Consider the following 911,911-nt stretch of genomic DNA (forward strand, 5'->3'; position numbering starts at 1 on the left):
ACACCGGAGCCGAGGCCGCCGCGACGCTGCGCGGGTACGGGGCACGGCCGACCACACCAGCCCGCAGGCCGGCCCAGGGCCGGCGGGCAGGAGAGTTGGCGCTGCGGGTGGTGACGAGGATGCCAACGGTTGGCGCTGACGTCACCCCGCGTCGCATGGGGCAGGCCGCTCCGGGGCGGGCGCTGGCTGGGTGTGGCAGCGGACGAGGTCGAGCAGCAGGTGTCGCCACAGTTGGGTGCGGTCGGTGGGCACAGCTGACCACGATCAGCCCGCAGGCCCGCCCCGGGCCGGCCGGCGGGCAGGAGAGTTGGCGCTGCGGGTGGTGACGAGGATGCCAACGGTTGGCGCTGACGTCACCCCGCGCGAACGAGGGCCGGCCGCTCCGGGGCAGGCGCTGGCTGAGTGCGGCCGCGGACGAGGTCGAGCAACAGGTGTCGCCACAGTTGGGTGCGGTCGGTGGGCACAGCTGACCACGATCAGCCCGCAGGCCCGCCCCGGGCCGGCCGGCGGGCAGGAGAGTTGGCGACGCGGGTGGTGACGAAGATGCCAACGGTTGGCACTGACGTCACCCCGCGCGAACGAGGGCCGGCCGCGGCCTGGCCAACACCCGGGGCGCGGGGCCATCGGGGCGCGAGGACGCGGGGCCACCGAGCCCGGGGCCACCGGGGCGCCGGGCCGCAAGGGAGCAGGGCCGCAAGGGAGCAGGGCCGCAAGGGCGCGGGGCCGCTCAGCCCTACGCGGCGAAGCAGCTCAAAACGTCCGCCACAACAGCAGCAGGGCGCGATCGTCCGCGTCGGACGAGGCGACGGCGTTGATGAGCTTCTGGGCGCCGCCGTCGAAGCCGCGCGCCACCAGGCGCTCGGCCTCGCCCTGGAGCTTGTCGATGCCGTCGGAGAGGTCGCGCCGCGGCGCTTCGACCAGTCCGTCGGTGTAGAGCATGAGCGCGTCGCCGGGGCGGAGGCGGCCGGTGACGGGCTCGTAGTGCTTCTGCTCGTAGACGCCGAGCAGGCCACCCTCGGTGTCGAGGGTGGCCCAGCGGCCGGAGCCGGCGTGGAAGTGGATGGCGGGTGGATGGCCGGCCGAGCGGACCTGGTACTCGCCGGTGGTGAGGTCGACGACGAGGTGGACGGCGGTGGCGAAGCCTTCGGGCCAGCGCTGCCGCAGCAGATAGGCGTTGGCGGCGGGCAGGAACTGGTCGGGCGGCAGCGAGCCGAGCAGCCCTCCGAACGCGCCGGACAGCAGCAGCGCGCGGGTGCCCGCGTTGTGCCCCTTGCCGGACACGTCGACGAGGGCCAGTTCGAGGTCGCGGCCGTCGGTGGAGCGGGAGGCGACGGCGAAGTCGCCGGAGAAGCTGGAGCGTTCGGCGGCGTGGTGCTTGAGGTCGATCTGCCAGCCGCGCCCGAGCTGCGGCATGCGGCCCTGGGCGGCCAGCCGGTCACGCAGGTCGACGAGCATCGACTCGCCCATGGTGCCCTGCAGGCCGAGCCGCGCCCGCGACCGCGCGAGACCGAGCGAGACGACGGCGGTGATGCCGACGACGACGGTGACGGCGAGGAAGGTCTGGCCGCCGCCGATGACGACCCCGCCGGCGAGGAGGCAGAACGCGACGGCGCCGACCAGCCAGGCCAGCGCCCGCGGCGGCACGAACAACCCGCCGAACAGCAGCGGCAGCACGAGGGCGATGGCCGGCACGATCGACTCCCACTGCACCATCGACAGCCCGAGCAGCAGGGTGGAGGCGAGCAGAACGGCCATGACGACGGGCTCGCGGAGGAGCCGTCGCGTCAGGGCGCTGGCCGGACGCCCGCCGAAGAACGCCCCGGCAAGCCCGAGCACGCCAGCCGATCGGGTCGTCACACGGAGGACCCTAGCGGCAAAAAGAGCGTGGGAGGAAGATCACACAGAATTGCCCGTCAGGGCGCGTCAATGCTGGCAGTTCGGGCACCAGAACAGGTTCCGGGCCGCCGCTCTTCCGGCCGCGACCGGCGTGCCGCAGACGAGGCACGGCTGCCCCGTCCGCCGGTAGACGTACACCTCGCCGCCGTGGTCGTCGACGCGCGGCGGACGGCCCATCGCCTCGGGCTCGTGCTCGGGCCGGACGGTGTCGATGCGGCCGGTCTTCACGCCCAGCTCCATGAGCCCGACGAGGTCGGCCCAGATCGAACGCAGGACGGGCTCCGGCACGGACGCGCCGGTCCGGGCGGGGTCGACACCCGCCCGGAACAGCGACTCCGCGCGGTACACGTTGCCGACGCCGGCGACGACGGCCTGGTCCATGAGGAGGACGCCGATCGGCGCCCGGCTGCGCCCGATGCGCTCCAGCGCCCGCCCCGGATCGTCGCCGCGCAGCGGGTCCGGCCCGAGCCGGGCGGCGACGGCGTCCTTCTCGGCGTCGCCGACGACCTCGCACCGGGTCGGCCCGCGCAGGTCCGCGTACCCGGACCCGGCGGCCGCGCGCCCGGCGGCCGCGGCCCCGGCCACCAGCCGCATCCGCACCTGACCGACGACCGGTCCGGCCGGCGGGGCACCGGAGAAGACGTCGAACTTCCCGTACAGCCCGAGGTGCACGTGCACCCACCGCCGCCCGGCGAAGCCGATGAACAGGTGCTTCCCATGCGCCTCCGCCCGCGACAGCACGGACCCGGAGACGACGGCGGCGCCGGCCGCGAACCGGCCCTGCGGACTGGACACGCCGACGACCCGTCCGCCGAAGGCGCGGGTCACGTCATCGGCCAGACGGTGGATCGTATGGCCCTCGGGCACGTACCGTCCTTCCTGTGAGCGATCGCGAGAAGGGCGTCCGCAAGCTCGACCAGGTCGACCGGCGCTCCCAGGTCGGCGTGTCGCGGGCCATGCGGGCCCGCGACGTGTCCCGCCCGGCCCCCGGCGACATCGAGGCCGCGCTGGAGCGCATCGGGAAGACGCCGCTGCCGCCGCGGTCTAGTCGGCCGGCGCCGGCAGCGGAGGAAGCTCGCCGTCAGCCTCGTAACGGCTGAGCATGGCGATGCGGCGGGCGTGCCGCTCGCTGCCGGAGAACGGGGTGTCGAGGAACGTCCGCACGAACGTCGCGACGTCGTCGAACGGGTGCATGCGGGCGCCGACGGCCAGCACGCGGGCGTCGTTGTGCTCGCGTGCCAGCCGGGCGGTCTCCTCGGACCACGCCAGCGCCGACCGGATGCCCTTGACCTTGTTCGCGGCCATCTGCTCGCCGTTGCCGGAGCCGCCGATGACGACGCCCAGGCTGCCGTCGTCGGCGGCCACGCCCTCGCCCGCCCGCAGGCAGAACGTCGGGTAGTCGTCCAGCTCGTCGTAGACGAACGGGCCGTGGTCGACGACCTCGTGGCCGCCGTCGCGGAGCAACTCGACGAGGCGGTTCTTGACCTCGTATCCGGCATGGTCGGAGCCGACGTGGACGCGCATGGGCGTCAGTCTGCCGTACGTCAGCCGAAGATGGGCTCGCGGGTGCGCGTCCGCTTGAGCTCGAAGAAGCCGTCGTACGAGGCCAGCGCCCGCACGCCGTCCCAGACGCGGCCGGCCTCGTCGCCGCGCGGCGCGGGCGACATGACCGGGCCGAAGAACGCGTAGCCCTCGACCGCGAGGACGGGCGTGCCGACCTCGGTGCCGACCTGGTCCATGCCGGCGTGGTGGCTCTCCTTCAGCGCGGCGTCGTACTCGTCTGAATCGGCGTACTCGGCCAGCGACGCCGGCAGGCCGACCTCGGCCAGTGCCTCGGCGATGACGACCGACCGGTCCTCCTGGCCGCCGAGGTGGAACCGGGTGCCCATGGCGTCGTAGAGCGGCTTCACCCACTGCTGGCCGTGCAGCTCCTTCGCCGCCGTGATGACCCGCACCGGCCCCCAGCTGTCGGCCATCAGGCGGTTGTACGTCTCCCCCAGGTCACGCCCCGCGTTGAGGTACGACAGCGACATCACGTGCCACGTCACCTCGACCGGCCGGACCCGTTCCACCTCCATCATCCAGCGCGACGTCATCCACGCCCACGGGCAGATCGGGTCGAACCAGAAATCGACCTGGGTGGTCTCGCTCATGCTGTTGCCCTTCATCACAATTGACGCGTCAAAGAGGTCTCGATCTGGCCAACCGCGCGACGGCACGGTCGATTCCCGCGCCCACGGCCAGCGCGGCGGCGGATGTTCTGCCAGGATCGAGGCCATGTCTGGCACGAACCTGACCCGCGACGAGGCACGCGACCGCGCATCCGTCGTCGACCCCGCGTCGGTGCGCTACACCGTCGAACTGGATCTCACCCGCGGCGAGACCACCTTCGGGTCGACGACGACGGCGACCTTCGCCGCCACCGAGGGCGCCGAGACCTGGCTCGACCTCATCGCGCCCACGGTGCACGAGGTCGTCCTCAACGGCACCGCGCTCGACCCTGCCGACGTGTACGACGGCGCCAGGGTCCGGCTCACCGGCCTGACCAGCGAGAACGAGGTCAAGGTCGTCGCCGACGCCGCCTACATGCACACCGGCGAAGGGCTGCACCGGTTCGTCGACCCGGTCGACGACGAGGTGTACCTGTACTCGCAGTTCGAGGTGGCCGATGCCCGCCGCGTCTACGCCTGCTTCGAGCAGCCCGATCTCAAGGCCGAGGTGACGTTCCTGGTCGACGCGCCGTCGGGCTGGCAGGTCGTCTCGAACTCGCCGGGCAAGGCCGGAAAGGCCAGCCACGGCAAGAAGCGGTGGACGTTCGAGCCGACGCCGCGGCTGTCGACCTACGTGACGGCGATCGTCGCAGGTCCGTACCACGTCGAGCGGTCCGAGCACGTCGGCAAGGAGAAGACCATCCCGCTGGCGCTGTACTGCCGCAAGTCGCTGGCCGAGCACCTCGACGCCGACGAGCTGTTCGACGTCACCAGCCGCGGCTTCGCGTTCTTCGAGGACGTGTTCGGGCTGGCCTACCCGTTCGCGAAGTACGACCAGCTGTTCGTCCCCGAGTTCAACGCGGGCGCCATGGAGAACGCCGGCGCCGTCACCCACCACGAGGACTACGTCTTCCGCAGCCGCGTCACCGACGCCGCCTACGAGCGCCGGGCCGAGACGATCCTGCACGAGATGGCGCACATGTGGTTCGGCGACCTCGTCACCATGCGCTGGTGGGACGACCTGTGGCTGAACGAGTCGTTCGCGACGTGGGCGTCGGTGCTGTCGCTGTCCGAGGCGACCCGGTGGACCGACGGCTGGACGACGTTCGCCGTCACCGAGAAGCTGTGGGCGCTGCGCCAGGACCAGCTGCCGTCAACCCACCCGATCTCCGCCGACATCCGCCACCTCGAGGACGTCGAGGTCAACTTCGACGGCATCACCTACGCCAAGGGCGCCAGCGTGCTGAAGCAGCTGGTCGCCTGGGTAGGCCGCGACGCGTTCCTCGAGGGCGTGCGGGCGTACTTCGCCGAGCACGCGTGGGGCAACACCTCGCTCGGCGACCTGTTCGCGCACCTCGAGCGCACCAGCGGCCGCGACCTGTCGGAGTGGAACGAGCAGTGGCTGCGCACGGCCGGCGTCAACACGCTGCGCCCCGTGGTCACCGTCGACAACGCCGGCGCGTACACGTCGGTGGCGATCGAGCAGACGGCCGCGACCGAGCACCCGGCCATCCGGTCGCACCGGGCCGCGATCGGGCTCTACGACTACGACGACGACGGCGTACTGGTGCGGCGGCGGCGCATCGAGCTGGACGTCGACGGCCCGCGCACCGAGGTCGCCGAGCTGCGCGGCGAGACCCAGCCCGACCTCCTGCTGGTCAACGACGACGACCTCACGTTCGCGAAGGTGCGCCTCGACGACCGCTCGCTGGCGACGGTGGTGCGCTCCATCGGGTCGCTCGACCCGCTGCCGCGGGCGCTGTGCTGGACGGCGGCGACGGACATGCTGCGCGACGCCGAGATGTCGGCCAGCTCGTTCGTCGAGCTGGTGCTCGGCGGCATCGAGCGCGAGACGTCGATGGGCGTGGTGCAGCACGTGCTCGCCTCCGCCCGGGCGGCCATCGAGCTGTACGCGTGGCCGGCCAACCGGACGCTGCTGTCGTCGCGGTGGGCGGCGGCCCTGCGGCAGTCGGCCGGGTCGGCCGAGGCCGGCAGCGACCGCCAGCTGGCCTTCACCCGCGCCTGGGTGTCGGCCGCGGCCAGCGACGAACACGTCACCGAGATCAGGGCGCTGCTCGACGGCGACGAAGAGTTGCTGCCGGGCCTGGTCGTCGACACCGACCTGCGGTGGACGCTGCTGCAGCGGCTGGTCGTGCTGGGTGTGGCCGGCGACGACGCCATCGACGCCGAGCTCGAGCGCGACAACACCGCCACCGGTCAGCGGCAGGCCGCGTACGCCCGTGCGGCGGTCCCGTCCTACGCCGCCAAGGCGGCCGCCTGGCAGGCCGTCGTCGAGTCCGACGAGCTGCCGAACGCGCTGCTGTCGGCGACTGTGCGCGGCTTCGCCCAGCCCGAGCAGCGCGAGCTGGTGCGCGCGTACGTCCAGCCGTACCTCGACGCCGTCCCGCGGGTGTGGGCGGAGCGGACCAACGAGAGCGCGCAGGCCATCGTCGTCGGGCTGTTCCCGCGGTTGCTGGCCGACGCCGCCACGGCCGCGACGGTGCGCGGCTGGCTCGAGACGGCCGAGCTGCCCGACGCCGCCCGGCGGCTCGTCGTCGAGGGCCTGGCCGACCTCGACCGCGCGCTGCGGGCCCAGGAGCGCGACAGCCAGGCAGGCTGACGGGTTCTGTGCGGGGTTTCATCTACGATGTAGATGACGGTTCCGAGATGGTGGGGGATCATTAACGTGCCACGAGTACCTGCCCGCGAGTCCGCCGGCGGCACCCAGAGCGTCGAGCGCGCGCTCTCGCTGCTGTCCGCGTTCACCGAGGAGCACCCCGAGCGGCGCATCTCCGAGCTGGTGGCCGCCACCGGGCTGGGCCAGTCGACGGTGTCGCGGCTGGTCGGCGCGCTGGTCAACCTGGGGTACCTGACGCACCACGGGCGCAGCGGGCTGTACGGCGTCGGGCCGCGGGTCATCACGCTGGCCGGCATCGGGCTGAACCAGTCGCCGGTGCACCAGCAGTCGCGCCAGCTCGCACAGAACCTCGCCGCCACGCTGGGCCTCGGCGTCAACGTCGCCGAGCGCCACGGCGCCAGCCTGTTCTACCTCTGCCACTTCGAGGGTGCCAACGCGCCGCGGCCGTCCACCCTGATCGGCCGCGGCGGCCCGCTGCACGCCACCGCCATGGGGAAGGCGCTGACCAGCGAGCTCCCGCCCGACGAGCTGCGCGAGCTGATCGGCTCCGAGTACGCCCGCTACACCCCGCACACCATCTCGTCCTACGACGAGCTGGCCGCGGCGCTGCAGGAGGTCCGCTCCCGCGGCTACGCCACCGAGTTGGAAGAGCTGGCGTTCGGACGGGCGTGCGTGGCGGCGCCGATCCGCGACCGGTCCGGGCAGGTCATCGCGGCGCTGTCGGTGTCGGGCCCGCTGTCGGCGATGAACCTGCCGGCCCGGCAGGACGAGCTGGCGATGATCGCCATCGAGCACGCCGACCAGATCTCGTCCAACCTCGGCTACCACGCCACGGTGACCGCACTCCCCGGCTGACGGCGGCCGGTTCGCGCCCCGGGATCCGGCGTTCGTCGGCCACTCCTGTGATCATCAAGGATCGACCACGTCGGAGTGGGGTCGATCCTTGATGATCATGGGAGGGAGGCGCGGACCGCGGGCATGACCTCCTCGGCGAACGTGCGCAGCTGGCCGGGCGGGCCGCCGAACACCAGGACGTCGGCGCGGTGCTCGGTGGCCAGCACGTTCAGCTCGTCGATCCACTGCGACACCGGGCCGGCGAGGTAGCCCTCAGTGACACCGTCGGTGATGGCGCCGCCCACGTTGAAGACGCGGCGGACGGCGGAGGGGTCGCGGCCGGCGGCCACGGCGGCGGCGTCGACCCGTTCGTTCAGCTCGGGCAGCCGGCGCAGCACGTCGGCGTTGATCGAGGGGACCCAGCCGTCGGCCAGGCGGCCGGTCAGGGCCAGCGCCCGCGGGCCGTACGCCCCGACCCAGATGCCGATGTCGTGCGCCGGCAGCGGCCCGGAGTGCACGCCGCGCAGGTGGTAGTGGTCGCCCTCGAACCGCAACCCGCGCTCGCCGCTCCACAGCAGCCGGATCACCTCGATGGCCTCGCCGAGCGCCGCCAGCGCCTCCCCCGGCGTCCGCCGCACGCCCCCGTAGCCCTCGATGGCGTCCCAGAACGCCCCGGCGCCCAGCCCCAGCTCGAACCGTCCGCCGGACAGCACGTCCAGCGACGCCGCCGTCTTGGCCAGCACGCCGGGCGGGCGCAGCGGCAGGCAGGCGACGTCGGGGAAGACGCGCAGGGTGGACGTCGCGGTGAGGACGGCGCTGGACAACGCGATGGTGTCGGCGAAGCGGCGTTGGTACGGGTGGTCCTGGATGCCGGCGTACTCGAACCCGAGGGTCTCGGCCAGTTGCGCGGTGGCGACCAGCGGCTGGGACGCGTCGGGCACCAGGAAATGGCCGAAGCTCACCATGTGGGCGGCCTCCGATCGCGCCACGGACGGGCCGCCTCCAGCTGCGCGGCCAGCGACAACAGCGTCTCCTCCGCTCCGTGGCGGCCGCCGAGCATGACGCCGACCGGCAGCGTGACGCCGTCGGCCTCGGTCGTCTCGAGCGGGAGGCTGACGGCCGGCCAGCCGGTGAGGTTCCAGACGCTGGTCCACGGCGTGAACGCCATCTGCGCGGCGAAGTCGGCGGCGGGGTCGGCGTCGTCGCGCTGCGAGCCGACCGGCGCCGGGAGCCGCGCCAGGGTGGGGCTCAGGATGACGTCGTAGGCCGCCCAGGTGGCCGCGGTCTCGCGCGTCGTCGTCTGGATCAGCCCGAGCGCCGACGCGTAGTCGATGCCGCTGACCGACCGGCCCTGCTCGCGCAGCCAGCGGGTCAGCGGCAGCAGCAGGTGCTCGTGCTCGGGCGGCACCGGCGCGCTCAGCGCCAGCACCGACCAGATGGCCGCGAAGGAGTCCCAGCGCTCGGCCGTGAACGGCACCGGCGCCGGCTCGACCTGGTGGCCGAGGTCCTCCAGCAGCCGCGCGGTGCGGACGACGGCGGCAAGGCAGGCGTCGTCGACGGGTGCGTCGTCGACGATGACCGGCGTGGTCAGCAGGCCGATGCGCACCTGCCCGGGCTCGCGCTCGCAGGCGTCGAGGAAGGTGGTGTGCGGCGGCGCGAGCGCGAAGAGGTCGCCCGGCCACTGGTGCGACAGCACGTCGAGCAGCGCCGCGGTGTCGCGGACGTCGCGGGTGAGCACGCCGTTCGACGCCAGGCCGGCGCCCTCGGGGCGGTACGGGCCGGGGCTGACGCGGCCGCGGGTGGGCTTGAGGCCGACCAGTCCGCAGGCGCTGGCCGGGATGCGGATGGAGCCGCCGCCGTCGCTGCCGTGGGCGATGGGCGCGATGCCGGCCGCGACCGCCGCCGCCGACCCGCCGCTGGACCCGCCGGCCGACCGCGTGGTGTCCCAGGGCGTGCGGGCCGGCGGCGCGATGTCGGGCTCGGTGTACGGCGGCAGGCCGAACTCGGGGGTGTTCGTCTTGCCGAGCATCAGCGTGCCGGCCTGGCGCAGCAGCGTGACGACGCCGTCGTCGGCGGGCGCCACGAAGTCGCCGAGGGCGGCGCTGCCGGAACGGAACGGCACGCCGGCCACCATCGCGAGGTCCTTGACGGGGCACGGCACGCCCAGGAACGGCGGCAGCTCGTCGCCGGAGCGGGACTCCCGGAGCAGGATCTCGGCCTCGGCGGCCTGCTCGCGGGCGAGGTCGGGGGTCAGGGTGACGAAGGCGCCGAGGGACGGGTCGAGCCGTTCGGCCCGTTCGAGCGCGTGATCGGCCACCTCGGACGGCGACACCTCGCGCTTGCGAACCGCTGTGGCCAGCTCCAACCCGGTCAGCTCATGGATCTCGCTCACGTCTTCGACCCTACGGTGCCCGGCCGTCCAGCGCTCACGATCTTGCCTGACGTTGTCACAGCCAGCGGTTATGGTGACTTTCACAACCAGCAACGGAACCAGTTCATCGGAGGCGGCGATGAGCGACGACGGCCGGACGTCCGGCGTGCGGCCCAGCGGGCCACCGGGCGGCTTCGACGACCCCGATCCCCCGGCGGCCACCGGACTGCGGCAGCGCTGGTCCGGGCCGTCCGCCGCCACCACGCCGCGGCCGCTGCGGCACCGTCGCCGGGCCGACCTCTCCACGCTGGCCTCGCTGGTGCTGGCGCTGCCGTGGTTCGTGTTCAGCCTCACCGTCGTCGGCATGGCCGGGCTGGGCATCGGCGCGCTGGTGGGCAACACCACCGTGGTGCCGATTCTCTGCATGGTGCTGTGGCTGGCCAGCGGCGTGCTGATCTTCTACCGGCCGGTCGAGGTCGCGGTCGCCCGGTTCTTCCTGCGCGCCCGCCGGCCCACGCCCAGCGAGCGCGAGCGGCTGGAGCACGCCTGGATCGAGGTCACCCAGTCCGCCGGGCGCGACGGTGGCAGGTACCAGCTGTTCATCGAGGACAGCGACGCGCTCAACGCCTACGCGGCGTCCGGGCACATCGTCACCGTCACCCGCAAGACGCTCGAGGCCATGCCGCACCACCACCTGGCCGCGGTGCTGGCGCACGAGCTGGGCCACCACCTCGGCGGGCACCCGTGGAGCAACCTGCTGGCCTACTGGTACTCCGTGCCGGCGCGGCTGCTCACCCGGGCGCTGCGGCTCGTGCTGCGACTGGTGGTCGCGCTGTTCTCCATGCTGTTCGCGGTGGTCGCCCGCATGCCGGGGCTGGCGTCGTTCGTCGCCAAGGTCATCACGTGGTCGCTGCTGCTGTTCGTGCTGTTCTTCGTGACGGTGCTCATGCTCACGGCGGTGCGCTCCGGGCAGGTGTGGGCGCCGCCGACGGTCGCGCTGATCGTGCTGACGCCGCTGATCCTGCCCTGGCTGGCGCGGCGCAGCGAGTACCGCGCCGACCGCATCGCCGCCAACCTCGGCTACGGGCACGCGCTGGTCGAGGTGTTCGAGGACTGGCTGCGTCAGGGCATGGACGACGACCGCCGCACCTTCGTGCTGCGGGCCCGGCTGTTCAGCACCCACCCGGCGCTGGCCGCGCGCATCAAGCGGCTCGACGCCTACCTGCGGAAGAACGCTTAGGGGAGCCATGCCGATCCGACGACGCCGCCGCGGCGACACCCCGTGGGACGTGCTGCGCGACGCCCATCCCGACGCCGCCGTGGCCATGGACCGGCTGGTCCAGGACGGCCGGCTGTCCGACGTCGACACCGCCCGCATCGCCGGCGCGCTCGACGCCCGGTCCGGCGACGCCACCGCGCTGGCGCAGCTGGCCGACGAGATCGTCCGGTACGGCCCGGCCGCGCTGGCGCACCCGTCGGCGCTGCACGACCTCCCGGTGCCGCGGCTGGCCAAGCACAACCTCGCGCTCGGGCAGGTCCGGCTCGGCCGCACCGTCCAGGACCCCCACGCCGACACCGTCATCGCCCAGGACTTCGGCGTCGACCACGACGTGTTGCGCACGTCGCTGCTGGTCATCGGGCCGCCCGGGTCGGGCAAGACGCGCGGGTTCGCGCTGCCCATCGTCGAGCACCTGTCGCTGTCGGCGCTGGCCGGGCAGTCCAGCGTGGTCGTCGTCGACCCCAAGGGCGACGACTTCGCGCACCAGGGCTGGTTCGACGTCACCATCGACCCCCTCAACCCCACCACCGGGTTCGACCTCTACGGCGGCACCCAGCACCCCGACACCGCGGCCGACCGGCTGGCCAGCGCCATGCTACCGCCGTACGTCACCGACGACATGGCCTACTTCATGGACGGCTCGCGCAACGCGCTGTACGCGTGCCTGGCGCCGTTCCACCTGGCGTTCGGGCGGTGGCCGAAGATCCGCGAGATGCTGGCGCTGCTGCGCTCCGAGCAGGGCATGACCGACCAGGTGAAGGCGAACCTGCGCGGGTCCGAGGGCAAGGAGGCCAAGGCGCTGCTCGACAGCCGCCGCGACCAGCAGGCCCGCAACGCCGACCCCGCCGCGTCGCTGGTCGAACGGTTCCAGCTGCTGGCCCGGCCGCGGCTGATGGAGTTGTTCGACCGCGAGAAGACCTTCCGCATGCACGACATCAACAAGCCGACGCGGGTGCGGGTGTCGCTGCCCGAGGCCGAGTTCCCCGACGCCACCCGCATCCTGGCCCGGCTGGTGGTGTCGCAGTTCGTGCAGGTCACGTCCGCTCCCGACACCAACCGCGGCATCTTCAAGGCGCTCGCCATCGACGAAGCCGGCCGCTTCGTCGACGACTACGTCGCCCGCGGTGTGCAGAAGCTGCGCTCCAACAACGCCGGGCTCATCCTGCTGGCACAGACCATCAGCGACTTCCCGGTGCAGGTGCGGGCCACGGTGTTCGGGTCGGTCGGCTGCAAGGCGGTGTTCGGCGGCATCGACCCCGTCGACGCCAAGGTGTTCTCCGACTGGTTCGGCGACCACTGGGTGTCCGAGGTCAGCTACAGCCAGGGCGAGGCGACCGGCCTGGCCCGCACCAGCGGCAGCTCCCGCGACAGCCGCGGCGGCTGGAACCGTTCCGACGGCGAGACCCGCAACTGGGGCGTCACCAAGGGCACCAACCTGCGCCGGGTCGAGCGGCCCCGGTGGACGGTCTCCGACATCGTCACCCGCATCCCGGCCGGCCACTGCGTCGTCGCGCTGTCCCGCTCCGACGGCACCCGCACCGGGCCCACGCTGATCAACCTGCGCGCCTGAGCACGGGGCGGCCCTCACGCCGCGAGACGGCGCACGGCGTCCTCGTCGACGGTGATACCCAGGCCCGGTCCCGGCGGGACCTCGATCGCCGAGGCCGACGGCGTGAGCGCGTCGGGCGCCACCACGGCCAGCGGGTTGGCGCCGATCCAGTACTCCATGATCGCGAAGTTGGGCATGGCCGCCGCGCACTGCACGCTGGCCGCCACGTGGATGGGCGAGCCGATGCTCACGTGCGGCGTCGCCTGGGCGCCGAACGCGTCGGCCAGGGCGGCGATGCGCATGGTCTCGGTGACGCCGCCGGCCCGGCACACGTCCGGCTGCAGCACGTGCAGGCCGCCGGCGCGCAGGAACGCCAGTGCCCGGTGCCGAGTCGCCAGGCTGTCCAGCGCGAGCGGCACGTCCAGCGCCGCAGCCAGGCGCCCGTAGCCGGCGATGTCCTCCGGCGGCAGCGGCATCTCGAAGAAGCCGGCACCCAGCTCCTGCAGCGCCCGGCCCACCCGCAGCGCCTGCGGCAGCTCGTACTGCCCCGCCGCGTCGGCGAACACGGCGGCGGACGGCCCGAACACCGAGCGCACGGTCCGCACCGAGGCGACGTCATCATCCGGGGTCCCGCCGATCGCCACCTTCACCGCCCGGTAGCCCTGGTCGCGCAGCCGCTCGGCCTCGGCCCGGACGGCGTCCTGGCCGGCGGCGTCGGACGACCCGGCCGGCACCCCCGACGCGTACACCGGGACGGTGTCGCGGAACCGGCCGCCGAGCAGCGCCCAGAGCGGCTGGCCGAGCGTCCGCGCCCAGGCGTCCCACAGCGCGATGTCGACGCCGGCCAGCGCCTCGAGCCAGAACCCGGAGTCGTGGCCGCGCACCCGCATGCCGGCGTACATCCGCTCCCAGGTGGCGGCGAGCTCGTCCAGCCGGCTGCCGAGGACGAGCGGCGTGAGCAGGTCGTCGACGATCGCCGCCGTGGCCCGGCCGCCGACCGGCGCCTTCGCCTCGCCCCAGCCGGTCGCGCCGTCGGACGTCGTGACCTTCACCAGGACGGTGTCGATGGTCTCGCTGTAGACATAGCGTCGCCGCGCCGGCGGCGGGTACTCCACCAGCGGGCGGCCGTGGCCGGCGCTCCACGCGCGGGCGCCCCAGTAGACCTCGTCGGGCGCCGCCCGCAGCACGAACGTCTCGACGGTCTGGACCTTCATCGGCTCGGCTCCTCCTCGATGCGGTCCAGCAGGGCGTGCAGGACCGGCGCCTGGCCCCAGGGGTACACCCCGGTGGCCCGGCTGACGTAGTTCTGGCGGTCCCCGACCGGCGTCGCCTCGGACACGACCAGCGTGCCGTCGTCGAGCATCGCGAGGCTGGCGTCGAAGGCGCGGTCGGCCACCGCCGCGTACCCGGCGTCGACCAGCCCGTGCCGTACGGCCCGGCGTAGCCCCCAGGCGAGGTAGGCCGCGACGCTGTGCTCGACGGGCGACGCGGGGTCGTCGACGACGGTGTGCCAGCGGCCGTCGTCCTCGTGCTCGGCCAGCGCCTCGACCAGGCGGGCCAGGCGAGCGACCAGGGCGTCGTCCGGCGCGGCGCGCACCGTGTCGACCAGCCCGAACAGCGCCCACGCCTGGCCGCGGCCCCAGGCCACGCCGTTGCCCCGCCGGGCGGCGACGTCGTACCCGTGGTGGAACAGGCCGTCGTCGCGCTGCAGCACGGCCGCGTAGGCGGCCGCGTACTCCACCGCCTCCGGCAACCGGCCCAGCGCCGCCAGCCCCGGCCCGTCGGTGTGCATGCAGTCCACCCAGATGGTCGACGACCACGGCTCGAGGTCCGGCCGGTGCACCCGCGGCCCGTCCGGCCAGGCCTCGGGCGCGTCGAGAACGGCCGCCGCCCACCGTTCGCAGGCGGCGTCGACGGCCGTCAGCGGGCGCGCCTCGCGCAGTGCCAGCAGCGCCGGGACGGGGATCAGGTGGTCGGTGGGCGCCGGCGGGCCGTCCAGGGCCGGGCCGACGAGGGCCGCCACCCGGTCGGCGTACACGGGGTCGTCGAGCGCCGCCGACGCGCGGACCAGCCCGGACAGCGTCCCGTCGATCCCGAACCCCCAGATCGTGACCGGGCAGGCCGCCGTACGGTCCGCGACGGCGCGCACCAGGGGCGTCGGCACACCCATCAGATGAGCGCCTGGACGGCCTGGCCGGCCGCCCGCATGGCGTCGGCCGGTGAGCTGTCGCCGACCAGCACGCCCTGCACCTGCTCGGCGACCACGGTCTCCATCTGCGCGTACTGCGGGAAGCGCCAGAACGGGCTGGCCGTGGCGTGCGGGGTGATGCGCTCGTTGAACGCGGCGGTCAGCGCGTGGGCGGTCACCTCCGGGGCGTCGATCGCCGCGACCAGCGCCGGCGGAGCCAGGATGTCCTCGAAGTACTGCACGACCGTCTCCTCGTCCGACGTCACCCAGCGGGCGTAGTCAGTGGCGGTGCCGGCCCCGTCGCCGTCCACGACGACGATCACGTGTCCCCACAGCAGCGCCCGAGGCGTGTCACCGGCGGCCAGGACCGGCCGGGCGATCCCGTCGAGCTTGGCCGCCAGCTCCGGGTCCGGCGAGTCGGCGATCGTGGCCGCGGTGCCCTTGACGGCGTCGTCGTAGATCCCGACCTTGCCCTGGCCGAACAGCGCCCGGGCGTCGAACCGGTCGACGTCGGGCGCGATGATCCCGGCGTCGTAGAGCCGCTTGTACCAGGCGACCGCCTCGACGCTGGGCTCGTCGCCGATGCTCACGGTGTCGCCGTCGATGAGCGGGCTGCCGAAGGTCTCCATCCAGGTCAGGATGTCCTTCATCTGGGCCGGCTTGGTCATGGCGGCGTAGGGGACGATGCCGTCGCCGAGTGCCTTCAGCTCGGTCAGCACGGCCTCGAAGTCCTCGATCGTCTCCGGCGCCGAGGTGGCGCCGATCCGGCCGAGCAACTCGGTGTTCGTGACCATGCCGATGGCGCCGATGGTCCAGGGGACGCCCCACTGGGTGCCGTCGATCTGCCCGGCCCGGACGGCGGCGTCGGTGTAGCCGCTGCCGGACACGACGGCGCCGAGGTCGCGCAGCGCGCCGAGCGGGGCGACCACGCCGAGCCAGGCGACGTCGAGTTGCGCGGCGCCGCTGAACTGCCCGCCGCGGATCTGGAGCACCAGCTGGTTGAGGTACTCGTTGAACGGGTAGGTCACTCCCTTGATCGCGATGTCGTGCTCGGCCGCGTAGGCGTCCAGCTGGGCCTGCACGACGGGCGCGGCCGCCTCCTCCGACAGCGACCACGAGGCGAAACTGAAGTCGGTGGGGTCGGCGGCGTCCTCGGACGCGCCGCCCGTGGCCGGGCTGTCCGCGCCCGGGGCGGACGGCGCGCAGCCGCCCAGCGCCACCGCTCCGGCGCCCAGGCCGGCCAGCCGGAGCAACCCGCGACGGGTGTAGGTGCTGGTCATCGGTACCTCCGTGAAGGGAACATCAGGATCCGGCCGCGGGGACGAACTGGACGGCGGACGCTCGGGTGTAGCCGGCCGACACCGCGGACAGGACGACCGACGAGCCGGTCCCGGCCGCGAACTCCCACGTCCCGAGCGGCAGCCACGCACCGCCCTGCGCCTTCTGGTCGACGGTGACCTCCGCGGTCCCGCCGGCGTGCGTGACCGTGAACAGGGCGTCGGTGGTCGTGTTGGCGTCGGCCGGGAACCAGGCCCGCACCTCGTAGCGCCCCGCCTCGGGCAGGCCGGGGGTCCACGTCGCGGTGTCGCCGCGGGTGTTGCTGTAGAGCGACCCGGCGCCGTCGGGACCGGGCAGCGAGCTGGCCGACCAGGCACCCGCCGCGGCGAACGGGACCGTGCCGTCGGGTCGTGGCTCGGTGTCGCCGACGGTGACCGTGACGGTGCAGTTCTCCGGCTCGTCGACCACCACCGGCTCGGACGGCTGGCCGATGTGCCCGTCGGCCAGCGACGTCACGGTGTAGCCGCCGCCGCTGCGCCCGGCCGGGCCGAGCTCCACCGACGTGCCGGTGGTGACGGCCAGCGTCGTGGTGGTCCCGCAGGCCGCGCGGGTCACCAGGTAGCCGGCCGCGCCGTCGACGGCGTCCCAGCTCAGCACGGCACCGGAGACGGCGAGCCCGTCCGGCGCGGCCGGCGCCTCCCCCGCGGCGGACGCGGTGCGGAACGGCGCCGTCCACGGCCGCGACAGCCCGGTCGCGGTCTCGGCCCGGACGGTGACGACGTACGCGCTGTCCGGCTCCAGGCCGGCGATGGGCAGCAGCTCGACACCGGCCCGCTCGACGGTGAAGTCGCGCCGTCCACCGGTTCCCGGCCCGGCGACGCGGACGTGGTAGCGCTCGACGCCGTCGGACGGCGTCACCCCCACGGCCGCCGAGGTGGCGCCGGCCACCACGCCGTGCGCCGTCAGTTCCGGCGCCGACCGTGCGGACAGCGTCGTGCCGGTCAGCGGCTCGCTCCAGGCTCCGGCGGCGCCATCGGCCTCCAGACGGCGCAGCCGCAGCTCGTACGCGCGACCGGCGGCGAGGCCGTCCACGCGGGTCGAGCCGCGCACGGAGGTCTCGTACCGGTGCACCTCCTCGCCGGTGCGCGCGTCGGTGACGGCGACCTCGTAGCTGCCGCCGGCGCGACCGTCGGAGAAACCGAGCACCAGGCCGGACCGCACCGGGACCACCGTGGCCAGCCGCGGCGGCAGCGCGCCGGCGTCCGCGCCGGGGGTGGCGGTCACCGGTTCGGCCTCCGTCGCGCCCGCGGCGTTGACCGCGGCCACGACAACCTCGGCCGGCTCGCCGTCCGGCAGCCCGGTGAGGTCGGCGAACGCCTCGACGGTGTCGGCCGTCGCCACGACCTCGCCGTCCACGCGCGCCGTCACGCGGTAGGACTCGGCGCCGGGCACCTCGGCATAGCGGACGCGGACGGCACCCGCCGCCTCGACGACCGAGGCCAGCGACGGCGCGGCCGGAGGACGCACGGCCGCCGTCGCCACCGCCACCTCGTGCCCGGTGGGCGCGAGCAGGCTGACCCGCTGCGTCACGGCGGAGCCGTCGTCGGCCCAGCCCACGGGCAGCCGCAGCACGTCGGCGCCGGGCGCGATGTCCGGCAGGTCGACGATGCGGCTCGCGACGACCTCGCCCGCGGCGTCGGTGGCCTGCCAGGCCAGCCGGTAGCCGCGCAGCACGTGGGCGGGCGCGTCGCCGGCGCCCCGCGGCGTCAGCTCGGCCATGCTCACCCGGCCGTCAGAGGCGCCGCTGTCACCACCGGTCAGCCGCAGCCCGGCGACCGGCGCGTTCGCCTCCCGCACCTGCGCGTAGGCCTGCTTGCGCCGGCCCCACACGTCGACGACGCCCCAGCCGCGCACCTGGTTGGGCGAGGTGCCCGGGTAGCCGCTGCGGTAGTCGTTGAACGTCCACTGCGACCACCCGATCAGCCACGGCCGGTCCGCGAACGCCGCGGCCTGCGCGCCGGCGCCGGTACGGAAGTCGAGGTGCTCGCGGGTCACCGGGAAGGTGAAGCTGTCCGGGCTGTACTCCGAGACGAAGACCGGCTTGTCCGGCCACAGACTGTGGGCGTGGTCGGCGTTCCGCGCGAAGTCGCCGTACATGTTGATGCTGACGAAGTCCATGTAGAACGAGCCGTCGTCCTCGGGCCGCTGCGCGTGGGTGTAGGAGTTGCTCACCTGGGTCACGTAGCGGGTCGGGTCCAGCGCGCGGGTGAAGTCGGCCATGACGCGGTCGTACTCGCGGCCCACCGGGGTGTGCGCGGCGATCTCGTTGGCCACCGAGTAGGCGAACACGCTCGGGTGGTTGAAGTCGCGGTGCACCATCTCCGTCAGCTCGGCCTGGATCGCCGGGTACCCGGCCGGTGAGATGTCCCGGTTGCCGCCCCACACCGGTACCTCGCTGATGAGCAGCAGGCCGATCTCGTCGGCGTAGTCGAGCAGCTCCGGCGCCTGCGGGACGTGCATGATGCGGGTGAGGTTCGCACCGGCGCCCTTCATGCGGTCGAGGTCGCGCCGCACCAGCGCGGTCGGCTCCACGTTGCCCGACACCCGGTCGTCGGAGACCCGGTTGTAGCCGGACAGCCGCACCGGTTCGCCGTTGAGCAGCAACGACGTCCCGTCGAGCTCGATCTTGCGGATGCCGAACCGCTCGCTGACGGCGTGCCCGGCGTCGAGCGCGGTCTCGATGCGGTAGAGCGCCGGGTGGTCCACCGACCACAGGTCGTACGTCCCGGCCGCCAGCCGCGCGGTCAGGTCCGCGGTCGCCGTCCCGCCGGCCGGGACGGTGACTGTCGCCGTCAGCGTGCCGCCGGCCACCGGCAGCGGCTCGGCGCGGTCGGGGTCGGTGAGGGTGCCCGTCACCGTCACGGCGCGGTCGGTGTCGCCGGCGTTGGACAGGAACACCGTCGACATCACCGCCGCCGTGCCCAGCCCGAGGTCGGGCACCGCCACGACCTCCTGCCGGTCGATGCGCACGTCGGCGGTGGTCACCAGCGAGACCGACCGCGAGATGCCGCCCCACGGCCACCAGGCGCCCTGGCCGAAGCCGTTGTCGGCCTCGACCAGCACGACGTTCTCGCCGGGCTCGAGCAGGTCGGTGACGTCGTACTCGAACGGCGTGTACCCGGCGTGGTGCTCGCCGAGCAGTTCACCGTTCAGCCACACGCGGGAGTCCCAGTAGACCGCGCCGAAGTGCAGCCGCACCCGTTCCCCGTCGGCGACGGGAGGCGTCTCGAAGCCGCGCTGGTACCAGCCCTTGCCGCGGTGGTTCGCGTACCGGTCGTGCACATCCCAGTTGCCGGGGACGGTCATGGTGTCCCAGTCGGCGGCCGGGTCGGTGCGGAAGCTCCATTCCCCGTCGAGGCTGACGACCTCCTCGCCGGCGACGGCGACCCGCGCCGGCAGGTCGGTGGCCGCGATGCCGTCGACGGCGTCGGCCGCGGCCGCCGGCACGACCGCGACCGACGCCTGCTCCGCGAACGCGCCGTAGCCGTACGAGACCGTGACGACGTCGCCGGGCCCGGCGCCGAGGGCCGACGGGTCCAGCGTCGCGCTCGACGTCGTCGCGGCGGCGCCGTCCTGCCGCACCGTCAGCGTGGCCGGCTCCCCGTCACCGACCCGCACGCGCACCTCGCCGGTGTCGATCGCCTCCGGGTCGAGGTTGAGCGGGGCGGTGAGGCGGACGGTGGCCGTGCGGCCGGCGGGGATCTCGGCCAGCGCCGTGCCGGAGCCGTCGACGACGGCGATCTCGGTGGCGTCGGCGGCGCGCCAGGCCAGCGCCTCGTTCCAGGCGGTGTTGAAGGTGACCCAGCCCTCGGAGTGGCCGAGGTTCCCGGCCTCGGGATGGAACGGGTAGTGGGCGTTCTTGGGGCTGCCGTCGAGCACGCCGCGCGCGCCCTGCAACCGGCCCGCGCCACCCTGGTACTCCGAGTACCAGCCCAGGTCGACGCCCTCGAAGCCCCACTCGTCCGTGGCGCCGCGGAACGAGGCGTGCCGCCCGGTCGGGTTGCGGCCGAAGATGTTGTCGACGTGCGCGGTGGCGATCTCGCGCAGCCGGCCGGCCAGCGGGTCGTCGCCGAGCACCTGCGCCGCGGCCAGCGCCGCGGCCGGGAAGCCTGCGACGTTGCCGGTCTCGTTCGGGTCTTCGGCGCCGCCGCCGGTGAACGACGGGATGGTCCAACGCTCGTCGGAGTAGCGGCGGAAGTCCCACAGGTTGTCCGACCGCTCCACCGCCGTGCGCGCCCAGTTCGCGACGAACGCCGCGGCGCCTGCCGGCGCCTGCTCCGGGTGACCAGCGAGGAACCGGGCCAGCCCGGTGATCAGGTGGTACTCCCCCTGACGCTGGCCCTTGGTCACCGCGGGGTCCGCGGGGTCGACGTTCTCGATGATCCACGCCGCCTGGTCGCGTGCCGCGGTCAGGTAGGCGCCGGCGTCGTCACGGCCCTCGCGCACGGCCACCTCGTACATGTGCAGGTTGGGCAGGACGGAGTGGCCGACGGGGAACTCGCCCTTGCCGGTGCCGATCTGGGTGTAGGTCTGGAACAGGTCGGCGGTGTGCGGGGTGTAGTCGTGCCAGGCGTAGCGCTGCTTCGACTCCTGGCCCCAGATCGGGAAGAGGTAGTCGCGCACGCGCTCGTAGACCGACCGCGGGATGTACTCCTCCAGGTACGGGTAGGCGGCCAGGAACGCGGCCAGTTGCTCCTTCAGCAGCGTGTGGTCGACCTCCGCGTCCAGGTACACCTCGACCGCCCAGTGGATCAGCCGGACGATCTCCGGCGTGGTGGCGGGCAGCTCGACCGGCAGCCCCTCGTACACCGCGTCGGGGTCGGTGATCCGCTGGAACGCCGACGGGTTGGCGAGGTACAGGTCGATGAGCGTGGGCAGCTCGTACGACATCTGGTGCGAGTCGCGCCACGCCACGCCCAGGGCGCAGTTCCGGCTGTCGGTGCCGCCGTGTACGAAGGCCGCGAAGTCGCCGTAGTAGCAGCGCACGTCGGTCATGAACCCGATGGCGTTGCGGTAGGACACCCGCTCGATCCAGTCCGCGCCGATGCCGAACGGCACCGACGTCGCCGTGCCGTTCTCGCCGGTGACGGTGACGGTGTACGGCCCGCTCCCGGAGGGCCGGAAGTCGGTGAAGTCGCCGACGCCGCCGGTGACGGCGCCCTCGAACCGCACGGCGCCGGCAGCGTCCTCGACGGTGAACGTGGCGCCGTCCTCGGCCAGCGGCGCGGTGAACCGCTTGGCCTGGTCGACGTTGTAGCCGCTCTGGTTCACCAGCACGGGCTGGTCGTCGTCGGGCGCGCCGGGCGGGGTCCAGTCGCAGCCGGTGGCCTGGTCCGGGTGGTCGGCCGGCACCTCGTCGAGCGTGCGCACCTCGATCGCGTCGAACGACGCCTTGGCGTGGTAGACGCCCAGGCCGACAGTGCCGCCCGCCTCGGGCGACGCGACGGCCGCGACCCGTTCGCCGTCGACCTCGACGACGGAGACGCCGGCGGCCCGCCGGATGGTGAGGTCGTGCCACTCGTTCAAGCTGGTCGGCACCGGTCCGGAGCAGACGGTGCCGCCACCGAGCGGGCGGGCCACCTGCATCGTCCCGGCGCCGGTGAGCTGGGCGGCCAGGTTGCGCTGGTTGGCCGCCAGCGGCGCCCGCCAGTCGGTGAGCAGGTTGACCGTCGGGCTGGCCGCGGCCGCCTCGAACCGGACCCGCACGGTCACCTCGTACTGGTCCGGCAGCGTCACGCCGGCCGACGGCGCCAGGTACCGCCCGGACGACTGCTGCCGGGTGTCGATGCCGACGACGCCGTCGGCGACGGTCCACTCCGAGGTCGCGCCGGTGACGGCCTGCCAGCCGTCCAGGCCCCCGGAGAAGTCGTCGGCGAAGATCGTCTCGGCCGCGGCCACGGCGGGCGCCGGTGCGGCGAGCGCGAGCGGTGCGATCAGGAGCGCCGGCACGGCCAGCGCGAGCGGTGCACGCATCAGGACCCCTCCCGGTAGACCTCGAGCTCGAAGACCCGCGCGACGTCGATGGTGCTGGCGGACGGATCGGTGACGGACAGCCGGACCTGGTCGCCGGTCACTCCGGCGGCGTCGGCCGCCACGTGGTGCGCGACGTTGCCGGTGTAGGCGGCGACGCGCTGCCAGCCGGCGGGCGTGCGGACCTCGACGGCGAAGTCCTTCAGCGTCGTCGTCGGGTCGTGGCCGGTCTTCACGTAGCCGGAGAAGACGTGGATCTCGGCGATGCGGACGGGCTCGCCGAGGTCGACGACCAGCCACGGCGCCGGGTCGCCCTCGGCCGAGAGCCAGCGGCTGGCGTCAGTGCGGGCGCCGTCGACGGCCAGCTCGCCGCCGGTGTTCGCGCGCAGCGCCGACGACACCGTCACCGGCCGGCCGAGCGCGACGTTGACCCCGGGCGGCACCGCGACCGAGGCCGTGTCCGAGAGCTCACGCTGCACGCCGTAGTGGCGGTAGCGGGCGCTGACCGCCAGCTCGGCGGCGTTGTCGCCGGCGTGCTCCGGGGCGGTCACCTGCCAGGTCACCGTCGCGGTGCCGCCGGGCGGCAGCATGCCGTCCGCGGTGCCTTCGCGCGTCGCCGTCCAGCCGTCCGGGAGGTCGAGGCCGATCGTGAGCCGGTGCAGCGGGGCGTCGGACTCGCTGTGCACGGTGACGGTCAGCGGCGTCGCCACGCCGCGGGGGTAGGCGGGGGCCGCGTCCAGGGTGAGCGTCGCGCCGGGCCGGTCGCCCGGCCGCACCGGGAACGCCTGGTCGGTGAACCCGACCTGCGCGTTGTGGCCGAGCCAGTGGGTCAGGTAGGTGCGCGCGGCCAGCAGCGCCACCCACTGCTCGCGGCCGGAGTAGGTGTCCTCCGACGCCGCGCCATACGTGCGGCCGTCGTCGAAGCGGGCCTGCATGTCCAGCACGCGCTGGGCGTGCGCCGCGGCCCAGTCGGCGGCCGGCACGTCGCCGCCGTCGTCGAACCCGTAGGCGTCGGCGAGCGTGTCCAGCAGCAGGAAGTGCAGCTGCCGGCCGGTCCCCCAGTCGTTGCCCTGCGGGTAGTAGATGTCGGCGGTGGCCGCGCCCGACGCGTCGCGCCGGTAGATCGTGCCGCCAGGGGCGGCGTACGGCGGCGCGGCGAACTGGTGGTCGGCCAGCGCCCGGTAGACGACGCCCGCATTGTGCAGCGCCGCGCGCGGGGTGTCGCGGCCGGCCAGCCCGTACGCCAGCGGCGCGCCGACGCTGTTGGCGATGCTGGTGAAGTAGTCGGGGTGGATGCGGCTGTGGTTGACCAGCGTGCCGTCCTCGAAGATGTTCGAGCCGTTCAGCCAGTCGCTCAGCGGCTTGCCGTTGACGACGGTGTCGTCGCGCAGGTCGCTCGGCCGGGAGTAGGCCGAGATCATCAGCTCCAGCGCCTTGTCCTGCCAGACCCCGACGTTCGGGTTCGCGGGCATCATCGCGACGGCGAGGTTGAGGAACGCGGCGTTCCACGCGTTCTCCTCGGCCTTGCTGTCGCCCGGGGTGACGACGGTGCCGTCCGGGCGCTGGTAGTAGGGCACGGTGTAGTCGAGGAAGACGTCGGCCTCCGCCCGCACCATGCGGGCCACCAGCTCGCGGTCCTCCGCCGTCAGGTCGTCCCACAGCAGCCAGCCGCCGAACGCGGCGTTGAACGCCCAGAGCGCGCTCTGCCACGCCGTGCCCCAGCCGCCGGACGAGTTCGCCTCGTGCCGGTAGGCGATCGACGTGATCAGCCGGATCGCCACCTCACGGGCCTGCTCCTCCGGCACGCCGGTGGCCGCGGCGTCGTAGGCGCCGGTGGCCAGGGCGGTGGCGAGGCCGAGCGCGGCGCTGCCCGGCGGGCGGATCTGCCCCTCGCCGACGCCGCCGAGGTCCAGGTGGTCGCCGGTCTGGTCGCCGTACGTGGCGGGGTACCAGGTGCGCAGGGAGTACTCGCTGGAGTTCAGCAGGATCGCGCGGGTGCGCTCCGCCTGCGCGTCGGACGGGAGGCCGGCCTCGAACCGGTCCCAGTCGATCGGGACGACGGCGTCGGCGGCCGGCGTGCCCGCGGCCGTGGCGGGCGTGGGAGCGGGGGCGGCCGTGACCAGCAGCGCGGCGGCCGCGGCGAGTCCGGCGAGGCGGCGGAATGCAGCGGACAACGGTGTCCTCCTCGGGCGTCGAACGGGTGGCTCAGGCGAGGGACGGGGGGACGCGACGTCTGGCGGGCACGGGGCGACGCCGTCCGGCGCCACCGGTCAGCTGGTCGCCTGCGGGGTCAGCAGCGCGAGGTCGACCACCTCCGCCAGCCGTTCCCGCCCGGCGTCGCTGGGGTGCAGGTGGTCGCCCTTGTCGTACGCGGGCAGCAGTCGTTCCGGGTCGGCGGGGTCGCGCAGCGCGGCATCGAAGTCGACGACGCCGTCGAAGCCGCTGTACGTGCGCAGGAACTCGTTGACCTCCTGGCGCACGGCTTCCTTCGCCGGCGTGTAGGTCGCCGCACCGCCGATCGGCGTCAGCGTGGCGACGACGATCCGCAGCCCGCGGGCGTGCGCACGGTCGGCGATCTCGCGGTAGCCCTCGATCAGCGGGGCCGACTCGGTCACGCTGCGCGACACGTCGTTAATGCCCTCGAACAACAGCACGGTGTGCACACCAGGCTGGTCCAGGGCGTCTCGGTCCAGGCGGTCCAGTACGCGCGGCCCGTAGCCGTCGAACAGGATCCGGTTGCCCGACATCCCGGCGTTGAGCACCGCCGACTGCTCGGCCACCGGCAACTCCAGGATCCGGCGGGCCAGGTGGTCGGGCCAGCGCAGATTGGTGTCGGGCACGTCACCGCCGCCGTCGGTCAGCGAGTCACCGACGATGGCGATCGCTCCGGCCGCCTCGGTGCTGTCGAAGGAGACGCGGTCCAGCCAGAACCAGTGCTCCAACTCGTCGGTGAAGGCGGCTGCACCGGTCTCGGCGGCGTGCTGGCCGCCGGCCAGGTACGTCGTCGCGGTCGGCCGCAGGTGCCCGGTGACCGTCGGCACCGACCCGGGCACGTACGCGCTGACGACGACGTCCGATGCCGGTGCCCAGTTGCCGGACACGGGGTCGCTGACCACCGAGCCGCCGGCCGGCACCGTCACCGTCGCCTGGCCGCCGAAGGTGACCGGCCGGACACTGCCCTCGACCACCTCGGCGCCGTCCTGCTGAGCACCCACCGTCACCTCGCCGAACGTGACCGGCGTGAGGCCGAAGGCGTTGGTGAGCCGGAGCCGCAGGTCGTCGCCGCCGATACTCGTGCGCACCACCATGCGCACCGTCTGGTTCTCGATCCGCACGTCCTCGAGCAGCGACGACGACGCCGTCCAGGTGCCGGTGCCCGGGTGCGGCGGCTCCTCGACGACCGGGGAGAACCGCACGGCGTCGGCGCGCGCGTTCCCGGGCGCGTCGCCGACGGTCAGCGTGACCGAGCCGAGCCGGTCCGCGCTGAACTCGTACTCACCGAGCGAGACCCAGCGCCCGCCGTCCGCCCGCTGGTCGAGCACGGTGTCGGACTCGCCGCCGGCATGGCTCACGGTGAAGGTGGCGGCCGACGTGCTGTTGGTGTGCGCCGGGAACCACACCGAGACGTCGTAGTTGCCGTCCAGCAGTGTCGCGGACCAGGTCGCGGTCGAGCCGTCGGTCGTGCTGAAACGGGACCGGGAGCCGTCGAACCCGGCCAGGCTGCTGCCGGCCCACGTGCCGGTCTCGGCGTACGCCGGCGTGTCCGGGTCGCAGGTCGGCGGCGAACCCTCGTCGGTGACGGTGACGACCGCCGGGCCGCCGCCGGGAGCGGTGACGACCACCGGTTCGGACACCGGTCCCGCGCCGGCGGTGTTCACCGCGGCGACGGTGTAGGTGCCGGCCGCCTGGTCCAGGCTGCCGAGGCCCAGGGAGGTGCCGGTCGTGCTGCCGATCAGGCCCTCGGCGCACATGGCGGCCTCGGACACCTCCACGACGTACGCACGAGCGCCGGGCACCGCGTCCCAGCTCAGCGTCACCTGTCCGTCGTCGCCGATCTCGGCGCTCACGCCGGCCGGTGCGACCGCCGGGGCCGCGGTCTCGACCGGCAGCGAGTGCGCGGCCCGGCCACCGCCGCTGAGCACGTAGTCGTGCCCGGGCTCGAACGCGAACCGGAACGCGCCGGTGACGTCGTCGACCTCGAACGGCACGGCCTCGCCGGTGGTGCGGTCGGCGATCCGCAGCGCGGCGGGGTCCCAGCCGGTGTTGGCGTTGAGGATCGTGCTGTCCGCGGCGCCGTCGGTCCACTCGTACCGCGACGCACGCGCCACCGGGTAGACCTCGGCGGTGAACCCGGTGACGTCGCCGGCCTCGGACCGGTCGCGGGTCACCAGCACGCCCTTGCCGCCCACGAACGCGGGCACCCGGTCGGTGCCGACGGCGTAGTCCTCCAGCGTGCGTGGTCCGTCGAACACCGCACCCGTCGAGTAGTCGATCCACCGACCCTCGGGCAGGTAGACGTCGCGGGTCTGCGCGGTGTCGAAGTCGGCCCCGAACACGGGCGCGGCCAGCAGCGATTCGCCGAACATCCACTCGTACTGCCGGGTCTCGTCGTTCACCAGGCCGTAGGTGGCGGGGTCGTCCGGGTACGCGACGGGCAGCGGCGTCATGGCGGACGGGTAGCCCGTCGCGTGGCCGTCGAGCACGGCGTCGTACACGTACGGGTGCAGGGCGTCGTGCCACAGCGCGAGGTCGCGCACCTGCTCCGCGTAGTCGGCCCGGCCCAGCTCCCACGGCCCCTTGCCGAACGCGAGCACCGGCGTGAGCGCGTTGAACTGCGCGTTGCGCATGAAGTAGTCCATGTACGCGGGGTCGGTCAGCGACGGGCCAGGGGTGCCGCCGACGTAGTCCGGGTACAGGTTGCCGGCGCCGCTCGCGGCCATGTTGAGCAGGTTCACCGGCATGCGGTCCGGGTCCTCGTGGAACACCTCGCCGGTGCCGTAGATGGTGTCGTTGATGCGGATGATGTCGCCGGGCACCGAGTACGCCGCGTTGCGCACCATCAGCAGGTCGCCGGCCTCGGCCAGGGCGGTCTGCACCGGGTTCCAGTTGCCGTCGAGGTGGAGGTCGGGCTCGTAGAGCATGGTGTCCTCCTTCCACCCGTCGACGCCCCACGCGCGCATCCGCTCGACGTACCACTCGACGGCGTCCTCGTTCGAGCCGTCGAGCACGTAGCTCGGGCCGCTGGGGAACTGCGCCCGGGTCACGACCGTCGGTGTCCCGTCGGCGTCCTGCAGGAGGAAGCCCGCTGCGGTGGCTTCCTCCGTGAACGGCCCGTCATGGACCGGGTTGTGGTTGCCACCGTCGGCCGGGAGCGCCTTGACGTTGTTCCGTGCTCCCAGCAGCAGGTCGAGGCCGTTGTCCGAGAACAGTGCCTTGAGCCGGTCCGGGTCCGGGTAGCGCGGGTTCGGCAGGCCGGGCTGGGCGTCCTCACGCCCCGGTTCCTCGGTGTCGTCCCACATGCCGAAGCTGTTGGTCGTGCCCTCCGCGGGGCGGCCGCGCGGGCCGGGCCAGAAGCCGGAGCCGACGACGCCCCAGCCCAGCGGGTAGCCGTGGTCGAGGAAGCCCTGCACGGTCTCCTCGACCGAGGTCTGGTAGGTGTTCCAGGCCAGCGCGCCGTAGGCCTCCCAGCCCAGCTCGAACAGGTCCGGCCGCGGCTCGACGTCGGTGTAGCCGTGCTCGACGCGCGCCTCGCGGTAGTCGGCGTAGACCCGCTTCAGGTCGCCGGCCAGGAAGTAGTGCACGGCGTCGACGCGGTCCACGCCCGCGACGCCCAGGCGGTTCTCCGTGTCCGTCAGCGCGACCCGCTTCTGGCCCTCGTCGAACAGCACCTGCGCCACGCCCTGCGCGGGGAACACCATGAACGTGCTGATGTAGCGCTTGCACGAGCCCTGGTTGGTGAGGTTGTCCAGGACGATCCCGGTGAGCTCCAGCGTCGGGCGCGCCTCGACCTTGCCGCTGCACGGCGTGCCCTGGTCGGGCTGGCCGTCGGCGTGCGCGCCGTAGTCGCCCAGCCCGTAGGCGGGGCCGGCGGCCGCCGTGCGCAGGTCGACGGTCGCGTCGTCGACCTCGTCGACGGTCATCCGCACGGTGGTGGCCGACGGGTGCACGTGCACGCGCACCGTCGTGCCGTCCTCCAGCTCGACGTCCAGCACCGCGGTCGCGGCGTTCGGGTTGCTGACGAGGTCGGCGTCGACGGCGTCGACGCCGTCCACGCGCAGGCCGGATTCCGGGTGCGGCGGGAGAGTGGCCCGCCCGGCGGTGTCGGTGAAGCCGTAGCGGAATCCGTCGGGGTCGATCGTCATCGTGTAGGTGTCGCCGCGCAGCACGATGGCGTCGCCGGTGCCGGTGGCCGCGGCCGGGGCGGCGGCGCCGGCCAGCGTCAGGGCCAGGGTCGTCAGGAACGCCGCCGGGCGGCTCATCGGGCCACCTCCGACCGCGCCGCCGCCGCGAGGACCGCCTGGTGTTCGGTGCGGCTCAACAACCCGTCGGCCCGCCAGCGATCCGCCACGTCGACGACCGCCCGGACGAACGCGCCGTGCCCGTCGAACGGACCGGCCGCCCGGACCTCGTCCAGGAACGTGCAGCCGTTGCCGCCGTCGCGGTTCGGCACGCCGGAGTCCTGGTCGCCGAAGACGATGGTGCCGCCGGCGGGGTCGCCGTCCGGGCAGGCGTCGTCGAGCACCTGGTAGTCGTGGCCGGCGACGACGGCGAACACGACGGCGCCGGTGACGGCGTCGCGCTCGGCCGGCACTTCGGCACCGGTCGTGGTGTCGAGCACACGGACTGCGTCCCAGCCGGTGTTCGCGGCGGTGATGTCCGAGGTCGTCTCGCCGTCGGCGGCGGTGTAGGTGTAGCGCGCGTCCCGCGGCGCGACCGGGTAGACCTCGGCCACCACGGCGCCGTCACGCTGCGCCGTCAGGATGCCGGTGCCGCCGACGAACGCCGGGACCTTGCCGACCGGCTGCGGGTGGTCCTCGAGCGTGACCGGCCCGGTGTGGCGCTCGCCGGTCTCGAGGTCCATCCACTCGCCCGCCGGCAGGTAGACGTCGCGCGCCTGCGCCGTGGTGACGTCGGACCCGAACAGCGGGTGGACCAGCAGCGACGGGCCGAGCATCCACTGGTACTGCTTGGCGCCGTAGGACACGAGGTCGTAGGTCGCCGGGTCGTCGGGGTAGGCGATCGGCAGCGGCGTGGCGGTCGACGGGAAGCCGGTGCGCATGCTCTCCGCGGCCGCGCTGTAGATGTAGGGCAGATAGCGGTCGTGCCAGCGGGCCGCCTTCAGCGTGGCGTCGCGCAGCCGCGGGTCGGAGATGCGCCACGGCTCGTTGCCGAACGACATCGACGGCGACACCGCGGCGAACATCGCGTTGCGGGCGAGGAAGACCTGCTTGTCGTGGTTGGTCTCGAGGTCGGGCATCGGCCGGCCGCCGACGATGTCGGGATAGAAGTTCGGCTGCCCGCTGGCGGCGTACGCCAGGCTGTTCACGACGGTCCGGTCGCGGTCGGCCACGCCGTGGTTGTAGTCGGTGTCGTTGATCCGCAGGATCGAGCCGGGCACCGAGTACGCGGAGTTGCGCACCATCACCAGGTCGCCGCGCTCGGCGAACTCCTCGTTGACGGCGTTGACCAGGGCGCTGTCGTAGAAGTCGTTGTCGCCGCCGACGAACATGTGGTCCTCCTTGTAGCCGTCGGCGCCCCACAGCTCCATGAGGTCGGCGAACCACGAGACGGCCTCGGCGTCGTCGGGGTCGACGAGATAGATCGGCGAGCCCGGGAAGTTCGGCGTCGTGAAGACCTTCGCCTCGCCCGGCGCGTCCTCGATGAAGTAGCCCTTCTCCAGACCCTCGAGGACCCACGGCCCGTCCAGCGCGGGGTCGTACTTCCCGCCGTCCTCGGGCAGCGCCTTGAAGCTCTGCCGCAGGCCCAGGATGAGGTCGATGCCGCGCTCGGCGAAGAACTCCTTGTAGGCGTCCGGGTCGGGGTACTTCTCGCCCCACATCCCGAAGCTCGACGTCGTGCCCTGGCCGCCGTCGGGGCCGTAGGGCCAGAAGCCCGACCCGGTGACGGCCCAGCGCAGCGGGTAGCCCTCGTCGAGGTAGCGGGTCACCGACTGCGTGATCGTCTGCTGGTTGGTGTTGTAGGCCAGCGCGCCGTAGGACTCGTAGCCGACGCCGAAGAAGTCGTAGTCGGGTGCGGCGTCGACGTAGCCGGCGTCGGCCCGCGCGTCCTGGTACGCCGCGTACACCGTGGGCAGGTCACCGAAGAAGTAGCGCAGGTCCGGCAGCGCCGCCGCGTGCACGCCGAGCGCCGTCGCGTCGGCGTCGACCTGGGCGCTCATCCGGCCGCGGTCGAAGACGACCTGGGCGAGGCCGCGGTCGGGGAAGACGGTGAACGTGCTGACGAACCGGTACACGGGCCCGCCGTTCTGCCCATAGATCTCGTCGAAGTCCGAGCCGTAGACGTTGAGGTTGCGCGACCGGGCGCCGCCATCGTCGCCCAGCCCGTAGGCCGGGTTCATGCCGCCCGCGACCTGCGCGACGATGCGGCCGACGGCGTCCGCGGCGGGCCCGGTGGGCACGACGGACAGCCCCAGCGTGTCGTCCTCGGGACGCACCGTCACCGTCGCCGGCAGGCCGTCGGCGAAGACCACCCGCAGCGTGACGCCGTCGTCGGTGGCCTCCGTGACCTCGGTCGAGACCACGCCACACAGCTCCCCGCCGTCCGGGCCGCTGAGCAGGCCCGACTCCGGGTGCGCGGCCGCCACCCGCTCGTCGCCGCGGTACAGGGCGTACCGGAACCCGGCCCGCTCGATCCGCATCGCCCAGGCCTCGGTCTCGACGGCGACCCGATCCGGCGTCTCGGTGAGCGTGTAGCCGGCGAACTCGCGGGTCGTGGGCTCGCCCGGCGGCGCGGGGTCCGGCGCCAGGTCGCACCGCGGCAGCGACAGCCGGATCGCGTCGGTGCGGGTGATGGCGCCGGCGGTGACCGCCGTGACGGTGACGCGCACCTCCTCGCCGGCCTCGCCCTCCACCGTGCCGACCGGGCGCCACGACCCGCCGCCGGTGGACTGGTCGAACGTGACCGGCTCGGCCGCACCGGTCCAGCCGTACGTCATCACCTTGTCGTTCTCGGTGGACGCGGTGTACCAGGCGTCGAGCTGGTAGCTGCCGTCGGCCGGCAACTCCAGCGTCCACGTCGCCGTGGCGCCGGCCTCGCGGGTGTAGCGCGTGCGACCGCCCTGGTACCCGGGGTCGCGCGCCTGCGCCCAGGTCCCGGTCTCGGTGTACGAGGCGTGCGTGGTCGTGGCGACGACCTCGCTGGCGGGCGCGGCCGCCGCGGTCTCGCCGGCCGGCGGCCCGGCCACCCCGGCCAGACCCAGCACCAGGGCGCCCACAGCGCCGGCAGCGAGCATCCGGTGCTGTCGAGTCCGTCCGGTCTTCCGGTCCGTCATCGCGGTGTCATTCAGCATCGTCGTGGCCTTCGAGCTCTGGTTGACCGGACCCCTGCGGCTGGAAGCGGACCGCGTTGGCGCGGTGGTGACCAGCGGCGACGGAGGTCAGCGTCACCGAGCCGGCACTGCCCGCGTCGAACTCCCACTCCCCCAGCAGGTGCCAGGTGTTCGCGGTCTGCTGTTGATCGACCACCAGCTGCGCGGTGCCACCGGCGTGCCGCACCGTGAACTGCGCCTCGGTGGTGTTCGTCGCGGCGGCGGGGTACCAGGCGTAGACCTGGTATCTCCCGGCCTGTGGTAGCTCAGGCGTCCAGGTCGCGCTCGCGCCGGTGCCGCCCTGGGTGTAGCGGGTGGTGCTGCCGGCATGGCCGACGAGGCCGCTGGCAGCCCACGGACCGGCCTCGGTGTAGTGCGGTGCGCCGTCCCCGCTGTAGACGATGCCGTCGCGCACCGGCAGGGACAGCGTCGCCTCCACATCGTGCGCGGGCGCTCTGGCCACGATCTGGAACGTCTCCGCCGCCGCGCCCGTCGCGGAGGTCACCGTTCCCGGAATCGACGTGGTCTCGTTCGGCGCCAGGTCGTAGGAGCCCTCGGCGGGCTCGAACGTCCACCCCTCGGGCGCCTGGAACTCGACCGTGCCACTCACCGGTTCGCCGGACCGGTTGGCCAGCGTCAGCTCGACGTCGGTGGAGTCGCCGGCGAACAGCAGGTACGGCGGGTTCGCCGACAGCGACATGTCCAGGGCCGGCGCGTCGTCGCGCGAGTACACCTCGACCTCGTAGATGCGGGCCAGGTGATTGACGTGCTGCAGGTTCAGCGCACGCAGCCGCAACTCGCCGGTGAAGGCCAGGTCGTCCACCCGGACGACCGCTGGGTTCGCGACGTTCCCGCTGACCTGCGCGACCTCACGCCACTCGCCGGCCACGAGCACATCGATGGCGAAGTCCTCCAGGGCGTCGGTCGTGCCGCCCTTGTAGCCGCTGTACACGCGCACCTCGTCCACCTGGATCGGCTGCTCGAAGGCCATCGTCAGCGTCGGCTCGGGGTCGCTGCGAGACGACATCCACCGGCTGTAGTCGGCCCAGCTGTTCCCGTCGACGGCGCATTCGCCGCCGCTGGTCTCGTTCAGCGCGGAACTGACCGACACCGGCGCGCCGAACGCCCAGTTCTTCCGCCCGGTGACAGGGTCCGTTCCGCCGTCGGCCGATGCGGCGTGCGCCTGGTCGGTGCTGACGGGCTCCAGCGGAACCGCGGACGCGGTCCGGCTCAGCGTGGCGAGGTACAGGGCGGGGTCCTGCGTGGGGTTCTCCAGACGGGGTGCGGCCAGGTACAGCACGTCGGTGCCGTCGGTCCTGGTGGTCGCCGCCAGCCGCTCGGTCCCCGGCGCACCGCCCAGCAATCGGGGCTGCCAGTCCGCGGCTCCGTCGTCGGAGCTGACCGTGACCTGCTTCTCGGCCACGAACACCGTGCCGCGGGTGACCTGCTCCGGTTCGCACGACGGATGCTTGATGTAGTAGATGCGCGCTGTGGCGCGATGGTGGGTCACCTCGATGGCCGCATAGCTGTTGAAGCCGCCGGCGTCGACGGTCTCCCGCACCCACTGCTGTCCGTCCCAGGCCGCCCAGCGCACTTCGAAGGCCGCCTCGCCCGGCGGCTGATAGCGGTAGGCGATTCCGGCGAGGTTCGGCGTGTGGTTGATCAGGGCGAGCCGCGCGCTCTGCACCACTCCGCCCTCGGGCTCGTAGAGGATCTCCTGGTCGGCAGGGCTCACAGGGATCTCGACGTCGCGTCCGTCGATGCCGACGAACCGGTCCTCCGCCGGCCGGTAGACCAGGTACGACCCGTAGTAGCGCAGGTTGCTGGTGCTGCCCCGCGCCCACTCCCACAGGATGTGCACGTGGCCCCGGTCGTCGATCTCGAGGTCGTCGGGATAGGGGACGTAGCCGGTCTCGACGTGGCCGGGCGTGAACACCGCCTCTCGCTGCCACGTCCGCTCGTCGACGCTCCACCGGTAGAGCCGGCCGGTGTGCCCGACTCCCGGCATGCTCACCCGCGCCATCAGGTAGACGTCGCCGCTCCTGGGCGCGGTGGCCGTCACGGGGTAGGTCACGCCGCCTTCCTGGTCCGGCAGGTCCGCGGCGTGATCGACGATCGTCGTCACCGAGCCCGGCTCCTCGGAGCGGAAGTAGCGCCAGCCGTCGTTGTGCATCGACACGAACGCATGGAGGTACCCGTCACCGTCGATGGCCAGCGACGGCTGGTTGTGCCCGATGTCGTCGACGTACTCGGCACAGGCTCCATCGGAGGTCTGCAGGCAGCCGGTGGTCCACTCCCCTGAGGGATCTCGCCGGGCCACGTGCACCTGATGCCGGTTCTCGGTGGCCGCCGGCGCGTTGAAGACCATGTACGTGCTGCCGTCGTACTCGGCCAGCGGGTGCCACCAGCCGGCCTGGTTCGAGGTGTCCATCGAGTACGGCGCCGGCTCGATGTCCAGTTCGGGCGCGACCGGCTCGGCGGCGGCCTGGGTCAGTGTCCCCGCCAGCAACAGCGAGGTGCTCAGCCCCATCGCCATCCCACGGACATAGCGGTGTCGTCGGATCCGGATCCGGCGCGTCATCAGTTCTCCCATTCCACGTCGTCGTAGATCTCGATCTCGAAGATGCGGGCGACGTCGACCTGGTCGCGGGACCGGTCGGTGACCACGACCCGGAGCTGGTCGGTGACGACCGGGTCGAGGCGCACGTCACGGCGCAGCGACCGGTTGTCCGCGACGGAGCCGACGTCGACCCAGCTGCCGTCGGCGGCGCGTGCCTGCACGGTCCAGGCGACGACGATCTGTGCGTCGAGCGTCCCGGTGTAGAGCCGCAGCAGCGCCGGCGTCGTCGGCGCGGCCAGGGTGAACGTGGCCGTCGGCCGGATGTCGCCGAGGGCGGACAGCCAGCGGCTCGCCGTCGCGGTGCGGTTGCCGTCGACCAGGTTCGAGCCCGGGTACTGCGGGGCGTAGACGGAGCTGACCTCGACCGGCCGGCCGAGGGCGAGGTTCGGGCCCAGCCGCGGGATCTCCCACCGCTGCGGCGCGGAGTAGCCGGTGACGCCGTCGGTCTCGGCGGCGACCCGCACCTCGACGGTGGCGGGCGCGCTCACGCCGCGTAGGTCGACACTCGCCGTGAGCGCGTAGCCCTCCTGCCGGGCGGTGGCGGTCCAGTCGCCGCCGTTCACCCGCCACTCGGCCCAGGTGGTCGCGTCGGCCCAGTAGGACCAGGTCAGCTCCAGCGTCGTCTCGGAGCCGACGAGGTCGAACCGGCGCAGCAGCGGGCCCTCGGGGTCGGGCTCGAGCGTCGTGCCGACCGCGACCACCGCGACGCCGTGCCCGTCGAGCCGGACCGTCCAGGCGTCCGCGTCCGGCCCGGCCGTGGCGTCGCCGGCCAGGACGTCGGTGCCGGCCCAGGTCGCGCGCTGCCCGGCGACCAGCCCGCGCGGGTCCAGCCGCACGGTCGCCGTCACGGGCTCGGGCGACTCGTTGAGAGCGACGATGAACAGCCGCGAGCCGTCGGCGGACCGGGCGGTCAGCCAGTCGACCTCGGGATCATCGACGGTGACCAGCGCGCGCGGCATCCACAGCTGCGCCTCGTGCCCGAGGATCGTGCCCGGCGCGAAGCCGTAGGGACGGTGCGAGCCGACCTTCGCGGTGCAGAAGCCGTGCGGGAACTCCACGCCGCCGCCGGTGCGCAGGTGCGCCTCGGCCAGCAGGTAGTCCATCAGCCAGCCCATGTGCCACCAGCCGTGCCAGGGGAACACGCTGGAGCCGCCGTTGCCCGCCGACCAGTAGTACGACGGGATGCCGGACAGCTCCCCGACCCACTCGTCGCGGCCGCGTGCGGCGGCCCGGGCGAGGTCGAGGAACAGCCGCCGCCCGGTCAGCTGGTGGAAGCGGACGAACGCGCCCGCGTGGCTGGCCAACGTGATCGGGCCGGCGCCGTTGACGCTGCCGTGGTACCCGGCGTGCTCGAACGGCAGGCCGGTCTGGGTGAGCTGCCAGTCCTCGACCGGGCCGCCGTTGAACGTCTTCGCCGCGCGATCGGCGATCGGGTGGTCGTAGAGGTGCAGCGTGTAGAACGTGGCGCACTGGACCGCGGCGTCGAGGTAGGCCGCCTCGCCGGTGAGGTCGTGCAGGTCGAGCAGCGCCTGGGCGGCGAAGACGACCTGGAAGTCGCGCAGCAGGCCGACGTCGTCGCACACCCCGATGAAGTCGCCTGTACGCACGGCGTGCTCGATGAACCAGTCCGCGCCGCGCCGGGCGGCCGCGAGATAGCGCTCGTCGCCCAGCACGGCGTATGCCGGCAGGAACCCGTACCAGGTGGCCCGCAGGTCCGGCAGGTCCGGGTACTTCACGGTCGCGGGGTCGTCGCGCAGGTAGCCGATGTCGAAGCCGCCGTCGTCGTGCTGCCACCGCAGGAGCCGCTCCGCGCCCTGCCGCAGGCGGTCGCGGATCTCGTCGTCGTCCGGGTCGAACAGCGCGATGTTGCCGTCGTCGGCCAGCGTGTAGAACGTGGTCATCATCGGCGAGACGTAGTCGGGCCCGTAGGTGTCCTCGCGGCCGGCCCAGACGATCTCGCTGATCCAGCGGCCGTCGCGGAAGTACTCCCCCAGCGCGGCGCCCTGGAACGGGCCCTCGGCGGTCTGCTGCTGGCCCAGTTTGAAGTTGCGCGCGTACGGCAGCCGCTCGTGCTCGAACACGGGGTCACCGGTGAGCCGGGTCATCATCCACATGGCGCCGACGTCGGAGAGCTTGCCGCTCTCGGCGCCGAGAGTCCTGCCGTCGAACTCCCAGGTGTGCCAGCGCGAGTCCGGCGTGACCAGGAAGTCGTGCATGCGGTTGATGCGGTGCGACAGCGAGTCGACGTCGCGGGCCAGCGGCAGCAGGTCCGGCAGCCGGTAAACGTCGGTCGTGACGTGCTCGGTGACCTCGGGCCAGCCGCCCGCGGTGAGGACGTACCGGAAGGTCACGCTGACCGGCTGCTCGGCCTCGAGCCAGGAGCCGCGCTGACCGAGCACCGGGGAGAACAGCGTGGGGGTCAGCGCACCGCCGAGGTCGCGCGGCGACAGGCCGACCTGCCACACCGCCTGCTCGCTGCGGTCGGCCGGCCAGGGGTCACGCGCCAGCGACGGGTCGGCGACGACGGCCAGCGTGGCGCCCGCCGTGCTCTCGACGGCGGCCACCAGGCTCGTGCTGCTGCGCTCCTCGGCCAGCAGCGGCACGGCCGGCACGCCGACGTTGTACCGGCGGCTCAGCTCGGCGTCGCCCGCGTGCGCCGACGACGTCCAGTAACCGGGCACCACCGCCCAGGCCAGCTCGTCCTCCGCGACGGTGGCCAGGGTCGGGCTGGGCAGGCTGTACCAGCCGGCCCGCCGAGGCGTCCACGTCAGCGTCACGAGCAGGTCCTGGCCGTACTCGGGATCCAGGCTCCACACCGCCGTCAGCTCACCGCTGGGGTGCACGCAACCGAACCGGACGGCGGCGCCAGAGGTTCCGGCCTCGCGGGCGCGCAGCTCCAGGTGCCGGCCGACCTGCGCGCGGCGGACGGCCTCACGGTCCGGCGCCGCGGGATCGGCGTGCATCAGCACGCCGTAACCGCCGGCCGGCGCGAACACCGTCCGCCAGCCGTCGTCGTCGCGGACCCGGACCGAACCGGTGATCCATCCACCGGCGTCGTGCACCCACTCGACCGACACCCGGTCGCCGGCGAGGGTCAACCGGCGGCCGTCGGCGGCGGCCGTCGCGATGGATCCGGGTCCGGCCACCCCCGCGGCGGCTCCGGCCACGGCTCCCGCGGCGAGGGTGATGAAACGGCGTCGGGGCAGGCGAGCACGGTGCAGGGGCATGGTGTCTCCTCGATGCGACGACGGATGATTCGACACCCCGCTACGCCCCCCGTGACGCAGTGAGGACGTGGGGTCAGACCAGGGACTGCACCGCCTCACCGGCGGCGGCCATGGCGTCGGCCGGCGACGAGCTGCCCACGAGCACGGCCTGGACCTGCTCGGCGACGGCGGACTCCATCTGGGCGTACTGCGGGAACTGCCAGAACGGGTTCACGGTGGCGGTGGCGGTGACCCGCTCGCTGAACGCGGCGGTGAACGCGTCGCCCGTGACGGCGTCGGAGTCCAGCGCCGCCTGGGTCGTGGGCGGCAGGCCGAGGTCCTCGAAGAACCCGACCGTGGTCTGCTCGTCGGAGGTGATCCACTGGGCGAACTCCGCCGCGGTGCCCGAGCCCTCGCCGTCGACGACGACGATCGCGTGACCCCAGAACAGCGCCCGCGGGTCGTCGCCGGACTGCACGACCGGGCGGGCGATCGGGTCGAGCTTCGCGCCGAAGTCGGGGTCGGGCGACTCGCCGACCACCGCGCTCTTGCCGACGATGGCGTCGTCGTACATGACGGCCCGGCCCTGGCTGAACAGCGCGCGGGCGTCGAAGCGGTCGACGTCCGGTGCGATCAGGCCCTCGTCGTAGAGCTTCTTGTACCAGGTGACCGCCTCGATGCTGGCCTCGTCGCCGATGGTGACCTGGCCGTTCTCGATCAGCGGGCTGCCGAACGTCTGCATCCAGATGAGGATGTCCTTGAGCTGCGCCACCTTGGTCGACGCGGCGTAGGGGACGATGCCGTCGCCGAGGCCCTTCAGCTCGCGCAGCAACGCCTCGAAGTCCTCGATGGTGGTCGGCGTGGTCGTGACACCGGCCTGCTGCAGCAGTTCGGTGTTCGTCACCAGGCCGATGGCGCCGATGGTCCACGGCAGGCCGTACTGCGTGCCCTCGTACTGCCCGGCCTGCAGCGCCGCGTCGGTGTAGCCGCGGCCCTCGGCGAACGAGCCGAGGTCGGTGAGCTTGCCCAGCGCGGCCAGCGCGCCGAGCCACGCGACGTCGACCTGCGCGGCGCCGGCGAACTGGCCGCCGCGGACCTGCAGCGTCAGCTGGTTGAGGTACTCGTTGTACGGGTAGGTGACCGGCGAGATCGAGATCCCGGCGTCGCCGGAGAACGAGGTGACCAGACCCTCGATGACCGGCTTCGGCGCCTCCTCGCTCAGCGACCACGACGCGAAGGAGAAGTCCTGCGCCTCGCCGCCGCTGGTCGGGGTGCTGCTGGAGCCACTGCTGGTGTCGCTGTCGTCGTTGGCCGACGGCGCGCAGGCGGCCAGGCCGCCGAGACCGACGGCGCCCGCGCCCACGCCCATCAACTGGAGCAGGCGGCGGCGGGAGTAGGTGGCGCTCATGGTACCTCCGAGGAAGACTGAAGGACTGATCAGCCCTTGACCGCGCCGGCGGTGATGCCGCCGACGAGATAGCGCTGCAGGACGATGAAGCCGATGACGACGGGCAGCGACACGACCAGCGACGCCGCCATGAGTTGCGGCCAGGCCGTCTGGGCCTCGCCGACGAACGTGTTCACCAGGCCGGGCGGCAGCGTCTGCTTGTCCGGGCCGGCCAGGGTGAGGGCGAAGATGAAGTCGTTCCAGCCGCGGACGAACGCGAACAGGCCGGCGGCCACGAGGCCCGGCGCCGACAACGGCAGGACGACGGAGTGGATGATGCGCATCCGGGACGCGCCGTCGACCCGGGCGGCCTCGATCAGCTCGTCGGGGATGGTGTCGAAGAACCCCTTGAGCATCCAGACGCACAGCGGGAGCGTGAACGTCGTGAACGACAGGATCAGCGCCGCGTAGCTGTTGAGCAGCCCGTACGCGCTGAACACCGCGTACAGCGTGACCAGCAGGAGCGCCTGCGGGAACATCTGCGACGACAGCACCAGGTACATCAGCGAGCGCCGGCCGCGGTAGCGGAACTTCGAGAACGAGTAGCCCATGTAGGCCGACACCAGGACGCTGAGCACCGCGGTGACGACGGAGACGATGACGCTGTTCACGAGGTAGCGGAACAGGTCGGGGTTGTCGGCGAGGTCCGCGTAGTGCTCGAACGTGATGTCGGCCGGGATGAACGACGGCGGGTACTGGAACACCTGGTCCTGCGGGCTCAGCGAGGTCGCCAGCAGCCAGTAGGCCGGCAGCAGCGCGAACCCGCCGAACACGACGATGGCGACCCAGGCCGAGACGCGCGGTCCGCGCCGGTCGCGCGGCGAGCGGCGGCGCCGCTTCCGGCCCGGCGCGCCGGGGGCGGCGGTGGCCGGGGACGGGCGGGTGGACGTGGTCACGCTCACTCCTGCTCACCTCGTTCGGAGAAGCGGACGTAGATGACCACCAGCACCAGCAGGATGATCATCCAGAGCAGGCCGAGCGCCCCGGCACGGCCGAGGTCGAAGCCGCGGAACGCGGTCTCGTACACGGAGGTGGCGAACGTCTGCGTCGTGCCGGCGGGGCCGCCGCCGGTGAGCACGTAGATGATGTCGAAGTGCTGGAAGTTCCAGATGAACTCCAGCAGCAGCACCAGCCCCACGATGCCCTTGAGATGCGGCAGCGTGATGGCGAAGAACCGCCTGATGGTGCCGGCGCCGTCGACCTCGGCCGCCTCGTGCAGGTCCGGCGGCACCGTCTGCAGGCCGGCCAGCAGCATGACCATCATCCAGGGGAAGCTGGCCCACGTCTTGGCGATGATGACGGCGGCCATCGCGGTGCCCGGCTCGGCCAGCCAGGCGCGCGGCTCGTCGATGATGCCGAGCCCTTCGAGCAGCCCGTTCGCCACGCCGTAGTTGGCGTTGAAGATCCACATCCACAGGAACGAGACGACGACGCCGGGCACCAGCCACGGCACCAGCAGGACGCCGCGGAAGACCTTCTGCCCGCGCAGCCCGGTGTTCAACGCGAGCGCCAGACCGAAGCCGATGACGAACGGCAGCAGCGTGCTGCCCAGCGTGAACACGAGCGTCTGCCGGAAGATGCGCCAGAAGTCGCTCTCGAGGACGGCCTGGACGTTGTCGAGGCCCACGAACTCGCGCCCGGGTATCACCAGGCTCTGCTCGAAGAACGCGGTGACGAGCGCCGACACCAGCGGATAGAGCACCACGGCCACGAGAAGGGCCAGTCCGGGCAGCGTGAGCGCCACCGCGAACGCGCCGTCGCCGACCCGTCGCGGTGCCGTCGTCGAGGGCGCGTCGATGCTCGTTACGCCCGCTCGACCTGGTTCCACAATGCCCCCATGCATCGGGTGGAGATGGAATGCAACATGTGCATACACTACGCACATGTTGTTAGGTGTCAAGCGTGTGTTTCAGGCGCTGGTCAAAACGGTGACCTCGGACGGGAGCCGACGATGACTCCGCGCGTACGCGGGCGCGAGACCGCGGGCGGGACGCAGAGCGTCGAGCGTGCGCTGTCGCTGCTCTCGGCCTTCTCCGAGGAGCACCCCCAGCTGCGCGTCTCCGAGCTCGTCGCGGCCACGGGGCTCGGCCAGTCGACCGTGTCGAGGCTGGCCGGCGCCCTCGTCGGTCTGGGCTTCCTCACCCACGACGGTCGCAGCAACCTCTACGGCATCGGCCCGCGCCTGGTGCCGCTGGCCGCGATCGGGCTCAACGAGTCGCCGGTGCACCAGCAGTCGCGCCAGCTCGTCCAGGAGCTGGCCGCCAGGCTCGGGCTGGGGGTCAACGTCGCCGAACGGCACGACGACGCCCTCTTCTATCTGTGCAACTTCGAGGGCCGGCTGGCGCCGCGGCCCTCGACGCTGATCGGCCGCGGCGGGCCCCTGCACGCGACGGCTCTGGGCAAGGCGCTGATCAGCGAGCTGCCGCCGGACGCCGTCGACGAGCTGCTCGGCGCCAGCTACGCCCGGTACACACCGCGCACCATCACCACGCCGGCCGCGCTGGCCGAGGCGCTAGCCGAGGTGCGCGACCGCGGCTTCGCCACCGAACTGGAGGAGCTGGCGTTCGGCCGGACCTGCCTCGCGGCGCCCATCCGCGACCGCACCGGCCGCGTCGTCGCCGCGCTGTCGGTGTCGGGTCCGCTGACCGCGATGAACCTGCCGCGGCGTCAGGACGAGCTGGCGATGACGGTGATCGAGCAGGCCGACCGCATCTCCTCCGCCCTGGGCTACCACGCCGCGCCCACCGGCGGTCGGCTATAGTTCGATCCGTGATCACGGTCCGTCGGTATTCGTATTTTGCGCAGGCTCCGGGTGGAGCCGGGCGTGTCATGCACTGACCGACGAACCACCCGGAGCCAGCTGGGCAGAGACGTCTCGTCTCTGCCCTTCGTCATGAGACGGGCCGGCTCGGTGGTGATCCGACGGGACGTCCCGCTCGTCGCAGAGGAGACGTAGTACCCATGTCCGAGCCCCAGTCCCCCACCGGCGACCTCCGCGTCACCGGGTTCCAGCCGCTCGTCCCGCCCGCACGCATGCTGGCCGAGCTGCCGATGGACGAGGAGCACGCCGCGCTGGTCCGCGACAGCCGGGCCGAGGTCCGCCGCATCATGGCCGGCGAGGACGACCGCCTGCTGGTGGTCGTCGGGCCGTGCTCGGTGCACGACCCGGTGGCCGCGCTCGACTACGCGAACCGGCTCCGGCCGGTCGCCGACGAGCTGCGCGACGACCTCGCCGTCGTCATGCGGGTGTACTTCGAGAAGCCGCGCACGACGGTGGGCTGGAAGGGTCTGATCAACGACCCCGGGCTGGACGAGACGTTCGACGTGCGGCGCGGGCTGCGCGTCGCCCGCGAGCTGCTGTTCGAGGTGCTCGGCGCCGGGCTGCCGGTGGGCTGCGAGTTCCTCGAGCCGATCAGCCCGCAGTACATCGCCGACACCGTGTCGTGGGGCGCCATCGGCGCGCGCACCCCGGAGAGCCAGGTGCACCGCCAGCTCGCCTCCGGCCTGTCCATGCCGGTCGGCTTCAAGAACGCCACCAGCGGCGACGTCCAGGCGGCCATCGACGGCTGCACGGCGGCCTCGCACGGGCACGTGTTCTTCGGCGTCGACCACGACGGCCGCGCGGCCGCCGTCAGCACCGCCGGCAACCCCGACTGCCACGTCATCCTGCGCGGCGGCAGCGCCGGCCCCAACTACGGCCCCGGCCACGTCCGCGACGCGCTCGCGCTGCTGCACAAGGCGCAGCTGCCGGAGCGGCTGGTCATCGACGCCAGCCACGGCAACAGCGGCAAGGACCACGAGCGGCAGGCGGTCGTCACCCGCGAGATCGCGGAGCAGATCGCGGGCGGCCAGCGCGGCATCGCCGGCGTCATGCTCGAGAGCTTCCTGGTGGCCGGCCGGCAGGACATCGGCGCCACGCCGCTGGTGTACGGCCAGAGCGTCACCGACGCGTGCATGAGCTGGGAGACGACGACCGGTCTGCTCGGCGACCTCGCCGCCGCCGTCCGCGCCCGCCGGGCCGGCTGAGCGGGCTCAGAGGTCTCCGTCGAGCCGGGCCCGCAGGTCCTCCCGGGCGAAGGCGGCCGGCGAGGCGATGGACAGGCCGCCGTCGACCGGCAGCACCACGCCGGTGATGGCCGAGGCGCCGGGGCCGGCCAGGAATGCGACGGCCTCGGCCACCTCCGCCGGCTCGATGGTGCGGGCGATCGGGTAGCCGGCGTGCGGCTCCGGCACGTCCGACGGGAACGTGACCATGCCCGGCGCGACGGCGTTGACGCGCACGCCGTGCCGGGCGTAGTCGAGCGCCAGCTGGCGCACCAGCGCGTCGACGCCGCCCTTGGCCGCGGCGTAGGCGGCCACCCACGGCGCGGCCAGGAACGCGTTCACCGACGACACCGCGACGATCGCCCCGCCACCGTCGAGCAGGTGCGGCAACGCCGCCCTGGCGGTGTAGAAGAACGTGTCGAGGCAGCCGGCGACCGCCCGTCGCCACTGCTCGTCGGTGGTCCGGTGGGCCGGGGCGACGGGCATGACGCCGGCCGCCGGTACGAGGACGTCCAGCCCGCCGAGCGCCCGCACGGCGTCCTCGACGGCCGCAGTCGCCGCCTCCGGGACCGTGCAGTCCGCCGTCAGGTCCGCGGCCAGCACCGGGTCGCCGGCCGGTTCCAGCGAGATCCCCGCGACCCGGCCGCCGTCGGCGGCGAAGCGCCGGGCGATCGCGGTCCCGATCGGCGTCGACGCGCCGACGATCGCCACCTTCACGTCGTCACCCCTTCACCCGCGGCAACTCCAGCCCCGCGAGCACGTCCTCGAGCAGCGCCCGGCCACCGGGGTCCAGCGGCTTGGCCGGCAGACGCACGGTGGCGTGCTCGATGATGCCACGGCGCACCAGGACCTCCTTGTGCACCGCCCACGCGTACCCCTGCTGCAGGCCGTGCACGATCAGGGGCAGCAGACCGGTGAACGCGGCCCGCGCACCGGCACGGTCGCCGGCGTTCCAGGTGGCCAGGATCGGCCCGAGCAGGTCGGGGAACTCGCACGCCGGCATGGTGCCGACGGAGCCGCGTGCGTACTCGTCCAGCACGAACTGCGCGTTCTGCCCGCCGAGCACCGCGAAGTCGTCGTCCTCGCCGATGGCGTCGACCACCGCGCCGACCTTGGGCACCGTCGGCGGCGCCTCCACCTTGACCGACGTCACGCCGTCGAGCTTGCTCAGCTCGACGATCAGCGACGGCGGCATCGCCACGCCGGTGTTGCCGGGCGCGTCCTGCACCATCACCTCGGCGCCGGCCGCCTGAGCCGCCGCGCCGACCTCGCCGTAGAACTGCACGAGCTGGTCCGGGCCGGGTTTCACCATGAACGGCGGCAGCACCATGAGCGCCCGGGCGCCACCGCTCAGCGCCTCGCGTGCCTGTTCGAGCGCGGTGGCCGTGGACGTGCCGTTCACGCCGGCCACGACCGGAATCGCGGCGCCCGCCACCTCGGCCACGTCGGCCAGGATGGTCCGGCGCTCCGGGGTGGTCAGCGCGAAGCCCTCGCTCGCCATGCCGAAGACGGCCACGCCGTCCACGCCGCTGGCCAGCTGGAACTCCACCAGCCGGCGCAGACCGGCGCGGTCGAGCGACCCGTCGGGCCCGAACGGGGTGGCGAGAATCGGCACGAGACCGTGGACGGTGTGGGTCATCTGGCGTCAGACTCCTCGGCGAGCTTGCGGATGGATTCCTCGTCGACGTCGATCCCGAGGCCGGGACCGCCCGGCACCGCTATGGAGCCGGGGCCGATCGGCAGCGGCTGCCGGAGCACGCGCTGCCCGACGTCGACCGAGGTGGGTTGGTACTCGAACACGGCGAGGCTCTCGACGGCCGCGCTGACGTGCAGGCCGGCCGCGAGCGCGACGGCGAGGCCGGTGGAGTGGTGCGGAGCGACGGGCACGTGCCGGGCCGCCGCCAGCTCGGCGACGACCATGGCCTCCGTGATGCCGGTGCGCGCGACGTCGGGCTGCGCGAGCCGCAGCGCCCGTGCGTCGAGCCACGACCCGAACTCGTACCGGTTGCGCAGCGCCTCGCCCACGGCGATCGGCAGCCGCGCCTGGCGCACCAGCTCGGCGTGCCCGGCGACGTCCTCCGGCGCCAGCGGCGCCTCCAGGAACCAGCCGCCCCGTGCGGCCAGCCCGTCGGCCAGCCGCAGCGCGTCGGTGACGTCGTACACCCAGTGGGCGTCCACGGCGACCCGCAGCGACGGCGCCGCCGCCCGGACCGCGTCGACGGTGGCGAGGTCCGCGTCGACGCCGTGGCCCAGGTGCAGCTTCACCGCGGTGGCGCCGCGCTCCACCCAGGTGGCGGCCAGCGCGGCCCGTTCGTCGTCGGTCTCGCGCGGCAGCCCTGACACGTAGACCGGCACCGCGTCGCGGAAGGCGCCGCCCAGCAGTTCGGCGACCGGTCGGCCGGCGATGCGCCCGGCGAGGTCCCAGAGCGCGATGTCGACCGCCGCCAGCGCGTCGGCCTGATGGCCGGTCAGGTGGCCGCGCTCGCGCATCAGGTCTCGCAGCCGCGACCACGCCGGGCGCGGCCGCCGGGCGTCCATGCCGCGCAACACGGGGGCGAGCAGGCGATCGACGACGGCGGCCGGGACCTCGGGGCCGACCGGCGCCAGCGCCTCACCCCAGCCGCAGGTGCCGTCGTCGGCGGTCACCTTGACCAGCAGCGTCTCGTACCGGGACGAGTACAGGCTGCGCCAGGGCTCGCGCACGGCGTACTCGGGGCCGATCTGCCCGCCGTCGCGCAGCGCGCCGAGATACGCCTCACCAGCTCCGAGCTTCAGGACGAAGGTCTCGACCGCACGGATCAGCATCGGACATCCGGAGCCGATTCAGCATCATGCAACATATGCGTAACTATCCCATATGATGCACGCCGCCTTCAACATCAGGGTCCGGGCCGGATGGCTCGCGACGCCCGCTACCGTCGTCCGGACGGATCTCTGACGAACTGGTGAGGGTGCGCATGACCGCGGTGCTCGTGACCGGCGCGGCCGGGAATGTCGCCGGGATGCTCCGCCCCGGCCTGGACGACGTCTCCGTGCGCGCCGTCGACACCCGTCCGGTCACCGGCTGGGACGGCGCCGACGTCCGGGTCGGCGACCTCGCCGACCCCTCGTTCACCGCCGCGGCGGTCGAGGGGATGGACGCCGTCGTGCACCTGGCCGCCAACCCGTCGCCCGGCGCGTCGTGGCCGGAGCTGCGCAGGCCCAACGCCGACGCCGTCGTGACCCTGCTGGACGCGGCGTGGCGGGCGGGGGTGCGGCGGGTGGTGCTGGCCAGCTCGGTGCACGCGATGGGCGGCTACGTCTCCGCCGCCCGGGCCGGCGGTGGTCTCGTCGACCCGGCGTGGCCGGTGCGGCCGTGCTGCGCGTACGGCGCCAGCAAGGCGTTCGCGGAGGCCTACGCCCGCACCGTCGCCGACGGCGGCGGGCCGTCGGTGGTGTGCCTGCGGCTGGGCGGCGTGCTGCCGGAGCCCACGGACACCGGCAATCTGATCGGCTGGCTGTCGCCCGGTGACCTGCGGCTGCTGGTGCGGTCGGCGCTGGCGGCGGACGTCCGGTACGGCTGCTACTTCGGGGTGTCGGCCAACACCCGCGGGGTGTTCTCCTACGCCAACGCGGTGGCCGAGCTGGGCTACCGGCCGGAGTCCGACTCGGAGGCCCACGCCGCCTCCGTCTCCCCCGGCGACGGCGGCCTCTGCCGCTGGCCCGACGAGCAGTCGCCGGCCGTCTGACCCGCCCGTCAGGCGTCGAACGGCAGCAGCCGGTAGGCGGCTGCGGGCGCGCCCAGCAATGGGCGGACAGCGCGGAAGTGGCGTTGGTCGGTGGTCAGAATGTCGTGCGTTTGATGCTCGAATGCCACGACCATGACAGACGCGTCGGTCAGCCCGAGGGGAAACTCGCCGTGCCGGGCAGCGACATCGGCCGCGGAGATGAACATGGCATGGCTGAAAGTCGCCACGTGCGTGGTCTCCGCGAGTTCGGCCATGATGGCCGCGCGGGCCCTCTCACCGAGCCGCACGAGTGCCAGGTGATCGAGCTCGGCGAGGACGAGCGGCGGCACGATCGGCTTGGCGTCGACCGTCCGGAGATAGCTGACGACTGCGTCATGGTGCTGGTCATCGCGGTCGAATGCCGCGTACAAGGCGCCGGTGTCGGCAATCAGGGTCACGATTCGCCGAAGCCCGATTCGGCCAGGACCTCGTAGGTGCGGGTCGAGGTGTCGCTGTGGCCACTGGCGAACATGCCGAAACGGAGATCTTTGATCGTTCGGCTGCTGCTGTGCAAGGTGCGCGCCAACGAGTCGCGAATGATGTCGGCCTCACTGCGCCCCTCGAGCCGCGCTCGTGCTTCGAGCTCGCGCTTCAGCTCCTCGGGGAGATAGATCGTCGTCCGCACCATGCGCTCATTATGCCATACGTGTATGGCATGGCTCTACTCGTGGCCCGGCCAAGCGCCGGTCAGGAGGCGGCGGTGTCGAGGAGCCCGTCGCGGTGGGCGATGGCGGCTGCTTCGCCGCGTCCGGACGCGCCGAGCTTGGCCAGGATGTTCGACACGTGCACGCTGGCCGTCTTGGCGCTGATGAACAGTTCCTCGCCGATCTCGCGGTTGCTGCGGCCCGCCGCCACCAGCCGCAGCACCTCGTGCTCGCGCACCGTCAGCCCGGACGGCGCCGCCGCGGGATCGGGCACGCCGGAGACCAGCGGCAACTGCGCCCGCTTCGAGAACGTGTCGATCCAGCCGCGATACAGCCCGGCGCCCAGCGAGTCGGCAGCAGCGGCCGCCTGCCGCAGCACCTCGAGGGCGTCGTCGCGCCGGCCCGCCCCGACCAGCGCCTGGCCGAGCCGGAACCCGGCGTACGGGATGAGATGCACCGGTCCCTCGGCCGACCGCAGCGCCGCCAGCGCCCGCTCCCACGCCACCACCTCGGCGCCGGCCACCGCAGACGCGCCGGCGTCCGCCGGCCCCGCGCTACCGGCAGCAGCCGCCTCGCCGCCATCGGCACCGCCCGCCCCTGCCGCACCGGCGCTGACCAGCTCGGCCTCGACCAGCACCGTCCACACACCGACCGGCCAGCCGCGCGACGCCTGGGCGACGAGCGCCCGCAGCCACGCGGCGTCAGCCGCGAACCCCTCCGCGGCCGGCCCGGCACTGCCAGCCAGCCAGCCACCGTCAACACCAGCCGGCCCGGCACCGTCGACACCGGTCACCCGGGCACCGGCCGTCGCGGCACCACCGGCGGCGCGGACCCGCGCCCCCAACGCCTGCGCCCCGGCGAACGCCAGCGGCAGGTCGTACCCGGGCACCGCGGCGTCGGCCGACGGCCCGACTTCGGTGGCGACGGCGGACCAGGCCCGCTCCGCATCGCCCTGGGCGAGCGCGACCTCGGCCTCGAGGCGAGCGACCAGGCGGCTGTCCTGCGGCAGCACGACCCGGCGGGTCATGCCGGCGCGCAGCCGGTCGACGGCGGCGGCCGCGGTGGCGACGTCGCCGCGCCAGAGGACGAGCCAGGCCTGCAGGCCGATCATGTGCCGCTCGTGGTTGGGGGGCGGCACGAGTTCGAGGCCGCGCTCGATCATCCGCTCGGCCCGCTCCCAGTCGCCCAGCGCCAGCATGGGCTCGGCGGCGTTGCCGGCCAGCACCACGCCGGACGTGCGCTTGCGGCCGCGCCGGCGGGCGTGCTCGTAGCCCTCGGTGGCGACGTCGACGGCGTCGCGGTAGCGGCCGAGCAGGGTGTAGGCGTCGGAGAGGTTGACGAAGTAGCGGTGCAGGTGGTCGGGGTTGGCGGTGGCCGTGGGCCCGGCCCGGCGCAGCTCGTCGAGCGCCTTCTCGGCGTCGCCCATGTGCACCCAGGCGGTGCCGCGGGTGATCTGCGCGGACGCCACGACGCGGTCGAGGCCGACGGCGGTGGCGACCCGCTCGGTCTCGTCGGCGACCTCCAGCGATTCGGCGAAGCGCCAGTCGAGCATGAGCATGGTGGCCAGCCAGTCGAGCGCCTCGGCCCGCTGCACCGACGGCTCGGCCGGGATGAGCTCGCGCGCCTCCATGAGCGCCTCGATGGCTCCGGGCCGGCCCAGCCGGTTCTTCACGCTGCCGAGGTGCGCCAGCAGCCAGCCGGCCCGGACCGGGTCGGCGGACCGGTCGACCAGCCGCAGCCCCTCTTTCACCAGCGACAGCGTGCGCTCGGTCTCGCCCGCCGCGTACGCCTCGGTGGCCGCGCGGATGAGCAGCTCGAGGCGGTCGCTGCCGGCCACCCGTTCGGGCTCGGCGACCTGGTCCCACAGTTCCAGCGCCCGCTCGAGCAGCTGCTGCGCCGTGGCGTGGGCGTAGCTGCGGACCAGCTCGGCGGCCGCGGTGAGCGACCACGCGAACGCCCGCTCGACGTCATGGGCGGAGTACCAGTGGTGCGCGACCTCGGCGGCGGTGGGCGTGCTCGGCATCAGCTCGGGATGCGCCTCGAGCGCCTGCGCGTACCGGGCGTGCATGCGCGCGTGCTCGCCCGGCAGCATGTCGGCGTGCAGGGCCTCGCGCAGCAGCGCGTGCCGGAACGCGTAGCCGTCGCCGTCGACCACGATGACGCCGGCCGAGACGGCCTCGCGCAGCGCGGTCTCCAGCGGGCCGGTCTGCTCACCGGCGACGAACTCGAGGACGGAGTGGTCGACGCGGTTGCCGGCTGCCGACATCAGCCGCAGCAGCCGCTGGGTGTCTTCGGACAGCGGCTCGACCCGGACCAGGAGGAGGTCGCGCAGCGACCCGGGCAGGTCGCCGCAGTCGTCGGCGTAGGCCAGCTCCTCGACGAAGAACGGGATGCCCTCGCTGCGCCGGACGATGCGGTCGACGTGGGACCGCTCCGGCGGCCGGCCCAGCAGCTCGCGCAGCTGCAGCACGACCTCGTCGGCGTCGAGCCGGGGCAGCTCGATGCGGTGCACCTGGCGCAGGCGGTCGAGCTCGGCCAGCAACGGCCGCAGCGGGTGGCCGCGGTGCAGCTCGTCGGAGCGGTACGTGACGACGAACAGCAGCTGGGCGTCGCGCACCCCGCGGACGAGGAAGCGCAGGAGGTCGCGGGTGGGGCTGTCGGCCCATTGGAGGTCCTCGAGCACGACCACCAGCGGGCGTTCCGCCGCGACGCGCTCGAACAGCGAGGTGACGACCTCGTATAACCGGCCGCGGCCCTCGGGCCCCTCGGCCGGCGCGACGCCCACCTCGGGCACCAGCCCGGCCAGTGCGTCGCCGCCGGGACCGGCCAGCTCGAGCAGCCGCTGCGCCCCGAACTCGGCGTGCAGCCCGCGCAGCGCGCCCACCAGCGGCGCGAACGCCGGGCCCTCGCCGTCGAGCGGGACCGACTGGCCGGCGACGGCGCGGGTGCCGCCGGCGACCACCTCGGCCACGAACTCCTCGGCCAGCCGCGTCTTCCCGATGCCGGCCTCGCCGCCCAGCAGGACGGTGACCGGCTCGCCCGCGCACGCGGTGGCATAGGCCTGGCGGAGGTCGGCGAGCTGCCGTTCCCTCCCGACCAGGCTCACGGTGCGGGTGACGTGAATGACCACGTCATTCATCCTGCCACCCGCCACCGACAAGCCCATGCGAATTTCCTTCCAGCAGATCGCTCCCGCTCAGGCGGTGCGCGCCCGGCTACGTGCCGTGGCGCCGCCGGCGTTCTTGCGCGCGGCCCCGCGCCGGACGGCGGCCAGTGCCTGACGGGCCAGCCCGTCGCGGCGTGCCTCCGCCTGCAGGTCGTGCGACCGCTGGTCGTGGACGATCCGTGCCGCGTAGTCCCCGTGGATGCTCATGATGCTCGGCTCCTGCCCCTACTCGTTGCGTTCTGATATCGAGCATGGTTCTGAGGCGCCGTGTGATGCATCGGGAGACTGCCGCATTGTGGCGGCGCGGAACCGTCTAAGGCGCCCTGAGGTGGCGTCTAAGGTGGCCCGGACGACCTAGGCTGCGGTGCGCTGGGGGCGAGCGGCGGCGGCAACCGGGCGACGGGTCCACCGATCGGTGGACGCAGCAGCCCACCACGCGGTGCTCGTCGCGGCCACAGTCCCGGCGGCATCGTGGTGGCATGACGACTTCCGCCATCCGGGTCCGCGGGCTGCGCAAGGCCTACGCCGGCGTCCCCGCCGTCAACGGGCTGGACCTCGACGTCGCGCAGGGGGAGGTCTTCGCGCTCCTGGGGCCGAACGGCGCCGGCAAGACCACCACCGTGGAGATCCTCGAGGGCTACCGCCGCCGCGACGCCGGCGAGGTCAGCGTGCTGGGCTCGGACCCGGCGCGGCCGGACGCCGGCTGGCGGGCCCGCATCGGCATCGTGCTGCAGAGCTCCGGCGGCCACGACGAGCTGTCCGTGCAGGAGCTGGTGCACCACTTCGCCGGCTACTACCCCGCCGCCCGCGACCCCGACGAGGTCATCGCGGCCGTCGGGCTGGACGAGAAGCGCGCCACGCGGGCGCGGCACCTGTCCGGTGGGCAACGCCGCCGCCTGGACGTCGCGCTGGGCATCCTGGGCGACCCGGAGCTGCTCTTCCTCGACGAGCCCACGACCGGGTTCGACCCGGAGGCGCGGCGGGAGTTCTGGGCGCTCATCACGTCGCTGGCCGACGGCGGCACGACGATCATCCTCACCACCCACTATCTGGACGAGGCCGAGCACCTGGCCGGACGCGTCGGCGTCATCACGGGCGGGCGCATCGTCGCGCTGGACACGCCGGACCGCCTCGGCGGCCGCGACCACGACCACGCGGTCGTCCGGTGGAGCGAGGACGGCCAGCAGCGCACCGAGCGGACCGCCACCCCCACCGCGCTGGTCGCCCAGCTGGCCGGCCGGCTGGGCGGCGAGGTGCCCGGCCTCGTCGTCAGCCGCCCCACGCTGGAGGACGTGTACCTGCGGCTGATCGGTCAGCCGGACCACACCCTGGAGGTCGTGTCATGAGCACGAGCCGCATCGCGGTGTCGCGCGCCTCGCTGGAGACCAGGAGCTACTTCCGCGAACGCGACTCCGTGATCTTCTCGTTCCTGTTCCCGGTCATCATGCTGGGCATCTTCGCCGTCGTGTTCGGCAACGAGGACGTCGGTGAGAGCAGCGGCGTCCCGATCGACTTCGCGCAGTACTTCCTGCCCGGAATGGTCGCCTCGGGCATCATGCTGGTCAGCTTCCAGACGCTGGCGATCAGCCTGGCCATCGAGCGCGAGGACGGCACGCTGAAGCGGCTGCGCGGCACGCCGATGCCGCCGGTGTCGTACTTCCTGGGCAAGGTCGGCATGATCCTGGTCGTCGGGCTGAGCCAGATCGCGTTGCTGCTGGCCGTGGCCGTGCTGGCGTTCGGGGTCGAGCTGCCGGCGGAGCCGTCGAAGTGGCTGACGTTCGCCTGGTGCTACGTGCTCGGCACGGCCGGCGGCGCGGTGCTGGGCATCGCGTACTCGTCGGTGCCGCGGTCGGCGAAGAGCGCGTCCGCCGTGGTGGTGGGGCCGCTGCTGGTGCTGCAATTCATCTCGGGCGTGTTCTTCGTCTTCTCCGACCTGCCAAGCTGGCTGCAGAACGTCGCCTCGGTGTTCCCGCTGAAATGGCTGGCGCAGGGCATGCGTTCGGTGTTCCTGCCCGACCGATTCGAGACGCTGGAGGTATCCGCATCATGGCAGCACGGCCCGACGGCGCTGATCCTGTCGCTGTGGCTGGTCGCGGGCCTGGTGATCTGCGTCCGGACGTTCCGGTGGCAGCGCAGGGACGACGGCTGACGACGGACGGCGGCGCCCCGGCGCGCAGCAGCGTCGCCGAGCTGGACGCGTTCTGGCAGCGCACCACGGTCGCCTGGCACAGCGTCTACCTGGGCCTGCTGGGGCTGCTCGCGCTGATCATCGGCAGCTCCGGCAACCTGTCCAGCGACGACCGCCTGACCGGCCTGCTCGCGGTGACGGCCATGGTCGTCGTCTATCTCCTGCTGGGCCGTCGGCTGCTGGGCACCGAGGAGGTCGGCTGGCAGGTGATCGTCCAGCTGGCCGTCAGCTGGGGCTGCCTCTACCTGCTGCTCGGCACGGGCATCTTCGACGCGTACTTCCTGCTGTTCGGGCTGATCCCGCACATCTGGGTGTTCCTGCCGACACGGTGGGCCATCGGCGCGACGTTCGTGTTCCTGTCCGGCCTGGCCGTCATCGAGATCGGCCGTGACGGCTGGACGGCCACGGCGGTGCGCGATGTCGCACCGCAGGTGGCGCTGCAGATCGGGCTGTCGCTGCTGATGGGGCTGTTCATCACGCACGTGTTCATCCAGGCCGAGAAACGGGCCGAGCTGATCGACGAGCTGGAACGCACCCGCACCGAGCTGGCCCAGCTCGAGCACTCGCGCGGCGTGCTGGCCGAACGGGAGCGGCTCTCGCACGAGATCCACGACACCCTGGCGCAGGGCTTCACCAGCATCCTCACGCTGGCGCAGGCCATCGAGGTGGCGCTCGACCGCAACCCCGACGCCGTCCGCGACCGGCTGGCGCTGCTGGAGCAGACGGCGCGCGACAACCTCGCCGAGGCGCGGGCGCTGGTCAGCTCGCTGGCGCCGGTGAGCCTGCAGGACGCGTCGCTGCCCGAGGCGATCGAGCGCATCGCCGGCCGGTTCGCCGACGAGACCGGGCTGGAGGTGAGCCTGCAGATCGACGAGGCCGGCCCGCCGCTACCGGCGAACGTCGAGGTCGTGCTGCTGCGCGCGACCCAGGAGGCGCTGACGAACGTGCGCAAACACGCCGGCGCCCGCAGGGTCATCGTCGCGCTGCGGTTCCGGTCCGGCCCGCCCGGTGCGGCCACCGTCGCCGTGGTCGACGACGGACGAGGGTTCCGGCCGGGCGCGGCGCACGACGGGTACGGGCTGCGCGGTATGCGGGCTCGGGTCGAGCAGGTCGGCGGGCTGCTCGAGGTCGTCAGCGCGCCGGATGCCGGCACCACCGTCCGTGCGACCGTCGGGCTGGCAGCGCTCCCTCAGCGCTGAAACGCCCAGGACACCATCAGTGGAAACTCGGCCTGCCAGAACGGGTCGCCGTGGTCGCCGGCCCGCTCAGCCAGGACGACGTCGACGCCGGCGTCGAGCAGTGCGGCTGCCCACCGGGTCGCGTTCTCGAGGAACCACGGCTCCAGCGTCCCGGCGACGAGGTACGTGCGCGGCAGCAGGCTCGGCATCACGGCGGGCGGGCGGAAGCCGCCGCCCGGTGACGCGCAGAAGACCGCACCGTAGATGTCCGGGTGACGAAGCCCCATGGCGAGGGCGAGCTCACCACCGGCTGACACGCCGCACACCGCGGTGCGGCCGGCGGGCAGGGCGAGGCCGAAACGTGACCGTACCCAGCCACGGACCTCCTCGACGAAGAACCGCTCGTGTGCCGCGAACCGTTCCTTGTCGAAGGACGGTGAGTACTCGCCAACCCGGATCATCTCGTCCGGGTCGTCCCGTCCGATGGGCACCGACGATCATGGTAGGCGGCACGTCGGCCGCCTCGAGGTGTCCGCCCCACTGCGAGATCAGCTGGCCGTCGCCCGCGAACACGACAGCCTCCGGTGGCTCCGGCGGCACATACACGGTGACCTGCCGCCCGCCGTCATAGTCGAACGTCTCGGTGACCAGGTCGCCCACGCCGTCAGGGTAGCGTGGGCGGCCGTGACGACGTTGCGGCTGCTGCTGGTCGACGACCACCCGGTGGTGCGCACCGGGCTGGCCGGCATGCTCGGCGCCGAGGACGACTTCGAGGTGATCGGCGAGGCCGGCGACGGCGAGGAGGCGCTGGTGCTGGCCCGCCGGCTGCGTCCGGACGTCATCCTGATGGACCTGCGCATGCCCCGGCTGGACGGCGCCGAGGCGACGGCGCGCATCCTGGCCGAGCTGCCCGGCACCCGGATCCTGGTGCTCACCACGTACGACACCGACTCCGACATCGTCCGCGCGGTCGAGGCGGGCGCCACCGGCTACCTGCTCAAGGACACCCCGCGCATCGACCTCGCCGCGGCCGTCCGGGCGGCGCACCGCGGCGAGACGATCCTGGCGCCGCCGGTGGCCGCGCGGCTGGTCAGCCGCATGCGGGCGCCGTCGGTGCCGCCGCTGACGCCGCGTGAGCGCGAGGTGCTGGCGGCCGTCGCCACGGGACTGTCGAACGCCGAGGTCGGGCGGGCGCTGCACATCGGCGAGGCGACGGTGAAGACGCACCTGCTGAGGGTCTTCGCCAAGCTCGGCGTCGACGACCGGACGGCGGCCGTGACGACGGCGTACGCGCTGGGCATCTTGGCGCCACCGGGGTCGTCCCCGGCATCCTGAGCGCGCCCCGCAATACTATGGGCATGGCTCAAACCCGTACGCGGGTGTCCCGGCTGGCGCTGCGGCCCACCATCGGCATCGACATCGGCGGCACCAAGGTCGCCGCCGGCGTCGTCGACGCCGAGGGCACGATCATCGAGCGCACCCGCCGCGAGACGCCGAGCAAGAGCAAGAGCCCGCGCGTGGTCGAGGACACCATCGCCGACATCGTGGCCGAGCTCGGCGCCCGCCACCACGTGCTGGCGGTCGGCATCGGCGCCGCCGGCTTCGTCGACGGCACCCAGTCCTCCGTGCTGTTCGCACCGCACCTCGCCTGGCGCAACGAGCCGCTGCGCGACGCCGTCCAGCGCCGCATCGGGCTGCCCGTGGTCGTCGACAACGACGCCAACGCGGCGCTGTGGGCCGAGTGCCGGTTCGGGGCCGCCCAGGGCGAGTCGCACGTCGTCTGCGTGAACCTCGGCACCGGCATCGGCGGCGGTGTGGTCCTCGACGGCGTGCTGCACCGCGGCCGGTTCGGCGTCGCCGGCGAGTTCGGCCACATGGTCGTGGTGCCCGGCGGGCACCGCTGCGAGTGCGGCAACCGCGGCTGCTGGGAGCAGTACGCCAGCGGCAACGTGCTGGTCCGCGAGGCCCGCGAGCTGGTGCTGAACGGCTCCCCCGTCGCCTACCGCATCGCCGAGACGTGCGAGGGCGACCCGTCGCGCATCACCGGCCCGATGGTCAGCGCGCTGGCCGCGCAGGGCGACCCCGCCGCGCTCGAGCTGCTCGAGGACATCGGCCACTGGCTGGGCGTCGGCCTGGCCAACCTGGCCGCCGCGTTCGACCCCGGCCTGTTCGTCATCGGCGGCGGCGTCTCCGACGTGGGCGACCTGCTGCTGCAGCCGGCCCGCACGACGTTCCGCCGCACGCTGACCGGGCGCGGCTTCCGGCCCGAGGCCGAGGTCGTCCGGGCGGCGCTGGGCAACGACGCCGGGCTCATCGGCGCCGCCGACCTCGCCCGCCGCGAGCGGTCCCGCCGCCGCGACCGCGCCAAGCTGGTCACCACCCGGCTGCTGCTGCCGAGGCGGCGTGACGTCGGCGGCAACGGCACGCCCATCCAGCGCCGCGCCAGGCGCGCCACGGGCACCGGCACCGCGATCGAGCCGGTGATCAGCTTGCGCAGGCGTCAGTAGGAGTAGAAGCCGCGGCCGGACTTGCGGCCGTGCTCACCGGCGTCGACCATGCGGCGCATCAGCTCGGGCGGGAAGAACTTGGTGTCGGCGGTCTCGTCCCAGATGTTCGACGTGGCGTGGTGCAGCACGTCGACGCCGGTGAGGTCGGTGGTGGCGAGCGGGCCCATGGCGTGGCCGAAGCCGAGCCGGCAGGCGGTGTCGATGTCCTCGGCCGACGCGACGCCGGACTCGTAGAGCTTGACCGCCTCGACGACGAGCGCGCTGATCAGCCGCGTGGTGACGAACCCGGCGACGTCGCGGTTGACGACGATGCAGGTCTTGCCGGACGACTCGGCCAGCTCGCGCGCCGCCCCCAGCGTGTCGTCGGAGGTGTGCAGGCCGCGGACCAGCTCGCACAGCGCCATCATCGGGACCGGCGAGAAGAAGTGCGTGCCGACGACCGACTCGGGCCGCTCGGTGGCGGCGGCGATCTTGGTGATCGGGATGGCGCTGGTGTTGGTGGCCAGGACGGCGCCGTCGCGGCACAGGCGGTCCAGCTGCGCGAACAGCTCGCGCTTGACGTCGACGTTCTCGAACACCGCCTCGACGACGATGTCGGCCTCGGCGACGGCGTCGAGGTCGGTGGTGGTGGTGATGCGGCCCAGCGCGGCGTCGCGGGCGCCGGCGGTGAGCTTGCCCTTCTCGACGAACTTCGCGGTGCTCGCCTCGATGGCGGCCCGGCCGCGGCCCACGGCGGCGTCGTCGAGGTCGCGCAGCACGACGTTCCAGCCGCCGGTGGCGGCCACCTGGGCGATGCCCGCTCCCATCAGGCCGGCTCCGATGACGGCCACACTGCGTGCCATGCTGCTACCTTCCCGCTCGCTCGTTCGGTTCCGGGGTGATGCCCGGTTCGGTGCGCAGCGCCGGCTCGACCGGCGCGGGCGTGCCGGCCGTCAGCACGGGCTCCGGGGGCCGGTGGCGCTGCTCGCGCCAGCGCTCCCACCAGTGCGCGCCGACCATGATGGCGGCGACGTACAGCCAGCCGAGCAGGACGTCGACGACGTAGTGCTCGCCGCCGTAGACCAGCGTGAACGCCATGGCCAGCGGATACGCGACGATCGGCACCTTCAGCCACCAGCGCTTGGCCAGCGGCCACAGGGTGACCGCGACCAGCATGGAGAACCCGGCGTGCAGCGACGGCAGCGCGGCCACCTCGTTGGCGCCGCCCTGGGCGTCGGACAGCCACGCCTGGGCGCTGCGCAGCCCCAGCTCGTTCCAGCCGCGTCCGACGAGGCGGTAGACCGGCTCGGCGATGTCGCCGGTGCGGGCCGACGCGTACCACGGCGGCGCGGCCGGCAGCAGGACGTACGTCAGCAGGCCGGTGTAGGTGAGCAGCAGCACCCGCCGGATGTAGGACACCCACAGCGGCCGTGACCACATGTAGAACGCGGCGGCCAGCACCCACGGCACGACGAAGTGGCTGAAGTAGACGAGCGCGGCGCCGACGTCCCACCAGCGCACCGTCGGCTCGAACAGCTGCTCCTGCAGCCACAGTGTCGGGATGGTGCCGCCGAACAACCAGCGCTCGATGTCGACGACCCCGCTGACCTGCAGGGGCATACCCAGGGTGTCGGCGATGCCGCGGGTGTGGTCGTACAGGATGAGCGCGGCCAGCAGCGGCAGCCAGTCGAGGAACGTGCGCACGTGCTCGCGCCACGGCCGGCCGATCTTGACCGCGATCATGCCGGCGAGGATCCAGCCGGTCTGCCCGACGCGGTCCATCGGGATGCCCTCGACGGCGCTGTAGACGACCAGCACGACCAGGTAGACGGCCAGGCAGACGCGGCCCGGCGTCACCCGGCCGCGCCAGCGGTCCCCGACGCCGGCCGCGACCTCCGGTTCGTCAGTCATCGAAGTGGTCCGGATCGGGCTCGCGGACCACGTCGGCGCCGAGCGACTGCAGCTGCCCGACGAGGTCGGGGTAGCCGCGGTCGATGTGGTGGACGGCCGACACCAGTGTCTCGCCCTCGGCCAGCAGGCCGGCCAGCACGAGGCCGGCCCCGGCCCGGATGTCGGTGGCGACGACCGGCGCGCCGGACAGCCCGGGCCGGCCGCGGACGACGGCGTGGTGGCCGTCGATGCGGACCTCGGCGCCGAGACGGACCAGCTCGTTGACGAACATGAACCGGGCCTCGTACACGTTCTCGGTGATCATCGCGGTGCCCTCGGCCACGGCGTCGAGCGCGACGATCATCGGCTGGAGGTCGGTCGGGAAACCGGGGTACGGCAGCGTGACGACATCGATGGCGCGCGGCCGCCCGGACATCGCCACCCGCAGCCCGGCCGGCCCGGACTCGACGGTGGCGCCGGCGGCGGCCAGCTTGTCGAGGACGATCTCGAGGTGCTCGGCGCGGCCGTTGCGGATGGTGATGTCGCCGCGGGTCATGACGGCCGCGACGCCCCAGGTGCCGGTGACGATGCGGTCCGGGATGGTGGTGTGCGTCGTCGGGTTCATGGAGTCGACGCCCTCGACCCGCAGCGTCGACGTGCCGGCGCCGTCGATCTTGGCGCCCATGTCGCCGAGCATGCGGCAGATGTCGACGATCTCGGGCTCGCGGGCGACGTTGTCGATGACCGTGGTGCCCTTGGCCAGCACGGCGGCCATGAGGATGTTCTCGGTGGCGCCGACGCTGGGGAAGTCGAGCCAGATGCTGGTGCCGTGCAGGCCCTGTGGCGCCCGCGCCACCACGAACCCGTGCTCGATCTCGACCTGCGCGCCCAGCTTCTCCAGCCCGGACATGTGCATGTCGAGGCCGCGCGAGCCGATGGCGTCGCCGCCGGGCAGCGCCACGTTGGCCGCGCCGCACCGGGCCACCAGCGGGCCGAGCACGCAGATCGACGCACGCAGCCGGCGCACCAGGTGGTACGGCGCCTCATGGGCGATGTCGGCCGGGACGTCGATGGCGACGGTGCCGCCTTCGCGGTGGACGTCGCCGCCGAGCTGACGCAGCAACTCGCCCATGTAGTCGACGTCGGTGATGGCGGGGACGTCGTGCAGCACGGTGCGTCCCTCGGCGAGCAGCGCCGCCGCCATCAGCTTGAGTGCGCTGTTCTTCGCGCCGCTGACCCGGACCTCACCCCGTAGGGAGCTCCCCCCGGTGACCCGAAATCTCTCCACGCCCGATGTACCCTTTCGCCGTTCCGATGAACGGTACGCCTCGGAGGCGTCAACCGGCGAACTGCCCCCCGGGCGGCGCCGCTTCCAGCCAGGTCACGAAGGCCGTGGCAGCAGGCTCGGTCATGGACACCTCGACGCTGCTCCCGTTCGACCGGCAGATCAGCACGACGTGGCCGGCGGGCAGCTCGTAGCTCTCCTCGGCGTCGGGCTGGCGCCGTCCGTCGACGACCAGCACGCTGCGCCGGAACGACCGCCTCGGCCAGGTCGTGAAGCTGAACGTGCGGAACCACTCGAGGGTGTCGTCGCGGTAGCGCCCGATGCCGAACGCCCAGCCGCCGGACCAGCCGTCGTGGCTGTCGCCGCGCACGCACATGTCGAAGCCACCGTCACGCTGCAGGATGCCCCGGCGGACGTACAGGGCCAGGAGGACCAGCACAGCGGCGAGCGCGAGCGCACCCAGCACCAGCAGGGTCCACGACACCAGCGCCACCGATCACCTCCCCCGAGCGTGATACCGATGCTCTCAGATCTACCGGCTCGCCGCGACGTCGAGCCTGGCCTGCGCCCATCGGCTCGCGCCGTCGCCGTCCTCACCGAGCGCGTCCAGATCGGCCTGAGCTGCGGCGACGTCGATCTCGTCGGCCAGTTCGGCCTGCTCTGCGAGGATCGCGATGTGGTTCTCGGACACCGACAGGAACCCGCCGGACACCGCCACCACGACGGCCTCGCCGCCGGTCGAGCGCACCGTCACCGGGCCGGCCACCAGCAGGCCGAGTACGGGCTCGTGACCGGGCATGATGCCGATCTCACCCTCGGGCGTGCGCGCGATGACGATCGAAGCCGCGCCGGACCACACCTTGCGGTCGGCGGCGACCACCTCGACGTTCAGATCTTCGGCCACGATCTTTCCCTTCCTCCCCGGGACCGGCAGGGAGCCGCCACCCGTACGGGGGCGACTCCCTGCCGGTCAACGCGGAATGTCAGCCTCTCAGGAGGCGAGCTCGCGCGCCTTCTTCTCGGCGTCCTCGATGTTGCCGACGTAGCTGAACGCCTGCTCGGGCAGGTGGTCGTACTCGCCCTTGGTGATGGCGTCGAACGACTCGAGCGACTCCGACAGCGGGACGAACACGCCCGGCTGGCCGGTGAACGACTCGGCCACGAACATGTTCTGCGACAGGAACCGCTGCAGGCGCCGCGCCCGGTTGACGGTGACGCGGTCCTCTTCGGTCAGCTCGTCGACACCGAGGATGGCGATGATGTCCTGCAGCTCCTTGTATTTCTGCAGGATCTCCTTCACCCGGGTGGCGATGCGGTAGTGGTCCTCGCCGAGGTACGCGGCGTCGAGAATCCGGCTCGAGGAGTCGAGCGGGTCGACGGCCGGGTAGATGCCCAGCTGCGAGATGGGCCGCGACAGCACCGTCCGGGCGTCGAGGTGCGCGAACGCCGTGTGCGGCGCGGGGTCGGTGATGTCGTCGGCCGGGACGTAGATGGCCTGCATCGACGTGATGGAGTGACCACGCGTCGAGGTGATGCGCTCCTGCAGCTCGCCCATCTCGTCGGCCAGCGTCGGCTGGTAGCCGACGGCCGAGGGCATGCGGCCCAGCAGCGTGGAGACCTCGGAGCCGGCCTGGGTGAACCGGAAGATGTTGTCGATGAACAGCAGCACGTCCTGCTTCTGGACGTCGCGGAAGTACTCGGCCATGGTCAGCGCCGACAGCGCGACCCGCATGCGGGTGCCCGGCGGCTCGTCCATCTGGCCGAACACCAGCGCGGTGTCCTTGAGGACGTTGGCCTCGCCCATCTCGACCCAGAGGTCGTTGCCCTCGCGGGTGCGCTCGCCGACGCCGGCGAACACCGAGGTGCCACCGAAGTTCCGGGCGACACGGGTGATCATCTCCTGGATGAGCACCGTCTTGCCGACACCGGCACCGCCGAACAGGCCGATCTTCCCGCCCTGGATGTACGGGCTCAGCAGGTCGAGGACCTTGATGCCGGTCTCGAGCATCTGCGTGCTGCCCTCGAGGTCGGCGAACGGAGGCGGGTCGCGGTGGATCTCCCAGCGCTCGCTGACCTCGATCTTCGACTCGTCGGTGTCGAGCGGCTTGCCGAGGGCGTTGAACACGTGGCCCTTGACGCCGTCGCCGACCGGCACCGAGATGCCCTTGCCGGTGTCGCGGACGACCGCGCCGCGGGTGAGGCCGTCGGTCGGCTGCATGGAGATGGCCTTGACCAGGCCGTCGCCGATGTGCTGCTCGACCTCGAGCGTCAGCGTGCGGTCGCCGCCGGCCTCGTCGGCCAGCTTCACGTCGACCTCGAGCGCGTTGTAGATGCCGGGCATGTGGCCGCCGCCGAACTCGACGTCGACGACGGGCCCGATGACCCGGACCACCCGGCCGGTGGCGACGGCGGTCTCTTCAACCGTGGCAGTCATGATTACTCGCTCCCTGCGGCCGCCAGCGCGTCCGCGCCGCCGACGATCTCACTGATTTCCTGGGTGATCTCGGCCTGGCGAGCCGAGTTGGACTGACGGGTGAGCGTCTCCTGCAGCTCACCGGCGTTGTCCGTGGCGTTCTTCATGGCCCGGCGCCGGGCCGCCCACTCCGACGCGGCCGCGTCGAGCAGCGCCGTGTAGACGAGGTTGCCGGCGTACTGCGGGAGCAGCGCGTCGAGCACCTCGTCGGCCGACGGCTCGAACTCGTAGAGCGGCAGCACGTCGCCGCGCGCCGGGCGCCCGTTGCCCGAGCCGGCGCCGGCGTTGTCCGTGCGCGCCGCGCCGGCCTCGGCGTGGTGGAGGTCGTCGGGGACGTCCTCGACCATGATCGGGAACAGCCGCCGGGCCCGCACCTCCTGCGTGACCATGTTGCGGAAGTGCGTCGACACGATGTGGATCTCGTCGACGCCGCCCTCGTCGGTGGGCGTGTTGATGGCATCGAGGAGGTCGTCGGCGATGCGCCGGGCGTCGGCGTAGGACGGCCGGCCGGTGAAGCCCGCGTACTGGCCGCCGAGTTCGCGGCCGCGGAATGTGAACCAGCTGACGCCTTTGCGGCCGACGACGTAGGGCACGGTCTCCTGGCCCTGCTCGCGCAGCAGGCCGGCCAGCGCCTCGCTCTGCCGGATGACGTTGGCGGAGTAGGCGCCGGCGAAGCCGCCGTCGCTGCTGACCACGAGAATGGCCGAACGGCGCGGCTGCTCGACGCCCTCGAGCAGCGGGTTGTCGAGGCGGGCGCGCTCGGCCGCAGCCTCCATGGCCCGCACCAGCGCCTGGCTGTAAGGCCGCGCGGCCTCGGCGTACTGCTGGGCCCGCGCGATCCGCGAGGTCGCGATGAGTTCCTGGGCGCGGGTGATCTTCTTGATCGACTCGACGGAGCGGATGCGCTGCCGCAGCTCGCGAATTTGAGCTCCCATTACGCGTGCGACCTCCCTTCAGGGCCTCGGTACGACATGACGGTCACGGTCACTCGCCCGCGTCGGGACGAGCGGCCTCCTGGATGTCCTGCGCGTCGCGCTTGCGCCGGCGCAGCACCGTCAGGTCCTCCTCGCCCTCGCCCAGAGCATGGACCGGCTCGTCCTTGACCAGCGGCTGGCCGGAGACGGTGACGTACGTCTGCTTGAAGTCGTCGACCGCCTGCTCGAGCGTCTTGATGTCGTCGTCGGACAGCTTGCCGCTGGACTCGATGTTCTCCAGGACCGCGCCGTGCTCGCGGACGACAGTGTCGAGGAACTCGCCCTCGAACCGGCGGATGTCCTCGACCGGGACGTCGTCGAGCTTGCCGGTGGTGCCCGACCAGATCGAGACGACCTCGCGGCCGACCGACAGCGGCGCCGACTGCGGCTGCTTGAGCAGCTCGGTGAGCCGCTCGCCGCGGTTCAGCTGCGCCTTGCTGGTGGGGTCGAGGTCGGACGCGAACGCCGCGAACGCCTTGAGCTCGTTGTACTGGGCGAGGTCGAGGCGCAGCGTGCCTGCGACGCTCTTCATCGCCTTGATCTGCGCGTCACCACCGACGCGGGAGACTGAGATACCGACGTTGATGGCCGGGCGGACACCCGAGTGGAACAGGTCCGACTCGAGGAAGCACTGGCCGTCGGTGATCGAGATGACGTTGGTCGGGATGAACGCCGACACGTCGTTGGCCTTGGTCTCGATGATCGGCAGGCCGGTCATCGAGCCGCCGCCGAGGTCGTCGGAGAGCTTCGCGCAGCGCTCGAGCAGCCGCGAGTGCAGGTAGAAGACGTCGCCGGGGTACGCCTCGCGGCCCGGTGGGCGGCGCAGCAGCAGCGACACCGCGCGGTACGCCTCGGCCTGCTTCGACAGGTCGTCGAAGACGATGAGGACGTGGTAGCCCTGGTACATCCAGTGCTGGCCGATGGCCGAGCCGGTGTAGGGCGACAGGTACTTGAATCCGGCGGCGTCGGACGCCGGCGAGGCCACGATGGTGGTGTACTCGAGCGCGCCGGCCTCGTCCAGCTGCTGCCGGATGCCCGCGATGGTCGAGCCCTTCTGGCCGGTGGCGACGTAGATGCAGCGGACCTGCTTCTTCTTGTCGCCGCTCTTCCAGTTGTCGAGCTGGTTGAGGATGGTGTCGACGGCGACCGTGGTCTTGCCGGTCTGCCGGTCGCCGATGATCAACTGGCGCTGGCCGCGGCCGATCGGTGTCATGGCGTCGATGGCCTTGATGCCGGTCTGCAGCGGCTCGGCGACCTTCTGCCGCTGGACGACGGTCGGTGCCTGCAGCTCCAGGGCGCGGCGGCCCTCGGCCTTGATCTCGCCCAGGCCGTCGAGCGGAGCGCCCAGGGGGTCGACCACGCGCCCGAGGAAGGCGTCGCCGACCGGCACCGACAGCACCTCGCCGGTGCGGCGGACCGTCTGCCCCTCCTCGATGCCGGCGTAGTCGCCGAGCACGACGACGCCGATCTCGCGCACGTCCAGGTTCAGAGCCAGCCCGAGGGTCCCGTCCTCGAACTCCAGCAGCTCGTTCGCCATGGCCGACGGCAGGCCCTCGACCCGGGCGATGCCGTCACCGGCGATGGTGACGTGGCCGACCTCTTCGCGGACGGCGGCCGCCGGCTGGTAGGACTCGACGAAGGCGTCGAGCGCCTCGCGAATCTCCTCGGGACGGATAGTCAGCTCCGCCATCGTTGCTCCTGCTCTCTCGCTCTCGAACGGTGGTCTCAAGTCTGGGTGGTGCCGGTCAGCTCACCACGAGCTGACGGCGGGCGGCGTCCAAGCGGCTGGTGACGGTGCCGTCGACGACCTCGTCGCCGAGCTCGACCCTGATGCCGCCGACGACGTCAGGCTCGACGACGACGTTCAGCAGGACCGGGCCGCCCGCGCGGACCGCCAGTGCCCGTTCCAGCCGCTCGCGGTGTTCGACGGCGAGCGGGGCGGCGACGTGCACCACGGCCACCCGGCGCTGACGCAGCCGCGCGGCGAAGTCCGCGACGCGGGCCAGCTCCGCTTCCAGGCTACGCGCCCGGCGGTCCAGGACCGCGTGCTCGAGCAGCGCGACGGTCTCGGGCGCCGCCTTGTCCTGCAGCAGCGTGCGCACCAGCTGCCGCCGTGCGTCAGCGGGAGCAGCGCGGTCGATCAGTGCCGAGCGGAGGTCGCGGTTGTCGCGCACGACCAGCCCGAACCGGAAGATCTCCTCCTCGACGGCGTCGAGGCGGCCGGCCGACCGGGCGCCCAGCAGCACGGCCTGCAGGCCGAACTCCTCGACCGCGGCGGTGAGCTCGCCCGGGTTCGCCCAGCGCTCCCGGACGGCCGCCGCCAGGACGTCCGTCGCGGCCGGCTCGACGCGGTCGCCGGCCAGGCGGCGCAGCAGCGTCTCCCGGTCGTCCGGCGTCCGGCCGGTGTCGGTGAGCGCGCGGCGCACCGACGGGCGCGAGTCGAGCAGGTTCGCGAACGCGAACAGCGCGTCGCCCACCGCCGGCGCCCGGCCGGCCGCGGCGTCGACGATGCTCTCGAACCGCAGCCGCAGCTCGCCGTGGCTCTCGCCGAGGTTGGTGTCAGGCATGCTCACGCGTCCCCTGCGGCCGGCTTGGCCGCGTCGGAGGCCTGAGCGGTCTCGAGGTCGGCCAGGAACCGCTCGACGACCCGGCGGGAGCGGTCGTCGTCCTGCAGCGACTCACCGACCACCTTGCCGGCCAGCGTCGTCGCCAGCGTGCCGACCTCGCCGCGCAGCTCCCGGAGCACCTGCTCGCGCTCGGCCTGCAGCTGCGCCTCGGCGCGGGCGGCGACCCGCTTGGCCTCGGTCTCGGCGTCCTCGCGCGCCTGCGCCACGATGGCCGCCCCCTGCTGCTTGGCGTCCTCGCGGATGCGAGCCGCCTCGCTGCGGGCGTCGGCCAGCTGGGCGCGGTACTCCTCGAGCAGGCGCTGGGCCTCGGCCTGCGCCTCCTCGGCCTTCGCCGCGCCGCCCTGGATGGCGGCGGCGCGCTCGGCGTAGGTCTTCTCGAAGATCGGGTAGACCTTCGCACGAAGGAAGAAGAACAGCAGAGCGAAGGCGACCAGACCGACGATCAGCTCGGAGGTGTGCGGCATCAGCGGGTCGGGGCCGTCCTCCGCCGCGATCACCGCGATCGGTGCCATCGAGAGAGCCATGATCAGATGGCGAACGCGAGGCCGATGGCGATGATGAACAGCGCCTCGGCGAGCGCGAAGCCGAGGATCGCGATGCCCTGGAGGACGCTACGCGCCTCCGGCTGGCGGGCCACACCGTTGATGTAGGCGGCAAAGATCAGGCCGATGCCGACGCCCGGGCCGATGGCCGCGAGGCCGAGACCGACCATGTTGAGCGAGCCGTCCATCTTTTGTTCCTTTCCTCTTTTGTGAAAGCTCAGTGCTCGTGGGACAGAGCGCCGCCGATGTAGATGGCGGAGAGCAGGACGAAAACGTACGCCTGGAGAATCTGGACGAAAGCCTCGAAGAAAGTCAGCACGATGCTGAACAGAATCGACACGCTGCCGGCCGCGACACCGACCAGACCCTGGTATTCGAAGATCAGGTATTCGCCACCCAGAATCGTCAGCAACAGGACGAGGTGTCCGGCGAACATGTTGAACGTAAGACGAAGGGTGAGCGTGAAGGGCCGCACGATGAAGGTGGAGAAGAACTCCAGCGGGGCCAGCAGCGGATAGATCGCCTTCGGCACGCCGGGCGGGAACATCATGTTCTTGAAGTAGCCGCCGAAGCCCTGCCGCTTGATGCCGACGTAGTTGTAGATGACCCACGAGATCAGCGCCAGGAACAGCGGGATCGCGATCTTCGAGGTGGCCGGCAGCTGGAGCACCGGGATGATGCCCGAGATGTTCAGCACCGCGATGAAGCCGAACAGCGTCACGAGATACGGGACGTACTTGATGCCCTCGCGGCCGATGGCGTCGCGTGCGATTCCGTCGCGGACGAATCCGTAGACCGACTCGCCGGCGAACTGCAGCTTGCCGGGAACGAGCGTGCTACGCCGGGCGGCGAAGTAGAAGAAGGCGCCGACGGCGATGGTGCCGAGCACGATGACGAGCATCGGCTTGGTGAAGAACGTACCCTCGCCGAAGAGCGGCGGGAATTCGAAGTCGGCCGGCCCGGGACTGTGGAATCCCGACTCGGCCACGATCCGAGTGCTCACGTGGTCCTTTCTTCAGCGCGCTCGCGACACGCCCGACGAGGAGGGCCAGGTCAGGGCTTACCGTATCTGACCCATACGAGGTACAGAGCGGCGCCCATCCCTACCAGGAGCCCCAGTACGAGGAACACGCGACTGTTGAGCCACTCGGAGACGAGCCAGCCGACGCCACCCCATACTGCTACTCCGGACACGACCAGTGCGAAGGCATCCCACGCACCGTTCTGATCCTGCCGACGTACGTCGTCGGGACCGTCCGGACTCATGGCGCCTCGAATACTACTGGGTGCCCTTGCCGGTAACGAAATCGGGTCCCACTAAGCGCCCGGAACGCTGTCGAGTCGAAGGTCATTCCGGGCCGCCGGACGGCACCGCGGGCCGTGCGCCGCGGTTGTTCTCGCGGAACATCGTCACCGCGTAGGTGAGCGTGTAGACCAGCGCGCAGACCATGAGCGACAACCCCAGCGCGCGCTCGTCGAGGCCGTCGACGCTGGTCAGAACGCCGAGACCGATGAAGATCAGGGCCAGCCGCAGGCTGTACGTCACGATCAGCACGCCCGCGCCGGCCATGCCGCTGGCCGGCAGGTAGCGGGCCAGCAGCACGGGCAGCGCGCCGCTGGCGAAGAACGCGATGACCAGCACCGCGGCGACGACGGCGGACCACAGCGCGGCGCTGCCGGAGGCGACCGCGGCCGTGACGGCGCAGACGACGCCGGCGGCGGTGGTGAGCAGCAGGGCGGGCTTGGCGGCAGCGGCCGGGCTGCGCCGGCGCGGCGGCGGGGAGACGGGTGCATTCATGGCGCCATCAGCCTACCTGCCTGCTCAGACGTGCCATTTCTCACACCGCGGACGGGTGTCCGCGGCGCAACAGGCGGCGCGGATGGCCGGTCGTGAACGCGATCATGATGGCGACGGCGAGCGCCAGCAGCACGTAGGTGGTCCAGCCGCCGACGAGCGCGATGACCACCAGACCACCGGAGACCAGGGCCGCCCACACCCACATGATCGCGACCGCGCGCCACTGCGAGTGGCCGATCTCCAGCAGCCGGTGGTGCAGGTGCATCTTGTCGGGCGCGAACGGCGACTTCCCGGCCCGGGTGCGGCGGACGACGGCCAGCATCATGTCGAGGAACGGCAGCAGGATGACCGCCAGCGGCAGCACCAGCGGCAGCAGCGTCAGCAGGAAGCTGGAGGTGTCGACGTCCTGGCTGGGCAGCCGGCCGGTGAGGCTGATCGAGCCGGCCGCGAGCAGCAGGCCGATCAGCATGGCGCCGGAGTCGCCCATGAAGATCTTCGCCGGGTGCGCGTTGTGCGGCAGCAGCCCGGCGCAGATGCCCACCACGACCACCGAGACCAGCGCCGACGTCGTCATGTACGACGTGTTGTTGTTCTCGACGGACAGCAGGTAGGCGTAGGAGAAGAAGGCCGTGGCGCCGATGCCCACCACGCCGGCGGCCAGGCCGTCGAGCCCGTCGACGAAGTTCACCGCGTTGGACGCGCCGACCACCAGCACGACCGTCATGATGGCGCCCTGGGTCTGGTCGAGCACGAACGTGCCGCCGGGCAGCGGCAGCCAGACCAGCTGCACGCCGAGGGCCACCAGCAGGCCGGCGGCGACCACCTGGCCGGCGAACTTGGCCAGCGCGGAGAGGTCCCAGATGTCGTCGGCGACGCCGATGAGGCAGATGACGACCGCCGCGAGGATCAGCGCCCACGCGTCGCTGGACTCGGTGAACACGTCGCGCATGCGGGGCAGGTAGCTGGCCACCAGCATCGCGACCAGCATGCCGGCCAGCATGGCGATGCCGCCCAGCCGCGGCACCGGCTCGCGGTGGACGTCGCGGTCGCGGGTGGGCGGGACGGCGCCGACCCAGTACGCGAACCGGCCCGCCAGCCCCACCACCAGATACGTGACCGAGGCCGCGATGAAGAAGGTCAGAAGATACTCGCGCACCGGCGGACGCGCCCCCTAGTCTTCCGGGCCCTGCAGCTCGGGGACGACGGCCTGCAACTCGGCGAGGCCGAGCGCCCCCTGCCGCAGCACCCGCGGGACCTCGCCCGAGACCTCGACGATGGTCGACGGCGTGTCGCTCTCGGTGTCGCCGGCCTCGAGGTAGACGGCGACGGAGTCGCCCAGCTGGTCGCGGGCCTCCCCCGCCGACCGGGCCGGCGGCCGGCCGCTGAGGTTGGCGCTGCTGACGGCCAGCGGGCCGGTGGTCTTCAGCACCTCGACGGCGACCTCGTGGTCGGGCATCCGGACCGCGACCGTTCCGTCGGTGTCGCCGAGGTCCCACCGCAGCGACGGCTGCTGGCGGCAGATCAGCGTCAGCCCGCCCGGCCAGAACGCCTCGACCAGTGCGTCGATGGTCTTGCCCGTGACCGCGACACCGCCCAGCGTGGCCGGCGAGCCGACCAGCACCGGCACCGGCATGTCCCTGCCCCGCCCCTTGGCCTGCAACAACGCGGCCACAGCGTCAGGCGTGAAGGCGTCGGCGCCGATGCCGTAGACGGTGTCGGTGGGCAGCACGATGAGCTTGCCGTTGCGGATGGCGCGGGCCGCGGCGGCGACGCCGCGCTGCCGCTTGGTCTCGTCGGAGCAGTCGTACAGCGGACTCACGCAGACATCATCCCGCACGCCGGGCGGTGACGTACCGCGGGCGGCCCGCGAGATCGAGGTGATCCTCCACCTCGGCCCAGCCGCCGTGCGCGCGGAACACGTCAGGGGCGGCCTCGCCCTGCACGTCGGCGTGCTCGGCCACCAGCAGCCCGCCGGGACGCAGCAGCCGGGCGCCGACGTCGGCGAGCACCCGCATGGCGTCGAGGCCGTCGGCGCCGGACCACAGGGCGGCCGGCGGGTCGTACTCGGCCACCTCGGGGTCGCGGATGGTGGCGTCGGCCGGGATGTACGGCGGGTTCGCGGCGACGACGTCGACCTGGCCGAGCAGCATCGACAGGCTGCGCTCGGCCACCAGCGCGACGTCGTCGCGGTGCACGATGACGGAGTTGCCGGCGGCGTTGCGGCGCAGCCAGGCGACGGCGTCGTCCTCGCGCTCGACGGCGTGCACCATGACCGGGCGCACCTCGGTGGCGACGGAGACGGCGATGGCGCCGGACCCGGAGAACAGGTCGACGACCACCGGCACCCGGCCGGCCGCGACGACCGCGCGCGCCTCGTCGACGGCGACGCCGGCGGTCAGCTCGGTCTCCGGCCGCGGGATGAACACCCCGGGGCCGACCTGCAGGATCAGGTGCCGGAACGGCGCCTCACCGGTGAGGTGCTGCAACGGCTCGCGCCCGGCGCGGCGGCGGACCAGCTCGTCGAAGCGCGGTGCGAAGGAGTCGTCCGGGTCGGGCTGGGTCAGCAGCGCGCCGCGCTCGACCCCGAGCACGTGCGCGGCCAGCACCTCGGCGTCGTGCCGCGGCGAGGGCACCTCGGCGGCGGCCAGCACACCGGCCGCGTCGCGGAGCTGTTCGAGCAGCGGCGCCGTGCTCACTCGCCGTCACCGCGCTCGGCGGTGGCCGCCAGCGCCGCCTCGGCGTCGGCGTCGGCCAGCGACTGCACGACCGGCCCGAGCTCGCCGTCGAGCACGACGTCGAGGTTGTACGCCTTGTAGCCGGTGCGGTGATCGGAGATGCGGTTCTCCGGGAAGTTGTACGTGCGCACCCGTTCGGAGCGGTCGACGGTGCGCACCTGGCTGCGCCGCGCGTCGGACGCCTCGCGCTCGGCCTCCTCCTGCGCCGCCGCGAGCAGCCGGGCCCGCAGGATGCGCATGGCCTGCTCCTTGTTCTGCAGCTGGCTCTTCTCGTTCTGGCAGGAGACGACGATGCCGGTGGGCAGATGGGTGATGCGCACCGCGGAGTCGGTGGTGTTGACGCTCTGCCCGCCCGGGCCGGACGACCGGAACACGTCGATGCGCAGGTCGTTGGGGTTGATCTCGACCTCGCCCTCGTCCTCGGCCTCGGGCAGCACCAGCACCCCGGCGGCGGAGGTGTGGATGCGGCCCTGGCTCTCGGTGACGGGGACCCGCTGGACGCGGTGGACGCCGCCCTCGTACTTGAGCCGGGCGAACGGCGCGGTGCCGGGCTCGGCCGCGCCGCGCGCCTTCACCGCGACGGAGACGTCCTTGTAGCCGCCGAGGTCGGACTCCTCGGCGTCGAGCACCTGGGTGCTCCAGCCGGCCCGCTCGGCGAAGCGCAGGTACATGCGCAGGAGGTCGCCGGCGAACAGCGCCGACTCGGCGCCGCCCTCGCCCGCCTTGATCTCCAGGATCGCGTCGCGGTCGTCGTTGGGGTCGCGCGGGAGCAGCAGCATGCGCAGCCGCTCGGCGAGCTCGTCCTGTTTCGCCGCCAGCTCCGCCGCCTCGGCCGCGAACGCGGAGTCGTCGGCGGCCAGCTCCAGTGCCGCGGCGCGGTCGTCGCCGGCCTGCCGCCACGCCCCGTACGCCGAGACGATGGCCGTCAGCTCGGCGTAGCGCCGGTTCAGCCGCTTGGCCAGCGACGGGTCTGCGTGCACCGACGGGTCGGCCAGGCGCTGTTCGAGCTCGGCGTGCTCGGACACCAGCGCCTCGACACCTTCGAACACGGGGCGGCTCCCTTCCGAGGACGCGGGCACAAAGGGGGCGGGGCGTGCGAGGAGAACCTCGCACGCCCCGCCCACGAAGAACTACTTGGCGTCGGCCTTCTTCTTGCCGTACCGCGACTCGAAGCGCGCCACCCGGCCGCCGGTGTCGAGGATCTTCTGCTTGCCCGTGTAGAACGGGTGGCAGGCGGAGCACACGTCGGCGTGGATGACGCCGTTGGCCGCCGTGCTGCGGGTGGTGAACGTGTTGCCACAGGTGCAGGTGACCGTGGTCTCCACGTAAGCCGGGTGGATGTCGGACTTCATCTGTTACTCCTGGCGTCTCATGGGCCGCCGGGTCGACACGACGGGGCGTCGCATCGTGAACCGGAGCCAGCAGATCAGTATTCCAGGTACAGGCCGTCGCGACCAAACCGGCCCGGTTGCCACCTGGCCTGAGGTCGGCTCGGTTCGCGCCCGGAGCCCACTTCGATAGCCAGAACCACGCGATCGGCCCACACCAGCGCCCAGAACGCAACGCCCGCTATCGAAGACGGCAACCCGCCGCCTGCACGCCCCGGCAACGGCGCAGCGGAGGCAGCGGGCTGCAGTGCGCTGGCGGCCGGGGCGGCTGGCGACGAACCGTGCACTGGGCGGGCTGTGCCCGCACTTCCCCCGTCCCCCTGATAGCTGCCCGCTCTTAGGCCGCGTGCGTGCGGGTCAAGTCCAAGCCCCCGACCACAGCGAACACCGACCACAACGGCGCGGACTTGAGGCGCGCGTGCGCGGCTAAGAAAATGGGCAGCAGGGGGACGGCCAACTGCCGCAAAGCGGCCAACTGGCGGCCCGCGGCCAACTGCCGCACGGCGGCGAACCGGCGGCAAACCCGAGGTCTAAATGCGGCGCTGCCCCGGCCGCTCGGCGAGCGATCGGGGCAGCGCGGGACAGCAGGCGAGGCGGGTCAGTCGGCGTCCTTGGAGCCGTTCCCGCCGCCGGCCGGCGTCGTCTTCTGGACCGTGAGCATGAACTCGGCGTTGCTCTTGGTCTTCTTGAGCCGGTCGAGCAGCAGCTCGATGGCCTGCTGCGGGTCGAGCGCGGACAGCACGCGGCGCAGCTGCCACATGATGGCCAGCTCCTCGCGGGAGACCAGGATCTCCTCGCGGCGAGTGCTCGACGCGTCGACGTCGATGGCGGGGAAGAGGCGCTTGTCGGCGAGGTCGCGGCGCAGCCGCAGCTCCATGTTGCCGGTGCCCTTGAACTCCTCGAAGATGACCTCGTCCATCTTGGACCCGGTCTCCACCAGCGCGGTGGCGAGGATGGTCAGCGAGCCGCCGTTCTCGATGTTGCGCGCCGCGCCGAAGAACCGCTTCGGCGGGTACAGCGCGCTGGAGTCGACGCCGCCGGACAGGATGCGCCCGCTGGCCGGCGCCGCCAGGTTGTAGGCGCGGCCCAGACGCGTGATGCCGTCGAGCAGGATGACGACGTCGTGGCCGAGCTCGACCAGCCGCTTGGCCCGCTCGATGGCGAGCTCGGCGACCATGGTGTGGTCGACCGGCGGGCGGTCGAAGGTCGACGCGATGACCTCGCCCTTGACGGTGCGCTGGAAGTCGGTGACCTCCTCGGGCCGCTCGTCGACCAGCACGACCATGAGGTGCGTCTCGGGGTTGTTCTGCGTGATCGCGTGCGCCAGCGCCTGCATGATCAGCGTCTTGCCGGCCTTCGGCGGCGACACGATGAGACCGCGCTGACCCTTGCCGATGGGGGCGATGAGGTCGATGATGCGCGTCGCCATGTTCGTGGCGTCGGTCTCGAGGCGCAGGCGGTCCTGCGGGTACAGCGGCGTCAGCCGGGAGAACTCCGGGCGCTGCTTGGCCGCCTCGGGGTCGGCGCCGTTGATGGTGTCGACGCGGACCAGCGCGTTGAACTTCTGCTGCTTCTCGCCCTCGCGCGGCTGCCGGACGGCGCCGGTGACGGCGTCGCCCTTGCGCAGGCCGTAGCGGCGGACCATGGCCAGCGACACGTACACGTCGTTCGGGCCGGGCAGGTAGCCCGACGTGCGCACGAACGCGTAGTTGTCGAGGATGTCGAGGATGCCGGCGACCGGGATGAGGACGTCGTCCTCGGAGACGGTCGGCTCCTCGATGCGCTCGCGGCCGCCGCCACCACGGCGATCGCGGTCGCGGTCGTTGCGGTCGTTGCGGTTGCTGCCGCGGCGGTCGCGACGGCGACGCCGGCGGCCGCGGTCGTCGTCATCGTCCTGGGAGTCGTCGCGGTTGCCGCCGCCCTGGCGGCCGCCGTCGGCGTCCTGCCGGTTGTCCTGACGGTCGGCGCGGTCGTTGCGGTCGCGGTTGCCGCCGCGCTCGTTGCCCTGACGGTCGTTCTGACGGTCGCCGTCGCGGCCGCCCTGGCGGTTGCGCCGGTTGTCCTGCCGCTCGGAGCGGCGCTCGGCCGGCTCGTCGTCGGTGGACGGGGCCTCCGTGGCGGGGGCCTCGGCGGCCGGCGCCTCGGCGGCCGGGGCCTGCGTGGCCGGGGCCTGGTCGGCGGGCGCGTCCGCGACGACCACGACCTCGTCGGGACGGTTCTCGGCGGCGGCCTGCGGCCGCTCGGCCCGGCGGCGGGTGCGGCCGCGGGCGGGCGCCGCGTCGGCGGCGGGCGCGGCGGCCTCGGCCGCGGGCGCCGCGGGGGTGTCGGTGACGGCCGGCGCGGCGGCGGGCGCCGCGGTCTCGACCGGGAGGGTGTCGGCAGCGGCCGGCGCCGAGCCGCCGGACTGAGCCGCCTTGATGGCCGCGACCAGCTCGCCCTTGCGCATGCGGCCCGTGCCCTTCAGCCCGAGGCTGCCGGCGAGCTGCTGGAGCTCGGCCAGAACCATGCCCTCGAGGCCGGCTGCGCGGCGGCGCGCGGGGCGCTTCGCCGCGGTGGCGTCAGTCGACGCATCCGGCGTCGCGGTGACGCCGGGGATCTCGGTATTAGTCACTCAGGGTCCTTCCCTGGACCGGCATCGGTTCAGACAAGCCGATGCATCGAACACCTCGGGTGGCTCCCGAGGAAAGGCACGACGCGAACTGATGGGCCGCCCCTCCGCGGAGCCCGCAACAGCGAACCCGGGGAGATGGGCGAAGACCATGGTCATTAGCGACGAACGTCACCACCATGGGGATACCGACCAGCAGAACGTCGGTGCACAGCGAGCGTAGCACGCCGTGGGCCGTTTGACCCACCCCCGCCGGCACCGCTCATGCAGTGGCGTACTCCACAACGGCACCCCGCGTGTCCACTTGCAACGCGCGGACGTCCCACCCTTCGGCGAGCGCCTCGACGCGGCTCAGGTCGTCGCCGCCGCCGAGTACCAGGACGGTCGGGCCGGCGCCGGACACGACGGCCGCCAAGCCCTGCGCCCGCAAGGCTGTGACCAGCGCGTACGTGGCCGGCATGGCGGGCTCGCGGTAGTGCTGGTGCAGGCGGTCCGCGGTGGCGTCGAGCAGCAGGTCCGGCCGCTTCCCCAGTGCGTGGACGAGCAGCGCGGCACGGCCGGCATTGGCGGCGGCGTCGGCGTGCGGGACGGTCTCGGGCAGCAGGCCGCGCGCCTTCTCCGTCGACACCTCGAAGGACGGGACGCACACCACCGGCGCGACGTCGGGGTGGACGTCGACGCGGGTCGCGCGCGCGGCGCCGGAGTCGTCGCGCCACGCCACCGTCAGACCGCCGAGCAGGCAGGCGGCGACGTTGTCCGGGTGGCCCTCGATGCGGTCGGCCGCCGCGAGCGCGTCGTCGTGCGTTGTCAAGCCGGTCAGCGCGCGGGCCGCGACGACGCCGCCGACGATGGCGGCCGCCGACGAGCCCAGCCCGCGGCCGTGCGGCAGCGCGTTGCGGCAGCGCAGCCGCAGCACCGACGGCTGCTCGCCCAGCTCGGCGAACGCGGCGCGCAGCGACCGGACCACGAGGTGCTGCTCGTCCAGCGGCACCGACCCCGCGCCCTCGCCGTCGACCGTCACCTCGACCGGCGTCGCCGGCCCGCCGAACCCGGCCGTCACCTCGACCTCGTCGTGCAGCGACAGCGCAAGGCCGAGCGCGTCGAAGCCGGGACCGAGGTTGGCGCTGGTGGCGGGGGTGCGGACGCGGACGGTCGACGTGCTCACGCCAGGCCCAGGGCCTGGGCGGCCGCGCCGGCCTCGGCCGGGACCACGTAGGGGCGGATTTCGCCGTAGTAGGCGCTGGCGGTGTCGACGTCCTTGAGACCGTGCCCGGTGACCGTGACGACGACCCGCTGGCCGGCGTCGAGGCGTCCCGTGCGGCTGTAGTGCAGCAGCCCGGCCACGCCGGCCGCCGACGCGGGCTCGACGAACAGGCCCTCGCGGCCGGACAGCTCCTGCTGCGCGGCCAGGATCTGCTCGTCGGTGACGGCGTCGATGAGGCCGCCGGAGTCGTCGCGCGCGGCGATGGCGAGATCCCACGACGCCGGGTTGCCGATGCGGATGGCGCTGGCCACCGTCTCGGGCGCGGACACCGGGCCGCCGTGCACGAACGGCGCGGCGCCGGCCGCTTGGAAGCCCCACATGCGCGGGCGGTGGGTGGCGGGTCCGGGCTGGTCGGCGGCGTCCTTGGTGTACTCGGAGTAGCCCAGCCAGTAGGCGGAGATGTTGCCGGCGTTGCCGACCGGCAGCACGTGGAGGTCGGGCGCGTCGCCGAGGTCGTCGACCACCTCGAACGCGGCGGTCTTCTGCCCGGCCAGGCGGTACGGGTTGACCGAGTTGACCAGCGCGACGGGGTAGGTCTCGGCCAGCTCGCGGGCCAGCCTCAGACAGTCGTCGAAGTTGCCCTGCACCGACGCGATGATGCCGCCGTGCACGACGGCCTGGGCCAGCTTGGGCCCGCTGATCTTGCCGTCGGGCAGCAGCACGACAGGGCGCATGCCGGCGCGGACGGCGTACGCGGCGGCGGACGCGCTGGTGTTGCCGGTGGACGCGCAGACGACGGCCTCGGCGCCCTCCTCGGCGGCCTTCGAGATGGCCACCGTCATGCCGCGGTCCTTGAACGAGCCGGTCGGGTTGACGCCCTCGACCTTGAGGTACACCTCGCACGAGGTCTGCTCGGACAGCCACGGCGCGGGCACCAGCGGCGTGCCGCCCTCGCGCAGCGTCACGACCGGCGTGGCGGACGTGACCGGCAGCCGGTCGCGGTACTCCTCGATCACTCCACGCCACAGCCGAGACTGGGTCACGACAGCCATGGTGGTCAGTCCCCCTCCACCCGCATCACCGACAGGACAGCACGAACGGTATCGAGTCGCGTCAGTCCGTCGACAGTCGCGGCCAGCGCGTCGTCGGTGGCCTGGTGCGTGACGACGACCAGTTCGGCGTCGTCGGGGCCCTCGGAGCGCTGCCGGACGGTCTCGATGGACACGTCGTGCTCGGCGAACACGGCGGCGACGGCCGCCAGCACGCCCGGGCGGTCGTCGACGTCGAGGCTGATGTGGTACCTCGTGATGGTCTCGCCCATCGGACGGACGGGGCGGTCGGCGTACCAGGAGCCGCGCGGCCCGACGGCGTCGCCGATGCGGTTGCGGGCAGCGGTGACGAGGTCGCCGAGGACGGCGCTCGCGGTGGGCACGCCGCCGGCGCCCGGGCCGTAGAACATCAGCCGGCCGGCCGCCTCGGCCTCGACGAACACCGCGTTGTAGGCGCCGCGGACGCTGGCCAGCGGGTGCGTGCGCGGCAGCATGGCCGGGTGGACGCGGACGCCGACGCCGCGCCCGTCGGGCGACAGCTCGCAGATGGCCAGCAGCTTCACGACGGCGTTCATGGCCGCCGCCGACGCGACGTCGGCCGAGGTGACGTCGGAGATGCCCTCGCGGTGGACGTCGGCGGCCACCACCGGCGAGTGGAACGCGATGCCGGCCAGGATGGCGGCCTTGGCGGCGGCGTCGAAGCCCTCGATGTCGGCGGTGGGGTCGGCCTCGGCGTACCCGAGCGACTGCGCCTCCTCGAGCGCCTCGGCGAAGCTGCTGCCCTCGCTGTCCATCTGGTCGAGGATGTAATTGGTGGTGCCGTTGACGATGCCGAGCACGCGCTTGATGCGGTCGCCGGCCAGCGACTCGCGCAGCGGGCGCAGCAGCGGGATGGCCCCGGCGACGGCGGCCTCGTAGTAGAGGTCGACGCCGTGCTTCTCGGCGGCGGTGTGCAGCGTGACGCCGTCCTCGGCGAGCAGCGCCTTGTTCGCCGTGACGACGGAGGCGCCGCGCTCCATGGCGGCCAGCAGCAGCCCGCGGGCCGGCTCGATGCCGCCGATGACCTCGACCACCAGGTCGACGTCGTCGCGCTCGACGAGGGCGCGCGCGTCGGTCGTGAACAGGTCGGGGTCGACGCCGGGGATGTCGCGGACGCGGCCGGTGCGGCGCACGGCGATGCCGGCGAGTTCGAGCCGGGCCCCCGCCCGCGCGGCGAGGTCGTCGGCATGCTCGTGCAGGAGGCGGGCGACTTCCGTGCCCACCACACCGCATCCGAGCAGTGCCACGCGCAGGCTGGCCATCACTCCCCCTCCTTCGCCCCGGTGGTACGCACGGGCACCAGTCTCCGGGAGGTCCGGACGATCTCGCGCCGTCCATCCATGATGCGAGACATCCGTCTCACCGTACGCAGGTCGGCCGGAAGACCTGCACCCGTCACCGTGCCCTCGGGAACGCGCACGGCTCGACCGATGTCATCCGTCCACCCTAGGGAGTGTCTGACGGATCATGGGAGCCAGGTGAGTAGCGCGGCGAGGTGGAGTGCACCAAGGTAGTTGCGGGCGTGCTTGTCGTAGCGACTGGCCAGGCCGCGCCAGTGTTTGAGCTGGCAGAAGCCGCGTTCGACGACGTTGCGTCGCCGGTAGAGGGTCTTGTCGAACCCGACCGGGCGCCCGCCGGCTGAGCCGCGGCGGCGTCGGTTGGCCTGCTGATCGGCCGGTTCTGGAATGGTGTGGGCGATGTTGCGGCGACGGAGCAGTTCCCGGTTCGCGCGCGAGCTGTAGCCCTTGTCGGCCAGCACGTAGTCCGGCCGGGTGCGTGGCCGCCCGCCTGCGGGCCTGGCCACCCGTAATCCGGCCATGAGCTGCGGGAACTGGGTGGTGTCGTTGACGTTGCCCGCCGTCAGGTGCAGCACCAGCGGCCGGCCCCGCCCGTCGACGAGTGCATGGATCTTGGTGGTCAGCCCGCCCCGGGACCGGCCGATCGCATGATCGGCCGGCTCGGCCACCACCGCGGCGACGGGGTGATCGCCACGCGAACACCTGTCATTCGGTCCTGCCCCCCGCGTCCGGCGCCGGTGCGGGCCCGGACACGGTCGCGGCGTTGCCACCCACACGCCGAGCCGACGCCCCGTGCTGGTGCACCCGCACCAGCGAGGAGTCCACCGCGACCAGCCAATCCAACTCGCCCCGAGCATCAGCATCGGCCTGCGCCGCGGCCAGCAACCGCGCCCACGTGCCATCCGAACTCCACCGATTGAGCCGCTCATACGCGGTCTGCCACGGCCCGAACCGCCCCTGCGGGATCTCCCGCCACGCTGCCCCGGTCCGGAACTTCCACGCGATCGCCTCGATCACCTGCCGGTGATCACGCCACCGCCCACCCCGCCGAGGCGTCCGGTCCGGCAGCCGCGGCTCCAACCACGACCACGCCTCATCCGACAACACCCGCCGCTCAACCACACCCAGCATCTTGGACCGAACAAAGACCAAGATCCGTCAGACACTCCCTAGGGCGGGCCGTATCATTCCGCGCGTGAGCGTGCTGCGGGTCACCGCCGGCGGGGTGACGCAGCACTTCCCGCCGTCGGCCGGTGAGGTCCTGATCGGGCGGTCGGCGGCCTCGAACGTCGTCGTGCCGGAGTCGAGGGTGTCGCGACGCCACCTGCTCGTCTCGTTCGACGACGGCTGGGTCGCGCGCGACCAGGGCAGCTCCGGCGGCACCTGGCGCGACGGCGTGCAGGTCGGCGAGGTGCCCGTCGACGGTGCAGTGGAGCTGGCGCTGGGCGGGCCGTCCGGGCCGGTGGTCTCGCTGGCGGCGCCGCGGGCCGCACCGCCCCGGCCGCCGGGGACCATCACGGTGGGCCGCGCCCCCGGCAACGACATCGTCATCGACGACCTGCTGACCGCCCGCCACCACGCGCGGCTCACGCCGAACGCCGACGGCTGGTTCCTGGAGGACCTCGACAAGCACCACCAGACGTTCGTCCGCGGCGCCGACGTCGAGACCGCGCAGCTGCGCGAGGGCGACGTCGTCACGTTCGGGAAGGTGCGCTTCGTCGTCACCGGCGACGGCGTGCTGCCGGTGCCCGACTCCCCGTCCAGCGGCGGCCTCGACGTCAGCGACGTGCACTACGCGCTGCCCGGCGGGAAGGTGCTGACGGCGGGCGTCTCGCTGGACGTGGCCGGGCCGCGGCTGGTCGCGCTGATCGGCCCGTCGGGGTCGGGGAAGTCGACGCTGCTGCGGCTGATCAGCGGCGAGCTGGAGCCGGCGCGGGGGTCGGTGCGCTACCAGGGCATCGACGCGCACCGCCAGCAGGAGGAGGTGCACGGCCGCATCGGCGTGGTGCCGCAGCACACCATCGCGCACGCCCAACTGACCGCCCGCAAGGCGCTGCAGTACGCCGCCGAGCTGCGGCTGTCGCAGGACACCACGGCCGGCGAACGGCGGCAGCGGGTCGACGACGTACTGGCCGAGCTGTCGCTGTCCGAGCACGCCGACATCCCGGTGCGGCGGATGTCCGGCGGCCAGCAGCGCCGGCTGGCGATCGCGTTCGAGCTGCTGACGAGCCCGTCGCTGCTGATCCTCGACGAGCCGACGGCGGGGCTGGACCCCGCGCTGGTCCGTCAGATCATGACCGGACTGCGCGAGCTGGCCGACGGCGGCCGGCAGATCGTCGTCACGACGCACGACCTCGCCCACCTGGACCTGTGCGACGACGTCCTGATCATGCTCCCGGGAGGCCGGGTCGAGTACTTCGGGCCGCCGGGCGGCATCGAGGCGCACTTCGGCACCGCCGACTGGGCGGACATCTTCGAACGGCTCAACGCCGCGACGCCGCCGCCACCGCCGGCGACCGCGGGTCCCGACCTCGGCGAGCGGCTGCGCCGCCTGAACCCGCTGGCCTGGCTGGACCGCCTCAGCGGCTTCGGCCGTCCCGACGCCCAGCGCTCGGCCGCGCGCGTCGTCCGGCCGGCGCCGGAGATCGTCGGGCCGCAGGCCATCGACCAGCGCCGCCGCCGGCAGCAGACGTGGGTGCTGATCCGCCGTCAGCTCCGCCTCATCTGGGCCGACCGCGGCTACGCCGGGTTCCTGCTGGCGCTGCCGATGGTGCTGGCGCTGCTGACGTTCGCGATCCCGGACGAGACCGGGCTGGGCCGGCCGGTCAGCCCGGCCAGCACCGAGGCGATGCGGTTGCTGGTCGTCCTCGTCGTCGGCGCCGCGTTCATGGGCATGGCCGCGACCGTCCGCGACCTCGTCGCCGAGCGGCGCATCTTCCGGCACGAGCGCGCCGCCGGCCTGATGCCCGACGCCTACCTGGCGGCGAAGATCGCGGTGTTCTGCGGGGTCGTGGTGGTGCAGACGCTGATCCTGCTGCGGCTGGTCTACTGGTTCCGGGCCGGCCCCGAGGACGGCGTGCTGTTCGGCGCCGGCAACGTCGAGGTCGGCATCGCGCTGGCGGCGACGGCCATCGTGTCGGCGTTGCTCGGCCTGCTGATCTCGGCGCTGGTGTCCACGCCCGAGCAGACGATGCCGCCGCTGGTGGTGGCGATCATGGCGCAGCTCGTGCTGTGCGGCGGGCTGATCGAGGTGACGGGTCAGGCGGTGGTCTCGCAGCTGTCCTGGCTGGTGCCGTCGCGCTGGGGATACGCCGCCGCCGCGTCGACCGTCGACCTCACCGAGCTGGTGCGCAACGCGCCGGACGACGCGCTCTGGAGCCACAATCCGGCCGCCTGGCTGGGTTCGCTGCTGGCGCTCGCCGTGCTGGGGACGGCGTACGCCTGGCTGGCCCGGCGGCGGTTGCGCACCACCTGACCGGCCCGGTCGTCGCCGGGTTCGCCGGGTTCGCCGGGCAGCAGCCGCACGCGCACCGTCAGCAGGTCGGCGCCGAGGACGCGGACGTTCATGGCGTTGAGCATCCGCAGTGGGTGCCAGCGGATGATCGCGCGCTGCCGCGCCAGCACGTCGTCGCCGGGCAGCGGTTCGGCGACGCCGTCGACCCACCGGTACCGCCAGCCGACGCGCAGCCGAACCCGTACCCGCGGGTCGGCCAGGAGGTTGCGGACGTAGCCCGCTCGCAGGCCGTGCTCGGCGATGATCCAGAAGTCGTCGCCCACCCGGCCGTTGCCGACGGGCGTGCGGCGCGGCAGCCCGCTGGTCCGGCCGCGGGTCTCCAGGATCGCCAGGCCCAGCGGGTTGAGCCCGAGCCGGAACAGCAGCCGGACCAGCGGGTTGATCACCCACCGCTGCATCGTCCGCACGACGGCGATCTTCGTCCGACGGCTGCGTGCGGTCACGACGAGGTTCGCCAGGAACAGGGCGGTCTGGATGAGCGCGCCGGGCAGGCCCGGCCAGGCTCCGGGGTCCAGCGCGTACAGGCCCCACACCACCGCGAGGGCGATGGCCGTGCCCGCCGCCAGGCCACGCGGCACTGTCATACGATCGTATGGTCTCATACGACTGTATGATGGCACGCATGGCGCAGCTGTCAACCCCCCGGCCGACGAAGGACGTCATCACCGACGCGCTGCTCGACATCACGGCCGAACGCGGCCTCGACCACGTCAGCGTCCGGCACGTCGCCGCGGCCGCCGGGGTCGCCATCGGCACCGTCCAGCACTACTTCCCCACCAAGGACGCCATGCTGACGGCGGCGTTCACCGAGGTGGTCCGCCGCATCCGCGAGCGCGTCGCGGCGACCGTCCTCGGTCCGGACGTCCGGCGCAACCTCGCCGCCGTGCTGCGCGAACTGCTGCCGCTGGACGAGCGCCGGGCCGCCGAGGTGCGCGTCCAGGTCGCCTTCGCCGCCCGGGCCGCGACGATGCCGGCGCTGGCCGAGCTCCAGGGCGTCATCCTCGGCGAGGTCACCGACGCCATCGCCGCGGCCCTCGCCCACGTCGACGGCGGGCCGCCCGAGCGTCGCCGGGCGCGGGCCCAGGTCGTCCTCGCCACCGTCGACGGGCTGGCGCTGCACGCCGTCAGCTCGCGCGACTGGGTCACCCCCGAGTCGCTGGCGGCGGCCCTGGACGACGCGCTCGACGCGCTGCTGCCGGGCGACGCGGCGGTGACGCCGGGCGACGTTGTCGGTGGTCGCTCGTAAAGTTGGTGGCCCACCCGGCCGGGAGGGGTGGGCACTGCGCGACCGGCGGTGCTGCCGGGCGACGCGGCGGTGGTCCCGGGCGACGTTGTCGGTGGTCGCTCGTAGAGTTGGTGGCCCACCCGGCCGGGAGGGGTGGGTACTGGGCGACCCGACGGCGCTGACCGGCGAGCCGGCACTGCTGCCGAGCGACGCGGTGGCGGTCCCGGGCGACGTTGTCGGTGGTCGCTCGTAGAGTTGGTGGCCCACCCGGCCGGGAGGGGTGGCTACCGGGCGGCGCGGCGGTGCAACGACCGGCGGTGCTGCCGGGCGGCCCGGCGGTGCTACTAGGCGACGCGGTGGCGGTCCCGGGCGACGTTGTCGGTGGTCGCTCGTAGAGTTGGTGGCCCACCCGGCCGGGAGGGGTGGCTACCGGGCGGCGGGCTTCCTGCGCCGGTATTCCTAGCGCCGGGCTTCCTCACGCCGAGCTCCCTGCGCCGATCTCCTGCGCTGTCAGAGCCAGCCGTTGCCCTCGGCCACCCGCACCGCCTCGACCCGGTTGCGGGTGCCGGTCTTGCCGATGGCGCTGGACAGGTAGTTCCGCACCGTCCCCTCGGACAGGTACAGCCGGCCCGCCACGTCGGCGACGCTGGAGCCGTCGCGGGAGGCGCGCAGGACGTCGGCTTCGCGCGGGGTGAGCGGCGACGGGCCGGCGGCCAGCGACTCCACCGCCAGCGCGGGGTCGACGACGCGCAGGCCGGAGTGGATGCGGCGGATCGCGTCGGCCAGCTGCTCGGCCGGGCTGTCCTTGACGACGAAGCCGCCGGCCCCCGCCTCGACGGCCCGGCGCAGGTAGCCGGGCCGCCCGAACGTCGTGACGATGAGGACGCGGCACGACGGCAGCTGCTCGCGCAGGACGGCCGTCGCCGCGATGCCGTCGAGGCCGGGCATCTCGACGTCCAGCAGCGCGACGTCCGGGCGGTGCTCGAGCGCGGCGGCCACGACCTCGTCGCCGCGCGAGACCTCCGCCACGACCTCGAGGTCGGACTCCAACGACAGCAGCGCGGCCATCGCGCCGCGGACCAACGCCTGGTCGTCGGCGAGCAGCAACCTGATCACGGCACCATCTTCGCGGTCACCGTCCAGCCACCGTCGCCGGACGGCCCGGCCCGCAGCGTCCCGCCGGCCGCCTCGACCCGCTCACGCAGCCCGACCAGCCCCGACGACGCCGGCCCGGGCCGGGTGCCGTCGGCGCCGTCGTTCCAGACCTCGATCGCGCCGGACGTGACGGTGACCCGCGCGTGCGCCGCGCGGCTGTGCCGGACGACGTTGGTGACGGCCTCGCGCAACACCCAGCCGAACAGCTCGCGCCGTGCGGCCGGCACGTGATCGACGGCGCCGGGCAGCTCCGCCGCGATGCCGGCCGCCTCGAGCACCGTCGCGGCACGCACCAGCTCGGACGTCAGCGTGACGTCGCGGTAGCCGGCGACGGTGCCGCGGACGTCCCTGAGCGCCTCCCGCAGCAGCTCCTCGACCTCGCGCAGCTCGGTCCGGACGCGGTCGTCGTCGGCGCCGGCCATGCGGCGGGCCAGCTGCGCCTTCACCGTCGCCGCGGTGAGGCTGTGGCCGACGACGTCGTGCAGGTCGCGGGCGAAGCGCAGCCGCTCCTGCTCGACCGCCATCGACGCGATCTGCTCCTGCGCCCGGGTGAGGTGCAGGTTGGTCTCGCGCAGCCGGAAGATCGCGTCCGTCGCCCACGAGGAGCCGAGGATCGCCACCACGAACCAGACGCTGACCTGCCAGTCCAGCCCGAGCGACCACGGCACGAACAGCACGGCCAAGCAGATGCTGCCGATGCTGGACCACGCCTTGTGCCGCGGCATGACCATCAGGGAGACCTGGCTCAGCGCGAACCACACGACCACGCCGGACTCGCCGGCGAACCCGACCACCAGGGCGCCCAGCAGGCACAGGGCGAGGAACCCGAACCGGCGGATCCGGCACGGCAGCGGCTCGTCGCGACGCCGGGCCGACCGGGCCTGGGCGAACACGTAGTAGAACCCGGCGAAGAAGGCCACCAGCGACAGGTAGCCGAGCACCGTCCAGCCCAGCGAGTAGTGCTGCTGGTAGACGCCCACCGCGGTGGGTATCAGGATGACGATCCACACCAGCACCGCGACCAGCGGCATCAGCCGTTCGTCGTCGCGGGCCGGCGGCGCGGCCGTCTCGGTAGCCATCGGCGCCAACCTAGCGCGCACGCTCACCGCTCCGCCCGGCCGTAGCGCCAGCGGACCAGACCGGCCAGCGCCAGCGTCCACGCCGCCAGCGTGATCGCGGCGCGGACGACGTCGACGGGCTCGCCGAACGGCGCCTGCGCGAGCGCGTTGAGCCAGTACGACGGGTACCACTGCGCGACCGACTCCAGGCCGCTGGGCAGCTGGTCGATCGGCACGAACACGCCGCCGAGGAACGCGCTGCCGAGCAGCACGACCATGCCCCGCGGCTGCGCCGAGTTCGCCGAGCCGACCTGCCCGAGCAACACGCCGAGCAGCGCGAACGGGATGCTGCCCAGCCACAGCAGCAGCAACGACCCGGCCATCGCCGGCAGGTCCGCGCCGCCGCCCTGCGCCGCCAGCCCGACAGCGAACACCAGCGTCCCGGCCAACATGCCGAGCACCAGTGCGACCACACTCTTGGACAGCGCGTACGACAGCGGCCGCAACGGCGAGAGCCGCAGCTGACGGGTCCAGCCGGCGTGCCGCTCCAGCGAGACGCGGCCGCCGGACGAGATGGTCGCGGCCAGCCCGGCGAACACGCCCATCATCACCATCAGCGACGTCGTGGCGCCGGTGTCGTCGCCCCACATCGCGTTGTACAGCAGGAACAGCCCGGCTGGCAGGCCGGCGGTGAGGACCAGCGCGGCGCGGTCGCGCAGCAGCCTCCGCACCTCGAGCAGGGTGTAGGTGGTGTTCACCGGACAGTCCCCTCCGTGATCGACAGGAACGCCGCTTCCAGGTCGGCGCCGGTCACCTCGATGTCGTGTGCCCCGGGCGAGTGGGCGAGCAGCGCGCGCAGGGCGCCGTCGCCGTCGGCGGTGCGGATGCGCACGTCGGCGCCGTCGACGGTGACGGCGTCGCCGAACAGCGTGCGAAGGGTCGTCTCGTCGAGGTCCGGCACGGTCGCGCGGACGGTGCGGACGGCGACGATGGACTTGACGTGGCGCGGCGTGCCGTCGGCGACGACGCGGCCGTCGCGGAGCAGCACGACGCGGTCGGCGAACCCGTCCGCCTCGTCGAGATAGTGGGTCGCGAACAGCACGGTCCGGCCCGCGGCGACGAACCGGCGCATGGCGGCCCAGAACTCGCGGCGGGTGGCGACGTCCATCGCGACGGTCGGCTCGTCGAGGACGACGAGGTCCGGGTCCGGCACCAGCGCGAGGGCGAACCGGACCCGCTGAGTCTGGCCGCCGGACAGCTCGGTGGCGCGGCGGCCGGCGAGGTCGGCGATGCCGGCCCGGTCGAGCACCTCGGCGACCGGCAGCGGGTGCCGGTGCACGGCCGCGAACAGCGCGACGACCTCGCCGACGGTCGCGTCCTCGAGCATGGCGCCGTCCTGGAGCATGGCGCCGACCAGCCCGGCGTCGACGGCGTCGCGGGGGGTGCGGCCGAAGAGGGCGACGGTGCCCGCGTCGGGCCGGCTCAGCCCGAGGACGAGGTCGACGGTGGTGGACTTCCCGGCGCCGTTCGGGCCGAGCAGGGCGACGATCTCACCGGGAGCGATCTCCAGGTCGATGCCGTCGACGGCCGTGGTGGGACCGTAGGACTTGCGCAGCCCGGTCAGCCGGATCGCGTGCGGGGCGGGTTCTGTCATGCCTCCAGCGTCCGCCGCGGACGGCGGAAGCGGAGGTCACCGCCGTCCGGTCCTGGGCATGACAGAAGTCATGCCTGGTCGGCCAGCTCCACGGGCCGCGCGATGACGTCGACCATGGCGCCGTTGCGAAACGTGGTGATCGGTAGCGGCACGTCGATGGCGTCGGCGAACATGCGCCGCTGCAGCGCCTGCGCGTCGTCGACCGGCTGGCCGCCGACCGTGATCACCAGGTCGCCCGTGCGCAGGCCGGCGACGTCGGCCGGGCTGTTCGGCTCGACGTGCACGATGCGGACGCCGCGGGTGCGGCCGATGCGCTCGGCCAGCGCCGGCGGCACCGGTGCGGGCGCCGTCGCGACGCCGAGGAAGGCCCGTCGCACCCGGCCATCGCGCAGCAGCGTCGTGACGATGCGGTTCGTGGTGGCGTTGATCGGCACCGCCAGCCCCAGCCCGACCCCGGCGACGGCGGTGTTGATGCCGACCACCCGCGCGTCGGCGTCGGCGAGCGCGCCGCCGGAGTTGCCCGGGTTCAGCGCGGCGTCGGTCTGGATGACGTCCTCGATGATGCGCACCGTCCGCCCGCTCTGCGCCGGCATCGACCGGCCCAGCGCGCTGACCACGCCCGCCGTCACCGACCCCGACAGCCCCAGCGGGCTGCCGACGGCGACCACCAGCTGCCCGACGGTGAGCCCGTCGGCGTCGCCCAGTCGCGCCGGCGGCGGGGTGTCGCCGTCGGCGCGGACGACGGCGAGGTCGGACAGCCGGTCGCGTCCGATGACGGTGTACCCGACCTCCGTGCCGTCGGCGAATGCCGCCGTCCCCCGGGTCGTCGCGCCCACGACGTGCGCGTTCGTCAGCAGGAACCCGTCGCCGGTGAACACCACCGCCGACCCCGTGCCGACGACGCCGGTGCGGCCGCGCCGCTCCCCCTGCACCGCCAGGCTCGCGACGGACGGCAGCAGCGTGCGGGCCACCCCGGTGACCACCTGCGAATACGCGTCGAGCTCGTCGGCCACGGCGCACCTCCAGACCTCGAAGATGCAGGGTCCAACGCCGGGCGGCAGCGCCGCTACTCCCGTGTCCGCCCTGGGCGTACAGCCCGCGCCCCGAGCCGGAAGTGCGCGGCCAGGTCCGCGGCGATCGTACCGGCGTCGCGGGCGCCGTCCACCTCGACGACCCGCAGCCCGGCGGCCGCGGCCTGCGCCCGCACCTCGGCGTCCCAGAGCGCGTCCCGGTCCAGCCGCTTGGCCAGCATCGCGGCCGGGTCGTGGTCGCCCCAATTCGCACGGGCGCGGTCCGGATCTGCGTACCGCGCAGTGAGCATGCGACGACGGAAACCGGGCGTGGGCAGCAGGAACACGGCCTGCCAGGGCTCGAGCAACAGCGGTGCGACCTCGCGCGGCAGGTTGCCGAACCAGTCGACCAGCATGGGCCGGCCGGCGGGCAGCGCCAGCAGGTCCTGCGTCACGAACCCGATCGTCTCGCCGTGCCGGCTCGCCATCGCGTCGAACAGCTCGGCCGCGCTGCGACCACCCCACCACGCGCCGGCCGGACCCGCGTGCACCATGGCGTGGAACCGCGGATGCTCCTGCGCGGTGGCCCGGTCCACCCAGCCGTGCTCGGCCCGGTCGCCGTCGTACACCCGCGCCCCGTGCGCGTCGGCCAAGGCCCGGGCGACGGTGCTCTTGCCCGCGCCCGTGCCGCCGCCGATCCAGCGCACGTGCGCGAGCCGCCGGGCAAGGTCGTCGGGCACGGCGGCCAGGCTACCGGGCGGATGCGAGAGGATCGGCGCCATGAACCTGCGCTTCGACGACGTCGCCGACGATCTGCGGGCGGCTTACCGGGGTGGGGCCGGCTGGCGCGACTCGGCGCCCAAGACGGCGTGGAAGGTGGCCGAACGGGCCGCGTTCCTGGACCGGCTGCGCGCCGCCGACGCGCGCACGCTGGTCGAGATCGGGGCCGGAACCGGTCACGACGCGCTGTTCTTCCAGGACAACGGGCTGGCGGTCGTCGCGACGGACCTGACGCCCGAGATGGTCGCCGCCTGCGCGGCGAAGGGCCTGGACGCGCGCGTGATGAACCTGCTCGCGCCGGACCTGCCGCCGGAGTCGTTCGACGCGGTCTACTCGCTGAACTGCCTGCTGCACGTGCCGGACGCCGACCTGCCGGCGGCGCTGGCCGCGATCGGTGGGCTGCTGCGCCCGGGCGGCCTGTTCTTCCTCGGCGTCTACGGCGGCGACGGCTCGGCCGGCGTGCTGGCGGACGACAGCCACGACCCGCCGCGGTTCTTCTGCTGGCGCACCCGCGACCAGCTGCTCGACGCCGTCCAGCCGTGGTTCGACGTCGTCGACGTGCACGAGGTCGACACGGGCGGGCCGCCGTTCCACTCGCTGACGCTGCACCGATGATCTTGAGCAGCCCTGGCGCACGTCGGCCCAGCGAGGGCTGGGCCGGGTGCGATCGCGGAGGACTCGCCGCCGCCGGGTCGGGGCGGCAGACGGTGTCTCCGGATCGTGGAGCCGGCTATGCGCTCACCCCCATGGCGAGCGACACCGCGAGGCACACCACCAGGCCGAGTGCCAGACCGGCGACCTGATACTGACCTCGCGGGCTCACCAGCCACCTGCGCAAGCGGGCTGGTGCGCGTCGCGTCCGAGAACGGTCATCCACCCGGAATTCCACCCTTCTGATCAGGGCTTCCGGGCACGGACCGCTGCTACGGCCGACCGGGAGCCAAGAAGCTGGCGGTCCCGGCCGGGACTCCAGTTATTGAGTTGTGCCCATATGGTCGGCGCGCATCGACAACCGGTCAACCCCCGAGTTACGCTCGATTCGCGCCGGGTGAGGTGCTGCTACACCGTCGACCCCGGTAGCGGTGGGTCGCGGCGCGCTTTCGGTCCACCCGGTTCCCGCGCCGCGGCTCAGCCGACGTCCAGCGCGAGCAGGTCGTCCTCGGTCTCGCGGCGCATGATCAGCCGGGCGGCACCGGCGCGGACGGCCACCACGGCCGAGCGCGGCTGGTGGTTGTAGTTGCTGGCCATGCTGCGGCAGTAGGCGCCGGTGCCGGGGACGGCGATGAGGTCGCCCGCCGCGACGTCGCCGGGGAGGAACTCGTCCTTGACGACGATGTCGCCGCTCTCGCAGTGCTTGCCGACGACGCGCGACAGCACCGGCGCCGCCGACGAGGCGCGCGAGGCGAGCGTGCAGGAGTAGTCGGCGTCGTAGAGGGCGGTGCGGATGTTGTCGCTCATGCCGCCGTCGACGGCCACGTAGCGGCGCGACGCCCCGCCGTCGAGCGGGACGGACTTGACGGTGCCGGCCTCGTAGAGCGTGAACGTCGACGGGCCGGCGATGGCACGGCCGGGCTCGACGCTCAGCCGCGGGACGGCCAGGCCGTAGCCGGCGCACTCGTGCTCGATGATCTCGGCCAGCCCGGCGGCCAGGGCGGCCGGCGGCTGGGGGTCGTCCTGGCTGGTGTAGGCGATGCCGAAGCCGCCGCCGAGGTCGAGCTCGGGCAGCTCGACCCGGTGTTCGTCGCGGACGGCGGCCTGCAGGCCCAGCACCCGGCGGGCCGCGACCTCGAAGCCGGCGGTGTCGTAGATCTGCGACCCGATGTGCGAGTGCAGCCCGAGCAGCCGCAGCGACGGCTGCTTCAGCACCGCCCGCACGGCCTCGGCCGCCTCGCCGGAGGCGATGGAGAAGCCGAACTTCTGGTCCTCGTGCGCCGTGGCGATGTACTCGTGGGTGTGCGCCTCGACCCCGACCTTGGTGCGGACGAGGACGGCGGCCCGGGCGCCGCGGGCGGCGGCCAGCGTGGCCAGCCGCTCGATCTCTTCGAAGGAGTCGACGATGATGCGCCCGACCCCGGCGTCGAGAGCGCGGACCAGCTCGGCCACCGACTTGTTGTTGCCGTGCAGGCCGATGCGCCCGGCCGGGAACCCGGCCCGCAGCGCCACGGCCAGCTCACCCCCGGAGCAGACATCGAGGTTCAGGCCCTCGTCGGCGACCCAGCGGGCGGTCGCGACGGACAGGAACGCCTTGCCGGCGTAGTAGACGTCGGCGCCGCCGAGGATGTCGCCGAACGCGGACCGGTACGCCCGCGCCCGGGCGCGGAAGTCGTCCTCGTCGACGACGTAGAGCGGGGTGCCGAACTCGGTGGCCAGCTCCTTGACGGACACGCCGGCCACCCGCAGCACGCCGTCGTCGTCGCGGGTGACCCCGGCCGACCACAGGCCCGGGTAGAGGGCGTTGACGTCGTCGGGCTCGCGCAGCCAGGACGGTCCGCGGTGGCCGGCCTCCGCGTGCAGGGCGCCGGCTTCGTGTGCGCGCATGGTCACATCCGATCTGGTGCGTCGACGCCGAGCAGGCCCAGGCCGTTGGCAACGACCACCTTGGTGGCCTCGACCAGCCAGAGCCGGGCGCGGTGCACGTCGGTGACCTCTTCGTCGCCGATCGGCAGGATGCGGCAGGCGTCGTAGAACTTGTGGAACGCGGACGCGGTGTCCTCGAGGTACCGGGCCACCCGGTGCGGCTCGCGCAGCGCGGCCGCGGCGGCCACCACCCGCGGAAACTCCGCCAGCGCGGCCAGCAGCAGCGACTCGCGCTCGTGGTCGAGCAGCTCGGGCCGCAGCTCACCCTTGTCGACGCCCAGCTCAGCGGCGTTGCGCTGCAGCGAGGCCAGCCGCGAGTGCGCGTACTGCACGTAGTAGACCGGGTTCTCCGGCGCGTGCTTGGTGATCTGCGCGACGTCGAGGGTCAGCGGGGAGTCGGCCGGGTAGCGGCACAGCGAGTAGCGCAGCGCGTCGACGCCGGCCGCCTCGACCACCTGGCCGAGCGTGAGCATCGTCCCCGCCCGCTTGGACAGCCGCAGCTCCTGGCCGTCCTGCACGATCTTGACCAGCTGGCCGATGGGGATCTCGATGTTCTTCTCGGGGTCGTCGCCCGCGCACGCCGCCAGCGCCTTGAGCCGGCCGATGTAGCCGTGGTGGTCGGCGCCGAGCAGGTAGACGCAGACGTCGAAGCCGCGCTCGCGCTTGTCGACGTAGTAGGCGGCATCGGCGGCGAAGTAGGTGAACTCGCCGTTCGTCCGCCGCAGCACGCGGTCCTTGTCGTCGCCGAAGTCGGTGGTGCGCATCCACAGCGCGCCGTCGGCCTCGAACAGGCGGCCCTGCTGGCGCAGGACGTCGAGCGCGTGCTCGACCCGGCCGTTCTCGTGCAGGCTGCGCTCGGAGTACCAGACGTCGAAGTGGGTGCGGAAGTCGTCGAGCTGCGACTGCTGCTCGGCCAGCTGCAGGCGGTAGCCCTCGTCGCGGAACACGACGAGCTGCTCGTCGCGCGGGAGGTCGAGCAGGCCGGGGTGCTCCTTGACGATGGTGGCGGCGAGGTCGGCGACGTACTCGCCGTGGTAGCCGTCCTCGGGCACCGCCTCGCCGTGCGCCCGGGCCATGATGGACGCGCCGAACTTGTCCATCTGGGCGCCGCGGTCGTTGATGTAGAACTCGCGGGTGACGGCGGCGCCGGCGGCCTCGAGCACCCGGGCCAGCGCGTCGCCGACGGCGGCCCAGCGGACGTGGCCGAGGTGCAACGGGCCGGTCGGGTTGGCCGAGATGAACTCGACGTTCATGGTGGTGCCGGCCAGCGCGTCGCCGCGGCCGTAGGACTCGCCCGCCTCGACGACGGTGCGGGCCAGCTCGCCCTGCGCGGCGGCCGAGACGGTGATGTTGAGGAAGCCCGGCCCGGCGATGTCGACGCCGTCGACGCCGTCGACGTCGCGCAGCCGGGCGGCCAGCAGCTCGGCCAGCGCCCTCGGGTTGGTGCCCGCCTTCTTCGCCAGCTGCAGCGCGACGTTCGTGGCGTAGTCGCCGTGGTCGCGATTGCGCGGTCGCTCGACGGTCACCTGGGAGGGCACGCCGTCGGGCAGGGCGAGGTCGCCCGCGTCGACGGCGGCGGTGAGGACGTCACGTACCGCGGCGGAGAGCTGTTCGGGGGTCACCGGCCAAGCGTAGCCATCTCGGCCACTTCTCCGGCGCCCAGGCCGGTGAGCAGGTCGTCGAGGGACAGGCCGAGAACGTCGGCGACCGCCACCACGGTGAAGAAGGCCGGCGTGGGGATGCGGCCGCGCTCGATCTTGCGCAGCGTCTCGGGCGAGATGCCGGCCTGCTTGGCGACGTCGGCGATGCTGCGCTCGCCCCGCGCGGCGCGCAGCGCCAGGCCCAGCCGCTCGCCGCGTTCGCGCTCGGAGATCGTCAACGGGACTCGCACCATGCCACCGATAGTAATACCGGCCCGCGGTGTACGGTGTGACTAGCCAAATTTGGCTAGCTGCACTCGGGAGGCAGGGCATGACGTCACTGCGGCTGCTGGTCCTCGGCGCGCTGCGCCGACGCGGACGGGCGCACGGGTACCAGGTGCGCACTGACCTGGAGGCGTGGGGCGCGCACGAGTGGTCGACGGCCAGCTCGGGCTCGGTGTACCACGCGCTCAAGAGCATGGCGCGGCACGGACTGCTGGCCGCCCACGAGACCGTCGCCTCGACCGCCGGCGGTCCGCCCCGCATCGAGTACGAGCTGACCGAGGCCGGCGAGCGGGAGTACCTCGCCCTGCTGGGCCGTGCCCTGTCCGGGCACGACCGCGCCCTGGACGTGCTGACCGCGGCGGTCGGCCTGATCGAGGACCTGCCCCGCGACGAGGCGCTGCGGCTGCTCCGCGAGCGTGCCGCCGCGATGCACGAGTGGCGCGCCGCCATCACCGAGCACCTGCCGGAGGGGACCGACCTCGACACCTGGGGCCCGGTCGGCGAGGTCCTGGGGCTGTGGCTCACCACCGCCGACACCGGCGCCCGCTGGACCGACCGGCTGGTCCGGCGCCTCGAGGAGGGCGCGTTCACCATGGCCGGCGAGACCTGAGGAGGACCCGTGGCCGACGAGATCACGGTGCCGGTGCTGCCGTGCCGGTCCATCGACGAGATCGACGCGTTCTACACGATGCTCGGCTTCACCAGGACCTACTACCAGACCCGGCCGAACCCCTTCATCGCGCTGCAGCGCGAGGACCTCCGGCTGCAGTTCTTCGGGATGCCGGACTTCGTGCCGGAGGACTCCTACGGCACCTGCGTCGTCCTCGTGCCCGATACCGCGGCGCTGTTCGAGGCGTTCGCGGCGGCGATGCGCGCGGCGCACGGCAAGATCCTGGTGTCCGGGATCCCGCGCATGACCCGGCCGCGGCTGCGCAAGAACGCCGAGGGCCGCACCGGGTTCTCCGTCATCGACCCCGGCGGCAACTGGATCCGGATCATGGCCGCCACCACCGGCCCCGGTGACGACGACGTCGCCTCCGGCCGGCTGACCGGCACGCTGCGCAGCGCCGTCGTGATGGGAGACTCCCACGGCCTGCACGTGCGGGCGGCCGAGATCCTCGACGCCGGCCTGCTGCGGCACCGGGCCGCCGCGACGACGGCCGAGGTGGTCGAGGCGCTGGCCTACCGGGCCGAGCTCGCGCTGCGGGCGGACGACACCGCCGCGGCCGCCGCGGCCGTGGCCGAGGCCCGCGCGCTGCCGCTCACCGAGGGCGAGCGCGACTCGGTCGCCGACGCGCTGGCCGGCCTCGACGACGCGGAGGCGACGCTCAGGGGGCGGCCGCCGGCGGATCCGGCGACGTAGCCGATGGTCGCGGGCCGGTCGACTTTGGTCCGATGCGCGACCCGCCCGGTGCTCGGGAGGCTCGTCACCATGGCCACGACCGCGCAGGCCCGCCCCGCCGGACCCACCGCCACCGCCGAGCGCGCGCTCGGCCCCGACCTCGCGCGCGGCTTCATGCTGCTGTTCATCGCGCTGGCCAATTCGCACTACTTCCTCCGCGGCGACGTCGTCCGCGGCGGGTTCCCGATGGACGGGTCGTGGCTGGACTCCGCGGTCACCTGGCTCGTCGCCACGTTCGTCGACGGCCGGGCGTTCCCGATGTTCGGCCTGTTGTTCGGCTACGGCGTGGCGCGGCTCGTCCGGCGCAACGAGGCGCTGGGCCCGCGCGGCGTGCGGCGGCTGCTGTGGCGGCGCAGCCTGGTGCTGATCGTCGTCGGCTTCCTGCACGCCATGCTGCTCTACGTCGGCGACATCCTGGCCGCGTACGGCGTCCTGCTGTTGCTCGGCGCGTGGACGGTGCGCTGGCGGGCCCGTTGGCTGGTGCTGCTGGCCGCCGGGTTCTTCGCGCTGCTGCTGTTCCCGTCGGCCGACTCGCTGTCGATCTCCACCGACCCGCCCGACGCCTCCATGCTGTCGCCCGACCTCGCCAGCATGTTCTCCGAGCGCATCGTCGTGCAGCCCTTCGTCATGCTCGGCGGCCCCATCGGCTTCGCCTGCCCGTTCCTCGTCGGGCTCCTGGCCGGGCGGGCGCGCGTGCTGGAACGGCCGGCCGAGCACCGGCGGCTGCTCACCGTCACGGCGGTCGCCGGCCTCACGGTGGCCGTGCTCGGCGCCCAGCCGGTGGCGCTCATGCTGGCCGGCGTCACCGACGTGCCCAGCGCGTCGACGCTGGAGCTGATCGGTCCGCTGCACGACTGGTCCGGCGTGCTGGGCGGGTTCGGCTACGCGGCGCTGATCACGCTGGTCGCGGCCCGGCTGACCGGGCGCACCGGCCGGGTCACCGAGGCGATCCGCGCCACCGGCCAGCGCTCCATGACCTGCTATCTGCTGCAGTCGGTCGTGTGGGCGGCGGTGTTCACGCCGTTCCTGCTCGACCTGTCCGGCACTCTGACGGTGGCCGGGACGGCGCTGCTGGCCACGGCCACCTGGGCGGCCACCGTCGTGGTCGCCGACCAGCTGCGCCGACGCGACCGGCGCGGCCCGTTCGAGGTGCTGGTGCGCCGGGTGACGTACGGACGGCGGTAGAGGCGGCGCCGCGGGCGAGGCCGCCTACTCGCCGGTCCAGCCGTCGATGCGCTCGCGGACGAGGTCGGCGTGGCCGTTGTGGCGGGCGTACTCGCCGACCAGCTTCTGCAGGTTCCAGCGCCGTCGGTGTACTCGCCCCAGACGCCGCGCCAGGGCCCGGCCGGGCCGAGCGCCCAGGCCGCGTAGGCCCGTCCATCTCCGTCAGGTGCCGCACCAGGCCGATCAGCGACAACGACGACGGCGGCGCGGATCGGGCACACGCTCGCTCACCCGCGTCGGCCTAGCCGCGCGGGATGTCGGTGCCCGTGGGCCGGTACTCGGTGAGCACGATGCGCCCGTCGAGCACTCGGCTGCTGGTCAGCTCCAGTTCGGTGGCGGTGAGGCCGGCGAAGAACGGATCGCGGCCGGAGTCGCCCACGACCAGCGGGAACGTCATCAACCGCAGGCGGTCGACCAGGCCGGCGTCGATCAGCTGCCGGGCCAGCGAGACGCTACCCATGGTGCGCAGCTCGACGTCGCCCTCCTTCAGCCGCCGGATGTCGCCCTCGAGGTCGTGGCAGAGCCGGGTGTTCGGCCAGTCGGTCCGGGTCAGCGTGCGGGTGAAGACCACCTTCGGCAGCTCGGTCCACTGCTGCCAGCCGTCGTCGCGGGCCTGCGGCGGGATGGAGGCGAGCGCCTCGTAGGTGACCCGGCCGAGCACCACCAGCTGCGGCGCCGCCGCCTCCGAATTGATCCATTCATCCAGTTCAGGCCCCATGTAACCGAAATATCCGGGCGAGATCTCGCCGCGCGCGAACCCGTCGGCCGAGACGAAGATGTCCACCGTCAGTGTGCTCATACCGGGGTTGACCGGCGCGGCAGCGGAAACTCATCGACTCGACGACCGGCGGCGGCGTCGCGTAGCGTCACGGCGCAGCGATGAGGAGGACAAGCGTCATGGCCGTCTGCGGCTCGTGTGGGAACCGCGTCTCCGAGCTGGCCCTCGAGTGCCCCAGGTGCCGCGCCACCATCGGGGCGACGCCGGAGCCGGCGGCCTCGGCCGTTCCCCCGCCGCCACCACGCGCCGCGGTGACGCCCGTGGCGGTGCTCGCGCCGCCGGGTCCGAACCCGCCGGCGCCGCCACCGCCGCCGCCCTTGTCGGCGTCCGTGCCCAGGCCGCCGGAGCCCGAGCCGGCGCCCGAGCGCGAGCCGGTGTCGCGCACCGTCCTCGTCATCGCCGCCGCGGCGGCCCTGATCGTCGTCGCGATGATCACGGTGGCGCTGATCGCCCAGAACCCGTCCGGCGACGACGACGGCGAGGCGGCGGCCGCGGGCGAGGTCGCCGCGAACGCCGAGGTCGAGGTGCCGGGCACCGCGCCCGACGGCGTCGACAGCGCCGGCGCGACCGTCGGCTACTCCGGCGCTCACCTGGTCGACGGCGACCCGAACACCGCCTGGCGGGTCGAGGGCGACGCCGAGGGCGAGGAGATCGTGCTGACGCTGCCGGAGGCGCGCACCGTCACCGAGGTCGGCATCGTCAACGGCTACGCGAAGGTCGACGAGGAGAGCGGCGACCGCCGCTACGGCCAGAACCGCCGGGTGCTGGCCGCGACCTGGGTCTTCGACGACGGCACCGAGGCGTCCTTCGAGCTGGAGGAGACCGTCGAGCCACAGGTGTTCACGCTCGACGCGCCGGTCGAGACGACGACGGTGCGCCTTCGCCTGGACGAGGTGTCCCGTCCCGGCGGCCGCGACTTCACCGCGATCAGCGAGCTGAGCCTGACCGGCTACTGACCCATCGGCGTGTCCCCGTCAGCGAGTCGACACGCCGGGCCCGAGCCGCAATGCTGTGCCGGTGGGTTCGCAGGTGCGCATCGGGTTGCTCGGCCCGTTCGAGTTGCTCGTCGGCGGCCGGCCGGTGCATCTGGCCGGCGACCGCCAGCGCGCGGTCCTGGCCGCGCTGGCGTCGTCCGCGGGCACCGCGATCTCGGCCGACACCCTCGGCGACCTCGTGTGGGGCGACGACCCGCCGCAGTCGGTGCGGCGCACCGTGCAGACGCTGGTGCTGCGGCTGCGCCGTCAGCTGGGCACCGCGTCGATCGTCAGCCGGCCGCCCGGCTACGCGCTGATCGTCGACCCCGACCACGTCGACGTGCTCCGGTTCGACCGCCTGCTGCACCGCGCCGGCGTCCTCGCCGATCCGGCCGCCGAGCTGCGCGCCATCGACGACGCGCTGCGGCTGTGGCGCGGCGCACCGTACGGCGACGCCGCGGCCGGCCGGCTGGAGGAGCTCGAGGCGCCCCGCCTCACCGAGCGGTACCTGCGGGCGCTGGAACGCGCCACCGACCTGCTGCTCGACGGCGATGTCGGCGCGGAGGCGGGGCTGGCCGGAGGCATCGCGGAACGGGTCCGCGCCGAGACCGAGCGGCACCCGCTGCGCGAGTCGCTGTGGGCCCGGCACCTGCGGCTGCTCGAGGCGGCCGACCGCGGCGCCGAGGCGCTGACGACGTACGAGGCGGTCCGGGTCCGGCTCGCCGACGAGCTGGGCGTCGACCCCGGGCCGGAGCTGCGCCGGCTGCACGCGCGGCTGCTGCGCCAGCCCGATCCCGCCGCCACGGCCCCCGTCGCCACGCCCGCGCCGCCCCGGGTCCGTCAGCTACCCGCCGACCTCGAACTGGTCGGCCGCGAGTCCGCGCTCGCCCAGCTCGACGACGCGATGGGGATCGGCCTCCCGCCCGCCGCGGGTGCCCGGCTGGCCGCCGTGACCGGACCGGGCGGCGCAGGCAAGACGGCGCTGGCCGTGCATTGGGCACACCGTATGCAGTCGGCGTTCCCGGACGGCCAGCTCTTCCTCGACCTGCGCGGCTTCTCCGCCGACCCGCCGCTGGAGCCCGGCGCGGCGCTGGGCTCGCTGCTGAGCAGCCTCGGCGTGCCACCAGAGCAGCAGCCCGACGACGTCGACGCGCGGGGCGGGCTGTACCGCTCGCTGGTCGCCGACCGCCGCATCCTGGTGCTGCTCGACAACGCCCGCGACTCCGCGCAGGTCCGGCCGCTGCTCCCCGGCGGAGCGGGCCGGGCGATCGTCACCAGCCGCGGCGCGCTGCGCGGGCTGTCCGCGCGCGAGGGCGCTCGCGGCGTGCTCGTCGGCGAGGTGACGCCCGCCGACGCCACGTCGCTGCTGCGGGTCAGGCTGAGCCGCCACGGCGTCACGCTCGCCGAGCCCGTCCTCGCCGAGCTGGCGCAACTGTGCGGACGGCTGCCGCTCGCGCTGGTCATCGCGGCCGAGTACGTCGCCGCCCAGCACGAGGTGGGCGCCGACCTGCTGGTCCGGCGGCTGCGCGAGCAACGCCACCGCCTCGACGCGCTGGACGAGGACGGCGACGACCCGATGGCCAGCGTGCGGTCGGTGTTCTCGTGGTCCTACGCCGCCCTCGACGCAGACACCGCGCACACGTTCCGGACGATGGCCTGGCTGCTGCCGCTGGACTTCGGCGCCGACCTGGCCGCGGCGGTGACCGGCCGGCCGGCGTCGCAGGCGGCCCGCATCCTCGACCGCCTCGCCGGCCTGAACCTCGTCACGGCGTCCGGCGGCCGGTACCAGGCGCACGACCTCGTCCGCATCGACGCCGCGGAGCGGGCCGAGCGCGAGGACGACCAGCACGAGCTCGACGCGGCCGAGTCGCGCTGCCTCGACTGGTACCTGTACTCGCTGCGCAACGCGGTGGACGTCATCAAGCCGATCGACCACCGAGCCGCCACCCTGTACTTCCCCGACCCGGCGGTGCGGCCGCTCACGTTCGACGACCCGGTCGCCGCGCGCGCCTGGTGCGTGACCGAGGCGCGGGCGCTGATGTTCCTGACCCGCCGCGCCCACGACTTCGGCCGCTACGGCTACGTCTGGCGGCTGGCCTGGCAGCTCGGGCGGTTCCTGCAGCTCGCCGCCCACAGCGACGACAACGTCGGGCTGGCCCGGCTCGCCGTCGACGCCGCGGCGCACGTCGACGACGACGCCGCCGGGTACATCACGGCGAACCACCTCGGCAACGCGCTCAAGCAGGCCTGGCTGCCGGAGGCGGTGCCCTGGTACCAGCGGGCGCTGGACGGCTGCCGCGCGGCCGACGACCCGGGCACGGAGTCGGTCGTCCTCATGAACCTCGGCTCGGCCGTCCACGCCGCCGGCGACGTCGAGGGCGCCGTCGAGCACTTCGCCGCCGCCCTGAACGCGGCCCGGCGCTGGGAGACCACCGACCCGCGGCGGTCCATCCTGTCGCCCAACTTGGCGGCGCTGCACCTCAACCTCGGCAACTCGCTGACCGCGCTGGAGCGCCACCCCGAGGGGATCGAGCACACCGCGCAGGCGCTCGACCTGGCCCGGGCCGACGGCAACCGGATCATCGAGGGCATGTCGCTGGGCAACCTCGCCGAGAGCTACGCGGCCCTCGGCGACTACACCCTCGCCGAGACCCACTGTGCGCGCGCCGCCGCCGTGCTGCGGTCGATCTCCGCCTCCGACGGCCTGGTCGACGTCCTGCTCACCACCGTCCAGGTGATGACGGCGACCGGCCGCCCCGACGCCGCCCGGGCCGCGTACGACGAGGCCATGGCGATCCTGCGCGGCAGCGACGATCCGCGGGCGGGCGCGCTGGCCGCCGCGCTGCGCTGAGCCGCGTCAGCTGCCGGGACGGAACACGTCGCAGGTGCCGGTCCCGGTGCCGCCGTACCAGGCGCCGAGGCTGGAGCCGTACGGCGTGCGGAAGTCCTTCCAGTACGACTCCGGACCGGTCGCCAGGTAGTAGTCGCCGATCATCACCCGGTGCTGCTGGCCGTCCGCACTGGTCCAGTACGCCTGCCAGACGTAGGGGTCGCCATTGACGCCGCACCGGCCCGAGGTGTCGCGGTACCAGTAGCGGATGTACACGCTGTTGCCGTTGTAGAGCGTGTAGGTGCGGCCGGTGATGCGGTCGTAGACCCGGACACCCGACGCCGGCGCGCTGGTGACGGTGGTGCACGTCTCCGTGGTGGTGGTGCCCTGGCAGTGCCAGAGGCTGGCGGCGCCGGCCGGGCCCGCGGCGACCACGAGCGACGTGGCGGCGCAGGCGGCCGCGGCGATGAGGCCGGCGGCGCGGCGGCGCAGGCGGGTGGTGGCGGACATGACGGTCTCCTCGCGGGCGGGTGGCGGTGCCGGTCGGCACGGCACGAGTCCACGGCCGGCGTCCGGCGACACCAAGGGCCGATCGCGCGGGCCGGGCGGCGGACGGTCACGGATCGGCCACGTGAGCAGCGCGGACGTGCGGGGTGAAGTCGTCGCGACGCCGACACGACGCCACGCGCGAGTTGGCTGCTGCTGTCAGACCACTCTCGCAGCCGATGGGACCGCTCCTTGCCACGCCGGATCAACCTCCACGTCCCTCTCGCCGGTGACCGCGACCTCTCCGGCCAGATCCACCGGCGCATCCGGCAGGCGATCCTGGACGGCCTGCTGGAGCACGGCCAGCTGCTGCCGTCGACCCGCGACCTCGCCCACCAGCTGTGTGTGTCCCGCACCACGGTGGGGACGGCCTACGACCGGCTGCTCGCGGAAGGACTGGTGAAGGGGCGGGTCGGGGTGGGGACGTTCGTGACGGCGAGCCCGGCGCGACGGTCGCGGACGGCGCCGCCGCCGTCGCCGCTGCGGCCGGCCCGGCTGTGGGCCACGCTGCCGGCGTCGCGCGGCGCCGCCACCGCCGACGCCCGGTTCGACCTGCGGCCGGCGCGCCCGGACCCGCGGCAGTTCCCGTTCGCGACGTGGCGCTCGGAGCTGTCGCGGCACACGAACGCCGACGCGCTGCGGGCGGCGGACGGGCCGGGTGGGGTGGGCGGGCCGGCGGCGTTGCGCTCGGCGCTGGCCCGGCACCTCGGCGTCGTCCACGGGATCGACGCGGAGGCGGAGGACGTCGTCGTCACCACCGGGTCGCGGCAGGCCGTCGAGCTGGCCGCGCGGGTGCTGCTGGAGCCCGGCGACCTGGTGGCCGTCGAGGAGCCGGGGCACCGCGACGTCGCGGCGCTGTTCACCAGCCTCGGGCTGCGGGTGGTCCCGGTCCCGGCAGACGGCGACGGGCTGGTCGTCGACGCGATCCCGTCCGGCGCGCGCTGCGTCTACACGCGGCCGGCCCGGCACTTCCCGCTCGGCCTGACGCTGTCCGACGGCCGCCGGCGGGCGCTGCTGGACTGGGCCGCGCGGGCCGGCGGCGTCGTCGTCGAGGACGGCCACGACGGCGAGTTCCGTCACATCGGACGCCCGCTCGACCCGCTGCGCGCGCTGGACCCGTCCGGCCGGGTGCTCTACGTCGGCTCGCTGTCCCGGCTGCTGCGCCCGGACGTGTGCGTCGGCTACCTCGTGGCGCCCGCTCCCCTGCACGCCGCGCTGCACAAGGCCCGGCGGGTGCTGGACCCGTCGCCGCCGACGCCGGTGCAGCTGGCGGCCGCCGCGTTCCTCCGCGACGGGCAGCTGTCCCGGCACGTCCGGCGGATGCGGACGGTCTACGCCGAGCGGCGGGAGCGGATGATCGGGGCCGCCACGCGGCGCCTGGGCGAGCACGTCGTCGTCCATCCCGCGCCCGCCGGCCTCGACGTCCCCGCCCTGTTCCGCGACCCCCGCCTCGACGACGTCGAGGTCGCCCGCCGCGCGGCCACGGCCGGCGTCAGCGTCGCCGCGATCTCCGACCTCACGCTGACCGGCCGGTACCGCGGCCTGCTGCTCGGCTTCGGCGCCCTGCCCGCCGGCCGCGTCGACGAGGCCGTCGCGCTGCTGCGCCTCGCCCTCGACGCGTCCTAGAGCCGCAGCACGATCGCGGCGGCCACGACGACGTCGACGACGGCGCACCATTCGGCGAACGAGCGGGCCACCACCCGGTTCAGCGTCAGATGGACGACGTCCCACACGCCGTGGAAGAACCACCCGGCCGCCACCAGATACCGTCCCACCGCCGGGTCGACCACCAGCCCGGCCAGGGCGAGGCCGCCGAACACCAGCATGCCGACGGCCTGCAGACGCACCGTCCCGTCCCGTCGCAACCGGCCGCCCACGGCGTTCCACACCAGCACGACCAGCGCGACCGCCCAGAACACCGCGCCGGGCGAGATCAGGTCCACCGCGCGGAGCAGGAAGATCACCGCGAACCCGGCCCCCAGCAGCGGCCACGTCGCGCGCCGTCGCTCCAACGTCGCGACGACCAGGTACAGCAGCGGCAGCAACGGCAGGATCTCGGCGAACCCCCTCATCCCGTCGTCGGTGCCCGCACCGCCGGCCATCAGGAGGGACATGCCGAGGCCGAGTGCGGCGGGCCAGCGTGCGGCGATGCGCCGGTACCAGGGTGTCGTCGTCATGTCCCCAGGCTCGGGCCGATCCGCGCAGCGCCGTAGATGCGCGGCGTCACCGCCCCACCATGCGTTCCGCACGGCCGGACCGTGCGGGGACCGGTATAGTTATTCGCGACAGTGCACCACGACCGCGAGGAAGCCGCATGATCGAGTTGAAGACCGCCGCTGAGATCGAGGCGATGCGCGCCGCCGGCCGCGTCGTCGCCGCCGTGCACGCGGAGGTGCGGGCGCAGGCCGCGCCCGGGGTGTCGCTGGCGGAGCTGGACGAACTGGCCCGCAAGGTCATCGACGGCGCCGGGGCGGGGTCGTCGTTCCTCGGCTACCACCCGCGGTTCGGCGCCACGCCGTACCCGGGCGTCATCTGCACGTCGGTGAACGAGGTCATGCTGCACGGCCTGCCGACGTCGTACCGCCTGCGCGACGGCGACCTCCTCAGCGTCGACTGCGGCGCCCACCTCGACGGCTGGCATGCCGACGGCGCAATCAGCTTCGTCGTCGGCACCGCGTCGGCCGCCGACGCCGCGCTGATCGAGACCGCCGAGCGCACCCTCGCCGCCGGCATCGCCGCGGCCCAGCCGGGCGGCCGCATGGGTGACATCGGTCACGCCATGTCCGCCGTCGGCCGGGGCGCGGGCTACGGCATGCAGAACGACTTCGGTGGTCACGGCATCGGCCGGGCCATGCACGAAGAGCCGTTCGTGCCCAACGAGGGACGCGCCGGTCGCGGCCTCGACCTGCGGCCCGGGCTGGTCATCGCCATCGAGCCCAGCCTCATGGCCGGCGGCCGCGACGGCTACCACATGGCCGACGACGGCTGGTCGCTGGTGACCAACGACGGCAGCCGCAGCGTGCATGTCGAGCACACCGTCGCCATCACCGACGACGGGCCGCGCATCCTCACCCTGCCGTGACGGCAACGCGTTCGCTCGGCGCCGCCCGCTGCTGATACCCTTCTCAAGCCCGAGCCCGCGTAGCTCAGGGGATAGAGCGTCTGCCTCCGGAGCAGAAGGCCGTAGGTTCGAATCCTACCGCGGGCACCAGCAGGTCAGCAGGCATGTGGATCATCGTCACAGGATCGAACGACCAGCTTACGACCACAATTCAGTTCGCTCCTTGAAGGATCTTCGCCGCAGCGGCGGTCGCCACTCCACGGCAACCGCGCCCGGCAGCGAATTGTCAAGGATCTCGCTCAGCCCTTCGACCGCCCCCGCTAACCGGGGTCACCGTCCTCGCCAGGCACGGGTCCACAGTGCCACAGCAGGGCGACCGCTGTCAGTGCCTTCCCAGGTCGAGGATGTCGGGCACAACCCAGATGACCACGATTGAAACTCCAGCCTGACAGGACGGACAGGACGTCATGTCACTCCGGTTCGGTCGTACACGTGGCTCAAGGCATCGGTGGGTGGTTGGTCGACGATCGCTGCAGCGATGTCCATGATGTATTCGCCGTAACTGGTCGTCCTAAGACGTTCGCCCAGCTGATAGCACTGGTCGGCGTCGATCAGCCCCATCCGCAGGGCGATCTCTTCCAGGCATGCGATCTGCACTCCCTGCCGGTTCTCGAGGGTGCGTACGTATTCTCCTGCCGCAAGCAGCGACTCGTAGGTCCCGGTGTCCAACCACGCGAACCCGCGACCGAGATCGACGAGGCTTGCACGGCCCTGTTCGAGATAGATGCGGTTCACATCCGTGATTTCCAACTCGCCCCGCAGCGATGGCGTTAATCCGCGTGCCATCTCGACGACGTCATTGTCGTAGAAGTACAGCCCGGTAATGGCGCGGCTCGAACGCGGCCGTTCCGGTTTTTCCTCAAGCGATATGAGCCTGCCGGTCTGGTCGGCCTCTCCTACGCCGTACCGCGACGGATCAGAGACCGGGTAGCCGAACAGTGAACAACCATTCAGCTCATTGACAGTGGTTTGGAGGAGGTTGGAGAGTCGTGGGCCGTGGAAGATGTTGTCGCCAAGGATTAGTGCGCTGGCGTCGTCTCCGACGTGTTCGGCGCCGATGATGAATGCGTCCGCTAGACCGCGAGGTTCCGACTGGACGGCATAGCTTAACTGGATTCCCCATTGCGAGCCATCACCGAGGAGGCGCCTGAACTGTGGCTGGTCATGTGAAGTGGTGATGATGAGGATGTCGCTGAGGCCGGCGAGCATCAACACCGACAGCGGGTAGTAGATCATCGGCTTGTTGTAAACGGGCAACAGCTGCTTCGATACCGAGAGGGTTACGGGGTACAGTCGGCTCCCGCTACCGCCGGCAAGGACGATTCCCTTCATTTTTCCGTCCCTGCTGCGTCGAAAATCGGCCAGTTCACGTCCATCGCGATTCGGCCCGAACGGGCAACCGTTTCGAGGATGTCGACGGCTCGAGCGACGCCGTTCTCGTCGCGCACCAGCTCGCCGACGGCCGCGGCCCGGGCCGCGGTCCGGGGGTCGGCAAGCACTGCGTGAATCGCTTGGGCGAGTGCGTCGGCAGTGAGGGCTCGTTGCGGTACGGGTGCCGGGGCTATCCCGAGCGTCTGCATGCGGCGTGCGCTGAACCACTGGTCGGGCAGCAATGGACACACGACTTGCGGCACGCCTGCGGCCATCGCTGCTCCTGTCGTCCCGAGGCCGCCGTGGTGCACGATGGCGGCCACGTGACGGAACAGCCAGTCGAAGGGCACATCGTTCAGGAGCAGGATGTCCTTCCCAACGTCCGCTGTCGTGAGGCCGCTCCAACCGCCGACCACGACGGCTCGGACCCCAGCCGACCGCGCCGAGTTTCGCACGATCCGACCGAGACGTTTCGGGTCGGAGCTGACCGTGCTGGCGAACCCGAGGTAGATCGGTGGTGGCCCGTCTGCGAGAAACGATGTCAGCGCTGCCGGTGGGGACCAGTTGTCGGCGGCGGGGAGGAACCAGAATCCTGTGGTGTGCACCCAGGACGGGTAGTCACTTGGGCCGGGCAGCAGATACTGGCTGAACGGGTGCAATACGGGCGTCGGCTGGCCGTTGACCTGCCGATACCGGCCACCAGGTCGCTCGCCGAGTCCCAGGCTCCTTCTCCGCCACCTGGCCGAGCTCCCACTGAATGCCCACCACACTGCGCGGCTGGCGAAGTAGCTGGTCCGGTTGAAGCGGGCGGGCCACGGCCATGGAAGTGAAGGATCCGGGAAGGCTCCCGTCGGCACCCAGTACGGCTGCGGGCACATGAGTACCGAGGGCACGCCGAGGAATTCGGCGACGTCATGGCCGGCGCCGGCCACGTGATGGACGACAACATCGAAGTCCCGGCCGCCATTGCGGGCCATCTCGTGCGCCATCGACGCGAGGTCGTCCTGTACCGCGCCGACCAGCCTCCGGGTCTTCGGGATCGTTGTGAGCAACCTTCGCTTGCCGCTAACACCCCGAAAGACCGACTCCAAGCCCTTGACGACCTCCGTGTCGTCCGCGAGCACGTTGGGACCGTCGTGAAGCGCCAGAACCCGGTCGCAGAAGGGTTTCCCCAGCCACGCCGACGCCGCTGGCGCCGCCAACGTGGCGGTGTGCCCGGCCTCGGCGAGACCTTTTGCGAGGGCCGCGAACGGCTGTACATCGCCGCGGCTGCCATGCGTGATCAGCAATACCTTCATTGCGCCCCGATTCTGCTAAGTGCCCCACGACCCATGATGATGGGCGGGAATTGCGTGGACACCACTGCTGATTTGACGGATCGAAACCGCCGACGACTTTGCTGCCCCATCGGCGTGGTCGCGTACAGACAAGGGTGAATCTCCTTGTATGCACCTCTGTCACCATCGTTGACCGCTCGACGCTGCGACACGAGGGGACGATTTTCAATGATCCACTCGGGCTCGCATGACGCTGCCCCATCCATGGACCGATGCGCGAGTGAGGCCGTCTCGAGCGCCATGCCGCCTGTGCGAGAGAACGATTGGATCGGAGGCTCCTTCGGCAGGCTCCGACTCCACCCGGGTTCGGCCCGTAGGCTCCCGCGCAGCGCCCCATCGCCATCGACTGCAGGCATCTACACCAAGCGAAAGAAATGCCAGTTTCAATAGCACAGGGACGTACATGTGCGCGCAGACTCGATTCTGGATACGAAGGGACAAGTCGGCGCGGCCTCTCAGCACGTGCCGGATGTGGGCCTTGAATCGCGCAGCGTGCGTCTATGTCCGCCGCAACGCGGCGAGCGCCCCCACAGCCGCAAAGGCTGCCAAGCCTGCGGCGCAGGCAAGCGCCAGCCGTTGGTTGTCAGCGAGCATTCCGCTTCCTGCGGCTGTGTCGGTTGCAGACGCCCAGTCCCCAGCAAGACCGGAAATCGTCGTGAACCAGATCGCGCCGCCAAGCTCGCGGGCGGTTGCGATTACCCCCGAGGCGGTGCCGCTGTTTGCTGCGGAGACATCAGCGGTTGCGAGTATTGCGACTGTGACGCCGGCGCAGCCGACGCCTGCGTACATGACGGTCAACGCCGGCAGCGCCGACGTGAGGTACCCGCCGTGCGCTACGCGAGTCAGCGTGAGTGCGCCAACCGCGAGCGCGAGCAGACCGGCCGGGAGAATCACGTAGGCGCCGAGGCGCTGTATCAGCCACCGCGTACTGACGGCTGCGATCGACAGTGCCGCGGTCGGCGCGAGGAACGCGAGCCCGGTCCTTGTCGGCGAGTAGCCGAGTTCCTGCTGGAAGAACAACGTCATGAAGTACGACACCGCCGTCATGGTCCCCGCTACCACCGAGACGATGAGGACGGCCACCACGAATCGGCGTGCTCGGGCCAGCTTGAGCCGAATCAATGGCGCCGGGTGGGAACGCTCGTTGAGAACGAAGGAGACTGCCAGCAGGGTCGCGCCTGCCGCGGCGGCCAACGCCGGGACGCTGGTCCATCCACGGTCACGTCCCGCTGCGAGGGCGTACACCACAGCAGCACATGCCGCCGTGACCGTCACTGCCCCTCTCACATCCAGCTGCACCCGCGCTGGCCGTGGCGCTTCGGGGAACGCACGTCTCACACCAACGAAGATCGCCAACCCCAGGAGGACGTTGACGTAAAAGGCCGCCTCCCATGACAACGCGTCGGTCAACACGCCGCCCAGCAGAAATGCCGAGCTGCCCGCGACGGACGTGACACCAGCCCACAGGCCAATCGCACGCTGACGCCGAGGGCCGTCCGGAAACGTCGCGACGATGCTCGAAAAGGTTGCAGGGGCGATCACCGCCGCGCCAAGCCCCTGCATGGTGCGCGCCGCCAGCAACTGAAGGGACGACTCCGCCACACTCCCGGCAACCGCAGCCACGATGAAGATCAATGTGCCCGCCTGCAGGGCGCGCCGGTGACCGATCAGGTCGACGGTGCGCCCCCCGAGAAGCAGGAAGCCGCCGAAACCGAGCAGGTACGCAGTGACCACCCACGAGAGCTCGCTGGTGCCGAAGTCCAGGTCACGCTGAATCGCCGGCAAGGCGACAACGACGATCGCGCCGTTCAGGATCACCATGAACTGAGCCAGGAAGACCATAGCAAGCAGGACCGTGGCTCGCTCAGGTCCGCGCCCGGCGCTCACCAGTTCGCCTGGCGCCTTCTATTCCGACAGGAGTGCATTCGCCAGGGCCGCGATGAAGCCCCGCGGACCGGACCCCGCCTTGCGGCCTGGGCCCGGTGCCGTGGCTCGTGGGCGTTCATCTGAGACCTCCAGCGATCCAGTGCCTGCAACCAGGGCCGGCCCCGAGCCTGGCGGGTTGCGCCGTGAACGGCCGCAAAACCGGGATCGTGTTGCCGCCGTTACGCCACCTGCGCCCCCGTTAGCAATGCCATCGTCGATCGCAACCCTCGCCTGTCACAGGGGACGATCTCCGCCTCGTGGCACCCGTCAGCTGATCACAGTGAGGTCGTCCGGTCAGCGTTCGCGGCTGAAATCGCCTCCTACGGCCGCTGAGTCACGGTCCCTACGGTCGGATCAAGAACCTCGACCACCGGGCCGCTGCCGGGCAGCGTCAGGCCCGCCGCGGCGGGGCTCCGGCTCCCGGCTCCCGGCTCCGACCAGCCACGCAATGAGGAGATCGCGCCATGAACCCAGACAACCACCGGCCGCGCGTCATGGCGGGCGGTTCCCTCGATGTCGACAACTTCGGCGACCTGTTGTTCTTCCTCCTCACCGAGCGCTACCTAGCCGCCGCCGACGTCGTGCCCGTGGCCCCTTTCGGCTGGAACATGAAACCGATCCTGGCTCGCCAGGTGCACGCCTATGGCCCCCTTCTCAGTTCCGAGCCCTTCGATGTGATCTGGACCGTCGGAGGCGAGATGGGCGGCTCAGGCGCGCTCGAGGACGCCTATCGGATCTCTGCGCCGGACGCTGACTACGAACGCTACGAGCGGGGCACGGCGGACGAGCGGCGCGCAATCATGAGCCGCGCGATGGGGGATGTGCCCATCCCTCCCGTCGTCCACGCCTACATGCCCCCGCACCGGGCCTATCCCTTGAACGCCGACGCAGTGACAGTGTTGAACTCCGTTGGCATATCGCACCTGCTCGACGAGGACGCCGGTCGTGACGAGCGGGCCCGTTACCTGCGCGAGCTGGACTTCGTCTCGGTACGCGATCGCGAGTCGAGCCAGCTCCTGGACTCGATCGGGGTGTCGCACACACTCGCACCCGACGCCATTCACGCGATCAGCTCGTGGCGCCCGCCGTTGGGGGACGCCGAGTCCGATATCGCCCTGTTCCAGATCTCCAAACCGGTTTTGTCGAAGCTCGGGGTTGACGCCGTCGCCGAGATGCTGATGAGCAACGAGCACCTCCGGAAGCTGCGTCTCCGCGTCCTGATGACGGGCACGTGGCGCGAGGGTGCCGATTCCGAGGCGCTCAACCACGAGCTCATCGCTCGCATGCTGCATATCGCTCCGGGCGCAGACGTCGCTCTGATCCGCGACCGGCACCCGTTCCGGCTCGTCGACCACATCAGCCGAGCCCGCATCGTCATCGGGACCTCACTGCACCTGCGGATCGTCGCGTGCGCCTACGCGGTGCCTCGAGTGACGCTCTCGATCTTCTTGTCGACCAAGCCAGATCGCTACGCCCGGTTGTGGGACCCGCACATGCCCTACGGGGTGTTACTGGATGACCTGGACGCGGCGGTGAACAACGCGTTGGCGCGCGCTCACGACGCCACGACCATGGACGCGTCTGCGAATCTCACGCGACGCGCCGACCGCCACATGCGCAACCTGGCCGAAGCTGTACTCGACCGGGCGAACGAGCGCCGAGCTTAAGCCGGCGGGAGCTCGTTCGGTAGTTGGCGCGGCATGGTCGCGACCCGGCTGTCGCTATCAGAGGCAAGTGCTCCGGGGCCGCGCGGCTACGTGACCTTCGCGCCGCGACGCTGCAGCTCGGCCTTGACAAGTGCTCCGTCGATCTCGCGAGGTCTGGTGCTGGACTGAACGGACATCCCGGCCGCCACACCCGCAGCCTCCCCCATGGCCACACAGTTCCCGGTGACGCGGTAGGAACCATGCGCTTCGTGTGATCCAGAGATGCAGCGCCCCGCGACCAAGAGATCGTCGACGGATTTCGGAACCAGGCAACGGTAGGGCACCTGGTACCGCGGTACGGCCTGGGTCTTCATGTGGGTGTCGTCTGGGTCGTGGATGTCGACGTTGAACGTCACCTCGCAGACTCCGTCGTCGAACGTGCGGCCCTGGAGCAGGTCGTCGAGCTCCAGGTAGTACTCGCCGCGGATGCGGCGCGTCTCTCGCACGCCCACCTGCATCGCCGTCGCGACCAGCCGACCCTCTCCGAGGACCTCACGCGCGGCCCCGAGCAGCACCATGGCAGATTGCACTTGCCGACGTCCTTCGATCACCGCGGACGTGAGGTCGTCGGCGTTGGTGCCGTCGGCACCGTGGATGTGCGTCCACATCATGGCCCGGCTGTCGTCATGGCCGGCGATGGGCACCGGCGCCAGAGAACGGAATGGGATCCGTGCCAGGTCTTCAGGTGTGTTGAATCGGGCCAGTACGTCATAGGCTTCACCGAATCGAGGCCAGCTGATTCCCTGCACTGTGAACTGGAGCGTCATCGGTTGTAGCTGGCCGTCATCGAGCCGGCCCATCTCGTATTCACATCCTGCGTGATGGGCGACGTCTCCGTCGCCCGTGCAGTCGATGGTGACGCCGGCGAGGATGGCAGAGCGGCCAGACTTGTTCTCCACGACCACGCCGGCGACGCGGCCGCCGTCGACGACGGTCGCCACCGCCGAGGTGTAGAAGAGGGGACGCACCCCAGCCTCGGCCGTCATCACATCCAGGACGTACTTCATCGACTCGAAGTCGAAGACGTTGGCGATCATCGACACGTCGTCCCAGTCTTGGACCGCCCGCCGTCCACCATGCTGATGCAGCCTGTCGATGATCTCCTCGGGGATGCCGCCCTTACCGGCCGCGTCGAAGTACGGGTTCAGAAGGCCGGCTGTCCAGATCCCACCGAGGCAGCCGTATCGCTCAACGAGCAGGGTCCTCATGCCTGAGCGCGCGGCACCAAGGGCTGCGCCGATCCCTGCCGGGCCGCCACCGACGACGAGAACGTCGACCTCGGCGTACACGGGCACGTCTCGTGCCGGCTCGCGCAGCCCGGCGGCGGTGCGAGTGAGCGGGACAGCGCTTCTCATGAGACCTCCGTGTGTTGAGGACAGTGACGGCCCGGCCCGTCCAGCGGAGCGGGCTGATCGGAGTCGTCCGCGCCGGGACGCCCGCACAAGGGACTACCCGGCACGACAGCCGACCTGAGACGATTCAATTGCTCGTATGTTAGCGCCCTGACACGCCTGATTCGCAAGACGAAACCCGCATCGGCCGGTGATGGGCGATCGATGAATCCGAAACTGGCCCCTAGCGCAATGCGTGCCCATGAGTGCAAGCTTGATCTTGGGTGGGGTAGGTGGACCTGTCGCGCTTGAGGCATCCGCGAGCACTTCGCAATGGCCGTGGCGTGGCGCTGCCGAGCCCCTGTCAGCGCAGCTGCCTGCAGGAGTGGCCATCATGCTCACGATCCTGGTGCCCGGAGGCACCGGCCAGGTCGGCACTGCTCTGGCGCGCGGCACCGATGCCGACGTCGACGTCATCGCCCCGGGATCCCGAGAGCTCGACGTCAGAGATCACCGCGCCGTAGCCAACGCGGTCGGCGAGCTCGCTGGTCATGCAAGCCGGCGTGGCCGCCTACCCCTCGTGATCAACGCCGCCGCCGACACAGATGTCGTCACGGCCGAGGTGGATCCTGCCCGTGCCTTCGCCGTGAACGCGCAGGGCGCCGCGACCGTGGCCGAGGCGTGCGCGAGCTGCGCTGTGCCGCTGGTGCACATCTCCACGGACCAGGTGTTCGCCGGCGACGTCGAACTTCCTTATCGCCCAGAGGACGACCGCCGGCCGAGGAACGAATACGGAAGGTCGAAGGCAGCGGGCGAGGACGCCGTTCTGGGCTCGGGCGCGCGATCATGGATAGTGCGGACGTCCTGGCTGTACGGCGCCCGCGGGTCGGGCATCGTCCCCACCACGTTGCGGCGTGCGGCCGGCACAGGCGACGTCACCGTGCTCGAGGATCGCTGCGGCTCACCCACCTGGGCGGCTGACCTCGCTGCGGCGCTGACCGAACTCGCGTGGGAGATCGCCTACAGTGCAGGGCCGTCGCTGCGCCTGCTGCATTGCACGAACGCCGGGCATACAACGCCGCATGGGTTCACACGCGCACTCTTCGAGGAGGTCGGCGCGGATCCTGGCAGGGTTCGGACGCGTACGCCAGTGGGACATCCAAGCCCTGCCCAGCGACCGGGCTACTCAGTGCTGTCCAACCGATCCTGGGTCGCATCCGGCCTGACGCCCATGCGGTCGTGGCGTGACGCCCTGCATGCCTGTGTCGAGCAGGCGGTCGCGATCACCGGATAAGGGCCTGGCGTCGGTACATCGCAGGGGTCATGCCGTAATGGCTACGAAATGCCTCGTAGAGCCTGGCCGTGGAACCGAATCCGGAGCGGTGCCCTACAGCCCTGATGGGTAGATCTGTCGCGGTGAGCAACCGTCGCGCCTCGGCGAGACGGAGACGGACCACATAGCCCTTGACCGTGATCCCGCAGACGGCCTGGAAAGTGGTCGTCAAATGATCACGGTTGCGCCCGACGGCTCGCGCGACGTCGTCCACGGTGATGTGCTCGCCGAAGTGCCGGGTGACGTAACGGATCGCGTTGGCCACGACATTTGCCGCGGCGCGGTTGACGCGAGGGCCTACAGTCGCCGCAGCGCCGGGCGTGTGGTGCAGAAGTCGCAGCAGGAGCGCATGCAACTCCATCTCTGCGGCCATCATCAGGTGCGGGTCCCTCCCCGCCACATCCGCGCTCCAGCGGGCGAAGTCCAGGCCGCTCACGGCTAGCTGCCCTGGCGACGGGACCAGCTTGACCAGCTCGCCGTCGAGCAACCTGCCCAACACCGGCGCCGAACTCGCCCACGCCAGCACGTTCACGATCGGAACCTGCGCAACGTGGTAGACGGTCAACGGCGGCTTCGGGTCCACATCACGATGCGGCACGCCGCCCCAGAAGGCCAGCACGTCGCCAGGGACAAGCCGAACCTCGAGCCCCGCGCAATCCAGCGTGATCTCACCGGACTCCACCAGATGGATCTCAATCTCCAGGTGCGTATGGAATCCGGAATCACGCAGGTCAGGCTCACCATGGGAGTCCACGTGACGCCGGAAGGTGAACGCGGACAGCCCATGGCCATAGTCCTCGAACCGAGCGCCTCCTACAGCCGGCGGACGGGTCATGAACACCCCCGTGTTTCGGGAACAATCGTAGTCGAATCATGAGTGTCGTCGAATGAAACCGTCATGCGATAGTCGAAAGTGTTACGCCAAGCTGACCGGTAGACGGCACCGAGGTGACTGTCCGGTGTCGCCGCAGGACACCCAGGAGTCTCCTGCGGGCCCACACCCGTCCCTGACGTGACCCGTTCCGACCGGCTCTTCGGCGCCGGACTGCTCCACGTCCGAATGCGGCGCCATCAAGTATGCGAGGAGTTCGTAGATGACGGCACCCCCAACGCACCTACGGGTAGAGCACCTCGACGAGCACCTGGGCGTGACCGTGGAGGCGCCACGGTTGTCATGGCGTCTACCGTCCGATGCCGCGGTTCAGGTTGCCTACCAAGTGCGAGCTGGGGCGTGGGACTCCGGACGCGTCGAGTCCGATGAGAGCCGTCTGGTGTCCTACGCCGGGCCGGCGCTGCACAGCGAGGACCAGGTGGAGTGGGCGGTGAAGGTCTGGACCGACGTCGGGGAGAGTCCTTGGTCGACGCCGTCGTGGTGGGAGATGGGTCTGCTGCGGGCGGACGACTGGGTCGCTGAGTGGATCTGCCCACCTGCCGATTCAGCGCCGGCGCCGCACGACGTATGGCAGATGCGCGGTTCGTGCGTGCTCCCGCCACAGGTGGGGCGCGCCCGCCTCCACGTGACCGCACAGGGCATCTACGAGTTCTTCATCAACGGCTCCCGTGTCGGGGACCGTGAGCTGACGCCCGGGTTCACCAGCTATTCCACCGTCCTGCAGGTGCAGTCGTATGACGTCACCGAGATGCTACTGCCGGGCGAGAACGTGCTTGGCGCCGTTGTCTCCGGTGGTTGGCTGAAGTGGGCCCCCATCACCCGCGGCGCTCCGGTGGCGCTCCTCGCGCAGCTACACGTGTACGACCGGGACGGGTCGCCGATTCGGATCGGGACGGACCCGGCCTGGCGTTGCACCCGCGGCGCCGTCCGGGCCGCCAACCTGCAGGAAGGCCAGGTCACCGATTTCAACGAGGAGACACCTGGCTGGACCACACCCGGAAGCGACATGACTCGATGGGGTCCGGTGCAGGCGCGCACGCTCGACTTCACCCGTCTCACGGGCTCGCATGCTCCGCCGGTCCGCCGGGTCGACGAGTTGCGCCCGATTGCAATGACCCGCCTGGCCCGCGACCGCCTGGTGGTCGACCTAGGCCAGAACATCAATGGATGGATCCGGCTCACCAGGCTTGGCTCGGCCGGGACGACGTTGAAGCTCACGCATGGGGAAGCGCTGGACCTCGACGGCGATGTGACGATCGATCACCTTGCGGGAGCTGAAGGGAAGCACCACCGGCCGTTCCAGGAAGACATGGTGACCTCGGCAGACGACCAGGACGCTGTGTTCGAGCCCAGGCACACCACGCACGGTTTCCGGTATGTGCGCATCGAGGGCGACGTCGGCGGTATCGGCGCCGACGACGTCACCGGGGTTGTCGTGCACACCGATATGCGCCGTACGGGCTGGTTTCTCTGCAACGACGAGCGCATCAATCGCCTGCACGAGGCGGCGGTGTGGAGCTTCCGCGGCAATGCCTGCGACATCCCGACCGACTGTCCGACCCGGGAACGGGCCGGGTGGACCGGCGACTGGCAGATCTTCGCGCCCACGGCAGCGTTTCTCTACGACGTCGCAGGGTTCACCGCGAAATGGCTCCGTGATCTGGCCGCTGACCAGCGACCGGACGGAGTCGTGTGGCACAGCGCCCCGAACCCGAGCCTGGACCATGTCCATCCGCCAGGCTCAGCTGGCTGGGGCGACGCTGCGGTGATGGTGCCGTGGGAGATCTACCGCGCCTACGGCGATCGTGGCCTGCTCGAGAATCAGTGGGCGGCGATGACCGCGTGGGTGGACTACGCCGCACGTTCGGCTCGCACCGGCCGACACCCCCGTCGCGCTGCAGCACGGCCGGTGGCGGCGCCGCACGAGCAGTTCCTGTGGGACACCGGATTTCACTGGGGCGAATGGCTGGAACCGGGCGGAACCGCGGGACAGGCCCGGCCGGCCCCGGTCGAGTCGATACTGGCCGAGCTGCGTGCGGCCGACCCAGGCAGTATCGCGACGGCCTACCTGCACCATTCCGCCCACCTCCTGGCCAAGATCGCGACCATCCTCGGCCGAGACGAGGAAGCGACTAGATACCGGCGCTTGGCCGCGCACAGCCGTCAGGCATGGCAAGCCGAATACCTCAACGCCCACGGCACCATCACACCCGACACCCAGGCCAGCTACGTGCGCGCACTCGCGTTCCACCTCGTCCCCGGCGAACTCGAGTCGGCGGCCGCGTCGCGGCTGGTCGAGCTGGTCCGCGATAGGGACACCCACCTGAACACAGGCTTTCTCGCCACGCCGTATCTGCTGCCCGTGCTGGCGGATTTCGGCCACCTCGACGTGGCGCACGAACTGCTGTTCCAGGACACCGAACCGTCCTGGCTCACCATGATCGACCGGAAGGCCACAACCGTCTGGGAACACTGGTCCGGCCTCGACGCACAGGGCCAACCGAACGCGCCGGCAGGTGTCGGCTCGCTCAACCACTACAGCAAGGGCGCCGTGATCTCCTTCCTGCACCGCTACACCGCTGGAATCCAAATCCTGGACGAGACGCCCGGCTACCGCCGTTTCCGTGTCGCCCCACGCCCCGGTCCCGGCATTGAGTGGGTCCGTGCGGCACACGACTCCCCGTTCGGGCGGATCGAGGTCGCGTGGCAGATCGAAGATGACGAGTTCACCCTCGAGGTCACGGTCCCGCCCGGCACCACCGCGGAGGTCACCTTGCCCGACGAACAGACCACAGAGGCCCGCCCCGGAACCACACGGTACAGATGCAGCCCGCCATGGACCCACGACCGTCCTCACACGACCGTGACGGAACCGGTCTGATCCCCACCGCCCACCGTGGTCAGCATGAGATGACCACCTCGATGAGGAGAGAAATCATGGCGCACGACACCCACCTGTCGCGACGGAACTTCCTCTGGATCACCGCCGGCGCCGCTGCGCTGAGCGCATGCTCCGGCTCCAACGACACCGGAACGTCCGCCGACGGCGCCAACGGCGATCCGGCCGCCGCTCGCATCCTGCGCTACCACGACCGGACCAGCGCCCCCGACTCGCTGGATCCCGCGCGAGGAGGCGGGAACGTCACCCTCCTCACCTACGACATGCTGATCCGCAAGGCGCCGGACGGCAACTACGAGCCACAGTTGGCAACCTCCTGGGGCTACGTCGGCACCGGCAACACCACGTTCGAGATCGCTCTGCGCCCCGATGTCAGCTTCACCGATGGCGAACCGGTCACCGCAGAGGCCGTCAAGGCCAACATCGAGTACCGCCGCGACCCGGCGGTCGGCAGCCAGTCCGCTCCCCACCTCGCGCTCATCTCGCAGATCGAGGTGGTCGACGAGCTCACGGTCCGTCTGCACCTCTCCGAACCGAACCCGCTGATGCCCGAGCTGTTCAGCCAGAGCCCAGGCGGACCCGGTCTGCTGATCAGCCCTGCCGCGCTGGCAGACCCGAGCGTTCTGGCGACCGAGACCCACGGCGTCGGCCGGTACATGATCGACCCGGCGGAGACGGTCCTCGGCGATCACTACGCGCTGGTACCGGATCCCACCTATTGGAATCCCGATGACGTCGTCTGGGACAAGGTCTCGATCCACTACATGCCCGAGGAGAGCGCCGCACTCGCAGCGATGCAGAGCGGCCAGCTCGATGCCGCTCGGGTCACCTTCGCCGCTGTGGAGGCGGGCAAGGCGGCCGGGCTCGCGGCGACCGGCCCCGGCTATCCCATCGTGCTGGGATTGAACCTCATCGACCGTGCCGGCCAGACATCGCCGGCGTTGGGCGACGTACGGGTACGCCAGGCGCTCAACTACGCCGTCGATCGGGAGAAGATCGTCACCGCCCTCGTCGGCGATTCCGGCCGTCCGACCGACCAGTTGTCCGCTCCGGGTCAGCCGGGCTGGCACGACGAGCCCTTCTATCCTTACGACCCGGACCGTGCCGGCGAGTTGCTCGCCGATGCCGGGTTTGCCGACGGTTTCGCCTTCACCGTCCGGATCCCGCAATCCGAGGAGCATGTCCGACTGACCCAGGCCATCGCAGACAATCTCTCCGAGATCGGCGTCGACATGAAGATCGACGCCATACCCCCGGACCAGTACCAGGCCGACGACACGACCAACCGTGGTTACGGAGCGCTCTACCTCGGCTGGGGGGTCGAGCCCCCATATCGGATGGCCTCGAACTTCTGGCTGCCCGACGCGACCAACAACGCCTTCGACACCCTCGACCAGCGCCTGGTCGATCTGAACCAGCAGAGCGCCGCAGCCGACGAGGACGCCCGCGCAGACCTCGACCAGCAGATCGTCGCCCGGGTGGCTGAACTCGCCTGGTTCCTCCCGATCGTGCTGCATGGCGAGTCCGTGCTGTTCAACAGTGATGTGGTGGAGGTGCCGTGGGTCGACTTCGTCAGCGTGCCCCTCGTCAGTGAGTTCCGTCCGGCGGGCTAGCAGCCCACACCGGAACTGTGAACCACCGAGGAAGGAGGCCGAACAATGTTCCGACTCATCACACGGCGACTCGCCATCTCCGCCGTGCTGCTCTTCGTCATCTCGCTTCTGACGTTCATCCTGCAGTCCCTCGCACCCGGTGACGTGGCCGAGACCATCCTCGGATCCGGCTCCGGCAGCGTCGGGCGCAGCTACTCCGAGGAGCAGTACCTGCAGCTGCGTCATGAACTCGGGCTGGATCAGCCCTTGCTGGTTCAGTACTGGAACTGGCTCACCAGCGCGGTTACCGGGGACCTCGGCACGTCACCGGTCAGTGGCCTCGACGTCACCGCGGCGATCAGCAGCCGGCTACCGGTCACGCTGTCGCTGGTCGCGCTCGGAACCCTCGCCACCGCCATCGTCGGGGTGGGGCTCGGCGTGGTCAGCGCCGTCCGCGGCGGGCGGCTGGGCCGGGCCGTGGACGTCCTGTCGCTGCTCGGATCCGCGTTGCCGAACTTCTGGCTGGCCCTGCTGTTCATGGCCCTCTTCGCGGTCACACTCGGTCTGCTGCCCGCGACGGGCTTCGTGTCGTTCACCGATTCGCCGCAGGGCTGGGCGGAGAGCCTGGTCCTGCCCGTGACCACGCTGGTCGTCGCCGGCGCGGCCACCTTCGCCAAGCAGACACGCGACTCCATGCTCACCGCGCTGACGCATGACTCCGTGCGGATGCTGCGCGCCAACGGCGCATCAGAAGTGTCGATCGTGTGGCGGCACGCGCTACGCAACGCCGCCATCCCGGTGGTGACGCTCGTCGGATTGGTGTTCATCGGCCTGTTCAGCGGCGCGGTCTTCATCGAGAACGTATTCGCCCTTCCCGGCATCGGGCGGCTGGCAGTCCAGGCCAGCAACCAACACGACCTGCCCGTCATGCAAGGAGTCGTGGTCGTACTCACCCTGGTGGTGATCGTCACGAACCTGGTGGTCGACCTGACCTACGGCTGGCTCAACCCGAAGGTGCGTACGCCATGACGACCACCACATCGACCACGCAGCAACCCACCGATCCGACCAGTCCGAAGACAACGCCACACGCCGCAAGCCAAGCTGGCGGCGATTCGCCCCGTTCCGCCCGGCGGGCGTGGAGGTCGGCGCTCAGCCGCCCACTGGCAGTCATGTCGCTCGCCTACCTCGTGCTGCTCGTCGTCGCCGCGATCGCCGCACCGGCCGTCGCGCCGTTCGACCCGGCCGATCTGGACTTGGACAGTGTGCTGGCCGGGCCATCCGCCGAGCACCTCCTCGGCACCGACGCGTTGGGCCGAGATGTCCTCAGCCGGCTGATCTACGGCGGCCGGATCAGTCTCCTCAACGCGGCCATCGCCGCGGTGACCTTCCTCGTGGTCGGCCTGGTCGGCGGCCTCGCGGCCGGTTTCTACCGCGGCTGGGTCGACCGCGCGATCTCCGGGGTCGTGGACATCATGATCGCGATTCCCGGACTCATCATCCTGCTGGTCGTCCTCGCCGTGTTCGGCGGGAACATGACCGTGGCGATGGTTGCCCTCGGCGTGCTTACAGCGCCGGGCTTCGCCCGCGTCATGCGGGCCGTCACCCTCGCGGTCCGGGCCGAGCCGTACATCGCGGCCGCTCAGGTCTCCGGCCTTCCGAACAGGCGCATCATCGTCCACCACGTGATCCCCCGAGTGACCGGCCCGATCCTGGTGCAGTTCTCCCTGTTCTGCGGTGCGGCCCTGCTCGTCGACGCCGGACTGGCCTACCTCGGGTTCGGCGCTCAGCCGCCGACACCGACGTGGGGTGGCATGATCGTCGAGGCCAGCACGGTCATGCAGCAGCAGCCATGGCTGCTCGTGCCGGCCGGAGCGACCCTCGGTCTGGCGACCTTGGCGTTCGCGCTGCTCGGCGACGCGGTCCGCGACGCGACGGAAGAACGCACCGGCCGCACCGCCTTCAGGTCGCGGCGAGCACATGCCGTGGCGAACCGCGCACGGGTCTCCTCGCCCGCCGGTGACGAGCCAGCGCCGACAGCCTTGCTCAGACTGCGCCACGTGTCGATCGCGCTGCCAGTCAATGGAGCGCTCACCACCGTGGTGGACGACGTCAACCTCGACGTCGAGGCCGGCGAGACTGTCGGACTGGTTGGCGAATCGGGATGCGGCAAATCGATCACCGCGAGCGCGGTGCTGGGTCTGCTGCCCGCCGGCGCACAAATCACCACGGGGCAGATCTGGTTCGACGGAACCGACCTCACGTCGGCACAGCCTCGGACCATCCAGAAGCTACGTGGTTCGCGCATCGCGATGATCGCCCAAGACCCGATCTCCAGCCTCGACCCCGTGTTCTCCGTCGGTCAACAGGTCAGCGAGCTAGTGCGCCGGCATCACGGCGGATCCCGCGCGGCGGCGCGCGCGCACACTCTCGAGCTGCTGGCGAGCGTCAGTCTGCGCGATCCCGACCGGGTCGCGCGCCGTTACCCCCACGAGCTCTCCGGCGGCATGGCCCAGCGGGTCGCCCTCGCCATGGCACTCGCGGGGGACCCGGATCTGCTCATCGCCGATGAGCCCACCACCGCTCTGGACGTCACCGTCCAAGCCGAGATCCTCGAACTGTTGCAGCGGCTGCAACGCGAGCGCGGGATGGCTGTGCTGCTCATCACGCACGACTGGGGCGTGGTCGGGACGGCCTGCCACCGGGCGAACGTCATGTACGCCGGGCAGGTGGTCGAGACCTGCGACGTCGCATCCATGTTCAGGTCGCCATCGCACCCCTACACCGTCGGCCTGCTTCAGTCCACGCCGCATCAGGCGACTCCGCTGGAACACCTACGGGCGGTTCCAGGCGCCGTACCCGCGCCGGGCGCCTGGCCGGCCGGTTGCCATTTCGCACCTCGATGCGCGCTCGCCGCCGCGGATTGCGGCGCCGCCCCCATCGCCATGGCCGAGGCCGCACCGAAACACCTCACCCGCTGTCTCCACCATGATCAGATCGCACGCCTGGAGGCCCCGTGACCGAGCCGCTTTTGGAGGTCAGAGACCTGATCGTGGATTATCCCGGGCGACGCCGGGGCGACTCTCGGGTCCGCGCGGTTGACCACGTCAGTCTGCACGTCAGCACGGGTGAGACCCTCGGGCTGGTGGGCGAGTCCGGCTCGGGCAAGTCGACGATCGGCAACGCCATCCTCGGACTCGTCGCGCCGACGGGCGGGAGCGTCCTCTTCGAGGGTCGTGACATCACCCAAGCCTCCGCCCGCCAGCGCCGGGAACTGAGCGGGCACATCCAGGTGATCTTCCAAGACCCGTACGGCTCCCTCAACCCGTCCCGCACCATCGGACACACCCTCACCGAGCCGTTGCGCGTCGTGCACGGACTTCGCCGAGCCGCCGCCGAGTCCCGTGTCGCCGACGGCCTGGCCAGAGTCGGTATGCCCCCGGACACTGTCCGCCGCTACCCGGCCGAGTTCTCCGGCGGGCAGCGACAACGCATCGCCATCGCCCGCGCCATCATCCACCAACCCCAGATCATCGTCTGTGACGAGCCGACCAGCGCGCTAGACCTGTCCATCCAGGCGCAGATCCTGAACCTACTGCTCGATCTTCAGCAGCAACTCCACCTCAGCTACCTGCTCATCTCCCACGACATCGACGTCGTCCGCCACATGTCGCACCGAACCGCGGTGCTCCTGAAAGGCGGCATCGTGGAGCAAGGGCCGACTGTACAGGTCACCGGCGATCCCAGCCATGACTACACCCGCGCTCTTCTCGCCGCGGTGCCGCAGGCGTCCGTTCCGAGCGGAGCGCAGCCGTGAGCGCGCGTCAGGTCCTCGTCAACGGACCCTGGCCGAGCCAGTTCGACCTGAACGTCGGTGAGGCCGCCCGCCTGCACGCACCCGAGGGGGATGTGGTCGTCACGCTCCGGGCCGTAGGCCACGACACCGAGCCGGACTTCTGGACCGGAGTCTCCCCGAACAACGCAATCTATGTCGCCGCCGACGTGAGGGTCGAGATCGACGGTGAACCCATGACGCTCACCTGCCGACCGGGGGAACGACCGACCACCATCGGCCAAGTGCGGCTCTACGTCGAGACGACCCGAGATTGGGCGCGATCGCCGAGCCAATTCCGACCGATCAGCGGTGTCGACCAGGCTGTCCGATTCTCCGCCGCGCCAGCCGACGCTACGTGGGGTCCAGGCGACCTCGTGTTCCCGATCGGCAACTACCGATGGCGCAGCAGCACCTACCAGAACACCTGGGGAGCCCAGGTCCCGTTCAACACCTACTACTACCACCGCGGCGAGGACCTCGGCGCCGTTCCCGACCGGCTTCCAGTACTTGCTGTCGCTGATGCCACCGTCCGGAAGTCACCCGAGCCCGGGCAGCCAGTTGACAGCAACTACGTGCTCCTGGACGTCGGGCACGGAGTCGCCGTTCGATACGCGCACATGAACATCGACACGATCCGGCCCCACATACGGCCGCACCAACGCCTGGACCGTGGCTCGCCCATCGGGCTCACCGGCCAGACCTGCGACGGGTCCAAGTCCCAGCACGACGACCCCCATCTGCACGTCGACGTCTTCCGCGGCGGCAGCCCCATCAGCCCGTACCCGATGTATCTCGAGTCGTACTTCCGCACCTACACCGACACGGTCCTCGCCATGGCCGGCGGGTTCGGCTACACACTCACGGGCCACACCTATCGCCTCGACGGCACCCGCTCCGTCGCCCGGCCCGGCACCGCCATCGTCGACTACGAGTGGCATTTGCACGACGGGCAAGTCGTCCATGGCCCGATCACCAACGTGGTGTACGGCAAGCCCGGATACTTCGCCGAGGAACTGGTCGTACGGACGGCCGACGGCGGCGAGGATCGCGACGCGATCTCCGTCGTCGTCTACGAGCCCACCGTGCGCAGCGACGTACCCCGCGGCTGGGTCCACTACAGCCCGCCCCGTGCCATTCACCCGGGGACGCCGGTGGAGTTCTGGAGCCGACTACGAGACGTCGTCGGCACCGCCATCGAGTTCGGCGACGGCACGACGGCCGACATCGCACCCAACGGCGGGATCACCCACTCCTACGACCGAGCCGGCCTCTACGTCGCCACCGTCCACGGTGTCGGCCTGCGAGGTGAACACGTCAGCCTCAAGGTGCGGGTCCGTGTGGAGAGTTAGTCCAGCAGCAACTCGGGCTCGTACAGGTCCAGCCAATGGTGAAGGTCCAGCACCTTGTCCAGGCCGAAACGCAGACTCAACGAGTCCCGCGGTATCTCCGCATCGACCGCCCACTCCACCCACGCCGGATCCACGATGTCGAAGACAGGGCTGTCCGGCTGCGCCAAGATCTCCTCCGCTTGGTCCTGTAATGCTGATGTGTAGCCCGGGTCCTCCATGAACGGATACCCGCTCTTGCGGCGCTGTGCCACCGAGGGCGGTATGACGTCCAGCGCTGCGTGCCGCAAGACGCTCTTCTCCCTTCCGTCGAAGGTCTTCAGCGACCACGGCACGTTGTACATGTACTCGACCAGGTTGTGATCGCAGAAGGGCACCCGCACGTTCAGGCCCGTCGCGCGGGCGATCCTGTCACGGCGTTCCAACACCGTCCGCATGTGCCAGCCCAGGTCCAGGTAGCACATCTCCCGCATGCGCCTCTCCACGTTGTCCGCGTCGGGAAGGTGTTCAATCTCCGCCACCGCCTGCTGGTATTGGTCGGTCATCGCTGTCGGGAGGTCCAGAGCCTTGCGCAGCTGCGGGTGAAGTGGTTCCGACCAGAACTCGACCAGTTTCGCTTCCTGCCATGGGATCACCCGGGCGGCGAAGGCGCGCTGTTCCAGGGATGGATGGAAGCCGAAGAGTGCATCGGAGCCGTCTCCGGACAGTGCCGTCCCGAACGTCTGGCCAATGTGGTTGAAGGCCAGATAGAGCGAAGCATCGGCGTCGCCCCATCCGACGGGGCCGCCGCGAGCCATGATCACTCTGCGGCGCAGGTCGGGATCGGAGAGGTCACTGCATGTGTAGGCGAGCTGGTGATGTTCAGAACCCACAAGCCGCGCCACAGCTCTAGCGAACGGCGCGTCCGCAGTCTCGGTGCCGGTGTTGGCATGTTCCACGGAGTACGTGTGGACGGGCTTCTCACCTTCCAGCTGGCGAGCTGCGAGCCCGGTCATCGCGCTCGAATCCAGCCCGCCTGAGAGAAGTGCGCACGGTGCCACGTCCGACAGCTGTTGGCGCAGGATGCTGTTGAGGCGTCCGCGGACGTAGGTGACCGTGTCCTCCCAACCGTCGGAGTGTGGACGTGCGGTCAGCCGCCAGTAAATGTGCGAGCGAATCCGATCAGACGTAACGGTCACGATTCCCCCGGGCTCGACCTGCGTGAGGCCCTTCCAAGGTGAGGTGCTACGAGACGTCGTGAAGGTGAACATGTCGCGCATCGACTCGATGTCAACTTGGCGAGGGACGCTACCGTTCGCGAAGAGATCTGCAGGGTCCGAACCGAACACCACGCCGTCCCTCAACCGGCCGTAGTAGAGGGGTTCGACGCCCAGGCGATCCCTTACCAGAGTCAGTCGCCGACACCGCTCGTCCCAAACCACGACAGCGAACACACCATCCAAGTGGTCAGGCATCCCGTCGGCCCATTCCAGGTAGCTGTATAGAAGGAGCTCGGCGTCGTTGTCGGCCTTCACAGGATGCCCACGCCGTCGAAGCGTCGCTGCCAGCTCGGTCCGGTTGTAGATCTCCCCGCTCATTCCCACGGTGACCACGCCCGTCGTCGTGCTGATCGACGCGAGTCGGCCGGTTGGTTCGTCCCCGGCTCTTGGAGCCGGCCGCTGTACTGCGAGTGCCAGCGGCGGCGTCACCATTGCCTCGACGGAGTCATCTACCGAGCCGAACAGGCCACTGACCATGCGAGAGAACGTTGATCGCTCATCGGTCAGGTCGACGCCGTGTGAATACCATCCAACGACACTTCCCATGGTCGTCTCCGTGAGGCTGGCTTCGTTTCACCTCAGCGTCGGGCACGCGCTGAAGTAGCGGGAGAGGGCCTTTTACACCGCTGGCCTTGTAGGCGAAGCGTGACCTGCGGAGCCTCCTCCTAGTGGCCGCCCCAGGCCTTCAGCGTCGGCCGGATGCCAGTGCTCCGCCAGAAACGCAACATCTGAGCCGAGGACCGCGAGCGCCCACGGATGTCCAGTTGCCGACACACGACGCAACCAAGACGCCTACCGGCTCGAGGCATCGCAGCACCTGAAGCTGGGGGAGGGCTTCCGATGTCGGGCCGGTGATGGCCCGATCGGTGGACGGCGCCTGGCTCAGGAGGGCGGCTTGCTCCTGATGGCTGGTTGAACCCGACGAAGGTAGTCCGACGCATCGTCAGGTTCCCGCTCAAGAGCGATCCGACGAATCTCGGGGTCATCGATCACCAGGGCGAGCTCCAAGCCGGTCGGCCCCACATGCATGCTCTGGCCAAGGCGAACGCCATGCCGCACAGCCCGCTCCGCAGCCCTGGCCACCAGCGGTCGAAACCGCTCCTCGTCGAAAGTCAGCCCCATCGTCGTGGACCACAAGTTGATCTCCGCCGTCGCTCGGCTGTCCGTGGCGCCGTCGTGGTCCACACCCCCGACAGGAGAGGTCATGTCCATGTCTTATCTGAGATCGGCGAAGTGGTCACGGTCATCACAGTGACGGCCCATCGTCAGCAAATGTGTGGCGAACGCGTATGAGTCGGGCCCGCACGCCCGAATTGGCGAAATAATGAATCAGATGTTTCATTAAATGGTACCCCCGCAACTCCAGCACCAGGAGCCTGGACGGCCGGCGGCGAGCTCTACGCACCGACCAGCCGTGCGACTGACACGCGCTCACCGGATCGGCGACAGGACCACCACCCGCAGCGTCCCGTCATCGGTCTACTAGAAGTCGGCGACGGCGAGACGGTGCGCCTCCAGGTCGTTTCATTGTACGAAATATTAATATCAAAAACCTGACTATCTTGCATGGCGCGCGTAGCTTGCTCACAAGCGCTGGCCCCGGACACCGCTCTCCAGACGAGCGTTCCCCTGCCCCAGGGGCCCGCGTGGCCTGGCCCGGCGTGAGCGCTGCGGAGCCATACCGGGCCAGGCAACCTGATTTGCTCGTGAGTCGTCATCTGACGCAGCACATGAACACGGAGGACCCGCCCAGACGGGCACCAGCTGGCCGGTCCACCCTTGCGGCGACGACTGCAAGCACATCACCTGCTTGCTAGATCACTACAGAATCAAGATCGTCGGCTCGACGCGGACGCTGCAGAGCGACGCTGAAGGGGAACCCGAACGATGAGCAACGGCGACGACGGCGACGAGATGACCGACCACCCCGTGTGGGAGATCGGCCAGGCGGTCTACCTCGCCGATCTCCACCAACCCTGGACCATCGACCGCCTTTACGTCGACCAGGTCCGCTACGTGAGGCTGACCCGCCCCACGAGCTACGGGCGACGGAGTCGCGGCGGAACCGCGACGACATCCTGCGACGCCACCATGAAGTCATCCGGCGGCGGCTGGACCGCGACATCAAAGCTAACCTCGGATCCACCTTCGCGGCCTCCGAGTCGAGCGCGACATCACCCAGCACGAGCTGGCACCTCTGACAAGCATGCACCACACGATGCTCGGCCACATCGAAGCAGGAGGCCGCAACATCAACCTCCGCCAGCTCGACGAGTTGGCCGTCGCGCTCGGCGTGCGCCCGGGCGATCTGTTCGGCTGACAATCATCGGCACCACCGCGACCTGGCATGAAGCGTGCCGCGCGGCCACCCAAGGACTCAGCCGTCCGCGAGGGCAACGGGGCGTCGCAGGCTCAGCGATGCTCTCGCCGATCCCGGATACAGCGACCTGCTCTCCGCACCGGGCAACCCAAGCTGCGACGAGTTCCACGTCGCCGGCAAGCATCGTTCGGCGTCGGGTCGCCAGATCGTCCACGCGACTCGCCCAGATCCGTTACCAGGTCCGCGCGAGGGGGATCAACCTACGTCGGGCGCGCACGACCAGTGGCTGCTCGGTCCGCAGAGAGTCGACAAGACGTCCAGGCGCTACCAACATCAACCAACAACCACCGTCTGCGATTGCGTTGGTCAGAGCGGCAATCGCGACGGCGGCGCTGGTCCGCGGGTTGCCTGGATCGCCCTGTCAAGGCGGAGGTATTCCCTCACGGTCGCCGCCCGTGGCCGCATCCAGCCCGGTCAGAGCCAACGGACAGCTTGTAGTCCCCTGCCCACCGAACCCAGCTGCATCCATGGACGCCGCCTCGCCTGCTTCGGTGGGCTACAGCGAGGCCGGCTCGCTAGCCCATGCAGGCTCGTCCATGCGGACGAGCTGGCCTACCAGCCGTCGGTCTCCGCGGCCTGATCACGATGTTCATCGTCGGTAAGCCCCTGGATGCGGCGCGGAGCCGAGCGGAGGCTGCGGTTCCGCCGTCGGTGAGGCTTGATCAACTACGACCACAATACGTCCGATGGTTTCCATCGACAGCCATCGCAGCACACCTCGAGAGGCGCTGGTCAGCAGCGTTCCCGACCGCAACCAACACCTCAGACGGCGCGAGCACGAATGCCGTGGGTTCGAATCCTACCGCGGGCACCAGCAGGTCAAGGGCCATCTCGATCATCGACGTCCCGGGGCGGGGACGGTCAGGTACGCGTGTCGTGCTCGTGCAGCGCGACCACCGTCTGGTTGGCCAGCCGGGCGAGGCGCTCGATGTGCTCCTGGCCGTGGTCCAGCTGGGTCTGCGGGTCGAACACCCCGGACTCGCCCGACACGTGGCGGATGTTGTCCATCACCACGGCGAGACCGCCGGCGCGCAGCCGCCACGCGCGGGCCAGGACGAGGACGATGCTGGCCTCCATCTCGCCGGCCAGGACGTTCAGCTGGTGCAGGTCGTCGAACTGACCGGCCCACCAGCTCTGGTGGAAGTCGTTGAACGACGACCCCGGGCGCGGGTGGCTGGCGTAGAAGGTGTCGGCGCTGCGGGTGATGCCGACGTGATGCGGGAGGCCGAGGCTTCGTGCCGCCGTGATCGCCGCCTGGACGACCTCGTGGTGGGCGACCGCGGGGTACTCGACGGGCGCGTAGGCGCGCGACGCGCCGTCGAGGCGCATGGCGGCGTCGAAGATCGCGATGTCGCCGTTCGCGACGTGGTCCTGGAACGTGCCGCAGGTGCCGACTCGGAGGAAGGTCCGGGCGCCGCAGCGCGCGAGCTCCTCCATCGCGATCGACGTCGACGGAGCGCCGATGCCGGTGGACGTGCAACTGATCGGCACGCCCTGGTAGGTCCCGGTGTAGGTGACGTACTCGCGGTTGGCGGCGACCTCCTCGGCGGTGTCCCACGTGGCCGCGATGAGCGGCACGCGCCCGGGGTCGCCCGGCAGCAGCACGTACGGCGCGACGTCGCCTTCTCGGAGCTTCAGGTGGTACTGGGTCATGGTTCCTCTCCTGATCATTCGGATTCGTGGGCGACGGCGACACGCTCGACCCCGGCGAGCTCGGAGAGCTCCGCGACGAGCAGCTGCAACGGCGGTCGTCCGCGGAACTGCATGCGGGCCACCACCTCCGGCCGGCCCTCGGGGCGGATCTGCTCCGTCGACCGGATCGTGGTCTGGTAGCCCATGTCGGCGGCCACCGTCAGGATGCCGCGCAGCACTCCCCGTCCGTCGAGGTAGCGGACGGTGAGCGTGGTGCGCTCGGCCGAGCCGCGCAGGCGGTGGGTGAGCGGCGCGACGACCGTCACCGCCGCGACGTGCAGGACGGTCATCGACACGGCCAGCAGGACCAGCCCGGCGCCGCACGCCATGCCGACGGCCGCGGTCAGCCAGATGGTCGCCGCCGTGGTCAGGCCGCGGACGACGTCGCGGCGCAGGAAGATCACGCCCGCGCCGAGGAAGCCGATGCCGGAGACGATCTGGGCGGCGATGCGCGACGGGTCGATGATCGCCGTCGCGGTGTCGACCCCGGCGAAGCCGTACGCGGAGACGAGGGTGAACCCGGCCGAGCCCATGCCGACGAGCAGGTGGGTGCGCACGCCGGCGCTCTTCTGCGACAGCTGCCGCTCGACGCCGATCGCCCCGCACAGGACGAAGGCCAGGCCGAGCAGGGTCAGCTCGTCCTGGACGGTGCTCGACAGCCACACCACCTCGGCACGAACGCCGGTCACGGGACGCCGCCGAGCATCCGGGCGACGTCGCGCAGGTCGCTGACGATCGTGTGGGCGTCGGCGAGGTCGGACCGGCTGCCATAGCCGAAGTCGACGCCGACGGTCCACGCGCCGGCCCCGAGCCCCTCCGCGACGTCGTACCGGGTGTCGCCGACGTACAGCAGCGGCCCCTTCGACCGGTAGCGGCGCAGGACCTCCCGTTTCGGGTGCACGTTGCCGTGGACCTCGCTGATCAGGGCCGTCAGCCCTTGGGCGTGGCAGTCGCCGTGGACCACGCTCTCGTCGGCGCCGCTGACGACCACCACGGGCACGCCGAGGGTCCCGGCGACTCCGAGGAAGTGCCGGGCGCCGGGGGCCAGGGTGGTGGGCGCCGCACTCATCGCGGCGTTCCACTCGTCGACGCAGCGGCCGGTGGCGTCGGCGGGGACGCCGAGGGCGGCGAAGTAGGCGTCCATCGGCAGCCGGAAGCCGTCGCGGAAGGCGTCCGCCGTCGCGGGCGTCAGCGCCTCCTGGTCGACGATCGCAAGCGCCGCACGGGTGGCTCGCCAGGCCCGCTCCGCGTCGTCGACCATGGTCCCGTTCCAGTCGACGGCGACGACGGCCGGTGGTCGTGGCGGGGCGATCACCGGAAATACCCCCGCATCGCGTCGCGGGCACTGAACCGGTCCTCGACCGTCAGCGGACGGCCGAGCCACGACTCGGCCAGGGGGCGTACGTGTTCGAGCAGGGCCACGGTGTGCGGGTTCTCCTTCGGGTCGCTGACTCCGGCCGGCGCGCGGCTCCAGTTCCACCACAGGTGGTCGTTGCCGGGCGTCCGTGGATCGGTGCGCTCGTCGTGGGCCCGTCTCAGCCGGCCCAGCTCGCCGGCCTCGATGCCGGCGACGATCACCGAGTCGTCAGGGAACGGGAACAGGCGGTGGAGGTCGAGCTCGCTGACGGGGCCCGCCGCGAGGGCCGCGACGGCGCCGTCGACGGGCGCCTGGGTGAAGAACGCGTGCGGCGGGACGAACGCGGCGTCCGCGCCGGCGGACGTCCGGAAGGCGTCGGCCACCGCCGACGGCAGGTAGCCGCCGGCGCCCGGCACGCTGGTCAGCGCGGCGGGGTTGGTGCCGACGCGTTCGGCGGCCGCCGCGGCCAGGCGTTCGGCGGCGCCGCGCCGGACGTGCGAGCCGGGCGCCGCGGGCGCGACGGCGGCGAAGCCGGCCGGCACCGCGCCCGACGTGGTGAGGTCGACGACGAGCACGGATTCCGCGAACGGATGGGCGTGGCCGACGACCGTGGAGCCGAGCCGGCCGGCCCAGCGGCCGAGCGTGTGCCCGCCGAGGACGGCGTCGGCGTGAGTGCTCCAGCCCCGGAGGTCGTCGAGCCACCGGCTGCTGCGGACGCCCGCCCGCGGCGCCTCCGGCCACCACTCGACCCCGTCGTGCTGCAGGACGACGATCCAGTCCGCGCCGGCCGCCCGCAACCACGTCGCATGGGCCCGGACGACATCGGCCGGATCACCCACCGGCTCCGGGCCGGGCGCGAGGCGATGCACGTGCGGGTGGGTCAGACCGATCACGCCGACGGCACCGGCGGCCGTGCCGATCAGCCGGGCCGGCGCCAGGCCGGCGGCGGCGTTCGCACACAGCAGCGGGAACGCGAGCGCGTCGGCACCGGCCCGAGCCGCGGCGGTCCCCTCGTCGAACTCGTGGTTGCCGGCCGCGGCGGCGCCGATCGGCAGGTCGGCGAGCAGCGCCCAGTCCCGCCGTCCGGTCAGCGACCAGAGCGGGCCGCCGGTGAAGTCGCCCGAGTCCAGCCAGAGGGTCGGGCCCCGGCGGCTCTCCTGCTCGAGCAGGCCGACGACGCCGTCGACGGTGCCCGAGCGCCCGTGTCCGGCGGGCAGCGGCGCCACTGAGGCCAGCAGGTCGTTGGTGGCGAGCAGCCTGACCCTGACCTCGGGCGGACGAGGAGGCAGCGTCGAACCCGCCGTCACGCCACCACCCGGCTCTCCCCGGCCTCGGCCGCGGCGTCCGGCCGGAACCGGCGAGCGACGCTGGGGACGGCCAGCATGGCGATGATGGCGACGTACGGCAGCACCCCGGACAGCTCTGTCGGCAGGCCGATGTTCTGCAGGTTGAAGCCGAGGGTGTCGAAGTAGGCGAACGTGATGGCCAGCGGCAGCAGCAGCCAGGGCCGCTGAGCGGCGATCAGCACCAGCGCCAGCGCGATGAAGCCGCGGGCGTTGGTCATGCCCGGCGAGAACTGCGCCGCGGAGGCCAGGGCCAGCTGGGCGCCGCCGAGCCCGACGAACGCGCCGCCGACCACCAGGGCGAGCCATTGCGTGCGCGCCGGTGAACGCCCGGCGGCCACGGCGACGTCGGGCGCGCTGCCGACCACGCGAGTCGTCAGCCCGCCGCGGGTGCGGTGCAGCCACAGCGTGAGCAGCGGGGTGGTGAGCACGGCGGCGTAGAGCACGATGGTCTGCCCGCTGACCACGTCGCCGAGCCATGGCACCGACGCGACGAGTGGCAGCTCGATGCGCGGCAACGGCTCCAGTGAGGGGGTGACGATGGTGCCCTCGCCGGCGAACAGCACGGCCGTCAGCACCGAGGTGCCGCCCACAGCGATGAAGTTCAGCGCGATGCCGGTGACGATCGGGTTGACCCCGCCGCTGATCGCGACGGCGGCGAACAGCGCGCTGGCGCAGGTGGAGGCGGCGACGGCGCCGAGCAGCCCGGCCGGTGCGCCACCGCCGGTCAGTTCCTGGGCCGCGATGGCGCCGAAGCAGCCGAACAGCATCGCGCCCTCGGCGCCGAGCACGAGCACGCCCGCGCGCATCGGCAGGTAGACGCCGAACGAGACGAACAGCAGCGCGGCCGTGGCCTGAAGGGTGAGCTGCCAGAGGTCGGTGCCGAACCAGAAGCCCATCAGGATTCCCCCTTGGCCGTACTCATCGCCGGTTCGGGTGACGGTGGCGGTGCGGGCGCCGGTCGGTCCGTGCCGCCGCGTGCGCGCGGCGCCTGCCTGGTGAGCGCGACGGCGGCGATGACGATCAGCACGCCCTGGACGAGGGTGCCCATCCCCGCGGTGATCCCGATGTCGCGCTGGACACCGGCCAGGCCGGTGGTGAGCGCGGCGAGGAAGAGCGCGGCCGGGAGCATGATCAGCAGGCCGCTCGGGATCAGGATGGCCGCCGTCAGGCCGGTCCACGCGACGGAGCTCGGCCCGCCGAGGGTCCCGTCCTGGAAGCGGTGGTAGACGCCGAAGACCTCGATGGCGCCGGCGAGGCCGGTGATGGATCCGCTGCCGAGCAGCACGGTCAGCGGGTAGCGACGCGAGTCGACTCCGGAGAGCGTCGCGAACTTCGGGTTCCGGCCGTACATCGTGAGGCGGTGCCCGGCGACGGTGTACCGGACGATCGCCCAGACGACGACCGTGACGACGATGGCGATGACGAAGCCGAGGTGCAGCGACGTCCGCGGCACGAGCACCGGGAGCCACGCGTCCTGCGCGATCATGCGGGTCGCGACAATGCTGTGCGCGTCCGGATCCTGCAGCGTGGTCCGGGTGATGAAGCGGGCCAGGCCGTCGGCGAAGTAGTTGGCGATCAGGGTCAGCACGACCAGCTGGACCCGCGTGGCCGCGGCCAGCCCTCCGATCGCGCAGGCCCAGGCCCCGCCGGCCAGCGCGCCGATGAGCAGGGACGCGACCGCGACGACGACGCCCGGGCCGGGCAGCATCGTGCCCGCGGTGGCCGCGGCGAGGCCGCCGATGACGTACTGCCCCACCTGCCCGACGTCGAACAGGCCGGCCCTGATCGAGACGCTGGCCGACACCGCGATCAGCAGGATCGGCGTCATGGTCCGGGCGGTCGAGGCCAGCGCGGTGTCGGTCCCGCCGATGCCGGCGAAGAACGACGCGAAGCCGGGCGCCACCTGGTCGACGCCCTGCAGCGCCGCGAGCAGGACGGCGACGACCGCCAGCCCGAGCGCCGCGACCAGGACGATCGTCAGGGCTCGTCGTGCGCCGGTCATGAGACCTCCTCGTGCCGCGCCGCCGCGACGTCGTGGCCGAGGCCGCCGAGGAGCTCGCCGAGACGCCCCAGGGTCAGCTGGTCCCGCTCGTACCCGGGGCCGAGCCGGCCGCGGTCGATGACGTGCACCCGGTCGCTGAGCGCGAGCAGTTCGTCCACGTCGGAGGTGACCAGGAGCACGGCGCCGCCCCGGCCGGTGAACTCCCGCAGCTGGGCGTGGATGAGCGCGACACCGGCGAAGTCGACTCCTCGGGTCGGCTCGTGCGCCAGCAGGATGCGAGCGCCGTCGCCGAGCTCGCGTGCGACCGCGACCCGCTGGAGGTTGCCGCCGCTGAGCTCGCTCGCGGGCTGGCGGGTGCTGCTCGCCACCACCCGGGCACGCTCCACCAGCGACCGCGCGAGGCGGTCGGCCCTGGCCCGGCGCAGCAGGCCGAGGCGGCCGCGCACCGTGGGCGGCGGGACGGCGGAGATGACGTTGTCGGTGATGCTGGCGGTGGGCGCCGAGCCGGCTTCCTTGACGCTCTCCGGGATGAAGCGCAGGCCCGCGGCGCGGCGGGCGCGCGTCGACCACGTCGACACGTCCCGCCCGTCGATCGTCAGGGGCAGGTGAGCCGCGGTGCGCTCCAGACCGGCGATGGTGTCGAGCAGTTCGTTCTGGCCGTTGCCGGAGACCCCGGCGATGCCGACGATCTCGCCGGCCCGCACGCTCAGCCGTCCGCCGACGTCGAGCACCGGCGCGCCCGGTGGGGCGCCGGCCGGCCGGACGGCGCCGGCCACCTCGCCACCGGCCGCGTCGTCGCCGCCCGTCATGGCCCGGCCGATCCGCCCGAGCTCGAACGGCGCCACCGGGAGGTGGAGCACGCTCTCGCCCCGGCGCAGCACGTTGACCTCGTCGCAGTGCTGCACCACCTCGCGCAGCCGGTGGCTGATGAACACGACGCTCATGCCGCCCGCGGCGAGATCGCGCATGACCTCGAACAGGTTGTCGACCTCGCGCGGCGTCAGGTAGGTGGTGGGCTCGTCGAGCAACAGGCAGCGGGCTCCTCGATAGAGCGCCGAGAGGATGTCGACGCGCTGGCGGACACCGACCGGGACCTCGGCGGCGGGCTTGGCCAGCGGCACGACGATGCCGGTGCGGGCCATCAGGTCGCGGACGCTCTCCTTGTGGGCGCTCCAGCTGATGCCGCCGAGCAGCCGGCGCGGCCACGCACCGGTCCCGGCCGCGTCCTCGGCGCCGAACACGATGTTCTCCAGCAGCGAGAGCTCGTCGACGGTGGACAGCTGCTGGCGCACCAGGCCGACCCGGACGCCGACCTCGAGCGCACCCGCGTCCGGGCCGAGGTCGCCCGAGATCAGCTGCATGAGCGTGCTCTTGCCCGCGCCGTTCTCGCCGACCAGCGCCGAGATGCGCCCGGCGGTCACGGTCAGGTCGGCCCGCCGCAGGGCGCGCACCGGGCCGAACGACTTGGCCAGGCCAATGGCGCGGACGTGGACGGGCGGGCCCGCGGTGTGGGCCGTCATCAGCCGGCCGAGCCGCCGGACAGGATGTGGTCGTAGGCAGTGGTCCCCGCCTCGACCACCTCCGCCGGCAGCTCGAAGTCGTCGCTGGCCGGGCCGGTGACGTAGGGGATCTCGAAGATGTCGTCCTTCAGCCCCAGCTCACGGGTCTCGCCGCCCGGGACCGAGCCCTCGGCGTACGCGGCGATGATGGCGAAGTTGAGGTTGTCCTCGGTCGGCGCGGCGATGAAGGCCAGCGCCGGCTGGGTGTCCTTGACGGTGGCCCAGTCGGTGAGGTCGGAGGCGATCGTGCGGTAGTCCTTCTCCGCGCCGAGCGCGTAGACCTGCAGGTTCGAGCCGGCGGCGCTGTAGATGACGTCGGCGCCCGCCGAGGCCTGGCTGGTCGCGATGGAGCCGGCCTTCGCGGGGTCGGTGAACGACCCGACGGCGGTGGTGATGACCTCGACGGACGGGTCGACGCTCGCCGCGCCCGCGGCGAAGCCGTCGCTGTAGCGGAGCAGGGTGGGCGACTCGTCGCCGATGATGACACCGATCGTCCCCGACTCGGTCATGGCCGCCGCCATGGCTCCGGCGACGTAGGTGCCCTCCTCGTTCGCCGCGTTGAACGAGGTGACGTTCGGGCCGCTGGCGATGCCACCGGCGATGTAGAAGGCCTGGTCGGGATACTCGGCCGCCACCTGGGTGACGGCGTCGCCGTTGGCGAAGAACGGGACGCCGATGGCGTCGTAGCAGCCCTTGGCCGCCGCCGCTCGCAGGTTGTCCGCGACGCCGGCGATGCCGGTGCCGTCGGTGACGTCGATCTCGACGCCCAGTTCCTCCGCCGCGCGGTCGAGCCCGCGCTTGATGGTCTGCTCGGCGGTGCTGCCGGTCATCGGGTCCTGCATGACGAAGGCGTAGCCGCAGGTCTCCGCCGACGAGCTCGTGCCGTCGGCCGCCGAGCAGGACGACAGCCCGGCCGTCGCCACCAGAAGGCCGGCGGTCACCGCGGCGCGGGTGCGAGTCGTGTTCATGGTCTCCTCCAGCTGAGAGGTGGTGCCAGTCAGAAGCGGTGTTCGGCGAGCGCGTCCGCCATCAGCGCTTGGGCGGCCTTCGAGCGTTCGGCGTTCCTGAGGTAGAGCGACACGTACAAGCCGTCGAGGATGAGCAGGTGGACGAACCGGCTGGTCATCGCCTCGACCCGGAACTCCGTCTCGCGGCTGCCGGCGACCAGCGAGACGGTCGCCAGTTCGGTCAGCGGGCTGGTGGAGAAGCTGGTGATCGCGATGACGGAGGCGCCGGCCTCGCGTGCCGCCCGAGCGGCGGCGATGGTCTCGGTGGTCGACCCGGTGTGCGAGACGACGACGGCGACGTCGGCCGGGCGCAGCAGCCGGGACTGCACGTGCTGGGTGTGGACGTCGACGGGGGCGGCCGAGTCGAATCCGATCGTGACCAGCCGGTACGAGGCGTCCTGCGCCAGCGGCGCGCTCGTGCCCACAGCGAGGAACAGGATCCGCCGCGCCCCGTCCAGAAGCTGGACGGCACGCTCGAGCGCCTCGGCGTCGACGGTGCCGGGCGCGGTGCGCAGCGCGTCGTCCGTCGAGGCGGCGAGCTTGCGCAGGATCGCACCGGGCGCGTCGGAGGCGTCCACGCCCTCCTGCACCGGCGTTCCCACCTGGATGCGGTCCTGGGCGAGCGCGATCTTGGCGTCCTGGAAGCCCTTGAAGCCCACGGACTTGCACGCCCGCACCACGGTGCCGACGCCGACGCCCGCGGACTCCGCCACGTCCGAGACCGTCAGGTGGATGGCCTCGGATCCGCTGGCCAGGAGGGCGTTGACCACGCGCGCCTCGGCAGTGGGCAGCGACGGGAGCTGAGCACGGACCCGTTCGGAGACGACGCCGGCGTCGCCCCGCGGGGTGGTCCTGTCGTGAGTCATCGGTTCCTCTGCTCATCCTCGGACGGAACAATGTTCCGGATGAGGATTGCAGGCGGAATCTGATTCCGCAAGGGATGCGCGGTGACGAGACGGCGAACGGCAGGCGAGAACCGGGTGGCGGCCACGGCGCCTCGCGCGAGAACGTCGCGTCGCGATCGGCGGGCCTCAGCGCGGCCCGGCCGGCGTCAGTCGAGGGCGACCGCGGGGTCGAACGTGACGGCGAGGTCGAGGTGGCTGGTCCGCGGGTCGCCGGTGTCGGTGACGCCCAGGACCTCGTAGGTGAGGGGGCCGTGGGTGACGGTGTCGCCGGCGGCGACCTCGTCGGCGAAGTCGCGCTCGACCCGGGTCTCGGTGGTGGCGCCCTCGGCGTACCAGAACAGCGTGTACTCGAACGTCGCGGTGTCGCCGTCGATGACGGTGACGCCGGTGCCGACGTCGGGCCAGAGGCCGGTCGCCTGCAGGGTGACCCGCGGCGTCGCGTCGCCGGCGGCGGAGCGGACCTGGACGGCGACGTCCTGGCCGGCGGGCGGGGTGACGTGGACGATGGAGAGGTTGCTGCCGGGCGGCGCGTCGCAGGCGACCAGCGCGAAGTCGGACCGGTCGCCGATGGTGTCGCCCTCGACGTCGGGCTCGCACAGGTCGATCGCGACCGTCGGCTCGGTCGGCTCCCCGTCGGGGATCTCGCCCTCGCCCAGCGTCGGGCTCGCGGACGCGCCGGTGTCGCCCGCGTCGTCGCCGCAGCCGCCGAGACCGAGCGCGAGCACCGCCGCGGCGGCCGCCGCGAGCGTCCGTCCGCGAACGGTGGTCAGGGCGTGTCCTCGGTGAGCGGGACCGACGGGTCGAAGCGGACCGCGAGGTCGACGTGGCTGGTGGCGACGTCGCCGGTGTCGGTGATGCCCAGCACCTCGTAGCTCAGCGGCCCGTGCGTGACGGTGTCGCCGACCGCGACGTCGTCGGTGTAGACGACGGCGACCTTGGTGTCGCGCTGCAGCGACCGCTTCGGCGTCGGGCTCCAGGCCAGCCGGTAGGTGAGCGTGGCGCGCCCGCCGCCGACGGTGACGTCCTTCCACAGCCCCGACGTGGTGAGGTGCGCCCACGGCGCGGTCTCGCGGTCGGGCGCGGAACCGACCTGGATGGACGGACGCTGGCTGACCGGCGCCGCGATGTGGATGATCGAGAGGTTCGTCCCCGCGGGGGCACCGGCGACGACGCGCGCCTTGGCCGTGCGCGTGTGCACGGTGGGGTCGTCGGCCGGCGGGTCGACGAGGTCGACGGCCACCGTGGCGAGCCCGCCGCCCTCGCGCTGTCGTGCGCTCATTTCGTCACCGCCACGTAGGTGAACTCGGGCCAGTCGTCGGCCGGCTCGGGGAACTGGCCGGAGTTGAACTGCTCGGGCGTCATCGCGACGACGCTACCCTCACCGCCCCAGGGGTTCATCACCAGAACGTTGCCGTCGTCGTCGAACCCGACGACGGAGTAGGCGTGGCCGCCACCGCCGAGGACGATCGGCTTGCCGTCCTCGAACGCCTCCTGCATCTGCTGGACCTGGAGCTCGGGCGGGAGGAAGAACGGCAACGGCAGGTCGGTCTTGTCGCTGCCGGTGCCGATGGTCGTCTCCAGCCGGTCCGGGGTGTAGGCGCCGTCGATCTCGACGTAGTTGCCGCCCTGGTACTGCGCCATGGCCTTCTCGTAGATGGACGCCCAGGTGATCTCGCCGTCGAGCTCGTCGCCGTTGTAGGCCGGGTTGCCGCCGTCGGCCGGGACGAAGCCGTTGACCGTGACCTGCACGGGGCTGCCGTTCTCGTCGTACACCGTGACGGTGTAGGTGCCGTTCGGGTTCTCCTGGATGTGGCGGTCCAGGAACGTCGGGTCGGCGGCCTGGGCGGCGGCGATGGACGTCAGCGTGGCGCAGTCGCCGATGCCGCCCTGGTCGATGTCGGTGAAGCCGTTGCCGCCGTTGGTGAAGTCGGTGTCGGCGGTCATGTCGACGTCGCCGTCGACCCAGCCGTCGGCGTCGCCGTGCAGCGTCGGCTCGAGGTTCGGGACCTCGTTGTGGAACTCCTGGACCTGCTCGGCGCTCATGTTGCGCATGAGGAACGAGCTGAGGCCGAGCGACGGCTGGCCGGGATCGGGCTGCTCGTTGTCGGGGTCGCCCTTGTTGTCGCCCAGCCACTGGTTGAGTGCGGCGCGCTCCTCGTCGTCGAGGTTGTCGAGGGCCGCCTGGACCTCGTCGGCGGAATAGCCGTTGGTCACCGCCCACTCGTCCCAGTTCGACGGCGGGTCCTCGCCGTCGGACACCCCGGTGATGGTGTCCTCGATCGCCTGGACCTGCACCGGGTCGATCAGCTTGCCGGTCTCGAAGTAGTCCATGGCGGCGTCGTGGTCGATCTGCTCGCCGAGGTCGGGCGCGCCGGGCACCTGGATGGGGCTGAACAGGTAGTCGAGCGGATCTCCGGCGTTGATGATCGGCTGCATCGACTGGGCGAGGAGTTCGAGGTCGCCGCGCGCGCCGGAGGTCCGCTCGGCGAACTGGCCGCGGATGTCGTCGGCCTCGCCCTCGGACCCGAAGCGCTCGAACAGCGAGCCGTCGTCCCACTCGCGGCGCAGCTCGTCGATGGCGGTCGTCGCGGTCTCGGCCTCGTCGCGGATGGTCCGGCAGGCGGACGCCATCTGGGCCAGGTTGTCGGCCATCTGCGCGGCGTCCTTCGCCTGCTGCTGCATGCGGCCGAGGCGCTCGGAGGGCATCGGCCCCTTCCAGACCGCCTCGGTGGCCGCGGTGGCGGTCTCGTCGGCGATGGCCTGGGCGGCCTCGGCGGCCTTGTCGAACCCCGTCGCCTGCTCGTCCCAGACGTCGGCGTCGTGCTCGAACGGGTCGGGTTTCGCGAACACGGCGTCAGATGTCCTTGTATTCGTCGTAGGCGGCCAGATCGAGCCGGCCCTGGTGGTCGGCGCGGCTGTGCAGCACCTGGAGCACCTGGACGGCCTTGACCCGGGCCTCGGTGACCGACTCGTCGTTGCGCATGGCGGAGAGGTCGGGCCCGTAGACGTCGGGCTGCGCGTAGTCGGCGTCGGGGGCGACCGCGACGAGGCGATCGCCCGCCGCCTCCAGGGTCGGCGGATCGATCTCGTTCGGCGGCACCGTCAGATCGTAAGGGGGCGAATAGCGGCAATTCAATGCCATGTGTCTCACAGTCACGCGAACGGCCACGGCCGGTGCGCCCGCGGCGGGTGCGGTTCGCCGGCGTCCCGGCGCCCTGAGACGTTCGGAACGAAAACGTCGTCTCACCCATTGAGCCGTTCCGCGCGCGAGGTCGCGCCGCCGCCGCTAACGTCTTGGTGCGTGGACGCCGCTCGTTATCGTGCTCACTGTCCCGACTGCCCGTGGACCAGCCGCGACTTCTCCCGCTACTCGACCGCCGAGAACGCCGCGCGCACGCACGCGGACGAGAAGAACCACGCGTGTCACGTCATCGACCAGTACGGGCTGCGCGTCACGGGGTCGACGGTGCGGCCCGGCGAGCAGTTCTGAGGCGGACCCGCAGGTCAGGTCATCTCTCCGACCCCTCCTCTACGCTGGGGCGATGGCCGTTACGCGCACGGCCGGCCAAGACCTCGCCGGCCTGGTGCTTCCACTCGCCAAAGCGCTCGCCGCGATGGAGTCCTCCGTCGCGCGGCGCCATGGCATGACCTCCTGGCAGTGCGCCGTCCTGCGGGCCGCCGCCGAGCCGCCGGGCCGCACGCAACGCGAGATCGTCGGCGCCATCGGCTACGACCGCAACCGCATCGTCGCCGACCTCGACGACCTCGAACGGCGGGCGCTGCTGTTCCGCCGCGTCGACGATCTCGACCGGCGGTCGAACCGCATCGAGGTCACGGCGGCCGGGCGCCGGCTGGCCCGGGCCGTCGCGCGCGACCTGCGGGCCGGCACCGACGACCTGCTGGCGGCGGTCGGGCCGGGCGACGACCGCGACACCATGCTCCGGTCGCTCGCCGCGCTGCGCGACCGGTGCGCCGACGACGCCTGGTCGACGGTCTGGTTGCGCTCGTGACACTCACGTTCCGGCCGGTCACCCGGGCCGACCTCCCGCTGCTGGGCCGCTGGCTCGAGCAGCCGTACGTCGCGCGGTGGTGGAACCACGACACCGGCCCCGACGATCTCGAGCGCGACTTCGGCGGCACCGCCGACGGCACCGAGCCGGGCGAGGACCTGCTGGCGCTCGACGACGGCGAGCCGATCGGGCTGGTGCAGCGGTCGCGGCTGGCCGACTTCGCCGAGTACCGCGACGAGTTCGCCGCGCTCACCGACGTCCCCGAGGGCGCGGCCACCATCGACTACCTCGTCGGCGACCCCGGCCGCGTCGGCCGCGGCGTCGGCACGGCGGTCATCCGCGCCGTCGTCGACGACACGTGGCGGACGCAGCCCGACGTGCCCGCGCTGCTGGTCGCCGTCGTCGCCGCGAACGAGCGGTCCTGGCGGGCACTGGAGCGGGCCGGGTTCCGCCGGGTCGCCGAAGGGCCGATGGAGCCCGACAACCCCGTCGACGACCCGCTGCACTACGTCTACCGGCTGGACCGGCCGGTCACGGACAGCGGATGACCATCCCCGCGTAGGACAGTCCGCCACCGAACCCGAACAACAGCACCGGCGCGCCGACCGGCAGCTCGCGCCGCTCGACCAGCTTCGACAGCGCGATAGGGATGCTCGCCGCCGACGTGTTGCCGGACTCGACGACGTCGCGGGCGACGACGGCGTTCACGGCGCCCAGGCGCTTGGCCAGCGGTTCGATGATGCGCAGGTTGGCCTGGTGCAGCACGACGCCGCCGAGGTCCTCGGGCGCGACGCCGCTGCGCTCGCACACCTGACGAGCGATACGCGGCAGCTCGGTGGTGGCCCAGCGGAACACCGCCTGGCCCTCCTGACCGAACGTGCCGGGACGGCCCTCGATGCGCACCGCGTTGGCCATCTCCGGCACCGAGCCCCACGTCACCGGCCCGACCTCCGGCTCGTCCGCGGCCACCAGCACGACCGCGCCCGCGCCGTCGCCGACCAGCACGCAGGTGGAGCGGTCGGTCCAGTCGGTGAAGTCGGTCAGCTTCTCCGACCCGATCACCAGCGCCTTCGACGCCGCGCCCGCGCGGATCGCGTGGTCGGCGGTCGCCAGCGCGTGGGTGAACCCGGAGCAGGCGGTGTTGACGTCGATGGCGGCCGGCGTCGTCATGCCCAGCCGCGCCGCGACCCGGGCGGCCATGTTCGGCGACCGGTCGATGGCGGTGCACGTGGCGACCACGAGGTAGTCGATGTCGGTGGCCGCGAGACCGGCGTTGGCCAGCGCCTTCGCGGCGGCGTTCGCGGCCATGGCGTCGACGGTCTCGTCGTCGGCGGCGATGCGGCGGGACTCGATGCCGACGCGGGAACGGATCCACTCGTCGCTGGTGTCGACCATGGTGGCCAGCTCGGCGTTGGTGAGCACGCGCTCGGGCTGGTGGTGGCCGACGGCGACCACACGGGAGCCTGTCATGCTCGCAGCGTAGCCACCCCACGGAGGAGCACCATGACGAGGCACCAGTACTCGACGACGGTCCGCTGGACCGGGAACCTCGGCGACGGCACCGCGTCGTACCGCGGCTACTCCCGCGCGCACGACATCGCCGCCGACGGCCGGCCGGTGCTGGCGGCCAGCTCGGACCCGGCGTTCCGCGGCGAGGCGGACCGCTGGAACCCGGAGCTGCTGTTCGTCGCGGCGCTCTCGGAGTGTCATCTGCTGCAGTACCTGCACCTGTGCGCGGTGGCCGGCGTGGTCGTCACCGCCTACGAGGACACCGCCGGCGGCACCCTGGAGCTGACGCCGGACGGCGGCGGCGCGATCACCGAGGTCGTGCTGCGCCCCGTCGTCACCGTCGCCGACGCGTCGATGGTGGAGCGGGCGGTGGCGCTGCACGAGCGGGCGCACGAGCTGTGCTTCCTCGCGTCGTCGGTGCGGATGCCGGTACGGCACGAGCCCACGGTGACGGCCGGGTGAGACTCGACGAGCTGTGCGACTGGCTGCGGGCCGACTTCGGTGTCGTGGCCGGTGAGGTGACGCCGATCGGGCACGGCGCCGACGCGGCGGCGTCGGTCTGGATGGTGCGGGCGGGCAGCGCGTTCTACGCGGTCAAGTGGACCGGCGGCGGCTCGGTGGCCGGGCTGCTGCTGCCGTCGCGGCTGGCCGAGCTGGGCGTCGGCGGCGTCCCGGCGCCGGTCCGGACGCTGGATGGCGCGCTGTGGTCCGAGCGCGGCGGGCGGCGGCTGTCGGTGCAGCCCTGGGTGGGCGACGCGCGCGCGGTCGACGCCGGCCTGACTCCGGATCAGTGGACGGCGTTCGGCGCGCTGCTCGCGCGCGTGCACGCGGTGCCCCCGGACGACGCCGTCGCGCGGCAGCTGCCGGTCGAGGAGCACCGGCCCGACGCGGTACTCACGGCGACGGCGGACGTGACCGCGCGGCTGGCCGGCGGCGACCTCACCCGCGGGCGGGCCGCGGGTGGCGACGACCTCACGCGGGGGCCGGCCGAGGGCGGCGACGACCTCGTCCGCGAGCTGGCCGCGGCGTGGCGCGACGGCGCGGAGCTGCTCGGCGCGCTGACGGCACGGGCGGCCGTGCTGGGCGCCCGGCTTCGCGACCGCGACCGTGCGGCCCGCGCGGTGGTCTGTCACACCGACTGCCACCTGGGCAACGTGCTGCTCCGGTCGTCTCGAGCCGTGGTAGGTGGACCCCTCCCGGCCCGGGTGGGGCCCACCCTACGGGCGGGCACCGACACACTCGCCGCCGACACACCCGCCGCCGACGCACCCAGCCCCGACGCACCCGCCGCCGACGCACCCGGCCCCGACACACCCGACACCGACGCACCCAGCCCCGACACACCCGACACCGACACACCCGACACCGACACACCCAGCCCCGACACACCCGCCGCCAACACACCCAGCCCCGACACACCCGCCGCCAACACACCCAGCCCCGACACACCCGCCGCCGACACACCCGGCCCCGACACACTCGGCGCCGACGCCGGCGCCGACGTCTGGCTGATCGACTGGGACGACGCGACGCTGGCCCCGCCCGAGCGCGACCTGATGTTCGTCGTCGGCGGGTTGCCGGGGTACGCGCCGGTCGGCGAGCGCGAGCTGGGCTGGTTCGCGGCCGGCTACGGCCCCGTCGACGTCGACGCGGATCGGCTGGCCTACTACCGGGCGGTCCGCGCGCTGGGCGATCTCACCGAGTTCGCGGCCGAGCTGCTCGACCCGTCCGGCGACCGCGCCGGACGCGAGTTCGCGCTCTCCGTCGTCCGGGCCGAGCTGGCCGGCGCCGGGCTGGCCGGGCTCGCCGCCGTGAGAGCATGACCGCCATGAGGACCTGCACGCACCTGGACACCGTCGCCGAGGTGACGCCGTCCGGCACCGGCTGCGAAGAGTGCCTGCGCGTCGGCGGCCGCTGGGTGCACCTGCGCATGTGCATGGCCTGCGGGCACGTGGGCTGCTGCAACAGCTCGCCGGGCAAGCACGCCACGGCGCACGCGAACGAACATCCCGGCCACCCGATCATCCGGTCGTTCGAGCCGGGCGAGGACTGGTGGTACTGCTACGCCGACGAGCTCACCTTCGAGCTCGAGGGTCAGGAGCCGGCGCCGTCACACCCGTGAGTCGTCGTTGACGATCACGATGGTGCAGCGGGCGTGCCGCCACAGCTCCTGACTGGCGCTGGCCTCCATCAACGCGGCCAGCCCGCCGTGGCTCGGCGTGCCGATGACGATGGCCCGCGCGCCGACCTGACCGGCGTGCTCGGCGATCAGCCGTCCGACCGAACCGTGCCCGGCGACGCCGCGCAGCACGTGCCCCACCGCGGGGACGCCGAGCGCGGCGACCTCGTCCAGCCGCTGCCGGACGGCGGCCCGCGCGGCCGCGTCGTCCTCGGTCTCGGCGACGCTGTCGCCAGCGACCGCCGACTCCTGCGCGTGCAGCACGTCGACGGTGCGTCCGTTCAGGGTCGCCAGCCGAGCGGCCACCCGGGCGACCTCGGCGCCGTCCGTCCCGGCCACGGCCGCGACGATGACGCCGTCGCCCTCGGACGGCTCGGGGCCGACCGTCTCCAGCCGCGGCGCCGCCGCCGGAGCCGTCTCGCCGGCCTGCACGCGCTCCGCGGCCGCGAGCGCGTCGCGCGCCGTCGTCAGGATCGCGATGCCCAGCACCAGCACGCCGGCGGCCAGGTAGAACGGCACGTGCACGTTCGTCGCCTCGACCAGCTTGCCCGCGGCGAACGGCGCCAGCCCGCCGCCGATGAACCGGACGAAGCCGTACGCCGCCGACGCCACCGGCCGGTCCACCGGTGACACCGTCATCACCGCCTGCGTCGTCACCGTGTTGTTGATGCCGATGAACACACCGGCCACGACGACCGCCGTCACCAGCACCGGCACGTGGTCGGTCCAGATCGCGATGACCAGCACGACGACGGCGAAGCAGGCGAGGTTCGCGTACAGGGTGCGGGCGATGCCGAGCCGTCGCTGCAGCCAGGGCGCGCCGGCCACCGAGAAGATCGCCACCAGCAGGCCCCAGCCGGTGAACACCAGGCCCAGCTCGATCGCGCCCAGCCCCATCGGGAACGGCGCGTAGCCCAGCACGGTGAAGAACGCCCAGTTGTAACAGAGCGCCGTCAGCGACATCACCAGCAGGCCGCGGTGCCGCAGCGCCCGCAGCGGCTCGAGCAGGCCGGTCCTCCTGGCCGGCAGCGGCTGCGGCTCGACGAGGACGGCGGTGGCGATCAGCGCGATGCTCATCAGCGCCGCGACGCCGAAGAACGGGCCGCGCCAGCTGATCTCGCCGAGCACGCCGCCCAGCAACGGGCCGACGGCGATGCCCAGGCCGAGCGCCGACTCGTACAGCACGATGGCCCCGACGAACCCGCCGCTGGCCGACGCCACGATGACCGCCAGCGACGTCGCGATGAACAGCGCATTGCCGACGCCCCAGCCGGCCCGGAACCCGACGATGCCACCGATGCTGTCCGACGCCCCGGCCAGTGCCGCGAACACGACGATGAGCGCGAGGCCGGCGATCAGCGTCTTCTTCGCGCCGATGCGGCTGGACACCCAGTTCGTCACCAGCATCGCCACCGCCGTGACCACGAGGTAACTGGTGAACAGCAGCGTCACCTGGCTCGGCGTGGCGTCCAGCTCGCTGGAGATGGCCGGCAGGATCGGGTCGACCAGGCCGATGCCCATGAACGACACGACACAGGCGAACGCGACGGCGTAGACGGCCTTGGGCTGACGGAACGGGCTGGTGGCGGGTGCGGTGCCGGTCATGCGGTGGCTCCGGTGCGGTCGGGGGCGCGGGTGGGGACGCTCGCCGTCAGGGCGTCGATGGCGGGGACGGCGGCCTCGAGGGCGGCTCGGGTGGCCGGGTCGAGCGTGGCCAGCAGGGCGGCCAGCCGGTCGGCGCGGGCCTCGCGGCGGGCCGCGAGCGCCGCACGGCCGGCGTCGGCGAGCCCGACCCGGACGACCCGGCCGTCGGCGGGGTCGGCGCTGCGTTCGACCAGCCCCGCGTCGTGCAGGCGGGCGACGAGCTGGGTCATCGCCGGCTGGGTGACGCCCTCCTGGACGGCCAGTTCGGTGAGCCGGCGCGGGCCGGTGCGCTCCAGCGTCGCGAGGGTGGCGGCGGCCGTCAGCGACAGGTCGCCCGCGGTGGTGAGCTGGCGGAACAGCCGGACCAGCCGCTCCAGGGCGGACGCGAGCTCCATGGAATCCATAACGGGCTTATATTAGCGCGTGATGTAACTCCTGGACGATGGCGGATCGCCCGTACGGGTGATTCTTGACACATCAACGGTTGGGTCGGCCGCGCCATTGGGTAGCCTCGGTCGGCGAAGCGGCCGGTCCGGGCCGCTGATCAGCGATTCGACCGGTACATCCGGTTCGGGGGACTTCGGTCAGAGGGGAAGCGGGACGCCGGTGCATGCAACGTCGCTCGGCCGCCGGTTGCTCGGCGTCGCCGCCGCCTTCGTCGTCGCCGGCGGCGTGCTGGCCACGGCGGGTCCCGCCGCGGCGCTCGAGGTCGACACCACGCCGGCCGCGCCCGACGTCCGGATGCGCGTCTACGACGCCGCCGACTTCGCCGACCGGGCCGCCGAGCTGCCGGCCGGGCTGGCCGAGGCGATCCGGCGCGACCTCGGCCAGTCACCCGAGGAGTACCTGGCGACGGCGGCGGCCGCGCGGCAGGCCGGCCGGGTCGTCGACTCGCTCGGCGACACCGTCCGCTCGGCCTGGCTGGACGGCCAGACGCTGCACGTCGCCGTCACCGACCGCGGCGCCACCATCGCGGCCCGCAACGCCGGCGCGGAGGTGCAGGTCGGCGACGTCCTGGCCGACGCCCTCGCCGCGGCCCGCGCCCAGGACAAGCTCGCCTACATCGACCGCGCGGCCGAGCGCGTCGTCGCCGTCGGCGCGGGCGTGCGCGGCGAGCCGGTCCGCCAGGTGCGGCTGTCCGCGCAGTCCGGCGAGCAGGTCGGCGGCACCGGCGTCGCCGTCCGCGCTCCGCTGGCCGACTACCACTGCTCCGCCGCGTTCACCGGCTCCGGCCCCGACGGCGCACCCCGCCTGCTGACCGCCGGCCACTGCGGCGCCGGCGCCGACGGCCCGTTCACCACCGGCATCGACGCGGTGCCGCCGGACGCGCCGCTGTCCACGGTCGAGCCGCGCGACTGGCCCGGCCTGATCGGCGACCCGCTCGGCGACTACGTCGAGGACAGCATCACGTTCGGCGACGGCCACGACGCCGCCCTCATCTCCGTCGACGGCGACGTGCGGCCCGAGGTGGCCGGCTGGGGCCCGGACGCCGATTCCGCCCTCGCCGTCCACGACTCCGTCGGAGCCCTGGCCGGTGCGCCGGTGTGCGCGGCCGGCGGCGCGTCCGGCTGGAACTGCGGGCACATCCTCGACGCGCGGACGACCGTGCCGGTGAGCGGCCAGGACGTCACCGGCTTCCTGTTCGACGCGTGCGTGCTGCCCGGCGACAGCGGCGGCGCGGTCACCATCGGGACGTATGCGCTCGGTCTGAGCTCCGGCTCCACCTGGCCCGGTCCCACCTGCGCCGGCGGCGACCCCGCCGCGGGCGGCGACGACCTCAGCGTCGGCTACGCCCTCAGCGACGCCGAGGCGCTCTACGGCGCGGACTGGGACCTCGGCGTCCGGGTCGGCGCGCCCCAGGTCGCCGCGCCCGCCGACGACGCCGCCGCCGGGCCGACGCCCACGTTCACCGGCACCGCCGACGCCGCCGCGGGCGCCGTCGTCACCGTCGAGATCGAGGACGGGCCGGAGCTGGAGGCCGAGGTCGGTGTGACCGGCCGGTGGACCGCGCCGGTCGGCGCCGCGCTGGAGCCGGGCACGTACTCGTACACAGCGCGCACCACACTGCGGCCCGCGACCGGCGACGACCCCGTCACCTCCGCCGAGACGACGGGCGAGTTCGAGGTCGCGGAGCGGGCCGGGCTCGGCGTGAGCTGGCCCGCACCCGGCCACGTCAGCCCCGACGGGCGGCTCGCCTTCGAGGGCACCGGCCAGCCCGGCGCCGTCGTCGCCCTCACCGTCGGCGGCGAGGAGCTCGCCCGCACCACCGTCGGCGCCGACGGCACCTGGTCGCTGCGAGCCGACTCCGCCCGCCCGGCCGGCCGGTTCGACGCCGTCCTGACCCAGGAGACGGACGACGCGGCCGCGGTGCAGCCGGGCGCGGGGACCACCTCGCCGTCGGCCCCGGCCTCGGTCACCGTCGCCGGTGTCGGCGTCGCGCCGGGCGCTCCGGTGGTGCGGGCACCGCGCGGCCGGGTCTCCGTCACCGACGCCGGCACCCTCAGCGGCGCCGCCGCGCCTGGCGCCGCCGTCTCCGTGCGCGTCGCCGAGGCCGCCGCCGACGTGGCGGACGCTCCGGAGCTGACTACCGAGGCCGGAGCCGACGGCGCGTGGACGCTCCACCTGGACGCCCCACTGCCCGCCGGCCGCCACGTCGTCGTCGCCACCCAGTCCGTCGACGACCTCACCTCCGAGCCGTCCTCCCCCGTCACCGTCGACGTGGCGGCGACCTCCCGGTCGGCGGGCGGCCTCGAGGGCGCCACCTCCCCCACCCCCACCGACGACGGCCTGCCCGGTGGCGTGCTCGCGGCCGCGGGCGGCATCGTCCTCGCCGGCGTTGCCGTCGCCGCCGCCCTCGCCTGGCGCCGTCGCCGCACGGCCGGCTGACCCCGGCTGCCCGCTCCTGCGCACGCCCGCATTCGCGGCGGCCAGCACCCGGCCGACCTGACTTGCGCGTCGCAGTGGGCACACACGCCCAGCTCTGCGTCCGCGGCGCCGTGGGCACGCCCCGCCCCGGACCGGGTGGGTCCAACCTACGCGCGGCCACCGACACACTCGCGTCGCCACTGACGGAGGCCGCCGCGCCGGCCGGTCGGGCGACTCACCGTCCCCCGCTCCTGCGCACGCCCGCGTCCACGGCGGCCCGCACCCGGCCGGCCTGAGTTCCGCGTCGCCGTGGGCACGCCCCGCCCCGGACCGGGTGGGTCCAACCTACGCGCAGCCACCGACACACTCGCGCCGCCACTGACCGAGTCGCCGCGGCCCGAGTCGCCGCTGCAGGAGGCCGCCGCGCCGGCCGGGCGCACTCAACACCAACGTCACATCAGTCCCACGGACCACATCGGCACCACCCGTAAAGAACCGCCGCCATACGCGCGCCATACGATCCCGGCGCCCGCCCGCGCGAGCATCCGCCGCCGGGACCGGAATGTCCGTGGCCCGCACCCACGCCACCCGACCGCGCCCACCGGTCGGCAGCCCGCCGCCACGCCCGCGACACGCGAGCCGACCTGCGCATCTTCCGGTGACACCGGCTGTCAACGCAGTGGTTGTGCCCGAATTGCGCCAATCACCACTTGAGCATTCAAATTTCTCGTCACACAGCGTGATGTCGGACATTCGCCCTGATAGGTGCCGAGTACTTGAATATGCGTCGGAACGGTGCTGTAGGGTGACACAGGCTCCGGGGTGCCGTCGGCAGTTCCACCCCGCCGGCGGAGCACCGGTCCATTCCATGTCAATGACATTTCATTTTGGAGTAACTGTGAGCACAGCCCTGCTGCGCCGTCGTGGCGTCGCACGGGTCTCCGGTGTGCTGGGCGTCTGCGCTCTCGTGAGCACGGGCGTCGTCGTCTCCACCACGGCCGCTTCGGCCGAGGAAGAGACCGTCACCGGGACCCTGCAGACGTTCGCCGCGGAGGCGTTCGCCCCCCAGGCCGATGAGCTCCCGACCGGCCTCGTCGAGGCCATCCAGCGCGACCTCGGCATCTCCGCCGAGGAGTACCTCGCCAACGCGGCGGCCGCCAAGGTCGCCGCTGACGTCGTTGCGGAGCTCGAGGCCGCCGGCGTGAACATCAACGCTTCCGCCATCAGCGGCCAGGACGTCACCATCTACGTCGAGGCCGAGGCCGACGTCGCCGCCGCTGAGGCGGTCGGCGCCACCGTCAAGATCGGTGTCCCGGAGAAGTCCGACGGGCTCGAGGAGCAGGAGCTCCACCCGCAGGACGACTTCAAGGGCGGCTACGGCTACGCCACCGTCGACGACCCCGAGGCGCCGAGCTCGCTGTACCGCTGCTCGGCCGGCCTGAACGGCACCTCGGGCGGCAACCCCGTCAACTTCACCGCGGGCCACTGCGGCTACGAGTTCGACGAGGGCCACCCGATGTACCACCTGCCGCTCGACGGCCCGCTGTTCGACAGCGACTCGTGGACCACCGGCGAGTTCCTCGACCACCCGCTGGGTGAGAACGGCCCGATGCACTTCGGCGCCGGCGAGGACGGCAACGACGGCGGTCTGCTCAACATCACCGCGCCGAACTGGACGCCGGTCCCGCAGGTCGCGACCTGGGGCGGCGGCACGGGTGCTCCCGACGACGGCGAGTCGGTGAACGTCTTCGACTCCACCGACGCCATCGTGGGCCAGCCGGCCTGCAAGTCCGGCGCCACGTCGGGCTGGACCTGCGGCGAGGTGCTGTTCGCCGAGGACACCGTCCAGCTGAGCACCGAAGAGACCGTCACGGCGTTCATCTTCACCGCCTGCATGCTGTCGGGTGACAGCGGTGGCGCGATCGTCTCGGGCAACTACGCCCTGGGCGTCGACTCGTTCTCCACCGCGGCCACCACGGCCACCTGCGACTCCAGCAACTGGAACCCGGCGACGGAGTACCAGGAGGGCGGGTTCTCCGACGGCGACATCGGCGGTGGCTTCGCCGTCACCAGCGGCTCGGCCAACGCCGAGACCCTGTTCGGCGACGACTACAGCCTGTCGATCCACGTCGGCACGCCGGCCGTCACCTCGCCGGAGGACGGCGCCACCACGGGCCAGACCCCGACCATCTCGGGCACGGTCGCCGCTGCTGAGGGCGCCACGGTCTCCGTGGCGATCGAGGGCGGCCCGACCGTCGAGGGCACCGTCGGCGCCGACGGCGCCTGGAGCGCCGAGGTCGACGAGACCCTCGAGCCCGGCACGTACAACTACACCGCCACCGCTTCGCACACCGCGAACGGCGCGTCCGACGTCACCACCGGTGGCGAGGCGACGGGCAGCTTCGAGGTCGTCGAGAAGCAGGTCGAGGACCTCGCGGTCGACTCCCCGACCGAGGGCCAGACCACCGGCAACGCCCGTCCGGAGTTCTCCGGCACCGGCCAGCCGGGCGCCACGGTCACGCTGTCGGTCGGCGACGCCGACTACGGCTCCGCCGAGGTCGGCGAGGACGGCTCCTGGGCCATCGCCCCGGAGAGCGACCTGCCGGTCGGCGTGCGCTTCGACGCCGTTGTGACGCAGTCCTTCGAGGACGACACCCAGGAGGTCACGGTCGCCGGTCTCGGCATCGAGGCCGCCGCCGTCACCGTCACGGCTCCGGAGGACGGCTCGACCGTCGCCGGTGACGTGAACTTCGAGGGCACCTCGTTCGCCGGTGCCGACATCGGCCTGCTGCTCGAGCAGGCTGCCGCCGACGCCGCTGGCGACGACGCGCAGCCGCGCCTGGGCCTGCGCGCCGAGGGCGAGGACGACGTCGAGGAGTGGGCCGGCGAGTTCAACATCGACGACGCCGGCAACTGGACGTTCGACCCGGCCGAGGACCTGCCGGAGGGTGACTACACGATCACCGCTCAGGCGAGCCTCGAGGGCGGCGACCCCGAGCTGTCCAGCTCCGAGGCCGTGGCCTCCTTCACCGTGTCCAACGGTGGCGGCGGTGACGACAGCGGCAACGGCGACGACGGTGACGAGGACCTCCCCGACACCGGCTCGTCCGGCACCACCTGGATGGTCGTCGGCGGCATCGCGCTGCTGCTGGCCGGCGGCGCCGCGGTGGCCGTTCGCGCCCGCCGCAACACCACCGCCTGATCATCAGGTAGCTAGCACCAGCTGAACCCGAGTGGCCCCGGCCCCGCCTCGTGCGGGGTTCGGGGCCACTCGGCGTTACGGAATCGTGACGCGGCCGCCGGCGTCACGCTCGGTGACGACCGCGGCCCTCCTAGGCTGGACGATGTGACCTCGCCCACGCCGCGTGCCGACGCTGCCGGCCTGCTCCGCCGCGACGTCCTCCTCGAGTGGTACCGCTACCCACCCGGACCGCCGGTGACCATCCCCCGGCACACGCACGACGGCTATCAGCTCAACCTCAACCTCGACCTGCCCGGAGGCATCCGCTACCGCGGCGCCTACCACGTCGTGCCGGCCGGCAGCCTGACGGTCGTCATGCCGGGCGAGACGCACACCCCGATCGACCCCGACCATCGCGAGCGCGAGTCCGAACACCTCGTCCTCTACCTGACGCCCGGCACGCTCGTCGCGGCAGCCGCCGACCTCACCGGACGACCCGGCGGGCTGCCCTTCTTCCGCGACCTCACCATCGCCGACGCCCACACCGTCGCCCGGTTCACCCGCGCGCACACCGCGCTGTCCGGCGGGCCGGCCACGGTGCTGGACCAGGACGTCCGGCTGCTCGGGTTCGTCACCGGCCTGCTGCGCCGGCACGCCCGGCTCCCCGCCGGCCGCCCTCCCCCACCCGCCCGCACCGCCGTCCGCCGGGCCCGCGACTTCCTGCACGAGCACCACGCCGCCGCGGTCACGCTGGCCGAGCTCGCCCGCGTCAGCGGGTTGAGCCCGTACCACCTGACCCGCCTGTTCACCGCGGACGTCGGCATGCCGCCGCACGCCTACCAGCTGCAGCTGCGCGTCGAGCACGCCAAACGGCTGCTGCTGGCCGGGCGCCCGGTGATCGACGCCGGCCACGAGGCGGGGTTCTACGACCTCAGCCACTTCACCCGGCACTTCAACGGTTCGTCGGCGTCCCGCCGGGCGCGTATGCCCGCAAGAACGTACATCCGCCCGCGAACGGCGCCACGTAGCGTCGGCGGGGTGAACACCGACACCCCAGCACCCGCCCGGGTCTGGCTGATCACCGGCGCGTCGTCCGGTCTCGGCCGGGCCGTCGCGCAGGCGGCCCTCGACGCCGGTGAGGCCGTCGTCGCGACCGCCCGCAAGGCCGGCGCCCTGGACGACCTCGTCGAGCGGCACCCACGCCGCGTCGCCGCCGTCGAGCTGGACGTCACCGACACCGCCCGCGTCCGCACCGCCGTCGACGCGGCCACGGACGCCTTCGGGCGCGTCGACGTCCTCGTGAACAGCGCCGGCCGCGCCCTCATCGGCGCCGCCGAGGAGACCACCGACGCCGAGCTGCGCGACCTGATGGACGTCCACTTCTTCGGCCCTGCGGCACTGACCCGGGCCGTCCTGCCCGGCATGCGAGCGCAGGGCTCCGGCGCCGTCGTACAGATCAGCAGCATGGGCGGACGGCTGTCGTTCGCCGCGGTGTCCGCGTACTCGGCGACGAAGTTCGCACTGGAGGGCTACTCAGAGGCGCTGGCGGAGGAGGTCGCTTCGTTCGGGATCCGCGTGCTGATCGTCGAGCCGGGCGCGTTCCGAACCGGCCTGCACGGCACGTCGATGCGGATGACCACGTCCCTGCCCGCCTACGACGCCGTGGTCGGACCGATTCGGGCGATGCAGGCCGGCTTCGACGGAACCCAGCCGGGCGACCCCGCCAAGGCGGCCGCCGCCATCCGCGCCGCTCTCGACGCCGACGATCCGCCGCTGCGGCTGCCGCTGGGCAACGACGCCGCCGACGCGGTGCGCGACAACCTGGACCGGCTGCGGGCGGAGTTCGACGTCTGGGAGCCGCTGTCGCGCAGCACCGACCTCGACCCGCCCTGACTCAGGAAGCCAGCAGTTCGGTGCGGGCACCGACCGTCTCGTAGGTCGTGACGGCCCGCCGGTCGAGGCTCAGCAGGGTGACGTCATGCTCGGCAGCGGTGAAGGCGATGAGCGCATCGTAGGTCCGCCCGCCGAGGATCAGGCCGTTCGCGGCGGTGGCCAGCAGCGCGCGGTACCCGCGCTCCGTCAGCCCCAGGTACGGCTCGGTGAAGCGGTCGGCGAGGAAATCGTGCACCAGACCCGGCAGGGCGCGATGTGGCGGCGGCAATCGGGTCAGCACCGAATAGGACTCGATGGCGGCATGGGCCACCAGCCTCGGACGGCGTGCGAGTACCTTCACGCTCTCCGCGTGGTGTTCGTGCCAGCTCGCGAAGCCGGCGATGACGATGCTGGAGTCGACCGCGATCATCTGCGTGTCTGCTCCAACACGTCGCGGACCATCTCAGTGGTGAGTTCCGGCATGTCGACATCGGCGACGGCCACCGGCCCGTCGCCTTCGTCGACCAGGCGCATCGGCGTCGGGGTGGGAACGATCTCCAGCCGGCCGTCGCACTCCACCACGTCCGCTCTCGCCAGCCCTGACGTCAAGCCGGAGTGGACGCGCTGGAAGGATGGCCAGGTGCGCCGGCTGCTGTTGGACCTTACGCCGCTCAAGGTCAGCGTTCCGTATCGCCGGCTCTGGATCGGCATCTCGCTGTCCGGCATCGGCACCCACCTGACCACCGTCGCCGTCGGGTTGCAGGTGTACGACCTGACGGGGTCGACGTTCCGGGTGGGGCTGGTCGGGCTGTTCGCGCTGGCGCCGCTGGTGGCGCTGGGCCTGTACGGCGGGGCGATCGTCGACGCGTACGACCGGCGGCGGGTGGTGGTCGTGAGCTCGTCCGGCCTGCTGGCGGTGGCGGCCGGGTTCGCGGTGCAGGCGTGGCTGGACCTCGGCAACGTGTGGCTGCTGTACGCGCTCGTGGCGGTGCAGAACGGGTTCTTCGCGGTGAACTCGCCCGCGCGGACGGCGATCATCCCGCGGCTGCTGCCCGGCCCGCTGCTGCCGGCGGCGAACGCGCTGGGCAGCATGTCGATGAGCTTCGGCCTGACGATCGGGCCGCTGCTGGCGGGGGTGCTGATCGACTCGGTCGGCTACGGCTGGACGTACAGCATCGAGGCGGTGCTGCTGACGTTCGCGCTGACGACGCTGCTGGCGCTGCCGCCGATGCCACCGCAGGGGACGGTGCGCCGGGCCGGGCTGCGGTCGGTGCTGGAGGGCCTGTCGTACCTGCGGACCCGGCCGAACGTGCGCATGACGTTCCTGGTGGACCTGTGCGCGATGGTGCTGGCGATGCCGCGGGTGCTGTTCCCGGCGGTCGCTGCCGCGGTGCTGGGCGGCGGGCCGACGACGGTGGGCATCCTGGTGGCGGGGATGGCGGTCGGCGCGTTCCTGGCGGGGTTGTTCTCCGGGCCGCTGGGGCACGTGCGCCGGCAGGGCCTCGCCGTCGTGGTCGCGATCATCGCGTGGGCGTTGGCGGTCATCGCGTTCGGCCTGGTGCTGCTCGTCGTCACCGGGCCGGAGGACGGCGTCGTGCACTGGGCGCTGTGGCCGGCGGCGTTCTGCATGGTGCTGGCCGGCGCCGCCGACACCGTCAGCGCGGTGTTCCGGATGACGATCCTGCAGGCGGCCACACCGGACGAGCTGCGCGGGCGGCTGCAGGGCGTGTTCATCGTCGTGGTGGCGGGCGGGCCGCGACTGGGCGACCTCGTGCTCGGCTCGCTGGCCGAGCTCAGTGGCGAGGCGTGGGCGGCGGTGATCGGCGGGATCGCCTGCATCGCGATCGTCAGCGCGCTGGCGGTGACGCAGCGCCGCTTCCTCCGCTACGACGCCCGGCATCCGGAGCCCTAGGGTGAACGTCGTGAGCGAACCGAGCGTGTCCACGTACCGCGGCTGGGAGATCGTCCACCTCACCTCCGACGTGCTCGGCGTCGACGTCGTGCCGGGCAAGGGCGGCGACGTGACGTCGGTGCGCTGGCGCCCGCTCGGCGTCGACGTCATGTGGCGGACGCGGTGGGGGCTGCGGCCGCGTGGCGAACACGTCACCGCCGGCAGCAGCGAGGCGCTGCTCATGCAGGCCTACCCGGGCGGCTGGCAGACGGTGTTCCCGAACGCGGGCGCGCCGAGCCAGGAGCACGGCGTCGAGTGGGGCATGCACGGCGAGGCGTGGCTGGCCTCCTACGACTGGACGGCGACCGGCCCGGCCGCCGTCGAGCTGCGCACCGACCTCGTCCGCAGCCCGTTCTCCATCGTCAAGCGCGTCGAGGTCGACGGCCCCGCGGTCACGGTGACGGAGACGGTGCGCAACGACGGCGCCGAGCCGGTCGAGGTGATGTGGAGCCACCACCCGGCGTTCGGTGCGCCGCTGGTCGGCCCGGCGACGCGGGTCGAGACGGCCGCGCGGACGGTCTGGCTGGACCCCACGACGCCCGCCGCGTGGCCCGGTGACGGCCTCGACCGCGTCCCGGCGCCGGGGTCCGGGGTCAGCCGGCTGGCGTTCCTGGACGGCTTCGCCGAGGGCCGGGCCGGCATCGTCAACGACGAACTGGGGCTGCGGGCCGACCTCACCTGGGACACCTCGCTGATGCCGCACGCGTGGTACTGGCTGGAGGCGGGTGGGCGGGCCGGCTTCCCGTGGTACTCGGACGCGTACGTGCTCGCCCTGGAGCCCGCGACCAGCTGGCCCGACGCCGGGGTGGCGGGCGTGCGGTCGACGACGGGAACCCAGGTCGCCGTCGCACCGGGCGAGGAGCGCACGGCGACGGTGACGCTGACGCTCGGGCCCACGGCGGCGTGACCCATACTGACGGCATGTCGCACTCCCCCGCCACGCGCGTCGTCACCACCGGCCGTCCCGCCCGCACGGCCGACGCCGCGCTGAACGAGCCGGTCACGTTCGCCTCGACGTACCACGCCGGCGGTGACGTCGGCTACGGCCGTTACGGCAACCCGGCGTGGACGGCGCTGGAGTCGGCCCTCGGCGACCTCGAGGGCGGCCGCGCGCTGACGTACGCGTCCGGCCTGGCCGCCTCCGACGCCGTCATGTCGCTGCTGCCGGAGGGCGCCGTCGTCGTCGCGCCCGACTGCGCGTACCTCGGCGTGCTGGACCTCCTGCGCGAGCGGGCCACGCAGGGACGGCTGACGCTGCGGCAGGTGGCGGTCACCGACGCCGACGGCATCGCCGCGGCGGCGAAGGGCGCGGCGATGGTGTGGCTGGAGTCGCCGACCAACCCGAACCTCGACGTCGCCGACATCGCCGCGGCGGCCACGGCGGCCCGCGCGGCCGGCGCGCTCACCGTCGTCGACAACACGTTCGCGACGCCGCTGCTGCAACGGCCGCTGGAGCTGGGCGCCGACATCGTCGTGCACAGCGTCACCAAGCTGCTGGCCGGCCACTCCGACGTCGTGCTCGGCGCGATCGTCACGGCCGACGACGACCTGTACGACCGCCTCGACGCGCACCGCCGCCTGCACGGCGCGATCCCGGGCCCGATGGAGGCCTACCTCGCCGTGCGCGGGCTGCGGACGCTGTCGGTGCGGCTGGAGCGGGCCCAGGGCAACGCGACGGAGCTGGCGTCGCGGCTGCGCGCGCACCCCGCGGTGAACGTCGTGCGCTACCCCGGCAGCGGGACGATGTGCTCGATCGAGGTGGCCGGCGGCGCGGCCGGCGCCGACGCCGTGGTCGCGGCGGTCCGGCTGTGGGTGCACTCCACCAGCCTCGGCGGCGTCGAGTCGTCGCTGGAGCGGCGCCGGCGCTGGCCCACCGAGAGCCCGGCGGTCGACGAGTCGCTGCTCCGGCTCTCCGTCGGCATCGAGGACATCGACGACCTCTGGGCCGACCTGTCCGACGCGCTCGGCACCATCTGATCGCCCCGTCGCCGCAGGCTGCGGGGGTGTAAGCCGGCGCTTTGCAATGAGCACCGATACGCATCACCGCCGCGGTGATGCGTATCGGTGCTCATCGCAAGGGGGGCACGGTCAGCGCACCCGGCAGGGCGCTACTCCGCCAGGGCGGGCCGCGATGCCCACCACAGGTCCTGGTAGACGCCGTCGGCGGCGACCAGCTCGGCGTGGGTGCCGCGTTGCACGACCCGCCCGGCGTCCATCACCACGATCTCGTCGACGGCGTCCAGCCCGGCCAGGCGGTGGGTGACGACGACCGTCGTGCGGCCGCGGGTGGAGGCGAGGAGGTCGGTCATGAGGTCGTCGGCGGTACGCGGGTCGAGGCCCTCGGTCGGCTCGTCCAGCAGCACGACCGGCGGGTCGAACAGCAACGCCCGGGCCAGCGCCAGCCGCTGCCGCTGGCCGCCGGAGACCTGCCCGCCGGACTCGCCGACCAGGGTGTCCAGCCCGCCCGGCAGCGACTCGACCCAGTCGCGCAGCCGGGCCGTCCCCAGCGCGGCCAGCAAGGTGTCATCGGACGCGTCAGGGCGGGCGAGGCGCAGGTTCTCGCGGATCGACGTGTGGAAGAGATGCGCGTCCTGCGTGACGCCGGTGACGACGGCGCGCACGTCGTCGCCGTCGTAGTGCTGCACCGGACGACCGTTCAGCAGCACCGTCCCCGCCGACGGCTCGATGAAGCGCATCAGGCAGGCCAGCAGCGTGCTCTTGCCGGACCCGCTGGCCCCGACGACGGCGACCCGCCGGCCCGGCGTCAGCGCGAGGTCCACGCCGTCGACCGCGTCGACGTCGGCACCCGGATAGCGGACGGAGACGCCGTGCAGCTCCATCGTCACCGGACCGGACGGCGCCGGCAGCGCGGCCGCGCCGGGCTCGGCCACCGGCGCCGGGGTGTCCAGCACCGCCAGCACCCGGCGCAGCGAGGACCGCGCCTCCAGCAGCCGCTGCACGGCCGGCACCAGCGGCAGCACCGGCTCGAACGAGATCAGCGCGACCAGCGCGACCACCGGCACCATGACCCCGGCCAGCCCGCCGTCGTGGCGCGCGCCCAGCGCCAGGACCGTCACCGCGACGGTCGTGACGCCCTGCACCAGCATCGCGGCGGCCCCGGCGAGCGCCGTCGTCAGCGCGGTGCGCCGCTCCAGCCGGGCCAGTCGCTCGCTCGCGGCCTCAGCATCGGCCAGGGCGGCGGCCGTCGCGCTGAACACGGCCAGATCAGCGGCGCCCTGTAGCAAGTCGGTGTGGTGCGCGCTCATCTCAGCCCGAGCGGGAGCGAGCCGCCGGGCGGTGCTGGTGGCGGCCGTCACGACCATGAGCAGCGGGACCACCAGCCCGGCCAGTGCCAGCCCGGCCGCCAGCACGACGGCCGCGGACGGCAGCACGACGGCGGAGAAGCCGATGGCGACGCCGGCCACCACAACGGCCGTGCTGACCGGCACCAGCACCCGCACGACGAGGTCCTGCACGGCCTCGACGTCGGACACCATGCGGCTGAGCAGGTCGGAGCTGCGATAGGCGGGCAGCCCGGACGGCGCCAGCGGCACCAGCGCGTCGTAGACCTTCCCGCGCAGCGTCGCCAGCGCCCGCAGCGCGGCGTCGTGGCTGGCCAGCCGCTCGGCGTAGCGGAACACACCGCGGGCGGTCGCGAACCCGCGCACGCCGACGATGGCCAGCGACAACGCGGCCAGCGGCGGCTGCTCGGCGGCCCGCGCCAGCAGCCAGGCGGCGGTGCCCATCAGCGCCAGCGCGGCCAGCTCGGTCGCCACCGACGCGGACACCGCGACCAGCAGCCGGGCAAGGTGAGCGCGGAGCAGGCCCGCCATGCGCCGCACCATCAGCGCACCACCCCCGCGGGCAGCGGCGGGCCGGCGATGCGGCCGTGGTCGAGCGTCACGACGCGGCCGGCGTCGAGCACCATCGCGGGGCGGTGCGCGACCACCAGCACCGTCCGGCCGGCCATCAGCCGCGCGGTCGCCTCGACGACGACGGCCTCGCTGCCGGCGTCGAGGCCGGCGGTCGGCTCGTCGAGCAGCAGCAACGGGGCGTCGCGCAGGAACGCGCGGGCCAGGGCGACGCGCTGGCGCTGCCCGGCGGACAGCCCGGCGCCGCGCTCGCCCAGCGGGGTCTCGTAGCCGCGCGGCAACCGGGCGACGAACTCGTCGGCGTGCGCCAGCGTGGCGGCCCGCACGACCTCGTCGTCGGTGGCGTCGGGGCGGCCGAGCCGGATGTTCTCGGCGACGGTGCGGGCGAACAGGTGCGGCCGCTGCGGCACCCAGGCCAGCTGCCGCCGCCAGTCGTCCGGGTCGGCGGACGCGAGGTCCACGCCACCGGCCAGCACCCGCCCGGACGTCGGCGGCACCAGCCCGAGCAGCACGTTCACCAGCGTGCTCTTGCCCGCGCCGCTGGGCCCGACCAGCGCGACCCGCTCACCCGGCGCGACGACGAGCGTGACGGCGTCGAGCGCGGCCTCGTCGCGGCCGGGATAGCGCACCGTGACGCCCTCGAACCGGATGCCGCCGGCGGCGTCGGGCGCGGCCGAACCGGCGACGGCCGCCCGCGCCGGTCGCCCGTCGTCGGCGTCGACCACCGCGAAACAGCGCTCCGCCACCGCCAGCCCTTCGGTGCTCGCGTGGAACTGCGACCCGAGCGCCCGCAGCGGCAGGTACGCCTCGGGCGCGAGCAGCAGCACCAGCAGCGCCGTCTCGAGGCCGAGCCCGCCGTTGAGCGTGCGCAACCCGATCGGCACCGCGACCAGCGCCACCGACAGTGTCGCCACCAGCTCCAGCACCAGCGCGGACAGGAACGCGATGCGCAGCGTGCCCATGGTGGCCGAGCGGTGCTCGTCGGCGATGCGCCGCACCTGCGCCGCCTGCGCCTTGGCCCGGCCGAACGCCCGCAGCGTCGGCAGCCCGGCGACGACGTCGAGGAAGTGGCCGCCGAGCCGCTCCAGCGCCCGCCACTGCCGCTCGGTGGCCCGCTTCGTCGACATGCCGACGAGCGCGCCGAAGATCGGAATCAGCGGCAGCGTGACCAGGATGATCACGGCGGACGCGAGGTCGGCGACGGCGATGCGCACCAGCACCGCGACCGGGATGACCGCCGCCAGGAACAGCTGCGGGAAGTAGCCGGTGAACCACGGGTCCAGCGCGTCGAGGCCGCGCCCGAGCGTCGTCGTCAGCCCGCCGGTGTGCTGGCCGGACAGCCAGCCCGGACCCAGTTCCTGGGTGCGCCGCAGCACCTGGCGTCGCAGCGCTGCCTTCACCGACGCGGCGGCCCGCTGGGCCAGCGCCTGCTGCGCCCACGACAGCCCGGCCCGGACGGCGAACACACCGGCCAGCAGCGCCAGCGTCGCGGCCAGCGAGCCCGCGGACGGTCCGGACAAGACGCCGTCGGCGAGCAACCGGGCCAGCAGTTCGGCCTGCACCAGGATCGCCGCCGCGGCCGCCACCGCCAGCATCGTGAAGACGACGGTGACGACGCGGAACGCGGGCAGGCCGGCCAGCAGCCGGCGGGCGAGCCGATTCAGAAGAACACCGCCGATCCGACGCCGACGCGGTGCCGGAACGTCCACCACATCCACGCCTGGGCGACGAGCAGGACCGGGACCAGCGGGGCGACGACGACCGCCAGGAGGTCGAGGGTGCCGGAGGTGGCGAGGCCGTCGAGCAGCCGCGGCGCCGACGCGACGGCCGCGGCGAGCACCGGCGCGGCCGCGGCGACCGCGGTGCAGACATAGGCCCGGCCGTCGCGCCCGCGCTCGTACAGCCGCAGCGCCAGCAACACGGCCCCGGCGGCGACCACGCCGAGCGCGGCGGCCGGCAGCCGCCGGTCGAGGCCGGCGCCGAGCACGGGGGTGGCGACGGCGATGGCGGCCAGCAGCCCCAGCGCGGCCACGCCGGCCCGGCGCACCGTGACGGCGGTGCGCGTACGGTGCTCAGGCGGCAGCCGCAGCGCGGCGAACACCGCGCCGTGCAGCGTGAACACGGCGACCACGACGGCCCCCCACAACAGTGAATACGGCCCGACCAGTGTCTCAACCCCCGGCCGACCGTGCGTCGGCACCCCCTGGACGACGTTGCCGAGCAGCAGCCCCCAGGCGAACGGCATGGTCGTGCTGGCCACGACGACGACCGTCTCCCAGCCGCGCTGCCAGGCCGGCGACGGACGACGGCTGCGGAACCAGATGCCGATGTCGCGCAGGATCCACGACGCCACCAGCCCGACGACCACCGGGTAGTAGGCGGACAACAAGTCCTTCTCCAGCCCGGGGAACGCGCCGATCAGGATGCCGAACGCCGCGACCAGCCACACCTCGCCGCCGAGCAGGAACGGCCCGAGCGCGGTCAGCAGCAGCCGCCGCTGGGCCCCGTCGCGCCCGATGCGGCGCAGCGACGAACCCACCCCGAGGACGGCGCCGTCGAGCACCGACCAGCCGGTGAGCAGCAGCCCGAGCAGGCCCAGCCACAGCACGTCCATCTCAGTCCCTTCCCATGAGCACGAGCTCGGGTTCCTCGCGGCCGATGCCGTCGGAGCCCAACACGAGGTCGTGCGGGCCGCGCCTGGCCAGCCGGGCGATCAGCCACCAGTCCAGCGCGGCGAGCGTCGCGAACAGCAGGCCGAACAGCACGAGGCTGGTCAGCACGGTGCCGGCCTCGTGGCCGGAGACCGCCTCGGCCGTGGTCAGCTCGCCGTAGACGACCCACGGCTGCCGGCCCACCTCGCGGATCAGCCAGCCGCAGGCCACCACCACGAACGGCCAGGGCACCGTCCACACGTAGAAGCGCTGCCAGAACCGGCGCAGCCAGGCCGGCCGCGTGCGGTCGAACGCGTTCTTGATCAGGAAGAACAGCAGTCCGTAGAAGACCAGCCCGTACATCGTCCCGCTGATCTCCATCAGCGGCCAGGCGAACGAGATCCACGTCGGCGGCAGCCAGTCGCCCGGCCCGTGCAGCGCCTCCATCTCGGCCTGGAAGTCCGCCCGCTCCGCGGCCGACCCGCCCAGCGCCAGCTCCTTGCCCTCGGTCAGGTAGCCGAACTGCTCGAAGCCGAACGCGATGGCGAACGTCGCGGCCACCGCGCCCACGACGACGGCGACCCGCAGCGAACGGCGGAAGAAGTCGACGTCGGGAGTGCCGCGCAGGAAGTGCCACGAGCAGATGCCGACCATGACGACGCTGCCGGTCAGCAGGCAGACCGGGACGATGTGCAACAGCGCGCCGACGGCCTGCGGGTTGGTCAGCAGCGCGCCGAAGTCGTCGATGCGGGCGACGCCGTCCTCGACCACGTGGCCGACCGGGTCCTGCAGGAACCCGTTGGCGACCATGACCCAGAACGCCGACAGGTACGCCGTCAGCACGACCAGCCAGATCAGGGTCGTGTGCACCCAGCGGTTCAGCCGGCGCCAGCCGAAGATCCACATACCGAGGAAGGTCGACTCCAGGAAGAACGCGACCAGTGTCTCGGTGGCCAGCGGCGCGCCGAACACCTCGCCGGCGAACGTCATGAGACCGCTCCAGTGCAGGCCGAACTGGAACTCCATGGCCAGCCCGACGACGATGCCCATGGCGTAGTTGACGATGTAGAGCTGGCCCCAGAACCGCGTCAGCCGCTCGTGGACCTCCTTGCCGGTGACGGCCCAGCGGGTCTGGAAGAACGCCACGATCGGCGCCAATCCCAGGGTGAGCACCACGAACAGGAAGTGGAAGCTCGCCGTCAGCGCGAACTGCAGCCGCGACAGGTCCAGCACGCTCATTCTCGCCCCTCTCGCGTCTACGCGACTGTCTACATGTAGGCACGCTACATGATGATGCGTAGACTACCGACATGAAGGCCGACGCCCTCCGCGGCAACCTCGACGCGCTGATCCTCGCCGTCGTCCGCGACCGGCCGCTGCACGGCTACGGCGTCTCCGAGGCGCTGCACGAGCGCAGCGAGGGCGCCGTCGACCTCCCCACGGGCACGCTCTATCCCGCGCTGCGCCGGCTGGAGCGGCTGGGCTACCTGCGCAGCTCCTGGGACACCGTCGGCGGTCGCAAGCGGCGCACGTACGAGATCACGCGCGGCGGCAAGGCCTACCTAGCCGCGCAGCAGCAGGCCTGGAGCGAGATGAGCAGCGTCATGAACGCCATCCTCGGCCCGGCGTGAGGTCAGCCGCAGGCAGCTCACCGCCAGCCAGGTGATCCACAGCGTCGACACCACCGAGAGCAGCGACATCGCCACCAGCTCCGGCCCGTTCCACTCGGTCATGCTGGCCGGCGCGAACGCGCTCAGCAGTGCGCCGCTGACCACGTGCAGGACGACGTCGGCCAGCGTCACGACCGCCATCACGCGCACCACGCGACGCGTGGGCAGCAGCCGGGCCCCGCGGCCCAGCGCCAGCACCGCGAGGCCGGCCAGACCCATGAACGCGAAGCTGGAGACGTCGACGGCCTGCGACAGCACGCCGTACCACGGCGCCGGTTGGGGCCAGCCCTGCGCCGCGGCCGCCGTGGTCCACGTGTAGGTGGCCAGCGCGAACTGCACCGCGCCGAGGACGACGATCAGCCCGGCGAGGTAGCGCGCGGCCACGGCCGCCAGTTCGGTGCGCACGCCGGCCGCGACGACCTCGACCGGCCCGAACTCCTCGACGGCCAGCCGTTGCGCCTCGGCGTCGGAGGCGCCGGCCGCCCGGTGCGCGTCGGCGGCGTCGAGCAGGCCGTCGCGCAGCTCGCGCAGCATGCCGCGCCGGGGCAGCAGCGGTCCGCGCACCTCGCGGCGCAACTGGGCCACGTACTGGTCGATCACTCGGGCACCCCCAGGGTTCGCCGCCAGCGTAACGGCCGCCCGGGACCGGGCAGAAGGCCCGGACCGGCATCTCCGGGACCGGTCAGGGATGGCCCTGACACTGGACCGGATCTCGACTTGTCGGCCTGAGTGATCTAGGCCACGATTGCGCCGATGCGCGGAGCCGGTGACCCCGACTACCCTGTACCAGAGCAGCCGCGCAGATTCGAACGGAAGAAGGCGAACGCGACAGTGGCCCCCACCGGCCCGGAATCGGGATTCGGACCGAACGAGTGGCTCGTCGAGGAGTTCTACGAGAGCTGGCTCGAAGACCCCTCCAGTGTCGACCCCCAGTGGGCGGAGTTCTTCGCCGGCCGCAAGGCCGCCGATGCCGCCCCGGCCGCGCCGCCGGGCCCCGCCACCGCCGCCACACCGACACCCGCCCCGGCCGCCACTGCCACGTCCCCCGCGAGGACCACCGTGACCACCCAGCCCGCCGCCGTGCCGGCGCAGACCGCAACGACGCAGTCCGCCCCCGCGCAGCCGACCACCACCACCGCGAAGGCCGCGCCGAAGCCCACCCCGGCGCAGCCGCCGAAGGCGCCGGCCCAGCCGCAGGACACCTCGGCCGGGCAGCCCGAGGTGGTCCCGCTCCGCGGCGCGCCGGCCCGCACGGCCACCAACATGGAGACCAGCCTCGAGGTCCCCACGGCCACCAGTGTGCGCGCCGTCCCGGCCAAGCTGCTGGTCGACAACCGCATCGTCATCAACAACCACCTCGCGCGGTCCCGCGGCGGCAAGGTGTCGTTCACGCACATCATCGGGTACGCGCTGGTCAAGGCGCTACACCAGATGCCCGACATGAACTACGCCTTCGCCGACAACGACGGCAAGCCGGCGCTGGCCAAGCCGCAGCACGTCAACCTCGGCCTGGCCATCGACATGAAGAAGTCCGACGGCACCCGGCAACTGCTGGTGCCCAGCATCAAGGGCGCCGAGCACCTCAACTTCGCCGAGTTCTGGGCCGCCTACGAGGACGTCGTCCGGCGCGCCCGCGACAACAAGCTGACGGTCGCCGACTTCCAGGGCACCACCATCACGCTGACGAACCCGGGCACCATCGGCACGGTCCACTCCGTGCCGCGGCTGATGAAGGGCCAGGGCACCATCATCGGCGTCGGAGCCATGGAGTACCCGGCCGAGTACCAGGGCGCGGCCCCCGAGACGCTGTCCCGGCTGGGCGTCTCGAAGACCATGACGCTCACCAGCACCTACGACCACCGCATCATCCAGGGCGCCCAGAGCGGCGACTTCCTGCGCATCGTGCACGGCCTGCTGCTCGGCCAGGACGGCTTCTACGACGAGATCTTCCGCGCGCTGCGCATCCCCTACGAGCCCATCCGCTGGGCCACCGACGTCCCGCACAGCCACGAGGACGAGGTCAGCAAGCAGGCCCGGGTGCTGGAGCTGATCCACGCCTACCGCGTGCGCGGCCACCTCATGGCCGACACCGACCCGCTCGAGTACAAGCAGCGCACCCACCCCGACCTCGACGTCAGCACCCACGGCCTCACGCTGTGGGACCTCGACCGCGAGTTCGCCACCGGCTCGTTCGGCGGCAACAAGCGGTTCATGCTGCTGCGCGACATCCTCGGCGTGCTGCGCAACGCCTACTGCCGCACCGTCGGCATCGAGTACATGCACATCCAGGAGCCCGACCAGCGGCGCTGGATCCAGGAGCGGGTCGAGAAGCCGGTCGACCTCACCCCGCGTGAAGACCAGCTGCGCATCCTGCTCAAGCTCAACCAGGCCGAGGCGTTCGAGACCTTCCTGCAGACGAAGTACGTCGGGCAGAAGCGGTTCTCGCTCGAGGGCGGCGAGTCGCTCATTCCGGTGCTCGACGAGGTCGTCGAGGCCGCCGCCGAGGCCGGGCTGCAGGAGGCCTGCATCGGCATGGCCCACCGCGGCCGGCTGAACGTGCTGGCCAACATCGTCGGCAAGAGCTACGCGCAGATCTTCGGCGAGTTCCAGGGCAACATCGACCCCCGCACCGTCCAGGGCTCCGGCGACGTCAAGTACCACCTGGGCGCCGACGGCGAGTTCACCGCGCTCGACGGCTCCAAGATCAAGGTGTCGCTGACGGCCAACCCGAGCCACCTCGAGGCGGTCAACCCGGTGCTCGAGGGCATCGCGCGGGCCAAGCAGGACATCCTCGACCGCGGCGAGGAGTTCCCGGTGCTGCCGATCCTGGTGCACGGCGACGCCGCGTTCGCCGGCCAGGGCGTGGTGGCCGAGACGCTCAACCTCTCGCAGCTGCGCGGCTACCGCACCGGCGGCACCGTCCACGTCGTCGTCAACAACCAGGTCGGCTACACCACGTCGCCCGACCAGTCCCGCTCGTCGATGTACTCCACCGACGTCGCGCGCATGGTGCAGGCGCCGATCTTCCACGTCAACGGCGACGACCCCGAGGCGTGCACCCGGGTGGCCCGGCTGGCCTTCGAGTTCCGGCAGGCGTTCAAGAAGGACGTCGTCATCGACATGGTCTGCTACCGCCGGCGCGGCCACAACGAGGGCGACGACCCCAGCTACACCCAGCCGCTCATGTACGACCTCATCGAGGCGAAGCGGCCGGTGCGCAAGCTCTACACCGAAGCGCTGATCGGCCGCGGCGACATCACCATCGAAGAGGCCGAGCAGGTCCTGCTCGACTACCAGAAGCAGCTCGAGCGGGTGTTCGCCGAGACCCGCCAGACGGCGCCGACCACCGTCACCACGGTGCCGACCTACCCCGACAAGCCGGCCCCCGAGGGCGCGGTCGTCACGGCCACCACGCCCGAGGTGCTCAAGCGCATCGCCGACGCCTACCTCACGGTGCCCGACGGCTTCACCGTCCACCCGAAGGTGCTGCCGCAGGTGCAACGCCGGGCGCAGGCGCTCACCGAGGGCAACATCGACTGGGCCACCGCCGAGATCACCGCGTTCGGCGCGCTGCTGCTCGACGGCCGCCCGGTGCGGCTGGCCGGCCAGGACTCCCGCCGCGGCACGTTCGTGCAGCGGTTCGCGTCGCTGGTCGATCGCAAGACCGGCGAGTCGTTCCTCCCGCTGCAGCACCTCGACGAGTCACAGGCCAAGTTCTACGCCTACGACTCCCTGCTGTCCGAGTTCGCGGCCATGGGCTTCGAGTACGGCTACTCGGTGGCCCGTCCCGACGCGCTGGTGCTGTGGGAGGCGCAGTTCGGCGACTTCGCCAACGGCGCGCAGACCATCATCGACGAGTTCATCAGCGCCGGTGAGGCCAAGTGGGGCCAGTACTCCGGCGTCGTGCTGCTGCTGCCGCACGGCTACGAGGGCCAGGGCGCCGACCACTCGTCCGCGCGCATGGAGCGGTTCCTGCTCATGGGCGCCGAGGACGCGTTCCGGGTGGCGCAGCCGTCCACGCCGGCGTCGCACTTCCACCTGCTGCGCTCGCAGGCGCTCAGCGGCAGCCACCGCCCGCTGGTGGTGTTCACGCCGAAGTCGATGCTGCGCAACAAGCGTGCGGTGTCCGCGCCCGACGACTTCACCGGCACCACCACGTTCCGGCCGGTGCTGCCCGACCCCGAGCCGCTGGACGCGGCGAAGGTCGACCGCGTGTTGCTGTGCAGCGGGAAGATCACCTGGGAGCTGCTGGCCGAGCGCACCAAGCGCTCCGACGACCACACCGCCATCCTCCCGGTCGAGCAGTTGTACCCGCTGCCCGCACAGGAGATCGCGTCGGCGCTCGCGGCCTACCCGAACCTGCGCGAGATCCGCTGGGTCCAGGACGAGCCCGAGAACATGGGCCCGTGGCCGTTCATGGCGCTGCACCTGGCGCCGCAGCTGCCCGGCGGCATCCCGCTGCGCCCGGTCACGCGGCCGGCCAGCACGTCGCCGGCGGTGGGCAACCACAGCGTCCACCTCGACCAGCAGAAGGCGCTGCACGACGCCGCGTTCGCCTGATGTACTTCACCGACCGCGGCATCGAGGAACTCGACGAGCGCCGGGGTGACGAACAGGTCACCCTGGGCTGGCTGGCCGAGCGGCTGCGCGACTTCGTCGACCAGAATCCGGAGTTCGAGACCCCGGTCGAGCGGCTGGCCACCTGGCTGGCCCGGGCCGACGACGAGGACGACGACGACCTCGGCGGCGACGCCGGGTGAGCGACCCCCGCGACGTCCGGGTGTGCGTCTTCGGCGACTCCTTCGTCGCCGGCGTCGGTGACCCGAAGGCGCTCGGCTGGGTCGGCCGCGTGGCCGCGCGCACGCCGTCGTCCACCGGGGTCGTGCTGACGGCGTACCCGCTGGGCGTGCGCGGCGAGGCCACCGAGGAGGTGGTCGTGCGCATGCCGATGGAGTGCGCGCCCCGCTTCGCCCGCGGCGACGAACACCGCGTCGTGCTGGCGCCCGGCGTGGCCGACGCGTTCCGGGGCGTGCCGGTGGCGCGGTCGGTGGCGGCGCTGGAGTTCGGGCTCTCCTCGGTGAGCGTCCCGGCCCTGGTGGTCGGGCCCCCGCCCGTCGGCGACGACGCGATGCTGGCCCGCATCGGCGACCTCGACGCCGCATGGGCGCGGCTGTGCGCCGACCGCGGCGTCCCCTACATCCCGACGTTCGGCCCGCTGACGGCCAAGCCCGCCTGGCAGACAGCCCGCGCCGACGACGGCCTGCACCCCGACCAGACCGGCTACGGCCTACTCTCCTACCTCGTCCTGAACGGCGGCTGGTACCCCTGGCTGGGCGTCGAGGCGCCGAGCACGCCGGTGAAGGACCGCCGGGCCCCCCGCGCCACCTCGTGAACCTCCTCGACCGGCGCCCGGTGCGGCGGGTGGAGTTCCAGCCGCTGGCCGACCCGCCGCTCGACCTCGGCCGCTGGCCGTGGACCCTGCCGCCGGTGCGCCAACTCGTCGCCGACGGCCTCGACCTCGCGCCGCTCACCGTCCTGGTCGGCGAGAACGGCAGCGGCAAATCCACCCTGGTCGAGGGGGTCGCGCTGGCGTACGGGTTCTCCCCCGAGGGCGGCTCGACCGGCGCCCGGCACACCACCAGGGTCAGCGAGTCGGAGCTGTCCCGCGCACTGCGGCTGACCCGCGGGCCGGGCGCGCCGAAGGACGGGTTCTTCCTGCGCGCCGAGACGATGCACGGCTTCTTCAGCTACCTCGAGGCCAACCCGAGTCCGCGCAGCCAGGACCCGGTCTTCCACGAGCTCAGCCACGGTGAGTCGTTCCTCGCCGTGCTGCGGCACCGGTTCCAGCGGCCCGGGTTCTACTGCCTCGACGAACCGGAGTCGGCGCTGTCGTTCAGCGGCTGTCTCGCGCTCGTGGGCGCGCTGAGGGAGCTCGCCGACGCCGGCGGCCAGGTGCTGGTGGCGACCCACTCGCCGCTGGTCGCGTCGCTGCCCGGCGCGACCGTCCTCGAGGTCGGCGAGTGGGGCCTGCGCGAAGTCGCGTGGCCCGACCTCGACCTCGTCCGGCACTGGCGCGCCTTCCTCGACGCTCCCGGCCGCTACCTCCGCCACCTCACCTGACCCGCGTCAGGGGGTGAAGACGACCTTGCCGAAGACGTCGCCGGCGTCGAGGGCGGCGAAACCGTCGCGGGCGTCGGCCAGCGGCAGCACGCGGTCGATCACCGGACGCAGGCCCGTCCGCTCGCAGAACGCCACCAGCCGGGCCAGCTCGTCGCGGGTGCCCATGGTGGAGCCGACGACCCGCAGCTGCAGGAAGAACACCCGGTTCAGCTCGGTCTCGGCGACGTACCCGGACGTCGCGCCGGACACCACCAGGGTGCCGCCCGGCCGCAGCGACCGCACGGAGTGCTGCCACGTCGCCGCGCCCACCGTCTCCATGACGGCGTCGACGCGCTCGGGCAGCCGCTCGCCGCTGCCGAACACCTGGTCGGCGCCCAGCGACAGCACCCGCGCGGCCTTCTCCGGGTGCCGCGACGTCGCCCAGACCCGCACCCCGGCCGCCGCTCCCAGCGCCACCAGCGCCGTCGCCACGCCGCCGCCGGCGCCCTGCACGAGCACCGTCTGCCCCGGCACCACCCGCGCCTGCGTGAACAGCATGCGGTACGCCGTCAGCCACGCCGTCGGCAGGCACGCGGCCTCCTCGAACGACAGCGCGGACGGCTTGGGCAGCAGGTTGCGCGACGGCACCGCGACCCGCTGCGCGAACGTGCCCGGGTGCAGCTCGGACAGCAGCGTCCGCCTGGGGTCGAGCGTCTCGTCGTCGCGCCAGTCGGGGTCGGAGACGACGGCGTGGACGAGGACCTCGCGGCCGTCGTCGGTGACGCCCGCGGCGTCGCAGCCGAGGATCATCGGCAGCCGGCCGGGGTCGAGGCCGACGCCGCGCAGGGACCAGAGGTCGTGGTGGTTGAGCGCCGTCGCCCGCACCGTCACCGTCGTCCAGCCGTCAGGGACCGACGGCTCGGGCCGCTCCCCCAGGGTGAGGCCCGCGAGCGGGTCGTCGGCGTCCAGGGACGAGGCGTGGGCGGCGAACATTCCCCGAGCCTAGCGAGTCGATCCGGGCCCACCGGGTTCACTCCGACCGGCTCGGATGGCAGGATGCGTCGGGGCGTCCGCGGCCAGGGTGTGACACCCTGTTCCGGGGAGGACCACACACGAGGAGGTTTGGTGAGCGAGTCCGGTTCGTCGTTCGGTGACCTGGTGGAGCTTCAGGTACCGGCGTCCAGCGCCTACCTCACCGTGCTGCGCACGACCGCCGCCCGGCTGGCCGCCAGGATAGGGTTCACACTCGACGAGATCGAGGACCTCCGCATCGCCGTCGACGAAGCCGGCGCCATGCTGCTCCCGCTGGCCGTCCCCGGGTCGAACATGCACTGCAGCTTCCAGCTGCACACCGACATCCTCGACGTCGTGGTGTCCGTGCCGGCCGCGCAGACCGACCTCCCCAGCCGCGACAGCTTCGCCTGGACGGTGCTGTCGGCGCTGGCCGGTGAGGTCGCGTCGCGGGCCGAGGACGGCCGGGTGTCCATCATGCTGCGGAAGAAGCGGGGTTGAGTCAGGCGGTGGGCGCTGCCGAGGCGAGGCTGACCAGCGAGGCCAAGGAAGAGCCCGCCGGTCCGGTCGTCGACGTCGTGCGGCCGGTCGTGGCGATCGGGCCGGCCGACACCGAGCCCGAGAGCGAGCCCACGCGCGGCACCGTCGACCGCGCCACCAGCCGGGCGCTGCTGGAACTGCTCGCCGGCCTCGACGCCGACGACCCCGCGCGCGGCGAGATCCGCAACCGGCTGACGACGCTGCACCTGCCGCTCGCCGAGCACCTCGCCCGCCGCTTCGCCGGCCGCGGCGAGCCGTACGAAGACCTCGTCCAGGTCGCCACCATCGGCCTGATCAAGGCCATCGACCGCTACGACCCCAGCCGCGGCGCCGAGTTCTCCACCTACGCCACTCCGACGATCCTCGGCGAGATCAAGCGCTGGTTCCGCGACAAGGGCTGGGCCATCCGGGTCCCGCGCCGGCTGCAGGAGCTGCGGCTGTCGATCAGCACGGCGACGACGGACCTCCTGCAGCAGCTGGGCCGGTCGCCGACCATCGCCGAGCTGGCGCAGGCCACCCGCACCACCGAGGACGAGGTGCTCGAGGCGCTGGAGACGGCGTCCGCCTACAGCACCATCTCGCTCGACTCCCCCGAGCCGGGCGAGAACGCGCCCAGCACCATCGAGACCATCGGCAAGGACGACGAAGCGCTCGAGGGCGTCGAGAACCGCGAGACGCTGGCCCGCATGCTCCAAGGGCTGCCCGACCGCGAGCGGCGCATCATCGTGCTGCGGTTCTTCCGCGGCATGACGCAGTCGCAGATCGCCGGCGAGATCGGCATCTCGCAGATGCACGTGTCCCGGCTGCTGGCGCGGACCTTGATCCAACTGCGTGAGGGCATGTTCCGCTGACCGGCGGCGGAACCGCGAACCGTAGGCTGTCAGGCATGCGCGCCCTCGTCGTCCTCAACCCGAACGCCACGACGACGTCCGTGCGCACCCGCGACGTGCTGCTGGCGGCGCTGAGCAACGACCTCGATCTCGAGGTCGCCGAGACCACGCACCGCGGCCACGCCACCGAGCTGACCAGGAAGGCCCGCGCCGACGGCGTCGGCCTGATCGTGTCGGTCGGCGGCGACGGCACCGTGAACGAGGTGGTCAACGGCCTGCTCGACCCCGCGCCGGCCGGCGGCGAGACCGTCCCCGACATCGCGATCATCCCCGGCGGCAGCACCAACGTGCTGGCCCGCAACCTCGGCATCCCCGAGAACGCCATCGAGGCAACCGGCCTGCTGCTCGACGCGCTGCGCGCCGGGCGGCGGCAGAGCATCGGGCTGGGCCGGCTCGACGACCGGTTCTTCACCTTCACCGCCGGGTTCGGGCTCGACGCCGACGTCATCCAGGCCGTCGAGGCCGAGCGCGAGCGCGGCCGCGTGTCCACCGTCCCGCTGTACGTGCGCACCGCCGTCCGCCGGTTCTTCGCCCAGCCCGAGCGCGGCCACGGCACCATCGAGCTGACGGCCGACGGCGGGGCGCCGGTCGCCGGGCTGGCCGTCGTCATCGTCACGAACTGCACGCCGTGGACGTATTTCGGCGCCCGGCCGCTGCGGCCCACCCCGTTCGCCGACCTCAACGCCGGTCTCGACGTGTTCGGGCTGACCAGCCTGCGGCTGGCGCCCACGCTGCTGCACCTCGCCCAGCTGACGACCCGGAGGGGGCCGCGCGGGCGGGCCGTCGTGTCACTGCACGACCGCAAGGAGCTCGTGCTGCGGGCGCCGGAACCGCTGCCGGTGCAGGTCGACGGCGACTACATCGGCGAGCGGACGGAGATCACGCTGACCTCGGTGCCGCGGGCGCTGCGCATCGCGTACTGAGCGGGCTCTCCGTCGATCCGAAGCCGGTGAGCGCGTCGAACCCGTCAGATGCAGGTCCGCAGGACCCTTGCCAGCGCCAGAGGTGCCGGTTATCGTCCCATCTTGGCTGTTTTGAGCCGATGCTGTGACCGACGCGACACCGACCTTCATGAGACGGATTACACAAAGCCCTTGTAGATGCATCACGAACTTGTCACCCTGGTAGGGCGACGCGGTTAGCCGCGCGTTTCGAGCGCGCAGCAGACCGCCGCAAGACTTCGCGTCATCCCCCTCGGCCCCAAGAAGCCACAGGGCCGGGCAGGGATTCGTGAACGAATTCACGTACTGCAACGTGGCTGGTCGGCCGAGCCGTCCGGCACCACACCATAAGGAGCTGTGAGAACCATGGATTGGCGCCACCGTGCCGCCTGTCGAGACGAGGACCCAGAGCTGTTCTTCCCCATCGGGAACACCGGGCCCGCGCTGCTCCAGATCGAGGAGGCCAAGACCGTCTGCCGCCGCTGCGACGTGCGCGAAGCCTGCCTGAGCTGGGCCCTCGAGAGCGGCCAGGACGCCGGCGTGTGGGGCGGGCTGTCCGAGGACGAGCGTCGTGCCCTGAAGCGTCGCAACGCCCGAGCCCGCGCACGAGCCTACTGAGCCGGAGCACCCCAGCCGACACCCGCGCCTGAACGCTACGCCCCGCCAGCACCCCGGATTGGCGGGGCGTCGGTATGTCCGCACCCGCCCGGCAGAGCACCTCAGTGTGGCGACTCCGCGCTGACCGGGAGGTCGAGCACGACCCGGGTGCCGCCGCCTGAGCGCGGCCCGATGTCCAGCGTCCCGCCCAGCTCCCCCACCACCAGGGTCCGGACGATCTGCAGCCCGAGGTTCCCGGCGGTGGCCGCGTCGAAGCCGGGCGGCAGCCCGACTCCGTCGTCGTCGATCGTGACGAGCAGCCGGCCGTCCGAGCGTTCCGCCGTCAGCAGCACCGCGCCGCCGCGCCGGCCGAGGCCGTGCTCGACGGCGTTCTGCAGCACCTCGGTCAGCGTCATCGCCAGCGGCGTCGCTGTCTCGGCGGCCAGGATCCCGAACGTCCCCGACCGCGTCGCCCGCACGTCGGACGTGGTGGCGGCGACCTCGGCGACCATGCCGAGCAGGCGGTCGGCGACGTCGTCGAAGGCGACGGTGTCGTCGACGGTCTGCGACAGCGTCTCGTGCACGATGGCGATCGAGCCGACCCGGCGCACCGCCTCGTCCAGCGCCGCCCGCCCCTCCGCCGACGCGATGCGCCGCGACTGCAGCCGCAGCAGCGCCGCGACCGTCTGCAGGTTGTTCTTCACCCGGTGGTGGATCTCGCGGATCGTCGCGTCCTTGGTCAGCAGCTCCCGCTCGCGCCGCCGCACCTCGGTGACGTCGCGGCACAGCGCCAGCGCGCCGACGTGCTGACCGCCGGGGTCGAGCGGGATGATCCGCAACGTCATGACCGTGCCGTTGCCCTCGATCTCGGTGCGCACGTGCTGCCGCCCGCCGAGCACGTCCTCGAGTGGCTCGTCCCGCGCACCCGGCGGCGGCGCCAGCGTGGCCGTCGCCTTGCCCAGGTGGTGGCCGACGAGGTCGGCGGCGAGGCCGAGGCGGCGGTAGACGGAGACGGCGTTGGGGCTGGCGTAGAGCGCCTGGCCGTCGGCGTCGAGGCGGATCAGGCCGTCGCCGACCCGGGGCGCGCCGCGGCGGCCCATGTCGGTGCGGGTGGAGTGCGGGAACCGGCCCTCCGTGATCAGCGTGGCCAGCTGGCTGCCGCACTCGAGGTAGGACAGCTCCAGCCGGCTCGGCGTGCGGACCGCGATGAGGTTGGTGTGCCGGCCGATGACGGCGATGACGCGGCCGTCGTGGCGCACCGGGATCGCCTCGACCCGCACCGGGACGTCGTCCCACCACTCCGGGTCGCCCTCGCGGCGGATGACGCCCTCGGTGTAGGCGGTGTCGATGAGCGGCCGGCGGCCCTTCGCCAGGTACGTGCCGACGAGGTCCTCGACGTAGGCGGTCGGGCCGGTGGTCGGGCGCATCTGGGCCACGGCGCGGTAGCCGTCGTCGTCGCGGTCGGGCACCCACAGGACGAGGTCGGCGAAGGAGAGGTCGGCCAGCAGCTGCCAGTCGGCGATGAGGGCATGCAACCAGTCGAGGTCGGCCTCGGAGAGATCGGTGTGACGCTGGACGACGTCGTTGAGCGACGGCACGTCACTGAGCGTAGCTCTCGTCACCTCGCTTCCCTCCATGGAGGTGGTTCTGCGAGGATTGCTCCGTGCAGCAGTCCTACTGGGAGCAGGTCGTCGCCGACGGCTTCCGGCTACCCCAGGGCGCTGCCCTCGACGAGCTCACGATCGAGCTGGTCACCATGCTCGGCGACACCGACCCGCACGTGCGAGAGGACATCGCCCGCTCGGTGCTGCAGACCTGGATCCGCGAGGGCGTCTACGACGACCTGCTCATCGGGCTCGGCGACGGGCTGGCGCTCGGGCTGAAGAAGGGCCTGGGCGAAGAGGGCACCGACACTGTGCTGCGCCGCTCGTTCTCGGCGAGCGTGCTGTCCGAGGTCATCGCCCGCGACAACGTCACCCACGGGCTGCACCCCGCCGCCGTCCTGACGTGGGCCGACCAGGCGGTCGGCTGGTTCCTCGGCGAGCGCGACCTCCGCGGCTGGACCCCCAACCAGGGCTGGGCCAACGCCGTCGTGCACGGCGCCGACGTGCTCGGCGCGCTGAGCGCGTCGCGGCACCTGAGCGCCGACGAGCTGCGTGTCCTGCTCGACGTCGTCGCCGAGCGGCTGACAACCCCGACGCGGCACCGGTTCTCCGCCGGCGAGGAGCAGCGGCTCGCATACGCGACGATGTCGGTGCTGCACCGCGACCTCGTCAGCATCGAGCCGCTGGAGGGATGGCTGGAGCGGCTCGCCCAGGCCTGGCGCGACGACGCCCGCCCGCCGTCGTCGCGGGCCGCGGCGCGCGAGAACACCCTCGACTACCTGCGGGCGCTGCACCTGCAGCTGCTGCTGGGCGTGCAGGGCACCCCGGCGCAGAACGTCGCCAGCACCGTGCGGCCGATGCCCGCGGTCCGCTCCGACCTGCTGCTCGCCCTGCAGGCGACTCTGCGCTCCAGCGCGCCCTGGTTGTACCGCCAGCGCTGACGCGGGCTAGGCGTCGAGGGCCGCGGCGACGGTCTCGACCTGCTGCTCCGTCCAGGCGCTGCCGCGGACGATGACGCCGACGTGCTCGAAGCCGAGGTCGCGGGCCGCACGGGCGCGTCCGGTGAACGAGGCGGCGGACTCGCCCGGTTCCAGGGCCATGGCCAGCGTCTTCTCGATCTCGTCGAACGGGCGGCCGACGTCGTCGCAGTGGCGGGCCAGCACGTCGAGCTTGTGCCGGACGGTCTGCCCGCCGTCGGGGATGTCGAACAGGTTGCAGGCGTCGGCGTACTGGGCGACCAGCCGCAGCGTGACCTTCTCGCCCGTGCCGCCGACGACGATCGGCGGGTGCGGCCGGGTGGCGGGCAGCGGGCTGCCGATCGGCCGGTCCAGCTGGTAGTGGGCGCCCTCGAACGGCGACTCGTCGCCGGCCCACAGCTGCTTGGCCAGCCGCAGCAGCTCCTCCAGCCGCTCGAACCGCTCGGCCGTCGGCGGCAGGAACAGCCCCATCATGCGGGCTTCGTCGGCGTGGTAACCGGCGCCGACGCCGAGCCACGCGCGGCCGCGCGAGAGCACGTCGAGCGTCGTCACGGCCTTGATGAGCAGCGCCGGGGCGCGATACGTCGCGGCCGACACCATGGTGCCCAGGCGGATCCGCTCGGTCTGCCCGGCGAGGTAGCCGAGGGTGGTGTACGCCTCGAGCATCGGGTCGCCGAGCTGCGAAGTCGGGTCGCCCTGCAGCAGGTGGTCGGCGACCCAGAGAGTGTCGATGCCGGCGTGGTCGGCGGCGCGCACCACGCGCGTCAGCTCGTCGGTGAGGCCGCCACCGGGCCAGGTGTAGTTGGTGACGCTGATGCTGACCTTCATGACTCGACCCTAGGGCCAAATACTTGGATTCGTCAAACTATTGGAGTCATCCAAGCAGTATGCTGATCCCGTGACCGACCACGCCACGCTCGCCGCCGACACCTGGCGGCTGATGTTCGACCTGCTCATCCGGTCCCGGCCCGAGCGCGACGCCGTCCTGGCCCGGCTCGGGCTGACGGCGAACGAGTACAAGGCGCTGCACTCGCTCGACGCCGAGGACGGCCGGACGATGAAGGACCTCGCCGCCGAGTGGCAGTGCGACGCGTCGACCGCCACCTGGACGGTCGACCGCCTGCAACGCCTCGACCTCGCCGAACGCCGGGTCCACCCCACCGACCGCCGGGCCCGGTTGGTCGTGCTGACGGCGCGTGGCGCGGCGATGCGGGCCGAGCTGCTCGGCGCCATGTACGCGCCGCCGGCCGACCTGCTCCGGCTGGACGGCGCACAGCTGCGGGCTCTGCGCGAGGCGCTGGAGCCACTACGCCATGATCACCCCATGGATTCCGGTACGGTGACCGCGTGAGTATTTCGCAGCGCAAAGATCTCACCCTCAGTGGCCACGCCGGTCAGCACGCCCTGGCCGTCGCCGAGGCGCACGGTGTCGGCACCATGTGGACGCTGTCCGGCGCCCACGTGTTCCCGCTGTACGACGCCGTGGTCAAGGCCGAGTCGCCCACGCGCATCGTCGACGTGCGGCACGAGCAGACGGCCGTCTTCGGCGCCGAGGCGACCGCGAAGCTGACCCGCGAGCCGGGGCTGGTCGTGCTCACCGCGGGACCGGGCGTCACCAACGGCGTCAGCGGCATCGCGCAGGCCTACTTCAGCGGCGTCCCGCTGCTGGCCGTCGGCGGCCGTGCGCCGGCCTGGCGCTGGGGCACCGGCGCGCTGCAGGAGCTCGACCACCCGCCGCTGCTGGCCCCGGTCACGAAGCTGGCCACGACGGCGGCCAAGGCGGCCGACGTCGGCCCGGTGGTCGACCGCGCGCTCAGCGTCGCCCGGTCGGCGCACCGCGGGCCGGTCTTCGTCGACGTCCCGATGGACGAGCTGTACAGCTTCGCCGACGTCACGCTGGAGGTCACCCCGCCGGCGCCGCGGCCGGAGCCGGACCCCGACGACCTCACCGCCATCGCGACGGCCATCTACGAGTCGCGGCACCCGGTCGTCGTGCTCGGCTCGGACGTCTGGATGGACGGCGCCGAAGCGGCCGCGCTGCGTTTCGCCGACGAAACCGGCATCCCGGTCGTGGCCAACGGCATGGGCCGCGGCGTGCTGCCGAAGGGGCACCGGCTGCTGGTCAACCGGGCGCGGTCGGCCGCGTTCAAGAACGCCGACCTCGTCGTGGTCGTGGGCACGCCGCTGGACTTCCGGCTCGGCTTCGGCACGTTCGGCGGCTCCGACGGCGCGGCGCCGGCACGGGTCGTGCACGTCACCGACTCCCCCGAGGGCCTCGCGACGCACGTCGAGCTGGCGGCCAGCGCGTCCGGCGACCTCAGCATGGTGCTCGACGGCATCCTGCACTCGCTGCGGGCCACCCGGCGCTGGGACGACTGGGCGAGCGACCTGCGCGACCAGGCGGCGGCCGCCGTCGAACGCGACGCCCCGCTGCTGGCGTCCGACGGTGAGCCGATCCACCCGGCGCGCGTCTACGGCGAGCTCAACCGCGTGCTCGACGACGACGCCGTGGTCATCGGCGACGGCGGCGACTTCGTGTCGTGGGCCGGCAAGCTGATCGAGTCCGGCCGGCCCGGCTGCTGGCTCGACCCCGGCCCGTACGGCTGCCTCGGCGCCGGCGCGGGCGCGGCGGCGGCCGCCCGGCTGGCCCGTCCGGACAGCCAGGTCGTGCTGCTCTACGGCGACGGCGCCGCCGGCATGTCGCTGATGGACGTCGACACCCTCGTGCGGCACGAGCTCCCGGTGGTCATGGTGGTCGGCAACAACGGCGCTTGGGGCCTGGAGAAGCACCCGATGCGCTTCCTCTACGGCTACGACGTCGCCGCCGACCTGCGCCCCGACACCGGCTACGACGCCGTCGTCGAGGCGCTCGGCGGGGCCGGCGAGACCGTCACCGAGCCCGGCGACGTCGGCCCGGCGCTGCGCCGCGCGTTCGACTCCGGCGTGCCGTACCTCGTCAACGTCCAGTGCGACCCGAAGATCGCCTACCCCCGCTCGACCACCGGCATCTGAGCGTCGGACCGCGGCGGTCGCCGGTGGCAGAAGGCGGCCCGGTAGGCCTGCGGCGTCGTGCCCAACCGCTTGGCGAAGTGGTGCCGCATGGCCGCCGCCGTGCCGAAGCCGGCCCGGGCGGCCACCGTCTCGACGACGTCGTCGCCGCGCTCGAGCATGCGCTGCGCCGCCGCCAGGCGAGCCGTCAGCAACCACTCGTACGGCGTGGTGCCGGTCTCGGCGCGGAACCGGCGGGCGAACGTGCGCGGTGACATGTTCGCCAGCGTGGCGAGGTCGTCGACCGTGAGGTCCTGGTCGAGGTGGGCGGTCATGTAGTCGACGACGCCGGCCAGCGTGCGGGCGGGGGTGGCCCGGATCGGCGCCTCGATGAACTGCGCCTGGCCGCCGTCGCGGTGCGGCGGGACGACCATGCGCCGGGCGACCATGGCCGCGGCGTCGGCACCGAACTCCTTGCGCCACAGGTGCAGGCTGGCGTCGAGCCCGGCGGCGGTGCCGGCGCTGGTGATGATCGGGTCGTCGTCGACGTAGAGCACGCCGGGGTCGACCTTGGCCTCGGGGAACCGGGCGGCCAGCTCGCCGCTGTACATCCAGTGCGTGGTGCAGCGGCGGCCGTCGAGCAGCCCGGCGGCGCCCAGCACGAACGCGCCGGAGCAGACCGACAGCACCCGCGCCCCACGGTCGACGGCGGCGCGCACCGCGTCGAGCACGTCGTCGGGGACCGGATTCAGCCGCGGCACGGCGGGGATGCCGACGAGGTCGGCCGACGCCAGCCGGTCGAGGCCGTGCTCGATCGTCACCCCGAAGCCGAGCGACGTGCGGACCTGCGGGGACGGCCCGCACAGGTCGAAGTCCATGACCGGCAGGCCTTGGTCGGAACGGTCGATGCCGAACGCCTCGCAGAGCACGCCGAGCTCGAACGGGGCGACCCCGTCGAGCACCAAGACGGCGACATTTCGCAGCATTCCGACAGTCTGCCAGACCTCTGGCAGGAAGTCGATGGGTACTGGCAGTCCTGCCACTGTTGGCAGGATCCCGTGGGGAGCAGAATTACTGCCATGAGCACAGTATTCGTTGTCCTGGTCCTGGCAGTCGCGATCGCCGCCGCGGTCTCCGCGGCTCGGTGGGCGGTCTCGGGCGGCGGCCCTCGGCGCGACCCGCTCCCGCGAGCCGAGGACGACTGGTCGCCGACCCTCCCGACCCACCCCTACGCCCGCTGACCGCCCCGCTGGCCGCTACTGCGCACGCTGCTGGCGGGCAGTCAGCCGTCCTGCGCCAAGTGCGCCAGGAAGCGCTCGCGCCCCACGACGGCGCGGGTGACCGTCCCACGTCCCACCGGCTCGCCGTCGGCGCCGACCGCGACGACGGAGAACCGCAGGGTCCGCCCGTCGACGGCGGTCAGCTCGCCGCGCACCTCCACGAGGGCGCCGAGCGGGCTCGCCGCGACGTGATCGACCTCCACCCGGGTGCCCACCGTGGTGTCGCCGTCGGCGAGCGCGTCGTCGACGGCGGCCACGGTGACGGCCTCCATCCACGCCAGCAGCCGCGGCGTCGCCAGCACGGGGACGTCGCCGGACCCCACCGCCAGCGCGGTGTCGACCTCGGTGACGGTGTGCGTCTCGGCCGCCGTCAGGCCGGGTTCGAGCGCGGTCACGAGAGGACGACCAGCACGTCGCCCTCCTGGACGACGTCGCCGGGGCCGACCTTGATCTCGGACACCAGGCCGGCGTCCTCGCACAGGACCGGGATCTCCATCTTCATGGACTCCAGGATCAGCAGGGTCGCCCCCGCATCGACCCGCTCCCCCACGGATACCGCCACGGAGTGGACATTGGCCACCATCTCGGCGGCCACCTGCTCGGCCACGCGCTGACTCCTCTCGCCGCTGAGCAGCATTCCACCACGGCCCTCGGGCGTGGCGTACCCCGGTTCCGCGGCGGTCCGGGTCAGGATGATGATATGGCGCTCCTCTTGCTCGCCCTGGCCGCCGGCCTGGCGGCGGGGTACGCACGCGGCGGGCGGCTGCGCCGGCTGGGCGAGCGCCCGCCGATGCGCAGCCGGCTCATCCTCACCGCGCTGGGCGCCTACGCCGTCGGCGTCGCCGGCAGCTGGGTCTGGGAGCCGCTGCTTCCGGCCATGACGGCGCTGTGCTGGTTCACGCTGGGGTTCTACGCCTGGCTCAACCGCTCGTACTACGGCGCGACGCTGGTCGCGCTCGGCCTGGCGGCGAACGGCCTGGTCATCCTGCTCAACGGTGGCATGCCGGTGTCCGCGTCGGCGCAGCAGCGGGCCGGCGTCGAGACCACCGTCGCCGAGCGGCCCGACGAGGGCGTCGTCACGCCCTCCGGCGACGACACCAGGCTGCCGTGGCTGGGCAAGACCATCCCGGTCGCGTTCCCGCCGAGCCCCGAGGCGGTCAGCCCTGGCGACGTCGCGGTGGCCGCCGGTGTCGCGGCCGCACTGGCCACGGCGATGACCGGACGGCGCACCGCTCCGGCCCGCGAGCGGTCCGAGACGCCGCGACGTCCGCAGCAGCGGCCCGTGCCGCGGCCGCGGCCGGCCGGCCCGCCGCCGCCCCCGCCGGAACCGTCCGCCGATCGTGCGACAATGGACGACGACGCCCCCGCGGCTGACTCGCCGCGCGTCACCGCGTGACGGTTCACCGTCCGCCAGCAGCACACCGATCCCGGAGAGGAGTCAGCTCGCCATGGGCAAGAAGGCACGCAAGCGCCGTTCGCGCAAGAAGAGCGCCGCCAACCACGGCAAGCGCCCCAACTCCTGATTGAGGCGCCCGTAGGCGACGAGAGCCCCGTACCTGCCTGGCAGGTGCGGGGCTCTCGTCTGTGCGAAGTCTGTGGTCAGGGCGTCCGGGTCATCTGCACCCGGACCTCCTCGATGCGTGCGCGGATCTTCAGCCGCAGGTCGTCGGGGGCGTGGTCGCACCCGCAGGCCCGGGCCACCGCCTCGCGGATGACGCGCTCGATGTCGTACGTGGACAGGCACGGCTGGCAGTCGTCGAGGTGCGCCTTGATCTCGTCGTAGGTGAGGGCGCGGTCGTCGAGCTCGTGGTCGAAGAACACGTAGACCCGATCGAGTACCTCAGCGCAGTCGACGTCGTCGTCGTTGCAGCTCATCCTCCGACCTCCTGAGTGACCTTCGGCACCAGCCCACGCTCACGGGCGTAGTCCTCGAGCAGCCCGCGCAGCTGACGCCGTCCGCGGTGCAGCCGGGACATCACCGTGCCGATGGGTGTGCCCATGATGTCGGCGATCTCCTTGTAGGGGAAGCCCTCGACATCGGCGAGGTAGACCGCGATGCGGAACTCCTCGGGGATCTCCTGCAGGGCGTTCTTCACGTCGGAGTCGGGCAGGTGGGCCAGCGCCTCGGCCTCGGCCGAGCGCAGGCCGGTCGAGGTGTGCGCCTCGGCCCGCGCCATCTGCCAGTCCTCGATCTCCTCGGTGGCGCTCTGCTGCGGCTCGCGCTGCTTCTTGCGGTAAGTGTTGATGAACGTGTTGGTCAGGATGCGGTAGAGCCACGCCTTGAGGTTCGTTCCCTCCTTGAACTGGTGGAACGAGGCGTAGGCCTTCGCGAACGTCTCCTGGACCAGGTCCTCGGCGTCGCTGGCGTTGCGGGTCATGCGCAGCGCGGCGGAGTACAACTGGTCGAGGAACGGCAACGCATCGCGCTCGAACCGCTGCGTGCGCTGCTCGTCACTCTCCTGATCAGCCATCACCGTCAAGTCTACCGGGGCGGCGGTGTCGACCACCGGCCGCTCCAAGCACGTCGCACTCACAGTCAGCTGAAACCTCCAAGCTCGGTGTTCCGCTGGCGTCAACGGCGACGGCGCCCTGTTCATTCCCCGAGCGGGGCCAGGAACGCGCTGACGGCGGCCACGACGGCGTCGACGGCCGCGCGCTGCGACTGGCCCTTGAGCACCTTCATCCCGTGGTCGGCACCGGGGATGGTGACCAGCCGGTGCGGACCGGACGGGAACTCGTCCGGGCCACCGAAGGTGTCGCGCTCGCCCTGTACGACGAGCACCGGCAGCTTCTCGGCGGCGCCGGCCAGCTCGGGCAGCCGCGACGCCTGTGGCTTGCCGGGCAGGTGCAGCGGGAACGCCAGGCAGACGACGGCGGCGGCGTCCAGCGTGGCGGCCGTGCGGCAGGCGACCCGCGCGCCGGAGCTGCGTCCGCCCAGTACCAGCGGCACGTCGCGAGGCAGCGTCGCGAGCGCCGCCAGCCACGCCTCGTCGAGCACCGGCGGGCGCGGCGCGACCTTCTTGCCGGCCAGCCGCCACGGCTGCTCGAACCGGACGACGGTGACGCCCTGCGCCGGCAGCTCGCGCGAGAGCGCCTCGAGGTCGGCCGCCTTCGGGCCGCCGCCGGCGCCGTGGCCCAGCACCAGCCGCAGCCGCGGCTCGTCGGCGGCGTCGGTCCAGAACGCCGCGTCGCCGATGGGCGTGCTCACGGTGGACCGGACCGGCCCCATCACAGCTCCACCGGGTCGACGAGGTGCGGCCCGTTGTTGCCGACCTTGTTGACGTCGGTCGACACCGGGTACGCGTCGAGAACGCCGGGCACCGCCGGGGCCAGCAGCCGCGTGACGTCGTCGGCGTCCTGGATGGCGGGGTCGAGCCAGCGCTCCCAGTGGTCCTGGTCGACCAGCATCGGCATGCGGTCGTGAATCTGGCCGACGTCGTCGGTGGCGTCGGTGGTGAGGATGACCACCGACCACACGAACGCGTCGTCGGCGTCGTCGGGTTTGCTCTTGTCGCGCCAGATCTCGTACAGCCCGGCCATCGCCAGCGAGCCGTCCTTCGGGTGGATGAAGAACGGCTGCTTCTGGCCCTTCTCGCCGCGCCACTCGTAGAAGCCGTCGGCCGGGAGGATGCACCGGCGCAGCTGGAACGCCTTGCGGAAGGCCGGCTTCTCGGCCGCGGTCTCGACCCGGGCGTTGATCAGCCGGTTCCCGATGGCGACGTCCTTGGCCCACGACGGGACCAGGCCCCAGCGAAACGTGCGCAGCCGGCGCGTCGGCGGCTGCTCCGGCTCGTCCTTCTTGCCGCGGGTGACGACGGCATAGACCTTCTTGCTGGGTGCGACGTTCCAGTCGGGGTCGAGGCGCTCGCGCACCTCCGCCCGCTCGACGCCGAACTCGTCGGCGAGATCGTCGGCGCTCTGGCTGACCGCGTACCGTCCGCACATACACCCATCCTCGCACCGGTACGCGCGGGTTTCGTGGTAGGCAAGGGGTATGAGCCTCGTCCGAATGATCGCCCGCCCGATGCTCGCGTCGATCTTCGTCGTCCAGGGCGCCCAGCGTCTGCGCGACCCGGAGCCGGGGATCGCCGCGGCCACCACCTTCGCCGACCGCTTCGGCCCCACGCTGCAGAAGCGGGTGCCGCAGCTGCCGACTGACCCGAAGACGCTCGTGCGCGTCAATGCCGGCATGCAGGTCGGCGCCGGGCTGGCGCTGGCGACCGGCCGGTTCCCCCGGCTGGCGTCGGTCGCGCTGCTCGCCTCCCTGGTGCCGACCACCTGGGCGGGCCATCCGTTCTGGAGCATCGAGGACCCCGACCAGCGCAATGCCCAGCGCATCCAGGCGATGAAGAACGCCGGTCTCGCCGGCGGGCTGCTGCTCGCCGCCGTCGACACCGAGGGCAAGCCGGGGTTGTCGTGGCGGGCGCGGCGCGCGGCCAAGGACGCGAAGCGGGCCACGAAGACGGCAAAGCGCGAGGCCCGGCTGGCCGCGAAGGCCACCGCCGGCCAGGCCCGGGCCGGCATGCGCTCGGTGCAGCACCGCGCCAAGCCCTGACGGCGTCTCGCCCGGCCGTTCAGGCGAGGGCCGGCTCGCGCTCAGGGTTGCCCTGATCGAGGGCCAGCTGGGGACCTGGTTGTCACTCGACGCACGTCGTGCTCGGTGCCGGTGGGTCGTCGTGACCGGAGTTGCGCATGGTCAGCAGCGCCGCGCGAGCCGCGTCGACAACCTCCGTCCACCGAGGGTCGGCGAGATAGACGTCATCCGGGCTGTCCCCCAAGTCAGTGATCATCGGGTCCAGAACCGCGTTGAGCGCCCGGAGCGCCGGTACCTCCTCGGCGTAGAGCAGCGACGAAACCGAATTCTCGGGTGAGGGCAACACCGTGGTGTCGTCGTAGAGAATGTGCACGTCATCGAGAAGTCGTCGTAGTAGTTGACGCCCTCCTCGACCCGGCCCCAGCGGGTCGTCTGGTGGACAGGATCGCTGAGGGCTTCAAGCGCCGAAACAATCTGCGCGCGCATCCATGGGTATTGGATCTCGTCGGCCATGGGGTGTCCTCGATTCAGTTCAGGACTGCCGTCAGCAGGTCGGCGGCGGCCGCGCGGGCGTGCGTCAGCGCGTCGGGCTGACCGCCGGCGGTCATCGTCACCAGGGCGCCCTCATGCAGCAGTGCCAGCCGCAGGCCCAGCTCCGTCGCCGCAGCCTCGGGGACCCCGGCCTCGGCGACCAGGCGGACGTAGAGCGCCCGGGTCGTCTCCTTCTCCGCCCGGATGACCGCGACGCCGGGATGCTCGGTGCCGCCGATCTCGGCGAACGCGTTGACGAACGCGCACCCCCGCTCGGCGTCGCGCTGCCACTCCGCGAGCGCGTCGTACACCGCCAGCACCCGGCCCGGCCCGGGGTCGGGCGCGTGCTCGTCGAGATACGCGGCGACGAACGCCTGCCACCGCTCGAACCGGCGGCCCAGGTACAGCGCGACCAGCGCGTCCTTCGAGCCGAACCGGTCGTACAGCGTCTTCTTCGTGGTCCCCGCCGCCTCGGCGATGGCGTCGACGCCGACGGCGCGGATGCCGTGCCGGTAGAACAGCGTGCTCGCGGTGTCGAGCAGCCGCTGTCCCGCGGGCGTGAGGGTGCCCGGTTGCCGTGCGGCCATGTCTCCTCCTTGGTTGGACACTGACAGTATACCGACCGGTATGTTTACATCGACGGCATGACCACGACGCAGCGCGCTTCCGGTCCCGGCGGCCCGAGCTCCGGCGGATCGGGCTCGGGCGGTTCGGGGTCGGGCGGTTCGGGCTCCGGCGGCCCGGCCGCCCCCGCACGCCGTGCCCCGCGGGCGCCGGGCACGTCCCGCACCTCCGCCGTCGACGTCGGCGCGGCGGCGGCGCTCGTCGTGTTCTGGAGCAGCGGGTTCGTCGGCGCCCGGCTCGGCACCCAATACGCGCCCGCCGACACGTTGCTGGCCTGGCGCTACCTCGTCGCCGCGGCGCTGCTGCTGCCCGTCGTCGCGCCGTCGCTGCTGCGGCTGGCCCGTCGCGACCTCGGCCGGCACGCCGTCGTCGGACTGTTGTCGCAGACGCTGTACCTCGGCGGCGTCGTGACGGGCATCGGTCTCGGTGTCCCGGCGGGCACGGCGGCGCTGATCGCGGCCCTGCAGCCTCTGGTCGTCGCCACGGCGGCGCGCCGACTGCTGGGCGAATCGGTCAGCGGCCGCGCCCGGCTCGGGCTGTGGCTGGGCCTGGCCGGCGTCGGCATCGTCGTCGCCTCCGACGTCGGTGGTGGCGGGCCGGCCTGGATCTACCTGCTGCCGGTCGGCGGGATGCTGGCATTGTCGGCGGGGACGGTGCTGGAGCAGCGCTGGCGGCCGACCGGCGGGCTGGCGGTGTCGTTGAGCGTGCACGTGGCCGTCGCCGCGGTGGCGTTCACCGGCGAGGCGGTCGCCTTCGGGCGGCTCACCGTGCCGTCGGCGGGCGGTTTCTGGTGGGCGGTCGCGTGGGTGCTGGTGCTGTCGACCGCCGGTGGATACGGCGCCTACCTGCTGGTGCTGCGCCGCGGCGGGGCGACTCGGGTGAGCAGCCTGCTCTACCTGACCCCGCCGACGACGGCGGTGTGGGCCTGGCTGATGTTCGGCGATTCCCTCGGCGTGGCGACGCTCCTCGGGTTCGCCGTGTGCGCCGTGGCGGTGTGGTTGGTTCTTGCGGGCCGAGGCGGGGGCCCGGTTCGCCGGGCGCCGGTTCGCCGGGGTCGGGTTCGCCGGGCGCCGGTTCGCCGGGGTCGGGTTCGCCGGGCGGCCGTACGCTGAGGCTGCCGCGTTGGCCAGCCCCCTGCTGCTCTCGATGGTCGGGGGCGCGGGAGGCCGCCTCAAGCGGACCTCTTTGAATGGCGCTTCGCGCGACGGAGGACCGCTTGACCCAGCCGCCCGCGCCCCCGTTCAAGCAGCGTCAGGGGGCCGGCCGAAAAATGGGCCCGGCCTCACTGCTCGCTCTTCTCGGGGTCCGCTGGCCGCTCACCGGCCGTGGGTGGTGTTCGGCCACCGACTGCGCCGTGCGTTGTGGTCCGCTGGCCGCTCACCGGCCGTGGGTGGTGTTCGGCCACCGGCAGTGCCGTGCGTTGTGGTCCGCTGGCCGCTCACCGGCCGCCGGTGGTGTTCGGCCACCGGCTGCGCCGTGCGTTGCTGTTCACCGGCCGCCGCGTGGTGAACGCCCTTGATCTGGGCCGCGCTGGGCGGTAAGCATGACCCTCCCGGCCCGGGTGGGGCCCACCCTACGGGCGGGCACTGACAGAGCGGCGCGCGCGAACCGGCGACCAGCCGAACCGCCGACTCGCCCACCGCAACCGACTCGCCCACCGCAACCGACCCGCCCACCGCAACAGACCCGCCCACCGCAACCGGCTCGCCCACCGCAACAGACCCGCCCACCGCAACAGACCCGCCCACCGCAACCGGCTCGCCCTCCGCAACCGGCTCGCCCACCGATGCCTGCTGGCGGACGGTGGCTGTCGAGCCGCCGCTGCCGGCAGGTTGACGAGGACGGCACAGGTTGGCACTGGCGTCACCACGTCCGGCAGCACTACCAGCCGGCCTGACCAGATGGACCGCCGCCGCGAGGCGGGGCAGGGCGCCTCAGACGACCGGTTCGGCGACGCCGGGGCGGAACTCGGGGGCGGCGGAGCGGGCGTCGTCGGCGGCTTGGTCGTCGGGCTCGGTCTGGGAAGCGCGTTCGGCTTCGACGCGCTTGCGGTAGACGTCGACCTCGCGGGCGATGGTGGCGTCGTCCCAGCCGAGGGTATCGGCCATGAGCCGGGCGACGGCGTCGGCGGATTCGAGGCCGCGGTGCGGGTACTCGATGCTGATGCGCGTACGCCGGGTCAGCACGTCGCTGATGTGCAGCGCCGCCTCGTGCGTGACCGCGTAGACGACCTCGACCTGGAGGTAGTCGGCGGAGCCGGGGATGGGCTGCAGCAGTTCCGGCCGGCCCTCGGCCAGCGCCAGCACCTCGTAGACCATCGAGCCGTAGCGGTCGAGCAGGTGCCGCAGCCGGTGCGGGTGGACGCCGTACTCGTCGGCCAGGCGGTCGACCTGGTTGACGAGGGCGTGGTAGCCGTCGGCGCCGACGAGGGGGACCTTGTCGGTGATGGACGGGCGGATCCAGCCGCGAAGATCGGCGCGGGCGGCGTCGATGGCGTCCTTGGCCATGACCCGGTACGTGGTGTACTTCCCGCCGGCGATGGCGACCATGCCGGGCGCCGGCCGGGCCACCGCGTGCTCGCGCGACAGCTTCGAGCTCTGCTCGCTCTCGCCGGCCAGCAGCGGCCGCAGCCCCGCGTACACGCCCTCGATGTCGTCGTGGGTGAGCGGGGTGGCGAGGACGGCGTTGACGTGCTCGAGGATGTAGTCGATGTCGGCCTTGGTGGCGGCCGGGTGGGCGAGGTCGAAGTTCCAGTCGGTGTCGGTGGTGCCGATGATCCAGTGGTTGCGCCACGGGATGACGAACAGCACCGACTTCTCCGTGCGCAGGATCAGCCCGCTCTCGGCGGCGATGCGGTCGCGCGGGACGACGATGTGCACGCCCTTGCTGGACCGCACCCGGAACCGGCCGCGGGTGCCGGCCAGCCGCTGCATCTCGTCGGTCCACACCCCGGTGCAGTTGACGACGACGTCGGCGGTGACCTCCTGCTCGGCGCCGGTCTCGACGTCGCGGACGCGGACGCCGGTGATGCGGTCGGCCTCGCGCAGGAACGCGATGACCTGGGTGGACGACCGCACGACGGCGCCGTAGTGGGCGGCGGTGCGGGCGACGGTGAGGGTGTGGCGGGCGTCGTCGGACTGGGCGTCGTAGTAGCGGACGCCGCCGATGAGGGCGTCGTGGCGCAGGCCGGGGAACAGCCGCAGCGCGCCGGCCCGGGTGAGGTGCTTCTGCCCCGGCACGGACCGGGCGCCGCCCAGGGTGTCGTACATGAGCAGCCCGGTGGCGGTGTACGGGCGCTCCCACCAGCGGTGCTTGAGCGGGTAGAGGAACGCCACCGGCTTCACCAGGTGCGGCGCGATGAGCGTCAGCATGAGCTCGCGCTCGTGCAGCGCCTCGCGGACCAGGCCGAACTCGAACTGCTCGAGGTAGCGCAGTCCGCCGTGGAACAGCTTGCTCGACCGGCTGGACGTGCCGGCGGCGAAGTCGCGCGCCTCGACCAGCGCCACGCGCAGCCCGCGGGTGACGGCGTCGAGCGCGGCTCCGGTGCCGACCACGCCGCCGCCGATGACCACGACGTCGAAGTGCTCGGAGCCCAGCCGGTCCCAGTTGTCCCGCCGAGCCTGCGGCCCCAGCCGGGCGCTCGGTCCGGCGGTCTCGGCCCGCTCAGTCACACCGGTCACGTCGATCACGTCTCCTTGCAGCTCAGAGCGCATAAAGCGGTCGAATGCCACCAAGGTTCGCGTCCGTGAGCGGCACCCAGCAACACGCTACCCGTTCAGGTCGCGGAGAACGTAGACAGTTGCTCTACGCACCAGTAAGTTCCGAAGGGACCCTTGGCAACGTTGCCGAGACCCGCCGGGGAACCGGGGACGCCACGGCCGTTGTCGTCAACGGAAGCGGAGGTTCAACATGGACCTGAGTTTCGGCGAGATCTTCCAGAGCGAGTTCCTCGGCACAGCGATGCTGACGCTGCTGGGTTGTGGTGTGGTCGCCACCGCCATCCTCACGCAGAGCAAGGGGCTCGGCGGCGGCTGGTTGCTCATCAACTTCGGCTGGGGCCTCGCGGTCTTCGCCGGTGTGTACGTGGCCTTCGACTCCGGCGCTCACATCAACCCGGCCGTGACGTTCGGCATGGCCGTCGAGGGCACCACCGAGTGGTCCGACGTCCCCGCGTATCTCCTCGGAGAGTTCAGCGGCGCCTTCGTCGGCGCCGTCGTCGCGTGGGCGGCCTTCAAGCAGCACTTCGACGCCGAAGAGGACCAGGGCAAGCAGCTGGGTGTGTTCTCGACCGGCCCGCAGATCCGCAACCCGATGTGGAACACGGTGACGGAGATCGTCGGCACCTTCGTGCTGCTGTTCGTCATCTTCTCGTTCGGCAACTCGCCGGCCGACCTCGGACCGCTGCCCGTCGCCCTGCTGGTCGTCGGCATCGGCGCCTCGCTCGGTGGCCCGACCGGTTACGCCATCAACCCGGCCCGTGACCTCGGACCCCGCATCGCGCACGCGCTCCTCCCCATCCGGGGCAAGGGCTCGAGCGACTGGGGCTACTCCTGGGTGCCCGTGGTGGGCCCGATCATCGGTGGCATCCTCGGAGCCCTGCTCGCCAAGGCGGTCTACTGAACACCCGCCTGGGTACTGCCTGCCCCGTACGACGATGTGAGGAGAAGGGATGAGTCAGTACGTAGCCGCCATCGATCAGGGCACCACCTCGACACGGTGCATGATCTTCGATCACTCCGGCCGGGTGGTCTCCGTCGACCAGCGGGAGCACAAGCAGATCTTCCCGCAGGCCGGCTGGGTCGAGCACGACCCGGAGGAGGTCTGGCGCAACACCCGTGAGGTCTGCGCGGGGGCACTGGCCAAGCGCGATCTCGTCACCAGCGACGTCGTGGCCGTCGGCATCACGAACCAGCGCGAGACGGCCGTCGTCTGGGACCGCACGACCGGGAAGCCGGTCTACAACGCGATCGTGTGGCAGGACACCCGCACCGACCGCATCGTCGACCAGCTGGGCAAGGACGGCGGACCGGACCGGTACCGCGCGCGGACCGGCCTGCCGCTGGCGACCTACTTCTCCGGGCCGAAGGTGAAGTGGATCCTCGACAACGTCGACGGCGCGCGGGCCAAGGCCGAGGCCGGCGACCTGCTGTTCGGCAACATGGACACCTGGGTGCTGTGGAACGCCACGGGTGGGCCTGACGGCGGGCTGCACTACACCGACCCGACCAACGCCTCGCGCACCATGCTGATGGACCTCGACACGCTGTCGTGGGCCGAGGAGCACGCCGCCGACATGGGCATCCCGATGTCGATGCTGCCGGAGATCCGGTCGTCGTCGGAGGTGTACGGGAACATCCGCGAGCGCGGCGCGTTCGGCGGTCTGCCCGTGGCCGGGATCCTCGGCGACCAGCAGGCGGCCACATTCGGCCAGGCCTGCCTGTCGCCGGGCGAGGCGAAGAACACGTACGGCACCGGCAACTTCGTCCTGCTCAACACCGGGACGGAGAAGGTGATGAGCGAGAACGGCCTGCTCACCACCGTCTGCTACAAGATCGGCGACAACGACGCCGTCTACGCGCTGGAGGGCTCCATCGCGGTCACCGGCTCGCTGGTGCAGTGGTTGCGCGACAACCTCGGCATCATCAGCGCGGCGCCCGACATCGAGCCGCTGGCCAGCAGCGTCGACGACAACGGCGGCGCGTACTTCGTGCCGGCGTTCTCCGGTCTGTTCGCGCCGTACTGGCGGTCCGACGCCCGGGGGGCGATCGTCGGGCTGACCCGGTTCGTCAACAAGGGGCATGTCGCCCGCGCGGTCCTGGAGGCCACGGCCTTCCAGTCCCGCGAGGTCATCGACGCCATGAACGCCGACTCCGGGGTCGATCTGACCTCGCTCAAGGTCGACGGCGGCATGGTGCAGAACGAGCTGCTCATGCAGTTCCAGGCCGACATCCTCGGCGTCCCGGTCATCCGGCCGGTCGTCGCGGAGACGACGGCGCTCGGCGCGGCCTACGCGGCCGGCCTGGCCGTCGGGTTCTGGGGCAGCGAGGACGACATCCGCACCAACTGGGCACAGGACAAGCAGTGGGACCCGTCGATGGACGAGGCCCACCGCGAGAAGATCTACAACACCTGGAAGAAGGCCGTCACGAAGACCTTCGACTGGGTCGAGGCCGAGTAAACCGCGAGGTTCGGTCGTCGGGCACCCGATAGGCTGGGTGCCCGATGACCGACACCACTGCCCCGCTCTGGCCTGCACCGACCGCCGCCGCGCCGGTCGACGCCACCGTCGCGCTGCCCGGCTCGAAGTCCATCACCAACCGTGCGCTCGTGCTCGCCGCGCTCGCCGACGGCCCGTCGCAGGTCCGGTATCCGCTGCTGGCGCGCGACACCCGGCTCATGCTCGAGGCGCTGCGCACGCTCGGCGCCGGCATCGAGACCGAGGCCGACGCCGTGCGCGTCACGCCCGGCCCGGTCCGCGGCGACGCCGCCGTCGACACCGGGCTGGCCGGCACGGTCATGCGGTTCGTGCCGCCGGTCGCGGCGCTGGCCAGCGGCGACGTCCGGTTCGACGGTGACGCGCAGGCCCGGCTGCGGCCCATGGGCACCGTGCTCGACGCGCTGCGGGCGCTCGGGGTCGCCATCGACGACGGCGGGCGCGGCGTGCTGCCGTTCACCGTCGCCGGCACCGGCGCGGTCCCCGGCGGCGACGTCACCATCGACGCGTCGGCGTCGTCGCAGTTCGTCAGCGGGCTGCTGCTGTCGGCGCCGCGCTACGACAAGGGCGTCACCGTCCACCACGACGGCAAGCCGGTCCCGTCGCAGCCGCACATCGACATGACGGTGGCCATGCTGCGCGAGCGCGGCGTCGAGGTCGACGACGCCACGGCGAACACCTGGCGGGTCGAGCCGGGCGCCGTCCGCGCCGTCGACGCCGTCGTCGAGCCCGATCTCTCCAACGCCGCGCCGTTCCTCGCCGCCGCGCTGCTCACCGGCGGCACGGTCCGGGTGCCGCGCTGGCCGTCGGCCACCACGCAGCCGGGCGCGCAGCTGCGCGACCTGCTGGCCCACATGGGCGCGTCCGTGTCGCTGGAGGACGGCGTGCTGACGGTGCGCGGCACCGGCACGGTGCTCGGCCTCGACGCCGACCTCCACGACGTCGGCGAGCTGACCCCCGTCCTGGCCGCGCTCGCCGCCGTCGCCAGCACGCCGTCGCGGCTGCGCGGCATCGCGCACCTGCGCGGGCACGAGACCGACCGGCTGGCCGCGCTGGCCGCCGAGATCACCGGGCTCGGCGGCGACGTCACGGAGACCGAGGACGGGCTGGCGATCCGGCCGGCGCCGCTGCGCGGCGGCGTGTTCCGCAGCTACGCCGACCACCGCATGGCGCAGGCCGGCGCCGTCCTGGGGCTGGTGGTCCCGGGCGTCGAGGTCGAGGACATCGCGACCACCTCGAAGACGCTGGCCGACTTCCCCGGCATGTGGGCCGCCCTGCTCGATGCGGAGCCCACCGCGTGATGGCCCGGCGGACCGCCGCCTCGTCCTACGACGAGCGCGACGTCAAGGTCCGCCCGGGGCGCGGCTCGCGGCCGCGCAGCAAGCTCCGCCCGGCCCACGCCGACGCCACGCCGGGCTTGGTCATCGCCGTCGACCGCGGCCGGTACACCTGCGTGCTCGACGACCGGACTGTGACGGCGATGACGGCGCGCGAGCTGGGCCGCAAGGCCGTCGTCGTCGGCGACCGCGTCGGCCTGGTCGGCGACGTGTCCGGCGCGCCCGGCTCACTGGCCCGCATCGTGCGGGTCGAGACGCGGGCCACGGTGCTGCGGCGCACCGCCGACGACGACGATCCGGTCGAGCGGGTCATCGTCGCCAATGCCGACCAGCTGATGATCGTCACCGCCGTCGCCGACCCCGAGCCGCGACCGCGGCTGATCGACCGCGCCCTTGTGGCCGCGTTCGACGCCGGGATCGAGCCGCTGCTGTGCCTCACCAAGGCCGACCTCGCCGACCCCGGCCCGCTGCTGGCCACGTACGCGCCGCTGCAGGTCCCGGCGGTCGTGACCCGGCTGGCGCCGGGGGCGCCCGAGGCCGACGCCGACGTCGGCGACGTCGCCGGGCACCTGCGCGACCGCGTCACCGTCCTCGTCGGCCATTCCGGCGTCGGCAAGTCGACACTGGTGAACGAGCTGGTGCCGGGCGCCGACCGCGCGACCGGCCAGGTCAACGTCGTCACCGGGCGAGGCCGGCACACGTCGACCAGCGCGGTGGCGCTGGCGCTGCCCGAGGGCGGCTGGGTCATCGACACGCCGGGCATCCGCTCGTTCGGCCTGGCGCACGTCGACCCCGACCGCCTCATCCACGCCTTCCCCGACCTCGCCGCCGAGACGCCGGCGTGCCCGCGGGGTTGCAACCACGTCGACGGCGCGCCGGAATGCGGGCTGGACGCCGCCCTGGCCGCCGGGCGGGTCGACCCCGAGCGCCTGGCGTCGTACCGCCGGCTGCTGGCCAGCCGCGACCGCCAGGCGGGCGACTGACCGTGTAGGTTGACCGATCGTGGCCCATGACGACGACCTCCGCTTCGCTCACGTCCTGGCCGACGACGCCGATTCGCAGACGATGTCGCGGTTCCGGGCCCCCGACCTGCGGGTCGAGACCAAGGCCGACCAGTCCCCGGTCACCGACGCGGACAAGGCCACCGAGGAGGCGATCCGGCGGACGCTGGGGCGGGCGCGACCCCGCGATGCCGTCGTCGGCGAGGAGTTCGGCGCCGGCGGCTACGGCGCCCGCCGCTGGGTCGTCGACCCGATCGACGGCACCAAGAACTACCTGCGCGGCGTCCCCGTCTGGGCCACGCTGATCGCGCTGATGGTCGAGGACGAGGTCGTCGCCGGCGTCGTCTCCGCCCCGGCGCTGGGGCGGCGCTGGTGGGCGGCGCGCGGCACCGGCGCCTACACCGGCCGGTCGCTGTCGTCGGCCACCCGCTGCCGGGTATCGGCCGTGACGTCGCTGGAGCGGGCCTCGCTGTCCTACTCGTCGCTGTCCGGCTGGGAGGAGCGCGGGCTGCTGCCGGCCTTCCTGGACCTCACCCGGGCCTGCTGGCGCACCCGCGCCTACGGCGACTTCTGGTCGTACATGCTGCTGGCCGACGGCGCCGTGGACATCGCGGCAGAGCCGGAGCTGGCCCTGCACGACATGGCCGCCCCGTCGATCGTGGTCGAAGAGGCCGGCGGCCGCTTCACCGGCCTCGACGGCGTGGCGGGACCGCTGGGTGGCGACGCGCTCGCCACGAACGGCCCCCTCCACTCCGACGTGCTGGCTCGCCTCACCCCGGCGGAACCGGCCTGACGTCAGCCTGCCTGCTCGACGACGGCCGCGGCGCCCGGACGCACCCGCCGCAGCAGCACCACGGCCAGCAGCGCCGTCACGCCGACGACGACGGCGCCCACGGCCGCCGTCATGGTGAAGCCCTGGGTGAAGGCCAGGCGGGCGGCGGCCATCAGCGGTTCCGCGGCTGCGGCGGGCAGCTGCTCCGCGACGGCCGCCGCAGCGCCCAGGCTGCCGGTGGCGGCGTCGGCGGCGGGCCCGGAGACGCCGTCGGGCAAGCCGCCGCGCAGCTCGTCGCCGTACACCGCCACCGCGACGCTGCCGAGGACCGCGATGCCGGTCGCGGCGCCCAGCTCGCCCGCGGTCTCCGACGTCGCCGCGGCGGAGCCGGAGCGCTCGGGCGGCGCCGACCCGACGATGAGGTCGATGACCAGGCTGGCCGCCATTCCGACGCCGGCCACGAGGACGGTGTAGCAGGCGATGACGACCCCGACGTGGGAGTCGACCTCGACCGTCATGGCCACCAGCACGAAGCCCAGCGCGGCCACCGCGGCACCGGCGCCGACGACGATGCCCTGCGAGACCCGGCGCACCACCAGGTTTGCCACCGCGATGCCGACCATGGTGCCGCCGACGGTCGGCAGCATCCACAGCGCGGCGGCGAAGGGCCGGATGCCGAGCACCAGCTGCACGTACTGGACGGCGATGGCGCCCATGCCGGCGGTCGCGAACGTGACGGCGGCGTTGGTGCCGACGGCGGCGCTGAAGGCCGGATTGCGGAACAGCCGGACGTCGATCATCGGGTCGCCCAGGGTCAGCTGGCGCCGGACGAACACCACGCCGAGCAGCAGCCCGGCGGCGATCGTGGCCACCGCGGACGCGGTGACGGCGGCGTCGGCGGCGATCTCTTTGATGCCGTAGATCACCGGGAGCACCGCTGCCAGTGACAGCACGGCACTGAGGACGTCGATGCCGCCGTGGTCCGGGTTGCGCGACTCCGGCAGCAACAGCGGCCCGACGATCAGCAGCAGCACCATGACGGGCAGGTTGATGAGGAACACCGACCCCCACCAGAAGTGCTCGAGCAGCAGCCCGCCGATGATCGGGCCGACCGCCACGCCGCCGGTGAAGGCGGCGGTCCACACCCCGATGGCGGCCCGCCGCTGGTTCGCGTCGTGGAACATGCCGCGGATCAGCGACAGCGTCGACGGCGCCAGGGTCGCGCCGCCGATGCCGAGCAGCGCCCGCGCGGCGATCAGCGTCTCCGGACTGGTGGCGTAGGCGGCCAGCAGCGACGCCGCGCCGAACGCCACCGCGCCGGCCAGCAGCAGCCGGCGCCGCCCGATGCGGTCGCCGAGCGACCCCATGGTGATGAGCAGCCCGGCCATCAGGAAGCCGTAGATGTCCATGATCCACAGCAGCTGGGTGCCGCTGGGCTCCAGTTCGGCACTCAGCCAGGGCGCGGCCATGAACAGCACGGACAGGTCCATCGACGCCAGCAGCGCCGGGATGGTGAGGACGACGAGGCCCACCCATTCCCGGCGGCCGGCCCGCTCGACGATCTCGGTCATGGCCAGAACTATACGACCGTCTTATACATATGTCTATGACGGGCGTATGAATCTCGGACTACACTGGGCTGCCATGGGACACCGTGAGGAGCTGCTCGCCGCCGCGAAACGGCTGCTGGCGGAGAAGGGGTTCGCGCACATCACCGCCCGCGACCTCGTCGCCGAGTCCGGCACCAACCTGGCCTCCATCGGGTACCACTTCGGCTCGAAGGAGGCTCTGCTCAACGCCGCGATCATCAGCTCGTTCGACGACTGGGACAGCCACATCGACGCCGCCATGCAGTCGCGCGCCGGCGACACCCCGCTGGACCGGCTGGAGGCGTTCCTCGCCGGCCTGCAGGACGGCCAGAAGGACAACCGCTCGATCACGGTGGCCAGCCTGCAGGCCCTCGCCCAGTTCGAGTACGCGCCGCAGCTGCGCGACGATCTCGCCCGCACCTACGAGCGGGGCCGGCGCGAGCTGGCCGGGCTGGTGCTCGATCGCGACCCGTCCGAGATCGACGACGAGACGGCGCGCACCGTCGGCTCGATGACGCTGTGCCTGGTCAACGGCATGGTGCTGCAGTTGCTGATCGACCCGGAGGCGGCGCCGTCGGCGGCCGACCTCGCGGCCGCCCTGCGCAGGCTGGCTCAGCCGGACGAGACCGGTGGCGGCCGTTCCCGCGTCGACGCGAGGTAGCTGCCGACGGTGTTGACCAGCGCGATGATCGGCACCGCGATGATCGCGCCGATGATCGAGCCGGCCAGCGTGCCGATGGCGACGGCGACCGCGACGGCCAGCGGGTGGACGCTCACCATGCGGCCGAGGATGAACGGCTGGAAGATGTTGCTCTCGATCTGCTGCACCACGATCAGCCCGACCAGCACGACGATCGCGATCAGCAGGCCCTGCGTCACCAGCGCCACCAGCACGGCCACCGTCCCGGTGACGAACGCGCCGATCAGCGGCACGAACGCACCGAAGAACACCAGCACGCCCAGCGGCAGCGCCAGCGGCACCTGCAGGATGAACAGCAGGATCGTGATGGCGACGGCATCGAACAGCGCCACCAGCACCGTCCCGCGGATGTACTGCCCCAGCGTCAGCCAGGCGACGTCGCCGGCGGCGGCCGCGCGGGCCCGCGCCCGGGACGGGAACAGCCGGACCACCCAGGTCCAGATGCGCTCGCCGTCGTAGAGGAAGAAGATCAGCGCGAACAGCGCGAGCGCCAGCCCGACCAGGATCTCGATGGCGACGGTGGCCGCGGTGGCGGCCTGCTCGGTGACCGCGCTGTCGTCCTGGAAGACCGCGACGGCGCGGTCGATGTAGCGGTCCAGCTGCGCCTCGTCGATGCTGAACGGCGGCCCGGCCAGCCAGTCGCGGATCTCCTGCAGGCCCTCCTCGGCCTGGTCGACGACGTCCTGGAACTGACCGCCGACGGCGTTGCCGACCAGCGTCAGCGACCCGACCACGACCAGCAGGAAGCCGACGAACACGACGGCGGACGCCGGGCCGCGCGCCCAGCCGGCCCTGCGCAGCCGGCGCACCAGCGGCTGCAGCCCGGCGGCCAGCAGCAGGGCGGCCACCAGCGGGAAGATCACCAGGCGCAGCTCCCACGCGAGCCAGCCGACGCCGGCCACCGCCGCGGCGATGATGAGCAGCCGCCAGCTCCACTCGGCGGCGTCGCGGACCACCTTGGGCACCGGGTGGCGGTCGGGTGCGCTCGGCGACACCGTCGCCGCGGGCGGAGGCGGCACCGGCCCGGGCGCGGGCGGCTCGCTCGCCGGACGGGGCGCGCCGCCGGCGTCGCGCGACGCGTCCGGAGCGGCGTCGCGCGACGCGTCCGGACCGGCGTCGGCGGCCTGCGCGAGCCGCTGGCGGACGTCGGTCAGCCAGCGGGTCATGCGCACCATGCGATCCGGCACAAGGGTCAGCCTGACACACCGGGACGACCGCCCCGGCGGCGTGGTCGGGGCCGCCGCGAAATTCTTTTCCGATCTCGCGTCATGATCCGGCGCCGGCCCCGTCGTGGTGGGTGCAAGGGTCGGACGAAGCGTGCGCGAGAACGGGGAGTTCCGAGGATGACGACGTTCAACCACGACGAGGCTCCGGTGACATCGTTGCTGGCCGCCTGGCTGGAACGGCCGGTGCCGGCGAGTGCGCGCGAGCCAGACCCTGCGCCCGGGACGAGCCGGGCGGAGGCGACCACCGGGGAGTTGCCTCCGCCCGGCGTCGAAGCCGTCGTCGACGCGCTGACCGCCGACGAACCCGACCCCGAGGACGTCGTCCACGGGCTGACGGTGTTCGCCTGGGAGCGCGCCGCCACGGCCGGCGACCTCACCTGCCTGCTGGACGAGCTGGACGAGCTGTGGGACGTGCTCGAGGCGTCTGTGGGCGCGCCGCTCCCCCGCCTGACCGCCCGGCACCGGCTGGTCGACGCGTGGGTCGACGCCGTCGCCGCCGAACGCGGTTCGCCGGGCATCGATCCGCTGTCCGGGCTGCACACCGCGGGCTACCTCTACGGGCGCGTGCACGAGCTCGACCGGTTGTCTGGTGTCGAGCCGTCCGCGCTGGTCCTGTTGGCCATGCGCTGGGACCCGGCGGACGGTCCCTGGCGGCGCATCGCCCGCGTCCTGCAGGCCGCGTCGGCGCTGCGTTCACGGGTCCGGCCGGACGCCACGCTGAGCATCGTCGGCACCACGATGGCGCTGGCTCTGGTACCCGACGATGCCAGGGCACGGGTCGAGCGGATCTCCTTGACGAAGGCGGTCGAAACCGGTGAACTGAGCACAGCACATGTGCGGGTCGACGTGTTCGCTGTCCCGGACTCCAGAGCACGATTGCCTGAACTCGTGACTGGGCTGCTTGGGGGGGCTAGTGTCGATCATGAGATCAGGCCGTCCAGGTTTCGCCATTCAGGGAGTGGTTCCCTGGACTGAGCTGCCTGGATGCAACCGGGATAGCGAGAACAGGTGACCATTCCAGCAGACGCCGCCAGCGACGAACAGCTCATCGCACGCACGCGCGAAGGCGACATGGGCGCCTACGACGAGCTGTACCGCCGCCATGTCGACGACGCCTCCAAGGTCGCCCGCATCGTCACCAACAACAGCGACGAGGCGCAGGACGTCGTCGCCGAGGCGTTCACCCGGGTGCTCACGCGGCTGCGCGAGGGCGGCGGCCCCGATCTCGAGTTCGCGCCCTACCTGAAGACGGTCGTGCGGCGGCTGGCCATCGACCGCCACCGCACGTCGCAGCGCGACGGCTCACAGACCGACCCGTCCATCCTCGACATCCTGCCGACCGCCGACGACGCCATGGCCCGGTCCACCGACCGCCAGCTGGTCCGGCACGCGTTCGAGACGCTGCCCGAACGGTGGCAGCAGGTGCTCTGGCACACCGAGATCGAGGGCCGCTCGCCGGCGTCGCTGGCGCCCGCGCTGGGCAGCTCCGCCAACGCCGTCGCCGCGCTGGCCTACCGCGCCCGCGAGGGCCTGCGGCAGGCGTACCTGGCGGTCAACCTCTCCGCCGAGGTCCAGCCCGAGTGCCGTCCGTACGCGCCGAAGATCGCGTCGTACGTCCGCGGCACGCTGTCGGCGCACGACACCCGCGAGATGAGCGCCCACCTCGCCACCTGCACCCACTGCCGCGAGCGGCGCGACGAGTTGCTGCTGCTCGTATCCGACATGCGCGGCATCCTTTGGCCCGCCCTGCTGCTGCCGGCCTCCGGCATCGCGGCCGGTGCGGTGGCCGCGGGTGCCGGCGCCGCCGGTGGCGGCGTGCTGGCGTTCCTCAACCCGGCCAGCTGGGGCAAGCAGGCGCGGCAGTTCGCCGCGGCCGGTGGCGCGGCCGCGGCGGCCGCCGCCATCGCCGTCGCCGCCTGGGCGTTGACGGGCAACGACGACCCCGCCGACCCGCCCGCCGCCGCGCCGTCCGTCAGCGCCGAGCCCGAGGCGCCGTCCGACGACCCGCCCGCCGAGAACCCGCCCGACGAGCCGCCCGCGCCGCCGCAGCAGGAGGAGCCGCCGGCCGACGACCCGGTCGAGGACGAGCCGCAGCCTGACCAGCCGGTCGCCGACGCGCCGCCGCCGAACCTGCCGGACGAGCCGGTCGAGGAGGACGAGCCGCCGGCCGAGCAGCCCGAGGTCGACCCCTCCCAGCCGTCCGAGACACCGAGCAGCGAGCCGACCGAAGAGCCGACGTCCGACCCCACCCAGCCGCCGCCGGCCGAGCAGCCGCCCACCATCGAGGTGCAGCCGCCGGCCAACCCGGTCGTGGTCGCCGGTGAGGACGTCACCCTCACGGTCACGGTCGCCGGCAACCCGCCGCCCGACCTCCAGTGGCAGTACGCCGACCCGCCCGCCGGCTCCGGCGGCCAGCCCACCACCACGGCGGCCGAGGCGCCGAAGTCCGGCCCGCGGTTCCTGCTCGCGCCGACCACCGACGGCACGCCTTACGTCAGCTCCGCCGAGCAGCGCGCCGGCGAGACGCCCGACGACACCGCCGACACCCCGGACGCACCGGCCGAGTCCGACTGGATCGACGTCGCCGGCGCCACCACCGACACGCTGGTCATCGAGGCGCCCGACCGCGACCTCGACGGCCGCCAGTACCGCGTCAAGGCCACCAACCCGCTCGGCACCATCACCACCCAGCCGGCCGTCATCACGGTGCAGTACCCACCGGCCATCGAGGAGCAACCGCAGAACGTCACGGTCGTCGAGGGCGACACCGCCGTCTTCGAGGCCGTCGCCGTCGCCAACCCGGCCGCCATGACCATCACGTGGCAGGTGCGCGCGCCGGGCGGCGAGTGGGGCGCGCCGGACCAGGCGGTGGCCACCCCGCGCCAGGAAGGCGTCCGGTCGACGCTCGAGCTCACCGACGTCAGCGGCGAGCGCGACGGCTACCAGTACCGCGCGGTGTTCACCAACGAGGTCGGCGAGGCGGCGTCCGAGCCCGCCACGCTCACCGTCCACTGGCAGCCCGAGGTCACCGCGCAGCCCGAGTCGGTCGAGGCCGGTCCCGGCGACGACGTCGAGTTCACCGCCAGCGCGTCGGCCAACCCCGAGGCCACCTGGGCCTGGGAGAGCGCGCCGTCCGCCGAGGGCCCGTGGACCCCGGTCCCCGACGCCACCGGCAGCGGCCCCGACGCCGCGCTGACCCGTCCCGGCGTCACGCTCGACGACGACGGCACCCGCTACCGCGCGGTCTTCACCAACGAGCTGGGCTCGGTCACCACCGACGCCGCGACGCTCGAGGTCGTGCGGGCCGGCGATCTTCGTGTCGTCATCGGCGACGCCACGCGCTGCATCCTGCTCGACGGCGAAGGCCACCCGGCTGCGCGCGACTGTGCGGGTTCGCCGGCGCGGACCTGGGAGACCCCCGGCGACGGCACCATCAGGTGGGCGGCGAACGGCCAGTGCCTCGACGTCGTCACGCCGCTGACGCCTGTGCCGCTGGCACCCCACTTCCAGTCGCCGACGTTCCTCGCCGACTGCGACGGCAGCAGCAGCCAGCAATGGCGGCTCGACCCCGACAGTGCCGAACCGCAGACCATCGCCAGCGGGCTGCACCAGCTGCCGCCGTGGGAGCACGTGCTCGATGTCGAGGGCGTTTCCCCGAACGGCCGGTTGATCATCTACCCCGAGCACGGTGGCATCAACCAGCAGTTCCGCTACCTCCAGCCGTAGCCGTCCGCTGCCGCTCCACACCGCCCGGTGAGCCCTCACGGCTCACCGGGCGGTGGCGTTTCCGCCGCCATTCATCCGGTTCGTCCCGGGCGGAAAAATTCCCCGAGAAATTCTTCGCCAGGCGCGTCATAGCCGACCCCGATCTCTGTCTTGTCGATCAAAGGCCCTGATCCACTCGACTCGACGGCGAAGGGGGAACTGGCCGCATGACCGCACTGGCCGATCACATGAACACGTACACCGAGGACTGGTTCGAGCTGCGGGACGCATGGCGGGCGTACGCCGCCTGCCGGGGCATGGACACCGATCTCTTCTACCCCGAGGGTCGTGGCAGCACGCTGCGGGCCCGGGAACAGATCGCCAAGAACATCTGCTCGTCCTGCCCGGTCGCGCAGCAGTGCCGGGAGGCCTCCACGGCCCTTCCGGAGCGGTACGGCATCTGGGGCGGGCTGACCGAGGCGGAGCGGGGCTGGTCGCGCCGCTGACACCGGCCGGCCACCCCACCCCTTCTCCGTCGCTCCACCCAGCCCGAGATCACCGCCCGCACGACGCTTAGAAATGGGCGAAGTCACATCCTTCGTGGCGCCACGAGGAACGTGACGCGCACCACATCCGACTTCTTCGGCCCCCCGGCTCCCGCCGCATTCCGCGGACGGCGGGAACGCCATGTCAGGCATGTGTCAGACGGATGTCAGACCGGGCGTCGATACTGATCGCATGTTTGCTTCGCTGGGCCGTTATGTCGCCCGACACCCGTGGCAGGTCATCGTCGCGTGGGTCGTGCTGGCGGTCGCTGTGATCGCCACCGCTCCCGCCCTCACCTCGACCACCGACGAGGCCGAGTTCCTGCCCGACCACTACGAATCCATCCAGGCTGCCGAGTTGCAGTCCGACGCGTTCCCCGACCGCACCGAGATGGCCGCCATCATGGTCTTCGACCGTGAGGACGGCGAACCCCTCACCGACGACGACGTCGCCACCGTCGAGCGGATCTCCGGCGAGCTGGGCGACCTGAACCTGCCCGAGTTCGGCGCCATCACGCCCAGCCCGCCGTCGGAGAACCGGCTGGTCCAGACGTCGATCATCAGCCTGGCCCAAGACGCCAACCCGTTCGGCGAAGAGCTCATGGACAGCGTCCGCGACCTGCGCGAAGACGCGAAGCCGCTGCTCGACGGCACCGGCCTGCGCATGGGCGTCACCGGCTCGGCCGCGCAGGGCCTCGATTCCCAGGAGGCGGCGTCGAACGCCGAGGCCATCGTCGGCATCGTGACGATCCTGCTGATCCTCGGCCTGCTGTTCATCATCTTCCGCAGCCCGATCATCGCGTTCATGCCGATCATCGTCGTCGGCATCATCTCGCAGGTCGCGACGGGTCTCATCGCGTTCGCCAACGAGGCGTTCGACCTGCAGGCCGACTCCTCGATCACGGTCATCCTGATCGTGGTGCTCTACGGCATCGGCACCGACTACATCCTGTTCTTCCTGTTCCGCTACCGCGAGGCGCTCCGGCAGGGCCTCGACAGCAAGTCCGCCGTCACGCACGCCATCGAACGCGCCGGCGAGGCCATCGCGTCGGCGGGCGGCGCGGTCATCGTCGCGTTCATGGCACTGGTCCTGTCGACGCTGGGCATCTTCCGCTCCATCGGCCCGGCGCTGGCCATCGCCGTCGCCGTCACGGTGCTGGCGGCGCTCACACTGGTTCCGGCCATCGTCTCGCTGCTCGGCACGAAGGTGTTCTGGCCGTCGAAGGCGTGGAAGAACGAGCCGAAGGCGGCCCGGTTCGGCGCCATGGGCGACGCGCTGGGCCGGCACCCCGTCCGGTTCGCCGTCGTGTCCGGGCTGGTGCTGGCCGCGCTGGCGGTGCTGGCGTTCGGGTTCAAGCCGACGTTCGACCTCTCCGACACCGGCGTGCCGTCGTCGGCCGAGTCGACGGTCGCGCTGAAGACGCTGGAGAAGGGGTTGCCGCCGGGCGCCACCGACCCCACCACGGTGCTGCTGCACAGCACCGGCGGCGAACGCCTCGACGACGCCGCCCTCGCCGACTTCGGCACGGCGCTCAGCGGGGCCGACGGCGTCGCGCAGGTCGCCACGCCGCCGGCCGTGTCCGACGACGGCACCACCGCCGCGTACACCGTCGTCCTCGACTCCGACCCCACGTCTGACGCGTCCATGGCGAACGTCGAGGGCCCCATCCGCGACACCGCCCACGACGCCGCGCCCGACGGCACCGAGGCGCTCGTCGGCGGCACCACGTCGGTCTTCGTCGACCTCCAGGACGCCATGAACCGCGACTACTCGGTCGTGTTCCCGGTGGCCGCGCTGATCATCATGCTGATCCTGGCGGTGCTGCTGCGCAGCCTGGTCGCGCCCTGGTATCTCATGGCGTCGGTCGGCCTCGGCTTCGGCGCCACGCTGGGCGCCACCGTGCTGGTGTTCCAGACCATCAAGGGCGACGACGGGCTGATCTTCATGCTGCCCATCTACATCTACCTGTTCGTGGTGGCGCTCGGCACCGACTACAACATCCTCATGGTGGCCCGGCTGCGCGAAGAGGCCCGCAACGGCCTCGAACCCCGCCGGGCCGCGGCCATGGCCGTCCGCCATGCCGGTCCGACGGTCGCCGCGGCCGGCCTCATCCTGGCCGGCACGTTCGCCTCGCTGATGCTGGGCGGCAACGCGCTGCTGATGTCGATGGGCTTCGCCATCGCGTTCGGCATCTTCGTCGCGGCGTTCGTCATGGCGATGTTCTTCACCCCGGCCCTGACGGCGCTCATCGGGCACGCCGCCTGGTGGCCCGGTCACGGCGACCGCCGCGACGAACCCGTCCCGCCGGAGGAGGGCGAGCTGGTGCGTTCCGCGGACTGATCGAACCCGGACGGACCACCCGAACCCGCGCGACGCGGCGCCACGAAACCTCGCAGGTCGTGGCGCCGTGTCGGCAATTGCGCCACAGTACGGATATGAAGTGGGGAATCCGCCTGGTGCTGGCCGTCGCAGCGAACGGCGTGCTGCTGATGATCGCCGCGGTGCTGTTCGACAAGTTCCGCCTGTCCTTCACGGGCTGGCTGATCGGGACCGTCCTGTTCACCGTCTTCACCATGCTGCTGCGCGGGGTCATGGCGTCGGCGGCGCGCAAGTACGCCTCCAGCGCCACGTTCCTCGGCGGCCTCGTGCTCACGTGGGTCGGGCTGGTGCTGACCGACATCTTCACGCCCCGCGAGAACTTCGACCTCGAGGGCGCCGGCACGTGGTTGTTCGCCACGCTCATCGTGTGGGTCGGCACCGTCATCTACGACCAGGTCGACGACCGCCTCATCGACGCCGTCCACGGGCGAGCGAAGGGCAGCGCCGGCGGGCCCGCGAGCGCGTAGCCGGGGCGGGACCGGGCGAATCGGTCCTGTTTCAGGGGGCGAGATTGGCACTCACGGGCGGACCGATCCGCCCGTAGGTTCGGGTCATGCCCACCGCCACGCTCGCCGCCACCACCGTCCACGCGCCGCTCGTCTCCCGGGCGCTGCTGCTCCGGTTCGTCACGATCGTCGGCTCGTCGCTGGGCTTCTACCTGCCGCTGTCGGTCGTCCCGATGGTCGCCGAGGCGGCCGGGGCGATCGGTGCCGCGGGCCTGGCCACCGGCGCGCTGCTGACGGCGTCGGTCGCCGCTGAGGTCGCAACGCCGCGGCTGGTCGCCCGGTTCGGGTACCGGCTGACGCTCGCCGCCGGGCTGGTGCTGCTCGGCGCACCCACGCTGGTGCTGCTGGCCGCGCCGGACCTGGCGGTCGTGGTCGCGGTCAACCTGGTGCGCGGCCTCGGCTTCGGCGTCACGATCGTCGCCGGCGGCGCGTTGACGGCGGCCCTGCTGCCCGCGCACCGCCGCGGCGAGGGCCTGGCCCTGGTCGGCGTCGTCGGCGGGGTGCCCGCGCTGGTCGCACTGCCGTTCGGGGTCTGGGCGGCCGGGCAGTGGGGCGCCGGCACGGTGTTCGCGATCACGGCGGTCGCCACGCTGCTCAGCCTGGTCGCCGTGCCCGGGCTCCCTGGGCGCACCGGTGGCGCCGGTGGGCGCGGCGGTGCTGCCGGCGACGCCAGCGGCGGCGGCTCGCACGGCGTCGTCGATGGTCTGCGCGACGCCGGGCTGGTCCGGCCGGCGGCCGTCTTCGCGGCGTCGACGGTGGCGGTCGGGGTGCTGGTGACGTTCCTGCCGCTGGCCACCTCGTCCACCTCCGTCGCGGCGGCGGCGCTGCTGGTCCATCCCGCGGCCGCGACCCTCACCCGCTGGGTGGCCGGGCTCATGGGCGACCGGGGCGGCCAGGGCCGGCTGCTGCTGCCCGGCCTGCTGCTGGCCGCGGCCGGCCTGCTCGGCGTCAGCGCGACCGGCGCCCCAGCGGCCGTCATCGCGGGAGCCGCGGTGTTCGGCGCCGGGTTCGGGGTGCTGCAGAACGCGACGCTCGCGCTCATGTACTCGCGGGTGGGACCGGAGGGGTACGGCTCGGTCAGCGCCATCTGGAACGCGGCCTACGACATGGGCATGGCGGCGGGCGCGGCCGGCGCCGGACTGGTCGCCGCCGGCGCCGGCTACCCCGTCGTGTTCGTGCTGGCCGCCATGCTGCTGGTGCCCGCGCTGCGACCGGCCGCCCGCGAGCGGCGCCTCGCCGAGTCCCGGTGATCATCAACCTTCTGCGTCGCCCAGGACAGCACAGAAGGTTGATGATCATGGAGACTCGCCCCTGGCGGGGGCGAGGGCGGCGCGCATGTGCCGCAGCCGCGCCGGCGACGTCATGCCCATGAAGTGCAGCACGTGCGGCCGCGGCACCGTCGGCCGGTCGAAGTACGAGGCGGCGGCGCTGTTGTACGACTCCGCGGCGGTCCGGCCCGCGACGTAGGGCTGGTTCCAACTCGGCGGCAGCCAGGACGTGCCGTCGAGGAAGGTGGTGCCGCGGCCCGGCCGGGCCCAGTGGTAGCGCTCGTCACCACGGTTCCAGCCGAGTGCCAGCAGGACGGCGCCCTGATCGGCCCACGGCCCGGGCTGCGGACCGGCCGCCTCCACCGCGTCGAGCAGTGCCGTCGCCGCCGGCCCGGAGCGCAGCAGCCAGACGCCGGTGTTGGGGTTGAGCCGGTGCTCGTGCGGTACCTGCTCCAGGGCCAGCGCCTGGAAGGCGTCCGGGTGAAGGTGGGTGGTGATGTCCTCGTCGTCGCGCAGCACGAGGACGTCGGCGTCGAGCCAGAGGGCGAGAGCGTGACGCTTCAGCGCGGCCCGCAGCAGCGCGATCTTCGCCCACTTGGCGCGTTGTGCCGCCGCGTCGGCCGCCGTGCCGTCGGCGGGCAGCCGCTCCGCGCGGAGGTCGAAGCCCCACCGCGCGGCATAACGGCGGAACGACGGCAGCGCGCACTCCTCGAGAACCGGCCACATCCGCGGGCCGGCCGCCGTCACGATGACTCCGTCCGCCACAGCCGGAACGTGCCCGTTTCGTCCGATTTCAACCCGCGCGGCCCGGACCGTGCTCGACGGCGGCGGCGAGGGCTTCGCGGCAGGCGAGGATGGACGGGCGCTGGGCCATGGACCGGCGGGCGGCGGTGAACACCGTCCGGTGCGGCACGCCGTCGAGATCGACCAGTCGCACCGAGGGCGGGCGCCGGGCCCACATGAGGTCGGGGATCAGCGCCACCGCGTTGCCGGTCTCGATCAGCTCGATCTGCGCCGTCAGGTCGGCCGTCTCGAACCGCACGTCCGGCTCGAACCCGGCCTGCCGGCAGGCCTGCTCGGCGAAGTGCCGCGACGCCGCGCCGTGCGGCTCGGCCACCCAGGGCAGCCCGGCGGTGTCGGCCAGCCGGGTGATGTGCGCCCACGCCGCGCCGGGCGGGACGGCCAGGCGGAGGGCGTCGTGGGTGAGGCCGACGCGGTCGAGCTCCGGGTGCCAGGGCGCGGCGTGGCTCGGGTACTGCTCGGCGACGACGAGATCGAAGTCGCGGGCGAACGTCTCCAGCAGCGCGGTCTCGGGCTCGCGCTGCGTCATCGTGACGCGCAGCCGCGGGTGCCGCTCGGCGAGGGTGTGCAGCAGGTCCGGCATCAGCGCCAGCGCGGCGGACTGGAAGACCGCGAGGCGGACGGTGCCGGTGGCCTCCTGCAGCGACGCGCGCAGGTCGGACTCCGCCTCTTCCAGCCGCTGCAGCACGACGGCGGTGTGCTCGACCAGGATCTCGGCTTGCGGGGTGAGTTGCAGCCGCCGGCCGACCTTGCGCAGCAGCGGCACGCCGGCCTCCTTCTCCAACAGCGTGAGCTGCTGCGACACCGACGACGGGCTCTGATGCAGGGCGGCGGCGACATCGGCGATGGTGCCGCGGACGGCCAGTTCCCGGAGAAGCCGCAGCCGGCGGACGTCGAGCACGGTAGCCTCCAAGAAACAGTAAGTGGATCTGACGAGTACTCGTCAGAAAACATCGCTTTACCTTATGCCAACGGATGACCAGACTGTGGACATGGCCGTGACCTGGAACGACACCGACGCTCGCGCGGGCGGGCTGAACGAGCTGCTGGCGCTGTCCGACGAGGTCGTCGCGACCGTCCGCCGCTGGCTGGACGAGTCCGCGCAGCACCCCGCCAGCGCGGCCGCCCAGCGGCTCTCCCAGGTGCTGGCCGATCCCAGCGGGCTGCCGTTCGCCGTCGGCTTCGTCGACGGCGTCATCCGGCCGGAGGACCCGAAGGTCGCGGCCCAGGCGCTGCGCGAACTGGCCGCCGACGTGCCCGCGTTCCTGCCCGCGCACCTGCGGCTCGCGGTCCGGGCCGGCGGGCTGGCCGGACGGGTCGCGCCCGGGGTGGTCGTGCCGATCGCGCGGCGGGCGCTGCGCGAGATGGTCGGCCACCTGGTCGTCGACGCACGGCCGGCGAAACTGGGCAAGGCGATCGGCCGCATCCGCCGCGACGGCGCCCGGCTCAACGTCAACCTGCTGGGCGAGGCCGTGCTCGGTGCACGCGAGGCCCGTCGTCGCCTCGACGGCACGCTGAAGCTGCTGGACCGCCCCGACGTCGACTACGTGTCGGTGAAGGTGTCGTCGACGGTGGCGCCGCATTCGGCGTGGGCGTTCGACGACACCGTCGCGCACGTCGTCGAGGCGCTCATGCCGCTGTACCGGCGGGCCGCGGCCGCGTCGACGTTCGTCAACCTGGACATGGAGGAGTACCGCGACCTCGAACTGACGACGGCGGTCTTCACCACGCTGCTGGACCGGCCCGAGTTCGAGGGCCTGGAGGCCGGCATCGTCCTGCAGGCGTACCTGCCGGACACGCTGGCGACGATGGTCCGCCTGCAGGAGTGGGCGGCAGCACGCCGGGGCCGCGGCGGCGCGCCGGTCAAGGTCCGTGTCGTCAAGGGCGCGAACCTGCCGATGGAGCGGGTCGAGGCGTCGCTGCGCGGCTGGCCACTGGCCACCTGGCACAGCAAGCAGGAGTCCGACACCAACTACAAGCGGCTGCTCGACTACGCGCTGCGGCCCGAGCACATCGGCAACGTGCACATCGGCGTCGCCGGGCACAACCTGTTCGACCTCGCCTTCGCGTGGCTGCTGGCCGGGCGGCGCGGCGTCCGCGACGGCGTCGAGGTCGAGATGCTGCTGGGCATGGCCCAGGGCCAGGCCGAGGTGGTCCGCCGCGAGGTCGGCAAGGTCCGGCTCTACACCCCGGTCGTGCACCCGCGCGAGTTCGACGTCGCCATCGCCTACCTGGTGCGGCGGCTGGAGGAGGGCGCGAGCTCGGAGAACTTCCTGTCCGCGCTGGCCGGGCTGCACGACCACGAGGAGCTGTTCGTCCGCGAGCGCGACCGCTTCCTCGCCTCGCTGGCCGCGCTGGACCGTACGGTGCCCCGCCCGCACCGCGTCCAGGACCGCCGCGAGACGGTGAGCGGCGCCGTCCAGACCGAGTTCCAGAACGTGCCCGACACCGACCCCGCGCTGCCCGGCAACGTGGCGTGGAGTCGCGAGATCCTGTCCCGCGCGGTCGCCAGCACCACCGGGGCAGCCACCGCGGAATCGGCGGTGGTGAGGACGGCCGACGCGCTGGACGGCGTGCTGGGGTCGGCCGAGGCGGCCGGACGGGGCTGGGGCGCGCTGACCGGCGCCGAGCGGGCCGCGGTGCTGCGCCGTGCCGCCGTCGAGCTGGAGCGGCGCCGGGCCGAGCTGCTGGAGGTCATGGCGGCCGAGGCCGGCAAGACCCTCGACCAGGGCGACCCCGAGGTATCTGAGGCGATCGACTTCGCCAACTACTACGCGAGCCTGGCCGAGGCGCTCGACGACGTCGACGGCGCGGTGCGGCGGCCGGTGCCGCTGACCGTCGTCACGCCGCCGTGGAACTTCCCGCTCGCCATCCCGGCCGGGTCGACGCTGGCCGCGCTGGCCGCCGGGTCCGCCGTCGTGCTGAAGCCGGCGTCGCAGGCGGTGCGCTGCGGCGCCGTGCTGGCCGAGGCGCTGTGGGCGGCCGGGGTCCCGCGCGACGTGCTGCGGCTGCTCCGGGTCGGCGAGTCCGCGCTGGGCAAGGCGCTGGTGTCCGACCCGCGGGTCGGCCGGCTCATCCTCACCGGCGCGTTCGAGACCGCCGAGCTGTTTCGCTCGTTCCGCACCGACCTCCCGCTGCTGGCCGAGACCAGCGGCAAGAACGCGATCGTCGTCACCCCGAGCGCCGACATCGACCTCGCCGTCCGCGACGTCGTGTACTCCGCGTTCGGCCACGCCGGGCAGAAGTGCTCGGCGGCGTCGCTGGTCATCCTGGTCGGCTCGGTGGCGCGGTCGCGCCGGTTCCGCGACCAGCTGGTCGACGCCGTCGCGTCGCTGAAGGTGGGGCTGCCGACCGACCCGACGACCCAGATGGGCCCGCTCATCGGCCCCGCCGACGGCAAGCTGCTGCGCGCGCTGACGACGCTGGGCCCGGGCGAGTCGTGGGTGGTGCGGCCGCGCCGGCTCGACGACGAGGGCCGCGTCTGGTCGCCCGGTGTGAAGGTCGGCGTCACCGACGGCTCCGAGTACCACCTGACGGAGTACTTCGGCCCGGTGCTCGGCATCATGACCGCGGCCACCCTGGACGAGGCGATCGCGCTGCAGAACCGGGTCGCCTACGGCCTCACCGCGGGGCTGCACACCCGCGACGCCGCCGACCTTGCCGCCTGGCTGGACCGCGTCGAGGCCGGCAACGTCTACGTCAACCGCGGCACCACCGGCGCGATCGTCCGACGGCAGCCGTTCGGCGGCTGGAAGCGCTCCGCCGTCGGCGCCGGCACCAAGGCCGGCGGGCCGAACTACCTCGTCGGGCTGACCGACTGGTCGCCCGCGCCGTCCACCGCCACGGCGCCGCTGGCCGCCGGGCCGGCTGCGCTGCTGGCCGCCGCGCACGCCGCCGGGCTGGCCGGCGCCGACGCGCTGGAGCGGGCGCTGCGCAGCGACGCCGCCGCCTGGCGCGACGAGTTCGGCGTCGCGCGCGACGTGTCCGGGCTGAGCGCCGAGCGCAACGTGTTCCGCTACCTGCCGTACCCGGTCACGGTCCGGCACGAGTCCGGCGCCCCGGTCGCCGACCTGCTGCGGGTGGTCGCGGCCGGTGTGCTCGCGGGCGCCCGGGTGACGGTGTCGGCGACCGGCGAGCTGCCCGCCGCGGTGACGTCGGCCGTGACGGCGCTGGGCGTCGAGGTCGCGGTCGAGCCCGACGCGGTCTGGCGGCGCCGGGCGGCGACGCTGACCGGGCGGGTCCGGCTGGTCGGCGGCGACCCGTCGGCGCTGTACGGGGCGACCGGCGGCCGTCCCGACCTCGCCGTCTACGCCCAGCCGGTGACCGAGGCCGGCCGCGTCGAGCTGCTGCCGTTCCTGCACGAGCAGGCCGTGAGCATCACCGCGCACCGGTTCGGCTCGCCCGACCCACTCGCCGCATCGGTGCTCGCCTCGGCGGCGTCCTGACGCCCTTTGCAATGAGCACCCATACGCATCGGTACCCGCCCCCGGCAGCCGTCCCGACGCCCCTCGCAATGAGCACCCATACGCATCGACGCCCGCCCCCGGCAGCCGTCCCGATGCCGCTCGCAATGAGCACCCATACGCATCGGTACCCGCCCCCGGCAGCCGTCCGGACGCCTTCGCAATGAGCACCCATACGCATCGGTACCCGCCCCCGGCAGCCGTCCCGACGCCCCTCGCAATGAGCACCCACCCGCCATCGATGCGTATGGGTGCTCATTGCAAAGGGGCCAGGTGAGCCTCGCGTCCTCCGTCCCGGCCGAGCCGGCCAGGCGTGACGCGGGCGGCTACGCTCGCGGGATGAGCTCGCGCAACGCCGACGTCCGGGCCGCCCTCGAGTTCCACGCGGCGACCCGCTACTGGCGCGGCGGCGACGGCATCGTCATGGGCACGCCGCCCGACGTCGAGAACGGCATCTGGGAGGAGGACCGGTCGCTCGAGCCGTACCCGTTCAAGGTGTACGAGACGCTGGAGCCGATCGCGATCCCCCGCGATGTCCCGCCGTCGCCGAGCGAGCTGCCCGCGCTGGCCGCGGTCTCGGCGACGGGCCGGGACGGAACCGGGGCGCCGGACCTGGCGCTGCTGGCCCGGATCGGGCGGCTGAGCAACGGGCTGCTGGACCGCACCGTCACCGTCCGCGGCACGACCATCACGTACCGGACGGCCGGCGGCACCGGCGCGCGCTACCACCTGGAGCTGTACTTCGCCTGCGCCGACCTGCCCGGTCTCGGCGCGGGCCTGTACCACTACGCGGCGCACGACCACAGCCTGCGCCGGGTGCGCTCCGGCGACGTCCGGTCCGCGCTGGGCGTCGAGGCCCCGGTCGTCCTGGCGGTGACCAGCACGTTCTGGCGCAACGCGTGGCGGTACAAGGCGCGCGCGTACCGGCACGCGTTCTGGGACGCGGGCACGTCGCTGTCGCAGGCACTGGCGGTCGCGGCGTCGGCCGGCGTCCCGGCCGAGTTGGTGCTGGGCTTCGCCGACCAGGAGGTCAACGCCGTCCTCGGCATCGACGGCGTGCGTGAGGCCACCGTCGCGCTGTGCGCGCTCGGCCACGGCGGGGCGCCCGCGCCGGAACTCGCGGCACTGCCGCCGCTGGACCTGCCGGTGCGGCCGGTGTCGCCGCGCGAGGTCGAGTTCCCCGCGATCCCGGCCATGCACCTGGCGTCGTCGCTGGACACCGCCGCCGAGGCGGCCGCCTGGCGGTCCCGCTCCGTCGACGCCGACCGGCCGGAACCGGCCGGCCCGCTCACCACGCTGGACCCGCTGCCCGACGACGCGCTGCCGCCCGAGCCGGTCGAAGAGGTGATCCTGCGCCGCCGGTCGACCCGCAACTACGACACGTCAGTGGAGCTGGGGTTCCGCGACTTCTCGACGCTGCTGGACCGCTCGTCGCGGGCATACGCCGCCGACGTCCGCCCGCCGCTGGACTGCTACCTCATCGTCAACGCCGTCGAGGGCCTGACCCCGGGCGTCTATCTGCACCACCCGGCGCGCGGCGCCGTCGAGCTGCTGCGGGCGGGCGACTTCCGCGCCGACGCCGCGCGCATCGCCGTCGGGCAGGAGTACTGCGCTAACGCGCACGTCAACGCCTACTGGCTGGCCGACCTCGGGCCGCTGCTGGCGGCGTACGGCAACCGCGGCTACCGCGCGGCCCAGCTGACCAGCGCGCTGCAGGCCGGGAAGCTGCACCTCGGCACGCACGCGCTGGGCCTGGGCGCCGTCGGCTCCACGTCGGCCGACGACGAGGTGGTGGAGTTCTTCTCGCCGCACGCGGCCGGCAAGTCCTACCTGTTCGTGACGGTGTTCGGCGTCAAGCGGCCGCGAACCGCTTCCCCGCGTCCGTGAGCACGTCGCGCAGGCCGCCGACGATCTCGTCGAGCACCGCGTGGTCGCTGATCAGCGGCGGCGCGATCTGCAGGACGGCGTCGCCGCGATCGTCGGCGCGGGCGATCAGCCCGGCCTCCAGCAGCCGCCCGGGCAGGTAACCGCGCAGCAGCGCGTCGCGCTCGGCCTGGTCGAACCGGCCGTTCGCGTCGTCCTTCACCAGCTCGATCGCCCAGAAGAAGCCCGCACCGCGGACGTCGCCGACGATCGGCAGGTCGAGCAGCTCGCCCAGGCGGTCGCGCAGGTACGGCTCCAGCGCGCGGACGTTCTCGAGGACGCCGTCGCGGGCGACGATGTCGATGGTGCGCAGCGCGACGGCGGCGCTGGCCGGGTGGCCGCCGAAGGTGATGCCGTGCCGGAACACCCGGCCGTCGAGGGGCTGCACCACACGGTCGGTGGCGAGGACGGCGCCCATCGGCAGGTAGGCGGCGGTGATGCCCTTGGCGAGCGTGACGAGGTCGGGGGTGACGCCCTCGCGCGCGCTGCCGAACCACTCGCCCAGCCGGCCGCAGCCGGTGATGACCTCGTCGGCGAGCAGCAGGATGCCGTAGCGGTCGGCGATCTCGCGCAGCCCGCGCCAGTAGCCGGGCGGCGGCGTCAGGCAGCCGCCGGCGTTCTGCACCGGCTCGGCGATGATCAGCGCCACCTCGTCCGGTCCGGCCGCGACGACGGCGGCCTCGACCTCGGCCAGCAGCCGGGCGCAGAACGCGGCCGGGTCGGCGCCGTCGGGCGCGCGGAACGCGTTGGTGTTCGACACGTGCGTGACGTCGATGGGTGGCTGGCCGAAGTCGTCCTTGAACCGCGCGACGCCGGTGAACGCCAGCGCGCCGAGCGTCACCCCGTGGTAGGCGATGTCGCGGGCGATGGCCTTGGTGCGCCGCGGCTGGCCGATGGCGAGGTAGTGCTCGCGGACCAGCTTCCACGCCGCCTCGACCGCCTCGGAGCCGCCGTTGGTGAAGAACGCGCGGGTCAGCCCGGGCGGCGCCAGGCCGGTGAGCCGCTCGGCCAGCTCGATGGCCGGCGGATGCGCCGTCGCCCAGTTCGTGTTGAACGGCAGCCGGGTCAGCTGCTCGGTGACGACCGCGCCCATCTCGGCGCCGTACGAGTAACCGAGCTGCGCGCAGAACAGGCTGGACAGCGCGTCGACGTAGCGGCGGCCGCGGGTGTCGAACACGTACGGCCCCTCGCCCCGCTCGAGCACCAGGAGATCGTCGAGCCGCTGCTTGGAGAAGTGCAGCAGCAGGTGGTCGGCAGCCGTGCGCTGCAGTTCGTCGAGTGTCATGTGACCTCACCGCCTCTGTGCTCAGTGTGGCGTACGCGGGTGACGAGGACGGCGGAGGCAGCGACACTCACCAGCGCGACGGCGAAGAGCGCGCGGTAGCCGTCGAAGAGGTGGATGACAGCGGCGGCCACCGGCGGTGCGATGGTCTGCGGCACGTTGACGGCGACGTTGAACAGCCCGAGGTCCTTGCCGGCGGCCGCTTCCCGATCCGGCAGCACGTCGATCGCCAGCGCGTTGCCGCAGGCCAGATACAGTCCGCCGGCCAGGCCCTGGACCGCCGCGAACACCACGACGGCCGCCGTCGTCGCCGAGGCCAGCGGCACCGCCAGCGCGACGCCGAGGATCGCGGCCGCCGCCACCAGGAACACCGTGCGCCGGCCGGAGCGGTCGCTCCACCAGCCGCCCACGGCGATGCCGACGACCGTCGTCGCGAACCCGAGCACCGTCAGCAGCCCGATCAGCCGGTTGGCGTCGCCGCGACCGAGCCCCACATAGTCCGTCAGGATGTACAGCTGGTAGGTCAGGATCAGCTGGTACCCGAGCACGAACAGCAGCCGCGACCCGAACACCCGGAGGAAGTCGGCGTGCTCGCGCGGGCGTCGCCAGAAGCCGCGGAGCAGCTCGGTCCGCCCGCTCCCCTGTTGGGTCGGCTGCGGCCGGTCGACCAGCACGAACACCGCAGCCGCCGCGACCACCGCGAGGCCCAGCACGGTGTAGGCGACCGGCCGGTGGTCGACCGCCAGCGGACCCGCGAACGCCGTCCCCGCCGCCGCCCCGGCCATGCCGCCGCCGGCCAGCACCGCCGACGCCCGGCCGCGGCGGGCCGGCGCGACCCGGTCGGCCAACGTCGCCGCCGCCGCGACGTCGGTGCCGTTGAGCGCGAACTGGATGACCACCCAGAACACGCAGATCCACGCGACCGAGCCGAGCCCGCCCAGCCCCAGCAGGAACCCGGCCGCCACGACGGCGCCGCCGAGCAGCCACGGCGCGCGCCGGCCCAGGCGGCTCCGCGTGCGATCGCTCAGCGCGCCGACCAGCGGCTGCGCCAGGATCGTGAACCCGAACGACACCGACGTGACGATGGCGAGGTTGGTGACCTTGCGGTCCGGGTCGATCGCCTCGACGTGATTCGGCAGCAGCACCGCCAGCAGCGCCGCGTAGTTGGCGACGACGGCGAACATGACCAGCGCCAGCGACGGCAGCAGCGCCCGGGCGGGGGCGGGCGTGGCGGCCTGCGCGGCCTGCGCGGCAGCCTGCGGTCGGGCGAGGGAGTCAGGCGCCACCACGTCGGCTCGTCTCGTCGGGGGTGCGGGGGTCCGGACGATCATGGACGCGGCGGTGCGCAGCCGCAACCCGAACCGGCGCCAGCCCGGTTGTCGGCGGCGCCGGTTGGCCGGCGCTGGCTGGCCTCGTTGGCCCGCGCTGCCTGGCCTCGGTGGCCGGCGCCGCTTGGCCTCGGTGGCCGGCACTGTCTGACCTCGGTGGGCCGGCGCCGAAATCGCGCGGCGTGGTACGTAGACCCCGCCCGGCCGGGAGGGCCATCCCACCCTACGGGCGGGCACCGACAACGCGCGCCGAGACCGACGTGGGCCGGCGTCAGCCGTCGGGGAGGAGGCCGAGGCGGCGGGCTCGCAGGAGGGCGGCGTCCCGGCCAGTCGCGCCGAGGACCGCGTACAGCGACCGCAGCTCCTCCTCCACCAGGCTGGGCGCCATGACCAGCGCGTACGAGATGGCGGCCGCGTCCTCGTGCCGGGTGAGCGCTCGCAGCACCGACCGCTGCCGCTCGGTCAGCGTCACCAGCTCCGCCCGCGCCGGGTACGCCGGCCGAGCCGACAGCACGGCCGGGTCCAACGCGATCCCGGACCGCTTCGCCAGCACGTCGCGCACCCCGTCGGGCAGCAGGGTGAACGAGCGCAGCGCGCCGGTCCGGGCGGCGAGCGCGGCGGCCCGGCCGAAGGAGTGGTCCGCGGTCCCCGGTGACCCGAGCGCCTCGGCCGCGGCGGCCTCGATCAGCAGCAGCTCGATCCGGTCCCGCGGCGTCGCCTCCGGCGCCCACGCCGCCGCGCCGGCCGTGTGCCCGGCGCGGTCCGGCTCGCCGCGCAGGAGGTGGAACCGGGCCAGCGGCACCGCGGTCCAGCCGGCGTCCGGCCCGGCCGCGCGCAGCAGCGTGTCGACGCGGTTCAGCTCGCCCAGGGCGAGCAGGAGCTCGGCCCGGCACCGGTCGACGATGCGGGCGGCGAGGCCGCCGGCGGGCGCCGAGTTGGTGGCGGCGGATCGCTCGGCGTCGGCGAGGGCCAGCAGCGGGTCGCCGAAGCTGAGCGCGTACTGGGTCCGCGCGGCGACGGCGAAGGGCCACAGCTCGGCCTGCCCGGTGTCGTCCTCGGCCCGTTCCAGGTGCGCACGAGCGGCGTCGCCGTCCAGCCGGTCCGTGGCGACGAACGCGGCGGCCAGGTGGGCGGGCAGCCGGACGAGGTACTCCAGCCACCGGGCCGGCGCGGTGTGCCGCTCGTAGACGTCCAGCCAGTACCGGGCGTCGACGGTCGCGCCGGCGGCCGCGTGCAGCAGCGCGAGGTCGGCGGCGATGTGTGCGGTGACGGGGTGCGCGGCGACGTCGTGGGCGGCGGCGTAGGCCTGCGTCCCGGCGGCGACGGCGCGCTGCGCGTTCCCGCCGAGCAGCAGCGCCTGGGCGGACTGGTGCAGCGCCCACGCCCGATGCATCGGCCAGACGTCGCCGTCGCGGCCGGTCAGCTCGCGCTCCAGCCGGGCTGCGCCGGCGGCGGCACGCTCGTAGCGACCGTCCAGGCGATCGGCGACGATCCCGATCGACAGCAGCTGCAGCTGCCGGTCGCTGGGCCGCCCCGGCGTCATCTCCTCCGCCCGCAGCAGCTGCTCGCCGCCGGCCCGGAACGCGCTGGCCAGCGCCTGCAGCGTCCGCACTCCCGGCGGGTGCGACGTCAGGATGCGGGCGGCCGCGGCCGGCAGCCGCAGGTCCGGAACGTCGTGCGGCACCCGCGCGGTCAGCCCGCCGAACGCGGCGACGAGGTCGTCTGACTGCTCGGTGAGCAGCGTCAGCCCGGCCGCGTTCCACACCCGCGCCAGTAATGGCCAGTCGGCGGCGGAGCGGGCGTGCCGGGCGGCCGGACCCGGCGCACCGGCGTCGAGCAGCGCACGGGCGTACCGGCGGTGCCAGGCGGCCGGCTGCTCCGGCTCGGCGGCGGCCAGCTCGGCCACCAGCGCGTCGCGCAGCACCGGCGGCAACGACCAGACGGCTCCCTCGCCGCCGAACGCCGGGTGGTCCACCCGTCCCGGCCGGGTGGGCCTCGAACCTACCGCCGGCCACTGACAACCGGCCGCGAGCGCCCGCAGCTCCCCCGCCGCCTCGTCCCCGCCGCCGGCGCCGGCGCCGCCACCGCCACCGTCGCGCGTCACGCCGAACGCCGGGTGGTCCACCCCTCCCGGCCGGGTGGGCCTCGAACCTACCGCCGGCCACTGACAATCAGCCGCGAGCGCCCGCAGCTCCCCCGCCACCTCGTCCCCGACGCCGGCGGCACGCAGGTGGACGGGGGTGATCGGGTCGGCCAGCGCGAGCCGGAACGCCGCGCCCCGGACCGCGGAGGGCAGCCCGTCCAGCACGACCGCCCGCACGTAGTCGGCCGCCGCGCGCCGTCCGTCCTCGGCGGTCGGCGCGTCGATCATCAGGCGCGCCGGGAGCAGCCAGCCGCGCGTGTGCTCGTGGACGGCGGCCGTGCCGCGCTCGCCCCACGCCGCCGCGAACTCGTCCGGCGTTGCGAGCAGCTGCGGGCCGGTCAGCTGCGTGACCTCCAGCCCGGCCCGCTGAGCGGCGGTGACCAGTGGCAGCGGCCGGCGACCGCACACCACCAGCCGCACATGCGGAGCCCGGGCGAGGGCGGCGGCGACGGCGTCCGGCTCGGGCAGGTCGTCGCCGCGGTCGACGACGAGGACGGACTCGCCCGCGGCGGCGATCACGCCCGGCAGGCCGACGGCGTCGTCGATCCAGGTCACGTCGGCACTGTTCAGAGCAAGCCACTGCGCCACCAGCGCGGTCTTGCCGGTCCCGGGCAGCCCGACGATCGCCCGGAGCGCGGCCGGCCGGTCCAGGCGATCGAGCAGCCGGTCCCGAGGCACCCGGCCGTCCGTGCGTCGTTCCACCCGTCCCCCGCGCTCGCTGTTCCCGTGCGGGTCCAGCGCAGCAGAGGACGCGGGGTGGGCCGGGCCCGGTCTCGCGGATATCCCCCCGGTTCTTACCCCCCCGCCGCGACCCTCAGAGCAGGCCGCGACGGCGTGCCTCGGCCACCGCTTCCGCGCGGCCGGAGACGCCGAGCTTGCGGTAGACGGCGCGGCACTGGCTCTTGACGGTGCCCGCGGCCACGCCGAGGCGGCCGGCGATGACGGACAGCGTGTCGGACGTCGCCAGCTCGGCCAGCACGGCCGACTCGCGCCGCGTCAGCGACACCAGCGCGTCGGGCTCGGGGAACAGCGCCGGGAAGCGATCGACGTCGGAACGCAGCTCTGGGAGCCCCGCAGCCAGGGTGCGGAAGTCCGAGCGCGGCATCGCGGCGAACGGGCTGCGCAGGCCGGTGTCGTCGGACAGTGCGACGGCGTCGGCGAAGGCCCGCGCGGCGGCGGCCGGGTCGCCGGAGCGCAGCCGCGCGGACGCGGCGATCAGGGACAGGTGCAGGCGGTCGCGCGGGGTGCCGCGGTGCTCGTGCTCGGGCGCGGCGGTGATGGCCAGCGCGCGGGCGTGGTCGCCGTCCAGCAGCAGGCCGCGGGCCTTGGCGACGGCCAGCCGCGGGTACGGCCGGATGCGCCGCGACGGGATCAGCCGCCGGGCCTCGGCCGGCCGGCCCGCGGCCAGCAGCAGCTCGGCTCGCTGCGCCGTCAGCATGGCCCGCATCGCCGCGCCGAGCGGCTTGCGGCTCTTCTCGTCCAGCCCCGACTCCAGCAGCCGCAGCGCCTCGGCCGGCCCGTCGGCGTGCCAGCGCTGCAGCGTCCGGGCGTGCAGCACTATCGGCCACCACTCCATCGTCGGCCAGTGCGGCAGCACCTGCGCGAGCGCGTCGGCGGCGGCGTCCGGACGGTGGTCCTCGAGGTGCACGTACGCGGCGCCGACGTGCTTGGGGATGGCGTAGAAGCCGGCGTTGAAAAACCGCGGCAGGCCCGGCTCGACCAGCTCGGCCAGCGCCGCGCGGGCCAGCGTGACGCGCCCGGCGGTGGCGTGCGCGAGCACCGTCAGCGACTCCGGGTGCAGCGCGCCGCTGCCGCGGACGGTCCCGGCCGGCCGGGCGGCCAGCGCGCGGACGGCGTCGTCGACGCGGTCGAGCAGCAGGTGCGTCGTCGCGGTCTGGGTGACGATGAGCGGACGCAGGTGGTCCAGCTCGCCGGTGGGGTCGGCGGCCCGCGGCAGCATGCCGTGCAGACGGCGCAGCGCCGGCTGCACCAGCTCGTCGCGGCCGGCGAAGCGCAGCCCGAGCGTGAGCATTCCCTGGATCCACACGTGGTCGACGCTGACTCGGCCGTGCCTGGACAGCCGCTGCCACTCCGCCGTCGCGACCCCCGCGGTGAGCATCCGGACCGCCTTCGCGACGTCGCCGACCGCGTAGTGCGCCACGCCGACGAACAGCGCCAGCAGCGGCTGCGCCCGGAGCACCTGCCGGGGCACGTCGGCGCGGCGCACCCAGTGCTTGTCCAGGCCGCCGGCGACCTCGCGGAACGCCTGCCCGAGGTGGGTGCGGGCGCGCTGCCACTCCTGCGCGATGACGGCGGACTCGAACGCGGCCGCGCGCTCGCCGCGGTCCTCGTACCAGTCGGCCAGCCGGCGGTGCGCGGCACGCAGGCGGTCGTCGTCCAGGCGGCGGCGCAGGGCGTCGCGGACCAACGGCTGCAGCCGGAACCGCGGCTCGCCCAGGCCGTCCTCCCAGCCGCCCAGCCCGCGGTCCTCGACGGCGGCGAGGATCGGGTGGCCGTCGAGGTCGACGTCGAGCAGCTCCGCCTGCCGCACGCCGACGCCGTCGACCACGGACAGCAGCACGAGGTCGTCGAAGCCGGGCAGCTGCTCGAGGTCGCCGACGAGCATCCGTTGCAGCCGCGACAGCTGGTCGTTCTCGCCGGCCGCCGGCCACGGGTGCTCCCGCTGCGGCCGGAGCCCCGCGCGGACGGCGAGCGGCCAGCCGTCGCTGGTCTCGTGCAGCGCCACGACCTGCTCGGCGGTCAGCGGGCTGCGCAGCTCGGAGGCCAACCGGGTGGACTCGTCGGCGGTGAACGCGAGCGTACGGGGGCCGAGAGTGACGGCGTCGACGCTCAGCTGCGTCGCGGGATCGGTGAGCTCGCCGTCGCGGCGCGTGCCGACCGCGAGTTGGAGCCGGGCGCTGTGCCGCACCAGCCGCAGCAGGTCGTGCTCCACCCGCGGGTCGACCTGTTCGGCGGCGTCGACGACCAGCGTCAGCGGCCGGTCCACGGTGTCGAGCAACGGCGGCAGCAGCGTCGGCAGGTGCCCGACGGCGTCGGCGCCGACCTCCACGCCGGCCAGCCCAGGGTGCACCGTCCCCAGCAGCGCGACCACCCGCGACCAGAACCCCAGCCGCGTCGCGCACTCGTCGTCGGCCGTGACCCAGACCGTCGCCGACCCGGCCGGACGCTCGTGCGCCCACTCCGCCAGCAGCGCCGTCTTCCCGTAGCCGGCCGGCGCGCGGACGACCCGCAGCGGCAGCTCGTCGTCGCCGAGCTCGGCCAGCAGGCGCGGCCGGCTCAGGTGGTCGCGCGACAGCCGTGGCACGCCCGCGGTGCTGCCCGGGCTCACGCCGGGACCTGCTGGAACGTCCGCCGGTAGCGCAGCGGGCTGGTGCCGAGCAGGCGGGCGAAGTGCTGGCGCAGCGACGCCGACGTGTGGAAGCCGGCCCGCCGGGCCACCTCCTCGACCGGGAGCGACGTGGTCTCCAGCAGCTCGCGGGCGTGGTCGACGCGCTGGCGGATCAGCCACTGCAGCGGCGTGGTGCCGCACTCGGCGCGGAACCGGCGGACGAGGGTGCGGGTGCTCATGGCGGCGTGCCGGGCGATGTCGGCGAGCTGGTGGTCGTCGGCGAGGCTGGCGCGCAGCCAGGCCAGCGTGGGCGCCAGTGCCGACCCGCCGGGATCGGCGGCGGCCGGGAGGTACTGCGCCTGGCCGCCCTCGCGGTGCGGCGGCATGACGATGCGCCGGGCGACGTAGCCGGCGGCGGCCGCGCCGTGGTCGCGGCGAACGAGGTGCAGGCACAGGTCCAGCCCGGCGGCGACGCCCGCCGCGGTGAGCACGTCGCCGTCGTCGACGAACAGCACCGACGGGTCGACGCGCACCAGCGGATACCGCGCGGCGAGCTCGTCGGCGTGCGCCCAGTGCGTGGTGGCGCGGCGGCCGTCCAGCAGGCCCGCCGCCGCGAGCAGGTAGGCGCCGGTGCAGATGGAGCCGATGCGGGCGCCGCGGGCGTGCGCGGTGCGCAGGGCGGCGATGACGTCCGGGGACGGTCCCGCGGCCGACTCCGTCGCCGGCACGATGACGGTGTCGGCGGTCTCGACGACGGCGAGCGGTTCCAGTCCGGCGACGGAGAACGCGGCGCCGCCCGACGCCGTCGTGGCCAGCGTCGGCTGCGGCGCCCCGATGCGGACGTCGTACAGCCGGCCGTCGCCGGTCAGCCGCTCGGCGCGGTGCCCGGCCGCCCGCGCCGTCGCGAACACCTGGAACGGGATGGCCAGCTCGAGCGCCACCACGCCCGGCAATGCGAGCACCACGACCTTGTGCATGGCGTGAATCTATCGAAGGGTGGCATTCCTGCCGTGGCGGCGGCGCGGCACCGTCGCGAAAACTGGCCGGATGCGGGCAGAGGTGTTGATGTACGACGGCATCGCCGAGATGGACGCGCTGCTGACGTTCGACGTGCTGGCGCGCGCCCGGCTGATGGGCGTGGACGTGTCGCCGGTACTGGTGACCCCGGACGGGAGCCCGGAGGTGACCGGCTGCTACGGGACGCGGTTCGGCGGGCTGGTCCGCTGGGACCCGTCCCGGGCCGACGCGCTGCTCGTCGCCGGTGGGTGGGACTTCGACGTGATCGAGGCCAGCTCGCTGCCGGCGCGGCTGCGCTCGTACAAGGAGCAGGCGGGGCCGCGGCTGCTGCTGGGCGGCATCGACTCGGGTGCGGTGCTGTTCGGCGCGGCCGGCCTCATCGACGGCCGCCCCGCGACGACCTACCGCTTCGACATGGAGTACCTCGCGACGTGGGCCGACGTGATCGACGCCCGCATCGTCGACGACGGCGACCTCGTGACGTCGGGCAGCGGCTGGCTGGCCGGGCTGGACCTCGGGCTCTACCTGGTGGCCGAGCGGCTGGGTGCGCCGCACGTGGCGGTGGAGATCGAGGGCCGCATCGGCCACGACCGCCGCGGCACCGTCTGGCGCCGCTGACGCGGACCGCGCCAAGATCGCGTCGCAGCGGTACCGTCTGTCCATGTCCGTTCTGTCCGGCCTCATCGAGGCACTCGTGTCCGGTCGCGTCGAGATCGTCGACCTCACCGCGCCGCTGTCCGATCAGACGCCGATCCTGGAGCTGCCGCCGGAGTTCGGCCAGACCGCACGGTTCCAACTGGAGGAGATCAGCAGGTACGACGACCGCGGGCCGGCCTGGTACTGGAACAACTTCCGCACCGGCGAGCACACAGGCACCCACTTCGACGCGCCCGCCCACTGGGTCACCGGCCAGGACCGGGCCGCCATCGACGCCGTGCCGCTGACGTCGTTCGTGGCGCCGGCCGTGGTGCTCGACGTGACGGCGGAGGTCGCCGCCGACCCCGACTTCCTCATCGAGATCGATCACCTCCGGGCGTTCGAGGCCGAGCACGGCGCGCTGCCCGACGGCGGCTGGCTGCTGTGCCGCACGGGCTGGTCCGCCCGCACCACGCAGGCGGAGATGATCAACAACACCGCCACCGGCCCGAGCAGCCCCGGCATGTCGGCCGAGTGCGCCCGCTGGGTGGCCGAGGAGTCGCCGCTGCAGGGCATCGGGGTCGAGACGGTGGGCACCGACGCGGGCGCCGCGCACTCGTTCGACCCCGCCTTCCCGTGCCACTCCTACCTGCTGGGCAACGGCAAGTACGGCCTGGCCCAGCTGCAGAACCTCGACCGCCTGCCGCCGACGGGGGCGGTGCTCGTCGCGGCGCCGCTGCGCATCGTCGGCGGCTCCGGATCGCCGGCCCGCGTGCTGGCGCTCACCGAGCGCTGACGCCGCCGTGCTCGTCTCCGAGGCGGTCGGACGCGCTCTCGTCGGCGCCGGCATCGACCACGTCTTCGGCGTCGTCGGGTCCGGGAACTTCCACGTGACCGTCGCGATGTCGGCGGCCGGCGCCCGGTTCGTCGCGGCCCGGCACGAGGGCGGCGCCGCCACCATGGCCGACGCCTACGCGCGCACGTCGGACCGGCCGGCCGCGCTCAGCGTCCATCAGGGCTGCGGCCTGACGAACGCGATGACGGGCATCACGGAGGCCGCGAAGTCGCGCACGCCGCTGGTCGTCGTCGCAGCCGAGGTGACCCAGCCGCGGTCGAACTTCTACGTCGACCAGGACGCCCTGGCCCGTGCGGTCGGGGCGGTGCCGCTGCGGATCACGTCCGCGCGGACCGCCGCCCAGGAGGCCGTCGAGGCGGTGCGCACGGCCGTGCACGAGCGCCGCACCGTCGTGCTCAACCTGCCGCTGGAGCTCCAGGCGCTCGACGCGGCGGACACCGAGCCGCCGCCGCTGCCGTCGCCGCCCGCACCGCCGCTCCCGTCCACCGCCGACGTCGCCCGGCTGACGGCGGCGCTCGAGGACGCCCGGCGGCCGGTGTTCGTGGCCGGGCGGGGCGGCCGGTCCGCGGCGGCGCGGACGGCCCTCCTGGCGCTGGCCGAGCAGCACGGCGCACTGCTGGCGACGTCTGCCGTCGCGAAGGGGCTGTTCCACGACGAGCCGTGGTCGCTCGACGTCTCCGGCGGGTTCTCGTCGCCGCTCGCCGCCGAGCTGATCGCCGGCGCCGACCTCATCGTCGGGTGGGGCTGCGCGCTGAACATGTGGACCATGCGGCACGGCCGGCTGATCGCGCCCGGCACGACGGTCGTGCAGGTCGACGACACCCCGGAGGCCCTCGGCGCGCACCGTGAGCTCGACTTCGGCGTGCTCGGCGACGTCGGCGCGACGGCGCGGGCGCTGCGGGCCGCACCGGCCGGAGCCGCCCGCGGGTACCGGACGCCGGAGGTCGCGCAGCGGCTGGCCACGCAGCTGCGCTGGCGCGACGTCCCGTACGACGACCTCACCGGTGCCGGCCGCATCGACCCGCGCACCCTGACCATCGCGCTGGACGACCTGCTGCCCGCCGAGCGTGTCGTCGGCGTCGACTCGGGCAATTTCATGGGCTACCCGAGCATGTTCCTCTCCGTTCCCGACGAGCGCGGGTTCTGCTTCACTCAGGCCTTCCAGTCCATCGGCCTCGGCCTGTCGACGGCCATCGGCGCCGCGCTGGCCCAGCCGGACCGGCTGCCGGTGGCCGCCCTGGGCGACGGCGGCGCGCTGATGATGGCGGCCGAGCTCGACACCGTGCGCCGCCTGCGGCTGCCGATGGTCGTCGTGGTCTACAACGACGACGCGTACGGCGCCGAGGTGCACCACTTCGCGCCCACGGGACGCGACCTCAGCTCGGTGACCTTCCCCGAGACCGACATCGCCGCCATCGCCCGCGGCTACGGCTTCACCGCGACGACCGTCCGCGGGCCCGACGACCTCGCCGGTGTGCGGCGGTGGCTCGACGGACCCCGCGACACCGCCCTGCTCGTCGACGCCAAGGTCGTGACCACCGAGCCGTCGTGGTGGCTGGAGGAGGCCTTCCGCGGCCACTGAGCACCTCACGGCACGAGGACGATCTTGCCCCGGGTCCGGCCGGCCTCACTGCGGCGGTGGACGCTCGCCAGTTCGCGCTGCGGGACGACCTCGGCGACGTCCACGGCCAGCTCGCCTGCGTCGATGAGCCCGACGAGCTTGGCCAGCTGCTCGCGGTCGTTCCGGGTGACGAAGTGCACGGCGTCCGTGACGGGCAGCGGGGTGGCGATCGAGACCGCGACGCCGCCGGCGCGCAACCGGGTGGCCAGCGACGCTGCAGCGTCGGGCGGGATCGCCACGAGGTTGATCACGACGTCCAGTGAGTCCGGGACGGCCTGCGACGTGTAGTCGACGATCTGGTCCGCGCCTGCCGCGCGGACGGCGTCGGCGCTGCGTGCGCTGGCGGTCGCGATCACGTGCGCGCCGGCCGACTTCGCCAGCTGGACGGCGAATCCGCCGACCCCGCCGCCTGCCCCGTTGATGAGGACCCGCTGACCCGGGCGCACGTTCGCGTGGTCGCATACCGCCTGCCAGGCCGTCAGTCCGGCGACGGGGAGCGCCGCCGCGTCGGTGAGCGGGACGGTCCGTGGCGCCTCGACGATCACGTCGGCCGGTGCTGCAGCGTACTGAGCGGCCGCACCTCCGGCGTCGACGCGGGCGATCACCCGGTCGCCGGGCGACCAGCCGCCGACGTCGTCGCCGACGCCGACGATCGTGCCCGCGACATCCCAGCCGAACGTGTAGGGCAGGGTCAGCGGGAACACGTCGCGCACCCGGCCGGACCTGATGGCGGTCTCGGTCGGGTTGAACGCGCTCGCGGCGACCTGGACGAGCACCTCGTCGCGGCCAGGAGCGGGCACCGGCACGGTCTCGTAGCGGATGGCGCCGGGTTCGCCGTAGTGGTGGATGCGTGCGGCACGCATCGTTGCGGGGACGGTGGACGCCATGGGGTCGACTCCAGTCAGGCGGGTTCGCGATGGTGTCGACGCTAGGCGCGGCGGTTGAGACTCTCCATGCCTCCAGCGCGCTACTTTCTACGCGTGCGTCTCAGCTAGAGTGCAACGGTGGATGTCCTGGGCGACGTCATCATGAGCGCCCGCGTCGGGCGGCCCCGGTCGGCGCGCGTGAGCTGGCACGCCCCGTGGGGCCAGCGGTTCCCGTCGGTGCCTGGGTCCGCGGCGTTCCAGGTGCTCCTGCGGGGCTCGGGCTGGCTGATCCGTCCCGAGGCCGAAGCCATCCCGCTCGGCGCCGGTGATGTGGTCTTCTCCCCGAACGGCCAGGGCTACGGCATGGCAAGCGATCCGTCGGCACCGCTGGCCGAGCCGCGGTTCGACCCCCAGCACGTCGCCGACCTCGTCGTCACCGACGCCGTCGGCGACCGGGGCCCTGTCACCGTCACGTTGTCCGGCGGCTACCAGCTCGACCCCGTGCGCACCCACCCGATGCTCCGCGACCTGCCGGACGTGATCGTCATTCCGTCCCGGGCGGGGCGGCACCCGGAACTGCGGGCGGCGATCGACCTGCTCGGGGCCGAGGTCGACGACCCCAGGCCGGGGTCGGTCGCCGTGGTCCCCGGCCTCCTCGACGTCCTGCTGGTGTACGTGCTCCGCGCCTGGCTCGCCGAGACTCCCGCCCACACGTCCGGCTGGGCGGCGGCCTTGACCGACCCGGGGATCAGCGATGCGCTGCGGGCGCTGCACGAGCAGCCCGCCCATCCGTGGACCGTGCGAGACCTCGCCGCCCGCGCCCGGATGTCGCGTGCGACCTTCGCCCGCCGATTCACCCAGCTGATCGGGCAGCCGCCACTGCGCTACCTGACCTGGTGGCGCTTGACCACGGCCGCGCACCTGCTCCGCGACACCGACGACTCGTTGGAACGCATCGCGCGTCGCGTCGGGTACTCGTCGGAGTTCGCCTTCGCCGCCGCCTTCAAACGCCAGCACGCGGTGCCGCCCGGCCGCTACCGCCGCCGAAGCCGGATCGCCCACCACGGCGCCGGCGCCCCGACCCGCCAATGACGAATGGCCCGGACCTCTGGGGTCCGGGCCATTCAGGTGGTAGCGGGGGCAGGATTTGAACCTGCGGCCTCTGGGTTATGAGCCCAGCGAGCTACCGAGCTGCTCCACCCCGCGTCGCTGAAATGAAGTCTACGCGATCGTCTGCGGTGCGCCAAATCGCGAGGACGGCCGCGTCGGGTGTCAGTGGCCGGCGCGAGAATGTGCGCCATGACGGACTTCCAGGTGCGCCCCGCCCGCCCCGACGACCGCCCCGCCGTCGCCGCACTCACGGTGGCGGCCTACGACGCCGACGGGTTCCTGGACGGCGACGAGGAGTACGCCGACGAACTGTCCGACATCGAGCACCGGTCGGTGCAGGCCACGCTGCTGGTGGCGGCCGACGACGACGGCACCGTGCTGGGGGCGGTCACGTTCTGCCGTCCGCCCAGCCCATACGTCGAGGTGGCACGTCCGGGCGAAGCGGAGTTCCGCATGCTCGCCGTCGATCCCTCGGCACGTGGCCGCGGCGTCGGCACGGCGCTGGTGCAGCGCTGCCTCGACCTCGCCCGCGAGCACGGCGACCACACGCTGGTGCTGTCGTCACTGCCGACCATGCTCACCGCGCACCGGCTGTACGAGCGGCTCGGCTTCGTCCGGACGCCGCGGCGCGACCACGAGCCGCTGCCGGGCTTCCGGCTGATCGCCTACCAGCGCGCCGTCTGAGCCGCACGCGGCCGGAGCCGCCACCCGAGGTACGGGTGACGGCTCCGGCCGGGTGGCGTTACTGCCCCGGCGTGGCCCCGGGGGTGGCGCCGCCGGCGCCCTCGCCGCCGGTGAGCGCCTCGGCCGCCGCGATGGCCGCGTCGAGCCGCTCGAGCGCCGCGCCGTACTCGGCCCAGTTGCCGGCGGCCTGCGCGTCGCGGGCCTCCTGCCACGCGACCCGGATGGCCTCGAGCGCCGCCGTGAGGTCGGCCGGCTGTTCCGTGGTGGGCGGCGGCGTCGTCTCGGTGTCGGGCGGCGGGGTGGTCTCGCCTTCGGTCGGCGGCTCCTCCACCACCGGCGGCTCTTCGGTACCGGCGCCGGCGTTGCCCTCGAAGATCTGGTCGAGCGCGCCCTGCAGGGTGTCGTCGAAGCCGATGCTGTCGCCGAACTGCACCAGGACGCGGCGCAGCAGCGGGTAGGCGGCCTCGCCGGTGGCCCGGGCGACGTAGACCGGCTGGACGTACAGCAGGCCGCCGCCGACCGGCAGCGTCAGCAGGTTGCCCAGCTGGGTCTCGGCGTCACCGGAACGCAGCAGCGTCAGCTGCTGGGCGACGTCGGCGTTGGACTCGAAGTCGTTGGCGACCTGGCCCGGACCGTCGATCTGCGTGTTGCTGGGCAGTCTCAGGATCTGCAACTGCCCGTAGTCGTCGCTGCGGGCGTCGGCGTTGACCGCCATGAACGCGGCCAGGTTCGGCCGTCCTCGCGGTGTGTACGTGGTCGTCAGCGAGAAGATCGGCGCGTCGGTGTCGGGCAGCTGGATGGTCTGGTAGTACGGCGGCTGCTTGACGTCGACGTTCGACGACGGGTCGGCCGGCACCACCCAGCGGTCCTGGCCGCCGTAGAACGTCGAGGCCTCGGTGACGTGGTACTGCTCGAGCATGTTGCGCTGCAGCTTGAACAGGTCCTCGGGGTAGCGCAGGTGGTCGAGCAGCGGCGTCGGGATCTCGGAGCGCGGCTGCACGGAGTCGGGGAACGCGTTCATCCACGCCTGCAGGACCGGGTCGTCCTCGTCCCACGCGTACAGCGTGACGGTGCCGTCGTAGGCGTCGACCGTGGCCTTCACGGAGTTGCGGACGTAGTTGATGAAGTCGTCGGGCTGGGCGGCCAGCGCCGGACGGGCCGTCCGCGAGTCGCTGGTGGCCTCGCTCAGCGACACCCGCTGGCTGTACGGCAGCGAGTTCAGCGTCGTGTAACCGTCGAGCACCCAGACGACGCGGCCGTCGACGACCGACGGGAACGGGTTGGCGTCGACCGTGAGCCACGGCGCGACCTTCTCGACCCGGTCGCGCGGGTTGCGTTCGTACAGCAGCCGCGACTCGGAGTTGAGGCGGTCGGACAGCAGGAAGTTGGCCTCCTGGAACCGCGTGGCGTAGAGCAGCCGGTTCCAGAACGAGCCGATGGGGACGCCGCCCTCACCGGTGTAGGTGTTGCGCCGCTCGCTGCCGGTCTCGGGGTCTTCCGGGATGTCGTACTCGACCGGGTCGGTGCCCTCGGGCGCGCCGACGATGGAGTAGCTGGGCGAGTTCTCGCCGAAGTAGATGCGCGGCTCGTACTCGCCGAGCACACCCTGCGTGGGGATGTCCTCCTCGGCGAAGTTCGGCGACCCGTCGCCCTCGCGGGTGTTGCCGTACGCGGCGACGACGCCGAAGCCGTGGGTGTAGACGGTGTGCTCGTTGATCCAGTTGCGCTGCTCGGCCGGGATGCCGTCGGAGTCGACCTCACGGACGGCGACCACCATGTCCTGCTCGGCCACCACGCCGTCCTCGCCCTCGACCGTGTAGCGGTCGACGTCGAGCGGGTCGCTGAACGTGTAGAAGCCGCGGACCTGCTGCAGCTGCTGGAAGGCCGGCGGGATGACGCTGGGGTCCATCAGCCGGATGCCGGGGATGGTCGCGGAGTCCTGCGCCAGCTGGCCCTCCTGGACCGACGTGGTGGCGCGGTACTCCTCGGTCTGGACGTCCTGGATGCCGTAGGCGTTGCGCGTGGCCTCGATGTTGCGGCTGATGTACGGCGCCTCGCGGCTGGCCTCGCTCGGCCGGACCTGGAACTGCTGGACCAGGAACGGCCACAGCCCGCCGAGCAGGACCGCCGACAGCACCAGCAGGCCCAGCCCGATGCCGGGCAGCGTCCAGTTGCGCTGCCAGACGTTGACGAAGAACAGGATGGCGCAGATGGTCGCGACGAAGATCAGGATGGTCTTGGCCGGCAGCACCGCGTTGATGTCGGTGTACGAGCCACCCGTGAAGCGGTCGTTGTCCTGCATGACCAGCGCGTACCGGTCGAGCCAGTACGCCACGGCCTTGAGCAGGACGAACAGGCCGATCAGGACGGACAGGTGGGCCGTGGTGGCGGGGCTGACCTTCTGCCCGGCGGTCTGCAGCCGGATGCCGCCGTAGACGTAATGGGTGATGGCGGCGACGACCAGGCCCAGCACGACGACGGCGAACCCGAAGCTGACGAGGTAGCGCCACCACGGGTAGTCGAAGGCGAAGAAGCCGAGGTCGAGGCCGAACTGGGCGTCCTCCTGGCCGAACTCGCCGCCGTTGCGCCACAACAGGAAGGTCTGCCACTGCCCGGCGGCGCTGGCGCCGGCCATGATCGCGAGCAGGATGGCGGCCGCCGTCAGCACCCAGGTACGGACCGGGTCGATGGCGTCGCGGTAGCGGTCGAGGCTCTGCTGCTCGACGCTCATCGGCCGGTACCGCGGCCGGACGCGGTAGGCGACCATGCCGTTGACGACGACCGACGCGGCCATGAGCAGTCCGAAGACCAGGAACAACCCGATCCGCGTGACCAGCTGTGTCGTGAACACCTGGGTGAAGTCGACCGACTGGTACCACAGTCTGTCGGTCCAGAACGTCACGACGAGCACGTACGCGGCAATGAGAACGCCGAGCACGATGAGCGTGGGCAGTAGAGCGCGCGACCGTCGTTGGGGCGCGCCGCGGAACGGTCCGGCGGGTCGGGGCATGTCCTGGCTCACCCCTGCAAAACTATCTCACTGGTCCGTACGGTTCCGACCCGCGGTCGGAACATCGCTGTCAGCGGACGGTTCGGGGCGAACCGTGACCCGTTCGACGCCGGGCCGTGACCGATGTCGCCGGCGGCCGCCGCGACCGATGTCGCCGGCGGCCGCCGCCCGTGCGACGATGCGGGCATGAGCACGACGGACGAGCAGCCGAGCGCCCTGTACCGCGCGATCGAGGAGATCGAACAGCACGTCCGCGACGACGGCTGGGACCAGCCGGCCCGGCTGTACGCGCTGGCCCCGACGGCTGACCTCCTGTCCCGCGAGCCGGCACTCGCCGCGAGCATCGGCATCGAGCCCGACGGGCCCGCCGACTCCCTCACGCCCATCGAGCAGGACGTCGCCGGGCGGCCGATCGAGGACCTGCTCGTCGAGATCACCTGGCCCGACACCGTCTCCGGCTGCGCGCTGGTGCTCGAGCGCATCGTGCTGCCGCCCGGCGCCGAGGACCAGATGCCCGACGACGACGGCCTGGCCGCCCGGTGGGCGCAGCAGCACCCCGACCGCTCCGACGTCCGCGTCGTCGTCGGCGTCCTCCGCGACGGCCGGCGGGCGTCGGTGCTGCGGATCCGCGGCCACGAAGCCGACGACGAGTTGGTGCGCGGCGCGGAGCTGTCGCCCGAGCTGGGCAACGCACTGGCCGAGACGTTCGACTGAGGCCGGCTGGTTTCGGCAGGGGCGCCGCGCTCGCCGCGGGCGCTGCGCTGGCCTCGGGCGCCGCGCTCGCCGCGGGCGCTGCGCTGGCCTCGGGCTGGCTGGGTTCGGCCCGAGCCCGCACGTTTCGGCCTGATTCGCTGCGTTCGTCGCGTGTCGCGGCGTTCGCCGGCTGAGTACGGTCCCCGCCCGGCTGGGAGGGCACCCACCCTACTGGCGGGCGCCGACAACGTCCGCGCGCCGACGCACCGTCCCGCTCGCCGACGAACCGTCCGCGAGCCGACGAACCGCCTCCGGCCGACCGTCGCCGTGACCGGCGTCGTCAGGCCCGGCAGGCCGGCACGCCACCTCGGGCAGCACATCGACTCGGGCCGGCACGTTCGGCCTGATTCGCTGCGTTCGTCGTGTGTCGCGGCGTTCGCCGGCTGAGTACGGTCCCCGCCCGGCTGGGAGGGCACCCACCCTACGGGCGGGCGCCGACAACGTTCGCGCGCCGACCCACCGTCCCGCTCGCCGACGCATCGTCCGCCGCGCCGACCGTGGCCCCTGACCGGCGTCGTCGGGTCCGGCAGGCCAGCACGCCACCTCGGTCCAGCACGTCGGCTCAAGCCGGCACGTTCGGCCTGATTCGCTGCGTTCGTCGTGTGTCGCGGCGTTCGCCGGCTGAGTACGGTCCCCGCCCGGCTGGGAGGGCACCCACCCTACGGGCGGGCGCCGACAACGTCCGCGCGCCGACCCACCGTCCCGCTCGCCGACGCATCGTCCGCCGCGCCGACCGTGGCCCCTGACCGGCGTCGTCAGGTCGGGCAGGCCGGCAGGTCGCCGGTGTCGCCGGCGACGAAGGACTCGATGGTGCTGACGGCGTCGTCGAGGGTCTCGATGGGGACGACCTGCATGTCGCCGTTGTTGCCGCCGACCGCTTCGTCGCAGTTGCTGGCCGGGGCGAGGAAGAGCGCGGCGCCGTCGTGGTTGGCGGCGGCGATCTTCTGCTGGATGCCGCCGATGGGGCCGACCTCGCCGTCGGGGCTGATCTCACCGGTGCCGGCGACGTGCACGCCGTCGAGGAGCTCGCCCGGGGTGAGGGTGTCGTAGATCGCGACGGCGAAGATCATGCCGGCGCTGGGGCCGCCGATGCGCTCGTCGATGCCGATGGTGATGTCGACCGGCAGGTCGAACCCGAGCGTCGGGCTGAACCCGACCAGCGCGCGGCCGTCGTCCTCGGCGGCGATGGTGGTGATCGACTCGGTGAGCTGCCGGCCGTCGCGGTCGACGACGAACGAGACGGCCTCGCCGGGCTCGTGCGCGGTGACGGCGTCGACGACGTCCTCGGGGGTGGCGACGGGGGTGCCGTCGACCGAGACCACGATGTCGCCCGGCTCGAGCACGCCCTCGGCGGGTGCGTCGGCGACCACGGCGTCGACGACCACCTTCTCGGGCACGTCGTAGCCGAGCTTGCGCAGCGCGGCGACCTCGGCGTTCTGCTGCGAGTTGGCGAGCATCGCGGCGTTCTGCTGCCGCGACTGCTCGGCCGTGGTGCCCTCGGGGTAGACCAGCTCACGGGGGATGACGGCGCGGTCGGGGTCGATCCACGCGCGCAACGCCGTCAGCAGGTCGAGGTCGGCGTCGGCGCGCGTGACCCCGACGGTGGTGAGGTCGAGCACGCCGTCGGTGGGGAACGTCTCGGCGCCGTCGATCTGGATGACCTGCTGGCCGTTCCACTCCCCCAGCGTGTCCTCGACCGGCCCCGGCGAGTACACGACGTAGGGCAGGTGCAGCATGGACGCGACCGCGACGAGCGCGACGATCAGGGCCCCGGCGACGGCGAGCGTCGCGGATCGGCGGGTCATCGGTGTGGTCGGTCCTCACGGTGAACGGGCTTCGACACCGTAAGAGTACGTGGTCAGCCTGTGTGTTCGGCGGCAGCGGCGGTCGCCGCGCGGGCGAGGTCGCCGACCCGATCGTCCAGCCAGGCCGTCATGGCGTCGCGCCGTTCCGGCGTCGTCGTGGCGGCGGCGTCGCTCACGAGCAGGCTCACCCGGAACTTCCGCTCGTCGGTCCCGGCAATCACCCACACCTCGGCGTTGTAGCCGCCCTGCGCGTACGGGCCCTCGAGCGTGGTCGTCGCCCACTGGACGTGCACGGTCTCGCCGTCCGGCGTGGTCGTCGCGGTGCAGGGCTGCGTGATGCGGCCCTTCTCCTCCATGGGCTCGCAGTGGTCGGCCACGGTCAGCTCGGAACCGATCTCCATGATCATCGCCGGCCCCGCCTCGACGTGCTCGGGCAGTCCGGCGGTGACGTCCGGGCCCGCCTCGGCCATGTCGTCGCCGCTGGCGGTCCAGCCGGCGCCTAGGTTCTCGGCGAGCGCCTGTGCCTGCTCGCCGACCTCTCCCTCGCTCGGCTGCTGGGGCGCCTCGGGCGGGGATATGCCCGCGGCGAGCTCGGTCCAGGCCCCGTCCGTGACGACCGTGGCGAGCTGGTCCAGCGAGAACGGCGGCTCGTCGCGGGTCGGCTCGGACTCCTTCTCGGTCGGCGCGTTCATCGCGTCGAGCATGACCGTCAGCCCGCCGGGAAAGACCGCCTGGGCGCGGGACTGTAGCCGCTCCGGCTCGCGGTCGGGCTGGGGGTGGTAGGGCCCGGACTGCCGCAGCACCGTGGTGCCGTCGTCGAGGGTGACGACCTCGCAGCTGCCGCCGTTGACGATCGTCGGGCACTCGTTCGGCGTCGCGACCGCCGGGAGGTCCACCGTCGCGCTGACCCAGCTGGCGCCGCTGCCGTCGTCCCAGACGAAGTCGATCCAGACCGACGTCGGCTCGTGGGCGTACGCGTTGGCCCCGCTGATCTCGCCGGGCGGCAGCAGCGCCACGACAGCGTCGAGGACGGCGTCGGCGTCGAACTCCGCGACGGGGTCGGCCACGGGCGGCGCCTCGGACGCGCCGGAGGCGGCCGGGGCCTCGGTCATGGCGGGCTCGTCGTTGCCGGCGACGATGAACGGGGCCGCGACGAGGCCGCCGACGCCGGCGACGAGGACGATCGCGGCGGCGCCGACGGCGAACCGGGCCCGGCGCAGCCGCCGCCGTTCCCGCCCGCGCGCCAGTGCGCCGTCGACGAGGTCGGCGACCGGCGGGTCGATCCGGGCCGCCTCCGCCCGGAGCGCCAGCTCGAGGTCCTCTTCGATCGTCATGGTGTCGCTCCGCTCCTGGTCGGGTCGTCGGCATCGGTACCGAGGACGTCGCGCAACCGGTCGAGCGCACGGAAGCAGCGCGAACGCACCGCGCCGGCCGACAGCCCCAGCTCGGCGGCCGTCTCGTCGACGCTGCGGTCCTCCCAGTAGCGCAGCACCAGGACCGCCCGGTCCTTCGCGTCCAGGCGGGCCAGCGCGTCGAGCAGGGTGACCCGCAGCGCGACGTCCGGCTCGCGGCCGGGCACCTCCGGCACGGCGTCGGTGGGCCGCTCGCCCGACCCGCGCCGCCGCCGGTGCGTGATGAACGTGCGCACCAGCGCCGTGCGGGCGTAGGCGATCGGGTCGTCGGGCCGCCGGCGTGTGGTCCAGACGCGGTACACCTTGCCGAGGGTCTCCTGCACGAGGTCCTCGGCCAGATGCCAGTCGCCCGTCAGCAGCCAGGCGGTCCGGAACAGCCGCCCGCCGCACGCCGCCGCGAAGTCGGTGAAGCCTTCCTCGTCGCCGGCCAACGCCAGCCTCCGTTCGTCGTCCTCACCCTTGAAGACGCGGTGGGGCGGCAGGCGCGTTTCAGGGCGAGCCGACCCATTCCTCGCTGCCGTCGTCGAAGCGCTGGTGCTTCCAGATCGGGACCTCGCGCTTGAGGTCGTCGATCAGCTGGCGGCAGGCGGCGAACGCCTCCTGGCGGTGGCCGGCGGCGGTCGCGACCACGACGGCGATGTCGCCGATCTCGAGGTGACCGACGCGGTGGACGGCGGCCAGCGCGCGCAGCGGGTGCTCGGCGGCGACCTTCTCGGCCACCGTCCGCAGCGCCTCGGACACCGTGGGGTGCGCCTCGTAGTCGAGACTGGTGACGCCGCGGCCGCCGTCGGCCTCGCGGACCGTGCCGACGAACACGACGGTGCCGCCGGCGCCGCGGTCGGACACCGCGGCCAGCACCTCGTCGACGGAGAGCGGGTCGGGCCGCACGTCGAGCAACCGGATGACGTCCATCTCAGCTCCGCTTCCGGCGGCGGGCCTTGCGGACCACGACCGCCGTCCCGAGGATCGCGACGGTGGCGCCGGCGGCGCCGATGGTGGCCGCCGTGGCGGCGTCGCGCTTGCCGATGCGCCGCGACGCCAGCGCGTGCCGGCCGCCGACCTCCTCCATCAGCGCCCGCAGCGCCCCGGCGTTGTCGTAGCGCGGCTCCCAGCCGGACTTGCGCAGCCGCTCGGCGGCCACGACCCACGGCCGGGTGACGTAGTGCAGCTCGCTGGCCGGCGCCGGGGTGACGCCGAGCCGGTGCAGCCGCTGGGCGGTGCCGAACGCGAACGACGCCGGCAGCTCGATGCGGCTGCGGCCGGACAGCTCCTCGACGGCCGACTGGTCGAGGTGGCCGTCGCTGCCGACGGCGACGGGGCCGCTGACGCCGTGCAGGACGACGTGCTCGAGCGCCGACGCGAGGTCGTCGACGTGGCAGAACTGCCAGGCCGGCTCGCTGCCGCGCACGACCAGCAGCCGCGGCGCCTCGAAGTGGCGGGTCAGGACGGTGTCGATGCCGGGCCCGACGACCGCGGCCGGGCGGACCACCGTCACCGACATGCCGGGGTGCGACCGCGGCGCCCGCGCGCTGAGGTCCTCGATCTCGAGCAGGTCGCTGATGACCGAGCCGTCGGGCTCCGCGCGCAGCGGGGCGTCCTCGTCCAGCGGGATGTCGTTGTCGGGATGCGCGCCGTACACCATGGCGCTGGTGAGGACCGCGACGTGCTTGACGCCGGCCGCCGCGGACGCCGTCAAGATGGTCTGGGTGCCCCGGACGTTGCGGTGCGAGCGGACGGCGGGGTCGTCGGTGATGCCGATGTCGACCGCCGCGTGCACCACCGCGTCGACCCCGGCCAGTCGCGTGACGATGGCCGGATCGGTGAGATCCATCACGCGCCACGTGACGCCGTCGACGTCGCCGCGGGAGTCGTCGAGACCCACGACCTCGGCGACGTCGTCGCTGGCGGCCAGGCGTGCGGCCAGCAGGCGGCCGACCCCGGAGGCGGCGCCGGTGACCGCGACGACCAGCCCGTCGCCGCCGTTGCGCCCAGCGCGAACCCGGCCCGACTGTCTGCGCACGAAATCCCCTTCAACGACTACCGTGGAACGCATGAGGCGCTCCCGAACGCTTCCCATCCTGCCCGAGGCGCTGCCATGAATGATGTCCCCTTCGGTTTCCGTTCCTCCGACGACCCTGACGACGACCGGCCCGAGACGTCCGGGGCCGGCTCCGGTGGGGCCGGTGGCTCCGGCCCGGACGATCCGTTGGGCGGGCTGTTCGGCATGTTCGGTCCGGGCGGCCCCGGCGGCAACCCCGACCTCGGCGCCATGTTCCAGCAGCTCGGCCAGATGTTCTCCTGGTCCGGCGGGCCGGTGAACTGGGACCTCGCCAACCAGGCCGCGCGCGAGGTCGTCTCGGCCGCCGGCGACCGCTCGGTCAGCGGCAGCGACCGACGCGAGGTCGACGACGCGTTCCGGCTCGCCGACACCTGGCTCGACGGCGCCACCACCTTCCCGTCCACCGGCGGCTCGCCGCGCACCTGGAGCCGGGCCGAGTGGGTCGAGGGCACCCAGGCCGCCTGGAAGGACCTCGTCGAGCCGCTGGCCGCCCGGGTCTCCGAAGCCATGAGCAAGTCACTGCCGCCCGAGATCGCGCAGGCCGCCGGCCCGCTCGTCGGCATGATGCAGCAGGTCGGCGTCTCCATGTGGGGCGCGCAGGTGGGCCAGAGCATCGGCAAGCTGGCCGGCGAGGTGGTCGGCTCGGCCGACATCGGCGTGCCCCTGGCCGCCGGGCACCCGGCGCTGCTGCCGGCCAACGTCCGCGCCTTCGGCGAGGGCCTCGGTGTCGACGCCCGCGACGTCCTGCTCTACCTCGCGCTGCGCGAGGCCGCCTACGTCCGGCTGTACGGCCACGCGCCGTGGCTGCGCGCGCACATCGTCGCGCTGGTCGAGGAGTACGCCCGCAACGTCTCCGTCGACACCAGCGCCATCGAGGAGAAGATGCGCGAGATCGACCCGCAGCGGCCCGAGGCGCTGCAGGAGGCGCTCGAGGGCGGGCTGTTCGACGTCCCGACGACGCCCGAGCAGCAGGCCGCGCTCGACCGCCTCGAGCTGGCGCTGGCCCTCGTCGAGGGCTGGGTCGACGACGTCGTCACGCAGGCCACGGCCGACCGGCTGCCGTCGGCGGCGGCGCTACGCGAGACCGTCCGCCGGCGCCGTGCGTCCGGCGGTCCGGCCGAGCAGACCTTCGCCACGCTGGTCGGGCTGCAGCTGCGCCCGCGCAAGCTGCGCGAGGCGGCCGCGTTCTGGGCGGCGGTCCGCGAGGCCCGGGGTGCCGACGGCCGCGACGCCGTCTGGGCGCACCCCGACCTCATGCCCTCGGCCGACGACCTCGCCGACCCCGCCGCCTTCCTGGTCGTCGACCAGTGGGACATGTCCGGTCTCGACGACACCCCCGCCCCGCCCGAGGACGAGAACGGCGGCAGCCCTTCCTGATGCCGGTCGACTCGTTGCACGCCGACGCCGTCGCCTTGCTGTCGGAGTGGGCCGCGCCGTCGCCGTCGCAGGATGCGTTGCGACGTTCGTACCTCGACGTGCTGCGGTCCGAGCCCGGCGCGATGCGTCGCTCGTGCGTGCCCGCGCACCTCACCGGCAGCGCGCTCATCGTCGACCCCGCCGGTTCGAGGGTGCTGCTGCTCCTGCACGGCCGGGCCGGTCTCTGGCTGCAGGCCGGCGGGCACTGCGAGGACGGCGACGGCTCGCTCGCGGCGACGGCGCTGCGGGAGGCCACGGAGGAGAGCGGCATCGCCGGGCTGACGCTGGGCGCGAGCGGCCGGCCGGTCAAGCTGGACCGCCACCCGGCGCCGTGCGCTCCCGGCGTCGCGGAGTGGCATCTGGACGTGCAGTACCTCGCGGTTGCGCCCGCGGGGGCCGTGGCCACGGTCAGCGACGAATCCCGCGACCTCGGCTGGTTCCCGTACGACGACCTCCCGGCGCCGCTCGGCGGCGGGGTCGTCGAGTTGATCGCCGCTGCCCGCGCCGCCCTCTGACGCTCGTCGTGGTGGCGAGCGCGCGGTGACTGTCGGTGCCCGCCCGTAGGGTGGGAAGCCCTCCCAGCCGGGCGGGGTCCCAGCCCACTTTTCGCGCGCGATCACGCGCCGCCCGCGACCACATCCGTCACCGCACGGTCAACGCACCCGCGACCGCTTCCGTCGCCATGTGACCGCCTCACCCGCGACCGCGCCCCCGCCACCCGCGAACAACCCGGCCCGCTGCGCCGGTCGTCGGCGGCCGGAGCTTGGCGGCGATTCGCGCGGTGACTGTCGGTGCCCGCCCGTAGGGTGGGAAGCCCTCCCAGCCGGGCGGGGTCCCAGCCCACTTTTCGCGCGCGATCACGGGTCACCCGCGACCGTGGTCAGCCGGCCACAGCGGTCCGGGGTTCGTCCGCGGCGCGCGGCCCGGCCCGGCCGTTACGAGCGCGCCGACGCCTGCTGGCCCACGCCAGCGCCAACGCCCGCGCCCGTCGTCCGGCGGCTGGGGCGCAACGCGTCGACGGTGATGCGGCCACGCCGCACGCCGCTGCGGGAGTCCAGCCAGGCGTCCAGGAACCGCCAGACGGCGGCGGCTTCGGCGGTCTCGCCGCCGACGACCGCGGCGATGACGCTGATGTGGGCGTCGCGCAGGCCGGCGGCCAGGGCGCGGTCGCGGCGGCCGCAGCGGGAGCGGACCCGGGCGATCCGCTCGCCGAGATCGACGAACAGCCGCGCCTCGGCCTCGGTCAGCCGGCGCGCGCCGCCCGGCACCCACGGGCCGTCCGCCGGAGCCGGAGACGTCGTCGACGCCACGCGCATGACCAGTTCGCGCAGCGACTCGACCGCCTCCACCAGGCCCTGCCGCGAGCTGTGACGCGACTGCAGCCAGAACGCCAGCAGCGCGGCGAGGAACGTCGCCGGGACGGCGAGCGCGCCGGTCAGCAACGCGTCCCAGGTGATGGTGCCGGTTGGGATGCCCACGAACGCCTGCGTCGATGTCACCGCAGGACGGTACCCATGATCCGCCACGAATCCACCCGAATCGGGCAGCCAGTCAGGCGGCGTCGTCCTCGTCGCCTGGCTCGCCAGACCCGCCGGGCTCGTCGTCCTCGTCGGGAGAGTCGGACGGGGCCGCGCCCGCCGCGTGGCTGTAGCCGTCGAGGAAGCCGCGCGCCCGCTCGGCCCGCGGGTACGCCCCGACCAGCGCCCAGAACTCCGGGCCGTGGTCGTTGACCAGCAGATGCGCCAGCTCGTGCACCAGCACGTAGTCGATGACCCACGTCGGCAGGCCCTGCAGCCGGCTGGACAGCCGGATCGAGCCGTCGCTGGGCGTGCACGAGCCCCAGCGGGCCCGCTGGCTGGAGCTCCACCGCACGCTGGTCGGCACCGCCCGGCCGCCGAGGTGCTTGCGCGACAGCTCACCGGCCCGGGCCAGCAGCGCTTCGTCGCTGGGGCGGCGCCGCTTCTCCTGGGCCGCCAGCCGGTCGAGCATGACCTGGACCCAGCGACGCTCCTCGGCCTTGCTGAGGCGCGACGGGAGGCACACGACGATGCGGCCGTTCTCGCGGAACGCCGTGACGGTACGCCGGCGGCGCAGCGAGCGCCGTATCTCGACGTCCGGTGCCTCCATGGTTGCACCGTAAACCCATCCGCCCGCGAATGCGTGGATGCAATGTGGATAACCGGTCGAGATCGTCGCCTACGGGGCCAATGCCCGGCTCCGCCGCGTTCCTCGGAGCGACGTGGGCCACACTTTCTTCGTACACATGTGGTGGATTGTGTTTGCCCAGCTCAGAGCGGTAGACAATAGGTAGCCTCCAGGTTGTCAACACGCTGCGCACCGGTGGTCCACAAGTACTCCGGTAGTCCTGCACAAGTCGTCCACAGAGTTATCCACAGCCTTGGGACGGTCCACCGCCGTTCCCGTTGCCGCCACCCCGGGATCGCCGTACGTTCACTGACATGTCCGGCGGCTCGAATCCCTTGCACACCACACTTCGCACGGGTCGCCCGATCCCGCTCGGCGGGATCTCGGAAAACGATGACACCTCCGCGCGTTCGGGGAAGGCGCGCGCCCGTCAGCGGAACTGAGATCTCGCCGAGCGCATTCTCGCTCGTCATTTCTGCCTCGAAGGATCCGCCGGCTGGCGTAGTGTGTCGGCTCAACCACACGGGGGACGCGGCTGACCTGCTGCTTCCGCTCCTGCAACGAGGAAAGGAAGGCCACGAATGGCTGAGACGTACACGGGGGAGTTCTACTGCGTGAAGTGCAAGGAGAAGCGCGAGGCCACCGGCGACATCGTCGTCAACGACAAGGGCACCCGCATGGCGAAGGCCACCTGCCCGGTCTGTTCGACGAACCTGAACCGCATCCTCGGGCGCGTCTGACGCCGGCCGGGCCCGCGCTCGCGGGCCTGTGGACAGCCGAACGCACGGCGGCGCCGAAACCGGCAGGATGCCGCTGTGCGTCCGATCCTCCACCCCGCGCTGAGCCGCACCTGGCGTGACGAGTCCACCTTGCAGGTGGGCGCCACGCCGCGGCTCGCGCTGGTGGTGGGCGGACTGAGCCGGCCCGAGCGGGCCGTCGTCGAGGCGATGACGGGCGAGGCCGACCTCGCGGCGCTGCGTGAGCTGGCCGTGGAGGTCGGCCTCGGCCGGTCCGCCGCCGACCACCTCACCGAGTTGCTGCTGGCGGCCGGCGCCGTCATCGACGGCGACCGGCCCGGCGCCGCGCCCGGCGCCGCGCCCGGAACCGAACTGGGCTACGAGCCGGGCGACGAGCGGCGGCAGCCCGACCGGTCCAGCGCCGCGCTGCTGGCCCGCGCCCCGATCGGCGGCGACGACGTGCTGGCCGCCCGGTCGCGGCAGCGGGTCGACGTGCACGGCGCCGGGCGGGTCGGCGCGCAGATCGCCCGGCTGCTGGCGGCGGCCGGTGTGGGAACGGTCGCCGTGCTCGACGGCCGGCCCGTCCGCCCGGCCGACATCAGCCCCGGCGGCCACCCGCCCGACGCCGTCGGCGCGCCCCGGCGGCGTTCGCTCGCCGCACTCCTCCCGGCCGACGCGGGCGAAGAACCCGGCGGCCGCCGGCCCGCGGCGCCGAGCCTGGCCGTCCTCGCGCCGAGCGGCGGCACCGGCCGCGACGAGGCCGCCGAGCTGGTGCGGCAGGGCATCCCGCATCTGCTCGCCCAGGTCGTCGAAGTGACGGGGGTCGTCGGACCGCTGGTGCTGCCCGGCCGGTCGTCCTGCCTGCGCTGCCTCGACCTCCACCGCACGGCCCGCGACCCGCACTGGCCGCTCGTCGTCGACCAGGCGCTGCGCCGTCCGCCACCCGAGCCGGCCTGCGACACCGCGCTGGCCGCCGCCGTCGCCGGACTGGCCGCCACCCAGGTGCTGGCCTGCCTCGACGGCTTCGCGCCGGCCGCGGTCGACGGCACCATCGAGGTGACGCTGCCGTCGGGGCTGCCGCGGCGGCGGAGCTGGACCCGTCATCCGCGCTGTGGGTGCGGTTGGGCCACCCGCGAGGGGGACGCGGCACAATGGGTGACGTGAGCGATGTGCCACGCAACGCCGTGAACCGTGCTTTCAAGCTCGCGTCACTGCCGCTCGGCCTGGCCGGGCGGGCGACGCTGGGCCTGGGACGGCGGCTGAGCGGCGCCTCGGCCGAGTCCGTCAGCGCCGACCTCCAGCAGCGCACGGCCGAACACGTCTTCCGGGTGCTCGGCGAGCTCAAGGGCGGCGCCATGAAGTTCGGCCAGACGCTGTCCGTGCTCGAGGCGGGCATCCCGGAAGAGCTGGCCGCGCCCTACCGCGCCACGCTCACCAAGCTGCAGGAGTCCGCGCCGCCGATGAAGGCGGCGACGGTGCACAGCGTGCTGGCCGCCGACCTCGGGCCCGACTGGCGCGAGCGCTTCCAGTCCTTCGACGACAACCCGGCGGCGTCGGCGTCCATCGGACAGGTGCACAAGGCGGTGTGGCACGACGGCCGCACGGTCGCCGTCAAGATCCAGTACCCCGGCGCCGGCGACGCGCTGCGCGCCGACCTGCGCCAGGTGGCCCGGCTGGGCCGCTCCATCGGTGCGCTGGTGCCCGGCATGGACGCGAAGGCGCTGGTCGAAGAGTTGCACGACCGCATGGTCGAAGAGCTCGACTACCGCATGGAGGCCGACGCGCAGGACGGGTTCGCGCTCGCGTACGCCGACGACCCCGAGTTCGCGGTACCGAGCCTGGTCGAGGGCGCCGAGCACGTGCTGGTGTCCGAGTGGCTCGACGGCCTGCCGCTGTCGAAGGTCATCGCCGACGGCACGAAGGAAGAGCGCGACCACGCCGGGCTGCTCTACGTCCGGTTCCTGTTCTCCGGCCCGGCCCGCGCCGGCCTGCTGCACGCCGACCCCCACCCCGGCAACTACCGCATCACGGCCGACGGCCGGCTCGGCGTGCTCGACTTCGGCGCCGTCGCGCGGCTGCCCGAGGGGCTGCCGCCGTCCATCGGCCAGCTCATGCGGCGGGCGCTGGCCGGCCAGGCCGACGAGATGCTCGACGGCCTGCGCGAGGAGGGCTTCGTCAAGGCGCACATCGACCTCGACCCCGAGGACCTCTACGACTACCTCGCGCCGTTCCTCGAACCCGCCCGGGTCGACCGCTTCCACTTCAACCGGCCGTGGATGCGCGAGCAATTCGCCCGCATCAACGACCCCCGCCGGCCCGGCTACTCCATCGGGCTGAAGCTGAACCTGCCGCCGTCGTACCTGCTCATCCACCGGGTCTGGATCGGCGGCATCGGCGTGCTGTCCCAGCTCGACTGCGAGGCGCCGTTCCGCGCCGAACTGGAGCGCTGGCTGCCCGGCTTCAGCGCCTGAGCAGCGCTCACCACCAGGCGCTGTCCAGGCGTGCCTCGATGGATCGCAGGTTGTCGCGCGCGCACCGGTCGCAGTAGTAGAGCGTGCGGCCGCGTTCCACGCTGCTGATCCAGGTCAGCGGCAGCTCCTCGGCGGTCGTCCCGCATTGCGCGCACGTCACCGGCACCGCTTCGGGCACGCGGCTCTCCCCCGTGGTCGTCATGTGTTCCCCCCACCCATTGCGCCGAGGCATCCGAGCCCCGGCGAGACATCGTCGACGGCGGCGCCGGTCGGCCGCAACGACTGGTACTGACCACCCCGGACAACGCGAACGACCCCGCACCGGTCGGACGGTGCGGGGTCGTTCGGAGTGTCGGCAACTGCTCGGACGACGCACGACGGGCGCTCACGATGCCCGGCCCGTCGGCGGACGGACCCGGCGTCACCCCGTCAGTAGGTGCGGCTGCGCAGCGAGACGGCCGCGGCGGCCAGGTTCCTGGCTCGCTGCGCCGCCCGGGCGGCCCGCCGGTCCATCCGGCGGGCGGCCAGCACGCGTCGTACTCGTCGTTCTCGCATCGCCCGTTCGCGCTGCTCCGTACAGTGAGCCCGCGCGAGGGCTTCGTTCATGAGATGCATCTCGGTGCTCCTGAAGTCTCGGTTCACGGTGGTGTCGGTGGTCTGCGGGTCGTTCGGGGTGGCCGCATCGGGCCGGAGCGTCGTGGTCATGTCGTGGTCCGTTCATCGGGGTCATCGGTCGTCGGCAGGTGCCGTTGGTGCCCGGTCGCGGTGTGCGCTGGTCTCACTACGCCGCGATCTCGTTCTTACGGGGACGGCCACGCGGACGCTTGCGCGCCACGATGGCTCCGGAGACGAAGAGCTCTCCGCCCCACACGCCCCAGGGCTCGGCCCGGTCCATCGCACCGGCGAGGCACTGCTCCCGCACAGGGCACTCGCGGCACAACTGCTTGGCGTGTTCGACGTCAGCCGGCGACTCGGCGAACCACAGCTCCGGGTCCTTCTTGCACGGCATGGACTCGTCGGCCGCTACGGCCCGGTCGAGAACGCTGGTCAGCATCATGAGTTCGGTCACCTCCCTTCCACGTGAGTCGGTTCTGGGCAAACAAAAAGGCCGCGGATCCCGGGGTGGGGGTCCGCGGCCTCGGAGGCGCCGGTCGTCTCATGGCTAGACCGGTGGACCCCAAGTGCGGACACGCACGCCCTGCTTGACCCCATCGACGAGGTGCGTCGTCGCGCCAGTGCTACCTGCCTGCGGACGCACTTCTCCCGTCTGCGGTGCGGTGACGGGCGCGATCATGCGCTCCCGGGAGCTCAGGGAGACGCCACGGAGGGAAGGCGCATAGGCGAAGCCGACACCGCTCTGCAACGGGTTCAATGTCGTGATCTCCATCAGGCGTCCCTCCTTTCGGCGTCGATCCCGAGCCGGGCCTTCCGACTCGTGGGCACGTCGCATCGCAACGCGCCCGGTAATGCTAATGCGGGCCGCATGTAAGGGGCAACCCATTTTTACGCTCATTCTTCGACGACTTCGCGGCACAGCTCCAGGACGTCGGCGCCGTAGCGTTCGAGCTTCGTGCGGCCGACCCCCGGGATGGCGGACAGCTGCGTCTCGTTGACCGGCGTGGACTCGGCGATCGCGACCAGCGTGGCGTCGGTGAACACGACGTAGGCCGGCACCTTCTGCTCCTGCGACCGCTCCAGCCGCCAGGCCCGCAACCGCTCGAACAGCGCGTCGTCCATGGACGACGGGCAGCTGCCGCACCGGCCGAGCTTGCGGTCGACGGCGTCGACCAGCGGCGCGCCGCAGACCCGGCAGCGCGCCGGCGCACCGGACTTGCGGCCGCGGCCGCCGGCGCCACGCTCGGGACGGTGGTCGCTGCGGGCGACGCCGCCGGGCCGGACGCCGTCGAGGAACCGGCTGGGCCGCCGGTTGCCGCGGCCGCCGGGCTGGCGGGCCAGCGACCACGACACGGACAGGTGCTCGCGGGCGCGCGTGACGCCGACGTAGAGCAGCCGGCGCTCCTCCTCGATCTGCGCGAGCGTCTCGGCGTAGCTCAGCGGCAGCGTGCCCTCGTGGCAGCCGACGACGAAGACGGCGTCCCATTCGAGCCCCTTGGCGGAGTGCAGCGAGGAGAGCGTGACGCCGTCGGCCGTGGGCGCGTGCTGGGCCGCGGCCCGCGCCTCGAGCTCGTCGACGACGTCGGCCAGCGTGGCGCCGGACTTGGCCGCCACGACCTCTTCGGCCAGCGACACCAGCGCCGCCAGCGACTCCCAGCGCTCGCGGGCCTGGCCGCCGCCGGCGGGTGGGGCGGGCGACCAGCCGGCCGAGCTGAGCACGGCGGCCGTGGCCGCTGCGGCGTCGGGGGCGTCGGGCGCGCCGTCGGTGGTGCGGACGGCGGCGCGCAGCAGCATGGCCGCCTGGCGCACCTCGCCGCGGTCGAAGAACCGCTCGGCGCCGCGGACGGTGTAGGCGACGCCGGCGTCGGCCAGCGCCTGCTCGTACGCCTCGGACTGCGCGTTGACCCGGAACAGCACCGCGATCTCGCGCTGCGGCGTGCCGTTGGCGACCAGCTTGGCGATCTGCCCGGCCACCCACGAGGCCTCGGCCAGTTCGTCGCTGTGCTCGACGAATGACGGCTTCGGGCCGGGCGGGCGCTGCGCCTCGAGGACGACGCCCTGGTGCGCCTCGCGGGCGGCGCGGAGCACGGCGTTGGCGACGCCGACGACCTCGGGCGTGGAGCGGTAGTCGCGGAACAGCCGCACGACGGTGGCGCCGGGGAAGCGCTGCGGGAACCCGATGAGGTAGTCGGGCTGGGCGCCGGCGAAGGAGTAGATGGTCTGGGCGGGATCGCCGACGACGCAGACGTCGGTGCGCTCGCCCATCCAGAGGTCGAGCAGCTTCTGCTGCACGGGCGAGACGTCCTGGTACTCGTCGACCACGAAGTGGTGGTACTGCGACCGGACCTGCTGGGCGACGCCCGGATGCCCGGACAGCAGGCCGACGGCGGCGAGCAGGATGTCTTCCATGTCGAGGACGTTGCGGTCGGTCTTGAGGTCTTCGTACGCGGCGTAGACCTTGGCGACGGACTCGGGGTCGACGTTGCCGACCTCGCGATGCGCCGCCTCGGCCGCCGTGACGTACGACTCGGGCAGCACGTTGCTGACCTTGGCCCACTCGATCTCGGAGGCGAGGTCGCGCAGCACCGTGCGGTCGGTGGGCACCCGGCAGCGCGACGCCGCCGAGCCGACGATGGGCAGCTTGCTCGAGCTGATCTCGGGGAGATCGGCGCCGGTGATCTGCGGCCAGAAGTAGCGGGCCTGGCGCAGCGCCGCGGAGTGGAACGTGCGCGCCTGGACCCCCTCGGCGCCGAGCGAGCGCAGCCGCCCGCGCATCTCGCCGGCCGCCCGGGTGGTGAACGTGACGGCGAGCGTGCGGCGCGGGTCGAACGCGCCCGTGTGCACGCCGTGGGCGATGCGGTGGGTGATGGCACGGGTCTTGCCGGTGCCGGCGCCGGCGATGACGCAGACCGGCCCGCTGAGCGCCGACGCGACCGCTCGCTGCTCGGGATCGAGGCCGGCGAGGACGTCGGGTACGCGCATCGCCCCATCCTCGCAGCCGGTACCGACAGGATGCGAGGCGCCACGGAACAATCCGGGCGACCGGCCGTGTTGAACTAGCTGATACGGCAACTAAGCCAGAGGAGCGGAGCGTCGATGTCCCGGTTCACCATGTACAGCACCACCTGGTGTGGCTACTGCTTCCGGCTCAAGACGGCGCTCAACCGCGACGGCATCACGTTCGACGAGGTCGACATCGAGACCGACCCCGCGTCCGCCGACCTCGTCATGAGCCTGAACGGCGGCAACGCGGTGGTGCCCACGCTGGTGTTCGCCGACGGCAGCGCCCTGACGAACCCGAGCCCGTCCGAGGTCAAGGAGAAGCTGACCGCTATCGCGGGCTGACGTCGTCGGGCAGCGGCCCGCCGAACCAGCCCTCGACCAGCTTCCGGGCGATCGAGATGCCGCTCGGCGGCAGCACGTCGCCCTCGCGCATGGCCGCGCTGAGCTCGTCGCGGCTGAACCAGCGGGCCTCGGCGATCTCGTCGCCGTCGGGCGAGGGGTCCTCGCCGGCCGCCGTCGCGTAGTAGCCGAGCATGAGGCTGGACGGGAACGGCCACGGCTGGGCGCCCGCGTAGCGGCACGACGTGATGCGCACGCCGACCTCCTCGTACAGCTCGCGGACGACGGCGTGCTCGGGCGTCTCCCCCGGCTCGACGAAGCCGGCCAGCGTCGAGAACCGCCGCCCCGGCCAGGCCGCCGACCGGCCGAGCAGGCAGCGCTCCTTCTCGTCGACCACCAGCACGATGACGGCGGGGTCGGTGCGCGGGAAGTGCTGCGACCCGTCCGCCTCGCAGACACGGACGTGCCCGCCCTGCTCCGGCCGGGTGGGCGCGCCGCAGCGCGGGCAGAACCGGTGCGTCGCGTGCCAGTTGGCCAGCGCGACGGCGTGCACGGCCAGCCCGGCGTCGCGGTCGCCCAGGACGGCGCCGACCTCGCGCAGCGTGGCGCCGTCGTCCGGCTTCTCCGCCACGTGGACGGCGACGTAGGCGATGTCGCCGTCGAGGCCGAGCAGGAAACGCTCGCCGTCGGGGGCGTCGGCCGGCGCGACGAAGCGCAGCGCGCCGTCGTCGACCGGCACCGTCCCGTCGCCGACCAGCAGCACCCGGGTGCGGCCGTCGGCCCACAGCGTGTCGACCCACGCGGCGTCCAGGCGGCGATCGGCCGCGCGGTCGACGGTGGAGCGCGAGAGCGCGAGGGGACCGGGCAAGACGTAGGCCTCATGCACGACCCACGACCCTACGCCGGATACCGTGTGCACTCGTGAGCACCCACATTGCCGCCGCGCCCGGCGAGATCGCCGAGACCGTCCTGCTGCCGGGCGATCCACTCCGCGCCGAGTGGATCGCCAAGACGTACCTCGACGACGTCACCTGCTACTCGCAGGTCCGCAACATGCTCGGCTTCACCGGCACGTTCCGGGGGCAGCGCATCTCGGTCCAGGGCACCGGCATGGGCCAGCCGTCCATCTCCATCTACGTGCACGAGCTGCTGGCCGAGTACGGCGCGAAGACGCTGGTCCGGGTCGGGTCGTGCGGCGGGCTGCTGGCCGACGTCGCCATCCGCGACCTCGTCATCGGCATCTCCGCGGCCACCGAGTCGTCGATGAACGCGCTGCGCTTCGAGGGCTTCCACTACGCCCCGACGGCGGACTTCTCGCTGGTGCGGGCCTACGTCGAGAAGGCCGAGGCGGCCGGCGCGCGGTACCACGTCGGGCAGATCTTCAGCACCGACTCCTTCTACCACGACCGTCCCGAGCTGCGCGATCGCCTGACCGAGTACGGCGTCATGGCGGTCGAGATGGAGGCGGCCGCCCTCTACACGCTGGCCGCGAAGTTCGGCGCGCGGGCCGTGGCGGTCTGCACGGTCAGCGACAACCTCGTCACCGGCGAGGAGACGTCGGCCGACGAGCGTGAGCGCACCTTCGCGGAGATGGTCGAGCTGGCGCTGGACGCCGTCTCGGCGTGACCCGCCGCCGCTGGCCGTGGCCGGCGGCCTGCGCGGCGGTGGCCGCGCTGCTCGCGGTCGTCGTGGTGTGGCCGCAGGCGTTCGGCCTGTCCGGCGTCTACGGCCCGGCCCAGGTGGTGGCGCTGCGTGGCCTGACGGTGCTGGGCGGCGCCTTGGTCGCGGTGCTCGTGGCGGCGCTGGCGCTCGCCCTCCGGCGGGCGCGGTGGCCGCTGGCCGCCGTCGCCGGGGTGGTCGCGGCGGCGACGGTGTTCTCGGCCGGCGTGCTGCTGTCGCGCGGGCTGTCGTCCGACTCGGTGCCGCGCGCGACGGCGCCGGGCGAGGTGCGGGTGCTGGCGTTCAACACGCTGTACGACGGCGCCGGCTCCCGGGTGGTCGCGGACCTGGTGACGGCGACCGGCGCCGACATCGTCGTGCTGCCGGAGACCTCGGCCGCGACGACGCGGCAGGCCGCCGAACTGGCCGGCGGTGGCTTCCAGGTCTTCCACCACCAGGTCGACGCCGGCATCACGTCGGCGACGGGGCTGCTGGTGGCGTCGTCGCTGGGGACCTACGGCGAGCCGCAACCGGACCCGTCGAGCGGACTCGGCTCGTACACCGTCCGGCCGGTCGCCGGGTCGGACGGGCCGCCGATCACCGCCGTCCACGCCTGGCCGCCCACCGGCGGCGCCATGGCCCGCTGGCACGACGACGCCGTCTGGGCGGTGCGCCAGTGCGCGGGCTCCGAGCGCGCCATCGCCGCCGGCGACTTCAACGCGACGCTGGACCACCCGGCGCTGCGGGCGCTCGGCCCGTGCGCCGACGCCGCCGCGGCGCGCGCGGCGGCGGGGACCGGCACCTGGCCGGCCGGCTGGCCGCGGTGGGCCGGCGCGCCGATCGACCACGTCCTGGCCGACGCCCGCGCCTGGGACGTCGTGTCGTTCAGCGTGCTCGACGCGGCCGGCGGTTCGGACCACCGGCCGGTGCTGGCGGTGCTGCGTCCGGCCGGATAGTGGACTTCCGGTCGCGACTTCGAACGTTTGTGCGATAGCGTGCGGACATGACGCGCCCCGGAGATCACCCCAGTGCGGCCTGGGCCGGCCTCGCGCCCGGCACCGTGCTCAACGCCGTCCTCGAGACGTTCGAGCCGCCCGCGCTGTCCCGGCGCGAGCTGCCCCGGGTCGCCGCCGCCTACCAACGTCAGGGCGCCCACCTCGACGCCATGCAGGCGCGCGTCATCGCCGAACTCGCCGGCCGGGTCGACCCACCCGGCGGCCCGGCCACCGCCGTCACCATCGCCGAGGCGCTGCACCTCGAGCTCGACGCCGCCACCGACCTCGTCTCCCTCGCCGTCGACCTCGTCAGCGGCCTCCCCGCCACGCTCGCCGCCCTCGACGACGGCCGCATCACGCTGCCCAAGGCGCGGCTCATCGCCCAGCGCACCCGCCGGCTCGGCCCGGCCACCCGCGCGGCCGTCGAGGCCGTGGCATTGGCTCGAGCACCTCAGCTCACCGAGGCGCAGCTGCGGCGCTGGCTCGACGACGCCATGGCGCCCGGCAACGGCGAGGGGCGCGCCACGTCCTGACGCCGCCGGCTTCCGCAGTGGGTCGGAGGGGGCGGTGGGTGCTGCGCCGGCTCCGCTGCGGGGGGTCAGGCGAGGGCGTGGAGGGCTTCGGTGGTGACGGCGGTCAGGGCGAGCGTGGCGACGTCGGCGGGGTCGAACCAGCGGGCGCCGACGGTGGAGCCGCCGACGTCGGCCAGGACCAGGGTGGCCGGCTCGTCGACCACGACGTCGTAGTAGGGGCGCACGCCGTGCCAGTCGATGGCGAAGCCCTCGGGACCGACCTGCTCGGGCTCGCGGTGGCTGGCGACGCCCAGCAGCCGGCGGATGCGCCCGACCTGGCCGGTCTCCTCGTGCAGCTCGCGCAGCAGCGCCTGGGCCGGCTGCTCGCCGAAGTCGGTGCCGCCGCCGGGCAGATGCCAGCAGCCGGCGTCGGGGTAGCCGTCGGCGACCTGGGTGAGCAGCACGCGGCCGTGGGGGTCGCGGACCAGGCCGTACGCCGCGAACCGCTGCACGGTGTGCCGGCCGTCGGGCGCCTGCTGGATGTGGAAGCCGGGCAGTTCGGGCATCCGCTCGGGCGGGAGGTCCACCGTCGACAGCGGCAGCTTGAGCACCTGCGCGACGAACGGGCGCAGCTGCAGCGTGGCCGCCTCGTCGAGGCTGACCCAGCGGACGTCGTCGACCATGGGCGAGAGCGGCTCGGGCTCGCCGCTGATGACCTCGGCCTCGAACAGGATGCGGTCGGTGTGCAGCGTGACCTCGCGGTGCGGGCGGGCGCGGGTGTCGGCGAGGACGTCGATGGGCGTGACGGCACGCAGCAGCAGCCCGGACTCCGCGGCCGCCTCGCGGACGACGGCGTCGCGCGGGTGCTCACCGTGCAGCACGCTGCCGCCCGGCAGCGTCCACACGCCAGGGGTGCCCGACCGCACGGACTCGCGGATCAGCAGCACGCGCTTGGACGCGTCGAGGCAGACGGCGTACGCGGCGATGCGGCGCAGCGGTTTCAGCGCGGGGGTCACGAGACAGGAGTCTCACCCCGGCACACCGTGCCGATCAAGAGCTATCTCCGAGACCGAGACAATGAGTCATTTCTACTGCCAAACACGCTGCGAACAGGTATGATGCGCACTTCGGCCAGCGATCCGCCGGCCCACGACGCCCGATGCGCGGGTCGTCACAGAATCGCGATGATCGTCACACTTCGCCGCGTGACCTGGCCGATTGTCCCCCAATTCACCACAGTGGTGGGCATAGGTCCTGTGGTCGCGCCTCTCGCGCCGCGGCCGGGAACGCGCCTCTCGCATCGGCTCGACGGGGACGGAGCAGCGGGAGCGCGATGGTCGCCGGACGGCGCCCGGCAGGGCGGCGCGGTCCGGCGGTCATCGTGAGGTCACTCCTCGGCCACCGGAACGCCCGTGACCAGCGCCGTCAGCTCTGCTTCGTCCATGACGTCGGCCGGCCGGACGGTGGTGTCCTGGCGCACGTGGTGGAACGCGGCGCCGACGTGGTCGAGCGGGAGGTCGTAGAGCCGGGCGAAGGCCAGCCGGTACGCGGCCAGCTGGACGGTGCGCGTGGCGGCCTCCTCGTCAGTGGCCGGCGGCCGGCCGGTCTTCCAGTCGACGACGTCGATGCCGCCGTCGTCGGTGCTGAACACGGCGTCGACCCGGCCGCGCAGCAGCACGCCCGCGACCAGCAGCTCGAACGGCGCCTCGACCTCGACCGGCGTGCGCCCGGCCCACGCGCTGGCCAGGAACGCCTCTTGCAGCGACGCCAGCTCGCGGTCGGGCGCGGCGCCGTCGTCGGCGAAGCCGGGCAGTTCGTCGACGTCGACCAGCCGCGGCGCGCCCCACCGCGACTCGAGCCAGGCGTGGAACAGCGTGCCCCGGCGGGCCAGCGGCGCCGGCGGCCGCGGCACCGGGCGGCGCAGCGCCCGGGCCAGCCGCTCGGGGCTCTCGCGCAGCGCCACCAGCTGCGACACCGACAGGTGCTCGGGCAGCGCGACGTCGATGGGACGCAGCGACGAGTTCCGCTCGCGCTCGGCCAGCAGCCGCTCGACCTCGGCGTCCCACTCGGTGACCGGCTGGGCGAGGTCGAACAGCACGCCGTTGACGGCGCCCTGCGCCGCCCGGACCAGCCCGGCGCCGTCCTCGAGCAGCGCCCGCCGCTGACCGAGCGGGTCGTACGGCCAGCGCAGCTCGCGCACCTGCTGGGACAGCGGGTTGGTGTCGTCGGCGTCGGGCGGAGTGGCCCAGACGCCGACCTCGCCGGCGCCGTCGTCGCACGCCACCTTGATCTCGTGCAGGAACATCGACAGCTCGCGCGGCCGGACGGCGTCGTCCCAGCAGTAGCCCGAGCAGACCAGCAGCCGCCGCGCCCGGGTGACCGCGACGTAGGCCAGCCGGCGCTCCTCGAGCCGGGCCGCCGCGGCGGCGTCGCCGTAGAAGGCGTCGACGGCGTCGCGTACACCGACCTGGTCGGCCGCGCCGGAGAGATCGAGCGGCGGCAGCGACCCGGCGTCGCCGCGCAGCGCGTACGGCAGCTCGCCGGGGTCGCCCAGCCAGGCCCGCTGCCGCTCGCCGCCGGACGGGAACACCTTGTCGACCAGCCCGGTGACGAAGACGGCGTCCCACTCCAGGCCCTTGGCGCCGTGCACCGTGAGCACCTGGACGCGGTCGCCGGACACCTCGACCTCGCCCGGGGCCAGGCCGCGCTCGGCGGTCTCGGCGGCGTCGAGGTAGGCGAGGAACGCCGACAGGGTGGGCGCGTCGCCGTGCGACTCGAACTCGGCCGCGACATCGAGGAAGCGGTCGAGGTTGGCCCGGCCACCCGGGCCGCGGCGGGCGGCCAGCTCGACGTCGAGGCCGAGCGTGCGCTGGACGTCGTGCACCAGCTCGGTGAGCGACTGGCCGGTGCGGGTGCGCAGCTCGCGCAGCTCAGCCGAGAGCGCGCGCAGCCGGCGGTCGCCGTCGGGTGAGAACCAGTCGCCGCCCTGCGGCAGCGCGTCGAGGGCGTCGACGATGCTCAGTTCGTCGACCTCGTCGAGCGCGATGCCCTCGGCGGCGGCCTCGCGCATGGTGGGACGGCGCGCGCCGCCGGTGTCGTCGTCGGGACGACCCAGCCGCCGCGCCCAGCGGGCCAGCGCGTCGAGGTCGCGTGGCCCGATGCGCCAACGCGAGCCGGTGAGCAGCCGCATGAGGGCGTCGCCGCGGGACGGGTCGTTGACCACCCGCAGCGTGGCCACGACGTCGCCGACCTCGGCCGTGGCCAGCAGCCCGCCGACGCCGACGACCTCGACCGGGAGGTCGACGGCGCGCAGCGCGGACTCGAGCCGCGGGATCTGGCCGCGGTTGCGCACCAGCACGGCGACCGTGCGGCCGTCGTCGGAGGCGTCCCAGAACGCCCGTGCCCGGCGCGCGACGTCGGCGGCTTCGTCGTCGGCGGTCAGGTGCAGCGACGCGACGACGGTGGACGGCGGCAGCCCGGGGAACGCGGTGAGCTCGGGGACGTCGAGGCCCTGCGCCCGCAGCGGCTGCGACAGCCGGTTCGCGACCTGCAGGATCTCGGCGCCGTTGCGGAAGCTGGTGGTCAGGGAGTCGAGCCGGGCGAGGTCATCGTCGCCGGAACGGAACTCGCGGCGGAACGACGTCAGCGTGCCGGCGCTGGCGCCGCGCCAGCCGTAGATGGACTGGCACGGGTCGCCGACCGCGGTGACGGGGTGGCCGCCGCCGAACAGCGACCGCAGCAGCACCAGCTGGGCGTGGCTGGTGTCCTGGTACTCGTCGAGCAGCACGACGCCGTAGGTGGCCCGCTCGGCCTCGCCGACCTCGGGGAACCGGTCGGCGAGGGTGGCGGCCAGCTCGGCCTGGTCGGCGAAGTCGAGCACTTCGTCGGCCTGCTTGCGGGCCCGGAACTCCGCGACGACGGGCAGCAGCGCCACCCGGGCGTCCTGCACGGCCAGGCCCTTCGCGACGTCGGCGTAGAGGAGGTCCTTGGTGCGCTGGCCCTTCGCCTTGGGCAGCGCCTCGATGCCCGCCCGCAGCTGCTGGGTGTACTCCTCGACCCGCGACGGCGTGACGAGGTGCCCGGCCAGCTCGGAGTGGAGGTCGAGCACCTTCTGCACGACGGTGGACGGCGCGTAGCCGACGGCCTGCATGTCGCCGTCGTAGGACGACACGACCCGCTGGGAATACTGCCAGGCCACGGCCTCGGTGATGAGCCGGGCGCCGGGCTCGCGGCCGAGGCGCAGCGCGTGCTCGGCGACGATGCGCCCGGCGTAGGCGTCGTAGGTGAGCACCGTCGGCTCGCCGTCGAGGACGTCGGGCGGGACCAGCCCGCGGGCGGCCAGCTGCGACAGCCGGCGGCGGATGCGGGCGGCCAGCTCGCGCGCGGCCTTGCGGGTGAACGTCAGGCCGAGCACGTCTTCGGGCCGGACCAGGCCGGACGCCACCAGCCAGACCACCCGGGCGGCCATGGTCTCGGTCTTGCCGGACCCGGCGCCCGCGACGACGACGCCCGGCGCGAGCGGCGCGGCGATGGCGGCCGCCTGTTCCGGTGTCGGGTCCGGCTGGCCGAGGCGGCGGGCGAGCTCAGCCGGCGAGATGAACGTCGTCGTCACGGGGTCACCTGCTCGCCCTCGGGCCACACCGGGCAGGACGGCCGGGCCGGGCAGAACCCGCACCAGCCGCCCTTCTCGGCCCGGAACGACGGCTGGCGCATGCCCTCGGCGGTGTGGCGCATGAGCTCGTGCGCCCACGTCGGCTCGCCGTCGTCGGGCAGCGCGCCCTGCAGCTGCTCTTTGGCCTGGCCCTTGGCGTCCTTGCCGAGCTGGACCAGGCTCGCTCCCCCGCTGCGCCGCTCGCCGTCGGTATGGGAATCGAACCCGCCGTGCAGGATGGCCAGCTGGTACGCGGCCAGCTGGGCGTGCTCGGCCACCTCGGCCGTGGTGGGCGCGGACACCCCGGTCTTGTAGTCGACGACGACCAGCCGGCCGTCGGTGTCGGCGTCGAGGCGGTCGACCCGGCCGACCAGCCGGGCGTCGCCGACCTTGACGTCGAAGTCGAGCTCGGCGCCCACCATGTCGCGCGGGTTGTCGCGCAGCCAGCGGCCCAGCCGCTGCACCATGTCGCGGACCCGGCCGTACTCGCGCGCGGCCACCCAGCCCTCACCGGCGTCGATGCCCGGCCAGGCGTTGTCGAGCTCGGTGAGCAGCTTGTCGTCGGACCAGCTCTCGACGGCGGCCCGCTCGGCGAGGTCGTGCAGCAGCGAGCCGATGCCGGCGCGGCGGAGGTCGGAGTCGGTGGCGCCGCACGCCTTGAGCAGCCAGCGCAGCTCGCACCGGTTGAACTCCTCGACCTTCGACGGCGACACCCGCACCGGGCGGTCGGGGTGGCCGAGCGGCTCGGTGACGGACACCGGGCGCAGGCCGTACCACTCGTCGGGGTCGGCCTGCGCCACCCCGGCGGCGGCCAGCCGGGCCAGCTGGTGCGCGGCGCCGTGGCGGCGCTCGATCGGTTCGGCGGGGTCGCAGACGACCCCGCGCAGCTCGGCGACGACGGCGGGGAGGTCGAGCCCGCGCCCCGGCGCCTGCACCAGCCGCTCGACGGCGCCGTCGGCGGGCAGGGGGTCGATGTCGTCGAGGAACCGCGACGGCTGCGACTCCTCGTTGGACACCGCCGTGACGTAGAGGCGCTGCCGGGCCCGCGTGACGGCGACGTAGAACAGCCGGCGCTCCTCGGCCAGCCGGGCGCTGGCCCGGGTGACGGCGGAGTCGTCGCGGTGGGCGACGAGGTCGACGAGCGACTCGGTGCCCAGCAGGCTGCCGCGCTCGCGGACGTCGGGCCAGACGCCTTCCTGCACGCCGGCCACCACCACGACGTCCCATTCGAGGCCCTTCGCGGCGTGCGCCGTCAGGATGCTGACGCTGGCCGTGGCCGGGCCACCGGGCCGGTAGGTGTCGGCCGGCAATTGCTGGTCGCGCAGGTGCTCGGCGAACCCCTCGGGCCGGGCGCCGGGCATGCGGTCGACGAACGTGGCGACCGCGTCGAACAGCGCCACGACGGCGTCGAGGTCGGCGTCGGCGGCCGGCGCGGCGCGTCCCCGCGACAGCGCGGCGCGGGTCCAGCGGGCCTCCAGCCCGGAGCGCGTCCACACCGCCCACAGGACGTCCTCGGCGGTGGCGCCGTCGGCCTCGGCCGCCTCGCGGGCCGCGGTGATGAGCCCGGCGACGCGGGTGGCCGGTGCGACCGCGTGATCGTCGAGGAAGCGCAGCTCGTCGGGGGTGGTCAGCGCCTCGACCAGCAGCTCACCGGAGGCACGGCCGCCGCCGGCCGTCAGCTCGTGCGCGCGCAGCTCCTGCCGCAGCCGCCGCACGGCCAGCGCGTCGGCGCCGCCCAGCGGGCCGGTGATGAGGTCGAGGGCGGTCTCGACGTCGAGCTCGCGCAGCCCGGTGACCAGTTCGAGCACCGTGAGCAGCGCCCGGACCGGTGCTTGGTCGGCCAGCGGGACGTCCTCGATGCGCACGCTGACCGGCACGCCGGCGCCGGCCAGCGCGCGGCGCAGCACCGGGATGGCGGACGCGCTGCGCACCAGCACCGCCATGCGGTCCCACGGGACGTCGTCGAGCAGGTGCGCCGCCCGCAGCCGCCCGGCGACGAACGCGGCCTCCTGGCTGGCGCTGGCGAGCAGGTGGACGGACGCGCGATCGGCGCCGTGGTCGCCCGACCCGGCCGCGTACAGCTCGCGGTGCCGGCTCAGCCCGCCCAGCCGCGCCGCGACCCGTCGCGACGCCGCCAGCAGGCGCGGCCCGCAGCGCCGGGACGCCGCGAGCGCCAGCACCGCGCCCGGTGAGCCGTCGGCGGCCGGGAAGCGGTCGGCGAAGCGGCGGATGGCCTCGGGCTCGGCGCCGCGGAAGCCGTAGATGGACTGGTCGGGGTCGCCGACGACGAGCAGCTCGCGGCCTCCGCCGGCCAGCAGCCGCAGCAGCTCCTCCTGCGCTGGGTCGCTGTCCTGGTACTCGTCGACGACGACGAACGCACGCGCCTGCCGCTCGCGTGCCAGCAGTTCGGGGTCGTCGCGCAGCAGCCCGGCGGCGGAACGCACCAGCTCGGCCTGGTCGAACGTCGGCGGGTAGCGGAACGCCGTGACGCCGGCGTATTGCCGCGCGAACCGGGCCGCGGCCAGCCAGTCGTCGCGCCGGTGCGCGGCGGCCAGCGCGGCCAGCTCGTCGGGGCCGAGGCCGCGCTCGACCGCCCGCATGAGGAAGTCGCGCAGCTCGGCGGCGAACCCGCGGGTCAGCAGCGCGGGGCGCAGGTGGTCGGGCCAGTAGCCGGCGCCCAGCTGCTCGACGTCGCCGCGCAGCAGCTCGCGGATGAGGACGTCCTGCTCGGCCCCGCCCAGCAGCCGCGGCGACGGCTCGCCCTGCGCGACCGCCTCGCGGCGCAGCAGCCCGAACGCGTAGGAGTGGAAGGTGCGGGCCAGCGGCTCGCGGATGGTCCGGCCGAGCCGCCTCGCGATGCGTTCGCGCAGCTCACCGGCGGCCCGGCGGCTGAACGTCAGCACCAGCACCCGGCCGGGGTCGATGCCGTCGTGCTCGACCCGGTGCGCCACCGCCTCGACCAGCGTGGTGGTCTTGCCGGTGCCCGGCCCGGCCAGCAGCAGCAACGGCCCGCCCCGATGCTCGACGGCGGCCTTCTGGGAGTCGTCGAGGCGGACCGGCGGCGCGGCGGGCCGGACGGTGCGCACCAGACGCACGGCTGCGGGACGCCTCACCGACTGCCGCTCCTTCCTCTGCTCCCCGACGACTGGTCCCATCCCACCACGCGGGTCCGACAGGGTCGCGGACGCGCGCCGGAGGAGGCGACCCCTGGACCTTGGCAAATCGATTGGCTAACGTGCGACCCGAGATCACGCCGAGGGAGGACCTGTATGGACACCGGAGCTCGCCGAGCCCTGATCGTGCGGGGCGGCTGGGAGGGCCACAGCCCGGTCGAGGCCACCGAGCGCTTCGTTCCGCACCTGAAGGAGCACGGGTTCGACGTCGACGTCCACGACGGGCCGGAGGTGTACGCCGACGCCGACCGGCTGGCCGCCACCGATCTCGTCGTGCAGTGCTACACGCAGGGCGTGGCCACCGACGAGCAGGTCCTCGGGCTGTCCGCGGCGGTCGCCAACGGCACCGGGCTGGCCGGCTGGCACGGCGGGATCTGCGACTCCTTCCGCGGCTCGCCCGACTACCTCCACCTCGTCGGCGGCCAGTGGGCGGCGCATCCCGGCGGCTTCGTCCGCCACGACGTCGAGGTGGTGCCCGAACAGGCGCACCACGAGCTCGTCGCCGGCCTGAGCCCGCGGTGGTCGCTCGACACCGAGCAGTACTGGGTGCTCACGGACGGGCTGAACGACGTGCTCGCCACGACCACCTTCCGGCCCGCCGAGGGGACGCCGTGGCGCGGGGCCGTGACCTGTCCCGCCGTCTGGACGCGGCGCTGGGGCAAGGGCAAGGTCTTCGTCAGCACCATCGGGCACAAGCTCGACGACCTCGACCATCCCGACGTGCGCACGCTGATCGAGCGAGGCCTGCTGTGGGCCAGCCGCTGACCCGCATCATCCTGGACACCGACCTCGCGATGGGCGCGCCGGGCTCGGACATCGACGACGGCCTGGCCCTGGCGCTGGCCCTCGCCGATCCCGGCCTGCGGGTCGAGCTGGTCACGACGGTGGGCGGCAACGGCGACGTCGCCACCTCCACCCGGCTCACCCGCGAGCTGCTCGAGGTGCTCGGCCGCGCCGACCTCACCGTCGTCGAGGGGGCGCCGGCCGGCGACGACGCCGCGGACGAGATCGCCCGCCGGCTGCTGGCCGAGCCCGGCGAGCTGACCGTCGTCGCGATCGGGCCGCTGACCAACGTCGCCCGCGCGCTGGCGTCCGGCCCGGAGGTGGCCGCGGCCGCCCGCGAGATCGTCGTGATGGGAGGGGTCTACCTCGAGCAGACCAACGTCGCGGCGATGCCGGGCGAGTACAACTTCTGGTGCGATCCTGACGCGGCGCAGGCGGTGCTCGCCAGCGGCGCGACCATCCGGCTGGTCGGCCTCGACGTCACCCGGAAGGTCCGGCTGACCCGCGGGGACGCCCGCGCGCTCGCCACCGGCGGGGAGTTCGGCCGGCTCGCCGCCACTCACGTCGAGGGCTGGATCGACTTCCAGAACCGGACCAAGCCGCGCGACCTGCTGGAACAGGACAGCTGCGCGCTGCACGACCCGCTCGCGGTCGCCGTCGTGACCCGCCCGGACCTCGTCACCTGGCGGGACGCGCACGTCGCCGTCGAGACGCAGGGCCGGGTGACTCGCGGCGTGGCGATCGCGGACCTGCTGATGTGGGAGAACCCGCCGGAGCCGAACTGCCGGATCGCCACCGCCGTCGACGTCGCGGCGTTCACCACGCTCTTCGCCGAGCGCATGGCGGCGCTGCCGTGACGCCGGACGGCCATTGACCGGCGGGTGCCCAGGGCTTAGTTTGCGGGGTACCAAACCGATTTGCAGTATCGCGACGACCGATAGGACAGAAGTGAGCACCCTGCGCGTCGGAGTCATCGGTCTGGGCGAGGTCGCCCAGCTGATCCACCTGCCCATCATCGAGTCGCTGCCCGGCCAGTACGAGCTGACCGCGATCTGCGACATCTCCCCCGGCCTGCTGAAGAGCGTGGGCGACCGCTACAGCGTCAAGGACCGCTACGGCGACTTCCACGACCTGATCGCCGAGGGCGACATCGACTGCGTGTTCGTGCTCAACAGCGACGAGTACCACGCCGAGTGCGTCGTCGCCGCGCTGGACGCGGGGCTGCACGTGCTGGTCGAGAAGCCCATGTGCCTCAGCCCGCGGGAGGCCCAGGAGATCATCGCCGCCCGGGACCGGTCCGGCAAGACCGTCATGGTCGCCTACATGCGCCGGTTCGCGCCGGCCTTCACCGAGGCGGTCGCCCGGCTGCCCGCCCTCGGGCCGATCCGCTACGTCAGGGTGCACGACGTCATCGGCGAGAACCGGCTGATCATCGACCAGACGGCGTACGTCGAGCGGCCCGGCGACGTGCCGCCGGACCTGATCGAGGAGAAGTGGGCCCGCCGGGCCGCGCTGGTCCGCGAGGCCCTCGGCGACGTTCCCGAGGAGCTCGGCTGGACCTACGGCCTGCTCTGCGGCCTGGGCAGCCACGACCTGTCGGCCATGCGCGAGCTGATCGGCCGGCCGCAGCGGGTGGCGGCGGCGAAGATGTGGCGCAACGGCGCCTACGTCGTCGCGTTGCTCGACTACGGCGACTTCGTGGTCACCTACGAGACCGGCGTCGACGACCAGCTGCGCTTCGACGCGCACATCGAGGTGTACGGCGCGAGCGGCTCGATGAAGGTGCAGTACGACACCCCGTACGTCCGGCACTTCCCCACCGTCCTCGAGATCGAGCGCACGGACGGCGACTCCTACGAGCGCTCGGTGGTGCGGCCGCACCTCAAGGACCCCTACACGCACGAGCTGGAGTACTTCCACGAGGTCGTCACCACCGGCGGCGCACCGAAGACCACGCCCGAGGACTACGTGGAGGACATGGAGCTGTTCATCGACATCATCCGCGCCCTCGACCAGCCCTGACGGCGACCTGCCGAAGATAGGTCGAGTCGACCGGAGGAAAGGCGTCGTGACCGCGACGACCACGGCCCTAGCGTCGTAGTCGTCCAGGACGGACACCCCGACCAGCCAGAAAGGCCGCTGCGATGACCGACACCCTGACCGCCGCCGACGTCGCGTTCTTCCGCGAGAACGGCTACCTGCTGCCGGCCCGGCAGCTGCTCGCCGAGGAGCGCCTGACCCGGCTCGAGCAGATCTTCAACGAGCACCTCGCCGACAAGGGCGACAAGCTCTCCGACGAGCTCGACACGCCGCACTACCGCGACGACCGGCTGCTGGACTTCCTGCTCTCCGACGAGGTGCTCGACTGGGTCGAGCCGCTGGTCGGACCCGACATCGCCCTGTGGACCAGCCACTTCATCTCCAAGGACCCGTTCACCGGCCGCGCGACGCCCTGGCACGAGGACAGCGCGTTCTGGGCGGGCCGGTTCGACGACTACGACAACATCGTGACGATCTGGCTCGCGCTGGAGGACGGCTCGTCCAGGGAGAACGGGTGCATGCGGGTGATCCCTGGCTCCCACCTGAACGGCGGCTTCTCCGAGAACTACGAGCCGACGGACATGACCGAGCAGACGTTCCACGCGGGGCTCGCCGGCGTCGACGAGGAGCGCGCGGTCTACTTCGAGCTCGGCCGCGGCGAGTTCTCGATGCACGACGGACGCATCGTCCACGGCGCCGAGGCCAACACCAGCCCGGTCCGCCGCACCGGCTACACCATGCGCTACTTCCCCTCCTCGGTGCGCATGCAGGACGTGCCGCAGAACGAGGGTTGGAAGATCTGGCTGGCCCGCGGGCGGGACCTCGCCGGCAACAGCTACGTCAACGTGCCCGCCCCGGCATGAGGCTCGGCCTGCTCACCGCCTGCCTGCCCGGCGAGTCGCTCGCGGACGTCGCCGGGTGGGCGGGTGCGCACGGCTACCGCGCGCTGGAGGTGGCCGCGTGGCCCGACCGGCCCGGCCGCGACTGGGAGGCCAGTCACCTCGACGTCGAGTCTTTCGACGCGGCCGAGGCGGCCCGGGTCCACGACCTGCTCGCCGAGCACGACCTCGAGCTCTCGGCCGTCGCGTACTACGAGAACAACCTGCACGAGGATCCGGCTGTCCGCGCGGCCACCCACGACCACCTCCGGCGTTGCGTCGACGCGGCGCAGCTGCTGGGGGTCGGCCTGGTCGGCACGTTCGTGGGCCGCGACGTGTCCCGCACCGTCGCCGAGAACCTCCGTCTCGCCGAGAAGGTGTTCCCGCCGCTCGTCGAGTACGCCGCTGCCCGCGACGTCCGCCTCGTCATCGAGAACTGCCCGATGGAGGGGTGGCATCCCGACGGCTACCCCGCCAACCTCGCCTACTCGCCCGAGCTGTGGGGCTGGCTGGCGGAGCTCGGCCTGTGGCTCAACTACGATCCCTCGCACCTGGTGTGGCTCGGCATCGACCCCGTCGCGGCGCTCTCGGCCCATGCCGACCGCGTCCTGCACGTCCAGGCCAAGGACGTGGAGGTGCGCCCCACCGACCGCGACCGCTACGGCGTCTTCGGCCGGGTCCTCGACCGGGAGCCCTGGACGAGCGGATGGTGGCGCTACCGGGTGCCCGGCCTGGGCGAGCTCGACTGGAGCCGCGTGCTCGACACCCTCCGCCGGACCGGCTACGACGGCGTGGTCTCCGTCGAGCACGAGGACCCCGTCTGGAGCGGCAACCCCGGCAAGGTCCGGCAGGGTCTCGCCATCGCCGAGCGCACCCTGGGCCCGCTCCTCACACCCTGACCCCCGACCCGAGAGGCCGCCCATGCACCGCGGTGTGTACTTCGACGCCTGGTTCCCCCGCCAGCACTGCTATCACCCGAGCCTGCCGCCGCGCCGGCTGCGGATGGTCGACGACCTGGTCGACTACCGCGCGACGGTGCTGGTCTGGGCCTCGCTCGGCGGCGGCTCGCTGGCGCTGCCCTACCTGGAGGAGGAGGCGTTCGGCCCGGTCGACGCCCGGTCCCGGTTCTACGGCTTCGTCAACGACAGCGAGTTCATCGCGGCCTGCCACGAGCGCGGCATCAAGGTGCTCGGCATCGTGTTCGAGGCGCAGGGCTGGGAGTTCCCGGTCGAGCTGACCGAGGACGAGGACGCCGTGCTCGCGCTGAACGAGCTGCGCGGCGCCGGCAAGCGCGACTGGATGGGGCTGCGGGAGTTCTCCTCCAACCGCTACCCGAAGCTCTGGAAGCCGGTCGAGCACTACTTCCCGCACGGCCTGGTCAACAGCGACGGCGAACCGGTCACCGACCTCATCGAGGAGTGCGTCGTCCGCGACATCGACCAGCAGCCATGCCATGCCCACTGGGTGGAGTGCCCGGACCGCGAGCACCAGTGCTTCTACATGGACCGCAACAACCCGGTCTGGCGCGAGTACCTCAAGGCCGTCATCCGGATCCAGATCGACGCCGGCGTCGACGGCATCCAGCTCGACGAGGCCGAGCTGCCGATGGGCGCGTTCCAGTACGGCGCGTGCTTCTGCAAGGACTGCATGAAGGGGTTCCGCGCGTACCTGCGGGGCCTGCCGCCGTCGCAGGTCGACATCGCCCTCGACGGCGTCGACCTCGCCACCTTCCACTACGGCGAGTGGCTGCGCGAGCGGGGCTACGACTTCCGCTCCGGCCGGGAGTCGACCCCGCTGTTCGGCGACTACTACGCCTTCCAGTGCCGGTCGATCAAGACGTACTTCGCCGAGCTCGCCGACTACGCCCGCGAGTACGCCCGTTCGGTGGGCCGCGAGATCGTCGTCTCGGGCAACTTCTTCAACCTCGAGCCGATGTACCTCGCCCTCGCCGACGACGTCGACCTCGTCATCACCGAGATGCGCAACACGACATACCGCCAGCCGGAGTGGTACCGCTACGTCGCGGCGTTCGCCGGCGACAAGGACGTCGTGGTCGTCGAGAACCCGTACGGCGGCGTCGTGCCGGAGCTGATCGGCCTGCTGGCCGAGGGCAAGGGGCACGACCTCTTCCGGCTGTCGCTGTTCGAGGCGGCCGCGCTGGGCGCGAACATGTCGGTGCCCTACGGGTCCTGGATGGGCAGCGTCATCGAGGACTCCTTCTACGCACCACACGGCCTCGCGACCGAGATCCAGTCGTTCCTCGCCGAGCACGAGCGGCTGTTCTCCCGCCGCACGGCCAACGAGGTCGCCGTCGTGTTCAGCGTCGCCAGCACCCGCGAGCTGATCGGCAAGGCCGACGCGAGCGACAACACCACCAACCGCCGCGACGAGTCGGTCGTGGTGCCCTACCGCGCGGTCACGCGGCTGCTCGCCGACGCGGCCGTCCCGTTCGACGTGGTCATCTGGCCCGACGGCGTGACGGCGCCGGACCGCGCGTCCGCCGCCGAGCTGGAGCGCTACTCCACCGTGGTGCTGCCCGACGTCCATGCCCTCACCGAGGCGCAGGCCGCGGCGGTCGAGGGCTACCTCGCCGGCGGCGGGACGGTGGTCACCACCGACCGCGTGGCCGACGGCCTCCCGTCGCACCCGCGTCTGCGCTCCGCCGGCCGTACGTCCGTCGACGACCTGCTCCCGCACGGCCGCCAGGTCGAGACGACGGTCCCGGTGGCGGCCAACCTCCAGCAGCTCGACGACGGCTCCTTCGCGCTGCACCTGGTCAACTACGACTACGACGCCGCGGCCGACGCGGTTCGCACGCTCACCGACGTGCCGCTGCGGGTCCGGCTGCCCAAGGCCAAGCAGCACGGGACGGTCGTCGCGAGCGACGGCTCCCGTACGCCGCTGCGGCTCACCCAGGAGGACGGCGTCCACGCGGTGGTCCTCGACCGGCTGGGCGTCTACGCGATCGTGGTGTTCCATGACGGCGCGCTCTGAGATGCGCATCGCGGTGCTGCGGGGCCGGGAGCGCTTCGAGATCGACGACGTGCCGGTACCTCGGCCACGGCCGGACGAAGTGCTGGTGCGGGTGGTCGCGTCCGGTGTCTGCGCCTCCGAGCTGGACCGGTGGGCCGAGGGACCGGCCGCGGGCGAGGCGCTCTACCTGGGCCACGAGGTGAGCGGCGTCGTCACCGAGGTCGGTGAGGCGGCGACCGGGGTGGCCGTCGGCGATCGCGTCGGCGTGTGGGTCACCGAGCGCGGGTTCGCGGAGTACGTCGCGGTCCGCGCGGCGTACTGCTTCCCGGCCGGCGACGGGCCGCTCGACGAGGCGCTGGCCGAGCCGCTCGCGTGCGCCGTCAACGCCGTGGAGCTGGCCGCTCCCCGGCTCGGCGACGACGTCGTGGTGCTCGGTGCGGGGTTCATGGGCAACCTGGTGCAGACGCTGGCCGGGCTGCGCGGCCCGCGCCAGGTCATCGTCGCCGACACTCGGGCCGACGCGCTCGAGCGGGCCGGCCGGCTGGGCGCCGCCCGCGTCGTCGACGTCACCCGCGAGTCGCTCGCCGACGTCGTGCGCGGGCGCACCGGCGGCCGCGGCGCGGACGTCACGTTCGAGTGCACGGGCACCCAGCCCGGGCTGACCACCTGCGGTGACGTGACGCGGATGAGCGGCACGATCGCGATCGTCGGCTTCCACCAGGGCGCGCCGCGGCAGGTCGCGCTGGACCACTGGAACTGGATGGCGTTCTCGATCGTCAACGCCCACTTCCGCGACCTCGGCACGATCATGCGTGGCATGGACGCCGGCCTGCGACTGGTCTCGTCGGGGGTGCTGTCGATGGCCGGGCTGGTCACCCACCGCTTCCCGCTGGAGCGGATCGACGACGCGTTCGCGACCCTGCACGACAAGCCCGCCGGCTTCGTGAAGGCGGTGATCGTCTTCCCGGAGGAGTGAGAACCGTCAGGCGGTACCGCGGATGACCAGCGGGCAGGGCAGCACGACGGTGCGTCCGGCCCCGGTGTAGCGCCGTGACAGCCGGCTCAGCAGGAGGTCGCCGGCCGTGCTGCCCGCCTCGTACGCCGGGTTGCGCACCGTGGTGAGCTGGGGTGTGACGATGGTGGCGGCGTCGACGTCGTCGAACCCCATGATCGCGACGTCGCCGGGCACCTCGAGGTCGAGTTCGTGCGCGACGTCCAGGGCGCCGATGGCCATCAGGTCGTTGGCGCAGAACACGGCGTCGGGCGGGGAGTCGAGCGCCATCAACGTCCGCATGGCCTGATAGCCGCCCTTGCGGGTCCAGTCGCCGCGCACCATCAGCTCGGCGGCCACCTTGTGCTTCGCGGCCTGCATGGCGGCCCGGAAACCGGCGGTGCGCTGCGAGCCGTAGCGCTGCGGCCCCTGGATCATCGCGATGCGCCGGTAGCCGCGTGCGGTGAGGAACGCCGTGGCCTCGCGTGACCCGGCTTCGTCGTCGGGGGTGATCGCGTCGCACAGCGGATGGTCGAGGTGGTCGCCGATGCAGATGATCGGGGTGGCGGCCTCGGCCGGTCCGAACGTGATGTCCGAGGCGGTCTCGCCGGAGGCGAACACGATGCCGTCGACACCGCGGTCCATGACGTCGTCGAAGAACTTGCGCTCGCGTTCGTGCTGGCCGTCGGTGTTGCAGACGTACGTGCCGTACCCGGCCGCGTCGACGGCGTCGGCCAGGCCCCGCGTCAGCACCGCGTAGAAGGGGTTGGTGATGTCGGGCACGACGATCGCGATCATGTGCGACTGCCGTGTGCGGAGGTTGCGCGCGACGTGGTTGGGGCGGTAGCCGAGCTCGCGGATCGCCTCCATGACGACCTCGCGGGTGGTCGCGTTGACCACGCGCTTGCCCGACAGCACGTGAGAGACGGTGGTCGGGCTGACCCCCGCGCGGTCGGCGACATCGGCGATCGTGACGCGGGTAGGCGTCGCCGGCGCTTCGGTCCGGTCGCTCCACGGCATGGCGCTACTCTACGGGAGTCAAATCGATTTGAGCCGACCGAGGCACACCGATGACCGACCTGATCGCGCGCTACACCGTCGAATCCCTGCTGCCGGAAGACCTCGGCGCGCGGGTCCTGCGGCAGCGGCTGTCGTCCGTCGGCGTGCACTGGCACGACTACTACGAGCTGTGCCTGGTGCTCTCCGGCACGGCCCAGCACGTGCTCAACGGGGAGCGCCACACCATCGCCGCGGGCAGCGCGTTCCTGCTCTCGCCGGCCGATCTCCACGAGTTCCACGTGCTCGGGCCGGAACCGCTGGACTGCTACAACACCGTCATCGAGCCGGCGGTCGTCGAGCGGCAGCTGGCCGCGCTCGGCCCGTCGGTGCACGGGTTCCCCTGGCGCACCGACGACTTCGGCGCAGCGGAGCCCGACCTGCGGCGCCTCCTGACGGAGTGCGAACAGCCGCGCCTGGGCTCGTCGCTGCTGGTCGAGGCGTTGGTCGCCGGCCTGGTCGTCGAGCTGGCCCGGCGCTGCGACGTCGGCAGCGGCCCGCGTGCGCGTCGCCCGGCCGGCGAGGACCAGCTGCGCGACGCGGTGCTGTTCGTCGACCGCCACTTCCGCGAGCCGATCACGCTGGCCGATGTCGCGACCCGGGCCCATCTGTCGGCGAACTACTTCAGCGAGCGGTTCCGGCGCTACACGGGCACACCGTTCCAGCTCTACCTGCAGGAACGCCGGCTGCGGTTCGCGCGGTCGCTGCTGGCCTCGACCACGCTGTCGGTGTCCGAGGTCTGCCACGCGTCGGGTTTCAACAGCCTGTCGCACTTCGGCCGGGCCTTCCGGCGCCGGTACGGCGCCGCCCCGTCGGCCGGTCACGAAAGCATGAAAATGTGACGTCCATGTGACGAGAACCACCTCTATCCCTTGACACGGGACGCACCGGCAACGATGCTTCCCGCCAGAGAGCCAAACGATTTGCATCCGGCATACCGGAGTGAGCAAGGAGCTGGTTCGGTGAGGATAAAGGTGTCCCGTAGGGCGGCCACAGCGGTCGCCGCCATCGCGATCACGTCCGTGGTCCTGGCCGCCTGCGGCGGCGAGTCCGACGAGCCGGACGCCGCGCCGCGGGGTGAGGGCGAGGGCCCGGTCGAGGCCCCGTCCGAGCCCGTGACGGTCTCGTTCTTCTCGTGGATCGGCAACCAGCCGGAGCTGCAGCTGCTGGCCGAGGAGTTCCACGAGGAGCAGCCCAACATCACCATCGAGTTCGAGAACGTCCCGGCCGAGCAGGCCGCCCAGGTCCTGACCACGCGGATCGCGGGCAACAACGCCCCGGACGTCGCGTACGTCAACGCCAGCGACACCGCCGACTACGCCTCGCGCGGCGCCGCGGTCGACCTGCAGAACTACATCGAGCGCAGCGAGGTGGTGAACCCCGACGACTACGTCGAGGCGTTCAAGACCTTCGTCACCTACGACGACGCGATGTACGGCCTGCCGATGGGCGGCGAGACGACCGGCCTGTTCTACCGCACCGACCTGTTCGAGGCGGCCGGGCTCGACGGCCCGCCGCAGACCTGGGAGCAGTTCGAGGAGGCGGCCGCCGCGCTGACCGACTCGACGGCCGGCACGTACGGCTTCGAGATGTTCGCGCCGGAGTCCGCCTACTACTGGTACCCGTGGCTCTACCAGGCCGGCGGCGACCTGCTGAGCGAGGACGGCGAGATCCTGTTCACCAGCGACGAGGCCCGCGAGGCCGCGGAGTTCTACATCGGCCTCGCCCAGTACGCCCCGCCGGACTACCTGAACTCCAACTCGTGGGACGGCCGGGTCGCCTTCGCCGAGGGGCAGGTCGGCATGTACATCGCCGGCGCGTGGTTCGCGGGCACGCTCACCGAGGAGTTCCCCGGCATCGAGGGCAAGTGGGCGACCGCTCCGCTGCCCGAGGGCGAGGCCGGCTGCAAAACCACGATCGCCGGCGACTCGCTGGTGATGATGGACCAGACCGACAACCCCGACGCCGCCTGGCTGTGGATGGAGTTCCTCTCCCGGCCCGAGACCCTCGCGCGCATGACCTACCAGACCGAGGGCACGCTGCTGCCGCCGCTGACGTCGCTGCTCGAGGGCGAGGAGATCACGCAGGCCAAGCCGGTCCTGCAGGGGTTCATCGACCTCATGCCGTGCGGCGTCGCCAGCACCGTCGCCAACCCGCTCTACCCGCGGATCGAGACCGTGCTCAACGAGGAGCTGGGCAAGGCGATCTACGGCGACCAGAGCGCCGAGGACGCGCTGAACAACACCGCACAGCAGGCCGAGGCGATTCTCGCCCGCGGCTGACGACCGAGGAGGACGAATGTCGAGGGCGGTGGCGCCGGCCGATACGGACGCCCGGAGCAGCCGGCGCAGCGGGCTCCTCCGGCGGGTGTGGCGAGAACGGTCGGCGTACGTGTTCATCGCACCGGGCGTGATCATCTTCTCGGTGTTCACGCTGGCCGCGCTGATCTTCGCGTTCTACCTGACGTTCCACCGGTGGAGCATCATCGAGCCGGACAAGCCCTACGTCGGCACGCAGAACTACCAGGACATGATCCACGACGAGCGGTTCGTCCAGTCGGTCCTCAACACGATCTACTTCACCGGCGCCTCGGTGCCGCTGACGATGATCATCGGGCTCGGCCTGGCGCTTCTGCTGAACCAGCCGATCCGCGGACGCGCGATGTTCCGCACCGCCTACTACCTGCCGGTGGTGACGCCGTTCGTGGTGTCGGCGCTGCTGTGGAAGTGGCTCTACAACGGCGAGTTCGGCCTGTTCAACTACTACCTGCTCCGGACGAAGATCATCGACGAGCCGCTGCTGTGGCTCTCGGACAAGGACCTCGCCATGCCGGCCGTCGTCCTCATGAGCGTCTGGAGCGGTGTCGGGTTCTCGATGGTCGTCTACCTCGCCGGGCTGCAGGCCGTCCCCGCGCAGCTGTACGAGTCGGCGAAGATCGACGGCGCGGGGATGTGGCGGCGCATCCGCTACGTCACCATCCCGCTGTTGCGCCCGACGACGCTCTTCCTGCTGGTCATCGGCATCATCGGCTCGTTGCAGGTGTTCACCCAGATCTTCGTCATGACCAGCGGCGGACCGGTCAACCGGACCACGACGATGGTCTATTACATGTACCTCTGGGCGTTCAAGTACTACGACATGGGCTATGCCAGCACGCTCGCGTTCGCCCTGTTCGCGATGCTCCTCGTCTTCACCGCGCTGCAGCTGCGGCTGTTCCGGGACGGAGGAACCGAGTGACCGACGTGACGGACGAGCAGACGATCCCGGCGCTCGCGCCGCCGCCCGCGGCCCAGCCGAAGAAGCGGAAGCGACCCCGGGGCGGCCCGCACGACAAGGACCATGTGACGCTGCGGGCCAAGCTGGGGACGTACCTCATCCTCGCCCCGGTCGCGATCCTGTTCGTGGCGCCGTTCGCCTGGCTGATCAGCGCGTCGTTCCAGCCGATCAGCACCATCTTCGCCAACCCGCCGACGTGGCTGCCCGACGACCCGACGCTCGACGGCTACAAGGGCTTCCTGAACCTCGGCGAGCTCAGCGAGGCGCAGCAGGCGCAGGGCCACGGCGACTGGCGGTGGTTCGCGAACAGCGCGTTCGTGGCGGTGGCGATCACGGTGCTGCAGACGTTCTTCAACGCGCTGTGCGCCTACGCGTTCGCGAAGCGGCGGTTCCCGGGCCGCAACGTGATCTTCGTGCTGTTCCTCGCGACGATGATGGTGCCCGGCCAGGTCACGCTGATCCCGAACTACATCATCATCCAGCACATCCCGTTCTTCGGCGGGAACGACTGGCTGGGCAGCGGCGGGCACGGCTGGCTCGACTCCTACTGGGGGCTGATCATGCCCGGCGTGGTCAGCGCGTTCGGCATCTTCCTGCTGCGCCAGTTCATGCTCTCGATCCCCGACGAGCTGCTCGACGCCGCCCGGGTGGACGGCGCCGGCGAGCTGCGGATCTTCTGGAGCGTCGTGCTGCCGCTGTGCACGCCCGCCCTCGCCGCGAACGCGATCTTCACCTTCCAGGGCGCGTGGGAGGACTTCTTCTGGCCGCTGATCATCATGTCCGACCCGGAGAAGCTCACCGCTCCGGTCGGCCTGGCGCTGTTCGTCGTGCAGAACCGCACCGACTGGAACCTGCTGTTCGCGGGGTCGGTGATCGCCACCCTCCCGATGATCCTGGTGTTCGTCATCTTCCAGCGGCACTTCGTCAGGGGCATCGCGGTGACGGGCATCAAGGGGTGAGCGACGAGCTGACGGTCGGCCTGCTCGGCGCCGGCCGGATCGCCGGCGTCCACGCGCACGCATACCGCGCGTCGCCCGGCGTCCGGCTGGTGGCGGTCGCGGACCCGGTGGCCGGGAAGGCCGAGCGGATCGCCGCCGAGCACGGCGCCGAGACGGTGCGCGATCTCGGCTCCCTGCTGGAGCTCGGTGTCGACGTCGTCGACGTCTGCACCCCGCCGCACCGGCATGCCGGCCCGGCGATCGCCGCGTTGGCGGCCGGCCGGCACGTGATCTGCGAGAAGCCGCTGGCCCGCACGCTCGACGACGCCCGCCGGGTGGTCGCGGCCGCGGCGGCCGCACCGGGCCTGCTGATGGTCGGTCACGTGTCGCGGTTCGAGCCCGACCACCGCGGCGCCCGCGACCGCGTGGCCGCGGGCGAGATCGGCGCGGTGCGGCAACTGACCCACAGCACCACGTCGGCGCTCCCGGGCTGGAGCGAGGCCGGCTGGCTGACCGACCCGGCGCGCTCCGGCGGACCGCTGCTGGACCAGGCCGTGCACAGCTTCGACTACGCCCGCTGGGTCATCGGCAGCCCGGCGGTCCGGGTGCACTGCATGGCCGCGGCCGGCGGCGCCGGACCGGCGACGTACACACTCACGACGATCAGGTACGAGAGCGGCGCCATCGCGCACGTCGAGTGCGGCTGGGCGCACCCGGCCGCTCGCGGCTTCAAGCTCGCCGCGGAGATCGTCGGCACCGAGGGCCGGCTGTCCTGGAGCTACGACCAGCTGATGGGCGGTGTGCTGTACCCGCGCCAGGGCGACGCCGAGTGGTGGGACGTGCTGGCGGACCGGGGGTTCGAGCTGGAGCTGCGGACGTTCTTCGACGCGGTCCGCACCGGCGGCCCGTCCCCGGTGCCGGCCGCCGAGGCGCTGGAGTCGGTGCGCACGGCGCTGGCCGCCTTGGAGTCCGCCCGCACCGGCCGCACCGTCGACCTCACCACCTGGAAGGGCTGATGCGCCCGATCGGCATCGCGATCCTCGGCGCCGCCCACACGACGCACGCCTGGGCCTACGCCCGCGCGTTGTCCGGGCTGCCGGACGTCCGGGTGACCGGCGTCCACGACGCGGTGCCCGCCCACGCGCAGTGGATCCGGCGCGACTTCGGTGTCCCGTTCGTCGCGTCCGCCGAGGCGCTCGTCGCCGCGCCGGACGTCGACGCCGTCATCGTGTGCGGCGCCACCGTGGACCACCGCGCGCACGTGGAGCTCGCGGCGGCACACGGCCGGCACGTGCTGTGCGAGAAGCCGCTCGCGACGACCGTCTCCGACGCGTCCGCGATCGTCGCGGCCTGCGACGCGGCCGGGGTGCAGCTGCACGTCGCGTTCATGTCGCGGTTCCTGCCCCTGGTCGGCCGGGCCCGGGCGGCGGTGCGCGCCGGGCGGCTCGGCGAGCTGATCGGGCTGGTGGGCGGCAACCGCGGCCGCCCGCCACTGCCGCCGTCGTACCCGCCGTGGATCACCGACCCGGTCGCCGCCGGCGGCGGCGCGCTCATCGACCACTCGGTGCACGTCACCGACGCGATGCGGCATGTCAGCGGCCTCGAGGTGACCGAGGTCTCCGCCGAGGCCGGCTCGCTGCTCTGGGACCGCGGCGTCGACGACGTCGCGGTGCTCGCGCTGCGCTTCGGCAACGGCGCCGTCGGCAGCGTCGACCCGAGCTGGTCGGTGCCGGACGGCAACCCCTGGGACTACGACTTCTACCTGCGCCTGGTCGGCACCGAGGGCTCGCTCGACCTCACCGACGCGGCCGAGTCGCTGCGTGTGGTGTCCGTCCGCGACGGCGGCCCGCGCGGCCTGCGACTGGCGTCGTTCGCCGAGGACGCCGACCGCGCCATGCTCGCGGCGTTCGCCGGGTCGGTCCGGGCGGGCGCGGTCCAGGACCCGTGCGCGACCGGCGAGGACGGGCTGCGGGCCCTGGAGATCGCTCTCGCCGGCTACCGGTCCGCCGCCCGTCACGCCCCCATGATCATCAATGATCCAACCACCCAGAGGGGGTCGGATCATTGATGATCATGGGACTCTCGGTGGGGTCCAGAGGGGGTCGCGGCAGGGCGCGGCGGCGAAGGCGGCGCTGATCGCGTTGGCGGCCGGCTTGCGCTGCAGGTCGTCGTCGAAGGCGAGCGGCCGCCGAGGGGCGCCGTCCGGACGCGGCTGGTCCTCCTCGAGCCAGGTGTAGCGGTCGGTGAGGCCGAACGCCACGACGACCTTGACGGCCTCCTCGTCGAGCGTGACGTCCAGGTAGCGGCGGTAGACGTCGGCCACCTTCTGGTCGCGCGGGCCGATCGCCGCGGGCAGGCCGTCGTCGAGGACGTCGAGCTCGGTGATGAGGATCGGCAGGCCCCGGTCGGCGATCTCGCCGAGGAACGCGCGGTAGGCGTTCTCGTTGAACCTGGTGGCGAACCGGTCGGCGAGCAGATGACCCTGGATGCCGACGGCCTGCACCGGGACGTCGTCGTCGAGCAGGGTGTCGATCGCCGTGAGGTACGCCTGCCGGCGCGGCCCGGGCTGGTCGCCGAACTCGTTGACGGTCTCGAAACCGAACTCGTTGATGAGCAGCAGCGCGCCGGGGTCCTCCTGGTGCGCGATGTGGAAGCTCTCGCCGATGTAGCTCGGCCCGATCGTGGCGTACCACGGCACGTTGGTGCGGAACCCGTTCGCGTCGGCGTCGAAGGGGTCGGTCACCTCGTTGGCGACGATCCAGCCGTCGGCGCGGCCGCGGTAGTGCGCCACCTCCGCTTCGATGACGCCGTAGAGCAGGTCGCTGGCCTCGGCCGCCGTCAGCCCCCACAGGTCGTCCTCGGTCCAGCCGTCGCCGAATCCCTCGTCCCAGGCGAGGTGGGCGGCGATGACCAGCTGCTCGTTCTGCTCGGCGAGCCCGATGATCTGGTCACCGGGGACGAAGTTCAGCGGCGCGTCCGGGCCCGGCTTGAGCTGGTACCAGAGCAGGTCGTCCTCGGTGAAGAGCAGGCCGGCCTCGCGGGCGTGCAGGGCCGGGTAGTCGGCGTCGAGCTGCCAGGTGGCGATGGAGGACCCGAAGACGATCCCCCTCTGCCAAGCCTGCTGCCACAGCGGTGGGTACCCGCTGCGGGGACGGCGCGGCCGGCGCCCGGCCTGGGCGACGCCGCCCAGCCCGGTGGCGCCGACGGCCACGGCTCCGGCGCCGGCCAGCAGGGAACGGCGGGTCATGGGTCTCAACTCGTGCATGCGGACTCCTCGGATGGCGGGGATACCGGTCGACGAAAGTGACGACGCTCACACGCAAATCGATTGCCATGAACCGTAGTGGGTGTCCGCCGCTGGGGCAAGACCCCGCGACCGCCCGTGGCGCCGGCGCCACGGCGCCCGGAACGGCGCCGCCGGTCAGGTGTGCAGGACGACCTCGCCGTCGAGCTGTGTCACCCGGTAGGTCCGCAACCCGACGCGCTTCGGCTCGAGCAGCGACCGGCCGGTCTCGAGGTCGAACTCCCACCCGTGCCACGGGCAGCGGACCACCCGGTCGTCCATGCCGTAGACCAGCTCGTGCGGGCCCGCGGCGACGAGGGTGCCGCTCAGCGACCCGGCGCAGATCGACGCGCCCATGTGCGGGCACTTGTCGCCGATCGCGAAGAACTCCTCGCCGACACTGATGACGCCGACCCGCCGGCCGTCGACCTCGACCACCCGGCAGCCGTCTCGCCGGACGTCCTCCACGGGTCCGATGCGCACGTCCATCCGTTCTCCACTCTCTGGACAATCGTCGAGCCAAACGATTTGCTAGGGATGACTCTGACGGTTTCGCGACCGTCCCGCAACGGTGGGAGCCCCCATGACCGAACTCCTCGACCAGCCGGCCGCCGAGGACGCCGAGGCGAGCCGCTACCGCCTGGTCGACTGCGACGTCCACCCGATCATGAAGGGCGGCATGGGCGAGCTCCGGCCGCACCTGTCGCGGGCGGCGCAGCGCCGGCTCGGCCTCGACGACCGCCGCAACCTGACCACGACCGGCCACCGCGAGGCGGTGTCGATCCCCCGCAACCAGCTCTACGTCAACCAGGCCGGCGTGCTCCGCGACGACGCCCGCGCCCCCGACGGCTCGGCGCCGGGCTCGGATCCGGCGTTCTCGGCGCGGCAGCTGCTCGACACGCACGGCATCGACCGCGCCGTGCTCATCGGCGGCGAGGTGCTCGGGCTCGGTGCCCTGCCCGATCCCGACGCGGCCGCGCTCATCGCGTCGGCGTACAACGACTGGCTGGCGCAGACCTGGCTGGGCGCCGACGACCGCTACCGCGGCACGCTGGTCGTCGGCGCACAGGACCCCGCGCTCGCCGCCCGCGAGATCCGCCGAGCGGGACGCGACGAGCGGTTCGTCGCCGTGCTGCTGCCGCTCACGAACATCCTCATGGGCGAGCGGCACTACTACCCGATCTACGAGGCCGCGGCCGAGCTCGGGCTCCCGATCACCGTGCACCCCAACTCCGGCGAGGGCATCTTCCGCACGTCGCCGCCGATGGCCGGTGGCACCCCCACGTACTACGTCGAGTGGCACACCGGCCTCAGCCAGGTGTTCCAGGCCAACGTGATCAGCCTGGTCTGCCACGGCGTCTTCGAGCGGTTCCCGGACCTCAAGGTCGTCGTGACCGAGGGCGGGATCGGCTGGATCCCGGACGTCGTCTGGCGGCTGGACAAGAACGTCAAGGGCCTGCGCGACGAGGTGCCGTGGATCAAGCGGCTGCCCAGCGAGTACGTCGCCGACCACGTGCGCTTCACGACCCAGCCGCTGCCCGAGCCGAAGCGGCGCAGCCACCTCCACGCGCTGCTCGAGGTCGCCCGGGCCGACCGGACGCTGATGTTCAGCTCGGACTACCCGCACTGGGACTTCGACGAACCACTGCACGTGCTCACTGCGCTGCCGCCGGCCACCCGCGACCGGGTGAAGGCGCGCAACGCGATCGAGACCTACGGCGACCGGCTGTGAGTGTCGGTGCCCGCCCGTAGGGTGGGCCGCACCCGGGCCGGGAGGGGTCCACCTACCACGGCACGGCAGCGGCCGGCTGAGGCTGTCCTGCTGGTCAGTCCGGGAACCAGGCGGCACGGCGCAGGTCGACCCGCTCGCCGTCACGCGTCAACGGTGTTCCCTCGGCGGCGAACTCGGTCAGCGCCCTGACCTCGTGCCCACGCGGCGGCCGGCCGGCCGCCGTCACCACCCGCCACCAGGACACCGTCCCGCCGACCGTCGACATGACGGTGCCGACCTGACGGGGCCCGCCGCGGCCGAGCGTCTCGCCCACGACGTCGGCGATGGCACCATAGGACATGGCCCGGCCCGGCGGGATGCGCTCGACCACGCTCAGCACGGCCTCGGCGTACTCGTCGTCCATCCGCCCATGGTGCCTGACAGCCGCGCGCGTCCCGGCGTGCGACGATGCTCCTTCGATGAAAGAACCCAGAGACAGCGACAACACGTCGGCCGACGAGATCGTGGTCGACGAGCCGCCGCTGCCTCCCCGCACCCGCCGACCGGCCGACGTCGTGTCGCTGCTGATCGTGAGCGGCGTGCTCACCGGCCTGGTCGCGATGTCGATCATCGCCGAGCGGACGATGACGGCGATCACCGAGGATCTCGCCGATCTCAACACCCGGGTGCCGGGCAGCATCGTCGGCATCGTCGACTTCACCGCGAACCTGGCCGGCGTCGTCATCCCGATCGTGCTGGTCGCCGTGCTGATGATCCGCGGCCGGGTGCGCACCACCGTCGAGCTGCTGCTGGCCGGCGTCACCGCGTCGGTCGCCGCCGCGCTGGTGTCCGAGTGGCTGACCGGGCCGGCGCCGCAGCGGCTGCACGACAGCCTGGTCCCGATCGTCGACGGCGCCGAGGCCACGCCGGTGCCGGCCTACTCAGCGCTGCTGGTGGCCGTCGTCACCGTCGTGTCGCAGCTGGACGTTCGGCGGCTGCGGCAGGTCGCGCTGTTCGCGATCGCCGGCACGTACGCCGTCGAGCTGCTGCAGGGCGACGCCACCGTCGGCGGCCTGCTGATCGCCACCAGCGTCGGCGTCGCGGCCGGGCTGCTGGTGCGCATCGTCGGCGGTCAGCCGTCGCTGGCGCCGAGCGGGCAGAAGATCGCCGCGACGCTCGAGGCGGCCGGCTACCAGCTGAAGGCGCTGCGCGCCGACCCGTCCGGCGACTACCGCCGGCTCACCGCCGAGACCCCCGAGGCCCGCTACAGCGTGCTCGTGCTGGACCGCAACCACGAGGGCGCCGGCACCATCGCCCGGACGGTCGACCAGCTGCGCACCCGCGAAGAGGTGCTGCCGCGGCAGACGGTGACGCTGCGCGACGCCATCGACCGCATCGCACTGCAGTCGTTCGCCGTGGCCCGGGCCGGCGCCCGCACACCGCAGCTGCGCACCGTCCTGCGCATCGACGGCGACTCCGCGGCGCTGGTCTACGACTACGTGCACGGCACCGCGCTGGGCGATCTCAGCGCCGACGACGTCACCGACGACATGCTGACCGACCTGTGGCGCCAGCTCGGCGACCTGCGCCGCGGCCAGGTCGCGCACCGGCGGCTGTCCGGGCGGACCATCATCGCCGACGACGACGGCCGCATCTGGCTGCTCAGCCCGTCCGGCGGCGAGCTGGCGGCCACCGACATCGCCATGCGCACCGACCTCGCCCAGGCGCTCACCGCCACCAGCATCGTCGCGGGCCCGGAGCGCGTCGTCGACACCGCGCTGGAGGTGCTCGGCCCGGACGTGCTGCGTGCGGCCATCCCGCTGCTGCAGCCGATCGCGCTGACCCCGGGCACCCGGCAGCACGTCAAGGGCCACCGCGAGGTGCTGATCCGGCTGCGCGACCGCCTGGTCGACCGCCTCGGCGCCCCGGCCGAGCCGCTGCGGCTGCAGCGCATCCGGCCGCTGTCGCTGCTCACCGGCGTGGGCACGGTCGTCGCGGTGTACCTGGTCGGCACCCAGTTGTCGGACGTGTCGTTCACCGAGTTGTGGGACCGCACCGACTGGCGCTGGCTGATCCTCGCGATCGGCCTGATGTTCACCAACTACCTGACGATGGCGCTCGGCCTGCTCGGCTTCGTGCCGGAGCGGGTGCCGTTCTGGCGCGTCGTCGGCGCCCAGGTCGCGATCGGGTTCCTGCGGCTGATGGCGCCCACGACGGTCGGCAACGTCGCGATGAACATCCGGCTGCTGACGAAGTCCGGGGTGGCGGCGCCGCTGGCGGCGGCGAGCGTCGCGGCCAACCAGGTCGCCCAGGTCGCCGTCACGTTCCCGCTGCTGGCCGTGCTGGCGGTGGTCTCCGGGTACAACGCGCTGCCAGGGCTGCCGTCGTCGAGCACGCTGATCGTGGTCCTGGGGATGCTGCTGGCCGCGTCGGTGGTCGCGATCATCCCGCCGGTGCGGTCGCGGCTGCGCACGCTGTGGAGCGACTTCGCCGAGCGCGGCCTGCCCCGCCTGCTGGACGTGCTGAGCGACCCGCGGAAACTGGCGATGGCCGTCGGCGGCATCCTGGGCCAGACGGCGAGCCTGATCCTCTGCTTCTACGCCTGCCTGCTGGCGGTCGGCGAGACGGTGAACCTGGCCGGGCTCGCGGTCGTCCAGCTGGTCGGCAACACGCTCGGCACCGCCGTGCCGACCCCCGGCGGCCTCGGCGCGGTCGAGGCGGCGCTGACCGCCGGCGTCAGCACTCTGGGCGTCCCGGCCTCCGCGGCCGTCACCGCCGTGCTGGTCTTCCGCATCGTGTCGTTCTGGCTGCCGATCCTGCCAGGCTGGGTCCTGTGGACCCAGATGCGGCGGCGCGACCTGCTCTGACTCGCGGGTCATCACCATGAGCGAGCCGGGCGCATGCGACGATCGGTCTGCGATGACGGAGACGACCGAGGCGACACGCGCGCGGCGGGTCCCGGCCGGCAAGATCGTGGTCGAGGAGCCCCCGCTGCCTCGTCGTACCCGGCGCCCCATCGACCTCCTGCGGCTGGTCCTCGTCCTGGTGCTGATGACGGCGCTGGCGGCGCTCGCCGTCGTGGCTGAGCGGACGCTCACCAGCCTGACCGCCGACCTCGCCGCCCTCAACCGGGTCGTCCCGAGCGGCCCGGTCGACTTCATCGCGCTGGCGTCCGAGCTGGCCAGCCTGCTGCTGCCGCCGGTGCTGGTGTTCCTGCTGATGGTCCGCGGCCGCATGCGGACGACGGTCGAACTGCTGGCTGCCGGAGCCGTGGCCTCCCTCGCGGCGGCGCTGCTGTCGAACTGGCTGGCCGGGCCGGCGCCCGAGCGGCTGCACGACACCTTCGTCCCGGTCGTCGACGGGTTCGACGGCACGGCCGTGCCCGCGATGCCGACCCTGCTGGTCGCGATGATGACGGTGGTGTCGCGGCTGCAGCTGCCGCGGATCCGTCAGGTCGCGGGGTTCGCGATCGCCGGCAGCTTCGCCGTCTGGCTGTTCCAGGGCGAGGTCACCGTCGGCGGCCTGCTGGTCTCCCTCGCGCTCGGCCGGGCGATGGGCCTGCTGGTCCGGCTGATCAGCGGGCAGCCGTCGCTGGCGCCGAACGGGCACAAGGTGGCCGCCGTCCTGCGCGACAACGGCTACGACGTCACCACGCTGCGCGCCGACCCCGTCGACAAGTACCGCCGCTACATCGCCGAGAGCACGCAGGGGATGCTCGGCGTCCTCGTCCTGGACCGCGACAACGACGGCGCCGGCATCGTCGTCCGCGCCGCCGACCAGATCCGCACCCGCGAAGAGGTGCTGCCGCGGCAGATGGTGACGATGCGCAACGCCGTCAACCAGATCACGCTGCAGGCCCTCGCCGTCTCGCGGGCCGGCGCCCGCACGCCGAAGCTGCGCAACGTCCTGCGCATCGGGTCCGACGCCGCCGCCATCGTCTACGACCACGTGCCCGGCACCATCCTCGCCAACATGCCGGCCGACCAGGTCACCGACGCCATGCTCGAGGACCTGTGGCGGCAGCTGGGGCGGCTGCGTCGCAACGAGGTGGCGCACCGGCGCATCTCCGGTCGGACCATCCTCATCTCCGACGCCGGCAAGGTCTGGCTGCTCGACCCGTCCGGCGGCGAGGTGGCCGCGCCGGAGCTGGCGATCCGCGCCGACCTCGCCCAGGCGCTGGTCGGCTGCGCCCTCGTCGTCGGCGTCGACCGCACCATCGCCACCGCCATCCGCGTGCTCGGCCGCGACGTCGTCAGCGCCGCCATCCCGCTGCTGCAGCCGGTCGCGCTGGCCCGGTCGACCCGCATGGACCTCAAGGGCCGCCGCGACGTGCTCACCAAGCTGCGCGACGGCCTGGTCAGCAGCACCGGCCAGGAGCCCGACGAGCCGGTGCGACTGCAGCGGCTGCGGCCGTTGTCGCTGCTCACCGGCGTCGGCGCGGTGTTCGCCGTCTACCTCGTCGGCACCCAGCTGTCCGACGTGTCGCTCACCCAACTGTGGTCGCAGACCGACTGGCGGTGGCTGTTCATCGCGATCGTGCTGATGTTCACCAGCTACCTCGGTGCGGCGTTCGCGCTGCTCGGGTTCGTGCCGGAGAAGGTGCCGTTCTGGCGCGTCGTCGGCGCGCAGGTCTCCCTGGGCTTCCTGCGGCTGTTCGCGCCCGCCACCGTCGGCGTCGTCGCGATCAACATCCGGGTCCTGACGAAGGCCGGCGTGGCGGCCCCGCTGGCGGCGGCGAGCGTCGCCGCGAACCAGGTGGCGAACGTCTCCATCACGTTCCCCGTCATCGGCATCCTCGGCGTCGTGTCCGGGTCGTCGGCGGCACCCGACATCGACCCGTCGCTGAACACGTTGATCATCGTGCTGATCGTGCTGGCGGCCGCGGCCGTGCTGGCGCTGATCCCGCCGGTGCGCGTGCGGCTGCGGGCGCTGTGGGGCGACTTCGCCCAGCGTGGTCTGCCGCGGTTGCTGGACGTGCTCAGCAACCCGCGCAAGCTGCTGGTGGCGCTGGCCGGTATCGTGCTGCAGTCGGCCAGCCTGATCTTCTGCTTCTACGTCTGCCTGAAGGCGGTCGGCGGGGCCGCGAACCTCGCCGCCATGGCCGTCGTCCAGCTGGTCGGCAACACGCTCGGCATGGCCGTGCCGACCCCCGGCGGCCTGGGCGCCGTCGAGGCCGCCCTGACCGCTGGCGTCAGCACCCTCGGCGTCGGCGCGACGACCGCCGTGACCGCCGTGCTGGTGTTCCGGCTGGTGTCGTTCTGGCTGCCGATCCTGCCCGGCTGGATCTTCTGGACCCAGATGCAGCGCCGCGACATGCTCTGACCGCGACCGCTGCCGGCCGTTGCGAGAGGCCGCGGGGCGGCGGCGGGCAACGCGAACGCAGACTCTGTCGGTGCCCGCCCGTAGGGTGGGACTCCCTCCCAGCCGGGCGGGCCATGACCCCGGCGGCGCACGAACCCACCGGCGCACGAACCCACCGGCGCAGGCGGCCCTCAACGCAACGGGCCACCACGACACGAGGTCGTGGCGGCCCGGCGGTGCTGACGGATCAGTACGAGGGCTGCGACGGGTCGATCTGGTTGACCCAAGCGGCCACTCCGCCACCGACGTGCACGGCGTCGGCGAGGCCGGCGCCCTTGATGACGGCCAGTGCCTCGGCCGAGCGCATGCCCGACTTGCAGTGCAGCACGACCTGCTTGTCCTGCGGCAGCTTGCCCAGCGCCTCACCGGTGAGGAACTCGTTCTTCGGGATGAGCACCGCGCCGGGGATGCGGTTGATCTCGTACTCGTTCGGCTCGCGCACGTCGACCAGCAGGAAGTCGCGCTGACCGGCCTCGCGCTCGTCGAGCCAAGCCTTGAGCTTCACGACGGAGATGGTGGCGTCGGCGGCGGCCTCGGCGGCCTCGTCGCTCAGCGTGCCGCAGAACGCCTCGTAGTCGATCAGCTCGGTGACGGGCTCGGCCGTGGGGTCCTTGCGGATCTTCAGCGTGGTGTAGTTCATCTCGAGCGCGTCGTAGATCATCAGGCGGCCGAGCAGGGGGTCGCCGATGCCGGTGATGAGCTTGATCGCCTCGGTGACCATGATCGAGCCGATGGACGCGCACAGCACGCCCAGCACGCCGCCCTCGGCGCACGACGGCACCATGCCGGGCGGCGGCGGCTCGGGGTAGAGGTCGCGGTAGTTCGGCCCGTGCTCGGCCCAGAACACGCTGACCTGGCCCTCGAACCGGTAGATCGAGCCCCACACGTACGGCTTGCCGAGCAGCACGGCGGCGTCGTTGACGAGGTAGCGGGTGGCGAAGTTGTCGGTGCCGTCGAGGATGAGGTCGTAGCCGGAGAAGATCTCCAGCACGTTGTCGTTGTCGAGCCGCGTCTCGTGCAGGATGACGTCGACGTACGGGTTGACCTCCTTGACGGAGTCGCGCGCCGACTGCGCCTTGGACCGGCCGATGTCGGACTGGCCGTGGATGACCTGGCGCTGCAGGTTGGACTCGTCGACCTCGTCGAACTCGACGATGCCCAGCGTGCCGACGCCGGCCGCGGCGAGGTACAGCAGGGCGGGCGAACCGAGGCCGCCCGCGCCGACGACCAGCACCTTCGCGTTCTTCAGCCGCTTCTGACCGGCCATGCCGACGTCGGGGATGATGAGGTGCCGGGAGTAGCGGCGGACCTCATCGACTGTGAGCTCAGCTGCGGGCTCCACCAGAGGAGGCAGGGACACGATCGGCTCCGTCAGTTCGAGGCGTGGGTTCTTTCCTCTGCCAACGGTGCCACGGGATTCGGCATTCCCTGATCGAGTGTTCGCCTGGTGGACGCCGGTGTCCGGATCCTGGACGCGTCGCGGATGAACTCGCGGATGACGGCGGCGACGGCGACCGGGTGCTCCATCATCGCGACGTGCCCGGTGTTGGGCATGTAGACGAGCCGGGCGTAGCGCAGCGCCCGCCGCCACCGGGTGCGTCCCCACGGCCCGACCAGAGCGTCGCGCGCTCCCATGATCACCAGCGTCGGCCGCAGCAGATGGCTGGCCGCCCGCCAGGCGGACTGCCGTCCGGGCCTGGTGTAGTGCGCGACGATCGAGCGCAGCGCGGACAGCAGGACGGTGTCGGCGTACGGCTTCTCGGTCCACCGGTCGCGCTGCTCGGCGGCGAACGTCAGCTCGGCCACCGGCACCACGGCCGCGTTCGCGAACAGCATCGCCGTCAGCCGCTCGGCCTGCTTCTCCGTCGGGATGCCCGCCGCCGCACGCAGGATGCGCTCACCCACCCACGGCACGGCCATGACGGCGGTCGCCTGCGCGGCCCACGGCAGCCGGTACTGCGGCATCGCCGGCGAGACGAGGCTCAGCGTCAGCACGAGGTCGGGCCGCCGGGAGGCGACGTAGACGCAGATCATGCCGCCGAGCGAGTTCGCGACCAGGTGCACCGGCCGGTCGAACGTCTCGAGGAACGCGACGACGTCGGCGACGTACTCGGCGACGGTGTGGTGGTCGCCGGGCGGGGACTCGCCGAAGCCGGGGAGGTCGATCGCCCACTGCTCGGCGTCGCCGCGCAGCTCGCGCATGAGCGCCGTCCAGTTCGTGGACGAGCCGCCAAGCCCGTGGACGTACACCAGCGGGGTGCGCTCGCCGGCGCCGTCGGACGCGGGCGGCGTGGTGTGGCGGACGAAGACGCGCCGCCCGGTCGAGAGCGTCCGCGGCTCACCCGGCCAGGCCTCGATCCGTTCCACACTGAGATGTTGGCACACCGCCGACTGCGGGCACGCTGAGCGGGTACCGTCGATGAGAGGCACGCGCCCGGGAGGTGCACGGTGACCGAACGTTGGCACGACGACGATCCCGAGGTCGCCGAGGGCGATCTGAGCGAGCAGCACCGCGACCTCGTCGACGATCCCGACTCCGGCGACGACGCCGAGAGCGACGTCCCCGACGGCGTCGATCCCGCCGATGCGCAGGAACAACGCCAGCCGGTCGGCTTCGACGACGACGACTACCGCTGAGGGTTCGGCGCCGGGAACGATACGATCCCGACATATATCCAATCCGAGGAGTGCCGTGACGACCGTGCCCGCCATCCCGGCCCGCGGCATCCGCATGCCCCGGGACCAGCGCCGCACCCAGCTGCTCGGCGCCGCCCGCGAGGTGTTCGTCGCGCAGGGCTACCACGCGGCGGCCATGGACGACATCGCCGACCGCGCCGGCGTCAGCAAGCCGGTTCTGTACCAGCACTTCCCCGGCAAGCTGGAGCTGTACATCGCGCTCCTCGACGCCAGCAAGAACGAGCTGCTGACCACGCTGCACCGCGCCATGGCGTCCACCAACGACAACAAGCAGCGCGTCATCGCCACGGTCAACGCCTACTTCGAGTTCGTCGACAACGACTCCGGCGGCTACCGCCTGCTGTTCGAGTCCGACCTGCCGAACGAGCCGGTCGTCCGCGAGCGGCTGGACCGCCTGACCGAGCTGTGCGCCCAGGAGGTCAGCCAGATCATCGCCGACGACACCGGCCTGCCGCCCGAGGAGTCCAACCTGCTCGCCGTCGGCCTCGTCGGCATCGCGCAGGTCACGGCCCGGTACTGGCTGTCGTCCGGCGGCACCATCCCGCGCGCGGCCGCCGCCGAGCTCGTCGCCACACTCGGCTGGCGCGGCATCCGCGGCTTCCCCAAGCGCGACGGCTGATTACGCTCGCGGCGCACACGCCGCCGGCGGCGGAATGGGCTCGACTAGCCTTGCGGTTGACCACACCGACAACAGGTCCTTGGGCCCGAGGGGAGAACAGGGTGGCCGTGGAGGTCAAGATCGGCGTGCACAACGCCACGCGGGAGCTCGTGCTCGAGAGCGGTCAGACGCCGAAGGAGATCGAGAGCACCGTCCGTTCGGCGCTCAGCGACGCCAACGGTCTGCTCGACCTCACCGACGAGCGCGGCCGTCGGCTGCTGGTACGCACCGAGCACCTGACGTACGTCGAGATCGGCGAGCCGGTCGAGCGCCGGGTCGGCTTCGGCACCGTCTGAGTCAGGCCGACAGGCCGAGCTTGGTCATCCGGTCGGTGTGCTTCTTCGTGATGCGCGCGAACAGCTGACCGAGCTCGGCGAGATCCATGCCCGGGCGGTCGACGCCGCCCACGAGGAGTGCGGCCAGGGCGTCGCGGTCGACGGCGACGCGCTGGGCCTGGGCCAGCGCCTCGCCGACCAGGCGGCGGGCCCACAGCGCGAGCCGTCCGGCCAGCCGCGGGTCGGCGTCGACGGCGTCGCGGACCCGGCCGACGGCGAAGTCGGCGTGGCCGGCGTCGGCCAGCACGTCGATGACCAGCTCGCGGGTCCGCGGGTCGACGGTCTCGGCGACCTCGCGGTAGAAGTCGGCCGCGATGCCGTCGCCGACGTACGCCTTGACCAGCCCTTCCAGCCAGTCGGCCGGCGCGGTGTTGGCGTGGAACTGCTCCAGCGGCACCCGGAACGGCGCCATGGCGTCGTCGACCGGCGCGCCGAGCTCGTCGAGGCGGTCGCGGATGCGCTCGAAGTGGTGGAACTCGGTGACCGCCATGCCCGCCAGCGCGGCCTTGTCGGCCAGCGACGGCGCCAGCCCGGCGTCGGCGGCCATGCGCTCGAACCCCGTCAGCTCACCCAGCCCCAGCAGGCCGAGCAGATCGACGATGCCGGCGCGGTAGGCGGGGTCGTCGAAGGCGTCGTTCGCGCTCACGATCGCAACGATAACGGCGTGGCGCGGATGACGGTGTACAGCACTCCATTCCACTTGCCGTTACACTGGGCGATGGTATAGATGGCGTCCGGGCGAAACGGGCGCCCCCCGGGGACGAACCGGACGTCCGTACGCGTACCACGCGGCCTCTGGGCCCGCCGGCGATGACCGCCGGCGCGCGGCCCGGTTGGCGCGTCGCGTACATGCCGTCTCGCGGCCTCGGGGTCCTGCGACGAATGAGGCGAGACGCCCTGACAACCTTCACCGACCTGGGTGTGTTCCCACCCATCGCCGAGGCGCTCGAGCGCGTCGGCATCACCGAGGCGTTTCCCATCCAGGAAATGGCCATCCCGGTAGCGCTGACCGGCAGCGACCTCATCGGTCAGGCCCGGACGGGCACCGGCAAGACGTTCGCGTTCGGCATTCCGCTGCTGCAGCGCATCGTCGCCCCCGGCGACCGCGACTACGGCCTGGCGAACGAGCCGGGCAAGCCGCAGGCGCTGGTCGTCACCCCCACCCGCGAGCTGGCCGTCCAGGTCAACGGCGACCTCGCCACCGCCTCGACGGTGCGCAAGGTCCGCGTCGTCACGCTCTACGGCGGCCGTGCCTACGAGCCGCAGGTCAACGCGCTCACCAAGGGCGTCGACGTCGTCGTCGGCACGCCCGGGCGGCTGCTCGACCTCGCCGCGCAGGGCCACCTCGACCTCAGCCACGTCAAGGTGCTCGTGCTCGACGAGGCCGACGAGATGCTCGACCTCGGCTTCCTGCCCGACGTCGAGAAGCTCATCGCGCTGACGCCGGAGCTGCGTCAGACGATGCTGTTCTCCGCCACCATGCCGGCCGCCGTCATCGGCCTGGCCCGCCGCTACATGCGGCACCCGGTCAACATCCGGGCCGAGTCCCCCGACGAGACCCAGACCGTCCCCACGACGGCGCAGTTCGTCTACCGGGCGCACCAGCTCGACAAGGACGAGATGGTGGCGCGGCTGCTGCAGGCCGAGGGCCGCGGGCTCGCCATGATCTTCAGTCAGACGAAGCGGGCCGCCCAGCGGCTGGCCGACGAGCTGAAGGACCGCGGGTTCGCCGTCGCCGCCGTGCACGGCGACCTCGGCCAGGGCGCGCGCGAGCAGGCGCTGCGGGCGTTCCGCAGCGGCAAGGTCGACGTCCTCGTCGCCACCGACGTCGCGGCCCGCGGCATCGACGTCGAGGGCGTCACCCACGTCGTCAACCTCACCTGCCCCGAGGACGAGAAGACGTACCTGCACCGCATCGGCCGCACCGGCCGGGCCGGCGCGTCGGGCGTCGCCGTCACGTTCGTCGACTGGGACGACCTCACCCGCTGGAAGCTGATCAACGACGCGCTCGACCTCCCCTACCCGGAGCCGGTCGAGACGTATTCCAGCAGCGAGCACTTCTTCCACGACCTCGGCATCCCGCCGGGCACCAAGGGCACGCTGCCGCGGTCCGAGCGCACCCGCGCCGGGCTCGACGCGGAGAAGCTCGAGGACCTCGGCGAGACCGGCAAGACCCGCAGCCGGCAGCCCCGCGCCCGCCGCGGCGGTGGCCGGCGCCGCACCCGCGGCGGCGAGCCCGCGACGGTCGGCGCGCAGGGTCGCTCCGAGCACCGCACCGACGAGGAGGCGCGGCCCAAGCGGCAGCGCACCCGGCGCCGCACCCGCGGTGGCAAGTCCGTCGACGACGGCGGCGCGGGCCACTCCCCCGAGGCCGACCCCACCGCGACGTCCTGACCCACGGCCACGATGCGCCGGCTCGCCCGGCGCATCGGGTCACGGGACGGCGGGAGCCACGCCGACCCAGCGGTGGTAGTTCGCGAGATCGACGTTGCTGCCGCACACGATGGTGACGACGTGCCGCCCGGCGAAGCGCTCGCGGTCCTCGAGGATCGCCGCGACGCCGAGCGCCGCCGACGGCTCGACGACAAGGCCGGCGTGGTCGAGGAGCATCCGCATGCCGGCGGTGATCGACTCCTCCCTGACCAGGACGGCGTCGTCGGCGAGCACGAGCAGGTCGTCCAGGACGGCCGGGATCGGACGGCGGCCCGCGACGCCGTCGGCGATGGTGTCGGTGGAGTCGGTGGTGAGGACGCGTCGCTGGCGCCACGAGAGGGTCATCGCCGGCGCGCCGAGCGGCTGGACGCAGATCACCTCGACACCGGGCGCCATGGTCTTCAGCACCTGACCCACGCCGGTGGCAAGCGCTCCGCCGCCGAGCGCGATCAGGACGGCGTCGAACGGCGCCACGGCGTCCACCAGTTCCAGGCCGATCGTCGCCGCGCCTTCACAGGTCTCGAGGTCGAGGCTGTCCTCGACCAGCCGGATTCCGTCGTGACGCGCGATCGTCGCCGCCCGCTCACGGGCCAGGTCGAAGTCGCCGTCCACCAGCTCCAGATCCGCGCCCAGCGCCCGGATGCGATCGAGCTTGGCCGTCGGCGCGAACCGGGAGGCCACCACGGTGACGTCGAGCCCGCGCCCCCGACCGGACCAGGCGAGGGCCTGACCGAGGTTGCCCGCGCTGGCGCACACCACCGCTCCCCCGCCGTCGGCGGCGAACAGGCCCGCGACCAGCTCGGTGCCGCGGCCCTTGAAGCTGCGGACCGGGTTCGCGGTCTCGAGCTTGACGCTGACCGCGCAGCCCAGGTCCGGCTGCAGGCCCTGGACGGGATACAGCGGCGTGTCGAGGAACAGCGGGTCGATCAGCCGGCGTGCCGCCCGGATGCGATCGATGTCGAGGCGCGTCTCCTGCACGATGCCGCAGCGTAGTCCGGACGCGGCGAAGGGACCCGGTGACCCCACGGGGGAGGGAGTCGCCGGATCCCTTCGGGTCCGAGTGTGCCTTCCGATGACCGCCGGCGCAGGGGTGGTGTGACCTCGGGGTGGAGGGTGCCGACGGTCATCGGATGGCTGCGCGGCCGTGTCGCAGGCGCCCCCTGCTGATCGGCCGTGCGCGGGAGTCCGACGTGGTACCAGCCCGCCGTCTTCCCTGGCCCAACGCTACGAAGAGGCGGGTACGGGCGACATCCGTAGTGATTACGCAAATTCTTCTGCGCGGATCACCGCGATCTTGGTCATCTGCCTCTACCGTTGGCGTGCATGCACGCCACTCACGCGCTGAGTCACTGGCCGCTGGTCGGCCGGTACGACGAGTACGCGGCCGCGCTGCAGGTCCTGACCGGCAACGATTCCGCGACGGCGTTCGGCGTGCTGCTGATCGGTGAGTCGGGCGTGGGCAAGTCGACGTTGGCGAGCCGGCTCGAGGAGGCGGTGGCCGAGACCGCCCATGTGGTGACCGTCACATCGCCGAGCCGGGCGCAGCCGGTCATGCTCGGCGCGCTGGCGCCGTTGCTGACCGACGTCGGGGCGCACGCCGACGCCAGCCCGATCTCGGTGTTCCAGGCGGCCGCCAACCGGCTGGCCCGCGACGCCGGCGGGCGGCCGGTGGTGCTGCGGGTCGAGGACGGCCACCTGCTGGACGGCGCGAGCGCGGGCGTGCTGCGCATGCTGGCGATGTCGCGGCGGGCGCGGCTGCTGGTGACCAGCCGGCCGAACCCCGCGATCCCGGACGACCTGCTGGCGCTGTGGAAGGACGGCTGGCTGCGCTGGATCGACGTCGCGCCGCTGGACCGGGCCGAGACGACGCTGCTGCTGCGCGAGGCGCTCGGCGGCGTCGTCGGCCGCGACACCGACCGCCGCATGTGGGAGGCGAGCCTCGGCAACCCGCTCTACCTGCGCGAACTGGTCCGCTCGGCGCTGAGCCGGGACGAGCTGCTGAACAATCACGGCGTGTGGACGTGGACCGGGCCGGTGGTGCCGGGCCGGCTGATCGAGCTGGTCACGGCGGAACTGCGGCGCCGCCCGGACAGCGAGCGCGAGGTCCTGGAGATCGTGTCGCTGGCCGAGTCGCTGCCGCTGCCGCTGCTGTTCGAGCTGGCCGACACCGACACCGTCGACCCGTTGGTCGAGGCCGGCATGCTGGTCGTCGACAACGCCGCGGCACCGCCGACGGTCACACTGTCGCACCCGGTGTACGGCGAGGCGATCCGCAGCCTGGTGCCGCCCGGACGGCGCCGCGTGCTGCGGGAGCGCGTGGTCCGGCACCTCCCGGGGCCGCACGACGCGTCGCTGCCGGACCTGCTGCGGTGGGTGTCGTGGGCGCTGGAGGCGGGCTCGGTGCCCGAGCCGGAGCTGCTGGTCGAGGCGGCCGCGCTGGCCAACCGGCTGCAGCAGGCCGCCGACGGGCGCCGGTTCGCCGACCTCGCGCTGCTGGCCGATCCCGACGACGTCGTCGTGGCCGGCGCGCTGGCCGAGCGGGCCCGCGCGCACCGCGTCCTCGGCGCCGTCGACCGCGCCCAGGCCGACCTCGACCAACTGCACCTGCTGCCGGACGAGGTGCTGACGCCGCCGCTGATCGCGCACGCCGCCATCACCGGCGCCGACGTGCTGTTCCACGGGCAGGCCGACCCCGTGGCCGCGGTGCGGCTGCTGGACGACGCGCTGCCGCGGGTCGCCGTCTGCACGCAGTCGTCCGCCGTGGTGCGCGGGCACCGGCTGGCCGTGCTGATGAACGTGGGGCGCACCGACGAGGCGCTGGACGAGGCGGTCGACTTTCTCAACGACACCACGCTGCCGCTGCTGGCCCGCATCCAGCTGGCCGCGTCGGTGCAGTTGTCGCTGGCCCGGGCCGGCCGGGTGGCCGAGGCGCTGCGGCTGGGCGAGCGGTACATGGTCGCCGCCCGCGAGTCGCTGTCCGAGGCGACGGCGTACCTCATGCCGCTGCGCGCCGCCGTCACCGTGATCCGGCTGTTCGCCGGTGACGTCGACGGCGCCGAGCGGATGCACGCCGACGAGTCCGACCTCGACATCGGGCAGGTGCATCACCACCGCAACGTGCCGGGCCTGGTCGAGGGACAGTTGGCGATGGCCCGCGGCCGCTGGTCGGAGGCGTCCGGGCACCTGGGCGGCGCCATCGCCACGCTGCGCGACGCCGACCCGCGTGGGTTGCTGCCGGCGGTCCTGGCGCTGGCGGCGGAGTCCGCGGTCTGGCTCGGCGACGTCGACGACGCGGCCCGGTTCCGCGAGGAGGCGCTGCGCCAGCCGGTGCACGAGACGTCGACGATGTTCGGACGGCGCCGCCGCACGCTGCTGTGGGTGGGCCTGGCGCGCAGCGAGAGCGACGCCGTCGACAACGCCATGGACGCCGCCGACGCCGCGGCCGCCGCGCACCTGCCGCCGGCCGAACTGGACTCCCTGCACGTCGCGCTGCTCGGGCTGGCCGACGGGCTGCCGACGGCGCGCGAGCTGACGCTGTCGCACGTCGCCGAGCGGATGGCCGCCGCCGCCAAGCAGTGCGACGGCCTGCTGCGCGCCGACGCGATGGCCGGCTACGCCCGCGCCGTGGCCGACGGCGACACCGAGCTGGCCGCGGCGTTCGAGGCGACGCTGGCCGGCTTCGGCATCTGGACCACCCCGCCGCGGCAGCAGACCGTCGCGCTGACCCGGCGCGAGCAGGAGATCGCCCCGCTGGCCGCGGCCGGCATCTCCTCACGCGACATCGCCCGCCGGCTCACCATCTCGACCCGCACCGTCGAGAGCCACCTGGCCCGCATCTACGCGAAGCTCGGCATCACCAGCCGGGCCGAGCTGCCGGCCGCGCTCAGCGGTCGCTGACCGGCGTCAGCACCACCGCCGCCTTGAGGTCGGCCCACAGCTCCGGCCGGACGGTGACCCGCGGCCCGAGCCGGTAGACCCTGGTCCTGGCCGGTCCGCGCACCCACAGGTGCACCTCCGTGGGCCCGCGGTGCGCGGCCAGCACCTCGGCCAGCCGCCGGGCCCAGTCCGGCGTCACGTGCGCCGCCAGCGCGTCCAGCCGGACCGGCGCGTCGGCACTGCTCAGGTCCGGTGTCGTCAGCTCCGAGACGACCAGGCGGGGCACCTCCTCGCGCTTGTCCAGACGGCCCTTGACCAGCACAATCGCGTCCTCGGTCAGGCCGGCGGCGACCAGCTGGTAGGTCGCCGGGAAGACCATGCAGTCGATCGAGCCGGCCAGGTCCTCGACGGTGGCGATGGCCCAGGCGTCGCCCCGCTTGGTCACCTTGCGCTGCAGGCTGGACACGATGCCGCCGATGGTGACGACCGCGCCGTCGGGGTGGTCGCCGCCGGTCAGCGCCGAGATCGCCGCGTCGGCCCGCTCGGCGAGCATGTGCTGCACGCCGAACAGCGGGTGGTCGGAGACGTACAGGCCGAGCATCTCCCGTTCCTGGGCCAGCAGGAACGCCTTGTCCCACTCGTCGTCCGGGAAGTCCGACGGAGCGGCGGCAACCGGGTCGCCGTCGCCGGTGCCGTGGTCGCCGAACAGGTCGAACTGACCCTCGGCCTCCTTGCGCTTCACCGCGACGGCGGTGTCGACCAGCGGCTCGAACCGGGCGGCCAGGCCCTTGCGGGTGTGGCCGAGGGCGTCGAACGCGCCGGCCTTGATCAGCGACTCGACCGTCCGCTTGCCGCAGGCGGCTGCGTCGACCTTGGCGAGGTAGTCGGGGAAGGACGCGAACCGGCCCTGCTCGTCGCGGGCCCGGACGATCGCCTCGACGACCGACGTGCCGACGTTGCGCACCGCGCTGAGCCCGAACACGATCGTGTCGTCGCCGCGCGGCGTGAAGTCGGCCACCGAGTCATTGACGTCGGGCGTCAGCACCGTGATCCCCATCCGCCGGCACTCGTTGAGGTACACCGCCGACTTGTCCTTGTCGTCGCGCACCGACGTCAGCAGCGCGGCCATGTACTCCGCCGGGTGGTTGGCCTTGACGTAGGCGGTCCAGTACGAGACCAGCGCGTACGCGGCCGCGTGCGCCTTGTTGTACGCGTAGCCGGCGAACGGCACCAGCACGTCCCACACCGCGCGGATCGCCTCGTCGGAGTAGCCGCGGTCCCGGCAGCCGTCGTGGAACGAGCCGAACTCCTGGTCCAGCACCTCCTGCTTCTTCTTGCCCATCGCCCGGCGCAGCAGGTCGGCCTGGCCGAGCGTGTACCCGGCCAGCACCTGGGCCGCCTTCTGCACCTGCTCCTGGTACACGACCAGGCCGTAGGTGAGGTCGAGCACCTCCTTCAGCGGCGCCTCCAGCTCCGGGTGGATCGGCGTGATGTCCTGCTGGCCGTTCTTGCGCAGCGCGTAGTTGACGTGCGAGTTCATCCCCATCGGGCCGGGCCGGTAGAGCGCGGTCACGGCGGTGATGTCCTCGAACTGGTCCGGGCGCATCAGCCGCAGCAGCGACCGCATGGCGCTGCCGTCGAACTGGAACACGCCGAGGGTGTCGCCGCGGCCGAGCAGCTCGAACGTCGGGCGGTCGTCCAGCGGCAGCGCCAGCAGGTCGAGCCCGGCGCCGGTGCCGCGCCGCACCAGTGCGACCGCGTCGTCGAGGATGGTGAGGTTGCGCAGCCCGAGGAAGTCCATCTTCAGCAGGCCGAGCGACTCGCACGTGGGATAGTCCCACTGGGTGATCGTGACGCCGTCGGAGTGGCGCACCCACACCGGCACGTGGTCGACGATCGGCTCGCTGGACATGATCACGCCGGCCGCGTGCACGCCCATCTGGCGCACCAGGCCCTCGACGCCCTTGGCCGCGTCGACGACCTTGCGCACGTCCGGCTCGTTCTCGTACATGCCGCGCACCTCGGCCGCCTCGGCGTAGCGCGGGTGCTTCGGGTCGGTGATGCCGGACAGCGTGATGCCCTTGCCGCCGACGTCGGCCGGCATCGCCTTGGTGATGCGGTCGCCGACGGCGTACGGGAAGCCGAGCACGCGGGCGGAGTCCTTGATCGCGTTCTTCGCCTTGATGGTGCCGTAGGTGCCGATCAGCGCGACCTTGTCGGCGCCGTACTTCTGGGTCACGTAGCGGATCACCTCGGTGCGCCGGCGCTCGTCGAAGTCGATGTCGACGTCGGGCATCGAGACGCGTTCAGGATTGAGGAAGCGCTCGAAGATCAGCCCGTGCACCAGCGGGTCGAGGTCGGTGATGCCCATCGCGTACGAGACCAGCGACCCGGCCGCCGACCCGCGTCCCGGGCCGACCGCGATGCCGTGTTCCTTCGCCCACATGACGAAGTCCGCGACGACGAGGAAGTAGCCGGGGAAGCCCATCTGGACGATGACGTCCATCTCGTACTCGGCCTGCCGCCGGTACTCGTCCGTGACGCCGTCCGGGTAGCGCCGCCGCAGCCCGGCCTCCACCTGCTCGCGGAACCACGTCACCTCGGTGTACCCGGCCGGGACGGGGAACCGCGGCATGAGGTCGCGCTTCTCGAACCAGCCCGTGGGGTCGACCTGCTCGGCGACGAGCTGCGTGTTGCGGCAGCCCTGCTGCCAGGCGTCGGAGGAGTCGACGGCGTACATCTCGGCGGCGGACTTGAGGTGGTAGCCGGTGCCGTCGAAGCGGAACCGGTTCGGGTCGGACACCGTGGCGCCGGTCTGGATGCACAGCAGCGCGTCGTGCGCGGCCGCCTCGTGCGCGTATGTGTAGTGCGAGTCGTTGGTGACCAGCGGCGGGATGCCGAGCCGCCGGCCGAGGTCGAGCAGGCCGTCGCGGACCCGCCGCTCGATCTCGACGCCGTGGTCCATCAGCTCCAGGAAGAACCGGCCGGCGCCGAAGATGTCGCGGTAGTCGGCGGCGGCCCGCAGCGCCGCGTCGTCCTGGCCGAGCCGCAGCCGCGTCTGCACCTCGCCGGACGGGCAGCCGGTCGAGCCGATCAGCCCGTCGGCGTGCGCGGCGAGCGCCTCCTTGTCCGTCCGCGGCCACTTCTGCAGCCAGCCCTCCTGGTAGGCGTCGGACGAGAGCCGGAACAGGTGGTGCAGGCCGGTGCGGTCGGCCGCCCAGATCGTCAGGTGGGTGTACGCGCCGGAGCCGGACACGTCGTCGCGCTTCTGGTGCGGCTGGCCCCAGAGCACCCGGGCCTTGTGCCGCCGCGACTCCGGCGCGACGTAGGCCTCCATGCCGATGATCGGGGTGACGCCGGCCGCGGCGGCCTGCTGGTGGAAGTCGTAGGCGCCGTGCAGGTTGCCGTGGTCGGTCATCGCGAGGTGCGTCATGCCGTGGTCACGGGCGGCGGTGAGCAGGTCCTTGACCCGGGCGGCGCCGTCGAGCAGCGAGTACTGCGTGTGGACGTGCAGGTGGGTGAACGGTTCGGGCACTCCCGCCCCCGGTCAGGCGTCGCCCTCGAGGTCGCGGGCGATGGCCCGCAACCCGATGGCCACCTCCCGGGCCGACGGCGCCCGCTCGGGGTCGACCAGCCACTGCTGGGTGAGCCCCGCGACCAACGCCGAGTGGACCGACCCGACCGCCCGCGTCTCCTCCGTCGGCTCGATGCCGTCGAGGCCGTGCAGCTGCGCGGCGAGGCCCGTCCGTGACCGTTCGAGCGCGTCGGCCAGCTGCTGGCGGATCTCCGGCGACCGCTCGGCCTGGGCCATCGCCTCGACGCTGGCCACCATCAGCGCCCGCTCGGTGAGCTGGGAGTCGATCATCCGGGCCCACATCGCGACGATCCGCTCCCCCGGCGTGCCGTCGTCTTCTCCGGACGTCGCCGCCGCGCGGTCGCCCCACTCCCACAGCGACTCCAGCAGCGCGCGGTTGAGCAGCGCGTCCTTGGAGCCGTAGTGGTAGTTGATGGTGCCCAGCGGCGCGCCGGCCGCGGCGGCGATGTCGCGCGAGGTCGTGCGCGCGTAGCCGCGCTCCTCCAGGCACCGCTTGGCGGCGGTCATGAGCTGTTCGCGATGTCCCATGGCGGCAGCGTACCGCAGATTTGAACGAGCGTTCAGAACGAACGTTCAAATCTGCGGGCATGACGAAGCCGCCCGCGGTGGCGGGCGGCGTGCGGGTGGACTCAGCTGCGGACGACGACCACGGGGGTGCCGACCTCGGTGTGCTCCCAGAGCGCGACGGCGTCGTCGAGGTCCTGGCGGATGCAGCCGTCGGAGAGCGGCGTGCCGAGCTGCGACAGCGTCTGCACCTCGGCGCCGGTGGCGGTGGCGACCGGGAGGTCGTGGAAGCCGATGTTGGAGTTCTGGCCGCGGAAGAACCGCACCATGTACTCCATGGTCTCGGTGCCGTGCCAGCTGACGGCGTCGCGCGACTTCGAGAAGACGTCGAAGGTGCCGGTGGGCAGCTGGTCGTAGCGGCTGCCCGACACGTAGTAGGTGCGCAGCACGGTCTCGTCGGCGTCGACCAGCCAGACCACCTGCTGGGTGATGTCGAACACCACGCGGTGGCCGGAGCCGCTGCCGGCCGGGAGCGGCGCGGTGGCGACCGGTTTGACGTTCGGGTCGGCGGGCGGCGGGACGACCTTCTCCATGGCCGGCCGGGCGGTCTTCGCGGACGGGACGCGCGCGTCGCCGCGGGAGATGTCGTCGCCGTCGCGGTCGGACAGCGGAGGCAGCACGCCGGCGCTGGCCGGGACGTCCGGGCCGGTGGCGGTGCCGGCCAGCCCGAACAGGCCGGCGGTGACCGCGAACGAGCAGCTGAGGAACGTCACCCGCACCCCGTGGATGCGGGATCGGCGACGGACGCGGGAACGCCGGCGCGGCGAGTGCCGCGTGGCCGATCGGGACGAGACGCCGTAGCGCCCTGCCATCCGCGCTCCTTCGGGTCGGTGGGTAGCCGCCAAATCAGCGTACGCCACCGCACCGTCGCTGTGGCCGCGCCCGCATGATCATGCTCTCGGGAGCGCCCGGATAAACGTGACGGAGCGGACAAACGCGATCAGGACGGTTCCAGACCCGCCCACGACGCGCGGGTGGACGTGGACGCCCGGCCCTCGGGGCAGTGCTGGAGGTAGTCGCACCAGCCGCACAGCGACGACGGCCGCGCCGGGAACCGGTCGTCGCCGGTGTCGCCGGCCTTGAACGCGGCGTCGGCCGCGGCGCACTCGGCGGCGATGGCGTCGGCGCGGTCGAGGTGGCGGGTGAGGGTGCGGTCGTCGTGCTCCCACACCGCGACGCCGCCGGACGGCAGGTGGTGCAGCTCGACCCGGTGACACGGGGTGCGCAGCGTGCGGGCTGCCGCGGCGGCGTAGACGGCGAGCGCCAGCGAGCTGCGGGCGTCGTCGGTGGTGAGGACATGCCGCCCGGTCTTGTAGTCGACGATGACCAGCTCGTCGCCGCGTTGGTCGACGCGGTCGATGCGGCCGGTGAGCGACGTGCCGCCGTGGATGAGGCCGACCGTGCGCTCGACGCCGCGCGGTTCGTCGTCGGGGTCGAGCTTGCCGACGTAGCCGGTGACCATGTCGCGGGCCCGGACCCGCCAGACGTCGGCTTGGTCGGCGTCGCGGAACCCTTCAGCCGTCCAGTACTCGTCGACCATGGCGCCGGCGCGGTGCGGCGTGCGGGCGTCGCGGGGCAGCCGCCACCAGCCGGCCAGCGCGTTGTGCACCACCGCGCCGAGCGTGTTGTGGGCCCACGGCGGGCCCTTGGGCGGCGGCGGGCGGTCGAGGTAGCCGAAGCGGTAGCGCCGCGGGCAGTCGAGCCAGGTGTTCAGCCGCGTGGGCGTGGCGCCGTACAGACGCCGCGGCATGCCGTCGAGGATGGGCTGGCTCATGGGGCCATTCTTCCGCGCGGCACCGACAGGGTCGTCACCCCGCGCCGTCGACGAAGGCACGGACGGAGTCGGCCACCAGCTGGACGGCGATGGCCGACAGCAGCAGACCGGCGATGCGGGTGACCAGCAGGATGCCCGACTCCTTCAGCACCCGCAGCAGCAGCACGCTGAACCGCATCGACGCCCAGATCGCCAGCAGCACCACCGCGATGCCCAGCCCCAGCGCGAGGAAGTCCCAGCCGCCGTCGGAGTCCTGCACGAACACCATCGTCGCGACGATGGCGCCCGGCCCGGCCAGCAGCGGCGTCCCGAGCGGCACCATCGCGACGTTGCCGGCGGTCGCGGTGTCCGGCTGGTCCGCCTTCCCGGTCAGCAGTTCCAACGCGACCAGCAGCAACAGCAGCCCACCGGCGCCCTGCAGCGCTGGCAGGCTGATGTGCATGTAGTCGAGGAGGGTGCGGCCGAACAGCGCGAAGATCGTGATGACCCCGCCGGCGACGGTGACCGCCTGCCAGGCCGCCCGGGTGCGCTCGGCCGGCCGCCGGTTGCCCGTCAGCGCGAGGAACACCGGCACCGTGCCCGGCGGGTCCATGATCACGAACAGCGTCACGACGACCTCGCCGAACAACTGCCAGTTCATCGGGGCTCCGCGGGCTCGTGGGACGCGACGGGCTCAGTGCCCGCCGGCCAGCGATCGTAGCCGCTCCCACTCCTCCGGCGCCGTCGTGTTGACACCCAGCTCGTGGTCGAGCTTGCCGGTGCCGTGGTAGTCGCTGGAGCCGGTGACGACGAGGCCGAGGTCCTGCGCCACGCGGCGCAGCGTGCGCCGGCTGGCGTCGTCGTGGTCCTGGTGGTCGACCTCGATGCCGTCGAGCCCGGCGTCGCGCAGCGCCTCGATGCCCGACGGCGTCAGCGCACGGCGGGCGCCCTCGCGGCCCCACGGGTGCGCCAGCACGCACACCCCGCCGGCGGCGTGCACCAGGTGGATCGCCTCGTCGACGGGCGGGGCGTACTTCGCCGCCCAGCCCGGCCGGCCCTGGCCGAGCCACCAGGCGAACGCCTCCTCACGGTCGCGCACGTAGCCCTTGGCGATCATCGCGTCGGCCACGTGCGGACGGCCGACGGTGGCGGCGTCGGGCGAGTGCGCCAGGATGTCGGCGACGTCCATCGGCAGTCCCGACGCGGTGAGCGCGGCGGCGATGCGGGCCAGCCGGGTGCGGCGGTCGTGCCGGACCCGGCCCAGCTCGTCGGCCAGCGGCTCGTACCCGGGGTCGACGAGGTACGCGAGCAGGTGCACGCCGTGGCCGCGCAGCTCGGTGGAGATCTCCGCGCCGGTGACCACCTCGACGCCGGTCTCGTCGCCGGCCGCGAGCGCCGCCGTCCAGCCGTCGAAGGTGTCGTGGTCGGTCAGCGCGACGACGTCGAGGCCGACCTCCTTGGCCCGCCGGACCAGGTGTTCCGGCCGGTCGGTGCCGTCGGAGACGCTGCTGTGGGTGTGCAGATCGATGCGCAACCGGGGCACCCTCGATGTGATCGCTGGACGTCCGATGACCTCACTGATCGTAGCCGGGTGTCAGCCACGGCGGGGGCGTTCCGTAGGGCAGCAGGTCCGCCTCGTGGCCGAGATCACGTAGATCGACCACCTCGACGTCCTCCAGCAGCAGCACACCGGCGGTCTGCGGGTACAGGATCGCCCACAGCCAGCTGCCACCCCAGTGACCTGCGTAGACGGCGCGGTCGGCGGGCCCTTCGACGAACCACAGCGGCACCGTGCGCCCTTGCACGAGCACCTTGGCCCGCGGCTCACCCTCGACCGCCTTCCCCGGGTCGACGCCCTCGAGCCCGGCCAGCCCTGCCCCGAGCCCGACGCCCTGCTCCTCGGCGACGAGCAGGAAGTCGCCCGGGCCGCCCAGCGGGTTCGGCCCGCTGATGCCGACGCCGCACGCCCGCACCCCACCGGCGTCGTCACCGGCATGGATCACCGCGCCGACGACCCAGCCGCGCGGCAGCGGCCACGGCAGCCACATCGGCACGTGGGAGTCGCGGGCCAGCTGGTGCACCAGCGGCGCACTGGGCGTCGTGACCGGCGCCAGCGGGTACACCTCGCCGTGCAGGTCGCAGAGCCAGCGGCTGGACCACGCGCCGGGCGGGCGCGCCGCCGCGCCGCATCGTGGACAGGTTCGTTCACCTCTCACCCGACCGACGCTGACGCCTCAACGCCCGCTCCGTCAAGCACCTCCCGCCAACGCGTGGGTCCGCCTGGACCGGAATGATCAGGTTCGCCGGGGATCTGCACTGTGCACGGAAGGATTGGGCACGCCTCGGCCGCCGCCGTGCCACCCCGCCCCGCCCCGCCCACGAGTCGGAGCCGGTACCGGGCGGCCGGCGGCCGGCGGCCGGCGGCCGGCGGCCGGCGGCGAACCGTGCACTGGTGCGGCTGTGCCCAGTCTTCCCCCGTCCCCCTGATAGCTGCCAGTTCTTAGGCCGCGTGCGCGCGGGTCAAGTCCAAGCCCCCGACCACAGCGAACGCCGACCACAAGGGCGCGGACTTGAGGCGCGCGTGCGCGGCTAAGAGAATGGGCAGCAGGGGGACGGCCCACTAGGGAGTGTCTGACGGATCTTGGTCTTTGTTCGGTCCAAGATGCTGGGTGTGGTTGAGCGGCGGGTGTTGTCGGATGAGGCGTGGTCGTGGTTGGAGCCGCGGCTGCCGGACCGGACGCCTCGGCGGGGTGGGCGGTGGCGTGATCACCGGCAGGTGATCGAGGCGATCGCGTGGAAGTTCCGGACCGGGGCAGCGTGGCGGGAGATCCCGCAGGGGCGGTTCGGGCCGTGGCAGACCGCGTATGAGCGGCTCAATCGGTGGAGTTCGGATGGCACGTGGGCGCGGTTGCTGGCCGCGGCGCAGGCCGATGCTGATGCTCGGGGCGAGTTGGATTGGCTGGTCGCGGTGGACTCCTCGCTGGTGCGGGTGCACCAGCACGGGGCGTCGGCTCGGCGTGTGGGTGGCAACGCCGCGACCGTGTCCGGGCCCGCACCGGCGCCGGACGCGGGGGGCAGGACCGAATGACAGGTGTTCGCGTGGCGATCACCCCGTCGCCGCGGTGGTGGCCGAGCCGGCCGATCATGCGATCGGCCGGTCCCGGGGCGGGCTGACCACCAAGATCCATGCACTCGTCGACGGGCGGGGCCGGCCGCTGGTGCTGCACCTGACGGCGGGCAACGTCAACGACACCACCCAGTTCCCGCAGCTCATGGCCGGATTACGGGTGGCCAGGCCCGCAGGCGGGCGGCCACGCACCCGGCCGGACTACGTGCTGGCCGACAAGGGCTACAGCTCGCGCGCGAACCGGGAACTGCTCCGTCGCCGCAACATCGCCCACACCATTCCAGAACCGGCCGATCAGCAGGCCAACCGACGCCGCCGCGGCTCAGCCGGCGGGCGCCCGGTCGGGTTCGACAAGACCCTCTACCGGCGACGCAACGTCGTCGAACGCGGCTTCTGCCAGCTCAAACACTGGCGCGGCCTGGCCAGTCGCTACGACAAGCACGCCCGCAACTACCTTGGTGCACTCCACCTCGCCGCGCTACTCACCTGGCTCCCATGATCCGTCAGACACTCCCTAGCGCCCAGCGGCGAACTGGAGCCAAGCGGCACACCAGGCAGCGCCCTCAGGGCGCGTTCCACCGACCGATCGCCGGCGTCTCGCGTTCCCAGCCGAGCACGGACACGGTCGCGGTGTCGAGGCGCAGGTGTGCGCCCGCTCCCACCGGCCAGCCGCTCCACCGCGCGCCCACCACCCGCAGCACGTGGCCGTGGGCGAAGACCAGCACCCGCTCCCCCTCCACCGAGCGCAGCCGGGCGATCAGGCGGTCGACCCGGGCCTCGACGTCGGCGGGACGCTCGCCGCCGGGTGCGCCGTCGGTCCAGAGGGACCAGTCGGGGTCGGTCTCGCGGATCTGTGGCGTGGTGACGCCCTCGTACTCGCCGTAGTCCCATTCGCGCAGGTCGTCGTCGATCTCCGGACCGGCGAACCCGGCCAGTTCCGCCGTCCGCCAGGCGCGTTGACGGGGGCTGGCCAGCACCAGGTCGAATGCTCCGCCGTCGAGCCGGGACGCCAGGGACCGGGCGGCCCGTTCGCCCTCCGGGGTCAGCGGGAGGTCGGTGCCGCTGGTGTGCTTGCCGTCGCGGCTCCACTCGGTCTGGCCGTGCCGGACCAGCCAGATCTCGGGACGGTGAGTCTGCGGGTCCGGCTGCCGGAGGGTCGCCATGCTGGTAACGCTAGCGCTGGGGATCGGCTCGGCGAGGAGGAACCGTGACCATGACCGAGTGGGCGTTCTACCGCGACGGCCGGAAGCAGACCGGTCAGGACTACGACCACGCCGTCGCGCAGGCACGGCAGCGGCAGGGGTTCGTCTGGATCCGGTTGCACGAGCCGGGCGAGGACGACCTGCGCGGCATCGCGGCCGACTTCGGCCTGCATCCGCTGGCCGTCGAGGACGCGATGGACCCGCGGCAGGGCACCAAGATCGGCCACTACGACGGCCTGGTCTACCTGGTGCTGCGCCGGGTCCGGTACGACGGCGGCGTGCGCGACGCGGGGCGGCTGACGATGCTGGCCGGGCCGGACGTCGTCGTCAGTGTCAGCGAGGGCGACCCGGACCCCGTCGAGGCCGTCGCGGAGCAGCTGGAGAGCCGGCCGAAGCTGCTCGGCCACGGCCCGGCCGCCGTGCTGTACGTGGCCGCCGACTCCACCGTCGACGAGTACGTCGAGGTGGCGGAGGCGTTCGAGGCCGACCTCACCGAGATCGAGGCGGCCGTGTTCGACGAGGTCAGCGGCAACCAGGCGGGCCGTATCTACCACGCCAAACGGGAGCTGCTGAAGCTGCAGCGGGCCGTCGCGCCGCTCGGGCTGCCGGTGCGCTCGCTGACGCAGCGGGCGCCGGAGCTCGTCGCGCCGAAGGTGCAGACCTACTTCCGCGGCGTCGGCGACCACGTCGACCGCCTGCACGCCCAGCTGGGCGGCTACGACGAGATCATCGGCTCGATGCTGCAGGCGAACCTGGCGCAGCTGTCGGTGGCGCAGAACAACGACATGCGCAAGATCACGTCGTGGGCGGCGATCATCGCGGTGCCCACGGCGATCGCCGGCATCTACGGCATGAACTTCCGCCACATGCCCGAACTGCACTGGAGGCTCGGCTACCCCGGCGTGATGCTGCTGATGGCGGCGTTGTGCTGGATGCTGTACGTCAACTTCAAGCGGCGCGACTGGCTTTAGGGGGTGTCTCTCGGGTCTCGGCCGTAGCGAGCGGCGTCCAGGTGGATGCCTCGCAAGGCCGAGGAAGGAGTCATAGCGGGGTTCTATGACGACTGACGAGAACGCAGCGAGGCGCCGCCTGGGCGTCGCGCAGTAGGCCACGGACCCGAGAGACACCCCCTAAGAGACCGTGCCGGTGCCGGTCTGCAGCGAGAGCCGGGCGAGCTGGTTGCGCGCCTCCTCGGCGTGCTGGTGCTGGCAGTAGACCTCGTAGCGGCCGGCCACGGTGACGCTCTGGGACGTGAAGTCGCGGCGGCCGCCGGTGAGCGCGTAGCCGACCAGCCCGAAGATCATCATGAAGATGGCGCCCCACAGCACGCTGAGCAGGATGATCGCCAGCCAGCCCTCGTCGGTGAACAGGCCGAGGAGGAGACCGACGAACAGGCCCAGCCAGGCGCCGGTGGCCAGCCCGCCGAGGGCCGCCTTGCCCCAGGACAACCGCCCGGTGACGCGCTCGACCTGGCGGAGGTCGCTGCCGACGATGGCCAGGTTCTCGACGGGGAACTTCTGGTCGGCCAGGTAGTCGACCGCCTTCTGCGCCGCGGGGTAGTCGTCGTAGGTGCCGACGACGATGCCGGTGGGAAGACCGGGAATGGGACTCACCATGACACACCTCCTAGTGGGCGACAGTACCCGCGTGGACGATCAACGCACGGCACATTCGCGCACGACATCGCCGGAACGTCGCCGCTGCTGAGCGGGGCGAACCGGGCAGAGTGCGGCTACGCGGTGGAGGCGATGAGCCAGTCGGGCAGCTCGGCGGCCGCGGTGACACCGAGGGCCAGCACCAGCGCGCGGTGCGCCTTGGGCTCGAACGGCTCGATGAGCAGCGACATGCCCGCCTCGGACGGGGTGCGGTCGGCCTTGAGCTGATTGCACGACACGCACGCCGCGACGGTGTTCAGCCAGCTGCGCTGGGCACCGCCGCGAGACGTGGGCACGATGTGGTCGATGGAGTTGGCCCGGCCGGCGCAGTAGGCGCAGCGGCGGGCGTCGCGTTCGAGCACCCCGCCGCGCGACCACGGCACCTTGCGGCGGTACGGCACCCGGACGAACCGGAGCAGGCGTACGACCAGCGGTGTCGGCAGCTCGCGGGTGGCCGAGCGGATGAGCTTCTCGGTGTCGGCGTGCTCGACGACGGCCTTCTCGGTGAGGATGAGGATGACGGCCCGGCGTACCGACACGACGGCCAGCGGTTCGTAGGAGGCGTTCAGAACGAGTGTGTTCACAGCGCACACGCCTCCTTCCCGAGCCCGCGTCAGGGCTCGCCGCTCTGACTCTAGTGTGGCCTACGCGCTCGACAAGGAACGTAACGGCAAAATCTGGACCAATCGCTGGCGGTGCCCGCGCGCGCGGACCCGCCTCTACAGTGCAACGACGCTGCCCGGTTCACAACGGATTTTCCTTCTGGTCCAGGTCGAGCCGGGGCAGCGACTCGCCCGACACAGAGCGCCAGACGTCGGTGACGCGGTCCTGGATGACCTCGACGACGTCGCGCAGCGGCAGCCCGGTGAACTCGTCGGGCAGGATCGGCTTGCCCACCCGCAGCTTGATGGTGGGACGGCGGACGACGGACGTGATGGCGCCGCCGAGGCTGCGCGCGATGGACCCGGAGCCGATGCGGCGGGCGTCGTGGTGGGCCACCGGCACGACCGGGGCCTTCGCGTCGGCGGCCAGCCGGCCGACGCCGAAGCGGAACCGCCGGGGCGAGCCGTCGGGCGTGGCCGAGACGTCGCCCTCGGGGTAGATGCCGACGACCTCGCCGCGGTCGAGCGCGTCGTGCGCCGCCTTCAGCGCGGCGGCGCCGGCCTGGCGCCCGCCGACCTCGATCATGCCGGCCTGCCGCGCCAGCGGGCCGATGAACGGGTTCGCGAACACCAGCGACGACGCCATGAAGCGGACGTGGCCGTGGGTGACGCCGCAGCCGTCGCGGTGGCACGGGACGCTGGGCCGCAGCCCGGCCTTGTAGAGCGTGGAGAGCACCGGCGGCACGTCGGCGATGGTGGTGTGGTTGACGGCGACGATGGCCGGCCCCTTGATGGGCAGGTGCGACAGGCCGTCGGGATCGACGCGACCGAACCACTTGGTCAGACCCACGGCAACCGCGCCCACGAGTTCCACGGGGGAAGATTATCCCATCGCCCCGGCGGGCCGGTGGAGCAGCGTCGTCACGGTGCCGGGGTGGCGGGCGCCGTGGGCACCGGGATCTTGGTGAGGTCGACCACGGCGTCCTCGGCCGGCGGGGTGACCGCGACCTCCGTCCCGTAGTCGGTGAAGGAGATGACGCCGGCGCCGGCCGACGCGCCCTTCTCCTCGAACCGCAGCGGCAGCGGCTCGCCGGTGGCGGCGACCCACAGCGTGCCGCCGGTCTCGGGGAACAGCAGGCCGACCGCCGGCTGGCCGTCGACCTCGCGGACGGCGGTGAGGCCGTCGGGGTCGTCGGCGCCGAGCACCGCGGTCGCGAACGTGGACCCGTCGGAGAAGATGGCGAAGCCGGCCGCCGCCTCGGGCGAGATGAGCAGCCACTTGCCGGCCAGCGTGGTGCCGACGTCGGCGCCCACCACCTCGGCCAGCGACTCGTCGCCGGTGACGTAGACGGCGCCGGGCGTGGCGACCAGCTGGACGGGGTTCTCGGCGCCGACCGAGCCGGTCGCGCCGGCGCCGTCCTTGAAGGCGATGTCGATGGTGTTGCCGCTGACGGTGGTGCCGGTGACGCGGTACGAGCCGGTGGCCCGCATGGCCGCAAGCGACTGCGCCAGCACCTCGGTGGCCGCCAGCTCGTCGATGCCGTTGGGCGCCTCGGTGAGGCCCTCCTCGACGCTGAGCTGAGCCAACGGCGAGACCGCCGGGTGCTCCGGCCCCGATGCACACGCCGTCAAGGCGATGGTCACGAGCGCGGCGGAACCGGCTGCAGCCAGTCGGCGAACGACCAGTTGCATGAGCGGCTGACCTCTTCGGTTCAAGGGTCGGCTCGGTGTCGAGCACGAGGCGGCTCCGGTTGGAGCGCCTGATGGAGCATACCCACGCCCCGGGCCCGTCGTCACCGAAACGTGACCTGATCAAGGTGCCGCGGCCACCCGTACCCGGACGTTCCCCCTGATCAACACGGGTGTGACGAAAGGGTGTAATCTCGTTCACGAGACAACTGAAGACCCACGACAGGGGAGCGCTGCAGCGCTGAGAGTGCGGGATGGCCCCGCAGACCCTCGAACCTGATCCGGGTAATGCCGGCGCAGGAAGTCGACACCTCGACCGCAGCAGCGCGTCCCACGGGAGTCCCCGTGGCGGCGCGCTGTATCGCGTCTTCGAGGGCCCCTCGTCGTCTTCGTACGAGAGGAGCTGTCCGATGAGCGAGCCGGGTACCGTCCAGCTGCGACGGCACCGCTGGCGCACGGTCGACATCGTCGTCGCGTCCGTCATCGGTGTCGTGTTCGGGGTGGTCTTCGCCATCTGGAACAACCTGCTGTACTCGGTCATCAACGCGCCGCTGGGCTCGATGCCGATCGCGCCGCTGGCCTCAGGCGTCTGGCTGATCCCGGCCGTGCTCGGCGCGCTGGTGGTGCGCCGTCCCGGCGCCGCCCTGTACACGGAGGTGCTGGCGGCGGTCGTGTCGATGTTCTTCGGCTCGGCGTGGGGGCTGTCGGTGTTCCTGTCCGGCATGTGGCAGGGGCTCGGGGCCGAGGTCGTGCTGGCGTTGCTGGCCTACCGCCGCTGGGGCGCCGGCGCGGCGCTGCTGGCCGGCGGCGGCGCAGGCCTCGCGATGGGGCTGTACGAGATCGTCACGTACGTCCCCACGTACGCCGCGGACTGGAAGGTCATCTACGTGGGCTGCGCCATCGTGGCCGGCGTGGTCGCGGGCGGGCTGGCGTGGCTGCTGATGCGGGCGCTGGCGCGGACGGGCGCGCTGGCGCCGTTCGCGGCCGGGCGATCGCAGGGCGAGATCTGATGACGGCGTCAGACGGCGGCGCCACGGTCCGGATCCGCGGCTTCGGCTGGCGCTACGCCGGCCGTAAGGCGTGGGCGTGCCGCGGCGTCGACCTGGACGTCGCGGCCGGTGAGCGGGTGCTGCTGGTCGGGCCGTCGGGTGCGGGGAAGTCGACGCTGCTGCGCGCGGTCGCCGGGCTGCTGGACCCCGAGACGGCGGCGGAGCAGGAGGGCTCCGTCCTCGTCGACGGCGTCCCGGCGGCGGCCGCGCGGGACCGCGTCGGCATGCTGCTGCAGGACCCGGAGGCGTCGCTGGTGATGTCGCGCTCCGGCGACGACGTCGCGTTCGGGCTGGAGAACGCCGGTGTGCCGGCCGACGAGATCTGGCCGCGGGTGGACGAGGCGCTGGCGCGGGTCGGCTTCCGCCACGGACGCGACCGGCCGACGGCGGCGCTGTCCGGCGGCGAGCAGCAGCGGCTGGCGCTGGCCGGCGCGCTGGTGCGCCGCCCGTCGGTGCTGGTGCTGGACGAGCCGACCGCCAACCTCGACCCCGACGGCACGGCGACGGTGCTCGGCGCCGTCTCGGCGTCGCTGAGCGGCGCGGGCACGACGCTGCTGCTGGTCGAGCACCGGGTCGACGCCGCGGCCGGGATGGTCGACCGGGTCGTCGTGCTGGAGCCGGGCGGCGGCGTGCTCGACGACGGGCCGCCCGAGGAGGTGTTCGGCCGGCGCGGCGCCGCGCTCGCCGCGGCCGGCGTGTGGGTTCCGGCGCCGTGGGGCCCGGCCGCTCCCCCGTTCCGGCCCGGCCCCGGCGGCGACATCGTGCTGACGGCCGGCGGCCTCACCCTGACCTACCCGCGCACCCGGCGACCCGCGCTGTCGTCGGCGTCGCTGACGGTGCGGCACGGCACCGCGGTCGCCGTCACCGGGCCGAACGGCAGCGGCAAGTCGACACTGGCGATGCTGCTGGCCGGCCTGCTGCCGCCGGACGCGGGGTCGGTGCTGCTCGACGGGTCGGACCGGCCGCTGCACCGGTGGCGGGCGCGCGACCTGTGCCGCCGGGTCGGGACGGTGTTCCAGGACCCGGAGCACCAGTTCGTCACCCGCACCGCCCGCGACGAGCTGCTGGTCGGGCCGCGGCGGGCCGGCGTCGCGGACGACGCGGCGGAACGGCGGGCCGACGAGCTACTGGAACGGCTGCGGCTGACCCGGCTGGCCGGCGCGAACCCGTTCACGCTGTCCGGTGGCGAGAAGCGGCGGCTGTCGGTCGCGGCGATGCTGACGACCGCGCCGGACCTGCTGGTGCTGGACGAGCCGACGTTCGGGCAGGACGCGCGGACGTGGGCGGAGCTGCTCGAGCTGTTCGTGGGGTTGCGGGTGGGCGGGACGGCGATCGTGGCGGTGACGCACGACGAGGCGTTCGCGGGAGCCCTGGCCGACGCCCGGGTGACGGTGTCGGACGGCGCGCTGCGCGACGTCGTGGAGGTGCGGTCGTGACGCTGGTGCAGACCCACCTGTCCACCGATGCCACCGCACCGCTGGCCCGCCGCAACCCCGTCGCGAAGCTGGCCGCCGCGCTGATCCCGTCGATGCTGCTGCTGGTCAGCGTCGACCCGGTGTCGGCGGGGCTGCTGCTGGCGGCCTGGCTGGCGTCCGTCCCGGCCTGGGGCGTCGGCTGGTCCGGGCTGCTGCGCCGGCTGTGGCCGCTCGGCGTCGCGGTCGTCATGGTGAGCCTCGGGAACGCCGTGTTCACCGCGCGCAAGGGCGGCGCGACGCTTCTGGAGGCCGGGCCGCTGCTGATCACGTCGGAGAGCCTGGCCACCGGCGCGACGGCCGGCCTGCGGGTGGCGGCCATCGCACTGCCCGGCGTGCTGGCGGTGCTGACCATCGATCCGGTCGACCTCGCCGACTCGCTGGTCCGGCACCTGCGAGTCCCGGCCCGGTTCGCCTATGGGTCGCTGGCTGCGTTCCGGCTGGCGCCGCTGCTGGCCGCCGAGTGGGAGGTGCTCGGCCGGGCCCGGCGCGCCCGCGGTCTCGGCGGCGACCGGAACCCGCTGCGTGCGCTGACGGTGCTCGGCGGACGGTTGTTCGCACTACTGGTGGGTGCGGTGCGGCGGGGGACGCACCTGGCCGTCGCGATGGACGCGCGCGGCTTCGCGGCGTCGGCACACCGCACGTGCGCCCGGCGGCCGGTGTTCGGGCCGGCGGACGTGGCACTGCTCGCCGCGTCGGCCCTGCTGACCGCCGTCGCCGTCGGGGTGGCGCTGGCGACCGGCGCGTGGTCGCCCGTGCTGTCCTGACCTGCGGGGTCCGCCACCCGCGGAGGAGGTGGCGGACCCGGCGAACTGAGCGAGTTCGGTCCCCGCCCGGCTGGGAGGGCTTCCCACCCTACGGGCGGGCACCGACAACGCCGCACGCACAACGTCGCACGCACAGCGCCGCACGCACAGCGCCGCAGGAGCTCAGCCGGTGCCGACGGTGCTCTGTGCGGCGGCGCGGAGCACGGCGCCGCGTTCCCGCGTGGTGAGCAGCGCCGCGACCTCGGGCTGGTCGAGCACCTCGCCGACGTGGCGGACGAACTCGCCGTGGTCGGTCCACTCCTCGCCGTCGAGGATGAGGTCACCGACGGTGCAGCCGTCGGCCAGCGCCCGGTTCGGGACGCCGCTGTCGACGTCGCCGACGACGATGGTCGTCCGGGTGTCCGGCGTGGGACAGGCGGCCGGCTCGTCGTCCGGGTTCACCCTGAAGTGGTCGAACCCGACCTCGACCGGCGCCGTCTGACCTCGCCCCTGGTGCAGCGGGCCGACACCGCCGTCGGTGATACCGGTGTTCTCGACCGTGCCGGGCAGCTCGATCCAGGTGACGCCGTCGACGCTGACCCAGCCGGTGAACGTCGTGCCGGACTTGCGCAGCCGGAACCACCACTCGTCGCCCGGGTTGGCCGGCGCCGGCTGCAGGTTCGGCTGGGTCGCCGACGGCACGTCGTTGGTCTCCGAGCGCAGCTCCACCCGCAGCGTCCGCGGCTGGCCGGGCAGGTTGTCGGCGACGAGGTCGAGCTTCACGTAGTCGCCGTCGTCCTGGTAGTACTGCAGCCCGACCTGCTGGTAGCGCTGCTCCAGCGGCGCGTGCACCTTGGTCTCGATCAGCCAGTCCTCGTCCGGGCCGATCGGCTGCAGGAACTGGTTCTGCACCGGCGGGGAGTTGTTGGCGCCGAAGTTGCCGCCCGACGTCGTCCTCACCCAGAGCCGTCCGTCGGCGAGGCGGTGGTCGGTGGCCACCTCGCGGACGATCCGCGACCACCGGCAGGTGTCCAGCTCGGCGCCGTCGAACTCGTCGTCGCCGACGGGGCACTGCGGACGCGGTTCGGCCACGCCGTCGCCGTTGTAGCGCAGCCAGTCGACCGAGAGCAGGTCCGGGCCGCCCGGCGTGTAGCCGTCGCGCGCCTGGAAGACCATGAACAGCTCGAACGAGCCGCCGGGGTCGGTCAGCGGCACGTCCAGCTCCTGCACGACGTCCCAGCTGCCGTTGCTGAGCACCTCGACGCTGCCGAGCAGGTCGCCGTCCGGCGCGTCCTTGCGGAACTCGATGACGCCGCCCTGGCCCGCCGACGACGCCCCGACGGTGACCGAATCGATGCCGTGGAAGCTCACGGGGTCGTAGGACACCCAGTCGCCGGGCCGGATCTCGCCCAGCCGCACCCCGGCGCTGGAGCCGGCCCGGGCCAGCGGCGTGACGCCGCTGTTGCCGTCGTAATACTCCGCCTCGGTGCGCTTGGTGCGCAGCTGGACGCCGGACGCGCCGGTCAGCGTGCCGACGCCGTCGCCGCCGCGGTCGACGTAGACGCCCTCGAGCACGTAGTACAGGTTGACGTCGCCGCCGTGGCCGCCGTCGGTCATGGTCGGGACGACGCCCTCGCAGCCCTCGACGGTGTCCAGCGGATGGGCGTGCTCGTCGTGGCCGAGCAGCGTCTGCACCAGCACGTCCTCGCAGGCGATGCCGCCGTCGGCGATCGAGCCGTCCTCCGCGTCCTCCACCGACACCCGGTACGGCACCTGGTCGCCGAACTCGAAGAACCCGCCGTCCGGCGGCAGCTCGACCGTCACGACCGGCCGGGTGTTGCCGACCACCACCTGCACCGCGGCCAGCGCCTCGCGGCCCTCCTCGTCGGTGACGGTGAGCCGGGCCTGGTAGGTGCCGTTCGCGGTGTAGACGTGCGACGGGTTCGCCTCGGTGGCGCTGCCGCCGTCGCCGAAGTCCCACGCGTACGTGACCGGCAGGCCCTGCGGGTGCCCGCTGCCGGCGCTGGAGAACTGGACGGTCAGCGGCGCCTGCCCGTCGGACGGGGTGGCCGCCGCGCGCGCCGTCGGCGGCCGGTCGCCGGCGACGTAGTCGATGCGGTAGATGCCGGAGTCGTCGTTCGGCTCACCGCGCAGCGCGCCGCCGAAGTTGCTGCCCCACTCGATGACGTAGAGCGAGCCGTCCGGCCCGAAGTCCATGTCCATCGGCCGGATCCAGGTCTGGTCGATGCCCCACGGGTCGACGGAGTAGACGTCGCCCGCGCTCGCGGACGGGTAACGGTCGCCGACGTGGTCCTCGGCCAGCACGGACACCGTCTTGATCCAGCGCCGGTCCCACTCGGCGATGAACCACTTGCCGTCGTAGGAGGCGGGGAACTTGGTGTCGGAGTCCAGCTCCGGGTCGTAGTCGTAGATCGGGCCGCCGTGCGGCGCGATGCCGCCGGTGCCGAACTCCGGCCAGGCGGGCGTCGCGCCGTAGTTCTCGTACATCGTCGCGCCCACCACCGGCGGCAGCTCGCGCAGGCCGGTGTTGTTCGGCGAGTCGTTGACGGGGTTCGCGCAGTCGAACGGCGCGCCGGCGGTCGCCGTCGCGAAGTCGTAGTCGTGGAACGGCCGGTTCGGCCCGATGCAGTACGGCCAGCCGTAGTTGCCGGCCTCGGTGATGAGGTTCCACTCGCCGTGCGCCTGCGGCCCGCGCGTCGTGCTGTCGCTGCGCGCGTCCGGGGAGTGCTCGCCCAGCAGGACGTCGCCGGTGGCGTCGTCGACCCGGAACCGGAACGGGTTGCGGAAGCCCATCGCGTAGATCTCCGGGCGCGCGCCCGCCGTCCCCGGCGCGAACAGGTTGCCGTCCGGGACGGTGTAGCCGCCGTCGTCGGTCGGCGTGATGCGGATCAGCTTGCCGCGCAGGTCGTTCGTGTTCGCCGACGTCGACTGCGCGTCGTAGTGCGCCCGGCCGCTGCGCTCGTCGATCGGCGCGTAGCCGCCGGACTCGAACGGGTCGATGTTGTCGCCGATGGCCACGTACAGGTTGCCGGCCGCGTCGAAGTCCATCGCGCCGCCCATGTGCACGCCGGACCGGTTCCGCTGCCGGTACGTCGGGATCTCGAGCAGTACCTGCTCCGACGCGAGGTCGAGCTGGTTCTCCGTCGTCAGGTCGAACCGCGAGATCTGGATCTTCGCTTCCGTGGCGTGCGAGTAGGTGAGGTAGATCCACCGGTTCGTCGCGAAGTCCGGGTCGACGGCGACGCCCAGCAGGCCGTCGGAGTCGGGCGTGTACACCGGCACCGTCCCCGCCGTCGTCACCCCGAGCGTCGACTGGTCGATCACCTTCACCGCGCCGCCCCGCTCGACGAACACGACCTCGTTCTCGGTCAGGAAGCCCAGCGCCATCGGGTCGGCCGGGTTCGAGGCGATCTGCACCTTGTCGAAGCTGTCCTCGACGGTGCCGCCGCAGTCGCCGTCCGCGACGCCGGCCGCCCACTCGATGCCGCCCCTGAGATGCTCGACGAACTCGGCGTCGTCGAACGCCGCGGGGCTGTGGCCGCCCGCGGTGTACCAGGACCGGCCGCCGTCGTAGATCTGGCACCACGAGAACGGGTGGTTCGGGCCCTCGGTGAGACCGGCGATGCCGACCTTGGTGTCGACCCAGGCCAGGACGTGTGCGTCGCCGACGACGCGCTGATTCCAGTTGTACCACTCCTCCTCGAACTCCCAGAGCTCCGGCAGATTCGCCGTGGAGGGATGCACCCGGTCGGTCACCTTCACCCGGCCGTCGATGGTCCCGTCGGGGTTCGTGCCCGGCGGATGGTTGGTGAAGATCGACCCGACCAGCCCCTCGTACCACGCCCAGTCCCGCTCGGCGGCCGTCGCCGCGTGCAGGCCGGTGAAGCCGCCGCCGGCCTGGATGTAGCGCTGGAACGCGGCCCGCTGCTCAGCGTTGAGCAGGTCGCCGCTCTGCGGGGTCGAGTTCGTGTTGTTGAAGATGACGACGTCGAACGTCGCGAGGTCCGCGTCGTTGAAGACGGTCGAGTCGTCGGTCGTGACGACCTCGAAGTCATGCGCGGCGCCGAGTTGCTCGATGGCGGCCTGACCAGCGGGGATCGACTGGTGGTAGAAGTTGGTGACCTTGGAGAACACGAGCGCGCGGAACCGCGGCGCCGCTTGCTCGGCCGGCTCCGGCTGCGCGGTGGTGGCCGCGCTGGTGGTGGCTCCGGCGGCTGTGGCTGCGGTGCCGGCCGCGGCCGCGCCGACCAGGGCGGTCGGCAGCAGGGCCAGCGCGGTGACGATCGAGGTGAGGCGGCGGGTGCTCCGGGACATCGGGCCTCCTTGACCGGGAAAGCGCCTTCCCACGAGCCGGAGAGCGGCAGGTGGATGGATTGGTAAGGGCTTTCCCGCGTACGCTAGGGGCTTTCGCCAGCCGCCGTCAATAGTCCGCCGGCACCGTGCGGTTCGCGCACCTCGCGGGTCACGTCGCAGATCGTGCGAGTGACGTCACAGGTGGCGGAGTACGGTCCCCGCCCGGCTGGGAGGACTCCCACCCTATGGGCGGGCACCGACAACGCCCGCGCGCTGACCTACCGCACATCGACACAGGGCACGGCGGCAGGCCGGTGACGCCGCGGTGACCGGGCGTCACCAAACCCCCACACCGAGCTCTCGCGGCGGAGAAACGGGCAGAAGGGGCCGGCGAACCGGCGTCAGGGCTCGATGCGCCGGAGCAGCTGCGACAGCGTCGCCAGTTCCACGTCGTCGAAGCGGCCGACGACGTAGTCGTGGACGCCGCGGAGGTGGGTGCCGGTGGCCTCGCGCAGCCGCTCGTACCCCGCGTCCGTCAGCACCGCGTAGAAGCCGCGGCCGTCGCGTTCGGCCTGGGTGCGTTCGAGCAGGCCCTCGTCGACCATGCGGTCGACGAGGCGGGTGAGACCGCTGGGCGAGAGCATGACGCGCTCGGCCAGCTCGCTCATGCGCAGCCGCCGGCCGTCGGCCTCGAGCAGGCGCACCAGCACGTCGTACCAGGCGAGCGGGAGGTCGTGGCTGGTGAGGAGGTCAGCTTCGAGGCGCCGCATGACCCGGGACTGGGCGCGGATGAACAGACGCCACACCTCGAGCTGCTCAGGAGTGACCCACTGATCGGTGTCCTTGCTGGCCGTCATGGTGTCCAGATCCTAGACGCCGGTGCCCGCCGGGCGGCGCAGAAGCGCGGCGGACGTAGCATCGACACCATGAGTGCGCTCCCCACCGTCGACGACGTCACCGCGGCCCTGGCCGGGGTGAAGGATCCGGAGATCAAGCGGCCCATCACCGAGCTGAACATGGTGAAGTCGGTCGACGTCGCGGCCGACGGGCGGGTCACGGTCGCGGTCTACCTCACGGTGGCCGGCTGTCCGCTGCGCGACACCATCACCCGCGACGTCACCGCGGCCGTCATGGCGCTGCAGGGCAGCACGTCCGTCGAGGTGGTGCTCGACGTCATGTCGGCCGAGCAGCGCAAGGAGCTGTCCCAGCAGCTGCGCGGCGGCGCGCCGGAGCGGGAGATCCCGTTCACCAAGCCCGACTCGCTCACCCGCGTCTACGCGGTCGCGTCCGGCAAGGGCGGGGTCGGCAAGTCGTCGGTCACGGCGAACCTCGCCGCCGCCATGGCGGCCGACGGCGTCCGGGTGGGGCTGGTCGACGCCGACATCTACGGCCACTCCATCCCGCGCATGTTCGGGGTCGAGGGGTCGCAGCCGACGGTGGTCGAGCGCATGATCATGCCGGTCCCGGCGCACGGCGTGAAGCTGATCTCGACGGAGATGTTCAAGCCCGACCGCGACATCCCGGTCGCCTGGCGCGGGCCCATGCTGCACCGCGCGCTGCAGCAGTTCCTCACCGACGTCTACTGGGGCGACCTCGACGTCCTGCTGCTCGACCTCCCGCCCGGCACCGGCGACGTCGCCATCTCGCTGGCGCAGCTGCTGCCCAACGCCGAGATCGTGGTCGTCACGACACCGCAGCTGGCGGCCGCCGAGGTGGCCGAGCGGGCCGGGTCCATCGCCATGCAGACGCACCAGCAGGTGGCCGGCGTCATCGAGAACATGTCGTTCCTGCCGTGCCCGCACTGCGGCCCGGAGCACCGCCTCGAGCTGTTCGGCAGCGGCGGCGGGCAGCGCGTGGCCGACGGCCTGTCGAAGCGGCTCGGCTCCACGGTGCCGCTGCTCGGCGAGATCCCCATCGACACCCGGCTGCGCGAGGGCGGCGACGCCGGCACGCCATTGGTGCTGGACGAGGCGGACGCCCCGGCGGCGGCCACGCTGCGGCAGGTGGCCAAGCGGTTGTCGCACCGCCAGCGCGGCCTGGCCGGCATGTCGCTCAGCCTCTCCCCGGCGGGCTGATGGCAGGGTCGGCGGATGCGTCGTGTCGCCGTCCTGCTCAGCGCCTTGCTCGTCGTCGCCTGTGGTGACGGCGACGGCGGCAGCTCGGCGACCCCGTCCGGCGAGCCGCCGGGCAGCCCCGTCACCGCGGACCTCACCGTCCCGCCGGGCACGGTCCTGCTCGGGGCGCCGTTCCCGCACGCCGGTGGGACGGAGGCGCTGCTGCTGGTCGACGGCGATCCGGTCGCGGCGTTCGGCGACCTCGTCGACCAGGTCCGCGCCGCCGGGCTGGAACCGCTGACCTACCACCCGGACGACGACGCGGAGCCCGCGACCTGCCGGCTCCGCGACGACGACCCGTCCACGCTGGAGTGCGAGACGCACGCGTTCGGCCCCGACGGCTACCGGCTCGACCTCACCCTACTGGTCAGCGAGGACGACAACCCGTACCTGTCGTTCGTCCGGGTCGCCGAGGTCACCGGCAGCCCGTCGTCGCCGCTGCCGGACCTGGAGGCCGAGGCGCCCACCCCGGACGGCGAGTCGCCGGTCACGCCGCCGCCGGTCCCGGACGAGTTGCCCGGGCCGGGCGACCCGATCGGCGCGCCGTTCGCCCCGTCCGGCGAGGAGCACACGCTGCTCGACGGGTACGAGCTGCTCGCCCCGCCCGTCCCGGCGACGTGCGCGACCGGCGGGTTCGTCGCCGTCGTCCGCGGCACCGGCGGCCAGAGCACCGCCGACGCCGTCGCCGCGTGGGCCGAGCACCTGGGCGAGGAGTCGTTCGCGCAGGTCCCCGAGCCGGACGTCGACGCGACGGGCCGGGTCGTCCTCAGCGGGGCGGGCGCCGGGACGGTCACCGTCACCGGTGCGGGCGAGTACGTGCTGCTGGACCGTTGTAATGACTGATCATTCCGGCTCGTTCGCGCCGGGCCCGCCGATCCGGAACGGCGTGTACACCCCGGCGTAGGCGAGGTGCGCCACCAGCCCGTCGGCGGCGTGCGGCAGGTCGTGGCAGTGGTCCAGCCAGATCCCCGGGTTGTCCGCGACGAACGCGATCTCGTACGTCTCGCCCCGTCCGACGTCGAGCGAGTCGACGATCCACGGGCTGCCGGTGGCGGGTTCGCCGTCGCGGCTGAGCACGACGGCGTGGTGGCCGTGCAGGTGCATGGGGTGGTTGTCGGCGCCGGAGTTCTCGATCCGCAGGCGCACGACGTCGCCGTCGCGGACCACGAACATCGGCACGTCGGGGAACATCCGCCCGTTGATCGTCCAGTACCGGCCCGGCACGCCGTCGACCAGCCCGAACCGGCGCCCGATCCGGTACTCGAAGCTGCGGCCGGCGTCGGCCGGGTCGAAGCCGAGCGGCGCCGGCGTGCCGTAACGCAGCAGGTCGACGGTGTCCGCGGGCGGGTCGCTCGCGGACGGGTCCGCAGCGCCCGGCGGCCCGGCCACGACAGCCACCCCACCCGCCTCCACCCGCACCGCCGTCCCGTCCGCCGGCACCGCGAACCCGAGGTCCACCCGCCCGCCGGCGGCCAGCGTCACCGCGGCGTCCGTCACCGGACCCGGCTCGTGCACGTCGCGCCCGTCGACCGCCAGCACGCGCACCGGCACGTCCGCCGTCCACGCCCGCTTGACCTCGTTGTCCGTGTTGACCAGCCGCAGCCGCACCTCGTCGCCCGGCGCCGCGTCGACCCGCAGCCCGTCCCGGCCGTTCACCGTCGGCCGGCCGCCGTAGGTGTGCACGGCCGCGACGACGTCGTGGCCCGCCGCGACCCCCGCGCGCGGCGCGACCACCAGCACACCGAACAGCCCGCCGCGCACCTGGGCGTGCGACACCTGGTGCGAGTGGTACCAGTACGTCCCGGCGTCCTCGGCGACGAACCGGTACGTGTGCGACCCGCCGACGGCGACGGCGTCCTGGGTCACGCCGGCCACGCCGTCCTCGGCGTTCGGCACGTCGACGCCGTGCCAGTGCAGCGTGGCACCGTCCCGCACCGACGCGTTGACCAGTGTCACCTCGACGAGGTCGCCCTGCTCGACGCGCAGCTCCGGCCCCGGCGTCGTGCCGTTCAGCGTGTACCGGCCGCCGTCCTCCGTTGCGACCAGCTCGACGGCGACGTCGGCCGGCCGGTCCCGCGGGCCGGTGAGTTCGCCGACGTCGCGGTCGCCCGGCTGCCGCGGCGGCCCGTCCCAGCCGTGGCCGTCGTGCCCGCCGTGCACGGGGTCGGCGGGGCCGCCGCCGAACTCGGCGTGCCCCATGCCCATGACGGAGTACGTGTCCGGCAGCCGGCTCGACGACCACACCAGACCCGCGGCCACCAGCACCGCGACCGCCGCCAGGCCGCCGACGACCAGCCGGTCGTTCCGGCGCGGCCGGCGCTCAGACCCGAGCGGCATCGCCGGTCGCCTCGGCCGGCGACGGCTCGGCCCGCGTCGCCGCACGGTACGCGACCAGCGCGAGCGTCAGGATCGCGAACGCGTTGACGGCGTGCAGCAGCCCGGCGGCCGGCAGCTCGAACGCCGCGTAGCCGAGCGTGATCTGCACCACCACGCCGAGCAGCACCAGCGCCGCCCACGTCACGCCGCGGCGCACCTTCGCCAGGAACGACACGACCAGCAGCACCAGCGCCAGCAGCGGGATCACCAGCGTCCCGCCGATGGCGTGCAGCATCGGCCCCGCGTTCGGCGGGTCGGTGTCCGTGGTGAAGATCGCGCCGTCCTCGATCTCATGGATGAAGCCGAACGTGCCGAACGCGATCATCGCGGCCTGGAACACCACCGCCAGCGCGATCAGCCCGCTCACCACCCGATACGTCGCCCGCATGAGCGCCCCCCTCTCCTCACCTGCGACGCTACGGACCGGCGTGCGGACGAGGCAGGGTGCCAGCAGGCGACTGCGCGGGGTGCCAGCACCCCGTCAGACGCCGGGTGCTAGGTCACCGGCCCGCCTCGGCGGCGGGTTCGATCAGGTAGCCGACCCCGCGGACGGTGTGGATCATCGGCTCGCGGCCCTTGTCGATCTTGCGCCGCAGGTACGAGATGTACAGCTCGACGATGTTCTGCTGGCCGCCGAGGTCGTACTGCCAGACGCGGTCCAGGATCTGCGCCTTGGACAGCACCCGGCGCGGGTTGCGCATGAGGAAGCGCAGCAGCTCGAACTCGGTGGCGGTGAGCCTGACCGGCTGGCCGGCCCGCCGCACCTCGTGTGCGTCCTCGTCCATCACCAGATCGCCGACGGCCAGCACGGACACCTCCGCGGGGAGCGCCGCCCCGGCGCGGCGGAGCAGCCCGCGCAGCCGGGCCACCAGCTCCTCCAGGCTGATCGGCTTCGTCGCGTAGTCGTCGCCGGCGGCGGTGAGGCCGGTGACCCGGTCCTCGACCGCGTCGCGTGCGGTGAGGAACAGCACCGGCACGCCGGGACGGTGTGCCCGGATGCGCCGCAGCACGCCGAGCTCGTCGACGTCGGGCAGCATGACGTCCAGCACGACGGCGTCCGGCGCCTCGTCGATGGCGGACCGGATCGCGTCCTGCCCGGTCAGCGCCGTCGTCGTCGCCCAGCCCTCGTAGCGCAGCGCGGCGGTGAGCAATTCGGCGAGGTTCGGCTCGTCGTCGACGACGAGGATCCGCGGCGGCAGCGTCTCAGTCATACGTCCGGTCTACGGGCCGTGGTTGAGGGACGGCTGAGACGACCCTGTGAAGTTCCTGTGAGAGGCGGAGCCGCCGGGGCCGCCTCGGCCTTCGCCCTGGCCGGAACGGTCCGGCCGGGCGTGGTCGGGCTGCGCCTGGTCCGGCGTCGTGGACTCCGGCGCGGACGGCTCGGTCTCGCCGCCGTCCGGCCGGCTGGTGCACGTCCTCCCGACCCTCGGCGGCGATCCTGTGCTCAGCCCACGCCGGAGCTGTGCGTGCCCGGTGAATCCGTGACGCCGCCGGCGTCGACGTCGATCAGCCGGCCGCCGGCCCGCAGTCCCCGCAACCGAGCGTCCGGGTCGACCGCCGCCAGCCGCGACGACACCGTCAGCGACCCGTCGACGTCCGGGCGGACCCCGAAGAACCCCTCGACCACCAGCGCCGACCACGAACCGGCCGACGAGCAGGACCAGTCGATGAGGTACGGGAACTGTGGCGGCGACTTCACCGCGCCCCCGTTGAGCGGCTCGGCCGCCTCCTCGACGAAGTGCGCCTGCCCGGGCGGGCCCTGGTTCGCCGTCCGCGCCAGGCCGGTCAGCCAGTCGGCGGCGACGTCGGGGCGGCCCAGCTCGATCAGCGACCGCGCGGCGTCGGCCGGCCAGGCCGGGTAGGCGCCGTTCCACTGGTGGTCGGGGCGGACGCTGAACGCGGCATCGTCGTCGTACGGCGACAGCGCCCGCAGCCACGACGGCGTCTGGAGCTCGCGGACGAAGAACTCGACCATCTCCGCGCGCCGCCGCTCGGGCAGGTCGGCGGCGATGGTCATGCCGACGGTGGTGAAGTCGTAGCAGTGCCGCACCGGCAGCATCCGCCCGTCCGGCTGCCGCGCGTGCCAGAACCCCTGGCCCTCGACGTACAGCTCACCGACGTGCGGCACCAGCGCGTCGGCCTTCTTCCGCAGGTCGTCGGCCAGGCCGTCGTCACCGCGCAGCGCCGCGACGTCGGCCGCCGCCCGCATGCACCACACGTTGGCGGCGTTGAGGCTGGCCACCTCGTGCACGTACGAGCTGACGCACTCGAGCAGGTTGTCGATGCCGCCGTAGTCGGCCAGCGCGTGCTCCTTGCGGAACCCCTCCCAGGCCGTCGCCCAGTCGGCGACGTGCGCCGCGACCGGCTGGGCCGGGCCGTCGTGCGCGGCCAGCTCGACGTCCAGGAAGCCGGGCTCGCCGTTCCACCGCACGTAGTCGCGGACCAGCCGGATCATCGCGTAGTCGTTGACGGAGTACCAGTAGCCGGCCGGCCCGCCGGTCTGCCACTCGGTGCCGAAGTGGCGGTGGATGTCCAGCGCGATCCAGTGCTCGATCTGACGGCGCATGGGCACCGGGTCGAGCAGCGCGTGGATCATCGAGCTGAGGCTGAAGTCCCAGATGAACGTGGTGGTCTGCCAGTACCGCGGCATCAGCGTGTCGTAGACGCGGCCGAGGTGGCTGGCCGGGCTGTCGCGGCGGAACCAGATGACGCCCAGCACGCCCCACCAGTACAGCCGGCGCAGCGCGTCGTTCGACGTCTCCAGCGTCGGCACGTGCCCGCTGAACTGGTCGTTCCCGGGTGTGAACGCGGCGCGCAGGGTGTCGTCCCACTGGGTGCGGGCGGCGGCCACCTGCCCGGGCACGTCCGCGACGACGGTGTCGTACGCGGCCAGCGCGCCCTCGGCGTCGGCGCCGACCACGTGCACGTAGCCGAACCGGTAGCGCTCCCCCGGCGCCAGCGACACGTCCAGCTCCAGCGAGCGGCCGCCGGCCCGCGCGCCGTCGGCGTCCAGGCCCTGCACGCTCACGGCGGCCGTCGTCGCGGCCCGGCCCAGCAGGGCGGGGCGGTCAGGCAGCGCGGCCAGCGTGTTCGGCTCGGACGGCGGCTCCGGCACCCGCCACGGGCCGGCCTGGGTCACCGTCGACGCGATCGACAGGCCCAGCCGGACCTTCCGCTCGGCGCCTGACGTGTTCGTCACAGCGATGTCGACGACGACGCCGTCGACGCCCGGCGGGGTCACCGTCGTCGACTCGAGGTCGAGGTCGCCGAGCCGCGCCGACCGGACGACGCGGTCCGGGCGCCACTGCAGCGTGACCGGCACGCCGAAGGACCGGAACAGCCGGCCGTCGACCCACAGCGCACCGGTGACGGTGTCGCCGTGCGAGACCGGTGCGAAGTTCACGCTGCGCACGGCCGTGATGTCGTGGTCGACCTGGACGGCGCCGAGGAAGTTGGTCAGGCCGGGCGGGTTGACCATGTCGTCGTAGTACTGCGCGATCGGGTCGGAGGCGAAGTCCTCGACCGTCGGGATGAGCCGCATCGGTTCAGCGTCCTCCGAGATCGACGGGGCCGGCCGCCGACGGGTCGGCCCAGTCGGAGTTGGGTAGCAGCGGGTACCAGCCGGGCCGGCCGGGATCGCGGTCGTACGGGTAGCCGCCCAGCTCGCGGTAGAGCTCGGCGTACTCGGCGACCTTGTCGCGGTCCAGCTCGACGCCCAGCCCGGGCCCGGCGGGCACGTCGATGCCACCGTCGTGGTACCGGAACGGCCCGCCGGCGATGACGTCGCCGGTCAGGTGGTGGTAGTGGGCGTCGGCCGCGAACGCCAGGTTCGGCACGACGGCGCCCAGGTGCAGCATGGTGGCCAGCTGGATGCCCAGCTCGCCGGACGAGTGCACCGCGACGCCCAGCTGGAACGTCTCGCACACCCCGGCCGCCTTCACGCACGGGCGGATGCCGCCCCAGAACGTGGTGTCGAGCAGGACGACGTCGACGGCGGGGTCGCGGACGTTCGCGGCCAGCTGCTCGAAGTTGACCACGACGGTGTTGGTGGCGATCGGGATCGCGGTCCGCTCGCGCACCCGGCGCAGGCCGTTCATGCCCCACGTCGGGTCTTCCAGGTAGTCGTTGCGCAGGCCCTCGATGCCGGCGGCGAACCGGATCGACTCCTCCGGCGACCACGCGCCGTTGGGGTCGTGGCGCAGCCGGTCGCCGGGGAACGCCTCGGCCAGTGCCCGGTAACACTCCAGCTCGTAGCCGGGCGGGAAGACGCCGCCCTTGAGCTTGTGCACGGTGAAGCCGTACTGCTCCTTCAGCTCGCGGGCGTGCGCGACCAGCTGCTCCGGCGTGCGGACCTCGCCGCTGCCGTCGGCCGCCGGGTAGCGGAAGAACAGGTAGCTGGCGAACTCGACGTGGTCGCGGACCCGGCCGCCGAGCAGGTCGTGCACCGGCACGCCGAGGTGCCGGCCCTGGAGGTCCAGGCAGGCGAACTCGATGGCCGCGAGCAGCTGGGTGCGGTTGTTGTAGAGGCTGGCCGTCGGGTTGGCCAGCATGAACCGCAGCGTCTCGGTGCGGGCCGGGTCGTGTCCGACGAGGTAGTCGCGCAGGCCGCGCACGGCTTCCTCGGCGCTCTGCCCGCCGCCGCCCATCTCGCCCAGGCCGATCAGGCCGTTGTCGGCCTCGACCTCGACGATGGTGCGGACGAACCGGCCCCAGTGCGCGCCGTTGCTGTGCCGCAGCGGCGCCTGCAGGGGCACCGTCACGGTGGTGGCGCGCACGTCGACGATCTTCACGAACTCAGGTCTCCTTCACGTGCTCGGGCAGGGCCACCGGCAGGCCGGCCCGCAGGCCGCCGTCGACCACGAGGTCGGTGCCGGTGACGAAGCTCGCGTGCGGCCCGGCCAGGTAGGCGACGGCGTCGGCCACCTCGGACGGCAGGGCGACCCGGCCCAGCGGGTGCGACCGGCCCCACTCGGCGACGAGGTCGTCGGCCGGGCGGCCCTCGGCGTGCAGGCCGGCGGCCCAGCGCAACATCGGGGTGTCGACGGAGCCGGGCAGCACGGCGTTGACGCGGACGCCATCGGCCGCGTGGTCCAGCGCCATCGACCGGACCAGCGCGACCAGGGCGCCCTTCGACGCCGCGTACGCCGCGACCCGGGTCTGGGACTGGTACGACTGCACCGAGGCGACGACCACGACCGCGCCGCCGCCACCGGCGCGCAGCAGCGGCATCAGGTGGTGGCAGACCGCGAAGACGCCACGCAGATTCACGGCGATGACCTCGTCGAACAGCTCCATGCTGGTCTCTTCGACGGTGCCGTAGCGCTGGATGCCGGCGGCGCACACCAGGGTGTCGATGCTGCCGTGCTCCGCCGTCAGCTCCGCGGCGCACCGCTCGACGTCGCCGGCGTCGGCGACGTCCAGTGCCCGGACCCGCACCTGCCAGCCGCGCTCGGCGGCGTCGGCCGCCAGCCGGTCCAGCGCGGCGGCGTCGCGGTCGAGCGCGATCACCAGTTCGCCGTCGCCGGCCAGCCGCTCGACGACCGCCCGGCCGATGCCGGCGCCCCCGCCGGTGACCACGGCCACTCTCATCGGAAAACCCCCTAGAACTGGCCGAGGTTGAGGCCCCGGCTGAAGATGCGCTGCGTCGACAGGAACAGCACCACCGTCGGCAGCGACACCAGCAGGCCGCCGGCCAGCACCGCCGTCAGCTGCAGGCCACCGTAGGTGTCCTGGAGCGCGGCCGCGGCCGTCATGAGCGGCCGGACGTCGTTGGACTGGCTCAGCGCCAGGCCCAGCAGCAGGTCGTTCCAGACGAACGTGGCCTGCAGGATGAACACCGCCACCAGCGCGCTGGTGGACATCGGCAGGTAGATGCGCCGGAAGATCCGCCAGGTGCTGGCGCCGTCGACGACCGCCGCCTCGAACACCTGGTGCGCGATGCCGCCGAGGAAGTTGCGCATGACCAGCGCCGCGAACGGCACGGTGACGGCCGTGTAGATGGCGATCATGCCGAGCCGGCTGTCGTAGATGCCGGCCTCGACGTACCCGACGAACAGCGGCATCAGGATCATCTGCAGCGGGAAGACCGTGCCGCCGAATACCAGCACGAACCAGAAGAACCCGTGCTTGAGCCGCAGCGCCACGATGCCGAAACCGATGGCGGCGCCGAACAGCACCGCCAGCCCGGGCCCGATGATGCTGTAGAGCAGCGTGCTGGTGACGGCGTCGCCCAGGCCGCCGATCTCCCAGGCCTCACGCATGTTGTCGAACAGCGCGAAGTCGCCGATCGGGCGCCACACCTGGTCGGCCGCGTACTGTGCCGGGTCCTTGCTGGCGTTGACCAGCAGCAGGTAGATCGGGGCCAGCCAGATGGCGCCGAGTACCAGCAGGACCGCCGGACGGAGGATGCGTGCGGTCATCGGGTCACACCGCCCGCTCGGGCGACAGCTGCCGCCGCAGGTAGGTGATGGCCGCGAGGAACGTCACGACGCTGAGGAACACCGCGACCGCCGAACCGGCGCCGTAGGCGCTGTTCACGAACGTCTCCTCGTACATCGTCACCGCGAGGGTCTCGGCGTTGCGGCCCGGGCCGCCCTTCGTCATGATCCACACGATGTCGAACGTCTTCAGGCTGGCCACCAGGCTGAGCCCCACGACCACCGTCGTCAGCGGGCGCAGCATGGGCCAGTGCAGGTGCCGGAACATCCGCCAGCCGGACGCGCCGTCCAGCCGGGCGGCTTCGATCGGTTCACGCGGGATCGACTGCAGCCCGATGACGAACAGCAGCGCGTTGACGCCGCTCTGCTGCCAGGACGACGCGCCGATCATCACCAGCGTGTTCAGCGGCGCGTCGCTCAGCCAGCGCAGGTCGGCGCCGGGCAGGCCGAGCGCGTCCAGCGCCTGGCTCAGCCCGCCGCCGTTCTGCAGCACGAACCGCCAGACCACGCCCACCGCGACGCCGGAGATGGCGTACGGAATGAGGAAGGGCAGCCGGAACCAGCCGCCGAACCGCATCCCGTGTGACAGCACCGCGATGAGCAGGCCCAGCCCGACCGGGACCGTGATGCTGCCCACCACCCAGATGAGGGTGTTGCGTAGCGACGTGGCGAAGTTCGGGTCGTCGAACATCGCCCGGTAGTTGTCCAGCCCGACCCACGACGGAGAGCCGAGGCCGTTGTACTCGGTGAAGCTGATCCACGTCGTCCAGAGGAACGGCAGGTACAGCAGGACCGCCACCACCAGGACGGCGGGAAGGCTGAAGCCCCGCGCCGGCCAGCCGTACGTGGTCCGGCGGCGCCGCGACGGCTCGGGTGGTGCCGAGCCGCCGGGCGGCGTCTTGGGTGCGGCCGTGGCCGGCGCGGACATCGCTCGTTCCTCTCTCGGTGCGCGGGGCTCAGCCCTGCTCGGCCCAGTACGCCTCGGCCTCGGCCTCGATCGTCTCGAGAATCGGCATCGGGTCGCCGGGGTTCGTGACGAACGCGCTGAAGCCGTCCAGCGCCGCCGTCAGCACCGGTGTCGGCGTCGCCTCGAAGTACCGCTCGAGTAGCTGGTAGTCGCCGCTGCCGGACTGCGTGTTCAGATCGGCCAGCAGGCGGTCCTGCACCAGCGCCTTCGGGTTGAACGACACGTCGCCGCGGGCGTTCGCCCAGGCGGTCTGCGCCTCGTCGGTCATCCACCACTCGGCGTACTGCAGCGCGGACGTCTCGTTCTCGGCGCCCTTCGCGGTGCACATGGGGCCGGTCTCGAAGATCAGTGACGTCTGGCCGAGGTCGGGGTTGACGTTCGGGATGACGAAGAAGTCGTAGTCGGTGCCGGAGACCATGTCGACGCTGTTGAGCTGGCCGCTCAGGAACGTGCCGAAGTTGATCATGGCGACCGTGCCGGCCTTCAGCTGGTCCTGCGGCGCGGTCTGGTCGCCCGGGTCGCCGAAGTAGCCGGCCTCGAGCATGCCGCGCCACTGGTTCATCACCTCGACGACGCCGGGGTCGGTGTACTTGGCCTCGCCGGAGGACAGCGCGTTGTACAGCTCGGGGTCGGTGCCGGCGAGCAGCGTCTGGAACCAGACGAACGAGAACAGGATGTTGGTCTCGTAGAACGGGGTGACGCCGTTGGCCACCAGGGTGTCGGCGGCGGCGATCAGCTCGGTCCAGCTGGTCGGCTCGGCGATGCCGTACTGGTCGAAGACCGGCTTGTTGTAGTACATGACCCAGTAGGCCGCGTTCATCGGCACGCAGTACTGCTCGCCGTCGACGGTGAAGTGCTCCTTCATGGCCTCGGGCACGTCGCCGTTGTCGATCGCGGCCTGCCAGATGTCCGACGTCGGCGCCAGCAGGTCCTCGGCGACGAGGTCCTCCAGCTCACTGCCGGTGTGCCAGGTGAAGAGGTCGGGCTTGTCGTCGGTGCGGAAGGACTGCCGGACGAACGCCGAGTACTGCTCGGCGTCGGAGTAGCCGGTGAACTCCAGGCCCAGCCCCAGGCTGGTCTCCGACACGTCGGACACCTCCAGGAACTGCGGCTCCCAGGCGCCCTTGTCGGTGTAGAAGTTGATCAGGCCGGGGCCGCTCGCGCCCTCGGCGTCGTCGTCGTCGCCCCCGCACGCGGCCAGGACGAGCGTCGACGCCGCCAGCGCCGCCACCCCAGTGTGACGCAATCTCACGTGACTCACCTCTTAGCATTCAGGTATGACATCGGGTGTAACCGTGCAGCATGTGCCCATGACAGGGCAGTATGCCCCAATCGGTGGTTACCGCCCGGAATCGGGTCTCCTGCTGCGAATGGCCTCGATGACGTTGTCGAGGTGCTCCTTGCTGGCCCGGAACGCCTCGTCGGCGTCGCCGTCCAGCACGGCCCGCGCGATGCGCCGGTGCTCCTCGAAGTCCTCGCCCTCGTCCCCGTGCAACCGCAGGATCTCGCGCTGTTCCTGGGCGTGTACGAGCACGATCGAGTCGACGACCTCGGCCAGCACCGTGTTGCCGGACGCCTGCGCGACCGCCCGGTGGAAGTCGAGGTTGACGAGCCAGAGCCGCTCGTTGCGCTCGACGAGACAGCGCTCCGCCTCCCGTAGCGTCTCGGTGATCAGCTCGACGCCGTCAGGGTCACGGACGGTGGCGCCCATGGCCGCGATCGGCGGTTCGATGGTGCTACGCGCCAGCAGCAGGTCGACCAGGCTCTCGCTGGTCAGTAACGGTCCGTGTGGATTCGGCAGCACCGAGCGGCGCACGTTCTCCCCCACGTACACCCCGGACCCGTGCCGCAGCACCACCACGCCCATCGCCTCGAGCCGGCGCAACGCCTCGCGCATGGTCGGAACCGCGACGGCGAACCGCTCGGCCATCGACCGGACGGTGTCCATCTGCGCACCCGCCTCGAGGCGGCGCTCCCGGATCAGCGCGACGACACCAGCAGCCAGCTCGTCAGCCAGCGTCCGGCGACCCGCTTCCCCAGCAGTCACAGCCCCGTCCCCTTCGACGTCGTTAGCGGCGTTAGGAGAGATTAGATCACTAAATCACTTTTCTGTCGATAGTCGTGACCCTGCCGTGACCCTCGAGTCATGATCGTGGGCCGGTTGGGGATGCGAAGGCGCAGGTCGATGATGGTGGCCGCACGCCGGCCATTGCGGGCGGCGCGAGCGCGGCGGTCGCCGGGGCGTGTGCCCGGGCGACCCGCACGCACGCGGCCGAGGAACGAGCAACGTCAAGGAGACGGGGACGTGCGGGCCGATCCGCCGCCGGCGTCACCGCTCGGCGCAAACCGTCTGAGGTCAGGTGGCGTCGGGGTCGAAGCGGGGCGAGCGGGCCGCGTCGGCGGGGACGGGGGTGGGCTCGGGGTCCGAGGCGGCGTCGCCGGTCGGCTCGGGGGCCGCGCCGTCGCCGACCGGCTCGGAGGCCGCGGCGTCGCGGGCGGGCTCGGAGGCAGCGGGCTGGGCGGGCGGACCGGCCGGGGTGTCCTCCATCGGCGGCGGAGGCATGTCCTCCTCCGGCTCGGGCGGCACGTCGGCCGACGCCGGGGGGACGTCGACGGATTCGCCGGTGCGGTCACCGCCGGTGGCGGCGGAGCGGGCGGAAGGACGCCCGTTGCCGTTGGTGTGCCGGGACGGCGAGTCGTCATCGCCGTCGAGGCCGAGGTCCATGCCGTCGAGGACCTTCTGGCGCACGAACGACTTCGGGTTGCGCAGGTCGGAGAGGGTCTTCAGATCCTCTTTGTCGATGCCGAGGTCGCCGACCGTGCCGGAGAGGTCCTTGCGGGCGTTGGCCACCATGGTGCGGAGGTCACGAACGAAGCCGGCCGCCTGTCGCGCCATGTCGGGCAGCCGGTCGGGGCCGAAGACGAGCAGGGCGACGACGAGCAGCACGAACACCTCGCCGATACCTATGTCGAACACAGTCGGCCCCCACGTCCGTTACGTACGTGCATCCGTCCCCGCAAGACTACGTGCCGCGTCAACCGACTGCCGAGCCCAGGGTGAGGGTGAACTCCAGCTCCTCGCCGTCGCGGTCGACGACGACGGTGATGTCGTCGCCGGGCTCGTGGGCGCGCAGCCGGACGATCAACTCGGCCGGGGTGCGGATGTCGGTGCCGTCGACGGCCACCACGACGTCGCCAGACTCGATGCCGACCTCGTCGGCCGGGCCGCCGGGCGTGACGCCGGGGCCGTTGTCGCCGTTCTCGGCCACCCGGGCGCCCTCGCCGACGAAGCCGTTGTCGAGCAGCACGCCCATGACCGGGTAGACGGCCTCGCCGTCGGCGATCAGCTGCTGCGCCGTGCGCTGCACCTGCTCGATCGGGATGGCGAAGCCCAGCCCGATGGACCCGGCCTGCTCGCCCAGGCCGAGGCTGGCGATGGCGGAGTTGACGCCGATGACGCGGCCCGAGGCGTCGACCAGCGGGCCGCCGGAGTTGCCCGGGTTGATGGCGGCGTCGGTCTGCAACGCGTTGATGTACGACTGGTCGTCCTCGCCGCCGGCGGTGACCGGCCGCTCCAGCGCCGACACGATGCCACTGGTGACGGTGGCGTCGAGGCCCAGCGGGCTGCCGATGGCGACGACGGGGTCGCCGACGGCGACGGAGGCGGAGTCGCCGAAGACGACCGGGGTGAGGTCGTCGGCGTCGACGTGCAGGACGGCGATGTCGTAGCTGGGGCTGGTGCCGACGAGCTCGGCCTCGAGCCGGCGGCCGTCGGTGAACGCCAGCTCGATGCCGTCGTCGCCGGCGGTCGCGATGACGTGGTTGTTCGTGATGACGTAGCCGTCCTCGGAGATGACGAAGCCCGACCCGCCCGCGTCGGCCACGCTCACCGACACGACGCTGGGTAGCAGGGTCGCCGCGACGCCCGCGATGGACTCGGGCGGCCGCTCGACCACCCCCGCGGGGTCGGCCCCGAGAACGGTGACGGTGCCACCGCCGCCCGAATCGTCGTCGTCGATGGCCTCGGCCACCAGACCGCCGGCCCCGCCCGCGGCCACCGCCAGCACCAGGATGCCCAGCGTGGCCAGCCCGCGGCGCTTCTTCGGCGGCCGCCTGTGCCCGGCGCCATCACCCGCCGAGCCCGGCGCACCGGGCACGGAGAAGGCCGGCAGCACCGGCGGCGCGCCCGCACCGGCCGGAGCGGTGGCCGGCGAGCCGTCGGGCGCCAGGAGCCGCGTGGTCGCGCCGGGCGCCGCGCCGTTCCCGCCGGGCGCGATGGGCTGCGTCGCCGCGGCCGGGCCCGCGGCGGGGCCCGAGGCAGGGCTCGCCGCCGGGGCGGGCCGGCTCGTCTCGTCGGAGTACTGCCACGAGCCACCCGCCCAGGGGTCGCCGCCCGGGGTGGGCGCCGGCCCGAGACTGCTCCAGCCTGCCTTCATGGCGACATTCTCCCAGTCGTCGGCGCGGGACGCACCGTCCGGCCGCCGGTGATGACGATCAGTCGAACGGGTTGAACCACGAGCCGACCCGCTGCGCGCCCCGGGAGATGCGGTCGAGGAAGCCGTCCTTCTTCTCCTCGACGGTGGCGGCGGGGTCGGGCGGGAGGTTCTTCAGCAGGTCGCGGACGGCGTCGAGCGGCGCCTCGGCGACCACGGTGATGACCCGGCCGCCGCTGGACCAGGTGAGCCGGGCCGGCGGGCCGGGGCGGGTGTAGACGACGCCACCCTCGTAGTCGGCGGTGCCGTAGCCGTCGAGCTGGTCGGGGTCGAGCCACCCGGCCTGCTCGAACACCGACACCGTCATGACGCCGTCGGAGTAGCTGAGCTGGATGGCGTCGCCGACCCGCCGCGCCTCGTAGAGGTCGAGGCCCTCGCCGATGGACCCCGGGCAGTGCCAGCCGTCCTCGCGCAGCTGCTCGATGTCGTCCCAGCGCAGCATGGAGGCGGCGTCGTCGTAGGTGCTGGCCGCCCGCCCGACGCCGTCGCCGGACTTGCAGCAGTGGGCCGCCGTGCCGACGGCGATGGTGACGAACGCGCTGGCCGACAGCGTGTAACCGTCGCTGGTGTAGGACTCGCGGCGCAGCGGCAGCGCGGTCTCGCGGTCGAGCCACAGCTTCGCCGCGACCGAGCCGTCGCCGCGGTAGGCCACGACGATGTCGGTGGAGCGCCCGGCGACGGACTCGGCGCCGACCAGCCGGACGGTGTAGGCGCCGAGCAGGAGGTCGGCGGGGTCGTCGCCGGCCAGCCACCGCGACGTGGTGCGGCCGTCGAGGATGGCCGCCTGGCGGTCGTGCAGGCTGATCGACGTCTGGCCGCCGGCAGCGTGCTGGACCTGGACGACGGCGCTCGTGGCCGCGCCGGACTGGGTCAGCGCCGACCAGGTGGAGACGTACTGGGTGCCGCTGTAGGAGACGTGCTCGCCGGCCTCGGCCGACTGGCGCAGCAGCTGGACCGCCCGCGGGTCGTCGCCGACGTCGCGCGAGGAGGCCGGGACCGCCTGCACGAACACCGCCAGCGCGCCGACGATCAGGGGCATGGCCAGGACCGGCACGACCAGGGCGGCCAACCCGCCGGTCCTGCCGTGCCCGACGCGGTAGCCCAAGCTCACCAGCCGTCTCCGGTGGAGCTGTCGGTGGTGACCAGCAGCGACGCCGGCTCGACGAACGGGAGTCCGCCGGTGGAGCGGGCGTGCTCGACGGTGAACTGCTCGAGCGGCGGCACGACGCTGACCGGGGTGTCGGGGCTACCCGGCAGGTTGCCGGTGCCGCCGAGCGAGGCCAGCAGGATGAGCATGGCGCCGGTGGTGCACATGCCCAGCGCGACGACGCGGACCGCTCGGACCCGGCGGCCGGCGCGCCCGCTGGGACGCGAGCCGGACGGGCCGGACGGCGGCCGGGAGTCGCGCGGACGCCACGCCGCCACCGGGGCGGGGGTGGCCGACGCCGACGTGGCGGGCGGCAGCGGCTCGCCGGGCTCGGCCAGCGCCAGCAGGCTGGCGACCAGCTTGTCGGACGGCGCCACGGCCGGCAGCGAGCGCAGCGCGTTGCGGGCGTCGCGTTCCAGCTCGACGGCCTCGCGGCACTGCTCGCACACCGTCAGGTGGACCAGGGCGCGGTCGCGTTCGTGGTGTTCGAGGCGGTCATCGACGAGGTCGCTGATCCGCTCGTCGAGGTGTTTCATGCGGAATCTCCGTGTTCACGCGGCGCGTCGGCCTCGTGCTCGCCGACGCTGAGCGCGCTGGCGTCGTCGGGCGCACGGTGGTCGAGCGCGGCCCGCAGCTGGGCGCGGCCACGGTGGATGCGGCTGCGGACGGTGCCGAGCTTGATGCCCAGCGTGGCCGCGATCTCCTCGTAGGACAGGCCCTCGATGTCGCACAGCACGACGGCGGCGCGGAAGTCGGGCGGCAGCGCCTCGAGCGCCTTCTGGATGTCGGCCTCGAGCATGCTGTCGGTGATGACGCGCTCGGGCGTGGGCTCGCGGCCGTGCAGCCGCTCGGCGGCGTCGTCGGCGAGGGCGTCGAAGCGGATGCGCTGCTTGCGCCGGACGGAGTCGAGGAACAGGTTGGTGGTGATGCGGTGCAGCCAGCCCTCGAACGTGCCGGGCGTGTAGGAGGACAGGGAACGGAACACCCGGACGAAGACGTCCTGGGTGAGGTCCTCGGCGTCGTGCGCGTTACCGGTCAGACGGTACGCCAGCCGGTAGACCCGTCCCGAGTGCTCACGGACGATCTCTTCCCAGCTCGGCGGCGTCCAGGTCTCAACGTCGGCCACCCGGGGTCCTTCCTCGACACGGCTCGTCGGCACGAGCGCTACGTCCATCGTCACCCATTGCCCCTTTCGTGGCCAATCAGGGAAGCCCCCCATCTATTCCCGACGTTCCCTGTCCTCCAGAACGATCCGGGACGCCGAGGAGGTTCCGGTCCCACGACGCGGATGCTTGACGGCCTAAGCTCAGGACTGACACAGTTCGCGCGCGACACAGGACGTTCCGACCTGGAGGCCGTCATTTCCACGGGCAGCACCGCCATCACGCCGCAGTCGTGGGCCTACGCCGAGGCGTACCTCGACGAAGACCACATCGTCGGCCGCGCCCGGCAGCGCGCCGCCGAGGTCGGCGCCGTCCCGGTCGGCCGCGGCGCCGGGGCCGCGCTGCGCATGCTGGCCGCCGCGCTCGGCGCCCGCACCGTCGTCGAGGTCGGCACCGGCTGCGGCGTCTCCGGCCTGTACCTCTTGTCGGGCATGCGCGTCGACGGCGTCCTCACCAGCGTCGACATCGAGTCCGAGCACCAGCGGCTGGCCCGCGAGGCGTTCACCGAGGCGAACGTGCCGGCCAACCGCACCCGGCTGATCGCCGGCCCGGCGCTCGAGGTGCTGCCGCGGCTCACCGACGGCGCCTACGACCTCGTCTTCTGCGACGGCGACAAGACCGAGTACAGCGACTACCTGCAGCAGGCGCTGCGGCTGCTGCGCCCGGGCGGCGTCGTGGCCTTCGACAACGCGCTCTGGCACGACCGCGTCGCCGACTCCGCCCAGCGCGACCCCGACACCGTCGCCATCCGCGAGCTGGTCCGCCTCGTCCGTGAGGACGACCACCTGGTGCCGGCGCTGCTGCCGGTCGGCGACGGCCTGCTCGTCGCGGTCAAGCGCCCCGACTGACCCCGGCGAAATCCGGCCGATTCCACCATACGGGCGATTGACCGGCCGGTAACCGGGCACGATAGATCTCGTGCCGGAACTTGTCCGCCCTACCGTCGAGGTCCATGAGTCGTGGCTGGAGGCCGTCAGCGAGCCCGGCTACGAACCGCGCTGGGCCGACGACCTGCAGCTGGCCGACATGGTCCGGCCCGAGGGGTTCGCGGCGTACGTGCGCCGGCAGATCGACGACGAGCGCGAGGACGCCCACCGCTCGCGCGGCATGGTGCCGTCGACCCATCTCTGGTATGTCGACGGCCCGCTCTTCCTCGGCCGGCTGTCCATCCGGCACCACCTGACGCCGTGGCTGCGCGACTACGGCGGTCACATCGGCTACGACGTCCGCCCGTCGGCGCGGCGCCACGGCCACGCCACCGCGATGCTGCAGCAGGCGATGCCGTGGTCGGCCAAGCTCGGCATCGACCCCGCGCTGGTCACCTGCGACGTCGACAACGTGGCGTCGCGCAAGGTCATCGAGGCCGCCGGTGGCGTCTTCGAGGACGAGCGGCACGGCAAGCTGCGCTACTGGGTGCCCGCGAGCTGACGCGGGTCACACCGCGACGCGCACCCGCTCGGGGTGGGTGTAGACGTTCATCCCGCCGCCGCGGACGAAGCCGACCAGCGTCAGCCCGCACTCGTCGGCGAGGTCGACGGCGAGGCTGGACGGCGCCGAGACGGCGGCCAGCACCGGCAGCCCGGCCGCGGCCGCCTTCTGCACCAGCTCGAACGACGCGCGCCCGCTGACCTGCAGCACGTGCCCCGACAGCGGCAGCAGCCCGCCCATCAGCGCCGACCCGATGACCTTGTCGACGGCGTTGTGCCGGCCGACGTCCTCGCGGACCGTCACCACCGACCCGGTGGCGGTGAACAGACCGGCCGCGTGCAGGCCGCCGGTGCGGTCGAACACCCGCTGTTCGCCGCGCATGCGGTCGGGCAGTGTGGCCAGGACGCCGACGTCCACGCGGGTGGGGTCGTCGGCCAGCCGCCAGCGCAGCGACGCACGCACGTCGACCACGCGGTCGGCGCCGCAGACGCCGCAGGCGCTGGTGGTCTCGAACGCGCGCGCCCGCGGCGGCTCGACGCCGTGGGCGAGCGTCACCTCGATGGTGTTCTGCTCGTCGACGCACTCCTTCATGCCGGCGACGTCGGTGCGGTCGGCGACGGCACCCTCGGCGACCAGCCAGCCGGCGATGAGGTCGAAGTCGTGGCCGGGCGTGCGCATGGTGGAGGTGAGGATGCGCTCGCCCACCCGGACCAGCAACGGCTCCTCGACCGCCAGGGTGTCGGGGCGCTGCGCCGAACGGCCGGGCCGCAGCCGGAGCACCGGCCGTCGAGTCGTCATCTGCCCCATGGCACCACCGTAAGGTCCAGGCTCCGCAATGGTCCCCGTTTGCTTACCCACTCCGGATGATCCGACCCGTACTGGTCCAGACCGGTCCACCACTCGGCGGACGCGCCCGCCGGGCGTTACCGTCGGACCATGACCACACGGGCGCCCCGAGACGACAACGACGAGGCCGAGCTGCGCGTGGGCCGGCCGGCCACCAGCGCGGCGGGCGTGCCCGGTGTCCTGCACGGCCTGGCCACCGTGCTCGAACAGTCGGGCGTGCGCCGCGGCGCCAAGGCGCTGCGTCTGGTCAACCAGCAGAAGGGCTTCGACTGCCCGGGCTGCGCGTGGCCCGAGCCGGGCAAGCCGCACCTGGCCGAGTTCTGCGAGAACGGCGCGAAGGCGGTCGCCGAGGAATCCACCGTCCGCCGCGTCGACGCCGCGTTCTTCGCCGCGCACCCGGTCGCCGAGCTGGCAGGGCGCACCGACCACTGGCTGGGCCAGCAGGGCCGGCTCACCGAGCCGATGCTGCGCGACACCGGCGACACCCACTACCGGCCGATCGGCTGGGACGCCGCGTTCGGCATCGTCGCCGACGCGCTGACCGGCCTCGACAGCCCCGACGACGCCGTCTTCTACACGTCCGGACGCACCAGCAACGAGGCCGCGTTCCTGTACCAGCTGTTCGCCCGCGCCCTCGGCACGAACAACCTGCCCGACTGCTCCAACATGTGCCACGAGTCGTCCGGCGCGGCGCTGTCCGAGACCATCGGCGTCGGCAAGGGCAGCGTGTCGCTGACCGACATCACCGACCACGCCGACCTCATCGTCATCGTCGGCCAGAACCCGGGCACCAACCACCCGCGCATGCTCACGTCGCTGGAAGAGGCGAAGCGGCGCGGCGCGCGCATCGTCGCGATCAACCCGCTGCCCGAGGCCGGCCTGCAGACGTTCAAGAACCCGCAGAAGGCGCGCGGCGTGGTCGGCAGGGGCACACTGCTGTCCGACCTGTTCCTGCAGGTGCGCCTCGGCGGCGACCTCGCGTTCTTCCAGGCGGTCAACCGCATGCTGGTCGACGCCGACGCGGTCGACCACGCGTTCGTCGACGAGTACACCACCGGCTACGACGACGCCGTCGCGGCCTGGCAGGCGCTCGACTGGGACGACGTCGCCACCGCCACCGGCCTGCCGCGCGAGGCGTTGGAGGCGTTCGTCGACGAGGTGCGGCGGGCCGGCAGCGTCATCGTCTGCTGGGCCATGGGCCTGACGCAGCACAAGAAGGCCGTCCCGACCATCCGCGAGATCGTCAACTTCCTGCTGCTGCGCGGCAACATCGGCCGCCCGGGCGCCGGCGCGTGCCCCGTCCGCGGGCACAGCAACGTGCAGGGCGACCGCACCATGGGCATCTGGGAGAAGGCGCCGGCCGCGTTCCTCGACGCGCTCGAGACCGAATTCGGGTTCAGCGCGCCGCGGCGGCACGGCCACGACACCGTCGAGTCCATCCGGGCCATGCGCGACGGCCGGGTCGGCGTGTTCATGGCCATGGGCGGCAACTTCGCCGCGGCCACCCCGGACAGCGAGGTCACGGCGGCCGCACTGCAGTCGGTGCCGCTGACGGTGCACGTGTCGACGAAGCTGAACCGGTCGCACGCGCTGCCCGGCCGGCGCTCGCTGATCCTGCCGTGCCTGGGCCGCACCGAGCGCGACCTGCAGGCGGGCGGCGAGCAGTTCGTCACCGTCGAGGACTCCATGAGCGCGGTGCACGCGTCCCGCGGCACCCTTCCCCCTGCCTCCGATCAGCTGCGCAGCGAGGTCGCGATCATCTGCGGGCTGGCCGAGCGGGTGTTCGGCGGCGGCTCCGGCATCCCGTGGCGGGAGTTCGCGTCCGACTACACGGCGGTGCGCTCGCGCATCGCCAGGGTCGTGCCCGGCTTCGACGACTACGAGGCCAAGGTGGCGGTGCCGGGCGGGTTCGTGCTGCCGCACCCGCCGCGCGACTCCCGGTCGTTCCCGACGGCCAGCGGCAAGGCGCAGTTCAGCGTCAACGAGCTCGAGGTGCTGCGGATGCCGCCGGGCCGGCTGATCCTGCAGACGGTCCGCTCGCACGACCAGTTCAACACCACCATCTACGGCCTCGACGACCGCTACCGCGGCATCCGCGACGGCCGCCGCGTGGTGTTCGTGAACCCGTCCGACCTCGCGGCCCTCGGGTTCGCCGACGGCGCCATGGTCGACCTCGTCAGCGAGTGGACCGACGGCGACCGCCGCGCGCCGTCGTTCCGGGTGGTGGCCTACCCGACGGCGCCGGGCTGCGCCGCCGCGTACTTCCCCGAGACCAACGTGCTGGTGCCCCTCGACCACACCGCCGAGGTCAGCAACACGCCGGCGTCGAAGTCGGTGGTCGTCAGGCTGGAGCCGGCCGCGTCCTGATCTTCCGGGGCGCCTCGGACAGCCGGCGCAGCGCCTCGACGTCGCCGGTGACGGAGAGCCGGCCGGCCGCGACGGCGTCGTCGAGCGGGTCGGCGCCGTCGAGCACCGCCTGCCACGCCGCCTTCGTCGTCCGGACCACGACGTCGGGCACGGCCGCCGCCGGGCCGCGGGCCAGTTCCGTCAGCCGGCCGGCCTCGACCCGCAGCCGGTAGACGTCGCGGTCGAGCGTGACCTCGTACGTCGCCGACCAGTCCGTCGCCGGGGGCTCGGCGAAGAACGTGCGCAGCCCGAGCATGACCGAGTCGGCGCTGACCTCGCCGGTCAGCGGCAGCACCGGCGAGCGCACGCCCCAGCGGGCCAGCGCCTGGAACACCGGCTCGAGGCCCGCGCCCCACTCCGTCAGCTCGTAGACCTTGGCCGCGGCGGGCGGCGGCAGCTCGCGGCGGCGCAGCACGCCATACTCCTCCAGTTCCTTGAGCCGCTTCGACAGCACGGCCGGGGTGATGCCGGGCAGCGCCGCCTGCAGGTCGCGGTAGCGGCGCGGGCCCAGCCGCAGCTCACGCACGACGAGCAGGGCCCAGCGCTCGCCGACGATGTCGAGCGACAGTGCGATCGGACAGCCCTCGCCGTAGGTCCGGGTCACTTGCGCCTCCTTCAGAACTATGGAAAGAATAGCACTAGCTACGTTTTTCATAGTGAGGAGACGGCGATGACCGAGCGGATGATCCAGGCCGGCGACGCGCAGCTGTGCGCCGAGGCGTTCGGATCGCCGGACGACCCGGCGATCCTGCTGATCGGCGGCGCGGCCGCCTCGATGGACTACTGGGAGGACGAGTTCTGCGAGCGGCTGGCCGCCGGCGGCCGGTACGTCATCCGCTACGACCTGCGCGACACCGGCCGGTCCTCCGCCTACCCGGCCGGGTCACCCGGGTACACCGGCGCCGACCTCGTGACCGACGCGCTGGCGGTGCTCGACGGCTACGGCATCGCCGCCGCGCACCTCTACGGCATCTCGATGGGCGCCGGCATCGCCCAGACGCTGGGTGTGCTGCACCCGGACCGGGTGCTGTCGCTGACACTGCAGTCGACCAGCCCGGCCGGGCCCGGCGGGCCGGACCGCCCCGACCTGCCGCCGATGTCGCCCGAGCTCGCCGAGCTGTTCGCGTCCGAGGCGCCGCCGCCGGACTGGTCCGACCGCGACGCCGCCGTCGAGGCGATGATCGAGGGCCTGCGGCCGTTCGACGGCGCCATCGCGCCGGACCTCGCGGAGGAGCGCGCCGTCGTCACCCGCATGTACGACCGCACCACGGACGTCGCGGCCAGCCAGACCAACCACTGGATCCTGGAGGGCGGCGAGCTCGACCGCGGCCGGCTGGCCGAGATCACCGCGCCGACGCTGGTGCTGCACGGCACCGCCGACCCGCTGCTGCCGTTCCCGCACGGCGAGGCGCTGGCCCGCGAGATCCCCGGCGCCCGGCTGGTCCCGCTCGACGGCATGGGCCACCAGTACCCGCCGCGCGCCGTCTGGGACACCGTCGTCACCGAGATCGTCGCCCACACGGCGCCGTGAGGCGCCCGGGTAGGGTGCCCGCATGCCTGCTGCGGACGACCTGACCGAGCACCGCGACAACCCCGGCGACGACATCTGGGTGAACGGCCGCCCCGAGGCGCGCCCCATCGAGGTGGCCGACTACGACCCGGACTGGCCGGCCCGCTACGAGGTGCTCGCGGCCCGCATCCGCGCGGCGCTCGGCGACCGCGTCCTCGGGCTGCAGCACATCGGCTCGACGTCGGTGCCCGGGCTGCCGGCCAAGCCCGTCATCGACGTCGACCTCACCGTCGCCGACCCCGCCGACGAGCCCGCCTACCTCCCTGACCTCGAGGCCGCGGGCTTCGTGCTGGTCATCCGCGAACCGAGCTGGCACGAGCACCGTGCGCTCAAGCACGCCGACCCCAACACCAACCTGCACGTCTTCGGTCCCGGCTGTCCCGAGGTGACCCGCCAGCGGCTGTTCCGCGACTGGCTGATCGAGCACCCCGAGGACCTCGCCCGGTACCGCGACGCCAAGCTGCGCGCGGCGGCCGCGACCACGGCGTCCGGCGGCATCGTCACGGACTACAACCGGCACAAGGAGCCGGTGATCCGCGACATCTACGACAAGATCTTCCGCGCGCAGGGGCTGCTCTGACCCGCATGGCGATCGTACTGAGCACACCGGGCGTCGACGAGTTGGGCGGCGTGGTCGACGCGCTGCGGGAGTGGCAGGACGACACCGCGCCCATGCAGCTGCACCCGGGCGACGTCGGGTGGTTCTGGCGGTACGGCACCGAGGCCACGGCCGCGGCCGTCCGCACCTGGAGCCGTGACGGCCGCGTCCTCGCCGCCGGGTTGCTCGACGGACCCCGCCTGCTGCGCATGACCACCGCGCCCGCCGCCCGCCGCGACGAGGAGCTGGCCCGGCAGCTGGCCGACGACCTCACCCGTCCCGGCCGCGGCGTCCTCCCCGAGGGCAGGGCCTGCGTCGAGGCGCCGCAGGACGCGCTGCTCCAGGGGTTGCTGGCCGACGCCGGTTGGGGCCTCGACGAGCCGTGGCAGCCGCTGCGCCGCGACCTCACCGAGCCGGTGCGGGACCCCGGGGTGCGGGTCGAGGCGGTCGGCCCGGAGCGGGCGGGCGAGCGGGCCGCCATGCAGCAGGGCGCGTTCGACGGGTCGACGTTCACCGAGGAGCGCTGGCACGCCATGGCCGGCGGCCCGCCGTACGCCGACGCCCGGTGCCTGATCGCGTACGACGACGGCGGCGCGGCCGTGGGCGCGCTGACGGTGTGGTCGGCCGGGCCGGGGCGCCCGGGGCTGCTCGAGCCGGTGGGCGTGCACCGCGACCACCGCGGCCGTGGCTACGGCCGAGCCCTCACCGTCGCCGCGGCGGCCGCTCTGCGCGAGCTGGGGTCGTCGAGCGCCCTCGTCTGCACGCCCAGCTCGAACGTCGGCGCCGTCGCCGCCTACCGGTCGGCCGGCTTCCAGGACCTCCCCGAGGTCCACGACCGGGTCCGGACGGCTTAGGCCGGGCCCGCTCCCGCGGCGAAGCCCGCGCCGCCCTCGGCCACGGCGACGACGTCGAACGGCTCCTGAAGCACCGGAGCCGACCCGATCAGCTGCGACCCGGGCGACTCCGCGGCCGTCTGCGCGAACGACGCGGCGAACGCGTCGCGGGCGGCCGCGGTCTCGAACACGTAGGTGCCCTCGAACCACTCGCCGGGACGCGTGCGCCAGGTCTTGAACCGCAGGCCGTCCATGCCGGTGAACCGGGCCAGCGACGTGCCGTGGACGTACTCGCGCAGCGCCGCGTCGACACCGTCGGGTGCCTCGGCCAGCGACCAGCGCACGCTCAGTCCGTACATGGGTTCCTCCTCGGGGGTGGTCAGGCGACCGGCGCGCCGGCCTCGAGCCAATACAGCAGGGCCCGGACGCCGAACCCGGTACCGCCCTTGACCAGCTCGGCCTTGTCGGACTCGGCCCGCCCGGGGCCGGCGATGTCGAGATGCGCCCACGGCACGTCACCGACGAAGCGCTGCAGGAACAGCGCCGCCAGGATCGACCCGCCGCCGAGGTGCTCGGTGTCGATGTGCGCGACGTCGGCGATGGCGGAGTCGAGGCCGAACCGGTAGTCGTCGACCAGCGGCAGCCGCCACAGCCGCTCCCCCGCCGCCTCGCCGGCCTCGCGCAGGGCGGCGGCCAGCCGGTCGGACGTGGCGTACAGGGCGCCGTGGCCGCGGCCGAGTGCCGTCGTGGCCGCGCCGGTGAGCGTGGCGACGTCGACGATGACCGTCGGCTCGAGCTCCGCCACCGCGTAGCCGATGCCGTCGGCCAGCACCAGGCGGCCCTCGGCGTCGGTGTTGAGCACCTCGACCGTGGTGCCGTCGTACTGCCGGATGACGTCGCTGGGGCGCTGCGCGGCGGCGCCGGGCATGTTCTCGGCGGCCGCGACCAGCCCGGTGACGCGGACGTCGACGCCCAGCCCGCGCACGGCCGACAGGACGCCCATGACGACGGCGCCGCCGGTCATGTCGGTCTTCATCGGGACCATGCCCTCGCGCGGCTTCAGCGACAGGCCGCCGGTGTCGTACGTGATGCCCTTGCCGACCAGCACGACGTGCGGCGTGCCCGGGCCGGCGTTCGGCGGGTCGTAGCGCAGCGCGATGAGCCGCGGCGGCCGGTCGGAGCCCTGGCCGACCGCCAGGATGCCGCCGAAGCCCTCGTCGGCCAGCGCCTTCTCGTCGCGCACCCGGACGTCGAGGCGGTGCTCGGCGCCGATGCGGCGGGCCTGCTCGGCCAGCCACTCGGGGTCCTTGACGTTCGACGGCGTCTGCGCGAGGTCGCGAGCGGTCCAGCTCGCCCCGGCGACGGCGACCGCCGCCGCGACGACGTCGGCCTGGGCGCCCGCGCCGGTGACGACCAGGGTGCCGAGCGGCCGCTTCGCCGCGGGGACGGGCGTGCTGCGGAACCCGCCCAGCGCGTAGGTGGCCAGCACGGCGCCCTCGACGAACGCCCGGGTGGCGGCGTCGTCGGCCGTCGCGGTGACGGCGGACGCCAGCCGGTCGGTGCCGCGGGCGGCCCGGGCCAGCGCCGCGCCGGCCTTCCGGTACGCCGCGGCCGAGCCGTCGCCGAGGCCCACCAGCAGCACCCGGGTGACGTCGACCTCGCCGTCGACGCTCGCGGCGCCGCGGCCCTCGGCGTACACCTGCACCGACACGACCTCGCCGGCCTTGCCGGTGCCGCCGTCGCGTTCGAGCGCGGCGAACAGGTCCAGCCCGAGCGTCTCGGCGACCTCCGCGCCGCCCGGCCCGATCCACGGCGAGCCGTCGTCGCCGTCGTCGCCGTCCGCGCCGGACGGGTCGTCGGGCCAGACGGCCAGCGCCAGCACGCCGGCCTCGGCGTCCAGCAGCGGCCGGGCATCGACCACGACCTCGGTGGGGCGAACAGTGCTCTCAGCCGACACGCGTACTCCTCGTCCTGACTACCCGTCCTCCGGGCAGAGTAATGCCCCCGCCCAGCGCCGCCGGCGCCGGACGAGGGCACCTATTCAATGCTCACGGCAACGACACGTCAGCCGACGACATCCTTCAACGCATCACCCAGCGCGCCGGCCTCGTCAGCAGTGAGCTCGACGACCAGACGACCGCCACCCTCGATCGGGACACGCATGACAATGCCCCGACCCTCCTTGGTGACCTCGAGCGGCCCATCGCCAGTCCGCGGCTTCATCGCCGCCATCCGCGCACCCCTTCCTTTTCAGGCGCACACCCAAACCCCCTGATGTCCAGGGAGCACCAGCCGTGTGCGTCACGATGGAGGTCATTATCCCGCATGTTGGTCGTCGCGGGGAGACCGCGGTCGGTATGTCCTCACTGGTTGTCGGTGGGGGCTGGCAGGATGGAGCACTGTGAACGCCAGATCCGCCCTGTTCGACCTCTATGGCGATCACGTGCGCTCGCGTGGCGGCAGGGCCCGGGTCGCCGCGCTGGTGCGGTTGCTCGCCCCGCTCGGCGTCGCGGCGCCGGCGGTACGCACGGCCGTGTCGCGCATGGTCAAACAGGGCTGGCTGCGTCCGGTGCGCATCCACGGCTCGCCCGGCTACGAGCTGACCGAGCGGGCCGACCGCCGCCTCGAAGACGCCGCCGCACGCATCTACCGCACCAACGGCCGGGGCGACTGGGACGGCCGCTGGCACGTCGTCGTGCCGGAACGCTCGGCGCAGCGGGCCGCCCGCGAGCGGCTGCGCAACGGGCTGGCCTACCTCGGCTACGCGCCGGTCGGCGACGGCACCTGGATCGCCGCGCGAGCGTCGCCCGAGCTGGGGTCGCTGCTCGACGCCGAGGAGCTGCGGGCCGAGCGGTTCAGCGCCCGGCACCAGGGCGACGACGCCGAGCTGGTGCGCCGCGCGTGGGACCTCGACGCCGTCGGCCGGTCGTACCTGCGCTGGCTGTCCGACGCGCGCGGCCTGCTCGACACCCTGCCCCAGCAGCCCACCGACGAGCAGGCGTTCGCCGCCCGCAGCCGGCTGGTGCACGAGTGGCGCAAGTTCCTGTTCACCGACCCCGGCCTGCCGCGCGAGCTGTTGCCCGCCGTCTGGCCCGGCGACGACGCCGCCGCCTTCTTCGACGAGCAGGCCGCCCGGCTGCAGCCCGCCGCCGGCCGGTTCGTCGACGCCTGCCTGTCCGCCGGAACCACCAAGGGAGCCGACCAGTGAGCCTGGTCCGTTACGAGTCCGACGACGGCGTCGGCGTCATCACGCTCGACCGCCCCGACTCCATGAACAGCCTCGACACTGCCACCAAGGTGGCGCTGCGCGACGTCGTGCTGGCCGCGGCCGCCGACGAAGCGGTGCGCGCGGTGGTGCTCACCGGCTCCGGCCGCGCGTTCTGCGTCGGGCAGGACCTCAAGGAGCACGCCGAGGCGCTCGCGTCCGGCGACTCCGGCCTGGCCACCACGGTCCGCGAGCACTACAACCCGACGGTCAAGGCGCTGCTCACCATGCGCAAGCCGGTCATCGCCGCCGTCAACGGCGTCGCGGCCGGCGCCGGCGCGTCCTACGCGTTCGCCTGCGACTTCCGCGTCGTCGCCGACACCGCGGGGTTCAACCTCGCGTTCGCCGCCATCGGGCTGTCGTCCGACACCGGGTCGTCGTGGACGCTGCCGCGGCTGGTCGGCTGGGCGAAGGCGCGCGAGCTGCTGTTCCGCCCGCGCACGGTGCCCGCCGACGAAGCGCTCGCGCTGGGGCTGGCCACCGAGGTCGTCGCACCGGCCGACGTCCTGCCGCGGGCCATGGAGCTGGCCCACGAGTTCGCCGCCGGCCCCACGCTCGCCTACGCCGCGCTGCGTCAGGCCCTCGAGTTCTCGGCGACGCACGGCCTCGACGAGTCGCTCGCACACGAGGCCGACATGATGCAGTGGACCGGCGGCACCGACGACCACCGCGGCGCCGTCGAGGCGTTCCTCGCCAAGCGACCGGTCGTGTTCCGTGGCCGCTGACCTCATCGACGGCCCTGACGGCCGGCCGCGCTGCTCGTGGGGCATGAGTACCCCCGACTACGTCACCTACCACGACGACGAATGGGGCCGTGCCGTCCACGGCGACGTCGCGCTGTTCGAGCGGCTGACGCTGGAGGCGTTCCAGTCCGGCCTGTCGTGGCTGACCATCCTGCGCAAGCGCGACGGCTTCCGGGCCGCGTTCGCCGGTTTCGACCCCGCCGTCGTCGCCGCCTTCGGCCCCGACGACGAAGCCCGGCTGATGCAGGACACCGGCATCGTCCGCAACCGCGCCAAGGTGGCGGCGGCCATCACCAACGCCCGCGCCCTCCTCGCCCTCCAGGACGCCGACGGCGACGGCGCGCTCGACCGCCTCATCTGGTCCTTCGCCCCCGCAGACGGCCGCCCCGCGCCCGCCTCCCTGGCCGACGTCCCCGCCACCACCCCCGAGTCGGTCGCCCTGGCCAAGGCGCTGAAACGGGCCGGCTTCGTCTTCGTCGGCCCCACCACGGCCTACGCGGCCATGCAGGCGTGCGGTCTGGTCAACGACCACCTGGCCGGCTGCGTCGCCCGCTGACCGGCCGGGGCGCGGGAGCCGCGGGTCGGCGTCAGCGCGGCAGGCGCTGTACGTAGGCGGCGAACCGGCGCAGCGCCACCCCGAGACCGAACCGCACGGCGGGCCGCACCACCGGCCAGCCGGCCCGGCCGGCGGCGCCGAGCGGGAGGTCCAGCTGCTCCTCCCAGCGCACCTCGGCCGCCTCCGCACCTATCGCCCGCACCGAGAACACCCCCGGCCCGCGCACCAGCCGGCCCGTGTGCAACACCTCGCACCGTCGCGGCGGCTCCCAGGCCGTGACGACCATCGTGTCGAGGAACCCGGCCCGCCCCACACCGGTCCAGGCCTCCAGTCGCGCCCCCACCTCGCGGCCGTCGCCCAGGCCCAGGACGCGGACCCGGGTCAGCGGCATCCACGCGCTCTGCGCCGGCCAGTCGGTGAGGACGTGCCACACGACGTCGGCGGGGGCGGCGAGCCGCCGCGACACCGCCACGTCGGCGCTCACAGAGCCTGCGCCCGCGCCACGCAGCGCACCCGCACGCGCGCCCGGACCCCACCGCTCACCGCGAACCCCCCAGTTCACCCCGCTGTTCACCCGGTACCCCCAAGTGCTCGCCCCGCACCGTCAGTGCACCTTCAGTACCCCGTGACCGGCGGTTCACCCTCGTCAGGGCGGGCGGGACGGCGCGGGAGCGGCCCGCTGGGGCCGGGGAGCCGCGTCTGCAGCTCGGCCAGCCGGTGGTCGCGCCAGGCGAGTTCACGCTGCAGGCGGTCGAGGACGAGGTCGACCTGGTCCATGCGGTAGCCGCGGTGGACGACGGAGAAGCGCAGCCCGGCGACGTCGTCGGGGCCGACGGCGTCGGCGGGCAGCAGCCGCGCCTCGCCGCCGGGTGTCTCGGGCTGCAGGACGTCACCGCGGCCGAGCACCAGCAGCACCGCGCCGAACAGCACGGCTGCGGCGACGATGACGAAGACGACGAACACGGCACAAGGGTGCCACGTCCGGCGTTCCACCTCCGCGCCACGCCGGGCGACCTGGCGTGCGAGGCTTACTGGCGACCTGATCGCGATCCGAACAGAGGAGTCCTGTGGGTGTTCTGCGCCTGGGCCGGTCGGCGTTCCCGCCCGGACGGTTCGCCGTCATGGCGATCGTGAACCGCACCCCCGACTCGTTCTACGACCAGGGCGCGACGTTCGGGTTCGAGCAGGCGTGGCGCCGGGTGCGGCAGGTGGTGGCCGAGGGCGCCGACATCGTCGACGTCGGCGGGGTGAAGGCGGGCGCCGGCGAGCACGTCAGCGAGGACGAGGAGATCGACCGCGTCGCCGGGCTGGTCAGCGCCATCCGCGAGACGTACCCGCAGGTCGTGATCAGTGTCGACACGTACCGGGCACGGACGGCCGACGCGTTGTGCGCGGCGGGCGCCGACCTCGTCAACGACACCTGGGCCGGCGCCGACCCGGAGGTCGCGGCCGTCGCGGCGCAGCACGGGGCCGGGCTGGTGTGCAGCCACACCGGCGGCATGCGACCGCGGACGCTCCCGCACCGGGTCGCGTACGACGACGTGGTCGCCGACGTCCTGGCGCACACGACGGCGCTGGCCGAGCGGGCCGTGGAGCTGGGCGTGCCGCGCGAGGGCATCCTCATCGACCCGACGCACGACTTCGGCAAGAACACCTTCCACTCGCTGGAGCTGACGCGGCGCCTGGACGAGCTGGTCGCGACGGGGTGGCCGGTGCTGGTCAGCCTGTCGCGCAAGGACTTCGTCGGCGAGACGCTGGATCTTCCGGTGGACGAGCGGCTGACCGGCACGCTGACGGCCACCGCGGTGTCGGCGTGGCACGGCGCCCGGGTGTTCCGTGCCCACGACGTCGCCGCGACCCGGCAGGTGCTCGACATGGTGGCGTCGATCCGCGGTGACCGGCCGCCGGCGGCGCCGTTGCGCGGCCTCACCTGACGACTGAGGGACCTCAGCCGCCCCGACCACCCCCTCAGAGCCCCTCAGGCACCGGGTAAGGCCCCATCCACCTGGGAAGATGCGGCATTCACCGCATGTGCCGACCACCCCTTACCGACCAGACTCTTCAGTGTCAGCACAACGATGCACCGAAAGAGGTCCGGTCATGAACACCACGTATGTCGCCCAGCTCGTCCACGAGGAGCGTGCGGGCCGGCTGCGGGCCGAGGCCGACGCCGACCGCCTCGCACGCACGGCGCGCCGCGCCGCCCGCCGCACCGCCGAGCGGCCCGCCCGCCGGTCGGGGTGGGTGGTCCGCCACCTGCCCGGCCGCCACGCGGTCTGACGACGAGTCCACCATCCAGGCCCCGGTGTCCTCCACGGACACCGGGGCCTCGCCCTGCAACGGCGAATTCCGTTCCGGCGTAGCAGGATGGTCACCGTGGCGTTGGCAGCGATGAGTCCCGCGATGGTCGGCCGCACCGAGCAGCTCGACGGCCTGCGATCGGCGCTGGCCGCTGCCGTCGGCGGCGTCCCGGTCACGGTCGTGCTCGGCGGCGAGGCGGGCGTCGGCAAGACCCGGCTGGTGACGGAGTTCGCGGCCGAGGCCGAGCGCGGCGGGGCCCTGGTCGTCGTCGGCCAGTGCGTGAACCTCGGCGGCGACGGCCTCGCGTACGCCCCCATCACCGGCGCGCTGCGCGACCTCGCCGGCCGGCTCGGCACCGACGCGCTGCTGGCCGCCGCCGGTCCCGGGCGGGCCGCACTGGCCAGCCTGCTGCCCGACCTCCCCGGCGACGACGATCAGGCCGGCGGCACCAGCCAGGGCCGGGTCTTCGAGGCGGTCACCGGGCTGCTCGAGCACGTCGCCGCCGAACGCCCGCTGGTGCTGGTGCTCGAGGACCTGCACTGGGCCGACCGCGCCACCCGTCAGCTGCTCGGCTTCGCGGTCCGGGCGCTGGGCCACGCCCGCCTGCTCGTCGTCGGCACCTACCGCAGCGACGAGCTGTCCCGCGACCACCCGCTGCGGCGGCTGCTGGCGGAGCTGGAACGGATCCGGACGGTGCACCGCGTCGACGTGCCGCGGCTGACGGAGCACGAGGTCGCCGAGCAGCTCGCCGGGCTGGCCGGGGCGCAGCCACCCGCTGACGCCGTCCGCCGCATCCACGCCCGCAGCGAGGGCGTGCCGTTCTTCGTCGAGCAGCTGGCCGACCTCGACGACGGCACCACGCTGCCCGAGTCGCTGCGCGACCTGCTGCTGGTGCGGGTCGAGCAGTTGTCCGACGAGTCGCAGCGGCTGGTCCGGCTGCTCGCCGTCGGCAGCGACCACGTCGGGCACGATCTCCTGGCCTCCGTCGCCGCGGTCGACGCCGACGCGCTCGACCGCACGCTGCGCGAGGCGGTGTCGGCGAACGTGCTGCGGGTCGACGGCGACGGGTACGCGTTCCGGCACGCGCTGGTCCGCGAGGCCGTCCACGCCGACCTGCTGCCCGGCGAGCACGCCCGGCTGCACGCCCTCTACGCGGCCACACTGGAACGGCGGCTGGCTTCCGGCGCCGGCCCGCGGCGGGCGGTCACCGCCGAGGCGGCGCACCACTGGTTCTGCGCGCACGAGCACGAGAAGTCGTTCGCCGCTTCGCTCGACGCCGCCGCCGAGGCGCGCTCCGTGGCCGCCTACGACGAGGCGCAGCGCAACTTCGAGCGGGCGCTGGAGCTGTGGGACCAGGTCCCCGAGGCCGCCGCGAAGGCCGGGTGCGACCACGCGGAACTGCTCGCCCGCACCGCCGCGGCCGCGAGCAACGCCGGCGAGCTGGACCGCGCGCTCGCGCTGGTCGACGCCGGGCTGGCCGAGGTCCACGCCGCCGGCGACGCCGTCGAACCGAGCCGCGTCGCCCGGCTGCTGGGCTTCCGCGGCACGCTGCTCAGCGAGCTCGGCCGGGGCGGCGCCACGGCGGAGGTCGAGCGGGCGCTGGCGCTGATCCCGGCCGACCCGCCCACGCCGCAGCGGGCCCGGCTGCTGCAGAAGTACGTGTCACGGCTGATGATGGACGGCCTCCAGGCGAACGCCGTCGCGCTGGCCCGTGAGGCGGCGGCACTGGCCCACGAGACCGGCGAGGCGGAGGCGGAGTTCCGCGCGTATGTGGTGCTCGGGCCCTGTCTGGTGCACTCCGGCCACGTCGACGACGGCCTCGACGCGCTGGCGACGGCGCACCGGCTGGCCGGCGACCGGCTGGAGTGGCTGGTCAGCTACCACATCAACATGTCCGACTCGCTGCACCTGCTCGGCCGGCACGCCGAGGCGGAGCGGGTGGCGCAGGAGGGCATCGACCGCGCCGGCTCCGTCGGCCTGGCCCGCACGCTCGGAACCATGCTGGCCGGCAACGCCGCCGAGCCGCTGATGGCACTGGGCCGCTGGGACGAGGCCGAGCGGGTCATCGTCCGCGCCCTCGAGCTCCGGCCGCCCGGACGACACGTCTGGCACCTGGCCGGGCTGCGGTCCTGGCTGGCGCTGTGGCGCGGCGACGTCGAGGCCGCCTCCCGGTTCGCCGTCGAGGTGCGCGAGCGGCTGGCCGGCCACGAGCCCGGGCCGCAGTACGTGCTGCCGGCGACGCGCGCGGCCGCCGAGGCGGCGCTGGGACGGGGCGAGCCCGACCTCGCGTGGCAGCTCGTCCGCGCCGCCGTCGACGCCTCACCCGGGCAGCAGTTCGGCTACGAGCTGCCGCTGCTCGAAGTGGCCGGCTGGGCGCTCGAGGCGCGCGCCCGGACCGGCGGCGTCCCACCCGGCGACGTCGAGGCGGACGCCGCCTGGCTGCGCGACCGGCTGGCGCCGACCGCCGGCTGGGGGCCGGCGCCGGTGTGGACGCCCGTGGTCCAGGCCCATCTCGCCGGCCTCGACGGGCCGGCGCCGGACGCCTGGCGCGCCGCCCTGGACGTCGTCGAGGCTGCCGAGGGCCCGGTCCACCTGCGGCCGTTCGCCGGCTACCGGCTGGGCGAGGCGTACGTCCTGCTGGGCGATCGCGCCGCCGCCGAGGAGCCGCTGCGCGTCGCGGCCGACGAGGCCGACCGGCTCGGCGCCGGGCTGATCCGCGGCTGGATCGACGACCTCGTGCGCCGCGCCCGCCTGGGGCTGCCGCCGTCTCGTCCCGACGTTGCCGACGACGCCGCGTTCCCGGCACTCACCGACCGCGAGCGTGAGGTGCTGCACCTGGTCGCGGCCGGGCGGAGCAACCGGCAGATCGGCGAAGAGCTGTTCATCAGCACCAAGACCGCCAGCGTGCACGTGTCGAACATCCTGGCCAAGCTCGGCGTGTCCGGCCGCGGCGAGGCGGCGGCGCTGGCGCACCGTGCGGGTCTGCTGGACGACCCCGCCCAGCGGGCCGGCTGACGCCTGCCGTCATCGCCGGGCCACGTGACGGCCGAGGGCGTCCAGCCAGTCGCCGGTGCCCTGCTCGCGCCACTCGGGCTGTTCCTGATCGTCCAGGAAGGTGCCCTGTTCGGTGAGCAGCAGGCGGGTCCCGTCGCCGTCGCTCTCGAACTGCACGGTGGTCATGGACACGGTCGACAGGACCCCGTCGGCGCACAGGGCCGTGGTGTAGACGATGCGCTCGCCGGGGACGATGTCGTGGTACTCGCTCCTGGCGACGAGATCGACGCCGTCGCCGCCGTGCACGGCCTCGGTGCCGCCGACCCGGAAGTCCAGCGAGTAGCGGCCGTCCTCGGCCGCGAACCACTTCGCCTTCGTGTCGCGGTCGGACCACGCCGCGAACACCGCGGCGGGCGCGGCGGCGTAGGTCCGCTCGAGCGTGAACGTGCTGTGCTTCACCGAGTGGTCGGTCATGATCCTGGCTCCTTCGTCTGGTCGTCGAGGACCGCGCCGAGGCGGTCCAGGCGGTGCTCCCACGCCGTGCGCTGACGTCGCAACCACGCCTCGGCGTTGCGGAGGCCGGCCGGATCGATCTGGCAGGTACGGACCCGCCCGACCTTCTCCGAGCGCACCAGCTCGGTGTCCTGCAGCACCTGCAGGTGCTGCACCGTCGCGGCGACGGTCACGCCGAGCTCGGCCGCCAGCTCGCTCACGGTGGCCGGGCCACGGGTCAGGCGCTCGATGACGGCCCGCCGGTTGGCGTCGGCCAGAGCGTGGAACACCCGGTCCACCGCCTCATGGTTAAGCATGCACTTAACTTTAACGGCAGAGCCCTGAAAGTCAAGCGTCGACTTAAGTGTCAATCGTGCGGCGCCGGCCACGGGGCCGCAGCGCGAGAGCTGGGCTCGTGGCCGGCGACCGGGTGGTGAACCCGTCAGTTGACCGGGCCGCCGACGCCGAGGTTCTCGGGGTCGTCCATGTCGCCCTGGGAGCGGTGCAGGCGACGGTTGATCATCCAGGTGACGAACCAGAGCACGACGCCGATGGCGAGCAGGATGCCGGCGATGCGGTACTGCTCGCTGTCGCGGCCGGTCCACGGCGTGGCCAGGTAGGCGCAGGTGATGGCGCCGATGATCGGGATGACCGTCGGGGTGCGGAAGTGCTTGTGCTCGACCGGCTGGCGCCGCAGCACCAGCACCGCGACGTTGACGACCGAGAAGACCGCGAGCAGCAGCAGCGCCGTCGTGCCGCCCAGCGCCGGCACCTCGCCGACGAACGTGATGAGGCCGACCGCCAGCAGTGTCGTGAAGATGATCGCGACCCAAGGCGTGCGCCGACCCGGGTGCACGCGGCCCAGCGGCCCGGGCAGCACCCGCTCGCGGCTCATGCCGTAGACCAGCCGGCTGGCCATCAGCATGTTGATCAGCGCGGAGTTGGCGACGGCGAACATGGTGATGAACGCGAAGATCTTCAGCGGGAAGCCGGGCGCGCCGGCTTCGACCACCTGCAGCAGCGGGGTGTCGCCCTCACCGAGTTGGTCGACCGGCACCAGCGCGACCGACGAGATCGCCACCAGCACGTAGATGACGCCGGTGATGATCAGGCCGGACAGCATGACCTTGGGGAAGATCCGGACCGGGTCCTTGCACTCCTCGGCCATGTTGACGGAGTCCTCGAACCCGACCATCGCGAAGAACGCCAGCGCCGTCGCCGCGGTGACCGCGCCGAAGACGCCCTGGCCCTGGGTGTCGAACTCGGTGACCCGGGACATGTCGGCCTCGCCGCCACCGATGGCCCACAGGCCGATCATGATGATGATCAGCAGGCCGCTCAGCTCGACGCAGGTGAGCACGACGTTGGCCTTGACGCTCTCGCCGACGCCGCGGAAGTTCACCGCCGCGACCAGCAGGATGAACAGCAGCGCGACGCCGGTGATGCCGACGCCGGTGCTCAGCTCGACGTCGAACGCCTCGGACAGGTTCGACGCGAACGCGCGCGAGGCCGTCGACGCCGACGTGATGCCCGAGCACATGACCGTGAACGCCACGATGAACGTGACGAAATGGACGCCGAACGCCTTGTGCGTGTACAGCGCCGCGCCCGCGGCCTGCGGATACTTCGTCACCAGTTCGAGGTAGCTGAACGCCGTGAGGATGGCCACGATGAAGGCGACGAGGAACGGCAGCCAGGCCGCCCCGCCGACCTCGGCGGCGACCTGGCCGGTGAGCGCGTAGACCCCGGTGCCGAGAATGTCGCCGACGACGAACAGCAGCAGCAGACTCGGGCCCATCACCCGTTTCAGGCTGGGCTGTTCCGCGGGCTGACGTGGAGCCTCACCGGTACGCACGGGCGCATCTGCCATGTGCCACCTCCAATCGGTTGCCTTGGTCTACCTCTTGGAGGGTGTGCGGCGCAAGCAGTGACACGGCGAGTCAATGCCTGGAATGCGGTGTTCTCAGGGGTGTTCGCGGCCCGCCGCTCGACGCGCTTCCTCGGCCCTGGCCAGCACGGACATCACGTCGTCGAGGTCGTCGGTGACGGTGAGGAGGTCGAGGTCGACGGGCGAGATCTTCTTCTCCGCGACCAGCGTGTCACGAAGCCAGTCGACGAGGCCTTTCCAGTACGACGCACCGACCAGCACGATGGGAAATGCGGTGACCTTGTGCGTCTGGACGAGCGTCATGGCCTCGAACAACTCGTCGAGCGTGCCGTAGCCGCCGGGGAACACCACGAAACCCTGCGCGTACTTGACGAACATGGTCTTGCGGGCGAAGAAGTAGCGGAAGTTCACCGCGAGGTCGACGTAGGCGTTGATGCCCTGCTCGAACGGCAGCTCGATGCCCAGCCCGACGGACGTGCCGCCGGCCTCCTGGGCGCCCTTGTTGGCGGCCTCCATGATGCCCGGCCCGCCGCCGGTGATGACGGCGTACCCGGCGCCGGTCAGCCGCTCGCCGAGGTCGACGGCGAGCTGGTAGTACGGGTCGTCGGGCAGGGTGCGGGCCGAACCGAACACGCTGATGGCCGGGCCGAGCTCGGCGAGCGCGCCGAAGCCCTCGATGAACTCCGACTGGATGCGCAGGACCCGCCAGGGGTCGGTGTGCACCCAGTCGGTGGGGCCGGCGGTGTCGAGCAGCCGCTGGTCGGTCGTGGTCACGTCGTAGTGCTTCCCTCGCTGGATCACCGGCCCGGCGTACTTCACCGGCCGTTCGAACTCGTCGTGTCGGGTCACGCCGTCAGGCTAATGGTCAGGGCGCGAGCCAGGCCCGCAATCGGACCTCACAGGTCTCGATCTCGGCGACGTCGACGCGTTCGTCGTCGGCGTGGGCGAGCTGGGGGTCGCCGGGGCCGTAGTTGACCGCTGGGACGCCGAGCGCGTCGAACCGGGCGACGTCGGTCCAGCCGACCTTGGCCCGCGGCTCGCCGCCGACCGCCGCGACGAACGCCGCCGCGACCGGGCGGTCGAGGCCCGGCCGGGCCCCGGGCGCGGTGTCGAGCAGCCGCACGTCGTAGCCGTCGAACACCTGACGCACGTGGTCGAGCGCCTCGGCCTCGGACTTCTCGGGCGCGAAGCGGTAGTTGACGGTGACCTCGCAGCGGTCGGGGATGACGTTGCCGGCGATGCCGCCGCTGATGCCGACCGCGTTGAGCCCCTCGCGGTAGTCGAGGCCGTCGACGGTGACCGTGGCCGGCTCGTAGGCGGCCAGGCGTTGCAGCACCGGGCCGGCCGCGTGGATGGCGTTGTTGCCCCGCCACCAGCGGGCGCTGTGGGCGGCGGTGCCGGTGAGCTGGACGGCGACGCGCAGCGTGCCGTTGCAGCCGCCCTCGACCGCCGCGGACGTCGGCTCCATGAGCACGGCGAAGTCGGCGGCCAGCCAGTCGGGGTGCTGCCGCGCGACCCGGCCGAGGCCGTTGCGCTCGGCCTCGACCTCCTCGTTGTCGTAGAAGACGTAGGTGACGTCGCTGGCCGGCGCCGGGACGTGGGCGGCCAGCCGCAGCCCGACGGCCACGCCGCCCTTCATGTCGACGGTGCCGCGACCCCAGAGCACGCCATCGTCGAGGCGGGTGGGCAGGTTGGCGGCGACCGGCACGGTGTCGAGGTGGCCGGCCAGCACCACCCGCGTGGGGCGGCCCAGCGCCGTGCGGGCGACGACGGTGTCGTCGTGGCGGTGGACGGTGAGGTGGCCGAGCGAGCGCAGCGCCGCCTCGACGGCGTCGGCCAGCGGCCCCTCCTCACCACTCGGGGAGGCGAGGTCGCACAGCTGCGCCGTCAGCGCCGGCGCGGGGAGGTCGAGATCGAGAACGATGCCCACAAGCGCCTCAGCCTACGTGCGCGGGGTGAAGGCGCAGAACTCGTTGCCCTCGGGGTCGGCCAGGACGTGCCACGAGATGTCGCCGCCAGGCTCGCGCAGCACCGTGGCGCCACGCTCGGTGAGCAGGGCGATGTCGGCGACGTCGACGTCCCAGTGGACGCGGTTCTTCGCCGCCTTCGGCTCGGGCACCGGCACGAAGCACAGGTAGTCGAACGGCAGCCGGCCGTTGCTCTCGAGCGCGGCGTAGTGCTCCTTCGGCTCCGACTCGGGGCCCAGCCCGAACACCTCGCCCCACCAGGCGGCCTGCGCGTGCGGGTCGGCGCAGTCGACCACCACCGCGCAGAGCCGGCCCGGCAGCGAGGCCCGGCCGGGCCGGAGGAACGCGCAGAACTCGCCGCCTTCGGGGTCGGCCATGACGTACCAGAAGTTCTCGTCGTCGGGCTCGCGCAACACGGTGGCGCCGAGCGACAGCAGGCCGTCGAGACCGCCCGTCTCGACGTCGAGGTGCACCCGGTTCTTGACCGTCCTGGCCTCGGGCACGGCGTCGACCCAGATCTGCTCGCCTTCTGCATCTCCGCGCAGGTGCGTAGGATCGTCTGAGTCCGGACGGCGGCCCAGCGCCGCCGTCCAGAACTCGGCGAGCCGCGGCTGATCGCTCGCGTCGAGGCAGAGAGCCTGCCAGGTGGCGACGGGTGTCGGGTGCATGTGGCCACGCTAGCCGAGGGCACCGACACCCCTGACCGCCCGAGGACCCACCAGGTGACCCGACGACGATGAGCTCCCTGCCGGCCGCTCCGCCCGACGACCAGCATCTCTGGTCGCGGGCGCGCCGAGGCGACCCGGCGGCGTTCGGCGAGTTGTTCACCCGGCACTCGACGGTGGTCTACAACTACTGCTTCCGGCTCACCGGCAGCTGGAAGACCGCCGAGGACCTCACCTCCGTCGTCTTCCTGGAGGCCTGGCGCAAGCGCGACGACGTCGCGGCCGAGGCCGGGTTCGTCCCGTGGCTGCTGAGCCTGGCCGGCCGCGTCGCGCGCAACAGCACCCGCGCCGTCCGCCGGCACCGCCGGTTGCTGGCCAAGCTGCCGCCCGCCGTCATCGCCGGCGGCGCCCAGGATGCCGCGCGGCCAGAGCCGTCCGAGCCGGCCGACCCCGCCGACGCCGCGGCCCGGGCCGACGACGAACGGCACATGCGGCAGGTGCTGCGGGTGTTCCGGCGGCTGCCGAAGCAGGAGCAGGAGGTGCTCGCGCTGTGCGTCTGGGGCGAGCGCACCTACGCCGAGGCGGCGGTGGCGCTCGGAATCCCCGTCGGCACAGTACGCTCGCGGCTGGCGCGAGCTCGAGCTCACATGGAGCGGCTCACCGAGGCCGCGACCACGAAGACCGCCGAGCCGCGACCCGGCTCGCGCCCCGAAGGAGCGCACCACACATGAGTTCCACCGGCCTGGACCTCGCGTTCGCGCTGCCACCCCGGCGCGACCTCCCCGCCGACCGTCGCGACGCCATGCGCCGGCTGCTGGAGGACGCGGTCGCCACGCGGCCGCACGCGCGGCTGCTCTCGACGCCGCGACGGCCCCGGCTGCGCCCGGCGATGTGGCCGGCGGCGGGCCTCGTGGCGGCGACCGCGGTGGCCGCCACCGTCCTCGTCGTGGGCGACCTCGGGTCCGACGGCGCCGACACCGCCTACGCCGCCACGCCGCCCGTCCTGGCCGCGGAGCTGGCCACGGGGCAGCCGGCCGCCGCCGAGCTGCGGTCGCTGGCCACGACGGCGTCCCAGGCGCACGCCGCGCTCTACACGACCGCCGAGGTCACCGTCACCACCGAGAGCTGGCTGCTGACAGTCACCGAGGGGCAGCCGGCGGAGGGCGCGGCGCCTGGCGAGGGGGCCGCGCCTGGTGAAGGGGCCGCGCCCGCCGAGGGCCTGGCTCTCGGTGCGCCGGCCGTCACGTCCGCCGTCGTGCCGGTGCTGCGCGAGCAACGGTTCCTGGCCGACGGCTCGGTGCACGTGCGCGAGACGCAGGGCGAGGCGCAGTACCCGACGGCGGACTGGAGCGAGGCCGACGGCTCCGCCACGCCCGGCGCCGTCCTGCTGGACGAGACCATCCCGGCCGGCGGCCTGGCGTCGGGGTACCCGGAGGCGCTCGCCGCCGACCCCGCCGCCCTGCGGGCCCAGCTCCTGGCCGTCTGGCCACAGGCCGACGACCCCGCGGCGGCGCTGTTCCAGGCGCTGCACGAGGTCGCCTCGACCCGCGTCATGGACACCTCGGTGCAGGCGGCGGCGCTGACCATGCTGGCCGACGAGCCCGGCGTGGTGGCGCTCGGCGAGACCACCGACCGGCGCGGCCGCACGGCCATCGCGTTCGGCACCGACAGCGACGACTCCGGGCTGGACCGCCGGCACGTGCTGATGGTCGACCCCATGTCCGGGCGGCTGCTCGGCTACGAAGAGGTCCTCACCGGCGACACCGGCGCCCTGGACGTCGAGGCGCCGGTCGTCGCGCAGTACACCGTCTTCCTCTGACGAACGCCGGGTGCGCACCCCGCCCGGCTGGGAGGGAGTCCCACCCTACGGGCGGGCACCGACACTGTCGCCGCCACGTCCGACGGCCGCGACCGCCGCGGGGGGCGCGCGACGGCAGGCGGGCGCGTCCGCCGTCAGCGACGGGAGCGCACGCATCACCGTCGACGGTAGCTGCCCGGTATGCCCATTTCCGCGCCGGGTGCGCACCCCGCCCGGCTGGGAGGGAGTCCCACCCTACGGGCGGGCACCGACACTGTCGCCGCCACGTCCGACGGCCGCGCCCGGCTGCCACACGCGGGGCGCAGTCGCAGCCGCCCGGGTCCCGGTCAGGCGCTGGTGCAGGTCCAGTAGCTCATCCGGTTGTCGGCGGAGGAGCCGACGTAGGAGTCGCTGGTGCCCGGGGTCATGGTCCACAGCCGCGCTCCACCGACGTAGTCGTAGGCGTGGTAGTTGCGGCTGGAGTTGCGGTTGACCCACGACGACACGGTGTTGTCGAAGCCCCAACTGCTGGCGTAGCCCGAGCAGGTGCTGGAGAACTGGTACCGCGAACCGTCGAAGTTCGAGGCGGTGTAGTAGCAGTAGTAGCCCGACGGGCAGGTCGAGGCGCTGCCCCGCGCCTGCAGGTCGCCGGCGGACGGTTCGAACGGCTGGGCCGCCCCGGTGATGCCGAGCGCCTCGACGACGTCGGTGCGCACGCCGTCGCCCAGGCCGAACGGCGCGGCGTCGGCCCCGGGGTCGGGCAGGACGACGATGACATCGCCGTCGTCCCAGGCCATGGCGTTGTCGGAGAGCTGTACGCCGCCTGGGTGCTCGGCCAGCAGCGCCGTCATCTCCGAAGCGAGCGGCCCGCTGGGCGCCGCCGGCCCCGCAGCCTCGACGTCGGCGCTCGCGTACGCACCGCCCGCCGCCACCAGAACCGTCGTCGCGACCCCCGCAAGGGTGGCGAGCAGCCGTCGTCGCACCATCGGCGCCTCCCAGCACTCGTGTCTTCTGCGGGCGCGCCGCACAGCGACCACCGTGCTCATGCAGCCCGCCGTGTTCCGTAGGCTGAGCCCATGACCGACGTGCGACGGGCATGGGGCTTCGGCCTGGCCACCATAGCCGCAGATGGAACGATCTTGGATGTTTGGTACCCATCGCCGGCTCTCGGCAAACCGCCCATCTCGTCCGACGACGCCCTCGTCGAGCTGCGCGACCTCGAGGTCGAGGACCGCGACCGCGAGGTCCGCCGCACCGTCGTGCAGACCGACATCGACCTCGACGCGGCGCCCGCCGACGCCCAGGACGCCTACCTCCGGCTGCACCTGCTGTCGCACCGGCTGGTCGCGCCGCACGGCCAGGTGCTCGACGGCCTGTTCGGCGTGCTGAACAACGTCGTGTGGACCAACCACGGCCCGTGCCCGGTCGACGGCTTCGAGCGGACGCGGCTGCGGCTGCTGCGCCACGGCCCGGTCACGGTGTACGGCATCGACAAGTTCCCGCGCATGGTCGACTACGTCGTGCCGTCCGGGGTGCGCATCGCCGACGCCGACCGCGTCCGCCTCGGCGCCCACCTCGCCCCCGGCACCACGGTCATGCACGAGGGGTTCGTGAACTTCAACGCCGGCACGCTCGGCTCGTCCATGGTCGAGGGGCGCATCTCCTCCGGCGTCGTGGTCGGCGACGGCTCCGACGTCGGCGGCGGCGCGTCGATCATGGGGACGCTGTCCGGCGGCGGCAAGGAGGTCATCACCGTGGGCGCGGGCTGCCTCATCGGCGCCAACGCCGGCATCGGCATCTCGCTCGGCGACGGCTGCGTCGTCGAGGCCGGCTGCTACATCACGGCCGGCACGAAGGTCGGGCTGCCCGACGGCCGCGTCGTCAAGGCGTTGGAGCTGTCCGGCCGCGACGGCCTGCTGTTCCGCCGCAACAGCGTGACGGGCGCCGTCGAGGCGCTGGCGAGGTCCGGCGACTGGGGCGGTCTCAACTCCGTCCTGCACGCGAACTGACCGGAACCGCCGCCTGGGCCACGAACGTTCTCCAGGTCACATGAGTCGCGCTGCCCGCCTCACGGCCACCCTCGGTACCCTGCTCGCCCTCGGCGGGTGCGTCGCCGCGCTGCTCATCTGGTGGGTCGGCCGCGACGACAACCCGCTCATCCGCCGCAACGACTGCCGGGCCTCCGTCGACGGCCGCACCGTCGCGCTGTCGCCGGAACAGGCCCGGCACTCCGCCACCATCGCCGCCGTGGCGCTCGAGCGCGGCCTGCCGGCGCGCGCCGTCACGATCGCCCTGGCCACGGCGTACCAGGAATCGGACATCTACAACATCGACTACGGCGACCGCGACTCCCTCGGGCTGTTCCAGCAGCGGCCGTCGCAGGGCTGGGGCACGCCCGAGCAGGTGCAGGACCCCGTCTACGCCGCGGGCGCCTTCTACGACGCGCTGGTCGACATCCCGAACTACCGCGAGCTCGAGGTCACCGTCGCCGCGCAGGAGGTACAGCGCAGCGCCTTCCCCGACGCCTACGCCGACCACGAGGACGACGCGCGGGTGCTGGCGTCGGCGCTCACCGGCAACTCCCCCGCGGCGTTCTACTGCACGTTCCGGGCCGACGACGTCGCGGCCCAGGCCGAGGGCGACGACGGCCTCACCGACCGCGCCCGCGCCGTCCGCGACGAACTGGCCGGCACGTTCGACGACCTCGACATCGGCGGTTTCCAGCCCGGCGGCGTCGACTCGGGCCATGTGGAGGGGTCGGCCCACTACGACGGCCGCGCGCTGGACGTCATGTTCGAGCCGTACGACGACCCCGACGTCAACCGCCGCGGCTGGGCGGTGGCCCAGTGGGCCGTCGCGAACGCTCAGGAACTGGGCATAGCGACCATCATCTACGACGACAGGATATGGTCGGCGCGCCGGTCCGACGAAGGATGGCGCGAGTACACTCACCCGTCCGGTGACACCACGAATGTCACCCTCCGCCACCTGGACCACGTCCACATCGACGTCGCCGAAGGGTCGTAGAGATGACGGGCAGTCCCGGCGGTGTCGTCGCGACGCCGCACACGCTGAGCACGCGCGCCGGCGTCCAGATCCTGCAGGCCGGCGGCAACGCCGTCGACGCCGCCATCGCCGCGTGCGCCGTGCAGGGCGTCGTGGCGCCCGAGACCTGCGGCGTCGGCGGCGACCTGTTCGCGCTGGTGCACCGCCCCGGCGACACCGCGCCGCTGGCGCTGAACGCGTCCGGCCGGGCCGGGTCCGGGGTCGACGCCGCGGCGCTGCGGGCCGCGGGGCTGAGCGAGATCCCGCGAGACCATCCGGCCGCCATTCCGGTGCCGGGCTGCGTCGACGGCTGGGTCGCGCTGTCGTCGCGGCTGGGCCGGCTGGGGCTGGCCGACGTGCTGGCGCCGGCCGTCCGGCTGGCCGAGGAGGGCTTCCCGGCCAGCGACGAGCTGGTGGCGGCGTTCCGGGCCGGCGCAACGGAGCTGGCCGGCGTCGAGGCGGCACGGCCGATGCTCGCGGCCCGCCGCGGGTCCGCCGTCGTACGGGACCAGCTGGCCGCGACGCTGCGGCTGATCGCCGCCGATGGGCGCGCCGGGTTCTACGAGGGTGCGCCCGGCGAGGCCGTCAGCGCCGCCACCAACGGCGCCATCACGCCCGACGACCTCCGTCGCATCCAGGCCGACTGGGTCGAGCCGCTGTCGGCCGACGTGTGGGGCGTCACCGGCTGGACCGTCCCGCCGAACTCGCAGGGCTACCTCGGCATCGGCGGCTGCGCCGTGCTGGAGCGCCTCGGCTGGGCCGACGACCCCGCCGACCCGCAGGCGTGGCACCTGCAGATCGAGGCGCAGCGGGCGCTGGCCGCCGAGCGCGACGACGTCACCGTCGACCCCGGCCGGGTCCCGGTGCCGCTCGGCCGCCTGCTCGACCCCGCTCGGCTCGACGCCGTCGTCGCGTCCGTCGACCCTTCCACCGCGCGGGACCTGTACCCGCCGGTAGCGGCCGCCGGCGGCACCGCCTACCTGTGCGTCGTCGACGGCGACGGCATGGGCGTCTCGCTGATCCAGTCCAACTTCCACGGCATCGGCTCGCTCGTCGGCGCCGGCGCGGCCGGGTTTCTGCTGCAGGACCGCGGCCGCGGGTTCTCGCTGATCGATGGCCATCCGGGCGAGCTCGCGCCGGGCCGGCGGCCGCTGCACACGCTGGCGCCGACGCTGTGGACCCGCGGCGACCGGCTGGCCATGGTGCTCGGCACCCGCGGCGGCCACGTGCAGCCGCAGCTCGTACAGCAGATCGCCGCCTTCGTGCTGGGCGCCGGGCTCGACCCGGACGAGGCGCAGGCGCGGCCGCGGTGGACCATCGAGCCGCCGGTGGGCGGCACCGGCGCGCCGATGCCGTCCGGGTCGCGGGTGCGGGTCGAGCCCGACGTCCCCGCCCGCATCGTCGATGGCCTGCGCAAACGCGGGCACGAGGTGGTACCTGGAGACGGCCCGCAGCCGGGCTGGGGGCCGGTCTCGCTGGTCCGGGTCGACGACGCCGGCTGGCGGCTGTCCGCCCGAGATCCCCGCGTCGCCACGACGGCGGTCGCGACGGCTTAGGTTGGAGGGATCATGAGCGACTCCACACCGCCGCCTCCGCCCCCGCCGCCGTCCGGCTCGTCGCGCACCGCCGTCTGGCAGGTCGCCACCGCGCTGGCGCTCGCCGTCGGGCTGGTGCTGGCCGGCGTCACGTACATCGTCATGGACCGGCGGGTCGACGACGCCCGGGCCGAGCGCGACGCCGCCCGCGACGAGCTGGCCGCGGCGCAGGAGGAGTCGCCGTCCGGCCTCGAGGACCTCCTCGGCGAGGGTGGCCTCGGCGACCTCCTCGGCGAGGGCGGGCTCGACGACCTGCTCGGCGGCGATCTCGGCGACCTCGGCATGGGCGACGTCGACCCGATCCTGCTGCAGTGCCTCGGTTCCGGCGGCCTCGGCCTCGGCGGCTCGGACTCCATCCCCGACGCCGACGTCGAGACGCAGGTCGCGGCCATCGCGCAGCTGGTCGAAGAGGAGCGCGGGCTACCCGCCGGCGACGACGTCGACATCGAGTTCGTCAGCCTCGACGAGGTGCAGCGGCGCGCGGTCGAGCTGACGCAGGAGGAGCTCGACCCCGAGCGGGCCGCCGTCGACTCCCGGCTGCTGGCCGCGCTGGGCGCCGTCGAGCCGGGCACCGATCTCGCGCAGGCGCAGCTCGACGCCCTCGACGCCGGGGTCGGCGGTTTCTACGACCCCGAGACGCAGCAGCTGGTCATCGGCTCGGAGGAGATGGACGGCCTGGGCGCGCTGATCACGGCGCACGAGCTGGTGCACGCGCAGGCCGACGCCGCCATGGGGCTGCCCGACCAGGAGGCCATCGCGACGGAGTCCGGGTCCGACGCCGCTTACGCCGCGCTCAACGCCATCGAGGGCGACGCGTCGCTGTACAGCCAGCAGTTCGTCGGGCAGCACCTGCCGCTCGACGAGCTGCTCGCGCTGCAGTCGGCGTCGGGACAGACGTCGGCCGATCTCGACGCGCTGCCGCACTTCATCGCCCGCCAGCTGGAGTTCCCGTACGTCGAGGGCCTGACGTTCACCTGCGACGTGTTCCTCGACGGCGGCTGGGAGGCGGTCGACGCCACGTACTCGACGCTGCCGGCGACCACCGCCCAGGTGCTGTTCCCGGACCAGTACCGCGCCGGCGAGGCCGCCGTCGACGTCCGCGACCCGGCCGGCCCGGGCGGCGACTGGCAGCAGCTGCGCATGGACACCTTCGGCGCCGCCGACCTGCTGTTCCTGCTCGAGGCGCCCGGCGACGACGAGTCCGCCGCGCTGCCCGACCCGAAGGACCTGGTCGCGGCCTGGGCCGGCGGCGAGGTCACCGTCTGGGGCGACGGCGACGCCACCGCGCTCGCGCTGGTCCTCGCCGACCGCGGCGACGACGGCGGCACGCCGCTGTGCGACACCGTCATTGACTTCTACGCGGCGGCGTTCCCCGACGCGCAGGCCGCCGAGGAGGGCGGGCGCACCGTGTTCACCGGGACGGACCAGTCGGCGGTCGTGTCGTGCTCCGGCTCCGAGGTGGCGCTGGGCATCGGCCCGGACGCGGCGACCGCGGCCGCCGCCGTCAGCTGACGCGGCTCCCAGCTGACGGCTCCCCGCCTCGGCCCGCCCCACCCGGGCCTTTGCCGTCCTGGTCAGGACGCCAGCCGCTTGGCGGCGGCGTCGACCCGCTCGTCGGTCGCCGTCAGCGCGATGCGGACGTGCGAGCCGCCGGCCGGGCCGTAGAACGCGCCCGGAGCGGCCAGGATGCCGCGATCGGCCAGCCAGCCGACGGTGTCCCAGCACGGTTCGTCGCGGGTGGCCCACAGGTACAGGCCGGCGGTCGAGTGGTCGATGCGGAACCCGGCCTCGACCAGCGCCGAGCGCAGCACGTCGCGTCGCCGCGCGTAGCGTTCGCGCTGCTCGTCGACGTGGGCGTCGTCGTCGAGGGCGGCCACCATGGCGGCCTGCACCGGCGTCGGCACCATGAACCCGGCGTGCTTGCGCACCGCGAGCACCTGACGCACCAGGGCGGGGTCGCCGGCCATGAAGCCGGCGCGGTAGCCGGCCAGGTTGGACCGCTTCGACAGCGAGTGCACGGCCAGCAGGCCGTCGAGCGAGCCGCCGTTGACGGCCGGGTCGAGGATCGAGACCGGCCGCTCCTCCCAGCCCAGCTCGAGGTAGCACTCGTCGGACGCGACGACGGCGCCGCGCTCGCGGGCCCAGTCGACCACCTTGGCGAGGTGCGCCGCCGGCAGCACCCGGCCGTGCGGGTTGGCCGGCGAGTTCACCCAGATCAGCGCGACCCGGCGCGGGCCGAGCGCGGTGACGGAGTCGCTGGCGACGGGGTCGGCCCCGGCCAGCCGGGCGCCGATGTCGTACGTCGGGTAGGCCAGCTCCGGTAACACGACGGTGTCGCCGGCGCCCAGCCCGAGCAGCGTCGGCAGCCACGCCACCAGCTCCTTCGAGCCGATGGCCGGGATGACGGCGCCGGGGTCGAGGCCCTGCGCGCCCGCCCGCCGGCCGAGCCAGCGCACCGCCGCCTCGCGCAACGCGGGCGTGCCCAGCGTCGTCGGGTACCCAGGGGCGTCCGCCGCGGCGGCCAGCGCGCGGCGGACGACCTCGGGCGTGGGATCGACCGGAGTGCCGACCGAGAGGTCGACGATGCCGTCGGGGTGTGCGGCCGCCCGCTCGCCGTACGGGACCAGCGCGTCCCAGGGGAAGTCGGGCAGCTGGAGACGCTGCGGCACCGGGCTCAGGACTCCTCGTGCTCCTGCGGCGGCAGGGCGGCGATGAGCGCGTGGTCCTTGGGGATGGCGCCCAGCTTGGCCGCACCGCCCGGGGAGCCGAGGTCGTCGAAGAACTCGACGTTGGCGGTGTAGTAGCTCTTCCACTCGCCGGGGACGTCGTCCTCGTAGAAGATGGCCTCGACGGGGCAGACCGGTTCGCACGCACCGCAGTCGACGCACTCATCCGGGTGGATGTAGAGCATCCGCTCGCCCTCGTAGATGCAGTCGACCGGACACTCCTCGACGCAAGCGAGGTCCTTGAGGTCGACGCAAGGCTGCGCGATGACGTACGTCACGGCGGTGTCCTCCCTATCGCAAGCCGCTTCGGTGCCCACCGGTGCGGCCGGTCTGTCGTTCTCAGCTCTAGTATCGCGGGTGCCCGGAATCCATCGTGCACCAAGGTCAGCCTATGAGACAGCCCAGTACGAATCAGAACACGTCCGACCTGGTCGGACGGCGTGTCGTGGTTCGGTACCGCCTGCACGGCGACGAGTTCGGCGCCACTGACGTGCTCGGCGTGCTCGTATCGCGCACGGACGACGAGCTGCGCGTACGGCCGTCGCGCGGCGGCGACGTCGTCGCGGTGCCGGCGGCGGACGTCGTCGTCGTGAAGGAGATCCCGGAGCTGACGGTGACCCGCCGCGACGTCCGCGACCTCGAGGCGGCCGCGCTGCTCGGCTGGCGGGCGCTGGAGACGGAGTGGCAGGGCGGGTGGCTGCTGCGGGCGTCCGGCGGATTCACCGGGCGGGGCAACTCGTGCCTGCCGCTGGGCGACCCCGGGCGGCCGCTCGCCGACGCCGTCGCGCGGGTCGAGGACTGGTACCGGGCGCGCGGGCTGGTGCCGGCGTTCCAGGTGCCGGAATCGCTCGGCCGGGCGCTCGGGCCGGTGCTGGACGCGCGCGGCTGGCCGGCCCTGGAGGACCGCACGTTCGTCATGGTGGCGCCGGTGCCGGTGGTGCGCGGCTCGGAGCGCGCCGGGCTGCCGCCGGTCCGCGTCGACGACCGGCCCGACGACGCCTGGCTGGCCGGCTACCACTACCGGGGCGGCGAGCTGCCCGCGCACGCCGTCTCCGTGCTCGTCAACGCCGACTCCGTGGGGTTCGCGTCGGTCGACGACGACGGCGCGCGGCTGGCGATCGCGCGCGGCGCGGTCAGCGACGCGCCGAGCGGGCGGCGCTGGCTCGGCGTCACGGCGGTCGAGGTCGCGCCCGAGGCCCGGCGGCGCGGCCTGGGCGGGCACATCGTCGCCGGGCTGGCGGAGTGGGCCGGCCGGCTCGGCGCCACCGACGTGTACCTGCAGGTCGCCGAGCCCAACGCGCCGGCCCGCGCGACGTACCGCAAGGCCGGCTTCGCCGAGCACCACGCGTACCACTACCGCCGGCTGCGCTAGGGGGTGTCTGACGGATATTGGTGGATGCGGGCGGCGGCCAGTCGTCGGTCCAGCAAGGCGTCGAAGTAGGTCGATGCGGAGCCATCGGCCGACGACGACAACGCCGCTGGTCGGCGTCTGAGCGTCGATCCGCGCCGCCGAAGATCCGTCAGCCACCCCCTGGCCGGCGGCAGTGGCCGCGCGTCAGTCCTCGCCGCCGCCCTCGCCGTCACCCTCACCGGGGTCCGGGCCGCAGATGACCCGGTGGTTCGGGTTGTAGGTCCACGGGTCGGCCTCGTCCTTGACGAGCGTGCCCTCGGGGTCCCAGACCTGGCGGTACGACGTGATGTCGAAGCCCTGGCTGCCGCCCTGCGCGGAGCAGTTGCCGGAGGTGTCGTAGATGGTCTGCGGCGACGTGTGGTTGGAGCGTCCGGAGACCGAGGTCTCGACCCGGAAGTACTCGGTGCTCCAGATCTTCACGTTCAGCGTGCCCTGGCTGCCGGACCGGCTGGGCGTGAAGCTCGTGTCGACGACGACGCCGTACGGGGTGTCGTTCTTGAACCGCATGTCCTTCGAGCCCCAGGCGACCGTGGCCTCCTGGCCGATCGGGTACCGGTCGAAATAGATCGAGTGCGGCCAGTGCTCGACGTCCTCCAGACCGGCCAGGAAGGCCGCGTGGAACGTCGTCGTCGCCACCTGGGAGACGCCGCCGCCGAGCGACTCCTCGAGCCGGCCGCCGTTGATGATGGTGCCGGCGGTGAAGCCGTTGGCCTCGGTGCGCTCGCCGACGATGCCGTTGAGGCTGAACTCCTCGCCCGGCAGCAGCAGCGTGTTGTCGATGCGCTCGGCCGCGGTGCCGATGTTGACGTTGCGGTATTCGGCGTGCGGGAAGCGCGTCGTGAACTCCGCGACGACTTCGGTGACGCCCAACTCCTCGGCGGCGGCGGTGGTCAGCTCCGGGTCGACCTCGGACAGCTCGACCGCGGCCTGCCGCGCGTCGCCCTCGGCGGTCAGCACCGGCAGCAGCGCCGCGCTCAGCGTCTCGGGCGCGATGCCCATGCCCCGCTCGGCCGGGACGACGACCGGCTCGCCGCCGTCGATCGTGATGGTGGCGTCGCGGCCCTCCTGGCCCACCTCGGCCAGCTGGTCGCGGGCGACCTCCGTCAGCTTGGCGCCGTCGAGTGCGGGCTGCAGCGTGCCGGCGTCGTCGGGCGCCATGGTCAGCGCCTGCCCGACGAGCTCCGGCGGCAGCTCGACGCTCTCGTCCCCCGCGACGACCGTCACGGGCGCCGACATCGCCGGCTCAGCGAACTCGGTGACCGCGCGCTGCACCTCGTCGGCGCTGACCGCGGGCGCGACCTCGTCGATGGCCAGCTCGACGTCGCCGATCGGCAGCGTCGACTCGTCGCCGAAGAACGCGCCCTCGAGCCGCTCGATGGTGGCGTCGAGGTTGACCGCGCGGCCCACCTGCGGGTCGCTGGTGACGACCTCGCCGCCGTCGAACGCGACCGCCCCGTTCACCGGCTCGATGTCGGCCTGCGCCGCGATCTCCGTCAGCGCCGCCTCCAGCGTCGCGCGGTCGACGGCCGCGACCGGCGTGGTCTCGCCGCCGCCGAGCAGCGCCTGGAACAGCGAGACCGGGTTCGCGCTGCCGCCCGGCACCGCGTCGATCGTCGCCGGCACGTCGACCGTCAGGCCGGCCGCCGACGGGACGACCTCGAACGACGTCTCCTCCTCGCCGATGGTCAGGTGGAACGGCTGGTCGACGAGCTCGGGCAGCTGCGCGTTGAGCGCCTCCTCGGCCTCCTCCGGCGTCATGCCGCCGACCTCGATGCCCGCGACCGTCGCGCCACGGGCCAGCGAGTCGCCCGCCACCGCGTAGGCGATGCCGTAGCCGATGCCGAGCACCACGACCACGCCGGCCACGACCAGCGCGGCCAGCTTCACTCGGCTGCGGCCGCCGCCCTCGCCGTCGTCGCCGGTGGGGTCGCTGCTGTCGCCGCCGCCGTCGCCGCCGCGCTTGGAGTCGAGCAGCGCGGCCGCGGTGGCGGCCTGCCCGAAGGAGCGCTGCTGCTGGCGCCGCGACGACCGCCCGGCTTCGCCCGGCGCGGTCTCCTGGGTGACGGTGTCCTGGGTGACGGGGTCGGCTGTGGCTGCTGCGGCCGCGGCTGTCGTCGCCGCCGGGTCGACCGCGCTGAACTCCTGAGTCGGCTCCTCGGCCGGGCCGCGGCCCGAGGTGTAGATGCCGGCCGCACGGGTGCCGGGTTCCGGGCGCGGGCGGGCCGGCTGGGGCGCCTCAGAAGCCTCAGCGGCTTCGGGGGCCTCGTCCTGCTGCGCCGCCGGTGCGGCGTCGGGACTACTCGTGGCCTCGGCCGGCTCGTTGTGCGCGTCGGGGCCCGTCTGGGCGCCGGTCTGGTCGCCGCTCTGCTGGCCGGCCGCGGGGCTCGCCTGGGCGGCGACGGGCGTCGCCTCGGCGGCCGTCCCGTCGGCCGGTGTGCCGTCGTTGCCGGCGGCAGCGGCGGCACGGGCGGCCATCACGTCCTGGACGACGCGGGGCTCCTCGTAGCGCTGGCCGTTGCCCTCGGCGGCCTCGGCGGCCGTCGGCACGGGACCGGACAGGCGCGGGTCGACCGGGGGCCGGCCGCTGCGGTCGCGGTCCTTGACGTTCGAGCGGCCGGGCGCCGGACGCTGCGCCGCCGCCGTCTTCGGGGGCGTGCTGGCCGCCCGCTGCTGCTCCTCCGGGTCGGGGCGGGCGGTGGACTCGGACTGCTCGGCGGCGCGGGCGCGGGCCCGGGCGGCCTGGGCGCCGCTGAACGCCTGCGCCGTGGCGGCGAACCGCGCTTCGTCGGCGGCCGGAGGGGCCTGCATGGCGCCGGCGGCGCGGGCCTCCTTCTGGATCGGCGGCAGCATCGACGGCTGCGGCGACGCTGCGCCCAGCGGTGCCGAGGTCGGGCGCTGCCGGGTGGGCAGCCCCTGCTGCTCGGCGTCCTGTTCCCGGCGCGCGTCGTCGCCGCGGCTCACGGCCGCTCCGCGCGACGCGGCCGCATCCGGTGCCGCCTGCCGCGACGGTGCCTGCTCCGGTCCCCGCGCCTCCTGAGACCCCCGTGCGTCGCGGGACGCCGGCTGCTCGTGCTGACGTGCGTTCTCGGCGCCCCGAGCCTCCCGCGACGGGTCGCCGTGCGGTGGGCGCGCGCCGGCGCCGGATCGAGCCGGGTCGGCAGCACGTGCCGCCGCGAGGTCAGACGGGCGTGGCGCACCGCGGTTGGCCGTACCCGCCAGGTCGGACGGACGGGCCGCACCGGTCCCCGCACCCGCCGCGTCGGCGGAACGTGGCGCACCCGAACCCGCACCGTTCGCCGGGCGTACCGCACCACGGTCCGCGGCGCCCGCCGCGTCGGCCGAACGTGCCGCACCCGAACCCGCACCAGCCGCCGGATGTGGCGCACCACGGTCCGCAGCACCCGCCGAGTCGGCCGGACGCGCCGCACCGGTCCCCGCACCCGCCGCGTCGGCCGAACGTGCCGCCGCCACGTCGGACGGGCGGGCGGTGGCGTTGCCCGACGGAGCCGAGTCGGGCCGGCGCGTGGGCCGGTCGTCGCCGGCGGGCCGGCCGTCGGTGGCCGACCGGTTGCGCGCATCGTCAGGTCGCCCGCCGTCGGTGGCCGGCTGGCTGTGGGCGTCGTCAGGTCGCCGGTCGTCGGGGGCGGGACGGTCGCCCTCTGGGGAGGGGTGGCCGTTGCCGGTGGGGCGGGAGGCGCTCGGCCGGGCATCGACGACCCGCGGGCTGCCGGTGGACCCAGTGGTCCCAGCGGACCCACTGGCCCCAGAAGCCCCCGAGGCCGGGCGAGCGCCCGGCTCGGCTTGGGCCGCCGCTTCGGCAGCGGCCTTGGCCTCCGCCGCCGCGCGCGCCTTGGCCGCCCGCTTCTCCGCGAGCACCGCCGCCGAGGCGGCGATGGTCGTGCGCAGAGCCGGCGCGCCGCCGGCGCCCGAAGCACCGCCGTCGCCCGCAACGTCAGCGCGCGAAGCGGCCGCAGCGCCGCCAGGACCCGAAGCGCCGGAGCGCCCGCCGTCCGCGGCCGGGCGGCCGGATGTGCCGTTCGTCTCAGCCGTGGGGTCCGCGGATGCGTTTCCGGCCGGCCCGGTAGGGTCTGCGGAAGACGTCGCCGCCGAGCCGTCGGCGGGCAGGCCGGCCTCAACGCCGGCGTCGTCGCCATGGTCGGTGGAACCGGCCGCGGCGCCGCCCCGGCCAGATGGGTTGTCGTTCACGCTAAGGCACCTATCGGTTTGTATATGCGCAATTCGTCAGTAGTCAGGGCTTGCCTCGCGCATCTTACGTCAATGGTCGAGTCGATCTCGCCCCGACGCCGAGACCCAGAGCAATGGCGTACGCCGTGGTGCCGCCGAAGAGGAACACCAGGCCGGCTACGTCGCCGAGGATGACGCGATCTTCGCCCGGCGGCGTCTGGGCCAGCCACAGGACCGGGCCGAGCCACAGCGCCGCCACCACCGCGATGCCCGCCCGGCTGCGCGCGCACGCCCGCACCAGCACCGCCAGCGCGACGGCCCCGCCGACGGCGAGCAGGATGCCGGCCGGGTTCTGCCACCGGTGCACGAACGCCCCGGTGACAGCCACCACGACCGCGACCGCCCCGAGCCCGGCGACAGCGAGCGCGGAGAGCACGCGCGCCCACCGCGACGGGTGTCCGGGCGGCGCCGACGGCCGCACGGACGACGCCGCACCGGGCGCGACGGTCACGGGACGACGCCGGCGAAGAGGTCGGTCTCGAATTCCGGCGCCGTGCCGCGGCGGCCGTGCGCCAGCCGGAAGTACTCCTGCGCCCAGATGGGCTGCCCGACGTTGTCTGACAGCGTGAAATACGGCCAGTGGACGTCGATCTGGGTGGCGTGCGCCCGCATGGCCGCCATCTTGGCGTCGAGGTGGCCGGTGCCGTCGATGACGGCGTCGACGTCGGCGAGGTCGACCACGTAGCCGAAGTCGTCGGCCGAGGCGATGTTCTCGAAGCCGGCGTCGCCGCGCTCGCGCAGCGCGGTGAGCGCCTCTTGCAGCACCTGCCGCGGCGTGGCCGTCCAGTACACCTTCGCGACGTCCCAGGCGGCGCCGAGGTCGGGGCGGTAGGAGCGGACGGCGGCGAGGTCGCGCGCGTAGGTGGCGACGCGGTGCGCCTGGAGGTGGTCGGGGTGGCCGTAGCCGCCGTGTTCGTCGTAGGTGACCAGCACCTGCGGGCGGACCTCGCGGATGACGGCGACGAGGTGGTCGGCCGCCTCGCGGAGGTCGGCGGCCCAGAACGAGCGGGGGTCGAGCTGGTCGGGCGCCACCGCGCGGCGGCCGTCGGCGCCCCACACCATGCCGGAGTCGCGGTACCGGCCCGGACCACCCAGGAACCGGTGGTCGGCGACCTTCAGCTGCGCCATGGCGTCGGCCAGCTCGCCGGCGCGGTGCGGCCCGAGCGTGTCGTCGTGCTCGGGCGCGAGGTGCGCCAGCTCGGGCAGCACGATCTCGCCCTGCTCGCCCTGTGTGCAGGTGACGAGCGTGACGTGGGCGCCCTCAGCGGCGTAGCGGGCCATGGTGGCGCCGGTGCCGATGGACTCGTCGTCGGGGTGGGCGTGTACCAGCAGCAGCCGGCGGTCGGGTAGGTCGACGGGCATGCACCCAGCCTATGCAGGGGGGCCGACAGCCGGCCGATCGCCGGGGTTCGGCCGACCGCCGCCGCCCGGACGGCCTACTCTAGGCGTGTCCCGCGGACCACCTCCCCAGGAGGAGTGACGTGCCCAGCCTCCAGCTCGCGCTCCCGAACGGCGTCGACCCGGCCAGCCGCTGGCGGCTCACGGCCCGGGCACACGAGAGCTTCCTGCGGTCCGATCCCTCCGGCGACGACGAGGTCCGGCCGGTCGTCCTGGAGTCCTGGCGCCGCTCCGCCGCCCTGCACGTCGACCCCGACCGCCGCGACTCCCCCATGACGCTGGTCGACGACGCGCTGGCCGAGGCCCGCGCCACCCACCCGCTGCGCCACGCCATGCCGGTGGTGCGCCGGCTGCTGGTCGACGACGCCGCCGACGCGGGCGTGCTGGTCATCGTCGGCGACGCACGCGGCCGCATCCTGTGGGCCGAGGGCGACGACGACCTGCGCCGGCGGGCCGAGCGCATGCACCTGCAGGCCGGCGCCGACTGGTGCGAGGACGCCATGGGCACCAACGCCATCGGCACGGCACTGGCGGTCGGCGACACCGTGCAGGTCTTCGGCAGCGAGCACTTCGCCCGCACCGTCCAGCCGTGGAGCTGCACCGCCGCGCCCATCCGCGACCCTCGCACCGGGCACATCATCGGCGTCCTCGACATCACCGGCGGCGCGTCGGTGGTGACGCCGCAGTCGGCGTTCCTGGTCCGTTCGGCCGTGGCGGCGGTCGAGGCCGAACTGCGGCTGCTCGGCGGCGCGCTCTCGGCCACGCCCGGCAGCCGTCTGGACGTGCTGGGCCGCCCGCGCGGGCTGCTCGTGCACCTGGGCCGGAACGTCGAACTGAGCCTGCGCCACACCGAGCTGCTGCTCCTGCTCGCCGAACAGCCCGACGGCCTGCCCGCCAGCGAGCTGGCCTGGCAGCTGTACGAGCACGACGCCGCCGAGGTCACCGTCCGCGCGGAGATGTCGCGGCTGCGCAAGGCCGTCCCCGACCTGCTGTCGCCGGCCGGCCAGTACCGCCTGCGCACGCAGCTGCGCACCGACGCCATGGACGTCGCCGACCGCCTGACCCGCGGCGACCACCGCGGCGCCGTCGAGCTGTACCGCGGCGACCTGCTGCCGCGGTCGGCCGCGCCGGGGGTCGTGGCGCTGCGCTACCGGCTGCACGGCTGGCTGCGCAACGTGCTGCTGCAGTCGGGCGACGGCGAGGCGCTGCGGCGCTACGCGATGTCGCCGTCCGGCCGCGACGACGCGCAGATCTGGCGGGCCTGCCTCGACGGTTCCGTGCCCGGCTCGCCGCAGCGCGCGGAGGCCGCCGCCATCCTGGACGGCCTCGACGGCGAGCTCGGCCACACCGGCTGACGGCGTCGCAGCCGGCGGATGCGCCATTGATCAGCCGGGCTGGCCCGCACGCGATGAGGAGTTCGGCCGGGCGGGCGCCATGGATCAGCCGGGCTCGTTCGAGCGCTGTGAGGAGTTCGACCGGGCGGGCGCCATGGATCAGCCGGGCTGGCCCGCACGCTGTGAGGAGTTCGGCCGGGCGGGCGCCATGGATCAGCCGGGCTCGTTCGAGTGCTGTGAGGAGTTCGGCCGGGCGGGCGCCATGGATCAGCCGGGCTCGTTCGAGTGCTGTGAGGAGTTCGGCCGGGCGGGCGCCATGGATCAGCCGGGCTGGCCCGCACGCGATGAGGAGTTCGACCGGGCGGGCGCCATGGATCAGCCGGGCTGGCCCGCACGCGATGAGGAGTTCGACCGGGCGGGCGCCATGGATCAGCCGGGCTCGTTCGAGTGCTGTGAGGAGTTCGACCGGGCGGGCGATGGGCGGGCTGGGTTTTGGGCGGCCCGCCCGGTCGTGACACGAGGGTAGGCGACGACACGTTGCAGTCGCGTTGCGAGCACGACCGCCCTGCTCAGCCGCTCAGTGCTGGACGACGACGTCCTCGCGGACGGCGGCATAGTGGCAGGCCGACTCGTGGTCGCTGCCGGGCCGCACCGTCAGCTCCGGGTCTTCCTGGGCGCACTTGTCGGTGGCCTTCCAGCAGCGGGTCCGGAACCGGCAGCCGCTGGGCGGGTTGGCCGGGCTGGGGACGTCGCCGCTGAGGATGATCTGCTGCCGCTGGCCGCGCACCGACGGGTCGGGGACGGGCACCGCGGACAGCAGCGCCTGGGTGTACGGGTGCGTCGGCTTCTCGTAGATCTGGGCGTCGCTGCCGGTCTCGACGATGCGGCCGAGGTACATGACGGCCACGCGGTCGGCGATGTGCCGGACGACGGAGAGGTCGTGGGCGATGAAGATGTACGACAGCCCGAACTCGTCCTGCAGCTTCTCGAGCAGGTTGATGACCTGCGCCTGGACGGACACGTCCAGCGCGGACACCGGCTCGTCGCAGATGATGATCTCGGGCCGCAGCGCCAGCCCGCGGGCGATGCCGATGCGCTGGCGCTGCCCGCCGGAGAACTGGTGCGGGTAGCGGTTGATGTGCTCGGGGTTGAGCCCGACGACGTCGAGCAGCTCCTGCACCCGCTTGCGCCGCTGGCCGCGCGGCGCGACCTCGGGGTGGATGTCGAACGGCTCGCCGACGATGTCGCCGACGGTCATGCGCGGGTTGAGCGACGAGTAGGGGTCCTGGAACACGATCTGGATGTTCCGGCGCAGCTCGCGCAGCGCCTTGCCCTGCAGGTCGTAGATGTTCTGGCCGTGGAAGTACGCCTTGCCGCTGCTGGGCTCTTCCAGCCGCATGAGCAGCTTGGCCAGCGTCGACTTGCCACTGCCGGACTCGCCGACGATGCCGAGGGTCTCGCCCTTGTGCAGCTGCAGCGAGACGCCGTCGACGGCCTGGACGGCGCCGACCTGGCGCTTGACCACGACGCCGGTGGTCAGCGGGAAGTGCTTGACGAGGTTGTCGACCTCGAGGACGATGTCACTGCTGGGCGGGTTCGATGTCACCCTCGAGCACCTCCTGTGCGAAGTGGCACGCGCTGAGCCGGCCGGGCACGACCTCGGCCAGCGCCGGCCGCTGCTCCTTGCAGATGTCTCGCGCGTAGGGGCAGCGCGGCCGGAACTCGCAGCCGGCCGGGATGTTCGTGAGGTTCGGCGGCAGCCCCTTGATCGCCGAGAGCTCCTGGCCCTTGAGGTCGACCCGCGGGATCGACTCGAGCAGACCCTTGGTGTACGGGTGGGCCGGCGACGCGTAGATGTCGTGCACCGGCGCCTGCTCCATGATGCGCCCGGAGTACATGACCTCGATCTTGTCCGCGACGTCGGCGACGACGCCGAGGTCGTGGGTGATGAGGATGAGGCCCATGTTCCGCTCGCGCTGGAGGTCGGCCAGCAGCTGCATGATCTGCGCCTGGACGGTGACGTCGAGCGCGGTGGTGGGCTCGTCGGCGATGAGGACGTCGGGGTCGAGCGCGATGGCCATGGCGATCATGATGCGCTGGCGCATGCCGCCGGAGAACTGGTGCGGGTAGTCGCCGGCGCGCTCGCGGGCGGCCGGGATGCGCACCTGCTCCATCAGCTCGATGGAGCGCTTGCGGGCGTCCTTCTTCGACAGGCCCTCGTGGACGCGGAACATCTCGGCGATCTGCCAGCCGACCGGGAACACCGGGTTCAACGCGGACAGCGCGTCCTGGAAGATCATCGAGATGCTGCGGCCGCGGTAGGCGCGCCGCTCGTCGTCGGGCAGCGCCAGGAGGTCCTGGCCGCGGAAGCGCACCGAGCCGCCGGTGACGAACCCGGGCGGGGTGTCGAGGATGCCCATGATGGCCTGCGCCGTGACGCTCTTGCCGGAGCCGGACTCGCCCAGCACCGCCAGCGTCTCGCCCTCGTGCAGCGTGTAGGACACGCCGTTGACGGCCTTGGCCACGCCGTCGCGGGTGCGGAACTCGACCCGGAGATCCTCGACCTCCAGCAACGGGGTCAGCCCGGCCTGGTCAGGCCGCGGCGCGATGCCGGCTTGCGTGGTCGCCACTCGACGCCCTCCTCCTGTGATGTCGCTCAACGCAGCTTCGGATCGAGTGCGTCGCGGATGGCATCACCGAGCATGATGAAGGCCAGCACACACAACGACAGCGCTGACGCTGGGAACAACAGCATATGCGGCGACGTGCGGACGTAGTCCTGGGCCCGGCTGATGGCCAGCCCCCACGAGACCACCGGCGGCTGCAGGCCGACGCCGAGGAACGACAGCGTGGCCTCGGCGGCGATGTACCCGCCGATGGCGATGGTCGCGACGACGATGACCGGCGCGATCGAGTTCGGCACGACGTGCTTGAGGATCATCCGGGTGCCACCGGCGCCGAGCGCGCGGGCGGCCTGGACGTAGTCGGCCGAGCGCACCTGCAGCACCGACGAGCGGGTGATGCGCATGATCTGCGGCCAGCCCAGCACGGCCAGCGCCAGCACGACCTTGGAGATCGTGACCAGCTGCGGCGTCTCGGCGGTGCCCGGGAACGAGACCAGCACGATCAGCGCGCCGAGCAGCAGCGGGATGCCGAAGAAGATGTCGCCCAGCCGGGACACGACGGTGTCGGTGGCCTTGCCGTAGAACCCCGCCACGGTGCCGGCGATGCCGCCGATGATCAGCACGCCGAGCGCCGTCAGCACGCCCACCATGATCGAGGCGCGGGCGCCGTAGATGGTGTGCGTGTAGACGTCGCAGCCGTTGTTGTCGTACCCGAACCAGGCCGCGCTGCTGGGGCCCTGACGGCTCAGCGCGAGGTCGCAGTCGGTCGGGGCGAGCGACGTGAACAGGCTCGGCACGACGGCGATGACCACGAAGAACACGAACAACGCGGCCGAGATGATGAACGTCGGCTTGCGGACGAGATCGTGCCAGGCGTCACGGCCGAGGGTGCGGACGGTGGTCTCCGTCGTCTCGGGCGCCTCGGCCTCGATGACGACGGGCGGTGTGGGGTCAGCCATGACTGATCCTCGGGTCGAGCCAGCCGTAGATGAGATCGACCAGCAGGTTCACCAGCAGGAAGACGAGCACCAGCACGGTCACCGCGCCGGTGACCATGACGCCGTCCCTGGTGGTGATGGAGCGGAAGATGAGGTTCCCCACGCCGGGGACGTTGAAGATGCCCTCGGTGACGATGGCGCCACCGAGCAGCGCGCCGAAGTCGGCGCCGATGAAGGTGATGACCGGGATCAGCGAGTTCCGCATGGTGTGGATGCCGATGACCCGGCGTTGCGGCATGCCCTTCGCGACGGCCGTGCGGACGTAGTCGGCCCGGCGGTTCTCCGCGAGGCTCGTCCGCGTCAGCCGGGCGACGTAGGCCAGTGAGAGTGAGGCGAGCACGAACCCTGGCAACAGCAGGTTGTACAGGCTCGCGTCACCGCCCACGGTGGCCGGGAAGATCCCCCAGCGCATCCCGAGGAACAGTTGCAGCACCGAGCCGATGACGAACACCGGGATCGAGACGACCACCAGGGTCGAGACCAGCACCAGGTTGTCGATGAAGCTGCCGCGCCGCAGGCCGGCCAGGATGCCGGCGCCGATGCCGATGAGGATCTCGAAAGCGATCGCGACGAGGGCCAGCTTCACCGTGGTCGGGTAGGCCCGCAGCAGTTCCTCACCGACGGAGAGACCCTGGAACGTCTCGCCGAAGTCCCCCTGCAGCAGGTTGCCCAGGTACTTGACGTACGCGATGGGCAGCGGGTCGTCGAGGTTGTACTTCTCCGTCATCGCCTGGACATAGGCGGGCGGACACGGCCGGGCGCCGCAGCGGCCGGCGAACGGATCGCCCGGCAGCGCCCAGACCAAGGCGTAGATGATGAACGTCGTGCCGATGACCACGGGGATCATCTGGAGCAGGCGCCGCGTGACGTACCGGCCCATGGCTCAACCTTTCCCTTCGCAGGCGGTTCGCGCCAGCGTACGGGGCGTCCATCTCGACGTGTGACGAGATGGACGCCCCGCAACTGTCCGCTGCGACCCTAGAGCATCGGTTACTTCACCGAGATCGACAGCGGGTCGACGTAGCCCTTCCAGGTGAAGCCCGGCTCGTTGACGTTCTCGGACCAGCCACGCTGGCCGTTGTCGTACCAGAGCGGGACGATCGCCATGTCCTCGGCGAGCAGCTCCTCGGCCTGGTTGTACAGGTCGAGCGCCTCCTGACCCTCCAGGCCGGCGGCCTGCTGGATCAGCGCGTCGAACTCGGGGTTGTTGTAGCCACCGTCGTTGGCCGAGCCGTTGGCGGTGTAGAGCGGCGCCAGGAAGTTCTGGATGGACGGGTAGTCGGCCACCCAGCCGGTGCGGAACGGGCTGGTGATCTCGTTGGCGTTGACCCGGCCGCGGAACGAGCCGAAGTCGGGGTCGTAGTCGCCCTGGCAGTCGACGCCCAGCGTCTCGCGGATGGACGTGCAGGCCGCCTCGACCCACTCGCGGTGACCACCGTCGGAGTTGCTGGCGATCATCAGCGTGCCTTGGACGCCGGCCGTCTGCGCGTACAGCTCCTGCGCCTTCTCGGCGTCGAACTCGCACCACTCGCCGCAGGTGCCCTCGACGTAGCCGTCGTTGCCCGGCGGGACCCAGCTGTTGGCCGGGACGTAGTTGCCCGGGCCGTAGGCGGCCGCGATGACGGCCTCACGGTCGATGGCCAGCGAGATGGCCTTGCGCAGGTTCGGGTCGGCCCAGGCCTCGGTGTTCGTCAGCGGGAACGTCATGCTGGTGAACCGGGTCGTGAGCGGCTCCGAGGCGGAGCGGCCCTCGAGGTCGGTCTTCCAGACGTCGCCGGCCAGACCCACCGGCGGGATCTTGTCGAGGATGTCGAGCTGGTTCGCCACGACGTCGGCGTAGGCGGCGTCGAGGTCGGCGTAGATGCGGTACTCGATGTTCTCGACCTGCGGCTTCGGGTCGCCGGCGTAGTCGGCGTAGGCCTTCAGGTTGATCGAGGTGTTCGGGACCTCCTCGACGAACTCGAACGGGCCGTTGCCGATCGGGTGCGCCTCGAAGGCGGCCTGGTCGGTGAAGAAGCTCTCCGGCATCGGGTAGAACGCCGAGTAGCCGATGATCGTCTCGAACAGCGAGTTCGGCGAGCCGAGCGTGACGGTGAAGGTCTTGTCGTCGACCACCACGAGGCCGCTCATCGTCTCGGCGGTGGCCGAGCCCGGGATGAACGCGCCGGTGTCGTCGGTCTGACCGGCCACCGCGTCGAAGCCGGCGATGTTGGCGCCGTCGGGGCCGAAGAAGTACTGGTTCAGCTGCGCGTTGGCGCCGGCGGCGCCGAAGTTCCAGGCGTCGACGTAGCTCTGCGCGGTGACCGGGGTGCCGTCGTGGAACGTCCAGTCGTCCTTGATGGTGATGGTGAACTCGGTGAAGTCCTCGTTCGGCTCGATCGACTCGGCCATGGCGAGCCCGGGCTCAGCGGTGTCGGGGTCGTAGGAGACCAGGCCGGTCCACATCGCGTCGACGATGTTGCCGCCGCCGACCTCGTTGGTGGTGGTCGGGATCAGCGGGTTCTCCGGCTGCGTGCTGTTGATGGACACCGAACCGGTGGGGCCATCGCTGGAACCGGTGTCGTCGCTGCCGGAACCGGTGTCGCCGTTGTCGTCGTCGCCGCCACAGGCGGCGAGCACGAGCGTCAGGCCTACGGCTGCCGCCACCACGGCTCCTCTGCGAGCAGAGCCTCGCATGGAATCCTCCTCAAACGGGCCTGCGCCCGGTGGTCATCGGGCGTGACCGATCGGCCTCGCCACCATTGGTGCGGATCTGCGCACAGCCGGGTACGGTCGCGATCCTGATCCGCGCCCTCATTTCTAAACCCGCACATCCCCCCGGGCAAGTCTGACCGGACTACCGTCGCACAACGCAACCGGACTGTGACCATACCGGCTGATTGCTGTGATCCTGCCGCGTGAGCTGCGAATTCTTCGGCTGAATCGATCCGATCACGGCAGGTTTGCGGGGCTTTTCGGGTGGTGACGATCACAGCTCAGCGCAGCCGCGGATCGAACGCGTCGCGGACCGCGTCGCCCAGCATGATGAAGGCGAGCACCGTCACGGAGAGGAAGGCGCCGGGAAAGAGCAGCATGTGCGGCGACTGGCGGATGTACGAGCGCGCCTCGCTGATCGCGATGCCCCAGGAGATGACCGGCGGCTGCAGGCCGATGCCCAGGAACGACAGCGTCGCCTCCAGCACCACGAACACGCCGAGGATGATCGTGGAGTACACCACGACCGGCGCCATGGCGTTGGGCAGGACGTGCCGCAGCAGAATGCGACCGGCTCCGGCGCCGAGCCCGCGCGCGGCCTGCACGTACTCCGACTGCTTGACCTGGATCACCGTCGAGCGCATCAGCCGGGCCACCATCGTCCAGCCGAGGACGCCCAGGGCGAGCACCACCTTGCCGATGGTCTGCCAGGACGGGGTGCCGACCGCCGACGGGAACGTCGCCAGCACGATGACGGCGCCCAGCAGCATCGGGACGGCGAAGAACATGTCGGTGATCCGCGACAGCCACGCGTCGAGGCGACCGCCGTGATAGCCGGCGACCATCCCGACGACGCTGCCGACGACCGCGATGACGACGGTCGTCAGCACGCCGACCAGGATCGATGCCCGCGCGCCGTAGATCGTCCGGGAGAACATGTCGCAGCCCTGCAGGTCGTAGCCGAACCACGCGCCGGCGCTGGGCGCCTCGCGGGAGTGGGCGAGGTCGCAGGCCCGCGGGTCGACGTCGGTGAACAGCCCCGGCACGGCCGCCATCGCGACCAGCACCAGGATGATCGCGGCCGACGTCAGGAACAGCGGCTTGCGGCGCAGATCGCGCCAGGCGTCGCCGGCCAGCGACCGGGGCACGGTCGCCGCGTGCCCGCCGCGCCGCCGCCTAGGCATGACGGATCCTCGGGTCGAGCACCGCGTACACCAGGTCGACCAGCAGGTTCACGATCAGGAACACCAGGACGAGGACGGTGACGGCGGCGGTCACGGTGGCGCCCTCGTGCGCGTTGATGCCGCGGAAGATCATGTTGCCGACGCCCGGGATGTTGAAGATCCCCTCGACGACGACCGCGCCGCCGAGCAGCCCGCCGAAGTCGGCGCCGACGAACGTCACGACCGGGATCAGCGAGTTGCGCAGGGTGTGCACGCCGATGACCCGCTGCCGGGTGAGGCCCTTGGCGACGGCCGTACGGACGTAGTCGGTGCGCAGGTTCTCGACCAGGTTCGCCCGCACGAGCCGCGCGACGAACGCCAGCGACAGGCTGCCCAGCACGATCGCGGGCAGCACCAGCGAGAACAACGTCCCGTCGGAGGTCACCGGGAACCAGCCCAGCCGCACGCCGAAGGTCACCTGCGCCAGCATCCCCAGCACGAACACCGGGATCGACACCACGACCAGCGTGCTGACCAGCACCAGGTGGTCGAGGAAGCCGCCACGGCGGATGCCGGCCAGCACGCCGGCGGCGACGCCGATGACCAGCTCGACGAGGATGGCCAGCACCGTGAGCTTCAGCGTGGTCGGGTACCGCTGCAGCAGCTCGTCGGCGATGGACACGCCGGCGAACGTCTCACCGAAGTCGCCGGTGACCAGCTTGCCCATGTACCGCAGGTACGCGAGCGGCAGCGGGTCGTCGAGGTTGTACTCGGCGGTCATCCGCGCCACGTAGGTGGGCGGGCAGGCCCGGTCGCCGCACTTCGCCGCGAACGGGTCGCCCGGCAGCGACCAGACCAGCGCGTAGATGAGGAACGTGGTGCCGATGACCACGGGCACCATCTGGCCGAGGCGCCGAACGACGTACCGAGTCATGCCTTCCTTCAGCGATCAGCAGCGCTCCGGGTGCGCGCCGGAGTCAGACTGTACGGCGCGCACCCCGAGCCGGCGTCAGCCGGTGGTGGTGACGCTGAGCAGGTCGACGGTCTGGAACACGGTGAGGTGGACGTTCTCGACGTGAGTGGAGTAGCCGGCGATGTTCACCCGGTGCCACAGCGGGATGGCCGGCATGAACTCGGCGAGCAGGTTCTCGGCCTCGTGGTAGAGGGCGACGCCCTCCTCGGCGTCCGAGGCAGCGGCCGCTTGGCCGACCAGCGTGTCGAACCGCTCGTTGGTGAAGTCGCCGTCGTTGGCGGAGGCGCCGGTGGCGAAGATCGGCACCAGGAAGTTCTCCAGCGACGGGTAGTCCATCTGCCAGCCGGTGCGGAAGATGCCGTCCAGTGCCCGCTCGGTGACCTTGCTGCGGAAGGTGGCGAGGTCGACCTCCGGCGTCGCGACGCAGTCGATCCCCAGGGTCTGGTTGATGTTGCCGCAGACGGCGTCGACCCAGGCCTTGTGGTCGGAGTCGGCGTTGTAGGTCAGCGCCACCGGCCCTTCGACGCCGTCGGTCTCGGCGTACAGCGCCTGCGCGGCCTCGGGGTCGTACGTGCAGAACTCGCCGCACGCCTCGTCCTGGGCATCGGGGACCACGGGCGACACCCAGCCGGTGGCCGGGATGCGGGCGCCGGCGAAGATGGCGTCGACGATCGTCGCCCGGTCGATCGACATCGAGATGGCCTGCCTGATCCGCGGGTCGTCGAATCGGGGGTCATTGGCCGACGGCGCGAACGTGATGGTCTCGAAGACGCCGGTCTCGCGCCTGATGAACCGCTCGCCGAGGTCGATCTTGTAGGTGTCGCCGGCCAGTGCGGAGGTCGGCAGCAGCGGCATGATGTCGAGCTGGTTGGCCTGCAGGTCGTTGTAGGCGGCGTCGTCGTTCTCGTAGATGCGGTAGACCGCGCCGTCGATGCTCGGCTTCACGTCGCCGTTGTAGTCGGGGTAGGCGGTGAGCCGGACGTCGATGTTCGGCTCCCACGACTCGAACTCGAACGGCCCGGTGCCGATGGGGTGCTGGCCGTACGCCTCGGGGTCGTCGTAGAACGACTCGGGCAGCGGGGCGAACGCGGTGTAGCCCAGGCGCATCGGGAACTGCGACTCGGGCTGGGTCAGCGCGACGGTGAAGGTGCGCTCGTCGACTACTTGCAGCCCGGACATCGTCTCGGCGGCCGCCGAACCCTCGATCGGGTTTCCCTCGTCGTCGACGGCGTTCTGCACGTCGGCGTAGCCCTGGATCGGCTCGAAGAAGTAGCTGTTCAGCGTGGCGTTGTCGCCCAGCGCGGCCCAGTTCCAGGCGTCGACGAAGCTCTGCGCGGTGACCGGCGAGCCGTCGTGGAACGTCCAGCCGTCCTCCAGCGTGATGGTCCAGGTCTGGCTGTCGTCGGTGTCGATGCCCGCCGCGATCTCGTTCTCGGGCTGCCCGGTCTCGGCGTCGTAGCGGACGAGATAGGAGAAGACCTGGTCGAGGATATCGCCGCTGCAGACCTCGTTGCTGTTGGCCGGGACGAAGGCGGCCTGCGGGTTGCAGCCGCGCACCGTGACGGTGTTGGCGCTCTCGCCGGCCGCGTCGTCGCTGTCACCGCCACAGGCACCCAGCGCGAGCGCGAGCGCGACGGTTCCCAGCACCACCGACCTACGTGGCGAGACTGGCATGGGATTCCTCCTGGGTTCTACCCGAGGCGAGGCTGCGGGGTCCCGTCGCCAGCGCCACTACGGCCGTTTTGGCCGATTTGGGCACATAAGTGCCCGTCACTTTCTATGTGCCGTCCTCGTCCCAGGGCAAGTCCTGTGGATATCCGCGTTCACACTCGCAACGAGAATGTGACCTCCCCCCGGACGAGCGACATCATCGCTCACCAGTGCCGACGGCGCTCGACCGGGGGCGGTGACGGGCTATTGGGCGTGCTTGCGACGGGCCGCCGCGCGGCCGCGGGTGGAGGCGTCGAGCACGACCTTGCGCAGCCGGACGGCCTTCGGCGTGACCTCGACGCATTCGTCGTCGCGGCAGAATTCCAGCGCCTGCTCGAGCGAGAGCTTGCGCGGCGGGATCAGCCGCTCGAGCTCGTCGGCTGTGGAGGAGCGCACGTTGGTGAGCTTCTTCTCCTTGGTGATGTTGACGTCCATGTCGTCGGCGCGGGAGTTCTCGCCGACGATCATGCCCTCGTACACCTCGGTGGTCGGCTCGACGAACAGCGTGCCGCGTTCCTGCAGGTTGAACATGGCGTACGAGGTGGCGACGCCGGAGCGGTCGGCGACCAGCGACCCCGTCGGGCGGGTGCGGAGGTCGCCGGCCCACGGCTCGTAGCTCTCGAAGACGTGGTGGGCCAGGCCGGTGCCGCGGGTCTCGGTGAGGAAGTCGGTGCGGAAGCCGATCAGCCCACGGGCCGGCACCACGAACTCCATGCGGATCCAGCCGGTGCCGTGGTTCGTCATCTGCTCCATGCGGCCCTTGCGGACGGCCAGCAGCTGGGTGACGGCGCCGAGGTACTCCTCGGGGCAGTCGACGGTGAGCCGCTCGAACGGCTCGCGCAGCTTGCCGTCGATCTCGCGGGTGACGACCTGCGGCTTGCCGACGGTCAGCTCGTAGCCCTCGCGGCGCATGGTCTCGACGAGGACGGCGAGGGCCAGCTCGCCGCGGCCCTGCACCTCCCACGCGTCGGGCCGCTCCGTCGGCAGCACCCGCAGCGACACGTTGCCGATGAGCTCGGACTCGAGGCGGTCCTTGACCAGACGGGCCGTGACCTTCGACCCGCCGGACCGGCCGGACAGCGGCGACGTGTTGGCGCCGATGGTCATCGACAGCGCCGGCTCGTCGACGGTGATCAGCGGCAGCGGCCGCGGGTCGTCGACGTCGGCGAGCGTCTCGCCGATGGTGATCTCGGGGATGCCGGCGACGGCGATGATGTCGCCCGGGCCGGCCTTCTCGGCCGGCACCCGCTCCAGCGCCTCCGTCATGAGCAGCTCGGTGACCTTGACCCGCTCGATGCTGCCGTCCTTGCGGCACCAGGCGACCTGCGAGCCCTTGGCGATCTCGCCCTCGCGGACCCGGCACAGCGCCAGCCGGCCCAGGAACGGCGACGCGTCGAGGTTGGTGACGTGCGCCTGCAGCGGCGCGCCTTCGGTGTACGTGGGCGCCGGGATGGTGTCGAGGATCGTGGTGACCAGCGGCGACAGGTCGTCGGACGCGGGCACCTCGCCGTCGGCCGGCCGGTCCAGCGCCGCCTTGCCGTCGCGGGCGCACGCGTAGACGATCGGGAAGTCGAGCGCGCTCTGGTCGCTGGAGTCGTCGAGGAGGTCGAGGAACAGCTCGTACGTCTCGTCGACCACCTCGGCGATGCGCGCGTCGGGCCGGTCGGTCTTGTTCACGACCACGACGATCGGCAGCCGGTTGTGCAGCGCCTTGCGCAGCACGAACCGCGTCTGCGGCAGCGGCCCCTCACTCGCGTCGACCAGCAGCACCACGCCGTCGACCATCGACAGGCCGCGCTCGACCTCGCCGCCGAAGTCGGCGTGACCCGGGGTGTCGATGATGTTGATGGTGGTGTCGCCCCAGCGGACGGCGGTGTTCTTGGCGAGGATCGTGATGCCCTTCTCCCGCTCCAGATCACCGGAGTCCATGACCCGGTCGGCGACGTCCTGGTTGGCGCGGAACACCCCTGACTGCCACAGCAGCGCGTCGACGAGGGTGGTCTTGCCGTGGTCGACATGGGCCACGATGGCGACGTTTCGGAGGTCGTCGCGGCTGCGCACGGACATGCGGGGAACCCGTTCTGAATGGGGGGAGTTGACGGTCCATCCTACGGCGTTCCAGCTCGCCCACCTGCATCGTGCGTCGCGCACCCCGATGGACGACGTGAGATCGGTGCTGCCCCAGGCGCGACGATGTCCCCTCGATTCGCAGCAACCTCACATCGTTGTCTCCTGGCGCAGCTCAGCCCGCGTGACGGCGCCTGTCCCGGGCAACGGACGGTTCCAGAGCGGCTCGTCGAGAACGAGCGACGTCCGCAGGCGGTCGCGCAGCTCGCATTCCGGCGCCGAGCGGCAGCCCGCATGCACGTCGCCGAGAGCCAGGCGGACCAGCCTGGACCCCGCCCATCTGGCGTCGCCGACGGCGTCGACCAGCAGGTCGTGCGTGGTCAGGCCGGACTGCACGGCCTCGCAGAGCAGCGCGCGAACCGTCCGCAGCGAGTACCGGCCGCGACAGGCTGATCATGGCGCCGGCCTGACGCCGGGTCACAAGGCCGTCCTGGGCCTCGGCCAGGAGCCGCAATTCGCTGGAAACCCGCATGCCGTTCATCGTGTGCTGCGCGCGGGCCGGTAACCACTACGAAACCGTGGATTGTGGACGAAGAGGAGCGGTGCGGCGCTCTGTGGACACCGCCCGGCGTAACGGTGTGGCGGTACTGCGGGATGGACGTGAGATCACCGTCGCTCGAGGTGCGGTGATCTCACGTCGATCCAGCGGCCGGCCTCAGAGGACGCGGGTGTCGACCTCGGCGAAGTGGCAGGCCACCGGGTGGCCGACACCGGTGTCGATGAGCGGAGGCTCCTCGACGGCGCAGATCTCCTGGGCCTTCCAGCAGCGGGTCCGGAACCGGCAGCCGCTGGGCGGGTCCAGCGGGCTGGGGACGTCGCCGGCGAGGATGATGCGCTCGCGGCGGCGCTCCTCGACCGGGTCGGCCGTCGGCGCGGCCGACAGCAGCGCCTGGGTGTAGGGGTGCGCGGGGTGCTCGTACACCTCGTCGCGGGTGCCGGTCTCGACCACCTTGCCGAGGTACATGACGGCGACGCGGTCGGAGATGTGCCGGACGACGGAGAGGTCGTGGGCGATGAAGATGTAGGCCAGACCCAGCTCGTCCTGGATGTCCTCGAGCAGGTTGACGACGCCGGCCTGCACGGACACGTCGAGGGCCGAGACCGGCTCGTCGAGGACCAGCAGCCGCGGCTCGAGGGCCAGCGCGCGGGCGATGCCGATGCGCTGGCGCTGGCCGCCGGAGAACTCGTGCGGGTAGCGGTTGCCGTGCTCGGGGTTGAGGCCGACCAGTTCGAGCAGCTCGGCGACGCGCTTCTTGCCGCCGCCGCGCCACTTGCCGTGCACCTTGAGCGGCTCGGCGATGATGTCGTTGACCGGCATCTTCGGGTTGAGCGAGGCGTACGGGTCCTGGAACACGATCTGGAGGTCGCGCCGCACCTCGTTCATGCCGCGGGCGTCGAGGCTGGTCAGCTCCTTGCCCTGGAACACGACCGAGCCGGACGTCGGCTTGTGCAGCTGCAGGATGGCGCGGCCGGTGGTCGACTTGCCGCAGCCCGACTCCCCCACCACGCCGAGGGTCTCGCGGGCGTCGACGTGCAGGGAGACGCCGGTGACGGCCTGGACGTGGCCCACGACGCGGCGCAGCAGGCCGCCGCCGTAGACGGGGAAGTGCATGACGAGGTCGGTGACGTCGAGCAGGTGCTGGCCGCCGCCGGCCTCGGACGCCGCCTGGGGCGACGTGTCGGTCGAGGTCGCCATGGTCACACCGCCTCGCTCTCAGCGCGGAAGTACACCGTCGGGTCGTCGACCTCCGCGAGCTTGTCCCAATGGTGACACGCCGCGACGTGACCCAGCTCGTCGGTGCCGGCCAGCGGCGGCTCCGACTCGTGGCAGACGTCGGTGGCCAGCGGGCACCGCGGCGAGAACGGGCAGCCCTTCGGCAGGTTGATCAGCGACGGCGGGGTGCCGACGATCGGCCGCAGCCGGGCGCCCGACCCGCCGCCCTCCAGCGACGGGATCGACCCCAGCAGGCCGGCGGTGTACGGCATCCGCGGGTGGTAGAAGACGCGGTCGGTCTCGGCGATCTCGACCGGCTTGCCCGCGTACATCACCAGCACCCGGTGCGCCATGCCGGCCACCACGCCGAGGTCGTGCGTGATCAGCACGATGGCCGCGTTGACCTCGTCCTTCACCTGCACGAGCGTCTCGAGGATCTGCGCCTGGACGGTGACGTCGAGGGCCGTGGTGGGCTCGTCGGCGATGATGACGTCGGGGTTGTTGATGACCGCCATCGCGATCATGGCGCGCTGGCGCATGCCGCCGGAGAACTCGTGCGGGTAGTTGTCCAGCCGCTTCTTCGGCTGCGGGATGCCTACCAGCGCCAGCATCTCCTCGGCCCGGGCCAGCGCCTTCTTCCGCGGCATGATCTCGTGCGAGAGGACCGCCTCGGCCAGCTGGTCGCCGATCGAGTAGACCGGGTTGAGCGCCGTCATCGGGTCCTGGAAGATCATCCCGATCTTCTTGCCGCGCAGCGCCCGCTGCTGCTTCGCCGACTTCTTCAGCAGGTCGTCGCCGCGGTAGAGGATCTTGCCGGCGATGCGGGCGGACTTGGGCAGCAGCCCCATGACCGCCATCGACGACACCGACTTGCCCGATCCGGACTCGCCGACGATGCCCAGGACCTCACGCTCGTGGACGGCGTACGAGACGCCCCGCACGGCGCGGACCAGGCCGTCGTCGGTGGGGAACGAGACGGTGAGGTCCTCGACCCGCAGGACCTCCTTCTCGCCCGGGCCCGCGGTCTCCTCCAGCTTGGTGGCGACGTGCACCTCGGCCGCGGACTCGGTGACGGCGGGCTGGTCGGCGGCGCCACCACCGGCGGGGTCGGGCAGTGGGGCGCCGACCGGCATGCTCGGATTCGTCATCAGTCACGCACCCGGTTCTGTCGAGGGTCGAAGGCGTCACGCAAACCGTCGCCGATGAAGTTCACCGACAACGCGATGGCGATGATGAACACACCAGGGAACCAGAACAGCCACGGTCTGGTCGAGAACGCCGTCTGGTAGGTGCTGATCAGCTTGCCCAGCGACGTGTCAGGGTCCTGCACGCCGAAGCCCAGGAACGACAGCGCCGCCTCGAGCAGGATGGCCGCGGCGACGGCCAGGGTCGCGGCGACGATGATGACGCCGACGATGTTCGGCAGCATGTGCTTGACGATGATCCGCCGGGCCGACGTGCCGGCGGCGCGGGCGGCCTCGACGAACTCCTTCTCGCGCAGCGACAGGAACTCGCCGCGCACCAGCCGGGCCAGCCCGGTCCAGGTGACCAGGCCGATGACCAGGCCCAGGACGACGATGCCGGAGTCGCCGTAGCGGCGGCCGAGGACGGCCGCGATGACCAGCAGCGGGATGGTGATCATGACGTCGGTGAAGCGCATCAGCACGGCCTCGGTGCGGCCGCGGAAGTAGCCGGCGGTGGCGCCGATCAGGGTGCCGATGACGGTGCCGACCAGGCCGACGATGAACGCGATGGTGAGCGACTGCTGCACACCGCGCATCGTCAGCGCGAAGTAGTCCTTGCCGACGTTGTCCTGGCCGAACGGGTGCTCGCCGAGGTGGACGCCGCTGCCGCCGAGCCAGGACGGCAGCACGCTCAGCGTCGGCCGGCCGGAGTTCTCGACGGTCGCGATGGACGTGTAGTCCTTGTCCCACCAGCCGGGAATGTTGGCGAAGCCGATCGAGCTGAACGCCAGCAGCACGATCAGCACCAGCGTCACCAGACCGGCCATCGCGGCGCGGTGCCGGAAGAACCGGCGCCGCACCATCTGCGCCTGGGTGCGGGCGACGACGGTCATGCCCTGCGCGTCGGCGGCCGCCGGCGCGGGCCCGGGATCGGGAGTCGAGGGGTTGCTCATCGTTTCGTCCTCCTCACGACAACCGGATGCGCGGGTCGAGGAACGCGTAGGCGATGTCGGCCAGCATGTTGAACACCACGGCCGCGGTACCGGCGACCAGGAAGAAGCCCATCACCGGGTTCGGATCGACCCGGGTCAGCGCGTCGGTGAACATCTTGCCGAGTCCGGTCCAGCCGAACACGTTCTCGGTGATGACCGCACCGCTGAGCACCCCGGCGAAGTCGAACGCCATGAGCGTGGTGATGGGGATCATCGCGTTGCGGAACGCGTGCTTGACGATGACCCCGCGCTCGGCGAGGCCCTTCGACCGGGCGGTGCGCACGTAGTCCTGGTTCAGCACCTCGAGCATGCTCGACCGGGTGTACCGGGTGTAGGTGGCGAACGAGATCAGCACGATCGCGACGGTGGGCAGGATCAGGTGGGTCGCGCGGTCCAGCCCCTCCTCCCAGAAGGTGCCCTGAAAGTTCGGGGTGCGCGCGCCGATGGTGGCGATGACGCGGCCGCCGACGCGGTCGGAGTAGACGTCCCAGGCGCCGAGCAGGCGGTCCAGGAAGAGCAGCGCGCCGGTGCCGAGACCGGTCAGGACGGCGGCCTGGATGGCCTGCCGGCGCTGCAGCCCGCCCAGGCCGTAGCCGATGCCGACACCGACGGCGACGGTGACCACGGCGAGCGCGACGATGGTCAGGCCGCTGGGGTCGTCGAGTACGGAGTCCAGCGCGAAGTGGCAGATGATGCCGATGCCCGCCGACGCGAGCGCGGAGTACAGCACGTTGCGGTATGTGAACCCGGCCACCAGCGCGGTGGTCAGGAACGCCAGTCCGACGGCGGTGACGGCGATGACGACGATGCCGAGGCCGGGATCCTCGAACCAGCGGGTCTCCGAGAGCAGCCACAGCGCACCGGCCGAGGCCACGAACGCCGTGGCGAACGTGGCGAGACGTCTGGTGCGGTCGCCGGAGATGACGATCATCCAGAACAACCCGCTGACCACGCCGAGGACCACCGCCACGCCGACGGGGACGGTCGGATCTGCCAGCCAGTCGTTGAACCGGATCGCGCCGTACTCCTTGAGCAGCACCGCCACCCAGAAGATCGGCAGCGAGAAGAAGAGGAAGGCGCTGAACGTGACGGTGTAGTCCAGGCCGCTGTACTGACGCAGCGCGGTGACGATGCCGACGGCGATGCCCAGCAGCATGGCCAGCACGGTGGCCGCGATGACCAGCTGCAGGGTCTGGACGAACGCGACGCTGAGCAGCGCGCTGACGTCTTGGCCCTGAATGCTCTGGCCGAGGTCGCACTCGAAGACGAACGGGGCGAGGCAGCCGGCCGCGCCCTTGAGCCAGATGAAGTAGCGCAGCGGCGCCGGTGTGTCGAGGTTCAGCAGCCGGATGCGCGCCTCGATCTGCGCCTCGCGGTTGGGCGCCCGGGACTCCTGCAGATCGGCCAGCGGATTGCCGGCGTTCGCCGTGAGGAGATACATCACGAACGTGGCGGCGAGCAGGATGAAGAAGGAGACGATCACCCTGCGCACGATGAAGACCAGCATGTCTACACCAGCCCGTCGACAGTCATGAGATCAGTTCCAACTCTCGTCAGGTCCGCGCCGCCGCGTCGTCCGGTGGGACGGTGCCTCGGGCGCAAGGCTCGGGCCAGGGACGACGAGGCCCCTGGCCCGAACCTTCGGGCCGGTCCGGCCGGGATTCCCGGCCGGACCGGCGTGCGGACGGTCAGGACGTGCGCGACCACTCTTCCATGTTGAACGACACCTGGGTCTGGGCGGCGTTCTGCTGGACACCCTCGATGGCGGGGTTGTGGGCCGTGACGCCCGGGTGCGCGTAGAGCGGGATGCTGAAGAGGTCGTTCCAGAGGTGGGTCTCGATCTCGGTCAGCAGCTCGGTCTGGCGGTCCTCGTCGACCGTGACGATCAGCTCGGTCCACGCGGCGTCGACGTCGGGGTTGGAGTAGCCGTACGGGTTCTGGCCCTCGTTGGTGCGGTAGAGCGAGGCGCCGGACGACATGACGCCCGAACCGGCCCACGCGAACAGCGCGACCTCGTAGCTGGTCACGTCGACGATGCCGGCGCCGAGGTCAGGCGTCGGGGTGTCGACGATCTCGAAGCCGGCCTGGTCGCAGGACGCCTTGATGGCGGCCACGGTGTCGGCGCGACGCGGGTTCGGGTCGGAGCGCAGCACGCGGATCTGGGTGCCGGCGGCGCCGGCGGCGTCGATCAGCGCCTTCGCGCCCTCGATGTCGGGCTCGTCGAACCGGCCGTCGTAGGCCTCGCCCACGACCTGGTCGTACGTCGGGTCCCACGGGAAGATCTCGCGCAGGTTCATGACGACGGCCTCGGGGTTGGCCGGCTGGATCAGGTTCTCGACGATCTGCTGCCGCGGCACGCACATCGCGAACGCCTGGCGCAGGTTCGGGTCGGCGAAGACGGCGCCCTCGGTCTGGTTGAAGTCGAGGTGCTCCCACGTCATCTCGTCACCGGTGATCATCGTGACCTGGTCGCCGAGCCCTTCCAGCGCCTGGACGAGGTCCACGCTGACCTGCGGGGCGATGATGTCGACCTCGCCGTTGGCCAGGGCCTGGACCTGCTGGTCCTGCTGGATGAACCGGATGACGATGGTGTCGGTGGCCGGCGGGTCGCCGTAGTAGTTCTCGTTGGCGACCAGCGTCAGCGACTGGCCGGCCTCCCAGCTGTCGATCGTGTACGGACCCGACGCGGGGATGACGGCCTGGTCGAGCAGCGCGCCCGGGCCCATGTCCCAGCCGGTGTTCCAGAACTCCGCGACCGGGGTCAGCGCCGCCATGTCGTCGTTCTGGATGGCGGTGACGAGGTCTTCCGCCGTCATGCCGGCCTGCTCGGCCGCGACGTGCGCCGGCAGCATGCTGGAGTTGGTGACGACCTCCCAGTCGGCGAACGGCTCGGAGTAGACGTACTCGACCTCCTTGTCGCCCGGCTGGCAGGTCGGCTTGGCCACGAGGTCGTAGCCGGTGGTGCCCGGGACCGCGAACAGCGGGATCGGCTGGCCGTCCTCGCCGACCTGGTCGGTCATGTACTGACCGGACTGGGTGGCCCACTCGAGCAGGAGGTCGTCGCAGTCGATCGGCTCGCCGTCGGACCACACCGCGTTCTCCGCGAAGGTGTAGCGGACGGTGAGGGGGTCCTCGGACGTGACCTCGTACGTGCCGAATGCCTCGTTGCGGACGATCTCGCCCTGCGGCCCGAAGTCCCAGAAACCATCGAGCACGCCGTTGAGGACAAACGTGTTCCAGGTGCCGTTGCCGGTCTCGGAGTTCCCGTTGTAAGAGGTGAACTCCGCATCGGAGGCGACCGTGATGGGAGTGCCCGACGAGCCGCCGGCCGGGGACTCGGTGTCGCCGCTCCCGGAGCCGCTGTCATCGTCGTCGCCGCCACATGCAGAGAGCGCCAGCGCCCCTGCCGTGAGCACGGCGAAGAACGCCATACCCCTGCGCTTGGTGGTCAAGGTCTGACTCCTCGTGTGTCGGATCGCAAGGATCGCAGAATGAGTGTGGCTAAGACCATCACCGGTACTGACGTACACACAAGGTGGCGGGGCGCGCCGTTACTGACCTGCAACCCAACTGGGGCGGCAGGCTACGAAATCACAACGGATCGGACACGAACCTTCCGGGAAATTCTCCTGTCTAATGCGTCTTGGACAGGACGGAAAACGTTCGGCGCACTCCCAATGCCGCGGCGGCGATTCCGATTCCGCCGACGATGAATGGCAGCCGGAGGTCGACGGCGCCGAGCAGGCCGCCGGCCAGTGTTCCGAGCGGCATCAGCCCCCAGCCGAAGGCCCGCCACGCGCCGTGAGTGCGGCCGAGCAGCCGGCTCGGCACCAGCTCCTGGCGGATGGTGACGCTGAGGACGTTCCACCCCGCGACACTGAGCCCGGCGCCGACCATGCCGATCGCCGCGGCCGCCGGGTGCGGCACGAACCCGCACAGCGCGTACGACGCGCCGGTCACCAGCACGGACGCGATCATCAGCGGCCCACGGCCGAACCGCCGGACCAGCCGGGGCACGATCAGCGCGCCGAGCACGGCGCCGACCGCCGCCGCCATGGCGAACAGCCCGTACACGGCGTCGGGCAGGCCGAGCTCGTCCAGGACATAGAGGACGAAGACCGCCTGGGCCAGCGCGTTGAACACCGCGAGCACGATGTTGACCGCCCACAGCCGGCTGAGTACCGGGTGGCCGAGCAGGAACCGGATGCCCTCGACCAGCGACCGGCCGGTCAGCGGCTCCTTCGGCTCGTCGTCGCCGCGCGGCGGCCGGGCGGCGCTCACCGGCAGCGTCAGGACGAGGACGGCGGCGAGCACGTAGCCGGCGGAGTGCGCGACGAACGGCAGCGCGGCCGCCAGCGCGAACAGCACCCCGGCCAGCGGCGCGGCGACGAAGTTCTGGGCGACGACCTCGGTGGCCTGGAACCGGCTGTTGGCCCGGACCAGGCCGTCGCGCCCGGCCACGGCCGGCACCATGGCCTGCAGCGAGCCGTCGGCCACGGTCTCGAACGCGCCGAACACGAACACCGCGCCGATGAGCACGGCGATGACCATGTGGTCGGTCGCGACCAGCGCGCACACCGCGGCCGCGACCACCGCCCGCACGCCGCAGGCGACGGCCGCGACCCGGCGCCGGTCGAAGCGGTCGACGACACTCCCGGACAGCACGCCGAACAGCAGCCACGGCAGGAACTGCGCGACACCGACCACGGAGATGAGGACGGGGTCGCGGGTCAGCGACGCGGCCAGCAGCGGCGCGGCCGTGGCCGCGAACCCGTCGGACAGGTTGGCGCCGGTGCCGGCGCCCCACAGCCGGCCGAACGCCGGCCCGAGCCCGCGGACCGGCGCGGCGTCGACCGTCACGGCAGGTCCTGGTCGGCGACCGGGAACGTGTGCACCTGCACCTCGACGATGCGGGCGTCGTCGCCGGCCTCCGGCTCGCGGTCGTCGACGCGGTCGTGCCAGGCGTCGAGGACCGCGATGAGGTCGGCACTGAGCGCGGCCAGCTCCTCGACCCGCAGCCGCAGGTGCGCCGTCGAGTTCACGGTGGCCTGGCCCCACTCGCGCGGGACCTGGAGGTAGCCGGCCGACAGCCAGTGCCCGAGCCGGGCCGACTGCACCCGCCGGAACTCGTCGACCACCAGCCGGGCGGCCTCGCCGCTGCCGCCGCCGGACAACTCGTAGCTGTCGAGCTCGGTGCCGCCGGGGTAGGCGCGCCAGTAGCGCTCGCGGCCGGCGCCGCGGGTGGGGTCCTCCTCGACGAAACCGTGCTTGGCCAGCTGCCGCAGGTGGTAGCTGGTGGAGCCGGTGCTCTCGGCGAACCGCTCGGCCAGCATGGTCGCCGTGGCCGGGCCGTACGTGACCAGGGCGTCGTAGAGCTGCACGCGCAGCGGGTGTGCGAGCCCACGCAGCGTGGTGGCGTCGATGCGACGCCTCGGAGCCTCCGGCATGCCCGCACGGTAGCGAATGCCAACACTTCTTTGCAAATGGTTGTTGGCACGCACTCGCGATTTAGACAACAAGATCGTCCGGAAAATCAAGAGAACGGCCGTGTGACGTTCATCCCATCGCAGACAACCCCTGGATTCGCGGCCGCACCCGTGCGAGGCTGCCGCCTATCGCGACCGCCGACGCTCGCGGGAGGCAGTGATGGGAGTGTCCGAGAGCCGGGCCGCAGTGGCCGAGGCCGTGTCCGCGCTCGACGCGGCAGTGGCCACCCTGCGACTCCATTACGGCGACACCCTCGGCGTCCGGCGGCTGGTCAGCGACGTGGTCCGGCTCGGCGACGACCTCGCCGAACTCGGCGACCCCCAGCCCGGCCACCGACCGCATCCGGTCAGGCAGCTGGAGATCGTCCCTGACGAGCCGTACGACCCGAGCATGTGGGCCGGCGCCGAGGACGAAGGCCTGGGCGCCCCCGACCGGCGGGCCCCATGACCGGCTGACCCGCCGCCGCGCGAGGCCGCACCCGTCCCCCGTCCCCTCCCCCGTTCTCTGAAAAGAGCGTTCAGAAGACATGGCCGCCCCCACCGGAATCAAGTCTCCGACCCGGGCCCGTATCGCCGCCCGCACCCTGCGCACGGACCGCTGGTGGCTCTACCCCACGTTCACCGCGCTGGTGCTGCTCGCCTTCGTGGTCTACGCGACGTACCGGGCCTTCTCCGGACAGCACTACTTCGCCGAGCCGTACCTGACGCCGTTCTACTCGCCGTGCGTCACGACGGAGTGCGTCGACGGCTCCCGCCACCTGGGCACCTGGGTGGGCGACTGGTGGCCGTTCTCGCCGGCGGTGCTGATCCTCGTCATCCCGCTGAGCCTGCGGCTGACCTGCTACTACTACCGCAAGGCCTACTACCGCTCGTTCTGGATGTCGCCGCCGGCCTGCGCCGTCGGCGAGCCGCACCGCCGCTACACCGGCGAGACGCGGTTCCCCCTCATCCTGCAGAACGTCCACCGCTACGCGCTGTACATCGCACTGGCGTACAACGTGCTGCTCACCTACGACGCGGTCATGAGCTTCAAGTCGCCAGAGGGCGAGTGGGGGCACATGGGGCTGGGCTCGTTGATCCTCGTGGTCAACGCGGTGCTGCTCGCGCTGTACAGCCTGTCGTGCCACTCGTGCCGGCACATCATCGGCGGGCGGCTGCGCAACTTCTCCAAGCACCCGGTGCGGTACCGCCTCTGGGGCGGGGTATCGGTCCTCAACGGGCGGCACGCGCAGCTGGCGTGGGCGTCCCTGGTCTGGGTGGCCTTCACCGACTTCTACATCTGGATGGTCGCGTCCGGCACCTGGTCCGACCCGCGGTTCTTCTGAGGAGCAGAGCGACACCATGGCTGAAATCGAACGCCACAGCTTCGACGTGCTCGTGGTCGGCGCCGGCGGCGCCGGGCTGCGGGCGGCCATCGCGGCCCACGACGCGGGCGCGAAGGTCGGCATCGTCTGCAAGTCGCTGCTGGGCAAGGCGCACACCGTCATGGCCGAGGGCGGCATCGCCGCCGCCATGGCGAACGTGTGGAAAGAGGACAACTGGCAGGTGCACTTCCGCGACACCATGCGTGGCGGGAAGATGCTCAACCACTGGCGGATGGCGCAGCTGCACGCGCAGGAGGCGCCCGACCGCGTCCGCGAGCTGGAGGAGTGGGGCGCGCTGTTCGACCGCACCCCCGACGGCCTGATCTCGCAGCGCGACTTCGGCGGCCACCGCTACGCGCGGCTGGCGCACGTCGGCGACCGCACCGGCCTCGAACTGATCCGCACGCTGCAGCAGCGCGCCGTGGCCCTCGGCATCGAGGTGTTCATGGAGTGCACCATCACGAAGCTGGTGAAGAACGACGGCCGCATCGCCGGCGCGTTCGGCTACTGGCGCGAGTCGGGCCGGTTCATCGCCTTCGACGCGCCGTCGGTCGTGCTGGCCACCGGCGGCATCGGCAAGTCGTACAAGGTGACGTCCAACTCGTGGGAGTACACCGGCGACGGTCACGCGCTGGCGCTGGAGGCCGGCGCCAGCCTGGTGAACATGGAGTTCGTCCAGTTCCACCCGACGGGCATGGTCTGGCCGCCGTCGGTGAAGGGGATCCTGGTCACGGAGTCGGTCCGCGGCGACGGCGGTGTGCTGCGCAACAGCGAGGGCCGCCGGTTCATGTTCGACTACATCCCCGAGTTCTTCAAGGCCGAGACGGCGGACTCCGAGGAGGAGGCCGACCGCTGGTACGAGGACAAGACGAACAACCGCCGGCCACCGGAGCTGCTGCCCCGCGACGAAGTCGCCCGCGCCATCAACGCCGAGGTCAAGGCCGGCCGCGGCTCACCGCACGGCGGCGTGTTCCTCGACATCGCCTCGCGGCGCACGCCCGAGTACATCCGCCGCCGGCTGCCGTCGATGTACCACCAGTTCAAGGAGCTGGCCGACGTCGACATCACGGCCGAGCCGATGGAGGTCGGCCCGACCTGCCACTACGTCATGGGCGGCGTGGCCGTCGACCCCGACACCGGCGAGTCGGCGGTCGAGGGCCTGTACGCCGCGGGCGAGGTGGCCGGCGGCATGCACGGCGCCAACCGCCTGGGCGGCAACTCGCTGTCCGACCTGCTGGTCTTCGGCCGGCGGACGGGGCTCAACGCGGCCTACGCGGTGGTCCGGCGAGGGGACCGGCCGACCATCAGCGACGAGGAGATCCGCGCGGCGTCCGAGCACGCGCTGGCGCCGTTCAGCATCGAGGGCGGCGAGAACCCGTACACCGTCCAGCACGACCTCCAGGAGGTCATGCACAACCTGGTCGGCATCATCCGCACCGCCGAGGAGATGGAGCAGGCGCTGACGCAGCTGGCCGGTCTGCGCGAGCGGATCACCCGGCTCAGCGTCGAGGGGCACCGCCAGTACAACCCGGGCTGGCACCTGGCGCTGGACCTGCGCAACATGCTGCGGGTCAGCGAGTGCATCGCCCGGGCGGCGCTGGAGCGCACGGAGAGCCGCGGCGGGCACACCCGCAACGACTACCCCGCCACCGACGACACCTGGGGCACGCTCAACCTGCACTGCCGCCTCGACGGCGAGGCCGTCGGCATCACGCGCGAGCCACTGCCCCAGATGCCCGACGACCTGCGCGAGCTCTTCAACTAGAGATGTGATCGCCGAGGAGGCGTGAAGTGGGATACGACCTGAAGATGAAGGTGTGGCGGGGCGACGCCACCGGCGGGGACCTGGTGGACTACACCGTCCCCGTCGAAGAGGGCGAGGTGGTCCTCGACGCACTGCACCGCATCCAGGCCACGCAGTCCGGCGACCTCGCGGTGCGGTGGAACTGCAAGGCCGGCAAGTGCGGCTCGTGCAGCACGGAGATCAACGGCAAGCCGCGGCTGGCCTGCATGACCCGGCTGTCGACGTTCGAGCAGGACGAGACCATCACGGTGACGCCGCTGCGCACCTTCCCGGTGGTCCGCGACCTCGTCACCGACGTCTCGTACAACTACAAGGTGGCCGAGACGGTCCCGGCGTTCGCGCCGGAGCCGCGGCCGGCCGACGGCCAGTACCGCATGCAGCAGGTCGACGTCGAGCGCGGCCAGGAGTTCCGCAAGTGCATCGAGTGCTTCCTGTGCCAGAACGTGTGCCACGTCATCCGTGACCACGAGGAGAACAAGCAGTCCTTCTCCGGCCCGCGGTTCTTCCTGCGCTACGCCGAGCTGGAGATGCACCCGCTGGACACCAACGACCGCCGCGAGCTGGCCCGCGAGCAGGCCGGCATCGGCATGTGCAACATCACCAAGTGCTGCACCGAGGTGTGCCCGGAAGGCATCCACATCACCGACAACGCGATCATCCCGATGAAGGAGCGCGTCGTCGACCGGTCCTACGACCCGGTCACCTGGCTCGGCCGGAAGATCTTCCGCCGCGACCAGCTGCCCGAGGCGCAGGTCCCCCAGTCGCAGGCGGAGTGATCATGCTCGGCGACGACGAGTTCCGGGCAGCCCTCGACGGGCTGCCCGGGTGGTCCGGCGACCGGTCCGGCATCAGCCGCACCGTCGAGGCGCCCGACTTCCTCACCGGTATCCGTGTCGTCGACGACGTCGCGGCGGCGGCCGAGGCGGCCGATCACCACCCCGACATCGACATCCGCTGGCGGAAGGTGACGTTCACGCTCGTCACCCACTCCGAGGGCGGCGTGACGCGGAAGGACACCGACCTCGCCGGTGTCATCAGCGACATCGCGGAGCGGCACGGGGCACGGTAGCGTCCCGGCATGGACGTCATCGAGTACACGCCCACGCGCGAGCAGTACGCCTACACGTTCGGTGGCGTCGCGCCGGTCATGCGGGTCACGCCGGGCACCGCGCTGCGGCTGTGGTCCGACGACGCGTTCGGCGGCGTCCTGCGCTCGCCCGACGACCTCTCCAGCGCCAAGGTCGACCTCCGGTTCGTCAACCCGCAGACCGGGCCGTTCTACGTCGAGGGCGCCGAGCCGGGCGACACCCTGGTGCTGCACCTGGCCGCGCTCGAGCCGGCCCGCGACTGGGGCGCGTCCGCGGCCATCCCGTTCTTCGGCGGCATGACCAGCACCGACCGCGTCGTCACGCTGCAAGAGGCGCTGCCCGACACCACGTGGATCTACGAGCTCGACCGCGACCGCGACACCGTGGCGTTCGCGGCCCGGCACAGCGACCACCGCATCGAGCTGCCGGTCGCGCCCATGCTCGGCACCGTCGGGGTGGCGCCGGCCGGCGGCGAGGTGCGCTCGTCGCTGGTGCCCGACCGCTTCGGCGGCAACATGGACACCCCGCAGATGCGGGCCGGCACCACGGTCTTCCTCGGCGTGAACGTCGAGGGCGCGCTGTTCTCCGTCGGCGACGGCCACTACCGCCAGGGCGAGGGCGAGGCCTGCGGCACCGCCGTCGAGGGCGCCATGACGACCACGCTCATCGTCGACCTCGTCAAGGGCGGTGCGCCGGGCTGGCCGCGGCTCGAGGACGACGCGCACTGGATGACAGTCGGGTCGAGCCGCCCGCTGGAAGACTCCTGGCGCATCGGCAACGCCGAGCTGGTGCACTGGGTCGCCGAGCTCTACGGCCTGCACACCATGGACGCCTACCAGCTGTGCTCGCAGCTGGCCGAGGCGCCCATCGCGAACGTCGTCGACGCCAACTACAGCGTCGTGGTCAAGGCGGCGAAGGCGCTGCTGCCGGCCGCCGACGCGTTCGGCGGCATCCACGCCGACCTGCGGGCCCGCGCCGCCACCCTCCACTGACGAAAGGCCAGCCATGGATCTGCAACTCGACGGCGCTCGCGTCCTCGTCACCGGCGGCACCCGCGGCATCGGCCGGGCCATCGTCGAAGCGTTCCTCGACGAAGGCGCCACGGTCGGCTTCTGTGCCCGCGACGCCGACGCCGTCGGCGCCACGCAGGAGGCGCTGGCCGGCCGCGGCGCCGTCACCGGCAGCGTGGTCGACGTCGGCGACGGCGAGGCGCTCGCCGCCTGGGTCGACGAGTCGGCCACGGCGTTCGGCGGCCTCGACACCGTGGTGGCGAACGTCAGCGCGCTGGCGATCCCGGACACCGAGGAGAACTGGCAGCTCAGCCTCAACGTCGACGTCATGCACACGGTCCGGCTGGTCCGGGCGGCGCTCCCGCACCTCGAGCGCTCGTCGATGCCGTCGATCATCGCCATCTCCAGCGTGTCCGGCCGCGAGTCCGACTTCGCCTCGGGGCCGTACGGCACGGCCAAGACCGCCATCCTCGGCTACATCAGCGGGCTGGCCCTGCAGCTGGCCGAGAAGGGCATCCGCGCCAACACGGTGTCGCCGGGCAACACCTACTTCGACGGCGGCGTCTGGGCGATGATCGAGACCGGCAACCCCGACCTCTACCAGACGGCGGTGGGCCTCAACCCGACCGGCCACATGGGCACGCCGCAGGAGATCGCCGCGCCGGTGGTCTTCCTCGCCAGCCCCGTGGCCGGCCGCATCAGCGGCGCCAACCTCGTGGTCGACGGCGCTCTCACCCGCGGCATCCAGGTGTAACCGCGTCGATCGCTGACGCGGTCGTCGGTCATCTGACCGACGCGGCGGCGACGGCGAGCGCGCACGCTGGCCTCCACTCGTCCACGAGGGAGGTCACATGGCCAGGAACGTCTCCATCGCCGCGGTCAACTTCGCCGTCCAGCCGGTCGACGGCTTCGGCGGGTTCGCCGCCCACGCCGAACGGCTCCTCGCCGGCTGCCGGGGCGCCGACCTGGTGGTCTACCCGGAGCTGTTCACCGTCGAGCTGTTCACGACGCTGCCGGGGTGGCAGGACCTGCCGATCGCCGAGCTGACCCGCATCGACCGCTACACCGACGACTACCTGGAGCTGTTCACGCGGCTGGCGCGCCGGAGCGGCCAGCACATCGTCGCCGGGTCGCACCTGATGGCCGACGGCGACCGCTTCCTCAACGTCGCCCACCTGTTCACGCCCGACGGCGACATCGTCAAGCACGCCAAGACGCACATCTTCCCGGCCGAGGCCGACTGGCACACGTCCGAGGGCGACGTCATGGAGGCCTTCGACCTGCCGTTCGCCCGGGTCGGCTTCAACGTCTGCTACGAGGCCGAGATCCCGGAGTGCGCGGCGACCCTGGCCGAGCAGGGCGCCGAGATCATCCTCAGCCCGTCGTACACGTTCACCGAGCACGGCTTCTGGCGGGTGCGCCACTGCGCCCAGGCGCGCGCCGTCGAGAACCAGGTGTATGTCGTGCACTGCAGCACCGGCGGGGCGCCGGGCGCGCCGCTGCCGCTGGGCTGGGCGCAGAGCTCGATCCTCAGCCCCTGCGACGCGATCTTCTCGCCGAAGGGGATCGTCGCCGAGGCGACCGCGAACACCGAGGCGGTGGTCCGCGGCATCGTCGATCTCGACCTGCTGGCGATCAACCGCGAGACCGGCGCCGCACCCACCTACCGCGACCGCCGCCGCCGGGCCGACCTCTACAAGTCCTGGCCGTCGCACGTCGCACTCTGACCAGAAGGAGACATCGATGGGACACCTCCAGCTGCCCGAGGGCAAGAAGATCGCCGTCAACCTCGGCACCGACTTCGACGCCCAGTGCCTGTGGCTCGGCGCGTTCAACCGCACCAGCCCGTCGTTCATGTCGCGCGGCGAGTTCGGCGCCGAGGTCGGCGTGCCACGGCTGCTCGAGCTGTACGAGCGCTACGGCGTGAAGTCGACCTGGTTCACGCCGGGCCACTCCGTCGACACCTTCCCGCAGTGGTGCAAGAAGATCCTCGACGGCGGCCACGAGTTCGGCCACCACGGCTACTACCACGAGATCCCGCCGGCCATCAGCCGCGACACCGAGCGCCGGCTGGTCGACCTCGCGTTCGAGTCGTTCAAGCGGGTCCTCGGCGTCCGCCCGACGGGGTACCGCTCGCCCTACTGGGACTACAGCGAGAACACGCTGGACATCATCGAGGAGTCCGGCTTCACCTACGACAGCAGCCTGATGGCCCGCGACCTGGTGCCGTACCACCCGCAGCGCTGGCAGGTGAACTGGGAACAGGGCAACGTCGCCGGTAAGGCCAGCCACGTGCTGGAGATCCCGGTGAACTGGTACCTCGACGACTTCCCGCCGCTGGCCTACACCGGGACGTCGACGGGCATGCAGGACACCGAGTCGATCTTCCGGCGCTGGCGCGACATCTTCGACTACGCCTACGAGCGGGTCGAGAACCCGGTCTACGCCACCTGCGTACACCCGCAGATCGTCGGGCAGGCGCACCACATGCTCTGGTACGAGCGGCTCATCGAGCACATCTCGTCGAAGGACGGGGTCTGGTTCGCCACGCTCGACGAGATCGCCGCCGTCTGGGTCGACGACGAGGACGACCACGCGCGCATGGCGCTGCCCGACGTGCGCGGTACCCAGCCGCCGCCGGCCGACTCCAGCTGGGCCGCCGGGGCGGCCTGAACCGCGCCGGCCCGGCCTATCATCCGACCATGGCACGCGTCTTCGGCGCACCCGCCGACGCGACCCGCTGGGCCTGCGTCGACGATCGCGACGTGCTCAGCAGCGCGCCGCGCGGCTGGCCGGACGCCGACCCCGCGCTGCTGACGTACGTGCACGCCGCGGCGGCGGCCGGCGAGCCGGCGGCGTTCCTGTGGAGCGGCGGGCCGGGCCGGGTGGTGGCGGTCGGCGTCACCCCGGTCTGGTCCGCCGGCCCGCGCTCGGTCGCCGAGGTGACCGCCGAGGCCGTGCCCGCGCCGTACGGCCTCACCTGGCGGGAGCTGCAGGTGCTGACACTGGTCGCGGGCGGCCTGACGAACACCGAGATCGCGGCGCGGCTGCGCACGGCCCGCCGGACGGTGGCCACGCACGTCGAGCGGCTGCTCACCAAGCTCGAGGTGCCGACCCGCACGGCCGCGGCGTCGACGGCGGTCGACGCCCGGCTGCTGGTGCTGCCCATCCCCGGCGGCGCCGGCGGCCTGGCGGCCATCGGCGTGCAGCGGCTCGAGGCGGCGGTGTCACGGCGGACGACGGCGGCGGCACCGGCGCCGGCCCGGCCGGGGCCGAGACCGGTGCGCAAGCACCCGATCGTCATCGGCGGCGTGTACCCCGCCGAGGGCCGGCTGTCCGCCGACGGCCAGGGCCGGCGGCGGGCGGCGGAGCTGGCCGTCGGCGAGGTGAACGCCCACGGCGGCGTCGACGGGCACGAACTGGTGCACGTCGCCGTCGAGGCCGACCTCGCCGACCTCACGTCGCTCGCCGGGGGCATCGACGACCTCGTCGGACGCGGCGTCGACGCCGTGACGCTGGGCTACACGCTGGCCCGGCACGACTTCGCCGGTGTGTTCGCCTCGGCCGCGGACCACGGCTGCCCGGTCCTGCACTCGGCGACGTCGCAGAGCGCGCAGTCGCTGGTGCTCGAGGAGCCGGTGCGCTTCGGCAACGTCTTCCAGGTGTGCGCCCCCGAGAGCCGCTACGGCGTCGGGTTCGTGCGGGCGTTGCGTGGCTTCGAGGGGTCCGGGTCATGGCGGCCGCACCGCCGCGAGCTGCTCGTCGTCGACTCCACCGACCCGCACCTGACCACGTTCACCGCGCAGGCGCACGAGGCCGCCGAGCGGGCCGGCTGGCGGGTCGAGGTCGAGCGGGTCGACTTCCTGCGGCCCGGCTGGCGGCGGGTCCTCGACGTCATCGGCCAGCGCGACCCGGCCGCCGTCATGGTCGCCACGTGGGTCGAGCCGAGCCTGCTCGACTTCCTGCGCCGGTTCAGGGCCACCGGGTCCCGGGCGCTGGTCTACGCCATCTACGCGCCGTCGGTGCCGGGATTCCTCGGGCGGGCCGGCGCGCTGGCCGAGGGGTTGTCCTGGGCGACGGTCATCGGCACCTACCAGGACGGCCTGGCCGGGCGGTTCGCGCACGAGTTCGCCGGCGCGCACCACAGCGACCCGGGCCGCTCCGGCGCCGGCATCCACTACGACATGGTCCATCTGCTGACGCAGGCCTGGCGGCAGGTCGCCAACCCGCACGACACCGCCGCCGTCAACCAGCAGCTGCGCACCCTGGTGTACCGCGGGGTCAGCGGCGCCTACTGGTTCGGCAGCCCCGGCCAGTCGGCGCTGACCTACCCCGACGACACCGCCGACCCGTCCATCGCGCAGGCGCACCTGGTGCACCAGGTGCAGGACGGCCGGCACGTCATCGTGGCGCCGTCGCCGTACGCACAGGGCACGTTCCGCCCGCCGCTCAGTCCGTCCGGTGCCGCAGCACGCTGACGGCGAAGTCGGCGTCGTCGTGCCACGCGCGCAGGTCCCAGGTGGCGAAGCGGTGCTCCAGCCGCAGCCCGGCGTCGTCGACGTAGCGGTCGAAGTCAGCCAGGGCGAGGTGCCGGTTGGTGTGGAAGCCGGCCACCACGAAGCCGTCCGGCACGACGTGCGCGCCGACCCGCCGCAGCACCTCGGTCTCCGTCCCCGGCGCGACGAACACCATGACGTTGCCGGCCAGGACGGCGCCGTCGAAGGTCTCGCCGAGGTCGAGCTCGGAGAGGTCGCCGACGAGGTAGCGCGGACCCGGATAGTCGGTCCGCGCCGCCTCGATCAGCGCGGGGTCGACGTCGACGCCGACGACGGTGTGGCCGCGTTCGTGCAGGGCGGCGGAGATGCGCCCGGTGCCGCTGCCGGCGTCGAGGACCCGCGCGCCGCGCGGCAGCATGGCGTCGACCAGCCGCGCCTCACCGGCGAGGTCGGCGCCGTCGGCCGCGAGCTTGCGGAACCGCTCGATGTACCACTGCGAGTGGCCCTCTTTGGTCTCGGACAACCAGCGCGTCGGCTTCGCCACCCCACCATCACATCACGCGAGCACCAGCCCGATGAGGTCGGGACTGAACCGGACGCCGCTGGAGTCGACCTGCTTGTCGACGACGGTGAAGCGGACGGTGTGCCGGCCGCGGCCGAGCGCGACCCGGCCGACCCGCTCGGTCCGGAACGACCGCACCGACACCGTCGACGTGTCGATCGGGCCGCCCAGCCGCGTACCGTCGACGTCGATGACGACGACGCCGGCGTTGGACTGGTGCCGGAACCGCGCGTACAGGTCGTACTGGCCGCCGCGGGTGATCTCGAGCGTCGCCTCGAGGTACTGGCCGTAGTCGGTGGCGCGCACCTCCAGGACGTTGCCGCCGCTGGCCGCCTGGTCGGCCGTCCGGACCACCGTGAGGCCGGGCGACGTCGTCGCGGGCAGGTCCTCGACCTCGAACGAGAGCCGCGTCGCCGGGCCGCGCCGGCCGGTGTCGGCGCCACCGGTCAGCCAGGCGAGGTCGAACGTCGCGAACACGATGTCGCGCGAGAAGCTGGTCGTCACACCGGGGACGTGTTCGCGCCCGTACAGCACGCCGATGCGCCCGTCCGGCAGCGCGACGGTGTCGGAGTACGACGCCGGGCCCTCGGTCAGGACCCGGCTGTACGGCCAGCTCATTCCCTCGTCGTAGGAGATCGAGACGGTCATGTTCCGCCGGGTCGGCGAGTCGGTGCGCGAGAACACGATGCGGCTGTCCTCCCGCTCCCCCAGCCCGGTGAGCCGGACGATGCCGGTGTCGATCGCGTTGACCGGCCGGGCCGCCGCGTCCAGCACCGGCGGCGACCACGTGGCGCCGCGGTCGGTGCTGACGGAGACGATGCGCGGATGCGTGCCGCCGGACGCGTACCGGCCGAGCACCACCACGGCGCCGTCCGGCCGCTCGATCAGCCGCGCCTCGTTCAGCGGGTAGGCGCCGTCCAGCGGGACGCCGCCGCCGGCCTGCCAGCTGGCGCCGCCGTCGTCGCTGTGGATGACGGTGACGCCGTAGCGCCGCTCGGCGACCGGGAACGCGATGGCGCGGCGGTGCCAGACCTGCAGCATCAGCCGGCCGTCGGCGAGCTGCAGACCATGACCGGGGCCGGGCATGTGCAGCGTCTGGCCGTTGGGGTCGCCGTCGAACAGCTGCGTGAGCTCCTCCGGCGACGACCACGTCTCGCCGTCGTCGTCGCTGGTCACGACGTAGAGGCGCGAGCTGTCCGGTGAGCCGCCGGTGTTGCCCGCGTCGCGGAAGCACTCGGCGTGGAACAGGAAGATGCGCCCGGACTCACGGTCGACCAGCGGCGTCGGGTTGATGAAGGACTGGACGCCGTCGGAGCGGCGCACGTAGCGCAGCGGCTCCCAGGTGCGCCCGCCGTCGCGGCTGCGGCGGACGGCGAGGTGGTGCGGGTCGGCGTCGTGCGGGGTGATGCGGGCCTCGGCGAAGGCCAGCACGGAGCCCGCCACCGTCGTCGTCAGGCCGAAGACGTGGAAGACGGACAGGCCGTCATCGCCGGCTTGGAACACCAGCGACTCCTGGAAGTCGCCCTCGGCGGAGCCGGTGGCGGCGAACGACGGCGCGGCCGAGGCCAGCACTCCGGCGGCGGCGGTGCCGAGGACGAGGGTGCGACGGCTGATCGAGGTGCGTTCCATGGCGGGCTCCTTGTTCGGTCGAGTCGCCCCGGCCCGCTTTGCAATGAGCACCACTACGCATCGGCCGCGCAGTGATACGTCGTGGTGCTCATTGCAAAGCGGCGGGATCAGCGGGGGGCGATGAGGTGGGCGTCGAGCGGGCGGAGCAGGTCCAGCAGGGCGGCCCGTTCGTCCGGGGTGACCGGCACGAACGGCGCGGCGACGTGCGGCGGGCAGAGCCCGCGGGACTCGAGGACGGCCTTGACGGCGGGGACGCCGCGCCGGACCGTGTGCAGCGCGACCACGCGGTCGGCGGTCTCCTGGGCGGCGTCGGCCGCGGCCGTCCGCCCGGACCGGAAGGCGTCGTACAGCTCGACGCACAGCACCGGCGCGAGGTTGGCGATGCCCGGCACGATGCCGTCGGCGCCCGCCTCGAGTCCGGCGACCAGCTGCGTCTCCGAGCCCTGGCTGACCCCGACGTCGGGGCGGCGGCGGGCCGCGGCAACCACGCGGCCGAGCAGCGCGAGGTCGCCGGAGCTGTCCTTGATGCCCACGACGTGCGGCATCGCCAGCACCTCGTCCAGCACGGCGGGCGTCATCGGCACGCTGTAGCTCGGCACGTTGTACGCGACCACCGGCACGCCCAGCCCGGCGAACGCGGCGAAGTGCGCGACCACCTCGTCGTCGCGGTGCCGGTAGTAGATCGGCGGGCTGACGACGAGGGCGTCCGGCTCGGCCAGGCGGACGGCGGCGGCCCGCTCCAGCGCCTCGGCGGTGCCGGCGGCCGTGACGTTGGCCAGCACCGGGCCGTCGCCGGTCAGCTCCCGCCAGCGGGCCGCGACCCCGGCCGCGAACTCCGTCAGCGCCGACGTGGGCAGCAGCGGCCCCTCGCCGTTGCTGCCGAACAGCATGAGGCTGCGCGCACCGGCCTGCGCCAGCGCGTCGAGCAGGCCGTACGCGGCGGCGGCGGACGGCTCGCCCGGCGCGCTCATGGGCGTCACCAGCGGCACCATCACCCCGCTGAGCAGGGCGCGACCATCAGTCATCAATACCCCTTGATCTCGGGCCAGGCCAGCTCGACGCCGTCGGCGGCCAGCTCGTCCTGGAACGCGCCCAGCAGCTCGCCGGACTCGTGCACCTGCCCCGGCTCCAGCCCGCCGGCCAGGCAGTGCGCGGCCAGCGCACCGGCCACCTCGCCGACGTTCCACTCCACCGGGTGCAGCCGGTAGCAGCCGTTGGTGATGTGCGTCGTGCCGATGTTCTTGCCGGCCGGCAGCAGGTTGCGCACCCGCTGCGGCAGCAGCGCGCCGAGCGGGATCTGGAACGGGCTGCTGGCGACGTCGATGTAGGTGTCGCCGCCGGTCGACGGGTGCAGGTCGATGCGGTACATGCCGACGCCGACGGAGTCCGGGTACGCGACGGCCCCGGCGTCGCCGCGGACCGCCAGCGACAGGTCCTGCTCGACGACGCGCCGCCGCGGCAGGATGCGCCGCGACTCACGGATGTACGGCGCCTTCGCCAGCCCGTCGGTGGTGCCCATGACGTCGCCGCGCAGCCGCAGCCCGGGCCAGCCGGTGCCGCCGTCGGGCCGCGGCGCCTCGGTCTGCAGCCAGTACAGCATCGACATCGACAGTTCGCGGGCGCCGGCGAGGTGCTTGTCGCGCTCCTCGTCGCTGACCCCGATCAGCGGGCCGGGCAGGTAGTCGATCATCGGCCAGTTGACGACGGTGACGTCGCTGTCGGCGAAGCCGGGCCGGAACACCGACCGCGCGACGATGCGCCGGAACGCCCACAGCTCGCGGTCGCCGGGGTCCTTGGACTGGTCGGCCACGACCGGGCCGGTGTCGCCGTTGGGCAGGAACGCCCGCTCGAACGGCGTGAGCGTCCGCGGGTCCGGCGCACGCAGGCTGATCAGCGGGTTCGGCCACTTCGGCGGCTGGTACTCGCGCCAGGCGGCGTACCCGGCCGGCCGGTCGACGGTGTGGTCCTCGCCGGCGCGGTGGTCGACCGCGAACACCCACGAGAACGCCTGCATGTTGTCCGGCTGCGCCTCGTCCGGCGCGCTGGGCTCGCCGGTGTCGTGCCGCGACTCGAACCCGGTGACGTGCTCGGTGCCGGTGAGCGGCAGCAGGTCGCCCAGTTCGGTCGCGTCCAGGACGTAGGGGGCGCGCACCTCCAGCCGGTCGCCGTCCGGGCCCTCGACCACGACGGCGGTGACGCGGTCGCCGTCGACGCTCGCGGCCACCGGGCGGTGCCGGTACAGGACGCGCAGCCGGCCGGCCGCGATCCACGGCGCCACCATCGCCTCCAGCACGGCGGCGCCCACTCGCGGCTCGTGGCAGAGGCGGCTCACCCGGCCCTGGCCGGGGTTGAGGTCGTGTGCCTCACGGGCCCAGTCGGCCAGCGGGTACCAGGTGCGGTAGTAGGCCCGGATGTTCTCGCGCAGCTCGCGGTAGCTGCGGGTGCTGCCGAACCGCTCGATCCAGGTGTGCTCGTCCGGCGGGACGCCCTGGCTGGTCAGCTGGCCGCCGATCCAGTCGGTCTCCTCGGTGAGCAGGACGGACCTGCCTCGCCGCAGTGCCGCGAGGGCCGCGGCGACGCCGCCGAGCCCACCGCCCACCACGAGGATGTCGGTCGTCGTTGCCGTCTCACTGCTCACGCGGGTGTTCCCTCTCTGACGAACTGGACGTGCCGGGTGCCGCCGTCGACGGTGACGACTTCCGGCCCGCCGTGAATGCGGACGTCACCGCTGCCCGTGAGGACAGCGCTGACCTCGGTGGAGGTGCGCCGGTACGCGGTGACGACGACGCCCGGCGCGGCGTCGATCAGGACGACGCCGTCGAGCGTGACGACCAGCCGGTCGGCCGCCGTCACCGTCAGGCGTCCGTCGCCGAGCGGCAGGTTCGCCAGCTCGGCCGGCACGCCGGGGTGGGCGAAGCGCCAGCCGTCGGGCCGTGCCTCGGCCAGCTCGCCGAACGCCAGGTGGGCCAGCAGCCCGCCCCATGCCATCAGCCCGTCCGAGCGCTGCTGGAACCCGGTGAGGTCCTCGCCGTCGAAGGCCGGGTAGTTCTCCCGGACCGCGCTGTGCGTCTCCCACTCGGCGAGGAACAGCTCCAGCAGCGCGCCGCTGACCGCGCGGCTGTGGTCGCGCAGGTCGTAGCGGCGCAGCCCTTGGACGGCGAGGTAGGCCATCGGCGCCCAGATGCGGCCGCGCCAGTAGGTGGCGGCGAAGCCGGAGTCGTTGCGGGCGACGCTGGGCAGCGGCCGGTCGCCGCCGAGGACGTCCGGCGCGAGCAGCGCGTCGGCGATGCTCGCCGCCGTGGCCGCGTCCGGAAAGCCGCCGAGCAGCGGGTAGAGCAACGTCGGCGAGACGTGCGGGTCGTGGCTGCCGTCGGCGCGCAGGTTGCGGTACTGGCGGGCGGTGTCGTCCCAGAACAGCTTCGCGGCGGTGGCGCGCGCGTCCTCGGCCTCGGCCGTGAGCCGGGCGGCGGTCGCGTCGTCGCCGAGGATCCGCGCCATGGCCGCGAGTGCCTCGGCGTCGGCGACGTGCAGCGCGTTGAGGCCGGCGTCGGCGAGGTCCATGGTGTGCGTCGCGGGGTCGTACGCGGCCTCGTCGTACATGGGCGAGTCGTCCAGGCCGGACTCGCGCTTGGTGCGGTCGAGGGTGGCCGACTCCGGGTCGCCGTCGACCGGGTCGGAGCCCCACGCCAGCAGCCCGTGCGGACCCCGGCGGTGCGCCGGCCACCAGTCGTGCCAGGCCAGCAGACCCTCGTAGGTCGCTTCGAGGAGGCGCCGGTCGCGGGTCTCGTCGGACAGCCCGCCGGCGAGGTACGCCGACAGCACGGTCAGCGCGCCGACCGGCGGCTGCGACCGGTCCCAGGTGGTGCCGCGCTCGTCGCTGACGCGGTTCGGGATCATCCCGGCGGCGTCGGCGAACGGCAGGATCTGGGCCATGATGCCGCGCGCGTAGTCGCGGTCGACGACGCTCGCCACCAGCCCGGTGAAGAAGGTGTCCCAGGCGTGCAGCGCCCAGCTGCCGTAGAAGCCCTGCCGCTCGACGCTGACGAAGTCGCGTGAGGTCGGGGTGATGACGCGGTCGAGGTCCGGCGCGTGGATGGTGTTCCAGGTGACGGCGCGGGTCAGCGCGTCGGCGGCGTCGCGGTACCAGCCGCCCGACGTGGGCCGCGCGGCGTCGGCGGCGGCGCGGCGTTGCTCGAGCACGGCGCCCGTGTCGTGCACCGTGGCCGCGGAGTCCGTCGGGGCGACGAGGACGTCGTCGCCGTCGCGGTCCAGCCGCCAGCCGGTCGCGTCCGGCCACTCGACGACGACGGTCCCCGCGGACTCGGCCCGCACGTACAGCTCGTCGCCCGGCCCGCCGGCCATCGTCAGCCGCAGCTCGACGCCGCCGGACTCGACCGTGACCTCGGCGAACGAGCCGTCGACGGTGTGGTGACCGAGCCGGACCAGCCCGTTGCGCCAGGTGAAGCCGTCCAGCACGGGCGCCCCGGCGGCGTCGCGCAGGCCGAACCGGACCCACAGCCCGGACGGCAGGTGCGTCATGCCGGTGTGGGTGCGGACGTCCCAGGTGTTCCAGCCGCGCGGTTCGGGGACGGTCATGCCGTCACCGCCGGTCCGGCGTCGTCGAGGTCGAGGGCGGCGTCCAGCAGCGCGCGGGTGTACTCGTGCTTCGGCGCCGCCAGCACCTCGGTGGCCGGGCCCTCCTCGACGATCTCGCCGCGGCGCATGACGGCGACGCGGTCGGCGATCTGGTGCACGACCCCGAGGTCGTGCGAGATGAACAGCATGGCCAGGTGGTGCGTGCGGCGCAGGTCCACCAGCAGCCGCAGGATCTGCGCCTGCACGCTGACGTCCAGCGCCGACACCGCCTCGTCGCAGACCAGCAGCCGGGGCTTGACGGCCAGCGCGCGGGCGATGCTGACCCGCTGGCACTGCCCGCCGGACAGGTCGCCGGGCCGCCGCGACGCGACGTCGGCGTCCAGGCCGACGTCGGCGAGCAGCGCGTGCAGGGCGGCGGTGCGGTCGCCGTCCGGCGCCGCCGACGGGTGCGTGCGCCAGGCCTCGCCGATGATCGCGGCGATGCTCATGCGCGGGTTCAGCGACGACCGCGGGTCCTGGAACACCATCTGCACGGCGCGCTGCAGCTCGGCCGGGCGGCGCCCGACCCGCTCCAGCGGCCGGCCCTCGAACGTGACGGTGCCCGCGTCGGGCCGCTGCAGCCCGGCGACGCAGCGCGCGACGGTGGTCTTGCCCGACCCCGACTCGCCGACCAGCCCGACGGTCTCCTCGGCGGCGACGTCCAGGCTGACGCCGTCGACGGCCACGAACGGGTCGCGCCGGCGGCCGAACGTCACCCGCAGGTCGCGGATCTCCAGCAGCGTCACGCGGCGAGCACCTCCTCGGCGAAGTGACAGGCGGCGGCCCGGCCGGGCGCGACCTCACGGACCGCCGGGACCTCGGTGCGGCAGCGATCGCGGGCGATCGGGCAGCGCGGGTGGAACGGGCAGCCGGCCGGCCGGTTCGCCGGGGTGGCCGGCGCGCCGGGCAGCGGGTCGGCCAGCGCGGTCTTCGTCCGGACCGCCGGCACGCTGCGGACCAGCGCCTTCGTGTACGGATGGGCCGGACGGCGCAGCACGACGGGCGCCGGGCCGCGTTCGGCGACCCGCCCGGCGTACATGACGACGACCTCCGAGGCGACGTTCGCGACCACGCGCAGGTCGTGGCTGACCAGCAGCACCGACAGCCCCTCGTCCTGCTGGATCGTCTGGAGCAGGGTCAGGATGCGGGCCTGGACGGTGACGTCGAGCGCCGTCGTCGGCTCGTCGGCCAGCAGCAGCGACGGGCTGCCGGCCAGGGCCAGCGCGATCATCGCCCGTTGCCGAAGGCCACCGGAGAACTCGTGCGGGTAGCGGTTCGCCCGCTCGGCCGGGTCCGGCACACCGGCGCGGTCCAGCAGCTCGACCACCCGCCGGCGCACCTCGGCCCGTCCGATGCCGTCGCGGCGCAGGATCTCGCCGACCTGGCGGCCGATCCGCTGCGTCGGATTCAGCGCGGCCAGCGGGTCCTGGAAGATCATCGAGATCTCGTGGCCACGGGCCTTCCGGCGGCGGGCGCCGTCGGCGTGCAGCAGGTCCTCGCCCCGCCACAGCAGCCGGCCGCCGGTGCGGGCGCCGTCCGGCAGCAGCCCGATGATCGCGTTGGCGGTCATCGTCTTGCCGCTGCCGGACTCCCCGATCAGGCCGACCGTGGTGCCGGCCGGCACGTCGAACGACACGCCGTCGACCACCCGCACGTCGCCCCGCGTCCCCGGCAGGTCGACGGTCAGCCCGTCGACGCGCAGCAACGCCTCGTGCCGGGCCACCGGGGCGCCTCCGGATCGCGCCGTCCGCACCTCGCTCACGAGCCCGAGACCGTCACCGTCGAGAAGTCGGGCAGGCCGCTCGGGTCGGGGGTGAAGCCCTCGAGGTCGCTGTTCCAGGCGTAGGCCAGGCTGACCGCCATCGGGTACATGCCCACGGCGTCGCGCCAGATGATCTCACTGGCCTGGCCGTACAGGTCGGTCCGCTCGGCCTCGTCGCTGGTGGCGCTGGCGGCGGCGAGCAGCGCGTCCAGCTCCGGGTTGCAGTAGCCGTTGCGACCGGCCGCGCAGGTGTAGAGGCGGCCGAGGTTGCTGGCCGCGTCGTACGTCGGGGTGGCCAACTGCTGGAAGTTGACGTCCCAGTTCAGCGCCAGCAGGTCCTCGGTGAAGACTGCCTGCTCCTTCTCCAGCGGCTCGACGGTCACGCCGATCTCGGCGAGGTCGGACACGACGGCCTGGACGAACGGGCGGAACTCGGCGTTGGCGAACTGCAGCCGCAGCGTCTGCGAGAAGTCGAACCCGGCCGCCGTCAGCGCCGCCTGGGCCGCCTCGGGGTCGTGGCCGACCGGCTCCTGCGGCGCGTAGCCGAGCACCAGCGGCGACACCGGCGCGTCGGCCAGCGCCCCGGTCTCCGGGTACAGCGTGGAGATGATCGTCTCGAAGTCGACCGCCTGCCAGAGCGCCCGCCGCACTTCCGGCGTCGTCAGCGCCGGGATCGAGGAGTTGAACCACATCGTGTACACGGCGGTGCTCTGCACCGTCTCGACCGTGAGGGTGTCCTCGCCCTGCAGCGCGCCGAGCTGGTCGTCCGGGATGCCCCAGACGACGTCGACCTCGCCGGTGCGCAGCGCGGTGAGGCGCGCCGACAGCTCCGGGATGTTGCGGACGGTGACGGTGTCGACCTGCGGCACGTCGCCCCAGTAGTTCTCGTTCGGCACCAGCTCGAGCGAGTCGCCCGGGGTGAACGCGCCGACGGTGAACGGGCCGGAGCCGACCGGCGCGTTGAAGAACGCGGTGTCGTCGGGCGCCACGCCGGCCGGGATGACGTAGAAGATGAGCAGCTTGCCCGGGACGGCGGCGTCGGGCGCCGGCGACGTGATGGTCACCTCGGTGTCCGATGCGGCGGTCATCGTGTACTCGGGGAAGTTGCCGGCGTTGGGGCCGTCCAGCGCGATCATCCGGTCGAACGACGCCACGACGTCCTCGGCCGTCACCGGCTCGCCGTCGCTGAACGTGGCGTCGTCGCGCAGGGTGAACGTCCACTGCGTGACGTCCTCGTTCGCGGTCCACTCCGCGGCGAGGTCGCCGACCAGCGAGCCGTCGGCGGACGGGCGGACCAGCCGGCTGAAGACCGCCTGGCCGGCGAACTGGGTGCCGGTCGAGGCGCCCTGGGCGCCGTGCGGGTCGAGGCTCTCGATCGGGTACGTGCCGGCCGCGACGACGTCGCCGCCGGTCGCCTCGCCGGAGTTGCCCGCGTCGGAGGTGTCGTCACCGCCGCCGGACGTCGTCGAACAGGCCGCGAGCAGCAGCGCTGCGGCCGCGGCGACGGTCGTCGCGAGACGGCGGCCCCTGGATCGGGTCATGGGATGGCTCCTTCGTGTGCCTAGGGGTCGCGGCGGCCGCGCCCGTACCGGGCGGTCAGCTGGTCGCCGAGGATCCCGACGTTGATGATCAGCAGGGACAGCGCGATGCCGGGGAGGGTGGAGATCCACCACGCCGTCTCGAGGTAGGACTTGCCGTTCGCGATGGTCTGGCCCCAAGACACCGTCGACGAGGGCAGGCCGATGCCGAGGAAGCTCAGGCCCGCCTCGGCCAGGACGACCAGGGCGAACTCCAGCGTCGCCAGCGCGACGATCGGCCCGGCGGTGAACGGGAGGATGTGCCGCCACAGGATGGCGCGCTGCGGCACGCCGAGCACCCGGGCCGCGTCGACCCAGGCCCGTTCCCGCAACGACAGGGCCACGCTGCGGGTGACCCGGGCGAACGAGATCCACGCGGTGGCCGACAGCGCGACCACCACCAGCAGGACGCTGCGCTGGAAGGCCCCGGCGATGACGATGGCGAGCAGGATCGCCGGGAACGCCAGCAGCACGTCGAAGATGCGGGCCAGGACGGCGTCCAGCCAGCCGCGGGCGTACCCGGCGACGGCGCCGAGCAGCAGTCCGACGACGCTCGAGATGCCCACCGTCGCGACGCCGATGAGCACCGACGTGCGGGCGCCGTAGACGATCTGGGCCAGGACGTCGCGGCCGAGGTCGTCGGTGCCGAGCCAGGCCGTGCCGCCGTCGGCCGTCGTCGAGCCCGGCGCGAGCAGCCGGTCCTCCAACGGCGTGTGCACGGGGTCGTAGTCGAGCAGCAGCGGCCCGATCAGCCCGACCAGCACGTAGATCGCGATGACGACGTACGGGATCTTCCCGAGCCAGCCGCCGCGGCGCCTGGTCCTGGCGAGCGGCGTGTCCAGGGTGACGGCGGCGGTCACGACGCCCCCTCCATGCGGATGCGCGGATCGAGCTGGGTGTACAGCAGGTCCGCGACCAGGTTGAGCACCATGACGATGCCGGCGATCAGCAGCGTCACGGCCTGGACGACGGCGTAGTCGCGGTTGGCGACCGCGTCGACCACGAGCGACCCGAGGCCGGGCCAGGCGAACACGTTCTCGACGATGACCGCGCCGCCCATCAGCGCGCCCATCTGCAGGCCGACCACCGTCACGACCGGGATCAGCGAATTGCGCAGGGCGTGGCCGAGCAGCACCTGCGGCTCCGTCAGCCCCTTGGACCGCGCGGTCTGCACGTACGGCTCGCGCATCGACTCTGCGACGGAGCTGCGGGTCAGCCGGGCGACGATGGCCGTGAACGGCAGCGCCAGCGTGATGGCCGGCAGCACCATGTGCTGCGGCGTGCCGACGCCGGCGCTGGGCAGCAGCCGCAGCCCGAGCGCGAACACCAGGATCAGCATGATGCCGACCCAGAACGTCGGGAAGGACTGCAGCGCGATGGTGGCCGCCGACACGACGCGGTCGACGACGCCTCCCGGCCGGCCGCCGGCCATCAGGCCGAGCGTCAGGCCGACGACGACGGCGATCGCGGTGGCCGCGAGGGTCAGCTCGATGGTGGCCGGGAGCCGGTCGAAGACCGCCTCCATCGCCGGCCGGCCGAGCCGGTGCGAGTCGCCGAAGTCGAGCCGTGCCGCGTCGCCGAGGAAGCTCAGGTACTGCGCGAACATCGACCGGTCCAGGCCGAGGGTCTCGTGCAGCCGGGCGATCTGCTCCGGGTCGGCGTCCGGGCCGAGCATGACGGTGGCCGGGTCGCCCGGCGCGACGCGCACGATGACGAAGATCAGCGAGGCGGCGCCCCACATCACGAAGAGGCCGATGAGCAGGCGGCGGAGGACGATCTTGATCATGCCGTGCCGTCCCGTGGCGCGGGGCCGATGGAGTCGCCGGGGACGAACGTGCACGGGATGGTGACCTGCCGCGTCGTCGACTGCGCGGCGCCGAGCAGCTCGACCAGCATGCGCACCGCCTCGCGGCCCATCTCGGCCCGCGGCAGCGAGAACCGGGTCCAGTCGCGCAGCTCCGGCGTCCACGACGGCGGCTCGCCGAGCAGGGCGATCGAGCAGTCCTCAGGGAAGCGCACCCGCTCGCTGTCGGTCATCGCCGTCAGCGCGTCGACCAGCCGGTTGTCCTCGGTCGGCTCGACCAGGATGGCGGTGACGCCGTAGCTGCCGATCCAGTGCAGCACGTGCTCGGCGGACAGGTCGGCGGGGTCGGCCAGGCCCTGGATCAGCCGCTCGTCCACCTCGAGGCCGGCGGCGGCCAGGCCCTCGCGGTAGCCCTGCTCGCGGTCGCGGGTGGGCTCGGTGTCCTCGATGGCGCGCAGGTAGAGGATGCGCTCGTGGCCCCGCCGGTGCAGCTCGGCGACCATCGCGCTGGTAGCGGCGACGTAGTCGGCCCCGACGTAGCTGACCTCGCCTTCGTCGACCTCGCGGCGGCCGATGAAGACGAACGGGAAGTCCTCCTGGACCAGCGCGTTCAGCTCTTCGCGGCGGACGTTGCGGCCGAGCAGGACGCAGCCGTCGGCGAGCTTGAGCCGGTTCGCGCCGCCGGCGTAGATGGACCGGTCGGCCCCCGAGCTGACCGAGCTGAACAGCAGCAGGTCGTAGCCCTGGGCCGCGGTCTCCTCCTCGACGCCGAGCAGGAACGGGTAGTAGAAGTCGCGCTGGTCGGTCGGGAACACCGGCTCGAACGTGTACAGCCCGAGCAGGTGGTTGCGCCCGCCCTTGAGGCTGCGCGCCGCCACGTTCGCCGAGTAGCCCAGCTCGGCGGCCGCGGCGAGCACGGCCTGCCGCGTCGACTCGGCGATCTGGTCGCTGGCCGCGCCGCCGCTGATGACCAGCGAGACGGTGGCCTGCGAGACGCCGGCGCGGCGTGCGATGTCGACCTGCGTCGGCCGGCGTCGTCGCCCCTGGGGTGGCACGTTCGCGTCTCCACTTCATACGTATTAAGAAATGTGTCGCCGACACTACGCGCACTTTTCCGAAACCGTCAAGGCGTAGCGGCCGCCGACCCACTGTGACAGGATTCGCCATCAGGCAGCGCGGTGGAGCCATGGCCCCGACGACGTGCGCGACGGCACGCTGGGCTCGACCATCCGTCTCGTCGCCCGTGGAGAGAGCCATGACCATCGCACCGGACACCCCGTCGACCACCCTGGAGAGCAGCTACGCCGAGGACGGGTTCGTCATCCTGGAAGACGCCTTGAGCAGGGCCGAGGTGGACGCGCTGCTGGCCGAGACGGCCCGGATCTGCCGCGGCGAGCTCGGCGCCATCGAGGGCGCCGCCGCCTCGTCGCCGGACGAGACCGACGACGACGTGATCCACCGGTTCCTCTGCGTCCACTACCCGCACAAGCTGTCGTCGCTGATGCTCGACACGATGCGCCATCCTACGATCGTCGACGGCCTGACCCGGATCATCGGGCCGAACGTCAAGGCCATGCAGTCGATGCTGTTCGTCAAGGCCGAGGGGAAGCCCGGCCAGGCCTGGCACCAGGACGAGATGTTCATCCCGACGCGCGACCGCTCGCTCACCGCCGCGTGGATCGCGCTCGATGACGCCACCGTCGAGAACGGCTGCCTCTGGGTGCTGCCCGGCTCGCACCGCGACGGCGTCATCTACCCCAACCGCGAGCACGACGACCCGCGCTACGACTGCACCGTCGAGTCCTTCGACTTCCCCTGGTCCGACGACGACGCCGTGCCGGTCGAGTTGACCGCCGGGTCGGTGCTGCTGTTCAACGGCTACCTGCTGCACAAGTCGCTGCCGAACAGCGGACGGCACGGCTACCGGCGCGCGCTGACCAACCACTACATGAGCGCCGAGTCGCTGCTGCCGTGGGCGCTGCCGCACGAGGGCCAGAACATGGCGCAGGCCGACTTCCGCGACGTCGTTCTCGTCGCCGGGCGCGACCCGTACGCCTACAAGGGGGTCGAGCAGCTGCGGCAGCCGCGGATCCGGCCGGATCGCGACGGTGGCTGTGACCGCTGAGGCCGTCGTCTCGTCGGGCCTTCCCGGGTTCGAGGTGGGGCTGGTCCCCCGCCTCGGGCCGGCCGTCGCCGACTACCCGCCGGGCTCCACCTTCGGCCCGCGCGACGCCCGCACCTACGAGTTCGTCTGGCTGCTGTCCGGCAGCGCGACCTGGCACTGGGACGACCTCACCGTGCCGCTCGCGCCGGGGACGCTGCTGCTGGTGCGGCCGGGCATGCGCGACACCTTCCGGTGGGACCCGCGGCGGCCGACGCGGCATGCGTACGTGCACTTCACGCTGGCGGAGTCGGGCTGGTCCGCGTCCGCGTCCTGGCCGGTCGTGCGTGACCTCGGCGGCCGGCCGGACCCGATGGGCGCGCTGTGCCAGTACCTGCTCTGGCTCGGCGCCGGCTGCCCGCCGGGCTGGCGCGAGCAGGCCGCCGAGACGCTGCGGCTGCTGGTGCTGACGTTCCTCGCCCCACTGCCGGTGACCTCGGATGACGCGTCCGGGCTGCCGCCGCCCATCGTGGCCGCCATGTCCGCCGTCCGCTCCGCCTGGTCCGACGGCGTCGCCCGGCCGGTGGGCCTGGAGCGACTGGCGGCCACCGCCGGTGTGTCGGTGTCGACGCTGTGCCGGGCGTTCCAGCGCCGGTTCGGACTCGGGCCGGTGGCCGCGCTGGAGCGGCTGCGACTGGCGCGGGCCGAGCCGCTGCTGTGGATGAGCAACCTGTCGCTGCAGGCCATCGCGGTCCAGTGCGGTTTCGCCGACGCCTACCACTTCTCCCGCCGCTTCCGCGCCGTCTACGGCCTCGCGCCGAGCGCCTTCCGGGCCACCCCGCCGCAGTCCGCTCCCCCGTCCCCGCTGGTCGGGTCCGGCCTCGCGGCGCTCGAGCCCCTCACGCCGTCGCCCTGACCCACTGGGCGGCCCCGGTCTGCGACCATGACCCGGTGGCCGACCACCTCGTCCTGGTGAACGGGCTGCCGGGCGCGGGCAAGAGCACGCTGGCCGCAGACCTCGCTCCCGCGCTGCCCGGTCGCCATGGAGGCCATGTGGAGCATCGCGGCCGCGCTGCCCGGCCTGGTCGTCGTGGAGTCGTGGTGGTTCCGGCCGCGCGACCTCGGCTACGTCCGCGCCGGCCTGGACCGCTGCTCCGCGCGTCGACGTCCAGGAGGTCGCGCGGCTGGTGCTGCGCGCGCTCGACCGGACCTAGCGTTCGACCTGGACGGCCTCGTAGCGCGGCTTGATCTCCTCGTTGAGGTAGGCGCCCATGCTGTCGGCCGCGAACAGCGCCTCGACGTCGAGGGGTTCGACGTCGAGGTAGCGGTAGATCGCGCCGGAGTCGAACTCGACCTCGAGCGTCCACGTCTGCGGGTCGTAGCCGACGGAACGCAGCGCGGACGACGACACCGGCCAGCGTCTGATCCTGCCCATCGCGTCGATGGTCGGCGGCCGCGGCCGCGATGGTCAAGAGGGGCGCCGAAATCGCGTTGCCAGCGGGAGCGCCGGCGGCTAGGGTCCCGTGTTTCGTGCGGCGATTTCCCGATCCGGATCCCGGCGAGCCGAGTCGCCTCACGCCCGGGCGCTATCTGCTCTGGCTGGCCCGCGCCCAGCTGGGCGTCGTCCTGCTGGGCGCGTTCTACGGCGTCATCTGGCCGACCGCGCAGGCGCTGATGCCATACGCCGTCGGGCGGGCCATCGACGACGGGCTGACCGAGCGCGACCGCGGCGACCTGCTGCTGTGGGCCGGCGTGGTGCTGGCGCTCGGCGTGCTGCAGGCGGCCACCGGCATCCTGCAGGACCGGTGCGCCCTCGCCAACGCGCTCGGCGCCCGGTATCGGACGTTGCAGCTGGTCACGCGGCAGGCCGCGCGGCTCGGCGCCACGCTGCCGCGGAAGACGTCGGCGGGCGAGGTGCTCAGCGTGGGCGTCGCCGACGTCACGCAGATCGGGCGGGCGCTGGACTTCAGCTCGCGGGCCATCGGCGCGGTCGCCTCGATCGTCGTGGTCGCGGCGATCATGCTGGCGACGTCGTGGCGGCTCGGACTGGTCGTGCTGATCGGCGTGCCGCTGATGGTGGCGGCGGTCGCGCTGCTGCTGCGGCCGCTGCACGACCGCCAGGCCCGGCTGCGCTCCCTGCAGGCGGAGCTGACCGCCCAGGCCGTCGACATCGTCGGCGGGCTGCGGGTGCTGCGCGGCATCGGCGGCGAGGAACTGTTCGGACGGCGCTACGACGCGGAGTCGCAGCGGGTCCGGCGGGCCGGCGTGCACCTCGCCCGCGCCGAGGCCGCCCTGGAGGCGGCCCGCATGCTGCTGCCCGGGCTGCTGGTCGCGCTGATCGTGTTCCTCGGCGCCCGGCAGGTGCTGGCCGGCGACCTTACCGGCGGCCAGCTGGTCGCGTTCTACGGGTACGCGGTGTTCCTGGCGACGCCGGTGCGGCGGCTGAGCATCGGGGCGAGCGCGTTCATGAAGGCGTACGTGGCGGCGCGGCGGGTGGTGACGCTGCTGGCGTTGCGGCCGGAGATCGAGGCCGGCGGCTCGGCGGCGCCGGCGGGTGGGGATCTGGTGGACCCGGCGTCCGGGCTGGTCGCCGCGGGCGGACGGTTCACGGCGGTCGTGTGCGCGGCGCCGGGCCACGCCGCGGCGCTGGCCGACCGGCTGGGCCGGTACACGGAGTCCGGCGTGACGTACGGCGAGGTGCTGCTGGACTCCGTCGAGGTCGCGGAGGTGCGGCGGCGGATCCTGGTGTCCGGGAACGAGGCGCGGCTGTTCGCGGGCTCGTTGCGGTCGGAGCTGGCGGTCGACGGGATCGTCGACGACGCGCGGGTGCTGGCCGCAGTCGAGGTCGCGTCGGCCGCCGACGTCCTCGAGGCGCTGCCCGGCGGGTTGGACACCGTCGTCGCGGCGGGCGGCAAGGAGTTCTCCGGCGGCCAGCTGCAGCGGCTGCGGCTGGCCCGCGCCGTGCTGGCCGACCCGGACGTGCTGGTGCTGGTCGAGCCGACCAGCGCCGTCGACGCGCACACCGAGGCCCGGATCGCCGCCCGGCTGGCCGCCGCCCGGGCCGGCCGGACCACCGTCGTGTTCGCGACCAGCCCGATCCTGCTCGACCACGCCGACGCGGTCGTGCTGGTCGACGGCGGCGGCCGCGCGGTCGCCGCCGGCACGCACGCGTCGCTGATCGCCGATCCGCGCTACCGCGCGCTGGTCGCCCGTGAGGAGGGACCCCAGTGAGCCGGCCGGCTGAGGCGAACGGCCTGCCCGTGGCGTCGGCGCGGGAGGTGCGCCGGCACGCCCGGCGGCTCGCGCTGCGGCACCGCGGCGCGGTCGCCGGCGCGGTCACGCTGCACGCGCTCGGCGCGGCGTCCGGGCTGGCCGGGCCCTGGCTGCTCGGCCGCCTGGTCGAGGACGTCACCGACGGCGTCGACCAGGTCACCCGCGTGACGCTGCTGATCTGCCTGTTCGTCGTGGTGCAGGCGGCGCTGACCGGGCTGGCGATGTTCGTGGCGGCGCGGCTGGGCGAGCGGGTGCTGGCCGAGTTGCGCGAGGATTTCGTCGACGGCGTGCTGGCGCTGCCGCTCGGGACCGTCGAGGAGGCCGGCACCGGCGACCTCGTCACCCGCTCCACCCGCGACGTCGACCTGCTGGCCCGGGCGGTGCGCTACGCGATCCCGGAGACGCTGATCAGCCTGGTCACCATCGTGCTGACGCTCGGCGGGCTGGTGCTGCTCGGGCCACTGCTGGCGCTGCCGGCACTGGTCGGCGTGCCGGTGCTCTGGGCGGCGTCGCGCTGGTACCTGCGCCGGGCCCGCGACGCCTACCTGCGCGAGAACGCGTCCTACTCGCGGCTGGCCGAGGGCCTCGCCGAGACCGTCGACGGCGCCCGGACGGTCGAGGCGCTGCGGCTGGGCGGCCGGCGCTTCGAGCGCGTGCAGACCGACATCGCGACGTCGTACGCGGCGGAGCGGGCCACGCTGCGGCTGCGCACGGTGTACCTGCCGACCATCGACGTGGCGTTCGTGCTGCCGGTGTTCGCGACGCTGGTGGTCGGCGGGCTGCTGTACCTGGACGGCATGGTGACGCTGGCCGCGGTGACGGCCGCGACGCTCTACACACAGCAGCTGCTGATCCCGGTCGACACCCTGCTGTTCTGGCTGAACGAACTGCAGATCGGCGGGGCGGCGATGGCGCGGTTGCGGGGAGTACGGCGCGATCCGGCTGTCTTCGAGGGTGAGCGGGCAGCGCCTCGCACCGATACCGTCAAATCAAAGGGGTTCGAGGTGCGCGGGGTGAGCCATGCCTACCGGCCCGGCCACGACATCCTCCACGACGTCTCGCTGACCATCGCGCCGGGCGAGCGGCTCGCCGTCGTCGGCCCGTCCGGCGCCGGGAAGTCCACCCTGGGCAAGCTGCTGGCCGGCATCCACGCACCCCGCACCGGCGCCATCACCGTCGGCGGCGTCCCCGTCTCGGCCCTGCCGCTGGACCGGCTGCGCACCGAGGTCGCCCTCGTCACCCAGGAGCACCACGTCTTCCGCGGCTCGCTGCGCGACAACGTCGCCCTGGGACGTCCCTCGGCCTCCGACGCGGAGGTCGAGGCCGCCCTGCGCGCCGTCGACGCCTGGGAGTGGGCGTCCTCCCTGGGGCTGTCGTCGGCCGTGGGGTCCGGCGGCGCCGAGCTGTCGCCGGCGCAGGCGCAGCAGGTCGCGCTGGCCCGGCTCGTGCTGGCCGACCCGCACACCCTGATCCTCGACGAGGCGACGTCGCTGCTCGACCCCGGCGCGGCCCGGCACCTGGAGCGGTCGCTGGCCGCCGTGCTGGCCGGCCGGACGGTGATCGCGATCGCGCACCGCCTGCACACCGCCCACGACGCCGACCGGATCGCCGTCATGGAGGCCGGGCGCATCGTCGAGCTCGGCCCGCACGACGAACTCGTCGCCGCGGGCGGCGCGTACGCGTCGCTCTGGCGGTCGTGGCACGGCCAGGACTGAAGCGTCAGGTGCGGTACTGGGCCTCCTCGGCCGTGCGCTTGAGCTTGTCGACGTAGCCGGCCCACCACTGGGCGTCTCGGTCGGGGAGGTTGGAGACGCCCTGGCGCAGGCCGATGGCGCCGTCGAGGGTCTCGCGGACGATGTCGGCGTGGCCGGCGTGCCGGGCGGTCTCGGCGATCATGTGCACGAGGATCCAGTGCAGCGTGACGGTGTTCCCGCCGGCCGGCCACCACGGCACGGTGCCGGTGTCGTCCAGCGCCAGCGCGTCGATGGTCGCGTCGGCATGCGCGATGGCCCGCTCGTAGAAGGCGGTCACCCACGCGCGCGACTGGTCGACCGTCGCCCAGAGGTCGGCGTTGTCCTCGGCGTCGTCGTCGAGCCAGGGCAGCGGCTCGGGCGCGGGCCGGTCGAAGACGATGCCGAAGTACTCGTACTCCATGCTCGCGACGTGCTTGACCAGCCCGAGCAGGTTGGTTCCGGTCGGCGTCACCGGCCAGCGAGCGTCGCGCTCGCCGAGCCCGTCCAGCTTCCACCGCAGCGCGTCGCGCTGAGCCTGCAGATAGCGCTTGAGGGTGTCCTTCTCGTCCGGCATGGTGGCGACGCTACCCCGCGGGCGGCACCGCCGCGACGGCCTCGATCTCGACCAGCGCGCCGGGCACGGCCAGCCCGGCGACGAACGCTCCAGTGATGGCCGGCGGGTTCGGGCGCTGCCCCCAGACCTCGCCGAACGCGGCGAAGCCCTCCTGCAGCGACGCGCCCTCCTTGATGAGGATCGTCCACTTCACGACGTCCTCCGGCCGGGCGCCCGCCGCGTCGAGCACCGTCAGCAGGTTGGTGAGGGCCTGCCGCGTCTGACTCGCGATGTCCGGCCCGACGACCTGCCCGCTGGCATCGACGCCGTTCTGGCCGCCGATGAAGACCAGGTCGGCTCCCGCGGCGACGCGCACGGCCCAGCTGAACGCGGGGTTGGTGTGCATGGACTCGGGGTTGATGTGCGTGATGAGCGTCATGGCGTCAACGTAACCGGTTATAGTGGTTTCATGCAACGCCGATCGGACCTCCCCCTCTCCGTCCGCGTGCGCTTCCTCACCGGGCGGGTGTCGCTCGACCTCAGCCACACCGGCGGCGAGGGCGAATCCGCGCGGTGGGAGATCGTCCACACCCCCGGCGACCTCGCCCACTGGCTCGGCGTCATCCTCGGCGTCGACGGCCTGACCGCCGGGCCCGCGGATCTCGCCGCCATGCGGCCGCTGCGGACCGCCATCACGGACACCGCCCGGTCGCTGGCCGCCGGCGGCTCCGTCCAGGCCTCCGACATCGCGACGATCAACGCCGCGGCGGCCGCGCCCCCGCTGGTGCCCGCGCTGAGCGCGGTCGGCGGCGGAGTGGGGTGGGTGGCGCCGACGACGCCCGCCGCGCTGTCGTCGATCGCCCGCGACGCCGTCGACCTGTTCGCCGGCCCCCTGGCGTCTCGGATCCGCGTCTGCGCATCCGAGACCTGCGGCCTCCTGCTCGTCGACACGTCCCGGCCGGGGAAGCGGCGGTGGTGCTCGATGCAGCGCTGCGGCAACCTCGCGAAGGTCCGCGGCCACCGTCAGCGCGCCGCCACGCCCTGAGGGTCGCGTATGCTGGGTGGCGCCGGCGGAGGTGCTTCCACCACTTTTGATGCCGGTCGGCCGCGACGCAGTCCCACACCGGTGCTGCGTCGCGGTCTTTTGTGTTGAAGCGCAGGTCAATACCCGGATCGAGCGACCTGCGGCCGTACGCTCAGACCGTGCCGTCTCGCCGTCGAGCCGCCGTCTACGCCCGCCGCCGTCAGCGCCGCATGGCGAAGTCCGACCACGACCTCACCGACGCCCAGTGGGCGGCCCTGACCGCGGCCTGGGGCGGCTGCGCCTACTGCGGCGCGTCCGAGCCGCAGTCGAGGTTGCAGAAGGACTGCATGCTCCCCATCTCCCGCGGCGGCCGCTACACGCTCACGAACGTCGTGCCCGCCTGCCGCTCCTGCAACGCCAGCAAATGCAACGCCGAGGTCACCACCTGGATGCGCCGCAAGAAGCTGGACGAACAGGCCTTCCTCGTCCGCCAGCTCGAGATCGCCCGCTCGGCCACGGACGGTTCGGAGGTGCGCCTGACCGGCATCGGCCGGTAGAACGGTCGGAGCCTCAGCCTTCCGACACCACGAGTCGGGCGCCGTCCTCGGTAACCGAATCACCTCGAACCGCGAGGTCAATAGCTTCATTGATCCTGCGATCGACGATCGCTCCGGTCCTGGCCCACCCGAACAGCCTGGCAATCTGTTGAATGACCTCACTTCGCAGCGCCGCGCCAACGTCGTTGAGCAGGAGTTGAACGGACAGCGCGAGCTCGTCGAGGTGAACGTGCTCGACCTTCCGACTGACAGGCCCCGCGGGAACCCGGACGCGATCAACGGCTCGATCGGGCATGTCGATGAAGTCACCGTCACGAAGGATTGGGGAGTGCCGGATTGCGCGATCGACGTTGTCGCGGACCTTATACGAGACTCGACCGATGTTCCACCAGCCGCGAATGCGCTCATAGACGAGATCGAGATGGACTGGCCCTTCGACGTCAGCCAGCGCAACCAGCGCATCCATCATGTGCAGGTCGTTTCCCGGCTCGCCCGGTTCTACCCAGTAGGGAAGTCGCACCGGCCTGGCAACTATGTAGTCGCTGGTCCACGTCGGAGTCGATGGTACCTGCACCTCAGTGGTCTCGACGATCGGCCGCTCGATTTCGGCAACTCTGCGGATGCGACCCGTGACAGGCGCCGCAACCGCCGCCTCGATCGCGTTCCGCAGCCTGGTCTCTTCCTGCGTCCTGTTGCGATACCAGGCGGTGCCCCAGATCCGGTGGAGCGTCCATCCCAGACCACCGAGAATCTGGTCGCGCAGCCGGTCGCGATCACGCGCTGCTGGAGCCGAGTGGTACTGAAAACCGTCACATTCGACGCCGATGGCGAACATCCCAGGATGGACCGGGTGTCGTACACCGATGTCGATTCGGAACCCTGCAGCGCCAACCTGGGGCTCGACTGTGTAACCCCACGACCGGATTGCCGCGATAACGGACTCCTCGAACGGCGACTCTGGTTCGAGTCCCGTCGAGCTGTACGGTACAGCGAGCGTCGACGTGCCGCGATCCGCGTAGTCGAGATACGCTCGAAGAAATTCGACGTTCTCGTTCGGAGAAGGTGGGATGTCACCGGCGCGCATCGACGCCACGACCTCGACCCGCTGCCGCGCTCGTGTGATGCCCACGTTGAGACGGCGCCATCCCTTGTCCTTGTTGAGCACACCGAAGTTGGTCGTGATCTTGCCGGCTTCATCTGGGCCATAGCCGATCGAGAAGATGATCACGTCTCGCTCATCGCCCTGCACTGACTCGAGGGACCGCACGAAGAATCCATCCAGGCGATCACCGCTGTCGAAGAAGCGGTCGAGTTCTCGATGAGCTTCACGCATTTCGTCGATCGCAGCCTGGACGGCATCCGCCTGCGCGACAGAGAACGTCACGACTCCAAGCGTCAGCTCGGGGCGATTGGCGAAGTGCTCGATGACTCGCTCGGCCACCTTGCGAGCCTCGGCGGGATTGTCGGCCCCTCCACCGCGCCGATACATCCCGTGAGCGTTGAAGAACTCGACACCCACGTCAGCGCCCTCGAGCTGGGACGACGGGTACGTGACGAGCTTGCTTTCGTAGAACTTGTAGTTGGAGAAGGCGATCAACGATTCATGACGCGAGCGGTAGTGCCACCGCAGGCCGAGGTTGTTGAAGGACCCACAGGCTTTGGCGAGCTCCAGGACGGACTGGAAGTCCTTGACGTCCGTCTCATCATCGCCATGGTCGTCATCGGTACTGCGCTCGAAAAACGATGTCGGCGGGAGCTGCTTGTCGTCGCCGGCCAGGATGAACGCCCTACCTCGATATATGCAGTTGATCGCGTCGCCCGGTGTGACCTGTGAGGCTTCGTCGAAGATCACAACGTCGAAGGAGATGTCCGGCGGAAGGTACTGCGAGACGGCCAGCGGCGACATCATGAAGACCGGTTTGATCGACATCGCAGTCGTCCTGGCGCGCGCGACGAGATCGCGCACAGGAATATGGCGCTTCTGCTTGGTTCCTTCCCGGCGAATGATCGCCGGCTCTCCAATGCCGGTATTGGCGGGCCTGCGAGAGTTCGCGACACGAATGATCTCGCTCGTCGCACCGGTGATCAGCGCTCGGTCGAGTTTCCGATACTCCTCCACCAACGCAGTGCGGTCGTCAGCGCGCACCGGCCTCAAATCAGAGTCGTTGTGGATGACGGCCTCAGCCCAAGCACGCAGTAGTGCACGATCGACGACCTTCGGCACCTCGTCGGCAGGGACGTGGTGCTCGATGCAGAAGTCGATGGCGGTGTCAAGGCCTCGCGCAGCGAGTTCCTCCCGGGCGACCTGATACTCGAACCACTCAAGTTGTCCGACGGTATCGTCGCGGAATTCTTCGATGAGTTCGACGGCCATGGTGTAGTCGTCGAACTCGCGGTGCAGTTCCGGCTGACGAGCAACCCCGAAAGCGTTCGTGATCTGCTGCCGGCGCTCAACCCATCTCTCGTACGCCGGGCTGAGGTTGTCGATCAGATGCGAGTCGGCCAGCGCCTTGACCTGACCGCTGCTCAGCGGGCCGCCGATCATCTCCCTCAAGAGCGCAGCCCACGCCATAGCGGTGTCCAGACCCGCGAGGTCTGTCTCGGCGAAGGCGAAGTACGCGCCGAGGGTGTCTCGGTAACGCTGTTCAGAGTCCCTAATCACCTCGTGTGTTCGTCTCGTTGCTTCGCTCAGCTCGAGGATGGCGTCGACTTCGTGAAGCGTGTGGGCTCGGCCGGTCACCGCGCTGACCGTCGCGATGCGCGCTGCGGCCTGGCGCATTGGACCGATGTGGGCGCTGAGCCACGCTACGGATGCACTGATGGGCTCGAGCAGCAACTCAGGACGGCCAGCGAGCTGTGGCGCGGGTGCGAGGCTGCTTTTCCACGCGTCCAGGGCCAAGCGCGCGGAGTCCGCTATTGCACGCTGAGCCTCGTTCGTGTCGTGGCCGGCCAGGAAACCAGCCAACTCGTGCGGCACGGCGTCGCCGGTCAAGGCTATGACTTCATCAGCAACCGTCAGCGCGGTCGCGAGAGAGTCGTAGTCAGTCTCGCGACCGTTCCAGTGGGTTCCCAACAGCTCGCTCCGGCTCGCGGCCAACATGTCGAACGCCTGAGTCGCTTCGCCCCATGCGACAGCATCGGACAGGTGCTTGATGCCTTCCTTGAGATTCGTGGCACTGTTCAAGAGCCCGGCTACTGTCCTCTTGTCGGCGCGGTAGTCGCCGGACAGTTTCTTCAAGCCCTTGTGGAGGTTGGTGAACCGCTCCCGCAATTCAGCAAGCGGAGCGGCGAGCGCCGCCGCCGTGAACACCGTCGAAGCCTTCGCCTCGGCAGCGGTGAGCATGGCCTCCTGTTGCTGCAGCGCCCGAGCCGCCTCGCGGGCCTCGGCGAGCCCTGCGGCCGTCAGCCAGTTCCGTTGTGGATGAACGTCCTTGTCCCGGAGCTCGACGAGACGGTGTACTCGATCGGCCTGCGCGAATGTCACCACTTCCGGGAGGCCGAAAGAACGCGCCAGGCCGCTGAGGCCCGCGGATCGATCGACGAGCTCCTGAGCGGTGTGTTCGAACCGTTCGGCCGCGACGTAGAGCTCGTCGGCAGTTAACCCAGCCAACTCGACAGGTGCCGTCGCGGCGACCGCACCTGGCGTTGGCGGAATGGCCGCGTCACCAGGAAGCGCCGTCCAGGGCACGCCGGCACGGTCGAGAACCACTGCCTCGGCGCCTCGGACCGCCGCGATCTGTTCGCCAAGCATCTGGCGGGCGTCAATCGTGGCGTGCCAGTCCGCTGTGGTGACCCAGGACTCAGGGACCTCTCCCGGGTGATCTCGGTGCTGATGATCGAGGAGTGACAGCAACTGCGGCACGTCACTGGGCTTCTCAAGGTCGAACGCCGACACGAGATCTGCGTTGAGGTTTACAGTTCCCTGGAGCTGTTCCAGTGCTGTTCGAGCCTGATAGAGACGAATATCGAGAGATGACTCGTCGCGAACATCACGCCAGAGGAACGAACTTCCCTGTGCCGCCGGCCGCCAGGCGCGCACGAGCCTTGCCGTCGCCTCATGGACACGCGCGTAATCCTCTTGGGTCAGGTCCGTGGGCGGCGTTTCCGGAATCGGAGCGGAGGGGACGTCGGCCAGGACAGATAGCCTCCCGAGGACATGATGCAGGGAGAGATTCAGAGGTTGCTGAACCCTGTTCATCGCATCGGCATATGCGTTCAGCTTCTCGCGGCGATCCTTGACGCTCGCACGGGAAATTGAGTCCATGCCCTTCGGAGCCTGTGCGACGTTGTCCAGGGATCGCAGTAGTTCCGTCGCAACTTCCTTGCGGCTCGCCTTATGTGAGTGCAGTTCTAGCAGGTAGTTCGCAAGGCCGGCATCCGAGAGGCGATTCCGGACCACGTCGAGTGCGGCCATTTTCTCGGAAACGAAGAGCACTGTCTTCCCTGCATGCAACAGGGCGCCGATCATGTTGGCGATGGTCTGGGACTTCCCGGTGCCCGGGGGTCCGTCCATGACGAAACTGTGCCCTGCCAGCGCAGCTGCGATGGCAGCTCGTTGAGACGAGTCCGCGTCGAGGACGAGAGGCGTCAACTCCGGTGGAGCGACGCGATCGATATCAGCGGGATCTACCAGATCGAACTGGAAGTCCGAGGCCTGCTGAGTGGGGTCCGAAGTGGCGAGCGCCTGGACGACCGGATGGTCGAGGATCCGATCCTCATTGTCCAGGAGGTCTCTGAACATCGCTTCCTTGGCGAACGAGAAGGTCGATAGATACACGACGCTGCGGAGATCCCAGTCCTTGAAATCCTTGTTGCTCTCCAGTGCAGCGCGTACAGCAGCCAGGGTCGCGGACACCGACAAGTCGTCGAGCGCGTCCATCCTGGGCAGCTCGATGTTGAACTCCTTCAAGCGCAGTGCAAGCGCCGGATTGAGTACCGAGTCGTCCTCGCCACTGGTGAGGCGCGGCGTCCCCTTCGGGCCTTCGGGGATCAGCGTTACCGGCATGAGCAGGAGCGGACTGGTCATGTCCGTCCCATCGACCTCCTTCCAATGCAGCATGCCGAACGCGACGTAGAGGACAGACAGACCGCGATCCAGGTATTCCGCGTTGGCTTTCCGCATCAAGGTGCGCAGCATCGGGCCCAGCTCGATGTCCGGTCTCGGCGCGTGGAGGAAGCCGCTAGGCGTCGGCGTGGTGACCGGTGGCGCAGGTACCGCCTCGTCGTGAACCGGGAGAACGTCGCCGCGAATCCCCTGGGGTCGCCCTGATTGAATCCGAGCGAGTACCTCATCGGGCGACGGACTGTCGATCAGGAGTGATGACCTCTTTGGGGAGTTGAACTTGATAAGGCGGTTGGCGCGCGTGAGCCCAACGAGGCCGTCACGCCATGTCTTCAGAGCAGCTTGAATCTCGCCTGGTGCCGCCACCGCTCAACCCCCATCGCCGCCAGTTCAGCCCGCGCCGATCAGCGACGGGGCAGAGGCGATGATCGAACGCTTGGCGTCGGCTTGATCGTGCCCCCGCGAGCCGCAGATTAACGGAAGGGTCGGACAGTTCAGGAGGCTTGTGATTCTGGCCGATCCGAAGATCTGCATCAGCCCTGATGAAGGGCAATCAGTCGGTGCTCAGACGTTGAAGCGGAACTCGACGACGTCGCCGTCGGCCATGACGTAGTCCTTGCCCTCCATGCGGACCAGCCCCTTCGAGCGCGCCTCCGCCATCGAGCCGGTCGCGACCAGGTCGTCGTACGAGACGACCTCGGCCTTGATGAAGCCCTTCTGGAAGTCGGTGTGGATGACGCCGGCCGCTTCGGGGGCGGTGGCGCCCTTGGCGATGGTCCAGGCGCGCGCTTCCTTGGGGCCGGCGGTGAGGTAGGTCTGCAGCCCGAGGGTGTCGAACCCGACGCGGGCGAGCATGTCGAGGCCGGACTCGTCCTGGCCCATCGACTGCAGCAGCTCCAGCGCCTCGGCCTCGTCCAGCTCGGACAGCTCGGCCTCGATCTGGGCGTCGAGGAAGATCGCCTCGGCCGGCGCGACCAGCGCGCGCAGCTCGGCCTTGAGGCCGTCGTCGGACAGCTCCTCGTCGTCCATGTTGAAGACGTAGAGGAACGGCTTGGCGGTGAGCAGGTGCAACTCGCGCAGCGGCTCGAGGTCGAGGCCGGCGGCGAAGACGGTCTGCCCTCCGTCGAGGACGGCCTTGGCCCGCTCGACGGCGGCGACGGTCTCCTGCTTGTCCTTGGCCATGCGCGCCTCCTTGACCAGGCGCGGCAGGGCGTTCTCGATGGTCTGCAGGTCGGCGAGGATCAGCTCGGTGTTGATCGTCTCGATGTCGGCCTTCGGCTCGACCCGGCCGTCGACGTGGACGACGTCGGGGTCGTTGAAGACGCGGATGACCTGGCAGATCGCGTCGGCCTCGCGGATGTTGGCGAGGAACTTGTTGCCCAGGCCCTGCCCCTCGGAGGCGCCCTTCACGATGCCCGCGATGTCGACGAAGCTGACGGTGGCGGGGAGCTGGCGGGCGGAGCCGAAGATCTCGGCCAGCTTCGCCAGCCGCGGATCGGGCACGCCGACGACGCCGACGTTGGGCTCGATGGTGGCGAACGGGTAGTTCGCGGCCAGCACGTCGTTCTTCGTCAGGGCGTTGAACAGCGTGGACTTGCCGACGTTGGGCAGGCCGACGATGCCGATGGTGAGACTCACAGGTGCCAAGGGTACGTGGCCCGGCGGCCGGCGACGAAGCGGATCTTGAAGTGCGACGAAAGCCCTGTTCCGGACCGGTTCCCGCCGCGCCTCCCCGACTTTGTCGGAGGTCCCCGGCAAAGTAGCCCCCATGAACGTCTCCAGCGTCCTCGCCGCCCTCGTCGCCCTCCTCCTGGGCGGCGTCGTGGGCGCGCTGCTCGTCCGCGTCCGCACGGCCGGCGCCGCCGCCACGGTCGCCGCCGAGCGCGACGCCGCACGGGCCGAGCTCGACTCCGTCCGGCGCGAGAAGGCCGACCTGCAGGCCGAGCGCGAGGTCGACCGCGAGCGCATGCTCGATGCCCAGGCCGAGCAGACCCGGCTGGAGACCGAGCTGGCACACGCGCGCAGCAGCGGCGAAGAGAAGCTGGCCATGCTCCGCGCCGAGCAGGAGCGGCTGACGCAGGAGTTCCAGCGGTTGTCCGCCGACGCGCTGCGGCAGAACCGCGCCGACTTCCTCGAGCTGGCGACCGAGCAGTTCAAGGGGTCGGAAGAGCGGGTCAAGACCGAGCTCGAGCACCGCCGGCTGGCCGTCGAGGCCATGGTGAAGCCGCTGAACGACCAGCTGAACAAGGTCACCGACCACGCGAACGAGCTGGAGAAGGCGCGGGCCACGGCCTACGGCGAGCTGCGCACCCAGCTCGAGACCATGGGCAAGAGCTCCGACCAGCTGCGGCTCGAGACCCAGCAGCTGGTCACGGCGTTGCGCGCGCCGCAGGTGCGCGGCCGGTGGGGCGAGCTGCAGCTGCGCCGGGTGGTCGAGGCGGCCGGCATGGTCGAGCACGTCGACTTCGCCGAGCAGGCCACCGCCGACACCTCCGACGGCAAGCTGCGCCCCGACCTCCTGGTCCACCTCGCCGGCGGCAAGAAGGTCGTCGTCGACGCGAAGGTGGCGTTCAACGGCTACCTCGAGGCACAGGAGGCCCGCGACGAGGCGACGCGCGACAAGCGGCTGGCGGCGCACGCCCGGCATCTGAAGACGCACATCGACTCGTTGGCCGGCAAGCAGTACTGGGAGCAGTTCACCCCCACGCCCGAGTTCGTGGTGATGTTCGTGCCGTCCGACGTGTTCCTCAACGCCGCCATGGAGCAGGACCCCACGCTGTTCGAGCACGCCTTCGAGCGCAACGTCGTCATCGCGACGCCGTCCACGCTGGTCGCGCTGCTGCGCACGGTCGGCTACACCTGGCGGCAGGAGGCGCTGGCGCAGAACGCGCAGGAGGTGCTGAGCCTCGGCCGCGAGCTGCACTCCCGGCTGGCGACCATGGGCGGCCACCTGGCCCGGCTCGGCCGCCAGCTCGACGGCGCGGTCAAGGCCTACAACGACGGCGTCAGCTCGCTCGAGAGCCGGGTCCTGGTCAGCGCCCGCAAGATGGCCGACCTCAAGGTCGTCGACGAGGAACTCGAGGCGCCGCCGCAGGTCGAGCGGGCCGCGCGGCAGCTGCAGGCGCCCGAGATGGTCGACGACGCGCTCATCGCCCTCGAGGACATCCAGGTCGATCCCCGGTTCGGCCTCGGCCCGGCGACGGGGAAGGGGTCGCGATCGCGGCGGCGCAGCGGTACCGACGGCTGACGCCGGGCGCGGGGCCCGGAGGACGCCGGGCGCGGGGCCCGGAGGACTACCGGCGGCTGCGAGTGGGCCCGGCGGACGGCCGGCGGCTGTTGGCGCGCGGCGGACGGCCAGCGGGGGCGGCAGATGGCGGACGGCTGGCGGCTGTGGCCGCGCGGCGGACGGCCAGCGGGGCGGCACATGGCGGGCGGCCGGCGGCTGTGGGCGCGCGGCGCACCGCTGCTCGTGCGCGGCCGGCGGCTGCGAGTAGACACGGCGGACGGCTGTGTGCGGGCGCGGTCCGGCGGACGGCGGCGACGGGTGGGTGCCCGGTGAGGCCGCGGCACTCACCCGTCGCCTGGTCGCGGAGGTCAGCCGGTGCCGAGATAGGCGCCCAGCGTGTTCGCGAACTGGTAGCCGTTCGTCGCGTCCCAGTTGACCGACCAGGTCATCGCCCCGCCGATCGGACCCCACGGTTCGGCCGGTACGAAGCTGCCGCAGCGGGTCGCCGTCGCCAGGCAGTCGAGGGCGGCCGTGACGTTCGACGGCGACTGGTAGCCGCCGCCCGCCGCCTGTGACGTCGCCGGCAGGCCGAGCCCGACCTGGTGCGGCGCGAGTCCGGCCTGGAGCTGGATGCAGGCCTGGGCGGTCAGGAAATCGACCGTGCCCTGGCCGTAGACCTGCTGGTTGCAGCCCATCATCGTGCCGGAGTTGTAGTACTGCATGTTGACGATGGTGAGGATGTCGCGGATCGCCAGCGCCAGCTTGTAGTACTCGTACGTCGGCGCCTGGAAGTCGATCGTCTGCGGCGCCATGGTGACGATCAGGTCCGCACCGGCCAGCGTCCGCAGCTGCCGCAGCGCCTGCTCCATGTACGTCGCGTTGATCCCGTGCTCGAGGTCGATGTCGACGCCGTCGAAGCCGTACTCCTGCATCAGCGCCCAGGTGGTCTGGGCGAAGTTGGCCGCCTCGGTCGCGTTGGTGACGTTGACGTGGCCGTTCTGGCCGCCGACCGAGATGACGACGGAACCGCCGGCGGCCTGGCGGGCGGCGACGTCGGCCTTGAACTGGTCGACGGTGTAGCCGCCGAGCCCGCCGGTGTCGAGGTTGAACGTGATGCCGCCCGGCGTGCCCGCCAGGTTGTCGGCGAACGCGATGGCCAGCAGGTTGTACGCGGCCGGCACCTGCGAGACGCGCAGCACGGTGGAGCCGTTGTCGAAGTTGTGCCAGTAGCCGGTCAGCCAGCGGTGGCCGGGATCGCCCGGGCCGCCGGGCTCACCGCCGTCCTCGGTGCCGGTCTCCGACCCGGCCTCGGTGCCGGCGTCGCCGCCCGTCTCAGAGCCCGTGTCGCCGCCCGTCTCGGCGCCGGTCTCGGAGCCGGTCTCGGAGCCGGTCTCTGTCCCAGCGACCGCGCCGACGTCGGTGCCGGTGTCCGTCCCGCCGGAGCAGGCGCCGTCGTCGCGCCAGGGACCCCATTCGCTCGGGGCCGGGGTGTCGCCCTGGGTCCAGTGCCGGGCGGTCCAGTGGTGACCGTCGTGCGAGACGCGGTCGCCGCCGACGTACACCGTCGCCCGGTCCCAGGCCGGCTCCGTGCACCCCTCCGGCCCGCCGCCCTCGCCGCCCGAGACGTCGCCGCCCGAGACGTCACCGCCGGACGCGTCGCCGCCGCCCGGATCGTCCGGCCCGCCGGTCGCCAGCCGCGAGCCCATCAGCCCGACCAGCTCGTTCTGGTGGTCGCCGGCGAGGTCCCACCACATCGCGCCGCCGAAGCCGCCGGCGGTGATGTAGTCGGCCTTCTTGTCCACCAGCCACGGGTCGTCGAAGGACCAGAACTCGGTGCCGTCGTACGACCACGAGGCAAGCACCTCCTCGTCGTGGAAGATCTGGCCGCCGCGCAGGTTGCGGTAGCGGTCGGTCCCCGGCTCCTCCGGGAACTCGCCCGGCGCGGCGCCGGTGGCCGGCTGCCACGCCCCGTGCGTCCCGCCGTCCGTGACCCCGGTCCAGCCCCGGCCGTAGAGCGGGATTCCGACGGTGAGCTGCGACGGCGGCACGCCCCGGTCGACGTAGTAGCTCATCGCCGCGTCGACGCTGAAGCGCTGGCCGTCGGGCAGCGGGTTCGCCGGGTCGTCGTGGGTGTTGGCCTGGTGACCGGCGAGGTCCGGCCGCCAGGTGCCGTGCAGGTCGTAGCCCTGTACGTTGCCGAAGTCGAGGGAGTCGAAGATCTGCGTGACGTCCCAGCCGGCGTCGACGAGGACGGGGTTGGCCGGCAGGAACGCGCTCAGCTCGTACGACTCGCCGGTCTCTGCGCCCAGCGCGTCGAGCTGACGGCGGAACTCGGCCAGCAGCGCGGTGAAGTTCTCCTTGTCGTCCGGCGACCAGTGGTTGCCGGGGTGCTGGAGGTCCTCCGGCACGCCGGGCCACTCCCAGTCGATGTCGAACCCGTCGAACACGCCCGCCGCGGCGCCCGGCCCGCCCCGTCCGTCGATCACCGGCAGGTTGCCGCGCAGGAACTGGTCGACGCAGGACGACACGAACCGCTCGCGGCTCTCCGGCGTGGCGGCGGCGCGGGAGAAGTGCCGCGACCACGTCCAGCCGCCGATCGAGACCAGCGCCTTCAGGTGCGGGTACTTCGCCTTCAGCTCCTTGATCTGGTTGAAATTGCCGGCCAGCGGCTGGTCCCAGGTGTCACCGACCCCGTCGACGGAGTCGCCGGCGGCGAACCCGCGGCCGTAGTCGGCCCACGCGTCGCCGGCGTAGTCGCCCTCGGCTGGAGAGTCCTTGGGCCCGTTCGGACGATTCGCCTCGAAACAGGTCAACGTGTCCGGGTGGATGTTGGCGAACGCGTAGTTGAGATGCGTGAGGTCGGACGCCGCGCCGGTGAGGTCGAGATCCTGCACCAGGAAATCGCGGCCGTAGATCCCCCACTGGGTGAAGTAGCCGACGTTGCGGTAACCGTTCTCGGCCGCGGCGGCGCCGCGCGTCTGTGCCGGCTCCGACGCCGCCGCCGGATCGTCGTCCGGTCCCGACGGCTGGCCGGCGAACGCCGCCGCGACGCTCGTGACCAGCAGGCCTGCGGCGGCGCCGTACGCCACCGCGGTACGCCATCGTGTCTTCATGCGCTGACTCCTTGCGAGAGGCTCGTCCGTGCGGGGTCCGATCGCGGTGACGCGTCACCTCCACGAGGGCGCGCGCAGGCCGACGCGCACCATTGACCAGGGGTATGACTCGCCGACGCGACTGGTGGACGGCCGACGCGGATCGACCGATTCCCAGCCATCGGAACATTGCGCCGGAATGGCCTCGAATCGAATTGGAAAGAAAGTTAGCAGAGGGGTGATGGTCTGCCAAGGGGGCTGTGACCAGTTGTCAGGACCACGTCACAGCCGCGGGCGGCGATCGGCCGCGGCGGGTGCCGGCCGGGCGACGCGGCGGCGCGCAGGACGGACGTCGCGGCGGGTGCCGGACGGACGACCCGGCCGCGCGCCCGACGGACGACGCGGCGGGTGCCGGACGGACGACGCGGCGGCGCGCCCGCAGCCCCGAGCGCCCGCACCCACGCCGGGCCGGATGCGAAGATCGTCCACCCCGCCCCGACCGGCGTACGACGAACGTCGCAGGGACGGCGCCGACCTTGGTCAGATGTGCTCTGGCCTGCGCGTTCCTAGCGTTGACCGGATGATCGACACCGAGCTGGAAACGCGGCCCGGCCGCCGGACGGTCGTCCTCACGGCCGGTCTCGGCGCGGTCGGCGCCGCCGCCGTCCCCGTCCGAGATCCCGTCTACCGCGACATCGCCGGGACCGCGTCGGACGCGCCGCCCTGGCTGCGCGACGTGGTGGAGCTGGCCGCCGGACGGGGACTGCTGGCGCTCGTCGCGGCGGCGCTGGCGATCGCCGTGATGGTCGCGGCGCGCGGCGAGTGGGGACGGTTCGCGCTGACGGCCGCGGCCGGTGTGGGTGCGGTGCTCGCCTACGGCGCCAGCGAACTGCTCAAGGTCGTGGTCACCGAGGAGCGGCCGTGTCGTGCCGTCGCGGTCGAGACCGTGCTCGGCTGTCCGTCACCGGGCGACTGGTCCTGGCCCAGCAACCACGCGACCATCGCCGCGGCGCTCGCGACCGCCTGCGTCCTCGTCGTGCCGTCGGTGTGGCCGCTGGTGGTGCCGGTCGCGGCGGCGATCGCGCTCGCGCGGGTGGCCGGCGGCGTCCACTACCCGCACGACGTGCTCGCGGGGGCGGCGCTCGGGGTCGGGGTGACGGCGCTGGCCGCGGCCGCAGTGACACGGGTCCGGCTCGGTGCCGCGGAGCGAAGGGATGGTCAGAGCGCGGCCGGACGGCGGATCCGGCGGCCCCGGACGATCTCCGGGCGGATGCGGATGTAGTGCGGCCGCTCGCCCAGCGCCCACGGCGTCAGCCCGAGCGTCGCCAGCTCACGCCGCTCGGCCTCGTCGACGACCGCCTCGGCCCGCCCGACCAGCACCACCGACCACCCGGCCAGCGCGTCCTCGTCGTACTGATCGGCCTCGAACGCCACGACGGCGGAACGGGTCGCGGCGGCCAGCTTCGACCCCATCCCCGTCCGGATGATCACGTCGTCGCCGTCGAGGACGAAGTTCACCGGCTGGATCGCCGGCAGCGCCGCCTCGGTGAACACGATGCGCCCGATCGGCACCGACCGCAGCAGCGCGAAGCAGTCGGACCGGCCGAGGTTCTCGAGGCCGGGGGAATCGGCACGGGCAAGCGCGTCCACACCTTCAGATTCCACAGGCCGGACCCCGGCGGCCAGGGACCAAGGTCCCGCCACATGCGCCGGAAGTCCGCGCTAGGCGTTCCACGTGACCGGTCCGGCCCGGTTCCGGTCGTATTCTTGCTCGGACACACGAGAGGAGAACGCCGGGATGAGCGACCTGCCCGCGCGGCGGCCGGAACAGCGGGCGAGCGACGCCGATCGCGAGCTGGTGGCCGAGGACCTGCGCGACGCCTTCGGCGAGGGGCGGCTCGACAACGACGAGTACGAGCGCCGCATCCAGGCGGTGTGGCAGTCACGCACCTACGGCGACCTCGACCGTCTCACGGCCGACCTCCCGCAGCCGCTGCAGCGCGAACGCCGTCAGGCCGAGGAGCAGGAGCAGCAGGCCGTCGCCGAGCGGAAGAAGCGCGAGCTGCGCGAGTACATCGACGAGTGGCAGGGCTGGGTCGGCGGCGCCGTCATCATGATCGGCATCTGGGGCATCAGCAGCATCGCGTCGGGCGAGCTGCAACGGTTCTGGCCGATCTGGCCGCTCGGCATCTGGGGGCTGATCCTGCTGATCGCCGGTCTCGGCGGCAGCAGGGACAAGAAGAGCTGACCGCCGTCAGTCGGAGCCGGCCGACGCCTTGAGGTCGCGGCGCAGCTCGCGCGGCAGCGAGAAGATCAGTGACTCCTCGGTGGTGCGGTGCTCCTCGACGGTGGGGAACCCGCGCTCGCCGAGGTAGGCGACGACGCCGTCGACGAGGTCTTCGGGCACCGAGGCGCCGCTGGTCAGGCCGACCGTGGTGACGCCTTCCAACCAGGCGTCGTCGATCTCGGACGCGTTGTCGATGCGGTAGGCGGCGTCGGCGCCGGCGTCGAGGGCGACCTCGACCAGCCGCACCGAGTTGGAGGAGTTGGCCGAGCCGACCACGAGCACCAGCTCGGACTCGGCGGCGACCTCCTTGATGGCGACCTGGCGGTTCTGGGTGGCGTAGCAGATGTCGTCGCTGGGCGGGCTGATCAGCGCCGGGAACCGCTCGCGCAGCCGGCCGACGGTCTCGTACGTCTCGTCGACGGACAACGTGGTCTGCGACAGCCAGACGACGCGGGACGGGTCGCGGACCTGGACGTTGTCGACGTCGTCCGGACTCTCGACCAGCTGGATGTGCTCGGGCGCCTCGCCCGACGTGCCCTCGACCTCCTCGTGCCCGGCGTGGCCGATGAGCACGATGTCGAGGTCGTCCTTGGCGAACCGGCGGGCCTCGTTGTGCACCTTGGTGACCAGCGGGCAGGTGGCGTCGATGGTGCGCAGCCCGCGGTCGGACGCCTCGGCGTGCACCATGGGCGACACGCCGTGGGCGGAGAAGACGACGAGCGCGCCCTCGGGCACCTCGGACAGCTCTTCGACGAAGACGGCGCCGCGCTCTTCGAGCGTCTCGACGACGTGCTTGTTGTGCACGATCTGCTTGCGGACGTAGACCGGCGGGCCGTAGTGGTCGAGCGCCTTCTCGACGGTGACGACGGCGCGGTCGACGCCCGCGCAGTAGCCCCGGGGTGCGGCGAGCAGGACTCGGCCCGTATCAGTCATGTCTCCCATGGTAGGTGCCGTGGGCGTCGGTCCCAGCGGGTACGGTGCCCATCGTGGCCCTCGACACATCCCCGGAGAAGCCCGCACCGGTCCGCGTCATCTCGCAGCTGATCGGCCAGTGGGTGGCCCGGCTCGGCCCGGTCTGGGTCGAGGGGCAGGTGGCGCAGTACTCCCGCCGTCCGGGCACGTCGACGGCGTTCCTCACGCTGCGCGACCCGCACGCCGAGGTGTCGGTCACCGTCACCTGCCCGGTCGGGCTGCTGGACGCGCTGGAGGCGCCGCTGGCAGACGGCGCCCGCGTCGTCGTCCACGCGAAGCCCTCGTGGTACTTCACCCGCGGCACGCTGTCGCTGGCCGCCGACCAGCTGCGCACCGTCGGGCTGGGCGACCTGCTGGCGCGCATCGAGCGGCTGCGGAAGATCCTGGCCACCGAGGGGGTGTTCGCCGACGCGCGCAAGCGGCCGCTGCCGTTCCTGCCGCGGGTCGTCGGGCTGATCTGCGGGCGCGACTCCAAGGCCGAGCACGACGTGCTGGAGAACGCGCGGCGGCGCTGGCCGGGGGTGCGGTTCCGGGTCGAGCCGGTCGCCGTGCAGGGGCTGAACGCCGTCAGCCAGGTCATGGACGCCCTGCGGGTACTCGACCGTGACCCCGAGGTCGATGTCGTCATCATCGCCCGCGGCGGCGGGTCGGTCGAGGACCTGCTGCCGTTCTCCGACGAGGCGCTGGTGCGTGCCGTCGCGGCGGCGACGACTCCGGTGGTCAGCGCGATCGGACACGAGGCCGACACCCCGCTGCTCGACCTCGTCGCCGACGTCCGCGCGTCCACGCCGACCGACGCGGCGAAGCGGGTCGTGCCCGACGTCCTGGAAGAGGCGGAGCGCGTCGGACGGGCCCGCGAGCGCATCCGGTCCGCCGTCCGGCACCGGCTCGACCGCGAGCGTGCCGGTTTGACGTCGCTGCGGTCGCGGCCCGCGCTGGCCGACCCGCACCACGGCCTGCGGCTGCGCGCGACCGAGCTGGACGCCCTCGTGCAGCGGGCCCGGCGCACCGTGCGGCACGCGCTCGACCGCGCCGCCGTCGACGTCGACCACACCCGGGCCCGCATCAGGGCGCTGTCGCCGGCCGCCACGCTGGAGCGCGGCTACGCCGTCGTGCAGAAGGACGACGGCACCGTCGTGCGCCGCCCCTCCGACGTCGTCGCCGGCGACCACGTCCGGCTGCTGGTGACGGGCGGCGAGATCGCCGCCGAGATCCGGTAGGTTGGCGTCCCATGCAGTCCGCCGAACCCACCTACGAAGAGGCCCGCGACGAGCTCATCCAGATTGTCGCGAAGCTCGAGGCCGGCGGCAGCACGCTGGAGGAGTCGCTGGCGCTGTGGCAGCGCGGCGAGGAACTGGCCGCCCTGTGCGAGCGCTACCTCGACGGCGCCCGGGCCAAGCTCGACGCCGCCAGCGGCGCCGGCACCGACGATCAGACCTCGCCGTCGTAGGACGTGCGCCTGCCTTCGGCGGTGAGCCGGGCCAGCCGGTCCGCGTAGTCCGCCGGCGGTTGCTGACGCCAGGAGTAGCCGCGCCGGATGTCGGCGTGGGTGAGGCCGCGTTGCGCCAACCAGGCCTTCTCGGCCTCGGTGCTGTCGGCCTCGTCACCGACGGCGTACTCGATGTACGGCGTCTCGCGCGGATGCCCCCACTCCTCTGCCGGGACGGGGTACGGGTCGCCCGGCGCCGGCTCGGGTCCGAACAGGTCGTACCAGAGATTGCGCAACCACTCGTCATTCAGCCACTGCGTCTCGCGCTTGCTCAACGGCGTGTCCGAGGAGTCGCGGACGTGCGCCGCCAGTTCCTTCTTGAAGGCGGCGAGCTGCTCGCTCCGCTCCGGCTCGCGCTCCCACTTCGCGACGGATTCGCATCCCTCGGTGTAGCCGTCCGGGTCGTTGTCGACGCCGGTGAACCAGTTCCCGAGGATGCGGTCGTAGTTGCGGGTCGTCTCTGTCACGAGGTCGTGCTCCTCAGCCGGGTGAACTTCTCATCGGGGACCTCGGTCGGATAGCAGGTCACCAGTACCCACGTTCCGGGTTCGGTCCTGCGGAAGATCATGGCAGCTCCCGGGTCCTCTCCTTCGGCGATCTGGTCGGTACGGACGATCGGCATCGGTCCACCGCCAGTCTGCATCGTGTCGCCGCGGGCCGACCTCCAGTGCCGCGCCGTCGCTGTCGTGCGGGTGCCGGAGCCGCGGAAGCCGAGGGTGTCGCCGGGCCCGAGACCAGCAGCGTCGGCCGGGACGAAGAGCCGCACACGGCCCTCGTCGGCCACGTCCTCCAGGTAGGCGTGCAGGGCGTCGATGGTGCCGCCGGCGTGGGCCAGGAGGGCCTTCAGAGGCTTGACCAGCGCCTCGACCGTCGTGAACTTGCCGGCGACGTGGCCGAGTCCGTGTTTGGTGTGGACCGTGCCGTCGGGGTCGCGGCGCCAGGAGTTCTTCGCGTCGGCGCGGCCCATGGGGTCCTTCTTCCAGCTCACCCGGGCCATCAGCGCCTCGTCCGGCACATCGGGGCCGTGGAGCTGCACCGCGTGGCCGCGGGGGTGACAGATCATCGTCAGCAGGTCGTCGCCCAGCGAGCGGCCGAACGCGGCGCGCAGGCCGGCAGCGACCGAGAGGGGGATCGCGTTGACCGCGGGCGCCTTCTCGGCGGCCGACGACGGCTGGCGTTGGTCGCGGGCGGCGTCGGTGACGAGGTCGGCGACGTAGTGGCGCGCGGTACCCGGCGGGAAGGCGTCGACGACGGCGTCCGGACCGGAGCCGAGCACGGCCGGCGTCACGGAACCGGCCACACCGGTGAGCAGCGCCACCAATGCGCCCGCCTCGTCGGCGAACACCCGGGCCAGGTCGGCCAGCGAGTCCGAGGCCGCCGCCGCGCCGAGGGCCACCTTCGCGGGCGCCTGCTCGGCGAGCGCCCCGCCCCTGGGACCCACGGCCCGCGCCACCACGGCCGCCCGCTCCCGCGCCCGCTCGAGCGCGAGCGTGCTGCCGCGGTCGAGCTCGAGCCAGGCGTCGAGCAGGCCGGTCAGGGCCCGCCGGACCGGCCCGCTGCCGTCATCGCCCGCCACACCACCGAAGGTGCCGCACCACCCCGCGCTGTGACAGCCTCAGCGCAGCAGCCGCACGAACTCCTCCAGCTCCTCGTACGAGACCGTGCCGCGGACGATGGTGATGGCGCCGCCGTCGACGCGGACGAGGGCGCGGTCGGGCTGGTCGTCGTCCTCGAGGAGGCGTTCCCAGGTGACGCCGTCGATGGTGCTCTCGCCCTCGGCGGCGAAGTCGGCCAGGCGGTCGTCGCGGTAGCTCTGGATCTCACCGTCGGTCTGCTCGAGGCCGACGAACGCATCGCCCTCGCCGATGAGGAAGCCCAGCTTCCAGAGGTCGCCGGTCTCCTCCTGCGCGAAGTCGACGCTGGTGGCGCGCCAGCCGTCGGGGACGGGCTCGGGCGCGAGGACGGGGTACCCGTACTCCTCGCGCGCGACGGCCAGCGCCGGCTGGTAGTCGACGGGGCCGGGCAGCCGCGGCTCGGGGTCGTTCAGCAGGTTGAACACGAGCGCGATCGCGGCGATCACGCCCGCCAGAACGCCGACGCTGCGGAAGATGTCGCCCAGCGAGGGGTTGCCGCGAGTCGAGGTGGCTGCCACGTACGCCATCGTCGCAGGTCGCCGCCCGCCAGGACGCGGCGGCCCCACCGCGATCGCGCGAGCGGGACGGCGCGCCGGCCGCCGAGGTGGCCGCGGCTCACGCCGGATAGACGCTGATCTCGGTCGCCTTCACCGACGCCCACACCTGCCCGCCCGGCTCCAGGCCGAGGTCGGCGACGGCGAGCGGGGTGACGTCCGCGAGCACCGGCACCGCGCCGTCCGCCGTCACCCGGACGAGGTCGCCGTGCGCCTCGAGGTCGGCGATGATCAGCGGCCACGCGTTGCGCGCCGACCCCTCCGGACGGCGCGGGCTGAGCGTGACGGCGACCGGTGCGAACGCGATGTGCACCGGACCGGTGGCGTCGTGAGCCAGCGCGACGACGGCGCCCGACGGCAGCCGCGCGCTGCGGCCCGACGCCGTGCCCGTCAGCAGGTTCAGTCCGACGAGGCGGGCGACGTAGTCGGTGCGCGGCCGGCGGGCCACCTCTGCCGGCTCGCCCTGCTGGACGACGCGGCCTCGCTCCAGCACGACGACGCGGTCGCCGAGCACCATCGCCTCCAGCGGGTCGTGCGTGACGACCAGCGTGCAGCCGTCGTAGCCGCCGAGATGCCGGCGCAGCTCCGCCCGCACGGCCGGCCGGGTGCCCGCGTCGAGCGCGGCCAGCGGCTCGTCGAGCAGCAGCAACCGCGGCTCGACGATCAGTGCCCGGGCCAGCGCGACCCGCTGCGCCTGCCCGCCGGAGAGCTCGCCCGGACGCCGTCGCTCGTAGCCGTCGAGGCCCATCCGGACCAGCCACTCGCGCGCCTCGGCCCGGGCGCGGTCGCGGGCCACGCCGCGTGAGCGCAGCCCGAACGCGACGTTCTCCAGCACGCTCATCTTCGGGAACAGCAGGTAGTCCTGGACGACCATGCCGACCCGCCGGTCCCGCGGCCGGACATGGACCCCCTCGACAGGGTCGTCGAGCGTGACGCCGTCGAGCTCGACCCGGCCGGCGTCCAGCGGCAGGATGCCGGCCAGCAGCTGCAGCGCCGTCGACTTGCCCGCGCCGTTCGGCCCGAGCAGCGCGACCACCTCGCCGGACGCGACCGCGAGCGCGGCCCGCAACTCGAGGTCGCCGCGGCGCAGCGTGAGATCGGCGTACAGGCTCATGCGGTCCCGATCCAGCGCTCGCGCAGCCCGATCAGGATGGTCACCGAGACGGCGATCATCAGCAGGCTGAGCACGATGGCGACGTCGCTGTCGCCGGCGTTGATCGCCACGTACGCCTCCAGCGGCAGCGTGCGGGTGGTGCCGGGGAAGCTGCCGGCGAAGGTCACCGTCGCGCCGAACTCGCCCAGCGCCCGGGCCCAGCACAGCACCGCGCCGGCCAGCACGCCCGGCATGACGGCGGGCAGCGTGACCCGGCGGAACGTCGTCCAGGACGAGGCGCCGAGCGTGGCCGCGACGTCCTCGTAGCGGCGGTCGGCGGTGCGCAGCGCCCCCTCGACCGCGACGATGAGGAACGGCATCGCGACGAACACCTGCGCCAGCACGACCGCCTCGGTGGTGAACGGCAGGCTGACGCCGAACGTGTCGTAGAGCCAGCCGCCGACCAGCCCGCGCCGTCCGAACACCATCAGCAGCGCGACGCCGCCGACCACCGGCGGCAGCACCAGCGGCACCGTCACCAGACCGCGCAGCACCGCCCGGCCCGGCAGCGCCGTCCGGGCCAGCAGCCACGCGACCGGCACCCCGCACACCAGCGCGACGCCGGTCGCCACCGTCGCCGTGACCAGCGACAGCCGCAGCGCCGTCAGCACCTCGTCGGAGGTCAGGATGGACGGGAGGTCGGCCCACGGCGCCCGCGCGATCAGCCCGGCCATCGGCAGCACCAGGATCGCGACGCCGAGCGCCGCGGGGATCAGCAACGCCGCCGGGACCCGCAGGTCCGCCGTCCGCCGGCTCACGGCGTCAGGAAGCCGGCCTCGCCGAGGATGCTCTGGCCCGGCTCGCCGGTGATCGCGTCGACGACCGCCCGCGCGCCGTCCGGGTTGGGCGCGTCGGCCAGCAGCGCGACGGGGTACTCGTTGACGACCGCCTCGGGCACCTCGATGGTCTCGACGGCGTCGCCCTCGGCCGCGGCGTCGGTGAGGTAGATCAGCGCCGCGTCGACCTCGCCGAGCGCGACCAGCGACGCCGCCTCCTTCACGTCCGTCGTCAGGGTGTCCGGCGCCGCCGTGACCCCGGCCGCGTCGAGCAGCCGCTGTGCCGCGCCGCCGCACGGCACCTGCGGTTCGCAGATCGCGATGCGCAGGTCGGGGTTCGCGAGGTCGGCCACCCCGGTGACGTCGCCCGGATTGCCGGCCGGGACGGCCAGCGCGAGCGTGTTGCGGGCGAAGATCTCGGGCTCGCCGTCGACGACGCCGCCCGCGACCGCCTCGTCCATCGTCGTCGTGTCGGCCGTGGCCAGGACGGCGGCGGGCGCGCCGGCCAGCACCTGCTCGACCAGGCCGGACGACGGGCCGAACGAGTAGACGATCTCGAGGCCGGGGTACTGACCTGCCAGCTGGTCGGACAGCGTCTCGAACGACTCGGTCAGCGACGCCGCCGCCAGCACCGTCACCGTCCCCGACGGCGCGTCGGCCGGCGCGGTGGTCGCCGCACCGGCGGGCGCCGCCGCGTCGTCGCCGCCGTCGTCTCCCCCGCAGGCGACGGCGAGCAGCGCGGCCGCGGCGACGGCGTACGCGAGCCGCGCGCGCCTCATGCGCGGCCCGCCGGCAGGTCGACGACGACGGTGGTGGCCTTGACCGACGCGATGGCCGCCACGCCGACGTCCAGTCCCAGCTCGTCGGCGGCCTCGCGGCTCATCAGCGACACGACGCGGTGCGGGCCGGCCTGGATCTCCACCTGAGCCATCACGCCGTCCTTCTGCACCGAGATGACGATGCCGGGGAAGTGGTTGCGCGCGGACTCCCGCGGTGTCGGCAGGGCCGCTTCGTCGGGCCCGATGTCCCGCGCCACCCGCGCCAACTCCACCCCGTCGACCACCATGCGCCCGGCGTCGTCGCGGTCGAGGCGCAACCGCCCGCCGTCGGCCCACCGTCGCAACGAGTCGTCGCTCACCCCCAGCAGGCGGGCGGCGTCAGAGATCCGAAACTGCGGCACAATGGACAGCATAGACCCGCAAACGCGGAACTGTCAGCGGCGGCGGCCCGCGCGGATCAGTCCGCCATTCGCCGGTCGAGCTGATCGAGCACCAGCGGCCACGCCTCTCGGTGCTGAGCCCGCGACGCCTCATCGGCGAACCCGGCGTGCGTGAGCCGCAGCCGCGTCCCGGCCCCCTCGGGGGTCAGCTCGACCGTGACGACCGTCTCCGCCCCCTTCGTGCCGGTCGCGCCGGTGAGCCAGGTCAGCTCGACCAGGCGGGCCGGCGCGAGCCGGAGGAAGCGGCCGTAGTGCGGGTGCAGTTCGCCGGCGTAGCGAGTGACGAAGAAGAACGGCGCGTCGACCTCGGCGCGCATCACCACCGTGCCCGGCTCGGCGAACCAGCGGTCGAACCCCTGTGTCCAGGCATGGAACAACACGTCTGCCGAAGCGTTCATCGTGCGCTCGACCGCGAGCGCGTACGGCCGGTGGGAAAGGTCGGGCGGGCAGGTGGGGGATGTCGTCGACATGGAGAACTCCCTCCGCTTACCTCTTAACATGCCAGCCCGGCTATATTCCTGTCAAGGAATATAGCGCTGCCGGCCGTCGTCAGCGGCGCCGGGACGCGCGACGGCGGAGGAGGATGGCGGTGAGGAGAACCAGGGCGAGCCAGCCGAGGCCGGCCCAGACGACGCCGGACGGGCCCCAGCCGAAGCTGTCGTCGTGCTGGGCCGCCGCGACGGCGAGGAGACTCATCGGTCCATGATCACCCACGACGGTGAACCCCCCGGACGCTGATCAGTGGCCGAGAAACGAACGGCGCTTGTCGCGCGGCGGGCGCACGGTGACCTCGCCCAGCAGCACGAAGCCGCGCACGCGGTAGACCGGGGCGCCCGGCGTGACCGGCTCGCGGAGCTTCATCTTCCGCTCGCCGAGGATGTTGGTGCCTTCGTCGATGCGGACGTCGATGCCCTCGGGCACGATCATGGTGAGGCTGCCCAGCACGATCGACGTCTGGATCTCGACCTCGGGAGTGCGCACGACCGCCTCGGTGAAGTCGAGGACGACCTCGCCCAGGATCGAGGTGACGTCGATGCGGGCCGGCACCTCCCAGCGGCCCTGCCGCTTCTCGTTGCTGAGCACGCTGGTGATGCGCTCGGACGGACGGACCGGCCCACCGGACGGCGGCAGCGGCGGCTGCGCACCGGCGCCGGCCACGGGCGCCACCCGCGCCGCGTCCGGCCGTCCGGCCTGCCAGTTCGCCGCCGGGTTGCCGCCGGGCACCGGGTACGGGCCCTGCGGGAGGTCGCGGGTGATCGGCTGCAGCTCGCCGTACGTGCGCGCCTTGAACGTCGCCTCGAGCCGCTCCTCCAGCTCGGTGAGCGTGAGGCGGCCGTCGCCGGCGGCCTGGCGCAGCGCCTCGGCGACCCGCTCGCGGTCGACGTCGGAGCAGCGCAGGTCGGCGCCGCTGCGGACGTCGGGGTAGTCGGCGCCGGGCGCCGGTGGTGCGGGGGCGGGCGCCGGCTTCGGCTCGTCGGGGACCTCGCTCATCGTTCGCCTGCCGACTTGCGCTGGACGTTGACGCCGCCGAAGACGGCCTTGCCGGTGATGCGGACGACCGGTGCGCCGGGGCCCGGCTGCGGGCCGCGGGTGGTGTCGTCGTTGAACGCGCCGAAGACGCCGTCGCCGTCGACCTGCACCCGGAGGTCGGGCGGCACGACGATGTTGACCCCGCCGAAGACCGCCTTGATGTCGATCTCGACCTCCGCCGCCTCGAGCGTCGCCTCGCGAAGGTCGAGGTCGGCGCCACCGAACACGGCCTTGACGCGGTAGTACTGCGGCACGACCCAGTCGCCGCGCCGCTGGATGCCGCTGAACACGACCTTCGCGCTGCGCGACGACGGCACGCCACCGACCCGGCCGGACGGCGACGGCGACGCGGCCGGCGACGCGGCTGCCCGGCGCGCGAGGGCGGCGGACGGCGGCAGCGGGAGGTCGCCGGGGAGGTCGGCGACCACCGGCTCGAAGTCGGCGTACGTCTTGGCCGCGTACAGCGTCTCGATGCGGTCGTTCAGCTCGGTGAGGCTCAGCCGGCCGTCGGACGCCGCCTGGCGCAGAACGTCGGCGACCTGTTCGCGGTCGGCGTCGGACGCCCGCATGGCCCGCTGGTCGCTTGTCTCGTCCACAACTGACGACCTTAGCAATCACCCGGCCGTCCGGACGGAGGAGAAAGCCCGGAGATCTACCCCTGAAGAAGGATCAGGGTGTCGCCGGGGTTTCCCCCGTCGGCGGACCACCGTTGCCGGTGGTGTCGGGCACCCGCTCCCCCATCGCCTTGACCGTCAGGTTGTCGCCGGACTCCGGGTCGAAGACGTGCACCCGGCGCAGGTCCAGCCAGAGGCTGGCCGGCGTCCCCTCGGGGATGCGGCTGCTGGCGTCGAGCGCCACCACCAGCTGGGTGCGCAGCGCCTCGCTGTCCAGCTCGCGCTCCAGCTCGGCCAGCTGCGCGCGGATGTCCTCGGGCGCCTCGTACGGCACGTAGGCGTACTGCTCGTTGCCCAGCCACTCGATGACGTCGATGGTCGCGTCGAACACCACGCCGTGGTCGCGGACGGTGTCGGAGACGACGGAGACGTCCTCGAACGCCTCCGGCCGTGCGCCGAGCAGCACGACCTCGTGTCCGCTGAGGTCGACCGCGCGCGACTCCGGCAGCTTCCACTCCCGAACGGGGTGTGCAGGCTGTCGCCGGACACCGTCGCGGAGATGAAGTTCATCGGCGGCGACCCGATGAACCCGGCCACGAACAGGTTGACGGGGTTCTCGTACAGCTCGCGCGGGCTGGCGACCTGCTGGACGACGCCGCGGCGCAGCACGACGACGCGGTCGCCGAGCGTCATCGCCTCGACCTGGTCGTGCGTGACGTACACCGTCGTGATGCCGAGCCGCTTCTGCAGCCGGGAGATCTCCGTGCGCATCTGGCCGCGCAGCTTCGCGTCGAGGTTGGACAGCGGCTCGTCGAACAGGAAGGCCTGCGCCTCGCGGACGATGGCCCGGCCCATGGCGACGCGCTGGCGCTGGCCGCCGGAGAGGTTGGCCGGCTTGCGGTCGAGGTGCTCGTCCAGCTCCAGCAGGCCCGAGGCCCGCCGCACGCGCTCGTCGACCTCCTTGTCGGGGGTCTTCGCCAGCCGCAGCGGGAACGCGATGTTCTCGTAGACGGTGAGGTGCGGGTAGAGCGCGTAGTTCTGGAACACCATCGACAGGTTGCGGTCGCGCGGCGCCTTCTCGTTGACCCGCTCGTCGCCGATGCGCAGCTCGCCGCTGGTGATGTCCTCGAGCCCGACGATCATCCGCAGCAGCGTCGACTTCCCGCAGCCGGACGGCCCGACGAGGATGACGAACTCACCGTCGGCGATGTCGAGGCTGACGTCCTTGACCGCGTGGAAGCCGTCGCCGTAGCGCTTGTTGATGTCCTTCAGCGTGATGGCAGCCATTGGGGATCATTCCTCCCGGTTGTGCAGGTCAGCCCTTGACGGCGCCCTGGGTCAGGCCGGACACGATCCGGCGTTGGAACAGCAGGACGAGGATCACGACAGGGATGGTGACGACCACGGCGGCGGCCGCGATCGCCCCCGTGGGCTCCTCGAACTGTGACGCGCCGGTGAAGAACGCCAGCGCCGCGGGGACCGGCCGGGCCGCCTCGGTCGAGGTCAGCGAGATGCCGTAGACGAAGTCGTTCCACGCGATGAAGAACGAGATGATCGCCGTGGTGAACACGCCGGGCGTGGCCAGCGGCACGATCACCTTCCGGAACGCCTGCCAGGTGGTGGCGCCGTCGACCTGCGCGGCCTGCTCCAGCTCCCACGGGATCTGCCGGAAGAACGCCGACAGCGTCCAGATCGAGATCGGCAGCGTCAGCGACAGGTACGGGATGATCAGGCCCGGCCAGGTGTCGTACAGGCCGATGTTGCGCCACAGGTTGAACAGCGGCGTGACGATCGAGATGACCGGGAAGATCGCCACCGCGAGCGCCGTCGTCAGGATCAGCCGCTTGCCCGGGAAGTCCAGCCGGGCGATGGCGTACGCCGCGAACGTCGCCAGCACCACCGAGATGAACGTGGCGATCAGCGAGATGCCGACGGAGTTGCGCAGCGCCGACAGGAACAGCTCCTGGGCGTCGCCGACCAGGATGTTGTCGTAGTTGTCCCACACCCAGTTCGTCGGCAGGAACTCGCCGGTGCCGAGGTCGCTGGGGGTCTTGAACGACAGCGACACGATCCACGCCACCGGGAACAGGGCGTAGACGATGACGACGACGCCGGCGACCCACCACCAGGCCTTGGTGCCGCGGGAGAGCTGACCCTCGTCCATCACCGCTCCCCTCTCGCGCTGGCCAGATCGACCTTGAACAACTTGATGAACAGCACGCTGATCAGCACGACGCACAGGAACAGCAGCACCGAGACGGCCGAGCCGAGGCCGATCTCCAGCCGGCTGATGGTCTGTCTGTACGCGAGGAACGAGACGACCTCGGTGTTGTTGGCGCCCTGCGTCATGATGAAGACGTTGTCGAAGATGCGGAACGCGTCGAGGGTCCGGAACAGCAGCGCCACCATGATGGCGGCCTTCATGTTCGGGATGGTCACCTTGTACATCCGCTGCCACCAGGTGGCGCCGTCGACCTTGGCCGCCTCCTGCAGGTCCTCCGGCACCTGGGCCAGCCCGGCGAGCAGCAGCAGCGAGATGAACGGCGTCGTCTTCCAGATCTCCGAGGCGATGATCACGAACACCGACGTGCCGAACTCGCCGAACCAGTTGGTGTTCTCGCTGATGCCCGGCGCCCACCCGAACCACTGGTTCACGAAGCCGGAGTTGATGTCGAACGCGTAGAACCACGCGAACGCCGAGACGACGGTGATGATGGCGTACGGCACCAGGATCGCTGTGCGCAGCACCGGCCGCAGCCGCTTCAGCGCCCGGTGCATCACCAGCGCCAGCGCGAAGCCCAGCACCGCTTCGATCGCGACCGTGATGACGGTGATCAGCACGGTCACCCCGACCGCGCGCCACCAGATCGGGTCGGACAGCACCACGCCGTAGTTGCCGAACCAGGTGAACTCGCGGGCGTCGGGGTCGGTGAGGCGGTACTTGAACAGCGACTCGTAGAACGCCTGCACGATGGGGTAGGCGGTGACCAGCAGCATCACCACGAACGCCGGACCGGCCAGCCACCAGCCGAGCCGCCGCTCGGACCGTGCCCGATCGCTGATCGCGGCCTTCTCGCCCGCGGTCTCGGTGACGCTCATAGCAGCCTCTCCCCCTTCAGCACCTCGGTGATCAGCGTGGTGGCCTCTTCCGGCGAGGAGTCGGGCGTGACGGAGCTCGGCGGGTGCCAGGTGTTCTGCAGACCGGTCGAGACCTCGTTGTAGTACGGGGTCTGCGGCCGCGGCGCCGCCGCCTCCAGCGACTCGCGGATGAGGTCGGCCATCGGGAAGGTCTCCTGGACGTCCGGGTTCTCGTACGCCTCGGTGTTCGACGCCGGGTTGCCGTTGGTGACCATGTAGTACGCCTGGTTGTCGGGCGTGACGATGCACTGCGCGGCCGCGATGGCGAAGTCGGGGTGCTCACTGAACGCGCCGATGCCGAGGTTGATGCCGCCGTACGGCGGACGCGAGTCCTCGCCCTCGGCGACCGCCGGATACTGCGCCCAGCCGATGTCGTCGACCAGTGACTGGTCGAGATTGCCGCCCTCGACGCCGGCCAGCGTGGCCGACCAGACGAACGGCCAGTTGACCATGAACGAGCCGCGGTCGCCCTGGAACTGCAGCATCGACGCGTTCTCGTCCTCGTTGGCGAGGCCCGGCCCGCCGAGGCCGTTGCGGGCGATGTCCTCGATGATCTGCGCGGCGGCGCGGCCGGCGTCGGTCTCGAGGCCCAGCTGCACCTGGTCGGCGGGCGCCTCGGGGTTGTCGATGATCTCGCCGCCGGCCGACGTGACCAGCGCGTTGATCCACACCGTCAGCGCCTCGGCCCGGATGCCCTGGACGCCGAGATACTTGTCCTGCGACTGCGCGGCCTCGATGATCTGCTGCCAGGTGACCGGCTCGTTCTCGGGGTCCAGCCCGGCGGCCTCGGCGACGGACTTGCGGTACCAGAGCAGCTGGGTGTTGGCCCAGAACGGCACCGCGACGAGCTCGTCCTTCCAGGTGGCGCCGTCGATGGCGCCCTGCACGACGTTCTCGGTGACCGCCTCCGCGACGTCCTCGGGGATCTCGGCGAGGTACCCGGCCTCGGCCAGTTCCGGGATGAACGGCGGGTCGAGGCTGATGATGTCGATGGAGGAGTCGTTCGCGGCCAGCCGGCGGGCCAGCTGCTCGCGCTGTGCCGACGCCTCACGCGGCAGCAGCGAGGTCTCGATGCGGTACTCGCCGCCGGCCGCCTCCGTACACCGCTTGGCCAGTTCCACCTGACCGCCGTTGTCGGGGTTGATGTACCACGTGAGTGTCGGGGTGGAATCGCTGCTGCCGCAGGCTGCCAGTCCCACCGTGAGGACGGCGGCCGCGGCGACGCTGACGGTCCTTCTGCCCACATCGCCTCCCTGGAGCAGATGGTCGCTCCAGGTGACCGCTACGGCATCGGAGCGTCATGGTGTGAGTCGAACCTACGACATCCGGTGCCCCCGGTCGAGGACATACGGTGTTCTCGTGTTCGACACCCCGCAGACGCTGGTCCGCCACGACGGCGTCGACGGCGAGGTGGTGGTGCGGCGCCGGTCCGGTTCGGACGGCCCGGTCTACGAACTGATCGTCAACGGCACGTTCCTCATGGACACCGCCGAGACGTCGACGGAGCGGCTGCTGGCCGGCCTGCTGCTGGACCGGCACCCGTCGCCGGCGGCCGTGCTGGTGGCCGGCCTCGGCTTCGGCTTCACCGCCGGGGCGCTGCTGGCCGACCACCGCGTGCGGCGGGTGGACGTCGTCGAGATCGAGCCGACGCTGGTCGACGTGCTGCGGCGCGGCGTCGTGCCCGGACTGGGGGCCGTCGTCACCGACCCGCGGGTGCGAGTGGTGGTCGACGACGTGCGCGCCATGCTGCGCGCGGCGCCGCCGTCGGAGTACGACGGCATCCTGCTCGACGTCGACAACGGGCCGCACTTCCTCGTGCACCAGGGCAACGCCGAGGTGTACGAGCGGCCGCTGCTCTCCGCCGCCGCCCGGGCGCTGCGTCCGGGCGGCCTGCTGGCGGTGTGGTCGGCGGCGCCGGCGCCGGCGCTGGCCGGTGTGCTGGCCGGCGCCGTCGGCGAGGTGGAGCAGGTGGTGCGGACGGTGCGGCGCGAGACCCGCGACGTCGACTACCACGTCTACGTCGCCCGCCGCGCCGCCTGACCCCGCCGGCCGCGGTCAGGCCGGGATGCCGCGCACCTCCAGCGCGTCCTCGACGATGCGCAGGCCGGCCAGGCCCGGCATCCGCCCGATGTGGTCGTCGATGGAGCGGGCCGCGCGCCGTCCGTCCGGTCCGCTCATCAGGTGCCGCAGCACGTGCACCACCTCGGTCTCGGCCATGACGCCCGAGCCGACCGGGCCCCAGAACTTCCGCAGCGCGAAGCGGGCGATCTTCTGCGCCTTCTTGCTGCGGGCCAGCCGGTCGCGGGCCTGGGTGGCGTAGAACGCGACGTGCCGCGCCTCCTGCTTCGCGATGCGTTTGAGCAGTTCGGCGAGGACGGGGTGCTGCTCCAGCTCGGCCAGCCGGTTGTACGCCGTGATGGCCGACCACTCGTTCGCCGCGCCCCAGATCATGTGGACGGCGACGAAGTCCTGGCCGACGACGTTGGCCAGCAGCGACTGCTTGATCGGGTCGAGCTTGTCGCGCCAGCCCAGCTTCAGCCGGGTGGCCTTGAGGTGGTCGTAGTCGATGGACATCCCGTGGAGGTTCAGCACCTCGGCGAGCGCCTCGCCGTGCCAGAACTCCTCCATGTTCCACATCGTCATGAAGGCGGTGACCTGCGGGTCCTTGTGCGACGGCGTGACGAGCATGTCGCGCAGGTAGCAGACGGTGTGGTACTCGACGTCGCACATGTAGCGCAGGCTGCGCAACGTCTCGGGCGGTAGTGGGTTGGTCCGGAACTCGTCCAGCGGCAGGTCCTGCCACTGCACGGCTCGGGACGTTCGGGTGTAGTCGCGGATATCGAAGGCCATGACGTGCCGGGGCGAGTGCGGTGTGGGGCTGCCGCGCCCCGTCCCTCCCTAGGTCCTCGTAAAACGGAGGCTCATTCTTTATAGAATGAGTATGCCTGCCTCACATAGTGCGTGGCAATGTGCCCTGAGTCACCCGGGTTTTCCCCTGATCTACCCCCGAGGCGGCGCCGACCGCGGGAGTACCCCGCGGGACCACGCGTACGCCCGGTCGACGATGATGGGCACATGAGCGAGCAGGAGTACCGCATCGAACACGACACCATGGGCGAGGTACGGGTTCCCGCGGCGGCGAAGTACCGCGCGCAGACCCAGCGCGCCGTCGAGAACTTCCCGATCTCCGGCACGCCCATCGAGGGCGCGCTGATCCGCGCGCTTGCCTCCATCAAGGGGGCGGCGGCGCAGGTCAACGCCGAGCTGGGGGTGCTCGACGCCGACATCGCGAAGGCCGTCCAGGACGCCGCCGCCGACGTCGCGAGCGGCCAGTACGACGGCCACTTCCCCATCGACGTCTTCCAGACCGGGTCCGGCACGTCCAGCAACATGAACACCAACGAGGTCATCGCCACGCTCGCCACCGAGCGGCTGGGCCGGCCGGTGCACCCGAACGACCACGTCAACGCGTCGCAGTCGAGCAACGACGTGTTCCCGACGGCCATCCACATCGCCGCCACGCGCGCCGTCGTCGAGGACCTCGTCCCGGCGCTGCGCCACCTCGAGGGCGAGCTGACGCGCAAGGCCGTCGAGTTCGTGTCCGTCGTGAAGAGCGGCCGCACGCACCTGATGGACGCCACCCCCGTCACGCTCGGCCAGGAGTTCGGCGGCTACGCGGCGCAGGTCGCCTACGGCGTCGAGCGGCTCGAGGCCGTGCTGCCGCGAGTCGCGGAGGTCCCGCTGGGCGGCACCGCGGTCGGCACCGGCATCAACACGCCGCCCGGGTTCGCCGCCGCCGTCATCGGGCGCATCGCCACCGACTCCGGCCTGCTGTTCACCGAGGCGCGCAACCACTTCGAGGCGCAGGGCGCCCGCGACGGCCTGGTCGAGCTGTCCGGCCAGCTGCGCACCATCGCGGTGTCGTTGTACAAGATCTCCAACGACGTCCGCTGGATGGGCTCCGGCCCGCGCGCCGGCCTGGCCGAGATCGCGCTGCCCGACCTCCAGCCCGGCTCGTCGATCATGCCGGGCAAGGTCAACCCCGTCATCCCCGAGGCGCTGTGCATGGTGTCGGCGCAGGTCGTTGGCAACGACGCCACGGTGGCGTTCGCGGGCGCCGCCGGCAACTTCGAGCTGAACGTCATGCTGCCGGTCATCGCACGCAACGTGCTCGAGTCGATCCGCCTGCTGGCCAACATCTCGCGGCTGTTCGCCGACCGCTGCGTCGCCGGCATCGAGGCCAACGAGGAGCGCTGCCGCGAGTACGCCGAGTCGTCGCCGTCCATCGTCACGCCGCTGAACCGCTACATCGGCTACGAAGAGGCGGCCAAGGTCGCCAAGCAGGCACTGGCCGAGCGCAAGACCATCCGCGAGGTCGTCGTCGAGCGCGGCTACGTCGCCGACGGCAAGCTCACCGAGGACCAGCTCGACCAAGCGCTCGACGTGCTGAGCATGACGCGCCCGCCGTCCTGACCCCGAACAGCGCGAACCCCCGGCACCAGCGTTCGGTGCCGGGGGTTCGTTCGGTTCTGAGCGTCAGTACCAGCCGACGGACTCGGAGTGCGCCCACGCGCCGCACGGGTCGCCGTACCGGCCCTCGATGTACCAGAGGCCCCACTCGATCTGGGTGACCGGGTTGGTGCGGTAGTCGTCGCCGAAGCGGGACATCTTGTCCGCCGGCAGCGACTGCGGGATGCCGTACGCGCCCGACGACGGGTTCTCGGCGGTGTGCCGCCAGTTGGACTCGCGGGTCCACAGGTTGTCGAGGCACTGGAACTGGTCGTCGCCCCAGCCGTAGTCGGCCATCAGGGTGCGGGCGGCGGACTGCGGGTCCTCGACGGCCCGCTCCAGCGACCGGGCGGCCTCCTCGGCGGCGGCCTGGCGGGCCGCCTCCGCGGCTGCGGCCGCTTCGGCCTCCGCCTGAGCCTTGGCCTCGGCCTCCGCCTGGGCCTGCGCGGCGGCCGCCGCTTCGGCCTCGGCCTGCACCTGGGCCTCGGCGGCCGCGGCGAGGTCGTCCTCGAGGGACGGCAGCTCGGGCGACTGGGCCTTGGAGCCGACCTCCGGCAGCGTCAGCTGCTGGGTGCTCACGGCGGCGGTTCCGGAACTGGTGGAATCGACGAGCCACCCCGTGAAGAGGGTGGCGAGAACGGTGATCGAGGCGAGGATGCCGAGGCCTGCTGCGACTCGGCGCAGGCGCCTTCGTCTTCGATGCACGAGTAGGGGAACCTTCCTGTAGGGCTCCACCACACTGCAATGGAAACGTGATCGTTGCCAACTCGACGGCGTGTCACACGGCCCATCGTGACGCTCTGCCGCTACGCGGAGACGTCCCGCCGAGGCTGACGCGCACCCCTTCGCCGTTCCCCTCGCTTGCCCGCCCTGACCTGCGGGAACTCCCGCGTCACCAGAGGTAACACGGGAGTTCCCGACATAGCTGACGAATCAAGTAAATGAGACGTCGCTCACCCAGGGGTCCGTTCGAGCATCTCGGTGACCAGCGCGGCGATCGGCGACCGCTCGGACCGGGTCAGCGTGACGTGCGCGAACAGCGGGTGCCCCTTCAGCTTCTCGGCCACCGCGACGACGCCGTCGTGGCGCCCGACGCGGAGGTTGTCGCGCTGCCCGACGTCGTGCGTCAGGACCACCCGGGAGTTGCTGCCGATGCGCGACAGCACCGTCAGCAGCACGTTGCGCTCCAGCGACTGCGCCTCGTCGACGATGACGAAGGAGTCGTGCAGCGACCGGCCCCGGATGTGCGTCAGCGGCAGCACCTCGAGCATGCCCCGCTCGACCACCTCGTCGATGACGTCCTGCGTGGTCAGCGCGCCGAGGGTGTCGAACACCGCCTGCGCCCAGGGGTTCATCTTCTCCGACTCGCTGCCCGGCAGGTAGCCGAGATCCTGGCCGCCGACCGCGTACAACGGCCGGAACACGACGACCTTCTTGTGCAGCCGCCGCTCCATCACCGCCTCGAGCCCGGCGCACAGCGCCAGCGCCGACTTGCCCGTACCGGCCCGGCCGCCCATCGACACGATGCCCACCTCGTCGTCGAGCAACAGGTCGAGGGCGATGCGCTGCTCCGCCGACCGTCCGTGCAGGCCGAAGGCTTCGCGGTCGCCGCGGACCAGCTTGATCCGCTTGTCCGCCGTCATGCGGCCCAGGCCGCTGCCGCGCTCGCTGTGCAGCACCAGGCCGGTGTGGCAGGGCAGCTCGCGGGCCTCCTCGAGGTCGGCGTACCCGTTCTCGTACAGCTCGTCGAGCAGGCTGCCGGCCACCTCCAGCTCCGCCATACCCGTCCAGCCGGACTCGATGACGGTCTCGGCGCGGTACTCCTCGGCGTGCAGCCCCACCGACGACGCCTTGACCCGCATCGGCAGGTCCTTCGACACCAACGTCACGTCGTGCCCCTCGGCGGCCAGGTTGCGGGCCACCGCCAGGATGCGGGAGTCGTTGTCGCCCAGCCGGAAACCCGCCGGCAGCACCTCGGGATCGGTGTGGTTCAGCTCGACCCGGACCGTGCCACCCTCATCGCCGACCGCTATGGGGTCGTCGAGGCGGCCATGCTCCACCCGCAACTCGTCCAGCAGCCGCAACGCTGCTCGGGCGAAGTAACCCAGCTCGGGATGGTGGCGCTTGGCCTCGAGTTCGGTGATCACCACGATCGGCAACACGACGTCGTGCTCCGCGAAGCGGAGTATCGCGTACGGGTCGGCCAGCAGCACGCTCGTATCGAGAACGTAGGTGCGGCGAGCCGGCTCCTGCCGGGTGGTGCGACGACGGGTCTGAGTCTTGGAAGCGGCCACGTCCGTCTCCCTCACGCCTGAATGCACCCTGACTATTCAGGCGTCTGTGTCGCGCGGAGTGCCGGGACCGAGCCCACTGGGCCGGGTGCCGGCCCTCCGTTCGCGCCATGGTGTCAGCACGTAGGACGGGCCTCCCGAGCGGCCGGCTACTCACCGTCCGCCACTGCCAAGATTACTGCCAAGCGTGATCCCGGCGATAGGACACGCCTGAACGGCGCGTTAACGATGTGTTTCGCGAACGGCGGTGGCGGCCGGACGGATCGGCTTCGCCGGGGCGCTGAGGTGCGCATTCTCCGCCGCCTGACCGCGGTGACGGTGGATTCGTCCTGGCCGGCGGGGGTTCGATTCTCGCGGTCCGGAGCGGCTCAGCCGGCGTCGTCGCCGCGCTCGGCGTCGCGCTGGCGCTTGTACTCCTCCCACTCGTTGCCCAGGGTGCGATGCCGGGCCTCGAGCCAGTTGAAGTAGTCGCGCATGTTGGCCATCCGGCGCCGGACGATGTCGTCCTCGGCCCCGAGGGCGGCCACGACCTCGTCGGCCAGGCGCTGACGCTTGTAGAGGTAGCGGTGCTCCGTCGCGAGGAACGCGCCCCACACGTCATCGTCGGCACGGTAGAAGTGGCCACGAGAGCCGGGGACCGAGACGCGGCGGATGAACCCCGGCGCCGAGAGCGCACGCGTCGCCGCGGAGATGGAGCCGGCGCTGGCGTTGAGCTCCTGCATCAGCTCCGCCGTGGACACGTGCGGGTCGGAGCTCAGCATGAGGTAGCCGAGGACGCGGCCGTTCATGCGCCGCTCCCCCATCTCTTCGAAGAGCAGCCCGAGCTCCTCGACGAAGAACTCGAGCTTGGCCCGGTCGTCCGCCATGACACCTCCTCCGGCCCACATGGTGGGCCATGACCACCGGGGTCCGCCAGTGGGTGTTTCGGCGTACGGGGCATGTGCCGCCCCGCCGACGCCTACGATTAAGTCTCAGTAACTTCTGAAAGTTCGATGAGAATATCTCTTGCTTGAAACTTCAGAGTGTCACTAGATTCACCCACACTTCAAGCGATCGGGCACCGAGACTGCCCGCGGCACACCCCGAGAGGTGACCATGCGCACGTGGCAACGGCTCGCAGCACTCGCTGTCGGTGCTGCTCTCTTCACCGTCACCGCCTGTGGTGGCGGCTCCGACGACACCTCCGACACCGGTGGGGACGGCGGCGGTGAGGGCACCGGCGGCACGTTCTCCGTCGGCATCGACGAACCCGACGCCCTCCTTCCGGGCCGGTCCCAGGGCGCGTTCGACGAGATGCACGCGCTCTTCTCCGGCCTGGTCAAGTTCGGCGACCAGAGTGAACCGCAGATGTTGAACGCCGAGTCGATCGAGAGCGACGACAACATCGTCTGGACCATCGCCCTCAAGCCGGGGTGGACGTTCCACGACGGCACGACGGTGACCGCGCAGAGCTACGCCGACGCCTGGAACGCCACGGCGTACGGGCCGAACGCGTGGGCCAACAACGCCCAACTGTCCGGCATCGTCGGCTGGGACGAGCTGAACCCGGCCGAGGGAACCCCCGCCACCGACACGCTCTCCGGCGTCGAGGTGGTCGACGAGAACACGCTGCGGGTGACGCTCAAGGCGGCCGACAGCCAGTTCCCGTACAAGCTGGGCCAGCCGGGCTTCTACCCGCTGCCCGAGGTCGCGTTCGCCGACTTCGACGCGTTCAACGAGGCGCCGGTCGGCAACGGGCCGTACATGATGGACGGCGCGTGGGAACACGACGTGCAGCTGTCGGTGACCCGCTACGAGGACTACCAGGGTCCGAAGCCGAACGCCGACGGCATCACGTTCCGCATCTACAGCGACACCACGACGGCCTACACCGACGCGATCGGCGGCGCCGTCGACATCGTGTCGGTGCCGCAGGAGAAGTACAAGCAGGTCGCCACCGACTTCACGGACAGCTTCGTCGCGTTCAACGCGGTCCGGCTGGACTGGCTCGGCTTCCCGCTGTGGGACCCGCGCTTCCAGGACCCGCGGCTGCGTCAGGCCATCTCGATGTCGATCGACCGCGACGCCGTCAACGAGGCCATCTTCGGCGGCCTCTACACGCCGGCGACGTCGTACCACGGCCCGTCCGCCCCGGGTGGCGGCACCGAGGGCCTGTGCGGCGAGTTCTGCGAGTTCGACCCCGACCGGGCCAAGGAGCTGCTGGCCGAGGCCGGCGGCTGGGAGGGCCCGATGGAGATCTGGTTCCCCGGTGGCGTCGGCTACGACCAGACCTTCGAGGCGCTGGCCAACCAGATCCGGCAGAACCTGGGCATCGAAGAGGTCACGACGCGCAGCCAGCCGGGCTTCGTCCAGTTCCTCGACGCGCTGCGCACGCAGCAGGCCACCGGCCCGTTCCGCGGCGGCTGGGGCTCGCTCTACCCGAGCATGCAGAGCCAGCTGTTCGCGGTGTTCAGCTCGCACGGCGACGCCCGCGAGGGTGGCGGCGGCTACTCGAACCCCGAGGTGGACGCGCTGATCGCGCAGGCCGACGCGGCGCCGTCGCTGGACGAGGCGACCGAGCTGTACAAGGCGGCCGAGGAGCGGATCATCGAGGACTTCCCGATCGTCCCGCTGTTCTACGCCAAGTACGTCTACGCGCACAGCAGCAACGTCTCCAACGTGATCATCGGGTTCGACCAGATCGAGCTCAACGAGGTCGTCGTCAACTGACGGCGTCCCCGGCCACGGTCAGCACGCGCAGAGAAGGGCAGAGAGTGACGATCCCGACGTCCCACCTGGTCGACGAGGCACTACGGGTACAGCCGGAGGCCGACGCGTTCCCCACGGTCGACGAGCTGGCCGCGGCGCTGGAGCGCACGCACGCGGCCCACCCGGACGTGACCCGGATCCGCCGGGTGGGCACGTCGCGGCTCGGCGAGCCGATCGAGGCCATCACGATCGGCTCCGCGGACCGGCACGCCGTCGTCTTCGGCGGCGTGCACCCGAACGAGCCGATCGGCAACATCACCGCCCTGCATCTGATCGAGCGGCTGACGACCGACCGCGAGCTGCTCGACCGCCTGGACTACACCTGGCACATCGTGCCGTGCATCGACCCCGACGGCATGCGGCTCAACGAGGGCTGGTTCCGCGGCCCGCTGAACCGGCCCGCCTACGGCCGCCGGTTCTACCGACCGGCCCCGGACGAGCAGGTCGAGTGGACGTTCCCGTTCGCCTACAAGAAGGCGTACTTCGACCGGATGATGCCCGAGACGGTCGCGCTGATGCGGCTGATCGACGACACCAAGCCGGCCTTCATGTGCTCGCTGCACAACGGCGAGTACGGCGGCGTCTACTACTACCTGTCCCGCCCTGAGCCCGAGCTCTACCCGCTGCTGCACCAGATCGCCGCCGACGTCGACCTGCCGCTGGACACCGGTGAGCCGGAGGCCCCGTACGTCGACCGGTACGCCCCGGCGATCTTCGGGATGATCCGCAGCGAGGACCAGTACGACTTCACCGAGGCCGCCGGGCTCGACCCGACGGACCGGCAGGCGGGCGGGTCCAGCGCGGCATACGCCGCGAAGTACGGCACGCTGACGCTGGTCACGGAGATGCCGTACTGGATCCACCCCGACGCCAACGACGACACCCTGCTCACCCGCAGCTACGCCGACGTGCTGCGCGAGCAGGCCGGCGGGCTGCGCGAGACCCACGCCCTGCTGGACCGCATCCTCACCGCGGCCCGGCCCGACCTCACCGCGCGCTCGCCGTTCCTGCGCTCGTCCGAGGCGTTCGTGCCGATACTGGCCAAGGCGGCGCAGCAGAGCGAGCACCGTGCCGCCGACCCGTCCTCGCAGCGGCCGGCGTCGGTGTCCGAGCAGTTCGGCTGCCTCGACGTCGTGCACATGTTCCGGCTGCGCTGGGGCGGGACGCTGCTGCGGGCGCTCGACGGCGAGCTGGCCATCGGCAACGGCACGCCGGTCCTGCGCGAGCAGCGGGCCGCGATGGACGCGCTCTACGAGACCTGGGCCGCCGAAGCCGCCGAAGTGACCCCCGCGGAGGCCATCCCGTACGGCAAGCTTGCGGCCGTGCAGTACGCCGCCATCCTCGTCACCGCCGCCCACGCGGCGCGGCAGGGCTGAGGTCGTCCGGTATGAGCAAGTACGTCGTCTCGCGCCTGCTGCAGCTGGTGCTGGTGTTCTTCGGCGTGACGCTGCTCATCTACCTGGCCGTCTACGCGCTGCCCGGCGACCCGATCCGCGCCCTGGGCGGCGACCGCCAGCTGCCGGAGAGCGTCGTCAACGCGATGCGGGAGCAGTTCAACCTGAACGACCCCGTGCTGCTGCAGTACCTGAAGTACCTCGGCAACCTGTTCACCGGCGACCTCGGCACCGACTTCAACGGCCGCCCGGTGGCCGACCTCATGGGGCAGCGCTGGCCGGTGACGATCCGGCTCGCGCTGACGGCGTGGGTGATCCAGGTCGTCGTCGGCATCGGGCTGGGCGTGCTGACGGCGCTGCGCAAGGGCACCTGGCTGGACCACACGGTGCTGTTCTTCACCGTCGGCGTGATCTCGATCCCCGTGTTCGTGCTCGCGTACACCGCGCAGATCGTGTTCGGCGTCAAGCTCGGCATCGTCCCCGTCTCCGGCGTCGACGAGGGGTGGCCGGTGAGCTACCTGCTGCCGTCGCTGATCCTCGCGATCTTCGGCCTGGCGTCGGTGGCGCGGCTGGTGCGGGCCAGCATGCTGGAGAACCTGCGCGCCGACTACGTCAAGACGGCGACGGCGAAGGGGCTGAGCCGGCGGCGGGTGGTGTATCGGCATGTGCTGCGGAACTCGATGATCCCGGCCGTGACGTTCCTCGGCATCGACCTCGGCTACCTGCTCGGCGGCACCGTCATCATCGAGGGCGTCTTCAACCTGCCCGGCGTCGGCCAGCTGCTGTTCTCGTCCATCGCGTCGCAGCAGGGACCCGTCGTCGTCGGCGTCGCCACCGTCCTCGTCGTGATCTTCCTCCTGGCCAACCTCGTCGTGGACCTGCTCTACGGCGTGCTCGACCCGAGGATCCGTCATGAGTGATCCCACGTCCGCCATCACGACCACAGACCCGGGGGCCGCCGGCTCGTCGCCGGGGGCGTCCGGGGCTCCGGGTGCTCCGGGTGCTTTGGGGGCGCCGGGCGCGGGCTCCGGCTCCGGTTCCGACGCGGCCGGGAAGTCGTCGACGCTCGTCGGGGACGCCTGGCGGGAGTTGCGCCGCCGCCCGCTGTTCATCGTCGCGTCGCTGCTGGTGATGCTGCTGATCGTGGTGGCGATCGCGCCGCAGCTGTTCGCCGGCTGGTTCGGCAACGGCGACCCGCGGGTGTGCGACCTGTCGCGCAGCATCGAGGGCCCGGCGTCGGGGCATCCGTTCGGCTTCGACAAGCAGGGCTGCGACGTGTACGCGAACGTCGTCTACGGCGCCCGCGCCTCGATCAGCGTCGGTGTGCTGGTGACGGCGCTGACGTTGGCGCTCGCGCTGGTGCTGGGCAGCCTGGCCGGCTTCTTCGGCCGGGTGGTCGACGCCGTCGTGTCGCGGTTCGCCGACGTGTTCTTCGGGTTCCCGTTCCTGCTCGGCGCGCTGGTCGTGCTGACGGCGTTCGAGGCCCGCAGCATCTGGACCGTCGCCCTCGTCCTCGCCCTCTTCCGCTGGCCGTCGATGACCCGGGTGATGCGGTCGAGCGTCATCCAGGTCCGCGACATGGACTACGTGCGCGCCTCGGTCGGCCTCGGCGGCAGCAGGCTGTGGCTGCTGCGGCGGCACGTGCTGCCGAACGCGATCACGCCGATCATGGTCATGGTGACCCTCGACATCGGCACGGTCATCGTCGTCGAGTCCACCCTCACCTTCCTCGGCGTCGGCCTGCAGGCACCCGCGATCTCCTGGGGCCTGCAACTCTCCAACGCGTCGACGGACTTCGCGGCCGCCCCGCACCTGCTGATCTTCCCGTCGCTCTTCCTCAGCCTGACGGTGCTCAGCTTCATCGTGCTCGGCGACCTCATCCGCGATGCCCTGGACCCGCGGCTGCGCTGAGCCGGGCTTCGGCCCCGGGTCTCGCGCAGCCGCGGTGCGGGCGGTCTGACGGCCGCCTGCACCAACCGCGCCCTGGGTGGCGCCGATCAGCTCCCGCTTGCGCCGCGCTCGCCGCGCCCGCTCCCGCTTGCGCCGCGCTCGCCGCGCCCGCTCCCGCTTGCGCCGCGCTCGCCGCGCCCGCTCCCGCTTGCGCCGTGCCCGCCGCGCCCGCTTCCGCCGTGCCCGCCGCGCCCGCTTGCGTCGCTCCCGCCGCTCCTGCTCCCGCGCACGCTCCCGGACGGTAGCGAGTACGGACCACGGGCTGCGGGTGCCGCGCTCGGGCGCTCGCACGCCGTAACCTCACGCGCCAGGCGGTCCAATCCAGGCTGCCCGACCCCGACGGCGCCCACCAGGCAGCGGTCGTCAACTGAGCCGGCACCGCGGTGGCCCGATCCGGGACGGGCCAGCCGAAGCGGCCGTCCGGCGGACAGATGCACGCCACCAACCGGCCGCCGAACCGTTCGGGCGGCCGCCCCGGCAGGCCAACGCCACCCGCCAACCAGCCAGCGACCAGACCAGCCCGTTCGCCGGGCCACGCGCGCCGCCGACCAGCAGCCTGCTCGGGGCGCCCGTCCGCCAGGCCACGTACGCTGCCGACCAGCCACCCGACCCGCGGACCAACGCCACCCGCCAGCCAGCACGGTGCGCAGATCGGCGCGGCCGTCCGCCGGACCACGCCCGCCGCCGACCAGCAGCCCGCACGGGGGCGACCGTCCGCCGGGCCACGCGCGCCGCCGACCGGCGGCCCGCGCGGGGGCGACCGTCCGCCGGATCACGCGCGCCGCCGACCGGCCGCCTGGCCCACGGACCAGCGCCACCCATCAGCCGTCCGGCACGCCAACCCCACTGGCAACAAGCCAGCCGCCGAACGGGGGCGGCCGTCTAACGGGCAGACTCACACAGGCCGTCGACCGAACCGGGACGTACGCCGTGGTCACCGCTGTGCGCGGAGCATGTCCAGTGCGCACCGATCGGCGCGCACCGTAGCACCAGTTACTTCACTCGAGTTCTCCAGTCAGTCCTCCTCTCTCCGCAACACCGCCGGCCGGCCAACGACCGGCCCGTCCCCAGCCCTCGGTGCCCACGCCGGCGACCACACCCCGGCCCGGGCGTGCCTGACCGTCGCGGCCGCCATCACTTGGCCCACGCCCCGGGCCCACGCCCCGGGCCCACGCCCCGGGCCCAGGACCGGGCCCGGACGCGCCTGATCATCGCCGCCCCCATCACTCGGCCCACGCTCCGGCGGCCGCGGCCCCGGCGGCGTAGGTCTCGAAGGACAGCGGCGGCCGCCCGGTGACCCGCTCCACGACGTCGGAGGGCTCGCTGTGGCCGGCGGAACGGAGGGCGGCGAACGCCGCGGCGGCAGCGGCGGCCGCCTCACGGGGCACGCCGAGGCGGGCCTGCTGGGCGAGATAGTCGTCCTCTGAACCGAGGTAGCGCAGCGAACGCCCGGACGTGCGGGCGATGATCTCGGCCGCCGTGCCGAACGACAGCGCCCGCGGGCCGGTGACGTCGTAGCGAAGGCCGCCGTGGCCGGGCGAGGTGAGGGCGGCAGCAGCAACGGCGGCGATGTCGCCGGCGTCGACGAAGGCCTGGCGGAGGTCGCCGAGGGGCATCGCCAGCTCACCGGCGACGACGGCGGGCCGGAAGAAGCCTTCGTCGAAGTTCTGGTCGAACCAGTCGGCCCGCAGGATGGTCCACTCCGCGCCCGACCCGCGCACCACGGCCTCGGCGGCGAGCAGCCGGTCGTCGCGCATGACCTCGATGCCGCGGCTGGACAGCAGCACCACGCGGCGCACGCCGGACTCGACCGCCAGGGCGACGAACGCGGGGTCGACCGGCACGCCGTCGGGGGCCATGAGGAACAACCGGTCGGCGCCGGCCAGCGCGGGTTCCCACGTCGGCGGCGCGGACCAGTCGAACCGGACGTCGCCATGGCGGGAGGCCGCACGCACGGGCGCGCCCGCGTCGCGCAGCCGGGCGGTCAACCGGCGGCCGACGGTGCCGGCGCTGCCCAGGACCAGGATCGCTTGCTCGTTCATGATCATCAGTGAACCAGGCGCCACTGACAACGTCCGGCAGCGATGACTTTCCGCGCGTCCACTGGTCTACCCGGATAACAGCCACCAGAGGGAGACCCGATGAGTACCGCCAGCCTCGCGAGCATCCTGCTGTCCAGCACCGACCCGGACCGCCTCGGCGCCTGGTACGCCGCCGCGCTCACGCCGTCCGACGACGCGCGGGTAGGCGACTACCGGATGCTGCGCTACGGCGCCTTCCACCTGATGATCGACCAGCGCGACGACGTCGGGGCGGCGAACCCCGAGCCGGGCCGGATGATCCTCAACTTCGACGTCGACGACGCGCGCTCCGTCGTCGCCCGGCTGGACGACATGGGCGTCAGCTGGCTGGCCCCGCTGGAGGACCGTGACGGCAGCCTCTTCGCGACCGCGATCGACCCGGACGGCAACTACGTCCAGCTCATCCAGATCAGCCCCGAGCACCAGGCCCAACTGGCCGCGGACCACGCAGCGGACCAGGCATGACCACCGCGCTCACCGCCCTCCCGTCCATTGCCGACGGTCGCCGAGCAGACCATTCGGCGGCGTATCGTCGGCAGAGGACGAGGGAGGCGACGGTGCACACCACCACCGGCGAGACGACGGGCGACTTCCAGCAGCTGGCCCAGCCGTACCGGCGCGAGCTGCTCGCACACTGCTACCGCATGCTCGGCTCCGTCCACGACGCCGAGGACCTCGTGCAGGAGACGTACCTGCGCGCCTGGCGCGCCTACGACCGCTTCGAGGACCGCTCGTCGCTGCGCACGTGGCTCTACCGCATCGCGACGAACGCCTGCCTCACCGCGCTGGAGAGCCGCGGCCGCCGGCCCATGCCGACGGGGCTGGGCGGGCCGAGCACGGAGCCGGGCGGCGACCTCGTCGAACGGTCCGAGGTGCCGTGGCTGGAGCCGCTGCCCGACGTCGCGATCGGGGCCGGCGGCAGCGACGGCGCCGACCCCGCGTCCGTCGTCACGTCCCGCGAGAGCGTCCGGTTGGCGCTGGTCGCGGCGCTGCAGCACCTGCCGCCGCGACAGCGCGCCGTCCTGGTGCTGCGTGACGTGCTGCGCTGGAAGGCCGCCGAGGTCGCCGACCTGATCGGCACCTCGACCGCGGCCGTCAACAGCATGCTGCAGCGCGCGCACGCCCAGCTCGACAAGGTCGCGCCGTCCGAGGACGACGCCGTCGAGCCGCTGCCGCCCGAGCGCGAGGAGCTGCTGGAGCGGTACGTCACCGCGTTCGAGTCCTACGACATCGACGCGCTGGTGCGACTGCTCACCGCCGACGCCGTCTGGGAGATGCCACCGTTCGCCGCCTGGTTCGTCGGGCCGGCCGACATCGGCGAGCTGATCCGGGTCCAGTGCCCGATGAAGCGCTCCGGCGACATCCGCATCGTCCGCACGTCCGCCAACGGTCAGCCGGCGCTGGCGCAGTACCTGCGCGGCGACGACGACGTCTACCGGCCGTTCGCGGTGCAGGTCGTGTCGGCCGGCCCGACCGGCCTCACCCACATCGCCCAGTTCTTCGACGTGAGCCTGTTCCCGCGATTCGGGCTGCCGGACGTGCTGCCGTGACCGGCCCGCCGGCCGACGCGGCGGAACTGCTCGAACGGGCGCTCGGCTACACGACGGTCAGCCTGGGCCTGGTGCGGCCGGACCTGTTGTCGCGGCCGACGCCGTGCGCGGGCTGGGACCTGGGTGCGCTGCTGCGGCATCTGAACGACTCGCTGCTGACGCTGCTCGAGGCGACGGACACCGGCCGGGTCGCCGCACCCGCCGCCGTGGTGATGGCCGGCGCCGACGCCGACCCCGTTGGCACGCTGCGGTGGCGGGCCAGGACGCTGCTGGCCCGGTGCGCCGCCGGGTCCGGACCGGACGTCGTCGGGGTCGGAGGGCGGTGGCTGGCCGCCCGGACGGTCGCGGCGACCGGCGCGCTGGAGATCGCGGTCCACGGCTGGGACGTCGCCCGCGCGTGCGGCGCCGACCGGCCGCTGCCGCCGTCGTTCGCGCGGCGGCTGCTGGAGGTGTCGAGCCTGCTGGTCGACGACGTGGATCGGCCGGCGCGATTCGCGCCGCCGCTGTCCGTGCGCGACGGTGACGGGGCGGACGTGCGGCTGCTGGCGTTCCTCGGCCGGGCGGCGGCGCAGGGCGTGGCTCGCGGGTCGCTGGCGTAGCGAGCGGCCGGACGGTGTCAGTGCCCGCCCGTAGGGTGGGCACCCTCCCTAGAGGGGCGGGTCATACCTACCGCGAGCGAACGACCCACGGCGACAACCGGGCGGGGTCACGGTGGGCGGGGTGTCGGCAGGGGGCCACGGTGCAGGCAGCGGGCGGTAGGCGGCGGACGGCGGCGTCACCGGAGCCGGGCCGCGAACAGCAGGGCGTGGCTCGCGGGACTCGTTCGTAGCGAGCGGCCGGACGGTGTCAGTGCCCGCCCGTAGGGTGGGCACCCTCCCTCGAGGGGCGGGTCATACCTACCGCGAGCGAACGACGCACGGCGACGACGGGCCGGGCCACGGTGGGCGTTGCGGTGCGGCCGGCACCAGCACAGGGGTGGGTCATACCTACCGCGAGCGAACGACCCACGACGACAACGGCCCGGGCCACGGTGGGCGTTGCGGTGCGGCCGGCGCCAGCAGAGGGGTAGGTCATACCTACCGCGAGCGAACGACGCATGGCGACAACCGGCCGGGCCACGGTGGGCGTTGCGGCGGCGGGGTGTCGGCAGCGGGCCACGGCGAGGGCAGCAGACGGTAGGCGGCGGACGGCGGCGTCACCGGAGCCGGGCCGCGAACAGCAGGGCGTGGCTCGCGGGACTCGTTCGTAGCGAGCGGCCGGACGGTGTCAGTGCCCGCCCGTAGGGTGGGCACTCTCCCTCAAGGGGCGGGTCATACCTACCGCGAGAGAACGACCCACGGCGACAACGGCCCGGGCCACGGCGGGCGTCGCCGTCGCGGCGCGCGGCCCCGGCGAGCAGAGCGGCGGGCCAGAGCGAAGGCGGGCGGGCCGGCGAACCTAGCGGCCGTAGCGGCGTTCGCGCTCGCTGTACGACCGGAGCGCCCGGAGGAAGTCGACCCGGCGGAAGTCGGGCCAGAGGGCTTCGCAGAAGTAGAACTCCGAGTTGGCGCTCTGCCACAGCATGAACCCGGACAGCCGCTGCTCACCGCTGGCCCGGATGACGAGGTCGGGGTCGGGCTGGCCCTTGGTGTAGAGGTGTTCGGCGATGCCCTCGACGGTGACCACCTCGGCCACCTCCTCGATCGAAGCCCCGCGCGCGGCGTGCTCGTGCAGGAGAGCCCGGACGGCGTCGGCGATCTCGCGGCGGCCGCCGTAGCCGACGGCGACGTTGACGTGCATGCCGTCGAGGTCGCGGGTGCGGTCAGCGGCCTCTTTGATGACGGTGGCGGTGCGCGGCGGCAGGAGGTCGAGTGCGCCCATGGGGTAGACCCGCCAGCGCCCGGTGGCGGCGATGTCCTGGATGAGGTTCTCGATGATCCCCAGCAGCGGGACGAGCTCGTCCTCGGGCCGGTTGAGGTTGTCCGTGGACAGCATCCAGAGCGTGACGACGTTGACGTCGAGCTCGTCGCACCAGCCGAGGAACTCGCGCGCCTTCTCGGCGCCGGCCTGATGGCCGCTGGACGTGGGCGCGCTGAGGGCACGCGCCCAGCGGCGGTTGCCGTCCATGAGCACCGCGACGTGCTGCGGCAGGCGGCCGCGGTCGAGTTGGCGCTTGATGCGCTTTCCGTAGATGCGGTAGACCAGGTCGGACAGACCCATCGACCGATGCACCTCCAGCATCGTGGCCGTTCGCCGAACGTCATTTCTCCCCGCCCGAGAGTACTCTCATGCACCGGATGTGCGGTGAATTCACAGGTACGGTGGGGTTCATGACGTTCGACGAGCAGGTGCGCGACGCGGTCGCGGCGGTGAAGCCACGGCTGCGTGGCTGGCTGCACGCCGGGACGTTCCCGGTGGCGGTGCTGGCCGGCGTCGTGCTGGTCATCGTGGCGCCGACCACCCAGGTGCGGGTCAGCGCGGCCATCTACACCGTCACGGCGGCACTGTTGTTCGGCATCAGCGCCGTCTACCATCGCGGCCGCTGGTCACCGCGGGCGCAGGGGGTGCTGCGCCGGTTCGACCACGCCAACATCTTCCTGATCATCGCCGGCACGTACACGCCGTTCACGCTGCTCGTCCTGCCCGAGAACGACGGCACGCTGCTGCTGTGGCTGGTGTGGGCGGGCGCGCTGCTCGGCGTGCTGTTCCGGGTGTTCTGGGACGGCGCGCCGCGTTGGCTGTACGTGCCGATCTACGTGGCGCTCGGCTGGGCGGCGGTGTTCTGGCTGCCCGAGTTCGCCACGCACGGCGGCGCGGCGGTCGTCACGCTGATCATCGTCGGCGGGCTCATGTACACGCTGGGCGCCATCGTCTACGGCACCAAGCGCCCCAACCCGTCGCCGCGGTGGTTCGGCTTCCACGAGGTGTTCCACGCGTTCACACTGGCCGGCTTCGCCAGCCACCACGTCGGCATCTGGCTGGCCGCCTTCGGCGTGGGCGCCGTCGCCGCCACCTGACGCGTCACGGGGTAGGGCCGGCGGCCCGGACCTCCTCGACGTGGGTGAGCGCCTGACGCAGGTCGGCGAGCCACTCGTCGGCGTTCGTGGAGACGAGGCGGACGCACCAGGCGAGCGCCTCGGACCGCGACCGCGCCACCCCGGCGTCGACCAGGGTGTCGAGGACCTGCCGCTCCGGTTGCCGCAGCCGGGTCATGACGGGCGCGGCGAGCCGGGTGAACAACTCGCGCCGGTCGCCGCAGTCGACGCCCCAGGCGACCTTGCGGCGGCTGCGGTGCTCCAGCTCGCGGGCGATCTCGATGCGACGTTCCCGCGTGCTCTCGCGGAACGCGCCGATGCGGCCGGTCACGGCGGCGTCGCGCTCGACGTCGGAGACGTCGTCGGTGCCGGGCGCCGCGATGCGGCCCACGATCGTGATCTCCTCGCGGTCGACGGTCACCTCGAGAGGGCCGTCGAACCAGTCGTCCGGCAGCCGGCCGGTGAGCCAGCCCCGGATCCTCTCGACCTCGTCGTCTTTGCTCATGTAGCGATGATTACATCATTACACGACTACAGCTAGGGGCGTCCGCTCACGGCGAAGCGGCCGCCAATAGCGCCCGCGACAGCTCCCGCCAACGCGGCCGGAACGCGTAGACGCCGGCCAGCCGCAGCCGGGTCGCCCGCTCGTACGCCGGCACCCGTGCGAGCGTCGCGTCGTCCGGGTCCAGCCCGGCCAGGAACGCCGCCCGCGCCGACCGGGCCAGAGACGGCGTCAGCGCCCGCTGGGCGACCCGCAGCTCGAGGTGGACCAGCACGTTGGCGACGTCGAGGGCGCGCTCTCCGGCCGCGACGGTGTCGAGGTCGAGCAGCCCGAGCCGGCCGCTGGGCTGCAGGACCGCCTGCTTGTCGTGCAGGTCGCGGTGGAGCAGGCCGGCCGGGCCCGGCGCACCGGACCGCAGCGACATCAGCAGCGCGGCGACGTCGACGGGCGGCAACAGCCCGGACGCGGCCGCGGCCCGCAGCCAGCGCGTGGTGACGGCCTCCTCGTCGGCGGCGTCGTGGGTGGCGGTGACGGCGACGGCCCCCGGCGGCGTGCCGTGCAGCCGCCGCAGCGCCACGCCCAGCCGCTCCCACCCGGCCAGCAGACCGGACAACGGGCCGGACGACGGATCAGGCGACGCGGCCGCCTCGTACAGGGTCGGCCCGGGCAGCTCGGACTGCGCCAGGACGCCGTCGCCCAGGGGAAGTGCCAGCGGCCGCGGCATCTCGGCGACCCCGCGCAACGCGACCGCCAGCGCGGCCAGCCGCCCGGCCAGCGCCGCGTCCGCACCCGGCCGCAGCACCTTCGCGTAGCACCGGCCCCCGTCGCCGTCGAGCCTGACGACCGCCCGGCGTTCCGGGCGGTGCACCAGCAGCCGGCTGCCCGGCCGCGCCACCAGCCCGGCCAGCGCGGCCAGCCTCCGGTCGGCGCCGTCCGGCTGCAGCACGACGCCGCGCGCGGGGACGTCGACGCCGCCGCGGGTGGCCGCGGCCACCTCGGCCCACCGGACGGGGTCGGCGAACCACTGGCCGGCCAGCCGCTCGCCGGACGGCGTCGCGAACTCCAGCAGGACGTGCCCGTCGCGGCGCGGCCAGGCCCGCAGCAATACCAGCTCGGCGCCGGTGACGGGGTGGGTGACCCGGTCCGGGTGGCACAACAGCCCCGTCACGACGCCACCAGCCGGTGCGCCCGCCGCACGTGCGCCGCCACCTGCCGGGGCCAGTCCGCCTGCCGGGTGCGGAACGGTTCGGCGGCCCGGCGCAGCAGCGCCGCGGCGGTCAGCGGGTCGAGCCGGTCCAGCAGGGCGGGCGGCGGTCGGTAGCCGTCGAGCAGCTCGCCGAGGATCGGGGCCGCGCGGTCGTCCGGAGCGGCCCGGCCGGCGACGATCTCGGCGGCGGCCCAGCCGGCGAGGTCGGCGGCGGGGTCGTCGGCACAGAAGCGGTCGAGGTCGATGACGGCGAGCCCGCCCGGCCCGGCGATCACCTGGTCGGCGGAGAAGTCGCCGTGCACCGGGACGACCGGGCGGTCCGCGCCGGCCAGCGCCCCGGTGATCGCCCGCGCCGTCGCCACGGCCGGCGCCGCGGCCTCCGGCAGCACCGCCGCGACCGCCCGCACCGCTCCGGCCAGTTCCAGCCGGTGCGGCGGGCGGGTCCGGGCCGGCACGACCGCGCAGTCGTGCAGCCGCCGCAGCAGCACGCCGGTCTCCCGGTGGGTGGCGCCGTCCGGCCCGCCGCGAGACCGGTCGAGCGGCTCGCCGTCGACCCAGCGGTACACGACCAGCCCGTGCCGCGGCCGCGCCGCCAGCAGTTCGGGCACCGGCAGCCCCGCCGCCCGCACCGCCTGGTGGTCGGACACCACCGACGGCGGGAGCGGCGGGCGGTGCACCTTGACGACCCGGTCGCCGGCGACGCCGACCCACCGGCGCTCGGGCTTGTACCGCAGGGTGCGCACGCCCGGGCCGAGCCTGGCCAGCCCGGGCAGCCGGCGGTCGTCGGCGGCGGCGCCGAACGCGAGCAGCCGGCCGTCGTCGACCGTCGCGCCGCGCAGCTTCGCCAGCTTCGGCGCCGCGCTCGGGGCGACCGCCTTGACGAAGCCGGCCCGGGTCGCGCCGGGCCAGGTCAGCTCGACCGCGGCCACCAGCGCGGTGCCCGGCTTGTAGCGCAGGTACCGGACGGTGACGGCGTCAGGCGCCGGCCGGCCGCGCCACCGGGACCGCAGCCACGCGGTCAGCGCGTCCGGATCGAGGAGCACCGCCAGCCCCGGGACGTCCGGGTCGCGGCCGGCCAGCAGCCGGTCAGCGTCGGTGAGCATCGACGACCTCCCCTCGCCTCGGCAGCGTGCGGCGCTGGTACTCGACCACCCGCCCGGCCTCCAGCCGCACGACGACGTCGCAGTCCGCGACCTCCTCGGGCACGTGCGAGATCACCAGCGTGGTCCGGCCGCGGGTGAGCGCCCGGATCGCGTCGCGGACGGCGGCGGAGCTCTCCTGGTCCAGCCCGGTGGCGGCCTCGTCGAGGACGACGATGCGGGCGTCGCGCAGGACGGCCCGGGCGATGGCGATGCGCTGCCGCTGCCCGCCGGAGAGCCCGGTCCCGCGCTCGCCGAGCACAGTGTCGTACCCGTACTCGAGCCGGCGGACGAACTCGTCGGCATGCGCCACCCGCGCGGCCGCCTCGACCTCGGCGTCCGTCGCGTCCGGCCGGCCGTACCTGATGTTCTCGCGCACCGACGTCGCGAACAGGACGCTCTCCTGCAGCACGACGGCGACCTGCCCGCGCACCGAGGCCACCGTGAGGTCGCGCAGGTCGTGCCCGTCGATCGTGACGGTGCCGCCGGTGGGGTCGTAGAGCCGCAGCACGAGCGCCGCGAGCGTCGACTTCCCCGACCCGGACGGGCCGACCAGCCCGACCCGGCAGCCGCCCGGGATGCGCAGGCTGACGTCGCGCAGGGCCCGCTCACCGGTGCCGTAGTCGAGGTCGACGTGGTCGAACCGGAGCTCGCCGTAGAACCGGGGCGCGGGCCGGGCGTGCGGGGCGTCGGTGATGTCGGGCGCGGTCTCGAGCAGGTCGACGATCCGCTCCCCCGACGCCGCCGCCTTGGCCAGCCGCCCGGTGTACTTGGCGAGGTCGCGCATCGGTTTGAAGGCGCCCTTGAGGTAACTGACGAACACCACCAGCTCGCCCGGCGTCAGCGCGCCGTCGAGCACCCGCATCCCGCCCACCAGCAGCACGGCCGCCGTCGCGACACCGACCAGGACGTCGGTCTTGCGCTCCAGCCCCGCCGCCAGCCGCGACGCCTTGACGCCGTCGCGCAACGCCCGCTGGTTGTCCGCGCCGAAGACCCGCTGCAGGATCCGCTCCAGCGAGTACGCCTGGACGACGGTGATGGCGCCGAGCGTCTCGCCGGCGGTGCCGGCCAGCTCGCCCTCGCGGCGACGCTGCAGCCGCGCCGCCGACGTGATCTTTCGGCTGGACCGCGAGCTGGCCAGCACGAACACCGGGAACGCCGCGACGACGATGAGCGCCAGCCGCCAGTCCAGCACCACCATGACGGCGGTCATCCCCAGCAGCGCGACCACGTTGCCGAGCAGCGGCAGCGCCGCCGTCACCGCCACCACCTGCAGCCGGCCGACGTCGCCGACCAGCCGGGTCAGCAGGTCGCCGGTCTTGGTCGAGCCGTGGAACCGCAGCGAGAGCCGCTGGACGTGGGCGAAGACGTCGGCGCGGACGGCGGTCATCGCGCGGGTGCCGGCGAGGGCGAAGCAGACCGTCATGAGGTACGCCGAGAGCGCCCGCAGCCCGGCGGCGGCCACCAGCGCGACCGCGCAGAGCAGCAGCAGCGTGACGATCCCGGACCGGTCGGGGGCCGGCGCCACCACCGCGTCGATGACGTACTTCAGCGGCCACGGCTCGATCAGCCGGAACGCCACCTCGGCCAGCAGGCAGCCGAAGCCGCCGGCCAGCAGCCAGCGTTCCGGCCGCAGGTGCGGGCGCAGATAGCGCAGCGTGCGGCGCAGCCCGGGCAGCGCCGAGCGCAGGTCCGCCCGCCGGGGCGCCATCACACGGTCTCCGGCACGGCCCGGCCGGGTGTGTCCAGGCCGACGCCGGCGGCGGCGAGCGTCCGCGTCACCACGGCGCGCCAGGTCTGGTGCCGCTCGACGCCCGCCCGGGCGGCCCGGCCGAGCCGGCGCCGGCGGCCGGGGTCGCGCCGCAGCCGGATCAGCTCCCGCGCCAGCGCCGCCGGGTCGCCGGGCGGCATCAGGACGCCGTCGACGCCGTCGCGCACGACCGTCGGCAGCTGCCCGGTGCGGCTGGCGATGACGGGCAGCCCGGTGGCGAGGTACTCGTACACCTTCAGCGGCGAGAAGTACCCGCCGGCGTCGGCCGGGTACGGCGCGGTCGCGACGTCCATGGTGCGCAGCAGGGCGGGGATGGCCGACGGCGGGACGGCGCCGGTGAGCTCCGCGGACCCGGCGCAGCCCGACGCCTCCAGCGACGCCCGCAGGCCGGGCGCGCCGGGCCCGTCGCCCACGACGAGCAGCCGGGCCTCCGGGCACTCGTGCCTGAGCAGGGCGAACGCGTGGGCCAGCACGCCGACGCCGTGCCACGGCTTGAGGGTGCCGACGAAGCCGACGGTGAAGGGGTGCGGGCCCCGCCCGGGCGCGGGCCGGAACCGGTCGACGTCGACGCCGTTGGGCTGCACCAGGACCGGCGCCGGCCCGGCGACGGACCGGACCCAGTCGGCCACCGGCTCGGTCACGCAGCTCACCGTGGTCGCGCACATCGCGGCGGCCCGCAGCACCGACAACGCCTCGTCGCGGTGCACCAGCGTCCGGTGCTCCGCCTGCTCGTCGACCAGCGGCGCGTTCACCTCCAGCACCGCGGGCACACCGGCCGAGCGCGCCCAGCCCATGGTCGCGGAGTTCCACAGCGAGTACCGCTCGTAGACCAGGTCGAACGGCCCGGCCGCCCGAACGGCCGCCTCGATCTCCCGGGCCTGGCCGAGCAGCTCGAGCTCGCGGGCGGAGGCGTCGCGGGCGACCGGCGCGGGCAGACGATGCACCCGGACCCCGCTCAGGCCGGGCGGCGCCACACCGCCGGTGCGCCGGCAGAACAGGTCGACCCGCGCGCCGAGGCCGACCAGCACCCGCAGGACCTCGGTGACGTGCACCGACGCGCCCTTCGACCCGAACACCGGCACGCCGGGGTCGGCGCAGACGTAGGCGACCCTCATGGCACCGGCTCCGGCGTGACCAGCAGCTCGTCCAGCTCACGTGCCTGCCGGACGGCGTCGAACTCCTTCTCGACCAGGTCGCGCGCGGCCGCGGCCAGCCGGGTCCGCAGCGCGGTGTCGTCGAGCAGCCGGGCGAGGGCGCTTGCGAGGGCGCCGGCCTCGCGCTGCGGCACCAGCAGCCCGGTCGTCTCGTCGCGCACCACCTCGCCGATGCCCGCGACGTCGGTCGAGACGCACGGCGTGCCGAGCGCCATGGCCTCCAGCAGCACCGTCGGCAGGCCGTCCTGGTTGCCGTCCGTCCCGACGACGCACGGCGCGGCCAGCACGGCGGCGGAGCGGACGACGGCGCGGACCTGCGGCTGCGGCAACGGCCCGGTGAACTCCACGACACCGGTGAGCCCCAGCCGGGCCGACCGGTCGCGCAGCTCGGCCTCGAGCAGGCCGGTGCCGACGACCTGGCAGCGGAACTCCCGCCCGGCGTCGGCCAGCAGCCGGCACGCATCCAGCAGCACGTCGAAGCCCTTCTTCTCGACCAGGCGGCCGACGGCGGCGACGACCGGCGGTCGGTCCGCGGCGTCCGGCGCGAACGGGAACGCGTCGAGATCGAGGCCGTTGTAGACCCGGTGGACGCGGCCGGCGGCGGCGCCGTAGCGGTCGGCCAGGTAGGCGGCGTTCCAGTCGCTGACGGTGACGGCGTGTGCGGCGCCGGCCAGCTTGCGGCGCAGGTCGGCGGGGGTCGACGGACTCGTGGAAGATGTCCTTGGCGTGCGCGGTGAACGAGTACGGCACGCCGGTCAGCAGCGATGCCAGCCGGGCCACCGTCGTCGCCACCGAGCCGAAGTGCGCGTGCAGGTGGGTGAGGCCGGCCCGGCGCACCCGCACGGCCAGGTCGACGGCCTGCCCGGCGTCCTCGGCGTCGGCGGCCAGCAGCTCCGGCAGCGCCTCCGGCAGCCTGGGCAGCTCGGCGGCGGCCGCGGCGAGCGCCGCCCACAGCTCGTCCGGCCGGCGGACGCGCGGCACGTAGGTCACCGGGGCGCTGACCCGGGCCAGCGTGTCGTGGAACCGGCTGTCGGCCGGCGGCCGCAGCGAGAAGATCTCGATCTCGGTGCCGCGGGCCTCGCGCGCCAGGATCTCGGTGACGACGAACGTCTCGGAGAAGCGCGGGTAGACCTTCAGCACGTAGCCGATGCGCGGACGGTCAGGCGACATGGCCGGGCTCCTCACGGCGGGCGGGCGCGGACTCGATCAGCGGCAGCGCGAGCGCGGGGATGCGCTCGAGCCCATCCAGGTCGACGGTGGACGCCGGGCGCCGGACGGCGGACCGGCCGCCGTCCGGGCCGGCCGCGCCGGCCAGCCACCCGCCCAGCGCGGCCGGGTCGAGGTGGTCCGGGTGCAGCACGTCCAGCAGCCCGGCGGCGGCCAGCCGCTCGGCCCGGACCAGCTGCTCGGTCCGTGGCCGCACGCGGGGCACCACCAGCAGCGGCGGCCCGGCCGCGATCACCTCGCAGACGGTGTTGTAGCCGCCCATCGAGACGACGGCGTCGGCGCCCTCCACCCACGACTCGACCTCGTCGACGAACTCGAACACCCGCAGCTCCGGCCGGGTCCGCACGATCGCGCGCAGCTCGGCCTGCCGGTGGTGCGGCATCCGCGGGCCGGTGACCAGCACGCCGACGTGACCGACCGGCATCGGCGCCGTCGCGAACGCCCGGGCCAGCGCCCAGCCGTCGGCGCCGCCGCCGACCAGGCCGAGCACGAACGGGCCGCCGACCGGCCGGGGCGGCACCTCGTGCGGGCGCCGGTGCCGCCCGCGCGCCAGGTACCCCGTCGGGACCACCATGCCGGCCAGCCGGTCCGGCAGCCCGAGGTCGGCCGTCGCGTCGTGCACGCGCGGGTCGCCGTAGTACCAGATCTGGTCGTACCAGCGCTCGATCGCCTCGGATGCGTGGTCGCGCGCCCACTCGTGCCGCGCCCGGCCCGGCTCGTCGAGGACGTCGCGCAGGCCGAGCACCACCCGGCTGCGCTCGGCCAGCGTCTCGAGGATCGGCACCAGCTCGCGGCCGAAGCCCCACGGGTGCCGGTCGACGATCAGCAGGTCCGGGTCGAACGCCCGCAGCGCCGCGTCGATGGTCGCGGACCGGAGCCGGACCAGTTCGCCCACCGGCACCGACAGATGCCGCGAGCGGTACCGGCCGCCCTCGTCCTTGGCCATCCCCGGCAGGCCGACGATGTCGCAGCCCGGCGGACGAGTGAGGGCGGACGCCTCCGGCGCGCCGGTGAGCACCAGGACGTCGGGCGCCGGCCGGATGCGGGCGAGCGCCCCGGCGATGGCGAGGTTGCGCCGGACATGGCCGAGGCCCTGGGCGTCGTGGGAGTACAGGGCCACGCGCGCCCGTCCGAGGCCGGACAGCGATTGCACCGTCATGGAGGGGGCACCTTTCACCGAGGCGTCGAGACGACTGCTCGGTGACCACAGTTCAGCCCGCACGTGGCGTGCGGATGAACCGGCGATGAGCGTGCTCTCATCCGCCCGGCGGCGGAAGGCGGCCCGCGCTCAGCCCCCGCCGAGCTGGACGGCGAGCCGCTCGGGGTCGGTGGCCGGGAGCTCGCAGACGAAGCCGCGGCAGACGTACGCGGCCGGTGCGCCGCCGACCACCGTGCGGTCGCGCAGCAGCGGCACGGCGGCCGTCGCGGGGTCGGCGGGGTCGCCGGCGACCACCACGGCTCCGGGCGACCCGGACCGCAGCGCCACCTCGTACAGCGCCGCCGTGCGCGGATCGTCCGCCGGGCCGACGACCGCGACCTCCGCCGGCCCGGCCAGCCACGCCTCCGCGACCGCCAGTCCCCAGCCGGCGAACCGGGGCGCCCGCGCGGCCAGCGCGTCGTACAGGCGCAGCGCGTCGCCGGCGGCGGAACGGTGCCGGTCGGAGCCGGTGTACGCCGCGAACGCGAGCATCGCGCCGGCCGCCGCCGACCAGCCGGACGGCGTCGCGTTGTCGGTGGGGTCCTGCGGACGGCGCAGCCCGGCCAGCCGGACGTCGGTCGTGTCGGCGCCGGTGTCGAAGAAGCCGCCCTCGGGGTCGGCGAACTGTGTCAGGACGACGTCGAGGAGCTGCTCAGCGAACGACAGCCAGACCGGGTCGCCGGTGACCGCGACCAGCGCGAGGAACCCCTCGGCGACGTCGGCGTAGTCCTCCAGCACCCCGGCGGGCGCCCCGGCGACGCCGTCGCGGGAGACACGCAACAGCCGGCCGTGCTCGTCGAGGTGCAGCCGGACCAGCAGGTCGGCGCAGTCGACGGCGGCGGACACCCAGGCCGGTTCGTCGAACAGCGCGCCGGCCTCGGCCAACGCCGCGATGGCCAGCCCGTTCCACGCGGCCACGACCTTGTCGTCGCGGCCCGGCGCGGGCCGCGGCAGCCGCGCGTCGAACAGCTGGCGGCGCACCCGCGCCCACCGGGCGGCGTCGTCGGCCGACGGCGTGCGCGGCAGCCGCAGCGTCGACGCGCCGTGCTCGAACGTGCCGGCCTCCGTGACGCCGAACAGCTCACCGGCCCACGCGCCGTCGTCGTCGCCCAGGACCTCGCGCAGCTGGGCCGGCGTCCACACGTAGAACGCGCCCTCGACCGGCGCGGCGCCCTCGACCGGCGGCGAGTCGGCGTCCAGCGAGCTGGCGAAGCCGCCCTCGGCCGTGCGCAGCTCGCGCAGCAGGAACTCCGCGGTCTCGCGGACCACCCGCGCCGCCTCCGCGGACCCCGTCACGCGCCACAGGTGCGCGTACACGCGCAGCAGCAGCGCGTTGTCGTACAGCATCTTCTCGAAGTGCGGCACGACCCACCCGGCGTCGACGCTGTAGCGGGCGAACCCGCCGCCGAGCTGGTCGTACAGGCCGCCGCCGGCCATCGACGCGCAGGTCTGCTCCACCATCGACAGCGCGCGGGCGTCGCCGGTGCGGGCGTGGTGGCGCAGCAGGAACTCCAGCACCATCGACGGCGGGAACTTGGGCGCGCCGCCGAAGCCGCCGGCGGACGGGTCGAACTCCCCGGCCAGCCGGGCGACGGCGGCGTCGAGCCGGTCGGCGGTGGGCGGGCCGTCGCCGGAACCGACCCGCGCTCCCCCGCCGAGCGCCGCGCCGATGCGCTCCGCCGACTCCGTCACGTCGCCGCGCCGCTGCGTCCACGCCTCGTCGACGGCCTGCAGCAGCTGGCTGAACGACGGCAGGCCGTGCCGCGGCTGCGGCGGGAAGTAGGTGCCCGCGTAGAACGGCTTGCCGTCGGGCGTGAGGAACGCCGTCATCGGCCAGCCGCCCTGCCCCGTCAGCGCCTGCACCGACTCCATGTACACGGCGTCGACGTCGGGCCGCTCCTCGCGGTCGACCTTGACCGCGACGAAGTGCGCGTTGAGGTACGCGGCGACCCGCTCGTCCTCGAACGACTCGTGCGCCATGACGTGGCACCAGTGGCAGGCGGCGTACCCGACGCTCAGCAGCACCGGCACGTCGCGGCGGCGCGCCTCCGCGAACGCGTCGTCGCCCCATTCCTGCCAGTCGACCGGGTTGTCCGCGTGCTGCAGCAGGTACGGGCTGCGGGCGTCGCGCAAGCGGTTCGGCATGTCCGCCAGCCTAGGCCGGGCCGGCCCTCGGGGGTGATGCATCCCGAGGGCCGGCGGCGGTCAGACGGTGCGGCGCGACCTCCACCGCAGCGCGGCGCCCACCGCGAGCCCGGCCGCGGCGACCAGCGCCACCAGGCCCAGCGGGCCGCCGGCGCCGGTGTCGGGCAGCGGGTGCTCCGGGCTCGGCGACGGCGACGGTGACGGCGACGGGCTGGGAGTCGGCGTGGGAGTCGGCGTCGGGGTGGGCGTCGGCGTCGGCGGCTCCTCGGCCGGCGGGTCGACGAACGTCACGGCGGCGATCTGGGTGCCGGCGTTCTCGGCCGTGATCGACACGACGTCGCTGGTGACGTCGTCGGGCAGCAGGTAGCCGTCGGGCGCGGTGATCTCGACCCAGTAGTAGTCGCCGAAGTCGAGGTTCCCGACGGTGCACAGGCCGTCGTCGCCGGTGGTGCAGGTGCCGACGACCACGTCGCCGTCGGCGAGCACCAGGTCGAAGACCGCGCCGGGCAGCGACTCGCCGGTGTCCTCGGCCACCTTGTGCACGGCCAGCTCGGACAGCAGCCGCGGGTCGTGCGCGACGACCTGCGTGATGTCGCCGCCGGCGTTCGAGGCGTCGATGACGACCGGGTCGCTGACCGGGTCGGCCGGCAGCTCGTAGCCCTGCGGGGCGGTGATCTCGACCCACACGTAGGTGCCGAAGTCGAGGTCGCCGACGGTGCAGGTGCCGTCGTCGCCGGTGGTGCAGCCACCCACGACGTCGCCGGACGCGTCGTCCTCGTGCAGCTCGAACTCCGCGCCGGCCAGCGCCGTCCCGTCGAACGCGTCGACCTTCAGCACCGACAGCTCCGACAGCAGCCGCGGGTCGCGGAACTCGAACGGCGTCGGTTCCTCGCCGACGGTGGACTCGTCGACCACGATCGGGTCGCTGACGGTGTCGGCCGGCAGGTCGTAGCCCTGCGGCGCCGCCACCTCGACCCAGACGTAGGTGCCGAAGTCGAGGTCGCCGACGGTGCAGGTGCCGTCGTCGCCGGTGGTGCAGCTGCCCACGACATCGCCGGACGCGTCGTCCTCGTGCAGCTCGAACTGGGCGCCGGCCAGCGGCGCGTCGTCGGTGTCGTCGACCTTGAGCACCGCGAGCTCACCCGGCTTGCGCGGGTCGTAGAACGCCAGCGGCTCGACCTCGGTGCCGGCGTTCTCGGCGGTGACGTCGACGAACGCGCTGTACGGGTCGTCGGGCAGGTCGAAGCCGGGCGGCGCGACGGTCTCGAGCCAGTAGTACGCCCCGAAGCCGAGGCCGGTGACGGTGCACAGGCCGTCGTCGCCGGTGGTGCACTCGCCGACGAGGGTGTCGCCCTCGGGCGCGTCCATGACGCCGTCTGCCGGATCGTCCACGTATAGCTCGAAGGTGGCCCCGGCCAGCGGCTCGGCGCTGTCGGACCCGCCGTCCAGCTTGAGCACGGACAGGTCGGTGAGCACCTGCGGGTCCGCGAACGTCACCGTGACGGTCTCGCCGGCGTTGTCCGGGCCGATGGTGAACGGACCCTGGAACGCCGGATCGGGCAGCTCGTAGCCGGTCGGCGCGGCGGTCTCCTCGACCCAGTAGTCGCCGAACAGCAGGCCGTCGACGGTGACCGTGCCGGTCGCGTCGGTGACGACCTCGCCGGGCGGGTCGACGACCGGGTCGCTGTCCTCGAGGACGCCGTCGCCGTCGTCGCGGCGCACCACGAACGTCGCGCCGGCCAGCTCGTCGCCGGTGGTCGCGTCGGTCTTGACGATCTCGATGGACGAGCGGATCTGCCGGTCGGTCAGCGTCGACACGGGCAGCTCGGTGCCGGCGTCGTCGCGCTCGATCGTGGTCATGCCGCTGAACCGGTCGGCGGGCAGCTCGTACCCGGGCGGCGCGGCGGTCTCGTACCAGTAGTACGTGCCCCAGGCGAGGTCGCCGATGGTGCAGGTGCCGTCGTCGCCGGTGGTGCAGTCGCCGATCAGCGTGTCGCCCTCCGGCGCGTCCATGACGCCGTCGCCGTCATCGAGGTACAGTTCGAAAGTGGCGCCGGCCAGCGGCTCCTGGGTGTCGGCGTCGAGCTTCAGGACGGTCAGTTCGGACGGCAGCCGCGGGTCCTCGAACGCGGCCTCGATGACGAGGTCGGGGTTCCCGGAGTCGATGACGAGGCCGTCGCGGACGGGGTCGGCGGGCAGGTCGTAGCCGGTCGGCGGCACCGTCTCGGTGACCGTGTACGTGCCGGTCAGCAGGCCCTCGACCAGGATCGCGCCGTCGGCTGGGTCGGCGTCGTTCTCGCCGTTGTCGACGACGGTGAGAGACACGCCCTCGGCGGCGCCGGCGGTGCCCTCGACGGTGAACGTCGCGCAGCAGACCGGGTCGCCGGACTCGGCGTCGAGCTTGCTCCACGCGAGCGAGCCGAGCCCGTTGACGAACGTGACCGTCGCGCTGCCGAACTCCTCGAGCGTGACGTCCTGCGGCTCACCGTCCTGGATGTAGCCGGGCGGCGGCGTGGCCTCGGTGATCGTGTAGTCGCCGGGCTCGGCCGGGTCGATGACGATGACGCCGTCGGCCGGGTCGGCGTCGTTCGCGTCGTTGTCGGTGATGGTCAGGCTGTCCGGGTCGGCCGCGCCAGGGATCGGGTTCGGCTCGACGGTGAACGTCGCGCCGCCCAGCGGCTGGCCGTCGGGATCGTGCTTCTCGATGGTGAGCGCGCCACACCGGGCCTCGGTGTCGACCGGGCCGGTGAGGTAGTCCTTCAGCTCCGAGTTCATGCTGGCGCCGGGCGAGCTGCGGATCCACAGCGAGGAGAAGCCGGCGAAGTCGCAGTCGTCGGACGGGCCGAGCAGCGCGGTGAGGTCGAAGCCGACCTCGACGAACTGCTCCGCGCCCAGCGGCGACACGGCGCTCGGCGTGGTGATGGTGGAGTCGTTGACCGCGAGGGCGACGTCGTCGACGTCGCCGGCGTCCTCCCAGCTGTCGCCGTCCCAGCGCTCGATCGCCTCCAGCGCGAGCGGCTGGTTGCCCTGGTTGAACAGCCGCAGCCGCAGGTCGTCGACGCTGCGGTCGGGCACCGGCGTGTCGTTGCCGTTGACGGTGTTGGGCAGCTGGTTCAGCTCGACGTACCAGCGGACCGTGCCGTTGTCGGTGCCGCGCTCCCACCCGAGGAACAGGTACTGGTCGCCGTCGACGACGCGGTCGAAGAGGTAGGCGTCGCCGATGTCGCCCTTGCCGGGCGCGGTCGCCGACCCGTCGTCGTTCCACGTAGCGGGGTCGTTCTCGGCGCTGCCCTGGTCGAAGACGGTCGGGTCGGTGCCGCCGAGCGGGTCGGGCACAATGTCGACCTGGGCCGGGAAGATCTCGGCGCTGCCCCAGTCGATCGGGTCGCCGTCCGGGCCGGTGGCCGTCGTCGTGTTGTCGAAGCCCTCGTAGAAGTTGCCGTCGATCTCGAAGCCGCCGACCAGCTCGTTGCCGTTCTGGTTCGCGGCCGCGCCGCCGCCGGTGGCCGTCACCGAACCGGCGACCAGAAGGAACCCCACCACGACCCGGACGAACGGGCGTCGCATACCGGACATCATTGTCCGCCCCCATGTGAAAAGAACGCCCGGCGCCGAATGCCCGGGGACAACGTAGAAAAGGTCAAACGCCCTTCGGCGCCGGCCGAGCCGCGAGAATTCGCGACTCCGGCACCGAAGGGCGAGTGCCCCCCGGCCTTGGAGAGATTTCTCCGCGCTATGGAAGTCGACCCGCCGAGACCGCTCGTGGACTCGGCTAACGCAGCAGAGCATGCACCCGCTACCGGATGGCTGTCAACGCGAACGCGCATATTGCCATGCGGCACGCTTGCGTGACGGCGGACGTGACTCGAATTCACGCCGCCGCCACGCAGAGCGGGTATTCAGCCGATGCGAGAGAGCGCGCCCGGACCGAATACCGGCCCGGTGACATAGAGCCGCCCGTGCCGTCCGGCGTCGACGCCACCGGGCAGGATCAGCTGACCGGCCGCCAGCTCGGTGCGTGACCCGCCGGGCCGCACCCGGAACAGCCCGCCCACCGGCGGGTCGGCCAGGCCCAGCTCCCACTGCAGCCAGCTCTGCTTCACCAGCTCGACGGCGTACACGCTGCCGTGGCTGCCCGGTCCGAGGTCGACGATCGACGTGAGGCCGTCGGCGAAGCGGCGGCAGGTGCCCTGGTTCGGCTTCTCCGGGTCGCAGACCGCGTCACGAGAACCGGGCTTGATCCGCCAGATCTGCGACGTGCCCGGCGTCGCCGGGAACCCGCGCAGCTCGCCGACGTACCAGTAGCCGTCCGAGCCGACCGTCACCGACGTCGCGACGGCCTCGGCCGGGATCACCGCGCCGGCGGGCGGCAGCGGTTCGCCGTCCATCTCGTCAGGCAGTTCCTCGGGAACCTCCACCATGCGCGGCTTCAGCCGCGCGACGGTGACGATGTCGCCGTCCGGGTACACCCGGAGCAGGTCGTTGCCGGCGGCGTCGGCGACCAGCACGCTGCCGTCCTTCAGCGCGGCGAGACCGTACGGATTGGACTCCTCCGGGACGCCCTCCGTGTTGAACGGGTCGACGTCGCCCTGCTGGTAGGCGGCGATGTCCGCGATCGGCTTCGCGGGCTTGCCCTGCCGGAGCAGGTAGAGCGTGGCCGCGCCGGTGTCCGGCTCGCCGCCCGCCGTCAGGGCGTACACCTGGCCGGGCCGGCCGGCCGCGACCGCCGGCGCGAGGAACCCCGCCGGCACGGAGCCGATCTCGTGCACCTTCGGGTGCCGGCCGCGATCGATGACCAGGCTGACGGTGCCGTCGGCCTCGCTCACCACGATGCGGCCGGCCTGGTCGACGTCCACCCCGCGCGGACCGTCGAGCTCGACCACCGGCGACGGCTCGGACGAGCCCTTCGCGCCGGCCGCCGGAGCGGTGAGCATCGCCGACACGGCCACGATTCCCGTGGCCAGAACTGCTGCCGTTGTTCGCGCACGCGACGTACGCACCATGAGAAACCCCCCGATTTCTCGCAAGCGCCCCCCATGAGGCTGATCCTCTGACGCAAGCCTGCCCAGGGTTACAGTCCGGTCACGACGCGTCAAGAGGTTTCGGAGCCGGGTTCGAACGCCTCCGCCATCGCCTGCTGGTCCAACGCCTTGTCATTGAGCTCGTTGAGGCTGTACCAGTTGCCGAAATCGTCGCGGAACACCGCCTCGACGCCGTACGGGCGGTCGGCCGGTTCCTGGATGAACTCGACCCCGCGGGCCTTGTACTGCTCGTACGTGGCCCGGCAGTCGTCGGTGTTCCAGGCGCCGGCGCTGAGCGCGCCCTTCGCCATCAGTTCGCGCAGCGCCGCCGCGGTCTGCTCGTCGTGCATCGGCGGCCCCGGCACGGTGAGGTTCAGCTGGAACTCCGGGCTGGCCGGCGGGCCCACCGTCAGCCAGCGGAAGCCGTTCTCCATCATGACGTCGGTGCGCGGCTCGAAGCCGAGCTTGCCGACGAAGAAGTCGAGCGCCTGGTCGTAGTCGCTCACGTAGGCGGTCGCGACGCCCAGCTTGGTGATCATGGTCGGTTCCCTTTCCTTCCGTCGATGCTTCGACGTTAGGAGGCGCGGGCGGCCCCTGGCTTCTCCGCCATTGCTGTGTTCAGTGCCCTCTTCGGCAGCGGCCGGCCCCACATGAGCACGTAGCAGCCGGGGATGAGCCGCGGCCCGGACGCGAGCGCGTCGCGCTGGAACCGCGACGGCGACACCCCGACCAGCTCGGAGAACAGCCGGCTGAACGAGCCGAGGCTGGTGAAGCCGACCAGGTGGCAGACCTCGGTGACGTTGAGGTCGGCGACGCGCAGCAGTTCCTGCGCCCGCTCGACCCGGCGGCGCTGCAGGTAGCGTCCCGGCGTCTCGCCGTAGGCCGCCTTGAAGGCGCGGACCAAGTGGTAGCGCGAGTAGCCCGCGGCGGCCGCGATGCCGGCGAGGTCGAGCGGCTCGGCGTAGTGCCGGTCGACGAAGTCGCGGGCGCGGCGCACCGCGACCAGCGTCTCGACGGCGGCCGACCCGGGCGGTACCGACGGCCGCCGCGCGGCGCGCGGCCGGTCCGGACCGGTCATCGGTCCGGCGGCTCCCGGTGACCGCGCATGCGCTCGGCGTCGTCGACACCCTCGGGGTCGAAGTCGACCTTGCGGATCTGCTTGCGCAGGCTCCGGTACAGCAGGAACAGCGCGACGATCAGGAAGACCAGGACCAGGAGGCCGTACAGGCCTGGGCCGATCCCGGAGTCTTCCGCCTCCGACTCCGCCGCGGTGAACGCCACCGCCTGCAGGATGCCCATCAGAACCCAGCTTCTCCTCGTGTCATCCCCCGCCGGCCCATTGTGTCACCGCTGGCCGGCGTCGTGGTCATCGCAGTCCCGCGAAGAGGTCGTCCTCGGGCGTGGACGTGGGCACGTGCGACGTGACCAGCTCGTAGTCCTCGGTCGGCCAGATCTCCTGTGACACCTCGAGCGGGACGGCGAACCAGTGGCCATCGGGGTCGATCTGCGTGGCGTGCGCCAGCAGCGCGCGGTCGCGCACCGGGAAGTACTCGGCGCACTCGACCCGGGTGGTGACGCGGTCGTCCCAGTTCTCCTCGCCGTCCCACTTCTCCAGCCACTCGGCGTACGGCGACTCGAAGCCGCGCTGCAGCATGGCGTCGTGCAGCTCCTGCATGCGCATGCGGCTGAAGGAGTGGTGGTAGTACAGCTTGAGCGGCTGCCACGGCTCGCCACTGCCCACGTAGCGGGTGGGGTCGGCGGCCGCCTCGAACGCCGCCACGGTGATCTTGTGACACATGATGTGGTCGGGGTGCGGGTAGCCGCCGTTCTCGTCGTAGGTGGTGACGACGTGCGGACGGAACCTGCGGATGGCCTCGACCAGCGGCTCGGCCGCCTTCTCGACCGGCATGAGGCCGAAGCAGCCCTCGGGCAGCGGCGGCAGTGGGTCGCCCTCGGGCAGCCCGGAGTCGACGAAGCCGAGCCACTCCTGCCGGATGCCGAGGATCTCGCGGGCGGCGTCCATCTCGCGCCGGCGGATCTCGGAGATGTTGGCCAGCACCTCGGGGCGGTCCATCTTCGGGTTGAGGATGGAACCGCGCTCGCCGCCGGTGCACGTGACGACGAGGACGTCGACGCCCTCGGCGACGTAGCGGGCCGTCGAGGCCGCGCCCTTGCTGGACTCGTCGTCGGGATGTGCGTGGACGTGCATCAGCCGCAGCTGCTCGGACACCGGAAACCCCATCGGTCGAACGGAAACCTGTATGTGTGACGGCGCCCACCGGCGGGTTCGCGCCCGCCGCCCGGAGCGGCGCCGTCTGTAGGTGGGGCGGGCGTGCCCGCGACCGCCGCCTCCGGGATAATGGTGCCGCACGCCACTGACAACAACGCCCGCAGCCCCTGGGGACATCCCGATGAGCGACCACGACACCGCCGACCGCGACCTCCTGGCGCAGCGGTACGGACGAGTGCCGGCCGGCGCCCCCGGAGCGCGCAACGGCCGCGGCGTCCTCGCCGGGGTCATCACCGGTGTCCTCCTGGTCACGGCCGTCGTCGGCTGGATGATCGTCCGCTCGGCCAGCGGTCCCGACGTCGACGCCGACCTGCTGTCCTGGGACGAGCCGCGCGACGGCGTGCTGACCGCCCGGGTCGAGATCCGCCGCGACGCCGACCTCGCGGTCGACTGCGAGCTGGTCGCCGTCGACCTGCGGCGCATCATCGTCGGCCAGCTCGACCTCGCGGTGCCGGCCGGACCCGACGAGCACCTGGTGGTGTCCGCCGACATCCCGCTCGAGGGCGACGGCATCGTCCCCGAACTGCGCGGCTGCGAGCCCGCGTCAGAATAACGGCCGCGACCGATAGCGCTGACCTGCGACAATCGTCTGCTTGCCACATTGCTTGTATTCTTGTTCTTTCCCCGTCAGCACTTGGACCGGGCGAACCGCCCGGCGGCGAAGCACACCCACACGGCGTGCGACGCGACCGATAGACAACCCGAGGAGCAGTTGCCGTGACCGCTACCAGCGACAACGTTGCTTGGCTCACCCAGGATGCCTACGACCGCCTCAAGCAGGAGCTCGAGCACCTGATGGGGCCGGCCCGACTCGAGATCGCGCGGCAGATCGAAGAGGCGCGCGCCGAGGGCGACCTGTCCGAGAACGGCGGGTACCACGCGGCCAAGGACGAGCAGGGCAAGCAGGAGGCCCGCATCCACCAGCTGCAGCAGCTGCTCCAGCGCGCCCAGGTCGGCGACCCGCCCGACGACGGCGTCGTCGAGCCCGGCATGATCATCGAGGTCAAGTTCGACGGCGACGACGACGTCGAGCGGTTCCTGCTCGGCTCGCGCGAGCTGGCCTCTCTCGACGACTCCGTCGACATCGACGTCTACTCGCTGAAGTCGCCGCTCGGTGCCGCCATCAGCGGCAAGAAGGTCGGCGAGCAGGCCTCCTACCAGGCGCCCAACGGCGCCACCATCACCGTCGAGGTGGTCAGCGCCAAGCCGTACGGCGCCTGAGCGCACGCACCGACGCCGCCCGCCCGGTCATCGCGACCGGGCGGGCGGCGTCGTGTTCGGCGGCCGTTACTTGCTGGCCGTCTTCTTGTACTTGCGCACCGCCAGCGGCGCGAACACCGCGGTGATGAGGACCACCCAGATCAGCGACAGCAGGACCGGGTGCTCGGCGGGGAAGCCGTCGGTGGCGAACACGTTGGGGTTGCCGAACAGCTCGCGCGACGCCGCCACGAACGAGCTCAGCGGGTTCCAGTCGGCCACCGGCTGCAGCCAGCCGGGCAGCGTGGGCGTCGGGATGAACGCGTTGGACAGGAACGTCACCGGGAACAGCCAGATCAGCCCGGCCGACGCGGCCACCTGCGGGCTGCCGACCGAGAGGCCGATGAGCGCGCCGACCCACAGCATGGCGAACGCGAACCCGAGCAGCAGGGCCACGCCGCCGAGGAAGCCGAGCACGCCGTTCTCGATGCGCCAGCCGACCAGCAGGCCGCACACGATCATGATGGCCAGCACGATGGCCTGGTTGGTGAGGTCGGCGACGACCCGGCCGGAGATGACCGCCGAGCGGGCCATGGGCAGCGAGCGGAAGCGGTCGATGAGGCCCTTCTGGATGTCGTCGGCCAGCCCGACGCTGGCCGGCGCGACCGCGAACGCCATGGTCTGGGCGAAGATGCCTGCCATGACGTACTTGCGGAACGCGTCGGGGTCGTCGTTGCCCGGGATGGGGATGGCGCCGCCGAACACGTAGGCGAACAGCAGCACGAACATGATCGGCTGGATGAACATGTAGATCTGGTTGTCGGGCACCCGCCAGCCGGCCCGGATGTTGCGCCACGTGATGGTCATGGCGTCGTTGAACGCCTGGTTGAAACCGACGCGGTTGGGCGCGGTGGTGGTCGGTGCGACCTCGGTGGTCACGATGCCCTCCCCTGAGCGGTCTCGGCCTGCGTCTCTTCTGCGGCGTGCCGGCCGGTGAGCTTGACGAACACGTCGTCGAGCGTGGGCCGGCGCAGCGCGATGTCGTCGATGGTCACGCCGGCTTCGTCGAGGTCGCGGATGACCTGCATGAGCCCCTTGGAGCCGGTGTGCGTGGGCACGGTCAGCTTGCGGACGTGGTCGTCGCGGACGCACTGGCCGCCGCTGCCGAGGTTGAGCACCTGCTCGGCCTGGCCCAGCGACTCGGGGTCGTGCACGATGACCTCGATGCGCTCGCCGCCGATCTGCGCCTTGAGCTGGTCGGCCGTGCCGTGGGCGATGACGACGCCGTGGTCGATGACCACGATGTCGTCGGCCAGCGCGTCGGCCTCTTCGAGGTACTGCGTGGTCAGCAGGATGGTGGCGCCCTCGGCCACGCGCTCGCGGATGACGTCCCAGAGGTCGAGCCGGCTGCCGGGGTCGAGGCCGGTGGTGGGCTCGTCGAGGAACAGCACCTGCGGGTGGACGATGAGGCTGCCGGCGAGGTCGAGCCGGCGCCGCATGCCGCCGGAGTAGGTCTTCAGCGTGCGGTCGGCGGCGTCGGTGAGGTTGAACTGCTCGAGCAGCTCGGCCGCGCGCTTGGACGCCTCTTTGCTGGACAGCTGGTAGAGCCGGCCGAACAGCCAGAGGTTCTCGCGGCCGGTGAGGTTCTCGTCGACCGCGGCGTACTGGCCGGAGAGGCCGATCTTCGAGCGCACCGCCTGCGGTTCCTGGACGACGTCGTGACCGGCGACGATGGCGCGACCGGCGTCGGGCGCGAGCAGGGTGGTGAGCATGCGAACCGTGGTGGTCTTGCCGGCGCCGTTCGGCCCGAGCAGACCGACCACGGTGCCCTCGGGCACGACGAGGTCGACGCCCCCGACGGCCCTCACGGCCTTCTCCCCGGAGCCGAAGGTCTTGACCAGACCCTCGGCGGTGATGGCGTTCACGGTGGTGTCCTCTCGTGGTAGGTGGAGGCATCGTGGCAGGTGCCCCCGACAAGGTCGGGGCGCGTCGATGCGCCCGTCCCCGGCGGCTACCAGCGCCAGTGATTACTTATATAAGCGATGTCTTTTACTATCAACCTCAGCCGAGCAGCGCGGTCGCCTCGTCGAGGTCGAGCTCACCGGCGGCCAGCCGGCGCAGGATCTCTTCGCGGTCGACGGCGCCGGCCGCGGCGGCGGTCTCGGCCGGGGCCTCGAGGCCGAGCCGCTCGAGCAACTCGGCGAAACGCTGCCGGGCGGTCGGGTAGCTCACCCCCAGCTCTCGGGCGAGCTCCCTCATGTTGCCCCGCGACACCAGGAAGGTGCCAAGGATTTTCTGGTCCTGTGCGGTGAGCGAGCAGTACGGGCAGGAGGCGAACCGGCCGGACAGCTCGGTGCCGCAGGACTCGCAGCCGAGCCGGGTGACGTGCAGCTTCACGCCACAGACCGGGCAGTCGGACGGCGGCTGGTGCAGGTGCTGAGGGAAGCCGCCGATCATCGGATGGACCCCTCGGGCAGGCGGACGGTGATGTCGCCCATGACCACCTCGGCCTGGATCTCCGCGGCACCGGTGCCGAGCACGATGTCGCGGTCGCGGTCGCGCCCGGTGCGCTCGGGCACCGTGCGGAACCGGCCGAGCTGGACGTCGGAACGGATGCGGACGTCGGAGCCGTCGAGCAGCGTCAGCTGCAGCGAGCCGGACTCGCAGCGCATGCGCGAGTGGCCCGCCACCTGTTGTGTCTCGACCTGCGCCGACCCGGCCTGGACCAGGAGGTCGACCGGCGCCGCCAGGCCGTGCACCCGCAGCGAGCCGGCCGTGACGCGGACGTGGTCGAGCGCCGGCACGTGGTCGACCTGGAGCGAACCGGCGATGACCTCGGCGCCGACGGACAGCTCGGGGTTGACGCGGACGTGGAGGTCGAGCAACTGGCCGGGGTTCTGGAAGCGGCTGGCGATGTCGCGCCACCGGCCGCCGGCCAGCAGCACGAACGCGCCGTCGCCCTGCATGAGGTCGGACTCGCCGGTGACGTGCAGGGTGGCGCCGTCGCGCCGCACCGTGTGCTGGCCGTTGACGGCCACCGTGGCGACGGTGGGGTCGCCGAGGATGACTACCCGCCGCGAGGTGGCCCGCACCTGCACCCGGGTGATGCGCTGCGCGGTGACCGAGCCGCCCGAGGGTCCGGACCGCCCAGCGGTTCCGGCGCCGGACGCGGCCCCCGCGGCCGCTCCGGCGGGCGTCCCAGCGGTCCCGGTGGTCGCGTCGACGGGGTCGGCCGTCGCCGCGCCGGCGGGTTCGGCAGCCTCGGCGCCGGTGGGCGCGGCCGGCTTCTGGTCCTCGATCTGGTCGAGCAGGACGGCCGCCCGGGTGGGGTCGAGCCGTCCGTCGGCCACCTGCTCGAGGATCTCACGCGCGCTGAGGGTGTTCATGCCCCCATGGTGGGACCTGAACTATCAAAACGTCAAGTACGCCTTCCAGATTGGTAAGTCAGTCACCCGAAATGGAAACTCGGTAGCCCGACTCGCGCAGTTTGCCCAGCACCCGCTCGCAGTGCTCGGGCCCACGGGTCTCCAGCTGCAGCGCGATCTCGACCTCGTCGATGGACAGCGTCGACGCGGTGCGCTCGTGCACGACGTCGAGCACGTTGGCGTCGACGGCGGCGAGGTCGGCCAGCAGCCGGGCCAGCCCGCCGGGAGCGTCGGGCACCCGGACCCGCAGCGCGAGGTACCGCCCGGCGGCGGCCATGCCGTGCCGGATGACGCGCAACAGCAGCAGCGGGTCGATGTTGCCGCCGGACAGGACCGCGACGACCGGCGGCTCGTAGGCGGCGGGGTCGTCGAGCAGCGCGGCGACGGCGGCCGCGCCGGCCGGCTCGACCACCAGCTTGGCCCGCTCGAGCAGCAGCACCAGCGCCCGCGACAGCGACTCCTCGGTGACGGTGACGACGGAGTCGACGTACTCCTGGATCATCGCGAACGGGACCTCGCCGGGGCAGCCGACCGCGATGCCGTCGGCCATCGTCGTCATGCGCTCCAGCGCGACCGGCTTCCCCTCCGCCAACGACGTCGGGTACGCCGCGGCGCCCTCGGCCTGCACGCCGACCACCCGCACGCCCGGCTTGAGGTGGTGCACGGCCAGCGAGATGCCCGCCGTCAGACCGCCGCCGCCGGTGCCGACGACGATGGTGCGGACGTCGGGGCACTGCTCCAGGATCTCCATGCCGACGGTGGCCTGACCGGCGACGATGTCGGCGTGGTCGAACGGGTGGATGAGCACGGCGCCGGTCTCGGCGGCGAACGCGCGCGCCGCGAGCAGGGCGTCGTCGATGCTGGTGCCGGCGAAGCGGACGTCGGCGCCGTAGGCCCGGGTGGCCTTCTCCTTGACGATGGCGGCGCCCTCGGGCATGAACACCGTGGCCTTCGTGTGCAGCATACTGGCCGCGAGCGCGACGCCCTGGGCGTGGTTGCCGGCACTGGCCGCCACCACGCCGCGGGCGCGCTCCTGCTCGGACAGCCGGGCGATGCGCACGTAGGCGCCGCGGATCTTGAACGACCCGGCGCGCTGCAGGTTCTCGCACTTCAGATGGACGCGGCCGCCGACCCGTCCGGCCAGCCAGCGGGAGTCCTCGAGCGGAGTGGGCCGCACGACGTCGCGCAGGAGTTCGCGCGCGGCTTCCACGTCCGCCATGGAGACAGTACTCATGACGACGATCCTGTCACCCGGCTGCCTATGATCGCTTCTCGACCTGCACGCGCCTCTAGCCGTGCTCGGATACAAGATATAGAGTGAGACCGTGAAACTAGCCTGGTTGTGCAGTCATGAGTCCTACCAGCCCGAGGTCCTGCTGGAGCACGCCGTCCTCGCCGAACAGGTGGGATTCGACGTCGTCACCGGGGCCGACCACTTCCACCCCTGGGTCGACGACGTCTCGGCCGCGAGCTACGTCTGGTCCTGGTTCGGCGCCGTCGCGCAGGCCACGTCCAGGGTCGAGCTGGCCACCAGCGTCACCGCCCCGCTGTTCCGCTACCACCCGGCGCTGATCGCGCAGGCCGCCGCCACCGTCGACCGGCTCTCCAACGGCCGGTTCATCCTGGGCGTCGGCACCGGCGAGGCCATCAACGAGGCGCCGCTGGGGTACGCGTTTCCCGGCTACAAGGAGCGCATCGCCCGCATGCGCGAGGCGCTGACGATCATGCACGGCCTGCTGGCCGGCGAGAAGCTCGACATCGACGGCGAGTTCTACCAGGCCCGGACGGCGAAGCTGTACAGCCCGCCCATCGGGCGTGCGCCGGTCTGGATGGCGGCCGGCGGCCCGAAGTCCGCGACGTTCGCCGGTGAGACCTGCGAGGGCCTCATCACCAGCGTCAAGGACCCCGCCGAGACCGTCGCCAACATCATCACGCCGTACCGCGAGGCCGCCGCGGCCCGTGGCGCCGGCACGACGGTCATGGCGACCCGCTGGGTCGTTCTCGCCGGCAGCGACGACGAAGCGTGGGAGGCGCTGGTCTCGATGCGCGGCCTGCGCGCGCCCGGCCGGCTGGAGGTCGCCGACCCCATGGTGCTGCGCGAGCGCGCCGACGCCATGGACCGCCAGGAGATTCTCAGCAAGTACACGATCGTCCGCGACCTCGAGCAGCTCACCGAGGCGTACCGTCCCCTCGTCCACGACGTCGGGGCCGACTACGTGGCCATCCAGGTGGCCAGCGCCGACCCGGCCGACACCATTCGGCGCATCGGCGCCGAGGTGCTGCCGGCGCTGCGCGAGGCCGCCGCGTCCTGACCCGCGGTTCACCAGCGGCCGGCGACCCCCACGGGTCGCCGGCCGTTCGCGTTCGTGCGGATCAGGGAGCCGGCGGCGGAACCGGTGGCGGCGGTGCGGCCGGGCCGTCCGGGTTCGGCGGGTCGCTCGGCGCGAACGGCGACGGCGGCGGGTTCTGGCCGGGCTGCGGCTGGCCGTACGGCGGCGCCGGCTGGCCGTACGGCGTGCCGCCGGGCGGCGGCCCGTAGGCGGGCTGACCGTAGGGCTGCTGGCCGGAGGGCTGCTGACCATACGGCTGCTGACCGTACGACGCCCCGGGCGGGGCGGCCGGCCACGCGGCATACGGCGGCTGTCCGCCGGCCGACCCCATGCGGGCCGCGAGCGCGGCCTCCTGGCGCGTCGTCAGCGTCCGCACCATGAGGATGGCCAGCGCGGCCGCCGCGATGTAGCCGACGTTCGCCGCCAGAGACAGTTGGTCGGCGGTGCGCAACCCGTCGATGTAGTCGCTGCTCCGCTCGTCGGGGATGCTGTTCTGCGCGCCACGATCCAGGGTGGCCGCCAGACCCCAGCAGATCGCCCACGCCACCACGACGCCCGGGCCGCGCCGCTCATAGGGCGGCCGATCGGCCCCGTCGGGGTCGGAGACCCGGCCGTTGCGGTAGAGGTTCAGCGCGGGGATCACCAGGTTCGCCAGCGGGATGAACCAGCCACCGATCGCCCAGCCCGGTTTGCTCACGCCCACGTGTTCGTGACCGAGGGCGCGGGTGTTCTTCGCGTGGCGGTACTGCCACACGATGAACACCACCGCGGTCGCGAGGAACACCAGGACCCAGAGGATCACGGCCAGGGCCACGAACGCGTCGACGTCCTCGGCCCGCTGCCGGTCGATGCTGCCGCTGTCGATGACGTCACCGACGTAGCCGATGCGACCGGCGTACGCGGCGATGGACAGCACGCTGGCCGCCGCGATGACCGCCAGCAGCACGGTCAGCGCGGTGCGGAGGCCACCCAGTCCGGACGGCTCGCCGGCCGGCGGCTGGGGCGCCCAGGCGGCGTTGCCCCAGCGCTGGTCCGAGGCGTCGTTGAAGCTCATGCGGTCCCCCGATTCAGGCGGCGTCGGCACACCCTAGCGGTCGCCGCGTCGTAGGGGAAAGTGTCAGCCCAGTGCCTGGCCGAGGTCGGCGAGGAGGTCCTCGACGGTCTCGATGCCGACGGAGAGCCGGACGAGGTCGCCGGGCACCTCGAGCGCGCTGCCGGCGGCGCTGGCGTGCGTCATGCGGCCGGGGTGCTCGATCAGCGACTCGATGCCGCCCAGCGACTCGCCCAGCGTGAACAGCCGGGTGCTGTCGCAGACGTCGACGGCGGCCTGCTCGCCGTCGGCCATGCGGAACGACACCATGCCGCCGAACCGGCTCATCTGCTTGACGGCGACGTCGTGGCCGGGGTGCCCGGGCAGCCCCGGGTACAGCACCTGCGAGACCCGCGGGTGCCGTTCGAGCAGCTGGACGACGCGCTCGGCGTTGTCGCAGTGGCGGTCCATGCGGACGGCGAGCGTCTTCAGCCCGCGCAGCACCAGCCACGCGTCGAACGGGCCGGCGACGGCGCCCATGGCGTTCTGGTGGTACGCCAGCTCGTCGCCGAGCGCGGCGTCGGAGACCACGAGCACGCCGCCGACGACGTCGGAGTGGCCGCCGCAGTACTTGGTGGTCGAGTGCACGACGACGTCGGCGCCGAGCGCCAGCGGCTGCTGCAGGTACGGCGTCGCGAACGTGTTGTCGACGACCAGCAGCACGCCGGCGTCGCGGGCGACGGCGGCGAGTGCGGTGATGTCGGCGACGCTGAGCAGCGGGTTGGTCGGGGTCTCGACCCAGATCAGCTTCGTCTCGGGACGGACCGCCGCCCGGACCGCCGCGACGTCGGTGACCGGCGCCGCCGTCCAGCTGACGCCCCACCGCTCGGCGACCTTGCTGACCAGCCGGAACGTGCCGCCGTAGGCGTCGTCGGGGATGACGACGTGGTCGCCGGGCTTCAGCACGGTGCGCAGCAGGGTGTCCTCGGCGGCCATGCCGCTGGCGAACGCGAGACCCCGGACCCCGCCCTCGAGCGCGGCGATGCACTCTTCGAGCGCGGTGCGCGTGGGGTTGGCGGTGCGGCTGTACTCGTACCCCTCGCGCAGCCCGCCGACGCCGTCCTGGGCGTAGGTGCTGGTGGCGTAGATGGGGGTGATGACCGCACCGGTGCGGGGGTCGGGATCCTGCCCCGCGTGGATGGCTCGCGTCTCGAATCCGTGCACGACATGCGACTCTACGTCGCCGCGGGGGCGGCGGCGACGCGAACCGGCTCACGGACCTGGAACCTCGGCAGCAGCAGGTGCACCAGCGGGCCGATCGCGAGCGCATAGACCACGGTCCCGGCCCCGACGGTGCCGCCGAGCAGCCAGCCAGTGGCGAGCACCGTCACCTCGATCGAGGTCCGGACCACTCGCACGGATCGGCCGGTGCGCTGGACCAGCCCGGTCATCAGGCCGTCGCGCGGGCCGGGCCCGAGCCGGGCGCCGATGTAGGCCGCGGTGGCGACGGCGTTCAGCACCACGCCCGAGACCAGGAACGCGATCTGCACGGCCAGCGGATCGGGCGACGGCAGCAGCCAGATGGACGCGTCGGCGGCCAGCCCGACCAGCAGGGCGTTGGCGATGGTGCCGACGCCGGGCCGCTGCCGCAGCGGGATCCACAGCAGCAGCACGACGACGCCGACCAGGATGACGATGGTGCCGATGCTGAGGCCGGTGCGTTCGGCGATGCCCTGGTGCAGCACGTCCCACGGGTCGAGGCCGAGGCCGGCCTCGACGAGCAGGGCCATGCTGAAGCCGTAGAGCAGCAGGCCGGCGAAGAGCTGGATCAGGCGACGCGTCATCACGGGACCCATACTCACCGACAAGTGGCCTGTTCTTCCATAGCCAATCGTGCCAGAGTGGACTTGTGCGCACTGTCACAGGACCGCAACTGGCGACGATGATCGGCGACCGGCCCGAGGCCGGGGGTCCGGCCTACGCCCGCGTCGCGGCGGCGATCCGGCGGCTCGTCCTCGACGGCCGGTTGCCGCTGGAGACGCGGCTGCCCGGCGAGCGCGGACTGGCCGCGGCGCTGGGCGTCAGCCGGACGACGGTCACCGCCGCCTACGACGAGCTGCGCGACGGCGGCTACGCCGTCAGCCGGCAGGGTTCGGGCACGCGGACCGCGCTGCCGCCGTCCCGGGGCGGGACACGTGGGGACACCCGTGGCGCCCCGGCGTGGACGCCGTGGGCCGCCGACGGCTCGGACCTGCTCGACCTCGCGCACGCCGCGCCGGAGGCGCCGGCCGAGGTGCGCCGCGCCTACGACGCCGCGCTGGAGCAGCTGCCGCGGCACCTGCCCGGCTCCGGGTACCACCTGTTCGGGCTGCCGGAGCTGCGCGCGGCCGTCGCCTACCGTCTGACGGCGCGCGGCCTGCCCACGCTGCCCGCCCAGGTGCTCGTGACGGCCGGCGCACAGCACGCGTTCACGCTGGTGCTGCAGCTGGCCACCGGCGTCGGCGACCGCGTGCTGGTGGAGCAGCCGACGTACCCGAACGCGCTGGACGCCATCGGGCGGCACGGCGCCACCGCGGTGCCCGTCCCGCTGGCCGGCGACGGCTGGGACCTCGGTGCCGTCGCGGCCGCGGTCCGGCAGACCGCGCCCCGGCTCGCCTACCTCATGCCCGACTTCCACAACCCGACCGGGCTGCTGGCCACCGACGCCGAGCGGCGCGAGCTGGGCGCCGTCCTCACCCGCAGCCGTACGCTCACCGTCGTCGACGAGACGCTGGTCGAGCTGGCGCTGGACGGGCCGGTGCCGCCTCCGTTGGCCACGTACCTGCCCGACGACCTCACCGTCACCGTCGGCAGCGCGAGCAAGACGCTGTGGGGCGGGCTGCGGGTGGGGTGGGCGCGCGCGAGCACCGTGCTGATCCGCCGGCTGGCCGCCGTCCGCGCCAGCGTCGACATGGGCTCGGCGGTGGTCGAGCAGCTGGCCGTCGCGGAACTGCTCGGCGGTCTCGACGCGGCCCTGCCGGCGCGCCGGGCGGAGCTGCGCACCCGCCGCGACGCGCTGCTGGACGCGCTGGCGCGGCGGCTGCCGGCGTGGCGGACGCGGGTGCCGGCGGGTGGGCTCGTGCTGTGGTGCGACCTCGGCGCGCCGGTGTCCACCCGGCTCGTCGGCGCGGCGGAGCGGCACGGCATCAGGCTCGCGGCCGGCCCCCGCTTCGGCGTCGACGGCGCGTTCGAGCGGTGGCTGCGGCTGCCCTACACCCACCCCGCGGACGTCATCGAGCCCGCCGTCGAGGCGCTGGAGCAGGCGTTCCGGGCGGTGACGGCCGACGGCGGGGCCACCACGGACCCCGTCGACGCCGTCGCCTGAGCCGCGCCGGGAACGTCGCGGCCGTCCCCGTTGTTCTCCTGAACGGAGGTGTCTGCGAATGTCGCTGTTCGATCGCTTGGTGAAGACGAGGAAGGTCGGCCCCGAGGAGGCCCTGCCCGGCCGCGACGCCCGTCCGTTCGGGCTGGCCGGCACGCACACCGTCCTCGGCACCCCGATCGAGGCCGAGCCGCCGGCCGGGTACCAGGAGGCCGTCTTCGGCATGGGCTGTTTCTGGGGGGCCGAGCGCATCTTCTGGCGCCTGCCCGGCGTGTGGACCACCGCCGTCGGTTACGCCGGCGGGTACACCCCGAACCCCACCTACGAAGAGACGTGCACCGGCCGCACCGGCCACGCCGAGGTCGTCCGCGTCGTCTTCGACCCCGCCGTCATCAGCTTCACCACGCTGCTCAAGGCGTTCTGGGAGGAGCACGACCCCACCCAGGGCATGCGGCAGGGCAACGACATCGGGTCGCAGTACCGCTCGGCCGTCTACACGACGTCGCCGTCGCAGCTCGATACCGCCCTCGCCTCGCGCGACGCGTACGCGGCCAAGCTGCGCGCCGCCGGCCACGGCGACATCACCACGGAGGTCGAGCCGCTCGGCACCTTCTACTACGCCGAGGACTACCACCAGCAGTACCTGAGCGACGCGAAGAACCCGAACGGCTACTGCGGCCTCGCCGGCACCGGCGTCTCCTGCCCCATCGGCACCGGCACGTCGCTCTGAGGCCGGCTCGCGATCACGTCAGCCGCCCCTGGTGAACGGGAGGGTCTCGCCGCGAGCGGCCGGTTCCGCTCGGTCCAGCGTCAGGGGAACGGCCAGCTGTTCGCCACGCAGCCGTCCAGGCCGTAGGTCTGCTGCAGCATGACCGGCGCGACCTCACCCGGCCCCGGGCAGTCGACGTGGCCGTGGCCGAGGGCGTGGCCGACCTCGTGGTTGACGACGTACTGGCGGTAGCCGTCGACGTCGCCGTTGTAGTGCGGGACGGCGACGGCCCAGCGCAGGCCGTTCAGCACGACGTTGTCGCCGTTGCGGCAGGACACCTCGCCGCGGGTGCGCAGCGGCGCGCACAGCTGGTCGGTGGTACCGGGGCTCGCGACCAGGATGCGCAGGTCGCCGTCCGCCGGCACGCGCTGGAACGAGTGGTGGCCGTCGGCGATCCAGCTGCGTGGGTCGGCCAGCGTGGCGTCGACGACCGCGGCCACCTCGATCGGGTCGAACGGCAGCCCGGTCTCGACCTCGACGGTGTACGTGAGCAGGGTGCTGCCGGCGCCGGCCCGGCCGCTCTCGCCCGGCGTGACGACGAAGGTGCCGGGCCCGGTGGCGGGGACCTCCGGGGTGGACGGCGTCGGCGTCGCGGTGGGTGGTAGTGGCGGCCGCTCGGCCGCCATGACGACGACCATCTTGGGCGCGTGCCGCTCGGGTGGCGGCGTGGCCGCGTTGCCCGCCATCGGCTCGCCGTCGGGCATCAGCATCCAGCCGGCGAAGCCCAGCGCGGCCAGCCCGAGAGCGAACCCGGCGACGCGGCGACCCCGGCGGCCGCGGCGACGCGGCGGCGGTGAGTCGGGTGCCCGGCGACGCCCCCGGCCGCGATGACCGGCGCGACGCACTCGGGAGGCCATGCGGATCATGTTCTCACACGGTTCTCGGACCGATCTCAGAGCCGCCGGGCCGATCCCGGCCGGATCACGGCGGGCAGTTGACGCCGGCGGTCTCCTCGACGTCGAACGACGCGCCGGTCACGGCCCGGCCTGCCTCGTCGTACCCACGCACGACGTACGGCAACGGCCCCTCGCACGGGCCGCGCAACCGTGTGTGGTCCAGCGGGTCGAACCAGAGCCCGTCCCACAGCACAGCCTCCTGCTCCGGCCGGTCGCCGTACTGGACGGTCACCCGCGTCACCGGGTCGGCAAACCTGCCGGCGCCCAGGCCTTCGTCGGTCATCAACGACGCCCCCTCGGTCTCGACGTCGGCGAGCTGCAGTTGCGGGACCCCGTCGCCGCCGGCCGGGAGGGCGCACTCGACCAGGCGCTCGCCGCCGGACTCGGACACCACCCACACGGGCGACGCAGGCTCGGTGAGCCGGATCCCGCGCACCGCGTCCCAGTCGTCGACGAAGGCGGGGTCCCCCGGGCCGGGATAGCAGGCGTCAACCGCGGCAGCCACCTCGTCCGCGGTCAGCTCGCGCCACGCCGGCGCCGGCACGACGCCGCCTTGGGCGACGGCGAGGCCGGGCCCGTCGTCGTCGCCGCGGCCGACAACGCCGGCCGGCACCGCGACGGCGGCTACGGCTCCGGCGGCCACCGCGCTCCGAACGGTGGTACGGCGACGGCGGGCCCGGCGCAGCGCGGTGGCGGCCAGCCCGGGCACCGGCAGGGCGTCGTCGGCGACGTCCTCGAGGGCGGATCGCAGGGTCGTCTCGATGCTCATCGGTGCAACTCCTCCACGTCGTCGGTGCGTTCGTCGAGCTCCGGCACGAGGGTGCGCAACCGAGCCAGCGCCCGGTGCGCCTGACTGCGCACCGTCCCGACCGAGCACCCCAGGATCGCCGCGATCTCGGCCTCGGGCAGGTCCTCGAAGTACCGCAGCACCAGCACCGCCCGCTGCCGTGGCCCGAGCAGCCGCAGCGCGGAGCGCAGGTCCAGGCGCCGGACGGCGTCGACGGAGCGGTCGGCGGCCGGCCGGTCCGGCACCTCCGGTCCGAGCACCTCGGACCGGGAGGAGCGACGACGCCACCAGCGGGCATGGTCGTGGTAGATGATGCGCCGGACGTACGCCTCCGGCTCGTCGGCCTTCCGCCAGTGCGCCGCCAACTTGGCCAGCGCGCCCTGGACCAGGTCCTCGGCCCGGTGCCGGTCACCGGTCAGGACGACGGCGGTCCGCAGCAGCGCCATCGACCGGGCCGCCACGAACTCGGTGAACTCGCGTTCCGCCGTTGCGTCCACATCCGCTCCTCGCCGTTGCCTCTCCCTTCATGACGACGTGGCCACCGCTTCACTATGCATGCCGGCAGATGACGACGGCGGCGCCGCCCGCGAGTGGGCGGCGCCGCCGTCGATCGGTGCTGCGACTCAGCTGTGCGCCACCAGCCGCCGCCGGGCGGCGAAGGCCGCGGCCGCGCCGCCGGCCAGCAGCAGCGCCAGCGCGAGGCCGGTCCCGGAGCCGGCGCCGGTGTCCGGCAGCTCCTCGCCGTCGCCCGGGTCGTCGGTCGGGGTGACGGTCGGCTCCTGGGTGGGGTCCTCGGTCGGGGTCGGCGTCGGCTCCTCGGTGGGCGTCGGGGTCGGCGTCGGCGCCGCACCCTCCACCGTCACCGTCACGACCGCCGGCGCGGAGTCGATCTTGCCGTCGTTGGCGACGACGTAGAACGTGTCCTCGCCCTCGAAGCCCGGCGCCGGGGTGTAGGTGAGCGTGCTCGGGTCGTCCTCGTAGCTCAGCTCGCCGAACTCCGGCGCGAAGACCTTGTACTCGAGCTCGTCGCCCTCGGGGTCGCTGCCGGCCAGCTCGATCGTCACCGGGGTGTCGATGGTCGTCTCGGCCGCGGTGGTCTCGACGACCGGCTCGGTGCGGGTCTCCGCGGTGTCGGCGATGGCGGACGCGACGGCGCTCACCTGCGTGTAGACGCCCGGGTAGTTCGGCCGGGCGCAGCCGTTGCCCCAGCTGACGATGCCGACCTGGACGTGCTCGCCGTTCTCGTCCTCGCGGAACAGCGGGCCGCCGGAGTCGCCCTGGCAGCTGTCGATGCCGCCCTCGGCGAACCCGGCGCACAGCTCGATGCCGGGGGCGAAGCCCCAGCCCTCGTCGTCGGGGTAGGAGGCCAGGCACTCGTCGTCGGAGACGAACGGCACCTCGGCCTCGAGCAGGAACTGCTGCTGCTCGCCGCCCTCGGCGTCGGCGCCCCAGCCGGCCACGGTGAACATGCCCTCGTCGTACTCGTCGGTGGTGGCGAGGCCCAGCGTCGGGACGTCCTCGACCGGCTCCTCCAGCTGGATCAGCGCCCAGTCGGGTGACCCGCCGCCGATGCCCTCGGCGTTGGCCGACCACACGTACTCGCCGCCGACCTCGATGATGTCCTCACTGGCGAGGTCGACCGAGCCGATCAGCGCGGTGATGTCGGTGTTCGGGCCGGTGCCGGGCGCGACGCAGTGCGCCGCCGTCAGCACCAGGTCCGGCGCGTACAGGGCGCCGCCGCAGAGCCCGCCGCCGATGTCGAGGCGGACCATCCACGGGTAGTCGCCCTCGGCGGCCGGGTCGCCGCCGACGATGCGCGGCAGGACGTCCAGCGTCTCGAAGGCCTGGTCGAGCAGGGTGACCGCGGGCTCCGGCGTCTCCTCGGACGACGCGACCCCGGCCGTGCCGAGCAGGCCGGCGCCGGCCAGGGCGGTGGCCAGCAGGGCGCCCGCGACGCGGGCACGATGACGCAAGTGGTAACGCAAGGATTCACTCCGATTCGGCACGTGGATTCGCATTCGATGATCACTGTTCACCCGGAACGGCGCGGAAATTCGCCGGTCCCCGGAACGCGGGGAACGGTACCGGAAGCCGCGCCCGCCGCGGACCCGGCAACACCCGTTCCGACCAGGAATTTCACGGCGCCAGACCGGCTCGCGGGGCATTGCCCCGATTCGTCCGCGACTGGTCTCGCGACACCCTGGCATCGCGCCAATGGACACAAATCCGGCGATGGTCAATAAACTTCGGCCATGCAGTCGATGTGGGACTGGTTCGGCGAACACGCCTGGGTGCTGGCATGGGTCGGCACCGCGCTCGTCCTCGGGACGATCGAACTCACGACGCTCGACTTCTTCTTCCTCATGCTGGCCATCGGCGCGGCCAGCGGCGCCGTCGCGGCCGGCCTGGGCGCGGAGTTCCTCGTCCAGCTGCTGGTCGCGGTCGCGGTCGCCGTGGCCCTGCTCGGCGTCGTCCGGCCGATCGCGAAGAAACGGCTGCTCAAGCCGACCCCGTCGTCGTTCGGCGCGGCCGCGCTGGTCGGCCAGAGCGGCGTCGTCATCGAGCGGGTCGACGCCCACAACGGGCTGATCAGGCTGGCCGGCGAGGTGTGGTCGGCGCGCAGCTACGACGGCCGGTCCGCGTTCGAGGCGGGCGCCACCGTCGGCGTCGTCGAGATCCGCGGCGCCACCGCTCTCGTGCTGGACGAGTCGTGACGCCGCTGCGCGGCAAGGCGACTCTGGTCACCGGCGGATCCCGCGGCATCGGACGGGCCATCGTCGAGCGGCTGGCCCGCGACGGCGCACAGGTCGTGTTCAGCTACCGCAGCAACGACGACGCGGCCGCCTCCGTCGTCGCGGCGGTGCGGGCCGGCGGCGGCGCCGCGCACGCCGTCCGGGCCGACCAAGGCGACCTCGACGCCGTGCGCGCCCTGCTCGACACCGCGACCGACCGTCTCGGCGGCCTGGACATCCTGGTCAACAACGCCGCCGCCAGCGAGCCGGCGCCCATCGACGACGTCACCGATGCCGACTTCGACCGCGTCATGACGATCAACGCGAAGGCGCCGTTCTTCGCCATCCAGCACGCCGGCCGCACCATGCGCGACGACGGCCGCATCGTCAGCATCTCGACGCTGAACACGGTGATCCCGGGGCCCGGCGGGGCGCTCTACACCGCCAGCAAGGCCGCGCTGGAGCGGTTCACGGCCATCGCGGCGCGCGAGCTCGGCCCGCGGCGCATCACCGTCAACGCCATCTCGCCCGGCGCCATCGACACCGACCTGCTGCGCTCCACCAACCCGCCGGAGGCGCTCGCCGTCGCCGAGACGTACAGCGCGCTCGGCCGGCTCGGGCAGCCGGCCGACATCGCCGACGTCGTGGCGTTCCTCGCCGGGCCCGACTCCCGCTTCATCACCGGGCAGAACCTGCGGGTGACCGGCGGCTACCTGATCTGAGTCAGATCGTGGCGGCGTAGCCGAGGAGGTCGGTGCGGGTCAGCACGCCCACCGGCTTGCCGTCGTCGACGACGAGCAGCGCGTCGGCGGTGCGCAGGGCGTCGACGGCGGCGGCGACGGCCTCGCCGGCGCCGACCATGGGCAGCGGCTTCGACATGTGCTGCTCGACGCGGTCGGTGAGGTGCGCGGCTCCGGTGAACAGCGCGTCGAGCAGGTCGCGCTCGACGACGGAGCCGGCCACCTCGGCGGCCATGACCGGAGGCTCGGCCCGCACGACCGGCATCTGCGACACGTTGTACTCGCGCAGGATGTGGACGGCGTCGGCGACGGTCTCGGCCGGGTGGGTGTGCACCAGGGCCGGCATCTCGCCGGACTTGCCGCGCAGGACGTCGCCGACGGTGGCGCCCTCGACCGGCGGCAGGAAGCCGTACGACGTCATCCAGGTGTCGTCGAAGACCTTGGAGAGGTAGCCGCGGCCGCCGTCGGGCAGCAGCACCACGACGACGTCGTCGGGGCCGGCCCGCTCGGCCACTCGCAGCGCGGCCACGACGGCCAGCCCGCAGGAGCCGCCGACCAGCAGGCCCTCCTCGCGGGCCAGCCGGCGGGTCATGTCGAAGGAGTCCTTGTCGGACACCGCGACGATCTCGTCGCACACCTCGGTGTCGTACGTGGTGGGCCAGAAGTCCTCGCCGACGCCCTCGACGAGGTACGGCCGGCCGGTGCCGCCGGAGTAGACCGAACCCTCGGGGTCGGCGCCGACGACCGTCACCCTGCCGCCGGACACCTCCTTGAGGTAGCGCCCGACGCCGGTGATGGTGCCGCCGGTGCCGATGCCCGCGACGAAGTGGGTGATGCGGCCGTCGGTCTGCTTCCACAGCTCGGGGCCGGTGGTCTCGTAGTGCGAGCGCGGGTTCGCCGGGTTGGAGTACTGGTCGGGCTTCCAGGCGCCGGGCGTCTCGCGGACCAGGCGGTCGGACACCGAGTAGTAGGAGTCGGGGTCCTCCGGCGCGACCGCCGTGGGGCAGACCACGACCTCGGCGCCGTACGCCTTGAGCACGTTCCGCTTGTCCTCGCTCACCTTGTCGGGGCAGACGAAGATGCAGCGGTAGCCCTTGCGCTGCGCCGCCAGCGCCAGCCCGACGCCGGTGTTGCCGCTGGTCGGCTCGACGATGGTGCCGCCGGGCCCGATGAGGCCGGCCTTCTCGGCGTCCTCGATCATGCGGGTGGCGATGCGGTCCTTCACCGAGCCGCCCGGGTTCAGGTACTCGACCTTCGCCAGCACGGTGGCCGGCAGCCCTTCGGCGACGGTGCCCAGCCGGACCAGCGGGGTGTTGCCGATGAGGTCGAGGACGCTCTCGTAGTACTCCACGCTGCTGAGATTAGCCGAGGGCGTGGCTCGCCTCGGCCGAGCCGCCCGGTTCGCTAGAGTCGAACGGTGGTCGGCATGGTCAGCGCTCGGACGGCACGCCGTCTCGCCGCTGCCGCCGCGTACGGGGGTGGCGGGCTCAGCCTGCTCGGCGCCGCCGGCTACGGGCTCCTGCGAGCGCAGGCGAAGCTCGCCCGGCGCACCATCACCGGCCGCCCGCTCGGCGGCCCGCCCGACCCCGACGGCCGCTACGGCAGCGGCGACGACCCGCCGCTCTCGTTCGTCGTGGCCGGCGACTCCGCGGCGGCCGGGTACGGCGTCGCCACCGCCGAGGAGACGCCCGGCGCGCTGCTCGCCGCCGGGCTGGCCGAGGTCGCGCACCGTCCGGTCACCCTCACCACCGTCGCCCAGGTCGGCGCGCAGACGGCCGACCTCGCCGACCAACTCGACCGCGCGAAGACCGCCGACCCCGACGTCGCGCTGATCATCGTCGGCGGCAACGACATCACCCACCAGGTGAAGCTGGCCGACTCCGTCCAGCTGCTCGACGACGCCGTGCGGCGGCTGCGCGAGGCCGGCTGCCAGGTCGTCGTCGGCACCTGCCCCGACCTCGGCACCATCCGGCCCATCCGCGCGCCGCTGCGCTGGCTGGCCCGGCACGCGAGCCGGCAGCTGGCCGCCGCCCAGACGATGGCCGTCGTCGCGGCCGGCGGGCGCACGGTCTCGCTCGGTTCCATCCTCGGCCCCGAGTTCGAGGCGGCGCCCGGCGAGCTGTTCAGCGAGGACCAGTTCCACCCGTCGTCGGCCGGCTACGCGCACGCGGCCGCCGCCGTCCTGCCGTCGCTGATCGGCGCGCTCGGCCTGTGGGCGCCCGGCGACGAGGCACCCGAGCTCGGCCGCGGCGACAGCGTGCTGCCGGTGTCGCTCGCGACGGTCGCGGCCGCCGACCACGCCGGGACGGAGGTCGCCGCGGCGACGCTCGGCGGCCGGGCCCGCGGGCCGCGCGGCCCCTGGGCGCAGCTGCGCAACCGCCGGCGCCGGCCGCTCCCCGAGGCGCCCGAGCGGGTCTGACCCGACGGCGGTATCCTGGGGTTACCAGCGAGTAACCCCCGGTCGAAGGAGCCCGCCATGCCCGAGGCAGTCATCGTCGCCACCGCGCGGTCGCCCATCGGACGGGCCTACAAGGGGTCGCTGGTCGACGTGCGGCCCGACGACCTGGCCGTCGAGACCATCCGTGCGGCGCTCGGCCAGATCCCCGCACTCGACCCCACCACCATCGACGACCTCTACGTCGGGTGCGCCGAGCCGCGCGACGAGCAGGGCGGCAACGTCGCCCGCCGCATCGCCGTGCAGCTCGGCCTCGACGAGCTGCCGGCGGCGACGATCAACCGGTTCTGCGCGTCGTCGGTGCAGACGGCCCGCATGGCGTTCCACGCGATCAAGGCCGGCGAGGGCGACGTGTTCGTGTCGGCCGGGGTCGAGTGCGTGTCGCGCTACGCCGGCTTCGGCGGCGCCGGTGTCGATCCCGTCGAGACGCAGAACCCGGCGTTCGCCGAGGCGCAGGCGCGCACGGCCCGCTACGCCGAGACCAACGAGACGTGGCGCGACCCCCGCACCGACGGCCGGCTGCCCGACATCTACATCCAGATGGGCCAGACCGCCGAGAACGTCGCCACCTACGCCGGCGTCACCCGCGCCGACCAGGACGAGTTCGCCGTCCTCTCCCAGTCGCGGGCCGAGCAGGCGGTGAAGGACGGCTTCTTCGCCCGCGAGATCGTCCCCATCACCCGGCCCGACGGCCAGGTCGTCGACACCGACGACAGCCCGCGCCCAGGCACCACGCTGGAGAAGCTGGCCGCGCTGCAGCCGGTGTTCCGGCCCGACGGCACGGTGACGGCGGGCAACTGCACGCCGCTCAACGACGGCGCCGCGGCCGTCGTCATCATGTCCGACACCCGCGCCCGCGAGCTGGGCCTCACACCGCTCGCCCGCATCGTCGCGACGGCCACGTCGGCGCTGTCGCCGGAGATCATGGGCCTCGGCCCGGTCGAGTCGACCCGCCGGGCACTCGACCGCGCCGGCATGACCATCGGCGACGTCGACCTCGTCGAGATCAACGAGGCGTTCGCCGCCCAGGTGGTCCCGAGCGCGCGCCAGCTCGGCATCGGCTACGACAAGCTCAACGTGCACGGCGGCGCCATCGCGCTCGGCCACCCGTTCGGCTCCACCGGCGCGCGCATCATGACCACGCTGGTGAACGGCCTGCGCACCCGCGACTCGTCGATCGGCCTCGAGACGATGTGCGTCGGCGGCGGCCAGGGGATGGCGATCATCCTCGAGCGCCTGGGCTGACGCCCCGCGGCCCAGATGGTCTTGGAGGAAGGGGTTGTGCCCTCCGGAGTCCTGCGGCACAGTCGATGTACGGAGACCTCGACACCCCGGAGGCAGCCATGAGCCTGAATCACTCCGACGAGACCCATCGCAATCTTCTCGCCCGCGTTCCCGGCGTCACCGGGCGAGAACTTCCGGAGTGGTTCGCGGCCTTGGAGGCCGGACCGTCCTTCCTGCGGTTCGACGACCGCGTGAGGTGGCTCCGCGACGAACACGGACTCGCGCACGGCCACGCTACGGCCATCGTGCACGAGGCCGACCTGCGCCGCGCCGCCCGCAACTTCGGCTGAGACGCTGACGACGACGGCCCGCCCCGTGAACTGCACGGGACGGGCCGTTCGTACGTCAGGCGGTGCTGCCGCCGGGGTCACTCACCCCGGAGGATGGCCAGCAGCCGCAGGATCTCGATGTACAGCCACACCAGCGTGACGGTGAGGCCGAACGCCGCCGTCCAGGCGAACTTGGCCGGCAGGCCGGCCTTGACGCCCTTGTCGATGAAGTCGAAGTCGAGGATCAGGCAGAACGACGCCAGGCCGACCGCGAACAGGCCGATCAGCACGCCGAACCAGCCGTCGCGGAAACCGAACGCGGTGTCGGACGAGCCGAACCACATGAACATCAGGTTGACCAGGCTGAAGATGCCGTAGCCGATGAGCGCGATCATGACGCCGCGCTGGAACTTCGGCGTCACCCGGACCTTGCCGCTGCGGTAGACCAGCAGGGTGGCCGCGAACACACCGAGGGTGCCGAGCACGGCCTGCGCGACGATGCCGTCGAGCGGGCGGCCGGAGACGGCGTAGTTCTCGAAGATCTGGCTGATGCCACCGACGAACACGCCCTCGAACGCGGCGTAGGCCAGGATCAGCGGCGGCGACGGGTTGCGCTTGAACGCGTTGACCAGACCGAGCACCAGGCCGACGATGAGGCCGATCATGGCCAGACCCGGGTTCATCCAGCCGACGACGGCGCCGGCGAGCAGCACCGCGAAGGTGATGCCGGTCTTCATGATGACGTCGTCGTACGTCATCCGCCCGGTCTGAACCGGGGTCGCCGACGGCGCGGCGTACATGTTCTGCAGTTCTTCAGCACTCGGCGCGGCGGCGTCGTAGGTCGCGTGCCGTCCGTTGAAGCCCTCAGCCCGGCCGAAGATCGGGTTGTTTCCCTGCATCGTTCTCCTCCAACGCCCCACGGCGGGGCGAGTCAGGTGCGTTCGACAAGTCTACTGATCACCCGCCGTGCGGACGACCCCCGGGCGCATTGCGGCAAGGCTCCAATCGCGACATCTCGCCCACACGTTGCCACAACCCATGTTTCCCGGCTTTCCGCTAGCCTTGCGCGCGTCCGGGCGGTGTCCGGGCGTCCACGGGGAGCAGCGGAGGTCAGATCGTGAGTCCAGATACGCCCACGGGTCCCGACGAGCAGCGGCCCGGGCCGGTGCCGCCGCCTCCGCCGCCGTCCGGCCAGGTCCCGGCCGGTGAGCCGGTCGCGTCCGTTCCCGGCCCCGGCACCCGGCCGCTCCCCTACCCCGACGCCGGCGACGCCGAGCCGGCGATCGTGCCGCGCAAGCGCCGCGGCCTGCTGGCCGGCGGCATCGCGGCGGCCGTCCTGGTCGCGGGGTCCGGCGGGGTGTTCGCCTGGCAGGCGCTCGACGGCGGCGGCGCGCAGCCGCACGACGTACTGCCGGCCGCCGCCGTCGGCTACGTCCGGCTCGACCTCGACCCGTCCGCCGGGCAGAAGATCGAGGCGTTCCGGTTCCTGCAGAACTTCCCGCTGTTCACCGAGGCCACCGGCATCACCGACGAGGACGTCGACCTGCGCGAGCGGTTCGTCGACGAGCTGGCCGCGGCCACCGGCTGCGACATCGACTTCGCCAGGGACGTCGAGCCGTGGGTCGGTGAGCGCATCGGCGCCGCCATGACGCCGCCCTCGGGCGACGGCGGCGAGCCGGGCTACGTCATCGCGCTGCAGGCCGGTGACGAGGACGCCGCCACCGAGGCGATCGACCGCATCCTCGGCTGCGGCGGTGGCGACGAGGCGGAGGGCCTCGGCCGCGCCTACGTCGACGGCTACCTGCTGGTCACCGACACCCAGGAGCACGCCGACGCCTACGCGGGCGCCGCGGCCGACTCGTCGCTGGCCGACAACGCCGAGTTCACCGAGGCCATGGACCTCCTCGGCGAGCAGGGCATCGCGTCGGCGTGGCTGTCCGGCGGCGCGATGTTCGACCTGTTCGACGGGTCGGCGAGCTCGTTCGGCATCGGCGCGGGCGCCTCCACCGAGGACGGCATGCCGTCGGTGGACGACCTGCGCGACGTCGTCGACCAGACCTACCGCAGCGTCGCGCTGTCCGTCCGCTTCGACGACCGGTACGCCGAGCTTGCCGGCGTCGTCACCGGCAGCGCGTACCAGGCCCTCTCCGGCGGCGGCGTCGACGCGTCCGTGCCCGACGACACCGCCCTGTTCATCGGCCAGCACGACGCCGGCCAGTACCTGCGCGACACCTGGGACACCTCGCTCGAGTCGATCCCGGACGGCGCGGAGATGCTGGCCGAGCTGGAGGCCCAGACCGGCTTCACCCTGCCCGACGACCTCGCCACCGTCCTCGGCGACGACCTCGTCGTGGCCGCCGACGCGAGCGGTCTCGACCTCGACGACCCGGACGGCCTGTTCGGCATCGAGATCGGCGCCCGCGTCGTCACCGACCCCGACGCGTTCGCCGACCTGTGGGACCGCGTCCAGGGCCTGGCGTCCGACGCCGGCGCCCCGCTGGACGGGCTGCCGCTGCAGACCACCGACGACGGCTACGTGCTGGCCACGTCCGACGAGTACGCCGACGTCCTGCTCGACGGCGGCGGCCTCGGCGACGCCGACGCGTACCGCACCGCGGTCGCCGACGCCGACGACGCCGACTCCGTCCTCTACCTCAACGCCGACACCGTCACCGAGCAGCTCCTCTCCGCCGCCGGCGACGACCTCGGCGACGCCGAGCGGGAGTCGATCGAGGCGCTCCAGGCCCTCGGCGTTGCCCTGCACCTCGAGGACGGCCACGTGACCATGAGCCTGCGCGTCACCACCGGCTGAGCCCGGCGTCGCTGGGCTCAGAGCAACTGCTCGAGGATCGACGGGTCCTGGATCCGCTGGTCGCGCGCCAGCAGGACGACCTTCGAGATCACCTCGGCGGTCTTCGGGTCGTCGTCGACGAACGGGAGGAAGATCCGGCCCCGGTGCTGTGCGCCGACGGGGATGATGCACACGGCGTTGCCGGGAATCCGGTGCACCTGGCCGGAGCCGAGATGGACGGAATAGGTGCCGAGCGTGCCCTTGATGAGGGCGTGGTGATCGGTGACCTCGATGTTGCCGAGCCCGAGTAGGCCGGCGGTCTCCTCGACCAGCCGGCCGCGCATCTGCACCGACGAATGCGTCGTTTCGGGGTCGGCGCCTCCGGCGTGCGCGACCGACACCACGAGGTCGAGGTCGCGCATGGTCTCGCTGAACACCCGCGGCGGCACGTCCTCCGGCGCGACCGGCTCCCACCGGCCTGGCCGGACGAACGTGACGTCCTCGATGGTCGCGTCCTCGACCTCGGCCGCCGTGCCGAACCCGTCGAGGACGGCGCACCAGGCGGTGAACTTCTCGCGGTGGAAGGTCCGCGAGAAGCCGGTCTCGACGTCGGCCACTCAGCCGCGGCTGGTGAACAGGCCCGCGGCCCGGCGCGCCTCGACCTGGTGGCCGGCATAGCGGCGTGACACCGGGCCGTCGTCGTACTCGTGCGCCGTCGGCAGGTACAGCTCGCGGAACAGCTGCCGGAACGGCTGGCGCCGACGCTCGGTGAAGACGGCGTGCTGGAAGTCGGCCCACTCACCCGACTCGAGCAGGTCGACCGGGTGTGCCACCCGCAGACGCGAGCCGTCGGCCGGACGGGCGACACCGTTGGGGCCGACGAGCTCACGCGCTCCCGCGCCCGCGAACCCGAGGACGCCCTCCTCGGTGACCACCACGAGGTCGCGCAGCAGCGGCGCGAGCACCGGATGGCGCAGCAGCTCGTCGAACTCGGCCGGCTCGAACAGGTCGCCGTCGACACAGGCCTGCTCCAGCGACCGGCGCATGCGGCCGGCCTGCTGACGCAGCACGGTGGCACGCTCCTTGAGCGCCTTGATCTCGGGGACCTTCGCGGCCGCGGCCGGGACGGCCTTGAGCGTCCGGCCGGCACGGTCGACGGTGAGCAGCGGGCTGCCGCCGTTGTCGATGGTCAGGCTGACGGTGACGTCGCCGTCGCGGGCGACGACGGGTCCGGCGGCGAGGTCGCGCACGGCCGCCGCCTCCATGGCCCAGATCAGCCGCTGCGGGTCGCGGTACCCGGCCGTACGGGCGAGGTTCTCGAGCCCGACCGTGACCGCCGTGGTCTCCGAAGCGCGGCGCTGCGAGCCGGAGGTCCGGTCGGTTCGGACGAAGCCGCGCAGCGTCTCGTACCGCGTCAGCAGCGCGGGGTCGTCACGATCGGTCAGCGGCAGCAGGCCGAGCGCGCGGACGGAGTCCTGGTGCCGCTTGCCCTCGATGCGCTCGAGCAGTTCGGCCTCGGCGACCTGGCCGAGCAGCGCGCGGGCGAACAGCTCGGCGCGCTTGTGCCCACCGGCCGACGACGCGTACTTGGCCGCCTTCAGCACCGTGCCGAACCGCTCCTCGCCGAGCTGCGCGATCACGTCGCGGAACCAGGCGACGTCGGCGGCGCCGCGGACAAGGTCGGTGGCGTCGAGCGGCGTGCGCTGGCTGACGGCGGACGCCCACTCCTCCCTGATCTGCTGGTCGACGGACCACGAGTCGTCCTTGGTGTGTGCGTGCACCCACCAGACCGCCGACTCGAAACCGGGCCAGTCGAGGTACTCCTCGATCAGCGCGGCCCACTGCGGTGCGTACACCCCGTACTCGACGACGCGGCTCGGCGCGATGCCGGCACCGTCGAACGCGGCCCGGAGGTCGGCGACGGTCTCGCCCGCACCGGGCAGGTGGATCCGCGCGAGGTGTGACAGCGAGCTCTCGCGATTGCCGGTCCAGGCGTAGCCGCGCGTCAGCGGCCGCCTGCCGAGCGCCGCGAGCACTCGGGCGAGCGACGCCGCCCCGGTGGCTGACCGCAGCCGGGTCGCGACGTGCGAGAGCGGGCCGGGCAGATCGCCGCGGCGCAGCTCGGCGGTGATGGCGGCCGACCGCATCTCGTCGACAACGTTCTGGACCAACGGGGTCGCGGCCCACTCCGGCGGCCGCCGGACACTGAGCTCGCTGACGGCGTCTGGGTAGCCGCCGAACCAGGCGTTCAGCTGCCAGGCCCGCAGCAGGTCGACGTGGAGGAGGGCGTCGAGCAGGTCGCCCCGGGTGGCCGCGCCGGCGCCGGCGGCACGCGAGAGCAGCTCGGGCCAGGCAGGGGTGCGGATCGGCTGGTCGAGCACGTGATCGGGGGCGTCCGCGCTCCGGTGGTGGCGCCCTGGTGGCTGGACCCGCACCCACGGCCCGTCGAACGCGTCGACGGTGCCTTCGGGTTCGTCGAGAAACCGGGACAGGTGCCAGACCCGGATCAGTTGCGCCTGGGTGAGGCTCCGCAACGGCAGCGACCGGACCGCGTGGACCACCGCGCTCCGTGCGTCGCCGGCGTTGATGTAGCCGTACTGGTTGACCGCGAGCCGGCGCCCCCGCCGAGCCATCACCTCGGGCACGCCCAGGAGCTCATCGGCCGGGAGGTCGTGACACAGCTCGGCGACGGCGTCGAGGATCGCGTCGGTCCAGGACAGCTGCCACATCGCGTGACCGAGCCGGTCCACGAGCTGCCAGAGCAGGGCGTCGTCGCGGTTCGACACCGGCAGCGGACCGGCGATCCTGGCCCGTGCACGACGCGACCACCGGTCGTGGCGTCCCGGCTCCGCATCGCGCCGCCAGCCGACTCCCTCTCGCGGCACGGCGAGTCCGAGGAGGACGAGCTCGACCCCGCCGCCGGCCAGGGTGGGCGAGACCCGCTCCCACCACGGCCCGACGAGCTCGGGCAGCGGCACTTCCCCGCCGGAGGTCGCCGGCAGCCACCGCACGTTGCGCAGCAGCTCGACGCCGCGGTGGGTGTGTACCTCGGTGTCGGCGTGCTCGGCGAGCCACGCCTGCAACGACGTGAGCACGTGCCGGCAGCCGGCGTGGTAGCGGTCGAAGTGACCGGCAGGAGCGGCGTCCGGGCGGATCGCCGGTGTACGGTCCGCCGGCCGGAATCGCAGGTCCGCCGGGATCTCGTCGACGGCATCGTCCGGTGCGGCAGACGCGGAGGCCGCCGGCGAGCCGCCGCCGAGCGCTGCGGCGGGAGCCGGGAGGCCTGCGGCCTTCGCCAGCTCCGCGGCCGCCCGCTGCTGCTCGGCGGTACCGGCGCCGAGCCGTTCGACGGATGCCCGCACGCCGTCGCCCGGCTGGTGCCGCAGCAGGGTGAGCGCGATGCGGCGCAGGTCGGCGGCCTTGCGGCGCAGGGCGTCCTCGAGAGCGCGCGCCTCGTCCTCGGACCGCAGCGGCGTGGTGCGCAGAACGTCGAAGGCCTTGAACCGGACCTGCGACGAGGCGTCGGTGAGGAAGGCGAACAGTGCTGACCGGTTCGCCTCCGGGTTCCGCCCCAGAACGAGCGCTGCTCTCCATCGGCTGTCGGCCGAGGCCTCCCGGATCGCCTCCGGCGGCGCGGCAGCGGCCCCGAGGTTGGTGAGCACCACGTCGGCGGCACGGGCCGAGCCGATCTCGACCGGCCGGTTCCCGACGCGTCCGGTCTCGACCTTGTGCGCCTTGCCCAGGGTACGGACGCGCTCGAGCAGGACCTGCGCGGAGGCGGGGCCGAGGTCGGCGACCGACTCGCCGGAAAAGGGGTCCGCGGACCAGGCGGAGACGGCCGTCGCGTAAACCGCCGGGTCGGGGTCGGCCAGCAACGGCGCCAGCGCCGCCCGGGCCACCGGCAGCCCGAGCTCGGCCAGCACCCTCGCGGCCGCCTGGCGCAGCTGCGGATCGTCGCTGCCGAGGTACGGCCTCGCCTGCGCGACGGCGGCGTGCGCGTCGATCAGGCCTGCCGCCCAGAGCGCGAGAAACACCTGGTCAGGGGTCTGCGGCGGCGGCAGTGCTCCGCCGAGCCGGCCGGACAGCTCGGCCAGCACCGGGCCCAGCCGGGCACCCGACCGGACGTCGAGCTCCTCGCCGAACCAGACGCCGACGGCGCGGACGGTCCCCGCGAACCGGGTGAGGTCCTCGGCGACGACGGTGTCGAGGAGCAGCCGGAACGCCGCGGGATGGGCGAGGTCGGCGGCCTCCAGAACGGCGGAGCGGACGCCCTCCTGCCGCCCGGCGCCGCGCAGCAATGTCACGACCGCTTCCGAGTCGGACGACCGGCCGGAGCCGAGCAGACCCTGGATGCCCTCGGCGGTGATTCCGCCGACCGGGTGCCGCCCGTACGCGCACGACGTCAGGACGTCGGCGACGTCGGTGCGGCCACGAGCGATCTCGGCGGCGAACAGCCCGCCGAGCCCGGAACCGGCCACCGGGACCGTCATCCGCAGGTGCAGGGACCACGCCGCGAACCACGGCACGTCCTGCGGCCAGATCAGACCGAACCGCAGCAGCTGGCCCAGGTGGTCCATGCGAGCCTGCTGGGTGTCCTGAGGGTGGCTGCTGCGGAACCCGCGACGCTGCCAGTGGCGCTGGTAGGGCGCCCGCGTGGCCCACGACCACCAGTGCGCCAGCGGCTCGGCGAGGGCCGGCGCGACGTGCGCGAACGTCTTCGCCAGGCGCCGCACGTCGAGCTCGTCGAGCCGCGCCGCGAGCGCCAGCGGGTCGCCGCTGCCCCGGTCGTCGAGCCAGCCGACGAGGTCCCGGGCCAGCTCGCTCGCGAAGACCTGGTGCACCAGTTGCCGCGGCCCGCGCCGGCCGGACCGGAAGCGCTGGAGCTGTTCCTGCGCCTGCTCCTTGGCGAGCACCACCGGTCAGCCGCCCGCGAGCGCGACGAGGCGGACCAGGCGCAGCCGCGAGTCGGGCCTCGGCGCGACGGGTGCGTCGAGGTCGTCGAGCTGGACGTCGTCGAGGAACACGAAGTAGAGACCGTCGGCGAACGCCGCCAGCGCGCGCTCGGCCGCTTCGGGCGGCGTGGGAGCCGCCGGCACGGTGCGGCCGCCGCTCGTGACCCGGCCGGCCGACATCCCACCGGCGATGTCGGCCGGCGTCAGCACGCGGAGGACGTGGTCGTCCGCGCGGCGGCGCTCATAGGCGTCGACCTCGACCCCGACCAGCTCGGTGAGCAGGTCGCGCAGGGTCGCCCCGCCCGCGGGGAGCGTGAGGTTCCGCTCGGCGAACTCCGCGCGGCCGCCCACCACCTTGGTCTCGACGAACACGCGCGCTCCCCTCCCGAGGCGGACATTCCAGCGCATGACATCACAGACGTCGGACACGTGCCGCGTCACCACCGGCTGAGGTCAAGGGTGTGTCGCCCAGGTCCATGGCCTACTGCGCGACGTCCAGGCGGCGCCTCGCTGCGTTCTCGTCAGTCGCCATAGGCACCGCTATGTCTCCTTCCTCGGCCTTGCGAGGCATCCACCTGGACGCCGCTCGCTACGGCCGAGACCTGGGCGACACACCCTTGCTGTGCCCGGCGATGGGGGCCTTGGGAGGGACAACTCGACACCCCATCGCCGGGCACGTTCAGTGGGCTAGCCGGCCTCGCCGACCCGCCAGCCGCGGTCGATCTGCTGGCTGACGGTGTTGCCGTCGGCGTCGGCGACCGTGACGCGCAGCGACGCGAACCCGCCGGCCGCGGCAGGGACGGTCGCCACCAGCGTCCCGTCGCCCGACGGCGTCACGGGGGCGGGCTGCCAGCTGGCGCCGTCGTCGAAGGAGACCTCGGCGGTGGCGGTGAACCCGCCCGGACCCTCGGCGCCCGCCGGGTAGGACGGCCGCAGCTCCAGCGGGTAGGACGCGCCGGCCGGGACCTCGTTGTACAGGCCCGCCTCCAGCCCGTAGTCCAGCTGGATCAGCGGCAGCACCTCGCGCTCCTCCGACGGCCGCTCGGACCGGAAGCCCCACGTCGTCAGCGTGTGCGTCCACAGGTCGGAGAAGTTGCCCCGTCCGGCGGTCGTCTCCAGCGACAGTTCGAAGTCCGCCGCCGCGCCCGGCACGGTGAACTGCGCCTCAGACCACGGCGCCCGGCCCACCTCGACGCCGTCGCGGCGCAGCACCAGCTCCGTCGCGTCGCCGAACTGCTGCTGGTTGAAGCCGTACGTCATCGGGTCGTAGAGGTACTGCGGCATCGACACCCGGATCGCGTCGCGGAAGCGCGCCGCCGGCAGGCCGTACTCCTCCGACCCGCTCAGTGCCGGCATGCCCGGCGTGACCAGCGGGCCCCACCACACCTGTTCGGTGCTGCTGCCCGCGGCGAACGGCTGGATCGCCGCCCACGTCCAGTACATGTTGGCGAACTCCCCGTGCGGTTTGGCGAACCGCTGCCACTCGACGCCGTCCGTGGTGAGGTACTCGGTGCGGTGCACCGGCCCGCTGCGGGTGATCGTCATCGCCGATCCCAGCGCGGCGCTCCCGGTGTACGGGATCCACGACTCGGTCCGGCCCATCCGCTCCGACGCCTGCCGATAGTCGGCCTCGACGACGGCGAGCTCGTCCGGATCGGCGGTGTACGTGACGCCGCCCGGCAGCCGGTCCTCGGTGTACGTGAGGTAGTAGCTGTACTCGGCGTCGCGCCGGCCGGTGAGGTCCAGCTCCAGGCCGGGGTCGGCGGCCAGTTCGGCGCGCAGCCGCTCACCGAACGCACGGTCGACGGTGTACGCGGGCAGCGTCCCGGCGCCGGGATAGGTCCCCCACTCCTCGTCGACGTCGTTGGCCAGGATCAGCAGCGCGGCGCCGGCCTCTGTCGCCAGCCGCGCCTGCTCCTCCTCCTGCAGCCGGACCCGGCTGACCAGCACCGCCTTGCCGGCGACGTCGGCCGCGGCGAGCTCGGCGGCGGTGCCGCTGCCGGCGTCGGCCAACGGCAGCGCCTCGTCGCCCTGGTAGACGGCCGGCGAGGTGATCAGACGCGGCGACGGCAGCAGCGTCTCGCCCGCGGCGCTCACCTCGAGCAGCGGCTGCGCACCCTGCCACGCTGTGGAGAACTCGAACGTGCCGGTCTTCGCCCGGCTGCTGGGCAGTGTGTAGAGCTCGGGGCCGTTGTACCCCTGCGCGGCGATCATCCGCATCGACTGCTCGCCGACGGTGCGCTCCCAGATCACGTCGAACGCGGGCTTCTCGATCTCGTGTGGCGTCCTCACCTCGACCCGCTCGGCGTCGCGGGCGTCGTAGGAGAGCGCGAGGTCGGCACCCACCCGCTGGTCCGGCTCGGCGGCCAGGGCGAAGCTGACGACACTGTCCTGGCCGGGGGTCTCGATCGTGGTGACGACGGTGTAGACACCCTCGGGGACCTCGGCCGTCGCGACGCCGTTGACGACGGCCTCGCGGGTCCACTCGCCGGTCTCGTTGTTCCAGAGGTCGATCGCACCACCGGAGGGCCGCCCGTCCCGGCCGGTCGCGTCGACGGTGACGGTGTGCACCGGGCGCTCGACGGTGAACGTCGTGACGCTCTGGATGACGGTGTCGCGGTCGCGCGGGTCCTGCGCGACGATGCGGCCGCTGTAGTCGCCACCCGTGCTGGCCTCGGCGGACACCTCGACCCGGGTGCTGGCGCTGCCACCCGGCGGGATGGAGAGGACGGGGTTGCGCACCCGCATGACCGGCCGGCCGGCCTCCGACCCCGGCCGGGTGACGTCGGCGCTGACGCGCAGAGTGACGCGGCGGTCGGTCGGGTTGTGGTAGGTCAGCGTGCGGCTGACGACCGGCGCGTCCATCGCCAGCTGCCCGAAGTCGACGACGCCCTGGTCGACGGTGACCGACTCGCCCACCGCGGCGGCGACGTCGAGGCGGCCTGCGCCCTGGAACGTCACGTCCTCGTCCAGCGGCGTGCTCGACGTGATCAGCCGCTGTTTGAGCTGCTCGTCGGTCCAGTCCGGGTGCTGCTGGGCCAGGATCGCGGCCGCGCCGGCGACGTGCGGCGTCGCCATCGAGGTGCCGTTGAGCGACGTGTAGTGCTCGTCCAGCAGGTTGCCCAGGGCCGTCCCGGCCGCTCGGGCCGCGACGATGCCGACGCCCGGCGCGACCATCTCGGGCTTCACCGCGCCGTCGCCGAACCGGGGCCCGCGCGACGAGAACGACGCCGCCCGGTCCTGTTTGTCGACGGCGCCGACGGTGAGCGCGGACGTCGCGGCGCCGGGCGAGCCGATGGTGCCCTCGCCCGGGCCCGCGTTACCGGCCGCGACGACGAACAGCGTGTCGGACTCGGCGCTGAGGCGGTCGACGGCCTGGCTCATCGGGTCGGTGCCGTCGCTGGCCCCGTCGGTACCCAGGCTCATGCTGACGACGTCGGCGCCCTGCGCGACCGCCCACTCCATGCCGGCGATGATCCAGTCCTCGTAGCCGGAGCCGCTGTTGTCCAGCACCTTGCCGATCAGCAGGTCCGCGCCGGGTGCGACGCCGACGTGCGTGCCGCCGGACGCGGCGCCGGTGCCGGCCACCGTCGCCGCGACGTGCGTGCCGTGGCCCTGGCCGTCGACGGCGACCTGGCCCTCGGGGTCGGCGTCCTCGGTGAAGTTGCGGGCACCCGTGACCTGGCCGGCGAGGTCCGGGTGGGTGGGGTCCCAACCGGAGTCGAGGACGGCGACGGTGCTGCCGGTGCCGTCCAGCCCTCGGTCCCACGCCTCCGGCGCGCCGACCTGCGGCACCGACTCGTCCAGCGTCGCCTCGACCCGGCCGTTCAGCCACACCCGCCCGACCGCGCCGGACACGACGTCGTCCCAGACCGAGCGCACGTCGTCCTTCGCCGCCGACACCGACAGCGCGCCGATGCTGGTCAGCTCCCGCTCGGCCCGGGTGCCCGAGGGAGCCTCGGGCACGCTGCGGATCCCGGGGCCGTCGGGCGCGGACACCAGCAGCGGCAGGTCGGCGCGGGCGGCGTCGTGGTAACCGGCCTCGGCGAGGTAGGTGAGGTCGAACAGCCGCTCGTCCAGCACGCCGGACTGCACGTACGGGACCGCCTCGTCCGGCAGCGCCAGCACGTGGCCGTCGCGCTCCGCAAACACCGGCGGCGTGTCGTCCGACGGCGGCGCCCACGCCGCCTGCCGACCGTCCGGCGCGACGTGCAACGTCACGACGTCTCCGGTGAGCAGGGTCAGCTGGTACGTGTGCCCGGTCGCGGCCGAGCCGGTGGCCTGGGCCGCCGCTGCCGGGGCGCCCACGGGGCCGGCGGCGGGCGCCGTCGCACCGGAGCCGAGCAGCAGGGCGGCGGCCACGGCCGGGACGACCAGCCGGGCGCGGGTGCGATGCCAGGACAGGATGGTGCGGGGCATGGGACCTCGTCTCCTCGGGCCGCGGCCCCGCCGCCCGACGGGGGTTGGCGGGCGGCGGGGTATCCGCGGCGGGGGATCACCGTGTGCCCACCGTTTCGTACCGCGCCGTCCGTTGCGATTGGGCGAATCACCCATTTATGTCCGGCGCGGGACCGTCAGAGCGGCTCCCAGCGCTCGCCGTCCGCGGCCTCGGGCTCGCCGGCGGGCACGTCGTCGTCGGTGTCGTCGGGGTCGGGCGGGTCGCTCACGTGCATGAGGTCACCGTCGGGCACGCCGCCGCCGTTCGCGAGTGGGGAGATCACCCATTCTTCTCGGCGACGGCGACCGCGAGCGCCGTCCGCGACGCGACGCCGAGCTTGCGCATGGCCGCGCTCAGGTGGCGGTCGACGGTGCGCGGCGAGAGGAACAGCGCCTCGGCGACCTGCCGGTTGGTGCGGCCCTGGGCGACCAGTCCGGCGACCTCCGCCTCGCGCGGCGACAGCTGGTCGCCGTAGCCGCGCCGGCCGCCGCGCCAGGCCCGGGCGACGTCGACGCCGTGGCCGCGCAGCACCTGGGCGACGCGGTCGGCGTCCCAGCGGGCGCCGAGGTCGCGCAGCCGCTGCTGCACCGTCGCCAGCAGGTCCAGCGCGGCGGCGTCGGGCAGCAGCGCCAGCGCCTGCCGCTCCAGCGCGAGCAGCTCCTGGTACGGACGTGGCAGCGCGGCCCACGCGGCGGCGGCCGCGCCGAACAGCTCCGCGGCGGCGGCGCCGGAGCCGGCCACGATGCCCCGGCACACCAGCAGCGCCGCCTGCGGAGCCGGCGCCGCGCGGTCGCCCAGCCCGGCCGCGAACAGGTCGGTCAGCTCGCGCGCGTCGTCGGCCCGCCCGGCCCGCACCAGCGCGTCGACGTGTGCCGGCGCCAGCTCGGTGGCCCACAGCCAGATCCCCTTGCGCACGACCATCGCCATGGCCGGCTCGGTGACCCGCAGCGCGTCGGCGACGGCGTCGTCGGCGAGGAACAGCCGGCCCAACGCGCCGGCCGGCCCCGTCTGCACGTCGACCAGCCCGCGCCGCACCGCCTCGGCGACGACCACCCGGAACTGGTCGGCGGCGTCGTCGCGGCGGCCGCCGGCGAGGTCGAGCAGGCCGAGGATCATCCGCGCCTCGAGCAGCGCCTCCGGCAGCGTGTCGGCGGACCCGGCCAGCTCGGTGACCCGCGCCGACAGCCCGTCCCAGGCGCCGCCGTGCCAGTCCAGGTTGGCCCGCGTGATCAGCGCCGAGTTCACCAGCCGCTGGTAGCCGGTCGCGGCGAGCAGGTCGACGGCGCCGTCCAGCTGCCGCCCGGCGACGTCGTCGCGGCCCCAGCCGATGGCGGTGTGCCCGACGTTCATCCGGCAGCGGCCGAGCTGGCGGCGGTCGAACAGGCTGTCCGCCGCGGCGGCGTCGATCTCCTCGGCGGCGGCCCAGCCGGCGGCGTCGCCCATCATCAGCAGCGCGCTGGCGCGGTCGACCGCGAGCCACGTCTGCTCCTCCGCCGGGACCTGCGGGAACAGTGTCGTCGCGCGGTCGAGCCAGTCGCGGTGCCGGGTGACCGGCCAGACCTGCCCGCGCGGATGCGACAGCGAGATCATCGCCCGCACCGCCAGTTCCGGGCGGCCGGCCAGCTCGCCGGCGGCGGTCTCGACCTGCTCGATGCCGGTGTCGAAGTCGCCCAGCTGCAGCCACAGCCGTCCGAGCAGCAGCCGGATCTCGCCGCGGCGGTCGGCCGGCAGCTCCGGGCGGTCCAGCGCGGCGGCCAGCGTCGCGGCGACCACCACGGCCAACTCGCCGAGCGCCGCGACGCCCCAGGTGGCGGCCTGGCCGAGCTTGTGCGCCAGCCGGGCCTCCCGGTCCGGCGGATGCGCGGCGGCGGTCAGCAGGTCGTTCAGCAGGACGACGGCGGCGCGGTCCTCGCCGGACTCCAGCGCGAGGTCGGCGGCGGCCTCGGCGTGCCGGCTCCACGCGGCGACGTCGCCGGCCTCGCGGAAGTGCCGGCTCAGCCGCAGCACCGGCGGCGTCGGCAGCTCCTGCAGCGCGGCGGCGGCCTGGCCGTGCAGCAGCCGCCGCTCGGACACCGGCAGCGCCTCCTCCATGGCCCGCGACGCCAGCACGTGCCGGCCGACGAACCGGCCCGGCGACGCCTCGCGCAGGAGCCCCGACGTGAGCGCCGCGGCCAGCCCGGCCCGCGCGTCGTCCTCGTCCAGCCCGGCGACCCGCGCCAGCAGGACGCCGTCGGCCGGTTCGGCGAGGACGGCGGCGGCCTCCAGGACGCGGCGGGCCGGCGGCGGCAGCCGGTCGACCCGCTCCAGCACGGAGTCGCGCACCGTCGGCGGCACCTGCAGGTCGTCGACGGCGCGCCGGGACCACTCGCCGCCGCGGCGGACGATGTCGCCGCGCTCGCGCAGCAGCGACAGGCTCTCCTCCAGCGCCAGCGGCACGCCCGCGGTGCGGCGGTGCAGGAACGAGACGAACTCGGCCGAGACGTCGTCGGTGGCGAACATCGACGCGACCAGCGCGGTCGTCTCGCCGACCGTCAGCGGCTCCAGCGCCAGCTCCAGGCGGCGCAGCCCGGCCGGCGGGCGCGCCGTCAGCCGCAGCAGCGGCGACGCGGCCGGGACGTCGGTGCCGCGGTACGTCACGACCAGGCTGAGGTCGTGCGCCGTCGCCGCGACCAGCAGCGGCAGGAACTCCAGCGTCGCGGCGTCGGCCCAGTGCGCGTCCTCCAGCACCAGCACCTCGACGCCGGACCGCTCGACCAGCTCGGCCAGCGCGCGGAACAGCCGGTGCCGGGTGGAGCTGGGATCCTCCAGCGGCTCCAGCGCGGGCGGCAGGTGCTCGGCCCACTCCGGGAACAGCGGCCGCAGCGCCCCCGCCAGCGGGCTGAGCGGAACGCCGTCGACCGGCAGCCGGTGCAGCGCGTCGACCAGCGGGCCCAGCGGGAACGGCTCGGCCAGCGGCGGGCAGGCCGCCACCAGCGTCGTCGCCGGATCCAGCGGCGCCAGCGCCTCCTGCACCAGGCGGGTCTTGCCGATGCCGGCCTCGCCCTCGACCAGCGCGAACACCGGCTCGCGCGGCCCGGTGAGCGCGGTCGTGAGTGCGGAGAGCTCGCGCTCACGGCCCACGAAGGCGACGGGCTGCGCGGCGCCGGTGTGCTGACCTACCACCGATCCTCCCGCCGCCGGTCACCACTGCTCGTCCGCCCCACCGCTTCCGGTCAGCGTAGAGCAGCGGTGGCCGCGTGCGGCACGAGGCCGAGCGCGCGACGAGGGGCCGGCACAGGTGTGCCGGCCCCTCGGGGTGTTCAACGGTTCGCAGGCGGCGCCTGCGGCCGGATCAGAGCGCGCGGACGCGCGTGGCCTGCGGGCCCTTCGGACCCTGCGCCAGCTCGAACTCGACGCGCTGGTTCTCCTCGAGGCTGCGGAAGCCCTCGCTGTCGATCTCGGAGTGGTGGACGAACACGTCCGGTCCGTCCTCGCGGGCGATGAAGCCGAAGCCCTTCTCCGCGTTGAACCACTTGACAGTTCCCTGAGTCATTTCTGCTCCTTACAGGGCTGGAAACGGGCGCCACACTGTGCGGTCGACCCTGGCCGGTCATCGACGACGCAACTTCTCCAGCAAACCTGAAGGCAAGCAGCGCGCCCGCAACTGAAGTCCTTGCGAGCGTGCAGACACACGAACACAAAACTACGGCCGGCAGGTAGAACCCACCCGGCGTCGAATCCATTCCCGTCATGCCGCCCGGGCTGACGGCCGCGGGTTCGTCACTGGTGGTTTCATGGTCCGGAGGACGTCGAGGAGGGGGATCGTGACCGAGCAGCTCCACACCAGCGGAGCCCTGGGCCGCAGCGTCGGCGCCGTCGAGCCGGCCCGCGAGTTCGCCGACGCGCTCATGGCATTCCTGTCGGCGTCACGGCGCACGCGCGGCCGGCTGCAACCACTGTTCGACGACATCACCGTCCCGCAGCTGGTGCTGCTCGACGCCATCGAGGAGTGCGGCCGCGACGGCGTCGGCGCGGTCGCGGAGCTGACCGGCCTCAGCCAGCCGACCGTCACCCGCAGCGCCGGCGCCCTCGTCCGCGACGGCCTGGTCCAGTACAACAGGGTCGACGGCGACGGCCGGCGGCGCGTGCTGGAGCTGACCGAGCGGGGCAGCACCCTGCTCACCGCCAAGCGCGGCGTCGTCGCGGGCCACCTGGCCGGCGCGTGGGAGAACCTCTCCCCCGCCGAGCAGGCGCTGGTGGTGCCGCTGCTGCTGCACCTCACCGAACTGGTCGACAAGCTGTTCTGAGCCCGGCGTCACCAGCGGCGGCGCACCGTGCCCTTCGGGCCGGCGACCAGGCTGGCCGCCGGCACGTCGTCGGCCACGATCGCCCCGGCCGCGACCACGGCGTCGCGGCCGATGCTGACGCCGGGCAGGATCGTCGCGCCGGCGCCGATCCACACGTTCGGCGCCACGTCGATCGGCGCGCCGGTGAGGTACTGGCGCCGCTCGCCGGGGTCGACCGGGTGGCCCATCGTGATGAAGGTGGCCTTGGGGCCGACCATGACGCCCTCGCCCAGCCTGATGCCGGCGAAGTCGAGGAACGTGCAGCCCTGGTTGACGAAGACCCGCTCGGCGAGGTCCAGGCGCAGGCCGTGGTCGGTGTAGAACGGCGGGTAGATGGTGACCCGATCCGGCAGCGGACGGCCCAGGATCTGCTCGAACAGCGCTGCCTTGCCCGCGTCGTCGTCGAACGGGAGCACGTTGAGGCGCGAGGTCAGCTCGGTGACCCGCAGCACCCGCTCGCTCATGGCCCGGAACTCGGGGCCCAGCACCCGCTCGCCGGTGGCCAGGAGCTCTGGATCGTGGATCGGCATGAAGCGGTCGCGGCTCACCCGACGATTGTCGCCCACGCCACGCCGGGGGCTGGCCTTTCGAGTGTTCCTGCTATATAAATCGGCGTAGCCTGGAGGTGACGAACCGATCGCACTGGGTACGTCGGTCGGTGAGTACCGCAGCCGCAATGACGCGGAGGTGAGTCACATGAGCTACGGGTCGGCACACCTCGTGCACGCGATGCTCGACGGGTTGCGCTATGTCCTGTGGGTCGTCGTCAGCGGGTTCGCCGTGGTGGGCGCCGCGTTCTACGGCGGGGCCGGAGTGGCCGCCGTCTGGCAGAAGTCGGGACCGCCCGCACGCCGGCGCAACGACGACGTCGCCCGCGAGGCAGCCGAGGGCATCGCCGAGATCGAGGCCTTCCTGGCGACGCAGCGACCGGTCGACGAGCCGCCGGAGCCACCGCCGGCGCCACGCCGCAAGCGCCCGCCGACGTCCGGGGACGCTGTGTAGGGTGCGATCATTCGGCCATGACCGAGGAGTACCGGTTCTATGGTGACCTCGCCGCGTGGTGGCCGCTGATCTCACCGCCCGACGACTACGCCGACGAGGCCGCCGTCATCGCGTCGGCACTCGAATCCGCCGACCTCCCGGTCCGCGACGTGCTCGAACTGGGCAGCGGCGGCGGGCACAACGCCGTCCACCTGAAGCGCCGGTTCACGCTGACGCTGGCGGACCTGTCGCCGCGCATGCTGGCGGTGTCGCGCGAGCTGAACCCCGAGTGCGAGCACGTCGAGGGCGACATGCGCGACCTGCGCCTGGGCCGCGCGTTCGACGCGGTGTTCGTGCACGACGCGGTCGGCTACCTGCTCACCGAGGAGGACCTCGCCGCCACGGTCGCGACGGCGTTCGCGCACTGCCGGCCGGGCGGCGCCGCGGTGTTCGTGCCGGACCACACGACGGAGACGTTCGCGGAGCGCACCGAGCACGGCGGCGGCGACGGCGACGACGGCCGCGGCGCGCGGTTCCTCGGCTGGACGTGGGATCCGGACCCCGGCGACACCTGGGTGCGCACGGAGTATGTGCTGCTGCTGCGCGAGAAGGACGGCAGCACCGAGACCGTGCACGAGACGCACCGGATCGGGCTGTTCGGCCGCGACGTGTGGCACCGGCTGCTGGCCGCCGCCGGGTTCGAGCCGATGGTGCTGACCCGCCGCGACGGCCCCGACGACGAGCCGCGCGACCTGCTCATCGGGCACCGTCCGGGCTGACCAGCGCCCGTTCGTAGGCCGCGACGGAGTGGCGGACGTGCGCCCGCGACACCCGCTCGGCCCGGGCCGCGTCGCCGGCGGCGATGGCGGCCATGATCGCCTCGTGCTCGCGCAGCGTGCGCACGATGCCGCCGGACGGCCGGCCCGACCACGCGAGCCGTATCTGCCCGGACAGGTTCTCCGTGACCCTGGCCAGGCGGGCGTTGCCGGACGCGCGCCAGATGGCCCGGTGGAACTCGACGTCGAGGTCGCGCAGGCCGGCGAGGTCGCCGTCGCCGCCGTGCTCGCGCTGCCGTGCCAGCAGCGGGGCGAGGACGGTGCGGACGAACTCGGCGGACGACGGCGCGCGGGCCGCCCGCCGCGCCGCGATGCCGTCGAGCATCTCGCGCAGCTCGTAGATCTCCAGCAGGTCGCGCAGCCCCACCTGCGGCACGTAGAAGCCGCGGTTCGGGACGGCGACGAGGAAGCCGTCGCGTTCGAGCGCGGCCAGCGCCGACTTGATCGGCGTGGCCGACAGCCCGAGCCGCTCGGACAGCAACCGCACGATGAGCTTCGTGCCGGGTGGCAGCTCACCGCCCACGATCAGCGCGCGGATGTCGGTGTAGGCGGACTGCGCCAGGGTCCGCGCGTCGTTGGGCACACGGCATCATGGCACCGGCCCCGGACACTAGCTCCCAGCTGGGACGATGTTGTGGTTGAGGTGGAAGACGTTCTCGGGGTCGTAGGCGGCCTTCACGGCGGTGAGCCGGTCCAGCTTGGCCGGACGGTACGCGCGGCGCACGCCGTCGGCGCCCTCGTCGCTGAGCGCGTTGACGTAGGCGCCGCTGGAGAACGGCGCGATCGCGGCGGCGGTCCGGCGCGCGACGGCCATGCGCTCGGCGTCCTCGGCGGCGTCGTCCCACCGGGCGGCGGCGACGTACTCGAAGAGGGCGTCGCGCTGGCTGAACGCGGAATCGTCGTCGGGGACGTCGGCGATGGCGCCGCCGTAGGCCTGCAGGCCGATGCCCATCTCGGCGTCGCCGTGCGCGACCATCGCGTCGATCGCCTCGTCCGGCAGGCCGCGCACGTAGTGGCCCTTCCAGTAGCGGCGGTACGCGTGGCCCTCCGGCGAGTCCTCGCGGGTCTGCAGCTCGAGGTAGGACAGCTCGCCGACGTTCTCCGTCACGGGCACGCCGAGCGAGCGCAGCCGCGGCAGCAGGTCCGCCGCCCGCTCCGTCGGACCGGCCCACACGTACCCGACGGTGGCCAGCCCGCGGCCCATCGACGCGGCGAAGGTGGCCTCACGGGGCGCGTCGGCGCTGAGGTCGCGCCAGCCGCGCAGCACCGCGGCGGCCTGCTCCAGCGGGTAGGTCAGCTCGGCGACGTAGGCGCGGGTGCCGGTGGCGTGCAGCTGGAACTCGAACTCGGTGACGATGCCGAAGTTGCCGCCGCCGCCGCGCAGCGCCCAGAACAGCTCCGGGTGCTCGTCGCGGGTGACCCGCAGCTGGTCGCCGTCGGCCGTCACCAGCTCGTAGGACACGACGTTGTCGCAGCTCAGGCCGTACTGACGGGCCAGCCAGCCCATGCCGCCGCCGAGCGTGAGCCCGCCGACGCCGGTGTGCGAGACGTTGCCGGCGGTGGTGGCCAGGCCGTGCCGCTGCGCCTCGGCGTCGAGCGCGCCGAGCAGCGCCCCGCCCTGGACGCGGGCCCGCCGCGTGGCCGGGTCGACGGTGACCGCGCCCATCGGCGTGAGGTCGATCATCAGGCCGTCCTCGGGCACCGACAGGCCCAGAACGCTGTGTCCGCCGCAGCGCACGCCGATCTCCAGGCCCAGCTCGCGGCCGAGCCGGACCGCGGCGGCGACGTCGTCCGCGCCGGCGCAGCGGACGATCATCCGCGGCCGGCGGTCGACCATGGCGTTCCAGACCGCGCGCATGCGGTCGTACTGCCCGTCGCCCGGCAGGACCAGGCGGTCGCCGAGCCGTTCGCGAAGCTGTGCTGTCGTCATGTGCCGAGCATCACAGCCGGACCGGCCGCGCGATAAGGTCCAATGACATGGCCGGACCCCGGACCAATTCCACCGGCGAGAGCCTGCTCGTCGCGCTCGACCGCGAGTGCGGCGAACCGCTGCACCGGCAGCTCGCGGCGGCCGTGCGCGACGGCGTCCGGTCCGGCCGGCTGCGCCGCGGCACCATCCTCCCGCCCACCCGCCGCCTCGCCGGTGAGCTGGGCGTGTCCCGCGGTGTCGTCGTCGAGGCCTACCAGCAGCTGGTCGCCGAGGGCTACCTCACCAGCCGGACCGGGGGGTACACCGAGGTCGCCGCGGCGCCGGCGGCCCAGCCCGCGCCGTCCACCCGGCCGCAGCCGCCCGCGCCGGCCGTCGACTTCGGCTACGGCCGCTACGACGTCTCGAACTTCCCGCGCGCGGCGTGGCTGCGCTCCGTCCGCCGGGCGTTCACGCAGGCGCCGAACGAGCGGTTCGGGTACCTGACCGGCCGCGGCGTGCCTGAGCTGCACGAGGCGCTGGCCGACTACCTCAACCGCGTCCGCGGCACCGCGGCGTTCCCCGGCACCATCGTCGTCAGCAATGGGTACGCGCAGGGCATCGCGCTGCTGGCGCAGGTGCTGGCCGCCCGCGGCGCGCGCCGCATCGCCGTCGAGGACCCGTCCGCCGACGACGACCTGCGGCCGCTGGCCGGCCGGCTGGGCCTGGACGTCGTCGGGGTGCCGGTCGACGACGACGGCCTGCGCACCGACCTGCTGGCCGGCCTCGACGCCGACGCGCTGGTGCTGACGCCGACGCACCAGTGGCCGACCGGCGCGGTGCTGTCAGCGCCGCGCCGGGCCGAGGTGCTGCGGTGGGCGGAGGCGCGCGGCGCGCTGGTGATCGAGGACGACTACGACGCCGAGTACCGCTACGACCGCCTGCCGGTGGGCGCGATGCAGGGGCTGGCGCCGGATCTCGTGGCCTACTCCGGGACGGCCAGCAAGACGCTGGCGCCGGGGCTGCGGCTGGGGTGGCTGGTGCTGCCGCGCTCGTGGGTCGACGACGTCGCCGAGGCGAAGCTGCTCGCCGACCGCGGCTCGCCGGTGCTCGACCAGCTGGCCTTCGCCGACTTCCTCGCGCACGGCGAGTTCGACCGGCACCTGCGCCGCATGCGGCCGGTGTACCGGCAGCGCCGCGACGCACTGCTGGCGGCGCTGGCGGCCCGGCTGCCGGAACTGGAGCCCGCGGGCGTCTCGGCGGGGCTGCACCTGGTGGCCTGGCTGCCGGACGACGTCGACGAGGCGGCGCTGGTGGCCGCCGCGGCCCGGCAGGGCGTGCGCGTGAATGGCGTCACACCGTACCGCCTTTCTCCAGCCGATCGGGGTGGATTGATCTTCGGATATTCCGCACTGAACGAACGCGCAGTCGCGGACGGAGTCGCGAGGCTGGCCACCGCGTTCGCGCAGCTGCGCCGGACCTGACGCCTGACCGCCCGGCCAACCGGCCGCCGCCACCCGTCTGGCTGGAAGATCCGCTGGTCGCGGCCGCGTCGGCAGGTTTTTCTGGATCCAGATGCGCGAAACGGGGTCGATGGGTTACTGTTGTTTCAGAGCCGCCCTGCCGTTTTGCCCCCCAAATTGGCAGGGTGGCCCTTTCTTTGCCCGGAACCTTTTCCGCGGCCGTCAAACCTCCTGTCGCGGTGACGTCTGTCACACCTTTTTCCGGACTTTCTTCCCTCGCTGCTTTCGGTCGTTTTGGTCACCGCTCCGGGCCATGCGCTATCCTGTGAACCACCGACATAGTGAAGGTGCATCACGATATGACGACCCCGCCGGAACACGCCGAGGCGCTCGGACGCATCCTCGAGCTGGTCATCGTGGTCAGCGACGACCTGACCCGCACGCTGTCCGCGCAGGGCCTCACCGACGCCCGCGCCCACCTGCTCTGGGAACTGCACCACCGCGGGCCGTCGACGCAGCGGATGCTCGCCGACGCGCTGCGGGTCAGTCCGCGCAACATCACCGGGCTGGTCGACGCGCTGGTCGCCACCGGCTACGTCACCCGCGAGCCGCATCCCACCGACCGCCGGGCCACCCTGGTCACGTTCACCGAGCACGGCGCGGCCACGACCGCGGCCATGGAGCGCGACCAGCAGGTGTTCGCCAACATCCTCTTCGACGGCATGCCCGACGACCGCTTGGCCGCGCTGATGGAGGGGCTCGACGACGTGCTGGCGCGACTGAAGGCGCACGGCCTGACCGTCGACGCCACGCGCGAGGCCACCGACCCCGGGACCGAGGACGGACGATGACCGAGACGACCGAGCCGGCCGACGGCGCCACCCTCTTCCAGAAGGCGGCCGCCTTCGAGTCGGGCGTGTGGCGCAGCCTCTACATCTGGCTGGCGCGGCGGCCGCGGGTACCGGAGCCGGGAGCGACGCCGTTCGGCTACTACGAGCCGGTCTCGCTGATCATCTGGGTGTTCATCATCGGCTCGGCCATCGAGGTGGTGGTCGTCCACTTCATCATCCCGTGGCCGATCGTGCAGATCATCGCGCTGGTCATCGGCGTCTGGGGGCTGATCTGGATGATCGGCTACGCCGCCGCGCTGCGGGTGCACCCGCACGCCGTCGGCCCGACCGGGCTGTGGGTACGCAACGGCTCCACCGTCGACGTCGCGCTGCGGTGGTCCGACATCGACGCGATCCGCATCCAGAAGCGCACGCTGCCCGAGTCGAAGACCGTTCAGGTGGCCGACGGCGACGACGGCAACGTGCTGCAGGTGGCGGTGTTGAGCCAGCTCAACGTCCACCTCGTGCTGTTCGAGCCGTGACGGTCCAGCTGCTCGACGGCCCGGTGACCTTCACCGAGCTGCGCTTCTACGCCGACGACCCGAAGGAGCTGGTGGTGCGCGCCCGCGAGCGGCTCAGGGCGTAGCCGGCGCCAGGCCTCCCCCGCGATGGGCTCAGAAGACCACGACGATCTTCCCGCGGGCCCGGCCCTCCTCGGAGTACCGCAGCGCCTCGGGCAGCTCGGCGAACGGGTAGCTGCGGTCGATGACGGGGACCACCCGGCCGTCGTCGAGGTACTCCGTCAGGGCCAGCAGGTTCGCCCGCCGGTTCCCGCTGCCGACGACGTCGGTCATCGTCATGCGCTGCGACACGAACGGGTTCAGGAGGAGCGCGCCGAACGCGTGCCCGGCCGGCTGCACCCAGCGCCCGGCGGGCCCGCCGACGACGACCAGGGTGCCGTCGCGCGCGAGGATCCGCCGGAACGCCCACGCCGAGTGCCCGCCCGCCGTGTCGACGACGACGTCGAACGTCCGGCCGCCGCGGGTGACGTCGCCGGCCGTGCGGTCGACGACGTCGGCGGCGCCGAGCCCGCGGACGAGTGCGGCGCTGCGCCCGCTGCACACGCCGGTGACCTCGGCGCCCATCGCGACGGCCAGCTGGACGGCGAACGTGCCGACCCCGCCCGACGCGCCGTTGACCAGCACCCGCAGACCGGCCCGCACCCGGCCGTCGTCGCGGACCGCCAGCAGCGCCGTCATGGCGGCCAGCGGGACCGCGGCCGCCTGCTCGAACGAGAGGGCGGCCGGCAGCGGCGCGAGGTCGGCCGCACGCACGCAGGCGTACTCGCCGAAACCGCCGCCCGCGACCAGTGCGAACACGCCGTCACCCGGGGCGAAGCCGGTGACGTCCCGGCCGACGGCGGCGACCTCGCCGGCGACGTCGGCGCCGAGGATCTCGATGCCCGGCCGGCGCAGCCCGAGCGTGCCCGGCAGCAGGCGGGACAGCCGCGGCTCGCCACGGACGTGGTGCCAGTCGTACGGCTGCGCCGAGGTGGCGCGGACCCGGACCAGCACCTCGTCGTCGCCCGGCACCGGCGTCGGGACGTCCGCCAGCTCGAGGCCGGCCGGTGAACCGTAGGAGCGCATGACGTACGCCTTCATCGCACCCTCCTGGGCCTGCGATTCTTACGTCGTAAGGTAACCGTACGGCGTAAGGCTGTAAAGACCCAGGCACAGGTGGTGAACGATCAGTCGACCTGGATCCGCTCGAGCGTCGCGAGCGGACCGATCACGGTCGCGTCCTGGACGATCGGCGGCTCGTCCTCGGTGGTGAGACGGTGCCCGGCGCTCAGCCGCATGGTGTCGGTGCCGGCGGGAACCGTGCCGATCACGAGGTGCGCGTCGCCGCCGGCCGCGGCGTCGGCGACGAGCTCCAACGGGTACTCCACCTCGTCGACGAACACGCTCGCGCCCTCGACGACGGCTGCCACCTGCACGCCGTCGTGGGCGTCGTCACCGACGGGGAGGAGGGTGCCAGGACGCGTCACGAAGCGGCCCTCGACCCACACCTCGCCCTCGGGCGCCCATCCGCGCTCGGGCAGGTACCCGACCAGCCGCAGCTCGGCCAGGACCGCCGCCTGCACCATCGGGTACCAGCCCGCCGGCGGCTCGATCGCCGCCTCCAAGGTCCCCGCCCAGGGGACCGTCTCGATGAACGGAGACCCGCCGACGAGATCGGCCGTCACCACCGGGACCACGGCATCACGACCCTCGAAGGTGAGCACCAGCTCGGCGTCGCCGCCGTCGCCGGGCAGGACGGCGACCTGCGCCCCGGCGCCCGCGGGATCGAGCTCGACCGGGACCTCGGTGTCGCCCGCCCGCAGCATCACCTGCGTGCGGCCCGGCGCCCAGTCACCGACGTAGCCGCCGTCGGACACCGAGACCTCGACGAGGACGGCGCCATCCGGCGCGCGGACGGTCTCACCGTCGACGAACGCCTCATCCCGCACGCCGAGCGCCTCGACGAGGTAGACGCCGTCGGGCATGCGCACCGCCACCCGCTCGTCCAGCAGGTCGACGCCGGAGGAGAAGGCGGCGTCCCCCACCGGGATCGTCGCGCCCGCGGGCGCACAGCCGGCGAGCAGAGCAGCGGAGACGAACAGGACGACGCCGGCGGCCTCGCGACGGCGGCGGCCTGGAGAGAGCGGGCTCATGTCCTCATGATCCCGAACGGTCGCGCAGCCGGTCGAGGCCGTCGAGGACGAGATCGAGGCCGAACTCGAACTCGGCCTGGTCGTCGCACCAGCCCAGCGTCGAGCCGGGGTCGTCGTGCGCGATCTCGGCCAGCATGCCGGCCAGGTGCGGCAACTGCTCGGCCAGCCCGGCCAGGTCCTCGGGCGCGGCGGCGCCGTCACCGGGGTCGAACAGTTCCTGGCTGAAGCCGAGCGCCCGGCTGCCCAGCGCGTGCAGCGCGTGGTGGCCGAGGTCGTAGGAGAACCCGCCGTCGCGCATGAGGCCGAGCAGGCGGTCGTGGTAGCGCAGGATCTCGGGGCTCATCGCCGCGCGGGTCTCGAGCACCGACGGCGCCCACGGGTGGCGCAGCAGCACCTGGCGGGCGGTGAGGATGCGGCGCCTGACGGCGTCCTTCCACCGCGCACCCTCCGACCCCACCTCGAGCGCGTCGACCGCCTCGTTGATCTCCCGCGCGACGACGTCGGCGATGCCGTCGAGGACCTCGTCCTTGTTGGCCACGTGGTAGTACAGCGACATCGCCTCGGCGCCCAGCACCTCGGCCAGCCGCCGCATGGTCAGCGCCCCCAGACCCGCGTCGTCGGCGATGCGCACCGCCGCGCGGAGGACGCGGTCGCGGCTCAGCGGGGCCCGGACCGGGCCCGCTTCGGCATCGGCCGCCACGTGCATCACCTCGGCCGACCATCGTACAAAGTCAGGCCCGCTCCCCGTCGGTCCCGAGGGCATCGGTGGCCCGCCGCCCCGCGTCGAGCGTGCGGCGCAGGAAGCCGGCGATGACCTCCAACTCGGCCGTGCTGTGGTCGTCGAGGATGTCGCTCATCGCGTCGTTCATCCCTGCCAGCAGGCCGAACATCTCACCGGTGCGGTCACGCAGCGCGCGCACGAGCACCGCCCGCCGGTTCCCGGGATCGCGCTCGCGCACGACCCACCCGGCCCGCTCGAGCCGGTCGAGCACCCCAGTGACGGTGGCCGGGTGCAGGCCGGAGCGCCGAGCCAGCGCCGTCGGCGTCAGCGGCCCTTCGGTGAAGACCAGGTTGAAGCACTCGAAGTCGGCGTCCTTGAGCTCCAGCCGCGCGCCGACCCGGCGATTGAGCAGCGACAACTGCAGCGCGACGGCGTTGAGCGAGCGGCGCACGTCCGCCTGCGCCGGTCCGCGATTGACGCCGCCACCACTCGAAGATACGGTTTCCATATTATTTGAGTTCCATATCGTATGGGTTCTGTATCGACAGCGTAGTCGCGCGAGCCCACGCGATCAGGAGGTTCCCGCCGTGAACGTCATCGTCTGGATTGCCCAGTCCTTCCTCGCCCTGTTCTTCTTCCTCGTCGGCCTGCCGAAGCTGGCCGGCCGCGGCATCGATCGCTGGACCGGCTTCGAGGTCGTGCCCCGCCCGCTGACCGTGCTCATCGGGGCCGCGGAGATCGCCGCCGCCGTCGCGCTGATCGTGCCGATGGTCGTCGGAGTCGCGGAGTGGACCACGCCGCTCGCGGCGATCGGTGTCGCGGTGATCTCGCTGCAGGCCTGCGGGTTCCACCTGCGCGCGGCCGAGCGGCTGCCAGCGCTGGAGACTGCGCTGTGGGCCGCGCTCGCCGGCACGATCGCGATCGGCCGCTGGGGCGAACTGTCCGGCGGGCCGTCCGTGCCCGACGGCGTACTGGCGCCGGTGCTGGTGGTCCTGGTGGCCGCGATCGTGGTGATCCTGGTGCGGTTGTTCAGCGGACCGGCCGCGGCACACGACGGTGCCGACGACCGCAGTGGCGTCGGCGCGGTCAGTCGCTGACCGCGGCGGCGTCCACCCCGCGCCGCAGCAGACCGACGACGACGGCGCGGCAGCCACCGGCCAGGGCGAGCCCGAGCCCGGCCGCGAGCAGCGGCAACCCGACGCCGAACGGCATGCCGGCCAGGTAGTCGAGCGTCGACCGCTCGTCCACGTGCGAGAAGCTCGCCGCGACGACCGCCAGCGCGAGGAAGCCCGCACCGGCCACCGCGCCGACCGCCCACATCGCGGCTGCCATGCTGCGCCCGGCCCACATGCTCGCCACCACGGCGACCGCCAGGAAGGCCGGCGCCAGCAGCGTCCAGCCGCCACCGCCGCTGAGGCTCGCGTACGCCCACCCGGAGTACGACCACTGGTAGCCGTCCTGGTGGAACCACGGCAGCAGGTACCCGGCGCCAGCGATCAGCGCACCGGCCAGCAGCGCGGCGTCGGGCACCGGACGCAGGCTATCCCCGGACCCGGACTCGGACACGGACTCCATGAGGCCGCAGCGTAGCCGCGCGGACAGCCGCTACCCTGCGGCGTCCACCCCCTGGAGCACGGGCCGCCCCAGCGACGCGGAGAACGTCCAGACCGAGTCGAAGTCCCAGCCCATGGCCGCGTACGTCGCCTGGGTCGCGGCCTCGGCGGCGGTGCGGGTGGCGCCGTTCAGGGTGTCCGGCCCGGTGGCCGGCACCGACTGCGTCCGCGCGTCCACCGTCTCCGACGCGGCGTTGCCGATCAGCGTCGCGGTGTTCCCGGCCAGGACGCGGGCGACGACGCGGTGGGCGTAGCCGGTGGCGACGACGCGGGAGTTGAGCGCCATGCTGTCGCGCAGCGTCGTCCCGGTGTAGGCGTAACCGCTGATCCCGCCCGCGTTGGCGTTGCCGACGACCTCGACGTGGCCGGTGGCGTAGGTGCGCTCGGTCAGCGAGCCGGCGCCGGTGATGCCGGCCACCCCACCGGCCTGGCGTCCGGCGACGGCGTAGACGGCGGCGGTCGAGTAGCTGTCGCGCAGCTGCCCGTACGAGTACCCGACGACGCCGCCGACGGTCGAGCCGCCGACCATGAGGCCGGACGTCGTCACCCGCTCGACGACGCCGCGGCTGGTGTCGGCCAGGATCCCGACGTTAGCGCCGGCGGTCTCGACCGCGGCGCCGTCGACGGCCAGGTCGTGCACGCGCCCGCCCGCCGCGATCAGCGGGAACAGCCCGCCCGACGACGACGTGAACCCGGTCAGCCGGTGCCCCGCGCCGTCGAGCGAGCCGGAGAATCCGGTCCGTGCGACGGCGAGCCCGGGATGCCCGCTCAGGTCGAGGTCGGCGGCCAGCCGGTACGCCGCCGACGGGAACGCGGTGAGCTGCCCGAGGTCCGCGGCGGATGACACCAGGTAGGCGCCGTCGGTGTCGCGCGGCAGCGACGGAGTCCCCGGCTCCCCCGTGCCCGGCGGCACGTCCTCCGGCACCGACCGCAGCACCGGCCGGTGCCCGTCCGCGGACCAGGCCCAGACGGCGTCGAGGTCCCAGCCGAGCGTGTCGCGGAAGAACGCCGGGTCCCGCACCTGCGCGGCCGTCGCCGTGGCGCCGGCGAGGTTGTCCGCGGCCGGCGGGTCGAGCACGGCGGGCACGTCGGCGACGACGCCCTCGGCCGCCCAGTTGTCCGACAACGACGCGGTGTTGCCGGCCAGCACCCGGCCGAGCACGCGGTGCGCCCAGCTCGGCGCGGTCACTGACGGGTTCAGGGCGACGGAGTCGCGCAGCACGGTGCCGGTGTAGCCGTAGCCCGCGACGCCGCCGGCGTTGCGGGTCGACGCGCCCACCGGCCCGGCGGCGTAGACCCGTTCCGTCGTCGACCCGGCCAGCGCCACCCCCACGACGCCGCCGGCCTCGGTGCCGTAGCTCTGCACGCGCGCCGTGGAGTACGCGTCGCGCAGCACGCCCGCGTTGTCGCCGACGATGCCGCCGGCCCGCGAACCGGCCGTGACCAGCCCGGTGGTGTAGACGCGCTCGACGGTGCCGGTGTTGGTGTCGGCCAGGATGCCGCCCCGCGCGGTCGCCGTCGCGACGTCGGCGGCGACGATCGCGAGGTCGTGCACGGTGCCCGCGTTGCCGCCGATCAGCCCGCCGGTCGTGCTGGTGAGCCCGGTCAGCGTGTGCCCGTCGCCGTCCAGGTCGCCGGAGAACGCCTCGACCCGCGCGACGACGCCGGTGAGGTCGAGGTCGGTGGTCAGCCGGTACGACGCGGCCGGGTCGGTCCCGATCTTGGCGAGGTCGTCGGCGGAGTCCAGCAGGTACGGGTCCTCGGCGGTCCCCGAACCGGCCAGCCCTTCCTGCAGGACCACGGCCGGACGCAGCTCCTCGTTCTTGCGCGGGCTGTCCCAGAAGTGCACCCGCACCGTGTCGTGCGCGCCCGCGGTCAGCGGCGGGTCGAACGCGACCCACTGCTCGGCGCCGCGCTCGTCGAGGTCCACCTCGACCACGCGGGCGTCCAGCACCTCGCCGCCGGGGCCGGAGCGGACCGCCTCGACGGTGACCGCGCGCGGCGCGCCCGGGTAACTGATCAGCCCGACCCCGTCGAGCGCCGCATGGCTGACGTCCCACGATCCCGACGGCCGCGCCAGCACGGCCTGGTCGACCAGCCGGCCGTCCATCGCGTACGTCGACAGCTCCAGGCCGCGCCGGGTCGCCTGCAGCGCCGTCCCCTGCTGGGCGGAGGCGCCGAGCGCGAGGAACGTGACGCCGTCGACCTCGGTGCGGGAGTGGACCTGGTCGTGGCCGCCGACGTAGAGGTCGACGCCGAGCCGGCTGAACAGCTCCGCGACCTGCTGCCGCCGCGCGTTCTGGCCCGGCCGGGGCGTCCCCGCGCTGCCGAAGAACGACTCGTGCCCGACGACGACGGTCCACGGCTTGCTCGCGGCGTGGACATCATCGACCAACCAGTCCAGCTGGGCGTCGAGGTCCTGCGTGGTGTTGAGGACGACGACGTGCACGTCGCCGCGGTCGAACGAGTACGCCGTCTCGCCGATCGGCCCGCCGCCGGGCAGCGCGTACATGCTGGACGTGATCGCGTTGCGGTCCGGCGAGACCAGGTTGTACTCCAGGTCGCCGTCGCTCTCGGCGTCGCCCACCACAGGCGCGACCTGCAGGTCCAGGCCCGCGTAGACATGGTCGAAGACGTCCTCCCAGTACTCCCGGTGCACGCCGCGGGCGACGAGGTCGCCGGTCTGCACGACGGTGTCGCCGCCGGGCGCCCGGTCCCGGATCGCGTCCAGCGCGCCGCGCCAGTGCCCGGAGCCGAGCAGGTAGATCGGCCGGTTCTGCTTCCCACCGGCGACGAACGAGCCGCGCACGTCCGACCACGCGGCCTCGTCCGTCGCCCGCGGCGCCGCGCCGTCCACCGCGACGCCGAAGCGGTACTCGTAGCGGGTGGTGTCGCGCAGGCCGGTCAGCGCGAACTCGTGGCTGCGCAGCGGCTGGCCGGTGACGGTGTCCTGGTAGACCTCGCCGGGCTTGCCGATGGTGTTCAGCTCGTACGTCGTGTCGCCGGTGGACGTCAGCACCGGGGCGCTGCGCCAGGTGCGGTGCCCGGCCGGGCGGACCTGCGCGTACACCGTGCCGACGGTCGCGTCGGTGCTGACGGCGATACCCGCGGTCCCGGGCTCGGCGCCGACGGTCGCGACGCTGCCGAAGAACTGGAAGACGCCGGCCGGGTCGGCACGTTCCTGGTCGACCTGGAGGCGCAGCAGCTCCGAACCGATGTTGCCGGCGCCGTCGGCGGCCTTCACGACGACGACGTGGTCGGAGTAGCCGCGCACGGTGAACGTGCCGTCCTCGACCGGCACCACGCCGTTGTCGTCCCACACGTCGTAGGTGACGGCGGGGGTCTCGCCGCTGTCGTCGGTCGCGGTCGCCGTGGGCAGCGCGACGGTGTCGCCGTAGGCCACCGTCGTGGGCGCGGCCGGGTCGACCTCGATGACCGGCGCGTAGTCGGCGCCGCGGGTGGTCTCGCCGACCCAGACCGGCGCGGACACGATGACGTCGCCGTCGGCCTGCGTGGCCACGATGTAGAAGTAGTCGCCGTCGGCAGCGGGCAGCTCCGGCGTCACCCGCACCGACCGGCCGGACACCGCGGGCGCCTCGTACGCCACCGCGCCGTCGTTCGTGCGCACCCGCACGGACGTGAACGCGTCGGCGTCGTCGGGGTCGGTGAGCCCGATGTCGAGCGCGACCGAGGTGGTGTCCGCCGGCAGGATCGAGCCCATCAGCCGCCCGTTCGCGCCGAACTCGAGCCTGGTGTTCACGTCCTGCGTCGAGTACATGCTGCGCTCGCGCATCGCCCGGTAGACGCCGTCGCGGCTCTTCTCCGCGGCCCACACGCCGGTGATCGACTCGTCACCGGTCACCCAGTTGGCGCTGTGCTCGTCGCCGTTCCACACCGGCGCCAGGTGCCAGCCCTTGTCCAGCGCGATCTGGAACTGGGCCAGGTTGGTCGCGTTCTTCACCTCGATGAGGTCGATGCGGTCGTCGACCTCGGGGTCGAGGTGCGCGAAGGCGGCGAAGTCGCCCTTGCCGGCCGGGTCCGGGTGGTTGAACTGCGCGATCGCCTCGGGGTCCTGCTTCAGCCGGGCGTAGAACGTCGGCAGGTCGTACTTGAGGTCGCCGGTCGCGGCGCCGAACGACAGCGAGTCGCCTTCGCTTCGCGCCGTCGTGAACCAGTCGGTGTTGAACAGGTTCATGTGGCCCGAGGTGTCGTACCAGGTGATCTCCTCGGCCGGGAGCGTCACCAGGTCGTCCTGCTCGGCGTTGAACGCGTCGGACTCCTCGTGCAGGTAGCGCCACTCGTCCGACACGGCGTCGCGCCAGTCGGCGGTGAAGTCGTCGCTGTTGCGCCGGTCGTAGAGCACGTCGTGCTCGGACACCGTGAAGAAGTCGGCGTCGCTGTTCTCGGCGACGTGCTCGAACGCGTCACGCGGCGTCTCGACGCCGTCGCTGACCTCGGTGTGCGCGTGGAACTCGCCGGTGTACCAGGTCCGCCCCAGGTAGGACGGCCGCTCCTCCTCCGCCCGTGCCGGTAGGGCGGCCGCGGAGACGGCCAGCACCAGCGCGGCGGCCAGCGGGACGGGGACGGATCGGGCGGAGAGCGACACCTGCGACTCCTCGGGACGGACGGCGCGAAACGGCACGAGACCGTCCGCCACCGTGCCCGGCCCACATGACCGGCGCCTGGTGTCCGCGACGACGGCAGGTGACCAGCCGGTGAACTACCGGCCGGTAGACCCCCGGCCCGGCCGGTGATCGACAACTCCGAAAAGTGTCCGAATTGTGGGCCAACATTTCGGACGCGTAACGATTCCGGGCCGTCACGCAGCGTGTCGATCATGTCAAGAAGCGACGAAGGCGCAGCTCAATGCGGCTGACCCTACTCATGGAATGCAGCTACGAGATCGTCACGGCATGGCCGGCATAGCTCAAGAGGTCCAACCTCTCGTTATGGTGTGCCCTCAATAGAGGTTGGACCACTTGGAGAAGCCGATGCAGAAACCAGGCGTGCGCTACCGGGGCTACCGCAGTTTCGACTACCTCGAACCGCACACCGACTTCCGCGTCTTCGACCTCGCCCAGGAGATCGGCCGCGTACCGGCGTACGACCTCGGGCTGGACGAGGAGCAGACGCGGCGGGTGACGGAGATCCTCGGCCGTGAGCACGTCATCTCCCTGCACGAGCACCCGAAGATCCTCACGACGGACCCGACGCTGCTGAAGGAGTACAACGGCACCGGCCGCAACGCCTTCGGGTTCGAGGGGATCGCCCGGTCGGGCATGACCGCGTTCTTCGACAACTTCATGAACGGCACCAACACCGTCACGTCGGAGCACGGGTGGAAGTGGAACGACGTCGTCTTCGACCTCGGCCTGCGCTTCGCCGACGTCGCGCAGCAGGACCACGTCGTCCTCGCGCGCACCGTCGCGGACCTGGAGAAGGCCAAGGCCGAGGGGCGCATCGCGATGATCGCCGGGCTCGAGGCCGCGACCGCGATCGAGAACGAGCTGGACCGCCTCGACATCCTCTACGGGCTCGGCGTGCGGCAGATGGGCATCGCCTACTCGATGGCCAACCAGCTCGGCGCCGGGCTGGCCGAGCCGCAGGACGGCGGGCTCACGCTGTTCGGCGGCCGCGCCGTCGAGCGGATGAACACGCTCGGCATCGCCATCGACATCTCGCACTCGTCGGACCGCACCAGCCGCGACGTCATCGAGCGATCGTCGGTGCCGGTGTTCATCACGCACGCCGGCGCGCGCACGGTCTGGCCGACCAACCGGATGAAGCCCGACGACGTCATCGTCGCCTGCGCCGAGCGGGGCGGCGTCATCGGCATCGAGGCGGCGCCGCACACGACGCTGTCCGAGCAGCACCCGGAGCACTCGCTGGAGTCGGTCATGGACCACTTCCAGTACTGCGTCGACCTGGTCGGCATCGACCACGTCGCGTTCGGGCCCGACACCAACTTCGGCGACCACGTCGGGCTGCACGACTCGTTCACCGGGCATCTCAGCATCGCCGGCGCGCACGGGCACGTGGACCATCCGCGGGTCCCGTACGTCGCCGGCGTCGAGAACCCGGCGGAGAACTTCACCAACATCGTCGGCTGGCTGGTCAAGCACGACTGGTCCGACGACGACATCAGCAAGGTCATCGGTCTGAACATCCTGCGCGTACTCAAGGAGGTCTGGTGAAGGGCACGATCGGACACATCCGCAAGGCCGGCGCGGCACTCGCCGTCGCGGCACTCGTCGCGACCGCGGGCTGCTCGCTCAACGAGGGCGGCGGCGAGTCCGCCGGCGGCTCGAACGACGGTTCGGGCGAGCAGGCCGGTGGCGCCACGCTGCGCATCGGCACGACGACGGACATGGAGAACTTCAACCCGCTGCAGTCGCTCTCGAAGACCGACAGCTGGATCCTCAACGCCACCTACCCGACGCTGCTGCGCATCGACGGCAACGCCCAGAAGGTGCCGGAGCTGGCCGAGGAGTACACCACCGAGGCCGACGGCAGCGTCGTCGTGTTCCACCTGCGTGACGACTTCGAGTGGTCCGACGGCACGCCGGTGACGGCGAAGGACGTCGCGTTCACCGCCCAGGCGATCATGGACTACCAGCTGGGCAACGTCGCGGCGAAGCTCACCTGGGTCACCGGCATCGAGGTGCGCGACGACCAGACCGTCGCGTTCACGCTGAGCGAGCCGTACGCCCCGTTCGCCGAGGGCGTCGGGTTCTGGATGCGGATCGTGCCCGAGCACATCTTCAGCCAGGTCGGCGACGTCTCGCAGTTCGCCAACGACGCCGACTGGGTCGGCGCCGGCGCGTACATCCTCGACTCCGCCACCAAGGGCCAGCGGTACACCCTGAAGGCGAACGAGAACTACCCGTACGCCCCCGAGGGCGGCGCCGCCGTCGAGACCGTCGAGTACGTCGTCTACCCCGACGTCAACACGATGATCCTGGCGCTGCGCAACGGCGACATCGACCTCATGGGCACGCCGGTCCCGGTGTCCGCGGTGGCCTCGCTGGAGACCGAGGAGAACATCGAGGTCGAGACGGTCGGCTCGCTCGGCTTCGCGCACCTCACCTACAACATGCAGAACCCGGTGCTGGCCGACCAGGCGGTGCGGCAGGCGCTGTCGATGGTCGTCGACAGCAAGTCGATCATCGAGACGATCCTGCAGGGCGACGGCCAGGAGATGGTCGGCCCGATCTCGCCGATCTTCGCCGACTACGACAACACCGACCTCGAGGCGTACCCGTTCGACCCCGAGGGCGCCCGCGCGCTGCTCGAGGGCGCCGGCTACACCGACGCCAACGGCGACGGCATCCTCGACGACCTGGCCTTCGAGATGGTCTGCGACCAGTCCAACGCCAACCTCACCCGGGTGGCCGAGGTGGTCCGCGACGACGCCGCCGAGGCGGGCATCCAGATCGACCTCGCCTGCATCGAGCGGAACACGTTCCTCAGCCGGACCCGCGGCGGCGAGTACGACATCGACCTGTCGCAGTGGGGCGTCTTCGACAACCCGATGGACCAGCTGCGCAGCACCTACCTGTCGTCCAACCCGGGCGGGATCAACTACAACCTGGTCGCCGATCCGGAGCTGGACGCCCTGGTGAACGACGCCGCGGTGACGGCCGACCCGGACCAGTTCGTGGAGAAGATCAAGGGCATCGACGCCTACGTGCACGACCAGGCGCTGCTGACCCCGCTGTACGTGGAGAACTTCCGCTTCGCGTACCGCGGTGACCGGTTCACCGGCTTCGACCCGTCGCCGTCGGACCTGCTCGGCATGGTCACCGGCTACTCGCTGTCCCAGGTCACGACGGTCGACTGACCGTCCGTCCACGTCCACTCATCGGGAGGGTGGGTAGCACACCGTGTTGAGGTATGCCGCGAGTCGGCTGTTCCGCGCGATCCTGACCATCTGGATCGCCGTGACGGTGACGTTCTTCCTGCTGCGGCTGCTGCCGGCGGACCCCACCCTCCTGGTGGTGGAGGGCGACATGACCCCGGAGATGCAGGACGCGCTCCGGAGTCAGTACGGCCTGGACAAGCCGATCCTCCAGCAGTACGTGCTCTACCTGGGCCAGCTGGTCCAGGGCAATCTCGGTGTCTCGTTCCGGCAGCTGGTGCCGGTCAGCGAGCTGCTGCTGAACCGGCTGCCGTGGACGCTGCTGCTGGCCGGCTCGGCGTTCGTGCTGACACTGCTGATCGGCATCCCGCTCGGCGTGAAGGCGGCCGTCGGCCGCGGCGGCATGGTCGACCGCGCCGTGCAGTTCTTCGGCATCACGTCGAACGCGCTGTTCATCCCCAGCGTCGCGATCCTGCTGCTGGTGGTGTTCGGGTCGAACCTCGGCTGGTTCCCGATCGGGCAGGCCATCGACCCGGACACCCGCGGGCTGGCCGCGTACGTCTCACTGCTGCACCATCTGGCGCTGCCGTTGTTCTCGCTGGTGCTGGTCCAGCTCGGGCCGTACGCGCTGACGCTGCGGACGAACATGGTCGAGGTGCTCGGTGAGGACTACATCACCAGCGCCCGCTCGCGCGGGCTCACCCACCGCCGGGTGGTGTGGCGGCACGCGCTGCGCAACGCGGTGCTGCCGGCGCTGATGCTGATGGGCCTGCAGCTCGGCACGCTGATCGGCGGCGCCGTGCTGACCGAGACGGTGTTCGCCTATCCGGGCGTCGGCCGGCTGATCTTCGAGTCGGTGCAGCAGCTGGACTTCCCGGTGCTGCAGGGCGCGTTCGTCATCCTCGCGGTGACGGTGGTGCTGGCGAACCTGCTCACCGACCTGCTCTCGATGGTTCTCAACCCAAGGATCCGCACATGAGCACCGAGCCGCAGTCCCTCGTCGCCGACCCCCAGGCGGCGGTGCTGACCAGCACCCGGCGCCGTCGATCCGGAGGCTTCTTCTCCGCGCCGTCCGGCTGGCTGTCCGTGGGCGTGCTGGCGCTGTTCGCGCTGGTCGCGATCTTCGGGCCGCTGTTCGTGGACTCTCCCAGCGGCCTGGGCACCGACATCCTGCAGCCGCCGTCCGCGTCGCACTGGTTCGGCACCGACGACCTCGGCCAGGACGTGTTCGCCCAGGTCGTGTGGGGCACCCGGATCAGCCTGCTGGTCGGGGCGGTGGCGTCGCTGATCGCGATCTGCATCGGCACGCTGCTGGGCCTGGCCGCCGCCTACGTGAAGCGGCTGGACCCCGTCGTCACCACCGCCACCGACGTCATGCTGTCGCTGCCGATGCTGCCGCTGATGATCCTGGTGACGGCGCTGGCCGGGCCGAGCGTCGTCACGCTGATCACCGTCATCGGGCTGCTGTCGTGGCCCGAGGTGACCCGGATGATCCGGGCGAACGGGCTGGTCGTCGCCGCGATGCCGTACATCGACGGCGCCCGCGTGCTCGGCGCCGGCGCGTCGCGCATCATCTCCCGCGAGATCCTGCCCGCGGTCATGCCGCTGGTCGTCGTCAACGTGCTGCTCACCGCGGCCCGCGCGGTCATCGCCGAGGCCGGGCTGTCGTTCCTCGGCATGGGCGACCCGTCGTCGTGGTCGTGGGGCCGCATCCTGCTCAACGCGCAGCGCTCCGGGACCATCGCGTCGGCCTGGTGGCAGACGCTGTTCCCGTCGCTGGCGATCCTGCTGCTCGTGCTGGCCGCGACCATCGCCGGCATCCGCTACAACGACTCGCGCGACCCGCGCACCCGAGGAGTGTGACCCGTGCACCTGCCCGACTCGTTCTACCTCGGTGCGCTCGACCGCGTGGTCGAGCGGCTCGGCGCCGACGGCCACGACGGCCTCCTGGTCACCCATCCCGCCGACGTCGCCTACCTCGTGGGGTTCTGCTACGCGGTCACCGAGCGCCCGGTGTACCTGTGGATCGGCGCCGACCACGACCGGTTCGTGCTCGTGCCCGAGCTGGACCGCGAGTACGCCGAGCAGCAGCGCATCCACGCGCCCGTCCAGACCTACTTCGAGTACCCCGGCGTCACCAGCCCCGAGGAGATCCTGGGACAGTTGCTGCGCCACCGTGGCCTCGGCTCGGCCCGCATCGCCTACACGTCGTCGATCTCGGTCGGGACGTTCGACCGGCTGCGCGGCGAGCTGCCGGACGCCACCTGGACGACGACGGACGTCGTCGCCGGGCTGCGGCTGACCAAGGCGCCGGAGGAGATCGCGCTGCACCGGCAGGCCGCGGACATCTGCGACTCCATGCTGGCCGCCGGCCGCGCCTACATCGAGGACGCCATCGCCGCGGGCGGCGAGCTGCCCCGCGAGGGCGAGATCGCCCGGCACGTCATCGGCCACGGCACCGACCTCGTCTACCAGCGCTACGACCACGTGGTGTTCACGACGAAGCTGGCCGGCGGGCTTGTTTACGCCGGGCCGAACGCCGCCAACCCGCACGGCCTGCCCAGCAGCCGCCGGCTCCAGCGCGGCGACACGCTGATCCTGTCGCTCGGCGCGGCCGTGCTGAGCCGGTTCGTCGAGAGCGAGCGGACGTTCGTCATCGGCGAGCCGAGCGCGGACCAGCGCCGCTACTTCGAGACCGCCCGCACCGCGCAGCACGTCGGCACCGAGGCCATGCGCGTGGGCCGCACCTGCGCCGACGTCAACGCCGAGTGCCTCGGCGTCATCCGCGACGACGGGCTGGGCGAGTACCTGCGGCACCGTCAGGGCCACGGCATCGGCGTGCAGCAGCACGAGGCGCCGTGGGTCGAGGACGGCGACCCGACGCCGCTGGCTCCCGGCATGGTGCTGTCCAGCGAGCCGGGCGTCTACGTCCCCGGCCACGGCGGCTACCGCATCTCCGACACCGTGCTGGTCACCGACGACGGTCCCGAGCGGCTCACCACCTACCCGCGCACCCTCGAGGAGAACGTGATCCCGGCATGACGACCTCCCGCATCCACACCGAGACCATCAACGGCGCGCGCCTCGTCATCGAGGAGCTCGGGCCGCAGGACGCGCCGGCGATCGTCGTCCACCACGGCGCGCCCGGCCTGGGCTCGCGGGCCGAGCCGCTGCGCTCGTTCGGCCCGTTCGCCGACGCCTACCGCATCGTGACGTTCGACGCCCGCGGCTCCGGCTCGTCCTCCGACGACGGCCCGTTCAGCCACGAACAGTGGGTCGCCGACATCGAGGAGATCCGCACCCGGCTCGACCTCGGCGACATCGTCATGGCCGGCGGCTCCTACGGCGGCTTCCTGGCGATGGAGTACACGCTGGCGCACCCGGAGCGGGTCCGCGCGCTTGTGCTGCGCGACACCGCCGCCGACACCTCGCACGACCACCTCGCAGTCGAGCGGGCCCGCGACTTCGACGTCGTCCCGATCGACCCGTGGGCGATCGAGCGCATCGGCACCGGCGGCTTCGCCGACAACACCGAGTTCGAGCGGTACTGGCGGGCCATCCTGCCGCTCTACGACCACAAGTACGACCCCGCCGCGGTCGAGCGGAAGGCGGCCAACACCCAGTACCACTACGCGACGCACAACGCGGCGTTCGGCGTGAACATGCCGAAGTACGACCTCACCGGGCGGCTGCCGGAGATCGACTGCCCGGTGCTGGTCACCGTCGGGCGGCACGACTGGCGCACGCCGGTGCCGGCGTCGGAGCTGATCGCGAGCACCGTCGCGGACGGCCGGCTGGTCGTGTTCGAACACTCCGGCCACTCGCCGCAGCTGGAGGAGCCGGAGCTGTTCCAGGCGACGGTGCGCGGCTTCCTGCGCGACGTCGGAGTCACCCCTCATGGCTGAGACGATGGTCGCACCGCCGCGCAAGCCCGCCGAGGGCGCGCCGGTCCTGAGCGTGCGCGACCTCAGCGTCGAGTTCGACACCCGCGACGGCGTCCGGCCGGTCGTGCAGAACGTCAGCCTCGACGTGTACGCCGGGCGCACGCTGGCGGTGCTGGGCGAGTCCGGCTCCGGCAAGTCGGTCACCGCGCGCTCCGTCATGGGCCTCATCGACCCGCCCGGGCGCATCACCGGCGGCCAGGTGCTGTTCGACGGCAGGGACCTGGTCACGGTCTCCGCCGAGGAGCGGCGGCTGGTCAGCGGCGAGCAGATCGCGATCGTCTTCCAGGACGCGTTGTCCGCGCTCAACCCGGTCTTCTCCGTCGGCGAGCAGATCGCCGAGCTGCTGCGCACCCGGCGCGGGCTGAGCCGGCGCGAGGCCGCCGCCGGCGCCGTCGACCTGATGGCGCGGGTGCGCATCCCGGCGGCGCAGCGGCGGGCCAAGGAGTACCCGCACCAGTTCTCCGGCGGCATGCGCCAGCGCGCGATGATCGCCATGGCGCTGGCCCTCGAACCGAGGGTCCTCATCGCCGACGAGCCCACCACGGCGCTCGACGTCACCGTCCAGGCGCAGATCATGGACCTGCTGCTGGACCTGCAGGACGAGACCGGCATGGGGATGATCCTCATCACCCACGACCTCGGCGTCGTCGCCGAGACCGCCGACACGCTGGCCGTCATGTACGCGGGACGCATCGTCGAGCGCGGCCGCGTCGACGACGTGTTCGCCAGGCCCGCGCACCCGTACACCCGCGGCCTGCTGCACTCGATCCCGCGGCTGGACCGCGAGGACGAGGCGCTGTGGGCGATCCCGGGCTCGCCGCCCACCGTGCTCAGCCGGGTCGCCGGGTGCGCGTTCGCGAGCCGCTGCGACGTCGCGATCGACCTGTGCACGACGTCGCGCCCGGACCTCACGCAGGTGCTCCCGGCCGGCCGGGCCAGCGCCTGCCACCGTCACGAGGAGGTGCTCCATGGCCGCGTCTGAGCCGGTGCTCTCGGTCGAGAACCTGACCCGGCACTTCGCCGGTCGCCGCGCCGTCCTGCCCGGACGCCCGGCACCGGCCGTCCGCGCCGTCGACGGCGTCAGCTTCCAGCTGCACGCCGGCGAGACGCTCGGCATCGTCGGCGAGTCCGGCTGCGGGAAGTCCACGCTGGCCCGGATGATCGTTGGGCTGGAGACGCCGACGTCGGGCGTCGTCCGGTTCCGCGGCACCGACGTCCACGCCGTCCGCGGCCGCCAGGCCCGCGAGCTGCGCCGCCGCGTGCAGATCGTGCTGCAGGACCCGTACACATCGCTGAACCCGCGGCGCACCGTCCGCGAGCTGCTGCGCCAGCCGTTCGAGATCCACCGCGACCTGCTGCCGCGCAAGCAGCAGGCGGCCCGCGTCGCCGAGCTGGTCGAGCTGGTCGGCCTGGACCCGGACCACCTCGACCGGTACCCGTTCCAGTTCTCCGGCGGGCAGCGCCAGCGCATCGGCATCGCCCGCGCGCTCGCGCTCTCCCCCGACGTCATCGTCTGCGACGAGCCGGTGTCGGCGCTGGACGTGTCGATCCAGGCGCAGGTCGTGAACCTGTTCCAGCGGCTGCAGCGCGAGCTCGGACTGGCCTATGTGTTCATCGCGCACGACCTGTCCGTCGTCCGGCACATCTCCGACCGCGTCGGCGTGATGTACCTCGGCAAGCTGGCCGAGCTGGGCTCGCGCCGCGACGTCTACGACGCGCCGCGGCACCCCTACACGTCGGCACTGCTGTCCGCCGTGCCGATGCCGGACCCGCAGCTGCGGGGCCGGCGCACCCGCCGGCTGCTCGAGGGCGACCCCCCGAGCCCGGTGGACCCGCCGTCCGGCTGCCGGTTCCGCACCCGCTGCTGGAAGGCGACCGACGAGTGCGCGACCGTCGAGCCGCTGCTCGCCGGCGACGACCGGCACCGTCAGGCGTTCGCCTGCCACCACCCGATGCCTGTCCAGACCGCATGAACACGAGGAGCACAGTGACCACGTCCCCCGCCCCCGCGTACGACGGCTACCGCGCGTACTCGTACCTGAAGGCCGGCGCCGACTACCAGGACTTCCGGCTGGCCGCCGAGATCGGCCGCGTCCCCGCCTACGACGGCGGTCTGACGGAGGACGAGCGGGCCCGGGTGGCCCGGCTGCTGGCCGAGAACGTCGTGATCTCGCTGCACGAGCACGCCGTCGTCCTGCCGGAGGACCCGGACGAGATCCGCCGCTACAACCGCACCGGCCGGCAGCGCACCGGCTACGAGGGCCTCGCCCACTCCGGGCTGACCGCCGTGGTCGACAACTTCATGGCCGGCGCGTCCTGCGTCACCAGCCAGCACGGCTGGAAATGGGACGACATGATCTACGCGCTCGGCTTCCGGCTGGCCGACCTCGCCAAGCAGGACTTCGTCGTGCACGCGACCACCGTGCAGGACATCCGCGACGCCAAGGCGGCCGGCAAGGTCGCGCTGATCGCCGGTCTCGAGTGCGCCACGATGATCGAGAACGAGCTGGACCGCATCGACATGCTGTACGGGTTCGGCGTGCGCCAGCTGGGCATCGCCTACTCGCAGGCCAACCTGCTCGGGTCCGGGCTGTCGGAGCGCTCCGACGCCGGCCTGACGCACTTCGGCCGGCGCGCCGTCGAGCGGATGAACAAGCTCGGCATGGCCATCGACATCTCGCATTGCGGCGACCGCACCGGCCTCGACGTCATCGAAGCGTCGTCCGTCCCGGTGATGATCACCCACGCCGGCGCCCGCGCCGTCTGGCCGATCCCGCGGCTCAAGCCGGACGACGTCATCAAGGCCTGCGCGGAGCGCGGCGGGATCATCGGCATCGAGGCCGCGCCGCACACCACGCTGTCCGAGGCGCACCCGGAGCACTCGCTGGAGTCCTTCATGGACCACTTCCAGTACTGCGTCGACCTCGTCGGCATCGACCACGTGACGTTCGGCCCGGACACCATGTTCGGTGACCACGTGGCGGTGCACCGGACGTACGCCGGCAACTACGCCCACAAGGACGAGAACCGCATCGAGCACCCGCTGGTCGACTACGTCGCCGGCGTGGAGAATCCGGGCGAAAGCTTCCATAACATCACCGGGTGGCTGCTGCAGCACGGCTACTCTGATGCGGACATCGCGAAGGTGCTCGGGGGCAACACCATGCGGGTGCTGGAGGCGGTGTGGCGCTCCACCGATGACGGCCGATGAACACGCACGAGGGTGGTAGTCGATCATGAGGCGGGACTCCGCGGCGCAGAGCGCCCTGTTGCGGCTGCGTCACCTGATCGCGACCGAGTTCGCGCCGGGTGACCGGCTGCCGCCGGAGAAGGAGCTGGCCGAGACGCTGGAGGTGTCGCGGACGACGGTGCGCGAGGCGCTGGTCGTGCTGGCCGCCGAGGACATCGTCACCCGCCAGTGGGGCGCCGGCACGTTCGTGAGCCAGCCGCCGAAGGTGGCGTCGCTGAACATGTCGTCGATCGAGTCCTACCGCGACCGCGTCGGCGCCAGCGGCCGCGTCGTCACGCTCCTGGACGCGTCCTGCGAGCTGATGCCGTCGCCGGCCGCCGCGGCGGCGGCGCTGCAGCTGGAGCCCGGCGCGAAGGCGTGGCACGTGCGCCGGCTGTTCGCCGTCGACGGCGCCCCGTCGGCGCTGATGAGCGAGATCGTCCCGGCCCGGCTGTTCGGCCGGCCGCTCGACCCCAGCCCCATGCTGCGCATCGAGACGTCGCTGTACGAGCTGCTCAACCGGCACACCGCAGGCGCCGCCATGCACGCGTCGACGGAGCTGGAAGCGGTCTGCGTCCACGGCGACGACGCCCGCGCGCTCGACCTCGCCGACGGCGCCCCGGCGCTGCGGGCGACCCAGACCACGTTCGCCCGCCGCGGCGAGCCGGTCGCCCACGGCGTGTCGTTCCAGCGCACCGACCTGGTGCGCATGCGCATCACCAGGTGAGCACACTTTCCCGCTCCGACAGGCGCAGATCGGGCCTTGGCCCTATGCTCGTGCCGCCGATCTCACCGCGGGAGGATCATCGTGGCTGGACGCAGCAGGAAGAAGAAGGAGGTCGTCCGGGTCGAGTCCGCCCCGGAAGCCACGACCGAGCACTCTGACGACCGACCCACCTGGACACCCACGCCCGAGGCGAAACAGCAGGCCACGAAGTTCCGGCTGATCGCCGCCGGGCTCTGGTTGCTGGCCATCGCCGGCGAGGCGTTCGCCATCTTCTGGGTGCTCCGCCAGGACCCCGTCAACATGGTCCTGCTGATCGCCATGATCGTCGTGATCGGCGCGCTCGCCATCGGCGGGTCGCTGCTGTGGAAGCGGGCCAACCGGCTCGATCCGGCGTCGAAGAGCGAACCGACCCGGTTCTTCGTCCAGAACCAGCTCGGCGCGATCATCACCGTCATCGCGTTCCTGCCGCTGATCGTGCTGATCTTCGCCAACAAGGACATGGACGGCAAGCAGAAGGGCATCGCCGGCGGCATCGCGGTGGCCGTCGCCGCCGTGGCGGTGTACTTCGGCATCGACTTCGACTCGCCCTCGGTCGAGCAGTACACCGAGGAATCGAACATCATCGAGCAGCTGACCGGCGAGGACCTCGTCTACTGGACCAAGTCCGGCACCGTCTTCCACGTCTGCGAAGAGGTGCCCGACGTCAACCGCGAGTCGCAGGACGGCCGCATCTACGAGGGCACGGTCGCCGACGCCCACGCCGCCGGCAAGTCGCGGCTGGTCAGCTACTGGCAGCGCGAGGCGGTCAACTACTGCGGGTACACCCAGGAACAGGTCGACGCGGTCGAGGCCGGCACCTCCGGCTCCGGCGACGACGCGACCCCCGAGGACGACGCGACGGCGCCCGCCGAGGACGCCGCCACGCCGTAGCCGGTCAGGCGACCGGAAAGGCCTGCCGGAACAGCTGCTCCGGGTCGTAGCTCGCCTTGACGGCGGCCAGCCGGCGGCTGGTCTCCGGCGGGTACAGCTCGGCCACGTCGGCCGGGTCGAGCGAGCTCATCAGGTTGCCGTAGGCGCCGCCGGTGTGCGGGGCGAGCGTCGCCCAGTAGGCGTCGAACGCCGCGCGCGCCTCCGGCGCCGGTGACAGCGCGGCGGCCGAGAGGAAGGCCTCGCTGTCGCGGTGGGCGAACGCCGTCTCGGTGCCGGCCACCCGGGCGACGGCGCCGCCGAGGGCGCGCACCTGGCCGACCACGGGCGGGCCGGCGGTGAGCCCGGCCAGGTACCGGTCGATCAGCTCGTCGCTGAGGTCGGTGGTCAGGCGGTTGCGTACCAGCGGCCGCGCACCGCCCGGCGGCACCGGGGGCGGCGGGGCGAGGATCTCGCCGTACGGCCGTACCCGCAGGTCCAGCACCGACGCGTCGCCGAGGCGGAGCAGCGGCTCGACCACGTTCTCGGCCGCCGCGGCGTCGCCGTGCGCCACGCAGACGCCGACCACCAGCGAGTGCGGCGCGAAGCCCTCCGGCAGCAGCACCACCATCGACGTCAGCTCGTCCGGCGCCGCCCGCATGGCGTCGCGCCAGCCGCGCAGGACGGTGGCCGCGTCACCGCGCGGATAGCCGATGTGGCCGAAGTACACCTCCGGCACCGGCTGGGCAATCACCTCGAACGCGGTGACGACGGCGAAGGCGCCGCCACCGCCGCGCAGCGCCCAGAACAGGTCGGCGTTCTCGGCGGCGCTGGCCCGCAGCACCCGCCCGTCGGCGGTGACGACCTCGGCCGCGACCACGGAGTCGATGGTGAGGCCGAACCGGCGCACCATCCAGCCGATGCCGCCGCCGAGGATCAGCCCGCCGACGCCGACCTCAGTGGTGTCGCCGGAGGAGATCACCAGGCCGTGCGGCTTCAGCGCCTCGGTGACGGCGGCCCAGCGGGCCCCGGCGCCGATGCGGACCAGGCGGCGGTCCGCGTCGAGCACCTCGACGCCGTCGAGCGGGCCGAGGTCGAGCACGATGCCGCCATCGTTGGTGGCGAACCCGGGGAAGCCGTGCCCGCCACTGCGCACCGACAGCAGCAGGTCGTGCTCGCGGGCCGCGGCGACGGCGCGGCGGACGTCGTCGATGCTGTGCGCCCGGACGATCAGGGCCGGGCTGCCTTGACGTTGGTAGGTGTTGCGGTGGGTGTCGTACGCGTCGTCGCCGGGGCGGATCAGCTCGCCGTCGACGACCAGTGTGGAAACGTCGCTCATACCGGGTCGACGAACGACCGGCCGTCCAGGGGACGACCGGCGTCAGAGTTCTTCCAGCCGCCGGGTCAGGAACCGCCGCTCCGGCGTCGTCGTGGCGAGATCGAGCGCGCGCCGGTACGCCGTGCCGGCCTCGGCGTCGCGGCCCAGCCGGCGCAGCAGCTCGCCGCGAGTGGAGTGGAAGTACAGGTAGCCGTCGAGGTCGAGGCGGTCGACGGCGCTCAGCGCGGCCGCAGGGTCGCCGGCCTGGGCCAGCGCCACGGCCCGGTTCAGCTCGACCACGGGCGAGCCGGTCAGCTCGGCCAGCCGGCGGTACAGCCCGGCCACCCGCGGCCAGTCGATCCGCTCGCGGGTCTGCAGCGACGCGATGGCCGCCTGCAGCACGTACGGCCCGCCCCCGCCCAGCTCGATCGCGCGGTTCAGCTCCGCCCGGCCGGCCGCCAGCAGCGACCGGTCCCACAGGCTGCGGTCCTGGTCCTCGAGCAGCACGAGGTCGTCGCCGTCGAACCGGGCCGCCTGGCGGGCCTGGTGGATCAGCATGAGCGCGACCAGCCCGTGCACCTCGGGCTGGTCGTCCAGCAGCGCGGCCAGCACCCGGCCCAGCCGGATCGCCTCGGCGCCGAGGTCGACCCGGCCGCTGTAGCCCTCGTTGTAGATCAGGTAGATGATCGCCAGCACGGCATCGAGGCGATCCGGCAGCAGCCGCTCGTCGGGCACCGCGAACGGGATGCCGGCCGCCTTGATCTTGGCCTTGGCCCGGGTCAGCCGGCGCTTCATCGTCTCCTCGGAGACCAGGAAGGCGCGCGCGATGTCCGCGGTCTCGAGGCCGCCGAGCGCGCGCAGCGTCAACGCCACCTGCCCTTCCAGCGCCAGCGCCGGGTGGCAGCAGGTGAAGATCAGCTCGAGCCGTTCGTCCTTGATCACGGTGTCGTCGACCTCGTCCATGGTGGCCTCCGGTGCCGGCAGGAGGTGCAGCTTGCCGGCCAGCGTCCGCTCGCGGCGGATGCGGTCGATGGCCCGGTTGCGCGCCGTCGTCACCAGCCACGCGGCCGGATTGTCCGGCGGGCCGGTCTCGGGCCAGCGCGCGGCGGCGATCGCGAACGCCTCCTGCGCGGCCTCCTCCGCGCGGTCGAGGTCGCCGAGGTACCCGGCGAGCGAGGCCAGCACCCGGCCCCACTCGTCGCGGAAGACCTGCTCGAGCATGGTCAGCGCAGCGCCACCAGCGGACGCACCTCGACCACGCCGCCGTGGCGGGCCACCGGGACGGATTCGGCCAGCGCGATGGCTTCGTCGAGGTTCGCCGCCTCGATGATGCAGATGCCGCCGAGCACCTCTTTGGTGTCGGCGAACGGGCCGTCGGTCAGCAGCGTCCGTCCGGCCGCCACCCGCACGGTGGTGGCCGTCTCGGGCGGCTGCAACTGCGCGCCGGTGAGGAACCGGCGGTCGTCGCGCAGGGCCTCGTACTCGACCTGTGCCGCGGCCTGCTCGGACTCGGACAGCTCGGCCTCGTGGCCGCGATCGGCGTAGAACATCAGGGCGTACTGCATGGAAACCTCCGAAGGCGCGCGCTCTCACCACTATGACGAGACAGCCACCCGGAATGGGACGCGGACGCGACTATTGCTTCAGGATGCGCACCTCTCGCGGACCGAGGACCAGCTCGTCGCCCCGCCAGACCACCTGGCGCTCCTCGCCGCGGTGGTTGAGGAGGAAGGTCGCGTCACCGCGGACGATCGCCTCGACGCCGTCGGCGCAGCGGTCCAGCACGCCGTCGACGCCGGCGGCGGCGAGCAGGGCGCCGGTCACCCGGCCGAGGCCGTCCGCGTCGGGATGGGTGGCGACGTACCAGGCGGTGCCGGCGCCTGCGGTGTTGCGGGTGACGGCCGGCCAGCCGGCGACGTCGCCGGCGGCGAAGGTGGCCAGGACGTCGGCGCCCTCGGCGTGGGTGTACTCGCTCCACAACCGGCCGGTGAGCGGGCCCAGCTCACCGTCGACGGGGATGTCCGGCGGCTCGGCGCCCGGCGGGCCGGCCAGCGGCGCGAACTCCTCGACCCGGACGCCCAGCGTGGCGGCCAGCGGGCCGAGGTAGCCGGACGAGTGGACGTGCAGCGACTCGTCGAGGACGCCGGACTGGAAGGTGACCGCCAGCGTCCCGCCGGACGCCGCGTACGCGTGCAGCCCGTCGAGCGCGGCGGCGTCAGCGGCGAACAGCACCGGCGCCACGACCAGCGAGTACGCGGAGAGATCGGCGCCGGGCCGGACGAAGTCGACCGTCACCGACCGGTCCCAGAACGCCCGGTACCAGTCGGTGACGATGCCGAGGTAACTCAGCGCCGTCGGCCGGGACGGCTGCTCCAGCGCCCACCAGGAGGTCCAGTCGAACACGATCGCGACGCGGGCCGGCACCGGCTGCCGCTCGACCCAGCCGAGCTCGCCCAGTTCGGCGCCGAGCGCCTCGACCTCGCGGTAGACCCGGGTGTCCGGCCCGCCGTGCGGCACCATCGCGGAGTGGAAGGTCTCGGCACCGCTGGCCGCCTGCCGCCACTGGAAGTACATGATGCCGTCGGCGCCACGGGCCAGCGCCTGCATCGACAGCACCCGGTTGCCGCCCGGCGGCTTCGGCGCGTTGCGCAGCCGCCAGTTCACCGCGCTCGGCGCCTGCTCCATCAGCACCCACGGCCGGTCGCCGGCCAGTGAGCGCATGAGGTCGCGGCCCAGCGCGGCGGTCGCCGGCGAGTCCGGGTCGGCCGGGTCGGGGTAGCTGTCGTCGGAGACGAGATCGACCTCCTCGGCCCACCGCCAGTAGTCCAGCCCCCGGAACGGGCCCATGAAGTTGGTGGTGACGGGCACGCCCGGGCTGAGCTCGCGCAGGATCGCCGCCTCGGCACGGTGCAGGTCGAGCAGCGCGTCGGAGCTGAACCGGTCGAAGTCGAGCACCTGGGTCGGGTTGAGCAGCGTCGGCGCGGCGCGCGGCGGCTCGATCTCGTCGAAGTTCGCGTACCGCTGCGACCAGAAGGCCGTCCCCCACGCCGCGTTCAGCGCGTCGACGGTGCCGTACCGCGCGCGCAGCCACGCCCGGAACGCGACGGCGGCGTGCTCGCCGTAGCAGCGGCTCACGTGGCAGCCGAACTCGTTGTTGACGTGCCAGGCGACCAGCGCCGGGTGCGACCCGTAGCGCTCGGCCAGCGCCCGCACCAGCCGCCCGGCCAGCCGCCGGTAGCTGGGTGAGTGCGGGCTGTAGTGCTGCCGGCTGCCGCCGCCGAGCCGCACGCCGTCGGCCGTCACCGGCGCGATGTCCGGGTAGCCGCGCAGCGCCCACGGCGGCGGCGACGCCGTGGCGGTCGCGAGGTCGACGCCGATGCCGCCCGCGTGCAGCCGGCCGAGCACGTCGTCGAGCCACTCGAACTCGAACCGGCCGTCCTCCGGCTCGAGCTGCGCCCAGGAGAACACCCCGACGGTGGCGACGGTGACGCCCGCGCGGCGCATGAGCCGCACGTCCTCGTCCCAGACCTCGCGGGGCCACTGCTCCGGGTTGTAGTCGCCGCCGAACCAGAGCGTCATCGGGTGCTCCCTCTCGTTCCGTGAACGTTCACGGAGACGCTACGCTGACCCTCGAACGCGGGTCAAGGAAGGGGACCGATGGCCGTCGGGCGCATCACCATCGAGGACGTCGCGGCCGCGGCCGGCGTCTCCCGGCAGACGGTCACCCGGGCCATGAACGGCCTGCCCGAGATCAGCGCGCGCACGCGCGACCACGTGCTGCGCACCGCCGCCGAGCTGGGCTATCGGCCCAGTCGGTTCGCCAGCAACCTGGCCGCCCGGCGCAAGGCCCGCTCCGTCGGGCTGGTGCTCGGCTCGCTGCGCAACCCCTACTACACCGAGCTGGCCGCCGAGCTGCTCGACGTCGTGACACCGCGCGGCTGGCAGCTGCTGATGACCTCGCACGAGCAGGGCGACGACGTCGAGCTGGTGGCCGCGCTGAGCGGCCAGACCGACGCGATCGTCGGCTACTTCACCGGCCCCGAGACCGCGCTGGTGGCGGCGGCCCGCGGCGTTCCGCTGGTGCAGGTGGAGCGGACGGCCACCGTGCCCGGCATGCATGCGGTGATCCTCGACTTCGAGGGCGCCATCGAGTCGCTGCTGGACGAGTTGCGCGGGCGCGGCGCCCGGCGCTTCGGCCTGATCGAGTCCGGCCGGCCCGACGGCGACTACCGGCCGACCCGCCGGCGGCGGGCGTACGAGCGGTTCGCCGGGCCCGGCTCCGCCGCCCGGGTCGTCGTCGCCGACGAGTCGATCAGGGGCGGCGCCGACGGCCTGGCTCGGCTGCGCAGCGAGCACCCGGACGTCGACACCGTGCTGGCGTTCAACGACCTCATGGCGATGGGCGCCATCCAGCGGGCCCAGCTCGACGGCGTCGCGGTGCCCGCCGACCTCCGCGTTGTCGGCGTCGACGGACTCTCCCTCGGCGCGGTCATGACCCCCTCGCTGTCGACGCTGTCGATCGACCGGCGCGCGCTGGCCACCGAGGCCGCCGACATCGTCGGCACGCTGCTCGACCGCGCGGAGCCGCCGCCACACCCGTCCGTCGTGCGGACGGTGACGCCGCGGCCGCTCTGGCGCGAGTCAGCCTGACGGAGTCGAGGGTTGACGACCTAACTGTTTGGGTGTTGTATAACGCCATGACAGAGCGAGCGGCCGATGCGAGCGGCCACGAGCCGTGGGAGAGACTGCGCGTCGACCACGGATCCGGCGTCCCGATGTGGGTGCAGCTGAAGACCCAGCTCGAGTACGTCATCGCCACCGGCGCGGTGCCCACCGGCACCCGGCTGCCGTCCGTCCGCGCGCTCTCCGGGCACCTCGGCGTCGCCATCGACACCATCCGCCAGGCCTACGACGAGCTCGGCAAGACCGGGCTGGTGGTGACGCAGCGCGGGGCCGGCACGTTCACCACGCTGCCGGAGTCGGTCGGCAGCGACGCCGCCAGCCCGGACATGACGTGGGCGCGGGCCGACACCGCCGTCGCCGACCTCGTCCGCGCCGGTGCACCGCCGCACGAGGCGGCCCGCGCCATGGCGCAGCGGCTGGCGCTGCTGCGGCGAGGCATCGACGTGGTCTTCGTGGGCGTCGCCGCGTCGTCGGCGCGGTATGCGTCGCTGATCTCGGCGCAGGCCGCGTCCGACTTCGGGCCCGTGCGGCCGGTGGCGCTCGAGGACCTGCGGACCGGACCGGGCGAACCGAGCCTGGGTGAGGCGACCTACGCGATCAGCCTGGCCTTCCACGCCCGCGAGGTCGAGCGGCTGCTCGCCGACCGCCCGGTGCGGGTCCTGACGCTGATGTCCAGGCTCGAGGAGGGCCTGCTGACCGGCCTGCCGCAGCACGACGGACGGCCGCCGGTCATGGTCGCGCGGCCCGAGACGCGGCCGATCTACGCGGACCTGCTGACGGCGCAGCGGCCCGACCTGACCGACCTGCCGTTCGCCAACGACTCCGACCCGGACGCCGTCGCAGCCGCGCTGCGGCAGACCGACGTGGTGCTGCACACGTCGGCCGCTGCCGGCCTGGTGCGCTCGCTCGCGCGCCCCGGACACACCCTGGTCGAACTGACGCACGTCCCGCACGAGAAGTCCCTGCACCAGCTGATCCAGGTCCTGAGAACAGACCGTGAACTGATGCTCGACCTGCAACGCCTGCACATCAGCACGTCCTGACGCATCGGAACCCCTGCCGCGTCCCGCCGCCACGGCCGGACGGCGGCCCGGTCGACGCTGCCCGCGAGCAGCGAGAACGGAGCACACCATGCGCGCCACCCATGTCCTCGCCGCCGTCGTCGCCGCCGGACTGGCCGCGACCGCCTGCGGCTCGTCGGACGACTCCGGCGACTCCGAAGCCAGCACCTCCGACGAGATCACGCTCTCGCTGACCTGGTGGGGCAACCCGGCCCGTGCCGAGGCCACGCAGGAGGCGGTCGCCCTCTTCGAGGAGCGCAACCCGCACATCACCGTCGAGGTCGGCCCGGCGTCGTTCAGCGGCTACTACGACAAGCTGAACACCCAGTTCGCCTCCGGCGCCGCGCCGGACGTCTTCCAGGACGACCAGGTCACGACGTACGCCGACCAGGGCCTGCTGCTCGACCTCGGCGCTTACGACGACGTCCTGGACACGTCCGAGATCGACGACGGGTTCCTCGAGCAGGCGCGGGTCGACGGCACGCTCTACGAGGTGCCCGCGGGCAGCAGCCCGATGGCGCTCGTCCTGCGGCCCGCCGCGTTCGACGCCGCCGGGCTGGAGCCGCCCACGGCCGAGACGACCTGGGACGAGTTCGCCGCGCTCGCCACTGACCTGCAGGCCTCGCTCGACGACGGCACCTGGGCACTGGCCGACAGCAGCGCGCTGCCCAACCACTTCCAGGTCTTCCTGCGCCAGCGCGACCTCGACTGGTTCAGCACCGACGGCTCGGCCCTGGGCTTCGACGCCGACGACCTCGCCGACTGGTGGAGCTACTGGGCCGACCTGCGCGACGCCGGCGCGGTGCCGCCCGCGGACGTGACGGTGGCCAGCGCCGGCGGCGACGTCACCGAGTCGCCCGTGGCGAAGAACCAGGTCGCCATGAGCATCTACGGCACCAGCATCACGCTGCCGAACGACGACTGGACGTACGGCCCGCTGCCCGACGAGGCCGGCCACCCCGGCGTGTACCTGATGCGCTCGAACAGCTGGGCCGTCAACGCCGAGACCGAGCACCCGGACGAGGCCGTCGCACTGGTCGACTTCCTCGTCAACGACCCCGACGCCGGTGAGATCCTCGGGCTGACCCGCGGCGTGCCGCCGAACCCGACCATCGCCGCCGCCGTCAAGCCCGGGCTGGACGCCAAGGAACAGCAGATCGTCGAGTACGTCGAGTACCTGGGCCAGGACGGCAACAGCCGGCCGGCACCCGCCCCGGACCCGGCCGGCACCCGTAACATCCGCTCGGAGATGTTCGACCGCTACTCCCAGGAGGTGCTGTTCGGCCAGCGCGACCCCGGCGAGGCGGCCGAGGAGTTCGTCGCCGAGGCGCAGCAGCTCATCGACTCGACGCACTGAGCCATGACGGGTCTCCACGTGCTCTCCCGCCCGGACGCCGGCGCCGCGCCCGTCCGGGCGGGAGATCCGGGCTCCCCGGCGCCACGCCGCCGCGCCGCGCGGGACTTCACCTGGTCCCGGTCGGGGTATCTCTTCCTCACGCCGTGGTTCGTCGGCGTCGCGGGCCTGGTGCTGGTGCCGCTGGCATTCTCGCTCTACCTCTCGTTCACCGACTACAACCTGCTCAGCTCGCCGGAGTGGGTCGGGCTGGACAACTACCGCCAGCTGTTCGGGGAGGACGACCGGTACCTGCACTCGCTGCGGCTCACCGTCGGCTACGTCCTGCTGGCCGTCCCACTGCAGCTGGCGGCGGCGCTGGCGGCCGCCCTGCTGCTGGCGCCGCGGCGTCGGGGTCAGGGCGTCTACCGCGCGCTCTTCTACCTGCCGTCGCTGCTGGGCGCGAGCGTCGCGGTGTCGATCACCTGGCGCGCGCTGTTCGACTACGGCGGCGGGGCGACCAGCTTCCTGGCGACGTTCGGCATCGAGGAGCGCTCGTGGGTGAACAACCCGTCGTCGGTGCTCTGGGTGATCATCGCGCTGGAGATCTGGCGCTTCGGCGCGCCGATGGTCATCTTCATCGCCGGACTGCAGCAGATCCCTGCCGAGCTGTACGAGGCGGCTGCGCTGGACGGCGCCGGCGCGATCCGCACGTTCACCCGGATCACCGTGCCGATGCTCAGCCCGATCATCTTCTTCAACCTGGTGCTCGGCGTGATCTCGGCGTTCCAGACGTTCACGCCGGCGCAACTGGTCGGTGACGGGCGCGGCGGACCGGCCGACTCGACCCTGTTCTACGCGGTCAACCTGTACCAGCAGGCCTTCGAGTACCAGCGCATGGGCTACGCCTCGGCCATCGCCTGGGTGATGCTCGCCCTCCTGGGCGTCGTGGCCGGCCTGCTGTTCTGGACCTCGCGCAAGTGGGTGCACTATGGCCGCTGACCAGACGACCGCCGCCCCACCCGTCGCGCGGCGGCCGCGCCCGCGCCGCGCCGGAGCGCTGTGGCCGCACGCCGTCGCCGGCCTGTGCCTCGCCGCGCTGCTCTACCCGGTGCTCTGGCTGATCCTGACGTCGTTCAAGCCGACCAGCGAGATCATCGCCGGCGCCTCGTTCTGGCCGCGGACCTGGACGCTGGACAACTTCGTGCAGGGCTGGGACGGCGCCGGGGTGGAGTCGTTCGGCACCTTCTTCCTGAACTCGGCCATCATCGCGACCGCCGCGGTGGTCGGCAACGTCGTCAGTTGCACGCTGGCGGCCTACGCGTTCGGGCGACTGGCCTTCCGCGGCCGGGCGGCGCTGTTCGCCGTCGTGATCGCCATCCTGTTCCTGCCGAAGGAAGTGCTGCTGATCCCGCAGTACACGATCTTCCACCAGCTCGGCTGGACCGACAGCTTCCTGCCGCTGATCGTGCCGCAGTTCCTCGCCCTGGACGCGTTCTTCGTCTTCCTCTCGGTCCAGTTCCTGCGCGGGCTGCCGCGCGAGCTGGACGAGGCCGCGGTCCTCGACGGGTGCGGGCCGTGGCGGCGGCTGTGGCACGTCACGCTGCCGCTGATCCGCCCGGCGATCGCGACCACCGCGATCTTCACCTTCATCTGGACGTGGAACGACTACATGCCGCAGCTGATCTACCTGAACAGCCCGGAGAACTACACACTCTCCGTCGGGCTGCGGATGTTCCTCGACGCCACGTCCGGCTCCGAGCTCGGCCCGATGTCGGCGATGTCGCTGCTCTCTCTGCTGCCGTTGTTCGTCCTGTTCGTCGTGTTCCAACGCCGCCTGGTCAAGGGCATCACCATGACCGGGCTCAAGTGACCGGAGGTCTCGCCGATGCCCGCTCCCCTGATCGTCGTCACCGCAGGCCACAAGACCCCACCGGAGCCCTACGAGAAGGCGGTCGAGCGGGCCGGGGCGCGGCCGCTGGTCCTGACGCCGTCGGGGGCGGTCCCGCCGTTGCCGGACGACGCAGCGGGGTTGGTCCTGGCCGGTGGCGCCTCCGTCGAACCGGCCCGGTACGGCTCCGGTATCGAGCCCGGGGTGACGCCCACGATGGACCCGCCTCGCGACGCCCTGGAGTGGGCGATGATCGACCAGGCGCTGGAGCGCGGCCTGCCGATCCTGGCCATCTGCCGCGGGCTGCAGGTCGTCAACGTCTACTACGGCGGCTCGCTGCACCAGGAGCTCGCGCGCACCTCCTACGCGCCGGTCCACCGCCCTGACCAGGCCCGCAATCACGTCGCCCACCCGGTGCGCGCCCACGGCGGGCGGCTCGCGGAGCTGCTCGGCCCGGACCAGATCTGGGTCAACAGCATCCACCGCCAGGGCGTCAAGCGCCTCGGCACCGGCCTGCTCGCCACCGTCTTCGCCGACGACGGCCTGATCGAGGGCGTCGAGACCCCCGACGGGCAGGTGCTGGCGGTCCAGTGGCACCCCGAGGAACTGGTCGCGCACGATCCGGCCGCGCGTGCCCTCTTCACCGATCTCGTCGAACGTTCTCGCCGCCGCACCACGATCGGAGTGACGTCATGACCGCACGACGCGCCCTCGCCACCCTGACCGCCGCCACCGCCCTGACCGCTGCCGCCGTCTGCGCCGCCACCACCCCGTCACAGGCCTCCAGCTCCGGCTACGCCACCGGGCCGTCGACGGTCGACGGCCGGCCGGTGCTCTGGAAGAACCGCGACCACTGGTCGACGCCGGACGGCTGGAAGGTGCTGCCGTACGCCTACCCGGCCGACGGCGCCAGCTTCGGCTCCGGCGACCGCTACACCGCTCGGTTCGACTACACCGGCATCACCGCACTGGGGTCCTCGGGGCTCGACGCGATCACCGGCGAGCAGATCCCGTGGGCCGGCAGCAACGTGCGCGGACTCGGCCTGGTTCAGGTGTCCGGGCACACGCTCACGTCGGCCTTCGCGACCGACCACGGTTTCCCCGTCTCGCAGGACCTCGCCAACGGCATGACCGGCGGCTACCTCAACCACGTCCTGCTCTCCCGCGCCGAGCACGTCGACGAGGTCGAGCAGATCCTCCGCGACACCAACGACGGCGGCGGCTTCAACGCCAGCACCGCCCGCAACACGTCGACGATCATCACCGTCTCCGACCGCTGGGGCAACGTCGCGACGTTCGAGATCGACGGCGACAGCTTCACCCGCGACAACGTCACCGAGGAACACCACCCGGACGCGAACGGCGACTACACCTCGCCGCACGATGACGACAAGGACCGCCCGAACCCGGCCGACGGCGCCTACGGCGGCTTCGACTGGCGCACCAACTTCGGCAAGGTCGACTGGACGAAGCCGACCGGCTTCCCGTTCTTCCTCGACGAGCAGGTCACGACCGTCGACGCGAACGGCGACGTCGTCAACTCCGGCAGCACGCCCGACGGCATCCACGACTGGGAGTACTCCTCCAGCGCCGTCTACCGGCACACCCGCGTGGGCATCCGCATGGACGATCCGCACGACAAGAGCTACCGCTACTTCATCCAGCAGCAGGTGCCGTCGCACGGCATCCCCACCGAGCACACCGTCGAGTCGCTGTCGCGCTGCATCGGCGACCTGCCGTACAGCGGCGAGAAGCCGACCGGCTTCCACGTCAACCGGTTCGTCTCGACCTTCGGTTTCGTCGGCGTCGGCTCGAAGCCCGGCGACCCGTACGACGGCAAGCTGGCCACGATCTGGGTCGCGCTGGGCGAACCCGCCGTCAGCGTGTTCGTGCCGGTCTTCCCGTACGCCGGCACCGTGCCCGACGAGCTCGCCGACATGTACCTCGCCAGCAACGACAAGCGGCACCTCGTCTACGACTACACCGACGACGACGCGTGCGGCTACAGCTGCGGACGCAACATCGACCACTCCATCGACGTCGACGCGCTCGTCGGGCCGGGCGGCTACTACGGCGAGGGCGGCATCCAGGAGTACACGTTCGGCATCGAGGACTGGGCCTTCGACCAGTACGAGGCGTTCATGGCCGACCTGCGCACCGGCGGCCGGACCGACGCCGAGCTGCGCGCCGACCTCATCGCCTGGCAGGAGTCGATGGCGGCGACCATCAAGGCGCACTACGTCGCCGGCACGATCCCGACGGACACCCCCTAGTCAGCGCGGGAAGGCGCTGGCGGTGAGGTAGAGCGCGTCGGGACGGAAGACCAGGCGGCCGAGGGCGATGATGCGCTCGTCGTCGCCGAACAGCCGGCAGTGCACCACCAGCAGCGGCGCGCCGGGCGCCACCTCGAGCTCGGCGGCGAGGTCGCCGGTGGCGGCGACGGCCGTGACGGCGTGGTCGCTGCGCACCAGCGGGACGTGCTCGACGTCGCGGAAGAACGTGGTGACGCCGTCGGTCAGCGAGTTGATGCGCACCTCGTGGCCGTTCAACGTGACCGGCAGGGTGTGCTCGACCAGCGCCGCGGCCACGCCGTCGACGTCGTAGGAGCGGCTGACCCGGAACACCGGCTCGCCCGCGGCCAGGCCGAGCAGCGGGCCGCTCTCGTCGTCGGCGGCCTCGCGCTGCACGCTGACCATGCGCACGTTGTGCCCGGCGCTGGCGCCGCCGAGGATGCTCGACACCGAGCAGATGTAGTCGATCGGGTACGCGATGGCGTCGTCGAGCGTGAACCGCTGCGGCGCCGTGATCAGCGTGCCGACGCGCCGCCGCCGCTCGATCTCGCCGGCCGCCTCGAGCGTGGCCAGCGCCTCGCGCAGCGTGCCGCGCGACGTGCCGAGCTGCTCGCTCAGTTCCTTCTCCGGCGGCAGGCGGTCGCCACCGCGGGCGCGCTCCTCGGCGATCAGCGCGCGCAGCCTCGAGGTGACGGTGTCGACCCGCGGCCGGCGGACCGCGTCGGACGTGCTCGAAAGCGTCATCAGACCATGATCCTCTCGTGAATGGTTCGACCATATAGCCATGATCCCTGCGGCACAACCCCATTGCTGCGGCTTGACGGCCAGATCAAGGCAGCGTAAAAAGGTCCACAACTTTCCCCGGTCTTAATCGCCTTATTGGTTCAACCAAAGGAGCGTTCATGATCGCCACGCACGCGCCGCGGAGGGCGTCGTGACGGGAGCAGGCGCCGACGCCGGCCGGTACGGCCCCGCGCTGCGGCTGCGCCGGTTCGATCTCGGCGCGCGGCTGGGCCGGCTGGGCCTCGGCGCCGCCGGGTTCGCCGTCGTCGGCGTGGCCTGGCACCTGATGGCCGTCGGCGAGGTGTTCGGCACCGGTCTGCTGCCCACGCCGGTCGAGGTCGGCCGGGTGATCGTCGACGGGCTCGGCAACGGGCTGCTCGACGACCTGCTGATCAGCTTCCGCCGCGTGCTGATCGGCGTCGGGCTGGGCCTGGCCATCGCCGCGCCGATCGGGTTCGTGCTCGGCTGGTTCGGCATCGCCCGGGCGATGTTCAACCCGCTGGTGAACTTCCTCCGGGCGCTGCCGCCCATCGCGCTGGTGCCGCTGGTCATCGTCTACTTCGGCATCGGCGAGCTGTCGCGCGGCATCGTCCTGGTCTGGGCCGCGTTCTTCGCGACCATCGTCATCGTCTACGAAGGCGTGGCCGCCATGGAGGAGAAGTACGTGCGCGCCGCCCAGACGCTCGGCGCGACCCGGTTCGAGATCCTCACCAAGGTCGTGTTCCCGCTCTCGGTGCCGCACATCATGACGGCGGCCCGGGTCTCGCTCGGCATCGGCTGGGCGTCGCTGGTGGCGGCCGAGCTGGTCGCCGCGCAGCAGGGCCTCGGCGCCGTCATCCAGAACGCGAGCAACTTCCTCGACATCCCGACGGTCTACGCCGGGATCATCCTGATCGGCGTCTGTGCGCTGGTCATGGACAGCGGGATCCGGATGCTCTCGGCCTACGTCGTTCGCTGGCAGGACAGGGGAAGCCGATGACCCAGCCCACCACCACGACCCGCGGGCTGAGCGTCCGCGGCGTCAGCAAGGACTTCGGCAACGTCAACGTCCTGCACGACATCGACCTCGACATCGCCGACGGCGAGTTCGTCGCCGTCGTCGGGCCCAGCGGCTCGGGCAAGAGCACGCTGCTCAACGCGATCGCCGGCTTCGTCACCCCGGACCGCGGAGAGCTGCTGGTCAACGGCGAGCCGGTGCGCGGCCCGGGACCGTCGCGGTGCGTCGTGTTCCAGGAGTACGCGATCTTCCCGTGGCTGACTGTGCGCCGGAACATCGACTTCGGCACCCGGCTGCGCGCGTGGAAGGGCACCCGCCAGGAGCGCGCCCGCGTCACCCAGCGCTACCTGGACATGATGGGGCTCACCGACTTCGCCGACGCGCTGCCGAAGACGCTGTCCGGCGGCATGCGCCAGCGCGTCGCCATCGCCCGCGCGTACGCCGTCGATCCCGAGATCCTGCTGATGGACGAGCCGTTCGCGGCGCTCGACGCGCAGACCCGCGAGCAGATGCAGGAGGCGCTGGTCGACATCAACCAGCGCGAACGGCGCACCGTCCTGTTCGTCACCCACCAGGTGGAAGAGGCGATCTTCCTGGCCGACCGAGTCGTCGTCATGAGCGCACGACCGGCGACCGTGCAGGAGATCGTCGACGTCCCGTGGGGCGACCGGCGCACCCACGAGATCAAGACCGAGCCGGAGTTCGTCCGGCTGCGCCGGCACATCGAGACCCTACTGCGTTCGAGGAGATGATCATGCGGACGACGACGCCTGCGGCCGTGGCCGGACTTGCCGCGCTCGGCCTGCTGCTCACCGCGTGTGGCGGTGACGACGGCGACAGCGCCAGCACCGAGGGCGGCGCCCAGACCGTCCGGATCGGCTACATCCCCGGCCCGGCGCCGGCCATGAACCTGCTGCTGGCCGACGAGCGCGGCTACTTCGCCGAGCAGGACCTCGAGGTCGAGCTGACCCCGTTCCAGACCGGTATCTCGCTGTCCAACGCGCTCACCGGCGGCAGCGTCGACGTCGGCGTCATGGGCGCCGTCGTCGCGAACTTCCCCGCCCGCGGCCAGGGCAAGCTGTTCCTGCTGAACAACCTCGAGGCCGACATCCAGCAGATCTGGGCGGCGCCCGGCTCCGGCATCGAGTCGGTGGCCGACCTCGCCGGCCAGCAGATCGCCACCACGACGGGGTCGGCGGCGCACCTGCTGCTGCACGTCGCGCTGGAGGCCGAGGGCGTCCCGGCCGGCGACGTCGAGATCGTCAACCTCGACATGCCCGCCGTCGCCAACACGTTCGTCACCGGCGGCGTGCCGGCCGCCGCGCTGTGGGCGCCGTTCGACGCGCAGGTCGAGGAGCAGCTCCCGGATGCGAACCTGATCGCCACGTCGGCCGACTACGAGGACGCCGCGATCGCCGGCGGCTGGGTCGCGAACAACGACTTCTACGACGACCACAAGGACGCCCTCGCCCGGCTGGCCGAGGTGTGGCTGCGCTCGAACGAGGACCTCACCGCCGACCGCGAGGCCGCCGTCGCCGAGGCCTGCCCCCGGCTGGAGGAGTTCATGACCGCCGAGGACTGCGCCGGCATCTATGACAAGACGCAGACCTACAGCAACGACGAGTGGGCCGCGCTCTACGAGGACGGCACGGCGCTGGACTGGGTCGGCCGCATGGAGCAGGTGTTCGTCGACATCGGCGCGCTGCCCGAGTTCGTCGAGCCGGACCAGTTCTTCGACACCTCCGTCTACGCCGACGCCGTCGCGTCCTGACCGAAGGAGATCCACCGACGTGACCGGGCAGCCCCCGAACGTCCTCATCGTCATGGTCGACCAGCTGACGGCGTTCGGCCTCGGCGCGTACGGCAACGACGAGGTCCTCACCCCGCACCTGGACGCGCTGGCCGGCCGCGGGGTGGTGTTCGAGAACGCGTACGCCAACTCGCCGCTGTGCGTGCCGTCGCGCGCGTCGATGATGACCGGGCGGCTGCCCAGCGGCGTCCCGTGCAACGACAACGCCGAGGAGTTCCCGGCGTCGGTGCCGACGTTCGCGCACACCCTGCGCCGGGCCGGCTACCGCACCATCCTCGCGGGCAAGATGCACTTCGTCGGGCCGGACCAGCTGCACGGTTTCGAGGAGCGGCTGACCACGGACATCTTCCCGGCCGACCTCACCTGGACGCGGCCGTGGGAGGACCTCGGCGACCCGCCGCGGCTGTCCGGGCGGCAGCGCAGCGGCGGGCGCGAGTACGTCGACATCCTCAACCGGTCCGGCCCGCAGCCGTGGACGTACCAGATGCACTACGACGAGGAGGTGCGGTTCCGGACGCTGCAGCGGCTGCGCGAGCTGGCGCTGGACACCGGGCCGCGGCGGGCTGAGCCCTGGCTGCTGGTGACGTCGATGACGCAGCCGCACGACCCGTACGCGGCGCCGGCGGAGTACTGGGATCGCTACGAGGGCCGGTCGATCCGGCTGCCCGACCGCTCCACCGTCGCCGCCGAACGGCACCCATTGGACGCCTGGGTGAACGCGTTCCACGGCGTCGACCTGCACGACGTCACCGACGATCAGGTGTACCAGGCCCGCCGCGGCTACTACGCGATGATCAGCTACGTCGACGACGTCGTGGGTCAGCTGGTGGCCGAGCTGGGCCGGCTCGGCCTGTCCGACGACACCGTCGTCATGTTCACCAGCGACCACGGCGACCAGCTCGGCGAGCACGACATGTTCTTCAAGCGCACGCTGCGGGAGTGGTCGGTGCGCATCCCGCTGCTGGCCGCCGGGCCGGGCGTGGCCGCCGGTCACCGCGTCGCCGAGCCCGTCTCGCTGGCCGACCTGCATCCCACGCTGGCCGACCTCGCCGGCGCCACCCTGCCCGGCTGCGTCACGGAGCGGTTCGACGGCGCCAGCCTCGCGCCGCAGCTGGCCGGCCGCGACGCCGAGCACCCGGACGTCGTCCTGGAGAACTACGCCGAGGGCACCATCGCGCCGGTGCGGGCCGTCGTCCGCGGCCGGACCAAGCTGGTGCGCGCGCCGGGGCTGCCGGACCAGCTCTACGACCTCGGCGCCGACCCCGGCGAGGAGCACAACGTCGTCGACGATCCCGGCTACGCCGACGTGTCCGAGCGGATGCGCACCGACCTCTCCAAGACGTGGGACGCCGAGGAGGCCCGCCGGACGATCGTCACCAGCCAGCGCGTGCGGGCGTTCCTCGGCGAGGCGATGGCGCACGGCCGCCACCACGCCTGGGACCACGAGCCCGACGCCGGGCGTCCGTGGGTCCGCGGCGCCGACGACGACCCGTGGGACCCGCTGTTCGGCTTCTGACCGGCGGACGTCAGCCCTTGATCGCCCCCTGCGTGATGCCGTTGACGAAGCTGCGCTGGAAGATCAGGTACACGACTACGACCGGCGCGATGACGATGAGCGAGGCCGCCGAGAGCAACGGCACGTCGGTGGAGAACTCGCCCACGAAGTAGCCGAGCCCGGCCGTCGCGGTGCGGCGGCCGGGGCTCTGCATGAGCACCAGCACGATGAGGAACTGGTTCCACGCCCACACGAAGAACAGCACCGCGAGCGTCGTGGTCGCCGGGATCGAGATCGGCAGCAACAGGTCCTTGAGCACCCGCAGGTCGCCGGCGCCGTCGATGCGGCCGGCCTCGACCAGCTCGCGCGGCACGGTGCTGAAGTGCGTGTGCATCCAGAACACGCCGAACGGCAGGAACAGCGCGATCTCGGCGAGCGCGATGCCCAGGTAGTTGTTCGTCAGGCCGACGCCGTCGAGGTTGTAGTAGAGCGCGATGACGACGAGCTCGGTCGGCAGCGTGAGACCCGCGACGAACGCGCCGGTGATGCGGCGGTGGCCGGCCGGACGCAGGACCGCCAGGCCGAAGCCGGCCAGTGTGGACAGCACGATCGTCGCCGGCACCACGAGGACGGCGATGATCAGGCTCGACCGGATGAGGTCGGCGAAGTGACCCTGCTCCCACGCCTCGGCGAAGTTGTCGAGCGTCCAGTGCTCGGGCAGCGCGAACCCGCCCGCGCCGGCGCCGTCCTGGAACGCGGCGAGGACGATGCCGGCGAACGGAGTCAGGAACACCACCGCGAACGCGACCAGCACGGCGTGGCGCGCGATCAGCACGGGCAGCCGAGGTGTCATTCCTTCTCCCGGGTGAGACGGCGGATCGCGGTGACGAACGCCAGGATGAGGACGGTGAGGACGACGGCGAGCGCGGCGGCCCCGCCGACCTCGCCGTAGCTGAACGCCAGCCGGTAGACCAGCAGCCCGGGCACCGTCGTGGCGTTCTCGGGGCCACCGCCCGTGGTGACGTAGATGAGGTCGAAGCTCGCCAGCGCCGCGATCGTGGTGATGACGGCCGCGACGGAGATCTCGCCGCGCAGACCTGGCAGCGTCACGCTGGTGAACCGGCGGAACGCGCCGGCGCCGTCCATGGCCGCGGCCTCGTACAGCGAGGCGTCGATCTTCTGGGCGCCGCTGACGAACAGCATCATGCACAGACCGGTCATGCACCACGTGCCGATCAAGCCGATGGCGATCAGCGCCGTCGTGTGGCGGGCCAGCCAGGGCGACGCCAGCGCGTCGAGCCCGGCCGCGCGCAACGCCTGGTTGACCACACCGTCCTCGGCGTAGATCCACCGCCACGTCACGCCGACGGCCACCAGCGGGACCACCTGGGGCAGGAAGTAGATGACCCGGAAGGCGGTCATCCCGCGGGTGCCGCGGCCCATGAGCAGACCGGTCAGCAACAGCCCGACGATGATCGGCGCCGCCGCGAAGAACAGCACGAGGACCAGGCTGTGCAGGATCGACCCGAACAGGTCGGGGTCGGTGAAGACCTCGGCGTAGTTGTCGAAGCCGGTCCACTCGGCCGGGTTCAGCCCGTCCCACCGGTGCAGCGAGTAGTACACGGTGTTGAGCCCGGGCCAGAGGGAGAACGCCGCGTAGACGGCCGCGGCCGGCAGCACGTACAGGTACGCGCGGTGGCGGCCCCGGCGCCGGGTCCGCGGGGCGGACGGCCGGCGCCGGGCGACGTCTCGCCGCTCGTCGGTCAGCGCGGTGCTCACGAGTGGTTGCGCTCCCAGTCGTCCTGCAGGGACGCGACGAAGTCCGCGGGGGCGACCGTCCCGCCGATGACGCCCTGCATGCCGGCGGTCAGGGAGTCGATCATCGAACTCGTGGCCCAGTTCGCGAACGGTGCGACGCCGCCGGCGGCGGTCACCTCCTCGTACGCGGCCTGGACGGTGCCGCCGAGGCCGGTCGCGGCGTCCGGCGCCGCGGTGACCGGCACGAACCCGCTCTCGGCCACGCCGGGCGCGGCCTCGGCGCTGGAGATGTAGTCGAGGAAGGCGGCCGCGACGTCCTTGTGCTCCGACGCGGCGGAGATCGAGTACGGGAACGCCGACCCCATCGCGACGGCCGGCTGGCCTGCGTCCGGGCCGGGCAGCAGGAAGAAGCCGGCGTCGTCGCCGAGAGCATCGGCGAACGCCTTGGCGTTCCAGTTGCCGGTGACGAAGTAGGCGGTCTCGCCGGCGGTGAACTCGGCGATCGCGTCGGCGTCGGCGACGGCCGCCGCGCCGTCGGCGAAGTAGCCGGCGTCGGCCCACGCCTTCACCTTCTCCGCCGCCTCGACGAACCCGTCATCGTCCGCGAGCGTGGCCCCGGGCTCGCCGTACACCCACGCGTTGAAGGTCTCGAGGTCGGCGAGGACGTTGGCCAGCGAACTCCACAGCTGGAAGCCGCCGATCCCGAGCGCGGGCAGGCTCAGCGGCGTCACGCCGCTCGCCCCGACGGCCGCGAGGTCGTCCTCGAACTCGGCCAGAGTGGCGGGCTCGTCGGTGACGCCGGCGGCCGCGGTGACGCTCTTGTTGTAGAAGACGCCGACCAGCTGGATGGCCCCGGGCATCGCGTAGAGGTTGCCGGTGCCGTACTGCGTGGCCTCCTCGTTCGACGCGAGGATGTCCAGCACGGAGCTCGGGAGGCGATCGCGCCAGCCGTAGGCCTCGGCGTACGTGTCGAGCGGCTCGACCAGACCGGCCGGCACGATGGAGCGCATCGGGCCCGGGCTGTACTGCACGATGTCGGGGGCGTCGTCCGACGCGAGCGACAGCTTGAGGCTGGTCTGGTAGTCGGCGAACGGGGTCTGCACCAGCTCGATCGTGACGTTCGGGTGTGCCTGCGTGAAGCCGTCGACGAGCGGCGTGATCGGCGGGTCGCTGGCGTACGACACCGTGAGGGTGACCGGATCGCTGGTGATCTCGGTGCTCACGTCCTCCTGCTCATCGGGCTGCTGCCGGGCCGTGCCGCCGGTCCCGCAGGCGGCCAGCAGGAACACCGCCGTCACCACGGCGGCCAAGGTGGTCGGACGCTTCATTGCGACACGTTCCTCTCTCACGTGGGGTTCAGGGACGTTGCACCGCGCCGTCGCGACGGCGCACGCGGCTGTAGTGCCAGTTCACGGACGGCGACACGGGCGGGTACTCCCGCGCACGCGTGTCGTCGAGGTCGACGCCGAGGCCCGGCGCGTCGCTCGGCGCGATCGCGCCGTCGACGGACACGGGTGTGCCGGGGAAGATCTCGCGCGCCGCGTCGGAGAACTCGAAGTGCTCGTGGATGCCGAAGGCCGGCGACGCGATGTCCATGGCCAGGTTGGCGGCGTGCCCGACCGGCGACACGTCGCGTGGGCCGTGCCATGCCGTGCGCACGCCGTGCAGCTCGGCCAGCCCGGCCAGCCGCCACGCCGGCGTGATGCCGCCGAGCGCCGAGACGTGGCAGCGGACGTAGTCGACCAGCCGCGGCCCGACGATGTCGACGTAGTCGCGCATGCTGCTCAGCAGCTCGCCGAACGCGATCGGGACGGTGGTGCTGCGGCGCACCTCGGCCAGCCAGCCGAGGTCCTCCGGTGCCACCGGGTCCTCGACGAACAGCAGGTCGTACGGCTCCAGCGCGCGCAGCAGCCGGATCGCGTCGCGAGGTGCGAGGCGCTCGTGCACGTCGTGCAGGAACCGCACGCGGTCGCCGTAGCGCGCCACCAGCGTCTCGACGACGCCGGGGAGGAAGCGGACGTAGGCGTCGGGATCCCACGAGGTGTGCCGCCGGTCCTGCTGGGCGGCGCCGTAGGTGGACGTGCCGGGCACGGTGACCTGGCAGCGCACGTACCGGTAGCCGGCCTCGACGCAGTCCTCGATCTGGTCGGCGAGCTCCTCGACGTCGCGGCCCGACGCATGGGCGTACGCGTCGGCCACCGTCCGCACCCGGCCGCCGAGCAGCTGCCATACCGGCTGCCCGGCGAGCTTGCCCTTGATGTCCCAGAGCGCGAGGTCCAGGCCGGCGAGCGCACTGTGCAGCACCGGACCGCCGCGCCAGTAGCCGCTCAGGTTCGCGGTGTGCCAGAGGTCGGTGATGTCGTGCACCGAGCGGCCGGTGACCAGCGGGGCGAGGTAGGTCTCCAGCGCCGTGGCCACGGCGAGGGCGCGTTGAGTGAACGTGGCGCAGCCGAGCCCGACCAGGCCGTCGACGGTGGTGCGCACCCGCACGACCACGAGGTTGACGCCGTCGGGCGCGGTGACGACGACCTCGATGCCGGCGATCCGGACGCCGTCGTCGTCCCACGGGGCAGGCGCGGTTCGCTCGTCGGGCACGTAGCCCGGAGCGATGCGCCGGCGGCCGTGAACGGCGTCGCCGGCCGGCGTCGTGGCGTGGCTCACATCTCCTCCTCGGCTGAGTGGGCTCACCGTAGACAAGGATTTCCAATGCGCCAAACATGTTGCCAATAGACCAACTACAGCCCACGTTGTTGCCGTCATGACATCTCAATTGCTGTGACCGCATCGCGACACCTAGCATCCCCGCCATGGCATCTACGGACGGCCACCGCGTGACCGGCGGGCCCCTCACCTTCCACATCGACGAGAACGCCGGCCGGGCCTCGCTCTCGGCCGGCGACCTGCGCACCGCACCGCGGGGCCGGTTCTGGACGCTCTCGGTCCAGCACGGCGAACACCGCGACTGCGCCGTCCACTCGGAGGAGCAGCGCGGTCGCGTGACCGCCGGCCCGCACGGCGTCGAGATCGCCTACGCCACGGTGCGGGCCGCGTGCGGCGCGGACCTCGAGCTCGCCCTGGAGCTCCAGGTGGACGGTGACGGCGGCGAGCTCCGCTTCGAGGCGCGTGGTCGCGCGGGCGACGGCGTCCTCGTCCGCGAGACGGCGCTCCCAGTCATCGAGCTGGCCGCCGGCCACGACGCGGACGAAGTCCTCTACCGCGCCCAAGGACTGGGCCGCCGCATCCCCGAGCCGCGCACGCGGCTCTACCGGGCGCACACCGAATACATGAACGACGACGGCGCCGGCGTCTTGGAGTCCGTCGCCTATCCCGGCGACCTGACCATGCCGTGGCAGGGCCTCGAGACCGGCGACGGCTTCCTCTACCTGGGCCGGCACGACCCGGAGTTCGGCTCGGTCCTGCTGTGCGCCGGTGTCCCGCCGCGCGGCAGCGAAGGCGAGCTCTGGATGAGCGCGGTGACGCCCTCCGGCCGGGACGAGTTCCGCGCCGGCCCGGTCGTGGTGGCGCTGCTACCCGGCTGGAGAGACGGCGCCGCCCGCTACCGCGCCTGGGCGGAGCACTGGTACACCGGGCCGCATCCGGACACCGAGCCGATCGAGGGCTGGCAGCGCATCATCATGCGTCATCAGTTCGGCGAGGTGCGGTTCCGCTACGCCGACCTCGTCGACGTGTTCGAGGAGGGCCGCCGGCACGGCCTCGACGGCATCCTGCTGTTCGGCTGGTGGCGCGGCGGCTTCGACCGCGGCTATCCGGTCTACGAGCCCGACGACGAACTCGGCGGCCGGTCGGCGCTGGAGGAGGCGATCCGCGAGATCCGCGCCCGCGGCGGCTTCATCTCGCTCTACGCCAACGGCAACCTGATCGACCGCACCACCGGTTACGCGGCCGAGCACGCGCGGTCGGTGAGCAAGAAGGACGAGCGCGGCCTGGAACACGTGGCCGGCTACGCTTTCGCCGGCGAGTCGCGCACGCTGCGCCACTTCTCCGCCGGATCGTTCGTCATCGCCTGCCACGGCGCGCCCGAGTGGCGCCGGACCATGGCGGGCGTCGCCGAGACGCACGGCTCGCTCGGCACCGCGTCGATCTTCTTCGACCAGACGGCCTACCACCTGGCCGCCTGGCCGTGCTACGACGCAAGCCACGAGCACGGGCCACGCACCGGTGACGAAGCCCGCTTCCGCCGGCAGACCCTGGAGACCATCAGGGACGCCGCCGGGGCGGCGAGCGTCGGCTCGGAAGGGATGTCCGACTGCATGATCCCCGCGCTGAACTTCCACCACGGCTGGGGCTTCGCCTTCCAGGACGAGCCCGAGGCGTTCCCCGCCCTCTTCCGCACGGTCTATCCCGAGCCCGTCGTCAGCAACCGGCTGCTGCACGACGAGCGCCCCGGCTGGGAGGACCAGCTGAACTACGCCTTCGTCCACAACCTGACCTTCGACGTCGCCATCCACCGCTGCCGGGCCACGGTCGGCACGGTGCCGGCCTACGCGCAGCGGCTGGGGCGGTTGATCGAGCTGCGCCGGGCGCACCGCCCGTTCTTCGCCGGGGGCGTCTTCGAGCTCGTCGCCGGCGACGGCCCCGTCCTGCACGTGCGCTACCGCCTGGACGACGCGGCGCTGGACGTGGCCTGGAACCGCGGCGACGGTCCCGCCGAGTGGGACGGCGGCGTGGTCGCGCCGCACGAGGTCGCCGTCGCCGTGGCCGGGGTGACCGCCCGGTGACCGGACAGCGCCCGGTCCTCGTCACCGGCGGCGCCGGGACGATCGGCACCGGTTTCGCCGAGTCGGCGGCGGACGCCTACGACCTGACGCTCCTCGACCTGCCGGGACGGTTCACCGGCGGCCACACGGAGTTCGGACGGATCGTCGAGGCCGATCTCACCGACCTCGCCGCGGTCAAGGATGCGTTCCACGGCATCGACACCGTCGTCCACCTCGGCGGCGAACGCCGTCCATCCGCTGTGTGGTCGCAACTGCTGCCGGCGAACATCGTCGGCACCTACAACGTCGTCGCGGCCGCGGTCGCCGCCGGCTGCCGCCGGGTCGTCTACGCGTCGTCGGTCCACGCCGTGTCCGGTTACCCGGCCGGCGCCCAGATCCGCGAGACCGATCCGGTGCGCCCCGGCGACCTGTACGGCGTGTCGAAATGCTTCGGTGAGGCACTCGGCAACTTCGCCGCGAGCACCGAAGGGCTGTCGTTCGTCGCCTTGCGCATCGGGGCCTTCCAGGAGCCGGGCGATCTGGACGAGCCGGGCTCGGGCTGGAAGCTGCGCGACTTCTGCGCGCCCGCGGATCTGTACCGGCTGATGCGGCGGGTCATCGACGCCGAGGGCATCGGCTTCGAGATCTACAACGCCGTCAGCGGCAACACCTTCACGCGACTGCCGATGTACAAGGCGAGTCACGACCTCGGCTTCGAGCCCGAGTACGATGCCTTCGAGCTGGTGCCGCCATTCCGCGACGCCGTCCACTCCGTCGGCGGGCTCGACGACCTGGTCCCGCTCTCCGGCCTGCGCGACGACGTCGCCACGCCGCAACCGACGCCGAGGAGATGACCGTGGACGATGGCCGGCACCGCGCCCTCGTCCGCGGCGTGCGGATCCTCGAGGCGGTGGCCGAGAGCCGCAGCGGTCTCACCGTCACCGAGATCGCGGAGCTCACCGGCGCCGACAAGAGCTCGGTGTCGCGGCTCGTCACCACCCTGGCGGACCTCGGCTTCCTGGCCCGTCTCGAGAACCGCAAGATCGTGCTCACCGGTCGTATCCTGAGCCTGTCGAAGGGCTTCCGGCAGCAGTACAACCTCAGCGAGATCGCCCGGCCGCACCTCGCCGAACTGCTCGGCCGCGTCAACGAGACCGTCATCCTGACCATCCGCGAGGGCAATTTCACCGTCAGCATCGACCAGCTCGACCCGGAGCATCCTTTCCGCATGGTCCCGCACGTGGGCAACACGGCGCCGCTCTACGCCACGGCGGCCGGGCGGGCGATCCTGTTCGCGCTCCCGGTCTCCGAACAGCACCGGATCATCGACGAGCTGCGGGAGGCGCCGGTCGAGCACCCCGAGGTGCGCCTCGACCGCGACGGCTGGTCACGCGAGATCGAGCTCGCCCGCGCGCGCGGGTTCGTCTGGATCCCGCGCAGCGACGACGTCGAACGGATCGCCGCACTCGCTCTCGACCGCAACGGCGAGCCGCTCGCGGCGGTGTCCATCTACGGTCCGAAGTACCGGATGAACGAGCGCATCCCCGACCTCGGCCGCGAGGCCCGTGCCACGGCGGGGCGGATCTCCCGGGCCGCCTTCGGGATCCGCCCGGGTGAGGAGTTCATCGCGTGACCGGCGGCCGATCGCTCCAGATCGGCCGCGGACCGCTGCACGCCACCGTCGACACGACGGGCGCGACGCTGGTCCACGCCGAGTCCGGCGGCCACCCCGTCCTCAGCGGTCCCGGCCGGGTCGCGCCCGACCTGGGCCACCACGGCGCCGTACTCGCCCCCTGGCCGAACCGGACGGGCCGGGGCCGCTACGAGTTCGACGGCGCCCCGCACCAGCTGCCGATCAACGACGCGGCCTACGGCCACGCGATCCACGGCTTCGCCTACGACCGCCCATGGACCGTCGACCGCCACACACCGGATGAGGTGTCGTTGCGCCTCGAACTGCGCGACGAGCCGGGCTACCCGTTCCACGTCGGCCTCTCGGTCAGCTACCGCGCGACCTCCAGCAAGCTGCGGTGCCAGGCGCGATGGCGCAACCTCGGAGACGGCGAGGCGCCGTTCGGCCTCGGGTTCCACCCCTATCTGCTGCCCGGCCCGTCCGTCCTCGACGACTGGATCCTGGAGGTGCCGGCCCACACCGTCCTCGACGTCGACCCCGCCACCGCACTGCCCACCCGGTTGCTGCGGACCGGCGGCACCGAGTTCGACTACCGGTCGCCCCGGCCCATCGGCACGGCGTCGTTCAGCCGCGCGTTCGGCGCACTGCGGCGCACGGCCGGCCGCGCCACCGTTCGAGTGACCGATCCGGCGCGGTTCACCCTGCTGGTCGAGTTCTCGGACGCGTTCGGCTGGGTGCAGGTCTTCACCGGAGACCTTCCCGATGCGCGTCACCGCCGCCGCGGGCTGGCCGTCGAGCCGCAGACCTGCCCGCCGAACGCCCTCGCCACGGGCCACGACCTGCTGCGGCTGCGCCCGGGCCAGGCCGGCGCCGGATGGTGGGAGCTGCGGGTGACGTAGGCAGCGGAACCCTCGATGTCACAGATGGCCGCTCCCAGGCGTCGTATGGGTATGGACCCGCACCAAGTACTCGGCGTGCGGCGGGGCGCGACCCCGCAGCAGGTGACGCAGGCGTTCCGCCGCGAGGTCCGCCGCGGCGGCCACCCCGACACCGGCGGCGACGCGCACGCCTTCCGGCGGCTGGTCGCCGCCCGTGACGCGCTGCTCACACCGCCGCCCACCGGCCCGGCGACCCCGGCGCCGTCCGCGCCGCGGCCGCACCCCCGCCCGGCGCCTCAGCCGCGCCCGGCCGGGCCGTCCGCCCGGCCGACGCGGAAGGGGTCCGACTCGAGCGCCCTGCCACTGATCGTCCTGACCTTCGTCGCCTTCATCACGGTCCCGCACATCCTGCTCGCACTCGTGCTGGTCGTGGTCCCCTAAGACGTACTGAAGTGCTGGTAGTCGGGGTCGGAGAACAGGCCGCCCCACTCCCAGCCGGCCCGCTCGAAGGCCTCGCGCACCACGCCGCCGTCCTGGATGACGCCGGGGACGGGCGGGGCGCCCGCGCTACGGTCGACGTCGAGGTACGGGAGGGCGGCGGCCGGGCGGACGTCACCGTCGACGACGTAGGGGTTCTGCACCGGGTTGATGTCGATGGCCCGCCCGTAGGCGTGGTTGGACCACGTCGTCTGGCCGGCCACCCGGCGGCAGTTGTAGGCGGACGTGTTGTTGGCCGCCATCGACCGGTCGTCGTCGCCGCCGTACTCGTCGACCAGCAGCATCCGCTCGATCGGGAACCGCGCGGCGTACAGCTCGGCGAACACGTCGACGACGCCGTCGGCGACGTCGGCGTGCACGACCAGCTCGCCACGGCGCGCGCGGCCGTCGAACCCGACATGGGTGACGGTGACGTAGCGCAGGTCGGTCAGCGGGACCGGGCAGGCGACGGGGTCGTGGTTGCGCATGGCGAGACTCACCGACGGGCCGACCGGCTCGATCGACGACGTGAACGTGGGCAGGTCCGGCGCGGCGCCGTCGGGCGGCGGGGCCGCTGCCGCCGCGTCGGGGCCGGGCCCGGCCCCGAGGCCGGTGCAGCCGCGCAGCTCGTGCCAGGCGCGGACGGCGGCGGTGGCGGCGCTGCCGCCGAGCTGCACCGGGCCGCCACCCTCGGGCGGGATGGCGCCGGGCCGCCACTCGTCGCCGACGATCTTGCCGTCGCGGACGTTCAGCAGCAGCACGCCCGACTCCGTGGTCCGGCCGTGGTACCAGTGGAAGTTCCCGAGCCCGTACGCGACGTAGGTGTCTCCCAGCAGCCCGGCGCCCGACGGCGTGTGCGCGTGCGCGCCGACGACGATGTCCGCTCCGGCCGCCGCCAGCTTCGACGCGAGGCTCTGCTGCGGCTCGACCGGGCAAGCGTTGTACTCCTCGCCCCAATGCAGGTAGACGATCACGAGGTCGTTCTTCGCTGCCGACGCGCGCACCGCCTCGGCCAGCACCGCCGCGCCGTCACCGCGGGCCGAGGCCAGCCCGGGCCCGGTGCCGGGCGCGGCCGCCCAGGTGGGGTCGGCGCTCTCGAGGGGTGAGGCGTCGGCGGCGTGGACGGCGATGTCGGTGCCCTTGACGCGCACCCGGTGCGGCGCGAACGCCTGCCGGTCGGTGCGGCCCGCGCCGACGACCGGGACGGCGCCGGTCTCGCCCGCGGCGACGGTGTCGGCCACGCCCACCGCGCCGTAGTCGGCGCCGTGGTTGTTCGCGACGGACACGACGTCGACCCCGGAGCGGGCGAGTACGTCGAGCGCGCTGGGCGGGGTGCGGAACCAGAACCGGTTCGACGCGACCTCCAGTTCCTTCGCGGCCGGTTCGCCCCGTGTCGTCACGGCCGACTCGAGGTTGACCATCGCGAGGTCGGCGGCGCGCAGGACGTCGGACATCGGCCCGAGCGTGGCGTCGGCCGCCGCCGGGACGTCGGAGTAGGCGCCCTCGAAGTGGACGTCGCCGGCGAAGGCCAGCCGCAGCGTCTCGTCGTCGGCCACCGGGTCAGGGGTGGGCGAGGCGGTGGCCTCGGGCGACGGCGCCACGACTGGCGGCTCGGGCGCGCCCGTCGCCGCGACCGGCTCGGCGGGTGTGTCGGGCAGCGGCACACCGGCGAGAACCCCGGCCGCGGCGAGGACCGCCACGAGAACGAGCCGGCGATTCGGCATATCCCGATCTTAAGAGCGACATCTCAGAAGATTCTGAGATGTCGCGGCCGGATCTACGCCAGACCTCGCCGGATCGCGGCGATGATCTTCGGCCGCAGCTGCGCGACCGAGACCACCTCGTCGACCGAGCCGACCTCGACCGCCCGGCGGATGTCGTGGACGCGGTCGAACTCGGCCGCGACCTCGGAGATCTTCTCCGCCCGCAGCGCCGCCCGCAGTTCGGCCAGCTCGACCAGCAGCGGGGCGCGCTCACCGTTCGTGGCCTCGCCGATCTTGCGCTCCAGGGCGCCCACCGCAGGGTCGGCCGCGGCCCGCTTCTCGACCTCGGCCGCGAACACGACCGCCGCGGCGGGCGCGCCGCCGAGCACCGAGGCGTACGAGCCCTCCAGCGCCAGCACGGTCATCCGAGGGTTGAGCCGCTTCGAGAACACCACGAACGCGCCGCCGTGGTAGCGGGAGATCACGCAGAACACGATCGGGCCCTGGAAGTTGACCACCGCCCGGCCGATCTCCGCGCCGTACTCCAGCTGCAGGTTGCGCATCGACTCCGGCGAGCCGTCGAACCCGGACAGGTTCGCCAGCACCACCAGCGGCCGGTTGCCGGACGCGGCGTTGATGGCCCGGGCGATCTTCTTCGACGACCGCGGGAACAGCGTGCCCGCGGTGTACGTGTCCGGCCCGTCGGTGGGCGGGAAGCCGCGCCGCGGCACCGGCTTGGACTCGATCCCGATCAGGCTGACGGAGTGCCCGCCGAGCCTCGTGTCGGTGACGACCGCCGTCTCGGCGTCGGCCATCCCGGCCCACCGCTCGCGCAGCGGCGCGTCGGCGTCGGCGACGGCGCGCAGCACCGTCCGGATGTCGAACGGCTTCTTCCGGTCCGGGTTCGCGGCCGCGGAGAACACGTCGCCGACGGTGCCGAACTCGCCGCCGTGCGGGTACGAGGAGATGTCGCGGTCGTCGGGGTCGGTGCTGACGGCGGCCCGCGGCCCGGCCTCGCCCGGCAGCACGTACGTCTGCTCGTAGTGCGCCATCAGCACACCGAGCGCCTCGGCCAGGTTCGGCACCCAGTACTGGGCCTGCCCGTTCGGGCCCATGACGCGGTCGTAGCCGCCGATGCCGAAGTTGTCCTCGGCCGACACGCTTCCGGAGAAGTCCAGCGTCTGCTTGCCGGTCAGCACCATCGCCGAGTCCGGGGTCATGATCAGCACGCCGCGGGTGTGCATGAGCATGGTCGCCTCGGCGTTCCAGTACGGCTGCGCGCCGACGTTGATGCCGGCCACCACGACGTTGATCTCGCCGCCGCGCTGGGTGAACTCGACGATGCGCCGCAGCGCCGCCGCCACCCAGTCCATGTTCTCGGTGCCGGAGTCCATCGCCACCCGGGCGCCCGCGGACAGCGCGAACCACTCCAGCGGCACGCCCAGCTCCTCGGCGAGGTCGAGCGCCGCGATGACCCGTGCGCACTCGGCCTCGGCCAGCGCGCCGAGCGACTTCGTCGGGTCGCCGCAGAGCACGATGCGGGTGACGCCCTCGGGGTAGAGCGGCGTCGGCGTCGTGACCTTCGCGACGATGATCCCGGCGGTGTTGCGCCCGCGCGGCCGGTCCACCTCGACCAGCGCGCCGTCCTCGTTCAGGTCCAGCTCGGTCAGCGTGCCCGCGCCGGCCAGCACCGACTCCAGCTCGTACGGGTACACCAGGCCGCGGCGGCGGGCCCGCAGCACCTTGCCGGCGTAGTCGTCCAGCGGCGCCAGCGGTGTCGTCGGCGGCGCGATGATGTCGGCGACGGTGCCGGCGCCGGGCTGGGCGTGGAACCGGATCGAGATCGGGTGCACGGTGCCGTCCGGAGCGGCGATGCGGCCCTGGGCCAGCACCTCCTCCAGCCCGGCGCCCTCGCTCAGCGGCGTGATCTTGGCCTGCAGCGCGGCCAATTGCTCGACGTCGGCCTCGACCACCGGCCAGACGGTGACCCAGACGTGGTTCTGGTCCAGCCGGGCGCCCGCGCGGCCCCGTGCGGTGCGGACCCGGCGGATCGCCTCGAGGCACTGCTCGACCGCCCGCTCGGCGTGCGGCAGGCCGATGACCCGGCCGGTCTCGTCGCGGACCACCGCCAGCTGCCGCACCTGGGCGCAGGCGACCAGCCGCCGGTCCGCGGGGTTGGTCTTGGCGACCGCCTCGTAGAGGATCACGTCGCCCGGCGCCTCCAGCCGGGTCACGTCGAAGTCGGTCAGCCGCCACAGGTTCAGCCGGCGGCCCACCATCGGGTGCATGCCGCGGACGAGGTCGTCCTCGGCCAGCGCGAACTCCGCGGCGCCGGGCACCCGGCGGAAGGTGAAGTAGTCGACGGCGCGGTCCGGCTCCGGGCAGGCCGCCACCGAGACGCGGCGGGCCCGGGCCGCGTACGACTGAGCGGCGATCAGCTCGTTCAGCCGGTCCGACGTCTCCTGCGGGTCCTCCGGCATGCCGCGCCAGCGCAGGTAGATCTCGACGACGTTCTCGTGGTCGCCGGCCAGCGCGGCGTCGATCCCCGCCGCCAGGTCGCCGTCCGCCGACAGTTCGTCGATGTCGGCGATGGTGGAGATCACCCGGGTCGACCCGTGCTCCTCGGAGTGGAACTCGGCGGCGACGACGGGTCGCCCGGCCACCTCCGTCACGGTGAGGTCGTGCATCGCGTACTCGCGGTAGTGCCGGCGGATCAGCACCTCCAGCAGCGGCTCCGCCGCGGGGAACCGCTCGAACATCCGGTCGCGGAGGAAGCCGACCAGCTGCTCCGGGATCTGCGCCAGCGCCTCGATCCGCCGCTCCCGGTCCGGCGCGTCGGCGGCCGCCAGCGCGCTGACCTCGGCCGCGACGCCGTCCAGCACCTGCCGGCGCTCGGCGTCGACCAGCGGCTGGTCGAACCAGCGGAACCGGATCGACCGCGCGAGGTCGCCGACCACCGGGAAGCGCAGCTGGGTGGCCCGCACCAGCCGCTCCAGCTCGCCCCGCGCAGCCCGGGCCAGCCCGGTCGCCGGCCGCGGCTCGGCCAGCCACACCTGCAGGATCGACGTGGCGATCTCGACGTCGGTCTCGGTGTGCTGCTGGGCCAGGAAGATCCGGAACAGCGCCTCCGCCAGCTCCGGCGTGCGCTCGAGGTCGGTGACGCCGTAGTGGCGCAGCACGCGCAGCAGCCGCTCGCGGAACTGCTCGGGCAACCCGCCGCGCTCGGGGTCCAGCGACTGCAGGAAGGTGTGGAAGTGCTCGCGGGTGCTGTGCACGCGCAGCTCGGTGTTGCCCTCGTCGCGGGCCGGCCGGTTGCGGCTGAGCTCGGCGAAGTCGGTGAACAGCCACAGCAGCCGCATCTCGGCGCGCACCACGCCGGGCCGGTCGTCGGCGAGGTGGTCGCGTAGCCGCAGATGGTCGGCGATGGCCGCGCGCCGCTGCTCGGGGTCGACGTCGAAGCCCATCAGCAGGCCGCGCAGCCGGTTCAGCGCCGCGATGGCCTGGGTCCGCTCGGTGTGGACGGGGCGCAGCGCGGCCACCTCGGCGGCCGGGTCGTCGCCGGAGCGCTGGTCGTCCGCCGGCGCCGCGGACGGCTCGCCGATCGGCTCCAGCCGGGCCAGCGGCGCGCCGGTCTCGACCTGGCTCCCGGCGCGGACCACCAGCTCGCGGACCCGGCCGGCGAACGGCGCGGGCAGCACCGTCTCCATCTTCATCGACTCCAGGACCAGCACCGGCTGACCCGCCGCGACCTCGTCACCGACGGCGACGGGTGTCGCGACGACCAGGGCAGGCGCCGGGGCGCGCAGCATGCCGCCCTCGTCGCGGCTGATGCGGTGCGTGACGCCGTCGACCTCGACCAGGTGCACCGGCGGATGGACCGCCGTCACCAGCCGGAACGTGTGCTCGCCGACGTGCAGGCGGCCGTGCACCGCGTCCAGCCGGTCCAGCCGCGCCTCGACCAGCTGCTCGACGCCGTCCGCGTCGACCAGCCCGACCAGGTACGCGTCGGCCGCGCTCTGCCGCACCGTCAGCGTCGACCGGACGCCGCGCAGCTCGAGCTCGATCAGCTGGCCGGGCTCGTGCTGGGTCTGCGGCCGGCCGCCGCGGGCCGTCTCCAGGAACCGGGCCACCTCGACCCGCTCGGCCTCCTCGTACGCCTCGATCGCGGCCGCGACCAGCGCCACCCCGGCGTGCCGCCGCGACACCAGCCGGCCCTCGGCCCGGACGCGGTCGATCCAGCCGGTGTCCGCGCAGACCACGCCCGGCGCGCCGACGACCCCGCCGTCCGCGTCGAACGGGCCGGTCACCTCGGGCTGGTCGAGCAGGTCCAGGGCGAAGCTCTTGTTGGTGGCGCCGCCCTCGATCACCACAGTGGTCTCGGTCAGCGCGCGCCGCAGCCGGGCCAGCGCCTCGGCCCGGTCGGCGCCGTAGGCGATGATCTTGGCGATCATCGAGTCGAAGTCGGCCGGGATGGTGTCGCCCTCGGCGACGCCGGTGTCGACCCGGATGCCCGGGCCCGTGGGGAACTCCAGCCGGCTGATCCGGCCCGGCGCCGGCGCGAAGTCGCGGTCCGGGTCCTCGGCGTTCAGCCGCGCCTCGACGGCGTGCCCGCGCTCGGCCGGACGCTCGCCCGTCAGCGGCGTCCCGGCGGCGATCTGCAGCTGCAGCCGGACGAGGTCCAGCCCGGTCACCTCCTCGGTGATCGGGTGCTCGACCTGCAGCCGGGTGTTCACCTCGAGAAACGCGAACGACCGCTCACCCGGGTGGTAGAGGAACTCGACCGTGCCCGCCCCGGCGTACCCGACGGCGATCGCCAGCCGCTCGGCCGCGGCCTTCACCTCGGCGACGCCGTCCGGCGGCAGCAGCGGCGACGCGGACTCCTCGATCACCTTCTGGTTGCGGCGCTGGATCGAGCAGTCGCGGACGCCGACCGCCCACGCCGTGCCCTGACCGTCCGCGATGACCTGCACCTCGACGTGCCGGGCGCCGGTGACCAGCCGCTCCAGGAAGACGACGCCGCTGCCGAACGCGCGCTCGGCCTCGTCGCGGGTGCGCTGGTACGCCTCGGTCAGCTCGGCCGGCGACGTGATCTTGCGGATGCCGCGGCCGCCACCACCGGCGCTGGCCTTCAGCATCAGCGGGTAGCCGATCCGCTCGGCCGCGGCCAGCGCGTCGTCGAGGGTGTCGACGCCGCCGCGGCTCCACGGCGCGACCGGGACGCCGACCTCCTCGGCGATCAGCTTGGAGCCGATCTTGTCGCCGAGGCGGCGCATCGCCTCCGCGCTCGGCCCGATGAACGTGATGCCGAGCTTCTCGCACAGCTCGGCGAAGTTCGGGTCCTCGGCGACGAAGCCCCAGCCGACCCAGACCGCGTCGGCCCGGACGTCGGTCAGCGCCTGCTCCAGCCGGGCGAGGTCCAGGTAGGGCCGGCGAGCGGCCGGGCCCAGCAGGTACGCCTCGTCCGCCTCCCGGACGAACGCCGCCGTCGCGTCGACGTCGGTGTGCAGCGCGATCGTCCGCACCGGCGTAGCGTCGTCCGCGGGTCCGGAGCGGGCGTTGAGGTCCCGGACGGCGTGGATGAGCCGCATCGCGGCCTCTCCCCGGTTGACGATCGCGATACGGGAGATGTCTGGCACCATTCGACCTTGTCAGGCGAAGGCCGCCCCATCCCGCCGCCCCGGATACAAGGTCTCGGGGTGCGGGTTGTCCGAACCCCACAACCCGCGCGGCCCTCAGCTGCTCAGCCAGTGCACGGCCAGCAGCGCGACGAACGCGACGTCCGGGCCCGCGATGACGCGGTCGACGGCCTGGACGGAGACGGCACCCATCGGCGTCGCGATGACCGTCAGGCCGGTGTCGGGCCGGCGCGCGGTCCGCCGGCGCAGGACGACGGCCACCGGCAGCGCGGCGAGCACCAGCCCGGCCTGTGCCGGCAGCGACAGCCCGGCCGTCACCGTCGCGGCGATGACCGCGCAGACGACGACGGCGGGCGCGGCCAGCGCGGCGGCGGGGCCGGCGCCGCTCACGCCCCAAACGCGCGGCAGCGCGGGCGAGGCCAGCCACGCCTCCGCGGCGCGGGCGGTGACGCGGGTGACGACCAGCTCTGCCAGCACGATGACGACGAGCGCCGGGACGAGCCCCAGGATCTCGTGCGCGGCGAACGCGACCACCACGGCGACGGCGCCGATCGTCAGCCCCGCCGGCAGGCCGCGCAGGAACGCCGTGACGGCCAGGCCGACCGGCCGCGGCCCGCGGAACACGGCCACCGGCAGCGCTCGCTTGGAGGCCTTGGCGTCGCGGTTGCGGACGATCCGGATGACGTCGCCGTCCATCAGCGTGATGCCCGCGACGACCGCCCACCGGCGCCGGGCCGCGCGGTGCAGCTGCCAGCGCGGCGTCAGCTCGGCGACGGTGTCGCGGCGGCGAGCCGTCCCGCCCCCGGTCGCGACGGCGGCCGCACCGGCTGCCGCGGCGCCGCACGCCGTCACCGTCGCCGCCACGGCGCCCCACGCCTCGGCCGCGGCGACGACCACGGCGGCCGCGCCGAACGCGACCGGGAGCAGGCGGGCCGTCCGGTCGAGGTCGCGCCGCTGCAGCTGGACGGCCGCCAGCAGGAGCAGTTGCAGCACCGTCCACACCGCCACCGCCGGGACGACGGACGGCAGCTCCGCGGCGCTCAGCGCCAGGCCCGCCGTCACCGCGACGACGGCGCCGGCCACCGCCGAGACCAGCAGCGCCCGCCGTCGCGCCGCGCGGATCGCGACGTCCGGCTCTCGCCAGGCCAGCCAGTGCAGCCGGGCCGCCGTCACCGCCACCGGCCCGGCGAACGACCAGCCGGCCGTCCAGGCGCTGAGGACGAACCCGAGCAGGGCGACGGCGACCCAGACCGCCGAGTGCCCCCGCTCCTCGGCGTCGGTGAGCAGCCGCGGCACGCCGCTGTTGCCGAGGGCGTACAGGACCATCGCGGCCAGCGCGGCGCCGAGGACGACCTCGTACCAATCGCCCCTGGAGCGGGGCCTCACGCCCGGTCCGGTGTGAGATCCAGAACGGCGCAGCCGAGCCGCTCGACGAGCGCGCCGGAGTGGCTGGCCAGCACGACGCACCGGTCGGGCGTCGCCAGCGCCGTCAGCTCGTCCGCCAGCGTCTCGACCCCCGCCGCGTCGAGGTGCTGCTCCGGTTCGTCCAGCAGCAGCACCCGCCACGGCCGCACCCGCGCCGCCGCCAGCGCGGCCCGGCGGCGCTGCCCGGAGCTGAGGGAGTCGGGCATCCGCCGGCCCAGCGCGGCCACCCCGAAGGCGTCCAGCGCCGCCTCGACCTCCGCGGGCGCCGGCCCCGGCGCCATCAGCATCAGGTGGTCGGCCACCGTGAGGTCGGGCAGCCAGGTGAAGTCGTCGAGGATGCCGAACACCGCACGCCAGTGCCGCACCGACGACGGCTCGGACCGCTCCCCGCCGACCTCGATCACCCCCGCGTCCAGCGGCGCGGCGCCGGCCAGGCACTCCAGCAGGGTCGACTTCCCGGTGCCGTTCGAGCCGGTCAGGGCGAGGATGCCACCGCCAGGCACCTCCAGCTCCATGCCGTCGAACACGACGAGGTCGCGGTACGCCTTGCGTAGTCCGGTGGCCCGCAGTCCTGGGTTCATCTCACCGACGACGATAGGTCACGGTGCGCTACCGTGCCGTCCTGGTGTGAGAGCGGAGGCACTACTGATGCGGTTCGACGCCGAAGTGCGGCTCAACGGGAAGACGGCCACCGGCATCCCCGTGCCCGAGCACGTCGTCGAGGGCCTGGGCGGCGGCCGCCGGCCACGCGTCGACGTCACGCTCAACGGCCACACGTTCCAGATCGCTCTGGGCACGATGTCAGGCCAGGTCATGATCCCGGTCAGCGCGGCCGTCCGCGACGCCGCCGGTGTCGCCGCCGGCGACCGCCTCGACGTCGAGATCGAGCTCGCGACCGCGCCCGCGCCGGTTTCCGTCCCCGACGACCTGAGGGCGGCGCTCGCCGCCGCACCCGAGGCGCAGGCGTTCTTCGCCGGGCTCACCCCGAGCCAGCAGCGCGGCTACACGGAGTGGGTCGAACAGGCCAAGAAGCCCGAGACCCGTCAGCGCCGGGTCGAGCAGAGCGTCGAGGCGCTCGCGGACCGCCGGACGCGTCGCTAGCACAGGCTAAGATCGTCGAAACGTGACACATCGACAGTGACGCGGGGGACGATGTCATGAGCAAGGTCAAGGCCAACCCTGAAACCCTCAACGACGTCGGCAACCGCATGATGACCTCGTCGCGCGATCTCACCGAGTCCGGCGCCGGCGTGGGCGAGCAGAGCACGTTCGACCGCGGGTCGCTCGGCCAGGCGACGGTCGGGGTGATGATCCACGAGAGCTACAGCACGGCCATCTACTCCTCCGCGCGGCTGATCGAGAACCTCAGCGCCGTCCTCGAGTCCGACGGCGAGAATATCCAGCGCGCCTCCCGCGACATCGACGAGGTCCTGAACCGCAGGAAGCCGTGACGCGTCGAAGTGACGACGACGCTGCGACGACGAGAGGACCCGCGATGCGCCTGGGGCGAGCGCTCACGGCGGCGGTCGCCGTGACGGCCCTGGCCGGCTGTGGCGGCGACGACGACCCCGCCGGCGAGCAGACGACGGCGCCGGCCGCCGAGCTCGACGTCGCCCTCGACGCCCAGCTGGGTGTCGGCGCGCCCACCGGGCCCGAGTACCCGCCGGGCACGTCCGGCCTGGTCGCCGACTACACCGTCACCAACAACGCCGACGTCCCCGTCCTCGTGGTGCAGCGGCGGCCGGCCGACATCACGCCGGAGGTCGACGTCCCGCTGCCCGACACCGACGAGTCCAGCTGGGTGTACGCCGACGACGCCGGGCAGATCCTCGTCACCAAAGAGGTGTTCGCCACCACGGGCGGCGACACCGGTACCGCGTACCGGGCGCCGGCGGTGCGGCTCGAGCCCGGCGAGACCGTCACCGGCCGCGCCTTCGCCCTGACGCCGCTGCGGCGCATCGCCCCCGACTCCGGCACCTTCGAGGTGCCCGGACCGAGCACCCTCCCCGACGACGCCACGTCCTGGTCGTTCTGCGTCCAGGTCGCCCCCGACCCCGGTGAGACCGGCGAGCCGACCATGGCCGACCACACCCCCGACCGCAGGCTCGTCTGCTCGACCCCCGCCGACCTCCCGCCCGACGCCCTCGGCGCCGGCTCCTGAGCACCGGAGGCCAACGATGACCGTCACGCACCCCGACGTCTGGGACCTCCAGGCCGACACCTCGTTCCTCGACACCGCCCAGCAGGCCTGGCGCACGCTCGCGACTGATTTCGGCACCGAGGCCACCAACCAGCGCAACCGCGAGGCCGAACTGCGCCTCAACTGGGAGTGCTCGATGGCCGACAGCTACTTCGCGCACGCCACGAAGGTCGCCACGGTCCTCGGCGACGCGTCCGACGCCTACGGCGGCATCGCCGACCTCCTCGGCCAGCTCAAGACCGACGTGCGCGACGCCCAGGACGACCTCGACGCCAGCTTCGCCCGGGCGGCGGCCGGGCTGAAGTCCGCGGAGCGCAAGGACGGCATGGTCACGTTCACCCCGTGGAACGACGACGACGACGATCTCAGCCACGTCCAGACCGAGTTCGACACCGCCCAGGGCATCGTCGACGACGCCATCGCGCTGATGCGCACCCGCGACGCCACGCTGCTCGAACTGGGCCGCGACCTCTACGCGCTGGCGGAGGCGTGGTCCGACGCCGCCGACGGCACCGACCCGGGCTGGACCATCCCCACCGGCACCACCTACGGCGTGCAGACCACCTCCCTCGACGGCACCACCGTCATCACCACGGGCGACGGCAACGACAAGGTCGTGGTGAACGTCGACCCCAACACCGGCGAGACGATCGTGACCATCACCGACGCCGCCGGCGTCTCCACCACCCAGCGCATCGCGGCCGGCGAAGAGGTCGTCATCAACACCGGCCAGGGCAACGACGAGATCCTCGTGCCGCGCGGCACCGAGGTGCACGTGCGGTTCGCCACCGGCGCCGGCGACGACACCGTCAACACGCAGGGCTCCAGTGGCGACGTCGAGGCGTTCGGCGGCGACGGCATCGACACCATCGAGACCGGCACCGGCGACGACTTCGTCAGCGGCGGCCGCGACGACGACTACGTCGACGGCGGCGCCGGCAACGACGTCCTGGCCGGCCGGCTCGGCGACGACGTCATCTACGGCATGGACGGCAACGACGTCATCGTCGGCGGCGACGGACGCGACTACCTCGAGGGCGCCACGGGCGACGACCGCATCTTCGGCGGCGACCACCACGACACCATCTCCGGCGGCTACGGCGACGACCGCATCTTCGGCGGCAACGCCAACGACACCATCTACGCCGGCGGCGGCAAGGACACCATCGACGGCGAGTTCGGCAACGACACCGTCTACATGGAGGAGGGCGACGTCTCGCCCGGCGGCGAGACCGTCGTCGTCGTCGAGATCCCGTCCGAGGAGGAGTACCTGCGCTGGATGCAGTTCGAGGTGGGCGGCTCGCAGGAGTTCAAGGACCGCGTGCTCGCCGACCTCCACATGATGGCGTCCAGCCCGACCGGCCAGAAGATGCTCGACCGCATGGGCGAGCACTACGACGACTCCGGCTTCCTCGGCTTCGGCAAGGACAAGGTCACCATCGCCGAGCACCCGGGCGGCAACAACAGCGCCTCCTACTCCGGCGACGACTTCCGCGTCGAGCTGGACGTCAACCACACCTCGCCCGGCTACGACATGGGCTACACCGAGGACTACGACATCACCCCGCCGTCGGTGTTCTTCTTCCACGAGCTCGGCCACATCAACCAGTACCGCAGCGGCGAGAGCGACCAGTTCGACGGCAAGGACTACTCCGACGGCACGCCGCTGATCGAGCGCCAGAACGTCGGCCTGGAATGGGACCACGACGGCGACGGCAACACCGAGGAAGAGATCGACCCCGACTACGACTTCGACTACACCGAGAACGGCTTCCGCGAGGAGCTCGGGCTGCCCAACCGCAACAAGTACTGACCCCGGCACCGGCCCACCGGCGTCACTGGCCGTACGGCGACAGAGGGCCACGCCGCCGCCGACGCGCGCTGCGTCACTCGGCGGGTCGGGGACCGGCCGCGCGGCGGAGCCGGTTGGCGATCGCCAGTCCGAGGCCCTCGTCCGCCGGTGTCGACGCGACGATGAGGTCACAGCCCTGCCGGTCGAACTCGCGCAGGTACTCGTAGAGCCCGCGCGCGTAAGCGGCCGTCGAGGCCGGGACGGCGATCTGGGCGTGTGCCTTCACCGCGACGCCCGCGGCCGACGGCGGGACCAGGACACCGACGCGATGTCCCCGCTGCCGCGCGACTTCCGCTTCCGCGATGACGTCCTCGGCCGGGACGAGCACGACCCGCGCCCGCGGGGCGTAGTGCGACGGGTGCTGGCCCGGCACCCGGACGCGGCTGGTCGAGGGGACGGCGAGCGCGTGCCCGAGGTGTGCCTCGAGGTCCTCGCGCGTGACCCCGCCAGGTCGAAGGACGGCGGGGACGTCGCCGGTAACGTCGACGATGGTCGACTCGACGCCGACCTCGCAGCGCCCGCCGTCCAAGACGACGTCGACGCCGTCACCGAGCTCGGTGCGGACGTGTTCCGCCGTGGTGGGGCTGACCGAGCCGAAGCGGTTGGCCGATGGGGCCGCCACCCCGCCGCCGAAGGCCGCCAGCAGCGCGAGCGCCACCGGATGAGCGGGTACGCGCACGGCCACCGTCTGCAGTCCGCCGGTCGCCTCGAGCGCCACCCGGGAGCCGCGCCGCAGCACCAGCGTCAACGGCCCCGGCCAGAAGCGCTCGGCCAGCCGGCGAGCGACGTCCGGCACGTCGCCGGCCCAGTCGCTGAGCTGGTCGGTGCCGGCGAGGTGGACGATCAGCGGGTGCGATGCCGGGCGGCCTTTGACCTGGAAGACGCGCGCGACCGCGGCCGCGTCCGCCGCGTCGGCGCCGAGACCGTAGACGGTCTCGGTCGGGAAGGCGACCAGGCCGCCTCTGCCCAGCACCCGGGCCGCCTCGGCGATGTCCTCGCTTGTGGCGGGCATCCTCGCAGTCCTCTCGTCCCGCTGGTCGCGTGTTCCGGGCACAGGTGGGACGTCAGGCATCGGTCAGGTCGAGGCCGTGCTCGGTCACCAGCCGGGCGCTGCCCTCGGCCAGCCGGTAGCGCAACCCGACCACGGCGGTCTGTCCGCTCGCCACCCGCTCGGCCAGCACCCGGGAACGCTCCAGCAGCAGCTGCACCGTCTGCCGGACGTGCTCGTCCAGGATCTCTTCCGCCTCGCGGTACCCGGCGGCGTGGGCGGCGAGCACGCTCGGGGTGACCCGCTCCACCACATCGCGGACGTACCCGGCGGCCGGCGCACCCCCGTCCAGAGCGGATCGGGCCGCCGCGACCGCACCACAGGCGTCGTGGCCCAGGACCACCAGCAGCGGGCACTCCAGCACGCTGATCCCGAACTCGATGCTGCCCAGCACCTCCGGTCCGGCGACGTGCCCGGCCGTGCGGACCACGAACAGATCTCCCAGCCCGCGGTCGAAGATGACCTCGGCGGCCAGGCGCGAGTCGGAGCAGCCGAACAGCACCGCGAACGGATGCTGCGCCGGCGCGGTCTCCGCGCGCCGAGCGGCGTTCTGGTTCGGATGCTCCGGACTGCCGGCCACGAACCGCTGGTTGCCGGCCAGCAGCAACTCGAAAGCCGCACGCGGTGTCAGGGACTGGACCTCGGTCATGACCGCAGCCTACGGCCTGCACAGAAAGGTCCGTCTACGCGACCGCATGCTGACGCCGGCTCCCAGCCGGGCCAAGTGTTCGTCGCGTCCCAGCGTGCAGTGCGTGCCTACCGGTGTTGCTCGATGAGGAGGTGGGCGAGTTCCTTCGCGCGTCGTGCGGACTCGTGGTCGCCTTCGGCGCGCGTGACGATGGAGCCCTTCATCAGGATGTGCCATGACCGGGCGAACGCGTCCGGGTCACGCAGGCCGGCCTGCTCGGCGCGCTCGGCCACGATCGCCCGGATGTGGGCCAGGTACTCGATGCTCGCCTCCCCGAGCGGATGTTCCGCGCCCATCGCCAGCAGCACGTTGATGAACGAGCACCCGTCGAAATCGTCGCCGTTGAACCAGTCGTCGAAGACGTCGAAGATGGCCAGCAACCGCTCCTCCGGCGTCGACCCGCGGCGGTACGACTCCGCCTCGACCAGCCCGAGCGTCCAGTCCCGCTCCCGCCGGGCGAGGAAGGCCAGGATGAGGTCGTTCTTGGACCGGAAGTGGCGGTAGAACGTCGCTCTCGCCACCTCGGAGCGGGCGATGACCTCGTCGACACCGACCGCCCGGACGCCGCGACGGGAGAACAGCTCGTAACCCGTCGTGAGTATGCGCTCGCGCGCACCGGCCGCTGCCACACGTCACCCTTCCGCTGAGCTCCGAGGCTAGCAGCGCCCCCGGGGACGCGCGCCGCGAGAACGCGCACCGACCGGCGGCGCCCCCGTCGGTCACCGCGCGCAGCCGGTCACCCATTCGGGCATCCCACGGATGGCCGGCGGTCCAGGTCGGCTCGTCGATGACGCCGTCGAGGCTCATGAACTCGTGGACGTGAATCTCACCCATGGTCTACTCCCGCATCGGCACGGGGCACGCGTCATGAGCGCACTCACGGTCGAGGACACTGCGTGGCGTCGTCCCCGTCGATCTCCCCGAGGAAGGCGCCGAAGTCTCCGACATGAGCGTCCTCGCCGAGGATCTCGCGCGTGATGTTCCCGATGCCCTGCCGTGGTTCCTCCTGCTCCGACGCATGCTCGCCGAGGTCGTGGTGGGCCACGGCACGCTGGGACGTCACGACGCCGAGGCAGTTCGCGTTCTCCGGGGTGTTCCCGGCCGCGCCGGCAGCGACGGCGCCGGCAGGGACGATGGCGAGGACGAGTCCGCCGGCCACGAGCGCGGAGCGCATCGGTCGCAGGATCCGGATCGAACGCATGATGGGGCCTCCTCGGTAGTGTCGGGAACGGCGGCTGGCCGCGCCGGCACCGTAGCGACCGCCGTGATCGGGATGCGAACGATTCGGCTCCGGACGAATCGTTCTGAGCGCCAGGAGGTGCGAGTGATGTTGCGGCTCCGGATGACGGTCGATGATCTCGCGCGCACGACGCTCGCCCTACCGGGTCGGTGCGAAGAGATGCCGGCGAGCCTGCAGGCTCTCGAGCAGGTGGGGCATCCCTACCGCGGACTGTGGCGCTCCCGCAACGGCCGGATCCCGGACCGGGCTCGATGCCTCTGGGAGCTCGTCCCGGCCCGCGGCGACGTGCCGCTGTTCCTCGCCCCCGAACTCGTCGACGACATCGACGAAGCGGTCGACATCGTGCAGTCCACCCCGCCTGCACGGATCCGGGCAGAGATCCAAGCTGGTCAGAGCCCGAGACGTCTGACGCCGTGGGTGGACGACCTCTGCCGTGGCCGCCCGGCAGCGCTGCGCCGGCTCGGAACCGCGATGCGCGCCTACCACGATCGCGTGATGGCCTCGCTGTCGGACGTCCACCGCCGAGCCCTCCAGGCGGAGCTGGGCCGCCGAACCCACCAGCTCGCGCGCGAGGGCATCGCCGCCACCTTGAACGGCCTGCATCCGTCGATCCGCTGGTCCCAGGGCGTCCTCGAGGTCGCCGGGCCGGCGCACGCCGAGATCGACCTGTCGGGGCGAGGCCTGCGCGTCATGCCGTCGGTGTGGCCCCGCCCCGGCCTCGCCCTCGGATGGGACACCCCGACCCTGTCCTACCCGGTTCCCCATGCCGTCTGGCTCGCGGAATCCGGCACCGTCCACGACGGCGCCCAGGCCGCGCTGGGCGTCACCCGCGCGAAGGTCCTCCACGCCTTGGCCGCCGCTCACAGCACGACGTCCCTGGCCCAGGCCGTGGGGATCAGCCCGGCCTCGGCCTCCGCACACACCTCCGCCCTGCGTCGCGCCGGCCTGATCAGCAGCTACCGACAGGGCAAGGCCGTGGTGCAGGTCCTGACCTCGGCAGGACTCGCGGTGATCGAGGCAACCGCCGGTGGAACCGCAACCCACCGCCCCGTCGGTGACAGGCCTTGAGCCTCGGCCGTCGCCGAAGCGACGGAGACGCAGCAGGCCGCCAATCGCGTCGAACCGGCAGGCCAGAGGGTGTGCATCCTGCTCTGTGCCCCCGGTCGGACTTGAACCGACACTGTCTGGCTTTTAAGGCCAGTGCCTCTGCCGATTGGGCTACGGGGGCCGCACACAGTATCGCGCCCGGCGAGCCGCCTGTCTCCTGACGAACCCTCCCATATCGGACACGATTGGATCACGTGTCACCCGGTCTGAGCACCGGGGACGGCTACAGGTAGGTCTGCCGCGGGAAAACGGCGTGGGCGCCGGCCACGCGGTCGAGGAAGAGGAAGCCCGCACAGTGGTCGATCTCGTGCTGCAACGCCCTGGCCTCGAACGCGTCGGTCTCGACGGTTAACTCCTCGCCGCTGCCGGGCAGCAGCCCGCGGACCGTCAGCCGGGTGGCGCGCTTGACGTCGCCGGTGAGGTCGGGGACGGACATGCAGCCCTCGCGGCCCTTCTCCTTACGGGTCGCCTCGACCACCTCGGCGTTGCAGAGCACGAACGTGCCGTGGGTGGTGCGGGTCTTCGGGTGCTGGCTGACGTCGACGGCGAAGAGGTGGGCGGCGACGCCGACCTGGCAGGCGGCGAGGCCGACGCAGCCGGGAGAGACGCGCATGGTGGCGACGAGGTCGGCGGCCAGCTGCACGACCTCCGGCGAGGACGGGTCGACCAGCGGCGACGCCGTCGAGAGGACGGCGGAGGGTGCGGCGACGACCGTCAGGACGCGGCCGGGCACCCCGAGGTCGGCCTCGGTCCAGTCGGCGATGCTCACAGGACGTCGGTCTCCTGCGGTCGCAGTGTGACGCCGACGCCCGGCTCGGCGCCGGCCTCGCGCAGGGAGGCGGCGACGGCGTCGGCGTCGGCGTCGGCGGGGAGGTCGACCTCGGCGACGGCGACGTAGAGGTCGCCGGTGAGGCGGGTCGTGAGGTCGGTGATGTTGCCGCCGGCCGCTGCCAGCACGCCCGTCACGGCGGACACGATGCCGGGACGGTCGCCGCCGTGGACGGTGAGCACGTACGGGCGCAGCGACCGCGACCCGGCGGCGTCCTCGTCGGGCACGGCGGCGGCCGACACCTGGAGCCGTCCGTCGGCGGCCAGCGGGGCCAGAGCCTCGCGCACCTGCTCGGGCGACCGGTCGCCGGAGCAGATCAGCATCATGGCGAAGTGACCGCGCAGCAGGGTCATGGTGGAGTCTTCGAGATTCAGGCCCAGACCGGCGAGTCCGGCGGTGGCGTCGGCGATGATGCCGGGACGGTCGTGTCCGATGACGGTGACGGCGATGAGGCTCACAGGCTCCATCCAACCGGACGCACCAGGGGGAGGTCACCTCGGCCGTCGCGATGTGGGCGCACCGCCAGCACCTGGTCGACGCCGATGCGGGCGGCGTCGAAGGAGACGGCCGACGCCGCCATGTAGAGGCGCCACACCCGCGACCGTCCCTCACCGGCCAGCTCGACGGCGCGGTGCCAGCCGCGTTCCAGGTTCGCCACCCACGCGCGCAGCGTCAACGCGTAGTGCTCGCGCAACGCCTGCACGTCGCGGACCTCGAACCCGCCCGCCTCCAGGCGGCCGACGACGTCGCCGATCGGCATCAGCTCGCCGTCGGGAAAGACGTACGCGTCGATGAAGGTGCGCCGCGGCCGCGCCAGCCCGCCCGCACGCGGCCGCCCGGACCGCACGATCTGGTGGTTGAGCAGCCGTCCGCCGGGCCGCAACAGGCTGTACAGCCGGGTCGCGTACTCGGGCCACGTCGCCGCGCCGAGGTGCTCGGCCATGCCGACGCTGGCGATGGCGTCGAACGGGCCGTCGGCGACGTCGCGCCAGTCCTGAACGCGGATCTCGACGGCGTCGGACAGCCCGGCGTCGGCGACCCGCTGCTTGGCGTACTCGGCCTGCGGCACCGACAGCGTGACGCCGACCGCCTCGACGCCGTGGTGCTCGGCGGCGTGCTGGACGAGCGAGCCCCAGCCGGAGCCGACGTCGAGCAGCCGCATGCCGGCGCGCAGCCCCAGCTTCTGGCAGATCAGCTCGTTCTTGGCCCGCTGGGCGTCCTCGAGCGTGGCGTCGTCGGCCCAGTAGGCGCACGAGTAGGTCATCGACGGGCCGAGGACCAGCTCGTAGAAGTCGTTGCCGACGTCGTAGTGGTGGCTGATGGCGGCTCGGTCGCGACGCCTGGAGTGTCGGTCGCCGGCCAGCACGACCTCCTCGGGCGGCGGCTTCAGCGGCGGACCGACGGCACCGAGGACGACGGCCAGCCGGATGACCTCGGCGCGGTCGGCGGCGGTGAACCGGCCACGGCCGCCCAGCTCCCGCAGCGTGTCGTCGAGGCTGGTCAGCGCGGCGTCGAGGTCACCCTCGACGTCGATCTCGCCGGCCACCCACGCCCGCGCGAGGCCGATCTCGTCGGGCTGCCAGAGCAACCGGCGCAGCGCCCTGCGGGACCGGATGACCAGCACCGGGCCGTCGGCGGGCCCGGCGTGCGCGCCGTCCCACGTGCGGATGCCCAGCGGCAACGGCCGTCCCAGCAGCCGCTCGACCAGTCCGGCGATGCGTCCCGCCGCTCCCCCAGTGGACATGGCGACCTCCCTGTCCCTACCTCTCCCGCCACGCTAGCGAGACGGCAGGGCCGCTGCCACGGCTTTCGGCCGGGGCAGCCCACGGCAGGCGGGTGCTGTGCGCGGTGGCTCAGCCGCGCGGCAGCCGTCCGCCCGCCGTGGTGGCCTTCTCCTCCGGGCGCCGTTCCTTCGACGGCGCGGGCCGGCCGGCTCGCGGCGTCGGCGGCAGCGCGGCCCGGCGGAAGTCCTCGCGTGGCATCCGCATGCGGCCGAGGGTCACGACCTCGCGCTTGAACAGCAGCGCCAGGGTCCAGTCGACGACCACGCGGGCCTTGCGGTTGAACGTCGGCATCTTGCTCATGTGGTAGGTGCGGTGCATGAACCAGGCCGCGAAGCCGCGCACCTTGATGCCGTAGGTGTGCGCGACGCCCTTGTAGAGCCCGAGGCTGGCGACCGAGCCGATGTACTTGTGCTTGTACGGCTTCGGCACCCCGCCCTCGAGGTCGGCGACGATGTTCTTGGCCAGCAGCTTCGCCTGCCGCACCGCGTGCTGGGCGTTGGGCGCCGTCCAGACGTTCGGCTCACCGGCGGTGAGGTCGGGGATCGCGGCGTTGTCGCCGGCCGCCCATGCGTCGTGGAGGCCGTCGATGCGCATCTCCGGCAGGCAGCGGACCCGCCCCTTCTCGTCCAGCGGCAGGTCGGTGTCGGCGAGGACGGGGTTGGCCTTGACCCCCGCCGTCCACACGATGGTGTCGGCGTCGAACGGCCGGCCCTTGGACAGCACGACGTGGCCGTCGACGCACGACTCCAGCAGCGTCTCGAGGCGGACCTCGATGTCGCGCTTGCTCAGCTCGACGACGGTGTACTCGCCCATCTCCGGCCCGACCTCGGGCAGGATGCGCCCGGCCGCCTCGACCAGCACCCAGCGCATGTCGCTGGGCTGCAGCTGCGGGTAGTAGCGCAGCGCGTAGCGGGCCATGTCCTCCAGCTCGCCGAGCGCCTCGACGCCGGCGAACCCGCCGCCGACGAAGACGAACGTCAGCGCCCGCTTGCGCACCTCCGGATCGGTGGTGGACGCCGCGACGTCGAGGCGGTCGAGGACGTGGTTGCGCAGGGCGATGGCCTCTTCGATCTGCTTGAAGCCGATGCCGGCCTCGGCGAGGCCCGGGATCGGCAGCGTCCGCGAGATCGACCCGAGCGCGACGACGAGGATGTCGTAGCCCAGCTCGTAGTCGTCGCCGATCTCGGGCTTGACGGTGACGCTCTTGGTGGCGTGGCTGATGGACGTGACCTCGCCGGTGATGACGTCACAGCGCTTCAGCACCCGCCGCAGCGGCACGACGACGTGCCTCGGCTCCAGCGACCCGGCCGCCGCCTCAGGCAGGAACGGCTGGTAGGTCATGTAGGAGCGCGGGTCGATGACGGTGATGCGGGCCTGGCTGCGCTTGAGGGCGCGCTGCAGCCCGAACGCGGTGTACATGCCCACGTACCCGCCACCGACGATGAGGATGTGCGGGGTTCCGGTGCGTCCGACTCTCCCGTTCATGCCTCCAGACTAGGGGCTTGTGAATGCGTTCACAAGCCCTTCGACGGTGCGCTCGCCCACACCCGCGGCGTCTCGGACCGAAAGCTGTGCCCCAGCTCGTCGCCGAGGCCGAAGTAGTGCCGGAAGTTGTAGATCAGCGGGCTCCACCGCGCCGGGTCGACGTGCTGCGTGCCGGGCACGACGATGTCCGGTCTTGCGTGCACTCGCAGGACCCCGGCCTCGACCACGATGAACTCGCCGCCAGTGTCGGGGCGCACCGCCGCGGCCGTCGCCTCGAACCGCACCGGGCACTCGGCCACCATCGGCGGGCGGACGAGGTCGGACGGCGCGGGCGTCAGGCCGGCGGCCGCGAACTTGTCCGGCTCGTAGCGGTGCCTGGGCTTGCTCGCCGGCACCGGGTCGCGGCCGGTCAACGGGGCCAGCCGCTCGACCGCCGGCCACAGGTCCGGGCTCGGGAAGTTGATCGTCAGCTCCGGCCGGACGGCGAGATTGGCCGCCGTCTGCCCCTCCGTGCCCAGCCCGAGCACCACGACCTGGCCGAGCGCCCACGCCGACGACATCGGCGCCAGATTGGCCGAGCCGTCCGGATTCTCGGTGACCAGCAGCGCCACCGGGGTGCCGACGTACAGGATGCTCGGGGTGATCGTCACGTGCTCCATGCCCGCCGACGCTAGGGCGGCGACGGTTCGGCGCCGGCCGAAGCGTCGCGGGGCGATGATGGTGGACATGAGGGATACCGCTGTGGCGGGCGCGGGCGGCCCGGGCGCGGCCGTTGCCGGCTCGGGCGCGGCCCTGGCCGGGCTGGCCGGGCTGCTCGCCGACCGCACCCGCGCGACGATCTGCCTGGCGCTCATGGACGGCCGGGCGTGGACCGCGTCCGAGCTCGCCCGCGCCGCCGGCGTCGCCGCGTCGACGGCGACCGAGCACCTCAACCTGCTCGTGTCCGGCGGACTGCTCACCGAGGTACGGCAGGGCCGGCACCGCTACCTCCGGCTGGCCGACGACGCCGCCGAGCTCGTCGAATTGCTGGCCGCGGCTGCCCCGGCGGAGGCCGCGGCGGGGCCGGGGCCGGGGTCGGGGCCGCCGGTGCGGTCGCTGACGGCGGCACATCGGCGTCGCGCGCTGGCCGCCGCCCGCACCTGCTACGACCACCTGGCCGGCGCGCTCGGCGTCGCGGTGACGGACGCGATGACGGCGCGCGGCCTGATCTCCTGGGACCGCGGCCTCACCCTCACCGACGACGGCGACCGCTGGCTGTCCACCCTGGCCAGCCCCTGGCCCCCGGCGTCGCGCCGTCCGCTGGTGCGGTCGTGCCTGGACTGGACCGAGCGCCGGCCACACCTCGCCGGAGCGGCCGGCGCGGCCCTCTGCTCCCACGCCGTCGACGCCGGCTGGGTGGTGCGGTCGCGCCGATCCCGTGCGCTGCGGATCACCGACCTGGGCCGGGCCGCGCTGCGCGATCAGCTCGGGGTGGCGCTGCCGTCCGCCGGTGCACTCACGACGACCAGTTCGGCGGACGTTGTCGGTGCCCGCCCATAGGGTGGGAAGCCCTCCCAGCCGGGCGGGGACCAGACCCCACTGCGGCGAACGGTCAACGCGGACAGGCGAGAGATCTCTCACCGCGGTTGTCGATTTTCGCCGGTGCCCGCGTGACGGATCAGGTGACGGCACCTACCAGAAGAGGACACTCATGTCGCACTACGCGATCCTGATCTACGACTCCGCCCAGCCGGCCGGCGCGGCGCCCGAGCGCGACCCGCACGACCAGCACGCCGACGAGCTGGCGAAGGCCGGCACCATGGTCGCGGCGTACGCCCTGCAGCCGGGCGAGCAAGCGCGGTCGGTGCGAGCCGGCGGCGTCACCGACGGTCCGTTCCTGGAGACGAAGGAGGTCGTCGCGGGCATCTACGTCGTCGAGGCGGCCGATCTCGACGCGGCGGTGGCCATCGCGGCGCGGAACCCGGCGGTGCGCCAGGGCGGCGGCGTCGAGGTCCGCGAGATCGAGAGCGGCACGCTTCCCGGCTGACGCCCGGCGGTACACGCCCCGGCCCGCACCCGCCCAGAGGACGGTCAGCGGGCGGCGGCCGCCCGGCCGAACACGTCGTCGAGCATGGATTCGGTGAGCCGGCCGGTGAAGGTGTTCTGCTGGCTCGGGTGATAGCTGCCGATCAGCCGCACCGATCCCGCCGCCGCCCCGGCCGACGCTCCGTCCGACGGGTCCAGCGTCACCTCGGCGCCGTGCCCGAACACCGGCCGCGGCCGGGGCACCGCCAGCCCGGCCCGGCCGAGCGTCCGCAGCGCGGCCGTCCACGCGAACGACCCGAGCGCGACCGCCGCGCGCACCGTCGGCAGCACCAGCTCGACCTCGCGGTCCAGCCACGGCGCGCAGGCGTCGCGCTCCCCCGGCGTCGGCTTGTTGTCCGGCGGCGCGCAGCGGACGGCGGCGATGATGCGCGCCCCGATCAGCTCCAGCCCGTCGCCGGCGTGCGTCGCCGTCGGCTGGTTGGCGAGGCCGGCGCGGTGCAGGGCGGCGTAGAGCCAGTCGCCGCTGCGGTCGCCGGTGAAGACGCGGCCGGTGCGGTTGCCGCCGTTGGCCGCGGGCGCGAGGCCGAACACCAGGACCCGTGGCCGCGGGTCGCCCCAGCCCGGCGTCGGTCGGCCCCAATACGGCTGGTCGGCGAACGACTTGCGCTTCTCCCGGGCCACGTCCTCGCGCCAGGTCACCAGCCGTACGCAGGCCCGGCAGACCGACGACCCCGCGACCACCTCGTCCAGCGACGCCCCGGCCGCCAGCCGGGCCACGTCCTCGGCCGACGTCGCGACCGGGGTGTCCGCGGTGGCGATGTCGCCGGGCCAGCCGGTCCCCGGCGGGACGGGGCTGGGGAACGGGTCGCCGGTCAGCGGGTGTGGGAGGAGCACCGCCTCATTGTGCCCGGCTCAGTCTCCCTCCCAGACGACCGCGTCGAAGGTGATCGTGTGGTCGGAGCCCGCCTGGCTCTCAAGGAACGTCAGCCGGGCCAGGTTCCCGTCGCTGGTGCGCACGCACAGCACCGAGTCCTCGTCGACGTCCTGCCCATCGGTTCCTTCCGCGTCGATCGTGCTGGCGCACTCCTCGTAGCCCGGCGGGTCGGCCGGGGCGCCGGCCCAGAGGGAGATGAGAGTGTCGTTCCATCCACCGACGTGCATGGTGCCCAGGACGAAGATGTCGCCGTCGTCGGAGTAGCCGACGCCCTCGGGCGGCGCCGTGTCCAGGTCCTTCGGCCCGGAGTCGAGCAGCAGGCGGCCCTGCCAGCGTTCGCTTCCCGCCGCCGGCGATGTGGGGTCCGGGGCAGTCGGATCGGCGGACGGGGGCGCCGAGGTGAGGTCGGGCGTCGACGCCGGTGTCGACGGCGGCGCCGCCACGGGTTCCGTACCGCCGGCAGGCTCGTCGTCATCGTCGGATGAGGCGAGCAGCGGCACCAGTGCCCCGACCAGGGCGGCGACGACCGTCGCTCCGGCGGCGATCCAGGCGGCCTGGTGGTGTCGGCTGAACCAGCCGGCTTCGTCGGTTCGATCTTCGGCCACAGCGTTCAGCGCCCCTACGTCGCTACCCAAGTGGTGATCGTTTGGAGGAGGCTAGCAGGCTCGGCCGTGCGGGCCCCGACGCGGACGGCCGGAGCCCGCACGACGCCGGGATCAGCGCGGCGGCAGCACCTGGCGGCCGCGGTACTGGCCGCAGGACGGGCAGGCCGTGTGCGCCGGGACCGCCTCACCGCATGCCGGGTTGGGGCAGGTCACCAGCTGCGGCACGGCGATGGCCCGCCGCCACTGCGCCCGGTGGTGGCGGACGTTCGAGCGGGATTTCCTGCGGAACATGGAACTGGACATGTCGTTCCCTTTGGGTGTCGAGCGGATCGGTCGGGAGCCGCCGGACGGGGCGGGTCGCGGCCGACCTCGGGCTCGGTTCCGGGGCCGACACCGTCGAGGGACGCGGGACTGGGGCGACAGCCGGTGACGGCGCGCATGAGGGGTCCTCGGAGGGTGGGGCGGGCAGGACACGCGGAAGCAGCCCCGCACGGTTCACCGGCGGGGCTGGGGCGGGGTCCCTAAGACGCGAAAGGCGTGTCGGGCTGCTCGCAGGCCACGAGCCGACGGTAACAACGGGCGGCCCGCGAGCCAACGGGTTTTCCGGCGGCTCAGCCGGAGACGACGCTCCAGGCGATGCCGTCGAGGATGTCGTGCTCGCTGACCAGCACCTCGTCGACGCCGGCGCGGTCGACGACGCAGCGCAGGACCAGTGCGCCCGCGGCGATGACGTCGGCCCGGCCGGGGTGCATCGGGCCGATGGCCAGCCGCTCGTCGTGGGTCAGTGTGAGCAGGTGGTCGCTGATCGCACGCACCTGCGCGGCCGGGACGCGGCTGTGGTGGATCGCCGCGGAGTCGTACTCGGCCAGCCCCAGGTGGATCGCGGCCACCGTCGTCACCGAGCCGGCCAGCCCGACCAGCGTCCGCGCGTCGCCGAGCGGCACCACGGCGGCGGCGTCGGAGAGTGCCGCCTCGATGTCGGCACGCGCCGCGGCGACCTGGTCGGACGTGGGCGGGTCGGACTGGAACCGGCGCTCCGTCAGCCGGACGCAGCCGATGTCGACGCTGCGGGCGGCCGTGACGCCGTCGGAGCCGAGCGCCAGCTCCGTCGAGCCGCCGCCGATGTCGACGACGAGGTAGGGCGCGCCGTCGCCGCCCGGCAGTCCGCGCACCGCGCCGTCGAAGGACAGCCCCGCCTCGGCCGCGCCGGAGACGACCTCGGGCTCGACGCCGAGCACGTCGGCGACGCCGGCGACGAACTCGTCGCGGTTGGCGGCGTCGCGGGTGGCGCTGGTGGCGACCATGCGGACGTGCTCGGCGCCCAGCTCGCCGATGACGGCGGCGTACTCGCGCAGCGTCTCGAACGTGCGGTCCAGCGCCTCGCGCGCGAGCACGCCGGTGCGGTCGACGTCCTTGCCGAGGCGGACGATGCGCAGCCGGCGGTCGAGGTCGTGCTGGGCGCCGTCGCGGAGGTCGGTGACGAGCAGCCGGATCGAGTTCGTGCCGCAGTCGATGGCGGCGACCCGGGTCACTCGGGGCTCCAGTCGCAGGTCGCCGGGGTCCACGTCGGCGCCATCAGCGCCAGCGCGCGGTCGCCGAACGGGTTGACGCCCGGCCCCGCGGCGAGGCTGTGCGCGACGAGCACGTGCAGGCACTTGACGCGGTCGGGCATGCCGCCCGCGGTGACGCCGGCGATCTCGTCGACGTGCCCGATCGCCTCGCGGCGGGCGAGGTACGACTCGTGCGCGACGCGGTACGCGGCGGCCAGCTCGGCGTCGCCGGCCAGCTCGTCGGTCCACTCGCGCATGACGCCGACGGACTCCAGCGTCGACGTGGCGGCGACGGCGCGCGGGCAGGTCAGGTAGTACAGCGTCGGGAACGGCGTGCCGTCGGGCAGCCGCGGTTCGGTCTCGACGACGGACGGGTGGCCGGCGGCGCACCGGGCGGCGACGGCGCGGACCCCGCGCACCGGACGTCCCAGCTGCTGGGTGACGGTGTCGAGGTCGGCGGGGGTGGGTGCGGTGGTCACTCGTCGGCCGGCTGTTCCGGCGGCGGGCTGTCGGCGAACGTCACCGACGCCCACAGCCGCTCGTACCAGCTGCCCTGGCCGGACGGTGGCAGCCCGCCCGCCTCGGCCGCGCTGGTGTCGTCCTGTGCGTCGGGGCCGGGCAGCACGATGTAGCTCTGCTCGCCTGGCAGCACGAACCCGAGCCGCTCGCGCGCCTGCGCGGCCACGTAGGCGTCGTCCTCCCACAGCCGCAGCTCCTGCTCGAGCTGCTCGACCGATGCCGTCAGCTCGTCCTGCTCGCGCTGCAGCTCGACCCGTTCGCGGTGTTGGTCGAACCAGGCCCGCAGCGGGTAGGCGTACGAGACCAGCAGCACCGCCAGCACCAGCGCGAGCACGGCGGCCCGGCCGGTGACCGACGGACGGCCGCCGGACTTGGGTTGCGGACGGCGTGGGGGTGGCGGCGGAGGCGCGCCGTCGCCGGAGTCGACCGCCGTGCGCGGCCGCGCGGCGGCGGTGCCGCCCTTGGGTGCGCGGGCCGACGGACGTCCGGCCCGACCCGCGCTGGGGCGTCGCGCCGTGCCAGCGCCCGCCGCGGGGCGGGCGCTGGGCGAACGGCGCGACGTGGGCACGGCTGCTCCTACGCCTGGAACCGCGGGAAGGCCGACGCGCCCGCGTACCGGGCGGCGTCGTCGAGCTCTTCCTCGATGCGCAGCAGCTGGTTGTACTTCGCGACCCGCTCGGACCGGGCCGGAGCGCCGGTCTTGATCTGGCCGGCGTTGGTGGCGACGGCGAGGTCGGCGATGGTGGTGTCCTCGGTCTCGCCGGAGCGGTGGCTGATCATGCAGGTGAACCCGGACCGCTGCGCCAGCGAGACGGCGTCGAACGTCTCGGTCAGCGAGCCGATCTGGTTGACCTTGACCAGCAGCGAGTTGGCGGCGTGGTCCTTGATGCCGCGCTCGAGCCGCTCGGGGTTGGTGACGAACAGGTCGTCGCCGACGATCTGCAGCTTCGAGCCCAGCACGTCGGTGAGCGCGGCCCAGCCGGACCAGTCGTCCTCGGCCAGCGGGTCCTCGATGGACACCAGCGGGTACGCGGCGGCCAGCTCTTCGTAGTACTTCGTCAGCTCGGCGGCCGAGATGCTGTTGCCCTCGAAGGTGTACTTGCCGTCGTCGTAGAACTCGGTCGACGCGACGTCGAGGGCCAGCGCGATCTGCGCGCCCGGCGTGAAGCCGGCCTTCTCGATGGCGGTGACGATGATGTCGAGCGCGTCGCGGTTGCTCGGCAGGTTCGGCGCGAAGCCGCCTTCGTCGCCGAGGCCCGTCCCCAGGCCGCGCTCCTTCAGCACGCCCTTGAGCGTGTGGTAGACCTCGACGCCCCAGCGCAGCGCCTCGCGGTAGGTCTCGGCGCCGATCGGCGCGATCATGAACTCCTGGATGTCGACATTGCTGTCGGCGTGCGCGCCACCGTTGAGAATGTTCATCATCGGCACCGGCAGCAGGTGCGCGTTGGGGCCGCCCAGGTAACGGAAGAGCGGCAGCTGCGCCGACTCGGCGGCGGCCTTCGCGACCGCCAGCGAGACGCCGAGGATGGCGTTGGCGCCGAGCTTGCCCTTGTTGGGGGTGCCGTCCAGGTCGATCAGCGCCTGGTCGACGAGCCGCTGGTCGCTGGCCTCGAAGCCCAGCAGTTCCGGTGCGATCTCGTCCATGATGGCCGTGACGGCCTTCTCCACGCCCTTGCCGGCGTAGCGGGCGGCATCGCCGTCGCGCAGCTCGACCGCCTCGAACGCGCCGGTGGAGGCGCCGGACGGGACGGCGGCACGGGCGATGGTGCTGTCGTCGAGAGCCACCTCGACCTCGACCGTCGGGTTGCCCCGGGAGTCGAGGATCTCGCGTGCTCCGATTGCTTCGATCGTGGCCACGTATCGTCTCCTGCGGTGTGTCGCTGTCGTCGTCGTACGCGGGCGCAGAGACGACGGCGGCGCTGCACGCTCGTACGACCGCAGCCTACCCGGACCAAGCGCCCGTACCGGTCGCGACGGGCCGCCCAGCCAGGAGGCGTAAAATCGACTAGCCTCTAGTCAGAAAAACGACTGGTCTCCATCCGGAAATGTGACCATCGGAGAGTCGGACATGGCGGATCTGGTCCCTCGCGCGGCGGCGGCACGGCTGTCCGAACTGACGGCGCACCTGCGGGTCGTCATGGTCAGTGGGCCCCGCCAGTCGGGCAAGACGACGCTGCTACGCGAGCACCTGCACTCGGGCGGCACCTTCCGGTCGCTCGACCGCCCCGAGACCCTGTCCGCGGCGCGCGACGACCCCGCCACCTTCGCGACGTCCGGGCCCGTCCCTCGCATCATCGACGAGGTGCAGCTCGGCGGCGACCAGCTCGTCCGGGCCATCAAGGCCGACGTCGACGCCCATCCCGAGCCCGGACGGGTCGTACTGTCCGGTTCCAGCCGGTCTCTGACCATCCCGACGCTGTCCGAGTCGCTGGCCGGACGCGTCGCATTCGTCGAGCTCTGGCCGCTGAGCATGGCCGAGCGCACCCGGTCCGCGCCCGACGCCGTCACCCGGTGGTTCGGCGACGTCGCCGCCGTCATGAGCGACTCGGCCTGGACCCGCCCCGGCTACCTGGCCGCTGTGACGGCGGGCGGCTATCCCGGAGCGCTCACGATCACGTCGGCGCTGGCCCGGCGTGCGTGGTTCGATGGCTATCTGAGCACCGTGATCACCCGTGACATCCGCGACTTCGCGACCGTCACCCGCGGCGACACCGTCGCCACCTTGCTGGGCCTGGTCGCCGCGCGGGCGGGCGGCATCGCGTGCTCGCCGATCTCGCGCACTCGGCGAACCTCGCCCGCGACACCACGAGGAACTACCTGTCGTACCTCGACATGGTGTACCTGACGACGACGGTGCCCGCGTGGTCGTCCAACCTCACGTCACGGCTCGCCAAGACGCCGAAGCTCCACCCGACCGACTCCGGTCTCGCCGCGCACGTCGTCGGGGTCGACGCCGACGCCCTGGCCGAACCCGGGCATCCGGCGCTCGGCCCGCTCATTGAGACGTTCGTCGCCACTGAGCTGCTCAAGGCCATCGCCGTCGCCGACCGGCGCATCTCGCTGTTCCACCTCCGCACTGCCGACCGGCAGGAGGTCGACTTCGTCCTCGAGGGCCCGGGCGGCCGGATCATCGCCATCGAGGTCAAGGCGTCGGCCTCGCCGGGAGCGTCGGCCCTGAAGGGGCTGCGCTGGCTCCGCGACAAACTGGGCGACCGCCTGCACGCCGGCATCCTGCTCCACCTCGGCACCGAGGCCGCATCGCGCGGCGACGGCATCTTCGCCCTGCCGCTCTCCTCGCTCTGGGACCACCAGCCGCTGGCATCGCCCTGATTCCGGACGCGGATCGTCCGGAACCGGGTCTACCGTGCCGGCATGGCTATCGCACGCTTCCCGAGTCTCGTGATCGACTGCCCCGACGCGAGCGCCCTCGCGGCCTTCTACGGCACCCTGCTGGACTGGAAGGTCACCACTTCGCCCGGCTGGGCGGAGGTCCGCGCGGACTACGGCCAGTGCATCTGCTTCCAGCAGGTCGACGACTACACGCCGCCGCGGTGGCCGGACCAGGTGGTGCCGCAGCAGATGCACCTGGACGTCAACGTCGACGACCTGGACGCCGGCGAGGCGGCGGTGCTCGAGCTCGGCGCGACCAAGCACGAGCACCAGCCGGGCACGTCCTTCCGGGTGTTCCTCGACCCCGCGGGCCACCCGTTCTGCCTCTGCGTCGACTGACGTAGGGCTCTCAGCCGGCGGGAACCAGCTCGACCAGCGACATCGACGGGTTGGGGAGGTCGAACGCGACCTCCACCACCCCGCCGGCCGCGGTGACGGTGCGGGGCGGGTGCAGTTGGTCCAGCCGGTCCGCGGCGCGCAGCTCGGCCCACTGCGCGTCGGTCGGCCAGGCCGCGCCGCCGCCGATGCGCCGCCATACCGCGGGGACGCACGAGTGGTCGTCGTCGACGCGGTGGTGACGCAGCTCGTAGGCGCCGTCGGGCAGGCCGGTGAACCGCAGCTCGACCCGCCGCCCCAGCTCGTCCGAACCGGCCGCCTTGGACTGGTCCAGCGTCCCATTCCACACCAGCGCCGCCACCCGGCCGCCGGACGGGTCGGACGCGGCCAGCGACTCCACCAGCGAGTCGGCTCCGTCCCCGGAAGCGCGCACCGAGAGCCGCCGCGACGGCAGCGCCGCCAGCATCGCGAGCGCCCACCACCGGGGTTTGCGCAGTTCACCGACGGTGCGCAGGCCGAACCCGCCGTGGAACAGGGCTGGTGGCCGGCCCAGTTCCTCGAAGTGGTCCGACACCACCCAGTAGGACAGCGCCTCCAGCCGGCCCATCGACGAGCGCATGCCGCGCAGCAGGAACACCGCGGCGAACACCGACTCGCTGACCTCGTGGAAGTGCGTCGGGGTGACGCCCCACTCGGTCCACCAGATCGGCGTCCCCTCCCGGCCGTGCCGCGCGAGCACCGGACGCAGGTCCAGCGGCGGCGAGCCGTAGGTGTGCGTCGAGACGAAGTCCAGCGGCTCGTCGCCGACGGCCGCGAGCAGCTGGTCGATCCAGCCGGCCGCCGCCGACGCCGGCCCGCCGACCCGCAGCCCCGGGTCCACGTCCTTCACCGCGCGCGCCGCGACGGAGTGCAGCCGGAAGAACTCCGCCGGCGTGCCGGACCAGAACACCTCCAGGTTGGCCTCGTTCCACACCTCGAACGCCCACCGGTCGCGGACTTCCTCCAGCCCGTACCGGTCGACGAGGTGGGCGACGAACGCGCGGACGAGGTCGTACCAGCGGTCCCAGTCCTTCGGCGGCGAGATGATCGCGCCGTACTCGAACACCGTCGCCGACGGGTCGGCGGCGAGGTCGCGCGGCATGAACGAGATCTCGACGATCGGTCGCAGCCCGAGCGACAGCACCATGTCGTAGACGCGGTCGACGCCGCTGAAGTCGTACACCGGCTCGCCGTCGACCTCGCGGTAGACACCGAGGTCGTCGCAGAGGATGCCGTGCGCCCGCACCGTCTCGACGCCGAGCTCCTCGTGCGCCGCCTTCAGCGCGGCCCGCAGCTCGGCGCCGATCTCGTGCCCGCCGGTGTGGTCGGTGGACAGCGCGTGCGACAGATGCTCGCTGCCGATCATCGGCGCCCAGGGCCGGTCCAGCTCGCCCTCGTCGGACCCGGCGTCGACGACGACGGCGACGGGCTCGCCGTCCGTGCCGGTCGAGGCGGCGGACACGGGCTCGCTGAGCTCGCCCACGTGGTCCACCGACGCGACGGCCGCGACGGCGTACCAGCGCTCGACACCCGGGGTGCCGGTGGTGTCGGCGTACGGACCGTGCGGGACGGAGAGCACGTCGCGGCCCTGGTGGTCCAGCGGCTCGAACGGGCCGTCCGCCGACTCCGCCACGTGCACCAGGTACCCCGCGGCGCCGTCGACCGGCTCCCACGACAGCGTGACCTGCGCCCGCCCGGGTCTGGCGGTCAGGCCGCCGGGCGCCGGCAGCGACACGTCGGCGCCGCCCGCCTCCCCGCTGGCCCGGCCGAGCCTGGTCTCGAAGTCGGTACGGGCGTCGATCTCACTGCTCACGCGTCTTTCCTCCCACGTGGATCACTTGATGCCGGTCATCGCGATGCCCTGGACGAAGTACCGCTGGACCGCGAGGAACAGCACGATCACCGGCACGACCACGACGACCGCCCCGGCCAGCAGCAGGCCGTACTGCGTCGCGTTCTGGCCGACGGAGTACAGCGCGAGCGCGACCGGCAGGGTGTACATGTCCTCCGTCTGCGCCACGACCAGCGGCCAGAGGAAGTTGTTCCACGAGCTGAGGAACGTCAGGATCCCCAACGTCGCCAGCGCCGGGCCGGTCAGCGGCAGCATGACGCTCCAGAAGATGCGCAGCTCGCCGGCGCCGTCGACCCGCGCGGCCTGGATCAGCTCGTCCGGCAGCCCCAGGAAGTACTGCCGCATCAGGAACACGCCGAGCGGCCCGACCAGGTACGGCAGGATCAGCCCGGGGAACGTGTTCGTCAGCCCCATGTTGCTGACCAGCACGAACAGCGGCACGAAGGTCACCATGCCGGGCACCATCAGGGTGCCGAGCACCAGCGCGAACACCACCCGCTTGCCGCGGAAGTCCAGCTTCGCCAGCGCGTAGCCGAGCATCGAGCCGAACACCAGGTTCCCCGCCGTCACCACGATCGCGACGATGGCGGAGTTCAGGAAGTAGGTCGGGAAGCGCAGCCGGTCGAACAGCTCGCGGTAGTTCTCCAGCGTGAACGTCTCCGGCAGCCAGGTCGGCGGGATCGACCGCACCTCGGCCTTGGGCTTCACCGACGACAGCACCATCCAGACGAACGGCAGCGCCATCGCCAGCACGCCGACGGCCAGCACGACGTACAGCCAGCGCGACGACGAGCGGCGCGAGCCGCCGGGCGCGCCGTCCTCCGGTGCGTCCGGCCGGACGTCGTCGGCGGCCGGCAGCGGGGTCTGCGTGGTCATCGGTCGCCTCCTCACGCCTTCGGCCGCAGCACGCGGAACTGGATCGCCGTCAGCGCCACGATCGCCAGGAACAGCACGTAGCTGGCCGCGGCGGCGTACCCGTAGTTGCCGAAGCTGAACTGGTCGTAGATGTAGAACGAGACCGACCGCGTCGCGTTGAGCGGCCCGCCGTTGGTCATGACGAACGGCTCCTCGAAGAACTGCAGGTAGCCGATGCCGGTGATGACGGCGCCGAACAGCAACGTCGGGCGCAGCAGCGGCAGCGTCACGTGCCTGAACCGCTGCCAGCGCCCGGCGCCGTCGACCTCGGCCGCCTCCAGCAGCTCACGCGGCACCGTCTGCAGCCCGGCCAGGAAGATCACCATCAGCGTGCCGAGGTTGCGCCACGCGGCCATGACGATCAGCGACGGCAGCGCCAGCGACGGATCGCCCAGCCAGTCCGGCCCGCCGATGCCGACGGCGCCGAGCAGCTGATTGACCGGCCCGGTGTCGGGCTGCAGCAGGAACCGCCACACGACGGAGACGGCGACGATGCTGGTGACGACCGGCAGGTAGTAGCCGAGCCGGAAGATCGCCCGCAGCCGCGTGATGTTGTTCAGCCCGACCGCCGCGGCCAGCGCCAGCACCATCGTCAGCGGCACGCCCACCAGCACGAAGATCGCCGTGTTCACCGCGACCTTGCGGAACAGCGCGTCCTGGAACAGCGCCGTGTAGTTGTCGAACGCCGCGAGGTCGACGGCGAACGGCGAGCGCACGTCGGTGCTGCGCATGTCGGTGAAGCTCATGAGCAGCGACGCGAACACCGGTCCGGCGGTGAACGCCGCGAACAGCAGCAGGAACGGCAGCGCGAGCAGCCAGGCGGTGCGGGACTGCCGCCGTTGCAGCAGAGTCCGGCGCCGGCCGGCCGGCGAGCCGCCCGCGGGGGTGGGGCGGCTCGCCGGAGCCGAGGTGGCGGTCGTCATCGGCCTACTGCAGCCCGGTCCCGATGGACGAGGCCTGCGACTGCATGTCGGCGACGGCGTCGGCGGGCGACATCGCGCCGCGCACGGCCGCCTCGACGTCGCCGTCGATGACGGAGGCGACCTGCTCCCACGTCGGGACGGCCGGCGGCGCCTCGGTGCTCTCCAGCTGCTCGCCGAAGACCGCGACCAACGGGTCCTCCGTCAGCGGGCCGTCCTCCCAGGCCGCCGGCTTCGACGGCAGGTCGGTCAGCGTCTCGTACCAGCTCTGCTGCACCTCGACCTCGCTGAGGTACTCGATCAGCTTCCAGGCGCCGTCCTTGTTGTCGGAGTCGGTGAAGACGGCAAGGTTGCCGCCGCCGACGAACGACGTGCCGGGCCCCTCGTCCTTGCCCGGCAGCGGGACGACGGCGAAATTGTCCGTCGCGCCGGCGTCGCGGACCAGGCCGATGTGCCACGGCCCGGAGATGAAGGAGCCGATGGCGCCGTCGGCGAACATCTGCTCCAGCGCGCCCGGCTGCAGCACGGTGTCCTGCGACAGGCCCTCGGTGAAGTACGACGCGTAGTACTCCAGCGCCTCCGTCATCTCCGGGCTGTCCAGCGTGTACGCGTCGCCGTCGGTGAGCTGGGCGCCGTTCTGCCAGGCGAACGGCATGAACGTCTGCCACGAGCCGCCCTGGCCCGGCTGCAGGTAGATGCCCTGCTGGGCGCCGGCCTGCTGCAGGCCCTGAGTGAACGCCTTGAGGTCATCCCACGTCTGCGGCGGCTGCAGCCCGGCGGCGTCGGCGAGGTCGGTGCGGTAGAACAGCGCGCGGGTCTCGACGTACCACGGGACGCCGTAGGAGGTGCCGTCGACGACGGTGGACGCCCACGGCCCGGGGAAGAAGTCGTTCTCGTCGAACAGGTCCGTCGGCGTCGGCTCGAGGCCACCGGTCTGTGCGAACTCGCCCATCCACGTGGTGCCGATGAGGCTGACGTCGGGGGTCTCGCCGGCCGCGATGGCGGTGGCGATGCGGTCGTGAGCACCTTCCCACGGGACCGGCGTCACTTCGACGGTGGCGTCCGGGTTGGCCTCCTCGAAGTCGGCCAGGAAGGCGCCGAGCTCCTCGCCCTCGGTGCCCATGGCCCAGACCTCGATGGTGCCGGTGGCCGGGCCGTCGGTGAGGTCGGCGGACGGCGCCGCGTTGCCGTCGCCGCCGTCGCCCGCGTCGTCGTCGCGTCCGCACGCGGTGAGCGCGAGGGCGGTCGCCGCGGCCAGCGCGGTCGCGGCGGTGATGTGTCGTCGACTCATCGATGAGCCTCCTTCGGATGCGGCCCGCAACTGCGGCGGACCACGAGCTGAGTGGTCAGGACGTCGTGACGTGGTTCGGAACGGTCTCCGCTGATCCGGGCGTCCAGCAGCCGGGCCGCCCGGGCCCCCATCTCGCGCATCGGCTGACGGACCGTCGTCAGCCCGGCGTAGCGCGCCGCCATGACGTCGTCCCACCCTGTGACGGCGACATCCCCCGGTACCTGGATCCCCTGTTCGGCCAGCGCGACGGTGAGGCCGAGCGCCAGCTCGTCGTTCGCGCAGACGACGACGTCCGGCAGGTCGCCGGCGGTGAGCTCGGCGGCCACGCGGGCGCCGTCGTCCTCCTTGAACCCGGCCGGGATGGTCCGCTCCGGGACCTCCGCGCCGGCCTGCGCGAGCGCGCCGCGGAACCCGGCCCAGCGCTCGGCGACGTCGGTGGAGTCGACCGGGTCGCCGAGGAAGGCCATGCGCCGGTGTCCGTGCGTCAGCAGGTGGTCGACGACGGACGCCGCGGCGACGACGTTCTCGGTGCGGACGGAGTCGGCGCCGGCGATCTCGGTGCGCGCCATCAGCACGACGGGGACGCCGCGCTGGACGACCTCGGCGACGACGTCGTCGTGCACCGTCCGCCCGAACACCGCCAGCCCGTCGACCCGTCCGGCGAGGTCGAGCACCATCTCGTCGGCGGACTCGCGGTTGTGCGTGCTGAGGATGAGCACCGAGCGTCCGAGCGTCGCGGCGACCTCCTCGTAGCCCAGCACGACCTCGGCGTAGAACGGACCGGAGAGGTCGGGGAAGACGATGCCGTTCGCGGCGTGGCGGCGTTCGGCCAGCGAGCGGCCGAGCTGGCTGGGCGTGAAGCGCAGCTCCTCGATGGCGGCGTCGACGCGTTCGCGGGTGGCCGGGTGGACGAGGTCGCTGCCGCGAAGGGCGCGCGAGACCGTCGCCACGGACACCCCCGCATGCCGCGCCACGTCGCGGATCGTCACGGTGGCGCGGCCGGCCGTGCGGCGTCGCTGGGGGCTCTTCGGCTCCGCGTCTTCCATCGTTCGGGTCGCTCCTTTGGTACCGGTTACATAAACCGGTTACATCGGCTACATTCGGGCATCATGGCCGAGCCTGTCAACCCATTGTCTGTAGCCGAGGTTGCTGACCTGCGGCGACTCGCTGAGGTGAGCGTCGAGCTGATCGCGGGGGCTCAGGATCCGTCCGGCGCCTATCCCGCGGCGGTCGGCTTCGCGCCGTACGGCTTCTGCTGGTTCCGCGACGGCGCGTTCATCGCCGAGGGGATGAGCCGGGCCGGCGCCGTGTCGTCGGCGACCGCGTTCCACGAGTGGAGTGCGCGGGTGCTCGAACGCGAGGCGTCTGCCATCGCGTCTCTGGTGGCGCGGGTGGCGGCCGGTGAGCAGCCGTCGGACGCCGAGCTGCTGCCCGCGCGCTACACCCTGGCCGGCGACCGCCACGACGACGACTGGTGGAACTACCAGGTCGACGGCTACGGGACGTGGCTGTGGGCGCTGCGGTCGCACCTGACGCGGTGGGATCTGCCGCTGGCGCCGTACGCCGCCGCGGCGGAGGTCGCCGTCCGCTACCTCGTCGCCGTCGGGGCCCGGCCCTGCCGCGACTGGTGGGAGGAGCACCGCGACCACACCCACGTCTCCACCCTGGCCTCCGTGTACGGCGGCCTCCGTGCGGCGGCATCGCTCGGGGTGCTGCCGTCCGCCGCCTCGGCCGCGGCGGACGAGATCTCGGCGCTGGTCACCCGGTCGGGCACGCTCGAGGGCGCGCTGCGCAAGTGGCTCGGCTCCACAGCGGTCGACGCCAGCCTGATGGTGGCCGGGGTGCCGTTCGGGCTCGTCCCGCCCGGCGGCCCGGTCGACCGTGCGACGGTCGCCCGGATCACCTCCGAGCTGTCGGTTCTTGGTGGCCCCGCCGCCCAGGGCTCCTTCGCACACGGCCCCTCCAGCCCGCCCGTTCCCGGCGACCCAGCCGCCGCTGCGCAAGCCACCCTCGGCGCCCCGGCCGCCCAGGGCCTCGCCGCACCAGCCGCCACCGGCCCGCCCGCCTCAGGCGGCCCCGCCGGCCAGGGTCCCGGCGGCCCAGGCGCCACCACACAACCCACCACCAGCCCACCCGGCCCCGGCGACCCGGCCGCCCAGGGCCTCGCCGCACCAGCCGCCACCGGCCCGCTCACCCTAGGCGCCACGACACAACCCACCACCAGCCCACTTGCCCCGGGCGGCGGCGTGCACCGCTACGTCGGCGACACCTTCTACGGCGGCGGGCAGTGGCCGATCCTGGCCGCCTTCCTCGGCTGGCACCACGCCGTCGCCGGGTCGCGGGAGCGAGCCGCCGAGCTGCTGCGCTGGATCGCCTCGACAGCCGACTCGTCCGGGTCGCTGCCGGAGCAGGTGCCGCCACTGCTGGCGCCGGACCGGCTGGCCGAGTGGACCGATCGGTGGGGGCCGAGCGCCCGGCCGTTGCTGTGGTCGCACGGCATGTATCTCGTACTGGCATCAAGTCTTGACGTGATCAACAGTTGACTTGATCACGTGACGCCGATCAACCATTGACGACGTTCGTCGAGTTGTTGACGCTAGGTGGCGCGCTCGTCCAGCCAGCGGGCCATCGCGCGCGCCGTCTCGTCGACCGGCACGTCCGTGGTGTCGAGCAGCGTCATCGGCGGATCCATGGTGGCCGCGGTGGCGTCGATCCAGGCGGCGTAGTCGAGCGTCTCGGCGATGCGCGGCTCGTCCCACTCCCGCCACTTCGGCCGGCCCCGCAACCGGGCGGCCAGCACGTCAGGGTCGCACGTCAGGCAGAGGTAGTCGATGCGCTCGAACAGGGGCCGCTCCGGCAGCGGCTCGAGCTCCGGCGGCACGACCGTCCCGCACAGCACGACCGGCCGGCGGCTCTGGTGGATCATGGCGGCCATTCGCAGCCACGTCGACCGGAACGGCCGGTGCTCCGCGCCGTCGTCGCGCAGGCCGGCCACCCAGAGCACGTCCTGTTCCAGGACGACGAACCGGTCGGCCAGTTCGGTCGCGAGCAGCCGCTGCACCGTCGACTTGCCGGTGCCGCTGGGGCCGGTCACGCAGAGCAGCGGGAGGCGGAGGAACGGCCACCGGTGGCCGCAGTGGGCGCACCGGATGACCGCCTCCGGCTCGACCTGCGGGCGGTCGGCGCGTTCGCCGCAGCGCTCGCAGATCAGCAGGTTCACGCGTCAGTCGAAGAGCTGGTCGAGGAAGCTCTTGCGACGCTTCTTGCCGTAGCCGTACGGGCGGGGCGAGTCGTCGTAGCCGCGGCGGTACGGGGCCGGGCTGTCGCGGTACGGCTGCTGATAGGGCTGCTGCTGGTACGGCTGCTGCGGCGGGGGCGCCTGGCGGCCGCTGTAGTCGAGCGGCGGGGGCGGCGCGTTGAACTGCTCCTCGGCGGCGACGATCTGCTCGAGTTCGCCCTTGTCGAGGAAGATGCCCTTGCAGTTGTCGCACTGCTCGACGTGCACGCCCAAACGGTCATACGTCTTCATCTGACCGCTGCACTTCGGACAGGTCACGGAAGTTCCCTTCGTCGTTGTCTGGTGTCAACGCTACCCGTGCCCACCGGGGTTCCGGCTGCATTGGGGTAAGGCACCCGGTACCGTGCCAGGGTGACGCAGTCCGCGGCGCCGCCGCCCACCCGCGGCGCCGTCCGTTCCGCCGTCGAGGCCCTCCTGCGCACCTGCGCCGACCTCGAACGGCGGGCGGATGAGGTGGCCGAGCAGTCCCGGGCGCGGGCCGCGCACGTCACTGGCGAAGTCGCCCGGTCCCGTTCCGCCGCCCTCACCGCCCGGGTCGAGGCGCTCACCCACCAGCTCGACGCCGACCTGCGCGATCACCTCTCCGACCTGCGCCGCCCGTACGTGACGGAGATTCACGCGCTGCTCGCCCTGCTGGCGCCCTGGCACGGGCTCGCCCCGCTCCCGCCCCTGCCGCCGTCGCCGGCCGGTGCCACGCTCAGCGACCACTTCCCCGCCGGCTTCGCCCGCACCTACGTCGCCGATCTCCTGACCGGTGTCGACGGCAGCACGAGCCTCGGCCGCGAGCCCGCCGCCGCGACGACGCCTCCATCGGCCGACGACATCGCCAACGCCCTCGCGGCCACCCGTCGTGCGTTCGCGGCGGAGTACGCGGACGAGGGCATGCGGCTCATCGAGGACGCCACCTGCCATGCCGTCCAACGGCACGGCGCGCATCTGTCTGACGGCGCTCACCTGGCGCGTTGATCTGGTTGAAGGACCCGTCCGGCGAGTACGGCTGGCAGGTCTTGCCGACCGGTGCCGTCGCGACCGCGCACCGGTGCGGACCGGTGGCTGGCGGGTTTCACGTCGCCAGAAGCGCTGGTCAAGCCGATCGAAGCCGTGCTCGAACGGGCGCACGCCCGGGGTGGCCTCGACGCGTTCCTCACCCGCGCGGCGGGCGACGCGACGAGGATCGGCATCCACGTGAGCGCCGCCCAGGCGGGCTCACGCCGGGCGACGCCGCCGGATACCGTGGCGCGGGCATCGGCACGAAGGAGACCCGGACGGACTGGTCTGCCGCGCGGCTGTACGGCCTGGATCAGGGCCGCGAGACGGTCTTCGCGCAGGCCTTCGACCCGATCGCCCGCGGCGCGGAGCCCGGAGCGACCCTGGCGTTCAAGAAGGCCGGCGGCACCTGGCACCTGGTCACCTCCTTCCCGGTCGACGTGCCGGGACCGACGAACGAACGCCTGGAGGATCTCGAGTGACCCCGATGAGCAGCAACTTCCGTCAGTTCTTCGGCAGCGGGTTCGGCATGGCCGACGACGTTCCCGACTTCTACGTCGAGGCCTGTGAAGAAGCGCCGTCGAAGCTGGCCGACGGCGCCAACGAGAGCTACCGCGCGTTCCGCGACGAGTTCGCCCGCCACCTCAGCGAGTCGTCGTACCCGCCGCACAGCGGCGGCGAGTCCCAGTGGACCACCGACGAGTGGCTGCGCAACGTCTGGTACGACGCGTTCGGGCCGGAGCCCGCTCCCGATGACCCGTACCCCGTGCCGGCGGAACAGTGGGGGCGTCGGCGCATCACTGACTACATGGTGCACGCGATCCGGCGCACGCCCGAGCTCAGCTCGCCGGGAGCGCCGGCGTGGCTGGAGGCGCGCGGGCTGACGTTCGTGGACGTGGCGGCGGGGGTGGAGTGGTCGGCGACCGCGGGCGGCGTCGCGTTCCGACCGGCGCCGGAGGGGTGGTTGGAGCGGCTGCACGACCTCACCGCGCGGGGCCTGCGCGCGGAGCAGCCGGGCGAGCGGTAGCGCCGCTCACCCGGCCGCTCCGAGCCCGGACCCGCGTCAGCCGAAGCCGGGCGGTGGTCCGCCGAAGCCTCCACCGGTGAAGCCGCCGCCGCGGAGGGGGCCGCCGCCGGTGGGGCCGGAGTCGGACGTGGGGAGGTCGGCGCCGAGATCGGCGAGGACGACGAGGTCGCCGGCGGAGAGGCCGTCGAGGATCTCGGTGCGCTCGGACCCGACGACGCCGAGGGTGACGGGCGTGGTCTCGACGTCGCCGCCGGCCAGGACCCGGACCGTGCCGCCGTCCGCGGTCAGCGTGATCGCCGAGTTCGGCACCGTCAACACCTCCGTCGCCTCTCCGAGCAGGAACGACACGTCCGCCGAGGCGCCACCTGCGGCGTTCGCCGGCGGTTCCGCGACACCGACGACGACGGGGTAGCGAGCGCTGCCGGACGACGTGTCGGGGATGAGGCCGATCGACACCACCTCGCCGCTCACGGCCTCCCCCGCGCCCGCCACCTGCACCTCGGCTGCCGTCCCGGCAGCGAGGCCGCGCAGCTCGCTCTCCGACACCTCGGCCGTGACGGTGATCGCGCCGGGCGCGACGACGGTGATGGTGGCGCCGGTATCAGCCGTCGCGCCTGGGGTGACGTCGACGGCGGCGACGGTCCCGGCGATCGGCGCGACGATCGTCGCCGCGGCGAGCGACTGCTCGGCCTCCAGCACCCGCAGCTCCGCCTCGCTCAGGGTCGCCTGGTCCTGGGCCAGCTGAGCGGCATCGGACAACGCGCTCTCCCCGCCCGGCCCCTGTTCCCCTTCCGAGGGCGAGGGCGACGGCGGCGGTTCCTCCTGCGGGGCGTCCAGCTCCTCCTCGGCGGCCGCGAGCAGTTCGGCCAGCGCGGCGATCGCCTTCTGCAGCGCCTGCTGATCCGCCGCAGCCCGCTGCTGCGCCTCCTGCGCCGCTCGCAGTGCGTCCACGCACGGCTCGAGATCCGGCGCCGACGGCTCCGACGGTGTGGGCGTCGTCGGCGGCGAGGGGGTCGGGGTGGGTGTCGGGGTCTCCGTGGGCGACTCGGTCGGCGATTCCGTGGGCGACGGCGACGCGGTGACCGACGGCGACGGCGTCGGCGTCGGGCTGGCGGTGGGCGTGGCCGCTGCCGTGGCGGACGACGACGGCGGGGGGCTTGTGGTGGAGGCAGCCGACGCGGCGTCGGTCATCGCCGTCTCGCAGGCCTGTTGCTGCTGCTCGAGCGCCGCTGCTGCCGCAGCAAGACTCTGGGTGGCGGCGTCCTGCGCCGCCAGGACCGCCTGCTGCAACGTCGCCAACTGCCCGGCGTCACCGGCGGTCGAACCAGCGGAATCGCCAGGCCCGGCGGATCCGCCGGACCCGGGCCCGTCGCCCGCCGGCCGCACCGAGGCCAGCGCCACGAACGCGGCCGTCGACGCCGGTGCCGACGTTGACTCCGGCCCGGACGTTGATGCGAACGTTGACAGCGACGCTGAGGTTGATGCCGAGGTTGACTGCGGCGCTGATGTTGATGCTGATGTTGATTCCGGTCCGGACGTTGAGGCGGACATTGACACCGATGCAGATGTTGACGCCGACGTGGAGACCGAGTCGGCCTGACCGTCGATGGTCGCCTCCAGGGCAGCTTCGGCCTGGGCCAGCTCGGCCTGAGCGTCGGCGAGATCGGCGGCGAGGTCGGTGGTGTCGAGCGCGGCCAGCTGTTGGCCCACCGTGACGGTGTCGCCGACGGCCACGTCGACGGACGCGACGGTGCCGGAGGTGCCGAAGGCCGCCGCCGCGGACGACGCGGCCTCGACGGTACCGGTGGTGTCCAGGGTCTCGGCCACCGACGCGGACTCGGTGGCGGCGGTCCGGTAGGACGGCTCCTCCCCGGCCACCGCGACGGCCCAGACACCGGCCGCGCCGCCCGCGACCAGCACCGTCAACCCGCAGGCCACCAGCAACCGCATCCGACGCCGACGCCGCGGTCGGCGGCGCAGGGCGAACGCCTCGTCAGGCACCGAGGCCACCCCCGCCCAGCCGCCGGCACTCACCGTCGACGGCGGGTGAGACGGCGATGGTGGTCGCGGTGACGGCGCCGGTCGAGTCGGCTTCGCCGGCAGCGACGACGCAGGCGCCCTCGGTCAGCGCCTCGGGTCCGGCGGGCGCCTCGGTGGTCCACGTCGTCGCGGCCGAGGTGGTGACGGTGACGAGGCTGGGCTCCGGCGCCGCGGCCGACGAGTCGCGGCCGGGCCGGAGGACCTCCACAGTGAACGTGTCGCCCGAGACCTCGGTGACGGCGCCGGCGGTCGGCGGGGCGAACGTGGTGCCGTCGGCCGGCTGGGACGGACGCTCGGTCGGCGCGCCATCCGGCGGCACCCCAGTCGGCGGGGCGACCACGGCGCCGTCGCCCGGCCCACTGGACGCGCCACCCGACTCACCGGACCCACCGCCCGGCCCACCGGACGGGCCGCCCGGCCCACCGGGCTCGCCGCCCGGCCGGCTGGGCGGGCCACCCCCGAATCCGCCCAGCCCGCCGCACGTCCCGTCCTCACCCGGCTGGGTGACGGCGACGCTGGTCGCGGTCACCGAGGTCGTCTCGGGCCCGCCGTCCGAGGAGGTCACGACGACACAGGCGCCGGCCGCGAGGTCCGCCGCCGACCCGGCCACCGTCGCCGTGATCAGCGTGGCGTCGGTGTACGTGACCGCCACCTGCCCGGACGCGCCCTGGACCTGCAGCGTCGTCCCGTCGATCGCGGCCACCACGCCGGCGGCGCCGGGGCGGGAGACGGCGGGGCCGTCACCGGCGTCACCGGCGTCACCGGCGTCGCCGGCGTCGGCCGTCGCCTCGAAGGCGGTCTCCGGTTCCTCGCCGGACGAGCCGCAGCCGCTCGCGACGACCGCAACTACGGCAACGGCGGCGATGACGGGGAGGGACAGCGGCGCCCGCCGAGGGCGCCGAACGATCGTGGTCATGCGTGGGCTCCTGGAAGAGTGGGTCATTCGCTGCGCAGGGCATCGATGGGCGCGAGCCGGGCGGCCCGCCCGGCGGGGTAGACGCCGAAACCGACGCCGACGGCCAGGGCCATCGCGACGGCGGCGACGGTCGCGGGGACGGAGATCTCGACCGGCTGGCCGATGAACCGCGGCAGCAGTTCGGCGCCGAGCACGCCGAGGCCCGCGCCGAGCAGTCCGCCGGCCAGCCCGAGGACGGACGCCTCCAGCAGGAACTGCCGTCTGATCACGGCCGGCGTGGCGCCGAGCGCCTTGCGCAGCCCGATCTCACGGATCCGTTCGGTGACGGAGACGAGCATGATGTTCATGACGCCGATGCCGCCGACGACCAGCGAGATCCCGGCGATGCCGGCCAGCAGGATGGTCAGCGTCCGGTCGGTCTCGGTGGCGGTGTCGAGCAACGACTCCTGCGTGGAGATGGTGTAGTCGGGCTCGTCCTGGCCGGTCAGCCCGTGCGCGGTGGCCAACGCCGCGTCGACCTCCTGGTAGGCAGCGGACAGCTGCCCGGCCGACGCCGCCTCCACGTAGATCGTCGAGACCGACGTGGACCCGGCGGCCAGCCGCGTCGCCGCCGTCGTCGACGGCACCAACGCGAGGTCGTCCTCGTCCCCCGACGACGACGAGCCGACCGAGTCCAGCACGCCGACGACGGTGAACGCGGCACCGCCGGCCAGGACCGTCTGCCCGACCGGGTCCCGCAGGCCGAACAGCTCGCCCGCGGTGTCCGGCCCGAGCACCATCACGGCGGCCTCGTTCTCCAGGTCCTGGTCGGTGAGGAACCGGCCCGAGGTCAGACTCCGGTTGCGCACGTCCAACCAGGCCGGGGTGGTGCCGTTCACGGTGGCGGTCCAGTTGACGTCGCCGGCCGTCAGCGACTGCGGGCCGCCGCTGACCGGGGCGACGGCGGCGACGTCCGGCGCGACCACGTCCGACGCCAGCACCTCGGCGTCGTCCATGGTGAGGGTGGTGGCCGAGCCGCTGCCGCCGCGCAGGCCGGACGCGTCGGTCGTGCTGCCGGGCGTGACGATGAGCAGGTTGCTGCCGAGCGCGCTGATCTGCGCCCGCACCTCGGCCTGGGCGCCCTGCCCGAAGCCGATGGTGAGGATCACCGAGGCGATGCCGATGAGGATGCCGACGACGGTCAGCAACGAGCGCAGCCGGTGCGTGCGGACCGCCTCCCAGCCGGTGCGCAGCGTGTCGAGCCAGTTCATCGGCCCACCGCCGCCGCGGCCCGCAGTTCGCCGTCGTGGATGCGCAGCACTCGCTGCGCCTCGGCGGCGACCTCCTCCTCGTGCGTGATCAGGACGATCGTTCGGCCCTGGTCGTGCAGTTCGTCGAAGAGCGCGAGCACCTCGCGGGTGGAACTGGAGTCGAGGTTGCCGGTCGGCTCGTCGGCCAGGATCAGCGCGGGGTCGGTGACCAGCGCCCGGGCGATCGCGACCCGTTGCTGCTGGCCGCCGGACAGCTCGGACGGACGGTGGTCGACCCGGTCGGCGAGGCCGACGCGGTCCAGCGCGGCCAGCGCCCGGCGCCGCCGTTCGTCGCCCGGCACGCCGGCGTAGGCCAGCGGCAGCTCGACGTTGCGCAGCGCCGTCAGGTGCGCCAGCAGGTTGAACTGCTGGAACACGAAGCCGATCAGCCGGTTGCGGACCTCGGCGAGCTCCTCCTCCGACAGCTCGCCGACGTCGACGCCGACCAGCCGGTAGCTGCCGGACGACGGCGTGTCCAGGCAGCCGAGGATGTGCATGAGCGTCGACTTGCCGGAGCCGGACGGCCCCATGATCGCGACGTACTCGCCCTCCCCGATGCCGAGGTCGATGCCGCGCAGGGCGTCGACGTGCAGCGTTCCGGTCTGGTACCACTTGCGCACGGCGTCGAGCCGCAGCACCACGTCGCTCACCCCTGGCCCCCGCCCCGGACGCCGCCGCCTGGGAACCCACCGCCGGAGAAGCCGCCGCCGCCCGGGAACTCGCCGCCCGGGATCTCGCCGCCGGGGAACCGGCCGCCGGGCGGCTCCCCCTCGTCGTCACCACCACCGCCGCCGCGACCGGCCGGGAGCGGCACGACGACCTCGTCGCCGGCCTCGATCCCGCTCACGATCTCGGTCTGGACGCCGAACGCGGCGCCGATCTCGACCGGCGTCTCGACGTGCGACCCGTCGTCGGCCACGACGGTGACCGTGGTGGCGCCGTCGGTCGTGGTGACGGCGGAGCTCGGCACGGTGAGCACGTCGGTGTGCTGCTCGACGGTGATCGACACGTCGGCGCTGCCACCGGCGTAGACGCCCTCGACGGCGCCGGTGACCGCGATCTCCACGGGGAACGTCGCGGTGCCGGAGCCGGTGTCGGTGGCCACCAGGCCGACCGAGCTGACCGTCCCGTACACGACGTCGCCGCCGTCGGACGGCGTCAGCTCGGCCTGCAGCCCCTGCTGCAGCCGGGCGAGGTCGGCGCTGCCGACGCTGGTCTCGACGACGAACGCGTCGGTCGTGATGACGGTGATCTGCGCGCCGGTGCCGCCCGACGAGGACGACGACGAGGACGAGGACGAGGCGGACGACGGATCGCCGCCCCCGCTCGACGACGACCCGCCGCTGACCTCGTCGCCCACGGCGACGTCCACCGACGCCACCGTGCCGGCGATGGTCGACGTCAGCGTGGCGTCGTCCAGCGCCTCCTCGGCCTGCGCCACCCGCGACTCCGCTGCCGCGACCGACGCCTCGTCGGCGGCCAGCTGGGTCTCGCTCGCGTCGGCGTCGGTGTCGGAGTCCAGCCGCTCCCGGGCCGCGTCGAGCGTCGCCTCCGCCGCGTCCAGCTCGGCCTCGAGCGTCTCGGTGCTGACGGTGGCCAGCGCCTGACCGGCCGTGACGACGTCCCCCACGGCCACGTCGACGGAGAGCACCTCGCCGCTGACGGCGAACGACAGCTCCGCGGTCTCGGCCGGCTGGAAGGTGCCGGTACTGGTGACGGTCTCCTCGTAGGTGCCGACGGTGGCCTCGGCGGTGGTCGTCGACGGTGCGGAGGACGAGTCGTCCTGCGTCACCGCCCACGCCGCGCCGGCCACACCGACCCCGACGGCCGTCGTCGCCAGCAGAACAGTCGCCCGTCGCGCTCGACGGGACTTCGGTAGCAACCGCACCCGGGACACGATGGTGGATCTTCCTGGCACCGCCCTGGGACGAACCTGGCAACCAGCTGTGAACGACATTCACAGCTGATTCCCAGCCGGCTGCCAGGATGTTCTCAGGCGGAACCGGCACCGTGCGGCCATGGCCGCACGCGAACCGGACGGACGCCTCGTCGTCGTGGACGACGAGCCGAACATCGTCGAGCTGCTCGCCGCCAGCCTGCGCTACGCCGGCTTCGAGGTGACGACGGCGCGCAGCGGCCGCCAGGCGCTCGACATCGTCCTCACCGAGCGGCCCGACCTCGTGGTGCTGGACGTGCTGATGCCCGACCTCGACGGTTTCGCGGTGGTGCGCCAGCTGCGCAGCCACCAGGTCGACGTGCCGGTGCTGTTCCTGACCGCGAAGGACGCCGGCGACGACCGCGTCATGGGGCTGACCATCGGCGCCGACGACTACGTGACCAAGCCGTTCAGCCTGGAGGAGGTGGTGGCCCGGATCCGGGCCATCCTGCGCCGCTCCCGCGGCCGTCCCCACGGCGCGGCGACCGCCCGGCTGTCCTACGCCGACCTCGACCTGGACGACGACCGGCACGAGGTGCGCAAGGCCGGCCGGCCCGTGGACCTCTCGCCGACGGAGTTCAAGCTGCTGCGCTACTTCCTCGCCAACCAGGGCCGAGTGCTCAGCAAGGCGCAGATCCTCGACCACGTCTGGTCCTACGACTTCGGCGGCGACGCCGGCGTCGTCGAGTCCTACATGTCCTACCTGCGCCGCAAGCTGGACCAGGGCACGCCGAAGCTGCTGCACACGGTCCGCGGCGTCGGCTACGTCCTGCGGCTGCCGCGCGACAGCCCGTGAGGACCCTCCTGGCCCGGGCGTGGCGGGCCCGGCGCGACCGCACGCCGCTGCGCACCCAGCTACTGCTGGTCGTCGTCGCGCTGGCGGCGGTGACGGTGCTGGTCACCAGCGTCGTGGCGGCGGCGGTGCTGCGCGGCTACCTGCTGGACCGCACCGACGACCAGCTACGCCAGGCAGCCCGGCCGTTCTACGGGCAGGCCCGGCAGGTTCCGCTCGACGCCGATCCGCCGTCGTTCCGGCCGCTGGGCGACTACAGCTTCACCGCCTTCGCACCGGACGGCACGCCGGCCTGGAGCACCGACGACCCGGCCACACAGCGTCCGGGGCCGCAGCTGCCGGAGCTGACCGCCGAGACGGCCGCCGAGCTCGGGGGCACGCCGTTCACCGTCGACGCCGTCGAGGGCGACGGCACCTGGCGCGTGCTCGTGGTGGCCCGGGACGACGGCGGGTCGGTCGCGGTCAGCCGGCCGCTGCACGACGTCACGGCGACGGTGAACCGGCTGCTGCTGATCGACGGGGTCGTCGCCGTCCTCGCGCTGACGGCGCTGGCCGGGCTGGCGTGGTGGACGGTACGCACCCGGCTCCGGCCGCTGGAGGAGGTCGAGCACACCGCGGAGGCGATCGCGGCCGGCGACCTGAGCCGTCGCATCCCGCCGCGGGACCCGCGCACCGAGGTCGGACGCCTGTCGGCGGCGCTGAACGCGATGCTCGGCCAGATCGAGTCGGCGTTCCTCGCCCGCCGGGTCTCCGAGCACGAGGCGCGCGAGTCCGAGCAGCGGATGCGCCGGTTCATCGCCGACGCCAGCCACGAGCTGCGCACGCCGCTCACGTCGATCCGCGGCTTCGCCGAGCTGTACCGGCAGGGCGTGGTGCACGAAAAGCCGGAGGTGCGCCGGCTGCTGCGCCGGGTCGAGGACGAGGCGGCCCGGATGGGGCTGCTCGTCGACGACCTGCTGCTGCTGGCGCGGCTGGACCAGCAGCCGGTGCTCACCCGGGCGCCGGTGGACCTGATCGAGATCGTCGTCGAGTCCGTCCTGCAGGCCCGGCTGGTCGCCCGCGACCACGACCTGCGGCTGCACGTCAACGCCTCACTGGTCCCGGCCGTGATCGGCGACGCCGCGCGGCTGCGCCAGGTCGTCGACAACCTGGTCCGCAACGCGACTGTCCACACGCCGCCGGGCACCGTCGTCGACGTGTCGGTCGGCGACTCCGGACAGGGCTGGGCGGTGCTGAAGGTCCGCGACGACGGCCCGGGCCTGACCAGCGAGGACGCCGCGCACGCGTTCGAGCGCTTCTATCGCGCCGACCCGTCCCGGTCGCGCGCCGACGAGGCCCGGCACAGCGGCAGCGGGCTCGGCCTGTCCATCGTCGCCGCGCTGGTCGAGGCGCACGGCGGACGGGTCGAGCTGCGGTCGGCGCCGGGCGAGGGCGCGACGTTCCGGGTGCTGCTGCCGCCGGCCGGCGAGGCTCAGCCGGCCTCGGCGGCCTTGACGGCGGCGACGTAGCGGCGCGCGGCGTCGCGCAGGGCCTGCTCGGGATCGATGCCGCGGTCGCGGGCGGCCGCGGCCAGCGCGAACAGCGCGTCGCCGACGTCCTCGGCGGTCTCCGGGGCGGTGCCGGGCGACGACGGCGCGGGCACCGGCACACCGGCCTTCTCGACCCGGTGCACCAGCTTCGCGGCCAGCGACAGCGCCGGCTGGGCGAGCGGTACGCCGTCGACGGCGGAGGTGCGGTTCTTCTCCTCGCGCTTCAGCCGCTCCCACCGCTCGCCGACGTCGGACGCCGTCGACGCCTCGACGTCGCCGAAGACGTGCGGGTGACGGCGGATCAGCTTCGCCTCGATGCCGGCCGCGACGTCGTCGATCGACCACGGCGACGTCGGCCGCTCCTCGGCCAGCCGGGCGTGGAACAGCACCTGTAGCAGGAGGTCGCCCAGTTCCTCGCGCAGGTCGTCGTCGTGGCCCGACTCGATCGCCTCGAGCGTCTCGTAGGTCTCTTCCAGCAGGTAGGTGGCCAGGCTGCGGTGCGTCTGCTCGGCGTCCCACGGGCAGCCGCCGGGCGAGCGGAGGCGGTCCATGACGGCGACGAGGTCGAGCAGCCGGGCGCCGGGGAGGTCCTCGGACCCGACGACGACCCGGGCGTCCGGGAACGCCGCGCCGTCGTCGCCGGGCGGCAGCAGCCACACGGCGTCGCCGTCCGGCGGGGACGCGGCCACGGTGACCGGGACCCCGGCCGCCCGCAACGACGCGACCTGCGGGTGCGCGTCGTCGGCGACGTACACGGGGCCGGCGCGCAGCGCGTCCCACGCGGCGGCGGAGAGCAGCCCGGGAGCGACCCGCGGGCTGGTGGCGAGCAGGACCAGGGTCACGAAGCCGATTCGGAGATCGAGCCGGTGTCGGCGCTGACAGCGAGGTCGTCGCCCCAGGTGCCGAAGCGCGGGTTGACCTCGACGTTCAGCTGGTCGCTGAGGTCGGCGAGGGTCTGCGTGAGCCCGGCGTTGTCGGCGCCGGTCTCGTCGGCGTAGGCCTGCGCGATGAGCTGATCGGCGACGCCGGCCCGGAACGCCTTCTCGGTGTAGCCGGCCTGCGCCAGCGCCGCCTCGATGTCGCCGCCAGGCGCCTGCGCCGAGATCTCCTCGATGGCGTCGTCGATGTCGGCCTCGCTGACCTGGAGGTCCTCGTCGGCGGCCAGCCGCAGGAAGATCTCGTGCTGGATGTGCCGGGTCAGGACGGTGCGCTGGAACGCGGGCATGCCACCGGCTGCCTGGACGTCGAAGCCCTCGAGCTTCTCGGCGTGCTCGACCTCGTTCTGCAGGTCGTCGACGGTGAAGCGGTCGCCGTCGATGACGACGGCCGCGCCGATCTGCTCGGAGTCGCACGCCGTCAGCGCGACGGCGCTGGCCGCGGCGAGGGAGGCGATGACGAGGCGGCGGATGGTCGACACGGTGATCCTCTTCGTAGGTTCGGCCTGCGGCGGGTGGACGCTACCCGGGCGCATCTTATCCAGCATGGGTTCCGGCACGGTCGGGCTGGTGGGCGATGACGTCGTCGACGACGGTCTTGGCCCAGGCCAGCAGCTCGACGCCGCGCAGCTGCGGCCCGCCGATCTGGGCCGGCCGCGGCCGGGGCACCAGCATCGTCCCGACCGCGTCCTTGACCAGTGACTTCGGGTACAGCCGGCCGAGCCGGACCCGCTGCCAGTCGGCCAGCTCGACGTGCGCGAACCGGACGTAGGTGCCCTGGACGGTGACCTCGGACAGCCCCGCGCGGCGGGCGTGCACCCGGAACCGGGCCACGGCCAGCAGGTTCTCGACCGGCTCGGGCGGCGCGCCGTAGCGGTCGACCAGTTCCTCGAGGACGGCGTCGACGGCGGCGTCGTCGACCGCCTCGGACAGCCGCCGGTACGCCTCGAGCCGCAGCCGCTCGCTGGCGACGTAGTCGTGCGGGATGTGCGCGTCGACCGGCAGCTCGATGCGGACCTCGGGCATGGCCTCGGCGCCGTCGCCGCGGTACTCGGAGACCGCCTCGCCGACGAGCCGCACGTAGAGGTCGAACCCGACGTCGGCGATGTGGCCGGACTGCTCGCCGCCGAGCAGGTTGCCCGCGCCGCGGATCTCGAGGTCCTTCATCGCGACCTGCATGCCGGCGCCGAGATCGGAGTGCTGGGCGATGGTGGCCAGCCGCTCGTGCGCCTCCTCCGTCAGCGGCGTCTCGCGCGGGTAGAAGAAGTACGCGTACGCCCGCTCGCGGCCGCGCCCGACCCGGCCGCGCAGCTGGTGCAGCTGCGACAGGCCCAGCCGCTCGGACCGGTCGACGATGAGCGTGTTGGCGTTGGAGATGTCAAGGCCGGTCTCGACGATGGTCGTGCATACGAGTACGTCGACCTCGCGCTGCCAGAACGCATCGATGACCTGCTCGAGCGCGTGCTCGCCCATCTGGCCGTGCGCCGTGGCGATGCGCGCCTCGGGCACCAGCTCGCGCAGCCGCGCCGCGACCTTCTCGATGGTGTCGACGCGGTTGTGCACGAAGAACGCCTGGCCGTCGCGCATCAGCTCGCGCCGGATGGCCGCGCCGACCTGCTTCTCGTCGTACCCGCCGACGTAGGTGAGCACGGGGTGCCGCTCTTCCGGCGGCGTGGTGATGACGCTCATGTCGCGGATGCCGGTGATGGACATCTCCAGCGTGCGCGGGATCGGCGTGGCCGACATCGTCAGCACGTCGACGTTCGCCCGCAGATGCTTGAGCTTCTCCTTGTGCTCGACGCCGAAGCGCTGCTCCTCGTCGACGATCAGCAGGCCGAGGTCCTTGAACCGGACGTCGCCGGTGATGAGCCGGTGGGTTCCGATGACGACGTCGACGCTGCCGTCGTGCAGCCCCTCGATCGTGTCTGCGGCCTCGGTGTCGGACTGGAACCTCGACAGCGCCCGGATCGTCACCGGGAACGGCGCGAACCGCTCGGAGAACGTCGCGAGATGCTGCCCGACCAGCAGCGTCGTCGGCACCAGCACGCCGACCTGCTTGCCGTCCTGAACCGCCTTGAACGCGGCGCGGACGGCGATCTCGGTCTTGCCGTAGCCGACGTCGCCGGCGATGACGCGGTCCATCGGGATCTCGCGCTCCATGTCGGCCTTGACCTCGTCGATGGTCGACAGCTGGTCAGTGGTCTCGACGTAGGGGAAGGCGTCCTCCAGCTCGCGCTGCCATGGCGTGTCCTGGCCGAACGCGTGACCGGGCGCGGCCTGGCGGGCGGCGTAGAGCTTGATCAGCTCGGCGGCGATCTCCTTGACCGCCTTGCGGGCACGGCCCTTGCGCTTGGCCCAGTCGCTGCCGCCGATGCGGTCGAGGTGCGGTGCGTCGCCGCCGACGTACTTGGTGACCTGCTCGAGCTGGTCGGTCGGGACGTACAGGCGGTCGGCCGGCTGGCCGCGCTTGGACGGCGCGTACTCGACGACGAGGTACTCGCGGGTGGCGCCCTGCACCGTCCGGCTGGTCATCTCGACGTAGCGGCCGACGCCGTGCTGGTCGTGGACGATGTAGTCGCCGGGCTTGAGCTGGAGCGGGTCGACCTGGTTGCGGCGCCGGCTGGGCATGCGGGTGGTGCCCTTGGTGGACACCCGCTGGCCGGTGAGGTCGTCCTCGGTGAGGACGGCGAGAGCGGCGGCGTTCGCGATGAAGCCGTGCTTGAGCGCGCCCGTGGTGACGAGGACGACGCCCGGTTCCGGCGCGGCGGTGACGTCCTCGACGTAGCGCGCGGGGACCTCGGACTCGCCCAGCACCTCGACGACCCGCTCGGCGGTGCCGTGGCCGCCGGTGACGAGGACGGCGCGGCCGCCGGTGGCCAGCCAGCCGGAGAGGTCGGCGACGGCGCGCTTGGTGTCGCCGCGGTAGGTCTCGGCCGGGCGGACGTCGACCTCGCGGGTGTCGACGGCGCCGGCCGTCACCATGTCGTCGCCGAGGTTCACCTCGTAGAGGTCGGCGTCGAGGTCGGCCTTCTCCGGGGCGGCCGGGGCGTCGCCGCCGAGGCCGAACGAGCTGAGGCTCCACCACGGCAGCCCTTGGCGGATCGCCTGCGCCCGGACGTCGCCGAGCGTGTGGTAGGCCGCCGCGCCGAGGTCGATCGGCGCGGTGCCGCCGCCGGCCGCCGCGGCCCACGACGCGTCGAGGAACTCCTGGCTGGTGGCGACCATGTCGTGCGCCCGGGTGCGGACCCGCTCGGGGTCGCAGACCAGCACGTGGGTGCCGGCCGGCAGCAGGTCGATCAGCATCTCCATGCGGTCGACCAGCACCGGCGCCAGCGACTCCATGCCCTCGACGGCGATGCCTGCGGCGATCTTCTCCAGCATCTCGCCCAGCTCGGGGTGGTCGTGCGCGAGGGCGGCCGCCCGCCGCCGGACGTCGTCGGTGAGCAGCAGCTCGCGGCACGGCGGCGCCCACAGCCCGTTCTCGGCGGCGTCGGTGGAGCGCTGGTCGGCGACGGTGAAGTAGCGGACCTCCTCGACGGTGTCGCCCCAGAAGTCGACCCGCAGCGGGTGCTCCTCGGTCGGCGGGAACACATCGACGATGCCGCCGCGCACGGCGAACTCGCCGCGTCGTTCCACGAGGTCGACGCGGACGTACGCAGCGGCGGCCAGCTGTTCGACGACGGAGTCGAGGCTGACGTCGTCGCCGGGCTTCAGCGCGACCGGGCGGAGGTCGGCCAGCCCCGCGACCTGCGGCTGCAGCACGCTGCGCACCGGCGCGACGACCACCCGCACCGGCCCGCCGGACTCGTCGGCGGGGTGCGCCAGCCGGCGCAGCACCGCCAGCCGCCGGCCGACGGTGTCGCTGCGCGGCGACAGACGCTCGTGTGGCAGCGTCTCCCACGCCGGGTACTCGACCACCGACTCGGGCGGCAGCAGGCAGCGCAGCTCGGTGGCGAGGTCCTCGGCCTCGCGCCCCGTGGCGGTGACGGCGAGCACCGTACGTCCCGCCCCCGCCCCGCCGGCGTCGGCCGCGATGGCGCCGGCCACGAACGGGCGCAGCGCCGGCGGCGCGGTGAGGTCGAGCGCGGTGACCGCACCCGTGCGCGCGTCGGCGACGGCCGAGCGCAGCGTGGGGTCGCCGTCGTCGCCGAGCAGGGCGGACAGCAGGCCGCTGAGAGACATCGGTAGACCTTCCGGGCACGCAGACGTGCCCCCAAAACTGGTGGAGTGGGGGGTCGGTAGTACCGAGCTTACGACGTTCCCCCGACAGAGTCGCGGGCGAGCGGTCGCCGCGACTACGCGTTGAGCGGGAGTATCAGGCTCGATGCCGAACCTGCCCTCGTCAACCGGGCATCGGTCGTCACCACGCCGAGACCGAGTCGCTCTGCCAGTGCTAGATAGAGCGCGTCGGTCAGTCTCGTGTCGTGCCTGTGACCCCAGGCAAGTTCCAGCAGGTCAGGCAGACCGTGCCGGACGACCGGCATGCTCTCGAGGATATCGAGCAACTCCGTCACGTCCTGCTCGGACAGGACGTCGGCGCGCTGAAGCCGGCCGAAGGCACTCAACAACTCGGCGTCAACGTGTGCGGGAGCATGCAGCGCCCGCCCTTCGATGGTCTTCGCCACCACGTCCGCTCGGTCGGTCGGCACCATCAGATCGACCAGGGCCGAGGCGTCGACGACCACGGCTTCGAGATTCACGTCGCGCCGAACTCTTCCCGGGCAGCGTCGAGGGCTTCCATCGCGTGATCGTGCGTGACCCCCGCGTATCGGCGTCGACGCACGCGGTCGAGCCACGTTTCCGCTCGGCGCCGGGCGAGCTCGTGCCGCAACGCCTGCTGTGTCAGCTGCGACACATTGAGATCGGACGCCTTGGCTTCCTCCGCCAGGTCATCGGGGACGTACACGTTCAAGCGCGCCATACACACATGGTATGTACACGCCGACTGGTCGGGCAAGCGGCGCTGATGGACGGGTCGCGAGCGAGTTGTTCGGCCACCGGATACCTGATGTCCGGTCTGTGGTCGGTTGTGACTGATCTACTGACGCGCCATGACCTCCGACCGCAACCCCTTCAGCGGGCTCCGGCTGGACGCGATCGACGCCACCCGGCGCAGATTCCTCACCGTCACGGGCGCGGCCATGGGCCTTGCCGTGGTGGGGTCACTGCCCGGGCTCGCGTCGGCCGACGGTGCCGCCGTCGAGCTCACCCAGCTGCCCGAGTATCCGTTCGCGCTGGGCGTCGCCTCGGGCGACCCGCTCAGCGACTCCGTCGTGCTGTGGACCCGGCTGGCGCCGCGGCCGTTGGAGGCGTTCGGCGGCCTCGGGCCGCGCCCGGTGCTGGTCCAGTGGCAGCTCGCGGAGGACCCCGGCTTCCGCCGCGTCGTGCAGAGCGGCACCGCCCGGGCCCGGCGCGAGGAGTCCTACAGCGTCCACGTCGACGTCAAGGGGCTGCGGCCGTGGCGGGAGTACTGGTACCGCTTCCGCGTCGGCCGGCACCTGAGCCCCGTCGGCCGGACCCGCACGGCACCCGCGCCCGGCTCGTCGCCACAGGCGCTGAAGTTCGCCTTCGCGTCCTGCCAGGCGTACTGGGAGGGCTACTACACCGCCTATCGCGACCTGGCCGCCAGGGAGCACGACGTTGTCTTCCACCTCGGCGACTACCTCTACGAGTACGGCGTGGGCGTCGGTGCCGGCGTCCGCCGGCAGCAGCTCCCGTCGCACACCCTGCGCGAGACCGTCACACTGGACGAGTACCGCAGCCGCTACGCGCTGTACAAGCTCGACGCCGACCTGCAGGCCGCGCACGCCTCCGCGCCGTGGATCGTCACGATGGACGACCACGAGGTCGAGAACAACTGGGCCGACGAGATCCCCGAGGGCAACACCCCGACGCCGACCCGCAACGAGTTCGTGGTCCGCCGGGCCAACGCGTTCCGCGCCTGGTGGGAGCACATGCCGGTGCGGCTCTCGCAGCAGCCGATCGGCCCGGACCTGCAGCTCTACCGCCGGTTCCAGTACGGCGACCTGGTCCGGTTCAACCTGCTCGACACCCGCCAGTACCGCGACGACCAGGCGGCCGGCGACGGGTCCGACCCGCCGAACCCCGGCTCGCTCGACCCGAACCGCACCATCACCGGCGCCGAGCAGGAGCGCTGGCTGCTGGACGGCTTCGCCGAGCGGTCCGCGCGGTGGGAGGTGCTGGCGCACCAGACGGCGATCGCCCAGCTGGACACCCGGGCCGGCGCCGAGGTCATCGTGCCGATGGACACCTGGGACGGGTACGTGGCGTCGCGGCAGCGGGTGCTCGGTGGCGCGGCGGAACGGGGCGTGCGCAACCTCGTCAGCATCGCCGGCGACCTGCACCGCAGCGTCGTCTCCGAGCTGAAGGCGGACTACGCCGACCCCGCCGCGCCCGTCGTCGGCACGGAGTTCGTCGGCACGTCGATCAGCTCCGGCCGCGACGGCATGGACAACGACGAGGGCGGCCTGACGATCCTGGCGGAGAACCCGCACGTGAAGTTCTCGAACTTCCAGCGCGGCTACGTCACGGTCGACGTCACGCCCGACCAGTGGGTGGCCGACTACCGCGTCGTCGACCTGGTCACCGTCCCCGACGGCACCGTCAGCACCCGCACGAGACTCGCCGTGGCCGACGGCGAACCGACCATCCACGTCGTGGGAGGCCAGTGATGAGGCGGCAGATCGCGGTGGTGGCGATGTCGGCCGCGGCACTCGGCGTCATCACGGCGGTGGCCAGCACGGCGGCCCGGCCGGACGACGACCCGGTCCGGCTCACGGCGACGCCGGAGCGGGTTGAGGTAGTCGGGCTGCCGTGCCTGCCGAGCTCGTTCCAGCTCGGCATGACGAACGTCGGCAGCGCCGACCTCTACGCCGACGTCGAGCTGAGCGCCGGCGGGCCGGTCGAGCTGGAGCGCGGCCTGATGTCGTCGTGGCTGCCCGCCTGGGACCCCGACCACACCGTCACCTCGCGGGTCGGGATCACGGTGCCGCGCGACGCGGCGCCCGGCAGCTACGACGTGCGGGCGACGACCGACGGCGCGGAGGTCACCGTGCCGATCGAGGTGCTGCCGCAGCCGCCGAAGGGCCCGGGTGACAACCTGGCCCTCGGTGAGGGGGCGACGGCGTCGTCGACGCACGCGAACTTCGACGTGTGCGGCGCCGCCGACGGCAACACCAGCTCCGCCGACTGGGACACGCTGACCGGCTGGAACGACGCCACCAGCCGGGTCTTCCCGGACACCTACGACATCGCGCTGGCCGCGCCGGCGACCGTCGCCCGGGTCGAGACCTGGACGCTGGACTCGGCGCAGTACCCGGCGGCGCGCTACGGACTGCGCGACTTCGACGTCCAGGTGCGGGTCGGCGGCGCGTGGCAGACGGTGCACGAGGTGCGCGGCAACACCACCGGCCGGGTGACGTCGGCGTTCGCCCCGGTGACCGCCGACGCCGTCCGCATCGTCGGCCTCGCGTCCAACAACGGCGACTACTCGCGGCTGGTCGAGGTCGAGGTCTTCTCCGGCTGACGACGCACGGCCGGGCCGCCCCCGTGGACGGCCCGGCCGCGTGCGTTCCGTGCGTCAGTGCTCCAGCTGGGGCAGCTTGTGCAGCGGCTTGGGCAGCCACCAGTTGCGCTCCCCCAGCAGCGCCATGATCGACGGCAGCAGCACGGCCCGCACGATGGTCGCGTCGATGAGGATCGCCGCGGCCAGGCCCACGCCCAGTTGCTTGAAGTCGATGGCGCCGAGCGTCGCGAAGATCGAGAAGACCGCGACCATGACCACGGCGGCGCTGGTGACGACGCCGGCGGAGCGGATGATCCCGGTGCGGACCGCCTCCTGCGTGGTCATGCCGGCCTTGGCGCCCTCGCGGATCCGGCTGACGACGAACACGTGGTAGTCCATCGACAGGCCGAACAGGATCACGAACAGGAACAGCGGCAGCCAGGTGATGATCGCGCCGGTCGACTCGAACCCGAGCAGCCCTTCGGCCCAGCTGTTCTGGAACACCAGCGTCAGCAGCCCGTAGGAGGCGGCGACGGAGAGCAGGTTCAGGCCCGCGGCCGTCAGCGCCACCGCCAGCGACCGGAACGCCATGACCAGCACGATGATCGTCATCAGCAGGACGAACCCGATGACCACCGGCATCCGGTCGGCCAGCAGGCCGCGGAAATCGACGTTGCCGGCGGTCATGCCGGTGACGCCGGTCTCGACACCGTCGACGCCGTCGAAGGCGGCCGGGACGAGGTCGTCGCGCAGCGCCTGCAGCGAGTCCTCGGCGCGGGCGTCGTCGTGCTCGTACGGCACCGGCACGTCGATGCGGGCGACCGAGCCGTCGACGGAGTACTCGGCGGTCAGGCCCCCGCCGGCGGCGAACTCCGGGTCGGCGGCGACGGCGTCGTTCAGCGTGGCGACGGCGCCGTCGACGGCGTTCTGGTCGAGCGGCGACCCGTCGGCCGTCCAGACCGCGACGTCGTGCGCCGCGCCCTCGGACGGGAACGCCGTCGTGATGGCGTCGTAGGTCTGCACCTCGGGCACGTCCTTGGACAGGTCGGAGATGCCGGGCTGCGACAGCTTCATGCCGAGCGCCGGAGCGGCCAGCGCGAGCAGCGCCAGCAGGCCCGCGACCAGCGCCGTCCTCGGGTGCCGCAGCACCGGGCCGAGGATGGCCCGCCACACGCGCGGCTCGCCGCCGTCGCGCCGGCGCAGCCGCCACAGCAGCGGGACGCGCGGACGGTCGATCCAGCGGCCGAAGATCGCCAGCAGCGCGGGCAGCGCCGTCACGGACCCGACGACGGCCACGGCGACGACCAGGATGGTGCCCATGGCCAGCGACTGGAAGGTCGCCTCACCGGCGAAGAACATGCCGGCCATCGCGATGACGACGGCGATGCCGGAGACCACGACCGCCCGGCCGGACGTCGCGGCGGCGACCGCGACGGCGTCCATGGTGCCGCGGCCCTTCTCGCGCTCCTCCCGCTCGCGGCGGACGTAGAACAGCGAGTAGTCGACGCCGACCGCCATGCCGACCAGCAGCACGACCGAGGCCAGGATGTCCGTCGACGGCACGACGTAGGACGCGAACGCCGAGAGCCCCATGGCCGCGACCACCGACGACAGCGCCAGCAGCACCGGCACGGCGGCGGCGATCAGAGCGCCGAACACGACCAGCATGATCAGCAGGCTGACCGGCAGCGACAGGTACTCGGCACGCTTCAGGTCGTCCTCATAGACCTGGTCGAGCGCCTCACCGAGGCTCGCGTCGCCGACCTGCCCGACGCTCAGGCTGCCGTCCGCCCCGTCGACGACCTGTGCGACCTGCGCGGCGGCCGCGCTGGCGGCGTCCTCCTCCTCGGCGTCGGTGCCCGCCGGGACGTCCAGCGTCACCTCGTAGAGGGCGGCCGTACCGTCCTCGGACACCTGCGGCTCGGACACCCCCGCGACTCCCGGCGCGGCGGCCAGGTTCGCGGCCAGCGTGGTGACGGCGCCGGCCTCGACGTCGACGGCGCCGCCGTCGGCCGCCCGGACCAGCACCGACTCGGTGAACGGGTCGTCGAAGTCGGCCTGCAGCAGCGCCTTGTCGGCCCCGGCGGAGGCACCGACGCCGGAGTCGCCGTCCTCGACCTCCTTCGTGCCGACGGCGCCGCCGCCGACGATCGCGGCCGCGACGAACGCGAGCCAGAGGACGATGGCCAGCCACTTGTGGGCGGCGCTCCAGCGCGCCACGCGCACCACCAGTCCGTGGCGCGGTGGCTCGGGCGGTCGCGGCGCCGGCGCGGGCGGGCGGTCTAACGGCAGGGTCGTGGTCATGGTGCGTCCCGTCGGTGTGAGTCCGGTGAAGTCGCGTCTCACTCTCGTCGCGCCGGGAACGCGCGGTAACCCGGAAAGCCCCCGATTCGCCCTGGGGGAATCCCCCGGTTCGCCCCTCGGGCAGACCTGGGGTCAAGCCCTGAGTTCGACCGTACGCACCTCACTGGCCTGCACGAACGCCTCGTCGACGGTGTGGCCGAGGCCGGGGCCGGTGGGCACCTCGACCACGCCGGCGGTGGCTGTGATGGGCGGGGTGACGACGTCGCGTTCGTAGTACTTGCCGGACGCGGACACGTCGGACGGGAGGGTGAAGCCGGGGAGGCTGGAGAGCGCGACGTTGGCGGCCCGGCCGACGCCGAATTCGTGCATGCCGCCGCACCAGACCGGGATCTCGTGCTCGGCGGCGAGGTCGTGCGCGGCCACCGCCGGGCCGAGCCCGCCCAGCCGCGACACCTTGATGTTGAGCACCTTCAGCGCGCCCAGCACGACCGCCGTGCGCAGGTCGTCGAGGGTGTCGATGGACTCGTCCAGGCACACCGGCGTCGAGACGTCGCGCTGCAGGGCGGCGTGCGCGAGCAGGTTCCGCGGCGCGAACGGCTGCTCGATCATCGTCAGGCCGAGGCCGTCCAGCCCCCGCAGCGCCGTCAGCTCCTCCGAGCTCTCGCCGTAGGCGCCGTTCGCGTCGACGTGCAGCATGAGGTCGGGGAACGCGGCGCGGACGGCGCGCACCGGCTCGACGTCCCAGCCGGGCGCGATCTTCAGTTTCACCCGCGGATACCCGGCGTCGACGTGCTTGGCGACCTCGGCGAGCAGGTCGTCGACGGTCGGCTCGATGCCCAGCGAGACGCCCGCGACCACGGACGAGCGGGTCCCGCCGAGCGCCGTCGCCAGCGACACCCCGCCGGACAGCGCCCACAGCGTCCACGCCGCGATGTCGACGCCGGCCTTCGCGAACTGGTGGCCGCGGACCTTCGCCCACAGCCCGGCCACCTCGGCGGGGTCGTCCCAGCGCGCGCCGACGACGGACGGCAGCAGATACCGCGACGCGACCAGCCAGCAGGTGTCGACCGTCTCGGGCGAGTAGAACGGGTCGGACGCGGACGCGATCTCACCCCAGCCGACCGCGCCGGACTCGTCGGTGAGCCGGACGAGGATGTGGTCGAGGTGGTCCTTGGCGTGCGAGCTGGTGCGGAACCGGTGCACCAGCGGCAGCCGCACCAGGTGCAGGGACGCATGGGTGACGCGCACAGTCAGTCCTCCCAGTAGAGCTCGAGGTCGTGGGCCAGCCGGTCGCGCTCGGCCAGCCGCCGGCGCGCGCCCTTCGCGCTGGCGGTGGTGAGCGTGGCCAGCAGGTGCACGACGGCGGCGACGGCGGTGGGCGAGTCGGCGTACGAGGCGCTGGCCGTCGGCACCACGATGGCCTGCCCGGCGACGGCGATCAGCGGCGAATCGGTGGTGTCGGTGACGGCGACGACGGAGCCGCCCGCGGCCGCGAACCGTCCGGCCAGCGCGACCGTCTCGCGCCGGTACCGGCGCAGCGAGACGGCCACCAGCACGTCGGTGTCGCGGACGTCGGCGAGCACGTCGACATGGCGGACCAGCGTGCCGTCGACCAGCGTGACGTTGGACAGCCCGGCGGAGAGGTCGGCGGCCAGCAGCGAGGCGTACGCGAACGACTTGCCGGTGCCCGAGACGAACCGCCGCCGCGCCGCCACCACCGTCGCCGCCGCGGCCGCCACGGACCCGTCGGCCGCGACCCGCTCGAACGCCTCGGCCAGCGTGCGGGTCTCCTGCTCCATCACCCTGGCCTGCAGCGACGCCGACGACGACGGGCGCTGCAGCCGGGCACCGAACCGCTGCGACGGGCTGGTCAGCTCGGTCATGACGCGGACCGGACGAAGCGGTAGGCGCCGGTGTCGGGCGAGAGCCGGACGCACGACACCGCGACCGAGCCGTCCGCCAGCAGCGACGCGATGACGGCGCCCAGCTCGCGCCGCTGCTCGGCGGTGGACGTCAGCGGCAACGGCAGCCAGGTGTCGGCGCCGGCCGGACGGGGCCGCAGCCAGCCGGCGGGGTCGTCGAGCCCAGCGGGCAGCCCGGCCGGGGCCGGCGCCTCGCGGGCCCGGCGCTCGTCGTCGAGGTCCCAGTCGACGATCATCCGGTCGGTGTCGGGGACCCCGAAGAACTCCGGCCGGAACCACCGCCCGGTCGCGCCGAGCACGTCGAGGTTGAAGTGCGCGTTGCGGACGACCGACGGGTCGAACGACCAGCGCATGCGGGTCTGGCCGCCGGCCAGGGCGACCTCGCGCTGGCCGCGCTTGAGCGCCCGCCCGAGCCCGCGGCCCTGGTGCCCGGCCGCGACGACGGCCGCCTGCGAGTAGTGGTAGATCTCGCCGCGGTCCATGCCGACGAAGCCGTACGCGAACGCGACCAGTTCGCCGCCGCGACCATGGACACCGACCACCGAGCCGCCGTTGGCCGCCAGCGAGGCGAGCAGCCGCGGGTTCACCGAGTGGGAGAGGTCCTGGTAGCCGAACACCTCGCGGTAGAGGCGGGCGGCGGAGTCGAGGTCAGCGGCCGACGTGAGCCGCTCGACGTGCGGGGTCATGGCCCTCCCAGATGCAGATACGGATCGCAAATGGCGCACTACAACCCGTCAACCGACCACATCGACGATGATACGGAACGTATAGTCGCAGCATGAACGGTACCGCACTGGACGTCGACGCGCTGCTCGCCCGTTTGGAGAGCTACGTCCGGCTCGAGTCGCCCACCGGCGACGCCGCCCGGCTCGACGCGCTCGGCGAGGTCCTGCTGGCGCGGCACCGCGATCTGGGCGCCACCGTCCGCCGGGTCCCGGCACCGGCCGGCGACCACCTGGTCATGGAGCATCCGGGCCGCGGCGCGAAGGCCGACGCGGCGCCGGTCCTGTTCCTCGGCCACCACGACACCGTGTGGCCGGCCGGTCACGTCGACGGACCGATGCCCTGGCGGGTCGCCGACGGCGTCGCACACGGGCCGGGCTCCTACGACATGAAGAGCGGCCTGGTCGTCATGGAGGCGGCGCTCGAGCTGGCCCGTTCCGCCGCGGCCGGGCATCCGCCGGTGCGCGTCGTCGTGGTGGCGGACGAGGAGATCGGCTCGCCGACGGCGGCCGCGCTGGTCGCCGAGTCCGCCCACGACGCCGTCGCCGCGCTCGGGTTCGAGTCGCCGCACCCCGACGGCTCGCTGAAGGCCGGGCGGCGCGGCAGCACCCGGCTGCGGCTGGCCGTCGAGGGGGTCGAGGCGCACGCCGCCCTCGACCCCGACGCCGGCGTGTCCGCCGTCGACGAGCTGGTCGACCAGCTGATCCTGGTCCGCTCCATCGTCCGGCACGCACCGGGCGACGTGCTGTGCAACATCGGCACCGTCGGCGGAGGCGGCCGCACGAACGTCGTCGCCGCCGCCGCGCACGCCGACATCGGGCTGCGCTTCGCCGACACCGAGTCCGAGCGGGTGGTGCTGGACGGGCTGACGTCGCTGCGGCCGATCCGCGCCGGCGCCGCGGTGACCACCGGCGTGCTGTCGCGGCGGCCCACCTGGGCGCCGGACGAGACCACCGCGGGGCTGCTCGGCACCGTCCGGCGAGCCGCGGCGAGCATCGGCCAGCGCATCGACGGCGCGCCCGCGGCGGGCGGCGCCGACACCAACACCACCGGCTCGCTCGGGGTGCCGACGCTGGACGGCTTCGGCCCGCTCGGCGCCGGCGCCCACGCCGTTCACGAACAGGTGGTCGTCGCGTCGCTGGCACAGCGCGCCGAGCTGGTCGCCGCGGTGCTCGCGGAGCTCTAGGACACGCCGGAGGCCTTCTTCACCAGCGAGATCAGCAGCTTCTCGTCCTCGGCGGTGAGCTTGGTCAGGCCGAAGGCGGTGGGCCACATGGTGCCGTTGTCGAGCAGCGGCGCCTCGTTGAAGCCGAACGTCGCGTACTCGGTGCCGAACTTGGCCGCGGCCTGGAAGAAGCAGATGACCTTGCCGTTCTTGGCGTAGGCGGGCTGCCCGTACCACGTGCGCGGCGAGAGCTCGGGCACCTCGGCGCTGATGAGGGCGTGCAGCCGCTGCGCCAGCACCCGGTCGGACTCGGGCATCTCAGCGATCTTCTCCAGCAGATCCGCCTCGGGGTCGACCTTGGCCTTCTTGCCCTTCTTGAGCTCCTTGGCCCGCTCCTTCATCGCCGCCCGCTCGGCGTCGTCGAACCCCTCGTACGTACCGCCGGTCTGCTTCGTATTCATCTCTGACGACTCCTCCCCGTGGGTGAGCTGCTCTGACGTCTCCAGGCTAGGGAGCGGACCGGGGCCGCCGCTTCTCGAAACCTGATCGGTTCTTGTGCTCCCACCAATCTGACAGTTACTCTCAGAAAACAGAGACGTTCTAAGCCAAGTGACTGTCGGAGGCTGTCGTGGCAACCCTGCTCTACCGGATCGGGCGGTTCTCGTACCGGAGCCGCCGCCTGGTCGGGGCCGTCTGGCTGGCGGTGATCGCGCTGGCCGGAGTGGCCGCCGCGACGCTGTCCAGCCCGACGGCGGACTCGTTCGCGATCCCGGGCACCGAGTCGCAGGAGGCGTTCGACCTGCTGCAGGAGCGCTTCCCCGGCTCGTCGCCGGACGGCGCTGCGGCACGGCTGGTGTTCGCGGCGCCCGACGGCGGCGCCGTCACCGACCCGGACCACCAGCGGGCCATCGCCGGCGCCGTCGCGGAGATCGAGGCCGGGCCGCAGGTGGCGAGCGTCGCCGACCCGTTCACGTCGGGCCTGGTGTCCGAGGACGGCCGCATCGCGCTGGCCGAGGTCACCTACACCGTCGACTTCTTCTCGATGGAGACCGAGACCCGCGAAACGCTCGAGCACGCCGTCGAGACCGCCGGCGATTCCGGCCTGCGGGTCGAGCTGGCCGGCACCGCGGCCGAGCCGGAGCCCGAACTGGGCAGCGAGCTGCTCGGCATCGCCGTCGCCGCGCTGGTGCTGATCCTGACGTTCGGGTCGCTGCTCGCGGCCGGCATGCCGCTGCTCACCGGCGTCGTCGGGGTGGGCGTCGGCGTCGCGCTGGTCACGGCGGCGACGTCGTTCGTCGACCTCAGCACGATCACGCCGATCCTCGCCACGATGCTGGGGCTGGCCGTCGGCATCGACTACGCGCTGTTCATCGCCTCGCGGTACCGGCACGAGCTGGCCACCGGCCGGCCCGGCGACGAAGCGGCCGGCCGGGCCATCGGCACCGCCGGCACCGCGGTCGTGTTCGCCGGGCTCACCGTCGTGATCGCGCTGGCCGGGCTGTCCGTCGTCGGCATTCCCATGCTGACGGAGATGGGCCTGGCCGCTGCGCTCACCGTCGCGATCGCCGTCGTCATCGCGCTCACCCTGCTGCCGGCGCTGTTCGGGTTCGCCGGACGGCGCATGCTGGCGCGGCTGCCGGGGCTGCGGTCCCGGGCCACCGACCCGGAGGACGACGACGCGCCGCGGCTGAGCCGGCGGTGGGCCGGCCTCGTCACCCGGCACCCGGTGGTGGCGCTGACGGCGAGCGTCGCGGGCCTCGCGGTGCTCGCGCTGCCGGTGCTGGACGCGCGGTTCGGCCTGCCCGACGAGGGCACCTACCCGGCCGACACAAGCCAGCGGCAGGCCTACGACCTCACCGTCGAGGGGTTCGGGCCGGGCTTCAACGGCCCGCTCATGGTGATCGTCGACGGCGAGGGCGCCGAGGCCGCGGCCGCCGAGGTCGCTGGGGAGTTGCAGGGGCTCGACGGTGTCGCGATGGTCGCGCCGCCGGAGCTCGACGAGGCCGGCCGGACCGCCGTCGTCACCGTCGTGCCCGCCAGCGGCCCGTCCGACGCGGACACCGAGCGGCTGGTCGAGGCGATCCGCGCCGAGCTGGCCGGGCCCGGCGCGCCCGCCGGGACGACCGTCCTCGTCACCGGACTGACCGCGCTGTACATCGACTTCTCCGAGCGGATGTCGGACGCACTGCTGCCCTACCTGCTGGTCGTCGTCGGGCTGTCGTTCGTGCTGCTGATGCTCGCGTTCCGGTCGCTGGTGGTGCCGGTGAAGGCGACGCTCGGGTTCCTGCTGACGATGGCGGCGACGCTCGGAGCGATGGTCGCGGCGTTCCAGTGGGGCTGGCTCACCGGCATCGGCATCGACGAGGTCGGCATGATCAACAGCATGCTGCCGATCATCGTCGTCGGCATCGTGTTCGGCCTGGCCATGGACTACGAGGTGTTCCTGGTGACGCGCATGCGCGAGGCGTACGTGCACGGCGAGCCGGCCGTCCGCGCCGTCACGACCGGGTTCGGGCACGGCGCGCGGGTGGTCACTGCGGCGGCGATCATCATGATCAGCGTGTTCGGCGGGTTCGTGCTGAACGAGGCGGCCGACATCAGGCAGATGGGGTTCGCGCTGGCCGTCGCGATCGCCGTCGACGCGTTCGTGGTGCGCATGACGATGGTGCCTGCGGTGCTGGCGCTGGTCGGCGACCGCGCCTGGTGGCTGCCGCGCTGGCTGGACCGGCTGCTGCCGAACGTCGACATCGAGGGCGCCCGGCTCACCGACGCCCTGGCCGATCAGAACCGCCAGCGGGTCGCCGTCAGCCCGTCGACGCCGTAGCCGAACCCCGTCGCCGGGGTGATCTCGAAGAACGCGTACTCCGGCGAGCCGGGCAGCGAGTCGTCGTACACCCGGCCGTCGCGCAGCCCGAACCGCCAGTCGTACTTCGCGGCGAACGCGGCGGCCAGCTCGCGCTGCCGCGCGGTGTCGGTGACGTGGACGGCGGTGCCCTCGACGACGAGGTCGCCGCCGTCGGTCGCCGCCGTGACGACGCAGTCGCCGTCGCGGCGCAGGTTGCGGCCCTTCACCGAACCCGGGCGGGTGCTGACTGCGAGCGTGCCGCCCAGCCAGACGCCGAGCACCGGCATGACGTGCGGCCGGCCGCCCGGCCGCCCCGTCGCCAGCCAGTACTTCGGGACCGCGGCCAGCAGCTCGGCGGCGACCGGCCAGGGCAGCAGATCGGCCTCGTCGGTGCTCATCGGCGTGGCGTCCTCGGGCCGGAACAGCGGCTCGGTGGTCGGGCTCATGGCGCCTCCGTCGTCGCGGGGTACTCGTCGTGCAGGCGCCACCACTCGTACGGCGGCGTCTGCGGCCGGCCGGCGGGCGAGTCCTCCCAGGTCTCCTGCCGCCCGTACGGCGTGAGGTCGAGGATGTTGAGGTCGAAGCGCAGCCGGTCGACGCCGCGCGCCGTCGTGACGTAGGTGCGGTAGACCTCGTCGCCGTCGCGCAGCAGGACGCTCAGGGCGAACCCGCCACCGGCGCCGATGTCGGTACTGAACGAGCTGCCGCGCGACGAGTAGACCGGCGCGCTCCAGCCCATCCGCCGCCAGTACGCGGCCAGCTGAGGCATCGGCATGTCGCTCACGACGGCGAAGCCGGTGTCGCGGGCGTGCAGGTGGGACAGGTGGCCCACGCTGTCGATGACGCACGCGCAGCCGGTGCAGTAGTCGTCCGGCCCGTTGTCCATCATCTGGTAGATGACCAGCTGACGGCGGCCGCCGAAGAGGTCGAGCAGGCTCCGTTGCCCGTCCGGACCGGTGAACACGTGGTCGCGGGAGAACGGGGTCATCGGCAGCCGGCGCCGCTCGGCCGCCAGCGCGTCGAGCGCCCGAGTGGCCGCCTTCTCTTTCGCGAGCAAGCTGTCGCGGGCCGCCTGCCAGACGTCCGGAGTGACGATCGGTGGGAGCGGCGACATGAGTCCTCCTCGTCTACTGAGTTCCTTGAGGGAACTCACGCTAACGTAGTAAGTTCCTTCAAGCAACTGACTGGGGAGATGGCATGCAGCGCACCGACTTCGGCGACATGGCCTGCTCCATCGCGCGGACGCTGGCCGTCGCGGGCGAGCCGTGGTCGCCGTTGATCATCCGCGACGTGTGGGTCGGGCTGCGCCGCTTCGACGAGCTGCAGCGCGACCTCGGCATCTCCCGCAAGGTGCTCACCGAGCGGCTGGCCTGGCTGGTCGGGCAGGGCGTGCTGGAGCGCCGTCAGTACTCCGACCGGCCGCCGCGGCACGAGTACGCACTCACGCCGAAGGGGCTGGAGCTGACCGAGGTGCTGATGGCGATCACCACCTGGGGCGACCGCTGGACGGCGGGCGCGGCCGGCCCGCCGGTGCTGCTGCGCCACCGCGGCTGCGGCGAGCACGTGCACGCCGAGGTGCGCTGCTCACACTGCGGCGAGCCGCTGCACGGCGACGACGTCGAGGTGGAAGCGGGTCCCGGCGCGCGTTAGCCCAGCGCGTCGCGGGCGCGGGCGAACGCCTGGGTGGCCTCGCGCAGGTCGTCGAGGGTGTGCGCCGCGGACACCTGGGTGCGGATGCGGGCCGCTCCGTGCGGGACCACCGGGTAGCTGAAGCTGACCGCGTACACCCCCTCGGCGAACAGCAGCTCCGACAGCCGGGCCGCGCGGGCGGCGTCGCCGATCATGACGGGGACGATCGGGTGGGTGCCGGGCAGCACGTCGAAGCCGAGCGCCGTCATCTCGGCGCGGAAGAACTCGGTGTTCTCGCGCAGCCGCGCCCGCAGCTCGCCGCCGGAGACCAGCCGTTCCAGCACCGCCGACGCCGCCGCGACGATGGACGGCGCGACCGAGTTGGAGAACAGGTACGGGCGCGAGCGCTGGCGCAGGTACTCGACGATCTCCGCCCGCCCGGACGTGTAGCCGCCGCTGGCGCCGCCGAGCGCCTTGCCGAGCGTGCCGGTGACGATGTCGACGCGGTCGCGCACCCCGAAGTGGTCGGGGGTGCCGCCGCCGTGCTCGCCGATGAATCCGACCGCGTGCGAGTCGTCGACCATGACCAGCGCGTCGTACTGCTCGGCGAGGTCGCAGATGCGGTCGAGCGGCGCGAGGTAGCCGTCCATCGAGAACACGCCGTCGGTGGCGATCAGCCGGAACCGCGCGTCCTGCGCCTCCTTCAGCCGCGCCTCCAGCTCGGCCATGTCGGCGTTGGCGTAGCGCAGCCGCCGCGCCTTCGACAGCCGGATGCCGTCGATGATGCTGGCGTGGTTGAGCGCGTCGGAGATGACGGCGTCGTCGGGGCCGAGCAGCGTCTCGAACAGACCGCCGTTGGCGTCGAAGCAGGAGCCGTACAGGATGGTGGCCTCGGTGCCGAGAAACTCGGAGATGCCGCGCTCCAGCTCGGTGTGGATCGTCTGCGTGCCGCAGATGAAGCGCACCGACGCCATGCCGAAGCCCCACTCGTCGAGACCGCGCTTGGCCGCCTCGATCAGCCCGGGGTCGTCGGCGAGGCCGAGGTAGTTGTTGGCGCACAGGTTGAGGACGCTGCGGCCGTCGGCGAGCGTGACCCGGGCGCTCTGCGGGCTGCCGATGACGTGCTCGGGCTTGTAGAGACCGGCCGACCGGATCTCGTCGAGGTTCTTGCGCAGCTCGTCGCGCATCGTTCCGTACATGGCCGTCCTCCTGCTACCGCTGCGCCCACTCGATGATGACCTTGCCGCTGTGCCCGCTGGCCGCCGCCTCGAACGCCGCCTCGTGCTGGTCGACGGCGAACCGGTGGGTGACGACGCGGGAGATGTCGACGCCGGCGGCGACCAGGACGGACGCCTGGTACCACGTCTCGTACATCTCGCGGCCGTAGATGCCGCTGATGGTGATCATGCGCAGCACGATGCGCGACCAGTCGACGCTGCTCTCCTTCGACGGCAGGCCGAGCATGGCGATGCGCCCGCCGTTGGCCATGCCCTCGATCATGTCGTGCAGCGCGATGGGGTCGCCCGACATCTCCATGCCGACGTCGAACCCCTCGGCCATGCCCAGTTGCCGGCGCACCTCCTCCAGCGTCGTCGACCGGACGTCGACGGTGGTGCCCGCGCCCAGGCGCTCGGCCAGCTCGAGGCGGTACGGGTTGACGTCGGTGAGGACGACGTTGCGGGCCCCGGCGTGCCGGGCGACGAGCGCGGCCATGATGCCGATGGGCCCGGCGCCGGCCACCAGCACGTCCTCGCCGTGCACCGGGAACTTCAGCGCGGTGTGGACGGCGTTGCCGAACGGGTCGAAGATCGCGGCGGCATCGAGGTCGATGCCGTCGGGATGCCGCCACAGGTTGCCGGCCGGCATGACGATGTACTCGGCGAACGCGCCGTCGCGGTTGACGCCGATGCCCTCGGTGTTGGGGCACAGGTGCCGCTGCCCGGCGCGGCAGTGCCGGCACCGCTCGCACACGATGTGGCCCTCGCCGCTGACGAGGTCGCCCACCTGGACGCCGCGGCTGCCGGGGCCGACCTCGACCACCTCGCCGACGAACTCGTGGCCGACGATCAGCGGCGGGCGGATGTTCGCCTGCGCCCACGGGTCCCAGCTCACGATGTGCAGATCGGTGCCGCAGATGCCGGTGCGCAGGACCCGGACCAGCGCCTCGCCCGCACCGGCCATCGGCATCGGGACGTCCGTCAGTTCCAGCCCGGCGCCGGGTGCGGCCTTGACCAGTGCTCTCACTCGCGCGAGCGTAACGCACCCTTCCACCGCGCCCGCACAACGCTGCTGGTCGCGGATGTGCCGGCTGCCTTTGCAATGAGCACCAATACGCATCATGAACGAGGTGATGCGTATTGGTGCTCATTGCAAAGGGGCCGGGAGTCCACCTCGTGAGACGACGTCGGCTAACGTACGGCGAATGCAGGTGGTCATCGCTGGCGGACACGGACAGATCGCGCTCCAGCTGGAACGGCTGCTCACCATGCGTGGCGACACCGCGGTCGGCCTCATCCGCAATCCCGAGCAGGCCGGCGACCTCGCGTCGAACGGAGCCACGGCGGTCGTCATCGACCTGGAGAAGGCGACGGTGGACGAGGTGGCCGCCGAGGTGCGCGGCGCCGACGCCGTCGTGTTCGCGGCCGGCGCCGGGCCGGGCAGCGGCGCGGCCCGCAAGGACACCGTCGACCGCGGCGCGGCGGCACTGCTGGCCGACGCTGCCGAGCTGGCCGGCGTGCGGCGCTACCTCCTGGTGTCGGCGATGAACGCCACCACCGAGCCGCCGGCCGACCCCGACGACGTCTTCCAGGTGTACCTGGCGGCCAAGGGCCAGAGCGAGGCCGACCTGCGCCGGCGCGACCTCGACTGGACGGTGCTGCGGCCCGGCGCCCTCACGAACGACGCCGGCAGCGGGACGGTGCGGCTGGCGCGGTCGGTCCCGCGCGGCCGGGTCAGCCGCGACGACGTCGCCGCCGTGCTGCTGGCACTGCTGGACGAGCCGGGCACGGCGCGGCTGACGCTCGAACTGGTCGGCGGCGACGTCCCGGTCGACGACGCGGTGCGGCGGCTGGCCGGCTGAGACGGAGTCGAGGGCGGCCGGCGGGCGGCCTAAGCTGTGCGCCGTGGCCGCCGAACCGACCTCCGGTCCCGCTCTGACCCCCGATCCGATCACCCTTGCCGTCCTCGAGCTCGCGCTCCTGGGCATCGCCGCGCCCGGCTCCGCCGCGCCGCCGCCCGCCGTCGCCGTCGAGCTCGATCCGCTGCCCGGCAGGAAGCCGGCGCCGGGCACGGAGATCACCGTCACCGACGCCGAGGGCGCACCGGTCGCCGTCCTCACCGTCGAGTCCGCGGCCACCCGCAAGCGCCGGCTGACGGTCAAGGGGACGGTGCGCCGCGCGGCGGCCGCCACGGACGACGACGAGCCGCGCGGGGCGTACTCGGGGCTGCGACGTGCGCCGGGACGGGCGAAGGCGACCGGCGCCGCGGTCGTCGTGACCCGCGACCCCGTCGACCTGCGCACGCTCGAGGCCGCGACGGCGAAGGCCGGCCAGCCGGTGCTGCTGATCGTGCTGGACGGGCCGCGCGCCGTGCCCGGGCCGGACGCCGCCGACGTCGTCTCCGCGACGCTGACGCTGCGCGACCGGCTGCGCCGCGACGGCCGCCGGGCCGACCTGATCGTCGTCCCGGCGCCTCAGTACGGCGACGACCGCGACGACGAGCTGGCCGAGCGCATCGCCGTCGCGTACGGCGGCACCCGGGTCGTGGCCGCGCAGCCGCCGTCGCCGCAGGCGCTGCACGACTGGCTCGACGGCACCGCGGCCGAGCCGGCCGACTGGCCCCCCGCCAGCCGGCACGCGTGGCGGCGCTGGCGGCCGCTGCCGCAGGAGCGCGGGCTGGTGCTGTTGTTCACCGGGCTGTCCGGGTCGGGCAAGTCGACCATCGCGCGGGCCGTCACCGACCGCATCGCCGAGATCGGCACCCGCACGGTCACCCTCCTCGACGGCGACGTCGTGCGGCGCCACCTCTCCGCCGGGCTCGGGTTCTCCAAGGAGGACCGCGACCGCAACGTCGAGCGCATCGGGTTCGTCGCCGCCGAGATCGCGAAGCACGGCGGCGTCGCGGTGTGCGCGCCGATCGCCCCGTTCGCCGCCACCCGGGCCCGGGTCCGCGCGCTGGCCGAGGCCCACGGCGACTTCCTGCTGATCCACGTCGCCACCCCGCTGGCCGAGTGCGAGCGGCGCGACCGCAAGGGCCTCTACGCGCGCGCCCGCGCCGGCGAGATCGCGGAGTTCACCGGCATCTCCAGCCCCTACGAGGAGCCCGGCGACGCCGACCTCGTGCTCGACACCACCGGCATGTCGATCACCGCGGCCCGCGACGCCGTCATCACCCTGCTCGACCAGGGCGGACGGCTCTGACCTCATCCGGGCAACCATTGCCCTGCTGGTCAGGCCCGTGAGGGCAAGGTCGCGGGCAAGAGCCGCCGCCCAGCCTGGGACGCATGAGCGTCACGATCACGGGAGCGCGGCGGCACACCGGGACCGGCGTGGCCGGCCGGCTCAACGACGAGTGGGACCGGCTGCGCGCCGACGGGCAGCCCGACGCGGTCGCCCGCTGGGCGGCGGCCGAGCCGGCCCTGGCCGGCTGCCGCCGTCTCGCCGACGTCGAGGCCGCGGTGGCCACGGCCGCGGCGGGCGGTGCGCGAGTGGCGAGCGGCAGCGCCGACGCCGTCCTCATCGCGCTGCTCCGGCTGGCGCACGCCGGCGACGCGCTAGCGGGGCGTACCGTGCTGCAGCTCATGCTCGGCAAGGCCATCCGCATCGCGGCCGGCCACGCGGGCCGCGACAGCCGCGAGGCGCTGGAGCACGCGGCGGTCGCCGCGCTGTGGACCGTCATCGCGACGTACCCGACGACGCGGCGGCCGGCGCGGGTGGCGGCGAACCTCGCCATGGACACCCTCGGCGTGGTCAGCCGCGAGTTGGCGCACCGCCGCACCGAGACACCCGCCGAGCCGGACGTGCTGGCGTCCGTCGCCGGCACCGACGCCGACGACTCCGCCGGCACCGGCCTCACCGAACTGCTCGCGTGGGCGGTCGACGCCAAGGCCGTCAGCCTCGCCGACGCGCGGCTGCTGCTCGACATCTACGCGCCCGCTCCCGGCGTCGAGGGCGGGGCGGCGGCGGCCGAGCGGGCCGGCATCAGCTGGGCCGCCGCCCGGCAGCGGGCCAGCCGCGCGGCACGCCGCATCGCCGTCGCCGTCCGCTCCGACGAAGGACCTCACGACGCGCTCCCCGCGGCCTGACCGCACCACCCGGCACACTCGATTGACACCGCCCCAGGCACCGGGTCTACGTTGGAGAAACCGGGCGAGCGAGCCGCCCTGTTCCCGTGTGGTGACCACTCGTTCGGCGCATCCGCCACGAGGGAGGGAGCAGAGGTCGTGCCTGGAAACAGAGCAGTCATCTACCGGGGGCCGGGCCACGTCGAGGTCGAGTCGGTCGACTATCCGACCTTCGAGCTGAAGGACGGTCCGGGGGTCAACCCGGCGAACGTGGGGCGCCAGCTACCCCACGCGGCGATCCTCAAAGTGGTCGCGACGAACATCTGCGGCAGCGACCAGCACATGGTCCGCGGCCGCACCACGGCGCCCGAAGGGCTGGCCCTCGGCCACGAGATCACCGGCGAGGTGGTCGAGTGCGGCCGGGACGTCGAGTACATCAAGACCGGCGACCTCGTCTCGGTGCCGTTCAACATCGCCTGTGGGCGGTGCCGCAACTGTAAGGAGGGCAAGACCGGCGTCTGCCTCAACGTCAACCCGGACCGGCCCGGGTCGGCCTACGGCTACGTCGACATGGGCGGCTGGGTCGGCGGCCAGGCGGAGTACGCGCTGGTGCCGTACGCCGACTGGAACCTGCTGAAGTTCCCCGACCGCGACAAGGCGATGGCGAAGATCCTCGACCTCGCGATGCTGGCCGACATCTTCCCGACCGGCTTCCACGGCTGCGTGACGGCCGGGGTGAAGCCGGGCACGTCGGTGTACATCGCCGGCGCCGGGCCGGTCGGGCTGGCCGCGGCGACGTCGGCGTTCCTGCTCGGCGCGTCCGTGGTCATCGTCGCGGACCTGCAGCAGGAACGGCTGGAGCAGGCCCGCTCGTTCGGCTGCGAGACGATCGACGTCTCGCAGGGCGACCCGGCGGACCAGATCGAGCGGCTCCTCGGCGAGCCGGAGGTCGACTGCGCGGTCGACGCGGTCGGGTTCGAGGCCCGCGGGCACGGGGCCGACGCGCAGACGGAGCGGCCGGCGACGGTGCTGAACACGGTCATGAGCGTCACGCGGGCCGGCGGCGCCGTCGGCATTCCGGGCCTGTACGTGACGGGCGACCCGGGCGCCGGCGACGAGGCGGCGAAGGTCGGCTCGCTGTCGATCCGGCTCGGCCTGGGCTGGGCGAAGTCGCTGTCGTTCACGACTGGTCAGTGCCCGGTGATGAAGTACAACCACCACCTCATGCAGGCGATCCTGCACGACCGCACGCCCATCGCGAAGAACGTGAACGCCACGGTCATCCCGCTGGACCGCGCGCCGGAGGGCTACCAGGAGTTCGACCGCGGAGCAGCACGCAAGTACGTCATCGACCCCCACGGCATGCTGGGGTCGTCGACGTCCTAGAGAAAAGAGTGATACTGGATCCGTCGCAACGGGGCGGCGAGCAGACCCCCTCCCCATGCGTGGTGATCCACATGACCATCGACGAACGCCTCGACCTCGAGTTCGCGTACACCAGTTATGCCGACTCCTGCCGAGATCTCTACTCGCTGACGTACCGGTGCCGGCGGCCGTACGGCCACGACGGCGTGCACGCCGCCGGCTTCGGCACGCATCGGGTCCGCTGGGACCACCATCCCGACCACGGACCCGACGCGCCGCCCGTCAGCCAGTAGCCGTCCCGCCTTCCACCCGCAGCGCGAGGCCGTCGAGGATCGTCTTCAGGCCGAACTCGAAGATCTCCTCGTAGCCGAAGGAGAAGGTGTCCTCGTCCATGGCGGCCAGGGCCGGGTAGCGCCCGGTCTCCATCATCTTGACGAGCACCGGCTCCTGCGCCGCCCAGAACTCCTCCTCGGAGACGCCGGTGCGCTGCTCGGCCTGCAGCGCGTTGACGTGCGAGCGCGCCAGCGTGGTGACGAAGCCGTCGATCACCGACACCATGAGCATGAGCTGCTTGTCCGGCAGCCCGGTCGGTTTCAGCCGGCGGATGAGCCGATCGACTCCGGCGATGCTGTTCGGGCCGAGCAGCGGCCGCACCTGGTCGACCTGTGGATACCAGGGGTGGTCCAGGCACAGCTGCCAGGTGCCGCGGGCCATCTCGTCCAGCGCGGCCCGCCAGCCGACGGGCTCGTCGTCGGCGTCGCCGTCGACCGGCCCGGCGACGTGGTCGAGCATGAGGTCGAGCAGTTCGGCCTTGCCCGGCACGTAGCGGTACAGCGACATGGTGCCGACGCCGAGGTGCGCCGCGACCCGCCGCATGGACAGCGCCGCGAGGCCGTCGGCGTCGGCCACCTCGACGGCCGCGACGACGATGCGCTCGAGGGTGAGCCCCGGCTTGGGCCCGCGGGTCGGACGCTGCTGCATCCCCCACAGGAGCTCGAGGCTCTTCGAGACGTCGCCACTTCCGCTGCTGTAGTCCGTGGTCATCAGGGCAAACACTATCCGTGGAATAAACTGCGCATGGTGTACGCTTTAACGCGTACATTGTACTCGGTTTAGCGGAAGGGACTCCCTTGAGCACCTCCAGCCACGCGATCGAAGCCGAAGGACTGCAGAAGAGGTACGGCGAGAAGCGCGCCCTCGACGGCTTCGATCTCGCCGTCCCGCAGGGCATGGTCTACGGCCTCCTGGGGCCCAACGGCGCCGGCAAGACCACCGCGGTGCGCATCCTGGCCAGCCTGGTGCGCCTCGACGGCGGCCGCGCCGAGGTGGCCGGCTTCGACGTCGTCCGCGACGCCCGCAAGGTGCGCCGACGCATCGGCTTCACCGGCCAGTTCACGGCCGTCGACGAGATCCTGACCGGCCGGCAGAACCTGCGGATATTCGGCCGGTTGTTCCACCTCGGCTCGGCCCGCGCGGCCGCCCGGGCCGACGAGCTGCTCGAGCAGTTCGACCTCACCGAGGCCGCCGACAAGGGCACCAAGGAGTACAGCGGCGGCATGAAGCGCCGGCTCGACCTCGCCGCCAGCATGATCCTCGCGCCGAGGGTGCTCTTCCTCGACGAGCCGACCACCGGCCTCGACCCGCGCGGGCGCAACGAGGTGTGGACGGCGGTCCGCTCTCTGGTGTCCGGCGGCACCACGGTGCTGCTGACCACGCAGTACCTCGACGAGGCCGACCAGCTGGCCGGGCGGGTCGCCGTCATCGACCACGGCCGGGCGATCGCCGACGACACCCCGGCCGCGCTCAAGCGCCGCGTCGGCGGCGACCAGCTGGAGGTCGTGCTGGAGGAGGCGGTCGACCTGCCGGTCGCGCTGCAGGCCGTCACGCGAGTGGCGTCCGGCGAGCCGGAGGTCGACGAGGAGCTCCGGCGGGTCGCCGCGCCGGTCGAGCGGCGGGTCGCCGCCCTCACCGAGGTGGCCCGCACGCTGCAGGACGAGGGCATCGGCGTCGAGGACATCGGACTGCGCCGGCCCACGCTGGACGAGGTGTTCCTGCGGCTCACCGGACACAAACCGGAGGAGACCACCGAGACGACGACGGAGCGGACGGAGGTCCCCGCATGAGCAGCACCCTCCTCGACGACGACCTGGACGTGCCGGAGCGGCGGCTGTACTGGGCGCTGGCCGACGGCTGGACGGTCGCCCGCCGCACGCTGACGCACCTGATCAGGCAGCCGGGCAACATCGCCTGGCAGCTCGGCTTCCCGATCGTGTCGGTGCTGCTGTTCGGGTACGTGTTCGGCAGCGCGATGAGCGTGCCGGGCGGCGGCGACTACCGCGAGTACCTGATGCCCGGCATGTTCGGCATGACCATGGCGATGGGCTTCATGAACACCGCCTACGCCGTCGTCATCGACACCACGAAGGGCGTCACCGACCGGTTCCGCTCGATGCCGATGTCGCCGTCGGCCCCGGTCACCGGCCGCGGGCTGGCCGACATCGTCAGCGCCGCGCTCGACCTGGCGGTGCTGGCGGTGACGGCGCTGGTGATCGGCTGGCGCTCGGACGGCGGATTCTGGGCGACGCTGGCGGCGTTCGGGCTGCTGCTGTGGCTGCGGTTCGCGCTGATCTGGATCGGCATCTGGATCGGCCTGCTGACGCCGAACGAGGAGGCGGCCGGCAGCCTGTTCGCCGTCGCGTTCCCGTTCGCGATGATCTCCAGCGTGTTCGTCGCGCCGTCGCAGATGCCCGACTGGCTGGGCGCCGTCGCGGCGTGGAACCCGGTGTCGTCGACGGTGACGGCGGCGCGCGAGCTGTTCGGCAACCCCGCGGCACTGGGCGACAGCTGGATCGAGCAGCACGCGTTGCTCGGCGCGCTCGTGTGGCCGCTGGTCATCACGCTGGTGTTCGTGCCGCTGGCGGTGCGCCGGTTCCAGCGGCTGAGCCGGTGACGCTGCGTCAACAAATCAGGTCGAAAGGGTAGCGGAATGTGACATAGGCCACCAACATATGGCGTGTCACGTCATACAGTCCTCTTCCTCCGGGAGTGGCCCATGGCACCGCAGACCCCTCGTCCCCGCCGCCGGCTGGCCGTGTTGGCAGCCCTGCCCCTGTTCCTGGCCGGGCTGCCACTGGCCGCCGGCGCGGAACCCGAACCCGATGACGTCGCCTCGCCGGTCTCCGCCGCCGCCACCACCGGCGAGGCGAGCGAGATCGTCGAGGTCACCGTCGCCGACCAGGACGCCATCGCCGAGCTGATCGAGGCCGGCGCCGACGTCACCGAGTACACCCGGCCGGTCGACGGCGGCCTACTCGTGCACGTCGTCGCCACGCCGGCCGAGCAGGCCGTGCTGCGCGACCTCGGCTACGCCGTCGGCGAGGTCGTCGTCAGCGCCGCCGAGACCGAGGCCGTCGTCGCCGAGCGCGACGCCGCCGTCCGCCGGGTGAACCAGACCTTCGCCCGCATGGCCGAGACACTCACCCCGCTGCGCGCCGAGTGGTTCGAGAGCGTCGGCGGCCAGACCTACCTCGGTGTCGAGGTGAAGACCTCGCTCGGCGCCGACAGCAACGTGACGCTGACCGTCGGCTTCGGCGGCCAGACCGTCACGATGGACCGGTTCGTCGACGCGGGCCAGTACATCTACCACACGTTCTTCGAGCCGGTCGCGGTCGACGACGTGCCCGCCGAGGTCACCGTCACCAGCAGCGGCGGCGCCTCGATCACCGTCCCGGTGGTCGAGTGGCTCGGCGACCCGCGCCCCGATCCCGGCCCGCACTACGCGACCGGCTTCGTCGACCACTACATGGACCCGACCGAGCTGTACGACCGCATCGAGGCGCTGGCCGCGGAGTTCCCCGAGCTCGCCGAGATCGTCGAACTGCCGTACCAGACCAACGGGTACCGGCGGAAGGCGCAGGCGATGATCGGTACCGGAGCCGCGGCGTTCTACGTGACGTCGCACGACTGGGGCCACGAGGGCGGCAACGACCTGCGGCTGGAGTCGGTGAGCCCGGGCACGGCGAACAGCCCGCTGAGCGTCGGCGTCACCGGCGGCACCGTCCGGGTGTCGCTCGGCACCGACGCGGCCGGCGTGCCGAACAGCACCGCGGCGCAGGTCGTCGCGGCCGTCAACGCCTCGCCCGCGGCGTCGGCCCTGGTGACGGCGGCGACGTACCGCAGCACCGGCGGCACCGGGATCGCCGTCGCCGGCGCCCAGGACCTCACCGACGGGCTCGACGCGCCCGCGGGCGTCTCGCGCGAGCCGTTCACCGTCCGGGCCATCCGCATCGGCAAGGTCCGCGACGGGTCGCGGACCGGCGTGTTCGCGTACAGCCAGGAGCACGCCCGCGAGTGGGTGACGCCGCTGGTCGCGCTGGAGACGGCGGAGCGGCTGCTGCGCAACTACGCCAACGACGCCGACACGAAGAAGCTGGTCGACGACCTCGACATCTTCATCGTCCCTTCGGTGAACCCGGACGGCGCCCACTACTCCTTCTACGACTTCAACGGGCAGCGCAAGAACCTGACGAACTACTGCCCGGCCACGAACGGCGACCCCGCCAGCGCGAACTCCTGGGGCGTCGACCTGAACCGCAACTTCTCCGTCGGGTCGCGCTTCGACGGCTACAGCGGCGCGTCCGCGAGCTGCACCAGCGGCACCTTCTCCGGGCCGGCCGAGCTGTCCGAGCCGGAGGCGCGCAACGAGGTGTGGCTGACCGAGCAGTACCCGAACATCAGGTTCGCGATGAACGTGCACTCCTATGGCGGGTACTTCATGTGGCCGCCCGGCGCGTACGTCCAGAACGGCCGTGTCCCGCTGCCCCGTCCGACGCTGGGCGAGGAGAACTACTTCTGGGCCGCGTCCAGCCACATCCTGTCCGCCGTCCAGGGCTGGCGTGGCACGGCGGTCTGGCCCGGCCGCACCGGCCCGGTCAGCGACGTGCTCTACTCGGCGGCCGGCAACTCCGCCGACGAGCACTGGTACAACCGCGGCATCTTCGGCTGGGACTTCGAGGTCGGCGCGGACCTGTGGGACCCGGTCGAGCGGGAATGGGATCCGCAGGGCTTCCAGCCGCCGTTCGCCGAGGGCTACGAGCAGGCCATGGAGTTCTCCAACGGCCTGGTCGGGCTGCTGGAGGTGGCCCGCGCGTACGGCCGCGACAACCGGCCGCCGCGCACCACGCTCGAGCTCACCGACGCGGGCGTCACGTTCGAGGCGACCGAGCCGGTGACCATCCACTACACGCTCGACGGCAGCCGCCCGACGTACGAGTCGCCGCGGGTGGAGTCGTCCGGGCTGCGTGAGGGCGCGGCGCCGATCCCGGTCGGCGCCGGGTCGACGCGGGTGCACTGGTTCTCCGTCGACGCCGCCGGCAACATCGAGAACCGCTACGACCCGCTGCGGCCGAGCTCCAGCTACCGCAAGCAGACCGTCGAGGTCGGCTGACACCGCGCGGGGTGGGCGGGCGCCGCCCACCCCGCGCTCCACCCGGTGGCCACGATGCGACCGCGGACGAACCGGGCCGCGACCCCCGCCGTAGACTGCGTCCGTCGTCGTCGGACCGGGCACCGGGTGGGGGTCAGCATCGACGTTCTCTTCGTGTGCACGGCCGGCCGCTGCCGTTCGCCCATCGCCGCCGCCATGCTCGACACCTACGCGCCGCGGGCCGGGTCGCCGCTGGTGGGCCGGTCCGGTGCGCTGGTGGGCGCGCACGGCTCGGTGCCGCCGGTCGGCATCACGGTCATGCGCGAGCGCGGACTGGAGCTGGGCGGGCACCGCAGCCTGCCGGTGACGCCCGCCGCCGTCGCGTCGGCGGCCCTCGTGCTGGGGATGGAACGCGAGCACGTCCGGGCCGTCGTCGACGACGGCCCGGACGCCTGGGTGAAGACGTTCACACTCAAGGACTTCGTCCGCCGGGTCGAGAAGGCCGCCGTCAGGGGCCGGCACCAGCGCTTCACCGACTGGCTGCACCACGTCGGCGAAGGCCGCACCCGCGACGACATCACCGGCGACGACCCCGACGACGACATCGCCGACCCCTACGGCCAGCGCGCCTCCGTCTGGCGCGAGGTCGTCGACGAGCTCGACGACCTCGTCCGGCGGCTCATCCCGAACGTCAGCTGACCTAGCAGCTGTCGCCGGTGGCGAACACGTCCCAGATCGTCGCGCTCGGGCCGATGTACTGACTCTCGCCGGCCGGGACGCAGGCGTAGTTGAACAGCGACGGCGGCATCACGACGTGCCAGCGGACCTCCTGCCCGTGGTCGGTGCAGTTCGCCCAGTAGCGGTTGCCGTTGACGGCGTAGCTGCCGCAGATCTCGTCGGCCGGCGCCGCCGGCGCCACGCCCAGCGTCAGGACGACCGCGGCGAGCCCGGTGGCCACCGCGCCCCTGCGCGTCATTCCGGATCCGAACACGGCTCCCCCTCGGAGTAGGCGTCGAGGACCGGGTTGTTGAAGATCTCGTTCAGGTCGTGCACGCCGGGCGCCAGACACGCCGTGTACTGGTTGTAGAGGCCGAGGCCGACCATCGTCACCCACACCGGATGGTCGCCACAGTGGTTGTACATGTCGTCGTTGAGGAAGCCGCCGCCCACCTCGTAGAAGCCGCACGGCGGCGGAACGGCCTGCGCCGACGCGGCCGCACCGCCCGCGACCACGCCTCCCGCGAGCGCCACCGCGGCGGCGGACCTCGCTATCTTGCCCCATGTCATGCCATGACCTCCTGCCGGTCTCAGGACTGTTGCGTGCCTGAGTACCCGGCAGCGGGGCCGATCGACGGAACGGGCGAATCGACCGCCGTCAGGCGCGGCTGCTCTCGTCGCGCAGCCAGGTGCCGTCGGCCCGCCGCGCCCGCAGCCGTGACAGCACGGCGGTGCCGAGGAACAGCGCCACCTTGGGCGCCAGCCGCGGGTCGGCGGCGACGATGCGGCGCAGGTCGCGCCAGCCGGTGCGCGGTTGCGCCCGGGCTGTGGCCGGACGGTCGCCCGCGACCAGCCGGGCGTTGCCGGACATCGCCCGGACGCGGCGGCGCAGCAGGTCCGCGTAGGTGCGCGGCGGGCGGATCTCGACGACGGCGCCGGCGACGATCGCCCGCTCGGCCGGACCGAACGCCGTCGCGACGGCGAGGTCGTCAGCCATGACGTCCTCCCAGGCGCCGAGCCGCTCGTGCCCCTGCTCGGACAGCGCGATGACACCGCGGCCGTACAGTTCGCCGGCGACGTGCGGCAGCCGCTCCCACACGTCGTAGTACCAGCGCACCGGCCAGCCCACGCCGTCCATCGGCAACCGCCGCCGCGGGCCGGCCGCGAGCACGCCGCCGGTGAGCGCGGCGCACAGCACCCGCAGCTGCGCCGTAGGCAGGACGACGTCGGCGTCGAGGTAGACGCGGGGGAAGCCGGCCGCCGCATCGTCGCCGAGCCGCAGCGCGTTGCTCTTCGACGCCACCTCGGTCTCGACGACGCGCACCCCGGCGAACCCGCGGGCGATCGCCGCGGTGGCGTCGGTGCAGCCGTTGGCCACCACCACGACGTCGAACTCGCCGGGCGCCGCGTCGGCGAGCAGCGCCGACAGCGTGCGGCCCAGCACCCGCTCCTCGTTGTGGGCGGGCACGACGATGCTGGTCACGAGCGCGAGTATGGCAGCCCGGCGACGGCGGCAGCGGCGGAGTCCACGTCGGCGGCGTCGAGCCACCAGCCCTGGACCCGTCCGGCCAGCGCCGCGACCGCCGTCCACGCCGCCGCGCCGTGCCGGTAGTGGTTGAACGACGACGACAGCAGCAGCGTCAGCAGGTCGCCCGCGGCCATCGGGCCGAGCGTCGTCGCCGCCGCGCCGCGGCGCACCCCCACGACGTGCGCCACCGGGAGCGCCGCCTCGACCGTGGTGCCGCCGAGCTCCGCGCACGACACCGCGGCCTTGCCCTCGCCGCCGTCGCGCACCGGCAGCCCGAGCGCCTCCTGCGCCCACGGCGTCAGCATGATCGGCCGCGGCCAGCCGCGCACGGCGCCGGTGCCGAGGTCCAGCGCGACCATCTCGTCGGTCAGGTAGCCGAAGCCGCGCCGGACACAGGCCGCCACCATCGTGCTCTTGCCGGTGCCGGACTCGCCGGGGAAGAGGACGGCCACGCCGTCGCGCTCCACCGCACCGGCGTGGAACAACAGCTCGGGCGAACGCTCGACGGCCAGTCGCGCGGCGGCCGCGTAGAGGTCCTCGACGCCGGCATGCCCCTCGGCCGGCACCTCGACGCGCACCCCGATGACGTCGAGCACCACCGGGTCGGTCATGCGTGCGGAGCGCCGTCGACGACGTGGTGGTCGGCGAGCTGGCGCAGCGCCGCGTGCACCCCGGTCCGGATGGTGCCGGCGTCGGCGGCGTACACCCGGGCCAGCTCCTCGACGATGTCGGCGACCGTGCGCCGGCCGTCGAGCAGCCGCCAGACGTCACTCGCGGTCTCGTTCAGCACCAGTGCCGTCTGGGTGGGCTCGTGGAAGAGGGTGACCGCGCCGTCGACATGGAGTTCGCGCACGGCGTGGGCGCGCGAGAGGGGCGGGGGCGCCGTCATGGACCCCAGGGTAGCCAGGCCCGCAACCGGGCGCTCCGGCTCGGGGCGACAAATGGTCAGTTATGCCGTTATGATGCACGCCAGCGCACGGGGGGCGTGCGCATTGACTCGATGGGGCCGATATGCCACACGATGATGTCACCGGGCTCAGCCGCCGGCAGGTGCTCCGCCGCGGCGTCGCCGTCGGGACAGCGGTCTGGACGGTGCCCACGGTCACCGCCATCACGCTGACCCCCGCGAACGCCGCGTCGCCCAGTGGCGAACCGCCGACCGAGCCGCCGAAGCCTCCCACGGAGCCGCCGAAGCCGCCGACGGAGCCGCCCACTGAGCCGCCGTCGAACGAGACGACGCCGCCGCCGTCCACCGAGACCACGCCGCCTCCGTCGAACGAGACGACGCCGCCCGGCAGCACCAGCACGCCGTCGGGCAAGCCTCGGCCGCCCGCCGACGAGGACAACGACGACGACACCACCGCGGGCGGGCTGCCCAACACCGGCCCGGGCGACGTCGCCCAGGGGCTGGCGGTCGGCGGGCTGCTCACGGCGGCCGGCGCGGCCATGTACGTGGCGTCGCGGAAGGAGTCCCCCGCGCCGGGCGACGCACAGCCGGGAGCGACCGTCTGAGGGGCGGCACGCTCGACCAATGAGCCTGGGGGGGCTGCTTCATGGGGGTCTGGGGTGGAGCCCGGCGGCGTGCGACGCCACGGGTGCTGATCGTCGTGCAGAACATCCCGGTGCGGATCGACCGCCGGGTGCGCCACGAGTGCAGGGCGCTGCTCGACGCCGGGTACGGCGTCACGGTGATCTGCCCGAAGGAGACGCCGGACGAACCGGACGTGCACGAGCTGGACGGCATCGTGGTGCGCTCGTACCAGCCGCCGCCGGCGACGTCGGGGCTGGTCAGCTACCTCGTCGAGTTCGTCGTCTGCTGGCTGCGCACGGCCCGGCTGTCGCTGCGGGCGGCCCGCGCCGAGGGCTTCGACATCCTGCAGGCCTGTAACCCGCCGGATACCTACTGGCTGCTCGGCCTGCTGTGGAAGCTGCGCGGCAAGCGGTTCGTGTACGACCAGCACGACCTGTGCCCGGAGGTCTACGAGGCGCGGTTCGGCAAGCGCGGCCCGCTCTACCGGGCCCTGCTGCTGCTCGAGCGGGCCACCTACGCCACCGCCGACCGCGTGGTCAGCCCGAACCCGTCGTACCAGGAGGTCGCGCTCACCCGCGGCAAGGTGCCGATCGGCCGCACCGCCGTCGTCATGAGCACGCCCGACCCGGAGCAGATGAAGGCCGGCCCGCAGCACCCGGAGCTGCGCGGCGGCCGCGAGTTCCTGGTCTGCTACATCGGCATCATGGGCCCGCAGGACGGCGTCGACCGCCTGCTCGACGCCGCCGCCCACTACGTGCACACGCTGGGCCGGACGGACACCCGGTTCGGGCTGCTCGGGTACGGCGACAGCCTCGACGACCTGCGCGCCCAGTGCACGCGGCTGGGCCTGGACGAGTGGGTCACGTTCACCGGCCGGGTCGACCAGGCCGAGCTGGGCCGCTGGCTGTCGACCGCCGACGTCGGCGTGACCCCGGACCCGCCGTGCGAGTTCAACCACCGCTCCACCATGAACAAGACGCTGGAGTACATGGCGCACGCGGTGCCCGTCGTCGCGACGGACCTGCGCGAGACCATGCGCTGTGCCGGGCCGGCCGCCGACTACGTGCCCGACGGCGACCCGGTCGTCATGGCCAAGACCATCGCCGCCCTGCTGGACGACCCGCACCGGCGCGCGCAGATGGGCGCCGCCGGCCGGCGGCGGATCGAGACCGAGCTGGCCTGGGCCGACCAGGCCCGCCGCTACGTCGACCTGATCGGGTCGCTGCGATGACCACCGCGTGCCCCGCCTGCTCCGGGCCGGACCTGCGCACCTTCTACACCGTCGAGCGGGTGCCGGCCGCGAGCTGCCTCATGCTCGACGACGAGGCGGCGGCGCGCGCCTTCCCGGCCGGCGAGCTGCGCCTCGCGGTGTGCGAGAGCTGCGGGTTCGTCACCAACACCGCGTTCGACCCGGCGCTGACCCGGTACGAGGACGACTACGAGGAGTCGCAGGGCTGCTCGCCGCGGTTCCGTGACTACGCGACCGAGCTGGCCGGCGGCTGGGTGCGCCGCTACGGACTGACCGGCCGGACCGTCGTCGAGCTGGGCTGCGGCAAGGGCGACTTCCTGGCGACGCTGATCGCGGCCGGCGTCGGCCACGGCATCGGCGTCGACCCCGCGGTGCGGACCGAGCGGATCGACCCCGCGCTGCGGGCGCGCACGACCTGGATCCCGGGCCTGTTCCCGGACGCGCTGGAGACCATCGACGCCGACGCGGTGGTGTGCCGGCACACGCTGGAGCACATCGCGCCGGTCGGCGCCTGGTTGCGGAGCGTCCGTGCCGCCATCGGCGCGCGCACGGACACCGTCGTCCTGTTCGAACTGCCCGACGTGCTGCGCGTCCTGCACGAGGGCGCGTTCTGGGACGTCTACTACGAGCACTGCTCCTACTTCTCCGCCGGCTCGCTGGCCGCGCTGTTCCGCCGCAGCGGGTTCGAGCCGCTGGACCTGCGCCGCACCTACGACGACCAGTACCTCGTCATTGAGGCCCGCCCGGCGCCGGTCGGCCGGGCCGGCGCCGACGCCGACGATCGCGACGACGTGCTGGCCGCGGCCGGCACCTTCGTGGCCCGCATGGAGGAGACCCGGACGCACTGGCGCGACCGGGTGCGCAAGGTCGCCGCGAGCGGCGGAACCGTGCTGCTGTGGGGCGCCAGCTCGAAGGCCGTCGGGTTCCTCGCCACCCTCGGCGACGACGCCCGGCACGTCGCAGCGGCCGTCGACATCAACCCGCACAAGCAGAACCGCCACCTGGCCGGCAGCGGCCACCGAGTGGTCGCGCCGGACGCGGTCGCCGACCTCGCGCCGGACCTCGTCATCGTCATGAATCCCACCTACGCCGCCGAGATCGGCCGCGACCTGGACGCCCGCGGCGTCCGCACCGCCCTGGAGACGCTATGACCTTCCACCCGTGCCTCGCCTGTGGCGGCGACCGGCTCCGGCCGATCGCCGACCTCGGCCTGACGCCGGTGCTCAACGGCGTGATGTTCGACGACCGCGACGCCGCCCGGTCCGCGGCGCTCGGCCGGCTCGACCTCGCCGGGTGCCCGGACTGCGGGCACGCCGTGAACGTGGCGTTCGACCCGGGGCTGATCGACTACGACGCCGAGTACGACAACTCGCTGCACTTCTCCCCGACGTTCCAGGCCTACGCCGACGACCTCGCCGCCTGGCTGGTCCAGACCTACGGCCTGCGCGGCGGCGTCGTCGTCGAGATCGGCTCCGGCAAGGGCGACTTCCTCGCGTCGATCACCGCGCTCACCGGCGGCACCGGCGTCGGCTACGACCCCAGCACGATGCCCGACCGCGAGATCCCGAACGTGACGCTGGTCAGCGACTACTACCGGCCTGGCCAGGACGTCGAGCCGTACGACCTGCTGGTCTGCCGGCACGTGCTGGAGCACCTGGAGGACCCGGCGGCGATCCTGCGCTCGCTGCGCGCGGCCGCGCCGCCGGACGCCGTCCACTACTTCGAGGTGCCGGCCGCCGAGTTCGACTTCGGCCCCACCGGCATGTGGGACTTCATCTACCCGCACGTCTCCTACTTCTCCGCCGGGTCGCTGCACGCGCTGATGCGCCGCTGCGGGTTCGAGGTCGTGGCATCCGGGCGGTCGTTCGCCGGCCAGTACGCGTGGGTGGAGGTCCGCGCCGGCAGCACCGACCCGGCCCCCGCCGACCCGGCCGAGCACCTCGCCCTGCTCGCCGACTTCGCCGAGCGGCACCACGAGCACGTCACCCGCTGGCGCGACGACATCGCCCGGCACGGCGACCGGACGGTGCTGTGGGGCGCCGGCTCGAAGGGCGTGAGCTTCCTCAACGCCGTCGACCCGGAGGGCCGGCTCACCGTCGTCGACCTCAACCCGCGCAAGTGGCACCGCTTCCTGCCCGGCTCCGGGCACCGCGTCATCGCCCCCGCCGACCTGCCCGGCGAGCAGGTCGCCACCGTCCTCGTCACCAACCCCGCGTACCAGCGGGAGATCACCGGCCAACTCGGCGAGCTCGGCGTTCCCGCCGAGGTCGTCGCGGTCTGAGGTGGCCACAATGTCCGCGACCGCGACACACGCCCAGGCAGGGGGCCCGCGCGGCGGCGCTGTGCCACGTCTCAGCCTCGGCATGCCGCTGTACAACGCCGAGCGCTATGTTGCGCAGGCATTCGATGGCCTACTTGCCCAGGACTTCGCAGACTTCGAGATCATCGTCAGCGACAACGCCTCAACCGACCGCACCTGGGAGATCTGCGAGCAGTATGCGCGGCGTGATCCCCGGATCCGGTTGTACCGCAATCCGGAGAACCTCGGCGCCGCGTACAACTACAACCGGACGGTCGACCTCGCTCGCGGGCCGCTGTTCCGCTGGGTCGCGTACGACGACGTCTGCGCCCCGACACTGCTGCGACGGTGCGTCGATGCGCTCGACGCCGACGCCGACGCGATCCTCGCCTACCCACAGACGATGCTCATCGACGACGACGGTGCGCCCCTCCGCCCCTACCGCGACGGCCTCGACCTGCGCTCAGCCCACGCCTACCGCCGGGTCGCTCAGTACGCCCGCCATTGGAGCCTGTGCAACGCCGTCTTCGGCGTCATGCGGAGCGAGGTGCTGCGCGCAAGCGGGCGAATCCGGCCCTACCCGTCGTCCGACGTGGTGCTGCTCGCGGAACTCGCCGCCCTCGGCCAGTTCCACGAGGTGCCCGAGCGGTTGTTCTTCCGGCGAATCCACCAGGCATCGAGCCGCCAGGGCAGCACGAAGAACCTTGCCACCGTCGCCGCCTGGTTCGACCCGAAGAGAGTGGCGAACACCAAGCCACGACGCATTCAACTCGTGCGCAGGGTCACGGGCACGCTCGCCGGTCTGCCGGCTCCCCTGCCCCAGCGGTTGAGCTGCATCGCGGCCTTCGCCGCGGTTTGGGCTCTGCGGAAGGCGCACATGAAGGCCAGCCGGGTGAAGCACGCGGTCCTCGATCGCGCTCCCGCCGCATCCAGACCCACACGCCGCGCAGGCGCCGACGCCTCGAGGGAGGCCAAATGAACCTCCGTGGACAGCGCGCCCGGAGCCTGGGGCTGATCGCCGTCGGTGTCACTACCGCGGCGCTGCTCATTCCGCCGTTGGCCGTCGCCGAAACGACCAGCATCACCTCGGACGACTTCTCGTCGGGCACCCTGGGCAGCGCCTGGACGGTCGTCGACCCACTGGGGGACGGCACCGTGGCCGTCACGGGTACCGGAACAACGAACGCGCGGCTGACCATCGACGTGCCGGCCGGCACCGAGCACAACGCATGGCGCAGCGCCGACGTGCCGCGGGTGATGCAGTCCGTCGCCGACGCCGACGTTTCCGTCGAGGCGAAGTTCGACACCATGCCGAGCGCCGCCACGCAGGACATGGGTCTGCTCTTCGAGCAGAGCCCGACCACTTTCGTGCGTGTCGATGTGTTCGACGCCGGCGCCGGGCCGCGGCTGTTCGCGTCCAGCACGGTCAACGGCACGCCGAAGACCCGAACCAATCAGGCACTGCCTGACCTGGGGTCGATCCGGCTGCGGGTGGACCGGGCCGGCGACTCCTGGACCGTACATTGGTCGGGCGACGGCCAGTCGTGGACGACGGCCGTCACCTTCACCCAGGCCATCGACCTGTCCAGGGTCGGACCCTACGCCGGCAACGCCGGCGGCACGTCATCCCCCGCCTTCACCGCTGCAATCGACTACGTCTTCGACCCGGCGGCGTCGGTCAGCCCGGAGGACGGCACGGGCTCGGAGCCCGAACCAACGCCGACGCCGACTCCGACGCCAACCCCCACCCCCACGCCAACCCCCACCCCCACGCCAACCCCCACCCCCACGCCGACTCCCGCGCCGGGTTCAGCGTTTGTCTCGGACGACTTCGCCACGGGAGCGCTCGGCTCACGTTGGAGCATCGTCGATCCCGCCGGCGACGGCACTGTGACCCTGACCGGCGCGGGCACCGCCGATGCCCGGCTCGTCCTCGGGGTCCCGGGCGGTTCCGACCACAACCCGTGGCGTAGCGCCGACTCGCTGCGTGCCGTCCAGTCGGTCCCCGACGACGACATCACGGTCGAGGCGAAGTTCGACTCCATGCCGACCCTGAAGAACCAGACACAGGGCCTGCTGTTCGAGCAGAGCCCCGGCACGTTCACCCGGTTCGACGTGTTCCACGACGGCACCGGCCTGCGGTTGTTCGCGTCGAGCACCGTCAACGGCACCGCGAAGAGCCGCCTCAACCAGTCGCTGGCGGCGCTGCCGTCGGTGCGGCTGCGGGTGTCCCGCGCGGGTGACACCTGGACGCTGAGCTGGTCGGCCGACGGCCAGTCGTGGACCACTGCCGCCACCTTCACACAGGCCATCGAGCTGAACCGGGTCGGCCCGCATGCGGGCAACGCCGGCGGCTCGGCGGCGCCCGCGTACAGCGCACTGGTCGACTACGTCTTCGACCCGGCGCGTCCGATCGACCCCGAGGACGGCACCGAACTGCCGCCTGACACCACGCCACCGGTCATCGGCCAGCCCACGGTGACCGCCACCGCCGTCTCGGCCACCGTCCAGTGGACGACGAACGAACCGGCGGGCGGCGCCGTCGATTACGGCCTCACGACGTCGTACGGTTCGACGGTCACCGAGTCCGGTGCCGCGCTGAACCATTCCGTCACGCTGACAGGCCTCGAGCCCGAGACCACCTATCTGTACCGGGTGCGCGGCAGCGACCTCGCCGGCAATCCCGGCGCCCCGGTCACCGGGACGTTTACCACGGCCGCGCCCACCGGCTCCGGCGACGAGATCGACGTCTGGTACGGCCCGCAGCAGTCGTTCGGCACTCCGGCCCACACGCAGCCTTGGGTGAACATCCTGGGTGCGGTGGCCGACCCGGCCAACGTGACCGCGCTGACCTACCGTGTCGACGGCGGCTCGGCCAAGCCGCTGAGCATCGGTCCGGACAACCGGCGGCTGCAGAACCCAGGCGACTTCAACATCGACATCCCGCGGTCGTCGCTGTCGACCGGCCAGCACACGGTGGCGATCAACGCCACCTACCGGAACGGACATCAGGCATCGGCGAATGTCACCGTCAGCGTCGCCAGCCCGGGAGCGCTCTCAATGCCCCGGACGGTGAACTGGTCGGGATCGACGCCGCTACAGAACCAGGGCCAGGTCGTCGACGGCCGCTGGGTCATCTCCAACGGCACGCTGCGGACCGCCACGACCGGATACGACCGGCTGGTCGCGGTCGGGGACCTGCGGTGGACGGACTACGAGGTGACCGTGCCGATGACTGTGCACAGCTTCGGGCCGGGCGCGTATACGCATCTGTCCGGTGCGCCGATGATCGGGCTCGGCCTGCGCTGGCAGGGCCACACGGCGGTCGACAGTTCGCAGCCCGCCTGGGACTGGTTCCCCGCAGGCGCCTACAGCTGGTACCGGTTCTTCGAGGACGGAGCCCGGTGGGAGCTGCGAGGCAACGGGAACTCACCGGTGAAACGCGGCACCCGCGAAGGCAGCGGCATCGCGTTCGGCACCAGTTACACGATGAAGGTCAGGGTCGAGAGCCTGGCCCAGGGCGCGCGGTACTCGATGAAGTGGTGGCGCACAGGTACCGCCGAGCCGGCCGCTTGGTCCGCCACGATCGACGACACCGACAGTGTCGCCAACGGCTCGATCGTGCTGATCGCGCACCAGCTCGACGCCACGTTCGGAGCAGTTCAGATCACGCCCGTTCCCGGATCGCCGTGACCGGACGACCAGACGTGATACGTCGATGACCGCCGAGACCATCGAGCGACAGGCACCGGGACGGCACGCGGCCGGCAGGCGGCGACCGGTCCGGCGTCAGGCGATCCATGACTCGACGGACGACCTGCTGGCCGCACGCTACGAGGCGCGTCGGGCCAAGCCCAAGCGCCACTCGAAGCTGCGTTCGGCCACGATCTGGTCCTACTCGCTGACCATCGGCAAGATGGCCATCACGACCGGACTGTCGCTGGCGTTGGCCGCCATGCTCGGGCCGCGCGCGTTCGGCGTCATCGCGATGGCCCTGGTGTTCACCAACTTCATCGAAATGCTCCAGCAGCAGGGAATGATGCCGGCGATCATCGCCCGCAAGACGCTCTCCAATCTGCATGCCGATACCGCGTTCTGGCTCGTCCTGGGCACCGGGGTCGTCTGCACAGGCCTGGGGCTGCTCGCCGCGCCCTGGTGGGCCGGACTCAACGGGCTGCCCGAGCTCGCGCCGGTGATTCAGGTGCTGGCGCTCAGCGTCCCGCTCAGCTCGTCGGTCGTGGTGCACGAGGCGATCCTGCGCCGCCACCTGGACTTCCGGAAGCTGGCCGTGCGCAGCTGGTCGTCGGTCCTCGCCGGCGGCGTGGCCGGCATCGCCGCGGCGGTCGCCGGCTGGGGCGTCTGGGCACTGGTCACCCAGCAGGTGGTGACGACGGTGACCACCGTCGTCGTGCTCTGGCGGGTGTCGCACTGGCGGCCCCGGCTGCGGTTCAGCAGCGGAGCGGCGAAGGACCTGTGGCGCTACTCCGTCAGGTCGTCGGCTTCCAGCCTCGGGTTGTTCCTCGGTGGCCGCCTCGACGTCATCCTCGCCGGCGCGCTGTTCGGTCCGGTGCTGGTCGGCCTGTACCGGATGGGGCAGCGGCTGACCAGCATGGTCGTCGACGTCACCGCACGATCAATGCAGGCAGTCTCACTGCCCGGCCTGTCCGCGCTGCAGGACGACCAGGACGCCTTCAACGAACGGCTCCTGCGCATGCAACGCGTCACCGCGGCGCTGGCACTGCCCATGCTGGGGATCGTCGCCGGTGTGGCGCCCGCGGTCCAGAGCCTGCTCGGCGGCGAGTGGGCGGGCACCACTGAGGCCATCAGGATCCTCGCCGTGAGCCAGGCGCTCTCTGCCCTGACCCTGCTGCTGGGGCCCGCGCTACAGGCCAGAGGCAAGCCGGGGACTCTTGCCGTGGTGCTGTGGATCTGGGGCGGGCTGGGCGCCGCAGCGCTCCTCACGGCAGCGGCACTCGACGATGCCGCACTGAGCCAGCTCGCTGTGCTCTGCTGGGCCATCGTGGCGGCCTCTGCGGGGGCGGCAGTCCTTCTCCTGGCGGTCGCCTCCCGCACCTTCGGTATCCGCATCACCACGTTTTTCATGATTTTTCTCCCGGCCGTCGGGGCTGGAATCGCCGCTGCGGGCGTCGCCAGCGCCGTCACCTGGCAGCTAGCTACGTCTCCGCTGGTCGCAGCACTGCTCGGCGGCTTGTTAGGCGCAATGGTGTCGGTGGTCGTGCTGGCCGCGCTGGACCCGGTGGTCCGGACCATTCTGACGCCTTTGCTGCAGGTCACGAGCTTGCAACGGTTTGCCGTCCATGTTTCATTGGGCACCGTCACGAAACGGTCACGGGCCCAAGAGACCGCACAGTCGAGAACCCGCAGGGACTGATTCGATGCCCAAGTACGGTGGCAACCCCGCGCGCCGCAGAACGCGCCGCCACATCATCGTCATCACGCTGATCGTCGCCCTCCTGGGCGGAGGCGGCGCGGTGGCCTACGCACTTCAGCCGGACGAGCCCACATCGACCGTCGCAGACGACACCCTCTCCGCAGCGCGCCAGATCGGCGCTCCTGAGCCGAAGCCCACGCGCCACCAGTACTGGAAGCGCGGTTGGCACCGGACGCCGAAGCCAACGGCGACTCCGACCCCCACACCGACGCAGGAACCGACCGAGGAACCTCAGCCGGAGCCGACGCAGTCGGAGGAACCGGAAGAGACGCAGGTGCCCGAGCCAGAGCCGCCCGCCGAGGACGTCGATTACGGGGATTTCCCGACCATGGAGACCACGGGACCTCGCACCTCGGACTTCACGCAGAGCGATTCCCTCTCGTCCGAAGAGAACGGCCAGGTCATCGAGGGCCTGGAAGTCAGCGGCCGCATCCAGATCGAGCACGATGACGTCGTCCTCCGCGATGTGCGCATCAACCACGTCGCACAGGAGAACGGCCAGTACGCGCTGCACATCACCGAGAAGTCCAACGGTGAGTGCCCCCGCAACGTCGTCATCGAGCACATCGAGATCGCCGGCGACACCGACGTGCTGGACGACCGCGCGAAGTCGTTCTACAGCGAGTGTCCCTTCACCATGACGAACTCTCGCGTCTACGACGTCGGCACTGGCCTGCGTTTCACCAACGGCGCGCACATCGAGGGCAACTTCATCCGGGCGAACCACTACAACCCAGACTCCGGCACGCACCGCTCCGGCATGGGCATGAACGGCGGCGCGGATCACGTGATCGTCAACAACACCATCGAATGCGAGGGCCCGGGCTGCTCCGGCGCGTTCGTGATGTACGGCGACTTCGCCCAGGTCAGCAACGTGCTGGTCGAGCACAACCTGTTCAACACCACCGGCTCGTACTGTACGTACGCGGGATCGTTGGACTCCAAGGAGTTCCCGGTGGCCGAGAACGTTCGCTACATCGACAACCACTTCGGTCGGAAGTTCTTCGACACGTGTGGTCGATACGGCCCCGCCGCGGGCCGAGACAGTAATGGGGGGCCAGGCTTTGTCTGGGAAGGAAACGTCTGGGCGGACACCGGCGAACCCGTCGAGTAGCCGCACCACGCTGACCACGGTGAGCGGACCCGCCACGCGGCGGGCTCCGCTCACCGTGGGCGTGCTCGGCGGCATGGGTCCGATGGCGACGGTCGAGGCGTTCCGCCGCATCACCGCGATCACACCGGCGCACAGCGATCAGGAGCATCTGCACGTGTTCGTCGACTCCGACCCGTCGATCCCCGACCGGACCCGGGCGCTGCTCCATGGAGGCGAGGACCCGCGCCCCAAGCTGCTCGCCAGCGGTCGCCGGCTCATCGACGCCGGGGCGGAGCTCATCTGCCTGCCGTGCAACACGTCGCATGCGTTCTACGAGTGGCTGCAGGAGCGCATCGACGTGCCGATCGTGCACATGGTCGACGAGGCCGCGACCGCGGCGAGGAAGCGCGCCAAAGGCTCGTTGTGCGGCCTGCTCGCGACCTCGGGTACGGCCGCGACCGGCATCTACGCGACGGCACTGCACCACGTCGGCCTGGAAATCGCCCTGCCCGGCGCCGAGCACCAGCGGGCCGTGCACGAGTCGATTTCGGTGATCAAGGCCGGCGGGTCGCTCGACGACGCGGCCGCGCTGTGCGCCGAGTCCGTCGATGCCCTCCTCGCCGACGGCGCGACCATGCTGATCCTGGGTTGCACGGAGCTGTCGCTCATCGCCGACCGGCTGGGTCATACTGCACAGGTCGTCGACGCGCTCCAGGCCATGGCGGAGGCCACGGTCGACATCGCGCTCGGCCGGCGCGCGGCCGTGTCCCTCTGACCTGGTGAGGCCATGTCCTACGAGATCCTCCTCAGTTGCGGTTCCGATCGGCCCGAGGACCGCGCCCGACGCCGGGCGACCGTCGGCCGCGCCGCCGGCCTGGTGCCCGGCGCCACGTCGTCGCGCATCGCCGAGACACCCACCGCGACGTGTGCGCTCGTCGCCACCGAGCCGGCCGGTGGCACGCTGGCGGAGTTCCGTGAGGACGCTTCGGGCTCCTTCGTGGCCGTCGCGACCACCGCGCATGGGCTGGCGGTCGCGGCCACGTCGGATGGCCAGCTCGCCGGCGCCGAGGCCGGGCACGTGGGCGTGCACCTGCGCACCGACGGCACGGTGTCCGCCGGCACCGACGGCATGGCGTTCCTGCCCGCCTACTGGGCGGAATCCGACAGCGGCGGTCTGTTGCTCTCGACCCATCTCGCCTCGCTGGTCAGCCTCGGGCTGCCGAACCGCGTCGACGAGCGCGGCCTCCTCGAATACCTCGTGATGCTCCACCCGCTTCAGGAGCGGACGCTGCTCGCCGGCGCCGGACTGCTCGCCCCCGGCACCCACCTCGAGTGGAGTCAGGCCGACGGCGGCCACCGCAAGGGCATGCCGCTGTTCCAGCCGTCAGCCGAGTCCATGTCCGACGACGAGGCCGTCGCGGCCTTCGCGGAAGTCTGGCGCGAGGTCGTCGCCGACGTCCTCGGGCGCAACGCCGGCGCGCGCCTCGCGTTGGGCCTCAGCGGCGGCCTCGACAGCCGCGCCATCGCCGTCATGGCCACCGAGCTGGGTGCGCGGCCGGTGAGCTACACCTATGGCAACGGCCGGAACCGCGAGGCCGTGGTGGCGGCCCGAGTGGCCGAGCGCCTCGGCCTGCCGCACGTGCAGGTTCCGGTCACCGACGATCGCCTGCTGCGCCAGGCGCCGCGCATCGCCGACCGCCTCGACGGAGCGCACAGCCCGGCCGAGATGTACGAGCTGTGGTTCGACGACCTGCTGCCCACGTTCGCGGATGTCATCGTCAACGGGCTGGCCGGCGGCCCGATCTGGGGTGACGACAAGGGGTTGGGTATCACCGACCCGACGCAGGCGGCCGAGCGCCAGTGGCACCGCTACCAGGGCAGCGTCGCCGCCATGGCTCCGTATCTCAGCGACGACGTGCGCGGCGAGGCGCCGGCCGTGATCCGCGACGGCCTCGCGGAGTCGATGGCCGGGTGGGACTTTTCGCAGCGCGGCGACGCCGTGATCTTCTGGAAGCTCGCCAACCGCCAACTCCGGTGGGGCAACATCCTGGTGAACGCTCTGCGCCGGTCCGGGCTGCGCATCGAGGCACCGTTCCTGGACAGCCGGGTCCTGCGGTTCGCGTCGCGGCTCACCACCGACCAGCGCCGCAACGGGACGCTCTACCTGCAGGCCCATCGGGAGCTGTTCGCAGCCACCGCGAACATCGGCCGCAGCGACGACGGCAACAGCCCGCACGGCCTCACCCACGTCTACTGGTCCGGCGACAGCTCATTCCTGGGCCAGCTGTCAGCACTGGGCCGCAGGCACCCGGTGTCCGCGGGCCGCCGCGCCGCGCGGTTCGCGCTGCAGACCGGCGCCGGCCACCTGCGGCAGCGCACGGGGTTGGCTCGACCCGCCGACGTCATCGACAGGCGCGCCTCTGTGTTCCCGGCGGACCTCTGGGCCCGCACGAGGCCGGTCTATGCGCAGCGGCTCGCGACCTTCCTCGAAGCAGCGCCGCCGAGCCCGCTGCTCTCCGAGTCCGCGATCGCGAGGGCCGCGGCCGAGCTGCGCGCCGGGCGGTCGCCGTCGGACCCGCTGCTGCTCGCGAAGGTCGCCACTGCCAACCACTGGCTCGCCGACTACGCGACCCGTGCGGCCGCCGTCAACGGGGCCGGCTAGCCACGCAAGCCGCCGGTCAGGCCGATCGAGGGATGCGGCCGCGCAGCAGCGCCACGAGCGCAGCCCGGTGCGTCGGGCGGCCCAGCGCGGCGCGAACCGCCTCGTTGAGCACGACCACGCACCAGTAGGCGGCCGACGCGATCGGCCCGTGCCGCTTGCGGTAGAGCTTCGTGCGGTTAACGGCCAGCACGCTCCACAGCCACGGCGATCGGCTCATCTCACCGCCCGGGTGAACGGCGACGGCGTCGGGCACGTAGCTGAGGTGGTAGCCGGCGTCGCGCGCCCGCAGCGCGTAGTCGGTCTCCTCGGAGTAGAGGAAGAACTCCTCGGACCAGAGCCCGACGGCGTCGAAGGTGCGCCGCGAGATGAACATGGCCGCGCCGGTGGCCCAGTCGGCGGTGGCGCCGTGGACGTAGTAGGCCGGATCGCGGATCATGTCGCCGAGCCGGGGGAAACGCGCTGCTCGGTGCCCGCCGAGGACTGCCTCGCCCACGGCGCGCAGCAGCGTGGGCTCGCGACGCAGCGAGAACTTGAGATTGCCGGACGTGTCGAGGATCCGGGGGACCGCGACACCGATCTCGTGGCTGCCGGAGACCTCGTCGAGCAGGCTGCGGACCGCGCCCGCGGACAGGACGGCGTCCGGGTTGAGGACGAGCACGCCGCGTTCCCCCACACCCTGTCGCAGAGCGACGTTGAGTCCGGCGCCGTAGCCGAGATTGCCCCCCGCGTCGACGACCACGGCCCACGGCGCGAGTGACCTGACCAGGTCCGGCGTGCCATCATCCGACGCGTTGTCGACGACGACGACGCGCGCCGAATCGATGCCCTTCAGCGCGGTCGGAAGCGATTCGAGGAAGGGCTCGACGATCGCCGCGCTGTTGTAGGTGACCGCCACGACGACCACCTCCGGCTCTGTCCCGGCGCTCGCCGCGGCGACGGCGTCCGGCACGGCCAACACAGAGCTCACCACGTCGCCGGCTTTCCGGCCAGCCGCCTCATCCGGTTGCGGACTGTCTTCGCCTTGCGCCGCCAGCCGCGGTAGGCGTTCGGGTTCAGCGACGCCGTCTGCAGGACGTAGGCGCTCTGCCGCAGCTGGGCGAGCCAGTCGTCGACCGTCTGGACGCCGTTGGCCTGCGCCGAGAGCGGCATCCGCGCGGCCAACTCGGCGTCGGTGCGCACCAGCGTGTGCGGCGAGCGCGGGTCGTCCATGTGGTCCTCGGGGACGAACGGGTAGTAGTAGCCGTTGACGCCGCCGACGCGGGCCACCCGCAGGCAGTACCCGGTGAACGACTCGGTCTCGCCGAGCACGCCGAGCCGCTCGACGTACGAGCGGGGCATCAGGTAGCCGCTGCCCTGGACCCACAGGTTGCGCATCAGCTGGTGGCCGTCGCGGAACGTCTCGATCTTGCGCTGCGCCAGTTCCGGCCGGAAGTCCTCGTCGGGGTGGCGCCAGCTGCCGATGACGCCGAAGTCGGGGTTCGCGTCGTGCGCGGCGGTGAAGGTGTCCAGCCAGCCGGGTTCGACCAGGCAGTCGTCGTCGACCTTGGACACGAACCGCGCCTCGGACTGCGTCCACAGCCAGGACGTCGGTGGGCGCAGCCGCACGTTCTCGCGGCTGTGGTGGTAGCGGTACACGCGGGGGTCATCGCGGTACGGCCGCAGCGCCTCGATGGTGGCCTCGTCGTCGCCGTTGTGCCACAGCCAGACGCGGTCGTCCGGGCCGCAGGTCTCGAGCAGCCGCGGCAGGCTGAGGTGCAGGTACCCGGCGCTCTTGTAGGTGATCATGACGATGTCGGCGCGGTGACCCATCACGCCACCTCCCGCATCGGGCGCGGCTCGGGCTCGCGCAGCCGTTTGGCCTTGATCCGGCGCAGCGTCCCGGCCGTCGACCGGAGCTTGTCGCGCCAGCCCAGCGCCAGCCAGAGCCGGAACGACGGCAGGCCCGCGTAGTCGGGCGCGGGCAGCCCGGCCAACCGCATCGTCCGCACCCGGGCCCAGACGGCGCCGCGGGTCGCGGCGAGGTTCGGCTGCGACTGCGGCAGCCGCTCCAGCGGGATCGGGCCGCCCTCGACGGCGCCGTCGCGCAGCGCCGCCTCGAGCGCGGCCCGGCCGGCCTCGGTGCGGACCACCACCAGCGAGCGCCCCGGCTCGCCGTCGCGCACCGTCCGGTACCAGGGGTCGCCGACGGCGAGGTCGGCGAACTCGCTGGTGTGGTCCGGGCAGATCATGCAGCGCCACTGCCGGTGCTTCTGCAGGGTCTCGCCCCACGACTCCTCGTAGCTGAACGACGGCGTCCGGCCGTCGCCGGTGCGCAGCCGGAACCGGCCCGGCCAGCCCTCGCCGCGGTAGTCCAGCTTCGTGACGTCGTCGGGCTCGACGCCGAGGCGCCGGACCACCTCCTCAGTGCCCTGGGTCGTCGGCGTGCCGGCGCAGAAGATGCCGATGGTCAGGCCGACCTTCGCGCCCAGCGACGGCCGCAGCCGCGCCGCCTGCCGGGTGGCCGCGATGTCGCACGGCTTGCCGACGACGACGCTGCGGCCGTCGGCCTCCTCGACGAGGTCCAGCCGCTCGCCCGGACTGGCCGGCGAGTACCGCGACCCGGCCGCGGCGACGATGTCGGCGTACGTGCGGTTGCGGACGGTCTCGTTCTCCAGCGGGGCGTCGGCGCGGGCCTGCACCTGCAGGACGCCGGTGGCCGCCCCGGACGTGACGGCGTGCGCGGCGAGTGCGCTGATCACGCCGCCGGACGAGCCTCGGTGCCGCACCTCCGGATCGGTGGCCCAGCACTCGTAGAGCGCCAGGACCGGACCCCAGCTGCCGCCCAGCGGAGCGCCGTCGAGCGCGCCGGCCTCGTGCTCCAGCCGGGCGCCCGGGCAGGCCGCGAGCGCCGCGCCGGCCACCCGGCCGTTGACGCTGGCGATCGGCAACGGCCGCCGTCCGGCGCCGGGCACGTCGGCCATCCGCAGTGCGTCGGGCTCGAGGAACGCGCAGGTGCCGCAGCCGCTGCACAGGTGCGCGTCGACGACCTCCTGGATCGAGCCGGGCCTGGTGGTCACGCGATCGCTCCCCGCCGGTCGGCGTCGTGCCGCCAGCCGAGCACGTCGTGGACGATGTCCGCGAGCTGCCCGCGGGCGCGGTCGACGACGCCGGGCACGGTCTCGGCCAGCAGGTCGCGGCTCGTGGAACGCGCGTGGAACGAGGCCGTCATCGCCTCGACCGCGGCCGGCCCGGCGACCTCGCGCGCGTCGGCGACCTGGGCGCCCATGCCGCAGGTCTCGAAGACACCCAGCGTCTTGAGGCTGTAGGCGTAGCCGAAGGCCGGCACCCGCGACGACAGTGCGCCGATGGTGGCGTGCATGCGGCTGCCGGCGAACCAGTCGCACCGCGCGATGCACCACTTCAGCTCGGCCGCGTCCAGCTCGGGCGGCACGACGGCGGCCCGCTCGCGCTCGGCGGGGGTCAGCTCCCCCAGCACCTGCTCGATGGCGGCGATGTCGCTCTCGCCCTGGCCGCCGGGCACCTGGACGTGCGGCACCAGCAGCACCCGGGCGCCGGCCGCGATCAGGGCGCGGACCAGCTCCGTCATCGTCGCGACGTAGTCGCCGGCCAGTCCGAACCGCTCCCGGCCGGCGGCGTCGCGGAGCAGCCCGCTGACGTTGACGCCCGCCACGACCTCGTCCGCCGCCCACGCCTCGACGACGTCCGCGACGTGCGCCGCCGGGCGGCGCGGCCGCAGCGCGAACGCGACGTCGACGCCGTCGCGCAGCCGGGAGGTGTCGGCGCCTGGACCGGCCAGTTCGAGCAGCCGCTGGTAGCTGTGCGGATCACGCGCGTAGGCCAGCGACGCCGAGCGGATCAGCCGCTGCGCCAGCACCTGCCCTTCGGGGGTGTCGAACGGGCCGTACGTCTGCGGCAGCAGCACCAGCGGCCGGCCGGCCCGCACGGCGGCCAGCTTCGGCGCGGCGACCGAGTTCAGCCGCACCGGTCCGTACAGGTCGGTGAAGCTGTCGCCGCCGCTGATGTCGGCGACGGCGTCGGCACGGGCGATGCGCGTGGCCACCGGGTTGCCCCGTCCGCCGAAGGCCTGCGCGACCCGGATGCGCGCCCAGCTCTCCGGCCGGTGCCAGCGCCGTGACGTGCGGACGCCGGCGAACTCCACCGTCGTGGACGGGTACCGCCCTGACGTGTCCGGACGCACGCCCCAGCCGTCGTCGAACGCGGTGACCTGGCCGCCCGGTGCGACCGCGTCGATGACATCGAGTACCGAACGCCCGAGCGCTTCGACGCCTCTGTTGCCGTTGCCGATCGACGCGCCGGCAAGACAGAGTCGTATTCCCTCCACGTGGCCCCCCCACAGTGCAAGACACTGCAAGTATGTCCGACATCGTCGAATGATGCGACTGTTCCGCTTTGCCGCGCTGGTGATCCACGCCTACCATGGAGCAGGCCTCGTGACGAGGCAGCACGTGCTGGGGGGCAATACGTGGACGTCTGGCGAATCACTCTTGCGGCCTTGCGCCGCTGGTATGTCCTGCTGCCGCTACTCGCCGTCACCGGCGTCATGGCCATCGGGGCCGGCAACCGGGTGGCTCCAGAGTACGAGGGGCAGGCCGGTGCCATGATCACGCCCGAGCGGATTCAGGGCGAGGTGGCCAACCCGTACGGCAGCATCACCAACGCCAACGAGGCGCTGGGCATTGTCCTCAACAGCGTCGACAGCCGCCGCACCATCATGGAGCAGGGTCTCTCCGCGTCCTACGAGATCGGCGTCGCCTCGCGAAGCACCATCCTGCAGGTCTCGGTCCGCGCGGACAGCCCGGAGGTGGCCATCGCCACCGGCCAGGCGGTGCTCGACCTCGCCGCGCAGGAACTTGCGACCCGGCAGACCGACGCGGCCCTGCCTGCGGAAGCGCAGTACACGCTGGCGGTACTCGACCCGCCCGCTGTCACGGCCATCGTCGACACAGGGTCAGTTCGAGTCCAGGCCGTCGTCGGTGTCCTCGGTGCCGGGGTGTCGCTACTGGTGGCCGTCCTCTTCGACGACATCGTCGGGCTGTGGAAGCGGGCCCGCGCGAGGGGCTCGCGGCGAAGCGCGAAGCGGGCGCGCGATGAGAAGGAGGCGGCGTCCGACACCGCTGCGGCCGTCGCGGAACCGGCGGAGCCGAGCACCGACGCCGTCGACGACCCCGTCTCCGCCACCGAAGAGCCCGAGGCACCGCGGTCACGCGACCTTCCACGCCGCAGGTCCGAGCCGGCGCCGGCCGGACCGCGTGGGCCGAACGGGAACAAGCACAGCGACCACACCGGCCTGACGACCGCCAGCCCGAGCATCAACAGTGCGCTCATCAACACCAACGAATGGGTGTGGCCCGGCGACCAGAGCCTCGAGGAGGCGATCGCGGCCGAAGAGGAGCCACGGCGGCGGCGCAACCCGTTCTTCGACCCGGAGTTCACGAAGCGGCAGCTGGAGAAGAAGTCCAAGCGGAAGGACGCGCCGGAGCCCGCTGAGGATGTCGAGTCCACGTCCGGCACCACGACGTCCTCGGGCGCCGCGCAGCGCCCATGAGCGTCGCACCGGGTCCGGCTCAGACCCGTGTCCGGCGAGCCAAGCGGTCGGCTTGGCGCCCGGTGCTACTGCGCGAACCCGACCGTCTCGTCGCGGCCCGCACCACCTGGGCGCCCGCGGTCCTCAAGGCGCCCAGCACGCTGACGATCCTCGTCGTCTTCGTCGCGCTGCAGTTCATGATCCCTGCCCGGTTGGTCATCGGGGGATGGGGGCCGTCGGACGCCCGACTGTCGCCATAGGGATCCTCCTGGCATTCCTCTGGGCACTCTCGGTGCTGCGCGGGCGGGGCCAACTGCCTGGCGGGTCGCAGCCGATCCGCTGGGTCATCGGGCTCTACGTTGCCGTGCAGCTGTTCGGGTACGCGGTCGGCTTCGACCGCGGCCTGCCCGGCATCGAGGCGAGCAGCGCCGATCGCTGGCTGATCCTCACCATCGCGATGGCCGGCCTCAGCCTGGCCATCACCGACGGCCTCCCCACACGTGCCGCGCTCGACCGGTTCCTGTTGGCGCTGGTCGGGTTCACCGCGGTCATGGCGTTCATCGGCATCCTGCAGTTCCTCCGCATAGCCGATCTCACGCAATACCTGCGGTTGCCAGGGCTGCGCAACAACGCCGACCTCATCGGCATCGGCGAGCGCGGTGGTCCGGGCTTCGCCCGCGTGGCGTCGACAGCGACGCACTACATCGAGTTCGGCGTAGTCCTCTCCATGGTCTTGCCACTGGCAATCCATTACGCGCTGTTCGCGACAACCAGACGCCAGCGCCGACTGCGCTGGTTCGCGGTCGTGTTGATCGGCTCCTCCATTCCGTTCTCGCTCTCGCGATCCGCCACTCTGGCCGTCACCCTCGGGATGGTCCTGCTCGCGACGGTATGGCCGTGGCGACACCGGTACAACGCGGCGGTCATCGGCGTAGGCGCCACCGCAGTGTTCACCGTCGTACAACCAGGTGTCCTGGGCACCATCCGGTCGCTGTTCACGAACGCCAACAACGACCCCAGCATCCAGAACCGGTTGTCCGACACCGAGTACGTCATGAACCTCTGGGGCCAGCGGCCCTGGATCGGCCGCGGCGCCGGCACCCTCATCCCGGACGAGTACATCCTGCTCGACAACCAGCTCTACGGCACGCTCCTGGTGGGTGGCGTCATCGGGCTGGCCGGTCTGGTGATCTTCTTCCTCGCGCCGTACTTCGTCGCCCGCAGCATCCGGCTGCGCGGCGCGGACCAGGAGACGCGGCACCTGGCCCAGGCGCTAGCTGTGATCATGCCGGTCTGTCTCATGGTGAGCGCGACCTTCGACTCGTTCTCCTTCGCGACGTTCGTCGGGGTGCTGTTCATCGTCGTGGGAGCGATCGGCGCCCTGTGGCGGCTCGACCATGAGTCACCGCATGACCGGACCCTGCAGATCGCGGCGCCCGGCGACAAGTACGTCGCGACGCCGTGGATGGCCCGCTGGCGCCCCGACGAAATCAGAAGGTCAGCGTCGCCTTGGCGACGGTGAACGCCTCGGCGTAGCGGCTGCGGCACTCCATGCCGCGCAGCCGGAGCAGGCCGAGGAACAGCTCCTCGTCCCACCAGTCGCGGCCGGCCTGGGACGGGAAGCTGTCGTCGAGCAGGTCGACCTTGCGGCGGGCCACCTCGGCCGAGATCGGCACGTAGTGGTTGACCGGGCCGAGGTCGCCGTCCCACTTGGGGATCTCGTAGCCGAGCACCAACGCGTCGCGCCAGACGGTGGGGACCAGCTCGGCGATCAGCCGGTGGTCCTGGTGCGCGTCGTCGCGGCGCGGCGCGAAGACGACGTCCGGGCGGCGCAGGGTGCGCGCGGCGTCCTCCAGGGTGTCCTTGACGTCGTCCCAGGCGGCCGGGAGCCGGCCGTCGCGCAGGCCGGCGACCCGGACGTCGACCGCGGCGCCGGGCAGGAACCGCTCGGTCGCCTTGAGCGCCTCGTCGCGCCGCTCGCCCGCGCCGGTGAGGACGAGGGCGGTGGCCCGCACGTCACGGGCGGTCGCCAACGTCAGCAGGGTGCCGCCGCAGCCGATCTCGATGTCGTCCGGGTGCGCGCCGAGGCACAGCAGCTCCAGCTCGCCGGGCGGCAGCGTCAGCGGCATCACGGCGCGGTCCGCCAGAGCTCCCAGGGCGCCGAGCCCCGCTTGTGCAGCTCCTCCAGCATCGTGCGTTCCTTCAGGGTGTCCATCGGCGCCCAGAAGCCGTCGTACGGGACGGCCAGCATCCGCCCGTCCTTGGCGGCCCGGGCGCACCCGTGCATCACCAGGTCGTCGCCGGGCTCGAGGTAGTCGAAGATGCTCTGGCGCAGCACGAAGAAGCCGCCGTTGATGCGCACGTCCATGTCCTCGGCCGGCAGGAACCCGACGATCTTGGAGTCGGCGTCGACGTCGACGACGTGGAACGAGTGGTGCGGCCGGACCGTCAGCATGCTGCCGACGTCGTCGGTCGCGAGGAAGCGGTCGACGATGCGGTCCATCGGGGCGTCGGTGAGCACGTCGCCGTAATTGGCGAGGAACACCTCGTCGCCGTCGAGGTGGTGACGTACCCGGCGCAGCCGCTCGCCGATCTCGGAGTCCATGCCGGTGTCGGCGAACGTGATGCGCCAGTCGCTGATGTCCGAGCCCAGCAGCTCGACCCGGCGGCCGCCGTCACTGAGCACGAAGTCGTTCGACGCCGTCTCGCGGTAGTCGAGGAAGTAGTCCTTCACCGACTGCGCGCCGTAGCCGAGGCACAGGATGAACTCGGTGTGGCCGAAGTGCGCGTAGTAGCGCATGACGTGCCACAGGACCGGTCGGTCGCCGACGGTCATCATCGGCTTCGGGGCGGTGTCCTGGCCGCTGCGCATGCGCATGCCGTACCCCCCGCAGAACAGCACCACCTTCATGGGTCCCCCCGGGTCAGAAGATCTTCAGAGCCGGCAGCGGCACCACCAGCTGGCCACCCCACTCGCGCACGTACTCCAGCTGCGCGGCGATCTCGGTGCGCAGGTTCCACGGCAGGATCAGCACGTAGTCGGGCTTCTCCTCGGCCAGCCGCTCGACCGGGTGCACCGGGATGTGCGTGCCGGGCAGGAACTTCCCGTGCTTGAACGGGTTGCGATCGACGGTGAACGCGAGCAGGTCCGACCGGATGCCGCAGTGGTTGAGCAGCGTGTTGCCCTTGCCGGGCGCGCCGTACCCGGCCACCGTCGCGCCCTTGCGGGAGCATTCGACGAGGAACTCGACGAGGTCGTTGCGGACGTCGGCGACGGCGACGCTGAAGCCGGCGTGGCCCTCCAGCGTGTGCAGCCCGGCAGCGGCCTCGTCGGCGAGCACCTTCGCGACGGCCGCGCTGGGCGCGCCCGCGTTCTCGGACGGCGTCGACCACGTGCGCAGCGAGCCGCCGTGCGTCGGCAGCTCGTCGACGTCGACGACGGTGAGCCCGGCGGCCGCCAGTACCCGCTGCGTCGTCAGCAGCGACAGGTACGAGTAGTGCTCGTGGTAGATGGTGTCGTACTCGCGGCCCTCGACCAGCCGGAGCAGGTGCGGGATCTCGATGCTGACGTAGCCGTCGTCGGCCACCAGCGCCCGCAGCCCCTTGGCGAAGTCGACGATGTCGGGCACGTGCGCGAACACGTTGTTGGCGACGACGAGGTCGGCCCGGCCGTTGGCCGCCGCCACCTCGGCGCCGGTGGTCTCGCCGAGGAACCGCACCTCGGTCGGGATTCCCTTGTCCAGCGCCGCCTGCGCGACGTTCGCCGCCGGCTCGATGCCCAGGCAGCGGATGCCGCGGGCGACCACGTGCTGCAGCAGGTAGCCGTCGTTGCTGGCCACCTCGACGACGAAGGAGCCGGGCCGGAGCCCGAGCCGGTCGGCCGCGCCGTCGACGAACGCCTTGGCGTGCGCCACCCACGAGTCGCTGTAGGAGGAGAAGTACGCGTAATGCGTGAAGATCTCCTCGGCCGGGATGTAGGCCGGCAGCTGCACCAGCAGGCACTGCTCGCAGACCCGGACGTGCAGCGGGTAGAAGGTCTCGCCGCGGTCGAGCTGATCGGCCTCGAGGATCGCCTCGCACGGCGGCGACATGCCGAGGTCGACGAACGTGTGGCTGAGCTCGGCGCCGCAGAGCCGGCAGGCCGGGGCGCTCATCGCGCCACCTGCTCGACCCGCAGGCGCAGCTCGGTGTCGAGCCGGCCGGAGTCGATCAGCTCGCGGACCCGGGCCAGCCGCACGTACCGGGCGCCCTCGAAGTCGTCGGCGGTGATGCCGATGCGGGCGAAGTCGGCGGACAGCTCGCGGATGCCGTCGGGCACCGTCCACCGCGGCGCGAAGGCCGGCAGCAGCTCGTGGATCTTGGAGAAGTCGACGCGGTAGTCGCGGTGGTCCGGGCCGGCGTCCCTGGCGAACGTCACCGGCACGCCGACGATGTCGGAGACCTGCTCGGCGATGTCGCGGATCTGCATGACGTCCTCGTCGCGGCCGACGTTGAACGCCTGGTCGTGGACGACCTCGCGCGGCGCCTCGAGCGCGGCGAGGAAGGCCCGCGAGATGTCCTCGATGTGCACCAGCGGGCGCCACGGGGTGCCGTCGCTCTGCAGCCGCACCTCACCGCGGGTGTACGCGGTGCCGGTGAGGTTGTTGACGACGATGTCCGCGCGCAGCCGCGGCGACGAGCCGTACGCCGTGGCGTTGCGCAGGTAGGTCGGGCTGAAGTCGTCGCCGGCCAGCTCGGACAGCTGCGCCTCGGCGACGATCTTGCTCTCGCCGTACGGCGTGACGGGGTTGAACGGGGCGTCCTCGGCCACCGGCGCGCTGCCGGCGGCGCCGTACAGCGAGCAGGACGACGAGAACAGGAACCGGGTGACGCCGGCCTGCTTGGCGGTGCGGGCCAGGTACACCGGCGCGGAGGCGTTGACCGCCAGCGTCGCGCCCGGGTTCAGGTGCCCGATCGGGTCGTTCGAGATGGCCGCCAGGTGGATGACCGCGTCGAAGCCGGCGAGGTCGTCGGTGGTGACGTCGCGGACGTCGCCGGACCGCGACTCGCCCGGCTCGAACGCCCCGAAGTCGCAGCCGTCGTACCAGCCGGCGTCGAGCCCCACGACGTCGTGACCGTGGCGGCGGAAGAAGGGAACCAGGACGGCGCCGATGTAGCCACGGTCGCCCGTCACGAGCACACGCATATTGCCCCCCAGGCCCACAGGCCCGTTTGCGGCGTTCCGAGCCCCCCGCCCGGAATACACCTCGAAAGGAGACTATCGGGCAGGTCGGGACACGTCGAGCCGGAGATCAGCAGTCGCGTTGGAAGGCCAGCGCCTTGATCATCGCGCCGTTCTCGTAGAACACCCGGAAGACCTGCTGGGCCAGTCCGTCCTCGCGCACCGTCACCAGATCGAGGTCGCCGTCGAAGCAGCGCTCCAGCCGGATGCGGGCGCGTTCGGCCTGGCTGGCCGCCGTCACCACCACCAGGTGGTCCCAGTCCCGTTCGCGCGCCAGCTCGGCCACCATGCGCGCCTCGCCGCGGGTCGTCGACGGCTCCGGCGTCAGGCAGATCTCCTCCGGGTCGACGTCCAGCGGCTCGCACAACCGCGGGTCCGGCACGAACGTCACGACGACCGGCGCGATGTCGTCGCGGGCGAGGTCCCAGCCGCGGCCCAGCCGGTCGCCGGGGCCGCCCAGGATCACGACGGCGTCGGCCCGCGATGGCGTGTCGGCGGGCGGGAACACGAACAGCCGCAGCTCGACGACGACCACCGCGAGCAGCAGCAACGCGCCCGCCATCACCAGGCGGCGCGGCTTCCCCCCGAGCCGGCGCACGAGAGGGATCGTACGGCGTCGGCTGTCCCGAATGTCGAGTGCGGTCTACCATGAGTCAATCCACCGGGCGCGAGGGGGTTCGACCCGGTGGGCTGATCCGTGGGGGGCCACATGGCGGGGTCGGTTGACGCCTCGACCGTTCCGACGAACACCGCGTCCGCGCGCCACCGGGCGGCCGTCTCGGCCGCGGTGGCCGAGGTCTGCCGTGCGAAAGCGCCGGTGCTGGCCGGCAACGGCGCCGTGCGCGACGCGTTCGTCACGGCCGTGCGCCATCACCGCGTGGCGCCGCTCGCCCACGTGCTGCTGCGCGAGTCCGACCCCGCCGTCGCCGCCGAGCTGAAGGCCGACCGCGACGCCGCGATGATCCGCCACCTCACCGCGTCCGTCGTGCTCGACGATCTCGGCCGCACGCTCGGCGAGCTGCCGTGGGTGACGATCAAGGGGCCGGTGCTGTCCGAGCACGCCCATCCCGCGCCCGGGCTGCGCTCCTACACCGACGTCGACGTGCTGGTGCCGCCGCAGCGGCTGCGCTCGGCGGTCGAGTCGCTGACGGCGGCGGACTGGCAGGTCATCGACTTCCAGGACATGCTCTACAACGTCCAGACCCCGGGCGAGATCCACCTGGTGAGCCCGCGCGGCGTGCTGGTCGACCTGCACTGGTCGCTGATCAACATGCAGCAGACCCGCCGCCAGTTCACCGTCGACACCGGCGAGCTGCTGGAGCGCCGGGTGCGGCGGCCGGTCGGCGGCGCCGCGACGTGGACGCTCGACCTCGCCGACTCGCTGGTCCACGTGTGCCTGCACGCCGCGCTCACCGGCGCGCACAAGATGCTCTGGCTACTCGACGCCGACCAACTCGCGCGTCAGGTGGACGACTGGGACGAGGTCGCCCGGCGGGCCGCCGGCTGGGGCGCGGCGCCGGCGGTGGCGATCGTGCTGGCCAGGTCCCGGGCGTTGCTGGGCACGCCGCTGCCACCCGACCTCGACCGCCGGCTCGGCGTCTCGGCCGGCCTGCGGCTGGTCACCGGAGCCGTCGACCGGTTCCGGCCGGTGTCGGGACTGACGCAGGAGGCGTCGCTGCCGCGACTGGTGGCCCGGTCGGCGCGCTCCAGCGGCGGGCGGACGCTGTCGGCGATCGGTCGGCGCGGGCTGCGCGGGGTCGGCGAGCGGTTGCGGCCGGGTGGGCGGGCCGGCGACGGGGCGCGGCGCGAGCCGGCCGACGCGGCGGCGCTGGCCGCCTACCTGGACGCCGTCGAGGCGCACGCGCGGACGGCGACCTGATGGCGCGGCACGCGGCCGGACGGTCCGGCACCCGGGCCCGAGCGGCGCAGGCGGCGCGCGGCGGCGCACCGTCCCCGTCTCGGCCCGGCTCGGGCGACGCCGCTCTGCCGCCGGTGGCCGACGACCTCCCGCCTCCGCCTCCGGACGACGAACCACCGGTCAGCGACGACTACGTCGACCTCGCGGCGTCGGCGCGGCGGCAGCGGCGGTCGGTGGGCCGGCTGCGGGCGCTGGTCGAGCACAGCATCCGGCTCACGTGGGCCGCGGACCGGCGCGCGTTCGTCGTCACGACGGTGCTGCAGCTGTTCGGCGCGGCCGTCATCGCGGCGCAGGTGCTGATCGTCAAGGCGGTGCTCGACGCCATCCTGGTGGTCGGCGACGGCGGCGGGGTCGGGCCGGTCGTGCTGCCCGTCGTGCTGCTGGCCACCATCACGGCGCTGGTGGCGGTCGCGTCGGCGATCCAGACCAACCAGCAGCGGCTGCTGTCCGAGCTGGTGCTGCGCTCGACCTGGCAGCAGCTGCTGGACGTCGCCGGTGCGGTGGGGCTGCGGGCGTTCGAGTCGCCGGAGTTCTACGACCGGCTGCAGCGGGTGCAGACCAACGCGCTGAGCCGGCCCTACCAGCTCACCCAGGGCCTGGTCGGCCTGGCCGGCGGGCTGGCCGGCTGCATCGGGCTGTCGATCGCGATCGTCAGCTTCGAGCCGGCGCTGCTGCCGATCCTGCTGCTGGCAGGCGTCCCGCTGTTCTTCAGCACCCGCCGCGAGAGCCGCCTGGAGTTCGACTTCGCCGTCGCGCAGACGCCGCGACTGCGGCTGCGTCAGTACCTCGGCCTGGTGCAGACCGGCCGCGACGAGGCGAAGGAGGTGCGGGCGTACGGGCTGACCGGCGCGCTGCGGGCCCGCTTCGACGCCGTCTACTCCGCGTACACCGATGACCTGCGGGTGCACCTGCGCCGCCGCACCCGGCTGGCCGTGGCCGGCAACCTCGCGTCGGCGGTGTTCCTCGCCGCCACCCTGCTGGCGCTGGTCTGGCTGGTCGGCCAGGGCCGGGTCACGCTGGCCGAGGCCGGCGCGGCGATCGTCGCGATCCGGCTGCTGGCCACCCAGGTCGGCACCCTGTTCAAGGGCGCGCAGCAGATCTTCGAGTCGGGGCTGTTCCTCGACGACCTCGACCGGTTCGTGGCGATGCGGCCGGAGGCCGAGCAGGCCGAGTCGGGCGCCCCGGCGCCGGCGTCGTTCGGCGCCCTGCACGCCGACGGCCTCAGCTTCACCTACCCGGGCAGCACGGCGCCGGCGCTGGACGACGTGTCGATCCGGCTGAACGCCGGCGAGATCGTGGCGCTGGTCGGCGAGAACGGCTCCGGCAAGACGACGCTGGCCAAGCTGCTGGCGACGCTGTACGAGCCCGACGGCGGCACGATCCGCTGGGACGGCGTCGACGTCGCGGCGTACTCGCGGCCGGGGCTGCGCCGGTCGGTCGCCGTCGTCTTCCAGGACTTCGTCCGCTACCACCTGTCCGCGCGCGAGAACGTCGGCCTGGGCGACGCCGACCGCATGGACGAGATCGACGCCATCGCGGCGGCCGCCCGCCGGGCCGGCGTCGCCGACGTCATCCAGGACCTCCCGCACGGCTGGGACACCGCGCTGTCGCGGATGTTCAAGGGCGGCCGCGACCTCTCGCTGGGCCAGTGGCAGCGGGTCGCCCTGGCCCGCGCCTTCTTCCGCGACGCCCCGTTCGTCATCCTCGACGAGCCCTCGGCGTCGCTGGACCCGCGGGCCGAGCACGCGTTGTTCCAGTCACTGCGCGACCTGCTCGGCGGCCGGACGGTGCTGTTCATCTCGCACCGCTTCTCCACCGTCCGCACGGCCGACCGCATCTACGTCCTGAGCGACGGCCGGGTGACCGAGCACGGCTCGCACGACGAGCTCATGGCCCGCGACGGCCACTACGCCGAGCTGTTCCGCCTGCAGGCCGCCGCCTACCTCTCCCCCGAAGCGTCGCACTGACCCGTGGGCGACGCGCTGCGCCGAGCCCTCGACCGGCCCGTCCTCCTGGTGCTGTTCGGCACGCTCGGACTGCTGATCGCGATGGCCGCGACGGGTTGGGGCGTCTGGTCACTGGTCCAGGTGGCCAGCCTCGGCGACCTGCGGCCCTGCGACCACGACTTCAGCGGCCGCTGCCTGACCGAGCGCGACGCGCTCGTCGAGGAGCAGTCCTGGAGCGGTGGACGCAGGATGGACACGACCCCGACGTGGCGGCTCGCGATCGACGGGGGGCTGCCTTCGGCCGAGGACACGGATCGTCTGTACATGGAGTTCCGCCCGCAAGACGATCTCGGCGACCTGACGCAGGGGATCCGCGTGACGGTCGTCTTCATCGACCGGGATGCGGCCTGGCTGCGGCTGCCGTCCGGCGCGACGCTCGAGTCGGTGGAACATCCCCGCTATACATGGGCGCCGTCGTTCGGCGTGGCGTTGATGATCGCCGGGCCGAGCCTCTCCGCCATCCTCACCGGCGTCCGAGGCCGGCGCGGCGGCTGGGCGGCACGCACGCCCAGCGCCGGGTACGGCCCCGATCGCTGGTGGCTGTTGTCGGTGGTGGGCCTCGCCGGGTTCGTCGTCCAGCTCGCGTTCCCGCGGCCACCGGCCCGCCTCGTGATCCTCGGCGTGCTGCTGCTCGGCGGGCTCATCGCCCTCGGGCTCTGGCTGGTGCTACCTCGGCGCTCGTCCGGGCGGCATGCCCGCTGACAACGCGCGCGTCACAGTCGCGGGCTCGATGTCACGGCAGCGGTCTTCGGGGCGACGAGGGGACGCCGGAAGCGATAGACATGTGGGCGCGCCGGATCCGGCCGCGGCCCGCCTCCCCGGCCATCACCGCTGACCAGCGCCGGTTTCGATCAGTGAATCGGCGGGCCCGCGGAGACCGGCGCCCAGGCCGTCGAAACCGGGTGAGATGTCGGTAATGTCGGACTTGCCGCGCGTCTCGTGTCTCCCGATGTTTCAACGTGTCACACGTCGGGCGGTGACGCTGCACGATCGTGTGGGGAGTGTCACTCTGGTGACATCTCCACCAGAGTGCGAAGGGACGGCCCATGGCGATCGGGGTGCGCCGAGCGGCCGTCGACCGCGCACCACAGGCCGGCGTGGCGGCCGGTCGGACCAGCCAGGTCCCGGCCGCCACGCCTGATCAACGAAACGGGGAACGAGTCACGTGAGCCAGCCCGCTCAACTTCCGCGCCGCTTCGGCCTGCACCGCCGCTACGACCTCACCGGCGTCTCCGGCACCGGCCTGGTGGCCTACGGCACGCAGTACCCCACCGGCCGCGTCACCCTGGCCTGGTGCTGCTCGGAGGTCCAGTCGGTCGCCGTCTACGACGACATCGACGACGTCCAGCGCATCCACGGCCACGGGGGCCTCACCGAGGTCCGCTGGATCGACCCGCCGGCCGCGCCCGAGCCCACGGCGAGCGCCCACCCGACCGGGTTCACCGTGCTCAACGCGCGGGCCCGCTGCGCCACCGCCGCCCAGCAGACGGCGTAGCTCAGCCCAGCACGACCGGCGCGCCGCGGGCGGCAGACCACGAGGCCGCCAGCGCCACCCGCGTCGCCGCCAGCCCGTCCTCCCCGGTGACGGACGGACGGCGCCGGTGGCGGGCGGCGTCGAGGAACTCCTCGATCATGGCCTGGTTGGCGTCGGACCCCCACGCCGGCCAGTCCAGCCGCCCCGGCGGCGCGCGGTGCACGGTGAGGTGCTGGCTGAAGGCGTCGACCGCGATCGTGCCGTGCTCGCCGACCAGCTCGAGGGTGAGCCCGCCCCAGGTGGGATACCCCTCCGGACGGCTCCAACTGGAGTCGATGGTCGCGAACACACCGCCCGGGTAGCCGAGCATGACCAGCGCCCCGGTCTCGACGGCGACGGTGTCGCGGTGCAGGACCCGGTTGGTGGCCGCGTACACCTCGACCGGGTCCTGACCCAGGTACCAGCGCAGGACGTCGGCCAGGTGCACGACGTGGTCCATGACGGCGCCGCCGCCGGCCAGCACGGGGTCGGCGAACCAGGCGCCGTGCCTCGTGGGCAGCACGCTCTGGTTGGTGCCGGTGCACGCGTAGACCTGGCCGAGCGCGCCGTCGGCGAGCAGCGCCGCGGACTCGCGCAGCGGCGGGCTGAACCGCATGGGGAACGCCGTCATCAGCGGCACGCCGGCCGCGGCGCACACGTCGACGATCGCGCGGGCATCGTCCTCGTTCGTGGCGAGCGGCTTCTCGCAGAGGACGGCGACGCCGGCCGCCGCCGCCTGTTCGACGAGGCGGCGGTGGTGCACCGTCTCGGACCCGACGACGACGGCGTCGACGGCGTCCAGCAGCCGCTCGCGCGAGGAGAACCACGGCACCCCGTGCGCCTCGGCCCAGCGGGTGCCGCGCTCGGCGTCGTCGTCGGTGACGCCGGCCGCCTCTGCTCCGGCGGCCCGGACGTTGCCGACGTAGGCGTCGACGTGCACGTGGGCGGTGGACAGGAACCCGACTCTCATGCGGCCACCTCCACGTCCGCGGGCCGGCCGGTGGCGATCGACCGCCCGATCGCCGTCGCGATGCGCACCGCGGCGAGTGCGTCGTCTGCGGTCACGATCGGCGCCGCGACGCCGCGGACGACGTCGAGAAAGTGCCGCAGCTGGATCGCGTAGGGCGACTCGGCGAGTGGGCTGGACGGCAGCGGCATCGGCCCCGCCGCGGACCCTGCCCGCAGGTTCGGCCGCACCGGCGCGCTGCGGTCGGAGTCGAACTCGAGCAGGCCGCTGGTCCCGGCGATCTCGGCCCGGGTGCGAAACGTCGGCGGCGGCTGCGCCCACGACGCCTCGACGTGGCTGATCGCGCCCGGCGCGTGCCGCAGGATGGCCAGGACGTGGTCGGGCGCGTCGGGGCGAGCGGCCCGGACGCTGCGCGCGTGCACGCCCACCACCTCGCCGGCCACCCAGCGGGCGTAGTCGAGGTCGTGCACCATCAGGTCGAAGCAGAGCCCGCCCGAACGCGCCTCGTCGAGGTGCCACCGGTCGGCCGGGGGCTGGAACGACGCCCGGGTCAGCCGCAGCACGGCCGGCTCGCCGACGGCGCCCGCGTCGACCGCCGCCTTCGCCGCCGCGTATTCGGGGAAGAACCGCACGACGTGGGCGGGCAGCAGCGCCACGCCGGCCTCCCGGCAGACCGCGATCATCTCCGCCGCCTCGCCGGGCGTCCGGGCCAGCGGTTTCTCGCAGACGACGGCGCGCCCGGCCTTGGCCGCGCGGACGGTGACCTCGTGGTGCAGGTCGGTGGGCACGCAGACGTCGACGACGTCGACCTGGTCGAGCAGCTCGTCCAGGCCGGCGCAGACCCGCATGCCGTACTCGTCGGCCAATCGCGTGGGCGGAGCGGACCCGCCCAGCACTGCCGTCAGCCGGGCGTCCGGGCAGGCCGCCCACGCCGCCGCGTGGACGGACCCCATGAAGCCGGCCCCGACGATGCCGATCCGCGTGCGGCTCACTTGATCGCTCCCGACGTCAGTCCGCGGACGAACTGCCGCGAGAAGATGATGAACAGCGCCAGCATCGGCAGCGCCGCCAGCGTCAGCACCGCGAGCACGGCGTTCCAGTCGCTGACGAACTGGCCGAGGAACAGCTGGGTGCCCAGCGTCACCGTGCGGACGCCCTCGCCGGGTGTGAGGATCAGCGGGAACCACAGGTCGTTCCAGATCGGCAGCATGGTGTACACGCCGATGGCGGCCAGGCCCGGCCGCACCAGCGGCAGGGCCAGCGCGTACACCCGGTACTCGCTGGCGCCGTCGATGCGGGCCGCGTCCTTCAGGTCACCGGGCACCTGTTTGAAGAACGCGGTCAGCACGAACACGGCCAGTGGCAGCCCCATCGCGGTGTACACCAGCACCAGTCCGGCCAGCGAGTTCACCAGGTTCAGCCGGACCATGAGGTCGAGGATGCCGACCGTGCCGAGCCGGATCGGGATCATGATCCCCACCGCCATGTACAGCGAGATGACGGTGATGCCCGCGAACCGGTACTCGGCGAGGGCGAACGCGGCCATCGACCCGAGCAGCAGCACCAGGACCACCGTACTGACGGTGACGATGAAGCTGTTGAGGAAGTACAGCTCGAACCGGGCCCGGGTGAAGACCGTCTCGAAGCCGCCCAGGTCCAGCGTCGACGGCGTCGGGAACGCGAACGGCTCCTCGAAGATCGCCTGGCGAGACTTGAACGCGTTCATGACGATCAGCGCGATCGGCCCGCACGCCACGACGACGTAGGCGATCAGGATGAGGTGCGGGACGGCCACGCCGGCCCGCGCCCGCCAGGTCCGGCCCGCCCGCGGCGGCCGCGCGACACCGCGGGGCGGGGTGCTCACAGCGCTCACTCTGGGCTCCTCATAGTTGGTAGCTCTGGATGCGTCGCTGCCAGCCGTAGAAGTACGCCAGCACGCCGGCCAGGATGAGCAGGAACATCATGGTGGCGACGGTGGCGCCCATGGTGCTGGAGCCCTGCTGGAGCTGGAAGCCGAAGAAGGTGCGGAAGAAGAGCGTCCCCATGATGTCCGAGGCGAAGTCCGGACCGGCCAGAGCGCCCTTGACGGTGTAGATCAGGTCGAAGGCGTTCATGTTCGCCACGTAGGTGATGACGGAGACGATGCCGACGGTGGGCAGGATCAGCGGGAACTTCACCCGCCAGAACGTCGACCAGGCGCCGGCGCCGTCGACCGTCGCCGCCTCGATCAGCTCGTCCGGGATGCTGATGAGGACGGCGTAGAAGAGGATCATCGGGATGCCGATGTACTGCCACACCGACATCAGCGCGAGCGTCACCAGGGCGGTGCTCGACTGCCCCAGCAGCGGCGTCTCGACGAACCCCCACACCGGGCTGATGATCAGCTGCCAGATGAACCCGACGATGACGACGCTCAGCGTCGTCGGGATGAACAGCAGCGTGCGGTACGCCGACCGCCCCCGCAGCGTGGGGGCGGCCAGCAGCGCCGCGAGCAGCAGGCCGATCGGGTTCTGGACGAAGAAGTGCACGGCGAAGAACACCAGGTTGTTCCACACCGCGTTCCAGAACGCGTCGGAGAGCAGGTCGTCGGAGAGCAGGTGGACGAAGTTGTCCAGGCCGACGAACGTCTGGACCCCGTCGACCGGGGCGTACAGGCTGAGCCGCAGCGAGTCGAGCAGCGGGTAGACCATGAAGATCGTGTAGATCGCCGCCGCCGGTGCGATGAAGACGACCAGATGGGTGCGGAACCGGCGACGCGGGCGGGCGGCGGGCGTCGGCGCCACGGCCGGCGTGCTCGCGGCCGTGGCGTCGATGCCGATCCCCTCGGGAGGCGCCGAGGTCATCCGTTCTCCTTACTGCTGCGGCTCGTACCAGCGCTCCAGGCCCGCCTGGGCCTGGGCGGCGGCATCGGCCGGCTGGACGGTGCCGTTCAGCACCTGCGCGCTGAGGTCCCAGAGCTGGTTCTCCAGGTTGGGCTCACCGCGCGAGAGGATCTGGTACGAGTTGCGGATGGTCGACTCGCAGTCCTCGCGCCAGCTGAGGAACTCCTGCGCCAGCGGGTCGTCGACCTCGACGTCGTGGTCGGACATCGGGAAGAACCCCGGCAGCTCGTTGGCGTACAGGTCCGCGAACTCGGCCGAGGTGGTCCACTCCAGGAACGTCCTGACCTCGTCCGGGTGCTCGGTGGCCGCGTTCATGCCGATGCCGATGTCGGTGTGGTCGCTGATGTAGCAAGCGTCCTGGCCCTCCGGCAGCGGCGGGCCGAACGCGCCCATCTCGAAGTCCGCCTGCTCGTTGAAGAGCGCGATCTCCCAGGAACCGGCCGGGAAGATCGCCCCGCGGCCGAGGGTGAACATGTTCTGCGCGTCCGGGTAGGTCATCGACTCGTAGCCGCTGGGCAGGAACTCCGCCCACGAGGCCAGCTCGGTGAAGGCGGCGACGTACTGCTCGTCGTCGAACTGCTCGGCCCCGTCGATGAGCGCCTGCCGGCCCTCCTCGCCGTTCCAGTAGTTCGGGCCGATGTTCTGCAGGCCCATGGTCGCCGCCTCCCATTGGTCGGCGGTGCCCATCACCAGCGGGGCGTACGTGCCGTCGGCGGCGATCGTGCCGAGCAGCTCGTGGAACTGCTCCTCCGTCTCCGGCGGCGTGAGGCCGAGCTCGTCGAACGCCGTCTTGTTGTAGAGGAAGCCGTGGATCACCGACGCCATCGGGACGCAGAACGACTCCGAGCCGTCGTCGGTCGACCACGCGGCCCGGGCGACGTCGCCGAAGGCGTCCATCCCCTCGAGGTCGGTGAGCGAGGCGAGGTGGCCCTCCTCGAACAGGCGCAGGGAGACGTCGAACGGGCGGCAGGTGATGAGATCGCCCGCCGTGCCTCCGGAGAGCTTCGCGTCGAGCGCGGCGTCGTACTCGTCCGGCGCCGTCGGCTGGAACGTCACCCGGATGTTGGGGTGCTGCTCGTGGAACGCGGGCAGGATGACGTCCTCCCAGATGGCGAGGTCGTCGTTGCGCCAGCTCTCCATGACCAGCGTGACCTGGCCGCCGCTGCTGCCGCCGCCGTCGTCGCCGTCGGCGGCGTCGGTGTTCTCCCGCGGATCGGAACTCTCGCCGCAGGCAGCGAGCACCAGGACCGCGCACACGGCCGGTGCCAGCCGGCCGAGTCGGTTCGACATGAGATCTCCCGTGAGGTTCGAGGGGTTGAGGATCCGGGTCCGGCGCCGGCCCGCGGGTGGCGGGCCGGCGCCGGACGTCGGCTGTCAGCGATCGTCAGGACATGGACCACGACATCCGGTGGGATGCCGGGCGTCCGATGTCGCTGCGGGCGGCGGTGTTGAGGATGTCGCGGCGTTCCCGTGCGGTGAGCACGCCATCGGTCACCAGCTGGCTGGTCACCTCTCCGGCATGCCGCACGAACGCGCCGTGGCTGGCCCATTCGCCGTCGTCGAGGATGAGGTCGTTGACCGTGCAGCCGTCGTCCAGGGCGTAGCTGGGCACGCCGCTGTCGAGGTCGCCGATCATGACGGTCTCCCGCGGGTCCGGCTCCGGGCAGGCGCCCGGGTCGCCGTCGCCGATGGTGAACTCGGCCGTCTGCCATTCCTCGGTGTGACCGGCCACGTCCACCGACCGGAACTCGACGACGTGGTCGCCGGGCTCGGTGACGGTGATCGGCTCGGTGTAGGCCACCGGCTCCTCCGTGCCGGCCAGCCGGTACTCCGTCGCGTCGACGCCGGACGTGGCGTCCTGCGCGGCGAGGGTCACCGTCACCGGACCGGTGTAGACGTCGCCGGCCTGTTCGCCGGCCAGCGATGCCGTGGTGGTGGGCGCCGTCTGGTCGATGAGGAACTCGATCTCCTCGATCCCGGTCTCGACCGGGGGCTGACCGGTGGACGGCGTCACCTCGAACTTCGCCACCATCCCGGCCCACGTCGTGGGGTCGGACGGGTTGGGCCGGTTCGAGTGCGGCGTGCAGTAGACGTAGTACGTGCCCACGTCGGCGGCGTCGAAGAAGAACGGGTCGTCCTCCCAGTCGTCGCCGAGCGGACGCGACGCCAGCACCTGACCGCTCGCGTCGGTGATCACGACGTCGTGTGCGTAGCCGGGGACGTACTGGAACTTGACGGTGTCACCCTGCGCCACGCTGAAGTCGGTCTCGCTGAACCCGAAACCGCCCGAGCCGACGAGGATCTCCTTCTCGACGGGTTCTCCGCCGCTGCCGGGGATGGCCGCCTTGTAGTCGATGTTGTAGACACCGTCGGTGTCGAACAGCACCGGCTCGGTCCACGTGCGCCATTCCGTCTCGTCCGTCCGCGGCCGCCAGAACAGCTCCGCGTCCGCGTTGTTGGACTCGAGGCCGAGCGTGACCGGCGAGACGTACCAGCCGTTGGCGCCGTCGGGCTCGGGCGGCGTCAGCGAGGCGTCGACCGTCAGCTCGTCCTGGATCTCCTTGATCCAGACGTTGCGGAACTCGACGCTCTCACCGGCCGCCTGTCCCGACGAGTGGTTCTGCAGGCCGACGTAACCCTCCAGCGGACGGGTGCCGTCGCCGGTGAACGTGGTGACCTCGACGCCGTTGAGCGTGACGCGGTACTCCTGGCCGATCACCTCGATCTCCATCGTGTTCCACTCACCGATGGGGTTGGTGGCCAGCGACTCGGCCGGTGCGTAGTTGTAGATCGCGCCGGTCCGGGTCATCGGGTTGTCGGTGGCGTCGTAGATCTGGATCTCGTGGCCCTCGTCGATCGTGTTCGTCGGATCGCCTTGCGGGTCGGGGAACCGGACGTACACGCCGGAGTTGTCCGTCGGCGCCTGGACCCGGAAGTCGACCCGCATCACGTAGTCCTTGAACGTCTGCTGGTCGTACCAGAGCAGGCCCATGCCTCCGTACGGCTCGAGCAGCCCGCACTCGTCGATCTCGAAGCCGCCCGGGCCGGCCATGGTCCAGCCCTCCAGCGTCTGGCCGTCGTACAGCGGCACGTAGCCCGCCGGCGGCGTCTGCGGCTCGGGGCACTGGGTGTCGCCGAGCTCCTTGATCCAGATGTCGCGGAAGAACACGTTGTCCGACACGCGGTTGTTCTGGATGCCGACGAAGCCGGAGGCGAGGTCGCGCCCGGAGCCCTCCGGGTTCTCGTACTCGTTGACCAGGACGTCGTTGATCCAGACCCGGACCATCGGGTCCTCGACCTCGATCTCCATCTCGTTCCACTGGCCGGCGACCGTCGGGAACGACGTCGGCGCCTGGAACGTGTAGATCGAACCGGTCTTGGACTTGTCCGCGGCGCCCGGCGAGCCGCCGGTGTCGTCGATCTGGATCTCGTAGCCCTGACGCACCGCGACCCACGGGTCGTCACCGGGGTCGGGGAACCCGAAGAACACACCGGAGTTGTCGTCGACGGCCACGGCCTTGAAGTCCAGGTGCAGCCGATAGGACTCGAACTCCTCCTCGTGCCAGAGCATCCCCAGGCCGGCCGGATCGCCGATCGACTCCAGGGCGCACGAGCCGGCGCGCTCGCCGTCCGGGACGATCTCGAACCCGCCGGGACCGGACTGGTTCCAGCCGGTCAGCGTGGCGCCGTCCCACAGCGGCCGGTACCCGGCGTCGGGCGACGGCGCGGCGCAGGCGGGCTCCTCCGGGACGCACAGCGAGTAGTCCGAGAACGTCGCGGTCAGCGGGGTCTCGATCTCGGCCGGGCCATGGGCGGCGAAGAAGCCGAACTGGGGCGCCTCGTACTGCGAGATCGGCGCCGGTCGTCCGACGTTGACCCAGGTCACGCCGTCGCGGGAGTACGCGGCCCGCACGTTCTCACCGTCACCGCTGAGCCGGAGGTGCAACGTCCGCGGCGCATCGGTGATGGTCGGGTTGTCGACTCCGCCCTCATAGCGGATCTCCCCGTTCTGGTGGAACAGGTACTCCATCCGGCCGTTCACCGAGGTGCCGTACGGCGGGAAGTAGGCCGCCTTGGTGAAGTTCTGGTCGTCGGAGTAGATGATGAACCCGGCCTGGTCGTGACTGACCGACTCCGCCGGCAGGTCGACGGTGACCTTGGCCTCCCAGCGCCCCTCGGGCACCGGAGTCATGATCATGTTCTGCGCGGTGGTGTTGATGTTGCCGCTCAGGTGGTTGCTGATCATGTCGCCCTGCAGCATGTCGATCTCGAGGGCGCCGTCGGTCTGCCGGTAGCCGGCCGCGTTCTCGCGCACGATCGTCGGCCAGGCCTCGCGGTCCAGTTCGGTGCCGGCGAAGTCGTCGGTGACGCACTGCCCGGGACCGGTGTCGGGCACGTAGTCGACCCGGTACAGGCCGGCGTTCGGGCTGTTGCCGAACGCGCCGCCCTCCAGCACGTACAGCGAACCGTCCGGGCCGAACTCGCCGTCCATCAGGCCGGACCAGGTCTGGCCGGGCATGAAGTCGTCGATCGCCTCGACCTGCTCGTTCGCGTCCAGCGAGACCGTCTTCACGTGGCCGCGGTGGAAGTCGAGCAGGAACCAGCGCCCGTCGTAGTGCTCGGGGAACTTGGTGTCGGACTGCAGCTCCGCGTCGTAGCGGTAGACCGGGCCCGACATCGGCCCGCCCGCGCCGGAGCCCATGTTGAGGAACGGCTCCGGGATCGGGTTGATCTCCTGCGCCGGCCAGCCGACCCACGACTCGGGCCAGCCCGCCCAGCTGCGCGGGTAGTAGATCGTCGCCGGCGTCACCGGCGGGAGCTGGTCCAGCCCGGTGTTGTTCGGCGAGTCGTTGACCGGGCCGTTCTCGCAGTCGTAGAAGTCGCCCAGCGGCTGGTTCGTCGCGTAGTCCCACGGCCGGTACGGGTAGTTGTTGCCGATGCAGAACGGGTAGCCGAAGTTGGCCGCCTCGGACGTCGCCATGTACTGGTCGAAGCCCCACGGGCCGCGCTCGGTCCACTCACCCAGCCGGTCCGGGCCGTAGTTGCCGATGTGCAGCCGGTCGGTCGCGGGGTCGAGCGAGATGCGGAACGGGTTGCGGAACCCCATCGCGAAGATCTCCGGGCGGGTCTTGCCGCCGCCGTCCTCCTCGCCGGTGAACAGGTTCCCGTCCGGGATCGTGTAGGTGCCGTCCGGCTGCGGCGTGATCCGTAGCACCTTGCCGCGCAGGTCGTTCGTGTTGCCCGAGGTCCGGCGGTCGTCGTTGTACCAGTGCGTCGGACGGCTGTCGAGCGGCGAGTACTGCTGGTTGAGGTCCGGCGGCGACTCGTCGCCGGTGCTCAGGTACAGGTTGCCGGCGGAGTCGAAGTCGACGTCACCGGCGACGTGGCAGCAGTTCGTCTTGTTGTACGGCACCTTGAGCATGACGATCTCGGATGCGACGTCGAGCTGGTCGCCCTCGACGACGAACCGGGACAGGTAGTGCGCGTTCTCGGCGCGGCTGGTGTAGTACACGTACACCCAGCCGTTCGTCAGGAAGTCCGGGTCCAGGGCCAGGCCCAGCAGTCCGCCCTCCTGGTTCTTCGACCCCTCGAAGTCGGGGTTCTGCGGCAGCGGGTGGTCGTCGAAGACGTCCAGCTCACCCACCACCATCGCGTGCCCCATGTCCGGGTGATACACGCGGATGACGCCGTCGCGGCTGGTCATGTACACCCGGCCGTCGTCGGCGATGTCCATGTTCATCGGCTGGTTGATGCCGGGTGCCACCAGCACCTTCTCGAACTGGTCGGCCGCCGACAGCTCCGCGAACGTCGCGTCGGGGTTCTCGGCAGCCCCGGCCGGCTGCGCGGCGGCCGGGGCACTGACCATGACTGACATCAACAGAGCCAGGAACAGAAGTAACGCTGAAGATCGCTTGCCCAACATGGCATCCTCCCGGGCGGGGTACCGGTCGATGTGAAATAGCGCCGTGTTGATTCGCTGGTCGCCGTCATGACTTCCTGATGGAAGGCGTGCTGTTCCCCGTGACCCGGACTCCGCGGATCGCATCCGGACCATAGGCGGTCGACCGCTGGCACCGATGCCGGTCGGTAACGCAACGGGTGTGCTCGTCGGGCGAGAACGCAGGCGTGGTCGGGAGTGCCCGAGCCGACGCAGCGCCGCGCGTCTCCGGAGTCGCGCCGCGCTGTCGCTGGCCGTCCCGCCGCAGGCCTGGTGGCTCGCGTTGGACCGTGCCTAGACTTAGTAAGGAAGCTTTCCTCACTATGTAGCGTAAGATCACTATGTTGGTACGGCACGGCGGTGTCAAGGGGTGGCAGTGACGCAAACCGGACATGGAAGCGGCCCTCAAGTCCTACGTCTCATGAACTGCGCGGCGGTCCTCGGCGCCATCCGCGCCGCGGGCACCGCCCGCGTCACCGAACTCGTCCGGGCGACCGGCCTGTCCCGCCCGACGGTCACCGCGGCGGTGACGACGCTGATGGCCGACGGCTGGGTCGAGGAGACCGAAGCGCCCGAGATCGACGCGCCGCGCATGGGGCGACCCGCGCGCGTGCTCAGGTTCCGCGCCGACGCCAGGCACGTCCTCGGCATCGACGTCGGGCCACACAAGGTCTACTGCGCCGTCGCCGACCTCAGCGGGACCGTCGTCGCGCACGCGCGCCACGACGTCACCGCGGCGCGCACCCACGCGGAACTGCTCGACCAGGTCGAGACGACGATGCGCAAGGCGCTCGCCGCGGTGCCGGTGTCGCTGCCCGACATCGCCGCGGTCGGCATCGGCACGCCCGGCATCGTCGACGACCAACGCGGCGCCGTCGTGCAGGCTCCGTCCGTGCCCGGATGGAGCTCGCTGGAGCTCGGCAGCCTGATCCGCCAGCGCCTCGACTGCCCCGTGCGGGTCGAGAACGACGTCAACCTCGCGGTCATGGCCGAGCGGTGGAACGGCAGCGGCAGCGACGCCGAGAACCTGATCCTCGTGCAGTGGGGCGCCCGCATCGGTGCGGCCCTGCTGGTCGACGGGCAGCTGCATCGCGGTGCGCACGGCGCGGCCGGCGAGATCGGGTTCCTCGAGCTCGAGGAGGAGCCCCAGGGGACGCAGGCCGACGGGCTCGGGCCGCTCGAGTCCGCCGTCGGGACCGCGTGGATCCTGCGGCGCGCGCACAGCCTCGGCGACGAGAGCCCCGACGCCGCCGCCGTCCTCGTCGCGGCCGCCGCCGGTGACCCGCGGGCGCTGCAGGCCGTCGACGAAGCCTGCGCCAGGCTGGCCCGCGGCCTCGCCTCCTTCGTCTCCGCCATCGACCCCGCACTGGTGGTGATCGGTGGCAGCATCACACTGGCCGGCGACGTGATCCTGGCCGGGCTGCGACGCCACCTGAGCCGGCGCGCGCTGGTGGAGCCCCGGCTGGAGCTGTCCCGGCTCGGTGACGACGCGGTCGCGCTCGGCGCCGTCCGGCTCGCCCTCGCCGACGCCGAGCGGCGCCTGCTGGACGTCTACACGACGGCGGCGGCCGAGCACCCCTTGCCTTGACGCAAGCGTCAAGGATTACCGTCGAGGCATGCGAATCGGCGACCTCGCGCAACGCGCCGGCACCACCACCCGGGCGTTGCGGTTCTACGAGTCACAGGGCCTGCTGATGGCGCAGCGCGCGCCCAACGGCTACCGCGAGTACGACGAGGACGACCTGCGGCTGGTCACCGAGATCCAGACACTGCAGGACATCGGCTTCAGCCTCGACGACACCCGCCCGTTCGTCGAGTGCCTGCGCTCCGGGCACGCCTCCGGCGACTCCTGCGCGGACTCGATCGAGACCTACCGCCGCAAGCTCGCCGAGGTCGACGGCTACCTCGACCGCCTGACGGCGATCCGCGCCGGCATCCAGGCCAAGCTCGACGACGCCCAAGCACGGCAGCAGGGAGACCACGCATGACGCTCACCGTCACCACCGAGACGTTCGACCACGAGGTGCTGCGCAGCGACCTCCCCGTGCTGGTCGACTTCTGGGCCGAATGGTGCCCGCCGTGCCACATGATCGCGCCGATGCTGGACCAGCTGGCCGGCGAGCTCGACGGCACCATCGCCATCCGCAAGATCAACAACGACGAGAACCCCGAGGTCGGCGCACGCTACCGCGTCATGTCGCTGCCCACCCTCATGCTGTTCGTCGACGGTGAGCCGGTGCAGGCGCTGGTCGGGGCGCGGCCGAAGGCCCGGTTGCTGAAGGAACTGGACGACGCGCTGTCGCGCTGAGCACGCCAGACCCGCTGGGACGCCCTCGCGCCGGCGCGGCCCCGTCCGCCGGCGCATCTCCCGGCCGGGCAGCCCCGTCCGCCGGCGCATCTCCCGGCCGGGCAGCCCCGTCGGCCGGCGCAAATCCCCGGCCGACGTAGACCCCTCCCGGCCCGGGTGGGGCCCACCCTACGGGCGGGCACCGACAACGTCGCCGCGCGCAGCAGCACGCCGACGCACGTGAGCCGTGGCAGCACCGCCCGTGACGTCGCGGCACTCGTGCGGCCGGCGCAGCCCCGTCGGCCGGCGCAGCCCCGTCGGCCGGCGCAAATCCCCGGCCGACGTAGACCCCTCCCGGCCCGGGTGGGGCCCACCCTACGGGCGGGCACCGACAACCTCGCCGCGCGCGGCAGCATGTCGGCCGCGTCGGCACCGTCCATGACGTCGCGGCACTCACGCTGCCGGTCCGTCACGACGACGGCGTACCCGCACGCGTCGGTCAGCGCCGCAGGCCGCGGACCGCCCAGGCGCGCGCCGTCAGCGCGATCGAGCCGTCGGCGGCCATCGGCAGCCGCGCCCGCACCGCGTCGCGGATCGCGTCCTGCTGGGACGGCGGCAGGGTGGCGAGGTAGCCGGGGGCGGCGCCCTGCCCGCCGAGGAACGGGCGCCAGTAGTCGTCGAACGACGCGAACGCCGTCGGGATCTCGATGGACCGGACGTCGACGTCGGCCAGGCCGGCCGCCAGCCACAGGTGGGCCAGCGGCTCCGGCTGGCACAGCGGGAACCGGACGCCCTCGTCCAGACCGGCGCCGTCAGGATCGACGTCCGCGGCGGCCGCCCAGAAGTGCCGCATGAGCTGCATGCCGTCGGCGTAGTCCCACACGTACGCGGCCACGACGGCGCCCGGCGCGGCCGCCCGGACGAACTCCGCCGCGGCCGCGGGCGCGTTGGGGACGAAGTTCAGCACCAGCCCGCTGATCACGGCATCGGCGGCGCCGTCGGCGACCGGCAGCGCCGTCGCCTCGCCGAGCTCGAACGTCGCGCCCGGCACCTGCTCGCGGGCGGTGCCGAGGAACCCGTCGGACGGGTCGACGCCGACGACGGAGGCGGGCGCGGCCAGCGTCAGCACGGCCTCGGTCAGCGCGCCGGTGCCGCACCCGACGTCGAGCCACCGGGCGCCGCCGGGGACATCCAGCCACGGCACGAACGCCGCGGCGACCCCGCGGCTCCACCGGCCGACGTACGCCTCGTAGGCGTCGCCCTCGGCCCATACGTCCGGCGCCATGTGCTGACGATACGTCCGTTCAGCCGGTTAAGGTGGCGGACGAAGGCCGTGGATCGGGGGGAACGGGATATGCGCCGTCGCATCATCGTCACCGTCTCGGTGGTGGTGGCCGCGGCGCTGTGCCTGGGCGCGGTGCTCTGGTTCGGCATCGTTCCGCACTGGCGGCCGGCGCTGGAGCACGGCGAGCGCTACGGCATCGACGTCTCCGCCCACCAGGACGAGATCGACTGGGACGCCGTGGCCCGCGACGGCATCCAGTTCGCCTACATCAAGGCCAGCGAGGGCCAGGGCTGGGTCGACGAGTGGTTCGACGAGAACTGGGCCGGCGCCGCACGGGCCGGACTCGACCGCGGCGCGTACCACTTCTTCACGCTCTGCGCGCCGGGCGCCGCGCAAGCCGAGAACTTCCTCTCCGTCGCCCCGCCCGACGACGACGCGCTGCCGCCGGTCATCGACCTCGAGCTGACCGGCAACTGCAGCGACCGGCCGCCGGCCGACCAGGTCGCCGCCGAGGTCGACGCGTTCGTGCAACTGGTCGAACGTGCCTGGGGCCGCGACCTGCTGTTCTACGTCCGCCCCGACTGGGACGACGTCTACCCGGTCCGCGACGGCCTGGACCGCCGGCTCTGGGACTACCGCTTCTTCCGCCGCCCCACCGACGACCGCTGGCACGTCTGGCAAGTCAACACGTTCGCCCGGGTCGACGGCATCGACGGCCCGGTCGACCTCGACATCATGCGCGACACCGAGTAGGGACGTGCCGGGTTTGCCCCGATGTGGGCGCGGGAAGAGTTGACTACTGACACGCCGCCTGCCACCCGAAGGGACCCGGCATGATCGTGCTCGGACTGATCCTCATCGTCGCTGCCGCGGCAGCGGTGATCGTCGCCGTCATCGCCGGCGGTGACAGCGTCACGCTCAGCGCGTTCGACGTCGATCTCGACTCGCCGGTCTGGGGCGTCTTCGCCGCGGGTATCGCCGCGGGGCTGCTGCTCATGCTCGGGATCCTGGCGATCGTCGCCGGGGTGAACCGCTCGCGGGCCCGCCGCGAGGAGATCGAGTACCTGCGCGAGCAGGTCGCCCGCCACGAGCGCAAGACCGGCCGCGAGGCCGACGAGCCCGAGGTGAGCGACTGGCTCGGCCAGGCCCACCGCGCCGCGACCGGCACCGGCACCGCGGCCGCCGCCCCGGCCGAACCGACCGCCCACTCGGGCGCGACGTCGGGCGCGTCACCGCTGTACCGCCACGGCTGACCACGCTCAGCCGACCCGCGTTCCCGGGGCGTGTCTCCCGGGTCCGTGGCCTACTGCGCGACGCCCAGGCGGCGCCTCGCTACGGCCGAGACCCGGGAGACACCCCCCAGCCCGACGGCGTCGGCGATGGCCGGCGCGACCGCCGGCGAGAACGGCGGGCCCCACGGCACGTGCGCCACGAACACCGGGACCCGCTCGACCAGCTCGCCCGCCTGCTGGAACTGCCGGTCCAGGATCTCCGGATCGGTCCAGCCGAGCAGCCGCGGGAACCGCAGCAACGTGATCAGCGCGTCCATGGCGCCCATGCGGGTCAGCTCGATCGACGCGCGCTCCCGGTCGGGCAGCGGGAACACGATCCCGGCCAGCGGCACCCGGTCGGCCCGCGACGGCGCCACGCTCAGCGCGTCGCGGGCGTCGCTGGTGAGCCGGCTGGACGGTGCGACGGCGAACTGCTCGACCAGCTCGGCGGCGGACTTGCGCAGCCGCAGCTCCGTCGCGCCCAGCCGGCAGACCGGCCGCCCGTCACCGTCGTCGTCCAGGCGGAGGACGTCGTCGGTGATCAGCGTGCCGCCGGCCGCGCACATCAAGGTCGCCATCGTCGACTTGCCCATGCCGGACCGGCCGACGAACGCCACCGCGCCGCCGCCGATCTGCACCGCGCTGGCGTGCAGCACGACGTCGCCGCGGATCGTCACGAGAAACGACAGCAGCGCACCGGCGGTCAGGATCCCGGCGATGCCCGGGTCGGCCCCCTCGACGACGTGCACCCGCACCGAGCGGCCGTCCGGCGCGACGACGAAGTCGCAGGTCCGGTAGAACCGCAGCAGCCAGCCTCCGTCGGCGACCTGGGTGAACGTGTAGTACGGCTGGTCGGTCTCCAGGTGCGCCAGCACCCGCCCGGCCGGCGCGTGCGTCGTCAGCGGCACCGGGTCGCCCCACCGGATGTCGACGTCCGGCTCCCCCTCCGCCGCGACGGCGCGTTCCTGGTGCAGCGGGACCTCCGAGGCCACCCGCAGCCCGTACAGCAGCTGCCGCTCCGTCCTCATCGCGTCCCGCCCAACGCCTCGAACGTCCGGTACGTGGCGGCGCCGACCGGGTCCAGGCTCACGCCGTCGATCTCCAGCCACGCGTGCGCCTGGATCCGCCCCTCGACCTTGGCGACGCCGACCCGCAGCACCGGCTTCCGGCGGCGCAGCACGTGCCCGCCGACCAGCGCGCGGCGCAGACAGGTGTCGCCGAACGGCCAGTGCCGCAGCACGCGCCAGGTGGCGCGCAGCCGCCGCCGCTCGGTCGCGGACAGCCGCGCCGTCGCACCGCCGGCCGGCATCAGCGGCGACTCCTGCTCCAACCCCAGCGGAGCGCCCAGCCAGGCGGCCAGGCGCGGCAGCCGCGCGACCCGCAGGCCGACCTCGACCGTCGCGGCGATGACGGTGGCCGCCCAGACGGACGGCCACTCGCGCGGCGGTACGGCCCGCACCAACGTCAGGGGATTCCTCATTCGGCACCTCGTGGAGGGCTGGGCTGCGCGGCCAGCCAGGCCTGCTGCAGCAGCGTGCCGGACAGGGTCGACGGCCGGTCGGACAGCCAACCGGCCCGCAGCGCCTCGGGATCGACGAGTTCGGCGTCCACGCCCGAGCCGTCCCAGTCGCGGGCGAACGCGCGCGTGGGCTCGCCCATGTAGGCGCGGTCGAAGCTGGCCTTGCTGGACCGGCGCAGGATCTCGTCGGGCAGCACGTCGGCGAAGAGGATGCGCATCAGCGCGGTCCGCCCGGCGAACCCCCACCGGCCGCCGAAGCGCGTGAGAGCGGCGAGGAAGCCGGTGTCGAGCAGCGGGTGCCCGACGGCGACGTCGAACTCGGCGCCCAGCGCGGCGTAGTTGGCGATGACGGCGTCGACGGCGCGGCGGTGCCGCACCCACCACAGCGACCGGTCCCACGCCAGCGGCTCGGAACCCTCGTCGGCCGCGAGCAGCCGGCGGTGCCGGCGAGCGACCGCCGGACGCAGCCACGGCTGCTGCGCGTCGCCGCTCATCTGGCGGCGCACCCGGAACGCGCGCACCGGGCCCGGCGCCAGCGCGGCGGCGGTCGCCGCCAGCAGCTCCGGACGGGGCCGGCGGCGCTTGCGCACCAGCAGCGTCACCGGGGTCACGCGGCGCGGCCCGATGACCTCGTCGCCGCCCTCACCGGTGAGGACCGACCCGCCCGCGACGGTCTCGAACAGCCGGTCCTTGACGTGGAACGGCGGCGGCCACAGCACGCCGCGGCGCAGGAGACTGGCCCGGGCGCCGTCGCCCAGCAGGTCGCTCTCGGTCCGGATCGGCAGCCGCACCCACTCGGTCAGGCCGAGGTGCTCGACGACCAGCCGCTGCCAGTCCGCCTCGTCGGCGTCGGGGACGTCCGGGTAGACCTCGGTGACGGGGACGGGGTCGGCGTGCCCTTCGCGCCGGGCCAGCGCCGTCGCGGCCGCCAGGATGGCCGACGAGTCACGCCCGCCGGAGAACGAGACGAAGCACGGCGCACGCAGCAACGCCGGGCGCAGGGCGTCGTCCAGCGCCTCGCGCGGGGTCGCGGCCGTCTCCGGAGGCGGCGGCGCGGGCAACGAGCCGTGCACCCAGGACGTGGCGATCTCGAACGAGGAAAGACGGAAATAGCGCGGCGTGGATTGTGCCGAACCGGCGTCCATTCGCGCTGCGGCGGAATGTGGATTCACGCGATGCTCTCCCGACACCACGAGGGAGACACGGCGGAGTCACCGATGACCGGACGACTCCGCCGTGCCCCTGGTTGACGGCGTCAGGAGAGGCCGCCACCGCCCGGCGGCTTGTCGTTCCCCCACTTGAACCAGAGGAACTGGTCCGACGAGCCCTGGCCGCCCTGCGCGAGCGTCAACTCACGCACGGATCCGACCTCTTCCAACACGGGTGGCTGGTATGCCATGGCCGTGCCCCCCTTCTCGAAAGCCCCACTGCGGAGGCGTTAACGGCAGCGCATCCACCAATGCACCGCCTTCTACCAGACCGAGATCGTACCGGCAGAATGGCGTTGTCGGAGGTATTTGTGGCTATTTCCTCGGTCAACCGCTTTCCGCCCGGTACGTCCGGCCGACCGGAGTGTCAGGACAGCACGCCACCGGGGTCGTTGTCGTAGCGGAACCACTGGACCTGGTCGGATCGGCCGCGACCGCTCGCGGCGAGCGTCAACTCACGGACCGTGCCGATCTCCTCGAGCGTCGGCGCTTCGTACGCCATCAGAGCCCCCACTTTCGTTTTCTGCGGATGGATGGAACTGCCGGACCAGCGGCAGACGCCGCCGGAACGGAGACTAGGAATCGGCGGTGTCGAGAAGGTTCCGCTCGCGCAGCATCGCGATGAAGGTCTCGGTGTCGGCCGTGGCTTGGTCGGCCGGAATGCCGTACTCCTCGACGAGGCCGTCGGCGAGTTCCGCGGTGGTGCGTTCCTCGGCCAGCAGCCGCATGATGGTCGAGCCGGCGGCGTTGGTCTTCAAGTAGGTGGACGACGAGAGGTCCAGAATGACCGTCTCGCCGTCGATCTCGCGCCAGCTGACGCTATTGGTGCGCAGTTTCATCGGCCCCCAAAGAATCCTGCTACGGCGAACTGTAGCGCACCCTTGCTCAGCTCGCCGAGGTGATCATGCCGGCGCCGACCGTGCGGTTGGTGGCTTCGTCGATGAGGATGAAGCCGCCGGTCTGCCGGTTGCGGCGGTACTCGTCGGCGAGCAACGGCACGGTGGTGCGCAGCCGCACGCGGCCGATGTCGTTGAGACCGAGGTGCGTGGCGGTGTCGTCGCGGTGCAGCGAGTTGACGTCGAGGCGGTACTGCAGCTCCTTCACCAGCGCCCGCGCCGACCGCGTCGTGTGCTTGATCGCCAGCTTCTGCCCGGGCGCCAGCGGCGTCTCGGCCATCCAGCAGACCATTGCGTCGATGTCCTGTGCGACCGCCGGCTGGTTGTGCGGACGGCAGATCATGTCACCGCGGGAGATGTCGATCTCGTCCTCGAGCCGGACCGTCACCGACATCGGCGCGAACGCCTCGCCCACCGGGCCGTCGGCGGTGTCGATGCCGGCGATGCGGGTGGTGAACCCACTGGGCAGCACCATGACCTCGTCGCCGGCCTTGAGCACGCCGCCGGCGACCTGCCCCGCGTAGGCGCGGTAGTCGGTGCGCTGCAGCGACTGCGGCCGGATGACGTACTGCACCGGGAACCGGACGTCGACGAGGTTGCGGTCGCTGGCGATGTGCACGTGCTCGAGGTGGTGCAGCAGCGACGGGCCCTCGTACCACGGCATGTTCGGCGACCGGCTGACGATGTTGTCGCCGTGCAGCGCGGAGATCGGGACGACGGTGAGGTCGGGGACGTCGAGCTTGGTCGCGAACGAGGAGAACTCCTTCTCGATGCCCTCGAACACCTCTTGCGACCAGTCGACGAGGTCCATCTTGTTCACCGCGAGCACGAGGTGCGGCACCCGCAGCAGCGACACCAGGAAGGCGTGCCGCCGGCTCTGCTCGACCATCCCCTTCCGCGCGTCGACCAGCACGATCGCCAGATCGGCCGTCGAGGCGCCGGTGACCATGTTCCGGGTGTACTGGATGTGCCCCGGGGTGTCGGCGATGATGAACTTGCGCCGCGGCGTGGCGAAGTAGCGGTACGCCACGTCGATGGTGATGCCCTGCTCACGCTCGGCGCGCAGGCCGTCGGTGAGCAGCGAGAGGTCGGTGTACTCGTCGCCGCGTTGCTGGCTGGCGCGTTCGACGCTCTCGAGCTGGTCGGTGAAGATCGCCTTCGAGTCGAACAGCAGCCGCCCGATCAGCGTGCTCTTGCCGTCGTCGACGGAGCCGGCGGTGGCGAACCTGAGCAAATCCATCTCAGAAGTAGCCTTCCTTCTTCCGGTCCTCCATCGCGGCCTCGCTGACGCGGTCGTCGCCGCGGGTGGCGCCGCGCTCGGTGAGCCGGGTGGCGGCGACCTCCTCGATCACCTTCTCGACGGTGTCGGCGTCGGAGCGCACCGCGGCAGTCAGCGACGCGTCGCCGACGGTGCGGTAGCGGACCGTCGCGGCGAACGTCGGCTCGCCCTCGCGCGGGCGGCAGAACTCGTTGTTCGCGAACAGCATGCCGTCGCGCTCGAACACCTCGCGCTCGTGCGCGTAGTAGATCGACGGGACGGCGATCTCCTCGCGCTGGATGTAGTGCCAGACGTCGAGCTCGGTCCAGTTCGACAGCGGGAACACCCGGATGCTCTCGCCCAGATGGATGCGGCCGTTGTACAGGTTCCACAGCTCCGGGCGCTGGTTCTTCGGGTCCCACTGGCCGAAGTCGTCGCGGAAGGAGAACACCCGCTCCTTGGCCCGCGCCTTCTCCTCGTCGCGGCGGGCGCCGCCGAACAGCGCGGTGAACCGGTGCTTCTCGACCGCCTCGAGCAGCACCGGCGTCTGGATGCGGTTGCGCGAGCCGTTCGGCTCCTCGGCCACCAGCCCGCGCTCGATGGCGTCGGGCACCGACGCGACGACGAGGTTGACGCCCAGCTCGGCGACGCGGCGGTCGCGGAACTCCAGCACCTCGGGGAAGTTGTGCCCGGTGTCGACGTGCATGACGGGGAACGGCATCGGGGCCGGCCAGAACGCCTTCTCTGCCAGCCGGAGCATGACGATGGAGTCCTTGCCGCCGGAGAACAGCAGCACCGGGCGCTCCAGCTCGGCGGCGACCTCGCGGAAGATGTGCACCGCCTCGGCCTCGAGGAAGTCGAGCTGCGAGAGCTGGTACTCGTGGATCGTCATGCGGACCTCACGGGTTCGGCGACGGCGGCCAGGAGCGCGTCGGCGAGCTCCGGGCGGGCGACGAGCAGGTCGGGGAGGTACGGGTCGGCCTCGTTGTAGCGCAGCGGCGAGCCGTCGAGGCGGCTGGCGTGCAGGCCCGCGGCCCGCGCGACGCCCACCGGCGCGGCGGAGTCCCACTCGTACTGGCCGCCGGCGTGGACGTACGCGTCGGCCTCGCCGCGCACGACGGCGGCGACCTTGAACCCGGCCGAGCCCATGGGCACCAGCTCGGCATCGAGGGCGGCCGCGGCGCGCTGGGCGGCGGCGGGCGGACGGCTGCGGCTGACGGCGAGGCGCGGCGAGGCGTGGGCCGGGCGAGGCGGGACGACGGCGGCGGGGTCGCTGGTCAGCGTGGCGCCGAGGCCGGGCAGTGCGACGGCGCCGGCGGCCAGCTCGCCGTCCTGCCAGAGCGCCACGTGCACGGCCCAGTCGTCGCGGCCGTCGCCGAACTCGCGCGTGCCGTCGAGCGGGTCGACGATCCAGACCCGCCGGGCGTCGAGCCGCTCGGCGGTGTCGGGCGCCTCCTCGCTGAGGACGGCGTCGGCGGGACGCTGCTCGCCCAGCGCGGCGACGAGGAACCGGTGCGCCGCCGCGTCCCCGGCGTCGCGCAGCGCCTGAGCGCCGGCGGACGGGTGGTGGTCGTGGCGCAGCGCGAGCAGCAGCGCGCCCGCCTCGGTGGCGAGGCGGGCGGCCAGGATCGCGTCAGACGATGCCACGGAACTCCTCGAAGCCGGTCTCGAACGACCCAGCCTAGGGTGATCCCGCCCGGAATCACGCACTCGCCCATTATCCGAGACGTAGCGTCCAGTATCCGGTCACGCCACCAGGGCGCACTCGCCGAACGCCAGGCACCCGCAGTCCGCGCACGCGCTGAAGACCTCGCGCCGCCGCTCCAGCGCGGCGATGCGCTCGTCGATCGCCTGGCCCCAGCACCGCGCCGCCCGGGCCCAGAACTCCGGCGTCGGGGCGCCGCCCTCGGGCAGGAACTCCAACACCTCGCCGATGTCGGCCAGCGAGATGCCGACCCGCTGCGACGCCCGGATGAACGCCACCTGCCGCAGCATCGCCTCGTCGTAGCGCCGCTGGTTGCCGGTGGTCCGGCGGCTGCGCAGCAGGCCGTGCCGCTCGTAGTAGCGCAGCGTGGAGGCCGGGACGCCGCTGCGCCCGACCAGCTCGCCGATGGTCAGTTCGCCCGGCCCGCCGCTGCCCGGGCCACGACCACCCGGGCCGCCATCGGCCGCGACGCCGGGGGCGGACCCCGCCCCGAGGGGCGGGACCCCACTCTACGAGCCGACACCGACAGCGACGGACGAGAACCGATAGCGCTCACCGGTCCACCCTAACTTGACCCGAACCAAGGTTTAAGTCTGAGCCTGGGGACATGGACACCACGAGCGACACCACGAACTCCCTCACCCTCGTCATCGGCGCCACCGGCAACGTCGGCCGCCACGTGGTCCGGACGCTGGCCGGGCGCGGCCTGCCGGTGCGGGCGCTGGCCCGCGACCCCGAGCGCGCCCGCGCGGCGATGCCGGTCGGCGTGGACGTCGTCGCCGGCGACCTGACCCGGCCGGAGACGCTGCCCCCAGCACTGGCCGGCGTCGGCCGCGTCTTCCTGCTCTGGCCGTCCTTCGCACCGGACCACCTTCCGGAGGTCGCGGCCGCGCTGGCCGCCGCACCCCGGCACGTCGTCTACCTGTCCGCGCAGAACGTCAGCGACGACCGGCCCGTCGCGGAGAACGGCATCTGGGGCGCCGTCGAGGACGCACTGCGCCGGTCCGGGGTGAGCTGGACGATGCTGCGCCCCGGCGGGTTCGCCACCAATGCGCTGGACTGGGCCACGCAGGCGCACACCGGCGTGATCAGGGCGCCGTACGGCGAGGCCGGGCGGTCACTCGTCCACGAGCGCGACCTCGCCGACGCCGCCGTCGCCGCGCTCACCGACCCGGGCCGGCACGCCGGCGTCGCCCACGTCCTCACCGGCCCGGAGACGATCACGCAGGCCGAGCAGGCCCGGCTGATCGGCGAGGCGATCGGCCGGCCGGTGCGCTGGGACGAGCAGCCACCGGACGAGGCCCTGGCCGAGTTCACCGAGCGGTTCGGCGACGCCGAGTTCGCGGCGGCCGGGATGGCGTACTGGGCGACGCTGGTCGACCAGCCGGAGCCGGTGCTGGACACCGTCGAGCAGATCACCGGACGCCCGGCCCGCCGGTTCCGCGACTGGGCCGCCGAGCACGCCGCGGACTTCCTGCCCGCGGCCGGCGTCCGGTCGCTCGCGGACCAGTACGTCGCGCTCATGCGGGCCGGCCGGCTGGACGCGCTGGACGCCCTGATGAGCCCCGATCTCGTGCGGGTCGCGCCGATGGAGACCCGCGGCGAACCGGTCGAACGGCGCGGCATGGCGGAGGTCGTCGGGAACGCCGACCGGCTGCTCGCCGACGTCGAGATCCATGCCGTCGACGTCGACGGGCCGTTCCTGGCCACCGGCCGGTTCGCCGTCCGCTTCCGGTTCGACCAGACGCACACCCCGACCGGCGCCCGGACCAGCACCACGAAGCTGTCGCTCTACACCGTCGCCGACGGCCGGATCGTCCGCGAGGAGGTCTTCTACTACGACGCCCCGCAGGCGGTTCAGTAGGCGCCGGTGCTGCGCACCACGGCCCCGGCCGTGCGGCCGAGCAGCCGGACGTCGTCGCCGTAGGACCAGTTGTCGACGTAGCGCAGGTCCAGCCGCACCGTCTCGCTCCAGGTGAGGTTGGACCGGCCGCTCACCTGCCACAGCCCGGTCATGCCGGGGATCGCGGCCAGCCGGCGCCGGGCGGTGCCGTCGTACGTCGCGACCTCCTCGGGCAGCGCCGGCCGGGGCCCGACCAGCGACATGTCGCCGCGCAGCACGTTGATCAGCTGCGGCAGCTCATCGAGCGAGTACTTGCGCAGCAGCCGGCCGATGCGCGTGATGCGCGGGTCGTGGCGCATCTTGAACATGGGCCCGTCGCCGTCGGCGGCGTCCAGCAGCTCCGCGCGACGCTGGTCGGCGTCGACGTACATCGTCCGGAACTTCATCATGGTGAAGTACAGGCCGTCGCGGCCCACCCGCACCTGCCGGTAGATCGCCGGGCCCGAGTCGGTGAGCCTCACCGCGAGCCCGATGGTCAGCAGCAGCGGCGCGAGCAGCAGCAGCATCAGCGCCGCCAGCACGCGGTCGGTGGCCACCTTCGCGGCCAGCCGCAGCCCGGTCGGGCGGACCTGCTTGACGTGCAGCAGCACGCTCGAGCCCATGCTGCCCAGCCCCATGCGGTGCTCGGCGACGTCGGACAGGCCGAGGTCGGTGACGAGGTCGATGCCGATGTCGCCGAGCATCCAGCTCAGCGCGCGCAGGCGGTCGCCGGAGAACTCCGAACCGGGTGTGACGCACACCGTGCGGGCCCGCACCCGCTGGGCGGCCAGCCGCACCGCGTGCACGATCTCCTCGTCACGCAGGACGTCGTCGTGGCCCGGGATGCCGCGGACGATCGTGCCGACCACCGGCACCGCGGCCGGCGGCTGCGTCCCGTCGTCCTCGACGCAGGCCGCGACCACGGACAGCGGGTGCTCGCCGTCGCGGGCGAAGCGGTCCATGGTGGCGACGACGCCGCTCGCCGGCCCGACCAGCAGCGTCCGCCGGGTCGCGCGGCCGAGCGTGCGCAGCCGGCGCAGCTTGCGCCGCACCAGCAGCCGCACCGTGATCGAGCCGCCGGCCAGAATCGCCGCGGCGGCCAGGAACGGCGTGCCCAGCAGCCGGATCGAGAGCACCGCGCCGGCCACGGCCAGCACGGCGACCACCGCGGTCAGCGCCCGCAGCACGTCGCTGTAGGTGTTCTTGACCCCGAACAGCCGGTCCGCCCGGCCCGTCTTCACCGTCAGCACCAGCGGCCACGCGACCGCCATGGCCGCGAGCGCCGCCGCGGCGTCCGGGCGTGACCACGAGAGCAGCACGGCGACGACGGCCGCGACGGCTCCGGTCAGCAGGTCACCGGCCGCGGTGACGCGGCGGTAGCGAAAAGGACGGGTCGCCGACGGCGCCTGCGGACCGCGTCCGTCGAATTCGGACGTAGCTCTCCGCGAACGTGTGCGCGCACCAGCCGACGACAGATCGACCGTAGCCATGGCCCCCCCAAGGCTCCGATACCCCCCGCCGGCCCGTTTTCAAGCCGACGAAACTGGGACGGACTATACGCGCAAGGGTCGAAGGGGACCAGTCGAATGCGCCGATTTCGGACGAGTGGTCCGGGTCGGCTCAGCCGTTGTAGTGGTTCTGCGCGTAGGTCAGGCCGTCGACGACGACCGCCTCGGCGGCGTCGGCGGCGCGGTCGACCTCGAGGTCGATCTCACGCTTCTCAACAGTGGAGAACGGCTTGAGGACGAACGCGGCGGGGTCCATGCGCCCGGGCGGACGGCCGATGCCGAAGCGCAGCCGGCAGTAGTCTCCGGTGCCGATGCGGGCGCGCACGGACCGCAGCCCGTTGTGACCGTTGTCACCCCCGCCGAGCTTCAACCGCACCGTGCCGAACGGGAGATCCAGTTCGTCGTGCACGACCAGCAGGCGGTCGGGGGTGATCTTGTAGAAGTCGGCCAGCAGCGCCACCGGCCCGCCGGACTCGTTCATGTACGTGTGCGGCTTGGCCAGCACGGCGCGCGAGCCGGGTAGGTCGCCGAGGCGCACCTCGGCGACGTCGGCCCGGAACTTGCGCTGCGATTTCAGCGGCGCGCCGGCCCGCTCGGCGAGCAGGTCGACCACCATGGCCCCGGCGTTGTGCCGGGTGCCGGCATACGTCGGGCCGGGGTTGCCCAGCCCGACCACCAACCACGCGTCGGACATCGGCAGGCTCCCCGGCCCGGCGGACGTGAACTCAGGACTCGTCGGCAGGCGCCTCGGCCGGAGCCTCCTCGGCGGCGGCCTCGGCGGCCTCGCCCTCGGCGGCCTCGCCCTCCTCGGTCTCGCCCTCGAGCTGCTCGGCGGTCGGGGCGGCGGTGACGTTGACGACCAGCTGCTCGGGGTCGCCGGCCAGCACGGAGCCCTGCGCCAGCTGGAGGTCCTTGGCGAGGATCTGGGTGCCCTCCTCGAGGCCCTCGACGGAGACCTCGATGCCCTCGGGCAGGTGGGTGGCCTCGGCCTCGATGGCGACCGTCGGCTGGTCGAGGTTGACCAGCGTGCCCGGCGCGGCGTCGCCCGTGACGTGGACCGCCACCTCGACGGTGACCTTCTCGCCGCGCTTGACCAGCAGGAGATCGACGTGCTCGATGAAGCCCTTGAGGGGGTCGCGCTGGACGTGCTTCGGCAGCGCCAGCTCGCTGCCCCGGCCCTCGATGTCGAGGGTGAGCAGCACGTTGGCGGTCTTCAGCGCGAGCATGGTGTCGTGACCCGGCAGCGCCAGGTGGACGGGGTCGGTCCCGTGACCGTAGAGGACCGCGGGAACCTTGGCGGCGCGGCGGAGGCGGCGCGCGGCGCCCTTGCCGAACTCGGTACGCAGCTCGGCGGCGATCTTGACGTCGGACACGGTGAGGACTCCTCGAGAATGCACGGTGGGCGGTCAGCGGCACGTCGGGCTCGGGCAAGGGCGCGCACCGACTGCGCACCGCGTCGATCACGGTGGCAGCAGACACTGCACCCTCGCCGAGGCAACCCTCGAAGTCTAGCCCCGGAGCAGCCCCGATGTGAAACCGGCCCCGAACCTCCCCGAGCGGCTACGCGTTGCCGTTGAAGAGGCTGGTGACCGAACCCTCTTCGAACACCTCGTGAATCGCGCGGGCGATCAGCGGCGCGATGGACAGCACCGTCAGCTTGTCGAACCGGCGCTCCTGCGGGATCGGCAGCGTGTTGGTGACGATGACTTCCTTGACACCGGCCGAGTTCTTCAGCCGATCGACCGCCGGGCCGGACAGCACGGCGTGCGTGGCCGCGACGAGGACGCCCTCGGCGCCGGCCTCCATCAGCGCCTCGGCGGCCTGGGTGATGGTGCCGGCGGTGTCGATCATGTCGTCGACCAGCAGACAGGTGCGGCCCTCGACGTCGCCGACGACCTCGTGCACCTTCACCTCGTTGGCGACGTCGGGGTTGCGCCGCTTGTGGATGATCGCCAGCGGCGTGCCCAGGCGGTCGGCCCAGACGTCGGCCACCCGTACCCGGCCGGCGTCGGGAGACACCACCGTCATGTTCTCGGGCGCGTAGTTCTCCTGCACGTGGCCGGCCAGGATCGGCAGCGCCCACAGGTGGTCGACCGGGCCGTCGAAGAAGCCCTGGATCTGCGCGGTGTGCAGGTCGACGGCCATCAGGCGGTCGGCGCCTGCGGTCTTGAACATGTCGGCGACCAGGCGGGCCGAGATGGGCTCGCGGCCGCGGTGCTTCTTGTCCTGCCGGGCGTACCCGTAGAACGGCATGACCACGGTGATCTGCTTGGCCGACGCCCGCTTGAGCGCGTCGACCATGATCAGCTGCTCCATGATCCACTCGTTGATCGGAGCGGTGTGGCTCTGGATGACGAACGCGTCGCTGCCGCGCACGCTCTCTTCGAACCGCACGTAGATCTCGCCGTTGGCGAAGTTGAAGGTCTTGCTCGGCACCAGGCGGACGCCCAGGTGCTCGGCGACCTCCTCGTTCAGCTCGGGGTGCGCGCGCCCCCCGAACAGCATGAGCGTCTTGGTGCCGGTGGCGCGGATCCCCGTCACGGCTCGTCCCCCTCGTTCGTCCCCGTGGTGTCACCGGCGGCCTCGGCCGCGGCGGCGGTCTTGGTGCCGGGACGCTTGCGCGCCACCCAGCCCGCGATGTTGCGCTGCCGGCCGCGCGCGACGGCCAGCTCGCCCGGCTCCGTCGCCGACACGACCGTCGACCCGGCCGCGACGTAGCTGCCGTCGGCCAGCTCGACCGGCGCGACGAGCACGGAGTCGCTGCCGACGAACACGTGCTTGCCGACCGTGGTCGGGTGCTTCGCGACGCCGTCGTAGTTGGCGAAGATCGTGCCGGCGCCGATGTTCGCGCCCTCGCCGATGGTGGCGTCGCCGACGTACGTCAGGTGCGGCACCTTGGCGCCGGGGCCGACCGTCGACTTCTTGATCTCGACGTACGCGCCGGCCTTCGCCTTCGCCTCCAGCACGGCGCCCGGCCGCAGGTAGGTGAACGGGCCCACCGCGGCCTCGGCGCCGATCTGGGCGCCGTCGGCGTGCACCCGCACGACGCTGGCGCCCGGCCCGACGACGGTGTCGATGAGCGTGGAGTCGGGGCCGACCTCGGCGCCGGCGGCGATCTCGGTGCGCCCGCGCAGCTGCACGCCCGGCCGCAGCACGACGTCGCGTTCGAGCACGACGGTGACGTCGATGAACGTCGTGGCGGGGTCGATCATGGTGACGCCGGAGCGCATCCACTTCTCGGTGACGCGGCGGTTGAACTCGCGGTTCATGGCGGCCAGCTGGACGCGGTCGTTGACGCCCTCGGTCTGCCAGGCGTCGCCGGTGACGACGGCACCGACGCGGCGGCCGTCCTGGCGCGCCAGCCCGAGCACGTCGGTGAGGTACAGCTCGCCCTGCGCGTTCTGCGTGGTGATGCGGCCCAGCCCGGCGCGCAGCACCGCGGCGTCGAAGACGTAGATGCCGGAGTTGATCTCGGTGATCGCCAGCGTCGCCTCGTCGGCATCCTTGTGCTCGACGATGGCCCGCACCCCGCCGTCTGCCTCGCGCACGATGCGGCCGTACCCGGTGGGGTCGGCGACGTGCGCGGTGAGCACGGTGGCCGCGTTGCCGTCGGCCACGTGCTGCTCGACCAGCTCGTGCAGGGTGTCGCCGGTCAGCAGCGGCACGTCGCCGTAGGTGACCACCACGACGCCGTCGAGCTCGGGCAGCGTCTCGAGCGCGACGCCGACGGCGTGGCCGGTGCCGAGCTGCTGCTCCTGGACGGCCGTGGTGACGCCCGGCGCGGCCTCGGCCAGGTGCGCGGCGACGAGATCACGGCCGTGCCCGATGACGACGCTCAGGTGGTCGGGCTTCAACTCCTGCGCCGCGGCGACGGCATGCCCGACGAGGCTGCGGCCGGCCACTTCGTGCAGGACCTTCGGGGTGGACGACTTCATCCGCGTGCCCTCGCCAGCGGCGAGAACGACGACGGCGGCCGGGCGCGTAGTCACGCGTTCGTGCTCCTCGGCTTCGGTGGCGGGCTCGATACCGAGGGTACCTGTCCGGCCGGGCCGACGAGAACTCGATCAGCGACCCGATCCGGGATTCGAACCACGCTCCGCCGCCAGGACTCGAACCTGGACAGAGTGAGTCAAAGTCACCCGTGCTGCCATTACACCACGGCGGAAAGATGGCGCGGCTGTCACACGGCCGCGCGCATTGTTCTACGTTATCGCCTCGATCGCACCGCCCCCGCCACCGCAGACCAGAGTCCGTCCATCATCCGGTACTCGGGCGCACTCTTGGCCACCGTGATGACGAGGCAGCCCTGATATTCCACACCGGTGTTCTTCCGCACCGTCTTAGGGTTGTGCTTCTTGAGCGTTGCCCGGGCGAACCGTTCGACCGACACACCCACGACCTCAGCCCAGTGCGCCGTGGCCGCCGCTACGTCAGCGGACTCGTGGATGTTGACGCGGTACTTGCGCCGGGCCGGGTCGACGCCGAGAAGGTCGAGCCAGCGCAGGAAGAGACGGATCATGTCGGGGTCACTGTTGATGAAGTTCAGCAGCTCACGCGTCTGCCAGGGCTTCGACTTCGTCCCTTCGGCCCAGTAGGCCACAGCGCCGGCGATCAGCAGCTCACGGTCGGTCAGCTCGCCGAACGATTCCAGGATGCCGCTGGTGATGCGATCCCGTTCGACGGCGGTCTGCGCCTTCCTATCGCGCCAACCGGCACGAGCGGCCGCCGCCCGGCTCTCCGCACGATCCTCGGTCAGCGTCCATGGGATGTCCTTGGTGATCAGCCAGACCGTGCTCTTGGCCATCCCCAGTTCCTGGGCGATCTCCGGGACCGACTTGCCGTCAGTGCGCAACGCTCGCGCGCGCCCGCGCAACTCGTCGGTCACCCGAGGCCGCGCCCGTCCCTTCCCGTACACGCCCAGAATGCGGCTGATCGTGCTGGCGCCGATTCCCAGCTCGGACTTGATCTCGACGTAGGTCTTCCCATCGGTGCGCATGGCGTGCACGCGCGCGGCCAGTTCGGTGTCGTCCACGAGGCGTTCGATCATGGACCATAGCTTTACATTGCTACCGATAGTCATCAAGTCGTCCAGCCGCCACCCTGTGGATAACTCAGTTCAGGCGAAGCCGTGCACATCGGGAGATTCGGGGTATACGACCTACGGGATCGTAGGTTACGGTTCCGTAAGGAAGGTTCCCCTTACACAGGAGACCCCCATGGCTTCCACCGACACGGCGAACAGCCAGCAGTCCGCGCCGGCGCCGAGCGAGCTTCCTCGCGGCACCTTGTCGGGCGATACGCAGACGCTCGGCGAACGCATCACGATCGGCGTGTTCATCGCCGTCCCGTTCGTCGCGCTCGTGGCCGCCATCCCCGTGGCGTGGATGGGCGGCTATCTGAGCTGGCTCGACGTCGTGCTCGCGGTGGCCTTCTACGCGTTCACCGGCCACGGGGTCACCGTCGGCTTCCACCGGCACTTCACCCACCGCGCCTTCAAGGCGAACCGCGCGGTGAAGAACACGCTCGCCATCGCGGGCAGCATGGCCGTCGAGGGGCCGGTCATCCGCTGGGTGGCCGATCACCGCCGGCACCACAAGTTCGCCGACAAGGACGGCGACCCGCACTCGCCGTGGCGCTACGGCGAGACGGTGCCGGCGCTGATCAAGGGGATGTTCTTCGCCCACATGGGCTGGCTGTTCGACGTCGAGCAGACCGACGCGCGCAAGTTCGCGCCGGACCTCATCAAGGACGACGACATCCGCCGCATCAGCAAGCTGTTCCCGCTGTGGGTCGCGCTGTCGCTGCTGCTGCCGCCGGTCATCGGCGGGCTGGCGACGTGGTCGTGGCACGGCGCGCTGACGGCGTTCTTCTGGGCCACGCTGGTCCGCATCGGCCTGCTGCACCACGTCACGTGGTCGATCAACTCGATCTGCCACGCCATCGGCGAGCGGCCGTTCGAGAGCCGCGACAAGTCGGGCAACGTGTGGTGGCTGGCGTTCCTGTCGATGGGCGAGTCGTGGCACAACCTGCACCACGCCGACCCGACCTGCGCGCGGCACGGCGTGCTCAAGGGCCAGATCGACTCCAGCGCCCGCGTCATCTGGGCCATGGAGAAGGCCGGCTGGGTCTGGGACGTGCGCTGGCCGAGCCCGGAACGCATCCAGTCCAAGCGCGTCGACGACTACGGCGGCGAAGCCAACCTCATCGCGGAGTGAGCTTCTGTCGCGACACCGGAGCATGATGGGTCGCGTGACCGACGACGTCGCGACGAGGCCGCGCGCCACGCCCAGCAGAGTCCGCATGACCGGCAAGCAGCGCCGCGAGCAGCTGCTCGACGTGGGCCGCGCGCTGTTCGCGGAGCGCGGCTACGACGGCACGTCCATCGAGGAGATCGCGGCCCGGGCCGGCGTCTCCAAGCCGGTGGTCTATGAACACTTCGGCGGCAAGGAAGGGCTGTACGCCGTCGTCGTCGACCGCGAGATGGAGCTGCTGCTCGACCGCATCACGACGGCGCTCGCGACGCCCGCGCACCCGCGGGTCATCCTCGAGCGGGCCGCGCTGGCGCTGCTCGACTACATCGAGATGTCCACCGACGGCTTCCGCATCCTGGTCCGCGACTCCCCGGTCGCGCACTCGACCGGCGGGTTCGCCAGCCTCATCTCCGACGCCGCCAGCCAGGTCGAGCACATCCTGGCCGCGCAGTTCAAGGCGCGCGGCATCGCCACGAAGCACGCGCCCATGTACGCGCAGATGCTGGTCGGCATGGTCGCGCTGACCGGCCAGTGGTGGCTGGATGTGCGCTCGCCGAAGAAGGCCGACGTCGCGGCGCACCTGGTCAACCTCGCGTGGAACGGGCTGTCCGGGCTGGAGCACAAGCCGCGCCTCACCGACGGCTGACGCTCACAGGCAGATCTCGATCCCCAGCACGTCGAGGCAGATCAGCGAGCCGCCACCGTCGCCCTCGTCCGGCGGCGACGTCGACGGCTTCGGCGTCTCCGGCGGTTCAGGTGGCTCCTGGGTCGGCGTCGGCTTCGGCTCGGGCGGCTGCGGCGGGGTGGTCGGCTGCACCGACGGCGTCGAGGTCGGCGTCGGCTCGTGGCTCGGCGGCCGGGGTGTCGACGACGGCGACGGCTGCGGCTCGTGCGTCTCGCCCTCCGGCGGCGGCGACGGCCGGTCGGTGCCGGTGTCGCCGTCGGGGCCGTCCGGGTCGTCAGGACGGTCGTCCGTGGACGTCCCCGCGGGCACGTCGTCGTCATCGTCGTCGCCCGGCGGCACACCGGCGCCCCCACCGGCCGACGGGGCGGAACCGAGGTCCGGCGGCGGGCCGGCCGCGTCGGGCCGGCCCGCCGTCGGCTGGGGTGCCGGGGTGGCCGACGCCGATGGTGCTGCCGGCGACGTCGGTGTGCCCGTGGACTCGCCCGAGCCGCGGAGCTCCGGATTCTGCCCCTCCGAGATATCCGGCGTCCGGTTGCGCCCGAAGATCGCCGGCTCACCCTGGCCCGCCACGACGGCGACGACCGGGACGGTGAGCGCGGCGAGCGCCACGAACCGCAGGGTGTGCCGGCGGACGTGGCGCAGCGCCTGAGCGGCGCCGCTGGGCGCTCGTTTGTGTCCCCCCACGAGGAAAAAAGGTAGCGCCTGACGATCACTCTGCGTGGCGATTTGCCGGAACTCGTGCCGATGCGGTGCCGTTTGGGCCGGTCGGCGTCACTGTGTGTGGCTTCGCAGCGGCGCACCGACGTGGTGCAGGTGCCGCAGCGCGATCAGCTTCGCCCTGCGCAGGGGGACAGCCCTACCCTCGGTGGCCGACGGCGAAGATGCGCCGGTACGGCAGCACGGTTCCGTGCCGGCCGGGCGGGTAGGCGGCGCGCAGCAGCTCGCGGTACTCGGCGACGAAGACCTCGCGGCCGGCGTCGTCGAGCGCGGCGAGGTACGGACGCAGCCCGGTCCCGCTCATCCACTCCAGCACGGCGTCGTCGCCCGGCAGCAGCTGGATGTACGTCGTCTCCCAGACGTCGGCGGCGAACCCGAGGTCGAGCAGCGCGTCGAGGTACGTCGCGGGCTCGTGCGCGGACGGCCGCTCGAGGTCGTGCAGCATCGGCCACCGTTCACCGGCGGCCAGTTCGCGCAGCAGGACGTGCGCGGGCTCGGCGAAGTTGCCAGGGATCTGGAAGGCGAGCCAGCCGCCGTCCACGACGTGCCCGGCCAGCCGCGGCAGCAGGTCGAGATGCCTGGGCACCCACTGCAGCGTCGCGTTGCTGATCAGCACGTCGACGGGGCGCCGCGGCGCCCAGTCGCGCAGGTCGGCGTGGAGGAACTCGACCCCGGCGGGCGGGTCGGCGGGGGTCGCGGCGATCATCTCCGCGGAGGAGTCGACGCCGACGACATGCGCGCCCGGCCAGTGCCGCGCGAGGTCGGCGGTGAGCGTGCCCGGCCCGCAGCCGAGGTCCGCGACCTCTGTCACGTCCGTGGCCCGCACCTGCGCCAGCAGGTCGGCGAACGGCCGCGCCCGCTGCGCGGCGAAGGTCAGGTAGCGGTCCGGATCCCACATCGCTCCACCTCTCATCATCTTGAGACCAAGATAAATCAGACCACTCTCTCGACGTCAAGAAACTTGGCGGAGGCCGTAGAGTCGGACCATGGCGCAGGACGAGGTCGACCGGCTGACCGAGGCGTGGCGGCACGAGCGGCCCGACCTCGACGTCAGCCCCATGGAGGTGCTGTCCCGCGTCAGCCGGCTGGCCCGGCATCTCGACCGCGAGCGGCGCGCCGCGTTCGCCGAGCACGGGCTGGAACCGTGGGAGTTCGACGTGCTCGCCGCGCTGCGCAAGACCGGCGAGCCGTACGAGCTGTCGCCGGGCGCCCTGCTCGGCCAGACGCTGGTCACCAGCGGCACCATGACGGCGCGGGTCGACAAGCTGACCGCCCGCGGACTGGTCAGCCGGCGCCGCGACGAGGACGACCGCCGCGCCGTGCGGGTCCGGCTCACCGAGTTCGGCAAGAAGTCCGTCGACGCCGCGCTGGAGGGGCTGCTGGCGAACGAGCGGCGGCTGCTGGCCGGGCTCGGCGCCGACGAGCGCGACCAGCTCTCCGGCCTCCTGCGCACGCTCGTCCTGCCGTTCGACGACGCACCGAGCTGACCGATCGCGTCGCGCAATGGTTAGTCTGACCTCGACCATGGGCCCCGTACTGCGCTCTCCCCGCAGCCGCCGCGTCTGGATCGTGCCGGTGGCGGCGCTCGTCGTGCTCGGCACCGGCGCCCTGCTGCCGGCCCGCGCCGAGGCTCCGGTCGAGACGCCCGCGGGCAGCGAGACGCCCGCGCTGCCCGTCACGCCGTCGCCCACCGTCCTCGAGCCGCCGGCCGACTCCCCCGTCGACGAGGTCGTCGGCGGCGAGGAGCTGGCCGCCACCGGCGTCGCGCTGGTGTCGCCCACGGCGCCGCCGCTGCCCGTCCTCGACGCCCAAGCCTGGCTGGTCGCCGACACCGAGACCGGCGACGTGCTGGCCGCCTACAGCCCACACGAGCGCCGTCCGCCGGCCAGCACCATCAAGCTGCTGACGGCGCTGGCCACCGACACCGCGCTCGAGCCCGACGAGACCTACGTCGCCACCGAGGCCGACGCGTCGGTCGAGGGCAGCCGCGTCGGCATCGTCGCCGCCCAGACCTACACCGTCGACCAACTGCTGCACGGCCTGATCCTCGCGTCCGGCAACGACGCCGCGCACGCCATCGCCGAGGCGGCCGGCGGCCAGGACCTCACCGTCGACAAGATGAACGACGAGGCCCGCCGGCTCGGCGCGTTCGACACCAAGGCCATCACGCCGCACGGCCTCGACTCCCCCGGCCAGCTCTCGTCGGCGTACGACCTCGCGCTGATCGGCCGCGAAGCCCTCGGCGACGCCACCATCGCCGAGCTGGCCGCCACGCCCGTCTACGACTTCCCCGACGCCGACGGCGCCACGTTCCAGATCCAGAACCAGAACCGCCTGCTCGGTTCCTACGACGGCGCCATCGGCCTGAAGACCGGCTACACGACGCTGGCCGGCCACACCTTCGTCGGCGCGGTCGAGCGCGACGGCCGCACCCTCATCGTCACGGTCCTCGGCGCCGAGGGCCGCGCCGAGGACGCCGCCGCCGCGCTGTTCGACTGGGCCTACGCCACGCCCGAGACCCCGGCCGTCGGCCACCTCGTCGCGCCCGACGAGGTCGAGGCCATGGTCACCGAGGCCGCCGACGACGGCGACATCCTCGGCCGCAACCCGCTCCAGGACTACGGCGACGCGCTGAGCAGCCCCGGCGGCAGCTCCGACGACGTGCCGCCGGTGGTCTGGCTCAGCCTCGCCGCCGCGGCGCTCGCCGGCGGCCTCGGCTTCGCGCTGCGGCGCCGCCGCCCGAAGTCGTCCGGCCGCTACTCGTCGCGCTGACCGCGGCGGAACGCGAAGCGCACCGTGCGGGCGGCCCGGGCCGCGGTCAGCACGACCGCCACGCCCACCGCACCGAGCACGGCGCCCGCGGCGACCTCCGTGGCGCGGACCTGGCCCGGCGAGAGCACGTCGACGGGAGCGGCGGCCACCTGGCGCTCCGGCGCCGCCTGGGCGCGCTCGTCCTCCTCGAGTTCGTCGATGGCGCTCTCGGCCGTCAGCGCCGCCGCGACCATGAGCAGGCGGGTCACCAGGTAGATCCAGGCCAGCAGGGCCAGCGGCGCCGCGAACGCCGCGTACGAGCTCTGCGTCGCCGTGCCGACGACGTACTGGACGAGGAACTGCTTGAGGATCTCGAAGACGACGGCGCTGAACAGCGACACGACCGCGAGATTGCGCACCGGGACCACGATGCGCGGCAGGCCGGACAGCATGTAGGCGAACAGCGCCATGCTGCCGCCCACCGAGATCAGGCCGGTGACCAGCCGGAGCATCCAGCCGCTGCCGAACCCGAGCCAGTCGAGCACGTCGCCGGCGTAGGAGACGAGGACGACGCTGGCGCCGGACGACACCAGGATCAGCACACCGAGCCCGGCCAGCGACACGATGTCGAGGCCCTTGCGCACGACGATGTTGCCGGGCTGGTCGTCCAGCCCCCACATGGAGCGGACCGCCGCGCGGACGGAGTCGACCCAGCCGAGCCCGGTGAACAGCAGCACCGCGGCGCCGATCACCCCGACGGTCCCGGCGTTGCGGTGGAACGTCGCGACGTCGATCTTCAGGCCCGGGAGGTTGTCGTCGACGATCTCCTGCACCGTCTCGACGCCGGACGGGCCGGCGATGGCGCTGACGATCGCGGCGGACAGCACCAGCAGCGGGAACAGTGAGACGAACCCGTAGAAACTGGACGCTCCGGCCAGCCGGTTCCCGCGCAGGTCGCCGTAGCGCTTCCAGGCGCGAAGCGGCAGCGTCCGCTGCAGCCGTTCCCAGATGGCGCGGAGCCGAGCGATCACACGCGCGCTGCCTCTCCCGTCAGGACGAAGTCCCGCTCGCGCCGCCAGTAGCCGTCGTCGCCGTGCTCGTAGAGGCTGAACGCCGCGACGTCAAAGCCGGCGTCGTAGCCGGCGAGGGTGTCGAAGGCGTTGTCCATCGCCTCCTCGGACACGTGGTGGGCGACGGTGACGTGCGGGTGGTACGGGAACGACAGCTCGATGTCGAGCGGGCCCGTGCGGATGGCCCCGGACAGCCGCTCGCACGCCGAGATGCCCTGCGCGAGCGCCACGAACACCACCGGCGACACCGGCAGGAACGTCGCCGTGCCGCGCAGGTGGACGCGGAACGGCGCGAACCGCGCGGCCACCTTGTCGAGGTGCTCGTACACGCCGGCGCGGTCGGCGTCGGCGATGGCCGTCGGCGGCAGCAGCGTGATGTGCGCCGGGATGGCGTCGGCCAGCGGGTCGCCGAACGAGCGGCGCCAGTCCTGCAGCTCGCGGCCGTAGGGCTCCGGGATCGGGACGGCCAGGCCGATCGTCTGGCCGGCGGGCCGGGGGGCGTCTGTCACGAGGTCACCGCGCGGCGACGAACCCGACGCGCTCGTACACCGTGGCGAGCATCGGCGCGGCCACCTCGCGGGCCTTCTGCGCACCTCGGGCGAGGACGGCGTCCAGCTGGGCGGGATCGTCGAGAAGCTCCTGGACCCGCTGCTGGAACGGAACGACGACGTCGAGCACCGCCGCCGCCACCTCCTTCTTCAGGTCGCCGTACCCCCGCCCGGCGAAGTCCTGCTCGATCTGAGCGACCGAGCGACCGCTGAACGCAGACAGGATAGTGATCAGATTGGTGACGCCGGGCTTGTTCTGCGCATCGGCCACGATCTCGCGTCCGGTGTCGGTGACCGCGCTCTTGATGCGCTTCTCGATGGTCTTGGGGGCGTCGAGCAGCTCGATCAGCCCCGACCCGGCGATGCTCTTGCTCATCTTCGCCGTGGGTTCCTGCAGGTCGTAGATCTTCGCCGTCGCCTCGGGAATGTAGGCCTTGGGCAGCACGAAGGTGTCGCCGAACCGGGTGTTGAAGCGGCCGCCGAGGTCGCGGGTCAGCTCGATGTGCTGGCGCTGGTCCTCGCCGACCGGGACCTGGTCGGCGCTGTAGAGCAGGATGTCGGCGGCCTGCAGGATCGGGTAGGTGAACAGGCCGACGGTGGTGCTCTCGGCGCCGGCGCGGGCGGACTTGTCCTTGAACTGGGTCATCCGGCTGGCCTCGCCGAAGCCGGTGATGCAGCTGAGCACCCAGGCGAGCTGGGCGTGCTCGGGCACGTGGCTCTGCACGAACAGGGTGCTGCGGTCAGGGTCGACACCGCCGGCGAGGTACTGGGCCGCGGTGACGCGGGTGCGCTCGCGCAGCTGGGCGGGGTCGTGCCCGGCCGTGATGGCGTGCAGGTCGACGACGCAGTAGAAGGCGTCGTGGTCGTCCTGCAGGGCCACCCACTGCCGCAGCGCCCCGAGATAGTTGCCCAGGTGCAGCGACGCGTTGGTCGGCTGCATGCCGGAGAGCACACGCGGGCGGCGACTGTTGGTCATGACGTCATTCTGTCAGTCACCGCGCCGCGGGACACGCCGGTGCGCCGTTCAGCCGTCGACCGGCGGGACGAGCTCGGCGGACGGCGGCTCGGGGCGCGGGTGGACGCGCAGCCGCGAGGCGCGCCGTCCGTCCAGCGAGAGCACCTCGATGCGCACGCCGTCGTACTCGACGACGTCGCCGGGGGCGGGCAGCCGGCCGAGGCGTGCGACCACGAAGCCGGCCACGGTCTCGTACGGTCCGTCGGGCAGCTCGACGCCGGTGCGCTCGGCGAAGTCGCCGAGGTTCAGCATGCCGTCGACGTCGACGACGCCGCCGGCCGCGGCCGCCACCGGCAGTTCGTCGGTGTCGTACTCGTCGCGGATCTCGCCGACCAGCTCCTCGACCAGGTCCTCCAGCGTGACGATGCCGGCGGTGCCGCCGTACTCGTCGACGACGACGGCGAGGTGGGAGCCGTCGCGGCGCATCTCCGTCATGGCCGGCAGCACGCGCTTGGTGCCGGGCAGCACGAGCACGTCGCGGACCAGCTCGCCGACCCGGATGCTGCGCCCGGACATCTGCGGGTCGAACAGGTCGCGCACGTGCACGAACCCGACGACGTCGTCGGTGGACGCGCCGACCACCGGGTAGCGCGAGTGCGGCATCGTCGAGGCCAGCTTCACCGCCTTGAACACCGGCATGTCGGCGTCGAGGAAGTCGACCTCGGTGCGCGGGCGCATGACCTCGCGGACCTGGCGGTCGCCGACGTCGAGGACGTCGCCGACGATGCGCCGCTCCTCCTCGCTGAGGCCCTCGTGACCGGAGACGAGGTCGCGCAGCTCCTCGTCGCTGATCTCCTCGCGCTGCGCCGAGGGATCACCGCCCAGCACCCGCACGACGAGGTCGGTCGACTTGGACAGGAACCAGATGACCGGGCGCATCAGCGTCGCGAACCGGTCCAGCGGCGGCGCGACGGCGAGCGCGACGCCGGCCGAGCGCTGCAGCGCGATGCGCTTGGGCACCAGCTCGCCGAGCACCAGCGACAGGTAGGCGATGAACAACGTCAGGACGATGAACGCGACGGTGTCGGCAGCGCCGCCGGGCAGCCCCCAGTCCGTCAGGACGGGGGCGAGGTCGGGCGCGAGCGTCGACGCGCCGTACGCCGCGGAGAAGAAGCCCGCGAGGGTGACGCCGATCTGCACCGCGGACAGGAACCGGTTGGGGTTGCGGGCCAGTGTCGCGACCTTCTCGCCGCGACGGCCCTGCTGGGCCAGCTGGGCGAGCTGGCTCTCCCGCAGCGACACGAGCGCGAGCTCCGTCGCCGCGAAGACCCCGCCGATGAGGATGAAGACGAGGACGAGGCCGAGATTGAGCAGAGTGCCCTGGTTCACGAGACCGGCCTCGCCGAGATATGTCGATCGCTCACGCCTGAATCCTAGAGCTGGTCCGGGGCTAGGGTGGCACGGTGACGAACCACCCGCGAGCAGGACAGCCCGCCGCCCCCGAGGACCTCGTCGACGTACCCCAGTTGGTCAGGGCGTACTACTCCACGCATCCCGACCCCGCCGACGCCGGGCAGCGGGTCGCGTTCGGCACCTCCGGGCACCGCGGCTCGTCACTGGCCGCGGCGTTCAACGACGACCACATCGCCGCCACGGCGCAGGCGATCTGCGACTACCGGGCCGCGAACGGCATCGACGGCCCGCTGTTCCTCGGCAAGGACACCCACGCGCTGTCCGAGCCGGCGTGGGCCACGGCGGTCGAGGTGTTCGCCGCCAACGAGGTGACGCTGCTGGTCGACGGCGACGAGCGGTACACGCCGACGCCCGCGGTCTCGCACGCGATCCTCACGTACAACTCCGTGCCGGGACGGCGCCGCGCCGACGGCGTCGTCGTCACCCCGTCGCACAACCCGCCCTGGGACGGCGGCTTCAAGTACAACCCGCCGGACGGCGGCCCGGCCGGGTCCGAGATCACCGGCGCCGTCCAGGACGCCGCCAACCGTTACCTCGAGCACGGACTGCACGGTGTGCGGCGCATGCACCTCGCGTCGGCGCGGGCCGCCGACACGACGTCGACGTACGACTTCCTCGGCGCCTACGTCGACGACCTGCCGTCGGTGGTCGACATCTCCGCGATCAGGGAGGCGGGGGTGCGCGTCGGCGCCGACCCGCTGGGCGGCGCGTCGGTCGACTACTGGGCGGCCATCGCCGAGCGGTACGGCCTCGACCTCACCGTCGTCAACCCGCTGGTCGACCCGACGTGGCGGTTCATGACGCTGGACTGGGACGGCAAGATCCGCATGGACTGCTCGTCGCCGTACGCCATGGCGTCACTGATCACGCGGCTGTCCGAGGGTGCCGAGTTCGCCGTCGCCACCGGCAACGACGCCGACGGCGACCGCCACGGCATCGTCACGCCCGACGGCGGGCTGATGAACCCCAACCACTACCTCGCCGTCGCCATCGACTACCTCTACCGCCACCGCGCCGACTGGCCGTCGGCCGCCGCCGTCGGGAAGACCCTGGTCAGCTCGTCGATGATCGACCGCGTCGCGGCGTCGCTGGGCCGTCCGCTGCTGGAGGTGCCGGTCGGGTTCAAGTGGTTCGTGCCCGGGCTGGTCGACTCCTCCGTCGGCTTCGGCGGCGAGGAGTCCGCGGGCGCGTCGTTCCTGCGCCGCGACGGCCGGGTCTGGACCACCGACAAGGACGGCATCATCGCCTGCCTGCTGGCCGCGGAGATCATCGCGGTGACGGGCTCGTCGCCGAGCGAGCACTACCGCCGGCTGACGTCGGAGTTCGGCGACCCCGTCTACGCGCGGGTCGACGCGCCCGCCACCCGGGAGCAGAAGAAGGCGCTCGGCGCGCTCTCGCCGGACCAGGTGACGGCGACCGAGCTGGCCGGCGAGCCGATCACCGCGAAGCTCACCCGGGCGCCGGGCAACGACGCCCCGATCGGCGGCCTCAAGGTCACGACGGCGTCCGGCTGGTTCGCCGCGCGGCCGTCCGGTACCGAGGACGTCTACAAGATCTACGCCGAGAGCTTCCAGGGCCCGGACCACCTGGCCCGCATCCAGGCCGAGGCGCGCGCCGTCGTCGACAATGTGCTCGGATAGTCAGCGCCCTTCCGCGACGCGGCGGCCGGTGCCGGACTGCCAGTACAGCACCGACCGGCCGGACCGGCGGCGCTCCAGCAGCCCGGCGTCGGTGAGCACGCGCAGGTGGCCGGAGATCGTCGCCAAGGACAGCCCGGTCGTCGCGACCAGCGACGTGGTGCTGACGGGCTCGGCGGCCGCGGTCAGGACGCGGGCGCGGTTGCGGCCGAGCAGGCGCACCAGCGGCTCGTCCGCGGTCGCGGTGGCCGCGAAGATGCCGGTGACGGGGTACACGATGGCGTAGCGCTTCGGCGGCAGCCAGCTGACGTGCACCCGCTGGCTGTGGGTGGCGATGAACAGCAGGTCGCAGCCGCGCACGTCGGTCACCGGGTAGTCCCAGCGGTTGATCTGGATCCGGCCGTCGCCGAGCCACCGCACGTCCGGCCCCAGCCCGCGGAGCACCCCGGACCACCCGTGCTCGCTGAGCCGCGACGTCCGCGACACGATGTCGGCCTGCAGCAGCCTGACCCGCCGCGGCCACTCCGGCTCGACCGTCGTGGTCCAGATCCAGCGCAGCAGGTCCGCCGCCGCGGCCGCCAGCCCGCGCGTCTCGACCAGCACCGGAGGCAGCGGCGTGCGCACGAAGCCGAGGTCGGCGCGGATGCGGTCGTCGGACAGGGCGAGCAACGGCTCCAGCTCGTCGCGCAGCTCGAGGTCGGGCGCCGACGGCGGGACGGTGAAGAAGTCGGCCAGCCAGCTGCGCCCGAACGCGCTGTCGACGATCGCCGCCCACACCGGGTGCGCCGCCAACGCCGCCTGGTAGGCCGGGCCGTGCGCGTCCTTCCACGGCCGGAACCACGGCTCTGCCCGCCCGTGCAGCAGCCGCAGCGCCGACACCGTCTCGGTGAGCTGCGACGTGCCGAACCGGGCGTTCGCGAGGGTGTCGGCATCGACCAGGAACTCGGACAACGTTTCGCCTCCACCCGAAACTGTAGGCGGCGGCCGAGCGGGCGTCGATGCTGCTCGGCATGGCCACCTACCGGGCGATCTTCGCCAACCGCGAGTTCCGCAACCTGTGGTTCGGCAGCGCGTTAGGCAACGCGTCGTCGACGATGACCAGCTTGACGCTGGCGATCCTGGTCGACGAGGCGACCGGTTCGGCGCTGCTGGCGGCGATGATCATGTTCGGGCCGTCGCTCGCCCAGGTGCTGGGGGTGTCGACGCTGATGTCCGCGGCCGACACCGCCCGGCCGCGGCGGCTGCTGACGCTGCTCTCCGTCCTCACGGCGGTCGCGGCCGGGCTGCAGGCCGCGCTCGACCTCTCCGCCGGTCAGCGGCTGGTGCTCGCCTTCGCGGTGGCCTACGGCCTCTCGATCGGGGCCGGAGTGCGCTGGGGGCTGCTCGGCGAGGTGGTGCGCACGGACCAGTTCGTCCTCGGCCGGTCCGCGATGAACCTGTCGGTCGGCGCGATGCAGATCGCCGGCTTCGGCGTCGCAGGCGTCCTGCTGCAGGTCGTCAGCCCGCCGGCCGTCCTGTGGATCGCGACCGGCTGCGCCGCCGTCGCCGTCCCGGTCATCCGGTTCGGCCTGCGCGATCGTCCGCCGCGCCGGCTGGCCCGCACCGGTCTCGCCGAGACCTGGCGCGGCAACCGCCGGCTGCTCGCGCAGGCCCGGACCGGGCCGCTGCTGCTGGCGCTGACGGTCCCGAACGGCCTGATCGTCGGCTGCGAGGCGCTCTTCGTCCCGTACGCGGGGGCACAGGCGGGCTGGCTGCTGGCGGCGGGCGCGGCCGGCATGATGGCCGGCGATCTGGTCGTCGGCCGGCTGCTCAGCCCCGGCGGACGCCGGATCGCGGGCCGGGTGCTCCGGTTCGTCCTCGCCGTGCCGTTCCTGGGCTTCGCGTTCGACCTGCCGATCGTGGTGCTCTGCGTGCTGGTCGCGGTCGGCAGCAGCGGCTATGCGGCGTCGCTGGCCCAGCAGGAGGTGCTGGTGGACCTGACGCCGGAGGAGCTGCGCGGCCAGGTGCTCGGCCTGGAGTCCGCGCTGCGGATGACGACATTCGGCGTGGTGGCGATCCTCGCCGGCGCGCTGGCCGACCTCACTGCGGCCGGCCCGGCGATGACGGCGTGCGCGGCCGCGTCGCTGCTGGTGTCGGTGGCGCTGTCGCCTCCGCTGGCCCGGGTCATGGCCCCCGTTAGCCTGGTGGCGTGACCGATGCGCAGCTCGCCCAGGCGCTGCGGTCCTGGCGGCGGCGGGTCACGCCGGCCGCGGCCGGACTGCCCGACGCCGGTCCGCGGCGGCTGCCCGGCCTGCGGCGCGAGGAGTTGGCCGTGCTGGCCGGCATCTCCGTCGACTACATCGTCCAGCTCGAGCAGGGCCGCGCCCGGAACCCGTCGCCGCAGGTGCTGGGCGCGCTGGCCCGTGAGCTCCGGCTGAGCGTCGCGGAACGCGACACCCTCTTCCAGCTCGCCGGCGTGCGGCCGCCGCCGTCCACCGGGCTGGTGCCGCGACGCGTCGGGCCGGGCACCGCGCGGGTCCTGGACCGGCTGCACGACACGCCCGCCGCCGTCTTCACCGCGAGCTGGGATCTCGTCCGTGCCAACCCGCCGTGGGTCGCCCTGATCGGCGACGCCGCGGGCGGCGAGACGAACCTCGTCCGGCACCATTTCGCTGGACGCCCGAGCCCGGTGCGGCACACGGCCGGCGAGCACGAGCGGCTCGGCCGGGAGCTGACGGCCGATCTGCGCCGTGCGGTCGCGACCTATCCGGACGACGCGGGGCTCGCGGCGCTGGTGGCGGAGCTGCGTGCGATCAGCCCGGACTTCGCGGCCTGGTGGGACGACTTCGCGCTGCCGCCGCGGGTGGCCGGGCACAAGACCGTCGACCACCCGGTGGTCGGGCCGGTGACGCTCGACTGCGACGTGTTCTCCGCGCTCGAGGGCGACCTGCGCATCGTCGTGTACTCCGCGGCGCCGGGCAGCGAGGACGCCGCCCGGCTGGACCGGCTGCGCGCGGGCGCGGCGGACCCCTCCCGGCCGGGTGGGCCTCCAACCCTACGGCCGGGCGCCGACAACCGCTCAGGGCCTGAGCCCGACGAGCCGGGCGCTCTCGTGCCAGAGCCGCTCGACGCGGTCCGGGTCGGTGGTGTGCGCGGCCGTCGGCACGACCCGGCGCCTGACGTAGAACCGTCCGGACACGCCGTCGACCTCGGGGGCGGTCGCCAGCCAGAGCGGGGTGTCGGCGCCCGTCTCGGTGCCCGGCGCGAACCGGCCCAGCACCGAGCCGAACACCCGTAGTGCTCCGCGGTCGTGACGGTTCAGCCGGCCCCCGCTGATGATGCCCGGATGCGCACCGTTGACCGTTGTGGCGGTGCCGTAGAGCCGCCGCGCGAGGCCGTACACGAACATCGCGTTCATGTTCTTGGTGCGCCCGTAGGCGGCGAACGGGCGGACGCTCGGCGGCCAGCCCAGGCCCCGTCCGGTCTCGGCGTTGAGGTCGTCGAGGTCGACGGGGACGCGGCGCAGTCCGCTCGGCGAGCCCCCGACGACGACGAACCGGCGCGGCCGCGGGCTCGGCCGTTCCGCGAGGGTGCGCAGCAGCAGGTACGGCGCGAGATGGTTCGTCGCCAGCGAGCGGTGCAGGCCGGCCGGCGTGCGATCGTCGAGCGGGGCGATGACCGCGGCGTTGCTCACCACGATCGACGGGTCCCGCGCGGCCAGCCGGCCGGCCAGGGCCCCGGTCTCGTCCAGGTCCGCGAGATCGACCGCCTCCACGCGCACGTCGACGCCCGGCGCCAGCCCGGCGATGTGCCGCCGGGCCGCCTCCAGCCGGCCGCGGTCGCGCGCGACGAGGACCACGTCCAGGCCGCGGCCGGCCAGGCCGATCGCGATCTGCTGCCCGATGCCGGAGTTCGCCCCGGTGATCACCGCGAGTGTCATGCGTCCAGGCTGCGCCGGCCCGGCCCTGGGCTCCCAGGTACCGGGAGTACCACCCGTCAGGTCACGGGGCGGGCCAGTACCGCGACCCGTCGGCGGCCCGCTCGACCAGGCGCAGGTCGACCAGCAGCCGGCGCAGCGCCACCGGCTCGTCGCCGAGGGCGCTCAGCTGTGTGGTCAGCTCGCGCTCGGTGTACGCGTCGCGGCGCGGCAGCGCGGCCATGATCAGGCGGCCCAGCTCGGCCTTGAGCCCGTCGTCGGCCGGGATGGTGGCGACGCGGCCGTTCTTCAGGCAGCCGTCCAGCCGCGGGAAGTCCGCCGCCACCCGACCCACCGGAGTGGACGACGCCCCCTCGGCGGCCGCCGCCCGGATCGGCCCGAGGTCGGCGCTCAGCCCCGCGTCGTCGCGGCGGACCAGCCCGGCCCCGCCGAGCACCGCCAGCGCCCGCTGCACGTCCCGCTCGGACAACCCGGCCCGCGCCCCGATGCCGGCGACGGTGTGCGCGCCCGGCGCGGCGCAGAGCGCGCCGAGGACCGCCACGCGCTTCGGGTCGCCGAGCGCGCTGAGCAGTTCGGTGGTCATGGGCGCACGGTAGGCGCGCGGCGGCGTCCGCCGCACCTGGATTTACTCGCAGAGCGACTGCACGTACTCCGGCGGCCGGCCGGACCGCTCCAGCAGGACGGTCTCGGGCACGCAGGGCTCCGTCGCCGCTTCCTCGGCGCAGGCGTAGAGGTAGGGCGTCGCGCCGGTCTCCTCCGCCTCGCGCATGGCCGCCTCGATCCGCTCCACGCACTCGGGCGAGACCGTGGCGTCGGCGGGCACCGCCCGCGGCGTCGGGGTCTGTGGCGGCGGGTCGGGCCGGTAGTCGCTCCAGCCGGTCGGCTCGGACGTCCACGACGCCACCTGGAGCGCGGCGGCGATGGCGAGCGAACCGCCGACCACGACGCCCAGGATCGCCCGCCCGCGATGCATCGGCACAGAGTACAGCGCCGGACTAGTCGCTCGGCGGCGTCGAGACGATGGTCGGCCGCTCATCCGGGTCGCGGGGCGGCCCCAGCTCGCACAGGACGGCGGTCAGGGTCGCGCCTCGGCCTCGCGCATGGCCGCCTCGTACTCGTCCCGACACTCCGGCGACATCTGAAAGTCCGACGGCATCGGCTGGTCGGGAACAGCGGTCGGTGCGGGTTCGTCGACGCCGTCCCAGCCGGTGGGCGCGGACGTCCACGACGCCACCTGGAGCGCGGCGGCGACGGCGAGCGAACCGCCGACCACGACGCCGGCGTGCTATCGTGAAAACACACGATCGAACACGTTCGCACAGAAGGGCACGCACATGCTGGCGGCCGAACGGCAGGCGCTCATCCTGGACGACGTCCAGCTGCGCGGTGCTGCCACGGTCGGCGAGCTGGCGGTCCGGTTCGGCGTCTCCGAGATGACCATCCGCCGCGACCTCGACGCGCTGGTGGCCCGGGGTGCGCTCGACAAGGTGCACGGCGGCGCCACGTCGAGACGCTCGCCCAGCACCGACGAGCCCGGGTTCCGCACCAAGCAGCTGCGCCAGCAGGCCGAGAAGGAGGCCATCGCGCGGGCCGCCGCCCGGCTGGTCGAGCCGGGGTCGGCGGTCGGGCTGTCTGCCGGCACCACCACCTGGACGCTGGCCCGGCAGCTGCGCGCCGTCCCGCGGCTCACCGTCGTCACCAACTCCATCCGCATCGCCGACGAACTGCACGACGACGACCGCACCGGCCTCGACGTCGTGCTGACCGGCGGGGTGCGTACGCCGTCCGACGCGCTGGTCGGGCCGGTGGCGGTGTCGTCGCTGCTCCAGCTGCACCTCGACGTCGTGTTCCTGGGGGTGCACGGCATCGACCCGCACGCGGGCTTCACCACGCCGAACCTGCTCGAGGCCGACACCGACCGCGCGCTGGTCGCGGCCGGCCGGCGGCTGATCGTCGTCGCCGACCACACGAAGTGGGGCACGGTCGGCATCAGCACCATCGCCCCACTCGACGGCGCCGACGTGCTGGTCACCGACGACGGCCTGCCCGCCGACGCCCGCGACGCCATCGCCGACCGGGTCGGCGAGCTGATCCTCGCTCCTTCCACGATCGGACCGTCATGAAACGCACCACGGCGCGGCTGGCCGACGGCCGCGAGATCATCTACTTCGACCGGCGCGACGACGCGACGCACCGGCTCGACGATCCGCGCGACCTCCCGCCGGTCAGCACCACGTCGCAGCTGCGCTACGACCCCGTCCTGGCCGAGTGGGTGGCCATGGCCGGGCACCGGCAGACCCGCACGTTCCTGCCGCCGAAGGACCTCTGCCCGCTGTGCGCGTCCACGCCGGAGCGGCCGACCGAGGTCCCCAGCAGCAGCTACGACATCGTCGCGTTCGAGAACCGCTTCCCCAGCCTGTCGACGCACGCCACCACCACCGAGACCGGCACCGAACTGGTCCCGGTCCGGCCCGGCACCGGCCGCTGCGAGGTCCTGGTGTTCAGCAGCGACCACAACGCCTCGTTCGCCACGCTCGAGCCCGAGCACGCGCGGCTGGTGGTCGAGGCCTGGGCCGACCGCAGCGCCGAGCTGTCCGCCGTCCCCGGCGTCGAGCAGGTGTTCTGCTTCGAGAACCGCGGCCAGGAGATCGGCGTCACGCTGTCGCACCCGCACGGCCAGATCTACGCCTACCCGTACGTCACTCCGCGCACCGCGCGCATGCTGCAGTCCGCCCGCGAACACCAGCAGCGCACCGGCCGCAACCTGTTCGCCGACGTGCTCGCCGAAGAGCGGGCGGCGGGCACCCGCGTCGTCGGGCAGACGCAGCGGTGGACGGCGTTCGTGCCGGCCGCGGCGCGCTGGCCGGTCGAGGTGCACCTGTACCCCCACCGCCGGCTGGCCGGCATCGGCGACCTCGACGACCACGAGCGCGACGAGTTCGTCACGCTCTACCTCGACGTCCTGCGCCGGTTCGACGCCCTCTACGACGCGCCGCTGCCCTACATCGCCGCCTGGCACCAGGCGCCGGTGCGGACCGGCCACGACCTCGCCTACCTGCACCTGCAGGTGTTCTCGGTCAAGCGGGCGGCCGACAAACTGAAGTACCTGGCCGGGTCCGAGTCGGGCATGGGCGCGTTCATCACCGACGTGCTGCCCGAGGACGTCGCGGCCCGACTCCGGGAGGTCCGGTGAAACTGCTGGTCACCGGCGGCGCCGGCTACATCGGATCGGTGGTGGGCGCGCAGCTCGTCGCGGCCGGCCACGAGGTGGTGGTGCTCGACAACCTGCTCACCAGCCACGAGGACGGCGTGCCCGACGGCGCCCGGTTCGTGCGCGCGAGCATCGACGACGCCGCCGAGGTCGTCGATTCCAGCTTCGACGCCGTCCTGCACTTCGCGGCCCGGTCGCTGGTCGGCCAGTCGGTCGCCGAGCCCGAGCTGTACTGGTGGAACAACCTCGTCGGCTCGCTGCGGCTGCTCGACGCCATGCGGGCGGCCGGCGTGCGGCGGCTGGTGTTCTCGTCGACGGCGGCCACCTACGGCCAGCCCGCGGTCAGCCCCATCACCGAAGACACCCCGGCCGTGCCGATCAACCCGTACGGCCAGAGCAAGCTCGCCGTCGACCACGCGCTGGCCGGCGCGGCACGGGCGTACGGGCTGGCCGCCGTCAGCCTGCGTTACTTCAACGTCGGCGGAGCGCTGGGCCGGCACGGCGAGCGGCACGACCCCGAGACGCACCTCATCCCCAACGTGCTCATGGTCCCGGCCGGCCGCCGCGCCGCCGTCGACGTGTTCGGCACCGACTACCCCACGCCCGACGGCACCGCCATCCGCGACTACCTGCACGTCGAGGACCTCGGCCGGGCGCACCTGCTGGCGCTCGACTGGACCGGCGCCGACGACGCGGCCGGGCAGCACCGCGTCTACAACCTGGGCTCCGGCACCGGGTACTCCGTCCGCGAGGTCGTCGAGGCCGTGCGGCGGGTCACCGGGCACCCCGTGCCCACCACCGACAGAGAACGGCGCGCCGGCGATCCGCCGGTGCTGGTCGCGTCGGCCGAACGCATCGCCGCCGACCTCGGCTGGCGGCCGCGGCACGGCCTCGAGCAGATCGTGGAGGACGCGTGGACGTTCCTGCAGCGGTGAGCGAGCGCACGGGCTCCGCGCCCGGCCGCGTCAACCTCATCGGCGAGCACACCGACTACAACGGCGGCTTCGCGCTGCCGCTGGCCATCCCGGCCCGCACGACGGCGCGGGTGCGCACGCGCACCGACGGCCAGGTCGTGGCGACCTCCACCGCGCCGGGCACCGAGCCGGCCCGGTTCGCCGTCGACAGCTCCCCCGGCGACGTCACCGGCTGGGCCGCGTACGTGGCCGGCGTGTTCTGGGCGCTGCGCGATGCCGGCCACGACGTCCCGGGCGCCGACGTCCACGTCGACAGCACCGTTCCGGCCGGCGCCGGGCTGTCGTCGTCGCACGCACTCGAATGCGCCGTCGCCGTCACCCTGAACGACCTCCATGGGCTGGGCCTCGACCGCACCACGCTGGCGCTGCTGGTGCAGCGGGCCGAGAACCACTACGTCGGCGCGCCCACCGGGGCCATGGACCAGATGGCGTCGCTGTACGGACAGGACGGCCACGTCATCCTGTTCGACGCGCGGGCCATGACGGCCGAGCCGGTGCCGTGCGACCTCGCCGCCGCCGGGCTGAGCCTGGTCGTCTTCGACACCCGGGTGCACCACGAGCACGTCGACGGCGGCTACGGCGCGCGCCGGGCCAGCTGCGAGGCGGCCGCGAAGCTGCTGGGCGTCGAGACACTGCGCGAGGTGCAGGACGACCCGGTCGACGACGTCCTGGCTCAGCTCGACGACGACGTCATGGTGCGGCGGGTGCGGCACGTGCTCACCGAGAACGCGCGGGTCCTCGACACCGTCGCGCTGCTGCGCGACGGCCGGGCCGGCGACATCGGGCCGCTGCTCACCGCCTCGCACGCCTCCATGCGCGACGACTACGAGATCACCGTGCCCGAGGTCGACGCCGCGGTCGAGGCGGCGCTCGGCGCCGGCGCGCTGGGTGCCAGGATGACCGGCGGCGGCTTCGGCGGCTCGGTCATCGCGCTGGCCGCCACGGCCGACGAGGCGCGCGTCGGCGACGCCGTCCGGGCCACGTTCGACCTGCGGGGCTACCCGGCACCGTCCGTCTTCACCGTCCGCCCGGCCGCGGGCGCCGGCATCGAGGAGCACCAGTGAACCCCAGCGGTTTCCAGATCGAGCTGGCGCACGGCGCCTACACCGCCGTCGTCACCGAGGTCGGCGCCACCCTGCGCGAGCTGCGCCACCACGACCACGCGCTGGTCGTGCCGTTCGGGGCCGACGAGATCCGGCCCAACTTCCGCGGCGCGGTGCTGCAGCCGTGGCCCAACCGCGTCGCCGGCGGCGCCTACACCTTCCAGGGCGACGAACGACAGCTGCCGCTCACCGAGCCCGACCGCGGCAACGCGCTGCACGGGCTGGTCGCATGGGCCCGCTGGCAGGTCGCCGCGCAGAGCGCCGACACGGTGGAGCTGACCCACCAGCTGGTCCCGTTCACCGGTTATCCGCACCCGCTCGACCTCCGGGTGCGCTACGCCCTCGACGACGCCGGCCTGCACTGGACCGTCGCCGCCACCAACACCGGCGCCGGCCCGGCGCCCTACGGCACCGGCCCGCACCCCTACCTCGTCGCCGGCGCCGGCCGCGTCGACGACTGGTCGCTCGAGTTGCCCGCCGCCGAGTACCTCGCGGTCACCCCCGACCGCCTGCTCCCGGCGGGCGTCGAGCCGGTCGACTCGGCCGGGTTCGACTTCCGCACGCCGCGGCGGCTGGGCGACATCTTCATCGACCACGCCTTCACCGCGCTGGCGCCCGGCGCCGACGGCGTCACGCGCGCGGTCGTCCGTGCCGACGACGGCCGCGGCGTGGTGTGCTCGTGGAACGTGGCCGAGTGCCCGTGGGTGCAGATCCACACCGCCGACCGCCCCGGCGAGGCCGGCCACCGCATCGGCCTGGCCGTCGAGCCGATGACCTGCCCGCCCGACGCGTTCAACTCCGGCACCGACCTCGTGGTGCTCGAGCCGGGCCAGACGCACGCGACCACCTGGACCATCGCTGCGCTCTGAGGGGGTGCCTTCCGCTCAGCGGCAGACCGGCGCGAAGGTGAACTCGTTCGTCACGACGCGCTGGCCGCGGTCCTTCAGCGTGTGGTCGGCGTCGATCTCGAACACGTCGAGCAGCGGGCCGCTGTTGAGGTCGAACTGCAGCCGCTCGAGATCCGTCGTCCAGGAGAAGTCGCCGTAGCGGCCGTCCGACACGTCGACACGGCGCACGTCGTCGACGTACTCCCGGCCGGTCGGGGTCGCCATCGTGAACGTGCGGCGCACCCGCGAGCCGTCGGCCAGCGTCAGCTCGACGGTCGTCGCCGGGTCCTTCGACGGCAGGACGTAGTGCAGGCCGCTGGTCCGCGCGCGCAGCCGCTGGCGGCCCTCCACTGTGAACGTCGCGTCCATGAACAGCGGCTCGTCGCCGGCGCCCGGCGCGACCAGGTCGTAGGCGCCGCCCGCCATGCGCACGCGCAGCTCGGGACCATCCAGTTCCACCACGACGTCCTCGATGACGTGCGCCGCCGGGTCCAGGATCGGGTAGAACAGCGGCGTCACCGAGCCCCAGAACTCGCCCTCCATCGGGCCGCACCCGGTGTCGGGCGCGACACCGGCGGCGTGCCGGTCGTCGGCCGGGCCGTCGTAGTCGACTGCGAGCGTGATCCGGCTCGGCAGATGCGTGGCGACGATCGAGTTCGTGGCCCGGTCGAACTCCGTCAGCCGCCACTGCGACCGCGCCTGCCGCGAGTACGTCACGGTGGCCGGTTCGGTGTCGACGACGAGCGGCTTCGGCACCCCCGCGGACGGCGGCAGCTCCCGGTCCAGCGCTCCGGCGCCGGCGGCCGCGGCGGCGGACGGGACGGCTGCCACGGCGGGCGCGGCGGCCGCCACGGCGGCGACGGTGCAGAGCGTGGTCAGCAGTGCACGGGTCCTCATGGACCCACAAGCTAGGGTCGCCGGGCGAACGCCGGGCGGGGCGCACGTGGCCGTTCGATGGCCAGTCGCCGACAGGAGTCAGTGGCCGACGGCGCGGGTGGCGAACGCCTGGCCGACGCGGAAGCCGAGGCGCTCGTAGAGGCGGCGGGCGACGTCGTTGTCGGCGTACATGCCGAGCGTGACGGCCTGCGCGCCGGCGGCCAGAGCGGCGCGCGTGACGGCGGCGGTGACGTCGGCGCCGTAGCCACGGCCGCGGTGGGATGGGTGGGTGGCGATCGCCTGCAGGTGCCAGACACCGGGACGCTGGTCGCGTTCGGCGGCGCACGCCACCAACGTGCCCGACGCGTCGCGCAGCCCGAACCACGTGCGCACGTTCGGGTCGCCCGGCTGCGCCGACGTCCGCGGCGACGACACCCGCAGCAGCTCGGCGAGGTCGGCGTCGTCGGCAGGACCGAGCGGGCGCACCGCCTGCTCACCCGGCCGCGGCGCAGGCGCGGACGTCGTCCAGAACCAGTCCCAGTCGTCGCCCGCCCCGAGCGGCGCCGCCACGTACGGCAGCGCACCGGCCGGGACCACGAGGCGCGGCACCGGCGCCACCTCCAGCGCCGCCGTCGCCAGCCGCCCGGCCTCGGGCTCGGGGCCGACGGCGACCAACGCGAGTCCGCGCCGCCCCCGCACCGTCCAGCCGACGGCGCCGCCCAGCGACCAGGCGCGCTCGAACCCGCCCTGGTGGTGGTCCCAGCGCACGACGGGGTGTCCCCCACTCGCCGCCACCAGCGCGGCGTGATCGGGCAGCTCGACGAGCGCGGAGGTCAGCACCGAATCAGGGTAACGACGCTGTCGAGTGAGAGGATCGCGGGCATGACGACTCCCGAACCGCACGCCTTCGCCCGCGACTGGCTGGCCGCCTGGAACGCCCACGACGTCGAAGCGGTGCTGCGGCACTTCCACGACGACGTGGTGTTCACGTCGCCGGTGGCGGCGCGGGTGCTGCCCGAGACCGGCGGGGTCCTGCGCGGCAAGAACGAGCTGCGCCGCTACTGGACCGAAGGGCTGCGGCAGATCCCCGACCTGCGGTTCGCCGTCGAGGCGGTCTACGCGGGCGTCTCGGCGCTCGTCATCACCTACCGGAATCAGAACGACGTGCTGGTCAACGAGGTGCTGATCTTCGACGGCGACCGCGTGCGCGAGGGCCACGGCACCTACCCGGGCGACGACCCGAACCCGGCCGGAGCACGCGGCTGACGCCGAGTTGCGGCCCCGGAGGTGCGATCAAGAAATCCATCGGTTAGCCTCCCCTAAGTAAGGCGAAGCAACCTTCACACGGGGACTCGATGACCATCGCGACCACCGAGCGTGCCGTCCGGCGCGCCGCAGACGTGCCGTCCTGGCGCCCGTTCCGGGTGACCGTCGCGCGCGTCCAGCAGCTCACGCCGTGCTTCCTGCGCATCACCTTCACCGGCGGCGACCTCGACGAGTTCGGTCACGACGGCCCCGACCAGCGCATCAAGCTCTACCTGCCGAAGGCCGGCCGGGCCCTGCCGGACGCCGGTGACGGCGACTGGTTCGCGCGCTACCGGGCCATGGACCCTGAGGTCCGCGGCGCGCTGCGCACGTACACGATCCGCGCCGTCCGCCCGGCACAGCGCGAGGTCGACGTCGACTTCGCCCTGCACGGCGACGCCGGCCCGGCCTCGGCCTGGGCCGCCCGCGCCGTCATCGGCCAGGAGGTCGCGCTGATCGGCCCCAACCGGCTCTACGGCGCCGACTGCCAGGGCCACGAGTGGAGCCCGCCGGTCGACGTCAGCGACGTGCTGATCGCCGGCGACGAGACGGCGGTCCCCGCGGTGTGCGGCATCCTCGAGCGGCTGAGGGGCACGCTCGATCCCGGCGCGCGCGTGCAGGTGTTCCTGGAGGTCCCCGACGCCGGCGACGTGCTGCCGCTGCTGGCGCCCGACCAGGCCGAGATCACCTGGCTGTCCCGCCGCCGCCCCGACGGCACCGTCGCGGCCAACGGCGAGCTGCTGGTCGACGCGGTGTGTGCGGCCGAGTTCGGCCGGGGCGCCCGGGCCGCCGCGCTGGACGCGAGCGCCGTCGACACCGTCGACATCGACCTCGAGGTGCTGTGGGAGGTCGCCGCGGCGGCCGGCAGCAGCGCCTACGCGTGGATCGCGGGCGAGGCCGGCGCCGTCAAGACGATCCGCCGGCACCTGGTGCGCGAGCGCGGCATCGACAAGGGCGCCGTGTCGTTCATGGGCTACTGGCGCACCGGCCGCTCGGAGAGCTGACCCTCAGCGCAGCCGCACCACGCTGCCGGTGAGCAGCTTGGCCTCGTCGGAGACGACCCAGGCGATGACCTCGGCCACCTCCTCGGGGGTGGCGACGTGGGTGTGCTCGCGGCTGGACTCGACGGCGGCGCGGACGTCTTCGGTGACCCAGCCGGTGTCGGTGACCGGCGGGTAGACGATGTTGGCGGTGACGCCGTACGCCGCCAGCTCGACCGACGCGGACATGGTGTAGTTCTCCTGCGCTGCCTTGGCCGCGCCGTACGACACCTCGTCGGGGAAGCCGTGCTGGCCGCCCGACGTCAGCCCGACGATGCGTCCCCAGGTGCCGCCGCGGGCGACGTGGCGGCGGGCGAACTCGGCGATCAGCAGCGCCGGTGCCATGGCGTCGACGCCGAACTGCTGCCGGAACGTCTGCTCGGTGACCTGGGTCATCGGCCGGCCGAACCGGTCGGTCGCGGCGGGCGCGAAAGTGTCCTGGACCCACCCGCTGGCGTTGTTGACGAGGACGTCGACCGGCCCGAGGTGCCGCTCGGCCTCGTCGAACAGCCGTCGCGGCGCGGCAGGGTCGGTGAGGTCGGCCTCGACGGTGTGCGCGCGGGCGCCCGCGGCCTCGACGGCGGCGACGACCTCGGTGGCGTCGGCGGCGCGGGCCCGGTTGTACGCCTCTTCCTGTCCCTCGGCGTGGCCCGGCCGGAAGAACGCCACGAGCACGTCCATGCCGCGCTTGCCGAGGGCGACGGCGGTGGCGGCGCCGATGCCGGCGTTGGCTCCGGTGACGATGGCGACGTGCGGCGTGATCTCGTTCATCCGCCCATCCTCACGAGGGACGGCGGACCAGCGCCACCAGTTTCTTCGGCGCCAGGAGGCAGTAGCTCTCCGTCATCAGCTCCGCGACTTCGGTCCAGTCGACGTCGTCGACCAGCGCCAACACGACGACGTCGCGGCCCCAGCGGGCCTTGAAGAACGGCGGGCCGCCCGCCACCAGCGCGTCCAGCTCTTCCTCCGCCGCACGGAACGTGAGCACCGTCACCTCCTGGTCGGCGCCGACCACCCGGGCGTATGCCGCATCGGTGTCGGGCACGACGGTGAGCACGTGCGCGAACGTGCGCCCGCGCACCCGCCACCGCGTACCCACCCACGCCTGCTCCTCGTAGGCGTCGGGCAGACCCATGCAGATGTCGCGCAACGCCTCGACGAACTCTTCGGGCACGTCGTCGTCGTGCTGGATCATGCAGCGAGGCTAGCCGCCGCCTCCGACACCCACTTCGGGCGCGGCGGCGGGACGGCGGCGCGACGGCGGCGCGACGGTGCAAGCCAGACGAGGCCGCGCGGCGGGACGTGCCAGCCAGACGAAGCCAGGCGGCTGCGGGAGGGCGCCGGGCCGGCGGTGCTGGTCGATCGGCAGCAGCGAGAGTGTGTCAGTGCCCGCCCGTAGGGTGGGCACCCTCCCTAGATGTGATGTCCGGGGAGGTTGTGCCGCTCGGTGTTGGTGAGCCTGGCTGACAGGTGAAGGCCTCCGGTTGTGAAGTGGAGCTGTCTAGTTCACCGCTTCATCGACCGGAGGCCCTCGTGTCCCACGCTAACGCTGCTCTGACCCCGCGTGCCCGTCTGCGGCTGGCTCGGCTGGTCGTCGATCGTGGCTGGACCTACGTCGCCGCGGCCAAGATGTTCATGGTCGCTGCGCGCACCGCGAAGAAGTGGGCCGACCGCTACCGCAGCGAAGGTGCCGCGGGGATGGCCGATCGTAGCTCGCGGCCGCACTCGAGCCCGACCAGGACCACGCCGGAGGTGGTGCGGCGGATCGTGCGGCTGCGGTGGCGGCATCGGCTTGGTCCGGTCCAGATCGCTGGCCGGCTCGGGATGCCCGCGTCGACCGTGCACGCGGTGCTGGTGCGGTGCCGGATCAACCGGCTCGCCCGTATCGACCGGGTCAGCGCTGAACCGTTGCGCCGCTACGAACACCCGCACCCGGGCTCGATGATCCACGTCGATGTGACCAAGTTCGCCCAACATCCCCGACGGCGGCGGGCACCGCTTCCTCGGACGCCAGCAAGGCGACAAGAACCGAGAAGCCACGGCGAACAGGACCGGGCAGCGCAACCACCGCCACGACCCTCGCACCGGCACCGCGTTCGTGCACACCGTCGTCGACGACCACTCCCGCGTCGCCTACGCCGAGATCTGCACCGACGAGAAAGCCACCACCGCGATCGGCGTGCTGCACCGCGCGGTGGCCTGGTTCGCCGACCACGACATCACCGTTGAACGGGTGCTGTCCGACAACGGCAGCTGCTACCGCTCCCACGCCTGGCGCGACGCCTGCACCGACCTCGGCATCGTCCACAAACGGACCCGGCCCTACCGGCCGCAGACCAACGGCAAAATCGAGAGATTCCACCGCACCCTGGCCGACGGCTGGGCCTACGCACGCCTCTACGAGTCAACCGACCAGCGCAACACAGCCCTGCCCGGCTGGCTGCACTTCTATAATCACCACCGCCCCCACTCCGCCATCGGAGGCCAGCCACCGATCACCCGGCTGACCAACCTCCCTGGACATCACACCTAGAGGGGCGGGTCATACCTACGACGGCGCGGCGAACGGCCGCAAGAGCCCGCCGCTGACCGCGCACGCACTGCACCCACGCCGAACGCCCACCGCATCCGCCGCTCGGCAGCGACACGGCGCCGGGCCGAGGATGCCAGTCGATCGGCAGCGGCGAGAGTGTCAGTGCCCGCCCGTAGGGTGGGCACCCTCCCTAGAGGGGCGGGTCATACCTACTACGGCGCGGCGAAGGGCAGCAAGAGCCCGCCATCAGCCGAGCACGCTCCGCACCCCGCCGAACGGCCACTGCACCCACGCCGAACGCCCACCGCATCCGCCCATCGGCACACGCCAGCCACCGCCGGCCGGACACGCACCGCAGCCACAGGTCGGCGCATCACCGACCACCGAAGGCGGGCGGGCCGAGCCTCAGCCGCGGGCGAGGGCGTGCTGCACGTCCGCCGTCCGCTCGTGCAGCTCGCGATACAGCGGGAACAGCCGGTCGTACACGGCGGCGTCGGCGGGGTCGGGGGCCACCGTGACGCCGCCGCGGTTCCAGAGGTCGTCGCGGGAGGCGGCGCCGATCGCCACGGCCGCGAACTTCGCGTCGCCGTAGGCGGCGCCGACCGTCACCGGGGGGACCTCCTGCGTCACCCCGGCGGCGCTGCTGACGATGCCGGTCCAGAGGTCGCCCTGGGTCCCGCCGCCCACCGCGACCACCCGCGAGGCCTCGACCCCGGCGGCGGCGAACTCGGCCAGGTTGTGCCGCACCCCGAACGCGGTCGCCTCCAGCAGCGCCCGGTAGACGTGCTCGGCGCCGTGGCGCAGGGACAGCCCGGCCAGCACACCACGCGCGTCGGGGTCGGCGAACGGGGTGCGCTCGCCGTCGAAGTACGGCAGCGCCAGCAGGCCATCCGAACCTGCGGGCACCTCGGCCGCCGACGCCAGCAGCGACGCGTACGGCCGGCCACCGGTCAGCGAGCGGAACCAGCCGGTGATCGACCCGGAGCTGGCCATGCCGCCGGCCAGCGTGTGCACGCCCGGATGCTGCCCGGCCGTGCCCCACAGCTGCGGATGGGCGACCGGCGTGGCCGTGACCGCGATGAAGAACATCGTCGAGCCGTACATGATCATCACGTCGCCGGGACGACGGACGTCGACGCTCTCGGCCTCGGCCCAGGCGTCGATGGTGCCGACGGCGACCGGCGTGCCCTCGCGCAGCCCCGTCGCGGCCGCCGCGGGCGCCGTCACCGAGCCCGCGATGTCCGTCGGCCAGCGCAGTGACGGCAGCGCCAGCCCGGGCGCCACGACGTCGGCCCACTCCGGGATCCACTCGCCGCGGTGCCGGTCGTACAGCGGCTGCGCCTGGTTCGCCGAGTGGTGGTCGAGGACGTACTCGCCGGTCAGCTTGTACACGACGTAGCCGTTGGCCATGAAGAAGTACCGGGTCCGGGCCCACACGTCCGGCTCGTTCTCGCGGATCCAGGCCAGCTTCGGCCCGGCCGACTGCGACGACAGCCGCGACCCGCACCGCTCCAGCACGGCGTCCTCACCCAGCCGCGCCGACAGCTCGCCGGCGAGACCCACCGCCCGGGTGTCGACGCCGTAGAGGACGGCCGGCCGCAGCGGCACCCCGTCGGGCCCGGCCACCAGCACCGTCGGCCCGATGCCGCTGACGCACACGGCGCCGATCGACGCGGCCGGGAACCGCGCCGTCAACCGCCGGCTCAGCTCGCACACGTCGGACCACCAGACGGCGTCGGCGTCCTGCTCGACCCAGCCCGGCCGCGGCCGCTGGGTGTCGTGCTCGACCACCTCGACGGCGACGACGTCACCGCCGGGCGACGCCAGGACGGCCTTGCTGCTGGCCGTCCCGATGTCGATCCCGAGGACGAACTCGGCCATCAGCCGCCCAGCCGCTGGAAGTCGACGTCCAGCTGCCGGCAGACCTGCTCGAGCTCGGCCACGTAGTCGCCCGGCACCGCGTGGATGTGGTTCGCGCCGAACCGGGACAGGAACTCGTCGGCCGGGACGTCCATGCGGGTGAACGCGTGCGGCCACTCGAACGTCGACTGCCGCGCCAGCTGCTCGTTGACCTCGTCGCCGTAGTCCTCGAACGCGCCGCGCACCACCTGCATGCGGTAGCGGCCGCTGTGCCGGGTGAGCCGGGCCAGCGTCATGTCGCCGGGTGCTGCGATGTGGTGCACGGACGCGCCGCCGGCCGGGAAGAAGAACACCTCCGGGTACAGGTGCACGCGGCGCAGGTTCTCCGCCGGGTCGTCGCTGCGGGCGGCGTACCAGGTGGCGTGCTGGCCGGAGTTGGCCATGTCCCAGATGTCGCGGTCGGCGTGGTAGTGCCGGACGTCGGCGAAGAGCACGGGGTCGCCGGAGATCAGCTTGAGGATCTGCATGGTCAGCGCGGCGTCCATGTCGGACTCCGTCGCGGTGACGTGGGTCGGCTTCGGGCCCTCCCAGTCGTACGGGTCGTTGAGGAACGCCTCGGTGACGTCCATGGTGGTGAAGTGCGTCGTCAGCTCCGGCTGGCCCTTGATGCCGGAGAAGTCGAGGTTCCACTCGTCGATCAGCTCACGCACCGCGTGGTACGAGCGGATCTGCCGCTCCAGCAGCTCGGGCGTCAGCTGCTTGCCGTCGTAGTGGACGTTGGCGTGCTTCTCCAGCCACTCCCGGCCCTCACGGGCGCGGGCCGGCGACACCAGCTCGGACCGGCGGACGATCTCCCACTGGTCGATCTCCTCGACGTCGACGCCGAACGTGGACAGCCACTGGTCGGTGTTGGCGACGGCGGTGTACATGCCCATCGGGCGGCCGCCGAACCGGCCGAACGTGCTCCCTCGCAGCCCGCCGACGGCCTGGGCGGCGCGGACGTGGACGAGCAGCCGCTCCAGCGTCGCGGGGTCGGCGACGTCGCCCCAGACCCGGCCGTGCACGCGGCCGATCTGGTCCAGCGAGCCGCCGGCGGCCAGCATGCCGACCATGCCGGGCTGGACGGGGTCGATGTTCGACAGCAGCACCAGCGGCCCCGGCGTCGCGTCGGCGGCGAGCATGGAGAAGTGCGGGAACGCCCACACCGAGTAGTTGAAGATGGTGAGGTCCGGCCGCGCCTCGGCGACCAGCCGGGCCTGGCTGGAGGCCAGCGCGTTCGACGACACCAGCTCGGGCGCCCGCACCACCTCGTGCCCGGCGCCCTCCAGCGCCGCGGCGATCGCGTCCTCCGACGAGCGAGCCCAGTCCGCGATGTCGCGGTGCACGAAGTCGCGTCCGTCGGAGATCGTCAACAGGCCGATACGTGCCACGAGGCCACTCCCATCACGTCGTCCACAAGCAGAAATCGATTGCCCACACGCTAGGCGAGGGCGCTCCGGACTGTCAACGGCGCGCCACCGTCGCGACCAGCCATGTCCGGCCATTTCGGCATTCATCCTGACCAGAGTGTTGACCGCTCCGTTGCACAGGGTTAACCTCTCCGTCACAGCAAGCAATCGATTGCTGAGGAGTGGACATGGCACCGCCACCCGGTCACCCACCCGGCCGCCGATCCGGGCTCCCGCCCGGTCCCGGCCCCACCCCCGCGTCCCTCACCGCCGAACACCCCGAACGCCCGGCCGGGCAGCCCGAACGCCCGTCCCGGCGGCGCTTCCTCGGCCTCTCCGCCGCGCTCACCGGCGCGGTCGCCGCTCCCAGCCTGCTCGGCGCGTGCGGCGGCACGAGCACCGCCTCGGGCTCGGAGCCGCTGCAGTTCTGGAACTTCTACGCGCCCGCACCCAGCGAGGACCCGTCCCTGCTGGCCCGGGCCGCCTGGATGCACGACACCGTCGACCGCTGGAACGCCGAGAACGAGCAGCAGATCGAGCTCGTCTACGCACCGGTCCTCGGCAGCGAGAAGCTGGCCACCGCGTTCTCCGCGGGCGAGGGCCCGGACATCTTCCTGATCAGTCCCGGCGACATCGCCCGGTACCTCAACGGGAACATGCTGGCCGAGCTCACCCCGCACCTGACGCGGGAGGCGGTCGACGACTTCTTCGCCGACAACCTGGCCACGCGCATGATCGGCGACAAGGTCTACGCGCTGCCGATGGAGATCGAGCCGCTCGCGCTCTACTACAGCCGGCCGGCCTTCGAGGCGGCCGGGCTGTCCGAGGGCGACCTGCCGGCCGGCTGGGACGACCTCGTCGCCGTCAGCGACCGGCTGGTGTCGGCCGGCCAGGGCGGGCTGGTGTTCCCAACGGCACAGGACTACTACCAGAACTTCGTCTGGTACCCGTGGATGTGGCAGGGCGGCGGCGAGGTCATCGCCGGCGACGGGCGCAGCGGCTTCGACTCCGACGGCGCCGTCGACGCGCTTCGGCTGTGGAAGGAGACCGTCGACCTCGGCATCACGCCGCGGGTGCCGCCGGCCTCCAACGACCTCGTCGTCGCGTTCTCGGAGGGCTACGCGTCGGTCTGGCAGTCGGGCATCTGGTCGATCCAGGACTTCGAGCGCAAGGCGCCGGACTTCGACTACGGCGTCATCCCGCTGCCCGTCGCCAACGGTGGCGAGCCGGCCACCGTGCTGGGCGGCTGGGCGTTCGCCGCCAACGCCAAGGGCCGCAACCCCGACGAGGCGGCCCGGTTCTGCGCCTGGGCGCTGGGGTCGACCGACGATGACGGCGTCGCGCGGGTGGCCGACTGGTGCATCGACGCCAAGCGCGATATCTCGCCGCGCCGGTCCAGCCTCGAGCACGGCAGCCGGGCCGGCGGCTACGACCACGAGTTCATGCGGCTGTTCCGCGACGAGATCTTCCCGTCCGGACGCGGCGAGCCGCGCTACCCGCCGGTGATCTACAAGGCGGTGTCCGACGCCATCCAGTCCTGCCAGCTGGCCGGCGGTGACCCGGAGGACCAGGCCGCGACCGCGGCCCAGGCCATCGACGCCTATCTCACCACCTACGAGGGGGTGGACCTCGCATGAGCACCTCCGCCACCAGCGCGGCGCCGGTGTCGACGTCGGCCGGTGCGTCCGCCGGACGGGACGGCGCGACCTCCCGCACCCGCTCCGACCGCGCCCGCCGCGAACGCCGGGCCGCCTACCTGTTCATGGCGCCCAACCTCATCGGCCTGACCGTGTTCGTCGCGATCCCGATGCTGCTGTCGATCGTGCTGGCGTTCTTCCGCGTCGACGGCTTCGGCGGCTACGACTTCGTAGGGTTCGCCAACTTCCAGCGGATGTTCTCCGACCCCTACTTCGTGTCCAGCCTCGGCCGCACGCTGCTCTACCTGGTGGTGATGGTGCCCGGCCTGTTCCTCTCCGGCCTGGGCCTCGCCCTGCTGGTGCGGCACCGGTTCCCGCTGGTGGGGCTGTTCCGCACCGCGCTGTTCGCGCCCAACGTCGTCAGCCTGGTGGTCGTCGCGCTGATCTGGCAGTTCCTGCTGACCGACGACGTCGGCTTCATCGCCCGGCTGCTGGACGGCGTCGGAGTGACGGCGCCGTCGTGGCTGGGCGACCCCGCGTTCGCGCTGCCCACCGTCATGATCATCACGATCTGGTTCTCGATGGGCTACTACATGCTGATCTTCCTGGCCGGCCTGCAGGACATCCCGCGGGAGTACTACGAGGTGGCCAGCATCGACGGCGCCGGGCCGTGGACGACGTTCCGCCACATCACCTGGCCGCTGCTGAAGCCGACCAGCTTCTTCATCCTGCTGACGTCGACGATCGCGGTGATGACCGGCGGGCTGGACCTGCTGGTGATCCTGACCGGCGGCGGCCCGGCCAACTCGACCACGCTGATCATCTACTACGTGTACCAGCAGGCGTTCGTCTACGGCGAGTTCGGCTATGCCGCCGCGATCTCGTCGTTCCTGGTCGTGATCCTGCTGGCGTGGTCGGCGCTGCTGTTCGCCCTGACCAAGGGAGGCCGATTCACCCATGCCCAGTGAGACCGCCACCCTGTCCCGTCCCGTCGCCCCCGCCGGCCGGCGGATGTCCTGGCGGCGCCGCCGGTCGGCCACCCTGTTCGTCGTGGTGGGCGTCATCACCATCCTGACGGTGTTCCCGCTGGTGTGGATGTTCACCAGCTCGTTCAAGGGCCCCGACGAGGTGCTCAGCACCGATTTGCTGCCGTCGGCGCCCACCGTCGACAACTTCGACTACGTGTTCTCGTCCGCGCCGTTCGGCCGGTACCTGTTCAACAGCTTTGTGGTGTCGGCGACGGTCACCGTGGTGGCACTGTTCTTCCACTCGATGGCCGCGTACGCCCTGGCCCGGCTGCGCTTCCCCGGCCGCGACGCGATCTTCCTGGGCATCTTCTCGACGCTGCTGGTGACCGCGCCCGTGGTGCTGGTGCCGCTGTTCCTCGTGGTGCACCGGCTGGGGCTGCTGAACAGCTACGCCGGGCTGATCCTGCCGGCCATCTTCAGCGCGTTCGGTATCTTCCTGCTCCGGCAGTTCTACCTGGCCATCCCGGCCGAGCTGGAGGAGGCGGCCGTGCTGGACGGCTGCGGCTACTGGCGCATCTACTGGTCCATCATCCTGCCGCTCAGCAAGTCCATCTTCGCCGCGCTCGCGGTGCTGTTCTTCCTGGCCAACTGGAACGCGTTCCTGTGGCCGCTGGTCGCGACGACGGACTCGGACCTGCAGGTGGTGCAGCTGGGCATCGCCAGCTTCCAGGACCAGAACACCGTCGACTGGCAGTACGTGCTGGCCGCGGCCACGGTGGCGGCGGTGCCGACCCTGCTGGCGTTCGCGATCTTCCAGCGCCGCATCGTGGAGTCCATCAAGACCTCCGGCATGAAGTGACCCCCGTTCGATGACAAAAGGAGTTGTCCCCGTGCTCGACGACCCGACCGGCCTGCAGTCGCTGGCCCGCCGCTCGTCCCGCGTCAGCCGCTCGATCAGTGCCGAGAACCCCTCCGGCGAGAAGGGCCGCGGTGGCATGGCCACCGAGGGCACCGGCGCCCGGGCGGCCGGCGCGCTGGGCCAGGGCTGGAAGATCTCGCCCAGCATCAGCATCGCGCCCGGCGAGACCGCCCTGCTCGGCGAGATCGACGGGCCCGGCGTCATCACGCACGTCTGGTGCACCACCGCGCCGCACCGCGCGTGGCGGAGCACCGTGCTGCGGATGTACTGGGACGGCGCCGAGGCGCCGGCCGTCGAGGTGCCGCTGGGCGACTTCTTCTGCCAGGGCTGGAACACGTTCAGTCAGGTGTCGTCGCAGACCGTGGCGGTGAACCCCAACGGCGGCTTCAACGCCTACTGGCCGATGCCGTTCCGCACCGCCGCCCGCGTGACGCTGGAGAACGTCTCGGCCGAGGAGGTCATCCTCTACTACCAGATCGACTACGAGCTGGGCGACGTCGCCGACGACGCCGCCTACCTGCACGCGCAATGGCGGCGCAGCCACCCGGTGCCGCGCGGCGAGGTGCACACCGTCCTCGACGGCGTCGAGGGCGCCGGGCACTACGTCGGCACCTACCTGGCGTGGGGCGTCAACGACCCCGGCTGGTGGGGCGAGGGCGAGCTGAAGTTCTACCTCGACGGCGACGACGAGTTCCCCACCATCTGCGGCACCGGCACCGAGGACTACTTCGGCGGCGCCTGGAACTTCGACGTCCCCGAGCAGGGCTACACCACGTTCACCACGCCGTACCTCGGCCTGCACCAGGTGCTGCGGCCGGACGGGCTCTACGTCAGCCAGCAGCGGTTCGGCATGTACCGCTGGCACGTGCTGGACCCGGTCCGGTTCGGCGCGGACCTGCGGGTCACCGTCCAGAGCCTCGGCATCGGCCCGGGCCACCACAACGGGCTGCCGCACCGGTACCGGCCGACCAGCGACGACATCGCCTCGACCGCGCTGTTCTACCTCGACGCGCCGGCACTGGACCGGCGCCCGCCCGCGCCGGACCTCATGGCCATGGAGGTGGACTGACGTGGCCGCGGTCGGCCGCCGGGCCGTGCTGCTCGGCGGCGCCGCGGCGGTGGCCGGCTGGTCCGGGCTGACCCCCGGCGGCCGGCCGCGCGCGACGGCGGCCACCGCCTTGCCCGCAACCGCGGAACACCCGCTCACCAGCACGTTCTTCGCCACCGCGAGCATCCCGTACCGGCGCGAGCTGACCACCGCCAGCGACGGCGACCTGTGGCCGGCTGCCTGGGCCGACGACGGCGCGCTGTACGCGGCCAACGGCGACGGCCGCGGGTTCTCCGACCAGCCGTGGTCGGACATCGTCGTCAACCGCGTCGACGGCACCCCGGCCACCGGTATCAGCGGCGAGCGGCTGGCCGCCGGCGACCAGGTGGCGCCGATCTGGGGCGACCCGGCCCGGTTCAACCGCAAGCCCACCGGCCTGGTGGCCGTCGACGGTGACGGCGACGGCCGCGACGAGCTGTACCTCGCCGTCCAGGACCTCCGCCACGGCGACGGCGCGTTCGACGAGGCGCCGACGGCCACCATCGTGCGGTCTGCCGACTACGGCCGCACCTGGCAGTGGGACGCCGCGCCGATGTTCACCGATCACGTGTTCACGACGGTGTTCTTCCTCGACTTCGGGCAGAGCAACGGCGGAGCCGCGGCGCTCGGGCCGGAGAACGCCGGGTACGTCTACGCGTACGCGCTGGACCGGAACTGGCGCGACTCGTTCACCGGCATCGTCGCCGACCCGCTGGACCTCTGGCTGGCCCGCGTGCCCGCCGGCGCGGTCACCGACCGGTCGGCGTGGCGGTTCTTCGCCGGGCTCGACGGCGACCGGCCGCGGTGGAGCGCGGACCTCGACGCCCGTGTCACCGTCCTGCACGACGAGCGCCGGGTCTACCCCGGCGTCGTCACCCCGGACGGCAACTCGGTGCTGTCGCAGGGCTGCGTCGTGTACAACCCGGCGCTCGGCCGGTACCTGTACCTGTCGTGGACCGAGCACACCTTCGAGTTCTACGAGGCGCCGGCGCCGTGGGGTCCGTGGCGGCTGTTCCTGCACAAGGACTTCGGTCCGTATCCGTGGTGGGGCGACGACCCCGGCTCGCCCGGACCGAAGAACGGCGGCTACGCGACCGTCGCGCCGTCGAAGTTCATCAGCGCCGACGGCCGGGAGCTGTGGGTGCAGGCCAACTGGTTCGTCGGCGTCGGCCACCCGCCGAACACGTACCAGTTCTCGCTGCGCCGGCTCCGCCTCGAGCCGTACGAGCCGACGGCGCCGGCCAACCCGCGCGATCCCGGCCGCAACCTGGCCCGCGCCGAGCCGGGCGCCGTCGTCACCGACACCACCTCGCACTACGGGCACGACGCCTACCTCGCCGACGGCCGCACCGACCTCGGCGAGGACAGCTGGAACGGCCAGGCCAAGGAGACCGACTGGTGGGGGTACACCTGGCCGCGGTCGCTGCACGTCAACCGGGTCGTCTACACGTCGGGGCAGATCTTCCCCGACGGCGGCTGGTTCGGCGGCGCCCCGCGGGTCCAGGTGCGGCGCGACCACGAATGGCACGACGTCACCGGCCTCGCCGTCGACCCGCCCTACCCCACCGACGCCACCGCCGGCCCGTTCCGCACGTTCACGTTCGGCTTCGACGACACGTGGGGCGACGGCGTGCGGCTGATCGGGCCTCCTGGCGGCGCCGCGCGCTTCACGTCCGTCGCCGAGCTGGGGGTGTTCTACGGATAACGGCTCGGAAATCGATTCCACCGTCCACTAGGATCGTCCCGTGGTGACCATCTACGACGTCGCGCGGCATGCCGGCGTCTCCGCGGCCACGGTGTCCCGGGTGCTCAACGGGCACACCCAGGTCGACCCCGCGCTCGCGGAGCGGGTCACGTCGTCCGTCGCCGAGCTGGGCTATCGGCGCAACGCCGTGGCACGCAACCTGCGCCGCAGCCGCACCACGCTGTGGGCGGTGATCATCTCCGATGTCGAGAACCCGTTCTTCACCGCCATGGTCCGCGGCGTCGAGGACATCGCGCTGGCCGAGGGGTACTCCGTCGTGCTCTGCAACAGCGACGAGAACCCCGAGAAGGAGTCGAACTACATCGCCGCCGCGCTCACCGAGCAGATGGCCGGCGTCATCATCTCGCCGTCGTCCAACCGCGTCGACGACGTCAAACTGCTGCTCGACGCCGGTTGCCCGGTGGTCGTCATCGACCGCGAGCTGCAGGGACCACGCACCGACACCGTCCTCGTCGACAACGAGCACGGCGCCGAACTGGCCACCACGCACCTCGTCGAGCAGGGCTACCGGCGCATCGCCTGCATCGGCGGGCCGCGCTGGCTCAGCACCGCCACGTCGCGCCACGACGGCTACAAGCGGGCGCTCGCGGCCGCCGGCCTGCCGCTCGACCCCGCGTTGGTGCGGTTCGCCGACTTCCGCGAGCGCGGCGGCTACGAGGCCATGGCGTCGCTGCTCGACGACGGCGCCGAGCCCGACGCACTGTTCGCGGCGAACAACCTCATGACGGTCGGCGCGCTGGAATGCCTGGTGCAGCGGCGGCAGGCCATCCCGTCCGACATCGCCGTCGTCGGGTTCGACTCCATCCCGTGGGCCGACCTCATCCGGCCCACCCTGACGACCGTGGCGCAGCCGGCGTACGACGTCGGCCGGCAGGCGGGTCAGCTGCTCACCCGGCGGCTGACCAAGCCCGACGCCGACGTCACCCGCGTCGTCCTGCCCACCGAGCTGCAGGTGCGGGCCAGCTCGATCCGGCAGGCCTGACGGCCGGTCCCTTGACCCCTCGGCGACGGCGCACCTAGGCTGGAAATCGATTTCCCAGTCTCCGCCGACGCCGAAGGAGACCCCCGTGCGACTGCTACCCCCGGCCGCCGCCGGCGCGAGCCTGCTGCTCGTCGCCGCCCTCACCTCCTCCGCCGCCGAGCCCGAGCCGGGCGTCACGGTGGCACCGGGCGAGCCGATCGCCCTGCTGACCGGCGCGGGCTCGATCAACGAGACCGACGTGCGCTACCAGGTGCACGCCACCGACCTCGGGATCATGTGGGACGACGGCGACGGCTCGGTGCTGATGGCCTTCGGCGACACCTACGGCGAGGGCTGGGGCGGCAACGGCGCCGGGCCGCGCGAGGCGGACTGGCGGTGCAACGTGCTGGCGGCGTCGTCGGACCGCGACCTCGCCGACGGCATGACGTTCGACACGATGGTGCAGGACCGGCCCGGCCACGCCGGCCAGCTGCTGGACTGCCTGCAGCAGAACGAGGTCGAGGAGACGGTCATCCCGACGGCCGGCATCGCCGTCGACGGCCGCAGCTACCTGCACTACATGTCGGTGCACCACTGGGGACCGGCCGGCACGTGGTTCACCAACCACTCCGGCATCGCCTGGTCCGACGACGGCGGCCGGACGTGGACGAAGGACCCCGACGCCGTCTGGCCGAACACGCCGGAGTGGGACAACGACTTCCAGCTGACGGCGTTCGCCCGCCACGGCGGCCACGTCTACCTGTTCGGCACGCCCAACGGCCGCTGGGGCGACGCGCACCTGGCCCGGGTGCCGGCGGGCGGCGTGCTGGACAAGGACGCCTACCGCTACTGGGACGACTCCGGCTGGACGCGCTCGGAGACCGCCGCCGCGCCCGTCGCCGAGGGCCCGATCGGCGAGCTGTCGGTGCAGTACAACGAGTACACCGGCCGCTGGCTGATGACCTACCTCGACGAGTCGCGGGCCCAGATCGTCCTGCGCGACGCGCCCCGGCCGACCGGCCCCTGGGGCGACGAACAGGTGCTCGTCGACGGCGCCGAGTACCCGGCGCTGTACGGCGGGTTCATGCACCCGTGGTCCAGCGGCCCGGACCTCTACTTCGCGCTCACCCAGTGGGGTCCGTACAACGTGACCCTGATGCGTTCGACGCTCACGCGGCAGTGACGGACCGCCACTGCCGCGTGAGCCGGGTCGATCAGACGAGGCGCTTGGCGAGGTTCTCGTCGAGCGCGCCGAGGAAGTCCTCGGTGGTCTTCCACTCCTGCTCCGGGCCGACCAGCAGCGCGAGGTCCTTCGTCATGACGCCGGACTCGACGGTCTTGACGATGACGTCCTCGAGGGTCTCGGCGAAGCCGGTGACCTCGGGGGTGTTGTCGAGCTTGCCGCGGTGCTTGAGGCCGCCGGTCCACGCGAAGATCGAGGCGATCGGGTTGGTGGAGGTCGGCTTGCCGGCCTGGTGCTGGCGGTAGTGCCGGGTGACGGTGCCGTGCGCGGCCTCGGCCTCGACGGTCTTGCCGTCGGGCGTCATGAGCACGGACGTCATGAGGCCGAGCGAGCCGAAGCCCTGCGCGACGGTGTCGGACTGGACGTCGCCGTCGTAGTTCTTGCAGGCCCAGACGTAGCCGCCCTCCCACTTCATGGCGGCCGCGACCATGTCGTCGATGAGCCGGTGCTCGTAGGTGAGCCCGGCCTGCTCGAAGTCGGCCTTGAACTCCCGCTCGAAGACGTCGGCGAAGATGTCCTTGAAGGCGCCGTCGTAGGCCTTGAGGATGGTGTTCTTCGTCGACATGTAGACCGGGTAGCCACGCTGCAGGCCGTACGAGAACGAGGCCCGGGCGAAGTCCTCGATGGACTTGTTGAAGTTGTACATCCCCATGGCCACGCCGCCGTCGTCGCCGTAGTTGGCGACCACGTGCTGGATCGGCTCGGAGCCGTCGGCCGGCGTGAACGTGATGGTCAGCTCGCCGGCGCCGGGCACCTTGAAGTTGGTGGCCTTGTACTGGTCGCCGTGCGCGTGACGGCCGATGATGATCGGCTTGGTCCAGCCCGGCACCAGCCGCGGGATGTTGGAGATGATGATCGGCTCGCGGAACACCACGCCGCCGAGGATGTTGCGGATCGTGCCGTTGGGCGAGACCCACATCTTCTTCAGGCCGAACTCCTCGACCCGCGCCTCGTCGGGCGTGATGGTGGCGCACTTGACGCCGACGCCGTGCTCCTTGATGGCGTTGGCGGCGTCGATGGTGACCTGGTCGTCGGTGGCGTCGCGGTGTTCGATGCCGAGGTCGAAGTAGCGCAGGTCGATGTCGAGGTACGGATGGATCAGGCGATCCTTGATGAACGACCAGATGATCCGCGTCATCTCGTCGCCGTCGAGCTCGACGACGGGCCCGGCTACCTTGATCTTCGCCATGTTGTCAGCAACTCCCGGATGAGAATGTTTGTCTCGACGTCAAGATAACAGACGGTCAGACGAGGCCCAGCGCCGCCACCGCGTCGCGCTCCTCCGTCAGCTCCCGCACCGAGGCGTCGATGCGCTCGCGGGAGAAGTCGCTGACCTCCAGCCCCTGGACGATCTCCCAGGCGCCGCCGCGCGAGACCACCGGGAACGACGAGATCAGGCCCTCGGGCACGCCGTACGAGCCGTCGGAGACGATGGCCGCCGACGTCCAGTCGCCCTCGGGGGTGCCGTTGACCCAGTCGTGGACATGGTCGATGGCCGCGTTGGCCGCCGACGCCGCCGACGACGCGCCGCGCGCCTCGATGATCGCGGCGCCGCGCTTGGCCACCGTCGGGATGAAGTCCCCGGTCAGCCACGCCTCGTCGACCAGCTCCGACGCCGGCTTCCCGGCGACCTCGGCGTGGAAGATGTCGGGGTACTGGGTGGCCGAGTGGTTGCCCCAGATGGTCAGCTTCGCGATGTCGGCGACGCCGACGCCCAGCTTCGCCGACAGCTGCGACAGCGCGCGGTTGTGGTCGAGGCGGGTCATCGCGGTGAAGCGGTCGGCCGGGACGTCCGGCGCGTGCGACTGCGCGATCAGCGCGTTGGTGTTGGCCGGGTTGCCGACCACCAGCACCCGGACGTCGTCGGCGGCGCCGGCGTTGATCGCCTCGCCCTGCGGCTTGAAGATGCCGCCGTTGGCCTCGAGGAGGTCGCCGCGCTCCATGCCCTTCGTCCGCGGCCGCGCCCCCACCAGCAGGGCGACGTTGACGCCGTCGAACGCCTGGCGCGGGTCGTCGTAGATGTCGATGCCGGACAGCAGCGGGAACGCGCAGTCGTCCAGCTCCATGGCGGTGCCCTCGGCCGCCTTCACCGCCGGCGGGATCTCCAGCAGCTTCAGCCGCACCGGGGTGTCGGCGCCCAGCAACTGCCCGGACGCCACCCGGAACAGCAGGGCGTAGCCGATCTGACCGGCCGCGCCGGTGACGGTGACGTTGACGGGCTGGGACATGGTGATTCTCTCCTCGATGAGCTGCGACGGAACGACGGTGTCAGGACGGGGGCGGGACGATGAGCGACGCGATCAGGGTCCCCGCCCCCAGGAACCCCAGCGTCAGCAGGTCGATGGCGCGCGAGCGCACCTTGAGCAGGCCGGCGACGCCGCTGGGCAGCACGGCCCGCAGGACGGCCGCCAGGCACACGCCGCCGGCGATGATGAACGTGCCGCGGCGGAAGTGGTTGTCGACCACGATGAACGTGCCGATGGCGACGACCGTCAGCACCAGCAGCAGCGGCCACTGCCGGAACACCGCGCGCAGCCAGCTCGCGGGCATGAGCCGCCGCTCGGCGGCCTGGGCCCAACGGCTGCTGGCCGCCGCGCGATGCGTACCGGAGCGCGTGTTCACCGCTTCGAGATCTCCACCCACTGCTGGTCGTGCGGCCCGGTGTAGTCGCTGTCGGGCCGGATGAGGCGATTGTCCTCGTGCTGCTCGATGACGTGCGCCGTCCAGCCGCTCATCCGCGAGATCGCGAAGACCGGCGTGAACAGGTCGGTCGGGATGCCCAGCGCGTGGTAGACGCTGGCGGCGAAGAAGTCGACGTTCGGGAACAGGCCCTTCTCGTCGAGCACCGTCTGCTCCATGCGGCGGGAGAACTCGTAGTAGCGGCGGTTGCCGGTGAGGTCGGCCAGCTCCTCGCTCATCTTGCGCAGGTGCGTGGCGCGCGGGTCCTCGGTCTTGTAGACCCGGTGGCCGAACCCCATGATCTTGCGGCCGGCGCCCAGCTCGTCGCGCACGAACCGGTCGACGGCGTCCTCGTCGCCGTCGATGGACGTCAGCGTCTTCATGACCGCCTCATTGGCGCCGCCGTGCAGCGGGCCGCGCAGCGCGCCCATGGCGCCGGTGATGGCCGAGTGCATGTCGGAGAGCGTGGCGGCGATGACCCGCGCGGTGAACGTCGACGCGTTCATCGTGTGGTCGGCGTGCAGCACCAGGCACTCGTCGAAGATCTCCGCGGCCCGCGGCGCCGGCCGCTCACCGGTGATCTGCAGCAGGAAGTTGCCGGCGATGCCCAGCTCGGGGTCGGCGTCGGGCACCTCGCGCCCGGACCGCTGCGCCTCGTACGACGCCACCAGCACCGGCAGCTGCGCGACCAGCCGGGTCGCCTTGCGGCGGTCGGCCTCGATGGACGCGTCCTCGGCGTCGGGGTCGTCGATGGCCAGCGACGACACCAGCGTGCGCAGCGCCTCCATCGGCGTGCCGCTGCCGACGACGTACGGGAGCAGCGTGGCCGACACCGAGCCGTACCGGCGGCCGTCGGCCAGCTCGGCCGTCAGCCCGTCGAGCTCGGCCTGCGTGGGTAGCGTGCCCCGCTGCAGCAGGTGGACGCACTCCTCGAAGGTGATGCGCCCGGCGATGTCGTGGATGTCGTAGCCCCGGTACCAGAGCCGACCCTCTCGCCCGTCGATGTCGGAGATCGACGTGGACGCGGCCACGACGTCGGCGAGGCCGCGCGGAGACTTCTCGGCCATGTAATGAGTCCTCCTCAAGGGGAAGAACGAACCGGCGCCGATGCCGCCGGTCCGCTCGCCGGGCGTGGTCCGGCCTACGCGGGGACGGCGGCCTCGGCCGCCTCCACGACGTTGGCCAACAGCATTGCACGAGTCATGGGGCCGATGCCGCCGGGCATCGGCGCGAGATAGCCGGCCACCTCGCGCACCTCGGGCGCGACGTCGCCGGTGTAGCGGCCCTTGCCGTCAGGACCGACGACGCGGGTGATGCCGACGTCGAGGACGGCCGCCCCCGGCTTGACCATGTCGGCGGTGAGCAGCCCCGGCACACCGGCCGCGGCGATGACGATGTCGGCGCGCCGCACGGTGGCGGCGAGGTCGCGGGTGCCGGTGTGGCAGACGGTGACGGTGGCGTTCTCGGTACGCCTGGTGAAGAGCAGCCCCATGGGCCGGCCCGCGGTGACGCCGCGCCCGACGACCACCAGCTCGGCGCCGTCGATGGGGACGTCGTAGCGGCGCAGCAACTCGAGGCAGCCGCGCGGGGTGCAGGGCAGCGGCGCCGGCTGCATGAGCACCAGCTTGCCGAGGTTCTGCGGGTGCAGCCCGTCGGCGTCCTTGGCGGGGTCGATGGCCGACAGCACCCGCTCCTCGTCCAGGCCCTTCGGCAGCGGCAGCTGCACGATGAAGCCGTGACAGGCGGGGTCGTCGTTGAGCTGGGCGACGGCCGCCTCGACCTCGGCCTGGGTGGCCGTGGCGGGCAGCTCGACCTGCATGGACTCGATGCCGACCTCGGCGCAGTCGCGATGCTTGCCGGCGACGTACGCATGGCTGCCGGGGTCGTCGCCGACCAGGACCGTGCCCAGCCCCGGGACGATGCCCCGCTCGCCCAGGGCCTTGACCCGGGCGGTGAGCTCGGAACGGATGGTGGCCGCCGTGTTCTTGCCGTCGAGAATCTTCGCGCTCACGTATCTGATTCTCGCATGGTCCGAACCGGCGGCCGACCGGTGCTCAGCCGCTCTTGCGGCGGAACATCCGCTGGGTCTTCGCCGCGTCCTCGTGGGACGGGCCGGTGCCGGACGCTTGGTCGTCCGGGTGCTCGTGATCGGCGGACTTCTTGCGCTCCAAGGCCTCGCGCATCTTGGCCTTGAGATCGTCGTTACCGCCGGACTTCTTGGCTGCCATGGTCGTCACCCTACCCTCAGCGTCGGGGCGGGCATCGAGGTTCGCCGCGCCGCTCAGCCCGCGGCGGACGGCCGCAGCGCCGAATGCGGCACCCACCCGGCCCGGCCTGCGGCGTTGACGCACCAGCTCCAGCCCGACTCGGGGTCGTCGGCCGTCACGGTCAGCCGCTCGCCCGCGCTCACCGGCAGCTCCTGGGTGTCGTAGCCGTGCACGACGACGGCGCGCGGCCGCTCGTCGTTCAGGTGCCGCTCGGGCACCCAGCCGGACCCGGACGTCGTCGTGACGAACACGAACGCCGGCCAGGTGGTATCGCGCTCGCCCACCTCGACCGTCTCGCCGGGCTCGATCCGGATCGCCGCGCGCTCCGGGATCTCGTGGCCGGCGGCCGCGACGATCGGATCGTCCGGCGCCATCAGTGGAAGAAGTGCCGGGTGCCGGTGAAGTACATGGTCACGCCGGCCGCACGGGCGGCCGCCACGACCTCCTCGTCACGCACCGAGCCGCCCGGCTGGACGATGGCGCGGACGCCGGCCTCGGTGAGCACCTGCAGGCCGTCGGCGAAGGGGAAGAACGCGTCGGAGGCGCCGACGGAGCCGGCGGCGCGGTCGCCGGCGCGGGTCACCGCGAGCCGGGCGGAGTCGACGCGGTTGACCTGGCCCATGCCGACGCCGACGGCGGCGCCACCGCTGGCCAGCAGGATCGCGTTGCTCTTGACCGAGCGCACCGCCCGCCAGGCGAACGCGAGGTCCGCCAGCGTCGCTTCGTCGACCGGCGAACCCGCGGCCAGCGTCCACGTCGCGGGGTCGTCGCCGGGTGCGTCGACGCGGTCGGCCTGCTGCATGAGCAGGCCGCCGGAGATCGCCCGGGTCTCGACCGGCGCGGCAGGCGCCGCCGCGACCCGCAGCAGCCGCACGTTCTTCTTCTGCGTCAGCAGGTCCAGCGCACCGGGCTCGAAGTCGGGCGCGACGACGACCTCGGTGAAGATGGTCGCGATCAGCTCCGCGGCCTCGGCCGTCACCGGCCGGTTCGCCGCGATGACACCGCCGTACGCCGACACCGGGTCGGTCGCGTTGGCCTTGCGGTGCGCGTCGGCGATGTCGGCGCCGACGGCGATGCCGCACGGGTTGGCGTGCTTGATGATCGCGACGGCCGGCTCGGCGAAGTCGTGCGCGGACCGCCAGGCGGCGTCGGCGTCGACGTAGTTGTTGTACGACATCTCCTTGCCGTGCAGCTGCTCCGCACCGGCCAGCCCGGGCGCCCCGAAGCCGCTGCGGTACAGCGCCGCGGCCTGGTGCGGGTTCTCGCCGTAGCGCAGCACGGCCTCGCGCTCCCACGTCCCGCCGATCCACTCCGGGAACACGGTGCCGTCGGCGGGCGGCGCGACGACGCTGCCCAGCCAGGACGCCACGTGCACGTCGTAGGTGGCGGTGTGGGTGAACGCCTGCAGCGCCAGCCGCTGCCGCTCGGCCAGCGTGAACCCGCCGGCCTCGACGGCGGCCAGCACCTCGCCGTAGCGGGCGGGGTCGACGACGACGGCGACGTTCGCGTGGTTCTTGGCCGCGCCGCGGACCATCGACGGGCCGCCGATGTCGATCTGCTCGATCACCTCGTCCGGGCCGGCGCCCGACGCGACCGTCTGCGCGAACGGGTACAGGTTGCTGACCAGCAGCTGGAACGGCTCGATGCCGAGCTCGTCGAGCTGCGTGCGGTGGCTCTCCAGGCGGACGTCGGCGAGCAGGCCGGCGTGCACGTTGGGGTGCAGCGTCTTGACCCGGCCGTCGAGGCACTCGGGGAACCCGGTCAGCTCCTCGACGGCGGTCACCGGCACGCCCGCGGCGGCGATGCGGGCCGCCGTCGATCCCGTGGAGACGATCGCGACGCCGGCCGCGTGCAGGCCGGTGGCCAGCTCCTCCAGCCCCGTCTTGTCGTAGACGCTGATCAGCGCGCGCCGGATCGGCGTACGTGCCTCGCTCACGGGATGGTGACCTTTCTCTCGGTGATGGTCCAGCCCTCGCGGGCCAGCCGGCCGACCCAGTCGACCAGCTGGACGCGCTCGGCGACCTTGATGCGCTCGGTGAGGGTGTCCTCGGTGTCGTCGTCGTGCACCGGGACGGCGACCTGCGCGACGATCGGGCCGGTGTCGACCCCTTCGTCGACGAAGAACAGGGTGGCGCCGGTGATCCTGACGCCGTACGCGAGCGCGTCGCGGGGGCCGTGGATGCCCGGGAACGACGGCAGCAGCGCGTTGTGGGTGTTGAGGTAGCGGTCGCCGAACCGGCTCAGGAAGGCCGGGCCGACCAGCTTGAGGAAGCCCGCCGACACGATGAGGTCGGGTGCGTGCTCGGCGGTCCGCTCGGCCAGCGCGCGGTCCCAGTCGGCGCGCTCGGGATGGTCCTTCACCCGCTCGACGAACGTCGGCACGCCGGCCTCGGCGGCGAGGTCGAGCGCGCGGATACCGTCACGGTCGGCGCCGACGGCCACCACCGTCGCACCGTAGGAGGGGTCGGCGCACGCGTCGAGCAGGGCGGCGAGGTTGCTGCCGGTACCCGAGACCAGCACCACGATCCGGCAGGTCACCCGGCGACAATACCTGGACCTACTGTTCGGGCGGCGGAGGTGGTGGGTCCTCTTCTCTGACGGAGACCGGCTCACCCTCCGCTGTGTCTACTGCCCGGTCCGCCGGGTCGGCGTCCGCCGCATGCGCCGCACCGTCCCGCGTGCGCTCCGTGTCGTCCGCCTCGTTCCCGTCCGCCTCGTCCGCCGCGTCGGCCGGGCGGCGGCGGAACCGCAGCACCAGCACGACCACGAGGGCGGGCACCGTGACGAGGCCGAACGTCGCCGCCGCGACCTCCCACGGCACCGGGCCGAGGGCCGTCAGCCGCTCCGCACCGGCCGATCCGCCGGACAGCAGCGCCAGCACGGCCATCGCGACCGCCGCGATCGCGCCGGCCCCGGCCGCCACGCCGAGCGCCGGCCCCAGCGCCACGCCGTCGCCGTCCCCGTCGCCGTCCTCGCCGACGTCGCCGTCGGCCTCGGAGCCGAGACCGAGGTCCGGGACCCGGCCGAGCCGCCGGTGCACCATCAGCCCGGCCAGCAGGCCCGCGAGCACCGGACCGGCCACGACCAGCCAGGTGAGCGAGCCGGGCAGGTCCGTCGGCAGCGCGCCGAACACCGGGACCGCGGGCACCAGGCCGAGCGTGACCCCGTCCGGCGCCACCGAGGTCGCCGTGCCGACCGCGAAGCCGGGTCCGAGCGCGAACGCCGCGGACCACACCACCAGGTTCGGCACCAGCAGCGCGCAGCCCACGATCAGCAGCGTCGCGCCGAGCGGGCCGGCGTCCAGGGCGGTGGCGAGGTCCCCGATCCGGCCGGTGTGCGCGACGAGGCTGACCCCCATCAGCGCCGCGCCCACACCGACCAGCCCCGCCACCGCCACGCCCGCGCCGGCCAGTGCCGCGCGCATCAGAGGTGGCACCCGCCACCACCAGTCGGCCAGCAGTCCGGATTCGTGCGCCACCCCGGTCGCCACGGCGGCGCCGGACCACAGCGCCGCCCACAGCACGGCCTCGAACGGGTCGCCCGCGACGTCGTGGCTGGTCGACAGCGCCGCGACGATCCCGGCGCCGACGATGTACGTCACCACGGCCGGCACGACGACGGCGACCGCGCCGCGCGTCGTCGCCACCCCGGCCGAGTGCGCCGCCCACCGGGCGGACCGGTGCAGCAGCAGCACGAACAGCAGCGTGAGGCCGAGCGGGGCCAGCGTGAACGACCCTCCGCCGACGTCGAGGCCGGCGTGGTGCGCGGTCAGCCAGGCCTGGGAGGCGAACCGCAGCGGGTCGCCGAGCGGGCCTACCGCGCCCTCGGCGATCCACACCGCCACGCCCGGCAGCACGCACAGAGCGAACCCGGCCAGCAGCGCCCAGGCCGTCGCGACGATGGCCGCCAGCCACGGGACCCGCGACCCCCACGCCGGCTCATCGCGCCGGAGCAGCGGTCGGGTCAGCAGGTCGGCCACGTTCCCATCGTCACCGCAAAGGGCGCGCGAATCGGCGGCACCACGCCGGTCATGCCCTGATCAGCTGCTATTTCGATGATCGGAATACGAGGAAACGCGCCCGATCACCGAATAAGTCGTGCAACCGTGGTGCGCACTCACGAGTCCTCCTGGGTGTAAGCGGAGAACGATGGGCACAGGGGAGGTTCCGGCATGCGCGAGCCCGCGGACTTCGACGCGTTCTACGACGCCACGAGCCGGCGCGTGCTGCACCAGCTCTACGCGCTGACCGGAGACCTCGGCCGGGCCCGCGACTGCACCCAGGAGGCGTACGCGCGGGCCTGGCGCCACTGGCCCGCCGTCACCGCCGCGACCAGCCCGGAAGCCTGGGTCCGCGGCACCGCCTGGCGACTGGCGTCGGGACGGTGGCGGCGCGGCGGGCGGCGGGCGACTGCGCCACCCGGCACCGCGTCCGCGGACGTCGTCGCGGCGCTGCTCCGGCTGCCGGAGAAACAGCGTTACGCGATCGTCGTCCGGTACCTCGCCGGTGCGGCCGTCGCCGACATCGCGGCCGAGACCGGAACGTCCGTCGCGACCGTCGAGAACCGTCTCGCGAAGGCGCATGCCACCCTGACTCGCATTCTCCCCGGCGACATCGCCGCTCTCACCGGAGGCCACCGTGTCTGACAGCCTCGACGACAGCCTTTCCCGGCGCTTGTCGTCGCTCGAATCGGACCTTGGGGGCGTATCGCTGCCCGGTCCGGCCGCCGCCCGGCGCCGTGCCGCGCAGCGGACCCGCAACCAGGTCACCGGCGGTGTGCTGGCCGGGGTGGCGGCGGTGGCGCTGGGCGTGTTCGCGGTCAGCCCGCCCGACTTCGTCGCGTCCCCGGACCCGGCCGGCACCCCCACCGACTCCTCCACCCCGACGACCACCCCCACGACGCCGTCCCCGGAGCCGACCACCCCGCCGCCGACGACGCCGCCCACCTCCGACCCCACCAGCGACGAGAGCCCCGGCGGCGACGGCGAGGACGGCGGCGGGTCCGGCTCGCTGGTCGTGCCACCCGGCGCGCTGATCGGCATCGACTTCCTGCTCGACCCGAACCCGGCCGACCTGGACTGGGCCGAGGTCCCGGCCGACGGCACCTGGCTGCCCTGTGTCCCGGACTTCGCCGACACCGCGGCCGCGGTCTCCTACGAGACCAGCGTCCAGTCACGCTTCGACCACCGGGTGGAGCCGGCCGGAACCGGCGCCGAGGCCCGGCTTCAGCAGCTGCGCGACGAGATCACCGCCTGTGCCCAGAGCGGTGACGACTACTTCCTGTCCGACGTCTGGCGGCTCACCGGGGTCGGCGACGAGGGCTACCTCATGGTCTGGCACGGCCCGCCGCGCACCGAGGAGTCCGCCACCTACGTGTCGGCCAGCGTCGTCCGGGCCGGCGGCTTCATCAGCGCCGCCTTCCGCGGCTGGGATGGTCAGGAGTACATCGGCCCGCCGGGCGCGGAGGACGCCATCGAGGCGGTGTCCGTACTCTGCGCCGTGTCGGACGTGGACTGCCCAGGGACGCCGGAGCGGGAACGGCTGTACCCCGAGCCCGTCGGTGACGTCGACGGCTGGCTCACCATCGACGACCTCGCCGAGGCCGGACTCACCGCGCTCACCGACGGCAGCGAGGTCATGGACAGCGGCGACGCCGGCGGCAGCACCGACTACGGTTTCGTCGGCCTGCCGCGCGACCCGTTCGCCGACGGCGCCGCCACCCTCGAGCAGCGCACCTACGGCGACCCGCTGGACGTGGGCGGCCAGCTCGCGAACCAGCTGCGGGCCACCTTCCCCGACGCCGCTGCGGCCCGGGCCCACTACGACGCGCTGGCGGCCGCCGCCGAGCAGCCCACCCAGCCCGGCGACGTCGTCGAGAACACCGGAACGGTCAGCGGCGACGGCTACGACGGCACCAGCTGGCAACTGACGAACACCGAGTACGGGACGTCCTGGCTGTACGGCGCCGCGGTCAGCGGCAACGTCGTCACGGCCGTCTACTACGGGCTCATCGACGACGAGCTCACGCCCGACCAGATGCGGCAGCTGATCGACCTCGCCGCGCAGCGGATCGGGGGGTGACGAGATGGCCGCCGACACCACCGACTTCGACGAGTTCTACAACGCCACCCACCGCCGCGTCCTGCACCAGATGTACGCGATGACGGGCAACCTCGCCGACGCGCAGGAATGCACCCAGGAGGCGTACGCCCGGGCCTGGCAGCGGTGGAAGACGGTCAGCCAGGCCAGCAGTCCGGAGGCCTGGATCCGCACGGTCGCCTGGCGCATCGCCGCCAGCCGCTGGCGCAAGGCGAAGAACGGCGTCACGGCGCTGGTCAAGCACGGCGTGCCCGACCACTCGCCGTCGCCGGACCCCGACCACGTCGCGCTGGTCACGGCGCTCAAGCAGATCCCGGAGAGCCAGCGGCAGGCGATCGTCCTGCACCACCTGGTCGGGATGAGCGTCGACGACATCGCGACCGAGACGGGGACGCCGTCGGGGACGATCAAGGCCCGCCTGTCGCGGGGGCGGGCGGCGCTGGCGCACCTGCTCACCGACACCGGCGACGCCGCGGGACTACCGGCGGGAGGTGAGGCGTCGTGACGGCAGACCCGGACGACGACCTGGGCCGCCGGCTCGCGGGCCTGTCCGCCGACCTCGAGGGCGTCTCGCTGCCGGGACCGTCGGCGGCCCGCCGCCGCGGCGCGCGGCGCACCCGGCACCAGGTCACCGGCGGTGTGCTGGCCGGCGTGGCCGCGGTCGCGGCCGGCGTGCTCGTCATCGACCCCGCCGGCCTCGGCACGTCGCCCGAACCGGCGCCTCCGGCCAGCCTGTCGACGCTGACCACGGAGGCGCCGACGACGGCGGCGGCCGGGCTGGGCGACGCGCTGCTCACGGCCGGCGACGTCGCCGCCGCCACGCAGACGGACGGGTGGGAGCGGCAGGACGAGCGGCTGGCCGGGCTCTCCTGCGACCCGGGCGACGAGCTGCCCCGCATCAGCGCGATCACCGAGCGCTCCGACGTCACCTACGCGGCGCCCGACGGCCTCGCGGTGCGCCAGGACCTCGCCCGGTTCGGCGCCGAGGTGTCACTCGACGGCCTCTGGACCGAGCTGCGGACCTGCCTGCCCGACCGCGGCTCCGACGACCTGCCGGTGGTCACCGACGAGTACGCGCTCGACGGCGTCGGCGACGAGGGCCTGATGGTCCGCTACTACGTGGACCCGTCAGCGCCCGGCTCCGAGGCGGTGACGATCGCGCTGGTCCGCTACCAGGACCTCGTCAGCGTCACGGCCCGCGCCGAGCCGCAGGAGAACACCGCCGGCGGCGAGATCGACACCGCCTTGCCGGTCGCCGCGGCGGAACGGATGTGCTCCACCGTGTTCGGCACGTCCTGCGTGGGCGACCCGGCCCTGGCCGACCTCGCCGGCACCGGCGTCGGCGCCGGCCCGGGTCCCGGCGCGAGCGACGAGCCCACGGAGGCGCCGACCGGCGATCCCACCGACGACGCGCCCAGCGATTCGCCCACCGGCGACCCGACGACGCCGGAGTACGGGCCGCACGAGCTCGCCGACGACCCGTTCCTCACCGAGGCCGACGTCGCCGAGGTCGGCACCGCCGCCGGGTTCGTCCGGCGGCCGGAGATGGACATCGACGCCGCCGCGGCGCCGTGCCTGCAGGACCCGATGGACTACGGCGCCGTCACCGTCGCCGCGCTCGGCTACAACCACGACCTCGACGCGTCGCTCTACGAGTGGGTGGGGCTGATGCCCGACGCCGACGCGGCGTTCCGGGCGGTCGCCGCGCACACGTCGCTGCCGGATCAGTGCGGCGAGGTCGGGGACCGCGTGCAGACGGTGGGCGTGCCGGTCGCCGTCGACGTCGCCGGCGCCGACGACGCCGTCGTCTGGGCCGTCCGCAACGACCCGGGCCCGGACGACCAGGGCTCGGAGTGGACGACCGCCAACGTCGGCATCGCCCGGGCGGGCAACATCGTCGTCGCGGTCGGGTTCAGCGGCATGGGCGACCCGTCAGGCGGCGACTGGCCGGGCGTCGCGGAGGGGCTGCTGACCAGTGCGCTGGAGCGGGCGGTGGGCTGAGGTCGTCGTACGCTGCGGAGCATGGAGCGCACCGACGCCGAGGCCCTCGACCGCGACGACCCGCTGGCGCGGCTGCGCGACCGGTTCGACCTGCCGGACGGGCTGATCTACCTCGACGGCAACTCGCTCGGCCCACTGCCCCGCGGCGTGGCCGAGCGGGTCGGCCGGCTGGTCGGCGCCGAGTGGCGCGACGACCTCATCACGTCGTGGAACGCGCACGGCTGGTACGACCTCCCGGCGACCGTCGGCGCGAAGCTGGAGCGGCTGCTCGGCGCCGAGCCCGGCACCGTCACCGTCGGCGACTCCACCAGCGTGCAGCTGTTCAAGCTGCTGGTGGCGGGCGCGCGGCTGCGGCCGGAGCGCCGGGTCGTCGTCACCGAGCCGGGCAACTTCCCCACCGACTCCTACGTCATCGACGGCGTCGCGCGGCTGCTCGGCCTGTCGGTGCGGTGGTGGTCCGCCGCGGAGGAACCGCTCGACGCCGTGCTCGACGACGACGTCGCCGTGGTCTCGCTCTGCCACGTCGACTACCGGCTGGGACGCATGCACGACGGCGCCGCCGTCACCCGGGCGGTACACGACGCCGGCGCCGTCGTGCTCTGGGACCTCTGCCACTCGGCCGGCGCCGTCGCCGTCGACCTCGCCGGGTGGACCGCCGACCTCGCCGTGGGCTGCGGCTACAAGTACCTCAACGGCGGGCCCGGCGCGCCCGCGTTCGGCTACGTCGCGCCGCGCTGGCTGGGCGTCGTCGAGCAGCCGATCACCGGCTGGTTCGGGCACGCGACGCCGTTCGCGCTGGAGCGCGACTACCGGCCGGCCGACGGCGTGCGGCGGCTGCTCAGCGGCACGACGCCGGTCATCGGGACCGCGGTCCTCGCCACCGCGCTGGACGCGTTCGACGGCGTCGCGATGGCGGACGTGCGGCGCAAGTCGCTGGCGCTCACCGACCTGTTCCTGACGCTGGCGTCCGACCGGCTGGCGTCGTTCGGCGTCGAGGCCGAGGTGCCGCGCGACCACGCCGCCCGCGGCTCGCAGCTGTGCCTGCGGCTGCCCGAGGCGTACGGGTTCGTGCAGGCGCTGATCGCCCGCCGCGTCGTCGGCGACTTCCGCGAGCCCGACCTCGCCCGCTTCGGCGTCGCGCCGCTCTACACCCGGTTCGCCGACGTGTACGACGCGGTCGAGCACATGGCCGCCGTCCTGGCCGCCGGCGAGCACCGCCGCCCCGAGAACGTCGCCCGCGCCGCCGTGACCTGAGCGGCAGCGCGCCTTTGCAATGAGCACTGATACGCATCGCCCGCGGCTGATGCGTATCGGTGCTCATTGCAAAGCGGCCCGCACACCCGCCGGCCGCCCCGGCTCAGCGGGCGCGGTCGTACGTCGCGATGATCACGCCGGTCGTCGTCGGCACGGACTTCACCAGCTCGAACGGCGCCAGCTGGGCGCCGTCGCGGAAGAGGCGGGCGCCGTCGCCGAGGACGAGGGGGTGGATGGACAGCACGAACCGGTCGACGAGGTCGAGGCGGAGCAGCGTCTGCACCAGCTCGCCGCTGCCCAGCACACCGATGTCGCGCGGCTCGCGCTCCTTGACGGCGGCCAGCTCGCCGCCGCGCACGAGGACGGAGTTCTCCCAGGTCAGCGGCTCGGTCAGGGTGCTGGACACGACGTACTTGGTGGCGGCGTTCAGCACCGGCGTGAACGGGTTGCCGTCGGTCTGCTTCGGCCAGAACCCCTCGAACTGCCGGTACGTGACGCGGCCGAACAGCAGCGGACCGCCCTGCTCGCCCTGCGCCATCCCCTCGCTCATCTCCCGCATCGCGACCTCGTCGGAGTAGGGCGCGGCCCAGCCGCCGTGGGCGAAGCCGCCGCGGGTGTCCTCCTGCGGCCCGGCCGGCGCCTGCATGACGCCGTCCAGGCTGACGTTCTCGATGACGATGATCCGGCCCATGATGCGCCTCCTGAACTAAACCGTGTAGTAAAGTCTAGGCACATGAGCCGGACGGCGCGCAAGCACCAGGCGATCCTCGACGCGGCCGCGCAGGTGTTCCTGACACACGGATACGCGGGCACCACCATCGACCAGATCGCGGCCACCGCCGCCGTGTCGAAGCCGACCGTCTACGCGCACTTCGGCGACAAGCAGGCGTTGTTCACCGAGATGGTGACGCGCACCGTCGACGAGGCGGCCGAGCCGGTGCACGCCGAGGTCGCCGCCCTGCGCGACACCGGCGACGTCGCGGCCGACCTGCGCGACCTCGCCCGCCGGCAGCTGACCATGGTCATGCGGCCGCGGCTGCTGCAACTGCGCCGACTGGTCATCGGCGAGGCCGGCCGCTTCCCCGAGCTGGGCCAGCTGTTCGCCGAGCGTGGCCCGGCGCGCACCGTGGCCGACCTCGCGGCGGCGTTCCGCGGGCTCACCGAGCGCGGCCTGCTCGCCACCCCCGACGCCGAGCTCGCGGCGGCGCACTTCAACTGGCTGGTGATGTCGGTGCCGCTGAACCGCGCCATGCTCACCGGCGACGACGCTCCCCCGCCGGCCGCGGAGCTCGAGCGCTACGCCGACGAGGGCGTGCGGGTCTTCCTGGCCGCCTACGGCGTCCGGCCGCCGTGACTGGAGGCATGGGCACGCGCCGGCCGGGTAGAGAACAAGAAGAAGGAAGCGTCAGACGTCGACGCCCTGCTCCTGCAGCCAGGAGCGGGGGTTCACCGGGTCGCCGCCGCCGGGGTGGACCTCGAGGTGCAGGTGCGGCCCGGTGGAGTTGCCCGTGGAGCCGACCCGGCCGATGACCTCGCCGGGTGCGACCTCGCCGGAGCGCAGGACGAAGCGGGAGAGGTGGCAGTACCAGGTCTCGGTGCCGTCCCAGTGGCGCACGACGATCTTGTTGCCGTACGGGCCGTCGTAGCCGGCGAAGATGATCTCGCCCGACGAGACGCTCCTGACCTCGGTGCCGGTCGGGGCGGCGAAGTCGAGGCCGGTGTGGCGGTTGGACCACATGGACCCACCGGCGCCGAAGCCGGCGGTGATGCGGTAGTTGTCGACCGGGAGCAGCCAGCGCTTGGCTTCGCGCTCGGCGCGGGCGGCCTCTTCGGCGGCCTCGATGCGCTGCTGCTCGGCGATGCGGGTGTGCGCTTCCTGCGCGACCTCGCCGGTCTCGGCCGCGAGCGACTGCTCCGCGGCGACCAGAGTGTCGAGTGCGCCGGCCTCGGCCGGGTGACCCGCCTCCTGGGGGCGCTGCGCGATGGCGTTGAGTCCGTCCGAGCTGTCGGTCGAGCCGACCGCGTGAGGCATGGCCAGCGCGCCGGAAGCCGCTGCTGCTACCGCTACGGAGCCCACCACCGACGGGACACTGACGTGCCTGCGGCGGCTACGGTGACGCCCGCTGCCGGAGCGTTGCGACACGCCAGGACCTTTCGCCGGGGACAAGGACTCGGAGGACATTAACCGCCCCCTAGGGGTCCTGCCAAACGCCTCCTCCCCAGCGTTTTGCCACGTGATCACGGACTGTGACGCCGGAAGCAACGCTGCGTGGCCCGTAATCGGGTCGTGACCTCGGTGGACGGAGAAACCTTGATCACCCTTGCGGGCGCAAGGTTCGTGACGCTCTGTGACATGTGATCTGCGTCACATTGGGCAACCGTCATCCACCCTGATGAGTGCGCCTCGACCGAACGGACGGTGGGCGCCTCGGCTGCAGGTACTGTCGACAACAGCCGTCGGATCAGTGTTGTTCCTGGAGGTAGTCATGGCGGACGGACGTCCCCTGCGTGTCGTGGTCGCGAAGCCCGGTCTCGACGGGCACGATCGCGGCGCCAAGGTGGTGGCGCGTGCGCTGCGTGATGCCGGTGTCGAGGTCGTCTACACCGGGTTGCACCAGACGCCCGAGCAGATCGTCGAGGCGGCCATCCAGGAGGACGCCGACGCCGTCGGGCTGTCCATCCTGTCCGGCGCGCACATGACGCTGTTCAAGCGGGTGCTCGAACTGCTGGCCGAGCGCGACGCCGGCGACATCGTGGTGTTCGGCGGGGGCATCATCCCCGACGCCGACATCCCGCTGCTGACAGAGCTGGGCGTCGCCCGCGTGTTCACCCCGGGCGCCTCGACCCAGGAGATCATCGAGTGGGTCGACACTCTGCGTGACCGCGCGCAGGCCTCCTGACCAGAAAGTCGCGTGAAAATCCTTTCCGCCGATAGCACTGGTATGCCCTGACTCGGTAAGGTCTGCCGGAAATTCACCGAGTTGCGGCCCGCCGCTCGATGACGGGTCGTCCGTCCTCGATGGGGTGAACTCCGTGCTGAATCGACGTGATCACGCGCGCATCGCCGCACTCACCGCCACCGCCCTGTTCGGCAGCGGCCTGCTGGTCGTCCCGGCGGCCGCCGCCGTCGAACCGGACGACCTCACCCGTCCCGGCGAGTCGGTGCTGGTCGACACCGGCCGGCAGGCCATCGCGCCAGGGATGGAACTGACGACGTTCTCGCGGCTGGAGGACGGCGGGTGGAACGCCGGCAGCGTCCTCGAAGTGGACCTCGACGCCGGCGTCACCCTGGACTACCAGTACTCCGGCGAGGTGACGACGACCGCCACGGTCCGGTCGCTGGCCGAGGCGAGCGGCGCGACCGCCGCGATCAACGGCGACTTCTACGACATCAACAACTCCAACGCGCCGCTCGGCGCCGGCGTGAGCCGCGACGAGGGCGTGGTCACCGGCCCGACCGCCGGCCACGAGAACGCGCTCGCCGTGTCCAGCAGCGGCGCCGCGGCGCTCGCCCAGGTCTTCCTGGAGGGCACCGCGGTCACCGGCGACGGCGTCAGCCTGCGGCTCGCGGGCGTGAACACCTTCGCCCTGCCCGCTGACGGCGTCGGCGTCTTCACGTCGCAGTGGGGCGCCTACACCCGGGCCGACACCGTCGGCGCCGCCACGAACCGGGCCGAGGTCACGGTCGTCGACGGCGTGGTGACGGCGGTCGGCACGACGCTGGGCGCCGGGCCGATCGCGCCGGGCACCGTCGTGCTGGTCGGCCGCGACGCCGGCGCCACGTCGCTGCTCGCGCTGGCGCCGGGCGACACCGTCGACGTCTCGTACGCGCCGCGCTCGGACCTCGAGGACGTCGTCGTCGCGGTCGGCGGCAACCACCTGCTGGTCGAGGACGGCGTACAGCGCACGTTCACCGACACCGAGCCGGCCGCGCGCACGGCCATCGGGCTGTCCGAGGACGGCCGCACCATGTATCTGGTGTCCCTCGACGGCAAGCAGGCCCACTCGCGCGGCATGACGCTGACCGAGTTCGCCGAACTGATGGCCGACCTCGGCGCCTACGACGCCCTGAACATCGACGGCGGCGGCTCGTCCACACTCGTGGTCCGCGACCCCGGCACCGACGACCGCACCGTCGTCAACAGCCCGTCCGACGGCAGCGAGCGCTCGGTCGCCAACGGCCTGGCGCTGTTCGCCGCCGAGGGCTCCGGCGAGGTGGACGGCTTCCGCGTCCTCGCCGGTGACGAGGAGAACACCGACCGCGTCTTCCCCGGGCTGACCCGAACCGTCGAGGCACTCGGCCACGACGAGACGTTCGCGCCGGTGGACGCGCGGCCGCGGTGGACGACGTCGGACCGGCGGGTCGCGTCGGTGCTGCGCGGCGCCACGCCCGACACCGCCGTCGTCACCGGCATCGCGCCGGGCGACGCCGACATCGAGGCCGCGGTGCTGGGCGCCGAGGGCGAGCTGGGCGTCACCGTGCTCGGTGAGCTGCGGCGGCTGGAGCCGACCGCCACGCTGCTCCCGCTGGGCGGCGCCGGCAGCACCGGGAGCCTCGCGCTCACCGGCTACGACATCGACGGCTACCGTGCGCCGATCGAGCCGGCCGACGTCACCGTCACCGGCGGCGAGGGTGTCGTCGAGCTGGTGCCGGACGGCGCCGGGTTCAGCGTGCGGCCGCTGGTCGAGACCGGCTCGGCGCTGGTCACGCTGACCGCGGCCGGGGTGAGCACCGGCGTCGCCGTCACCGTCGGCCTGACCGAGGTGCCGGTTGCGACCTTCGGCGACGCCGCGAGCTGGACCGTGAGCTTCGCCCGCGCCACCGGCACGATCGCGCCGGCGGAGGGCCCGGACGGCCGCGACGGGATCAGGCTGACGTACGACTTCACCGGGCCGAACACCCGGGCCGCGTACGCCGCGCCGCCGGCACAGTTCACCCTGCCGGGCCAGCCGCAGACCATCAAGGCGTGGGTGAACGGCGACGGCCAGGGCACCTGGATCCGGATGCGCGTCTACGACCCCAACGGCACGCTGCTCACGCTCAACGGCGGCTACACGACGTTCACCGGCTGGCAGCAGCTCACCTTCCCGGTCCCGGCCGGCACGCAGTACCCGTTGCGGTTCCGCGACGTCTACGCGGTCGAGGCCTCCGGCGCGCGCAGCTACACCGGCACGACGGCGTTCAGCGACATCACGGTCGAGATCGCGCCCGAGGTCGAGCTGCCGGCCACCGAGCGGTTCCCCGACCCCGTCATCGTCACCAACGGCAGCGCCGACGACGCCGGCCAGCGCGTCGCCGTCATGAGCGACTCCCAGTTCGTCGGGCGCGACCCGGACAGTGACATCGTCCAGGCGGCCCGCCGGACGCTGCGCGAGATCGTGGCCGAGGATCCGGATGCGCTGGTCATCAACGGCGACCTCGTCGACGAGGCGGCGTCGGTCGACTTCGACCTCGCCCGTCGCGTGCTGGACGAGGAGCTGGCCGGCGTCGACTTCCCCTGGTACTACGTGCCCGGCAACCACGAGGTGCATGGCGGCCCGATCGGCAACTTCATCGACGAGTTCGGCGCCACCCAGCACACCGCCGACCTGCCGACCGACAAGGGCACCACCCGGATCATCACGCTGAACTCCGCGTTCGGGACGCTGCGCGGCGGCGGGTTCGCCCAGATCGCGGAGCTGCGCTCCGCGCTGGACGAGGCGGCGGCCGACGACGACATCACCGGGGTGCTGATCTTCGCGCACCACCCGCCGAACGACCCGCTGCCCACGGCGAACAGCCGGCTCGCCGATCGCCGCGAGGCCGCGATGCTGGAGACCTGGCTGGCCGGTTTCGAGGCGGACAGCGGCAAGTCCGCGGCGTTCGTCGGCGCCCACGCGGGCGTGTTCGACGCCGGCTCCGTCGACGGCGTCCCGTTCCTCGTCAACGGCAACTCCGGCAAGGGTCCGGCGTCCACCCCGGACAACGGCGGATTCACCGGCTGGACGCTGCTCGGCCTCGAGCCCGCGCGCGGCGACCGCGGCAACGACGACGACTGGCTGCGCGCCGAGGTGCGGGCCCGGGTCGACGCGATCGCGCTGACGGCTCCGGCGACGCTGGGCGTGGGCGCGACCGGCGCGGTGTCGGCGACCGTCGAGCAGGACGGCGCGCGGACCGTGCCGGTCCAGTGGCCGGTGTCCGCGCAGTGGGGCGGCGCCGGGGTGTGGGTGGGCGCTGCCGACACCGCGCCGCGCTGGGCCGTCGTCGCCGTTGACCCTGCAGCGGGCACGATCGAGGGGCTGCGGGCCGGCGCCGCCACCGTCACCGTCACGGTGAACGGGGAGACCGCGATCCGGGAGATCCTCGTCGGCGGATAGGCTGCCCTTCGAATCGCGGCCGACACAAGGGATGGATTCGCGTGGACCTGATGGAGTACCAGGCGAAGGAGCTCTTCGCCAAGCACGAGGTCCCGGTGCTGCCGGGCTCCGTGGTCGAGACGGCCGACGGCGCACGCGCGGCGGCGACCGAGATCGGCGGCCAGGTGGTCGTCAAGGCACAGGTGAAGACGGGCGGCCGCGGCAAGGCCGGCGGCGTCAAGCTGGCCGAGACGCCCGACGAGGCCGCCGAGAAGGCCGGGGCGATCCTCGGCATGGACATCAAGGGCCACACGGTCCACCGGGTGCTCGTCACCCAGGCCAGCGACATCGACCAGGAGTACTACGTCTCCTTCCTGCTCGACCGCGCCAACCGCACCTACCTGGCCATGGCCAGCGTCGAGGGCGGCATGGAGATCGAGCAGCTGGCGGTCGAGCGGCCCGAGGCGCTGGCCCGCATCCCGGTCGACGCCATCGCCGGCGTCGACGCCGCGAAGGCGGCCGAGATCGCCGACGCCGCCGGGTTCGGCCCCGACGTCCGCGACCAGGTCGTCGCCATCCTGCAGCAGCTGTGGACGGTGTTCACCAGCGAGGACGCCACGCTGGTCGAGGTCAACCCGCTGGTGAAGACGCCCGACGGCAAGGTCGTCGCGCTCGACGGCAAGGTCAGCCTCGACGAGAACGCCGAGTTCCGGCACCCGGAGCACGCCGAGTTCGAGGACAAGGCCGCCGCCGACCCGCTCGAGGCGCGCGCCAAGGAGAAGGACCTCAACTACGTCAAGCTGTCCGGCGAGGTCGGCATCATCGGCAACGGCGCCGGGCTGGTCATGTCGACGCTCGACGTCGTCGCGTACGCGGGCGAGGAGTTCGGCGGCGTCAAGCCGGCCAACTTCCTCGACATCGGCGGCGGCGCGTCGGCCGAGGTCATGGCGAACGGGCTGGAGATCATCCTGTCCGACGACGAGGTCAAGGCCGTGTTCGTCAACGTGTTCGGCGGCATCACCGCCTGCGACGCCGTCGCGAACGGCATCGTGCACGCGTTCGGGCTGCTGGAGAGCCGCGGCGACCAGGTCACCAAGCCGCTGGTCGTCCGTCTCGACGGCAACAACGCGGTCGAGGGCCGGCGCATCCTGTCGGAGTTCGCCGCCACGGCGCCCGCGGGCCTGATCGAACAGGTCGACACCATGGACGGCGCCGCGCGACGCGCGGCCGAGCTCGCGGCAGCGAAGTAGGGGCGACGAGTCATGGCTATCTTCCTCGACGAGAACAGCAGGATCATCGTCCAGGGCATCACCGGCGCCGAGGGCACCAAGCACACGCAGCGCATGCTCAAGGCCGGCGCGAAGATCGTCGGCGGCGTCAACGCCCGCAAGGCCGGCCAGGAGCTCGACTTCACCGAGTTCAGCCCCGAGGCCGTCCTCACCGTGTACGGCGGCGTCGCCGAGGCGATGGACAAGACCGGCGCCAACGTGTCGGTCGCGTTCGTCCCGCCGAAGTTCACCAAGGACGCCGTCATCGAGGCGGTCGACGCCGGCATCGAGCTGCTAGTCGTCATCACCGAGGGCATCCCGGTGCACGACACCGCCGCGTTCTGGGCGTATGCGCAGTCGAAGGGCAACAAGACCCGCATCGTCGGCCCGAACTGCCCCGGTGTCATCAGCCCCGGCAAGTCCAACGCCGGCATCATCCCGGCCGACATCACCGGCGCCGGCCCCATCGGCCTGGTGAGCAAGTCCGGCACGCTGACGTACCAGATGATGTACGAGCTGCGCGACATCGGCTTCTCCACCGCCGTCGGCATCGGCGGCGACCCCGTCATCGGCACCACGCACATCGACGCGCTCGAGGCGTTCGAGGCTGATCCCGACACCAAGGCGATCGTGATGATCGGCGAGATCGGCGGCGACGCCGAGGAGCGGGCGGCCGCCTACATCAAGGAGCACGTCACCAAGCCGGTCGTCGGCTACGTGGCCGGCTTCACCGCGCCCGAGGGCAAGACCATGGGCCACGCCGGCGCCATCGTGTCCGGATCGTCCGGCACGGCGCAGGCCAAGAAGGAGGCCCTCGAGGCCGCCGGCGTCGCCGTCGGCAAGACCCCGAGCGAGACCGCCCGGCTCATGCGGGAGATCTACCAGAAGCTCTGACCATCAGGGATCGGGAGAGTCTCGGCCGGGCCGCCTTCGGGTGGCCCGGCCGATTCCGTTGCTGGACGTCGCCGCTAGCCGAGTTCGTCGGCCAGTTCCAGCCAGCGCTCCTCCAGAGCGGACCGCTCGTCGTGCACCGAGCGCAGTTCGGTGTCGAGCGCCAGCACCTTCTCGTGGTCCGTCGCGTTGTCGGCGATCTGCTCGTGCAGCGTCTTCTCGCGCCGCTCCAGCTTCTCGAGGTCGCGCTCGACGCGGGCGATCTCCTTGCGGGTGGCGCGGCTGTCGCCGGACCGGGCGCGGGTGACCGGCGCCGCGGCCTGCTCGACCTGCTCGCGGCGCAGCTCCAGGTACTGGTCGACCCCGCGCGGGAGCTGGACGACCTGGCCGTCGCCCAGGAGCGCCCAGACGGCGTCGGTGACGCGCTCGAGGAACCAGCGGTCGTGGCTGACGACGACCAGCGAGCCGGCCCAGCCGTCCAGGACGTCCTCGAGAACGTTGAGCGTCTCGACGTCGAGGTCGTTGGTCGGCTCGTCGAGCAGCAGCACGTTCGGCTCGCCCATCAGCAGCCGCAGCAGCTGCAGTCGGCGCCGCTCGCCACCGGAGAGGTCACCGACGACAGTCCACTGGCGCTGGCCGGCGAACCCGAACCGCTCCAGCAGCTGCCCCGCCGTGACGGTGTCGCCGCCGCCCAGCTGCACCTCGCGGCGGACCTCCTCGACCGTCTCGAGCACCCGCTTGGCGGGGTCGAGGTCGACGACCTCCTGGTCGAGGTGGGCGACGGCGACGGTGCGGCCGATCTTCACCCGGCCGGAGTCGGGCGCGAGCGAGCCGTCGAGCAGCCGCAGCAGCGTCGTCTTGCCGGCGCCGTTGACGCCGACGATGCCGGCGCGGTCGCCGGGGCCGAGCCGCCACGTGACGTGGTCGAGCAGGGTCCGGCCGCCGAGCGACACGGTGACGTCCTCGGCGTCGAACACGCTCTTGCCCAGCCGCGTCGTCGCCATCTTGGCCAGCTCGTACCGGTCGCGGGCCGGCGGCTCGTTCTCGATCAGGGCGTTGGCGGCGGCGATGCGGAAGCGCGGCTTGGACGTCCGCGCGGGCGGCCCGCGGCGCAGCCACGCCAGCTCCTTGCGCAGCAGGTTCTGCCGCCGCGACTCGTCGGCGGCGGCCAGCCGGACCCGTTCGGCCCGGGCCAGGACGTACTCGGCGTAGCCGCCCTCGTACGCGTGGACGGCGCCGTCGGTGACCTCCCACGTGGTGGTGGCGACGGTGTCGAGCAGCCACCGGTCGTGCGTCACCATGACGACAGACCGGTTTCCCGCGGCGAGATGCCTGGACAGCCAGTCGATCGCCTCGACGTCCAGGTGGTTGGTCGGCTCGTCCAGCAGCACGAGGTCGTCGTCGCCGATGAGCAGGCGCGCCAGCGCGACCCGGCGGCGCTCGCCACCGGACAGCGGGCCAACCGGCGCGTCCATCGACAGGCCGGGCACCAGGTGCGCCAGCACGTCGCGGATGCGGGCGTCGCCGGCCCACTCGTGCGTCGCGCGGTCGCCGATGACGGTCTGGCCGACCGTCGCGGCAGGGTCGAGCTCGTCGCCCTGGCCGAGCCGGCCGATGCGCAGGCCGCCGGTGCGGCTGACCCGGCCGGAGTCGACCTGCTCGAGCCCGGCCAGCACCCGCAGCAGCGTGGACTTGCCGCTGCCGTTGCGGCCCACGATGCCCACACGGTCGCCGTCGGCGACACCGAGCGAGACCCCGTCGAGGATGAACCGGGTGCCGTAGGCCAGCGAGGCCGACTCGAGGTTGATGAGGTTACGGGGCGCCATGTCGCCCCCAGTTTCTCACGCCGGGCAGTAGTGCCGGTTCTTGCCGCCCACCTGCTCGAGCCGGTGCTCGGACATGGGGTGGTGACACAGCGGGCACTCGATCACGCGGACCGGGTGCGGCGGCGGCGCGTCGTCCTGCCGGCCGAGGTCGGCCGGGCCCAGCAACGGCATCAGCACCTCGGTGAGCCGGCCGTACCACGGCAGCTTGCGTCTCTTCACCCTCTAATGCTTAGCACACTAATCAATCGTGTGCGATAGAGTGTGACCATGACGACAGACCTCGGCGACGACCCGCTGGCCCTCGACCGGCAGGTCTGCTTCGCCCTGGCCGTGGCCGCCCGCAGCGTCATCGGCCTGTACCGCCCGCTGCTCGAGCCGATGGGCCTGACGCACCCGCAGTACCTCGTCATGCTGGCACTGTGGGAGCGCGAGCCGCGCTCCGTCAAGGACCTCAGCAGCACCCTGCAGCTCGATTCCGCCACGCTGTCGCCGCTGCTCAAGCGGCTCGAGTCGGTCGGTTACGTGACCCGGCGGCGCAGCGCCGACGACGAACGGCTGCTGGTGGTCGAGCTGACCGGCACCGGCCGGGCGCTGCGCGACGACGCCGAGAAGATCCCCTACGCCGTCGTCGAACGGCTCGGCCTGCCGGTGGCCGAGCTCGAGCGCCTGCACCGCTCGCTCACCCGGGTCATCGGCGCGGCGACGTCTCCGGGGTGAGGTCGACGGCGTCGAGGTGCGCCCGCTGCCCGTCGTGGTCGAGGATCGTGAGCACCTCCGCCGGCGCCTCGTGCGCGACGATCGCGTGCGGCGCCATGGTCGAGAACTGCGCCGCCTGACCCGTCGCCACCAGGACCACCCGCTCCCCCAGGTACAGCCGGATCGTCCCCGACAGCACGGTGAACCAGTCGTGCCCCGGGTGCACGCGCAGCCGCTTCGGCCGGGTCAGCCGGGTGATCCGCATCTTCGCGACGGTCAGCCCGTGCGGCCCGTCGTCGCGGGTCAGCTGCCAGATCGTCGCGCCGTGCCCGCGGTCGTGCCGCGGCCTGATGACGACGTCGGCGTCGTCGACCGGCTCGACCAGCTGGTCGAGGGTGGTGTCGAGGGCGCGCGCGATGGGCACCAGCTGGTCGATCGAGATGCGCCGGGCGCCGGTCTCGATGCGGCTCAGCGTCGACGGGCTCAGGTGGCAGCGCGCCGCCAGCGCGTCCAGCGACCATCCCTTGGCCTGGCGCAGCCCGCGGATCCGGGCCCGGATCACCGCGTCGACATCGACCTCGTCTTGCGTCATCAGCAAGACTCTATGCGATCAGCGCACTGGTCACCTAACGTCGCCGGTATGAGCCACGACCACGAGGACACCTCGCTCGCCGACCTGCTCGACCTCGACGGCGACGTGCTGCACGCCTACTGGGCCGACGCGATGGGATTCGTGCGCCGCGCGGCCGACGGCGACCAGCGACGGCGCATCGTCGACCTCGGCGCCGGCACCGGCGTCGGCACGGTGCGGCTGGCGCACCGCTTCGCCGGCGCCGAGGTGATCGCCGTCGACGCGTCCGCCGAGATGCTGCATCGCGTGCGCGCCAAGGCGCTCGACCAAGGGCTGGCCGACCGCGTCACCACGATCCATGCCGACCTCGACGAGGACTGGCCGGTCCCCGGCCCGGTCGACCTCACGTGGGCGTCGCTGTCGCTGCACCACCTCACCGACCCCGACCGCGTTCTGCGCGACATCCACGCCGCCACCCGCCCGGGCGGGCTGATCGCCGTCGCCGAGTTCCCGGTGCAGCTGCGGTTCCTGGGCGACGAGGCCGGTTCCGCGCTGGAGACGCGGCTGCTGGAGCTGGTCGGACGGCATCAGGCGGAACGGCTGCCGGAGCTGGGCTCGGATTGGGCGGCGCGGCTGACGGCGGCCGGGTTCGCGCTGCTGGACGAGCGGACGTTCGACCTCGACCTCGCGCCCGCCCCGCCGGCCGCGGCGGACTACGCGGCGATCTGGTTCGGCCGGGTGGCCCGGCACGCCGACGATCTCGCCCCCGCCGACGCGGCCGCCCTCGCCGCCCTCCTGGACAGCGACGGGCCCGGCTCGCTGCGCCGCCGCGAGCTGCGCGTCCGCGGCACCCGCACCGTCACCCTCGCCCGGCGTCCCTGAGCCCTACCCCACGCCGCCCCTCCCAGTTGATCGTGGAGAAATCAAGATCAACTCGGGCGCGGGGCCTATGTCTTTGGTCAAGGGAAACGGGGGTGCGTTGGGTCGGCGAGCCGGGCAGCATGGCGGGGTGGCTGATCTGCTGTGGGATGACGTGGGTTCCTTTTCGACCCGGACTTGATGGGGTCGTTGCTCAGGGCGGAGGCCGCGCTGTCCCGTCCGGCAAATGCCGAGTGCCCGGACCTGCGCGTCTGGCCGGCTGCCGATGTGTTGGCGATCTTCCGTTTTCATGCCGACGATGAGGTCGACTTCGACGTCGACCTGCGGGAGTTGCAGGGCCAGGATCGACTTGATGTGTTCTGCGGCTTCCTTCGGGAGATCGGGCGGCGGCTGGGCAAGCCGGTGCTGATGGACCCGGAGGGCGACTATGGCCATCCAGTGCTCGGCTTCGATGTCGAGGCCGATCGGGTCGTTCTCTTCGCAGATCCGCAGGTCGGTGACTGAGGCAGACGGCTGCGGGTTCGTAGAAGGTTCCGTCACGGAGCATCGCGAAAAGTTTGCGCTGGTCAAGCACGGCGGTGAGCGAGGCGGCAAGACTCGGGACGATCAGTGCTGCCGCCCTCGTCCACGATGATGAACGCGTCCTTCGCCTCCGTCTTCGCCTCGCCGGGGTAGAGGCCCCGTGCGACCGCCCACCGGCAGGGCGCCGCTCGAGGCTGGTTGGTCGACCACGACCAGCACCGTTCCGCCCTTACCGACGTCCAGGCCGAGGACGACGTCGATGTCGCCGGTGTCGATCACGTGCAGGCCCTCCGTCACGCTCTCGTCCGGCCTCGCCAAGGCACCGAGCTGCCACAATCCACGTCACGGCCGGAGGCCCGATTGCGGAGCCACGAAAAAGGTCACCGGGGGGAGCGCGAGTGCCAGGGGTGGTCCGGCAGGGTCAGCGCGAGCGCGTCGTCCAGCCAGGCGCGGGCCGTGGGGTCGAGTTCGGGCAGGACGACGGCGGCGTCGGTCTCGTCCTTGGGCCGCGGCTGCCGCGCCTTGTAGAACAGCTGGATCTCCGGACGCAGGTAGGGCAGCCCGCCGGCGGTGCGCCGTCCGATCGACGCCACCGGGGCGCGGACGCGGTCGTCTCGGCGCGACGTCCACCTGCCGCCGGACACGTCGTCGACCATGAACTGCAGCTCCCACGCCGGCGACGACGGGCGGCGGCACCAGATGTCGTGGACGTGCGCCGGCAGCGGCTCGCCGGCCGGCCACGGCCGCAGCGAGCCGGGCGGGTCGGCGGCCCACAGCTGCCAGCCGGGCAGCGCGTCGTGCAGCTCGGGGACCGAAGGACGCAGCACCAGCACGTCGACGTCATCGTGCGGCCGCCAGGACCGGCCCAGGGCCAGCTCGAGGGCGTACCCGCCGGCGATCCACCACGGCCCGGCCCAGCCGGCCAACTCGGCGGCGACGGCGGACGGGGTGAGCGGCGCCCAGCGGCCCAGCGGCGGATGCTCCGGCACCACGCCTCAGCCGATGTCGGCCGGGCCGGTGACGGCGACGGCGCGGGCGCAGGTGCCCGACGCCGCGAGATCGACGGCCAGCGCGCCGGCAGCGGCGGAGTCGCGGGCCAGGAAGACGCACGTCGGCCCGGACCCGGACACGATGCCGGCCAGCGCGCCCGCCTCGCGCCCGGCCCGCAGCGTGTCGCGCAGCGCCGGACGCAGCGCCAGCGCCGCCTCCTGCAGGTCGTTGTGCAGCAGCCTGGCCAGCGCGTCGAGGTCGCCCGACGCGAGCGCCGCCAGCAGCTCGCCGGGCACCGCGGGCGCCGGCACCTTGCGGTCAGAGCGCAGGTCGTCGAGCCGCCGATAGACCTCGGGGGTGGACAGTCCGCCGTCGGCCGTCGCCAGGACCCAGTGCAGCGGCGCGCCGACCGGCACCGGGCGCAGCCGCTCGCCGCGCCCCGTCCCGACCGCCGTGCCGCCGGTGAGCGAGAACGGCACGTCGCTGCCGAGCCCGGCCGCGACGGCAGAGAGCCGCGATTCCGGCATCCGCAGCCCCCAGAGGCGGTCACAGGCCAGCAGCGCGCCCGCGGCGTCGGCGCTGCCGCCGGCCAGCCCGGCCGCGACCGGGATGTCCTTGTGCACCCGCAGCAGCGCGCCGCTGCGCAGCCGTCCCCGGCGGGCCAGGGCCCGGGCGGCGCGGACGGCGAGGTTGGACTCGTCGGCGGGGGTGTGCTCGGCGTACGGCCCCGTGACGTGGACGGAGACGGCGTCGGCGTGGACGGCCGAGACCTCGTCGTAGAGCGAGACGGCGTGGAAGACGGTCGCGAGTTCGTGGAAGCCGTCGGAGCGAACCGGCCCGACGGACAGCATCAGATTGATCTTCGCCGGGACGCGGGCGATCACCTTCAGCACCAGCGAGACCCTACCGGAAATAGCAGTTCATGAGGTGCCAAAGGGGGTGATAGTTGGGCGTGCCGCGGCGATCTTCGCGAAGTCGTCGACGGTGAGCTGTTCGCCGCGTGCGCGAGGGTCCACACCGGCCGCCGCGAGCACCGTCTCGGCGGCCGCGGCGGAGCCGGCCCAGCCGCTCAGCGCGGCCCGCAGCGTCTTGCGCCGCTGGGCGAACGCGGCGTCGACGACGGCGAAGACGGCGGCGCGGTCGTCGGCGTCGCGAGCCGTCGGACGACGCTCCAGGAGCACCAGTCCGGAGTCGACGTTCGGCGCCGGCCAGAACACGGTGCGGCCCACCGAGCCGGCCGATGACACCGTCCCGTACCACGCCGCCTTGACCGACGGGACGCCGTACGTGCGCGACCCGGGCGCGGCGGCGAGCCGGTCGGCGACCTCCTTCTGCACCATCACCAGGACCCGGGAGAGGCTCGGGAACGTCTCCAGGAGGTGCAGCAGCACCGGCACCGACACGTTGTACGGCAGGTTGGCCACCAGAGCCGTCGGCGCCGGGCCGGGCAGCTCGGCGACGCGCAGCGCGTCGGCCGGCACCACCTCGAGGCGCCCCGCCAGACCGGGGGCGTACTCGGCCACCGTCGACGGCAGCCGCGCCGCCAGCACGGGGTCGACCTCGACCGCGACCACGCGGCCGACGGCGGGCAGCAGCGCCAGCGTCAGCGAGCCCAGCCCGGGCCCCACCTCGACGACGACGTCGTCGGCGCCGACCCCGGCGACCCGGACGATGCGGCGCACGGTGTTGGGGTCGATGACGAAGTTCTGCCCCAGCGTCTTGGTCGGCCGCAGCCCCAGCTCCGCCGCCAGACGCCGAACGTCCGCCGGCCCCAGGAGTCTGGGACCGGCGGACGTGTCGTCGTTCTGCACCGCCCGAGCCTATAGCCCGGCCGTGAGACCGGCGTCAGCCGAGCGGAAGGCCGAGCGACCGGGCGCAGGCCGGCCAGTCGCCGTACCCGCCGCGGTTGTCGCGGACCTTCTCGGCGATGCGGATCTGCTCGGCTTTGCTGTTCTCGTGCGGGTAACCGGAGCCGCCGAACGCCTGCCAGGTGCCCAGCGAGAACTGCAGGCCGCCGTAGTAGCCGTTGCCGGTGTTGATGGACCAGTTGCCGCCGGACTCGCACTGCGCCAGCCGGTCCCAGACGCCGCCGTCGACGTCATCGCCGCCGCCGCCACCGCCGCCGCCACCGTCGTCCTCGGCCGGCGGGGCCGGGGGCTCCTTGGTGCCGACCAGCACGACCTGGTCGACCGGGGCCGCGATGACCTCCTCGGACAGGACGTCCGTGCTGGACAGCTCGCCGTCGATGTAGGTGTTCTGCACCACCCGCTCGAGCGTGCCCGCCTTGCCCTCGGTCTCGACCGACTCGCTGCCCTTCTCGAGGGAGTCGTCCTCCTGCTCGGTCACCTCGAACGGGACCGCCTCGGTGACGGTCGCGGTCTCGACGGTGACCCGCCGGACGGTGACGGCGAGGGCGTCGGCCAGCGCGGTGTCGGCCGCGGGTTCGACGAGGTCGAGCTCGCCGAGCGTGATGCCGGCCTCCGTCAGGGCCTCGGCGACCGTGAGGCCGGTCGTCGTGACCGGGTTGGTCGCGCCGTCGGCGGTGACGGTGATCTCCTTCGGGGTGCGGACCTCGAAGTCGAGGCCGCCGCGCCCGATGGCCTGCGACCGGGCGACGGACACGTCGGCGCCGTCGGCACGGATGTCGAGGTCGCTCAGGGCCTCGTCCACGGACAGCGCGGTGGTCCAGATCTGCTGTTCCTCGCCGTCGATGGTCACGGTGATCTGCCGGGCGTACCGGACGCTGATCTCGGTGCCGTCTTCGATGTCGCTGTCCAGCGAGGGAATGACCTCGTCCCGGGCGCTCAGTTCGATGTCCCGCTCGTCGAGGACGTCCTCGACGCTGCTGCCGAACGTGTGCACGGTCTCGGTCTGGCCGTCGATGGTGAGAGCGACGGCGTTGTCGAGCGTGATGTAGGCGACACCGCCGCCTACCAGAGCAGTGACGACGGTGGCGTTGATCGCCAACGTCTTCGCGGACAGGCGCACTGTGCTCCTCGGTCGTACTGTCCGGGCACGGGACCTCGCGGCACGCCCGGTCATCCAGCCCGCCAAGCTACCGTGCGCGTGTTCGGCGCACTGCTCGTCGGACCGTGTGTCCGGCCGTTCATCTGCCACCCGAAGCTTCCCCGACCCCGGCTAACAATCTCGGGACGGTAACGCATCGCGAACGGCCGGACAACTGATCCGACCGGTTGAATCGGACAAATCGCCCCGGAGGGCCAAGGTGTGACGCTGTGACACGTCCACGCCTGACACCGACGCGCGCCCGCGCGAGGCGGCCGGCGTCGGCCCGCATGTGACCTGCGGAAACGACTTCTTGTCACCATGATCCGAAAGCGCGGTCGGTGTTCGCCTGGAGGGTGTGACACACGGCCTCGAGGTCCTGCCCCAGGGTCTCGGCGATGAACCGGACGGTCACCGGGACCAGGTACGACGCGTTCGGCCGGCCGCGATACGGGTGCGGCGTCAGGAACGGCGCGTCGGTCTCGACGAGCAGGTTCTCCGGCGGCGTGACGGCGAGGGCGGCACGCAGCTCGGCCGCGTTCTTGAACGTGACCGGGCCGGCGAAGGACAGGTACCAGCCTCGCTCTGCGACGCGGCGCGCGAAGGTCTCGTTCCCCGAGAAACAGTGAAATACGACACAATCGGGCGTTTCGACGTCGTCGAGGACCCTCAGGACGTCGTCGTGGGCGTCGCGATCGTGGATGGTCAGTGCCAGCCCGCGACGCCGGGCGATCTCGGCGTGCGCCCGCAGCGAGTACTCCTGCGCGGCCCGGCCCTCGGGCCCCGTGCGGAAGTGGTCGAGGCCGGTCTCGCCGATGCCGCGCACCCGCGAGCTGGACCCGGCCAGCCGGTCGATCTCGGCCAGCGCGTCGTCCAGCTCGCCGGCCGCCGCCAGCTTCGGCGCCTCGTTCGGGTGCAGCGCGACGGTGGCGACGACGTTCGGGTGCCGCTCGGCGACGTCGACGGCCCACGCGGCGCCGGGCAGGTCGCAGCCGACCTGCACCACCCGCGTCACGTTCACCTTCGCGGCGGCGTCCAGTGCCCGCGCCACCCCGAACGCGTCGCCGTCGTCGCCGTCGGCGATGTCCATGTGGCAGTGCGTGTCGGTGACCGGCGCCGGCAGCGGCTCGGGCAGCGGCGGCCGGGACCGGTCGCGCTTGCGCCCGGCCTCGTCCGTCGCCGACCGCCGCTCGCGAGGCGCGTCCGTCACCAGGGTGTGCCTCCCAAGTCCATGGCCGCCACACCCTAGTCCGCTGCTGCGAGGTCCAGCCGCGGGAACAGCGCGTCGCCCTTGGTGACCTCGGCGCCGGGGACCAGCTGGCCCCAGCGGCCGGCGTCGGCGACCGGCTGGGCCGCCAGCGCGCCGAGCGCCTTCTCGGCCCCCAGCGACTCCCACAGCTTCGCCGTCGCCTTCGGCATGACCGGGTTGAGCAGCACGGCCAGCGCCCGCAGCGCCTCGGCGGAGGAGTACAGGATGGTGGCCAGCCGCTCGCGCTGCGCGTCGTCCTTGGCGACGGCCCACGGCTGCTGCTCGGTGATGTAGCCGTTGGCGGCGTCGACCAGCGTCCAGACGGCGGCCAGCGCCTCGTGCGGCGCGACGCGGTCGACGGCGGCCTCGGCGTCCTGTGCGGCCTTCGCGGCGACGGCGGCCAGCGTCTCCTCGGCGTCGGTCGCCGGACCGGGGGTGGGCAGCGCGCCGTCGAAGTAGCGTCCGACCATCGCGGCGACCCGGGAGGCGAGGTTGCCCAGCCCGTTGGCCAGCTCGGCCTGGTACCGCGCGGCGATGTCCTCCCACGAGAACGAGCCGTCGTTGCCGAACGCGATGGCGCGTAGGAAGTAGTAGCGGAACGCGTCGGAGCCGAAGGTGTCGGTGATCTGCTCGGGCGCGATGCCGGTGAGCTTGGACTTGCTCATCTTCTCGCCGCCGACCAGCAGCCAGCCGTGCGCGAACACCTTCTTCGGCAGCGGCTCGCCGGCCGCCATCAGCATGGCCGGCCAGATGACCGCGTGGAAGCGCAGGATGTCCTTGCCGACGAAGTGGATGTCGGCCGGCCAGGTGCGCTCGTACTTCTCCGGGTCGGCGCCGTAGCCCACGGCCGTGGCGTAGTTGAGCAGCGCGTCGAACCACACGTAGATGACGTGCGCCGGGTCCCACGGCACCGTGACGCCCCAGTCGAACGTCGACCGCGAGATGGAGAGGTCCTGCAGGCCCTGCCGGACGAATCCGAGCACCTCGTTGCGGGCGCTCTCGGGCTGCACGAAGCCGGGGTTCTGCTCGTAGAACTCCAGCAGCCGCTCGGTGTAGGCGGACATGCGGAAGAAGTAGTTCGTCTCGGACAGCTTCTCGACCGGGCGGCCGTGGATCGAGCAGACCAGCTGGCCGGCGTACTCGCCGGTGCCCTCGACGAGGTCGCCGGGCTGCTTGTACTCCTCGCAGGCGACGCAGTAGTAGCCCTCGTAGGTGCCCTCGAAGATCTCGCCGTTGTCGTGCAGCTTCTGGATGAACTCCTGCACGCGGGCCACGTGCCGCGGCTCCGTGGTGCGGATGAAGTCGTCGTTCGACGCGTCGATGGTCTTCAGGACCGGTTTCCAGGCCTCCTCGACCAGCCGGTCGGCCCACGTCTGCGGGTCGGTGCCGTTGGCCTCGGCCGTGCGCATCACCTTCTCGCCGTGCTCGTCGGTGCCGGTGAGGAACCAGACGTCCTCCTGGCGCTGACGGTGCCAGCGGGCGATGAAGTCGGTGGCGACGGTCGTGTAAGCGTGGCCGATGTGCGGTGCGTCGTTGACGTAGTAGATCGGCGTGGTGACGTAGAACGCCTTGGGCATGCGCCCGATGGTAGTCCCCGCGCCGCGCCGGGACCGCCGCGGTCAGAGCTTGGGCACGACGGCCTGGAAGAACAGCTCGACCTGGCGGCGGGTGTCGCCGTGGACGGGCCAGAAGACGAACGTCTCGAAGCCGAGGCGGTCGCGGTAGTCGGCCAGCGCCTCGGCCCAGTGCGCGGCCGAGCCGACCAGCAGCTGGTCGTTGCGCTGCGGCCGGGACTCGTCGATGACGCCCATGACGTTGAAGACGCGGCGGACGGCGGATGGGGAGCGACCGGCGGCGACGGCGGCGTCGTCGATGGCCCGCTGCATGGCCGGGACGTCGTCCAGCGACAGGTAGGCGTTGGTGGGCAGCCAGCCGTCGGCGTGCCGGCCGGTGATCGCCAGCATGCGCGGCTTGAACGAGCCGACCCACACCGGCGGGACGGGGTCGGGCGCGGCACCGGCGACCGCGACGGCGTCGTGCAGCCGGTAGTACGCGCCGTCGTGCGTGACCGGCTGCCCGGACCACAGCCGGCGCAGCAGCGGGATCGCCTCGTCCAGCGCGCCGATCGCCTCACCCAGCGTGCCCCACTGCGCGCCCCAGCCCGGCAGCCCGTCGTACGGGCCGCCGGCGCCGAGGCCGAGCACGAACCGCCCGCCGCTGGTGTGCTGCAGCGTGGCCGCGCCCTTCGCGATGACGGCCGGAGTGCGGAACGGCAGCGCCGTCACGTTCGTCGCCACCCGCACCCGCGACGTCCGCGCCAGCAGCAGCGGGACCAGCGTCCACGCGTCCAGCTCGGACGGCAGGTACGGGTGGTCGGCGACGGTGACGAGATCGGCGCCGAGCTCCTCGGCGATCGCCGTCGCCTCGAGCAGTTCCGGGAGCCGGTGCGCCGACGCCGGGAGCGCGGCGCCGTAGGAGATGGGGTCAGCCATGACCCCACTGAACTACCTCAAGCGCGGTTGAGGTCAAGGAACGCCCCCGTCCGCGACTCCGGCGCCGCCGCGATCTCCTCCGGCGGGCCCGTCGCCACGACCCGGCCGCCCGCCTCTCCACCGGCGGGCCCGAGGTCGACCACCCAGTCCGCGGCGCGGACGACGTCGAGGTCGTGCTCGATCGCGATGACGGTGTTGCCCGCCGCGACCAGCCGCCGCAGCACGCCGAGCAGCCGTGCGACGTCGTCGACGTGCAGCCCGGTGGTGGGCTCGTCCAGCAGGTAGAGCGTGCGGCCGGTGGACCGGCGGGCCAGCTCCTTCGCCAGCTTGATCCGCTGCGCCTCGCCGCCGGACAGCGTCGTCGTCGGCTGGCCGAGCTGCAGGTAGCCGAGGCCGACGTCGTCGAGCAGCCGCAGCCGCGACACCGCGCCGGGCACGTCGGCGAACAGCTCGACCGCCTCGGCGACCGTCATCGACAGCGCCTCGGCGATGTCGTGGCCGCGGTACTTCGCCCGCAGGACGTCGCGGGTGAACCGGCGGCCGCGGCAGACCGGGCAGCGCACCTGCACGTCGGGCAGGAAGTGCATGGACACGTTCAGCACCCCGGCGCCGGCGCACCGCTCGCACCGTCCGCCCGGCACGTTGAAGGAGAAGTGCCCGGCGGTCAGGCCGAGCGACCGGGCGCCGTCCGTCGCGGCGAACGCCTCGCGGATGGGGGTGAACGCGTCGGAGTAGGTGGCGGCGTTGGACCGCGGCATCCGCCCGGCCGCCTGCTGGTCGATCGTCACGACCTTGTCGAGGTGCTCCCAGCCGTCGATGCCGTCGTGGTCGCCGGGCGGGTCGCCGGCGCCGGTGAAGCGCTGCCGGCCGGCGCGGTCGACGATGTCGAGCAGCAGCGACGACTTCCCCGACCCGGACGGCCCGGTGACGGCGACCAGCCGGCCCAGCGGCAGCGCGACGGTGACGTCCTTCAGGTTGTGCGCGCGGCCCCCGCGCACGACGAGCGCGGCGCCGTCCACCGGCGACGACGGCGTCCTCGGCACGCTGAGCCGGCCGGACAGGTACGCCCCGGTCACCGACCCCTCGGCGGCCGCGACCTCGTCCGGCGTGCCCGCCGCGACCACCCGGCCGCCGTCGCGGCCCGCGCCGGGACCGATGTCGATGACGTGGTCGGCGGCCCGCAGCACCTCGAGGTCGTGCTCGATGACCAGCACCGTGTTGCCGAGGTCGCGCAGCCGGCGCAGCACGCCGACCAACCGGGCGACGTCGGCCGGGTGCAGCCCGATGGTCGGCTCGTCGAGCACGTACAGCACGCCTGTCAGGCCGGAGCCGAGCAGCGCCGCCAGCCGCAGCCGCTGCGCCTCGCCCGCGGACAGGCTCGGCGTCGACCGCTCCAGCGTCAGGTACTCGACCCCGACGTCGACCAGTCGGCGCACGCGTTCGTGCAGGTCGGCGACGACCGGTTCGGCGAAGCGCCACTCGCCGTCGTCGACGCGCCCGCGCAGCGCGTCGATCCACGCGGCCAGCTCGCCGAGCGGCAGCCGGGCGGCGTCGACGACGTTCAGCCCGGCGACGGTGACGCGGCGGCTCTCCGGCCGCAGCCGGCTGCCCTCGCAGTCGGGGCACGTCTCCTGGCGCAGCAGCCGCTCGGTCTTCTCGCGGTAGCCGGTGTCCTCGATGCGGTCGGCGTAGCGGCGCAGCACGCTGGTGGCGACGCCCTCGAACCGGCCGGCGGCGACGGTGCGCGGCGGCGCGGCGGTGACGTGCCGGCCGAACTCCGGGCTCTCGACACCGAACAGCAGCAGGTCGCGCTGGACGTCGCCGAGCTCGCGGACCGGCACGTACGCGTCGAACTCGAAGCCGTAGTGCCGTCCGGCGGCCCGCAGCACCGCGATGTTGCGGTCGGTCGTCACGGGGTGCCAGCCCAGCACCGCACCCTCGGCGACGCTGAGATCGTCGTCGACCAGCTTGGAGGTGTCGGGTCGCACGACCACGCCGAGGCCGGTGCACCCCGGACAGGCGCCGGACGGCTTGTTGAAGGAGAAGTCGCCCATGACGAGGTCGGGCACCTCGGCGCCGCAGTGCGGGCAGGCCACGGTCTCGGCGTCGCGCGGCTCGCCGGACTCGTCGTCCCACGGGTCGTCGTCGCCCTCCTGGTAGCTGGGCGGCAGCGGCGCCGCGCAGGACGGGCAGGGCCGGTGGCCGATGCGCGCCCACAGCAGCCGCAGGTAGGTGAAGACCTCGGTGGCGGTACCGACGGTGGACCGCGGGCTGCGGTTCGTCAGGTACTGGTCGATGCTGATGGACGGCGACAGTCCGGTGATGGAGTCGACCGGCGCCTTGCTCACCCAGGCGGTGACCAGCCCGAGCGACTCCATGTACTGGCGCTGTCCCTCGCGGTGCAGCAGGTCGAAGGCGAGGGTGGACTTGCCGGACCCGGACCGGCCGGTCAGCACGACCAGCCGGTGGCGCGGGATGGCGACGGTGACGTTCTTCAGGTTGTGCAGGCGGGCGTTCGTGACCCTGATCTCGCCGGAATCCATCCTTCAATTCTCCCATTGAGTCGCTTGTTGAAGGTTGACCGCGGCCAGAGCGCTGAAGGCCGCGATAAGCTTCAACTCCGCCGTGCAACGGGAGGGACGATGGCGCTGCGCCCGGTCGACCTCGGGCGGGCCGTGGGCATCTCGGCCCAGCAGGTCCGCAACTACGAGGAGGACGGCCTGCTGCCGCCGGCGCCGCGATCGGAGTCGGGGTACCGGCAGTTCACCGAACGGCACCGCGAGGCGCTGCTCACCTACCGCGCGCTGCTGGCCGGCTACGGCGTCATCGCGGCGCGGGCGATCATGCGCTCCGTCCACGACGACGACGTGTCCGGCGCGCTCGCGCTGGTCGACGCCGTCCACGCCGAGCTGCACGACCAGCGGCGGCAGCTGCGCGAGACCGCGGGCGCGGTCGAGACGCTGGCCGGCGCACCGCGGGCCGCGCCGCGGAGTGGGCCGGGGTTGCGGGTCGGCGAGGTCGCGCGGCGGCTCGGCGTGCGGACGTCGGCGCTGCGCACGTGGGAGGCGTACGGCCTGCTCGCCCCCGCGCGCGAGCCGGGCACGTCGTACCGCAGCTACACCCCTGACGACGTCCGCGACGCCCAGCTGGTCAACCTGCTCCGGCAGAGCCACTACGGGCTGCCGCAGGTGCGCCAGGTGCTGGACGAGCTGCGCCGCACCGGCAGCACCGCGGCGCTGCGCGCCGTGCTCGCCCAGCGCGCGGATCAGCTGACCGCGCGGGCGCTGGCCATGCTCGACGGCGCCGGCCGGCTGCACGCGTACGTGACCTCCGAACCGGCACCCCCTCGAGGCGACGAGGTCACTGCCGCGTCATGGCGATCCTGAAGCGCTCCTCGGGAGTGATCAGGTGGTCGACGTCCTCGGCGGCGGCGTCGATGTCGAGCTGGACCCGGCGGACCCGGCCCGTGAACACGCCCTGCCCGTCGCGCAGGTCGTCCGTCACCGGGGTGCCGGAGTCGTGCCCGACGTCGGCGGTCTCGTCGGCGGAGAACAGCATCGGGACGGTCGCGTCGATCCGGCCCGAGCCGGCCTCCCGCCCGTCGACGTACAGCGTCGCCGTCCCGCCCTTGCCCAGCCCGCCGCCGTCATAGCTGAACTCCATCCGCACCTGGTGCTCGCCCGGCGGCACCGGGTCGGCGCCCCGCACCTTGAACCGGCGCAGGCCGAACAGGTTGTAGCAGTACACCGGCCGGCCGTCGACGAGGTACAGGCTCCAGCCGCCGAAGGCGCCGCCCTGCGCCACGATCGTGCCGGTGGCGCCGTCGCCGGGCACCACGATGTCGGCGGTGACGGCGTGCGACTTGTTCTTCAGCACCAGCAGCGAGTTCTCCGACAGCCGCCCCATCCCGCCGAACAGCACCTGTGACGAGCCGTGGATCAGCTGCGGCCGGCCGGCGAGGTCGGCGTTGAACCGCTCCACGCGCCGGTCGTCCAGGGGCAGCACGTGGTATTTCGCCGCCTCGATGAGGAACAGCCGCTGCAACCGGGCCAGCGTGTCCGGCTGCTCGGCGGCGAGGTCGTGCGCCTGCGTCCAGTCGTCGGGACCGTAGAGCTCCCAGACGTCGTCGTCGTAGGCCGGCAGTTCGGCCGTCGGCTCCCACGGCGTACTGTGCCGGGTCACCGCCGTCCAGCCCTCGTGGTAGATGCCGCGGTTGACGAACATCTCGAAGTACTGCGTCGTGTGCCGGTCCGGCGCCGCAGCGTCGGCGAACGTGTACGCCATCGACACGCCCTCCAGCGGCGCCTGCTGGATGCCGTTGACGAAGGCCGGGTGCGGCAGCCCGGCGACCTCGAGCACCGTCGGCGCCACGTCGATGACGTGGTGGAACTGGTCGCGTGTCTCGCCGGGGGCGGGGATGCCGCGCGGCCAGCGCACGATGGTCCCGTTGCGGGTGCCGCCCCAGTGCGACGCGACCTGCTTGGTCCACTGGTACGGCGTGTCCATCGCGTGCGCCCAGCCGACGGCGTAGTGGTTGTAGGCCGCCGGTGTGCCGAACTGGTCGATCCGCGACGCCATGAACTCGGTGTCCTGCAGCGCGCCGGCGCCGTTGAGGTTCATCAGCTCGTTGAAGGTGCCGTGCACGTCACCTTCGGCCGACGCGCCATTGTCGCCGATGATGCAGAAGACGAGGGTGTCGTCCAGCACCTGCAGGTCGGCCAAGGCATCGATGAGCCGCCCGGTGTGGTGGTCGGTGTGCTCCATGAAGCCGGCGTAGACCTCCATCTGCCGGGCCAGCACCGGCTTGAGATCGTCGGGGATGTCGTCCCACGCCGGGATCTCCGCGGGCCGTGCGGTCAGCTCTGCGTCGGGCGGGACGACCCCGAGCCGCCGCTGCCGCTCGACGGTCTCCTCGCGCAGGACGTCCCAGCCCTGGTCGAAGCGGCCGCGGTAGCGATCGGACCACTCCGCGGGCACGTGGTGCGGGGCGTGGGTCGCACCCGGCGCGTAGTACAGGAAGAACGGCTTGTCCGGCATGAGCGCCTTCTGCTCGCGCACCCACTCGATCGCCCGGTCGGTCATGTCCTCGGTGAAGTGGTAACCCTCCTCCGGCGAGCGGTCCGGCTCGACGGGGACGGTGTCGCGGTACAGCGCCGGGGCGTACTGGTTCGTCTCGCCGCCGATGAAGCCGTAGAAGTGCTCGAACCCGTTACCCGGACTCGGCCACCGGTCGAACGGGCCCATCGGACTGGTCTCCCACACCGGCACCTCGTGACACTTGCCGAAGTGCGCCGTCGCGTAGCCGTTCAGTTTCAGCGCCTCGGCCAGCGTCGCCTTCTCCTTCGGCCGCAGCGAGTTGTATCCCGGCGCCGACGTGGCGATCTCGGTGATGCCGCCCATGCCGACCGAGTGGTGGTTGCGGCCGGTCAGCAACGCCGCCCGGGTCGGCGAGCACAACGCCGTCGTGTGGAAGCGGGTGTAGCGCAGGCCGCCGGCGGCCAAGCCCTCGAACGCGGGGGTGTGGCACGGTCCGCCGAACGCGCTGCTCGACCCGAACCCGGCGTCGTCGATGAGCACGATCAGCACGTTCGGCGCGCCCGCGGGTGGCCGCAGCGGTGTGATCGGCGGGTACGACGTGTCCGGGTCCTTCGCGTCGTAGGTGGTGACGCCGACGTGCTGCTGGTCCGGGATCGGCAGCACCGCGCGTTGCGGCTGGGTCTGGTCGCTGGCCATGGTGTCCCCCTCGGGCTCGCCCGGACGACCACTCTTCCGGCGGGGGCGGCAGTGGTCCTCACCCGGCCTGGGTGAGGACCACCGGGTCAGTCGGACGCGGCGTCGCGGGCCGCCTCGCGCGCCTCCCGCACCGCCTCGCCCGCGTTGGCCCACGGCGTGCCGGCCCACGGGTCGTAGTCGACCTCGAGCGGCTCCTGCTCAGGACGGCGTTCGTCCGGCACGTGCTGCAGGTTGACGCGGATGCGGTACCAGAGCGAGCTGCGCCCGCGCATGCCGTCGACCAGGATGTCGGCCGGCTCGAGGTGCGGCACGACATCGGCGTGGCGGTCCTTCCAGCGCTCCAGCCCGGCCAGCGCCTCGTCCTTGGTCTTGGCCCGGGCGATCTCGATCAGCGGCATCGTCTGCGTGCGCCGCCCGGTGCCCTTCGGCGGCTTCTCGGCCGGCCCGAGCCGTTCGGCCAGCTCGAGCAGCGGCTCCAGCGACCCGGCCGACGTCTCGATGCCGGCCCACGGGTCGCCGATCTCGGCGTACCGGCGCGGCGCGGTGGCCAGCGTGAAGTCCTCGGCCCGGCAGCCGGGGACCTCGTCCCACGTCAGCGGCATCGACACCCGGGCGTCGGCCTTGGCGCGGACGGAGTAGGCGGAGGCGACCGTGCGGTCCTTGGCGTTCTGATTGAAGTCGACGAAGACGCCCTCGCGCTCTTCCTTCCACCACTTCGCCGTGGCGATGCCGGGCGCGCGGTTCTCGACCTCGCGGGCGACGCTCTCGGCGGCCAGCCGCACCTGCCGGTACGACCACAGCGGGTCGATGCGGGTGTAGATGTGGAAGCCGCGCGAGCCGGACGTCTTCGGCCACGCGGTCAGCCCGTGGTCCTGCAGCACCTCGCGCGCCACCTGCGCGACGTCGAGGATCTGCGCCCACTCGATGCCCGGGTTGGGGTCGAGGTCGATGCGCAGCTCGTCCGGACGGTCGAGGTCCTCGGCGCGGACGGGGTGCGGGTTGAGGTCGATGCAGCCGAGGTTGACCACCCACGCCAGCGCCGCGGCGTCGCGCACCACCACTTCGTCGGCGGACGTGCCGGAGCGGTAGCGCAGCGTCGCGACGTCGATCCAGTCGGGCCGCTTCTGCGGAGCGCGCTTCTGGAAGAACGCCTCCTGGTCGATGCCCTTGACGAACCGCTTGAGGATCATCGGACGGCCCTCGACGCCGCGCAACGCGCCTTCGGCGACCGTCAGGTAGTAGCGGACGAGGTCCAGCTTGGTGTGGCCGCCGTCGGGGAAGATCACCTTGTCTGGATGGGTGATCGTCACCTCACGCCCGGCGACCTCCAGCACCTGCGAGGACGACATGACACCACCATAGAGGGACCCCCGGGCGTCAGCCCGGCTCCGGCGGCGGGGCCTCCTGCGCCAGCGCCGCCTCGGCGACCGGGTGCTCGACCAGCGCGAGGACCCGGCTGGACATGAACCGGGCGGTGCGCACCGGCGTGCCCGACCGGGTGACCTCGGCGACCACGACGACGCCGCGGCCGATGCTGACGTCGACCCGGCGGCCGGCCTTCGTGGCGACGATCTCGTAGCTGCGCGTGGTGTCGCCGGCATCGATGACGATCTCGACCTTGTCGCCCCGCATGGACACCTCCGTCGGCCGCCGCTACCTCCACGATGCCACGCGGCACCGACAGCCCGGCGGCATCAGCCGGCCCACTCCAGCAGCGGCGAGCGGCGCTGCGGGTCGCGCAGCTCGGCGATCGACTGCTTCTCCAGCTGGCGCACCCGCTCCTTCGTGAGGCCGACGCGCTCGCCGACCTCCTGCAACGTGTGCTCCCGGCCGTCGTGCAGGCCGTACCGGAGCGTGATGATCAGTGCCTCGCGCGGCGGCAGCGTGTCGACCAGCGCCCGCAGCTCCTGGGCCAGCGCGTGGTACTCGACGACGTCGGCGGCCTGCAGGATCTCGGTGTCCTCGATGAGGTCGCCGATGCTGGCGCTGCCCTCGTCGCCGACCGGGGTGTCGAGGCTGACGGTGTCGCGGGCGATGCGGCGCAGCTCGGCGACGCGCGACTCCGTCAGGCCGGACTCGGCGGCCGCCTCCGCGATCGTCGGCTGGCGACCCAGGGCCGCCTGCAGCCCGCGTTCCACCCGCCCGAGCTTCGCGATGCTCTCCAGGACGTGCACCGGCAGCCGGATCGTCCGGGCCCGCTCGGCCTTGCCGCGCTCGATGGCCTGGCGGATCCACCACATCGCGTAGGTCGAGAACTTGAACCCCTTCGCGTAGTCGAACTTCTCCACGGCACGGATCAGCCCGAGATTGCCCTCCTGCACGACGTCCAGGAAGGACAGCCCGGTGTTGCGGTAGTACTTGCGCGCCGCGGACACCACCAGCCGCAGGTTCGCGCGGATCATGTGGTCCTTGGCCCGTTCGCCGTCGCGGACCAGCGCCTCCAGCTCGGCCGGGGCGGCCGCTCCGGCGCCCGTCTCCAAGAGCTCCGCCGCGTAGACGCCCGCCTCGATGCGACGGGCCAGCTCGACCTCCTCGGCCGCCGACAGCAGCGGCGTGGCGCCGATCTGCCGGAGGTACTGGCCGACGAGGTCGTAGTCCTCGTCCGGCTCCCGCGGTTCGCTCCGCATCGCCGCGCGCCGATGCCCGTGATGTGCCATGTTCGGCGGCTACCCACCATCGGACGGCGTAAACGGCGGATCGCCCCGGCGGCGAGGGGGTACTGACCAGGTGAAGGAAGGGAGTTCCCGATGACCACCGACACCCCGCACACGCTGGTCCACCTCACCGATTCCGGCCTGGCCGTGACGGCCGACGACGACGTGCGCGGCCGCGAGGTCGTCGACCGCAACGGCGACGAGGTCGGCACCGTCGACGACCTCGTCATCGACCCGGAGGAGAAGAAGGTGCGCTTCCTGCAGGTCGGCTCCGGCGGCTTCCTCGGCCTCGGCGAGCGCAAGCAGCTGATCCCCGTCGACGCGATCGTGCGGATCGACGAGAAGGTGCACATCGCCCAGGACCGCGGCCACGTGGCCGGAGCGCCGGCGTATGACCCGGACCTCGTGCCGGCCCGCGAGTACTACGAGGAGCTGTACGGGTACTACGGCTACCCGCCGTTCTGGGCGGCCGGCTACGCGTACCCGCCGTACCCCTTCTATCTGTGACGGGTCACTCGGCCGCGGCGGCCGCCTCCTCGTAGTCCAGCCGCTCCAGTTCGCGCCGCATGATCTCGTCGTCCAGCTCACCGGCGTCGCGGGCGGCGGTGAGCGCCAGCCGCTGGGCGGCGAGGATCTCGCGGCGGACGGCGAGCATGGTCTCGCGCACCGCGGGGGCGTGCTCGGCCTCCTCGACCTCGGCGTCCAGAGCGTCGGCGGAGTGCCGGGCCCGCATCGCGGCGGCGAAGCGGTCCCGCATGGTGGTGAGGGCGACGGGATCGGCGCCCGGCGGCGGGTGGTCGAGCAGGTCGCGCAGGGTCTGCTCGGCCGCCGCCCGCGCGATCCGGCGTGCCCGCCGGACCTCCTCGGACTCCTCCTCGCGCTCCGCGTCGTCGTCGATGTCCATGCGCCGGACCAGGACCGGCAGCGTCGGCGCCTGGATGAGCAGGCTCCCGACGGCGACGACGAACGCGAGCGCCTGGATGGTGCTGCGGCCCGGGAACGGCTCGCCGGACGCCGTCACGGCGGGCACACCGGCCGCCGCGGCCAGCGTCACCACCCCGCGCATGCCGGACCACGAGAGCACCGTGAGCTGCGCCCGCGGCAGCGGCTGGTGGGTACGCGGCCGCCGCCGGCGCCGTCGCCACGGGAGCCGCAGGTAGCGCCGTCGCAGCACCCGCTGGCCGTAGGTGAGGAACACCCAGAACGGCCGGATCAGCAGCACCGTCAGCAGCACGACGACGGCCGACAGCGCGAACCGCGCCCACTCGCCGTCCGCCAGCCCCAGGTCGGCGAAGACGAACCTGCACTGCAGGCCCATGTAGGCGAAGACGAACGCCTCGAGCAGGGTGTCGAGGCTGCGCCAGACCTGCCGGCCCTGCAGCCGTGTCTCGAACCCGGCGTCGGCGTCGTGGTGGCCGAGCCAGAACCCCGCGGCGACGACGGCGAGGACGCCGGACGCGTGCAGTTCCTCGGCGAACAGGAACGCGGCGAACGGCACCACCAGCCCGAGCGCCGTCTCCAGGCCACTCTCGCCCAGCCGCTGACGGGTCCAGTGCACGCCCGCGGCGAGCGCGACGCCGACACCGACGCCGACCACCGCCGAGTACACGAACAGCAGCAGCGCGTTGCCGATGAACGGGTGGCTGCCGGTGGCCGCGGCCACCGCCAGCGTGAAGATGGTCAGCGCGGTCGCGTCGTTGACCAGGCTCTCCCCGGTCAGGATCGTCATCAGCCGCTTCGGCAGCCCCAGCTTCCGCCCGATCGCGACCGCGCTGACGGCGTCCGGCGGCGCCACGACCGCGCCCAGCACCAGCGCCGACACCAGCCCGAGCCCCGGCACCACCCAGTTCGCCACCACGCCCGTGACCAGCGTCGACACGACCACCATGCCGACACCGAGGGACAGGATCGGGCGCAGGTTGCGGGCCAGGCTGTAGACGGAGAAGTCCAGCGCCGCGGAGTACAGCAGCGGCGGCAGCACGACGCTGAGGATGAGGTCGGGCTCCAGCTCGAACCGCGGCAGCCCGGGCACGAACGACACCGCCGACGCCAGCACCACGACCACGATCGACGGCTGCAGCCCGCGCCGGTTGGCGACCGCGGTCACCGCGATCGCGCCCACCACCACGAGCAGCAACTGCATCGTCTGGCAGGCTAGCGGGCCGGCCCGCCCACTCCCCCGACCCCGCCCACGTTGATCTTGAAGATCAACTTCGGAGTGGGGCGGGGCTACGGGATGTGCTGGACCCCGATCCGCTTGCGGAACATCCAGTAGACCCAGCTCTGGTACGCCAGCACGACCGGCACGAACGGCACCGCCACCCACGTCATCACGGTCAGCGTGTAGTCCGACGACGACGCGTTCGTCGTGGTCAGGCCGTTCGCGGCGTCGAGCGTCGACGGCAGCACGTCCGGGTAGAGCGCGGCGAACAGCGTCGCGCCGACCGCCGCCACCGTCGCGAACGTCGCGGTGAACGCCCAGCCCTCGCGGCCGCGCGCGTTCGCCGTCGCACCTGCCGCGACCGCCACCACCGCGACGATCGCCGCGGCGCCGGCCGCCCACGACGGCGAGTCGTCGCGCAGCACCGTCCACCCGAGGAACCCGGCCAGCACGACGGCGACCGGGACCGCGAGCCGTCCGGCCAGCCGCCGCGCCCGCTCCCGGATCTCCCCGACCGTCTTCAGGCCCAGGTAGTGGGCGCCGTGCAGCAGCGACAGCGCCAGCGTCACGACACCGCCGAGCAGCGTGTACGGCGTCACGACATCGCCGAGGTCGCCGACGAAGTCGTGACCGGCATCCAGCGGCAGCCCCTGCGCGAACGCCGCCAGCAGCACGCCCCACACGAACGCCGGCACCGCCGAGCCGGCGAAGATCACCAGGTCCCAGCGGTTCCGCCAGGTCGCGGTGTCGCCCTTGGCGCGGTACTCGAAGGCCAGGCCGCGGCCGATCAGCGTCAACAGGATCAGCACCAGCGGCAGGTAGTACGCCGACCACGCCGTGGCGTACCACTCCGGGAACGCGGCGAACGTCGCGCCGACCGCGGTGATGACCCAGACCTCGTTGCCGTCCCAGACCGGGCCGATCGTGTTGATGAGGACGCGGCGCTCGGTGTCGTCGCGGGCGAACCGGCGGGTCAGCATGCCGACGCCGAAGTCGAAGCCCTCGAGCGCGAGGTAGCCGATCCAGAGGACCGCGATGAGCAGGAACCACAGCGTGCTCAACTCCATGATCTGCACTCCCCTCAGTACGCGAAGCTCAGCGGCTTGTCGGCGTCGTCGTCCTCGTCGCGTGGCGGCGGTGGCGCGACGTCGGGCAGGCCCGGCCGCGCGTGCTTGACCAGCAGGTGCACCCACAGCCAGGTCAGGCCCGCGTAGAGGACGGTGAACGCGGCCAGCGAGATGAACACCGTCCGGGCGGTGGTGCTGGGGCTGATGCCGGACGCCGTCGGCATCAGGCCGAACACCAGCCACGGCTGCCGGCCCATCTCGGTGAAGATCCAGCCGAGGGCGTTGCCGGCCAGCGGAAGGAGCGGGAGCACCGCCGTGACGCGCAGCGCCCACGGCGACGTCGGCACCCGTCCGCGTCTGGTCGCCCACAGCTGCCAGAGCGCGATCAGCCCGGCCAGCCCGCCCATCGTGATCATCATCCGGAACGTCCAGTACGTGACCGGGATGTTCGGGCTGTAGTCGCCCGGGCCGAACTCCTCCTCGTACTGCGCCTGCAGGTCGTTGATGCCCTGGACCTCGCCGTCGAACGAGCCGGTCCCGAGGAACGACAGCAGCTGCGGCACCTCGATCGAGTAGATCGCCTCGCTGCCGTCCAGCGTGCCGATGGTGAACAGCGAGAACGGCGCCGGCTGCTGCGTCTCGTACAGCGCCTCGGCGGCGGCCATCTTCATCGGCTGCACCTCGGTCATGACCTTGCCCTGGAAGTCGCCGGAGACCGCGACCCCGATGCCGCCGACGAGGACGGTGACGGCGCCGATGCGCAGCGCGGTACGGAACGCGCCACGGTCCGACGGCGCGCCGGGCTCGGCGTCCTCCGGGTGGCGCGCGCCGCGGATCAGGTGCCACATCGCGACGGCCGCCACCACGCCGCCGCCGACCATGAACGCGGCGAAGATCGTGTGCGGGAACGTGACCAGCAGCACCTTGTTCGTCAGCACCGCCCAGATGTCGGTCAGCTCGGCGCGGCCGGCCTCCTCGTTGATCTCGTAGCCGACGGGGTGCTGCATGAACGAGTTCGCGGCCAGGATGAAGTACGCCGACAGCAGCGTCCCGAACGCCGTGACCCAGATCGTGGCCAGGTGGATCTTCGGCGGGATGCGGCCCCAGCCGAAGATCCAGACGCCGACGAACACCGACTCGAGGTAGAACGCGAGCAGCGCCTCCATCGCCAGCGGCGCGCCGAACACGTCGCCGACGAACCGGCTGAAGTCGCTCCAGTTCATGCCGAACTGGAACTCCTGCACGAGGCCGGTGACCACGCCGACGGCGAGGTTGATGAGCAGCAGCTTCCCGAAGAACTTGGTGAGCCGCAGCCAGCGCTCGCTCTTCGTGCGCATCCACACCGACTGCATGATCGCGACGAGGAACGCCATCGAGATGGTGAACGGGACGAAGAAGAAGTGCACCACCGTCGTGATGCCGAACTGCCAGCGGGCGAGGTCCAGCACGTCCATGCGCGTTGCCCTTCGGGTGCGTACTACGTTACGTCGTAGATGCTACGACATACTGTAGTACTACGAGTGGTCGGTACACTGGTGAACGTGCCAGGACGTGCCCGACTCGGTGAACTCGAACGCGCCGTCATGGAGCAGTTGTGGGCGCTGCGCGCGCCGGCCACCGTCCGTCAGGTGCACGAGGCGCTGGCCGGGTCGCGCGACATCGCGTACACGACGGTCATGACGGTGCTCGATCGGCTGGCCCGCAAGGGGTCGGCAGAGCAGATCCGCGACGGCCGCGCCTACCGCTACCGGCCCGCGTTCAGCCGCGACGAGCTCACGGCCGAGCTCATGCACGAGGCGCTCGACACCGTCGACGGCTCCGACCGCACGGCCGCGCTGCTGCGGTTCGTCGGGTCCGCCTCCGAGGACGACGCGCGGGCGCTGCGCGAGGCGCTCGAGGCGGTGGAGCGGTCGGCTCGTGATTCCGCGTGACCGAGACCACGCCCGTTGTCCTGCTGGTCCTGGCGTTGCTGCTGACCGGCCCGGCGCCGGCGCTGCTGGCCCGGGCGTCGTGGCCGCTGCGGGCGCCGCGGGCGGCGCTGGTGCTGTGGCAGGCGGTCGCGCTGGCGGCGGTGCTGTCGGCGCTCGGCGCGGGCGCGTCGGCGGGGACGCTCGTCGTGACCCATCCGTCGCCGTCGGTCTGGCTGGTGGTGCTGCACGCGGCGGCGCTGCTGCTGACTGTGGTGGTCGTCGCACGGCTGCTGTGGTCGGCGCACACGCTGGGCATGACGCTGCGGGCCCGCCGTCGCCGGCAACGCCACGTCGTCGACCTCGTCGGGCGCCCTGACCAGCGCGCGCCGGGCGCCCTGGTCGTCGACGTCGCGCGGCCGGTGGCGTACTGCATTCCGGGGGTGCGCTCGCGCGTGGTGGTGTCGGCGCCGGCGCTCGACGCGCTGGGCTCCGACGAGACCGCGGCCGTCCTGGCGCACGAGCGGGCGCACGTCCGGGCCCGCCACGACCTCGTCCTCGAGGGCTTCGGCGTGCTGCACGACGCGTTCCCGCGGTTCGTGCGCAGCTCGGTCGCCCTCGACTCCGCCGCCGGCCTCGTCGAGATGCTCGCCGACGACGCCGCCCGGCGACGCAGCGGCGCGGTGCCACTGGCGCGGGCGCTGGCCCGCATGGCCGACGCCCCCGTGCCCGCCGGCGCCCTCGGGTCCGGCTCCGTGACGCCCGCGGTCCGCATCCGCCGTCTCGCCGCCGCTCCGGGCCCGCAGCCGTGGCTGATCGCGGGGCTGGCCTACGCGGTTGCCGCGGCGCTCGTGGCGGTGCCGACCGTCGCGGTCGCGGTGCCCTGGCTGACGGCTTTGTCGCGCGCGCTGCTGCCCTGACGCATAGGTTGGCCAATGACGGCACACGTCCGACCCGAAGGAGCCGGCATGATCCCCGCCGCGCAGCTCACCGATCCCACCGTCCGTGCCCTGGTCGCCGCCATCAACGACGGCGACCGCGCCGCCTTCCTGGGCTTGCTCACCCCCGACGCCGTCCTCACCGACGACGGCTCGCAGCGCGACCTCGAGGACTGGATCGACCGCGAGATCTTCACCGTCAACGGCCACCTGGAGGTCGAGTCCCAGTCGTCGGACGGACGGTCGCTGGTCGCGGCCTACCGCAACGACACGTGGGGCCAGATGCGCACGTCCTGGTCCTTCACCGTCGTCGACGGCAGGATCAGCCTTCTCGCGACCGGCCAGGCCTGACGCCGCAACGGCTCAGTCGGCGGCGTCCTTCGCCGCCACGACCGCCGCGTAGACCTCGCGCTTCGGCAACCCCAGTTCCCGGGCGACCTCCGCGATGGCCTCCTTGCGGCGCACACCGGCCGCCTCGCGCTCGACCACCTGCGCCACCGCGTCGGCCGGGGTGGCGGTCGCCGAGCGGGGTGGCGCGCCCTGCACCACCAGCGTGATCTCGCCGAGCGGCCCGTCCGCCGTCGCCCACGAGGCGAGTTCGCCCAGCGGCCCGCGCCGGACCTCCTCGTGCGTCTTGGTCAGCTCGCGGCACACCGCCGCCGGACGGTCCGCGCCGAACGCCGCCGCCATCGCCGTCAGCGTGTCGGCCAGCCGGTGCCTCGACTCGAAGAACACCATCGTCCGCTGCTCGTCGGCCAGCGCGGCGAACGTCCGCGACCGCTCCCCAGGCCGGCGCGGCGGGAAGCCCTCGAAGCAGAACCGGTCGACCGGCAGCCCGCTGACGGCGAGCGCCGTCAGCACCGCCGACGGCCCGGGTACGGACGTCACCCGGACGCCCGCCGCCACCGCCGCCGCCACCAGTCGGTACCCGGGGTCGGACACCGACGGCATGCCGGCGTCGGTCACCAGCACCACGCGGGCGCCGTCGGTCAGCGCGGCCAGCAGCTCCGGCGTGCGCGCGGACTCGTTGCCTTCGAAGTACGACACCAGCCGCCCGGCGATCGTCACACCCAGCGACGACGTCAGCCGGAGCAGCCGCCGGGTGTCCTCCGCCGCCACCACGTCAGCAGCCGCCAGCTCGGCCGCGAGCCGCGGCGGAGCGTCGCCGGCGTCGCCGATCGGGGTGCCGGCCAGCACCAGGACACCGTCCGTCGTCGAGTTCGCCACCCGCCCATCCTCGCGCAACGCAAGCCGCTGGTTCACAGCGAGCACTCGTAGGATGACCCGGTGACCCAGACGGTTGACGCCCCAGAGGCCTCCGAGACGGAGCGCTCGGCGGCCGGCCTCCGAGCCCGCCTCGTCCGGCCGATGCCGTCCGACCGCGTCTGGGGCTGGATCGGCCCGCTGCTGGTCGGTGTGGTCGCGGCGGTGCTGCGACTGGTCGACCTCGGCCGTCCCGACAAGATCATCTTCGACGAGACGTACTACGCCAAGGACGCCTACTCGCAGCTGCTGTTCGGCTACTCGCGCAAGTTCACCGAGGACGCCAACGAGCGGATCCTCAGCGGCGACCTCGACGTCTTCCTGAACGAGCCGTCGTTCGTCGTGCACCCGCCGGTCGGCAAGTTCATCATCGGCCAGGGCATCGACGTGTTCGGCATGGACCCGTTCGGCTGGCGCATCGCCGTCGCGCTGTGCGGGGTGGCGACGGTGGTCATGCTCGCCCGCATCGGGCGGCGGCTGTTCCGCTCGACTTTGCTCGGCTGCGTCGCCGGCCTGCTGCTCGCCGTCGACGGCCTGTCGATCGTGATGAGCCGGACGGCGGTGCTCGACGGCATCCTCGCGATGTTCATCGTCGCCGCGTTCGGCTGCCTGCTGATCGACCGCGACCAGATGCGGGCGAAGTACGCCGACTGGGGCGAGTCCAGGCTGGCCCGCGGGTTGACGGAACCGGGCGACGGCCCGCTGTTCTGGTGGCGGCCGTGGCGGCTGGCAGCCGGGATCATGCTCGGCCTGGCCTGCGGCACGAAGTGGAGCGGGCTGTACGCCGTCGCCGTGTTCGGGCTGATGACGGTGTTGTGGGAGATCGGCGCGCGGCGCGCGGCCGGGCTGCGCAGCCCCGTCCTCAACTCACTGCTGCGCGACGGGCCGGTCGCGTTCCTCACGATGGTCGTCACCGCCGCGTTCGTGTACGTCGTGTCGTGGTGGGGCTGGATCACGTCGTCCGACGGCTACCACCGGCAGTGGGCCACGGAGAACGCGCCGTCGGCGCTGGGCCAGTTGTTCCCGAGCTGGGCGCGCAGCCTGTGGCACTACCACTCGGAGATGTGGCGGTTCCACCGCGACCTCGACACCCCGCACGACTACATGTCCAAGCCGTGGGAGTGGCTCTACCTCGGCCGGCCGGTGTCGTTCGACTACGAGGGGTACGACCTCGGCCAGGCCGGTTGCGAGGCCGAGCGGTGCAGTCAGGCGGTGCTCGCGCTGGGCACGCCGCCGCTGTGGTGGGGTGCGTGCGCAGCGCTGCTGGTGTGCCTGTGGTGGTGGTTCTTCCGCCGCGACTGGCGGGCCGGTGCGATCCTCGCCGGAATCATCGCGACCTGGGTGCCGTGGCTGTTCTTCACCGACCGGACGATCTTCTACTTCTACGCGGTCGCGATCGTGCCGTTCCTGGTGCTGGCCGTGACGTTCGTGCTGGGGCTGATCATCGGGCCGCCGGACGCCTCGCCGCGGCGGCGCGCCGTCGGGGTGGCGATCGCCGGTGGCTACGTCCTGATCGTCGTGGCCGTCGCCGCCTGGTTCTACCCCATCCACGTCGACCAGCTGATCTCGTACGACGCCTGGCGGGCGCGGATGTGGTTCAGCAGCTGGATCTAGGTGAGCTCGGCGACGCCCTCGATCATGAGCCACACACCGAACAGGACGAACAGAGCGGAGGCGCCGACCTGGATCAGCCGCTCGGGCAGCCGCTGCCCCAGGTAGCGGCCGACGACGATGGCCAGCGCGTCCGCGGCGACCATGCCGACGGTCGAGCCGATCCACACGCCGACCCAGTCGTTGTCGGCGGCCAGCGTGATGGTGGCGAGCATCGTCTTGTCGCCCAGCTCGGCCAGGAAGAACGCTGTGCCGACGGCGATGACGGCGGCCTTGGTGGTCCGTTCGGCCTTGCTCTTCTCGTCGTCGGTCAACGAGTCGCCCCGCCACGTCCAGGCGGCGAAACCGAAGAACGCGACCGCCGCGATGACGTTGATCCAGCCGGTCGGGAGCGCCTCGCCCAACCCGAACCCGATCGCGACCGACGCCAGGTGCACGACGGTCGTCGCGATCGTGATGCCGAGGATGACGTGCCACGCCTTGAACCGCGTGGCGAACGTCAGCGCCATCAGCTGGGACTTGTCACCGAGCTCGGCCACGAAGATGACGCCGAAGCTCACGAGGAACGCGGCCCACAGGTCGGCCATCGGATCCCTTCCGGTCACGCCGGACCGGAAGCTGCGAGACTCCGACCCGGCAACTACTGCCATGGGTCGAAGGTCTCGCCCGCCTCTTGACGAGGCCGCGCGGCCGGACGCCGGAGCGTCAGTATGTCGACCGCGACATTGGGGGCTACTCCCCTTCGCTGGGACCCAGCCTACCGGGATCGGTGATCGGGAATCCAGCCGACGTGGGCAGCCTCACACCCTGCGGTTCACCGGCCGACTCCCTCGCCGCCGACCGCGACGAGCCTGCCGCGCCGTCGTTCGTCCATACCCGGCCTCTAGACGTAACCGCGCAGCCGGACAGCGCGGGCGACGCGATCGAGGGCGATCGAGTACGCGGCCAACCGGTAGCTGGAGCCGGTGTCCTCGGCCCTGTCGGCGACCTGGGTGAAAGCGCTCTGCAGGCGATCGCCCAGCTCCGCGTTGAAGCGTTCCTCCCTCCAGCGGAACTGCTGGATATTCTGAGTCCACTCGAAGTACGAACCGGTGACGCCGCCGCCGTTGGCGAGGATGTCGGGCACGACTCGGACGCCGCGATCGGCCAGGATACGGTCCGCTGCCGGGGTGACCGGATGGTTCGCCCCCTCGACGACGACCGCCGCGGCGACCGCGGCGGCGTTGTCCTCGGTGATGGCGTTGCCGAGCGCGGCCGGCACGAGGATGTCGCACTCCATCGTCATCAGTTCGTCGAGGCCGATGGGCGTGTGAGCGACGTCGATCTCCGTGACCGAGCCGCCCCCGGACACCGTCCGCACCAGTCCGTCGACGTCGAGGCCGCGATCATTGACGACGCCGCCACGCACGTCGCTGACCGCCACCACGCGGGCGCCGAGGGCCGCGAACTCCCGCGCCGCCCACGAGCCGACGTTGCCGAAACCCTGGACGACCACCCTTTTCCCGGTGAGATCCCACCCCCAGCGCCGCGCCGCCGCCTCGACGACGTACACCAGCCCACGCCCGGTCGCCGCCTCGCGCCCCGGCGCGCCGCCCATCTCGATCGGCTTGCCGGTGACGGCGGCCGGCGTGTACCCGTGCCGGCTGCTGTAGGCGTCCATGAACCACGCCATCACCTGCGCATTGGTGTTCACGTCGGGCGCGGGGATATCGCGGTAGGCGCCCAGGACGTGGCTCAGCGACAACGCGAAGGTCCGCGTCAGCGACTGCAGCTCACGTTGCGAGAGCGTGGCCGGGTCGATCCGGATCCCGCCCTTGGCGCCCCCGAACGGCAGGTCGAGCAGTGCGGTCTTCCAGGTCATGAGCGCGGCAAGGGCACGGACCTCATCGAGATCGGCATCGGCGTGATAGCGCAACCCGCCCTTGTACGGGCCGCGAGCACCGTTGTGCTGCACGCGGTAGCCCTGCGCCACCACCAGGCTTCCGTCGTCGCGGCGCAGCGGAACCTGGACGCTCACTTCCCGGTAGCTGGTGGCCAGAACCTCGGCGACGTCGCCGGGCAGGTCCACGGCGCGGGCAGCGTCGGCGACGTAGCCACGGACGGCCGTGCCCGCGGTCGGGGCGGAGTCGCGCCAGGTGTCGATGGTCACGGGGTTCCTCCGTGAGTTCGGGGCCAGGTTGCAAAACGAATATCCCTTCTTTTAAGAGGGTCCACAACCCCGCAGCGCTGAGGCGTGGATCACGATCGCAACCCGGCCTGAGCGGACGCTGCCGGCGGGGCGGCGCAGGAGCCCGCGCCCGATGCTCGGCGCCTGTGGCTACCGACGGGTGGGCGCCCTCAGTGGCCCGCGCCCCCTGGCTCGACCCGGGCCGCGGCATCGGCCCGAGCAACCCGGCGGACGACGATCGCGGCCAGCGCCATGATCGCGGCGCCGGCCAGCGCCGGCACGTTGACCGCCGTGATCTCTGCCAGCGCGCCGAACAGCAACGCGCCCACTGGCGCGCCGGCGATGCCCAGCGTGCGCTCGGCGGAGCTCACCCGCCCCAGCAGCTCGTCGGGTGTGCGTTGCTGCGTCAGCGATACGAAGTGCACGTTCACCACCATGCCGGCCACCCCGAAGACCGCGAGGGCGGCCGCCGTCGCCGCGGGATGGGGCACGCCGCCGATGACGAGCAGACAGCCGGTCTGCACGGCCAGCGCCAGCACCATGGCCGCCGCCCGCCGCCCACCCACCGCCCGACCCGCGTCGCCACCAGCCCACCCACCACCCCACCTGCGCCATATGCCGCCAGCACCAGCCCGAACACGACGTCGGAGGCGCCGGCCCAGCGGGTGATGATGAGCACCAGCAGCGCCTGGAGCCCGCCGATCACCAGATTGCCCAGCAGGTTCGCCAGGCAGCCGCCGCGCAGCAGGCGGTCGTGCCAGAGCCGCCGCACGCCCACCGCGATCTCCGTCCGCAGCGTCGACCCAGCAGGCCGGCCCGCCACCCCCACCGCGGACCGTGGCAGCGACGCGATGAGCGCCGCCGCCACCAGATACGTCGCCGCGTCGACCGCGAACGGCAGCGCCACGCCCGCCGTGACCAGCAGCCCGGCCGCCGGTGCGCCGAGGAACGTGCCGGCCAGCGCCTGACCGGTCATCAGCCGCGCGTTGGCCGACGGCAGCGCCGCCCGCGGCACCAAGGTGGGCAGGATGGCCGAGGCCGCGTTGTCGAACAGCGTCTGCAAGGTGGTCAGCGCGAACGCGAGCACCGCCAGCACGGCGAGGTGCGCCTGCCCGAGCGCCAGCGCCACCGCGAACGCCGCCACCAGCAGCCCCCGCACGACGTCGACCATCCACATGGCCCGGCGCCGGTCGACCCGGTCGGCCAGGGCGCCGCCGAGCAGCCCGAACAGCAGCCACGGCAGGTAGCCGGCCGCCGACACCACCGACAACAGGAACGGCGACGTCGTCAGACCAGCCGCGACCAGCGGAAACGCCACATTGCGCACGGCGTCGCCGAAGCGCGACAGGACCGCGGCCGACCACAGCCGCCCGTACCCGCCGCGCCAGCGCACCGTCTCGCCGGCGTCCGTCATGATCGTCATGGGGCCGAACGCTAGTCCGAGGGTCCGACAAGGTCCGCTCTCGATGCGCGGCCTGCCTACTGGGCCGGCGCGCGTCCGGGTTCGTGGCCGCCAGCGCGCCGTCCGATCAGCCCTGCGGCGCCTCGACGCCGGTGTAGAACGCGGTCGTCCGGTCGGCGGCGCCCTGCGCGGCCTCGGGCGTCGCGAACCCACTCTCGACGTTGGCGTCACGCCAGCGCTCGCTGGCCAGGCCGACGAACTGCTTGCCGCCGTCGCCCATGGTCCAGGCCTCGACCGCCTTCGGGTCGACCTGCTCGCCGCCGGAGGCGAAGTGCAGGCTCAGGCCGATGAACGCGAGGTCCCAGCCGAGCCCGACCGCGCCCGGGCCGTAGAGGTCCCAGAACTCCAGCGACGTGCTGTTGACCAGCGCGATGTGCTCGAGCTCGAACCGGGTCCGTTCGTCGCCGTCGGCGGTGAGCCGGACCTCGACCCAGCTGACCTCGCCGTTGAACTCCCAGGTGACGGCGAAGCTCTTGGGCGGGTCGCAGTGTTCGACGGTGCCGCCGGCGTTGCCCTCGACCTGGTACCGCCCGCCGAGCTTCAGCTCGCCCGTCACCGGGGAGAACCAGCGGGGGATGCGTTCGGCGTTCGTGCAGGCGTCCCAGACGTCCTCGACAGACGCCGGGTAGGTCTGGCTGATGGTGACGGTGCGGGCCTCACCCGCCTCGATGGTCCGCGAGCCGACCTGGCGGCGCACGGCGTTGACCTGTTCGACGACATCGATCATGGGGAGTTCTCCTGGTCCGGATCGTGGCCGGCCTGCTGCTGCAGCCGGCGTTGCCGCTTGCCCCTGGCCAGCTCGGTGGCCAGCGCGTCCAGCGGAGGGGTCCAGAACCGGCGGAAGCGGTCGAGCCACACGTCGACGTCGCGGAGCGGTTCGGTGCTGACGGCGTACAGCCGGCGGGCGCCGTCGGGCCGCACGGTGGCGAACCCGGACTCGCGCAGCACCCTGAGATGCTGCGACACCGCCGGCTGCGAGATGCCGAACTCCTGCTGGATGACCGACGTGACGGCGCCGGAGGTCAGCTCGCCGTCGGCGAGCAGCTCCAGGATCCGGCGGCGCACCGGGTCGCCGAGCACGTCGAAGGCATGCATGCGGCTAGGTTATCGACATCTACTTATATAAGTCAACGCTGTAGCTTCTCGTCCGGCGGCGCGGGCGGAGCGGGCGGAACCGGCGGATCCGTCACGACCGGTGCGCCGGACACGGTGACGGCGACGTCCGCCGACGAGCCCTGCCGGCGGCTCAGCACCAGGAACGGCGCCGCCAGCAGCTGGATCGCGCCGCCGATCGCCAGCGACGTGCCGTAGCCATACACGTCCGCGGCCCGGCCGAGGGCGGGCTGGACGACGATGCCGCCGGTGTTGCCGACGAGCGAGTCGAACGACAGCACCGTCGCCCGCTGTTTGGACGGGATCATGTCGTTGAGGTAGGCCTGCCGGATCGGCGTCTCCGCGGCGAACACGAGGGCCCACAGCACCAGCAGCACGATCGCCACCCAGAACGCCTCGGTGAGGCCGAGCAGCCCCAGGATCGCCGCGCTGGCCACCGTGCCGCCGATCAGCGCCGTCGTCCGCTTGCGGAACAGCCGCCGGACGTGCGGTGCGAGGTATCCGCCGACCACCTGGGCCCCGGCGATGGCGGCTGCGGCCAGGCCGGCGATCGAGTAGGCGTCGGGGTCGCCGTACAGCTCCAAGAGGTAGGGCTGCATCGCGTAGAAGCCATAGAAACTGACGCCGGACACGAACGGCGCGGCCAGCATGATCCAGCGCACCGGGGGATTCTTCAGGCCGTGCTCGATGGACGCCGACCACACGCCGCGCACCGCCCGCGCCGCGCCCGCCGACCGGTCCGGCGTGAAGCCGAGATCGCGCATCAGCAGACCCGCAACGACGAACATCGCCAACAGCACGCCCGCCCGCAGCAGGAACGGCACCCCCAGGTCGGTCACCTGGGCGATCACGCCGCCGGCGACCGACCCACCGAGCATCGCCACGCCCGAGACCATCTGGCCGCGGCCGAAGACCGTCTCGAGGCTGCCGTCGTATCCAGCGTGGTGCAGGGCGTCGACCAGCCACGCTTCGACCGCGCCGGAGAAGAACGTGAACCCCAGGCCGAGTAGCGCCGACACCACGGCCCACGCCCAGAACGGCGCGCTGATCTGCCACATCAGGTAGTACAGCGCGGTCGTCACGGCGAGGGTCACGGTGCCGAGCAGGTACGACACCCGGCGCCCCCAGGTGTCGGCGATGACCCCCGTCGGAACCTCGAAGAGCACCACGCCGACCGTGTAGAACGCGTTGGCGGCGAACGCCTCGAGGTTGCTCAGCCCGGCGTCGAGCAGGAACAGCGTGTTGATGCCCCAGATGAACGAGGCGGCCAGGGTGTTGCCGAGAATCAGCGTGATGTAGATGCTCTGGATGCGGCGAGCCTGGGAGTTCATCGGCGCGGCGTCCTCTCGTCCAGTCGCGTCGTCGCGACTGCCTTGCTACAAGCGCCCGGGGCCGTGAACTATGCCCGGCCGGTCGGATCGGCCGCGGCGCGGTCGTCGAGCACCTGCTGGAGCAGCGTGGGCCGGTCGGTCATGATGCCGTCGACGCCGAGGTCGATGAGCCGCTCCATCTCGGCGCGGTCGTTGATGGTCCAGACGTGGACGGCGAGGCCGCGGCGGTGCGCGTCGGCCACGAAGTCGGCCGTGACGACCGGGATGCCCGACTGCGACGGCGGCACCTGCAGCGCGTGGTGTCCGTGCAGCGTGATGCCGGTTCCTGGGCCGAGTGTGTTCAGCCAGAACGCCGTGGCCTGCGTGGTGCCCGGCGACGTGCTGACGTCGCGGTTGTAGAGCTTGAACCGGGTGACGGCGCTGTCGGAGAACGAGGCGACGACGGTGTCGGTGCCGCGGCCGAACTCGGCGAGGAGGTCGGCCATCGTGCGCTCGTACGGCGACGTCTCGGGGCGGGTGCGCTTGATCTCGACGTTGAGCAGGACGCCCGGGAACGTCTCGAGCACCTCGCGCAGCGTGGGGACGCGGAAGTCGGCGGCCGTATAGCCGTCGGGCGCCGGCCGCTCCCCGGTGGCGACGCCGCGGAACGCGTAGGCGGCGGCGTCCTGGCCGTGGCACGTCCCGCAACCGGGGACGAACCAGTGCGCGGCGTCGAGCGCCCGGATCTGCTGGAGCGTCAGCGCATCGACCCGCCCGGCGCCGTTCGTCGTGCGGTCGACGGTGGTGTCGTGCAGGACGACCAGCTCGCCGTCGGCCGTCGCGTGGACGTCCAGCTCGAGCACGTCGGCGCCCTTGTCGAGGGCCGTCCGGAACGCGTACAGGGTGTCGGACGGCGCCTCGATCTCGCCGCCCTGGTGTGCGATGTTGAGGACGCGCCGCTCCAGCCACGGGTTCTCCGTGGCGGCGGTGGCCGTGGTCGTCGGAACGAGCGCCGCGGCGACGAGGCCGGCGGCGAGGAGACCGGTGAGCCTGCTCATGGGCGAACGGTAGTGCCCGCCATTGACACTTGCGCGGACGCGCGATGAACGTCGGACCCGGCGGGTACCGTCCCGGCATGACGACCTACCCCAGCGTGCTGCAGACCGTGCTGGACACCACCGACGCGCGCGGGCTGGCGGAGTTCTACCGGCAGCTGCTCGGCTACGTGTACCGGCCCGGCCACGAGTCCGTCGATCCCGCCGGCGACGACTGGCTGGTCCTCCTCGACCCCGACGGCGGCCGGCGCCTGGCCTTCCAGCAGACCGACCAGCTGACCCCGTCGACGTGGCCCGATCCCGCCGTCCCGCAGCAGCTGCACCTCGACATGACGGTGCCGTCGATGGAGGAGCTGCTGGTCCAGCACGACCGCGTGCTCGACCTCGGCGGGCGGATGATCTTCGACCGCATCGACGACCCCGACGAGCCGCTGCGCGTCTACGCCGACCCGTCGGGCCACCCCTTCTGCATCTTCGTCGCCTGACGCCGCCGGCTCACTCCGTACTGAAGATCAGCGCGAGGACGACGAAGACGGCCAGCCGCTGCGCCAGCGCGATGCCGAACCGCCCCCAGGCGAACCGGGCGTCGGCGACCGGCTCCGTCGACGGGTGCGGCGCGGCGACGGTCAGCCAGTGCGGCAGCGCCACCCGGGCCGCGTTGCTGAACAGGTAGAACCGGCCGAACGCCGACCACCGCCGCGGCACCGCGAGGCCGGCGTCGGCCAGCACCCAGCGCGGCCGCCGCGACGAGGTGTCGACCCACGCCTCGTGCACCTCCAGGTCCGCCTGGTCGCCGACGAGTCCGTCGTGACGGGGATCGATGCGGTACGTGCGCTCCGGCGGCGCAAGCCGGCCCTCGCTCAGGGTCGGCTGCCGCGTCCAGATCGCGAGCATCGGCTTGAGATGCGGGAACGCGTCGAACGGCACCACCACGAAGGCCCGCCGCGGCGGAGCGTCTCCGCGCGCGAACCGGCGCCGCGACCGCGAGGCCGGCCAGACGCGCAGCAGCGACACCGAGACGGCGACGACCGCCAGGACGCTCATCAGCCCGATCGCCTCGTCCCACGCACCGAGCGCGGCGGCCGCCGGGATCGACACGGCGGCGGCGACCAGCCAGGCGATCCAGCGCCGCTGCCGCACCGCCACGGCGTCGTGCAGCAGCTGCCCGATGGCCGGCCGCGGCGGCGGTGGCGCCGCATGCTGCGGCCGGAACGCGGGCTCGGGTGACGCGAGCCGGACGCCGTCGTCGACGGGGTTGGCTCGCGCGACGAGCAGGCGGTTCGCGCGGGCGACGCGGACCATCCGCGCGTTGGCCAGCATGGCGGGCCCCAGGAAGCCGCAGATCAGCGCGAAGCCGGCCTGCTGATCCGCGAAGACGGCCGCGAGGAACACCCCGATGGCGGCCAGCTCGATCCACTGGAACCTGCGCTTCGACCCGCCGCCGCCGAGCCGGTCGCGCTGGGCCCGCGTCATGAACGCCCAGCCGCCGGCCGCCGCGACCACGGTGCCGCCGAGCACGAGCCCGAAGAGCACAGGACCGTCGCCGGACATCGCCACCACCAGGCCGACGGCGACGCCGCTCATCGCCAGGCCCGCGACCATGGAGATGAGCAGCGCACCGGCCGGCCACGCACTGTCGTCCTGCGGGACCGGCTCGCGGGTCTCTGTCACAGGTGCAGTGTCACAGCGCGGCCGGACAGTTGCCAGACCCAGACGCCGCCGATCAGCCGAGCCGCTCGGCGAGGAAGTCCTCCCAGGTCCGGGTGCCGAGGTCGGCGCCGTCCAGGGTGAGGTTGTCTCCGTCGCGGTAGGCGCGGCCGGCCTTGCCGGGCATCCGGACGGGCAGCAGCGGCCGCCGCTTGCCGGCCGCCGTCAGGTACGAGCGCAGCAGGTCGCCGAGCGGCACGACCCGCGGGCCGGCGAGGTCGGCGACCAGCCCGGCCGGCTCGCCGAGGGTCAGCTCGGTCAGCCGCGCGGCCACGTCGCGAGCGTCGACGGGCTGGAAGCGCAGGCCGCCGGGGACCGGGATCACCGGCAGCCTCGCCATGGCGGCCGCCGTCTTCAGGACGAGGTCATGGAACTGGGCGGCGCGCAGGATGGTCCACGGCACGCCGGACCCGGTGACGGCCTGCTCGGCGGCCAGCTTGCTCCGGAACCACGCGATCGGCACGCGGTCGGCGCCGATGACCGAGATGTGCACCAGGTGCTTCACGCCGGCCGGCGCGGCGGCCCGGACCAGTCGCTGCGCCGCCTCGCCGTCGCCCTTGGCGCCGCCGGCCAGGTGCAGGACCGTGTCGACGCCGTCGACGGCGGCCGCGATCGCGTCGCCGGCGTCGTCCGAGCGCAGGTCGGCCGTGACGTACTCGACGCCGGAGCCCGGCTCGTGCGGTGTGCGGCTGAGCACGCGCACCGTCCGGCCGGCCTCGACCAGCCGTGGCACGATGAGACGTCCGAGGGTGCCGGTGCCACCGGTCACCAGAAGAGGTGTCGTCATGCTCCTCTGACCCGCGGCGACGGAGGAATGTGACCGGATGGACGACCTCGATTTCGAGCGGCACCGGCCGCAGCTGCGCGCCGTCGCGTATCGCATGCTGGGGTCGCTCACCGAGGCCGACGACGCCGTGCAGGAGACCTGGCTGCGCTACCAGCGCACCGACACCTCCGGCGTCGAGAACCTCGCCGCCTGGCTGACGACCGTCGCCGGGCGGGTCTGCCTCAACCTGCTGCGGTCGCGGACGACGCGCGGCGAGGTGCCGCTCGACGACGGCGAGCCCGAGGTGCGCCTGCCCGACCCCGTCGTCAGCCCGCTGACCGGCCCCGATCCGGAGCAGGAGGCGCTGCTCGCCGACTCCGTCGGGCTGGCGATGCAGGTCGTCCTCGACACCCTGGCGCCGGCCGAGCGGCTGGCGTTCGTCCTGCACGACCTGTTCGCCGTCCCGTTCGACGACATCGCGCCGCTGGTCGAGCGGACCCCGGCCGCCGCCCGCCAGCTGGCCAGCCGCGGCCGTCGCCGGGTCCAGGACGCCGCGCCCGCGCCCGACGCCGACCTCGCGAAGCAGCGGGCCGCGGTCGACGCGTTCTACGCGGCCGCCCGCGACGGCGACTTCGACGCGCTGGTGACGGTGCTCGACCCCCACGTCGTGCTGCGGGCCGACGGCGGCGCGCACCCGGTCCGGCCGACGGTGCTACTGCGCGGCGCGCGGAACGTCGCCGGCCAGGCAACGCTGGCCCGGCGGCTGGCCGAGCACGTGCGGCCGGTGCTGGTCAACGGCACGGCCGGCGCGGTGGCCGTCATCGGCGGGCGGGTGTTCGCGGTGATGGCGTTCACCGTCACCGACGGCCGGATCACGACGATCGACGTGCTCAACGACCCTGACCGTCTGAGCGGCCTTGACCCGGAGGCCCTCCGTGCGTGACCCCTGGAACGCCAACATCCACTACGACGCTCGACTGGCGGCCTGTGTGCCGGCGGACTCCCGCGCTGTCCTGGACGTCGGCTGCGGCGACGGGTTCCTCGCGGCCCGGCTGGCCGGACGGCTCGCGTCCGACGGTGACGGCGCACGGCGCGTGGTCGCCCTGGACGTCGACGAGGCGGTGCTGGAGCGCGCGCGGTCCCGGTTCCCCGACGCCGCCGTCGACTGGCGCCACGGCGACGTGCTGTCCTATCCGTTCGAGCTCGGCTCCTTCGACGCCGTCGTCTCGAACGCGACCCTGCACCACCTGCCGGACACCGCGGCGGCGCTGCGCCGGCTCGGCGCGCTGGTACGGCCGGGCGGTGTGCTGGCGATCGTCGGCCTGACCCGCACCGAACGGCGCGACCTGCCCTGGGCCGCCGCCGCGTTCGTCTCCCTCGGCGTCGCGAACCGGGTCCGGCGCAAATGGGACCACTCGGCGCAGCTGTGCTGGCCGCCGCCGCACACCTATCGCGAGTTGGGCGCCGATGCCCGGGCCGTGCTGCCCGGCACCCGGCTGTCGCGGCTGCTCATGGGCCGCTACCTGCTCGTCTGGCGGGCGCCGGGCGACCGGCCTGCGCCGGCCTGACGACGGCCGCGGTCAGGTCCGCGGTGAGAACACCGGCCGGGTCCAGCCGGTGTCCTCGATGCCGCCGTCGAGCGCGGTGCCGATCGCGCGCTCCTCGTAGCGGAAGTGCGACTCCATGATCGCGGCCAGGCCGTCGAGCTCGGCCCGGATCGCCGCCTGCCGCTCCGGCGTCGCCCGCGGCGACTCGGCCGCGAGGTCGCGGACCGCCTCGACGATGTTCCCGATCAACTGATGGTCCTCGCGCAGGGCGGCGACGGTGGCGGCGAGATCGGGGCGGGCGCGGACGAGCTCGGCGAACAGGCCGCCGTCCTCGCCCTCGTGGTGGGTGGTGAGCGCGGAGCAGAAGCTCAGGCAGTGTGTGAGCAGGTCCGCTGAGCCGGCGGAGCCGTCGCGGAGCTCTTGCACCCGGTCGAGGAGCGTCATGTGCACGTCTGCGAGCTGGCGGCTCCAGGCGATCGCGCGCGACCTCGTCTCGTCCATCGTCCCAGCCGATCAGGTACGGGCCCCTGACCGCAAGACGACAGGGGTCTTTCGGCCCTGCAGGAGCGGCGCCGGTGGGTCGAGAGTGGGAACGTGGCGCGGGGCACGCGGGCCGGACCGGCGTGGCCGGGGGTCGCGCTGGTGCTGGTCACCGCGGTTACCTCGGCCGCGGTGGCGTCCGCTGTCTGGGCCATCAGCGACGACGGCTCACGGCCCGTGGTGAGCGATCCGGCCGACCAGGTCGCCGTCGTGCAGCAGGCCTGCGAGCAGTGGACGGCCGGGGCGCCTCCGGCCGGCTCCGACCGCCGGGACCCGTCGGGACGCCCGGACCAGTCGGGCCTCGGGGACGACGAGGACCGGTGCTCGGCGCTGGCGGCCTGGCTGGCCGATTCGATCGCCCGCACCGGCCGGAGCCCCTGGATGGCGTGGGGCTCGCCGGAGCGGCTGCTCGTCACCTGCCAGGACTGGATCGCCCAGACCACGCCGCCCACCCCCTTGGCCTGGTGCGACGACCTCGTCGCCTGGATGTCGGCGCACGTGCCCGACTGGAGCGGCGCCGTGCGCGACGACCAGGGCGGCGGCGCCGGCTGGGACGGCTGGCTGCGCAACGATCCGCTGGTCGGACCCTGACGGCCGCGTTCGTCCCGCCGTACGCAGACCCCTCCCGGCCCGGGCGGTGCCCACCCTACGGGCGGGCACCGACAACGCCCGCGCCGCTGCGACCGCTAGGGAGTGTCTGACGGATCATGGGAGCCAGGTGAGTAGCGCGGCGAGGTGGAGTGCACCAAGGTAGTTGCGGGCGTGCTTGTCGTAGCGACTGGCCAGGCCGCGCCAGTGTTTGAGCTGGCAGAAGCCGCGTTCGACGACGTTGCGTCGCCGGTAGAGGGTCTTGTCGAACCCGACCGGGCGCCCGCCGGCTGAGCCGCGGCGGCGTCGGTTGGCCTGCTGATCGGCCGGTTCTGGAATGGTGTGGGCGATGTTGCGGCGACGGAGCAGTTCCCGGTTCGCGCGCGAGCTGTAGCCCTTGTCGGCCAGCACGTAGTCCGGCCGGGTGCGTGGCCGCCCGCCTGCGGGCCTGGCCACCCGTAATCCGGCCATGAGCTGCGGGAACTGGGTGGTGTCGTTGACGTTGCCCGCCGTCAGGTGCAGCACCAGCGGCCGGCCCCGCCCGTCGACGAGTGCATGGATCTTGGTGGTCAGCCCGCCCCGGGACCGGCCGATCGCATGATCGGCCGGCTCGGCCACCACCGCGGCGACGGGGTGATCGCCACGCGAACACCTGTCATTCGGTCCTGCCCCCCGCGTCCGGCGCCGGTGCGGGCCCGGACACGGTCGCGGCGTTGCCACCCACACGCCGAGCCGACGCCCCGTGCTGGTGCACCCGCACCAGCGAGGAGTCCACCGCGACCAGCCAATCCAACTCGCCCCGAGCATCAGCATCGGCCTGCGCCGCGGCCAGCAACCGCGCCCACGTGCCATCCGAACTCCACCGATTGAGCCGCTCATACGCGGTCTGCCACGGCCCGAACCGCCCCTGCGGGATCTCCCGCCACGCTGCCCCGGTCCGGAACTTCCACGCGATCGCCTCGATCACCTGCCGGTGATCACGCCACCGCCCACCCCGCCGAGGCGTCCGGTCCGGCAGCCGCGGCTCCAACCACGACCACGCCTCATCCGACAACACCCGCCGCTCAACCACACCCAGCATCTTGGACCGAACAAAGACCAAGATCCGTCAGACACTCCCTAGCCGCATAACAACCCGCTGGTCGGGCCGTGTGACCGCCGCGCTCGACACCGCCGTACGCAGACCCCTCCCGGCCCGGGTGGGCACCGACAACGCCCGCGCCGCTGCGACCGCTAGCTGCACAACAACCCGCTGGTCGGGCCGTGTGACCGCCGCGCTCGACGTCGCCGTACGCAGACCCCTCCCGGCCCGGGTGGGGCCCACCCTACGGGCGGGCACCGACAACGTTCGTTCGCCAACCCTCGCCCGCCCGACATCCGTCCAGCAGCGCTCGCCCGGCCGCGCCCGTCCAGCAGCGCTCCGTCCAACAGCAGTCCCCCGGCCGCGCCCGTCCAGCGGCGCTCGCCCCCACCCCTCGCTGGGCGCGCACCAGGACGGTCACTCGCGGACCGCCGCCCGCAGGCCCGGGATCAGCACCGCGCCGACCGCGAGGTGCATCAGCACCAGGTAGACCTTGACGTCGGCGTCCGCCTCGGCGCCCAGCGGCCCGCCCAGCGACAGCACCAGCACCGTCAGCGCGACCCCGGTCCACACCCGCCGTCCGTCTCCGCCGCGCCGCCGCAGCAGCCACGTCAGCAACCCCCAGCCGGCCAGCGACATCGTCAGCGCGCCGGCCAGCACCAACGCCGGCCCGACGTCCATCGTCACGCCGACGCTGGTCACCTCCAGGTCCGCGCCGGCGATCGCCGCGACGACCCACGGCACGATCGCGGCCGCCGTCGCCCCCGCGACCGCCCACGCGGCCCGCTGCCACCCCCGCTGCCGTCCCCGCACGGCCGTCGTGGTCTGCTGCGTCGTCATCGGATTCCTCCTGCTGTCACTCTGGTGGCGATGCCTGGACAGCGGTACGACGAGACGAGACGGCGAAACGTCAGGCCGCACACTGCGGCGGGCTGTCTCGTCGGGAAGGTGAGAGGAGGTGCCACCATGACCGACCCGGACCTGTCCGCGATCATGAGCGAGCGCCGGCAGCTGATCAACCTCGCCTACCGCCTGCTCGGCTCGCTGGCCGATGCCGAGGACGTCGTGCAGGAGACGTACGCCCGCTGGTATGCGCTGCCGCCCGAGCAGCGGGAGGCGATCGACGTGCCCGGCGCCTGGCTGACCACCGTCGCCAGCCGCATCTGCCTCGACCTGCTGCGGTCGGCGCGGGCCCGGCGCGAGCGCTATGTCGGCGAGTGGATCCCCGAGCCGGTGCCCGACCACGCGGAATGGGTCGGCGGGCGCCCGGGCGGCACGGCGACCGACCCGGCCGACCGGGTCACGCTGGACGAGTCGATCAGCATGGCCTTCCTCGTCGTCCTCGAGTCGATGACGCCGGCCGAGCGGGTCGCGTTCGTCCTGCACGACGTCTTCCGGTACCCGTTCGCCGAGGTCGCCCAGATCGTCGGCCGCACCCCGGCGGCCTGCCGCCAGCTGGCGTCGTCCGCCCGGCGCCGGCTCCGCGCCGCCGAGGCCCCGGCGACCCCGTCCGCCCGCCGCGCCGACCTCGTCCGCGAGTTCAGGCAGGCCTGGGAGTCGAACGACATCGAGGCGCTGGTCGGCCTGCTCGACCCGCACGCGACGGCGGTCGCCGACGGCGGCGGCCTGGCCTCCGCACTCGGGCCGCTCGACGGCAGCCAGGCGATCGCCCGTGCCCTCGTCGAGCTCGCCGAGGACGCGCCGCCCGGCCTGACGTTCCTGGAGCGGACGGTGAACGGGCAACCCGGCCTGGTGGTCCAGCAGAACGGGGTGACCGGGGCGGTGCTGGCGTTCGACGTAGCCGGCGACCGGATCTCCCGCGTCTGGGCGGTGCGCAATCCGGAGAAGCTGCGGCCCTGGACGACCTGACGGGTGCGCGACGCCGCTCGCTTAGGGTGGCCGGGTGTTCGACGACCGAGTGCTGGCGGTGCTGGAGGACCGCTGGGGTCTCGACGTGAGTCAGGCGGCCGAACGGCTGGCCGGCGGACAGGAGTCGGCCGTCGTGCGGCTCGGTGACCGGGTCGTGCGGGTCGGCACGCCGTGGCGCACCACGGGCGACCTGCGGTGGTCCGGGCGAGTGGCGTCCGCCGCGGCGTCCGAGGTGGCCGAGGCGATCGCGCCGGTGCCCACGTTCGACGGCGCGACGGTGGTGCGCGCCGGAGACCGGCCGGTCACCGTCTGGCCGTTCGTGTCCGGCGACCGTGGCGACGACCACGACGAGCAGCAGCGCCGGCAGGCCGCCGAACTGCTCGCGCGTGTCCATCGGGCCCTAGCCCGCGCAAGGGTCGAGGCCCCGCCGGCCCGCGTCGTCCCGGCAGCGCCCGTGCCCGAACTCGCCGACGCCACCCTGGACGAGTGGCTGGACGGTTTCTGGTCCGGCGGGCTGCGGCGACACGCCGTCCACGGCGACTTCTACGCCGCCAACGTACTGGTGCGCCGCGGCACCATCGTCGCCCTGGTCGACTGGGACGAGGCGACCGTCGCGCCACCGGAGTGGGAACTGGCCTGCGCGGCATGGGAGTGGGGCGACGGCCTCGGCACGCTCGACCTCGCCCCGGCCGAGCGGTTCGTCCAGCACTACCTCGACGCCGGCGGCACCGCGACGGCGTTGACCGAACGCTCGCTGCGTCAGCTCGTCCGGGCCCGGATCCGGTCCGACGTCGCGTACGACCGGGCGACGTCGGGCGTCGGCGACCCCGACCCGGACGACCTCGCCTACCAGCGGCGGCAGCTCGAGGCCTTCGCGGCCCTGCGTCCGCCGTCCGGATAGCCCGTCCGCCCGCGTCGGCACCCTCCGTCACCAGGCGCCTACGGAGCGCGACAAACTACCGATCATGCGAACACCTGTTCGATACTGGCGACATGACTGGTGCTCGCTGGCTGGACGATCCTCCCCTCGATCTCCTGGACCTCGATCCGGGACGGCTGGAGATCAAGCTCCGTGCCCATACCGAGCCGTCCGGTCTCTACACCGCCGTGCCCATCGTCATGGGCGACCGGTCGAGCCGGCGGGTGCAGGGGCGGCTGGTCGCGTGGGGGCGGCGACGGGGCGAGCACCGGTGGCGCTACCTGCTCGTCGTCTGGCCGGACCGGCAGGCCGACGCGCGGGGACGGCTGGCCTGGGGCTGGCGCTCCGGCTGGTGCGTGTTCGATCCGCGCCGGGTCCGGCCGGCGCACCGGACCGAGGTGGTGCACGGCGGTGCCACCGCGGCCGGCGACCTCTCCGCCGCCATCCGACGGGCCATGCCGCCCGGGCTCGAGCCGGCGCCGCCGCCGTCGGACTACTGACGATTCCTTTCCGGGCGGGCGCCGGTCGGTACGAGGATGGGGCGAGGGAGGACCACGTGCGCGACGAGTTCATGCGGCAGGCGGAGGGGTATCGGCGCGAGCTGCTGGCGCACTGCTACCGGATGACGGGCTCGCTCGACGACGCCGAGGACCTGGTGCAGGAGACGTATCTGCGGGCCTGGCGGTCGTACGACGGGTTCGAGGGACGGTCGTCGCTGCGGACGTGGCTGTATCGGATCGCGACGAACGCCTGCCTCAACGCCCTGCAGCGCAGCGACCGGCGCGCCGTCCCCCGCGGGCTCGGGGCCGGGCCGGACGGCGGGCCGGAGAGCCCGGCCGCCGGTGTCGGCTGGCTGCAGCCGCTGCCCGACGCGCTGGTCACGCCGCCGTCGGCCGATCCGGCCGTGGTCGCCGAGGTGCGCGACGGCGTGCGGCTCGCGCTGATCGTCGGGCTGCAGTACCTCACGCCGCGCCAGCGCGCCGTCCTCATCCTGCGCGACGTGCTCGCCTGGCCGGCTGCCGAGGTGGCGACGGCGCTGTCCCTCGAGGTCGGTGCCGTGAAGTCCTTGCTGCAGCGGGCCCGCGCGCGGTTGCGTGAGGTGACGCCGTCGATGGACGACGTGCTCGAGCCGGACCACCCGCGCGCCCGTGAGCTGCTGGAACGGTACATGACGGCGTTCGCGACGGCCGACGCGCGCGCGTTCGAGGAGGCCCTGCGCGCCGACGCCGTTCTCGAGTCGCCGGAGGCCGCGATCTGGTTCTCCGGGAAGGTCGCCTGCGTGGAGTACCTGATGACCGAGGTCGTCGGCGGGGCGGGCGACTGGCGCAAGCTCCCGACGGTTGCCAACGGCCAGCCCGCCTTCGGCGCGTACCTCCGCGACGGGTCGGCGTTCGGGATGGCGGTGCTGACGGTGACCGCGGCAGGCATCGCGCGGGTCACCGTCTTCGCCATGCCGGAGCTGCTCCCCCGGTTCGGCCTCCCGGCGGCGCTCCCCTGACCGCGGCCTCCAGCCGTCCGTCGTCCAGCCGCCCCAGACGACGACGCACGGCGCCACCCGCCGCGTCGCGCCCGTCGCGCCGTGCCGCCCGCCCGCCGCATCGCCCCCGGCCCGTTCACCGCGCGCCGCGCCGGCCCCGTCCACTCGCCGCATCGGCCCGCCGCCCGCCGCGTCGCCCGCCCGTCGCCCCGGTCCACTCACCGTCCGCCGCGTCGCCCACGTCCGCTCGATGCGTCGCCCCCGCCCGCTCGCCGCATCGGCCCGTCCGCCGCGTCGCCCCGTCCGCCCGCCGCATCGGCCCGTCCGCCGCGTCGCCCCGTCCGCCCGCCGCGTCGCCCGTCCGTCGCGTCGCCCACGTCCGCTCGATGCGTCGCCCCGTCCGCCCGCCGCATCGGCCCGTCCGCCGCATCTGCCCGTTCGCCGCGCCGCTTGGTCGGTTCGCGCGGACCAGCTCGCGTGGTACGGCAGACCCCTCCCGGCCCGGGTGGGGCCCACCCTACGGGCGGGCACCGACAAACTCGCCGACACACTCGCCGACGTTGCCTGCCGACGCAGCCGCCCGGCGCCCACGTCGTCAGCCGATGAACTCCTTGGCGAACCGCCGGATCGCCTCCGGGTCCGTCGCCTCGTGGAAGCCGACGATCAGCTGCTGGACGCCGGCCTCCTCGTAGGCCGCGATGCGCCGCCTCACGGTATCGGCCGTCCCGTAGAGCAGGTATGACGCGGGGTCGCCCGGATAGAACAGGCTCATCGCCGGCGACAGCGCGGCCTGCGCCTCCTCGTCCGATCCGGCGACGAGGCAGGCGGTCGTCGCGGTGCGCAGGACGGCGTCGTAGTCGCGGCCGGCCGCCGCGCAATGCTCCCGCAGCACGCCGAACTTCCGCGCCGCGTCCGCCGGCGACACCATGACGTTGCAGGCGTCGGCGTACTCCGCCACGAGCTTCAGGGTCATCCGCTCCCCGCCGCCCGCGATCAGCAGCGGTATTGCCGGGCGCTGCGCGCCGCGCGGAAACGTCGTCGGGTGCTCGGTCCACATCGCTCTGATCGTCCGCACGCCGTCACGCAGTTGCCGCAGCCGCGCGGGCGCGTCGCCGAACTCGTACCCGAACGCCTCGTAGTCGGGCTCGTACCACCCGGCCCCCATCCCCAGCGTCAGCCGCCCACCCGACAGCACGTCGACCGTCGACGCGATCTTCGCCTGCAGCGCCGGGTTCCGGTAGCCGTTCGAGCTGACCAGCGGGCCGATCCTGATCCGGTCGGTGTCGCGAGCCAACGCCGCCAGCATCGACCACGATTCCAACACCGGCGCCGTCGACGGCGGGACCGTCTGCAGGTGGTCGGGCAGCCACGCCGCCGCGAAGCCGCACTCCTCCGCCGTCCGCGCCAGCTCGACGACCCGCTCCGCCGCCTCGACCGGATCGGCGAACGCGGCCAGCTCGCCGCCGAAGCCGACCGGCAGGAAGATGCCGAATTCCAAGGACATGCCGATTCCTTCCGTCCGCGCCGCCATGTGGCGGCTGTTGTGCGGACAGACCCGGCAGGGCATCCGGAGGAATCGCGGCCCCGGACACACGAAGGGGCCGGCCTCAGCCGACCCCGTTCGCTCCCTGCGGTTCGGCCTCAGCCGAACTGATGCGGGGCAACACCCAGAATCGAGGAGATCACCACGCCCACCGGCCACAGATCCCTGAGGATCTGGCCGACGACCTCGGTGTGCTCGCGCAGCTCTCGTAGCCTGCCCAGCAACGTTCCTCGTCTGTCGTTGCGGTTCGCTGAGGATTCCTCCTACCTGCTGAGGGCACCGGTGAACCGCTCTAACAGCCCGCCCGGTAGCCCATCTCTGGACTACGCCGGGCGGATTCCCGATGTAGTTAGCCGTCCAGGATGACAGGGAGACAGCTGAGGCGTCAACGGGGTAGCCTTGTATGCGGCTGGGGGAGGTGCTCTAACACCGCTGATCCCGGCTGAGGCCCTGGCGTGTCCTCCACATCGTGGTTCACTGCGCGCCGGGGCTTCTTTGCGCCCTGACCGCCGCGGAATGCGGGCGCGGCCGGACCGGTTGCCGGTAGAGACACACCGGCCCGTGGAAGGGATTCGACCCCGATGAAGGCGATCGTGCACGACCAGTCCGGCGCCGCCGACGTTCTCCGACTCACTGAGCGGCCGGTTCCCGAGCCCGGCCCCGGCGAGGTGCGCATCCGGGTCGTCGTCTCGGGGGTGAACCCGACCGACTGGAAGACGCGCAGCGGCGGCTTCGGCGCGGTGCCCGGGACCGAGGCAGTGCCCAACCACGACGGGTCCGGCGTCATCGACGCTGTCGGCGACGGCGTCGGCGGAATGGCCGTGGGTGATCGGGTGTGGGTGACGCAGGCGGCGTACCAGCGACCGGACAGCGGGACGGCGCAGCAGTACACCGTCGTGCCGGTCGAGCGGGTGTTCGTGCTGCCCGACGGCGCCGGCTTCGACCTCGGCGCGGCGGCCGGCATCCCGGCGGGGACGGCGCACCGGGCGCTGACGGTCGCCGAGGACGGGCCGGCGCGGCTGGGTCCGGGCGCGCTGGACGGCCGCGTCGTTCTGGTCGCCGGCGGTGCGGGCGCCGTCGGCAATGCCGCGATCCAGCTGGCCCGCTGGTCCGGCGCGACGGTCATCGCGACGGTGAGCTCCGACGTCAAGGCCGCGCTGGCCACGTCCGCCGGCGCCCACCACGTCGTGCGCTACGGCGGCGGCGCCGACGTCGCGGCCGCTGTCCGCGCCATCGTCCCCGACGGCGTCGACCTCGTCGTCGAGGTGGCGGCCGGCGCCAACGCCGCGACGAACGCCGGCGTGCTGAAGCCGCGCGGCACGGTCGCGATCTACGCCAACAACGGCGACCAGCCATTCGACCTGGACGTGCGCGCGCACATGGGCCTGAACGCGCGGCTGCAGTTCGTCCTGCTCTACACAGTCGGCTGGGACAAGCTCCGCGCCGCCGGCGACGACATCAACGCGGCCATGGCCGCGGGCGCGCTGCGCATCGGCGAGGACGCCGGCCTGCTCGTGCACCACTTCGCCCTCGAGCAGACCGCCGACGCCCACCGCGCCGTCGAGGACGGCGTCACCGGCAAGGTCCTCATCACCGTCGCCGACGCCTGAGCCGAGAGACGGGAGCGGCTCACCTCCTCGGCAACCGGCACAACGCCCGGTGGAGGCGGATGTCCTGCTGGATCTGGCGAGGCACCGGCAGTCGTCGATGTTCCAGCGCGTCGGCGAAAGCCTCCAGGGCGCGGAGGCACTCCTGGAGCGCGGCGGCCTGTGCGCCGAGGTCGCGCACCTTCTGTGCCGCCTGCCTGCGCCGTTCCGCCCGCGCGGCGACGATGTCCGCGAACAGCGTGTCCAGCGGATGCGGCAGACCGTCGGGCCTTCTCATGGTGGTCCGCTCGCCGAAGCGATGGCAGTCAGGACCTGGCGTCCGTCGAACGTCGGGCCGACGATGAGCCGCAGCACCGCCCGTCGAACCTCGACCGTCTCGACGAACCGCGCGCGGCCGCCCGGCATGGACTCGAAGTGCCCCGCCTCGGACAGCACGACGATGACCGGATCGTCAGGGGCCAGCTGCTCCGCACGCTGCGCCGCGTCCAGCAGCGTCATGCCCGCTCGCGCGGTGTCCGGTGAGTCGAGGGCGTCCGCGGAGAAGGAGAACGCGCCGGCCCATCGCCGCAGGAAGATCGCCAACGCCAGCGAACGGGCGTCGGGTCTGCGCGTCAGCATGGACGACACCGCCGTAGCCGCGACCGAACGTCCCGGTCATCGGGCGGCTGTGCCGCGAAGAGCTGGCGCATGAGCGCGGCCCGTCTCCGGCCTCTTCGGCCGACATCCATGGTGTCGGCGCCGCTGGGGACTGACCTGCCCACGTGTCAACGCCTGAACTTGCAGCGTACACCCGGTCGCGACGGCTTGTGGCGGCCTGATCCGGCCGGCCACGGCGGCACTACTCCAGCAGTTGCCGGATGTCGTCGACGCCGAGACGGTCGCCGAACGCGTTGCCGTCGTCCATGACGCTGGCGGCCAGCTTGGCCTTGCGGTCCTTGAGCGCCATGACCTTCTGCTCGATGGTGTCGGCCGCGATCAGCCGGTACACCATGACGTTGCGGGTCTGGCCGATGCGGTGGGTGCGGTCGACGGCCTGCGCCTCCGTGGCCGGGTTCCACCAGGGGTCGAGGATGAAGCAGTAGTCGGCCTCGGTGAGGTTGAGCCCGAACCCGCCGGCCTTGAGGCTGATCAGGAAGACCGGTGCCGTGCCCTCCTTGAACCGGCCGATCACCTCGTCGCGGCGGCGTGTGGCCCCGTCCAGGTAGCAGTACTCGATGCCGGCCGCCTCGAGCCGCTCGCGCACCAGGCCGAGGAACCCGGTGAACTGGCTGAACACCAGCGCCCGGTGCCCGCCGTCGATGACGTCGCCGAGCTGCTCGATCAGCAGGTCGATCTTGGCGCTGGCCAGCCCGCCGTGCGCGTCGTCGACCAGACCGGCGTGCAGGCTGAGCTGCCGCAACAGGGTGAGCGAGCGCAGGATGGTGAACCGGTTCTTGTCGACGTCGTCGAGCAGGCCGAGGACGCGCTGACGTTCGCGTTGTAGGTACTTGTCGTAGACCTTGCGGTGCTTCGGATGGAGGTCGACCTCGAGCACCTGCTCCTGTTTCTCCGGGAGGTCCGCCGCCACCTGCTCCTTCGTCCGGCGCAGCACCAGCGGTTTGATGCGACGGCGGAACTGGGCCAGCCGCTCGGCGTCGCCCTGCCGCTCGATCGGCTTGCCGTAGTACTCCTCGAACCGGCCCGGATGCGGGAACAGGCCGGGCGCGGCGATGGACAGCTGCGACCACAGCTCCATCAGGTTGTTCTCGACCGGCGTGCCGGTGATGGCGAGCTTGACCGGCGCCGGCAGCCGCCGCGCCGCCTGGTACGTCTTCGACTGGTGGTTCTTCACGTGCTGCGCCTCGTCGAGCACCAGCCCCGACCACGTGACCTGCGCATACGCGTCGGCGTCGAGCCGCAACAGCGTGTACGTGGTGACGACGACGTCGGCGCCGGCCACGACGTCCTCGATCGGCCGGCCGCGACGGCGCAGCGTGTCGGTGACCGGCACGACGATGAGCCCGGGCGCGAAGCGGGCCGCCTCGGTCACCCAGTTCGACACCACACTCGTCGGCGCGACGACGAGGAACGGCGCCAGGTCGGCGTCGGCCTGCTTGGCGTGGCAGAACAGCGCGAGCGTCTGCAGCGTCTTGCCCAGCCCCATGTCGTCGGCCAGGATGCCGCCGAGGCGGTGCTCCCACAGGAACGTCAGCCAGCGGTAGCCGTCGAGCTGGTACGGGCGCAGCTGCGCCCGCAGCGTGGCGGGCGGGACGGCGGTGTCGTCGAGCTCGCCGAGCGCCAGGAGCCCTTGGACCTGACGCTGCCAGCTGTCGGCCTGGTGAGTGACGACGCCCAGTGCGGCCAGCTCGTTCCAGAGCCCGGCCTGGAAACGGCTGATCCTGGTGCCGTCGCCGGCGGCCCCGTCGCCGAGCGCCCGCGCCTCGTCCATCAGCCGGCGCAGCGACTGCAGCTCGGGTTTCTCCAGCGAGAAGTACCCGCCGTCGGACAGCAGCAGGTACGGCTCGTCGCGCGCCAGCGCCGTGAACACGTCGGTGAACGGCACGTCGCGCCCGTCGGCGGTGATGCTGACGCCGAGGTCGAACCAGTCGGTCTCGCCCTGGCTCTCCTCCGCCGAGACGCCGATGACCAGCGAGTCGCCGACCTCCCGATAGTCGGCCGGCTCGCCCGTCACCTCGACCTCGACGTCGTCGAGGTCGCGCAGCCGGGGCAGCGCCTCGGTGCTGAACCGCATGGTGTCGAGGCCGTCGAACCGACGATGCTCGACCGGCGGGCCGCCCAGGTCCAGGAGCTCCGGATCGAGGCCGGCCAGCACCGCCCGTTCCGCCGCATGGTCGCGGAACCCGTCGCCCACACCGTCCGGAACCGGCTCGCCCAACGGCACCCGGCGCGCGGCGTCGCCGACCTGGTACTGCCACTCCCAGTCGAGCTCCAGCCCGTGCCCGTCGCCGTACGTCGCCCGCGCGACCAGGGTCGGGCCGGATATCTCCGGCGGCTCGAAGGACCCGTCCGACGACTCGACCGCCGCCAGCCGCCGCAGCCGCGGCACGTACTCGTCGCGGAACCGGCCGACGTCGGCTGTGGGCACCGTCAGCCGGACGTCGTCGAGGACGAGTTGTCGCAGCTCGCGGCCGGCCGGGCGGTCCAGCTTGGCGAGGCCGAACCGCCAGGCCTGCACGTTCGTGGTGGCGTCGACGTCGGCGCGCGGCGCGTAGACCACGCCGTGCCCGTCGTCGCCGATGAACCGGACCGGCGCGACCTCGTCGTCCTCGCCGTCGACCGTCAGCAGCGGGACCACCCCGAGCACGCCGGCCTCGTCCTCGGTGACGTCGAGGCTCACCCGCGCCGCCCGATACCCGCCGACGTCGCCGCCCTTCTTGCCGCGGACGAACCGGACGCCCAGCCGGGCGGCCTCGTCGAGCAACGCCCACAGTTGACCCGATTCGTAGGCCGTGAGGTCGAGGTGCTTCTCGTCGCGTCCGTACGGGGAATAGGTGGTGTCGCTGCGGCCAGCCTCGTAGAGCAGGAAGAACTGGCGCAGCCAGCGCAGTTGCTCAATCGGCCCGGCGACGAGTTCGGGTCTCAGCCGGAGCCGTGACCAGCTCAGATCGCCGGCGACCCAGCCGCCGCGTCCGGGCCGCACCAGCCTCGCGAGCACCCGCGGCCGCGTCCCCGCGGCGTCGTCCCACCGCCCCGTCGCCCGTGGCCGGCTCGACAACGTCAACTCGACGGCGATGGCCGCCCTCGGATCGCGATTCGGCGCCTGCTCGCCGTGCCCGAGCAGTGAGTCGAGCGACCGCTGCCAGTCGAGTGCCTTGGCCTCCGCCGCCCGCCCGCGCCCCGGCTCGCCGCCGCTCAACGCCGTGATCACCAGCGCGACGACGTGCTTGCAGTCGAACCCGACCGGGCAGTTGCACCGCCCTTCGACGAACGTGTGCTGGCCCGCGCCCGCCTTCTTCAGGACCGCCACCGTCGAGTACGGCGTCCGCGCACTCCCCGCCACCCGCCCCGTCAGCAGCTCCTCGCCCGCGCCCCACTCCACATCCGTGACCGCGCCATGCTGCGCATACATCAGCCCACGCACGAACGTCGACGGGTCTACCACCTTCCTCAGACCCGCCTCGTCGTTCGCCTGGATACCCGGCCACATGCCGACCACGCTAGCCGCCGGGACTGACAAGTCACGGCACCCTGTCGGAGGCACCGCTGGGAATCATGACTCTGGCGTGCCGTCAGGCGCCAGGCGGCTGAAGCCGAGGTACGGGACGAGCTTCGGCGGCATCGTCACCGATCCATCGGCCTGCTGGTGCTGTTCCAGGATGGCGGCCAGCGTCCGGCCGATCGGGAGCCCGGACCCGTTCAGGGTCGCCACAGGCGTGCGCTTGCCGTGGTCATCGCGCATTCGGATGCCGGCGCGGCGAGCCTGGAACGTGCCGCAGTCGGAGCAGGAGGAGATCTCGCGGTACCGCTGTTGGCTGGGCAGCCAGACCTCGATGTCGTAGGTGATCTGCGCCGTGAAGGCCATATCACCGGCGGCGAGCGCGACGACGCGGTAGGCAAGATCGAGTTCCCGGAGGCACGCCTCGGCGTGACCGAGCATCAGCTCGAGCTCCGAGCGTGAGTCCTCCGGCCGGCACACCCGCACGAGCTCGACCTTGGTGAACTGGTGGAGTCGCAGAATGCCACGGGTGTCCTTGCCGTAGGAGCCGGCTTCTGACCGGAAGCACGGGGTCCACGCCGTGTAGGCGAGCGGCAGACCGGCGCCGTCGAGGATCTCGTCGGCATGGAGGTTGACGAGCGGCACTTCGGCGGTGGGGATCATGTAGAGATCGCGGGACGCGGTGCCGGTCTTGAACAGGTCTTCCTCGAACTTGGGCAGCTGCCCGCTGCGGGTCATCGTCTCCTGGCTGACCAGGTACGGCAACGAGTACTCCAGATAGCCGTGCTCGGCGTGAAGGTCGAGGAGGAAGGCGGCCAGCGCGCGTTCCAATCTCGCTCCGGCGCCCACCGCAACCGAGAACCGCGCGCCAGACAGCTTCGCCGCCCGGCGCAGGTCCAGGATGCCCATGGCCTCGCCGAGATCGACGTGGTCCCGCGGCTCGAAAGCCGGCGAGGGCGGTGTGCCGACCCGGCGAACCTCCACGGCGAAGTCCTCGGAGTCGCCATCGGGTGCATCGTCGGACGGCAGGTTGGGAATGTCCAGGAGCAGTTCGTGGAGAGCCGCGTCGAACCGCTGCTGGTCCTCCTCAAGGCGGCGGATCTGCTCCTTGAGCTCGCGGGCGTTCTCCTTCAGCTTGGTGGTGTCCTGCCCGGACCTCGCCGCCGCCTGCACCTGCTGAGCTACCTGCTTGGACTCACTCCGCCGCGCCTCGGCCTCCTGGACGGCGGCGTTTCTGCGCGACAGCAGTTCCTCCAGCCGTGGCAGGTCGAGCGTGTAGCCGCGGCGAGCGAGACGCTTGACCGCGCCTTCGCCCAACTGCAGCAAGGTGCGTGCGTTGTGCATGTGACCGCTCCCACATGGCTTCGGTGGCCGGACCTGCACAGTATTCGGCTCAGAGCTGCCGCGCCCACTCGATTTCGGCGCCGTCGACTCTGTAGGTGTACGCGTCCGCCGTGACCCGAAGGTGGAACCGATCGATGGCCGGCCGGCCATGCCGTTCCCACCAATCGACGGCCGCTTCGAGCCGCGCCCACATCGGCCGCGGGCCGCCCTCGTAAACGCGTGCGCCTTCGACCACTGCCCATGAACCGTCGGGGTCGAGGAACCATTGCTGGGCGCCCTTCTCGTCCCAGTCCCGGAGAGTTCGCGCGCCAGGGACGAAGAGCTGGCACACCCATCGCAGCGCCCGGTCGTCCAGAAGCGTTGGCTCGAACCGGCTGGCGCGGCCGTCGGTGCTGAGCCTGTGCTCGCGAGCGACGCGCATCAGCGGTCCCAGCTCCGGCCCACGCTCGGCTCGTGACGGCATGAACGACACGTCGCCGTCGATGATCCGGCCCTCGGCCATTCCATCGCCAACCGTGAGTCGGACGTAGCCGTAGGTGTCCAATCCACCGGCCACCGAGACGAGGATCTCGCCGCCGGGAACGACCTGCTCGATCCACGCGGCCGGAACATGCGCCGGCGAGTACGTGGCGACGACGCGATCATACGGCGCGCCACCTCGGTGTCCGTCAGCACCGTCTCCGACTACGAGCGTTGGACGATGGCCGAGGCCGGCCAAGCGCTGACCCGCCCGCTCAGAAAGGACGGCATCGTGCTCGATGGTCGTGACCCGCCCATCGCCCAGCCGCGCGCACAACAGCGCCGTCGAATAGCCGGTTCCGGTGCCGACCTCGAGCACACGCATGCCGCGGTCGACACTCAGGTCTTCCAGCATGCGCACCACGACGCCTGGCTTGGTGGACGAGCTCGTCGGCGTGCCCAGTTGTGGGCCGCTCCGTCCCCATGACGCGTCACCGTGGTCGAGCTGCGTCACCCAGGTGGTATTCTCGTAGACGAGGTCGAGCCACCGATCGACGCCGACGGTGTCAGGCGTGATCGGACGGTACGCGCTGAAGCCATCCGCGTTCGTGCCCTGCTCGTAGAAGCGCGGCACGAACACCTCGCGCGGCACCGCCAGGAACGCCGTCCGCCAGGCGTCGGACCTGATGTCACCTACATCCTGGAGCTGGTCAGCCAGGGCAGCACGTCGCTCGACGCTCCGCTCACCATCGACGGTCACTTCGACGTTCCTCTCTCCAGGAGATCCGCCAGCGCGGCTGCGATGGGCAGACCCGTCTCCGCTTCCAGCCAACCCCACTGACCGTTCGCGTTGATCTCCAGGAATCGCCATTCGCCCGTCGGAGTCACCACGAAGTCGAACGCACCGTAGGCCAGACCGAAGTGGCGCATCAGCTGAACGACGCCATCGCGCACCGCCGGCGGCGCCTCGGTCACGCAGTACGTCAGGCTCGGATAATCGCTTCGCCAGTCGATCCGTGCCGCCTCGGATCCTGCGTGGATCTCGACAGCGAAGAAGCAGTCGCCGACGACGGTCAGCCGCACCTCGTGCGCCTTCTCCACCCAGTCCTGGAAGAGGTGAGCACACAGGCCGATGCTGTCGTCCAGCTCCCCGGCGTCGACAACGGTAGTCGCCGCACCGCGACGCTGTCCGTCGACCAGCACGCCACCGACGAGCGACTTGGTGATCACTGGACCTGGCGCTGTCTTGACGAAATGTCGCGCAGCGTCGGGCTCGTTGGTGATGAGCGTTCGCGGCGGGTCGAGACCGGCCCACTGAGCAACCGCAAGCTGCCATGGCTTGTAGTTCGCCTCGCCTTCTCGTGCTGGGTGATTCACCCAGAGGGCGGGCGACGCCCCGAGCACACCGAGGAGACCGGCACGGGACTGTCCGAGCGCGAACTCTTGGGCACCCGCTGGCAGATCGCCGTCGATCCGGAACTCCTCTGGTCGCCGGTAGTAGACCGACCGCACGCTGTCGAGGGCACCGGCTCTGCATGGCGCACGCACCGTTCCCGACCAGCCCTTGTCCCGAAGCTCGGCCGCCATCACGAGCGTCGTCGGGAAGTCGGCAGTGTTGAAGCGAAAGACCGGGACGCCGCGCTGCGCCAGCTCGCGGACGACCAGGTCGGCGGTTGGATCCTGTTGGCCGCTGAGGACCCATACCGCCGCCTCGTCCGTGGACGTCACCACAGGTCGGTGCCTTCGTCGTCCTGGCTGTCGTTGTTGGTCGCTGAACTTGTGTCGCCCTTCGAGATGCCCTGCCACGGGTTCCCATCGGCCGTCACCAGAACTTGGAGTTCCTCGCTGTACGTCACGCTGGAATCGATGGCGGCCTGAGTTGCCGGACCGGACATGAACCGCATGCCGTACGGGAGTGGGCTGCGCGTCGTCATCGACGGCTCCTTCCTCAGAGGTGTCACGTGACCAAGCTGGACGGCCCATGACGGTCACAGGAGTCGGCGGGCCGCCGGGCGGCAAGGGGTCACCGGCGGCCCGCCTCGAACCTCGTCAGTTCGTGATTCGATCCTGTCGTGGATCCGACGCGGAGTGGGTAGCCACAAGGTGGCCAAACTAGTGGCCAGCGCCGGCCGGACTAGAGGCGGCGACCATCGTGGAGGTAGCGAGGTTGTCCGGACCGCGATGCCTGCAACGCTTCGGCCGCCCGGCGCCACACGTATGGGCGCAGCCTCTCCCCGGCCTGCGCCTCGGTACAGAACTCGAACCCGTCGAGTTCCTCATCGCGTGGCGTCAGCGCGGCTATCCGCTCGTCTCCCAGCTGCCCGCCGTCGAAGATGAAGGCGAGTAGATCGTCCCAGGGGCCGTGCGGCGACACCCAATCGACGCAGAGCAGCGAACCGACCTGCAGCTTCAGTCCGAGCTCTTCGGCCAGTTCCCGTTGGACAGCCTCGTGCGGCGGCTCGTTGGCCTCCGCCATGCCCCCGGGGAGGTCCCAGTCCGGCTTGTACTTCGGGTTGACGAGCAGGATCCGCCCAGCGTGATCGAACAGCAGGACGTCGGCACTCACTCGCTTCCGCGGCTGCTTCGCGTTGCCCTCGGCCAGGTGAGCTCGCCAGGCTTCCGGGTCACGGTCATAGAGAGGAGCCTCGGCCATCATTCCGTCCCCCGAGCGCTCGAGCGTTCGTGGTCGCCACGCCGTAGCCAATCGTAGAGCGACGATCGTTGCGCCAGCTCCGACTCGAAACGAGGCAGGAACGATGTCACGACACTCGAGTCCTGACCTGCCAGGAGCTGCCGCAACTCGCCGAGCTGCTGGATGACGAGGAAGGAGCTGAGTTGTCGCGTCGCATCCAACGCCTGGTCCACAACGGCGCACGCTTCATCCGCTTCGTCCCTGGCGATCAGGGCGCGGGCAAGAGCCAGTTGTGCAAACGCTCGGCTCCGAGTGCGGTCAGCGGCCCTGATCTGCAGAATCCGTTCAGCCTGTGCCCGCGCGGCTCTGGTGTCACCCAACCGCAGGAACGAACGGGCCGCCTCGCTCGCAAGCGAACCCTCGTCGAAGCGACTCACCCACGGCGAGAGCTGCTCCTCCTCATCCGCGCCGAGTGCGTCTTCGGCCTGCCGTAGCAGCTGAGTCGCAGGTGCAGCCTCGCCCATTTCGGCGTGGGCGCGCGCTTGCATCGCGAGCAGTCGCGCAGCCAGCTCAGGCTGCCACGGGCCGGCCGCGACCAGGTCGCGCCCGTCTTGAGCCAGTTGAATCGCCTTCGCAGGCCGGCCCACGTGGCGGGCATGGTGGCTCAGACTGGCCAAGATATGAGCACTCAGCTGTCGGTCGCCGCCCACGTGCGCCAGATCGCGCGCCCGCGCCAGGTGGCGGCGAGCGGCGTCGTCTCGTCCGGCATCGTGAGCCATCCAGCCCGCCATCTCCGTGAGCGCGGCCGCGGCCCTGAACACAGCTCGACCATCATCTCCACCGTCGGCGTCAAAGAGCCGCAGCGCGACCTCGGTCTGGAGATAGCGGATCACGGCCGGATAGAGGTGTCCGCCGCCGACGTTGCGGTCCGCCGCACGGAATGACTGCATGGTCGAGGTGATCGCCTCACTCGGGGCCAGGCCATCCATCGTGGGGACGATGACAGAATCGCCGAGGCCGTGGCTGCGCTGCGGCGGCCCTGGGCGCCCGGCGCTCGCCAGCTCTCTGACCTCGACGTCGAACACGGCAGCGAGGTGCGCCAGCCAGAACCGTGGACTACGCCGCCCGTTCTCCCACCGCGATACGTCGTTCCTGGTGAGCGTCGGCGTGTCAGCGGCTGCATTGAGGAAATCGGCAAGCTGACCTTGCGACCAGCCACGTTCCGTGCGCAGGCCGCGTACGACCCGCCCTACGGCCGCGGCGTCCATCAGACTCACAGCCTATCTGCATGCCTCCCGGCGGCAGTTCGCCTCGCGTCGCCGTGTTAGTCAAATGTCCTGGGTTGTCGGCATGCTTGAGCGGCGTCCAGGCTCGACCAGCGCGGAACGCCTGAGAGCGCCGCCTCAAATACCGCGCAGTTAGGGTTCGAAGCATGCGTGCGTTGTTGGAAGAGATCCTCCTTCTGCAACGGGAGTGGTCGAGCAAGAGCACCCCGGCCATGCAACGGCGGGGCGAGCTCATTCGCCAGGCTGCACCTGACTGGCTCCGGTCCAGGCTCGTCGGGCGGACCAGCCGTGCCCTCGCGGTGAATGGCAGCGACGGTTCGGGCTCCAAGTCCGCGGTCCCGTGGGTTCGGGTCTTCGATCCGACCCGTTCACCGAGAGCGACCAAGGGTTGGTATGTGGTCTATCTCTTTGCGGCAGAGGGTGGGCGCGTCTTCCTCTCCCTCAATCAGGGCACGCGATTGCCGGGTGCCCTAAACCCGCGGCCCGAGCACGAGATCAAGGACCGCGTTGCGTGGGCGCACCGAACACTCAACCAAGCAACGACGATCGATCCGTCCTTCACGTCGCACATCCACCTCGATTCCCGTGGAAGCGATCTTGGACGATCATACGAGCTGGGCAACGTCCTTGCCGTCGAATACTCCCAGGGAGCTGTCCCTAACGAGCCCACGCTGGCGCGCGACCTCGACGTCTTTCTGCACTTGCTCGACACCTTGTACGACGCCGAGGATCGCAAGGGTGCGGTCGAGCGTGTTGAGGATTCTCCTGAGCTGCTAGACGCCGCCCATGCCATAGCTATCGGGACCGGCGCGTTGAGGCAACGGCAGCGCAGCCAGGGTTTTCACCAGTCCGCCGCTGACCGACAGGCCATTGAGATGCGAGCCATGGCGGTAGCCGAGGAACTGTTCAAGAGCCGTGGCTGGGAGTATCGCGACGTCCACACCACTGCATCGTGTGACTTCATCTGTACTGACGAAGATGGCAAGGAGATCTCAGTCGAGGTCAAGGGCACGACGTCGCACGGCGAGGCGATCCTGATCACGCGAGCGGAACTAGAGCTGCATCAGCGAATGCATCCCAGCAACGCGCTTGTTGTTGTGCATTCCATCGAGCTCGACCGTACTGGGAGTCGACCCGTCGCCACCGGAGGCCGGGTGCGATTCGCGCATCCTTGGTCGATCATCGACAGCGCAGTCGTCCCCCTCGCGTACAAGGTCGACCTCATCCAAGCAAGCGAAGGCGTGCTGCTCGATCTCGATGCATTTCGCCACACACACGAATAGATGCCGGCGTGCGGCCTGACTTTCGTTGGTGGAGCTGAGGGGACTCGAACCCCTGACCCCCTCGTTGCGAACGAGGTGCGCTACCAGCTGCGCCACAGCCCCTGGAACCCCCGCGACTTTACCATCCGGACCGGCCGGAGACCCAATCGGCCGGGTCAGTCGCCGACGGCGCGGCGGTGCTGCTCGATGGTCTCCTCGGGAGCGTCGGGCTCGGGCGAGGACGAGGGCGACGCGGCGGCGGGGCGCTCGTCCGGGGCGCGGTGGGGCAGCTGGATGGAGGACGCCGGGTCGAGGCGGCCGGAGGTCCAAGCACCGGGCTGACTGAGGTCGATCTTGCGGGCCTCGGCGCGCGTCGCCTTGGGCTTGGTGAGGTAGGTGGGCAAGGGGACCGGGACGGGGGACCACTCGTCGCCCTCACCGGCCGGCGGAGCGGCGGCGACGACCTCGTCCGGGAGGACGAGGCGACGCTGGGCGCCGTCCTCCGCGGCCTCGTCGGGCGAGGCCCAGACGACAGATGCATCAGTGGTGGCCGAGCGGCGGCGCTCGACGGCGGCACGACGGGCCTCCGAGCGGCGCCGGCGGGCCTGGACGACGGCGGCGCGGCGGGCGAGGAAGAGGAAGACTCCCAACAACACGCCGGGCCCCAGGGGAGCCCAGGCGGGCGCGCGGCCAAGAAGCACAAGGGCCACGGAGGCCACCAGCAGCACCAACAGCGCGCCCAGCATGCGGCGACGACGGCGGGCGGCGAGGGCGAAGGCATCGTCAGACGGAGAGGGCGGAGAAGGCGCCGCAAACCGCGACGCCGGCTCAGCGCCGGCCCGAACCGGCGCAGCAGCCGGGGCGGACGGCGGGGGCAGTTTCACAGCACCGTGAGGCGCCTGCGGCGGACCGGCCTTGCGCGACAACACCCGGACCCCACGCTCGACGTCGACCTCGCGGGCGCGCTCGACCTCTTCGTTGCGGCGAACCCAGCGGGGCACGAGGAAGGCGGCCCACGCTGCGACGATCGCCGCATAGATGAGACCGCTGTACCCCATGCCACAAAACGCTACGGTGCAAGGCAACGCACTCGTTGGACCTGCGCCGGTGTGTCGCGCGCAACGCACGTGACGGGTGTGACGAGAGGGGCGTCAGGTCATCCTGATCGCTTGTGCCCGGATCTCGATCTGCACCTTCTGCGACACCAGCCAGCCACCGGCCTCGAGCGCGACGTTCCAGGTCATGCCGTACGCCTCGCGGTCGATCTCGCCGGTGGCGGACAGCGCGAGCCGCTCGCCACCCCAGGGATCACCCTTGACGCCGTCGAGAGAGACATCCAGCTCGATCGGGCGCGTCACGCCCTTGATGGTCAGGTCGCCGACGCAGACGAACTTGCCGGCGCCGCCGCGGCGGCGGCGCTGCATCTGGCCGTTGACGACCGTCCACTTGGGCCCGGACGAGCCGCCGTGCACCTGCCGCGAGATGAAGCTCATCTTCGGGAACGTCTCGACGTCCAGGAAGTCGGCGCTGCGCAGGTGCGCGTCACGCTCGGCGGCACCTGTCGTGATGGACGTGGTGTCGATGACGGCGTTCGCGGACGAGTCGAGCGGGTCCTCGGCGACGTGCACCGTGCCCTCGACGTTCTCGAACCGGCCGCGCACCTGCGTCACCATCAGGTGCCGGGCGACGAAGCCGGCGGTGGTGTGCGCAGGATCGATCTGGAAGACGCCCGGCGTCGGGAGCATCGCCCCGTTCCACAGCCGCACGCCAGCAGAGTCGTTCATGCAATCCCCCGATAGCATCGATTCGACATCGCCTCATTGCGTTACGCGGCAATAATCGCACAATCAAACAGCAACGGATGGTGACGAACCGGGCCGAAACGGTCGCCCAGCGTCATCGCCGCAGCTCAGCCGGGAGTGAGGGGAACAGCTCAGGGCGCAAGACGCGACGAACGCCACCGTCGCAGCAGCCCCTCGGGGACGTCCTCGGAGGTCAGCGCGAACGAACGGTGGTCGCGCCACTCGCCGTCGATGTGCAGCAGCTTCGGCCGCAGCCCCTCTTCGCGGAAGCCCAGCTTCTCGACGACCCGCAGCGACGCGCGGTTCTCGGGCCGGATGTTCACCTCGAGCCGGTGCAGCCCGCACACGAAGAAGCAGTAGTCGACGGCCATGGCGACGGCGGTGGGCATGATGCCGCGGCCAGCGAGGTCGACGTCGAGCCAGTAGCCGACGGTGCCCATGCGGGCCGAGCCCCAGATGATGTTCGAGACGTTGAGCTGCCCGGCCAGCCGCCCGTTGTACGTGACGGCCCACGGCAGCGACTCGTCGGCGCGTCCCTGCGCGGCGTGCAGGCGCACCATCTGCCGGAAGCTCATGGTGTACGGGTCGGCCGGCGGCGGGGGCGTCGCCTCCCACGGCCGCAGCCACGACTCGCTGCGTTGCCGCACCTCCGACCACACGCGCAGGTCGCGGGCGTGCAGCGGCCGCAGCCCGACGGGGCCCTCGTGCAGCTCGACCGGCCAGCCCAGCCGCGTCGACCGCGCTCTCACGACGCACCGCCCGGACGGTCGTGGTCGCCGCCTCGGAGCTGGTCGACGGCGTGCGGGAGGACCGGCGTGAGGACGGCGAGACCGTCGCGCACGCCGCCGGGCGAGCCCGGGAGATTGACGATCAGCGTGCGCCCGGACCGTCCGGCGACGCCGCGAGAGAGCGCGGCGGTGGGCACCCCGGCGGCGACGCCGTAGGCACGGATCGCCTCGGCCAGGCCCGGGACCTCGGCGTCGAGGACCTGACGGGTCTGCTCGGGCGTGTGGTCGGTCGGGCTGAGCCCAGTGCCGCCTGTGGTGACGACGACGTCGTAGCCCTCGGCGACGGCGGAGCGCAGCGCGGCCCCGACGTCGTCGCCGTCGGGCACGACGACCGGCTCGGACACCTCGAACCCCGCGTCGCTCAGGCCGGCGACGATCAGCGGTCCCCCGCGGTCCTCGTACACCCCTGTGGCCGCGCGCGTGGACACCGTCACGACCAGGGCTCTCATGCTCGCCGCCAGGTCCCGGACTTGCCGCCGGTCTTCTCCTCGATGCGGACGTCGGTGATGACGGCGCCCTTGTCGATGGACTTCACCATGTCGACGACGGTGAGCGCGGCGGTCGCGACGGCGGTCAGCGCCTCCATCTCGACGCCGGTGCGGTCGGCGGTGCGCACGACGGCGACGACGCGCACGGAGTCGTCCAGAACGTCCAGCGACACGTCCACGCCGTGCAGCGCCAGCGGGTGACACAGCGGGACGAGGTCGGGCGTCTTCTTCGCACCCATGATGCCGGCCAGCCGCGCGACGGCGAGCGCGTCGCCCTTGGGCACGTCGCCGGCCCGTAACGCCGCGACCACGGCCGGCGCGACCAGCACGCGGCCCGACGCCGTCGCCGTCCGGACCGTCACGTCCTTCGCCGACACGTCCACCATGCGTGCCGCACCCTCGGAGTCGAGGTGCGTGAAGCCGGAACCGCTCACTCTCGTCGCCGTTCCAGCAGGACGGTGTCGACGACCTGGCCGGCCGCGACCTCGGTGATGTGCTCGGGCACGACGATCAGCGCGTTGGCGTAGGCGAGGTCGCCGATGAGGTGCGACTGCTGGGCGCCGATGGGCCGCACCTGGTACGAGCCGTCCTGCGCGGTCTGCACGCGGGCTCGGGCGAACTGCCGCCGGCCCTCGGGCGAGCGCAGCCGCTCTTGCAGGACGGCCTTAGCGCTGGGACGGTGCAGCCGCGGCGAGCCGAGCATCTTGCGGATGGCCGGGCGCACGAACACCTCGAACGAGACGAACGCGCTGACGGGGTTGCCGGGGAGCGCGAAGATCGGCGTGTGGTCGTCGCCGATGGTGCCGAAGCCCTGCGGCTTGCCCGGCTGCATGGCGACGGAGTCGAACTTCACGGTGCCGAGGCCGGAGAGCACCTCTTTGACGATGTCGTAGGCGCCGGCGCTGACCCCGCCCGTCGTGATGACCATGTCGGCGCGGATCAGCTGGTCCTCGATGAGGCCGAGCAGGCGGTCCTTGTCGTCGGGGACCGGCGGGACGCGGTAGGCGACGGCGCCGGCCTCGCGCGCGGCGGCCGTCAGGGTGAACGAGTTGGACTCGGAGATCTGCCCGGCGCTCAGCGGGTACCCGGGCTCGACCAGTTCGCTGCCGGTGGAGACGACGACGACGCGCGGGCGCGGCCGCACGACGACGCGGTCGCGCCCGACGGCGGCGAGCAGGCCGATCTGCGCGGCGCCGAGGTACGTCCCGGCGCCCAGCACGACGTCGCCCTCCTGGACGTCGCCGCCGGCCCGCCGGATGTGCGCGCCCGGCTTGGCCGGAGTATTGATGCGGACCCGCACGGTGCCGGCGTCGGTGTCTTCGACCGGCACGATGGCGTCGGCCCCGGACGGCATCGGCGCGCCGGTCATGATGCGCGCGGCCAGTCCCGGCCCGATGGCGTTGACCCGGGCGTCGCCGGCCGGGATGTCGGCGACGACGGGCAGCTCGACCGGCTCGTCGGCGGACGCCCCGGCGACGTCGTCGGCCACCACGGCATAGCCGTCCATGGCGGTGTTGTCGAACTGCGGCAGAGACCACGGCGCGATGACGTCCTCGGTGAGGACGCAACCGTGAGCGTCGAGCAGCTGGAAGTCCAGCTCGCTCAGCGGCCGGACCGCCGCGAGGATGTCCGAGAGATGGTCGGCGACGCGCTTCACTCAGTCATCCTCAACCTCGGGGGGAAGCTGCGCAACGAACTCGCGCAGGAAGGCGCGGAAGTCGACGCCGAGGTCGCTGCGCTCGCTGGCCAGGCTGACGATGGTGCGCAGGTAGTCGAGACGGTCGCCGGTGTCGTAGCGGCGGCCGCGGAACACCACCGCGTGGACGCCGCCGCCCTGGTCAGCGGGCATGCCGGCGAGCGTCTTGAGCGCGTCGGTCAGCTGGATCTCGCCGCCCCGGCCGGGCTCGGTCTGGCGCAACACGTCGAAGACGGCCGGATTCAGCACGTACCGGCCGATGACGGCGAGGTTGCTCGGCGCGGTGCCGGGCTCGGGCTTCTCGACGAGGTCGGTGACGCGCATGACGTCGTCCTCGGCCGGCTCGACGGACGCGCAGCCGTACATGTGGGCCAGTTCGGGCGGGACCTCGATGAGCGCGATGACGCTGCCGCCGTGGCGCTTCTGGACGTCGAGCATGTGCGGCAGCAGGGGGTCGCGGGGGTCGATGAGGTCGTCGCCGAGCATGACGGCGAACGGCTCGTCGCCGACGTGCAGCGCGCCACAGAGGACGGCGTGGCCGAGACCGCGCGGGTCGCCCTGGCGGACGTAGTGGATGTCGCCCAGGACCTGCGACTTCATGACGCGTCGCAGCCGCTCTTGATCGCCCTTCTGTTCCAGGGCGCGCTCCAGCTCCCACGCGCGGTCGAAGTGGTTCTCGATGGCGTCCTTGTTGCGCCCGGTGACCAGCAGCACGTCGGACAGCCCCGCCGCGACCGCCTCCTCGACGACGTACTGGATGGCCGGCTTGTCGACGACCGGCAGCATCTCCTTCGGCGTCGCCTTGGTGGCCGGCAGGAACCTCGTGCCGAGGCCCGCGACCGGGATGACCACCTTCGTCACCGCGCCGTGCTGTCCCGTGTGCGCTGCAGTCATGGGCGTCACCCTACAAACACCGGCGGACAGTCAGAAGGGTGACGTGCGATCGGCCGTACGGTGAAGGGGTGACGACGACGGTGCGCGAGGCCAAGGAGGCGCTGCGCGAGCGCATCCTGACCCGGCGCCGCGAGCTCGACGCCACGGCTCTGGCATCGGCCGCGGCCCGTCTGAGCGACGTCGTCCGAGGGCTGCCCGAGGTGGCCGCCGCCTCGACCGTCGCCCTGTACGTGTCGGTGGGCCGCGAGCCCGGCACCGGGCCGCTGATCGAGTCACTCAGCGACGACGGCGTCGACGTGCTGCTGCCGGTGCTGCTGCCCGGCGGCGACCTCGACTGGGCGCGCTACACCGGGCCGCAGGGTCTGACGCCGGCGGCGCGGGGGCTGCTCGAGCCGGACGGCGAGCGGCTCGGCCCGGACGCGGTGACGGCGGCGGCCGTGCTGCTGGTCCCCGGCCTGGCCGTCGACCGGCGCGGGCACCGGCTGGGGCGGGGCGGCGGGTCGTACGACCGCGTGCTGGCCCGGCTGCTCGCGTCGTCGCCGCCGGCGTTCACCTGCGTGCTGCTGCACGACGGCGAGGTGCTGGACATGCCGGTCCCCCGCGAACCCCACGACGTCCCCGTCGACGCCGCTGCCACGCCGGGCGGGGTGCACCGGCTGCGTTGAGGGCCAAGTCCCGAGAGGGCGACGTCCGTCGGCCTGAGCCGCGTCCGCCCAGCGTGAGCCCTGCCCGTCGACCCGAGCCCCGTCCGCCCAGCGCGGGCCCCCGTCGACCCGAGCCCCGTCCGCCCAGCGCGAGCCGCGTTCGGCCGACGTTGTCGGTGCCCGCCCCTAGGGTGGGCCCCACCCGGGCCAGGGAGGGGTCCACCTACCACGTGAATTCACGCCGTTCACGTGACGGTCGGCCGAGTCCGTCAGGGTGGGCCGCGTAGGCCGGCTCGAGCCCGTCCGCCCAGCGCGAGCCCTGCCCGTCAAGCCGAGCCCCCGTCAAGCCGAGCCCCGCCGGCCCGAGCCCCGTCTGCCCAGCGCGAGCCCCGCCCGCCGGCCCGAGCCCGTCCGCCCAGCGCGAGCCGCGTTCGGCCGACGTTGTCGGTGCCCGCCCCTAGGGTGGGCCCCACCCGGGCCAGGGAGGGGTCCACCTACCACGTGAATTCACGCGGTCCACGGCACGGGCGGCAGTCGCGGCTACGGCGACGCGGACGGCTCGGGGGGCCGGAACGTGAACGTGTGCTCCCCGGCGTCACGGACGGAGTCCTCGTCCCAGCGCATCGGCAACGTCTCGCCGTCGCGCCAGAGGTCCGTCTGGTCGCCGTAGTGGTCGTGGAACGGGTGGCCGCTGACGCCGGTGAGGTCGATCCAGCGGGACGCGTCGAGGTCGTCGAGGTCGACGATCATGCGCATGGACGGCGACCACACGGTCTCGTAGCCCTCGGCCGCGTCCCACGCGTTGGCCAGCACGATCGAGCCGCCGCCACCCACCTCGACCGGCCCGCGGTTGAACATCCACTCGACCAGCCCGATGTCGGACGTGCCGAACGTCGGCTCGGTCAGCTCCAGCCCGTGCAGCCGGCCCCACTCCCACTTGGACGCGTCCTTGCCCTGCTCGCGGGTCATCTCGTCGCGCGCGTCGCGGGCCGCCTCGACCAGGATGATGTCGCGCGTCTCGGTGACGTTCTCGCTGCTGACGTCGTCCCAGAACGGGTCGCTGGGGACCTGCAGCAGGTTGCGCACGACCTCGAACCAGCGGCCGCCGCCGTCGGGCCACTCGTCCTCGGGCAGCTCGTCGTGGAAGGTCAGCTCGAGCAGGTTGCGCCAGACGGCGTTGAAGTAGGCGGCCGCCGCGGAGTCGGCCGTCATCGACTTGTCCCAGTCGCGCAGCAGCCGCAGGCCGTCGCCGTAGTAGCCCTCGGGCGCGTCGAGCTCCAGCAGGTACGGCACCAGGATGTCGGCGGCGTCGCTGTAGGAGTCCAGCTGGATCGCCGCCATGTCCTCGACGCCGAGCGGCTCGCCGCTGCCAACCCGTTCGTCCAGCAGCTCGTTGATGCGCCCGGCCCGGTGCCCGGGGTCGAAGTCGCCGGTGAGCAGGAACGGGTAGCGGTCGCTGGTGACCGGCTGGTTCGCCGTGACGACGTACCCCTGCGCCGGGTTGAGCACGCTGGGCAGGCTGGCGAACGGGATGTAGCCGGCCCATTCGTAGGTGCCGGTCCAGCCGGGCACCGGGTAGCGGCCGTCGTAGCTGGTGCGGACGGGGATGCGGCCGGGCGCCTGGTAGCCGATGTTGCCGTCGGTGTCGGCGTAGACGAGGTTCTGCGACGGGACGTCGAACAGCACCGCCGCCGACCGGAACGATTCCCAGTCGGTGGCCCGGTTCAGCGCGAAGATCGCGTCGGCCGTGCGGCCCGGGTCGAGCGCCGTCCAGCGCAGCGCGACCTCGTACCCGTCGTCCGGCGGTGGCTCATCCTCGACCCGCGCCTCGGCGCCGACGTCCTCGATGTCGTCGTCGCGTTCGGAGACGAGCGGGCCGTGCCGGGTGCGGCGGACGGTGATGGTGACGTCGTCGCCGCCGGCCACCCGGATGGTCTCTTCGCGGACCTCCAGCGGCACCCAGTCGTCGCCGACGAGGTAGGAGTTGCCGCGGACCTGCTCGAGGTAGAGGTCGGTGACGTCCGGGCTGAGGTTGGTGAACCCCCAGGCGACGTCCTGGTTGTGGCCGATGATCACGCCTGGCAGGCCGGCGAACGAGTAGCCGACGACGTCGAACGGGCAGGCCGGGCCGACGTCGCGGCAGTGCAGGCCGACCTGGTACCAGATCGACGGCATCGACGGCGCCAGGTGCGGGTCGTTGGCCAGCAGCGGCGCGCCGGACTCGGTGTGGTCGCCGGCGACCACCCACGAGTTCGAGCCGACGCCGTCACCGTCGCCGAACGTGACCGGCGCGGCGTCGAGGCCGTCGGCGGCCCGCTGGATGGCGTCGGCCGCGGCGGGCGCCAGCGGCACCGGTGTGCCGTCGGGCCCGGTCAGCGTGTCGGGCAGCCGCGGTGAGACGTACTCGTCCGGGACGATCGGCGGCGTGAGCCCGCTCGGCGACTCGGGCCAGAGCTGCTCGACGCGGTCGGCGGGCAGGCCGCTGCCCGCGAGCAGCGACCGGCTCAACTCGTCCTGCACGTTGCCGCGCAGGTCCCACGCCATCGCCTTGAGCCAGCTCAGGGAATCGACCGGGGTCCAGCGGCTGGGCGCGTCGTCGCCGCCGGTCAGGCCGAGCAGCGTGTAGGCGAGGCCGCGCTCGCCGCCGTCGGTGTGGTCGAGCCAGGCGTTGACGCCGTCGGCGTACGCGTCGAAGTAGCGCCGGCTCTCGGGGCTGATCAGCGGCAACTCCGCGCGGGCGACGTCGGTCCAGCCGAGCGTCCGGACGAACGCGTCGGTCTCGACCTGGTCCTCGCCGAACAGCTCCGACAGCCGGCCGGACGTGACGTGCCGGCGGAAGTCCATCTGCCAGAAGCGGTCCTGCGCGTGCACGTACGCCTGCGCCCGGAACAGGTCCTCGGCGGTGTCGGCGTAGATGTGCGGGATGCCGTTCTCGTCGCGGATCACCTCGACGTCGGCCGTCAGGCGCGGGAGTTCGGCGGAGCCGTCGTAGTCGGGGTAGGCGCGGCGCACCGACCAGACGCCGACCGAGGCCGTGGCGACGAGCGCCAGCACGACCAGGCCCGCCAGGACGGCGAGCCCGGCGGCGATGCGGCGACGAGTCACCGGGACAGACTAGGCGACCGATCACGGCGGCCTGACTGCCGTCGCCAGTGCGTGTCGACAGCAAGGTCTCGACCTTTCCGTCCCATAAGGAAAGCTCTCAGCCTTGCAGAGGTGGACGCCAGGCCGTAGCCTTGCAGTGTGCCGTTCGTCCTGACCGTCGACCAACGCGGCAGCCGCCGCGGCCGCGACCTGGTCGAGGACGCCCTGTCCACGCTGAAGCAGCTGGTGCACGAGCCGCTGCTCGCGTTCGAGCGCACCGCCGGCGACGAGTTCCAGGGCGTGCTCGCCGAGCCCGACGCCGCCGTCGACGCCGCGCTGCTGCTGCTGCGCGTCGACGCGTGGAGCGTCGGCATCGGTGCGGGGCCGGTCGAGGAGCCGCTGCCCGGCAGCACCCGGTCCGCGCGCGGGCCCGCGTTCATCCATGCCCGCGAGGCGCTCGACGCCGCCAAGCTGCGGCCGCAGCACGTCGCCGTCGCCGGGACCGACCCCGAGCGCGCGCAGGAGGCCGATGCCGTCCTCACACTCGTCGCGGCCGTCATCGCGCGGCGCAGCGCGGCCGGCTGGGCCGCCGTCGACCTCGTCGAGGCGGGCCACACCTTCGCCGAAGCCGCCGACATCCTCGGCGTCACGCGCCAGGCGGTCGGGCAGCGGCTCGCGGTCGCGCTCTGGCAGCAGGAACGCGACGCCCGGCCGGTCGTGACGCGGCTGCTCCAGGAGGCCGCATGACGGTCGTCGCCGCCGGCCCCGGCGCCCCGCAGATTGCCGAACGGCAGGAGGCCGCATGACCGCCACAGCGGTCGTCTTGCTCGCCGTCGCGGCCGTGGCCGGAGCCGTCGTCTGGTACGCCGTCGAGCACCGCCGGCCCTCGGCGGGGACGGCGACGTGGCTGGCCGCGGCCGCTGTGCCGATCGTGCTGGCCGGGGCGGCGGCGCTGTTCGGGCTCGGCGGCGATCCGGCCGGCGAGGGACTGCTCCACGTCGCCCGGGCGGCCGCCGTCGTCGCCGCCGTGACCGGCGGCAGCGTCATCGCGACGGCCCTGCTCCGGGTCGCCGACCGCCGCACCGCCGACCTCGGGTCCTCCGTCACGCGGTTCTCCGTCACCCGCTCCGCCGGTGCGGGGTCAGCCGGCGAGGACGGAACGGACGGCGACGGCGTAGGCGGCGACGCCACGGCGGCGGTGTCCGACCCGGAGACCCTGCGCGGCGGCACATCCATCGGCGTCCTCGAGCGCGTCGCCGTCGCCGTCACCCTGCTCGCCGGCTGGCCGGAAGGGCTCGCACTCGTCCTGGGCGTCAAGGGACTCGGCCGCTATCCCGAACTGCGCCGGCCCGCGGCGGCTGAACGGTTCATCATCGGGACTCTGGCCAGCGTCCTCTGGGCCGTCGCCACCGTGGGCGTCGTCGCCGCCGTGCAAACGTAAATCGCGACTTGGTCAGTGCCCACCCGTAGGGTTGGGTCCCACCCGGACCGGGGCGGGTCTACCCAGGCAGCTGCGCGCACGAACAGCCTCCGACGGCGGCCGAGCAGCGGGAGGCCGTGCGGCGCAGGCAAGCAGCCGGGCGCCGCCGCCACATGGGCAACGGCCACCAGCCCCCCAGCCACACGCCCCACGGCGACCAGCGCCCCGGCCACACGGACCACGGCCATCAGCGCGCCCCAGCCCCACGGACCACGGACCACGGACCACGGACACCAGCACACCCCCAGCCACACGCCCCATGGTCACCAGCACGCCGCCCGGCTTCCCAGCCGCACCTGGGCCCAGCGAGCGGCGACCGCCAGCTGCGGCGGGCGGGCCGTGCGGGGCGGGCCACAGATGCCCGCGTGGACAATGCCGGGTCCGACCGGGCATTATTCTTGGCAGTCGAGGGTTGAGAGTGCTAAGAGCCGTCGGCCTTCGGCGGCGACCCAGGAGGATCCACGCGTGCCCACCTACCAGTACGTCTGCACTGACTGCGGCGAGCCCTTGGAGGCCGTGCAGAAGTTCAGCGACGACGCCCTGACCGAGTGCCCCGCCTGCGGCGGCCGCCTGCGCAAGGTGTTCTCCGCCGTCGGCGTCGTGTTCAAGGGGTCGGGCTTCTACCGCAACGACAGCCGCTCCACCACCACGTCCAGCACGCCGGCGAGCAGCAGCAGCAAGGACTCCTCGTCGTCGTCGAGTGACTCGAGCAAGAGCAGCGGCGACTCGTCGACGAAGAGCTCGACGACCACGAAGGACTCCTCCTCCAGCTCGAAGGCCTCCTCCCCCGCCGCCTGATTCGTCCACAGGCAGGTCCGCCCCGAATCGGCCCTGTGGACAACCCGTTCGGCGGGTTCCGAAGCGCTTAGCGTCGTCGACATGGACGACCTCCGCTCCGCTCTCCAGCGCCTGCTCCGCGCGGCCGGCTGGCACCGTCGGCTGCTCGCCGCCGGGCTGGCCGCCGCTGCGGTCGCGTTCGCCATCCAGGCCGCGTCGCCCGGCCCAGCGCCGACGGTCGACGTGGTCGTGGCCGCACGCGACCTGCCGGGCGGTGCCGTCCTCGCCGACGACGACCTGACCATCGCGGCCCTACCGCCCGACGTGGTTCCCAGCGGCGCCGTCGGACGCGCCGAGGCGGCGGGCGCGCTGCTCGCCGCGCCCGTCCGGGCCGGCGAGCCCATCACCGACCGGCGATTACTCGGCCCCGGCCTGCTCGAGGGCTGGGGTGACGACGTCGTCGCGACGCCGGTGCGGGTGGCCGACGCGGGCGCGGTGAGCCAGTTGCGGCCCGGCGACCGCATCGACCTGCTGGCCACGACGCTCGACGGCGCGGCTCGCACGGACGTCGTCGCGGCGGACGTGCCGGTGCTGACGGTGCCCGCGGCCGGCGACGGCGGGCTGACCGAGGGCGCGCTGCTCATGGTCGCTGCTACGCCCGATCAGGCCGCCGGTCTGGCCACCGCCGCCGTCACGTCACGGCTGTCGTTCATCGTCGGTGTGTCGTGATTTCCCCTGATCACGACGTTTCAACGGCTAAGGTGTGCCCGGCCAAGCGTCCTTGCACGGGAGAAGGGAAGAGTGAATGCTCAAGGGTTTCAGGGACTTCATCAGCCGGGGGAGCGTCGTCGAACTGGCGGTCGCGGTGGTCATCGGCGCCGCGTTCACCGCCATCGTCAACGCGCTGGTCGAGGGGTTCATCAACCCACTGATCGCGGCGAGCTTCGGTGAGCCAGACCTCACGGCCGTCGGCAACTTCACCATCAACGAGGCCCACTTCTCCATCGGGCTGATCCTTGCCGCGATCTTCAACTTCCTCTGCGTCGCGGCGGCCATCTACTTCTTCATCGTCGTGCCGATCAACAAGATGCGCGAGATGCGGGCAAAGGAGCCGGAGGGCGAGGAGGAGATCGAGCCGGAGGAGCAGATCCTGCTGCTGCGCGAGATCCGCGACGCCCTGCGCGACCGCGTCTGAGCCCCCGGACGTCGGGCGGGCGCCCGCCAGGTGCGGTTCGGCGCCCGTTCGACGGCCATCGGGCCGGACGGCCGCCGGGTCAGACCGCCGCCGGGTCGGACCGCCGCCGGGTCAGACGCCCGTCGGGCCGGACCGCCGTCGGGTCGGACCACCGCCGGCTCAGACGCCCGTCGGGTCAGACAGCTGCCAGGCCAGACGCTCGTTGGGTTAGACCGTCGCCGGGTCGGACCGGACCGCTGGGTCAGACGACTGCCAGGCCAGACGGCCGTCGGTCACCAGTGCGGCGGGCGCTCTTCGAGCAGCCGCGCGTCGTTGGAGGCGTCGTCGTCGCCCCAGCCGGTCGGGCGTTCGTCGGTGGTGGTGTCGGGCAGGACCTCGAGGTCGTCCTCCCACCCGGATGCGCTGCTCATGCCCGTCGTTCCTCTCGTTGGTCGAACCCCGGGCCGGCGCCGCTGCCGGCCGTTCGATCCGCTGGTTCAGTCCAGGTCGCCCGCCTCGACGCGGGCCAGCCGGCGCTGCCTGACCAGGTTGTCGACGTCGATCTCCGGCGCACCGGTCTCGTACCAGAGTGCCGCGAACACGCCGATGACGTCACGCTGGCTCAGGATGCCGGCCAGCTTGCCGTTGTCGACGATCGGCAGGTGCCTGATCCAGTGCTGCGCCATCAGCCGGGCCGCCTCACGCACGTGGGTGCCGGGCTCGGCAGTGATGACCTCGCGCGTCATGACCTCGGTGATCGGCGCCTCGTCGGGGTCGGCGCCCCGGCCGACCGCCCGCATGACGTCGCGCTCGGTGATGATGCCCACGATCTCGTCGCCCTCGACGATGACCACCGACCCGGTCTGCTGCCTCCACATCTGCTCGGCGGCGCTGCGCAGCGTCCCCGAGGTGGAGTCGGTGATGGTGGCGTTGGTCATGATCTCGTCGACGCGCACGGTGGTCTGCTCCCCCTGAACGGCTCACTAGCTGGAAGATCACCAGCGTAGAACACCATCCTGTGAGACCGGCGGCCGATTTCCGGATCCGCCGGTCAGCCGGCTGACGGTCGCCGGTCAGGCAGCGGGCGAGCCGGCGCGGGCGACGCGGACGGCGTGGCGGAGGACGTCGGTGGTGCGGGGGTCGGCGAGGTCGAGGGCGAGGTCCGTGGCGAGCAGCCCGACCACGTCGTCGACGCGGCGGGCGATGCCGTCGGACTCGGTCCAGCGGGCCAGCGCCGCCAACTCGCGGCCGGTGTAGTCGCTGACCGACCGGCCGCTCACGATCAGCGGGCGGTTGCCCTGACGCACCGGCTCGAGCTCCGGTTCGGGATCGGACGAGCCGACGGGCTCCGGGCCGGCGGCGGTCCCTGCGGCCGCGGTCGCCGCGGAGTCGCCGGACGTGGACGGACCCGCCGACGCCTTGCCAGTCGCGCCCTTCGGCTCAGCGGCCGACGCCTTGCCCTTCGCCGCCGACGTGCCCCGCGAGGCGTTCTGACCAGTGGCCGTGGCGGTGCCGGACACGGTCGAGGTGCCGCCCGCGGTATTGCCGGCCGCTGACGACGTGGCGCGCGGGGCGTTCTGGCCGGTGGCCGCGGCGTTCTCGGCGGCAGATGCCTTGCCGTCCGTTGCTGCCGGGCCGGTCGTCGCGGCGCTGCCGCCCGCGGCCGACGCGGCATCAGTGGTCGACGCAGGGCCGGCGGTCGACGTGGCGTCAGTGCTCGAGGTCGGTTGATCCACTGCCTCGGCGCTCCCGGCCGCCGGCGTTCTGCCGTCGGCGGTCGTCTCGCCCGCGGCCGCAGCCTCGCCGTCGGTCGTCGAGGCTGGGTCGTCTGCCGCGCTACCGGACGCGGACGCCTCGCCCGACGTCGACGGGGGCGCGGCGGACGTCTGGCCGGACGCCGGCCGCTGCGCCCCACGCGCGGCGGGAACAGACCGCTGGCCGACCGGCGGGCGCTGGGCGGCGACAGTACCCTGCGCGGACACCAACTCGTCCTCCGGCATGCCCGCGACGATGTCGGCCTCGGCCGCCGCGACGGCCCAGTCGTAGGCGTCGGCGTCGCGGACGGCCTGCTCGTACGCCGCCAGCAGCCGCTCGGTCTCGGCGTCCGGGTCGGCCGCCCACGCCGCCGACCAGATGCGATGCACCGTCCAGCCGAGCCGGGTGAGCTGTTCCTGCCGCAACCGCTCCCGCTCGCGCGCGCTGCGCCGGGCCGCGTACGTCTCGCCGTCGGTCTCGACGGCCAGCACGAACCGCGACCGGCGCGTCGGATGCCGGACCGCGACGGCGACACCGCCGGGCCCGCCGTGGCCGAGCACGATCTCGGCCTCGACGCCGGCCGCCTGCAGCCGCTCGGCGACGGTCTCGGCGAGCAGGCCGGACCGGCCCGGCGCCGCCGTGGCGCCCTCGACCCAGTCGGGCTGCGGGCCCCGTTGCACGTACGCCAGGAACTGCCCGAGCGCCTGCGCACCGGGCGTCGTCAGCCGCCGCGGGCTGAGGTCCTCGGCGCCGAAGGTCGCGACGACAGTGAGCCGCTCGCGCGAGCACAGGGTCGCCGCGCTGAGCCGACGCTCGCCGCCGGGCCGGCCCAGGGCGCCGAAGCGGTAGAGGATGCGCCCGTCGACCGACCGGCCGTACCCGAGCGTCAGGATGATCGCGTCGCGGACATCACCGGAGACCCGCTCGACGTCCTTGATGAAGAACGGTTCGGCGCGGTCGCCGCGCAGGTGCGGCGCCACCTCGGGCGCCCGGATCAGCGCGTGCCGCAGCGCCGCGTCGAGCCGCTCGGCGTGCCGCGGGCCGAGCGTGACGACGCCGAGGCTCTCGTGCGGACGCTTGCGGACGTGGTCCAGGACCAGCTCGACGACGCGGCCGACCTCGTCGGACGAGCTGTCGACGGGGTCGTCGGCGATGGGGTCGGAGTCGACGATCTCCATGGTCACGCGGTCGGCGCCGCCGACACCGGGGACGGTCGTCAGGCGGCCGGCGTGCGTGGAGCGGGCGGCGAAACCGACGAGGCGGTCGTCGCGGACGCGGTACTGCCCTGTGAGCAGCCGCTCGGGCAGGGCCTCGCGGAGCAGGTCGACGACGGACGCGGGCGGGTCCTGCGCCCAGGGCCCCTCCTGCTCGTCGGGATCCGGCGCGGGCTCGACGGCGGTGGTGAACGGCGGGCGCGCGACGTCGTCGTCGCCGACGAGGACGACGCGGGCGCCGCGGGCCAGCGCCGAGACCGATTCAGCGACGGCGAGCCGTCCGGCGTCCTCGACCACCACGACGTCGAACAGCGGCCGCGGCGGCAGCAGCTCGGCGACGGCCAGCGGCGACGCGACCCAGCACGGGACGGTCACCAGCGCGAGGTCCGGCGCCTCCTCGACGAGGGCGCGCGGCGTGGCCGGCAGGGCGCTGTCGGGCGACTCGGTCAGGACGGCGGTCTGGCCCTCGTGCTCGGCGGCGACGTCGGCGAACCGCGCCCGCCGCGCCTCCAGGACGCGGCCGGCGGCGGCGCGCACCTCGACCATGTCGGCGGCCCGGAACTCCTCCAGCCGCCGGTCGTGCGCGTACCGGTCGAACCGGCCGAGCGCGGGATCGGTGGAACGCCACAGGTCCAGCAGCGACGAGTACCAGGCGTAGTCGAAGACGGCCTCGACCTGGTCGGGGCCAACCTCGCGACGGCGCAGCTCGGCGATGAGGTCGTCGAGCCCCGCCGCGGACAGCTCGGCCTGCAGCTCGTACAGCCGCGGCAGCGCGCGTAGGTGCCCGGCGTCGGCGATCAGCTCGTCCAGCCGCTTCGCGACGTCGGCGAAGGAGAGGTGCTCGAAGTCGGCGGTGCGCGGGTTGCCGTCGGCGAGCGTGGCCAGCGAGTGCCGGACGCCCTTCGCGGCGTCGACGGCGTTGGCGAGGTGCGGCCCGGTGCGCGGCGCCTTGCCGTCGCGGGACCGCTCGCGCCACGTGGCCAGCTGCTCCCGTGCGGCGATGAGGCCCTCGTGCTGGCGGGGACGGTGCTGCCGGCCCGCCTTGCCGGTGAGGTCGGCGAGCCGTTTGCGCAGCTTGCGCCGGGTGAGGAAGCCGGACTCGGCGCCCTGCGCCGCGCGGTAGGCGCGGTCGCCGGTGGCGGCGGCCAGCTCGTCGAGCGGCTCGTCCCAGATCTGCGCGCCCAGCGTCTCGATGGTCCGCCCGACCGACGCCAGCAGGTCGACGGTCTCGAGGCACTCGGCGACGGTGCCCGGCCCGGCCAGCCCCACCTCGACGGCGGCCCGCGTGGCGGCGTTCTTCAACCGCGGCAGCGCCCGTTCGCGCAGCTCGGTGACGGTGCCGAAGAGCGCGTCGGCGGCCCGGATGTCGGGGACGTCGGAGCCGAACCACGGCGAGCCGGACTCCGTCAGCGTCAGGCCCTCGATGTTGGCGAAGTCGCGCAGCTGCAGCCGGACGTGCGCCGTGCTGCCGGCCCGCCCGAGGACGTCGGGATCGACCCGAGCCGGTGTGCGGGCGAACTCCTGCGCCGTCGCGACCAGCACCATCGCCTCGTGCGCCGTCGAGCCCCACGGCTGGCGGATGGTGTGGATCGCGTCGCGGTAGGCGTCGAGCTCCGCGGCCAGCGCGGCGGCGGTGCCGGGCGTGATGTGCTCGAACTCGCCGGGCCGGGCCTGCCGCAGCCGGCGGGCGGTCGCGGCGATCTGCTGGACGGCGTCAGCCGGAGGCGTGCGCCCCGCGTCGAGGACGACATCGCGCAGGCCGACGGAGTCGAGGCGGGCGACGAGGTCGTCGAGGACGGTCCGCTTCTCGCCCACGACGAGCACCCGCTGACCCCGTCCGACCAGCTCCGACACCAGCGCCGCGACGGTCTGGGTGCGGCCGGTGCCAGGCGCGGCGGCGACCCGCAGGTGAGCGTCGCCGGCGGCGGCCGCCACCACCTCGTCCTGCTCGGTGTCGGTGTCGAGGACGCGGTAGCGCGGCTCTGCCGGGCTGCCGGTGCGCGCGACGGCGGACAGCGCGGCGGAGTCGCCGGCCAGCGCGGCCACGACGTCGTGGCGCTGCAGGTCGACGCCGAGCGCGGCGAGGTCGCGGCTGAGCGCCAGCGGAACGGTGGTGAACGTCGCCAGCACCGCGCGGTGCGCGATGGCGAAGCCGTCGACGACGTGCGGCGGGGCGAACTCGCGCAGCCGCTCGACCACCGTCGCGTACCGCAGCCGGCCGGAGGGGTCGCGCAGGTCGTCGGTGGCGAAGCGGAGCCCGAGCTGGGAGTCCAGCGCCCACAGCAGCACGGGGTTGACGAACGGGTCGTCGGCGATGGTGATGCTGAAGTCGGTCTCGGCCGGGTCGCGCGCCTCGACGACCGCCGAGCGGAGCATGACCGGCGCCGTCGGCCGGCGCGCCGCGAACGGGTTCGCCCAGGTCGCGATGCCGACGGCGAGGTAGCTGACGGCGATGCCGCGCTCTTCGGACAGCTCGCGGGACTTGTCGCGGATGGCCCGCACCGACCGGAGCGCCGACGTCCGCAGCGGCTCGTACGGGAACAGCTTGGAGACCAGGACCGGCGCGCCCTCGAGCAGCAGCTTGCGCGCCTCGGGCTCGGCGGCCGCGAGGTCGAGCGTGCCCACCTTGAGGTCGCGGTACGACAGCAGCGGGTCGCGTCCGCCGAGCGCCGCGAGGTCGCCACTCCACCGTTCGACGGCGTGAGCGACCAGCTCCGCCCGAGTCGGAACGGGGCCGGCGACGGCGTCGCTGCGCATCGCGCTCACGGGAGCGATAGCTGGGGAACCGGATGCCTCACACCCCGGAGGCTAGTTCGCGAAGCCCGCTCATGTGGGGAGGCAAGCCGAACACGTGCACAGGTTTAACCGCAGGCTGTCCGGTTTGTCCCGCCGCGGTGGACGACGCGCGAGCGGGTATGTGCCATGCCGGTCATCGTCATGGCCTAAAGTGGCGCCGGTCCACGGGGGGCGAGGGTTCCGGCACACGCGAGATCCGGAACCAAGCCAGGCTCGAAAGGTGTGAGTCGTGAAACTGCTCGAGGACGTCCCCTCGGCCGTCGCCCACCGTCCGCCGCCGCGCCGCACTCGTCTCACCCTCGGGGTGGCCGCGGTGTTCCTGCTGGTGGCAGCCGTCGTCGGCGTGCTGCTGGTCGCGTCCAGCGGATCGGACGACACCGCCGCGGACAGCGACCCTCGTCCGTCCGGGACGCTCGCGGACTGGGCCGCCGGCGTCACCGACGCCTGCACCACGGTGGCGGCGGAGCAGCCGATCATGGCGCAGGGGCCCGAGGTGCGGCTGGACGTCGCCAACCTCGCCGCGGTCTCCGCCGGGACGAGCGCGCTCGTCGCCGCCGTCCACGATGTGCCGCTGCCGGCCGAGGAGGCGGAGCAGGCGCAGGCGGGCGCCACCGTCACCGCCGGTGACCAGGCCGCGCAGGCGTGGACCGCGCTGACCGACACGTCCACCGAGGTGACCCAGGATCAGGTGACCCAGGCCGCCGAGCTGACCGCCGGCTTCGTCGCCGGCATGACGCAGCTCGGGGTGAACTGCGCGCCGATCGGCTGACGCCGCCACGGTAAGGTGGAGGGGTGAAGTCCCTCGTGCTGGTGTGGTGGCTGCCTTCGTAGGCGGCCCACCTCAGCATGTTCATCGGCCGCCGCGACGGCGGCCGACCAGGTGACAGCTCTCGCGGTGGCCTTGCCACCGAACGGAGAGCGTCATGACCCTCACCCTCGACACGCCGCTGCTGGCCGACCCGGCCGACGTCGCGGCCGATCCGTCGCGCTACCGCGTCCTCACCGGCGACCGGCCGACCGGGCCGCTGCACCTCGGCCACTACTTCGGGACGCTGCTCAACCGCGTCCGCCTGCAGCGTCAGGGCGTCGAGACCTTCCTCGTCGTCGCCGACTACCAGGTGATCACCGACCGGCTGTCGCCCGGCGAGATCGCGGCGAACGTGCGCGAGGTCGTCCTGGACAACCTCGCGGCCGGCGTCGACCCGGACGGCACGACGGTGTTCGCGCACAGCGCGGTGCCGGCACTGAACCAGCTGCTGCTGCCGTTCCTCTCCCTGACGACGGTGGCCGAGCTGCAGCGCAACCCGACCGTCAAGGACGAGGCGGCCGCGTCCGGGCTGGCGTCGATCAGCGGGCTGCTGCTGACATACCCCGTCCACCAGGCCGCGGACATCCTGTTCTGCCACGGCAACCTCGTACCCGTCGGCGACGACCAGCTGCCGCACGTCGAGCAGACCCGGCTGGTCGCGCGGCGGTTCAACGAGCGTTACGCCGGCGGGCGCGCCGTCTTCCGCGAGCCGCAGGCGCTGCTGTCGCCGGCGCCGCGGCTGCTCGGCGTCGACGGACGGAAGATGAGCAAGAGCCGCGGCAACACCATCGCATTGAAGGCGAGCGCGGACGAGACGGCGCGGCTGATCAGGCGCTCGGTCACCGACGCCCGGCGCGACATCACCTACGACCCCGCCGAGCGGCCGGGCGTGTCGTCGCTGGTCGAGATCGCCGCGCTGTGCCTGGGCGTCGCGCCGGACGAGGTCGCGGCGCAGGTCGGCGATGGCGGCTCGGCGCTGTTGAAGGCGCTGGTCATCGACGTCGTGAACGAGGAGCTGCGGCCCGTGCGGGAGCGGCGGGCGGCGTACGCGGCCGAGCCCGGGCTGGTCGGGTCGCTGCTGGCGGCGGGCGCCGAGCGAGCGACGGCGATGGCCGAGGCGACGCTGGCCGACGTGCAGGAGGCGCTCGGGATGACGGCCTATTGAAGAGCCTCCGGAAATGATGGGGCGCGTCTGGTGAGGGTGGGATCACCAGACGCGCCCCGAACGCGGCCGACTGATCGTCAGGGCCGCTGTTCACCGGGCTCAGGGAGCTCGGTGGGCTGCCGATCCTCCGCTCCGGACGGCGGATCGGCGGGGTCGGCGGGCCGCTCGTCGGGGGCAACGGGCGGCTCCGCCGGGTCGGGGGCCGGGCGCTCCGGCGTCGTCGGGTCGATGCTCGGGACGTCGTCGGGCCGGCCCGGGTCGTCCGGCTGGCCCGGGTCGTCCGGCTGGCCCGGGTCGTCCGGCCGGTGCTCGCCGGGCGTCGTCGGGACGGTCGTCGGCAGGCCGGGCAGCTCAGGCTCGTGCCCCTCGCCCGGATCGTCGGGCTTGCCGCCCAGCTCCTGCGCGTCCTCGCTGACCTCCTGGCCGTCGACGCCGCCGTCGCGGGCGTCCTCGGCGACGTCCTCGCCGAACTCCTGAGGGTCGTCGAACGAGATCGGCGTCACCGTCTCGACCACCGACTCGACCCGCTGCTGCGCGGCGTCGGGCAGCGCTCCGGCGGCGGCGACGCCGGTGAAGCCGGTGAAGATCGCCGCGAGCGCGACGACCGCTCTGGTGCGCAGGCTCATCGCCGCCACCCTCCGGCCGAGCCGAGCACGGACGGTGTGCCCGCGCGGCAGCGGCGACGGCGCGACTCCGGCGAAGTCGCCCAGTGCGATGCGGCGGGCGAGTTCAGCCGTTGGGGGGACGGCTTCATCTGCACTCCTTCGGATGGCTTCGACCGCTTCCGACAGCGCCGTCAGGTCCTGGGCGCCGGGCGGCGTCCGAACACCGCGGAGGATCGCCTCGAGCGTCGCGTCGTCAGGAACGGTGGTGGGTGTCATGTCAGCTCTGTCATCGCCGGCACCGCTCATGCGGATACGCCCTTCCGGTCGAGTTGCCGCCGCAACGCACTCAGTCCGCGGCGCTGCAGGGCCTTGACCGCTCCCGCGGACTTGCCGACGATGCCGGCGACCTCCTCGACGCTCAGGTCGCCGAGGATCCGCAGCAGCACCACCTCGCGCTGGTCGTCCGACAGGCCCGCGCACAGCTCGTGCACGCGCCGCCGGCCCAGCTCGACGAGGGCGTCCTCCTCCGCGTCGCCGCCCACCTGCTCGCCGATCTCCGGGCCGTCGTCCACGGTCACCGGACGCCTGGACCGCCGGCGCCGCTCGTCGGTCACCCGCCGATAGGCGATGGTGAAGACCCAGGACCGGAACCGCTGCTCGGATCCGGTGAACGACGTCAGGCCGGCGAAGACGCCCAGGAACACCTCACTGGTGAGGTCCTCGGGCTCGTCCGATCCCTGCAGCCGCGCGTAGCCGCCGACGACTGGCGCGAGGTCGGTGTACAGGCGCTCGAACGCCCACGGCGCACCGGCGCGCGCCGCGGCGAGGATCTCGTCGAAGTCCGCTCCGATGACCAGTGACCCCTCCCCGATGCGCGCCGCGGCTCACCGGCGTCATCGCCCGGAACGGCCGGAAGGGTACGGCCTGGGCTCAACCCACTGGTGGACGGCGGCGGCGTGGGGTGAGGCGCAGTGGCGGGAGGGGTGGGGCGGGGATGCGGTCGGTGCCGTGGCCGGCGACCGTGCCGAAACGGTGCTGGCCGGGCCGCTCCCACTCGTCCCGCGCCGCGACGATGTCCTCGTGGCTGCGGCCGACGAAGTTCCACCACATGACGAGGTCGTCGGGGAACGGCTCGCCGCCCAGCAGGAACAGCGTCGTGTCGTCGTCGTGCGCGTGGATCGTCAGCTCGGTGCGTCCTGTGCCGAGGTACAACAGCGGTCCCGGCTCCAGCCCCGTCCCCGCGACCGTCGCCCGCCCCGTCAGCACCAGGACGGCGTGCTCGAAGTCGGCGCGCAGTGGCAGCGTCGCGGTCTTGTGCACGTCGAGCTCGGCGCCGAGCAGCGGGCTGTACGTCATCGCCGGCGAGGTCGTCCCGGCCAGCTCCCCCGCCACCACCGTCGCCCGCACGCCGTCGCCGTCATACACCGGGAGGTCGGTGTGCTGCTCGAACCCCGGCGCCGCCGCTGCCGTTTCCGGCAGCGCGACCCACAGCTGCAGGCCGTGCAGCAGCGGCGCCTCGCCCAGCGAGATCTCCGAGTGCGCGATGCCCGGCCCGCTCGTCATCAGGTTCAACTGCCCCGGCTTGACGACGACGTCGCTGCCTACGCTGTCGCGGTGGTGGATCTCGCCCTGGAGCGGCCAGGTGACCGTCTGCAGGCCGGTGTGAGGGTGCGGCAGCACGACCATGTCGGTGTGCTGCGGGCCGAACTGGTCCAGGAAGCACCACGCCCCGACGGTGGGGAGCTGGCGGTGCGGCAACGTGCGGTTGACCCGCATCGCCCGGATGCCGCCCAACGGCACCTCGCGCGGCTCCAGCACCCGGCTCGCCGGGCCCTCCTGCCCCGCCGCATGACACCGCGTCTCGGCGGGACGCGCATCCAGGTTGCTCACCTTCCCGAGCCTAGGGCCTGTCCCGCCGTCGCCGCCGGTGCGCGGCGGATAGACTGGCGCAGCCCGCCCTCGTAGCTCAGGGGATAGAGCATCCGCCTCCTAAGCGGAGGGTCGCAGGTTCGAATCCTGCCGGGGGCACCCTTTGACCAGCGCGTTCATCTTGCCTTGTTCTCGTGGCAGGGTAGTGGCCCTGGCGGAGATCCGGGGCGTCGACTCAGCTGGTGCTGCTGACCGGCTTCTGCCAGAGGGCGACCAGGTCGCCGAGGCGGTCCATGACCGGCTGCGGGGCCTTCGCGGGAGACCCGGTGTCGAAGGGTGGCTGAGGGTCGTACTCGAGGCTGAGCTGGATGGCCTGGGCGACCTCGGGACCGTGCAGCCGGGCGGCGACCTCCAAGGCCAGGTCGATTCCGGCGGAGACGCCGGCGCCGGTGACGATCCGGTCCGCGAACACGACCCGCTGCTCGACCGGCTCCGCGCCGTACTCACGGAGCGCGTCGTAGGCGACCCAGTGCGTGGTGGCCCTCAGCCCGCGCAGCAGGCCCGCAGCGGCGAGCAGCAGCGAACCGGTGCAGACCGAGGTGGTGTAAGTGGTGGTGCGGTGAGCCGAGCGGATCCAGTCGAGGATGGGATGCCCGCTCGTCATCTCCCGGGCCACGTTGCCGCCGGGGACGAGCAGCACGTCCGGGGACGGCACCTCGTCGAAGGTGTGCTCGACGTCGAGGTGCAGCCAGCCCTTGGCGTCGCTGACGCGACCCTTCTCGGCCGCGCAGAACACCACCTCGGCGTCGGGCATGCCGGCGAACACCTGGTAGGGACCGATGGCGTCGAGGATGGTGACCTTCGGGAACAGAGCGATGGCGATCTGCATGGGATCCTCCTTCGTCGCGTAGCCGCGGCGGATCACACCGGCGGGGCCGGGTCGTACTGGATGCCTCGGCGCACCTGACGGGCGCGGTCGGCCCCGGCCAGCCTGGCCACGAGGTGCAGGGCCATGTCGATGCCGGCGGAGATGCCGGCAGCCGTGATCACGTCGCCGTCGTCGACGAATCTGTCGTCAGGACGCACCTCGATCGTGGGATCGAGCTCGGCCAGACGGTCGAGCTGGCCCCAATAGGTCGTCGCCGGACGGTTGCGCAGCAGTCCGGCGGCGGCGAACACCAAAGAGCCGCTGCACACGCTGGTCATCAGCGGAACCTCCTTGCGCATCCTGCGCAGCCAGTCGAGATGCGCCTCGTCATTGCGCAGGGCCCCGGTGCCACCGCCTCCGGGATGCACGAGGACGTCGTAGGCCGGCGCGTCGTCGAAGCCGTGGTGGGCCAGCACGGTCAGGCCCTTCGCGCACTCGACCGGTCCGGCTTCGCGAGCCAGGCAGGTGACGGCGTACCCGTCGTCCGGGAATCTGCGGGTCCACCAGGCCAGGACCTCCCAGGGCCCGATCGCATCAAGCTCTTCAACGTCGGGGAACAACAGGATTCCGATCTGCCTGGTCATGTGCGCTCCTTCGGGACGAGCAACGGGCGATGACGGTTCCTCCACCGTGCGGCGGGAGCTCTGCTGTCGTCAACGACGCGTAGCCCACAGATCGCGCCATCGGCTCGGATGGCACGATCCGTGGGGCACCTGTCGTTGCTGCCGGGTAGCAGATCGGTCCACGATGGGCGTATGGCTCCCGGCACCGTGACCTTCGTCGTCTTCGAGAACTTCGACACCGTCGATCTCGCCGGCCCGGTCGAGGTCTTCGGTGAGGCCGGCTACGACCTCCGGATCGTCGCGCCGGCCAAAGGACCGGTCACCTCCGACGCCGGGCTGTCCGTCAACCCCGATCACTCCGTGCGAACCGCAGATCCGCGCGACGTCGACACCCTTCTGGTCGTCGGCGGTGCCGGCGTCCACGCAGCACAGCAGGACACGAGACTGGTGCGCTGGGTGGCCGACGCGGCGGCGTCCGCCGGCAGGGTGGCGTCGGTCTGCAGCGGGACGTTCCTGCTCGCCGAAGCCGGGGTCCTCGACGGGCACCGCGTCACCACCCACTGGCGCAAGGCGGACAGGCTGGCCGCGGAGTACCCCGCCATCACCGTCGACAGCGACCCGATCTTCATCCGGGAAGGACGGATCTGGACCTCGGCCGGGGTCTCCGCGGGCATGGACCTGGCGCTGGCGATGGTCGAGGACGACCTCGGCCCGCACGCGTCGCTCGCGGCCGCCCGGGAGCTGAACCTGTTCCTGCGTCGTCCCGGGAGCCAGTCCCAGTTCAGTGTGCCGCTCTGGTCCACGCCGCCACGCGACGACATCATGCGCCGGGTCGTCGACGCGATCCATGCGAACCCCGGCGATCCGCACGGGATCGCCGATCTTGCCAACGTCGCCGGCCTCAGCCCCCGACACCTGCAACGCCGGTTCACCCAGGAGGTCGGGATGACACCCGCGGCGTACGTCGAACGGGTCCGCGTCGAGGCGGCACAACGCGATCTATCCGAGCGGGACGACCCCGTGGAGGCGATCGCCCACCGCCACGGGTTCGGCACCGCCGAGACGCTCCGGCGGACCTTCCACCGGGTCGTCGGCACCTCACCGACGGACTACCGCGCGAGGTTCACCACCACGGCAGCGCCGACACCTCCGACGCCGGCACACGGTTGATCTGACGGGAGCAGCTGCTCGCGATGTCGCACACCCGCCCGCGGTGCTCGCCGGTCACAACTGAGTGAGCGTGCTCCCGTACCAGGAGAAGACGAGGCCGGGCTTCTGGCCGTTCTGGAGCCAACTGTCGGGCAGATGCGCCCAACCGCCGGTCCGGACGTTCTGCAACGCGGATTCGTGCCGGTACACATCGATACCGCTGGCACGTTCGAAGTAGTGGATGCAGTCGACCCACCGATATTTTCCGGCCACAAGGGCGATGGTGCGCTCTCTGGTGCTGGGACTGCTGTGATCGGTCTCCCACCGATACTTGCCGGCTTCAAGAGTGATGGTCCGCCTGGTGCAGGATTCCGAACCGGCAGGAGCCGGATATCGCAGCCAGAGGTACCTCACGTTGCGCGCGCTGCCCTGAGCCGCCACGTCCCCGGCCGGCTGGTAGGCCGCCTGGGCTGTGGCCCTCACCGCGGACGACTCCGTGTGCTCCGCCGCTTGCGCCGTTCCGCCGATTCCCGCCATCGCCAGGGCCAGAACGGCCATCGCTGCGGACATTCTCATCTTCATGGTTTCTCCGTGCTGAATGGGCATGTCCTCGGCGAGATTAGGCGTCACCGTTTTCAGGATCGCTTCAGTGCTGCTTCGCACGGAAAGGAACGTTCAGCCGTCTCCCATGAAGATCCGCTGCAGGTCGCTCGGCTCCGCGATAGGCCCGCGTCGGCGAGCCACACTTCGGCGGGCAGCCGGCGCATGCGGCGGAACGGCCCTTCCGGCATCGAGATCCCGGCGGGCAGGTGCTCATCCGCCGCCACGAGGTCGACGGTGAGCCGGTAGTGCGTGGTGGCGACGTCGCGGACGGTGCCCGGACCGGCCTCGGTGACGTCGTCGTTGGCGCCGAACAGGGCGTCCAACGGCCAGAGCGGATCGTGATGGCCGCCGAGATACGTGCGGCCGCGGCGCCGCTGGCCGAGTGCCAGCGCATCGCCGCCGGCGGGCCCAACGTCATGCAGTCGACCGCTGCGCGACACCCACCGGCTCCGAAATGACCTCCGCAGCCCGCGGCCGGGGCGGATAACGTATGCCATTCCGGTCGAAACGGAGGAGCGGGATGAGCGTCGACGACGAGCGGGGAGCGGCTTGGGACGTCTCCGGGGGCGCGGCCCGGCCACCCGGACCGGTGCAGGACCTCAGCATGCCGAGAACGGTGCTGACGGTGCTCTTCGCGCTGACCGCCGTCGTCACCGCGGCCAGTGCGGGCGCGTACGCGAACCGCGCGTCGGTGGTGTCCGACGCCGCCGGCGCGTCGCCGGAGGCGGATCCGCTGGCGAGCACGGTCGCGGTCGACGCCGACCGGTTGACGCAGGCGGACGACCTCGTGGTGCTCGGCATGTGGGGCTACACCGTCGCAGCCCTGGCGCTGGCCATCTTCTTCATCATCTGGCAGTACCGGCACGCGCGGAACGCCAAGCTGCTCGGCTCGCGCAGCGCGCTCGGCCCGGGGTGGGCCATCGGCGGCTGGTTCATCCCGCTGGCCAACCTCGTGCTCCCGGTCCGGCAGCTCTGGACCGCCAGCCGCTCGTCGAACCCCGGCGGGCGCGGCGCGGGCATCGTCGTGGCGTGGTGGGTGGCGTTCGTGGCGGCCATCCTGATCGACCGCACCGCCGCTCAGCTCGGCGTCGACGGCCCGAGGGACGACCTCACCGTGGGCGACCTCGCGAACGCGGACTGGCTGGCGGCCGCGGGCGAGATCGTCTTCACGGCCGCCGCCGTCCTGGGGCTGATCATGGTGCGCCGGCTCACCGACGCCCAGGGCGCGGCGCTCGCGGGCCGGCCCGGAGGAGCCGTCCCGCCCGCACCGCCGCCGCCCCCGCCGGCCTCCTGATCAGGGCCGCCGCCACCTGCCGGTGAACCGGTGCGAGCCCGGCCCGGCGGTGCCGGCGTACGGGTCGGCGAGCGGCAGGTCGAGGTGCACCGTGACGCCGGGCGGGACCTCGAGGGACAGCTCGAACCGGTCATCGTCGAGGGTCCAGGACACGGCGACGGGGCCGTACGGGCTGAGGTGCCGGGCCGACGCGTGGGTGAGCTGCCCGGTGACGAGCGGGCGCACCGCGACCTCCCGGTAGCCGGGCGCCGCCGGCGCGAGCCCGGCCACGCAGCGGTGCAGCCAGTCGGCGACCGCGCCGTACGCGTAGTGGTTGAACGACGTCATCTCGCCGGGGTTGATCGAGCCGTCCGGCAGCATGGAGTCCCACCGCTCCCAGATCGTCGTGGCCCCCATCGTGACGGCGTACAGCCAGGACGGCGCGGTGCGGGTGAGCACCATCGAGTGCGCGAGGTCGGGACGGCCGGCCCGGCAGAGCGCGTCCAGCACCAGCGGCGTGCCGAGGAAGCCGGTGCTGACGTGGAAGCCCGCGGCCTGGACGAGCTCGGCGAGACGACGCCCCGCGCCGGCGCGCTGCTCGGGCGTCTCGAGCAGGTCCCACGCGATGGCCAGCGCGTAGACGGTCTGGCAGTCGCTGCGCACCACGCCGTCGACGCCGACGTAGGCCTTGCCGAAGGCGCGGACGACGTCGGCGGCGAGGCTCTCGTACCGCGAGGCGTCGTCGTCGCGCCCCAGGACGGACGCGGTGCGCGCCAGCAGGTGTGCGCTGCGGGCCAGGTATGCCGTCGCGACGACGGCGGGGTCGGCCTTGGCCGCGGCGGCGTCGTCGGGCGGGGCGTCGGGGTCGAGCCAGTCGCCGAACTGGAAGCCGGTGTCCCAGAGCAGGGAGTCGCCGGCCAGCGACCGCGCCTTCTCGACCCACGCGCGCATCGAGTCGTACTGCCGCTCCAGCACGCCGGTGTCGCCGTAGCGCTCGTACAGCGTCCACGGCACGTGGACGGCGGCGTCGGCCCAGCCGGCGGGCGGCGAGTGCGGCGGGTCGCCGGGACGCGGGCCGCCGATGTGCTCGTACACGACGTCGGGGACGACGAACGGGACGCCGCCATCGGGACGCTGCTCGGCGGCGAGGTCGCGCAGCCACGAGCCGAGGAACCCGCCGACGTCGAAGAGGAAGGCGGCCGTCGGGGCGAACACCTGGATGTCGCCGGTCCAGCCGAGCCGCTCGTCGCGCTGCGGGCAGTCGGTCGGGACGTCGACGAAGTTGCCGCGCATGCCCCACACGACGTTCTCGTGCAGCCGCTCGAGGTCGGGCTCGGAGCACTCGAACCAGCCGGTGCGGCGCAGGTCGGAGCTGACGACGACGGCCTCGGCGTCGGATGCCTCGACGGACACGCCGCTGACCTCGGCGTACCGGAAGCCGTGGAAGGTGTACCGCGGCTCCAGCAGCTCCGGGCCGCCGGACAGGACGTAGCTGTCGGTGGCCTTGGCCGCGCGCAGCGGGCGCACGCCGAGCTCGCCGTCCTCGAGCACCTCGGCGTGCCGGAGGGTGACCTCCTGACCCGGCGCTCCGGTCACCCGCAGCCGCACCCAGCCGACGACGTTCTGCCCGAAGTCGATCAGCTGGGCGCCGGACGGCGACGTGGACACCGACCGGGCCGGCACCGTCGCCACCTCGCGCACCGGCGGCCCGAGCGGCGCGACGAGGCGTGCGGCGTCGGACTCCAGGACGTCGACCGGCCCGGACGCCGAGACGGACGGGACCAGCGGCAGCCGCAGGTCGGTGCGCTGCCCGTCGTAGAGGTCGTCGGCGAGGACGCCGGTGGCGCCGGCCCGCCACGCGCCGTCGGTCACCACCGTCTCCTGGCGGCCGTCGGCGTAGGTGATCTCGAGCTGGGCCAGCAGCGCCAGCCGGTCGCCGTAGTGGTCGCGGCGCAGGTTCCACGTCAGCTGCCCGCGGTACCACCCGTTGCCCAGGCCGACGGCGAGCTGGGTCGGCCCAGCGCCCTGCAGGTGCGACGTCACGTCGAAGGTCTGGTAGCGCAGCCGCGACGCGTACGCCGTCCAGCCGGGCGCGAGCTGGTGGTCGCCGACCCGGCGGCCGCCGATCCACGCGTCGTACACACCGTGCGCGGTGATGTACAACCGCGCGGAGGCCACCGGCCCGGCGAGGTCGAGGTCGCGGACCAGCGCGACGGCGCCGTCGTCGAGGCCGCCGACGTCGCGCGGGCTGATGAACCGAGCCGTGACGTCCTCGGGCCGCAGCAGACCGGCCTCGACGACGAGCGGCTCGCTCCAGTCGCTCCAGGCACCGCCGGCCTCGGCCCGCACCTCGACCTCGACGCGCTCGCGCGAGCGCAGCTCCGGGAACGGCCACGGCTGGAAGACCTGCCCGGCGCCGTCGACCCGAACGGCCCGGACGTCGCCGGAGGCGGCCCGCAGCCGCACCTCGTACGCGGTCTGCTCGCCCCCGCCGGACCGGGACCAGGACAACCTGGGCGCCGCGACGCCGATGCCCAGCTCGGGCTCGCCGTACTCGGCCACGACTCTGTCGATGCGCGGCAGGTCGTCCGGGACGGTGCGGTCGGTCATGGCGATCCTCCGGGGTCGGTTGGAACGATTTAATCAGCCCGCCCGACGGCGCACGCAAGAGGTTCGGGGTCGGCCATCGGTGACGCCGTCGCCAGCCCGCCCGGCTGGGAGGGAGTCCCACCCTACGGGCGGGCACCGACACACTCGCGCGAGCAGCAGGGGCGGCGCGCGGGCCGCCTGACTCGAGTGTTGGCCGACGTTCTCCGTGACGACCTGTCGTCGCTCGAGTGCCGACGAGTGGTGGACGATGACGGCCACCCCGGGTGGCGGGGCCGGTCGTCGTCACCGACAGGTTGACGAGGGTGGCACATGTTGGCGCTGGTGTCACCACGCCCGCGACCATCACCGCACGCCCGGACGACCCGGCAGGCTCCAGGCATGCAGGGACATGACGGCACCGCGACGACCACACGACATCGCCGGTGACGGCCGGATCTTCATGATCAGTGACGCCGGCATCAGCATCGTCGATGTCGGCCAACGGACTCGGGCGGTGTCGACGAACCGATCACGCGCAACCCACCCGGGCGAGAGCGGAGCACGAACCCGCTGGTCACACCCCCACACAAACATTTCTGGCCAATATCCAGAATTCTGGATAGTATCCCTGCCATGTCGCGCATCCAGATGCTGATGTCGAAGGCGGGCACGGTGGCCCACCTCCTGGCCGTCGAGCTGTCCACGGCGTCGGCGGGCGACCGGATGGCGACCGTGCAGGAGTTGAGCGAGCGGTTCCAGGTCGGCAAGGGCACCGTCCAGGCGGCGCTGGCGCTGCTGGAGGAGGCGGGCGCGGTCGAGATCCGGCCGCGCGGCAAGCTCGGCACCTTCGTCGCGGCGATCGATCACGGGTTGATCTGGGAGTTCGCGGGCGGCCGATCGATCTCGGTCGCCATGCCGCTGCCGTACTCGCGCCGCTACGAGGGCCTCGCGACCGGGATGCACACGGCGTTCCAGCAGGCCGGCGTCCCGCTGACGTTGATGTTCGTGCGCGGGTCGACCGACCGCATGCGCGCCCTGCGGGAAGAACGCGCCGACTTCGCGGTGATGTCGCGGTTCGCCGCGCTGTCCGACCCCGAGCTCGACGTCGTCCGCGACTTCGGGCCGCACTCTTATGTCGGAGCGCACGGGCTGGTGGTCGCCGAGGGCCGCACGCCGGACGACCCGACGCTGCGGGTGGCCGTCGACCCCGCGTCGGTCGACCAGGCCGAGCTGACCGCCGCCGTGTTCCCCGGGTTGCCGCCGGCGCAGCGCATCGAAGTGTCGTACAACCAGCTGAACAGGTACTTCGCCGACGGCCTCGTCGACGCCACGGTGTGGAATCTCGACGAGATCGACGCGCACATCTCCAGCCCGGTCACGGTGCATCCGGTCGAGGGCCTGGAGGACGACGCGACGACGTCGGCCGTCATCGTGGCGCGCCGCGACGCCGACGCGGTGCCGACCGCGGTGAAGGTCGCTCTCGAGGGCGACCTCGTGCGGTCGGCGGCCGACGACGTCGTGGCCGGCCGGCTCATCCCCACGTACTGACCCCACCCCCGAACCCCACGGACGGAGCGATGCATGGACGACCGACTCCGCCTGCGCCTCGACCTCTTCCGCGACATGGCGCAGACCCCACCGGGCGTCGTCGACTTCGTGGCGAGCGAGCTCGCCCGGCTCGAACCGGACTTCGACGTCACCGACGACACCGCCGGCTCGCTCACCTCGCACCTGGTCGCCGCGCTCGGCCGGCTGCTGCGCGGTGAGCCCGACATCGACCCGCCGGCCGACGTCGTCTACCGGCAGGTCGTCGACGAGGCGCCCGCCGCCGTCGACGCCGCGGCGCGGGTGTCCGGCCGCGCGGAAGCCGCGCTCGGCGTGCCGCTGTCCGCCGTCGAGCAGCAGTACCTCAGCCTCCATCTCGGCGCCCTCGCGCTGACCGCGACCAAGGAGAACCGATGAAACTCATCGCTGGCGGAGTTGCGAAGATCGAGGTCGCGGAGGCCCTGCGACCACTGCTCGGCCCCGACGACACCGTCGTCGTGGGCACCGACATGGACGCGGCCGTCCAGCTGCGCTCCGGCGCGGCCGACTACTACCTCGGGACGTGCCACACCGGCGCCGGCGCGAGCCTCGGCGTGCTGGTGGGCCTGCTCGGCTCGGACAAGACGCACACGTTCGGCCGGACCGTCCCGTCCGCCGCGGCGATCGAGGCCGCGGTCGACGCCGGCAACGTCGCCTTCGGCTTCGCGCTGGACCAGGTCGAGGACGTCGTGCCGGCGCTCTGGGCGGCGCTGGACGCGAGACGAACGGGGGCGGACGCATGATCCTCGCCGCCACCGACACCGCGTCGGTCTCGTTCGACGCCTGGCAGGGCGTGCTGGTCATCGTGCTGTGCGCGTTCGCGGCGCTGATCGCGAACGCCGCGCTCGCGGTCTTCAACGACGGCGCCCGGCCGTTCCTGCTCGACTACATCCAGGGCCGGTCCACCCGGCTGGCCACCGCGACGATCGTGACGGGGCTGTCGGCCGGGTTCATCTTCGGCCTCGGCGCGCCGATGGCGCTGTCGACCGGCGTGCTCAACCCGTGGCTGGTGTTCCTGCCGGTCGAGATCATCGGCCTGATCGCGCCGTGGCGCTGGCTCGCGGCCACCGGCGGCGCGGCCTGGGGCGCGGTCTGCGTCTTCGGCCTCAACGCCGCCAACAACGCGGCCACGTCGCTGCCGATCGACTTCGTCACGGCCCTGCAGCAGATCTCCACCCCGATCCTGTGGCTGTTCACGCTGTTCCCGGTGCTGGCGATCACCCGCCAGTTCGGCCGGGCGAAGGGCCTGATCACGTTCGGCGCCGAGCTCGCCGTCGTGCTGCTGTCGATGAACGTCTGGGAGACCCTGTTCCCCGGGTCGCTGGCCATGGCGACCGGCGTCGTCATGCTGCTCGGGTTCGCGCTCACCCAGGACCGGTCCACCCGGCGGGCCGAGCAGCTGGTGCTGGCCGGCGGGTCCGAGGCGGACCGCGTGGCGCACGCCGAGCAGCAGGCGGCCACCGCGGCCGCGTCCGACCAGCTGTTCGGGCCCAACGCGGAGCGGCTGCGCCGGAACGTCATCCCGCTGGGCATCCTCGGCGGCATGGTCGCGGCGCTGGCGGCCAGCGGCATCTTCGGTGGCGGCGAGGCCACCAGCTTCCTCGTCGCCGACGGCACCTACGGCGAGGCCGCGCAGGTCGACTTCCTGCGCGCCTTCGGCTTCGTGCCGCTGATCGCGACGACGGCGCTGGCCTCGGGCGCGTACGCGATGGCCGGGTTCACCTTCGTCTACCCGATCGGCTACCTGTCGCACGTCTTCATCGACGCCTGGCCGCTGGCGCTCGCGGTCGCGTTCGTGCTCGGCGCGCTGGTGATGGCCGCGGAGGTGCTGCTGCTCAGCGCCGTCGGACGGTGGCTGCAGCACTGGCCGAGCGTGCGCGAGTCGGCCGACCATATCAGGCACGCGATCACCGAGACGCTGTCGCTGGCGATCCTGGTCGGCTCGCTGATGGCCGGCCTCGCGATGGGCGGCGGACTGGGCATCGCGCTGGTCGGCGGGCTGTATCTGCTCAACGAGTCGATGGGGCGGCCGGTCGTGCGCATGGCGGCCGGACCCGCGGCGGTCATCGTCGGCGGCATCGTGCTCAACCTGCTGCACCTGGTCGACCTCGTCCAGCCGGTGGCGGGCTGATGCCGATCCGGACGGCGAGCGGCCGGGTGCTCGGGCCGGTGGACGTGCCCGGCACGGTCCTCGCGCACGAGCACCTGGTCGTCGACCTCACCCGGTTCGGCGATCCCGAGGCGCGGGTGAGCGACGACGCCGCGGTGGCGGCCGAGCTGGCCGCGGCCCGCGCGGAGCACGACCTCGGGCTGGTCGTCGACCTCACCGGCCGCGGAATGGGCGCCGACCCGGCCCGGGCGCGCGCCATCGCCGAGCGGGCCGGCGTCGAGGTCGTGCTCGCGACCGGCTGGTACTACGAGCGGTTCCACCCCGACGGCGAACCCGGCGACTCCGTCGACCTCGCCACCGAGCTGCTGGTGAACGACATCGGCGCCGGCATCCGGCCCGGCGTCATCGGCGAGATCGGCAGCAGCGGCGAGCAGGCCAGTGCGGCCGAGCGCGTCGGCCTGCTCGCGTCCGCCGGGGCCGCGCTGGCCACCGGGCTGTCCGTCGCCACCCACGCCCACCTCGGACGCGGCGGACTGGAGCAGCTCGACCTGCTCACCGGCGCGGGGCTGGCGCCGCACCGCATCTGCATCGGCCACCAGGACCTCATCGACGACACCGGCCAGCACCGCGCCATCGCCGCCGCCGGCGCGTACGTCGCCTTCGACACCGTCGGCAAGGCGGCCTACCAGCCCGACGAGAAGCGCGTCGAGCTGCTGCTCGCGCTGCTGGACGCCGGCTACGCCCGGCACCTGCTGCTGAGCAACGACATCTCCCGCGACGGCTACCTGACCAGCCGCGGCGGGCCGGGCTTCGGCCACGTGCTGGGCCCGTTCCGCGCCGAGCTCGCCGCCCGCGGCGTCGACGCGGCGACGCTCGGTCTGCTCTACCGGGAGAACGCCCTGCGCTGGCTGGACGGAACGGAGCACCCATGAGCCCCTCGCTGCCCGCGACCACCCCGCTGCCCATCGCGACCGCCGACGACGCCCTGGCCGCGCAGCAGCGCCTGGTCGGCGCGATCGCGACACACTTCACCGACGGTGCGCTCTTCCGCGCCGACGTCGGCGTCGTGCCCGGCCTCGGCCGGCCCGACACCACCGCCCGGGCGGAGGCGGTGCTGGCCGAGGCGTTCGGCGCCGACGACGCCTGCCTGGTGCAGGGCGCGGGCACCGGCGCCATCCGGGCCGCGCTGTCGGCCGGCCCGTGGTCGCAGGGCGAGCGGCGGATCATCGCCCACGACGCGCCCGACTACTCGACGACGGCGACGACGTTCCGCGACGGCCTGGCCGACGTCGCCCGCGTCGACTTCGACGACAACACCGCGCTCGACGCCGCGCTCGCCGGCGACCCGGCCCGCTGGGTGTATGTGCAGCACTCCCGGCAGCGGCTGGCCGACCGGCACCAGCCCGCCGACGTCATCGCGCGGGCGGCCGCGTCGGGCCGCGGCGTCGTCGTCGACGACAACTACGCGGTGTTCCGGACCCCGGGCATCGGCGTCCAGCACGGCGCCACCGTCTCGGCGTTCTCGCTGTTCAAGCTGCACGGGCCGGAGGGCGTCGGCGTGGTCGTCGGCGACGGCGAGCTGGTCGGCCGGGCGCGGGCGGCCAACTACTCCGGCGGCGGCCAGGTCCAGGGCGGTCAGGCGCTGGCCGCGTTGCAGGCGCTGGTGATGGTCCCGCTGAACTGGGCCGCGCAGTCGCGGGCGGTGACGGAGCTGGCCGGCCGGCTGGCGGACGGCGACGTGCCCGGCGTCGTGGACGTCCGGCTGGCGAACGCGCAGGACCTGTGCGTCATCGCGCTGCTGGACCGGCCCGTGGCGGCGAACGTGCCGGCGTGGGCCGCGCGGCACGGCGCCGCGCCGTTCCCCGTCGGCTCCAACTCGCGGCACGAGATCACCCCGCTGGTCTACCGGCTGTCGTCGTCGGCGCTGGCCGCGCAGCCGGAGCTGGCGGACTGGGCGGTCCGGGTGAACCCGATGCGCGCCGGTGCCGAGCTGACCGCCCGCATCCTGCGGTCGGCTCTGGCCGAAGGGGATCGTTGATGTTCCTGGCGATGACCGAGCGGCGCAATCCCGCGCTCGTCCAGGCCGCGATCGACCTGCACCGCTCCGGCGCCGTCGAGCCGGACACGTACGTGATCGACCTCGACGCGGTGGACCACAACGCGGCCGCGCTGGCGGCGAGCGCCGCGCGGCACGGCGTCGAGCTGTGGTTCGTCGCCAAGCAGTACGGCCGCAACCCGCTGGTCACCGCCACCGTCGCGCGGCACCTGCCGCTGGCCGCGGCGATCGACCACCGCGAGGCCGTCGCGCTGCTCGGCGCCGGCGCCCGGCTGGGCAACCTGGGGCATCTGGTCCAGGTGCCGCGCCGGCGGCTGCCCGGCCTCCTCGCCGCCGAACCGGCATACGTGACGGCGGCGGACGAGCAGAACCTGACGGCCGTCGCGGCGGCCGCGCACGACCTCGGCCGGGTGCAGCCGGTGCTGCTGAAGATCCGCGGCGCGGCGGAGTCGACGTTCCCCGGCCAGGACGGCGGCTTCGAGCCTGACGACGTCGCCGGGGTGCTCGAGCGCGCCGCCCGGCTGGACGGCGTCCGCGTCGCCGGAGCGACCGGCTTCCCCTGCCTGAGCTTCGACGCCGGCGCCGGGCGGCCGCGGCCCACCGGCACCCTCGACCGCGTGCTCGCCGCCGCCGCGACGATGCGGGCGGCCGGCCTCGACCCGGTGCTGTCGCTGCCCAGCCACACCAGCGTCAGCACGATCCCGCAGATCGCGCGGCTCGGCGGCGCCGTCGGCGAGCCGGGTCACGCGCTCACCGGCACGACGCCCGAGCACGCCGTCGACGCCGCTCTGGCCGAACGTCCGGCGCTGGTGTACGTCTCGGAGATCGCCCAGCTCGGCTCCGCGCCGAGCGTCTTCGGCGGCGGCTTCTACAGCCGCGGCCGGGCCCGCGACCTGCTCGTCGCCACCGGCGGCGGAGTGCGCCGGGCGACGCTGCGCGACACCCCGGCGGGCAGCATCGACTACTACCGCCGGTTCGACTGGAGCGGCGACGGCGACGGCGCGCGGGTCGGCGACACCGCCGTCATGGCGTTCCGCACGCAGATCTTCGTGACCCGCTCCCGGGTGGCCGTGGTCGCCGGGATCGAGGCGGGACGGCCGCGTGTGGAGGGCGTGTTCGACGCGCTGGGGAGCCGGGTCGCGTGAGCCCCTCCGCGACCGTCCTCGTCCTCGACGGCTTCGGCGTGGGCGCGCTGCCCGACGCCGCCACCGTCCGGGCGTCGGACACCGCGGCCGACACCGTCGGCGCCGTCGCCGCGTGGTCGGTGCGCGAGCGGGGCCGGCCGCTGGACGTGCCGCACCTGGCCGGGCTGGGGCTGGCGGCGCTCCGCCCGGACCTGCGCGACCTGCTCGCCGTCCCGGTCCCGCTGCTGCGCGCGACCGGCGCCCGGGCCGGGCTCGGCTACCCCGGCGCGGACTCCTTCGCCGGTCACCAGACCCTCATGGGCGCCGACATGTCGCACGTCGTGCTGTGCCGGCTGGCCGAGCGGATCGACGAGGTGACGGCTGCGCTGCGGGCCCGCGGGCACCGGGTGCGGACGCTGGACGACCGCCCCGTCCTGGTGGTCGACGACGCCGCGCTCGTCCACGACAACCTCGAGGCCGACCCCGGCCTGAACTGGAACGTCTCCGCCCGGCTGGACGACCTCGGCTTCGCCGCGATCCTGGCGATCGCGCAGGTGGTGCGCGCCGTGGCGCCGGTGGCCCGCGTCATCGCCGTCGGCGGGCGCTCCGAGCGGCCGCTGGCCGACGCCGTCCGCCCCGGTCCCGGCGGCACCGTCGGGCTGGACACCCCCGCCAGCGGGTTCTACCGCAACGGCGGGCTGCGGGTCCGGCACCTCGGCGCGCCGGTCGACCACGCCCGCCAGCTGCACGAGGCGGCGGCGCGCGCCGGCCACGACGTCGTCCTCATCGGGAAGGCCGCCGACCTGCTGGTGACCGACGCGCCCGTCGACCGCCGTCCGGGCGTCGACACCGCCGCGATCCTCGCCGACGTCGCGGCGACCGCCGGGCACGGGCTGGTCGTGGCGAACGTGCAGCGGACCGACCTCGCCGGGCACTCCCAGGACGCGGCCGCCTTCGCCGATCAACTGGAGGCGGCCGACCGCGCCCTCCCCCGCGTCGCCGGACGGCTCGGCCCGCGCGACCTGCTGGTCGTCACCGGTGACCACGGCAACGACCCCGCCATCGGGCACCCCTTCCACACCCGCGAGTGGGTGCCGGTGCTGGCCGCAACCGGCGGCGCCCCCTCGACCCGCCGCGGCCACGATCTCGCCTCCCTCGCCGACGTCGGCGCGACGGTCGCGCGGTGGCTCGGTCTCCCGGCCGGCGCCACCGCCGTCGGCGTCGCCGCCGCCGCGCAGGACCTACCCGTGGGCGGCCGGTAGCTCGGCGAAGTGGCAGGCGCTCGGGTGCAGGCCGAGCCGGGGCTCGAGGGCGGGCTCGACGTCGGCGCACTCGTCCCGGGCCTTCCAGCAGCGGGTCCGGAACCGGCAGCCGGACGGCGGGTCGGCCGGTGAGGGGACGTCGCCGGTGAGGAGGATGCGCTCGCGCGGCGGCTGGCTCCACGGCCGCGGCACCGGGACGGCGGAGAGCAGCGCCTGGGTGTATGGGTGGGTGGGCCGCCGGAAGATCTCCTCCTGCTCGGCCAGCTCGACCACCTTGCCCGCGTACATGACGGCGACCCGGTCCGAGACGTGACGGACGACGGAGAGGTCGTGGGCGATGAAGAGGTAGGTGAGGCCGAGGTCGGCCTGCAGGTCGGCGAGCAGGTTGAGCACCTGCGCCTGGATCGACACGTCCAGGGCCGACACCGCCTCGTCGCAGATGACGAGCTTGGGCCGCAGCGCCAGCGCGCGGGCGATGCCGAGGCGCTGCCGCTGACCGCCGGAGAACTGGTGCGGGTAGCGGTCGGCGTGGCTCGGGTCGAGGCCGACCCGGGCGAGCAGGTCGCGCACCTCGTCGCGCCAGCGGTCGCGCGGCACGACGCCGGGGTGGATCTCCCAGGCCTCGGCGACGATCTGGCCGGCGGTGCGGCGCGGGTTCAGCGACGAGTACGGGTCCTGGAAGATCATCTGGACGTCGCGTCGCGCGGCGCGCAGCTCGGCCGGCGACGCGGCGGTGAGGTCGCGGCCGTCGAAGGTGACGGTGCCCGACGCGGCCCGCTCCAGCCCGATCACCGTCCGGGCCAGCGTCGACTTGCCCGACCCCGACTCACCCACCAGCCCGAGCGTCTCGCCGCGGCGCAGGTCGAAGGAGACACCGGCGACGGCCTGCACGTGGCCGGTGACCCGCCGCAGCAGCGCCGAGCGCAGCGGGAACGTCGTGTGCAGGTCGCGCACCGACAGCAGCGGCTCAGACCCGTTCGCGCTCACCCGACACCACCTCCTCGGCGTGGTGGCACGCGGCCCGGTGCTCGGCCGGCCGCCCGTCGACGGCGCGCAGGGCGGGGTCGTCGGCGCGGCACCGGTCGGTGGCGTATGGACAGCGTGGATGGAAGGAACAGCCGGACGGCAGCGCCAGCAGGTTCGGCGGCGCGCCACGCACCGGCGTCAGCCGCTCGCGCGGCCCGTCGAGGTCCGGGATCGACGCCATCAGGCCGCGGGTGTAGGGGTGGGCGGCATGGTCGTAGACCTCGCGGATGGCGCCGGTCTCGACCGCCCGCCCCGCGTACATGAGCAGCGCCCGGTCAGCGACGTCGGCGACCACGCCGAGGTCGTGCGTGATCAGCACGAGCGCCATGCCCTCCTCGCGGCGCAAGTCCGCCAGCAGCCGCATGATCTGCGCCTGGACGGTGACGTCGAGCGCCGTCGTCGGCTCGTCAGCGATGAGCAGGCGGGGCCGCAGCGCGAGCGCCATCGCGATCATGATCCGCTGCCGCATGCCGCCGGAGAACTGGTGCGGGAAGTCGTCGACCCGCCGCCCGGCGGCCGGGATGCCGACCCGCTCCATCAGCTCGACGGCGGCGGCGCGCGCAGCCCGGCGCGAGGCGCCGCGGTGCCGCCGGAACATCTCGCCGATCTGCCAGCCGACCCGGAACACCGGGTTCAGCGAGCTGAGCGGGTCCTGGAAGACCATCGCGATCTCGTCACCGCGCAGCCGCCGGACCCGGTTCGGGTCCTCGGTCAGCAGGTCGCGTCCGTCGTAGACGATGCTGCCGCCGGCGATCTCGCCGGCCGGCTTGGGCAGGATCCCCATGACGGCCTGGGCGGTGACGCTCTTGCCGCTGCCGGACTCGCCGAGGACGGCCAGCGTCTCGCCCCGGCGCACATCGAACGACACCCCGTCGACGGCTCGGACGACGCCGCCGCCGGTGCGGAAGCGCACGGCGAGGTCGCGCACGCTGAGCAGTGGACTCTCCGTCACGGCCGCCTCACAGGTTCTTCAGCTTCGGGTCGAACCGGTCCCGCAGCGCGTCGCCGAGCAGGCCGAACGACACGACCAGCAGCGCGAGGCAGATACCGGGGATGGTGGAGATCCACCACGCGTCGCCCAGGTAGTTGCGCCCGTTCGCGATGGTGACGCCCCAGCTCGGCGAGCTGGACGGGGTACCGAGGCCGAGGAAGCTCAGCGACGCCTCGGCCAGGATGACGTGCCCGATCTCGACCGTCGCGACCACCAGCACCGGCGCCGCGCAGGCCGGCAGCACGCAGTGCCGCACCAGGTGCCACGACCGCGCGCCCAGCGTCCGGGTCGCGTCGACGAAGTCGCGGTTCTTCGTGACCAGCACCTGACTGCGGGCCACCCGCGCGAACGTCACCCAGTTCGAGATGGCCAGAACGATGACGACGTTGACGACGCTCGGCCCGAGCAGCGCGGCGATGAAGATCGCCAGCAGGATCGACGGGAACGTGAGCTGGACGTCGGCCAGCCGCATCAGCGCGCCGTCCAGCCACCGTCCGTACCACCCGGCCACGACGCCGACGGTGACGCCGATCAGCCCGGCCAGCAGCAGCGTCGCGACGCCGACCGCGATGGAGATGCGCGCGCCCTGGAACACCTGCGCGAGCAGGTCCTGGCCCACCTGGTCGGTGCCGAAGATCGCCAGCGAGCCGTCCTCGGTGCGCGAGCCGGGCGGCAGCAGCCGGTCGCCGGTGCTCGTCGCGACCGGGTCGTAGCCGACCAGCCACGGCCCGAACACCGCCGCGAGCACGTAGAGGGCGATGACGGCGCTCGCGAACCGGATGCGCCCGGAACCGGGCTTGCGCCTGGGGCGGCCAGCAGCCTCGGGGACGGGGGCGGCCGGCGGGCTGCCGAGGTCGGTCAGTGTGTCGGTCATGGGTCACCCGGCCAATCGCACGCGGGGGTCGAGGTAGCCGTACAGGACGTCGACGACGAGGTTCACCAGCACGAACACCGCGGCGATGAACAGCACGGCGGCCTGGACGACGCCGTAGTCGCGGTGCGAGATCGCGTCGACCAGCAAGCGCCCGACGCCGGGCCAGGCGAACACCGTCTCGACGATGACGGTGCCGCCGAGCAGCTGGCCGAACTGCAGGCCGACCACCGTCACGACCGGGATCAGCGCGTTGCGGGCGGCGTGCGGGAAGATCACGACGCTCTCGCGCAGCCCCTTCGCGCGCGCCGTCTGCACGTAGCCCTCGTGGATGACCTCGAGCAACCCGCTGCGGGTCAGCCGGACCAGGATGGCCAGGAACGGCAGCGCCAGCGTGACCGCCGGGAGCACCAGGTGCTGCCAGCCGCCGGTGCCGCCGCTGGGCAGCACGTCCAGCGTCCGGGCGAACACCAGGATGAAGACGATGCCGACCCAGAACGCCGGCGTCGACTGCCCCACCAGCGACAGCACCGAGATGACGCGGTCGGTCAGCGTGTTGGCCTTGAGCGCCGCGATGACGCCGAGCGGGAAGCCGATGAGGATCGACAGCGTGAGCGCGGCGATCGCCAGCTCGGCGGTGTTCGGCAGCCGCGACAGGACGAGGTCCATGGCGTCGACGTTCATCCGGAACGAGTCGCCGAAGTCCAGCCTGACGACGTCGCGCAGGTACGTGCCGTACTGGACGATCAGCGACTCGTCCAGGCCCATCCGCTCGCGCAGCTGGGCGATCTGGTCGGCGGTCGCGTCCGGCCCGAGCAGCACGGTCGCGGGGTCGCCGGGCACCAGCCGCAGCACCACGAAGATGACCGAGACGGCGCCCCACAGGACGAAGACGGAGAACAGCAGCCGGCGCGCGAGGTAGGCCGGCATCAGGCGCCCTGCGCGTGCGCCAGGACGGTCACCGGCGGCGCCTCGTCCAGCAGGCCGGCGCCGATGCGGTCGGCGCACGCCGTGACGGCGGCGGCCAGGCCGCGTAGCTCGGCCGGGTGCCGTACCCGCGACGGGACCCGGACGGCGACGGCGGCGACCGCCAGCCCGTCGTGGTCGAGCACCGGGGCCGCGACGGCCCGCCCGGTCTCGGCGTACTCACGGTCCTCGACGGCGTAGCCGCAGGTCCGCGCCCGGGCCAGGGACCGGAGCAGGCCGTAGGCGTCGGTGACGGTGCGGGCGGTGAGCCGCGGGAACGGCGCCCGCGCCACGAACCGGTCGACCTCGACCCGGGGGCGGTGCGCGAGGTAGGCCTTGCCCAGCGCCGTCGCGTGCATCGGCAGCGGCGACCCCGGGTCGGCCGCGGGCTGGCCGGCGGTCGCCGTCCGCACCAGGTGCCCGCCGCGGGGTCGGCCGTAGCTGACCGCCTGGCCGGTGCTCTCGTGCAGCGCGCTCAGCGCCGGGTGGACGACGGAGTCGGGCCCGGCGTCGCCGCGGGCGGCCCGGGCGAGGTCGAGCGCGCCCAGGCCCACGACGTACCGGTTGGCCTCGTCGCGGCGGACCAGGCCGAACTCGACGAAGGTCGCGAGCATCCGGTGGACGGTGCTCTTGTGCAACCCGACGGCGTTGGTGATGTCGGTCAGCGTGCGCGGGTGGCCGTGCCGGCTCAGCTCGGTCAGGACTTCGAGGGCGCGGCTCAGCGACTTCATCGATCACTCACCCCTGTGCACTCGTCGGGTGGTTCGGCGTCGTTACATTAACGTTAACGGTAGCGTTCATGGGCGACGCTAGAGGACGGCCCAGAACGGTGTCAAGGGTCGGCTCAGCGAATGGGTGAACCTGCTGGTCAGCCGGGTTGCGAGGGATGCAACGCGCCTTGACACCGTTGTTCCGTGAACGTTAACGTCCGAACTGGCGCAGGCCGTTGGAATTCATCTGTGAAGCGGCCCCCATTCGCGAGGAGGCGACTTTGTCCGTCGATACTGCAGGCGATATGACCGGCCAGTTCAGGAGGGCCCTCGTGGCGGCCGATCCGCGCCTGTCGAAATTCAATCCGCTCGGCCGCATCCTCGCGCACGACGACTTCGACTCCGGCACCCACGGCTGGTGCGAACTGATCGGCAACTACGACGGCAACGGCAACCTCGACACCGTCGACGACCACATGCGCGACTTCCGCCCGCCGCAGCTGAGCGCCTGCAATTTCTTCGACATCGGCACCCACGGCACGCTCGGCGGCACGTACGCCCTGAAACTGGCCACGCGGCCGTATCCGGGGCACACCGCGGTCGCCATCCGCCGTCTGACGATGAGCGGGCGCGGCCGAGTGCAGCTGGAGACGTACTTCACCTTCAAGGCCGAGGCCACGCTGGGTTCCGACCCCGCCAACGACACGTTCGGCGAGGTCGTGTGGGACGGCAACCTGCACCCGTCGGAGGCCCAGTTCGGCGCGCTGACGGTGGCCACCGACCTGTGCGGCGACGGCGGCGTCCGCTACCACACCGTCGCGCGCTACCAGAACACCGACCACCAGCACCGGCTGACCCGGCAGTGGATGTACCCGGGGGTGCCCGAGCCGACGCCGCGCGAGCACCTCGAGGGCAAGGTGAAGCTGGGCTACGCGGCCGACTTCACGGCGCCGAACCCGGAGGACTGGCACCCGTTCGGCGAGCCCCAGGAACTCTGCTACAACGAGGTCCCGACGAAGGTGAACTGGCATTATCTGCGGTGGGTCGTCGACACCGCCGCGCGCAAGAACGTCGAATTGCAGATCAACGACCGGGTCATGGACATGAGCGATGTCCCGGTGCCGATCTACGAAGACCGGTACGAGTCGTTGGAGAATCTGCTGAACTTCTATTTCAGTGTGCGCACGCATTCGTCGGTGCGCAATTTCCTGTACCTGGACTCCGTTCTCGTCTCGGTGGATTGGTAGGCACACGATGCGGCAATCGCTGACCGCTGTACTCGAGCGGAACACCACGGTGCGGGGCGAGTTCGCGACCGAGCCGTACGAGGTCGCGTGGGCGTCCGAGGCGCGCTGGTTCGTCCAGGTGCTGTCGGCCGCCGGCGACCCGGCCGAGCTGGACGTCGTCACGCAGATCTCACCCGACGGCATCACCTGGTGCGATCACGAGGAGGCGCCACACGCCACGGCGGGTCCGGGCCTGACCAGCTGGACGGTGCGCGAGTTCGGCCACTGGCTGCGTCTGCGCGGACGCGTCCGCGGCGACGACGCCGAGGTTAAGCTGCGCGTGTACCTGGCGGCCAAGAGCTGAGAGCCCGCTGTGGCCGGCAACACGAGAACGAGGACACGGTGACCGACACCCGCAGGGCGCGGCTGCGCGACATCGCCACCGCCCTGGGCGTGTCGGTCAACACCGTCTCACGGGCGCTGGGCGGCAAGGACAGCGTCAGCGAGCACACCCGCGAGCGCATCATCGCCGAGGCCGAGCGCATCGGCTACGTGCCCAACACGCACGCGCGCTCGCTCGTGCTCGGCTCGGCCATGACCATCGGGCTGGTCATCACCAACCCGTCGAACCCGTTCTACGCCCAGCTGATCAACGGCATCGAGCCGCACGGCCGCGGGCGCGGCTACTCGCTGCTGCTCATGGTCACCGACGAGAGCGTCGAGAACGAGCGGCGGGCGGCGGAGTCGCTGCTGCGCTCGGCCGTCGACGGCGCCATCGTCGTGCCGGTGCAGGGCGAAACCGCGCACTGGACGCGGGTGCAGGCGGCCGGCGTGCCGATCGTGTTCGCCAACCGCGACGTGCCCGAGCTGGGCTGCGACTTCGTCGGCATCGACAACGAGCACGGCGCCTACGAGTCCACCCGGCACCTGATCGCGTCCGGAGCCCGGCGCATCCAGGTGCTCGAGGAGGACCTCCCGATCACCACGATCGCCGGGCGCATCGCCGGCTTCCACCTGGCCATGGCCGACGCCGGCCTGCCCAGCTCCGACGCCGACGTCATCTCGGTGCCGACCCGCCGGCACGACTCCGCCGTCCTGCCGTGGCAGCCGGCCGAGGCGTACCGGCTGGCCCGCGAGCTGGTCGCCGGCGACGACCGTCCCGACGCCGTCGTGGCGGGCAACGACTTCTTCGCGCTCGGGCTGTACCGCGCGCTGGCCGAGCGCGGGCTGCGCGCCCCGGGCGACCTCGCGATCGTCGGCTACGGCGACCACCCGTACGCGGCGTACATGGATCCGCCGCTGACGACGGTGCACCTGCCGGCCCGCCGCATCGGCGAGACCGCCGTCGACCTGCTGCTGCGCCGTCTGCGCGACGGCGCCGACGCCGCGCCGCGCAAGCAGCGGCTGACGCCCGAGCTGGTCGTCCGCGCCTCCACGTGAACGGACCCGCCGGCTGCGCGCCGGCGGGTCCGTCAGTCCGTCTCCCGGGTCAGTACACCTCGGCGGCCTCGCCGGTGACCGACACCTCGTGGAAGCGGGCCCGGCCGTTGGCCGGCATCTCGAACCCCTCGACGCGCTCGCGGTATGCGACGTTGTTGCCGAGGTCCATCGGGAAGATGCCGACCGCCTGCTCCCAGATCAGCGTCGCGGCCTGCTCGTACAGCGTGGCGCGCTCCTCCGGGTCCAGTGCCGACTTCGCCGCCAGCAGCAGCTGGTCCAGCTCCTCGCTGCAGAACCCGTTGCGGTTCGCCTCGCACGTGTAGAGCCGGCCGAGCGTGTAGTCGGCGTCACCGGTGCCGACGCTGTTGGTCTGCAGGTTCAGGTCCCAGCTCAGCGCGTTGAGGTCGTCGATCCACTGGGCCCGCTCCTTCTCCAGCGGCTCGACCGTGATGCCGACCTCGGCCCAGTGCGACATCAGCGTCTGCGCGAGCGCGCGGATGTTCGCGCCGGACTCGCGCGGCCACTGCAGCGTCGTGCTGAAGCCGTCGGGGTAGCCGGCCTGGGCCAGCAGCTGCCGAGCCAACTCCGGGTCGTACTCGTACGGCTGCTGCTCGCTGGCGCCGAAGACGTCCTGCGGGATCGGGCCGCGCGCCACCGTCGCGGCGTCGCCGAACAGGTCGGCCACGATGGTCTCGACGTCGACGGCGTGCCACATCGCCTGCCGCACCCGCGGGTCGGTGAACGGCTCGCGGCTGGAGTTGAACCACATGAAGTAGTACGTGTAGCTGGGCGACGTCTCGAAGACGATGTCGTCGTTGTCCTGGATCGACGGCGCCTGGTCCGGCGGCACGCCGGTCGTGAGGTCGACCTCGCCCGTCTCCAGCGCGGTCAGGCGGGCGGAGATCTCCGGAATGTAGGTGAACTCCAGCCGGTCCAGTTCCGGCGCGCCGCCCCAGTAGTCCTCGTTCGCGGTCATCACGACCCGCTCGTCGGGCAGGAACTCGTCGAACACGAACGGCCCCGAGCCCACCGGCGCCCGCCAGAAGTCCGCCTCGCCGATGCGGTCGGCCGGGCCGACGAACAGCAGCGAGACGGTGCTGATCACGGTGCCCAGTGGCTGCGCCGTCCGGATGGTCACGGTGTGCTCGTCGGTCGCCTCGATCGCCGCGACGCCCGCCCACAGCGGCGCGAGCGGCCCGTTCAGCTCGATCAGCCGCTCCGCCGACGCCTTGACGTCGGCCGCCGTGAGCGGGGTCCCATCGTGGAACGTGACGTCGTCGCGCAGGTGGAAGACCCAGGTCAGGTCGTCGGGGTTCTCCCACGACTCGGCCAGGACCGGGACGAACTCGCCGTCCTCCAGGCGGACCAGCGGGTCGAGCAGGTGCTGGACGATCTCTTGGACGCCCTCCTCGGCGGACTGCTCGCCGTGCGGGTCGAGCGAGACCGGCGCCACACTTGGCGCGACGCGGAGCACCTGGTCACCACCGCCCCCGGCCGCGCCCTCGTCGTCGTCCCCTCCGCAGGCGGCGAGGGCCACGGCCAGGACGGCCGCGAGCCCCAGTGCCAGCGGACGGTGTGCCCGGCTGCGCATCATGGCTTCTCCAATGTGTAGGTGACGACCACCGGCTTGTGGTCGGAGGGCGCGACGCCCTCGTGGAAGAACTCGACGACCTCGGCGCAGCGCGGCCGCAGCGGACCGCGGTGGAACTGCCAGTCGATCGCCTTGGCGACTGGCTCCGGTGCGGCCCAGCCGGGGCGGGGGCCGGTGCCGGGGCCCGGCAGCGGCACGACCGGGTGCGTGATCGGCGAGCTGCGGCCCAGCGCCGCGAACGCGTCGGCGAACCCGGCCTCGCGCAGCACCCACAACGGCCGCGCGTAGTCGTTGACGTCGGCGGTGAAGATGCACGGCCCGTCGCCGGCCAGCCGGTCCAGCGCGGCGACGATGTTGCGGGCCTGCCCGACCCGCGGACTCACGTCGTCGGCGCGCTCCTGCGGATGGCCGGGCCAGGTCAGGTGGGCCGTGGCGTAGACGAACGCGCGAGTCTGTCGGTGCCCGCCCGTAGGGTGGGGGCCCTCCCGGCCGGGCGGGGTGTCACTCCCGGCGAACGCGACGTCATCCGGGCCGAGCGAGGCGTCGGTGGCGCCGAGCGAGCGAGTCTGTCGGTGCCCGCCCGTAGGGTGGGGGCCCTCCCGGCCGGGCGGGGTGTCACTCCCGGCGAACGAAGCGTCGCGCGAGCCGGGCGGGGTGTCACTCCCGGCGAACGCGGCGTCAACCGGCTCTGACGTGGCGCGGGTGCGCAGCCGCACCCAGAAGAGCCGCGCATGCTCGGCCCTGATGCCGACGTCCTCGGCGCCGTGCTCCTCCGGCGTGAACAGGTCGTCGCGCCACCAGAGGTTGCTCTGCGTGCTCCAGCCCGGGAACGGGTCGTCCACCCGGCGGTGACCAGGCAGGGCGGCGTCGATGAGCTCGCGCAGGCGCGGCGTCAGCTCCTGGACGGACAGCAGGTCGGGCGGGCGGACCTCGAACAGCGACCGCAGCGCCGGCACGCGCGCGTCCAGGTGGTGGCCGCCCCAGAGGTTGCAGGTCATCGACACGAACGTGGTCACGCGGTCCTCCTCGCGGCAGCGACGTCATCGTCCGCCGCGGCCGGCCCGGCGGCCGCCAAGGCCTGTCCGAGCGGATCGTGGTTGTAGCCGGCCAGCCGCCGCGCGAGCGTCGCCCCGTCCGGCCCGACCAGGACGGACAGCTCGGTCACCGAGCAGTTGCCGGGCGGCTCGAGCAGGGCGTGGCCGCCGGCCGGCAACCCCATGGCCGCGGCGACGGCGACCCGGATCGGCCCGCCGTGGGTGAAGACCAACGCGACCGGCTCGGCGGCGAGCCGACCGGCCAGCTCCCGCAGCGCAGCGTCGACCCGGGCGGTCAGTTGGGCGAACGTCTCGCCGCCGCCGCGCGGGAGGTCCTCGCCGCGGCGGATCGCGGCGATCTGCTCGGGGTACGCGGCCGCCACCTCGGCGGTGGTGCGGCCGCTCCACTCGCCGTTGTCGATCTCGCGCAGCCGCGGGTCGGTGACGACGGCGGACGGAGCGAGGTCCAGGTAGGCGGCGGCGGTCTCGGTGACCCGCGGGAGGTCGCTGACAGCGACGGCGCCGACCCGCGGGTGGTGGTCGCGCAGCCACCGCGCGACCGTCGCCGCCTGGTCGCGGCCGCGGCCGGACAGTCCCGGCCCGAGCTGCCCCTGGATGCGGCCCTCCGCGTTCCACGTCGATTCGCCATGCCGGATCAGCACCAGACGCACCCGGCGGGCGCCGTCCACCGCCGGCTCGTCGACCTGCCATCTCGCGTTCACCGGCTCAGGGTCGGGCACCCCGCCACGGCCGGGCAACGCGGTTCCGCCCTGTGCAACCGCGTTGCCCCGGCGGCCCACTGAGCAGCAGGGTGGCCGGCGCCGGACCACACGAGAGGTGACCAGCATGCTGCGTTCCACCCGCCGAGCGGCGGCCCTGCTCACCGCGGCGATCCTCGCCGCCAGCGCGGGCGTGGCCACGCCCGCGGCGGGGAGCGCCCGCCCGGACGTCCTCGTCAGCGAGGTCGCCGCCGGCGGCCCGGGCGGCGCCGACGACGCCTTCATCGAGCTGACGAATTACGGCGACGCGCCCGCCGACCTCGACGCCTGGCGCGTCTACCACTGCGGCGCCAGCGGCAGCCGCGGCGCCAGCCCGCTGGTGCCGGCGCTGGCGGGGGTGACGTTGGCGCCCGGCGAGACGTTCCTGCTGGCGCACCGCTCGTCCAGCCTGGCCGCGACGGCGGACGCGGTGTTCGGCACGTCGCTGGCCGACGACGCGATGGGCGTGTGGCTGGAGGACGGCGACGCCCGGCTGGTCGACCGGATCGCCGTGTCACCGGCGTCGCGCGACAGCATCTGCGGCCCGCCGGTGCCGAGCACGCTGGACTTCGCCCGCGGCCAGTCCTACCAGCGGGTCGGCGCGACCGGCGACGTGGGCGCCGACTTCGTCCGGGCCGCGCGCACGCCGAGCGCCGCCAACGCCGAGCGGCCGGACCCCGGCGTCCAGCGCGGCGACGTGCTGGTCGGCGAGCTGGCGAACGGCGGCCCGGGCGGCGACGCCGACGAGTTCGTGGCGCTGGAGAACACCGGCGCCGAGCCGGTGGACGTCGGCGGCTGGCGGCTCTCGGTGTGCACGACGCTCGGGGCGCGGCAGACCGCGGGGCTGCTCGCGCAGGTCCCGGCCGGGACGACGCTGCCGCCCGGCGAGCGGCTGCTGGTGGCGCACGAGTCCGCGCAGGTGCAGGAAGACGGCGCCGTCGTGCGCTACCCGGACCCGGCGCTGGCCGAGGACGGTTTCGGTGTGCTGGTGGAGGACGCCGCGGGCACCGTGGTCGACGCCGTCGGCGTGTACGAGTCCGACGCCGTCCACGAGCCCGCCGTCGACAGCGCCTGCACGCAGGGGACGGCGCTGCCGGACCGGCTGGACTACCGGTCCGGCCAGACCTACCGGCGCGTCGCGGACACCGGCGACAACGCCGCCGACTTCGCCGTCACGGCCCCCGGCCCGGAGCAGAACCGGGCCGCCGGCATCCGCGTCAGCGAGTTCTCGCACGACCCCGCCGCGCCGTTCGTCGAGCTGGTCAACGACGGCGACCGGCCCGCCGACCTCACCGGCTGGACCGTCGACCGCTGCCTCGCGAACGGGCGCCGGGCGCTGGAGCCGGTGACGGTCCTCGACGGCGTCGCCATCGCGCCGGGTGCCACGCACGTCGTCCCGCTCACCGGCACGCCGCCGGACGAGGACGGCTACGGGTTCTCCGTGCACGACGCCGACGGCCGGCTGGTCGACCGCGCCGGCGCATACTTCGCGCTCTACAGCCCATGCACCGACGGCGTCTCGCTGGTGCCGTTCCTCGACATCGCGTCCGGCGAGACGCACCAGCGGTTCCAGGACACCGGCGACAACGTCGCCGACTTCGTCCGGGCGCCGGCCTCGCCCGGCGCGATCCCCGCCGGCCTGCACGACCCGGCGGACATCCCGGCCGAGGAACTGGAGCCCGCCGACGTGGCCCCCTCGCCGCGGCCGCTGCCGCCGACGCCGCTGACGCCGTCCGACGGGGCGGACGACGTGGCCGGCGACGCCGTCCTGTCGGCGCGGGCCGCGCACACCACCGGAGAGCCCGCCGACGTCACGTTCCGCGGCGGTCCGCGGCTGCCGGTGGTCGAGAACGTCGCCGCCGTGTTCACCGGCGTCAGCCCGACGGCGCCGCCGTCCGAGCTGACGCTGCCCGGCGAGGAGCGGCACCGCGCCGCCGGCCTCGTCCGTGGAGAGGACACCGAGCCACTGGTCACCGAGGCGACCGAGGGCTTCCCGTACCAGCGGTTCGAGCTGACCGTCGCCGACGACGCGCCCGCCACGTTCGACGTCGTCTGGACCGGCCGGTCGACCGGCGCCAGCGAGCTGCAGCTCTACGTCTGGAACCACCGGTCGGGCGCTTGGCAGCTGCTGGACGCCGGCACCGGATCGGTCACCCTGACCGGCACGGTCGACGCCGCGACGGCGGTCCGCGGCCGCCGCGTCAGCGTCCTCGTCCAGGACGGCCCGGCGACGCGACCCGCGTTCACCGGCGCCGCCGACCGCTCCTTCGAGGACCCGGCCGACTACGACTTCGCGATCGGCGTGCTCCCGGACCCGCAACAGCTCACCGAGCAGTTCCGCGACGTCCACGCCGACCAGGTGTCGTGGCTGGTGCGCAATGCGGAAGCGCGCAAGATCGAGTACACCGCGCACGTCGGCGACATCGTGCAGAACTGGATGTGGGGCACGCACCTGGAGCGCCGAGCCCGCGACGAGTGGGGGTTCGCGTCGGACCTCATGGGCGTGCTGGAGGATGCCGGCATGCCGTACGGCATCCTGCCGGGCAACCACGACAACAAGTGGGGCCGCGACTCCGGCCTGTTCAACGAGTACTTCCCGCCGGAGCGGTTCGACACCAGCCCCTGGTACGGCGGCTCCTGGCGGCCCGGCGACAACATCAGCCACTACGACACACTGGAGATCGACGGCGCGCCGTTCCTCGTGCTGAACATCGGCTTCGTGGCGTACCCGGACCGCGACGAGACGCTGGACTGGGCCGCGTCCGTCGTCGCCGCGCACCCGGAGCACAACGTGATCGTCACGACGCATGAGTACCTCAACCGCGATGCCGTGCCGACCACGCCGGAGAACGACCGCTGGACGTCGTTGGGCGAGCGGATCTGGCGGCAGGTCGTCCACCCGTACGACAACGTGTTCCTCGTGCTCAGCGGCCACGTCAACGGCGTGGCCCAGGCCGTCAGGCACGAGGACGACGGCCGCGTCGTGACCGAGCTGCTGGCCAACTACCAGGGCTACCAGGCCGACGGTCTGCAGGACACCGGCTTCCTGCGGCTGCTGCAGTTCGACCTCGACAGCAAGACGATGTCGGTCAACACGTACTCGCCGTCGCGCGACGAGCACAATGCCGGCGAGTACTACGTGGCCGGCCCCTACGGCGACGAGGCGGACGAGTTCGTCGTCCCGGCCGATATCGGCGACGTCTACGACAAGCGGGTCGAGACCACCGGGTTCGCGCTGGCCTCGCTGGACGGGCTGGGGACGGCGTCCGCCGACGACGGCGCAACGGCCGAGCTGGCCTGGACCGACCTGGCCACCGGGCGCCGGTACGTGTGGTTCGCCGAGGCGGCCGACTCCGCCGGCCGGTCCGCGCGGTCGCCGCTGTCGAGCTTCGCGACGGCCGGCCGATGAGCGGGGACCGGCCGAACATCGTCGTCGTCACGGCCGACGACCTGGCGATCTGGGCCGTGGGGTGTTACGGCAACGCCGAGATCCGCACGCCGCACGTCGACGCGCTCGCTCGCGGCGGCACCCGGTTCACCGAGTTCTACTGCACCTCGCCGGTCTGTTCGCCGTCCCGCGCGTCGATGCTGACCGGCCGCATCCCGTCGGCGCACGGCGTGCACGACTGGATCCGCGGCGGCAACGGCCACGACGAGCCGGGCATCGGCTACCTCGACGGGCTGACCAGCTATCCGCGGCTGCTCGCCGACGCCGGGTACACGTGCGGCATCAGCGGCAAGTGGCACCTGGGCGACAGCCCCGTCCCGCAGCAGGGCTATCAGCACTGGTTCGTCCACCCCAGCGGCGGCGGCCGCTACCACGACGCCGTCATGTACCGCGACGGCCGCAAGGTCAGCACGGAGGGCTACCTCACCGACGTCATCACCGACGACGCCACCGGCTTCCTCCGCGCGCGGGCCGGCGACGGGTCGCCGTTCCTGCTCAACGTGAACTACACCGCGCCGCACAGCCCGTGGGTCGACCAGCACCCGCCCGACCTCGTCGACTCCTACGCCGGGTGCGCCTTCGAGAGCTGCCCGCAGGAGACCCGGCACCCGTGGATCGAGCAGCACCCGATCGAGCTGGACAACACCGAGCAGAACGCCGACCCCGCGCGCGGCCCCGTCACGATCCGTGACCACCTGCAGGGCTACTTCGCCGCCGTCACGGCCCTCGACCGCGGCGTCGGCCGGATCGTCGCCGAGTTGCGCGCACTGGGCCTGGAGGAGCGCACGCTGCTGCTCGTCACCAGCGACAACGGCTTCAACTGCGGCCACCACGGCATCTGGGGGAAGGGCAACGCGACATTCCCGCAGAACATGTACGACTCGTCGGTCAAGGTGCCGATGATCGCGTCGATGCCCGGCCGCGTCCCGGTGGCCGAGGTCGACGCCATGCTCAGCGGGTACGACCTGCTGCCGACGCTGCTGGAGGTCGCCGGGCTGGCCGAGCTGACCCCGGCCGGGCTCCCGGGGCAGAGCTTCGCCGCCGAGCTGGCCGGCCGGCCCGCGGGAGCCGACCGGCCGGTCGTCGTGTACGACGAGTTCGGCCCGACCCGGATGATCCGCACCCGCGACACCAAGTACGTCCACCGCTACCCGTACGGACCGCACGAGCTGTACGACCTCGTGCGCGACCCGGGCGAGCGGATCAACCTGCTGGCCGACGAGCGGGTGCTGGACCGCGACGAGCCGGACCGCCAAGCGCGCGCCGCCGAGCTGCGGACACTGCTCGAGCGGTGGTTCGACCGCTACGCCGACCCACGCCGCGACGGCCGGGTGCAGGCGGTGACCGGACGGGGCCAGGTACGGCCGGTCGGCGAGCCCGGCGCCGAGGCGTTCCACCCGTTCGAGGCGCGCAAGCAGCTGGACGCCGCCTACCGCGACCCGTCGCCCTGACGCAGGCTCTCGAAGCCCGCGATCAAGGTGGTCAGGGTGAAGTCGAGGCGCGACTCCATCGTGACGGGGCCGTCGGCGAGCGCGGCGGCGAGGACGGGGTGGTCGGCGCCGACGGCGGAGGCGTCGACGGCCGGTTGCGCCTGCTCGCCGGCGTAGGCGAGGTGCTGGCCGACGACGGCGCCGGCGACCGCGTAGATCAGGTGCAGCGCCGTCCGCGGAGCGAACCCGGCGTCGCGGAGTACGCCTAGCGACTGCTCGAGGATCGCCAGCGTCCGCGGCGTGACCGCGGTCCGCGTCGCGAACAGCAGTACGGCGCCGGGATGCTCGGTGAGGCCGCGGTGCAGGTCGGCGGCGTGTCCGGCGACGACGTCCTGCCAGCCGGCCGACTCGAGCGGCGGGCGCAGCGACTCGGCCAGCACGTACTCGACGATGGCGTCCTCGAGGCCCTGCTTGTTCCGGACGTGGTGGTAGAGCGTCATCGCCTCGACGTCGAGCTCGCGGGCCAGCCTGCGCATGGACAGCGCCTCGACGCCGTCGCGGTCGGCCAGCCGGACGGCGGCGCGGAGCACCTGGTCCCTGGTCAGGCCCGCGTGCTTGCCCTGCACTCGCGATCGGCCCACGGTTGCCTCCTTGCATCACTTACGGCGTAAGACTAGCATCGTCAGCGAGTCATACACCGTAAGAGATAGGAGGGATCGCCATGGCAGTCCGGAACGAAGTGCGCACGAGCCGCTGGCAGAACACGGCGCGCGCGCTGTGGATCGGGACCGGCCTGCAGGTGGTGTGCCTGCTGCTGCCGCTGCTGGACCTGTGGGTCTTCGGCTCGGTGGAGAACCACGTCGAGGCCGCCTACCCCGGCTGGGACGCGAGCGAGGTCGCCAAGGACCGCGACGCGATCGTCGTCGCCGTGCTGATCATCGGCGTGCTGGGGCTGGTGGGCTGGCTGCTCGCGCTGTGGGCGGTGCGGCGCGACCGTGCTGTGCGGGCCACCGTCACCACGCTGTTCGCGCTGGGCCTCACCACGCTGGCCACCATCGCCGGCGCCGGCGGCGACCCCTACGACCAGTACGTCCCGCTCTGGCTGGGAAGCACGATCCTGGTGTTGCTCGCCGTGCCGGGCGGCGCCGCGGTGCTGGCCGCGTGGTTCCGCGATCGTGACGTTCGCTAACGTCACGGGTCGTGACGCTGCCCTATGACGACTGGTTCGGTCCGGACGCCTTCGACGCCACCTACGGCTACGACCTCGATGCCCTGCTGGCGGTGGACGCTCCGGCCGAGCCGGCCGGGTTCGCCGAGTTCTGGACGTCGCTGTACGCGCGTGCGCTGGTGGTCGACACCGCACCGGTCGTCCGACCGGCCGCCCAGCCCGGCTGGCACGACGTGGAGTTCACCTCGCTGGACGGCGTCCGGTTGGGCGGCTGGCTGTGGCTGCCGCCCGGCGACGTGGAGCGCGCCGTCGTCGTCGGGCACGGGTACGGCGGCCGCGCGCAGCCCGACGAGGGCCTCGACCTCCCCGGCACCGCCGTCCTGTTCGCCGCGTCGCGCGGGCTGCCGGAGCGTGGTCTGGTCCCGGGCATCCCGTCGGTCAGCGGCGAGCACGTGCTGCACGGCATCGAGTCGGCCGCGACCTACGTGCACGGCGGCTGCGTCGCCGACGTCTGGTGCGCGGCGTCGGCGCTGCTCGCGCTGCTGCCGTCGCCGCCGTCGCGGGTCGCGTACGCCGGGGGCAGCTTCGGCGGCGGCATCGGCGCGCTGGCGCTGCCGTGGGACGAGCGGTTCGACCGCGGCGCGCTGACGGTGCCCAGCTTCGGCCAGCACGACCTGCGGCTCACCATGCCGTGCACCGGCAGCGGCGAGGCCGTCCGGCTGCACGTCGCCCGGCATCCGGAGGCGCGCGAGGTGCTGCGGTTCTTCGACGCGGCGACGGCGGCGCGGCGGCTGCGCATCCCGATGCTGGTCGCACCGGCGTTGTGGGACCCGTCCGTCCCGCCGCCCGGCCAGTTCGCCGTCCACAACGCGATCCCGGGCGAGAAGGAGCTCGTCGTGCTGCCCGCCGGGCACGCCGAGTACCCCGGCCAGGACGCCGAGGACGAGCGCCGCGGCGCCGCGCTGCGGGCGTTCCTGCTCAGCTGACCTCGAGCACCCAGGGCCGGTGGTCGCGGTCGGGCGGGCGCAGGTCCACATCGAATTCCGCGCCGACGACGTCCGCCAGCGCCGCGACGTCGCGGGGTTCGGCGGGCTCGGCGCAGAGCAGCCGCGCGACCCGGCCGCGGGTCGCCTTCGCGCCGTGCGGCGACGAGGGCACCCGCAGCACCACCCAGCGACCGGCCAGCTCCGGGCCGGGCCGCCACAGCGGCGCGTAACTGCTCGACCGCAGGTCGACGACCACACCGGCGCCCGCCGCGGCCGTCAGCACCGGGCCGAGCCGGGCCCGCCAGTACGCCTCCAACCCCGGCGCCTCCTCCAGGCCGTCGAGGTTCGCGCAGATCGGCAGCCGGTGTGCGGGCACGCGGTCGCCCAGCCGCACCGCGCCCAGCAGCGACGACACGATGACCACCCGGCGCCGGGCGCGGCGCAGCGCCGCCCCCTCCAACGTCGCCGGATCGAACGCGTCGTAGAGCACGCCCTGGTAGAGCCGCGCCGCCGCCACCGTCGGCGCCGTCCGCACCTCCACGTTGCGGGCCACCTCGGCCGCCGCTCCGGCCGGCGCCTCCAGCCGCCGCAGAGCGTCGGGCCGCGCGCTCGTCGCCACCATGCCGTCGAGCACGCGGGCGCGGGCCTCGGTCAGCTCGGGGAACGAGAGCCGCGTGAGGTCGAGGCCGCGGCCCCGGGCCGGCCGGGCCTGCGTCTCCGACGGAGGCAGCACGATCAGCACCGCTTCAGCGTAGGCCCGGCAGCGTTCGCCGAGCGTTCGCCCGCCGGCCACGCGGGCGGCAAGGTTGCGGGAGCAGGCTCCCGGTCATGCGCCGATCCGCCGTCCTCGCCGCCGTCCCGCTCGCCCTCGTGCTCGCGCTGCCGGCCGCCGGCGCTGCGCCCGAGACCGTGACCACCGACAACGAGACTCCGGTGCTGTACGACGACGAGCAGGGCGGGAACGCGTCGGGCGACGACCCGGCGATCTGGGTGCACCCGGGCGACTCCCGCCGTTCGATCGTCGTCGTGACGGCGAAGGAGGGCGGGCTGCGGGTGTACGACCTGGCGTCGCGCGAGCTGCAGTCGCTGCCGGCGACACCCGCACCGCGCGCCGACAGCGTCGACGGGCGGTACAACAACGTCGACATCGCCTACGGGGTCCGCCTCGGCGGTCGCACGGCCGACGTCGCGGTGGTGTCGGACCGGTACAACGACCAGCTGCGCTTCTTCACCGTCGACCCGGCCGGATCGGGCGCCGCGACACCGTTGCGGGAGGTCACCGCGCCGGAGCAGGCGTTCCTGTTCAACCCGGACCGCGCGGCGGTCGGCGAGGAGCAGACGGCGTACGGCGTCGCGGTCTGGCAGCCCGGCACCGGCGAGACCTACGCCGTCGTGACGCAGGAGGGCACGACGACCATCGCGACAGTGCGCCTGACCCCGCGCCGCGACGGCACCGTCGGCTACACCGACGTCGAGCACCTGGACCTTCCGGACCGGTTCCCGCTCCCCGGCGGCGGCACCTGGGTCCCGTGCGAGGAGCCCGGCGTCGCGCCGCAACTGGAGGGCGTCGCCGTCGACCAGCGCACCGGCGTGCTGTACGCGACGCAGGAGGACGTCGGGCTGTGGCGGGTCCCGCTGCCGCTGGGCTCCGGCGGGCCGCGGCTCATCGACACGGTCGCCGACTTCGGCATCGACGACGTGTACGACGAGCAGACCGAGGAGTGCGTGCCGGCCGACCCGGAGCAGCCCGGTCTCGGCGGGCCGAACCTGGTCGCCGACGCCGAGGGCGTGGACGTGTACTACGCACGCGGCCGGGTCGGCTACGTCATCGTCTCCAGCCAGGGCGACGACCGGTTCGCCGTCTACTCGACGCAGGGCCGCAACCGCTCGCTCGGCACCTTCCGGATCGCGGGCGACGGCGTCGACGACGTCAACGGCTCGGACGGGCTGGCCGTCACCAACCGCGTCGTCGGCGACTACCGCGAGGGCCTGCTGGTCACCCACGACGAGCCCGAGACCGGCCCGGACGTCGACCCGGAGCGCGACGCCACGAACTTCTCCTACGTCGACTGGGGCCGGATCGCCGACGCGCTCGGCCTGCTGGTCAGCACCGACGCCGGAAACGACCCGCGGCTGCGCTGACGGGCGGCCGGCGCGCCGCGCGAACGCCGACGCGCCGCACGCAAGCCCGCGGGTCGCGCGCGCCGACGTTGTCGGTGCCCGCCCATAGGGTGGGTGCCCTCCCAGCCGGGCGGGCCATCGAACCCGGCGGGCGTCACATGGGGCGGCCGAACTCGGCGTACACCGTCTCGCCGGTCTCCGACGCCACCAGTGCGGCGGCCAGCCGGCGGGCGATCGACGGGCGGAGGCGAGGGGTCGCAGCGGCCAGGGTCAGGAACTCGACGCCGGCCACCTCGACGGGGTCGGGCACCAACCGGGCGACGGTCGCGGCGTCCAGCACGCCGCCGTCGAACACGAACGCGAGTTGGTCCGGCCACGGCCCGTGCACCGGGATCCAGTCGACGACCAGCGCGCGGCCGATCGGCAGCTCGAGTCCCAGTTCCTCCTGGACCTCGCGCCGGCACGCGGCCAGCGGCGACTCGTCGGTCTCGGCCACGCCGCCGGGGATCTCCAGCGTCGGCTTGTAGGTCGGCCGCAGGAACAGCACCAGCCCGTCCGCGTCGCGCACCAGCGCGCCGCCGGAGACCGACTTGCGCGGCAGCCGCGCGGCGATCCCGGCGTGGAACTCGCGCTCCGGCTCGCCCTCGGCGCGTACGTCATCGTCGAAGCCCGTCACGGGACCAGCATCCCAGTGACACGCGCTAGATTGCTAGCATGCTCGCATGGATGGACGCACGAGCGAGCGGCGGACCGGCGATCTCCGGCTCGCCGCGGGCATCGTCGCGCTGGAGTTCGCGGCCGCCGTCAGCACGTTCGTCGCGTCGACGCTGCTGCCGATCGTCGCCGCGGAGCTCGGCGCCCGGGACCGGCTCGGGCTGCTGATCGCCGGCGGCACGCTCGGCCTGTTCGTCGCGATGCCGCTGGCCGGGACGGTGCTGCGGCGACTGGGCGCGGGGCGGACGCTGGCGCTCGGGACCGCCTTCTACGCCGGCGGCCTGGTGGTCGCGGCGACGGCGCAGCAGGCCTGGGCGTTCGCGCTCGGCCAGTTCGCCAGCGGGGTGGCGAGCGGGCTGCTGGCGGTGTTCGGGATCAGCGCGGCGATCCGGCGGCTGGACGAGCGACTGCGGCTGAAGGTGGTCGCGGCGTCGTCGGCGATGTGGATCCTGCCCGCGATGGTCGGCCCGGCCGCGACGCTCGCGCTGGAGCACGCGGCCGGCTGGCGATGGACGCTCGTGGCGCCGGTGCCGGTCGTGCTGGCCGGGCGGTTCCTGGTGGTGCGCGCGGTCCGCGGCGAGACGTCGCCGGACGACGGGCAGCGGCTGCGGCCGGCCGGGCTGCTCGTGCCGGCGGGCGCCGCCGCCGTCGTGCTGGCGGACGGGGTCTGGCCGGTCGCCGTGGCGGGCGCGTTGGCCGCCGTCGCCGGAGCGGTCGCGCTGCTGCCGGCGGGCACGGCCTGGCTGCGCCGCGGCGCACCGTCGGCGCTGGCCGCGATGGTGCTGTTCGGCGCCGGGTACGTCGGCGCCGACAGCCTGATCACCGTCCTGCTGACGGACGACTACGGCGTGGGCCTCGCGCGGGCGGCGATCGTACTCGGGGCCGCACCGCTCATGTGGGGCCTGACCAGCCTGGTGGTCGCGCGGGTCGGGCCGGAGCGGCAGGTCCCGGCGGCCGGGCTGGCGCTGACGGCGGCAGCGGCGGCCGTCCTCGCCGCCGGGCCGCGCGAGTTCGCCGTCGCGCTGATCGCGTGGGCCGCCGGCGGGGCCGGGGTCGGCCTGGCGTACCCCGGCCTCTACCTCCGCGCGACGACGGCCGCGGCAACGCCGGGCCGGGCCCTGCCCGCCGCCGAGCTGGCCACCGCCGTGATCACCGGCGAGGCCGTCGGCGGACTGCTCGGCCGGGCCGGCGGCGGCGCGCTGGCCAGCAGCAGCACCAGTGCCGCCTACGGCGCGTTCGCCGTCCTGCTGGCGGCCGCCGCCCTGGCCGCGACCCGCAGCCGCGCGCCCGGGCCCGCACCCCGGCCGGGGCCCGGGCCCGGGCCCGGGCCCACACTCACACCGGGCGCAGCGCCGTGATGAACTGGCGCGCGACGTGCACCATCTCGGCCCGGGCGACGGCGGGATCGGCCGCGGCCGCCACGTACATGGCCGCCTCGTCCGCGACCGCGATCAGCGCGTGCGACAGCGGGACGATCGGCTGCCGCCGCACCTCGCCCGTGGCCATGCCCTGCTCGAGGGCGGTCTGGATGAACCCCAGGACGTGTCGCTGGCAGATCTCGCGCCACCGCGCCCAGCCCACCACCGACGGGCCGTCGACGAGAAGGATGCGCTGGATGTCCGGCCGGTCGCAGAGCTCCAGCCACGCCTCGACCGCGCTCATCATGACGGCGACGAAGCCCGCCTCCGCGGCAGCGCCCGCAGCCTCGGCGAGCTGCCGGGAGACGTCGGCCTCGACATCGTCCAGCACGGCGGCGAACAGCTCGGTCTTGTCGGCGAACTGGTGGTAGAGCGCCCCCGGCTGACCGATGCCTCGCGGACGATCGCCTCGGTACCGACGCCGGCGAAGCCCTGAGCAGCGAAAAGACGCCGTGCCGCGACGACCAGCGCGCTGCGCGTGGTGGCGGACCGTTCCGCTTGAGTACGACTCTTAACATTCATACTGCCTGTATGTTACCTTCCATGCAGCCTGTTTGTTTGTGTGTCGAGTCTAGGAGGTCTCTCATGGCCACGATCGAACTCTCCGGCGGCACCGTGCACTACAGCGTCGCGGGGCCCGAGGAGTCCGCCGCTCCGCCCGTCGTGTTCGTCCACGCGTTCCTCACCGACGGGGCGCTCTGGACCCGCGTGGCCGATCGGCTCGCGGAGCGCGGGATCCGGTCGTACGCACCCACCTGGCCGCTCGGCGCCCACCCGGTCGCCATGAACCCCGGAGCCGACCTGTCGCCCCGCGGCATCGCGCGGCTGATCGTCGAATTCCTCGACGCCCTGGACCTGGACGCCGTGACGCTGGTCGGCAACGACACCGGCGGCGCGCTGTGCCAGTTCGCGATCGACGAGGACGCCCGGCGCATCGGGCGAGTCGTCCTCACCAACTGCGACGGCGCCGACGTCTTCCCGCCGGCCGCCTTCAAGCCGCTCTTCGCGCTGCTCCGCAACGAACGCCGCGCCCGCTTCCTGGCCGGGCAGATGCGCGTCCGCCCGCTGCGTCAGTCGTGGCTCGGGTTCGGCCTGCTGGCCCACGACCTCCCGGCCGACCTGACCCGCGCGTGGATCGAGCCGGCCCTGCACGACGACGGCGTCGTCCGCGACCTGGTGCGGTTCCTGCGCGCCGTCGACCCGAAGGAGCTGCTCGACGTCGCCTCCAGGCTGCACCGCTTCCAGGGCCCCGTCACGCTGGTCTGGGGCACCGGCGACCCCGCCTTCTCGGTGAAGCTGGGCCGGCGGATCCAGGAATGGTTCAGCGACGCCGGCTTCGTGCCGGTGCCGAAGTCGCGGACGTTCGTCCCGCTCGACGCGCCGCAGCAGCTCACCGACGAGATCGTCGCGATCGCCGCGGGTCAGGAGGTCGCGTCGGTGAGTGCGCGCAGCCTGCGCAGCGGCGACAGGTAGAGCGGCACCCACACGACGGCCAGCACGCCCGCACCGGCCCACAACGCCGCGCGCGGG

828 protein-coding genes, 6 tRNA genes, 8 pseudogenes and 1 riboswitch (1 of these 843 cut by a window edge) are annotated in these 911,911 nt (G+C 72.8%); of the genes and pseudogenes, 351 read left to right on the plus strand and 491 right to left on the minus strand.

The annotated features are described in order from the left end of the window. Window positions 1-750: 750 nt before the first annotated feature. From BLU82_RS21455 to BLU82_RS21470, 4 genes are all read right to left on the minus strand, one after another. Window positions 751-1,857, minus strand: coding sequence for a PP2C family protein-serine/threonine phosphatase (locus BLU82_RS21455; RefSeq protein ID WP_092623101.1), 1,107 nt, complete (start codon window positions 1,855-1,857; stop codon window positions 751-753). 66 nt (window positions 1,858-1,923) lie between these two features. Next, window positions 1,924-2,763 (minus strand): Fpg/Nei family DNA glycosylase, encoded by an 840-nt coding sequence (locus BLU82_RS21460; RefSeq protein ID WP_092623102.1) that lies wholly within the window; start codon window positions 2,761-2,763, stop codon window positions 1,924-1,926. Window positions 2,764-2,940: 177 nt separating this feature from the next. Continuing rightward, window positions 2,941-3,420 carry a ribose-5-phosphate isomerase gene (locus BLU82_RS21465; protein WP_092623103.1) on the minus strand — a complete coding sequence of 160 codons (480 nt, stop codon included), beginning with the start codon at window positions 3,418-3,420 and terminating at the stop codon, window positions 2,941-2,943. A gap of 20 nt (window positions 3,421-3,440) precedes the next feature. Beyond that, on the minus strand, window positions 3,441-4,049 hold the full coding sequence (locus BLU82_RS21470) for a DsbA family protein (protein ID WP_092626110.1): 609 nt from the start codon (window positions 4,047-4,049) through the stop codon (window positions 3,441-3,443). A 124-nt stretch (window positions 4,050-4,173) separates the two neighbouring features. Between BLU82_RS21470 and pepN the strand changes: the two genes are divergently transcribed. Next, on the plus strand, window positions 4,174-6,726 hold the full coding sequence (gene pepN / locus BLU82_RS21475) for an aminopeptidase N (RefSeq protein WP_092623104.1): 2,553 nt from the start codon (window positions 4,174-4,176) through the stop codon (window positions 6,724-6,726). A gap of 66 nt (window positions 6,727-6,792) precedes the next feature. Continuing rightward, on the plus strand, window positions 6,793-7,599 hold the full coding sequence (locus tag BLU82_RS21480) for an IclR family transcriptional regulator (protein WP_197682379.1): 807 nt from the start codon (window positions 6,793-6,795) through the stop codon (window positions 7,597-7,599). Between the two features lie 95 nt (window positions 7,600-7,694). Here BLU82_RS21480 and BLU82_RS21485 read toward each other — a convergent pair whose 3' ends face one another. Together BLU82_RS21485 and BLU82_RS21490 are read right to left on the minus strand one after the other, a co-directional pair. Next, complete coding sequence (locus BLU82_RS21485; RefSeq protein WP_092626111.1) at window positions 7,695-8,543, minus strand: LLM class flavin-dependent oxidoreductase; 849 nt, start codon at window positions 8,541-8,543, stop codon at window positions 7,695-7,697. Next, window positions 8,537-9,970 (minus strand): amidase, encoded by a 1,434-nt coding sequence (locus BLU82_RS21490; RefSeq protein WP_197682381.1) that lies wholly within the window; start codon window positions 9,968-9,970, stop codon window positions 8,537-8,539. Before BLU82_RS21490 ends, BLU82_RS21485 begins: the two co-directional genes overlap by 7 nt. 118 nt (window positions 9,971-10,088) lie before the next feature. Here BLU82_RS21490 and BLU82_RS21495 point away from each other — a divergent pair, with 118 nt between their 5' ends. Beyond that, entirely contained in the window at window positions 10,089-11,189 is a 1,101-nt protein-coding gene (locus BLU82_RS21495) for a M48 family metalloprotease (RefSeq protein ID WP_197682382.1), read from the plus strand. Between the two features lie 7 nt (window positions 11,190-11,196). Continuing rightward, entirely contained in the window at window positions 11,197-12,798 is a 1,602-nt protein-coding gene (locus BLU82_RS21500; RefSeq protein WP_092623108.1) for a type IV secretory system conjugative DNA transfer family protein, read from the plus strand. A gap of 14 nt (window positions 12,799-12,812) precedes the next feature. Here BLU82_RS21500 and BLU82_RS21505 read toward each other — a convergent pair whose 3' ends face one another. The 12 genes from BLU82_RS21505 to BLU82_RS21560 all read right to left on the minus strand — a co-directional run bounded on the left by BLU82_RS21505 (window position 12,813) and on the right by BLU82_RS21560 (window position 40,936). After that, window positions 12,813-13,991, minus strand: a complete 1,179-nt coding sequence (locus tag BLU82_RS21505; RefSeq protein ID WP_092623109.1) for a mandelate racemase/muconate lactonizing enzyme family protein — start codon at window positions 13,989-13,991, stop codon at window positions 12,813-12,815. Beyond that, window positions 13,988-14,941, minus strand: coding sequence for a glycoside hydrolase family 88 protein (locus BLU82_RS21510; RefSeq protein WP_157741171.1), 954 nt, complete (start codon window positions 14,939-14,941; stop codon window positions 13,988-13,990). Before BLU82_RS21510 ends, BLU82_RS21505 begins: the two co-directional genes overlap by 4 nt. A 5-nt stretch (window positions 14,942-14,946) precedes the next feature. Continuing rightward, window positions 14,947-16,245, minus strand: a complete 1,299-nt coding sequence (locus BLU82_RS21515) for an extracellular solute-binding protein (RefSeq protein ID WP_092623111.1) — start codon at window positions 16,243-16,245, stop codon at window positions 14,947-14,949. Window positions 16,246-16,267: 22 nt separating this feature from the next. Next, window positions 16,268-22,276 (minus strand): glycoside hydrolase family 2 TIM barrel-domain containing protein, encoded by a 6,009-nt coding sequence (locus BLU82_RS21520; RefSeq protein ID WP_092623112.1) that lies wholly within the window; start codon window positions 22,274-22,276, stop codon window positions 16,268-16,270. Further along, window positions 22,276-24,447, minus strand: coding sequence for an NEW3 domain-containing protein (locus tag BLU82_RS21525; protein WP_092623113.1), 2,172 nt, complete (start codon window positions 24,445-24,447; stop codon window positions 22,276-22,278). The genes BLU82_RS21520 and BLU82_RS21525 overlap by 1 nt, the downstream gene beginning before the upstream one ends. A 96-nt stretch (window positions 24,448-24,543) precedes the next feature. Beyond that, window positions 24,544-28,752: a GDSL-type esterase/lipase family protein gene (locus BLU82_RS21530; RefSeq protein WP_092623114.1), complete on the minus strand. Its 4,209-nt coding sequence runs from the start codon at window positions 28,750-28,752 to the stop codon at window positions 24,544-24,546. After that, on the minus strand, window positions 28,749-31,802 hold the full coding sequence (locus BLU82_RS21535; protein ID WP_172885665.1) for a TIM-barrel domain-containing protein: 3,054 nt from the start codon (window positions 31,800-31,802) through the stop codon (window positions 28,749-28,751). Before BLU82_RS21535 ends, BLU82_RS21530 begins: the two co-directional genes overlap by 4 nt. Further along, on the minus strand, window positions 31,792-34,350 hold the full coding sequence (locus tag BLU82_RS21540; RefSeq protein WP_172885666.1) for a BNR-4 repeat-containing protein: 2,559 nt from the start codon (window positions 34,348-34,350) through the stop codon (window positions 31,792-31,794). The genes BLU82_RS21535 and BLU82_RS21540 overlap by 11 nt, the downstream gene beginning before the upstream one ends. A gap of 50 nt (window positions 34,351-34,400) precedes the next feature. Then, window positions 34,401-37,667 (minus strand): hypothetical protein, encoded by a 3,267-nt coding sequence (locus BLU82_RS21545; protein WP_157741173.1) that lies wholly within the window; start codon window positions 37,665-37,667, stop codon window positions 34,401-34,403. Between the two features lie 73 nt (window positions 37,668-37,740). Further along, entirely contained in the window at window positions 37,741-39,054 is a 1,314-nt protein-coding gene (locus tag BLU82_RS21550; RefSeq protein WP_092623118.1) for an ABC transporter substrate-binding protein, read from the minus strand. Window positions 39,055-39,083: 29 nt separating this feature from the next. Then, window positions 39,084-39,995: a carbohydrate ABC transporter permease gene (locus BLU82_RS21555; protein WP_092623119.1), complete on the minus strand. Its 912-nt coding sequence runs from the start codon at window positions 39,993-39,995 to the stop codon at window positions 39,084-39,086. After that, window positions 39,992-40,936: a carbohydrate ABC transporter permease gene (locus tag BLU82_RS21560; protein WP_092623120.1), complete on the minus strand. Its 945-nt coding sequence runs from the start codon at window positions 40,934-40,936 to the stop codon at window positions 39,992-39,994. Before BLU82_RS21560 ends, BLU82_RS21555 begins: the two co-directional genes overlap by 4 nt. Window positions 40,937-41,044: 108 nt before the next feature. Here BLU82_RS21560 and BLU82_RS21565 point away from each other — a divergent pair, with 108 nt between their 5' ends. Both BLU82_RS21565 and BLU82_RS21570 read left to right on the plus strand, forming a co-directional pair. Then, a complete protein-coding gene (locus BLU82_RS21565; RefSeq protein ID WP_092623121.1) occupies window positions 41,045-41,854 on the plus strand; it encodes an IclR family transcriptional regulator in 810 nt (269 codons plus the stop codon). Between the two features lie 200 nt (window positions 41,855-42,054). Further along, window positions 42,055-43,119, plus strand: coding sequence for a 3-deoxy-7-phosphoheptulonate synthase (locus BLU82_RS21570; RefSeq protein WP_092623122.1), 1,065 nt, complete (start codon window positions 42,055-42,057; stop codon window positions 43,117-43,119). A gap of 6 nt (window positions 43,120-43,125) precedes the next feature. Here the strand turns inward: BLU82_RS21570 and BLU82_RS21575 are convergent, their stop codons facing one another. From BLU82_RS21575 to BLU82_RS21585, 3 genes are read right to left on the minus strand one after another with little or no spacing between them, the layout of a single operon-like run. Further along, window positions 43,126-43,854, minus strand: a complete 729-nt coding sequence (locus BLU82_RS21575) for an SDR family NAD(P)-dependent oxidoreductase (RefSeq protein ID WP_092623123.1) — start codon at window positions 43,852-43,854, stop codon at window positions 43,126-43,128. A gap of 4 nt (window positions 43,855-43,858) precedes the next feature. After that, window positions 43,859-44,776, minus strand: coding sequence for a dihydrodipicolinate synthase family protein (locus tag BLU82_RS21580; RefSeq protein ID WP_092623124.1), 918 nt, complete (start codon window positions 44,774-44,776; stop codon window positions 43,859-43,861). Then, window positions 44,773-45,942: a mandelate racemase/muconate lactonizing enzyme family protein gene (locus tag BLU82_RS21585; RefSeq protein ID WP_092623125.1), complete on the minus strand. Its 1,170-nt coding sequence runs from the start codon at window positions 45,940-45,942 to the stop codon at window positions 44,773-44,775. Before BLU82_RS21585 ends, BLU82_RS21580 begins: the two co-directional genes overlap by 4 nt. Window positions 45,943-46,094: 152 nt before the next feature. Between BLU82_RS21585 and BLU82_RS21590 the strand changes: the two genes are divergently transcribed. Next, window positions 46,095-46,865 (plus strand): NAD(P)-dependent oxidoreductase, encoded by a 771-nt coding sequence (locus tag BLU82_RS21590; protein WP_092623126.1) that lies wholly within the window; start codon window positions 46,095-46,097, stop codon window positions 46,863-46,865. Window positions 46,866-46,873: 8 nt separating this feature from the next. On the opposite strand, the gene BLU82_RS21595 is transcribed toward BLU82_RS21590, so the two are convergent. From BLU82_RS21595 to BLU82_RS34325, 4 genes are all read right to left on the minus strand, one after another. After that, on the minus strand, window positions 46,874-47,302 hold the full coding sequence (locus tag BLU82_RS21595) for a type II toxin-antitoxin system VapC family toxin (RefSeq protein WP_157741174.1): 429 nt from the start codon (window positions 47,300-47,302) through the stop codon (window positions 46,874-46,876). After that, entirely contained in the window at window positions 47,299-47,532 is a 234-nt protein-coding gene (locus tag BLU82_RS21600; RefSeq protein WP_092623128.1) for a CopG family transcriptional regulator, read from the minus strand. The genes BLU82_RS21595 and BLU82_RS21600 overlap by 4 nt, the downstream gene beginning before the upstream one ends. A 59-nt stretch (window positions 47,533-47,591) precedes the next feature. Beyond that, window positions 47,592-50,678 (minus strand): LuxR family transcriptional regulator, encoded by a 3,087-nt coding sequence (locus BLU82_RS36390; protein ID WP_172885668.1) that lies wholly within the window; start codon window positions 50,676-50,678, stop codon window positions 47,592-47,594. Window positions 50,679-50,744: 66 nt separating this feature from the next. Next, on the minus strand, window positions 50,745-50,921 hold the full coding sequence (locus tag BLU82_RS34325; RefSeq protein ID WP_157741175.1) for a hypothetical protein: 177 nt from the start codon (window positions 50,919-50,921) through the stop codon (window positions 50,745-50,747). A gap of 272 nt (window positions 50,922-51,193) precedes the next feature. Between BLU82_RS34325 and BLU82_RS21610 the strand changes: the two genes are divergently transcribed. From BLU82_RS21610 to BLU82_RS21620, 3 genes are read left to right on the plus strand one after another with little or no spacing between them, the layout of a single operon-like run. Then, entirely contained in the window at window positions 51,194-52,060 is an 867-nt protein-coding gene (locus tag BLU82_RS21610; RefSeq protein ID WP_092623130.1) for an ABC transporter ATP-binding protein, read from the plus strand. Continuing rightward, window positions 52,057-52,863 carry an ABC transporter permease gene (locus tag BLU82_RS21615; RefSeq protein ID WP_092623131.1) on the plus strand — a complete coding sequence of 269 codons (807 nt, stop codon included), beginning with the start codon at window positions 52,057-52,059 and terminating at the stop codon, window positions 52,861-52,863. Before BLU82_RS21610 ends, BLU82_RS21615 begins: the two co-directional genes overlap by 4 nt. Next, window positions 52,839-54,101: a sensor histidine kinase gene (locus BLU82_RS21620; RefSeq protein WP_157741176.1), complete on the plus strand. Its 1,263-nt coding sequence runs from the start codon at window positions 52,839-52,841 to the stop codon at window positions 54,099-54,101. The genes BLU82_RS21615 and BLU82_RS21620 overlap by 25 nt, the downstream gene beginning before the upstream one ends. Here the strand turns inward: BLU82_RS21620 and BLU82_RS21625 are convergent. After that, a pseudogene (locus tag BLU82_RS21625) lies at window positions 54,092-54,740 on the minus strand (alpha/beta hydrolase). The gene BLU82_RS21620 and the pseudogene BLU82_RS21625 sit on opposite strands and share 10 nt — an antisense overlap. 24 nt (window positions 54,741-54,764) lie before the next feature. Here BLU82_RS21625 and BLU82_RS21630 point away from each other — a divergent pair. Then, the gene (locus BLU82_RS21630) at window positions 54,765-55,415 is read left to right on the plus strand and encodes a response regulator transcription factor (protein ID WP_231947547.1); all 651 of its coding nucleotides are present in this window, start codon (window positions 54,765-54,767) and stop codon (window positions 55,413-55,415) included. Window positions 55,416-55,438: 23 nt separating this feature from the next. Then, window positions 55,439-56,587 (plus strand): ROK family glucokinase, encoded by a 1,149-nt coding sequence (locus BLU82_RS21635; RefSeq protein ID WP_092626114.1) that lies wholly within the window; start codon window positions 55,439-55,441, stop codon window positions 56,585-56,587. On the opposite strand, the gene BLU82_RS21640 is transcribed toward BLU82_RS21635, so the two are convergent. The 23 genes from BLU82_RS21640 to BLU82_RS36395 all read right to left on the minus strand — a co-directional run bounded on the left by BLU82_RS21640 (window position 56,581) and on the right by BLU82_RS36395 (window position 79,607). After that, the gene (locus BLU82_RS21640) at window positions 56,581-57,429 is read right to left on the minus strand and encodes a 3-hydroxyacyl-CoA dehydrogenase family protein (protein ID WP_092623133.1); all 849 of its coding nucleotides are present in this window, start codon (window positions 57,427-57,429) and stop codon (window positions 56,581-56,583) included. The genes BLU82_RS21635 and BLU82_RS21640 overlap by 7 nt on opposite strands. Before the next feature lie 4 nt (window positions 57,430-57,433). Further along, entirely contained in the window at window positions 57,434-58,477 is a 1,044-nt protein-coding gene (locus BLU82_RS21645; RefSeq protein WP_092623134.1) for a phosphatase PAP2 family protein, read from the minus strand. Further along, window positions 58,470-59,744 (minus strand): UDP-N-acetylglucosamine 1-carboxyvinyltransferase, encoded by a 1,275-nt coding sequence (murA, locus tag BLU82_RS21650; RefSeq protein ID WP_092623135.1) that lies wholly within the window; start codon window positions 59,742-59,744, stop codon window positions 58,470-58,472. The genes BLU82_RS21645 and murA overlap by 8 nt, the downstream gene beginning before the upstream one ends. Before the next feature lie 49 nt (window positions 59,745-59,793). Then, on the minus strand, window positions 59,794-60,234 hold the full coding sequence (locus tag BLU82_RS21655; RefSeq protein WP_092623136.1) for a DUF2550 domain-containing protein: 441 nt from the start codon (window positions 60,232-60,234) through the stop codon (window positions 59,794-59,796). A gap of 39 nt (window positions 60,235-60,273) precedes the next feature. Next, entirely contained in the window at window positions 60,274-60,645 is a 372-nt protein-coding gene (locus tag BLU82_RS21660) for a F0F1 ATP synthase subunit epsilon (RefSeq protein WP_092623137.1), read from the minus strand. Between the two features lie 87 nt (window positions 60,646-60,732). Next, the gene (gene atpD / locus BLU82_RS21665; RefSeq protein WP_092623138.1) at window positions 60,733-62,175 is read right to left on the minus strand and encodes a F0F1 ATP synthase subunit beta; all 1,443 of its coding nucleotides are present in this window, start codon (window positions 62,173-62,175) and stop codon (window positions 60,733-60,735) included. A 2-nt stretch (window positions 62,176-62,177) separates the two neighbouring features. After that, entirely contained in the window at window positions 62,178-63,149 is a 972-nt protein-coding gene (locus BLU82_RS21670) for a F0F1 ATP synthase subunit gamma (RefSeq protein WP_092623139.1), read from the minus strand. Window positions 63,150-63,198: 49 nt separating this feature from the next. After that, entirely contained in the window at window positions 63,199-64,878 is a 1,680-nt protein-coding gene (gene atpA, locus BLU82_RS21675; protein ID WP_092623140.1) for a F0F1 ATP synthase subunit alpha, read from the minus strand. 55 nt (window positions 64,879-64,933) lie between these two features. Next, window positions 64,934-65,755 carry a F0F1 ATP synthase subunit delta gene (locus tag BLU82_RS21680; protein WP_092623141.1) on the minus strand — a complete coding sequence of 274 codons (822 nt, stop codon included), beginning with the start codon at window positions 65,753-65,755 and terminating at the stop codon, window positions 64,934-64,936. 2 nt (window positions 65,756-65,757) lie between these two features. Next, window positions 65,758-66,327: a F0F1 ATP synthase subunit B gene (locus BLU82_RS21685; protein ID WP_092626116.1), complete on the minus strand. Its 570-nt coding sequence runs from the start codon at window positions 66,325-66,327 to the stop codon at window positions 65,758-65,760. A gap of 14 nt (window positions 66,328-66,341) precedes the next feature. Continuing rightward, window positions 66,342-66,545 (minus strand): ATP synthase F0 subunit C, encoded by a 204-nt coding sequence (atpE, locus tag BLU82_RS21690; RefSeq protein WP_069112206.1) that lies wholly within the window; start codon window positions 66,543-66,545, stop codon window positions 66,342-66,344. A gap of 29 nt (window positions 66,546-66,574) precedes the next feature. Further along, window positions 66,575-67,360: a F0F1 ATP synthase subunit A gene (gene atpB / locus BLU82_RS21695; protein ID WP_069112207.1), complete on the minus strand. Its 786-nt coding sequence runs from the start codon at window positions 67,358-67,360 to the stop codon at window positions 66,575-66,577. Between the two features lie 345 nt (window positions 67,361-67,705). Beyond that, window positions 67,706-68,155: a hypothetical protein gene (locus tag BLU82_RS21705; RefSeq protein ID WP_092623143.1), complete on the minus strand. Its 450-nt coding sequence runs from the start codon at window positions 68,153-68,155 to the stop codon at window positions 67,706-67,708. A gap of 40 nt (window positions 68,156-68,195) precedes the next feature. Beyond that, a complete protein-coding gene (locus BLU82_RS21710) occupies window positions 68,196-69,311 on the minus strand; it encodes a glycosyltransferase family 4 protein (RefSeq protein ID WP_092623144.1) in 1,116 nt (371 codons plus the stop codon). A gap of 15 nt (window positions 69,312-69,326) precedes the next feature. Beyond that, the gene (locus tag BLU82_RS21715) at window positions 69,327-69,974 is read right to left on the minus strand and encodes an L-threonylcarbamoyladenylate synthase (RefSeq protein ID WP_092623145.1); all 648 of its coding nucleotides are present in this window, start codon (window positions 69,972-69,974) and stop codon (window positions 69,327-69,329) included. 7 nt (window positions 69,975-69,981) lie between these two features. After that, a complete protein-coding gene (gene prmC / locus BLU82_RS21720; RefSeq protein WP_231947548.1) occupies window positions 69,982-70,851 on the minus strand; it encodes a peptide chain release factor N(5)-glutamine methyltransferase in 870 nt (289 codons plus the stop codon). Then, a complete protein-coding gene (gene prfA / locus BLU82_RS21725) occupies window positions 70,848-71,939 on the minus strand; it encodes a peptide chain release factor 1 (RefSeq protein WP_092623146.1) in 1,092 nt (363 codons plus the stop codon). Before prfA ends, prmC begins: the two co-directional genes overlap by 4 nt. An 81-nt stretch (window positions 71,940-72,020) precedes the next feature. Beyond that, window positions 72,021-72,242, minus strand: coding sequence for a 50S ribosomal protein L31 (gene rpmE, locus BLU82_RS21730; RefSeq protein ID WP_092623147.1), 222 nt, complete (start codon window positions 72,240-72,242; stop codon window positions 72,021-72,023). Window positions 72,243-72,876: 634 nt separating this feature from the next. Then, window positions 72,877-74,889 (minus strand): transcription termination factor Rho, encoded by a 2,013-nt coding sequence (gene rho / locus BLU82_RS21735; protein ID WP_092623148.1) that lies wholly within the window; start codon window positions 74,887-74,889, stop codon window positions 72,877-72,879. A gap of 259 nt (window positions 74,890-75,148) precedes the next feature. Then, window positions 75,149-76,051 carry a homoserine kinase gene (gene thrB, locus BLU82_RS21740; RefSeq protein WP_092623149.1) on the minus strand — a complete coding sequence of 301 codons (903 nt, stop codon included), beginning with the start codon at window positions 76,049-76,051 and terminating at the stop codon, window positions 75,149-75,151. Next, a complete protein-coding gene (gene thrC / locus BLU82_RS21745) occupies window positions 76,048-77,142 on the minus strand; it encodes a threonine synthase (RefSeq protein ID WP_092623150.1) in 1,095 nt (364 codons plus the stop codon). The genes thrB and thrC overlap by 4 nt, the downstream gene beginning before the upstream one ends. 5 nt (window positions 77,143-77,147) lie before the next feature. Further along, complete coding sequence (locus BLU82_RS21750) at window positions 77,148-78,440, minus strand: homoserine dehydrogenase (RefSeq protein WP_092623151.1); 1,293 nt, start codon at window positions 78,438-78,440, stop codon at window positions 77,148-77,150. Window positions 78,441-78,643: 203 nt separating this feature from the next. Beyond that, a protein-coding gene (locus BLU82_RS36395) for an IS5 family transposase (RefSeq protein WP_370246194.1) occupies window positions 78,644-79,607 on the minus strand; the annotation gives its coding sequence in 2 pieces (ribosomal slippage) (window positions 78,644-79,232 and window positions 79,231-79,607; 966 coding nt in all). A gap of 64 nt (window positions 79,608-79,671) precedes the next feature. Here BLU82_RS36395 and BLU82_RS21760 point away from each other — a divergent pair. Then, entirely contained in the window at window positions 79,672-81,951 is a 2,280-nt protein-coding gene (locus BLU82_RS21760; protein ID WP_157741177.1) for an ATP-binding cassette domain-containing protein, read from the plus strand. 59 nt (window positions 81,952-82,010) lie between these two features. On the opposite strand, the pseudogene BLU82_RS36400 reads toward BLU82_RS21760, so the two are convergent. Further along, a pseudogene (locus BLU82_RS36400) lies at window positions 82,011-82,592 on the minus strand (nitroreductase/quinone reductase family protein); the annotation flags it as partial. Between the two features lie 20 nt (window positions 82,593-82,612). Here BLU82_RS36400 and BLU82_RS21770 point away from each other — a divergent pair. After that, the gene (locus BLU82_RS21770; protein ID WP_172885669.1) at window positions 82,613-83,236 is read left to right on the plus strand and encodes a TetR/AcrR family transcriptional regulator; all 624 of its coding nucleotides are present in this window, start codon (window positions 82,613-82,615) and stop codon (window positions 83,234-83,236) included. Window positions 83,237-83,725: 489 nt separating this feature from the next. Here the strand turns inward: BLU82_RS21770 and BLU82_RS21775 are convergent, their stop codons facing one another. The 6 genes from BLU82_RS21775 to BLU82_RS21800 all read right to left on the minus strand — a co-directional run bounded on the left by BLU82_RS21775 (window position 83,726) and on the right by BLU82_RS21800 (window position 88,832). Further along, on the minus strand, window positions 83,726-84,331 hold the full coding sequence (locus BLU82_RS21775) for a response regulator transcription factor (RefSeq protein ID WP_092623154.1): 606 nt from the start codon (window positions 84,329-84,331) through the stop codon (window positions 83,726-83,728). Further along, window positions 84,328-85,449 carry a sensor histidine kinase gene (locus BLU82_RS21780; protein ID WP_197682387.1) on the minus strand — a complete coding sequence of 374 codons (1,122 nt, stop codon included), beginning with the start codon at window positions 85,447-85,449 and terminating at the stop codon, window positions 84,328-84,330. The genes BLU82_RS21775 and BLU82_RS21780 overlap by 4 nt, the downstream gene beginning before the upstream one ends. Before the next feature lie 23 nt (window positions 85,450-85,472). Beyond that, complete coding sequence (locus BLU82_RS21785) at window positions 85,473-86,186, minus strand: ABC transporter permease (protein WP_092623155.1); 714 nt, start codon at window positions 86,184-86,186, stop codon at window positions 85,473-85,475. After that, window positions 86,183-87,082: an ABC transporter ATP-binding protein gene (locus BLU82_RS21790; protein WP_092623156.1), complete on the minus strand. Its 900-nt coding sequence runs from the start codon at window positions 87,080-87,082 to the stop codon at window positions 86,183-86,185. Before BLU82_RS21790 ends, BLU82_RS21785 begins: the two co-directional genes overlap by 4 nt. Window positions 87,083-87,150: 68 nt before the next feature. Then, window positions 87,151-88,095 carry a S1C family serine protease gene (locus BLU82_RS21795; RefSeq protein ID WP_092623157.1) on the minus strand — a complete coding sequence of 315 codons (945 nt, stop codon included), beginning with the start codon at window positions 88,093-88,095 and terminating at the stop codon, window positions 87,151-87,153. A gap of 53 nt (window positions 88,096-88,148) precedes the next feature. Then, on the minus strand, window positions 88,149-88,832 hold the full coding sequence (locus BLU82_RS21800) for a hypothetical protein (protein ID WP_157741178.1): 684 nt from the start codon (window positions 88,830-88,832) through the stop codon (window positions 88,149-88,151). A gap of 31 nt (window positions 88,833-88,863) precedes the next feature. On the opposite strand from BLU82_RS21800, the gene BLU82_RS21805 reads away from it, so the two are divergent. Continuing rightward, entirely contained in the window at window positions 88,864-89,487 is a 624-nt protein-coding gene (locus BLU82_RS21805) for a methyltransferase domain-containing protein (protein WP_172885792.1), read from the plus strand. A 513-nt stretch (window positions 89,488-90,000) separates the two neighbouring features. Here BLU82_RS21805 and lysA read toward each other — a convergent pair. The 3 genes from lysA to BLU82_RS21820 are packed head-to-tail and all read right to left on the minus strand — an operon-like array spanning window position 90,001 to window position 93,343. Then, window positions 90,001-91,410, minus strand: a complete 1,410-nt coding sequence (lysA, locus tag BLU82_RS21810; RefSeq protein WP_092623160.1) for a diaminopimelate decarboxylase — start codon at window positions 91,408-91,410, stop codon at window positions 90,001-90,003. A gap of 2 nt (window positions 91,411-91,412) precedes the next feature. After that, on the minus strand, window positions 91,413-93,071 hold the full coding sequence (argS, locus tag BLU82_RS21815) for an arginine--tRNA ligase (RefSeq protein ID WP_092623161.1): 1,659 nt from the start codon (window positions 93,069-93,071) through the stop codon (window positions 91,413-91,415). Beyond that, window positions 93,068-93,343, minus strand: a complete 276-nt coding sequence (locus BLU82_RS21820; RefSeq protein ID WP_092623162.1) for a helix-turn-helix domain-containing protein — start codon at window positions 93,341-93,343, stop codon at window positions 93,068-93,070. Before BLU82_RS21820 ends, argS begins: the two co-directional genes overlap by 4 nt. 77 nt (window positions 93,344-93,420) lie before the next feature. Between BLU82_RS21820 and BLU82_RS21825 the strand changes: the two genes are divergently transcribed. The 3 genes from BLU82_RS21825 (at window position 93,421) to BLU82_RS21835 (ending at window position 95,961) form a co-directional block, all read left to right on the plus strand. After that, entirely contained in the window at window positions 93,421-93,984 is a 564-nt protein-coding gene (locus BLU82_RS21825) for a PadR family transcriptional regulator (protein WP_092623163.1), read from the plus strand. Window positions 93,985-93,993: 9 nt separating this feature from the next. Continuing rightward, complete coding sequence (locus BLU82_RS21830; RefSeq protein ID WP_197682388.1) at window positions 93,994-94,737, plus strand: hypothetical protein; 744 nt, start codon at window positions 93,994-93,996, stop codon at window positions 94,735-94,737. 69 nt (window positions 94,738-94,806) lie between these two features. Next, on the plus strand, window positions 94,807-95,961 hold the full coding sequence (locus BLU82_RS21835; RefSeq protein ID WP_092626125.1) for a DUF418 domain-containing protein: 1,155 nt from the start codon (window positions 94,807-94,809) through the stop codon (window positions 95,959-95,961). A 24-nt stretch (window positions 95,962-95,985) separates the two neighbouring features. On the opposite strand, the gene BLU82_RS36405 is transcribed toward BLU82_RS21835, so the two are convergent. Further along, window positions 95,986-96,138, minus strand: a complete 153-nt coding sequence (locus BLU82_RS36405) for a DUF664 domain-containing protein (protein ID WP_092626127.1) — start codon at window positions 96,136-96,138, stop codon at window positions 95,986-95,988. 103 nt (window positions 96,139-96,241) lie between these two features. Next, window positions 96,242-96,799 (minus strand): dihydrofolate reductase family protein, encoded by a 558-nt coding sequence (locus BLU82_RS21845; RefSeq protein ID WP_092623164.1) that lies wholly within the window; start codon window positions 96,797-96,799, stop codon window positions 96,242-96,244. 308 nt (window positions 96,800-97,107) lie between these two features. Here BLU82_RS21845 and BLU82_RS21855 point away from each other — a divergent pair, with 308 nt between their 5' ends. Together BLU82_RS21855 and BLU82_RS21860 are read left to right on the plus strand one after the other, a co-directional pair. Then, the gene (locus BLU82_RS21855) at window positions 97,108-97,734 is read left to right on the plus strand and encodes a discoidin domain-containing protein (protein ID WP_092623166.1); all 627 of its coding nucleotides are present in this window, start codon (window positions 97,108-97,110) and stop codon (window positions 97,732-97,734) included. Between the two features lie 61 nt (window positions 97,735-97,795). Then, window positions 97,796-100,603 (plus strand): BTAD domain-containing putative transcriptional regulator, encoded by a 2,808-nt coding sequence (locus tag BLU82_RS21860; RefSeq protein ID WP_172885670.1) that lies wholly within the window; start codon window positions 97,796-97,798, stop codon window positions 100,601-100,603. A 6-nt stretch (window positions 100,604-100,609) separates the two neighbouring features. On the opposite strand, the gene BLU82_RS21865 is transcribed toward BLU82_RS21860, so the two are convergent. Beyond that, window positions 100,610-101,092: a hypothetical protein gene (locus BLU82_RS21865; RefSeq protein WP_092623168.1), complete on the minus strand. Its 483-nt coding sequence runs from the start codon at window positions 101,090-101,092 to the stop codon at window positions 100,610-100,612. Between the two features lie 228 nt (window positions 101,093-101,320). Between BLU82_RS21865 and BLU82_RS21870 the strand changes: the two genes are divergently transcribed. After that, window positions 101,321-102,754 (plus strand): PLP-dependent aminotransferase family protein, encoded by a 1,434-nt coding sequence (locus BLU82_RS21870; protein WP_092623169.1) that lies wholly within the window; start codon window positions 101,321-101,323, stop codon window positions 102,752-102,754. Here the strand turns inward: BLU82_RS21870 and BLU82_RS21875 are convergent. Beyond that, on the minus strand, window positions 102,751-103,305 hold the full coding sequence (locus BLU82_RS21875) for a hypothetical protein (RefSeq protein WP_092623170.1): 555 nt from the start codon (window positions 103,303-103,305) through the stop codon (window positions 102,751-102,753). The genes BLU82_RS21870 and BLU82_RS21875 overlap by 4 nt on opposite strands. A gap of 137 nt (window positions 103,306-103,442) precedes the next feature. Between BLU82_RS21875 and map the strand changes: the two genes are divergently transcribed. Both map and BLU82_RS21885 read left to right on the plus strand, forming a co-directional pair. Beyond that, window positions 103,443-104,210: a type I methionyl aminopeptidase gene (gene map, locus BLU82_RS21880; RefSeq protein WP_092623171.1), complete on the plus strand. Its 768-nt coding sequence runs from the start codon at window positions 103,443-103,445 to the stop codon at window positions 104,208-104,210. Window positions 104,211-104,263: 53 nt separating this feature from the next. Beyond that, window positions 104,264-104,339, plus strand: a tRNA-Arg gene (locus tag BLU82_RS21885). Window positions 104,340-104,654: 315 nt separating this feature from the next. On the opposite strand, the gene rfbA is transcribed toward BLU82_RS21885, so the two are convergent. From rfbA to BLU82_RS21900, 3 genes are all read right to left on the minus strand, one after another. Further along, window positions 104,655-105,581, minus strand: a complete 927-nt coding sequence (gene rfbA / locus BLU82_RS21890) for a glucose-1-phosphate thymidylyltransferase RfbA (protein ID WP_092623172.1) — start codon at window positions 105,579-105,581, stop codon at window positions 104,655-104,657. After that, window positions 105,578-106,918 (minus strand): glycosyltransferase, encoded by a 1,341-nt coding sequence (locus BLU82_RS21895; protein ID WP_092623173.1) that lies wholly within the window; start codon window positions 106,916-106,918, stop codon window positions 105,578-105,580. The genes rfbA and BLU82_RS21895 overlap by 4 nt, the downstream gene beginning before the upstream one ends. Window positions 106,919-107,455: 537 nt before the next feature. Then, window positions 107,456-108,799 (minus strand): MFS transporter, encoded by a 1,344-nt coding sequence (locus BLU82_RS21900; RefSeq protein ID WP_092623174.1) that lies wholly within the window; start codon window positions 108,797-108,799, stop codon window positions 107,456-107,458. Between the two features lie 548 nt (window positions 108,800-109,347). Here BLU82_RS21900 and BLU82_RS21905 point away from each other — a divergent pair. Beyond that, entirely contained in the window at window positions 109,348-110,550 is a 1,203-nt protein-coding gene (locus BLU82_RS21905) for a polysaccharide pyruvyl transferase family protein (protein WP_092623175.1), read from the plus strand. Window positions 110,551-110,636: 86 nt separating this feature from the next. On the opposite strand, the gene BLU82_RS21910 is transcribed toward BLU82_RS21905, so the two are convergent. Next, complete coding sequence (locus tag BLU82_RS21910) at window positions 110,637-111,944, minus strand: FAD-dependent oxidoreductase (protein WP_092623176.1); 1,308 nt, start codon at window positions 111,942-111,944, stop codon at window positions 110,637-110,639. Window positions 111,945-112,314: 370 nt separating this feature from the next. Here BLU82_RS21910 and rfbD point away from each other — a divergent pair, with 370 nt between their 5' ends. Next, complete coding sequence (gene rfbD, locus BLU82_RS21915; RefSeq protein ID WP_092626129.1) at window positions 112,315-113,214, plus strand: dTDP-4-dehydrorhamnose reductase; 900 nt, start codon at window positions 112,315-112,317, stop codon at window positions 113,212-113,214. Here the strand turns inward: rfbD and BLU82_RS21920 are convergent. After that, window positions 113,204-114,088, minus strand: a complete 885-nt coding sequence (locus BLU82_RS21920; protein ID WP_157741179.1) for an AraC family transcriptional regulator — start codon at window positions 114,086-114,088, stop codon at window positions 113,204-113,206. The genes rfbD and BLU82_RS21920 overlap by 11 nt on opposite strands. Window positions 114,089-114,347: 259 nt before the next feature. Here BLU82_RS21920 and BLU82_RS21925 point away from each other — a divergent pair, with 259 nt between their 5' ends. The 6 genes from BLU82_RS21925 (at window position 114,348) to BLU82_RS21950 (ending at window position 123,820) form a co-directional block, all read left to right on the plus strand. Beyond that, window positions 114,348-117,026 (plus strand): family 78 glycoside hydrolase catalytic domain, encoded by a 2,679-nt coding sequence (locus tag BLU82_RS21925; RefSeq protein ID WP_092626131.1) that lies wholly within the window; start codon window positions 114,348-114,350, stop codon window positions 117,024-117,026. A 56-nt stretch (window positions 117,027-117,082) separates the two neighbouring features. Further along, window positions 117,083-118,657 carry an ABC transporter substrate-binding protein gene (locus BLU82_RS21930; protein ID WP_157741180.1) on the plus strand — a complete coding sequence of 525 codons (1,575 nt, stop codon included), beginning with the start codon at window positions 117,083-117,085 and terminating at the stop codon, window positions 118,655-118,657. 45 nt (window positions 118,658-118,702) lie between these two features. Further along, entirely contained in the window at window positions 118,703-119,665 is a 963-nt protein-coding gene (locus tag BLU82_RS21935) for an ABC transporter permease (RefSeq protein ID WP_092623179.1), read from the plus strand. Between the two features lie 143 nt (window positions 119,666-119,808). Next, window positions 119,809-121,656, plus strand: a complete 1,848-nt coding sequence (locus BLU82_RS21940; protein ID WP_231947551.1) for a dipeptide/oligopeptide/nickel ABC transporter permease/ATP-binding protein — start codon at window positions 119,809-119,811, stop codon at window positions 121,654-121,656. Next, complete coding sequence (locus tag BLU82_RS21945; RefSeq protein WP_092623181.1) at window positions 121,653-122,453, plus strand: ATP-binding cassette domain-containing protein; 801 nt, start codon at window positions 121,653-121,655, stop codon at window positions 122,451-122,453. The genes BLU82_RS21940 and BLU82_RS21945 overlap by 4 nt, the downstream gene beginning before the upstream one ends. 392 nt (window positions 122,454-122,845) lie before the next feature. After that, on the plus strand, window positions 122,846-123,820 hold the full coding sequence (locus BLU82_RS21950; RefSeq protein ID WP_172885671.1) for a peptidoglycan DD-metalloendopeptidase family protein: 975 nt from the start codon (window positions 122,846-122,848) through the stop codon (window positions 123,818-123,820). Here the strand turns inward: BLU82_RS21950 and asnB are convergent. Together asnB and BLU82_RS21960 are read right to left on the minus strand one after the other, a co-directional pair. Continuing rightward, window positions 123,817-125,622 carry an asparagine synthase (glutamine-hydrolyzing) gene (gene asnB / locus BLU82_RS21955; RefSeq protein WP_092623183.1) on the minus strand — a complete coding sequence of 602 codons (1,806 nt, stop codon included), beginning with the start codon at window positions 125,620-125,622 and terminating at the stop codon, window positions 123,817-123,819. The two genes, BLU82_RS21950 and asnB, sit on opposite strands and share 4 nt — an antisense overlap. A 336-nt stretch (window positions 125,623-125,958) precedes the next feature. Then, a complete protein-coding gene (locus BLU82_RS21960) occupies window positions 125,959-126,282 on the minus strand; it encodes a hypothetical protein (protein WP_157741181.1) in 324 nt (107 codons plus the stop codon). A 934-nt stretch (window positions 126,283-127,216) separates the two neighbouring features. Here BLU82_RS21960 and BLU82_RS21965 point away from each other — a divergent pair. Beyond that, a complete protein-coding gene (locus BLU82_RS21965; protein ID WP_092623185.1) occupies window positions 127,217-127,396 on the plus strand; it encodes a helix-turn-helix domain-containing protein in 180 nt (59 codons plus the stop codon). Window positions 127,397-128,317: 921 nt separating this feature from the next. Here BLU82_RS21965 and BLU82_RS21970 read toward each other — a convergent pair. The 13 genes from BLU82_RS21970 to BLU82_RS22030 form a co-directional block, all read right to left on the minus strand. Next, window positions 128,318-129,109 carry a nucleoside phosphorylase gene (locus tag BLU82_RS21970; RefSeq protein ID WP_197682390.1) on the minus strand — a complete coding sequence of 264 codons (792 nt, stop codon included), beginning with the start codon at window positions 129,107-129,109 and terminating at the stop codon, window positions 128,318-128,320. 14 nt (window positions 129,110-129,123) lie between these two features. Further along, entirely contained in the window at window positions 129,124-129,837 is a 714-nt protein-coding gene (locus BLU82_RS21975; RefSeq protein ID WP_231947552.1) for an MgtC/SapB family protein, read from the minus strand. Continuing rightward, window positions 129,834-130,463 (minus strand): HAD family hydrolase, encoded by a 630-nt coding sequence (locus BLU82_RS21980; RefSeq protein WP_092623187.1) that lies wholly within the window; start codon window positions 130,461-130,463, stop codon window positions 129,834-129,836. The genes BLU82_RS21975 and BLU82_RS21980 overlap by 4 nt, the downstream gene beginning before the upstream one ends. Continuing rightward, window positions 130,460-131,812: a metallophosphoesterase gene (locus BLU82_RS21985; protein ID WP_157741182.1), complete on the minus strand. Its 1,353-nt coding sequence runs from the start codon at window positions 131,810-131,812 to the stop codon at window positions 130,460-130,462. Before BLU82_RS21985 ends, BLU82_RS21980 begins: the two co-directional genes overlap by 4 nt. Then, on the minus strand, window positions 131,809-132,747 hold the full coding sequence (locus tag BLU82_RS21990) for an ABC transporter permease (protein WP_092623189.1): 939 nt from the start codon (window positions 132,745-132,747) through the stop codon (window positions 131,809-131,811). The genes BLU82_RS21985 and BLU82_RS21990 overlap by 4 nt, the downstream gene beginning before the upstream one ends. Beyond that, window positions 132,747-133,853, minus strand: coding sequence for an ABC transporter permease (locus tag BLU82_RS21995; RefSeq protein ID WP_092623190.1), 1,107 nt, complete (start codon window positions 133,851-133,853; stop codon window positions 132,747-132,749). The genes BLU82_RS21990 and BLU82_RS21995 overlap by 1 nt, the downstream gene beginning before the upstream one ends. Beyond that, entirely contained in the window at window positions 133,850-135,373 is a 1,524-nt protein-coding gene (locus BLU82_RS22000) for an ATP-binding cassette domain-containing protein (RefSeq protein WP_092623191.1), read from the minus strand. Before BLU82_RS22000 ends, BLU82_RS21995 begins: the two co-directional genes overlap by 4 nt. Further along, window positions 135,373-136,380, minus strand: coding sequence for a BMP family protein (locus tag BLU82_RS22005; protein ID WP_092623192.1), 1,008 nt, complete (start codon window positions 136,378-136,380; stop codon window positions 135,373-135,375). The genes BLU82_RS22000 and BLU82_RS22005 overlap by 1 nt, the downstream gene beginning before the upstream one ends. Window positions 136,381-136,409: 29 nt before the next feature. Next, on the minus strand, window positions 136,410-137,285 hold the full coding sequence (locus BLU82_RS22010) for a MurR/RpiR family transcriptional regulator (RefSeq protein ID WP_092623193.1): 876 nt from the start codon (window positions 137,283-137,285) through the stop codon (window positions 136,410-136,412). A gap of 185 nt (window positions 137,286-137,470) precedes the next feature. Then, on the minus strand, window positions 137,471-138,049 hold the full coding sequence (locus tag BLU82_RS22015; RefSeq protein WP_092623194.1) for a hypothetical protein: 579 nt from the start codon (window positions 138,047-138,049) through the stop codon (window positions 137,471-137,473). 41 nt (window positions 138,050-138,090) lie between these two features. After that, window positions 138,091-138,603 (minus strand): hypothetical protein, encoded by a 513-nt coding sequence (locus BLU82_RS22020; protein ID WP_092623195.1) that lies wholly within the window; start codon window positions 138,601-138,603, stop codon window positions 138,091-138,093. Beyond that, the gene (locus tag BLU82_RS22025; RefSeq protein ID WP_092623196.1) at window positions 138,600-140,174 is read right to left on the minus strand and encodes a C2 family cysteine protease; all 1,575 of its coding nucleotides are present in this window, start codon (window positions 140,172-140,174) and stop codon (window positions 138,600-138,602) included. Before BLU82_RS22025 ends, BLU82_RS22020 begins: the two co-directional genes overlap by 4 nt. A gap of 4 nt (window positions 140,175-140,178) precedes the next feature. After that, a complete protein-coding gene (locus BLU82_RS22030) occupies window positions 140,179-140,424 on the minus strand; it encodes a hypothetical protein (protein WP_092623197.1) in 246 nt (81 codons plus the stop codon). A 201-nt stretch (window positions 140,425-140,625) separates the two neighbouring features. Between BLU82_RS22030 and BLU82_RS22035 the strand changes: the two genes are divergently transcribed. From BLU82_RS22035 to BLU82_RS22045, 3 genes are read left to right on the plus strand one after another with little or no spacing between them, the layout of a single operon-like run. Continuing rightward, complete coding sequence (locus BLU82_RS22035) at window positions 140,626-140,814, plus strand: hypothetical protein (RefSeq protein WP_092623198.1); 189 nt, start codon at window positions 140,626-140,628, stop codon at window positions 140,812-140,814. A 52-nt stretch (window positions 140,815-140,866) separates the two neighbouring features. Beyond that, window positions 140,867-141,334 (plus strand): MarR family winged helix-turn-helix transcriptional regulator, encoded by a 468-nt coding sequence (locus BLU82_RS22040; RefSeq protein ID WP_157741183.1) that lies wholly within the window; start codon window positions 140,867-140,869, stop codon window positions 141,332-141,334. Further along, the gene (locus BLU82_RS22045) at window positions 141,331-141,882 is read left to right on the plus strand and encodes a GNAT family N-acetyltransferase (RefSeq protein ID WP_092623200.1); all 552 of its coding nucleotides are present in this window, start codon (window positions 141,331-141,333) and stop codon (window positions 141,880-141,882) included. The genes BLU82_RS22040 and BLU82_RS22045 overlap by 4 nt, the downstream gene beginning before the upstream one ends. On the opposite strand, the gene BLU82_RS22050 is transcribed toward BLU82_RS22045, so the two are convergent. Then, window positions 141,866-142,804 (minus strand): beta-ketoacyl-ACP synthase III, encoded by a 939-nt coding sequence (locus BLU82_RS22050; protein WP_092623201.1) that lies wholly within the window; start codon window positions 142,802-142,804, stop codon window positions 141,866-141,868. The genes BLU82_RS22045 and BLU82_RS22050 overlap by 17 nt on opposite strands. A 33-nt stretch (window positions 142,805-142,837) precedes the next feature. Here BLU82_RS22050 and BLU82_RS22055 point away from each other — a divergent pair, with 33 nt between their 5' ends. From BLU82_RS22055 to BLU82_RS22065, 3 genes are read left to right on the plus strand one after another with little or no spacing between them, the layout of a single operon-like run. Beyond that, complete coding sequence (locus BLU82_RS22055) at window positions 142,838-143,305, plus strand: OsmC family protein (protein WP_092623202.1); 468 nt, start codon at window positions 142,838-142,840, stop codon at window positions 143,303-143,305. Further along, on the plus strand, window positions 143,302-144,666 hold the full coding sequence (locus tag BLU82_RS22060; protein ID WP_092623203.1) for a phosphotransferase: 1,365 nt from the start codon (window positions 143,302-143,304) through the stop codon (window positions 144,664-144,666). The genes BLU82_RS22055 and BLU82_RS22060 overlap by 4 nt, the downstream gene beginning before the upstream one ends. A 5-nt stretch (window positions 144,667-144,671) precedes the next feature. Next, window positions 144,672-144,965 carry a UBP-type zinc finger domain-containing protein gene (locus BLU82_RS22065; protein WP_197682391.1) on the plus strand — a complete coding sequence of 98 codons (294 nt, stop codon included), beginning with the start codon at window positions 144,672-144,674 and terminating at the stop codon, window positions 144,963-144,965. Here BLU82_RS22065 and BLU82_RS22070 read toward each other — a convergent pair. Further along, a complete protein-coding gene (locus BLU82_RS22070; protein WP_092623205.1) occupies window positions 144,954-146,627 on the minus strand; it encodes an MFS transporter in 1,674 nt (557 codons plus the stop codon). The genes BLU82_RS22065 and BLU82_RS22070 overlap by 12 nt on opposite strands. After that, window positions 146,624-147,070 (minus strand): MarR family winged helix-turn-helix transcriptional regulator, encoded by a 447-nt coding sequence (locus BLU82_RS22075; RefSeq protein ID WP_092623206.1) that lies wholly within the window; start codon window positions 147,068-147,070, stop codon window positions 146,624-146,626. Before BLU82_RS22075 ends, BLU82_RS22070 begins: the two co-directional genes overlap by 4 nt. A 202-nt stretch (window positions 147,071-147,272) precedes the next feature. Here BLU82_RS22075 and BLU82_RS35210 point away from each other — a divergent pair, with 202 nt between their 5' ends. The 4 genes and pseudogenes from BLU82_RS35210 (at window position 147,273) to BLU82_RS36415 (ending at window position 154,605) form a co-directional block, all read left to right on the plus strand. Further along, window positions 147,273-149,552: a hypothetical protein gene (locus tag BLU82_RS35210; protein ID WP_157741184.1), complete on the plus strand. Its 2,280-nt coding sequence runs from the start codon at window positions 147,273-147,275 to the stop codon at window positions 149,550-149,552. Between the two features lie 877 nt (window positions 149,553-150,429). Beyond that, window positions 150,430-152,733, plus strand: coding sequence for an Ig-like domain-containing protein (locus tag BLU82_RS22085; RefSeq protein WP_157741185.1), 2,304 nt, complete (start codon window positions 150,430-150,432; stop codon window positions 152,731-152,733). Between the two features lie 234 nt (window positions 152,734-152,967). Further along, a pseudogene (locus BLU82_RS36410) lies at window positions 152,968-153,657 on the plus strand (AraC family transcriptional regulator); the annotation flags it as partial. A gap of 93 nt (window positions 153,658-153,750) precedes the next feature. Next, window positions 153,751-154,605: an oxidoreductase gene (locus BLU82_RS36415; protein WP_370246328.1), complete on the plus strand. Its 855-nt coding sequence runs from the start codon at window positions 153,751-153,753 to the stop codon at window positions 154,603-154,605. 1 nt (window position 154,606) lies between these two features. Here the strand turns inward: BLU82_RS36415 and BLU82_RS22095 are convergent, their stop codons facing one another. Next, window positions 154,607-155,014 (minus strand): type II toxin-antitoxin system VapC family toxin, encoded by a 408-nt coding sequence (locus tag BLU82_RS22095; protein ID WP_092623210.1) that lies wholly within the window; start codon window positions 155,012-155,014, stop codon window positions 154,607-154,609. Continuing rightward, the gene (locus BLU82_RS34335; RefSeq protein WP_157741186.1) at window positions 155,011-155,166 is read right to left on the minus strand and encodes a hypothetical protein; all 156 of its coding nucleotides are present in this window, start codon (window positions 155,164-155,166) and stop codon (window positions 155,011-155,013) included. The genes BLU82_RS22095 and BLU82_RS34335 overlap by 4 nt, the downstream gene beginning before the upstream one ends. Before the next feature lie 58 nt (window positions 155,167-155,224). Between BLU82_RS34335 and BLU82_RS22100 the strand changes: the two genes are divergently transcribed. From BLU82_RS22100 to BLU82_RS22110, 3 genes are read left to right on the plus strand one after another with little or no spacing between them, the layout of a single operon-like run. Next, window positions 155,225-156,496, plus strand: coding sequence for an MFS transporter (locus BLU82_RS22100; protein WP_092623211.1), 1,272 nt, complete (start codon window positions 155,225-155,227; stop codon window positions 156,494-156,496). Between the two features lie 10 nt (window positions 156,497-156,506). Continuing rightward, a complete protein-coding gene (locus tag BLU82_RS22105; protein WP_157741187.1) occupies window positions 156,507-157,442 on the plus strand; it encodes an aldose 1-epimerase in 936 nt (311 codons plus the stop codon). Window positions 157,443-157,456: 14 nt separating this feature from the next. Then, entirely contained in the window at window positions 157,457-158,512 is a 1,056-nt protein-coding gene (locus BLU82_RS22110) for a PLP-dependent aspartate aminotransferase family protein (RefSeq protein WP_092623213.1), read from the plus strand. A 131-nt stretch (window positions 158,513-158,643) separates the two neighbouring features. On the opposite strand, the gene cydC is transcribed toward BLU82_RS22110, so the two are convergent. From cydC to BLU82_RS22130, 4 genes are all read right to left on the minus strand, one after another. Continuing rightward, window positions 158,644-160,368 (minus strand): thiol reductant ABC exporter subunit CydC, encoded by a 1,725-nt coding sequence (gene cydC, locus BLU82_RS22115; protein WP_092626135.1) that lies wholly within the window; start codon window positions 160,366-160,368, stop codon window positions 158,644-158,646. An 11-nt stretch (window positions 160,369-160,379) separates the two neighbouring features. Continuing rightward, the gene (cydD, locus tag BLU82_RS22120; protein ID WP_370246329.1) at window positions 160,380-162,002 is read right to left on the minus strand and encodes a thiol reductant ABC exporter subunit CydD; all 1,623 of its coding nucleotides are present in this window, start codon (window positions 162,000-162,002) and stop codon (window positions 160,380-160,382) included. A gap of 65 nt (window positions 162,003-162,067) precedes the next feature. Continuing rightward, on the minus strand, window positions 162,068-163,021 hold the full coding sequence (locus BLU82_RS22125; protein WP_092623215.1) for a cytochrome d ubiquinol oxidase subunit II: 954 nt from the start codon (window positions 163,019-163,021) through the stop codon (window positions 162,068-162,070). Between the two features lies 1 nt (window position 163,022). After that, entirely contained in the window at window positions 163,023-164,297 is a 1,275-nt protein-coding gene (locus tag BLU82_RS22130) for a cytochrome ubiquinol oxidase subunit I (protein ID WP_092623216.1), read from the minus strand. A 71-nt stretch (window positions 164,298-164,368) separates the two neighbouring features. On the opposite strand from BLU82_RS22130, the gene BLU82_RS22135 reads away from it, so the two are divergent. After that, window positions 164,369-164,689 (plus strand): PadR family transcriptional regulator, encoded by a 321-nt coding sequence (locus BLU82_RS22135; RefSeq protein ID WP_092623217.1) that lies wholly within the window; start codon window positions 164,369-164,371, stop codon window positions 164,687-164,689. Here the strand turns inward: BLU82_RS22135 and BLU82_RS22140 are convergent. Next, on the minus strand, window positions 164,621-165,328 hold the full coding sequence (locus tag BLU82_RS22140) for a permease prefix domain 1-containing protein (RefSeq protein ID WP_092623218.1): 708 nt from the start codon (window positions 165,326-165,328) through the stop codon (window positions 164,621-164,623). The genes BLU82_RS22135 and BLU82_RS22140 overlap by 69 nt on opposite strands. A 153-nt stretch (window positions 165,329-165,481) precedes the next feature. Here BLU82_RS22140 and BLU82_RS22145 point away from each other — a divergent pair, with 153 nt between their 5' ends. From BLU82_RS22145 to BLU82_RS22160, 4 genes are read left to right on the plus strand one after another with little or no spacing between them, the layout of a single operon-like run. Beyond that, window positions 165,482-169,288: a multifunctional oxoglutarate decarboxylase/oxoglutarate dehydrogenase thiamine pyrophosphate-binding subunit/dihydrolipoyllysine-residue succinyltransferase subunit gene (locus tag BLU82_RS22145; protein WP_092623219.1), complete on the plus strand. Its 3,807-nt coding sequence runs from the start codon at window positions 165,482-165,484 to the stop codon at window positions 169,286-169,288. Then, window positions 169,288-169,488, plus strand: a complete 201-nt coding sequence (locus BLU82_RS22150) for a DUF6104 family protein (protein WP_092623220.1) — start codon at window positions 169,288-169,290, stop codon at window positions 169,486-169,488. Before BLU82_RS22145 ends, BLU82_RS22150 begins: the two co-directional genes overlap by 1 nt. Next, a complete protein-coding gene (locus BLU82_RS22155) occupies window positions 169,485-170,120 on the plus strand; it encodes a GDSL-type esterase/lipase family protein (RefSeq protein ID WP_092623221.1) in 636 nt (211 codons plus the stop codon). The genes BLU82_RS22150 and BLU82_RS22155 overlap by 4 nt, the downstream gene beginning before the upstream one ends. Continuing rightward, a complete protein-coding gene (locus BLU82_RS22160; RefSeq protein WP_231947553.1) occupies window positions 170,117-170,848 on the plus strand; it encodes an AAA family ATPase in 732 nt (243 codons plus the stop codon). The genes BLU82_RS22155 and BLU82_RS22160 overlap by 4 nt, the downstream gene beginning before the upstream one ends. Before the next feature lie 6 nt (window positions 170,849-170,854). Here BLU82_RS22160 and BLU82_RS22165 read toward each other — a convergent pair whose 3' ends face one another. After that, window positions 170,855-171,820, minus strand: a complete 966-nt coding sequence (locus BLU82_RS22165; RefSeq protein ID WP_092623222.1) for a zinc-binding dehydrogenase — start codon at window positions 171,818-171,820, stop codon at window positions 170,855-170,857. A 90-nt stretch (window positions 171,821-171,910) separates the two neighbouring features. On the opposite strand from BLU82_RS22165, the gene BLU82_RS22170 reads away from it, so the two are divergent. The 4 genes from BLU82_RS22170 to BLU82_RS22185 all read left to right on the plus strand — a co-directional run bounded on the left by BLU82_RS22170 (window position 171,911) and on the right by BLU82_RS22185 (window position 174,827). Next, window positions 171,911-172,339, plus strand: coding sequence for a hypothetical protein (locus BLU82_RS22170; protein WP_370246330.1), 429 nt, complete (start codon window positions 171,911-171,913; stop codon window positions 172,337-172,339). After that, the gene (locus BLU82_RS22175) at window positions 172,336-173,229 is read left to right on the plus strand and encodes an RNA polymerase sigma factor SigF (protein ID WP_092623223.1); all 894 of its coding nucleotides are present in this window, start codon (window positions 172,336-172,338) and stop codon (window positions 173,227-173,229) included. Before BLU82_RS22170 ends, BLU82_RS22175 begins: the two co-directional genes overlap by 4 nt. A gap of 35 nt (window positions 173,230-173,264) precedes the next feature. Further along, window positions 173,265-174,191 (plus strand): diacylglycerol kinase family protein, encoded by a 927-nt coding sequence (locus BLU82_RS22180; protein WP_092623224.1) that lies wholly within the window; start codon window positions 173,265-173,267, stop codon window positions 174,189-174,191. A gap of 384 nt (window positions 174,192-174,575) precedes the next feature. Next, the gene (locus BLU82_RS22185; RefSeq protein WP_053203257.1) at window positions 174,576-174,827 is read left to right on the plus strand and encodes a WhiB family transcriptional regulator; all 252 of its coding nucleotides are present in this window, start codon (window positions 174,576-174,578) and stop codon (window positions 174,825-174,827) included. Between the two features lie 101 nt (window positions 174,828-174,928). On the opposite strand, the gene BLU82_RS22190 is transcribed toward BLU82_RS22185, so the two are convergent. After that, window positions 174,929-176,404 carry a sensor histidine kinase gene (locus BLU82_RS22190; RefSeq protein WP_197682393.1) on the minus strand — a complete coding sequence of 492 codons (1,476 nt, stop codon included), beginning with the start codon at window positions 176,402-176,404 and terminating at the stop codon, window positions 174,929-174,931. A 65-nt stretch (window positions 176,405-176,469) separates the two neighbouring features. Between BLU82_RS22190 and BLU82_RS22195 the strand changes: the two genes are divergently transcribed. Next, window positions 176,470-177,351, plus strand: a complete 882-nt coding sequence (locus BLU82_RS22195; protein ID WP_092623226.1) for a DUF2785 domain-containing protein — start codon at window positions 176,470-176,472, stop codon at window positions 177,349-177,351. A 6-nt stretch (window positions 177,352-177,357) separates the two neighbouring features. Here BLU82_RS22195 and BLU82_RS22200 read toward each other — a convergent pair whose 3' ends face one another. Continuing rightward, window positions 177,358-178,215 (minus strand): LLM class F420-dependent oxidoreductase, encoded by an 858-nt coding sequence (locus tag BLU82_RS22200; protein ID WP_092623227.1) that lies wholly within the window; start codon window positions 178,213-178,215, stop codon window positions 177,358-177,360. Between the two features lie 70 nt (window positions 178,216-178,285). Here BLU82_RS22200 and BLU82_RS22205 point away from each other — a divergent pair, with 70 nt between their 5' ends. Next, window positions 178,286-178,738, plus strand: a complete 453-nt coding sequence (locus tag BLU82_RS22205) for a MarR family winged helix-turn-helix transcriptional regulator (protein WP_092623228.1) — start codon at window positions 178,286-178,288, stop codon at window positions 178,736-178,738. Further along, a complete protein-coding gene (locus BLU82_RS22210) occupies window positions 178,735-180,399 on the plus strand; it encodes an acetolactate synthase (protein ID WP_197682394.1) in 1,665 nt (554 codons plus the stop codon). Before BLU82_RS22205 ends, BLU82_RS22210 begins: the two co-directional genes overlap by 4 nt. On the opposite strand, the gene BLU82_RS22215 is transcribed toward BLU82_RS22210, so the two are convergent. After that, entirely contained in the window at window positions 180,372-181,361 is a 990-nt protein-coding gene (locus BLU82_RS22215; RefSeq protein WP_092623229.1) for a GlxA family transcriptional regulator, read from the minus strand. The genes BLU82_RS22210 and BLU82_RS22215 overlap by 28 nt on opposite strands. 93 nt (window positions 181,362-181,454) lie before the next feature. On the opposite strand from BLU82_RS22215, the gene BLU82_RS34340 reads away from it, so the two are divergent. Then, the gene (locus BLU82_RS34340) at window positions 181,455-181,616 is read left to right on the plus strand and encodes a hypothetical protein (protein ID WP_157741188.1); all 162 of its coding nucleotides are present in this window, start codon (window positions 181,455-181,457) and stop codon (window positions 181,614-181,616) included. 41 nt (window positions 181,617-181,657) lie between these two features. Here BLU82_RS34340 and BLU82_RS22220 read toward each other — a convergent pair whose 3' ends face one another. Next, entirely contained in the window at window positions 181,658-182,050 is a 393-nt protein-coding gene (locus BLU82_RS22220; protein ID WP_092623230.1) for a thioesterase family protein, read from the minus strand. Next, entirely contained in the window at window positions 182,047-182,262 is a 216-nt protein-coding gene (locus tag BLU82_RS22225) for a biotin/lipoyl-binding carrier protein (RefSeq protein WP_231947554.1), read from the minus strand. Before BLU82_RS22225 ends, BLU82_RS22220 begins: the two co-directional genes overlap by 4 nt. A gap of 93 nt (window positions 182,263-182,355) precedes the next feature. Between BLU82_RS22225 and BLU82_RS22230 the strand changes: the two genes are divergently transcribed. Next, window positions 182,356-183,051: a DUF5317 family protein gene (locus tag BLU82_RS22230; RefSeq protein WP_092623232.1), complete on the plus strand. Its 696-nt coding sequence runs from the start codon at window positions 182,356-182,358 to the stop codon at window positions 183,049-183,051. 52 nt (window positions 183,052-183,103) lie between these two features. Then, window positions 183,104-183,178, plus strand: coding sequence for a 50S ribosomal protein bL37 (locus tag BLU82_RS36420; protein WP_370246331.1), 75 nt, complete (start codon window positions 183,104-183,106; stop codon window positions 183,176-183,178). A gap of 76 nt (window positions 183,179-183,254) precedes the next feature. Here BLU82_RS36420 and rsrA read toward each other — a convergent pair whose 3' ends face one another. The 4 genes from rsrA to BLU82_RS22250 form a co-directional block, all read right to left on the minus strand. Beyond that, a complete protein-coding gene (gene rsrA, locus BLU82_RS22235) occupies window positions 183,255-183,530 on the minus strand; it encodes a mycothiol system anti-sigma-R factor (RefSeq protein ID WP_092623233.1) in 276 nt (91 codons plus the stop codon). Further along, the gene (locus tag BLU82_RS22240) at window positions 183,527-184,126 is read right to left on the minus strand and encodes a sigma-70 family RNA polymerase sigma factor (protein WP_092626141.1); all 600 of its coding nucleotides are present in this window, start codon (window positions 184,124-184,126) and stop codon (window positions 183,527-183,529) included. The genes rsrA and BLU82_RS22240 overlap by 4 nt, the downstream gene beginning before the upstream one ends. A gap of 122 nt (window positions 184,127-184,248) precedes the next feature. Further along, a complete protein-coding gene (locus BLU82_RS22245) occupies window positions 184,249-184,863 on the minus strand; it encodes an alpha/beta family hydrolase (RefSeq protein WP_197682395.1) in 615 nt (204 codons plus the stop codon). 20 nt (window positions 184,864-184,883) lie between these two features. Continuing rightward, complete coding sequence (locus tag BLU82_RS22250) at window positions 184,884-185,600, minus strand: SOS response-associated peptidase (protein WP_092623235.1); 717 nt, start codon at window positions 185,598-185,600, stop codon at window positions 184,884-184,886. 49 nt (window positions 185,601-185,649) lie between these two features. Between BLU82_RS22250 and BLU82_RS22255 the strand changes: the two genes are divergently transcribed. Continuing rightward, window positions 185,650-186,210: a DoxX family protein gene (locus tag BLU82_RS22255; RefSeq protein WP_092623236.1), complete on the plus strand. Its 561-nt coding sequence runs from the start codon at window positions 185,650-185,652 to the stop codon at window positions 186,208-186,210. Between the two features lie 82 nt (window positions 186,211-186,292). Here BLU82_RS22255 and BLU82_RS22260 read toward each other — a convergent pair whose 3' ends face one another. Then, complete coding sequence (locus BLU82_RS22260) at window positions 186,293-186,562, minus strand: hypothetical protein (RefSeq protein WP_092623237.1); 270 nt, start codon at window positions 186,560-186,562, stop codon at window positions 186,293-186,295. A 154-nt stretch (window positions 186,563-186,716) separates the two neighbouring features. After that, window positions 186,717-187,307 carry a TetR/AcrR family transcriptional regulator gene (locus BLU82_RS22265; protein ID WP_092623238.1) on the minus strand — a complete coding sequence of 197 codons (591 nt, stop codon included), beginning with the start codon at window positions 187,305-187,307 and terminating at the stop codon, window positions 186,717-186,719. 57 nt (window positions 187,308-187,364) lie between these two features. Between BLU82_RS22265 and BLU82_RS22270 the strand changes: the two genes are divergently transcribed. Then, a complete protein-coding gene (locus tag BLU82_RS22270) occupies window positions 187,365-188,456 on the plus strand; it encodes a DMT family transporter (RefSeq protein ID WP_092623239.1) in 1,092 nt (363 codons plus the stop codon). Window positions 188,457-189,278: 822 nt separating this feature from the next. On the opposite strand, the gene BLU82_RS22275 is transcribed toward BLU82_RS22270, so the two are convergent. Beyond that, complete coding sequence (locus BLU82_RS22275) at window positions 189,279-191,024, minus strand: glycerol-3-phosphate dehydrogenase/oxidase (protein WP_231947555.1); 1,746 nt, start codon at window positions 191,022-191,024, stop codon at window positions 189,279-189,281. A 229-nt stretch (window positions 191,025-191,253) separates the two neighbouring features. Between BLU82_RS22275 and BLU82_RS22280 the strand changes: the two genes are divergently transcribed. From BLU82_RS22280 to hisN, 5 genes are read left to right on the plus strand one after another with little or no spacing between them, the layout of a single operon-like run. Then, entirely contained in the window at window positions 191,254-191,964 is a 711-nt protein-coding gene (locus tag BLU82_RS22280) for an MIP/aquaporin family protein (RefSeq protein WP_172885672.1), read from the plus strand. Window positions 191,965-192,013: 49 nt separating this feature from the next. Next, a complete protein-coding gene (glpK, locus tag BLU82_RS22285) occupies window positions 192,014-193,522 on the plus strand; it encodes a glycerol kinase GlpK (RefSeq protein WP_092623241.1) in 1,509 nt (502 codons plus the stop codon). Between the two features lie 44 nt (window positions 193,523-193,566). Beyond that, on the plus strand, window positions 193,567-194,859 hold the full coding sequence (gene aroA, locus BLU82_RS22290) for a 3-phosphoshikimate 1-carboxyvinyltransferase (protein WP_092623242.1): 1,293 nt from the start codon (window positions 193,567-193,569) through the stop codon (window positions 194,857-194,859). Beyond that, a complete protein-coding gene (gene rsgA, locus BLU82_RS22295) occupies window positions 194,859-195,878 on the plus strand; it encodes a ribosome small subunit-dependent GTPase A (RefSeq protein WP_092623243.1) in 1,020 nt (339 codons plus the stop codon). Before aroA ends, rsgA begins: the two co-directional genes overlap by 1 nt. A 16-nt stretch (window positions 195,879-195,894) precedes the next feature. Next, a complete protein-coding gene (hisN, locus tag BLU82_RS22300) occupies window positions 195,895-196,689 on the plus strand; it encodes a histidinol-phosphatase (protein ID WP_092623244.1) in 795 nt (264 codons plus the stop codon). A 2-nt stretch (window positions 196,690-196,691) separates the two neighbouring features. Here hisN and BLU82_RS22305 read toward each other — a convergent pair whose 3' ends face one another. After that, complete coding sequence (locus tag BLU82_RS22305) at window positions 196,692-198,239, minus strand: MFS transporter (RefSeq protein ID WP_092623245.1); 1,548 nt, start codon at window positions 198,237-198,239, stop codon at window positions 196,692-196,694. Window positions 198,240-198,312: 73 nt separating this feature from the next. On the opposite strand from BLU82_RS22305, the gene BLU82_RS34350 reads away from it, so the two are divergent. Beyond that, window positions 198,313-198,918, plus strand: a complete 606-nt coding sequence (locus BLU82_RS34350; RefSeq protein WP_172885673.1) for a TetR/AcrR family transcriptional regulator — start codon at window positions 198,313-198,315, stop codon at window positions 198,916-198,918. On the opposite strand, the gene BLU82_RS22320 is transcribed toward BLU82_RS34350, so the two are convergent. Beyond that, a complete protein-coding gene (locus BLU82_RS22320) occupies window positions 198,870-200,123 on the minus strand; it encodes an AI-2E family transporter (protein ID WP_157741191.1) in 1,254 nt (417 codons plus the stop codon). The two genes, BLU82_RS34350 and BLU82_RS22320, sit on opposite strands and share 49 nt — an antisense overlap. Before the next feature lie 177 nt (window positions 200,124-200,300). Here BLU82_RS22320 and BLU82_RS22325 point away from each other — a divergent pair, with 177 nt between their 5' ends. From BLU82_RS22325 to BLU82_RS22350, 6 genes are all read left to right on the plus strand, one after another. Further along, window positions 200,301-201,158 carry a hypothetical protein gene (locus tag BLU82_RS22325; RefSeq protein ID WP_092623247.1) on the plus strand — a complete coding sequence of 286 codons (858 nt, stop codon included), beginning with the start codon at window positions 200,301-200,303 and terminating at the stop codon, window positions 201,156-201,158. Between the two features lie 33 nt (window positions 201,159-201,191). Further along, a complete protein-coding gene (locus BLU82_RS22330) occupies window positions 201,192-203,909 on the plus strand; it encodes a sigma-70 family RNA polymerase sigma factor (protein ID WP_157741192.1) in 2,718 nt (905 codons plus the stop codon). A gap of 227 nt (window positions 203,910-204,136) precedes the next feature. Next, a complete protein-coding gene (locus BLU82_RS22335) occupies window positions 204,137-204,394 on the plus strand; it encodes a WhiB family transcriptional regulator (RefSeq protein WP_069114484.1) in 258 nt (85 codons plus the stop codon). Window positions 204,395-204,626: 232 nt separating this feature from the next. Next, the gene (locus tag BLU82_RS22340) at window positions 204,627-206,774 is read left to right on the plus strand and encodes an MMPL family transporter (protein ID WP_092623249.1); all 2,148 of its coding nucleotides are present in this window, start codon (window positions 204,627-204,629) and stop codon (window positions 206,772-206,774) included. A gap of 95 nt (window positions 206,775-206,869) precedes the next feature. Further along, the gene (locus BLU82_RS22345; RefSeq protein ID WP_092623250.1) at window positions 206,870-207,280 is read left to right on the plus strand and encodes a hypothetical protein; all 411 of its coding nucleotides are present in this window, start codon (window positions 206,870-206,872) and stop codon (window positions 207,278-207,280) included. Window positions 207,281-207,366: 86 nt separating this feature from the next. Continuing rightward, the gene (locus BLU82_RS22350; protein ID WP_092623251.1) at window positions 207,367-208,569 is read left to right on the plus strand and encodes an MFS transporter; all 1,203 of its coding nucleotides are present in this window, start codon (window positions 207,367-207,369) and stop codon (window positions 208,567-208,569) included. Between the two features lie 45 nt (window positions 208,570-208,614). On the opposite strand, the gene BLU82_RS22355 is transcribed toward BLU82_RS22350, so the two are convergent. Then, window positions 208,615-209,352, minus strand: coding sequence for a hypothetical protein (locus BLU82_RS22355; RefSeq protein ID WP_092623252.1), 738 nt, complete (start codon window positions 209,350-209,352; stop codon window positions 208,615-208,617). Between the two features lie 28 nt (window positions 209,353-209,380). Next, window positions 209,381-210,289 carry a LysR substrate-binding domain-containing protein gene (locus BLU82_RS22360; RefSeq protein ID WP_092623253.1) on the minus strand — a complete coding sequence of 303 codons (909 nt, stop codon included), beginning with the start codon at window positions 210,287-210,289 and terminating at the stop codon, window positions 209,381-209,383. 91 nt (window positions 210,290-210,380) lie between these two features. On the opposite strand from BLU82_RS22360, the gene BLU82_RS22365 reads away from it, so the two are divergent. Beyond that, window positions 210,381-213,833, plus strand: coding sequence for a bifunctional proline dehydrogenase/L-glutamate gamma-semialdehyde dehydrogenase (locus tag BLU82_RS22365; RefSeq protein ID WP_092626147.1), 3,453 nt, complete (start codon window positions 210,381-210,383; stop codon window positions 213,831-213,833). Window positions 213,834-214,190: 357 nt separating this feature from the next. After that, window positions 214,191-215,738: a SagB/ThcOx family dehydrogenase gene (locus BLU82_RS22370; RefSeq protein WP_157741193.1), complete on the plus strand. Its 1,548-nt coding sequence runs from the start codon at window positions 214,191-214,193 to the stop codon at window positions 215,736-215,738. Here BLU82_RS22370 and BLU82_RS22375 read toward each other — a convergent pair. From BLU82_RS22375 to BLU82_RS22395, 5 genes are all read right to left on the minus strand, one after another. Next, window positions 215,704-217,059 (minus strand): aminotransferase class III-fold pyridoxal phosphate-dependent enzyme, encoded by a 1,356-nt coding sequence (locus BLU82_RS22375; RefSeq protein WP_092623255.1) that lies wholly within the window; start codon window positions 217,057-217,059, stop codon window positions 215,704-215,706. The two genes, BLU82_RS22370 and BLU82_RS22375, sit on opposite strands and share 35 nt — an antisense overlap. Beyond that, window positions 217,056-218,345 (minus strand): MFS transporter, encoded by a 1,290-nt coding sequence (locus BLU82_RS22380; protein ID WP_157741194.1) that lies wholly within the window; start codon window positions 218,343-218,345, stop codon window positions 217,056-217,058. Before BLU82_RS22380 ends, BLU82_RS22375 begins: the two co-directional genes overlap by 4 nt. 310 nt (window positions 218,346-218,655) lie before the next feature. Further along, window positions 218,656-221,229, minus strand: coding sequence for a hypothetical protein (locus tag BLU82_RS22385; RefSeq protein ID WP_157741195.1), 2,574 nt, complete (start codon window positions 221,227-221,229; stop codon window positions 218,656-218,658). A 112-nt stretch (window positions 221,230-221,341) separates the two neighbouring features. Next, window positions 221,342-223,876: a LuxR C-terminal-related transcriptional regulator gene (locus tag BLU82_RS22390; protein WP_092623258.1), complete on the minus strand. Its 2,535-nt coding sequence runs from the start codon at window positions 223,874-223,876 to the stop codon at window positions 221,342-221,344. Continuing rightward, complete coding sequence (locus BLU82_RS22395) at window positions 223,873-224,853, minus strand: GlxA family transcriptional regulator (RefSeq protein ID WP_092623259.1); 981 nt, start codon at window positions 224,851-224,853, stop codon at window positions 223,873-223,875. Before BLU82_RS22395 ends, BLU82_RS22390 begins: the two co-directional genes overlap by 4 nt. Window positions 224,854-224,923: 70 nt before the next feature. On the opposite strand from BLU82_RS22395, the gene BLU82_RS22400 reads away from it, so the two are divergent. The 3 genes from BLU82_RS22400 to BLU82_RS22410 are packed head-to-tail and all read left to right on the plus strand — an operon-like array spanning window position 224,924 to window position 227,967. Then, on the plus strand, window positions 224,924-225,511 hold the full coding sequence (locus tag BLU82_RS22400; RefSeq protein ID WP_092623260.1) for a DJ-1/PfpI family protein: 588 nt from the start codon (window positions 224,924-224,926) through the stop codon (window positions 225,509-225,511). A gap of 43 nt (window positions 225,512-225,554) precedes the next feature. Next, the gene (locus tag BLU82_RS22405) at window positions 225,555-226,325 is read left to right on the plus strand and encodes a cyclase family protein (RefSeq protein WP_092623261.1); all 771 of its coding nucleotides are present in this window, start codon (window positions 225,555-225,557) and stop codon (window positions 226,323-226,325) included. Window positions 226,326-226,332: 7 nt separating this feature from the next. Continuing rightward, window positions 226,333-227,967, plus strand: a complete 1,635-nt coding sequence (locus BLU82_RS22410) for a thiamine pyrophosphate-binding protein (protein ID WP_092623262.1) — start codon at window positions 226,333-226,335, stop codon at window positions 227,965-227,967. A 5-nt stretch (window positions 227,968-227,972) separates the two neighbouring features. Here BLU82_RS22410 and BLU82_RS22415 read toward each other — a convergent pair whose 3' ends face one another. Then, the gene (locus BLU82_RS22415; protein ID WP_092623263.1) at window positions 227,973-228,869 is read right to left on the minus strand and encodes an NADP-dependent oxidoreductase; all 897 of its coding nucleotides are present in this window, start codon (window positions 228,867-228,869) and stop codon (window positions 227,973-227,975) included. 141 nt (window positions 228,870-229,010) lie between these two features. Between BLU82_RS22415 and BLU82_RS22420 the strand changes: the two genes are divergently transcribed. Further along, window positions 229,011-229,964: an AraC family transcriptional regulator gene (locus BLU82_RS22420; RefSeq protein WP_092623264.1), complete on the plus strand. Its 954-nt coding sequence runs from the start codon at window positions 229,011-229,013 to the stop codon at window positions 229,962-229,964. Window positions 229,965-230,001: 37 nt separating this feature from the next. On the opposite strand, the gene BLU82_RS22425 is transcribed toward BLU82_RS22420, so the two are convergent. After that, a tRNA-Met gene (locus BLU82_RS22425) sits at window positions 230,002-230,078 on the minus strand. 93 nt (window positions 230,079-230,171) lie between these two features. Here BLU82_RS22425 and BLU82_RS22430 point away from each other — a divergent pair. Beyond that, window positions 230,172-230,666 (plus strand): GNAT family N-acetyltransferase, encoded by a 495-nt coding sequence (locus BLU82_RS22430; protein WP_092623265.1) that lies wholly within the window; start codon window positions 230,172-230,174, stop codon window positions 230,664-230,666. A gap of 58 nt (window positions 230,667-230,724) precedes the next feature. Here the strand turns inward: BLU82_RS22430 and BLU82_RS22435 are convergent, their stop codons facing one another. Further along, a complete protein-coding gene (locus BLU82_RS22435; RefSeq protein WP_092623266.1) occupies window positions 230,725-233,676 on the minus strand; it encodes a UPF0182 family protein in 2,952 nt (983 codons plus the stop codon). A 186-nt stretch (window positions 233,677-233,862) separates the two neighbouring features. Between BLU82_RS22435 and BLU82_RS22440 the strand changes: the two genes are divergently transcribed. After that, window positions 233,863-234,390, plus strand: coding sequence for a PPA1309 family protein (locus BLU82_RS22440; RefSeq protein WP_092626149.1), 528 nt, complete (start codon window positions 233,863-233,865; stop codon window positions 234,388-234,390). Between the two features lie 794 nt (window positions 234,391-235,184). On the opposite strand, the gene BLU82_RS22445 is transcribed toward BLU82_RS22440, so the two are convergent. Genes BLU82_RS22445 through BLU82_RS22465 form a run of 5 tightly spaced genes read right to left on the minus strand, consistent with a single transcriptional unit; the run spans window position 235,185 to window position 239,666 of the window. Next, window positions 235,185-236,234 carry a PDZ domain-containing protein gene (locus BLU82_RS22445; RefSeq protein ID WP_092623267.1) on the minus strand — a complete coding sequence of 350 codons (1,050 nt, stop codon included), beginning with the start codon at window positions 236,232-236,234 and terminating at the stop codon, window positions 235,185-235,187. Window positions 236,235-236,287: 53 nt separating this feature from the next. Next, entirely contained in the window at window positions 236,288-237,568 is a 1,281-nt protein-coding gene (locus BLU82_RS22450) for a hypothetical protein (RefSeq protein WP_092623268.1), read from the minus strand. Beyond that, a complete protein-coding gene (locus BLU82_RS22455; RefSeq protein WP_092623269.1) occupies window positions 237,565-238,077 on the minus strand; it encodes a SigE family RNA polymerase sigma factor in 513 nt (170 codons plus the stop codon). Before BLU82_RS22455 ends, BLU82_RS22450 begins: the two co-directional genes overlap by 4 nt. A gap of 58 nt (window positions 238,078-238,135) precedes the next feature. Further along, window positions 238,136-238,558 carry a molybdenum cofactor biosynthesis protein MoaE gene (locus BLU82_RS22460; protein WP_092623270.1) on the minus strand — a complete coding sequence of 141 codons (423 nt, stop codon included), beginning with the start codon at window positions 238,556-238,558 and terminating at the stop codon, window positions 238,136-238,138. A 1-nt stretch (window position 238,559) separates the two neighbouring features. After that, window positions 238,560-239,666 carry an NAD-dependent epimerase/dehydratase family protein gene (locus BLU82_RS22465; RefSeq protein ID WP_231947557.1) on the minus strand — a complete coding sequence of 369 codons (1,107 nt, stop codon included), beginning with the start codon at window positions 239,664-239,666 and terminating at the stop codon, window positions 238,560-238,562. Between the two features lie 75 nt (window positions 239,667-239,741). On the opposite strand from BLU82_RS22465, the gene BLU82_RS22470 reads away from it, so the two are divergent. After that, on the plus strand, window positions 239,742-241,082 hold the full coding sequence (locus BLU82_RS22470) for a zinc-dependent metalloprotease (RefSeq protein ID WP_092623272.1): 1,341 nt from the start codon (window positions 239,742-239,744) through the stop codon (window positions 241,080-241,082). Next, window positions 241,082-241,636, plus strand: coding sequence for an NUDIX hydrolase (locus BLU82_RS22475; protein WP_092623273.1), 555 nt, complete (start codon window positions 241,082-241,084; stop codon window positions 241,634-241,636). The genes BLU82_RS22470 and BLU82_RS22475 overlap by 1 nt, the downstream gene beginning before the upstream one ends. Before the next feature lie 420 nt (window positions 241,637-242,056). Here the strand turns inward: BLU82_RS22475 and BLU82_RS22480 are convergent, their stop codons facing one another. After that, window positions 242,057-242,620: a hypothetical protein gene (locus BLU82_RS22480; RefSeq protein ID WP_092623274.1), complete on the minus strand. Its 564-nt coding sequence runs from the start codon at window positions 242,618-242,620 to the stop codon at window positions 242,057-242,059. A gap of 52 nt (window positions 242,621-242,672) precedes the next feature. Further along, window positions 242,673-243,248 carry a M48 family metallopeptidase gene (locus tag BLU82_RS22485; RefSeq protein ID WP_172885674.1) on the minus strand — a complete coding sequence of 192 codons (576 nt, stop codon included), beginning with the start codon at window positions 243,246-243,248 and terminating at the stop codon, window positions 242,673-242,675. A gap of 599 nt (window positions 243,249-243,847) precedes the next feature. Here BLU82_RS22485 and BLU82_RS34790 point away from each other — a divergent pair. The 3 genes from BLU82_RS34790 (at window position 243,848) to BLU82_RS22500 (ending at window position 246,474) form a co-directional block, all read left to right on the plus strand. Beyond that, entirely contained in the window at window positions 243,848-244,006 is a 159-nt protein-coding gene (locus BLU82_RS34790) for a DUF5679 domain-containing protein (protein WP_092623275.1), read from the plus strand. Window positions 244,007-244,081: 75 nt separating this feature from the next. Continuing rightward, complete coding sequence (locus BLU82_RS22495) at window positions 244,082-245,167, plus strand: hypothetical protein (protein WP_092623276.1); 1,086 nt, start codon at window positions 244,082-244,084, stop codon at window positions 245,165-245,167. A 20-nt stretch (window positions 245,168-245,187) separates the two neighbouring features. Further along, a complete protein-coding gene (locus BLU82_RS22500) occupies window positions 245,188-246,474 on the plus strand; it encodes an AarF/ABC1/UbiB kinase family protein (RefSeq protein ID WP_231947558.1) in 1,287 nt (428 codons plus the stop codon). A 7-nt stretch (window positions 246,475-246,481) separates the two neighbouring features. On the opposite strand, the gene BLU82_RS22505 is transcribed toward BLU82_RS22500, so the two are convergent. The 5 genes from BLU82_RS22505 to BLU82_RS22520 form a co-directional block, all read right to left on the minus strand. Continuing rightward, the gene (locus BLU82_RS22505; RefSeq protein WP_092623277.1) at window positions 246,482-246,676 is read right to left on the minus strand and encodes a hypothetical protein; all 195 of its coding nucleotides are present in this window, start codon (window positions 246,674-246,676) and stop codon (window positions 246,482-246,484) included. A gap of 227 nt (window positions 246,677-246,903) precedes the next feature. Beyond that, a complete protein-coding gene (locus BLU82_RS22510) occupies window positions 246,904-247,179 on the minus strand; it encodes a hypothetical protein (protein WP_092623278.1) in 276 nt (91 codons plus the stop codon). A gap of 76 nt (window positions 247,180-247,255) precedes the next feature. Further along, window positions 247,256-247,531, minus strand: a complete 276-nt coding sequence (locus tag BLU82_RS22515; protein ID WP_083289141.1) for a WhiB family transcriptional regulator — start codon at window positions 247,529-247,531, stop codon at window positions 247,256-247,258. Window positions 247,532-247,636: 105 nt separating this feature from the next. Continuing rightward, window positions 247,637-247,861: a hypothetical protein gene (locus tag BLU82_RS34355; RefSeq protein WP_157741196.1), complete on the minus strand. Its 225-nt coding sequence runs from the start codon at window positions 247,859-247,861 to the stop codon at window positions 247,637-247,639. Between the two features lie 122 nt (window positions 247,862-247,983). Beyond that, entirely contained in the window at window positions 247,984-250,071 is a 2,088-nt protein-coding gene (locus BLU82_RS22520) for an ATP-dependent DNA helicase UvrD2 (RefSeq protein ID WP_092623279.1), read from the minus strand. Window positions 250,072-250,185: 114 nt separating this feature from the next. Here BLU82_RS22520 and BLU82_RS22525 point away from each other — a divergent pair, with 114 nt between their 5' ends. After that, window positions 250,186-250,434 carry a mycoredoxin gene (locus BLU82_RS22525; protein WP_092623280.1) on the plus strand — a complete coding sequence of 83 codons (249 nt, stop codon included), beginning with the start codon at window positions 250,186-250,188 and terminating at the stop codon, window positions 250,432-250,434. On the opposite strand, the gene nudC is transcribed toward BLU82_RS22525, so the two are convergent. Next, window positions 250,421-251,317: an NAD(+) diphosphatase gene (gene nudC, locus BLU82_RS22530; protein WP_197682396.1), complete on the minus strand. Its 897-nt coding sequence runs from the start codon at window positions 251,315-251,317 to the stop codon at window positions 250,421-250,423. The genes BLU82_RS22525 and nudC overlap by 14 nt on opposite strands. A 35-nt stretch (window positions 251,318-251,352) precedes the next feature. On the opposite strand from nudC, the gene deoD reads away from it, so the two are divergent. The 3 genes from deoD to BLU82_RS22545 are packed head-to-tail and all read left to right on the plus strand — an operon-like array spanning window position 251,353 to window position 253,618. Then, a complete protein-coding gene (gene deoD, locus BLU82_RS22535; protein ID WP_092623281.1) occupies window positions 251,353-252,057 on the plus strand; it encodes a purine-nucleoside phosphorylase in 705 nt (234 codons plus the stop codon). Next, window positions 252,054-253,046, plus strand: a complete 993-nt coding sequence (locus BLU82_RS22540; RefSeq protein WP_092623282.1) for an endonuclease/exonuclease/phosphatase family protein — start codon at window positions 252,054-252,056, stop codon at window positions 253,044-253,046. The genes deoD and BLU82_RS22540 overlap by 4 nt, the downstream gene beginning before the upstream one ends. A 47-nt stretch (window positions 253,047-253,093) precedes the next feature. Beyond that, window positions 253,094-253,618 (plus strand): DUF222 domain-containing protein, encoded by a 525-nt coding sequence (locus tag BLU82_RS22545; protein ID WP_092623283.1) that lies wholly within the window; start codon window positions 253,094-253,096, stop codon window positions 253,616-253,618. Window positions 253,619-253,683: 65 nt separating this feature from the next. Here BLU82_RS22545 and BLU82_RS22550 read toward each other — a convergent pair whose 3' ends face one another. The 3 genes from BLU82_RS22550 to BLU82_RS22560 all read right to left on the minus strand — a co-directional run bounded on the left by BLU82_RS22550 (window position 253,684) and on the right by BLU82_RS22560 (window position 261,361). Continuing rightward, the gene (locus BLU82_RS22550) at window positions 253,684-254,613 is read right to left on the minus strand and encodes an NUDIX hydrolase (protein WP_092623284.1); all 930 of its coding nucleotides are present in this window, start codon (window positions 254,611-254,613) and stop codon (window positions 253,684-253,686) included. A gap of 371 nt (window positions 254,614-254,984) precedes the next feature. Continuing rightward, window positions 254,985-258,209 carry an ATP-dependent DNA helicase gene (locus BLU82_RS22555; protein WP_172885676.1) on the minus strand — a complete coding sequence of 1,075 codons (3,225 nt, stop codon included), beginning with the start codon at window positions 258,207-258,209 and terminating at the stop codon, window positions 254,985-254,987. Continuing rightward, window positions 258,206-261,361: an ATP-dependent DNA helicase gene (locus BLU82_RS22560; protein WP_197682397.1), complete on the minus strand. Its 3,156-nt coding sequence runs from the start codon at window positions 261,359-261,361 to the stop codon at window positions 258,206-258,208. The genes BLU82_RS22555 and BLU82_RS22560 overlap by 4 nt, the downstream gene beginning before the upstream one ends. Before the next feature lie 156 nt (window positions 261,362-261,517). Here BLU82_RS22560 and BLU82_RS22565 point away from each other — a divergent pair, with 156 nt between their 5' ends. The 7 genes from BLU82_RS22565 to BLU82_RS34360 all read left to right on the plus strand — a co-directional run bounded on the left by BLU82_RS22565 (window position 261,518) and on the right by BLU82_RS34360 (window position 269,071). After that, the gene (locus BLU82_RS22565; RefSeq protein ID WP_092623286.1) at window positions 261,518-262,186 is read left to right on the plus strand and encodes a ThuA domain-containing protein; all 669 of its coding nucleotides are present in this window, start codon (window positions 261,518-261,520) and stop codon (window positions 262,184-262,186) included. Continuing rightward, window positions 262,171-263,061 (plus strand): nucleoside hydrolase, encoded by an 891-nt coding sequence (locus BLU82_RS22570; protein ID WP_092623287.1) that lies wholly within the window; start codon window positions 262,171-262,173, stop codon window positions 263,059-263,061. The genes BLU82_RS22565 and BLU82_RS22570 overlap by 16 nt, the downstream gene beginning before the upstream one ends. 91 nt (window positions 263,062-263,152) lie before the next feature. After that, window positions 263,153-264,226: a Gfo/Idh/MocA family protein gene (locus BLU82_RS22575; protein ID WP_092623288.1), complete on the plus strand. Its 1,074-nt coding sequence runs from the start codon at window positions 263,153-263,155 to the stop codon at window positions 264,224-264,226. 122 nt (window positions 264,227-264,348) lie between these two features. Continuing rightward, on the plus strand, window positions 264,349-265,107 hold the full coding sequence (locus tag BLU82_RS22580) for a phytanoyl-CoA dioxygenase family protein (protein WP_092623289.1): 759 nt from the start codon (window positions 264,349-264,351) through the stop codon (window positions 265,105-265,107). After that, window positions 265,104-266,021 (plus strand): sugar phosphate isomerase/epimerase, encoded by a 918-nt coding sequence (locus tag BLU82_RS22585; RefSeq protein ID WP_092623290.1) that lies wholly within the window; start codon window positions 265,104-265,106, stop codon window positions 266,019-266,021. The genes BLU82_RS22580 and BLU82_RS22585 overlap by 4 nt, the downstream gene beginning before the upstream one ends. A 22-nt stretch (window positions 266,022-266,043) precedes the next feature. Next, entirely contained in the window at window positions 266,044-268,116 is a 2,073-nt protein-coding gene (locus tag BLU82_RS34795; RefSeq protein WP_172885677.1) for a hypothetical protein, read from the plus strand. After that, a complete protein-coding gene (locus BLU82_RS34360; RefSeq protein WP_172885678.1) occupies window positions 268,100-269,071 on the plus strand; it encodes a zinc-binding dehydrogenase in 972 nt (323 codons plus the stop codon). Before BLU82_RS34795 ends, BLU82_RS34360 begins: the two co-directional genes overlap by 17 nt. Before the next feature lie 6 nt (window positions 269,072-269,077). On the opposite strand, the gene BLU82_RS22600 is transcribed toward BLU82_RS34360, so the two are convergent. Continuing rightward, a complete protein-coding gene (locus tag BLU82_RS22600; protein ID WP_092623291.1) occupies window positions 269,078-270,106 on the minus strand; it encodes a LacI family DNA-binding transcriptional regulator in 1,029 nt (342 codons plus the stop codon). 50 nt (window positions 270,107-270,156) lie between these two features. Between BLU82_RS22600 and BLU82_RS22605 the strand changes: the two genes are divergently transcribed. From BLU82_RS22605 to BLU82_RS22630, 6 genes are all read left to right on the plus strand, one after another. After that, window positions 270,157-270,984 carry an AraC family transcriptional regulator gene (locus tag BLU82_RS22605; RefSeq protein WP_092623292.1) on the plus strand — a complete coding sequence of 276 codons (828 nt, stop codon included), beginning with the start codon at window positions 270,157-270,159 and terminating at the stop codon, window positions 270,982-270,984. A gap of 132 nt (window positions 270,985-271,116) precedes the next feature. Continuing rightward, the gene (locus tag BLU82_RS22610) at window positions 271,117-272,424 is read left to right on the plus strand and encodes an ABC transporter substrate-binding protein (protein WP_092623293.1); all 1,308 of its coding nucleotides are present in this window, start codon (window positions 271,117-271,119) and stop codon (window positions 272,422-272,424) included. 109 nt (window positions 272,425-272,533) lie between these two features. Further along, window positions 272,534-273,379, plus strand: coding sequence for a carbohydrate ABC transporter permease (locus BLU82_RS22615; RefSeq protein ID WP_157741199.1), 846 nt, complete (start codon window positions 272,534-272,536; stop codon window positions 273,377-273,379). Further along, the gene (locus tag BLU82_RS22620; protein ID WP_157741200.1) at window positions 273,376-274,377 is read left to right on the plus strand and encodes a carbohydrate ABC transporter permease; all 1,002 of its coding nucleotides are present in this window, start codon (window positions 273,376-273,378) and stop codon (window positions 274,375-274,377) included. Before BLU82_RS22615 ends, BLU82_RS22620 begins: the two co-directional genes overlap by 4 nt. Continuing rightward, window positions 274,374-275,372: a Gfo/Idh/MocA family protein gene (locus tag BLU82_RS22625; protein WP_172885679.1), complete on the plus strand. Its 999-nt coding sequence runs from the start codon at window positions 274,374-274,376 to the stop codon at window positions 275,370-275,372. The genes BLU82_RS22620 and BLU82_RS22625 overlap by 4 nt, the downstream gene beginning before the upstream one ends. Then, window positions 275,372-276,424 carry a Gfo/Idh/MocA family protein gene (locus BLU82_RS22630; RefSeq protein WP_092623296.1) on the plus strand — a complete coding sequence of 351 codons (1,053 nt, stop codon included), beginning with the start codon at window positions 275,372-275,374 and terminating at the stop codon, window positions 276,422-276,424. The genes BLU82_RS22625 and BLU82_RS22630 overlap by 1 nt, the downstream gene beginning before the upstream one ends. Window positions 276,425-276,427: 3 nt before the next feature. On the opposite strand, the gene BLU82_RS22635 is transcribed toward BLU82_RS22630, so the two are convergent. Both BLU82_RS22635 and BLU82_RS22640 read right to left on the minus strand, forming a co-directional pair. Then, window positions 276,428-277,621, minus strand: a complete 1,194-nt coding sequence (locus BLU82_RS22635; RefSeq protein WP_092623297.1) for an endo-1,4-beta-xylanase — start codon at window positions 277,619-277,621, stop codon at window positions 276,428-276,430. A gap of 156 nt (window positions 277,622-277,777) precedes the next feature. Further along, window positions 277,778-278,128, minus strand: a complete 351-nt coding sequence (locus BLU82_RS22640) for a Rieske (2Fe-2S) protein (protein WP_092623298.1) — start codon at window positions 278,126-278,128, stop codon at window positions 277,778-277,780. A 94-nt stretch (window positions 278,129-278,222) separates the two neighbouring features. Here BLU82_RS22640 and BLU82_RS22645 point away from each other — a divergent pair, with 94 nt between their 5' ends. Beyond that, window positions 278,223-279,371: an amidohydrolase family protein gene (locus BLU82_RS22645; RefSeq protein WP_092623299.1), complete on the plus strand. Its 1,149-nt coding sequence runs from the start codon at window positions 278,223-278,225 to the stop codon at window positions 279,369-279,371. A gap of 94 nt (window positions 279,372-279,465) precedes the next feature. On the opposite strand, the gene BLU82_RS22650 is transcribed toward BLU82_RS22645, so the two are convergent. Beyond that, window positions 279,466-279,774 carry an MGMT family protein gene (locus tag BLU82_RS22650; RefSeq protein WP_069114348.1) on the minus strand — a complete coding sequence of 103 codons (309 nt, stop codon included), beginning with the start codon at window positions 279,772-279,774 and terminating at the stop codon, window positions 279,466-279,468. Between the two features lie 55 nt (window positions 279,775-279,829). On the opposite strand from BLU82_RS22650, the gene BLU82_RS22655 reads away from it, so the two are divergent. Further along, the gene (locus tag BLU82_RS22655) at window positions 279,830-282,217 is read left to right on the plus strand and encodes a lysylphosphatidylglycerol synthase transmembrane domain-containing protein (RefSeq protein ID WP_157741201.1); all 2,388 of its coding nucleotides are present in this window, start codon (window positions 279,830-279,832) and stop codon (window positions 282,215-282,217) included. Window positions 282,218-282,269: 52 nt separating this feature from the next. After that, a complete protein-coding gene (locus BLU82_RS22660; protein ID WP_092623301.1) occupies window positions 282,270-284,672 on the plus strand; it encodes a lysylphosphatidylglycerol synthase transmembrane domain-containing protein in 2,403 nt (800 codons plus the stop codon). 226 nt (window positions 284,673-284,898) lie between these two features. Here the strand turns inward: BLU82_RS22660 and moeZ are convergent, their stop codons facing one another. Both moeZ and BLU82_RS22670 read right to left on the minus strand, forming a co-directional pair. Then, on the minus strand, window positions 284,899-286,071 hold the full coding sequence (gene moeZ, locus BLU82_RS22665; RefSeq protein ID WP_092623302.1) for an adenylyltransferase/sulfurtransferase MoeZ: 1,173 nt from the start codon (window positions 286,069-286,071) through the stop codon (window positions 284,899-284,901). Window positions 286,072-286,082: 11 nt separating this feature from the next. Further along, complete coding sequence (locus BLU82_RS22670; protein ID WP_157741202.1) at window positions 286,083-287,078, minus strand: alpha/beta fold hydrolase; 996 nt, start codon at window positions 287,076-287,078, stop codon at window positions 286,083-286,085. Window positions 287,079-287,159: 81 nt separating this feature from the next. On the opposite strand from BLU82_RS22670, the gene BLU82_RS34365 reads away from it, so the two are divergent. The 3 genes from BLU82_RS34365 (at window position 287,160) to BLU82_RS22680 (ending at window position 288,362) form a co-directional block, all read left to right on the plus strand. Then, the gene (locus tag BLU82_RS34365; RefSeq protein WP_157741203.1) at window positions 287,160-287,348 is read left to right on the plus strand and encodes a hypothetical protein; all 189 of its coding nucleotides are present in this window, start codon (window positions 287,160-287,162) and stop codon (window positions 287,346-287,348) included. A 94-nt stretch (window positions 287,349-287,442) separates the two neighbouring features. Further along, on the plus strand, window positions 287,443-288,027 hold the full coding sequence (locus BLU82_RS22675) for a TetR/AcrR family transcriptional regulator (RefSeq protein ID WP_370246332.1): 585 nt from the start codon (window positions 287,443-287,445) through the stop codon (window positions 288,025-288,027). A gap of 101 nt (window positions 288,028-288,128) precedes the next feature. Further along, entirely contained in the window at window positions 288,129-288,362 is a 234-nt protein-coding gene (locus BLU82_RS22680; RefSeq protein ID WP_231947560.1) for a DUF3107 domain-containing protein, read from the plus strand. A gap of 1 nt (window position 288,363) precedes the next feature. Here the strand turns inward: BLU82_RS22680 and BLU82_RS22685 are convergent, their stop codons facing one another. Further along, window positions 288,364-289,047, minus strand: a complete 684-nt coding sequence (locus BLU82_RS22685; RefSeq protein ID WP_197682398.1) for a ferritin-like fold-containing protein — start codon at window positions 289,045-289,047, stop codon at window positions 288,364-288,366. Between the two features lie 275 nt (window positions 289,048-289,322). Here BLU82_RS22685 and BLU82_RS22690 point away from each other — a divergent pair, with 275 nt between their 5' ends. Beyond that, window positions 289,323-290,795, plus strand: coding sequence for a DEAD/DEAH box helicase (locus BLU82_RS22690; protein WP_231947561.1), 1,473 nt, complete (start codon window positions 289,323-289,325; stop codon window positions 290,793-290,795). Window positions 290,796-290,834: 39 nt separating this feature from the next. On the opposite strand, the gene BLU82_RS34800 is transcribed toward BLU82_RS22690, so the two are convergent. Beyond that, a complete protein-coding gene (locus BLU82_RS34800) occupies window positions 290,835-291,812 on the minus strand; it encodes a threonine/serine dehydratase (protein WP_172885681.1) in 978 nt (325 codons plus the stop codon). A gap of 345 nt (window positions 291,813-292,157) precedes the next feature. On the opposite strand from BLU82_RS34800, the gene BLU82_RS22700 reads away from it, so the two are divergent. Further along, window positions 292,158-294,731, plus strand: coding sequence for a LuxR family transcriptional regulator (locus tag BLU82_RS22700; RefSeq protein WP_092623306.1), 2,574 nt, complete (start codon window positions 292,158-292,160; stop codon window positions 294,729-294,731). Here BLU82_RS22700 and dnaE read toward each other — a convergent pair. The 7 genes from dnaE to BLU82_RS22735 form a co-directional block, all read right to left on the minus strand. Beyond that, on the minus strand, window positions 294,718-298,245 hold the full coding sequence (gene dnaE / locus BLU82_RS22705) for a DNA polymerase III subunit alpha (RefSeq protein WP_092623307.1): 3,528 nt from the start codon (window positions 298,243-298,245) through the stop codon (window positions 294,718-294,720). The genes BLU82_RS22700 and dnaE overlap by 14 nt on opposite strands. A gap of 12 nt (window positions 298,246-298,257) precedes the next feature. Next, a complete protein-coding gene (locus BLU82_RS22710; protein ID WP_172885682.1) occupies window positions 298,258-298,833 on the minus strand; it encodes a TetR/AcrR family transcriptional regulator in 576 nt (191 codons plus the stop codon). A gap of 101 nt (window positions 298,834-298,934) precedes the next feature. Further along, window positions 298,935-299,681 carry a L,D-transpeptidase gene (locus BLU82_RS22715; RefSeq protein ID WP_092623309.1) on the minus strand — a complete coding sequence of 249 codons (747 nt, stop codon included), beginning with the start codon at window positions 299,679-299,681 and terminating at the stop codon, window positions 298,935-298,937. Window positions 299,682-299,809: 128 nt separating this feature from the next. After that, window positions 299,810-300,643 (minus strand): PD-(D/E)XK nuclease family protein, encoded by an 834-nt coding sequence (locus BLU82_RS22720; protein ID WP_092623310.1) that lies wholly within the window; start codon window positions 300,641-300,643, stop codon window positions 299,810-299,812. Window positions 300,644-300,677: 34 nt separating this feature from the next. Then, the gene (locus BLU82_RS22725; protein ID WP_092623311.1) at window positions 300,678-301,283 is read right to left on the minus strand and encodes a MarC family protein; all 606 of its coding nucleotides are present in this window, start codon (window positions 301,281-301,283) and stop codon (window positions 300,678-300,680) included. 33 nt (window positions 301,284-301,316) lie between these two features. Continuing rightward, complete coding sequence (locus tag BLU82_RS22730) at window positions 301,317-302,156, minus strand: PHP domain-containing protein (protein WP_092623312.1); 840 nt, start codon at window positions 302,154-302,156, stop codon at window positions 301,317-301,319. A gap of 40 nt (window positions 302,157-302,196) precedes the next feature. Next, window positions 302,197-302,838, minus strand: a complete 642-nt coding sequence (locus BLU82_RS22735) for a DUF6758 family protein (protein ID WP_092623313.1) — start codon at window positions 302,836-302,838, stop codon at window positions 302,197-302,199. A 446-nt stretch (window positions 302,839-303,284) separates the two neighbouring features. On the opposite strand from BLU82_RS22735, the gene BLU82_RS36425 reads away from it, so the two are divergent. Then, a protein-coding gene (locus BLU82_RS36425; RefSeq protein WP_370246194.1) for an IS5 family transposase occupies window positions 303,285-304,248 on the plus strand; the annotation gives its coding sequence in 2 pieces (ribosomal slippage) (window positions 303,285-303,661 and window positions 303,660-304,248; 966 coding nt in all). A gap of 64 nt (window positions 304,249-304,312) precedes the next feature. Here the strand turns inward: BLU82_RS36425 and BLU82_RS22745 are convergent. Next, a complete protein-coding gene (locus tag BLU82_RS22745; RefSeq protein WP_092623314.1) occupies window positions 304,313-304,912 on the minus strand; it encodes a histidine phosphatase family protein in 600 nt (199 codons plus the stop codon). A 50-nt stretch (window positions 304,913-304,962) separates the two neighbouring features. Here BLU82_RS22745 and BLU82_RS22750 point away from each other — a divergent pair, with 50 nt between their 5' ends. Next, window positions 304,963-305,922: a magnesium and cobalt transport protein CorA gene (locus BLU82_RS22750; RefSeq protein WP_231947841.1), complete on the plus strand. Its 960-nt coding sequence runs from the start codon at window positions 304,963-304,965 to the stop codon at window positions 305,920-305,922. A 159-nt stretch (window positions 305,923-306,081) separates the two neighbouring features. On the opposite strand, the gene BLU82_RS22755 is transcribed toward BLU82_RS22750, so the two are convergent. The 4 genes from BLU82_RS22755 to BLU82_RS22770 form a co-directional block, all read right to left on the minus strand. Continuing rightward, window positions 306,082-306,567, minus strand: coding sequence for a general stress protein (locus tag BLU82_RS22755; RefSeq protein WP_092623316.1), 486 nt, complete (start codon window positions 306,565-306,567; stop codon window positions 306,082-306,084). 116 nt (window positions 306,568-306,683) lie between these two features. Further along, complete coding sequence (locus BLU82_RS22760; RefSeq protein WP_092623317.1) at window positions 306,684-307,190, minus strand: HNH endonuclease; 507 nt, start codon at window positions 307,188-307,190, stop codon at window positions 306,684-306,686. A 160-nt stretch (window positions 307,191-307,350) separates the two neighbouring features. Beyond that, on the minus strand, window positions 307,351-308,082 hold the full coding sequence (locus tag BLU82_RS22765; protein ID WP_092623318.1) for a 1-acyl-sn-glycerol-3-phosphate acyltransferase: 732 nt from the start codon (window positions 308,080-308,082) through the stop codon (window positions 307,351-307,353). A 47-nt stretch (window positions 308,083-308,129) separates the two neighbouring features. Continuing rightward, window positions 308,130-308,795: a hypothetical protein gene (locus BLU82_RS22770; protein WP_092623319.1), complete on the minus strand. Its 666-nt coding sequence runs from the start codon at window positions 308,793-308,795 to the stop codon at window positions 308,130-308,132. Between the two features lie 316 nt (window positions 308,796-309,111). Continuing rightward, window positions 309,112-309,217: riboswitch (TPP riboswitch) on the plus strand. Between the two features lie 90 nt (window positions 309,218-309,307). On the opposite strand from BLU82_RS22770, the gene BLU82_RS22775 reads away from it, so the two are divergent. The 3 genes from BLU82_RS22775 to BLU82_RS22785 are packed head-to-tail and all read left to right on the plus strand — an operon-like array spanning window position 309,308 to window position 312,185. Next, window positions 309,308-309,907, plus strand: coding sequence for an ECF transporter S component (locus tag BLU82_RS22775; RefSeq protein ID WP_092623320.1), 600 nt, complete (start codon window positions 309,308-309,310; stop codon window positions 309,905-309,907). After that, complete coding sequence (locus BLU82_RS22780) at window positions 309,907-311,382, plus strand: ABC transporter ATP-binding protein (protein ID WP_092623321.1); 1,476 nt, start codon at window positions 309,907-309,909, stop codon at window positions 311,380-311,382. Before BLU82_RS22775 ends, BLU82_RS22780 begins: the two co-directional genes overlap by 1 nt. A gap of 2 nt (window positions 311,383-311,384) precedes the next feature. After that, window positions 311,385-312,185 (plus strand): energy-coupling factor transporter transmembrane protein EcfT, encoded by an 801-nt coding sequence (locus BLU82_RS22785; protein ID WP_172885793.1) that lies wholly within the window; start codon window positions 311,385-311,387, stop codon window positions 312,183-312,185. A gap of 162 nt (window positions 312,186-312,347) precedes the next feature. On the opposite strand, the gene BLU82_RS36165 is transcribed toward BLU82_RS22785, so the two are convergent. After that, the gene (locus BLU82_RS36165; RefSeq protein ID WP_092623322.1) at window positions 312,348-316,499 is read right to left on the minus strand and encodes a ThuA domain-containing protein; all 4,152 of its coding nucleotides are present in this window, start codon (window positions 316,497-316,499) and stop codon (window positions 312,348-312,350) included. 380 nt (window positions 316,500-316,879) lie between these two features. Beyond that, a complete protein-coding gene (locus BLU82_RS22795) occupies window positions 316,880-317,335 on the minus strand; it encodes a MarR family winged helix-turn-helix transcriptional regulator (RefSeq protein WP_092623323.1) in 456 nt (151 codons plus the stop codon). 69 nt (window positions 317,336-317,404) lie between these two features. On the opposite strand from BLU82_RS22795, the gene BLU82_RS22800 reads away from it, so the two are divergent. Next, window positions 317,405-318,553 carry an Mrp/NBP35 family ATP-binding protein gene (locus BLU82_RS22800; protein WP_092623324.1) on the plus strand — a complete coding sequence of 383 codons (1,149 nt, stop codon included), beginning with the start codon at window positions 317,405-317,407 and terminating at the stop codon, window positions 318,551-318,553. Window positions 318,554-318,568: 15 nt separating this feature from the next. After that, window positions 318,569-319,435, plus strand: a complete 867-nt coding sequence (locus BLU82_RS22805; RefSeq protein ID WP_092623325.1) for a hypothetical protein — start codon at window positions 318,569-318,571, stop codon at window positions 319,433-319,435. On the opposite strand, the gene BLU82_RS22810 is transcribed toward BLU82_RS22805, so the two are convergent. From BLU82_RS22810 to sigE, 15 genes are all read right to left on the minus strand, one after another. Beyond that, window positions 319,436-320,929, minus strand: coding sequence for a multicopper oxidase family protein (locus BLU82_RS22810; protein WP_092623326.1), 1,494 nt, complete (start codon window positions 320,927-320,929; stop codon window positions 319,436-319,438). Next, the gene (locus tag BLU82_RS22815) at window positions 320,913-321,356 is read right to left on the minus strand and encodes a hypothetical protein (RefSeq protein WP_092623327.1); all 444 of its coding nucleotides are present in this window, start codon (window positions 321,354-321,356) and stop codon (window positions 320,913-320,915) included. Before BLU82_RS22815 ends, BLU82_RS22810 begins: the two co-directional genes overlap by 17 nt. Before the next feature lie 112 nt (window positions 321,357-321,468). Then, window positions 321,469-322,179: a response regulator transcription factor gene (locus tag BLU82_RS22820; RefSeq protein ID WP_092623328.1), complete on the minus strand. Its 711-nt coding sequence runs from the start codon at window positions 322,177-322,179 to the stop codon at window positions 321,469-321,471. Between the two features lie 233 nt (window positions 322,180-322,412). After that, the gene (locus BLU82_RS22825; RefSeq protein WP_092623329.1) at window positions 322,413-324,509 is read right to left on the minus strand and encodes a hypothetical protein; all 2,097 of its coding nucleotides are present in this window, start codon (window positions 324,507-324,509) and stop codon (window positions 322,413-322,415) included. A 4-nt stretch (window positions 324,510-324,513) separates the two neighbouring features. Then, window positions 324,514-325,758: an enolase C-terminal domain-like protein gene (locus BLU82_RS22830; protein WP_092623330.1), complete on the minus strand. Its 1,245-nt coding sequence runs from the start codon at window positions 325,756-325,758 to the stop codon at window positions 324,514-324,516. 4 nt (window positions 325,759-325,762) lie between these two features. Beyond that, on the minus strand, window positions 325,763-326,557 hold the full coding sequence (locus BLU82_RS22835) for an SDR family NAD(P)-dependent oxidoreductase (protein ID WP_092623331.1): 795 nt from the start codon (window positions 326,555-326,557) through the stop codon (window positions 325,763-325,765). Window positions 326,558-326,568: 11 nt separating this feature from the next. Continuing rightward, window positions 326,569-327,387 (minus strand): carbohydrate ABC transporter permease, encoded by an 819-nt coding sequence (locus tag BLU82_RS22840; RefSeq protein ID WP_092623332.1) that lies wholly within the window; start codon window positions 327,385-327,387, stop codon window positions 326,569-326,571. 4 nt (window positions 327,388-327,391) lie between these two features. Further along, window positions 327,392-328,333, minus strand: a complete 942-nt coding sequence (locus BLU82_RS22845) for a carbohydrate ABC transporter permease (protein WP_092623333.1) — start codon at window positions 328,331-328,333, stop codon at window positions 327,392-327,394. 28 nt (window positions 328,334-328,361) lie between these two features. Next, a complete protein-coding gene (locus BLU82_RS22850) occupies window positions 328,362-329,624 on the minus strand; it encodes an ABC transporter substrate-binding protein (RefSeq protein WP_092623334.1) in 1,263 nt (420 codons plus the stop codon). Between the two features lie 87 nt (window positions 329,625-329,711). Continuing rightward, window positions 329,712-330,419 (minus strand): FadR/GntR family transcriptional regulator, encoded by a 708-nt coding sequence (locus BLU82_RS22855; RefSeq protein ID WP_069114384.1) that lies wholly within the window; start codon window positions 330,417-330,419, stop codon window positions 329,712-329,714. A gap of 309 nt (window positions 330,420-330,728) precedes the next feature. After that, complete coding sequence (locus BLU82_RS34370) at window positions 330,729-331,349, minus strand: twin-arginine translocase TatA/TatE family subunit (RefSeq protein ID WP_157741204.1); 621 nt, start codon at window positions 331,347-331,349, stop codon at window positions 330,729-330,731. Window positions 331,350-331,407: 58 nt separating this feature from the next. Continuing rightward, on the minus strand, window positions 331,408-332,808 hold the full coding sequence (locus BLU82_RS22865; protein WP_092623335.1) for a S1C family serine protease: 1,401 nt from the start codon (window positions 332,806-332,808) through the stop codon (window positions 331,408-331,410). 58 nt (window positions 332,809-332,866) lie between these two features. Beyond that, window positions 332,867-333,976, minus strand: coding sequence for a sigma-E factor regulatory protein RseB domain-containing protein (locus tag BLU82_RS22870; RefSeq protein ID WP_157741205.1), 1,110 nt, complete (start codon window positions 333,974-333,976; stop codon window positions 332,867-332,869). Next, a complete protein-coding gene (locus BLU82_RS22875) occupies window positions 333,973-334,548 on the minus strand; it encodes an anti-sigma factor (RefSeq protein ID WP_092623337.1) in 576 nt (191 codons plus the stop codon). Before BLU82_RS22875 ends, BLU82_RS22870 begins: the two co-directional genes overlap by 4 nt. Continuing rightward, window positions 334,545-335,186 carry an RNA polymerase sigma factor SigE gene (gene sigE / locus BLU82_RS22880; RefSeq protein ID WP_092623338.1) on the minus strand — a complete coding sequence of 214 codons (642 nt, stop codon included), beginning with the start codon at window positions 335,184-335,186 and terminating at the stop codon, window positions 334,545-334,547. The genes BLU82_RS22875 and sigE overlap by 4 nt, the downstream gene beginning before the upstream one ends. 114 nt (window positions 335,187-335,300) lie before the next feature. On the opposite strand from sigE, the gene BLU82_RS22885 reads away from it, so the two are divergent. Then, window positions 335,301-336,023 carry an O-methyltransferase gene (locus BLU82_RS22885; RefSeq protein WP_092623339.1) on the plus strand — a complete coding sequence of 241 codons (723 nt, stop codon included), beginning with the start codon at window positions 335,301-335,303 and terminating at the stop codon, window positions 336,021-336,023. A 70-nt stretch (window positions 336,024-336,093) separates the two neighbouring features. Beyond that, the gene (locus tag BLU82_RS22890) at window positions 336,094-336,603 is read left to right on the plus strand and encodes a GNAT family N-acetyltransferase (protein ID WP_092623340.1); all 510 of its coding nucleotides are present in this window, start codon (window positions 336,094-336,096) and stop codon (window positions 336,601-336,603) included. 6 nt (window positions 336,604-336,609) lie between these two features. On the opposite strand, the gene fdhD is transcribed toward BLU82_RS22890, so the two are convergent. Next, window positions 336,610-337,410 carry a formate dehydrogenase accessory sulfurtransferase FdhD gene (gene fdhD / locus BLU82_RS22895; protein WP_172885683.1) on the minus strand — a complete coding sequence of 267 codons (801 nt, stop codon included), beginning with the start codon at window positions 337,408-337,410 and terminating at the stop codon, window positions 336,610-336,612. Window positions 337,411-337,539: 129 nt separating this feature from the next. Between fdhD and BLU82_RS22900 the strand changes: the two genes are divergently transcribed. After that, complete coding sequence (locus tag BLU82_RS22900) at window positions 337,540-339,816, plus strand: FdhF/YdeP family oxidoreductase (RefSeq protein WP_092623341.1); 2,277 nt, start codon at window positions 337,540-337,542, stop codon at window positions 339,814-339,816. Here BLU82_RS22900 and BLU82_RS22905 read toward each other — a convergent pair. After that, a complete protein-coding gene (locus tag BLU82_RS22905) occupies window positions 339,791-340,459 on the minus strand; it encodes a winged helix-turn-helix transcriptional regulator (RefSeq protein ID WP_197682401.1) in 669 nt (222 codons plus the stop codon). The genes BLU82_RS22900 and BLU82_RS22905 overlap by 26 nt on opposite strands. A gap of 66 nt (window positions 340,460-340,525) precedes the next feature. Between BLU82_RS22905 and BLU82_RS22910 the strand changes: the two genes are divergently transcribed. From BLU82_RS22910 to BLU82_RS22920, 3 genes are read left to right on the plus strand one after another with little or no spacing between them, the layout of a single operon-like run. Continuing rightward, window positions 340,526-341,386 carry an alpha/beta fold hydrolase gene (locus BLU82_RS22910; RefSeq protein ID WP_092623343.1) on the plus strand — a complete coding sequence of 287 codons (861 nt, stop codon included), beginning with the start codon at window positions 340,526-340,528 and terminating at the stop codon, window positions 341,384-341,386. Between the two features lie 22 nt (window positions 341,387-341,408). Continuing rightward, window positions 341,409-342,005 carry a GrpB family protein gene (locus BLU82_RS22915; RefSeq protein WP_092623344.1) on the plus strand — a complete coding sequence of 199 codons (597 nt, stop codon included), beginning with the start codon at window positions 341,409-341,411 and terminating at the stop codon, window positions 342,003-342,005. Window positions 342,006-342,010: 5 nt separating this feature from the next. Then, window positions 342,011-342,877 carry a GNAT family N-acetyltransferase gene (locus tag BLU82_RS22920; RefSeq protein WP_092623345.1) on the plus strand — a complete coding sequence of 289 codons (867 nt, stop codon included), beginning with the start codon at window positions 342,011-342,013 and terminating at the stop codon, window positions 342,875-342,877. On the opposite strand, the gene BLU82_RS22925 is transcribed toward BLU82_RS22920, so the two are convergent. The 3 genes from BLU82_RS22925 to BLU82_RS22935 form a co-directional block, all read right to left on the minus strand. Next, window positions 342,874-343,215, minus strand: a complete 342-nt coding sequence (locus BLU82_RS22925) for a hypothetical protein (protein ID WP_092623346.1) — start codon at window positions 343,213-343,215, stop codon at window positions 342,874-342,876. The two genes, BLU82_RS22920 and BLU82_RS22925, sit on opposite strands and share 4 nt — an antisense overlap. Window positions 343,216-343,235: 20 nt before the next feature. Further along, entirely contained in the window at window positions 343,236-344,813 is a 1,578-nt protein-coding gene (locus BLU82_RS22930) for a leucyl aminopeptidase (RefSeq protein ID WP_197682402.1), read from the minus strand. A 107-nt stretch (window positions 344,814-344,920) separates the two neighbouring features. Then, a complete protein-coding gene (locus BLU82_RS22935) occupies window positions 344,921-345,088 on the minus strand; it encodes a DUF3117 domain-containing protein (RefSeq protein ID WP_069114398.1) in 168 nt (55 codons plus the stop codon). Between the two features lie 169 nt (window positions 345,089-345,257). Here BLU82_RS22935 and BLU82_RS35225 point away from each other — a divergent pair, with 169 nt between their 5' ends. From BLU82_RS35225 to BLU82_RS22950, 3 genes are read left to right on the plus strand one after another with little or no spacing between them, the layout of a single operon-like run. Further along, window positions 345,258-346,064: a PaaX family transcriptional regulator C-terminal domain-containing protein gene (locus tag BLU82_RS35225; protein ID WP_092623348.1), complete on the plus strand. Its 807-nt coding sequence runs from the start codon at window positions 345,258-345,260 to the stop codon at window positions 346,062-346,064. After that, window positions 346,061-346,846, plus strand: a complete 786-nt coding sequence (locus BLU82_RS35230; RefSeq protein ID WP_231947563.1) for an enoyl-CoA hydratase/isomerase family protein — start codon at window positions 346,061-346,063, stop codon at window positions 346,844-346,846. Before BLU82_RS35225 ends, BLU82_RS35230 begins: the two co-directional genes overlap by 4 nt. Before the next feature lie 43 nt (window positions 346,847-346,889). Beyond that, window positions 346,890-347,420 carry a DNA-3-methyladenine glycosylase I gene (locus BLU82_RS22950; protein WP_092626171.1) on the plus strand — a complete coding sequence of 177 codons (531 nt, stop codon included), beginning with the start codon at window positions 346,890-346,892 and terminating at the stop codon, window positions 347,418-347,420. Window positions 347,421-347,451: 31 nt separating this feature from the next. Here BLU82_RS22950 and BLU82_RS22955 read toward each other — a convergent pair whose 3' ends face one another. Beyond that, window positions 347,452-347,904: an SRPBCC family protein gene (locus BLU82_RS22955; RefSeq protein WP_197682403.1), complete on the minus strand. Its 453-nt coding sequence runs from the start codon at window positions 347,902-347,904 to the stop codon at window positions 347,452-347,454. Window positions 347,905-348,035: 131 nt separating this feature from the next. Continuing rightward, the gene (locus tag BLU82_RS22960; protein WP_092623349.1) at window positions 348,036-348,383 is read right to left on the minus strand and encodes a DivIVA domain-containing protein; all 348 of its coding nucleotides are present in this window, start codon (window positions 348,381-348,383) and stop codon (window positions 348,036-348,038) included. A gap of 158 nt (window positions 348,384-348,541) precedes the next feature. Between BLU82_RS22960 and folP the strand changes: the two genes are divergently transcribed. The 3 genes from folP (at window position 348,542) to BLU82_RS36170 (ending at window position 352,736) form a co-directional block, all read left to right on the plus strand. Then, the gene (gene folP, locus BLU82_RS22965; protein WP_092626175.1) at window positions 348,542-349,354 is read left to right on the plus strand and encodes a dihydropteroate synthase; all 813 of its coding nucleotides are present in this window, start codon (window positions 348,542-348,544) and stop codon (window positions 349,352-349,354) included. A gap of 166 nt (window positions 349,355-349,520) precedes the next feature. After that, complete coding sequence (locus BLU82_RS22970; protein ID WP_092623350.1) at window positions 349,521-349,700, plus strand: hypothetical protein; 180 nt, start codon at window positions 349,521-349,523, stop codon at window positions 349,698-349,700. Between the two features lie 96 nt (window positions 349,701-349,796). Beyond that, on the plus strand, window positions 349,797-352,736 hold the full coding sequence (locus BLU82_RS36170) for a helix-turn-helix transcriptional regulator (protein ID WP_172885684.1): 2,940 nt from the start codon (window positions 349,797-349,799) through the stop codon (window positions 352,734-352,736). A 9-nt stretch (window positions 352,737-352,745) separates the two neighbouring features. On the opposite strand, the gene BLU82_RS22980 is transcribed toward BLU82_RS36170, so the two are convergent. The 6 genes from BLU82_RS22980 to BLU82_RS23005 all read right to left on the minus strand — a co-directional run bounded on the left by BLU82_RS22980 (window position 352,746) and on the right by BLU82_RS23005 (window position 357,730). Continuing rightward, entirely contained in the window at window positions 352,746-353,189 is a 444-nt protein-coding gene (locus BLU82_RS22980) for an SRPBCC domain-containing protein (protein WP_092623352.1), read from the minus strand. Next, on the minus strand, window positions 353,186-353,524 hold the full coding sequence (locus tag BLU82_RS22985; RefSeq protein WP_092623353.1) for a metalloregulator ArsR/SmtB family transcription factor: 339 nt from the start codon (window positions 353,522-353,524) through the stop codon (window positions 353,186-353,188). The genes BLU82_RS22980 and BLU82_RS22985 overlap by 4 nt, the downstream gene beginning before the upstream one ends. Window positions 353,525-353,649: 125 nt before the next feature. Continuing rightward, a complete protein-coding gene (locus BLU82_RS22990; protein WP_197682404.1) occupies window positions 353,650-355,077 on the minus strand; it encodes an APC family permease in 1,428 nt (475 codons plus the stop codon). A 93-nt stretch (window positions 355,078-355,170) separates the two neighbouring features. Further along, on the minus strand, window positions 355,171-355,944 hold the full coding sequence (locus BLU82_RS22995; RefSeq protein WP_092623355.1) for a TIGR00730 family Rossman fold protein: 774 nt from the start codon (window positions 355,942-355,944) through the stop codon (window positions 355,171-355,173). 16 nt (window positions 355,945-355,960) lie between these two features. Next, window positions 355,961-357,025, minus strand: coding sequence for a succinyl-diaminopimelate desuccinylase (gene dapE / locus BLU82_RS23000; protein ID WP_092623356.1), 1,065 nt, complete (start codon window positions 357,023-357,025; stop codon window positions 355,961-355,963). A 12-nt stretch (window positions 357,026-357,037) separates the two neighbouring features. Beyond that, window positions 357,038-357,730: a VOC family protein gene (locus BLU82_RS23005; protein WP_092623357.1), complete on the minus strand. Its 693-nt coding sequence runs from the start codon at window positions 357,728-357,730 to the stop codon at window positions 357,038-357,040. A 68-nt stretch (window positions 357,731-357,798) separates the two neighbouring features. On the opposite strand from BLU82_RS23005, the gene BLU82_RS23010 reads away from it, so the two are divergent. Continuing rightward, the gene (locus BLU82_RS23010; RefSeq protein WP_092623358.1) at window positions 357,799-358,458 is read left to right on the plus strand and encodes an RNA polymerase sigma factor; all 660 of its coding nucleotides are present in this window, start codon (window positions 357,799-357,801) and stop codon (window positions 358,456-358,458) included. Continuing rightward, window positions 358,455-359,546, plus strand: a complete 1,092-nt coding sequence (locus BLU82_RS23015) for a hypothetical protein (protein WP_092623359.1) — start codon at window positions 358,455-358,457, stop codon at window positions 359,544-359,546. The genes BLU82_RS23010 and BLU82_RS23015 overlap by 4 nt, the downstream gene beginning before the upstream one ends. A gap of 326 nt (window positions 359,547-359,872) precedes the next feature. Here BLU82_RS23015 and BLU82_RS23020 read toward each other — a convergent pair whose 3' ends face one another. Continuing rightward, window positions 359,873-360,571 (minus strand): peptidase inhibitor family I36 protein, encoded by a 699-nt coding sequence (locus BLU82_RS23020; RefSeq protein WP_092623360.1) that lies wholly within the window; start codon window positions 360,569-360,571, stop codon window positions 359,873-359,875. Window positions 360,572-360,601: 30 nt separating this feature from the next. Here BLU82_RS23020 and dapD point away from each other — a divergent pair, with 30 nt between their 5' ends. From dapD to BLU82_RS23040, 4 genes are read left to right on the plus strand one after another with little or no spacing between them, the layout of a single operon-like run. Further along, window positions 360,602-361,534 carry a 2,3,4,5-tetrahydropyridine-2,6-dicarboxylate N-succinyltransferase gene (gene dapD, locus BLU82_RS23025; protein WP_172885685.1) on the plus strand — a complete coding sequence of 311 codons (933 nt, stop codon included), beginning with the start codon at window positions 360,602-360,604 and terminating at the stop codon, window positions 361,532-361,534. 40 nt (window positions 361,535-361,574) lie between these two features. After that, complete coding sequence (locus tag BLU82_RS23030; protein WP_197682405.1) at window positions 361,575-362,552, plus strand: hypothetical protein; 978 nt, start codon at window positions 361,575-361,577, stop codon at window positions 362,550-362,552. Window positions 362,553-362,554: 2 nt separating this feature from the next. Then, window positions 362,555-364,126, plus strand: coding sequence for a gamma-glutamyltransferase family protein (locus tag BLU82_RS23035; RefSeq protein WP_092623361.1), 1,572 nt, complete (start codon window positions 362,555-362,557; stop codon window positions 364,124-364,126). A 12-nt stretch (window positions 364,127-364,138) separates the two neighbouring features. Continuing rightward, window positions 364,139-365,677 (plus strand): hypothetical protein, encoded by a 1,539-nt coding sequence (locus tag BLU82_RS23040; RefSeq protein WP_092623362.1) that lies wholly within the window; start codon window positions 364,139-364,141, stop codon window positions 365,675-365,677. Between the two features lie 62 nt (window positions 365,678-365,739). On the opposite strand, the gene dapC is transcribed toward BLU82_RS23040, so the two are convergent. Next, the gene (gene dapC / locus BLU82_RS23045) at window positions 365,740-366,834 is read right to left on the minus strand and encodes a succinyldiaminopimelate transaminase (RefSeq protein ID WP_197682406.1); all 1,095 of its coding nucleotides are present in this window, start codon (window positions 366,832-366,834) and stop codon (window positions 365,740-365,742) included. A gap of 5 nt (window positions 366,835-366,839) precedes the next feature. Beyond that, a complete protein-coding gene (fdxA, locus tag BLU82_RS35235) occupies window positions 366,840-367,169 on the minus strand; it encodes a ferredoxin (protein ID WP_069114418.1) in 330 nt (109 codons plus the stop codon). 113 nt (window positions 367,170-367,282) lie between these two features. On the opposite strand from fdxA, the gene BLU82_RS23055 reads away from it, so the two are divergent. After that, window positions 367,283-368,263, plus strand: a complete 981-nt coding sequence (locus BLU82_RS23055; protein WP_092623365.1) for a GNAT family N-acetyltransferase — start codon at window positions 367,283-367,285, stop codon at window positions 368,261-368,263. Between the two features lie 183 nt (window positions 368,264-368,446). On the opposite strand, the gene BLU82_RS23060 is transcribed toward BLU82_RS23055, so the two are convergent. The 3 genes from BLU82_RS23060 to mshB form a co-directional block, all read right to left on the minus strand. Continuing rightward, window positions 368,447-371,263 (minus strand): VanW family protein, encoded by a 2,817-nt coding sequence (locus BLU82_RS23060; protein ID WP_092623366.1) that lies wholly within the window; start codon window positions 371,261-371,263, stop codon window positions 368,447-368,449. Window positions 371,264-372,572: 1,309 nt separating this feature from the next. Further along, window positions 372,573-372,998 carry a DUF6113 family protein gene (locus BLU82_RS23065; protein WP_092623367.1) on the minus strand — a complete coding sequence of 142 codons (426 nt, stop codon included), beginning with the start codon at window positions 372,996-372,998 and terminating at the stop codon, window positions 372,573-372,575. Beyond that, window positions 372,995-373,909: an N-acetyl-1-D-myo-inositol-2-amino-2-deoxy-alpha-D-glucopyranoside deacetylase gene (gene mshB / locus BLU82_RS23070; protein WP_092623368.1), complete on the minus strand. Its 915-nt coding sequence runs from the start codon at window positions 373,907-373,909 to the stop codon at window positions 372,995-372,997. The genes BLU82_RS23065 and mshB overlap by 4 nt, the downstream gene beginning before the upstream one ends. A gap of 119 nt (window positions 373,910-374,028) precedes the next feature. Between mshB and BLU82_RS23075 the strand changes: the two genes are divergently transcribed. Then, a complete protein-coding gene (locus BLU82_RS23075; RefSeq protein ID WP_092623369.1) occupies window positions 374,029-375,300 on the plus strand; it encodes a GAF domain-containing protein in 1,272 nt (423 codons plus the stop codon). Window positions 375,301-375,379: 79 nt separating this feature from the next. Next, window positions 375,380-375,805: a hypothetical protein gene (locus BLU82_RS23080; protein ID WP_092623370.1), complete on the plus strand. Its 426-nt coding sequence runs from the start codon at window positions 375,380-375,382 to the stop codon at window positions 375,803-375,805. Window positions 375,806-375,856: 51 nt separating this feature from the next. Here the strand turns inward: BLU82_RS23080 and BLU82_RS23085 are convergent, their stop codons facing one another. The 17 genes from BLU82_RS23085 to BLU82_RS23165 all read right to left on the minus strand — a co-directional run bounded on the left by BLU82_RS23085 (window position 375,857) and on the right by BLU82_RS23165 (window position 396,905). Further along, on the minus strand, window positions 375,857-376,885 hold the full coding sequence (locus BLU82_RS23085; RefSeq protein WP_092623371.1) for an ABC transporter ATP-binding protein: 1,029 nt from the start codon (window positions 376,883-376,885) through the stop codon (window positions 375,857-375,859). Continuing rightward, window positions 376,860-377,909 (minus strand): ABC transporter ATP-binding protein, encoded by a 1,050-nt coding sequence (locus BLU82_RS23090; protein ID WP_092623372.1) that lies wholly within the window; start codon window positions 377,907-377,909, stop codon window positions 376,860-376,862. The genes BLU82_RS23085 and BLU82_RS23090 overlap by 26 nt, the downstream gene beginning before the upstream one ends. A 26-nt stretch (window positions 377,910-377,935) precedes the next feature. Then, a complete protein-coding gene (locus BLU82_RS23095; protein ID WP_092623373.1) occupies window positions 377,936-378,862 on the minus strand; it encodes an ABC transporter permease in 927 nt (308 codons plus the stop codon). Next, window positions 378,855-379,781 carry an ABC transporter permease gene (locus BLU82_RS23100; protein ID WP_092623374.1) on the minus strand — a complete coding sequence of 309 codons (927 nt, stop codon included), beginning with the start codon at window positions 379,779-379,781 and terminating at the stop codon, window positions 378,855-378,857. The genes BLU82_RS23095 and BLU82_RS23100 overlap by 8 nt, the downstream gene beginning before the upstream one ends. A gap of 110 nt (window positions 379,782-379,891) precedes the next feature. Beyond that, entirely contained in the window at window positions 379,892-381,547 is a 1,656-nt protein-coding gene (locus tag BLU82_RS23105; RefSeq protein WP_157741206.1) for an ABC transporter substrate-binding protein, read from the minus strand. A 329-nt stretch (window positions 381,548-381,876) separates the two neighbouring features. Next, on the minus strand, window positions 381,877-382,779 hold the full coding sequence (locus BLU82_RS23110; RefSeq protein ID WP_092623376.1) for an ABC transporter permease: 903 nt from the start codon (window positions 382,777-382,779) through the stop codon (window positions 381,877-381,879). Beyond that, window positions 382,772-383,692 (minus strand): ABC transporter permease, encoded by a 921-nt coding sequence (locus BLU82_RS23115; RefSeq protein ID WP_092623377.1) that lies wholly within the window; start codon window positions 383,690-383,692, stop codon window positions 382,772-382,774. Before BLU82_RS23115 ends, BLU82_RS23110 begins: the two co-directional genes overlap by 8 nt. Before the next feature lie 75 nt (window positions 383,693-383,767). Continuing rightward, on the minus strand, window positions 383,768-385,381 hold the full coding sequence (locus BLU82_RS23120; protein WP_197682407.1) for an ABC transporter substrate-binding protein: 1,614 nt from the start codon (window positions 385,379-385,381) through the stop codon (window positions 383,768-383,770). 264 nt (window positions 385,382-385,645) lie between these two features. Next, on the minus strand, window positions 385,646-387,508 hold the full coding sequence (gene typA, locus BLU82_RS23125; protein ID WP_092623379.1) for a translational GTPase TypA: 1,863 nt from the start codon (window positions 387,506-387,508) through the stop codon (window positions 385,646-385,648). 150 nt (window positions 387,509-387,658) lie between these two features. After that, entirely contained in the window at window positions 387,659-387,904 is a 246-nt protein-coding gene (locus tag BLU82_RS23130) for a hypothetical protein (RefSeq protein WP_092623380.1), read from the minus strand. 319 nt (window positions 387,905-388,223) lie between these two features. Continuing rightward, a complete protein-coding gene (locus tag BLU82_RS23135) occupies window positions 388,224-389,264 on the minus strand; it encodes an ABC transporter ATP-binding protein (RefSeq protein ID WP_092623381.1) in 1,041 nt (346 codons plus the stop codon). A 2-nt stretch (window positions 389,265-389,266) separates the two neighbouring features. Continuing rightward, window positions 389,267-390,430 carry an ABC transporter ATP-binding protein gene (locus BLU82_RS23140; protein ID WP_231947565.1) on the minus strand — a complete coding sequence of 388 codons (1,164 nt, stop codon included), beginning with the start codon at window positions 390,428-390,430 and terminating at the stop codon, window positions 389,267-389,269. Then, complete coding sequence (locus BLU82_RS23145) at window positions 390,430-391,419, minus strand: ABC transporter permease (RefSeq protein WP_092623383.1); 990 nt, start codon at window positions 391,417-391,419, stop codon at window positions 390,430-390,432. Before BLU82_RS23145 ends, BLU82_RS23140 begins: the two co-directional genes overlap by 1 nt. Window positions 391,420-391,432: 13 nt before the next feature. Continuing rightward, window positions 391,433-392,965: an ABC transporter permease gene (locus tag BLU82_RS23150; protein ID WP_092623384.1), complete on the minus strand. Its 1,533-nt coding sequence runs from the start codon at window positions 392,963-392,965 to the stop codon at window positions 391,433-391,435. Window positions 392,966-393,146: 181 nt separating this feature from the next. Further along, window positions 393,147-394,910 carry an ABC transporter family substrate-binding protein gene (locus BLU82_RS23155; protein ID WP_197682408.1) on the minus strand — a complete coding sequence of 588 codons (1,764 nt, stop codon included), beginning with the start codon at window positions 394,908-394,910 and terminating at the stop codon, window positions 393,147-393,149. A gap of 181 nt (window positions 394,911-395,091) precedes the next feature. Then, window positions 395,092-396,318 (minus strand): MFS transporter, encoded by a 1,227-nt coding sequence (locus tag BLU82_RS23160; RefSeq protein WP_157741207.1) that lies wholly within the window; start codon window positions 396,316-396,318, stop codon window positions 395,092-395,094. Then, window positions 396,315-396,905: a helix-turn-helix domain-containing protein gene (locus tag BLU82_RS23165; RefSeq protein ID WP_092623387.1), complete on the minus strand. Its 591-nt coding sequence runs from the start codon at window positions 396,903-396,905 to the stop codon at window positions 396,315-396,317. The genes BLU82_RS23160 and BLU82_RS23165 overlap by 4 nt, the downstream gene beginning before the upstream one ends. Before the next feature lie 199 nt (window positions 396,906-397,104). Between BLU82_RS23165 and BLU82_RS23170 the strand changes: the two genes are divergently transcribed. From BLU82_RS23170 to BLU82_RS34380, 10 genes are all read left to right on the plus strand, one after another. Continuing rightward, complete coding sequence (locus BLU82_RS23170) at window positions 397,105-397,392, plus strand: hypothetical protein (RefSeq protein ID WP_092623388.1); 288 nt, start codon at window positions 397,105-397,107, stop codon at window positions 397,390-397,392. 79 nt (window positions 397,393-397,471) lie between these two features. Next, entirely contained in the window at window positions 397,472-398,269 is a 798-nt protein-coding gene (locus BLU82_RS23175) for a hypothetical protein (RefSeq protein ID WP_092623389.1), read from the plus strand. 16 nt (window positions 398,270-398,285) lie between these two features. Beyond that, entirely contained in the window at window positions 398,286-400,073 is a 1,788-nt protein-coding gene (locus BLU82_RS23180; protein ID WP_092623390.1) for a fumarate reductase/succinate dehydrogenase flavoprotein subunit, read from the plus strand. Window positions 400,074-400,099: 26 nt separating this feature from the next. After that, window positions 400,100-400,888 (plus strand): succinate dehydrogenase/fumarate reductase iron-sulfur subunit, encoded by a 789-nt coding sequence (locus BLU82_RS23185; RefSeq protein WP_092623391.1) that lies wholly within the window; start codon window positions 400,100-400,102, stop codon window positions 400,886-400,888. A 2-nt stretch (window positions 400,889-400,890) separates the two neighbouring features. Continuing rightward, the gene (locus BLU82_RS23190; RefSeq protein ID WP_092626181.1) at window positions 400,891-401,181 is read left to right on the plus strand and encodes a 4a-hydroxytetrahydrobiopterin dehydratase; all 291 of its coding nucleotides are present in this window, start codon (window positions 400,891-400,893) and stop codon (window positions 401,179-401,181) included. A gap of 9 nt (window positions 401,182-401,190) precedes the next feature. Continuing rightward, entirely contained in the window at window positions 401,191-402,192 is a 1,002-nt protein-coding gene (locus BLU82_RS23195) for an acetamidase/formamidase family protein (RefSeq protein WP_092623392.1), read from the plus strand. Window positions 402,193-402,205: 13 nt separating this feature from the next. Next, a complete protein-coding gene (locus tag BLU82_RS23200; protein ID WP_092623393.1) occupies window positions 402,206-402,964 on the plus strand; it encodes an SDR family NAD(P)-dependent oxidoreductase in 759 nt (252 codons plus the stop codon). Window positions 402,965-403,061: 97 nt separating this feature from the next. Then, window positions 403,062-403,937 (plus strand): carbon-nitrogen hydrolase family protein, encoded by an 876-nt coding sequence (locus tag BLU82_RS23205; protein ID WP_092623394.1) that lies wholly within the window; start codon window positions 403,062-403,064, stop codon window positions 403,935-403,937. Window positions 403,938-403,953: 16 nt separating this feature from the next. Next, window positions 403,954-404,883: a polysaccharide deacetylase gene (locus BLU82_RS23210; protein WP_092623395.1), complete on the plus strand. Its 930-nt coding sequence runs from the start codon at window positions 403,954-403,956 to the stop codon at window positions 404,881-404,883. A gap of 29 nt (window positions 404,884-404,912) precedes the next feature. After that, window positions 404,913-406,688 (plus strand): ABC transporter substrate-binding protein, encoded by a 1,776-nt coding sequence (locus tag BLU82_RS34380; RefSeq protein ID WP_157741208.1) that lies wholly within the window; start codon window positions 404,913-404,915, stop codon window positions 406,686-406,688. Here BLU82_RS34380 and BLU82_RS23220 read toward each other — a convergent pair. The 11 genes from BLU82_RS23220 to BLU82_RS23270 all read right to left on the minus strand — a co-directional run bounded on the left by BLU82_RS23220 (window position 406,660) and on the right by BLU82_RS23270 (window position 419,730). Next, complete coding sequence (locus tag BLU82_RS23220) at window positions 406,660-407,250, minus strand: bifunctional 2-polyprenyl-6-hydroxyphenol methylase/3-demethylubiquinol 3-O-methyltransferase UbiG (protein ID WP_092623396.1); 591 nt, start codon at window positions 407,248-407,250, stop codon at window positions 406,660-406,662. The two genes, BLU82_RS34380 and BLU82_RS23220, sit on opposite strands and share 29 nt — an antisense overlap. Before the next feature lie 12 nt (window positions 407,251-407,262). Next, window positions 407,263-408,897, minus strand: a complete 1,635-nt coding sequence (locus tag BLU82_RS23225) for an exo-alpha-sialidase (protein WP_092623397.1) — start codon at window positions 408,895-408,897, stop codon at window positions 407,263-407,265. A 107-nt stretch (window positions 408,898-409,004) separates the two neighbouring features. Next, window positions 409,005-409,922 (minus strand): dihydrodipicolinate synthase family protein, encoded by a 918-nt coding sequence (locus BLU82_RS23230; RefSeq protein WP_092623398.1) that lies wholly within the window; start codon window positions 409,920-409,922, stop codon window positions 409,005-409,007. Then, window positions 409,922-411,535, minus strand: coding sequence for an FAD-dependent oxidoreductase (locus tag BLU82_RS23235; protein WP_092623399.1), 1,614 nt, complete (start codon window positions 411,533-411,535; stop codon window positions 409,922-409,924). Before BLU82_RS23235 ends, BLU82_RS23230 begins: the two co-directional genes overlap by 1 nt. Then, window positions 411,532-413,493 (minus strand): trehalase family glycosidase, encoded by a 1,962-nt coding sequence (locus BLU82_RS23240; protein ID WP_092623400.1) that lies wholly within the window; start codon window positions 413,491-413,493, stop codon window positions 411,532-411,534. Before BLU82_RS23240 ends, BLU82_RS23235 begins: the two co-directional genes overlap by 4 nt. Next, a complete protein-coding gene (locus BLU82_RS23245; RefSeq protein WP_231947566.1) occupies window positions 413,490-414,278 on the minus strand; it encodes an ABC transporter ATP-binding protein in 789 nt (262 codons plus the stop codon). The genes BLU82_RS23240 and BLU82_RS23245 overlap by 4 nt, the downstream gene beginning before the upstream one ends. Beyond that, window positions 414,275-415,255, minus strand: a complete 981-nt coding sequence (locus tag BLU82_RS23250) for an ABC transporter ATP-binding protein (RefSeq protein WP_092623402.1) — start codon at window positions 415,253-415,255, stop codon at window positions 414,275-414,277. The genes BLU82_RS23245 and BLU82_RS23250 overlap by 4 nt, the downstream gene beginning before the upstream one ends. A gap of 35 nt (window positions 415,256-415,290) precedes the next feature. After that, the gene (locus tag BLU82_RS23255) at window positions 415,291-416,835 is read right to left on the minus strand and encodes an ABC transporter substrate-binding protein (protein WP_092623403.1); all 1,545 of its coding nucleotides are present in this window, start codon (window positions 416,833-416,835) and stop codon (window positions 415,291-415,293) included. A gap of 20 nt (window positions 416,836-416,855) precedes the next feature. Then, window positions 416,856-417,731, minus strand: a complete 876-nt coding sequence (locus tag BLU82_RS23260) for an ABC transporter permease (RefSeq protein WP_092623404.1) — start codon at window positions 417,729-417,731, stop codon at window positions 416,856-416,858. After that, window positions 417,728-418,657, minus strand: a complete 930-nt coding sequence (locus tag BLU82_RS23265; RefSeq protein ID WP_092623405.1) for an ABC transporter permease — start codon at window positions 418,655-418,657, stop codon at window positions 417,728-417,730. Before BLU82_RS23265 ends, BLU82_RS23260 begins: the two co-directional genes overlap by 4 nt. Beyond that, window positions 418,654-419,730 carry a LacI family DNA-binding transcriptional regulator gene (locus tag BLU82_RS23270; RefSeq protein WP_092623406.1) on the minus strand — a complete coding sequence of 359 codons (1,077 nt, stop codon included), beginning with the start codon at window positions 419,728-419,730 and terminating at the stop codon, window positions 418,654-418,656. The genes BLU82_RS23265 and BLU82_RS23270 overlap by 4 nt, the downstream gene beginning before the upstream one ends. 200 nt (window positions 419,731-419,930) lie before the next feature. Between BLU82_RS23270 and BLU82_RS23275 the strand changes: the two genes are divergently transcribed. Then, window positions 419,931-420,800, plus strand: coding sequence for a phytanoyl-CoA dioxygenase family protein (locus BLU82_RS23275; protein WP_092623407.1), 870 nt, complete (start codon window positions 419,931-419,933; stop codon window positions 420,798-420,800). After that, window positions 420,784-421,692: an AraC family transcriptional regulator gene (locus BLU82_RS34385; protein WP_157741209.1), complete on the plus strand. Its 909-nt coding sequence runs from the start codon at window positions 420,784-420,786 to the stop codon at window positions 421,690-421,692. Before BLU82_RS23275 ends, BLU82_RS34385 begins: the two co-directional genes overlap by 17 nt. Before the next feature lie 294 nt (window positions 421,693-421,986). Here BLU82_RS34385 and BLU82_RS23295 read toward each other — a convergent pair whose 3' ends face one another. Beyond that, complete coding sequence (locus BLU82_RS23295; RefSeq protein WP_197682409.1) at window positions 421,987-422,211, minus strand: KTSC domain-containing protein; 225 nt, start codon at window positions 422,209-422,211, stop codon at window positions 421,987-421,989. Between the two features lie 95 nt (window positions 422,212-422,306). Here BLU82_RS23295 and BLU82_RS23300 point away from each other — a divergent pair, with 95 nt between their 5' ends. Together BLU82_RS23300 and BLU82_RS23305 are read left to right on the plus strand one after the other, a co-directional pair. Beyond that, window positions 422,307-424,007, plus strand: a complete 1,701-nt coding sequence (locus BLU82_RS23300) for an ABC transporter ATP-binding protein (RefSeq protein ID WP_092623409.1) — start codon at window positions 422,307-422,309, stop codon at window positions 424,005-424,007. Next, a complete protein-coding gene (locus BLU82_RS23305) occupies window positions 424,004-425,764 on the plus strand; it encodes an ABC transporter ATP-binding protein (protein ID WP_092623410.1) in 1,761 nt (586 codons plus the stop codon). The genes BLU82_RS23300 and BLU82_RS23305 overlap by 4 nt, the downstream gene beginning before the upstream one ends. A gap of 4 nt (window positions 425,765-425,768) precedes the next feature. Here BLU82_RS23305 and BLU82_RS23310 read toward each other — a convergent pair whose 3' ends face one another. Together BLU82_RS23310 and BLU82_RS23315 are read right to left on the minus strand one after the other, a co-directional pair. Then, window positions 425,769-426,356 carry a DinB family protein gene (locus BLU82_RS23310; RefSeq protein ID WP_092623411.1) on the minus strand — a complete coding sequence of 196 codons (588 nt, stop codon included), beginning with the start codon at window positions 426,354-426,356 and terminating at the stop codon, window positions 425,769-425,771. 10 nt (window positions 426,357-426,366) lie between these two features. Next, window positions 426,367-426,774 (minus strand): RidA family protein, encoded by a 408-nt coding sequence (locus BLU82_RS23315; protein ID WP_092623412.1) that lies wholly within the window; start codon window positions 426,772-426,774, stop codon window positions 426,367-426,369. 30 nt (window positions 426,775-426,804) lie between these two features. Here BLU82_RS23315 and BLU82_RS23320 point away from each other — a divergent pair, with 30 nt between their 5' ends. Next, a complete protein-coding gene (locus BLU82_RS23320) occupies window positions 426,805-427,380 on the plus strand; it encodes an ABATE domain-containing protein (RefSeq protein WP_092623413.1) in 576 nt (191 codons plus the stop codon). A gap of 209 nt (window positions 427,381-427,589) precedes the next feature. Then, a complete protein-coding gene (locus BLU82_RS23325; RefSeq protein WP_092623414.1) occupies window positions 427,590-427,916 on the plus strand; it encodes an HNH endonuclease in 327 nt (108 codons plus the stop codon). Window positions 427,917-427,929: 13 nt separating this feature from the next. Here BLU82_RS23325 and BLU82_RS23330 read toward each other — a convergent pair whose 3' ends face one another. Both BLU82_RS23330 and ychF read right to left on the minus strand, forming a co-directional pair. Continuing rightward, complete coding sequence (locus tag BLU82_RS23330; RefSeq protein ID WP_092623415.1) at window positions 427,930-433,344, minus strand: DUF4011 domain-containing protein; 5,415 nt, start codon at window positions 433,342-433,344, stop codon at window positions 427,930-427,932. A 198-nt stretch (window positions 433,345-433,542) separates the two neighbouring features. Next, window positions 433,543-434,616: a redox-regulated ATPase YchF gene (gene ychF, locus BLU82_RS23335; protein WP_092623416.1), complete on the minus strand. Its 1,074-nt coding sequence runs from the start codon at window positions 434,614-434,616 to the stop codon at window positions 433,543-433,545. Window positions 434,617-434,746: 130 nt separating this feature from the next. Here ychF and rmuC point away from each other — a divergent pair, with 130 nt between their 5' ends. Further along, a complete protein-coding gene (gene rmuC, locus BLU82_RS23340) occupies window positions 434,747-436,225 on the plus strand; it encodes a DNA recombination protein RmuC (RefSeq protein ID WP_092623417.1) in 1,479 nt (492 codons plus the stop codon). 347 nt (window positions 436,226-436,572) lie between these two features. On the opposite strand, the gene BLU82_RS35240 is transcribed toward rmuC, so the two are convergent. Next, window positions 436,573-439,317, minus strand: a complete 2,745-nt coding sequence (locus BLU82_RS35240; RefSeq protein ID WP_197682410.1) for a glycosyl hydrolase family 18 protein — start codon at window positions 439,315-439,317, stop codon at window positions 436,573-436,575. A gap of 559 nt (window positions 439,318-439,876) precedes the next feature. Here BLU82_RS35240 and BLU82_RS23355 point away from each other — a divergent pair. After that, window positions 439,877-440,578, plus strand: coding sequence for a phosphatase PAP2 family protein (locus BLU82_RS23355; protein ID WP_197682411.1), 702 nt, complete (start codon window positions 439,877-439,879; stop codon window positions 440,576-440,578). On the opposite strand, the gene BLU82_RS23360 is transcribed toward BLU82_RS23355, so the two are convergent. Beyond that, a complete protein-coding gene (locus BLU82_RS23360) occupies window positions 440,515-440,946 on the minus strand; it encodes a pyridoxamine 5'-phosphate oxidase family protein (RefSeq protein WP_092623419.1) in 432 nt (143 codons plus the stop codon). The two genes, BLU82_RS23355 and BLU82_RS23360, sit on opposite strands and share 64 nt — an antisense overlap. Window positions 440,947-441,094: 148 nt before the next feature. Here BLU82_RS23360 and BLU82_RS23365 point away from each other — a divergent pair, with 148 nt between their 5' ends. Beyond that, the gene (locus BLU82_RS23365) at window positions 441,095-441,544 is read left to right on the plus strand and encodes a DUF1707 domain-containing protein (RefSeq protein WP_092623420.1); all 450 of its coding nucleotides are present in this window, start codon (window positions 441,095-441,097) and stop codon (window positions 441,542-441,544) included. Between the two features lie 6 nt (window positions 441,545-441,550). Here the strand turns inward: BLU82_RS23365 and BLU82_RS23370 are convergent, their stop codons facing one another. Next, entirely contained in the window at window positions 441,551-442,525 is a 975-nt protein-coding gene (locus BLU82_RS23370) for a 4-hydroxy-3-methylbut-2-enyl diphosphate reductase (RefSeq protein ID WP_092623421.1), read from the minus strand. Window positions 442,526-442,569: 44 nt separating this feature from the next. On the opposite strand from BLU82_RS23370, the gene xseA reads away from it, so the two are divergent. Beyond that, window positions 442,570-443,775, plus strand: coding sequence for an exodeoxyribonuclease VII large subunit (gene xseA / locus BLU82_RS23375; protein WP_092626189.1), 1,206 nt, complete (start codon window positions 442,570-442,572; stop codon window positions 443,773-443,775). 11 nt (window positions 443,776-443,786) lie between these two features. Then, entirely contained in the window at window positions 443,787-444,005 is a 219-nt protein-coding gene (locus BLU82_RS23380) for an exodeoxyribonuclease VII small subunit (RefSeq protein WP_092623422.1), read from the plus strand. Here BLU82_RS23380 and BLU82_RS23385 read toward each other — a convergent pair. The 15 genes and pseudogenes from BLU82_RS23385 to BLU82_RS23450 all read right to left on the minus strand — a co-directional run bounded on the left by BLU82_RS23385 (window position 443,987) and on the right by BLU82_RS23450 (window position 455,906). After that, window positions 443,987-444,511, minus strand: coding sequence for a hypothetical protein (locus tag BLU82_RS23385; RefSeq protein ID WP_092623423.1), 525 nt, complete (start codon window positions 444,509-444,511; stop codon window positions 443,987-443,989). The genes BLU82_RS23380 and BLU82_RS23385 overlap by 19 nt on opposite strands. Continuing rightward, window positions 444,508-445,620 carry a hypothetical protein gene (locus tag BLU82_RS23390; protein WP_092623424.1) on the minus strand — a complete coding sequence of 371 codons (1,113 nt, stop codon included), beginning with the start codon at window positions 445,618-445,620 and terminating at the stop codon, window positions 444,508-444,510. Before BLU82_RS23390 ends, BLU82_RS23385 begins: the two co-directional genes overlap by 4 nt. A gap of 39 nt (window positions 445,621-445,659) precedes the next feature. Continuing rightward, window positions 445,660-446,196 (minus strand): DUF4245 domain-containing protein, encoded by a 537-nt coding sequence (locus BLU82_RS23395; RefSeq protein ID WP_157741210.1) that lies wholly within the window; start codon window positions 446,194-446,196, stop codon window positions 445,660-445,662. 97 nt (window positions 446,197-446,293) lie between these two features. Beyond that, entirely contained in the window at window positions 446,294-447,346 is a 1,053-nt protein-coding gene (locus BLU82_RS23400; RefSeq protein WP_092623426.1) for a sulfate/molybdate ABC transporter ATP-binding protein, read from the minus strand. Next, window positions 447,343-448,143, minus strand: a complete 801-nt coding sequence (locus BLU82_RS23405) for an ABC transporter permease (protein ID WP_231947569.1) — start codon at window positions 448,141-448,143, stop codon at window positions 447,343-447,345. Before BLU82_RS23405 ends, BLU82_RS23400 begins: the two co-directional genes overlap by 4 nt. Continuing rightward, window positions 448,140-448,940 (minus strand): molybdate ABC transporter substrate-binding protein, encoded by an 801-nt coding sequence (gene modA / locus BLU82_RS23410; RefSeq protein WP_092623427.1) that lies wholly within the window; start codon window positions 448,938-448,940, stop codon window positions 448,140-448,142. Before modA ends, BLU82_RS23405 begins: the two co-directional genes overlap by 4 nt. Beyond that, window positions 448,937-449,353, minus strand: coding sequence for a molybdopterin-binding protein (locus tag BLU82_RS23415; protein WP_370246203.1), 417 nt, complete (start codon window positions 449,351-449,353; stop codon window positions 448,937-448,939). The genes modA and BLU82_RS23415 overlap by 4 nt, the downstream gene beginning before the upstream one ends. Before the next feature lie 44 nt (window positions 449,354-449,397). Beyond that, window positions 449,398-449,850: an SRPBCC domain-containing protein gene (locus BLU82_RS23420; protein WP_092623429.1), complete on the minus strand. Its 453-nt coding sequence runs from the start codon at window positions 449,848-449,850 to the stop codon at window positions 449,398-449,400. A gap of 79 nt (window positions 449,851-449,929) precedes the next feature. Continuing rightward, window positions 449,930-450,076 carry a hypothetical protein gene (locus BLU82_RS34390; protein ID WP_157741211.1) on the minus strand — a complete coding sequence of 49 codons (147 nt, stop codon included), beginning with the start codon at window positions 450,074-450,076 and terminating at the stop codon, window positions 449,930-449,932. Between the two features lie 42 nt (window positions 450,077-450,118). After that, a complete protein-coding gene (locus tag BLU82_RS23425; RefSeq protein ID WP_092623430.1) occupies window positions 450,119-450,871 on the minus strand; it encodes a DUF1707 domain-containing protein in 753 nt (250 codons plus the stop codon). Next, complete coding sequence (locus BLU82_RS23430) at window positions 450,868-451,506, minus strand: DUF1707 domain-containing protein (RefSeq protein WP_157741212.1); 639 nt, start codon at window positions 451,504-451,506, stop codon at window positions 450,868-450,870. The genes BLU82_RS23425 and BLU82_RS23430 overlap by 4 nt, the downstream gene beginning before the upstream one ends. Before the next feature lie 73 nt (window positions 451,507-451,579). Beyond that, window positions 451,580-452,811 (minus strand): annotated as a pseudogene (locus BLU82_RS36430) (ABC transporter ATP-binding protein). Between the two features lie 28 nt (window positions 452,812-452,839). Next, entirely contained in the window at window positions 452,840-453,688 is an 849-nt protein-coding gene (locus BLU82_RS23440) for a carbohydrate ABC transporter permease (protein WP_092623432.1), read from the minus strand. Further along, a complete protein-coding gene (locus tag BLU82_RS23445; RefSeq protein ID WP_092623433.1) occupies window positions 453,688-454,623 on the minus strand; it encodes a carbohydrate ABC transporter permease in 936 nt (311 codons plus the stop codon). Before BLU82_RS23445 ends, BLU82_RS23440 begins: the two co-directional genes overlap by 1 nt. Further along, window positions 454,620-455,906, minus strand: a complete 1,287-nt coding sequence (locus BLU82_RS23450) for an extracellular solute-binding protein (RefSeq protein ID WP_092623434.1) — start codon at window positions 455,904-455,906, stop codon at window positions 454,620-454,622. Before BLU82_RS23450 ends, BLU82_RS23445 begins: the two co-directional genes overlap by 4 nt. A gap of 115 nt (window positions 455,907-456,021) precedes the next feature. Between BLU82_RS23450 and BLU82_RS23455 the strand changes: the two genes are divergently transcribed. After that, window positions 456,022-456,702 carry a hypothetical protein gene (locus tag BLU82_RS23455; RefSeq protein WP_157741213.1) on the plus strand — a complete coding sequence of 227 codons (681 nt, stop codon included), beginning with the start codon at window positions 456,022-456,024 and terminating at the stop codon, window positions 456,700-456,702. Window positions 456,703-456,717: 15 nt separating this feature from the next. On the opposite strand, the gene BLU82_RS23460 is transcribed toward BLU82_RS23455, so the two are convergent. Beyond that, complete coding sequence (locus BLU82_RS23460) at window positions 456,718-457,512, minus strand: hypothetical protein (protein ID WP_092623435.1); 795 nt, start codon at window positions 457,510-457,512, stop codon at window positions 456,718-456,720. A gap of 225 nt (window positions 457,513-457,737) precedes the next feature. Here BLU82_RS23460 and BLU82_RS23465 point away from each other — a divergent pair, with 225 nt between their 5' ends. Further along, window positions 457,738-459,135 (plus strand): aspartate ammonia-lyase, encoded by a 1,398-nt coding sequence (locus BLU82_RS23465; protein WP_092623436.1) that lies wholly within the window; start codon window positions 457,738-457,740, stop codon window positions 459,133-459,135. Between the two features lie 63 nt (window positions 459,136-459,198). Here the strand turns inward: BLU82_RS23465 and BLU82_RS23470 are convergent, their stop codons facing one another. The 3 genes from BLU82_RS23470 to BLU82_RS23480 form a co-directional block, all read right to left on the minus strand. Continuing rightward, the gene (locus tag BLU82_RS23470) at window positions 459,199-459,750 is read right to left on the minus strand and encodes a lytic transglycosylase domain-containing protein (protein ID WP_092623437.1); all 552 of its coding nucleotides are present in this window, start codon (window positions 459,748-459,750) and stop codon (window positions 459,199-459,201) included. 374 nt (window positions 459,751-460,124) lie between these two features. Continuing rightward, window positions 460,125-461,465, minus strand: a complete 1,341-nt coding sequence (locus BLU82_RS23475) for a PhoH family protein (protein WP_092623438.1) — start codon at window positions 461,463-461,465, stop codon at window positions 460,125-460,127. Between the two features lie 365 nt (window positions 461,466-461,830). Then, on the minus strand, window positions 461,831-462,328 hold the full coding sequence (locus tag BLU82_RS23480; RefSeq protein ID WP_092623439.1) for a GbsR/MarR family transcriptional regulator: 498 nt from the start codon (window positions 462,326-462,328) through the stop codon (window positions 461,831-461,833). Between the two features lie 229 nt (window positions 462,329-462,557). Between BLU82_RS23480 and BLU82_RS23485 the strand changes: the two genes are divergently transcribed. The 4 genes from BLU82_RS23485 to BLU82_RS23500 all read left to right on the plus strand — a co-directional run bounded on the left by BLU82_RS23485 (window position 462,558) and on the right by BLU82_RS23500 (window position 467,515). After that, window positions 462,558-464,171 carry an ABC transporter substrate-binding protein gene (locus BLU82_RS23485; protein ID WP_157741214.1) on the plus strand — a complete coding sequence of 538 codons (1,614 nt, stop codon included), beginning with the start codon at window positions 462,558-462,560 and terminating at the stop codon, window positions 464,169-464,171. A 44-nt stretch (window positions 464,172-464,215) separates the two neighbouring features. Next, the gene (locus tag BLU82_RS23490; RefSeq protein ID WP_197682414.1) at window positions 464,216-465,586 is read left to right on the plus strand and encodes a M14 family zinc carboxypeptidase; all 1,371 of its coding nucleotides are present in this window, start codon (window positions 464,216-464,218) and stop codon (window positions 465,584-465,586) included. 11 nt (window positions 465,587-465,597) lie between these two features. Continuing rightward, complete coding sequence (locus BLU82_RS23495; protein ID WP_092623441.1) at window positions 465,598-466,524, plus strand: ABC transporter permease; 927 nt, start codon at window positions 465,598-465,600, stop codon at window positions 466,522-466,524. Window positions 466,525-466,609: 85 nt separating this feature from the next. After that, window positions 466,610-467,515 carry an ABC transporter permease gene (locus tag BLU82_RS23500; protein ID WP_231947570.1) on the plus strand — a complete coding sequence of 302 codons (906 nt, stop codon included), beginning with the start codon at window positions 466,610-466,612 and terminating at the stop codon, window positions 467,513-467,515. Window positions 467,516-468,777: 1,262 nt separating this feature from the next. Here BLU82_RS23500 and BLU82_RS23510 read toward each other — a convergent pair. After that, window positions 468,778-469,596, minus strand: a complete 819-nt coding sequence (locus BLU82_RS23510) for an NAD(P)H-binding protein (protein ID WP_092626197.1) — start codon at window positions 469,594-469,596, stop codon at window positions 468,778-468,780. Between the two features lie 99 nt (window positions 469,597-469,695). On the opposite strand from BLU82_RS23510, the gene BLU82_RS23515 reads away from it, so the two are divergent. The 3 genes from BLU82_RS23515 to BLU82_RS23525 are packed head-to-tail and all read left to right on the plus strand — an operon-like array spanning window position 469,696 to window position 471,784. Next, window positions 469,696-470,100, plus strand: coding sequence for a VOC family protein (locus tag BLU82_RS23515; RefSeq protein ID WP_092623444.1), 405 nt, complete (start codon window positions 469,696-469,698; stop codon window positions 470,098-470,100). Further along, window positions 470,097-471,185, plus strand: a complete 1,089-nt coding sequence (locus BLU82_RS23520) for a sigma-70 family RNA polymerase sigma factor (protein WP_092623445.1) — start codon at window positions 470,097-470,099, stop codon at window positions 471,183-471,185. Before BLU82_RS23515 ends, BLU82_RS23520 begins: the two co-directional genes overlap by 4 nt. Then, complete coding sequence (locus tag BLU82_RS23525) at window positions 471,182-471,784, plus strand: TIGR03086 family metal-binding protein (RefSeq protein WP_092623446.1); 603 nt, start codon at window positions 471,182-471,184, stop codon at window positions 471,782-471,784. The genes BLU82_RS23520 and BLU82_RS23525 overlap by 4 nt, the downstream gene beginning before the upstream one ends. 838 nt (window positions 471,785-472,622) lie before the next feature. On the opposite strand, the gene BLU82_RS23530 is transcribed toward BLU82_RS23525, so the two are convergent. Continuing rightward, window positions 472,623-473,384 carry an isoprenyl transferase gene (locus tag BLU82_RS23530; protein WP_069115408.1) on the minus strand — a complete coding sequence of 254 codons (762 nt, stop codon included), beginning with the start codon at window positions 473,382-473,384 and terminating at the stop codon, window positions 472,623-472,625. A 110-nt stretch (window positions 473,385-473,494) separates the two neighbouring features. Here BLU82_RS23530 and BLU82_RS23535 point away from each other — a divergent pair, with 110 nt between their 5' ends. After that, entirely contained in the window at window positions 473,495-474,181 is a 687-nt protein-coding gene (locus BLU82_RS23535) for a hemolysin III family protein (RefSeq protein WP_092626199.1), read from the plus strand. A 4-nt stretch (window positions 474,182-474,185) separates the two neighbouring features. Here the strand turns inward: BLU82_RS23535 and BLU82_RS23540 are convergent, their stop codons facing one another. Genes BLU82_RS23540 through BLU82_RS35245 form a run of 6 tightly spaced genes read right to left on the minus strand, consistent with a single transcriptional unit; the run spans window position 474,186 to window position 480,658 of the window. Continuing rightward, window positions 474,186-474,704 carry a hypothetical protein gene (locus BLU82_RS23540; protein ID WP_092623447.1) on the minus strand — a complete coding sequence of 173 codons (519 nt, stop codon included), beginning with the start codon at window positions 474,702-474,704 and terminating at the stop codon, window positions 474,186-474,188. A 46-nt stretch (window positions 474,705-474,750) separates the two neighbouring features. Then, complete coding sequence (locus BLU82_RS23545; RefSeq protein WP_092623448.1) at window positions 474,751-475,869, minus strand: hypothetical protein; 1,119 nt, start codon at window positions 475,867-475,869, stop codon at window positions 474,751-474,753. After that, window positions 475,866-477,011 (minus strand): phosphotransferase, encoded by a 1,146-nt coding sequence (locus BLU82_RS23550; protein ID WP_092623449.1) that lies wholly within the window; start codon window positions 477,009-477,011, stop codon window positions 475,866-475,868. The genes BLU82_RS23545 and BLU82_RS23550 overlap by 4 nt, the downstream gene beginning before the upstream one ends. After that, entirely contained in the window at window positions 476,995-478,758 is a 1,764-nt protein-coding gene (locus BLU82_RS23555; protein ID WP_092623450.1) for an ABC transporter ATP-binding protein, read from the minus strand. The genes BLU82_RS23550 and BLU82_RS23555 overlap by 17 nt, the downstream gene beginning before the upstream one ends. Continuing rightward, the gene (locus tag BLU82_RS23560; RefSeq protein ID WP_092623451.1) at window positions 478,758-479,933 is read right to left on the minus strand and encodes a glycosyltransferase family 4 protein; all 1,176 of its coding nucleotides are present in this window, start codon (window positions 479,931-479,933) and stop codon (window positions 478,758-478,760) included. Before BLU82_RS23560 ends, BLU82_RS23555 begins: the two co-directional genes overlap by 1 nt. Then, on the minus strand, window positions 479,930-480,658 hold the full coding sequence (locus BLU82_RS35245) for a glycosyltransferase (protein WP_197683107.1): 729 nt from the start codon (window positions 480,656-480,658) through the stop codon (window positions 479,930-479,932). The genes BLU82_RS23560 and BLU82_RS35245 overlap by 4 nt, the downstream gene beginning before the upstream one ends. 29 nt (window positions 480,659-480,687) lie before the next feature. Here BLU82_RS35245 and BLU82_RS35250 point away from each other — a divergent pair, with 29 nt between their 5' ends. Continuing rightward, window positions 480,688-480,957 (plus strand): hypothetical protein, encoded by a 270-nt coding sequence (locus BLU82_RS35250; RefSeq protein ID WP_197682415.1) that lies wholly within the window; start codon window positions 480,688-480,690, stop codon window positions 480,955-480,957. A gap of 174 nt (window positions 480,958-481,131) precedes the next feature. On the opposite strand, the gene BLU82_RS23570 is transcribed toward BLU82_RS35250, so the two are convergent. The 8 genes from BLU82_RS23570 to mca form a co-directional block, all read right to left on the minus strand. Further along, complete coding sequence (locus BLU82_RS23570) at window positions 481,132-482,358, minus strand: glycosyltransferase family protein (RefSeq protein ID WP_092623452.1); 1,227 nt, start codon at window positions 482,356-482,358, stop codon at window positions 481,132-481,134. A 129-nt stretch (window positions 482,359-482,487) separates the two neighbouring features. Further along, on the minus strand, window positions 482,488-484,542 hold the full coding sequence (locus BLU82_RS23575; RefSeq protein ID WP_092623453.1) for a thioredoxin domain-containing protein: 2,055 nt from the start codon (window positions 484,540-484,542) through the stop codon (window positions 482,488-482,490). Window positions 484,543-484,602: 60 nt separating this feature from the next. Continuing rightward, window positions 484,603-488,109 carry a SpaA isopeptide-forming pilin-related protein gene (locus tag BLU82_RS23580; protein WP_092623454.1) on the minus strand — a complete coding sequence of 1,169 codons (3,507 nt, stop codon included), beginning with the start codon at window positions 488,107-488,109 and terminating at the stop codon, window positions 484,603-484,605. A 332-nt stretch (window positions 488,110-488,441) separates the two neighbouring features. Then, the gene (locus BLU82_RS23585) at window positions 488,442-489,476 is read right to left on the minus strand and encodes a ScyD/ScyE family protein (RefSeq protein ID WP_157741216.1); all 1,035 of its coding nucleotides are present in this window, start codon (window positions 489,474-489,476) and stop codon (window positions 488,442-488,444) included. A gap of 158 nt (window positions 489,477-489,634) precedes the next feature. Next, window positions 489,635-490,102 (minus strand): VOC family protein, encoded by a 468-nt coding sequence (locus BLU82_RS23590; RefSeq protein ID WP_092623456.1) that lies wholly within the window; start codon window positions 490,100-490,102, stop codon window positions 489,635-489,637. A 35-nt stretch (window positions 490,103-490,137) separates the two neighbouring features. After that, a complete protein-coding gene (locus tag BLU82_RS23595; protein WP_092623457.1) occupies window positions 490,138-490,641 on the minus strand; it encodes a helix-turn-helix transcriptional regulator in 504 nt (167 codons plus the stop codon). After that, window positions 490,638-490,862, minus strand: coding sequence for a hypothetical protein (locus BLU82_RS23600; protein WP_092623458.1), 225 nt, complete (start codon window positions 490,860-490,862; stop codon window positions 490,638-490,640). The genes BLU82_RS23595 and BLU82_RS23600 overlap by 4 nt, the downstream gene beginning before the upstream one ends. A gap of 67 nt (window positions 490,863-490,929) precedes the next feature. Continuing rightward, a complete protein-coding gene (gene mca, locus BLU82_RS23605; protein WP_092623459.1) occupies window positions 490,930-491,793 on the minus strand; it encodes a mycothiol conjugate amidase Mca in 864 nt (287 codons plus the stop codon). A 181-nt stretch (window positions 491,794-491,974) separates the two neighbouring features. Here mca and BLU82_RS23610 point away from each other — a divergent pair, with 181 nt between their 5' ends. After that, on the plus strand, window positions 491,975-492,406 hold the full coding sequence (locus BLU82_RS23610) for a DUF4307 domain-containing protein (RefSeq protein ID WP_092623460.1): 432 nt from the start codon (window positions 491,975-491,977) through the stop codon (window positions 492,404-492,406). A gap of 164 nt (window positions 492,407-492,570) precedes the next feature. Further along, window positions 492,571-493,074 (plus strand): transcription elongation factor GreA, encoded by a 504-nt coding sequence (gene greA / locus BLU82_RS23615; protein ID WP_092623461.1) that lies wholly within the window; start codon window positions 492,571-492,573, stop codon window positions 493,072-493,074. Between the two features lie 66 nt (window positions 493,075-493,140). Here the strand turns inward: greA and BLU82_RS23620 are convergent, their stop codons facing one another. The 5 genes from BLU82_RS23620 to ilvA form a co-directional block, all read right to left on the minus strand. Next, window positions 493,141-493,989, minus strand: a complete 849-nt coding sequence (locus BLU82_RS23620; RefSeq protein WP_231947571.1) for an ABC transporter permease — start codon at window positions 493,987-493,989, stop codon at window positions 493,141-493,143. Then, the gene (locus tag BLU82_RS23625) at window positions 493,986-494,975 is read right to left on the minus strand and encodes an ATP-binding cassette domain-containing protein (protein ID WP_092623462.1); all 990 of its coding nucleotides are present in this window, start codon (window positions 494,973-494,975) and stop codon (window positions 493,986-493,988) included. The genes BLU82_RS23620 and BLU82_RS23625 overlap by 4 nt, the downstream gene beginning before the upstream one ends. 136 nt (window positions 494,976-495,111) lie before the next feature. Further along, window positions 495,112-495,507 (minus strand): DUF2089 domain-containing protein, encoded by a 396-nt coding sequence (locus BLU82_RS23630; RefSeq protein WP_092623463.1) that lies wholly within the window; start codon window positions 495,505-495,507, stop codon window positions 495,112-495,114. After that, window positions 495,504-496,436: a hypothetical protein gene (locus BLU82_RS23635; protein WP_092623464.1), complete on the minus strand. Its 933-nt coding sequence runs from the start codon at window positions 496,434-496,436 to the stop codon at window positions 495,504-495,506. The genes BLU82_RS23630 and BLU82_RS23635 overlap by 4 nt, the downstream gene beginning before the upstream one ends. Window positions 496,437-496,494: 58 nt before the next feature. Continuing rightward, window positions 496,495-497,709, minus strand: coding sequence for a threonine ammonia-lyase (ilvA, locus tag BLU82_RS23640; protein ID WP_092623465.1), 1,215 nt, complete (start codon window positions 497,707-497,709; stop codon window positions 496,495-496,497). Window positions 497,710-497,800: 91 nt separating this feature from the next. Between ilvA and BLU82_RS23645 the strand changes: the two genes are divergently transcribed. Beyond that, window positions 497,801-498,787, plus strand: coding sequence for a TIGR03557 family F420-dependent LLM class oxidoreductase (locus BLU82_RS23645; protein ID WP_092623466.1), 987 nt, complete (start codon window positions 497,801-497,803; stop codon window positions 498,785-498,787). Between the two features lie 61 nt (window positions 498,788-498,848). Here the strand turns inward: BLU82_RS23645 and BLU82_RS23650 are convergent, their stop codons facing one another. From BLU82_RS23650 to BLU82_RS23660, 3 genes are all read right to left on the minus strand, one after another. After that, window positions 498,849-499,859: a DUF4328 domain-containing protein gene (locus BLU82_RS23650; RefSeq protein ID WP_092623467.1), complete on the minus strand. Its 1,011-nt coding sequence runs from the start codon at window positions 499,857-499,859 to the stop codon at window positions 498,849-498,851. Between the two features lie 63 nt (window positions 499,860-499,922). Continuing rightward, window positions 499,923-501,059, minus strand: coding sequence for a cystathionine gamma-synthase (locus tag BLU82_RS23655; protein WP_092623468.1), 1,137 nt, complete (start codon window positions 501,057-501,059; stop codon window positions 499,923-499,925). Window positions 501,060-501,070: 11 nt separating this feature from the next. After that, entirely contained in the window at window positions 501,071-501,679 is a 609-nt protein-coding gene (locus BLU82_RS23660; RefSeq protein ID WP_370246333.1) for a YitT family protein, read from the minus strand. 65 nt (window positions 501,680-501,744) lie between these two features. On the opposite strand from BLU82_RS23660, the gene BLU82_RS23665 reads away from it, so the two are divergent. Then, entirely contained in the window at window positions 501,745-503,199 is a 1,455-nt protein-coding gene (locus tag BLU82_RS23665; RefSeq protein ID WP_197682416.1) for a PLP-dependent aminotransferase family protein, read from the plus strand. Window positions 503,200-503,257: 58 nt separating this feature from the next. Continuing rightward, complete coding sequence (msrA, locus tag BLU82_RS23670) at window positions 503,258-503,926, plus strand: peptide-methionine (S)-S-oxide reductase MsrA (RefSeq protein WP_092623470.1); 669 nt, start codon at window positions 503,258-503,260, stop codon at window positions 503,924-503,926. Window positions 503,927-504,006: 80 nt separating this feature from the next. Here msrA and BLU82_RS23675 read toward each other — a convergent pair whose 3' ends face one another. The 4 genes from BLU82_RS23675 to BLU82_RS34810 form a co-directional block, all read right to left on the minus strand. Continuing rightward, the gene (locus BLU82_RS23675) at window positions 504,007-504,822 is read right to left on the minus strand and encodes a DUF3152 domain-containing protein (protein WP_092623471.1); all 816 of its coding nucleotides are present in this window, start codon (window positions 504,820-504,822) and stop codon (window positions 504,007-504,009) included. A gap of 64 nt (window positions 504,823-504,886) precedes the next feature. Continuing rightward, window positions 504,887-505,630, minus strand: a complete 744-nt coding sequence (locus BLU82_RS23680) for a hypothetical protein (RefSeq protein WP_092623472.1) — start codon at window positions 505,628-505,630, stop codon at window positions 504,887-504,889. Next, window positions 505,627-506,145 carry a SigE family RNA polymerase sigma factor gene (locus BLU82_RS23685; protein WP_092623473.1) on the minus strand — a complete coding sequence of 173 codons (519 nt, stop codon included), beginning with the start codon at window positions 506,143-506,145 and terminating at the stop codon, window positions 505,627-505,629. Before BLU82_RS23685 ends, BLU82_RS23680 begins: the two co-directional genes overlap by 4 nt. Window positions 506,146-506,271: 126 nt before the next feature. Next, a complete protein-coding gene (locus tag BLU82_RS34810; RefSeq protein ID WP_197682417.1) occupies window positions 506,272-507,621 on the minus strand; it encodes a trypsin-like serine protease in 1,350 nt (449 codons plus the stop codon). A gap of 279 nt (window positions 507,622-507,900) precedes the next feature. On the opposite strand from BLU82_RS34810, the gene BLU82_RS23695 reads away from it, so the two are divergent. Together BLU82_RS23695 and BLU82_RS23700 are read left to right on the plus strand one after the other, a co-directional pair. Continuing rightward, window positions 507,901-508,362 (plus strand): NfeD family protein, encoded by a 462-nt coding sequence (locus tag BLU82_RS23695; protein ID WP_197682418.1) that lies wholly within the window; start codon window positions 507,901-507,903, stop codon window positions 508,360-508,362. Further along, window positions 508,359-509,102: a glucose 1-dehydrogenase gene (locus BLU82_RS23700; RefSeq protein WP_092623474.1), complete on the plus strand. Its 744-nt coding sequence runs from the start codon at window positions 508,359-508,361 to the stop codon at window positions 509,100-509,102. Before BLU82_RS23695 ends, BLU82_RS23700 begins: the two co-directional genes overlap by 4 nt. A gap of 1 nt (window position 509,103) precedes the next feature. On the opposite strand, the gene BLU82_RS23705 is transcribed toward BLU82_RS23700, so the two are convergent. After that, the gene (locus tag BLU82_RS23705) at window positions 509,104-510,471 is read right to left on the minus strand and encodes a cystathionine beta-synthase (protein ID WP_092623475.1); all 1,368 of its coding nucleotides are present in this window, start codon (window positions 510,469-510,471) and stop codon (window positions 509,104-509,106) included. Between the two features lie 75 nt (window positions 510,472-510,546). On the opposite strand from BLU82_RS23705, the gene BLU82_RS23710 reads away from it, so the two are divergent. From BLU82_RS23710 to BLU82_RS23720, 3 genes are all read left to right on the plus strand, one after another. After that, complete coding sequence (locus tag BLU82_RS23710; protein WP_092626207.1) at window positions 510,547-511,539, plus strand: SGNH/GDSL hydrolase family protein; 993 nt, start codon at window positions 510,547-510,549, stop codon at window positions 511,537-511,539. 57 nt (window positions 511,540-511,596) lie between these two features. After that, window positions 511,597-512,820: an acetyl-CoA C-acetyltransferase gene (locus tag BLU82_RS23715; RefSeq protein ID WP_092623476.1), complete on the plus strand. Its 1,224-nt coding sequence runs from the start codon at window positions 511,597-511,599 to the stop codon at window positions 512,818-512,820. Between the two features lie 98 nt (window positions 512,821-512,918). Continuing rightward, window positions 512,919-513,149, plus strand: coding sequence for a DUF4287 domain-containing protein (locus tag BLU82_RS23720; RefSeq protein WP_069115362.1), 231 nt, complete (start codon window positions 512,919-512,921; stop codon window positions 513,147-513,149). A gap of 77 nt (window positions 513,150-513,226) precedes the next feature. Here the strand turns inward: BLU82_RS23720 and BLU82_RS23725 are convergent, their stop codons facing one another. After that, the gene (locus BLU82_RS23725; RefSeq protein WP_092623477.1) at window positions 513,227-514,027 is read right to left on the minus strand and encodes a Bax inhibitor-1/YccA family protein; all 801 of its coding nucleotides are present in this window, start codon (window positions 514,025-514,027) and stop codon (window positions 513,227-513,229) included. A 218-nt stretch (window positions 514,028-514,245) separates the two neighbouring features. On the opposite strand from BLU82_RS23725, the gene BLU82_RS35255 reads away from it, so the two are divergent. Then, entirely contained in the window at window positions 514,246-515,940 is a 1,695-nt protein-coding gene (locus tag BLU82_RS35255) for a DUF3352 domain-containing protein (protein ID WP_197682419.1), read from the plus strand. Window positions 515,941-515,957: 17 nt separating this feature from the next. Here the strand turns inward: BLU82_RS35255 and BLU82_RS23735 are convergent, their stop codons facing one another. From BLU82_RS23735 to BLU82_RS23760, 7 genes are all read right to left on the minus strand, one after another. Then, window positions 515,958-516,536 carry a hypothetical protein gene (locus BLU82_RS23735; protein WP_092623479.1) on the minus strand — a complete coding sequence of 193 codons (579 nt, stop codon included), beginning with the start codon at window positions 516,534-516,536 and terminating at the stop codon, window positions 515,958-515,960. Further along, the gene (locus tag BLU82_RS23740; protein WP_092623480.1) at window positions 516,537-520,835 is read right to left on the minus strand and encodes a DUF5724 domain-containing protein; all 4,299 of its coding nucleotides are present in this window, start codon (window positions 520,833-520,835) and stop codon (window positions 516,537-516,539) included. Window positions 520,836-520,838: 3 nt separating this feature from the next. Next, complete coding sequence (locus BLU82_RS23745) at window positions 520,839-521,243, minus strand: hypothetical protein (protein WP_197682420.1); 405 nt, start codon at window positions 521,241-521,243, stop codon at window positions 520,839-520,841. Window positions 521,244-521,558: 315 nt separating this feature from the next. After that, window positions 521,559-525,290 carry a S8 family serine peptidase gene (locus tag BLU82_RS23750; protein ID WP_092623481.1) on the minus strand — a complete coding sequence of 1,244 codons (3,732 nt, stop codon included), beginning with the start codon at window positions 525,288-525,290 and terminating at the stop codon, window positions 521,559-521,561. Window positions 525,291-525,445: 155 nt separating this feature from the next. After that, a complete protein-coding gene (locus BLU82_RS34400; protein WP_157741217.1) occupies window positions 525,446-525,592 on the minus strand; it encodes a hypothetical protein in 147 nt (48 codons plus the stop codon). Further along, window positions 525,589-528,471 (minus strand): AAA family ATPase, encoded by a 2,883-nt coding sequence (locus BLU82_RS35795; protein WP_092623482.1) that lies wholly within the window; start codon window positions 528,469-528,471, stop codon window positions 525,589-525,591. Before BLU82_RS35795 ends, BLU82_RS34400 begins: the two co-directional genes overlap by 4 nt. 169 nt (window positions 528,472-528,640) lie before the next feature. Further along, window positions 528,641-528,841 (minus strand): cold-shock protein, encoded by a 201-nt coding sequence (locus tag BLU82_RS23760; RefSeq protein WP_046768541.1) that lies wholly within the window; start codon window positions 528,839-528,841, stop codon window positions 528,641-528,643. Window positions 528,842-529,112: 271 nt separating this feature from the next. Between BLU82_RS23760 and BLU82_RS23765 the strand changes: the two genes are divergently transcribed. Continuing rightward, window positions 529,113-529,595 carry a MarR family winged helix-turn-helix transcriptional regulator gene (locus tag BLU82_RS23765; protein WP_157741218.1) on the plus strand — a complete coding sequence of 161 codons (483 nt, stop codon included), beginning with the start codon at window positions 529,113-529,115 and terminating at the stop codon, window positions 529,593-529,595. Window positions 529,596-529,603: 8 nt separating this feature from the next. Here the strand turns inward: BLU82_RS23765 and BLU82_RS36180 are convergent, their stop codons facing one another. Further along, complete coding sequence (locus BLU82_RS36180) at window positions 529,604-530,164, minus strand: DapH/DapD/GlmU-related protein (RefSeq protein ID WP_092626211.1); 561 nt, start codon at window positions 530,162-530,164, stop codon at window positions 529,604-529,606. A 166-nt stretch (window positions 530,165-530,330) separates the two neighbouring features. Here BLU82_RS36180 and BLU82_RS23775 point away from each other — a divergent pair, with 166 nt between their 5' ends. Both BLU82_RS23775 and BLU82_RS23780 read left to right on the plus strand, forming a co-directional pair. Next, window positions 530,331-530,636, plus strand: coding sequence for a hypothetical protein (locus BLU82_RS23775; protein WP_092623484.1), 306 nt, complete (start codon window positions 530,331-530,333; stop codon window positions 530,634-530,636). Window positions 530,637-530,653: 17 nt separating this feature from the next. Beyond that, the gene (locus BLU82_RS23780; RefSeq protein WP_092623485.1) at window positions 530,654-531,394 is read left to right on the plus strand and encodes a trans-aconitate 2-methyltransferase; all 741 of its coding nucleotides are present in this window, start codon (window positions 530,654-530,656) and stop codon (window positions 531,392-531,394) included. Here BLU82_RS23780 and BLU82_RS23785 read toward each other — a convergent pair. After that, entirely contained in the window at window positions 531,372-532,034 is a 663-nt protein-coding gene (locus BLU82_RS23785) for a GntR family transcriptional regulator (protein WP_092623486.1), read from the minus strand. The genes BLU82_RS23780 and BLU82_RS23785 overlap by 23 nt on opposite strands. 27 nt (window positions 532,035-532,061) lie before the next feature. Beyond that, entirely contained in the window at window positions 532,062-533,381 is a 1,320-nt protein-coding gene (locus BLU82_RS23790) for an FAD-binding oxidoreductase (protein ID WP_092623487.1), read from the minus strand. 47 nt (window positions 533,382-533,428) lie between these two features. On the opposite strand from BLU82_RS23790, the gene BLU82_RS23795 reads away from it, so the two are divergent. From BLU82_RS23795 to BLU82_RS23805, 3 genes are all read left to right on the plus strand, one after another. Next, on the plus strand, window positions 533,429-534,841 hold the full coding sequence (locus BLU82_RS23795; RefSeq protein WP_092623488.1) for a PLP-dependent aminotransferase family protein: 1,413 nt from the start codon (window positions 533,429-533,431) through the stop codon (window positions 534,839-534,841). 338 nt (window positions 534,842-535,179) lie between these two features. Then, the gene (locus BLU82_RS23800) at window positions 535,180-535,671 is read left to right on the plus strand and encodes a MarR family winged helix-turn-helix transcriptional regulator (RefSeq protein ID WP_092623489.1); all 492 of its coding nucleotides are present in this window, start codon (window positions 535,180-535,182) and stop codon (window positions 535,669-535,671) included. After that, window positions 535,668-536,192 carry a hypothetical protein gene (locus BLU82_RS23805; protein ID WP_092623490.1) on the plus strand — a complete coding sequence of 175 codons (525 nt, stop codon included), beginning with the start codon at window positions 535,668-535,670 and terminating at the stop codon, window positions 536,190-536,192. Before BLU82_RS23800 ends, BLU82_RS23805 begins: the two co-directional genes overlap by 4 nt. A gap of 132 nt (window positions 536,193-536,324) precedes the next feature. On the opposite strand, the gene BLU82_RS23810 is transcribed toward BLU82_RS23805, so the two are convergent. From BLU82_RS23810 to BLU82_RS23825, 4 genes are all read right to left on the minus strand, one after another. Beyond that, window positions 536,325-537,311, minus strand: coding sequence for an NAD(P)-dependent alcohol dehydrogenase (locus BLU82_RS23810; protein WP_092623491.1), 987 nt, complete (start codon window positions 537,309-537,311; stop codon window positions 536,325-536,327). Between the two features lie 86 nt (window positions 537,312-537,397). Next, window positions 537,398-538,363 (minus strand): hypothetical protein, encoded by a 966-nt coding sequence (locus BLU82_RS23815; protein WP_092623492.1) that lies wholly within the window; start codon window positions 538,361-538,363, stop codon window positions 537,398-537,400. A 4-nt stretch (window positions 538,364-538,367) separates the two neighbouring features. Beyond that, window positions 538,368-539,063, minus strand: a complete 696-nt coding sequence (locus tag BLU82_RS23820) for a TetR/AcrR family transcriptional regulator C-terminal domain-containing protein (protein ID WP_197682421.1) — start codon at window positions 539,061-539,063, stop codon at window positions 538,368-538,370. A 31-nt stretch (window positions 539,064-539,094) separates the two neighbouring features. Beyond that, window positions 539,095-539,535: a MarR family transcriptional regulator gene (locus tag BLU82_RS23825; RefSeq protein ID WP_231947573.1), complete on the minus strand. Its 441-nt coding sequence runs from the start codon at window positions 539,533-539,535 to the stop codon at window positions 539,095-539,097. On the opposite strand from BLU82_RS23825, the gene BLU82_RS23830 reads away from it, so the two are divergent. Then, window positions 539,519-540,181, plus strand: coding sequence for a DoxX family protein (locus BLU82_RS23830; protein WP_231947574.1), 663 nt, complete (start codon window positions 539,519-539,521; stop codon window positions 540,179-540,181). The two genes, BLU82_RS23825 and BLU82_RS23830, sit on opposite strands and share 17 nt — an antisense overlap. Here BLU82_RS23830 and BLU82_RS23835 read toward each other — a convergent pair. Next, window positions 540,171-540,659, minus strand: coding sequence for a hypothetical protein (locus BLU82_RS23835; RefSeq protein ID WP_092623495.1), 489 nt, complete (start codon window positions 540,657-540,659; stop codon window positions 540,171-540,173). The two genes, BLU82_RS23830 and BLU82_RS23835, sit on opposite strands and share 11 nt — an antisense overlap. A gap of 30 nt (window positions 540,660-540,689) precedes the next feature. Beyond that, window positions 540,690-545,339 carry a CehA/McbA family metallohydrolase gene (locus BLU82_RS23840; RefSeq protein WP_157741220.1) on the minus strand — a complete coding sequence of 1,550 codons (4,650 nt, stop codon included), beginning with the start codon at window positions 545,337-545,339 and terminating at the stop codon, window positions 540,690-540,692. Between the two features lie 349 nt (window positions 545,340-545,688). Here BLU82_RS23840 and BLU82_RS23845 point away from each other — a divergent pair, with 349 nt between their 5' ends. The 11 genes from BLU82_RS23845 to BLU82_RS23895 all read left to right on the plus strand — a co-directional run bounded on the left by BLU82_RS23845 (window position 545,689) and on the right by BLU82_RS23895 (window position 557,385). Next, the gene (locus BLU82_RS23845) at window positions 545,689-546,891 is read left to right on the plus strand and encodes a dipeptidase (protein WP_092626215.1); all 1,203 of its coding nucleotides are present in this window, start codon (window positions 545,689-545,691) and stop codon (window positions 546,889-546,891) included. Then, a complete protein-coding gene (locus BLU82_RS23850; protein WP_197682422.1) occupies window positions 546,888-548,537 on the plus strand; it encodes an ABC transporter substrate-binding protein in 1,650 nt (549 codons plus the stop codon). Before BLU82_RS23845 ends, BLU82_RS23850 begins: the two co-directional genes overlap by 4 nt. A gap of 43 nt (window positions 548,538-548,580) precedes the next feature. Continuing rightward, window positions 548,581-549,534, plus strand: a complete 954-nt coding sequence (locus BLU82_RS23855) for an ABC transporter permease (protein ID WP_092623497.1) — start codon at window positions 548,581-548,583, stop codon at window positions 549,532-549,534. Continuing rightward, entirely contained in the window at window positions 549,531-550,418 is an 888-nt protein-coding gene (locus BLU82_RS23860) for an ABC transporter permease (RefSeq protein WP_092623498.1), read from the plus strand. The genes BLU82_RS23855 and BLU82_RS23860 overlap by 4 nt, the downstream gene beginning before the upstream one ends. Before the next feature lie 3 nt (window positions 550,419-550,421). After that, the gene (locus BLU82_RS23865) at window positions 550,422-551,597 is read left to right on the plus strand and encodes a Xaa-Pro peptidase family protein (protein ID WP_092623499.1); all 1,176 of its coding nucleotides are present in this window, start codon (window positions 550,422-550,424) and stop codon (window positions 551,595-551,597) included. Beyond that, window positions 551,594-552,460, plus strand: a complete 867-nt coding sequence (locus BLU82_RS23870) for an alpha/beta fold hydrolase (RefSeq protein ID WP_092623500.1) — start codon at window positions 551,594-551,596, stop codon at window positions 552,458-552,460. Before BLU82_RS23865 ends, BLU82_RS23870 begins: the two co-directional genes overlap by 4 nt. Beyond that, the gene (locus BLU82_RS23875) at window positions 552,453-553,481 is read left to right on the plus strand and encodes an ABC transporter ATP-binding protein (protein ID WP_092623501.1); all 1,029 of its coding nucleotides are present in this window, start codon (window positions 552,453-552,455) and stop codon (window positions 553,479-553,481) included. Before BLU82_RS23870 ends, BLU82_RS23875 begins: the two co-directional genes overlap by 8 nt. Next, window positions 553,468-554,472, plus strand: coding sequence for an ABC transporter ATP-binding protein (locus tag BLU82_RS23880; protein ID WP_092623502.1), 1,005 nt, complete (start codon window positions 553,468-553,470; stop codon window positions 554,470-554,472). The genes BLU82_RS23875 and BLU82_RS23880 overlap by 14 nt, the downstream gene beginning before the upstream one ends. After that, a complete protein-coding gene (locus BLU82_RS23885; RefSeq protein ID WP_092623503.1) occupies window positions 554,469-555,710 on the plus strand; it encodes a membrane dipeptidase in 1,242 nt (413 codons plus the stop codon). The genes BLU82_RS23880 and BLU82_RS23885 overlap by 4 nt, the downstream gene beginning before the upstream one ends. A gap of 25 nt (window positions 555,711-555,735) precedes the next feature. Continuing rightward, a complete protein-coding gene (locus tag BLU82_RS23890; protein ID WP_092623504.1) occupies window positions 555,736-556,455 on the plus strand; it encodes a GntR family transcriptional regulator in 720 nt (239 codons plus the stop codon). An 81-nt stretch (window positions 556,456-556,536) separates the two neighbouring features. Then, window positions 556,537-557,385 (plus strand): hypothetical protein, encoded by an 849-nt coding sequence (locus BLU82_RS23895; protein ID WP_092623505.1) that lies wholly within the window; start codon window positions 556,537-556,539, stop codon window positions 557,383-557,385. Between the two features lie 4 nt (window positions 557,386-557,389). On the opposite strand, the gene BLU82_RS23900 is transcribed toward BLU82_RS23895, so the two are convergent. The 4 genes from BLU82_RS23900 to BLU82_RS23915 all read right to left on the minus strand — a co-directional run bounded on the left by BLU82_RS23900 (window position 557,390) and on the right by BLU82_RS23915 (window position 562,258). After that, complete coding sequence (locus BLU82_RS23900; RefSeq protein ID WP_092623506.1) at window positions 557,390-558,700, minus strand: FAD-binding oxidoreductase; 1,311 nt, start codon at window positions 558,698-558,700, stop codon at window positions 557,390-557,392. 42 nt (window positions 558,701-558,742) lie between these two features. Then, the gene (locus BLU82_RS23905; protein WP_092623507.1) at window positions 558,743-559,900 is read right to left on the minus strand and encodes an RNA polymerase sigma factor; all 1,158 of its coding nucleotides are present in this window, start codon (window positions 559,898-559,900) and stop codon (window positions 558,743-558,745) included. A gap of 2 nt (window positions 559,901-559,902) precedes the next feature. Next, complete coding sequence (locus BLU82_RS23910; protein WP_092623508.1) at window positions 559,903-560,244, minus strand: YciI family protein; 342 nt, start codon at window positions 560,242-560,244, stop codon at window positions 559,903-559,905. 70 nt (window positions 560,245-560,314) lie between these two features. Then, a complete protein-coding gene (locus BLU82_RS23915; protein WP_092623509.1) occupies window positions 560,315-562,258 on the minus strand; it encodes a beta-galactosidase in 1,944 nt (647 codons plus the stop codon). A 78-nt stretch (window positions 562,259-562,336) separates the two neighbouring features. On the opposite strand from BLU82_RS23915, the gene BLU82_RS23920 reads away from it, so the two are divergent. The 7 genes from BLU82_RS23920 to BLU82_RS23950 all read left to right on the plus strand — a co-directional run bounded on the left by BLU82_RS23920 (window position 562,337) and on the right by BLU82_RS23950 (window position 569,920). Then, complete coding sequence (locus BLU82_RS23920) at window positions 562,337-563,329, plus strand: LacI family DNA-binding transcriptional regulator (protein ID WP_092623510.1); 993 nt, start codon at window positions 562,337-562,339, stop codon at window positions 563,327-563,329. A 47-nt stretch (window positions 563,330-563,376) separates the two neighbouring features. Beyond that, window positions 563,377-564,405, plus strand: coding sequence for a GntR family transcriptional regulator (locus tag BLU82_RS23925; RefSeq protein WP_092623511.1), 1,029 nt, complete (start codon window positions 563,377-563,379; stop codon window positions 564,403-564,405). A gap of 88 nt (window positions 564,406-564,493) precedes the next feature. Next, entirely contained in the window at window positions 564,494-565,780 is a 1,287-nt protein-coding gene (locus BLU82_RS23930; protein ID WP_092623512.1) for an ABC transporter substrate-binding protein, read from the plus strand. Window positions 565,781-565,783: 3 nt separating this feature from the next. Next, window positions 565,784-566,758 carry a carbohydrate ABC transporter permease gene (locus tag BLU82_RS23935; protein WP_092623513.1) on the plus strand — a complete coding sequence of 325 codons (975 nt, stop codon included), beginning with the start codon at window positions 565,784-565,786 and terminating at the stop codon, window positions 566,756-566,758. After that, window positions 566,748-567,629: a carbohydrate ABC transporter permease gene (locus BLU82_RS23940; protein WP_092623514.1), complete on the plus strand. Its 882-nt coding sequence runs from the start codon at window positions 566,748-566,750 to the stop codon at window positions 567,627-567,629. The genes BLU82_RS23935 and BLU82_RS23940 overlap by 11 nt, the downstream gene beginning before the upstream one ends. 15 nt (window positions 567,630-567,644) lie before the next feature. Further along, entirely contained in the window at window positions 567,645-568,343 is a 699-nt protein-coding gene (locus tag BLU82_RS23945) for a gamma-glutamyl-gamma-aminobutyrate hydrolase family protein (RefSeq protein WP_092623515.1), read from the plus strand. Further along, window positions 568,340-569,920, plus strand: a complete 1,581-nt coding sequence (locus BLU82_RS23950) for a hypothetical protein (protein WP_092623516.1) — start codon at window positions 568,340-568,342, stop codon at window positions 569,918-569,920. The genes BLU82_RS23945 and BLU82_RS23950 overlap by 4 nt, the downstream gene beginning before the upstream one ends. On the opposite strand, the gene BLU82_RS23955 is transcribed toward BLU82_RS23950, so the two are convergent. Beyond that, window positions 569,921-570,682, minus strand: coding sequence for a GntR family transcriptional regulator (locus BLU82_RS23955; RefSeq protein ID WP_172885690.1), 762 nt, complete (start codon window positions 570,680-570,682; stop codon window positions 569,921-569,923). Window positions 570,683-570,872: 190 nt separating this feature from the next. Here BLU82_RS23955 and BLU82_RS23960 point away from each other — a divergent pair, with 190 nt between their 5' ends. From BLU82_RS23960 to betC, 4 genes are read left to right on the plus strand one after another with little or no spacing between them, the layout of a single operon-like run. Continuing rightward, the gene (locus BLU82_RS23960) at window positions 570,873-571,700 is read left to right on the plus strand and encodes an ABC transporter permease (protein ID WP_092623518.1); all 828 of its coding nucleotides are present in this window, start codon (window positions 570,873-570,875) and stop codon (window positions 571,698-571,700) included. Then, window positions 571,697-572,470 carry an ABC transporter ATP-binding protein gene (locus BLU82_RS23965; RefSeq protein WP_092623519.1) on the plus strand — a complete coding sequence of 258 codons (774 nt, stop codon included), beginning with the start codon at window positions 571,697-571,699 and terminating at the stop codon, window positions 572,468-572,470. Before BLU82_RS23960 ends, BLU82_RS23965 begins: the two co-directional genes overlap by 4 nt. A 2-nt stretch (window positions 572,471-572,472) precedes the next feature. Then, window positions 572,473-573,489, plus strand: a complete 1,017-nt coding sequence (locus BLU82_RS23970) for an ABC transporter substrate-binding protein (RefSeq protein WP_172885691.1) — start codon at window positions 572,473-572,475, stop codon at window positions 573,487-573,489. 19 nt (window positions 573,490-573,508) lie between these two features. Then, a complete protein-coding gene (gene betC, locus BLU82_RS23975) occupies window positions 573,509-575,044 on the plus strand; it encodes a choline-sulfatase (RefSeq protein WP_157741221.1) in 1,536 nt (511 codons plus the stop codon). A gap of 10 nt (window positions 575,045-575,054) precedes the next feature. On the opposite strand, the gene BLU82_RS23980 is transcribed toward betC, so the two are convergent. Genes BLU82_RS23980 through BLU82_RS23995 form a run of 4 tightly spaced genes read right to left on the minus strand, consistent with a single transcriptional unit; the run spans window position 575,055 to window position 579,442 of the window. Then, entirely contained in the window at window positions 575,055-575,876 is an 822-nt protein-coding gene (locus BLU82_RS23980; RefSeq protein ID WP_092623522.1) for a carbohydrate ABC transporter permease, read from the minus strand. Further along, window positions 575,873-576,802, minus strand: a complete 930-nt coding sequence (locus tag BLU82_RS23985; RefSeq protein WP_197682424.1) for a carbohydrate ABC transporter permease — start codon at window positions 576,800-576,802, stop codon at window positions 575,873-575,875. Before BLU82_RS23985 ends, BLU82_RS23980 begins: the two co-directional genes overlap by 4 nt. Beyond that, a complete protein-coding gene (locus BLU82_RS23990; protein WP_092623523.1) occupies window positions 576,799-578,109 on the minus strand; it encodes an ABC transporter substrate-binding protein in 1,311 nt (436 codons plus the stop codon). Before BLU82_RS23990 ends, BLU82_RS23985 begins: the two co-directional genes overlap by 4 nt. Window positions 578,110-578,137: 28 nt before the next feature. Continuing rightward, window positions 578,138-579,442, minus strand: coding sequence for an enolase C-terminal domain-like protein (locus BLU82_RS23995; RefSeq protein WP_197682425.1), 1,305 nt, complete (start codon window positions 579,440-579,442; stop codon window positions 578,138-578,140). A gap of 146 nt (window positions 579,443-579,588) precedes the next feature. Here BLU82_RS23995 and BLU82_RS34405 point away from each other — a divergent pair, with 146 nt between their 5' ends. From BLU82_RS34405 to BLU82_RS24015, 5 genes are read left to right on the plus strand one after another with little or no spacing between them, the layout of a single operon-like run. Next, on the plus strand, window positions 579,589-581,520 hold the full coding sequence (locus BLU82_RS34405; RefSeq protein WP_157741222.1) for a DUF6259 domain-containing protein: 1,932 nt from the start codon (window positions 579,589-579,591) through the stop codon (window positions 581,518-581,520). Then, entirely contained in the window at window positions 581,517-582,353 is an 837-nt protein-coding gene (locus BLU82_RS34410; protein ID WP_157741223.1) for an NAD(P)-dependent oxidoreductase, read from the plus strand. Before BLU82_RS34405 ends, BLU82_RS34410 begins: the two co-directional genes overlap by 4 nt. Beyond that, a complete protein-coding gene (locus tag BLU82_RS24005) occupies window positions 582,350-583,132 on the plus strand; it encodes an IclR family transcriptional regulator (RefSeq protein ID WP_092623526.1) in 783 nt (260 codons plus the stop codon). The genes BLU82_RS34410 and BLU82_RS24005 overlap by 4 nt, the downstream gene beginning before the upstream one ends. Next, a complete protein-coding gene (locus BLU82_RS24010) occupies window positions 583,129-584,031 on the plus strand; it encodes a hypothetical protein (RefSeq protein WP_092623527.1) in 903 nt (300 codons plus the stop codon). The genes BLU82_RS24005 and BLU82_RS24010 overlap by 4 nt, the downstream gene beginning before the upstream one ends. A 51-nt stretch (window positions 584,032-584,082) precedes the next feature. Further along, the gene (locus BLU82_RS24015; protein ID WP_157741224.1) at window positions 584,083-584,451 is read left to right on the plus strand and encodes a J domain-containing protein; all 369 of its coding nucleotides are present in this window, start codon (window positions 584,083-584,085) and stop codon (window positions 584,449-584,451) included. Here the strand turns inward: BLU82_RS24015 and BLU82_RS24020 are convergent. The 4 genes from BLU82_RS24020 to BLU82_RS24035 form a co-directional block, all read right to left on the minus strand. Next, window positions 584,448-586,211: a CapA family protein gene (locus tag BLU82_RS24020; protein WP_197682426.1), complete on the minus strand. Its 1,764-nt coding sequence runs from the start codon at window positions 586,209-586,211 to the stop codon at window positions 584,448-584,450. The two genes, BLU82_RS24015 and BLU82_RS24020, sit on opposite strands and share 4 nt — an antisense overlap. Before the next feature lie 53 nt (window positions 586,212-586,264). Continuing rightward, window positions 586,265-591,778 carry a carboxyl transferase domain-containing protein gene (locus BLU82_RS24025; RefSeq protein ID WP_231947575.1) on the minus strand — a complete coding sequence of 1,838 codons (5,514 nt, stop codon included), beginning with the start codon at window positions 591,776-591,778 and terminating at the stop codon, window positions 586,265-586,267. Between the two features lie 144 nt (window positions 591,779-591,922). Beyond that, window positions 591,923-593,212, minus strand: coding sequence for a hypothetical protein (locus tag BLU82_RS24030; RefSeq protein WP_092623530.1), 1,290 nt, complete (start codon window positions 593,210-593,212; stop codon window positions 591,923-591,925). Continuing rightward, window positions 593,209-593,832, minus strand: coding sequence for an ATP-binding cassette domain-containing protein (locus BLU82_RS24035; protein ID WP_092623531.1), 624 nt, complete (start codon window positions 593,830-593,832; stop codon window positions 593,209-593,211). The genes BLU82_RS24030 and BLU82_RS24035 overlap by 4 nt, the downstream gene beginning before the upstream one ends. Window positions 593,833-593,899: 67 nt before the next feature. On the opposite strand from BLU82_RS24035, the gene BLU82_RS24040 reads away from it, so the two are divergent. From BLU82_RS24040 to BLU82_RS24055, 4 genes are read left to right on the plus strand one after another with little or no spacing between them, the layout of a single operon-like run. Beyond that, on the plus strand, window positions 593,900-594,352 hold the full coding sequence (locus tag BLU82_RS24040) for a YdeI/OmpD-associated family protein (RefSeq protein WP_092623532.1): 453 nt from the start codon (window positions 593,900-593,902) through the stop codon (window positions 594,350-594,352). A 56-nt stretch (window positions 594,353-594,408) separates the two neighbouring features. Next, a complete protein-coding gene (locus tag BLU82_RS24045) occupies window positions 594,409-594,702 on the plus strand; it encodes a hypothetical protein (protein ID WP_069115402.1) in 294 nt (97 codons plus the stop codon). A 44-nt stretch (window positions 594,703-594,746) separates the two neighbouring features. Next, a complete protein-coding gene (locus BLU82_RS24050) occupies window positions 594,747-595,412 on the plus strand; it encodes a hypothetical protein (protein WP_092623533.1) in 666 nt (221 codons plus the stop codon). Between the two features lie 16 nt (window positions 595,413-595,428). Further along, window positions 595,429-597,264 (plus strand): M91 family zinc metallopeptidase, encoded by a 1,836-nt coding sequence (locus BLU82_RS24055; protein ID WP_092623534.1) that lies wholly within the window; start codon window positions 595,429-595,431, stop codon window positions 597,262-597,264. Between the two features lie 73 nt (window positions 597,265-597,337). On the opposite strand, the gene BLU82_RS24060 is transcribed toward BLU82_RS24055, so the two are convergent. The 4 genes from BLU82_RS24060 to BLU82_RS34415 form a co-directional block, all read right to left on the minus strand. After that, window positions 597,338-598,315: an L-threonylcarbamoyladenylate synthase gene (locus BLU82_RS24060; RefSeq protein WP_092623535.1), complete on the minus strand. Its 978-nt coding sequence runs from the start codon at window positions 598,313-598,315 to the stop codon at window positions 597,338-597,340. A gap of 52 nt (window positions 598,316-598,367) precedes the next feature. After that, window positions 598,368-599,000, minus strand: coding sequence for a carbonic anhydrase (locus BLU82_RS24065; RefSeq protein WP_092623536.1), 633 nt, complete (start codon window positions 598,998-599,000; stop codon window positions 598,368-598,370). Window positions 599,001-599,107: 107 nt separating this feature from the next. Continuing rightward, window positions 599,108-599,668 carry a TetR/AcrR family transcriptional regulator gene (locus BLU82_RS24070; protein ID WP_092623537.1) on the minus strand — a complete coding sequence of 187 codons (561 nt, stop codon included), beginning with the start codon at window positions 599,666-599,668 and terminating at the stop codon, window positions 599,108-599,110. Between the two features lie 248 nt (window positions 599,669-599,916). Beyond that, window positions 599,917-600,240, minus strand: a complete 324-nt coding sequence (locus BLU82_RS34415) for a hypothetical protein (RefSeq protein ID WP_157741225.1) — start codon at window positions 600,238-600,240, stop codon at window positions 599,917-599,919. 123 nt (window positions 600,241-600,363) lie between these two features. Here BLU82_RS34415 and BLU82_RS24075 point away from each other — a divergent pair, with 123 nt between their 5' ends. Continuing rightward, window positions 600,364-601,347 (plus strand): helix-turn-helix domain-containing protein, encoded by a 984-nt coding sequence (locus tag BLU82_RS24075; protein ID WP_157741226.1) that lies wholly within the window; start codon window positions 600,364-600,366, stop codon window positions 601,345-601,347. An 86-nt stretch (window positions 601,348-601,433) separates the two neighbouring features. Here the strand turns inward: BLU82_RS24075 and BLU82_RS24080 are convergent. From BLU82_RS24080 to BLU82_RS24105, 6 genes are all read right to left on the minus strand, one after another. Continuing rightward, window positions 601,434-601,507: transfer RNA gene (locus BLU82_RS24080), tRNA-Leu, on the minus strand. Between the two features lie 102 nt (window positions 601,508-601,609). After that, a complete protein-coding gene (locus BLU82_RS24085) occupies window positions 601,610-602,155 on the minus strand; it encodes a peptide deformylase (protein ID WP_092623539.1) in 546 nt (181 codons plus the stop codon). Then, complete coding sequence (locus tag BLU82_RS24090) at window positions 602,152-602,673, minus strand: glycine cleavage system protein R (protein ID WP_092623540.1); 522 nt, start codon at window positions 602,671-602,673, stop codon at window positions 602,152-602,154. Before BLU82_RS24090 ends, BLU82_RS24085 begins: the two co-directional genes overlap by 4 nt. After that, complete coding sequence (locus BLU82_RS24095) at window positions 602,670-603,959, minus strand: cyclopropane-fatty-acyl-phospholipid synthase family protein (protein ID WP_092623541.1); 1,290 nt, start codon at window positions 603,957-603,959, stop codon at window positions 602,670-602,672. Before BLU82_RS24095 ends, BLU82_RS24090 begins: the two co-directional genes overlap by 4 nt. A 109-nt stretch (window positions 603,960-604,068) precedes the next feature. Continuing rightward, complete coding sequence (locus BLU82_RS24100; protein ID WP_092623542.1) at window positions 604,069-605,484, minus strand: NAD(P)/FAD-dependent oxidoreductase; 1,416 nt, start codon at window positions 605,482-605,484, stop codon at window positions 604,069-604,071. A gap of 29 nt (window positions 605,485-605,513) precedes the next feature. After that, window positions 605,514-606,143 carry a flavin reductase family protein gene (locus BLU82_RS24105; RefSeq protein ID WP_092626223.1) on the minus strand — a complete coding sequence of 210 codons (630 nt, stop codon included), beginning with the start codon at window positions 606,141-606,143 and terminating at the stop codon, window positions 605,514-605,516. Between the two features lie 67 nt (window positions 606,144-606,210). Here BLU82_RS24105 and BLU82_RS24110 point away from each other — a divergent pair, with 67 nt between their 5' ends. Continuing rightward, a complete protein-coding gene (locus BLU82_RS24110; RefSeq protein WP_092623543.1) occupies window positions 606,211-607,023 on the plus strand; it encodes a helix-turn-helix transcriptional regulator in 813 nt (270 codons plus the stop codon). Window positions 607,024-607,174: 151 nt separating this feature from the next. After that, a complete protein-coding gene (locus BLU82_RS24115) occupies window positions 607,175-607,510 on the plus strand; it encodes a YciI family protein (protein WP_092623544.1) in 336 nt (111 codons plus the stop codon). A 44-nt stretch (window positions 607,511-607,554) separates the two neighbouring features. Here BLU82_RS24115 and BLU82_RS24120 read toward each other — a convergent pair whose 3' ends face one another. The 7 genes from BLU82_RS24120 to eno all read right to left on the minus strand — a co-directional run bounded on the left by BLU82_RS24120 (window position 607,555) and on the right by eno (window position 612,974). Then, a complete protein-coding gene (locus tag BLU82_RS24120; RefSeq protein WP_092623545.1) occupies window positions 607,555-608,403 on the minus strand; it encodes a uracil-DNA glycosylase in 849 nt (282 codons plus the stop codon). An 18-nt stretch (window positions 608,404-608,421) separates the two neighbouring features. Next, the gene (locus BLU82_RS24125; protein WP_092623546.1) at window positions 608,422-609,048 is read right to left on the minus strand and encodes a hypothetical protein; all 627 of its coding nucleotides are present in this window, start codon (window positions 609,046-609,048) and stop codon (window positions 608,422-608,424) included. Between the two features lie 111 nt (window positions 609,049-609,159). Next, complete coding sequence (gene rpmF / locus BLU82_RS24130; RefSeq protein ID WP_197682427.1) at window positions 609,160-609,351, minus strand: 50S ribosomal protein L32; 192 nt, start codon at window positions 609,349-609,351, stop codon at window positions 609,160-609,162. A 308-nt stretch (window positions 609,352-609,659) separates the two neighbouring features. Continuing rightward, the gene (locus tag BLU82_RS24135; RefSeq protein WP_092626225.1) at window positions 609,660-610,580 is read right to left on the minus strand and encodes a Ppx/GppA phosphatase family protein; all 921 of its coding nucleotides are present in this window, start codon (window positions 610,578-610,580) and stop codon (window positions 609,660-609,662) included. Then, window positions 610,577-611,131 (minus strand): DUF501 domain-containing protein, encoded by a 555-nt coding sequence (locus BLU82_RS24140; protein ID WP_370246207.1) that lies wholly within the window; start codon window positions 611,129-611,131, stop codon window positions 610,577-610,579. The genes BLU82_RS24135 and BLU82_RS24140 overlap by 4 nt, the downstream gene beginning before the upstream one ends. Next, the gene (locus tag BLU82_RS24145) at window positions 611,074-611,685 is read right to left on the minus strand and encodes a septum formation initiator family protein (protein ID WP_092623549.1); all 612 of its coding nucleotides are present in this window, start codon (window positions 611,683-611,685) and stop codon (window positions 611,074-611,076) included. The genes BLU82_RS24140 and BLU82_RS24145 overlap by 58 nt, the downstream gene beginning before the upstream one ends. A gap of 8 nt (window positions 611,686-611,693) precedes the next feature. After that, complete coding sequence (eno, locus tag BLU82_RS24150; protein ID WP_092623550.1) at window positions 611,694-612,974, minus strand: phosphopyruvate hydratase; 1,281 nt, start codon at window positions 612,972-612,974, stop codon at window positions 611,694-611,696. 211 nt (window positions 612,975-613,185) lie between these two features. Here eno and BLU82_RS34815 point away from each other — a divergent pair, with 211 nt between their 5' ends. From BLU82_RS34815 to BLU82_RS24160, 3 genes are read left to right on the plus strand one after another with little or no spacing between them, the layout of a single operon-like run. Continuing rightward, window positions 613,186-613,962, plus strand: coding sequence for an ATP-binding protein (locus BLU82_RS34815; RefSeq protein WP_172885692.1), 777 nt, complete (start codon window positions 613,186-613,188; stop codon window positions 613,960-613,962). Continuing rightward, a complete protein-coding gene (locus BLU82_RS34820; RefSeq protein WP_370246208.1) occupies window positions 613,950-614,447 on the plus strand; it encodes an ATP-binding protein in 498 nt (165 codons plus the stop codon). The genes BLU82_RS34815 and BLU82_RS34820 overlap by 13 nt, the downstream gene beginning before the upstream one ends. A gap of 42 nt (window positions 614,448-614,489) precedes the next feature. Then, the gene (locus tag BLU82_RS24160) at window positions 614,490-614,846 is read left to right on the plus strand and encodes a VOC family protein (RefSeq protein ID WP_092623551.1); all 357 of its coding nucleotides are present in this window, start codon (window positions 614,490-614,492) and stop codon (window positions 614,844-614,846) included. A gap of 10 nt (window positions 614,847-614,856) precedes the next feature. Here the strand turns inward: BLU82_RS24160 and BLU82_RS24165 are convergent, their stop codons facing one another. Genes BLU82_RS24165 through BLU82_RS24185 form a run of 5 tightly spaced genes read right to left on the minus strand, consistent with a single transcriptional unit; the run spans window position 614,857 to window position 620,906 of the window. Next, window positions 614,857-616,695, minus strand: a complete 1,839-nt coding sequence (locus BLU82_RS24165; RefSeq protein WP_092623552.1) for a xylan 1,4-beta-xylosidase — start codon at window positions 616,693-616,695, stop codon at window positions 614,857-614,859. 21 nt (window positions 616,696-616,716) lie between these two features. Further along, entirely contained in the window at window positions 616,717-617,610 is an 894-nt protein-coding gene (locus BLU82_RS24170) for a carbohydrate ABC transporter permease (protein WP_092623553.1), read from the minus strand. 11 nt (window positions 617,611-617,621) lie between these two features. Continuing rightward, window positions 617,622-618,572: a carbohydrate ABC transporter permease gene (locus tag BLU82_RS24175; RefSeq protein WP_092623554.1), complete on the minus strand. Its 951-nt coding sequence runs from the start codon at window positions 618,570-618,572 to the stop codon at window positions 617,622-617,624. Between the two features lie 4 nt (window positions 618,573-618,576). Further along, window positions 618,577-619,860, minus strand: a complete 1,284-nt coding sequence (locus BLU82_RS24180; protein WP_092623555.1) for a sugar ABC transporter substrate-binding protein — start codon at window positions 619,858-619,860, stop codon at window positions 618,577-618,579. Then, entirely contained in the window at window positions 619,857-620,906 is a 1,050-nt protein-coding gene (locus BLU82_RS24185) for a LacI family DNA-binding transcriptional regulator (protein ID WP_197682428.1), read from the minus strand. The genes BLU82_RS24180 and BLU82_RS24185 overlap by 4 nt, the downstream gene beginning before the upstream one ends. A gap of 126 nt (window positions 620,907-621,032) precedes the next feature. Between BLU82_RS24185 and BLU82_RS24190 the strand changes: the two genes are divergently transcribed. After that, window positions 621,033-622,403 (plus strand): glycoside hydrolase family 15 protein, encoded by a 1,371-nt coding sequence (locus BLU82_RS24190; protein WP_092623556.1) that lies wholly within the window; start codon window positions 621,033-621,035, stop codon window positions 622,401-622,403. A 53-nt stretch (window positions 622,404-622,456) separates the two neighbouring features. On the opposite strand, the gene BLU82_RS24195 is transcribed toward BLU82_RS24190, so the two are convergent. Together BLU82_RS24195 and BLU82_RS24200 are read right to left on the minus strand one after the other, a co-directional pair. After that, on the minus strand, window positions 622,457-623,080 hold the full coding sequence (locus tag BLU82_RS24195) for an AAA family ATPase (protein WP_092623557.1): 624 nt from the start codon (window positions 623,078-623,080) through the stop codon (window positions 622,457-622,459). A gap of 3 nt (window positions 623,081-623,083) precedes the next feature. Next, on the minus strand, window positions 623,084-623,416 hold the full coding sequence (locus BLU82_RS24200) for a zf-TFIIB domain-containing protein (RefSeq protein WP_092623558.1): 333 nt from the start codon (window positions 623,414-623,416) through the stop codon (window positions 623,084-623,086). Window positions 623,417-623,509: 93 nt separating this feature from the next. Here BLU82_RS24200 and BLU82_RS24205 point away from each other — a divergent pair, with 93 nt between their 5' ends. The 3 genes from BLU82_RS24205 to BLU82_RS24215 are packed head-to-tail and all read left to right on the plus strand — an operon-like array spanning window position 623,510 to window position 625,172. Further along, window positions 623,510-624,124: a hypothetical protein gene (locus tag BLU82_RS24205; RefSeq protein ID WP_092623559.1), complete on the plus strand. Its 615-nt coding sequence runs from the start codon at window positions 623,510-623,512 to the stop codon at window positions 624,122-624,124. Further along, entirely contained in the window at window positions 624,121-624,627 is a 507-nt protein-coding gene (locus BLU82_RS24210; RefSeq protein ID WP_157741228.1) for a hypothetical protein, read from the plus strand. Before BLU82_RS24205 ends, BLU82_RS24210 begins: the two co-directional genes overlap by 4 nt. A gap of 5 nt (window positions 624,628-624,632) precedes the next feature. Beyond that, window positions 624,633-625,172 carry a hypothetical protein gene (locus BLU82_RS24215; RefSeq protein WP_157741229.1) on the plus strand — a complete coding sequence of 180 codons (540 nt, stop codon included), beginning with the start codon at window positions 624,633-624,635 and terminating at the stop codon, window positions 625,170-625,172. 36 nt (window positions 625,173-625,208) lie between these two features. On the opposite strand, the gene BLU82_RS36185 is transcribed toward BLU82_RS24215, so the two are convergent. Genes BLU82_RS36185 through BLU82_RS24240 form a run of 5 tightly spaced genes read right to left on the minus strand, consistent with a single transcriptional unit; the run spans window position 625,209 to window position 631,305 of the window. Continuing rightward, entirely contained in the window at window positions 625,209-627,173 is a 1,965-nt protein-coding gene (locus BLU82_RS36185) for an efflux RND transporter periplasmic adaptor subunit (RefSeq protein ID WP_157741230.1), read from the minus strand. Then, on the minus strand, window positions 627,166-628,128 hold the full coding sequence (locus tag BLU82_RS24225; RefSeq protein ID WP_092623563.1) for a DUF5666 domain-containing protein: 963 nt from the start codon (window positions 628,126-628,128) through the stop codon (window positions 627,166-627,168). The genes BLU82_RS36185 and BLU82_RS24225 overlap by 8 nt, the downstream gene beginning before the upstream one ends. 23 nt (window positions 628,129-628,151) lie before the next feature. Beyond that, window positions 628,152-629,378: an ABC transporter permease gene (locus tag BLU82_RS24230; RefSeq protein WP_092623564.1), complete on the minus strand. Its 1,227-nt coding sequence runs from the start codon at window positions 629,376-629,378 to the stop codon at window positions 628,152-628,154. Continuing rightward, window positions 629,375-630,067, minus strand: a complete 693-nt coding sequence (locus tag BLU82_RS24235; RefSeq protein WP_092623565.1) for an ABC transporter ATP-binding protein — start codon at window positions 630,065-630,067, stop codon at window positions 629,375-629,377. The genes BLU82_RS24230 and BLU82_RS24235 overlap by 4 nt, the downstream gene beginning before the upstream one ends. Continuing rightward, window positions 630,064-631,305, minus strand: a complete 1,242-nt coding sequence (locus tag BLU82_RS24240; protein WP_197682430.1) for an efflux RND transporter periplasmic adaptor subunit — start codon at window positions 631,303-631,305, stop codon at window positions 630,064-630,066. The genes BLU82_RS24235 and BLU82_RS24240 overlap by 4 nt, the downstream gene beginning before the upstream one ends. Window positions 631,306-631,435: 130 nt before the next feature. Here BLU82_RS24240 and BLU82_RS24245 point away from each other — a divergent pair, with 130 nt between their 5' ends. Next, a complete protein-coding gene (locus BLU82_RS24245) occupies window positions 631,436-632,149 on the plus strand; it encodes a response regulator transcription factor (protein WP_092623567.1) in 714 nt (237 codons plus the stop codon). Then, entirely contained in the window at window positions 632,146-633,654 is a 1,509-nt protein-coding gene (locus tag BLU82_RS24250; RefSeq protein ID WP_197682431.1) for a cell wall metabolism sensor histidine kinase WalK, read from the plus strand. Before BLU82_RS24245 ends, BLU82_RS24250 begins: the two co-directional genes overlap by 4 nt. Here the strand turns inward: BLU82_RS24250 and BLU82_RS24255 are convergent. The 5 genes from BLU82_RS24255 to BLU82_RS24275 form a co-directional block, all read right to left on the minus strand. Continuing rightward, a complete protein-coding gene (locus BLU82_RS24255; protein WP_197682432.1) occupies window positions 633,618-634,517 on the minus strand; it encodes a MazG family protein in 900 nt (299 codons plus the stop codon). The two genes, BLU82_RS24250 and BLU82_RS24255, sit on opposite strands and share 37 nt — an antisense overlap. After that, a complete protein-coding gene (locus tag BLU82_RS24260) occupies window positions 634,514-635,092 on the minus strand; it encodes a SurA N-terminal domain-containing protein (RefSeq protein WP_157741231.1) in 579 nt (192 codons plus the stop codon). The genes BLU82_RS24255 and BLU82_RS24260 overlap by 4 nt, the downstream gene beginning before the upstream one ends. Before the next feature lie 55 nt (window positions 635,093-635,147). Beyond that, on the minus strand, window positions 635,148-638,792 hold the full coding sequence (gene mfd / locus BLU82_RS24265; protein ID WP_092623569.1) for a transcription-repair coupling factor: 3,645 nt from the start codon (window positions 638,790-638,792) through the stop codon (window positions 635,148-635,150). A gap of 113 nt (window positions 638,793-638,905) precedes the next feature. Further along, window positions 638,906-639,310, minus strand: a complete 405-nt coding sequence (locus BLU82_RS24270; protein WP_197682433.1) for a type II toxin-antitoxin system VapC family toxin — start codon at window positions 639,308-639,310, stop codon at window positions 638,906-638,908. After that, entirely contained in the window at window positions 639,307-639,531 is a 225-nt protein-coding gene (locus tag BLU82_RS24275; RefSeq protein WP_092623571.1) for a type II toxin-antitoxin system CcdA family antitoxin, read from the minus strand. The genes BLU82_RS24270 and BLU82_RS24275 overlap by 4 nt, the downstream gene beginning before the upstream one ends. A gap of 130 nt (window positions 639,532-639,661) precedes the next feature. Here BLU82_RS24275 and BLU82_RS24280 point away from each other — a divergent pair, with 130 nt between their 5' ends. Both BLU82_RS24280 and BLU82_RS24285 read left to right on the plus strand, forming a co-directional pair. Then, entirely contained in the window at window positions 639,662-641,302 is a 1,641-nt protein-coding gene (locus tag BLU82_RS24280; RefSeq protein ID WP_092623572.1) for an alkaline phosphatase, read from the plus strand. Beyond that, a complete protein-coding gene (locus tag BLU82_RS24285; protein WP_092623573.1) occupies window positions 641,302-642,156 on the plus strand; it encodes a discoidin domain-containing protein in 855 nt (284 codons plus the stop codon). Before BLU82_RS24280 ends, BLU82_RS24285 begins: the two co-directional genes overlap by 1 nt. A 54-nt stretch (window positions 642,157-642,210) precedes the next feature. On the opposite strand, the gene BLU82_RS24290 is transcribed toward BLU82_RS24285, so the two are convergent. The 4 genes from BLU82_RS24290 to BLU82_RS24305 all read right to left on the minus strand — a co-directional run bounded on the left by BLU82_RS24290 (window position 642,211) and on the right by BLU82_RS24305 (window position 647,047). Then, the gene (locus BLU82_RS24290; protein WP_197682434.1) at window positions 642,211-644,355 is read right to left on the minus strand and encodes an MMPL family transporter; all 2,145 of its coding nucleotides are present in this window, start codon (window positions 644,353-644,355) and stop codon (window positions 642,211-642,213) included. Between the two features lie 216 nt (window positions 644,356-644,571). After that, window positions 644,572-645,687: an o-succinylbenzoate synthase gene (menC, locus tag BLU82_RS24295; RefSeq protein ID WP_092623575.1), complete on the minus strand. Its 1,116-nt coding sequence runs from the start codon at window positions 645,685-645,687 to the stop codon at window positions 644,572-644,574. 2 nt (window positions 645,688-645,689) lie between these two features. Further along, window positions 645,690-646,322, minus strand: a complete 633-nt coding sequence (locus BLU82_RS24300; RefSeq protein ID WP_092623576.1) for a MurR/RpiR family transcriptional regulator — start codon at window positions 646,320-646,322, stop codon at window positions 645,690-645,692. After that, window positions 646,319-647,047 (minus strand): hypothetical protein, encoded by a 729-nt coding sequence (locus BLU82_RS24305; protein ID WP_092623577.1) that lies wholly within the window; start codon window positions 647,045-647,047, stop codon window positions 646,319-646,321. Before BLU82_RS24305 ends, BLU82_RS24300 begins: the two co-directional genes overlap by 4 nt. Before the next feature lie 92 nt (window positions 647,048-647,139). On the opposite strand from BLU82_RS24305, the gene BLU82_RS24310 reads away from it, so the two are divergent. Continuing rightward, a complete protein-coding gene (locus BLU82_RS24310) occupies window positions 647,140-648,270 on the plus strand; it encodes a M20/M25/M40 family metallo-hydrolase (RefSeq protein ID WP_092623578.1) in 1,131 nt (376 codons plus the stop codon). Here BLU82_RS24310 and BLU82_RS24315 read toward each other — a convergent pair. After that, window positions 648,267-648,710, minus strand: a complete 444-nt coding sequence (locus BLU82_RS24315; RefSeq protein WP_092623579.1) for an iron chaperone — start codon at window positions 648,708-648,710, stop codon at window positions 648,267-648,269. The genes BLU82_RS24310 and BLU82_RS24315 overlap by 4 nt on opposite strands. A 167-nt stretch (window positions 648,711-648,877) precedes the next feature. Here BLU82_RS24315 and BLU82_RS24320 point away from each other — a divergent pair, with 167 nt between their 5' ends. Further along, the gene (locus tag BLU82_RS24320; RefSeq protein WP_092623580.1) at window positions 648,878-651,073 is read left to right on the plus strand and encodes an MMPL family transporter; all 2,196 of its coding nucleotides are present in this window, start codon (window positions 648,878-648,880) and stop codon (window positions 651,071-651,073) included. On the opposite strand, the gene BLU82_RS24325 is transcribed toward BLU82_RS24320, so the two are convergent. Further along, window positions 651,031-651,540 (minus strand): pyridoxamine 5'-phosphate oxidase family protein, encoded by a 510-nt coding sequence (locus tag BLU82_RS24325; protein WP_092623581.1) that lies wholly within the window; start codon window positions 651,538-651,540, stop codon window positions 651,031-651,033. The genes BLU82_RS24320 and BLU82_RS24325 overlap by 43 nt on opposite strands. Beyond that, the gene (locus BLU82_RS24330; RefSeq protein WP_092623582.1) at window positions 651,537-652,208 is read right to left on the minus strand and encodes a DUF899 domain-containing protein; all 672 of its coding nucleotides are present in this window, start codon (window positions 652,206-652,208) and stop codon (window positions 651,537-651,539) included. Before BLU82_RS24330 ends, BLU82_RS24325 begins: the two co-directional genes overlap by 4 nt. Before the next feature lie 83 nt (window positions 652,209-652,291). Between BLU82_RS24330 and BLU82_RS24335 the strand changes: the two genes are divergently transcribed. Beyond that, a complete protein-coding gene (locus tag BLU82_RS24335; RefSeq protein ID WP_092623583.1) occupies window positions 652,292-652,744 on the plus strand; it encodes a helix-turn-helix domain-containing protein in 453 nt (150 codons plus the stop codon). Here BLU82_RS24335 and BLU82_RS24340 read toward each other — a convergent pair. Together BLU82_RS24340 and tdh are read right to left on the minus strand one after the other, a co-directional pair. Then, window positions 652,741-653,922, minus strand: a complete 1,182-nt coding sequence (locus tag BLU82_RS24340; protein ID WP_092623584.1) for a glycine C-acetyltransferase — start codon at window positions 653,920-653,922, stop codon at window positions 652,741-652,743. The two genes, BLU82_RS24335 and BLU82_RS24340, sit on opposite strands and share 4 nt — an antisense overlap. 13 nt (window positions 653,923-653,935) lie before the next feature. Beyond that, window positions 653,936-654,967 (minus strand): L-threonine 3-dehydrogenase, encoded by a 1,032-nt coding sequence (gene tdh / locus BLU82_RS24345; RefSeq protein ID WP_092623585.1) that lies wholly within the window; start codon window positions 654,965-654,967, stop codon window positions 653,936-653,938. 178 nt (window positions 654,968-655,145) lie between these two features. Here tdh and BLU82_RS24350 point away from each other — a divergent pair, with 178 nt between their 5' ends. The 5 genes from BLU82_RS24350 (at window position 655,146) to BLU82_RS24370 (ending at window position 659,662) form a co-directional block, all read left to right on the plus strand. Further along, window positions 655,146-655,802, plus strand: coding sequence for an NAD(P)H-binding protein (locus BLU82_RS24350; protein WP_092623586.1), 657 nt, complete (start codon window positions 655,146-655,148; stop codon window positions 655,800-655,802). Between the two features lie 43 nt (window positions 655,803-655,845). Next, window positions 655,846-657,141, plus strand: a complete 1,296-nt coding sequence (cysC, locus tag BLU82_RS24355) for an adenylyl-sulfate kinase (RefSeq protein ID WP_197682435.1) — start codon at window positions 655,846-655,848, stop codon at window positions 657,139-657,141. An 83-nt stretch (window positions 657,142-657,224) separates the two neighbouring features. Next, window positions 657,225-658,025, plus strand: a complete 801-nt coding sequence (locus BLU82_RS24360; RefSeq protein WP_092623588.1) for a hypothetical protein — start codon at window positions 657,225-657,227, stop codon at window positions 658,023-658,025. Window positions 658,026-658,163: 138 nt separating this feature from the next. Then, complete coding sequence (gene fdhA, locus BLU82_RS24365) at window positions 658,164-659,390, plus strand: formaldehyde dehydrogenase, glutathione-independent (protein ID WP_092623589.1); 1,227 nt, start codon at window positions 658,164-658,166, stop codon at window positions 659,388-659,390. Window positions 659,391-659,461: 71 nt separating this feature from the next. Beyond that, window positions 659,462-659,662, plus strand: coding sequence for a hypothetical protein (locus tag BLU82_RS24370; protein WP_092623590.1), 201 nt, complete (start codon window positions 659,462-659,464; stop codon window positions 659,660-659,662). Here the strand turns inward: BLU82_RS24370 and BLU82_RS24375 are convergent. Then, complete coding sequence (locus BLU82_RS24375; protein WP_092623591.1) at window positions 659,652-660,413, minus strand: TetR/AcrR family transcriptional regulator; 762 nt, start codon at window positions 660,411-660,413, stop codon at window positions 659,652-659,654. The genes BLU82_RS24370 and BLU82_RS24375 overlap by 11 nt on opposite strands. 86 nt (window positions 660,414-660,499) lie before the next feature. Here BLU82_RS24375 and BLU82_RS24380 point away from each other — a divergent pair, with 86 nt between their 5' ends. From BLU82_RS24380 to BLU82_RS24395, 4 genes are all read left to right on the plus strand, one after another. Further along, window positions 660,500-661,492, plus strand: a complete 993-nt coding sequence (locus BLU82_RS24380) for an ATP-binding cassette domain-containing protein (RefSeq protein WP_092623592.1) — start codon at window positions 660,500-660,502, stop codon at window positions 661,490-661,492. After that, window positions 661,489-662,319 carry an ABC transporter permease gene (locus BLU82_RS24385; RefSeq protein WP_092623593.1) on the plus strand — a complete coding sequence of 277 codons (831 nt, stop codon included), beginning with the start codon at window positions 661,489-661,491 and terminating at the stop codon, window positions 662,317-662,319. The genes BLU82_RS24380 and BLU82_RS24385 overlap by 4 nt, the downstream gene beginning before the upstream one ends. Window positions 662,320-662,421: 102 nt before the next feature. Beyond that, window positions 662,422-664,815 (plus strand): M14 family zinc carboxypeptidase, encoded by a 2,394-nt coding sequence (locus BLU82_RS24390; protein WP_092623594.1) that lies wholly within the window; start codon window positions 662,422-662,424, stop codon window positions 664,813-664,815. A 126-nt stretch (window positions 664,816-664,941) separates the two neighbouring features. Next, window positions 664,942-665,493 (plus strand): hypothetical protein, encoded by a 552-nt coding sequence (locus tag BLU82_RS24395; protein ID WP_157741232.1) that lies wholly within the window; start codon window positions 664,942-664,944, stop codon window positions 665,491-665,493. Between the two features lies 1 nt (window position 665,494). Here the strand turns inward: BLU82_RS24395 and BLU82_RS24400 are convergent, their stop codons facing one another. The 5 genes from BLU82_RS24400 to BLU82_RS24420 all read right to left on the minus strand — a co-directional run bounded on the left by BLU82_RS24400 (window position 665,495) and on the right by BLU82_RS24420 (window position 667,928). After that, window positions 665,495-665,770 (minus strand): hypothetical protein, encoded by a 276-nt coding sequence (locus tag BLU82_RS24400; RefSeq protein ID WP_157741233.1) that lies wholly within the window; start codon window positions 665,768-665,770, stop codon window positions 665,495-665,497. Beyond that, window positions 665,767-666,081: a DUF6355 family natural product biosynthesis protein gene (locus BLU82_RS24405; protein ID WP_157741234.1), complete on the minus strand. Its 315-nt coding sequence runs from the start codon at window positions 666,079-666,081 to the stop codon at window positions 665,767-665,769. The genes BLU82_RS24400 and BLU82_RS24405 overlap by 4 nt, the downstream gene beginning before the upstream one ends. Before the next feature lie 88 nt (window positions 666,082-666,169). Next, complete coding sequence (locus tag BLU82_RS24410; RefSeq protein ID WP_092623598.1) at window positions 666,170-666,994, minus strand: glycosyltransferase family 2 protein; 825 nt, start codon at window positions 666,992-666,994, stop codon at window positions 666,170-666,172. Beyond that, window positions 666,991-667,650: a hypothetical protein gene (locus tag BLU82_RS24415; RefSeq protein WP_092623599.1), complete on the minus strand. Its 660-nt coding sequence runs from the start codon at window positions 667,648-667,650 to the stop codon at window positions 666,991-666,993. The genes BLU82_RS24410 and BLU82_RS24415 overlap by 4 nt, the downstream gene beginning before the upstream one ends. Beyond that, window positions 667,647-667,928, minus strand: coding sequence for a PqqD family protein (locus BLU82_RS24420; protein ID WP_092623600.1), 282 nt, complete (start codon window positions 667,926-667,928; stop codon window positions 667,647-667,649). Before BLU82_RS24420 ends, BLU82_RS24415 begins: the two co-directional genes overlap by 4 nt. Before the next feature lie 122 nt (window positions 667,929-668,050). Here BLU82_RS24420 and BLU82_RS24425 point away from each other — a divergent pair, with 122 nt between their 5' ends. The 10 genes from BLU82_RS24425 (at window position 668,051) to BLU82_RS24475 (ending at window position 681,325) form a co-directional block, all read left to right on the plus strand. Beyond that, on the plus strand, window positions 668,051-668,551 hold the full coding sequence (locus BLU82_RS24425; protein WP_157741235.1) for an LPXTG cell wall anchor domain-containing protein: 501 nt from the start codon (window positions 668,051-668,053) through the stop codon (window positions 668,549-668,551). An 83-nt stretch (window positions 668,552-668,634) separates the two neighbouring features. Beyond that, window positions 668,635-669,801 carry a glycosyltransferase family 4 protein gene (locus BLU82_RS24430; RefSeq protein ID WP_231947576.1) on the plus strand — a complete coding sequence of 389 codons (1,167 nt, stop codon included), beginning with the start codon at window positions 668,635-668,637 and terminating at the stop codon, window positions 669,799-669,801. Beyond that, on the plus strand, window positions 669,798-670,970 hold the full coding sequence (locus BLU82_RS24435) for a class I SAM-dependent methyltransferase (RefSeq protein WP_092623602.1): 1,173 nt from the start codon (window positions 669,798-669,800) through the stop codon (window positions 670,968-670,970). The genes BLU82_RS24430 and BLU82_RS24435 overlap by 4 nt, the downstream gene beginning before the upstream one ends. Further along, window positions 670,967-672,100 (plus strand): class I SAM-dependent methyltransferase, encoded by a 1,134-nt coding sequence (locus BLU82_RS24440; protein ID WP_092623603.1) that lies wholly within the window; start codon window positions 670,967-670,969, stop codon window positions 672,098-672,100. The genes BLU82_RS24435 and BLU82_RS24440 overlap by 4 nt, the downstream gene beginning before the upstream one ends. Before the next feature lie 10 nt (window positions 672,101-672,110). Beyond that, window positions 672,111-673,097 (plus strand): glycosyltransferase, encoded by a 987-nt coding sequence (locus BLU82_RS24445; protein WP_255367086.1) that lies wholly within the window; start codon window positions 672,111-672,113, stop codon window positions 673,095-673,097. Then, window positions 673,094-675,811 (plus strand): fibronectin type III domain-containing protein, encoded by a 2,718-nt coding sequence (locus BLU82_RS24455; protein WP_172885695.1) that lies wholly within the window; start codon window positions 673,094-673,096, stop codon window positions 675,809-675,811. The genes BLU82_RS24445 and BLU82_RS24455 overlap by 4 nt, the downstream gene beginning before the upstream one ends. Window positions 675,812-675,836: 25 nt before the next feature. Further along, the gene (locus BLU82_RS24460; protein ID WP_092623607.1) at window positions 675,837-677,510 is read left to right on the plus strand and encodes an oligosaccharide flippase family protein; all 1,674 of its coding nucleotides are present in this window, start codon (window positions 675,837-675,839) and stop codon (window positions 677,508-677,510) included. Window positions 677,511-677,514: 4 nt separating this feature from the next. Then, window positions 677,515-678,684, plus strand: coding sequence for a right-handed parallel beta-helix repeat-containing protein (locus tag BLU82_RS24465; protein ID WP_157741238.1), 1,170 nt, complete (start codon window positions 677,515-677,517; stop codon window positions 678,682-678,684). Window positions 678,685-678,703: 19 nt separating this feature from the next. Continuing rightward, window positions 678,704-679,438 carry an aspartate/glutamate racemase family protein gene (locus BLU82_RS24470; protein WP_157741239.1) on the plus strand — a complete coding sequence of 245 codons (735 nt, stop codon included), beginning with the start codon at window positions 678,704-678,706 and terminating at the stop codon, window positions 679,436-679,438. Between the two features lie 12 nt (window positions 679,439-679,450). Beyond that, window positions 679,451-681,325 (plus strand): asparagine synthetase B family protein, encoded by a 1,875-nt coding sequence (locus BLU82_RS24475; protein ID WP_092623610.1) that lies wholly within the window; start codon window positions 679,451-679,453, stop codon window positions 681,323-681,325. A 16-nt stretch (window positions 681,326-681,341) separates the two neighbouring features. Here the strand turns inward: BLU82_RS24475 and BLU82_RS24480 are convergent, their stop codons facing one another. The 4 genes from BLU82_RS24480 to BLU82_RS24495 are packed head-to-tail and all read right to left on the minus strand — an operon-like array spanning window position 681,342 to window position 685,667. Beyond that, complete coding sequence (locus tag BLU82_RS24480) at window positions 681,342-682,283, minus strand: glycosyltransferase family 2 protein (RefSeq protein WP_197682436.1); 942 nt, start codon at window positions 682,281-682,283, stop codon at window positions 681,342-681,344. Window positions 682,284-682,288: 5 nt separating this feature from the next. Beyond that, a complete protein-coding gene (locus BLU82_RS24485; RefSeq protein ID WP_092623611.1) occupies window positions 682,289-683,134 on the minus strand; it encodes a glycosyltransferase in 846 nt (281 codons plus the stop codon). Then, window positions 683,134-684,381 carry a Coenzyme F420 hydrogenase/dehydrogenase, beta subunit C-terminal domain gene (locus BLU82_RS24490; protein ID WP_197682437.1) on the minus strand — a complete coding sequence of 416 codons (1,248 nt, stop codon included), beginning with the start codon at window positions 684,379-684,381 and terminating at the stop codon, window positions 683,134-683,136. Before BLU82_RS24490 ends, BLU82_RS24485 begins: the two co-directional genes overlap by 1 nt. Then, window positions 684,378-685,667 carry a polysaccharide pyruvyl transferase family protein gene (locus tag BLU82_RS24495; RefSeq protein WP_157741240.1) on the minus strand — a complete coding sequence of 430 codons (1,290 nt, stop codon included), beginning with the start codon at window positions 685,665-685,667 and terminating at the stop codon, window positions 684,378-684,380. Before BLU82_RS24495 ends, BLU82_RS24490 begins: the two co-directional genes overlap by 4 nt. A 171-nt stretch (window positions 685,668-685,838) precedes the next feature. On the opposite strand from BLU82_RS24495, the gene BLU82_RS24500 reads away from it, so the two are divergent. From BLU82_RS24500 to BLU82_RS24505, 3 genes are all read left to right on the plus strand, one after another. Beyond that, window positions 685,839-686,891, plus strand: a complete 1,053-nt coding sequence (locus tag BLU82_RS24500; RefSeq protein WP_092623613.1) for a hypothetical protein — start codon at window positions 685,839-685,841, stop codon at window positions 686,889-686,891. Window positions 686,892-686,953: 62 nt separating this feature from the next. Continuing rightward, window positions 686,954-687,130, plus strand: a complete 177-nt coding sequence (locus BLU82_RS34420; protein ID WP_157741241.1) for a hypothetical protein — start codon at window positions 686,954-686,956, stop codon at window positions 687,128-687,130. After that, a complete protein-coding gene (locus BLU82_RS24505; RefSeq protein WP_157741242.1) occupies window positions 687,097-688,392 on the plus strand; it encodes an O-antigen ligase in 1,296 nt (431 codons plus the stop codon). The genes BLU82_RS34420 and BLU82_RS24505 overlap by 34 nt, the downstream gene beginning before the upstream one ends. Here the strand turns inward: BLU82_RS24505 and BLU82_RS24510 are convergent. The 5 genes from BLU82_RS24510 to BLU82_RS24530 form a co-directional block, all read right to left on the minus strand. Beyond that, complete coding sequence (locus BLU82_RS24510; RefSeq protein WP_092626239.1) at window positions 688,361-688,999, minus strand: PIG-L deacetylase family protein; 639 nt, start codon at window positions 688,997-688,999, stop codon at window positions 688,361-688,363. The two genes, BLU82_RS24505 and BLU82_RS24510, sit on opposite strands and share 32 nt — an antisense overlap. Next, on the minus strand, window positions 688,999-689,781 hold the full coding sequence (locus BLU82_RS24515) for a sugar phosphate nucleotidyltransferase (RefSeq protein ID WP_092623615.1): 783 nt from the start codon (window positions 689,779-689,781) through the stop codon (window positions 688,999-689,001). Before BLU82_RS24515 ends, BLU82_RS24510 begins: the two co-directional genes overlap by 1 nt. A 13-nt stretch (window positions 689,782-689,794) precedes the next feature. Continuing rightward, window positions 689,795-691,024, minus strand: a complete 1,230-nt coding sequence (locus BLU82_RS24520) for a class I SAM-dependent methyltransferase (protein WP_092623616.1) — start codon at window positions 691,022-691,024, stop codon at window positions 689,795-689,797. Further along, on the minus strand, window positions 691,021-692,043 hold the full coding sequence (locus BLU82_RS24525) for an NAD(P)-dependent oxidoreductase (RefSeq protein ID WP_231947577.1): 1,023 nt from the start codon (window positions 692,041-692,043) through the stop codon (window positions 691,021-691,023). Before BLU82_RS24525 ends, BLU82_RS24520 begins: the two co-directional genes overlap by 4 nt. 118 nt (window positions 692,044-692,161) lie before the next feature. After that, window positions 692,162-692,689 (minus strand): YdcF family protein, encoded by a 528-nt coding sequence (locus BLU82_RS24530; RefSeq protein WP_092623618.1) that lies wholly within the window; start codon window positions 692,687-692,689, stop codon window positions 692,162-692,164. A 111-nt stretch (window positions 692,690-692,800) separates the two neighbouring features. Here BLU82_RS24530 and BLU82_RS24535 point away from each other — a divergent pair, with 111 nt between their 5' ends. The 4 genes from BLU82_RS24535 to BLU82_RS24550 all read left to right on the plus strand — a co-directional run bounded on the left by BLU82_RS24535 (window position 692,801) and on the right by BLU82_RS24550 (window position 697,510). Beyond that, window positions 692,801-693,970, plus strand: a complete 1,170-nt coding sequence (locus tag BLU82_RS24535; protein WP_092623619.1) for a nucleotidyltransferase family protein — start codon at window positions 692,801-692,803, stop codon at window positions 693,968-693,970. Then, window positions 693,970-695,976: an ABC transporter ATP-binding protein gene (locus tag BLU82_RS24540; protein WP_172885696.1), complete on the plus strand. Its 2,007-nt coding sequence runs from the start codon at window positions 693,970-693,972 to the stop codon at window positions 695,974-695,976. Before BLU82_RS24535 ends, BLU82_RS24540 begins: the two co-directional genes overlap by 1 nt. A gap of 3 nt (window positions 695,977-695,979) precedes the next feature. Next, window positions 695,980-696,717, plus strand: coding sequence for a hypothetical protein (locus BLU82_RS24545; RefSeq protein WP_092623620.1), 738 nt, complete (start codon window positions 695,980-695,982; stop codon window positions 696,715-696,717). Window positions 696,718-697,180: 463 nt separating this feature from the next. Then, window positions 697,181-697,510: a hypothetical protein gene (locus tag BLU82_RS24550; RefSeq protein ID WP_197682438.1), complete on the plus strand. Its 330-nt coding sequence runs from the start codon at window positions 697,181-697,183 to the stop codon at window positions 697,508-697,510. Window position 697,511: 1 nt separating this feature from the next. On the opposite strand, the gene BLU82_RS24555 is transcribed toward BLU82_RS24550, so the two are convergent. The 6 genes from BLU82_RS24555 to BLU82_RS24580 form a co-directional block, all read right to left on the minus strand. Then, entirely contained in the window at window positions 697,512-698,498 is a 987-nt protein-coding gene (locus BLU82_RS24555) for a Gfo/Idh/MocA family protein (protein ID WP_092623621.1), read from the minus strand. Next, window positions 698,495-699,487, minus strand: a complete 993-nt coding sequence (locus BLU82_RS24560; RefSeq protein WP_092623622.1) for a Gfo/Idh/MocA family protein — start codon at window positions 699,485-699,487, stop codon at window positions 698,495-698,497. Before BLU82_RS24560 ends, BLU82_RS24555 begins: the two co-directional genes overlap by 4 nt. Beyond that, a complete protein-coding gene (locus BLU82_RS24565; protein WP_092623623.1) occupies window positions 699,484-700,368 on the minus strand; it encodes a carbohydrate ABC transporter permease in 885 nt (294 codons plus the stop codon). Before BLU82_RS24565 ends, BLU82_RS24560 begins: the two co-directional genes overlap by 4 nt. Window positions 700,369-700,378: 10 nt before the next feature. Then, window positions 700,379-701,338: a carbohydrate ABC transporter permease gene (locus tag BLU82_RS24570; RefSeq protein WP_092623624.1), complete on the minus strand. Its 960-nt coding sequence runs from the start codon at window positions 701,336-701,338 to the stop codon at window positions 700,379-700,381. 9 nt (window positions 701,339-701,347) lie between these two features. After that, window positions 701,348-702,667: an ABC transporter substrate-binding protein gene (locus BLU82_RS24575; protein WP_092623625.1), complete on the minus strand. Its 1,320-nt coding sequence runs from the start codon at window positions 702,665-702,667 to the stop codon at window positions 701,348-701,350. Window positions 702,668-702,761: 94 nt separating this feature from the next. Then, a complete protein-coding gene (locus tag BLU82_RS24580) occupies window positions 702,762-707,243 on the minus strand; it encodes a family 16 glycoside hydrolase (protein WP_197682440.1) in 4,482 nt (1,493 codons plus the stop codon). A gap of 493 nt (window positions 707,244-707,736) precedes the next feature. On the opposite strand from BLU82_RS24580, the gene BLU82_RS24585 reads away from it, so the two are divergent. Genes BLU82_RS24585 through trxA form a run of 3 tightly spaced genes read left to right on the plus strand, consistent with a single transcriptional unit; the run spans window position 707,737 to window position 709,623 of the window. Further along, entirely contained in the window at window positions 707,737-708,903 is a 1,167-nt protein-coding gene (locus BLU82_RS24585) for an ROK family transcriptional regulator (protein WP_092623626.1), read from the plus strand. A 28-nt stretch (window positions 708,904-708,931) separates the two neighbouring features. Further along, the gene (locus BLU82_RS24590) at window positions 708,932-709,303 is read left to right on the plus strand and encodes a MerR family transcriptional regulator (RefSeq protein ID WP_053207306.1); all 372 of its coding nucleotides are present in this window, start codon (window positions 708,932-708,934) and stop codon (window positions 709,301-709,303) included. After that, window positions 709,300-709,623 carry a thioredoxin gene (trxA, locus tag BLU82_RS24595; RefSeq protein ID WP_092623627.1) on the plus strand — a complete coding sequence of 108 codons (324 nt, stop codon included), beginning with the start codon at window positions 709,300-709,302 and terminating at the stop codon, window positions 709,621-709,623. Before BLU82_RS24590 ends, trxA begins: the two co-directional genes overlap by 4 nt. 478 nt (window positions 709,624-710,101) lie before the next feature. Here the strand turns inward: trxA and BLU82_RS24600 are convergent, their stop codons facing one another. Beyond that, window positions 710,102-710,887, minus strand: coding sequence for a class I SAM-dependent methyltransferase (locus tag BLU82_RS24600; protein ID WP_092623628.1), 786 nt, complete (start codon window positions 710,885-710,887; stop codon window positions 710,102-710,104). Window positions 710,888-710,956: 69 nt separating this feature from the next. On the opposite strand from BLU82_RS24600, the gene BLU82_RS24605 reads away from it, so the two are divergent. Together BLU82_RS24605 and BLU82_RS24610 are read left to right on the plus strand one after the other, a co-directional pair. Then, complete coding sequence (locus BLU82_RS24605) at window positions 710,957-711,640, plus strand: GH25 family lysozyme (protein ID WP_092623629.1); 684 nt, start codon at window positions 710,957-710,959, stop codon at window positions 711,638-711,640. A gap of 80 nt (window positions 711,641-711,720) precedes the next feature. Then, a complete protein-coding gene (locus tag BLU82_RS24610) occupies window positions 711,721-712,140 on the plus strand; it encodes a hypothetical protein (protein ID WP_092623630.1) in 420 nt (139 codons plus the stop codon). Between the two features lie 50 nt (window positions 712,141-712,190). On the opposite strand, the gene BLU82_RS24615 is transcribed toward BLU82_RS24610, so the two are convergent. The 10 genes from BLU82_RS24615 to soxR all read right to left on the minus strand — a co-directional run bounded on the left by BLU82_RS24615 (window position 712,191) and on the right by soxR (window position 719,157). After that, window positions 712,191-713,186: a hypothetical protein gene (locus tag BLU82_RS24615; RefSeq protein WP_092623631.1), complete on the minus strand. Its 996-nt coding sequence runs from the start codon at window positions 713,184-713,186 to the stop codon at window positions 712,191-712,193. Continuing rightward, window positions 713,183-713,638 (minus strand): lasso peptide biosynthesis B2 protein, encoded by a 456-nt coding sequence (locus BLU82_RS24620; protein WP_092623632.1) that lies wholly within the window; start codon window positions 713,636-713,638, stop codon window positions 713,183-713,185. The genes BLU82_RS24615 and BLU82_RS24620 overlap by 4 nt, the downstream gene beginning before the upstream one ends. Next, window positions 713,635-714,822: an asparagine synthase-related protein gene (locus tag BLU82_RS24625; RefSeq protein ID WP_092623633.1), complete on the minus strand. Its 1,188-nt coding sequence runs from the start codon at window positions 714,820-714,822 to the stop codon at window positions 713,635-713,637. The genes BLU82_RS24620 and BLU82_RS24625 overlap by 4 nt, the downstream gene beginning before the upstream one ends. A gap of 110 nt (window positions 714,823-714,932) precedes the next feature. Beyond that, window positions 714,933-715,076 carry a lasso RiPP family leader peptide-containing protein gene (locus BLU82_RS34425; protein WP_141711665.1) on the minus strand — a complete coding sequence of 48 codons (144 nt, stop codon included), beginning with the start codon at window positions 715,074-715,076 and terminating at the stop codon, window positions 714,933-714,935. 176 nt (window positions 715,077-715,252) lie between these two features. Further along, window positions 715,253-715,387, minus strand: coding sequence for a lasso RiPP family leader peptide-containing protein (locus BLU82_RS34430; RefSeq protein WP_157741244.1), 135 nt, complete (start codon window positions 715,385-715,387; stop codon window positions 715,253-715,255). Window positions 715,388-715,460: 73 nt separating this feature from the next. Further along, window positions 715,461-715,724 carry a PqqD family protein gene (locus BLU82_RS24630; RefSeq protein WP_092623634.1) on the minus strand — a complete coding sequence of 88 codons (264 nt, stop codon included), beginning with the start codon at window positions 715,722-715,724 and terminating at the stop codon, window positions 715,461-715,463. A gap of 46 nt (window positions 715,725-715,770) precedes the next feature. Continuing rightward, window positions 715,771-717,021, minus strand: a complete 1,251-nt coding sequence (cysN, locus tag BLU82_RS24635; protein ID WP_092623635.1) for a sulfate adenylyltransferase subunit CysN — start codon at window positions 717,019-717,021, stop codon at window positions 715,771-715,773. A gap of 1 nt (window position 717,022) precedes the next feature. Continuing rightward, window positions 717,023-717,931: a sulfate adenylyltransferase subunit CysD gene (cysD, locus tag BLU82_RS24640; protein ID WP_092623636.1), complete on the minus strand. Its 909-nt coding sequence runs from the start codon at window positions 717,929-717,931 to the stop codon at window positions 717,023-717,025. Continuing rightward, window positions 717,928-718,686: a 3'(2'),5'-bisphosphate nucleotidase CysQ gene (locus BLU82_RS24645; RefSeq protein ID WP_092623637.1), complete on the minus strand. Its 759-nt coding sequence runs from the start codon at window positions 718,684-718,686 to the stop codon at window positions 717,928-717,930. The genes cysD and BLU82_RS24645 overlap by 4 nt, the downstream gene beginning before the upstream one ends. A 99-nt stretch (window positions 718,687-718,785) precedes the next feature. Beyond that, window positions 718,786-719,157, minus strand: a complete 372-nt coding sequence (soxR, locus tag BLU82_RS24650) for a redox-sensitive transcriptional activator SoxR (RefSeq protein ID WP_092623638.1) — start codon at window positions 719,155-719,157, stop codon at window positions 718,786-718,788. A 194-nt stretch (window positions 719,158-719,351) separates the two neighbouring features. Between soxR and BLU82_RS24655 the strand changes: the two are divergent. Next, a pseudogene (locus tag BLU82_RS24655) lies at window positions 719,352-720,218 on the plus strand (NAD(P)H-binding protein); the annotation flags it as partial. Continuing rightward, window positions 720,219-720,608, plus strand: coding sequence for a nuclear transport factor 2 family protein (locus BLU82_RS36435; protein WP_370246334.1), 390 nt, complete (start codon window positions 720,219-720,221; stop codon window positions 720,606-720,608). On the opposite strand, the gene BLU82_RS24660 is transcribed toward BLU82_RS36435, so the two are convergent. From BLU82_RS24660 to BLU82_RS24690, 7 genes are all read right to left on the minus strand, one after another. Next, window positions 720,602-722,116: an exopolysaccharide biosynthesis polyprenyl glycosylphosphotransferase gene (locus BLU82_RS24660; RefSeq protein ID WP_092623640.1), complete on the minus strand. Its 1,515-nt coding sequence runs from the start codon at window positions 722,114-722,116 to the stop codon at window positions 720,602-720,604. The genes BLU82_RS36435 and BLU82_RS24660 overlap by 7 nt on opposite strands. A gap of 130 nt (window positions 722,117-722,246) precedes the next feature. Continuing rightward, window positions 722,247-722,828: an aminoacyl-tRNA hydrolase gene (gene pth / locus BLU82_RS24665; protein ID WP_069112546.1), complete on the minus strand. Its 582-nt coding sequence runs from the start codon at window positions 722,826-722,828 to the stop codon at window positions 722,247-722,249. A 31-nt stretch (window positions 722,829-722,859) separates the two neighbouring features. After that, a complete protein-coding gene (locus BLU82_RS24670; RefSeq protein ID WP_092623641.1) occupies window positions 722,860-723,507 on the minus strand; it encodes a 50S ribosomal protein L25/general stress protein Ctc in 648 nt (215 codons plus the stop codon). A 187-nt stretch (window positions 723,508-723,694) separates the two neighbouring features. Next, a complete protein-coding gene (locus tag BLU82_RS24675) occupies window positions 723,695-724,675 on the minus strand; it encodes a ribose-phosphate diphosphokinase (protein WP_092623642.1) in 981 nt (326 codons plus the stop codon). Next, on the minus strand, window positions 724,672-726,123 hold the full coding sequence (gene glmU, locus BLU82_RS24680; protein WP_092623643.1) for a bifunctional UDP-N-acetylglucosamine diphosphorylase/glucosamine-1-phosphate N-acetyltransferase GlmU: 1,452 nt from the start codon (window positions 726,121-726,123) through the stop codon (window positions 724,672-724,674). Before glmU ends, BLU82_RS24675 begins: the two co-directional genes overlap by 4 nt. Window positions 726,124-726,228: 105 nt before the next feature. Beyond that, window positions 726,229-726,299, minus strand: a tRNA-Gln gene (locus BLU82_RS24685). 42 nt (window positions 726,300-726,341) lie between these two features. Then, a complete protein-coding gene (locus tag BLU82_RS24690) occupies window positions 726,342-727,181 on the minus strand; it encodes a hypothetical protein (protein WP_197682441.1) in 840 nt (279 codons plus the stop codon). Window positions 727,182-727,350: 169 nt separating this feature from the next. Between BLU82_RS24690 and BLU82_RS24695 the strand changes: the two genes are divergently transcribed. Both BLU82_RS24695 and BLU82_RS24700 read left to right on the plus strand, forming a co-directional pair. Then, window positions 727,351-728,349 carry an acyl-CoA desaturase gene (locus BLU82_RS24695; protein ID WP_092623644.1) on the plus strand — a complete coding sequence of 333 codons (999 nt, stop codon included), beginning with the start codon at window positions 727,351-727,353 and terminating at the stop codon, window positions 728,347-728,349. Between the two features lie 85 nt (window positions 728,350-728,434). After that, on the plus strand, window positions 728,435-729,031 hold the full coding sequence (locus tag BLU82_RS24700) for a TetR/AcrR family transcriptional regulator (protein WP_172885796.1): 597 nt from the start codon (window positions 728,435-728,437) through the stop codon (window positions 729,029-729,031). A gap of 3 nt (window positions 729,032-729,034) precedes the next feature. On the opposite strand, the gene BLU82_RS24705 is transcribed toward BLU82_RS24700, so the two are convergent. Together BLU82_RS24705 and BLU82_RS24710 are read right to left on the minus strand one after the other, a co-directional pair. After that, window positions 729,035-729,754, minus strand: coding sequence for a hypothetical protein (locus BLU82_RS24705; RefSeq protein ID WP_157741245.1), 720 nt, complete (start codon window positions 729,752-729,754; stop codon window positions 729,035-729,037). Window positions 729,755-729,926: 172 nt separating this feature from the next. Continuing rightward, on the minus strand, window positions 729,927-730,685 hold the full coding sequence (locus BLU82_RS24710; RefSeq protein WP_092623647.1) for a methyltransferase domain-containing protein: 759 nt from the start codon (window positions 730,683-730,685) through the stop codon (window positions 729,927-729,929). An 88-nt stretch (window positions 730,686-730,773) separates the two neighbouring features. On the opposite strand from BLU82_RS24710, the gene BLU82_RS24715 reads away from it, so the two are divergent. Both BLU82_RS24715 and BLU82_RS24720 read left to right on the plus strand, forming a co-directional pair. Next, complete coding sequence (locus tag BLU82_RS24715) at window positions 730,774-731,274, plus strand: MarR family winged helix-turn-helix transcriptional regulator (RefSeq protein WP_092623648.1); 501 nt, start codon at window positions 730,774-730,776, stop codon at window positions 731,272-731,274. Between the two features lie 16 nt (window positions 731,275-731,290). Beyond that, window positions 731,291-732,559 carry a D-alanyl-D-alanine carboxypeptidase family protein gene (locus tag BLU82_RS24720; RefSeq protein WP_092623649.1) on the plus strand — a complete coding sequence of 423 codons (1,269 nt, stop codon included), beginning with the start codon at window positions 731,291-731,293 and terminating at the stop codon, window positions 732,557-732,559. Here BLU82_RS24720 and BLU82_RS24725 read toward each other — a convergent pair. The 4 genes from BLU82_RS24725 to BLU82_RS24740 are packed head-to-tail and all read right to left on the minus strand — an operon-like array spanning window position 732,544 to window position 736,500. Further along, on the minus strand, window positions 732,544-733,569 hold the full coding sequence (locus BLU82_RS24725) for a YihY/virulence factor BrkB family protein (RefSeq protein ID WP_092623650.1): 1,026 nt from the start codon (window positions 733,567-733,569) through the stop codon (window positions 732,544-732,546). The two genes, BLU82_RS24720 and BLU82_RS24725, sit on opposite strands and share 16 nt — an antisense overlap. Further along, entirely contained in the window at window positions 733,566-734,117 is a 552-nt protein-coding gene (locus tag BLU82_RS24730) for a 2'-5' RNA ligase family protein (RefSeq protein WP_069112533.1), read from the minus strand. Before BLU82_RS24730 ends, BLU82_RS24725 begins: the two co-directional genes overlap by 4 nt. Window positions 734,118-734,121: 4 nt before the next feature. Next, window positions 734,122-735,132 (minus strand): tryptophan--tRNA ligase, encoded by a 1,011-nt coding sequence (gene trpS / locus BLU82_RS24735; RefSeq protein ID WP_092623651.1) that lies wholly within the window; start codon window positions 735,130-735,132, stop codon window positions 734,122-734,124. A 48-nt stretch (window positions 735,133-735,180) separates the two neighbouring features. Then, complete coding sequence (locus BLU82_RS24740; protein WP_092623652.1) at window positions 735,181-736,500, minus strand: hemolysin family protein; 1,320 nt, start codon at window positions 736,498-736,500, stop codon at window positions 735,181-735,183. Window positions 736,501-736,574: 74 nt separating this feature from the next. Between BLU82_RS24740 and pgm the strand changes: the two genes are divergently transcribed. Next, on the plus strand, window positions 736,575-738,224 hold the full coding sequence (pgm, locus tag BLU82_RS24745; protein ID WP_092623653.1) for a phosphoglucomutase (alpha-D-glucose-1,6-bisphosphate-dependent): 1,650 nt from the start codon (window positions 736,575-736,577) through the stop codon (window positions 738,222-738,224). Here the strand turns inward: pgm and BLU82_RS24750 are convergent, their stop codons facing one another. Next, window positions 738,225-739,172, minus strand: coding sequence for a helix-turn-helix transcriptional regulator (locus tag BLU82_RS24750; protein WP_092623654.1), 948 nt, complete (start codon window positions 739,170-739,172; stop codon window positions 738,225-738,227). 59 nt (window positions 739,173-739,231) lie between these two features. Between BLU82_RS24750 and BLU82_RS24755 the strand changes: the two genes are divergently transcribed. After that, window positions 739,232-740,413, plus strand: a complete 1,182-nt coding sequence (locus BLU82_RS24755; RefSeq protein ID WP_157741246.1) for an MFS transporter — start codon at window positions 739,232-739,234, stop codon at window positions 740,411-740,413. Continuing rightward, a pseudogene (locus BLU82_RS24760) lies at window positions 740,410-741,198 on the plus strand (helix-turn-helix domain-containing protein); the annotation flags it as partial. The gene BLU82_RS24755 and the pseudogene BLU82_RS24760, both read left to right, overlap by 4 nt. Window positions 741,199-741,279: 81 nt before the next feature. Here the strand turns inward: BLU82_RS24760 and BLU82_RS36440 are convergent. The 4 genes from BLU82_RS36440 to BLU82_RS24780 all read right to left on the minus strand — a co-directional run bounded on the left by BLU82_RS36440 (window position 741,280) and on the right by BLU82_RS24780 (window position 743,410). After that, a complete protein-coding gene (locus BLU82_RS36440) occupies window positions 741,280-742,140 on the minus strand; it encodes an SDR family NAD(P)-dependent oxidoreductase (protein ID WP_092623656.1) in 861 nt (286 codons plus the stop codon). 61 nt (window positions 742,141-742,201) lie between these two features. After that, on the minus strand, window positions 742,202-742,720 hold the full coding sequence (locus BLU82_RS34435) for a DUF2087 domain-containing protein (RefSeq protein ID WP_157741247.1): 519 nt from the start codon (window positions 742,718-742,720) through the stop codon (window positions 742,202-742,204). 42 nt (window positions 742,721-742,762) lie between these two features. Then, window positions 742,763-743,110, minus strand: coding sequence for a hypothetical protein (locus BLU82_RS24775; protein WP_157741248.1), 348 nt, complete (start codon window positions 743,108-743,110; stop codon window positions 742,763-742,765). A 102-nt stretch (window positions 743,111-743,212) separates the two neighbouring features. Next, complete coding sequence (locus tag BLU82_RS24780) at window positions 743,213-743,410, minus strand: hypothetical protein (protein WP_092623658.1); 198 nt, start codon at window positions 743,408-743,410, stop codon at window positions 743,213-743,215. Window positions 743,411-743,471: 61 nt separating this feature from the next. On the opposite strand from BLU82_RS24780, the gene BLU82_RS24785 reads away from it, so the two are divergent. From BLU82_RS24785 to BLU82_RS24805, 5 genes are read left to right on the plus strand one after another with little or no spacing between them, the layout of a single operon-like run. Continuing rightward, window positions 743,472-744,260 (plus strand): DeoR/GlpR family DNA-binding transcription regulator, encoded by a 789-nt coding sequence (locus BLU82_RS24785; protein ID WP_092623659.1) that lies wholly within the window; start codon window positions 743,472-743,474, stop codon window positions 744,258-744,260. After that, window positions 744,257-745,330, plus strand: a complete 1,074-nt coding sequence (galT, locus tag BLU82_RS24790) for a galactose-1-phosphate uridylyltransferase (protein ID WP_092623660.1) — start codon at window positions 744,257-744,259, stop codon at window positions 745,328-745,330. The genes BLU82_RS24785 and galT overlap by 4 nt, the downstream gene beginning before the upstream one ends. After that, window positions 745,327-746,283: a UDP-glucose 4-epimerase GalE gene (gene galE / locus BLU82_RS24795; protein WP_092623661.1), complete on the plus strand. Its 957-nt coding sequence runs from the start codon at window positions 745,327-745,329 to the stop codon at window positions 746,281-746,283. Before galT ends, galE begins: the two co-directional genes overlap by 4 nt. Beyond that, entirely contained in the window at window positions 746,280-747,386 is a 1,107-nt protein-coding gene (gene galK / locus BLU82_RS24800) for a galactokinase (RefSeq protein ID WP_172885698.1), read from the plus strand. The genes galE and galK overlap by 4 nt, the downstream gene beginning before the upstream one ends. Then, on the plus strand, window positions 747,383-748,294 hold the full coding sequence (locus tag BLU82_RS24805) for an aldose 1-epimerase family protein (RefSeq protein ID WP_092623662.1): 912 nt from the start codon (window positions 747,383-747,385) through the stop codon (window positions 748,292-748,294). The genes galK and BLU82_RS24805 overlap by 4 nt, the downstream gene beginning before the upstream one ends. A gap of 15 nt (window positions 748,295-748,309) precedes the next feature. Here BLU82_RS24805 and BLU82_RS24810 read toward each other — a convergent pair whose 3' ends face one another. Together BLU82_RS24810 and BLU82_RS24815 are read right to left on the minus strand one after the other, a co-directional pair. Continuing rightward, a complete protein-coding gene (locus tag BLU82_RS24810) occupies window positions 748,310-749,209 on the minus strand; it encodes a hypothetical protein (protein WP_092623663.1) in 900 nt (299 codons plus the stop codon). Window positions 749,210-749,287: 78 nt separating this feature from the next. Beyond that, window positions 749,288-750,028, minus strand: coding sequence for a GNAT family N-acetyltransferase (locus BLU82_RS24815; protein WP_157741250.1), 741 nt, complete (start codon window positions 750,026-750,028; stop codon window positions 749,288-749,290). A 42-nt stretch (window positions 750,029-750,070) separates the two neighbouring features. Here BLU82_RS24815 and BLU82_RS24820 point away from each other — a divergent pair, with 42 nt between their 5' ends. Both BLU82_RS24820 and BLU82_RS24825 read left to right on the plus strand, forming a co-directional pair. Continuing rightward, a complete protein-coding gene (locus BLU82_RS24820; RefSeq protein WP_092623665.1) occupies window positions 750,071-750,454 on the plus strand; it encodes a nuclear transport factor 2 family protein in 384 nt (127 codons plus the stop codon). 89 nt (window positions 750,455-750,543) lie between these two features. Beyond that, window positions 750,544-751,497, plus strand: a complete 954-nt coding sequence (locus BLU82_RS24825) for a siderophore-interacting protein (RefSeq protein WP_092623666.1) — start codon at window positions 750,544-750,546, stop codon at window positions 751,495-751,497. A gap of 3 nt (window positions 751,498-751,500) precedes the next feature. Here BLU82_RS24825 and BLU82_RS24830 read toward each other — a convergent pair whose 3' ends face one another. Further along, window positions 751,501-752,304 carry an SDR family NAD(P)-dependent oxidoreductase gene (locus tag BLU82_RS24830; protein WP_092623667.1) on the minus strand — a complete coding sequence of 268 codons (804 nt, stop codon included), beginning with the start codon at window positions 752,302-752,304 and terminating at the stop codon, window positions 751,501-751,503. A gap of 10 nt (window positions 752,305-752,314) precedes the next feature. After that, complete coding sequence (locus BLU82_RS24835) at window positions 752,315-752,728, minus strand: MmcQ/YjbR family DNA-binding protein (RefSeq protein ID WP_092623668.1); 414 nt, start codon at window positions 752,726-752,728, stop codon at window positions 752,315-752,317. A gap of 338 nt (window positions 752,729-753,066) precedes the next feature. Between BLU82_RS24835 and BLU82_RS24840 the strand changes: the two are divergent. Next, window positions 753,067-754,066, plus strand: a pseudogene (locus BLU82_RS24840) (IS481 family transposase). Window positions 754,067-754,471: 405 nt separating this feature from the next. On the opposite strand, the gene BLU82_RS24845 reads toward BLU82_RS24840, so the two are convergent. Together BLU82_RS24845 and BLU82_RS24850 are read right to left on the minus strand one after the other, a co-directional pair. Next, window positions 754,472-755,947, minus strand: a complete 1,476-nt coding sequence (locus tag BLU82_RS24845; RefSeq protein ID WP_092623669.1) for an FGGY-family carbohydrate kinase — start codon at window positions 755,945-755,947, stop codon at window positions 754,472-754,474. After that, complete coding sequence (locus BLU82_RS24850) at window positions 755,947-757,356, minus strand: L-fucose/L-arabinose isomerase family protein (RefSeq protein WP_092623670.1); 1,410 nt, start codon at window positions 757,354-757,356, stop codon at window positions 755,947-755,949. Before BLU82_RS24850 ends, BLU82_RS24845 begins: the two co-directional genes overlap by 1 nt. 206 nt (window positions 757,357-757,562) lie before the next feature. On the opposite strand from BLU82_RS24850, the gene BLU82_RS24855 reads away from it, so the two are divergent. The 7 genes from BLU82_RS24855 (at window position 757,563) to BLU82_RS24885 (ending at window position 765,894) form a co-directional block, all read left to right on the plus strand. Then, on the plus strand, window positions 757,563-759,011 hold the full coding sequence (locus BLU82_RS24855) for an ABC transporter substrate-binding protein (protein WP_092623671.1): 1,449 nt from the start codon (window positions 757,563-757,565) through the stop codon (window positions 759,009-759,011). Further along, on the plus strand, window positions 759,008-759,979 hold the full coding sequence (locus BLU82_RS24860; RefSeq protein ID WP_092623672.1) for a carbohydrate ABC transporter permease: 972 nt from the start codon (window positions 759,008-759,010) through the stop codon (window positions 759,977-759,979). The genes BLU82_RS24855 and BLU82_RS24860 overlap by 4 nt, the downstream gene beginning before the upstream one ends. Window positions 759,980-760,022: 43 nt before the next feature. Further along, window positions 760,023-760,838, plus strand: a complete 816-nt coding sequence (locus BLU82_RS24865; RefSeq protein ID WP_092626250.1) for a carbohydrate ABC transporter permease — start codon at window positions 760,023-760,025, stop codon at window positions 760,836-760,838. 10 nt (window positions 760,839-760,848) lie between these two features. Continuing rightward, entirely contained in the window at window positions 760,849-761,967 is a 1,119-nt protein-coding gene (locus BLU82_RS24870) for a glycoside hydrolase family 172 protein (RefSeq protein ID WP_092623673.1), read from the plus strand. A 1-nt stretch (window position 761,968) separates the two neighbouring features. Then, a complete protein-coding gene (locus BLU82_RS24875; RefSeq protein WP_092623674.1) occupies window positions 761,969-763,690 on the plus strand; it encodes a DUF4185 domain-containing protein in 1,722 nt (573 codons plus the stop codon). Window positions 763,691-763,730: 40 nt separating this feature from the next. Continuing rightward, window positions 763,731-764,732, plus strand: coding sequence for a LacI family DNA-binding transcriptional regulator (locus BLU82_RS24880; RefSeq protein ID WP_092623675.1), 1,002 nt, complete (start codon window positions 763,731-763,733; stop codon window positions 764,730-764,732). Window positions 764,733-764,817: 85 nt separating this feature from the next. Further along, entirely contained in the window at window positions 764,818-765,894 is a 1,077-nt protein-coding gene (locus BLU82_RS24885) for a DUF4185 domain-containing protein (RefSeq protein WP_197682445.1), read from the plus strand. Between the two features lie 31 nt (window positions 765,895-765,925). Here BLU82_RS24885 and BLU82_RS24890 read toward each other — a convergent pair whose 3' ends face one another. The 10 genes from BLU82_RS24890 to BLU82_RS24930 all read right to left on the minus strand — a co-directional run bounded on the left by BLU82_RS24890 (window position 765,926) and on the right by BLU82_RS24930 (window position 774,879). Continuing rightward, window positions 765,926-767,143 carry an NADP-dependent isocitrate dehydrogenase gene (locus BLU82_RS24890; RefSeq protein ID WP_092623676.1) on the minus strand — a complete coding sequence of 406 codons (1,218 nt, stop codon included), beginning with the start codon at window positions 767,141-767,143 and terminating at the stop codon, window positions 765,926-765,928. A 55-nt stretch (window positions 767,144-767,198) separates the two neighbouring features. Continuing rightward, window positions 767,199-768,182: a malate dehydrogenase gene (locus BLU82_RS24895; RefSeq protein ID WP_092623677.1), complete on the minus strand. Its 984-nt coding sequence runs from the start codon at window positions 768,180-768,182 to the stop codon at window positions 767,199-767,201. Between the two features lie 40 nt (window positions 768,183-768,222). Then, the gene (locus tag BLU82_RS24900) at window positions 768,223-768,576 is read right to left on the minus strand and encodes a DUF3017 domain-containing protein (protein WP_197682446.1); all 354 of its coding nucleotides are present in this window, start codon (window positions 768,574-768,576) and stop codon (window positions 768,223-768,225) included. After that, a complete protein-coding gene (locus BLU82_RS24905) occupies window positions 768,573-769,700 on the minus strand; it encodes a citrate/2-methylcitrate synthase (RefSeq protein ID WP_092623678.1) in 1,128 nt (375 codons plus the stop codon). Before BLU82_RS24905 ends, BLU82_RS24900 begins: the two co-directional genes overlap by 4 nt. Before the next feature lie 74 nt (window positions 769,701-769,774). Beyond that, on the minus strand, window positions 769,775-770,644 hold the full coding sequence (locus tag BLU82_RS24910; RefSeq protein WP_092623679.1) for a bifunctional methylenetetrahydrofolate dehydrogenase/methenyltetrahydrofolate cyclohydrolase: 870 nt from the start codon (window positions 770,642-770,644) through the stop codon (window positions 769,775-769,777). A 43-nt stretch (window positions 770,645-770,687) separates the two neighbouring features. Beyond that, on the minus strand, window positions 770,688-770,861 hold the full coding sequence (locus BLU82_RS34825; protein ID WP_171906786.1) for a DUF5302 domain-containing protein: 174 nt from the start codon (window positions 770,859-770,861) through the stop codon (window positions 770,688-770,690). A 53-nt stretch (window positions 770,862-770,914) separates the two neighbouring features. Further along, window positions 770,915-771,274, minus strand: coding sequence for an SH3 domain-containing protein (locus tag BLU82_RS24915; RefSeq protein WP_092623680.1), 360 nt, complete (start codon window positions 771,272-771,274; stop codon window positions 770,915-770,917). Then, window positions 771,274-772,836 (minus strand): bifunctional phosphoribosylaminoimidazolecarboxamide formyltransferase/IMP cyclohydrolase, encoded by a 1,563-nt coding sequence (gene purH, locus BLU82_RS24920; protein ID WP_092623681.1) that lies wholly within the window; start codon window positions 772,834-772,836, stop codon window positions 771,274-771,276. The genes BLU82_RS24915 and purH overlap by 1 nt, the downstream gene beginning before the upstream one ends. After that, complete coding sequence (gene purN / locus BLU82_RS24925) at window positions 772,833-773,438, minus strand: phosphoribosylglycinamide formyltransferase (RefSeq protein ID WP_092623682.1); 606 nt, start codon at window positions 773,436-773,438, stop codon at window positions 772,833-772,835. Before purN ends, purH begins: the two co-directional genes overlap by 4 nt. A 19-nt stretch (window positions 773,439-773,457) precedes the next feature. Next, on the minus strand, window positions 773,458-774,879 hold the full coding sequence (locus BLU82_RS24930) for a DUF6350 family protein (protein WP_092623683.1): 1,422 nt from the start codon (window positions 774,877-774,879) through the stop codon (window positions 773,458-773,460). A 192-nt stretch (window positions 774,880-775,071) separates the two neighbouring features. Between BLU82_RS24930 and BLU82_RS24935 the strand changes: the two genes are divergently transcribed. From BLU82_RS24935 to kynU, 5 genes are read left to right on the plus strand one after another with little or no spacing between them, the layout of a single operon-like run. Beyond that, window positions 775,072-775,545: a sigma factor-like helix-turn-helix DNA-binding protein gene (locus tag BLU82_RS24935; protein ID WP_092623684.1), complete on the plus strand. Its 474-nt coding sequence runs from the start codon at window positions 775,072-775,074 to the stop codon at window positions 775,543-775,545. Continuing rightward, a complete protein-coding gene (locus BLU82_RS24940; RefSeq protein ID WP_157741251.1) occupies window positions 775,538-776,980 on the plus strand; it encodes a hypothetical protein in 1,443 nt (480 codons plus the stop codon). Before BLU82_RS24935 ends, BLU82_RS24940 begins: the two co-directional genes overlap by 8 nt. Before the next feature lie 4 nt (window positions 776,981-776,984). Continuing rightward, window positions 776,985-777,503: an RNA polymerase sigma factor gene (locus BLU82_RS24945; protein ID WP_092623686.1), complete on the plus strand. Its 519-nt coding sequence runs from the start codon at window positions 776,985-776,987 to the stop codon at window positions 777,501-777,503. Next, window positions 777,500-778,999, plus strand: a complete 1,500-nt coding sequence (locus tag BLU82_RS24950) for a hypothetical protein (protein ID WP_092623687.1) — start codon at window positions 777,500-777,502, stop codon at window positions 778,997-778,999. The genes BLU82_RS24945 and BLU82_RS24950 overlap by 4 nt, the downstream gene beginning before the upstream one ends. Before the next feature lie 21 nt (window positions 779,000-779,020). Then, entirely contained in the window at window positions 779,021-780,253 is a 1,233-nt protein-coding gene (gene kynU / locus BLU82_RS24955; RefSeq protein WP_092623688.1) for a kynureninase, read from the plus strand. 103 nt (window positions 780,254-780,356) lie between these two features. Here the strand turns inward: kynU and BLU82_RS24960 are convergent, their stop codons facing one another. Next, window positions 780,357-780,944, minus strand: coding sequence for a dihydrofolate reductase family protein (locus BLU82_RS24960; protein ID WP_092623689.1), 588 nt, complete (start codon window positions 780,942-780,944; stop codon window positions 780,357-780,359). Between the two features lie 42 nt (window positions 780,945-780,986). On the opposite strand from BLU82_RS24960, the gene BLU82_RS24965 reads away from it, so the two are divergent. Then, entirely contained in the window at window positions 780,987-781,607 is a 621-nt protein-coding gene (locus BLU82_RS24965; RefSeq protein ID WP_092623690.1) for a TetR/AcrR family transcriptional regulator, read from the plus strand. Window positions 781,608-781,658: 51 nt separating this feature from the next. On the opposite strand, the gene BLU82_RS24970 is transcribed toward BLU82_RS24965, so the two are convergent. Then, entirely contained in the window at window positions 781,659-782,285 is a 627-nt protein-coding gene (locus BLU82_RS24970) for a M23 family metallopeptidase (RefSeq protein ID WP_197682447.1), read from the minus strand. A gap of 454 nt (window positions 782,286-782,739) precedes the next feature. Here BLU82_RS24970 and BLU82_RS24975 point away from each other — a divergent pair, with 454 nt between their 5' ends. The 4 genes from BLU82_RS24975 to sucD all read left to right on the plus strand — a co-directional run bounded on the left by BLU82_RS24975 (window position 782,740) and on the right by sucD (window position 788,751). Then, window positions 782,740-783,153, plus strand: a complete 414-nt coding sequence (locus BLU82_RS24975; protein WP_092623692.1) for a cobalamin B12-binding domain-containing protein — start codon at window positions 782,740-782,742, stop codon at window positions 783,151-783,153. 133 nt (window positions 783,154-783,286) lie between these two features. Then, complete coding sequence (locus tag BLU82_RS24980) at window positions 783,287-786,610, plus strand: phosphodiester glycosidase family protein (protein ID WP_157741252.1); 3,324 nt, start codon at window positions 783,287-783,289, stop codon at window positions 786,608-786,610. A gap of 41 nt (window positions 786,611-786,651) precedes the next feature. Beyond that, the gene (sucC, locus tag BLU82_RS24985; RefSeq protein ID WP_092623694.1) at window positions 786,652-787,839 is read left to right on the plus strand and encodes an ADP-forming succinate--CoA ligase subunit beta; all 1,188 of its coding nucleotides are present in this window, start codon (window positions 786,652-786,654) and stop codon (window positions 787,837-787,839) included. Window positions 787,840-787,851: 12 nt separating this feature from the next. Next, the gene (sucD, locus tag BLU82_RS24990) at window positions 787,852-788,751 is read left to right on the plus strand and encodes a succinate--CoA ligase subunit alpha (protein ID WP_092623695.1); all 900 of its coding nucleotides are present in this window, start codon (window positions 787,852-787,854) and stop codon (window positions 788,749-788,751) included. 74 nt (window positions 788,752-788,825) lie between these two features. On the opposite strand, the gene BLU82_RS24995 is transcribed toward sucD, so the two are convergent. Beyond that, on the minus strand, window positions 788,826-790,574 hold the full coding sequence (locus tag BLU82_RS24995; RefSeq protein WP_092623696.1) for an ABC-F family ATP-binding cassette domain-containing protein: 1,749 nt from the start codon (window positions 790,572-790,574) through the stop codon (window positions 788,826-788,828). A 15-nt stretch (window positions 790,575-790,589) separates the two neighbouring features. Further along, on the minus strand, window positions 790,590-790,793 hold the full coding sequence (locus BLU82_RS25000) for a hypothetical protein (RefSeq protein ID WP_092623697.1): 204 nt from the start codon (window positions 790,791-790,793) through the stop codon (window positions 790,590-790,592). A 48-nt stretch (window positions 790,794-790,841) separates the two neighbouring features. Between BLU82_RS25000 and BLU82_RS25005 the strand changes: the two genes are divergently transcribed. Next, complete coding sequence (locus BLU82_RS25005) at window positions 790,842-791,291, plus strand: MarR family winged helix-turn-helix transcriptional regulator (protein ID WP_092626256.1); 450 nt, start codon at window positions 790,842-790,844, stop codon at window positions 791,289-791,291. Here the strand turns inward: BLU82_RS25005 and BLU82_RS25010 are convergent. Next, window positions 791,263-791,862: a helix-turn-helix domain-containing protein gene (locus tag BLU82_RS25010; protein WP_092623698.1), complete on the minus strand. Its 600-nt coding sequence runs from the start codon at window positions 791,860-791,862 to the stop codon at window positions 791,263-791,265. The genes BLU82_RS25005 and BLU82_RS25010 overlap by 29 nt on opposite strands. Before the next feature lie 48 nt (window positions 791,863-791,910). Between BLU82_RS25010 and BLU82_RS25015 the strand changes: the two genes are divergently transcribed. Both BLU82_RS25015 and BLU82_RS25020 read left to right on the plus strand, forming a co-directional pair. Next, window positions 791,911-792,723, plus strand: coding sequence for a trans-aconitate 2-methyltransferase (locus BLU82_RS25015; protein WP_092623699.1), 813 nt, complete (start codon window positions 791,911-791,913; stop codon window positions 792,721-792,723). A gap of 127 nt (window positions 792,724-792,850) precedes the next feature. Then, window positions 792,851-793,224 (plus strand): annotated as a pseudogene (locus BLU82_RS25020) (hypothetical protein). Window positions 793,225-793,622: 398 nt separating this feature from the next. Here BLU82_RS25020 and BLU82_RS25030 read toward each other — a convergent pair. From BLU82_RS25030 to uvrA, 8 genes are all read right to left on the minus strand, one after another. Beyond that, window positions 793,623-794,231 (minus strand): amino acid transporter, encoded by a 609-nt coding sequence (locus BLU82_RS25030; protein ID WP_172885699.1) that lies wholly within the window; start codon window positions 794,229-794,231, stop codon window positions 793,623-793,625. A 6-nt stretch (window positions 794,232-794,237) separates the two neighbouring features. Then, on the minus strand, window positions 794,238-795,122 hold the full coding sequence (locus tag BLU82_RS25035; RefSeq protein WP_092626258.1) for a 4-(cytidine 5'-diphospho)-2-C-methyl-D-erythritol kinase: 885 nt from the start codon (window positions 795,120-795,122) through the stop codon (window positions 794,238-794,240). 30 nt (window positions 795,123-795,152) lie between these two features. Next, the gene (gene rsmA / locus BLU82_RS25040; RefSeq protein ID WP_092623702.1) at window positions 795,153-796,043 is read right to left on the minus strand and encodes a 16S rRNA (adenine(1518)-N(6)/adenine(1519)-N(6))-dimethyltransferase RsmA; all 891 of its coding nucleotides are present in this window, start codon (window positions 796,041-796,043) and stop codon (window positions 795,153-795,155) included. Window positions 796,044-796,077: 34 nt separating this feature from the next. Further along, the gene (locus BLU82_RS25045; RefSeq protein WP_172885700.1) at window positions 796,078-797,220 is read right to left on the minus strand and encodes a resuscitation-promoting factor; all 1,143 of its coding nucleotides are present in this window, start codon (window positions 797,218-797,220) and stop codon (window positions 796,078-796,080) included. Between the two features lie 334 nt (window positions 797,221-797,554). Beyond that, window positions 797,555-798,448, minus strand: coding sequence for a TatD family hydrolase (locus tag BLU82_RS25050; protein WP_231947580.1), 894 nt, complete (start codon window positions 798,446-798,448; stop codon window positions 797,555-797,557). A 35-nt stretch (window positions 798,449-798,483) separates the two neighbouring features. Beyond that, window positions 798,484-800,064 (minus strand): methionine--tRNA ligase, encoded by a 1,581-nt coding sequence (metG, locus tag BLU82_RS25055; RefSeq protein WP_092623704.1) that lies wholly within the window; start codon window positions 800,062-800,064, stop codon window positions 798,484-798,486. Between the two features lie 42 nt (window positions 800,065-800,106). Further along, complete coding sequence (locus BLU82_RS25060; RefSeq protein ID WP_092623705.1) at window positions 800,107-800,979, minus strand: LLM class flavin-dependent oxidoreductase; 873 nt, start codon at window positions 800,977-800,979, stop codon at window positions 800,107-800,109. Window positions 800,980-800,996: 17 nt separating this feature from the next. Continuing rightward, window positions 800,997-803,522, minus strand: coding sequence for an excinuclease ABC subunit UvrA (gene uvrA / locus BLU82_RS25065; protein ID WP_092623706.1), 2,526 nt, complete (start codon window positions 803,520-803,522; stop codon window positions 800,997-800,999). Between the two features lie 99 nt (window positions 803,523-803,621). Between uvrA and BLU82_RS25070 the strand changes: the two genes are divergently transcribed. Then, window positions 803,622-804,365 carry a MerR family transcriptional regulator gene (locus BLU82_RS25070; protein WP_092623707.1) on the plus strand — a complete coding sequence of 248 codons (744 nt, stop codon included), beginning with the start codon at window positions 803,622-803,624 and terminating at the stop codon, window positions 804,363-804,365. On the opposite strand, the gene BLU82_RS25075 is transcribed toward BLU82_RS25070, so the two are convergent. From BLU82_RS25075 to BLU82_RS25090, 4 genes are all read right to left on the minus strand, one after another. Then, a complete protein-coding gene (locus BLU82_RS25075) occupies window positions 804,340-806,712 on the minus strand; it encodes an arylsulfatase (protein ID WP_092623708.1) in 2,373 nt (790 codons plus the stop codon). The genes BLU82_RS25070 and BLU82_RS25075 overlap by 26 nt on opposite strands. Window positions 806,713-806,798: 86 nt before the next feature. After that, a complete protein-coding gene (gene ligD / locus BLU82_RS25080; RefSeq protein WP_092623709.1) occupies window positions 806,799-808,061 on the minus strand; it encodes a non-homologous end-joining DNA ligase in 1,263 nt (420 codons plus the stop codon). A 28-nt stretch (window positions 808,062-808,089) separates the two neighbouring features. Continuing rightward, window positions 808,090-808,344, minus strand: a complete 255-nt coding sequence (locus BLU82_RS25085) for a hypothetical protein (protein WP_092623710.1) — start codon at window positions 808,342-808,344, stop codon at window positions 808,090-808,092. Between the two features lie 62 nt (window positions 808,345-808,406). Further along, window positions 808,407-809,369, minus strand: a complete 963-nt coding sequence (locus BLU82_RS25090) for a sigma-70 family RNA polymerase sigma factor (protein ID WP_092623711.1) — start codon at window positions 809,367-809,369, stop codon at window positions 808,407-808,409. A 90-nt stretch (window positions 809,370-809,459) separates the two neighbouring features. On the opposite strand from BLU82_RS25090, the gene BLU82_RS25095 reads away from it, so the two are divergent. After that, the gene (locus BLU82_RS25095; RefSeq protein WP_092623712.1) at window positions 809,460-809,873 is read left to right on the plus strand and encodes a PRC-barrel domain-containing protein; all 414 of its coding nucleotides are present in this window, start codon (window positions 809,460-809,462) and stop codon (window positions 809,871-809,873) included. Window positions 809,874-809,877: 4 nt separating this feature from the next. Here the strand turns inward: BLU82_RS25095 and BLU82_RS25100 are convergent, their stop codons facing one another. The 3 genes from BLU82_RS25100 to BLU82_RS25110 all read right to left on the minus strand — a co-directional run bounded on the left by BLU82_RS25100 (window position 809,878) and on the right by BLU82_RS25110 (window position 814,048). Beyond that, window positions 809,878-811,509 (minus strand): Na+/H+ antiporter, encoded by a 1,632-nt coding sequence (locus tag BLU82_RS25100; protein ID WP_092623713.1) that lies wholly within the window; start codon window positions 811,507-811,509, stop codon window positions 809,878-809,880. An 86-nt stretch (window positions 811,510-811,595) separates the two neighbouring features. Further along, complete coding sequence (cydB, locus tag BLU82_RS25105) at window positions 811,596-812,594, minus strand: cytochrome d ubiquinol oxidase subunit II (RefSeq protein WP_092626262.1); 999 nt, start codon at window positions 812,592-812,594, stop codon at window positions 811,596-811,598. Between the two features lie 14 nt (window positions 812,595-812,608). Further along, the gene (locus tag BLU82_RS25110; protein ID WP_092623714.1) at window positions 812,609-814,048 is read right to left on the minus strand and encodes a cytochrome ubiquinol oxidase subunit I; all 1,440 of its coding nucleotides are present in this window, start codon (window positions 814,046-814,048) and stop codon (window positions 812,609-812,611) included. 87 nt (window positions 814,049-814,135) lie between these two features. Here BLU82_RS25110 and BLU82_RS25115 point away from each other — a divergent pair, with 87 nt between their 5' ends. From BLU82_RS25115 to BLU82_RS25125, 3 genes are read left to right on the plus strand one after another with little or no spacing between them, the layout of a single operon-like run. Continuing rightward, window positions 814,136-814,525: a BlaI/MecI/CopY family transcriptional regulator gene (locus BLU82_RS25115; RefSeq protein ID WP_255367087.1), complete on the plus strand. Its 390-nt coding sequence runs from the start codon at window positions 814,136-814,138 to the stop codon at window positions 814,523-814,525. Continuing rightward, a complete protein-coding gene (locus BLU82_RS25120) occupies window positions 814,522-815,421 on the plus strand; it encodes a M56 family metallopeptidase (RefSeq protein ID WP_092623716.1) in 900 nt (299 codons plus the stop codon). The genes BLU82_RS25115 and BLU82_RS25120 overlap by 4 nt, the downstream gene beginning before the upstream one ends. A 48-nt stretch (window positions 815,422-815,469) precedes the next feature. Next, window positions 815,470-815,790, plus strand: coding sequence for a nuclear transport factor 2 family protein (locus BLU82_RS25125; protein WP_092623717.1), 321 nt, complete (start codon window positions 815,470-815,472; stop codon window positions 815,788-815,790). 12 nt (window positions 815,791-815,802) lie between these two features. On the opposite strand, the gene rsmI is transcribed toward BLU82_RS25125, so the two are convergent. Continuing rightward, window positions 815,803-816,666 carry a 16S rRNA (cytidine(1402)-2'-O)-methyltransferase gene (gene rsmI, locus BLU82_RS25130; protein ID WP_092623718.1) on the minus strand — a complete coding sequence of 288 codons (864 nt, stop codon included), beginning with the start codon at window positions 816,664-816,666 and terminating at the stop codon, window positions 815,803-815,805. A 60-nt stretch (window positions 816,667-816,726) separates the two neighbouring features. Here rsmI and BLU82_RS25135 point away from each other — a divergent pair, with 60 nt between their 5' ends. Next, on the plus strand, window positions 816,727-818,316 hold the full coding sequence (locus BLU82_RS25135) for a dolichyl-phosphate-mannose--protein mannosyltransferase (protein WP_092623719.1): 1,590 nt from the start codon (window positions 816,727-816,729) through the stop codon (window positions 818,314-818,316). Here BLU82_RS25135 and BLU82_RS25140 read toward each other — a convergent pair. From BLU82_RS25140 to BLU82_RS25170, 8 genes are all read right to left on the minus strand, one after another. Then, window positions 818,313-818,900 (minus strand): TMEM165/GDT1 family protein, encoded by a 588-nt coding sequence (locus BLU82_RS25140; protein WP_092623720.1) that lies wholly within the window; start codon window positions 818,898-818,900, stop codon window positions 818,313-818,315. The two genes, BLU82_RS25135 and BLU82_RS25140, sit on opposite strands and share 4 nt — an antisense overlap. 296 nt (window positions 818,901-819,196) lie before the next feature. Continuing rightward, window positions 819,197-820,381 (minus strand): Glu/Leu/Phe/Val dehydrogenase, encoded by a 1,185-nt coding sequence (locus BLU82_RS25145; protein ID WP_197682449.1) that lies wholly within the window; start codon window positions 820,379-820,381, stop codon window positions 819,197-819,199. Between the two features lie 269 nt (window positions 820,382-820,650). Then, window positions 820,651-820,917 (minus strand): hypothetical protein, encoded by a 267-nt coding sequence (locus BLU82_RS35270; protein ID WP_197682450.1) that lies wholly within the window; start codon window positions 820,915-820,917, stop codon window positions 820,651-820,653. Beyond that, a complete protein-coding gene (locus BLU82_RS25150) occupies window positions 820,908-821,903 on the minus strand; it encodes an MFS transporter (RefSeq protein WP_197682451.1) in 996 nt (331 codons plus the stop codon). The genes BLU82_RS35270 and BLU82_RS25150 overlap by 10 nt, the downstream gene beginning before the upstream one ends. A 106-nt stretch (window positions 821,904-822,009) precedes the next feature. After that, on the minus strand, window positions 822,010-822,669 hold the full coding sequence (locus BLU82_RS25155; RefSeq protein ID WP_092623721.1) for an SRPBCC family protein: 660 nt from the start codon (window positions 822,667-822,669) through the stop codon (window positions 822,010-822,012). Further along, complete coding sequence (locus BLU82_RS25160) at window positions 822,666-823,037, minus strand: helix-turn-helix transcriptional regulator (RefSeq protein WP_092623722.1); 372 nt, start codon at window positions 823,035-823,037, stop codon at window positions 822,666-822,668. Before BLU82_RS25160 ends, BLU82_RS25155 begins: the two co-directional genes overlap by 4 nt. Window positions 823,038-823,069: 32 nt before the next feature. Continuing rightward, window positions 823,070-824,386: an MFS transporter gene (locus BLU82_RS25165; RefSeq protein ID WP_092623723.1), complete on the minus strand. Its 1,317-nt coding sequence runs from the start codon at window positions 824,384-824,386 to the stop codon at window positions 823,070-823,072. 68 nt (window positions 824,387-824,454) lie between these two features. Then, the gene (locus tag BLU82_RS25170) at window positions 824,455-825,423 is read right to left on the minus strand and encodes a glycerophosphodiester phosphodiesterase (RefSeq protein ID WP_092623724.1); all 969 of its coding nucleotides are present in this window, start codon (window positions 825,421-825,423) and stop codon (window positions 824,455-824,457) included. A 77-nt stretch (window positions 825,424-825,500) separates the two neighbouring features. On the opposite strand from BLU82_RS25170, the gene BLU82_RS25175 reads away from it, so the two are divergent. Next, a complete protein-coding gene (locus BLU82_RS25175) occupies window positions 825,501-825,905 on the plus strand; it encodes a VOC family protein (protein WP_092626266.1) in 405 nt (134 codons plus the stop codon). Between the two features lie 10 nt (window positions 825,906-825,915). Here the strand turns inward: BLU82_RS25175 and BLU82_RS25180 are convergent, their stop codons facing one another. Next, entirely contained in the window at window positions 825,916-827,091 is a 1,176-nt protein-coding gene (locus tag BLU82_RS25180) for a hypothetical protein (protein ID WP_092623725.1), read from the minus strand. A 52-nt stretch (window positions 827,092-827,143) separates the two neighbouring features. Next, window positions 827,144-827,914, minus strand: a complete 771-nt coding sequence (locus BLU82_RS25185; RefSeq protein WP_092623726.1) for an SDR family oxidoreductase — start codon at window positions 827,912-827,914, stop codon at window positions 827,144-827,146. A gap of 37 nt (window positions 827,915-827,951) precedes the next feature. Between BLU82_RS25185 and BLU82_RS25190 the strand changes: the two genes are divergently transcribed. Together BLU82_RS25190 and BLU82_RS25195 are read left to right on the plus strand one after the other, a co-directional pair. Continuing rightward, window positions 827,952-828,836, plus strand: coding sequence for a sigma-70 family RNA polymerase sigma factor (locus BLU82_RS25190; protein WP_092623727.1), 885 nt, complete (start codon window positions 827,952-827,954; stop codon window positions 828,834-828,836). Beyond that, on the plus strand, window positions 828,829-829,461 hold the full coding sequence (locus BLU82_RS25195; RefSeq protein ID WP_092623728.1) for a bifunctional 2-polyprenyl-6-hydroxyphenol methylase/3-demethylubiquinol 3-O-methyltransferase UbiG: 633 nt from the start codon (window positions 828,829-828,831) through the stop codon (window positions 829,459-829,461). The genes BLU82_RS25190 and BLU82_RS25195 overlap by 8 nt, the downstream gene beginning before the upstream one ends. Window positions 829,462-829,473: 12 nt before the next feature. Here BLU82_RS25195 and BLU82_RS25200 read toward each other — a convergent pair whose 3' ends face one another. Continuing rightward, window positions 829,474-829,941 carry a hemerythrin domain-containing protein gene (locus BLU82_RS25200; RefSeq protein WP_092623729.1) on the minus strand — a complete coding sequence of 156 codons (468 nt, stop codon included), beginning with the start codon at window positions 829,939-829,941 and terminating at the stop codon, window positions 829,474-829,476. A gap of 93 nt (window positions 829,942-830,034) precedes the next feature. On the opposite strand from BLU82_RS25200, the gene BLU82_RS25205 reads away from it, so the two are divergent. After that, window positions 830,035-830,571 (plus strand): hypothetical protein, encoded by a 537-nt coding sequence (locus BLU82_RS25205; RefSeq protein ID WP_092623730.1) that lies wholly within the window; start codon window positions 830,035-830,037, stop codon window positions 830,569-830,571. Window positions 830,572-830,685: 114 nt separating this feature from the next. Here BLU82_RS25205 and BLU82_RS36445 read toward each other — a convergent pair. After that, window positions 830,686-831,649, minus strand: a protein-coding gene (locus BLU82_RS36445; protein WP_370246194.1) for an IS5 family transposase whose coding sequence is annotated in 2 segments (ribosomal slippage) — window positions 830,686-831,274 and window positions 831,273-831,649 — 966 coding nt in all. Because the reading frame shifts where the segments join, the coding sequence is not laid out codon by codon here. 417 nt (window positions 831,650-832,066) lie between these two features. Beyond that, complete coding sequence (locus BLU82_RS25215; protein WP_197682452.1) at window positions 832,067-832,489, minus strand: DUF6069 family protein; 423 nt, start codon at window positions 832,487-832,489, stop codon at window positions 832,067-832,069. 126 nt (window positions 832,490-832,615) lie between these two features. On the opposite strand from BLU82_RS25215, the gene sigJ reads away from it, so the two are divergent. From sigJ to BLU82_RS34835, 4 genes are all read left to right on the plus strand, one after another. Continuing rightward, the gene (gene sigJ / locus BLU82_RS25220; protein ID WP_092623731.1) at window positions 832,616-833,518 is read left to right on the plus strand and encodes an RNA polymerase sigma factor SigJ; all 903 of its coding nucleotides are present in this window, start codon (window positions 832,616-832,618) and stop codon (window positions 833,516-833,518) included. 34 nt (window positions 833,519-833,552) lie between these two features. Next, window positions 833,553-834,419 carry a phosphotransferase enzyme family protein gene (locus tag BLU82_RS25225; protein WP_092623732.1) on the plus strand — a complete coding sequence of 289 codons (867 nt, stop codon included), beginning with the start codon at window positions 833,553-833,555 and terminating at the stop codon, window positions 834,417-834,419. 92 nt (window positions 834,420-834,511) lie between these two features. Next, a complete protein-coding gene (locus BLU82_RS34830) occupies window positions 834,512-834,937 on the plus strand; it encodes a hypothetical protein (protein WP_172885701.1) in 426 nt (141 codons plus the stop codon). Between the two features lie 2 nt (window positions 834,938-834,939). After that, a complete protein-coding gene (locus BLU82_RS34835; RefSeq protein ID WP_255367130.1) occupies window positions 834,940-835,935 on the plus strand; it encodes a sigma-70 family RNA polymerase sigma factor in 996 nt (331 codons plus the stop codon). Window positions 835,936-836,509: 574 nt separating this feature from the next. Here BLU82_RS34835 and BLU82_RS25235 read toward each other — a convergent pair. Beyond that, window positions 836,510-837,418: an LLM class flavin-dependent oxidoreductase gene (locus tag BLU82_RS25235; RefSeq protein ID WP_092623734.1), complete on the minus strand. Its 909-nt coding sequence runs from the start codon at window positions 837,416-837,418 to the stop codon at window positions 836,510-836,512. A 620-nt stretch (window positions 837,419-838,038) separates the two neighbouring features. Between BLU82_RS25235 and BLU82_RS25240 the strand changes: the two genes are divergently transcribed. Beyond that, window positions 838,039-839,067, plus strand: a complete 1,029-nt coding sequence (locus BLU82_RS25240) for an NADPH:quinone reductase (RefSeq protein ID WP_092623735.1) — start codon at window positions 838,039-838,041, stop codon at window positions 839,065-839,067. A gap of 19 nt (window positions 839,068-839,086) precedes the next feature. On the opposite strand, the gene BLU82_RS25245 is transcribed toward BLU82_RS25240, so the two are convergent. The 9 genes from BLU82_RS25245 to BLU82_RS25280 all read right to left on the minus strand — a co-directional run bounded on the left by BLU82_RS25245 (window position 839,087) and on the right by BLU82_RS25280 (window position 848,923). Then, complete coding sequence (locus tag BLU82_RS25245; protein WP_092623736.1) at window positions 839,087-839,341, minus strand: hypothetical protein; 255 nt, start codon at window positions 839,339-839,341, stop codon at window positions 839,087-839,089. Then, complete coding sequence (locus tag BLU82_RS25250; RefSeq protein WP_157741253.1) at window positions 839,338-839,682, minus strand: hypothetical protein; 345 nt, start codon at window positions 839,680-839,682, stop codon at window positions 839,338-839,340. Before BLU82_RS25250 ends, BLU82_RS25245 begins: the two co-directional genes overlap by 4 nt. A 220-nt stretch (window positions 839,683-839,902) precedes the next feature. Next, a complete protein-coding gene (locus tag BLU82_RS25255; protein ID WP_092626269.1) occupies window positions 839,903-843,211 on the minus strand; it encodes an SNF2-related protein in 3,309 nt (1,102 codons plus the stop codon). Between the two features lie 63 nt (window positions 843,212-843,274). After that, the gene (gene serS, locus BLU82_RS25260; RefSeq protein WP_092623738.1) at window positions 843,275-844,564 is read right to left on the minus strand and encodes a serine--tRNA ligase; all 1,290 of its coding nucleotides are present in this window, start codon (window positions 844,562-844,564) and stop codon (window positions 843,275-843,277) included. Window positions 844,565-844,613: 49 nt separating this feature from the next. Then, window positions 844,614-845,783, minus strand: a complete 1,170-nt coding sequence (gene tgmC, locus BLU82_RS25265) for an ATP-grasp peptide maturase system methyltransferase (RefSeq protein WP_157741254.1) — start codon at window positions 845,781-845,783, stop codon at window positions 844,614-844,616. Then, on the minus strand, window positions 845,780-846,751 hold the full coding sequence (gene tgmB / locus BLU82_RS25270) for an ATP-grasp ribosomal peptide maturase (RefSeq protein WP_197682454.1): 972 nt from the start codon (window positions 846,749-846,751) through the stop codon (window positions 845,780-845,782). The genes tgmC and tgmB overlap by 4 nt, the downstream gene beginning before the upstream one ends. Beyond that, window positions 846,748-846,957, minus strand: a complete 210-nt coding sequence (locus BLU82_RS35285) for a hypothetical protein (protein WP_197682455.1) — start codon at window positions 846,955-846,957, stop codon at window positions 846,748-846,750. Before BLU82_RS35285 ends, tgmB begins: the two co-directional genes overlap by 4 nt. A 200-nt stretch (window positions 846,958-847,157) precedes the next feature. Next, complete coding sequence (locus BLU82_RS25275; protein ID WP_092623740.1) at window positions 847,158-847,679, minus strand: NUDIX hydrolase; 522 nt, start codon at window positions 847,677-847,679, stop codon at window positions 847,158-847,160. Continuing rightward, complete coding sequence (locus BLU82_RS25280; protein ID WP_092623741.1) at window positions 847,676-848,923, minus strand: helix-turn-helix domain-containing protein; 1,248 nt, start codon at window positions 848,921-848,923, stop codon at window positions 847,676-847,678. Before BLU82_RS25280 ends, BLU82_RS25275 begins: the two co-directional genes overlap by 4 nt. A gap of 164 nt (window positions 848,924-849,087) precedes the next feature. On the opposite strand from BLU82_RS25280, the gene BLU82_RS25285 reads away from it, so the two are divergent. Further along, window positions 849,088-850,224: an MrcB family domain-containing protein gene (locus tag BLU82_RS25285; protein WP_092623742.1), complete on the plus strand. Its 1,137-nt coding sequence runs from the start codon at window positions 849,088-849,090 to the stop codon at window positions 850,222-850,224. 26 nt (window positions 850,225-850,250) lie between these two features. Here BLU82_RS25285 and BLU82_RS25290 read toward each other — a convergent pair. The 8 genes from BLU82_RS25290 to galU all read right to left on the minus strand — a co-directional run bounded on the left by BLU82_RS25290 (window position 850,251) and on the right by galU (window position 855,871). Next, window positions 850,251-850,326, minus strand: a tRNA-Ala gene (locus BLU82_RS25290). 53 nt (window positions 850,327-850,379) lie between these two features. Beyond that, window positions 850,380-851,261 carry a hypothetical protein gene (locus BLU82_RS34440; RefSeq protein ID WP_157741255.1) on the minus strand — a complete coding sequence of 294 codons (882 nt, stop codon included), beginning with the start codon at window positions 851,259-851,261 and terminating at the stop codon, window positions 850,380-850,382. 93 nt (window positions 851,262-851,354) lie between these two features. Next, a complete protein-coding gene (locus BLU82_RS25300) occupies window positions 851,355-851,987 on the minus strand; it encodes a YceI family protein (protein WP_092623744.1) in 633 nt (210 codons plus the stop codon). A gap of 149 nt (window positions 851,988-852,136) precedes the next feature. Further along, complete coding sequence (locus BLU82_RS25305; RefSeq protein WP_197682457.1) at window positions 852,137-852,754, minus strand: GNAT family N-acetyltransferase; 618 nt, start codon at window positions 852,752-852,754, stop codon at window positions 852,137-852,139. Further along, a complete protein-coding gene (locus BLU82_RS25310; protein WP_092623745.1) occupies window positions 852,751-853,242 on the minus strand; it encodes a molybdenum cofactor biosynthesis protein B in 492 nt (163 codons plus the stop codon). Before BLU82_RS25310 ends, BLU82_RS25305 begins: the two co-directional genes overlap by 4 nt. Further along, window positions 853,239-853,667: a cyclic pyranopterin monophosphate synthase MoaC gene (moaC, locus tag BLU82_RS25315; RefSeq protein ID WP_092626275.1), complete on the minus strand. Its 429-nt coding sequence runs from the start codon at window positions 853,665-853,667 to the stop codon at window positions 853,239-853,241. Before moaC ends, BLU82_RS25310 begins: the two co-directional genes overlap by 4 nt. A gap of 44 nt (window positions 853,668-853,711) precedes the next feature. Beyond that, complete coding sequence (glp, locus tag BLU82_RS25320; protein ID WP_092623746.1) at window positions 853,712-854,938, minus strand: gephyrin-like molybdotransferase Glp; 1,227 nt, start codon at window positions 854,936-854,938, stop codon at window positions 853,712-853,714. Continuing rightward, window positions 854,939-855,871 (minus strand): UTP--glucose-1-phosphate uridylyltransferase GalU, encoded by a 933-nt coding sequence (galU, locus tag BLU82_RS25325; RefSeq protein WP_092623747.1) that lies wholly within the window; start codon window positions 855,869-855,871, stop codon window positions 854,939-854,941. It lies immediately after the preceding gene. A gap of 68 nt (window positions 855,872-855,939) precedes the next feature. On the opposite strand from galU, the gene BLU82_RS25330 reads away from it, so the two are divergent. Further along, complete coding sequence (locus BLU82_RS25330; RefSeq protein ID WP_092623748.1) at window positions 855,940-856,536, plus strand: 5-formyltetrahydrofolate cyclo-ligase; 597 nt, start codon at window positions 855,940-855,942, stop codon at window positions 856,534-856,536. A 519-nt stretch (window positions 856,537-857,055) separates the two neighbouring features. On the opposite strand, the gene BLU82_RS25335 is transcribed toward BLU82_RS25330, so the two are convergent. After that, window positions 857,056-859,620 carry a penicillin acylase family protein gene (locus tag BLU82_RS25335; protein WP_197682458.1) on the minus strand — a complete coding sequence of 855 codons (2,565 nt, stop codon included), beginning with the start codon at window positions 859,618-859,620 and terminating at the stop codon, window positions 857,056-857,058. 138 nt (window positions 859,621-859,758) lie between these two features. On the opposite strand from BLU82_RS25335, the gene BLU82_RS25340 reads away from it, so the two are divergent. The 5 genes from BLU82_RS25340 (at window position 859,759) to mscL (ending at window position 863,051) form a co-directional block, all read left to right on the plus strand. Then, window positions 859,759-860,346 carry a hypothetical protein gene (locus BLU82_RS25340; protein WP_092623749.1) on the plus strand — a complete coding sequence of 196 codons (588 nt, stop codon included), beginning with the start codon at window positions 859,759-859,761 and terminating at the stop codon, window positions 860,344-860,346. Window positions 860,347-860,401: 55 nt separating this feature from the next. Beyond that, window positions 860,402-861,040 carry a hypothetical protein gene (locus tag BLU82_RS25345; RefSeq protein ID WP_092623750.1) on the plus strand — a complete coding sequence of 213 codons (639 nt, stop codon included), beginning with the start codon at window positions 860,402-860,404 and terminating at the stop codon, window positions 861,038-861,040. A gap of 504 nt (window positions 861,041-861,544) precedes the next feature. Continuing rightward, the gene (locus tag BLU82_RS25350) at window positions 861,545-861,877 is read left to right on the plus strand and encodes an FmdB family zinc ribbon protein (protein WP_092623751.1); all 333 of its coding nucleotides are present in this window, start codon (window positions 861,545-861,547) and stop codon (window positions 861,875-861,877) included. Window positions 861,878-861,958: 81 nt separating this feature from the next. Then, window positions 861,959-862,585, plus strand: coding sequence for an SAF domain-containing protein (locus BLU82_RS25355; RefSeq protein WP_092623752.1), 627 nt, complete (start codon window positions 861,959-861,961; stop codon window positions 862,583-862,585). Window positions 862,586-862,661: 76 nt separating this feature from the next. Beyond that, window positions 862,662-863,051: a large conductance mechanosensitive channel protein MscL gene (mscL, locus tag BLU82_RS25360; RefSeq protein ID WP_092623753.1), complete on the plus strand. Its 390-nt coding sequence runs from the start codon at window positions 862,662-862,664 to the stop codon at window positions 863,049-863,051. Window positions 863,052-863,323: 272 nt separating this feature from the next. Here the strand turns inward: mscL and BLU82_RS34840 are convergent, their stop codons facing one another. From BLU82_RS34840 to BLU82_RS25370, 3 genes are all read right to left on the minus strand, one after another. After that, window positions 863,324-863,461 carry a hypothetical protein gene (locus tag BLU82_RS34840; protein WP_172885702.1) on the minus strand — a complete coding sequence of 46 codons (138 nt, stop codon included), beginning with the start codon at window positions 863,459-863,461 and terminating at the stop codon, window positions 863,324-863,326. A gap of 66 nt (window positions 863,462-863,527) precedes the next feature. After that, window positions 863,528-863,986, minus strand: a complete 459-nt coding sequence (locus BLU82_RS25365) for a cyclic nucleotide-binding/CBS domain-containing protein (protein WP_092623754.1) — start codon at window positions 863,984-863,986, stop codon at window positions 863,528-863,530. Between the two features lie 117 nt (window positions 863,987-864,103). Further along, window positions 864,104-868,756 carry a DUF4011 domain-containing protein gene (locus tag BLU82_RS25370; RefSeq protein WP_092623755.1) on the minus strand — a complete coding sequence of 1,551 codons (4,653 nt, stop codon included), beginning with the start codon at window positions 868,754-868,756 and terminating at the stop codon, window positions 864,104-864,106. 268 nt (window positions 868,757-869,024) lie between these two features. Here BLU82_RS25370 and BLU82_RS25375 point away from each other — a divergent pair, with 268 nt between their 5' ends. Together BLU82_RS25375 and trpS (BLU82_RS25380) are read left to right on the plus strand one after the other, a co-directional pair. After that, a complete protein-coding gene (locus BLU82_RS25375) occupies window positions 869,025-869,564 on the plus strand; it encodes a hypothetical protein (protein ID WP_092623756.1) in 540 nt (179 codons plus the stop codon). A 154-nt stretch (window positions 869,565-869,718) separates the two neighbouring features. Further along, window positions 869,719-870,768 (plus strand): tryptophan--tRNA ligase, encoded by a 1,050-nt coding sequence (trpS, locus tag BLU82_RS25380; RefSeq protein ID WP_092623757.1) that lies wholly within the window; start codon window positions 869,719-869,721, stop codon window positions 870,766-870,768. A 77-nt stretch (window positions 870,769-870,845) separates the two neighbouring features. Here trpS (BLU82_RS25380) and BLU82_RS25385 read toward each other — a convergent pair whose 3' ends face one another. The 3 genes from BLU82_RS25385 to BLU82_RS25395 are packed head-to-tail and all read right to left on the minus strand — an operon-like array spanning window position 870,846 to window position 873,263. Next, window positions 870,846-871,649, minus strand: coding sequence for a hypothetical protein (locus tag BLU82_RS25385; RefSeq protein ID WP_157741256.1), 804 nt, complete (start codon window positions 871,647-871,649; stop codon window positions 870,846-870,848). A 26-nt stretch (window positions 871,650-871,675) separates the two neighbouring features. Next, window positions 871,676-872,245: an RNA polymerase sigma factor gene (locus tag BLU82_RS25390; RefSeq protein WP_092623759.1), complete on the minus strand. Its 570-nt coding sequence runs from the start codon at window positions 872,243-872,245 to the stop codon at window positions 871,676-871,678. Between the two features lie 58 nt (window positions 872,246-872,303). Continuing rightward, window positions 872,304-873,263 carry a pirin family protein gene (locus tag BLU82_RS25395; RefSeq protein WP_092623760.1) on the minus strand — a complete coding sequence of 320 codons (960 nt, stop codon included), beginning with the start codon at window positions 873,261-873,263 and terminating at the stop codon, window positions 872,304-872,306. A 65-nt stretch (window positions 873,264-873,328) separates the two neighbouring features. Between BLU82_RS25395 and BLU82_RS25400 the strand changes: the two genes are divergently transcribed. Continuing rightward, a tRNA-Arg gene (locus BLU82_RS25400) sits at window positions 873,329-873,401 on the plus strand. A gap of 76 nt (window positions 873,402-873,477) precedes the next feature. Here the strand turns inward: BLU82_RS25400 and BLU82_RS25405 are convergent. Beyond that, on the minus strand, window positions 873,478-874,131 hold the full coding sequence (locus BLU82_RS25405) for a DJ-1/PfpI family protein (RefSeq protein WP_092626279.1): 654 nt from the start codon (window positions 874,129-874,131) through the stop codon (window positions 873,478-873,480). A 32-nt stretch (window positions 874,132-874,163) separates the two neighbouring features. Further along, window positions 874,164-874,754, minus strand: coding sequence for a DJ-1/PfpI family protein (locus tag BLU82_RS25410; RefSeq protein WP_092623761.1), 591 nt, complete (start codon window positions 874,752-874,754; stop codon window positions 874,164-874,166). Between the two features lie 171 nt (window positions 874,755-874,925). Here BLU82_RS25410 and BLU82_RS25415 point away from each other — a divergent pair, with 171 nt between their 5' ends. After that, window positions 874,926-875,903: a GlxA family transcriptional regulator gene (locus BLU82_RS25415; RefSeq protein WP_092623762.1), complete on the plus strand. Its 978-nt coding sequence runs from the start codon at window positions 874,926-874,928 to the stop codon at window positions 875,901-875,903. Window positions 875,904-875,957: 54 nt separating this feature from the next. On the opposite strand, the gene BLU82_RS25420 is transcribed toward BLU82_RS25415, so the two are convergent. Beyond that, window positions 875,958-876,545 carry a hypothetical protein gene (locus tag BLU82_RS25420; protein WP_157741257.1) on the minus strand — a complete coding sequence of 196 codons (588 nt, stop codon included), beginning with the start codon at window positions 876,543-876,545 and terminating at the stop codon, window positions 875,958-875,960. Beyond that, window positions 876,518-876,925, minus strand: a complete 408-nt coding sequence (locus BLU82_RS25425) for a hypothetical protein (RefSeq protein WP_092623764.1) — start codon at window positions 876,923-876,925, stop codon at window positions 876,518-876,520. The genes BLU82_RS25420 and BLU82_RS25425 overlap by 28 nt, the downstream gene beginning before the upstream one ends. 80 nt (window positions 876,926-877,005) lie before the next feature. Between BLU82_RS25425 and BLU82_RS25430 the strand changes: the two genes are divergently transcribed. Then, on the plus strand, window positions 877,006-877,779 hold the full coding sequence (locus BLU82_RS25430; protein ID WP_157741258.1) for a DUF4328 domain-containing protein: 774 nt from the start codon (window positions 877,006-877,008) through the stop codon (window positions 877,777-877,779). On the opposite strand, the gene BLU82_RS25435 is transcribed toward BLU82_RS25430, so the two are convergent. Next, window positions 877,780-880,368 carry an alpha-L-rhamnosidase gene (locus tag BLU82_RS25435; protein WP_092623766.1) on the minus strand — a complete coding sequence of 863 codons (2,589 nt, stop codon included), beginning with the start codon at window positions 880,366-880,368 and terminating at the stop codon, window positions 877,780-877,782. 612 nt (window positions 880,369-880,980) lie between these two features. Between BLU82_RS25435 and yhfZ the strand changes: the two genes are divergently transcribed. The 8 genes from yhfZ to BLU82_RS25475 are packed head-to-tail and all read left to right on the plus strand — an operon-like array spanning window position 880,981 to window position 888,483. After that, complete coding sequence (gene yhfZ / locus BLU82_RS25440) at window positions 880,981-881,895, plus strand: GntR family transcriptional regulator YhfZ (RefSeq protein WP_092623767.1); 915 nt, start codon at window positions 880,981-880,983, stop codon at window positions 881,893-881,895. Window positions 881,896-881,928: 33 nt separating this feature from the next. After that, complete coding sequence (locus BLU82_RS25445) at window positions 881,929-882,309, plus strand: hypothetical protein (protein ID WP_092623768.1); 381 nt, start codon at window positions 881,929-881,931, stop codon at window positions 882,307-882,309. Continuing rightward, entirely contained in the window at window positions 882,306-882,674 is a 369-nt protein-coding gene (locus tag BLU82_RS25450) for a DUF2620 family protein (protein ID WP_092623769.1), read from the plus strand. The genes BLU82_RS25445 and BLU82_RS25450 overlap by 4 nt, the downstream gene beginning before the upstream one ends. Beyond that, a complete protein-coding gene (locus BLU82_RS25455) occupies window positions 882,671-884,062 on the plus strand; it encodes a YhfT family protein (protein WP_092623770.1) in 1,392 nt (463 codons plus the stop codon). The genes BLU82_RS25450 and BLU82_RS25455 overlap by 4 nt, the downstream gene beginning before the upstream one ends. Next, window positions 884,062-884,973, plus strand: coding sequence for a hypothetical protein (locus BLU82_RS25460; protein ID WP_092623771.1), 912 nt, complete (start codon window positions 884,062-884,064; stop codon window positions 884,971-884,973). Before BLU82_RS25455 ends, BLU82_RS25460 begins: the two co-directional genes overlap by 1 nt. Further along, window positions 884,970-886,079, plus strand: a complete 1,110-nt coding sequence (locus BLU82_RS25465; protein ID WP_092623772.1) for an aminotransferase class V-fold PLP-dependent enzyme — start codon at window positions 884,970-884,972, stop codon at window positions 886,077-886,079. Before BLU82_RS25460 ends, BLU82_RS25465 begins: the two co-directional genes overlap by 4 nt. Further along, window positions 886,079-887,242 carry an alanine racemase gene (locus BLU82_RS25470; RefSeq protein ID WP_092623773.1) on the plus strand — a complete coding sequence of 388 codons (1,164 nt, stop codon included), beginning with the start codon at window positions 886,079-886,081 and terminating at the stop codon, window positions 887,240-887,242. The genes BLU82_RS25465 and BLU82_RS25470 overlap by 1 nt, the downstream gene beginning before the upstream one ends. Then, window positions 887,239-888,483: a phosphopentomutase gene (locus BLU82_RS25475; RefSeq protein WP_092623774.1), complete on the plus strand. Its 1,245-nt coding sequence runs from the start codon at window positions 887,239-887,241 to the stop codon at window positions 888,481-888,483. Before BLU82_RS25470 ends, BLU82_RS25475 begins: the two co-directional genes overlap by 4 nt. Here BLU82_RS25475 and BLU82_RS25480 read toward each other — a convergent pair. From BLU82_RS25480 to BLU82_RS25500, 5 genes are read right to left on the minus strand one after another with little or no spacing between them, the layout of a single operon-like run. Further along, window positions 888,463-889,470 carry an ABC transporter ATP-binding protein gene (locus tag BLU82_RS25480; RefSeq protein WP_092623775.1) on the minus strand — a complete coding sequence of 336 codons (1,008 nt, stop codon included), beginning with the start codon at window positions 889,468-889,470 and terminating at the stop codon, window positions 888,463-888,465. The two genes, BLU82_RS25475 and BLU82_RS25480, sit on opposite strands and share 21 nt — an antisense overlap. Further along, the gene (locus BLU82_RS25485; RefSeq protein ID WP_092623776.1) at window positions 889,451-890,461 is read right to left on the minus strand and encodes an ABC transporter ATP-binding protein; all 1,011 of its coding nucleotides are present in this window, start codon (window positions 890,459-890,461) and stop codon (window positions 889,451-889,453) included. Before BLU82_RS25485 ends, BLU82_RS25480 begins: the two co-directional genes overlap by 20 nt. 7 nt (window positions 890,462-890,468) lie before the next feature. Beyond that, a complete protein-coding gene (locus BLU82_RS25490) occupies window positions 890,469-891,374 on the minus strand; it encodes an ABC transporter permease (RefSeq protein WP_092623777.1) in 906 nt (301 codons plus the stop codon). Window positions 891,375-891,377: 3 nt separating this feature from the next. Beyond that, window positions 891,378-892,301, minus strand: coding sequence for a nickel ABC transporter permease (nikB, locus tag BLU82_RS25495; protein WP_092623778.1), 924 nt, complete (start codon window positions 892,299-892,301; stop codon window positions 891,378-891,380). After that, window positions 892,301-893,068, minus strand: coding sequence for an IclR family transcriptional regulator (locus tag BLU82_RS25500; RefSeq protein ID WP_092623779.1), 768 nt, complete (start codon window positions 893,066-893,068; stop codon window positions 892,301-892,303). Before BLU82_RS25500 ends, nikB begins: the two co-directional genes overlap by 1 nt. Window positions 893,069-893,352: 284 nt before the next feature. On the opposite strand from BLU82_RS25500, the gene BLU82_RS25505 reads away from it, so the two are divergent. From BLU82_RS25505 to BLU82_RS25515, 3 genes are read left to right on the plus strand one after another with little or no spacing between them, the layout of a single operon-like run. Further along, window positions 893,353-894,294: a DUF6772 family protein gene (locus BLU82_RS25505; RefSeq protein ID WP_092623780.1), complete on the plus strand. Its 942-nt coding sequence runs from the start codon at window positions 893,353-893,355 to the stop codon at window positions 894,292-894,294. Window positions 894,295-894,301: 7 nt separating this feature from the next. Beyond that, on the plus strand, window positions 894,302-894,637 hold the full coding sequence (locus BLU82_RS25510) for a hypothetical protein (protein ID WP_092623781.1): 336 nt from the start codon (window positions 894,302-894,304) through the stop codon (window positions 894,635-894,637). A 38-nt stretch (window positions 894,638-894,675) separates the two neighbouring features. Then, window positions 894,676-895,713: a LacI family DNA-binding transcriptional regulator gene (locus BLU82_RS25515; RefSeq protein WP_092623782.1), complete on the plus strand. Its 1,038-nt coding sequence runs from the start codon at window positions 894,676-894,678 to the stop codon at window positions 895,711-895,713. Between the two features lie 49 nt (window positions 895,714-895,762). Here the strand turns inward: BLU82_RS25515 and BLU82_RS25520 are convergent, their stop codons facing one another. From BLU82_RS25520 to BLU82_RS25530, 3 genes are read right to left on the minus strand one after another with little or no spacing between them, the layout of a single operon-like run. Further along, on the minus strand, window positions 895,763-897,307 hold the full coding sequence (locus BLU82_RS25520) for an ABC transporter substrate-binding protein (protein WP_092623783.1): 1,545 nt from the start codon (window positions 897,305-897,307) through the stop codon (window positions 895,763-895,765). Then, window positions 897,304-898,320, minus strand: coding sequence for an endonuclease/exonuclease/phosphatase family protein (locus BLU82_RS25525; protein ID WP_092623784.1), 1,017 nt, complete (start codon window positions 898,318-898,320; stop codon window positions 897,304-897,306). The genes BLU82_RS25520 and BLU82_RS25525 overlap by 4 nt, the downstream gene beginning before the upstream one ends. Further along, window positions 898,317-899,060 (minus strand): histidine phosphatase family protein, encoded by a 744-nt coding sequence (locus BLU82_RS25530; RefSeq protein ID WP_172885703.1) that lies wholly within the window; start codon window positions 899,058-899,060, stop codon window positions 898,317-898,319. Before BLU82_RS25530 ends, BLU82_RS25525 begins: the two co-directional genes overlap by 4 nt. A gap of 124 nt (window positions 899,061-899,184) precedes the next feature. On the opposite strand from BLU82_RS25530, the gene BLU82_RS25535 reads away from it, so the two are divergent. Together BLU82_RS25535 and BLU82_RS25540 are read left to right on the plus strand one after the other, a co-directional pair. Beyond that, a complete protein-coding gene (locus BLU82_RS25535; RefSeq protein WP_172885704.1) occupies window positions 899,185-902,505 on the plus strand; it encodes a lamin tail domain-containing protein in 3,321 nt (1,106 codons plus the stop codon). After that, window positions 902,502-903,995, plus strand: a complete 1,494-nt coding sequence (locus BLU82_RS25540) for a sulfatase-like hydrolase/transferase (RefSeq protein WP_092626283.1) — start codon at window positions 902,502-902,504, stop codon at window positions 903,993-903,995. Before BLU82_RS25535 ends, BLU82_RS25540 begins: the two co-directional genes overlap by 4 nt. Here the strand turns inward: BLU82_RS25540 and BLU82_RS25545 are convergent. Further along, entirely contained in the window at window positions 903,974-904,615 is a 642-nt protein-coding gene (locus BLU82_RS25545) for a TetR/AcrR family transcriptional regulator C-terminal domain-containing protein (RefSeq protein WP_092623786.1), read from the minus strand. The genes BLU82_RS25540 and BLU82_RS25545 overlap by 22 nt on opposite strands. A gap of 80 nt (window positions 904,616-904,695) precedes the next feature. On the opposite strand from BLU82_RS25545, the gene BLU82_RS25550 reads away from it, so the two are divergent. Together BLU82_RS25550 and BLU82_RS25555 are read left to right on the plus strand one after the other, a co-directional pair. Continuing rightward, a complete protein-coding gene (locus BLU82_RS25550; protein WP_092623787.1) occupies window positions 904,696-905,163 on the plus strand; it encodes a hypothetical protein in 468 nt (155 codons plus the stop codon). Window positions 905,164-905,174: 11 nt separating this feature from the next. Next, window positions 905,175-906,128 (plus strand): acetylxylan esterase, encoded by a 954-nt coding sequence (locus BLU82_RS25555; protein ID WP_197682460.1) that lies wholly within the window; start codon window positions 905,175-905,177, stop codon window positions 906,126-906,128. Here BLU82_RS25555 and BLU82_RS25560 read toward each other — a convergent pair. Beyond that, on the minus strand, window positions 906,121-906,870 hold the full coding sequence (locus BLU82_RS25560) for a YaaA family protein (RefSeq protein WP_092626287.1): 750 nt from the start codon (window positions 906,868-906,870) through the stop codon (window positions 906,121-906,123). The two genes, BLU82_RS25555 and BLU82_RS25560, sit on opposite strands and share 8 nt — an antisense overlap. 86 nt (window positions 906,871-906,956) lie before the next feature. Between BLU82_RS25560 and BLU82_RS25565 the strand changes: the two genes are divergently transcribed. After that, the gene (locus BLU82_RS25565; RefSeq protein ID WP_092623788.1) at window positions 906,957-908,270 is read left to right on the plus strand and encodes a phytase; all 1,314 of its coding nucleotides are present in this window, start codon (window positions 906,957-906,959) and stop codon (window positions 908,268-908,270) included. Between the two features lie 133 nt (window positions 908,271-908,403). Here BLU82_RS25565 and BLU82_RS25570 read toward each other — a convergent pair whose 3' ends face one another. Then, window positions 908,404-908,925 carry an NUDIX hydrolase gene (locus BLU82_RS25570; RefSeq protein ID WP_092623789.1) on the minus strand — a complete coding sequence of 174 codons (522 nt, stop codon included), beginning with the start codon at window positions 908,923-908,925 and terminating at the stop codon, window positions 908,404-908,406. 46 nt (window positions 908,926-908,971) lie between these two features. Here BLU82_RS25570 and BLU82_RS25575 point away from each other — a divergent pair, with 46 nt between their 5' ends. Then, window positions 908,972-910,321, plus strand: a complete 1,350-nt coding sequence (locus tag BLU82_RS25575; RefSeq protein WP_092623790.1) for an MFS transporter — start codon at window positions 908,972-908,974, stop codon at window positions 910,319-910,321. Here the strand turns inward: BLU82_RS25575 and BLU82_RS25580 are convergent. Next, a complete protein-coding gene (locus BLU82_RS25580; protein ID WP_197682461.1) occupies window positions 910,299-910,712 on the minus strand; it encodes a hypothetical protein in 414 nt (137 codons plus the stop codon). The genes BLU82_RS25575 and BLU82_RS25580 overlap by 23 nt on opposite strands. Beyond that, a complete protein-coding gene (locus tag BLU82_RS36450) occupies window positions 910,625-910,903 on the minus strand; it encodes a helix-turn-helix domain-containing protein (RefSeq protein WP_197682462.1) in 279 nt (92 codons plus the stop codon). The genes BLU82_RS25580 and BLU82_RS36450 overlap by 88 nt, the downstream gene beginning before the upstream one ends. Window positions 910,904-910,966: 63 nt before the next feature. Between BLU82_RS36450 and BLU82_RS25585 the strand changes: the two genes are divergently transcribed. Continuing rightward, on the plus strand, window positions 910,967-911,854 hold the full coding sequence (locus BLU82_RS25585) for an alpha/beta fold hydrolase (RefSeq protein WP_092623791.1): 888 nt from the start codon (window positions 910,967-910,969) through the stop codon (window positions 911,852-911,854). Here the strand turns inward: BLU82_RS25585 and BLU82_RS25590 are convergent. Further along, window positions 911,803-911,911: the 3' end of an MFS transporter gene (locus BLU82_RS25590; RefSeq protein ID WP_092626289.1), read on the minus strand. 1,136 nt of this gene lie beyond the right edge of the window; the window shows 109 of its 1,245 coding nt (coding positions 1,137-1,245); the start codon falls outside the window, past its right edge; it ends in the stop codon at window positions 911,803-911,805. The two genes, BLU82_RS25585 and BLU82_RS25590, sit on opposite strands and share 52 nt — an antisense overlap.

The organism is Jiangella sp. DSM 45060, from assembly GCF_900105175.1.
Taxonomy (GTDB): domain Bacteria; phylum Actinomycetota; class Actinomycetes; order Jiangellales; family Jiangellaceae; genus Jiangella.

What these genes read in the sequence shown, in the direction of transcription:
- BLU82_RS21465 (WP_092623103.1), bottom strand. Translation starts at nt 3,420, where the DNA reads ATGCGCGTCCACGTCGGCTCCGACCATGCCGGATACGAGGTCAAGAAC.
- BLU82_RS21470 (WP_092626110.1), bottom strand. Translation starts at nt 4,049, where the DNA reads ATGAGCGAGACCACCCAGGTCGATTTCTGGTTCGACCCGATCTGCCCG.
- pepN (WP_092623104.1), top strand. Translation starts at nt 4,174, where the DNA reads ATGTCTGGCACGAACCTGACCCGCGACGAGGCACGCGACCGCGCATCC.
- BLU82_RS21485 (WP_092626111.1), bottom strand. Translation starts at nt 8,543, where the DNA reads ATGGTGAGCTTCGGCCATTTCCTGGTGCCCGACGCGTCCCAGCCGCTG.
- BLU82_RS21495 (WP_197682382.1), top strand. Translation starts at nt 10,089, where the DNA reads ATGAGCGACGACGGCCGGACGTCCGGCGTGCGGCCCAGCGGGCCACCG.
- BLU82_RS21500 (WP_092623108.1), top strand. Translation starts at nt 11,197, where the DNA reads ATGCCGATCCGACGACGCCGCCGCGGCGACACCCCGTGGGACGTGCTG.
- BLU82_RS21505 (WP_092623109.1), bottom strand. Translation starts at nt 13,991, where the DNA reads ATGAAGGTCCAGACCGTCGAGACGTTCGTGCTGCGGGCGGCGCCCGAC.
- BLU82_RS21515 (WP_092623111.1), bottom strand. Translation starts at nt 16,245, where the DNA reads ATGACCAGCACCTACACCCGTCGCGGGTTGCTCCGGCTGGCCGGCCTG.
- BLU82_RS21520 (WP_092623112.1), bottom strand. Translation starts at nt 22,276, where the DNA reads ATGCGTGCACCGCTCGCGCTGGCCGTGCCGGCGCTCCTGATCGCACCG.
- BLU82_RS21530 (WP_092623114.1), bottom strand. Translation starts at nt 28,752, where the DNA reads ATGAGCCGCCCGGCGGCGTTCCTGACGACCCTGGCCCTGACGCTGGCC.
- BLU82_RS21535 (WP_172885665.1), bottom strand. Translation starts at nt 31,802, where the DNA reads ATGCTGAATGACACCGCGATGACGGACCGGAAGACCGGACGGACTCGA.
- BLU82_RS21540 (WP_172885666.1), bottom strand. Translation starts at nt 34,350, where the DNA reads ATGGGGCTGAGCACCTCGCTGTTGCTGGCGGGGACACTGACCCAGGCC.
- BLU82_RS21545 (WP_157741173.1), bottom strand. Translation starts at nt 37,667, where the DNA reads ATGCCCCTGCACCGTGCTCGCCTGCCCCGACGCCGTTTCATCACCCTC.
- BLU82_RS21550 (WP_092623118.1), bottom strand. Translation starts at nt 39,054, where the DNA reads ATGAGCGCCACCTACTCCCGCCGCCGCCTGCTCCAGTTGATGGGCGTG.
- BLU82_RS21560 (WP_092623120.1), bottom strand. Translation starts at nt 40,936, where the DNA reads ATGCATGGGGGCATTGTGGAACCAGGTCGAGCGGGCGTAACGAGCATC.
- BLU82_RS21565 (WP_092623121.1), top strand. Translation starts at nt 41,045, where the DNA reads ATGACTCCGCGCGTACGCGGGCGCGAGACCGCGGGCGGGACGCAGAGC.
- BLU82_RS21570 (WP_092623122.1), top strand. Translation starts at nt 42,055, where the DNA reads ATGTCCGAGCCCCAGTCCCCCACCGGCGACCTCCGCGTCACCGGGTTC.
- BLU82_RS21580 (WP_092623124.1), bottom strand. Translation starts at nt 44,776, where the DNA reads ATGACCCACACCGTCCACGGTCTCGTGCCGATTCTCGCCACCCCGTTC.
- BLU82_RS21585 (WP_092623125.1), bottom strand. Translation starts at nt 45,942, where the DNA reads ATGCTGATCCGTGCGGTCGAGACCTTCGTCCTGAAGCTCGGAGCTGGT.
- BLU82_RS21590 (WP_092623126.1), top strand. Translation starts at nt 46,095, where the DNA reads ATGACCGCGGTGCTCGTGACCGGCGCGGCCGGGAATGTCGCCGGGATG.
- BLU82_RS21600 (WP_092623128.1), bottom strand. Translation starts at nt 47,532, where the DNA reads ATGGTGCGGACGACGATCTATCTCCCCGAGGAGCTGAAGCGCGAGCTC.
- BLU82_RS34325 (WP_157741175.1), bottom strand. Translation starts at nt 50,921, where the DNA reads ATGAGCATCCACGGGGACTACGCGGCACGGATCGTCCACGACCAGCGG.
- BLU82_RS21610 (WP_092623130.1), top strand. Translation starts at nt 51,194, where the DNA reads ATGACGACTTCCGCCATCCGGGTCCGCGGGCTGCGCAAGGCCTACGCC.
- BLU82_RS21615 (WP_092623131.1), top strand. Translation starts at nt 52,057, where the DNA reads ATGAGCACGAGCCGCATCGCGGTGTCGCGCGCCTCGCTGGAGACCAGG.
- BLU82_RS21635 (WP_092626114.1), top strand. Translation starts at nt 55,439, where the DNA reads ATGGCTCAAACCCGTACGCGGGTGTCCCGGCTGGCGCTGCGGCCCACC.
- BLU82_RS21640 (WP_092623133.1), bottom strand. Translation starts at nt 57,429, where the DNA reads ATGGCACGCAGTGTGGCCGTCATCGGAGCCGGCCTGATGGGAGCGGGC.
- BLU82_RS21645 (WP_092623134.1), bottom strand. Translation starts at nt 58,477, where the DNA reads ATGACTGACGAACCGGAGGTCGCGGCCGGCGTCGGGGACCGCTGGCGC.
- atpD (WP_092623138.1), bottom strand. Translation starts at nt 62,175, where the DNA reads ATGACTGCCACGGTTGAAGAGACCGCCGTCGCCACCGGCCGGGTGGTC.
- BLU82_RS21670 (WP_092623139.1), bottom strand. Translation starts at nt 63,149, where the DNA reads ATGGGAGCTCAAATTCGCGAGCTGCGGCAGCGCATCCGCTCCGTCGAG.
- atpA (WP_092623140.1), bottom strand. Translation starts at nt 64,878, where the DNA reads ATGGCGGAGCTGACTATCCGTCCCGAGGAGATTCGCGAGGCGCTCGAC.
- BLU82_RS21680 (WP_092623141.1), bottom strand. Translation starts at nt 65,755, where the DNA reads ATGCCTGACACCAACCTCGGCGAGAGCCACGGCGAGCTGCGGCTGCGG.
- BLU82_RS21685 (WP_092626116.1), bottom strand. Translation starts at nt 66,327, where the DNA reads ATGGCACCGATCGCGGTGATCGCGGCGGAGGACGGCCCCGACCCGCTG.
- atpE (WP_069112206.1), bottom strand. Translation starts at nt 66,545, where the DNA reads ATGGACGGCTCGCTCAACATGGTCGGTCTCGGCCTCGCGGCCATCGGC.
- BLU82_RS21705 (WP_092623143.1), bottom strand. Translation starts at nt 68,155, where the DNA reads ATGAATGCACCCGTCTCCCCGCCGCCGCGCCGGCGCAGCCCGGCCGCT.
- rpmE (WP_092623147.1), bottom strand. Translation starts at nt 72,242, where the DNA reads ATGAAGTCCGACATCCACCCGGCTTACGTGGAGACCACGGTCACCTGC.
- thrC (WP_092623150.1), bottom strand. Translation starts at nt 77,142, where the DNA reads ATGGCTGTCGTGACCCAGTCTCGGCTGTGGCGTGGAGTGATCGAGGAG.
- BLU82_RS21750 (WP_092623151.1), bottom strand. Translation starts at nt 78,440, where the DNA reads ATGGCCAGCCTGCGCGTGGCACTGCTCGGATGCGGTGTGGTGGGCACG.
- BLU82_RS21770 (WP_172885669.1), top strand. Translation starts at nt 82,613, where the DNA reads ATGGCGCAGCTGTCAACCCCCCGGCCGACGAAGGACGTCATCACCGAC.
- BLU82_RS21780 (WP_197682387.1), bottom strand. Translation starts at nt 85,449, where the DNA reads ATGGCTACCGAGACGGCCGCGCCGCCGGCCCGCGACGACGAACGGCTG.
- BLU82_RS21790 (WP_092623156.1), bottom strand. Translation starts at nt 87,082, where the DNA reads ATGACAGAACCCGCCCCGCACGCGATCCGGCTGACCGGGCTGCGCAAG.
- lysA (WP_092623160.1), bottom strand. Translation starts at nt 91,410, where the DNA reads ATGCGCGCACACGAAGCCGGCGCCCTGCACGCGGAGGCCGGCCACCGC.
- BLU82_RS21820 (WP_092623162.1), bottom strand. Translation starts at nt 93,343, where the DNA reads ATGGTGCGAGTCCCGTTGACGATCTCCGAGCGCGAACGCGGCGAGCGG.
- BLU82_RS21825 (WP_092623163.1), top strand. Translation starts at nt 93,421, where the DNA reads ATGACGTCACTGCGGCTGCTGGTCCTCGGCGCGCTGCGCCGACGCGGA.
- BLU82_RS21835 (WP_092626125.1), top strand. Translation starts at nt 94,807, where the DNA reads ATGGCCACGACCGCGCAGGCCCGCCCCGCCGGACCCACCGCCACCGCC.
- BLU82_RS21845 (WP_092623164.1), bottom strand. Translation starts at nt 96,799, where the DNA reads ATGAGCACACTGACGGTGGACATCTTCGTCTCGGCCGACGGGTTCGCG.
- BLU82_RS21865 (WP_092623168.1), bottom strand. Translation starts at nt 101,092, where the DNA reads ATGTCCGCCACCACCCGCCTGCGCCGCCGCGCCGCCGGCCTCATCGCC.
- BLU82_RS21875 (WP_092623170.1), bottom strand. Translation starts at nt 103,305, where the DNA reads ATGACGACGACACCCTGGTACCGGCGCATCGCCGCACGCTGGCCCGCC.
- map (WP_092623171.1), top strand. Translation starts at nt 103,443, where the DNA reads ATGATCGAGTTGAAGACCGCCGCTGAGATCGAGGCGATGCGCGCCGCC.
- rfbA (WP_092623172.1), bottom strand. Translation starts at nt 105,581, where the DNA reads ATGAAGGGAATCGTCCTTGCCGGCGGTAGCGGGAGCCGACTGTACCCC.
- BLU82_RS21895 (WP_092623173.1), bottom strand. Translation starts at nt 106,918, where the DNA reads ATGAAGGTATTGCTGATCACGCATGGCAGCCGCGGCGATGTACAGCCG.
- BLU82_RS21900 (WP_092623174.1), bottom strand. Translation starts at nt 108,799, where the DNA reads ATGGTCTTCCTGGCTCAGTTCATGGTGATCCTGAACGGCGCGATCGTC.
- BLU82_RS21905 (WP_092623175.1), top strand. Translation starts at nt 109,348, where the DNA reads ATGAACCCAGACAACCACCGGCCGCGCGTCATGGCGGGCGGTTCCCTC.
- BLU82_RS21910 (WP_092623176.1), bottom strand. Translation starts at nt 111,944, where the DNA reads ATGAGAAGCGCTGTCCCGCTCACTCGCACCGCCGCCGGGCTGCGCGAG.
- rfbD (WP_092626129.1), top strand. Translation starts at nt 112,315, where the DNA reads ATGCTCACGATCCTGGTGCCCGGAGGCACCGGCCAGGTCGGCACTGCT.
- BLU82_RS21920 (WP_157741179.1), bottom strand. Translation starts at nt 114,088, where the DNA reads ATGACCCGTCCGCCGGCTGTAGGAGGCGCTCGGTTCGAGGACTATGGC.
- BLU82_RS21925 (WP_092626131.1), top strand. Translation starts at nt 114,348, where the DNA reads ATGACGGCACCCCCAACGCACCTACGGGTAGAGCACCTCGACGAGCAC.
- BLU82_RS21930 (WP_157741180.1), top strand. Translation starts at nt 117,083, where the DNA reads ATGGCGCACGACACCCACCTGTCGCGACGGAACTTCCTCTGGATCACC.
- BLU82_RS21935 (WP_092623179.1), top strand. Translation starts at nt 118,703, where the DNA reads ATGTTCCGACTCATCACACGGCGACTCGCCATCTCCGCCGTGCTGCTC.
- BLU82_RS21940 (WP_231947551.1), top strand. Translation starts at nt 119,809, where the DNA reads ATGTCGCTCGCCTACCTCGTGCTGCTCGTCGTCGCCGCGATCGCCGCA.
- asnB (WP_092623183.1), bottom strand. Translation starts at nt 125,622, where the DNA reads ATGGGAAGTGTCGTTGGATGGTATTCACACGGCGTCGACCTGACCGAT.
- BLU82_RS21960 (WP_157741181.1), bottom strand. Translation starts at nt 126,282, where the DNA reads ATGACCTCTCCTGTCGGGGGTGTGGACCACGACGGCGCCACGGACAGC.
- BLU82_RS21970 (WP_197682390.1), bottom strand. Translation starts at nt 129,109, where the DNA reads ATGACCCAGTACCACCTGAAGCTCCGAGAAGGCGACGTCGCGCCGTAC.
- BLU82_RS21990 (WP_092623189.1), bottom strand. Translation starts at nt 132,747, where the DNA reads ATGGGCTTCTGGTTCGGCACCGACCTCTGGCAGCTCACCCTTCAGGCC.
- BLU82_RS21995 (WP_092623190.1), bottom strand. Translation starts at nt 133,853, where the DNA reads ATGACCGGCGCACGACGAGCCCTGACGATCGTCCTGGTCGCGGCGCTC.
- BLU82_RS22000 (WP_092623191.1), bottom strand. Translation starts at nt 135,373, where the DNA reads ATGACGGCCCACACCGCGGGCCCGCCCGTCCACGTCCGCGCCATTGGC.
- BLU82_RS22005 (WP_092623192.1), bottom strand. Translation starts at nt 136,380, where the DNA reads ATGAACACGACTCGCACCCGCGCCGCGGTGACCGCCGGCCTTCTGGTG.
- BLU82_RS22010 (WP_092623193.1), bottom strand. Translation starts at nt 137,285, where the DNA reads ATGACTCACGACAGGACCACCCCGCGGGGCGACGCCGGCGTCGTCTCC.
- BLU82_RS22020 (WP_092623195.1), bottom strand. Translation starts at nt 138,603, where the DNA reads ATGAGCGCACGACAGCGCGAGGGCGGCGGGCTCGCCACGGTGGCCGTC.
- BLU82_RS22040 (WP_157741183.1), top strand. Translation starts at nt 140,867, where the DNA reads ATGGCCGTTACGCGCACGGCCGGCCAAGACCTCGCCGGCCTGGTGCTT.
- BLU82_RS22050 (WP_092623201.1), bottom strand. Translation starts at nt 142,804, where the DNA reads ATGACAGGCTCCCGTGTGGTCGCCGTCGGCCACCACCAGCCCGAGCGC.
- BLU82_RS22055 (WP_092623202.1), top strand. Translation starts at nt 142,838, where the DNA reads ATGACGAGGCACCAGTACTCGACGACGGTCCGCTGGACCGGGAACCTC.
- BLU82_RS22065 (WP_197682391.1), top strand. Translation starts at nt 144,672, where the DNA reads ATGAGGACCTGCACGCACCTGGACACCGTCGCCGAGGTGACGCCGTCC.
- BLU82_RS22070 (WP_092623205.1), bottom strand. Translation starts at nt 146,627, where the DNA reads ATGACCGGCACCGCACCCGCCACCAGCCCGTTCCGTCAGCCCAAGGCC.
- BLU82_RS22075 (WP_092623206.1), bottom strand. Translation starts at nt 147,070, where the DNA reads ATGGATTCCATGGAGCTCGCGTCCGCCCTGGAGCGGCTGGTCCGGCTG.
- BLU82_RS22095 (WP_092623210.1), bottom strand. Translation starts at nt 155,014, where the DNA reads ATGATCGCGGTCGACTCCAGCATCGTCATCGCCGGCTTCGCGAGCTGG.
- BLU82_RS22110 (WP_092623213.1), top strand. Translation starts at nt 157,457, where the DNA reads ATGTCGCACTCCCCCGCCACGCGCGTCGTCACCACCGGCCGTCCCGCC.
- cydC (WP_092626135.1), bottom strand. Translation starts at nt 160,368, where the DNA reads ATGGCGGGCCTGCTCCGCGCTCACCTTGCCCGGCTGCTGGTCGCGGTG.
- cydD (WP_370246329.1), bottom strand. Translation starts at nt 162,002, where the DNA reads ATGCTGGCGGTGGCGGCCGCGGCGGCGATCCTGGTGCAGGCCGAACTG.
- BLU82_RS22125 (WP_092623215.1), bottom strand. Translation starts at nt 163,021, where the DNA reads ATGGACGTGCTGTGGCTGGGCCTGCTCGGGCTGCTGCTCACCGGCTGG.
- BLU82_RS22130 (WP_092623216.1), bottom strand. Translation starts at nt 164,297, where the DNA reads ATGAGCGTGCTGGACCTGTCGCGGCTGCAGTTCGCGCTGACGGCGAGC.
- BLU82_RS22135 (WP_092623217.1), top strand. Translation starts at nt 164,369, where the DNA reads ATGAAGGCCGACGCCCTCCGCGGCAACCTCGACGCGCTGATCCTCGCC.
- BLU82_RS22145 (WP_092623219.1), top strand. Translation starts at nt 165,482, where the DNA reads ATGCGCGGAGCCGGTGACCCCGACTACCCTGTACCAGAGCAGCCGCGC.
- BLU82_RS22150 (WP_092623220.1), top strand. Translation starts at nt 169,288, where the DNA reads ATGTACTTCACCGACCGCGGCATCGAGGAACTCGACGAGCGCCGGGGT.
- BLU82_RS22165 (WP_092623222.1), bottom strand. Translation starts at nt 171,820, where the DNA reads ATGTTCGCCGCCCACGCCTCGTCCCTGGACGCCGACGACCCGCTCGCG.
- BLU82_RS22180 (WP_092623224.1), top strand. Translation starts at nt 173,265, where the DNA reads ATGCGCGCCCTCGTCGTCCTCAACCCGAACGCCACGACGACGTCCGTG.
- BLU82_RS22185 (WP_053203257.1), top strand. Translation starts at nt 174,576, where the DNA reads ATGGATTGGCGCCACCGTGCCGCCTGTCGAGACGAGGACCCAGAGCTG.
- BLU82_RS22200 (WP_092623227.1), bottom strand. Translation starts at nt 178,215, where the DNA reads ATGAAGGTCAGCATCAGCGTCACCAACTACACCTGGCCCGGTGGCGGC.
- BLU82_RS22215 (WP_092623229.1), bottom strand. Translation starts at nt 181,361, where the DNA reads ATGCTGCGAAATGTCGCCGTCTTGGTGCTCGACGGGGTCGCCCCGTTC.
- BLU82_RS34340 (WP_157741188.1), top strand. Translation starts at nt 181,455, where the DNA reads ATGAGCACAGTATTCGTTGTCCTGGTCCTGGCAGTCGCGATCGCCGCC.
- BLU82_RS22230 (WP_092623232.1), top strand. Translation starts at nt 182,356, where the DNA reads ATGGCGCTCCTCTTGCTCGCCCTGGCCGCCGGCCTGGCGGCGGGGTAC.
- rsrA (WP_092623233.1), bottom strand. Translation starts at nt 183,530, where the DNA reads ATGAGCTGCAACGACGACGACGTCGACTGCGCTGAGGTACTCGATCGG.
- BLU82_RS22240 (WP_092626141.1), bottom strand. Translation starts at nt 184,126, where the DNA reads ATGGCTGATCAGGAGAGTGACGAGCAGCGCACGCAGCGGTTCGAGCGC.
- BLU82_RS22250 (WP_092623235.1), bottom strand. Translation starts at nt 185,600, where the DNA reads ATGTGCGGACGGTACGCGGTCAGCCAGAGCGCCGACGATCTCGCCGAC.
- BLU82_RS22255 (WP_092623236.1), top strand. Translation starts at nt 185,650, where the DNA reads ATGAGCCTCGTCCGAATGATCGCCCGCCCGATGCTCGCGTCGATCTTC.
- BLU82_RS22265 (WP_092623238.1), bottom strand. Translation starts at nt 187,307, where the DNA reads ATGGCCGCACGGCAACCGGGCACCCTCACGCCCGCGGGACAGCGGCTG.
- BLU82_RS22270 (WP_092623239.1), top strand. Translation starts at nt 187,365, where the DNA reads ATGACCACGACGCAGCGCGCTTCCGGTCCCGGCGGCCCGAGCTCCGGC.
- BLU82_RS22280 (WP_172885672.1), top strand. Translation starts at nt 191,254, where the DNA reads ATGGACCTGAGTTTCGGCGAGATCTTCCAGAGCGAGTTCCTCGGCACA.
- glpK (WP_092623241.1), top strand. Translation starts at nt 192,014, where the DNA reads ATGAGTCAGTACGTAGCCGCCATCGATCAGGGCACCACCTCGACACGG.
- aroA (WP_092623242.1), top strand. Translation starts at nt 193,567, where the DNA reads ATGACCGACACCACTGCCCCGCTCTGGCCTGCACCGACCGCCGCCGCG.
- rsgA (WP_092623243.1), top strand. Translation starts at nt 194,859, where the DNA reads ATGGCCCGGCGGACCGCCGCCTCGTCCTACGACGAGCGCGACGTCAAG.
- BLU82_RS22305 (WP_092623245.1), bottom strand. Translation starts at nt 198,239, where the DNA reads ATGACCGAGATCGTCGAGCGGGCCGGCCGCCGGGAATGGGTGGGCCTC.
- BLU82_RS34350 (WP_172885673.1), top strand. Translation starts at nt 198,313, where the DNA reads ATGGGACACCGTGAGGAGCTGCTCGCCGCCGCGAAACGGCTGCTGGCG.
- BLU82_RS22320 (WP_157741191.1), bottom strand. Translation starts at nt 200,123, where the DNA reads ATGACCCGCTGGCTGACCGACGTCCGCCAGCGGCTCGCGCAGGCCGCC.
- BLU82_RS22325 (WP_092623247.1), top strand. Translation starts at nt 200,301, where the DNA reads ATGACGACGTTCAACCACGACGAGGCTCCGGTGACATCGTTGCTGGCC.
- BLU82_RS22335 (WP_069114484.1), top strand. Translation starts at nt 204,137, where the DNA reads ATGAACACGTACACCGAGGACTGGTTCGAGCTGCGGGACGCATGGCGG.
- BLU82_RS22340 (WP_092623249.1), top strand. Translation starts at nt 204,627, where the DNA reads ATGTTTGCTTCGCTGGGCCGTTATGTCGCCCGACACCCGTGGCAGGTC.
- BLU82_RS22345 (WP_092623250.1), top strand. Translation starts at nt 206,870, where the DNA reads ATGAAGTGGGGAATCCGCCTGGTGCTGGCCGTCGCAGCGAACGGCGTG.
- BLU82_RS22350 (WP_092623251.1), top strand. Translation starts at nt 207,367, where the DNA reads ATGCCCACCGCCACGCTCGCCGCCACCACCGTCCACGCGCCGCTCGTC.
- BLU82_RS22365 (WP_092626147.1), top strand. Translation starts at nt 210,381, where the DNA reads ATGGCCGTGACCTGGAACGACACCGACGCTCGCGCGGGCGGGCTGAAC.
- BLU82_RS22370 (WP_157741193.1), top strand. Translation starts at nt 214,191, where the DNA reads ATGAGCTCGCGCAACGCCGACGTCCGGGCCGCCCTCGAGTTCCACGCG.
- BLU82_RS22375 (WP_092623255.1), bottom strand. Translation starts at nt 217,059, where the DNA reads ATGACACTCGACGAACTGCAGCGCACGGCTGCCGACCACCTGCTGCTG.
- BLU82_RS22395 (WP_092623259.1), bottom strand. Translation starts at nt 224,853, where the DNA reads ATGCACAAGGTCGTGGTGCTCGCATTGCCGGGCGTGGTGGCGCTCGAG.
- BLU82_RS22400 (WP_092623260.1), top strand. Translation starts at nt 224,924, where the DNA reads ATGCGGGCAGAGGTGTTGATGTACGACGGCATCGCCGAGATGGACGCG.
- BLU82_RS22405 (WP_092623261.1), top strand. Translation starts at nt 225,555, where the DNA reads ATGTCCGTTCTGTCCGGCCTCATCGAGGCACTCGTGTCCGGTCGCGTC.
- BLU82_RS22415 (WP_092623263.1), bottom strand. Translation starts at nt 228,869, where the DNA reads ATGCGTGCCGCACGCATCCACCACTACGGCGAACCCGGCGCCATCCGC.
- BLU82_RS22430 (WP_092623265.1), top strand. Translation starts at nt 230,172, where the DNA reads ATGACGGACTTCCAGGTGCGCCCCGCCCGCCCCGACGACCGCCCCGCC.
- BLU82_RS22435 (WP_092623266.1), bottom strand. Translation starts at nt 233,676, where the DNA reads ATGCCCCGACCCGCCGGACCGTTCCGCGGCGCGCCCCAACGACGGTCG.
- BLU82_RS22440 (WP_092626149.1), top strand. Translation starts at nt 233,863, where the DNA reads ATGAGCACGACGGACGAGCAGCCGAGCGCCCTGTACCGCGCGATCGAG.
- BLU82_RS22445 (WP_092623267.1), bottom strand. Translation starts at nt 236,234, where the DNA reads ATGACCCGCCGATCCGCGACGCTCGCCGTCGCCGGGGCCCTGATCGTC.
- BLU82_RS22450 (WP_092623268.1), bottom strand. Translation starts at nt 237,568, where the DNA reads ATGACGATCGAAGAGGACCTCGAGCTGGCGCTCCGGGCGGAGGCGGCC.
- BLU82_RS22460 (WP_092623270.1), bottom strand. Translation starts at nt 238,558, where the DNA reads ATGGACGTCATCCGGTTGCTCGACGTGCGGCCCGACCCGCTCTCCGTC.
- BLU82_RS22470 (WP_092623272.1), top strand. Translation starts at nt 239,742, where the DNA reads ATGAATGATGTCCCCTTCGGTTTCCGTTCCTCCGACGACCCTGACGAC.
- BLU82_RS22475 (WP_092623273.1), top strand. Translation starts at nt 241,082, where the DNA reads ATGCCGGTCGACTCGTTGCACGCCGACGCCGTCGCCTTGCTGTCGGAG.
- BLU82_RS22485 (WP_172885674.1), bottom strand. Translation starts at nt 243,248, where the DNA reads ATGGAGGCACCGGACGTCGAGATACGGCGCTCGCTGCGCCGCCGGCGT.
- BLU82_RS34790 (WP_092623275.1), top strand. Translation starts at nt 243,848, where the DNA reads ATGGCTGAGACGTACACGGGGGAGTTCTACTGCGTGAAGTGCAAGGAG.
- BLU82_RS22505 (WP_092623277.1), bottom strand. Translation starts at nt 246,676, where the DNA reads ATGACGACCACGGGGGAGAGCCGCGTGCCCGAAGCGGTGCCGGTGACG.
- BLU82_RS22510 (WP_092623278.1), bottom strand. Translation starts at nt 247,179, where the DNA reads ATGACCACGACGCTCCGGCCCGATGCGGCCACCCCGAACGACCCGCAG.
- BLU82_RS22515 (WP_083289141.1), bottom strand. Translation starts at nt 247,531, where the DNA reads ATGATGCTGACCAGCGTTCTCGACCGGGCCGTAGCGGCCGACGAGTCC.
- BLU82_RS34355 (WP_157741196.1), bottom strand. Translation starts at nt 247,861, where the DNA reads ATGGAGATCACGACATTGAACCCGTTGCAGAGCGGTGTCGGCTTCGCC.
- BLU82_RS22520 (WP_092623279.1), bottom strand. Translation starts at nt 250,071, where the DNA reads ATGCGCGTACCCGACGTCCTCGCCGGCCTCGATCCCGAGCAGCGAGCG.
- BLU82_RS22525 (WP_092623280.1), top strand. Translation starts at nt 250,186, where the DNA reads ATGTCCCGGTTCACCATGTACAGCACCACCTGGTGTGGCTACTGCTTC.
- BLU82_RS22545 (WP_092623283.1), top strand. Translation starts at nt 253,094, where the DNA reads ATGACGCGCCCCGGAGATCACCCCAGTGCGGCCTGGGCCGGCCTCGCG.
- BLU82_RS22565 (WP_092623286.1), top strand. Translation starts at nt 261,518, where the DNA reads ATGGACACCGGAGCTCGCCGAGCCCTGATCGTGCGGGGCGGCTGGGAG.
- BLU82_RS22580 (WP_092623289.1), top strand. Translation starts at nt 264,349, where the DNA reads ATGACCGACACCCTGACCGCCGCCGACGTCGCGTTCTTCCGCGAGAAC.
- BLU82_RS22585 (WP_092623290.1), top strand. Translation starts at nt 265,104, where the DNA reads ATGAGGCTCGGCCTGCTCACCGCCTGCCTGCCCGGCGAGTCGCTCGCG.
- BLU82_RS34795 (WP_172885677.1), top strand. Translation starts at nt 266,044, where the DNA reads ATGCACCGCGGTGTGTACTTCGACGCCTGGTTCCCCCGCCAGCACTGC.
- BLU82_RS34360 (WP_172885678.1), top strand. Translation starts at nt 268,100, where the DNA reads ATGACGGCGCGCTCTGAGATGCGCATCGCGGTGCTGCGGGGCCGGGAG.
- BLU82_RS22600 (WP_092623291.1), bottom strand. Translation starts at nt 270,106, where the DNA reads ATGCCGTGGAGCGACCGGACCGAAGCGCCGGCGACGCCTACCCGCGTC.
- BLU82_RS22605 (WP_092623292.1), top strand. Translation starts at nt 270,157, where the DNA reads ATGACCGACCTGATCGCGCGCTACACCGTCGAATCCCTGCTGCCGGAA.
- BLU82_RS22630 (WP_092623296.1), top strand. Translation starts at nt 275,372, where the DNA reads ATGCGCCCGATCGGCATCGCGATCCTCGGCGCCGCCCACACGACGCAC.
- BLU82_RS22635 (WP_092623297.1), bottom strand. Translation starts at nt 277,621, where the DNA reads ATGCACGAGTTGAGACCCATGACCCGCCGTTCCCTGCTGGCCGGCGCC.
- BLU82_RS22640 (WP_092623298.1), bottom strand. Translation starts at nt 278,128, where the DNA reads ATGGACGTGCGCATCGGACCCGTGGAGGACGTCCGGCGAGACGGCTGC.
- BLU82_RS22645 (WP_092623299.1), top strand. Translation starts at nt 278,223, where the DNA reads ATGACCGAACTCCTCGACCAGCCGGCCGCCGAGGACGCCGAGGCGAGC.
- BLU82_RS22650 (WP_069114348.1), bottom strand. Translation starts at nt 279,774, where the DNA reads ATGGACGACGAGTACGCCGAGGCCGTGCTGAGCGTGGTCGAGCGCATC.
- BLU82_RS22655 (WP_157741201.1), top strand. Translation starts at nt 279,830, where the DNA reads ATGAAAGAACCCAGAGACAGCGACAACACGTCGGCCGACGAGATCGTG.
- BLU82_RS22660 (WP_092623301.1), top strand. Translation starts at nt 282,270, where the DNA reads ATGACGGAGACGACCGAGGCGACACGCGCGCGGCGGGTCCCGGCCGGC.
- BLU82_RS22675 (WP_370246332.1), top strand. Translation starts at nt 287,443, where the DNA reads ATGCCCCGGGACCAGCGCCGCACCCAGCTGCTCGGCGCCGCCCGCGAG.
- BLU82_RS22700 (WP_092623306.1), top strand. Translation starts at nt 292,158, where the DNA reads ATGCACGCCACTCACGCGCTGAGTCACTGGCCGCTGGTCGGCCGGTAC.
- BLU82_RS22710 (WP_172885682.1), bottom strand. Translation starts at nt 298,833, where the DNA reads ATGGGACATCGCGAACAGCTCATGACCGCCGCCAAGCGGTGCCTGGAG.
- BLU82_RS22715 (WP_092623309.1), bottom strand. Translation starts at nt 299,681, where the DNA reads ATGGCAGGGCGCTACGGCGTCTCGTCCCGATCGGCCACGCGGCACTCG.
- BLU82_RS22720 (WP_092623310.1), bottom strand. Translation starts at nt 300,643, where the DNA reads ATGAGCCAGCCCATCCTCGACGGCATGCCGCGGCGTCTGTACGGCGCC.
- BLU82_RS22725 (WP_092623311.1), bottom strand. Translation starts at nt 301,283, where the DNA reads ATGAACTGGCAGTTGTTCGGCGAGGTCGTCGTGACGCTGTTCGTGATC.
- BLU82_RS22745 (WP_092623314.1), bottom strand. Translation starts at nt 304,912, where the DNA reads ATGGCGACCCTCCGGCAGCCGGACCCGCAGACTCACCGTCCCGAGATC.
- BLU82_RS22750 (WP_231947841.1), top strand. Translation starts at nt 304,963, where the DNA reads ATGACCGAGTGGGCGTTCTACCGCGACGGCCGGAAGCAGACCGGTCAG.
- BLU82_RS22755 (WP_092623316.1), bottom strand. Translation starts at nt 306,567, where the DNA reads ATGGTGAGTCCCATTCCCGGTCTTCCCACCGGCATCGTCGTCGGCACC.
- BLU82_RS22775 (WP_092623320.1), top strand. Translation starts at nt 309,308, where the DNA reads ATGAGCGAGCCGGGTACCGTCCAGCTGCGACGGCACCGCTGGCGCACG.
- BLU82_RS22780 (WP_092623321.1), top strand. Translation starts at nt 309,907, where the DNA reads ATGACGGCGTCAGACGGCGGCGCCACGGTCCGGATCCGCGGCTTCGGC.
- BLU82_RS36165 (WP_092623322.1), bottom strand. Translation starts at nt 316,499, where the DNA reads ATGTCCCGGAGCACCCGCCGCCTCACCTCGATCGTCACCGCGCTGGCC.
- BLU82_RS22795 (WP_092623323.1), bottom strand. Translation starts at nt 317,335, where the DNA reads ATGACGGCCAGCAAGGACACCGATCAGTGGGTCACTCCTGAGCAGCTC.
- BLU82_RS22800 (WP_092623324.1), top strand. Translation starts at nt 317,405, where the DNA reads ATGAGTGCGCTCCCCACCGTCGACGACGTCACCGCGGCCCTGGCCGGG.
- BLU82_RS22805 (WP_092623325.1), top strand. Translation starts at nt 318,569, where the DNA reads ATGCGTCGTGTCGCCGTCCTGCTCAGCGCCTTGCTCGTCGTCGCCTGT.
- BLU82_RS22810 (WP_092623326.1), bottom strand. Translation starts at nt 320,929, where the DNA reads ATGCCGCTCGGGTCTGAGCGCCGGCCGCGCCGGAACGACCGGCTGGTC.
- BLU82_RS22815 (WP_092623327.1), bottom strand. Translation starts at nt 321,356, where the DNA reads ATGCGGGCGACGTATCGGGTGGTGAGCGGGCTGATCGCGCTGGCGGTG.
- BLU82_RS22820 (WP_092623328.1), bottom strand. Translation starts at nt 322,179, where the DNA reads ATGACTGAGACGCTGCCGCCGCGGATCCTCGTCGTCGACGACGAGCCG.
- BLU82_RS22825 (WP_092623329.1), bottom strand. Translation starts at nt 324,509, where the DNA reads ATGCGGCTCATCCCGACGGTCGAGGACTTCGCCTCCGACCCGATCGCG.
- BLU82_RS22835 (WP_092623331.1), bottom strand. Translation starts at nt 326,557, where the DNA reads ATGAGAGTGGCCGTGGTCACCGGCGGGGGCGCCGGCATCGGCCGGGCG.
- BLU82_RS22840 (WP_092623332.1), bottom strand. Translation starts at nt 327,387, where the DNA reads ATGACCGCACGCATCCTCCGTCCGGCGGTCCTGCTGGTACTCGGCGCC.
- BLU82_RS22845 (WP_092623333.1), bottom strand. Translation starts at nt 328,333, where the DNA reads ATGTCCGCGCCGGCCACGGCCGCACCCAAGACGCCGCCCGGCGGCTCG.
- BLU82_RS22865 (WP_092623335.1), bottom strand. Translation starts at nt 332,808, where the DNA reads ATGAAGGCAGGCTGGAGCAGTCTCGGGCCGGCGCCCACCCCGGGCGGC.
- BLU82_RS22875 (WP_092623337.1), bottom strand. Translation starts at nt 334,548, where the DNA reads ATGAAACACCTCGACGAGCGGATCAGCGACCTCGTCGATGACCGCCTC.
- sigE (WP_092623338.1), bottom strand. Translation starts at nt 335,186, where the DNA reads ATGGACGTAGCGCTCGTGCCGACGAGCCGTGTCGAGGAAGGACCCCGG.
- BLU82_RS22885 (WP_092623339.1), top strand. Translation starts at nt 335,301, where the DNA reads ATGCTTGACGGCCTAAGCTCAGGACTGACACAGTTCGCGCGCGACACA.
- fdhD (WP_172885683.1), bottom strand. Translation starts at nt 337,410, where the DNA reads ATGGGGCAGATGACGACTCGACGGCCGGTGCTCCGGCTGCGGCCCGGC.
- BLU82_RS22900 (WP_092623341.1), top strand. Translation starts at nt 337,540, where the DNA reads ATGACCACACGGGCGCCCCGAGACGACAACGACGAGGCCGAGCTGCGC.
- BLU82_RS22910 (WP_092623343.1), top strand. Translation starts at nt 340,526, where the DNA reads ATGACCGAGCGGATGATCCAGGCCGGCGACGCGCAGCTGTGCGCCGAG.
- BLU82_RS22915 (WP_092623344.1), top strand. Translation starts at nt 341,409, where the DNA reads ATGCCTGCTGCGGACGACCTGACCGAGCACCGCGACAACCCCGGCGAC.
- BLU82_RS22920 (WP_092623345.1), top strand. Translation starts at nt 342,011, where the DNA reads ATGGCGATCGTACTGAGCACACCGGGCGTCGACGAGTTGGGCGGCGTG.
- BLU82_RS22925 (WP_092623346.1), bottom strand. Translation starts at nt 343,215, where the DNA reads ATGTACGGACTGAGCGTGCGCTGGTCGCTGGCCGAGGCACCCGACGGT.
- BLU82_RS22935 (WP_069114398.1), bottom strand. Translation starts at nt 345,088, where the DNA reads ATGGCGGCGATGAAGCCGCGGACTGGCGATGGGCCGCTCGAGGTCACC.
- BLU82_RS22950 (WP_092626171.1), top strand. Translation starts at nt 346,890, where the DNA reads ATGAGTACCCCCGACTACGTCACCTACCACGACGACGAATGGGGCCGT.
- folP (WP_092626175.1), top strand. Translation starts at nt 348,542, where the DNA reads ATGGCGATCGTGAACCGCACCCCCGACTCGTTCTACGACCAGGGCGCG.
- BLU82_RS22970 (WP_092623350.1), top strand. Translation starts at nt 349,521, where the DNA reads ATGAACACCACGTATGTCGCCCAGCTCGTCCACGAGGAGCGTGCGGGC.
- BLU82_RS22980 (WP_092623352.1), bottom strand. Translation starts at nt 353,189, where the DNA reads ATGACCGACCACTCGGTGAAGCACAGCACGTTCACGCTCGAGCGGACC.
- BLU82_RS22985 (WP_092623353.1), bottom strand. Translation starts at nt 353,524, where the DNA reads ATGCTTAACCATGAGGCGGTGGACCGGGTGTTCCACGCTCTGGCCGAC.
- BLU82_RS22990 (WP_197682404.1), bottom strand. Translation starts at nt 355,077, where the DNA reads ATGGCAGATGCGCCCGTGCGTACCGGTGAGGCTCCACGTCAGCCCGCG.
- BLU82_RS23005 (WP_092623357.1), bottom strand. Translation starts at nt 357,730, where the DNA reads ATGCACCCGACACCCGTCGCCACCTGGCAGGCTCTCTGCCTCGACGCG.
- BLU82_RS23010 (WP_092623358.1), top strand. Translation starts at nt 357,799, where the DNA reads ATGAGCTCCCTGCCGGCCGCTCCGCCCGACGACCAGCATCTCTGGTCG.
- BLU82_RS23015 (WP_092623359.1), top strand. Translation starts at nt 358,455, where the DNA reads ATGAGTTCCACCGGCCTGGACCTCGCGTTCGCGCTGCCACCCCGGCGC.
- BLU82_RS23020 (WP_092623360.1), bottom strand. Translation starts at nt 360,571, where the DNA reads ATGAGCACGGTGGTCGCTGTGCGGCGCGCCCGCAGAAGACACGAGTGC.
- dapD (WP_172885685.1), top strand. Translation starts at nt 360,602, where the DNA reads ATGACCGACGTGCGACGGGCATGGGGCTTCGGCCTGGCCACCATAGCC.
- BLU82_RS23030 (WP_197682405.1), top strand. Translation starts at nt 361,575, where the DNA reads ATGAGTCGCGCTGCCCGCCTCACGGCCACCCTCGGTACCCTGCTCGCC.
- BLU82_RS23035 (WP_092623361.1), top strand. Translation starts at nt 362,555, where the DNA reads ATGACGGGCAGTCCCGGCGGTGTCGTCGCGACGCCGCACACGCTGAGC.
- BLU82_RS23040 (WP_092623362.1), top strand. Translation starts at nt 364,139, where the DNA reads ATGAGCGACTCCACACCGCCGCCTCCGCCCCCGCCGCCGTCCGGCTCG.
- BLU82_RS23055 (WP_092623365.1), top strand. Translation starts at nt 367,283, where the DNA reads ATGAGACAGCCCAGTACGAATCAGAACACGTCCGACCTGGTCGGACGG.
- mshB (WP_092623368.1), bottom strand. Translation starts at nt 373,909, where the DNA reads ATGCCCGTCGACCTACCCGACCGCCGGCTGCTGCTGGTACACGCCCAC.
- BLU82_RS23080 (WP_092623370.1), top strand. Translation starts at nt 375,380, where the DNA reads ATGGATCAGCCGGGCTCGTTCGAGCGCTGTGAGGAGTTCGACCGGGCG.
- BLU82_RS23095 (WP_092623373.1), bottom strand. Translation starts at nt 378,862, where the DNA reads ATGGCTGACCCCACACCGCCCGTCGTCATCGAGGCCGAGGCGCCCGAG.
- BLU82_RS23100 (WP_092623374.1), bottom strand. Translation starts at nt 379,781, where the DNA reads ATGGGCCGGTACGTCACGCGGCGCCTGCTCCAGATGATCCCCGTGGTC.
- BLU82_RS23110 (WP_092623376.1), bottom strand. Translation starts at nt 382,779, where the DNA reads ATGCCTAGGCGGCGGCGCGGCGGGCACGCGGCGACCGTGCCCCGGTCG.
- BLU82_RS23115 (WP_092623377.1), bottom strand. Translation starts at nt 383,692, where the DNA reads ATGACTCGGTACGTCGTTCGGCGCCTCGGCCAGATGGTGCCCGTGGTC.
- typA (WP_092623379.1), bottom strand. Translation starts at nt 387,508, where the DNA reads ATGTCCGTGCGCAGCCGCGACGACCTCCGAAACGTCGCCATCGTGGCC.
- BLU82_RS23135 (WP_092623381.1), bottom strand. Translation starts at nt 389,264, where the DNA reads ATGGCGACCTCGACCGACACGTCGCCCCAGGCGGCGTCCGAGGCCGGC.
- BLU82_RS23140 (WP_231947565.1), bottom strand. Translation starts at nt 390,430, where the DNA reads ATGACGAATCCGAGCATGCCGGTCGGCGCCCCACTGCCCGACCCCGCC.
- BLU82_RS23145 (WP_092623383.1), bottom strand. Translation starts at nt 391,419, where the DNA reads ATGAGCAACCCCTCGACTCCCGATCCCGGGCCCGCGCCGGCGGCCGCC.
- BLU82_RS23150 (WP_092623384.1), bottom strand. Translation starts at nt 392,965, where the DNA reads ATGCTGGTCTTCATCGTGCGCAGGGTGATCGTCTCCTTCTTCATCCTG.
- BLU82_RS23165 (WP_092623387.1), bottom strand. Translation starts at nt 396,905, where the DNA reads ATGCCGGAGGCTCCGAGGCGTCGCATCGACGCCACCACGCTGCGTGGG.
- BLU82_RS23170 (WP_092623388.1), top strand. Translation starts at nt 397,105, where the DNA reads ATGGGAGTGTCCGAGAGCCGGGCCGCAGTGGCCGAGGCCGTGTCCGCG.
- BLU82_RS23175 (WP_092623389.1), top strand. Translation starts at nt 397,472, where the DNA reads ATGGCCGCCCCCACCGGAATCAAGTCTCCGACCCGGGCCCGTATCGCC.
- BLU82_RS23180 (WP_092623390.1), top strand. Translation starts at nt 398,286, where the DNA reads ATGGCTGAAATCGAACGCCACAGCTTCGACGTGCTCGTGGTCGGCGCC.
- BLU82_RS23190 (WP_092626181.1), top strand. Translation starts at nt 400,891, where the DNA reads ATGCTCGGCGACGACGAGTTCCGGGCAGCCCTCGACGGGCTGCCCGGG.
- BLU82_RS23195 (WP_092623392.1), top strand. Translation starts at nt 401,191, where the DNA reads ATGGACGTCATCGAGTACACGCCCACGCGCGAGCAGTACGCCTACACG.
- BLU82_RS23200 (WP_092623393.1), top strand. Translation starts at nt 402,206, where the DNA reads ATGGATCTGCAACTCGACGGCGCTCGCGTCCTCGTCACCGGCGGCACC.
- BLU82_RS23205 (WP_092623394.1), top strand. Translation starts at nt 403,062, where the DNA reads ATGGCCAGGAACGTCTCCATCGCCGCGGTCAACTTCGCCGTCCAGCCG.
- BLU82_RS23210 (WP_092623395.1), top strand. Translation starts at nt 403,954, where the DNA reads ATGGGACACCTCCAGCTGCCCGAGGGCAAGAAGATCGCCGTCAACCTC.
- BLU82_RS34380 (WP_157741208.1), top strand. Translation starts at nt 404,913, where the DNA reads ATGGCACGCGTCTTCGGCGCACCCGCCGACGCGACCCGCTGGGCCTGC.
- BLU82_RS23225 (WP_092623397.1), bottom strand. Translation starts at nt 408,897, where the DNA reads ATGGAACGCACCTCGATCAGCCGTCGCACCCTCGTCCTCGGCACCGCC.
- BLU82_RS23230 (WP_092623398.1), bottom strand. Translation starts at nt 409,922, where the DNA reads ATGACTGATGGTCGCGCCCTGCTCAGCGGGGTGATGGTGCCGCTGGTG.
- BLU82_RS23240 (WP_092623400.1), bottom strand. Translation starts at nt 413,493, where the DNA reads ATGACCGTCCCCGAACCGCGCGGCTGGAACACCTGGGACGTCCGCACC.
- BLU82_RS23255 (WP_092623403.1), bottom strand. Translation starts at nt 416,835, where the DNA reads ATGACCCGATCCAGGGGCCGCCGTCTCGCGACGACCGTCGCCGCGGCC.
- BLU82_RS23265 (WP_092623405.1), bottom strand. Translation starts at nt 418,657, where the DNA reads ATGATCAAGATCGTCCTCCGCCGCCTGCTCATCGGCCTCTTCGTGATG.
- BLU82_RS23275 (WP_092623407.1), top strand. Translation starts at nt 419,931, where the DNA reads ATGACCATCGCACCGGACACCCCGTCGACCACCCTGGAGAGCAGCTAC.
- BLU82_RS23295 (WP_197682409.1), bottom strand. Translation starts at nt 422,211, where the DNA reads ATGGGCAGGATCAGACGCTGGCCGGTGTCGTCGTCCGCGCTGCGTTCC.
- BLU82_RS23310 (WP_092623411.1), bottom strand. Translation starts at nt 426,356, where the DNA reads ATGCCGGACGAGAAGGACACCCTCAAGCGCTATCTGCAGGCTCAGCGC.
- BLU82_RS23315 (WP_092623412.1), bottom strand. Translation starts at nt 426,774, where the DNA reads ATGACGCTCATCACGCACATCAACCCCGAGTCCATGCACACCAACCCC.
- BLU82_RS23320 (WP_092623413.1), top strand. Translation starts at nt 426,805, where the DNA reads ATGCAACGCCGATCGGACCTCCCCCTCTCCGTCCGCGTGCGCTTCCTC.
- BLU82_RS23325 (WP_092623414.1), top strand. Translation starts at nt 427,590, where the DNA reads ATGGCGAAGTCCGACCACGACCTCACCGACGCCCAGTGGGCGGCCCTG.
- rmuC (WP_092623417.1), top strand. Translation starts at nt 434,747, where the DNA reads ATGAACGTCTCCAGCGTCCTCGCCGCCCTCGTCGCCCTCCTCCTGGGC.
- BLU82_RS35240 (WP_197682410.1), bottom strand. Translation starts at nt 439,317, where the DNA reads ATGAAGACACGATGGCGTACCGCGGTGGCGTACGGCGCCGCCGCAGGC.
- BLU82_RS23355 (WP_197682411.1), top strand. Translation starts at nt 439,877, where the DNA reads ATGATCGACACCGAGCTGGAAACGCGGCCCGGCCGCCGGACGGTCGTC.
- BLU82_RS23365 (WP_092623420.1), top strand. Translation starts at nt 441,095, where the DNA reads ATGAGCGACCTGCCCGCGCGGCGGCCGGAACAGCGGGCGAGCGACGCC.
- BLU82_RS23370 (WP_092623421.1), bottom strand. Translation starts at nt 442,525, where the DNA reads ATGGGAGACATGACTGATACGGGCCGAGTCCTGCTCGCCGCACCCCGG.
- BLU82_RS23380 (WP_092623422.1), top strand. Translation starts at nt 443,787, where the DNA reads ATGCAGTCCGCCGAACCCACCTACGAAGAGGCCCGCGACGAGCTCATC.
- BLU82_RS23400 (WP_092623426.1), bottom strand. Translation starts at nt 447,346, where the DNA reads ATGAGCCTGTACGCCGATCTCACGCTGCGCCGCGGCGACCTCGAGTTG.
- modA (WP_092623427.1), bottom strand. Translation starts at nt 448,940, where the DNA reads ATGAGGCGCGCGCGGCTCGCGTACGCCGTCGCCGCGGCCGCGCTGCTC.
- BLU82_RS23415 (WP_370246203.1), bottom strand. Translation starts at nt 449,353, where the DNA reads ATGCTGTCCATTGTGCCGCAGTTTCGGATCTCTGACGCCGCCCGCCTG.
- BLU82_RS23420 (WP_092623429.1), bottom strand. Translation starts at nt 449,850, where the DNA reads ATGTCGACGACATCCCCCACCTGCCCGCCCGACCTTTCCCACCGGCCG.
- BLU82_RS34390 (WP_157741211.1), bottom strand. Translation starts at nt 450,076, where the DNA reads ATGAGTCTCCTCGCCGTCGCGGCGGCCCAGCACGACGACAGCTTCGGC.
- BLU82_RS23425 (WP_092623430.1), bottom strand. Translation starts at nt 450,871, where the DNA reads ATGAGCGAGGTCCCCGACGAGCCGAAGCCGGCGCCCGCCCCCGCACCA.
- BLU82_RS23440 (WP_092623432.1), bottom strand. Translation starts at nt 453,688, where the DNA reads ATGGACGAGGGTCAGCTCTCCCGCGGCACCAAGGCCTGGTGGTGGGTC.
- BLU82_RS23445 (WP_092623433.1), bottom strand. Translation starts at nt 454,623, where the DNA reads ATGAGCGTCACCGAGACCGCGGGCGAGAAGGCCGCGATCAGCGATCGG.
- BLU82_RS23460 (WP_092623435.1), bottom strand. Translation starts at nt 457,512, where the DNA reads ATGGCCTTCGATATCCGCGACTACACCCGAACGTCCCGAGCCGTGCAG.
- BLU82_RS23465 (WP_092623436.1), top strand. Translation starts at nt 457,738, where the DNA reads ATGAGCGAGCAGGAGTACCGCATCGAACACGACACCATGGGCGAGGTA.
- BLU82_RS23480 (WP_092623439.1), bottom strand. Translation starts at nt 462,328, where the DNA reads ATGGCGGACGACCGGGCCAAGCTCGAGTTCTTCGTCGAGGAGCTCGGG.
- BLU82_RS23485 (WP_157741214.1), top strand. Translation starts at nt 462,558, where the DNA reads ATGCGCACGTGGCAACGGCTCGCAGCACTCGCTGTCGGTGCTGCTCTC.
- BLU82_RS23495 (WP_092623441.1), top strand. Translation starts at nt 465,598, where the DNA reads ATGAGCAAGTACGTCGTCTCGCGCCTGCTGCAGCTGGTGCTGGTGTTC.
- BLU82_RS23510 (WP_092626197.1), bottom strand. Translation starts at nt 469,596, where the DNA reads ATGAACGAGCAAGCGATCCTGGTCCTGGGCAGCGCCGGCACCGTCGGC.
- BLU82_RS23515 (WP_092623444.1), top strand. Translation starts at nt 469,696, where the DNA reads ATGAGTACCGCCAGCCTCGCGAGCATCCTGCTGTCCAGCACCGACCCG.
- BLU82_RS23520 (WP_092623445.1), top strand. Translation starts at nt 470,097, where the DNA reads ATGACCACCGCGCTCACCGCCCTCCCGTCCATTGCCGACGGTCGCCGA.
- BLU82_RS23530 (WP_069115408.1), bottom strand. Translation starts at nt 473,384, where the DNA reads ATGGGTCTGTCCGACCTGGTCTACCGCATCTACGGAAAGCGCATCAAG.
- BLU82_RS23535 (WP_092626199.1), top strand. Translation starts at nt 473,495, where the DNA reads ATGACGTTCGACGAGCAGGTGCGCGACGCGGTCGCGGCGGTGAAGCCA.
- BLU82_RS23540 (WP_092623447.1), bottom strand. Translation starts at nt 474,704, where the DNA reads ATGAGCAAAGACGACGAGGTCGAGAGGATCCGGGGCTGGCTCACCGGC.
- BLU82_RS23550 (WP_092623449.1), bottom strand. Translation starts at nt 477,011, where the DNA reads ATGCTCACCGACGCTGACCGGCTGCTGGCCGGCCGCGACCCGGACGTC.
- BLU82_RS23555 (WP_092623450.1), bottom strand. Translation starts at nt 478,758, where the DNA reads ATGGCGCCCCGGCGGGCGGACCTGCGCTCGGCGCTGCCCGGGCTGCGC.
- BLU82_RS23560 (WP_092623451.1), bottom strand. Translation starts at nt 479,933, where the DNA reads ATGAGGGTCGCCTACGTCTGCGCCGACCCCGGCGTGCCGGTGTTCGGG.
- BLU82_RS35250 (WP_197682415.1), top strand. Translation starts at nt 480,688, where the DNA reads ATGTCCTTGGCGTGCGCGGTGAACGAGTACGGCACGCCGGTCAGCAGC.
- BLU82_RS23570 (WP_092623452.1), bottom strand. Translation starts at nt 482,358, where the DNA reads ATGACGGTGCAATCGCTGTCCGGCCTCGGACGGGCGCGCGTGGCCCTG.
- BLU82_RS23575 (WP_092623453.1), bottom strand. Translation starts at nt 484,542, where the DNA reads ATGCCGAACCGCTTGCGCGACGCCCGCAGCCCGTACCTGCTGCAGCAC.
- BLU82_RS23580 (WP_092623454.1), bottom strand. Translation starts at nt 488,109, where the DNA reads ATGCGACGCCCGTTCGTCCGGGTCGTGGTGGGGTTCCTTCTGGTCGCC.
- BLU82_RS23585 (WP_157741216.1), bottom strand. Translation starts at nt 489,476, where the DNA reads ATGCTCACCGCTCCGGCGGCCGGCGCGAAGGGCTCGTCCGAGCCGTCG.
- BLU82_RS23590 (WP_092623456.1), bottom strand. Translation starts at nt 490,102, where the DNA reads ATGATCACCAAGCTGGGCGTCGCGACCGCCTACGTGAGCGACTACGAC.
- BLU82_RS23595 (WP_092623457.1), bottom strand. Translation starts at nt 490,641, where the DNA reads ATGACCGGTCCGGACCGGCCGCGCGCCGCGCGGCGGCCGTCGGTACCG.
- BLU82_RS23600 (WP_092623458.1), bottom strand. Translation starts at nt 490,862, where the DNA reads ATGGGCATCCTGCAGGCGGTGGCGTTCACCGCGGCGGAGTCGGAGGCG.
- BLU82_RS23610 (WP_092623460.1), top strand. Translation starts at nt 491,975, where the DNA reads ATGAGCGACCACGACACCGCCGACCGCGACCTCCTGGCGCAGCGGTAC.
- BLU82_RS23630 (WP_092623463.1), bottom strand. Translation starts at nt 495,507, where the DNA reads ATGATCGGCGGCTTCCCTCAGCACCTGCACCAGCCGCCGTCCGACTGC.
- BLU82_RS23635 (WP_092623464.1), bottom strand. Translation starts at nt 496,436, where the DNA reads ATGAACACCCTCAGCGCGCGTGAGATCCTCGAGCAGGTGGCCGACGGA.
- ilvA (WP_092623465.1), bottom strand. Translation starts at nt 497,709, where the DNA reads ATGAGTACTGTCTCCATGGCGGACGTGGAAGCCGCGCGCGAACTCCTG.
- BLU82_RS23650 (WP_092623467.1), bottom strand. Translation starts at nt 499,859, where the DNA reads ATGAGCTTCAACGACGCCTCGGACCAGCGCTGGGGCAACGCCGCCTGG.
- BLU82_RS23660 (WP_370246333.1), bottom strand. Translation starts at nt 501,679, where the DNA reads ATGACGCGTCGCCTGATCCAGCTCTTCGCCGGCCTGCTGCTCTACGGC.
- msrA (WP_092623470.1), top strand. Translation starts at nt 503,258, where the DNA reads ATGTCGCTGTTCGATCGCTTGGTGAAGACGAGGAAGGTCGGCCCCGAG.
- BLU82_RS23675 (WP_092623471.1), bottom strand. Translation starts at nt 504,822, where the DNA reads ATGGCCTCCCGAGTGCGTCGCGCCGGTCATCGCGGCCGGGGGCGTCGC.
- BLU82_RS23680 (WP_092623472.1), bottom strand. Translation starts at nt 505,630, where the DNA reads ATGAGCATCGAGACGACCCTGCGATCCGCCCTCGAGGACGTCGCCGAC.
- BLU82_RS23695 (WP_197682418.1), top strand. Translation starts at nt 507,901, where the DNA reads ATGCAGTCGATGTGGGACTGGTTCGGCGAACACGCCTGGGTGCTGGCA.
- BLU82_RS23710 (WP_092626207.1), top strand. Translation starts at nt 510,547, where the DNA reads ATGGTCAGCGCTCGGACGGCACGCCGTCTCGCCGCTGCCGCCGCGTAC.
- BLU82_RS23715 (WP_092623476.1), top strand. Translation starts at nt 511,597, where the DNA reads ATGCCCGAGGCAGTCATCGTCGCCACCGCGCGGTCGCCCATCGGACGG.
- BLU82_RS23720 (WP_069115362.1), top strand. Translation starts at nt 512,919, where the DNA reads ATGAGCCTGAATCACTCCGACGAGACCCATCGCAATCTTCTCGCCCGC.
- BLU82_RS23725 (WP_092623477.1), bottom strand. Translation starts at nt 514,027, where the DNA reads ATGCAGGGAAACAACCCGATCTTCGGCCGGGCTGAGGGCTTCAACGGA.
- BLU82_RS23750 (WP_092623481.1), bottom strand. Translation starts at nt 525,290, where the DNA reads ATGCCCCGCACCATCCTGTCCTGGCATCGCACCCGCGCCCGGCTGGTC.
- BLU82_RS23760 (WP_046768541.1), bottom strand. Translation starts at nt 528,841, where the DNA reads ATGACTCAGGGAACTGTCAAGTGGTTCAACGCGGAGAAGGGCTTCGGC.
- BLU82_RS36180 (WP_092626211.1), bottom strand. Translation starts at nt 530,164, where the DNA reads ATGCCGATCCACGATCCAGAGCTCCTGGCCACCGGCGAGCGGGTGCTG.
- BLU82_RS23775 (WP_092623484.1), top strand. Translation starts at nt 530,331, where the DNA reads ATGAGCTACGGGTCGGCACACCTCGTGCACGCGATGCTCGACGGGTTG.
- BLU82_RS23780 (WP_092623485.1), top strand. Translation starts at nt 530,654, where the DNA reads ATGACCGAGGAGTACCGGTTCTATGGTGACCTCGCCGCGTGGTGGCCG.
- BLU82_RS23790 (WP_092623487.1), bottom strand. Translation starts at nt 533,381, where the DNA reads ATGACGACAGCACAGCTTCGCGAACGGCTCGGCGACCGCCTGGTCCTG.
- BLU82_RS23795 (WP_092623488.1), top strand. Translation starts at nt 533,429, where the DNA reads ATGGCCGGACCCCGGACCAATTCCACCGGCGAGAGCCTGCTCGTCGCG.
- BLU82_RS23800 (WP_092623489.1), top strand. Translation starts at nt 535,180, where the DNA reads ATGACGACCCCGCCGGAACACGCCGAGGCGCTCGGACGCATCCTCGAG.
- BLU82_RS23805 (WP_092623490.1), top strand. Translation starts at nt 535,668, where the DNA reads ATGACCGAGACGACCGAGCCGGCCGACGGCGCCACCCTCTTCCAGAAG.
- BLU82_RS23810 (WP_092623491.1), bottom strand. Translation starts at nt 537,311, where the DNA reads ATGAAGGCGTACGTCATGCGCTCCTACGGTTCACCGGCCGGCCTCGAG.
- BLU82_RS23815 (WP_092623492.1), bottom strand. Translation starts at nt 538,363, where the DNA reads ATGAGCCCGCTCTCTCCAGGCCGCCGCCGTCGCGAGGCCGCCGGCGTC.
- BLU82_RS23835 (WP_092623495.1), bottom strand. Translation starts at nt 540,659, where the DNA reads ATGGAGTCCGTGTCCGAGTCCGGGTCCGGGGATAGCCTGCGTCCGGTG.
- BLU82_RS23845 (WP_092626215.1), top strand. Translation starts at nt 545,689, where the DNA reads ATGCAGAAACCAGGCGTGCGCTACCGGGGCTACCGCAGTTTCGACTAC.
- BLU82_RS23860 (WP_092623498.1), top strand. Translation starts at nt 549,531, where the DNA reads ATGAGCACCGAGCCGCAGTCCCTCGTCGCCGACCCCCAGGCGGCGGTG.
- BLU82_RS23870 (WP_092623500.1), top strand. Translation starts at nt 551,594, where the DNA reads ATGACGACCTCCCGCATCCACACCGAGACCATCAACGGCGCGCGCCTC.
- BLU82_RS23875 (WP_092623501.1), top strand. Translation starts at nt 552,453, where the DNA reads ATGGCTGAGACGATGGTCGCACCGCCGCGCAAGCCCGCCGAGGGCGCG.
- BLU82_RS23880 (WP_092623502.1), top strand. Translation starts at nt 553,468, where the DNA reads ATGGCCGCGTCTGAGCCGGTGCTCTCGGTCGAGAACCTGACCCGGCAC.
- BLU82_RS23885 (WP_092623503.1), top strand. Translation starts at nt 554,469, where the DNA reads ATGAACACGAGGAGCACAGTGACCACGTCCCCCGCCCCCGCGTACGAC.
- BLU82_RS23890 (WP_092623504.1), top strand. Translation starts at nt 555,736, where the DNA reads ATGAGGCGGGACTCCGCGGCGCAGAGCGCCCTGTTGCGGCTGCGTCAC.
- BLU82_RS23900 (WP_092623506.1), bottom strand. Translation starts at nt 558,700, where the DNA reads ATGAGCGACGTTTCCACACTGGTCGTCGACGGCGAGCTGATCCGCCCC.
- BLU82_RS23905 (WP_092623507.1), bottom strand. Translation starts at nt 559,900, where the DNA reads ATGCTCGAGCAGGTCTTCCGCGACGAGTGGGGCCGGGTGCTGGCCTCG.
- BLU82_RS23910 (WP_092623508.1), bottom strand. Translation starts at nt 560,244, where the DNA reads ATGCAGTACGCCCTGATGTTCTACGCCGATCGCGGCCACGAGGCCGAG.
- BLU82_RS23915 (WP_092623509.1), bottom strand. Translation starts at nt 562,258, where the DNA reads ATGACGCTCTGGTTCGGCGGCGACTACAACCCGGAGCAGTGGCCCCGC.
- BLU82_RS23920 (WP_092623510.1), top strand. Translation starts at nt 562,337, where the DNA reads ATGGCCGTCGGGCGCATCACCATCGAGGACGTCGCGGCCGCGGCCGGC.
- BLU82_RS23925 (WP_092623511.1), top strand. Translation starts at nt 563,377, where the DNA reads ATGACAGAGCGAGCGGCCGATGCGAGCGGCCACGAGCCGTGGGAGAGA.
- BLU82_RS23930 (WP_092623512.1), top strand. Translation starts at nt 564,494, where the DNA reads ATGCGCGCCACCCATGTCCTCGCCGCCGTCGTCGCCGCCGGACTGGCC.
- BLU82_RS23935 (WP_092623513.1), top strand. Translation starts at nt 565,784, where the DNA reads ATGACGGGTCTCCACGTGCTCTCCCGCCCGGACGCCGGCGCCGCGCCC.
- BLU82_RS23940 (WP_092623514.1), top strand. Translation starts at nt 566,748, where the DNA reads ATGGCCGCTGACCAGACGACCGCCGCCCCACCCGTCGCGCGGCGGCCG.
- BLU82_RS23945 (WP_092623515.1), top strand. Translation starts at nt 567,645, where the DNA reads ATGCCCGCTCCCCTGATCGTCGTCACCGCAGGCCACAAGACCCCACCG.
- BLU82_RS23950 (WP_092623516.1), top strand. Translation starts at nt 568,340, where the DNA reads ATGACCGCACGACGCGCCCTCGCCACCCTGACCGCCGCCACCGCCCTG.
- BLU82_RS23955 (WP_172885690.1), bottom strand. Translation starts at nt 570,682, where the DNA reads ATGACGCTTTCGAGCACGTCCGACGCGGTCCGCCGGCCGCGGGTCGAC.
- BLU82_RS23965 (WP_092623519.1), top strand. Translation starts at nt 571,697, where the DNA reads ATGACCCAGCCCACCACCACGACCCGCGGGCTGAGCGTCCGCGGCGTC.
- BLU82_RS23970 (WP_172885691.1), top strand. Translation starts at nt 572,473, where the DNA reads ATGCGGACGACGACGCCTGCGGCCGTGGCCGGACTTGCCGCGCTCGGC.
- BLU82_RS23980 (WP_092623522.1), bottom strand. Translation starts at nt 575,876, where the DNA reads ATGACACCTCGGCTGCCCGTGCTGATCGCGCGCCACGCCGTGCTGGTC.
- BLU82_RS23990 (WP_092623523.1), bottom strand. Translation starts at nt 578,109, where the DNA reads ATGAAGCGTCCGACCACCTTGGCCGCCGTGGTGACGGCGGTGTTCCTG.
- BLU82_RS34405 (WP_157741222.1), top strand. Translation starts at nt 579,589, where the DNA reads ATGGCATCTACGGACGGCCACCGCGTGACCGGCGGGCCCCTCACCTTC.
- BLU82_RS24005 (WP_092623526.1), top strand. Translation starts at nt 582,350, where the DNA reads ATGACCGTGGACGATGGCCGGCACCGCGCCCTCGTCCGCGGCGTGCGG.
- BLU82_RS24015 (WP_157741224.1), top strand. Translation starts at nt 584,083, where the DNA reads ATGGACCCGCACCAAGTACTCGGCGTGCGGCGGGGCGCGACCCCGCAG.
- BLU82_RS24020 (WP_197682426.1), bottom strand. Translation starts at nt 586,211, where the DNA reads ATGCCGAATCGCCGGCTCGTTCTCGTGGCGGTCCTCGCCGCGGCCGGG.
- BLU82_RS24025 (WP_231947575.1), bottom strand. Translation starts at nt 591,778, where the DNA reads ATGCGGCTCATCCACGCCGTCCGGGACCTCAACGCCCGCTCCGGACCC.
- BLU82_RS24035 (WP_092623531.1), bottom strand. Translation starts at nt 593,832, where the DNA reads ATGAACCCAGGACTGCGGGCCACCGGACTACGCAAGGCGTACCGCGAC.
- BLU82_RS24040 (WP_092623532.1), top strand. Translation starts at nt 593,900, where the DNA reads ATGCGGTTCGACGCCGAAGTGCGGCTCAACGGGAAGACGGCCACCGGC.
- BLU82_RS24045 (WP_069115402.1), top strand. Translation starts at nt 594,409, where the DNA reads ATGAGCAAGGTCAAGGCCAACCCTGAAACCCTCAACGACGTCGGCAAC.
- BLU82_RS24050 (WP_092623533.1), top strand. Translation starts at nt 594,747, where the DNA reads ATGCGCCTGGGGCGAGCGCTCACGGCGGCGGTCGCCGTGACGGCCCTG.
- BLU82_RS24055 (WP_092623534.1), top strand. Translation starts at nt 595,429, where the DNA reads ATGACCGTCACGCACCCCGACGTCTGGGACCTCCAGGCCGACACCTCG.
- BLU82_RS24060 (WP_092623535.1), bottom strand. Translation starts at nt 598,315, where the DNA reads ATGCCCGCCACAAGCGAGGACATCGCCGAGGCGGCCCGGGTGCTGGGC.
- BLU82_RS24065 (WP_092623536.1), bottom strand. Translation starts at nt 599,000, where the DNA reads ATGACCGAGGTCCAGTCCCTGACACCGCGTGCGGCTTTCGAGTTGCTG.
- BLU82_RS34415 (WP_157741225.1), bottom strand. Translation starts at nt 600,240, where the DNA reads ATGCGTTCGATCCGGATCCTGCGACCGATGCGCTCCGCGCTCGTGGCC.
- BLU82_RS24095 (WP_092623541.1), bottom strand. Translation starts at nt 603,959, where the DNA reads ATGTCCACTGGGGGAGCGGCGGGACGCATCGCCGGACTGGTCGAGCGG.
- BLU82_RS24100 (WP_092623542.1), bottom strand. Translation starts at nt 605,484, where the DNA reads ATGAACGGGAGAGTCGGACGCACCGGAACCCCGCACATCCTCATCGTC.
- BLU82_RS24105 (WP_092626223.1), bottom strand. Translation starts at nt 606,143, where the DNA reads ATGGAGCACGTGACGATCACCCCGAGCATCCTGTACGTCGGCACCCCG.
- BLU82_RS24110 (WP_092623543.1), top strand. Translation starts at nt 606,211, where the DNA reads ATGAGGGATACCGCTGTGGCGGGCGCGGGCGGCCCGGGCGCGGCCGTT.
- BLU82_RS24115 (WP_092623544.1), top strand. Translation starts at nt 607,175, where the DNA reads ATGTCGCACTACGCGATCCTGATCTACGACTCCGCCCAGCCGGCCGGC.
- rpmF (WP_197682427.1), bottom strand. Translation starts at nt 609,351, where the DNA reads ATGTCCAGTTCCATGTTCCGCAGGAAATCCCGCTCGAACGTCCGCCAC.
- BLU82_RS34815 (WP_172885692.1), top strand. Translation starts at nt 613,186, where the DNA reads ATGGCGGATCTGGTCCCTCGCGCGGCGGCGGCACGGCTGTCCGAACTG.
- BLU82_RS34820 (WP_370246208.1), top strand. Translation starts at nt 613,950, where the DNA reads ATGGTGTACCTGACGACGACGGTGCCCGCGTGGTCGTCCAACCTCACG.
- BLU82_RS24160 (WP_092623551.1), top strand. Translation starts at nt 614,490, where the DNA reads ATGGCTATCGCACGCTTCCCGAGTCTCGTGATCGACTGCCCCGACGCG.
- BLU82_RS24170 (WP_092623553.1), bottom strand. Translation starts at nt 617,610, where the DNA reads ATGACCACGCAGACCCCGCTGCCGGCCGCCGACGACGTCCGGCCGGAC.
- BLU82_RS24175 (WP_092623554.1), bottom strand. Translation starts at nt 618,572, where the DNA reads ATGACGACCGCCACCTCGGCTCCGGCGAGCCGCCCCACCCCCGCGGGC.
- BLU82_RS24180 (WP_092623555.1), bottom strand. Translation starts at nt 619,860, where the DNA reads ATGAGTCGACGACACATCACCGCCGCGACCGCGCTGGCCGCGGCGACC.
- BLU82_RS24185 (WP_197682428.1), bottom strand. Translation starts at nt 620,906, where the DNA reads ATGGAAGACGCGGAGCCGAAGAGCCCCCAGCGACGCCGCACGGCCGGC.
- BLU82_RS24215 (WP_157741229.1), top strand. Translation starts at nt 624,633, where the DNA reads ATGAGCAGCAACTTCCGTCAGTTCTTCGGCAGCGGGTTCGGCATGGCC.
- BLU82_RS24225 (WP_092623563.1), bottom strand. Translation starts at nt 628,128, where the DNA reads ATGACCACGATCGTTCGGCGCCCTCGGCGGGCGCCGCTGTCCCTCCCC.
- BLU82_RS24230 (WP_092623564.1), bottom strand. Translation starts at nt 629,378, where the DNA reads ATGAACTGGCTCGACACGCTGCGCACCGGCTGGGAGGCGGTCCGCACG.
- BLU82_RS24245 (WP_092623567.1), top strand. Translation starts at nt 631,436, where the DNA reads ATGGCCGCACGCGAACCGGACGGACGCCTCGTCGTCGTGGACGACGAG.
- mfd (WP_092623569.1), bottom strand. Translation starts at nt 638,792, where the DNA reads ATGTCTCTCAGCGGCCTGCTGTCCGCCCTGCTCGGCGACGACGGCGAC.
- BLU82_RS24275 (WP_092623571.1), bottom strand. Translation starts at nt 639,531, where the DNA reads ATGGCGCGCTTGAACGTGTACGTCCCCGATGACCTGGCGGAGGAAGCC.
- BLU82_RS24280 (WP_092623572.1), top strand. Translation starts at nt 639,662, where the DNA reads ATGACCTCCGACCGCAACCCCTTCAGCGGGCTCCGGCTGGACGCGATC.
- BLU82_RS24285 (WP_092623573.1), top strand. Translation starts at nt 641,302, where the DNA reads ATGAGGCGGCAGATCGCGGTGGTGGCGATGTCGGCCGCGGCACTCGGC.
- BLU82_RS24300 (WP_092623576.1), bottom strand. Translation starts at nt 646,322, where the DNA reads ATGACCGAGCTGACCAGCCCGTCGCAGCGGTTCGGTGCCCGGCTGCAG.
- BLU82_RS24305 (WP_092623577.1), bottom strand. Translation starts at nt 647,047, where the DNA reads ATGACCCCGCACGTCGAGCGGCTCACGTCGGCCGCTGACCTCGACTCC.
- BLU82_RS24310 (WP_092623578.1), top strand. Translation starts at nt 647,140, where the DNA reads ATGAACGGTACCGCACTGGACGTCGACGCGCTGCTCGCCCGTTTGGAG.
- BLU82_RS24315 (WP_092623579.1), bottom strand. Translation starts at nt 648,710, where the DNA reads ATGAATACGAAGCAGACCGGCGGTACGTACGAGGGGTTCGACGACGCC.
- BLU82_RS24325 (WP_092623581.1), bottom strand. Translation starts at nt 651,540, where the DNA reads ATGAGCCCGACCACCGAGCCGCTGTTCCGGCCCGAGGACGCCACGCCG.
- BLU82_RS24330 (WP_092623582.1), bottom strand. Translation starts at nt 652,208, where the DNA reads ATGTCGCCGCTCCCACCGATCGTCACTCCGGACGTCTGGCAGGCGGCC.
- BLU82_RS24335 (WP_092623583.1), top strand. Translation starts at nt 652,292, where the DNA reads ATGCAGCGCACCGACTTCGGCGACATGGCCTGCTCCATCGCGCGGACG.
- BLU82_RS24340 (WP_092623584.1), bottom strand. Translation starts at nt 653,922, where the DNA reads ATGTACGGAACGATGCGCGACGAGCTGCGCAAGAACCTCGACGAGATC.
- BLU82_RS24350 (WP_092623586.1), top strand. Translation starts at nt 655,146, where the DNA reads ATGCAGGTGGTCATCGCTGGCGGACACGGACAGATCGCGCTCCAGCTG.
- BLU82_RS24360 (WP_092623588.1), top strand. Translation starts at nt 657,225, where the DNA reads ATGAGCGTCACGATCACGGGAGCGCGGCGGCACACCGGGACCGGCGTG.
- BLU82_RS24370 (WP_092623590.1), top strand. Translation starts at nt 659,462, where the DNA reads ATGACCATCGACGAACGCCTCGACCTCGAGTTCGCGTACACCAGTTAT.
- BLU82_RS24375 (WP_092623591.1), bottom strand. Translation starts at nt 660,413, where the DNA reads ATGACCACGGACTACAGCAGCGGAAGTGGCGACGTCTCGAAGAGCCTC.
- BLU82_RS24385 (WP_092623593.1), top strand. Translation starts at nt 661,489, where the DNA reads ATGAGCAGCACCCTCCTCGACGACGACCTGGACGTGCCGGAGCGGCGG.
- BLU82_RS24390 (WP_092623594.1), top strand. Translation starts at nt 662,422, where the DNA reads ATGGCACCGCAGACCCCTCGTCCCCGCCGCCGGCTGGCCGTGTTGGCA.
- BLU82_RS24400 (WP_157741233.1), bottom strand. Translation starts at nt 665,770, where the DNA reads ATGACGCGCAGGGGCGCGGTGGCCACCGGGCTCGCCGCGGTCGTCCTG.
- BLU82_RS24405 (WP_157741234.1), bottom strand. Translation starts at nt 666,081, where the DNA reads ATGACATGGGGCAAGATAGCGAGGTCCGCCGCCGCGGTGGCGCTCGCG.
- BLU82_RS24415 (WP_092623599.1), bottom strand. Translation starts at nt 667,650, where the DNA reads ATGACCGACCCGGTGGTGCTCGACGTCATCGGGGTGCGCGTCGAGGTG.
- BLU82_RS24420 (WP_092623600.1), bottom strand. Translation starts at nt 667,928, where the DNA reads ATGACGGCGCCCCCGCCCCTCTCGCGCGCCCACGCCGTGCGCGAACTC.
- BLU82_RS24425 (WP_157741235.1), top strand. Translation starts at nt 668,051, where the DNA reads ATGCCACACGATGATGTCACCGGGCTCAGCCGCCGGCAGGTGCTCCGC.
- BLU82_RS24435 (WP_092623602.1), top strand. Translation starts at nt 669,798, where the DNA reads ATGACCACCGCGTGCCCCGCCTGCTCCGGGCCGGACCTGCGCACCTTC.
- BLU82_RS24440 (WP_092623603.1), top strand. Translation starts at nt 670,967, where the DNA reads ATGACCTTCCACCCGTGCCTCGCCTGTGGCGGCGACCGGCTCCGGCCG.
- BLU82_RS24445 (WP_255367086.1), top strand. Translation starts at nt 672,111, where the DNA reads ATGTCCGCGACCGCGACACACGCCCAGGCAGGGGGCCCGCGCGGCGGC.
- BLU82_RS24455 (WP_172885695.1), top strand. Translation starts at nt 673,094, where the DNA reads ATGAACCTCCGTGGACAGCGCGCCCGGAGCCTGGGGCTGATCGCCGTC.
- BLU82_RS24460 (WP_092623607.1), top strand. Translation starts at nt 675,837, where the DNA reads ATGACCGCCGAGACCATCGAGCGACAGGCACCGGGACGGCACGCGGCC.
- BLU82_RS24465 (WP_157741238.1), top strand. Translation starts at nt 677,515, where the DNA reads ATGCCCAAGTACGGTGGCAACCCCGCGCGCCGCAGAACGCGCCGCCAC.
- BLU82_RS24475 (WP_092623610.1), top strand. Translation starts at nt 679,451, where the DNA reads ATGTCCTACGAGATCCTCCTCAGTTGCGGTTCCGATCGGCCCGAGGAC.
- BLU82_RS24485 (WP_092623611.1), bottom strand. Translation starts at nt 683,134, where the DNA reads ATGGGTCACCGCGCCGACATCGTCATGATCACCTACAAGAGCGCCGGG.
- BLU82_RS24505 (WP_157741242.1), top strand. Translation starts at nt 687,097, where the DNA reads ATGGGGGCCGTCGGACGCCCGACTGTCGCCATAGGGATCCTCCTGGCA.
- BLU82_RS24510 (WP_092626239.1), bottom strand. Translation starts at nt 688,999, where the DNA reads ATGCCGCTGACGCTGCCGCCCGGCGAGCTGGAGCTGCTGTGCCTCGGC.
- BLU82_RS24515 (WP_092623615.1), bottom strand. Translation starts at nt 689,781, where the DNA reads ATGAAGGTGGTGCTGTTCTGCGGGGGGTACGGCATGCGCATGCGCAGC.
- BLU82_RS24520 (WP_092623616.1), bottom strand. Translation starts at nt 691,024, where the DNA reads ATGAGCGCCCCGGCCTGCCGGCTCTGCGGCGCCGAGCTCAGCCACACG.
- BLU82_RS24535 (WP_092623619.1), top strand. Translation starts at nt 692,801, where the DNA reads ATGGCGGGGTCGGTTGACGCCTCGACCGTTCCGACGAACACCGCGTCC.
- BLU82_RS24540 (WP_172885696.1), top strand. Translation starts at nt 693,970, where the DNA reads ATGGCGCGGCACGCGGCCGGACGGTCCGGCACCCGGGCCCGAGCGGCG.
- BLU82_RS24555 (WP_092623621.1), bottom strand. Translation starts at nt 698,498, where the DNA reads ATGAGAGTCGGGTTCCTGTCCACCGCCCACGTGCACGTCGACGCCTAC.
- BLU82_RS24570 (WP_092623624.1), bottom strand. Translation starts at nt 701,338, where the DNA reads ATGACCTCGGCGCCTCCCGAGGGGATCGGCATCGACGCCACGGCCGCG.
- BLU82_RS24575 (WP_092623625.1), bottom strand. Translation starts at nt 702,667, where the DNA reads ATGTCGAACCGACTCGGCCGGCTGGCACCGGCCGTGTGCGCGGTCCTG.
- BLU82_RS24580 (WP_197682440.1), bottom strand. Translation starts at nt 707,243, where the DNA reads ATGGTCAGTGCCCCGGCCGCCGCGCAGCCGGCCGGGGCTGCCGAGAAC.
- BLU82_RS24585 (WP_092623626.1), top strand. Translation starts at nt 707,737, where the DNA reads ATGAACTGCGCGGCGGTCCTCGGCGCCATCCGCGCCGCGGGCACCGCC.
- BLU82_RS24590 (WP_053207306.1), top strand. Translation starts at nt 708,932, where the DNA reads ATGCGAATCGGCGACCTCGCGCAACGCGCCGGCACCACCACCCGGGCG.
- trxA (WP_092623627.1), top strand. Translation starts at nt 709,300, where the DNA reads ATGACGCTCACCGTCACCACCGAGACGTTCGACCACGAGGTGCTGCGC.
- BLU82_RS24600 (WP_092623628.1), bottom strand. Translation starts at nt 710,887, where the DNA reads ATGGCGCCGGACGTATGGGCCGAGGGCGACGCCTACGAGGCGTACGTC.
- BLU82_RS24605 (WP_092623629.1), top strand. Translation starts at nt 710,957, where the DNA reads ATGCGCCGTCGCATCATCGTCACCGTCTCGGTGGTGGTGGCCGCGGCG.
- BLU82_RS24610 (WP_092623630.1), top strand. Translation starts at nt 711,721, where the DNA reads ATGATCGTGCTCGGACTGATCCTCATCGTCGCTGCCGCGGCAGCGGTG.
- BLU82_RS24615 (WP_092623631.1), bottom strand. Translation starts at nt 713,186, where the DNA reads ATGAGGACGGAGCGGCAGCTGCTGTACGGGCTGCGGGTGGCCTCGGAG.
- BLU82_RS24620 (WP_092623632.1), bottom strand. Translation starts at nt 713,638, where the DNA reads ATGAGGAATCCCCTGACGTTGGTGCGGGCCGTACCGCCGCGCGAGTGG.
- BLU82_RS24625 (WP_092623633.1), bottom strand. Translation starts at nt 714,822, where the DNA reads ATGGACGCCGGTTCGGCACAATCCACGCCGCGCTATTTCCGTCTTTCC.
- BLU82_RS34425 (WP_141711665.1), bottom strand. Translation starts at nt 715,076, where the DNA reads ATGGCATACCAGCCACCCGTGTTGGAAGAGGTCGGATCCGTGCGTGAG.
- BLU82_RS34430 (WP_157741244.1), bottom strand. Translation starts at nt 715,387, where the DNA reads ATGGCGTACGAAGCGCCGACGCTCGAGGAGATCGGCACGGTCCGTGAG.
- BLU82_RS24630 (WP_092623634.1), bottom strand. Translation starts at nt 715,724, where the DNA reads ATGAAACTGCGCACCAATAGCGTCAGCTGGCGCGAGATCGACGGCGAG.
- cysN (WP_092623635.1), bottom strand. Translation starts at nt 717,021, where the DNA reads ATGGATTTGCTCAGGTTCGCCACCGCCGGCTCCGTCGACGACGGCAAG.
- cysD (WP_092623636.1), bottom strand. Translation starts at nt 717,931, where the DNA reads ATGACGATCCACGAGTACCAGCTCTCGCAGCTCGACTTCCTCGAGGCC.
- BLU82_RS24660 (WP_092623640.1), bottom strand. Translation starts at nt 722,116, where the DNA reads ATGGCTACGGTCGATCTGTCGTCGGCTGGTGCGCGCACACGTTCGCGG.
- pth (WP_069112546.1), bottom strand. Translation starts at nt 722,828, where the DNA reads ATGTCCGACGCGTGGTTGGTGGTCGGGCTGGGCAACCCCGGCCCGACG.
- BLU82_RS24690 (WP_197682441.1), bottom strand. Translation starts at nt 727,181, where the DNA reads ATGATCGAACGCCTCGTGGACGACACCGAACTGGCCGCGCGCGTGCAC.
- BLU82_RS24695 (WP_092623644.1), top strand. Translation starts at nt 727,351, where the DNA reads ATGGCTTCCACCGACACGGCGAACAGCCAGCAGTCCGCGCCGGCGCCG.
- BLU82_RS24700 (WP_172885796.1), top strand. Translation starts at nt 728,435, where the DNA reads ATGACCGGCAAGCAGCGCCGCGAGCAGCTGCTCGACGTGGGCCGCGCG.
- BLU82_RS24710 (WP_092623647.1), bottom strand. Translation starts at nt 730,685, where the DNA reads ATGTGGGATCCGGACCGCTACCTGACCTTCGCCGCGCAGCGGGCGCGG.
- BLU82_RS24715 (WP_092623648.1), top strand. Translation starts at nt 730,774, where the DNA reads ATGGCGCAGGACGAGGTCGACCGGCTGACCGAGGCGTGGCGGCACGAG.
- BLU82_RS24720 (WP_092623649.1), top strand. Translation starts at nt 731,291, where the DNA reads ATGGTTAGTCTGACCTCGACCATGGGCCCCGTACTGCGCTCTCCCCGC.
- trpS (WP_092623651.1), bottom strand. Translation starts at nt 735,132, where the DNA reads ATGACCAACAGTCGCCGCCCGCGTGTGCTCTCCGGCATGCAGCCGACC.
- BLU82_RS24755 (WP_157741246.1), top strand. Translation starts at nt 739,232, where the DNA reads ATGGCCACCTACCGGGCGATCTTCGCCAACCGCGAGTTCCGCAACCTG.
- BLU82_RS36440 (WP_092623656.1), bottom strand. Translation starts at nt 742,140, where the DNA reads ATGACACTCGCGGTGATCACCGGGGCGAACTCCGGCATCGGGCAGCAG.
- BLU82_RS34435 (WP_157741247.1), bottom strand. Translation starts at nt 742,720, where the DNA reads ATGACCACCGAACTGCTCAGCGCGCTCGGCGACCCGAAGCGCGTGGCG.
- BLU82_RS24775 (WP_157741248.1), bottom strand. Translation starts at nt 743,110, where the DNA reads ATGCATCGCGGGCGGGCGATCCTGGGCGTCGTGGTCGGCGGTTCGCTC.
- BLU82_RS24785 (WP_092623659.1), top strand. Translation starts at nt 743,472, where the DNA reads ATGCTGGCGGCCGAACGGCAGGCGCTCATCCTGGACGACGTCCAGCTG.
- galT (WP_092623660.1), top strand. Translation starts at nt 744,257, where the DNA reads ATGAAACGCACCACGGCGCGGCTGGCCGACGGCCGCGAGATCATCTAC.
- BLU82_RS24810 (WP_092623663.1), bottom strand. Translation starts at nt 749,209, where the DNA reads ATGAGGACCCGTGCACTGCTGACCACGCTCTGCACCGTCGCCGCCGTG.
- BLU82_RS24820 (WP_092623665.1), top strand. Translation starts at nt 750,071, where the DNA reads ATGACGACTCCCGAACCGCACGCCTTCGCCCGCGACTGGCTGGCCGCC.
- BLU82_RS24825 (WP_092623666.1), top strand. Translation starts at nt 750,544, where the DNA reads ATGACCATCGCGACCACCGAGCGTGCCGTCCGGCGCGCCGCAGACGTG.
- BLU82_RS24830 (WP_092623667.1), bottom strand. Translation starts at nt 752,304, where the DNA reads ATGAACGAGATCACGCCGCACGTCGCCATCGTCACCGGAGCCAACGCC.
- BLU82_RS24835 (WP_092623668.1), bottom strand. Translation starts at nt 752,728, where the DNA reads ATGATCCAGCACGACGACGACGTGCCCGAAGAGTTCGTCGAGGCGTTG.
- BLU82_RS24845 (WP_092623669.1), bottom strand. Translation starts at nt 755,947, where the DNA reads ATGGCCGAGTTCGTCCTCGGGATCGACATCGGGACGGCCAGCAGCAAG.
- BLU82_RS24855 (WP_092623671.1), top strand. Translation starts at nt 757,563, where the DNA reads ATGGCACCGCCACCCGGTCACCCACCCGGCCGCCGATCCGGGCTCCCG.
- BLU82_RS24860 (WP_092623672.1), top strand. Translation starts at nt 759,008, where the DNA reads ATGAGCACCTCCGCCACCAGCGCGGCGCCGGTGTCGACGTCGGCCGGT.
- BLU82_RS24865 (WP_092626250.1), top strand. Translation starts at nt 760,023, where the DNA reads ATGTCCTGGCGGCGCCGCCGGTCGGCCACCCTGTTCGTCGTGGTGGGC.
- BLU82_RS24870 (WP_092623673.1), top strand. Translation starts at nt 760,849, where the DNA reads ATGACAAAAGGAGTTGTCCCCGTGCTCGACGACCCGACCGGCCTGCAG.
- BLU82_RS24890 (WP_092623676.1), bottom strand. Translation starts at nt 767,143, where the DNA reads ATGGCGAAGATCAAGGTAGCCGGGCCCGTCGTCGAGCTCGACGGCGAC.
- BLU82_RS24895 (WP_092623677.1), bottom strand. Translation starts at nt 768,182, where the DNA reads ATGTCCCAGCCCGTCAACGTCACCGTCACCGGCGCGGCCGGTCAGATC.
- BLU82_RS24905 (WP_092623678.1), bottom strand. Translation starts at nt 769,700, where the DNA reads ATGGCCGAGAAGTCTCCGCGCGGCCTCGCCGACGTCGTGGCCGCGTCC.
- BLU82_RS34825 (WP_171906786.1), bottom strand. Translation starts at nt 770,861, where the DNA reads ATGGCAGCCAAGAAGTCCGGCGGTAACGACGATCTCAAGGCCAAGATG.
- BLU82_RS24915 (WP_092623680.1), bottom strand. Translation starts at nt 771,274, where the DNA reads ATGGCGCCGGACGATCCGATCGTCGCGGCCGCCGGCCACGAGATCCCG.
- BLU82_RS24935 (WP_092623684.1), top strand. Translation starts at nt 775,072, where the DNA reads ATGCGCGAGCCCGCGGACTTCGACGCGTTCTACGACGCCACGAGCCGG.
- BLU82_RS24945 (WP_092623686.1), top strand. Translation starts at nt 776,985, where the DNA reads ATGGCCGCCGACACCACCGACTTCGACGAGTTCTACAACGCCACCCAC.
- kynU (WP_092623688.1), top strand. Translation starts at nt 779,021, where the DNA reads ATGGAGCGCACCGACGCCGAGGCCCTCGACCGCGACGACCCGCTGGCG.
- BLU82_RS24960 (WP_092623689.1), bottom strand. Translation starts at nt 780,944, where the DNA reads ATGGGCCGGATCATCGTCATCGAGAACGTCAGCCTGGACGGCGTCATG.
- BLU82_RS24965 (WP_092623690.1), top strand. Translation starts at nt 780,987, where the DNA reads ATGAGCCGGACGGCGCGCAAGCACCAGGCGATCCTCGACGCGGCCGCG.
- BLU82_RS24970 (WP_197682447.1), bottom strand. Translation starts at nt 782,285, where the DNA reads ATGCCTCACGCGGTCGGCTCGACCGACAGCTCGGACGGACTCAACGCC.
- BLU82_RS24975 (WP_092623692.1), top strand. Translation starts at nt 782,740, where the DNA reads ATGGCGGACGGACGTCCCCTGCGTGTCGTGGTCGCGAAGCCCGGTCTC.
- sucD (WP_092623695.1), top strand. Translation starts at nt 787,852, where the DNA reads ATGGCTATCTTCCTCGACGAGAACAGCAGGATCATCGTCCAGGGCATC.
- BLU82_RS24995 (WP_092623696.1), bottom strand. Translation starts at nt 790,574, where the DNA reads ATGGCGCCCCGTAACCTCATCAACCTCGAGTCGGCCTCGCTGGCCTAC.
- BLU82_RS25005 (WP_092626256.1), top strand. Translation starts at nt 790,842, where the DNA reads ATGACGACAGACCTCGGCGACGACCCGCTGGCCCTCGACCGGCAGGTC.
- BLU82_RS25010 (WP_092623698.1), bottom strand. Translation starts at nt 791,862, where the DNA reads ATGACGCAAGACGAGGTCGATGTCGACGCGGTGATCCGGGCCCGGATC.
- BLU82_RS25015 (WP_092623699.1), top strand. Translation starts at nt 791,911, where the DNA reads ATGAGCCACGACCACGAGGACACCTCGCTCGCCGACCTGCTCGACCTC.
- metG (WP_092623704.1), bottom strand. Translation starts at nt 800,064, where the DNA reads ATGCCCAAGGCGTTCTACGTCACCACGCCGATCTACTACGTCAACGAC.
- BLU82_RS25060 (WP_092623705.1), bottom strand. Translation starts at nt 800,979, where the DNA reads ATGGCTGACCCCATCTCCTACGGCGCCGCGCTCCCGGCGTCGGCGCAC.
- uvrA (WP_092623706.1), bottom strand. Translation starts at nt 803,522, where the DNA reads ATGGATTCCGGCGAGATCAGGGTCACGAACGCCCGCCTGCACAACCTG.
- BLU82_RS25070 (WP_092623707.1), top strand. Translation starts at nt 803,622, where the DNA reads ATGGCGCTGCGCCCGGTCGACCTCGGGCGGGCCGTGGGCATCTCGGCC.
- BLU82_RS25075 (WP_092623708.1), bottom strand. Translation starts at nt 806,712, where the DNA reads ATGGCCAGCGACCAGACCCAGCCGCAACGCGCGGTGCTGCCGATCCCG.
- ligD (WP_092623709.1), bottom strand. Translation starts at nt 808,061, where the DNA reads ATGTCGTCCTCGCAGGTGCTGGAGGTCGCCGGGCGTGAGGTGACGATC.
- BLU82_RS25085 (WP_092623710.1), bottom strand. Translation starts at nt 808,344, where the DNA reads ATGCGGGGCGACAAGGTCGAGATCGTCATCGATGCCGGCGACACCACG.
- BLU82_RS25090 (WP_092623711.1), bottom strand. Translation starts at nt 809,369, where the DNA reads ATGGCACATCACGGGCATCGGCGCGCGGCGATGCGGAGCGAACCGCGG.
- BLU82_RS25095 (WP_092623712.1), top strand. Translation starts at nt 809,460, where the DNA reads ATGACCACCGACACCCCGCACACGCTGGTCCACCTCACCGATTCCGGC.
- BLU82_RS25100 (WP_092623713.1), bottom strand. Translation starts at nt 811,509, where the DNA reads ATGCAGTTGCTGCTCGTGGTGGTGGGCGCGATCGCGGTGACCGCGGTC.
- cydB (WP_092626262.1), bottom strand. Translation starts at nt 812,594, where the DNA reads ATGGAGTTGAGCACGCTGTGGTTCCTGCTCATCGCGGTCCTCTGGATC.
- BLU82_RS25110 (WP_092623714.1), bottom strand. Translation starts at nt 814,048, where the DNA reads ATGGACGTGCTGGACCTCGCCCGCTGGCAGTTCGGCATCACGACGGTG.
- BLU82_RS25125 (WP_092623717.1), top strand. Translation starts at nt 815,470, where the DNA reads ATGATCCCCGCCGCGCAGCTCACCGATCCCACCGTCCGTGCCCTGGTC.
- BLU82_RS25140 (WP_092623720.1), bottom strand. Translation starts at nt 818,900, where the DNA reads ATGGCCGACCTGTGGGCCGCGTTCCTCGTGAGCTTCGGCGTCATCTTC.
- BLU82_RS35270 (WP_197682450.1), bottom strand. Translation starts at nt 820,917, where the DNA reads ATGGTGGTGAACGTGCACTTCGTATCGCTGACGCAGCAACGCACACCC.
- BLU82_RS25150 (WP_197682451.1), bottom strand. Translation starts at nt 821,903, where the DNA reads ATGACGATCATGACGGACGCCGGCGAGACGGTGCGCTGGCGCGGCGGG.
- BLU82_RS25155 (WP_092623721.1), bottom strand. Translation starts at nt 822,669, where the DNA reads ATGATCGATGTCGTCGAACAGGTCAACGCCGTGCGCCGCCAGGTCGGC.
- BLU82_RS25160 (WP_092623722.1), bottom strand. Translation starts at nt 823,037, where the DNA reads ATGCATGCCTTCGACGTGCTCGGCGACCCGGTGCGCCGCCGGATCCTG.
- BLU82_RS25165 (WP_092623723.1), bottom strand. Translation starts at nt 824,386, where the DNA reads ATGAACTCCCAGGCTCGCCGCATCCAGAGCATCTACATCACGCTGATT.
- BLU82_RS25170 (WP_092623724.1), bottom strand. Translation starts at nt 825,423, where the DNA reads ATGAGCAGGCTCACCGGTCTCCTCGCCGCCGGCCTCGTCGCCGCGGCG.
- BLU82_RS25175 (WP_092626266.1), top strand. Translation starts at nt 825,501, where the DNA reads ATGACGACCTACCCCAGCGTGCTGCAGACCGTGCTGGACACCACCGAC.
- BLU82_RS25185 (WP_092623726.1), bottom strand. Translation starts at nt 827,914, where the DNA reads ATGACGACACCTCTTCTGGTGACCGGTGGCACCGGCACCCTCGGACGT.
- BLU82_RS25190 (WP_092623727.1), top strand. Translation starts at nt 827,952, where the DNA reads ATGGACGACCTCGATTTCGAGCGGCACCGGCCGCAGCTGCGCGCCGTC.
- BLU82_RS25200 (WP_092623729.1), bottom strand. Translation starts at nt 829,941, where the DNA reads ATGGACGAGACGAGGTCGCGCGCGATCGCCTGGAGCCGCCAGCTCGCA.
- BLU82_RS25215 (WP_197682452.1), bottom strand. Translation starts at nt 832,489, where the DNA reads ATGACGACGCAGCAGACCACGACGGCCGTGCGGGGACGGCAGCGGGGG.
- sigJ (WP_092623731.1), top strand. Translation starts at nt 832,616, where the DNA reads ATGACCGACCCGGACCTGTCCGCGATCATGAGCGAGCGCCGGCAGCTG.
- BLU82_RS34830 (WP_172885701.1), top strand. Translation starts at nt 834,512, where the DNA reads ATGACTGGTGCTCGCTGGCTGGACGATCCTCCCCTCGATCTCCTGGAC.
- BLU82_RS25235 (WP_092623734.1), bottom strand. Translation starts at nt 837,418, where the DNA reads ATGTCCTTGGAATTCGGCATCTTCCTGCCGGTCGGCTTCGGCGGCGAG.
- BLU82_RS25240 (WP_092623735.1), top strand. Translation starts at nt 838,039, where the DNA reads ATGAAGGCGATCGTGCACGACCAGTCCGGCGCCGCCGACGTTCTCCGA.
- BLU82_RS25245 (WP_092623736.1), bottom strand. Translation starts at nt 839,341, where the DNA reads ATGAGAAGGCCCGACGGTCTGCCGCATCCGCTGGACACGCTGTTCGCG.
- BLU82_RS25250 (WP_157741253.1), bottom strand. Translation starts at nt 839,682, where the DNA reads ATGCTGACGCGCAGACCCGACGCCCGTTCGCTGGCGTTGGCGATCTTC.
- BLU82_RS25255 (WP_092626269.1), bottom strand. Translation starts at nt 843,211, where the DNA reads ATGTGGCCGGGTATCCAGGCGAACGACGAGGCGGGTCTGAGGAAGGTG.
- serS (WP_092623738.1), bottom strand. Translation starts at nt 844,564, where the DNA reads ATGCACAACGCACGCACCTTGCTGCAGTTGGGCGAAGGCGCGGTCAAG.
- BLU82_RS35285 (WP_197682455.1), bottom strand. Translation starts at nt 846,957, where the DNA reads ATGACGACGCGCAGCCCACTCCCGTACGGCATGCGGTTCATGTCCGGT.
- BLU82_RS25275 (WP_092623740.1), bottom strand. Translation starts at nt 847,679, where the DNA reads ATGATGGCCGAGGCTCCTCTCTATGACCGTGACCCGGAAGCCTGGCGA.
- BLU82_RS25280 (WP_092623741.1), bottom strand. Translation starts at nt 848,923, where the DNA reads ATGGACGCCGCGGCCGTAGGGCGGGTCGTACGCGGCCTGCGCACGGAA.
- BLU82_RS25285 (WP_092623742.1), top strand. Translation starts at nt 849,088, where the DNA reads ATGCGTGCGTTGTTGGAAGAGATCCTCCTTCTGCAACGGGAGTGGTCG.
- BLU82_RS34440 (WP_157741255.1), bottom strand. Translation starts at nt 851,261, where the DNA reads ATGGGGTACAGCGGTCTCATCTATGCGGCGATCGTCGCAGCGTGGGCC.
- BLU82_RS25300 (WP_092623744.1), bottom strand. Translation starts at nt 851,987, where the DNA reads ATGAACGACTCTGCTGGCGTGCGGCTGTGGAACGGGGCGATGCTCCCG.
- BLU82_RS25310 (WP_092623745.1), bottom strand. Translation starts at nt 853,242, where the DNA reads ATGAGAGCCCTGGTCGTGACGGTGTCCACGCGCGCGGCCACAGGGGTG.
- moaC (WP_092626275.1), bottom strand. Translation starts at nt 853,667, where the DNA reads ATGGTGGACGTGTCGGCGAAGGACGTGACGGTCCGGACGGCGACGGCG.
- galU (WP_092623747.1), bottom strand. Translation starts at nt 855,871, where the DNA reads ATGACTGCAGCGCACACGGGACAGCACGGCGCGGTGACGAAGGTGGTC.
- BLU82_RS25345 (WP_092623750.1), top strand. Translation starts at nt 860,402, where the DNA reads ATGACCGCCACAGCGGTCGTCTTGCTCGCCGTCGCGGCCGTGGCCGGA.
- BLU82_RS25355 (WP_092623752.1), top strand. Translation starts at nt 861,959, where the DNA reads ATGGACGACCTCCGCTCCGCTCTCCAGCGCCTGCTCCGCGCGGCCGGC.
- mscL (WP_092623753.1), top strand. Translation starts at nt 862,662, where the DNA reads ATGCTCAAGGGTTTCAGGGACTTCATCAGCCGGGGGAGCGTCGTCGAA.
- BLU82_RS34840 (WP_172885702.1), bottom strand. Translation starts at nt 863,461, where the DNA reads ATGAGCAGCGCATCCGGGTGGGAGGACGACCTCGAGGTCCTGCCCGAC.
- BLU82_RS25370 (WP_092623755.1), bottom strand. Translation starts at nt 868,756, where the DNA reads ATGCGCAGCGACGCCGTCGCCGGCCCCGTTCCGACTCGGGCGGAGCTG.
- trpS (WP_092623757.1), top strand. Translation starts at nt 869,719, where the DNA reads ATGACCCTCACCCTCGACACGCCGCTGCTGGCCGACCCGGCCGACGTC.
- BLU82_RS25385 (WP_157741256.1), bottom strand. Translation starts at nt 871,649, where the DNA reads ATGACACCCACCACCGTTCCTGACGACGCGACGCTCGAGGCGATCCTC.
- BLU82_RS25405 (WP_092626279.1), bottom strand. Translation starts at nt 874,131, where the DNA reads ATGCAGATCGCCATCGCTCTGTTCCCGAAGGTCACCATCCTCGACGCC.
- BLU82_RS25410 (WP_092623761.1), bottom strand. Translation starts at nt 874,754, where the DNA reads ATGACCAGGCAGATCGGAATCCTGTTGTTCCCCGACGTTGAAGAGCTT.
- BLU82_RS25415 (WP_092623762.1), top strand. Translation starts at nt 874,926, where the DNA reads ATGGCTCCCGGCACCGTGACCTTCGTCGTCTTCGAGAACTTCGACACC.
- BLU82_RS25430 (WP_157741258.1), top strand. Translation starts at nt 877,006, where the DNA reads ATGAGCGTCGACGACGAGCGGGGAGCGGCTTGGGACGTCTCCGGGGGC.
- BLU82_RS25435 (WP_092623766.1), bottom strand. Translation starts at nt 880,368, where the DNA reads ATGACCGACCGCACCGTCCCGGACGACCTGCCGCGCATCGACAGAGTC.
- yhfZ (WP_092623767.1), top strand. Translation starts at nt 880,981, where the DNA reads ATGTCGCGCATCCAGATGCTGATGTCGAAGGCGGGCACGGTGGCCCAC.
- BLU82_RS25445 (WP_092623768.1), top strand. Translation starts at nt 881,929, where the DNA reads ATGGACGACCGACTCCGCCTGCGCCTCGACCTCTTCCGCGACATGGCG.
- BLU82_RS25450 (WP_092623769.1), top strand. Translation starts at nt 882,306, where the DNA reads ATGAAACTCATCGCTGGCGGAGTTGCGAAGATCGAGGTCGCGGAGGCC.
- BLU82_RS25455 (WP_092623770.1), top strand. Translation starts at nt 882,671, where the DNA reads ATGATCCTCGCCGCCACCGACACCGCGTCGGTCTCGTTCGACGCCTGG.
- BLU82_RS25460 (WP_092623771.1), top strand. Translation starts at nt 884,062, where the DNA reads ATGCCGATCCGGACGGCGAGCGGCCGGGTGCTCGGGCCGGTGGACGTG.
- BLU82_RS25465 (WP_092623772.1), top strand. Translation starts at nt 884,970, where the DNA reads ATGAGCCCCTCGCTGCCCGCGACCACCCCGCTGCCCATCGCGACCGCC.
- BLU82_RS25470 (WP_092623773.1), top strand. Translation starts at nt 886,079, where the DNA reads ATGTTCCTGGCGATGACCGAGCGGCGCAATCCCGCGCTCGTCCAGGCC.
- BLU82_RS25490 (WP_092623777.1), bottom strand. Translation starts at nt 891,374, where the DNA reads ATGACCGACACACTGACCGACCTCGGCAGCCCGCCGGCCGCCCCCGTC.
- nikB (WP_092623778.1), bottom strand. Translation starts at nt 892,301, where the DNA reads ATGCCGGCCTACCTCGCGCGCCGGCTGCTGTTCTCCGTCTTCGTCCTG.
- BLU82_RS25500 (WP_092623779.1), bottom strand. Translation starts at nt 893,068, where the DNA reads ATGAAGTCGCTGAGCCGCGCCCTCGAAGTCCTGACCGAGCTGAGCCGG.
- BLU82_RS25505 (WP_092623780.1), top strand. Translation starts at nt 893,353, where the DNA reads ATGACCGGCCAGTTCAGGAGGGCCCTCGTGGCGGCCGATCCGCGCCTG.
- BLU82_RS25510 (WP_092623781.1), top strand. Translation starts at nt 894,302, where the DNA reads ATGCGGCAATCGCTGACCGCTGTACTCGAGCGGAACACCACGGTGCGG.
- BLU82_RS25520 (WP_092623783.1), bottom strand. Translation starts at nt 897,307, where the DNA reads ATGATGCGCAGCCGGGCACACCGTCCGCTGGCACTGGGGCTCGCGGCC.
- BLU82_RS25535 (WP_172885704.1), top strand. Translation starts at nt 899,185, where the DNA reads ATGCTGCGTTCCACCCGCCGAGCGGCGGCCCTGCTCACCGCGGCGATC.
- BLU82_RS25540 (WP_092626283.1), top strand. Translation starts at nt 902,502, where the DNA reads ATGAGCGGGGACCGGCCGAACATCGTCGTCGTCACGGCCGACGACCTG.
- BLU82_RS25550 (WP_092623787.1), top strand. Translation starts at nt 904,696, where the DNA reads ATGGCAGTCCGGAACGAAGTGCGCACGAGCCGCTGGCAGAACACGGCG.
- BLU82_RS25565 (WP_092623788.1), top strand. Translation starts at nt 906,957, where the DNA reads ATGCGCCGATCCGCCGTCCTCGCCGCCGTCCCGCTCGCCCTCGTGCTC.
- BLU82_RS25575 (WP_092623790.1), top strand. Translation starts at nt 908,972, where the DNA reads ATGGATGGACGCACGAGCGAGCGGCGGACCGGCGATCTCCGGCTCGCC.
- BLU82_RS36450 (WP_197682462.1), bottom strand. Translation starts at nt 910,903, where the DNA reads ATGAATGTTAAGAGTCGTACTCAAGCGGAACGGTCCGCCACCACGCGC.
- BLU82_RS25585 (WP_092623791.1), top strand. Translation starts at nt 910,967, where the DNA reads ATGGCCACGATCGAACTCTCCGGCGGCACCGTGCACTACAGCGTCGCG.